The organism is Streptomyces endophytica, assembly GCF_026153355.1.
Lineage (GTDB): Bacteria > Actinomycetota > Actinomycetes > Streptomycetales > Streptomycetaceae > Streptomyces > Streptomyces endophytica.
In genome coordinates this window covers 5,225,894-6,148,639 of the sequence record NZ_CP110636.1, presented here as the reverse complement: position 1 = coordinate 6,148,639, position 922,746 = coordinate 5,225,894, and the positions used below count along the sequence as shown (strand labels likewise).

Genomic DNA, 922,746 nt, shown 5'->3' with positions numbered 1-922,746 from the left:
TCCCCGCTACTGCACACACGGCAGGCCCGGTGCCCCGGCACCGGGCCTGCCGTGCTGTCCGCCCCCGCCGCCGGGCAGGGCGAGCCCGATGGCGGGATCGTAGGGGTGCCGTTCCCGGGGAATCCCCGAACCCGGCACAAAGAGAACAGGGCCGGTCCTCAGCCCGCGGGAAACTCTCGGAATCCGCCAAAAGCCGTCGATAGACGCTGACTTGTGTTCAGCAGGCCGGTACGGACCAGCGCATTCTCAACACTCTTCCTGTGAGGATGCCTTCCGGACCCCCCGCAGAACCCCCCGACGAGCTGACCTCTCCGCTCGCGTACGAAGGTGTCTGGCGCTTCACCGCACCGGCACTGGAGTCCTCGGTGCCGCAGGCGCGCCACGCGGTCCGGGACCTGCTCACCGAACAGCACGTGCCGGTCGCCGCCGCCATCATGGACGGCCTGCTGCTCATCGTCTCCGAACTGGTCACCAACGCCGTCCGGCACGCCGCCCTGCTCTCACCCCAGATCGCCGTGCAGGTCACCATCGGCGCCAACTGGCTGCGGGTCGCGGTCGAGGACGACCACCCCTACCGCCCCAAGGCACTGGAGGCGGACGAGGGCGACGTCGGGGGCCGCGGGCTGTGGCTGGTCAAGACCGTCACCACCGAGGTGGGCGGCAAATGCGATGTCGAGCACACCGCCGGCGGCGGCAAGGCGATCTGGGCCGAGCTGCCGCTCACCCCGCTGGCTACCAGCCCGCCGACCGTCCGGTGAGCTCCCGCACCGCGGGGCGCGCCGCATCCAGCACGGTCATGAACCACGCGGAGAACGGCGCCTCGGCATGCCGCTCGGCCAGCTCCGCCGGCGTCACGAACGCGATCTCGCCGATCTCCTCCGGGTCCGGCGCCGGCTCGGCCCGCACCAGACCCACGAACAGGTGGTTGTACTCCTGCTCCACGAGCCCGGAGGACGGATCGGGATGGTTGTAGCGCACCGTGCCCGCCTCGGCCAGCAGCGCCGGGGCCACGCCCAGCTCCTCCGCGGTCCGGCGGGCCGCCGCCGCGAACGGCGCCTCACCGGGATACGGGTGACCGCAGCAGGTGTTGGACCACACACCGGGGGAGTGGTACTTCCCCAGCGCCCGGCGCTGGAGCAGCAGCCGGCCCTTCTCGTCGAAGAGGAAGACCGAGAACGCCCGGTGCAGCTGCCCGGGAGGCTGGTGCGCCGCGAGCTTCTCCGCGGTGCCGATCGTCGTACCGTCCTCGTCGACCAGCTCCAGCATGATCGGTTCGGCGGCGCCGCCCGGCGTGCGCACCGCCGTGTCCTCGGCGGTCTGTCCGTTGGCAGGTGTGATCGGCATGCCCATCCTTGTCGTCGGTCTTCGACGTCAAGTCTGCCCTAGCCGGGTCCGCATCACCGGCACAGCGGGTGCGCGGCGCCACACCTCGCGCGCGTCCGGCCGGAAGTGCGCCCACCTGGCATCCACCGTGAGAGGGGCCACATCAGGGGGCCGCCCGCGGACACCGTGCGAGGCGCTCCCCGGCCCTTGGGAACGGCCGCCGCACCGGCCGCCGGCGCTCCCCGCCGGGCGGCATGGCCCTGGCCACACCGCCCACGGCACAACCCGCCCGCCCCGTGACCAGCCCGCTCATAACCGGCACCGGAACGGCGGCCGCGATCGCGGGCCAGTTGTTCATGCGCCACCCCATCCACCATGATGATCGCGGCAGGCGCAGCCGTCGGTCACTCGATCGTGCGGTGAATGCGCGGTGAACGGCCGCATCCGGCGATCCGATAGCCTCTGCCGACGTGCCACCCGGCCCTCCGGGCGCCCGGTGTGCCACGCCCGCTGCCCGGGTAGTCCGTATCGAATGCGGTCGACCGGCGCTGCCTTGTCAGCCTCCAAGGAGTGAGTTCGTCTGTCGACCGCCATCCTCACCGGTCCGCCGGTCGCCGGGTCGCCGCTCGAAGCCGACCTGCGCACGCTGGGCTTCGACGTCCGTACGGCGGACGACGCCGCCTCCGCCGCGGCGCTGCTCGCCGAGGTGCCCGCACAGGAGCGGGTCGCCCTCGTCGACCCCCGCTTCGTCGGCCACCTGCACGCCCTGCGGCTCGCGCTGACCGACCCGCGCTTCCCGGCCGCCGCCGTGCCGGGCGCGCTCACCGCTCAGGCCGCGGCCCGTCCCGCGCTGGCCCGCGCGGTCGGCCGGATCCCGGTCGGCGCCGGTACCGCCCACCTCACGGACGTCCTCACCGAGACGCTCACCGAGTCCCTGGACCGCGACGACACCGGTCTGCACCGCGTCGAGCTGGGCAGCCTGGTCGCCACCGTCGCGCTCACCCCCGCCCAGCGCGAGGAGGCCCGCGAGGCGGTCGCGGCCGTCGACGACGAGGCGGTCCGGCTGCGCACCGCGGTGAAGTCCCGCGACGGCTTCTTCACGACCTTCTTCATCAGCCCGTACTCCCGCTACCTCGCCCGCTGGTGCGCGCGCCGCGGCCTCACCCCCAACCAGGTCACCACCGCGTCCCTGCTCACCGCGCTGATAGCGGCGGGCAGCGCGGCCACCGGCACCCGCGCCGGCTTCGTCGCCGCGGGCGTGCTGCTGCTCCTCTCCTTCGTCCTGGACTGCACCGACGGGCAGCTCGCCCGCTACTCCCTGCAGTACTCGACGCTGGGCGCCTGGCTGGACGCCACCTTCGACCGGGCCAAGGAGTACGCGTACTACGCGGGCCTGGCGCTGGGTGCCGCCCGGGGCGGGGACGACGTATGGGCCCTGGCGCTCGGCGCGATGGTCCTGCAGACCTGCCGGCACGTCGTCGACTTCGCCTTCAACGAGGCCAACCACGACGCCGCCGGCAACACCAGCCCCACCGCGGCGCTCTCCGACAAGCTCGACAGCGTCGGCTGGACGGTCTGGGTCCGCCGCATGATCGTGCTGCCGATCGGCGAACGCTGGGCCATGATCGCCGTCCTCACGGCGCTGACCACCCCGCGCATCGTCTTCTACGCCCTGCTCATCGGCTGTGCGCTGGCCGCCTGCTACACCACGGCCGGCCGTGTGCTGCGCTCGCTGACCCGGCGGGCCCGGCGCACCGACCGCGCCGCCCGGGCGCTGGCCGACCTCGCCGACTCCGGGCCGCTCGCCGAGCTGATCGCCCGCGGCGCGCACGGCCGCGGGCGGACCGGGTCCTTCCTCGCCCCGGCTATGGCATTTCTCTCGACCGCGGTGCTGCTGGTCTGGGTGATCTTCGAGAGCGACCCGGCGTCCTGGCTCACCGTGGGCGTCGCCGCCTGCTCCGCGCTGCTGGCCGGTGCGGCGGTGTCCCGGCCGCTCAAGGGCGCCCTCGACTGGCTCGTCCCGCCCTTCTTCCGGGCCGGCGAGTACGTCACGATCCTGGTGCTGGCCGCCCGCGCGGACGTGCCCGGAGCGCTCCCCGCGGCGTTCGGGCTGGTCGCGGCCGTCGCCTACCATCACTACGACACCGTCTACCGCATCCGCGGTGGCACCGGGGCCCCGCCGCGGTGGCTGGTCCGGGCAACCGGCGGCCACGAGGGACGCGTCCTCGTAGTGACCGTCCTGGCAGCCGCGCTGTCCCCTGAAGGTTTCACAATCGCGCTCACGGCCCTGGCCGTGGTCCTGGCGCTGCTGGTGCTCATCGAGAGCATCCGCTTCTGGGTCTCCTCCGGAGCACCCGCCGTACACGATGAAGGAGAACCCGCATGATCGGCCTCGTGCTGGCTGCCGGCGCCGGACGGCGTCTGCGCCCCTACACCGACACCCTGCCCAAGGCCCTGGTGCCGGTTGACGGGGACACCACCATCCTCGACCTGACCCTCGGCAACTTCGCCGAGATCGGCCTGACCGAGGTCGCGATCATCGTCGGCTACCGCAAGGAGGCCGTGTACGAGCGCAAGGAGGCCCTGGAGCAGAAGTACGGCCTCAAGCTCACCCTGATCGACAACGACAAGGCCGAGGAGTGGAACAACGCCTACTCCCTGTGGTGCGGCCGTGACTCCATCAAGCACGACGTGATCCTCGCCAACGGCGACACCGTGCACCCGGTCTCCGTCGAGAAGACCCTGCTCGCCGCCCGCGGCAACGGCCAGAAGATCATCCTCGCGCTGGACACCGTCAAGCAGCTCGCGGACGAGGAGATGAAGGTCGTCGTGGACCCCGACAAGGGCGTCCAGAAGATCACCAAGCTGATGGACCCGGCCGAGGCGACCGGTGAGTACATCGGTGTCACCCTCATCGAGGGCTCCGCCGCCGACGAGCTGGCCGACGCCCTGAAGACCACCTTCGAGCGGGACCCCGACCTCTACTACGAGGACGGCTACCAGGAGCTGGTCAACCGCGGCTTCAAGGTGGACGTGGCGCCGATCGGCGACGTCAAGTGGGTCGAGATCGACAACCACGACGACCTGGCGAAGGGCCGTGACATCGCATGCCAGTACTGACCCGCCTCATTCCGTCCCCGGTCGTCGTCGACATCAACGCCGGCGCCCTGGACGACCTGGCGGGCCTGCTGGCCGATCAGCGCATCTCCGCGTCCGGCAAGCTCGCCATCGCGATCAGCGGCGGCTCGGGGGCACGGCTGCGTGAGCGGCTGTCCCCCGCGCTGCCGGGCGCCGAGTGGTACGAGGTCGGCGGCGGCACCCTGGACGACGCGATCAAGCTCGCCGACGCCATGAAGAAGGGGCACTACGACGCGGTCGTGGGCCTCGGCGGCGGCAAGATCATCGACTGCGCCAAGTTCGCCGCCGCGCGGATCGGCCTGCCGCTGGTCGCGGTCGCGACGAACCTGTCGCACGACGGCCTGTGCTCGCCGGTCGCCACCCTCGACAACGACGCCGGCCGCGGCTCCTACGGTGTGCCGAACCCGATCGCCGTGGTGATCGACCTCGACATCATCCGCGAGGCCCCGGTCCGCTTCGTCCGCTCCGGCATCGGCGACGCGATCTCCAACATCTCCGCGGTCGCGGACTGGGAGCTCTCGCACCGCGAGACCGGCGAGGCGATCGACGGACTGGCCGCCGCCATGGCGCGCCAGGCCGGCGAGGCCGTACTGCGGCACCCCGGAGGAGTCGGCGACGACAACTTCCTCCAGGTGCTCGCCGAGGGCCTGGTCCTCACCGGCATCTCGATGTCGGTGGCCGGCGACAGCCGTCCGGCGTCCGGCGCCTGCCACGAGATCAACCACGCGCTCGACATCCTCTACCCCAAGCGCGCCGCGAGCCACGGCGAGCAGTGCGGCCTCGCCGCCGCCTTCGCCACGCATCTGCGCGGGGACAAGGAGACCCGTGACCTGATGGTCGAGGTGCTGCGCCGGCACGGCCTGCCGGTCACGCCGGGTGAGATCGGCTTCACCGACGAGGAATTCGTCGAGGCCGTCGCGTACGCACCCAAGACCCGCCCCGGGCGCTACACGATCCTGGAGCACCTCGACCTGTCCACCGACCAGATCAGGGACGCTTACGCCGACTATGCACAAGCCATCGGTAGCTGAGCTCCGCCCGGTCGTTCACCCCCCGGGGGTGAAGGACCGGCGGAGCGGCGAGCACTGGGCCGGCCGGCTCTACATGCGCGAGATCTCGCTGCGCATCGACCGCCACCTGGTGAACACCCGGGTCACGCCCAACCAGCTGACCTACCTGATGACCCTGTTCGGCGTCCTCGCCGCCCCGGCACTGCTGGTGCCGGGGGTCGGGGGCGCTGTGCTCGGCGTGCTGATGGTGCAGCTGTACCTGCTGCTCGACTGCGTCGACGGCGAGATCGCCCGGTGGCGCAAGCAGTACTCGCTGGCCGGTGTCTGGATGGACCGCGTCGGCGCGTACCTCACCGACGCCGCGGTGCTCGTGGGCTTCGGGCTGCGCGCCGCCGACCTGTGGGGCTCGGGCCGGATCGACTGGCTGTGGGCCTTCCTCGGCACGCTGGCCGCCCTCGGCGCCATCCTGATCAAGGCGGAGACGGACCTGGTCGGCGTGGCCCGCGCGCAGAGCGGCAAGGAGCAGGTGAAGGAGACCGCGTCGGAGATGCGTTCCTCCGGCATGGCGCTGGCCCGCAAGGCCGCCGCCGCGCTGAAGTTCCACCGGCTGATCCTCGGCGTCGAGGCGTCCTTGCTGATCGTGGCCCTGGCGGTCGTCGACCAGATCAGGGGCGACCTGTTCTTCTCCCGTCTGGGCGTCGCCGTGCTCGCCGGCATCGCGCTCGTCCAGACGCTGCTCCACCTCGTGTCCATCCTCGCCTCCAGCAGGCTCAAGTGACGGGGGCGTCCCAGATGCGCGTCGGTGCGGTGATCATCACCATGGGCAACCGCCCCGAGGAGCTGCGTGCGCTGCTCGACTCGGTGGCCAAGCAGGACGGCGATCCGATCGAGGTCGCCGTCGTCGGCAACGGTTCGCCGCTGCCGGAGCTGCCCGAGGGCGTGCGGACCGTGGAGCTCCCGGAGAACGTCGGCATCCCGGCCGGCCGGAACGTCGGCATCGAGGCGTTCGGGCCGGCCGGCCGCGAGATGGACGTCCTGCTCTTCCTCGACGACGACGGGCTGCTGGCCCGGGAGGACACCGCCGAGCTGTGCCGCGAGGCGTTCGCCAAGGATCCCGAGCTGGGGATCGTCAGCTTCCGGATCGCCGATCCGGACACCGGCGAGACCCAGCGCCGGCACGTTCCCCGGCTGCGCGCGTCCGACCCGATGCGCTCCTCGCGGGTGACCACCTTCCTCGGGGGCGCGAACGCCGTGCGCACCAAGGTCTTCGCGGAGGTCGGCGGGCTGCCCGACGACTTCTTCTACGCCCACGAGGAGACCGACCTGGCCTGGCGGGCGCTGAACGCCGGCTGGATGATCGACTACCGGTCGGACATGGTCCTGTACCACCCGACGACGGCACCGGCCCGGCACGCGGTCTACCACCGGATGGTGGCCCGCAACCGGGTCTGGCTGGCCCGCCGCAACCTCCCCGCCGCACTGGTTCCGGTCTATCTCGGTGTCTGGTTCCTGCTCACCCTGGCCCGTCGCCCCTCGCGACCGGCGCTGCGGGCCTGGCTGGGCGGCTTCAAGGAGGGCTGGGCCACCCCGTGCGGTCCCAGGCGTCCCATGAAGTGGGCTACCGTTTGGCGACTGACCCGACTGGGCCGCCCTCCCGTCATCTGACAAGCTCGTATCTGAGAGCATCAGGCGCGAGCCGGGGCGTGGCCCCGGCAGCGCACCTTGAGGACGAAAGTGTCAACTGTGAGCGAGACCACGCACGACAGTGCGGTCGCCATGAGTGCCCCGGCAGCTTCCGACGAAGGGCTGACCGCGGGGCAGCGGGCCCAGAAGTACGGGCTCGCGCAGAGCGGGGCGCGTCCGAGCCTCCCCGAGTACGTCCGGCAGCTGTGGCACCGGCGGCATTTCATCTCCGCCTTCGCCAGCGCCAAGCTGACCGCACAGTACAGCCAGGCCAAGCTGGGCCAGGTCTGGCAGGTGGCGACGCCCCTGCTGAACGCGCTCGTCTACTACTTGATCTTCGGCCTGCTGATCGGCACGCGGAAGGGCGTCCCCGACTTCGTGCCGTTCCTGGTGACCGGCGTCTTCATCTTCACCTTCACCCAGAGCTCGGTGATGGCCGGCACCCGGGCGATCTCCGGCAACCTGGGCCTGGTGCGGGCGCTGCACTTCCCGCGGGCCTGCCTGCCGATCTCGTTCTGCCTGATGCAGTTGCAGCAGCTGCTGTTCTCCATGGGCGTGCTGGTCCTGATCCTGCTCGGCTTCGGGCAGATGCCGACCTGGTCGTGGCTCCTGGTGTTCCCGGCGCTGCTGCTGCAGTTCGTGTTCAACACGGGTCTGGCGATGGTCATGGCGCGGCTGGGTTCCAAGACCCCGGACCTGGCGCAGCTGATGCCGTTCATCATGCGGACCTGGATGTACGCGTCCGGCGTGATGTTCAGCATCGACCTGATCCTGAAGGGCAAGCACGTCCCGCAGTTCGTGGAGGTGCTGCTCAACGCGAACCCGGCGGCGGTCTACATCGACCTGATGCGCTTCGCGCTGATCGACAGCTTCACGGCGAACAAGCTGCCCCCGCACGTGTGGGCGTTCGCCGGCGGCTGGGCGCTGCTGATGGGTGTCGCCGGCTTCGTGTACTTCTGGAAGGCTGAGGAGCGGTACGGACGTGGCTGAGCAGAACAACGGCGTGCAGCCGACGGCGGCCGCCCAGGAGCGGATCCCGACCGTGATCGCGGACGATCTGCACATCGTCTACCGCGTCTACGGCACGGGTGCGGGCAAGGGCAGCGCCACCGCGGCGCTGAACCGCATCGTCCGCCGCAAGCCCTCCACCGGCGTGCGCGAGGTCCACGCGGTCAAGGGCGTCTCCTTCACCGCCTACCGCGGGGAGTCGATCGGCCTGATCGGTTCGAACGGCTCGGGCAAGTCCACCCTGCTCAAGGCGGTCGCCGGTCTGCTGCCGGCCGAGCGCGGCAAGGTCTATACCCACGGCCAGCCCTCCCTGCTGGGCGTGAACGCGGCCCTGATGAACGACCTGACCGGCGAGAAGAACGTCGTCCTCGGCGGTCTGGCCATGGGCATGTCGCGTGAGCAGATCCGGGAGCGCTACGACGGGATCGTCGACTTCTCCGGTATCAACGAGAAGGGCGACTTCATCTCGCTGCCGATGCGCACGTACTCCTCGGGTATGGCGGCGCGGCTGCGGTTCTCCATCGCCGCGGCCAAGGACCACGACGTGCTGATGATCGACGAGGCGCTGGCCACCGGCGACCGGGCGTTCCAGAAGCGCTCCGAGGCCCGGATCCGCGAGCTGCGCAAGGAGGCCGGCACGGTCTTCCTGGTCAGCCACAACAACAAGTCCATCCGCGACACCTGCGACCGCGTGCTGTGGCTGGAACGCGGCGAGCTGCTGATGGACGGCCCCACCGACGAGGTCATCAAGGCCTACGAGAAGGAGACCGGCAAGTAGTCCGCCGGACACCTGGAAGGCCCCCGCGGGTCCGTCCCGCGGGGGCCTTCGACGGTGACGGATTGGTCAACTCCGCGGACAACGGGAACAGTTCGCCCGAAGTGGGTGTTGACCGGATCGTTGCCCCGGGCTTCGGTACCCACTCGGACGCAAGGGAGATGTACGGCGTAAGCTGTACGGGTGCCGAACAGCACAAGTGGAACAAGTCGGGCAATACTCACCCAAGAGGGCGATGAGGGCTCGATCGGGGCGCGTCGTCGGAGGCGGCGTGTCCGAAATAGGATGTTTTAGCTTGGCGGTGTAGAACGGGAGACGTGACGGCAATGGCTACTGGTTCGCTCCGGCACCGAAATGCGCCGGGCAGCCCCCGGTGAGCCGAGACAACGAGCGGGCGCGTCGCGCCTTCCTCCGAAGGGTGGCGGCGGGTGACGGGCGGGACCAGACGCGCACCGTGCTCGATCAGGCCGCACACGAGAACTTCCCGGTCGCGCCGTTCTTCCTGCCCCGCGCCTGGCGGGCCGACCTGATGGCCGTGTACGGCTTCGCCCGGCTCGTCGACGACATCGGCGACGGCGACCTCGCGCCCGGCGGCGGCGACGCCGTACTCCTCGGGCTCGACCGGGCACAGTTCGACGACCGGCCCGCGCTGCTCGACGCCCTGGAGGCGGACCTGGCGCGCGTCTTCAGTGACCGCGCGCCCGGCCCCAAGCACCCGCTGATGCGCCGCCTCGGCCCGACCGTCCGCCGCTGCGAGCTGACCCCCGAACCGTTCCTCGGCCTGATCGAGGCCAACCGCCAGGACCAGCGGGTCAGCCGCTACGCCACGTACGACGACCTGGCCGCCTACTGCGAGCTGTCCGCCAACCCCGTCGGCCGGCTCGTCCTCGGCATCACCGGCACCGCAAGCCCCGAGCGCCTCCGCCGCTCGGACGCCGTCTGCACCGCCCTGCAGATCGTCGAGCACATCCAGGACGTGGCCGAGGACCTCGGGCGCGACCGCATCTACCTCCCCGCCGAGGATCTGAAACGCTTCGGCGTCTCGGAAGCCGATCTGGCCGCGCCGAGCGGGGGCGCATCGGTGCGCGCACTGATCGCCTACGAGGCGGAACGCGCCCGTGACCTGCTGGATGAAGGCACCGCGCTGGTGGGTAGCGTCCACGGCAGACTGAAGCTGCTGCTGGCCGGTTTCGTCGCCGGCGGACGTGCCGCACTCCAGGCGGTCGCGGCCGCCGAACACGACGTACTCCCTGGACCGCCCAAACCGACCAAGCTCAGCCTGCTGCGCGAGGTCGGGGCGACATTGCGAAGAGAGGGGTGAGTCGGACCGTGGAGGCAACCGCACACGCGTCCGCGCCGGTGCTCGCTGCATACCGTTACTGCGAAGCCATCACCGGGCAGCAGGCACGCAACTTCGCCTACGGCATCCGGCTGCTGCCGACCGACAAGCGCCATGCGATGTCGGCGCTCTACGCCTTCTCCCGCCGGGTCGACGACATCGGCGACGGCGGTCTGGAGCCCGCCGCCAAGCAGCAGCGCCTGGAGGACACCCGGGCGCTGCTGGCCCGTATCAAGGACGGCCGGCTCGACGAGGACGACACCGACCCGGTGGCCGTCGCCCTCGCCGACGCCGCCCGCCGCTTCCCGGTCCCGCTCGACGCGCTGGACGAGCTGATCGACGGCGTGCTGGCCGACGTGCGCGGCGAGACCTACGAGACCTGGGACGAGCTCAAGGTCTACTGCCGCTGCGTCGCCGGCGCCATCGGCCGGCTCTCGCTCGGCGTGTTCGGCACCGTGCCCGGCGCACCGGACCCCGAGCGCGCCGCCGAGTACGCCGACACACTCGGTCTCGCCCTCCAACTCACCAACATCCTCCGGGACGTTCGCGAGGACGCCGGCAACGGCCGGACCTACCTCCCCGCCGAGGACCTCGCCAAGTTCGGCTGTGAGGCCGGCTTCGCCCACCCCGTGCCGCCGCCCGGTTCCGACTTCGCCGGCCTGGTCCACCACGAGGTGCAACGCGCCCGCGCGCTGTTCGCCGAGGGCTTCCGGCTGCTGCCGATGCTCGACCGGCGCAGCGGCGCCTGCGTGGCCGCGATGGCCGGCATCTACCACCGCCTGCTCACCCGGATCGCCGCCGACCCCGAGGCGGTGCTGCGCGGCCGGGTCTCGCTGCCCGGCTGGGAGAAGGCGTTCGTCGCGGTGCGCGGTCTGTCCGGGCTCGACGCGCGGGCGATCGGCCGCCGGCAGGCCGTACGGAGGCGCGGATGACCGGCCGGGCCACGCACGACAGCGGTGACCCCGCGTCAGCACGGCGGGCAACCCTCCCCCGGGCGGCTGCGTCCATGACCCACGTACGGGGGGAGCACACATGACATCCACAGCCACCGCGGTGGTGGTCGGTGGCGGGCTGGCGGGCACCACCGCCGCCCTCGCGCTGGCCGACGCCGGGCTGCGGGTCACCCTCGTCGAGGGCCGCCCCCGCCTGGGCGGACTGGTCTTCTCCTTCCGCCGCGACTCGGCCGCCGGCGAACTGAGCGTCGACAACGGCCAGCACGTCTACCTGCGGTGCTGCACCGCCTACGGCCGGATGCTGGACCGGCTCGGGGCGGCCCACCTGGTGCCCCTCCAGGACCGGATGGACGTGCCCGTTCTCGACGCCGACCGGATGCGGCTCGGCCGGCTGCGGCGCACCGCCCTGCCCGTCCCGCTGCACCTCGCCGCCGGCCTCGCGCGCTATCCGCACCTCTCCCCGGCCGAGCGGGCCGGCGTCGTGCGCGCCACCCTCGCGCTCCAGGGCCTCGACCCGGCCGACCCGGTCCTGGACGGCGTCGACTTCGGCAGCTGGCTCCGCCGCCACGGCCAGTCGTCCCGGGCCGTCGAGGCGCTGTGGGACCTGGTCGGCATCGCCACCCTCAACGCCCGGGCCGGCGACGCCTCGATGGGCCTGGCCGCCAAGGTCTTCAAGACCGGGCTGCTGTCCGCCCCCGGCGCCGCCGACATCGGCTGGTCCCGGGTCCCGCTCGGCGACGTGCACGACGCCCTCGCCCGTACGGCACTGGAGAAGGCCGGGGTGCGGATCGCGCTGCGCACCCGCGCCGCGTCCGTCACCCGGACCGACGGCCGCTGGCGGGTCGCGGTGGAGAACGGCCCGCACGGCGGCGAGCGGCTCACCGCGGACACCGTCGTCCTCGCCGTACCGCAGCGCGAGACGCACGGGCTGCTGCCCGCCGGGGCGCTGGCCGACCGGGACCGGCTGCTGGACATCGGCACCGCCCCGATCCTCAACCTCCACGTCGTGTACGACCGCAAGGTCCTGCGCCGCCCCTTCTTCGCCGCCGTCGGCTCGCCCGTCCAGTGGGTCTTCGACCGCACCGACGCCTCCGGACTGACCAGGACACCGGGTAACGAACGCTGCCAGTACCTGGCCGTGTCGCAGTCCGCCGCGCAGGAGGAGATCGACCAGCCGGTCGCCAAGCTCCGCGCCCGCTACCTCCCCGAGCTGGAGCGGCTGCTGCCGGCCGCCCGGGGCGCCCGGATCATCGACTTCTTCGTCACCCGCGAGCGCACCGCGACCTTCGCGCCCGCCCCGGGCGTCGGCAGGCTCCGCCCCGCCGCCCGCACCCAAGCCCCCGGCCTGTACCTGGCCGGCGCGTGGACCGCCACCGGGTGGCCCGCGACCATGGAGAGCGCAGTTCGCAGCGGCACCGCCGCCGCTCGCGAGGCACTCAACGAACTCGGCTTCCCCCAGGGCCAGTTGCCTCAGGAGGCGGCATGACTACGAGTACGAGCGCTCGCACGAGCACGAGCATCGGAAACAGAGGAGAAACCGTGAATCCGGCTTCCCCAGCTATCGACACCGAGAGCGTCACCGCGCTGCTGGAGCGCGGACGGACACTCGCCACTCCCGTGCTGCGTGCTGCCGTGGGCCGGCTCGCCCCTCCCATGGACACCGTCGCCGCCTACCACTTCGGCTGGATCGACGCGACCGGCAAACCCGCGTCCGGCGACAGTGGCAAGGCCGTCCGCCCCGCGCTCGCCCTGCTGTCCGCCGAGGCCGCCGGCGCGGCCCCCGAGGTCGGCATCCCGGGTGCGGTCGCCGTCGAGCTGGTGCACAACTTCTCGCTGCTGCACGACGACCTGATGGACGGCGACGAACAGCGCCGGCACCGCGACACGGTCTGGAAGGTGCACGGCCCGGCGCAGGCCATCCTCGTCGGCGACGCGCTGTTTGCGCTGGCCAACGAAATACTGCTGGAGCTCGGCACCGTCGACGCCGGCCGCGCCACCCGCCGGCTGACCCTGGCCACCCGCAAGCTGATCGACGGCCAGGCCCAGGACATCTCCTACGAGCACCGCGAGCGGGTCACCGTCGAGGAGTGCCTGGAGATGGAGGGCAACAAGACCGGCGCGCTGCTGGCCTGCGCGGTCTCCATCGGCGCGGTCCTGGGCGGCGCCGACGACCGCACCGCCGACACCCTGGAGAAGTACGGCTACCACCTCGGCCTCGCCTTCCAGGCCGTCGACGACCTGCTGGGCATCTGGGGCGACCCGGAAGCCACCGGCAAGCAGACCTGGAGCGACCTGCGGCAGCGCAAGAAGTCGCTGCCGGTCGTCGCCGCGCTCGCCGCCGGCGGTCCGGCCTCCGAGCGGCTGGCCCAGATCCTGGCCGCCGACGCCAAGAAGAGCGAGACCGAGATCGCCGACTTCACCGAGGAGGAGTTCGCCTCCCGGGCGGCCCTCATCGAGGAGGCCGGCGGCCGCGAGTGGACCTCCCAGGAGGCCCGCCGCCAGCACGCCACCGCCATCGCCGCGCTCGACGAGATCGACATGCCGGAGAAGGTCCGGGCGCAGCTCGTCGCGCTCGCCGACTTCGTCGTCGTACGGGAAAGATGACTCCCCACCGACGACGAATAGATCGCAGTCGCCGGCCGGTGCCTGGGGGTACTCCCCCAGCTACCGCTGGGAGGTGCCCCCACCCACGTCTTTAGGGCAGTGGGGGACGGGCGCCGGCCGACGGAATCCCTGAGCACGCTTTGACAGTTCACTGCAGAAGGGGAAGCCATGACAGCGACGACCGACGGAAGCACCGGGGCGCTGCCGCCCCGGGCCCCTTCGGCCAGCGATGCCACCGCTGAGAAGACCACCGCACCGACCCGCGGGACCGCCACCGCCGTCGCCGAGGACACGGCCGAGGCCGCGCGCCGCGCGACCGCCCGCGCCACCGACCATCTGCTCGCCGCCCAGGACCCGGCCGGCTGGTGGAAGGGCGACCTCGAGACCAACGTCACGATGGACGCCGAGGACCTGCTGCTCCGTCAGTTCCTGGGCATCCCGGACCCCGAGATCACCGAGGCCGCCGCCCGCCACATCCGCGGCGAGCAGCGCACCGACGGCACCTGGGCCACCTTCCACGGCGGGCCCGGTGAACTCTCCACCACCATCGAGGCCTACGTCGCCCTGCGGCTCGCCGGGGACGCACCGGACGCCCCGCACATGGCCGCCGCGTCCGCCTGGGTCCGCGAACGGGGCGGGGTCGCCGCCTCCCGGGTCTTCACCCGCATCTGGCTGGCCCTCTTCGGCTGGTGGCGGTGGGAGGACCTGCCCCAGCTCCCGCCGGAGCTCATCTTCTTCCCGAAGTGGTTCCCGCTCAACATCTACGACTTCGGGTGCTGGGCGCGGCAGACCATCGTGCCGCTGACCATCGTCTCCGCCAAACGCCCGGTCCGCCCGGCGCCGTTCGCCCTGGACGAGTTGCACACCGACCCGCGCCGCCCCGCCCCGCCCCGCCCGCTCGCCCCGGCCACCAGCTGGGACGGCCTCTTCCAGCGCCTCGACAAGGCCCTGCGGGTCTACCACAAGGTCGCACTGCGCACGCTGCGCCGCACCGCGATGCGCTCGGCGGCCCGCTGGATCGTCGAACGGCAGGAGAACGACGGCTGCTGGGGCGGCATCCAGCCGCCCGCCGTGTACTCGATCATCGCCCTGCACCTCCTCGGCTACGACCTCGACCACCCCGTACTGCGCGAGGGACTGGCCTCCCTGGACCGGTTCGCGGTCTGGCGTGAGGACGGTTCGCGCATGATCGAGGCCTGCCAGTCCCCGGTCTGGGACACCTGCCTCGCCACCATCGCGCTCGCCGACGCCGGACTGCCCGCCGACCACCCGCAGCTGGTCAAGGCCGTCGACTGGATGCTCGCCGAGCAGATCGACCGGCCCGGCGACTGGAGCGTCAAGCGTCCCCAACTCCCGCCCGGCGGCTGGGCGTTCGAGTTCCACAACGACAACTACCCGGACATCGACGACACCGCCGAGGTGGTGCTCGCACTGCGCCGGGTCGAGCACCCGGACCCGCAGCGGGTGGCCGCCGCGGTGGACCGCGCGGTGCGCTGGAACTTCGGGATGCAGTCCCGGGACGGCGGCTGGGGCGCGTTCGACGTCGACAACACCAGCCCGTTCCCCAACCGCCTGCCGTTCTGCGACTTCGGTGAGGTCATCGACCCGCCGTCGGCCGATGTCACCGCCCACGTCGTGGAGATGCTCGCCGAGGTCGGCCGGACGCACGACCCGCGCACCCGCCGCGGCATCGCCTGGCTGCTCGCCGAACAGGAGCCCAGCGGCGCCTGGTTCGGACGCTGGGGCACCAACTACGTCTACGGCACCGGCTCGGTGCTGCCCGCGCTCGCCGCGGCCGGCATCCCCGCCTCCCACCCGGCCGTGCGCCGCGCCGTCGGCTGGCTGGAGCGGGTGCAGAACGACGACGGCGGCTGGGGCGAGGACCAGCGGTCGTACGCGGAGCAGGACGCCTGGGCCGGGCGCGGCGCCTCGACCGCCTCGCAGACCGCGTGGGCGCTGATGGCGCTGCTCGCGGCCGGTGAGCGGGACGGCGAGGCGGTGCGCCGCGGGGTGCGGTATCTGGCCGCGACCCAGCGCGAGGACGGTTCCTGGGACGAGCCGCACTTCACCGGCACCGGCTTCCCCTGGGACTTCTCCATCAACTACCACCTCTACCGCCAGGTCTTCCCGCTGACCGCGCTGGGCCGCTACGTCAACGGCGGACCGGCCGGAGCGCCGGTGGGGGCCTGATGCCGAGACGGCCCCCCGCGAGTGCGGACCCCCCGCTGCTGGTCGCCTGTGCGCTCGGCATCGAGCGGTTCGCGCTGCGCGGGGGAGACCGGGCGGCGGACCCCGGCGGGAGCCGCCCGGGGCTGGTCGTGCTGCGCACCGGCATGGGCCCCCAGGCGGCCGAACGGGCCCTCGCCGACGCGCTGCGTGACGGCGCGGACACCGCCTGTTCGCCCGTCGTCGCCAGCGGCTTCTGCGCCGGCCTCGCGCCCGGTATGCGCCCGGGGGACGTGGTCGTCGCCGAGGCCACCCGGGACCACCGCCCGGGCCTGCCGGACGTGCCCTGCCGCGACAACGGGCCGCTGGTCGGCGCCCTGCGGCAGCGCGGCCTGACCGTGCACCGCGGGCTGCTGCGCGGCTCCGACCACGTCGTACGCGGCGCGGAACGGGCCGAGCTGCACGCCTCCGGCGCCATCGCGGTGGACATGGAATCCGCCGCCACGCTTCGCACCGCCCGGCGGGCCGGCGCCCGTCCGGTTGCGGCCGTCCGGGTGATCGTGGACGCTCCAGAACATGAACTCGTCCGCATCGGCACGGTACGCGGGGGAATATCAGCCTTCCGCGTGCTGCGCAGTGTGCTTCCTGTTTTCTACGAATGGCACCGTTCTTTGCTGCTCCCCAGGAGGTGAGCCAGATGGCCATGCCGCTCCGTCAGTCCATCCGGGTCGGGACCTATCTTTTTGAACAGAAGATGATCCGGCGGCGCGAGAAGTTCCCCCTCATCGTCGAGCTGGAACCGCTCTTCGCATGCAATCTGAAGTGTGAGGGCTGCGGAAAGATCCAGCATCCGGCCGGGGTGCTCAAGCAGCGGATGCCGGTGGCGCAGGCGGTCGGCGCGGTCCTGGAGTCCGGTGCCCCGATGGTCTCCATCGCCGGGGGAGAACCCCTGATGCACCCGCAGATCGACGAGATCGTACGGCAGTTGGTGGCCAAGCGGAAATACGTGTTCCTGTGCACCAACGCCATGCTGCTGCGCAAGAAGATGGAGAAGTTCACCCCCTCGCCCTATTTCGCGTTCGCGGTGCACATCGACGGAATGCGTGAACGGCACGACGAATCCGTCGCCAAGGAAGGCGTATTCGACGAGGCGGTCGCGGCGATCAAGGAAGCCAAGCGGCGCGGATTCCGGGTCACCACCAACTCCACCTTCTTCAACACCGACACCCCGCAGACCGTCATCGAGGTCCTCAACTTCCTCAACGACGACCTCCAGGTCGACGAGATGATGCTGTCGCCCGCCTACGCCTACGAGAAGGCCCCCGACCAGGAGCACTTCCTCGGCGTCGAGCAGACCCGCGAGCTGTTCCGGAAGGCGTTCGCCGGCGGCAACCGGCGCCGCTGGCGGCTCAACCACAGCCCGCTCTTCCTGGACTTCCTGGAGGGCAAGGCGGACTTCCCGTGCACGGCCTGGGCCATCCCCAACTACTCGCTGTTCGGCTGGCAGCGCCCCTGCTACCTGATGAGTGACGGATACGTGCCGACGTACCGGGAACTCATCGAAGAGACGGACTGGGACAAATACGGCCGCGGCAAGGACCCGCGCTGTGCCAACTGCATGGCGCACTGCGGCTACGAACCCACCGCCGTCCTCGCCACCATGGGCTCCCTCAAGGAATCCCTCCGAGCGGCCAAGGAGACCGTCGCCGGAAACCGCGGCTGACCCGTCGCCTCCGGGGGAGCCCGTCGCCGCGGCGGGTTCCCCCCGCCACGGCCGCCGAACGACCCGAGGGGGACCGAACATGACGATGCTGGAACACATCAGCGGCCCGCGTGACCTCAAGGCGCTCCCCGCCGACCGCCTGCCCCTGCTCGCCGAGGAGATCCGGCACTTCCTCGTCCACGCGGTGGCCCGCACCGGTGGCCATCTGGGCCCCAACCTGGGCGTGGTCGAGCTGACCCTCGCCCTGCACCGGGTCTTCGACTCACCCGCCGACCGCATCCTGTGGGACACCGGCCACCAGTCGTACGTGCACAAGCTGCTCACCGGCCGTCAGGACTTCTCCAAGCTGCGGGCCAAGGGCGGCCTGTCGGGCTACCCCTCGCGGGCGGAGTCGGCACACGACGTCATCGAGAACAGCCACGCCTCGACGGTTCTCGGCTGGGCGGACGGTCTGGCCAAGGCCAACCAGGTGCGCGGGAAGAAGGACCACGTCGTCGCGGTCATCGGCGACGGCGCACTGACCGGCGGCATGGCCTGGGAAGCCCTGAACAACATCGCCGCCGCCAAGGACCGCCCGCTGATCATCGTCGTCAACGACAACGAGCGTTCCTACGCGCCGACCATCGGAGGCCTGGCCAACCACCTCGCCACCCTGCGCACCACCGACGGCTACGAGCGCTTCCTGGCCCGCGGCAAGGACCTGCTGGAGCGCACCCCGGTCGTCGGCAAACCGCTCTACGGCACGCTGCACGGCGCCAAGAAGGGCCTGAAGGACTTCATCGCGCCGCAGGGCATGTTCGAGGACCTGGGCCTGAAGTACGTCGGCCCGATCGACGGGCACGACATCCCGGCCGTCGAATCGGCGCTGCGCCGCGCGTCCGGATTCCACGGCCCGGTCCTGGTGCACTGCCTGACGGAGAAGGGCCGCGGCTACCGGCCCGCCCTGGAGGACGAGGCCGACCACTTCCACACCGTCGGCGTGATGGACCCGCTGACCTGCGCGCCGGTCGCCCCGCCCGGCGCGCCGTCCTGGACGTCCGTCTTCGGCGACGAGATGGTCCGCATCGGCGAGGAACGCGAGGACGTCGTCGCCCTCACGGCGGCGATGCTGCAGCCGGTCGGCCTGCGGAAGTTCGCCGAGGCGTTCCCGGACCGGGTGTGGGACGTGGGCATCGCCGAGCAGCACGCCGCGGTGTCCGCGGCCGGGCTCGCCACCGGCGGTCTGCACCCGGTCCTCGCGGTCTACGCCACCTTCCTCAACCGCGCCTTCGACCAGGTCCTGATGGACGTCGCGCTGCACAGGTGCGGCGTCACCTTCGTCCTGGACCGGGCCGGCGTCACCGGCACCGACGGCGCCTCGCACAACGGCATGTGGGACCTGTCGGTGCTCGGCGTCGTCCCCGGCCTGCGGATCGCCGCCCCGCGCGACGCCGACCAGCTCCGCGCCCAGCTGCGCGAGGCCCTCGACGTGGACGACGCACCGACCGTGCTGCGCTTCCCCAAGGAAGCGGTGGACGACCCGATCCCGGCCGTGGACCGGATCGGCGGGGTGGACGTCCTGCACCGGGCACCGCACCCGGACGTCCTCCTGGTCGCGGTCGGCGTGATGGCACCGGTCTGCCTGCGCGTCGCCGAACTGCTCGCGGCGCGCGGCGTGGACGCGACGGTCGTCGACCCGCGCTGGGTCAAGCCGGTCGACCCGGCCCTTGCCGAACTCGCCGCCGACCACGCGCTGGTGGCCGTGGTCGAGGACAACAGTCGTACCGGCGGCGTCGGCTGGGCGGTCGGCCAGGCGCTGCGGGACGCAGGAGTCGACGTACCGCTGCGCACCTTCGGCATCCCCGAGCAGTTCCTGCCGCACGCCAAGCGGGCCGAGCTGCTGGCCGACCTGGGCCTGACCCCGGCCGAGATCGCCGGCCGGATCAGCGCCGCGCTGGCCCGTAAGGAGAGCGTCTCATGACCGGATTCGACCTGACGCGGCTGCTCGCGGAGCGCGGTGGCGAGCGCTACGAGCTGCACACCCGCCATCTGAACCACCAGCTGCCGCGGATGCTGCACACCATCGGCTTCGACAAGGTCTACGAGCGGGCCGAGGGCGCGTACTTCTGGGACGCGGAGGGCCAGGACTACCTCGACATGCTCGCCGGCTTCGGGGTGATGGGGCTGGGCCGGCACCACCCCGTCGTCCGCCGGGCGCTGCACGACGTCCTCGACGCCCAGCTGGCCGACCTCACCCGCTTCGACTGCCAGCCGCTGCCCGGGCTCCTCGCCGAGAAGCTGCTCGGCCACGCCCCGCACCTCGACCGGGTCTTCTTCGGCAACAGCGGCACCGAGGCCGTCGAGACCGCGCTGAAGTTCGCCCGGTACGCGACCGGGAAGCCGCGCATCCTGTACTGCACCCACGCCTTCCACGGCCTGACCACCGGCGCCCTCTCCGTCAACGGCGAGGACGGCTTCCGCGACGGCTTCGCCCCGCTGCTGCCCGACACCGCCGTACCGCTCGGTGATCTCGACGCGCTGGCAAGGGAGTTGACGAAGGGCGACGTCGCCGCGCTCATCGTCGAGCCGATCCAGGGCAAGGGCGTGCACGAGGCGCCGCCCGGCTATCTGCGGGCCGCGCAGGACCTCCTGCACCGGCACAAGGCCCTGCTGATCGCCGACGAGGTGCAGACCGGCCTCGGCCGCACCGGCGACTTCTTCGCCTACCAGCACGAGGACGGTGTCGCACCGGACCTGGTGTGCGTGGCCAAGGCCCTGTCCGGCGGCTACGTCCCGGTCGGCGCGACCCTCGGCAAGGACTGGATCTTCAAAAAGGTCTACTCGTCCATGGACCGCGTACTGGTCCACTCCGCCAGCTTCGGCTCCAACGCCCAGGCGATGGCGGCCGGTCTGGCGGTCCTCGCGGTGATGGAGGACGAGCAGACCGTCGCGCACGCCCGGCACACCGGCGATCTGCTCCGCGGCCGGCTCGCCGAGCTGATCCCCGAGTACGAGCTGCTGCACGACGTACGGGGCCGCGGCCTGATGATCGGCATCGAGTTCGGTAGGCCCACCTCGCTCGGGCTGCGCAGCCGCTGGACGATGCTGCAGGCGGCCCGCAAGGGGCTGTTCGCGCAGATGGTCGTGGTGCCGCTGCTGCAGCGGCACCGCATCCTCACCCAGGTCTCCGGCGACCACCTGGAGGTCATTAAGCTGATCCCGCCGCTGATCATCGGCGAGCGGGAGGTGGACCGGTTCGTCGACGCCTTCACGGCCGTCATGGACGACGCCCACGGTGGCGGCGGCCTGATGTGGGACTTCGGGCGGACGCTGGTCAAACAGGCGGTCGCGCACCGCTGACAGCGCTGGGGGGAACGCGATGGTGGCCGCGACGACGGTGCGGTCCGTGAACGGCATGACGGCCCGCTGGGCGCGGGCGGCGGTGGGGGAGGCCGGCACGGTCCTCACCGCGGCCGGTGTCTGGCCGCTGCTGGCGCTGCTCGCGGGCCCCTCGGCGGGCCCGGCCCGTACGGAGCTGGCCGAGGCGCTCGGCACCGACCCGGAGCGCGCGCCGTCGGAGGGCCGGTCGCTGCTACGGGCGCTGGACGCGGCCGACGGTGTCGGCGCCGCGGCCGCGGTGTGGGCCCGGCGCACCCTGGCGCTGCGCCCGGAGTGGCGGGACGGTCTGGCGCCGGGCACGCTCGGCGAGCTGACCGGCGCCGCGGCGGCGGACCAGGAGGCGCTGGACGCCTGGGCGCGGCGCCACACCGAGGGGCTGATCGAGCGGATGCCGGTCGAGGTCACCCCGGACCTGCTGCTCGTCCTGGCCAGTGCGCTGCTGGTGCGGACGACCTGGGCGGAGCCCTTCGGGGAGTACCCACTGCGGCTCACCGAAGGCCCCTGGGCGGGGCGCGAGGTGACCGCGCTGAGCCGCTCCGGGGCGGCGGCCTCGCAGGTCCGGGTGCACGGCACCCCGGTCGGCCCGCTGACCGCCGTACGCGTCGAGGGCGACAACGGCCTGGACGTCCATCTGCTGCTCGGCGGGCCCGGCGTACCGGGCGGCGAGGTGCTGGGACACGGCGTCGAGGCGCTGGCCGGGCGGTACCCGGCGGTGTCCGGTGCGGTGCCGGCCGACGGCGCCGGGCCGGGGCTGCGGGTGACGACGGTGCCCAGCTACGACGGGGTGCCGCGCCTGGACCTCACGACCGTGCGGTTCACCGTCGACGCCGCACACGATCTGCTCAAGCGGCCGGAGCTGTTCGGGCTGACCGCCGCGGCGGACACCTCCCGCGGGCACTTTCCGGGCATCAGCGACCAGCCGCTCGCGGTGTCGGCAGCCCGGCAGCAGGCCACCGCGACCTTCGGCGCGCTCGGTTTCCGGGCCGCGGCCGTCACGGTCGTGCCGGCCGCACCGGGGGCCGTGCCGCCGCCCCCGCCGTACGAGGCGCCGCGGATCACGGCCCGCTTCGACCGGCCCTTCGGCTTCCTCGCCGTGCACCGGGCGTCGGGGCTGGTGCTGGCGGCGGGCTGGGTCGCCGAACCCTAGAACCAGGGGCCCGGGGCCGGGGGTCCGGTCAGTCGGCCAGCAGTGCGTCGCGCAGCCGCTCGCGGGTCTCGGGGGCCAGCTTCAGGCCCTCGGTCAGGTACTTCTCCGTCGAGCCCCAGGTCCGCTCGATCGCGTCGTAGGCGGCCGCGAGGTAGTCGGTGTGCGCGCCGAACAGCGGCGAGAGCAGCTCCATGACCTCCTGCGACATGCCGACCGCGGAGTTGTCGGAGCGGCGGATCTTGTAGCGGCGGTGCGGGTCGTTGGACTTGAGGTAGTCGGCCTCGATGGCGTCCCGCTCCACCCCGACCGCCAGCAGGGTCACGGCCACGGACAGGCCCGCCCGGTCCTTGCCGGCCGCACAGTGCATCAGCGCCGGGACGCTGTCCTCGGCGAGCGCGTGCAGCACCCGACTGTGGTCCTCGGTACGGGTGGTGATGATGTGCCGGTAGGTGGCGGCCATCCGGGCCGCGGCCTTGCCGTCGCCGAGCGCGGTGCGCAGCTGATCCAGTTCACCGTCGCGGACCATCGTCCAGAACTCGGCGCCGTCGGCCGGGTCGGTCAGCGGGATGTTCACGTTGCGCACGCCGGGCAGCGCGACGTCGGGGCCCTCCAGCTTGATGTCCGAGGCGTTGCGGAAGTCGAAGATGGTGTGCAGCCCGAGGCCGGCCAGGAACGCCGCGTCCTCCGCCGTGGCGTGGGCGAGGTGTCCGCTGCGGAACAGCCTGCCCTCCCGTACGCGACGCCCGTCCACGGTCGGCAGCCCGCCCACGTCGCGGAAGTTGCGGACCTCCGCGAGCTCCGGCTGGGCCTGCGGGACCTGCGGCGTCTGCTGCGTCACGGGCGCTCCTCTGGTTCGGTCGCCGACGCTGCTCGTCGACGAGGCGGGCAGTCCCGACGATACGACATTGATGCAAGAGGAAATCAGGCCGCAATCGGAGCGCCGCAGGGCGCGAGGAAGCGCTCAAGAAGCAACCCATGCCCGATTCTTATTCCAACTTGAGCAGAATTTGACCTGGTGGCATTAATCACGCCTCGTCAACCCCTGGTTACGGTGGCGTAGGTCACTTCTGGAGGTGAAGTATGTCCTGACGTGGCAGACGATTCGAAGAACATCAGCAGCGGCGCCAGGAGCGCTGCAGATGAGTCGCAAGACCTCATCACAGGCGCCACAGGTGCCATCGGGTCGTACGCAGCCGTCGGGGACAGCTTCACAGAGGGGGTCGGGGATCCCGGCCCTGACGGGGTGTACATCGGTTGGGCGGACCGGCTCGCGGTCCTGCTCTCGGACCAGCAGGCGGAGGGTGCCTTCCGCTACGCCAACCTCGCCATCAGGGGGCGGCTGCTGGACCAGATCGTCGAGGAACAGGTGCCGCGGGCCAAGGAGCTCGCCCCTGACCTGGTGACGTTCTGTGCCGGCGGCAACGACATCCTGCGGCCGGGCTCCGACCCGGACGCGGTCGCCGAGCGGTACGAGGCGGCGGTGGCCGATCTGCGCGCCTCGGTCGGCACGGTCCTGCTCTGCACCGGCTTCGACACCCGCGGGGTCCCGGTGCTCGGTCTCCTGCGCGGGAAGATCGCCACCTACACGGCGCACGTCCGGGCCATCGCGGACCGGCACGGCTGCCCGGTGCTCGACCTGTGGTCGCTGAAGTCCGTACAGGACCGGCGGGCCTGGAGCGAGGACCGGCTGCATCTGTCGGCCGACGGCCACACCCGCGTGGCGCTGCGCGCCGCCCAGGTGCTCGGCCTGCGGGTGCCGGCCGACCCGGACCAGCCCTGGCCGCCGGAGATGGAGCGGTCGGCCGCCGAGGCGCGGCGGAACAACATCCACTGGGCCCGGGAACACCTCGTGCCGTGGATCGGGCGCCGGTTGCGTGGCGAGTCCTCCGGCGACCACGTCGAACCCAAGCGGCCCGACCTGCTGCCGCTCTGAACCATTGACGAAGGCCCCGTCCGCCGGCGGCGGAACGGGGCCTCAGTGTGCCGGAGCGCTGGAGTACGGCAGGTCTGCCCAGACCACGCGTCCCCGCCCGCTGTCGGCCGGGCGCGAGCCCCAGCTGTCGGAGAGCGCGCCGACCAGGAACAGCCCGCGGCCGCACTCCTGGTCCGGGCTGCCCGGCTGGACCTGCGGTGCCGAACCCCCGGGGTCGCCCTCGTCCGTGATCTCTATGCGCAGGTGCGCACCGATGAGGGCGATTTCACAGCCGACCTTCTCGCTGCCGGTGTGCCGCACGGCATTGGTGAACAGCTCGGAGACCACCAACTCCACGTCGTCGCGGACCTGTTGAGCCGCGCCCCACTCGGCGAGCAGCGTCTGGACGCGTCTGCGCGCCTCGGGGACGGACGTGCGTCGCGCCGGCAAGTGGAACGCGTCCTGCGGGTGCTGGGCGACGAAGCCGCCGCAGCGCCCTAACAAAGGAGCGTTGTTGGAGGAAGCCACGCCGTAACTATGTGCGATGTCAGTCACCGATGGCAAGGATCACTCTGTAATTTGCAGAATCGTCAGTGCAGTCTGTTCGTCCTGCTGACGGCATGACACACTGCTGAACACTGAAGTCAGTTGGAGGCGATCGGACGTGGCGGACCCACGGTCGGCAGGCGCACCGACCGTCCTGCGGGTGGTGCTCGGCAAGCGACTGCAGGACCTGCGCGAGAAGGCGGGACTCTCCTACGAGCAGGCCGCGGCGGCGCTCGACGTGACCCACGCCACGGTCCGGCGGATGGAGAAGGCCGAGGTCGGCCTCAAACTCCCCTACGTCGAGAAGCTGTTGGCGACCTACGGCGTCACCGACGAGGAGGAGATCGAGGGCTTCCTGGGCCTGGCCCGCGAGGCCAACAAACCCGGCTGGTGGCACCGCTTCCGGGACGTCCTCCCCGAGTGGTTCAGCGCCTTCGTCAGCCTGGAGGGCGAGGCCAACCTCATCCGCGCCTACCAGCCGCACTACGTCCCCGGACTGCTGCAGACCGAGGACTACGCCACCGCCGTGCTCCGCGCCGGGATGCCGCACGCCTCCGGCGCGGAGATCGACCGCATCGTCGCCCTGCGCAGGGAACGGCAGTCCCTGCTGACCCGCGACAACGCGCCGATGCTCTGGGTGGTCATGGACGAGACCGTCCTGCGGCGCCCGATCGGCGGGCCCAAGGTGATGCGCGACCAGATCACCCGGCTCATGGAGGCCACCGCGCTGCCCAACGTGCGGCTGCAGGTGATGCCCTTCGCCGCCGGCCCGCACCCCGCCATGTACGGGCCCTTCCACATCTTCCGTTTCCCGATCCCGGAACTCCCGGACATCGCCTACACGGAAAGCCTCGTCGGAGCCGTGTACTTCGACCAGCGCAACGACGTCTCGCAGTACCTGGAGGCCCTGGACCGGATGTGTGCGCAGGCCGCGCCGGCACACACCACCGAGGCCATTCTGGGTGGCTTTCGCAAGGAGATCTGAACCCCCCATGGATCGCATACGCATCTACAACGGCATGCCCGCCAAAGAACTGGGCACAGAGGGCTGGCACAAACCGTGGAGCGGCGGAAACGGTGGCGAATGCGTCGAGGCCATGCGGCTGGGGGACGGCCGGATCGCCCTGCGCCAGTCCACCGACCCGGACGGCCCGGCGCTGATCTACACCCACCGCGAAATGGTCAGCTTCATCGAGGGCGCCAAGGCCGGCCACGCCGACTTCCTGCTCACCGCGGCACCGGCCGGCCGGTGCGCCGAGCGGAGGACGGCATGAGCGGGCAGCAACTCCCCCCGGAGAACGAGGAGTTCGAGGTACCGGAATTCGGGCCGTACGCCCCCGGCCCGGAGCACACCGGCTTCTCGGCCGAGGAGATCGACACCAGCCGGCCGCACCCGGCCCGGATGTACGACTACTACCTCGGCGGCTGGGACAACTACGAGGTCGACCGGGTGGCCGCCGGGCGCGTCATCGAGGTCCACCCCCAGGTACGGCTCAGCGCCCGCGCCAACCGCGCCTTCCTGCGGCGCGCGGTGCGCACCGTCGTCGGCGCCGGCGTCCGCCAGCTCATCGACCTCGGCACCGGCATCCCGACCTCGCCCAACACCCACGAGGTGGCCCGCGAGGCCGCCCCCGACTGCCGGGTCGTCTACGTCGACAACGACCCGATCGTCGCCACCCACGCCGGGGCCCGGCTCACCAACACGGAGCGGACCGGCTTCGTGCTCGGTGACGTCCGCGACCCCAAGGCGATCCTGGACCATCCCGTGGTCCGCGAGCTGATCGACTTCGACGAACCCGTGGCGCTGCTGCTCGTCGCCGTCCTGCACTTCCTCCGGGACGCCGAGGACCCGGCCGGCGTGATCGCGACCCTCGCCGAGGCGCTCCCCGCCGGTAGCCACCTCGTCCTGTCGCACGCCACCGGCGAACCCTACGAGGGCTACCCCGGCGGCCGTACCGACGAGGTCGCCCGAGCAGGCGTGGAGGACGTCTACAAGAGCGCCACCGCCAGCCTCAACCTGCGCTCCAAGGCCGGCATCGAGCCGCTCTTCGGGCCGTTCACCCTCCTCGACCCGGGCGTGGTCCGCGTCCCGCTGTGGCGGCCGGACGGACCGGTGCCCGATGCCGAGGAACTCAACAACACCATCTTCTACGGCGGGGTCGGCCGCAAGGACTGACCGGCCGGCTCGGCCGCCGCCGCGGGCTCGGGCACGACACCGCGCAAGCCCTCCGGGCCGATGAGCGCGGTGTGGGTGCCCGGCGAGGTGCACGCGTACGCCCCCGCGACCGCGCCCAGGCGCGCGCAGTCCTCCAGTTCGCGGCCCGCGAGCCGGCCGTGGAGGAAGCCGCAGACGAAGGCGTCGCCGGCGCCGTTGCTGTCCACGACGGGGCCCGGCGGCGCCACGGCCGGCACCGGCCGCGGGGTCCGGTCGTCGGGCGTGAGCAGATACGCCCCGCCCGCGCCGGCCGTCGCCACGACCGCCCGGGCCCGCCCCTGCCGGAGGATGTCCCGCATCACGTCCCCGATCCGCTCGCCCGCCCCGGCCGTGCTCAGGAACACCAGGTCCGAGCGGAAGGCGAACTCCCGGTGGTGGTCCGTCAGACCGTCCCAGTCGTGCAGATCGGTGGAGACCGGAAGGCCGAGCGCCTCGATGTCGTCGTAGAGGAAGCGGGCGAAGTGGCTGATCGACAGGTGCACGTGCCGGGCCCGGCGCAGCACCGGAAGATAGTGCTCCGGCGGCATCCGCAGGTCGAGCGGGTCACGCCCGTCGTAGAAGGACATCCGGCGGCCGTCGGGGGCGACGAGGTTGACCGCGCGCCGGGTGCCGTGCGGGGAGACCAGCGGGCGGAAGTCCACACCGGTGCCGGCCAGCCGCTCGCGGACCAGGGCCCCGGGAGGGTCGTCGCCGATGAAGTCCACGAATCCGGTGGTCAGTCCGAGCGCCGCGCAGCCCAGCGCGACACCGGTGCCGGTGTGGCCGGCCCATTCCCTGATGGGCGGGACCGGATGGGAATCGGCGGGCGGCACGGGCAGCGCGCCGACCGGCACGACGGTGTCCACGCCCGACCCGCCCACGACGAGTACGTCATATGCGTCATACGGCTCAGATACCTGCTGGAATGTCACAAGCGTCCCTGCATCCCTTGCTGGTGAGACGAATCCCTTGCTGGTGAGACCGTTTGCGGACCGGGTGCGTCCGCTGCTGCCGGGAGTCTAGACGCAGCCGCGCCCGAAACCGGGATGTCGGGGGCGGGGGTGGCACGAGGGGGGAAATGACGTGCGAGACACCCCGCCGGTGCACCGTGACCGGCGCGGACCGGGTGCCGGCGGCGGCTCCGCGCCGGCTTCCGTGCGGCGCCGCGGCGGCCCGACTCCCCTGGCGGCAAGGGTGGTTGACACGGCCGACGGCCGCACTGAAGTCTGAGGGACGGATCTGATCGGGACCCGCGGGCGGTGCTCCGTTGCGGGCCCGGGCCAACTGTGGCCGGGTCCGGCGAAAGGGTTTCGGGCACGGCGGCGAGCGGACCGGGCGGCGGCCGGCACGGCCCGGCGGGCGAGTGAGGCGGGCATGGCAGAGCACTCCAATGGCGGGCGGACCGCGCTGGTCATCGGCGGCGGCCTCGCCGGCATGCTGGCCGTCACCGCCCTCACCGGCCACGTCGACACGGTCACCGTCGTCGAACGCGACCGCTACCCGCAGGGCCGCGCCTTCCGCAAGGGCGTCCCCCAGGCCCGCCATCTGCACATCCTCCTCAGCGGCGGCCGGCGCGCCCTGGAGGAAATGCTGCCCGGCACCGTCGCCGCGCTCACCGAGGCGGGCGCCCGCGACCTGTACCTGCCGCGCGATCTGCTCACCCGTACGCCCGCCGGCTGGCAGCGCCGGTTCGACGAGCGCCGCCATCCGACGCTCAGCGTCACCCGGCCGGTGCTGGACGCCGTGGTCCGCGAACGGGCACTGCGGGCGGCCGCCGGTTCGCCCACCCGCGTCGAGGTCCTGGAGGCCACCGAGGTCATCGGCCTCACCGGGACCGCCGACCGGGTCACCGGGGTCCGCATCCGCGCCCGGGACGGCGCGGCCGGCACCCGCGCCGTGCGCGAACTGCCGGCCGGCCTCGTCGTGGACGCCTCCGGCCGCGGCTCCCGCACGCCCCAGTGGTACGCCGCACTGGGCCGACCCGCCCCCGAGGAGGAGACCGTCGACTCCGGGCTCGCCTACGCCACCCGGATGTACCGCCCCAAGGACCCGGACGCCGCGCCCGACGTGGGGGTCAACGTCCCCGGCTGGCCGGGCTGTCCGCGCGGTGCCGCCTACGTCCCCGTCGAGGACGGCAACTGGCTGCTGACGCTGTCCGGGGTGCGCGGGCACCACCCGCCCACGGACCCGGCGGAGTTCACCGCCTTCACCGCCACCGTCGGCGACCCGTACGTCCACGAACTGCTCGCGCGGGCCGAACCGCTCTCCCCGGTGCACGGCTTCCGCGACACCTGCAACCGCCGCCGGCGCTTCGAGCGGCCCGGCGCCCTGCCCGAGGGCCTGCTCGTCCTGGGGGACGCCGGCTGCACCTTCAACCCCGTGTACGGACAGGGCATGGCGGTCGCCGCACTGGGCGCGCTGGCGGTGCGCGGCACGCTGGCGGCCCGCGGCGGACCGCGGCCCGGCGTCGCGGCCGAGGCCCAGCGCGCGGTGGCCCGCGCCGCGGACACCGCCTGGCTCGCCGCGGTGGGCGCGGACCGCCCGTACGCCGATGGCGGCGGCGCCCGCGCGGGCCTCGGCGAGCGGCTCGGCACCTGGTATCTCGACCGGCTCACCGTGCGCGCCGCCATCGACCCCGTGGTCGGCGCGGCCTTCCGGGACGTCGTCTGCCTCACCGCCCCGCCCGCCCGGCTGGTCACCCCGCGGGTCCTGCTGCGCACGGTCCTGCTGCCCCGCCGCCCCGCGCTGCCCGCCCCGCCGGCGGTCGTCGAACCGCTCTGACGGGCACCCGGGAGGCACCGCCGGCCCGGCACCGAAAAACCGGCCGCACCGGCGGCCACCCGCGCGCCAGGCGGAGGCATGACGTGGACCACGACCCGGGACCCGGACGCGTTCGAGGCGGCCGCGGGGGAGTTCCTGCGCGGCCGGCCGGTCGCCCACACGGTGCTGCTCTCGGCGGCCTCCGCCCCGCGGACGCGCGGCCCCGACGCGTACGGGGACGACGCCCCGGCCTACGGATGGTGGCGGCCGGACGGACGGGGGGAAACCGCGGCCGCGTTCCTTCGGACCCCGCCGCGGCCGGTCCTGCTCTCCCCGATGCCGGACGCCGCGGCCGTCGCACCGGCCGACGTACTGGCGCGCGAGCGGCCCCGGCCCGCCGGGGTGAACGGCTGCCGGCCCGCCGCCGAGGCCTGCGCCGCCGCCTGGCAGGGTCTCGATGGCCCTGCGTCACCCGCACGCCGGCCGGCCTGGCTCGGGTCGCCCCGTCCACACCCCGCCCGAGCTGCGCGGACGCGGTTTCGCCGGGGCGGTCACCGCGGCGGTGTCGGCCGCCGTCCGGTCCTCCGGCGCCCAGGAGGTGGTGCTGTTCACCGACCTCGCCAACGCCACCGGTAATGCGCTCCACCAGCGGGTGGGGTGCCGGGCGGTGGAGGATCACGTCGGGCTGGAATTCGACGCCGGGGAGGCGGCCGATCACGGAATGTGAGCCGCGGCCACGGCGTTGAGGGGGAGGCACGAAGTGGCCGGGGCGCCGGCGGAACCCACCGGTCCCGTGGCCCGTTCACTTCGCGACCGTCCCGACCATGGAGGTGCCGTGCCCGGTTCCCGCTCCCGCCGTACCCCCCTGTCCGCGCTGCGTCCCGCGAGCTTCGGCGCGCGGCCCACGGGCGAGCGGCTGGCCCGGATACGCAGGTCACCGCAGTTCGTGGACGGTCAGTTCCGCAACCCGGCGCAGACCCGGCAGCTGCTCGACGGCTCCGCGCTGCCGATGGCGCGCACCCAGCTGAGCCGCGAGGGGCGGCTGCGCCGGGCCCCGATCGGCCGGATTCCGGTGCACCGCGAGACCGCTGCGGACCTTCGCGTTCCGCCCGCGTCCGGACTGCGGCTGACATGGCTGGGGCATTCGACCGTACTCGCGGAGATCGACGGGCGGCGGGTGCTCTTCGACCCGGTGTGGGGGGAGCGCTGTTCGCCGTTCACCTGGGCGGGCCCGAAGCGGATGCACCCGATGCCGGTCGAGCTGACCGAGCTGGACCCGGTCGACGCCGTGGTGATCTCCCACGACCACTACGACCACCTCGACATGACCACGATCCAGGGGCTGATCCGCACCGGCGCGGTCTTCGTCGTCCCGCTGGGCGTCGGCGCCGACCTGGAATTCTGGGGCGTGCCCGCGGCGCGGATCACCGAGCTGGACTGGCACGAGTCCACCCGCGTCGGCGACCTCACCCTCACCGCCACCCCGGCCCAGCACTTCTGCGGCCGCGGCCTGCGCGGTCCGCAGCACACCCTCTGGGCCTCCTGGGTCGTCGCCGGTCCCGCACACCGGATCTTCCACAGCGGCGACACCGGCTACTTCCCCGGCTTCGCGGAGATCGGCGCGGCGCACGGCCCGTTCGACGCGACGATGATCCAGATCGGCGCGTACAGCGAGTTCTGGCCCGACATCCACATGGATCCCACCCAGGGCGTCCGGTCCCATCTGGACCTCCAGGGCGGCGCACCGGCCGGTGTCATGCTGCCGATCCACTGGGGCACCTTCAACCTGGCCCCGCACCCCTGGGCCGAGCCGGCGGAATGGACGCTGAGCGCCGGCCGGAAGGCCGGCGTGGCCACCGTCCACCCCAGACCGGGCGAGCCGTTCGAGCCGGCCGATCCGCCGGCCGGTTATCCCTGGTGGCGGGCGATCGCGGTGCCGCCGGTGCACGGCTGGCCCGCCTGGCCGCCGGTGGCGCCCCCGGCCGTGCAGGCCGATCTCGCGGCGGACCGCTGAGCGGGACGGTCCGCGGCACCGGGCGCCGGTCAGTCCGCGCGTCCGGTCGCCGCCACCGTCACCCCGAGGCCGATCATCGCGAAGCCCCCGGCGCCGCCGATCAGCGACAGCCGGCGCTCGGACCGGGCGAACCAGCCGCGGGCCGCCGCGGCGGTGAGCCCCCACACCGTGTCCGTGATCAGGCCGATGCCGATCGGCACCAGGCCCAGCACCAGCATCTGGGCGGGCAGCCCGCCCGCCGCGCGGTCCACGAACTGGGGGAGTACGGCCGCGAAGAAGACGATCCCCTTGGGGTTGGTGCAGCCGACGAGCACGCCGTCCGCGACCGTCCGCAGGTCGCCGCGGGCCGGCCGCCCGGCCGGCCGTACGGCGGTGATCTTCATGTCCTTGCGGTGGCGGAACGCCTGCACGCCGAGGAACACGAGGTAGGCCGCCCCGGCCAGCTTCACGGCCAGGAAGACCGTGACGGACCGCTCGACCAGCGACCCGAGCCCGAACGCCACGGCGGCCACCAGCAGGTACGAGCCGACCACATTGCCCAGGACCGTGGCCAGCGCGGTCCGGCGGCCGTGCGCCAGGGCCCGGCCGATCACGAAGAGCACGCTCGGCCCCGGAATCACGATCACCAACAGCGACATCACCGCGAACGCCAGCAGCCGGTCGGCCGACACCATATCCCTCACCTCGGCGGCCATTGAACCAGCCGGGCCCGGCCCCGCACGAGGCCCGGGGCCCCGAAGACCCCGCGCTACTCGGCCGCTTCCTTGGGCGGGCTCATCCACACCGTGTCGTTGCAGACGTTCAGCAGCGAGCGCCGGCCGGACTCGTCCCGGGCGGTTATGGACCGCAGGGCACGGTCGTGCGGGGCGGCCACCGTCGCCTCCATGTTGCTGACCAAGCACTGGCCGGACGGTTCGCCGGGCCAGGCGTCCTGGTAGCGCAGTGCCGTCGTCACCGTGCCGCCGGCGCGCAGGTCGATGGGCGGCGGGACCGCGCCGCGCCCCTTGCCGTCGGCCATCGGCCCCTTGCCGACGTGCACCTCGAAGAGGGGGTAGCCGCCGAAGACGCACGGCCGGGCCGTCTTGTTGACGATCGTCAGACGGGCGTCACGGTGCGTGCCGTGCGCCGGCTTCTTGAGCACGGTGAGCTTCCACCGCAGGCCCTTGGTGGTGCAGTTGGCGTGCAACGCCGCCATCCGCGGCGAACCGCAGCCGGTCAGGCCGAGACCGGCGGAGACGGTCAGTACGAGCGCGGCCGATGTCGCCGCGAGAAGTGAACGCCGCCGCACGGCTCCCCCATCCCTCACGAATTCGTTCCCTGTCGTATAAGGAGGGGTTTGACGCACGGTCGGTTGCCTGGGACCGCAGTGCTCGTGGAGGCACGCCGCCGGACCGCCCAAGCCGCGGGAGCCGTGCGCTGCGGGAATAGCGTGTCGCCATGGTGCGTGCCGGTGGTCCCCAGGCCGACGGACCGGACCGGCCCGCGGGTCCGGGCCGGGCCCTGGCCCCGCTTCTCGCGGTCTGTGCGGGCTACTTCATGGTCATCCTGGACGTGACCGTGATCAACGTCGCGGTGCCGGTGGTGGGGCGGGAGCTGTCGGCCTCGCTCACCGGCATCCAGTGGATCACGGACGGCTACACCCTGGTCTTCGCCGGTCTGCTGCTCACCGGCGGCGCGCTGGGGGACCGGCTGGGCAACCGCCGGATCTTCTGCACCGGGGTCGTGGTGTTCACCGTCGCCTCGGCCGGCTGCGGACTGGCCCGGAGCGCCGGGTTCCTGGTCGCCGCCCGATTGTGCGAAGGGCTCGGCGCGGCACTGATCGTGCCCGGCTCCCTCGCGCTCCTCCAGCAGGCGTACCCCTCACCCGCCGCCCGCTCCCGGGCCTTCGGCCTGTGGGGCTCCATGGCCGGCATCGCCGCCTCCGCGGGGCCGCTGCTCGGCGGTCTGCTGGTGACCACCGTGGGCTGGCGCTGGGTGTTCTTCATCAACCTGCCCGTCGGATGCGTCTGCCTGCTGCTGACGCTGCGTCATGTGGCGGTCTCGGCCCGGCGGCCGGACCGCCCCCTCGACTGGCCGGCGCAGTGCGCGCTGATCGCGACGGTGGCCCTGCTCACCGCCGTCCTCAACGAAGCGGGACGACGTGGCTGGACGGACCCCCTGATCCTCACCGGGGCCGGCCTGTGTCTCCTGGCGGCCGCCGGATTCGTCCTGCGCGAACGTCTCGCCCGCACCCCCGTGCTGCCCCTGCGACTGCTGCGCTCCCGCCCGATGAGCGGGGCGGCGGCCATCGGCCTGCTGTTCAACTTCGCCTTCTACGGCATGATCTTCACCGCCAGCCTGTACTTCCAGCACCACCGCGGCCTGACCGCACTGCGCACCGGGCTCGCCCTCTTCCCGGCCGTGGCCATGACGATGTTCGCCTCGGTCCTGTCCGGGCGCCTGGCACGCCGCACCGGACACCGGCCGCTCGTGGTGGCGGGCATGCTCCTGGGCTCGGCGGGTCTGGCCGGCTGGGCCGCCGCGGGGCCGGACCCGGACTACGTCCTGCTGGTGGCGCCGATGATGGCGGCGGGCTTCGGCACGTCCTTCGCCCTCACCGGATCGACCGCCACCGTGATGGCGGCCGCCCCGGACACGTACGCCGGCACCGCCTCCGCCCTGTTCAACACCACCCGCCAGATCGGCAGCGCCGCGGGCGTCGCGCTGGGCGGCTCCCTGCTGGCCGGCGCCGCCACCTTCCCCACCGGCCTGCGCCTCAGCATGGCCGTCGGCGCGACCGCGTACCTGACGGCCGCCGTCCTCGCCCTCTTCTGCATCCCCCGGCAGGGGGGTCACGCGTAGCGCCGGCCCGCCGTGGTGAGGGTGACCGCGTAGAGGGCGAGGACCGCGGCGAGGAGCGCGTAGTAGAGGGGTGGCGGGGCGGCCATGTCCAGGGCCGGGGCCAGGGGGGACAGGGGGAGCAGGAGGCCGAGGACGGCGAGGGCGGTGACGGCGAGGTGGACCGGGCCGATGGTGCGGCCCCCGGGGGCGGACCGGCCGGTGCGCAGCAGCAGCATCATCATGGCCTGGGTCAGCAGGTTCTCGGTGAACCAGCCGGCGTGGAACACCGCCGGGCCGCCGGGCCCGTCCGACAGGTGCACGGCGAGTGCGAGCACCCCGAAGGTGGCCAGGTCCGCGGCGGCGTTGAGCAGGCCGAAGACCGTGACGTAGCGGAGCACGGCGCGCGGCCGCAGGACGGCCGGGCCGCGTACCGCGGCGGGCGCGGGCCGGTCGTAGGCGTAGGCGAGTTGGGCCGCGTCGAAGCAGAGGTTCTGCACCAGGACCTGGGCCGGGAGCATCGGCAGGAACGGCAGCAGCAGGCCGGCGGCGAGCATCGCGAGGACGTTGCCCAGGTTGGAGGAGAGCGTGATCCGCAGGTAGCCGGCGATGGTGCCGCTGCTGTGGCGGCCGGCGGTGAGCGCACGGTCGAGGGCGGTCAGGTCCTTGTCGGCCAGGACGACGTCGGCGCCCTCGCGGGCCACCGCCACCGCTCCCCGGGGGCAGATGCCCACGTCGGCGGTGAGCAGCGCCGGCAGGTCGTTGACGCCGTCGCCGAGGAAGCCGGTGGTCCGGCCGCTCGCGCGCAGCGCGGCCACGATCCGGGCCTTGTCCTGGGCGGTGCAGCGCGCCACGACGGTGGCCCGCTCGACGGCCGCGGCGAGCGGCGGCCCGCTGAGCGCACCGAGCTGACCGGCCGTCAGCACCTCGCCGGGTTCCAGGCCGAGATCGCGGCAGGCCCGGGCGGCGGTGCCGGGGTGGTCGCCGGTGAGCACCTTCACCGTCACCCCACGCCGGGCGAGACCGTCGAGCGCGGCACCGGCGGTGGGGGCGAGCGCGTCGCGAAGGGCGACCCAGCCGAGGAAGGTGAGCCCCCGGACGTCCCGTTCGCCGTACGGGCCACCACGGGCGGGGCGTTCGGCGTGCGCGACGGCGAGCAGCCGGAGACCGCCGGCCGCCTCCGTGGCCGCGAGGTCGAGCAGCCGCCGGCGTTCCCCCTCGGTCAGCGCGGCCTCCGTACCGTCCAGCCGGACGCGCCCGCAGCGGCCGAGGACGTCCTCGACGGCGCCCTTGACGACGAGCGTGTGCCGGCCGTACGTCCCCGGGCGGCGGACCACGGCGGTGGCGAGCCGGTGGGCCGGGTCGAAGGGCAGCGCCGCGATCCCGTCGTAGGCGAGCGGATCCGCGCCGTACGCCGCCGAGGCGTCGAGGACCGCCTCGTCGAGGGAGTCCGGGGCGGGCAGTTCGGCGAGCTCCAGGGTCCAGAAGCTGCCCACCGACGCCCAGTTGAGCACGTCCGGATCGTCGGCCCCCCGGGCGTCCACCGACCGCGCCACCACCGGCCGGTCCTGGGTCAGGGTGCCGGTCTTGTCCAGGCACAGCACGTCGATCGCCCCGAGGTCGTGCAGCGCCGGCAGCCGTTTGACGATCACGCCGCCGGTACGGGCGAGCGCCGAGGCGCCGCGCGCCAGCGTCGCCGTCACGATCACCGGCAGCATCTCCGGGGTGAGGCCCACCGCCACCGCGATCGCGAACGGCAGCGTCGAAAGGCCCCGTCCGCGCAGCGCGGCGTTCGCCATCAGCACCAGCGGCGGGGTCAGCAGCATGAAGCGGATCAGCGTCCAGGCGATGCCGTGGACCGAGCGGTCGAAGGCGCTCTCCGTCCGCCGCCGGGCCGGTCCGGGGTGCGCCGCGGCGAACCGGGTGTCCGCGCCGGTGGCGACGACCAGGGCCGTTGCGCTCCCGGACGCCACGCTGCTGCCCTGGAAGCAGAGGTGGGGCGGCTCGGCTGCCCCGTCGTCCGCATCGGGCGGCGCGTCGAGGGCGTACTTCGCCACCGGCACGGACTCGCCGGTCAGCGCGGCCTGGTGCACGGTCAGCCCACTGGCGCGCAGCAGCCGGACATCCGCCGGTACCAGGTCGCCGGGCCCGAGCCGGATCACGTCCCCGACGACGAGCTGGTCGACGGGGAGCTCGCGGACCACCGGCGCGGCGCCGTCGTCCGCGCGGCGCTGTACGGACGCGGTGGTGGCGACCAGTTCGCGCAGGCCGGCCATCGCCCGGCCGGCCTGGTGCTCGCCGCCCGACCGCAGCAGACAGCTCACCACCACCAACACCATGATCACGCCGGCGGTGCCCCAGGAGGCGATGGCCGCCGACACCAGCCCGAGACAGAGCAGCACCGCGGTGAACGGATCCCGCAGACTGCCGAGGAAGCGCCGCGGCCAGGAGACCGGCCGCCAGGCGGGGGCGACGTTCTCGCCGTAGCGGACCAGGCGTTCCTCGGCCTGTTCCGCGGTCAGTCCGCGCGGCCCGGCAGCCAGCCGGCGCAGCAGCTCCAGCGTCGTCAGCCGGGCCGGATCCGCGCCGCCGTGCCCGGCGCGCGGATCACCGTGGGCGCGTACGGCCGCCGCCCGCGAGGGAGTGGGGCCGCCGCCCGGTGTCGCGGTGGTCTCGGACACGTGGTCTCAGGCGCCGAAGGAACGGAGGTCCGCCGGCGCGGCCGCGGACCGTCCGCCGTGGCGGGCGGCCAGCCGGTCGAACAACAGGCGCACCACCGCCACGACATCGGGGTCGTCGACGAAGTACACGACCCGGCGGCCCTCCCGGCGGGAACGCACCAGACCGGCGAGCTTCAGCTTCGTCAGATGCTGGCTGACCGCCGGCAGCGCCCCGCCGATCCGCTCCGCGAGCCCGCTCACATCCCGTTCGCCCTGCGTCAGCGCCCACACGATGTGCAGCCGCGGGGGAGCGGCCAGCAGTCCGAACACCGCGGCCGCCTCGCCCAGCACCTCGGCGGACGGGTCGTCCACCGCGTCGCCGCCGTCACCCTCGCCGCGTCCGACCACTGCCGTCTCCGTCCCCCCGGTGGGACGCCGTTCCCGTCCCGACCGGGTCAGTGTAGGTGCCGCCGGCCAAGGGGCCGCGGCGACCGGGTGCGCCTGACCTGCGGTCCCGCTCAGGGCTGGGGTGCCGGGCCGCGGGCCAGCAGACGGTGGCCGATGGTGCCCGCCAGCAGCAGTCCGGCGACCATGGTGACCAGGGACAGCGCGGGACCCGACGACCAGTCGACCTCCGCGGCGCGCACCCCCAGCACGACGGTCAGGGCCAGCGCGATACCGGGCAGGGCGAGCAACGCCGGGCGGGTCCGGGTCAGATCGTCCTCGGCCAGGGCGCCGAGGACGCCGACGCCGAGGGCGATCGCCCAGACACCGAGTGCCTGGGCGTCCGGCCGGTTCACCGTCCACGGCACGAAGTCGGCCCAGAACCGCGGGCTGACCAGCAGCCCCGTACCGATGCCGAACCACGCCGAGCCGAGCACGGCCAGGAACGGCTTCGACCATCCCGGCAGCGGGGCGAGCCGGGCCGCCGGCCGCCGGACGGGCTTCAGGTACTGCCGGACCAGGGCGGCGAGCGCACACACGGCGAGCACGCCCAGCACGGCGACCCAGCCGAGACTGAACAGCACCAGGACCACCGCACCGCCCGCGGCCGCCTGCAGCCGGCCCGCGTTGAGCAGGCTCACGGCGAACAGCCCGACGAGCACCACGGCGAGCGGCAGGACCAGCGTGCGGACCTCCTCCCAGACCCGCGCCCGGCCGACGGTGAACAACCCGGGCGCCACACCGAGCATCGCCGCGCCGACCAGCGCGGGACTCAGCGGCCCGGCCGACTTCCAGGCGCTGAACACCTGCCCGGTGAGACCGGCCACCGCGAGCAGCGCCCCGACCAGGATGCTGATCACGCCGACGGTGTACGCGAGCATCGCCACGCCCACGGTCAGCGCACGGCCACCGTCCTCCACGACCGACGGGCCGGCACCGGCCTGCCGCGCCTCCCCGGCCCCGACCGCTTCGGCCGTACCGGACACCTCCGCTTCCTCAGGCATCTGCGCTCCGTCTCCCTCTCCGGCTCGATCCCTCAACTTGCGTGACACGCAGGGGCGTTGACTACGCCGGTGACGGCTCCCGGTGCGGGCGGCGGGGCGCGGCAAGACCCTCCCGCTTGACCAGCTCCCGCGCGCACATGATCCGCAGACTGACCACCGTGGTCGCCGCGAACGCCAGCACACCGCAGCCGATGGCCACCCCCGCGGAGAGCGCGGTGCCCCGGTCCAGCCCCATGTACCGCTCGAACAGCAGCGCCGCGCCCGCCGAGAACACCGGAGCCAGGCACAGGGCGGCCAGATGCAGGCGCCACTCCTCGCGCGCCCAGCTCCGCCCGTCCCGCCCCGCCCGCCGCTGCCGGACGAGCAGCACGGCATAGGTCACGGCGTACGGGACCAGGTACCCGACCAGCAGGCGCAGCCCTTCGCCGCCCCGGCCCAGGTACGACCGGACGATCCAGGCCAGCGCGGCCGCGCCGGCGAGCTGCGCCACGGCGAGCACCGGCATCGGCACCCACGTCCCCCGCACCCCGGAAACCGTCCCGCGCCGGTCCATCGCCCGCGAGGCGAGCAGCGCGCCGAACGCCACCACGGACCCGAGGTGCATGACCGCGACCCGGTTGATGTCCGCCATCGACAGCCCGGGAAGCAGCCACGGCAGCGCACCCCACTCCAGGCGCAGCAGCGGCGCGGTCATCAGGAAGCCGTAACACAGCAGCAGCCACCGCTGGTGCAGGTCGGGGAAGCGCCCCACCGCGGCGAAGATGCCGAACGTCACGCTCAGCACCGTGCCCACCAGGATCGTGCCGAGCACGATCCAGAACGCCGCCCCGCTGAACGCGTCCTGGGGTGCGGTGCGCACCAGATAGGCCGCGGCGCCCGCCATCGACGCGTACACGGTCAGGGCGAACACCACGCCCACCACCCGGTGCAGACGGATCCGCCGCCGCACCGCCGAGAGCAGCTGCACCGGGCCGAGCAGCATCAGCACACCGCCCAGCACCGAGTGCACGATCAGCGCCACCAGGCTGCGCCCGTACGGCCCGAGCCGGTCCGCGACGGCCTCGGCGACATAGCGCGGTGACACCGCACGCGCCAGCACCCATTCGCCGAGCGCCGGCGCCCCGCGCTGCGCGTACGGCCACAGTTCGGTCATCGCGATCGGGGCGTAGCTGACGCAGACGGCCACGACGGCGGCGGTGGCCACGCGGCGCCAGGCGACCCTCCTCGGACGGTTCACGGCGACTCCCTCGCTCCGGCCCGCCGCCACCCCGCTGTCCCGCGGCCCGCGGCGCCAATAGTCCTGTCTGGACTATCGAGAAGGTAAGGGCGATCCGTCACCGTGGTCAACGGTCGCGCGGCGGCCTCACTCCCCGCGCCGCTCCACCCACTGCCAGAAATCCACCATCATCCGCTCATAGCGGATACCGAACTCCAGCGCCTCGCGCTGCCCGCGGGTCAGCAACTCACCCACGTCCTCGGCGAGTTCCTCGTAGCCCGCGAGCGTGCGGTGGTGCTCGGTCAGCTGCACCGGCGCCAGCACCTCCGGCCGCGCCCCGAACCACAGCTTCAGAATGCCGCGTTCGCGCGCCTCGACCGGCACGAACGCCGGGTCGGCGAGCCAGTCCGCCAGCGCCTTCCGGCCCGCCTCGGTCAGCCGCATCAGCCGCCGGTTCCGCCCGCCCGACTGCCGCACCTCCGACAGCAGCCCCGCCTCCACCAGCCGGTCGCACTGCGCGTACACCTGCGCGTGCGGCATCGACCAGAACGGCGCCACCGTGCGCGCGGCCTCGACCTTCACGTCGTACGGACTCGCCTCACCCAGCTTGTCGATGATGCCGAGCACGAGGAACGAGGGCGTGGTCAACCGGGCGACATCCATGCCGCGACCGTACCGGTTCGGGCGGGAGGACGATGACCCGTCACCGCGGCCGCCCGACCGGCGGAAGCTGGCACACTCGTCCTCCATGAAGACCGGAACCGGCATCCTGGACGAGGTGGACCACGGGCTGGTGCACGCGCTGCGGATCGACGGGCGGGCGCCGTTCCGGCTCATCGGGGAGGTACTCGGGGTGTCCGAGAGCACCGTCGCCCGTCGCTACCGCCGGCTGCGCTCCGCCGGCACCCTCCGCGTGGCCGGCACGCTCAACGGCGCCCGGCTCGGCCACCACGCCTGGACGATCCGGCTGCAGTGCACACCGGACGCGGCGGGACCCCTCGCCTCGGCGCTCGCCGCCCGCCCCGACACCTCCTACGTCTACCTGCTCTCCGGCGGAACCGAGATCTCGTGCAGCGCCCAGACGCCCACCGCCGACGAGAGCGAGGCCCTGCTCCTGTACAAGCTGCCCAGGACCGCCCGGGTCACCTCCGTCTCCGCCCATCTCCTGCTGGACCACTACGCGTTGCCCAACGACTGGACCGGCCCCGCCCGCCTCACGCCCGAGCAGACGGCGCTGCTGGCCCCGCCCGGACCCACCGCGGACGGCACCGGAGGCCCGGCCGGGGAAGCCGGTGTTTCCGTAGGGCCGGACGACCGGCCGCTGTTCGACGCCCTGGCGCGGGACGGACGGGCCGGCCACCCCGAACTCGCGGCCGCCACGGGATGGTCCGAGTCGACGGTCCGCCGGCGGGTGGCCGCGCTGCGCCGGGCCGGTGTGCTCACCTTCCTCGTCGACGTCCCGCCCGCCGCCCTCGGCTTCCGCGCCGAAGCGCGCCTGTGGATGTCCGTACGGCCGTCCCGGCTCGCCGCGGTGGCCTCGGCGATGGCCGAACACCCCGAGGTGTCCCTGGTGGCGCTGACCACCGGGCCGACCAATCTGCTCGCGGCCGTGAACTGCCGGGACTCCGTGGACCTCGCGCGCTATCTGACCGAACGGATCGCGGCACTGGACGCGATCCGCTCGATCGAGACGGCGCCGGTCATCCGCACCGTGAAGCGGGCCGGCGCCCTGCTTCCCGGTCCCGCCCGCTGACACCGCAGCGGGCGGGCGCGCCTTCAGGAGACGTGCAGTCCTTCGCGGGACATGGAGGCCTTCAGGAGACCTGGAGGGACGTGTCGTCGAGGACGAAACTGGTCTGCAGACTGCTGTCCTCGGTGGCGGTGAAGGTGAGCGTGATCCGCTGACCGACGTAGGGACTGAGGTCCAGGGTGTGCTGGGCGTAGCCGGGGGCCGCGTCGGTGTTGGACAAGGTGGTCAGGGTGGTGTTGCCGACCTTGACCCGGAAGGTGTCATAGGCGGTGCCGCCGGACTCCGCGGTGTCGATGTGCAGCCAGTACGCCAGCGTCGCCTTGGCGCATCCGGCGGGCACGGTCAGCGACTGGCTGAGGGTGTCGGTGGCGGTGGAGCCGTAGCCGCCGAGCCAGGCGAACCGGCTGCCGCCGTGGGCGGACTGCCCCGCATGGGCGCCGATCGTGCCGGTGTCGCCGGTCCAGGGCGACGTCCCGTTCTCGAAGCCGCCGTTGGCGAGCAGCTGCCCGGCGGTGCATCCGCCGGCGCCCTTGACCGTCAGCGAGAAGGACGTGGTGTGGGTGACCGCCCCGGGCCCGGAGCCGGTGCCGGTGACCGTGAGGGGATACGTGCCGGGGGCGGTGGACGCCGCGATGGCGACGGTCATCGTGGCGCTCGCGCCGCTGGTCACCGAGCCGGGGCTGAACGAGACGGTCACGCCCGTCGGAGCACCCGATGCCGACAGCGCCACCGTCTGGGCGGAGCCGCTGGTGGTCTGGGTGGCGATCGTCGAGGTGAGGGACTCACCCGGGGTGACGCTGCCGGAAGCGGGCGTGGCGGTCAGCGAGAAGTCGTTCGCCGGGGTGGAGCGGGCCACGGCGAGCTTCCAGAGCGTGGACGCGATGCCGTCGACACTGCGGTCGAGTCCGGTGACGTTGATGTTGGCGGTGGTGTCACAGGACTGGTGGTAGCAGGAGTCGTAGGCGCGGTTGGCGGTGCCGCCCCACTTCGCCGCCTGCGCCGAGGTCTTCCGGGCGCTCGCGCCCATCGCGTACCCGGAGGTCGGGATGCCGGCCTGCTCGAAGGAGTAGTCGTCGGACCGGCCGGCGCCCTCGGTGTTCTCCTCCGGCTGGAGACCGAGCGCGTCCCAGTACGCCTTCATCGGCTGGGCGGCGGCGGAGGTGAGGTGGTTGATGAAGTAGCCGCCGTTGGGCGAGGCGATCATGTCGAAGTTGTAGTACGCCTTGATCCGGGACCGCTCGGCGGAGGAGAGTGAACCGACGTAGAAATCCGAGCCGTTGAGGCCCTGCTCCTCGTCCGTCCACCAGGCGAACCGGGCCCGCGCGGCCATCGCGGGGTGGTGCTCCGCGAGGGTCAGGGCGGTCTCCAGGAGGGCCGCCGAGCCGGAGCCGTTGTCGTTGATGCCGGGCCCGGCCCCCACGCTGTCGAGGTGCGAGCCGAACATGTACACCGACGAGGTGTCCCCCTGGGGCCACTCGGCGATCAGGTTGGGCCCGGCCCCACTGGCGCAGCCGGAGGTGCAGGGCTGCTCGGTGACCGTGTAACCGGCCGCCTGCAGACGGCCTTTGACGTAGGCGACGGAGTCCCGGTACCCCTGACCGCTGGACTTACGGGTGCCGCCGTTGCGGTTCGCGATGGCGTTGAGATCGGTCAGATGCGCCTGGACCTTGGTGACGTCGACGTCGGGGGCGTCGTCGGCGGCGGGGGCGTGAGGGGCGGGGACGACGGAGGCGGCGGTGGCGGGCGTTGCCGTGACGTGTGCTGCCGTGGCGGGTGTGGCGGATGCGGGGGCTGTGGTGAGCAGCGCGGCGGCGAGGGTGACGGCGAGGGACGCGCCGGTCACCGTGAATCTTCGTAACACCAGGGCTCCTTGAGGGGGTTGGTGAGGGGTTGGCCGGAGGCATGGGAGTGCGCCGTGCCCGGTCGGGCGGCGGGTTGCCCAGTGGGGGATGGGCATGTCCATGCCCTGCATGGCGGCCGTACCATCACACCGTCGACGCCCTGACGTCAACGGATGTCCCGCGGCGGAGCAGTGTTTGTCGGAAAACAGCAGGCGATGCCCGATATCCGGGCACTTTTCGGAGCGCGGCGGGGTGGCGGAACGCCGGAGCGGCGGAGGGGCCGGAGCCCGGCCGGGGACGCCGAAACGCCGGAGGGGCGGCCGCTGCCGCCCCTCCGGGAGATGTTCGTTTCGTGTCGCGTCAGTTCGTGTCGCTTCAGTTCGTACGGTGTCGGGTTCGTGCGGTGCCAGGTTCGCGTCGCGTCAGCTCGCGCCGCGTCAGTCGGTACCGCGTCAGGCGACGGGGCCCGAGCCGCCCGGCCGGATACGGCCGCGCCAGGCGCCGGTCTCCCTCTCCCGCTGCTCGATGTAGGTCTTGAAGCGCCGCAGGTCGCCCTTGGTGCGACGGTCGATCAGCCCCGCCATGTCCGCGGTCTTCTCCGCGGCCCCGGTCGGCTCGACCTCCATCACCAGCTGCACCCGGGTGTGGCTGTCGTCCAGGCGCTGAAAGCTGACCACCCCCTCTGCCGGGTGTCGCCGCCGGTGGTCCGCCAGGCGATCCGCTCGTCCGGCAGCTGATCGATGATCTCGGTGTCGAATTCCCGCCGGATGCCACCGATCTTGGTGGTCCAGTGGTTGCGCCGGTCGTCGAGTTGCCTGATCTCCTCGACGCCCTCCATGAATTGCGGGAACTCCTCGAACTGCGTCCACTGGTTGTAGACGGTGCGGACCGGGACCTCGACGTCTACCGTCTCCTTCACCGTGCTCATGTCCACTCCTCCTCAGTGGTGGCCATTTCTGATCGGCGACCCGGTGCGCGTGGTCCGCAGCGGGCCGGCGCTCCACCGCGTACCCACCTCCACCGCCGGTACCCATGGCGGGGGCGTGAGAAGTGTGAGGACTGCGAGAGGTGGGCGGTGTGGCGGACGGAACCGCCGCCGGAGTCAGCGATCGGTGAGCATGCCGGTGCGCAGCCGGGAAAGAATGCGGGACAGCAGTCGCGAGACGTGCATCTGGGAGACGCCGAGTTCCGCGCCGATCTCCGACTGGGTCATTTCCTGCCCGAATCGCATCTCGATCAGCCGGCGTTCACGGTCGTCGAGCGTCCGCAGCAGAGGTGCCAGGGTGTGCAGGTCCTCGACCGTCTCCAGGCCCGGGTCCTCCTCCCCGAGGACATCGGCCAGCGGGCGGCGCTGGTCGGCGGGATCGGGATCGGTGGGGGTGTCGAGCGAGCCGGCGGTGTAGCCGTTGGCGGCCACCAGACCCTCGATGACCTCCTCCTCCGACAGCTTCAGATGTCCGGCGAGTTCGCGGACGGTGGGCTCCCGGTCGAGCGCGTTGTGCAGTTGCTCCTTGGCCTTGGCCAGTTCGCTGCGCAGCTCCTGGAGGCGACGGGGGACGTGCACCGCCCAACCGGTGTCGCGGAAGAAGCGCTTGATCTCGCCGAGGATGTAGGGGACGGCGAAGGTGGAGAATTCGACCCCACGAGCGAGGTCGAAACGGTCGATCGCCTTGATCAGACCGATGGTGCCGACCTGGATGATGTCTTCCATGTCGTCACCACGGCTGCGGTAACGGCGGGCCACATAGCGCACCATCGACATGTTCATCTCGATGAGCGTGTTGCGCACGTATTGGTACTCGTGCGTGCCCTCTTCGTATTCCTGGAGACGCGCGAAGAACAGTTTGGAGAATTCGCGCGCGTCACGGGGAGCCACCGCGCTCGGGCACGGCACCTCCGGCAGATCAGCGCTCAGTTCGGTGTGCTGCTCGGTCGCGGTGTCATTCACGACGGTGGTCATCACGCCTTCCTGCGGCCCGACACGCTCGGGTGCCGCAGCGGCCGCCTACCCGGACGAACGGAAGTCATGCGTCCTTTTCGATCTGGCGGCATGTCATGCGCCAACGACGCGGCGGGGAATACCGTCCCCCACCCCCACGTTGTGGCCCCGCAGGGGGCGCCTGTGTCCCCTACGGGATCTGTTCGGCTGCCCCTTAGTACTGCAACCGCATGTGGGGTGTGTGGCCGCGGTGTTGGTAGTGGCTGTGGCGGGCTCGGGCTTGGCTGTGTCTGCGGAAGTGTGACCAGCGCAGACGGTGTTCGTTGGTGTGACAGTGGGGTGTGCGGGCGAGGTGCCCGATCAGGCGACGGATTTCGGGGACGCTGAGGGGCACGAGGTCGTGTTCGTCGCATCCGCTGCCCCTTTTGCGGCTTGTGTTGCGCGGACGGCCGTCAGGTAGGCCAGGGCCGCCATGGCCAGGGTGATGTGCCGGTACCAGGCCCGGTAGTGCCGCACCTGGTAGTGATCCAGGCCGCACTCGCCCTTGGCGCTCTGGAAGCACTCCTCCACCGCCCACCTGGCCCCAGCCACCTTGACCAGGTCTTTCAGACGCGAGGAGGCCGGTCCGAAGCAGACGTAGTAGGCGATGTCGGCAGGGTTGCTGATGTTGCGGCGGGCCAGCACCCAGTGCCCGAACCCGTTCTCCGCGTGGGCCCCAAGGGCGGCGCGGGCCCAGTGATAGATCCGCTGGCCGTGGGCGCCGGCTCCCGCCGAGAGCGTTTTCCATGCCTGCTGGGGACGGGTGGCGATCAGCTCGTCGACCGGGTACTGCCAGCCGTCGAGACCGGTCACCGTGTCGTTGACCTTGGTGGCCACCACATAGGCCACCTTGCGTTCTTCCAGCCAGGACCGAAAATGGCGGACTTGTCCGTAGGCCTCGTCGGTGGTGACCCAGGCGAAGGGCACGGCCGCGTCCAGGGCGCGTTGCAGCATCCACTTCAGATGCTCGATCTTGGTGGCGAAGGGCACCTCGTCGCCGATCTTGGCCGCCCGGCACCGGGCGCGGTCGTCCGTCCAGGAGGCGGGCAGATACAGCTCGCGGTCGATCAACGCCCGCCCCCGGGTGGAGGCATAGGCCAAGAACGTGCCGACCTGGCAGTTCTCCCTGCGTCCGGCGGTGCCGGAGTACTGCCGCTGGACCCCGGCAGACTTGGTGCCCTTCTTCACAAAGCCGGTGTCGTCGCCGATGAGGATCCCGTCCTTGGTCCCGATGGTTTCCACGACGAAGTCGCGGACATCGTCACGGACGGCGTTCTCGTCCCAGTCCGAATGGTTCAGCAGCCGCTGGACGCCGTCCGGGCGGAGCTGGCCGACCTGCTCGGCCAGCGTCCAGCCGTTCTTCCTCTCCAAAGGGGCCAGGAGGCCCCGCAGGTAGTCCAAGGCCCGGTCTCGTGGCTCTGACCTGCCGAAACGATGCCCGATGCGGGCATGCAAATCCGCTATCCCCTCGGACCACGACTCGATCTGCTCAACCGTCAGCGACTTCTCACACAGTCACACCAACGAGCCCCAGCCCACACGGTCACACCACATGCGGTTGCAGTATTAGGTGCGCCCACCTCCAACCCCTCCCTTGCCACCCCCTGTCACCCACGAGGGTGAGAAACCGACTCGCCGGCCTCCCGGCAACTGGCGTCCCGTGCAACGGGGCAGGCTGAGGAGCAGGGTCTCCGTGTGGCGACACGCCGGGGCGGCCACCGGCGCGCGGAAGGTCGGTGCGCGCTGGTCGTGAGCCTCGGCGGGGGCACCAGAGAGGGGTCAACTCCGGTTTTCTGGACGGGAGTTCGGATTGGCTCGCACTGGCGTGCGTGCGACCTCCACTCAAGGAGGTGGCGCGGGGTAGCGAAACCTCGAAGTAGGTCCGAACCCCACCCCCGCAACAACTAGCGTGCGTGCTCCGCGACTGCCAACGGCCGATCCGGAGGGCGCCGATGCCTACTGCATTCCCCCAGGGGACCCAGACGTCCCAGGAGGCTCCAAGATCCCCAGGGACCCAGGGCTCCTCAGGGCCCGCCCCCGTACCCGTGGCCGCTACGGCACCCGTCGCCGCCCGGCGCCGCGAGCGTGAGGGCGGACGGCACGGCCGGGCCTCCTTCCCGGAGTCGGCCGCCGACTCGGCGATACGGTCCCGCCTGGTCCGGCTCGCCGCCGTACCCTGCCTCCTCGTCGCCGTCATCTGTACCGCCGTCGCCGCCTTCGTCGTGCAGGCCGGCGGAGCGCGGCTGACCGGACGCGAATGGGTGGTCCTCTCCGGCGGCCTCGTCGTGGTCTGCGTCATCGTGCTCACCGCGGGCGCCGCCGCCAACTCCGAGGCCCGCGCCGCCGTCGCCCGCTACGCCCGGCTGCGCCAGGTCTGCGCCCGCAGCCAGTCCGACCTCTACGACCTGCTGGACCGGGTCCGCCAGGGCGAGTGGCTCCCGCGCCGCGAACCCGACAGCGGCCCCGAGCCCACCGGCGACACCCTCGACCTGCTCGCCCACGAAGTCGCCGCCGCAGGCCGGGCCGCCGAGTCCGCCGTCATCGACGCGGTCGCCATCGCCCGCAGCAACGCCAGCGGCAGCGAGCAGAAGGTCGAGGTCTTCGTCAACCTCGCCCGCCGGCTGCAGTCCCTCGTACACCGCGAGATCGAGCTGCTCGACGAACTGGAGAACCAGGTCGAGGACCCCGACCTGCTCAAGGGCCTCTTCCACGTCGACCACCTCGCCACCCGCATCCGCCGGCACGCCGAGAACCTCGCCGTCCTCGGCGGAGCCATCTCCCGCCGCCAGTGGAGCCGCCCGGTCTCCATGACCGAGGTGCTCCGCTCCTCGATCGCCGAGGTCGAGCAGTACCCCCGGATCAAGCTCGTGCCGGCGATCGAGGGCACCCTGCGCGGCCACGCCGTCGCCGACGTCATCCACCTGCTCGCCGAACTCGTCGAGAACGCCACCATCTACTCCGCCCCGCAGACCCCCGTCCTGCTGCGCGCCCAGCTCGTCACCGCCGGCCTCGCGGTCGAGGTCGAGGACCGGGGCCTCGGCATGTCCGCGGACGAGCAGAACCGGATGAACGCCCTGCTCGCCGACCCCGACCACATCGACGTGGCCGAGTTGCTGAGCGACGGCCGGATCGGGCTCTTCGTCGTCTCCTCGCTGGCCCGGCGGCACGGCATCGTCGTCCGGCTGCAGAGCAACATCTACGGCGGCGTCCAGGCCGTGCTGATCGTCCCGCAGGCCCTGCTCGGCGCGGAATCCGCCGAGGAAGCGGACGGCGCCGCCGGCCCGCGCGCCGCCGTCTCGCCGGACAGTGACCCCGCCCGCGACCACGGGAACTACGACATCTACGACAGCTACCACCCCGACGACGACGCGGAGGTCGCGGCGGACGGCGGCCGGGACCGCGGATACGACCGGTACGAGCGCCACGAACCCCACGCCCGCCCGAACCCCGTCGACGACGGCCCCCGGACCGTGACCATCCCCGCCCCCACGCCCGACCCGGACTCGCCCGCCGCCCGCCGCCGGCTGGTGCGCGCCGCCGACGGCCCCACCCCCGACCTCCCCCGCCCCGAGGCGACCGCCGCCGAACGGCACACCGTCACCCCCTCCGTCGAGGCCGGCCCCGCCGAACGGCCCGCCGCCCCCGGCCCGGTGGTCCTCCCGCCCGCACCGGCCCCCGTGGACAACAGCGCCCGCCCCCGGCTGCCCCGCCGGCGCAAGCAGACCCATCTCGTGCCCGAGCTGCGCGGCGACCCGATCCTGCCGTCCGCCCACCGCGACGGCCCCGAACCCGAGCACGACCCCGGTCTGATGGCCGCCTTCCGTCGCGGCTTCAGCCTCGCCGACGACAGTTACGCCGAGATCAACGGCACCGCCCCGGATCTGCGTGACGGCATCGGCACCCCGGGCGGCAACGACCTGCAACACCACGACCGTGACCACGACGCCCCGATGGCGCGCCCCCGAGGAGACGACCACAACCATGGTGAGTGATGTGCGTACGCAGGCGCATTTGCAGCGGCAGGCAGGCCAGCAGACCGATCTGTCCTGGCTGCTGACCGGGCTGGTACAGCGCGTGCCGCACGCCCGCAGCGCGCTCCTGCTGTCCTCGGACGGCCTGGTCAAGGCCGCCCACGGCTTCGAACCGGACAGCGCCGACCACATGGCCGCCCTGGCCTCCGGCCTCTACTCCCTCGCCCGCAGCGCCGGGGTGCGCTTCGGCGACGGCGACAACGTCCTGCAGGTCGTCGTCGAGCTGGAATCCAGCTTCCTGTTCGTCTCCACCGCCGGATCGGGCGCCTGCCTGGCGGTGCTCGCCGGGCGCGAGGCCGATGTGGCGGTGCTGGGCTACGAGATGTCGATGCTGGTCAAGAGCGTCCGGCCGTACCTGTCCACCCCCGCGCGCCACCAGGCGTCCGCGGGCGGTCGTTGACCATGACCGTGCGTCGCCGGCAGCGGCAGGGCGGGGACCCGTGGTACGACGACGCGGCGGGCCGGCTGGTCCGCCCGTACACCGTCAGCAACGGCCGGACCCGTCCCACGGCGCACTTCGACCTGCTGACCATGGTGATGGCCACCGGCCGGAAACCCGTCGCGTGCCAGGGCCCCGACTACGCCCAGGTGCTCGGGCTGTGCTGCGGGCCGGTCTCGGTCGCCGAGATCGCCGCCCACATACGGTTGCCCGCCGTGGTCACCAAGGTGCTCCTCGCCGACCTCGTCGACTGCGGGGCGCTCACCGCGCGGGCCCCCGCGGCCGTTTCGGCCGGGCCCGCGTCCCGTACCGACCGAGCCCTGCTGGAGGCGGTGCTGAATGGACTTCGCAAACGACTGTGACCCCCGCGCCCAGGGGGACGACGCGCCCGACCTCTTCCCGACCGCGCTCAAGATCCTGGTCGCGGGCGGCTTCGGGGTCGGCAAGACGACCTTCGTCGGGGCGGTGAGCGAGATCGAGCCGCTCAGCACGGAAGAGCTGCTCACCCAGATCAGCGTCGACACCGACGATCTGGCGGGCGTCGAGGACAAGAACACCACCACCGTCGCCATGGACTTCGGGCGGATCACGCTCAGCCCCGAACACGTGCTGTACCTCTTCGGGACGCCGGGCCAGCAGCGGTTCTGGTTCATGTGGGACGAGCTGTCCAACGGTGCGCTCGGCGCGGTGATCCTCGCCGACACCCGGCGTCTGGACCAGTGCTTCGCCGCCGTCGACTTCTTCGAACGGCGGGGCATCCAGTTCATCGTCGCGGTCAACGAGTTCGACGGCTCCTTCCACTACGAGCCGGACGAGGTCCGCGCCGCCATAGACCTCTCCCCCCAGACCCCCGTCGTGCTCTGCGACGCCCGACAGTGCAGCTCGGCCACCCATGTCCTGGTTTCGCTCGTCGAGCATCTGCTCACCCCCGTCCTCGCCGCGACCCCGGAGCTGCCATGAACCACCCCGCCTCCCGTGTCCCGTACGTCTCCTACGACCCGACCCGCCATCTGCTGCTGACCCCGCAGGACGACGAGGCCCCGGCGCGCGTGGCCCGGCTGCGCGCCCTGGGGATCGGCACCTCCCCGCTGCCCGCCTTCGACGAGTTCGCGCGCAAGCTCGCCCGCACCACCCGGGCGCCGTATTCGATGGTCAATTTCATCGACGAGCACCGGCAGTACTTCGCCGGCCTCTACACCCCCGCCCAGGACCAGGCCGTCGAGCTGGGGCCGGCGCCGGCCAGCGCCCAGCCGGGCCGGGTGATGGACCGTGACCACGGCTACTGCCCGCACGTCATCGTCCGCCGCAAGGCCCTGGTCCTGGAGGACGTCTGCGATTACCCGCGGTTCGCCGGCAACCCCGTGGTCGACGAGATCGGCATCCGCTCCTACCTCGGCGCGCCGTTGATCGACCGTACGGGGATGGCGTTGGGCACCGTGTGTGTGGTGGACCTGGAACCGCGTCCCTGGGGGCGGGAGGGATTGGAGACCATCAAGTCGATGGCCGCCGAACTCGTCGAGCAGATCCACCGGATGGAACAGCGGCAGCAGGAAAGCCCCTGACGGCTCCTGATACAGCAGCAGCCCTGACCGTTCCCTTATCCCTTTCCTGATCTTTCCCCGATCCGTACCCTGATCTATTCCGGATTTTCCCGTGCCGCGGCCCCGGCGACCTGCCGGTGGCCGCGGCGCCGTGTCCGGGCCCCGCGCCCGGCGGCCGTGCGTCGGCGATCCGGCCTCGGCGACCCGCGCTCAGCGCAGCCGGGCGAACCAGGAGCGCTGGCGGGACGAGCCGGTGCGCTGGCCCGGCACGGTGGGCGGCGCGCCCTCACCGCAGCCGAAGGCTTCGGCAGCCTCCTCTTCGTCCGGCCACTCCGAAGGCGCCAGCCGTAGCTGCTCGGCGAGCCGGCTGGACCATTCGCCCTTCGCCCGGCCCAGGGCCAGTTCGCCCAGGCGCAGCAACTGGATGTCGGTGGTACCGGCCGGCGCGAAGATGTGGTGGGCGTCCCGCAGGAAGCGCTCGATCGGCCGGTCGGTGAACAGCCCGCACGCGGCGTGGATGTCCATCGCGTCCCGCGCCGACTCCAGCGCCGACTCCACGTTCACCAGCTTGGCGTTCATCAGCTCCGCGTCGCACGGCAGTCCCTGGTCCAGCAGGTGCACGGCGTGGTACGCGGCGAGCCGGGCCAGCAGCAGCCGCGACTGGATGCGGCCGAGCTTGAGCTTGATGTTGGCGAGATCGGCCAGCGGTTTGCCGTAACGCTGCCGCTGCGCACAGAACTCCGTGGTCTCGTCCAGCACCGCCTGGTGGATGCCCAGTGAGACGGCGGTGAGGTTGGGGCGCCCGTACAGCACGCTGGAGGAGTACGCCACGGGCAGCCCGTCGCCCTCCCGGCCCAGCAGATTCGCCGCCGGGACCCGGCAGTTGTCGAAGAACAGCTCGCCGAAGCTGAAGCCGTGCAGCCCCATCGCGGGCTGCTGCGGCCCGAGCCGGAACCCCGGGCGGTCGGACTCGACGAGGAACGCGGACAGTCCCCTGGAGCCCTCGCCGGTACGGACCACGACGCCGTGCAGATCGCCGACGTGGCTGTTGCCGACGTAGATCTTGCGGCCGTTGAGGACGTAGTCGTCGCCGTCCCGGACCGCCGTGGACGTCATGCCCAGCACATGACCGCCGGAGTCCGGTTCGGTCACGGCGATGGTCGGCAGGCAGTCGCCCGAGGCGATGGCCGGCAGCCAGGTCTTCTTCTGCTCCTCGTTGCCGAAGTGGACGATCTTGGCGACGCCCAGCTGGGACGCCTGCGCCATGGCGCCCATCGCCGCACTGACCCGCGAGAGCTCCTCGATGATGAGGGTCTTGGCGACGTGCCCGGCGCCCATCCCGCCGTACGCCCGGTGTACGGTCACGCCGATCCACCCCTGCCGGGCGATCAGCCGCGAAAGGTCGTGGCAGACGGTACGGCTCGCCTCCATCTCCGCAATCCGGGGCCGGACCTCCCTCTCGGCGAAGTCCCGTACCCGGAGCCGGAGTGCTTCGTGCCGCTGGTCCGTGAAATGGCGATGCAAGACAAGCCCTCCTCCGCGATCTCCCCGTGCTGATCGCACCCCGCCTCGGGACGGCGCCGGCGGCACCGTCTGCAGTGGTCGTTCCGGAACGTGATCCGTCGCTTACCGCGTGCAATACCCGTTGGCATACCTACTCCGGACCCCCCAAAACATCAACTGACCGGTATTACCGGAAGAGTTGGAGTGCGGAGCGCCGGCGCACCACCCCCGGACGGCGAAGGGGGTGGCGTGCCTTCCCGAGGCCCCGGGAAACCACGCCACCCCACACCACCCCGCTGTGCGGCGGCCGTCGACGGGTCAGTGCGCCGGATCGCAGCAGGACTCCCGGCGCTGCTGCCGGCCCACCTCCAGCCAGTCCGTCCCGGCCGACCGCAGCGCCCGGCCGGCCGGCGCGGGGAAGGCTTCGGTCAACTCCCGCTGGGTGACCACCCGTCCGCCGCGCAGCACCGCCGAGGTCCGCACCAGCGTGTCGAAGTCCTCGAACGGATTGCCGTCCACCACCGTCATGTCACCGAGCTTGCCGACCTCCAGCGTCCCGAGGTCCCGCTCCGCGCCGAACACCCGGGCGGGCAGCGCGGTCGCGGTGCGCAGCGTCCGGGCTGCACCGAGGCCGCCGCGGTGCAGCGCGCGCAGCGACAGATGCAGTCCCAGTCCGACCGGGACCAGCGGCTGGTCGGTGCCCAGCGCGACCAGCCCGCCGCCGTCCAGCACCCGCCGGTAGACCCCGGTCTCGGTCGCGATGTCGGACAGCTGGGCCGGCGTCGGGCGGTGACCGGCGTTCTCCCGTACCACCGCGGTGTCCCAGGGCGGCATCAGCCGGGTCACCCGTACGTCGTCCGCCAGCGCCGGGTCCTCGCCGAGCAGCGCCGCCGACGAGAACGGGGTCGCGATCAGATGGAAGTCGCTGCCGGTGTACACCTCCTCGACGTCCTGGTAGGCGTGCCCGGAGCCGGACACCGCATGTCCGAACTCCATGCGCTGGGTGGCCTGCAGATGGGTCGTCAGGTCCTGCCCGAGCTGGACGCCCGGGCTGAGCAGATGGCTGCCGGCCCGCACTCCGAGCCGCCGGTGCGCGAAGCGTGCCGCCTCCGCCATCACCCAACCCGGCGCGCGCACATAGGTCTTGACGAAATCCCAGTCCAGGGCCGCGCCGCGCTCCAGCGAGCGCCGCAGTCCCTCCCGGGTGCGGTGCGCCCGCCCCATGCTGTACGCGACCCGGCCGCCGTCCAGCAGTTCCCCGCAGGTCAGCAGCCGCGGCCCGGCCAGCACCCCGGCCGCCACCGCCTCGCGGATCCGGGCCTGTTCGTACGAGAAGCCGCCGCAGGAGACCGCGGTGGTGATCCCGTACGCCAGCTGCAGCGCGGTCTGCCGGCCGCCGTACGTGATCTGCCAGGGGTGGGTGTGCGCGTCCCACAGGCCCGGCAGCACCGTCCGCTCCGAGGCGTCCACCCGCCGCGCGGCACCGGACCGGGCGGTGCGGTGCGGGCGCACCTCCGTGATCCGCCCGTCCCGCACCACCACGTCGACGTCCTCCCGCACCGTCTCGCCGGTGCCGTCCCAGAACGTCCCCGCGTGTACGACGGTGTCCCGGGCGCGCGCCGGCGCGGCGGAGAGGGACAGCGGAACAGTCCGGGCCGGGCCGCCGGACACCGGGATCAGCCGCAGCCGTCCCGCCGAGAGGTAGAGGAGTGTGCCGGAGTCCCCGGACCAGGACGGATGGTCGGCGCTCTCGTCGGTCAGCTGCCGCGGCGGACCGTCCGGCGTGCCATCGGGCCGCACCGGCAGCACCCAGAGCGCGGACTCGGCGATCACCGCCATCCAGCGGCCGTCGGGCGACCACGCCGGCCCGGAGTCGTAGCGGTCGGCGATCGAGACGTGTGCGGCGACCGCGAACACCCGGCCCCGGCCGGTCCCGGTGTCGAGGACCCGGATGACGTTGTAGCCCTCGCGGAAGCGGCGGTTGAGGCGGTTGCGGTCGCAGTACGCCAGGTAGCGGCCGTCCGGCGACCAGCTGGGACGGCCGGGCAGCCCGCCGGCGCCCATCGGCGCGGCCAGCACGGTCTCCGTGCCGTCGGCCAGCGTCCGTACCACGAGATTTCCTGACATGTCGAGCGCGGCCAGCCGCCCGCCGTCCGGGGACAGCGCCGGCTGCACCCGGCCGCCGGTGGCCAGCACGGTCTCCTCGCCGGTGGCGACCTCACGCCGGCGCACCGCGAACAGCCCGTCCCGGTCGTCCGCGTAGAGCAGTGCCCGGCCGTCGCGCGACCAGCTCGGCGCGGACACGTACCGGGTGGCACCGGACCGGACGATCCGCCGCGGTGCGCCGCCGCCCGAAGTGGGCGCAAGCCACAGGGAGTTGAGGGCGGCGAAGGCCACCGTGCGGCCGTCGGGGGAGAGCGCCGGGAGATGCACCCCGCGCAGCGGTCCGGCGGTGGTCCGCTCGAAGCCGTAGTCCTTGACGCGGTAGCCGGGGCGGTCCAGCGGCAGCCGCGCGGTGAACGGCACGGTCTCGGCGTGCCCCGGATCGTCCGGCCGGACGATCCGGAACTGCCCGCCGGCCGTCAGCAGCAGCTCGTCCCGGGATATCCAGCGCGGCGGCACCGGCTCCACGTCCCCGTCCACCGCGACCGCCCGGCCGTCGACCACCAGCGCACAGGTCGGCCCCGGGTAGTCGGTGGTCCGCAGGTACGCCAGCCGGCCCGCGGGGGACAGCGCCGGCACCAGCACCTGGGCGGCCGCCGTCTCGGTGTGTTCGGTGCGCACCGCGCCGCTGCCGTCGGCCGCCACCGAGGCCACCGTGCGCGAGACCAGCGCGGTGCCGGACACCGTGCCCCGTACGAAGAAGAGCCGCGTGCCGTCCGGCGACCAGCAGGGGTCGAAGTCCTCCCAGGCGCCGTCCTGATGCGGCCCGTCCTGGCCGGGCAGCCCGGTCACCCGGGTCAGCCGCCCGGTCCGCAGCTCCAGCACCCATAACCGGTACGGGCTGCCGGTCACCGGGTCCCCGCCGCGCTCCGAGGCGAACGCGATCCGGGTCCCGTCCGGGGACCAGGCGGGGCCGCGGTCGTCCCAGGGCCCGTCGGTGAGCTGTCGCAGGTCCGAGCCGTCGGTGGCCAGCGTCCACAGGTGGAAGTTGCCGCCCCGGTAGGCGCAGACCGCGATCCGGCGGCCGTCGGGGGAGTGCACCGGACGGGTCGGCTCCAGATCGGGCGGGGTCAGCGCCACCGCCTCGCCACCGGTCCGGGGCAGCGACCACAGGACGTTCTGCACCTCGGCGACGAGCCGGTCGCCGGCCGGGGCGAGGGTGGCCGCGCCGTTGGTGGCGGCCGTGAAGGAGAGCGCGCCGCCGGACGCGCCGGCGTCCTGGGCCGCGGCGGCCGCGGCGGCCGGGCCGCCGACGGTGACCCCGGCCAGGCCCGCCGCGGCCGCGGCCGAGGCCGTGCCCTGCAGGAACCTGCGGCGGGAGAGCGGTGCGGCCCGAAGGGGCGCGGGGATGGGCGCGTCGGGGGTGTTCCCGAATCCGTCCGTGGTGTCCAACGATCCTCCTGTGAACGGGAGTTGCGGCACAGGCGCCAGGAATGAACCGGCTGATCGTGTCACGGTCCGCACCCGCCCGGCCAACCCCGCTACGCGCGCCCCCTTGGCGCTCGGGCGCCCGGACGCGAGAGTGGACGCCGACGACTCGTCAGCCCGCCCCGGCAGTCAGGAGACGACGCCATGCAGCAGGACTTCCACCAGGCCCCGGACGGCGCCCGCATCGCCACCTACACCTGGATGCCGGAGTCCGGCCGGCCCCGGGCCCTGGTCCAGATCGCGCACGGCGCCGCGGAACACGGCCGGCGCTATGACCGCTTCGCCCGTTTCCTGACCGGCCATGGCTACGGCGTCCTCGCCTCCGACCACCGCGGCCACGGCGCCACCGCCGCCTCCACCGGCGGCCGCGGCGTGGTCGGCGAGGACTCCTGGCGCGCGATCGTCGCCGACCTCAAGGCCCTCGGCGACCACGCGGCCGCCGCCCACCCTGGCATCCCGCTGGTCCTGCTCGGCCACAGCCTGGGCTCGATGCTGGCCCGCGACTACGCCCAGGAGTACGGCGCCGACCTCGCCGGCCTCGTCCTCAGCGGCACCTTCCGCACCCTCCCCGGCCTGGACATCGAGGCCGCCACCGCCGAACTCGACGAGGAGATCGCCCGGCACGGCCGGACCGCGCTCTCGTCCTTCATCCCCCGTACCTTCCGCTCGTTCAACGACGCCTTCCCGCACCGCACCGGCTACGAATGGCTCTCCCGCGACCCGGCCGAGGTGGACGCCTACGTCGCCGACGAGGACTGCGGATTCCCGTTCTGCGCCGGCCTCGCGCGCGACTGGGTGCGCGCCATCCGCAAGATCAACGACCCGGCGCACCTGGCCCGGATCCCCCGCGGGCTGCCCGTCCACCTCGCCGTCGGCGACCAGGACCCCTGCCACGCGGGCATGACCCTGGTGCACGAACTCCTGGAGGACTTCCGCTATCTCGGCATTCGCGACCTGACCTGGAAGGCCTACCCGGACGCCCGGCACGAGATCCTCAACGAGACCAACCGCGACGAGGTCCAGCACGACCTGCTGGCCTGGCTCGACAAACACATCTGAACCGGTCAGGAGCCGGACGGCAGGAACCCCGCGATCCGCTCCCGCAGCCCTCGCGCGTCCAGACCGTGCGCCGCCAGGTGCTCGTCGAGCTGTCCGTACCGGCGCAGTTCCCGGCGGCCGACGCCGAGCCCCAGCACCCGGTGCGGCCGGTCGGCCAGCGCGTCGTTGGCGAACCGGGTCGACGTCCCCGCCAGATACGGCTCCACGATCACCACGTCCGCGGCGTCCGCGGCCCCGGTCGCGGCACGCAGCGCCGCGCCGTCGAAGGGCCGCACGGTCGTCGCGTAGAGCACGCCGACGTCCAGGCCCTCGGTCGCGGCGAGCACGTTGTCCAGCATCGGGCCGACCGCCACGACCACGCCCCGGCGGCCCTCCCGCAGCCGCTGCAACCGGAGCCCGTCCACCGCCCGCGGCGCCTGGTTGACCTGCACCGACAGCCGCACGTACACCTTGTCGTCGCCGGCCGCGGCGGCCTGCCGCAGCAGCGTCTCGGCCTCGTCCGGGTGCCCCGGGACGTGCACGGTCCAGCCGTCGAGCGTGTCGAGCAGCGCGATGTCACCGGGCGACATGTGGGTGTAGCCCCCGCTCGGCCAGTCGTACGAGCCGCCGGCGCTCACCAGCACCCCGCCCACCCCCTGGTGCCCGAAGTCCAGCTTCACCTGCTCGAAGGGGCGCTCCACGAGGAAACTGGCGAAGGTGTGCATGATCGGCCGCAGCCCGGTGAGCGCCAGCCCGCTGCCCACGCCGATCAGCAGCTGTTCCCGGATGCCGACGTTCACCACCCGGTCCGGGTGCCGCCCGGCCGCCCCGGCGAAACCGTCCACGCCGATGTCGGCGAGAACCACCGCCAGCCGGGGGTCGTCGTCCAGCAGGTGCGAGGTGACCGAGGCGAAGCGCTCACGCATGGTGTCCATCACGGAAAGCCTTTCTCGAAGCTCTGGTGGGGAAGGGGAGGGGACCGGGCGGTCAGGCACCCTTGGGCTCGACCCGGGCGACGACGGCGTGCGGGCGGCCCGGGTGCGGTGCGGTGAACGCCTCGTACAGGGCCCGGTGGTCGCGGCCGTCCACGGCGGCCACGGACCAGCCGGCGGTCTCGAACCGGGCGGCGATCCCGCCGCGCCAGCCGTGCGTGGCCGAGGAGTTGTCGATGACCAGCGTGTGCAGCCGGTCCAGCCCGGCGGCGCCCGCGTAGGCCAGTGCCTCGTGGTTGCTGCCCTCGTCCAGCTCGGCGTCCCCGATCAGCACCCATACGGCCGGGTCGGTCCGGCCCTGCGCCCGCAGCCCGAGCGCGGTGCCGACGGCCAGCGGCAGCCCGTGCCCCAGCGATCCGCTGCCGATCTCGGCGCCCGGCACCAGCAACCGGTCCGGGTGGTGGCCGAGCGGTGAGTCGTACGAGCCGAAGCCCGGCAGCCAGTCGACGGGGAAGAAGCCCTTGGCGGCCAGCACCGCGTAGTAGGCCATCGGGCCGTGGCCCTTGGAGAGGAGGAAGCGGTCGCGCCGGGGTCGGCGGTGCGCTCGGGGGAGACCCGCAGCACCCGGTCGTAGAGCACCCACAGCGCGTCCAGCGTCGAGGTCGCGGCCGGCCCGTGCTTCTCATCCCCCGTCATCAGGCTCATCAGGCCCGGCAGTTGGGCGAAGCCCGCACCCGTCGTCGTATCCGTGCCGGCCGCGGGTGTCGTCTGCGGCGGCTTCTTGTGCGTCGTCTGCGTCATGCCACCGAGCGTGCAACCTCAAGCGCGCTTGAGGTCAAGCGCCGGACCGCCGCCGCCCCGCGGCCGGCGTGGGTCCGGCGAGGGTGGAATCAGACCTGCCCCGGCTTGAACACGTCCTGCTCGATGAGGAGCTTGTCGATCCGGGCCTTGTCCACCCGGTTCGTCACCTCGGCCACCTCCTGCCGGTCGCGCACGCACTTGGCCAGCGTGAACGCCGAGGACACCACGAAGATCAGCCCCAGCGCGAGGAACCCGCGCTCCCAGGGCCCCACCGGCAGCTTGAGGATCCCGATCACCAGCGCCGCCAGCGACAGCCCGAAGGAGATCGCGGCCTGCACGAAGAAGGCCGTCGTGGTCGGCCGCTGAATCGATGGAGTAGTCATGCGCGTAGCGTGGCGGTGCGGTGACACCGGCGCATGAGTACGGGTACTCATCCGGTCCGGCCCGCCGCCCGCGGCGTTCCACCGCAAAGTGGCAGCAGCGACCCTCTGACATGCGGTATTGTTCTCGTGCGCGGTCAGCCGGGACATCCCGGCCGGAACGGGCACCGGGACGTGGCGCAGCTTGGTAGCGCACTTGACTGGGGGTCAAGGGGTCGCAGGTTCAAATCCTGTCGTCCCGACCAGCGATTTCTCGTAGGTCGGAAGCCGTCTTCTCTTCGGAGAGGGCGGCTTTTGCGTTGCCCGCGGACAGGGCGGGTGCCGGGCGGTTCCGTCGTCCTGCCCTCCGGATGCTTGATCCATCACTCAACTCCCGGTTAAGCCCGAGCGCCCTCACTGTCCGTAAGGGGACTGGTGCGGCGCGTTCTTCACGTGACAGGATGAGTGCTGCGGCCCCAGCGGCTTAACCAACCGTTGGGACGCTCGTCGGTGCTGTCAATGGGGGGACGGTAGGCATGGCCATGGGGGGCGACGGCCGGTCCAAGGGGGCGGGCAACACGCTCGCGGAACGGCTCAACCACCTCTTCGCCAACATGCATCCGCCCGGCGCCCCGTACACCAACGCCTTCGTCGCCGAGGAGATCAGCGCCGGGACGAAGGAGTACGGCGGGGTCCGGGTCACCGAGCAGTACCTGTCGATGCTGCGCAACGGCAAGCGGACGAATCCGAGCCCGGAGCTGCTGCGCGCGCTGGCCAAGTTCTTTGCGGTGCCGGTGGGTTACCTCCTCGGTGACCTCTCCCAGCCGCAGGCCGCGCGGGTGGAGGAGGAGGTCCGGTTCCTCGCCGCGATGCGGGACCAGCGGGTGCGGGCCATCGCGCTGCGCTCCGTCGGGCTGCCGCCGGAGGTGCAGGACAGCCTGACCACGATCATCTCGCAGTTCCGGCAGCAGATGAACCTGCCGGCCGACCCGCCGGAGCAGGGTGGTGACCGGCGCGGTGAGTGACACGGTGGGCACCGTTGAACGCGGCCAGCTCTTCGCCACCTGGCGGCAGGCCGGACACGAGGACGGGACGAGCATGCGAGTGGGGCAGATACGCAGGCGGTGCAAGCGGCTCATCAAGGAGCTCGCACTGCCCGCCGTCACCGATCTGCGCGGGATGTGCGATGTCGTCGCGGACCGGGTGGAGCGGCCCGTGCATCTGGTGCCGATGAGCCTGGGCGGCGTGGTCTCGGGCATGACGGCCGTCACCGACGACGCCTACTGGGTCTTCTACGAGCTGCGCACCTCGCCCTGGCACCAGGCGCACATCGTGCTGCACGAGCTGAGCCACCTCCTGCTGGGGCACGGTCAGGACCCGGCCGTCACCGAGGAAGCGCTGAAGATCTGGACCCCCTCGGTCGACGTCGCCACCGCCATGCGCCGGATGGGCCTGACCATGGGCTTCGCCCGGCACCACGGCTACGACAACCTCGCCGAGCGGGAGACCGAGGTGCTCGGCACGCTGCTGATGGAACGGGTCGCGCCCTCGGCCGCGGAAGGCGAACTCCCGCTGCAGGGACAGGCCGCCGAGCTCGCGGCGGCGCTCGGGCCCGCGCTGCAGCACGTACGGCGGGAGCGCGAGGGCACGGCGGACCCGGGCGAGCGGGCCGACGGCGACGGTGCGGTGCCGGCCGGGGGCGAGGACGGGGGACCGCGTGTTTGACGTCATCTACCTGTCGTTCGGGCTGGCCGCCTGGGCGATCGTCGGCTACAAGTCCGTCGCCTGGTTCCGCGACCGCAGCAACACCGACCTCGGGCTGGCCTGTCTGATGACCGGCGGGGTGGCGACGGTCTTCCTGTTCTCCGCGCCCAGCCTCTACCGCGCCTTCGACCGGCTGGTCGGCGTGGCCAACCTCGCCATGGTCTTCCTGTACTCCTCCGTGGTGGTCTTCGCGGCGGGCGCGCTGGTCCTGCTGCTGCGCTGGACGGCGGGCGAGGGCCCGGCGGCCAGGGCCCGCGCCCGGGCCAGGGCACGGGCCGCGGTCGGGGGAGTCGCGGCGCTGTGGGCGGTGGCGATCGCCGGGTTCGCGGTCGGCCGGCCGGACGCCGTCGAGCACCCCCGCGACTTCAGCACCGCCTACACCGACTCGCCGGGCGTGATGCTCTTCCTGGTGCTGTATCTGGCCATCTTCGGATCGAGCCTGGCCGGCCTGGGGACGCTCTGCCCCCGCTACGCCGCCCGGCTCGGCGGTACGCATCTCGCGCGCGGGCTGCGGGTGCTGGCCGCCGGCTGCTGGCTCGGCCTGGTCTACTGCGGCTGCAAGGTCATCGGCTTCGTCCTCTCCTGGGCCGGCCACCCCGCCCTCTGGCTCTCCAACGGGGTGGCACCGCTGAGCGCCTCGGTCGCGGCGATCCTGGTGCTGGCCGGGTTCGCGCTGCCGGCCGCCGGGCCCCGGGTCGCCGCCTGGCGGCGGCTGCGCCGGCTGTCCCCGCTCTGGCGGACCGTCACGGCCCAGACCCCCGAGGTCACGATGGAGGACTCGGCGTGGTCCGTGCGCTGGCCGTTCGCCGACCTGGAGTGGCGGGCCAACCGGCAGATGGCGGAGATACGGGACGTCCAGCGCGGGATCCGCCGCCATGTGGAGTCCGACGCGGTCGACATCGCCCGGGAACGCGCCCGCGCGGTCGCCCTCGACGACCGGCAGCTGGCCGCCGTCGCCGAGGCCGCCGCGCTCCGCCGGGGCCTGGAGAACCGCGCGGTGGGCCACGTCCCGGTCCACGGCGCCGACAGCGTGGTGGTCGCGCGCAGCAGCGAGCCGGCCGAACTCGGCGCGGAGTACGAGCACTTGGCGCTGGTCGCGGACGTCTACCACTCACCGCTCATCGAGACCGTGCTGACCGAGCTCCGGCAGCGCAGCGCGGCGGCGCGCGGCTGAGGCGGCGCGACCGGCACAGAGACGGGGTGGCCCGGCACGGGGGTCCGGGCCGCCCGGCACGAAGGAGGCGGCACCGGTCCGTGCGGACCGGTGCCGCTGCCCGTTCACCCACGCGCGCGCGGATGCGGTGCCCTTCGCGGGCCCTACGCGTGCGGGACCGCTCGCGCACCGGGTCCCGTGCGTACGCCGGTGCCGCCCGATGGCGCACAGCGACGGGGGGCCCGCCCCCGGCGCCCTACAGTCGGATCATGCAGAACACCGCCGAGACCGCCCCCGACGCGCCCATCGACGTCACGCTCCTGCTCGACGATCCGCACGCCGCCTACGCCGCACTGCGCGAGGCGGGACCGGTGCACCGGATCACCGGTGCCGACGGGCAGCCCGCCTGGCTGGTCACCCGCTACGACGACGTCCGCCGGGCCCTCGCCGATCCGCGGCTCTCCCTGGACAAGCGGCACGCGGCGCCCGGCGGCTTCCGCGGCTTCGCCCTGCCGCCCGCCCTCGACGCCAACCTCCTCAACATGGACCCGCCGGACCACACCCGCATCCGCCGCCTGGTGGGCAAGGCGTTCACCCCCGGCCGGGTGGACGCGCTGCGGACGCCCGTACGGCAGGTCGCGGAGGAGCTGCTGGACGCGATGGAGCGGCGCGGCGGCCCAGCGGACCTGATCACCGACTACGCGGGACCGCTGCCCATCACCGTGATCTGCGATCTGCTCGGCGTCCCCCACCAGGACCGCCGGGACTTCCTGGCCTGGTCCGACGCGCTGATCACCCCGGACCCGGCCCGGCCGGAGCTGATGCGGCAGGCGATCGGCGCGATGCTGGAGTTCTACACCGCCCTGATCGCGGCGAAGCGCGCCGAGCCGGGCGACGATTTGCTCTCCGACCTGGTCGCGGTCCGGGACGACACGGACGGCAGCGGCGGCGACCGGCTCACCGAGGACGAGCTGACCTCGCTCGCCTTCCTCATCCTCTTCGCCGGGTACGAGAACACCGTCCACCTCATCGGCAACGCCGTGCTCACCCTGCTCGACCACCCGGAACAGCTTCAGGAGTTGCAGCGGAATCCGGCCGAACTGCCGGACGCCGTGGAGGAGTTCCTCCGCTACGACGGGCCGTCCCCGATCGCCATCCGCCGGTTCCCCAAGGAGGACGTGGAGATCGGCGGGGTGCGGATCCCGGCGGGCGAGAGCGTGCTGCTGGCGATCGCGTCCGCGAACCGCGACCCGGCCCGCTTCCCCGACCCGGACCGGCTGGACCGGGGCCGGGAGCTCTCCGGGCACCTCGCGCTGGGGCACGGCATCCACTACTGCCTCGGCGCGCCGCTCGCCCGGATGGAGACCGTCACCGCACTGGAGGCGCTGCTCGCCCGCTTCCCCGAGCTGCGGCTGGCCGTCCCGCGAGGGGATCTGCGGCACCGTCCGGCCCTCCGTTCGCGTGGCCTGATTTCGCTGCCCGTCGCCTGGTAATCGAGAAACGAACACGTTTTTGAGGCGTAACCGTTCGTCGATGCGGTAAAAAGGTTCTTGAGCCCGCCCGGTGTGCATCCCCCGTCGCACCGGGCGGGCCTTCCTTTGCAGCTGTTGCAGATGCGACCCGGCCGCCCCGCGCCACGCCGGGATGGCCCGACTGGCGCAACTGCGCTGCGCACCGCCGCCGCCCTCCGTAGCGTGACGGCATGGCATGTGACGTACATGTACCGAAGAAGGCAGCCGCGCTGGCGCTGCTGGCCGCCGCCGGTGTCGCGCTGACCTGCATACCGGCCGCGGCGAAAGGGCCGACGTACCGTCAGCCCGCCGGGCCGCGACCGGAGTGCGGGCCGTTTCCGCCCCCGGCACACCGCAGCTGCCCGGCGGGCTGTCCGCGCTGTCGTGGATGGTGGCCGACGCGGAGACCGGCGCCGTACTGGCGGCCAAGGACCCGCACCGCAAACTCGCCCCGGCCAGCACCCTCAAGACGCTGTTCGCGGTCACCGTGCTGCCGAAGTTCCGGTCCGGCACGGTCCGCCGGGTCAGCTCCGCCGACCTCGCCGGCGTCGGCGCCGGCAGCAGCGTCGTCGGCGTCCAGCAGGGCCGCAGTTACACCGTGGCCGACCTGTGGCGCGGCGTCTTCCTGCGCTCCGGCAACGACGCGGTGCACGTCCTCGCCGCGATGAACGGCGGCTGGCAGGCCACCGCCCGCGAGATGCAGCAGACCGCCCGGAAGCTCGGCGCGCACGACACCAGCGTCAAGTCCCCCGACGGCTACGACACCCCCGGCCAGGTGTCCTCCGCGTACGACCTGACCGTCTTCGCCCGCGCCGGACTGGCCAACGACGACTTCGCCCGCTACTGCGGCACCGCCCGCGCCACCTTCCCCGGCACCGGCGGCACCATCCCGATCGAGAACACCAACCGCCTGCTGTCCGGCTCGCACGGCGTGCCCCGCTACCCGGGCATCATCGGCGTCAAGAACGGCTACACCAGCAAGGCCGGCAACACCCTGATCGCCGCCGCCCGCCGGAACGGCCGCACCCTGCTGGTCACCGTCCTCAACCCACAGTCCCAGGTGGCCAACGGCGTCTACAAGGAAGCCGGTTCGCTGCTGGACTGGGGCTTCCGCGCGGACGGCGGCAGCCAGCCGGTGGGCACCCTGCACGCCGTCCGCGCCGCCCACGGCGGCGGCGTCCCGTTCCGTCCGGTGGCCGCCGTGGTCACCGGCCCCGAAGGCCGCGGCGGTTCCCCGGCGCCCGCCGCCCTCGTCCTCGGGGCGGGCGGCGCCGGCCTCGCGTCCTTCGGACTGGGCGCGCTGCTCACCCGGTGGCGGCGGGTGCCGGTCCCTTCCGGCCGCGGCCGGAAGGGCGGAGGGACCGGCTGACAGGGCCCGGCCGGCCCCGGCCTAGCCTCCGCCGGCCCGCAGCCGGGGCGCGGTCTCCGCCGCCCGTACGGGCCCCGGGCCGGCCGCCCCGTCCCCGGCGGCCGGCCCACCGGCCAGCCGGCCGGTCAGCTCGGCCGCCCAGGCCAGCAGCCCCGCCACGTCGATCCCGTAGGGGGCGGCCGCCGCGTACGGCGCGAGGGCCGCCGCTCCCCGGTCCAGCAGGGCGGTACCGCCCACGGCGTTGCCGCGCGCCGCGTGGGTGAGGCCCACCGCCAGCTGGGCGAGCCCGCGCCACAGCTCGCGTTCGGTCTCCGGCGCCGCCTTCCACGCGTCCTCCAGGACCTCGTGGGCGTGGAACGGCATCCCGGCGTCCAGCAGCCGCTGCGCCTCGGTCAGGGTCTCGGCGGGCGTCCGCGACACCCCCTCGGGCTGGCGGGCCACGCCCGGCGTCCCGTACGGCAGCGGCCGGCCCAGACCGTCCCGCGGCCGGGCGTTCCGGGCCCGGCCCTCCTCGTCCCGGTCCCGGCGGCGGGCGTCCCCGGCCCCGGAAGCGGCAGGCGGATCCGCCCGGCTCTCCTCGTCCGGTCCGTCCGCACCGGCACCGCAGTGCTCGCACACGTCACTGCCGGCCCGTTCGCGGATCCGGCCGCAGGCGTCGCACACCCGGTCCAGCCAGCACGCCGGGTCGCCGCCCTCGTCATGGGTGTCGTTCACGCTTCGATTGTGCGCCGGGCGGACCCGGCACGGCGTGGCGGGGTACCGGCCGCGCGCTCGGACCCCGCCCGCACGCGTCAGACCACCTCGGCCCCGTAGAAGCACAGATGGTCCTTGATCTGCGCCACCCCGTCGTGCGGCTCCGGGTAGGCCCAGGCGATGTCCTCGGGGCCGTCGGCGAGCGACCAGTAGGAGGCGGTGCCCTTGAAGGGGCAGACCGTGTGCGTCCCGGACGGGGCGAGCAGGTCCATCCGGACGTCCTCGGGCGGGAGGTAGTACCGCACCGGGTACCCCGTCTCGGCGAGCCGCAGCGGCCGGTGGCTCTCGGCGACCAGCCGGCCGTCGATCTCCACGCGGACGTGGTCGGTGCCCTGGGTGACGTCGATGCGGTGGCCGTGGGTGGCGCTCATGACCGGCTCTCCTTCGTAGGGGCCTGCACGGGAGGTGGTACGGGTGCCCGCACGGGCGCGGGCCCCCGTACCGTCCAGGATCGCACCGCGGCCGCGCGGCCGGACCCGGCACGCCCCGCTAGACCTCCCGGATCCCGCGCCCCGCCCACTCCGGCACCGGCACGGCGAGTCCGGCCAGCCGCTCACGGGTCGCGTCGGGCAGCGGCGCCGCCCGCCCACCGGACCGGTCGACGTGCAGCACGAACAGCTCCTCCGTCGCCACCGGGTCGCCGGCCGGCTCGCCCACGAACATCTCGTGCAGCAGCCGCAGCTTCCGGCCGTCCACGCCCAACACGGCCGTGCGGACGGTGAGTTCACTGCCGCGGGCGACCTCCCGGAGGTAGCGCACATGGGCCTCGACCGTGTACAGGGAGCAGCCGGTGCGCTCCCGGTAGGCCGCGTCGAGACCGGCCGCGTCCATCAGGGCGTCCGTGGCGAAGCCGAAGACCAGGACGTAGTACGCCTCGCTGAGGTGGCCGTTGTAGTCGATCCAGTCGTCCCGGACGGTCTGCCGGAAGAGGAGCGGCGCGGTCAACGGGGGCCTCCCAGACGGCCGGTGGCCCGCAGCACGTCGATGACGCCCTGGTCGCGTTCGGCCACCAGGTCCGCGTACGTCCGCTCGCCCGCGGCCGCCGCGCAGCCGTCGACCATCGCGTCGCGCAGCGCCGGGTCCAGCTCGGGTGCCGCCAGCCGGGTCCACGGCGATTTCAGGGACGGGCCGAAGTGGTCGAGCATATGGGCCATCCCGCCCTCGCCGCCGGCCAGTGCGAAGGTCAGGCAGGGCCCATGAACGCCCAGCGCAGGCCCGGCCCTTCGGTGATCGAGGCGTCGATGTCCTCGACGGTGGCCTCGCCGGCCGCGACCATGTGCAGCGCCTCCCGCCACAGGGCTTCCTGGAGGCGGTTGGCGATGAAGCCGGGCAGTTCGCGGTCCATGGTGATGACGGATTTGCCGGCGAGGCCGTAGAAGCGGGCGGCCCACTCGACGGCGGCGCGGTCGGTCCGCTCGCCGCCGACGACCTCGACCAGCGGGATGAGGTACGGCGGGTTGAAGGGGTGGCCGACGACCAGGCGGCCGGCGTCGTCCGGGCCGGCCGCCTCGGTCTGCATGTCGGTCATCGGGTAGCCGGACGTCGAGGAGGCGATCACCACGCCGGGGCGGGTCGCCGCGGCCAGCTGCGCGAGCAGCGAACGCTTCAACTCCAGCTTCTCCGGGGCGCTTTCCTGCACGAAGTCGGCGTCCGCGACGGCCTCGGCGAGGGTGGCGGCGACGGTCAGCCGGTCCGGGGAGGCGCCCGCCGCCAGGCCTATCTGTTCCAGGGCGGGCCAGGCGGCGGCCACCAGGCGGCGCAGTTTCCGCTCGGCGTCGGGCGCCGGGTCCCAGGCGGTGACGTCGTAACCACGGGCGAGGAAGTGCGCGGCCCAGCCGCCGCCGATGACACCCGCACCGATGCAGGCGATGCGGCGCACGTCGTCGGGGGCACAGGGCGCGGGGGTGGTGGAGGGCATGGCGGGGCGGCTCCCGGGAGAGGAGGGACAGGGGGCGGGGCGGGGTCGTCCGAGGGCGACGGCCGGGCGGTCAGGGGCGCGGCTTGAGGCCCAGCCGGGCCCGCGCCCGGTCCGGGGTGGCGACCGTGGCGCCGAGGAGTTCGGTGATCTGCACCGCACGCTCCACCAGCTGGCCGTTGGTGGCCTTCACCCCCCGGCTCAGGTAGAGGTTGTCCTCCAGGCCGACGCGGACGTTGCCGCCGAGCAGGATGGACTGGGCGACCCACGGCATCTGCATCCGGCCGAGCGCGAAGCTCGCCCACTGGGCGCCCTCGGGCAGCATGTTCACCATCGACTGCAGCACGCCGGGATCGGCCGGGGCGCCCCAGGGGATGCCCATGCACAGCTGGAAGACGGTCGGGTCGTCCAGCAGGCCCTCGGCCAGCAGCTGCTTGGCGAACCACAGCTGACCGGTGTCGAAGATCTCCAGCTCGGGCCGCACACCGAGCTCCTGGATGCGCTTCGCCCCGGCCCGCAGCATGTCGGGCGTGGAGACGTACAGGTTCGAGCCGTCGCCGAAGTTGAGCGAACCGCAGTCCAGGGTGCAGATGTCGGGGAGGAGCTCCTCGACGTGCGGCAGCCGCTCCAGGCCGCCGACCAGGTCCGTACCGGGCAGCTGGCGCAGCGGCTCGTCCGGGTCGATCACCAGGTCGCCGCCCATCCCGGCGGTGAGGTTGATGACGACGTCGGTACCGGTCTGCTTGATGCGGTCGACGACCTCGGCGTACAGCCGCGGATCGCGGGACGGGGCGCCGGTCCCGGGGTCGCGGACGTGGACGTGCACCACCGCGGCGCCCGCGGCGGCCGCCTCGACGGCCGAGGCGGCGATCTGCTCGGGCGTCACGGGGACGTGCGGGGAGCGGCGGACGGTGTCACCGGCGCCGGTCAGCGCACAGGTGATGATGACCTCGTGGTTCACGGGGATCCCTTCGGGTGCCCGAGGCGGCCGGGGCCTTCGGGGACGGTGAGTTCGCTCTCCACGAAGGCCAGGAGAGCGGCGTGCATGGTGTCCGGTCCGGTGCTGTCCGGCGCGGTGGCCAGCACCTGCGTGGCCAGCCCGTCGATCAGCGCGGTCAGCCGCAGCGCGGTGAACTCCGGGTCGAGCGGACGGAAGACGCCCTGGGCGACGCCGCGCCGCAGCACGTCGGCGACGGTGGTGCGCCACTGCCGGTAGTAGTGCTCGTGCAGCCGCCCCACGGCGGTCGAGCGGGCCGCCTGGGCCCACAGGTCGAGCCAGACCAGCCACTGGCGGCGCTGCTGCGCGGTGCGCGGGGTCTGCAGCGCGATCAGGTGCAGCAGCTCCGCGCGGGCGTCCGGGGCCGCCGCCAGGCCCGCGGCCCGGCGCTCGGTGTCCTCGTCCATGCACCACCGCACGGCCGCCTCCAGCAGCTCGTCACGGCCCGGGAAGTGGTAGTGCACGGCGGCCGGGCTGGTGCCGCAGGCGGCGGCGATGTCGGCGACCCGTACGCCGTGGAAGCCGTGCTCGGCGATCAGCCGGACGGTCTCCCGGACGATCTGCAGCGGCCGGCCGCCCTCGGGGACGGCCGCCGGCGCCCGCTCCGCCGCGGCGGCGGGCCGCTCCGGGGCGCCGAGCAGCCAGCCGGTGTCGACCCCGCCGATGTCGGCGATCCGCACGATCTCGGCGAGCGTGAAGCGCCGGGTGCCGCCCAGCGAGCGGGAGAGCTTCGACGGGTCCATCACGATCCGGCGGGCGAACTCCCGGTGGCTGACACCGAGCCGGCCGATCACCTCCCGGACACGGTCGGTGACCGCGCCGGCGGCATCGGTGATCCGGTCCGCGGCGTCATCGGGGTCCGGGCCCCCGCGGGCGTCGTTCATGGTCCGGGACCGTAACAGGCGTGTTGAGAACATCGCAATGAACGGGCAGCGGTAAGGGGCAGAAATGCGCTGTTCACAGCCATTTTTGCGGGGCGAGTGATGAGACAACTGATGAATGAGTCAGAGATGGGGCGGATGGTGCCGGCCAGGGAACGGGAAAAAGGGCTGGACGCGCCGTGAACCGGGTGAATGTGGCAAAGTGACGACATGGCTGACCGGGGAGCGAAGCGCCCCACCGTGTCGGTGCCGGACGACTGGCCCGCCCACCCGGACCTGACCCTGGCCCTCAACGGCATGGGCGGCTTCGACTGGGACCTCGACAGCGGGCTGATGCACATGGACCCGCCCGCCCTTGAGGTCTTCGACATGCGCCCGTCCGAGTACGACGACCGGCCGGAGACGCTCAACGCCCGCGTCCCCGCCCACGAGGCCGCCCGCCTCGACGCCCTGGTCGCCCGGGCACTCAAGGACGGCAGCCACTCCTACGGCGCCTACTTCCGGGTCCGCCTGCGCAACGGCGAACTGCGCTGGACGCACAGCCAGGGCAGCATCCGCCGCGACGACACCGGCCGCCCCCGCCGCGTCATCGGCGTGGTCCGCGACGCCACCCACGAATACACCCACGCGGCCGAGCGGCTCGCCGTCGACGAGGAGCGCCGCCGGCACACCAGCGTCGTCGAACGCACCACCGCCGCCCTGGCCCACGCCCGGACCGTCGGCGAGGTCATCGCCGTCCTCGCCGGCGAAGAGGGACTCAGCCGGCTCGGCGCGGAGAACATCATCCTCGGCCTCGTCGAGGCCGGCCGGATCCGGCTGGTCTCCGAGGGCAAGGCGGGCAGCTACGTCCCCGACCTCGAATACACCCGGGTCGGCGACGAATTCCCGATGAGCGAGGTCGTACGCACCCTCAACCCGCGCTACGTCCGCAGCCGCGACGAGTTCAAACGCGCCTACCCCCGGCTCTGGCCCGCCATCGAACCCCTCGACGTCAACTCCGCCGCCTACCTCCCGCTGATCGCCCAGGGCCGCCCCATCGGCGTCATCGGCCTGTTCTTCGAGCGCGAGAGCGACTTCCGCGACCAGGAACGCAACGTCCTGGTCGCCCTCGGCAGCAGCATCGCGCAGAGCCTGGCCCGCGCCATGCTCTACGACCAGGAACACGACCTCGCCGCCGGCCTCCAGCAGGCCATGCTGCCGCGCCGGATCCCCGGCGTGCCCGACGCCCAGATCGCCGTCCGCTACCGCTCCGCCCGGATGGGCCGGGACATCGGCGGCGACTGGTACGACGTGATCCCGCTGCCCAACGGCCGGGTCGCCGCCGTCATCGGCGACGTCCAGGGCCACGACACCCAGGCCGCCGCCCTCATGGGCCAGCTGCGGATCGTGCTGCGCGCCTACGCCGCCGAAGGGCACGCCCCCGCCACCGTCATGGGCCGCGCCTCCGCCTTCCTCAACGAACTCGACACCGACCGCTTCGCCACCTGCACCTACGTCGACGCCGACCTCAGCACCGGCGCCGCCAGGATCGTCCGCGCCGGCCACCTCGACCCCCTGCTGCGGCACGCCGAGGGCATGTGCCGCCTGCTGCCGGTGCCCGGCGGACTGCCGCTCGGCATCTCCTCCGAATTCCGGCGCCTGGACTACCCCGTCACCACCGTCCAGCTCGCCGCCGGCGACACCCTCGTCCTGTGCACCGACGGCATCGTCGAACAGCCCGGCACCGACCTCGACGACGGCATGCGCCACCTCGCCCGGGAGATCCGCGACGGCCCGCAGGACGTCCAGCAACTCGCCGACCACCTCTGCGAATCGGCCGGCGAACGGACCAACGAGGACGACATGGCGCTGCTCCTGCTGCGCCGGCTCGGCGCCCCCGAACACGACACCGTCGGACGGTTCCGGCAGCACATCGCCCCCGCCGACCCCGACGGCCTGTCCGCCGCCCGGCACATGATCCGGTCCGCGGTCCGTGCCTGGGGAGCGGCCGAACGCGCCGAGGAGATCGAGCTGGTCGCCGACGAACTGATCACCAACGCCCTGCTGCACACCGACGGCGAGGCCGTCGTCAACATCCGGATGCCGCACAGCGTCGGACGCCGACTGCGCCTGGAGGTCGAGGACACGTCCAGCAGCCTGCCCCGACGCCGCGAACCGGGCGAGGCCGGCGTCTCCGGCCGCGGCCTGCTCCTCGTGGACCGGCTGGCCGATGTCTGGGGTGTGGAACCGCGCGGCGGCGGAAAGTGCGTATGGTGCGAGTTCAACTGCCCCTGACCGGGACGGGGCCCCTTCCGGCGTGAGCCGGGGAGCGTCCGGCCGCCCCGGTCAACCGACGGGGAAACGGTCGCCGAGCGATCGGCACGGTCGAGTGAGGACGGCTCTATGACATCGCGGGCTGCACAACAGCGCGAGGAAGCCCGGCAGTTGACGGCACGCCTGGAGGCCGAAGGCGTCCGCAACATCGCGCTGACCTGGGTGGACAACGCGGGCATCGCCCGCGTCAAGACCGTACCGGCGCAGCGGCTCGCGGACACCGCCGCCCGCGGCGTCGGCATGTCACCGGTCTTCGACGTCTTCACCTCCGACGACACCATCACCGAATCCGACCACCTCGGCGGACCCGACGGCGACCTCCGGCTCTTCCCCGACCTGGACCGCGTCACCGTCCTCGCCGCCCAGCCCGGCTGGGCCTGGGCCCCGGCCGACCGCTACGACCAGCTCGGCCGGCCGCACCCGGCCTGCCAGCGGCAGTTCGCCCGGCGGATGACCGAACGCGCCACCGCCGCCGGCCTCGACGTGCGGATGGGCTTCGAAACCGAATGGGTGGTCACCCGCGCCCCAGAAAGCCACCACCCCGGCACCACCGACACCGCCGCCCCCCTCGACTACCCCTGCGCCGGCCCCGCCTACGGCATGACCCGCGTCGTCGAACTCTCCGACTACCTCCGCGACGTCACCGAGGCGCTGACCGTCCAGGGCGTCGACGTCCTCCAGCTCCACCCCGAATACGCACCCGGCCAGTTCGAACTGACCACCGCACCCGCCGACCCGGTGCGCGCCGCCGACGACGTCGTCCTGGTCCGCGAGACCATCCGCGCGGTCTCCGCCCGGCACGGCCTGCGCGCCTCCTTCGCCCCCGCGTTCGTCGCCGGCCAGGTCGGCAACGGCTGCCACCTCCACCTCGGCCTCTACCGCGACGGCCGCAGCCTGCACCGCACCCCCGACGCCGCACACGGCCTCGCCCCGGACGCCGAGGCCTTCCTCGCCGGCGTCCTCGGCACCCTGCCCGCCCTGCTCGCCATCGGCTGCCCGTCCCCCGCCAGCTACCTCCGGCTCCAGCCCTCCCGCTGGGCCGGCGTCTACCAGTGCTGGGGCGTCGAGAACCGCGAGGCCGCCCTGCGGCTCATCACCGGCGCGCCCGACGATCCCGACGGCGGCCACGCCGAGGTCAAGACCTTCGACGCCGCCGCCAACCCCTACCTCGCGGTGGGCGCGGTGCTCGCCGCCGGACTGCACGGCATCGACGTACGGGCCGGCCTCCCGGAGCCGCAGAGCGGCGACCCCGGCGTCCTCGGCGTCCGCGAACGCGCCCGGCGCGGCATCGTCCGCCTCCCCGCCACCCTCACCGAGGCCACCGACCGGCTGGAGAAGTCCGCACCGCTCTACGAGGCCCTGGGCAAGGTCCTGCACGGCGCCGTCCTCGCCGTCCGGCGCGCCGAGGAGGCGCAGTTCGCCGAGAACACCGACGAGGAGATCGCCGCCGCCACCCGCTGGCGCTGGTGATGCCCGCGCCCGCCCCGGGGAGCGGCCCCCGCTTCGACGACGTCCTGCCGCCGCTGGTGGACCACCACTGCCACGGCGTGCTCCGCCACGAACCCGACGCCGCGACGTTCGCCTCGTACCTCACCGAATCGGACCGGCCGCCCGCGGCGGGCACCACCCACTTCGACACCCAGACCGGCTTCGCGGTCCGCCGTTGGTGCCCGCCCCTGCTCGACCTGCCCGCCCACTGCCCGCCCGAGCGCTACCTCGCCCGCCGCCGCGAACTGGGCCCCGACGAAGCCCGTCGGCGGCTGCTCGGCGCCACCGGCATCGGCGCCTACCTCGTCGACACCGGCCTGCCCGGCGACCTGACCGGCCCGGACGAGACGGCCGCGGCCGGCGGCGGCACCGGCCACGAGGTCGTACGGCTGGAAGCCCTCGCCGAACGCACCGCCGCCGCGGCCGCCGAGGGGGCGGTGACAGGAGTGGGGACGGGGCGCGGCCGCCGACCCCGAGGAGTTCACCGACGCCCTGGCCCGCGCCGTCCAGGAGGCGGCCCGTACCGCCGTCGCCTTCAAGACCGTCGCCGCCTACCGCCACGGACTCGCGCTCGCCCCCGAACCGCCCCCGGCCGGCGCGGTGCACACGGCCGCCCGTGCCTGGCTGGCCGCCGGCGCGGGCCGCCTCACCGACCCGGTCCTCATCCGCCACCTCGTCGCCCTGGCCATCGCCACCGGCCGCCCGCTGCAGATCCACACCGGCTTCGGCGACCCCGACCTCCGGCTCGACCACGCCGACCCGGCCCTGCTCACCGACCTCGTCCGCGCCACCGCCGGCACCGGCACCGACCTCGTCCTCCTGCACTGCTACCCGTACCACCGGCAGGCCGCCTACCTGGCGAGCGTCTTCCCCCACGTCTACGCCGACGTCGGCCTCACCCTCACCCACACCGGCCCCCGCGCCACCACCGTCCTCGCCGAATTCCTCGAACTCGCCCCTTCGGCAAACTGCTCTTCTCCACCGACGCCTACGGCCTGCCCGAGCTCTACGTCGTGGGCAGCGCACTGTTCCGCACCGCACTGACCGACGTGCTCGGCGGCTGGACGGCGAGCGGCGCCTGGTCGGTGGACGACGCCCACCGGGTGGGCGCCCTGCTCGCCGCGGACAACGCCCGCCGGGTGTACGGCCTGGGCGCGGCGGGACGGAAGCGGGATCGGGAGCGGGAGCGGGGTCGGGATCGGGATCGGGATCGGGATTGGGATCGGGGCCCACGGAGCCGGTAGCGGGCGCACCGCTTCCGGGACGGGCGGGGCGGGACGGATAACGGGCGCGGCTGTCCGCGGACGCGCGGGGCGGGGCGGGGCGGGTGAGAGGCGCGACTGTCCCTGGACGCGCGGGGGCCGGACGGGTGAGGGGCCTACGGCCCGCCGACGGTAAGGGGCGTGCGGCCAGGCCGACGGGCAAGGGGCCTACGGCCCGGCCGACGGGTAAGGGGCGCACGGCCCGGGCGCCTGTTCCCGCCCTGCCGTCGGCCGCCCGTCATGCTCATGCTTTACTGCGCCGCGTGGCCCCTACAACGACCTCGGGCGAGACGTCCGACGAGACCTCCGGCGAGACGCCCGGGCAGCCCACCGGGCAGACCACCGGCGCCCGTCCGGACAAGAGCGGAACGCCCTGGCATTCCCGCATATTCGCCGACCTGACCCCGCTGCGCACCTCGCCCGACTACCGCCGCCTGTGGTGCGGCAACACCATCTCCTGGATGGGCCAGCAGATGACCGCCCTCGCGGTCTCGCTGCAGGTCTACGCCATCACCCGGTCCACCTTCTCGGTCGGACTGGTGGGCCTGTGCTCGCTCGTCCCGCTGGTCGTCTTCGGCCTGTACGGCGGCGCCATCGCCGACACCGTCGACCGCCGCAAGCTCGGCCTCTACAGCGCCGCCGGCGCCACCGCCATGTCCGTCACGCTGGCCGGCGCCGCGCTCGCCGGATACCACCGGGTCTGGCTGCTCTACACCGTCGTCGCGCTCCAGGCCGTCTGCTTCGCGATGAACTCCCCGGCCCGCACGTCGATGATCCCCCGGCTGCTGCCCACCGAACAGCTGCCGGCCGCCAACGCCCTCAACTCCCTGACCAGCAACCTCGGTCTGATGGGCGGTCCGATGCTGGGCGGGGTCATCGTCGGCCTGTGGGGCTACCAGGCCGCGTACCTGATCGACGTCGTGGCCTTCAGCGGCTCGCTCTACGCGATGTGGCGCCTGCCGTCCATGCGCCCCGACCAGGGCGAGGGCCCGCGGCGCCGCGCCTCCGTCCTCGACGGCCTGCGCTTCCTCGCCACCCGCCCCAACCTGCGGATGACGTTCTTCTCCGACCTGGCGGCCATGGTGCTGGCCCAGCCGCGCGCGCTGTTCCCCGCGGTCGCGGTGCTCTGGTTCGCCGGCGACGCCAAGACCGTCGGCCTGCTCGTCGCCGCGCCCGCGGTCGGCGCCGTCCTCGGCGGACTGTTCTCCGGCTGGCTCGGCGGTATCCGCCGGCACGGCCTGGCCATCCTGCTCGCGGTCGCCTCCTGGGGCGCGGCCATCGCCTGCTTCGGGCTCGCCCGGAACCTGTGGCTCGGCCTGTTCTTCCTCGCCGTGGCCGGCTGCGCCGACACCGTCTCGATGGTCTTCCGCAGCACCATGCTCCAGGCCGCCACCCCGGACTCGATGCGCGGCCGTCTCCAGGGCGTCTTCATCGTCGTCGTCGCCGGCGGCCCCCGCCTCGGCGACTTCCTTGCCGGCTCGGTCTCCGACCTGACTTCCCCCGCCACCGCGATCATCGGCGGCGGCCTGGCCTGCATCCTGACCGTCACAGCCCTCGGCCTCGGCCGCCGCGCCTTCGCGAGGTACGACGCACACGATCCACAGCCGTAGCCGGAAGCGGGGGTCTGCGGCGGCAGTCCGTCGGAAAGCCTGGAACCGGTGTCTCGTGCGAAAGCCCGCGCCCGGTGGCCCGTGCGAAAGCCCGCAGCTGGTGGCCCGTGCGAAAGTCCCCGACCGGGGGCCCGTCCGAAAGCCCGCAGCTGGTGGTCCGTGCGAAAGTCCCCGACCGGGGGCCCGTCCGAAAGCCCGCAGCTGGTGGTCCGTGCGGCAGCCCGCGACCGGTGGTCCGTGCGGAAGCCCGCGACCGGTGGTCCGTGCGGCAGCCCGCGACCGGTGGTCCGTGCGGAAGCCCGCGCCCGGTGGCCCGTGCGGCAGCCCGCAACGGTAGCTCGTAGCGGCGAGGGGGTAGGGAACGGTTGGGGCGCGCCAGACCCGTAGGGGGCAGGCGAACAGTTCCCGTAGGGGATGCCTGCGCCCCCTGCTGTGCCACAACGCCGGGTACGGGGGCGGTATTCCGTGCCGGAACGCCGGTTCCGCGGGCCGTATCCCGTTGGTTGAGGTAGGGGCACGTATTCCGCCGGAGCAGGGAGCCGTATCCCGCCCGGGGGAGGGGCCGTACGCCCGCGACGTTCCGTCGGGGCCCGCGACGTTCCGTCGGGGTGGAGGCCGCATTCCCCCGACACTCCGCCGGGAAGGTGCCCCACTCCCGCGCCGGGTCACAGCAGTTGGGGAGTCAAGTCCGGGTCGTCGAAGTCCTCGTCGTCGAACGGGTACAGGGGGCGGCGGATCCTGTGGTGGCCGAGGCGGAGGAGGTCCTGGTCGACGCCGCCGGGGTGAGGGCGAGGAGCCAATCGGCGGCCATGGCATACAACTCCGGTTCCAGGTAGCCGATCTTGACGACCACCAGGTCGTAGTCGAGCGGGTCCAGCGAACCGAAGTCGGCGCGGGTGTGGAACGGGGTGCGCCGCTCGGTCAGGATCACCGTCACCCCGCCGCGGGTGACCGCGGCGCGCCGGCCGCCCCCGTCGTACGCCGGATTGCCGCGCGGTGCGCCCGGGGCGGTCCCCGGTTCCTCCAACGCCGTGACCGTGCCGGCCAGTTCGTACGGCGCGGCGTGCGGGCCGGTGCCCGCGCTGAAGCAGCCGCCGACGCGCAAGGTCACCTCGGCCCCCGGCCCGGCGGCGAAGCACGCGGCGACCGCCGCCGGATCGGTGAGCCCCGGGTGCAGCGCGGTGCGCCGGCCGCTCGCCAGGTCCTCGTGGGCCAGCAGCCGGCCGAGCATGTACGAAAGGTCGCCGGCTCCGCCCGCGGTGGGGTTGTCGCCGGAATCGCTGATCAGGAACGGCCGGGCGGGCGAGGCCACCGCGCGGGCGATGCAGTCGTCGGCGTCGCCGGTCGGGCCGACGAAGGTGAAGTCCCGGCGGGCGTCCCAGTACGCGCGGGCCAGCGCGCCGGCCTGGTCGAGGGCGAGCCCGGGATCGTCCCCGGTGACCACCACCGCGGCCCGGCAGCGTTCCTCGTCGGCCCAGGCGTAGCCGACCCAGAGCGCCGCGTCGACGATCCCGTCGAGCGCCTCGACGTCCGCCAGCCGGCCGTAGAGCGACGCGGCCGGTTCGAGGCGGGTGCTGGTCTTCTCGCCCGGGAGGAGCACCGGGACCTGCACCCACGCGCGGTGCGGGCGGCCCTTCCCGGAGACCAGCCGCGCGACGAGGTGGCGGGCGGCCCGCTCCCGGGTTTCCCAGGCGTCCTCGTGCGGCGCCATCCGGTGCGCGGTCAGCAGATCGAGCTGCTCGGCGAAGCGGCGCGAGACGTTGCCGTGCAGGTCCATGGCGGCCGAGATCAGGGTGGCGGGGCCGGTCGCCGCGCGCACGGCTTCGGTCAGGTCCGCCTCGGCGTCGTCCAGCCCGACGACGCTCATCGCGCCGTGGATGTCGTGGACCAGACCGTCGAGCGGGCCGGACTCCCTTATGCGGTCGGTGAGTTCGGAGCGGATGCGGTCGTAGGTGGCGCGCTCGACCGGGCCGCCGGGCACCGCGACGGCATGCACCAGCGGGACCCATTCGACCGTCCCGGAGAGGTCCCCGTCCGGCCGGGTCCAGGTGTAGCGGTCGAGCAGTTCGCGCCCCCGGGTGACGCGGAAGTCGTCGTACGTCGAGCGGTGCGGGCAGAACTGGCTGGACTCGATGGCCATCCCGCCGATGCCGATGCGCAGCGGGCGTCCGGTCGTCGCTGGGAGCATGCGGGCTCACTTCCCTGGGTGGGCGTTCTACGAGGTGGGAGTTCTCCGGGGTGTGGGCGCTTCCCGGGTGGCGGGGCCTCCCGGAGAGCGGGGCAGGGTGGGGGGTGTTCCGGTCAGTACGGCGTGGCCGGCGCCCAGCAGTCCCGCGTCCGGGCCGCGGACCGCGGTGGCGATGGTGAGTTCGCTGGTGGCCATCGGCAGGCAGCGTTCGTAGAGCATCGCGCGCACCGCGGCGACCAGCGGCTGGGCGCCGGCCAGCGCGCCGCCCAGGACCACCGCCTCGGGGTTGAAGAAGTTCACGACGACGGCGAGCACCGCACCGATGTCCCGGCCGGCCTGCCGCACCAGGGTGGTGGCCTGCGCGTCGCCGTGTTCGACCAGCCGCAGGATGTCGGCGGCGGACTCGGCGGCGATGCCCCGCTCGCGCAGCGCGGCGGCGATCGCGGCGCCGCTCGCCACCGTTTCCAGGCAGCCGATGTTGCCGCAGGAGCAGGGGAGTCGGGCGGATTCGTCCACCCGGACGTGGCTGATGTCGCCGGCCGAACCGTGCGCTCCGCGGTGCAGCCGGCCGTCGCTGATGACGCCGGAACCGATGCCGCGGCCGGCCTTGACGACGACGAGATGGCGCCGCGCGGGGTGGGCGGCACGGTGTTCGCCGAGGGCCATCATGTTGGCGTCGTTGTCGAGCAGCACCGGCAGCCCGAGGCGGTCGGCCAGCCGGTCGCGGAGCGGGAACAGGTGCCAGCCGGGCATCCGGGACGGGGCGACGACCCGGGCGCCGTCGGCGTCGACCGGGCCGGGGAAACCGATGCCCACGCCGCGGACCGTCCGCCCGGCCGCCCGCTGCCGTTCGGCCAGCGCGCCCAGCCGCTCGGCGAGGGCGTCCAGGGCGGGCCCGGGGCCGGTGGTCAGATCGGTGGCGTGGTCCTCGGCGTCGAGGACGTCGCCGGTCAGGCCCACCGCGCCGGTACGGATGTGGTGGCTGCCCAGGTCGGCGGCGAGGGCCACCGCGCCCTGCCCGGCGACCCGCAGCAGCCGTGGCCGCCGGCCGCCGCGCGAGGCGCCTTCGCCGGATTCGGTCAGCAGTCCGGCCTCGACCAGTTCCTGGACCCGGGCGGACACGGTGGACGCGGCGAGCCCGAGCTCACGGACGAGGTCCGCGCGGGAGGTGGCGGAGCCGTTCGCGACGAGCGCGAGGACGTGCGCGGCGGAACCGGGCGGCTCATCGGGGCTGGTCATGGGCACGCGCCTTTCGCCGGGCGGTCGAGGCAAGGGGGAGTGGCCGGCCGGTCGGAGCGCGGGTCTCGTGCGGAACGGACTCCGGACGTCGTTCGGCTCAGTTCCTTCGTCGCAATCCCTTCGGCTCTGCACCTCTGGCTCAGTTCCTTCGGCACACTTCCTTCGTCGCCAAAGGAAGCCTCCGTCTCAACTCGCCTCCAGTAGACCGGAGTCGGACCGGTTTCGCCAGGGTCTTGACTTCTTTTCGCGGCCGTCCGTACGTTGCTCGCACTCTTCCACCGGCCTGACCTTCCCGGAGGCAGCATGGGCCTGTACAGGACACGAACTCCCCGGCCCATGAGGCGAGTTGTCCTCGTCGGTCGAGTTGTCCCCGTCGGCCGAGTTGTCCCCGGCGGCCGCGTCGGCCGAGTGCTGGCCGCGGCGCTGATCGGTGTCGCCGCCCTGGTCGGCTGCGGGCCGCCTGGCAACGTTGTCACAGAGCTGGGTGCCACCGGTGGTGTGCCCGTCGAGGGCGGGACCGCCACCATGGCGCTGCCGCCCGCCTCCACCCCCAACTGGATCTTCCCGATCGGCGCCCCCGGCTATCTGGCCTCCTACAACAGCGCCATCCAGGACCTGCTGTTCCTGCGGCTCTACCTGCCCGAGAAGAAGGGCGACGCGCTGACCCTGGACTCACCCCGCGGCCTCGCCGAAAAACCCCGCTACGGCGACGGCAACGACACCGTCACCATCACCCTGAAAAAGGGCTACCGCTGGTCCGACGGGCGCCCCGTCACCACCCGCGACGTGAAATTCTGGTTCGATCTCATCAAGGCCAACAAAGAGGAATGGGCCGGATATTCACCGAAGCTGATGCCGGACGACGTCAAGGAATTCGAGGTCCTCGACAACCAGACCTTCCGGCTCCGGCTGGACCGCGCCTACAACCCGACGTGGTTCACCGCCAACGAGCTCCAGGACTTCGTGGCCCTCCCCGTGCACGCCTGGAACCCGCGCCACGAGAACCCCCGGCGGGCCTTCGCCCGGCTGATGCGGCACGCCCGGCAGTTCTCCGCGTTCGCCACCGACCCGCTCTGGAAGACCGTCGACGGGCCCTGGCGGATCGCGAAGTGGACCACGTCCGGGCAGGTGGAGCTGATCCCCAACACCCACTACAGCGGACCGGACAAACCCCATCTCGACCGGGTCGTCCTCAAGCCCTTCACCACCGCCGACTCCGAATTCAACGTACTACGGGCCGGCGGTGTCGATTACGGCTACCTGCCGCCGTCCGTCATGGCCCAGTCGGCGAAATTCCGGGAGATGGGCTATCGCATCGACCCCTGGGAGGGCTGGGCGATCACCTATATCGTGCTCAATTACCACCACCCCACCGCCGGGCCCCTGCTGCGGCAGACCTATCTGCGCCAGGCGCTTCAGCACCTCATCGACCAGAAGGCGATCTCCCGGGTGATCTGGCACGGCAGCGCCGCGCCCACCCTCGGCCCCGTCCCGGCCGGTCTGCTCGACGCCGATCCGTACCCGTACGACCCGAAGCGGGCGAAGGCATTGCTGGCGGGCCACGGCTGGGCCGCCCGGGACGGTGTGCTGCGCTGCGTGCGGGCCGGGCGCGGCGCCGGGGCGTGCGGCGCGGGCATCGAGGAAGGGCAGGAGCTGCGGCTCTCGCTGCTCTCCCAGTCCGGCTCGACCGAGACCTCCAACACCATGCAGGTCCTCAAGTCGGAGTTCGGCAAGGCGGGCGTCGCCCTCGACGTCCGGCAGCAGCCGCTGAACACGGTCCTGGGCACCACCGTCCCCTGCAAGACCGGCGACCCGGTCTGCTCCGCCTGGCAGCTCGGCTTCTTCGGCACCCAGGGCAGCTGGTACTTCCCGCCCGACCCCAGCGGGGAGCAGATCTTCGCCAGCAACGCGCCGTCCAACATGGGCAGTTGGTCCGACCCGCGGACCGACGAACTGATCCGGGCCACCGAGTACTCCGACGATCCCGCCGCGCTGCGCGCCTACGGACGCGAGGTCGCCCGCCGCCTCCCGGTCCTGTGGACCCCCAACCCCGCCTACCAGGTCTCCGCCCTCCGCAACGACCTGCGCGGCGTCGAGCAGAACCCCACGCTGTCGCTGACCCCGCAGGACTGGTACTACGTTAAGAAGGGCGGTGCCGGCCGGTGATCCGCTTCCTGGCCAAGCGCCTCGCCCAGGCCCTGGTCGTCCTGCTGCTGGTCTCCGTCATCGTCTTCGTCCTGCTGCACCTGCTCCCCGGCGGCCCGGCCCGCGCCATCCTCGGCGTGCAGGCCACCCCGCAGGCCGTCGCGCACTTCAACCACCAGCAGGGATACGACCGTTCACTGCCCCAGCAGTACCTGATGTACCTCGGCCGGCTGCTCGCCGGCGACCTGGGGGAGTCCTACAAGCTCAACCAGAGCGTCGGCTCGCTGCTCACCGAACGGCTCCCCAGGACCGCCCTGCTGGCCGGGCTGTCGCTGGCGCTGGCCGCCGTCCTGGCCGTACCGCTCGGCATCCTCCAGGCGGTGCGCCGCGGCCGCGCCGCCGACCACGTCCTCACCGGTCTGGCCTTCCTCGCCTACGCCACCCCGGTCTTCTTCCTCGGGCTGGTCCTCGTCCTGGTCTTCAGCCAGCAACTGCCCCTGCTGCCCGCCGAGGCGCCGCAGGCCGACACGGTCGGCGGGATCCTCGCCGAGCCGGCCGGCCTGGTCCTGCCGGTCGTGACCACCGCCCTGGGAATCATCGCCGCCTTCAGCCGCTATCTGCGCTCCGCGGTCCTCGACAACCTCGGCGAGGACTACGTCCGCACCGCCCGCGCCAAGGGCCAGTCCGGCGCCCGGGTGCTGGTCCGGCACGTGCTGCGCAATGCGCTCATCCCGCTGGTCACCCTCCTCGGCCTCTACCTGCCGACCCTCTTCAGCGGCACCCTCGTCGTCGAGTCGATGTTCAACTACCCGGGCATGGGGCTGCTGTTCTGGAACGCGGCACAGGGCTCGGACTTCCCCGTGCTGCTGGGCGTGACCCTCGTCGTGGGCGTCGCCACCGTCCTCGGCTCCCTGCTCGCCGACGTCGCCTACGCCGTCCTCGACCCGCGCATCAGGAGCGTGCCGTGACGCCCACCGCCCCCGCACCGCAGGACGCCGCGCCCGCCGTCCCCGGGCCGGTCCACCGCGTCCTGACCGGCTTCCGCCGCAACAAGCTCGCCCTGACCGGCGCCCTGATCCTGCTGGCCCTGCTCGCCTTCTGCTTCCTCGGCCCGCTGCTCCACCCCACCGACCAGATCCACACCGACCTCACCCAGGCCAACCGCGCCCCCGGCGCCGGCCACCCGCTCGGCACCACCGACCTCGGCTACGACCTGCTCGGCCGGCTGATGTACGGCGGCCGCACCTCCCTGGAGGTCGGACTGGCGGCCGGCCTGCTCGCCACCCTCGTCGGCACCGTCTACGGTGCGGTCGCCGGCTACTTCGGCGGCTGGCTGGACGCCGTGATGATGCGGGTCACCGACGCCGCGCTCGCCATCCCGGCGCTCTTCCTCCTCGTCGTGGTCGCCACCCTCGTCACCCCCAGCAAGCCCGTCCTCATCCTGGTCATCGCCTCCGTCGCCTGGCTCTCCCCGGCCCGGCTGCTGCGCGGCGAGGCGCTGGCGCTGCGCAGCCGGGACTACGTCCACGCGATGCGGCTGATGGGCGGCGGCGGGACCCGGGCGGTGTTCCGGCACATCCTGCCCAACGCCCTGGGAACCGTCGTCGTCAACGCCACCTTCCAGATCGCCGACGCCATCCTCTACGTCGCCTACCTCTCCTTCCTCGGCCTCTCCCTGCCGCCGCCCGCCGCCGACTGGGGCTCGCTGCTCTCCGCCGGCATCACCTACACCCAGGTCGGCCACTGGTGGCTGATCTTCCCGCCGGGCATCGCGATCGTGCTGGTCGTGGCGGCCTTCAACTTCCTCGGCGACGGACTGCGGGACGCCTTCGACGTACGGCTCGACACCGGACGGGGCAGCCACCGATGACCGAACCCCTGCTGCGCATCGACGACCTGCACGTGGACATCGCCACCCGCGACCGGACCGTGCACGCCCTCGACGGCATCGACCTCGACCTCGCCCCCGGCGAAGCGCTCGGCCTGGTCGGCGAGTCCGGCTGCGGCAAGACCCTCACCGCCCTCTCCGTCCTCGGGCTGCTCCCCGCGGGCGGCCGGATCACCCGCGGACGCATCCTCTTCCACGGCACGGACCTGGCCGCCGCTCCCGAACCCGTCCTGCGCGACGTCCGCGGCCACACCGTCGGCATGGTCTTCCAGGACCCGCTGACCTCGCTCAACCCCACCATGACCATCGGCGCCCAGGTCGCCGAACCGCTCCGCCTGCACACCCGGCTGACCAGGACCGAGGCCCGCGCCAAGGCCGAGGAGATGCTCGGCCTGGTCGGCCTGCCCCGCCCCGCCGAGCGGATGACCCACTATCCGCACCAGCTCAGCGGCGGCATGCGGCAACGCGTCGCGATCGCCATGGCCCTGGTCTGCGAACCGGACCTGCTGATCGCCGACGAGCCCACCACCGCCCTCGACGTCACCACCCAGCACCAGATCCTGGAACTCGTCGACGCACTGCGCGCCCGGCTCGGCATGGCACTGATCCTCGTCACCCACGACCTCGGGGTGATCGCCCGCCGGGTGGACCGGGTCGCGGTGATGTACGGCGGCCGGATCGCCGAACGCGCCCCCGTACGACCGCTGTTCGCCGCCCCGCGGCACCGCTACACCCAGGCCCTCTTCGCCGCCCTCCCGGAACACGCCCCCGACCCCGCGCGCCCGCTCGCCACCGTCCCCGGCCTCCCGCCGGTCCTCACCACCCGCCCCACCGGCTGCCGCTTCGCGCCCCGCTGCGGCTTCGCCACCGACCTCTGCCGCACCGCCGAACCGGAGCTCACCGACGGGCCCGACGGCGGCCGGCCGGCCGACCGCAGCGCGCACGCCTTCGCCTGCTTCCACCCGGCCGGCCCGGCCCCCGGCGCCGACCCGGTCGCCGAGGTACGCCCGCCCGCCCCCGCCCCCGCCACGGCCCCGCCCTGCACCGACGCACCGCTGCTCCGCCTCACCGACCTGGCCAAGAGCTACCCGCTGCACGGCGGCCCGTTCGCCCGCCGCCGGGGCGCCGCCGAGATCAGCGCGGTGGCCGGGATCTCGCTCACCGTCCGGCGCGGCGAGACCTTCGGCATCGTCGGCGAATCCGGCTGCGGCAAATCCACCCTCGGCCGGCTGGCGGTCGGCCTGGAGGCGCCCACCACCGGCACCGTCGAGATCGCCGGGCGCGACCTGGCCACGCTCCGGGGCGGCGAGCTGCGCGCCCACCGGCGCGAGGTCCAGCTGATGTTCCAGGACTCGGCCGCGGCCATGGACCCCCGGATGCGGGTCGGCGCCGTACTGACCGAACCCCTGGTCATCCAGGGCATCGGCGACCGGGCCGCCCGGCAGCGACGGATCGCCGGGCTCCTGGACGACGTCGGGCTGCCGCGCGGCGCCGTGGACCGCTACCCGCACGAATTCTCCGGCGGCCAGCGCCAGCGCCTCGGGCTGGCCCGCGCCCTGGCGCTCGCCCCCTCCCTCGTGGTCGCCGACGAACCGGTCTCCGCGCTCGACGTCTCCGTCCAGGCCCAGATCCTCAACCTGATGCGCGCCCTGCAGCGGGAGAAGGGCCTCAGCTACCTCTTCATATCGCACGACCTGGCGGTGGTGCGGCACGTCGCGGACCGGGTCGGCGTGATGTACCTCGGCAAACTCGTCGAGACCGGCCCCGCGGAGGCGGTCTTCGACCGCCCGCTCCACCCCTACACGCGCGGGCTGCTGGACACGGTCCGCCCGTCCGACCCCGCCTCCCGCCCCCTCGGCGGCGAGACCCCGTCGGCCGCGTCCCCGCCGTCGGGATGCCGGTTCCGCACACGGTGCGCTTTCGCGACGGACCGGTGTGCGGCGGAGCCGCCACCGGCGGTGGAGGCCGGCGCGGGGCACCGCGCCTCCTGCCACTTTCCGCTTCGCGGCTGATCCCCACGTACCCGTCCGCTGCGCTTTGCGGTGCCGCCCACGTACCTGGCTGTCCCGCCGCGGGGCTCGCTCGCCGTTGCGCTTTGCGGCGCCCCGCACGTACCTTGCCGTCCCGCCGCGGGTCTTGCTCGCCGTGGCGCCTGCGGCGGGCTGGGTGGTTGTTGGGTGCGGTGACGGACCTCCGGGGCCGGTTGTGTGGACTGCTGACGCTTTACGTCCACACAACCGGCCCCTCCGGCCCGTCCCCTCCCGTGAGAGGGGAAGTGAAGGCCGGTGGGGGTGCACGTAATGCCCACGTGCCCGCAGGCAACGGATAGGGCACGCCCCCAACCAGCTCTTACCTCCCCCTCACGGGAGGGGCTGGACCGGAGGACGAAGTCTGGAGGGCCGGCACCGCACCCGAAAACACCACGCCCGCCGCCAGGCGCAACGGCGAGACGACCCGCGGCGGGAGAGACGGGTACGTGCGGGGCGCCGCAAAGCGCGCAACGGCGAGAAAGCCCCGCGGCGGGACGGCGAGGTACGTGCGGGGCGCCGCAAAGCGCACAACGGTGAGCAACCCCGACGGCGGAGCAGCCAGGTACGTGGGAAGCCGGCCAAGCGCAGCGGAACGTGCGGGGAGCCCATGTACCGGCCAGACTCGGGTACGGGGACCCTGAGGAACAAAACCTCTCATTGGAGGCCCGCCGTGCAGCGGCAACCGCATCCGCGCCGTGAGCGCACGCTCGACCGCGATCCGGAGCCCACGCGGCCGCCGGATCCGGGAGGCCCGCCGCCGAATCCCACCCCCGACCCGCTTCCCGGACCGCCGACCCCGCCCGGGCCACCGGACCCCATCCCTCCGGAACCGTCGCCGATACCGCGTCCGCCCGGACCCGACCCGGTCCCGGATCCGTCCCCCGCTCCCTCACCGCTTTCCTAGGAGGTGCTGACCATGGCCATCGCCACGGTCAACCCGGCCACCGGCGAGACCCTGAAGACCTTCGACGCGCTCAACGCGGGCGAGATCGAGGATCGCCTGGTCAGGGCGGAGCAGGCGTTCCAGATCCACCGCACCACCAGCTTCGCCCGCCGTACGGAACTGCTGCTCAAGGCCGCCGACCTGCTGGAGGCCGATCAGGACGGCATCGCCCGCACGATGACCACCGAGATGGGAAAACCGCTGGTCCAGGCCCGTGCGGAGGCCGCGAAGTGCGTCAAGACCATGCGCTGGTACGCCCGCAACGCCGAGGGGCTGCTGGCCGACGAGCACCCCGACCCGGCGGACGTCGGTGACTCCGGGGCGATGCGTGCCGTGGTCCGCTACCGGCCCCTCGGCCCGGTCCTCGCGGTGATGCCGTGGAACTTCCCGCTCTGGCAGGTCGTACGGTTCGCCGCCCCGGCGCTGATGGCGGGCAACACCGGGCTGCTCAAGCACGCCTCGAACGTGCCGCAGACCGCCCTCTACCTGGAGGAGCTGTTCCGTCGCGCCGGGTATCCCGAGGGCTGTTTCGAGACCCTGCTGATCGGCTCCGGCGCCGTCGAGGAGATCCTGCGTGACCCGCGGGTGGCCGCCGCGACGCTGACCGGCAGCGAGCTGGCCGGGCGTTCGGTGGCGTCCATCGCCGGTGACGAGGTCAAGAAGACCGTGCTGGAGCTCGGCGGCAGCGACCCGTTCGTGGTGCTGCCCTCCGCCGACCTCGACAAGGCCGCCAAGGTCGCGGTGACCGCCCGGGTGCAGAACAACGGGCAGTCCTGCATCGCGGCCAAGCGGTTCATCGTGCACAACGACGTCTACGACGCCTTCAGTGAGCGGTTCACCGAGCGGATGGCGGCGCTGACCGTCGGCGACCCGATGGACGAGAACACCGACGTCGGACCGCTCTCCAGCGAGCAGGGCCGCTCCGACCTGGAGGAACTCGTCGACGACGCGGTCCACCAGGGTGCGACCGCGCTGTGCGGCGGCCGGCGGCCGCCCGAGCACCGGGCCGGCTGGTTCTACGAGCCCACGGTCCTGGCGGGCATCACCCCGAGCATGCGTATCCACCATGAGGAGGCGTTCGGCCCGGTCGCCACGCTCTACCGGGTCGCCGACCTCGACGAGGCGATCGAACTCGCCAACGACACCCCGTTCGGGCTGAGTTCCAATGCCTGGACCCGCGACCCCGACGAACAGGCCCGGCTGGCCCGGGACATCCAGGCCGGCGGTCTGTACTTCAACGGCATGACCGCCTCCCACCCCGGCCTCCCGTTCGGCGGCGCCAAGCGGTCCGGCTACGGGCGGGAACTGTCCGGCCACGGCATCAAGGAGTTCTGCAACATGACGACGCTCTGGTACGGCCCCGAGGGGTGAGTGCCCCGGAAGGGGCGTCAGGGGCGGCTCCGGCCGGCGCGCACATCGGTGCCGGACGGGGCCGCGTCACCGCCCCGGGCCGGCCGGCACCAGGAACTCGCACCACAGCGCCTTGCCGTTGCCCCGCGGCTCCGCGCCCCAGCGCTCCGCCAGTGCCTCGACCAGCAGCAGGCCCCGGCCCGACGTCGCGGTCTCGCCGGGGCTGCGGCGGCGCGGCCACTGGCTGGAGCGGTCCTCGACCTCCAGCCGGATCCGGTGCGGGGCACCGGGCAGGAGTTCCACGGTGACCAGCGCGCCGCTCTCGGTGTGCGTCAGCGCGTTGGCGATCAGTTCCGAGGCCGCCACCTCGATGTCGTGCAGGACGGCGCCCGCCCGCCACTGGTCGAGCGTGCGGCGCAGCGCCGAGCGGACCTCGCCGGTGCCCGACGGATCGGCCTGGTGGACGTGGAGCCGCAGCCGCGGTGTGGTCGCGGCCCCCGGGCCCGGCTCCCGACGCAGCAGCAGGAGGGCCATGTCGTCCTCCGAGCCGGGGTCGGCCCACAGCTGGGCCGACAGGTGGTCGGCCAGCTCCTCCAGGTCCGCGGGCCCGGTGCGGACCGCCTCGGACAGCGCCTCGATCCCGGCCGAGATGCCCCGGCCGGGCTGCTCGACCAGGCCGTCGGTGCACAGCAGCAGCGTCGAGCCGGGCTCCAGGAAGAGCTGGGTCTCCGGGAAGTGGTCCGGCCCGAAGTGGGTGGCCGGCCCCAGCGGCAGCCCGCCGCGGACCTCCGGCCAGTCGATGTGCCGGGAGGTGTTGCTGATCAGCGGGCCGAGATGGCCGGCCCGCGCCACGTGCAGCGCCCCCGACTCCAGGTCGGCCTGCACGTACGTGCAGGTGGCGAACCGTTCGGTGTCCAGTTCGGCCAGGAAACGCGAGGCCCGCACGAGCACGGTCTCCGGGGCGTGCCCCTCGCTGGCGTACGCGCGCAGCGCGATCCGCAGCTGGCCCATCACGGCGGCGGCGTGCGTGTCGTGTCCCTGGACGTCGCCGACGACGAGCCCGGTGCGGCCCTGGGGCAGCGCGATCACGTCGTACCAGTCGCCGCCGACGTCCCGGCCGACGCTCGCCGGGTGGTAGCGGACGGTGACCGCGCCGCCCGCGAGGGGCGGCAGCCGGCGCGGCAGCATCGTCGCCTGCAGCCCGGTCGCGAGCTCCCGCTCCTGGTCGAACAGGGTCGCCCGCTGCACCGACTGCGCCACCACGCCGGCCAGCGCCAGCGCCAGGTTCCGGGCCTCCGGCGACTGCACCGCCGGCTCGGCGTTGAACAGCCCCAGCGCCCCGATCACGGTGTTCTGGGCGACCAGCGGCAGGAAGGCCGAGCTGCCCGCCGGCAGCAGGTCCGTGTACGGGCGCAGCCGCGGGTAGCGGGCGATCAGCTCGCCGCGGGTGCCGAGGAAGGCGGGCCGCCGCAGGCGCGCCGCGTCGGACAGCGGCAGGGTGTCGTCCAGCCGCGTGCTCATCATGTCGTCGGGGACCTCGCCCAGCATCCCGGCGGCCGCGATGACCTCGAACCGCTCGTTCGCGGCCAGGCCGAGCACCAGCCCGTCCGCCCGAACCGCCGCGCGCCGCCGGTACCGGTCAGCACCCGCGTCACGTCCCGTACGGACAGCGCCCGGGACAGCGCGGCGGTGGTCTGCTGCACCATCACGGTCTGCCGCTGCCGGTCCTGCTGCAGCGAGCGCAGCAGCGCGGAGTCCGCCAGCTCGCCGGTGGCCTCCCGGACGATGCCGATGACCCGGTACGGCGTGCCCTCCGGGTCGTGCAGGATCCGCCCCTGCGAGTGCGTCCAGCGCCGCGTGCCGTCCCGGCACCGGACCCGGAAGTACGCGCCGTACGACGAGTGGCCGTCCTGGAGCGCCTGCGAGAGCGCCTCGTCCAGGCGCAGCCCCTCCTCCGGCGGCACCCGTGCCACCAGGGACAGCGGGGCGCCGTCGTATTCCTCCGGGCGCAGGTCGAAGACGTCCAGGGCGCCGGGGTCCAGGTCCATGAACCCGCGGTCCAGGTCCCAGTCGAAGGTGCCCATCCGGTTGAGCGAGAGCCGCTCGCGCAGCCCGATCGGCTCGTGCCGCGAGACGCCGGGGGCCTCCTCCTCGACCCGCCGCCAGTCCCGGTCGGTCCGGGGGTCGTAGCCCTCGTCGGCCGGTCCGGCCGGCCGGGCCGTCATCGGATGCCCCACCTCGTGGCCCGGGGGCGCGCGACGTGTGGGCTCACCATGCGAACACCTTAGGCGGGGCCCGCGCACCCCGCATTTCCGGCCGGTTCCGCACGTGCGGGAAGCGCGGGCGGGCGCGCCCCGCCCCCCGTACAACTCCCCTCGTCCCCACGGTCCTTGACGCAGGACGTTCACCTCCCGAACCATGGGACCGGGCAGCCATCAGGCGTACGCCTGACTGCCCGCGGCACAGGAAGGCCCGGCCATGGGATCGCGAGCCGTACGAGCGCGACGCCTCCGGCGCGTCCTGGCCACGTCCGCGGCCGGGGTGGCCGGCCTCGTGGTGCTGTGGGCGGCCGGTGGGGCACCGATGCCCCGGGGCCCCGCGGGCCCGGCGCCGCACCGGATGCAGGTCTATCTCACCACCACTTCCGACCCAGGCGGCCGGCACGTCGTCCAGGGCCTGCGGCGGCAGGCACCGCTCACCTTCCGGCCGGGCCGCGGCGGCACCCTCACCGTCGACCCGTCCCGGACCTACCAGCGGTTCGAGGGCGGCGGCGCCTCGTTCACCGACACCGCCGCCTGGCTGATGAACAGCAGCGGCGCGCTCAGCGACGGGGCCCGCGCGACGGTCCTGCGCAAGCTCTTCGACCCGGACGACGGCATCGGCCTGGGCTTCCTCCGCAATCCGATGGGCGCCTCGGACCTCGCCCGCTCCGGCTACACCTACGACGACCTGCCCGCCGGCCGGACCGACCCGGACCTCCGGCACTTCTCGGTCGCCCACGACCTCGCCGATGTCCTGCCGCTGACCGCCCGGGCCCGCCGGCTCAACCCGGCGCTGAAGGTGATGGCCACGCCCTGGACCGCGCCCGCCTGGATGAAGGACAACGGCCGGCTCGACCAGGGCCGGCTGCGGCCGGAGTACTACGCCGGCTACGCCCGCTACTTCGTGGAGTACCTCCGCGCCTACCGCGACCACGGGGTGCCGGTCGACTATGTCTCCGTCCAGAACGAGCCCACCTGCTGCGCCGGTTACCCGTCCATGCGGTGGACCGGCGCCGACCTCGCCCGCTTCACCAAGCGCGACCTGCTGCCCGCGCTGCGCCGGGCCCAGCTCCCCACCAAGGTCCTCGCCCTGGACTGGAACTGGGACCGCTACGACGCGTTCGCCCGACCCACCGTCGACGATCCGGCCGTCCGCCGCCACCCCAACTTCGGCGGGCTGGCCTGGCACGGCTACGCGGGCGCGGTCACCCGGCAGACCCGGGTGCACGACCGCTACCCGGGCCTGGCCGTCCACGACACCGAGCACTCCGGCGGCCGGTGGATCGCCGACCAGCAGAAGCAGGACATGCACGACCTCATCGACTACACCCGCAACTGGGGCAGCAGCTGGACGAAGTGGTCGCTCGCCGTGGACCAGAACAACGGTCCCCATCAGGGCGGTTGCTCCGACTGCAGCGGGCTGGTCACCGTTCACCACGGCGATAACCGCAGCGGCCGGGTCGACTACACCGTCGAGTACTACACGATGGGCCACCTCACCAAGTTCGTGCAACCCGGCGCCCGCCGCATCGCCTCCACCGGCCCGGCCGCCCTCCCCAACGTCGCCTGGCGCAACCCCGACGGCTCCGCCGTCCTGATCGTCTACAACGACACCCGCACCGCCCGGCCAGCCGGTATCAACTGGGCGCACCGGCACACCCGTTACGTCCTCCCTCCCGGCGCCTCGGCCACCTTCACCTGGTAGAGGGCCGGGAAGGGTTCAGTCGTCCTCGGTACCGGAGCCCGCGGTCAGGCGTGCGCCGCCGTCGGCGCGGCGACCGGGCGGGTGTGGTGGGTGCGGTGCGCCAGGGTGGCCTTGCGGGTGGCCACGTCGACGGTGTACGCGTCGATCGTCAGCCGCGCGCCGGACACCTTCAGCAGCATGAAGCCGTGGTCGGAGAAGTTCTGCCAGGCCGCCGGGTTGGCGAAGTGGGCCTTGCCGTCCTCCGTCTTGGCGGACGCCCCGCACACCACCTGGCGGGTGCCGCCGGTGCGCGCGGTCGGCTCCAGGATCTGCAGGGTGTGGTCGTGCCCGGACAGGATCAGATCGGCCCGGCCGCACACCACCTTCTCGTACATGTCCTTGAGGTGGACGCCGCTGGTGTAGTTCCCGATCTCGAAACCGTCGTACGAACCGGCGCTGCCGTGCTTGCCGTTGTTGAGGTACGGGTGGTGGCCGATCACCACCTTCCAGCGTGCCCGGGAGGTCCGCAGCGCCTCGTCCAGCCAGCTGCGCTGGGCGCGCATGTACGGGCCGTCCCAGCGGTAGTACGGGTCGAGCTGGGCGACGTACGACGACCAGGGGATGGTGTCGATGGCGAAGAACTCCACCAGCGGGTCGGCGGCGGGCAGCGGCACGCGGTAGTAACGGGAGGGCATGTACCAGCGCTTGGACGTCCTGGCGTAGGAGACCTCGCGGTCGCCGCGCGAGGGGTCGCCGCCGCTGCCGGGTATCAGCCCCGAGCAGTCGTGGTTGCCCAGCACCATCAGCCAGGGCACGTCGATGCCGTTGTTCGGCTTCTCGAACTTGTCCTGGAACTCGGAGTCGTGGTCGGACTCCGGCCCGTTCTCGTAGATGTTGTCGCCGAGCCCGACGGCCAGGCCGACCCCCTCGCCGCGGCAGATGTCGCGCGCGGCGGCCGCCACCGCGTACTGCGCCTCGTCCCCGGTCCCGGCGTCTCCGGTCACCAGGATCGCGAACTCGCCCTTTCCGTTGGGCCGTTCGGGGAACGGAAAGGCTCCCGGCGCGCCGAGGCGGGGCGCGGCCGAGGCGGGGGACTGGGCCGGGGAGGGCAGTACCGCCAGCGCGGCACCGGCCATCGCGCCGCCCAGCAGCGTCCGCCGGTTCACCCACTGCGGCACCCGGCCCGTCGTCGGCACCGGCGCCGCCCCGGCGCCCGCCGCCTCCGCGCCGACCCGCAGCCACTCCCGCTCGGTCATGTCCGCCTGCGGCGGGATCAGTTCGTCTTCACACATGCCTGGTTTTTCTCACGGCCGGCAGGGGTGATGGTGACGAAAAGATGAAGCGGAGGTGGACGTATGGCGATCAGCGACGCTTTTGCTACGCGTCGGTAACTACCCGTCCCCGTACGGCATCAGGCGGTGAGAAAAGCGGACGCGGTGCCCCCCGTCAGGCGTTCGCGAGCCGTCGCAGGGTGCGGCCGAGGCGGCGGAGGTAGGCCCGCTGGAACACCGGGACGAGCGGGCCGGCGAGCCGGGTGAGGGGCTGCGCGGGGCGGCTGAACGCGGTCACCGTGAACCACACCGTGCCGTCGGCGCGCAGTTCGGCCAGGAACGCCTCCTCGCCGCACTCGGGGTGCCCCTCCCGGGTCCCGTACGCGAAGCCGATCCGGTCCGCCTCGTCCGCCGTCCACACCACCCGGCAGGGCGCCCGCAGTCGCAGCGGGCCGACGCCCAGGGAGACCTCCACGGCCACGCCCGGGGCGGCCCGCGGGGCGTCGGACCGGATGCCGGTGCCGGCCGCCCGGTGCATCCGGAAGGTGGTGAGGGCCTCGCCCGCCGCGGTGAGCACCGCGCGGCCCCGGCCGATCGGCAGCTCCTCGTGGAGGTGGTGGTAGCCGGGCGGCAGCGGTGAACGGGCGGTGCCGCCCACCTCGGGGTAGGTGAGGTCGGTCAGTTCGGTCATGAACGGCGACGCTACGCGGGGCGCCGCAGGTGATCAACAACGCCCGGTGGACCTCACCAGTCGATCAGCCGGCCGCCGGGAGCTGGGCCCGTCCCGCCCGGCCGAGGAACGCCGCCACGGTCCGGACGAAGAAGTCCGGGTCGTCGAGCCAGGGGAAGTGGCCGGCGCCCGGCTGGACGGTCAGCTCGGCGGTGGGGAGCAATCCGGCGATGTCGGCGGCGACCCGGGGCAGCGGGGCGCCGTCCAGCTCGCCGGCCAGGAACAGCACCGGCGCCCGCAGCGCGGCGAGGGCGGCACGGGTGGCGGCCGGCTCGAAGGCGCCGGCCGACGCATAGCGCTCCGCGGCCTCGTCGTTGGTCTGCGCCACCTCGCCCGCCGCGTGCGCCCGCGCGGCCGCGTCCCACCGGCCGTAGAAGAACGGCGTGGCGGCGTCCCACTGCGCGTCGGTCGCGGTACCGGCCCAGATGGCCTCGAAGGCCTCGCGCGCGGACTCGTACCACGGTTCGGCCTTCCGCAGCGCGGCGGCCTCCAGGCGGTGCTCGGTGGTGAAGTCGACGCCGAGCGCCCGGCCCCGTGCGTGGACCAGCACCAGCGCACCGATCCGCTCGGGATACCGCGCCGCGTAGGAGAGGGCCAGGTCGCCGGCGGCCGAGTGCGCCAGCAGCTCGACCCGTTCCAGGCCGAGGTGCCGGCGCCATGCCTCGACGTCGTCGACCAGCCGGTCGCAGCGGTAGCCGGCCGGGTCGGCCGGGACGCCGGAGTCGCCGGTGCCGCGCAGGTCGAGCAGCACCAGTTGCCGGTGCGCCGACAACCCGCCCAGGTCACCGAGGTAGGCGGAGGCCCGCATCGGGCCTCCGGGCAGGCAGAGCAACGGTTCTCCCGCACCCAGCACGTGATGGCTGAGCTCGGTCCCGTCGGGTGCGGTGAAGGTGGCGTCAGGCATGCCGTCATCCTCCCGGCCATGGAACGATCACGACAAGGGAGTTACGCGAGTGACGGTCCGGAGCCGCCGGGCCCTCCCGGTCACCCGGGCCCGCCCGTCTCCCCGAGGGCGCCCGGTCCCGTCGCGTCTCCCGTCTCCCCGGCCGGTACGCCGTGCCGTCCGGCGCCCGCGGCGAACCGCGCCGCGCCCTCCAGCCCCTCGGCCAGCACCGCCTGCCCGTAACGGAGTTCAGCGGCCATCGCGGCCTCCTCGTCCCGGCCCTCCTGGTCCAGCAGGGACGCCCGGTCGCTGCGCAGACACGCCTGCGGGAAGCGGGCGAGCTCCGCGGCCAGCGCCTCCGCCTCCGCGCGCGCCGTGCCGGTCGGCACCACGCGGTTGGCCAGCCCGATCGCCAGCGCCTCCGCGGCCGGCACCGGCCGGCCGGTCAGGACCAGGTCCATGGCCCGGCTCGCCCCGATCAGCCGGGGCAGCCGCACCGTACCGCCGTCGATCAGCGGCACGCCCCACCGCCGGCAGAACACCCCGAAGACCGCGTCCTCCTCGGCCACCCGCAGATCGCACCAGAGCGCCAGCTCCAGCCCGCCGGCCACCGCATGGCCCGTCACCGCCGCGATCACCGGCTTGCTCAGCCGCAGCCGGGTCGGCCCCATCGGCCCGTCGCCGTCCGCCGCCACGCGATTGCCCCGCTCGGTGCCCACCTCCTTCAGGTCGGCGCCCGAGCAGAACGTCCCGCCCGCACCCCACAGCACCGCCGCCCGTGCCCCGTCGTCCGCCTCGAACTCCCGGAAGGCAGCGGCGAGTTGGCGTGCGGTGGCGCCGTCCACGGCGTTGCGGCGGTCCGGCCGCGACAGCACCACCGTCGTCACCGGCCCGGCGCGCTCCACCCGTACGGACATCAGACCGCGCCCCCGACGGCCGCGACCCCGGCCGCCGTGCGCTCGGCCGCCCCGCCCCTGGTCGCCGCGTCCGGCGTCCACGGCCGGACCCGTTCGAGGATCGCCGTCAGACCGGCGCCGGGCGGCAGCGTGCCGTACGCATGCCCCCACTCGCCGCCGAGCCGCGTCGCGCAGAACGCGTCGGCCAGCGCCGGATCGCTGTGCCGGACCAGCAGCGAACCCTGGAGCACCAGCGCCATCCGTTCCGCCAGCGCACGCGCCATCAGCTGCGCCCGCTCCGGGTTGGAGAGTTCACCGGTCAGCTTGCGCAGCCCGGCCACCGCCGCGTCCAGCCGCCGGTCGGCGCCCGCCGCCTGCTCCACCTCGGCGAAGAACGCGTCCAGCGCGGCCGGTTCCCGGCCCAGCGCCCGCAGCACGTCGAGCGCGGCGACGTTGCCCGAGCCCTCCCAGATGGACAGCAGCGGCGCCTCCCGGTAGAGGCGCGGCATACCGGAGTCCTCGACGTAGCCGTTGCCGCCCAGGCACTCCAGGGCCTCCGCGGCGTGCGCGCTGCCGCGCTTGCACACCCAGTACTTGCCGGCCGCCAGCGCCAGCCGGCGCAGCGCCGCCTCCTGCGCGTCCCCGGCCTGCGCCCCGTCCACCGCCGCCGCCAGCCGCAGGCCCAGCAGCGTCGCCGCCTCCGACTCGATCGCCAGGTCCGCGAGCACCGAGCGCATCAGCGGCTGCCGGTCCAGCTCCCGCCCGAACGCCCGCCGGTGCGCGGTGTGGTGCAGCGCCTGCCGCAGCCCCGCCCGCATCCCGGCCGCCGAGCCGAGCACACAGTCCAGCCGGGTCATGTTCACCATCTCGACGATGGTCCGCACCCCGCGGCCCGGCTCGCCGACCGGCCAGGCCACCGCCTGCTCGTACTCGATCTCGGACGACGCGTTGGAGCGGTTGCCCAGCTTGTCCTTCAGGCGCATCAGCCGCATCCCGTTGAGCGCGCCGTCCGGCAGCACCCGCGGTACGAGGAAGCAGCCGAGCCCCTCCTCGGTCTGCGCCAGCGCCAGGAACAGATCGCTCATCGGCGCCGAGGTGAACCACTTGTGGCCGGTGAGGCGGTACGTGCCGTCGCCGGCCGGCACCGCCCGCGTGGTGTTGGCCCGCACGTCGGAGCCGCCCTGCTTCTCCGTCATCGACATGCCCGCGATCAGGCCCGACTTGGTGAGCGGGGCGCGCAGCCCGAAGTCGTACGAACGGGCGGCCAGCAGCGGCTCGTACCGCGCGGCGAGCTCCGGCGCGGCGCGCAGCGCGGGCACCGCGGCGTACGTCATCGAGATCGGGCAGCCGTGCCCCGGCTCGGCCTGCGACCACACGTAGAACTTCGCGGCCCGCACCAGATGCGCCCCCGGGCGGTCGTCGGTCCACGGCGCGGCGTGCAGGCCCTGCTCCACCGCCACGGTCATCAGCTGGTGCCAGGCGGGATGGAACTCGACCTCGTCGACGCGGTGCCCGAACCGGTCGTGGGTGTGCAGCCGGGGCGGCTGCTGCTCCGCCCAGCGGGCCTGGTCCTGCACCGCCGCCGAACCGGCCAGCGACCCGAGCGCGGTCACCTCCGGCTCGCCCCACGCGGCGCCGTACCGCCGCAGCGCCTCCCGCAGGGCCGGCTCGTCCGCCGTACTGAACCCGGTCAGCGGCGGGGCCTGATTCACGACTTCATGGGTGACGGTCATACCCTCGACATTACAGATTCCGAACACCCGAGAGAAGTATGTAATACCGGCCGGGGCGTCGGCCACCGGCCACCGGGCCGCCGACCGCCGCCCCGTAAAATCCAGCCACCCATGAACCCCCAGCCACCCATGAACGACGACGGCCCCACCCCCCTCGACCGGCTGCGGCCGCTCACCGCCCGCTCCATCGTGCTGAGCACCCTCCTCGGCCACCATCCGCCCCGCCTGCCCGCCCGCGCCCTGGTACGGGTCGGCGAGCTCTTCGGCGTCGCCGAGGGCACCGTCCGGGTCGCCCTGTCCCGCATGGTCGCCGCCGGTGACCTGCGGCAGACCGGCGGCACCTATGCCCTCACCAGCCGCCTCCTGGCCCGCCAGGCCCGCCAGGACGAGAGCCGCACCCCGCCCACCCGCCGCTGGCACGGGGACTGGGAGATCGCCGTCGTCACCACGGCCGAACGCCGCCCCGCCGCGGAACGCACCGCGCTCCGGCAGGCCATGGCGGGCCTCCGGCTGGCCGAACTCCGCGAGGGCAGCTGGCTGCGTCCGGCCAACCTCGACCGGCCCCGCCCGGCGGTCGTCACCGAGCAGTGCACCTGGTTCACCGGCACCCCGGACGACGACCCGGCCGCCCTCGCCGCCCGGCTCTGGGACCTCGACGCCTGGGCGGCCCACGCCCGCGCCCTGATGGCCGCGCTGGACCGCGCAGACGCCCTCGCCGACCGCTTCACCATCGCCGCGGCCGCCCTGCGCCACCTCCTCGCCGACCCCCTCCTCCCCGGCGCCCTGCTCCCCCCGGACTGGCCCGGCACCCCGCTCCGCACCCACTACGCCCGCTTCGAAGCGGACCTCCGGGAAGCGCTCCGTCCGTACGTGTCCGATGAGGGGGGAGAGACCTCCTAGGAGGCGGGCAGTTCGATCCGCAGGGTCAGGCCGCCGCCCTCGCGGGGTTCCGTCGTGATGGTGCCGTCGTGCGCGCGGACGACCGAGCGGACGATGGACAGGCCCAGGCCGACGCCCTTGTCGCTGCCGGTGCGCTCGGTGCGCAGCCGGCGGAACGGCTCGAAGAGATTCTCCACCTCATAGGCGGGGACCACCGGCCCGGTGTTGGTGACCACCAGCACCGCACACCCCGGCTGCGGCTCCGTACTCACCTCCACCCACCCCTCGGGCACGTTGTAGCGCACCGCGTTCTGCACCAGATTCAGCGCGATCCGCTCCAGCAGCACACCATTGCCCTGCACGAAGACCTGCTGCCGCACCCCCCGCAGCACCACACCCTTGGCCTGCGCCTCCTCACGGATCTGGTCCACGGCCTGCGCGGCGACCTCCGACAGATCCACCGGCTTCTTGTCCACGACCTTGTTCTCACTGCGCGCCAGCAGCAACAACCCCTCCACCAACTGCTCACTGCGCTCATTGGTGGCCAGCAGCGTCTTGCCCAGCTGCGCCAGCTCCGGCGAGGCGTCCGGATCGGCCAGCTGCACCTCCAGCAGCGTCCGGTTGATCGCCAACGGCGTCCGCAGCTCGTGCGAGGCATTGGCCACGAACCGCCGCTGCGACTCGAACGCCCGGTCCAGCCGGTCCAGCATCTCGTCGAAGGTGTCCGCCAGCTCCTTGAGCTCGTCGTCCGGACCCCCCAACTCGATCCGCCGGTGCAGATCCGACCCCGCCACCCGCTGCGCGGTCCGCGTGATCCGCCCCAACGGCGACAGCACCCGCCCCGCCATCGCATAACCGAACGCGAACGCCACCACCGTCAACCCCAGCAACGCCAGCAACGAACGGTGCACGAAGCGGTCCAGCGTCAGCGCGCCGTGCGCCCGGAGGCAGTCACCGATCAGTGCGGCGATCACGACCCCGGCCACCAGGAACATCCCGCCGTACAGCAGCGTCAGCCGTACCCGGATCGTCGGCCGCAACCACGGCACCGGCCGACGGGGGTGCTCGGCGGCGGGTGCGCGCACGACTGGTCCTCCCTCAGATGCCCCACGGCGCGGGGCAGTTGCCTTCTCGCCCCCATCCTGCGCAAATGAGTGGTAAACCGGCCGTAAGGAAGGAATCCCGTTCGCAGGTCAGGCGGCGTCCCGCGTCCCCCGGCGGCGGCGGACTTCGTAGGCGGTGAGGACCACGGCGACCGTCAGCAGGCTGAGCCAGAACTGGGGGCGGGTGGTGGGGAGGAACGCCATGGTGAGGATCACCAGGCTGAGCAGGGCGACCGTGAGGCGACTGAGCCAGGGGAAGAGCCACATCTTCAGGGTGAGGCGGGACGGCTCGGTGCGTTCCAGGGTGCGGCGCAGGCGGAGCTGGGCCACGGCGATCGCCAGATAGACGAACAGGGCGATGGCGCCGTAGGAGTTGATCAGGAACGTGAAGACGACATCGGGGGAGATCCACGCGGCGATCACCGACAGGTAGCCGACCGAGGTGCCGGCGAGCAGCGCCCGGCGGGGCACCCCGCTCGCGCTGACCTTGCTCATGCCGCGGGGCGCGTCCCCGTTGCGGGTGAGGGCGAACAGCATCCGGGAGGACGTGTAGAGCGCGGAGTTGAGGCAGGAGAGCACGGCGACGAGGACCACGGCGTTCATGACCGTGCCGGCCGCCGGCACCGCGAGCCGGTCCAGCACCGCCGCGTAGGGACTGACCTCGATCGCCTTCGAGGTCCACGGCACCACCGCCACCACCAGGAAGACCGACAGGACGTAGAACGCCACCACCCGCAGGACGATCGAACGGATCGCGTCCGCCACCGCCCGCTCCGGCTCGACCGACTCAGCCGCCGCGATGGTCACGATCTCCGCGCCGGTGAAGAAGCCGATGCAGGGCACCACGGCGGTCAGTACCGCGCCGAGCCCTGCCGGGGCGAACCCGCCGTGCGAGGTGAGCAGGGCCAGCCCGCCGTGCGCGTGCGGCCAGAGCCCCAGTACGTACAGCGCGCCGAGGAAGAGGAAGACGACGATCGCGAGGATCTTGACGGACGAGAACCAGTACTCGAACTCCCCGTAGGAGCGCGCCGACACCATGTTGGTGGCGGTCAGCAGCGCCATCAGGACCAGGCTGATCGCCCACAACGGCGCGCCGGGCAGCCAGAGTTGGACGATGCGGCCGCCCGCCACCGCCTCCACGGCGACCACGATCACGAAGAAGTACCAGTACAGCCAGCCGACGGCGAACCCGGCACGCGGTCCCAGGGTCTCGCGGACATGGGCGTAGAAGGACCCCAGTGCGGGGCGGGCCACGGTCATCTCGGCCAGCATCCGCATGATCAGTACGGTCAGGGTGCCGGCCGCCAGGAAGGAGAGCACGGCGGCCGGGCCGGTGGACCGGATGACGACCCCGCTGCCCACGAACAGCCCGGCGCCGATGACCCCGCCCAGCGCGATCAACTGCATGTGGCGGCGCTTGAGGGTGTGCCGGAGACCGCTTCGTTCCGTCTGCTCCGTCTGCTCGGTCCGGTCCGTCCGGTCTGCCTGTTCCGCCGGGGCGGTGTGCGGTGTCGCTTTCCCCGCTGCTGCCTTCGCGCTCATGGGGGGCGACGCTAATCGGCCAACCCTGCGGGGCTGTTGCCGCGGTGTTTCGGAGCGGGCGGACGAGAGCGCGGGGCGGGGCCGGGCGTTCAGAGGGGGAGGGCGCAGACGGGGAGGGGCGCGGCGAAGGGTTCTCCTACGGGGGTCAGGGTCCCGGTGCGGGCCGTGACGGAGAAGACCGTGACCGTGCCGGACTTCTGGTTGGCCGCGAAGAGCCACCGCTCGTCCGGGGAGAAGGCGATCTGCCGGGGGAAGTCGCCGCCCACCGGCACGGTGTCCAGCAGCACGAGCCGCGCGCCGCCCGACGTGATGGCGTAACGGGTGAGGCTGTTGTGGCCGCGATTGGCGAGGAACGCGTAGCGCCCGTTGGCGGTGACCAGGATCTGGGCCGGATAGCTGGTGCCGGGGCCGGTCCCGGTGGACTGCGGTGCGCCGGGTGTCAGCCGTCCGGTCCGGCGGTCGTAGCCGCAGACCACCACCGTGTTGTCCACTTCGTTGGCCAGATAGGCGAAGTCGCCGGTGGGGTGGAAGGTGAGATGCCGCGGGCCGGCGCCGGGGCGCAGGGACGCCGCCGACACCTGGGTCAGTTTTCCGGCCGTGGGGTCGAGCCGGTAGCTGTAGACGGTGTCGTTGCCGAGGTCGACGGCGAGGACGTGGCGGCCGTCGGGGCTGGTGATGATCTGGTGGGCGTGCGGTCCGTCCTGGCCGGGGCCGGGCGGGGGAGCGCTGTGGGTGACCAGGTCCGTGCGCGCGCCGAGGGCTCCGGTGGCCCGGTCGATCGGGTGGACGGCCACGCTGCCCGAGAGGTAATTGGCGCTCAGCAGCCAGCGCCCGCCGGGGTGCACCGACAGATGGCAGGGGCCGGCCCCGCCGGTGGACCGGGCGCCCAGCACGGTGGGCGGGCCGTCCGGGGCGAGCGCGAGGGCGGTCACCTGGCCGTCCTGCTGCTCGTCGACCGCGTAGAGGGTGCGGCCGGACGGGGCGAGGGCGAGGTAGGAGGGGTCGGGGACGCCGGTGACCACGCCGGTGGCGGTGATCCCGCCGGTCGAGGTGTCGTACGTGGCCAGGCCGATGCCGGTGCCGCCGCCCTCCTTCGAGGTGTAGGTGCCCAGGAAGAGCGGGCGGGGGCCGTGCGGACGGCGGGCGGCCGGGCGTCCGGCCCGGGCGGGCGCCGCGTCGCCGACGGTCAGCACCCCCGCACCGGCGGCCGCGGCCACCCCCGCCGCCACGGTGCCGAGGAACCGGCGGCGGCCGATCCCGGGTCCGGCCGCCGCCCCCGTACGCGAATCCGTGCGCGCTTCCGTCATGGGAGCAGGGTGGCCCGCCCCGCCCGCGTCGGCAAGAGCTGCAACCCGAATTGCGCAGGGTGCAACGGCAGGGGATCGCATGCGCGGCTTGCCCCGTCAGGGTTCGACCCTGAGGAACCCCTACATCCCCAAGATGACCAAGCACCCCTTGCGTAGCACTCCAGTTGTACGGAAGGACCCATACGTGGGTTGATTCGCCGGACCCCCGATCGCTCGTACTTTCGTGATCAAGCACGGAAATGATCGAGAGGTCCCGGATTGATGTACGGCAAGGCGTTCGCACCGGAATATCAGGGCGAGCTGGGCGCGGCACTGGGCGTGAATTCGTCCTACGAAGAGGTGCTGGCCACGGCGAGCCGGGCGCGCGCCGAGGCGGGCACGGCGCTGGAGCGGGCCCGGGCCGGGCTCGCGGTCGCCGAGGCCAACCGGCGGCTCGGCCGGGTCGATGAGGCCAACGACGCCTGGCGGGAGAGCTACCGCAGTGCCCGGAGCGCGGGTGACGCCGGCGCCATGGCCTGGGCGCTGTGGAGCGGCGGCACGCTGGCCCGCCAGTGCGGCACGCTGCCGCTGGCCCGCCGGCTGCTCACCCACGCCGTCGCGCTGGCCGACCGCGGCGGCGACCGCCTCGCGCACGGCTACGCGCTCGCCGGACTCGCCGAGACCGGCCGCATACAAGGCGATTACGCCGCGGTCGCCGAGCTCCACGAGCAGCTGCTCGCCCAGGCGCGGGCGCACGGCGAGACCCGGCACACGGTCTGGGCGATGTCCGGCATCGCCCAGATGCACCGCAACACCGGCGACCACGACAAGGCCCTGGAGCTCTTCGAGGAGTCCGCCCGGATAGCCGAGGAGGGCGATGACGCGCGGGGCCGCGCCTGGTCGCTGCGGGGGGTCGCCGATGTGCTGTCGGTGCGGGGCGAGACCGAGCGGGCGCTCACGCTGCTGTCCGAGGCGGAGGCGGTCTGCCGCCGGATGGACCTGGCCAGCGCGCTCGCCTACAACCACAAGATGCGCGGCAACGTGCTGTACCGCGCGGGCCGTTACGCCGCGGCCCGGGACACCTACACCCTCTCGCTGGGGGAGTTCCGCGCGATGCAGGAGCCGCGCGGGGAGGCGCTGTCCCGGCTGGGGCTGGCCAAGTCCCGCGCCCGGCTCGGCCGCGACCTGGACGAGACGCTGGCCGAACTCACCGTGCTGGAGAAGGAGTTCGCCCGCATAGGGCTGCGCCATGCGCGCGCCATGGTCATCGCCTTCCGGACAGAGCTGACCGCCCGATCGGCGCCAGGAACTCCCGCTCCTCGGTCCGATGCCACCACGCTCCGGTCTCCCGCAGTTCCCGCCAGGTCGTGAAGCGGTAGCGGAAGACCCGGGCCCGGATCCGGGCCGGCGGCAGGTCGGGGAACGGATTGGTGCGCAGCAGCCGCAGGGTGTCCCGGTCGTTCTCCAGCAGCCGCGCCACGAGCGGTACGAACCAGGACCGTGCGTAGGCCGGGGACAGCGCGGCGAACCACATCAGCCAGTCCAGCCGCAGGTGATACGGCGCGAACTGGCGCGGCACCCGGCGCACGTCGCCCGGCTTGCCGTGGAACTCGTACGCCTGCCAGGTGGTCCCGGGCCCGGTCACCGCGTCCGCGGTGCCCTCGATGACGATCTCCCGGCGCACCCGGGTGATGCTGCCGAAGGCGCCGTAGGAGTTGACCAGGTGCAGCGCCTCGTAGGAGGTGTTCATCATCTGCTGCCGGGTGAGCAGGTTGCGGGCCGGGCGGTAGCTGAGCCAGGCGACGCCGGCGGTGGCGATCAGGACCAGGACCTCGAACCACAGCGGAGGGGCGGGCAGCGGCGCATCGGGCCGCGCCCACAGGGGGGCGGCGACGGACGCGGCGAGCGCGATGGTGACCCAGTTCAGCCAGGCGAAGTTGCCGGACAGCACCAGCCACAGCTGGGTGACGACCATCGCGGCGGCGGCCCAGCCGGCGATCGGCTGCGGGGTGAACAGCAGGACGGGCAGGCCGAGTTGGGCGAAATGGTTGGCGGCCACCTCGACCTTGTGCAGGGGCTTGGGCAGATGGTGGAAGAACCAGCTCAGCGGGCCGGGCATCGGCTGGGTCTCGTGGTGGTAGTAGAGGCAGGTCAGGTCCCGCCAGCAGCGGTCACCGCGCATCTTGATCAGGCCTGCGCCGAATTCCACCCGGAACAGCACCCAGCGCAGCAGCCACATGATCAGCACCGGCGGTGCGGTGTCGGCGTTGCCGAGGAACACCGCCAGGGAGCCCGACTCCAGCAGCAGCGATTCCCAGCCGAAGCTGTACCAGGTCTGCCCGACGTTCACGATGGACAGGTACAGCGCCCAGAGCACGGCCCACAGCACCATCGACGCCCAGAGCGGCACGGCGTCCGCGACCCCCGCCGCCACCGCCGCCGACAGCACCATCCCGCACCGGCACCAGCCCGCGAAGAGGCGGTCCGAGTAGCGCCAGTGGAACACCGAGGGCGCCGCGCGGAACGGCACCCGTGCCACGTACTCGGGCACCGGCAGCATCCCGCGCGCCCCCATGAGCGCCCGGAACTGCCGAAGCGCCGCGAGGAACGCGAGCAGGTAGAGAACGGCCAGCAGCCGCTGGAAGACCAGCCGGCCGAGCCAGTAACCGGAATCCGAGAACCATGCCACCCGCCCATGGGTAGCACTGCCGCCGCGCACCCGGGAACACTCCGTCCGCGCGGTCTCTCGGCAGTCACTCTCCAGCGTACGGATCGGGGCAAATGCAGCAACCTGGGAGCCATTCGGGTGTATGAGGTGCATCACATTTCCGTGGCGTCATCCCCTTGTCCCGAGGGCGTCGTCCCGATTTCCCAAGGGCGCCGTCCCGTTTTCCCAACGGGGTGCTCTTCCCGCCTTCCGGCGACATGACCATCTCGCCGGAAAACGTCGAGCGCGGCGCGAGTGCCGTAGTTACCCTGAGGGTCGACGGACGACCTATCTGGGAGACGCCAACACCATTGGCCCGTCGCGGGAACGCCACAAACCTTGGTCGACTTCCCGCTCTGTGAAGCGAGGCGCCACCGCGTCGGACCAATACCTCGATGAAGGAGTGCGTGGTGGCTGTGCACAAGGTTCAACCCAAGCAACCCCGGCTGAAGCGGGCGGGCGAGCGACCAGGTCGGATCAAGGAAGTCCGTAACCTCGAAGTCTGGGACCGCTGCGGGCCGGTGCGGCTGGCCGGCTGTGACGACGATCCCGGCGAGCCGCACATCTTCCGCGGCATCGACTGACCGCTCGGACGTCGGCCCTGACCCTTGGGGTAACCCCTCCAGGGTCAGGGCCGACGCCCGGTCAGGCGCCGCGGACGGCGGGCGCACCGGCGTCGCGCGGGCCGCGCGGCCGGGATCAGTCCGGGTAGAGCCGGCGCTGCGGCACGATCTGCTGGGTCTGGCTCGGGCTCGACCACAGCAGCTTCATGTGCGCCTCACCGGTCCGCTCCGTGTAGTCGATCCGGACGCGGTGCCGGTGACCGGCCTTCAGGGCGACGGTGGCCTTGTCCACCGTCGGGCCGTGCGGCGTCGCATGGTCGATCAGCAGCCTGCCGTCGAGCCACAGCCGCACGGTGTCGTCCGAGACGGTGGTGAGGGTGTACGTCTCGTCGAAGCGCGGCTGCAGGGAGCCGGTCCAGCGGGTGCTGAAGTGATCGGCGGGGATGCCGGGGTCGGGTGAGCCGTCGAAGCGGTAGGACTTGTTCACCGTCGGGTCGATGCCGGTCACCGCGGGCGGGCCGGTGAAGGAGTCGTTCGCCCAGCTCCGTGCGGTCAGCCCGGTGCCGGTGCCGGCCGGCGCCCCGGGCGGCGGCTCGATCGTCAGCCGGAGGACGCCGGCCAGCGGATCGGGGGCCGGTCCCGACGGCGTGAGGTCGTAGCCGTCGCCGGCCGGGACCACCGTCACCGGCCGGTCGCTGCCCAGCACCCGGGCCGCCGTGATCCGGAAGGGCGCCCGCGCGGTCAGATGGAGCGGCCTCCCGGCCGCGGGCCACGACGTGACCGAGGCGTACAGCTCGTCGCCGCGCCGGGAGACCGCGCCCCACGGCGGGGCGGCGACCAGTCCGGTGTGCCCGGCGCCGTACACCGCGGCGCCCTGCCCGTGCGCGGCCAGCCAGCGGCCGGTCTCCCGCAGCCGGTCGACGGCCGGCTGCGGGATCCGGCCGAGCCGGTCGGGGCCCACGTTCAGCAGGTAGTTGCCGCCCCGGCTCGCCACGTCCAGCAGATTGCGGACGACGGTCGCCGGCGATTTCCAGTTGCTGTCGTAACGGGCGTATCCCCAGTGGTCGTTGAGCGTCATGCAGCTTTCCCACAGCTGGCCGTCCACCGGCTCGGCGGGGATCTCCTGCTCCGGTGTGCCGAAGTCACCGTCGACCACGTCGCGCTTGCCGACCCGGTTGTTGACGATCAGGTCCGGCTTCAACCGGTGCAGATACGCCTGGAGTTCGGCGCCGTCCTGTCGGGACCAGCGGTTGGTGGGGCGGTCCGCGTCCCACTCGCCGTCGAACCACAGCAGCGCCGGGTCGTAGTTCTCGATCAGCTCCGCGAGCTGGCCGTACATCCGCTTCTTGTACCGCGGGAAGGTCGTCGGGTCGGCGAAGTCCGGGTCGTGCCAGTCCCAGATCGAGTAGTAGAAGCCGAGCCGGATGCCGGCGGCGTCGGCGGCCCGCTTCAGCTCGGCGAGGAGGTCACGGCGCTGATCGAAGGCGGAGTGGTCCCGCAGGTTCCAGGTGTTCTGCCGGGTCGGCCACATCGCATAGCCGTCGTGGTGCTTGGCGGTGATGACGAGGTAGCGCTGCCCGGCGTCCTTGGCGGCCCGGACGATCGCCTCGGCGTCGAAGCCGGACGGGTTGAAGGTGGCCGCCTGCTTCTCGTACTCCGCCCGCGGAATGCCGCATTCGCGCTCGATCCACTCCGCGTTGCGGCAGACCGTGCCGTCCGGCCGGGTGTACTCGCCCTCCAGGTTCGCGTACGCGCCGAAGTGGATGAACATCCCGAAGCGGTCCGTGCGCCACCACGCGGTGCGCGGCGAGGTGAACGGGTCGTCGGTCGCGTGGTTGGTCCCGGGCCCCTCGGCGGGCCGCGGCGGGGGCGCGGCGGCGGCCCCCGGGCCGCCCGCCGCCGCCAGCAGCAGCGCGGCCAGCGCCACCACGACTCCCGGTCTCCGGAACGGTCTTCTGCGGCTGTGCATCGTTCGCTCCCTCGGGTCGGATGGTCCCGTCGGCGAACCGGGCGCGCGCCTCCCGTGTCCTCCCGCATGGTGCAGGCCCGGCCCCGCGACCGGAACCCCCCGGACACGACAAACATCGGAGCACTGGAGGGATGCGGGCGCTCGTGACGCCTCCGATGGATCCTGGTGGACTTATTGATCGGAGCAAAGGAGTCGCCGGTGGTTGGCCGAGATGCGTACGGTCGGACGTCCCGCCGGGCCGCTCGGGCGCCCCGCGACCTGGTGGACCAGCGCGGTTGGCTGTTCAATGAGCCGACCGGCCGCAGCCACTGGAGGTCCCATGGAAGCCGTCGCCCCGCCCGCCGCCGGTACCCCCGCCATCCGCTGTGCGGGGCAGGAGCGCGGCTACCCGGAGTTCGCCGACCGCGCGGCACGGATCGCCAACGGCTTACGGGAGACGGGAGTCGGGCCGGGCGACCGGATCGCCGTGGTCCTCCGCAACGAGCCCGCGCATCTGGAGATCACCGCCGGTGCCGCCCTGCTCGGCGCCTCCGCGGTCCCGGTCAACTGGCACTTCCGCCACGACGACCTGCGGCACGTCCTCACCGACAGCGGCAGCAAGGTGGTCTTCGTCCACACCGACCTGCTGGACCGGGTGGCCGCCGTGCTGCCGGAGGGCGTCCGCCTCGTCGAGGTGGCGGTGCCCGCCGGGGTGGCGGCCGCCTGTGGCATCACCGCGTCGCCGCCCACCGGCGCGCACCCACTGCTCGACGAGTGGCTGGCCGGCCACGAGCCGCTGGACCGGCCCGCAGCGGAACGCCCGCCCACCGTCATCTACAGCTCCGGAACCACCGGGCGTCCCAAGGGAGTTCTGCGCGCCCCCGTCGCACCGGACCGGCTCGCCGAGGGGGTGCAGCGGTTCCTGGAGTACTTCGCGGTGGCCCCCGGCGGCCGTACGCTGATCCCCGCCCCGCTCTACCACGCGTCCCCCAGCCAGCACGCCGTCCTCGCGCTCGCCGCCGGCCTCGACATCACGCTGATGCCGCGCTTCGACGCCGAGGAGTTCCTGCGCCTGGTCGAGCGGCACCGCATCGAGCAGGTACAGGTCGTGCCCACGATGTTCGTACGGCTGCTGCGGCTCCCCAAGGACGTCCGCGAGCGCTACGACCTGTCGTCGCTCACCTCGGTGGTGCACGCCGCCGCGCCCTGTCCGCCGCATGTGAAACACGCCATGATCGACTGGCTGGGACCGGTCCTCCGGGAGTACTACGGCGGCAGCGAGACCGGCGCGGTGACGTGGTGCGACAGCGCGGAGTGGCTGGCCCACCCCGGCACCGTCGGCCGGGCGAGCGGGACCGGCGAGGTCGCCGTCCTCGACCGCGACGGGCAGCCGCTGCCGCCCGGCGCCACCGGTGACATCTACCTCAAACCGTCCGAGGACTGGCCGCAGTTCACCTACCTGGGGGACCCGGACAAACGCGCCGCCATGGAGGCGCCGGGCCTGCCCGGCTACGTCACCATCGGCGACATCGGCCACCTCGACGCGGACGGTTACCTCTACCTGAGCGACCGCCGCAACGACATGGTCATCTCCGGCGGCGTCAACATCTACCCCGCGGAGATCGAGGCCGCGCTGCTGGCGCTGGACGGGGTGCGGGACGCCGCGGTGTTCGGCATCCCCGACGAGGAGTTCGGCGAGGTCCTCGCCGCACACCTGGAGACCGAGCCGGGCGTACGGCTCACCGCCGAAGCGGTACGCGGCCACGTCGCGGAGCGGCTCGCCGGCTACAAGGTCCCGCGGGCCGTCGTCTTCGAACAGCGGCTGCCGCGCGACGAGTCCGGCAAGCTCTTCAAACGCCGGCTGCGGGACCCGTACTGGGCCGAGCACGGGGGAGCGATCTGAGGATCCGGATTCCCGGCAGGCGGATGACCTCCGAGGTAATCGATCCCGCGGCGGCGGCCTGGAAGCGTGGGCGGCGTCATCATCCCCGCTTCCACGGGAAGGCCGCCCCATGAGCGCGTTCGCCATCGCCCACCTCCGCCCCACCTCCCCGCACCCGGACACCGCCGCGTACCTGGACCGGATCCAGCCGACCCTGGACCCCTTCGGCGGGCGGTTCCGGGTGCACGACGCCCAGGTCGAGGTGCGGGAGGGCGAGTGGCCCGGCTTCGTCGTCGTCATCGAGTTCCCCGGCATCGACGAGGCGCGGGCCTGGTACGACTCGCCCGCCTACCAGGAGATCCTGCCGCTGCGCACCCGGCACATCGACGGCGACTGCGTCCTGGTGCCCGGGGTCGCCGCCGACTACGACGTCTCGGCGACCGCCACCACGAGGCGGGCCGCCGCCTGAGCGCTCTCCCCGCGCCGGCGACACCCCCCGCGTCACCTCCCCCTCGTCGGAATCGTCTCGTCCCCCCACCGCCCCGGCACCCGCTCCCGCTAGAGTCGACTGCGACGGTCAGCCACAACAACGCTGGTGAAACCGCTTCCACAGGGTTCCGGGGGGCCGCCGCCCCGGGGGGAGGACGAAGAGTCGACATGAGCCGCCGTTCCCATGGATTAATGGCCGTCTGGGCCGAGGCGCAGCGCCAGCAGCAGCGCCGGGAGGAAGCCCAGCGCCGCGCGTACGCCCAGGCACAGCGCGACCAGGAACGGCAGGCCCGGGACGCCGAACGGGCCATGGCGCGGCTGCACCGGGAACGCCAGGCGGCCTACCGGCAGCAGCGCGAGGCGGACGCCCGCCGCCGGACCGAGGAACTGGACGCCCGGGTCGCCGCGCTCACCGGCCTGCTCGCCGACGGCTGCCGGGCCCCGGCGTTCACCGCCGCCGCGCTGCTGCGCCCCGAGCGCATCGAGGAGTTCGCGCCGGGCGCCCTCGCCACCCCCGTACCGATGCCCGACCCCGCCCGCTACCAGGCGCCCCCCGGCGGCTGGCACCTGGGCGCGGCCCGCCGCGACCGCGCCCAGGAGGAGGCCCGCGCCCGGTACGAACAGGACTGGTACGCCGCGCAGTCCGCCGAACACCAGCGGCAGAACCAACTCGCGGCCTACCGCCGGCAGTACGACCAGTGGGCCGCCGGCGCGCTGGACGGGATCCGGCAGCACAACGCCGGCATAGAGGAACTGCTGACCGGCCTCGGCAACGGCGACGCCGAGGCCGCCGTCGAGTACTTCTCCGCCGCGCTCTACGCCTCCACCGCCTGGCCGGAGGGGTTCCCCCGCCGGGTCACCGCCGCCTACGAACCGACCGCCCGCCAGCTCGTCCTGGACTGGGAGCTGCCCGGCTACACCGTCGTCCCCGAGACCAAGGCCGTCCGGTACCAGGCCGGTGCCGACCAGGAGAAGGAGACCGCCCGGCCGGCCGCCCAGCGCCGGGCGCTCTACCGCGACGTGCTGGCCCAGAGCATGCTGCTGGTCCTGCGGGACCTCTTCGCCGCCGACACCTACGGGGCGCTGGACTCGGTGGCGCTCAACGGCTTCGTGGACGACGTCGACCCGGCGACCGGCCGCCCCGCGCAGGTGTACCTCGCCACCGTCATGGCCCCGCGCGCCGCCTTCGACGCCCTCCACCTCGACCGGGTCAGCGCCGTGGAGTGCCTGACCGACGGCCTGCGCGGACAGCTCGCCGCCCGGCCGGACCAGCGCACGGCGGTACGGCCCGGACGGCTGCCGGACGACGTCGGCGGTGCGGGCACGGTCGTCTCGCACGGCGGCGAGACCGAGCCGGACCTCTACGAGATGGACCCGATCGCCTTCGAGAACCTCATCGCGGAACTGTTCCGCGCGATGGGCATGCAGGCCGTCACCACCCAGCGGTCCGGCGACGGCGGGGTCGACGTGGACGCGCTGGACCCCGACCCGATCCGCGGCGGCAAGATCGTCGTGCAGGTCAAGCGCTACCGCAACACCGTCCCGCCCACCGCGGTCCGCGACCTCTACGGCACGGTCCAGTCCGAAGGCGCCAACAAGGGCGTGCTGGTGACCACCTCCCGCTTCGGCCCCGGCGCGCACACCTTCGCCAACGGCAAACCGCTCAGTCTGATCGCCGGCCCCGAACTCGTCGACCTGCTCGGCCGCTACGGTCTCCGCGGCCGCCTCGGCACGCCCGCCCCCGGCGCCGCCGCCGAGCCCGACGGCGCGCCCGCCCCCGCCACCTCCTCCGGCGGGACACCGGACCACAACGTCCTCGGCATGACCTGGTCAGGGGATGTGGCCCTCGACGTCTGCGCCCTGGTCTGCAAGGGGACCACCGTGCTCAGCGATGACCACTTCGTCTTCTACAACAACCCGTGCACACCGGACGGTTCGGTACGGATGCTGCCCGCCACCGCCCCCGACCGGGCCGCGGTGCGGGTGCACTTCGAGGGACTGCCGCCGGACGCCGACCGGCTGGTCCTGGTCGCCGCCGTCGACCCCCAGGCCAACCCCGACGCCGACCTCGCCGGCTTCACCGACGCCCGGATCCGGCTGCTGGACGCCGCGGGGGAGGAGCAGGGACAGCTGGTGGTCTCCGACGGGCGGCGCGGCGAGACCGCACTGGTCCTCGGCTCCTTCCGGCAACGGGCCGGCGGCGACTGGGACTTCGTCATCGGCGGCAAGGGCTACCCCGGCGGCCTCACCGCCCTGGTGCAGGAGTACGGCATCGAGGTCGCCTGAGCCGCGCCCGACCCCATGGACCCTCCCGTGCGGGAGACCTCCCGGTCAGCTCTGCCACAACCGGGTGAGCACCGCGTTCACCTCGTCGGGACGCTCCTGGTGCGGTGCGTGCGCGGCGCCGCTCACCTGGACGTGGCGGGCGCCGATCGCCTCGGCGAGGTACTCCCCGCAGGCGGCCAGCGCCGCGCCGGTGAACTCCCGGTACTCCGGATGCGCGGTCTCCCAGGTGCCGTTGATGACGACCTTGGGCAGCGCGGCGGCGGTCAGCGGGCCGAGCGGCAACGCGGCGTCCCACACGGGCCGTTCGCGCATCGCCGACCGCGCCGCGCGCAGCATCCGCGGTGTCGGCTCGGGCACCGGCAGCCCGTACGGCTCGGTGGACACCCGCAGATACACCTCCGGGTCCATCCGGGCGGCGTCGAACCCGCCGAACGCCTCCCGGATCCGCCGCACCGCGGCCGCCACGGTGGGATGTCCGGCCGCGGTACGGAGCGGGGCCGGCTCGATCAGGGTGAGCGACTGCACCGCCTCCGGACGCGCGGACGCGGCCAGCATCACGGCGGCCGCGCCGTACGAATGCCCCACGAGGTGCGCCCCGTGCCCGAGGAGTTGGAGAACGTCCTCGGCGTCCGTGTCGTAGTCGCTTCGGGCGATGTCCGGACTGTCCCCGAAGCCGCGGCGGTCGACCAGTTCCAGCCGGAACATCTCGGCCAGCGGCCGCTGCCCGGCGAAGCACTCCGTCCCCCAGGTCATGGTGCCGTGCACCAGCAGCACCCGCGGCGCCCCGGGCGTCGCCTCGTCCCACACCGTCACATGAACCGGTTCCCGCTCCCCACGCGCACTCATACGTCCGACCCTAGAGGCTGTCCGGCACCCGATGGCCGGATCAGTCCGTCACAATCCGGCCAGCTCTGCCAACACCTGAGCCTTCGTCAACTCACTTTCCCCGCCGCCCACATCGTCGTGCGCCGCGCACCACAGGGCGCTCTCCACCCCACGCGCCACCGACCAGGCCAGGAGCCGTGCCGGATCCTCGTCCAGCGGATGCTATTCCCCCCACGTAGTCGGCCGTCCCGCCGTGGGTCGTCTCGCCGTTGCGCGCTTTGCGGCGCCGCGCACGTACCTGGCCGTCCCGCCGCGGGTCTTGTTCGCCGTTGCGCCTGCGGCGGGCTGGGTTGTTGTCGGGTGCGGTGCCGGGCCTCCAGACTTCGTCCTCCGGCCCGTCCCCTCCCGTGAGGGGGGAAGTTAAGGACGGTGGGGGTGCACGTAATGCCCACACGCCCGCAGGCAACAGGCCAGGCCCGCCCCCAACCAGCTGAGAAACTCCCCACCACGGGAGGGGCTGGACCGGAGGACGAAGTCTGGAGGGCCGGCACCGCACCCGACAAACAAACGCCCGCCGCCAGGCGCAACGGCGAGCAAGCCCCGCGGCGGGACAGACAGGTACGTGCGGGGCGCCGCAAAGCGCAACGGCGAGCAAGCCCCGCGGCGCCGCAGACGGGTACGTGGGAGGCACCGCAAAGCGCCAGGTACTCGAAAGCGCATGATATCTGTCAGGTATGGGCAGATATGGGCGGTACGCGGCGATCGGTCGGACGTGCGTGGCCGGTGTGCTGGCCAGCGCGCTGGCCGGTGCGCTGGCCGCGGGCTGTGGGGCCGGGCGTTCGGTGACGCGGCGCGGCCCCGGCGCGGAGGCGTCCGGCTCGGGGGCGCGGACGGGTGGGGAGGTCCGTCCGTCCGCGCGGGCCCGGGTGGGCGAGCGCGCGGCTCCGCGGTCGTTCACGCTCGTCGCCGCGGGGGACGTGATCCCCACCCACCCCGAGGTGCTGGACACCGCGCAGGAGGACGCGCCCCTCGACGGCTACGGCTACGACTTCCGGCCGATGCTCAAGGGCGTGGCACCGGTCGTCTCCGGGGCCGATGTGGCGCTGTGTCATCTGGACGCGCCGCTCGGGCCGCTCGACGGGCCGTTCACCGGGTACCCGCTCCTCCAGTCGCCGCCGCAGATCGCCACCGCGCTCAAGGCGGCCGGCTACGACTCCTGCGGGACCGCGTCGAATCACGTCCTGGACCAGGGGCTGCCAGGGATCCGCCGGACCCTGGACGCGCTGGACACGGTCGGGTTGCGGCACCCCGGGTCGGCCCGGGACGGTGCCGAGGCCGCGCGTCCGGTGCTGCTGCGGGCCCCCGGTGGGGCGCGGGTCGCCCATCTGTCGTACACCGACGGCATCGAGGAGGGAGGGGCGATCGACGACGCGCCCTGGGCGGTGAACCTGCTGGAGGAGAAGACGATCGTGTCCGATGCCCGGGCGGCCCGCCGGGCCGGTGCGGACGTCGTGGTCGTCAGTCCCGCCTGGGGGACCGAGTACCGGACCGCCCCGGACGAGGAGCAGCTCGCGCTGGCCCGGGCGCTCACCGCCGCCGAGACCGACGGCCGGCCCGACATCGACCTGATCGTCGGCACCCATGCGCACACCCCGCAGCCGTACGAGAAGGTCAACGGCACCTGGGTCGTCTACGGACTCGGCGACCAGGTCTCCGGTGCGATGAGGCAGCCGCGCGGCAACTGGGGCACCCTCGCCCGCTTCCGGTTCGCGCCGCCCGAGCGGCCCGGCGGGCGCTGGCGGGTCACCGAGGCCGCCTACGTCCCGCAGCTCGCCGAACAGGGCCCCCGGATCCGGGTGCGGAACCTCGCCCGGACCGGCGCGCACCGCGACGTCCGGAACCGGATCGGTGCGGCGGTGCTGAGCCGGGGCGCCGCGGAGGACGGGCTGACGATGGGTCGGTGAGGCCGTCCTGTCCCGCGCACCGTCATCGACGGTGAGCGGGAGGGCGCGCGACGTGAACTGCGTGTCTGTCGTGATGAGTTGGTCGCCGCCAGGGAGGTCGTGCCGACCGGCACGAGAGCACCGCCCGCATGCTCGGGCTGAGCGCGCTGACGAGGGGCACCTCATCCGGGCCGGCGAGGGCGTCGTGGTGGCCAGGTCCTGGCCAGGGTCGAACTCCGGGCGGTCCTCGGTACGTCGCTGCACCGCTTCCCGGCGATGCGGCCCGCGGTACCGGTCGAGGAGATCCCGTTCCGTACCGACATGTCGATCTATGGCTGCCATGCCCTGCCCGTCACCTGGTAGACCGGCAATCCGTGCCACCCGCAACTCACCCATCCCCACGGAGAATCGCCATGAAGATCACCCTCGACGCCGACAAGTGCTGCGGCGCCGGCCAGTGCGTACTGATCGCCCCCGAGGTCTTCGACCAGCGTGACGAGGACGGCGTCGTGGTGCTGCTCGACGCCGAACCGCCGGCCGACCGGTACGACGCGGTCCGCGAGGCCGCCGCCGTCTGCCCGGCCGCGGTCATCGAGGTCCAGGCGTGACCACTCCGATAGCCGTCGTCGGTGCCTCCGCGGCCGGCCTCGCCGCGGCCGAGGCGCTGCGCCGCTTCGGCTGGACCGGCCCGCTCACGCTCATCGGTGACGAGCCCCATCTCCCCTACGACCGGCCGCCGTTGTCCAAACAGCTGCTGCACGGCACCTGGGACCCGGAGCGGCTGCTGCTGCGCACCGAGGAACAGCTCGCCCCGCTCGGCCTCGACCTGCGGCTCGGCACCCGGGCCACCGGTCTCGACGTGGCCGCCCGCACCCTCACGCTGGACAACGGCGAGCGGCTCGACTGCGCCGGTGTGATCATCGCGACCGGGGTCGCGGCCCGTACGCTGCCCGGCGCGGACGCGCTCACCGGCGTACACACCCTGCGCACCCTCGACGACGCACTGGCGCTGCGCGGCCGGCTGGCCGACGGTGGCCGCCGCCTCGTGATCGTCGGCAACGGCGTACTGGGATGCGAAGCGGCCGCGGTGGCACGGGAGTTGGGCCACGAGGTGACCCTCGTCGGCCCGGACCCGGTGCCCATGGCCGCCGCCGTCGGCACCGCGGTCGGGGAGCTGCTCGCCGAGGAGCACCGGGCCCGCGGCGTCATCCTGCGCACCGGCGTGGTGGACGGTTTCGACACCGAGGGCACCGCCGTCAGCGCGGTCCGGCTGGCCGACGGGGGCGTAGCCGGTGGGGGTCCCCCCGGCAATGGGGGCGTAGCCGCCGGGGGACGGGGAAGCACCCGGCTGCCCGCCGACACCGTGCTGGTCGCCATCGGGTCCACCCCCGCCGTCGGCTGGCTGGGCGACGACCCGGCCCTGGACACCACCGACGGGCTGCGCTGCGACGCGTACTGCGCCGCCGCCCCCGGCATCTACGCCGCCGGTGACGTGGCCCGCTGGGAGCACCCGGTGCACGGCCGCCCGCTGCGCATCGAGCACCGGATGAACGCCACCGAACAGGGCATGGCCGCCGCCCGCAACCTGCTCGCCGAACTGGCCGCGGACGGCGCCGACCCCCAGGAACGCCGCCCGTTCGCCCCGGTCCCGTACTTCTGGTCGGACCAGTACGACCTCAAGATCCAGGCGTACGGACCGACCGCGGGGGCCGACCGGGTCGAAACCCCGGTGCTCGACCGGGCCGGGCGCCGCGTCCTCGCGCTCTACGGCCGGGCGGGCCGCGTGGTCGGCGTGCTCGCCGCCGGGCTGCCGCCGCGCCGGATCCGGGCGCTGCGGGCCGTCGTCGCCACCCCGCTGCCCTGGGAGGAGGCCCGCGAGCGCATCGACGCCGCGACGGCCACCGGCTGACGCGTCGCCGTTCACCGCGGACCGTGCCCGATCATGGACGGATGGCCGACTCGTACGTACGGGTGCGCGGCGCCCGTGAGCACAACCTCCGCACCATCGACGTGGACATCCCGAGGGACGCGCTGGTCGCGTTCACCGGGGTGTCCGGATCGGGCAAGTCCTCGCTCGCCTTCGGCACCCTCTACGCCGAGGCCCAGCGCCGCTACTTCGAGTCGGTGGCGCCCTACGCCCGGCGGCTGATCCACCAGGTCGGCGCGCCCAAGGTCGAGGACATCACCGGGCTGCCGCCGGCCGTCGCACTGGAACAACGGCGCTCCGCGCCCACCTCCCGCTCCTCCGTAGGCACCGTCACCACCCTCTCCAACACCCTGCGGATGCTCTTCTCCCGTGCCGGCGACTACCCGGAAGGCATGGCGGAGTGGCTTGATTCCGACGCCTTCTCACCCAACACCGCGGCCGGTGCCTGCCCCGAATGCCACGGCCTGGGCACCGTCCACCGCGTCACCGAACAGTCCCTGGTCCCCGACCCCGACCGGTCCGTCCGCGAGGGCGCCATCGCCGCCTGGCCCGGTGCCTGGCAGGGCAAGAACCTCCGCGACATCCTCGCCACCCTCGGCCACGACATCGACCGGCCCTGGCGCGAACTCCCGCAGGCCGACCGCGACTGGATCCTGTTCACCGACGAACAGCCCGTCGTCACCGTCCACCCGGTCCGCGAGGCCGGCCGCATCCAGCGCCCCTACAAGGGCCAGTACATGAGCGCCCGCCGCTACGTGCTGCACACCTTCGCCGACTCCAAGAGCGAGACGCTCAGGCGGCGCGTCCAGGGCTTCATGGTCGCCGAGCCCTGCCCGCGGTGCGCCGGACGGCGGCTGCGCCCCGAGGCACTCGCCGTCACCTTCGAGGGCCGCGACATCGCCGACCTCGCCGGCCTGCCGCTCGGCGCCCTCGCCGCGCTGCTCCGCCCCACCGCCGCCCGCACCGACGACGAGGTCGCCCCGGCCCTCGCCCGCGACCTCGTGGCCCGCATCGAGGTCCTCACCGAACTCGGCCTCGGCTACCTCAGCATGGACCGGCCCGCACCCACCCTGTCCGCGGGCGAGCTCCAGCGGCTGCGGCTCGCCACCCAGCTGCGCTCCGGCCTGTTCGGCGTCGTCTACGTCCTCGACGAGCCGTCCGCCGGACTCCACCCGGCCGACACCGAGGCACTGCTCACCGTCCTCGGCCGCCTCAAGGACGCCGGGAACACGCTGTTCGTGGTCGAGCACGACATGGACGTGGTGCGGCACGCCGACTGGATCGTGGACATCGGCCCGCGCGCCGGGGAACACGGGGGACAGGTGCTGCACAGCGGTCCGGTCGCCGCCCTCGCCGACGCCGAGGCCTCCGCCACCCGGCGCTACCTCTTCGCCACCGAACCGCCCCCGCGGCGCACCCCGCGCACCCCCTCCGGGACGCTGACCCTGCGCGGCGTCACCCTGCACAATCTGCGCGGACTGGACGCGGCCTTCCCGCTCGGCGTCTTCACGGCCGTCACCGGAGTCTCCGGATCGGGGAAGTCGACGCTGGTCACCCGGGTCCTCGCGGAGACCGTGGGGGACCACCTCGGCGCCGGCCGGACCGACGCCGCCGAGGACGGCACCGACGCCGGGGCCGAGGCCGGACCGATGGCCCGCGCCCGGCTCGCCGGCGCCGACGGCCTGGCGGCGATCGACCGGCTGGTCCGGGTCGACCAGAAGCCGATCGGCCGCACCCCGCGCTCCAACCTCGCCACCTACACCGGGCTGTTCGACGCGGTGCGGAAGGTCTTCGCCGCCACCGACGAGGCCCGGGCCCGCGGCTACACCGCCGGACGGTTCTCCTTCAACGTCGCCGCCGGCCGCTGCGAGACCTGCCAGGGCGAGGGCTTCGTCGCCGTGGAACTCCTCTTCCTCCCCGGCACGTACGCGCCGTGCACCACCTGCCACGGCGCCCGCTACAACAGCGAAACCCTGCAGATCACCCACCGGAACCGCACCGTCGCGGACGTCCTCGACATGACCGTGGACACCGCGGCCGACTTCCTCGCCGACGTCCCGGCCGCCGCCCGCAGCCTGCGCACCCTCCAGGACGTCGGCCTCGGCTACCTCCGGCTCGGCCAGCCCGCGACCGAACTGTCCGGCGGCGAGGCCCAGCGCATCAAACTCGCCACCGAACTCCAGCGCACCCGCCGCGGCCACACCCTCTACCTGCTCGACGAGCCCACCACCGGGCTGCACCCCGCCGACACCGAGGTGCTGCTGCGTCAGCTGCACGGCCTGGTCGACGCCGGCCACACCGTCGTGGTCGTCGAGCACGACATGGGCGTGGTCGCCGGCGCCGACCACGTCATCGACCTCGGCCCGGGCGGCGGCGCCGAAGGTGGCCGGATCGTGGCCGAGGGCACTCCCGCCGCGGTCGCCGCCGCCCAGGGCAGCCGCACCGCCCGCTATCTGGCCCGGCGGAGGGGGCACCCGGGCGCCTCTTGACGGTCCGCTAATGTACGCAGGTCAGATCACCAGGCAACACCACCGCGCAGCACTGCGCAGCACCACGAAGGGGGCACCTCTCATGGCAGACATCAACGAGGCCAGGGCGACGTTCGACCGGTTCGACGCGGACGGCGACGGCCAGGTCACGCCGGACGAGTTCAAGCACGCGATGGCGGAGATGGGTGACCCGTACGTCACCGGTCCGGTCGCCGAGGCCGTCATCAAGGCCAAGGACACCGACCAGAACGGCACCATGTCCTTCGACGAGTTCTGGCAGGCCCTGCAGGGCTGACGCCCGCACCCGCCGCGGCACGCACACCCCCTTCGCCGCCCGTCCGCCCGCGACCGCGCGCCGTGCCGCCGGCCGCGGGCGAACGGGGTGCCGTCACCGCCGGGCCGCACCACCCGGCGCCGCGGTGCCCACCGGCGGCGGCGCGGCCCGCTCGCCGGTGCCCCAGCCGGACGGCTCCGCACCGACCCGGAAGGCCAGTGCGCGGGCGCTCCGCAGCTCACCCGTGGTCAGGTACGTACGGTCCCGGTCGGCGCCGTCCAGACGGACCGACTGGACATAGCGCTTCGACGTGGACGTACCGGGCGCCGTGATGGTGAAGTGCCCCGCGGGGTAGTAGCGCCGGTCCAGCGTCAGCTCCACCCGGTCGAAGACCGGCGTGCTCAGCCCCCAGGTGTCGGTGCCCGGCTGCACGGGGAACACCCCGATCGACGACAGCACCATCCACGCCGACATCGTCCCCAGGTCGTCGTTCCCCGTCATCCCGCTGGGCGCGTCGGTGAACAGCGTCAGCGCCGCATGCACCACGTCCGTCGTCTTCCACGGCCGGCCGGTGGACAGATAGGTGTACGGAGCGATCAGGTCCGGTTCGTTCTGCGGGTTGTACTTGTCCGCGTTGTAGTAGTCGTACGGCCCGTTGACCCACACCTCGCGGGCGGTCTTCTCCGGATCCGCCAGCAGCTTCCGGTAGGCGAAGAACGCGTCGAGCCGCTCGTCCGCCGCGTCCCGGCCGCCGATCAGCCGCAGCATCCCGGGCAGGTCCTGCGGCACCAGCCACTGGTACTGCCAGGACGTGCCCTCGTGGAAGCCCTCGCTCTTGGCCGGATCGGCCGGGCCGGTGAACGCGCCGTGCTCGTCCCGGGCCCGGAAGAAGCCGGTCGACGGGTCGAAGATCCGCCGGTAGTTCTGCGCGCGGGCCGCATAGCGGTCGGCGTCCGCGGTGTGCCCCAGGTCCCGGGCCATCTGCGCCAGCATCGCGTCCGACAGGGAGTATTCCAGGGTCGCCGAGGCGCCGTGGTCGAAGTCCGAGTCGCCGGGCTTGCGGTGCGGGCGGCCCTTGACGTACGGCGCGAAACCGTTCTTCAGGTACTCCGCGTTCGCCTCCCGCCCGACGGCCGGGGACGCGGCCGGCGGCACACCGTCGGCGTTCTTCCTGAGCGCCGCGTACGCCTCCTCCTCATGGCCCTTCAGCAGCCCCTGCTGATAGGCGTTGGTGAGGAACGGGGTGACCGGGTCGCCGGTCATGATGTTCGTCTCGACCGTGCCGTAGCCCCACTTGGGCAGCCAGCCGCCCTCCTTGTCGATCCGCAGCACCGACAGCGCCATGTCGCGCGATTCGCGCGGCGCCAGCAGCGCGAGCAGCTGGGCCTGGGTGCGGTAGGTGTCCCACAGCGACCAGTTCTGGTAGTAGGCGGAGCCGCCGAACTCCGAGACCCGGTGCACCGTGCGGTCCCAGCCGGTGTAGCGGCCGTCCACGTCACTGCCGAGGTTGGGTGCCAGGAACGACCGGTAGAGCGAGGAGTAGAACGTCCGGCGCAGCGTCCGGCTGCCGCCCTGCGTCCGCACCAGGGCCAGCCGCCGCTCCCACGCGGCATCGGCCGCGGCCCTGGCCCGGTCGAACGAACTCCCGCCCTCCGCGCGCAGGTTGCGGGCCGCGCCCGCCGCGTCGACGTAACTGAGGGCCGTGGTCGCCTCGACCGTACGGTCCCCGCGGGTGTCGAAGCGGACGTACGCGCCGTGCCGGCCGCCCGCCGTGGACCCGCGTGACCCGGGCGTGACGGTGTCGCCCTCCCAGGTGCCGTACGAGGTGAACGGCCGGTCGAAGCGGGTGATCGTGTAGACGGTGTACGGCGCGGTGTCCTGGCAGAAGCCGCGGCCGGTGACGGCGGTGCGCACGGTGCGGGAGTCCAGCACCTCGACCTTCGTGGAGACCGTCCGGTGCAGCGACTGCCCGGCGTTGAGCAGCACATTGGCCTTGTCGGTGGCCGGGAAGGTGTAGCGCTGCCGGCCGGTGCGGGCGGTGGCGGTCAGCTCGGCGGTGATCCCGCCGTACGAGGTCAGGCCGACCCGGTAGTAGCCGGGCCGGGCCGACTCGTCGTCGTGGCGGAAGGCGGCCGCGTACGCGGCGTCGTCGGTCTCGGTGATGTCGCCCGTGGTGGGCAGCACCGGCAGGTCGCCGCCGAGCCCGCAGCCGACGCCGGAGACGTGCACCGAGCTGAAGCCCCGGATGTGGTCGTCGTCGTAGCCGTAGCCGGTGGTGTGGCCGGTGTCGGGGGAGAGCTGCACCATGCCGAACGGCACCGCGGCGCCCGGATAGGTGTTGCCGTCCTTCTGGCTGCCGATGAAGGGGTTGACCAGGTCGGTGAGGGGGCCGCCGGGCGGCGCGGCCTGTGCGGCGGGCGCGGCGAGCCCGCCCCCGACCAGCGCGGCCGCCAGCACCGCGCCCGCGGTACGCAGCCGGTTGCGACTGGGCCATGGCATGAATCCGGACCTCCGGTTCGTCCGACAACGTTGTCAGAGCGCGCTCATTCTTGGGGCGCGTCAGGTCCGCGTCAAGAGTGCCCGCGCCGCCAACTGCGGTGCCGGCGCAGGCATCACGAGGGCGGCCACGGCGCGGCACGGGCACCTCGTTAGGCTCACCCGGTGCACGCCCTCCCCGTCGACGTCGTCCGCTACGCGGCGGCCATCGAGCCGTCCGAACTCGCCTGGGGCCGGCTGAACGGCCAGCTGACCGCCGCCGACACCGTCCGGCTCGCCTTCCTCCGCCGCTGCGACCTGGGCGCCCCCGGTGAGGCGTTCGCCCGGATCCATGCGCAGGGCCCGTCGGAGCCCCGACTGGACGCGGTCTGCCGGGAGATCCCGGGCGCGGAGACGGACGCCGCCGGGCGGATCTGGGACTACCTCGCACTGGTCGCGCGGCACGCGTCCGAAGGTGCGGACGGTGCGGAGCCGCCCGCGCGCCAACTGGCCGCCGGCCGTGCGGAGTTCCTGCTGGCCCGCGCCGCGTCGGGCCGGGGCATGAACTGGCGGGAGAGCGGGCCGCTGCTCGGCACCGACCGGCCGGAAGAGGTGGACGCCGCCTTCGAGCGCGGCGAGGAGCTGCTGGGCGTGGCGGTCATCGGGCTCGCGCTGACCCACCCCGACCCGGCGGCGATCCTGCCCAGGGTCGCCCGGACCCTGGAACGCGCCCTGGAGTCGTCGGACCACGGGCTCCGCCACCAGGGGCTCGTCGCCCTGGCCCACACCGCCCGGCTGCACGGCACCGTCGACCGCCGCTGCCTGGACCTGCTGCGACGCTGCCCGCGCGACAGCGAGGCGGACGACGACCTGTGGGGGTACGTGCCCCGCCGCCGGCTGCCCTGGTGGCTGTGGCGGCACCGGCTGGGCGGGCGGCTGCGGAGGGTGCTGCCGGGCGGGTGAGGGGGTGCGGAAGCCCCGGTGGCTTGGTGAGGGCACGTCAAAAATCATGGTGTGCGTGCCTTGCTCTCTTCGGGGCCGCGTGCCTCAATGGTCCGCGATTCCAGGTCGCTGACCCCCTGTCAGTTCCCCGGCCGGAACGTGCGGGGACGACCTGTCACCCCCCTCACGAAGGCGGTTTCCCCCCATGAAGCAGCGCAGATCCGGCACGTTACGCACGGGCACCGGCATACGCACCGCCCTCGGCCTCGCGATCGCCGCCGCCGGCACCCTCGCGATGGCACCGGCATCGACCGCGGTGACCCCCGGCACCGCCACCCTCTCCTTCGACTGCGGCTCGTACGGCTCCGGTACGGCCACCCTCACCGCCACCCAGGACGGCACCGCCGCCACCATCAGCGTGTCGACCTCCGCCATCACCTCGCCGATCAACATCGGCGCGAATTCGGTGCGGTCCACGCTGACGCTCACCAAGAACGGTTCCGGCACGACCGAGTTCACCGGCAACGCCAACCCGGCGCTCCCGGCCGGCGGCCCGGTCTCCACCGGACCCCTCAAGGGCACCGTCGCCTCCGGTGACAGCCTGGAGGCCGCCTCCCTGAAGGTCGTCGTCCTCGGGATCACGGCCACCTGCAAGGCCACGTCCCCGCAGTCACCGGGCCCCTTCGTCTTCTGACCTGAAGAAGCCCCGTCCCGGGGCCGGTGGCCGATGCGGCCACCGGCCCCGGCGGTTCAGCGCACCTCGCCCCCGGCACCCTCACGCTCCGCGCGTTCCAGGTTCGAATGGCGGTAGGAGTAGCCGAAGTAGATGACCATGCCGATGAGGAACCAGACCACGAACCGCACCCAGGTCTGCCACGCCAGGAACGTGATCAGCCAGAGGGAGAACACCACCCCGAGCGCCGGCACCACCGGCATTCCCGGCGTGCGGAACGTGCGCGGCAGTTCGGGGCGCTTGTAACGGAGCACGATGACGGCCACGCACACCACCACGAACGCCAGCAGGATGCCGATGTTCGTCAGCTCGGCGGCCTCGCCGATCGGCAGGAAACCGGCGATGACCGCGGAGGCCGCCCCGACGATCCAGGTCACCCGGGTCGGCACGTGGTGCGTGGGGCTGGTCTTGGCGAACCACTTCGGCAGCAGGCCGTCCCGGCTCATCGAGAACCACACCCGGGTCACCCCGAGCATGAAGGTGAACATGACGGTCAGGATGCCGATGATCGCGCCGACCGCGATGACGTCCGCGAGACCGTGCAGTCCCACCGACTTGAACGCCGACGAGAAGCCGCTCTCCGGGTCGATGTCCTTGTAGTTCTGCATGCCCGTCAGCACCAGGCAGGCCAGGACGTACAGCACCATCGAGATCGCCAGCGAGTACATGATCGCCTTCGGCATGTGGCGCTGGGCGTCGGTGGACTCCTCGGCGGCGGTGCTCATCGCGTCGTAGCCGAAGACCGCGAAGAAGACGGTGGCCGCACCGGTGAAGGCGCCGCTCACCCCGAACGGGAAGAACGGGTGGTAGTTCGCGGTGTTGATGTGGAAGAAGCCGACCGCGATCACGATCACGACGACCAGGACCTTCAGCCCCACCACGATCGTCTCGAAGCGCGCGGCGTTCTTGATGCCCAGGGTCAGCAGAAAGGCGATCAGGAGGCAGAGCGCCGCCGCGAAGAGGTCGACGCGGTGCCCCGGCCCGGTCCCCGGCGCGCCGAGCATCCAGGCGGGCAGGTGGACTCCCAGCTCACCGAGAAGAAAGCTGAAATATCCCGAGATGCCGATCGCGACGACCGCGACGATCGCGGTGTACTCCAGCAGCAGGTCCCAGCCGATGAACCACCCGGCCACCTCACCGAGCACCGCGTAGCCGTAGGTGTAGGCCGACCCCGCCTTCGGGATCAGCCCGGCGAATTCGGCGTACGAGAAGGCGGCCGCGGCGCTCGCGATGCCCGCGACGAGGAAGGAGATCAGGACCGCGGGTCCGGCCTTGCCGTTCGCGACGGTGCCGGCGAGCGTGAAGATGCCGGCGCCGATGATGCCGCCGACGCCGATGGCGGTCAGCTGCCACAGCCCCAGCACCCGGGTGAGCTGCTGGCTCGCCGGGCCCTCCGCCTCTTCGATGTGTTCGATCGGTTTGCGGCGCAATACGCCCTGTCCCGCGCGCAGCCCCATCTGGGATCCCTCCGTAGGCTCGCTCCGTCGTGGTCCGACGGCGGATCATCATGGACCCTCGAAGGCGCCTAAGGAAGGCGACTCCCTAGTACGGTGGCGACTCGCCGGGAGACGTACCCGGGAGGGGTGTCATCGGGGCGTCAATCGGCGTCCTCCAGCCGGAACCCGACCTTCATGCCGACCTGGTAGTGGTCGATTTCGCCGTCGACGAGGTGTCCGCGCACTTCGGTGATCTCGAACCAGTCGAGATTGCGGAGGGTCTGCGAGGCGCGCCTGATGCCGTTCCTGATCGCCGCGTCCACGCTCTCCTGGGACGTTCCGACGATGTCGGTCACACGGTACGTGCGGTCGGTCACGGTGGTCTCCCTCGGCCGGGGCGGCGCTCCGCCCGTCCACCTCCCACCGTGCCTCAGGGCGGCCGGCCCCACCAGCGGAGCGCCGCGGGGCCGCTACGGGACGACGGTGACCGGCCAGCGCCCCGCCTTGACCAGGCGGACCGCGACCGAGCCCATGATGCGGTGCCCGGCCGACTCCGAGGCGCCCACCACCACGGCGTCGGCCTTGAGCTCGTCGGCCATCTGCACCATGCCGTTGTACGGGTCGCCACGCAGCGTGTGGAACTCCCAGCGCACGTCGTAGATCCCCTGCAGCCGGTCGGTGGCCTTGCGGATCTCGGCCATCAGCTCCTCGGCCACCTCGTTGGTGGCGTCCACGACCGGCGCGCCCATCGACGCCCCGGCCGGCAGCACCGGCTGGACGTAGACCAGGACGAGCTTCGAGCCCTGGCGCCGGGCGAGTCCGGACGCGTACGCGGCGGCGCGCCAGGACGAGTCGGAGCCGTCCACGCCGACGACGATGACCTTCGGGCCGTCCGTTCCGCGCTCGAACTGCGCGGCTGCGTTCTCCTCCACACCACGGAGGTTAACCGCACACGCGTGCTGATGGTCAGGCCGGGGCCGGTGGCCAGCTGTCCGCCGCCAGTACGCCCAGCACGTACGCCTTGGCGACCAGCGCGGTCCGGCCCTGCACCCGCCAGCGGCGGGACAGCCGGGCCAGGTGGTAGTTCACCCCGTCGACGGTCAGCCCCAGGGACGCGCCGATCGCCGCCGTCGTCGCGCCGCCGGCGGCCAGGGCCAGGATCCGCGACTCCACCGGGCTCGCCGTGGCCCGCGGGGCCGGCGGCGGGGCGCTCTCCGTGACCCGCAGCAGCGCCAGCAGGACCGGCGGCTGGACGGACAGGTCGCCGACCGGGTCCACCGTCAGTTCCCCCTCGCGCTCGGCGCCGTCCGCGGCCGACCGCCAGTGCACCTCGACCGGATAGCGCGACCGGCGGCCCAGCCGCACCGCGTCGGCGATCCGCCGCAGCTGCTCCCTCGCCCGGGGCCGGAACAGGTCCAGCAGATTGCGGCCGCGCAACTGACCCGGCGCCACCCCCCACAGCGTGGCCATCGCCGGATTGGCGATCAGCACCTCACCGTCCGCCCGGCACACCGCGATCGGCGTCGGGATGCGGTCCAGCAGGATGAGGAAGTAGTTGCGCCAGGGACCGCCCGCGTACGGCCCCGCCGGATCGACCGGGCCGGGCCCGGCGGGCGGCGGGTGGGCGCCGGGGGAGTCCCCGTCCGGCGCACTGTCTGCGTGCCCGATGTCCATTGCCCCATCTCCGGTCCGCGCGCAAGGGCGAGCAGCGAAAAACCACTGCACAATCATGCAGTTGCCCGGGCCCGAGCTGCCCACCGGCCCCCTCACGCTGGAGACATGACCGACACCATCGCGCTCCACAGTGACGAACGCGCCGCCGATGACGGCATCCCGGTCGTCGACATCACGGCCGACGGGATGACCTCGACGCCCATCCAGCAGACCATGGACCTCGCCCGGACCCACGGACCGGTCTTCAAGCGCAGGCTCGGCGAGCGCGAGACGCTCTTCCTCACCTCGCTGGACCTGGTCACCGAGGCCGCCGACGAGACCCGCTTCGCCAAGGGGGTCTCGGTCGTCCTGGAGAACGTCCGGGAATTCGCCGGGGACGGTCTGTTCACCGCCTACAACGACGAGCCCAACTGGGCCAAGGCGCACGAGGTCCTGATGCCGGCCTTCGCGCTGGGCTCGATGCGGACGTACCACCCGGCGATGCTGAAGGTCGCCCGCCGGGTCATGGCGAGCTGGGACCGGCGGGTGGCCGACGGCACGCCGGTGCACATAGCCGAGGACATGACCCGGATGACGCTGGACACCATCGGGCTGGCCGGCTTCGGCTTCGACTTCGAGTCGTTCTCCCGCGGCGACTCGCAGCACCCGTTCGTCGAGGCGATGGTGCGCTGCCTCGAATGGAGCATGAAGAAGTTCGCCCGGGATCCGCACGCCGACCACTCCGCGGCGGACGCGGCGTTCCGCGCCGACGCGGACTACCTCGCCTCCGTCGTCGACGAGGTCATCGCCGCGCGCACGGCGAGCGGCGAGACCGGCGAGGACGACCTGCTCGGTCTGATGCTCGGCGCCCGCGCGCAGGAGGACGGCACCGGGCCCGGCGGCCCCTCCCTCGACCTCGCCAACATCCGCAACCAGGTCATCACCTTCCTGATCGCCGGCCACGAGACCACCTCGGGCGCCCTCTCCTTCGCCCTCTACCACCTGCTCAAGGACCCGCTGGCGCTGCGCATGGTCCAGCGCGAGGCCGACGAGCTGTGGGGCGACCAGGCCGACCCCGACCCGACCTTCGAGGACATCGGCCACCTGCCGTTCACCCGGCAGGTCCTCAACGAGGCGCTGCGGCTGTGGCCCACCGCCGCCGCGTTCACCCGCCAGGCCCGTGCCGACACCGTGCTCGGCGGCCGCTACCCGGTCAAGGCCGGCCAGCTGGTCACCGTGCTCACCCCGATGCTGCACCGCGACCCTTGCTGGGGCGACAACCCCGAGCTGTTCGACCCGTCCCGCTTCAGCCCGGAGGCCGAGGCGGCCCGCTCGCCGCACGCCTACAAGCCGTTCGGGACCGGTGAACGCGCCTGCATCGGGCGGCAGTTCGCGCTGCACGAGGCGACCATGCTGCTCGCCCTGCTCGCCCACCGCTACCGGCTGATCGACCACGCCGACTACCGGCTCCGCATCAAGGAGACCCTCACCTCAAGCCGGACGGGTTCACCGTCGAACTGGCCGCCCGCACGCCCGCCGACCGCGCCGCGGTGCGCGCCGCCCTGGGTGTCCTGCCCGGCACCGCCGGCCCCGCGGACGACACCACCACCGACGACGCCCTGCCCACCCGCGTCGTCCAGGGCACCGGGCTGCTGCTGTTGCACGGCAGCAACTACGGCACCTGCCGCGAGTTCGCCGAGCGGCTCGCCGACGAGGCCACCGGCCTGGGCTGCGCCACCGAGGTCGCCCCGCTGGACGCCTACGCCGACGGGCTGCCCGCCGACCGGCCCGTCGTCATCGTCGCCGCCTCCTACAACGGACAGCCCACCGACGACGCGGCCGCCTTCGTCGGCCGGCTGCGGACCGCCGGGGACGGCGCCGCCGCGGACCGCCCGTTCGCCGTCCTCGGCGTCGGCGACCGCAACTGGGCCGCCACCTACCAGCACGTCCCCACCCTCATCGACGACCGGCTGGCCGCGCTCGGCGGCGACCGGATGCTGCCGCGCGCCGAGGCCGACGCCTCCGGCGATCTCAGCGGCACCGTCAAGGAGTTCACCGCCGCGCTGCGCACCGAACTGCTGACCCGCTACGGCGACCCCGCCAGCACCGGCGCGGGCGCCCCGGCCGCCGAGGACACCGGCTACACCGTCACCGAGCTCACCGGCGGACCGCTCGACGCCCTGGCCGCCCGGCACGAGCTGACCGAACTGACCGTCACCGAGGCGCACGACCTCACCGCGGAGGGCTGGCCGCGCCCCAAGCGGTTCCTGCGGCTCGCCCTGCCGGACGGCGTCAGCTACCGCACCGCCGACCACCTCGCCGTGCTGCCGGCCAACGCCCCGGCCGCCGTCGAGCGGGCCGCCCGCGCCCTCGGCGCCGACCTCGACACCGTGCTCGCCCTGCACCCCGGACGCCGCCCGGCCCGCGACACCCTGCCCGTCGACCGGCCCCTGAGCGTACGCCAACTCCTCACCCATCACCTGGAGTTGGGGGCTCGGCCGACCCCCGAGCAGCTCGCGGTGCTGGCCGCGCACAACCCGTGCCCGCCCGAGCGGCAGGCCCTGGAACACCTCGCCGAGGACGACCCGCGCACCCTGACCGAGATGATCGAGGCCCACCCCGCGCTGCGCGGCCGGCTGCCCTGGCCGGTGGTCCTCGACCTGCTGCCGGCGCTGCGCACCCGGCACTACTCGATCTCGTCCTCGCCCGCCGCCGACGCCCGGCACGCCGAGCTGATGGTCTCGCTGCTGCCCGGCGGCACCGGCTCGACGTATCTGCACGGCCTGCGCCCCGGCGACACGGTCCTGGCCCGGGTCCAGCCCTGCCGCGAGGCCTTCCGCCTCGACCCGGCCGACGGCACCCCGGTCATCCTGGTCGCCGCCGGCACCGGCCTCGCCCCCTTCCGGGGCGCCGTGGCCGACCGGGTCGCGGCCGGCCAAACGGCGCCCGCCCGGCTGTACTTCGGCTGCGACGACCCCACGGCCGACTTCCTGCACGCCGCGGAGTTCGCCGCCGCCGAAGCGGCCGGGGCGCTCTCGGTACGCCCCGTCTTCAGCGAGCGCCCCGAGAACGGCCACCGCTTCGTCCAGCACCGCATCAAAGCCGAGGCCGCCGAGGTCTGGGAGCTCCTCCAGGCCGGGCCCGGGTGTACGTCTGCGGCGACGGCAGCCGGATGGCCCCCGGCGTACGGGCCGCCTTCCGCGAGGTGCACGCCGCGCACACCGGCGCCTCGGCCCAGGAGTCCGAGGCCTGGCTGCGCGAACTCACCGCCTCCGGACGGTACATCGAGGACGTGTACGCGGCGGGCTGAGAACACCCGGCGGCACGTCCGTACGTCCCCCGGCGGGCTGGATCTTCCGGCCCGCCGGGGGAAAGGTGGACGGTGCGGCCACAGGGCCGCACCGCCGACCAGGACCCGGCCGGCGGCACCGAGCGGGGGCACACCCGGGGGACCACGGCATGAGCAAGGCCCTGATCATCGGCGGCGGCATCGCGGGCACGGTGACCGCCATGGCACTGCACAAGGCGGGCATCGACGCGGAGGTCTTCGAGGCGTACCCGACCGGCGCGGACGACGTCGGCGCCTTCCTCGTCGTCTTCGCCAACGGCCTCGAAGCGCTCCGGGTGATCGACGCCCACGACCCGGTCGCCGCACACTCCTTCCCGGCGCAGCGGATCGCCGTGTTCGGTCCCGACGGCACCCAGGTCGCCGAGCGGCCCATCGCCGGCAGCGGCACCGGGCCCGGCCCGCGCACCCTGCGGCGGGCCACCCTCTACCAGGTGCTGCACGCCGAGGCGGCCCGCCGGGGGATCCCCGTGCACCACGGGAAACGGCTGGTCGGTGCCCAGACGGTGGCCTCGGCCGGCGGGAAGCGGGTGGTCGCCGCCTTCGCCGACGGCAGCCGCGCCGAGGGAGACCTGCTGATCGGCGCGGACGGACTGCACTCCGTCACCCGCACCCTCATCGACCCGGACGCGCCCCGGCCGCGCCACACCGGCCAGCACACGGTCTGCGGCTACACCCGCGCCACCGGCGCCGAGCCGGCCGCGGAGACCTACACCATGATCCGCGGCGACCGCGCCGTCTTCGGCTGCACCCGCGCCCCCGACGACGAGATCTGGTGGTTCGCCAACATCCCCGGCACCGAGAGCGACCGCACCGCCCTGCAGGCCGTCGGCGCCGGCGAGTGGCGCGACCGGGTCGCCGCGCGGTTCCCCGGCGACGCCACGCCGGCCGCCGCCCTCGTCCGCGCCACCGGCGACCGGGTCATCGCCTCCAGCGCCTACGACATCGCCACCACACCCACCTGGTACGACGACACCAAGGTCGTCCTCGGCGACGCCGCCCACGCGGCCGCGCCCAACGCCGCCCAGGGCGCCTCGATGGCCATCGAGGACGGCATCGTGCTGGCCCGTTGCCTGCGCGACCACACCGACCCGCGCAGCGCCTTCACGGCGTACGAGGAACTGCGCCGGGAACGGGTGGAGAAGGTCGTCGCGGCCAGTGCCGGTCTCGCCGCCCGCACCGGCCCGCAAAACCCCGGCCGCCCGGCCACCGGCCCCGCGGGCGGCGGCGCGGACGGCAGCGACTGGCTCACGGACTACCGGATCGAGTGGTGACCCACCGGCGCCCGCCGCACGCGGGACGGCTCAGGGCGCCGACGGCAGCCGGACGGCCAGCAGTGCGACTCCCGCGAGCGTGACGTTGCGGGTCGCCGCCTCCAGGCCGTTCCAGGTCTTCGACTGCCACATCGAGAACCACTCCCCGCCGATCGCCAGGAAGCCCGCGCCGAACAGCAGCAGCATCATCAGCAGACCGACGGTGCTCAGCATCCGCGCGCGGGCCACGTCGCCGCGCCGCAGACCGAGCGGCCAGAGCACGGTGGCCACTATCAGCACCAGCGCGGTGACGCTCTCCCAGGCGATGATCGCCACGTACGCGGCGTCCTGGAGTCCCTGCGAGGTGATGGCCCGCCACATCAGGTCCGGGTCCTTGAAGGTGGTGTCCATCGCCAGGACGTGCCGGACGAACTGCTGATTGGTGCCGAAGTCGGTGATGTTGCCGAAGGCGACGAGCGCCAGATAGAGCGCGACGGTGCCCGTGAGCACCGTCGCGACGAGTGGCTGTCCGGAACGCGGCAGCCGGCCGGTTGCGTGATTGTCGGCCATGGGCCCTCCCCAAGTCGGTCAAGTAAGGGAGTTTCCCTTATCGTCACCGACCCCGTGGTCCCCACCCGTCCCAACTCCCCGTACGCTGCTGCCCGATCGACCGGCCGCCCGGCCGGCCGAACGGCGTCCGGGCTGACCGGCCGGGCGCCGAGGGACCACGGAGAGCGGGGAACATGAACGGGAAGCGGTGTGTGGGGACGGTCGCTGCGGCGGCGGCCGCGGTGGTGGCGGTGTCCGTGCCGGCGGGCGCCGAGCCGGCCGGGCCTGACGTACGGCACCAGCACGTCCGTGGGCGTCCACAACGCCTACGACAAGGAGAAGTACCCCTACTTCGCGGACGCGTTGGACTCCGGCGCCGCACTGGTCGAACTCGACCTCTGGACCAACGGGCTGGGCCGGACCTGGCGGGTCAGCCACAGCAACCCGTTCGGCAACAACAGCAACTGCGAGGGCGCGGCCAACGCCTCCGAACTGCGGACCAAGGACGTCAACAAGGACTTCGCCGGCTGCCTCGCCGATATGAAGGCCTGGCACGACGCCCACCCCGGCCACCGCCCCATCCTCGTCAAGGTCGAGCTGAAGGACGGCTTCAACGCCAAGGGCGGGCGCGGCCCGGCCGAGTTCGACGCGCTGGTGCGACAGAAGCTCGGCGACGCCGTCTACGGTCCCGGCGACCTCACCGCGGGCCACGCCACGCCCGACGAGGCGGTCCGGGCCGGCGGCTGGCCGGCGCGCGCCGCCATGGCCGGAAAGTTCCTGTTCGAGCTGATACCGGGCACCGTCGAGGAGAACAACCCGCTCGACAAGCTCTGGACCGACGTCGAGTACGCCGGCCACCTCAAGGACCTCGCCGCGCAGGGGAAGCTCGCGCAGTCGACGGCCTTCCCCGCGGTGCACGGCGCGGCCGCCGGCGACCCCCGCGACCGCTATCAGGACCCGGCGCTGCGCCCCTGGTTCGTGGTCTTCGACGGTGACGCCGCGACCTACCTGAACGGCACCATCGACACCGCCTGGTACGACCGCCGGCACTACCTCCTCATCATGACCGACGCGCACAACGTGCCGCCGGCCATCGACGCCACCCACCCCACCGAGGCACAGGCGCTCGCCCGGGTCGGCCAACTCGCCGCCGCGCACGCCAGTTTCGCCACCGCCGACTGGTACCCGCTGCCGTCCGTCCTCAAGACCGTGGTGTCGCGCGGGGCCTGACGCCCGGCGTGGGGCCCGGCTCCGCGGTGGCCCGCCGGTACAGCGCGGCCACGTCCGCACCGAACCGGCTGCTGTACGAGACGAAGTCGTCACCGCCCTCGTCGAGCCCGCCGATCACCCCGATCAGCGCCCCGGTGCCGGTGGCCGGATCGACGTCGGTGAGCAGCGGGCCACCGCTGGTGCCGTTCGGGAACCCGGGGCAGTCGAAGCGCAGTTGGGACGGGCCCTGGGCCTTCGCGGTGTGCCGGCAGCTGACCGGGGCGTCCCGGTCGGCGGGGTAGCCGGTCAGCAGCGCCGGGCGCCCGGCCGGGGCGCCGAACCGGATCCGTTCGGCGCCGGTGAGGTCCGCTATCCGGCCGCCGCCCTGCCCGGCTCTGCGCACCCGCAGGAACGCCACGTCGTGGTCCGGGTCCCGGTCGCTGATCCAGCGGGGGTCGACGTGGATGCGGGTGGGCACCCACAGCCCGTACGGCGCGATCCCGTCGTGCAGGCCGGGCACGAACACCAGCCGGGTGCGGAACCCGCCGTCGTGCACGCAGTGCGCGGCGGTGACGACCAGGTCGGCGGCGGGGGAGCGGACCACGCTCGCCGTGCAGTGGTGCGTCGGGTCACCGTCGTCGCCGGGTGAGAACAGCGCGCCGATCGCCGGGGACGGGGCCGCCGGGGCGGCCACCAGCGGCCGGGACTCCGGCAGCGCGGCCGTCGCCCCGCCGCCGGTCCGGCCGCCGAGCGGGACGGCCACCGGCGGGCCCGGCCGCTCCCGGTACGGACCGGCGAGCAGCGCGGCGGCGGCCAGGTCGCCGTCCGCGCGGGTGGCCAGGTACGAGCCGGTGGCGCTGTCCCCCGCGGCCAGATACGGCTCGCGGGCGGGCAGGCCCAGCGTCAGCGCCGTACTGCCCACGACCACGGTGAGCAGCCCGAGAGCCACCGGCAGCCGCTGCGGGACACCGGGCCGTCCGGAACGGGACATGCACCCCAGTCTGCGGCAGGACCGCCGGCCGGACGCCTAGCGCAGGGCCGGTCGGGTGAACCCCGGGCCCGGGTTGTGCCGGATCAGCGTTTCGGCCAGGCCGAACTCGTTCGGGAAGTCCATCGGGACGATGCCCAGGCCCGTCCAGCCGCTGCCCTCCGTACCCTCCAGCAGCGTCTTGACCTGAGGGTTGAGGCGGTCGGCGTTGGAGCGCGGCGGGAGCAGCGCGGCGGTGCTGACGTAGTTGACGAAGAGCTTGCCGGGCTGCGTGACGGCCTTGCGGAACTGCGCCTCGATCTTCGGGTACTTCCCGAACGGCTCGGCCATGTAGTCGTCCTGGATGTCGAAGACCTGGGGGTCGCCGTAGCGGACCCCGCCGAGGCCGTCGGAGTCCGCCAGCAGGACGACCCGGCCCCGCGCCTCACCCAGCGCGGGCAGCCCGGCGTCCAGCCGGAACAGCGGACGGTAGCCCTTGTCGTCCAGGTAGATGCCGAAGATCCGGCGGAACTCGTCGGAGGAGACCTCCGAGTACTCCTGCTTGACCCGCATCAGCACCGTCTCGGACGGGTGGGCCGTGAGGAAGGCCCGGCAGGCGTTGAGTACGTCGCCGAACATCAGCTGCTGGTAGAACGCGCCGTGATGGATCGCGAAGGCGTCGTCGATCGCCCGGCAGCGGACGTCCAGGAAGCGGATCCCGGCGGCCAGCTGGGCGTCGACCGCGGTGTTCTGGCAGGCCACCCAGGGGCCGCCGATCCGGGCCCCGGAGTCGTGCGTGCCCGGGATCGTCAGGCGCGTCAGGGGAGTGGCGTCGGGGAGCGCGGACATCCAGTCCTGTACGGAGAGCGCACGGCGCCCGGCCGGCCTCCGCTCGGCCGCCGCGGCCGTGAACCCTCCGCTGCCGGCGCCCGCCAGGACCCCGGCGGCCGACAGCCCGGCCGCGCCCCTGAGAAACCCCCGCCGATCGAGCCCCAGCCCCATGCCGCCACCCCTGCCCCGTCGAATCCGCACGTGCGTCCGGGGCATGGAACCACACCGCCCGCGCGGACGGCACCCGGCCGGCGCGCCCAGGGGCACACCGGCCGGAACCGCCCTCGTACGTATCCGTCCCTACCGGGCGGTATCAGGCACGGAACGCGAGTGACAGCGCGAAGCGATCCGTGCTGTCCGTCCACCAGTTGGTCAACTCCAGCCGGGCGGCGGCGAGTTCGGCCCGCACACCCTCCTGGCGGAACTTGGCCGAGATCTCGGTGCGGATGTCCTCACCGGCCGCGAAGGGCACGGCCAGGTCCACGCCGGGGATCTTCACGGTCACGTCCCGGCGCGCCCGCAGCCGCATCTCGATCCACTCCTCCGCGGCGTTCCACACCGCGACGTGGTCGAAGTCCGCCGGATCGAAGTCGCCGTCGAGCTCGCGGTTGATGACCTGGAGGACGTTCTTGTTGAACGCGGCCGTGACGCCCTGCGGATCGTCGTACGCGGCGACCAGCGTCGCCTCGTCCTTGACCAGGTCCGTGCCGAGCAGCAGGGCGTCGCCCGGGGACAGCAGGTCGTGCACGGAGGTGAGGAACGCGGCCCGCTCCTCGGGGAGGAGGTTGCCGATGGTGCCGCCGAGGAACGCCAGCAGTCGCGGGCCGGGTGTCCCGGGCAGCGTCATGTCCTGCTGGAAGTCGGCGACCAGGGCGTGCACGGTCAGGCCGGGGTGCCCGGCGAGCAGCGTCTCGCCGGCCGCGGTCAGCGCCGACTCGCTGACGTCGATCGGCACGTAGGTGTGCAGGCCGGTCAGCGCGCCGATGAGGTGGCGGGTCTTGTCGGACGACCCGGAGCCCAGCTCGATCAGGGTGCGCGCGTTGGTGGCCGCGGCGATGTGGTCGGCGCGGGTGAGCAGGATCTCCCGTTCGGCGCGGGTCGGGTAGTAGTCGGGCAGGGTGGTGATCTCTTCGAAGAGTTCGCTGCCGCGGGCGTCGTAGAACCACTTGGGCGGCAGCTGTTTGGGCGTGGCGGACAGGCCCTGGGCGACATCGGCGCGCAGCGCGGCCGCGGTGGCGTCGGCAGGGAGGTTGCGGGTGATGCTGAGGGGGCTCACGTGGCGGGCTCCTTGAGCGGGGTGAGGTGGACGTCGGTCCGGGTGGCGCGCAGCAGGGTGCGGTCGGGGACCTCGGTCCAGTGGGGGAATCGTCGTAGGGTTCGGCGGCGACCACCCGGCCGCCGCCCGGAAGGGCCAGGTGGTAGAGCGTGTCGCCCCAGGAGGTGGCGGCGATGGTGGTGCCGTCGGTCAGCAGCAGGTTGAGCCGGGACCCGGGCGCGGCCCCGGCGACGGCCGCGACGGTGTCGGCCAGCGCGTCCCCGAGTTCGTCGCCGCGGGTCAGCCGGTGCCGCACCAGCGCCCAGACGAACGCCGCGTCACAGCGCGCCTGGAGGCGCAGCAGCTCCCCCGGCGGCAGCGCGGCGGCCAGCGGCGCGAGCGAGTCCGGCCAGCCGGCCACCGCACCGTTGTGGCTGAACAGGTGGCCCTCCCCGGCGAACGGCGCGGCCGCCGCCTCGGCGTCCGGCCCGGCCACGGTGGCGTCCCGTACCGCCGCCAGCAGCGCGCCGGTGCGCACCACCCGGGCCAGGTCGGGCAGTTGGTCGTCGGCCCAGATCGGCCCGGCCCGGCGGTAGCGCGCCGGGACCGGGTCGCCCGGTGCGTACCAGCCGACGCCGAAGCCGTCCGCGTTGACCGTGCCGTGCTTCTGGTGGCGCGGCGCCCACGACTGCCGGTACAGGCCGTGCGGTGGCTCCAGCACGATCTGCCCGAAGGGCACCGGCGGCCCCACATAAGCGATATGACGGCACATCAGGCGTTCGCCTCCCCGGCCGTGCGCGGTGCCGGCCTCATGCGTCCCCCTCCAGGCCGGCGTCCCGGGCGGTGCGGAACCCGGAGAAGATCTGCCGCCGGACCGGCAGGTCCCAGTTGCGGAAGGTGCCCCGGCAGGCCACCGGGTCGACGGCGAAGGAACCGCCGCGCAGCACCTTGTGCCCGTCGCCGAAGAACACCTCCGAGTACTCCCGGTAGGGGAAGGCGGCGAAGCCCGGGTACGGCAGGAAGTCGCTCGCCGTCCACTCCCACACGTCGCCGATCAACTGCCGCACACCGAGCGGGGACGCGCCCTCGGGATAGCTGCCGATGGCCGCGGGGCGCAGATGCCGCTGGCCGAGGTTGGCGCGCTCCGGCGTGGGGTCCTCGTCACCCCACGGGTAGCGCATCGACCGGCCGGTGGCCGGGTCGAACCGGGCGGCCTTCTCCCACTCCGCCTCGGTCGGCAGCCGCCGGCCGGCCCAGCGGGCGTAGGCGTCCGCCTCGTACCAGCTGACGTGCAGCACCGGCTCGTCCGGCGGGACCGGCTCGGTCACCCCGAACCTGCGGCGCAGCCACTGGCCGCCGTCCCGCTTCCAGAACAGCGGGGCCCGCAGCTTGTGCTGCTGGACCTGCGCCCAGCCCTCGGCGGCCCACCAGCGCGGCTCCTGATAGCCGCCGTCCTCGATGAACCGCTGGTAGGCGCCGTTGCTGACCGGTGTGGTGTCGATCAGGAACGCCGGTACGAGGCGGGGGTGCGCGGGCCGCTCGTTGTCCAGCGCCCAGGGTTCGGCGGAGGTCCCCATGCTGAACGGCCCGCCGGGCACCAGGACTTCGGACGGCAGCAGGTCATCGGGGGCGGGCGGCGGTTCGGGCGCGGTGAGCACGGCGGGGCCGCGCCGCAGCTGGTGCGTGATCAGCATGGTCTCGTCGTGCTGCTGCTCGTGCTGGGCGATCATGCCGAACGCGAAACCCGCGTCCAGCAGCGGCCCGCCGTGCAGCGGGGTGCGCTCCAGGACGTCCAGCACCCGGCCGCGGACCTCGGCGACATAGCCGTGCGCCTCGTCGGGCGGCAGCAGCGGCAGGGCGGGGCGTTCGGCCCGCGGGTGCTCGAAGGCGTCGTAGACGGAGTCGATGTCCGGCCGCAGCGCCTCCCGGCCGCCGACGGTGCGCAGCAGCCACTGCTCCTCCTGGTTGCCGATGTGGGCCAGGTCCCACACCAGCGGGGACATCAGCGGGGAGTGCTGGGCGACGAGGTCGGGGTGCTCGACGCAGGTGGTGAGCAGCCGAGTGCGGTCGCGGGCGGCGAGCAGCGCCGCGGCCGCGCATTCACGAAGGAGCTCCGGATCGGTGGTCACTGCTGGCCTTCCTTCCCCAGGAGGAGTGCGCCCTCCGCGGCGTACAGGGCGTCGAGGTGGTCGTCCGCGGGGCACCGTCCGCGTGCCACGTACCGCTCGGTGAAGGCCGCGACCGCGGCGCACACCTCGGGCGGGGCGCCGATCCGGGGCAGCGCCTCCTGCGCGGCGGCGAAGCAGGCCACCGCCGCGGCGTGCAGCTCCGGGTCGGTCAGTCCCGCGCGGGCGGCCCGCCGCCACAGCGGGTTGCGCGGCGCGGGGCGCGAACCGGCCGTCTCGGCCAGTGGTTTGACGATGCGGTAGGCGCGCTCGGCGGCCTCCGGGTCGTCGAACAGCGCGGCCGTGACGGCCAGCGGGACGGTCCACCCGGTCTCCCCGGGCTGGGCGTCGATCATGCGCAGCTCCAGGTGGCCGCGCGGCCGGACGGGCGGGAAGAGGGTGGTGACGTGGTAGTCGAGGTCCTCCTGTGTCGGGGGTCTGGGGACGCCGGTGCGGACCCATTCGCGGAAGGTGAGCCCCGCCGGCGCGTCCCAGGGCCCGTGCTCGGCGCGGATGCACATCACCGGCGCGTCCAGGACGTACGCCGCCCACGCGGTGCGCGGGTCGGGGCCCGGCGGCGGGGCGAGGGTGCGGGCCGGGTCGAGCTGGGACCACACGACCTGGCGGGTGGTGCGGTAGCCCGTGGGACACCCTTCGCTGGTCGGCGAGTTGGCGAACGCCGCGGTCAGTACGGCGCCCAGCAGATGGGCCAGCAGCCAGCGCCGGCCGAGCCCGAGCGGGCCCGGCTCCTCGTGGCCGGCGTCCACGCACACCTGTACGGAGGCGGTGCCGCACATCATGGAGCGTCCGGCCGGGCCCCAGCGGTCGAAGTACGCCTCCATGGCGTCGTAGCGGGGGTCGGTCAGGATCCGGCGCGGGGGGTGCCAGGGGTTGTGGCCGTGGCCGGCCAGCCCCAGGCCCAGGGCCCGCACGGCCGGGCGGACCAGCGCGAGATCGGCCGACACGGCCTCGATGCAGGCGCGCAGGGAGGTGGCGGGCAGCGAGCTGAGCTCCAGCTGGCCGCCGGGTTCGAAGGTCAGGAGCGAGGAGAGGGGGAGCTGGCGAAGGACGGTGGCCGCGTGCCGCAGCCGGTCGGGTTCGACCGGACATCGGGGTGGTACGCGTCGTGGACCAGCCACTCCAGCTCCACGCCTATCCGGCGCGGTGGACCCGTCTTGAAGCAAATGCCGTGCAGATGCGCTTCAAGCTCCGCTTCCGAGAGTGCGGGCCGAATGGGCATGGAATCCCCTCCCTTGTCGGGTGGCGGCGTGATTGCCGCCCTCCACCTAATCGGCTGCGGCCGACGGGCTCAAGGGCGCGTTCGATTACGTGCGCTGGTCCCGCGGGGCAGGACGGCCCGTCGCCGGGCGTCCGGGCCGTCCGGACCGAGGGGCCGCCGGACGGTGCCGGGCCGCCCGGGCGGCGCCGGGAGGCCCTTCCCGCCGCTGGCCATGGCCGTGCGCCGGACCGGCGGGCGGTGGACGGCGGGCGGGGGAGGGGTGCCGCCGTTCGGGTGAACCGGGGCCGCCGGCGGCCCCGGTCGTCACTGGCGGTATCCGGCCAGGAATCGGCCGATCCGGCGGATCGCGGCGTCGAGGTCGTCGGCGTGCGGCAGGGTGAGGATGCGGAAGTGGTCCGGGCGTGGCCAGTTGAAGCCGGTGCCCTGGACGACCTGGATCTTCTCCCGCAGCAGGAGGTCCAGCACGAACTTCTCGTCGTCGTGGATCTTGTGGACGGCCGGGTCGAGGCGCGGGAAGGCGTAGAGCGCGCCCCTGGGCTTGACGCAGGAGACGCCCGGGATCTCGTTGAGCCGCTCCCAGGCCACGTCGCGCTGCTCGCGCAGCCGGCCGCCCGGCAGCACCAGGTCCTTGATGGACTGCCGGCCGCCCAGCGCCGCCTGGATGGCGTACTGCGCGGGTGCGTTCGGGCACAGTCGCATCGAGGCGAGGGTGCCCAGGCCCTCCAGGTAGTCGGCGGCGTGCTGCTTAGGGCCGGAGACCACCAGCCAGCCGGAGCGGAAGCCGGCCACCCGGTAGGACTTGGACAGACCGCTGAAGGTCAGGCAGACCAGGTCGGGGGCGAGCACCGCGGCGTGGTGGTGGACCTCGTCGTCGTAGAGGATCCGGTCGTAGATCTCGTCGGCGAAGACCATCAGCTGGTGGCGCCGGGCGAGGTCGAGCATGCCCTCCAGCAGCTCGCGCGGATAGACCGCGCCGGTCGGGTTGTTGGGGTTGATGATGACCATCGCCCGGGTCCGGTCGGTGATCTTCGAGGCGAGGTCGTCGAGGTCCGGCAGCCAGTCCGCGGACTCGTCGCAGAGGTAGTGCACGGCCTTGCCGCCGGCGAGGGTGGTGACGGCCGTCCAGAGCGGGAAGTCGGGGGCCGGGATGAGGACCTCGTCACCGTCGTCGAGCAGCGCCTGTACCGCCATCGAGACGAGCTCGGAGACGCCGTTGCCGAGGTAGATGTCGTCGACGTCGACGTCCGGCAGGCCGTTCTGCTGGTAGTGCTGGGCCACCGCGCGGCGGGCCGAGAGGATGCCCCGGGACTCGGTGTAGCCGTGTGCGCGGGAGAGGTTGCGCATCACGTCCTGCAGGATCTCCTCGGGGCACTCGAAGCCGAACAGCGCGGGATTGCCGGTGTTCAGCCGCAGCACGCTGTGCCCGGCCTCCTCCAGCGCGTCCGCGTGCTCGATCACCGGCCCGCGGATCTCGTAGCAGACGTCGGCCATCTTGCTGGACTGCTTGAACTGCATGCGGCGGCCTCCCGGTCCTCGCCCGCCGCGCGGCGCGGCAGCATTCGTCGTCATCACACCGTACTTGGTTTTACCAAGTCGCGACTTGGAAAGTCCAACCTCTGTCTATGCTGGAGCCATGCCGCGCCGAAGCTATGACCAGTACTGTGCCGTCGCCCGGGCCCTGGACGCCGTGGGCGACCGCTGGACGCTCCTGATCGTCCGGGAACTCCTGGGCGGCTCCCGGCGCTACACCGACCTGCACGCCGACCTGCCCGGCGTCAGCACGGACATGCTCGCCTCCCGCCTGAAGGACATGGAACGCGACGGCCTGGTCACCCGCCGCCGGCTCGCCCCGCCCGGCGCCGCCTCCGTCTACGCCCTCACCGACCGCGGCCACGCCCTGCTGCCCGCGCTCACCGCCCTCGCCGACTGGGGCGCCCCCGCCCTCGACGAGAAGCGCCCCACCGACGCGGTGCGCGCCCACTGGTTCGCGGTCCCCCTGCTGACCCGGCTCGCCGCACACTTCACCGACGGCACCGAGGTCGTCGACATCACCCTCGACGAGGGCCGGTTCCACGTCCTGCTCTCCGGCGACACCGGCCCCGGCTACGCCGACGGCCCCGCCGAGCGCCCCGACGTCCGGCTCCGGACGGACACCGCGACCTGCGCCGACCTCGCCCACGACCGCCTCACCGTCGCCCAGGCCATCGCCGCCGGCCGGATCGCGGTCACCCTCCCCGAAACCGGCGCGGCCCCCGAAACCGGCGAAGCCCACCGACCGAAGGCACCGACGGCATGACGCACCGCCCCCTCGCCCTCTTCGACCTCGACAACACTCTCGCCGACACCGCCCACCGCCAGCACTGGCTGCGGCGCACCCCGCGCGACTGGCCGGCCTTCTTCGCCGCGGCCACCGACGACCCGCCGCTCGGCGAGGGCGTGGCGCTGGCGCTGCGCAACGCCGAGGACGGCGACGTCGGCTACCTCACCGGCCGCCCCGAGCGCTGCCGCCGCGACACCCTGGACTGGCTGGCCCGGCACGGCCTCCCGCCCGGCGAGGTGTGGATGCGGCCCGACCACGACCGGCGCCCGGCCCGGCACACCAAGCTGGAGACCCTGCGCCGGATCGCCACGCACCGCGAGATCCGCCATGTCGTCGACGACGACGAGCAGGTCTGCGACGCCTTCGAAGCGGCCGGCTTCACGGTCGTCCGGGCCCGGTGGGCCACCCCGTCCGCCACCCTCAAGGACGCCCAGCAGCGCGCGGGACGCACCTGACCGACGGCGGGACGCACCTGACCGGCGGCGGGGCCGCGCGGCACGACAGCGGGGGCGGCCCAACCCGGCCCCAATCGGGCCCCGCGCCGCTCCCGTTCGCCACCCGGCCGGGCCCCGCCCGATCCCGTTCGGCCGCGCTGACGGTGCGTCAGCATCCCCGCGGGGTGACGCTCAAGGCATGGACCATGTCTCCGGAAACCGGGCGCGCGGCTGGCTCGCGCTCCTGCTCGCGGCGGTGACGCTCACCGGCCCGCTCACCCCCGCGGCCGCCGCCACCCCGGACACCACCGAGGCCCGCCGCCGCACCGTCTCGGCCTGGCTGCCCTACTGGGGCGACACCGACGCCGCCTACCGCGACGCCCTCCGGCACGCCTCCCAGCTCCACACCGTCAGCCCCTTCTGGTACCAGGCGTCCGACGACACCACCCTCACCGGACACCACGGCGCCGGCCGCCGCCGCATCATCGACGGACTGCACCGCGCCGGCATCAAGGTCGTGCCCACGGTCACCGAAACCCTCGGCGCCGACCGGATGGCCGCCCTGCTGCACGACCCCGAGCGGCGGCGGGCGCACCTCGACACCCTGCTCGACCTCGTGGCGAGCCGTTCGTACGACGGGATCGACCTGGACTACGAGGCCATGGCGGTCACCGGCGACCGGCACGCCCGGGACCGGGTGCGCACCGGATACCGCACCCTGGTCCGGGAGTTGTGCACACGGCTGCACGACCGAGACAAGGAATGCGTGGTCACCGTCCTCGCCCGGGCCCGCGGCACCGGCACCGCCTTCGACTACGCGCACCTCGGCCGCTCCGCCGACCGCATCCGCATCATGGGCTACGACCTGCACTGGTCGGGCGGCGACGCGGGGCCGCTGTCGTCCACCGACTGGTACGACGAGTTCCTGCGCTACGCCACCGACACCATCCCGCCCCACAAGATCGAGGTGGCCTTCCCCGGCTACGGCTGGGACTGGGTCACCGGCACCACCGGCCACGCCGCCCACCTGACCTGGAAGGAGGCCGAGGCGCTGCGCGCACGCGAGGGCGCCGACTACCTCTTCGACGTTGCCTCCGGCACCCCGCACTTCACCTACCGCAAGGACGGCGAGGAACACCAGGTCTGGTACCAGGACGCCCGCGGCGTCCGCGCCCACCTGCCGCTCCTGCGCGCCTACGGGGTGCGGAACACCGGCCTATGGGCGCTCGGGTTCGAGGACCCGGACGTCTGGGCCGCACTCCGCGGCGAGTAGCCGCAGCGCCGCCTCGGACGGCGACCCCTCCTCGGCCGTGTACATCAGCACGCCCTGCCCGGAACCGTCCGGCGTCTGCATCATCTCGAAGTCCAGCACCAGCTCACCCACCAGCGGATGGTGGAACCGCTTGGTGCCGAAGGTGCAGTTGCTCACGCCGTGCCGGGACCACAGCGCGCTGAACTCCGTGCTCTTCATCGACAACTCGCCGATCAGCGCGGTCAGTTGCGGATCGTCCGGCCGCTGCCCGGCGGCCACCCGCAGCGAGGACACCGCGTGCCGCAGCGCCTCCTCGCGGTCCGGGTACAGCTCACGGGTGTGCGGGTCGAGGAAGAGCATCCGCTGCGCGTTGGGGCGGTCCAGCGGACGGTCGGGACTGCCGACGTCCAGATGCCCGGCGATCAGCGCGTGCCCGAGGCGGTTCCAGGCCAGGATCTCGAAGCGCGGGCCGAGCGCCACCGCCGGCACGTCCGCCACGGCCGCGAGCAGCCGCCGCACCCCCGGACGGACCTTGTCGTGCCGGACCGCCGGCCGCCGGCGCACCCGGGCCGGCCGGGCCAGCTCCCGCAGATACGCCTGCTCGTCGGCGGACAGCCGCAGCGCACGGGCCAGCGCGTCCAGCACCCCCTCCGAGGCCTGATGGCTCTGCCCCTGCTCCAGCCGCGTGTAGTACGCCACGCTGACCCCGGCCAGCTGCGCCAGCTCCTCGCGGCGCAGCCCCGGCACCCGGCGCCGCCCTCCGTAGGAGACCAGGCCGACGTCCTCCGGGCGGAGCCGGGCGCGGCGGTGCGCAGGAAGCCCCCCAACTCGGCGGGCTGGTCCATCGCGGGGGTGTCGCTCGCGGGTGCGTCCATGCCCGCCAGTCTCCGCCATCGCACCGGCCGCAGCCTGACCCTGCGAGTACCAGGCTGAGACCGTTCCCTCACCGGGCCGATTTCCTGTTCCCCTGGATATACCGACCGCTTAGTATGCCCGTGGCGAGGGGGCCGGTGCGTCCCCCGCCCCACCCGCGTACCCACATCTCTGGAGGCACCAGGTGAAGGCATGGCGCGTACACGCGAACGGCGAGCCGCGTGAAGTGATGCGGCTGGAGGAGTGCCGGACCCCCAGCCGGGACCGGGGCAGCTGCTGCTGCGGGTACGGGCCGCCAACGTCAACTTCCCCGACGCACTGCTCTGCCGCGGCCACTACCAGGTGCGGCCGCCGCTGCCGTTCACCCCCGGCGTGGAGATCTGCGGCGAGGTGCTCGCCGCCGGCGAGGGGCCGACGCGGAACCCGGCACGCGGGTGCTGGCCCAGCCGCCGCTGCCGGCCGGCGGCTTCGCCGAACTGGCGGTGGCCGACGCCGCGGCCGTACGCCCCGCACCCGAGGCACTGGACGACGCCGAGGCCGCCGCACTGCACATCGGCTACCAGACCGGCTGGTTCGGCCTGCACCGCCGCGCCCGCCTCCAGGCCGGCGAAACCCTGCTGGTGCACGCCGCGGCCGGCGGCGTCGGCAGCGCCGCCGTACAGCTCGGCAAGGCCGCCGGCGCCCGGGTCATCGGCGTGGTCGGCGGCGCCGACAAGGCCCGCACCGCCCGGGAACTCGGCTGCGACCTGGTCCTCGACCGGCACACGGACGACATCGTCGCCGCCGTGAAGGACGCCACCGGCGGCCGCGGCGCCGACGTCGTCTACGACCCCGTCGGCGGCGACGCCTACACCAAGTCCACCAAGTGCATCGCCTTCGAGGGCCGCATCCTCGTCGTCGGCTTCGCCGGCGGCGCCATCCCCTCCCCGCCCTCAACCACGCCCTGGTCAAGAACTACGCCATCCTCGGCCTGCACTGGGGCCTCTACAACACCAAGGACCCGGCCGCCGTCGACGCCTGCCACAAGGAACTCACCGAACTCGCCTCCCAGGGCGCCATCAAGCCGCTGATCGGCGACCGGGTCCCGCTGGCGGACGCCGCCGACGCCGTCCAGCGGGTCGCCGACGGCACCTCCGTCGGCCGCCTCGTCGTCGTCCCCACCACCGAGGAGGCACGATGACCGACGCCGCAGACCTCCGCCGCCGCACCGCCGCCCTCCTCGCCGCACACCCACCCGCCACCACCGACCGGCTGGACTTCCTGCGCGCCCGCTTCGACGCCGGACTCGCCTGGGTGCACTTCCCCGAGGGCCTCGGCGGCCTGGACGCGCCCCGCTCGCTGCAGGCCGTCGTGGACGCCGAACTGGCCGCCGCCGGCGCACCCGGCAACGACCCCGGCCGGATCGGCATCGGCCTGGGCATGGCCGCACCGACCATCCTCCGCTTCGGCACCGACGAACAGAAACAGCGCTTCCTGCGCCCCCTGTGGACCGGCGAAGAGGTCTGGTGCCAGCTGTTCAGCGAACCCGGCGCCGGCTCCGACCTCGCGGCACTCGCCACCCGCGCGGTCCGGGACGGCGAGGACTGGGTGGTCGACGGCCAGAAGGTGTGGACCTCCAGCGCCCACCTGGCCCGCTGGGCGATCCTCATCGCCCGCACCGACCCCGACCTGCCCAAACACCGCGGCATCACGTACTTCGTCTGCGACCTGACCGACCCCGGCGTCGAGGTCCGGCCGCTGCGCCAGATCACCGGCGAGGCCGAATTCAACGAGGTCTTCCTCACCGGCGTCCGGATCCCCGACGCCCACCGCCTCGGCGAGGTGGGCGAGGGCTGGAAGGTCGCCCAGACCACCCTGATGAACGAACGGGTCGCCATCGGCGGCAACCGCATCCCCCGCGAGGGCGGCATGATCGGCGTGGCCGCCGCCGACTGGCGCGCCCGCCCCGAACTGCGCACCCACGACCTGCACCAGCGGCTGCTGACCCTGTGGGTGGACGCCGAGGTCGCCCGGCTCACCGGCGAACGGCTGCGCCAGCAGCTCACCAAGGGCCAGCCCGGCCCCGAGGGCAGCGGCATGAAACTGGCCTTCGCCCGGCTCGCCCAGCAGATCAGCGGCTGGGAGGTGGAGTTCCTCGCCGAGGACGGACTGACCTACGACGACTGGACGATGCGCCGCCCCGACGGCGTCGACTTCACCGGACGCGAGGCCGGCTACCGCTATCTGCGCGCCAAGGGGAACTCCATCGAAGGAGGCACCTCCGAAGTGCTGCTCAACATCGTCGCCGAACGCGTACTGGGGCTGCCGCCCGAGCCGCGCACCGACAAGGACGTCGCGTGGAAGGACCTCCCCCGATGACCACCGAGACCCGTTCCACCCCCAGCCCGGCGCCCGACCCCGACCTCCTCTACTCCGAGGACGAGGAAGCCCTGCGCGACGCCGTACGGGCGCTGCTCACCGACCGCAGCGATCCGGCCACCGTGCTCGCCGCCATCGAGTCGGACGTGCCGCACGACGCCGCGCTGTGGCGGTCGCTCGCCACCGAGATCGGCACCGCCGGCCTGCTGGTCCCCGAGAAGCTCGGCGGCGCGGGCGCCGGCGCCCGGGAGGCCGCCGTCGTCCTGGAGGAACTGGGCCGCGCCGTCGCGCCCGTCCCCTACCTGACCAGCGCGGTCCTCGCGGTGACCGCCCTGCTCGGCTGCGACCACGCGGACGCCGAGGTGGCCGGGGCACTGACCGCGCTCGCCGCCGGCACCACCGTCGGCGCGCTCGCCGTCCCCCTGACCACCGCGCCGGGCGGCCCGCCCGAGCCGACCGTACGGGCGGCCGCGGACGGCACGCTGACCGGCCGGGTGACCTCGGTCGCCGACGCCGCGGCCGCCGATCTGCTGCTGGTGCCCGCCCAGGGCCCCGACGGCCCGGCCCTGTTCGCGGTCGAGGCCGCGGCGGACGGCGTACGCACCGAACGCGTCACCCCGCTCGACCTCACCCGCCCGCTGGCACACCTCACCCTCGACGGCGCCCGCGGCCGCCTGCTGGCCACCGGCGACCGGGCCCGGGAAGCCGCCGGACGGGCCCTGCTCACCGGGGCCGGACTGCTCGCCTCCGAACAGCTCGGCGTCGCCGAGTGGTGCCTGGCCGAAACCGTGCGCCACACCGCCGAGCGCACCCAGTTCGGCCGCCCGATCGGCTCGTTCCAGGCGCTGAAGCACCGGATGGCCGCCCTCTGGCTGGACGTCGCCTCGGCCCGCGCCGCGGCCCGCAACGCCGCGGACGCGCTGGCCACCGGCAGCCCGGACGCCCCGGTGGCGGTGGCCGTGGCCCAGGCGTACTGCGCGCCGGTCGCGGTCCGCGCCGCCGAGGAATGCATCCAGCTGCACGGCGGGATCGGCATGACCTGGGAACACCCGGCCCACCTCTACCTCAAGCGCGCCAAGGCCGACGAGCTCACCCTGGGCACCCCGGGCCGCCACCGCGAGGCCCTGGCGGGGCTGGTGGATCTGGGGTCGCCGTAGAGGGTGTGTGAGGGGTGTCGGGGCGGCGCGGGGCTCGTAGAGGGTGCGCGGTGCGGGGCCGCAGGGTGTGCGTGGTGTGGGGCCCGCAGGGGGTGCGCGGTGCGGGCCCGCAGGGGGTGCGCGGTGTGGGGCCCGTAGGGGGTGGGCGAACAGATCCCGTAGGGGATGGGCGCCCCCCTTTGGGGCCCGCAACGCTGGGCAGGCGGGGGGTATTCCCGGTCAGCCGGTGATGGCGAAGGTCTTGCTGAAGGCGTGGACCGCGCCGTCGCCGGCGGTGGCCACCTCCAGGAAGTAGTGCGGCCCCGGTGGCACCTGTGGCAGCGTCACCAGCGCCTCACCCGTCGGCCCGTCGCCCGCCTTGGGCGCCACCACGGCCAGCCGCTGCGGCGGCCGGCCGTGGCCCATACCGGCGTTGAGCCAGACGTCCACCTGCTGCCCGGTGCTGTTCTTCCAGGCGACCGGGAGGCTGCCGTGGGGGCGGTAGCTGAGACCGGCCGGCGGCGCGGTCACCTCGATCCGCCCGCCCACGGCCTCCGCCTCCGGTCCGGTCACCGCCTCCGGTCCGGCCTCCGCCTCCGGTCCGGCCTCCGCATCCGGTCCGGCCGGGCCGGAGGTGCCCGGGCGGCCGGAGCGGATACCGAGCGCGGAGGTGGCGGCCCGCGCCGCCGAACCGTCCGGCCGGGCGGCCGCGGCCGGGGTGCTGGCGGACCGGAACCGGCTCTTCCCGTCGTCGGGGTTCCCCGGCGCCAGGGTGACCACCGTCATGCAACCGACGGCGGTGGCGGCAACGGCGACGGCGAGGTTCGTCGCTATCGAGATCGCCCTGGACATCGTCTCCTCGTTTCCTCGGGGGAGGGACGAGCCGGAGCATCCCCGGCACTCCGACCGCCAAAAACGACGCGCGGAGCGACCACCCCGATGGCCATCTCCGGCGCGACAGACCCCCGGCGGCGCCGGAGAATCCCCCCGACCGGCCCCCACTCACGGCACCTCGACCGACGATGTCCCGAACCCGACCGGTGATGTCCTGAAAGTGTGGTTCGGGTAGCGTCGAACCCATGAACACCGCAACTCGTCGTGCGCTGATCGGACCCGTTCTGCTGCTGGTGGCCGCGCTGCTGGCGGTGGCCGCCGTGCTGGCGCCCGGCGCGCACGCCGCGGGCGGTCTGGACGATGCCGCGAGCGCCTTGAAGAAGGGCCCGGTCTACGTCGATCCGCGCGCCGCGGGGCAGTTCTCAGCGGCCGACGCGGACGCCCTGGCCAAGAAGATCAAGGACGCCGACAAGCCGGTCTTCGTGGCCGTGCTGCCGCGCACCGCGGACTACCCGCCCAGCACCCTGCTCCGCGATCTGCGGACCAAGGTCGGCATCGCCGGGGTCTACGCCGTCGAGCTCGGCAACGGCTTCAACGCCGGCGCCGACCCGCGGGTGATGTCCCGCAGCGCGGTGCAGAACCTCGTCGGCTCGGTGAAGCGCACCACCTACCCGACCGTCGGCGAGCGGCTGAACAGCTTCGTCGACACCGCCAACCAGTCGGCCCACGGCCACGCCCCCGACTCCTGGGGCGGCACCGGCGGCTCCGGCTTCGACTCGGGCACCGCGATCGGCCTCGGCGTGCTGCTGGTCGTCGGCGGCGGAGGCGCGTACGCCATCGCCCGCCGCAACCGCCGGCGGCGCCAGGAGGAGGAGCGGGCCGCGCTGGAGCAGCTGCGGACCGTCGTCGACGAGGACATCACCGCCTTCGGCGAGGAACTGGACCGGCTCGACTTCCGGCCCGACGAGCCCGGCGCCGACGACGCGATGCGCGCGGACTACAGCCACGCGCTGGACGCCTACGAGAACGCCAAGTCGGCGATGGCGGCGGCCGAGCACCCCGGCGACGTGCAGGCGGTGACCCAGGCGCTGGAGGACGGCCGGTTCTCGCTGGCCACGCTCGCCGCGCGCCGCGAGGGCCGGCCGCTGCCGGAGCGCCGGCTGCCCTGCTTCTTCGACCCGCGGCACGGCCCGTCCGTCGTCGACGTCGCCTGGGCCCCGCCCGGCGGCGCCGAGCGCGTCGTCCCGGTCTGCGCCGCGGACAAGAGCCGGCTGGACGACGGTCGCGAGCCGCTGGCCCGCACGGTCCGCACCGAGAGCGGCGACCGCCCGTACTGGGACGCGGGTCCGGCCTACGCCCCCTGGGCCGGCGGCTACTTCGGCGGCGGCCTGCTGCCCGGCCTGCTCGTCGGCACACTGCTCGGCAACGTCATGATGTCGTCCCCCGCCTACGGCGCCGACTTCGGCGGGCCCGCGGGCGTCGAGGGCGGCGACTACTCCGGTGCCGACTTCAACCCCGACGACTTCAGCGGCGGCTTCGGCGACGGCGGCTTCGGGGACGGCGGCGGCTTCGACGGCGGCGGCTTCGGCGGCGGGGGCGACGGCGGGTTCTGACGGGCCGGTGGAGGGGCCTCTTCCCGGCCGGTCTTGAGCCGCCTCGTCGGGTGCCGGTCCGGGCGGGCGGGGCCAGCCCCGCCCGGCGCTCACCCCCGGGCCCTCACCGGTCCGGCGCCGCGCCCCGCACCCGCTTGGCCCCGAGGAACCGCGCGTAGCGCGCCCGCGCCGCGAAGTCCGCATAGCGCCAGACCGCGGGCCGGCCCACCTCGCGGCAGAGATGCAGCACGGCGTCGGGTCCCAGATGCACGCCCACATGGGCGCCGTACCCCTCGGGCCGGCTCTCGTCCGGCCCCGCGTCGAAGAGCACCAGGTCCAGCGGCCGTGGGCGGCCGGCCCGTCGGGTGGCCCGGGTGTCCGCCCACAACTCCGCCGAGCGCAACGGCGGCACCCACAGCCCGAAGTGGCGCAGCACGGCGTAGGCGTAGCGCTGGCAGTTGGCGCCCCCGGCCAGATCGCCGAAACCGCCCGAGCCGCCACGGTCGTCCGGACCACCCGAGCCGCCGGCCCCGCTCCCTACGCCGGCCCCGCTCCCTACGCCCGCCCGGCCCCCGCGCCTGACGGGCATTCAGGTGCCGTCGCTCCCGGATGGCGGGCGCCCGAGTAGGTCACGTTGCGCAGCGCGGGCGGCAGGTCCCCGTACGCCACCGGGCCGTGAACGGCGGGGACTTGACGGTGGGGATCGGTGGTCATCCCTCCATGATGCGGGTGATCTCCTCGTGCCGCCCGCGCCGGTGTCCCGCACGCTCGCCCCATCGGATCCGACGTGCACCCGACACCGCGAGGAGACCCCGATGGAACCCCGCTTCCGCAAGGCAGCACTACGGTGCGCGGCCGTCGCCGCCGTCATGGCGACCGTCGGCCCGCTCGGCCCGGCGCACTCCGTACCGCTCCCCACGCCCGCGCCCCAGCCCGCCCCGCGCGGTCTGCTCGACGCGATGCGCCGGGACCTCCGGCTGACCGCGGAACAGGTGCGCACCCGGCTCGCGCAGGAGGCCGACGCGCACCGTGCCGCCGCCGCGGTCCGGCGGGCGCTCGCCACGCCGCCCGCCGGGATGTGGTTCGACAAGGCGAGCGGCAAGCTCGTCGTCGCGGTGACCGGACCCGCCGACGCCCAGCGGGTGAAGGCGGCCGGCGCGATCCCCAAGACGGTGCGGCACAGTCGCGCGGTGCTGACCACGCTGGTGCGGAAGGTTGCCGTCCGGGTCGGCAAGGGCGTCCCCGGGGTCACCGGCTGGGGCGTGGACGAGCGGGCCAACGGTCTGGTGATCCGCATCGACCGCACCAAGCACACGGCCCGGACCGACGCGTTCGAGAAGGGCATCCGCGGCCTCGGCACCCGCGCCAAGGTCAGGGTCACCTTCGAACGCAGCAACCAGACGCCGCGCCAGCAGGGCGGCACGGTCGTCGGCGGCGAGCGCTGGATGCCCGGCAACGAGGGCATCTGCTCGATCGGCTTCTCGGTGACCGGCCCGCAGGGGTTCCAGGGCTTCCTGACGGCCGGCCACTGCACCCTGACGCCCGATCAGGCCGCGTACGGCAAGGACGGCACCCGGATGGGCACCTCCAATCCGGGCGGCAACCACAGCGTCAACGGCCACGAAGGCGACTTCGGGCTGGTCCAGGTCGACCAGCCGGGGTGGACCGTCGGCTCGGCGGTGGCCGGGCAGGGCGGCACCCCCGTCGCCGTCACCGGCGCGCAGGAGGGCCTGGCCGGCATGTCGATCTGCCGCTCGGGGCAGTCCAGCGGCTGGCACTGCGGGGAGATCACCCGGGTCGACCAGACCGTGGACTACGGCACCACGATCATCGACGGGCTCGCCTACACCAACGCCTGTTCCGCGGCCGGGGATTCGGGCGGCTCGTACGTCACCCAGCCCAACGCCCCGATGGCGGTCGGCCTGCACTCCGGCGGCGGGGCCGCGACCTGCGGCAACTTCGGCGGCGGCACCGTCACCATCTTCCAGCCCATCACCAAGCCCCTCGCCACATGGAACCTCCGCCTGAAGACGGGGAGCCCGTGACGGATCGTCGTCGGCGCGGGAAGCGTGCGGGCGAGTTGCCCGAGCGGCTCCCGGCGTCCGCCGGCGTCCGCGGTGCCACAGGTGCGAGCGGTGCCCTCGGTGCGAGCGGTGCCCTCGGTGCCGGAGAGAAAAAGCCCCCCGCGCCGATCACCCGCGCCTACGATAGGACACCGACGGCCATGGCCATGGCCAAGGGATCGCGGGGAGTGGCAGTGGGAGCGACGGTGGCGGGAGCGGGGGAGCCGGTGGGCGGGGTGGAGACGGCGGAGCCGTTCGCCGTGCGGGTCACCGTACGGGGGTACGAGACGGACACCCAGGGCCATCTCAACCAGAGCGTCTACCTCCAGTACGCCGAGCACGCCCGCTGGTCGCTGCTCCAGGCGAGCGGCATCCGGCAGAGCGCCATGGTGGACCGGCGCATCGGGCCGGTGACCCTGGAGACCACCATCCGCTACCGGCGCGAGCTGCGGGCCGGCGACGAGGTCGAGGTGAGCTGCGCGTTCGTCTGGGGCGAGGGCCGGACCTTCCGCATCGAGCAGACCGTCCGCAAGGCGGACGGGACGGTGGCCGCCGAGGTGAGCGCGGTCTGCGGCGTGCTGGACCTCGCCGAGCGCACGCTGCTGCCGGACCCGCGGGCGGCCCTGCGCGAGCTGGCCGAGGACCCGTCGCCGCTGGGCCTGACCGGGCAGTGAGCCGTGGGCCGGCCACCGGCCGGGCGGTGCTCCGGTCCGCCGGGGGCGGCCCGCCGCGCGGGTAGGGTGAGCGCGTGGACATGCTGCACCTGCGCTACTTCGTAGCCGTGGCCGAAGAGCTGAACTTCTCCCAGGCGGCACGCAAGTTGCACATGGCGGCCTCTCCCTTGAGCCAGCGCATCAAGGACCTCGAACGCGAGCTGGGCCAGCCGCTGTTCGAGCGGACCACCCACCGCGTCGCGCTGACCCCGGCCGGTGCGGCCCTGCTGCCGATGGCCCGGGACGTGCTCGACCGGGTCAACTCCATTCCCTGGCGGCTGCGCGAGGCCGTCCGCCCGCAGCGCAGCACCCTGCTGATCGGGATGCCGGCCGGGGTGCACCCCGCGCTGCGCGACCGGGTCCGGGAGCTGGCGGACGCCGGCCGGGAGGCGTACGAACTCAAGCGCTGGCCCGGCAGGTCGACCGGGCTGGCCGAGGCGGTCCGGGACGGCCGGCTGGCGCTGGCGCTGGTCCGGCTGCCGGTCGCCGATCCGGCCCTCGGGATCATCGAGGTGATGCGGGAACGGCTCGGCGCGGCGGTGCCCGCCGACCGGTTCGCCGGCCGGGAGTCGCTCACCCTCGACGACCTGCGGGACCTCCCCTATGTGGCCACCGCCCCCGAAGCCCTCCCCGCCTATTTCGACGAAATCGACGCCCGGCTGAATTCCGCGGGCGTGCGGAAAAGAATTCGCATCAACAGTTCCGATTACGCGGGGGCCTCGGAACTCGTTTCCGGCGGTCTCGCCTTTTCGCTGACGATGCTCTCCACCGAAAGTCCGATGCACAATTACCGGCTGGAGAACGTGATCGTGCTGCCCGTGGCGGATTTCCCGGCCGAGCTGGTCACCGGGCTGCTGTTCCGCACGGACCGGGCGGAATCCGGCGGCGACCTGGCGGACCTGGTGGCCGAGGCCCGCCGTATTTTCGCCGAGGAGCTTTCCGCCTGAGCGCCGATTCGGCACGCCGAACTGCCCGTCGATAAACAGTCATGGCAAGGGTATGACCGCTGTGGTCATACCCTTCTTCGTTTCTTGATCGTTCTCATTTCGCGGCGTCTCGCCTACCGTCGACAGCGGAAACATTCGCAGTACACCTACTTTCCGCGGGAGCGACAATGGACGCCACGACCGAGACCGCCGGAGGACCGCTCGCCGGCGTGCGGGTGATCGACCTGTCCACGGTGGTGATGGGCCCCTACGCCGCCCAGATCATGGGCGACCTCGGCGCCGATGTCATCAAGATCGAGTCGCCGTCGGACACCATCCGGGCGGGCCGGTACCGCACCACACCCGGAATGACCCCGCTCCACCTGAACGTCAACCGCAACAAGCGCAGCGTCTCGCTCAACCTCAAGGACGACGCCGACCACGCACGGGCCCTCGCCCTCATCGGCACCGCCGACGTCCTCATCACCAACATGCGCCCCGGCCCGCTGGCCCGCCTCGGCCTCACCTACGCCGACCTCGCCGCACACCACCCCGGCCTGGTCTACGCGCACGCCCAGGGCTTCCGCAGCGACTCCGAACGGGCCGGCCACGCCGCCTACGACGAAACCGTGCAGGCATCCTCCGGCCTGGTCGACATCGCCCACCGTGCCCTCGGCCGACCGGTCTACCTGCCGACCATCATCGGCGACAAGGTCGCCGGACTGACCATCGTCCACTCGGTCCTCGCCGCCCTGCTGCACCGCGACCGCACCGGACAGGGCCAGCACATCGAGATCCCGATGACCGACACCCTCCTCGCCTTCAACCTCGTCGAGCACCTCTCCGGCCATGTCTACGAGCCGCCCGCCGGCGCCACCGGATTCCCGCTCTCCATGAAGCGCGGCCACCGCGCCGTCCCCACGGCCGACGGACTCGCCTGCATCGTGCCGTACAACGCCGCGAACTTCCGGGACTTCTTCGCCGCGGCCGGCCGTCCCGACCTCGCCGAGGACCCGCGGGTGGCCGGCACGGTCATCGACGATGCGGACGTCGACCCGCTGATGGACCTCGTCGCCGACTGCGCACCCGGCCTGACCACCCAGGCATGGGAAGAGATCTGCGCCAAGCACAGCATCCCCATGGCACCGGTGCTCGAACTGGACCGGGCCGCCGACGACCCGTACGTCCGGGACGGCCACCTCCTCGACGTGGTCGAGCACCCGAGCGAGGGCCCGATCCGCTCCATCGGCCTGCCCGTGCGCTTCTCCGCCACCCCCGGCACGGTCCGCCGGCTCGCCCCGCTGCCCGGCCAGCACACCACCGAGATCCTCGACGAACTCGCCGCCGGCGGACGGTGACGAACCCGCCGCCGGGCGGCGCGGCGACCGGCCACCGCGCCGCCCACCCTCCCGGTGAACGCCCGCCCCCTCTTCCTCCCCTCCTCCCTCTCCCTCGGCACCCGAAGGACCCCGTCATGCCCCCCACCCCGCACGACACCGCCCCCGTCGTCCGCACCGAACGCATCGGCCGCACCCTGGTCATCACCCTCGACCGGCCCGCGGCCCGGAACGCCGTCAACGCCGCCGTGGCCTCCCAACTCAGCGCCGCGATCGACCAGTTGGAAGGCGACGCGGAACTACGGGCCGGCGTCCTCACCGGCGCCCGGGGCACCTTCAGCGCCGGGATGGACCTCAAGGCCGCCCTCGCCGGCGAATCGCCCGAGATCCCCGGCCGTGGCTTCGGCGGACTCACCGAAGCCACCACCACCAAACCGCTGATCGCCGCCGTCGAGGGCTGGGCCATGGGCGGCGGTTTCGAACTCGCCCTCGCCTGCGACCTCATCGTGGCCGCCGAGGACGCGCACTTCGGCCTGCCGGAGGTCACGCGCGGGCTCATCGCGGCCGGTGGCGGCGCCGTACGACTGCCCAGGCGGATCCCGTACCACCTGGCCATGGAACTCCTGCTGACCGGCGAGCCGGTGACCGGAGCACGCGCCGGTGCGCTCGGCATCGCCAACCGGGTCGTACCGGCCGGCCGGGCCACCCCCGTGGCGCTGGAACTCGCCGCACGACTCGCGGCGAACGCCCCGCTCGCCCTCGCCGCCGTGAAGAAGATCGCCCGCGCCGCCGACGGCACCCCCGAACCGGCCGCCTTCGCCGCCCAGCGCGAGGAGATGACCGCGCTGGCCGCCTCCGCCGACGTCCGCGAGGGCATGACGGCCTTCGCCGAGCGCCGTGCCCCCGTATGGCAGGGCAAGTAGCGGCACCGCAGAGGCAGAAAGGAAACGACGAAACGCCATGGAACAGCACGACATCGGCCGGCGCCTCGCCACCCCGCTGATGAACCCCGCCTACCCGCCCGTCGTCCCGCGCTTCACCGACCGCGAGTACCTCAACATCGTCTACCGCACCGACCGCGACGCACTGCGCGCCGTCGTCCCCGAACCCCTGGAGATCGACGAACCCCTGGTCCGCTTCGAGGTGATGCGGATGGGCGACGTCACCGGATACGGGCCGTACACCGAAGCCGGCCAGGCCATCCCGGTCCGCCACCAGGGGGAGCGGGGCGAGTACCTGCACGCGATGTACCTGGACAACTTCCCGGCCACCGCGTCCGGCAGGGAAGCCGGTGCCTACCCCAAGACCATCGGGGCGCCCGCACTGTATGTCGACCACGGCGCGCTCGTCGGCGTCCTCGACTACGGCACGCTGCGGGTCGCCACCGCGACGATGGGCTACAAGCACCACGAGCTCGACCCCGGCCAGGCGGCCGCGCAGATCACCGTGCCGACCTTCATGCTCAAGCTCGTCCCCGGATACGACGGCACGCCGCGGACCGCCCAACTGGTGCGCACCGAAATCAGCGACGTGGTGGTCAAGGGCGCCTGGACCGGCCCCGCCCGGCTCCAGCTCTTCGCCCACGTCCTCGCGCCCCTGGCCGACCTGCCGGTCCGCGAGGTCGTCTCCGCGAGCCACCTCGTCACCGACCTCACGCTGTCACCGGTCACGCCGGTGCACGACTACCTGGCGCACTGACCCCGGCCGGGGCGCCGGCCGATGGCCCATGGCCGACCGGCGGCCGACCGCACGCCGGATACCGGGCAGAGCGACAGCCGACAGACAGTCGACGGACAACTGACGGACAGCTGACGGAGAGAACGGACAGAAGCACTCATGACCACAACCCACCCCACCGTGGCGGTGATCGGAGCCGGAACCATCGGGCTCTCCTGGGCCGCCCTGTTCGCCGGCCACGGCATGCGGGTACGCGTCAGCGATCCGCGCCCCGACCTCGCGGCCGCCCTGGACGGCGCACTGACCGAGGCCGCCCCGCACCTGGCCCGGCAGGGCCTGGACATCGGCAACCTCGCCGAACGGGTCGAGCCGGTCGGCGACCTCGCCGCGGCCGTGCGCGACGCCGACGTCGTGCAGGAGAACGGCCCCGAGAACACCGCCTTCAAGCAGGAACTCTTCGCCGCCCTGGTGCGCCAGGCACCACCGCACGCGCTCCTGCTGAGCTCGTCGTCCGCCATCCCGTCCAGCGCGTTCACCGGGGACCTCGACGACGCCGGCGCCGGACGCGTGCTGATCGGCCATCCGTTCAACCCGCCGCACCTCGTACCGCTGGTCGAGGTCGTGCCCGGCGCGCGTACGTCAAAGGACGCGGTGCGCCGTGCGGTCGCGTTCTACCGGTCGGTGGGCCGGGTGCCGGTGGTCGAACGCAAGGAGATCCCCGGGTTCGTCGGCAACCGCCTCCAGAACGCGCTCAGCCGCGAGGCGATCCACCTCGTCGAGCAGGGCGTGGTCGGCCCCGCCGAGCTGGACACGATCGTGGTCAACTCGCTCGGCCTGCGCTGGTCGACGGTGGGTCCCTTCCTCGGCGCCCACCTCGGCGGCGGCCCCGGCGGCTACCGGCACATGGCCGAGCACATCGGCCCCTCGATGCGGCGGATGTGGGACTCCCTGGGCAGTCCCGCGCAGAGCCCCGAGCAGACCGAACGACTCATCGCCGCGGTCGAAGGCGCCTACGGCTCCCGCCCGTACCGCGAACTCACCCGGGAACGCGACCGCAAACAACTCGCCGTCCTCGCCGCCCTGAACACCGACACCCCCACCGCACCGAACCAGGAGACCCGGTCATGACCGACCAACTCACCGCCGACTTCTACGGCTACGAGGACCTGCTGCCCGACGGCGAGCGCAAGCTGCTGCTGCACGCCCGCGACTTCCTCGGCCGCGAGGTGAAGCCGCTGGTCAACGACGCCTGGGCGAAGGGCGAGTTCCCCCGCGAACTGATCGGCAAATTCCGCGAGTTGGGCCTCGCCGGGATCGCGTACGAGGGCTACGGCGACCCGCTGCCCGCGGCCAGCCATCTGCTGGTCGGCATGCTCGCGATGGAGTACACCCGCACCGACGCCTCGTCCGCGACCTTCTACGGGGTCCACAACGGACTGGCCATGTACAGCATCTTCCGCGGTGGCGACCAGGAGCAGCGGGACCGCTGGCTCCCCTCGATGGCGGCCCTGGACACGATCGGCGCGTTCGCCATGACCGAGCCGCTCGGCGGCTCCGACGTGGCCGGCGGGATGCGCACCACCGCCCGGCGGGACGGCGACCACTGGATCCTCAACGGCGCCAAGCGGTGGATCGGCAACGGCACCTTCGCCGACCTGGTCATCGTCTGGGCGCGCGACGAGGCAGACAACCACGTCAAGGGCTTCGTGGTGGAGAAGGGCACACCCGGCTTCACCGCCACCAAGATCCAGAACAAGACCGCGTTCCGCATCGTCGAGAACGCCGACATCACCCTCACCGACGTACGGGTGCCGGAGGCCAACCGGCTCCAGCGGATCGACGGTTTCCGCGACGTCGCGGAGATCCTGCGGGCCACCCGCAGCGGGGTCGCCTGGCAGGCGCTGGGCGTGATGACCGGCGCGTACGAACTCGCGCTCGCCTACGCCAAGGAGCGCGAGCAGTTCGGCCGGCCGATCGCCCGCTTCCAGATGGTGCAGGACCTGCTCGTGAAGAGCCTCGGGAACATCACCGCCTCCTGGGGGATGCTCGTCCAGCTCGCCCGCCTCCAGGAAGCGGGCATCTTCCGGGACGAACACTCCTCGCTGGCCAAGGCGTTCGTCACCAGCCGGATGCGGGAGGTGGTGGCCTGGAGCCGGGAGATCTTCGGCGGCAACGGCATCGTGCTCGACTACGACGTCGCCCGCTTCTTCGCCGACGCCGAGGCCATCTACTCGTTCGAGGGCACCCGCGAGATGAACACCCTCATCGTGGGCAAGGCCATCACCGGCCAGAGCGCCTTCGTGTGACCTCAGGGGGGGGCGGCTACCCCCGCCCCTCCACCACCATCACCTCCGTGCCCGCCGCCCGCACGTGCCGGATCTGGTCCGCCGGGAGGCCGTCGTCGACGATCAGGAGGTCGAAGTCGGTCAGGGGGGCGAGGGCGTACAGGCCGCCCTTGGCGAACTTGGTGTGGTCGGCGACCAGGATGCGGCGGCCGGCGCTCTCCATCATGGCGCGCTTGACCTGCACGGTCTCCGGTGAGGTGTGGTAGCAGCGGCCGTTGGTGACCGCCGTGGTCGACAGGAAGAGCACATCGGCGCGGAAGGCCCGTACCGCGTCGGCGGTGTACGGGCCCATGAACGCGTCGTAGGCGGGGAAGTAGGCGCCGCCCAGCGTGATCAGGGAGACCCCGGGTTCCTTCGCCAGGGTGGTGATGGCCGGCAGTGAGTTGGTGATCACGGTCAGCGGGGTGTGCTCGGCGACCTGGTGGGCCAGCAGCAGACAGGTCGTGCTGTCGTCGAGCAGCACCGTCTGCCCGGGCACCAGCAGCGTCGCGGCGGCCCGCGCCAGCTGCTGCTTGGTCTGCGCCATGGTCGCCATCCGCTCCGCGACGCTGCCGTGGAACTGCGCGGACGGCAGCCCGGTCGCCCCGCCGCGCACCTTGCGCAGCCAGCCCTGCGCCTGCAGCGCGTCCAGATCGCGGTGCGCGGTCATCAGGCTGATGCCGTACTCCTCGGCCAGGTCCGCGGTGCGCACGAATCCGCGGGCGATGACGGTGTCGCGCATCCGGCGGCGCCGCTCCTCCTGGGCCTCGACCCGGTCCATGGCTCCGCTCCCTCCGTGCCGGCTGCGTCCCCGCGGGCATCCCGCCGGGTGAATTCGCCGCGTTATGTTCGCACGGATTTCACACTGCGCGCGCCCCCGGCACGGTGTCCACATGCGGTTCCGCAAGGACACAACACGGCTGGTCGGAGCGGTGATGCGAAGATTCCGGCGGCCATTGACGGCCCTTTCCGCACGGCGGTTCCATCGCTGCGTCCACCCCCCTTCGCCCTTCTGAGCCGCCGCAGAAAGGGAGATTCGATGACGAACTCTCCGCCGCGTTCACTGATCACCCGCCTGGGCATTCCGCCCACCCTCGCCTGGGGCTATCTCGGGCTGCTGCTCTTCATGATCGGAGACGGGGTCGAGTCCGGGTACCTCTCGCCGTACCTCCTGGACCAGCACCTCTCCGAGTCCCGGGTGGCCCTGCTGTTCACCGTCTACGGGATCGCCGCCGGCATCGCCGCCTGGCTCTCCGGAGTGCTCTCCGACCTTTGGGGCCCGCGCCGTGTGATGTGGGCCGGGCTGGGCATCTGGGCGGTCTTCCAACTGGTCTTCCTCGCCGTCGCCCTCCCGCTGGGCAGCTACCCGCTGATGATGGCCGGCTACGGCCTGCGCGGGCTGGGCTATCCGCTGTTCGCCTACGGCTTCCTGGTCTGGATCGCCGGGGTGGCGCCGCGGGCCCGGCTCGGCACCGCCATGGGCTGGTTCTGGTTCGCCTTCACCGGCGGGCTGCCCACCCTCGGCTCGCTCGTCGCCAGCGGTCTCATCCCGCACATCGGCGCCTACGCCACGCTGTGGGCCGCGCTGGCGCTGGTCGCCGTAGGGGGGCTGATCGCGCTGCTGCTGGTCCGGGACGACCACGGCGGCAGACGGCCGCGCGGGGACGGCGAGGGGCCGGTGGCCACCCTGGTCGGCAGCGTCACGATCCTGTGGCGCAACCCCCGGGTCGGGGTCGGTTCGGTGGTCCGGGTCATCAACACCGCGTCCCAGTTCGGCTTCTTCGTCATACTGCCGATCCACTTCACCCGGACCGTCGGCTTCACCCTCACCCAGTGGCTGCACCTGCTCAGCGCGATGTTCGCCACCAACATCTTCGCCAACCTGCTGTTCGGCGTGGTCGGGGACCGCTTCGGCTGGCGCCGCACCATCGCCTGGTTCGGCGGCGCCGGCTGCACGCTCAGCACCCTGCTGCTCTTCTACGTCCCGCACGCCGCGGGCGCGAACTTCCCGCTGGCCCTCCTGGTCGCCGCGTTCTACGGCGCTACGCTGGCGGGTTATGTACCGCTTTCGGCGCTCGTGCCCACGCTGGAGCCGCGGCACCAGGGCCAGGCACTGGCCGCCCTGAACCTCGGCGCCGGTGCCAGCACCTTCGTCGGCCCGGCGGTCGTCGCGGTCTTCGTCGGCCCGCTCGGCGTCGAAGGGGTGGTCTGGATCTTCGCGGGGATGTACGCGGTGAGCTGGGCGCTGGCCCACTTCCTGAAGCTGACGGACGAGCCGGATTCCGCCGACGCCGCGCGGAGGGGCCCCGAGCCCGCCGCCGCCTCGGCCCCGGCATGAGAGGGACGCACTGATGTCCGTACTGACCATCGACGTCGGGACCACGGTGATCAAGTCCGTGGTCTTCGACGACCAGGGCACCGAGATCGCCGTCGCCCGCCGCGCCACCGAGGTCCTCCGCCCGCACCCCGGCTGGGCCGAACAGGACATGGACGGCGTCTGGAACGCGGTCGTCGACACCGTCCGCACCGTGCTGGACGGCCTGGCCGACCCGGTGTGGCTGGTGTCCTTCACCGCGCAGGGCGACGGCGCCTGGCTCGTCGACGACCGCGGCCGCCCCACCGGACCCGCCGTCCTGTGGTCCGACGGCCGCGCCGGGGACCAGCTCACCGCCTGGCAGCGGGACGGCGTCCTGGAGGCCGCGTTCCGCCGCAACGGCTCGCTGACCTGCGCGGGCATGCCCAACGCGATCTTCAGCTGGCTCGCCGCCCACGACCCGGACCGACTCGCCCGCTCGGCCACCTCGCTCACCGCCGCCGGCTGGCTCTTCCTCCGCTTCACCGGCGTCCGCGCCAGCGACGAGTCCGACGCCTCCGCCCCCTTCCTCGACCACACCACCGGCACCTACGACCCGCAGATCATCGACCTGTTCGGCCTCGGCGCGTACGAGCGGCTGCTGCCCACCGTGCTCGCCGAGGACCGGCGGATCGCCGAACTCACCACCACGGCCGCGGACGAGCTCGGGCTGCCGGCCGGCCTCCCGGTCGTGATGGCGCCGTACGACATCGCCGCCACCGCCCGCGGAGTCGGCGTGGTCAACCCCGGCCAGGCCTGCAGCATCCTCGGCACCACCCTGTGCACCGAGATCGTCACCACCGGAATCGACACCACCGGAGAGCCGTCCGGCATCCACATCGCCTACCGCGGCCGGGAGCGGGTGCTGCGCGCCTTCCCCACCCTCAACGGTGCCGAGGTCCTCGGCTGGGCGGCCCGGCTGCTGCACCTGCCGGGCCCGCCGGAACTGGCCCAGCTCGCCTTCGAGTCGGAGCCGGGGGCACGCGGGCTGATGTTCCTGCCGTACCTGTCCCCGGCGGGCGAGCGCGCCCCGTTCCTCGACCCGGGCGCCCGCGGCTCGTTCTGGGGCCTGTCCCTGGAACACACCCCCGCCGACCTGGCCCGCGCGGTCTTCGACGGGCTCTCGCTGGTCCTGCGGGACTCGCTCGCCGCCGCCCGCACGGACGTCCAAGAACTGCGGCTGTGCGGCGGCGGCGCCAACAGCGACGCCTGGTGCGCCCTGATCGCCGACGCCACCGGGGTGCCCACCGCCCGCTCCGGCGACACCGAACTCGGCGCCAAGGGCGCCTTCCTCACCGGCCTGGTCCGCACCGGCGCCGAGACCAGCATGCACAGCGCCGCCGCCAAGTACGTCCGGATGGAGCGGAGTTGGGAGCCCGAGCGGGCGCGAGCGGAGTTCTACGCCGGGCTGTACGAGGACTTCCTGCGCTGGCGCGACCTGGCCCGCGAGGCCGGCTGGCGCACCACCGCGGCCTGGCACGGCGGCACCACCCGCCCCGCCGAGGCCCCCGGCCGCCCGACCGAGGCCCCCGCCCGCCCCGCCGGCCCGACCGACGCCGCCCCTGGAGGCACCCTTGTCTGACCCGCACCACCCCGGCCACGCCCCGGCCGCCGCCCCCGACCCCGACGGCGTCTGGCTCGGCCTCGACCTCGGCACCCAGAGCGCCCGCTGCGCCGCCGTCGACGGCACCGGACGGGTCCTCGCCACCGCCGCCCGCCCACTGACCAGCCGGCGCGACGGCGACCGGCACGAACAGGACCCCGAGGAGTGGTGGCAGGCGCTCGCCGCCGCCTGCCGGGAGGCGCTGACCGGCCTCGACCCCCGCCGGATCCGCGGCCTGGCGATCGACGGCACCTCGGGCACCGTGCTGCTCGCCGACGCCCACGGCACCCCGCTCACCCCGGGGCTGATGTACGACGACGGCCGCGCCGCCGACCGGGCCACCGCCGTCAACACCGCCGGCGCCGCGGTCTGGCAGGAACTCGGCTACCGCAGCATGCAGCCCTCCTGGGCCCTGCCCAAACTCGTCGCCCTGCTGGCCGACGGTCCCGAACTCCCGCCCGGCGCCCGGCTGCTGCACCAGGTCGACCTGATCACCTGGCGGCTGGCCGGCCACCAGGTCGCCAGCGACGCCAGTCACGCCCTGAAGACCGGCTACCACCTCGTCGAGGAACGCTGGCCGGACCGTGTCATGCAGCAACTCGGCGTGCCCGCCGGGCTGTTGCCCCGGGTCGTCCGCCCCGGCACGGTGCTCGGCGCGGTCTGCGCCCGGGCCGCCGCGGCCACCGGCATCCCCGAAGGCGTCCCGCTCGTCGCCGGGATGACCGACGGCTGCGCCGCGCAGATCGGCGCCGGGGCGCTGGCACCGGGCGCCTGGAACTCGGTGCTGGGCACCACCCTCGTCCTCAAGGGCACCAGCCCGCACCTCGTCCGCGACCCGGCCGGCGTCGTCTACTGCCACCGCGGCCCGGACGACACCTGGCTGCCGGGCGGCGCCTCCAGCAGCGGCGCCGGCGTCCTCACCCGGCACTTCCCCGGTGAGGACCTCGACGCCCTCACCGCGCAGGCCGCCGCCCTGGACCCGGACGCCGCGGACGCGGTCGCCTACCCCCTGGTCTCCACCGGCGGCGAACGCTTCCCCTTCCGCGCACCGGACGCCCGGCCCTTCCTCCTCGGCCACCCCGCCACCCGCGCCGAGGAGTTCCACGCCCACCTGCTCGGCGTGGCCTGCCTGGAACGGCTCTGCTTCGACTACCTCGACCACCTCGGCGCGCCGGTCGACGGGCCGCTCACCCTCACCGGCGGCGGCGCCCGCAACGCCTACTGGTGCCAACTGCGCGCCGACGTCCTGGGCCGTCCCGTACGGCTGCCGGAGCAGGCCGAGGGCGCCGTCGGGATGGCCGTCCTCGCCGCCACCGCCGACGGCACCCGCCTGGTGGACGCGGCCGCCGCGATGGTCCGGATCGACCGCGAGCTCCGCCCGGACCCGGCCCGCACCGCCCGCCACCTCCCCGTCTACCTCCGCTTCGTCGACGAACTCACCCGCCGTGGCTGGCTCGGCCAGACCGTGGCCGACCACGCCCGCAGGAGGGCCGCACCGTGACCCACTTCATCCTCGTACGCCACGGCGAAACCGTCTGGCACGCGGAGAACCGCTACGCCGGCCGCACCGACGTCCCGCTCACCGACCTCGGCCGCGAACAGGCCGCCACCCTCGCCACCTGGGCCACCACCGCCCACCTGACCGGCATCTGGAGCTCCCCGCTCTCCCGCGCCCGGCTGACCGCCGCCCCCGCCGCCGCGGCCTGCGGGCTAACCCCGCACGTCGACGAACGGCTCTACGAGCTCGACTTCGGCCGGGGCGAGGGCCTGACCCGGGACGAGATGCGCACCCGCTTCCCGGAGCGGGTCGCCGCCTTCCTCGCCGACCCGGTCGCGCACCACCTGCCGGACGGCGAACACCCGCGGCAGGCCGCCGAACGCGCCGCCGACTGCCTCGCCGACCTCGCCCGCGCCCACCCCGACGGCCGCATCCTGGTCGTCGCCCACTCCACCCTGCTGCGGATCCTCCTCTGCCACCTGCTCGGCATCCCGCTCGCCGACTACCGCCGGGTCTTCCCCCGGCTCCACAACGGCGCCCTCACCGAGATCCGCCACGGCCACGGCCGCACCGCGCTGCTCAGCCTCAACACCCCGGCGCTCGCCCAGGCCCCCGCCCTGCACTGACCACCCGGCGTACGCACACCGCCCGTACGCACCCGCCCGTACGCCCACCGCTCCAGGAGAAGAAGACCCCATGAGCACCACCGTCCTCGCCGCCGGCAACCACTTCATCCGCCCGGGCCTGTTCGCCGAGGCCGTGCGCGCGGCCGCCGGGGACACCCCGCTGGACATCCGCGAGCTCCGCTACGACTGGCCGCACACCCCCTTCGGCCCGGTCGGTGAGGTCATCGAGGCCTCCGGCACCGAGGACGAGATGATCGAGGCGCTGCGCGGCGTCGAGATCTGCGTCACCGAGCACGGCCCGCTCACCGAGCGGATCCTCGCCCACTGCCCGGACCTCAAGCTGTTCTGCACCAGCCGCGGCGGCCCGGTCAACGTCAACCTCGAAGCCGCCACCCGGCACGGCGTCCCGGTCTGCCACGCCCCGGGCCGCAACGCCACCGCCACCGCGGAGCACACCCTCACCCTGATGCTGGCCGCCGCCCGCGGCGTCGGCGACACCCACACGGATCTGCGCCGGGGAGTCTGGCGCGGCGACTACTACGACTACGACCGCTGCGGCATCGAGATCGACGGCGCCACCGTCGGCCTGATCGGCTACGGCGCCATCGGCAGCCGGGTCGCCAAGGTCCTGGCCGCGATGGGCGCCCACGTCCTGGTCCACGACCCGTACGTCCGTCCCGAGGCCCTCGCCGGCGTCGCCGAGCAGGTCACCCTCGACGAACTGCTCGGCCGCTCCCGCATCGTCTCGCTGCACGCCCGGGTCACCGACGAGACCCGCGGCATGATCGGCCGCGAGCAGCTCGCCGCGATGCGCCGCGGCGCGATCCTGGTCAACTGCGCCCGCGGCGCGCTCCTCGACTACGACGCGGTGTGCGACGCCCTGGACGCCGGGCAACTGGCCGGCGCGGCCTTCGACGTCTTCCCCGAGGAGCCGCTGCCGGCCGGCTCCCGGCTGCTGACCGCCCCCGGCGTGGTGCTCACCCCGCACATCGCGGGCGGCAGCCAGGAGGTCGCGCACAAGGCGGCCCGGATCGTCGCCGAGGAGGTCGGCCGCCACCTGCGCGGCGAGGCGCTGGTGCACTGCGCCAACCCCGAGGTATTCCAGGGGAGTTGAGCGCGCCCCGCGGTAGGCGAGAGGCCACCACCCCGAGGGTGGTGGCCTTCTCACGTGTGCTGCGCCGGCTCCGGCTCAGCGCCGCCGGACCAGCGGGAACGGCAGCGTCTCGCGGATCGACAGACCGGTCAGGAACATCACCAGCCGGTCCACGCCGATGCCCAGACCACCGGTCGGCGGCATCGCGTACTCCAGCGCCTGGAGGAAGTCCTCGTCCAGTTCCATCGCCTCCGGGTCACCGCCGGCCGCCAGCAGCGACTGCGCGGTCAGCCGCCGCCGCTGCTCGACCGGGTCGGTCAGCTCCGAGTAGGCGGTGCCCAGTTCGGTGCCGAACGCGACCAGGTCCCAGCGCTCGGCGAGCCGCGGGTCCTTGCGGTGCTGCCGGGTCAGCGGCGAGACATCGGTGGGGAAGTCCTTGTAGAACGTGGGGAGCTGGGTCTTCTCCTCCACCAGGCGCTCGTACATCTCCAGCACGATGTCGCCGCGGCCCATCTCCGGCTTCACCGGCACCGCCGCGGCACCGCACAGCCGGCGCAGCCGATCCGCCTCGGTGTCCGCGTCGACCTCCTCGCCGAGCGCCTCGGAGATCGCGCCGTATACCGTCTTGACCGGCCAGATCCCCGAGATGTCGTGCTCGACGAGCTTGCCGTGGGCGTCCGCCTTGCGGGCGGTGGCGCTGCCGAACGCGGCGATCGCGGCGCCCTGGATCAGCTCCCGGGTCAGGTCGAGCATCACGTCGTAGTCGGCGAACGCCTGGTACGCCTCCAGCATCGTGAACTCGGGGTTGTGCTTGTACGAGATGCCCTCGTTGCGGAACGTCCGCCCCATCTCGAAGACCTTCTCCATACCGCCCACGCACAGCCGCTTCAGATACAGCTCCGGTGCGATGCGCAGGTACAGGTCGAGGTCGTAGGCGTTGATGTGGGTGTGGAACGGGCGGGCGTTGGCGCCGCCGTGGATCTGCTGGAGCATCGGCGTCTCGACCTCCAGGTAACCCCGGTCGATCAGCCCCTGGCGCAGTGCCTGCACGGCCGTGCTGCGGGCCCGTACGGTCTCCCGGGCGTCCGGCGAGACGACCAGGTCCACATAGCGCTGGCGGACCTTGGCCTCCGGGTCGGACAGTCCGCGCCGCTTGTCGGGCAGCGGCCGCAGGCACTTGGCGGTCAGCCGCCACTGCGTGACGAACACGGTCAGCTCACCGCGGTCGCTGGCGCCGATCTCGCCCTCGGCCTCGACGTGGTCGCCCAGGTCGATGTCCGAACCGAACCGGTCCAGCAGCTCCTTGCCGGCGCCGTCCCGGGTCAGCGCGATCTGCAGATCGCCGGACCAGTCGCGCAGCTCCGCGAAGACCACACCGCCGTGGTCGCGGGTGCGCAGCACCCGGCCGGCGATGGTGACGGCCTTGCCGGTCCGGACCCCGGCCGCGAGCTCCGGGTACTCGGCGCGGACCTCGCCCAGGGTGTGCGTGCGCGTCACGCCCACCGGGTACGGGTCGGTGCCGTCCGCGCGCAGCCGCTCCAGCTTGCGGTGGCGCACCCGCACCTGCTCGGGCAGCGCGGCCAGTTCCCGCTCGTGCAGCTCCTCCTCGGTGGCCGGCGCCGCCTGCACCAGACCGAGCTCGTCCAGCGACGGCAGGCCGGCGGTGCTCGCCGGGGCCAGCATCCGCTTCTTGTGGCCCTTGCCCCACAGCTTGCCCAGGCTCGGTACGGCCACGAAGCCCTCGGCGATACCGGAGGCCAGGCCGATCCGGGCCAGCGCGCCGGCGTCCGCGTAGCACAGGAACCGCGGGTACCACTCGGGGTTGTACTTGGCGTTGGAGCGGTAGAGCGCCTCCAGCTGCCACCACTTGGAGAAGAACAGCAGCAGCCGGCGCCAGAACTTCAGCACCGGGCCGGCACCGATCCGCGCGCCCTCCTCGAAGGCGGAACGGAACACCGCGAAGTTCAGCGAGATCCGGCGCACGCCGAACGACCCGGCCTGGGCGCACAGCCGGGCCACCATGAATTCCATGACGCCGTTGGGCGCGGTGCGGTCGCGGCGCATCACGTCCAGCGAGATGCCGTCCGGGCCCCAGGGGACGAAGGACAGCAGCGCGATCATGTTGCCGTCGCCGTCGAACGCCTCGGCCAGCAGGCAGTCCCCGTCCTCCGGGTCGCCGAGCCGGTCCAGCGCCATCGAGAAGCCGCGCTCGGTCTCGGTGTCCCGCCAGGCGTCCGCCCGGTGGATGACCTCCTGCATCTCCGCGTCGGTCAGCGCCGAGTGCCGGCGCACCCGGAAGGTCGCGCCGGTCCGCTCGACGCGGTTGACGGCCTGGCGGGTCACCCGCATCTCCCGGCCGTCCAGGTCGAAGTCCTTCACGTGCAGGATCGCCTCGTCGCCGAGCTGGAGCGCGCCCAGCCCGCTGCGGGCGAACGCCTTGGCGCCGCTCTCGCTGGCGCCCATCACGGCCGGCTGCCAGCCGTACCGTCCGGCGACCTCCAGCCAGGCCTCGATCGCCTGCGTCCACGCCTCCCGGTCACCGACCGGGTCACCGCTGGCCAGGCAGACGCCGGCCTCGACGCGGTAGGTGACGGCGGCCTTGCCGCTGGGGGAGAAGACCACGGCCTTGTCGCGGCGGGTGGCGAAGTAGCCGAGCGAGTCCTGGCTGCCGTAACGGTCCAGCAGCGCCCGGATCCGGGCCTCCTCGTCACCGTGCAGCGCGGCCTCCATGCGCTGCGAACGGAACAGCGCGGCCGCGGCGTTCAGCAGCGCCAGCGCGCCCAGCAGCCCCAGGACCGTGCTGGTCCAGTGCGGCGGATGGCCCTCGACCAGCCGGCCGCCGACCAGCCCGCCGCAGACCCGGTTCGCGGCCCACAGCAGGCGGTTGCCGCCGCCGGCCTCCAGCGTGCCGGGCGCCAGCGTCACCAGCCCCCAGCCGATCAGCACCGCCACCACGAGCCCGCCGATCAGCACCCCGATGGCGCGCAGGAACGCACCGCGCCGGGTGATCGCGTAGAACTCACGGTGCGAGACGAGCAGCAGCACCAGGGCGCCGGCGCACAGCACCAGCGAGATGGCGAACTCCCAGTAGCCCGCGGCCAGGAACAGGGCGTCGGCGAGGGTGACCAGCACCATGTAGGCGACGACGAACCACAGCGCCACGCGTTTGCGCGCGGTCATCGCCGCGGCCAGGAGGAAGAGGAACGCCGCGTAGGCGAAGTTCGGCGCCACCGGGATCGTGAGCGTGTCCAGCCAGTAGATCACCGGATGGAGTCCGCGCCGGAGGGGCCCGATCAGCGCCGTCAGGGCGCAGAAGAGCCCCAGCACGCTGAAGATGATGGCGAAGCCGTTCGGGACGCGACGCCGGAAGCGCCGCCACCCCGTGAGTTGATCCTGGTCCTGCACGGTGCTCATTCCGTCACACTAGGCTCTGAAAGGGGTCAGCTGCTCGACGCGAGGGTGCGGTTCCCCGCCCACCGGGCACGGGCTCGGCATTCCAGTCTCCGATCCCGATGGTCGTATCGTCTTTCCCTCGTACGGAGGATGCGGTGACTGTACTGGGTTCACCCACCCGGACCTTGCCACAATCCCGCGCCGGAGCCGAGTCGGTGCATGTCCGGCCGATCGTGAGGTTCGGGTCATCGGCCGTCGCGAGGTGACGGCCGCCGCCCGAGGCCACCCCGTCCGGCGCGACCGCCGGTTCGTCGAGCCGGGCCGCCGTCGCCGTGGTCAGCGATTCCTTGGCCGCGCCCTGGCCGCCCCGGTCGTCCTTCGTCCGGGCGAGGACGGAGTACCGGGTGTCCGGCGCGGCCGGCGCGCTGGCGGTCCATACGGTTCCGCCGCCGCCGAGACCGCCGGGCAGTCGCCGCCCCCGGGGGTCGGCGACCGTCACCTCGGTCAGCACCCCGCCCTGCACGGTCACCCGCAGCCGGTCGCCGGCCTGGACGGTCCGGGTCCCGTTCGCCGCGCCCAGCGTCACCCGCACCGGAGAACCCTGGGCGCCCGGCGCCGCGCCGACCCCGCACGCGGTGAGCGTGCCCGCGCCGACCACCCCGGCCAGGGCGAGTGCGGCGCGCCAGGGCCTGCGGCGGGGGAGGGGCGAAGGGGCATGGGGGTCCGTCTGAGGTCAGGGAGGGGCGGCGATGTTCGGCCGCTAAGACGGGCAATGCCGCGACTCCGTTGCGGGGAGTGATGTGATCCACGTCACTGCCGCCGGGTGTCCTTCCCGGCCGGTGACCCGTAGTGAACACCCGGATGGAGCATCGGGCCTCGAACCGGACATACCCCGAAATACGCCAAACTGGCCACCCCTTGCCGTCCGTTCGGGCGGCGGTTGAGGAGGTGTGCGTCCCATGGCGATTTCCATCTCGGTCGTACTGCTGCTGCTGACCCTGACCGTGATCTTCCTGCGCAGCGGAAAGCTCAAGTTCTCGCACGCCCTCGTGTGCGCACTGCTCGGCTTCTACCTCGCGAGCAGCAGCCTGGCCCCGGACATCCACCAGGGCTGGCCGGCGCCGCCGACGTGGTGAGCAGTGTGCGCCCGTGACCCTGGCGGCCTACCGGAACCTCGCGGTCGCCACCCTCGGCTTCACCGTCACCTTCTGGGCGTGGAACCTCATCTCCCCGCTCGGCAACGTCTTCAAGAGCGGCCTCGGCCTGACCGACGTCCAGGTGTCGGCCCTGGTGGCGGTGCCGGTGCTGGTCGGCTCCCTGGGGCAGGTCCCGGTCGGCGCGCTCACCGACCGCTATGGGGCCCGGGTGATGTTCCCGCTGGTCTCGACGCTGACCATCGTGCCCGTGCTGCTGCTGATCCCCGCCAAGCACTCCTACGGCGCGCTGCTCGGCACCGGCTTCCTGCTCGGCCTGGGCGGCACCACCTTCGCCATCGGCATCCCGCTCGTCAACGCCTGGTTCCCGCCCCGCAAGCGGGGGCTGGCCCTGGGGATCTTCGGGATGGGCATGGGCGGCATCGCCCTCTCCGCCTATCTGACCCCCCGCATCCACCACTACGACGAGAACCTGCCCTATCTCGTCGTCGCCGTGGGCCTCGCCCTCTTCGCCGTCGTCGGCGCCCTGATGATCAGCGACCACCCGAGCCGGCCGGTGCCCGAGACCCCGCTCGCCACCCGGCTCGGCCAGGCCGGCCGGCTGCGCGCCACCTGGGAGCTGGCCGCGCTGTACGCGATCGGCTTCGGCGGCATCGTCGCGTTCGGCGTCTACCTCCCGACCTACCTGCAGACCTGGTACCACCTCGACGTCACCGACGCGGGCACCAAGGCGGCCGGCTTCGCGCTGGTCACGGTGGCCTTCCGGCCGATCGGCGGCTGGTGCTCGGACCGGGTGCACCCGGCCGTCGTCACCGCCGGGGCGCTCGGCACGGTCGCCGTGCTCGCCGTCGTCCAGGCCTTCGACCCGCCGCTGGACCCGGTCGGCACCTTCGACTTCCTGGTCATGGCGGCCGGCCTCGGCGTGGCCAGCGGCTCGGTCTTCGCGCTGGTCTCCCGGGTGACGCCGCAGGCCGGGGTCGGCAGCGTCACCGGCATCGTCGGCGCCACCGGCGGCCTCGGCGGCTTCGTCCCGCCGCTGGTCATGGGCGCCGTCTACAGCGCCAAGGGCAGCTACTCGATCGGCTTCATGCTGCTCTCCGACCTGGCGCTGGCCGGCTGTGTGTACGCCGTGGGCCGGATGCGCGCCGCGGGGGCCGGGCGCGCCGGGAGGACGTGACCGCCGGGCGGGCGTGACGGACGGGCGGGCGTGCGCGGTGGCGGGCCCGGCGGCGTGGGGTGCGTCCGGCCGGGCGCACCGCTCCGCCGCTCACCCGAGGGAGAAGATCCCCACGCCGTTCGCCACCGGGCGCTCCGCCCCGCCCGACGGATGGTTGCGCACCACGACCCCGTCACCGGTGCCGTCGTCCGTCACCAGCGTCGAGGACCCCCCGCCGTCCAGGTTCATCGCCTCCTCGGACCCCAACTGCGCCATCAGCACACCGAGTTCACTCACCGTCAATCCGGTCTGGCCGCGCGCGCCGTCCAGCGCCAGCAGATACAGCACCCGCCCACCGGGTGCGATCCCCGCGGCGGTCCGCACCGCCACCGCGACGGTGTCCAGTCCGGCCACCGGCCGTGCGTCCCGGACGATCGGGAAACCGCCCACCGCGAACCGCAGCGGCACCGGCCCCTCGCCGGCCAGCCGGTAGCCCACCCGCAACGGCTCCCCGAGGTGCAGTTTGCGCAACTGCCGTGCGCCCTCCTCCCGGCCCACCAGCACCACGCTCCCCGCGGCCACCCCGCCGGCGCCCGGAGCGTCCTCGATCGCCGTCACCCGGCCGTACCGGACCGTGACCTCCGCGGTGTCCGTGCTGCACGGCGCCGCCCGCTCGGTGTCCGTCCCGCAGACGGCCCGCTCCCGGGACGCCGGGCCCCACTGCGGGGTGTACGCGCCGATGCCGTCCTCCGGCAGCGCGTACTGGTTGAGCCCGCGCAGCGGCAGCCCGCCCTCGGGGGTCAGTGCCACGCCCCGCAGGGTGAGCCGGTCCAGCCGCGCCCGGCGGTCGTAGCCCACGCCGAGGACGTCCTCGGTGCTGGCACCCGGCGGCAGTACGGGCCCGAAGCGCTGCCCGTCGGGGACCGCCGCCTTCAGCTGCCGGCCGGAGACCACGGCCGGGCCGTCCGGGGCGCCGGTGGCCTCCACGCCCGGATGCTGGGTCTCGGTGATGTGGAAGAAGTCCCCGTTGACGGCCGCTACCGCACCCCGCGCCGCGGCCAGCCGGGACACCGGCGCCCGGGCCCCGACCACGCCCGGGTACAGCAGGTCCACCGAGACCCGCGGATCGCCCAGATCGACCGTCAGCAGATGTCCGTGCACCACCCCGCGCGGCACCGTCATCCGGAATTCGCCGTACGCCACACCGGGCGCCACCGGCAGGGCACCGGAGCGGCGCAGGCTGGGGCCCGCCGCGGTGGCCGGGCCCCGCCCGCCATTCCGCCGGCCAGCACGCCCCACACCGCCAGCACCGTCAGTACCGCGCGAACCCGACCGAATCGCTGCTTCACGATTGCCCCTGACGTCACGTCAACTGCACCGGGTACCAGAGACGTTCACCGCGCCACGTGCATGCGGCACGCCCCACTATGGACCGCTCACTATGACCTGGAGATGTCATGAATCCGTACACCCGCAGAACGGCCGTCGTGTCGCTGGGCGCCGCCCTGGTGGCGGGTCTGACCGCACCGGCCGCCGCCCGTGACACCACCGCCCGCGGCCCCGTCGTGCGTCCCGCCGTCCCGGTGCCGCTGGCGCGCGCCCACGCCCACAACGACTATGTGCATCCGCGGCCGCTCCTCGACGCCCTGGAGCACGGTTTCGGCAGCGTGGAGGCGGACATCTGGCTGGTCGACGGGCGGCTGCTGGTGGGGCACGAGGAGGGCGACCTCGACCCGGCCCGCACCCTCCAGTCGCTCTACCTCGACCCGCTGCGCCGGCGGATCCGCGCCCAGGGCGGCACGGTCTACCGCGGGTCGCGGCTGTCCCTCCAGCTGCTCATCGACATCAAGACCGCCGGCGACCCCACCTACCGCGCACTGTCTCCCGTGCTGCGCCGCTACCGGGACCTGCTGAGCGGGTACCGGGCCGGCCGGGTGCGGCGCGGTCCGGTCACCGCGGTGATCTCCGGGGACCGGGCCGCCCGGGCGCCCATGGCGGCCGAACGGGAGCGCCACGCCTTCTACGACGGGCGCCCCGAGGACCTCGGCACCCCCGCCCCGGCGTCCTTCGCCCCGCTGGTCTCCGCCTCCTGGACGGACACCTTCGGCTGGCAGGGTGTGGGGCCGATGCCCGGTCACGAGCGGGAGCTGTTGCGGCGGTTGGTGGCCGCGGCACACGCCGAGCGGCGCAGGCTGCGCTTCTGGGCCACGCCGGACGCGCCCGGACCGGCCCGCGAGGCGGTCTGGACGGCGCTGCTGCGGGCCGGCGTGGACCACCTCAACTCGGACGACCTCGCCGGACTGGAGCGCTTCCTGCGGACCGCGTGACGCGCGCCGGGTCATCTCCGGTGCCGCCAGGACGCCTCGGTGACCAGCTGCAGGTAGTGCGCCCAGTCCCAGTACTCGCCCGGGTCGGTGTGGTCGGAGCCGGGGACCTCGACGTGGCCGATGATGTGCTCGCGGTCCTTGGGGATCCCGTAGCGGTCGCAGACGGCGGCGGTGAGCCGGGCGGAGCGCTCGTAGAGGACGTCGGTGAACCACGTCGGGTCGTCGATCCAGCCCTCGTGCTCGATGCCGATGCTGCGGGTGTTGTAGTCCCAGTTGCCGGCGTGCCAGGCGACGTTGCGTTCGGTGACGCACTGGGCGAGGTGGCCGTCGGAGGAGCGGACGACGTAGTGGGCGGCGGCCTTGTGCGTGGAGTCCTGGAACAGCCGGAGGGTGTCCTCGTAGGTCTCCTGCGTCACGTGGATCACGACCATCTCGATCGGGTACTGGTCCGGGCGTTTCGCGGCGGTGAAGTTGGACTTGCTGGCCGGGATCCATTCGACCGGGGGGTAGCCGTCGCCGCCGCGCGGTGTCCGGGGGCGCGGGGCGGCCAGGGCGGCGGACGCGGCGAGCGGGGCGAGGGCGGCGGACGCGGCGAGCGCGGCCGCGCCGGTGATCAGGCGCCGGCGGGCGGGACGGGGGTGGCGGGGCTCCATGTGAACTCCTGACAAGGACCGAGGATGGTCGCGTACATGTCACGCACATGCGATGCGTTCATCATGCGCAACCGGGCAGGTCCTGCCAAGGGCATGGCCGGGCCGCCAATGGCTCGACCAAAGGCGGCAACGGCGCAGGTCACGAGATGGGGTCACACCTGATCGGCCGTCACCCGGGTGCCGCGTCCGGGTCCCTGAAGGGACGGGCCCGGACGCGGCACGTACGGAGGCGCCCCGCCGGTCAGTGGCCGATCTCGACGTCCTCCAGGATGCCGAGCGCGTCCGGCACCAGCACGGCCGCCGAGAAGTACGCGCTGACCAGGTAGTTGATGACCGCCTGGTCGTTGATGCCCATGAAGCGGACGGACAGGCCGGGCTGGTACTCGTCCGGGATGCCGGTCTGGTGCAGCCCGATCACGCCCTGGTTCTCCTCGCCGACCCGCAGCGCCAGGATCGAGCTGGTCTGGTCCGGGGTGATCGGGATCTTGTTGCAGGGCAGCAGCGGGATGCCCCGCCAGGCCCGCACCTCCCCGCCCTCGAACGGGACGGTGCTGGGGTAGATCCCCCGGGCGTTCCACTCCCGCCCGATGGCGGCGATGGTGCGCGGATGCGCCAGCAGGAACTGCGTCTTGCGGCGCCGGGAGATCAGCTCGTCGAGGTCGTCGGGGGTGGGCGGTCCGGTGCGGGTGTGGATGCGCTGCTTGAGGTCGGCGTTGTGCAGCAGCCCGAACTCGCGGTTGTTGATCATCTCGTGTTCCTGGCGCTCGCGCAGCGCCTCCACGGTCAGCCGCAACTGCTGGTCCAGCTGGTTCATCGGCCCGTTGTAGAGGTCGGCGACCCGCGAGTGCACCTTCAACACCGTCTGCGCCACGCCGAGTTCGTACTCCCGCGGCGTCAGTTCGTAGTCCGCGAAGGTGCTCGGCAGCGCCGGCTCGCCGACATGGCCGGCGGCCAGCTCGATGGCCGCCTCACCGTGCTTGTTCTGCGCCGGCACCAGCGCGCTACGGAACGCCTCGATGTGCGCCCGCAGTGAGTCGGACTCGCCCAGCACCGCTTCGAAGTCGCTGCGGTAGAGGGTCAGTGCGGTCACCCGGGTCACCGCGCGCACGGAGTGCTCCCACTCCGCGTCCCCGGACAGCAGCGCCGCCGCGCCGATGGCGTCACCGTCGGCCAGCGTGCCCAGGGACGTCTCGTCGCCGTACTTGCCGGCGCCGAGCCGGTCCAGCTTGCCGTGCGCGATCAGGATGACCCGGTCGGTCGGGCCGCCCCTACGGGCCAGCACGTCGCCCGGGGCGAACTCCCGCTGGACGAAGCGGCCGGCCAGCGTCTCCAGGGTCGGGGCGTCGGCATAGCCGCGCAGCGGCGCCAGTTCGCGCAGCTCGGCCGGGATCACCCGGACGTCGGTGCCGGTCGAGACGAACTCGATCCGCCCGTCGCCGAGGGTGTGCGTCAGTCGGCGGTTGACGCGGTAGGTGCCGCCGGAGACCTGTGTCCACGGCAGGACGCGCAGCAGCCAGCGGGACGAGATCCCTGCATCTGCGGCACGGTCTTGGTCGTGGTCGCCAGATTGCGGGCCGCGGCGGTGCCCAGGCTGGACGGACTCTGCTCGACCTCGGAGGGCTGCGGGCCGGACGTCGGGTCCACCGGTGTGGTCATGGAAGAAGCTCACCTGTTCTGTCGGTGCTGCGCTGTGCTGGTGCTACCGGGTGCGTGCGGATACGCGTGCTGCCGTGCTTTTCCTGCGGCGGCCGTTCACTGGCCGATCTGCACGTCGTCCAGCACGCCCAGCGCATCGGGCACGAGAATGGCCGCGGAATAGTAGGCGCTGACCAGATACTTGAGGACCGCCCGGTCGTCGATGCCCATATAGCGCACCGACAGCCCCGGCTCGTATTCATCGGGAATTCCGGTCTGGTGCAGGCCGACCACACCCTGCTTTTCTGCACCGGTGCGCAGTACCAGAATCGAGCTGGTGCGTTCCTTGGTGACCGGAATCTTGTTGCACGGGAAGATCGGCACCCCGCGCCAGGACGGCAGCGAATGCCCCATGAAATCCACCGCGGTCGGATACAGCCCGCGGGCGCTGCACTCCCGGCCGAAGGCGGCGATGGCCTGCGGATGGGCGAGCAGGAAGCCCGGGTCCTTCCAGACCGTCGCGAGCAGTTCGTCGAGGTCGTCGGGGGTGGGCGGTCCGGTGCGGGTGTGGATGCGCTGCTTGAGGTCGGCGTTGTGCAGCAGCCCGAACTCGCGGTTGTTGATCATCTCGTGCTCCTGGCGCTCGCGCAGCGCCTGGATCGTGAGCTTCAGCTGCTCCTCGACCTGGTTCATCGGGTCGCTGTAGAGGTCGCCGACCCGGCTGTGCGCGCGCAGCACCGTCTGGGCCACGCTGAGTTCGTACTCCCGCGGCGCCGCGTCGTAGTCGACGAAGGTGCCGGGGAGGGCCGGCTCGCCCTGGTGCCCGGACGCCACGGACACCGCCGACTCGCCGCTGTCGTTCGCCGGCCGGGAGGCGGACCGCTCGGCCGTCGCCAGGTGCTCGCGCAGCCCGGGGGAGCGGCCGATCACCTCCTGGCCCGCCTGCCGCGGCAGTGCCATGACCGTCACCCGGGTCACCGCGCGGTAGCTGAACTCCCAGGTCGCCCCGTCGGCGTCGAGCGGACCGGTGCCGAAATGGTCACCCCCGGCGAGCGCTTCCAGCACCGTCAGGTCGCCGTATTTGCCGGTGCCGATGCGGTCCACCCGGCCGTGCGCGATCAGCACCAGCCGGTCGTCCGGCGTGCCGGCCTCGGCGATCAGCTCGCCGGGCGCGTACTCGACCTGCGTGAACCGCTCGCCGAGCGCCGCCAGCACCTCCTGGTCGGTGAAGTCCCGCAGAGCGGGCAGTTCCCGCAGTTCCTCCGGGATGATCGAGACGTCGCCGCCGTTGATGTCGAAGTCGATGCGCCCGTCGCCGACGGTGTAGGTCAGCCGGCGGTTCACCCGGTACGTGCCACCCGACACCTGCACCCAGGGCAACAACCGCAGCAGCCAGCGGGAAGTGATTCCCTGCATCTGCGGCGCGGTTTTGGTGGTGGTCGCCAACTTCCGTGCGGCAGTGGTACTCAGACTGGAATTCTGGGATTCTTCCGCGCGGCTGGGAAGCGATTCGTCGGCAATCGTCACAATGCCACCTGTCTCATGGGAGGGTGCGATGCGGGACTGCCCCGGAACCGATTCGCAGCGGTCTCGCGGCAGCCCGCCGAACCGACGGTAGTCGTGCGCTTTTTATCGGCACAATCGCTCGATGGGGTGGCATGGAAATCTGTTTCCATGGAAAGGTTTAGCCGGTTCGGGCCGGGGGAGAGTCAGCCGGGGCACAGGAAGGGAAGGGGTCGTCCAGGACGCCTCGCAACGCCGCGTGCGCCGCCCCCAGCAGCGGCCCGTCCGCCCCCAGACGTGACACCGTCACCAACGGCCCGCCGGTCCGCGCCGGATCCGCCGCCACGGCCGTCCGCAGTGTCAACTCCCGTTCCAGCGACGGCAGGACCCAGGGCGCGAGCCCGGCCAGCGCACCTCCCAGGACGACCGCCCGGGGGTCGAGCAGATTCACCGCCCCGGCGAGCGCGATACCGAGCGCCGTCCCCGCCTCCTCCAGGGCCCGTACGGTGGCCGGGTCGCCGTCCGCCGCACGGCGCGCGAGCAGCGCGATCCGGGCCCCCGGCCCCGCCTGGCCGGCCGCCGCCTCCACGCCTGCCGCCCCGCTCGCCCGCAGCACGGCCGCTTCCCCCGCGTACTGCTCCAGGCACCCGCGGCCGCCGCAGTCGCACCGGCGGCCGTCCGGATACACCGGCACATGACCCAGCTCACCGGCGAACCCCCGTGCACCCCGCAGCAGTTGGCCGTCCACCACGACCGCCGCGCCGATCCCGGCCTCGGCCGAGACGTGGACGAAGTCCGGCGGCGGCCCCGGCCGCCCGCCGTCCGCACCGGCCGGCCGCAGTTCGGCCAGCGCCCCCAGGTTCGCCTCGTTCTCCACGGTCAGCGGCACGGCCGGGGAGCCCGCCGGGGCGGTCACCGGAGCCAGGCCCGGTGCCAGGTCCGCCGCCCGCCAGCCGAGGTTGGGCGCGTGCACGACGGTCGTCCCGCCGCGGGCCACCAGCCCCGGCACCGCCACCGCGAGCCCGGCCGGCCGCAGCCCCTCCCCGGCGATCCGCCCGGTCACCTCCGCGAGCAGCTCCCCGAGCCGCTCCAGTACGGGCCCGGGCGCGCTGTTCCGGTTCGCCGCGCCGACCGCCGCACGCGCCCGTATCCGGCCGCGCAGATCGATCGCGCACACCGCGAGGTGGTCCACGCCTATCTCCGCCCCGAGCCCCGCCGGGCCGCGGTCGCTGACCACCAGTTCGCTCCCCGGCCGGCCCCGGCCGCGGGGCGCCGCCGGCCCCGGCTCGACCAGCAGCCCGGCCCGCAGCAGCTCGTCCACCAGCGGCGCCACGCCCGCCCGGGTCAGCCCGATCCGCGCCGCCACCGCCGGCCGCGACAGCGGCCCGTGCGCCGCCACGGCCTGCAGCACCCGGGCGAGATTGCGCCGCCGGATGCCGGTCTGGGTGTCGCTGCCGGGCGGGGTCACGGGGCTCCTCGGAGGTGTCGGGTCACGGAGATGCCGGGCGCGGGCTGCGCCGGTGTACGGCTCAGCGCCGTAGCAGCGGCTCCGCGTCGGTGAGGGTCGCGGCCAGGCGGTCCAGGGCGGCGTCGTCCCGCGGCTGGGCCTCGTACTCCGTGCCGCGTGCGGTGCCCCACCGGCGGGCCACCGCCGCCGGGTCCTCGCCCAGCAGCAGCCCGGCCGCCTGGGCCGCCGCGCCGAGCGCGACCAGCTCCTGCGCCTCGGGCACCACCACCGGGCGGCCGGAGAGCCGGCGGACCGTCTCCCGCCAGGCCCGGCCCTTCGCGCCGCCGCCGATCAGCAGCAGCGGCGCCCCGGCCGTGGCGTCCGCGTCCAGCACTTGCTCCAGCGCCCGCAGCAGCGCGAAGACCGCGCCGTCGTAGGCCGCCTGGAGCAGCTGGCCGGCCGTGGTGTCGTGCCGCAGCCCGTGCATCAGGCCCGACGCCCCGGGCAGGTTCGGCGTGCGCTCCCCGTCCAGGAACGGCAGCACCACCACCTCGCCGCCCGCCTCCACGGCCTCCCGGTCGCGGCCCAGCAGCGCCGCCACCCGGTCCACGGCCAGCGTGCAGTTCAGGGTGCAGGCCAGCGGCAGCCAGTCGCCCCGGGCGTCGGCGAAACCGGCGACGGTGCCGGTCGGATCGGCCGGTCGGTGGGTGGAGACCGCGTAGACCGTCCCCGAGGTGCCCAGGCTCAGCACCGGCTGCCCGGGGCGCAGGCCGAGGCCGAGCGCGGCCGCCATGTTGTCGCCGGTGCCCGCGGCCACCAGGGCGCCCCGCGGCAGCGGCAGTTCCCCGGCGTGCACCGTCCCGGCGGCCTCACCCGGCTGCGCCACCCGGGGCAGCGCCTCCGGGGGCAGCCCGACGTGCGCCAGGATCTCGGTGTCGTACGCCCCGGTGGCGGAGGCCCACCAGCCCGTGCCGGAGGCGTCCCCGCGGTCGGTGACCGCCTCGCCGGTCAGCCGCCCGGTGAGGTAGTCGTGCGGCAGCCGCACCGCGGCGGTGGCGGCGGCCGCGGCCGGCTCGGTCTCCCGCAGCCAGGCCCACTTGGCCACCGTGAACGCCGGTCCCGGTACGCTCCCCACCCGGTCCGCCCAGGCCCGGGCGCCGCCCCGCTCGGCGATCAGCCGCTCGCTGTGGCCCGCGGCGCGGACGTCGTTCCACAGCAGGGCCGGCCGCACCGGGTCGCCGGCCGCGTCCAGCGTGACCAGCCCGTGCTGCTGCCCGGCGACCGACACCGCGGAGACCTGCCGGGCGGCGTCGCCGCACTGCGCCAGCGCCCCGCCCAGCGCCTCCCACCACTGCCGGGGGTCGCTCTCCTTGCCGGGGCCGCCGCCGACCGTGTGCGGCGCCTGCCCGCGCGCGACGACCACACCGGTCTCCGCGTCCACGACCAGCGTCTTCGTGGACTGCGTCGAGCTGTCCACGCCGAGGACGAGCGGTCCCGCTGCCTGTGCGCCCATCGTGCTCTCTCCCTTGACGGCCCGCTGCCACACAGCTGCGGAGCCTTCTCGCACGGTCTGCTTCCAGGGGGTTCCCCGGTGTGCCGCCGCATATTAGTTTGGCCGCCGCGGAATTTGTAAAGCGCCTTGACGAAATGGCCGAGGGAGATGCGATGCGCTACCAGCCGGTGCCCGAGGACAGGTTCAGTTTCGGTCTGTGGACCGTCGGCTGGCAGGGCCGCGACCCGTTCGGGGACGCCACCCGCCGCGCCCTGGACCCGGTCGAGACCGTGCACCGCCTCGCCGAGCTCGGCGCGTACGGCGTCACCTTCCACGACGACGACCTGATCCCGTTCGGCGCCGACGACATCGAGCGGGAGACGGCCGTCAAACGCTTCCGCCGGGCGCTGGAGGCCACGGGTCTGGTCGTCCCGATGGCGACCACCAACCTCTTCACCCACCCGGTCTTCAAGGACGGCGCCTTCACCGCCAACGACCGCGACGTCCGCCGCTTCGCGCTGCGCAAGACGCTCCGCAACATCGACCTCGCCGCCGAACTGGGCGCCCGCACCTATGTGGCCTGGGGCGGCCGGGAGGGCGCCGAGTCCGGGGCGGCCAAGGACGTCCGCGCTGCCCTCGACCGGCTCAAGGAGGCCTTCGACCTGCTCGGCCAGTACGTCGTCGAGCAGGGCTACGACCTGCGGTTCGCCATCGAGCCCAAGCCCAACGAGCCGCGCGGCGACATCCTGCTGCCCACCGTCGGCCACGCCCTGGCCTTCATCGAGCGCCTCGAACGCCCCGGCCTCTTCGGCGTCAACCCGGAGGTCGGCCACGAGCAGATGGCCGGCCTCAACGTCCCGCACGGCATCGCCCAGGCCCTCTGGCAGGGCAAGCTCTTCCACATCGACCTCAACGGCCAGAGCGGCGTCAAGTACGACCAGGACCTGCGCTTCGGCGCCGGCGATCTGCGCGCCGCGTTCTGGCTCGTGGACCTGCTGGAGACCGCCGGCTACGACGGGCCCCGGCACTTCGACTTCAAACCGCCGCGCACCGAGGACCTCGACGGCGTCTGGGCCTCCGCGGCCGGCTGCATGCGCACCTACCTGATCCTCAAGGAGCGCGCCGCGGCCTTCCGGGCCGACCCGGCCGTCCAGGATGCGCTGCGCGCCGCCCGCCTGCCCGAGCTGGCCCGCCCCACCGCCGAGGACGGCCTGGCCGGGCTGCTCGCCGACCCCACCGCCTACGAGACCTTCCGCCCGGAGGTGGCCGCCGCCCGCGGGATGGCCTTCGAGCAGCTGGACCAGCTGGCCATGGACCACGTGCTCGGCGCGTCCTGAACCGGCCGGGGGTCAGCCGAAGAGCCCGCGGACGAAGCCGAGTTCGGCGGCGCGCTGGTCGGTGCCGCCGGTTTCGTGGGCGTTGAACCGCCACACCTTCAGCTCCTTCTCGCCCGCGTAGTGGTGGTACGCGGCGAAGCCGGTGGACGGCGGCACCACGTCGTCGCGCAGCGCGGTCGCGAAGAGCGCCGGGGCGGTGGCCCGGACCGCGAAGTTCAGCCCGTCGAAGTGGTCCAGGGTGTCCAGGGCGGTGTCGACGTGGTCCCGGGCGCCCGCGAAGTAGCGGCCGAGCTCGCCGTACGGGCCGGCGTCGGTGACCTCGACCGCGCGGCGGATGTGGGTCAGGAACGGCGCGTCGATCAGCGCCCCGGCCAGGCCCGGGACCAGCCCGCTCATCGCCAGGGCGAGCGCCCCGCCCTGGCTGTGCCCGGCGACCACTATCCGCTCCTCGTCCACCTCGTCGTGGCCGCGCGCGGTCTCCACGGCCCGTACGGCATCGGTGAACAGCCGCCGGTAGTAGTGGTCGTCGGGGTCGAGCAGGCCCTGGGTCAGCCGGCCGGGGACGCCCGGGTTGCGGTAGCCGGCCGGGTCGGGGGTGTCACCGGGACGGTCCGGGCCGCTCTGCCCGCGGGCGTCCATGACCAGGGTGGCGTACCCCGCCGCGGGCCACAGCAGCCAGTCGTGCGGCCGCAGCCGGCCACCGCCGTAACCGAGGTACTGCACGACGCACGGCAGCGGCCCGGCGGCCGCCCGCGGGATCAGGAACCAGCCACGGATCGGGTGCCCGCCGAACCCGGAGAACGTCACGTCGTAGGTGCGCAGCAGGGCCAGCCCGGTGTCGAGCGCGGTGAACCGCGCGGCCAGGTCATGGCTGCGGGCCTCGGCGAGGGTGCGCTCCCAGAACGCATCAAATCCGGGCGGCTCGGGCAACGGGGGGCGATAGGTGCGCAGTTCGTCCAGGGGCAGGTCGGTGAACACGCGGAACCTCCGGGCCGTAGGGTGGCTTGCTGCCTGTCGCCAACGGTGCCCAGCGGACGGACATGTCAGACCCGGAGTGTTCCAGCTTGGTCACCGCCTCCCGTGAAACCCAGTAAAGAAGCGATCCTTTCCGTTATGAGCTTTCCGCCTCCGCCGCCCGGCCAGCCGCACCCGCCGAACCAGCCGCCCCCGACAACCCGGGCGGGTTCGGACCGCCGGCCGGCGGCTATGGCCCCGCCGGCCAGGGCGGATACGGCTCCGGCGGCTACGGCCAGCCGCCCGGCGGCAATCAGGCCCCCGGCGGCTTCGGACCGCCCGCCGGCGGCTACGGCCCTCCGGGACCGGCCGGCCCGGGTGGCCCCGGCGGCTGGCAGCAGCCGCCCGGCCCGCCCAACGGCGGCGGCAACGGCAAGCTCATCGCCGCCATCATCGGCGGTGGTGTGGTCGTGCTGGCCGCCGTCATCGCCGTCATCGCGATCGCCAACAGTGACGACGGCGGCGGTAGCAACCGCGCCCAGCCGTCGGCCAATTCGAGCACCTCCGCCACCCCGTCCGACAGCGCCTCCGCCACGCCCTCCGACGACCCCTACGCCTCACCCAGCAGCGACACCGGGAGCACCCCCTCGCCGTCCTCCGGCGCGCTCCCCTTCTACCTGCTGAAGGTGGGTGACTGCTACGACCTGGGCCCGGACGGCAACGGCATGAACGAGACGGCTTCCTGCAACGGCCCGCACGACGCCGAGGTCGTCACCACCCACCGCCTCGGCGCGGGCCTGACCAGCGAATCCGACATCAAGGACAAGGCGTCGTCGCTCTGCCGGGACGAGCTGGAGCGCAAGGCGTCCCGGCAGCCCGCCGGCACCGCCGAGGGCACCTACGTGCAGTACCCCAACCTCAGGGGCTACAAGCTCGGCTACAAGTCCGTCAGCTGCAGCCTGATGGGCAACAGCAGCGGCACCAAGAAGCTCACCAAGCCGCTGTCCTGAGCGCCGTCCGACCGGCCGGGTGTCAGTGGCCGAGGCCGGACGCCAGCTCCGCGATGGCGTCCGGCCCGACCCGGCAGCAGCCGCCGATCAGCCGGGCGCCGTCCGCGACCCAGCCGGCGACCCGGCCGGCGGCGAACTCCGGTATGCCGCACCACGCCCGCGCCTCGGCGTCCCAGCGCTCCCCGCTGTTCGGATACACCACCACCGGCTTGCCGGTGACCCGCGCGGCCAGCGGCACCGCGCGGTCCGCGTCGTCCGGCGCGCAGCAGTTCACCCCCACGGCGATCACCTCGTCCACCTCCGCCGCGAGGGCGAACGCCTCCGCCAGCGGCTGCCCGGCCCGCGTCGTGTCCCCGGCGACGCTGTACGACAGATACGCCGGCACGCCCAGCCCGCGCACCGCCCGCAGCAGCGCCCGGGCCTCGTCGGCGTCCGGCACCGTCTCCAGCGCCAGCACATCGGGCCCGGCCGCCGCCAGCACCTCCAGCCGCGGCCGGTGGAACCGCTCCAGCTCCGCCACCGACAGGCCGTACCGGCCGCGGTACTCGGAACCGTCCGCCAGCATCGCGCCGTACGGACCCGCCGAAGCGGCCACGTACAGCGGGCCGCTGGCGCCGCCCGCCCGCGCCCGGCCGGCCGCCTCGCGGGCCAGCGCCACGCTCCGCCCGAGCAGCTCCGCGGCCTCCTCCGCGCCGATCCCGCGCCGCGCGAACCCCTCGAACGTCGCCTGGTAGCTGGAGGTGATCGCGACCTGCGCCCCCGCTGCGTAGTACGCCAGATGCGCCCGCACCACCGCCTCCGGCTCCTCGGCCAGCAGCCGGGCCGACCACAGCGCGTCGCTCAGGTCGTGTCCGGCCGCCTCCAGCTGGTTGGACAGCCCGCCGTCGAGGACCACCGGCCCCGCGGCGAGGGCGTCGGCGAGCGTCGGGACCGTGCTGACCATGGTGCGAACCCTCCTGGTGTGCGGCCGGGCGGATCGTTTCCCAGCTCCTTCGGATCGTAGCTCCGCCCACCGACAATGCCCGTGGCCTGCGCCGACGGCGAGGCCGGAGGCCGCGGACCGCTCAGGACAGCGTCGCGAACACGAACGAGAACCGTGCCGGGGCGGCCTCCAGCCGGTACTGCGGCAGCACCCCCGGCCCGCACGACTGGCTGCCGATGCCGTGCTGCGCATGGTCGAGATGCAGCCACAGGGCCTCGCCGGGCCGCAGGTCCGGGGTGTGCCGGGCCGCGGTCAGCTCCTCGTCGGACCAGCGGCGGGCGGCGAAGGCGAAGTCCGGGTCCCCCTCGACCCGGAGGCCCGAACCGTCCGGCCGGGTCAGTTCGACCCAGCGCACACCGGGCCGGGAACCGTTCTCCTGCGGCCGGACGTAGGGCGTCTGCAGCTCCGCCACCGACCGCGACCAGCGCCCGGTGCGGGCGGCCGCCCGGGTGTCCGGATAGCCCTCACCCGGCCCGCCGCCGTACCACTCCGCCCGCCCCAGGCTCCCGCACACCGCCATCCGCACCCCGAGCCGGGGCAGCGGAACCGGCCAGTCGCCCTCCGGATCGACCGCCAACTCCAGCCGCAGCAGCTCGCGTCGGGCCGTCCACCGGTAGACCGCGCGCAGCGCGAGCGGGGAGCCGGCCGGGGCCACCCGGGTGCGCACCACCAGGGCGGGCCCGTCCGGTTCGACGGCGTCCACGCGGTGCCGCATCCGGTGCAGGCCGAGCCGGCGCCATTCGCTGGCCGGCCGCGGCCCGGGCTGCCAGGGCGCGGCCTCGTCGTTGTCGGTCGGCGCCCGCCAGACGTACAGCCGGGGGCCGCCGATCCGCACCCCGTCCAGATAGCCCAGCGTCCCGGTCGTGGCGTCGAACGTGCCCGGCCCGAGGACGATCACATTGCCCACGCCGCGGCGCGGGGTGGCGGTGGGTACCGGAGGCACGTAGGCCGGGCGCGGTACGGCCGGGAACTGGCCCCACGCGACCTCGTGCCCGGCCGGCGCCCAGGCGGTGTCGCAGGCCAGCACGGCCCGCACCGTCCACAGCGCCTCCTGGCCCTCGTCCCGCTCCTCCGCCATGTCCGGCAGGGCCGTCACGACCGACTCGCCCGGTGGCGGCGTGGGCATCTCCAGCCACCCGCTGCCGCACGGGTTGCCCGCCACCTCGTAACACCAGACGAACGAGAGGTGCCCGAGCCCGGAGAAGTCGTACAGATTGGTGATCCGGACCGTCTGCCCGCCGTCGTCACCCTCGGGCCCGGCCTCGATCCGCACCGGCTCGACGACCTTCTTCACCTCGGCCAGCCCCGGCGACGGCGTCCGGTCCGGCAGCACCAGGCCGTCGCAGACGAAGTTCCCGTCGTGCAGCTCCTCACCGAAGTCGCCGCCGTAGGCGTGGTACACCTCGCCGTCCGGCGCCCGCTGCCGCAGCCCGTGGTCGATCCACTCCCACACGAAGCCGCCCTGGCAGCGCGGGTACGTCTCGAACAGCCGCTGGTACTCGCCGAGGCCGCCCGGACCGTTGCCCATCGCGTGCGCGTACTCGCAGAGGATGAACGGGAGTTGACGGCGCCGGGCATCCAGCGCGGGGTCGTCCAGCGGCCCCTCGGTGCGCCGGCCGATCCGCTCCACCTCGGCGTGGTCGGCGTACATCCGGGAGTAGACGTCGGTGTCGGCGCAGCTGCGGTCGCCCTCGTAGTGCAGCGGACGGGACGGATCGCGCTCGCGCATCCACCCGGCCATGGCGGACAGTCCGCGGCCCGTCCCGCACTCGTTGCCCAGCGACCACAGCACGATGCTGGGGTGGTTCTTGTCCCGCTCGACCATCCGGCGGGCCCGGTCCAGCAGCGCCGGCTCCCAGCGCGGATCGTCGACCGGATTGTCCCGCCAGTCCTGCTGCCCGAACCCGTGCGTCTCCAGATCGCACTCGTCGACGACCCACAGCCCCAGCTCGTCGCAGAGGTCGAGGAACGCCGGGTGCGGCGGATAGTGGCTGGTGCGCACCGCGTTGACGTTGTGCTGCTTCATCATCAGCAGATCGCGGCGCATCACCTCGGGCCCGACGGTGCGCCCGTACCGCGGATCGAATTCATGGCGGTTGACGCCGCGCAGCAGGATCCGGCGGCCGTTGACCTTCAGCAGCCCGTCCTCGACACACACCGTACGGAACCCGATCCGCAGCGGGACGGTCTCCCCGGCGGTGATCAACTCCCCGTCGTACAACCGGGGTTCCTCGGCCGTCCAGGGCTCCACCGGTACCGTCGCGCTCTCCCCGGTCGCCAGGTCCAGCCCGAGCTCCGGCACGGTCACCCGCCCGGCCGGGGCGCACTCCACGCGCAGCGTGCCCCGGCCCGTACGGTGATCGAATCCCGCGTGGACGAAGTGGTCGGCGACCGCCCCCTCAGGGCGCCGATGGACGGAGACGTTCCGGAAGATTCCGGGCAGCCACCACTGATCCTGGTCCTCCAGATAGCTGCCGGACGACCACTGGTGGACCCGCACCGCCAGCACATTGCCGTGCGGCCGCAGCAGCCGCCCCACCTCGAACTCGTGCGGCAGCCGGCTGCCCTTGAAGTGCCCCAGTTCCTGGCCGTTGAGCCAGACCCGGGCGCAGGACTCCACCCCGCCGAAGTGCAGCACGGCCGGTCCCTCGCCCCAGCCCTCGGGCAGATCGAAGACGTGCCGGTGGTCGCCGGTCGGGTTCTCGTCCGGCACCCGCGGCGGATCCACCGGAAAGGGATAGGCGGTGTTGGTGTACATGGGCGCACCGAAACCCTTGAGCACCCAGGTGCCGGGCACCCTCAGCTCGGGCCACTCCGTGTCGTCGAAGTCCGGCCGGGCGAACGCCTCGTCCTCGGCGTCGGCGCGCGGCGAGAGACGGAACCGCCAGGTGCCGTGCAGCGAGATCCGCGGCGCGTCCGAGGACGGGTACCAGGCGCGCGGCGGCAGCGTCCCCCGGCCGGGCGAGCGGTCCTCGTAGTACGGGAGCCGGTCCGGTGCGGGACCCGGGCCGCGCGGCGCGGGGTCCGCCCGGCCGGACGTCGGCGGCTGGTCGTGCGGCGCATGCTGCGGCGGGTGCGGGGACGTCCCGGTCACTGGTCCTCCTGCTGCGGGCGACGTGCCTGGCGTCGGGGGGATCGCCCTCAGCGAATCACGCGCGGGGGCACGGCGCAGCCGGATGGCCGGATTCGGCGGCCGGGTGCTCCGCGTACGGGGCCCGGCCGCCCCGGATCAGCGGCCCGCCCGGTCGCGAACGGCACCTCGGCCGCGGCCGGTGCGCCCCCGGCCGGTCCGGCGGGACGCTGCCAGAGCCGGGTCCCGCAACAGCGGAAGCACCCCTTCCGCGAACCGGTACGCCTCCTCGACGTGCGGGGGCCCGGAGAGGATGAACTCCTCGATGCCCAGCCGGTGGTACTCCTCGATCCGCTCCGCCCCCTCCGCCTGGCTGCCCACCAGTGCGGTGCCCGCCAACCGCCCGAGGGCGGCGCCTGATCCGCACCCCGGGTTGGCACAGCTCGTCCCCCTGTTCAGCCCTCCGCCGACGCCTCCGCCAGCGCCGCCGCCGGATCGTCCGAGGCCGGGCCGGCCGGCACCCACTGCCCGCGCTCCTTCCGGTACGGCCACCACCGGCCGTCGCGCCCGTACCGCAGTTGGGCGGCGCCGCCGATCACCGTCCAGCGGTTCCCGGTGGCCCGCAGCCGGGGCCGGGTCCCGTCGTCGTCCCAGGCGGCCGCGAGCCGGTCGGTCGCCCGGGCCAGCGCCGCCGGATCCGGGGCCCACTCCTCCTCCAGCACCGCGAGCCCCGCCGTACCACCCAGCTCCCAGGCCCGTACGGCCCGCGCCAGGCCGCGTGCGTCCCGCCCCGAACCGGCCGCCAGCCGCGCCGAGACGGCCCGGTCCGGACCGGCCGCCGCCAGCCGCACCGCGTCCTGACCGGGCGTCAGCGCGGGCGGCGGCGGGGTGTCCGCATGCCAGGGCGAGAGCGCGTCCGCCAGCAACCGCTGGGCGCGCGCCGCCGCCTCGCCGATCAGGAACTCCAGCGCGGCCACGTCCACCCCCGGCGCGGGCGGGGTGCCGCCGCCGAGCACCGGCGCGGCGCCCGGCTCGTCGACCGGCGGGGGCGGCGCGGGCAGCGGCGGCAGGATGTCGCGCGCCGCGTACGCCTCGGCGGCCGGTACGCCCGCACCGGGACCCGCCGCCGGGTCCCCGGCCGCCGCGGGCACGGCGGCCCGGGCCGCGCTGCGCGCCTGCAACTCCCCGAGCAACTCCCGCTCGCCGCGCCCGCGCACCAGCAGCAGCACGAACGGGTCCTGGTCCAGCAACCGCGCCACCTGATAGCACAGCGCCGCCGAATGCGCGCAGTGGTCCCACGCCCCGCAGCTGCACTCCGCCTCCAGGTCACCGATGCCCGGCAGCAGTTCGATGCCCGCCGCGGCCGCGTCCTCCACCAGCGCCGGCGGCATGTCCCGGTCGAGAAGCGCCGCGATGTGCCCGGCCCGGTCCGCGACGAGATCGAGGAAGCGGTCCCAAGCGGCGTCGTCCAGCCGCTGCAGCAGCACATCGGACCGGTGCCGGCTGTGGTCCCGGTCCTGGACGACCGCGGTCAGCCGCCCCGGGCGCACCGAGACCGCGCCGACCGCACCGGCCCGGGCGTGCCGCCGGCCCAGCTTCAGCTGCCGGCCGTCCAGGGCGGTGTCCTCCAGCGCTTTGAGCCACGCCTGCCCCCACCACGTGCGGGCGAAGCCCCGGCCGCCGGGGGGCGGCAGCGCGGCGAAGGTCCGTTCGGCGTCCGGGGCGTGCCCGTGAGTGCCCTCCCCGGGTATGCCGTCCTCAGGGGCGCCGCCACCGTAGGTGCCGTCGTCGTCGAATGGTCCGGTCATCGCTCGCTCCCTCGCAGTGCCACCAGGTCCGCCAGCTCGGCGTCGGTGAGTTCGGTCAGTGCGGCCTCGCCGGTGCCGAGCACCGCGTCCGCCAGCTGCTGTTTGCGCAGCAGCAGGCCGGCGATCCGGTCCTCGATCGTGCCCTCCGCGATCAGGCGGTGGACCTGCACCGGCTGGGTCTGCCCGATGCGGTACGCGCGGTCGGTGGCCTGCGCCTCGACGGCCGGGTTCCACCAGCGGTCGAAGTGCACGACATGGCCCGCCCGGGTGAGGTTCAGGCCGGTGCCGGCCGCCTTCAACGACAACAGGAACACCGGGACCTCGCCGTCCTGGAAGCGGCGCACCATCTCCTCCCGGCGCGCCACCGTCGTCCCGCCGTGCAGGAGTTGCGACGCCACGCCGCGCGCCGCCAGATGCCCCTCCAGCAGCCGCGCCATCCGTACGTACTGGGTGAACACCAGCACGCTCGCCCCCTCGGCGAGGATCGTGTCCAGCAGCTCGTCGAGCAGCTCGACCTTCCCCGAACGTCCGCCGATCCGCGGCTGCTCCTCCTTGAGGAACTGCGCGGGGTGGTTGCAGATCTGCTTGAGCGAGGTGAGCAGCTTGACCACCAGCCCGCGGCGGGCGAACCCGTCCGTCCCGGCGATCTCGTCGAGCCCCTCGCGCACCACCGCCTCGTAGAGCCCGGTCTGCTCCGTGGTCAGCGCCACCGCACGGTCGGTCTCCGTCTTGGGCGGCAGTTCCGGCGCGATGCCCGGATCGGATTTGCGCCGGCGCAGCAGGAACGGCCGCACCAGCCGGGCCAGCCGGTCGGCCGCCGCGGCCGCCTCGGGGGACACCGCCGGACCGCCCTCGACGGCCCGCGCACACCGCGTGCGGAACCGTCCCAGCGTCCCCAGCAGCCCGGGCGTCGTCCAGTCCAGGATGGCCCACAGCTCGGTCAGGTTGTTCTCCACCGGGGTGCCGGACAGTGCCACCCGGGCCCGGCCCGGAACGGTCCGCAGGGCCCGGGCGGTCGCCGAGAACGGGTTCTTGACGTGCTGCGCCTCGTCCGCGACGACCAGCCCCCAGGCCACCTCCGCCAGCTTCCCGGCGTCCAGCCGCATCGTCCCGTAGGTGGTGAGGACGAACTCGCCGTCCGCCAGGTCGGCCAGGCTGCGGCGCCCGGCGTGGAACCGGCGCACCGGTGTGCCCGGCGCGAACTTCTCGATCTCCCGCTGCCAGTTGCCCATCAGCGACGTCGGGCAGACCACCAGCGTCGGGCCGGCCGATTCCGGGGCGGACTGCCGGTGCAGATGCAGCGCGATGAGGGTGATCGTCTTGCCCAGCCCCATGTCGTCGGCGAGACAGGCGCCCAGCCCCAGCGACGTCATCCGGTGCAGCCAGCCCAGGCCGCGCAGCTGATAGTCGCGCAGCGTCGCGCGGAGCGCGGGCGGCTGGGCGACGGGGCCGGCGGCGGTGCCCTCCGGGTCCGCGAGCCGGTCGCGCAGCCCGGCGAGCCACCCGGTCGCCTGCACCGCCACCCGGGTGCCGTCGCCGTCCTCGGCGCTCCCGGTGAGCGCGGCACCGAGCGCGTCGAGCGGGGTGACCTTGCGGTCCTGCCGGTCCCGGGCGGCCCGCACGGCCTCCGGGTCGATCAGCACCCACCGGTCGCGCAGCCGCACCAGCGGCCGCCCCGCCTCGGCCAGCCGGTCCAGTTCGGCCCGGTCCAGGTCCTGGCCGCCCACCGCGAACCGCCAGCTGAAGGAGAGCAGGGCGTCCGCGGACAACAAGGAGGGCGGCCCCGATTCCCGGCCGTCCCCAGGGCCTTCGGTATCGGGCGGCCCCACCACGGCGCGGCTGGTCAGCGTGCGCGCCAGCTGCTTCGGCCAGTGGACCTGCACCCCGGCCGCGGCCAGCGCCCGGGAGGCCGGGCCGAGCAGCTCGGCGACCTCCTCGTCGGCGAGCTCCAGCGCGTCGGGCACCGCCGCCGACAGCAACGGGCCGAGCGGCGCCCAGACCTCGGCCGCCCGGTGCAGCGTGCGCAGGGTGTCCATCCGCGCCCGCGGACCGAACGCCTGCCCCGCCGTCGACGCCCCCGCCCACACCTCGGTGGCATCCGCCACCAGCGTCGGATCGGTGAGGCTGTGCACCTGGAGGACCGCGCGGAAGGTGACCTGGCCATCGGGCGCCGGCGCGGCACCGTCCACCGGAACGCCCACCACCGCGTCCGTCTCCAGGCCCCGCGCCTCCACCCGCAAGGAGATCCGTACGCCGGCGTCATGGCCGGCAGCGACGTCCGCGGCCCAGTCCCGCTGTTCGGGGATGTGCTGCGGCGCGGCCGCCGCGAAGGCCGGAGCCCCGGTGGCCAGCGCCGCGGCGGGGGAGCGCGGCAGACCGTCCGCCACCGCGTCGAGGAACGCCCGTAGGTGCCGCTCCGGCTCGGGCAGCTCCACCGGGTCCGTCCCCGGCAGCGGGGTGGCGTGCGCGTACGGCGGCATCGCGGCGGCCAGCTCCCGCAGCCGTTCGAGGTCCGCCGCATCGAGCGGGCCCAGCCGCCAGGCGTCGTACCCCTCGGGGCTCACTCCGGGCAGCAGTCGTCCACGGGCGGCCAGCTGGAGCGCGAGGACCGCCGCGGCGCCCCAGAAGGCGGCGGCCGGATGGGTGGCCCGGCCGGCCCGCAACCGGGTGAGGACGGGCAGTGCGTCGGCCACCGGAAGCACCAGCGCCGGCACCTCGCCGACCTGGAGGCCGCCGTCCTCCTCCGGAAGTACGACGCCCAGGCTCTCCACCCCGGACCCGCTCCCGTCCGGGCCGCCCTCCTCGGTGCGGGCCGCCGCGACCGGCTCACCATCGGGACGCCAGAAGGCGATCCGCCCGGCTCGGGGCGGGTCCGACGGCAGGAAGACCGCCGGGCAGCGGGCGAGCCCGGAGAGCTGAGCGGGGGTGGCCGCACGCGTGGATGTCACGGGGATCCCGAACTCCTCAAGTTTGACTACTGGCGCCTGGAGCGCCCGAGGGTACCGGACGCCGGGCCTGAACGAGGAACGCGTGCACCCCTGGGCGGCGTCCGGCCGCACCCGGCAACCCGTGCGGGACGAAAGGGAACCCGCGGCGCGGAATCGGCGTTCAATGGAGTACGACAGAACGCGGCACCGGCCGCGGAAGGGGCGTGAAGGATGTCCACACAGGCGAAGGTCGCGATCGGCGGCGTCGCGGTGGGAGTGGTCCTGCTGTGGCTGCTGCCCTTCTGGGCGGCCCTCTTGGTCATGGTCGGCGTTCCGGCCGTCGCATATCTGACCCTCGACTCCTCCCAGCGCCGCCGCCTGCGCAGGGTCGGCCGCAAGCAGCTGGGACGCTGACGCCGGCGGGCGGGGGCGGGGCCGCGAGCCGGCCTGCCCGGGGCCCGGACCGCTCGGCGGTCCGGGCCGGCCGGTGATCCGGGCCGGTGGCCCGGGCGGCCGGCCGGGCGGAAGGGTGCCGGCTCAGACCGGCCGGGCCGCCAGCTCGTCCAGCGAGGAGAGCAGCCCGGGCAGTTCCGGCCCCCGGCCCACCGGATGCACCTCGCCGGGCTCCTCGTCCAGCAGCACGAACGCGATGTCGTCCGTGCGCGCCACCATGCTCCAGCCCGGCCCGTCGATCCGCAGCGTGCGCGCCTCGCCCGCCGCGAACGACGACCGCACACGCCCGGGCGGCGGCGGCTTCGCAAGATAGCCGCGGGCCTCCTTCAGCACCCGGCGCACCCCCTCGTGCGCCTCGTCCCCCGGTTCCGCGAACGTCACCTCACCGTCCACCTGCTCGCGCCACATCGCCCACTGCAGCGCGATCTCGTCCGCACCGAGCCGCCGTTGGGCCGGCCCCCACTCCTCCGCGTCCGGCGGGCAGAGCGGCGCCGGCTCACCCGCCTCCCGCTCCGGATCATGCGGTGCCGGCACCCCCGGCGCGGACACGGCGAGCGCCAGCGGCCAGCCCGGGAGCGCCGCGACGATGCTGCTCTCCCCGGGCGAGAGGTCGTACTCCATCCCGCAGTCCCACGCCGCGATGGCACAGGCCACCAGCGACACGTCCTCGGTCACCACGGTCCAGCGGGCACCGCCGCCGTCCTGCCCGAGGACCAGCCCGTAGCCCTCGGCGTACGGTTCGAGCCCGAGGCCCGCGCACACCTCGGGGTAGTCGTCCCCGAGCACGCTCGGGAACTGCCCGGGCGTCAGCAGCACCGCCGTCAGCACGAACAACTGGTCGTTGTCGGCGCTCTCGGTCGTGGGCACGCGGACCTCCCCTTCCCCATTCATTGCGGAGTACGTCGGCGCACCTTAATTGCCCCGTCGGGAGCTTGTCACCACTCCTACGCTGCGCTTATGCCTTCCTACAGTGTCCGGATCAGGCGATCTGCCCGGTCTGCCGGGCCGCCGGTCCGCCCCTAAACTGGGCGCTCCGGCGAGGGAAGGACGGTTGTCACGTGCGGCGCTACGACTGGCTGAAGGAGATCCGCAGGCTCGATCCCGAGCGCGACTTCTTGGCGATCTACCGCATCATCGCCACCCATGAGTTCCCCTGGGACCTGACCCGGGCCCTGGAACTGGCCCTCTACCGCACCTACGCCGTGCCGAGCATCGGCCGACTGCTCGCCGAGACCGCCGAACTGACGGACCGTACGCAGAAGCGCTACGACGACACCGCCCTCCTCCTCGACGCCGTACTGGAGCACGGCTTCGACGGCGAGGACGGCCGGACGGCCATCCGCCGCATCAACCACATGCACCGCAGCTACGACATCTCCGACGAGGACATGCGCTATGTCCTGTGCACCTTCGTGGTGATGCCCAAACGCTGGCTCGACACCTACGGCTGGCGGCGGCTGACCCCGCACGAACAGCATGCCATCGCCGCCTACTACCGCACCCTCGGCCGCCACATGGGCATCCCCGAACTCCCGGGGACCTACGAGGACTTCGAGCAGTACCTCGACGCCTACGAGGCGGCGCACTTCGGCTGGGACGAGGGCGCACGACGGGTCTCCGACGCCACCTTGGACCTGATGGCCGGCTGGTACGGCCCGCTCGCCCCGATGGTGCGCCGCGCGAGCATGGCTCTCCTGGACGACTCGCTGCTGGCCGCCTTCCGCTACGAGCGCCCCGCCCCGGCGCTGCAGAAGACGGTGCGCGGCGCCCTGAAGCTGCGCGCGAAGGCCGTCCGGCTGCTGCCGCCCCGCCGCACCCCGCACTACGCCCGCCAGAACCCCGAGATCAAGGGCTACCCGAACGGCTTCCGGGTGGCCGAACTCGGCACCTTCCCGGCCGCCCGGCGCCTCGGCGGCTGCCCGGTCCCGCACGGGGAGGACCCGGTGGCCTCCTGACCCCGGGTCCCACGGGCCGGGCCGCGCCTCAACCCCGGCGGACCGCCAACGCCAGATAGCGCGCGTCCCGGTCCTCGTACCGGACCAGCTCCCAGCCGCAGCGGGACAGCAGGGGCCGCAGATTCGGCTCCGCCCGGAGGTCGTCGGGGGTGAGGGCCCGCCCCTTGCGTGCGGCGAGGGCGGCCCGCCCGATGGGGTGGAAGAGCGCGAGCCGGCCACCGGGGCGCACGACCCTGGCCAGCTCGGTGAAGCCCGCCTCCGGGCCCGGCAGATGGGAGATGAGGCCGGCGGCGAAGACCGCGTCGAGCGCGGCGTCCGGCAGCGGCAGCCGGGTCGCGTCCGCGAGCAGCAGCGGTGCGTAGCGGTCCCGTCCGGCCCGTACGGCGGCCGCCAGCATCTCGGGCGTCAGATCGGCGCCCAGCACCGTCCCCTGCGGCCCCACGGCCTCCCGCAGCGCCGGCAGCGCCCGCCCCGTGCCGCAGCCGGCGTCCAGGACCGCCTCGCCCCGCCGCAGCCCCAACTCGGCGACGCCGGCGGCGTAGGCGGGGCCGTCGTCGGGGAACTTGACGTCCCAATCGGCGGCGCGCGGCGCGAAGAACGCCCGCACCTCGTGCGGCCGCTCACCGTGGTGGTCGGTCATCGGTCTCCTCCAGAGGTGTGACGACGGGCGCCGAGCGGCGCCGTGCAGGCGTACAGCACGCCGGTGACGGGCAGGGCCACCACGACGCCGAGGTTCATGGCGCCCAGCGGGCCCCGCGCGGCGCCGTCGGTGAGCAGGAAGCCCACCGCCGTGGCGATGTGGGGGTCGGCGGAGGTGATCAGGCCCAGTCCGACGACGGTGCCCACGACGAGCGAGAACACCGCCGGCAGGCCCAGGGCCGCCACCCGCACCAGGTCGAAGCCGGTGTGGCGGCGGCGCCACTGCTCCACCAGGAACACCGCCGACCAGGCCGACATCGCCACCCCGATGACGGCCAGGAACGCCTGGAAGGTCGCGAAGAAACTGGGCGACACGAACAGCACGTACCAGCCGCCGACGGCCATCAGCACACCGTCCACCAGAACGGCGAGATGCCGCCGGATCGGGATGCCCAGGGCCAGCATCGACATGCCGGAGCTGTAGATGTCCATGATCGCCCCGGAGGCGAAGCCCCCGATGGCGGTGAGCAGATACGGCACCAGGAACCAGGTGGGCAGCTCCGCCGCGAGCGCCCCCACCGGGTCGGCGGCCGCCGCCCCGGCCAGCTTCGGATCCCCGGCGTTCAGCACCACCCCGAACACCAGCAGCACCAGCGGCGGCAGCACCCCGCCGAGCGTGGTCCACCCCGTGATCGCCCGGCCGCTGCTCGTCCGCGGCAGATAACGGCTGTAATCCGCACCGCAGTTGACCCAGCCCAGACCCAGCAGCGTCATCGCGAACACGACGCCGCCGACGAACGTGCCGAGGCCGCCCGCCCGGACGTGCCCCAGGGCGGACAGGTCGATGCGGTCGGCCATCAGCACCAGGTAGACCACGGTCAGCACGGTGATCGCGGCGGTCAGGTACTTCTGCACCCGCATGATCAGCGCATGCCCGTAGATGCCGACGACCACGACCACCACCGCGGTCACCGCGAAACACAGCGCCTGCGCCGTAGTTGTCGGCGTGCGCGCGTCGGCCCGGGCGAAGACGCCGGGCGCGACGCGCGCCAGGATCGCCGCGCCGCCCAACGAGGACAGCGCGACCAGGACGGTCTCCCAGCCGACGTTGGAGACGTAACTGAACAGCGTGGGCAGCTTGTTGCCCTGCCGCCCGAAGGAGGCCCGGCCGATGGCCATGGTGGGCGCGCCGGTACGGGCCCCGGCTATCGAGATCAGCCCGACCAGGAGGAACGAGAGCACATAGCCGAGCGCCCCGGAGGCGATCGCCTGCCAGGGGCTGAGGCCGAGGCCCATGAGGTAGACGCCGTAGGCGATGCACAACAGGGAGAGCCCGGAGGCGGCCCAGGGCCAGAACAACGACCGGGGGCTGCCGTGCCGCTCGGCGTCCGGTACCGGATCGATGCCATGGCGCTCGACGGCACGGGCGGAGACGTCCGCCGCGGCGGACGGTGCGGCGCGCTCCTGCGACTGCTGCTGCGTCATGCCGACATGATCCCGCACCGGCCCCCGCTGTGGCGGTCCGATCCGTCTACCACGAATACGGGGCCGTCGGGCTTCCTGATCACAAGACTGAGCGGCTTTGCCGAATTCGGGGACATTCCGATCAGCGGGCGGTACGGTCCTCGCCATGGATTCGGACGGCGCTCTGCCGCCGAAGGCTCCCCTCGCCGAGCCGTGCATCCACATTCCCCGTGACGCGCAGGACCCGCATCCCTAAGGAGACGGCCGATGAACGCCGCACCAGGGGCCCCGGAGGGCGCAGCCCCGGACCCCGGCCCCGAACTGGCCCTGAAGATCTTAGTCGCGGGCGGTTTCGGGGTGGGCAAGACCACCCTGGTGGGCTCGGTCAGCGAGATCCGCCCGCTGCGTACCGAGGAAGGACTCAGCGAGGCCGGGGAGGGGGTGGACGACACCGGGGGAGTGGACACCAAGGCCACCACCACCGTGGCGATGGACTTCGGTCGCATCACCATCCGGGAGGGGCTCTCCCTCTACCTCTTCGGCACGCCGGGACAGGACCGCTTCTGGTTCCTGTGGGACGACCTCTCCGAAGGCGCACTGGGCGCCGTGGTCCTCGCCGACACCCGCCGGCTGCAGGACTGCTTCCCGGCGGTCGACTACTTCGAGCGCCGCGCGATCCCGTTCCTGGTCGCCGTCAACTGCTTCTCCGACGCGCGGTCCTACGGGGCGGACGAGGTGGCCCGCGCGCTGGATCTGGACCGCGGCACCCCGGTCGTCCTCTGTGACGCGCGGGACCGCGACTCCGGCAAGGAGGTGCTGGTCCGGCTCGTCGAGCACGCCGGCCGGCAGCACTCCCCGCGGACGCCGGTTCCGGTGGGATGAGTTGCGGACGGGCGGGGCGCGGACACCGGACGGCCCGCGCCACGCACCGGGTCAGTCCGCGATCGCCGCGAGTCCGACGACCTTGTCGATCGTGACCCGCACCACCACCTCGCCCGGCACGCCGTTGCGCGCGCCGTATTCCTCCGCGCGGTCCTCGCCCATGTAACGGGCCGCGATCCGGGTCGCCCAGTGCCGTACGTCGGCCAGGTCATCGCTGATCTCCGCCGAGCCCTGCACGGTCACGAAGGAGAACGGCGGCCGGTCGTCGTCCACGCACAGGGCGAGCCTGCCGTCGCGGGCCAGATTGCGGCCCTTGACCGTGTCCGCACCGGTGTTGAACACCAACTCGTCGCCGTCCAGGAGAAACCAGATCGGAGCGAGATGCGGGCTGCCGTCCGCCCGTACGGTCGCCAGCTTTCCGGTCCGGGTGCCCTCGGAGAGGAACCCCCGCCACTCGTCCTTCGTCATCTTGTGTGCCATGCCGACATCCTCTCCGCGCGTCGGCGCGGGCGCCGCGTGGCACGCCGCGCAGCGGGCCGCTTGCCGAGACGGCGGAGGTGGGACAGGCTGGCACGGCAGTCCGCGGAGGGACCATGGGCTGCCGTCCGGCCAGGACCGCGGCCGGGGACACGGGGAGGAAGCGTCACATGGCATTGAGCAGCGGACTCGACTGGCTGCTGGACGACCTGACCAAGCGGGTGGAGAAGGTACGGCACGCGCTGGTGCTCTCCAGCGACGGGCTGGTGACCGGCGCGAGCGAGGGCCTGGGGCGGGAGGACGCCGAGCACCTCGCGGCGGTCGCCTCGGGACTGCACAGCCTCGCGAAGGGGTCGGCGCTGCACTTCCGCGGCGGGGAGGTCCGGCAGACCATGATCGAGTTCGACGACGGGGTGCTGTTCGTGACGGCGGCGGGGGACGGCAGCTGTCTGTGCGTGCTGGCCGGCGCGGACGCCGACCTGGGGCAGATCGCCTATGAGATGACGCTGCTGGTCCATCGCGTCGGCGAGCACCTGGGCGTCGCGGTGCGCCGGGCGGAGAGTTATCCACAGGTCTGAGGCGGAGGTTGACGCACTGTCACCGCCTGCGGCTACAGTCGTGACTGTCAGTGATCGACGCTGGCCGACCGAGTTGCGGGGGAACGACATGACAGTGATGTGTGACGGGCAGCAGACGCTCCCGAGGGGCCGAGCGGCCCATGAACTGGAGCTGCGCAGCGGCGAGTTCGAGCTCGCCGTCCAGCTCGGAGAAGTGCGTACGGTGCCGCCCGGCGGCGCCGACCGCCCACCCGGCGCCGGAGTCCTCGGCGGGCGCCGGGTCCCGGCCGAGGAGATCGCCCGGCTCCAGGCCGAACCCGGCTTCCCGGAGGCGCTCCGCGAGCGCATCCGCACGGTCGGTACGACCGAAGCCGCCCGGCTGATGGGCGTCGGACCGGGCCGGGTGCTCCGCCTGACCCGCGCCGGCTGCTTCGCGCCCGCCCGGTTCTACGTGAACCGCTACGGCGCGGTGGTCTGGCTCTACCTCGCGGCGGAGGTCGCCGACTTCGCCGACCGCGAACCCGGCCTGCTCCGGGGCAACACCCCAGCGGCGATGCGGGTGATGCTCGACGGCGGACAGGACTGGCGGGCCCGCCAGTGGCGCGGCCGCCGGGTCGCGCAGCTCATGGGACGGACCGACGACCCCTGGGAGTCGGCCGCGGTGATCGCCGCCGTACTGCCCCCGGAGGAGCTGGCCTCGGTGGCCGGCAACCCCCTGGAGCGGTCCGTGCTGCGCCGGCTCCGGCCCACCCTCGCGACGGTGATCACCGCCACCCCGGCGGCCCGGGAAGCCTGCGAACGGGTGCTGACGGCCGACGAGTTCGACGAGGTCCTGTGGTACCGCGTCCATCTCGCCAGGGCTCTCGAAGAGGCCCGCAGAGAGGATCCCGGACGGGTCCGCCGGATGTCCCCCGTGGAGCCGGCCGTCCGGCCGGGTCAGCCACCCAGCTTCCGGAACAGCCCCTCCTGGACGACCGAGACCAGCAGCCTGCCCTCCCGGTCGTAGATCCGCCCGCGGGCCAGGCCCCGGCCGCCGGTGGCGATCGGGGACTCCTGGTCGTAGAGGAACCACTCGTCCGCGCGGAACGGGCGGTGGAACCACATCGCATGGTCCAGCGAGGCCATGTCGAAGCCGCGCGGACCCCAGAGCGGCTCGATCGGGATGCGGACCGCGTCCAGCAGCGTCATGTCGCTGGCGTAGGTCAGCGCGCAGGTGTGCACGAGCGGATCGTCGCCCAGCGGCCCGACCGCCCGCATCCACACCGCGCTGCGCGGCTCCGCGCCCTCGATCTCGTCCGGCGTCCAGCGCAGCCGGTCGACATACCGGATGTCGAACGGCTGCCTGCGGGCCATCCGCTCCAACGCCTCGGGCAGCCCGCCCAGATGCTCACGGACCTCCTCCACGACCGTCGGGAGGTCCTCCGGGTCGGGTACCGCGCGGCGCATCGGCAACTGATGTTCGAAGCCGGGCTCCGGCTTGTGGAAGGAGGCGGTCAGATTGAAGATCGTGCGTCCCTCTTGGACCGCGACCACCCGGCGCGTGGTGAAGGAACGCCCGTCACGCACCCGCTCGACCTGGTACACGATCGGCACCCCGGGCCGGCCCGGGCGCAGGAAGTACGCATGGAGCGAGTGCACCGGACGGTCACCGTCGGTGGTCCGCCCGGCGGCGACCAGCGCCTGGCCCGCGACCTGTCCGCCGAAGACCCGCTGGAGGCTCTCCTGCGGACTGCGGCCGCGGAAGATGTTCACCTCGATCCGCTCAAGATCCAGCAGGTCGACGAGCTTCTCCGCAGGATTGCTCATGGCCGATGGCCCTCCCTCGCATGCCCCGGCGGCCTCGGGCGAAGCCGTCGCCTCACAACTGACCCACATCCGTGACCCGCACGACCGCCCGCCCCTCCTCGTCCGAGGCGGCCAGATCCACCTCGGCGGAGATGCCCCAGTCGTGATCACCGTTCGGGTCGGCGAAAGTCTGCCGCACCTTCCACAGGCCGTGCTCGGGGTCCTCCTCGATCTGCAGGAGCTTCGGGCCGCGCGCGTCCGGGCCGGTGCCCAGCTCGTCGTATTCCTCCCAGTAGGCGTCCAGCGCCTCGCCCCAGGCATCCGCGTCCCAGCCGGACTCGGCGTCCATCTCGCCGAGTTCCTCGGCCTTGTCCAGCGCCGCCAGCTCCACCCGCCGGAACATCGCGTTGCGCACCAGCACCCGGAAGGCCCGCGCGTTGGCCGTGACCGGCCGGACCTGATCCGCCCGCTCCTGGGCCTGGTCCGCCGTCTCCTCCTCCGGGTTGGCGAGCTGCTCCCACTCGTCCAGCAGGCTGGAGTCGACCTGCCGCACCATCTCGCCCAGCCAGGCGATGATGTCCTGGAAGTCCTCCGACTTCAGATCGTCCGGCACGGTGTGGTCCAGCGCCTTGAAGGCACTCGCGAGGTACCGCAGCACGATGCCCTCGGTGCGCGCCAGCTCGTAGTAGGAGGTGAACTCCGTGAAGGTCATGGCGCGTTCGTACATGTCGCGGATGACCGACTTCGGCGACAGCGGATGGTCACCCACCCAGGGGTGGCTCCTGCGGTACAGCCCGTAGGCGTGGAAGAGCAGCTCCTCCAGCGGCTTGGGGTACTCGACGTCCATGAGCCGTTCCATGCGCTCTTCGTACTCGACGCCGTCGGCCTTCATCTGGGCCACCGCCTCGCCGCGCGCCTTGTTCTGCTGCGCGGCCAGGATCTGCCGCGGATCATCCAGCGTGGACTCCACGACCGACACCATGTCCAGCGCGTAGGACGGCGACTCCGGGTCGAGCAGGTCGAAGGCGGCCAGCGCGAACGTCGACAGCGGCTGGTTGAGCGCGAAGTCCTGCTGCAGGTCCACGGTCAGCCGGACGATCCGGCCCTCCGCGTCCGGCTCGTCCAGCCGCTCGACGATCCCGCCGTCCAGCAGCGACCGGTAGATCGCGATGGCCCGACGGATGTGCCGCAGCTGGTTCTTGCGCGGCTCATGGTTGTCCTCGAGCAGCTTGCGCATCGCCTCGAAGGCATCACCCGGGCGGGCGATCACCGACAGCAGCATCGCGTGGGTCACCCGGAAACGCGAGGTCAGCGGCTCCGGATCGGACGCGATCAGCTTCTCGAAGGTGTTCTCGCCCCAGTTGACGAAGCCCTCCGGCGCCTTCTTGCGGACCACCTTGCGCCGCTTCTTCGGATCGTCGCCCGCCTTCGCCAGCGCCTTCTCGTTCTCCACGACGTGCTCGGGCGCCTGCGCGACGACGAAGCCGGCGGTGTCGAAGCCGGCCCGGCCGGCCCGGCCCGCGATCTGGTGGAACTCCCGCGCCCGCAGCGTCCGCACCCGCGAGCCGTCGTACTTGGTCAGTGCGGTGAACAACACCGTCCGGATGGGGACGTTGACGCCGACGCCGAGGGTGTCCGTCCCGCAGATGACCTTCAGCAGGCCCGCCTGGGCGAGCTTCTCCACCAGCCGGCGGTACTTCGGCAGCATCCCGGCATGGTGCACGCCGATGCCGTGGCGCACGTACCGCGACAGGTTCCTGCCGAACTTCGTGGTGAACCGGAAGTTGCCGATCAGCTCGGCGATCTGGTCCTTCTCCGCGCGGGTGCACATATTGATGCTCATCAGGGCCTGCGCCCGCTCCACGGCGGCGGCCTGCGTGAAGTGCACGATGTAGACGGGAGACTGGCGGGTCTCCAACAGTTCGGTGAGCGTCTCCGTCAGAGCGGTGGTGCGGTACTCGTACGACAGCGGCACCGGACGGGTCGCCGAGCGCACCACCGACGTCGGCCGCCCGGTGCGCCGGCTGAGGTCCTCCTCGAACCGCGACATGTCGCCGAGCGTCGCCGACATCAGTACGAACTGCGCCTGCGGCAGTTCGAGCAGCGGAATCTGCCAGGCCCAGCCGCGGTCCTGCTCCGCATAGAAATGGAACTCGTCCATCACGACCTGGCCGATGTCGGCGTCCTTGCCGTCCCGCAGCGCTATCGAGGCGAGCACCTCGGCGGTACAGCAGATGATCGGGGCGTCGGCGTTCACCGACGCATCGCCGGTGAGCATGCCGACGTTCTCGGTGCCGAAGAGCTTGCACAGATCGAAGAACTTCTCCGACACCAGCGCCTTGATCGGGGCGGTGTAGAAGGTGACCTGATCATGGGCGAGGGCGGTGAAGTGCGCCCCGGCCGCCACCATGCTCTTCCCGGAGCCGGTGGGGGTGGACAGGATGACGTTCGCCCCCGAGACCACCTCGATCAGTGCCTCCTCCTGGGCGGGGTAGAGCGAGATCCCCTGCTGCTCGGCCCAGCCCGAAAAGGCTTCGAAGAGGGCATCGGGTCGGCGTCGGTCGGCAGATGATCGATGAGGGTCACGCCCCCATACTGCCTGTCTTCACCCCCGATCAGGGAACCGGTAACCCATACGGAGATCAACTCGATCCCCCATGGACGGTCCGGCACCGTACCGTCACCTTCCGTGAGTGGCGACCGACGCTGTGGTCGCCCTCCCGGCCTGGCCACGGTCGCTCCGTGGCCCCGCCTCCGTACGGAGATCATCTCCCGCTACGCTGAGTCGCCGACCCGGCGTCAGCAGCGCGAACGGTGAGCGTGCCGGACACGACGCAGTAGCCGGGGGCGACGGATGTATCGGGCATGACGGATGTGCCGGGTGCGACGCACACGCCGGGCACGGGACGCGCGCCGAGCACGACGCACGAGCCGGGCACGAGGCACGAGCCGAACACCGGAATTACCGAGCGCCGCGCACGGACAACGACGACATCGACAACGACAACGACAACGACGAGAACAACCCAACAAGGCGACAACAAGGGGTGGGGAACAACCATGATGGGACCGGCGCACTCGCTGTCCGGGGCGGCGGCCTGGCTGGGGGTGGGCGCGGCGGCCGCAGCCGCGGGACATCCGATGCCCTGGCCGGTGCTCGTCTGCGGGGCCCTGATCTGTGCCGGAGCGGCGCTCGCCCCGGACCTCGACCACAAGTCCGCGACCATCTCGCGGGCCTTCGGGCCGCTCTCGCGGATGGTGTGCGAGGTCGTCGACAACATCTCGCACGCCGTCTACAAGGCGACGAAGATGCGCGGCGACGCCAACCGCTCCGGCGGGCACCGCACGCTGACCCACACCTGGGTCTGGGCCGTGCTGGTCGGCGGCGGCATGGCGCTGCTGGCGATGCGGGGCGGGCGCTGGGCGGTGCTCGGCATCCTCTTCGTCCACATGGTGCTCGCGATCGAGGGGCTGCTGTGGCGGGCGGCCCGGGTGTCCAGCGATGTGCTGGTCTGGCTGCTCGGCGCCGCCTCGGCCTGGATCCTGGCCGGCATCCTCGACCAGCCGGGCAACGGCGCGCACTGGCTGTTCACCGAACCCGGCCAGCAGTACCTCTGGCTGGGCCTGCCCATCGTGCTCGGCGCGCTGGTCCATGACATCGGCGATGCACTGACGGTGTCCGGCTGCCCCATCCTGTGGCCGATCCCGATAGGCCGGAAGCGCTGGTACCCGCTCGGCCCGCCCAAGGCCATGCGCTTCAAGGCCGGCAGCTGGGTGGAACTGAAGGTCCTGATGCCGGTGTTCATGCTCCTCGGCGGAATCGGCGCGTTGGGGGCACTCGGCTTCATCTGAGCGATGCGGCGGAGTTGGAGGGGAGGGCGGGGCGGGGGAGTGGCCGCCCCCGGCCTCCCCGCCCTTGTGAGTCCGGCCGCGTCGTTGCCCCCCACCTCGCCGGTTCAGCCGCCCCGCCCGGAGGCCCTTCCCACTCCCGCGCGCCCGCCCGCCCATGCGCCGCTCTGCCCGCCTCGCCGTCCCGCCGCTCCGTCCAACCCGTCGGTCCGGTCGCGAGTCGCCCCGACGCCCTGCAGGTCCGGCCGCGTTGCCGTCCCGCCGCCTCGTTCGAAGCCTTTTCCCGTTCAGCCGCCGCGCTGCATCCCCCGTCCGGTTGCCCCACCCTCCCCGCCTCGCCCCCAGCCCCACCCTTCCCGCTCCGCCCTCCCCGCCTCGCCCTCCCCACCGCCCCTGCCAGCCCGCGTGGCCTGGTAGTTATCCGTGCCAAGAGCGCCACAGTGCCGCGTACGGGCCGTTTGTGGTGAGCAGGTCGTGGTGGGTGCCGAGTTCGCTGATGCGGCCGTTTTCGACGACGGCGATCATGTCGGCGTCGTGTGCGGTGTGCAGACGGTGGGCGATGGCCACGACCGTGCGGCCGTCCAGCACCTTGCCCAGTGAGCGCTCCAGGTGGCGGGCGGCGCGTGGGTCGAGGAGTGAGGTCGCCTCGTCGAGCACCAAGGTGTGCGGGTCGGCCAGGACGAGACGGGCCAGGGCGATCTGCTGGGCCTGGGCGGGCGTCAGGGCGTGGCCGCCCGAGCCCACCTCTGTGTCCAGGCCGGTGGCCAGGGCCCGGGCCCAGTCAGCGGCGTCCACCGCCCCCAGCGCCGCCCATAGTTCGGCGTCGTCGGCGTCGGTGCGGGCGAGCAGCAGGTTGTCGCGCAGCGTGCCGACGAAGACGTGGTGCTCCTGATTGACCAGTGCCACCTGCTCGCGGACCTGCTCGGCGGGCATCGCGGAGAGCTCCGCACCGCCCAGTGTCACGCTGCCCGTACGGGGCCCGTAGATCCCCGCGAGCAGTCGGCCCAGGGTCGACTTGCCGGCACCGGACGGGCCGACCAGGGCCAGGCGGCTGCCGGGACGGATCCGCAGGGAGACCTCGCGCAGGACGTCGACGCCGGTGCGGTAGCCGAAGCTCACGTCATCGGCGTGCACGTCGCGGCCGTCGGGCAGCCGCTCCGCGTGCGCCGTCTCGGGTTCGATCTCCCGGACACCGACGAGCCGGGCGATGGACACCTGGGCCACCTGCAACTCGTCGTACCAGCGCAGGATCATGCCCACGGGATCGATCATCATCTGGGTGAGCAGCGCACCGGTCGTCAGTTGGCCCGCCGTGAGCCAGCCCTGCATCACCATCGCCCCGCCGAGCAGCAGCACCGCGCCCAGCAGCACCACGTGCGTCAGGTCGATGACCGGGAACAGCACCGAGCGCAGGAAGAGGGTGTAGCGCTCCCACTGGGTCCATTCCCGGATCCGGCGCTCGGAGAGGGCGATGCGGCGGGCGCCCAGGCGGTGCGCCTCGATCGTGCGGCCGGCGTCCACGGACTCGGTGAGGACGGCGGACACCGCCGCGTACCCCGCGGCCTCCGAACGGTAGGCGGACGGCGCCCGCTTGAAGTACCAGCGGCAGCCGACGACCAGCAGGGGCAGCGCGACCAGCACCGACAGCGCCAGCGGCGGCGCTGTCACGGTCAGCCCGCCCAGCAGCAGCGCCACCCACACCACACCGATCGACAGCTGCGGCACGGCCTCGCGCATCGCGCTGGAGAGCCGGTCGATGTCCGTGGTGATCCTGGACAGCAGATCGCCGGTCCCGGCCCGCTCCAGTACGCCAGGCGGCAGCGCCACGGACCGTACGAGGAAGTCCTCGCGCAGGTCCGCCAGCATCCGCTCGCCGAGCATCGCACCGCGCAGCCGGACCATGCGGACGAACACCGTCTGCACGATCAGGGCGAGGGTGAACAGGGCGATGGTGCGCCCGAGTTGGAGGTGGCGCTCGCCCGCGGAGAGCTTCTCGACGACCCCGCCCAGGAGGTACGGGCCGGCCATCGAGGCGATCACCGCGGCGGCGTTGACGGCGACCAGTACGGTGAACTCCCGGCCGTGCCGGCGGATCAGCCCGGCGACGTAGCTCCGTACGGTCGCGGGGGAGCCGACGGGCAGTGTGGTGAGCGTCTGCGGGGCGTCCGGATCGTGCTCCGGCGGCGCCAGGCCGATCATGGGGTCTCCTCGATCTCGAGCTCGGTGTCGGTCTTGGTCATGCGGTCTCGTCGGCTTGAGCGGTGGTCAGTACCCGTTCGGGGTTCTTGTTTGGTGTCGCTTCTGCGGCCAGGTCCGTCTCCGGAGCGGCTTCGGTCTCCGTGGTCGTGTCCCGCGCGCCCTCGGGTGCCGTGTCCCGCGTGGCTCCGGGTTTCGTCTGCCGCGTGGCCTCGCGTTGCCCGTTTCGCGCGGCTTCGGGTTTCGTCTCGCGAGCGGCCTCGCGTTGCCCGTCCCGCGCGGCTTCGGGTTCCGTTTCACGAAGGGCCTCGCGTGCCCCGTCCCGAGCGACTTCGGGTTCCGTCTCCCGCGCGGCCTCGGGTTCCCCGTCCCGCGCGGCTTCGCGTTCCCTCTCCCGAGCGGCCTCGGGTTCTGTCTCCCGGGTGACGACGGCGCGGTAGGCGGGGTGGCTGTGCAGGAGTTCGCGGTGCGGAGCCTCGGCGATGACCTTGCCCTCGTGGAGGAACGCGACCCGGTCGGCGCGGTCCAGGAGCAGCGGGCTGGAGGTCAGGACGACCGTCGTGCGACCGCTTCGGATCTCCCGCAGGCCGTCGGCGATCCGGGCCTCGGTGTGGGCGTCCACGGCGCTGGTCGGCTCGTCGAGCACCAGCACCTCCGGGTCGGTGACCAGCGACCTGGCCAGCGCCAGCCGCTGCCGCTGGCCGCCGGAAAGTGACCGGCCGCGCTCGGTGATGTGCGTGCGCATCGGGTCCCCGGAGCCGTCGAGCGAGGCCTGCCCCAAGGCGGTCAGCACATCGCCGCACTGGGCGGCGGTGAGTGCTTCATCGGCGGCCAGCCGTCCGGAGGACGGCACGTCCAGCAGCTCACCGAGGGTGCCGGACAGCAGCATCGGGTCCTTGTCCTGGACGAGTACGGCGGCGCGGGCGGCGTCCCGCGGGAGGTCGTCCAGCGGGGTGCCGCCCAGGGTGACCGGCGGGGTGCCGCCCAGGGTGACCGGCGGCAAGCCCTGCCCCGCGCCATGGGCATGGCCCCCCAGGCGCTCCGCGAGCCGGCCCGCCGCGTCCGGGTCGCCGCAGACCACCGCGGTCAGCTGGCCGGCCGGTGCGGTCAGGCCGCTGACCGGATCGTGCAGATCACCGCTCGGCGGAGCCTGGTCGTCCGCGGTCCGTCCGCCGGCCGGCCGGTGCTGGGCGAGGACACGGGCGGTGCGCCGGGCCGACGGCCGGGCGAAGGACAGTGCCTGGGCGATCTCCTCGAAGTGGCGGAGCGGCAGGAGCAGGAACGTGACCGCGCTGTAGATCATGACGAGTTCGCCGACCGCGACCGTGCCGTCGAGGGCGAGCCGGGTGCCGTACCAGACCACCGCGATCAGCAGCAGTCCCGGCAGCACGACCTGGACGGCCGCGATCAGTGACCACATCCGGGCGCTGCGGACGGCGGCCCGCCGGACCTCCTGGGAGGCGGCGCGGTAGCGGCCGAGGAAGAGTTCCTCGCCACCGATGCCGCGCAGGACGCGCAGTCCGGCGACGGTGTCGGAGGCGAGTTCGGTGGCCCGGCCGGCCACCTCGCGCTGGGCGTCGGCCCGCCGGGCGGCGGGCGGCAGCAACGGCAGTACGGCCAGCGCCAGGACGGGGACGCCGAGCGCCACCAGGGTGCCGAGGTGCGGTTCCCGGACGACCAGGGCGGCCGCGACCGCGACCGCGGTGACCGCGGCCGCACCGAACCGGGAGATCGACTCGACGAACCAGCCGATCTTCTCCAGGTCACCGGTGCTGACCGCGACGATCTCACCGGCCGCCACCTGCCGGGTCATGGCCGAGCCCAGCTCGGTGGTCTTGCGGGCGAGCAGTTGCTGCATCCGGGCGACGGTGGTGATCCAGTTGGTGACCGCGGCGCGGTGCAGCATCGTGCCGCCCAGCGCGATCAGCGCGCCGAGCACCAGCATGAGCCCGCCGGACAGCGCCAGCCGGCCGCCGTCGCGGTCGACCGCGGCCTGTACGGCCATGCCCACCGGCAGTGGGAAGGAGGCGATGGCGCCGAAGTTCACCAGGCCCCAGGCGAGGGCCTTCAGCTGGCCGCCCAGCTGCTGGGCGTAGAGCCAGCGGAGGAAGCTGTCGCCCGTACGGACGTCGGGGACGCCGGGGTCGGGATGCGGAAGGTCGCGGATCTGCATGATGCCCCAGGCGAGGTCGTGGTGGAGTGGTCGCGGAAGTCGGGGTGGAACGGTCGCGGAGCGGGCGGCGCGCTGTCACCGGTCCAGCGCTGTCACCGGTCCGGCGCTATCAGGTCTCGTGCCGTTGCCGGTCCTGCGTTGTCACCGGTCCCGTGCCGTTGCCGGTCCTGCGTTGTCACCGACTCCGCGCAGTTACCGGTCCGGCGTTGTCACCGGCCCCGTGCCGTCACCGGCCCGGCGCCGTCACTGGTCTCGTCCCTTCACCGACCCCGCGCCCGGATGACTTTCCGGCAGGCGAAATATCCCTCATGCCCGTCTCGTTGCCGGCGAAGGTCCTGGAAGACTGGCCCGTGGAGTGGGCCGGTTTCAATCGATTTTTCCGCTGCGACCGCGTGTTCAGGACAATCGTCCGGGGAGTCGCGCCGATACGGCGGGCGCTGAACGGGCGTCAGTCGTGCGGTGCGACCATGGGGGCATGCGACGTGCGGGTGGTGTGATGCGAAGGGCCGCGGTGGCCGCGGCGGGACTGGTCCTTCTGGCCGGCTGTGGCGGGGGCGGTCATGACGGCAAGGACGACGGTGCGGGCAAGGGGGAGCGCCCCGGCGGCCCGGCCCGCGGCGCGTCGGCCACCACCCACCTCAAGAACATCCCCGGCATCGGCACCGCCCTGCGGTCCCGGATCCCCGCCGGTTCCCGTCAGGTCGTGGCGGTCTACGGCAAGGCGGCGGACTCCGCCGACGCCACCGTCGTCCTCTACGAGAAGGGCCCCAAGGGCTGGGACCGCAAGGGCAGCTGGCCCGCGCACAACGGCCGGCGCGGCTGGACGACGGACCACCACGAGGACGACAAGCGCAGCCCCGTCGGGGTGTTCACGCTGACCGACGCGGGCGGGGTGCTCGCCGACCCGGGTGCCAAGCTGCCCTACTCCCACTCCACCGCCTTCACCCCGCCGTCGTTCTGGTCCAAGAACACCCGTCATGACTTCGATTACGTCATCGCGATCAACTACAACCGGGTGAAGGGCACTTCGCCGCTGGACCCGACCCGTCCCGAGGGGCAGTCCAAGGGCGGCGGGGTCTGGCTGCACCTGGACCACGGCAGCGGCACCTCCGCCTGCGTGAGCGTCTCGAAGTCCGCGATGCAGACCCTGCTGCGCGCGCTCGACCCGGCGCGGCAGCCCGTGGTGGTCATGGGGGACGCGGCGCATCTGGCGGCCTGAGAGCCGTCGGCCGGGAAGCGGATATTGCCCCGTACTACCCTATATCGCCCCGCATTGCCCCGTGCTGCCCTGTACCACCCGTATCGGCCCCGCGCCGTTACGGGGGCGAGTGCGGCATCGCCGGAGGAAGCGGGTGCCCGCGTCGCTACCGCCCATTTGCGTACGGGCGGTGCGTTCCGCCTTGGATCAAGCTCCAAGATTTTCCTGGAAGTTACAGCGAACTCTTTCGTGCGGAATGCCAAGCGACCATAGTGACGGACCGCGGAAGTCCACTTCCGCATAACAGAATCCGTCCATGGAGGAGTGCCCGTGCCGCACGCCACCGCACCTTTCGTCCGCCGCGCAGGCCGTCTGCTGCGCACCAGCCTGTTCGTGCAGGTACTCGTCGCCCTCGTCCTCGGTGTCGTCGTCGGGCGGCTGTGGCCGCAGGCCGGATCGTCGCTCCAGCCGCTCGGGGACGGCTTCGTCCGGCTGATCAAGGCGGTGATCGCGCCGTTGGTCTTCTGCGTCGTCGTCGCCGGCATCACCAAGGCGGGCGACCTCAGGGCCTTCGGCCGCATCGGCGTCAAGGCGCTGATCTGGTTCGAGGCGGCCACCAGTATCGCCCTCGTCGCCGGCCTGCTGGCCGGCAACGTCTTCGCCCCCGGCGCCGGCATGCACGTCGATCCGGCCTCCCTGGACAAGGGCGCGGTGGACGCCAAGACGGGCGGCGGACAGCTGCCGTCCGCCGCTCAGTTCGTCCTGGAATCCCTCCCCGACAGCGCGGTCGGCGCGTTCGCCGAGAACTCGCTGCTCCAGGTCCTGGTGCTGGCCTGCCTGGTGGGCGCCGCGTTGCTGCACCTGGGGCAGCAGAAGGTGCCGCAGCTGCTGCCGCTGATCGAACAGGCCCAGGAGGTCGTGTTCACCATCGTCGGCTACCTCATGAGGCTCGCCCCGCTCGCGGTCCTCGGCGCCACCGCCCACCTCGTCGGCGAATACGGCCTGGGCGCGATGTCCACCTACGGCAAGCTGATCGCGGTCTGCTACGGCGTCGCACTGGCCTTCCTCGTCCTGCTCGGCCTGGCGCTGAAGGCCGTCACCGGGCTCAGCCTCTGGAAGTTCGTCCGCTACACCCGCGAGGAACTGCTGCTGGCGCTGGGTACCGGTTCCAGCGAGACCGTGATGCCGCGGATGATGCAGAAGCTACGGGCCGCGGGCTGCCGGGACGACGCGGTGGGCCTGGTGCTGCCGACCGGCTACTCGTTCAACCTCGACGGTGCCTCGATCTACCTCTCCATCGGCACCCTCTTCATCGCCCAGGCCATCGGCGTCGACCTGTCGTTGGGCCAGCAGATCACGGTGGTGCTGGTGCTCATGCTGACCAGCAAGGGCATGGCGGGCGTGCCGGGTTCGGCGTTCCTCGCGCTGTCCGCGACCGCCTCCGCGCTGGGCGTCATCCCGGCCGCCGCGGTGGCCCTGCTGCTCGGCGTCGACCGGATCATGGACTCTATGCGGGTGGCGACCAACCTCCTCGGCAACTGTGTCGCGGTGTTCGCGGTCTCCCGCTGGGAGGGCGCACTGGACCGGGTGACGGCCAAGCGGGTCCTGAACGGCGAGCAGCCCGCCGAGCCCACCGAGCCCGCCCAGCCCACCGGACCCGCCCAGCCCACCGAACCGGCCCAACCCTCCGAACCGGCCCGGACCGCCGAAACGCCGCAGCCCGCCGAGACCGCGCCGAGCACGCACGACGCCTGAGACGGAACGGTCGAGACGGGACACCGGAGACGGAACCGGCCGGGAGGGGACGGAACGGCCCGGCGGACACCTGCTCCGCCGTCCCGTCCGTCCCCTCCCGTCATCCGCCCTGCCGCTGCCCACCTCCTCCGGTCTACTCCTCCTCCGCTCCTACTCCACCGGCTTCTCCGAGTCCATCCCCGGCCGTGCCTGCTTCCACAGTCCGCGGGTGAAGTCCGGGATCTCCTGCGGCGCGCCGTTCGCCCTGATGGAGCGGTCGCTCAGCGGCACCGGCGCCGTCCAGGTCGCCGCGTCGTAGACGTCGAAGTCCGGCACCAGGCCCAGCCGCATGCTCTGGATCAGCCGGAAGACCAGCATGTAGTCCATACCGCCGTGGCCGCCGGGCGGGTTGGCGTGCTCCTTCCAGAGCCAGTGGTCCCACTCCGCGTACTTGCCGAAGTCGCCCCACTCGTCGTTGTTCTGGTCCGGCTCCAGGTAGATCCGCTCCGGGTAGTCCTCGAACAGGCCCTTGGTGCCGCCGAGGCTGTTGATCCTGCTGTACGGGTGCGGGGTCGAGACGTCGTGCTCCAGCCGGATCACCCGTCCCTTGGCGGTCTGCACGAGGCTGACTGTCCGGTCGCTCTCGATGTACGACTCCTTCCAGCTGGGGTCGTCCGCCGGCATGTGCTCCTTGCGGTACGCGGCGAGACCGCGGGCCGGCGAGCCCATGCTGGAGATGCGCACCGCGCGGTCACCGCGGTTGAGGTCCATGTAGTTGGCGACCGGGCCGAAGCCGTGGTTGGGATAGAGGTCGCCGCGCAGTCGGGTGTGCCACAGCCGGCGCCAGGGGCCCTCGTAGTACTTGGGGTCGAACATCAGGCCGCGCAGATCGTGGATGTACGCCCCGGCGCCGTGCAGCAGCTCGCCGAACAGCCCGGCGTGCGCCATCCGCAGCACCCGCATCTCGTTCCTGCCGTAACAGCAGTTCTCCAGCTGCATGCAGTGTCTGCGGGTGCGTTCGGAGAGGTCGACGAGTTCCCACAGCTGCTCCAGGCGGAGCGCGATCGGGCATTCCACGCCGACGTGCTTGCCGTTCAGCATGGCCGTCTTCGCCATCTCGAAGTGCCAGTCCCAGGGCGTGGCCACGTACACGAAGTCGACGTCCCCGCGCTTGCAGAGGTCCTCGAAGTCGTGGTCGCCGTTGGTGTAGACGGCCGGTGCGGGCTGGCCGGCGGTGGTGACCTTCTTGGCGGCCCGGGCGGTCTTCTCCTGCACCGGGTCGCACAGGGCGACCACCCGTGCGCCGGGCATCGCCAGGAACAGGTCGATCATGCTGCCGCCGCGGTTGCCGAGGCCGATGATGCCGACGCGCACGGTGGAGCGCCGCTCGAACGGCACCCCGATCATGGTTCTGCCCTTGGCCTCCGGCGCCGCGGCAACGTCCGCCGCGGCACCGGGCGTTCGGGGCGTGGCCGCCGCGGGTTGCGGCACCGTCACCCCGCCCAGTCCCAGTCCCGCGCCCGCCGCACCGGCGGTCCACAGGACGGAACGGCGGCTCGGGCCGGCCTCGTCGTGGCTGTGGTCGTGGTCGTGGTTCTGCGATCGTGCCTCGTTCATCGGTCCTCCAGGGGATCGGTGGGGCGCCGGGGCATACGTGAACCTCGGTCAGGACCTTGTCGGCCGACGGCCGGAGGCACAAGAGGGCCGGGTGGTGCCGCAATATTGCGCAAGCCGCCGCCAGGCTCTTTCGCAACTCGCTGAAATGTCTTGCAGAAAGCCTTGACGTGTTAACGACATGAACGGCAGGCTCCGGTATCGCACACCCCCCATGGCGGCCTGGCGCGTGGCTGCTCTCGTGGGCGCGGTACGGCACGGCCGTGCCCCATGACGAAGGAGCCACAAGATGCAGCAACGTTCCCGTGTGCTGGGCGGGACGCTCGCCGGAATAGTGGCCGCGGCCGGCCTGGCCACCGCCGCGCCGTGGCCCTCCCTGGCCACCCCGCCCGGCCAGAAGACCGTCACCGCCACGCTCTTCGAGCGGAAGTACGTCGACGTCGCCAAGGCCTGCACCGACCAACTGGGCCCGGCCGGCTACGGCTACGTCGAGGTCTCCCCGGCCTCGGAGCACATCCAGGGCGGGCAGTGGTGGACCTCGTACCAGCCCGTCAGCTACAAGATCGCCGGCCGGCTCGGCGACCGCGACGCCTTCGCCTCGATGGTCAGCGCCTGCCACGCCGCCGGCGTCAAGGTCATCGCCGACGCCGTCGTGAACCACATGGCCGCCGGCTCCGGCACCGGCACCGGCGGCACCCAGTACACCAAGTACAACTACCCCGGCTTCTACCAGGACCAGGATTTCCACGGCTGTCGCAAGAGCATCTCCGACTACACCAACCGCGACGACGTCCAGACCTGCGAACTGGTCGGCCTCGCCGACCTCGACACCGGCAGCGACTACGTCCGCACCACCATCGCCGGCTACCTCGACGACCTGCGGTCGCTGGGCGTGGACGGCTTCCGGATCGACGCCGCGAAACACATCTCCGCGACCGACCTGGCCGCCGTCAAGGGCAAGATGAAGGACCCGGCTTCTGGGTACAGGAGGTCATCTACGGCGCCGGCGAGGCGGTCCGGCCCGACGAGTACACCGGCATCGGCGACGTCGACGAATTCCGCTACGGCACCCACCTCAAGAGCGCCTTCCAGAGCGGCAACATCGCCCAGCTGAAGTCCGTCGCGGACGGCAAGCTCGGCAGCGACAAGGCCCGCACCTTCGTCGACAACTGGGACACCGAACGCAACGGCTCCACGCTCACCTACAAGGACGGCGCCGCCTACACCCTCGCCAACGTCTTCATGCTCGCCTCGCCCTACGGCTCACCCAACGTCTACTCCGGCTACGAGTGGACCGACAAGGACGCCGGCCCGCCCGGCGGGAGCACCGGCTGGACCGACGAGCACGCGAAGCGGGAGATCACCGGCATGGTCGGCTTCCGCAACGCGGTGGGTTCCGCCGAGCTGACCAACTGGTGGGACAACGGCGGCAGCGCCCTCTCCTTCGCCCGCAGCGGCAAGGGCTTCGCCGCCCTCAACAACGGGGACGCCGCGCTGACCCGGACCTTCGAGACCTCCCTGCCCGCCGGGACGTACTGCGACGTGGTGCACGCCGCGCCGTCCTCCTGCGACGGGCACACGGTCACCGTCGGCGACGACGGCAAGGCGCAGGTCACCGTGCCCGCCAGGAGCGCGGTGGCGCTGCACGTCGGCGGCTGACCCGGTCAGTCCGGCCGGGTCGCCCGCTCCAGTGCCAGGAGGGCCGAGCAGTAGCCTCGGCCCTCCGTGGCCAGGTCCATCCCGATCTCGCACATCCGGTTCGCCGACAGATGCAGGTCGAAGGGGCGCGCGGTGACCTCCGCCGCCTCCTTCGCGGTGGCCGACCCGGTGAGTTCCCGGTGCAGCATCCCGCGGTCCCCGGCGAACGCGCAGCACCCCGCGTCGTCCGGTACGACCACCTCCCGCGCACACGCCTCGGCGACCCGCCGCAGCTGCGCCTCGTCCCCCAAGTGCCGCATGGAACAGGTGGGATGGAGCACCGCGGAGCCGGCCGTCCGGTGGACCGTGAGCCGCGGCAGCAGTTCCCGCGCGGCCCAGACGACCGAGTCGACGACGGTCAGCTCGGCGTGCAGCGCGCGGTTCTCCGGTGTCAGATACGGCACGACCTCCCGCGCCAGGCCCAGCGTGCACGAGGACGCGTCCACCACCAGGGGCAGCAGACCGCCGGCCGTCCAGCCCCAGGCCGCCTCGACGATGCGGTTGGCCATCACCGCCGTGCCGCGCTCGTAGCCCTTGGAGTGCCAGATCGTGGCGCAGCACGTCCCGGGCACGTCCCCGGGGATCCACACCGGCCGGCCGGCCCGCCCGGACACCGCCACCACCGCCTCGGGCAGCGACGGCCCCCGGTGCCCCGCGGGCTCCCCGAAGATCCGGTTCACACAGGCCGGGTAATACACCGCGGCCGCGCCCGCCCGGCGCGTGACCGGCAGCCGGCGGGCCGCCGGGCCGGGGATCCGCGGCAGCCACTCGGGCACCAGGTCGGGGCGGACGGCCCGGCGGGCGGCCCGGGTGAGCGCGGCGGCCGGCCGGTCGCCGATCCGGTCCGCGGCCGCCACCGCCAGCCGCGCTGCCCGCTCGACCGCCCCGAACCGCCGGGCGGCCCGCTCGGCGAGCCGCTCCTCGCGCGAGGAGTGGCGCCGGTGCCGGAAGTCCTTCATCAGCCTGCCGGTGTCGATGCCCACCGGGCAGTCGAGCATGCAGGTCGAGTCGCCGGCGCAGGTGTCCACCGCGTCGTAGCCGTAGGAGTCCAGCAGCGCGCCGGTGACCGGCGATCCGGCCGGCTGGCGGAGCATCTCCCGGCGCAGCACGATCCGTTGCCGGGGCGTGGTGGTGAGGTCCTTGCTGGGGCAGGTGGGTTCGCAGAAGCCGCATTCGATGCACGGGTCGGCGATCGCCTCGATGCGCGGGATGGTCTTCAGGCCCCGCAGATGCGCCCGTGGGTCGCGGTCGAGCAGGACGCGCGGGGCCAGGATGCCGGCCGGATCGACCAGTTCCTTGATCCGCCACATCAACTCCGTGGCCCGCGGCCCCCATTCGAGCTCCAGGAACGGGGTGATGTTGCGGCCGGTGGCGTGCTCGGCCTTCAGCGAGCCGTCGAAGCGCTCGACGGTCAGCCGGCAGAAGTCCGCCATGAACGCGGCGTAGCGCGCCACGTCGTCCGGCTCGGCCGCGTCGAAGGCCAGCAGGAAGTGCAGATTGCCGTGGGCGGCGTGGCCGGCGACCGCGGCGTCGAAGCCGTGCCGGGCCTGGAGCTCCAGCAGCGCCGTACACGCCTCGGCCAGCCGGGCCGGCGGCACCGCGAAGTCCTCGGTGATCAGGGTCGTCCCGGCCGGCCGGGAGCCGCCCACCGCGGTGACGAACGCCTTGCGGGCCTTCCAGTAGCCGCCGAGTACCTGCGGGTCCCGGGTGAAGGCGTTGGTGACGGAGGCGACCGGAGCGACCGGCTCCAGCGTGGCCAGCACCCGGGCCGCGGCCTCCTCGTACCCCCGCAGCGCGGCCTCGTCGGGCGCCCGGAACTCGACCAGCAGCGCCGCGGTCTCCTTGGGCAGCGCCGCCCAGTCCGCCGGCACCCCGGCCACCTGTACCGACGCGCGCAGGGTGTTGCCGTCCATCAGCTCCGCCGCCCGCGCGCCCGCCGCGGTGAAGTGCGGTACGGCCGCGGCCGCGGCGCCGAGCGTGCGGAAGAACAGCAACGCGCCGGTGGTGTGCCGGTCCAGCGGCAGGGTGTCGAAGACGGTCTCGGCGAGGAAGCCGAGGGTGCCCTCGGAGCCGACCATCAGCCCGCGCAGGATCTCCACCGGCGTCGCGCCGTCGAGGAAGGCGTCCAGGCGGTAGCCGTTGGTGTTCTTGATCGCGTACTTGGCGCGAATCCGCGCCACCAGCGCGGCGTCCCCCTCGATCTCCGCCTTGAGCGCCAACAGGCCCGCGCACAGCGCCGGTTCGGCCCGTGCCAGCTCCGCGTCGGCGCCCGGGTCCGCGGTGTCCACGATCGTGCCGGACGGCAGGACGACGGTGGCCGACGCCAGCGTCCGGTAGGAGTTCCGGGTGGTGCCGGCCGTCATGCCGGAGGCGTTGTTGGCGACCACCCCGCCCAGCGTGCAGGCGATCGCGCTGGCCGGGTCGGGGCCGAGCAGCCGCCCGTACCGGGCCAGGGCCGCGTTGGCGCGCAGCACGGTCGTACCCGGCCGGATCCGGGCCCGGGCTCCGCCGTCGAGCACCTCGATCCCGGTCCAGTGCCGCCGCACGTCGACGAGGATGTCCTCGCCCTGCGCCTGGCCGTTGAGGGAGGTGCCGGCGGCCCGGAACACCACCTTCCGGCCCTTGCCGTGGGCGTAGGAGAAGACCGCCGAGATGTCGTCGACGTCCTCGGCCACCACCACGACCTGCGGGACGAAGCGGTACGGGCTGGCGTCGGAGGCGTAGCGCACCAGGTCGGAGACGGTGTGCAGGACCTTCTCCGGGCCGAGCAGTGCGATGAGGTCACCGCGCAGCGGCTCGGGGGTGCCGGACGCCAGGTGACCGGGCACCCGGTCGGGTGCCGGGCGGCCGCCGGCGGTGGGCCGCAGGGCCCCGGGCTTCGGCTGCAGCAAGGGCATGGCGGGCACTCCTCCGCGTGAGGGGACGTCAGGTCAGTGCGGGTCACCCGGCCCGTCGACCAGGGTGGACAGCAGGCCGCCGAGCACCTCGCGCTGATCGGCGGTCAGCGGAGCCAGGATCTCCTCCGCGGCGGCCCGGCGCGCGCTGCGCAACGCGCGCAGCGTGGACCGGCCGGTGTCGGTCAGCTCGATCCGCACCACGCGCCGGTTGGCCGGATCCGGCACCCGGCGGACCGCGCCGTTCGCCTCCAGCGCGTCCACCAACGTCGTCACCGCCCGCGGAACGACCTCCAGCCGCTGGGCCAGGTCCGCCATCCGCGGTGGGGTGTCGCGGCAGTGGTCCACGATCCGCAGCACCCGGGACTGGGCGGGGGTGAAGGCGATGTCCAGGTGCGCCATGTGGCGTTTCTGTGCGCGGTGCATCCGGCGGGTCAGCCGCACCAGCTGTTCGGCGAGGTTGCTGCTGACCGTCGGCTCAGGGGAGGGCATGCCCCGAGAGTATCAGGACCTGGTTCATTGTGAGTATAGGTAACAATGAGCTAGGCTCAACGAAATCCCACTGTCCCGCACCCCTCGTAGGAGCCCATGCACCGCGACGAACCCCAATGGACACCGCCCCCCAAGGACCCCGAAACGCCGGTCCAGGTCCGGCGGATCCTCACCCTCTTCCGTCCCTACCGCGGCCGGCTCGCCCTCGTCGGGCTGCTCGTCGGCGCCTCCTCCCTGGTCTCCGTGGCCTCGCCGTTCCTCCTCCGCGGGATCCTCGACGTCGCCATCCCCGGCCACCGCACCGGACTGCTCACCCTGCTCGCCCTCGGCATGATCGCCACCGCCGTCACCACCAGCGTCTTCGGCGTGCTGCAGACCCTGCTGTCCACCACCGTCGGCCAGCGCGTCATGCACGACCTGCGCACCGCCGTCTACGCCAAGCTCCAGCGGATGCCCCTGGCCTTCTTCACCCGCACCCGCACCGGCGAGGTCCAGTCCCGGATCGCCAACGACATCGGCGGCATGCAGGCCACGGTCACCTCCACCGCCACCTCCCTGGTCTCCAACCTCACCTCGGTCATCGCCACCGTCTGCGCCATGCTCGCCCTCGACTGGCGGCTGACCGTCGTCTCCCTCCTGCTGCTCCCGCTCTTCGTCTGGATCAGCCGCCGGGTCGGCAACGAACGCAAGAAGATCACCACCCAGCGGCAGAAGCAGATGGCCGCCATGTCCGCGATGGTCACCGAATCCCTCTCGGTCAGCGGCATCCTCCTCGGCCGCACCATGGGCCGCGCCGACTCCCTCACGAAGAACTTCGCCGACGAGTCCGAGCGCCTGGTCGATCTGGAGGTCCGCGCCAACATGGCCGGCCGCTGGCGGATGGCCACCATCGGCATCGTCATGGCCGCCATGCCCGCCCTCATCTACTGGGCCGCCGGCCTCGTCCTCCAACTGGGCGGACCCGTCTTCTCCATAGGCACCCTGGTCGCCTTCGTCTCCCTCCAGCAGGGCCTGCTGCGCCCGACCGTCTCCCTGCTGTCCACCGGCGTCCAGATGCAGACCTCGCTCGCGCTCTTCCAGCGCATCTTCGAATACCTCGACCTGCCGGTCGCCATCACCGAACCCGCCGACCCGGTCCGCATCCCGGCCCCGCGCGGCGAGATCCGCTTCGAGAACGTGCGGTTCCGCTACGACCCCGACGCCGCCCCCACCCTCGACGGCATCGACCTGACCGTCCCCGCCGGTGGCAGCCTCGCCGTCGTCGGCCCCACCGGCAGCGGCAAGAGCACCCTCAGCTACCTCGTCCCCCGCCTCTACGACGTCACCGAAGGCCGGGTCACCCTCGACGGCACGGACGTCCGCGACCTCGACTTCGACACCCTCGCCCGCGCCGTCGGCGTGGTCTCCCAGGAGACCTACCTCTTCCACGCCTCGGTCGCCGACAACCTGCGCTTCGCCAAGCCCGACGCCACCGACGACGAGATCCACCGCGCCGCCAGGGCCGCCCAGATCCACGACCACATCGCCGCCCTCCCCGACGGCTACGACACCCTCGTCGGCGAGCGCGGCTACCGCTTCTCCGGCGGCGAGAAGCAGCGCCTGGCCATCGCCCGCACCATCCTGCGGGACCCGCCGGTGCTCGTCCTCGACGAGGCGACCAGCGCCCTGGACACCCGCACCGAACACGCCGTCCAGCAGGCCATCGACGAACTGTCCGCGGGCCGCACCACCCTCACCATCGCGCACCGCCTCTCCACCGTCCGCGACGCCGACCAGATCGTCGTGCTGGACGCCGGCCGGATCGCCGAACGCGGCACCCACGACGAACTGCTCGCCGCCGACGGCCGCTACGCGGCACTCGTCCGGCGTGACGCACACCTCACCCCGCCCGGCGAGCAGATCATGGCCGAACAAGTGACCCATGGGTAACATCCGGAGTGGCGGCGGCCGGTTGACCGGTCGGGGCGGCCGCCGCCCCCACTCCTGCCCTTCCCCGGGCCCTCCCCGGCCACCCGCCGCCGTCACAGCGCCGCGAGATCCACCGCCTCGGCCATCACCCGGTACCCCTCGTCACCGGGATGCTTGTGGTCACCGCTGTCGAAGCGCGCCGCCAGCGTCTCCGGATCCCCCGGCTCCGCCAGCGCCGCCGCGAAGTCCGCGACCGCATCGAACTCGCCCGACGTCCGCATCCAGTCGTTCACCTTCCGCCGCTTCGCCTCCGCACCCGGCGTGTGGTACTCCGCCCCTTGAACGGCATGATCGTCCCCCCGACGATCCGCACCCCCGCCGCCCGCGCATCATCGATCAACTCGCGGTAACCGGCGATCAGTTCCTCCACGGACCGGTCCGTATCCGGCTTGTACGTCGGCAGATCGACCTCGCTGAACCCGATGTCGTTCAGCCCCACCAGCACCACCACCGACCGCACACCCGGCCGGTCCAGCACATCCCGCCGGAACCGCCCCACCGCCCGCTCCCCGAACCACGCCGAATCGCTCAGCAGCAGATTCCCGCCGATGCCCTGGTTGAGCACCGGCCGCACCCGGCCCTGCCCCGCGAGCCGCTCGGCCAGCGCGTCCGCATAGCGCCGGTTGCCGTCGACCGTCGAGCCGAAACCGTCGGTGAGCGAATCACCGAACACCACCACCGTGTCCCGCCGCGCCGGCCCGCCGTCCGCCAGCTCCACCGCCGCGAGGAAGTACCACGACACCGTCGTCTCCCCGAACACCGCCGGGTCCGTGGCCGTCAGCCGGTCCCCGGGCGCGCGGTACGCCGTGGCATACGCCTGCGCGTGGAAGGTCGCGGGCCCCGTCGGCCGCGCGAAGTACAGCGACACCGTCAGCGACTCGAACGGCGCCACCGCCACCTCGACGGCATCACTGCGCACCTCCCCGCCCGCCGGAATCCGGACCCCCGCCGCCCCGCCGAACGTGAGCCGCCGCACCGTCCCCTCCCGCACCCCGGCACCCTCCCCGGTACGGGCCAGGGTCGCGCCGGCCACCTCCAGCGGCCCGGCCCCGTACCGGTTCGACAGCACGATCCGCGCCGCCGAACCGGAACCGGTGACCCGCACCACCTGGCGCACCGTCTGCTCCGCGAACCCCTCCAGCGCCCAGTTCTCGTGGAACCCCACACTGGGGCGCTGCACGGAGGCCGCCCAACCTGCCTGCCAGTACGGCGAGTTGGCGTCACGGTGGTCGTTGCTGGTGTCGTGGTCGTCGGCGTTGCTGTGGTCGTCGGCGTTGCTGTGGCCGTTCACGGTCTGCTCCATGGTCTGCCGCCTCTCTCCGTCGATCGCCCGGTGGCGATGACAGCGAGTCTGCTGAGCGGCGCGTGGCCCACCCAGCCCTCTGGCATGCGTAGGGATCGCGTACCTACGCATGCCAGGGTCAGCCTGCGCAAGCGACGCCCGGCTCCTGGGCGGCGGTTCGGGGTTTGGCCGCCGATCCCCGGGTACCCGACGTGGAGGTGGATCGGCTCGGGTCGGCCCTCGAACTCCCGGGCCGAGGCGTCGGCGTGCGGGTCGGTGCGGCGTGACAGGATCCCCGGTATGACGAGTACAGGCGCAGGTCGTGGGCTGGACCCCCTCCGTGCGGACCTCCCCTTCTACACGCTGACCTTCGGCAAGGGGTTGTCTCCCACGGAGTTGCTGGCACGGATGGGGATCGACCCGGACACCTTGGCCCTGCGCGATCCCGTGGGCCTCGCCGACGAGTTCGGCGACACCCTGCTCGACGAGGACGAGCCGGTGGTGACGACCGGCACCGACGGCGAGTGGTCCTGGGCATGGGAGCAGGGCGGCAGCCACGGGCTGGACGCGAGGATCCTGCGCGCGGTCTCGCACGGCACGGAGGCCGTCGCCCTGCACTACAACGAGAAGCCCATGCACTGGTTCACGTACGCGGTGGACGGCGGCATCGTCGTCGACTTCCACACCCTTGAGCCGATCGACCCGACCGGCCTGGACCCCCGGCGGCTCGACGAGTTCATGCGCCCGCTCGGTCTCCTCCCCGGGCAGCCGGCGCCGGTGCACGGCGTCCTGGCTCTCGCGGAGAACGCCTTCGGGCTGCGCGTCACGCCGCCCCGGGACGACGAACGGCGCTGGAGCGGCAGCCTGCTGCCGCTACCCGCGCAGGAAGAGCAACCGAACTGGGCGGCCGAGCTGAGCGGCCGAGGTGAGCAACCGAACTGAGCGGCCGGGCTGAGCGGCCCAACCGGGCGGCCGAACTGGGCGTGCGACCGTCGGTTGGGGGCCGCCGTCGGGGGCCGCCGGCGACGCCGGCCGGTGCGGCTGAAGGGGTGCACACCGCACGCCGCCAATGCGAGCCCCCCGTACGCCTGTTCACCGTTCGCCACGCCGCCGCGCCCGGTCCGCCCCGCAGCACCGGCCGGTACGGTGGACGTCCGCCACGGGCCTGCCGCCCGTCCTCTCGTCGACGAGAAGTCCGGGCCGCCCGTCCTCTCGGAATGCGAGAAGTGCGATGAACCAGACAGCAGCCCACCCTCATCTCGCCGCGGCAGTGGTGGTCCACAACGGCCGCGTGCTGATCGTCCGCCGCAGCTACCGCGAACGCTTCCTGCCCGGCGCATGGGGCGTCCCCTGCGGCAAACTGGAACCGGGGGAGAGCCCCGAAGCCGGCGCACTGCGCGAGCTCAAGGAAGAAACCGGACTCCTCGGCGCGATCGTCGCCCACACCGGATCCGCCAGCTTCCTCAGCGACTACCAGGGCCGGCGGGTCCGTAACCACCAGGAGAACTTCCTCGTCCGGCCACTGACCCTCGACGTCGTCCTGCCCAGCCCCGACCAGGCATACCGCTGGGCCCGGCCCGCCGAACTCGCCGACGCCGGCGTCGACGCCTACAACCTCGGTGTCATCCGCCAGGTCTTCGGCGGCCGGCTCGACGCCTCCGGACTGCGCGCCATGACCGCCCGCTACGGCTACCAGGGCCTCGCCCCCACCCCCTTCACCAGCCCAAAGAGCGTGCCAGCGCGTCGAGTTCGGCAAGATACACGGCCGGTGCGAGGGGAGTCTTGGGCGGCGGAGCGGCCCGCCCGGCGCGGCCGCCGCTGACCCCGCCGGCCCGGCCGGGCACCCTGACGTACACATCGGTCACCGAGCGCTGCGGGGCGGTCTCCAGGAACAACGTCACCGTCGGCTCCTCGCTCACCACCCGGTGCAGCGTACGGGCGTCGAGCCCGTAACTCCGACCCGCCCCGTACCGCTCCGCACGCACGAGATGGAGCCGGGACTCACCGACCCGCAGCAACCGCCACGCCCCGCCCGGCCCGTCGATCGTCTCCCGGTACACCACCGCCGGCACCCCCTCCACCGCCGGTTCGTAGCACTCCATCCGCACCCGGCCCCGCACCACCGCCGACGCGATCACACAACGGTGGTTGTGGATGTCCTCCGGCTCCGCGCCCACCGCGCCGGGCCAGACATGCACCCGCAACATGAACCGCGGCGCACCCGACAACAACAACAGCTTGTCGAAACCCAGCACATGCCGGTACGACAGCCGCGTGCACTCCGGAAGGTCCACCGCACCCGCGGATAATCGGCGCACCAGCGGACCCAGCACCTCCGGCCGCGCCAGCTCGGCCACCACCGCACGCGCCGACTCGGGCGACGGCGGCCGCGCCCCACCACCCAGCCGGTCCTCCAGCAGCCGCCGAACCTCCTCGACCCGCATCTCCGCCTCCCGTCCACCGGCACCGCACGCCGGCCCGCCAGGTCCCGCACCCCACCCGCCTCACGGCCGGTAGGACATCAGCGCATACCGCCGCAGCACCGACAGCCCCTGATACGCCATCCACACCGGATTGCCCATCGGCCCGTCGTCCCAACGCCACACCCCGCCCCGCTGCATGGCCCGCACCCGCGCCACCGCGGCGCCCAGCTGGGCCTCCCACGCCGGCAGCCCCACCCCTCGGCCGCGATCTGCCGCGCCCCGTCCGTCATCAGCGCCCGCGCCACCCACGCCGCCCCGAAATGCCGCACCGACAACAGCTCCTGATGCAGCGGATCGTCCTGACCCGGCCGCCGCACCTCCTCCTGGCAGTTCGCCAGATCGGCCGCACCCGCCCCCGGCAGCGCCGCCCCCGCCAGCAACCAGCGCAGCCCCTCCTCCCGCACCGCACGCTGCCGGGCGTCCTCACCCAGCACCCGCGCGGCCCGGTCCAGCGTCACCACCGCCCGCGCCGTGTGCACCGCCGACGGCGCCGGATTGCCCCGACCCGTCGCCAACGCCGCGCCCCAGCAACGGTGATGACCCCGCCCGGATCACCCGTGGCACCGTTGACCAGCACCGCCCGCAGTCCGCCCAGCGACGCCGAAGCCGGCGCCGCACGCAACAGCCCCCGCAGCACATTCGTCACCACGTAGGTGTTCGCCAGACCGAACGCGTCATGATCCGGATCCAGCAAGGCCTCACAGGAATGGATCTCGGCCTCCAGCAGCCGGGGATCCGCACCCGCCCGGGCCAGCGCCCCCAACACCACCGCGGTCACCTCCGGACGCGCCCCACTGCCCTGCGAACGCGCCGCCCAGCCACCTCCCGGAAGCCGCAGCCGCCACAACGTCTCCGCCACCTCGCCCGCGCGTATCCGCCCGTCGAACGGCGCGATGTCCAGCAGCAGATGCAGCCCGTACGCCGTGCCGAACGCCGTCGGATGCACCGGCGGTTCGTACTCCGCCAGGGAATGCGGCCAGCCCGTCAACGGACCGTGACCGGGCACCTCGATCACCGACAGCCCGCGCCGTAACGCCGCGTACGCACCGTCCATCAACTCCGGCAGCGAACCCGCCGGCGAGGCCACCGGCCCCGGCGGCGGCACCCGGCACCCGCCGCGGCCGCGGCCCGGGTCCGCACCAGCGCCGCCGACAGCCACACCACCGCACCCACCCCGACCCCGGCCGTCGCCGCCAGGCAGTACCGCGCCGCCTCACCGGCCAGATTCTGCGGCAGGATCCCCACCAGCGTCTGGAACACCGCGAACGCCGCCGCCGGCACGCCCAGCCGCGCCAGCCACGTCAGCAGCCGGGACGGAGCCGACGGCGGCCCGGCGGACGAGGGCGGCGGCCCCGGAACCGGCGCGGACCCGCCCCCGGCCACGCCGGAACGCCGTGCGCTGACCTCCTGCCGCAGCATGGTCCGCTCCCTCCCCCCGGGCGCCGGCCCCCGCACCGAGCGTGCGAAAGACATCCCGATCAGTGTAGGAATCCCCACTGACAACGGGTCGCACACCTGTCGCGGTCGCCCTCCGGCCACCCGCGGGACCCGCCCCTCAGCCCCCGCCCGCGCCCTCGCCCCCGGCCGCCTCGACCAGAACCACCTCCAGCGTCCGCGGACCGTGCACCCCCTCCACCCGGTCCAACTCGATGTCACTGGTGGCCGAAGGCCCGGAAATCCACGTCAGCGGCCGCCCGGGAACCAGCCGCGGCAACGCCTCGGGCACCGACCCGACCACCTGCCCGGGCGCCCGGACCACGCACACATGATGATCCGGCACCAGCGTGATCCGCCGTCGCCCCTGGTCAGGCCCGCCATCCAGGACGAGCGTGCCGGTCTCCGCGATCGCCAGCGCGCACCCCGTCACCGCACTGTCCACCGCATCCAGCTCCCGCGCCGTCTGCTCCGCACGGTCCTCGACCACCTCCGCCCCCACCTCGGCGAGCCACCCCGGCTCCAGCCCCCGCGGCACCACCACTCTCCGCGCACCCCGCTCCGCCAGCAGCCGGCCGATCAGCGCCGGCAGCCCGGCCGCATCACTGCGGTGCACCAACGCGCGGTAATCCGCCAGGTTCTCGGCCAGCAGATCCACCGTCTCCGCCGCCGTACGCACCCCGTGCACCCGCCGGTAGTCACGCACCAACGGCGGCTCACCCGGCCCCGCGCCGCCCGGCCCGCCGCCCCGCGGCCCCTCGGAGAGCGCCCGCCGCACCCGCGCCAACACCACATCCCTGCTGCTCACCCGGCATCTCCTTCCCCACGCGCCGGCTGGCCGGACGATCCGCCACGGGTCCGCCGCCACCAGTCACGGAACGACTCCGGCGGCACCACCGGAAGATCACGGGCCTGCGACCAGGCCCGCCCCGGCCCCGGCAACCGCCGCGGATGCAGCCCCCGTGTCCGCGCCGCCAGCCGCATCCCGCGGCGCAGCACCCCCGGATGATCGAACGCCCAGGACGCCGCCCGCATCGCCGCCCGCTCCGCGGCATGGCCTTTGGCCGGTTTCAGTACCACCCGGGCCCCGTTCCGGACACCCGGACCGCCCTCCACGACCCGCTCGCGCAGATGCACCAGCACCTCCGGGATGTCGATGGCGACCGGACACACCTCGTAACACGCCCCGCACAACGACGACGCATACGGCAGCGACTCCTCCAACGGACCGGCCAAACCCCGGAGTTGCGGCGTGAGAATGGCGCCGATGGGCCCCGGATACGGCGACCCGTAGGCATGCCCACCGGCCCGCTCGTACACCGGACACACATTGAGACACGCCGAACAACGGATACAGCGCAGCGCCTGACGCCCGACCGAATCGGCGAGCGTGTCCGTCCGCCCGTTGTCCAGCAGCACCAGATGGAACGTCCGCGGCCCGTCCCGTCCACCGTCCCCGTCCACGTCGAGGTGTACGGATTCATCCGCTCCGCGGTGGACGAGCGCGGCAGCAACTGCAGGAAGATCTCCAGGTCCTGCCACGTCGGCACCACCTTCTCGATGCCCACGACCGAGATCAGCGTCTCCGGCAGGGTCAGACACATCCGCCCGTTGCCCTCCGACTCCACCACCACCAGCGTGCCGGTCTCGGCCACCATGAAATTCGCCCCGGAGATCCCGACCTTCGCGGTCAGGAACTTCTCCCGCAGATGCAGCCGCGCCGCCTCCGCCAGCTCCGCCGGCGCATCGGACAGCCCCTCCGGCGCCGGACGCCCCCAACGGCCCATCTCCCGCCGGAAGATGTCACGGATCTCCGCACGGTTGCGATGGATCGCCGGCACCAGGATGTGCGACGGCAGATCCTCCCCGAGCTGCACGATCAACTCCGCCAGATCCGTCTCGTACGCCCGGATCCCGGCCCGCTCCAACGCCTCGTTGAGCCCGATCTCCTGCGTCGCCATCGACTTGACCTTGACGACCTCCCGCTCACCGGTCTCCCGCACCAGCTCCGTGACGATCCGATTGGCCTCCGCCGCATCGGCCGCCCAGTGCACCCGGCCACCCGCCGCGACGACCGCCGCCTCCAACTGCTCCAGATAGCGGTCGAGGTGGAGCAGCGTGCGGTCCTTCACCGCGGCCCCCGCGGCCCGCAACTGCGCCCAGTCGTCCAGCTCCGCCACGGCCCTGGCCCGCTTGTCGCGGATGGTGTGCGTGGCGTGCGTGAGGTTCGCGCGCAACTGCGCATCCCGCGTCGAGCCGGCCGCGGCCCGCGGAAAGGCCGGCATGCCGAGATAGGTCCCACTCATCGCCCGCCACCTTCCGTCCCGCGCCCACTGTCCCCGGTACCGGTACCTCTCGCCGAGCGATCCGTAGGGGGCTCTCCTCCGTACTGGCCTCCGTACCGGCTTCCGTACCGGCCAGGATCTCCGCGATGTGCACCGGCCGGACCGCCGCGCCCTGCCGCGTCAACAGGCCGCCGATGTGCAGCAGACACGAGTTGTCGACCGTGCACACCGCCTCCGCCCCGGTGCCGAGCACATGCCGCACCTTGTCGGCGCCCATCGCCACCGAAACCGCCGGGTTCTTCACCGCGAACGTGCCCCCGAAACCGCAGCACTCCTCGGCACCCGGAAGCTCCCGCAACTCCAGCCCCTTCACGTGCCGCAGCAGCCGCAACGGACGGTCGCCCAGCCCCAGCATCCGCAGCCCGTGACAGGTCGGGTGATACGTCACCGTATGCGGGTAATACGCGCCGACGTCCTCCACTTTCAGCACGTCCACCAGGAACTCGGTCAGCTCATACGTCTTCGGCACCGCCAGCGCCGCGGCCTCCGCGAGCTCCCGGCCGCGCCCCTCGGCGGCCGCCTTCGCCCCGATCCGCGGGTAGTTGTCCCGCACCATCGCCGCACACGAACCGGACGGCGTGACCACGTAGTCGTACTCCCGGAACGCCCGGTCGAAGCGCCGCACCAGCGGCTCGGTCGCATGCCGGTAGCCGGTGTTGAACTGCGGCTGCCCGCAGCAGCTCTGCTCCTCGGGGAAGCCGACCTCCACCCCCAGCCGCTCCAGCAACGTCACCACCGCCCGGCCCGTCCGCGGCTGCAGCAGGTCGTTGATACAGGTGACGAACAGTGCTACGCGCACGTTGCCATCTCCTTTCGGCCGCTCCGGCCTCTGGCGGCCATCCGCTTCCGCGGTACATGATCACCTGTCGGCTCATCCTGCCCCAGCAGCCGGCCGAGGAGAAGAACCGGAGCGGAGGACCATGTCGAACGCCGAAACACTGACCGCGGACCGGGCGCCGGACGGCGGCCGCCCGGCCTCCCGGCTGCGCCAGCTGGCCGCCGCCTCCATAGGCAACGCCGTCGAGTGGTACGACTGGTACGCGTACTCCTTCCTGGCCGTCTACTTCGCCGACCAGGTCTTTCCCAAGGGCGCCGGCAACTCCCTGGTGCCGCTGCTCTCCACCTTCGCCGTCTTCGCCGTCGGCTTCTTCATGCGGCCGGTCGGCGGGCTGCTGATGGGCGCGGTTGCCGACCGCCGCGGCCGGCGCACCGCACTGACCGTGACCATCCTGCTCATGGGCGGCGGCAGCCTGCTCGTCGCCCTCACCCCCACCTACGCCGCCACCGGCCTCCTCGCGCCGGTGGTGCTGGTCCTCGCCCGGCTCGTCCAGGGGCTGTCCGTGGGCGGCGAATTCGCCGCCTCCACGACCTTCCTCGTTGAGTCCGCCGGGCCGGGCCGCCGCGGCCTGTTCTCCAGCTTCCAGTACGTCTCCACGACCCTCGGCCAGCTCCTGGCCTCCGGCACGGCGGCGCTGCTCGCCGCGCTGCTCACCGAACAGCAGATGGCCCAGTGGGGCTGGCGGGTGGCCTTCCTCGGAGGTGCGCTGCTGAGCCTCCTGGGCCTGTGGATCCGCCGCGGCGCACAGGAGACCCGCAGCGCCGAACAGCAGGCCGGCGACCGCCCCGGCCTCTTCGAGGCGCTCCGCCGCCACCCCCGCCAGTCCCTGCTGATCTGCGGCATCACCGCCGGCGGCACCATCGCCTACTACACCTGGACGACCTACCTCCCCACCTACGCCCAGGTCAACGCCGGCTTCGACAAGGGCGACTCACTCATCGTCGGGACCCTCTCGCTCGCGTTCTTCGCCCTGCTCCAGCCGCTCGGCGGCCTGCTCTCGGACCGCATCGGCCGCAAGCCGCTGCTGCTCGGCTTCTCGCTGGGCTTCGCGGTCCTCGCGGTTCCCCTGCTCCACCTGGTCACCGACGCGTTCGTCTCCCTGCTGCTGGTGCAGTGCGCGGGCATGGTGCTGCTCACCGGCTACACCGCGGTCGCCGCGGCCGTGAACGCCGAGGTCTTCCCCGCGCGGGTGCGCGCCGCCGGCATCGGCTTCCCGTACTCCCTCACCGTCGCGCTCTTCGGCGGCACCGCCCCGTACGTCGGCACCTGGTTCAAGCAGGCCGGCCACGCGGGTCTCTTCTCCTGGTACGTGTCCGCGCTCTGCCTGGTCTCGTTCGTCGTCTACCTCACGCTTCCGGAGACCTCGCGGGAGAGGCTGGACCGGTAGCGCCAGGAGTCGGCGGATGTCGTGCACGGCCGCTCGCCCGCGCGGTTGGCGCCGATGGTGCTGGCGGAGGGGCCGTAGCCGACCAGATGGACCCGGGGGTCGCGCAGTGTGCGGGTGCCGTCCATCCGTATGCCGCCGCCCGGCTCGCGCAGCTTCAGTGGGGCGAGGTGGTCGATGGCCGCGCGGAAACCGGTCGCGTAGAGGATCACGTCCGCTTCCACCCGACGGCCGTCCGCCCAGACCACACCGGTCGGCGTGATCCGTTCGAAGAGCGGGAGTCGCTCCAGGACGCCGCTCTCGCGGCCCCGCCGGATCGTGTCCGTCATCGGCAGCCCGGTCACGCTCACCACGCTCCGCGGCGGCAGGCCCTGCCGGACCCGCTCCTCGACGAGTGCCACCGCCGCCCGGCCCTGCTCCTCGCCGAACGGGCCCTCGCGGAAGACCGGCGGCCGCCGCGTCACCCAGGTCGTGGCGGCCGCGACCGGCGCGATCTCCAGCAACTGCTGCACGGCCGAGGTTCCGCCGCCCACCACCACGACCCGCGCACCGCGGAACTGCTCCGGTCCCTCGTACCGGGAACTGTGCAGCTGCCGGCCGCCGAACGTCTCCTGCCCGGGGAAGCGCGGCCAGAACGGCCGGTCCCAGGTGCCGGTCGCATTGATCAGGGCCCGCGTCGCGTACCGCCCTTCCGACGACTCGACCAGCAGGCGCCCGTCCGCGCCCGCGCGGACCGCGAGCACGCTCACCGGACGGTGCACGCGCAGCCCGAAGGTCTGCTCGTAGCTCTCGAAGTACGTGCCGATCACCTCGGACGACGGCCGCCCCGGATCGGCGCCGCTCAGTTCCATCCCGGGCAGCGCGTGCATCCCGTGCACCTTGCCGTACGTCAGCGACGGCCACCGGAACTGCCAGGCGCCTCCGGGGCGGGGGGAGTGGTCGAGGACGACGAAGTCGCGGTCGGGCCGGTAGCCCACCCGCTGCAGGTGGAAGGCGGAGGCCAGGCCGGCCTGGCCTCCGCCGATCACCACGACGTCGACCTGTGTGACCTCGGTGTCGATGGCGCGGCGTGCGGCAAGGGTGCCGTGTGTGGCGAGGGCGCTGCGTGTGGCGAGGGTGCCCAGTGCGTCCGATGCCGGGACCGTGCCCGCGCCCGCCCCGATGTAGTTCATGTTTCTACTAACCGGGGGAGGGGTGATCTCTTCCCGGCCGTGTCGCTACCGGGGTCCGGGGGCCCCGATCGCGGCCCCGGACCCCGGCCCCACCGGCCCTCAGCGCCCGCCCGCCACCAGTAGTGGTGCCCCGCCCGGTGCGGAGGCCGGGCGGCCGTTCGCTGCCGGTACCGCGTCCAGTGGGGAGGGCGCGGCGGGGAGCAGGCCGCGGGCGGCCAGCTCGGGCCGTACGCCCTCGCCGAACCAGTACGCCTCCTCCAGGTGGGGGTAACCGGAGAGCACGAAGTGCTCGACCCCCAGCGCGTGGTACTCCTCGATCCGGTCCGCCACCTCGGCGTGGTTGCCGACCAGCGCGGTGCCCGCACCGCCCCGCACCAGCCCGACCCCGCCCACAGGTTGGGCGCGATCTCCAGCTTGTCGCGGGAGCCGCCGTGCAGGGCCAGCATCCGCTGCTGGCCCACCGACTCGCTCTTGCCGAGGGCCTGTTGGGCGGCCGCGACGGTCGCCGGATCGAGGTCGTCCAGCAGGCGGTCGGCGGTCGCCCACGCCTCCTTGGAGGAGTCCCGCGAGATGGTGTGCAACCGGATGCCGAACCGGACCGTGCGCCCCTCCTTCTCCGCGAGTCCCCGGATCCAGTCGATCTTCTCCTTCACCTGCGCGGGCGGCTCGCCCCAGGTGAGGTAGACATCGACGTTCCGTGCGGCGACCGGGCCCGCGGCCGCCGACGACCCGCCGAAGAAGATCTGCGGCAGCGGGTCCGGTGGCAGTGCGGTCAGACCGCCCTCCACCTGGTAGTGCTCACCCCGGAAGTCGAACGGCTTCCCGCTCCACGCACCGCGTACGACCTGCAGGAACTCGTCCGTACGGGCATACCGCCGGTCATGGTCGAGAGGGTCCCCGAACCGCTTCTGCTCCGTCGAGTCGCCGCCCGTCACCACGTTCAGCAGCAGCCGCCCGCGCGAGATCCGCTGGTACGTCGCCGCCATCTGCGCCGCCAGCACCGGCGAGATCACCCCCGGCCGGAACGCCACCAGGAACTTCAGCCGCTCGGTGACCTGGGTGAGCGCCACCGTCGTCAGCCAGGCGTCCTCGCACCACGTACCGGTCGGCGTGAGGACCGCCTCGAACCCCAACTGCTCGGCGGCCTTGGCGATTTGCGCCAGGTATGCGACGTCCGGTGCCCGTACGCCGCTGACCGGGGTGATGCGGTCGCGCCGGATGCCCCCGTCGGTGTAGGCGTGCCGGTCGACGAGCGTCCGCCCGTCGCCGCCGGTCGGCAGGAACCAGTGAAGGTGTACGGACATGGTCTCACTCGGCCTTTCCGTGGGCGGGCGTGTGCTTTGCGTCGGTGCGCGCGGTCTTTCCGTAGGTGCGCGGTGCCGTGTCCGACGGCGGCAGGTCACCGTTGAAGCGCGGATCGACGAACTCCCCGAAGTCGAAGGACCGGGGGATGAGCTTCAGCTTCGCGAACTCGTTGACGATCTGGTTCTCGGACGCGATGGCGCCCTTGTCGACGGCGACCTGCACCGCCGTCCCCCGGGTGCGCTCGACCGCCTCCAGCGCCACCTTCTCCGGCAGCCCGGTCTCCTTCGCCCAAGCCTCCAGCTCACCGGCGGCCCGCAGCAACGCCTCCGAACCACCCTTCTGGTCCCCGACGTTGAGCGTCAGCGATCCCTTGCCGTCGGTCCCGCTGTCGGTGCCCCCACCGGCCCCGCCGGCCCGCGACGCACCACCGCAACCGGCCAGCAGCAGGGCGAAGGGGAGCAGCAGGGCGGCCGGTGTGAGGTGGCGTGATCTCATGGGGCTTCCGTTCCGTTGCGGTTCGCATTCTGGTTCTCGTTCTCGTGCTGGATGGGGGCTGTTCGGCGTTCCGGTGCTCGCTGTCGTCTTCCGGTGCCGCTTCCGGTGCCTTGCCCAGGACCGGCTTCTCCGGCTCCCGGGCGGTGAGCTCCGCCGCCTGCTCGGTGTCCTCCGTGACACCGAGCCGGGCGAGCAGGCGGGCCCGTAGCGCGGCGAATCGCGGATCGGAGATGTCACGCGGCCGCGGCAGGTCCACCGCGGTCTCGTACGCGATCCGCCCGTCCTCCATCACCAACGCCCGATCGGCGAGCAGCAGGGCCTCTTCCACGTCGTGGGTGACCAGCAGCACCGCGCAACCGCGTTCCTGCCACAGCTCGGCCACCAGCCGCTGGGCCTTGATCCGGGTCAACGCGTCGAGCGCGCCGAACGGTTCGTCGAGCAGCAGCAGATCCGGCTCCCGCACCAGTGCCCGGGCGAGTGAGGCGCGCTGCGCCTCGCCGCCCGACAGCGTCTTGGGCCAGGCGTCCGCCCGGTGCCCGAGACCGACCTCCGCCAAGGCCCGCACGGCGGCCTCACGTTCGGGTCGGCCCGGCAGGCCCAGCAGCACATTGCGCCAGACCTTCTTCCAGGGCATCAGCCGGGGCGCCTGGAAGGCCACGGCCTTGCGGCGCGGGGCCAGCACCTCGCCGCCGATCTCCCGGTCGAGCCCGGCCAGCACCCGCAGCAGCGTCGACTTCCCGCAGCCACTGCGTCCCAGCAGGGCCACGAACTCGCCCGGGCGGATGGTGAGGTGCAGCCCGTCGATGACCACCCGGTCACCGAAGGCGCGCACCAGCCCGTCCACCTGCACGGCCACCGAAGGGGAGGAGGACACCGACGTCGACGGTCCAGCCGCGTTCGCCGCCCCGGTCCCGCTCGGCTCCTCCGTCCGCTCCTCCGTCCGCTCCTCCGACCCCTTCTCCGATCCCTTCTCCGTCCGGTCCTCCGTCGCCGGGCCGGTCACTGGCCCGTGAATGTCGGTCGCCATTGCAGCAACAGCCTTTCGAGAGTACGGACGATGAAGTCGGCGAGCAGCCCGAGAATTGCGTAGACCACCAGGCACACCACGATCACGTCGGTGCGGAAGAATTCCCGTGCCTGGTTCATCAGGAAACCGAGGCCGTCGTCGGCGTTGATCTGCTCACCGAAGACCAGCGCGAGCCATGCGGTGGCCAGCGAATAGCGCAGCCCGGTCATGGCGCCCGGCAGCGCACCCGGCAGTACGACGTGCCGGATGAGGCCCCAGCGACTCAGCCCGAGCGACTCTCCGGCTTCCACCAACTGCGCGTCCACACCACGGATCCCGGCGTACACATTCAGATACAGATGGAAGGCCACACCCAGCGAAATCAGTGCGATCTTGGGCGCCTCGCCAATTCCCAGCCAGATGATGAACAGCGGAATGACGCCCACCCAAGGGATCGAACGCAACATCTGTACGGTCGCGTCGACCAGGTCCTCACCCAGCCGCGAAAGCCCCGATGCGAGCGCCAGTGCCACGCCCGTCACTCCGCCCAGCAACAACCCCACGGCCACCCGCTGGAGCGAGACCAGCATCGCCGAGGGCAGCGTCCCGTCCCCGAGCAGATCCCCCGCGGTGGCGGCGATCGTCCCGGGCGACGCCAGCATGCCCTCCTCCAACACCCCACTCGCGCTCAGCACTTGCCACACCACCAGCAGCGCTACGGGCCCCACCGCCCGCCGCACCCACCGCGGCACCGACCGCCCCCGCCGCGAAACGGGCACCACCCGCTCCAACGGTGAGCCGACAACTGCCCTCCTCGACTCGGCGGAGGAACGGGGGACGGGCGGGGCATGAGCGGGCAGCGCTTGATCAAGAGACACGGACACTCCAGTGCGGGAGGGCAGGGGAGGGGGAGAGAAAGGGAGAGAGCGGAATGGGGACGACGCAGCCCCACGAAAAGCCGGGTGAGAAAAATGCGCGAGCGCGAGGGGAAGCCGTAGGGAAATCGCCGCGAGCCGAACAGAGTTCAGACACCGCTCAGCCAGAGCTCAGTCAGACCTCAGCAGAGCTCATACGGAGCTCATGCAGAGCTCAGACCGTGATCACACCACGTTCAGCCGGAGCCGGAAGAAGAAGGCGGGCCAGAAAGAGACCTGAGAAGACCTCGAAACCCTCGCGCCCGAAGAGCCCGACGCGCCAAGAGGCGGAGGCGTCAACAACACCCGGCCGCACCGCGATGACACGCGGCGGATGCCACCCGCAGCAGGTCGATATGACCGCGCGTGGTGAGGAGGGGTGAAGGAGACATGTTGCTGAACGTAGCGGTGCGCTCGGAGCGGGGTCAAACGTCGTCTCGGGTGGTGGACCATTGTTTCCGCGGTGTTGAAACGACATTGCCGCCCGCGCCCGCCGCCTTGCGGACCAGGGCGTCCGTCCCGTACGAAAATGAACGCATGAGCTCTGCATTCACCAGCCGCACCCTGGACATCACCACCGGCTCGACGGAGACCGTCGCCGACCTCACCGCCGACTGCGCCGCCTTCCTCCGGGATGCTGCCGACGGCCGTGACGGCCTGCTCAACGTCTTCGTCCCGCACGCGACGGCCGGCATCGCCGTACTCGAAACCGGCGCCGGCAGCGACGAGGACCTCCTCGCCGCCCTGCACGACCTGCTCCCCTCCGACGACCGCTGGCGCCACCGCCACGGCAGCCCCGGCCACGGCCGGGACCACGTCCTCCCGGCCCTGGTCCCCCCGCACGCCACCCTCCCGGTCATCGCCGGCCGCCTGGCCCTCGGCACCTGGCAGTCCGTCTGCCTGGTCGACACCAATATCGACAATGCCAACCGTCAGGTGCGGTTGAGTTTCCTCGGGTGACTTCCTTCCGAGGAGCAACTTCGGCAGTCGGTGGATGGCTGAGGGCTGTCCCGCATTCTCTCGTGTGCCCGGAGGGATTACGGGACAGCCGTTAGCTTGATCTTTAACCTCGGGGGTCGAACGGCTTCTCGGGCTTGATCGCTCGTCTGGCAACAGGCGTACGGCGGGCGGCCTTCGGTTGAGCACGTGCTCCGACCAAGAACCCACATGTCCAGCACGTAGGCCGAGGGGATGTGGCTGCTGCATCACGCGGTCCGGCAGGATCCGTTCGCGGAACTGCCAGGCTTTCGGGGGAGTTCTACTCGTGTCTGACCATATGTGCGAATGTGTTGTTTGAGCTGGCCGACGCCGTGCTGTGCGCGGACGGCCTGGTCCGATTGCTGGTGGAGCTGTCGTTGTCGAACTGAAGGTCCAGGACTGCACACTGCACGTCTGGCTCGGCCTCAGGGAGGTGGACGTCCGGATAGCCTGCGACGATTTCGCCCGCCTGTTGTCCCACACCCTTCCGCACACCGATTGCCTGGTTGGTGACGACCACGTACTGCTCCGCCTGCACGGCCATCCCGAGGCGGATCCCGTCTGTCCCCTGGCCCTAGCGGGCATGGAAGCCTACGTCTCCGGGCCGCTGGACCACCGACGGCCCGCTGGGGAAGTCGCCGGCGGGCCCTTGGGAGCACAGGACGAGCAACTGTACTCGTGAGTCCGCTCTGCGAGTCGAACCAATCGACTCCGACCGCCATGACCACTTCAAGTTTCGCCGCGCCGGTATGGGCCGCGCTCTCAACCGCCCCGAACGCGCCGCCAGCTGGAAGCGGCTTGACCAGTTCACCTCGCGCCTCAAAGGCCTGCGGCAGGAGACCTGGGGCCCAGGTCGTCGAACGCGCGGTGCGTTAGGAGAAGGCGGGCCCGTCAGCTCCAGGGGCGGGCCGAGCGCAAGGAGGACATCGGCGGCGGTAACCTGGCCCACCTCAACGACAACAGCTCCGCGATGCGCTATCTGCGTCACCGCTACCGTCACATCGTCGTCGACGCAACTCCGAGTGACTCAGCTTCGGCGGCCAGATCGGAAGCCGGGCGATCCAGGCCCAGCCATCGTCGATCTTCACGTACAGTGCGGTCACGAGGCTGTCCAAGTCTGTCGTCACAAGCGGATCTTGATCACTCTTGGCTCATGATGGCAGACATTCGGAAAGACTCGTCTAGAGTCCAGCAACTCGACTCTAGGTAAGCCGGGGCACATCAATGCCGCCATCAGACCCGGAGCGATTTCATCAGCGCCCGGAGCCGCGCCTCGTCGCCATTTACGGTTGACCTCTTCCCCGCGACACAACCCAGGAATAATTGGGAAGGGCGCGTGCGTGAACTCGCGAACGTTCCAGACGACAGGGAAGGTGATCGCGATGGGCAGCGACCCGCTGAATCTCGACGCATCAGGCGAGTGGGCTGGCTTGTGGTGGCTGCCGGAAGAGCCTGGGCACCAGGTACCAGGCGTGCTCCGCTACGAGCCCGAGTGCGGGTTGACGCTCTCATTGATCGGTGCGTTCGAGGACCGAGTCACGACGACGCCTGCTCCCGGTGTGCTGATGGTCCATGAGGGCCGTCGAACGTGGGGTGTGATCCATGGTGCCGCCGATCAACGCGAGATCAGCCTCTTCGGCTGTTTTCCTGACGGTGGTCAGCGGACCTTCGGTGCACGGGTAAAGACCCCCGACAAACAGACTGTTGTGGCAACGACGGCACTCATTGGGGCGCACGTCGGCGGTGAAGACGAGGCGGCGTTCTCCACAACAGAGGTGTCGGTTGAGGATCTCGGGCATTGGGCGGCATCGTCAGTGCTCGAGGGGTTCCTGAGTGCGCCCGGCGGGCGTCCTGATGGGAGCGGCACCATCTCCGTTAAGCCCGTGGAGGTGCAGTCAGTCGAAGTCGATGGGACTGCGTTCGTGCTCGCGCACCGCCACACTCTGCCTTTCTTCGATCAGCGTCGGGGTGGAACCGTTGGTCGCATGAGTGATACCACGTACATGCAGATCACCCGGCGCGAGGCGTCCTCATTGAGTGATGCGATTGGCTATGCCCGGTTGATACAAGACCTGATCTCCCTCGCCACTCATCGTGCTGCGGGCATGATCTGGGTACGCCTGAAACTTGCCTCGAAAGACGCTGTGTCGGAGGACAGCGGGCTGCGGCTGGATCGGAATGTCGACGTGATGTACTCGCCCTTTGTGGTCGGGAAGCATGATGCGAAGGCAGCCGCTCCTGATCGTGTGTTCTTCACGTGCGAGGCTCTACCTTTCGAGGAGATCATCCCCCGCTGGTGCGATGTGCACGAGCGGCTGAAGTCCGCGACGAACATGGTTCTGGGGCTTCGGTACGCGCCAGCACGTTACGTCGAGAATAATCTTCTGACGGCGGTGGGAGCGGCTGAGGTGCTGCACCGTGGCTTGGACATTGACGAACCGCCGATCCCATCATCGGATTTCAAACCGATGCGCGAAGCGATGCTGGCTCAGGTGCCAGAGGAGCATAGGAATCGGATCCGCGGCTCCCTCCGCAATGACCCGACACTTCGAGATCGGTTGTACGCACTCGCGGCCCGCCCCGACCAGGAGGCGCTGTCCACGCTCCTGCCTGACGTGGACCGGTGGGCCAGACGGACAACTCGAGCCCGAAACGACCTGGCACACGAAGGGCGAACCCCCAACCACGAGCTCGAGGAGCTGATCGTCATTGTGGACGTGACCACCGCGGTGGTTATTCTGAATCTGCTGAACGAACTTGGGCTGCCAGCCGAACGTCAACGAGAGATCGCGCGTTACCATCCGCAGTTGCGCGCTACTGCCAGGAGCGCGCGGGACTGGCTGAGCAAGTCCGAGGCGGACTCCTAAGTCGGATCGTTCGGCTTTACGGGTGGAGGAAATCTCCAAGCCACTGGTGACGCACGTGAGGCCGCACTCGATCACGGGTGTCGCTTTCCGACAATCATGGAAAACTCCCTTGGGCGGTGCCGGCTCGGCACTGGCAGCGCCCCAGGGCGGCACACGAAGCCCGAAAATGATCCCTGACTAACTGATCACTTCAGTAGTAGGGTCGGGCGTCTCCTCAAGCAGGCTAAGCTTCAGGCGAGTTGGAGTTCGGCACATATCGTAGCGGATTGGCAGGCGTTTGAACGAGCGGAGCCAGGCGAAGGTGCGCTAGACGACCCAGCGGGTCTTATCCAGCCCGGAGCCGTGGACGGTGCGCCTACGGGCGATCTTCGGTGTGATGCCGCGGGCCCGGGGAAGGCGGCGCTACTTGTCGTGGCCGCGGTCGGCGACCGACTGGCCGGGCCGGTGACGCGGACGGCCCCGACTCCGCGAATGCGAGGTATCGCGTCCAGTAGCGGCACCAGCTGGGTGACGTCATGGCGGTTTCCGCCGGTCGGCGAGATCGCCAGCGGTGTTCCGTGCCGGTTGGCGATCAGGTGGTGCTTGCTGCTGGGACGCGCGCGGTCGACCGGCGAAGGAGCGGTGTGAGCCGCTCTTTGAGAGTCCTGGCGTGCGAGCCGTCTGACGGCCGGCTCTCGCCCAACCTGCCAAGCCCTCAAACGCAGACTCACTTTGAATGATCAGTTAAGAACCCGGCCAATGCGAAACACGCCTGCCACCAGAAAGCTGATACGCCGGCACTACGCCGCCGCAACCGCGAGCGTGACCTCGGACCTTCTGAATCAGGACAGTTACGCCGAGGGTGTCGGAGCCCGAAACGGCGCGAGTAGTGGAGGAGTTCGTGGGCAGGGCGAGCCTAGGCTTGTTCGGCTTCCAGGCGGGCCAGGTACTCGGTAGCCGTGGGAGTCTCGGCTGCACCGATGCGTTGGTAGATGGCCACAGCTTCTCGGAGGCTGATGATCGCGGCCTGGGCGTCGGTACGTGCTTGGCAGCGGGCCGCTCCTTCGAGGGCGTGTGCTTCCCCGAGGGGACTGCGTACCTGACGTGCCAGGAGGAGAGCTTCCTCATACGAAGCTAGCGCCTGCTGCGGCTGTCCAGAATCGGCTTGAAGATCACCAGCGATCTTCAAGGCTTTCGCCTCACCTTGCACATCACCGATCCCCCTGAATAGATCCAGCGACTGCGCCGCCAGTTCCATCCCATCGGTAACGTTTCCCATCTGAGACCGCAGCACGCTCAGGTCTAGGAGGGTATGGGCTTCGCCGGGACGGTGGCCGAGAGTGCGGTAGAGGTTCCGTGCCTCCTCGCCCAATTCGATTGCCTTTGCGTACTCACCCGTCATCCGTCGCACGCACCCGAGAGCCTGGAGGGTGTTGGCTTCGCCGGGGCGGTGGCCGAGGGTGCGGTAGAGGTTCAGTGCCTGCTCGCCCAGTTCGGTTGCCTCCGTATATTTGCCCGTCATCCGTCGCACGCGTCCGAGCGCCTTAAGAGTGTTGGCTTCCCCGAGGCGGTCACCGAGGGTGCGGTAGAGGTCCAGCGCCTGCTCGCCCAGTTCGGTTGCCTCCGTGTACTCGCCCGTCATCCGCCGCACGATTGCCAGGTCTTGGAGGGTGTTGGCTTCGCCGGGGCGGTGGCCGAGGGTGCGGTAGAGGTCCAGCGCCTGCTCGCCCAGTTCGGTTGCCTCCGTGTACTCGCCCGTCATCCGCCGCACGATTCCCAGATCCTGGAGGGTCTTGGCTTCGCCGAGGCCGTCACCGAGGGTGCGGTAGAGGTTCAGTGCCTGCTCGACCAGTTCGGTTGCCTTCGCGTACTCACCTGGCGTCCATCGCACGCGCCCGAGCTCCTTGAGGGCGTGGGCTTCGCCGAGGCGGTCACCGAGGGCGCGGTAGAGGTCCAGTGCCTGCTCGCTCAGCTTGGCTGCTTCCGCGTACTCGCCCGTCGTCCGTCGCACGCGCCCCAGGTCCTGGAGGGTGTTGGCTTCGTCGAGGCGGTGGCCAAGGGTGCGGTAGAGGTCCAGTGCCTGCTCGCTCAGCTTGGCTGCTTCCGCGTACTCGCCCGTCATCCGTCGCACTATGCCCAGGTCCTGAAGGGCGTGAGCTTCGCCTAGACGATCGTTGGTGTTGTGTGCAGTTGTGGCGGCGGCCTGGTGGAGGGTTGCAGCTTGGTCCCAGGGGCCTTGAGCACGCAGGTAGGTGGCCATGGCATCGGCGAGGGCGATGAGGTACGTGGGTTGGGTGTGGTGTGCGAAGGCGAAGAGGTTGTGGCACTCGGTGCGGATCCAGGCGAGGGCGTCTTCGCGAGTGGCCAGTTTGGGTGCCGAGCTGGGGGCGGTGGTGGTGCGCATGTGATGGCGTGGGGTGGTGTTGAGGTGCTGGTCGGCGGTTTGGGTGGTATGGGTGTAGTAGGTCACGAGGCGTTGTGTGGCTTGGGTGCGGGCTTCTTCGGGGTCATGGGCAGTGAGGGCGTGGGCGTATTGGCGGAGGAGGTCGTGGAGGCGGTAGCGGCGGGGGGCGGGTTCTTCGATGAGGTGATCGGTGTAGAGGGTGTCCAGGTGTCGTCGTGCCCTCGCGAGAGGGGTGTCGGTGAGGGCGGCGGTGGCATAGGGGTCGATATCGGGGCCGGGATGGAGGCCGAGGCGGCGGAAGAAGTGCTGGAGGTGGGCTGGGAGGGCGTTGTAGGAGAGGTCGAACGCGGCGGCAACCGCGCGATTGCCGGCTTCGAGTTCGCTCAAGCGGTCTTGCGCGGTGGCGAATTCGGCCGTGAAGGAGGCGATTTCCCAGGCAGGGTGGTGGGACAGGCGCGCAGCGAGCAGAGTGATGGCCAGTGGCAGGTGCCCGCATAACCGCACTGCTTCAGTGACCGGACTCAAGCTGGCCGCGGTGGGTTCGCGACGGGCAAGGCGGGTGAAGAGACGGGCGGCCTCGTCGGGGGCAGGGGGCGAGGGGGAGAGGGTGGGCCCCGTCGAGGGCGATAAGGCGTCGGCGACTGGTGACCAGGACCAGGCAATGCTCGGAGGCGGGTAGGAGTGGTTCAACCTGGTCGGTATCGGCGGCGTTGTCCAGGACCAGCAGCACGCGCCGGCCAGCGAGTCGGTCCCGCCACAGCGCCGCGCGCTCTTCCATGGTGTTGGGCAGGTGTTCCGGGCTGATGCCGATGCCGATCAGTAAGGTGGCCAGGACTTCGGAGGGGGCAGCGGGGGTTGGCCGGCGGTGTGGGCGTGGAGGTCGACGAAGAGTTGCCCGTCGGGGTAGTGGTTGGCTAGCTGGTGGGCGGCGTGGGTGACCAGCGCGGTCTTGCCGACGCCGGGCATGCCATCGACTGCGTGGATGGTCAGGACGGGGGCGTTGCTGTTTTCGGCTGTATGCAGAAGGCGGTGGAGTTCGCCATCGCGTCCGGTGAAGGCGGCCGTGTCGCGGGGCAGGGTGTTGCGGAGGGCGATCGGAGCCGGCCGGAATGAGGCTTGGTAGGTGATGTGTTGGGTGTTGTGGTCGCCTATTTGCACGCCGGTGCTACGGCGCAAGTCCATTAGTCCAGGTCCTCACGTGCGGGCGAGTGCCAGATCTTCGGTTTCGCTCCGGAAGTTCCGCGGGGGCGGCAGCTGGCCGTCGAGTGATGCACCGGGCCGAGCCATCAGGCGACGAGTCCGGTCAGGAGCGAGATGGGATCAGAAAGCAAAGTGCTGGGTGTTGCCGTTGCCAACTTGGACACCTGTTGCACCACGCAGATCGATCCGCGCTGGCGTAGATCCGCTGTTTCTCGACGCGTCACTCGAATCATCGGAAACATCATCCTCAGGAGATTCGGTTGACCGGCGCGGCTCCTGTTCCTGGGAGGAGCCCTCGGAACTTCTTGTGGCACTTGTCGCTACTGCCGTAGGCGAGACTAGTGGCGGTAGCTGCCGTGGCGGCCGGGCCAGAGTGCGGGCGGCGTGGTAGTCCCGCCAGCAACGCCATATCGCGTCACCCGCGTTAAGGATCTGCTCGGCCAGTCGCGCAAACTCCTCCGTCGGTGCGTGGCGGCCCGATTCGATGTGGCTGATGTACGAAGGATCAAACCCCATGGCCCGGGCCAGGCCCCGCTTCGACAGACCGTGGGCTTCGCGCTGCAGAGTGACCTCGGCGGCGAACGCCGCGCTCGCCAGCTCCATGCCGGTGTGTTGTTGCTGTTCGTCCACGCAAGTACCCTTCCATGCCTGCCGTGAATGATGAGTGAAGATGAATGACAGTAGCTCACCGTGACCTCACGTTACCCCTCAACGCTGTGCTTATCCCGTGGTCGCTGACTGGGCGACCGGAACACGGGAGGAAACATGATGGCATTGCTCGTAGCACCGCCGAATGACGAGGGCTGGTTCAAGAGCACCTTTAGCGCGGGTACAGGGAACTGTGTCGAGTTCCGGTTCGTTGAAGACGGTATTCAGCTGCGGGACGACAAGGAGAGCGACAGCCCGGTGCTGACTTACAGTGTTGCCGAGTGGGATGCCTTCCTGCTGGGAGCGTTCAACGGCGAGTTCACCATCCGCTAACCGCGCATGCGGCGCTCACAACTGGATCAAGTGTGGGGCTCCCTGACCGGGTAGCCCCACCCGCATGCTTTTCAACTGCGACAAGAGTCGTAACAAGCCGAATGTCGGCCGGTGCCATGTTGGGACCTGCCACAGGCGACTACGCTCCGGGATCAAAGAAGCGGGCTGAGGCCGGCGCAGATCCGAAGGGGGCGGACGTGACACGTGACCAGCCGGACGGCGCTGTGCCGGGGCGGGTCGGGGATACGCACTCGCAGCTGTCCGGGCAGGCTGAGAATGTCGTGCAGGCGGGTGCCGTCAGTGGGGAGTGCACTTCCACCACAGCAAGGTTCCCGAAGCCCAGGTGCCGCGTCAGTTGCCCCGGGATGTGTGGGGCTTCGTCGGCCGCGCGCAAGAGCTTGCCAGCCTCGACGCGGTGCTAGGGCAAGGCGGTCAGGAACAGCGGCCGTCGGCGATCGTCGCGATCGCCGGCACCGGCGGAGTGGGCAAGACCTCGCTCGCGCTGCACTGGGCTCACCGACTCCGCCCCCGTTTCCTCCACGGTCAGCTCTACGTCAACCTCCGTGGCTACGGGCCCGAAGCGCAGGTGAGACCGGCTGATGCACTGGAACGCTTCCTGCGTGCCCTGGGCATGCCCGCGCACTCGATCCCGTCCGATCTGGAGGACCGATCAGCCCTCTACCGTTCCCTTATTGCCGATCGGAAAGTGCTGGTGGTGCTGGACAACGCCGCAACCGCAGGCCAAATCCGGCCGCTGCTTCCCGGCGGGGACGGCTGCCTGGTCATCGTCACCAGCCGCTCCCGGCTGCCCAGCCTCATCGCCCGAGACGGAGCCTACCGCCTCAACCTCGAACCCTTCACACCCGAGGAAGCCATAAGCCTGGTACAGGTCACCACCGACGGCTACCGCGAAGCCGACAGCCCCGAGGAGCTCGCCGAACTCACACGCGCCTGCGCACACCTGCCCCTGGCAGTCCGCATCGCCGCCGAACGCGCCGCAAGCCGACCCCACCTCAGCCTGCGTGACCTCATCGACGACCTTCACAACGAATCCATGCTTTGGGAGGCTCTCTCCAGCGACGACGGCGACGAAGCCGACTCCGTCCGCGCCGTCTTCAGCTGGTCCTACCGCGTCCTGCCCGCACAAGCCGCTCGTCTCTTCCGCCTCCTGGGCCTGCACCCCGGACCCGAGTTCAGTGCCCACGCCGCCGCCGCCCTCAGCGGCCAACCGACCGAAATCACCAAGAGCCTGCTCGACCTACTGGTCGGCTCCCATCTGCTGGAGCAGCTCACACCCGATCGCTACCAGTACCACGACCTTCTGCGCGCCTACGCCGCCGACCAAGCCCACCAGGAAGAACCCCCCGAACACCAGCTCCGGGCCTTAGACCAGGTGCTCACCTGGTACCTCCACTCGGCGGTATCGGCCACGGCAGCCATCAACAGTATTTATCCGCCACTCCCGTTGGACCCGTGTGATGGCGTGGTGAACCCTCAAGCGTTCCAGGACCAATCAACTGCTCTGCGCTGGTACCAGGCTGAAAGAGGAAATCTGCTTGCTGCCACACAGCTCGCCAGCGACCACGGCCTGGACCAAATCGCCTGGCAGCTCCCCGCCGTGCTACACGGCATCCATGCCGACCGGCCTCCCTTCGAGGGATGGTTCACGATGGGCGAGATCGGTCTGCAAGCAGCGCGACGGCAAGGCGACAAGACAGGTGAAGCGCTCATCCTAGCCACACTGGGCGCCGCCTGCCGCAATGCCTACCGCAAGAAGGAAGCCGTCGAGCACTACCAGGCAGCATTGAGGATCTGCTGCGAGACCGGCGACCTGGAGGGGCAGCAACAGTCCATCAACGCACTCGGCATCCTGCACCTTCAGCAGCATCAGCTCGACCGGGCCCTTGAGCACTTCAAAGCCCTCGAAGGACTCGCCGGCCAAACCGCAAGCCTCTCCTGGCAGGCAGTGGCAACAGGGAACTTCGCCACCACCTACGTGGAACTCGGCGACCTCAACAGAGCTGCACACCTCGCGGCTCAAGCACTCGATGCCTGCCAGCACCTCAAAAGCGATCTCGGCGCTCACATCGACCCCTTACTCGACCTCAGCACGGCTCATCGCGGGCTCGGCCACCCTGAGCAAGCACTCGCCTTTGCCCAACAAGCCCTCACCATCGCGCAGGAACGCGACAACCTGATCCTCCAAGGATTCGTCTTGTTGGTACTTGGCCACGCCCAGCGCGCCAACGGACAGCGCGCTGAAGCTCTCGAGTCCTATCAGCACAGTGCAGTGCTGCACCGTCAACTCCGTGACCGGGACCGCGAGGCGCAGGCGCTGGACGCCATCGGCGAGACCTACCAGGAACTCGACTGCATCGAGGAAGCCGCCGACTTCCACCGGGCGGCGGTCGCCATGCTCCGGACTCTCAACAACCCCTGGTACCTGGCACTGGCCCTCGAACATCTCGCAGACGCGCTCTCCGCGACAGACGGTGAGCAAAGTCGGCGCCATCGTGAAGAGGCTGTCTCACTCATCGAGCAGTACAACGATCCGAAGGCTTTGGCGATGCGCGAGCGTCTTACCGCCGCCTTGCACAAATCGCGCAGCTAGCGAGGCTGGTCTTCACGTGGTGTTGAGCCGGTCCTCGAAGAAGGGTGAGAAGCGCCTTTTTCCAGTGTGCCGTGACGTGGTGGATGTTGCGTCCTGGGGGGATCGGCTCGCGAACGGCAAGGTAGAACATCTAACGCCGCTTGCTCGGAGGGGAAGTGATCGCGGTGCGAATTACCTCCCGCAGCTGGACGACAGCCTGTTCGACCTGACCAGCGTCTCGACGGAGCCCTGGTGCTCGATCAACTCGGGCTTGAAGGAGCCGTTGAGGGCATCGGTCATGACGTTGTCATAGCTGTCGGCGACGGAGCCGACCGAGGCGGTCGCGCCGGCCTCCAGCAGGCGGTCGCCGTGGCGGATAGAAACGTATTGCGAGCCGTGGTCGCTGTGATGAATCCGACCTGAGCCCTTCTTGATGCCTCTCCGCCACAGGCCCATCTCAAAGGCGTCCAGAGGGAGGCCGGTGAGCATGAGGGTAGCAAGCTGCCATCCTGCGATCAGGCGTGAGTAGATGTCCATGACGAAGGCGACATGGATCCAGCCCGACCAGGGGGATATTGGTGAGGTCTGCGACCCAGAGCTGGTTCGGCCGGCTCGCTGCGAAGCGGCGGTTGACCAGGTCCGGCGGGCGCGAAGCGATCGGTACCCTGGCTACCATGACAGTTGTCCTAACGGAGCTCCGCGGACACCAATATCGACAATGCCAACCGTCAGGTGCGGTTGAGTTTTCTCGGCCAGTGAGCTTTGACCACGACGACTGACGACTGTGGGACGGTCGGCTGCGACGACAACTAGGCAGTTTCGTTTGGATCAGTCGGTCGTTGGTCCGGGTGTGGCATTAACTGATGCGCAGTGGGCGCGAATCGAGCCGTTGCTCCCGGACCGGACGCCGAAGCGGGGTGGACGCTGGCGTGATCACCGGGAGGTGATCGATGCGATCGCCTTCAAGTTCCAGACCGGAACACAATGGGTCCACCTGCCGGAGAAGTATGGCAACTGGCGAGGTGTCTACAACCGGCTGCGGATGTGGGCCCTGGATGGCACGTGGGAGCGGGTCTTCACCGCGCTGATGGCCCAGGCCGACGCCGACGAAGACCTGACCTGGGCGGTGTCGGTGGACTCCACGATCGTGCGGGCCCACCAGCATGCGGCCGGGGCCCGCAAAAGGGGGTCCCGGCCAAAGAGCCGGCCGGTCACGCCATCGGCCGGTCCCGCGGCGGACTGAGCACGAAGATCCACCTTGCAGCGGACGCGGGCTGTCGCCCCCTGGCCTTCGTGCTCACCGCCGGACAGGCCGGTGACGGCCCCGCCTTCACAGAGGTGATGGCCTGCCTGCGAGTTCCCCGCCGCCGCGGAAGGCCGCGGACCCGGCCCGATGTGGTCCTGGCCGACAAGGCCTACTCCTCCCGAGCGATCCGTGACCACCTGCGCAAACGCGGCATCCGGGCAGTGATCCCGGTCCCGGCAGATCAGCGTAAGCACCGGCTGCGTCGCGGCAGCCAAGGCGGCAGGCCACCGGCCATCGACCGCGAGACCTACAAACAACGCAACACCGTCGAGCGGTGCATCAACCGCCTCAAGCAGTGGCGCGGCATCGCCACCCGCTACGAAAAGACCGCAACCATCTACCTCGCCGGCCTCCACATCGCAGGCATATTCCTCTGGTCCGCCCGATGATCCAAACGAAACAGCCTAGTACTCCAGTCAGAAATCGTTGCCTGAGCTGGTTGGCTTCGTTGTTCAGGGCATGGTGGGGGTGGATGAGGCCGGTCTGTGGGCGGCCGAGCTGGAGTCGGTGTTCGCGCGGGTGGCCGGTCGGTTCTCGCGGGTGGATCTGCGATGGCGGATGCGGGACTACGTGCGGGGCCTTCTGGCGCCGGTTGAGCGCAAGAACGGCTGGCAGCTGGCCGAGTATGCAGGTCACCGCGGACCTGCCGGCTTCCAGCATCTGCTCAACGGTGCATCTTGGGACGCCGACGCACTCCGGGACGATGTGCAGCAGTACGTCGCTGACCAACTCAATTGTCCGGACGGTGTGCTGGTCGTGGACGACACCGGCTTCCTCAAGAAGGGCACGACGTCGGCCGGTGTCCAGCGGCAGTATTCCGGCACGGCCGGCCGTACCGAGAACTGCCAGATCGGAGTCTTTGCCGCCTACGCCACGGCCAAGGGACGGGCACTGGTGGATCGGGAGCTCTACCTGCCGAAGTCCTGGACCGGTGACACGGATCGGTGCCGGGCGGCAGGCATTCCGGACAACCGTGGGTTTGCGACCAAGGGCAAGCTGGCCCGCGCGATGATCCTGCGGGCACTGGCCTCGCCCCTGCCCATCGCCTGGGTGACCGACGACTGTGCCTACGGCCAGGAATGGCGCATGCGCCGCACCCTGGAGGAAGCCGGTGTCGGCTACGTCCTGGCCGTGCCGAAGTCCCAGCAGCTCCACGCTCCCTTCGCGCGGATCGACCACGCCATCGCCCAGGCACCACCGGATGCCTGGGAGCGGATGTCCTGCGGCGAAGGCGCCAAGGGCCCGCGGGTCTATGGCTGGGCCGCCGCCCGCCTGCCGGCCATCGACGTCTTCGACGGCGACACACCGACGCACCAGCGGTGGATGCTGGCCCGCCGCAGCCTGACCAGGACCGATGAAATCGCCTACTTCGTCGCCTACGCGCCCAACGGCACCACGGTCGCGGACCTGGTCCGGGTCGCCGGATTCCGCTGGGCGATCGAGGAAGCCTTCCAGGCCGCCAAGAACGAGTGTGGCCTGGACCAGTACGAGGTCCGCCGCTATCCAGGCTGGTTCGGCACATCACCCTGGCCATGCTCGCCCACGCTTTCCTGAGTGCCCTGGCAGCCCAGACCACCGAAAAGAGGGCAGTAGAAACGACACCACCAGCACCATCCCCATCACGGTGGCAGAGGTCCGGCGGCTCCTGGACGTTCTCCTTCCCCACCCCAGACCCGACAACGACCCCATCGCGCACGCACTGAACTGGTCCCCACTGGCGCAGACACCACCAAGCCACCGCCCGACACTGCCACTACCGAAGAAGGGCCGGCTCAGGCAACGATTTCTGACTGGAGTACTAGGTGCCCGCCCTTTCTCGCTGGCGTGCGGGTGAACCACGAAGCCGTGCCCTCGTGCCGACCGAAGCTGGACGATCGCGCCCGTTATTGTCAGCTCTCGTGCCGTTGAGCTGTGCGTTTGTGAACCTCAAGCCGGGCGTCGGGAAGACGACGAGTGCTGTGTGGCTGGCCCATGCCCTTCATGAGTCGGGCCGGTCGCCTCTGCTGGTCGACGGTGACCCAGCCGCTTCCGCGCTGCGCTGGAGCGAGCTGGCCGGTGGCTTTCCGTTTCCGGTGATCGCTCTGCCGGTGGGGGATGTCCACCGTCGCGTGAACGACTTCCTTGGCAACCGGGAGGCCGTCGTGCTCGATGCGCCCCAGTTGGAGGACCATCCCCGCATTACCCGCAGCATCATGAGGTACGCCGGTGAGTGGATCGTGCCCGTGACCCCCGCCCCATCGAACTGGACCGGATGGCACCCATCCGCGGCGAGATGGCGGACGTGCAGTCCCTGCGTGCCGAGCCGGCCCGCACGGCGGTCCTGCTCAATCGCACCAACCGTCCCGATGCCACGCGCACCGGGCCCGATGCCGACGCTCGCGAGGCACTCACCGAGCGGGGTTTTGAGGTGCTGAGCACCCAGATCGCGCGACTCGACCTGTACGCCCAGTCATTCGGGAACCCGGTCCAGGCCAAGGGGTCGGCGTACATGGACTTCGCGGAGGAACTGATCAAGCGTCAGGACGAGGCATGAGCCAGCGCAAGGAAAGCTACCGCGTGGCATTGCAGCGCGGACAGGACGTTGCCGCACCCCGGCCCACCAAGGTCACCACGCTGCAGAGCAGATATCTCCGGGTGACCGTCGAGGTGGATCCCGACCTGCGAGGTGATCTGACGCGATGGGTGGTATGGCCGGTCTCCTCGGCAGTGGGCGTCGGCACGGCCGTCCTGCGTACCCTGGCCGCCACCGTCGGCAGGGCGTCCCGGCCTGGAGGCTAGGCTGATTGGCTCCGCCCGTGCATGCGGTGACGACGAGCTGCCGATTGCTCCTCGGGTCCGTCAGGCAAGAGCCTTTGCCGGGACCGGCCGGACCGCGCCCGTGTGGCCCGAGAGGTCTCCGACGGGTTCGCCCCGCTCAGTCCCCGTAGCGCCCTCCGCCCGTGAGAGGGCGACCTCCAGTACGACCAGGAGGGCGTCCCGGACCGAGCCGGTGGTGCGGGCGTCGAAGACGATGAGGGGGACGTGGTCGGAGACGTCCAGGGCCCAGCGCACCTCGTCGAGGTCGTGGTGGACCTCGCCGTCGAAGGCGTTGACGGCGACGGCGAACGGGATGTTCTTGTGCTCGAAGTAGTCGACCGCGGCGTAACAGTCGTCGAGCCGGCGGGTGTCCACGATCACCAGGCCGCCGAGGGCGCCCTCGACCACGTCGTCCCACATGAAGCCGAACCGGTCCTGGCCCGGGGTGCCGAACAGGTAGAGCTTCAGCGTCGGGTCGATGGTGATGCAGCCGAAGTCCATGGCGACCGTGGTCGTCGTTTTGCCGGGGGTGTGGGAGAGGTCGTCGACCCCCGCCGCGACCTCCGTGATGGCGGCCTCCGTGGTCAGCGGCCGGATCTCGGAGATGGCGCCCACGGCCGTGGTCTTGCCGACGCCGAAGCCGCCGGCGATGACCAACTTGACCGGTACCGGCGGCGGTTCAACCGCTGTCACGGAGTGTGTCCCGCGAGTCGGTGTCCCGTGAGTCGGGGACGGCACGGAGACCATCGATAACCCTTCGCAGTACGGAGATGTCCTGGGTGGTGCCGGCGTGCGGGACGTGGACCGCCAGATGCCCGGCGGCGCGCAGGTCCTCCGCCAGCACCCGGACCACGTTGAGGTGGAGGCGCAGCCGCGCGGCCAGTTCGGCCACCGACTGCGGCTGTCGGCAGGCGGCGACGATGTCGTGTTGTTCGAACGAGAGGGAGTCCAGGACGGAGATCCCGGAGGCGGTCGCGACGATCTGGGTCTCGACCGGGAGCGGCGGGCCGGTGCCGCCGCCCGCCACCCGGCCGGCGGTCAGCAGGAAGGGCCGGATCGCGGACGCGCGGCCGGCCGGCTCCGACGGGTCCGGGGCGCTGCCCGCCGACTCGTTCGGTGACTCGTTCGGTTCTGGTTCACCGGCCACCATCATGATCCTCTTCTCAGCGCCCGCAACCGCAGTGATCCTCTTCCGGTGCCGGCCGTGACCTTGTGGTCAGGCCGGCAAGGTCCCTCTTCCGGCGCCGGGCCACGGCCCTGAACCCAGTGCCGGCCGTGGCCCTCCGCTCCGCTGTGCCCGCGCCCCCGCGTCCGCCGGGGGAGACGGGTCAGCGGGCCGGGGCGGCGCCGGCGTTCTTCTTGAGTTCCAGCACCAGTTGGGGGTGAGCGCGCTGCCGGCCCGGTTGGCGAAGAGGGTCATCTCGTAGGCGATGTTGCCGAGCTTCGCCTCCTTGGAGGTGACCACGCCGAGGACGGCACCGCAGCCGATGGCCGACACCAGCACATGGCCGCCCTCCAGGTCGATGATGACCTTGTTGAGGCCGCCGAGCCCGTAGTTGCCGGACGCACCGGCGGCCAGGCTCGTGACGCCCGACACGATCGCCGCGAGCCGCTCGGAGTCGGCCTGTTCGCGCAGTTGGGAAACGGCGATCAGCAGGCCGTCCGACGACACCGCGATGGCGTCGACGACACCGGCGGTCTGGGTGGCGAACCGGTCCAGCAGCCAGGTGAAGTCGGCCGCGGCGGCTGTCAGATCGGTGGGTTCCTCCCGCTCGGAACCGCTCTTACCTGTCGGCGTGCTCACTGCCCGACTCCTTCCGGGGTTGCTGGTGTGGCGTTGGCGCCGGTTCGCTGGTGGCGGGCGCACTCTCTTGCTCCGCCCTGCGTACGGCGGCCTCGAATTCGTCGAGTTCCGATCGGACCGCGTCGGCGTCGACGGGCGGGCGCACGGTCTGCGCCGTCCGGTCGGCCGCCGGGGTGGTCATGTCGAGCGTCGCACCCCGTACCCGCCGGCGCAGCGGCCGGACGGACCGGTCCTGCCGGGGCGCGGGGGTGGGCTGCTCCGCGTCGTCCGGGGTGCGGCGCGGGAGGCGCCGGGGGAGCTCGCCCTCCCGCGAGGGCCCGCCCGGCTGCCGTTCGGGCGCGGTGGCGAGGGCCCGCACGGGCAGGGGCGTGGCGGCGGGGACGGGGGACGGCGTGGGCTCGGCGGCGTGCGGCACGGGCTCGTTCGCGGCCACGGTCCCGGACTCGGACATGTCCGCGGTCCCGGCCCGTTCGGTGCCCCCGGCCCGTTCGGTGTCCCCGGCCCGTTCCGTGCCCTCGGCGGGCGACGGCGTCGGGGCAGGGTTCACGGCCAGCAGCAGTGCCGAGGGGAGCCATACGGTGCCGGTGACCCCGCCGCCCGGGGTACGGCTCAGGGTGACCCGGATGCCCGAGCGCCGGGCGAGGTTGCCGACCACGAACAGGCCGAGGACCTTGGTCGGTACGAGGTCGAGCCGTTCCCGGCGGACCAGCCGGGAGTTCTCCTCGGCGAGGCGTTCCGCGCTCATGCCCAGGCCGTGGTCGATGACCTCGATCAGGGCCCCACCGTCCGAGGTGACGTCGGTGCCGGGCCGGACGACGACCTCGACGGGCGTGTCGGACGGGGAGAACGAGACCGCGTTCTCCAGCAGTTCGGCGAGCATCAGCGTCAGGTCGTCGACGATGTCGGGGGCGACCACGACCTCCGTCTCGGCCCGCAGCGACACCCGCTGGTATCCCTCGATCTGGCCGAGTCCGGCCCGGATGACGTTGGCCAGGCCGGTCGGCCGGGCCTCCACCTCGGGGTCCCGGATGCCGGCGAGCAGCATCAGGCTGTCGGCGTTGCGCTGGAGGCGGACGGCGATGTGGTCGATGCGGTACATCCGCTCCAGGACGTCCGGGTCGGTCTCCTCGCGTTCCACGGCGTCGATCAGCATCAGCTGACGCGAGGTGAGGTTGCTGACGCGGCGTCCGACGTTGCCGAACATCTCGGCGACGTTGCGGCGGCTGAGCACCTGCCGTTCCAGCAGCGCCGCGGCGGTCACCTGCACCTGGTTGAACGCCTCGGCCAGGTGGCCGATCTCGTCGTGGACCGGAACGGGGATCGGCCGTGGTCGCAGCGGGGTGCGGTCCGCGGAGTCGTCGTCCTCGACCCGGGCGAGCTCCTCGCCGGCCACGTCGACCACCTGCTGGGCGGCGCCGGTCAGGGCCGCCAGCGGACGGACGACCGAGCGCCGGACCAGGACGGAGAAGGTCAGCCAGGCGGCGAAGCCGAGCAGGGCGAGGCCGAGCATCACCAGCGCGTTGTCGAGGGCGCTGCGGGAGAGGCCGTCGGCCCGGGTGGCGATCTGCTCGATCAGTGACCGGGTGATGGCGAGGCGCGCCTCGGCCTGCCGGGTTCCGGCGGCCATGGCCTTGCGCAGCTCGTGCGGGGTCTGGCCCTGCAGGGAGCCGGGGTCGATCTGGAGCTCCGCGAACTGGGCCTCGATGCCGTTCTGTTCGGCGTCCCGCTCGATCCCGTCGAGTGCCAGGACCTGTTCCGGGTCGGCGATCCGGCCGAAGCGTGCGGTCTGCTCCTCGTACAGCTTGTGGGCGCCGACCGCGCGGGTGTACTCGGTGAGCGCGTTGGCGTCCCGGGTCTGGGCGGAGAACACCCCGCTCTCGAAGGCCGCGTGGGCGGCGTCGGCGCGCAGCACCGTGTCGAGGAGGTTGGTGACCGAGGACGACGAGGTGCCGGCGTAGCGGTCGAGGCCGATGCCGTCGATCAGGTAGCCGACGGCGGCGGCGTACGCGGGGTCGATGGTGGCAGCCGGTACCGATCCGCGTTCGACCTTGTCGCGCAGGACGGTGAGACCGCGGATGTACGCGAGGGCGCGGGCCTCGTCCTTCGGCAGGCCCGGTCCGAATGCCGCGTGCACGGCGGTGACCTGCTCGTCGGTGTCCTGCTGGGTCCGGCGGTAGGCCGCGGTGGACGGCAGGGCGGCGCCGGGACGGACCGACTCCTGCTCCACGGAGAGCAGCAGCGCCTGCCGGTGCTCGGCCTGTACGTCGTTGATCAGCCTGGTGACCTGCTCGCTGTCCCGGACCAGCTCCGCGCTCCGGCCGGCGTCCTGGGCCTTCTGCACCTGGGTGGTGACGCCGACGCCCAGCAGCACGCCGACGACCGCGACCGGCGCGATCACCAGGACGTTGAGCTTCCGCCGGAACGGCCAGCGGTCGAGGAGGGCGTCCGCCCGCTGACGGAACCGCGGTCGCAACGGTGAACGCCGGGACGGGTCGGGTTCGTGTTGCGGCGGGTCCACTGCGTCCACGGACACCCGGGCCTCCTTACGACGTGCTCTTGAGCGGTGACCGGGGCGGTGGTGTCGCCGACCGCCGACGACGGGAAACGCGGCGGCGGGGAAACACGAAGAATGCGAGGTTTGCACCTCAATGCGAGCGAAAAGATTCCGCCACACGGTCAACCGGCCGTGAACACTACCGCTTGTGCACGGGCATGCAAGACGGGACGCATCAAGGCCCCCCAGTATTCAACTCTTCGTCACCTTTGGTCCGTTACAACCCTGCTGAACGCCCCGCCGCCGGCCGCCGGTGCCCGTCAGGAAGCGGAATGAAGGGGCGGGAAGCGGGCCGAAACCGTGCGAAGGGGGAGAGAAGGCGAGCGCGAACTGGCGCGATTCCACCGGGTCCGGCACGAGCGGCATACACGGCATCTCCGACGGTGGGGGCATCTCCCGCAGGTGGCTGCCCCACGGACCACCGCCACCCGTAACCTGTCTCCCCCCACCCCCACCCGTACCCCCATGCTGCGCTGCGAGGACACCCGTGCACCCCACCCGCAAGGCGGTCGTGACCGCCGCCGCACTCCTGGTCATGGCCACCGCCGGCTGCGATTCCGGCGCCGGTGCCACCGCCGCCCACCAGAGCTCCGCCAAGCCCGGCTGTCCCACCGCCCTCTCCCGGGCCGAGCAGGCCGTCAAGAAGGCCGAGGAGGTCAACGCCCCCTGGAAGGGCCCCACCACCGGACCCAGGGCCGTGCACGGCAAGACCGTCGTCTACATAGCCCAGACCCTGACCAACCCGGGTGTCGCCGGCGTCGCCCAGGGCTTCCAGGAAGCCGCCAAGATCCTCGGCTGGCACGCCCGCACCCTCAACGGCCAGGGCACGCCCGGCGGCATCCGGGCCGCCTTCCAACAGGCCCTCGCCCTCAAGCCGGACGGCATCGTCCTCAGCGGGTTCGACCCCGGCTCCGTCGCGAAGGAGGCCAAGAAGGCCCGTACGGCGGGAATTCCGCTGATCGGCTGGCACGCCACCGCGACCCCCGGCCCCAGCAAGGACCCGCAGCTCTTCAGCAACATCACCTCCCGGGTCGAGGACGTCGCGAAGATCAGCGCCGACTGGATCATCACCCGCTCCCGTGGTCACGCCGGCGTCGTCCTGTTCACCGACGCCACGGTGCCCTTCGCGAAGCACAAGTCCGACCTGATCAAGAAGGAACTCGCCACCTGCTCCGGCGTCAAGCTGCTGAGCTACACCAACATCCCGATCCCCGACGCCAGTAGGCGCTCCATCGGGGAGGTCCGCTCGCTGCTGTCCCGTTTCGGCCGCACGTGGACGTACTCCGCGGCCATCAACGACCTGTACTTCCAGCACGCCGCCCCCGCCCTGCGCGCCGCGGGCAGGGACGGCGCCGGCACCCCCTACAACATCGGTGCCGGCGACGGCGACCCGTCGGCGTTCCAGCGCGTCAACGGCAAGCAGTTCCAGGCCGCCACCGTGCCCGAGCCGCTCTCCGAACAGGGCTGGCAGATCATCGACGAGTTCAACCGCGCCTTCACCGGCGCCCCGGACAGCGGATACGTCGCCCCGGTCCACATCGCCACCCCCACCAACAGCGGCGGCGCCCTGTCCTGGGACTCGGAGGGGTACCGGCAGGCCTACCGGAAGATCTGGGGGGAGTGAGGGGCGGGGGCCCTTCCGGCCGGCGGGGCCCTTCCGGCCGGCGGGGGTCGGCCGCGGCCGGTCCGGGCGCTCGCTCCGCGGCCGCGTCCGCCCGTTGACCGGTGACCTGGTGGTCCGCTGGCGGGCATAATCGGGTCACCGTGCCGGGCGCCGCCGTTCGTCTCCGTGGTGCCCCGGAAACCGGTGGTGGAGCTGCGCGGTGCGATGGGGGAGTGGTGGGGAGCGAAGCCCGTCCGGCGGCGTCGGCCTATGACGCGTTCATCAGCTACAACGCCAAGGATCTGGCGGCCGTGCACCGGCTCGCCGAGATGCTGCACGCGGAGGGTTTCCACGTCTTCCTCGACGACTGGTGCCTGGTGGCGGGCGAGCCCTGGCAGGAGCGTCAGAACGAGGCGTTGGCCAACAGCCCGTGCTGTCTGGCGATGTGCGGCCCACACGGCCTCGGCCCGTGGCAGAACGAAGAGGTACGGCTCGCGGTCGCGGCCCGGGTCAGCGGCCGCTCGATGCGGGTGATTCCGGTACTGCTCCCGGACGCCTCGGACGCGGCGCTGGAACAGCTGGACTTCCTGGACCGGTTCACCTACTGCGACTTCCGTGGCGGACTGGACCAACCCCGTTTCTTCACCCGGCTGTGCGCCGGGATCCGCGGCGAGGCGCCCGGACCGCCGCAGCCCGCGGTGACGGCGTTACCGGCCGGGCAGCCGCCGCCCGCGGCGGACTACCGGTCGGCCTTCCACGCCCCGGCCAGCGGCTGGCAGCGGAGCTCCGCCGTGGCGGCGGCCCGCGCCGCGGTGACGACGGGCGGGGCACCGGTCGTGCTGTGCGGACTCCCCGGCATCGGGAAGACCCACGTGCTCTGCGACACCGCGGACGCCGTGCGCGCCGGCCGGACCGTGCTCGCCCTGTCCGCGGGCGGCACCACGGCCGCCGAGCCGCGCTACCTCGTGGAGGAGGTCAACGCCTGGCTCGACCGGACCTTCGGCCGCGGACTGACCGGCGAGGAGCTGTACCTCCACGACTGGCCGGACGCGCTGGCCGCCCTGCTGGCCCGCGTCGCGGCGGAACCACTCCTGGTGCTGCTGGACGACCTCGGCACGGACCGGGCCGGGGGCACCGTGCTGCGCGCCTTCGCCGGCCATCCGGACTGCCTGGTCCTGGCCACGGCCGCCGAGCACCTCGTCGACACCGCCGACGCCCGTCACGTCCTGGTGCCGCCGATGTCCGCTGCCGAGGGCACCGACTTCATCGCGCACATGGCAGAGCGCACGAACCTCCCCGTCGAACCCGAGGAGTTGGCCGGCCAGCTGCCGGCCGACGTGCTCTCCCACCCGCTCGCCCTGCGCACCTTCCTCGCGCACACCGCCTACGTCCCGGCGGCCCTGCTTGTCCCCGGCCTCCCGTCGGACGTCCTCTCCGCCCGGAAACTCGTGTCCACGGCCGTCGCCCGGCTGCCGGCCGTGCACCGCAAGGCCCTCGCGTACGCCGCGGTGCTCGACCGGGTCGCGCTGGCGGATCTGCTCGCGGCCGGCATGGCCCTGCCGCCCTGGTTCACCCTCGCCCTGTCCGACCTGGTGCCGCGCTGCCTCGTCGTCCAAGTGGCCGGCGGGGTCGAGGTGCCACAGCTCGTCATCCAGGCCCTGGACGACGAGGAGCCGTCGGTCCGCCGGGCCGCGCTGCACGAGATCCTCGCCGAACTGGCGGGGCTGGCAGCCGACGCGGAGCGCGACGGGCTGGCATCGCTCGCGGGGGTGCTGGCGCCGGTGGCCCTGGTGGCCCTGGAAACCGGCGAGTGGCGGGCACTGCGCGATGCGGTCCCGGACCGGCTGCTGGACCGGCTGAACGCGAGTGGCTTCTGGAAGGAGTACGTCCTGCTCACCAAGGCACTGATCGAGGCGTCCGACCGCCTCGGGGACACCACGGACCGGGTGCGCCTCCGGGTCCGGCTGTCCCGCAAGATCGCCCAGCTCGGCGACACCCGGTCCGCCTGGCAACTCGCGCGTGAGGGCGAGGCGGTCCCCGGAGCGGCCGACTCCACGGCCCTGCGCGCCGAACTCGCGGGACAGCGGGCCTTCCTGTCATACCTGCAGGAGGACGACCGGTCGACGCTGCACGAGCTGGGGATCTGCATCGCGCTGCGCGGCCGCGAGGGCGATGCCGCGGGCCTGCTGATCGCGCACAAGCTGGAGGGCAACGTCCATCTGCGGCGCGGACGGTACGAGGAGGCCGCCGCGGCGTACCGCACCGCGCTGGCGGCCGGCGACGGGCGCGCCGATGCCCGGCACCGGCTCGACACGGAGGCGAGCCTGGCGATGTGCGAGGCACGCCTCGGTCCGCCCGAAGCCGCGGCGCGCAGCCTGGAGCGCACGGTGAGCGAGATGCGCGCCCTGTCCCTGACCATCGACCTGCCCCGCGCCCTGCACGGACTCGCCCTCGTGTACGAGCGGTTGCGCCTGCCGGCCCGGGCGCTGGAGCTGGCCCGGCAGGCCGCCGCGGAGCCGGCCCGGGACCCCGCGGTGCGCAAGGCCGTCGACCGGATGCTGTGGCGGCTGGAGAACCTCCAGCAGGCCACCCGGTCCACGGCCGGCGGCCGGACGGCGGAGGGCGAGTCCCGGTGATCGGACGCAGGACGCCGGTACGGGTGATGCGGTCGACGCTCCGTGCCGCCGAACTCCCGGACTATCTGCGCGAGGCGTTCCTGCAGGCCGTCCCCGCCCGGATGAGCAAACGGACCGGGGTGCTGCTGCGCGGCCATCTGCGCCTGCTGGTGCACGCCTCACGGTCGGCCGATGCGGTGCCGGGCGGCGCGGAGGCCTTCGCCGAACTGCGCAGCCGCTGGGCCGCCGAGGGCGGCGACACCGCGGACCTGCTGCGGCTGGTCAGGATGGTCAACTACCGGGCCCACGCACTGCACGCGCCGGTGGCCGGTGAACCCGGTGAGGAGAGCGGTCCCGCCGCGCTCGCCGAGTTCTGGGCCGCCGGCGGTCACGACATCCAGGAGCTGTCCGGCTTCCTCGCCGAGGTCGACCAGGAAGCGGCCGATTGGCTTCCGGGATGACCGGCCCGCCCGCGCCGACGGTGCTCGCCGAACTGCTCGACCACGCCCGCCGGCACGTTCCCCACTACCAGACGCTGATCCCGCCGGGGCCGTTCTCCGGCGAGGACGCGGTCGCCACGCTGCGCCGTCTGCCGCTGCTGCGCCGCACGGACGTCAGGACCGAGCGGCCGCGCCTGTGGTCGGCCGAGGGGGACGCCCGCCGGTGGCGGCGGGTGCAGACCACCGGAACGACCGGCGTACCTCTGGAGGTCGTCGTCGACGAGGCGGCGCAGCAAGCGGAACTCGCCGCGTTGCTACGGCATGTACGGCGCCACCTCGGCGCGCAGACCGCGCCCTCGATCACGCACCTGACGCTCCATCTGGCGTCGACCTCCCGGGCCTCGGTCGCAGCGGACCCGCCCGGCGCCCGGCTGGTCAAGTGGAATCTCAGCCGCGCCTGGCAGCTGCCGGACGCCGAATTCCGTTCCGTGGCGAGGGAATTGCACGGCCAGGTGGTCACCGTGATGCCGAGCGTGATGGCGGCCCTGTGCGATCGCCTCGGCCCGTCGTGCGGTGTCGGACCGCGGCTGGTCGTGCTGTCCGGTGAGCAGTTCACCCCGGACCTGCGGGAGCGCATCCGGGAGACCTTCGACTGCCCGGCCACCGCCCTCTACACACTGGCCGAAGCCGGCATCGTCGCGCACGAGTGCGGCGAGACCGGCACCTATCACGTCGAGGAGACCGGGGCGTACCTGGAGGTGGTGGGAGACGCCGGGGACCCGCTGCCGCCCGGCGCTGTCGGGGACATCGCGGTGACGCCGCTGGTCAACCGCGCCATGCCGCTGCTGCGCTATGTGAACGGCGACAAGGGCCGCTGGATCGACGGACCCTGCGACTGCCGGCGGCCCGGCCCACGACTGCAGCTGCTCGCCGCGCGCACCCAGCACGCGCTGCTGGCCGAGCCCGACGGCCGCGGCGTACGGCCCATCGATGTGGCGAAGCTCTGCCGGCAACTGGACCTCGGTGTCACCCGGGTCGCCCGGGAGGGGGACGAGATCGTCGTGGAACACGATGACCCGCATCCCGCCACGCCCCTTCAACGGAGCGCGATCTCGGCGGCGTTGCGCTCGATGCTGGGAGCCGGCCGGACCGTACGGCTGGTTCGGGCGGACGGGGAAACCTCCGGCGCCGTGCGGCCGGTGGCCGAACCCGGCCCCGTCCGCCCCGCGTTCCTGCCGCCGACGGACATCGCGGCCTGGGCACGCGACGTGCTGCGGGACCGGCCGGGTGTCCTGGCCGCCGTCCTCACCGGATCGGCGCTCGACCCGGCCGCCGTCAGCCGTTTCAGCGACATCGACATCACCGTCGTCATCGACGACGACCCGTGCCAGGAGCGCTGGTACGCGCTGGCCGCGGCCATGAACCGGCACCTGGCCACCCTGCGCGTGAACATCACCGAGCCGGCCGGGCCGGCGCGCGCCCCGCTGGTCGCCTGCCGTCTGCTGGCGGAACGCCTCCCGATCCTGGGCACGCTGGAGGAGGCCGGGCTGACCTGGCCGGCCGTCCCGGAGGTGGTGGGCGAGGCCCGCTTCTGGGCGCAGAACGCGGAGAGCGTGCTGTGGACCCGGCTGACGGCGGCCGACCGGCAGCGCACGGACCCGGTGCGGGATGCCTGGCTCGCCTCCCGCTTCTGCCTCGACGCGCTGCGCTACCGGCTGCTGTCCGAGGGCGTGCGGGTGACGGCGGCCCGTGAAGTCCTGTGCCGCGCCCAGGAGTTCGGGATGCCCAACGCCCAGGGCGTCCGGCACGCCTTCGCCGTGGGCAGGGAGCACCGGCCGCCGCCCGCGCCCGGATCGCCGGAGGCGGACGAGTTCCTCCGGGTCGCCCTGGTCTGTGTGCGGTGGCTGGGTGGGATCCTGTGATCCGGTTCGACGACGAGCGGGCCCCCGGAGGGAGTGGGCGGATGAGCCCGAGCGAGGCGGACGGTGCCGGCCGGGATGCCCGCCGGGACAGCCGGTGGCCGCGTCCGGCACCCCGGGGGCACCGGGCGGAGTGCACAACGCCGTCTCGGGGGGCGTCTTCCACGGCCCGGTGATCCAGGGCGGGCAGGTGACCGTCACCCTCGCGCAGCAGCCCGTGGGCACGCCCTCCAGCGCGCTGCCGTCGCCGTCGTCGGTCCACGTCGGCCACGAGGCGGAACTGGCTTCCCTGAAGGCGGCCCTGGACACCGGGGACGGTTCGGCCGGCCCGGCCGTCTGCCTGGTGACGGGCCCGGGCGGCGTGGGAAAGAGCGAGCTCCTGATCCAGGCCGCGCACGCCGCGCGCCGGCAACGGCAGTTCCCCGGCGGCCTCCTCTACGTCGATCTGCGCGGCCACGACGCGGGCTCACCTCCGCTGACACCCGGGGAGGCGCTCGGACGCCTGCTGCACCAACTGGGCGTTCCGGAAGCGGCTGTTCCGGTGCATGCCGAGGACCGCGCCGCCCTCTACCGCCGGCACCTGGCGGAGCAGACCGTGCTCGTCGTGCTGGACAACGCCCACGACAGCGAACAGGTCCACCCGATGCTGCCGCCACCCGGCGCGAGCAGGGTGCTGGTCTCCAGCAGACGGCAGCTCCCCGCGGTGGACGAAGCCCACCGCATGACCCTCGACGTGCTGCCGCATGACGCCGCCGTCCGGCTGCTCCTGGAGGTGTCCGCGCGCCCCGGCGCCGCGACGGCCGGACCGGCCGGCGAGGAGCTGGCCCGGCCCGCGGCGCGGATCGCCGAGCGGTGCGGAGGGCTTCCACTGGCGCTGCGCATCGCGGCGGCCCGGGTGCGCGGCCGGCCACCGGCCGCCTTCGCCGACCTGGCCGGGTGGCTGGCGGACGAACAGAGCAGGCTGGACGAACTCGACGACGGGGAACGGCGGATGACCTCGGTGCTGGCGGTCTCGTACCGCGATCTCGACGACGAGCAGCGGCGGCTGTTCGCACTGTGCGGTGTCCACCCCGGACCGCGGCTGGGCCTGCACGCCGCCGCCGCGCTCGTCGATCTGCCGCTCGCCCGGGTCCGCCGCCTGCTGGAGGGCCTGTGCGCCGCCCACATGGTGCAGGAGGAGGAGCGCGGGCGTTATCGGCTGCACGGTCTGGTCCACGACTACGCCCGGGAGAGGGCCGAGGAGGACCTCCCGGCGGCGGTGCGCCGGGCGGCCGTCGACCGGCTGGTCGATCACTACCTGGCCACCGCCGACCGCGCCGACCGGGTGCTGTCACCGCACCGCTACCGCCTTCAGGACGAACACGGGCTCCCGCCCGGCACGGCCCCGGAGATCTCCTCCCGCACCGAGGCCCTGTCCTGGCTGGCCGCGGAACTGGACAACCTGGTGGGCATCTGCCGGGCCGCCGCCGACTCCTCCGCACCGGCCCGCAGCTGGCTGCTCGCGGATGCGCTGCGCGGCTACTTCTTCCTCGCGAAGACGTGGACGCCGTGGCAGGCGACGCACGAGGTGGCGCTCACCGCCGCCGAACGGGCCGGCGCCCACCGCGAGCAGGGCATCCTGCACAACAGCCTGGGCTTGGCGCTGCTGGAACAGCGTGACCTGCCGGGTGCGTCGGCCCACTACACGGCCGCCGCCGGTCACTTCGAGACGGCGGGTGACGCACACGGCAGCGCGAACGCGGTCGAGAACCACGCCTGGGTGCGGCACTACTCCGGCGACTTCGCCGGCGCGCTGGACGACCACCTGCGGGCACTGCGCCAGTACGAGCGGCTGGCGGCCGAGCGGAACCGTGCCATCACCCTGCGGGGGATGTCGCTGGCGGAGCTGGAACTCGGCCGCACCACGGACGCCATCGGCCACCTCCAGGAGGCCGGGCGGATCTTCGCCGAGCGGGACATGCACCTCGACGCCGCGATGACGCTCAACGGGCTGGGCGAGGCGTACGCCAAGGCCGGCGACCCGACGTCGGCCCGGCGCCACCTGCTGCGGGCGCTGCGCCTGAGCCGGTCCTGCGGCAGCAGGTACGAGGAGGCCCGGGCGCGGCGCGGTCTCGGCTCGGTCTGCCGGGCCGGCGCGCCGCGGCTCGCCCTCCACCACTGGGAGCGGGCCCTGCACCACTACACCGAGCTGGGCTCGCCCGAGGCGGAGGCCGTGCGCGCCCTGATCGCGGAGGTGCGTGCGTGACGCCGGGGCCCGAGGCCGGACCTCCCGGCCTCAGTCGCTGGTTGCCCTCCGCCGGTCCCGGCGCTGCTTGAGGTGCCCGGCGGCGGCCAGTGCCGCGACCACGGCGGCGGTGCCGGCGAGCTGTTGGCGGCCGTCCGGCGAGGCGGCCATCACGGCGAAGATGCCGAGGATGGCGGCGAACGCCAGCCAGGTCAGGTAGGGGAAGCCCCACATCCGTACGGAGAGCAGCTCGGGCGCCTCGCGCTCCAGACGGCGGCGCATCCTCAGCTGGGTGAGGCAGACGATGGACCAGACGACCAGCACCGCGCAGCCGGCGATGTTCAGCAGCCAGGCGAACACGGTGGTCGGCCAGATGATCCCGGCGATCACGGCGGCGAAGCCGAAGGCGCAGGAGGCCAGTACCGCCGCGGCCGGCACGCCCCGGGTGACCCGGCTCAGGAAGCGCGGTCCCTGGCCCCGGTTGACGAGGGAGTACGCCATGCGCGACGAGCCGTAGATGTTGGCGTTCATCGCGGAGAGCAGCGCCACCAGCACCACGATCTGCATGATCGTGCCGGCGGCCGGGATGCCGAGCAGGTCGAGCACGGTGACGTACGGGCCCTGGGTGGCGACCTTCGGGTCGTTCCACGGCACCAGGGTGACGACCACGGCCATGGAGCCGATGTAGAAGACGGCGATGCGCCAGACGGCGGTGCGGACGGCGCGGGCCACGTTCCGGCTCGGATGGTCGGACTCCGCCGCCGCGATGGTGACGGTCTCCAGCCCGGCGAACCCGGAGATGGTGGTGAGCAGACCGGCGGCGAGGCCGGCGGCGCCGGTCGGGAAGAAACCGCCGTGGCCGGTGAGGTGGCGGGTTCCGGGCGGGTTGCCGAACACCCCGAGGATGCCCAGTACACCCAGCACCAGGAAGGCCACGATCGTGGCGACCTTGATGGCGGCGAACCAGAACTCGAACTCCCCGAAGTTCTTGACCGCGGTGAGGTTGCTGGCGCAGAAGAACGCCATGAAGACCGCCACCCAGCCGTAGGCGGGGAGGAACGGCACCCAGGTGTGCATGATCGTGCCCGCCGCGGTGGCCTCGGCGGCCACGCCGGCGCAGAGCATCAGCCAGTACATCCAGCCCGAGGTGGCTCCCGCCCAGGAGCCGAGCTCCTGCTCCGCGTGGACCGAGAACGAGCCGGTGGAGGGCCGGGCGGCGGACATCTCGCCGAGCATCCGCATGATCAGCATGACCAGTGCGCCGGCCCCGATGAAGAGCAGCACGATGGCCGGCCCGGCCGCGGCGATACCGGCTCCGGAGCCCACGAAGAGCCCCGCGCCGATGACGCCGCCGAGCGCGATCATCGACAGATGACGCTGCTTGAGGCCGTGCGACAGCACGGACTCGTCGTGCTGCCCGGCCTCCGGGGAGTCCTGGGGTGACCGGGTGGTTGTCCGCGTCATGGTCGTGCCTGTTCATTGGGTGAGACGTTCGGTGAGCCGGAAAAGTCTGGGGGCCCGACCTGCCCGTATGACGTGAACGCCCACTATTCGGACCGTTCGCCTACAGCGGGTGAAGGGGGTGACACGTCAGGTGGGCGGCACGGTGGCGCGTGGCCGGATACCGCCGGAAGGGCGGTGTGCGCCTGTGAGTTGTGTCACTGCTTGCTGAAAAAAGGTGTAGACCCTTGCGGGGCGCCGGCGGGGAAGTGGCAGCTCACCGTCCGCTACCACTGGGTAGGCCATTACGCTGCGCAGCGCATGGTGATCAATGGGTGATATTCGGCCGCGCGGGCATGCGTGTTCGGCCGGTCGGTCGGGTTGAGTGTGCGTCATCAGTGGGTGGCGCGACCGGAGTTGACGTTCGCCCTTACGTTCCCAGCCTCAATGAAGAGGACCCATGACCGAAGATGTCCATGCGGAGGACGGCAGCCCGGTGGCGGAGGCGGTACTGCCCCTGCCGTTGGAATTCGAGGCGCTCTACCTGGCGAACCAGGACGCGTTCCACCGGTACGCGCTGCTCCACCTCGACGGCAACGACGCCGCCGAGGAGGCGGTGCACCGGGCGTTCCTGGAGATCCTGCGCCACTGGGACGCCCTCCTGGAGGAGAGCAACCTCCAGCAGCAGACCTGGGCCATCCTGCGCCGGGTCGTCATATCCGAGCAACTGGGCGGATTCCGGAAGCGACTGGCGTTGCTGCGCGGCGAGACCGGCCTGTACCGCGCGCTGTGCAGCCTGCCGCCGCGCCAGTTCGACGTCATCGTGCTGCGGTACGTGCTGCGCTGCGAGACCTGCGAGATCGGCTGGTACCTGGGCGTGACCAACAGCACCGTCGACTACCACTGCCGCCGGGCGAAGGAGCGCCTGGAGCGGGCCATGGCGTCGTACATCAGGGCAGAGGGGGACCCGAAGTGAGCGGTGTGGAACGGCTCCTCGCGGAGGCCGGAGGGAAACTGCACGCCAGGCGGCGCGCCTTCGATGTGGGGGCGGGGCTGCGGCGGCTGGCGGAAGACGCCGGCTATGTGCCGCCGGCCGGTGACGTACCACCGGTCTCGCGGGCCCGGCAGCAGCTGTCCGTGGTCGTGCGCTGGGTGCTCGACCAGCCCGATGCCGCCGTGCACGTCGAGCGCCTGGCGGAGGCGATCGGCCGGAAGGGCGGCGCGGAGGACGGTGCGGAGGAGGGCGTGGGCGGCGGCGCCGAGGACTGCACCGCGCTGTTGGTGAACGAGGACGACCTGGAGGACCTCGACGTCGACGGCGCGCAGGTCTTCGCCTGCATGCTCTCCCTCGCGGACCACCCGGAAAGCGCCCAGTTCTGGTGGCAGTTCGCCGCCGGTGCCGGGAACAGAGCCGCTGCCTACTGCCTGCACCTGCACCACCTCGGCCGGGGTGAGGTCGCCGAGGCCGACCACTGGATCGATCTGCTGCAGAACTGCCTGGACGGCCCCGATGACGCCTTCATGCAGGGGATGGGCCTGTTCGCGGCGTACGTACGGCGCAACTGCCCGCCGGTGCGGGTCCGGGAGCCCGGGCTCACCGCGGAGGTCGAGCGGCTGGCGACCCGCGAGGAGACGGATGACGTGCTGGTGTGCCGGCCGGATCGCGAGATCGCCCGCCGCCTGCAGGACTGTGCGCAGCACCGCTGAGACGAAGGACATCACATGAGGAAGCCCAAGCCCCTGGTCCCGGACCCGGTCCTGGTCCCGGACCGGGACTTCGACCCGGCCGCGGATCCGGTCTCGATCGCACGGTCCCGGGAGTACGTGGAGCTCGCGGAGCCCGTGACCCGGGCGACCCGCGGCGTCCGCCTGCGGCAGTGGGTGCGCCGCCACCGCCGCGACGCGGCCGCCCATCTGCTGCGCGGTACCTGCTACGGCCTCGGCACGGGTGCGGTCGGCCTCGCCTTCTGGTGGATCCAGCAACAGCTGTAGCAGGCAGGGGAGTTGGGGCTGTCGAAAGGCGCGTGGGAGCTACTCGGCGCGGCGGGAATCCAGCCCCGTGCGGGCGGATCGCAGGCAGCTGCGCGCCGCGGCCGGGGTGAGGCCGGCGGCGATGAGGACGGCCAGGGCGGCCGCGTCGCCGGCGGGGTCGTGCCAGGAGGACGGGTCCTGCGCCTCGACGAGGGTCAGGGTCAGCGATTCCAGGGCCTGGGCGAGGACCGGGGCGGGGAGGTGGTCGGAGAAGACGCCTTCCCGCTGGCCGCGTTCCAGGATCGAGGTCGCCTCCGCGCGTACCGGGGCGAGCGCGGCGCGGATGCCCTCCTCGCCCAGGTCGCGGCGGCCGAGGGCGATGAGCATGCGATAGCGGTCACCGACGGCCCAGACGGCCAGGGTCATCCGGGCCATGGCCGTCGCGGGCGCGGCGCCGGGCTGCCGTACCGCGGTGAACGCCTCCTCCACCGACTGTGCGGCCTCGTCCGCGAGTGCGGCGATCAGCGCCTGGCGGTTGGGGAAGTGGCCGTACAGCGTGCGCCGGACGACACCGGCCGCGCGGGCGATCTCCTCCAGGTTCGCTTCGGGGTTGCGGCTGAGCTCCTCGCGGGCGGTGGCCAGGATGCGGGCGCGGTTGGAGCGGGCGTGGCTGCGCTGCGGGGCGGGCCCTGGGGCGGTGGTCATGGGCGTGCGGCTCCTGTGTCGGCGATGCCCCCTCATCGTACTTACTTGCACACTGCTGTGCATGTTCCTATGGTTGCACATGGCTGTGCAACTTCGTGTGCGCCATTCCCGCCGCCACTGCCATGCCCGGTCCGTCCCTGTTCCCACCGTCATTCCCACCGCCGTGGAGGTCCCGTGTCGACCCTCGATCCCGCATCCATATCCCCGCCGGCGGCAGCAGCGGCAGCACGCACAACCGGGCGCCGCGCGTCCGCACCCGCTCCCGCTCCCACGCCCGTGGAGCACCCGGAATCCCCGTATCCGCGCAGGTGGTGGGCCCTGCTCGTGCTCTGTCTGAGCCTGCTGATCGTGGTCATGGCGAACACGTCGCTGATCGTGGCCGCGCCGGACATGACCAGGGACCTCGGCCTGAGCAGCAGCGACCTGCAGTGGGTCGTCGACGGGTACACCGTGCCGTACGCCGCGCTGATGCTGGTGCTGGGCGCGATCGGCGACAAATACAGCCGCCGCGGCGCGCTGCTCACGGGCCTGGTGGTCTTCGCGGGCGGTTCGGTCATGGGCAGCCTGGTCGACCGGACCGAACTGGTCATCGCGGCCCGGGCGCTGATGGGCGTCGGCGCCGCCGTCGTCATGCCGGCCACCCTGTCGCTGCTCGTCGCGGTCTTCCCGCGGGCCGAGCGCGCCCGCGCCATTACGGCCTGGACCGCCACCTCCGGTCTCGCCATCGCCGTCGGCCCGCTGGTCGCCGGGTGGCTGCTGGAGGACCACGCCTGGGGTTCCACCTTCCTGATCAACGTCCCGGTCGCGGTCGTCGCCGTCGTCGGCGCACTGGTCCTGGTGCCGTCGTCGAAGGCGCAGGGCATGGGCCGGATCGACTACGTGGGCGGTCTGCTGTCGATCGTCTCCGTCGGCAGCCTGGTCTACGCGACGATCGAGGGCCCGCACTTCGGCTGGGGCGCCGGCCCGGTCACCGCCGCCGTGGTCGCGGGCCTGGGCCTGCCCGCCTTCGTGGCCTGGGAGTTGCGGCATCCGCACCCCATGCTGAACGTACGGAAGTTCAGGCTCCGGCCCTTCAGCGGCTCCCTGCTCGCGGTGCTGTTCTTCTTCTTCGGCACGTTCGGCGCGCTCTACTACTCCACGCAGTTCCTGCAGTTCGTCCTCGGCTACGACGCGCTGGAGACCGGCGTACGGCTGCTGCCGCTGGCCGGGGCCGTGTTCGCCGGCGCGGCGGTGACCGGCCGGCTGACCCCGCGGCTGGGCATGAAGGCGATGGTGGTGGCCGGTATGGCGATCGGGACCGCGGGCGTCCTCCTGCTCACGTGGATCGAGCAGGGCTCGGCGTACACCGACTTCCTGGCGCCGATGATGATGCTGGGCTTCGCGATCGGCCTGAGCGTCTCCCCGGCCACGGACACCATCATGGGGTCCTTCCCGGAGGACGAACTGGGGGTGGGCGGCGGCGCCAACGACACCGCCCTGGAACTCGGCGGCTCGCTCGGCATCGCGGTGCTGGGTTCGCTGCTGGGCACGGCCTACCGCGACGAACTGACCGACCTGGCCGGCGGCCATCTCCCGGCCGCGGCCATGGACGCCGCCAAGGACTCGGTGGGCGGCGGCCTGGCGGTCGCCGAACGGATCGCCCAGGACCCGTCCGGCGGCCCCCAGCAGGCCCAGGCCCTGATCGACGCCGTGCACCGGTCCTTCGCCCACGGCGTCGCCACGACCAGCCTGACCGGCGGCATCATCATGGCCGCCGGCACCCTCCTCGTCCTCGTCGTCCTGCCGGGCCGGAGGAAGGCGGGGCGGACCGGCGATCCGGCTGCCGGCTGAAGTGGTGGCCGGGAGCGGCCGACGACCTCAGGTGCGGGCCGGGCGGCGCGGCTCGCGGCACATCGCCCACAACGCCGGCTCACCTGTCGATCGTCGTCACCTTCGGAGTGTTCGTTATCGAGATACGGGCCATTCCGGACCCCGATGATCTTGAGCGGCGGTGCAGGGGGCGCCCCGGACGCGACATGGCCGCGCGGAAGTTCCGCGCGGCCACGTGTGCGCGCGGTGTGACGGGGTGTCAGCAGTCCGGGCTGTGGGTGTGGGCCGGGTCGAGGGCGTTGAGGGTGAGGGTGGTGGCCGTGGGGTCGTAGCTGATGTCGACGTGGTCGGTGAGGTCGGTGGGGCAGAAATCCTGGACCTTGAGGTTGCTGACGTTCGGGGCGGCGGCGAGGTAGGCCGAGGTGTAGGGGGTGACGACCTCGTCGTAGCGGCTGGTGATGACCGTGTAGGTGACGTCGGGGTGGGTGTCGCCGCCCGCGTTCAGGTCGTTGAGGAAGTCCGAGCCGGTGACCTGCTGGCGGCAGGCCGGGCAGGAGGAGTCCATCATCGCGTCACCGCCGGGGAAGAGATGGGCGAGCAGGCCGAGGCCCCAGAGCGACGTGCCGTGGTTGGTCGGGGTGAGGGCGATGAGCTTGTCCACCTTGGTCGAGCCGCCGAGGTCCTTGAGGTAGTAGCGCGGCAGCAGACCGCCCTGGGAGTGGCCCACCAGGTCGACCTTCGCGGCACCGGTCGCGGCCCGGACCCGGTCGACGAAGGACGCCAGTTGCCGTGCGGAGGCGGGGATGTCGCCGGTGGCCATCAGTGGCCCGGCCGAGCCCCCGCCGTAGTTGAGGGCGTAGACGCAGTAGCCGGCATCCTTGAGCTTCGGTGCCAGCCCGGCCCAGTTGGCGTAGCGGTTCTCGAACGTGCCGTGGACCAGCACCACGGGACGCGGATGCGCCGCGCCGGGACGGCAGTTCCAGTCGTTGGTGCCGGCCGGCACGGCCGTGGGGTGGAGCGCGGAGTACGCGAAGGCCGGCAGGAAGCCGTCCTGGCGCGGGCCGGCCGGGTCGTCCGCCGCGCCCGCCGGGGTGGCGGTGCCCGCGGCCGGCGTGGCCTGGGTCGGGGCGGCGCCGGCGAGGCCGAGGCAGGTGGCGGCGGCGAGCCCGGTCAGGGCCGCGGTCAGCAGCCGCAGGCGGGGAGCGGGCCGGGATCTGAAGGTGCGCATGGGGGATCTCCTCTGCCGTGCTCTGGAAGGGGGCGCGGCAGAGGCCCCGTGACCGGAGCCCCGTGGCCGAGGCCGATAGCGGCCCGTCCTCGGTCCTGGGCTCGGCCCCGTTCCCGGCCCCGTGAATCTTTGTCACAAGGGCGAGACACGGAAGCTACCGCCGCGTAACGTCGGATCCACACTGGCGCCGTGCGCGGAAGCCCGACCAGGCAGAACGGGCGCGGAGCCGAGAAGATGTCATCCGCGTGACATGTTTCGCCGGCTCCGCCTCACGGGGTGCAGCCCGTGCGCGGCCGCCCGTGCCCCACCCCGTGTGCTGCCCCCTGCAGGTCCCCTCCCCGTCCCCTCCCCGTCCTTCTCCCGCCGCCCGAGACGGAGTTACCGCGATGGCGTCATCGGCCGAGACGTTCCGGCGCGAGCCCTGGCACGAACTGCCCGTGGCGCTGGCCGCACTGATCCGTCCCCGGATCGACGCCATCGTCACCGACATGGTCGAGGCGATCCGCGAGGAGGTGTCCGCATACCGCCGCCCCCTCGACTCCGCCGTCGGACGCGATCTGCTGGAGTCGATCCGTCGCGCCCTGCGGCAGTTCGCCGAGCTGACCGAGCACCCCGACAGCCCGCAGGACCACCACATCCGCCACTTCCGGCACCTCGGCCGCGTCGAATTCCTCAACGGCCGGACCACGGACGGCCTGCAGGCCGCCTTCCGGGTCGGCGCGCGGGTGGGCAGTCGGCGGTACGCCGAGCTCGTACAGGAGGCGTCGCTGCCACCCCAGCTCGTCGTACCGCTGCACGAGGCGGTACTGATCCACATCAACGCCCTGTCCAACGAGGCGGTGCAGGGCTTCCTGGCGGCGCAGCTGCGCTCGGAGGACGAGCTGAAGCGGGCCCGCCGCACGCTGGTGGAGCGGCTGCTGGAACAGCCCCGAGGGGGAGGGCAGGACCAGGCGCCGCTGGGGCCGCTGGCGTCACGTGCCCGCTGGCCGCTGCCGCGAACGGTGGCGTGCGTCGTGGTCCGGTCGGCGGGCCGGTTCACCGTGCCGGGTGCCGATACCGAACTGCTCACCGTCCACCGGGGGAGCGACGCGGTGCTGGTCGTTCCCGAGCCGGAGACCGGCGGACTGCTCGACCGGGTGCGGCACGCCGCCCGGGGCCGCGTCGCCGCCGTGGGCCCGGCCGTCGCCGCGCCGGAGGCATGGCTCTCGCTGCAGTGCGCCCGTCTCGCCCTCGACCACCGTGCCGAACGGGCGCCGGGCGCCGAGCCCGACGGCGGGGTGTTCCTGCGTGCCGACGAGGAACTGGCGGACCTCCATCTGCTCCGCAGCGCGCACATCGGGCTGCTGCTCGGCCGTCGGGTGCTGGGCGCGTTCGCGGAGCTGCCGCGGGGCCGGGCCGTGCGGCTCGCCGAAACCCTGGACGCCCTGCTGATGTCCTGGGGACGTACCGCACCCGAGGTGGCGCAGGTCCTGGGCATTCACCCGCAGACGGCCCGCAAGCGGCTGCGCCAGCTCGACGAGCTCTTCGGCGACCGGCTCGGCGACCCGCACTTCCGATTCGAGGCCCAAATCGCCCTGCGTACCCATGCGTTGAGGCGGAACGCCAGCTCTCGCCCGATGCCCGCCGGAGCCCGGGGGACAGCGGCCGTCCCGAGGCGGCCGCCCGCGCCGTGACCACCTGCCCCTCGCCCTCCCGATGCTCCGGACGCTTCCGACCACAGAAGGTGACCATGTACGCGATATCCCTCGGTGACGACGGCGCGGAGCTGCGCCCGCTGGAGCCCTGGCAGGCCGGGGAGTTCCTGGCCCACATCGACCGGGGCCGGGAGTTCATCGGGCAGCACAACGGGCTGCCCGACGCCGTCACGGACCTGGCGTCGAGCCGGGCGTTCCTCCAGGCCTACGCCGAGAAGGCCGCCGCCGACACTGGGCGGATCCACGGCATCCGGACGGACGGCACGCTGGTCGGCGCGGTGATCCTGCGGACGATGGACGTCACGCAGGGCAACGCCGAGGCGGGCTGCTGGCTGGAACCGTCGGCGGTCGGCAAGGGGTTGGTGACCCGGGCCGCGCGGGTGCTCATCGACTGGGCCGTCGAGGAGCGGGGCATCCACCGCGTGGAGTGGTGGGTCTCCTCGACCAACACGCCCAGCATCGCCGTGGCCCGGCGCCTGGGGATGACGCGGGACGGCGTACTGCGCGAGAGCCACCTGTACCGGGGGCGGCGGCACGACGAGGAGATCTGGTCGGTGCTGGCGTCGGAGTGGAGGGCGGCCAAGGGGGCGGTGTGAGGAGGTTCGGGTGGCCTGCTGCCAGACCGCGGTGCCGGTGCATGGGGTATGCACCAGTTGAACGGGAACCTGCCGTCGGAGCGGGATGTTGACCGCGCAACAGCTGAGTCCGGCGGGCGCGTTGTGGTGTTCCGCCGACATGCCGGGCTCGCCCGCGCGGCGTAGTGTGGGGGACGAAGGACGTGGTCCGGAGCGTCGCCCGTCTGTGCCCTCCGGATTCTCGGTCCCCGAATTCACTGATACGTACCGCACGCCGTGCGTGCTGGTGCGGCGGACTCCGACGTCTGTACGGGCTGTGCGTCCCCGGCCAGCCGGTCCCCCATGCCGAGCGGCCGGGCCCGACGCCGACTCGTGAGCGCCGCTGCTGAGCGGGAAGCGCGATGAACGGTTTCGCCGACCACCTCATGGTCCGGTACCTGCAACCGGAACACGTGGCCAGTCTCCTGGTGCCCCAGGACGATCCCGACCGGCACCGGCTGCGCTCCCTGCTGGCCGCCGTGTACGAGCCGGCTCTGCTCGAAGTCCGATTCGTCGATGCCGTCGAGATCACCGCAACGAACTTCCAGGTGCCGGTGAGTGCCCCCGTGACGGTCCGTGGGAGCTGGGAGAAGCTCCTGCCGGACGTGGCGCAGGCCAGGGCAACGTTGGAGGTCCCGGCGGTGGCGCCGCCGAACTGGATAGACCTCTCACTGGAAACCGTGGTCACCGCCCGGGTGGCACTGACCTCCGGTGCACTCGACGCACTGGATGCCGAAGACCTTTCCGGGCTCTCCGAGGAGGAGTTCGTCGCGAAATTCGGCTTCCTGGACCTCGCCGAGCTGATGCGCAGGGCCAAGGCCGCCGACTACGGGGAACTCCAAGCGCAGTTCCCCCGCCTCTACCGGTTGCACTACGCCGACGCACCGCCCTTCGACCCCGATGAGCCGGGGCGTACCTACCGCCTGCGCATCTCCGTGCTGTTCTTTCCCGACCTGGACCTCGGTGCCGCGCTGCGCCGGCTGGTCCAGTGCCGGCGGGCGCTGGACGACACGCGCCCGCGACCCGACGAGTACGACGGCGGAGCTCTGCTCGCCGCCAGTGCGTGGCTGGCGGTCTTCCCCGCCGCCGCGCTCGCACCCAACACCGCCCCGGCGACCGGGCAACAGGTCTCCGACCTGCTGGCCGCCGAGGGCTTCGTGGCCGCGTTCGAGGACGTCGCATGACACCCCGCCGACGTGGTGAAGGCCCGCAAGCCGGGCCCCATCGCGCGCGATGTCCGGCCGGACGACCGTCACGCACGACGTAAGGAGCGGTCGATGGCGGTCAAGTACATCAAGGTCACCCCCGTAAGCAAGCTCTTCGCGCCCGCCGTCCGGGCGTTCGGGGACATCGCCATCATCGGCAGGGGCGGCTTCGGCACCGCGGAGTCGCCGCCCACGGACTTCACCTCGCCGTCGGCCGCGGCCGGCGCCTACCGGGCCGGGGCGACCACGCTGGCCGCCGATGCGGCCACCGGAGCGACCGCCGTCACCGTCCCGGTGAACGTGCCGCCCGCCACCACCGTGCGGATCGGCACGGGCACCGCCTCGGAGGTCCGCAAGGTGACGAAATCGGCCGCGGCCGGAGCGGACTTCACGCTGACCGTGGACCCGGCGCTGGAGAGGAACCATGCTGCTGGGGACCCCGTGACGCAGGAGAGCCCGAACGACCTCGTCCGGGCCATCGGTGCCGCGTTCAACCAGTCACCGCCGCCGACCAGGGTCTGGGGCGTCCAGGTGGATTTCGCCGGGCCCGATTGGGACGCGGCGCTCCTCAAGACGGAGAAGCTGGACGTCCAGATCGTGGTGCTCGCGAACACCCCCCTCAACCAGGCGAACGCGGAGACGGTCGGCAAGCTGGCGACCCATGTGTCCACCATCGAGGGCGACGGCAAGGAACGCATCGGCGTGGCCATGCTGGACGGCTCCCTGTCGGCCGACGATGCGGTCGAGCTGAACACCGGGGCCGTGCAGAAGGAGCGGATGGTGCTGGTGGCCCATCGTTCTCCTGACGACGTAGCGGCCGCCACCGCCGGGGTCATCGCCGGATACCGGCCGCACATCTCCCTGCTGCTGAAACCGATCAGCATCGCGATGACGCAGACGTTCTCCGACTCGGAGATCGACAAGTACAACAAGCGCCTCATCAATTGGATCACCAGCCCGGTGCTCCTCCCCGGCCAGGCGCTCTACCTGGGGGAGGGCTACACCGCCGACTCCAGTGGCAACAAGAAGTACATCGATATCGTCCGCACCCTCGACGACGTCAATTTCCGCATCAAGGCGGCGCTGATCCAGGCGATCGGCAACCTGCGGATCAGCCGGGTCGGGCTGCGCGCCGTCGCCACGCTGGTGGAGTCGGTGCTCTCCCCGCTGGTGGCGCAGGAGGTGATCGACCGCTTCACCGTCGTGATCCCGCTGCTGACGCTCCTGGACAAGGACCCGGCCGACCTGTCGGCGGCGGAGGCGAAGGAGATCAAGGACGCCCGCAGCGCCCGCCAGGCCGACATGACGATCGAGGTCGTCTACGCGGGAGCCATCCACCGGCTGGCGGTCCAGCTTGTCTTCACCGGCTGATCCTGCCGGTGGCGGAGCCGAGGGAAAACCAGGGAAGTGAGAGACCATGCCCGACACCCTGAAATGGGACACCCGGCTTGCGGTGTCGGTGGACGCCAAACCGGTGACCCCCATCGACTCGTTCAACCCGACCTTCAACGTCCCGGTCCAGCCGCTGCACTCGCTGGAGGCCGACAACGTCGCGCACATAGTCCAGCCGCAGGCATTCACCTTCACGATGGCGGTCAAGGCGATCGGCACGGCCGTGGCGACGCTCACCGGGCTGGCGATGGACAACACCGCCTTCAGCGTCGTCGTCCAGCAGGGGAAGGGCAGCGACTGGACGTTCAAGAGCATCGCCCTCAACGACTGCTACATCACGTCCGTCGCCCACACCATCGTGATCGACGGCGTGCCCACCACCACGTTCAACTGCATCAGCCTGCAGGCCGTCCCCACCGGCGCCTAGCCGCGGACGCTGCCGGCGGACGGAGGTCCCCATGCCGGACGCCAACCAGGAACCCGCCGACGAGCGGGAAGGCGCGCAAACCGTCGAACGTCCCGGACTGATCGAAGTGCACCAGGGCGACCAGGTCGTTCCCGCACCGGGTTCGGAGGCGGCGGTGTCCGCCCGTTCGGGCACCGAGGTCCACTACTACTTCCCGGTCCACGTGGTGATGGCCGGAGACCTCACGGAGGAGACCAGAACGGCCGTCGAGGACGGCATCTGGACGGCCCTGTATCAGGCGCTCACCTGAGCCGAGAGATCCTGAGGAGTCTCAGGGATGCCACGGTTGTCGTGTCACTTCCCGATCACGGTGTCGGTCGTCGGAGCGCCCTCGGCGGCGGGCATCGAAGAGCTCGGCCGCGTCGTCGAGCAGGCGCTCGCCGAGCGGCTCCGGCTGGCCCGCCGGCACCTGGAAACCGTGACGGCCAGGGAACCGGCCGCTATGAGCGAGGCCCGGGAAACCGAGGACCCCACGCGGGTCGGCGTGACCGGGCGGGTCTACCGGGTCCCCTCCTACGAAGGCGGCGGTGCGCTGAAGCCGGTACGCCTGACCACCGACGCCCCGCAGCCGCGGGATCCGGCGGTGCTCTCGGACACCGAACTGGACGCCGAGTACCTGCACGCGCGGAACTGGCTGCTCGGCCACGGCCCGGCGGAGCCTGCCCACGCCGAAATCAAGGCGTACGCGGAGGCGCTGGAGGCCGAGTTGCTCCGGCGGGCGGGTGGCGCGGCGGCCGGGCCGGTGGCGCGGCGCCCGGGCCCCACCGTCACGGTCACCGGGGGGCGTCCGCCCGGCCGGCCGCCGGTCGCCCCGCCCGGGGTGCTGGGGGGCGGTCCGGCGCCGCCGAAGGACAGGCAGTACCGGGTGACCGCCTCAGGCGCGGGAGGGACATACGGCGAGCACGATCTTCCGCACCTGCTCGGAGAGCGGGGCGTGCACGCCGTGATCACCTCCTCCGGACCCGGCGCGCACCGGCCCAATGAGCCCGGCTTCGACTTCGTGGGGATCCAGCGCGGAACCCGCACCATCTGGCTGGTCGACAACAAGGCGCTCAACGCCCTCAAGGACATCGACGGCGAGACGGCGACAGCGCTCGGGGTCAATCTGCGCGCCAGCCTGGAGCGGGCGATCGACAAGATCCGGCCGATCGCGGAATTCGACGGGAAGGCGGATCTGCTCCACCGGCTCGAAGCGGCGCGGGACGCCGTCCGAGCCGGTAAACCGATCCCCGCCGAGCTCAACATGAAACTGGCGGTGACCAACGCGGGCGGCTACGCCACCGGTGCGCGCAACCTGCCGACGCAGGCGGAGTTCGTGGACCTGGTGGGCGCACAGGCGCGTGCGGCGCGGGCGGCGGACATCGCCGCGGCGAAGGAGGTCGGGGACGACCCCACCCGCCCGCGCTCCCACGCGGACACCGAACGCATGCGGCGCCAGGTCGGCGGAGTGCTGTCCCGGCGGCCGGTGAGAGTGCGCCTGGGGGTGCGGATCGCGAGCAGCCTGAAGAGCGCCGGACGGGGCCTGGCCACGATCGGCGCGGTCGTGATCTGGAACGCCGCCATGTCCCGCGTGGACCAGGCCATCGAGGACCGGTTCCTGGACCGGTGGGCGAAGCCGAAGCTGGCGGCGCTCGAACCGGAGATCCAGGCACGCCTCGACGACCGGCTGGAGGAGCTCGTCGATCTTCAGCTCCGGCATCCCGGCAAGCCCCTGTACGCCGTCATCGGTCTCCTCACCACCCTCGAACGGGGCGGGGAGGACGACACCGAACTGGAGAGCGCCGACCTGCGGCTGACGTCCGTGTCGGTCGCCGCCGAGCGGGTCGAGCACAGCGAGGTGGAGCACGTACGCACCCACCCCTGGCACGGGATACGCGAGGTCCGTGACCTGATCCGGACCACCTACTCGGTCGAGCTGGACCCGCTGGGCAAGGCGGAGCTGGCCACGGTCCTGTCGGCGGAGATCGCGGCCGAGGAGGAGGCGGCGGGCGCCCGCTCCGCCACCCCCGAACAGCAACGCGCGTCCCAGCGGCGACGCGACCAACTGGCGGCGCAGCTGAAGCAGGTGGAGCAGGCGCCATGACCGGAGGAAGGGACACGCTGAACGTCCGGCTGCATCTGCCCGAGTCGGTGACGTTCGACGGGGACCCGGCCGAGGAACAACGGCGGGCGCTGGAGCAGGTGTTGCTGCGTGCCGTCGCCAGCGCGGCGACCGGGGCTCAGGAGGGCGGCTGGCCGGTCACCGCTATGCCTCCGCCCGCGGGCGAGCCACCGGCCACGCCGCCCACCACGCAGGGCCCGCCCGCCGGCGACTTCGAGGCCGAGGCGGGCGCGGAGCCGCCGGCCGGAGGGGGGTTGCGGCTGGCCTTCGGGCTGTCGGCGGACGGGGTGGAGGGCACGGCGGACCAGGCCGGGGAAACCGGGACGTCACCAGCCGCTCCGGACGCCCCCGCGCCGGCAGCCCCGGCACCTGCCCCGGCCGCCGCGGCACCGCCCCGGACATCCACACCGGCCGGCGCTCCGGCCCCGCCGCCGGCCGAGGACCGTCCCGCCGGGTCCGAGCCGTCGGCCGACGGCCGGGACGAAGTGATCGAGGGGCCCAGCGGCCTCGAAGGCCGAGCGGTGATCATCCTGCCCGGCACCCGGATCGTGACCCTGGGAGGAGCCACCCGCCACGTGCGGGCGAGCAACCTCACCCGGGCCGTTCAGCTGGGCCGGGCCGTCTTCGGCACCACCTCGTTCGCGCTGCTGGAGGGCCCCGTCGGGGCGGCGGACCGCAGGATCTGGGTGGTCGCGACCACGCCCCCGGTGTCCACCCACGACCTGGAGGTAGCCGGTGGCGAGGTGCCCACCGGGCAGCAGGTGGCGACCGTGCTGCGCAGCAAGATCCTGCGCGCCGTGGAGGACCCGGCGGGGCACCGCTACGACATCGTCACGGTGCTGACGAAGGAACGGAACCCGCTGACCGCCGACCGCGAGGCCGGCCTGCGGCTCTACGAGCGACTGGCGGCGGGCGGCCCGGAGCTGGCCGAGGAAGAGGCCGCCCAGCTGGTGTTCGGCGACCTCGACCGGCTCGTCGACCAGGTGCTGGGCGGGGACGACGACCACCTCCAGGCGGCGGCGGAACGGCTGGCGGAGCTGGACGCGGAGGCGTTCGGCCTCGTCGACTGGCGGACCAAGTCCCGTTATCTGACCGTCCTCATCAAAGCCTGGACGTGGGAGAGCCAGGAACACGCGATCGTCGAGATCATGCGGTCGCTCCGCAGCGTCACGGAGCTGGATTCCGTCCAGGAGATGCTCGCCAAGGCCGGTCTCGCGACGCAGCTGTTCGAGGACCTGGGGGACACCCTGTGGGACCTGCTGGTCACCGTGGGCGCCAGGTTCGGCAAGAAGGAGCCCTTCACCGTCGCCGCCGTGGGCCGGCTGGTCGAGGAGGCGTTCCAGCTCTCCCCGGAAGTGCGGGCGGCGATCCGCGACAACGTGGTGGTGGGCGAGACGGTCCGGCTGGCGGACTCGGTGTGGGTGGAGGTCGAGGCGGCCGTCGGCGCGGTGCTGGGCCTGTTGCGCGGCATGGTCGAGGGGCTGGCGATGCTGGTGACCCGCCCCGCGCAGATCCTGGAGGGCCTCGGCCAACTGGCCCGGATGGTCGTGATGTTCCAGCTCGCCGGATGGGGCTATGCGCCCGCGCAGGCCGAGTGCTCGCTGGTGGTGAAGCAGATCGGTGCGAAGCTGGCGGACGGCTTCCGGGGTGCGGCGGTGCTGCACGTCGGCGAACACGTGGCCGCCAGGATCAAGTGGGCCCTGGTGGTCGAGGTGGCGTCCTGGTTCGTCGGCATCGGGGAGCTCAAGGCGGCGGCCGAGGCCCTCGGTCTGAGCGAGAAGCTGGCGGTGGTGGCGCGGTTCCTCGGTCTGGTCGGCAAGGTCGCGGAGACCGCCGAGGGCCAGCTGCTCGCGTCGAAACTGAGCCGGGTCGCCCGCGCGATGCACACGGGGAGCACCGTACTGCGCGAGGTCGAGGGCGAGCGGGAGGTCGTGCGGCTGCTGTCGCACCTTCCGGTCGAGGACGACCGCCGGCTCGTCGAGCTGCTCGAACGCCTGGAGATCGCCGAAGGCAGCCCGCTGGCCGAACTGCTGGCCCATCCGGAACTCGGGCCCGTGGTGCAGAGCTCGTTGCGCAAGGCCGAGATCCTGCAGACCCTCGCCGCCAAGGCGAGCGGCCTCGGCGAGGAGTTGGGGCAGGTGTTCCGGCACCTCGCCGGTCCGAGCGGCTTCGAGGAGAAGGAACTGGCCGCGCTCGCCGAGGCACTCGTCGCCGGTGAGGGCGACTCCTTCCTGGCCGCGGTGCGGCAGATCGGCCTCACCCGGATCGGCCCGGGCGCGGAGGTCGGCATCGACTTCCTGACCGTGGTGGCCGCGGACGTCCGCCGGATGGACGGGGTGCGGGAGGTCGGCTGGCGGGTGGTGCGGGTGGCCCTGGACGAGGCCGGCGGTGAGGTGGCGGCGTTCGACGCCCTCCTGCTGGAGATCGCACGCCTGCAGGACGAGGCCCGCCGCACGAACCGGCTCGCCGCCTTCAGCACCCTGCTGGAGCAACTGGAACGGGGCGACGCCACGGCGTGGCGCCTGGTCGCCGGCGCCCGCGCGGTGGTCCCGCAGGTCGAGCACGCGGCCGTGCTGGCCAGGATCCGGTCGATCCGGGCCCGGTACCGCGGGCGGGCGGTGCAACGAGCCGCGATGGAACGGCAGTTGGAGTCTGTGCGGCGGCTGTCCAAGAAGAATCCGCAGCTGGCGATGGAGATCATCGAGAGGTTCGAGGAGCGCCGCCTGGACCGGGCGGGCAGCTTCGCCGACCCGGAAGACCTGGCCGCGGCCTGGGACGACGCGTCCAAGTGGGCGAGCCGGGACGACAAGGCCCTGCTGCACGAAGCGGGCGAGGCACGGCCGGAGGCTCCCGGCCTGTCCGACACACCCCACCAGCCGGTCACCACCGGCGGGCGGCCGTCGGACGCGCTGGAACGCAACATGGCAGAGGCCGGAGACCCCCGCCCACCCGGCCACGACACCCACCACATCGTCGCGGAGGGCGACCCGCGTGCCGAGATCGCCCGCCGCATCCTGAAGGACGCCGAGATCGATGTGCGCCAAGGGGCCGAGAACGGTATCCACCTGCCGCGCACCTCGACCGATCCGCGCACCGTCCCGGAGGCGGTGACGCGGCACCCCACACTGCACACCGACGCCTACTACAAGGAGCTGACCCTCCGTCTGCTGGAGGCCAAGCGGTACCACCACGTCCGCGAAACACTGGCGGTGATCAAGGAGGAGCTGAAGAACGGGCAGTTCTTCCACGTCGAGGACGGCGCGACCCGGGGCGAACGGTTCGCGGACTGGCTGATGCAGCACGAGCAGGAATTCAACTGGCTGGAGACCGACGAGCTGGCGGAGATCATCGAGGCCACCCGCCGCCGGCCCCGCGCCACGCCGGGGCCCGCCGCCGCGCCGCCCGCGCCCGGGAGCCCGGAGAGGTAGGGGAGAGCCATGGCCGGCGGAGTGAACGTCCCCGTCCTGATCGGCGCGGTGCCGCTGCTGACCGTCACCAGCCTGACCCTCAACGAGGGCTACCAGGTGGCGCGCATCGCGGGCAGCAAGCTCGCCCAGCTGGTCTCGCCGACGACCAAGACCATCAACGTCGAGGCGGTGCTGGTCGGACGGACCCGGCTGCTCATCAAGAAGGGGCTGGAGGCGATGGCGCTGACCTCGCGGGCGCTGGCACCGGCCACCGCTCCCGCGATGAACCTCGCCGGGCTCCCCGTGGTGTGCGGCATGACCATCAGTCTCGACATGCAGATCACCAGCCTGCGCTTCACCCAGTCCAACCAGAAGCGCGACGCCCTGGACGTCAGCATCACGCTGGAGCACGTACCACGCTCCGGCCTCACGGCGGTGGTGGGGGAGGCGCTGGAGATGGCGCTGGCCGCGGGCACGGCCGCGGTGCCCACGGTCAGCGACATGGTGCCGGCGCGGCGCCAGCTCGGAGGCCCGGTATGAACCCGTCCGCTCCGATTCCCCCGCCGGGCCCGGCTTCCCCGGCCGGCACCGGCCCGCTCGCCTTCCACCAGCTGCCCGTCGAGCCGGACGACGGCCTGCCCCAGGCGTTCACCTGCCTGATCGGTGACACGCCGTACGACTTCGGGGTGTACGTCAACCTCGACGGCGGGGCGGACGATCCGCCGGGGACCCTCTACGACCTGGCGGCCCCGGCAAGGGTCAGCACCCCGACGGCGCCGCCCGGCTACCTGGTGCTGCGGGTGATGCGTCCGGGACCCCAGGGGCCCCAGGTGGAGTTCCTGCGCAAGCTGGTCGTCGAGCCCGGACTGGTGCACCGCAGCGCACGATTGGCGATCCGCCTGCTGGAGGCCAGGCTGGCGCGCGGCAACCTCAACGGGCCCGGCCACTACGGCAGCCGGATCGTGATCGGGGTGGCACAGCTATGGGAGTGATCCTCTGGTACCGCCTGACGTTCCCGAAGCTTCGGCTCACGGTGTCCAACGACGTCTCGGGCGGCCTGATCCTCAGCGACGCCGACATCACCGTCGAGTACGGCTTCGGGCAACCGGGCCGGTTCGACATCCATCTCGCCGCCCTGCCGCTGTCGGCGCACCGGACGCTGGCCGACGCGCTCACCGGCGAACGCGGCACCGACGGCGGTGTCGAGGTGGAGATCACGCTCGGCTACCTGGAGTCCCCCGGCTCTCGCAAACCGGTCCTGACCGGACGGGTGGACGGCATGACGGTCTCGGAGCGGTTCCCGCCGCTGGGCGTCCGGCTGACCGGTTTCGAGGAGGCCGCGTTCAAGCTGCTGACCACCCAGAACGTCGCCGGCAAGGACGGCCGGCCGCGAACCGCCCAGCTGTCCAAGGCCGATGCCACCCCCGCCGAGGCGGCCGACGCCGTCGTCCGGATGGCACACGCGACGCTGGCCGACGGCGCGACCCCGAAGGAACCGCGGCGGTCCGGCATCAACCTGGACGCACCGAACGCCTTCGGGCTCCTCGAACAGCTCGCGGGCCAGTACGGCGCCGAAGTACTGGTGCAGGAGGGCGTGGTCCAGTTCGGCACCGCCGTCACCCACCCGCCGGCCAAGGGCCCGCCGCTGCCGCCGGACCCGGCCGCCGTGCTCGCCCTGCTCACCGGCGAGGACAGCCTGATCGTGCCGGAGAGCAGGGCCACCGCGCGGCTGGCCGAATTCGCACCGGTACAGGTCGGCGCGACCGGCAAGCAGCGGATGGTCACCGACCTGCCGGCACAGACCTCGGTGCCCGCCTTCGACTTCACCGTGCTCGGCCTGCCGGAACTGCGGGCCGGCCAGCGGGTGGCGGCGAGTGTGGCGGGCTACCAGAACCCGTTCCAGGGCTTCCGGATCGTCCAGGTCACCCATTCCTTCTCGGCGCGCTCCGGCTACGTCTGCACCGGCCGCGCGGCGGTCCTCAAGGACGGCGGCGCCAACCGGCGCAATACCGAAGCCGCGCGTCTGGGCAGCCCGTCGGCCATCGCCGACGCCATCGCCGGGCGCATCAAGGACGCGCGCACGGTCTCACCGTCGATCGACGCGGGCCGGATCCGCTCGGCGAAACCCGACGAGCGGGTGGCCGACATCGGCTACGGACAGGACGGCGCCGCGTCCGCCGTCTCCCCGAGCGTCGACCTCCCCGTCGACGACGGACCGCTGCTCCGCGACAAGCCGCTGGTCTCGCCGTTCGCCTGGCACAAGGTCGGCCTGTCGGTCCCCGTGTACGAGGGGATGCGGGCGCTGCTGAACGAGGTGCGCGGGTCCCGGGAGGACTCGGTCGTCGCGGGATTCCTGTGGGCCAACGACGAGGCGATGGACCGCCCGAAGGCGCACGCCGGTGACTGGTGGCTCTGTCTGCCGACCAAGCTGTCGGCCGGCACCCCTCCTCGCCCGGAGGGCAAGGGCGTCAGCGACCTCACCGCGGCGGACGGCCGCCGGGTGGTGGAGGCGGTCGGCCTGAAGCTGACCGTCGGTACGTCCGGCTGCTCCGACGTCGGGGAACGGCCCGACGAGGGCCCGCCGGAGGAGTTCGTGCTGGCCCACAGCTCAGGCGCCGAGGTGCGGATCGACCAGGACGGCAACATCACGGTCACGGCCGGCCCCGGCAAGGACGTCACGGTCTCCGCCAGTGGCGGAAAGGTGGCACTCAGCGCAGGCGGAGCGAGCTTGACGGTCGGTGAGGGAAAGGTGGCGATCAGCTGATGTCCTTCGTCCTCACGGAGGGCGCCGTCCTCCAGTGCTCGCACGGCGGGCAGACCCGTCTCACCACGGGGAACCCGACGGTCACCGTGAAGGGCCACGGCGTGATCGCCGCCGGTGCGGAGGTCGGCTTCCAGTTCGGTGCCGCCGACCGGCCGGTTCCCGGCATGATCGCGCCCTGCCCGGTCCGGACGCCCGACGGGTCGTCCTCGCTTCCCTGCACCATCGCGGCGCCCACGACGCCGGCGGGCACGGCGAAGAAGCTCATGGTGGGCGGCACACCGGTCCTGCTGGACACGGCATCCGGAGCCACCGTCAGCAGCCCGACCCCCGGCACCTGGAGCGTCGCCGATCCCGGCCAGACCATCCTGGAGGCGATCTGATGACCGACCCCGGCATCGGTGCGCCCGACGGCCTCGGGCTCCCCGGTACGTTCCCCGGCGTACCGGACCTCGGCCTGCCGGGTTCCGGACCAGCCGATCGGGGCGCCCCCAGCCTCGGCCGCAGCCTCACGGCCGACGCCGGCGACCTGGTCATCGACGAACGGACCGGCGGTCCAGCGGAGGTCGAGGGCCTGGCCGCCCTCGCCCAAGCCCTGGTACTGGCCGTGGAGACCCAACTCGGCAGCGACCGCATCAACACCCGCTTCGGCTTCGACCGCCTCGCCGTGGGCCGCTACGCCCTCGGCGTCCACGCGCGCAAGGAGTACCTCAAGATGGAGCTGGTGCGCTGCCTCAGCGCGGACCGCCGCGTCACCGACGTCCGGGAGGTCTTCTTCCAGGACGATCCGCGCTACTTCGAACTCCGGCCGGCCCTCGACGGCGCGGCCCGGCAGCGGATCGTCGACGCGACCCGGAGCAGCCGTGGCTACACGGTCTTCGCTCTCGTGGAAACCGTCGCCGGCGACACGCTGACGCTTGAGTCAGGGGGACGCCTTGAATGACCTCGACCGCTTCGGCGTGACCACGGAAGGCTTCGTGCTCAAGGGCATCGACCGCATCATCGCCGACCAACAGGCCCGTGCCCGGGCGATGTTCGGCGAGGACGTCGACCTCACCTCCGGCAGCGCCCTGCGCAAGGTCCTGGATGCCGCCGCCGTCCACGTGCACGAGCTGTGGCGCGGGCTGGAGGCGCAGTACTACGCCAACTTCGTCACGACCGCCCAGGGCCCCGGCCTCGATCTGCTCGGAACCGATCTCGGTCTGCCCAGGCGCTTCCTCCAGGCCACCGGTGAGGTCTCCTTGACGCTCGCCGGTGCGGAGCCGGAGCGGCGGTTCATCCTGCCCGAGGGCACCGTGATCGAGACCGCCGAAGCCCCCAGGAAACGCCTGCGCACCACCGCGGCCGTCCGGCTGTCGGCCGGTGCGCCCCCGGTGACCGTCGGCGTCCGAGCCGTGGAGCGCGGCCCGGCCGGCAACGTCGCGGCCGGCGTGTCGCTGCGACTGGAACCCGTCTGGGCCCAACTGCATCTCAACCTGGGCCCCGCCACCGTCACGCCCGCCAACCCGGAGCCGGTCACCGGCGGCGAACTGCTCGAACCCGACGACGCCTACCGGTCCCGGCTGCTCGGCGTGCCCCGCACGCTGTGGACCCAGGAAGCCGTACTCGCCCAGATCCTGGACGTCCCAGGGGTACGGGATGCAGCGATCTTCGATCCGCTCGGCGGAGTGGACGCCTCCCACAGCCGTTTCCACACCTTCCTCTTCGGCCAGCGCCCCTTCGCCACGCAGCGGCAGATCGGCTCGCCGTACTACTTCGACGTGGTCGTGGCGGTCGAACCGGGCTGGCCGTGGCGCCGGACGGACGGCGACATCCCCGCCGTCCACGACGCCGTCGTGGAGACCGTCCGGCAGTGGCGCCCGGTGTCGATCTTCCCCAACGTCAATCCGGCCAACCAGGTCGACGTGGGCATCCGGGCCGCCCTGGTGGTCCAGCCCGGCCACGACCCGGACGCGATCAAGGGGGAGATCCTCGCGGCCGTACAAGCGCGGGTGGACCGGCTGCGTCTCGGCAGGGGGGTCCTCCACTCGGACATCGTGCTGATCGCGCGCTCCACCGCCGGTGTGGTGGACGTCCAGAACCTGCGGCTGCGCCGCTGTGCCCCGGCCTTCGGCGACGTGAGCCACTCCGGCGCGGTGTTCGGCAACGCACAGGAGCTGTCCGTCGGCGAGAACCTGCTGCTCGCACCCGACGAGATCGCCCGCTTCGCCCTCGACAGTCCGCTCATCGACATCCAGGTTTCGAGCCAATGACCACCGACTTCCTCGACATCCTGCGCGGTGGCCTCACACCCGCGTACGACCGGGGCATGGAACGGCTCGCCGTCCCCCTCGTGCCACACGTGGACGGAACCCTGCACGCCCGGTACAGCTTCCGGAGCTACCTCGACCACTACGGGCGGCTGCCCGATTCGCCCCGGTACCTGCTCACACCCCGGCGCGAGACCACCGAACCGCTCGTCGTACGGGTCTCCTTCACCCGGAAACCGGGAGCGGCCGAGGAACACGCTGACGTCCGGATCCCCGAGGGATGGCCGGCCGGAACGAGCCTGGCCGTGGAGCTGCCCGGCCGCGCGGCCGAGCTCAGCCACCAGGTGACGCTGACCCGGGTGCAGCCACTCACCCCCGCGTCGCAGTCGGCGGCGGACTGGGAGGTCACCGCGTTGCTCGGCAACCTCGTCAAGCTGCTGTGGGCGATCGGCCGCGACTACGAGGAACTGACCCGCCAGCTCGGCGACGTGGCCGCTCAGCGCTATGCCCGCAGTGCACACGGGGCCAGCCTGGACCTTCTGGGGGAGGACCTCGGTGCCCTCCGCTTCCCGCCCCGCCCGTACGACTGGGACGACCTGACGGTGGCCCTCTACCACCTGGACGACCGGCCGGCGCCGGAACAGTCACCTGCGGCGCCCGGCCCGGAGCCGGAAGTGCGCCAAGTCGTGGACAGCGGAGTGCAGTTCGGCGCCGCCGGTCACCCGGGGACCAATGCGGGAGCCCGCAGCGGCCGCACCGGGCGGTTCTCCGCGGCCTTCGAGTTCGCCGGTCCCGGCAGCATCACCATCGACGACAGCCCGGACTTCGACGTCGGACCGGACGCCTCGCTCACGGTCGAGGCGGTCGTCAGGCCCGACCGGCAGACGGCACGGACCGGAGCCGTCATGGCCAAGTGCGCGCTGCTGAGTTCCGCCGGCACACCCGGCTGGTCGCTCACCGTCGGCCGCTTCCGCGACATCGCACACAACGTCCGGCTGTCGGTCTGCGACGGCGGTCCGGTGACGGAGCTGTTCGCCGACCGGGACCTCGGCGACGGGGCCTTCCACCACATAGCGGGAGTGGTGGAGCGCCTTCCCCGGCCCGCCGGCCAACCCTCCGGTCCGCGTCCGGCCGTGGTACGGCTCCACCTCGACGGAATCGAGGTGACCCGGCAGCGGCTGGGCCGTCTGGGTGCGCTGTCCAACGACGCGCCCGTCGTGCTCGGCCTGGGCCGGGAGTCGCCGGCCGGCACGAGTCCCGATGCCCAGTACGCGGGTCTGCTGGAGGAGGTCCGCATCTCGCGGACGGCCCGTACGACGTTCGAGCCGGTGACCGGGGAAGGAGACAACCATTACCGGACGCGCCTGGCACTCTTCCAGCGCTGGCTGGTGCCCACACCCGACGCGCTGCGGGCCGCACTCAACGAGACCGGACCGATCGGCGGCCACGAGGCACCGTTCGAGGTTGTCGAGGCCACGAACCAGCCGGTGACCGGCACCCTCGCGCTGCGCGTGCTGCCGCTGCCCCTCACCCAGGGACAGAGTGTCGCGGCCGACGGCGACCAGCGGGCCAGCGAGGCCGAGGCGGTCGGCACCCCCGAGGACGAACCGGACTTCGACCCGGCCTGGCTCTGCCGCGAGGAGAGCAGCGGCTCACCCGACTTCGGCACGAGCGAGGACAACCGGCTGATGCAACTCGGCGTCAGCCTGACGCTGGCGGACCTGGTCAAGCGGCTCCACGACGAGCCCGGAACTCTGCACGTCCGCCGGTCCTACGACCGCAACGCCCCCGACCTGCACCGGGTCGGACGGGCCCTCCTCCTCGACCACGACACCCTCACAGCGGGGGAGCTCGGTGTGCTTGCCCACGCCGCCGGGTTCGGCTGGGTCCAGCACACCCGCGACGGCCTGGTACACGTCGCCCAGCCGCCCGGCCCGGCCTTCCGCATCGACACCTCGGGCCATCTTCCGGTGCGACCGGGCGACCCCGTCCCCCTCAGCCTGCATCCCGACCCGACCCAGCACCCGGGGACCGAGGTCCACTGGTCCCTCACCCGCTCCGGCCCGGGTGACGCCACGGTGAGTCAGGGCGCCCGGCCCGTGCTGCACCCCACGGCCGCGGGAGAAGTGACCATCCAGGCCGACATCACCCGCGCCGGCCGCACCCGGAGCTGCGCACAGGCACTGCGCATCGGACTGCCCCCCGACGGGCTCGGCATCGACGCATCGGTCGACCGCGCCGGCACGCCCGGCGTCACGGAGGAAGGGGCGGCCGGACCACCGACCGACGACTTCGACGAAAGCTGTCTGGTGCTGCGCACCGAAGGGCTGCCCGGTACCCGCATCGACTACGGCACGGACCTCGCCCACCGGCGGATGCAGCGCGTCACCGCGCTCGCCCTGGACGAACTGCTCGGGCTCCTCGGCCCGGACGGCACGCTGACGGTGGACGGCGCCTACCAACCGGACCAGCCGGGCCTGCGGGGCCAGGGACGGGCCCTGGTGCTCAGGCACTCCGTGCTGTCCGCCGGCGAGTTGTCCGTCCGGGCCTTCGACGCCGGATTCGACTACGTCAAGGTCGCGCAGACCGTCCCGCCCGCGGCGGCGGCCGCACCCCATGTGGAGGTGGCGGTGGCGGCCGGCGAACAGATCGGCGTGCGCGGCCCCACCGAGATCACCGTGGACGAGGAGGCAACGATCGCGGCGTCGCCGCACCCCGCGCCCGCCGAGGCATGCTTCGCGCCCGACGGCGGACGGGTCTACCTGTCCCTGCCGGGCAGCCACCGGATCACTTCCTTCACCGTCACGGCCGGAACGCCGCAGGACTTCCCGCAGTTGAGTCCCGCCGCCTCCGTGCCGGTGGATCCCTTCCCCGGACCGCTTTCCTTCTCCGGCGGTCGGCTGTACGTGGCACACCCCCTCTCGGAGGCGGTCGCGGTACTCGATCCGGCCACCCTCTCTCCCACCGCCCCTGCCCTCGCCGGGCCGCGCCCGGTGGCCCTCGGCACCGACGGCAGCCGGCTCTTCGTCGCCCATGCGGGCGACCGCACGCTGCGCGCGTACGATCCGCAGACCCAGGCGCAGACCGGCAGCCTCGTGCTGCCCGGCGTTCCCGTCGCCCTGGCGGTGAGCCCGAACAGCCCCGTACTCGCCGTCCTGCTCGACGGCGGACGGTTCTGCGTGGTCAGCCGGGCCGGGCTCCAGCTCCAGGGGAGTGCCCTCGCCACCGCCCCGCACACCGACGTGCGGACAGCGGTCTTCACACCGGACGGGACGAAGCTGTACGTGGCCTGCGTGCAACAGGACTCCGGCACCGGATCCGTCCGGGTCTACCCGAGCGGTGCCACCACGCCGAGTGCCACTCTCGAGGGCTTCCCGGGCAACACCCTGCCCCTGACGCTGTGCGCCGCCACCGACGGCAGGCATGTGTACGTGGCGACGGCCGGGTCCGGCCCGGCGGCCGGGCGGGTGCACATGATCGACGCGACCGCCGACCGTTTGCTGCCCCTGGCGTTCAGCCCCGGCGGGGACTGCCGCGCGCTGGCGGTCAGCCCCGCAGCGGCCCCCTACCGGCCCTGTGTGCTGGCGGCTCCCGAGGAGGCGGCGAGCGTACTGCTGGCCGACCCGGCACCGCTCGACCGGTCCACTCCTCTGCCACCGCAGTTGATCTCCCGACAGGTGCTGGGTCCCGGGGGTGCCCAGGAACTCAGCTGGTCGGTGACCTCGTCCGGGCACGGCCGGGTGGAGGCTTCATCCCTGGCCAAGCCCGTGAGCCGGGTCCGGGGCCGGGCCCCCGGAGCCGTTCTGGTGCGGGCCGGCTACCTCACCGTCGGAGGGCCGAAGCCCTACCAGTGCGAGGTCCGGCTTAACCAGGAACTCGACGACACCGGAGCCGAACTCGGCAAGGACCGCTACGACTTGGTGCTGAACATCCTCAACTGGTTCCACCCCCTCGGCGTGGAGTTCCGTACCGAACGGCTTCGGTCCCACGTACGGGAGTTCGCCGGCACCACCGCCGCCGACCTGCTGCCGGCCTACACCTTCCCGACGTACCACAGAGCCGACCAGCCGCGGCCCCGTTTCCTCCCACCGGACAAGGACGAGCAACGATGATTTCGATCCCCAACTACGCACCGAAGTTTTCCCACACGGACTGGATCGACAACGAGGACCGTGTCCAGGCGGGCGGCGAGAACGGCTTCAACATCAGGTTCCACAACCTGGAATCCGAGTTCGCAAGCCTGGCGAGCGTCCTCAACCCGCTGATCGGGGCGCTCGCCAAGCAGGAGACCTGCCTTTCCCTGGTGCCGATCCTCGCCCCGAGCAAGCAGGTGGACCAGCCCGCGACGCCACCGCTGACGCCGCAACCGGGCCAGCCGCTGCCCCCCCCCCGCCCCCGGTGCACTGGGAACTGGTCAACGATTTCGCACAGAAGCCGTCGGCGGCCACGGAAGCTCACGGGATCATGAACATCGCGCTCCCGGACGGTGCCGAGATCAAGTCCCTGACGATGACCGGTACCCGGCAGCCGTCGACCGGCGTCATGCCGACGGCCTTCCTGCGCCGTCGCGTCGTCGCGGGTGATGAGGGAGCGCAGGAGATCGTCAAAACCAGCGCCTTCGGCGTTCCGGCCGTCCCGTCGGTACCGGCCGTCGTGAACAACCGGACCCACCGGCACTTCCTGCAGGTGGACCTCCCGACGGTGCCGGTCGGGGACACCGTCAAGCTGTTCTGCTTCCAGATCACCTACCAATGATCAGGACGAGGAGAGAACGATGTCACCGATCAAACCACCCGAAGCACAGGACGGACCCAGCGGCTTCGATCCGGGACAGGAGGATCCGCCGATCAGGTTCGGGGTGTGGGGGGACAGCGCGGTCGGAGCGGGAGTCGTCGGCAGCAGTGGACAAGCGGGGGGCAGTGGCCCCAGCGGCACCACACCTGGCGGGGCGGGCACGCTCGGCATCAACAACGAGAGCCAGGGCATCGGAGTGCTGGGCAGGGCCGACAAGAGCACCGGGACCGCCGTGCTCGGCACCAGCAGCCAGGGCACCGGCGTCGCCGGCCTCACCAAGGGAGTGAACCCGGCGGTCGCCGGAACGGCGTCGCAGGGCCCCGGCGTTGCGGGCACGAGCGAGCAGGGTGCCGGAGTCGTCGGCGTCAGCAAGGACGGCACCGGTGTGTCCGGCACCAGTACGGCGGGGGCAGGCCTCTCGGGGACCGGCGAGACGGGGGCGGGCGTCGTCGCCGACTGCAAGAGCGGCACGGGAATCAAGGCCACCAGCGCCACGGGGACCGCGGTGAGTGCCGACTGCTTCGACGGCACCGGCATCCGCGGCCATGCGGGTCACAGCGAGAACAGCGGCTTCGGGTTCGGCTTCAGCGCGAACGGTGGTCCGGGGGTCATGGGCACCAGCTTCCACGGCTCCGGCGTCTTCGGGTTCAGCGAAGACAGCGACGGGTGTCGGCGGAGGGCCTCGTGGGGCTCTCCGCCTCCGGCCGGCCGATCGCCGGCAGATTCAGCGGCGACGTCCACGTGACCGGAACCCTGACCCAAGGCGCCGCGGATGTCCGCATCGACCACCCCCTCGACCCCGAGAACCACTTCCTGGCCCACGCGTCCGTGGCCTCGCCGGAGATGAAGAACGTCTACGACGGCACCGCCACCCTGGACTCCGAAGGCACGGCCACGGTCCAACTTCCCGACTACTTCGAGGCGTTGAACGAAGAATTCCAGTACCAGCTCACCCCGCTCGGTGACCCGGCGCCCGAACTGCACATCAGCAGTCCGGTTGCCGAGAACCGCTTCGCGATCGCCGGCGGCCGGCCCCAACAACGCGTCTGCTGGCAGATCACCGGTGCCCGGCGGGATGCCTGGGCCCGCGCGAACCCGTTCCGCGCGGAGGCGAAGAAGGCTCCGGAGGAGTGCGGGTACTACCTCCACCCGGAGGCCCACGGACAGCGTTCCGAGCGAGCGATCGCACGCCTTCACCACCCGGAGGTCGTGACCCGCCGGTGGAACGGAAAGGGGCGCGGCTGACAAGCCCGGGCCCCGCCGGCCGTGGAGCACCCACCCGTACCGAGAGAAGAGAACAACCATGCCCGTCCAACCACCTGAAGCGCAGGGCGTGCCCAGCGGGTTCGACCCGGGGCAACAGGACCCATCGATCAATTTCGGGGTCTGGGGGACAACGATGTCGGGCCGGGTGTCGTCGGAAGCAGCGGACTGCCCGCCACCTCGGCCCCCGACGGGTCGCTGGAGCCGGGGGCAGGCGTCCTCGGTGTCAACGGCGCGGTTCACGGCATCGGCGTACACGGCAGCTGTCACCAGGGGGTGGGTGTCTCCGGCCGGGGCGGCGGCGACCACGCCGGAGTCGAGGGAAAGGCCATCGGCGGGCCGGGCGTGTCCGGCACGAGTGCCCAGGGACCGGGCGTCGAGGGCCGGGCGACTGCTGGGCCTGGGGTTTCGGGTACCAGCAGTCAGGGCCCCGGGCTGTCGGGTAGGGGTGGTGCCTCCGCCCGGGAGTGGCAGGCACCGGGGGCGCCGGGCCAGGGGTGTTGGGTACGAGTGCGCAGAGCCCGGGTGTGTCGGGTGCCTGCACTGGAGGCGACGCGGGCGTCAGGGGGTCGGGAACTGCTGGCCCGGGAGTGTCCGGTACGAGCGCGCAGAGTCCGGGAGTGTCCGGCACGAGTGCGCAGGGACCGGGCGTCGAGGGGCAGGCGACTGCTGGGCCTGGGGTCTCGGGTATCAGCAGTCAGGGCCCCGGGCTGTCGGGTAGGGGTGGTGCCTCCGCCCCGGGAGTGGCAGGCACCGGGGGCGCCGGGCCAGGGGTGTTGGGTACGAGTGCGCAGAGCCCGGGTGTGTCGGGTGCCTGCACTGGAGGCGACGCGGGCGTCAGGGGGTCGGGAACTGCTGGCCCGGGAGTGTCCGGTACGAGCGCGCAGAGTCCGGGAGTGTCCGGCACGAGTGCCCAGGGACCGGGCGTCCAGGGCCGGGCGACCACCGGGCCCGGGTATCGGGTGCCAGCAGCCAGGGCCCCGGGCTGGCGGGTACGGGTGGTGCCACCACCCCGGGAGTGGCAGGCGCCGGGGCTGCCGGACCGGGGGTGTCCGGAACGAGTGCGCAGAGTCCGGGAGTGCTCGGCACGAGTGCCCAGGGGCCGGGCGTCGAGGGCCGGGCGGCCAACGGCCCCGGGGTCTCGGGCACGAACGACGGCGGAGTCGGGGTATCCGGCGACGGAGTAGTCGGGGTATCCGGTACGAGCGCGGGCGGCACGGGGGTACGCGGAGCCATCTCCAGCACCGGCGTCGGTGTCGAGGGGACCAGCGCGAACGGCACGGGTGTGGTCACGCACGGCGGTGGCTCGTTCGGCATCGGCATCCTCGCGGATGGAACCGCGGCGGCCGTCGTGGCCAATTCTCCGGGCATGGCCGGGATATTCACCGGCAACGTCGACGTACGGGGCACGCTGACGAAAACCGACAACCGATTCAAGATCGATCACCCGGCTGATCCGGAGAACCGCTATCTGGCGCATTCCACCGTGGAATCACCGGAGATGAAGAATTTCTACGACGGTGTGGTCTCCCTCGACGAAAACGGTGGGGCAACGGTCGAGTTGCCGGACTGGTTCGAGCCCCTGAACGAGACGTACCGGTACCAGCTCACACCCATAGGGGCGCCCGCGCCGAACCTGCATGTCAGCCGCAAACTCGCCGACCGGCACTTCACCATCGCCGGCGGTGCGCCGCGGGCGGAAGTGTGCTGGCAGATCACCGGCGTGCGCCACGACGCCTGGGCGCGTACCCACCCTTTGGTCGTGGAGGAGAACAAGAAACCGGAGGAGCGCGGTTACTACCTGCACCCGGAGGTGCAGGGGCAGCCCGCCGAGCGGAGTCTCGGCGTCCTGCAGCACAAGAAATTCGCGAGGCCTTGAGCGGCCGGCGCGCGGTGCGACATCCCGCACGACGGCGCTCCCAACATCCCTACCGAGGTGAACCATGAATGCCAACCCGTCCGAGGCCAACCGCCGGACGAAGAAAGCCACCGCACGGAAGACCACCCCCGCCCGTAAGACGGCCACGACCGGGGCACGGCGCGCCAACGACAGCCAGGGGAGTGGCTGCGGCGAATTCCGGTCCGGTCCGATCGCCGGGACCGCGCTGCTGAACGGAGTGACGTTCCGCGGCAAGGGCGTGCAGTACGCCGATGTGGACGGTATGGCGGTGGTCGAGGGCGACATCGTCCTCGGCACCGTGGAAGAGGTGGAGAAAGCCGCAGCCGCGGGCGGTCATGAACTGATGTTCCGGTCGATCGGCATCACCGGGCAGCAATTCCGTTGGCCGAACGCGACCGTCCCGTTCGAGATCGACCCCGCCCTGCCCAACACGGACCGGGTCTTCGATGCGCTCGCCCACTGGCGAACGCACACCCGGATCCGTTTCGAGTCCCGGGTCCCCGACAATGAGGCACAGTTCCCCGACTTCGTGCGGTTCGTGCCGGGCGACGGGTGCTCCTCCCAGGTCGGCCGCCAGGGCGGCATGCAGCGCATCACGCTGGGCGACGGCTGCAGCACCGGCAATGCCATCCACGAGATCGGTCACACCGTGGGGCTCTGGCACGAGCAAAGCCGGGAGGACCGCGACCAGTTCATCGCCATCGATTTCTCCAACATCGCGCCGGAACAGCAGCACAACTTCCTGCAGCAGATTTCCGACGGCGACGACATCGGTCCGTACGACTACGGGTCGATCATGCACTACCCCGCCAACGCCTTTGCGATCGACGCCAACCGGCCGACCATCACCGCGAAGCAGTCGCTGCCTCCCGGTGTGGTGATGGGGCAGCGGGCGGGGTTGTCACAAGGCGATCTCGCCGGTGTCCAGGCGCTGTACCCGCACGCTCCCGTCACGGCCAAGGAGATCGGCAAGGACCCCCTCACCGACTTCACGCTCAAGGAGCAGGCGAAGGACCCGGTGAACGACACCCCCAAACATCCGCATCAGGAGCTGATGAGCCCGGCCGCGGCCCCTTCGTGCTCGCCACGCCGCATCAGTCGCCCGCGCTGGCCGGGCAGCCTGACGGGCTGGCCGAGCAAGTACGCCAGCTCGCCCAGCTGCTCGGCTCCCTCCAGCATGATCTCGCCGCCGTTGCCGCCAGTCACCAGAGCCTGGTGACCCAGCTGGGCCCGCTGTTCGGCAGCGGTGAAAGCGCCGGGCAGCTGCGATGATCCTCGTCATCTCCTACGACGAGGACCACACGCTGGACGTCATCGGCCGGCTGGAGGCCGCCGGACGGGAGGTGGCCAGGATCGACCTGGCGGACTTTCCCGCCCACGGAGTGATCAACTTCGACTCCTCGGACGGCAACCAGCCGGTCTGCACCCTGACCACGCCCACGGCGGAAGCCTCGTTGGCGGGGTGTCGCGTCGCGTGGTGGCGAAGGGTGCGTCCCTTCACCGTCGATCCGACGCTGTGCACGGCCCGGGACCAGGGATTCGCGGCGAGCGAGACCAGCCAGGCGCTGTACGGCATGTTCCACGCGCTCGACTGCACCTGGATCAATCCGCCGTCGCTCGACGCCGTCGCCCACCACAAGCCGTACCAGTGGGCGGTGGCGCGCCGGGTGGGCCTCGTGCTGCCGCGCACCCTGGTCACCAACCAGCCGGAGCGGGCGCGCCGGTTCATCGAGGACGTCGGCGTCGGACGCACGGTCTTCAAATCCTTCCTCGCCCATGCGGAGGCGTGGCGGGAGACCAGGCTCGTGCGGCCGCAGGACCTGGCGCACCTCGACGCGGTCCGCTACGCCCCGGTGATCTTCCAGGAGTTCGTACCCGGCGCCGATCTACGGGTGACGGTGGTGGGGGAGCGCGTCTTCGCCGCCGAGATCGACGCCTCGGCGACCCGCTACCCCGTCGACATGAGGACGGTGGTCGACGAGGCCCGGGTACGGCCGGTGACCCTCCGCCGGCCCTGACCGACACGCTGCTCCGCTTCCTGCGCCGGCTCGGACTGGTCTACGGCGCCGTCGATCTGCGCCGGCGCCCGGACGGGAGTTATGTCTTCTTCGAGGTCAACCCGGCCGGGCAGTGGCTGTTCGTGGAGCACCGGACCGGTCTGCCGATCAGCGCGGAGATCGCCGGGCTCCTGGCCCGGACCGACGCCCGCGGCGAGGCACCCGGTCGGGAGCGAGCGGTGGCGTCGCGGCCTCTGGTCGGGAGGACGGCATGAACGGCACCGTGCGGGGTCTCGTGGCGCTGCCCGCCGATACGCCGGTCACCCGGGCCGCCAGGGTCCTGGTGGAGGTCCGCGACGTATCCCTCGCCGATGCCCCCTCCACCGTGGTGGCCGCCCAGGTCCAGACGGACGTCCCCCTCGCCCCGCACGGCCGGGTGCCCTTCCGGGTGGACGTGCCCGATCTCGATCCGAAGGGCGCCTATGGACTCCGCGTCCACGTCGACGTCTCCGGAAGCGGGTCGTTGGAGGTCGGAGACCTGATCACCACTCAGGCCACCGTCGTCCGGCCGAGGTCCGACGAGGAACTGATGGCACCGGTGACCACGGTCTGACGTCACCGCTCACCGTGGGCTCATACCCTGGACTCACACCCTGGGCTCACAGCAGATCTTCGATCGTCACCGGCAGCTTCCGCACCCGCCGGCCCGTCGCGTGGTGGAGGGCGTTGGCGATGGCGGCCGCGGCACCGACCTGGCCGATCTCGCCGACGCCCTTGACGCCGAGCGGGTTGACGATGTCGTCGGTGACGTCGACGAGTTCGACCTCGACGTCGGGGGCGTCGGCGTTGACCGGGACGAGGTAGTCGCCCAGGCTGGAGGCGACCCAGCGACCGCGGCGGGGGTCCATGTAGTTGGCTTCCAGGAGGGCCTGGCCGAGGCCCCAGAGCATGCCGCCCATCAGCTGGCTGCGGGCCGTCTTGGGGTTGAGGACGCGGCCGGGGGCGAAGGCGCCGACCATGCGGCGGACCCGGACGACGCCGAGTTCGGGGTCGACGGCGACCTCGGCGAACTGGGCGCCGAAGGTCATCATCCCGTAGTGGTGGGACTCCGGGGACGGGGACCAGGAGCCGGCGGCCTCGACGTCCGGCAGGAAGTTGCGGTGCAGCAGGTCGCCGTAGGTCTCGCCGGTCGCGGGCGCGTCGCGCAGCATCATCCGGCCGTCCCGTACGGTGACCGCCGCCGGATCGGCGCCGTGCAGCGGGGACTGGGAGTCGGCGACGGCCTGCGCCACCAACTGGTCGCGGAGGCGGGCGGCGGCGGTGTGGACTGCGGCGCTGATCATCCCCGCGCCCGCGGAGCCGACCGCGGCGGCGATGCCCGGCAGCGCCGTGTCACCGCCCTCGAAGCGGCAGCGCTCCCACGGGAGCCCGAGGGCATCGGCGGCCACCTGGGTCATCACCGTGGCCACCCGGTACCGAAGTCGGGGGTCGCGGCCTGCACGACGGCCGTACCGTCGGCGTACAACCGGGCCCGGGCCCGCTGCGGGTTGTTCGGGCCGTAGACGGGATAGCCGGCGGCGGCCATGCCGTAGCCGATCAGCCAGTCGCCGTCGCGGTGCGCGCGCGGCTCGGGGCGGCGCCGGTGCCAGCCGAAGCGTTCCGCGCCGCGTGCGTAGCACTCCTTGAGTCCCGTGCTGGACCAGGGGTTTCCGGTGGTCGGGTCGGTGTCGGAGTAGTTGCGCAGGCGCAGTTCGACGGGGTCGATGCCCAGTTGGTGGGCGAGGTCGTCCATCGTGCATTCGAGGGCGAACATGCCGGACGCCTCACCGGGCGCCCGCATGAAGGTCGGCGTCATGGTGTTGGCGCGGAACAGCCGGTAGACGCCCTCGTAGTGGGCGCAGGCGTAGAGCTGCGAGGCGACGCCCAGCGAGGGCTCGGCCCAGTCGTCGAACGGCGAGGTGGGGGAGAGCTTGTGGTGCCGCAGCGCGACGAGCCGGCCCTCCTTGTCCGCGCCCAGCTCGATCCGCTGCTCCTGCTCCTCCCGGTGGCCGACCGAGGTGAACATCTGCTCACGGGTCAGCGACAGCTTGACGGGACGTCCGACGTGCCGGGCGGCGAGCGCGGCCAGCGCGGGGTGCGCCCAGATCATCGCCTTGCAGCCGAAACTGCCGCCGACGAAGTGGGAGAGCACGCGCACCTTCGAGGGGGACAGGCCGAGCAGCGCCGCCACCGTCAGCTGGGTGGCCGCCACCCCCTGCGTGGCGTCGTACAGGGTCAGCTGGTCGCCGTCCCAGGCGGCGGTGGTGGCCGCCGGCTCGATGGGGTTGTGGTTGTTCGCGGCGTAGCTGTACGTGGCGTCGATCCGCACGTCCGCCGCCGCCAGTCCGGCCTCGACATCGCCGCGCACGCTCCGGCCCGGGACGAAACCGCCGAAGATCGCGTCCGGCACGTAGGCGTCGTCCCGCCCCTGGGCGACGGTGGTGACCGAGGGCGTCTCCTGGTACGTGACGCGGACCAGCGCGGCCGCGTGCTGGGCGCGCTCCAGGGTGTCGGCGACCACCACGGCGACCGGTTGCCCGCTGTAGTGGACCACCTCGTCCTGGAGCGGGAAGAAGGTCTGCCCGGGCGCGGGCATACCGGCGAGCGAGGGCAGCAGCGGGGGCTGCGTGGCGATCCCGGGCAGGTTCTCGTGCGTGAGGATCGCGAGCACCCCGCCGGCCTGCCGGGCCTCGTCGGTGTCGATGCCGGTGACCCGGCCGCTCGGCACCCGCGCGCCGACCAGGACGGCGTGGGCACGATCGGCCGGGAGGACGTCCGCGGAGTAGTGCGCGCCGCCGGTGACCTTGTGGCGGCCGTCGACCCGGTCGACGGGGCGGCCGACGGCCGGAGCGGTGGTCATGACGCGTGCTCCGTGCCGGTGAGGGTCGCCAGCGCGCGGACCATGGTCCGCTGGGCCAGCTCGGCCTTGAAGGCGTTGAGCGGCGTGGTGCGGGCGGCGGCCAGCTCCTCGCGGGCGGCCCGCCGGAAGGCCTCGGTGTCGGCGGGCGCGCCGCGCAGCAGCTCCTCCGCGCGGCGGGCCCGCCAGGGCTTCGTGGCCACCCCGCCCAGTGCCAGCCGTACGTCGCGGATCACCCCGTCCGCCAGGTCCACCGCGGCCGCCACGGACGCCAGCGCGAACTCGTACGACTCCCGATCACGCACCTTCAGGTAGCGCGAGGACCGGGCCATGGCCAGACCGGGCACCTCGATGCCCACCACCAGCTCACCGTGCTCCAGCGGATGCTCCAGATGCGGTGTGGCACCCGGCAGCAGGAAGAAGTCGTCCAGGGCGTGCACCTGCCGGCCGTGCGGCCCCTCGGTGTGGATGCGGGCGTCCAGGGCCACCAGCGGTACGGCGACGTCCGACGGGTGGGTGGCGATGCAGTGCTCGCTGACGCCGAGGACGGCATGGCCGCGGTTGAACCCGTCCAGGGCACTGCAGCCGCTGCCCGGATCGCGCTTGTTGCACGGCGACGACGCGTCGCGGAAGTAGCCGCAGCGCACCCGCTGCATCATGTTGCCGCCCATGCTGGCCATGTGCCGGAGCTGGGCGGACGCCCCGAGCACCAGCGCCTCGGCCACCATCGGGAAGCGCTCCCGTACGGCGGGGGCCTCGGCCACCTCGCTCATACGGGCCAGCGCACCGATGTACAGGCCGCCGTCGGGCCGGTCCTCGATCCGGGTGAGCGGCAGGTCGTTGATGTCCACGAGCCGGCGCGGCAGCAGGACGTGTCGCCGCAGCAGATCGACCTCGGTGGTGCCGCCGGCCAGGAAGTCGCTGGTGGGGTCGGCGGCGACGGCGGCGACCGCGTCGGCGACGGCCGTGGCGCGGGAGTAGCTGATGGGCCGCACGGCGGATCTCCTCAGGCTCGGTCACGGACCGAGCGGATGGCGGCCCGGATGTGGGGGTAGGCGGCGCAGCGGCAGATGTTGCCGCTCATCCACTCGGCGATCTCGCGGTCGTCCGAGGCGTGGCCCTCCTTCAGCAGCGCCACCGCGGACATGATCTGGCCCGGGGTGCAGTAGCCGCACTGGAACGCGTCCTGCTCGATGAACGCGCTCTGCATGGCGTGCAGCTCATCGCCCTCGGCCAGGCCCTCGATGGTGGTGACCTCGCGCCCCTCGCAGGTGATCGCCAGGGTCAGGCAGGCCAGCACCCGGCGCCCGTCGACCCAGACCGTGCAGGCTCCGCAGGTGCCCTGGTCACAGCCCTTCTTCGAGCCCGTCAGGTCCAGGCGTTCGCGCAGCGCGTCCAGAAGGCTGACGCGCGGCTCGACGTCCACCACACGGTCGGCGCCGTTCACCGTCAGCGTGATCCTCACCGGCTCGGGGCCGCGCTCCGGCAGTACGGCTCTCGCGGGCGCCCGGGACGGGATGTCCGGAGCAGACACGGGCGGACCTCCTCTGGCTGGAGTTCTCATCGTGTTTCATCGCCGCCCGCCCCGCGACCCGGCGGGGCGGGCGGCGCTCAGTGGGTCAACACGTTCGCGGCGATGATGAACAGCCCGAGCAGCGCGTCCACGCCCCCGACCCGGCACGACGCCGGCCAGCTCCGCCCCGCCGCCCGGGCCCCCACACGCCCCAGCCGAACAGCGCCGCCGTGTTGAACGTCAGCGCCACGTCGATCGCGCCCTCCTCGCCCCACCACTCCAGGTAGGAGCCGAACAGCGCGGCGACCGTCGGCAGGGTCGCGACCACCAGCGGCCACTCGGCGAGCATCGACCGCACCGCGCTCGTGGTGACCGGAGCCGCGTCGGCCGTACGGTGGGCGATGGCGTGCGCGTAACCGTGGGCCGCGGCCGACGCGACGGCGGTCACCAGCACCCACGCCGCGTCGTACCCGGGTCCAGGGGCCCGTGCTCGCCGCCGAGGGCGGCCGCCAGCGCACTGGCGAGGACCGAGCCGTAGACCCCGCCGAACAGGAGCCGCTGCAACGGCCCCCGCGGCGGGGAGGAGTGGTGGACCGGCTGGCCTTGTCGCTCACGTTGCCACCTCGCGGGACGGACGGGCACGCTGCTGCCACGGTCCCAGGAGATGTCACCGCACGCGACGCGGGACGAGCGGCCCGGACACCGCCGGGGCACGGGCGACGGCCGGCGCCGGTCGCCGGAAAACCCGCCTGGGCGAGGGGCGGTCGGCTAGAAAAGGGACCGTGAACCAGTCATCCAACGACCTGAGCGGCACCGTCACCGGCCCGGTCGTGCAGGCCGGCCACGTGGGGAGCTGCACCTCACGCCCTCGGTGCCCACCGCACTGGCCGGGCTGCCCCCGGCGCCGCCGGAGTTCACCGGCAGACAGGAGGCGCTGCGCACCCTGACCGCCGCGCTGCGCCCCGGCTGTCCGGCGGCGCGGGGCGTGCCGGCGTCGTCGGCCGCGACCCCACCGCTGGTCGTGTCCGCGCTGGTGGGCACCGCAGGCGTCGGCAAGACCGCACTCGTCCTGCGCGCCGCGCACGACGCCGTGGCGGCGGGCTGGTTCCCCGGCGGGGTGCTCTTCATCAACCTCCAGGGCTACGACGAGCACCGCTACGTCCGGCCGGACATCGCGATCTCCGTCTTCCTCAGCGCGCTCGGCGTCCCCGACGAACTCTTCCCGCCCACCTTCGAGGGCCGGCTGTCGCTGTACCGCTCGAAGCTGGCCGAACGCGCCGCCCGGCACGGCGCCGCGCTCGTCGTGCTCGACAACGCCTCCTCGACGGACCAGGTCGGCCCGCTGCTGCCCGGCTCCCCGGCCCACCGGGTCGTCGTCACCAGCCGCCGCACCCTCGGGACCTCCCCGGCTCCCGGATCCTCGACCTCGGCGTCCTGGCACCGGCCGAGGCCGCCGCCCTGATCAGCCGCACGCTCCGGATACGCCGCCCCGACGACACCCGCGCCCTCGACGAGCCCGGGCCGTACAAGACCTCACCGCACTCTGCGGCCACCTCCCCCTCGCGCTCGCCGTCGTGGCCTCGATACTGGCCGGCGACCCGGACCAGTCCGTCGGCGAACTCACCGCGGCCCTGCGCGACCGCGCCACCCGCCTGGAGGAGCTGTCCTACGGCGACCGCCGTTCGGTGACCGCCGCCTTCGACCTGTCGTACGCCCGGCTCGCCGCCGACGAGGCCCGGATGTTCCGGCTGCTGTCGCTCAACCCGGGTCAGCAGGTGAGCGTCGAGGCGGCCGCCGCGCTGGCCGGGAGCCCGTGCCCCGGGCCAGGAAACTGCTGCGCGCGCTGCGTGACGTCCACATGGTCGAGCCCGGCAAACCCCGCGGCTGGGTCCGCTTCCACGACCTGCTGCGGCTGTTCGCCGAGCGGCGCCGCCACGAGGAGGAGGACGCGGCGGGCGTCGAGGACGCCGTCGACCGGCTGCTGGCCCACTACCGCGATGCCGCCCGGGACGCCACCGGGCGCATCGTGGCGGCGGCCCGCGCGCGCCGGCGGGACGACGCCGCGGAGGACTGGCTCGACACCGAGCGCCTGAACCTGCGGTCGGCCCTCCATCTGGCGCAGCGGCACGGCCGGCCCGCCGTGGTACTGCCGCTGGCGCACGACGTCAGCTGGTTCCTCCGCCGCCAGCGGGACTGGGACGCCGGCCTGGAAGTGTGCGACATGGCCGTGGAGTTCGCGCACACCGTCGCGGACCCCGCCCAGCAGGCCCTGGCCCTGTACGACAAGGGCGACTTCCTCAAGCACAAGCAGGACTTCGACCGGGCGCTGCCCCTCTTCGCCGAGGCACTCGACCGCTACCGGGCGTTCGGCGACCGTACCGGCGAGGCCCGTACGCTGCACAGCATGGGCACGGCCGCCCGCCGCCTCGGCCGGTACGCGGAAGCGGACGGCCATTACGCCGCGGCCTTACCGCTCTTCCGGGCGCTCGACGACCACCAGGCCACCGCCCACACCCTCTTCAACCTGGCGTTCACGGCCCGCCTGCGGGGCAGCCGGGTGGCGGCCCACGACCACTACCGGTCGGCACTCGACCTCTACCACCGGCTCGGCAACACGGTCGGCCGGGCCCGCACCCTGCAGCACCTCGGCCACCTCGCGACGGCCGCCAACCGGCCGGCCGAGGCCCGCAGTTACTGGGAAGGCGCGCGGACGGCGTACGAGGAGGCCGAACTCCCGTTGGCCGCGGAGGAGGTCACGGAGCTGCTGGCCGGGCTGCCGGCGTGAACGGTGCGGGGTGACGGCGTGCGGACGGCGGCCTACGGTCCGCGGCCGGGCCCCGACGACCGGTAGCGGCGGCCCGTACCGCACCGCCAGCGGACGCGCCGTACGCCTCCCGGGCGCATCATGGGCCCAGGAATGGTTCCGTTCCCGGCGGGAGTGGCGATGCGACTTTCTTTCCTCGAACCGCTCTACAAGGAAGCCGGCCCGTTCGCCTCGGTGTACCTCGACACCTCGCGCGACAGCGCCATCGAGGACCCGGACTCCGCCATCGCGCTGCGCTGGCGGCACCTGCGCGACGACCTGCTCGCCGAAGGGGCGGACCCGGAGTCCATCGCCGCTGTGGCGGGCACCGTCGGCGACGACGTCCGGGTGCCCGGCCGGCACGGGCAGGCCCTGTTCACCGCGCACGGAAAGCTCGTCCTCCAGGACGAACTGCCCCGCCCGCCGGCACAGGACACGGCCCATTTCGGCGCCCTGCCCGACACCCTGCCGCTGATCGCCCAGCACGCGCCCGAGATCGCCTATCTGGCAGTACGTGTCCACTACACGGGCCGTCACTCCACCGACGCCGAGGGCACCGTCCGCATCGACACCGAGGCCGGGACCTGGCCCCTGACCAAGGTGACGCCCGGGGACCGGCTCCACATGGAGGTCCCGGTGGCCGAGTGGCAGCACCTCGCCGAGCGGCTCGGCCGGCAGCTGGAGACGCAGGCCCGCCGGCGCGGCTCCGAGACGCTGCTGCTCGCCGGTGACACCTGGGCCCGCGGCATCCTGGCCCGCCGGCTCCCCGCCTATCTGCGCGGCCGGCTCGCCACCGCCGAGGGCGGCGGCCAGCCGGAACCGGGACGGGCACTGCTGGAGAGCCAGCTCGACCGGCTCTTCAGCGGGCGCATGGCCGCCCACGACCGCACCCTCCTGGAGACCTTCCTGGCCCGGCGGGCCCACGACGGGGCCTGTGCCGAAGGGCTCGCGGCCACGGTCTCGGCGCTGCAGCGCGGCCAGGTCAGCGCGCTCTTCCTCAACAACCACCCGGAGTCGCCGCTGCGCCTGTGGGTGGGCCCGGAGCCCGGCCAGCTCGCCCTCAGGGAACGCGACCTGCGGGTCTACGGCGTGGCGACCGTACGCGAGGAGCGCGCCGACGCCGCGCTCACCCGCGCCCTGGTGGGCACCGGCGCGGAACTCGTCCTCGTCCCCGAGCAGCAGCTGAGGCTGCGCGAGGGGGTCGGCGTGCTGCTGCGCTACGCCGATGCCGTGCGCTACGGCGACGAGGCGCAGGCGGCCTGAGGCACGGCCGGTCAGTCGGCGAGCCCCGGCTTGCCGAAGAAGACGGCGTAGCCCGAGGGCAACTGGCTGAGGACCTGGTTCAGCTCCCCGCCGGACACGGCCTCGGCGACGGTGGAGAGCACGGCGCAGGCGTCCCACTCGGCCGTACGGGTCCGGCGCCGGTGCGTTCGGCGATCCGGCGCAGGAATTCCTCCCGGCCGTAGCTCTCGGGCTGCCCGTCGGGACGCAACGCATCGTCCAGCGGCGCCGGCAGCTGCGAAGCCAGGTCCGTGACCTCGCCGGGGGTGATCCGCCCGGCCAGCACCCGCAGCACGGCCCCGGTGACCCGCTCGGCCTCCGCCCCGCTTCTGTACTCGCCGCGCTCACGCACCTTCGCCAGGAACTCATCGCTCTTCATCAGTGCCACACCTCATCTCTCACGGGGGCGTCCGGGGTCTCCCGGCCTCTTGGACGTCCGGGGTACCCGGGGTCTCGGAGGCGTCTTCCCGGCACGGGTTCCCGATGTGGCGCGGGGATATCGCGCGCGGCCCGGGGCAATTACGGACCACCGGGTCGGTGTGGGATGCAGCCGGGCCGTCCACTCCGTAAGCTCGAAACAGACGTGGGGAGCCGTCATGACCACACCGCGGGACCTGCTGATCGTGGCCCTGGGCGAGGCGTCGCCTCCCGAGCAGGGCGACCTGTCGCTCGCGCTCGCCGGGGCCGAGCTGATCGACCTGCTGCGGGCCCAGGCCGCCGCGCTGGACGGCGAGCGGATCGTTCCCGGTTACCGGCCGAGCGCGGCCGATCGCCTGTTGGACGAGGCGGCGGGAGCGCTCGTCCAGCAGGAGCCGTACGAGTCGGTCGAGGACTGGCTGTGGCGCAGGGGCCGCGGGCTGTACACGGCGTACCTGTCCGCCCTGGAAGCGGGCGGCGAGCTCACCCGTGAACGCCGGGGCCACTGGAGGCCGTTCCGGGCCGGTGAGTTGGTGCTGGCCGAGTCGCCCGCGCGCCGTGCGGCGGCGGACCGCTGGGCGGCGGACGAACCCGTCCTCGCCGCCCTCGCGGCGAATCTCGGGATCGGCGGTGAGCCGGCCGAAGACCCCCGGGCCGGGGGTCTCAAGGACGACGGGCCGCCGGCGGACGAGTCGGTGGAGACGGTGCTCGCCGCCGTCCATGACGCGCTGAGCGAGCTGGGGTACCAGCGGCAGCGGCGCGCCATCGACAAGGCCGCGTTCGACAACATCTGGCGGGGCGGCGGGGTTGACGCCCGGGCGGGCCGGCTCAGCCCAGCGTGCGCCCGAACAGCTCCAGCAGATTGCGCCAGTGCCGGTTGTCCGCCGCGCCGTTGTAGACGGCGGTGTCGGTCTGGGTGTAGCCGTGCTGGGCGCCTTCGTACACCTCGCTGCGGTAGCGCACGCCCGCGGTGTCCAGCGCCTGCTCCAGGGCCTTGATCGCCTCGGCCGGCAGCGACGAGTCCTGATCGGCGTGCCCGAAGTACACCTCCGCCGTGATGCGGTCGACGATGCGGTGCGGGCTGTCCTCGGCGTCCGTGGTCAGATGGCCGGCGTGGAAGGAGGCCACCGCCGCGATGCGGTCGGGGTGGGCCGCGGCGGTGCGGAGCGCGAGGACGCCGCCCAGGCAGTAACCGGTGGTGCCCACCGGCCCGTCGGCGACCAGCGGCGAGGCGGCCAGCCAGTCGAGGTACGCGCCGGCGTCCCGCACGGCCCGCTCAGGGGTGAGCTCCCGGATGATCGGGAAGAGCTGCTCGAAGATCTCGGGCCGCTCGGCGGGGTTGATGAAGTCGGGGAGTTCCACCACGGGTGCCCGCCCGGTGCGGTACAGGACGTTGGGCACCAGCACCGTGTAGCCGTGTCCGGCCAGGCGCCTGGCCATCGCCTCCAACGAGGCGCGCAGCCCGAAGGCGTCCATGTACAGCAGGACCCCCGGATGTGCACGGCCGTCGTCGGGGTGGGCGAGATAGGCGTCCACGACGCCGTCCTGCGTGGGAATGTCCAGGGTCGTGCCGTGCACGGTGGTCATGTCCGTACCTTTCATCGGGTGGCAGGTTCCTACAACGTCGGGCAGCCCCTGATCCATTCCGCGGCGCAACACGCCGCACTGCGGTGCGACACCGTGCCGGGACACCGGTCGGCGTCATGAACCAGCGCCATAAGCCGCCCTTTAGGAAACGCCAAGCTGTGTTATGAGGGGAAATCAGGCCGTATGCGCAACGCCGGGTTGTGCCTGGTGGGGCGTTCGAGAGTGCCTGAACGGGTGACGCCGCGGCCCTTCGGGAATTCCCCTCGTGGTCGTGGCGATCTGACGGCCCGTAGTCGTACGTCCATGCGGAAGGGAGACGTGAGAACGGGGCGCAATTCCGGCCGGGGGCCGACGAACGGTTGGTTGCGGGTGGGCGACGCCCGCCCGGACGATCGGGCTGTTCCCGCATGTCGTCCGGCCGTGCGCCGGCCGTCCGGCATGCCTGTGTGCGAGGAGGGGTCCCGTGAACGATCAGTTGAGCCTCAGCCCGGATGCCGCACGGCAGCTCGCGACAACCACCAAGACCACCCCGCAGATGCGCGGCATCACCCCGCGCTATCTGCTGCGTGCACTGCCCTGGGTCGACGTCGAAGCGGGCGTGTTCCGCGTCAACCGGCGGCGTACCTACGTCCTCGGCGACGACCGCATCAGCACGCACAACGACGGCGGTTCGCCCCGTGTCATCCCGGGCGACCTGCGGGAACTGCCGTACCTCCGGGAGGCGGACGACGACCTGCTGACCGAACTGGCCGGCGCCTTCACGGAAGTGCCCTTCGAGGCCGGGCAGATGCTGGCCCAGGACGGTGAGGCGCACGACCAGTTGTGGGTGATCGCCCAGGGCCGTGCCGAGAAGCGGGTCAGCGGCCGCTACGGCGAGGACGCGGTGCTCGAAGTGATCGGCGACGGCCAGTTCTTCGACCTCGACTCCTGGACCCGCGGCGCGCCCATGCCGTACCGCGTCCGGGCGCTCACCCCCGGCGTGGCCCTGTGCCTCAACCGCAGCGCGCTCGCCGGACTGTGCGACCGCGACGCGACGGTGCGCGGAGCGCTGGACGCCTACCTCTCGACGGACGGCGTGCTGCCCGGCGCCGAGGTGCCGGTCGACCTCAGCTCCGGCCACGTCGGCGAACCCGACCTCCCGGGAACCTTCGTCGACTACGAGGACACGCCCCGCGAGTACCACATGAGCCTCGCGCAGACCGTCCTCCGCGTCCACACCAGGGTCTCCGACCTCTACAACGGGCCCATCGACCAGATCCGCGCCCAGTCCAACCTCACCGTGCACGCCCTGCGCGAGCGGCAGGAGGCCTCGCTGCTCAACCACCCGGAGTTCGGGCTCTTCAACAACGTGGCGCCCGGGCAGCGGGTGCAGGCACGCACCGGCTCACCGACCCCCGACGACCTGGACGAGCTGCTGACCCGGGTCTGGAAGCAGCCCGGCTACTTCCTCGCCCACCCCAGGGCCATCGCCGCGTTCGGCCGGGAATGTACGCGCCGGGGTGTGCCCCCGATCATCGACACCCGGTTCGGCAGCCCGCTGCTGACCTGGCGCGGCGTCCCGCTGCTGCCGTCCGACAAGGTGCGGTTCTCCGGCGGCGCGGGCATCGGCACGACCGAGATCCTGCTGATGCGGGTGGGCGAGGCCGAGCAGGGGTGGTGGGCCTGCGCCCCGCCAAGATCGAGGACGAGGTGGAACCCGGCCTGTCGATGCGGAACATGGGCGTCGACCAGAAGGGCATCACGTCGTACCTGATGACGGCGTACTTCAACACCGCGGTACTGGTGGAGGACGCGCTCGCCGTCCTCCAGAACGTCGAGGTCGCCAACTACCATGACTACTCCTGACGTCCTCCGGGGCGCCTGGCCGAGCGCCCCGGCTGCGACCACGACACCGGTCCCGACACCGGTCACGGGGCCGGCCACGGAACCGGTCCCGACACCGGTCACGGAATCGGTCGAGGGCTCGGCGGCAGGCCCGGTGGCGGGCTGGGGAACGGCCCCCGTTGCGGCCCCGGTCACGGGTTCCGTTCCAGGCTCTGTACCGAGCTCCGTACCGAGCTCCGTACCGAGCTCCGTGCCAAGCTCCGTGCCGAGCTCTGTGCCGGGTGCCGCCCCGCATCCCGTCCCGGGGCCCGTCACGGATCCTGCCGGTATGCAGCCCTCCGCCGATGTCCCTGCCCCGCCCTCCGCCGCCACCGTCCTCCCCGGCCAACCGGCCGGATTCTCACCGGAGTTGGCCCGACGGGACATCCCGATCCTGCACCGGACGGTGAACGGGCACCCCCTCGTGTGGCTGGACAACGGAGCCACCACCCAGAAGCCGCGCCAGGTGATCGAGGCACTGGCCGGCTTCTACGGGTCCGCCAACTCCAACATCCACCGCGGCGCGCACACCATGGCCCGGGAGGCCACCGAGGCGTACGAGGCGGGCCGGGCAGCTGTGGCCCAGTTCCTGGGCGCGCCGTCACCGGACGACATCGTCTTCGTACGCGGCACCACCGAGGCGATCAACCTCGTCGCCCAGAGCTGGGCCGGGCCAACCTCGGTCCCGGGGACGACATCCTGGTCTCTACACTGGAGCACCACTCGAACATCGTGCCCTGGCAGCTGATCGCCAAGGAGACCCGGGCCCGGGTGGTACCCGTACCGCTGCAACCGGACGGGCAGGTCGACCTCGACGCCTACGCCGATCTGCTCTCCATGCGCACCCAGCTCGTCGCGCTCAGCCAGGTCTCGAACGTGCTCGGCACCGTCGTGCCGGTACGGGAGATGACCGCGCTGGCGCACCGGTACGGCGCGAAGGTGCTGGTGGACGGGGCGCAGGCGGTGGCGCACTTCCCCGTCGACGTCACGGACCTGGACGCCGACTTCTACGCGTTCTCGGGCCACAAGCTGTTCGCCCCCACGGGCATCGGCGCCCTGTACGCGAAGCCGGACGTCCTGGAGAAGATGCCGCCGTGGCAGGGCGGCGGGAACATGATCGAGTCCGTCGACTTCACCCGCACCACCTATGCGCCGGTGCCGCACCGCATGGAGGCCGGCACCGGGCACATCTCCGGAGTGGTCGGTCTGCTGTCCGCGCTGAACTGGCTGACCTCCTTCGACCGGAACGCCGTCGCCGCCTATGAGACGGCGCTGACGACCCATGCCCAACAGGCCCTGTCCACGGTGCCGGGTCTGGAACTGCTGGGTTCCGCACCCGGCCGGGTCGGCGTCCTGACCTTCACCCTCGCCGGCCAGGACCCGTCACAGATCGCCGACTGGCTGGACCGCGACGGCATCGCCATCCGCGCCGGCCACCACTGCGCCCAACCGGCCCTGGCCCACTACGGGTTGACGAGCGCCGCGCGTGCCTCACTGGCGCTCTACAACACCCCGGAGGAGGTGGACAAGCTGGTGGCCTCCCTGCAACAACTGCAAGGGCAACAGGGCGCTTGACGGAGCGTCCGTGAGCCGCCGCTGACTCCTCCCCGCCCGTCGCGTCCCGTCGTCGCCGTCCGCATCACCGGTGGCGACGACGGGGCGCGTCACCCGCGCGACGACAAGCGACACGTCGTCGTGACGCTGACCCGACACTCTCCGCGGGGGCGGGGCGGGGCGGGACAGGGGGCGGGGGCGGGGACGGGGACGAGAAGGAGGCAACCGTTCCCCTTGATGCATGAAGCCTTGTGCCCGACTCCCGCGCTTTCATCCAGGAATTCCGGGTATGGGTCCGATGCCTGCCTGATACCTACCCGATTGCCTGCCTGAGCAGGAGGTGGCGGTGATGCCGGGACCGCAGCCCGATCACTACGCCGTACTCGGTGTCCAGCCCTCCGCATCCGCGCGCCAGATCACCACGGCCTACCGCCGACTGGTCCGCAGTCTGCACCCGGACACCGGTCCCGCCCGGCCGGCAGCGGAACAAGAACTCGCAGAGGTACTGACGGCCTACCGCGTCCTCCACGACCCGCAGAGCCGGGCCCGTTACGACGCGGACCGTGCTCTCGCCGAGCGTGACCGGCGCTCCGTGCAGCGGCGGGGTGCCCGCGCTGGAGCGGGCCGTTCGGGCCCCGGCCGCCCGGTCCCCACCCGGACCCGCCGCCCTCAGCCGTCGGCCGACGAAGCGGACACCGTGTTCGTGCTACGGCTCGGCCCGGTGCGCATCGAACTGCTCGGCGTCCGTCGCACCGAGGACGATGCCCCGGCGACCGACGGGCTGGAGTCCCTGGAGTGGCTCGTGCGCCCGCTGTGGCAGCGGGGCCGTCAGGGGCGGTAGGGGGAGCGGGCGCGGTGCGCGTCAGTCCCTCAGTCCGGGGCCTGAACCTGCCCCTCCGGGTACTTCTTGACCCATGTCGCGCCGCACTCGGCGCACGAGGAGTACTCGATCAGCTCGCCGTCCTCGGTTACGCCCAGGCTCTGTATCAGGCGGACGTGCACATGTGCACCCATCGGGGTTCCTTTCCGCTGTACGGCAGAAATTTCCGCAGTAAGGCGAAGAACGCGGAATGCCGAACATCCTGGACATAGGGCCCGTCAGGGCGTCAACGAAGTGATCGCACTCTGAGACGGGCCAGGTGCGGCCCGATCACTGTCAGTGAGAAGCCGTCGGCGGTGACGAACGATCGACGCGCGCCGTACCGCGCAGGTCAGACACAGTGAACGCGACTGCCGTCGCCGTGTCCTGGCCGAGAACATCTCGTTGACCGGACAGTTGGCCGCTACAGCCGGTCACCGCCAACCCTTGATCCACTGACCTCTGAGCGCGATCACTTCGGGAGGAACCTGTGCGCGTGCGCAAGACGGCCCTGACCCTCGCGGCCACCGCCGTGGCCCTGGCGGGACTCGACGCCGGCCACCCGGGCCCGGACCCTCAGGCGCGGTAGACCGCGCCGTTCAGCTCTCCGCGGCGGCGCTGTGTGCGGCCGGGGCTCCGGCGCGGAGGCCGTCCATGACGAGGTCGAGGAGACGGCCGGCACGGGACTGCCAGTCGCTGTGCGGGTCGATCTGCCAGAGGCCGGCGATGGCGAGTGAGAAGTCGTCGGGGGTCATGCCCGGGCGGATGGTGCCGGCCTCTTCGTTGGCCTTCAGCAGGAGGGCGACGGCCGACGTCACCGGGCCGTGTCCGGAGGCGGCCAGGCTGCCGTGCGCGGTCGCCTTCCGGAGTGCGTCGGCCAGACCGGCCTTGGCCATGGCGTACTGGGCCAGGCGGTCCATCCATTCCCGCAGCGCCTGGTCGGGGGAGCGGGTTTCGAGCAGCTGGGCCGCGGTGTCGGCGACCTGCTGGACCTCGTAGCGGTAGACCTCGAGGACGAGCGACTCGCGGTTGGGGAAGTTGCGGTAGAACGTCGCCTGTCCGACGCAGGCCTTCTTCGCGATCGCGCTCAGCGGGGCGTCGGCCGCGCGCGTCAGCTCCTCCAGGGCGACTTCCAGGATGCGCTCGCGATTCCGTTGCGCGTCCGAGCGCAGTGGGGCGTCCTTCTTCTCCCGCACCCGTCCTCCCTTCGGGAATCACTTGCCGGATCGGCCTTGATAACCGGACAGGTGTCCGGTAGGTTTGCAGTAATCGGATAGCTGTCCGGTTAGCTCCACCATAGCGGCAGAAGCGGGTGGTGGGGTGTTCGCCCTTCTGTATTCGCTACGTTCGCCACTTTTGCTACGTTGCCGTGCTCATCGCACGTATCCGACCGCACCGCATCGCACTCACCGCACCCGATGTCTGTCCTGATGCACTGACGCACTGACGTACCGCATGCACTGCCTCCTTCCCGGGGGTGCCTCCCGGCGGGGGTGCCCTTCCTGAAGGTGCCCTTGGGTTCGCCGGAATGCCGAACCCCGAACTCCGGATCCGTGCCCCTTCCCTGCCCCTTCGTTCTCTGCCCCCTTCCTTCCCTGCCCCTCCTCCTGTTTCGCGCATCGCCTACGAAAGTCACACGCGAAAGAAGCTGATCATGGCCCTATCGACGTCCAGTGCCATCACCCTGAACATCAACGGCGAGAAGCATGCGCTGCCCGTCGACCACCGCACCACGCTGCTCGACGCGCTGCGCGAGCGGCTCGATCTGACGGGCACCAAAAAGGGCTGTGACCAGGGCCAATGCGGTGCTTGTACGGTGCTGATCGATGGGCGCAGAGCGGTCTCCTGCCTTCAGCTCGCGGTGGCCGCCGAGGGGCGGGAGATCACCACGATCGAGGGTGTGGCGGACGGTGAGACGCTCCATCCGGTGCAGCAGGCCTTCCTCGACCTCGACGGCTATCAGTGCGGGTACTGCACACCGGGGCAGATATGTTCCGCGCTCGCGGTGATCGAGGAGCACGCGGCCGGGTGGCCGAGTGCGGCGAGTGCCGATGTGCGGCCGGAGGCGGGAGTTCCGCCCTTGACACCCGAGGAGATCCGGGAGCGGATGAGCGGCAACCTGTGCCGCTGCGGGGCGTATGTATCGATCGTTGAGGCCGTTGCGCGAGCGGCGGCCGCCCATGAAGCCGGATCGGCGCAGGGGATCGAAGCGGGTTCGGCGGGCACGGAGGGGGCGGCATGAGGGAGTTCGGTTATCAGCGGGTGTTCGATGTTCCCGGAGCGGTCGCGCTCCTCGGGGCCGACCCGGAGGCGCGCTGTCTCGGCGGTGGCACCAACCTCGTCGACCTGATGAAGGCCGGGGTGGAGCGGCCCGGGCTGCTCATCGACGTACGTGAACTCCCCCTGGACGGGATCGAGTTCACGGAGGACGGCGGGCTGCGGATCGGCGCCACGGTGACCAACAGCGATCTCGCCGCCCATCCCGACGTGCGGCGGCGCTACCCGGCGTTGGCGCAGGCGGTGCTCGCCGGTGCCTCGGGCCAGTTGCGCAACATGGCCACCGTCGGCGGGAACCTGCTGCAACGGACCCGCTGCGGGTACTTCACGGACCTCGCCCGGCCGTGCAACAAGCGGACGCCCGGCAGCGGTTGCTCCGCCATCGAGGGCGAGCACCACAACCACGCGATCCTCGGCGCTTCCTCGCACTGCGTCGCGGTCCACCCCTCGGACATGGCGGTGGCGCTGGCCGCGTTCGACGCCGTCGTCCACTACGAAACGGCGGACGGGCCGGGGAAGTTGCCGCTCGCGGAGTTCTATCTGCCCGTGGGGACACCCCGCACCGGGAGACCGCACTGCCGTCCGGGGCGCTGATCACCGGGGTCACCCTGCCGCCGCTGCCGGTTGCCGCAGCTTCGCGCTACCGCAAGGTGCGGGAGCGCGCGTCGTACGCCTTCGCGATCGGTTCGATCGCCGCCGCCCTCGACATCCGCGACGGAGTCGTGCGCGACGTCCGCCTCGCCCTCGGGCGGTGGCGTCCCGGCCGTGGCGGGCCCTCGCGGCCGAGCGGGTGCTGACCGGGAGGCCGGCCGACGCCGAGGCGTTCGCCGCCGCCGCGGACGCCGAACTCGCCGCGGCCGAGGCGCTACCCCACAACGGACACAAGGTGACGCTGATGCGCAATCTCGTCGTCGCCCTGCTGACCGAGCTCGCCGAGGAGGCCGCGCGATGACCACGACGACGACGGAAACCACCGCCGTACGCGGAGCCGTCGGCACCGCGCACACCCGCGTGGAGGGCCTGGCCAAGGTCACCGGCGCGGCGCGCTACGCCGGCGAGATCCCGTTCGCCGACCTCGCCCACGGCTGGCTGGTGGTGTCCACCATCGCCCGCGGCCGGATCCGCTCGGTGGAGTCCGGGCCCGTCCTGGCGATGCCCGGCGTGCTCACGGTGCTGCACCACGGCAACGCCCCGCGTGTCGACACCGAGTACGTCGGCATGCTGGGTGCTCCGGACCCGACCTGCGCGGTGTTCCAGCACGACCGGGTGCCGAGCCTGGGCTGGCCGGTGGCGCTGGTCGTCGCCGAGACGTCCGAGCAGGCCAGGGCGGCCGCCGAAGCGCTGGTGGTGCACTACGACCAGGAGCCGCACGACATCGACTTCGCCGGCGGGCACCCGGACGCCTACCCGCTGGACGGCCATCTGCCGGCAGTGGCGGAGAAGGGCGACCTGGAGGCCGAACTCACCGCCTCCGCCGTCGTCCTGGACGCCGAGTACACCACGCCCGAAGAGCACCACAACCCGATGGAGCCCCATGCGGCGACGGCCCGCTGGGACGGCGGCCGGCTGGAGGTCGTCGACTCCAACCAGGGCGCCACCTGGGTCGTGGGCGAGCTCGCCAAGCTGTTCTCGCTCGACCCGTCCGCGGTGCGGGTGCGGTCCGAGCACGTCGGCGGCGGCTTCGGCAGCAAGGGCGTGCGCGCACACCAGGTTGCCGCCGTGATGGCCGCGACCGTCCTCCAGCGCCCCGTACGCGTCGTCCTGACCCGCCGTCAGATGTTCTCGCTGACCGGCTACCGCAGCCCCACCAGCCAGCGGGTCCGGCTCGGCGCCGACGCCGACGGGCGGCTGCGCGCGCTGGAGCACCGCGCCCTGAGCCTGACCTCGACCGTGCACGAATTCATCGAGCCGAGCGCCGCCGTGGCCCGGGTGATGTACGACGCCGACGCCCACCACACCACCAACACCGTCGTACGGCTCGACGTGCCGACACCGACGTTCATGCGCGCGCCGGGCGAGGCACCGGGGTCGTTCGCGCTGGAGGCGGCGCTCGACGAGCTCGCCGAGAAGTGCGGGATCGACCCGATCGAGCTGCGGCTGCGCAACGAACCCGAGAAGGGCCCGGTCTCCGGTCTGCCGTTCAGCACCCGCAACCTGCGCGCCTGTTTCGAGGAGGGCGCCCGCCGGTTCGGCTGGGCCGACCGGGACCCGCGTCCCGGACTCCGCCGCGAGGGGCGCTGGCTGCTCGGCACCGGAACCGCCGCGGCCTCCTTCGGCGCCGGAGCCGCCCCTTCCACGGCGGTCCTGACGGCCGAGGCGGACGGCACCTTCACCGTGCGGATCGCCGCGGCCGACATCGGCACCGGGGCGCGCACCGCGCTCACCCTGGTCGCCGCCGATGCGCTGGAGGTCGCGCCGGCCCGGGTCCGGGTGCGCATCGGGGACAGCGACTTCGGCCCGGCGATGATCGCGGGCGGCTCGATGGGCACCCGCTCCTGGTCCTGGGCGGTGCTGGCCGCGGCGAAGGAGCTGCGCGAGCGGCTCGCGCTGGGCACGGACATCCCGCCGGAGGGCATCACCGTACGGTCGGACACCACCGCGGCGATCGGCGCCCTCGCGCAGAAGGAACGGCACTCCTTCGGCGCACAGTTCGCCGAGGTCGCCGTGGACGTCACCACCGGCGAGGTGCGGGTACGGCGCATGCTCGGCGTCTTCGCGGCGGGCCGGATCGTCAATCCGCTCACCGCGCGCAACCAGTTCGTCGGTGGCATGATCTGGGGCATCTCCATGGCCCTGCACGAGGAGGCGGTCCGGGACCGCGCCTCGGGCGGCCACGTCGGCGCCGACCTCGCCGGCTATCACGTCGCCACACACGCCGACGTACCGCTCGTCGAGGCGGACTGGGTGGACGATCCGGACCCCGACGACCCGGTGGGGATCAAGGGCATCGGCGAGATCGGCATCGTCGGTGCCGCGGCGGCCATCGCCAACGCGGTCTGGCACGCGACCGGTGTACGGCACCGGCATCTGCCGATCCGGCCGGACCGGGTCCTGCAGGCGGGGACCGGACGAGGAAGCGTGGGAGAGCGGGATGCTGGACATCGCCGATGAGCTGAACCGGTGGACCGAGGAGGGGCGGGAGTTCGCCGTCGCCACGGTCGTGGGCGTCGGCGGCAGTGCCCCGCGCAGCCCCGGCGCCGCCCTCGCCGTCGACAGCGGGGGCACGGCCATCGGTTCGGTCTCCGGCGGGTGCGTGGAGGCGGCCGTCTACGACCTGTGCGCCCAGGCGCTGCAGGACGGCACGACCGTCCGCGAACGCTTCGGCTACAGCGCCGAGGACGCCTTCGCGGTCGGGCTGACCTGCGGCGGAACGATCGAGGTCCTGGTCACGCCGGTGACCGCCGACGCCCCGGACCGGCCGGTGTTCGCCGCCGCGCTGGCGGCCGCCGCCCGGGGCGAGGCGGCGGCCCTGGCCCGGGTGGTCCAGGGCCCGGCCGACCTCCTCGGCCGGGCGCTGCTCGTCCACCCCGACGGCTCCCACGAGGGCGGCCTCGGCGGCGGCCCGGACCTGGACCGCACGGCACGGGGCGAGTCCCGCGCCATGCTGGACGCGGGCCGCACCGGCAGCTTCGACGTCTCGGCGGGTGGCACCCGCTGCGAGGCGGACCTGACGGTGTTCGTCGAGGCGAACGTACCGCCGCCCCGCATGATCGTCTTCGGCGCGGTGGACTTCGCCGCGGCCCTGGTGCGTACCGGCAAGTTCCTCGGCTACCACGTCACCGTCTGCGACGCCCGCCCCGTCTTCGCCACCCGGGCCCGCTTCCCCGAGGCCGACGAGATCGTGGTCGACTGGCCGCACCGCTACCTCCGCCGCACGGCCACCGACGGCCGTACGGCCCTGTGCGTGCTCACCCACGACGCCAAGTTCGACATACCGCTGCTGGAGGTGGCGCTGCGGCTGCCGGTCGCGTTCGTCGGCGCCATGGGGTCCCGCCGCACCCACGAGGACCGCGACCGAAGACTGCGCGAGGCCGGCCTCACCGACCGCGAGCGGGCCCGGCTGCGCTCCCCGATCGGTCTCGACCTCGGTGCACGTACGCCCGAGGAGACCGCCCTGTCCATCGCCGCCGAGATCGTCGCGGCCCGGCGCGGCGGTACGGGCCGGCCGCTGACCGGCTCCGACACCCCGATCCACCGCGACCCCGCCGGCCCGGGCACGGGCCCGACCGGTTCGACCGCCGCCGCCTGAGCCCCCGGTACACGTCACCCCACCGGCTGGGCAGAGAAGGAGTTCACACAGCCGACAAAGCAGCGTCACGCCCGCACCGGAATGACCGGCCAACTCCCTTTCGCTCCCGCTGACACGACTGTGGAAGTGGCACTCAACGCGACCGACCCGGCAGCCGGATCGACGCCACCGTGCGGCTCGCCGCGGAGGCGGCGGCCGCGGGAGACCACCAGCGGATGGTGTCCGAAGACGGGGATCGAGCGGCCGGAAGCCCGGCTGCGGGAATTCCTCACCGCGCTGCGCCAGCCGACCGCGACCGGCAGCGCCGACTTCCGCGGCGAGCTGCTGACCGCCGCCACCCCGATCCCCGCACGGGTGCCGGGCGCCGAGGCGGGCGTGCCGCCGCCCGTCGCCGCGATGGGCCCGCGGGCCCTCCGGGTGAGCGGCGAGCCGGCCGACGGGGTCCTGCCGTACCTCGCCGGGCCCCGCGCGCTGGCCGAGCACATCGTCCCGGCCGTCACCGCTGCGGCGGAGGCCGCCGGTCGGCCAGCGCCCCGGATCGTGGCGCTGGTGCCCGGACTGGTCACGGACGACGCCGACGCGGTGCGCCGGACGTTCACCGAGCAGCTCGCCTGCTACGAGCCGATCCCGTCCTACGCCCGGGTCATCGGGCTCTCCGGCGGCAAGGGGCGGCCGACGTGGCCGTGATCGGCGACGAGCGGACGGTAGCGGCCGAGGTGCGGCGCTACCGGGACGCCGGGGCGACGGAGGTGGTCCTCTGCGGCACGGAGCTCGCCGGGGACGCGGACCCGCGCCGTACCTGCGAGTTCCTGGGCGAGCCGGCGGGCTGAGCACGGCGGACGGGCCCCGGAACACCGCCCCGCGGGCCCGGTCACCGCCGTACAGTCATGTGATACTTCAGCGTGGTGCGTATCGGCCACGTCGGTGCGCGAGGTACATATGGAGCATGGCCCGATTTTCCGGCCGCTTTCCGTGGTTCGCTCCGGGGCGCAGGTCCACCGGTCGGCGCCCGGGCGACAACGGCCGGCGGGCACGGGACGGCGGCCCGCCGAAACCGCTCCACCAGCGCCTGCGCGCCCTGGTGGACGTCCACAGTGTCGCCGGCCAGATGTTCCTCCTGCAGGTGCTGATCGTGCTGCTGCTCGTCGTGGCCGCGGTGATCACCCTGCTGGTCCAGGCGCGGAGCGACCGGTTCCAGGGCGCCCGGGACCGTTCGCTCGCCTCCGCCGAGTCCTTCGCGCACGCCCCCGGCCTGCCCACCGTGCTGAAGAAGGGCCATCCGGGCGCGAGCGCGGTGCTCCAGCCGCTGACCGAGGACGCCCGCAAACGCGGCGGCGTGGACTTCATCGTCGTCATGGACCGCAACGGGATCCGCTACACCCACCCGATCCCCAGCCGGATCGGCAAGAAATTCGTCGGCACGATCAAGCCGTCCCTCGCCGGCCGCACCACCATCGAGAGCGTCCACGGGCCGCTCGGCCACGAGGTGCAGGCGACGGTCCCGGTGAAGGACGCCAAGGGCCACGTGGTGGCCCTGGTGAGCTCCGGTATGCGGGTGAGCCGGGTCAGCAGCGCCGTCGACCGGCAGCTACCGGTCGTCGTCGGGGCCGGCGGTGCCGCGCTCGCCCTCACCACGGCCGGCACCGCACTGGTCAGCCGCCGGCTGCGGCGCCAGACCCGGGGGCTCGGCCCGGCCGAGATGACCCGGATGTACGAGCACCACGACGCGGTGCTGCACGCCGTGCGCGAGGGCGTGCTGATCCTCGACGCGGACGGGCGGGTCCTGCTGGCGAACGACGAGGCCCAAAAACTGCTGGGTCTGCCCGCGGACGCCGAGGGGCAGTGCCTCTCCGGCCTCGGCCTCGATTCCCGGATCACCGAGCTGCTGATGTCCGGGCAGGCGATCTCCGACGAGGTGCTGCCGGTCAACGAACGGCTGCTCGCGCTGAACATCCGCTCCACCGACCGCCAGGGCGGCCCGCCCGGCAGCGTCGCCACCGTGCGGGACTCCACCGACCTGCTCGCCCTCGCCGGGAAGGCGGAGGTCACCCAGAGCCGCCTGCGGCTGCTGTACGAGGCCAGCGTGGCCATCGGCACCACCCTCGACGTGCGGCGCACCGCCGACGAGCTGACCCAGGTCGCCGTGCGCTGGTTCGCCGACTACGCCACCGTCGACCTGGCCGAACCCGTGCTGAGCGGCGGCGAGCCACCGGTGGGCTCGTACCGCGAGGCGCCCGAGCTGCGCCGGGTGGCGGTCGCCGGGATCCGCGACGACCACCCCCTCTACCGGCCGGGCGAGGTGCACACCTACCTCTCGCTCACCCCGATGGCCACCGGATTCGTCAGCGGACAGTCCGTGCTCGTGCCCGATGTGCGGGCGGCCGGCGACTGGTACCCGGACGACCCCGGGCGGCTGGAGCTGGTCATGAGCCACGGCTGTGAATCCCTGATCACCGTGCCGCTCCAGGCCCGCGGCGTGCGGATGGGGATCGTCAACTTCTGGCGCTCCCGGGAGCGGCCCTTCGAGGAGGGCGAGCTGTCGCTGGCCGAGGAGATGGCGGCCCGCGCCGCCGTGTGCATCGACAACGCGCGCCGCTTCACCCGCGAGCACGCCATGGCCGTCACCCTGCAGGAGAGCCTGCTGCCGCGCGGTCTGCCCGAGCAGAGCGCCCTCGACCTCGCCCACCGCTACCTGCCCGCACAGACCGGGGTGGGCGGCGACTGGTTCGACGTCATCCCGCTGCCCGGCGCCCGGGTCGCGCTGGTCGTCGGGGACGTCGTCGGCCACGGGCTGCACGCCGCGGCGACCATGGGCCGGCTGCGTACTGCGGTGCAGAACTTCTCCACCCTCGACCTGCCGCCCGACGAGCTCCTCGGCTTCCTGGACGAGCTGGTCAACCGCATCGACGAGGAGGCCACCGCGGCGAACGACGACGCCACCGTCGCCGGCGCCACCTGCCTCTACGCCATCTACGACCCCGCCTCCGGCCGCTGCACGCTGGCCCGGGCCGGCCACCTCCCGCCGGCCCTCGTCCACCCGGACGGCACCGTCACGTACCCGGACCTCCCGGCCAGCCCGCCGCTCGGCATCGGCGGCCTGCCCTTCGAATCCGTGGAGCTGCGGCTGCCCGAGGGCAGCAACCTGGTCCTGTACACCGACGGCCTGGTGGAGGACCGCAACCACGACATCGACACCGGCATGCACCAGCTCGCCACGGCCCTGGCGCACCGCGACCGGACGCCGCAGGAGACCTGCGAGGCCGTGCTCGGCGCCCTGCTCCCCGACCGGCAGCGCGACGACATCGCCCTCCTCGTGGCGCGCACCCGCCTGCTGCCGCCCGACCGCATCGCCGAGTGGGAGGTCCCCGCCGACCCCGCGGCCGTCGCCGAGGCCCGGGCGCACCTCACCCGGCAGCTGATGGAATGGGGCCTGGAGGAGGAGGTCTTCACCACCGAGCTCATCCTCAGCGAGCTGGTCACCAACGCCATCGTCTACGCCTCCGGCCCGATCGGCGTCCGCCTGCTGTACGACCGCACGCTGATCTGCGAGGTCTCCGACTCCAGCAGCACCGCGCCCCATCTCCGGTTCGCCGCGGGCGAGGACGAGGGCGGTCGCGGGCTCTTCCTCGTCGCCCGGATGGCCGGGCGCTGGGGCACCCGTTACACCTCCGAAGGCAAGATCATCTGGGCGGAACTGGCCCTGCGCTGACCGGCCGCGGCCCGGCGCGGAGGTGGATTTGCGTGGGGCCCGGGGCGGTGTGCGACAGTGGGCCGTCCGGTCGGCCGGGCCCGCCCCCGTGCGCTGCCGCCGCCGGGCTCCCCCCACCCCTTGCGGACGGTTCCGACCGCGCCCCCGCGCGCGAAACCGGCGCCGCCGCCTTTCCGTGTCCGTACGTCCCCCTGAGAGCGATGCTGGCAACGACCCTCGTCCCCCGGGCCACCGACCTGTTCGACCAGGGCCTGGAGCGCCGAACCGGCTCCGCCCTGCTGCGTTTCGGCGCCGCGCGGCAGCGACCGGCCGGCCGGCCCGGCTGGTCCGGCGATGGCGCGGTGGCCTGGCTCGACGACACCCGCGGCCACGTGTGGAGCGTCGGCGAACCGGAGGCCGCGGCCGGACTCGTGCTGCGCGCCGCGCTGGGCCTGCCCGACCGGGTGCGGGAGTTCACCGGCCCGCGCGGCACGGACGCCCTGGTCGGCCGCCACCTCCCGGTGACCGACGTCGTCGAGTGGGTCTTCCGCTGGACGCTCCAGGAGCCGCCCGTCCAGCGCGCGGAGGAGCGGGTGGTCGCGCTCGACGAGACCCACCACGACGAGCTGCTCGCCTTCCTGGGCGTGCACAGCCCGGCCCACTCCACCGGGCCCGGCTCCTCCGCCGTCAGCCTCTGGGCGGGCATCCGCGGCGCGGACGGGCAGCTCGTGGCCTGCGGCGCCCTGAGCAGCCTGCGGGACACCGGTGCCCCGCTCATGGCCTCCGTCGCCACCGACGCCGCACAGCGCGGCCAGGGCCTCGGTGCGGCGCTGACCGCCTGGCTGACCCGCTACGCGGTGCGCCGGCACGGCTTCTGCACGCTGTGGCAGCTCGCCGACAACGCGCCCGCCGACCGGCTCTACACCCGCCTCGGCTACCGCAACGAGGACCCCTGCGTGTCCGCCCGCCTCGCCGCGCACTGACCCGCGACGCCGCCGGCCGGGCCCCGGCTCACCGGCCGGCCGGCGCCGGGTCCGGCAGCACCCGCAGGAGCAGCGAGAGGGCGACGGCCAGGGCGAGGTCGAAGAGCAGCGCCGCCATCAGGGCGTGCCCGTAGGCGCCGACGTCGTGGCGTGCGGCGTGGCCCAGCGCCCCGTAGAACAGGACGCCGACCAGCGCGACCCCGACCGAGCCGCCGACCTGCTGGCCGGTGGAGAGCACACCGGAGGCCATCCCGATCTCCGCCGGCCGGATGCGGGCGAGCACGGTGTTGAGCAGCGGCGTGACCAGAACCCCGTTCCCCAGGCCCACGACGAGCAGCGGCAGTGCCAGCGACCGGGCCGTCAGCGTGTCCCCGGCGAGCACGACGACGCCGAGCGCCCCCGCGTGGCCGAGCCCGAGGACCAGCGCCCCGGCCCGCAGCAGCCGCTTGCCGTACCGCGCCAGGCGCCCCGCCACCAGGCTCCCGGTGAAGAAGCCCGCGGCGAACGGCAGATAGAACAACCCGGCGCCCAGGGCGTCCAGCCCCAGCCCGTCCTGCACGGTCAGGGACAGCACCAGGAAGAAGGAGTTGATCCCGGAGTACGCCAGGAGGACCAGCACCATCCCGGTCGCGAAGGCCCGCTCACGCAGCAGCCCCGGCCGCACCAGCGGGGACCGGCCGCGGGCCGCGACCCGGCGTTCCACGGCGCCGAAGGCGAAGAGGGCGAGCACCCCCGCGGCCAGGCTGACCCACGTCCATGCGGGCCAGCCGGCCTCCCGGCCCTCCACCACGGGCACGACCAGGAGGAACAGCGCCACGGTCAGCACCGCCACGCCCGCCAGGTCCACCCGGTGGCCCTCGGGGGCCCGCGACTCGGGCAGGAGGACCGCCGCGAGGGCCAGCGTCACCAGCCCGACGGGCACGTTGACCCAGAAGATCGGACGCCAGGAAGCGCCGAACAGGTCGGCGGAGAGCAGGACCCCGCCCAGCAACTGGCCGGCCACCCCGCCGCGCCGATCACCGCCCCCAGCACGCCGAAGGCCCGGGCCCGCCGCTCGGGCGGCAGCAGCACCTGGATCATCGAGAAGACCTGCGGGAACATCACCGCGGCCCCGAGCCCCTGGACGAGCCGGGCCGCGATCAGACCGCCGGCCCCGGGTGCGGCCGCGCAGCCCACCGACGCCAGGGTGAAGAGGCCCATCCCGAAGAGGAAGCACCGCTTGCGGCCGAACCGGTCACCGAGGCGCGCGCCGGTGATCAACGCGACGGCGTAGGTGAGTTGATAGCCCGCCAGGATCAGCTGCACATCGGCGTCCGAGGCGCGCAGATCGTCCTGGACGGCGGGCGCCGCCACCAGCACGATGAAGGTGTCGAGCACGGCCATGAAGACACCGGTGAGGACGACGGACAGGGCCCGCCACGGAGCGGGCGGGGAAACCGCCGCGGTGTGCGGGGCAGCGGCGGCGGGTGAGGACGGTGCCGGATCGGCCGGCGGTCGCAGAGGAGTCATGGCCCCGACCCTGGCCCGGGCCGCACGGGCCATACAGAGGCGAATTATCCTGGTGGCAGCGGTACCGGTGTCGGCCGGACGACCCCTCGGGGCCCGGCACCCGGCCGCGCGACACGGGGAAGCGGAGGGCGCACGGCACGGTGCGCCGCGGGGGAGAGGGATCCGATGGCCGACCGGGAACGGCGCCGGGTGCTGGCGGAGTTCCTCCGCTCGCGACGGGAACGGGTCCCGCCCGGCGAGGCCGGACTCCCGGCGGGCCCCCGCCGCCGTACGCCCGGACTGCGCCGCGAGGAGGTCGCCGTCCTCTCGGGGGTCAGCGTCACCTGGTACACCTGGCTCGAACAGGCCAGGGACATCAGCGTGAGCCGTCAGGTGCTGCACAGCCTGGCCCGGGCGCTGCGGCTGTCGCCCGCCGAGACCCGCCATCTGTTCGCCCTGGCCGGGCAGCCGCTGCCCGAGCCGGCCGGCGACCACCCCGGCGGGCCGGCACTGCGGCGCCTGGTGGACGCGCTCGACCCGCACCCCGCGTACGTGCTCGCGCCCAACTGGGACCTGCTGGCCTGGAACCGCGCCGAGGCCGGTCTCATCGGCGACCCCGCCCACTGGGACGCCGCCGAACGCAACCTGATGCGCCTGGTGTTCACCCGGCCCAGGATCCGTACGCTCCTGGCCGACTGGGACGCCCAGGCCCGGGCCCTGCTGGAGCAGTACCGCGCCAGCGCCGACCGGCACCCCGACGACCCGGAGTTCCGCCGGCTGACCGGCGAACTGTGCGCGCACAGCGAGGAGTTCAGGACCTGGTGGGCCACCCACGACGTGGCGGACTTCCGGCCGGCGCGCCGGGAGTTCGACCATCCGTCGCTGGGCCGGCTGACCTTCGACTACGTCAAGCTCGCGGCCGTGGAGGCGCCGGGCGTCACCCTGGTCTCCTGCCTGCCCGCCGACGCGGCGACCGCCGCCAGGCTTCCCGAACTGGCCGCGCTCAGCCCGGTGGCCGATCCCCACCGGGCGGGAGGAGCCGCAGCGGCAGGGACTTGAGTCCGTGGATGAAGTTCGACACCAAGTACCGTGGCGGGGCGGCGAGTTCGAGGGCGGGCAGCAGGCGGCAGGTCTCCTCGTAGAGCACCCGCAGCTGTAGCCGGGCGAGATGGGCGCCCAGGCAGACGTGCGGACCGTCGCCGAAGGAGACATGGGGGTTGGGCGTACGGGCGAGGTCCAGCCGGTGCGGGGCGGTGAACACCCGCTCGTCGTAGTTGGCCGAGCCGTGGAAGACGACCACCTTCTCACCGGCGCGGATCGGGCGGCCGGCGAGTTCCGTGTCGCACGCCGCGGTACGGCGGAAACTGAGCACCGGCGGGTGCCAGCGCAGCAGTTCCTCCACGCACGAGGCCGTCGCCACGGCACCGGTGCGCAGGGCGCGGTAGGCGTCCGGGTGCCGGGCCAGCGCCAGCAGGCCGCCGGGCGCCGCGCTGCGCACCGTGTCGTTCCCCGCGACGGTCAGCAGGAAGAAGAACATCTCCAGCTCGGGTGTGGCCAGTTCGCGGTCGGCGGCGAGGACCGTCATCACGTCGTCGCCGGGGTGCCGCCGCTTGTGGGCGGCCAGCTCCCGCGCGAACCCGAACATGTCCTGCAGCATCGCCGGTGAGCGCGGGTCGGCCGGACGGCCGTCCGGTCCGGACGCCGGCGGGCCGGCTTCGTCCGGGTCCTGGTAGCCGATGACGCGCCGGGTCCAGTCCAGCAGCAGCCCGCGTTCACCGGGCGGCACGCCGAGCAGGTCGGCGAGGTTGAGCAGTGCGTAGTCGTCGGTGACGGTGGTGACCAGGTCGGCCAATCCGCTGCCGGTGCGCGCGGTGTCGAGCGCCGCGGTCAGCAGGCCGCGGGCCCGGTCGCGTACCACCGTCTCGAAGCGGTCGATCCGGCGGCGGGTGAAGGCCCGGCTCACCAGCCGGCGCAGCCGCCCGTGGACCGGAGCGTCCTGATTGAGCATCATGCGCCGGATGAACGGCAGGTCGGCGGGGTCCGGATCGCGGATCTGGGTGGCGCCCAGGTGCGAGGAGAAGGTGCGGGCGTCCTTCAGGACCCGGACGACGTCGGCGTGCCGGGTGACCGCCCAGAAACCGGGCCCGGCGGGCCAGCCGAGGACCTCGTGCTCCTCCTGCCAGACCACCGGATGCCGATCGCGCAGCAGCCGGTAGGCGGTGTGCGGCAGCCCCTGGGCATAGCCGCGGGGATCGAAGACGTCGGGTATCCGGGGAGCCTCGGCCGCCGGAGACGTCATCGGGCCACCGGCCCGCCGGGGCCCCGACGCCGCGGCGCCCGTCCCCGTTCCCGTTCCCGTGGCCGTCCCCGTCGCCGTCCGCGCGCAGGAAGTCCTCGACGGCGCGGATCAGCTCCAGCGGCGTCTCGTCCATCGCGTAGTGCCCGGCCGCCGACAGCTCGATCAGCTGGCTGTTCGCGTACCACCGCAGCCACGTCCGGCGGGTCAGTTCGGCGGTGAGCGCGGGATCCAGGGCGCCGGTCACCGCCAGCGCCGGCACCGGCGAACCGTCGACGTCGTCGGCGAAGCCCTCACCGGCCCAGGAGTCCAGCCAGGTGCGGAACGCCGTCGGGTTGCTGCGCTCCAGCGACCGCTGCACCATCCGGTCCAGCCAGGCGTCGGGGCGCCGGCCGCCGGACGTGAGATCGATGATGGCCCGCCGGCTGTCCGGGGCGTGCGCCGCCGAGGAGAACAGCGCCCACTGGTCCGGCGGCAGCGGAAAGCCGGAGGCGGGCACCGGTGAGATGCCGACCAGCCGCCGGACGCGTGCCGGGGCCGCGGCCAGCACCCGCTGGACGACGCTGCCGCCCATCGAATGGCCGATCAGCGAGAACCGGTCCCAGCCCAGCCGGTCGGCGAGCGCCAGCACGTCGGCCGCGCCCTCCGCCGTGGTGTACGCGCCGGCCGCGTCCTGCGCCTCGCCGTAGCCACGGAGATCGACCAGCGCGTACTGGAAGGCGGCGCGGTCGAGGTCGGGAAGGAGCGGGGCGAAGGCGGACCGGTCGGCGAACCACCCGTGGACGGCGATGACCTTGTGCGGGCCCCGGCCGTGCAGGGCGTGGGGCAGGACGAAGGAAGTCACGGGCCCCACACTGACCGTCACCACCGGGCTCCGCAAGGGCGTCCCGGCGCGGGCGGGGGCCGTGAGGCAGGCGGGGCCCCGATGGCGCCCCGATGGCGATGGCGCCCTGATAGGGCGTGCGCACCAGCGGGCAGGCATCCGGACATGACGGTCCTCCTCGGCACCTCCGGCTGGCAGTACAAGGACTGGCGCGGTGTCCTCTACCCGCCGGACCGGCCGCAGCGGCTGTGGCTGGAGGAGTACGCACGGGGGTTCGCGACGGTCGAGAGCAACGCGGCCTTCTACCGGCTGCCCGAGGAGAAGACCTTCGCCGACTGGCGGGACCGGACCCCGGACGGCTTCGTGATGGCCGTCAAGGCGAGCCGCTATCTGACCCACATCAAGCGGCTGCGCACCCCCGAGGAGCCGGTGGACCGGCTGATGTCACGGGCCGCCGCCCTGGGGCCGCGGCTCGGGCCCGTACTGCTGCAGCTGCCGCCCACGCTGCGGCGGGACGCCGGGCTGCTGGACGCCTGCCTCGACTGCTTCCCGGCCGGTACCCGGGTGGCCGTCGAGCCGCGGCACGACTCGTGGTGGACCGAGGAGGTCCGTGCGGTGCTGGAGCGCCGGGGCGCGGCGCTGTGCTGGGCGGACCGGGGGTCCCGTCCGGTGGCACCGCTGTGGCGGACCGCCGACTGGGGCTACGTGCGGTTCCACGAGGGCCGGGCGGCACCCTGGCCGCGTTACGGCAGCAAGGCGCTCGCCACCTGGGCGCGCCGGATCGCCGACACCTGGCCGGACCGGGCCGACGTGTACGCGTACTTCAACAACGACCCGGGCGGCGCGGCCGTGCACGACGCGACCGCGTTCGCGCGGGCGGTGGCGGCCACCGGGCGCGCGGTCAGCCGTACGCCGTCCGGGCGTGGCTTCGCCGGGTGAGCCCCGGGGTCCGGACAACCGGAAGCCGCGGAGCCGATGATCCGGGGGACCAGACCGGGTGCGGAGCAGAGGTGACGAGAGCGGACGTGAGAGAGCGTGGAGTGAGGAGAGGGCAGCCATGACGCGAGGTGAGGACCGATGATCCGCAGGCGGGTGGTGGTCTCGGGGACCGTGCAGGGGGTGTTCTTCCGCGACACCTGCCGGCGCACGGCCGAGGCGCGGGGCGTGGCCGGCTGGGTGCGGAACGCCCCGGACGGAACCGTGGAGGCCGTGTTCGAGGGCGATCCGGAGAGCGTGGACAAGCTGGTGGAGTGGGCGCACCAGGGGCCGCCGGCGGCGGTCGTCGACGCGGTTTCGGTGACGGAGGAGGAACCCCAGGGGCTGCCGGGCTTCGACGTCCGGTAATCGCCCCGGACGCCGGAAGGTGCCGCTTTCGTCCGGCCTGCTCAATTGCATGGGCCGTCGGGTCATACATCCCGACATCTCTGGTCATCCCGACCCTCGGATCCCACGTCGAAACGTAAATGCAGATATGTCCAGTCGCGGCCGGATGCGATGTCTTTTCCTGGGGTGCGGCGGCTTTTCACAATGGCCGAGGCGTTGCTTCCGTGGGTGTGCGGTTCGCTGGATTCGTCACCCGGTGACTGACAAAGCTGCACTTCAGCGGGGTTGTGTGGGCGAACGTGAACATCCGGAAAGGAAAGTGGGGGGCAGGTTGCCTGACGCTTCGTCGGCGTGATTGCATCCTTCCCGTGCGGCGGATTGATCATCGCGGCCCGGATTATCGGGCGGCGAAGTCTGCTGTCGCAGGACCGTGCGTAATTTTTCTTGCATGTGGTGTGCATGAATTCCGTGCGGTGTCCGCCAGGAAAATTGAGAGTAATGAAGGAAGGGCACGTCATGCGTGACATCGTCGAGACCTGCGAGATTGCCGACAGCGAGCTGGACAACATTTCCGGTGGTCTCGCCAGCGCCGGTGCCGAGGTGGCCGGCCACGGTGGCGCGGTGGCCATCGGCGACGTCGTCGGCACCGCCCAGTCGCTCGTCCCCACCCTGCCCGTCGGGCAGCTGGCCGGTCTCGCCACCGTGCAGACCAGCGACGTCTGAGACGTCACGGCAGACCTGCGGAGGCCGGCGCGGCACCGCGTCGGCCAGGACCCCGGGACCCATGGTCCCGGGGTCCCTCCGTTTCCCGGCACGGAGATCGGGAGGGGTGTAAAGAGGAGTTATGCGCCTCCGGCACGGTCCAGCTCAGCGCGCCGGCTTCCGGCGGTGGAGCCCCGGCCTGCTGGTCGTCCCGCTGGCGATCATCGTGGCCGTGACGGTGGTGGACATCAACTCCCCGACGAGCATCCACCTCGGACCGTTCCTGGTCGCCGCGCCCGCGATCACCGCCTCCTTCGCCGGGGCCGGCCTCACCGGTGCGGTCGGCGCCCTCGCGGTGGCGGCCCAGGTCATCATCGGCACCCTGCACGGCGGTCTGATGACGCCCAATCACCAGGCGCAGGTCGCCGCCCTGCTGGTGATCTCCGTGCTCGTCACCGTCTTCCGGTACGTCCAGGACCGGCACCAGCGGCGGCTCAGCCGGGTGCAGTCGGTGGCCGTCGCGGCGCAGCAGGTCCTGATGCGGCCGCTGCCCGAACGCATCGGCCCGCTCCGCATCGCCGCCACCTACCTCGCCGCCGATGCCGAAGCGCTGATCGGCGGCGACCTCTACGCGGTGGCGCCCACCCCCGGGGCCACCCGGCTGGTCGTCGGCGACGTCCGCGGCAAGGGTCTGTCCGCCATCGGGGAGGCGGCGGTGCTGATCGGCGCCTTCCAGGGCTCCGCCTACCGCAACCTCTCCCTGCCGGGCATCGCCGCCCACCTGGGGAACTCCGTGCACTGGAACACCGCGCACCGCACCGCCGGCGATCCCGAGCCGACGGAATCCTTCGTGACCGCGGTGGTGCTGGACGTCCACCACGACGAGCCGTTCCTCACGATGGTGAACTGCGGGCACCCGCCGCCGCTCCTGCTGCGGGCGGGCGAGGTCCGCCCCCTGGAGGTCCGGGACCCCGCGCTGCCCCTGGGTATCGGCGCCCCGTCGGAGGGCGACTACCAGGTCGAGACGTTCGACTTCGCACCCGGCGACCTGCTCCTGCTGTACACGGACGGGGCGATCGAGGCGCGGGACGCGACCGGCGCGTTCTACCGGCTGCCGGATCGGCTCGCCGGCTGCCCCGAGCGGGACCCGGGCGCGCTGGTGGCGCGCCTCCGCGACGACCTGCTCGGGTACGTCGGCGGAACCCTCGGCGACGACGTCGCCCTCATCGCGCTCACCAGGACGGACGGGCCGGAGCCGCGGGCGGATCGCCGGTGACCGACACCTGCGCGGGACGCAGCAGGTGGTCACCGACGCGGTAACCCTGCCGCAGCACCGCCGTGCACACCGCACCCAGGGGGGTTTCGGGACGGCTCACCGCCGTGAAGGTGACGGCCTCGTGGATCTCCGGATCGAAGGCGTCGCCCACGCTGCCGAAGGAGATCAGGCCCAGCGCGGTCAGTTCGGCCACCAGCGCCCGGGCGACCCGCCCGAAGCCGTCCGTGACCTCGCCCTGCCCGGCCGCCTCCTCGACGGCGTCGAGCACGGGCAGCAGCCGCCCCAGCACATTGGCCACGGCGATCTCACCGACCGCCAGCCGGTCCCGGTGCACCCGCTTGCGGTAGTTGTCGTACTCGGCCTTGAGGCGCTGCAGATCCGCCGTGCGCTCCTGCAGTTCGGCGGTGCGCTGCCGCAGCTCGGCGCGGAGCACCGTCTCCTGGGAGGTCGTACCCGCCTCCTCGGACACGCGGAACGGCGGGGGACCGGTGTCCCGGTCGATACGCGGTGCGGAACCGGCCCCGCTCCGGGAGCCGGCGTCCGGTCCGCGCCGCCCGAGCTCCGGCCGCTCCGGCCGGTCCGTGCCGCTGCCGACTATGGCCAGCGGCGGCCGGGACGTGCCACGGATCCGGGTCGGGCGGCTCATGGCGCGCCTCCCTCCCGCTTGTCGTCGTCGACGATCTCGGCGTCCACGACGTCGTCGGCGCCGTCCGACCGGCCCTGTCCACCCGAGTCGCCCCCGGCTGCTCCGCCGCCCGCGGCGGCCTGCGCGGCCTGGGCGTCGGCGTACATGGCCTGGCCGAGCTTCTGGGAGACGGCCGCGACCTTGTCGGTGGCGGTGCGGATCTCCGCGGTGTCCTCGCCCTTGAGCTTCTCCTTCAGCTCACCGACGGCGGTCTCGACCTCGGTCTTGATCTCACCGGGGACCTTGTCCTCGTTGTCCTTGAGGAACTTCTCGGTCTGGTAGACGAGCTGCTCGCCCTGGTTGCGGGTCTCCGCGGCCTCGCGGCGCTGCCGGTCCTCCTCGGCGTGCCGTTCGGCGTCGCGCACCATCTGGTCGATGTCGTCCTTCGGCAGCGAGGAGCCGCCGGTGACGGTCATCTTCTGCTCCTTGCCCGTGCCCAGGTCCTTCGCGGTCACGTGCATGATGCCGTTGGCGTCGATGTCGAAGGAGACCTCGATCTGCGGGACGCCACGCGGCGCCGGCGGCAGGCCGGTGAGCTGGAACATCCCGAGCTTCTTGTTGTACGCCGCGATCTCGCGCTCGCCCTGGTAGACCTGGATCTGCACGGACGGCTGGTTGTCCTCGGCGGTGGTGAAGATCTCGGACCGCTTGGTCGGGATCGTGGTGTTCCGCTCGATGAGCTTGGTCATGATGCCGCCCTTGGTCTCGATGCCGAGGGACAGCGGGGTGACGTCGAGGAGGAGGACGTCCTTGACCTCGCCCTTGAGGACACCGGCCTGCAGGGCGGCCCCCACGGCCACGACCTCGTCGGGGTTCACGCCCTTGTGCGGGTCCTTGCCGGTGAGCTCCTTGACCAGATCGGTCACCGCGGGCATCCGGGTCGAACCGCCGACCAGGATCACGTGGTTGATGTCCGAGAGGTTGATCCCGGCGTCCTTCACCGCGTTGTGGAACGGCGTCTTGCAGCGCTCCAGGAGGTCCGCGGTGAGCTGCTGGAACTGCGAGCGGGTGAGCTTCTCGTCCAGGTGCAGCGGACCCTCGGCCGAGGCGCTCAGATACGGCAGGTTGATCGTGGTCTCGGTGGCCGCCGACAGCTCGATCTTCGCCTTCTCCGCGGCCTCCCGCAGCCGCTGGGTGGCCATCTTGTCGTTCGACAGATCGATGCCGTACGCGTTCTTGAACTGCTTGGCCAGGTAGTCGACGATCCGCTGGTCCCAGTCGTCACCGCCCAGATGGGTGTCACCGTTGGTGGCCTTGACCTCGACCACGCCCTCGCCGATCTCCAGCAGCGAGACGTCGAAGGTGCCGCCGCCGAGGTCGAAGACCAGGATCGTCTGGTCGTTCTCCTTGTCCAGCCCGTACGCCAGCGCCGCGGCGGTCGGCTCGTTGACGATCCGCAGCACCCGCAGGCCGGCGATCTCCCGGCCTCCTTCGTAGCGGTGCGCTGGGCGTCGTTGAAGTAGGCCGGAACGGTGACGACGGCGTCCGTCACGTCCTCGCCCAGGTAGTCCTCGGCGTCGCGCTTGAGCTTCTGCAGCACCCGCGCGGAGATCTCCTGGGCGGTGTACCGCTTGCCGTCGATGTCGCCGCTGGCGGGGAAGCGCCAGCCCGACTCGCCCATGTGTCGCTTGACCGACCGCGCGGTGCGGTCGATGTTGGTCACGGCCTGCCGCTTGGCGATCTCCCCGACCAGCACCTCCCCACCCTTGGCGAACCCCACCACCGACGGGGTCGTGCGGGCCCCCTCGGCGTTGGTGATCACCGTGGGCTCGCCGCCCTCCAGCACACTGACCACCGAATTCGTCGTACCGAGGTCGATACCCACTGCACGTGCCATGGTCTTCTCCTCACGTAGCGGCCCTGGGCGCTCAAATTGTCCCATATTGCCCTTCGTGTCCGTCTCCCCCCTGCGTACCTGGCCTTCCCGCCGCGGGTCGTCTCGCCGTTGCGCTTTGCGGCGCCTCCACGTACCCGTCTGTCCCGCCGCGGGGCGTCTCGCCGTTGCGCCTGCGGCGGGACAGGTGGTTGTTGGGTGCGGTGACGGACCTCCGGGGCCGGTTGTGTGGACTGCTGACGCTTTACGTCCACACAACCGGCCCCTCCGGCCCGTCCCCTCCCGTGAGAGGGAAGAAAAACGGTGGTGGGGGTGCACGTAATGCCGACGAGCGCGCAGGCAACGGATAAGGTTCGCCCCCACCGGCCTCTGACCTCCCACTCACGGGAGGGGCTGGACCGGAGGACGAAGTCTGGAGGGCCGGCACCGCACCCGACAACACCACGCCCGCCGCCAGGCGCAACGGCGAGACGACCCGCGGCGCCGCAGCCAGGTACGTGGGGGACTAGCCCACGACGTCGCGCACCCGCTTGCCATCCAGGTGGCCGAGGACGTTCTCGACGGCCGCCAGGGCGATGCGGACCAGGGTTTCTCGTGTGACGCCCGCGACGTGGGGGGAGAGGACGACGTTCGGGGCCTTGAGGAGCCGCAGGGCCGCGGTGGGCGGTTCGGGGTCGAAGACGTCGATGCCGGCGCCGGCGAGGGTCCCGGCGGCCAGCGCGTCCGCGAGCGCGTCCTGGTCGATCAGGGCACCCCGCGCCGTGTTGATGACGAAGGCGCTCGGCTTCAGGAGGGCCAGCCGCTCGGCGTCGAGGAGGTGCCGGGTCGCCTCGGTCAGCGGGGCGTGCAGGGAAACGTAGTCCGACGTACGGAGCAGCTCGTCCAGGTCCAGATGGCGGGCCCCGCCGAGCCCGGCCGCGGTCTCCGGGTCGACCGGCCGCGGTCCGGCGTAGACGATGCTCATGTCGAAGGCGACGGCGCGCCGCGCCACCTCCGCGCCGATGTGGCCCAGGCCGATGATGCCGAGGGTCTTCCCGGACAGCTCGGTGATCGACTGCTGCAGACGCGGCAGCGCCCAGTCCGCCTCCGTCAGCGCCGTATGGGCGGGGACCAGCTGCTTGGCGAGCGCGAGCATCAGGGCGAAGGTCTGCTCGGCCACGTTCTGCTTCTCGGCGCCGCTGGAGCCGATGTTGCAGACCGGGACGCCCCGGCCGCGCGCGGCGTCGAGATCGACGTAGTCGAAGCCGTGGCTGGCGCACTGCACCAGCTCCAACTCCGGTGCGGCAGCGAGGTGTTCGGCGGTCACGGGGGCGAGGCCGGTGATGATGACATGCGCCGCGGCCAGCGCCGCGGGGTCCTCGTCGGTGCTCTCGACGACGGTGACGTGGGCGTGGCCGGGAAAGACGCCGGCCAGCGCGGCGCCGGCGGCGCGGCCGCCCACGTGCGGGGAGATGACGGCGAGAACGTTCTTCATGGCGGGCCTCTCGGTGTCGGGCGCGGTGTGCGCCGCGGTGGTCATGCGGAAGGGGGGCGAGCGTTACGCGGACGCCGTGGTGAGGTCGTCGGCGGTCAGCGTGTTGGGGCGGGCGTGCCCGGACAGCGCGAGGGTGAGGTCGAACTCGGCGAGGAGGCAGCGGATCACGTGCTCGACGCCGGCCTGGCCGTCGAGGCCGAGACCGTATGCGTACGGCCGTCCGACCAGCACCGATTCCGCGCCGAGCGCCAGCGCCTTGACGATGTCGTCGCCGGTGCGGACACCGCTGTCGAAGAGCACGGTGAGCCGGTCGCCGGCCGCCTCGGCGACGCGGGGCAGCGCGTCCGCGGCGGCGACCGAGCCGGCCGCCTGACGGCCGCCGTGGTTCGAGACGACCACGCCGTCCATGCCGGCCTCGGCCGCCCGCAGTGCGTCGTCCGGGTGCAGGATGCCCTTGAGCACGATCGGGCCGTCCCAGTTCTCCCGTAGGAAAGCCAGGTCGGGCCAGGTCTTGGCGGGGTCGGCGAACATCTGGACGAAGTGCATCACGGCCGCGTTCGGGTCCTCATGGACCGGCTTGGCGAGCCCGGCCCGGAACGCGGGGTCGGAGAAGTAGTTGGCGGTGCCCACCCCGTGCAGGAACGGTAGGTACGCCTGGTCGAGGTCGCGCGGCCGCCAGGCGAGGAGCGGGGTGTCGAGGGTGACGAACAGCGCGGTGAAACCCGCGGCCTTCGCCCGGTGCAGGAAGCTCCTGGTGACCTCGCGGTCCTTCGCCCAGTACAGCTGGAACCACCGTTCCCCGTCGCCCATCGCCTCGGCGACCTGCTCCATCGGGGTGCTGGAGGCGGAGGAGAGGATGTACGGGACGCCGTGCGCCGCGGCGGCCCGGGCGGCGGCGGGCTCGGCGTCCGGATGCAGGATCGACAGCACCCCGACCGGGGCGAGCGCCATCGGCGCCGGCAGCCGGCGGCCCAACACCTCGACGGACAGGTCGCGTTCGTGCACGTCGCGGAGCATCCGCGGGACGATCCGCCGGCGGTCGAGGGCGGCCCGGTTGGCGGCCGCGGTGCTGCCGCTGCCCGCACTGCCCGCCACATAGCCGACCGGACCGGGGCCCAAGCGCTGCTCGGTGAGCTCCTCCAGCCGGGTCAGATCGGTCGGCAGCCGGGGTACCGCGCCCGTCATGCCGTTCAGGTAGATCTCGTACTGGAAGTCCGCCCAGTGCTTCGCCATCCGGCCGTCCCGCCTCTCTCGTGCGCGTCTCCCTTGGGCCCACCGGTCCGATGCGTCCGTCGCGACCGAGGGTCCGTCGGGCCGTCCCGGCGATCCTTGCGACAGTGACAAGATCCGTCCACGGTGGTGCGCACATTCTTCCGCTGCGACTATCACCCTGTGATGAACGACCGCGAGCGGATCCGGCAGGAGCTGACCGCCACTCCCCGTGTCGTCGACGCCGTCGTCGACGCGGTGCACGCGCAGGTCCCGGCGTACGCGGCGCTCGACGACCGCCGGCTTCCGGAGGTGCGGGCGATCGCCGCCTGGGCGCTGGACCGGCTGCTGCACCTGTGGGCCACGGACGGCGTGATGGGGCCGGCCGAGCTGCGCCGGTTCCGCGGTATCGCGGCGGCCCGGGCCGCGGACGGCCGCCCGGTACAGGCCGTCCTGCGGGCCTACCGGGTCGCGGCGACCGTCATCGCGGACGAGATCGCGGTCTGCACGCCCCGGCCCACCGCCGAGGACGCCTTCGCCCTCACCCGGATGCTGCTGACCGCGCTGGACACCCTGGCCGAGGAGATGGCGGGGACCTACGCGGCCGCAAACGAGGACCTCGCGGGCGACCGCGACCGGGCGCTGCGGCTGCTTCTCGACGACCTGATCGCCGGGCGGCACGCCTCCACCGGCGCCCTGACCGGCCGCGCCGCCCGCCTGGGCATCCAACTCCCGGACCCCTACTGCCTGTTGGTGGCCGAACCGGCTGAACCGGTCGAACCGGTCGAACCGGCCGGACCGAATCAACCGGGTCAGGCCTCCGTGTCGGCGTCACCGGCCGGCGCGGAGGCCGGGCCGGCCGTCTCCGGGGAGCTGGCGGATGAACTGCTGGCGGCGCTGACCGGTCACGGGGGAGCGGGGGCGTCCGACGTCGCCGCGCTGGCGACGGTACGGGGATCCCGCCTCGTCCTGCTGCTCCCGGCAGGCAGCGAAGGGGGCGCGCCGGCGGCGCTGCACACGCGGGCGCTGCGCGGCTGCGCGATCTCCGGGGAGAGCCTGGAGCGGATCGCCGTGGCCCACCGCCTCGCGGCCGACGCCCTGGACACCGCCCCCGCACACGCCCACCACCCCGCACGCCTCCTCACCGACGGGGACGCCCAGGTCCTCGCGCTCCTCGCCGGCCGCCCCGCCGCCACCCCGGATCAGATCGCCCGGTCGTTGCTCGGTCCGCTCCTGAGTCCCGGCCGGCGGCACCTCCTGGATGCGCTCACCGCCTACCTCGACACCGGCTCCGCGAACGCCGCCGCCCGCAGGCTGGGTCTGCACCCGCAGTCGTTGCGCTACCGCCTGCGCCGGATCGGCGACCTCACCGGACGCGACCCCCGCGACCCGTGGCAGCGGCTCACCCTGGACATCGCCCGCACCATCGGCCACTGACCGCCCATCGAGTGACCGCCCGTCGGGTGGGTCCCCCCTTTCGGCGTGAAAGGCAATTTCCCCGAAATAGGGGTAGTGCGGAGCGAAAGCGGCCCGGAAACCGCCTCTCGCGCCAAACGGACTTTTTGCGTCCATAGCTCGCCATGCGTGCCCCTCGGGAAAAGGGGATGAGTCGCCGCCTCGGTGTACATAACAGCGAAGCTGAAGTTCACTCAGTGTGATCGGACAACTCCGGCCCAGAAGGGGCGGGTTGAAGTCCTGGTGGGCTGATAGAAGGCGAAAGGCTCACTCCGCGTATCCGGACTCCTTCTCACTTCGGAGTCTCAACTCGTACGGCACCTTCGCATCGTTATTGCTTCGATTCTTGACGATCGGGCAGGTGTTGGCGTTCACTTCAGCCGTTCCGGGCCGGGTCAGGCGGCCCCATGGGAGGTACCGAAAAAATGAATGCAATAATGCGGCGTGCGCTCACCGGCGCAATGGCGCTTTCTCTTGCGGCGCCATTGGCGGCCTGCGGCCAAGATCACCAGGACGCGGGTGCCGGCAAGGACTCCATCGGTCTGCTCCTCCCGGAGAACAAAGCGGACCGCTATGAGAAGTTCGACCGCCGCATCATTACGTCGCGGGTGGCCTCCCTCTGCCTCGAATGCAAAGTCGATTACCACAACGCCGAGCAGCAAGTCGGCACCCAGAAGCAGCAGTTCGACGCCCTGGTGAAGAAGGGCGTCAAGGTCATCATCCTGGACCCGGTCGACTCCCAGGCGGCCAAGAGCTGGGTGGACGCGGCCGCCAAGAAGGGCGTCAAGGTCATCGCCTACGACCGGCTCGCCGAGGGCGACGTCGCGGCGTACGTCTCCTACGACAACGAGAAGATCGGCCGGCTCCAGGGAGAGGGCATTCTCGCCGCTCTCGGATCGCAGGCGGCCAACTCCGACATCGTCATGATGAACGGCTCGCCGACCGACCCGAATGCGCCGTCCTACAAGAAGGGCGCGCATGACGTCCTCGACGGCAAGGTCCACAAGATCGTGTATGAGAAGGACATCCCCGACTGGTCCGCGGCGACCGCCAAGAAGAAGATGTCCGACGTCATCAAGGCGCGCGGCCCGCAGGGATTCGACGCGGTCTACTCCGCCAACGACGGTATGGCCGGCGGTATCGCCGAGGCACTCAAGTCGGCGGGCCTCAAGAACATTCCGGTCGGTGGCCAGGACGCCGAACTCCCCGCCCTCCAGCGGGTGATTGCCGGCACCCAGTCCTTCACCATTTACAAGGAAGTCCGGCCGGAGGCCGAAACGGCGGCAGAAATCGCCTTCCGGCTGCTCCGCGGCAAGAAGATCAGCTCGCTGACCTCCACCACCGCGACCAGCAGCAGTAAGGCCGCCATTCCGGCCCGGCTGTTCAAGGCGCAGCTCGTCGACCGGAAGAACCTGAAGGACACCGTTGTCCGCGACGGCCTGGTCCGGGTCGACCTGCTCTGCGCCGACGACGTCGCCTCGGCCTGCAAGTCGCTCGGCCTGGAGTGACCCCACCGCGGGCCGGGTGACCGGGACGGCCACGCTCCGCGCCGCAGACCGGCCGGAGCGTGGCCGTCCGGCGCTTCCGTCAGGTCGGCCTCGCGGTCTCCCCCGCCGGTTCCTCCACCGGCTGCCCCGCCGACCGCCCCAGCCACGCGTACGCGACCCGGGCGGTGAACTCCCGCCGGCCGCCCCGGAACAGCAGTCCGGCGCCCGCGAAGCCCGGGTCGTCGGCCGTGCCGGGCACATACGGGACCGCGATGCACCGCATCCCGGCCCGGGCGGCCGCGAGCGCACCGGGCGCCGCGTCCTCCAGCACCACACAGTCCGCGGGCGCGACCCCAGCCGGCGCGCCGCCTCCAGGAACACATCGGGTTCCGGCTTGCCGCGCGCCACCTCCTCCGCCGACACGACCGTCGTCAGCAGCCCGTCGAGTCCGGTCCCGGCCAGCACCGCTTCGATCGCGGCCCGCGAGGAACCGGATGCCACCGCCATCGGATGCCCGGCCGCCGACAGCCGCCGGACCAGGCGGCGCATCTCCGGGAAGGCCTCGGTGTGTGCCCGCGCCAGCTCCAGATAGAGCCGGTTCTCGCCCGCGAGCAGTTCGTCCACGGGCGCGTCGATCCCGAGCTCCGCGCTGAGGATCTCCAGCGTCTCCCGCGTCCCGATGCCGATGAAACGGGCGTGCTGCTCCCAGCTGAAGTCCGGCACGCCGTAGCCGGCCAGCAGTCGGCGCCCCGCCTCGTAGTAGTTCGGCTCGCTGTCCACCAGGGTGCCGTCGAGATCGAAGATCACCGGGGTGGGCGTGACCGGGGAGGTGGGGGAGGCACTCATGCCCTCCAGCATGCCAAGACGCTCCGCCCGTACCGCCGACTGCCGACTGCGGACTGCCGACTGCCGGCCGCCGACCGTCGACCGCCGGCCCGGCTCACCGTGGCCGGGCGGTCCCGCCCACGTCCTCGACCAACGGCAGCATCCGGTGCGGCACCCGCTCGCGCAGTGCCATCTCCGTCCGTGTGCGGACCACCCAGGGAGGCTGATCAGCCGCTGGATCACGTCCTCCAGATGCGCCGCGTCCCGGGCCACCACCCGGGTCAGCAGATCGCCGCCGCCGGTCGTCGAGAACGCCTCGATGATCTGCGGCACCTCGGCGAGCGCGTCGGCCACCTCCTCCAGGTGGCCCTGGGTGACCTCGATGTGCACGAAGGCGAGCAGCGGATGGCCGAGCGCGGCGGGTGACAGCCGCGGCCCGTACGCGGTGATCACGCCGTCCCGCTCCAGCCGGTCCAGCCGTGCCTGCACGGTGCCCCGGGCCACGCCGAGCAGCCGGGCGTACTCCCGCACGCTGGTGCGCGGCTGCTCCAGCAGCAGCCGGAGGATCTTGGCGTCCAGGGCGTCCACGGGCACGGTCCACGGCCTCCTCACGGTCGGCGGACTCTGCCGGTGAATGTACCAATGGCCCAGCATCCGGGCCGCCGGGTGAGACGGCTGCCGGGCCGCCGGCGCACCTCCGGCAGGGCACCGGCCAGCGCGGACATCCCGTGTGCCGTGCCGCCCGGCCCGGCCATTGGACCTCCTCGGAACCGGAATGGGTGCCACCGGATGGGCCAATGGCACAGCGATTCCGGCGTCTGTTGAGCCATTCGCCGAAGGGATGCTCTGATGGTGCGGTCGATGGCGCTGCGGACCCCCGCGGCGCCTTTGTCATGCCGGACCGTCGAAGGGTGGGGAAGCAGTGCTGAAGAGGGTGTTCGTGGCTCCGGACCCGGGGTGGCTGCGGCTGCGCAGCGCCGTACGGGCCGTCCTCGGCATCGGCCTGGCGGTCGCCGTCTGCGGCCTGGCCGGGCATTCCCTGGTCGCCGCCGTCACCGGTGGGCTCGCCGCGCTGCTGGCCCTCTTCACCGTCACCGACGCCACGGTCCGCGGCCAGGCCGTCACCACCCTGCTGCTGCCCGCCGTCGGCTTCCCGGTGCTCGCACTCGCCGCGGGCCTGCACGACCTCCCGCCGGCCCGGGACGCGGCCTTCCTCGCGGTCATGGGCCTGGGCGTCTACGCCCGCCGCTGGGGCCCGCGCGGCCACGCCCTCGGGGTGTTCGCGTTCATGATGTTCTTCGCCACCCAGTTCCTGCACACGGTGCCCGGCCAGCTCGTCGAGCTCTACGGTGCCGTCGCCCTGTCGATCACCCTGTCCTCGGCCGTGCGGTTCGGGCTCTGGTGCTACGAGCGGAAGCTGCCGCCGGCCGCCGCGCCCGCACCGCCGTCCGGGACCGGACTGGCCCGGACGACCACCCGCCAGGCGATCCAGGCGACGCTCGGCGGCGGCTTCGCCCTCCTGGCGGGCCAGGTGCTCTCCGACCAGCGCTGGTACTGGGCCGTCGGCGCCACCTGGTGGATCTTCGTCAACACCGCCTCCCGCGGAGAGACCCTGGTCCGCGGCTTCCGCCGGGTGCTCGGCACCGTCCTCGGCATCGCCGCCGGGACGGTCGTGGCCCTTCCCCTGCACGGCGCCGCGGTCCCCTCCGTGGCCCTGATCGCCCTCTGCGTCTTCGGGATCTTCTACACCGCCCCGGTCTCGTACACCTGGATGATGTTCGCGGTGACGGTGATGGCCGGTCTGCTCTACGGGCTCCTCGGCGTCCTGACCCCGGACCTGCTGGCCCTCCGGCTCACCGAGACCGGCGTCGGCGCGCTCGGTGCGGCACTGGCCGTCCTGCTCGTCCTGCCGGTGACCACGCACGCCACCACGGACGCCTGGATCGAGCGCGCCCTGCGCTGTGTGCACGCCTGCGCCACCGAGGCCGCCGCCCGGCTCGCCGGTTCGGGGACCGCCGATCCCACCCCGCGGATCGCCGAACTGGAACTGCTGCTCGGCCGGGTCCGGCTGTCCCTCGCCCCGCTCGTGCACCCGCTGAGCCCGCTGCGCGGCCGCAAGGAGAAGGCGCGCCGCGTACTGGCGCTGCTCGACGACTGCGCCCGGGAAGTCCGCGGGCTCGCCTCCATCGCCGCGGACCCCGAGGCCTCGCACGACGACCGGCTGGCCGCCGCGTGCTGGCGGGTGGAGGCCGCCGTGGAGGCCCTCACCGCACCGGGCACCGCACCGGGCCGGTCGCGCGCCGCCACCGAGACCGGGGCGGTGCCCGAGTACGCGGTGCCCGAGCCCGCGCTCGCCCACCTGCACGGCCTGGAGCGGGCCCTGTCCGACCTGGCCGCTCCGTTGCGCAGCACCCGGCCCTCCCCGCTCGCCGGGGCCTGACCGGCGGTCCGCCCAGCGGCTTCCGTACCGGCGGGCCCGTACCGGCGGGCCCGTACTGGCGTGTCCGCCGTGCCCCGCGGTAAGGGATACGTACGCCGGGTGCGTGTGCATCCCGGCGGGCAGCGGGCCGGCGGACGAAGGGTGGAGCCGTGACGAACGGGGCGGTGGCCGACGAAGTGGGCGCGGAGGCGGAGGGTGCGGCGCCGGGGCGGCGGCGTACATCGGGTCGTTCACCACGAACGGGGGACGCGGGATCACCACCGCGGCGGTCGACCCGGAGACGGGGGCGCTCACCGTCCTGCACTCCACCGACGCCGTCCCGAACCCCTCCTATCTGGTGCCGGATCCGGACGGCCGGCGGCTGTACGCGGTCAGCGAGACCGCCGAGGGGGCCGCGGCCGCCTTCCTCCTCACACCCGGCGGGCCCGAACTCCTCGGCGCCGCCGTCCCCGTCGGCGGCGCCGATCCGACGCATCTCGCCCTGGTGGCGGGCCATCTGGTCACCGCCAACTACAGCTCCGGCAGCGTCAGTACGCTCCCGGTGGGCGCGGACGGTTCGCTCGGCGGCATCGCCGGAGTGCTCGCCCATGAGGGCAGCGGGCCGCAGGCCGACCGCCAGGAGGGGCCGCACGCCCACGCCGTCGCACCCGCGCCGGACGGGCGGTGGCTGCTCAGCGTCGACCTGGGCACCGACTCCGTGCGGATCTGCGCGTTCGCCGACCCGGCCGGCGGGGCGCCGGCCGTGCACGCCGAGGTGCCGCTCCGGCCCGGCAGCGGCCCGCGCCACCTCGCCTTCCACCCGCACGGCCACCACGTCTACGTCATCCACGAACTCGACCCCGCGGTGACGGTCTGCCGGTGGGACGGGGCGCGCGGCGCCCTGACGCCGCTGGGGGAGTGCCGGCTGCTGCCGGAGGGGCGGAGGCGGCCGGAACGTACCCCTCCGGGCTGGTCGTCTCTCCGGACGGACGGTTCGCCTGGGCCGCCAACCGGGGCCACGACAGCCTCTCCGTGCTCGCCCTCGACCCGTCGGGCGGCGCGGCGACCCTGGTCACCACCGTGCCCTGCGGCGGCCATTGGCCGCGCGCCCTCGCCCTGCACCCCGACGGCCGGCACCTCTACGTGGCCAACGAGCGCTCCGGCGACGTCACCTGGTTCACCGTCGACCGGGAGAGCGGGGTCCCGGTGCGGGCCGGCGCGATCGAGGCGCCGGCGGCCTCCTGCGTCGTGTTCGTCTGACGGGCGACCAGGGCGCTCATTCCCGCGGGAAGCGGCCGCCGAAGTACACCTGCGCCTCGGCGATCCGGCAGTTCCGCACCGTCTGCACCTCGACGTTGCGGTGCCGCTCACCGGTCGTCAGCTCGTACTCGTAGCGGACGTAGACCTGCTCGTCGTCGATCTCGGCCGTGTCCAGGATCTCCTGGTGGCGCAGCCGGTCCGCGGTCGGGAAGCACACCTCCAGGAAGGTGGCCCGGTCGATGTGGTCGTCCTGGGGGCTGGTGAAGACGAAGTCGTCGGCGAGCAGCCGTTCGATGGCGTCGCGGTCCTGCGCGAGGTAGGCGGCGAATCCGGCTCGGACGATGTCGATGTTCGACATGGGCTTCCTTCGCGTACGGGTGAGCGCCCGGAGAGGGGCCGTGTGCGGTCCTCTCGCGAGCGTACGGCTCCCCGGGGTCCCGTGCCGCACCCGCCGCGCTCCCAGGCCTTCTGACGGCCGTCTGCGCCGCTCACGACGGGAACCGGACCGCAGCCTTCCGCCCGGGAAGCGTGTCGTCCACCGGGGAAGCTGCCGTCCGCCCGGAACGCCGAAGGGCCGTCCCCGCACGAAGCGTGCGGGGACGGCCCCTGGCCGGTACCGGATACCGGTGGTTGCGTTGCGTCGTCCGGTCTCCTAGCGGACCGGGACACCCGGCGTCTGCGTCGGGAGGGTGATGCCCACCGAGGCCGCGTAGTTGGAGAGCACCAGCCGGCCCACCGCGCCGTACGCGCCGAGGGACTCGGCCGCCGCGCAGCCCGCCTCCGACGCGGCCGCCCCCACAAGGCCGTCGGCGATCTCCGGGCCGATCAGGTACGGAGCCAGCGCCAGCTGCTGCGAACCGGACTCGCGCAGCTGCTCGGCCGTACGGGAGATGGCGCCCTCCTCGTCCAGCGCGGCGGCCAGCACCGGCACCGCGAGCCGGGCGGACAGCAGCATGCCGGTGATCCCGGCGGCCTGCACGGCCTCCTCGCCGCCGACGGTGGCGAGGATGATGCCGTCCGCGGCCGTCGCGACCGTGAACAGCCGGGCCCGGTCGGCGCGCGCCAGACCGGCCTCGGAGAGCCGGACGTGCAGCGCCTCGGCGAGCAGCGGGTGCGGGCCGAGGACGTCGGTCAGCTCGGCGCCCGAGCCGCTGTTCATGATCGCCTGGCGTATCCGGCGCAGCAGCGCGCTGTCCGGGCCGGCCAGCAGCGGGACGACCACGGCGACCGGACCCGGGTCCTCCTGGCCGTCGGCGCTCTCGCGGGCCCTGCGCTCGGCGGCGGCCTGCGCCAGCACCGCTTCGAGCGACGGGAACTCGTCGTCACCGCCGTCGACGTAGCCGATCCGGGCGTCCAGACCGGGGAGTTCGGAGCGGGCGATGCTGGAGACCTCCTCCGCCAGGCTGCGCGCGGCGGAGGACGGGGTGCCGGGCACGGCCAGCACGAGGGCGGGTGCGCCCTCGGGTGCGGCGAGCGGCTCCGGCCTGCGGTGGCGGCCGGACTGCCGGGCGCGCGGCATGCGTACGGGCAGGCCGGGTGCGCCTCCCGGGCTCGGGGGTGCGGCGTCAAAATGGGGCGAGCCAGGTGCGGGCCCAGTGGGGGAACTCATGGCGCCGCATGCTAACGCCTCGGACCCCCCGCCCGCGGAGGGAGGGTTCGGTGCCGAGGTATCCGTCCCGATTTATCCCGCGCGTCAGGGTCGCGCTACCCCGGCGCAGGCCGTGTGATCTGCAACAACTTCCCATCGGCGGGGAGTTTCAGCCGGTCGCCGGCGAGCGCCGCGGCGAGGGCCAGCGCCCCGTCGAGCGGGGTCCCGGCGGCGGGCGTCAGCGGGGCGCCCGGCAGTCGTTCGGCGAGCGCGGTGCGCAGCGGGGCCAGCAGCGGTTCGCCGAGGCCGAACAGGCCGCCGGTGCAGGCCACCGCGCGGCCGGCGCCCGGCGGGCAGACCGCGGCCGCGGCATCGGCGAGATGGCCCGCGGCGGCGCCCAGGATGCCCCGCGCCACCGCGTCGTCCGCCGCGGCGCACCGGCCGACCTCGGGCGCGAACGAGGCCAGGACGGCAGGCCGGTCGGGACGCGGGTAGAGCGCCCCGGGCAGCCCGGCGACCGGGCCGAACACCGCTTCCGCGCGGGCCAGGAGGGCGGCCGAACCCCCGAGCCGGCCGTCGTACGCACGCAGCGCGGCCTCCAGTCCGGCCCGGCCGATCCAGGCGCCGCTGCCGCAGTCGCCCAGCAGATGGCCCCAGCCGTCCGCCCGGCGCCAGCCCGCCTCCGCGGTCAGGTCGGTGCCGAGCGCGATCATGCCGGTGCCCGCGGCGACCACGGCGCCGGGCCGCTGCCCGAGGGCCCCGGCGTACGCGGTCACGGCGTCGGCCGCGAGGGCGAGCCCGCGCACCCCGTACGCGGTGGCCAGCGCGCCGGGCAGCCGGGCGCGCAGGTCGTCGCCCATGGAGGCCATACCGGCGGCGCCGACACACACGGCCGGGAAGTCCCGCGCCCCCACCTCCTCGGCCAACTCGTCGGCCAGCGGCAGGAGTTGGGACAGCAGATGGTCCGCGTCGATCCCGGCGGGGCCGGTGCGCACCGGCTCACGGGAGGTGCGGACGGCCAGCGGCCGCGCCGTGGCGTCGCCGGCGCGGGCCACCGCGATCCGCAGCCCCGACCCGCCCGAGTCGACGCCGAGGACGTGGTCGCCGGAGGCGTCAGCCAAGGCCCCGGGCGTCCTGCTTGAGGGCGGTGTCGACGGTCAGGGCCGTGGCGACGACGAGGCTGAGCAGCGGATCGGGCAGCTGCTGGTGGATCTGCAGGACGTAGTTGTCGGCGGTCGTGAACATCGTCTTGGCGAGGCCCTCCCAGGTCTTGGTGATCCGGGCGATCTCGGCGTCGGTGTGGTCCACGATCGCGAAGTTCCAAGCCCGCCAGTTCTCGGCCTTGATGGCGCCGATCTGCTGGCCGTTCACCATCAGCCCGAAGTTGATCTTCCCGATGGCGTTCTGCTGGACGATCTCGCCGACCGGCGAGCCGTCCGGACGCTCCACGATGACCCGGGACTTGATCAGCTTCGCGGGCCGGGTCAGCACCAGCTGCGGCTGGCCGTAGGCGTCCCGGATCTCCAGCTTGTGGGTCATGTACTGGTCCAGGCTGGAGACCACCCGCAGCACCTTCTTGGCCGTGCTCTGGCCGACCTGGACGACCGCGCCCAGGGTGTTGCCGTGCTGGTCGAAGACGCTGTACTCGTTGGTGACCTCGATGAGCTTGGCCTTCTGGTTGACCACCAGCACCGGCTCGGTGAACAGCGTCCCGCCGCCCTGGCCCGTCGGTGCCACGCCCGCCTGCTGCTGCACCTGGTGCGCCACGCCGGCCCCGGCGTACGGGCCGGGCTGCTGTCCGGGCATCGGCTGCTGGCCGTACGGCTGCTGCATCGGCTGACCGGGCATCGGCTGACCCTGGCCCTGCGGACCGGGGCCGGGCTGGCCGTACGGGGCGCCGCCCTGCGGCTGGCCGGGGTACGGCGCCTGACCCGGCACGGACTGCTGCGGCGCCTGCTGCGGGGCCGTCTGCTGCTGCGCGTGGTGCTGGGCGGCCGGCTGGGGCTGCTGCTGGGCCGGGGCGTACTGCTGTTGCGGCTGCTGGGGGCCGGGCTGTGCGGCCCGGTCCGGGGCTGCCGGCTGCTGTCCCGGGTGGGTGTGCGCCGTCCACTGGGACCCGTCCCACCAGCGGAGTTGGTGGGGGGTGCCCTGTGGGTCGGCGTACCAACCCGCAGGGATGTTCGCGTTCGTCATGCCGGGCACACTATCGCCCGGGGTCAGGGCAGCCTCCAGTCGACGGGCGTCGCGCCCTGCCGGACCAACAGGTCGTTCGCCCGGCTGAACGGCCGGGAGCCGAAGAAGCCCCGGTCGGCAGACATAGGGGAGGGGTGCGCGGACTCGACGGCTGGCAGATCGCCCAGCAGCGGCCGAAGGTTCCGTGCGTCGCGCCCCCACAGGATCGACACCAGCGGACGGCCGCGGGCCACCAGCGCGCGGATGGCCTGCTCGGTGACCTCTTCCCAGCCCTTGCCGCGGTGGGCGGCGGGCTTGCGCGGCGCCGTCGTCAGCGCTCTGTTCAGCAGCAGGACGCCCTGGCGCGTCCACGGGGTCAGATCGCCGTTCGACGGCCGGGGCAGGCCGAGGTCGGAGTGCAGCTCGCGGAAGATGTTCTCCAGGCTCCCGGGCAGCGGACGGACGTCCGGCGCCACCGAGAAGCTGAGCCCGACCGCATGCCCCGGGGTGGGGTAGGGGTCCTGTCCGACGATGAGCACCCGTACCTCGTCGAACGGCTGCTGGAAGGCGCGCAGCACGTTGTTGCCGGCCGGTAGATAGGTGCGTCCCTGGGCGATCTCCGCCCGCAGGAAGTCGCCCATCGCGGCGATCCGGTCGGCGACGGGCTCCAGCGCTTTGGCCCAGCCTGGTTCGACGATGTCTTGAAGAGGTCGTGCAGCCACGGGATCACCCTACTGGCCGCAGCGCCCTCCCCTTCAATTCCCCGTCCCTCGACGGACCCGGTCCGGCCGGCCGCGCACGGTCACCACCCGGAGCACCCCAACTGCCGCAGGGCTCCTGGTCGTTCCTCCTCGCGCATGTGTGACGTCGCTATCGCTCACCCCCTTGGCCAGGCCACCTCTCTCCTCACGCCACCGTCGCCGCCCGGACGCACAGCACGTCCGGCAGGTGGGAGGCGAGCTGCCGCCAGCTGTCGCCGTCGTCCGCGCTGGCGTACACCTCGCCGTTGCGATTGCCGAAATACACCCCCGCGGGCTCGGCGTCGTCGACGGAGAGGGCGTCGCGGAGCACCGTGCCGTAATGGTCCTCCTCGGGGAGGCCGTGGTTCAGCGCCTCCCAGCTGCCGCCGGCGTCGGAGGTGCGGTAGACCCGGCAGCGGTGCTCGGCCGGCACCCGGTCGATGTCGGCCGTGATGGGGAAGAGGTAGGCGACCTCGCCGCGGTGCGGATGCGCGGCCACCGCGAAGCCGAAGTCGGAGGGCAGCCCGGCGCCGATGTCCGTCCACTGCGCGCCCGCGTCGTCGCTGCGGTAGACGCCCCAGTGGTTCTGCAGATAGAGCCGGTCGCGGTCGACCGGGTCCTGGGCGATCTTGTGGACGCACTGGCCGAACTCCGGAAGCTGGTCCGGCAGGAAGACCGCCTTGACGCCCTTGTTGGACGGGGCCCAGCTGGCACCGCCGTCCAGGGTGCGGAACACCCCGGCCGTGGACACCGCGACGGTGACCGCGTCGGGGTCCCGCGGGTCGGTGATCACCGTATGGACCGCCAGCCCGCCGCCGCCCGGCACCCACTGCTCACGGCTCGGGTGCTCCCACAGCGCCCGGACCAGCTCGAACGTCTCGCCGCAGTCCTCGGAGCGGAACAGCCCGCCGGGCTCGGTGCCGGCGTACACCACGTCCGGGGCGGCCGGGCCCGCCGGATGCAGCTGCCACACCCGCTCCAGCGAAGTCCCGGTGTCTCTCGGGTACTTGACCGCGGGGCGGGCGGGCTCCTGCCAGCTCTCACCCAGGTCGTCGGAGTGGAACACCGACGGGCCCCAGTGGGCGCTGTCGGCACCGGCCAGCAGCCGGGGTGTCGCCCGGCGGGTGTCGATCCCGAGGGAGTACACCGCCTGCGAGGGGAAATGCGGACCGCTCAACTCCCATGCGCCGCGCCGTCGGCGGCCGATGAAGAGCCCTTTGCGGGTGCCCACCGCGAGTAGTACGTCAGTCATGGCCCGAACCTCCGGGACGCCGTTGTCTCAGATGGTGGCAAGTCTGCACCCGACCACTGACAACGGCGTCCCGGAGCCCGTCCGCGCAGGTCGGACGGCGTGCGACGGCGTCCCGCAGACCGCCGACCGAGGGGCCTGGGACCGGCTTCAGCCGGCGCGGTGGTACGGCTGCGGCACCCGGACCTCGGCGCCCAGCTCCCGCGCCGCGTGCTGCGCGAAGCTGGGGGAGCGCAGCAGCTCCCGGCCGAGCAGCACGGCGTCCGCCTGGCCGTCCGCGACGATCTTCTCGGCCTGCCGCGCCTCGGTGATCAGTCCGACGGCGCCCACCGCCAGGCCGGTCTCCTTCTTGACGCGCTCGGCGAACGGCACCTGGTAGCCCGGTCCGGCGGTGATCTTCGCGTCCGGCGCGTTGCCGCCGGTGGAGGTGTCCAGCAGGTCGATGCCGTGCTCCCGCAGGTCCCGGGCGAAGCGCACGGTGTCGTCGGCCGTCCAGCCCGTGCGGTCGTCGCTCGCGTCCTCTGCGAGCCAGTCGGTCGCCGAGATCCGGAAGAAGACCGGCAGCTCGTCCGGCCACTGCGCCCGCACGGCGTCCACGACCTCCAGCGCGAACCGCGTCCGGTTCTCGTACGAGCCGCCGTAGGCGTCGGTGCGCCGGTTGGTGAAGGGGGAGAGGAACTGGTTGATCAGGTAGCCGTGCGCGCCGTGGATCTCGGCCACCTCGAAGCCGGCCGCCAGCGCCCGGCGCGCGGTCGCCCCGAACTGCCCGACGAGTTCCTGGATCTGCCCGACGGACAGCTCCGCCGGCGTGGTGAACCCCTCGTCGAACGGCAGCGGGCTCGGTCCCACGGGCTCCCAGCCGTGCCGCTGACCGGGCAGGATCGGGCCGCCGCGGTTGACCCAGGTGCGCTCGGTGGATGCCTTGCGTCCGGCGTGGGCGATCTGGATGCCGGGGGTGGTGCCCTGGGCCTTGAGGAAGGCGGTGATGCGCCGGAAGGCCTCGGTCTGGGTGTCGTTCCACAGCCCGAGGTCGTACGGGCTGATCCGGCCGTCGGGGTGCACCGCGGTCGCCTCCGTGAGGATCAGCCCGGTGCCGCCGGTCGCCCGCGCGGCCAGGTGCTGGAAGTGCCAGTCGTTGGGCGCCCCTTCCTCGGGGCCCTCGGGAGCCGCGGAGTACTGGCACATGGGCGCCATCCAGAGGCGGTTCGGGATGGTCAGCGAGCGAAGGGTGATGGGCTCGAACAGTGCGCTCACGGCGGGCTCCTGTGCCTGGGTGTGCGGGAAGGACGGGAGCCGGACCGGCCCCGCGCTTGTACGATAACCACCGTACTACGCCAGGTGTCAAACTACGACGCTTCTCGTACAATGAGCCTGCGGACCGGGCGTCAGGCCCCCGGAACCCGGAGAGCGGGCCCGCAGACCCCACAGGAGCCGTCATGCCGACCGATACGACTTCCCCCGGCGCCGTGCCGGGATCGCGCGCGCTCGCCCACCCGGCCCGCGAGGAGATCCGGCTCGCCGGCGTCCTGCACGCCCTCGCCGACCCCATGCGCCTGCGGGTCGTGTGCCGGCTCGCCGCCGCCGAGGGCGAGCTGAACTGCGCGGACATCGAGCTGCCGGTCAGCAAGTCGACCTGTACGCACCACTTCCGGGTGCTGCGGGAGCACGGCGTGATCGAGCAGTTCTACCGGGGCACGGCCAAGATGAACCGGCTGCGCACGGCCGACCTGGAAACGCTCTTCCCCGGCCTGATCGACGACGTCCTGAGGGCGGCCGACCTCCAGGCCTGCCGGCTCGGGGAGGAGTGACGCCGGCACCGCCCGCCGGGCCTCAGCGGCTCGTGTCCGCCGCCTGGGCCGCCGCCAACAGGCCCGCCCAGTCCGGCAGCTTGACCGTGCCGCGCCCCAGCCCCTGGCCCCATTCCGCCTCGGCGGCCTCGATGGCGAGCCAGCCCGGCCACAGGACCGGCCGCTGCCCCGCCCGGGCCAGCGCGGCCACCGGGTCCCCGGCCGTCGCCCGCCCCGCCAGCGTGGCCGCGTCCGCCAGCAGCGACTGCGCGGTCTCCTTGGCGCACGGCCGGTTCGTGCCGATCACGCCCGTAGGGCCCCGCTTGATCCAGCCCGCCACATAGACGCCGGGCAGCGGTGCCCCCTCCGCCAGCACCCGCCCCGCGGTGTGCGGCACGGTCCCGGTCGCCTCGTCGAACGGCAGCCCCGGCTGCGGCGTCCCCCGGTAGCCGACCGAGCGCAGCACCAACTGCCCCTCGATCTCCTCGAATCGGCCGGTCCCGGTGACCCCGCCCGACCCGTCGGGCGCGGTCCGCTCGAACCGGACGGCCCGCACCCCGCCGGCGTCGCCGAGCATTTCCACCGGCCGCAGGAAGAACCGCAGGTGGATCCGGCGCCGCCGGCCCACCGGAGCGCCGCCGCCGTTCGGCCGCTCCGCCCAGCCCCGCAGCACCTCGACGTTGCGCCGGGCCACCGCCGGCAGACCAGCCGGGTCCCGGTACGCCGGATCCAGCGCCAGCTCCTCGGGCCGCACCAGCACCTCGGTGCCCGGCAGCGACCCCAGCTCGCGCAGCTCCTTGGTCGTGAACTTGGCCTGGGAGGGCCCGCGTCGGCCCACCATCCACACGTCCTCGACCCGGCTGTCCGCGAGCGCGCCCAGCGGACCCTGCGGCATGTCGGTGGCGGCCAGCTCGGCGGCCGCCCGCGAGAGCATCCGCGCCACGTCCACCGCCACGTTCCCCACCCCGATCACGACGGCCGACCGCGCGGTGAGGGCGAAGCGGGTCGCGGCCGCGTCCGGGTGCGCGCTGTACCAGGCGACGAAATCGGTCGCCGGGTGGCTGCCGGGCAGGTCCTCACCGGGGATGCCCAGATGCCGGTCGGTGGCCGCGCCCACACAGAACACCACCGCGTCGAAGATCTCCCGCAGCTCCTCGACGCCCAGCCCCGGAGCCCCTGCCTCCACATTTCCCACGAAGCGCACCCGGGGGTGCTCCAGCACCGTACGCAGGTTGTTCTGCAGCGATTTGATCTTCTCGTGATCAGGGGCGACCCCGTAGCGCACCAGGCCGTACGGGCACGGCAGCCGGTCCAGGACATAGACCTCGATGTCCGGCACGATCTCCTGCTCGACGAGGGACTGGGCGGTGTAGACGCCGCTGGGTCCCGAACCGATCACTGCGACACGAAGCACGAGTGGCCCCTTCCGCGGGATAACCCCAGGATCGCACCGGCGGGCGCGCGACGGGAGATGCGCTATCGGGGTTGCTCCCGGTGGGATGAGCGTGCCGCGCTACTGGGCCGGGTGGGCTGGAGGCTAGGTTTTCAATGTGTCGGAAAGTGACTTTTATACCGTTAATCACCGATATGAAGCCCAGGGCGCGCCACGGGAGTGGCCCACGTGGGAGCTGCAGGCGCACGGCTCCGCCGCGCCCGCGCGCACGCCCGCCGCACCGGACGAGCCGGCCGGCCCGACCGCACCCCGGCTCGACCCGCTGGGCCCCTGGTGCAGCGCCCGGCTGACGTTCGCCGACGGCGCCCGTATCGACGTCCTCGTGACGGTCTCCGACGACCACATCACCGTCGAGGACGTACGGGCCGACCCGCCGCTCACCCTGGACGGCCTCGCCGACCTGGGCCGCTGGATCGAGGGCCCCCTGGACGACGCCTTCCGGGCGGCCACCGGGCGCCCGCGGAAGCACCGCCCGACACCCCGCCAGCCCGGCCCGGCCGCCGGATCACCGGAGCGGATGGTGCGCCCGGCGGGCGCACCCGCGACCGGCCCGGCGCCGAGCGCACCGGCCGGCGCGCCCCGGGAGTCGTCGGCCGGCCCGGCACGCGGACCGGCGGCTGCCGTGGAGGACTCGCCGGTGACCGGCCCGACGGCCGGCGTGGCCGACCCCCCGCCGACCGGCCGGGCTGCGGAACGGCCGTCCAAGGGGCCGGCGGCGCCGACGAAGTCGACGACCGGACCGGTCCGGGGCACCGGTGGGGCGGCCCGGGTCACCGAACCGCCGGAGCCCCCCGTCGGGCAGTCGGCGCCGCTCGCCGAGCAGTCGGCCGACGCGGCGGCGGAGGCGGCCGGTGGGACGGACACGGCGGGTCCCGAAGGCGACGAGCGCGCCCAGACGGAACCAGCGGCCGAGGCCGGGGCGGAGGACCGCGTCGGGACGGACGAGCGGGCCACGGAAGCGACGGGCGAGGCGGCGGCGCAGGGGGACGGGGCGGAGGCGCGCACCCGCTCGGCGCCGCTCGCCCGGAAACGGGTCGCCGAGCGCCGCAAGCTCGCCGCGGACGCCTACCGGCAGGCCCAGCGCGAGGGGCGCGACCCGGTGCTGGCCGTCATGCTCGCCACCGGACGCAACCGCCGGCGATCACTGCGGCTGATCGCCGGAGCCCGCGACGAGGGCCTCTTGACACCCCGTCACAACAAACGCTGACACGGCCGCCGAGGTCCCGGAGACACCTCCGCCCCAGGGCCCGCCCACCCGTAACGGGTACCTCAACTACCCGCCAGCTGAGGGGAGTTGTCGCGCGGCCGGGTCGCCGCGGCGGGCTTCTCGCCCGGTGGGACGCCCAGTTCCCAGTCCAGCCCGTACCGCTGGAACAGCTCGGCCCGCAGCCGGGCCCGCGGCATCGGTGCCCCGGCAGCAGCATCGGCACCACCGCGCCCATCAACAGGGCCCGCAGCAAGGGATAGTCGGTGTCCGGGTCCGCCGAGCCGTACGCCACGACCGTCTCCCGCAGCAACTGCGCCAGCCGCTGCTGCTCGGGACACTGGATGAACCCTTCGGCCGTCAGGATCCCCGCCATGTGCGTCCGCATCAGCAACGCCCGGTCGTGCGCCAGCCCGAGGATCGCGTCGATGGCCCGGGCCAGCAGTTCCCGTCCCGCGTCCGGCCCGGTGGGCCGCGGTTCACGCTCCAGCGCCGCCTGCAGGGTGAGGTGCATCAGCCGGTGCACGGCGGACTGGAGCAGCTGACGCTTGCCCGGGAAGTAGTACGAGATCAGCCCGCGCGCCGCCCCGGCCCGCTGGGCGATGTCCCCGAGCGTCGTCGCCTCGTACCCGCGCTCCCCTACCAGATCGACCGTCGCTTGCAACAGCCGCTCGCGGGAGCGCCGCCGCAATTCTTCATTGACCGATGCGCTGCGGGGGGACATCCTGTAACTCCTGCGTTGACTGGCTGAGAGCCAATATACTCAGACGGCCACCGGAAGTTCGTCCCCTCGGGCGGAATCCGGAGAGCAGCCTGATTCGGGCGACGCGGGGGATCGCCCGAATCGGGTGGAGGTAGGGCTGAGGTTGGCCTCGTGACCAGCGTCTTGCCAGGTCATGAGGTTAACCTCGGTTCACGCCAAGTTGCAGGTTCCCCCATCTCTGGTCGGCTCTGGCCGTACCTATGCTGACTCGTTGCTGACCTTCCTGATGACACGCCAGGTCCCGCCGAAGCGCCCTGCAGGTCGAGCGGGGGGCTGTGACCGTCCAACGGGGGAGGCGGCGGCGTCAATTGCGCCGCGCCAATGGGGGGATCAGCCCCAGAGGCGATCGAGATCAAGGTGTATGGCGTGGAGACCGTCCGGCCCACCGATGGTCAACTGCCCGTTGGAGGAAAGCGTCAGGGCATGACAGCGGTAGATCAGCGGCAGGGTTTGGACGCTTCCGCTTGAGAGGTGCCACAGGTGCAGTTCGGCGTCGTTCCACGCGGCGGCGAGCAATGGACCGACAGGGGTGTCGGCGGCTGCGAGGGCCGTGACAAGGGCCGGCCTTTGGTCGACAGGCCCTTCCATGGGGCCTTGGGAGGTTTCCCATAGGCGGATCGATCCGTCGAAAGCTGCGCTGATGACGAAGGAGAGGTCGTCCTCAGGCAGCCGCAGGCAAGTGACGGCCGTGATCGGGGCGGAATGCAGGCGGCAGGATTGTGGCATGGGGCGATACTCGGCCAGGGACCACAGGTGTACCGCTCCGGCGGCGTCGCCGACGACTGCCAGAGAGGACTGCGGGCAGGAGCCGAGGGCAGTGGGCCGGGAGCCATCAGAGGTCAGCAGCATGTGGTCGTGGTGGGAGGCGATGTGCCCGAGCACGGTGGCCGCTGTGCTCTCGTCGTCCGAGGTCAGGTGATGCAATGGCCCGGTTTCGTCGAGAAGCAACAAGGCGTCGGGGGCGGCCGCTGCGATTTCAGAGGGCCTCAGCGCCGCGGGTGTGGGCACCGTGCCGGTCCTGTTGCCCGTGGTGAGATGGTGGAGGTGGACGCGGCCCAGTGCGTCTGAGGCAAGCAACTGGTCGCCGTTTCCCGGGATGTGGCAGTGAGCGACGGTCGGGGCGTCATGGTGTGCCCAGGTGGCTGTCCAGTGGTGCTGCTCGGCGAGGGGCCGCAGGTATTCACTGAGGGTAGGACTGGTGGCGAGGGCAGCGGCATGCAGCAGTGCGGCCCGCTCGGTGTCGCCGTATTCCTTGATCGCCAGTTGCGGGGCCACGCGGTCCCAGATGCTGCGCAGACCAGCGGGGGCAATGGTGGATGGGCTGTTGAGCGTGGCAGTGATGGCGGTGGTGGAACCGTGTATCAGGAATCCCGGGTCGGCGAGCAGGTTGCGTACTGCCGTGCCGTCGCCTGCATCAAGCGCGGCATCGAGGACGTACTCCCGGGTCTGAGCAGGAGCCTGGTTCCACAGGAGCCTGCCGTCCGACGTTCGAGGCACCGTGGCGAGCGTGGATGCGAAGTCCGCAGTCGATGCGCCTTCGGAGGCGGCGCCAAGATGCGACGACGGGCCGAGGTCGATGATGTAGGGGTTTGCGGAGCTGAGGAGGTCAGTGCTGCCGGTCTCCACGACGACCCGCACGTGCGCGAATTGCAGAAGCGGCGCGAGGAGTTCGTCGACGATCGTCTGCGGCTGGGCCGACGGTTGGCCCGAGGGGCCACGCCCGGCGAGATGGAGGTCAGGCACCAGCAGGAGCAGCGGACGATCGTCTACGGCGATACGGTTCAGAAGTTGGTGCGGAGGCAAGGGACCATAGCCGAGTTGACGGCTCATCCCCCAGGCAAGGGCTTCAGTGATGAGCCCTGCGGCGGGGACGGTGGCGTGGGCAACGGTGCGGGGGTGGGGTGCCGAGCCGGCGAGGAACCAAGCGAGCAGGTGGCTCTTGCCGCTCGCCCGGTCTCCGCGGAGCAGACACAGACGCGGGAGACTTTCGTCGGCCGTTGCTGCCCAGTCGAGCAGCGCGCGGCCGGCATCTTCGCGGTGTGGCTCCAACGGTGGCCACGCCGCCATGTCGGGTGCCGACGTAGCGGTGGTCATGATGTGGTCATCCCCTCGCTGCATTATTGCTTGGGAGGCTGGGCGGCGGCTTCGCGAAGGAGGCGGATGCCCTGGGCACGGGATTCAGCGGTTTCCCCGTAGGGGAAGTTGTGGGTCAGTTCGGCGTCCGGGAAGGTCTGCTCCATCCACAGGGAGCAGTAGTGGCCGGGCATGAAGCATGCCTCCAATTCGGTGTGGATTCTCAGCACTTGGCTGGGCTCGATGCCTGCTCCATGCAAGGAGGACCAGAGTCGCTCCTCGGGGTGCAGCCCGATACTCCCGGACTGGGTCACGATCTGCTTGTGGCCATCAGCGCCGATGTACTCGAAGGCTGCATACCAATCGGCACTGGACGTGTCACGGATGTCATCGAGGACGAGGGGCCACCAGTTCTCCTGGTTGGCGAAGGCGGTCGGGTCCATCGTGCGCAGACGCTGCTCAGTCTGGGCGAATGCGTCCGCAGCGGCCTGAGGCTGGTCAGTCGTGAGGACAGCGCGCAGCAATTGGTCCAGCTCAAGGAGCGACTGTGCGAAGTGCTCGGGAGAGGAGTTCACGAATCGGAGGGGCTCGTTGTAGTCGAGCAGCGCTGCTTGCACCGTTCCCTGCGGGCCAGTGCAGATTTCGTATCCCTGGTCGGTGCCCAGTCGCGCGAGCTGCCGATGTTCTTCCAAAGCTACGTGACGTCCGGCGAATTCCGCATAGTGGCCGAGGAGAACCGGATCCTCAGGAGAGGTGCGGAAGTACGGGCCGACCTGCCAGGGTACGGCCACCTGTGCCAGGCGGAGCACGCTGGGAGGCGTCGTGAGCGGATCACCCGCCGCCTCCCGCCCGAACTCCCGTAGTTCACCCTCGTGGGTAGCCATGGAGAACTCCTCAAAATCGACCCAAAGCAGTCAAGTCAGGCGAGCCTTAAGGGCTTGCTGTCACATTGATTCACATAAAGTGAGACGCCCTTAGCGTACAGTGCCGCACAAATCGGCCACTTTGAAGGCCCGTCACCCTTTCGCTGTTACGGGCCTGTTCATCTCTGCCGGGACGCCGGACGCGGCGGCCGGCGCAGCAGTTCCGTCGTAGCGTGTATGGGGCTACCTCGGTGCAGCGCTTCTCGGTCACGTGACTGGCATGGATCACTTCATGACTTACCCGACCGTCTCGTGCACATCCCACAGAACACACTCCCAGGTGGGCAAGCGAGGTGCGTCCTCAGCCTCCCAGTCGAACCCCTCCGACCAGGCGGGCTCCACCCCTTCGAAGGGGAGCGGGTCAGCACCCGCCATTCGCTCCCGAAGGGTTCCGGCAACGCCCTCTGGGTCGGGCAGTTCATCTGACACCCTGAAGTCGTAATGAGGACGCTCAATTTCGAGGAGGTAGAGGAAGAAGAGGAAGGAATCGAGACTCCGGTTCAGCGGGCACGCCTTGTACTCGCCATCCGGGAGGCTGTAGACGGCCCCGGAGACGGGATCCAGAGCAACAACGTCGGAATGAATCTCGCCGAGAATCAGCCAATTCTCCCAGCCTTTCGGCATGTCCTCGTATTCAGAAAAGTAACTGAGTTCCGAGCATCGGCGAAACCTGTTGGGCGATTCCCCCTCGAAGAATCCTCCGTCCATCGCAAAGAAGGAACTTCGCTCATCCGGAAGGCCGACGTTGACCAGAAGCGAACGAGCCGCCCCGTTGAGTTCCGCCGGAAGGCTGCCCTCCTCAGGCGTTACCAGCTTCTCCGGAGAGAATGTCGATTCCATCATCGAGCGGTCGACGAGCTGAGGCATGGTCCGTCCTAACGAAAACGAAAAGATGCGATAACGCCTGCGAGGCTATCGGAAGCTGCTTCTTGGAGTCAATCGCTACCTCTTGCGGCGGTTGATGCTGTTGAGGTATTTCTCCATTTCATCGTTGCCCTTTTTCTTGGACTCCGGGGTGTCGCCATATTCGACGGAGTGCGAGACCTTTGCATCCGGCAGATGCTCTGACATCCAGGCACTGCAGTCTGCAGAACCAGGGCTTTTCGTGCAGGGTGCGCGTTCCGTGTAAAGCTCGGTCATCCCCCCTGCATGTTTCGCGTCGAGGAATGGTATGCCGACCTGACGTTCCGAGTGCATGCCCGTCGTGAACACACTGCGGCCGACAAGTATGAACTCATCATCAGCGCCCCGCTCGCCATGCCGCGCCGCAGCATAGTTCCGGCTCGAGAACTTGCTGCCGGATTTATTGCCGTAGTCCCCCTTCTCTGGTTGTTTGGTCTTCCGGTCGCGTTTTCCGGTGTTGGCGTGTCGTGCCAACTGTGTGGCCTGGGACAGATCCGTGCTGCCGAAGGGCACCTGCTGCGAGGGCTTCTTCGTGCGCTCCTTGGGTAGCGGGTAATTACCTGCAACTCTCCTGGGAACGTGGTCGTCCCCCTGAAGTCCGATAGGGGTGAGGCGACTCCGGTCCTCATCGGTGAGATCTTGATGTCCGGCGGTGGTGAGGCGAGTAACTTTCCCGTGGTCATCCACATGGTAAGTCGGCGCGTTACCGTGCGACTTCTTGCCAATGCTCTGAATCTCGGTTGCGATACTGTCATCATTTTCGCGGTGATTCAGTTTCATCTTCTTGACGCCGCCGACCATTTTCTCGTCAAGATGTTTCGCCGTCCGCTTGACGCCGTCACCGAGTCCATCCATGACCTTGTCGATCATTGGGGCGGCGGCATTGGCGATGACGTCCTTACCGCGGGTGCGCTCGTGGTGGCTCCTGGCCCGCCCGATCTTGCTGCCACCCTTGTCGCGAAAGGTTCCGCCGGCGCGCTTGAGAACGTCGACCACGTTGTCGTGAGCATCAGGGTCGAAGGTGAAGCCGCCGCTACCGCCGGCTCCTCCACCACTTCCTCCACCACTGCTGCTGCCCTCGGCACTCAGCAGCTGCATGCCGGCAGCGGCGGACTTCCCGGCGTCCTTGCCGGCCTGAGCCGCATGACCGAGATCGACGCCTTTCTGCACTCCGAGCGCATTGGCCCCAAGCTGGACCACCAGGTCGCCGACCATTGCGCCCAGTGCTTCCTCGATCGGTGTCAAAGCGACGCTGACGATCTGCTCGACAACCTGCTGGCAGACCTCTTTGATGATCTTGCGCACGGCGAGACGCGTCGCCTGGGTGCCCGCCAACGCTCCCAGCTCCGACAGGCCGAACGTGAAGGGCGCCGCGGCCTGTGCCGCTACCACTTCGGCAGCAAGGATGCCGAGTTGAACGATGGCGCCGAGCTTGGCGCCCTCGATGAGCAAGGCGACAGCATCCATGGCTGTCGCGGCTAAGCGCCCGCAATCGGCCAGCCCTTTCAGATGCTTGCCGTTGATCTTGCCCCAATGGGCATTGAGCGCCTCCACCCCAAGGGAGCCGCCTGCCGAACCCACAAAGCTCTGGATGGCCTGATGTGCCTCGTTCGCGCCACCGTCTATGTCGTCGGCGAACTCCCGCAGGGCGTCGGCCATGTCGCGGTAGTCGTCCTCGTCCACGTTCGGCCACGACACGCCGATGATGTCGAGGATCTCATCCGCCCAACCCGGCAGCACAACACCCATGCGAACACGCCCCCCTTGATCAACTTCGACGGGAAGACGCTCTCATCTCTGGTGACGGTTCCTCAAGGCAGGTATGAGCCCCGCTCCTTGATGACCAGCCATCTTCGGCCGTGGCCTCTCATCGCGCTTCGCAGGTCGCCGCGCGAGCCGGGGCCCGGGTGCGGCGGCTGATGCCGGTTTCCCGGTCTGCCGGGCGGTGTCATCGTTCGCGCTGCTGGACGGATACGCGGGACCGGAGATCGGCCGGGTTGTACCGGATGGCATCACGTACGGGTGACCGTGTGCGGGGGAGGCGGGCAGGCGAGGGAGAACGGCACGGACCTGCCACGGCGGATCGGTGCCTACACCGTCGAGTGAAGGCTGGGTGCTCGGCGGCATGCGACCCGGCTGGACATCTCGGGTACGGAGGGAGATCTGGTCGATGTCTCGGCCGGAGCCAACGGGCCGGCAGGTATCCAGGCCCGCGACCCGCGCACCGGCTCACGCGCGGTTCCGGACTTCGCCACCGGACTGCGGCTGCACCGCCTTCTCGACGCGATCAGGCTCTCCGCCAAGACCGGCACCCGCCGGCGCGTGGCCTGACGGGTGGGTGCTCCCCGCAGCGGGCGCCAGGACGCCGTGCCGGCTCAGGCCCGCATGCCGCCGTCGACCCGGAGGACCGTGCCCGTGACGTAGGAGGAGCGGTCGCTGAGCAGCCAGGCGGCGGCCTGGGCGATCTCCTCCGGGTCGGCGGCGCGGCCCAGCGGGGTCCGGGCGTTGAGCTGATCGATGATGCCGGGGGTTTTCTCGTCCCATTCGTGCAGCATCTCGGTGAGGGTGGTGCCGGGCGCGATGGCGTTGACGCGGATGTCCTCCGGGCCGTAGGTGGCGGCCGCCGAGGCGGTGAGGCTGTTCACCGCCCGCTTCGCCGCCCCGTAGGCGGGCAGCCAGGGGTTGGCCATCAGGGCGCCGACGCTGGAGGTGTTGACGATCGCCCCGCGCCGCGCGGTGGCGCGGATGGCGGCGACCTCGGCGTTCATGGCCAGCCACGGGCCCTTGAGGTTGACGGCGCAGACCTGGTCGAAGTCGGCCTCCGACAACTGGTCCATCGGGCCGGGCGGCTGGCCCGTCGCGCCGTTGTTGAAGGCCACGTCGAGCCGGCCGTAGAGCTCGACGGACCGGTCGACGGCGGCCCGGACGCTCGCCGGGTCGGCCAGGTCGCACACCGCGTACTCCGCGGTGCCGCCGGCTGCCCGGATCTCCTCGGTGACCGCCGCGAGCTGGCTCTCCGTACGGGCCGCGAGGAGCACCCGGGCGCCTTCCCGGGCGAACAGCCGGGCCGCCGCCGCGCCGATGCCGCGACCGGCACCGGTGAGGAAGGCGACCTTGCCGGCGAGCAGGCCGGAGGCGCCGGAGGTTCCGGAGGGTTCCGGAGCCGTCGCGTGCTCCGAGGCCGTGGTGGTGATCGGTGTGTGGTTCATGCCGACGAGCCTGGGGCCGGCCGCCCCGCTCATCCAGGCACCGGCAGTACCTGGCTGGGCCTCGCGGTGCCCCCGCAGACTGGGGAGATGGACCGACGAGAACTGGCCAGCTTCCTGCGCAGCAGACGCGAGCGCATCACCCCCGCCGACGTGGGGCTCCCGGCGGGGCCGCGGCGCCGTACCCCGGGGCTGCGCCGCGAGGAGGTGGCACAGCTGGCGTTCATCTCGACCGAGTACTACGCGCGCCTGGAGCAGGCCCGTGCCCCGCACCCCTCCCGCGAGGTGCTGGCCCAACTCGCCCGCGCGCTGCGCCTGTCGGACGCCGAGCGCGACCACCTGCACCACCTCGCCGGTGCCCCGCCCGGACCCCCGCCCGGGCCCTCGCGGGAGGTGCGGCAGAGCATCGTCGAGCTGCTGCACCGGCTGCCGGAGGCCGCGGCCCTGGTGATATCGGCGACGTACGAGGTCATCGCCTGGAACGACCTGGCCGCGGCGCTGATGGAGGACTTCTCCGCCCTCGCGCGCCGGGACCGCAACCTGATCCGGCGTGCCTTCCTCGGCCCCCACCGGGACCGGCGGCGGCTGTACGGCGTCTCGGACGCGGACGAGTTCGCCCGGACCTCGGCCCAGCACCTGCGTGCCGCCGCGGCCCGCTATCCCCACGACCCGGAGGTGACCGGCCTGGTCGAGGAACTCCTCGCCGGCAGCGCGGAGTTCGCCCGACTCTGGGCCGCGCACGACGTCACCGACCGCCCCACCCTCTGCAAGACCTTCGGGCACCCCCTCGTCGGCCCGGTGGCCGTCCGCTGCGACGTCCTGGACATCGCCGACCGGGACCAGCGCGTCATCCTCTACACCGCCGCCCCCGGCTCACCGTCGGAGGAGGCACTGCGGCTGCTGTCGGTCGTCGGCACACAGCGCATGGGGGTTCCCGGCTGACCTGCCCGCTCGGCCGGCCGGATGCGGTCCGGGCGCGGCCACCGTCGCGTTCAGTTGGCCGCGGCGACCGGAGCGCCGGCCCCCGCAGGTCGTAGCGGCGCGGTGAACTGCCGGGAAACTCTCGGACTCGGTGCGGGGGAAGGGGTGTTCGGAGGCGGGGCGCTGCCTAGCATGGAGGCCGGCGGTGTCCGGCGGCGAAGAGATCCGGCCGGGTGGCGCCGGGGTCCCCGGGACGGGACCGGGACCGGGACCACGACCACGACAAGGCCAGGAGCAGCATGCGTGCCACCGTTCGGACCGGCGCCGTCGGTGCTGTGCTCGTGGCCGGGGGGCTGCTGGCCGGGCTGTTGCTGACCGGTGGGGCGGACGACGCGGAGGCGGGGCGGGCCGCGCCGGACGGGCTGCCGCACACCGGCATCGAGGTGTCGCCCAGCAGGTGCGGCCGCGGATGGCAGCACCCGCACCCCGGACTCCAGGTCTTCGATCTGCACAACACCTCCGACACCGCCGCCGAGGTCTACCTCAAGAACCCCGCCGACGGCTCCGTCTACGGCGAGGTGGAGGGCATCGGGCCCGGCACCACACGCCGGTTGCGGATCCGGCTGGGCCGGGGCGCGTACGCCTTCATGTGCCTGCCGGACGACACGCACGCGGTCACCGGACCGACGGCGCGGATCACCGGCGGCGGCCCGGCCGGCCCGGCGGCGGCCCCGGTCACCGAGCACGACCTGATCCCCGCGGCGCTCGCCTACCAGAAGTGGGTCGGCCGGGGCCTGGACGGCCTCGTCGGCCGGACCGGACGCCTGCGGGACGCCCTGGCGGACGGCGACCGCGCCGCGGTGGAGGACGCCTGGCTGTCCGCGCACCTCGCCTACGAGCGGCTGGGCGCGGCCTACGGGGCGTTCGGCGACGCGGACGGGAAGATCAACGGCACCACCGCCGGCCTGCCGGGCGGCGTCCGGGACCCGGCCTTCACCGGCTTCCACCGGATCGAGTACGGGCTGTGGCACGGGCGGTCCACCACCTCCCTGCGCGGCCCGGCCACCGCACTCGCCGACGCCGTCAAGGCGCTGCGGGACGACTGGACCGAGGCCCGGATGGAACCGGCGGACCTCGGCCTGCGGGCCCACGAGATCCTGGAGAACACCCTCCAGTTCGAGCTCACCGGGCGGACCGACTACGGCAGTGGCAGCAACCTCGCCACCGCCCGCGCCAACCTCGACGGCACCCGTGCGGTGCTCGCCCGGCTGCGCCATCTGCTCGTCACCCGGTATCCCGAACTTCCCGTGCTGGAGCGGAAGTTGGACCGGGCGCAGGACCTGCTCGACGGTTTCCGGCGGGACGGGCGCTGGACGCCGCTGGACCGGCTCGACCGCCGGCAGCGCGAGCGTACCGACGCGGTGCTGGGAGACCTGGTGGAACGGCTGGCGTCGGTGGCGACGCTGTGCGACGCGCGCAGAACGGTGTGAGCGGATGAGTGGCGTGAACGGAGTCGGCAGACGGGGATTCCTGCGGGGCGCGGCCCTCGCCGGGGCCGGACTGGCGGCCGGCGGCGCGGCGCCCGCGCAGGGCTCACCGGGGACCGGCGGCACGGTACCGGTACCCGGCCCCGCCCTCGGGACCTCGGCCGCACCGCCGGTGCCCTTCCACGGGCCGCACCAGTCCTCGGTGCTCACCGCGCCCCGCCGGGTCACGGCCTTCACCGCGTTCGACGTCACGGCCGGAGACCGCCGGGAGCTCGCCGAGCTGCTGCGCACCCTCACCGCCCGGGCCCGTGCCCTGACCGACGGCGGCACACCGGTGGACCCCGGCATCACCGGCCCGCCCACCGACTCCGGCATCCTCGGACCGCGGCCGGCCGCCGGCGCGCTGACGGTGACCGTCGGCGTGGGCGCCTCCCTCTTCGACGACCGCTTCGGACTGCGCGGCCGGGCGCCGCGCCGCCTCACGGCCATGCCCGCCTTCCCCGACGACGACCTCCGCCCCGAGTGGTGCCACGGCGATCTGAGCCTCCAACTGTGCGCCGACGACACCGACACCGTGCTGCACGCCCTGCGGGACATCGCCCGGCAGACCCGGGGCGGCATGCAGGTGCGCTGGCGGCTGGACGGCTTCAGCAGCCCGCCCCGTCCGTCCGGCACGCCCCGCAACCTCATGGGCTTCAAGGACGGCACGGCCAATCCGGACGCCGGGTCCGCCCGGGAGATGGACCGGCTGGTCTGGGCCGGCCGGGACTCCGGCGAACCGGCCTGGGCGGTCGGCGGCAGCTACCAGGTGGTCCGGCTGATCCGCATGCTGGTGGAGTTCTGGGACCGGGTGTCGCTGACCGAACAGGAGCGGATGTTCGGCCGCAACCGCGAGACCGGGGCACCCCTGGACGGCGACCACGAACACGACACCCCGCACTACCCCGGCGACCCCAAGGGCGACGTCATCCCCCTGGACAGCCACATCCGGCTGGCCAACCCGCGCACCGCGGCCACCGACGGCCAGCGGATCCTGCGCCGCTCGTACAACTACGACCAGGGCGTGGACCGCAACGGCAACCTGGACATGGGCCTGCTGTTCTGCTGCTACCAGCGCGACCTGGCCGCCCAGTTCGAGGCCGTGCAGCACCGGCTCGCCGGCGAACCGCTGACGGACTACCTCACCCCGTTCGGCGGCGGCTACTTCTACGCGCTGCCGGGCGTCCGCGACACCGCGGACTGGTACGGCCGGGCCCTGCTCACCTGACCCGCCGAAAGGGTCAACACCCGGTCAAGCTTTGGCCCGGCTTACCTGACGCAGTGTTCACCCGCCCGTCATCATGGCTCTGCCGAGCCGCTGCCCGCCCGGCCGAGCATCCGGGCGTACAGCACGACCACGTCCCCGTCCGGAGGGTGAACGAGCATGGCAAGCAGGGGAAGACGACCGGCGATAAGGAGCCTGGGGGCCCTCGCGGGCGCCGCGGCCCTCAGCGTCCTGGGCACCACGGCGCCGACCTGGGCCGCCGGGCACCAGCCCACTCCCTCCCGTACCTCCACCCCCATCAAGCACGTGGTCGTGCTCTTCGACGAGAACATCTCGTTCGACCACTACTTCGCGACGTACCCCAAGGCCGCCAACACCGACGGCACCCGCTTCACCCCGTCCCCGCACACACCCCGGGACATCGACAACCTGCGCACCGCCGGCCTGCTGGAGCACAACCCCAACCAGTACGCGCCCAAGCGGCTCACCCCGCAGCAGGCCATGACCTGCGACCAGAACCACGACTACGGGCCCGAGCAGTACGCCTACAACGGCGGCAAGGCCGACCAGTTCGTCCAGAACACCGACTCGGGCAAGTGCTCCGGCGGTCTCTTCGGCGAGCCCGGCCTGGTGATGGACTACTACGACGGCAATACCGTCACCGGGCTGTGGAACTACGCCCAGCACTACGCCCTCAACGACCGCTCCTTCAGCTCCACCTACGGCCCCTCGACCCCCGGCGCCCTCAACCTGGTCTCCGGGCAGACGCACGGCGTCGTCTCCATGGACCCGGCCTCCGGCACGGAGCAGCCGCGGCAGACCGACAAGCCCGACCCGCACGCCGTGCACTCGCCGGACGCCCGCGGCGTCGGCACGATCATCAGCGACCCCGACCCGGCCTACGACGACTGCTCCAACAAGGACCACACCGGCAAGAACGCGGTCGCCGCGATGCAGGGCCGCAACATCGGCGACCTGCTCAACGCCCGGCACGTCAGCTGGGGCTGGTTCCAGGGCGGCTTCCGGCCCAGCACCGCGTGGGACGGCGAGGACGGCCACTACGCGAAGTGCGGCGGCACCACCCACGCCAACGTCGGGGGCGCCTCGGTCGTCGACTACAGCCCGCACCACGCGCCGTTCCAGTACTACCGGTCCACCGCGAACCCGCACCACCTGGCGCCCAAGAGCGTCGACGAGATCGGCCACGCCGGACCGGCCAACCACAACTACGACCTGACCGACTTCGACGCCGCGCTGAAGGCGGGCAAGCTGCCGGCGGTCAGCTTCGTCAAGGCCCCCGAATACCAGGACGCGCACGCCGCCTACTCCGACCCGATCGACGAACAGCACTTCCTCGTCGACCGGATCAACCGCATCCAGCAGTCGCCGCAGTGGAAGGACACCGCGGTCGTCATCGCCTACGACGACTCCGACGGCTGGTACGACCACGCCTACGCGAAGCCGCGCAACGGCTCGAAGGACACCTCGACCGGCTCCAACGGCAAGCCCACCGACAGCCCGGCCTGCCAGGCGGGCCCCGCGGCCGCCGGCGGCTACGCGGACCGCTGCGGCCCCGGCACCCGGCAGCCGCTCCTGGTGGTCTCGCCGTACAGCAAGGTCAACAAGATCGACCACACCCGCACCGAGCAGACCTCGATCATCAAGTTCATCGAGGACAACTGGCACACCGGCCGGATCGGCGACGCCGCCTTCGACACCCGGGCCGGCTCCCTGCGGGGCATGTTCGACTTCCGGCACCCCAACAAGAAGCAGGTGCTGCTCAACAAGGACGGCTCGGTCAGGTCCGTCGGCCCGATCCGGCACGTCGCCCCGATCGCGACCACCATCGACCCGGGCCCGGCCGTGCAGGACACCGCCGCGGCCACCGACTCCGCCTTCCCCGTGCTGCCGGCCGCGATCGGCGCCGCGGTGGTGGCGGCCGGCGCGACCGGCACCGTCCTGGTGCTGCGCCGCCGCCGGACCAACGGGGCCGCCTGACCCCGGAGCGCACCCCGGCGGCCGCGTCCCGTGGGACGCGGCCGCCGCTGCGTCCGTCGCACAGGCCGACAATTCCGTTTGCCGGGTCGGCAAAGGAGGAGAGGCGGCCTCATCGGCCGGGCTCTAGCGTGAAGAGAGGGCCGACGCTCCTCTTCCGTACGGAGCACACGGCACGAAGCACAGGCGACGGAGCGAGGGGTGAGCGGGATGACCGAGGTCACCGAGCACGGGTCGCGGAACGCCGGGACCCTCGGGCGGACGACCATCGCCGACAACGTGGTGACGAAGATCGCCTATCTGGCGGCCGGTGATGTGGTCGGTGTGCACGCCCTGGGCAGCGGGCTCGCGCGGTCCGTGGGCGAGCTGCGCAAGCGGGTGCCCGGCGGAGGATCGGGCGGCACGCACGGGGTCAGGGTCGAGGTCGGCGAGAAACAGACCGCCATCGACCTGGACATCATCGCCGAATACGGCGAAGTGATCCCGGACGTCGCCCGGGCGGTCCGCGAACAGGTCATCGCCGCGATCGAGCGGATGACCGGCCTCGAAGTCGTGGAGGTCAACATCGCGGTGAGCGATGTGAAACTCCCCGACGAGGAGGAGGAAACGACCGAACGGGTCCGGTAGGCGGGTTCGCGCCCGCCCCCGACGGCGGGCCGGCGCGGCCGCCTCAGTGCCCGGTCAGGGACTCCGCGCCGGGCAGCGCGCACACCGCCACGCCGCGCTGGGCGACGCTGGCCAGGACCAGCCGGCTGCCCGTACGGCAGACCGCGGTGACCATCCGGTACGGCGACCTTGCGGCCCGCAGGTCCCACGCCGGGTGGCCGTCGGGGCGGATCCCCAGCACCCGCACGGTCGGATGCGGCGGCGGGAACGGACGCACCCGCCGCATCGCCCGCCAGGCCGCCCGCCGCAGCGGGTGGGGGAGGGCGTGCACCAGCTCCAGGGCCGGCTGGCGCGGCCCGGCGAGGGCCACCCAGAAGATGCCGTCGTCGGCGAGGGAGATGTTGTCCGGGTGCCCGGGCAGGTCCGCGACGAGGGTCTCCGGGCGGCCGGCGCGCGGTCCGGTGAGCCAGTAGCGGCGCAGCCGGCGGGCCCCGGTCTCGGCCACGAGGAGGAACGACCCGTCCGGCGCCAGCGCCACGCCGTTGGCGAACTGCAGCCCCGACAGCAGCACTTCGGGCGTTCCGCCGGGCCGTAGCCGCAGCAGCCGGCCGGTCCCGAGGTGCTCCAGGATGTCGCCCGGCCACTCGTCCAGTCCGTAGCGGAGGCTGGAGACGGTGAAGTAGACCGTGCCGTCCGGCGCCGCGGTGACATTGCTGCAGAACCGCAGCGGCTCGCCGTCCGCCTCGTCGGCCAGCACCCGGACCGTGCCGTCCCGGGGCGTGAGGTGCAGCAGACCGCGGTACGCGTCGCAGACGAGCAGCTCACCACCGGGAAGCGGATGCAGACCCAGCGGCCGGCCGCCGGTGTGCCCCACGGCCTCCGCCCGGGCCGACCGTGCCGCCTGGTCGGCCGCTCCCACCTCCGGCAGCCGCACCCGCCAGACCGTGCCGTCCGCGGCACCCGTCAGGACGTTGCCGTCGGCGTCGGCCACCACGTCCTCGGGCCCGTCGATCTCGGGAGCGACGATCCGCGCCGCCGGGAGCGGCAGCGGCCCCCCGGTCGCGGCCCGCCGCCCCTGGACCGCGCTCACCGGCCGCGCCGGGCCCGGGCGACCGGGCTGATATCGAGGTCCGTGCTCATGTTTCCTCCTCCATACGGATCGCCTTCCTGAGGTCCTCCGCGGCTTTTCCGCCCCGGCCCTCCCGGGACTCCAGCAGCGCGGCCGCCAGGGCGTCGAGCTTCCGCTGGATCGCGTGTTCCGCCCGCAGCTCGGAGTTCTTGAGCAGAGCGAGCAGAAGCAGGGTCACCGCGGTCATGAAATCCCCCACCAGCAGCTGCCAGGCCAATGACAGATGGGCGAGGTGAACGGCGAGGAACAGGGCGATCAGGACGAGGCAGAGCACGAAGAAGAGCGGGGAACTGGTGAAATGCGAGGCCCTTTCGGCCAGTTCGGCGAACCGCCCCCGTTCCTTGCCGCCGCGGTCCACGGGATGACGAAGGGACATGTTCCTGGATACTCGACGGGCCACCACGGGCCAGGACCGCCATGCCGCCGGCCGGCCCGGCGATTTCACCCGCCCGGCCCTTTCCCTCGCGCGGCGACGGGTCCGGTCACGTGAGCAGGGACGAGTCCAGCCGTGCCAGCAGCTCGGCCGGTCCTTCGTAGACCTCCCGCGCACCGGCGTCCAGCAGCTCGCTGCGGCAGTAGCCACCGCTGAGCACGCCCACGCAGGGCACCCCGGCCCGGGCGCCGGCCTTCATGTCCCAGACCGTGTCCCCGACGAAGACCGCCCGGCCGGGCTCGGTGCCGGCCCGCTCCAGTGCCTGTTCGACGAGGTCGGGGGAGGGTTTGCTGGCCTCCACGTCGTCCGCGCCGGTGACCGCGGTGAGTGCGTCCTCGGCGTCCAGCGCGGCCCGCAGGGCGCTCAGTTCGCGGCCGCCCGCCGAACTGGCGAGGACCACCGTCCAGCCGCGCCGGGCACAGGCCCGCAGCAGGTCGGCGGCGCCGTCCAGCGGCTCCAGCCGGGACCAGTACGCGGCGAAGAGCGTCTTGTGCGCCGCGCTGATCGCGGCATCGTCCCCGCGGTCCCGGTCCGGGCCCAGCAGATGGCCGATGAGGTGGTCGGCGCCCATGCCGACGGTGCGGTGGATGGCGGCCGTGGGCACCCGGTGGCCGGCCTGGCGGAACGCCTCCCACCAGGCGACGGCGTGCAGATAGGTGCTGTCGACGAGCGTGCCGTCCACGTCGAACAGGGCGGCTCTGCGGTCCGAGGTCATGGGTGCGCCTCCTTCACAGCGGCCGGGCCGGTGACACGTATCGGGCGCCGGGGCGTGCCTACTCGCGGCGCCGGGACTCGATGCCGTTGCCCTTCAGCTCGTGCGGCCGGCGCCGGTGGTCGGTCCGGGGGAGTTCATCGGGCTCGCGGCGCTCCACGACGTCGCCCACCGGCTCGCCGTGCGGCAGCCGCGGATGTGACGCGGGGTCGGGCGGGCCCGGCTCGCGCTGCCTGATGCGCCGGCCCCAGACGAACGCCGCGAGCAGCACGGCGACGACGAGGACCCCGACGATCGTGAGCAGGGCGCCGCTCGTCCCGTGCGGAGCGGCGAGGGGCGCGGACGGATACGTGGTTCCCACGGTCAGCTTCTCCATTCCGGGCGGATACCCGGCACCTGCCCGGGCAAGCGCCGGCACTACGCGGAGCGGGCCTTGATGAGGTCGCTCCGGTTCATCGACGAACGGCCGGGAATCTCGTCGGCGTCAGCCGTACCGGCAGCGTGACCAGCCCGAAGGTCAGCGAACCGCTCCACACCGGTCGTGCCATGGATCGCACCTCTCCGCACCGGACGTGCCAGGGGCCTGGTCCTCTCCATGGCACGACCGATCGGCGGTGATCGCATCCCCGCGCGGCCAGGCCGCCGGATCCGGGCGGGACCCGCTAGCGCGGTACCCGGGCCACCTCCGGCGTCTCGGTGTCCAGCGGCACCGACCAGGACCGCACCAGGCCGAGCTGGACGCCCTGCCGGGGCAGCACCGCGTCCAGGAACCAGTCGGCGGCCACCCGCACCCGGTTCCCGGGCATCGCCATCAGGTGGTAGCCGCGGGTGACGGCGCTGGCGAACGGGCCGGACAGCGGGACGTGCAGCGGGTTCGCGGCGGCCTGGACCCCGCCCAGGTCGACCATGAACCCCAGGTCGTGGTGTTCGTACGCGCGCCGGGTGCCGTGGCCGCAGGACGCCGCGACGTTGCGGGCCGCGACCTTGCCCTGCCGCTGGGCGTGCTGGGCGGTCATCGGCGTCACCTTGCCCGGCCGGGTCAGGTCCGGCACGGCCGCGGCGTCACCGCAGGCGAACACCTCCGGATGGCCGGGCACGCCCAGGTACGCGTCGACGCACAGCCGCCCCCGGTCGGTGGGCAGCCCCATCGAGGCCACCAGCGGGTCCGGGCGGACGCCGACGCACCAGATCAGGCTGCGGCTGGCGATGAACTCGCCGTCGTCCAGCAGCACCCCGTCCGAGGTGGCCTCCTTGACCGACGTGCCGGTACGGACGTCCACCCCGCGGCCGCGCAGCACCCGGTCGGCGGTGCGGGAGAGCCGCTCGTCGAGCTCCGGCAGCACCCGGTCGGCGATGTCCAGCAGCAGCCAGCGAGGCCGCGGCCCGTCCCGCAGCCCGGTGTTCTGCCGGGCCAGCGCATCGGTGAACAGCACGCCGTGGGCGGCGACTTCGGTGCCGGTGTAGCCCGCCCCGACGACCACGAACGTGGTCCTGGCGGCCCGTTCGCCCGGGTCCTCGGCCGCCCCGGCCAGTTCGCACTGGCGGGTGATGTGGTCGCGCAGGTAGAGCGCCTCGGGCATGCCGCGGAAGCCGTGGGCGTGCTCGGCGACACCGGGGACGGGCAGCAGCTTGTTGACGCTGCCGACCGTCAGCACCAGCCGGTCGTAGTCCAGCGTGCCCTCCCGGTCCTCCGGGTCGGTGTACGCCACCCGGCGGGCGTCCAGGTCCATGCCGTGGGCCTGCCCGAGGACGAGCCGGACGCCCGGCAGGGTCCCGGTCAGCGACACCGAGATCCGGCGCGGCTCCAGGATGCCGGCCGCCACCTCCGGCAGCAGCGGTACGTAGAGGAAGTAGTCATGGGGGTTGAGCAGCACGATCTCGGCGGCTCCCTTGGCCGTCCGGGAGAGCGTGCGGGCACATTCGTAGCCGGCGAAACCGGCTCCGACGATCACGATCCGAGGGCGACGTCGTGTCACGTGGACTCCTGCGGTCGAGGACGGTCAGTCTGACGCTTGCTGTTCGGTGCGGCCGTCCGGGCGGGCGGTGGCCGGGTCCGGTCCCGGTCCGCCGGACGGGTTCATCGCGGCGCGCTGCGGGACGACGGTGTACGCCGGGTCCTGCGCGGAGGCGATCCCGGCGGCGAAGACGCCGAACCGGGTGCACGCCGACCCGGCGAGCAGCGCCAGTCCGGCGGCGACGGCCGCCGTCCGGGAGCGGTGGGCGCCGAGCGCCGCGGTCACCGCGCCGGCACCGAGCAGCAGCTCCGCCCCGCGCAGCAGCCGGCCGGCCCGGCCCTCCCGGTAGGTCTCCGCCACCATCCCCAGCCGCCGCTTCGCCGCCCGCATCGCCGCCGCGTCGGCAGCGGCGGCGAGGACGGCGGCGCAGCGCACCGGCGCGGTCTCGCGGGGCGGCGCCAGCACCAGTGCCGTGCCGGACGCCGCGGCGGTCGCGGAGGCCGCGAAGAGATAGGGCAGTTCGCGGTGCGCGCCGTGCCAGGCCGGCACCGCGGTGTCCGCCGCGAGCACGGCGGTGTACGTGGCCACGGCCGGCCCCAGCGCCGCGGCGGCCGCGGTGGCGGCGGCGCCGGCCCGCGGCAGCCGCCCGCTGACCGCGCACACCGCCGCCGCCCCGGCGGCCGGCCCGTAGCCGCTGAGCAGCCAGGAACCGACGCTCATCGGCGAGGTCGGCTTGATGACGCGCAGCATGTTGCCGAACCGGGCGGGCCGGCCGAGGTCGTGGACGAGCGCCGCGGCGGACAGCGAGACGGCCGCCAGCGACGTGACCTTCATCCCGGTCGCCAGCGTGGTCCGGCCGGTCAGCTGGGCGCCCGCGGCGAGCACCGAACCGGCGCCCGCCAGGCCGCCGAGGAAGAAGTACCCGGCGATGTCCCGGGCCGACCAGGAGGGCGCCTTGATGACCGGACGGCCGTAGTAGGAGGCGAACTCGGCGCGCGGGACCATGAGTTCCTCGCCCTTGCGGGACCGCCGTGCGCGCCGGTCGCCCGGCCGGTCGGCGCCGGTCATCGCCGCCCCCTCCCTCGCAGCACGGCGGGCAGTGCGAAGGACAGCGCGAAACCGCCGGCCAGTGACAGCGCCGCCGCGCCGGCGTGCCGCCACATCGCGGGCAGATCCCTGGTGGTGACCTGCGGGTCCGGCGGCAGCCCGTAGACCTCCGGCTCGTCCAGCAGCAGGAAGAACGCCCCGTCGCCGCCGACCCCGTCCGCCGGGTCGTGGCCGTAGAGGCGGGCCTTGGACACCCCGGCCGCGTGCAGCTGGTCCACCCGCAGTGCCGCGCGCTCGCGCAGCTCGTCGAGCGGGCCGAATTGGATCGACTCGGTCGGGCAGGCCTTCGCGCAGGCCGGTTCCTGTCCGGCGCCGAGCCGGTCGTAGCAGAGGGTGCACTTGAACGCCCGCCCGTCGGACGGGCGTTGCTCGATCACCCCGTAGGGGCAGGCCGGGACGCAGTAGCCGCAGCCGTTGCAGATGTCCTCCTGTACCACCACGGTCCCGAACTCGGTGCGGAACAGCGAGCCGGTCGGGCAGACGTCGAGGCAGGCGGCGTGGGTGCAGTGCTTGCAGACGTCGGAGGACATCAGCCAGCGCAGGTCGCCGCCGGCGGACTGGTCCGCGTCCCCGGCGAGCGGCAGCACCGTACGGCCCTCGGGTGCGGGCACCGGCGGTTGCGGCGCCGACTGCTCGATGAAGGCCACGTGCCGCCAGGTGGACGCCCCGAGCCCGGCGGTGTTGTCGTACGACATGCCGGTGAGCGTCAGCCCGTCCTCGGGGAGGGCGTTCCACTCCTTGCACGCCACCTCGCACGCCTTGCAGCCGATGCAGACGGAGGTGTCGGTGAAGAACCCCACCCGGGGCGGGGCACCGGCGTGCCCGGCGTCGCCGGCCGGGTCCGGCTCGGGGCCGCTGAGCAGGCTGTCGGTCATGGCCTTCGGTCCTCTCCGGTGTGCTCGGTGATCCCCGCGCGCCGCCGGTACTCCGCCACCAGGCGGGGGAGGGCCGGGCCGCGCGGCCGGCGGCCCGGGCGGATGTCGGCGGTGAGTGCCTTGTCCTCCTGGATGTGCGAGTTGGGGTCCAGCACGATCGCCATCAGCTCGTTGGCCGCGTCGCCGGTGACCACCCCGTTGGGGCCCCAGTGGAACGGCAGCCCGATCTGGTGCACCTCGCGGCCGTGCACGGTCAGCGTCCTGATCCGGTCGGTGACCGCCACCCGCGCCTCGATGGCGTTCCGGGCGGTGACGATCGTCGCCCAGCCGTTGTGCGTCAGACCGCGCTCGGCGGCCAGCCGCGGGGACACCTCGCAGAACAACTCCGGCTGCAGCTCGGCGAGATGGGACGACCAGCGGCTCATCCCGCCCGCCGTGAAGTGCTCGGTCAGCCGGTGGGTGGTCAGGACGTACGGGAAGACCTCGGCGCCCGGCTCGTCGCCGCTGGGGTGGTAGCGGTTGCCCTCGCGGACGTACCGCGCCTGCGTGGGGGAGCGCGGCCGGTCGGGGTACAGGGCGTTGCCGAACGGCGAGTCCTGCGGCTCGTAGTGGGTCGGCAGCGGCCCGTCGAGCAGCCCGGACGGGGCGAACAGCCAGCCCTTGCCGTCCGCCTGCATGATGAACGGGTCGTCGCCGCGCAGCGCGTCGGGCCCCCGCGCCCCGGGCGGCGGTACGTGATCCGGCGGCCGGTCGGGGAGGAAGTCCGGCACGTCCCGGCCGGTCCAGCGGCCCGCTTCGGCGTCCCACCACACGTACGCCTTGCGGGCGCTCCAGGGCGTGCCGTCGGGGGCGGCCGACGCCCGGTTGTAGAGGATCCGGCGGTTGGCCGGCCAGGCCCACGCCCACTCGGCGGCGACCCAGTCCTGCTCGGTGTGCGGGGTGCGGCGGGCCGCCTGGTTGACGCCGTCCGCGTAGACCCCGCAGTAGATCCAGCAGCCGCAGCGGGTCGAGCCGTCGTCCTTCAGCTCGGTGTAGGCACGCAGCGGGGCGCCGTCCGGGCCGTGCCCGTTGATCTCGGCGAGGACGGCGGCGGCGACCGGCTCGCGGTGGTCGCCCTCGACCGGGTAGTCCCAGGTCAGGTCCTGCACCATGCGGTCCCTCGGGTCGGTGGACGCCGCCAGCTTCGCCTTGATGCGCCGGCCCAGGTGGTACATGAACCACAGGTCACTACGGGCGTCGCCGTCCGGCTCGACGGCGGCGTGGTGCCACTGCAGCCAGCGGTTGGTGTTGGTGAACGACCCGGACTTCTCGGTGTGCGAGGCGGCCGGCAGGAAGAACACCTCGGTCCCGATGTCCTCGGTGGCGAGCTCGCCGCTCTCGATCTCGGGCCCGTCCCGCCACCAGGTCGCCGACTCGATGAGCGAGAAGTCGCGGACCACCAGCCAGTCGAGGTGGGCCATGCCCAGGCGCTGCAGCCGGGTGTTGGCGGAGCCCACGGCGGGGTTCTCGCCCATCAGGAAGTAGCCCTTGCAGACGCCGTCCAGCTGCGCCATGACGGTGTCGTAGGTGCTGTGCGAGCCGGTGATCCGCGGCAGGTGGTCGAAGCAGAAGTCGTTCTCCGGGGTCGCGGCATCGCCGTAGTACGCCTTGAGCAGGCTGACGAAGTACGCCCGCATGTCGGCCCAGAAGCCCTTGTCGGTGCGGCTCGCCGCGACGAAGGTGTCCAGGTCCTCGTGGGCGTGCGCATGGGGCATCGGCAGGTAGCCGGGCAGCAGGTTGAAGAGGGTGGGGATGTCGCTGGAGCCCTGGATGGAGGCGTGACCGCGGAGCGCCTGGATGCCGCCGCCGGGGCGGCCGATGTTGCCCAGCAGCAGCTGCAGGACGCTCGCGGCCCGGATGTACTGGGAGCCGGTCGTGTGCTGGGTCCAGCCGACCGCGTAGACGAAGGCGCTGGTCCGCTCCCGCCCGGAGTTCGCGGTCAGTGCGTCGCACACCTGCCGGAACGTCTCGCGCGGGATCCCGCAGGTCCGCTCGACCAGCTCGGGGGTGTAGCGGGCGTAGTGCCGCTTGAGGATCTGGTAGACGCACCGGGGGTGGGTCAGGGTCGGGTCCCGCGGCGCCTCGGCGGCGGCCTGCGGACCGCCCGAGCCGTGCGTCTCGGCGTGGCCGGGGACGTGGTGGGCGGCGCCGCGGGCGTCTTCGAGCCGGCGGTCGTGCAGCTGCTCGACGTCGCCGGCCGGGGCCTGGACGTCGGTGCCCTCGTACTGCCAGCTCGCCGGGTCGTAGCGGCGCCCCTCCTCGTCCAGGCCGGAGAACACCCCGTCGAGGTCCTCGGTGTCCCGGAAGTCCTCGCTGATCAGGGTGGCGGCATTGGTGTAGGCGAGGACGTACTCGCGGAAGTCCTTCCCCTCGGACAGCACGTGGTGGATCAGCCCGCCCAGGAAGGCGAGGTCGCTGCCGGCCCGGATCGGCACGTGCAGGTCGCACAGCGCGCTGGTCCGGGTGAAGCGCGGATCGACGTGGATGATCCGGGCGCCCCGGGCCTTGGCCTCCATCACCCACTGGAAGCCCACCGGGTGCGCCTCGGCGAAGTTCGAGCCCTCGATGACGATGCAGTCCGCGTGCTGGAGGTCCTGCATGAAGGTGGTCGCCCCGCCGCGGCCGAACGAGGTGCCCAGGCCGGTGACCGTCGAGCTGTGGCAGACCCGGGCCTGGTTCTCCACCTGGATCACGCCCAGACCGGTCAGCAGCTTCTTGATCAGGTAGTTCTCCTCGTTGTCGAGGGTCGCGCCGCCCAGGCTGGCGATGCCGAGCGTGCGGGCCACCCGCTTGCCGTCCGCCTCCCACTGCCAGGTGTCCCGGCGGGTCTCGATCACCCGGTCGGCGATCATGTCCATGGCCGTGTCCAGGTCGAGCGGCTGCCAGTCGGTCCCGTACGGCCGGCGGTAGAGGACCTGGTGGCGCCGGGACGGCCCGGTCGTCAGCTGGAGCGTCGCCGAGCCCTTGGGGCAGAGCCGGCCCCGGCTGACCGGCGAATCGGGGTCGCCCTCGATCTGCACCACCCGGTCGTCCTTGACGTACACCTGCTGTCCGCAGCCGACCGCGCAGTACGGGCAGACCGACTTCACCACCCGGTCGGCGGTCTCCGTCCGCGGCCGGAGCGCCTCGGTGCGCGCGGACATCGCGGCGCGTCCGCGGCCCAGCGGATCGCCGCCGGTCAGCTGGCGGTAGACGGGCCAGTCACGCAGCAACCTCCCCAGGCCCATGGCTCCTCCCAGCACTCGACTCTGCGGTCAGGATCCAAACTCGCTCCTGCGGCCCTCGCGTGCCCCTTGGCGGGCGTGTTACTCACCCGAACCGGGCACTCGGAGGGCCGCGGGGCGGGCCCGGGCCGCACGTGCGCCGCCGCCCACCGCGCGCCACAGTGAGAGATGCGGCAGCCGAGGAAAGGCGGGCGGACCCGTGAGTGGCAGGAACGGACTGACGACGTACCGCGGCAAACGGCACTTCGACCGGACCCGCGAGCCGCAGGGCGAGCAGACCTCCTCCGGCGACACCCCGTGCTTCGTGGTGCAGATCCACGACGCCAGCACCCTGCACTTCGACTTCCGGCTGGAGGTCGACGGGGTCCTCAGGTCCTGGTCGGTGCCGAAGGGCCCGTCCACCGACCCGCAGGACAAGCGGCTGGCCATGCCCACCGAGGACCATCCGCTGGAGTACCGGGAGTTCGAGGGCGTCATCCCGGACGGGGAGTACGGCGCGGGCACCGTCATCGTCTGGGACGAGGGCAGCTACCGCCCGCTGCCGGGGAAAAAGAAGGGCCGCACCCGCACGTTCGGCGAGGCACTGGAGCAGGGCCACGCCTCCTTCTGGCTCGACGGCAGCAAACTGCACGGCGGCTATGCGCTCACCCGGTTCCGCGGCGGCGACGGCTCCGGGAAGCGGGAGTCCTGGCTGCTGGTCAAGGAGAACGACGAACGGGCCGCACGGCGCGGTACCCCCGACGCCCGCCGGGCCCGCTCGGTCCGCAGCGGGCGCACCCTCAAACGGGTCGCCGAGGAGGAGGCCGGGGAGCAGGGGAACCGGCGATGAGCGGGGCCGGCGGGCCGCTGCCGGCGCTGCCCGCCGCCGAGCGGGCGCTGCCGACCGACGTGGCCCGGGAACGTCCGGCGCGGAGCTGACCGGGGACCCGCCATGTCCGGCACCGCACTCATCGTGATCGACATGCTCAACTCCTACGAGCACGAGGACGCCGACCTGCTGCTGCCCTCGGTGCGCGCGGCCCTGCCCCGGCTCACCGCGCTGCTCGAACGGGCCCGGCGCAGCGACGCCGAGGTCATCTACGTCAACGACAACTTCGGCCTGTGGCGCTCGCACCACGACGAGCTCCTGGACACCGCGCTGAGCGGCCCGCACGCCGATCTCGTGGAGCCGGTGCGGCCGGACGAGAATTCTCTGTTCGTGGTCAAGGCACGGCACTCGATCTTCTACCAGACGCCACTGGAATACCTGCTGCGCCAGCACGGCATCGACACCATCGTGCTCTGCGGCCAGGTCACCGAACAATGCGTGCTCTATTCGGCGCTCGACGCCCACATCCGGCACGTCGGCGTCATCGTCGTCGAGGACGCCTGCGCGCATATCCACCGGGATCTCGCGGACGCCGCGTTGCGCATGATGGAACGCAATATGGGAGCCCGAATCGTGCGGTCCACCGCCGAGGAAATCTTCTGACATCTCGCGGGGCCGACATCTCGCGGGGCCGACATCCCACGGGCGGGCGGTGCGAAAGGCATTCCGGGATCCGGGACGGAATCCCGGGGCCGGGCTATGCCTCCAGTTCCCCGTCCCCGGCATTGTCGCGGGCGATGTGCACCGCGGCCTCCTCCGCGGACGCCGCACCGCCGTCGATGCCGACGTCCCGGGCGGCGATGTCGTCGCTGCCGCCGCGCCAGAAGCCCTCGTCGGTGCCCACGAGCCGGCCGGCCCGCTCCTCGCCGCACTCCAGATCCACCGGTTCGCCCACGCCGCCCGGCAGATCGCCGATGCCGTCGCCGTCGACCGGGAGCACGTCCGGCACCTCCACGGCCAGCCGGTGCTCCAGCGACTCACGGTCGTGCAGTTCCCGTGCCGTGGTGCCCTCGTGATTGACCACGAAGGGCCGTTCGGGCGGCGAATAGCCGGTGTCCAGCATGGCGTCGAGGTCGGGCTCGTCGAGGGCGTCCTCCATGTCGAGATCGTTGGGGTTGTCCTGGGGGTCGGAGCTGGGCGGCTGGTAGACCTCGTCGCCCATCGCGTCGTCGGACATGACCGCCCTCCCTCTCCCGTCCGCTGGCCCGCCGCGGGCTGCGGCGGATCTCTCTGCCACCAATTGTCCGCCTCCCGCCGCCGCTCGGCAGCGTCAGGAGGCGGACGGCCGGGTCAGCGCCGCACGTGCTCGGTGTGCAGTCCGATGGCCTCGGCGATGGCCTGGACATTGACGTACCGGTCGTGTGCCGGCAGCCGTTGCGCCAGGTCCACCAGCCGGTCCGGCGCGTTGTTGCGCCGCAGCGTCTCGATGATCGTGTTCTTGTCGGCGGGGTACAGGCTCCGGCCGAGGTGCTGGGCGAGTTCGGAGCGCAGTCCGACGTCCTGCTCGGTCATTCCGCTCGGCGTACCGCCGCGGTAGTCGCTCGCGGGCGACCGGGCCGGCACCGGCTGGTCCTCGCCCGCGGGCTCGAGTTCGTGTTCCTCGTCGGTCCGCAGCGAGCGCTCCGCGGCCAGTTGCCCGCGCAGCTGCTTCTTCATCATGTCGTCCCGGGCGGGGCCGGTCTTGTCCATTCCGTGTTCCATGACCATCGCTGCCTCCGGTCTCCGAGTCGTGCCGACCCGACGCTTTCTCCCAGTTTCCCTGGTCCCTCCGCCCTAACAACCCGACGCGGTCGATTCAAGCCCCGGCACGGAATTCACCCGCCCCACCACGCTGCGTGACGAACCCGAAGGCATATCCCGGGCCGGACCGCAATGCATACGCCCTGGGGGATCGGGAATTCGTATGACAGCCAACCGCAGATGACAGCCAACCGCAGACAAGCGACGCATACGCGTCCCACCGCATACGCAGCCAACCGCAGATCAAGCCCACGCATACCGGGAGAACCCAAGGAGGCAGCGCCATGCGACTCTCGCTCCTTCGACCGGTCATCGATCGGCCGGGCCCATGGGCAACCGTCTATGCCGATATCTCGCACGGCACCGAGGACGCCGAGAAACAGCAAGAGTTGACGGCGAGCGCGACCACCGCGCAGCTCTTCGCGCTCGGCGCGGACGAGGCCACCTGCGGGGCCGTGCACGAGGCCCTGGTCACGCGGCGCGAAGGGGAACCGCAGTCGCACGCCGGGCGGGTGCTGTTCGCCACCAACGGCAAGGTCGTGCTCAACGCGCCGTTGCCCGGACCGCCGCCCACACCCTTCGCCGCCTGGGGGCCGGTGCCCCGGATCGCGCCCTTCCTGGCCGCGATCGGCGACGACCCCGTCTGCCTCGTGGTCCGGCTGGACCGCACCGGGGCGGACCTCGCCGTCCTGGGGCAGCAGGGCAGCGAGGACGACGCCGGCAAGGTCACCGGCGCCGAGTGGCCCGTCCACCGCACCACGTCCTCGGACTGGTCCGAGAGCCACTTCCAGGCCAAGGTGGAGAACACCTGGGAGCAGAACGCCGGGGAGATCGCCGACGCGATCCGCCGGACCGCGCAGGAGCACGGGGCGGAGGCCGTCATCCTCATCGGCGACGCCCGCGAGCGGCACCTCGTGCACGAGAAGCTGCCGGAACAGCTGCGCGGCATCACCTACGAGAGCGAACACGGCGGCCGCGCGGCCGGCTCCGAGAGCGACCTGGTGGAACGGGACATCGCCCAGGTCCGGGCCGAGCAGGAGCGCCAGCACGTCGTGGAGGTGACCGACCGCTTCCGCACCGGCGAAGGCCCCGGCGGCAAGAGCGCCCCGCACGCCGCGGCCGGCATCCCCGCGCTCGTCGAGGCGGCCCGGGAACACCGGATCGACACCCTGCTGGTCGACCCGCACGGCGCGGACACCGGACGCCAGGTCTGGGTCGGTGACGGCGCCGACCAACTGGCCGTGCGTGGCACCGAGTTGCAGTACCTCGGCGACGAGGTGCGGCCGGCCGCCGCCCGGGCCGACGACGCGCTCATCCGGTCGGCCGCGGCCAGCGGCGCCGAGGTCGTGATCGTCCGAGATCCCGAACGGGCGCCCTCCGGCGGACTCGGCGCCATCCTGCGGTGGACGGAGGAGCCGACGCCGGAGTGAGCCGCCCGACGCCCCCCGGTGGCGCGCCGTGAGCCCTTTAGTCCTGGGCTTCGGCCGCCACCGGCTTCGGGATCAGGAACGAGGTGGCGATCGCCGCCGCCAGGATGACCACACCGGCGATCATGCCCGCGGTGTAGCCGCCGGCGGACGCCGGATCGGCCGGCGTGGCGGCGGTCTTGACCGCATAGAGCACCGCGAAGCTCAGACCCGCGCCGAGGTTGAACGCCCCCGCGTTCAGGCCGGGCAGGAAGCCCGGGTTCTCGCCGGGGGAGAGCACGATGCCGAGCCCGTTGAGGACGATGTTGGCCACGCCCGCGTAGGCGACGCCCACCAGGATCGAGGTCACCAGCAGCAGGACGTGCGAGTGGCTGTGCATCGTCGCCAGCATCAGCACCACCGTGGCCACCGACCCGACCAGACCGCACCGCAGCACGCGCCCGTAGCCGAAGGTCGCGGCCAGCCGGCCGGCCAGCGGGCCCATGGCCAGACCGGCCAGCGCGTACGGCGACAGCGTCCACCAGGCGGACGCCTCCGCGCTCATCCCGAGACCGGCCTGCGCGTCCTGCGCGAACGCCGGGATCAGCCCGTTCATCACCGCGAACACGCCGGTCATGGTCAGCACGGTGGTCAGCAGGGTCGCCCAGGTCGCGCGCTGCTTGAGGTGCCGCGTCGCGACCAGCGGGTGCCCGCTGCGGTTCTCGGTGCGCCAGAACAGGCCGAAGGCGGCCGCGGCCAGTACGACGAGGACGGCGATCAGCGGCCAGTCGGCGGCGGCCAGCTTGCCCGCCTCGTTGAGCGCGATCAGCAGCGAGCCGACCGAGACGACGAGCAGGGCGACGCCGGGCCAGTCCATCCGGCGGGCGCCCGGGGCGTCCGCGGCCGGCGCCCTGGACTCCGGGGTCAGGGTGGCGACGAGGACGGTCGCCAGCGCCGCGACGACGGCCATCGCCCAGAAGACCGAGCCGAAGCCGTGCCGGTCGGCGAGGTAGCCGCCGGCGAGGGAGTCCACACCGGCGATCCCGCCGTTGACCGCGGTGATCACGCCGAGCAGGGTGCCGTACCGCTTCGGCTCCCGCACCTCGACCCGGAGCATGATCAGGCACAGCGGGACGACCGGGCCGCTGACGCCCTGGATGACGCGGCCGGCGAACAGCATCGGCACGCTGGTCGCCAACGCGGCGACGACACAGCCGACGACCATCAGGCCGAGCATCCCGGTGAGCACCCGGCGGCGGCCGATGACATCGCCCAGCCGGGGGAGGAACAAGGAGAACAGGGCCGCCGAGGTGAAGAACGCGGTCTGGGTGAGGCCGATCTCGGCCGAGCTGGCACCGAGGGTGTCCTCGATGTTCTTCAGCGCCGGGCTGAGCATGCTGGCGTTCAGCTGGAACGCGAAGCAGGCCGCCAGCAGCGCGGTGACCAGCACCCCGATGCGGACGCCGGAGCCCGGGCCCTTCGCCTCGACGGTGGACCGGGTGGCCTGGGTGGTGGAGGAGTTCATGCCGTTCGTGCCGTTCATTCCGCTACGTCGCCGATCCGCTCCAGCGCGTCCACGACGAGGTTCCAGAACCGCTCGTGGTCGAGCTTGACCGCGACCTGGGTGGTGCAGTCGTCGGGTGCGGGCGCGCGGAAGTCCGTCACGGTCATCCCGACGGTCAGCGCACCGCGCAGCTCGACGTCCACCGGGGCCCGCCGCACGGTCATCACGTCCGGGTCGATGACGTACGCCACCGCGCACGGGTCGTGCACCGGCGGGTGCTCGAAGCCCTGGTTCTCGCGGTAGGCCTCGCGGAAGAAGTCCAGCAGTTCCAGCACGAAGGTGGCCGGCTTGGTGCCCACCGCGGCGATCTTCTCCTCGACCGCGGGGGTGGCCAGCGCCTGGTGCGTGAGGTCCAGCCCGACCATGGTGACCGGCCACTTCTCGTTGAAGACGATGTGCGCCGCTTCGGGGTCGATGATGATGTTGAACTCGGCGACCGCGCTCCAGTTGCCCTCGTGGTAGCCACCGCCCATCAGCACGACCTCGCGGACCCGCTCGACGATCCGCGGCTCCTTGCGCGCGGCCAGCGCGATGTTGGTCAGGCCGGCCGTCGGGACGATGGTGATCTCGCCCGGCTCGTGCGCCATCACGGTGTCGATGATCAGGTCCACCGCGTGCCGGCGGTCCAGTGCGAGGGTGGGCTCGGGCAGCTCCGGGCCGTCCAGACCGGTGTCGCCGTGGATCTCCGGCGCCGTCTCGATGTCCCGCACCAGCGGACGCGGGCAGCCGGCCGCGAAGGGCACACCGGTGATCCCGGCGATCCGCGCCACGGACAGCGCGTTGCGGGTCACCTTCTCGACGGACGCGTTGCCGACCACGGTCGTCACGGCGACCAGCTCGACATCGGGGTTGCCGTGGGCCAGGAGCATGGCGATCGCGTCGTCATGTCCCGGGTCGCAGTCGAGGATGATCTTTCTGGCCAACGGACGAGCCCCTTCGCTCTGCAAAACGGTGGTGCGGGGTGGTGCGGTGAAGTCTCTGGGTGTGCCCGCAGGAGGCGGCTACCGCTGGAAAACGTTCTCCGAGAATTTCGCCCATCGCTCCTCGCCATGTCAACGAAATGTGAGCCATACGACCGCTTGATCCGGCTCACGGACACGGTGGGTGAGCGGTGATAACGTTTGCCGCCCTTATCCGGTACGGGTCGACAAAAGGGGCGCGCCACCGTGGCCGAAGTGACCTTGAAGGACGTCGCGCTGGCGTCCGGCTGCTCCATCGCCACGGTCTCCCGTGTGCTCGCCGGTACCCGCTCGGTCGGCGCCGAGACCGCCCGCACCGTCCGCGCGGCGGCCGAGCGCCTCGGCTACCGCCCCAACCACGTCGCCCGCGCCCTGCGCAGCCGCTCCACCGGCACCGTCGGGCTGGTCCTGCCGCAGATCACCAACCCGTTCTTCCCCACGCTCGTCCGGGAACTGGAGCACGCCCTGCACGCCGAGGGCCGCGCGGTCCTGCTCGCCGACTGCGACGACGACCCGGCCACCGAGGCGGCCCGGATCAGCGCCCTGCTGGCCCGGCAGGTCGACGCGCTGTTGCTGATACCGGTCGACGAACGGCACAGCCGGGAGGCGGTGGCGGCGGCCGCCGCACAGGTGCCGCTGGTCCTCCTGGACCGGGGCTGCGGCCCCGGCGTCGCCGACTCCGTGGCCGTCGACAACGCCGCCGGAATGGCCCTCGTACTGGCCCACCTGGCCGCCACCGGACGCCGCCGCCCGTGCTTCATCGGGGCCGCCGGCACCGCCTCGGCGGCCGTCGAGCGGCACACGGCGTACGAGAACGGCGCCGCGGCCCTCGACCCGGCGGCCCCCGGCCGGCTCGCCCTCGGTGACTTCTCGGTGGAGTGGGGCCGGGCCGCCGTCGACCGCCTCTGGCCGGCCCGTCCGGACGCGGTGGTCTGCGCCAACGACCTGATCGCGGCCGGCGCGCTGCAACGGCTGCGGCAGCTGGGCGCGGACGTCCCGGGCGAGGTCGCGGTCACCGGCTTCGACGACATCCCGCTCGCCGGCCTGGCCGACCCCGCGCTCACCACCGTCCGGCAACCGGTCGCGGACCTCGCCGCCGAGGCCGCCCGCCTGCTGTCCCGGCGTCGGGCTGACGGTTCGTCAGGACCGTGCCACACGGTCCGTCTCGCCCCGGAGTTGGTGGTCCGGGCCTCCAGCGGAGCGGCGGCCCCCGCCGTGCCGGACGGGTCGTTCCGGGCCTCTTGACCGTACACGGTCACGGAGTAAAGTCTAGACCAATCAGTGCACCCCTCGCGCCTCTCACCCCCCTCGCGAAAGGGTTGACATGAACAAGAAAAGAAGGCTGGCCCTCGCCATCGGCGCCGGCATCGCCCCGCTGCTCGTCGTCACCATGCCGGTCACCCCGGCCAGCGCCCACGGTTACGTCTCCGCACCCCCCAGCCGCCAGGCGCAGTGCGCCGCCGGCACCATCGACTGCGGCCCCATCAAATGGGAGCCGCAGAGCGTCGAGGGCCCCAAGGGGCTGACCAGCTGCAGCGGCGGCAACAGCCGGTTCGCCGAACTCGACGACGACTCCAAGGGCTGGAAGGTCACCCCGATCGGCCGCACCCAGACCTTCACCTGGCATCTGACGGCCCGTCATGCCACCAGTACCTGGCAGTATTTCGCGGGCGGCAAGAAGGTCGCCGAGTTCAGCGGCGGCGGCGCGCAGCCCCCGGAGACCGTGACCCACACCGTCAACTTCGGCAGCGTCACGGGCCGGCAGAAGATCCTCGCGGTCTGGAACATCGCCGACACCGCGAACGCCTTCTACGCCTGCATCGACGTCACCATCGGCGGCTGACCCGCCGGCGGCGGCCGGCCCGTTTCCGCCGCACACGTCCCCCTCACCCCCCTCGTCCCCCTCACCCGGCCTCGTCCCCACCCGCCCCGTCCCCCTGTGGTGTCACGGCAGTGACCAGTGGTCAGCAGGGTGACGGGCCCGGCCGGCGCACCCGTTACGATCGGCCCATTCATGGCCGTTGTGCGTGGCCGCTGCCGGGAGGAAGAGATGGGCCTGTTCCGCCGAGGACCGAAGCGGGATTCCCGCGACCTGGCACGCGACGGGGAGTTCAGCTTCTTCTCCGAGCGGGAGGGCGGCGTCTTCCGGTCCCAGGTCCGGCAGGCCTTCGCCGAACAGGGCCTGGAGGTCACCGCGTACGCGGGCGTGGTCACCGACTCGTCGGGGCGCCAGTTCGGCCTCGGCAACCTCGCCGCGGTGTGCCACCGCGACCGGCGCGGCGAACGCGCCTGGCCCGCACTGATCCGGGACCACGTCGGCAAGGTGCTGCGCACCATGGACGGCCCGCAGCCGCTGGAGGTGCTCTCCGCGGACGAGATCCGCGCCTGCCTCTACCCCCGGGTCGTCGCCCAGGAGACCCTGCCCGCCTCGGACTCCTTCCGCTACGGCCGGGAACCGGCCCCCGGGCTGCGCGAGGTGCTCGCGCTCGATCTGCCCGAAGCGGTGCAGATGCTGAGCGAGGACTCGCTGAGCGACCTCGGGGACGTCGCCGAACTGCGGATCCGGGCCATGAACAACCTCCGCGCACTGCCCGTAGAGGGGCACGAGACCGTGCGCCGCGGCGACGGCTCGGCCTTCGAAGTCCTGCTCGGCGACTCCTTCTTCACCGCCAGCCGGGTGCTGGTGCTCGATGACCTGGTCCAGCGGCTGCTGGGCACCGGGCTCACCCCGGACGGTGCGCTGGTCGCCGTGCCGTTCCGCCACCAGCTGGCGTTCCACCGCATCCAGGACGCCCAGGTGATCCCGGCGCTCCAGGCCATGGCCCAGTTCGCCGCGGCCGGCCACGAGGACGCGGCGGGCGCCATCAGCCCGCGGGTCTTCTGGTGGCGCCGGGGCGTGATGACTCCGCTCAGCGAGCCGGACGGGGACGGTCTGCGGGTGGTCGTCGACGGCGAATTCCAGGAACTGCTCGAACGCCTGGTGCAGGGCGAGACCTGAGCGGGAGGGCGGGGCCTGGCCGGGGGAGTCCCGGCAGAAGAGGCCCTTTCCCCGAACCCGAACTCGACCCCGAACTCGACTCCGAACCCGACCCCGAACCTGAACCTGAAAGAATCTTTTCCCGAATCTTCACAGAAGGGGAACCACTTCCCGCTCCCACCCGTTCCTATAGGTGAGACCCCACGCTCTCCCCCGTGCGTGGGGTCTCACCATCTTCTCCCGCCCGGCTCCTCATTCGGGGGCCGGCCGCTCCGCGGCCCCTCGGTCAACAGCCGCGAGCGGATCAGGAACCGCACCCCCTCGGGCGCCTCCAGCGAGAACCCGCTGCCCCGCCCCGGTACGACGTCCACGGTCAGATGGGTGTGCCGCCAGCGCGCGAACTGGTCCGCCGACATCCAGAAGTCCACCGGCTCGGGCACCCCCGCCACCGCCAGCCGTCCCAGCAGCACGTCCGACCCGCCCGTACGGAATTCGCCCGCCGGGTAGCACATCGGCGCACTGCCGTCACAGCACCCGCCGGACTGATGGAACATCAACGGCCCGTGCTGCTCCCGCAAGGCCCGCAGCAACTCGCCCGCCGCCCTGGTCACCGCGATCCGCTCCACACCGGCACCCACGTCCACAGCCGCACCACCCTTCACATCAACTTCAGGCAGACCGCCTCCAGTCAATCCCCTACGAGGTTGCGCGAGGGTTGCACGCGCGGTCCCGGGCCGAAGCGGTGCACGACCGGCGGCGGTTCACGGCCGGAGGCGGTCGGCGGACGAGGGGGCTGGATCCGCATGCCCGGCCGGCGGTGGTGGACGGTCAGGTACCCCAGGCCCCCGCGCCCGCGACGAGGCCACGGGAGGAACCGTGCGGCAGCCAGACCAGGCTTCCTTCGCTCAACGGGTGCGCACCGTCCGTGGCGAGCAGGGTGCCGTCACCGGCGACGACCAGCAGGAGGACGTCGAGGTCCGGCTCGGTGTGCGGGTCCACCCGCCCGGCCGGCGGGATGCGTACGACATTGGCGTCGAGTTGCCGTCCGGGTTCCGCCAGCCGCCACAGCGCACCGGCCGGCGCACCGTCGAGCGCCGCGCCCGCGGTCAGGGCCCCGGCGTCGCACAGCACCTGGGGGACCGGTGCCTCACCGGCCGGTCCGGGGGAGCCGTCGTTTTCCACAGTCATACACGTGCCCTGTTCGATGTGCGGTGCCCGCCGCCGGCGGGACGGACCCTCCGCGGCCCCATGCCCGTCGGCGGCCTCGCCCGTGGCGCAATCCACACCGTAGCGGGCGCATCTGAATAGGAATCTAACATGCGTCTTTGTTAATGTCCGGGGTGTGCGGCTGACGAAGTTCACCGACCTGGCGCTGCGTTCCGTGATGCGCCTGGCGGTCTCCGGAGAGGGTGACCCGCTGACCACGCGCGAGGTTGCCGAGGCCATGGACGTGCCCTACACCCACATGGCGAAGGCGGTCACCCGCCTTCAGCGCCTGGGTGTGGTGGAGGCGCGCCGGGGTCGCGGCGGCGGCCTGGCGCTGACCGGGCTCGGCCGGGGGGCGTCGGTCGGCTGGCTGGTCCGGGAGTTGGAGGGGGAGGGCGAGGTCGTCTCCTGCGAGGGCGACCCGCCGTGCCCGCTGCGTGCGGCCTGCCGCCTGCGCCGGGCGCTGCGCGACGCCCAGGAGGCGTTCTACGCCACGCTCGATCCGCTCACCGTGGCGGACCTGGTGGCCTCGCCCACCGGCCCGGTGCTGATCGGTCTGGTCGGCCGCCCGCCGGGGTGACCTCTCGGCTCACCGGCACCACCACCTGCGACGGCCGGTGCGGGTACCTCTGCGTGCCCGTACTCGCATCGTGCGCCTAAATAAGAAGATCGTTAACCAATTAAGGAGTCACGGTGCTCTCCGAACGGTCCACCCCGGTCATCCGGGCCTCCCTCCCGGCGGTCGGCGCCGCGATAGGCGACATCGCCGAGCTGTTCTACCGGAAGCTCTTCGACGCCCACCCCGAGCTGCTGCGGGACCTGTTCAACCGGGGCAACCAGGCCAACGGGGAGCAGCGGCGCGCCCTCGCCGGCTCCATCGCGGCGTTCGCGGGCATGCTGCTGGACGGCCCGGACGCCCGCCCCGACGTGATGCTCACCCGGATCGCGCACAAGCACGCCTCCCTCGGCATCACCTCCGACCAGTACAAGGTCGTCCACCGCCACCTCTTCGAGGCGATCACCGAAGTGCTCGGCGACGCGGTCACCCCCGAGGTCGCCGCGGCCTGGGACGAGGTCTACTGGCTGATGGCCAATGCGCTGATCGCCGTCGAGGCGCGGCTCTACCAGGAGGCCGGCGCGGCCGAGGGCGACGTGTGGCACCGCATGGAGATCGCCGAACGGCGGCAGGAGACCCCCGACGCGGTCTCATTCGTCCTGCGCCGGGCCGACGGCCGCCCCACCGCCCCCTTCCGCCCGGGCCAGTACGTCAGCGTCCAGGCCGAACTCCCCGACGGCGCCCGGCAGATCCGCCAGTACAGCCTGTCCGCCGCGCCCGGCCGCGACGAGTGGCGCATCACCGTCAAGCGGGTCCGGGCCGGGAACGACGCGGACGGGGGCGGCCGGACGGCGAGGTGTCCAACTGGCTCTGCGCCCACGCCCGCACCGGCGACGAGCTCACGGTCTCCGTCCCGTTCGGCGACCTGGTCCTGCCGGACGGCGACACCCCGCTGCTCCTGGCGTCCGCCGGCATCGGCGTCACGCCCATGCTGTCCATGCTCGACCACCTCGCCGCCGCCGGATCCGCCCGTTCGGTGACCGTCCTCCACGCCGACCGCACCCCCGCCGACCACGCACACCGCGACGAACAGCGCAGCCTGGTGGGCGCGTTGCCGGACGGCCGGCTGCATCTCTGGTACGAGGAACCGGACGACCGGGCCCCGGAGGCCTCGACCGGCCGGGTCGACCTCGACGCCGTCGACCTTCCCCCGGGCGTGACCGCCTACCTCTGCGGCCCGCTGCCCTTCCTGCGCGCGGTCCGCGGCGCCCTGCTGCGCCGCGGCGTCCCCGCCGAAGCGATCCACTACGAGGTCTTCGGCCCGGACCTGTGGCTGGGGCGGTGACCCGCATGCACACCATGAACGCCGGTCCCGCCGCCGTGGCCGTCGCGGCGACCTTCGTCTGGCTCGGGATGGTCCTCGCCATCTCCTTCCTGGAGGCGCCGCTGAAGTTCCGCGCGCCCGACGTGACCCTGCGCATCGGCCTCGGCATCGGCCGCCTCGTCTTCCGGGCGCTGAACCGCGTAGAGGCGGTGCTGGCCGTCGTCGTGATCACCGCGGTCGCCCTCGGCCGTCCCCCGGCATCCGTGGTGACCCTGACTGCCGTCCCCGTCCTCCTCCTGGCGGCGCAGCTCACGGCGGTCCGCCCGGCCCTGAACCGGCGCTCCGACCGGGTACTGGCCGGCGAGCAACTCCCGCGCTCCCGCGCCCACTTGCTCTACGCCGCCGCCGAGTCCCTCAAGGCGCTCGCCCTGCTCGCCCTGGGCATCGCGACCCTCACGGCCTGAGCGGCCCCCTACCGGGGCCGGTACATGACGGCCTACGGGTCGCCCAGCGGGCCGGGGCGCAGATCAGCCCGCCGCCGCGGCCGGGCCGCCGATCTCGTCGAGGTGCGCCTCGACCCAGTGCCGTACGGCCGCGAGCGGTTGGGCGACGCTGCGTCCCAGGTCGGTCAGGGCGTACTCGACGTGCAGCGGTACGGCCGGGATGACGGTCCGGTCGACGAAGCCGCCGGTCTCCAGCCGCCGCAGGGTCTGCGTCAGCACCTTCGGGCTGACCCCCTGGAGCCGGCGCTGCAGGGCCCCGAACCGCTGCGGTCCCTCCTCCATGGCGCCGATCGCGAGCGCCGTCCACTTGTTGGACAGCAGGTCGAACACCTCACGTCCCGGACACAGTGCCGCGTAGACGTCGTGTTCGTCGTGGCTTCCCGTCCTGCACGTCGTCGTCATCCCCTGCCGCCTCTCCGCACCCTCAGTACTTCCCTTTGGATAGTAAACGCCCTTGCTGGTTACTACTCCCTCCGGGGTAGCTTCCGGGACGCGGCGGTGAGGGACACGGTCCACCAGCCGTCACCGTCACCTCGTGACCGGCCCTTCACCGCCGCCACCAGCCGTTTTGCCGTTCATCGCACCCAGGAGCCACCCCATGACCACCCCGACCACCCCGTCCACCACCATGCGCGCCGTCGTCCAGGACGCCTTCGGCGGACCCGAGGTGCTGCGCGTCGCGCAGGTCGCGCGACCGGTGCCGCTGCCGACCGAGGTACTGGTGCGGGTACACGCGGCCGGGGTCAACCCGGTCGACTGGAAGACCCGCGCCGTCGGTGGGCTCGGCGTCCTCGGCGACCCGCCGTTCACCCTGGGCTGGGACGTCTCCGGCGTGGTGGCGGAGGTCGGCTTCGGCGTCCACACGCTCAAGGTGGGCGACGAGGTCTTCGGTATGCCCTGGTTCCCCCGGGCCGCCTCGGCCTACGCGGAGTACGTGACCGCGCCGGCCCGGCAGTTCGTCCGCAAGCCCGCCGCCCTCAGTCACGAGGAGGCGGCGGCGGTGCCGCTCGCCGCGCTCACCGCCTGGCAGATCCTGGTCGACGCCGCGGACGTCCGGCCGGGCCAGCGGGTGCTGATCCACGCCGCGGCCGGCGGGGTGGGCCACTTCGCGGTGCAGATCGCCCGGCACCTGGGCGCCCAGGTGATCGGGACGGCCCGCGCCGGCAAGCACCCGTGGCTGCGGGAGCTGGGCGCCGCCGAGCTGATCGACTACACCGCCGTCCGCTTCGAGGACGCGGTGAAGGACGTCGACGTGGTGGTCGACCTCGTCGGTGACGCGGTGGACGCGACGGGCACCCGTTCCCTCGACGTCCTGGCGCCGGGCGGTCTGCTGGTCGTGGTCCCGTCGGACGTGACGCCGCAACTCGCCGCCCGCGCCGAGGACCGCGGCCTGCGCACGACCCCGTTCCTCGTCGAACCCGACGGCGCGGCCCTCGCCCAGGTCGCCCAGCTGATCTCGGACGGCGCCCTCTCCGTCGAGGTCGCCGACGTCCTCCCCCTGGAACGAGCCGCCGACGCCCACCGCCTCGGCGAAACCCAGCGCACCCGCGGGAAGATCGTCCTCAAGGTCACCGACTGAGGAACGACCCTTCCCGGAGGCGTCCGCACGCTCGGCCGCCGCGCAGGGCCGTGGGACAGTGACCGGTCGGGCTGTGAGCAGGGCAACTGCCTACTGAGGGGAGAGTCTCGTGGCACTCGGTTGGAAGCTGGTCTTCGACGCCGGTGATCCGCACCGTCAAGCCGTGTTCTGGGCGGACGCGTTGGGCTATCGGATCGAGGACAACAGCGCCTTGATCGAACGACTGCTGGCCTCCGGGGCCGTCGACGAGAGTCTGTGCGTCGAGTTCCTGGGGCGGCTGTTCTGGTGGGACGCCGCGGCCGTGCGGCACCCCGATGACCCCTTCGACCCGGTCAGCGGCACCGGCCTGGGCAGACGCCTGCTGTTCAATCGCGTTCCCGAGCCGAAGGCGAGCGGGAAGAACCGGCTCCACCTCGACGTCCACACCGAGCCGGGCCGGCGGGAGGCGACCGTGGCCCGGCTGCAGGAGCGCGGCGCGACCCTGGTCCGGCACGTGAAGGAACCCGGGGGTGAGTGGTCCGTGCTCACCGATCCGGAAGGGAACGAGTTCTGCGTGGCCTGAGCATCCCCCGAAACTTGCGTGACGCGCATATTTGCGCGCCATGCAAGTTTTGCTATCGTCTCCGTCATGGGGTTGCGAGAACAGAAGAAGGCCGAGACGCGTGCGGCGCTCAGCTGGGCGGCGGTCCGGCTGACCGTGGAGCGCGGGTTCGGCAACGTCAAGGTGGAGGACATCGCCGAGGCGGCCGGCGTCTCCCCGCGCACGTTCAACAACTACTTCTCCAGCAAGGGCGAAGCGATCGTCGCCCGTCATCTCGACCGCGGCCTCCGCATCGCGGAGGCGCTGCGTGAGGGTCCGGAGGAGCCGCTCTGGGAGGCGATCACCCGGTCGGTGCTGGCCCAGTTCGCGCCGGACGCCGAGGCGGCAGCTCATCCCCTCGCCGACGCGGACCGGTGGACGGCCGGCGTGCGGATGATGGTCTCCGAACCGGCCCTGCAGGGCGAGATGTTGCGGGCCGGGGCCGTCGCCGAGGCCGAGATCGCCGCGGCGGTCGCCGACCGTACCGGTACCGATCCGCAGCAGGACCTGTACCCGCACCTCGTCGCGTCCGCGGTCGTCGCCGCGATCAACACGGCTATCGCGCACCACCTCCGCACCGACCCGCCGGTGGCGGTGAGCCGTCTGCTCGCGGACGCCCTCTCCCGGGTCGCGGCGGGGCTGTCGACCCCGTAGGAATCCACCCGGACCAGAAGCCCGGCCGTCGCCGGGCCGATGGCCCCTGCCTGGAAACGGAGACCCACTCATGATCGACGTCGTCATCGCGGGCGCCGGACCCAACGGCTTGATGCTCGCCTGCGAGCTCGCCCTGGCCGGTGTGCGCCCCCTCGTGCTGGAACGCCGCACCGAACCGACCTCCGAGCAGCGCGCGAACGGCCTGGTCGGTCAGATCGTCCGGATGCTCGACCGGCGCGGACTGTACGAGCGGCTGACCGCGCCCGGTGCCCCGGCCACCCCTCAGCCGGTGCCCGGCTACGTCTTCGGTGCCTTCCCGCTGGACCTGACCGGTCTGCCGGACAGCCCGCTCCACACATTGCAGGTGCCGCAGCGCCGGATCGAGCGGATGCTCGCGGAGCGCGCGGCCGAACTGGGCGTCGAGATCCGCCGCGACCACGAGGTCATCGGGCTGGCGCAGGGCGAGCGGTCGGTGGTGGTCGAGCTGCGCGGGCGGGAGCCGGTCGAGGCGGCGTTCCTGGTCGGCGCCGACGGCGGGCACAGCGTGGTCCGCAAGCTCGCCGGTATCGACTTCCCCGGCGTGACCACGGACGATTCGGTGTCGCGCACCGGACATGTCGGCGTGCCCCGGGAGTGGGTCGGGGCCGACGGCGGGCTGGTCGTGCCCGGCTTCGGCACCGTGCCGCCGTTCCGGCACCTGCGGACCGACCACGGCCTGATCGCCTGGGCGCCGTTCCCCGGCGGCGATCCGCTGATCAGCACGGTGGAGTGGGGCCAGCCGGCCGAGGGCGAAGCCTCGCTCGACGCGCTGCGGGCCAGCGTCTCGCGGGTGCTCGGCGCGGACGTGCCGCTCGACCCGCCGAACGGGCCGGGACCGCACGCGATGCGGCGGCTGTCCGGCGGCAACACCCGGATCGCCTCCCGCTACCGCGCGGGCCGGATATTCCTGCTCGGGGACGCCGCGCACGTGCACTCGGCGATCGGCGGCCCGGGGCTCAACCTGGGCCTGCAGGACGCGGTGAACCTCGGCTGGAAGCTGGCCGCGGACGTGCGTGGCCACGCGCCGAAGGGGCTGCTGGACACCTACGAGGCGGAGCGGTCCCCGGCCGCGCGGCGGGTCGCCATGCACACCCAGGCGCAGTCGCTGCTGATCCGGCCGGGAGGCGAGGTGACGGCGTTGCGGGAACTCTTCGGCGAGTTGCTCGCCCAGCCGGCGACGCGGCAGCACCTCGCGGATCTGCTGTCCGGCGCGGACATCAGCTACGACATGGGGCCGGCGACCGGAACGCTCGTCGGCCGGTGGGCGCCGGACCTGCCTGGCCTGCGCGAGCTGACCCGCACCGGCCGGCCGCTCCTCCTGGACCCGACGGGCACCCTCGACGCGGGCCCCTGGGCGTCGCACGTCGACACCGTGGCCGTCCCGGAACTGGACACCGCACTGCTGCTCCGGCCCGACTGCTACGTCGCCTGGCAGGGCACCACGGGCGACGGCCTGCACGAGGCGCTGGGCACCTGGTTCACGGCGGCCTGAGCGGCGCGCTCCGGCGGGCGCGGGAACTCCGGCCGCCCGCCCCGGTCCGGGGCTCCGGTCAACGGTGCGTCAGGTGAGATTCAGCCCGCCGTCGAGCAGGATGACCTCGCCGGTGAGATAGGTACTGGCGATCACCGACGCCACCAGGCCGGCCACGTCGGCGGGTTGGGCCGGGCGGCGCATCGGCGCGCGGTCCCGCCAGATTTCGTGCGCGTGCGCCCAGTCCTTGGTCATGGGCGTGTCGACCAGACCCGGGGCCACCGCGTTGACCCGTACGTCGGGCGCGAGCGCGGCCGCGAGCAGCCGGGTCACGTGGTTCAGCGCGGCCTTGCTCGCCGCGTACGGCACCGAGGAGCCCTTGGGGCGGACCCCGGCGTGGCTGGTGACGTTCACGATGCTGCCGCCCGCCGGGGATTCGCGCAGTGCCGGCAGCGCCGCCGTGCACAGCACCCAGGGCGCGATCAGGTTGACCTCCAGCAGCTGCCGCCAGTCCGCCGGGGTCGCCGCCGCCAGGTCGTGGTGCGGGATCGGCCAGCTGATGCCCGCGTTGTTCACCAGCACGTCCAGCCGCCCGTACCGGGCGAGCGCCGCCTCGACCAGCCCCCGGGCCTCTTCCTCCACCGCCAGGTCGGCCCGTACGTACGCCCCGCCGAGCTCCGCCGCCAGTGCCTCCCCGGCCTCCGTGCTGTGCCGGGAGTGCACGACGACCCGCATGCCGTCCGCCGCCAGCCTCCGCGCGACGGCCTCGCCGATCCCCGAGGTGGACCCCGTGACCAGGGCGACGGGCCGGTCCGATGGTTCAAGCGTCATGATCGGGAATCCTGCCACGGCCATGCCGGGTGAGGGCTCAGGGGGTGTGGGGCGTCGTCTGCCGCTCCCGCACACCGGCCGCGCCGCACGGGATCGGTCATCGGACTCCCCGCAACATTGCACAGTGCAATAATAAATATGACGGCGATAACGATGCGATGAACGGGCCTGGTGGGCAGGGCGGCGGGTGGCCCGTGCTGCCGCCCGCCACTCCCGTCGCCGTGGTGATGTCACGAATCGCCGGCCCGCGTCCGTCCCTCGTGCGACAGCCTTTCCAGCGCTACGAGACGAGGTATCCGTGGTGATCAATCCGTGGTGGCTCTTTGCCGGCCTGGCCGCCGTCCAGCTCGGCGATGCCGCACTGTGTGTCGGGCCGGTCGGATTCATCCGGGCCTGCCTGGACGACGTGGGCTTCCCCCGCCGGTACTGGGGGTGGCTGCCCGTGATGAAGACCGCCTCGGCGGCCGGCCTGATCGTCGGCATCTGGTTCCTGCCGTTGGCCGTTCTCACCACCGCCTCACTGGTGGTCTACTTCCTCGTCGCCATCTCCCTGCACCTCCGCGCCAAGGACTACGGGCGCAACCTCTTCCTCAACGCCACCGGCATGCTCGTCCTGTGCACGTCCGCACTGTTCGTCGCGCTCCACGCGGGGTGAGCCCGGCCAACGGGCGGGCGCGGAGGGCTTACCGGGGTGTGACACCTTCGGCCACCGCGGCCCCGGACCGGGGCCGCGGTGTTCCTCACGGGCGCAACGTCCCCCACCACAGCGCCCACGGCACGAACAGCACGGCCGCCGTCATCAGCGACGCCCTCGCCACCCCGGTCCGGGCGGGCGGCCGCGAACTCCCCGCCGTGCGGGGCTCGTTCCACCGGCGCCAGGCCGCGACACCGGTCAACGCGACCACGGTGAGGCTCAGCGCCTGCGCCACCAGCCATCCCAGGGGACGTCCCGCCACCACCGGTCCGGCCGCACCCCCGTCGCCCACCACGAAGACCGCAAGGGGGCACAGCACCGCCGTTGTCACCGCGAGCAGGCCCAGCCCGGCCAACCAACGCCGCAGGGCCGCACCCTGGGTCGTGCCGGGCCGCGGGCGCCGCGCGATCCGTCGTAGCGCCCCGCTCACCGGTGAGGCGGCGAACCCGAGGAGCAGCAGTACGGGAGGCAGCCAGGCGTACCAGGCGCCGGGCGCCGGTGCGCTGCTCGCTGTCTGCGGCGGTGCCGGGGCGGCGCTGGACCGGGGAGGGTGACCGGAGGCCACCGCATCCACCCAGGAGGCGAGGGTGTGGACGTAGCCCGGGGCCAGCGCCCCCAACAGCTTGCCCTGATAGCGCGGTCCGGCGATCCGGTCGAAGCCGTCCGAGGTGCGGTGGCCGTTGTGGGCGGCACCCCGGAGGAAACGGGTGACGACATGCCGGTTGCCCGCCTCGGCCAGCACGCGCCGGAACACCCGCGCGCTCTCACGGGGCGGCACCTGCCTGTCGTGATCGCCCCACAGGGCCAGCACCGGTGTGTGGTGCATCCGCCTCAGTGCCGGCAGCGGATCGAAGTCCGCCTCGGGGAACCGGCCGGTGGAGTCGACGAGTCGGGCGGTGGGCCCCTGCACGGCGGGGAGGAAGGACCCGGCGACGCCGCGATGCCGCAGATGGGTGGTGAGGTTCCAGGTCTGGGTGCGCAGGGGCGGGAGACCCGATCCACCGATCGTGACCACGAAGCCGACGTCCGAGGAGCGCGCGGCGGCCAGCGGGGCGACCCAGCCGCCCTCGCTGAACCCCCACAGACCGACGTGGTGCGGATCCACCCCCGTCCGGCCACGCAGCAGCCGCACCCCGGCCAGGGCGTCCTCGGCCAGCAGGCCGAAGTCGACGTCCATCCTGGAGTAGCGCACCGTGCGCTTGTCGTACACCAGCGTCGTGATCCCCGCGCGGGCGAAGGCCTCGGCCTCCTGCCGGTACTCCTCGCGAGGACCCGGCCCCGACCCGCCGACCAGCACGATCCCGGGCCGGGCGGGCGCCCCCTGTGCCGTGACCGCGCTCAGCACCGTCCCGTGCAGAACGAGCCCCTCACCACCCCGGAAGGAAACCTCCTGGCGGACCAGGCCCATGCCGCCGGGGACGCGCCCGGGCGACCGGTGACCGTCGGCCCGGGCTGCGCCCGCCGGTATCAACAGGGCGGCGAGGACCACCGTCCCCACCACGGCCGCCAGCGCGGATATGCGTCGACGGAACGAGAGCCTCACGCCGTGCCGTCCTCTGCGCCGACCTCGGGAAACCCGAGCAGACGTACCAGGACGGCGCGCGCATCGGGAGCCGCTTCCTCCTGCGCGGGGGAGTACCGGTGGAGCAGCGCGATGTACTCTTCGAAGAACTCGCGGAGTTGGGCCGGGTTGAGCCGTAGCGTGGCACGGGAGAAGAGCGCCGCGTCCGCCCAGGGGCCGAGGGTGTCGCGTGCGGCCTCGAACTGCCGGGCGCTGTCGAGGAGTTCGGCGAGGTTCAGCCGGTGCATCTGGGTCAGCGCCTCGCGCATCTGCGGCGTCTGCCGGCTGTACGGCGGGAACCGGCGGTCCCCGGGCACCGCTCGCCACCACCGCTCCCGCCCCTTCGCCAGCTCGGGCGCTTCCTCGATGAACCCGTGCTGGGCCATCCGGCGCAGGTGATAGCTGGTCAGCCCGGTGCTCTCGCCCAGTTCGCGGGCGAGGGTGGTGGAGTTGGCGGGGCCCTTCCGCAGGCACTGCTCGATCTTCTGCCGCATGGGGTGCGCGAGCACCCGGAGGGCCTCCACGTCGCTGATTTCCTGAGGTTCGGGTGGCATGCGCGGCAGCCTAGAAGTTGCAAACAGTCCTTGCAAGGGAGATTTGCAACTCCGGGACAGCCGTCCCGCCACCACCCACTGGCGGGAGGCCGACCGGCTCCAGCGGATGTTCACCACCCTCCGCGTCCAGCCCGACGTCCTGTACGTCGACGACGGCGACGTCCTCACCTCCGCCGGGGTCGCCGCCCGTCGACCTCGTCGCCCACCGCGCCGGATTCGGCACCGGCATCTCCCTGCGCCAACACCTCCACACCGCCCTCGGTGTCAGCCCCCAGGCCTACCGCCGCACCTTCCGCCACCGGCAGGCAGCCGCCTGACCGGTGCCGGCCCCTCATTTCGATGCCCCTTCGGGCCGAAGCCGTGCCCGGCGAACTGCCCTCCCCGGCCGTCCACGCCCTTGAGGATCAGTACGCGGGCTCCGGGTCACCGGCCTCGTCGACGGTGGACACGGTCATCGCGTGCGGATCGCGCAGCCCGTCCGCGACGGCCGACCACATCGGACACCAGCAGCACCTCGCCCAGCTCACCGCACGCTGGGGCACCCGCTACATACGCAACGGCAAAACCATCTGGGCGGAACAGCCGTTGGAGCCGGCGTCCACGGCGGCCGTGACCGATGCGGATTCGGCGGCCGAGGGGTGATGCCTTGCTCACGGCCGCAGGCGCATGCTCCAGATGACCTCACGGTCCTCGGGTCCTTCCGGCAGCCCCACCGGGTCCTCTCCGCCGCGCAGAGCACTGATCCGGCTGCACAGCACGGACCCTGACCCGCTTCTCGAATGAAGGGCAACAACGCCGTACCGTTCGCGCCACGGCGGGGACAGTTCGGAGAACTCCAGCATCTGCTGGGATTCGCTGTCGCTCGCGGTGCGAAGCTCAAGTGATGCGTAATGAGTGACCAGTCGCATGGCGCGCACGCCTTCGAAGAGCAGGTCCAGGCAGCGGGCGTCCCCACCATCCGGCACGGCGCGCAGGAGCAGTTGCGAGTGCCCGACCCCGTAGCGCCAGACCGTGAAGGTGCGCGGAGAACGGAACAGAATCGCAGAACTGGAGCCGTCATTCGCATGACGTGCCAACGGGGCGACCTCCTCGGTACCGAATGATCCGCTGCCGGGTATGCGGAGACCGGCCGCCTCAGCAGAGCTCGTTCGCAGCCCGGAGTCTTTTCCCACTCAGCACACCGGACGGAGGGCGCCTGACGGGCACAAGCCCCCGTCAGGCGCCCTCCGTCAGGCGTCTAGAAGAACCCCAGCTTCTTCGGAGAGTACGACACCAGCAAGTTCTTCGTCTGCTGGTAGTGGTCCAGCATCATCTTGTGGGTCTCGCGGCCGATGCCGGATTGTTTGTAGCCGCCGAAGGCGGCGTGGGCCGGGTAGGCGTGGTAGCAGTTGGTCCAGACGCGGCCGGCCTGGATGGCGCGGCCGGCGCGGTAGGCGGTGGAGCCGTCGCGGGTCCAGACACCGGCGCCGAGGCCGTAGAGGGTGTCGTTGGCGATGCCGATGGCGTCGTCGAAGTCGGCGAAGGGGGCCACCGCGACCACCGGGCCGAAGATCTCCTCCTGGAAGACCCGCATGTCGTTGTTGCCCTCGAAGACGGTGGGGCGGACGTAGTAGCCGCTCTCCAGTTCGCCGCCGAGTTCGGCGCGGGTGCCGCCGGTCAGGATGCGGGCGCCCTCCTTCTGGCCGATGTCCAGGTAGGAGAGGATCTTTTCGAGCTGGTCGTTGGACGCCTGGGCGCCGATCATGGTGTCGGTGTCCAGCGGGTGGCCCTGGACGATCTTCTCCGTACGGGCCACGCCGGCCGCCAGGAAGTCGTCGTAGTGGCCGCGCTGGATCAGGGCGCGGGACGGGCAGGTGCACACCTCGCCCTGGTTGAGGGCGAACATGGTGAAGCCCTCCAGCGCCTTGTCGAGGAAGTCGTCGTCGGCGGCGGAGACGTCGTCGAAGAAGAGGTTGGGGCTCTTGCCGCCCAGTTCGAGCGTCACCGGGCGCAGGTTCTCGGAGGCGTACTGCATGATCAGCCGGCCGGTCGTGGTCTCACCGGTGAAGGCGATCTTGGCGACCCGGGGGCTGGACGCCAGCGGCTTGCCGGCCTCGACGCCGAAGCCGTTGACGATGTTGACCACGCCGGGCGGCAGCAGGTCCGCGACCAGGCTCATCCAGAAGTGGAGGGAGGCGGGGGTCTGCTCGGCCGGCTTCAGGACGACCGCGTTGCCGGCCGCCAGCGCCGGGGCGAGCTTCCAGGCGGCCATCAGGATCGGGAAGTTCCACGGGATGATCTGGGCGACCACGCCGAGCGGCTCGTGGAAGTGGTAGGCGACGGTGTCCTCGTCGATCTCCGACAGCGAGCCCTCCTGGGCCCGGAGCGCCCCCGCGAAGTAGCGGAAGTGGTCGACCGCGAGGGGGATGTCGGCCGCCAGGGTCTCGCGTACCGGCTTGCCGTTCTCCCAGCTCTCGGCGACCGCGAGGGCTTCGAGGTTCGCCTCCATCCGGTCGGCGATCCGGAGGAGCACGGCGGCGCGTTCGGCGGCCGAGGTACGGCCCCAGCCGGGCGCGGCCGCGTGCGCGGCGTCCAGTGCCCGTTCGACGTCCTCGGCGGTGCCGCGGGCGATCTCGGTGAACGGCTGTCCGTTGACCGGCGTCGGATTCTCGAAGTACCGGCCCGATGCGGGCGCCACGAACTCGCCGCCGATCCAGTGGTCGTAACGCGGCAGATAGCTCATCACGGCATCGGCGGAACCCGGGCTGGCGTAACGGGCCATGAGGCGGCCTCCCCATCACTCTCGGCGCTGTGGCCCGCCGCTCCCGTGCGGCGGGCGATGGGCGCACCCTAGGACCGCGGAGGTTGCCGGAACGTTGCGACCCGCGCGGCGGCCGGGGCTTGTGCCGCGCCGCCGGTCAGACCGTACGCGGCGCGCAGCCGGTCCGCGGTGGCGCGCGGGGCGCCACGGGCCGGTGACCGCTCCGGCAGCGCGTCCACCAGGGCCTCCCAGACCTCCAGGTCGTCCTCGCCCCAGGGCGTACGGGACCACGCGCCCAGCAGCCCCGGATCGCCCCCGGCGAGCAGCGCGGTGCGCAGCCGGCCCGTGAGAGCGTCCCGCAGCCGCCGCACGCCGGGCGCCTCCGACGACGGCAGCAGCGGGCCGTCGTAACCGTCCAGCGCGGACCACGGATCGCCGGCCGCCAGCCGTTCCTCGACCGTGCCGAGATCGGTCTCCACCGGCCGGCTCAGACGGTACGGCCGCGAGTGCAGCAGTCCGCCGACGAGCTGCCGCAGCCGGGACAGCTCGGCGCGCAGCGTCACCGGGCGCATCTCGCGCTCGCCGTACAGCTGCACCGCGAGCTGATCACCCGTCAGGCCCGCGGGATGGCGGGCCAGCAGCAGCACGATCTCGCTGTGCCGGCGCCCGAGCCGCAGCCGCCGGCCGTCGACGACCAGCAGCGCCTCGTCCCGGCCGAGCACGGACAGGCATGCGCCCGGTTCCGGCGCCCCGGCCGCGAGATGGGCCTCCGCGGCCCGGGCGGTGGCCTGCACCAGGGCCAGGCTGTGCGGGCTCGCCAGATGGTCGCCGCCGGTGATGTCCACCGCGCCCAGCAGCCGCCCGGTCCGCGGATCGTGCAGCGGTGCTGCGGCACAGGTCCAGCGCTGCACCTGCCGGTTGTAGTGCTCGGCGGCGAAGATCTGCACGGCGTGGTCGGCGGCGAGCGCGGTGCCGGGGGCGTTGGTGCCGGCGTGCGTCTCGTCCCAGCGCGCGCCGACCACGAAGTTCATCCGCTCGGCGCTGCGCCGCACCCCGCGGTGCCCCTCCACCCACAGCAGCCGCCCCTGCTGGTCGCAGACGGCCAGCAGATGCGCACCGTCCTGCGCGAAGCTGCCGAGCAGGTCCCGGAAGACGGGCATCGCGCGGGCCAGCGGATGGCTCTCGCGGTGGGCCCGCAGCGCCGCGTCGTCCAGTTCGATCGGCGCGACGCCGTCCCACGCGGCCCGCGCGTGCGCGGACCGGCGCCAGGACTCGGCGACGACCCGGCGGACCGGCGGGGCGACGGTCCCGTCGGCCAGGAACGCGGCATGGGCCCGGCGCACCGTGCGGGTGCGCTCCACCGGATCGGCGCCGGCCTCCATCGCCAGCCAGGGGTTGACCACGTGTCACCTCTCCGCAGCGGCTCCTGCACCGTACGTGCCGATGGTGCTCGGCCGGGACGGAACCGTAAACCCCGCGCGCCGTCGCTCAGGCGTGCCGGGAGCCCGCCCGCAGCCGCAGGCCGTCCGCGGTGATCAGGTCCGAGGTGGCCAGGGCCCGTTCGGCGTCCACGTCCGTCATGTAGACGAACGGCGGCACGACCGGCGGGTTGAGCTCACTGCGTCCTCCCCGGGGCAGCGGTCGAATGCGCGAGGGAAGTGCCGGTGGAGCCCTGCGGGTGCGGCCGCAGGTGATGACGCTCTGTCATACTTCGCGAAACGCTTGGCAGTTGGAGACTAGGGCGGATTTTGAATAAGAGTCAACAGCGCGGTGCGAGCGGCTCCCCGGCCGCTCGCGGCACCGTGCGCTCCCAGGCGCGCCGCGCCGAACTGATAGCCACCGGACGGAAGTTGTTCGCCGACACCTCCTACGACGCGCTGTCGATGGACGACATCGCCCGCCAGGCCGGCGTCGCCAAGGGCCTGATCTACTACTACTTCACGAACAAGCGCGGCTACTACCTCGCGATCATCGAGGACGCGGTCGCCGAGCTCGTCGAGCGGGCCGGCGCCACCCATGACCTGCCGCCGGTCGAACGCGTCCAGCGCACCGTCGACGGCTATCTGCGCTACGCCCAGCACCACCAGGCCGCCTACCGCACCATCGTCACCGGCGGGGTCGGCTTCGACGCGGAGGTCATGGCGATCCGCGACACGGTGCGCGCCCGGCTGCTCGGCACCATCGCGCTCGCCGCCTGGGGCCGTACCGACCTCCCGCCGCTCGCCCGCACCGCGCTGACCGGCTGGCTCTCCAGCGTCGAGGGCGTCACCCTGGACTGGATCGGGGAACCGGAGCTGCCCCGCGAGACGGTGGTGGCGCTGCTGGTGCGCGGGCTGGGCGCCACCCTCCGGCTGATCGAGGAGTTCGAACCGGCCTGCCCGGCCCCGCCGCGGCCACCCGCCTGACCGGCGGGGCGGCATGCCGGACGGGCGGGAGGCCGCCACCTCCCGCCCGTCCGCGTTCCGTGCCCCAACGGCTAGTTGATCGCCTTGATCAGCTCGCCGTTGGTGGTGTCACCGCTCAGTTCCCAGAAGAACGTGCCGCCCAGGCCCTGGGCGTTCTTGAAGGCCATCTTGGTCCCGATGGTCTCCGGGGTGTCGTAACTCCACCACTGGTCACCGCACTTGGCGTAGGCGGTGCCGCCCACCTTGCCGGTGGCCGGGCAGCGGGTCTTGAGCACCTTGTAGTCGTCGATGCCGGCCTCGTACTTGCCCGGCGCCGCGCCGGTCGCCGTGCCGCCCGGTGCGTCCTGGGTGACGCCCGACCAGCCGCGGCCGTAGAAGCCGATGCCCAGCAGCAGCTTGCTCGCCGGCACCCCGAGGCCCTTCAGCTTGGTGATGGTGTCGGTGGTGTTGAAACCGGCCTTGGGGATGCCGTTGTACGACGAGAGCGGGGAGTGCGGCGCGGTCGGGCCCTTGGCGTCCCAGGCGCCGAAGTAGTCGTACGTCATCGGGTTGTACCAGTCGACGTACTGGGCCGCGCCCGCGTAGTCGGCGGCGTCCATCTTGCCGCCGGCCGAGGCGTCCGCGGTGATCGCCGCGGTCACCAGGTTGTTCTGCCCGAACTTCGCCCGCAGCGCCTTCAGGACGCCCGTGAAGGCGTCCTTCCCGCTGGTGTCGCAGGTCAGCCCGCAGGCGTTGGGGTACTCCCAGTCGATGTCGATGCCGTCGAAGACGTCCGCCCAGCGGGGGTCCTCGACCAGGTCGTAGCAGGACTGGGCGAAGGCGGCCGGGTTCTTGGCGGCCTCGCCGAAGCCGCCGGACCAGGTCCAGCCGCCGAAGGACCAGATCACCTTGAGGCCCGGGTGCAGCTTCTTGAGCTTCCTGAGCTGGTTGAAGTTGCCGCGCAGCGCGCCGGCGTCCCAGGTGTCCGCCTTGCCGTCGACGCTCTGGTCGGCGGTGTAGGCCTTGTCGTAGTCGGCGTAGGAGTCACCGATGGCGCACCTGCCGCCCTGGACGTTGCCGAAGGCGTAGTTGATGTGCGTCAGCTTGGCCGCCGACCCGGACGTCTCGATGTTCTTGACGTGGTAATTGCGGTCGTAGACACCCCAGTTGGTGAAGTATCCGACCACCTTGCCGCCCGCCGCGGCCGGCTTCGCCGTGGGGACGGCGGCCGCGGGGGAGTGGGAGGCGGCCGGGGGCACGGAGGGGTGCCGCGCAGCGGCTCCAGCCGGGGTGGTGGCGGGCGACGGGTGGGCCGAGGCCGGTCCGGCGAGCAGGGTGCCGGCCAGCGCCGCGGTACACAGCGCGGTGGCGGCGGCGATCAGCCGGCGCGGCGATCGCATCCGGTGCGGTCTGAGCATGTCGTCTCCTCGGAGGGGGCGAGGGGGAAGCCTTGATGACCTGCGTTCCGAATTGGCATGAACGCGTTGAACGTTGAGGAGAAGGTAGAAGGACTAGACCAGTGCGTCAATGGTTCGGACCAATTTCACCGGCGGCCGGTAGCGGCACCGCGTGCCGTCCGGGTAGCGGGCCGGAACCCGTACCCCGCTGTTGATCAACCCGTGACGCGGAGCCGCCGATCGGGCATACTCCTAGCGCCACAGCCGCAGGTCATCGCCTTCCGAGACCCGGAAAGCGATCATCGGCCTGGCACCACGGAAACGGCGCCGCCGCCCACCCCGCGCGCGTCGCCGCAGCGCCCGACAGGGAGGAGAGCGCCGCCATGACCGAGTACGGCCCCCGGCCGGTGGACCGCAGGCTGCCCACGGAGGAAGCCCGCGACCTGATGACGCTCGTGCGAGAGCTCGCCGAGCGGGAGATCAGGCCCACCGCCGCCGAGGAGGAGGACGCCGGCCGCTTCCCCCGCGAGACCTTCCGGCTGCTGTCGGAGTCCGGACTGCTCTCACTGCCCTACGACGAGGAATTCGGCGGGGGCGGCCAGCCCTACGAGGTCTACCTCCAGGTCGTCGAGGAGCTCGCGGCCGCCCGCCTCACCGTCGGCCTCGGCGTCAGCGTGCACACCCTCGCCTGCCACGGCCTCGCCGGCTACGGGACGAAGGAGCAGCGCGCCGAACACCTCCCCGCCATGCTCGGCGGCGGCCTGCTGGGCGCCTACTGCCTCTCCGAGCCGTCCTCCGGCTCCGACGCCGCCTCGCTGACCACCCGCGCCGAGCGCGAGGGCGACACGTGGACCCTGAGCGGCACCAAGGCCTGGACCACCCACGGCGGCGTGGCCGACTTCTACACCGTCCTGGCCCGCACCGGCGGCAGCGGCGCCCACGGCATCACCGCCTTCCTCGTTCCCGGCGACGCCGACGGGCTGAGCGCCGCCGCCCCCGAGCGCAAGATGGGCATGAAGGGCTCCCCGACCGCCCAGCTGCACTTCGACGGCGTCCACGTCCCCGACGCCCGCCGCATCGGCGACGAGGGCCAGGGCTTCGCCATCGCGCTGTCCGCCCTGGACTCCGGCCGCCTGGGCATCGCCGCCTGCGCCGTCGGTCTCGCACAGGCGGCGCTGGACGAGGCGCTGTCGTACACCGCCGAGCGCCGGCAGTTCGGCCGCCCGCTGGTGGATTTCCAGGGTCTGCGCTTCATGCTGGCCGACATGGCCACCCAGATCGAGGCCGGCCGGGCGCTCTACCTCACCGCCGCCCGGCTGCGCGACGCCGGTCTGCCGTTCTCCAAGGAGGCGGCGATGGCCAAGCTCTTCTGCACCGACACCGCGATGCGGGTCACCACCGACGCCGTCCAGCTCCTCGGCGGCTACGGCTACACCCTCGACTTCCCGGTCGAGCGCTACATGCGCGAGGCCAAGGTCCTCCAGATCGTCGAGGGCACCAACCAGATCCAGCGGATGGTCATCGCCCGCCACCTCGCGGGCCCGGAAGGCCGCTGATCCCCACCGGGCGGGCCGGTGCACCCGGCCCGCCCGCTGCCGTCGACACCTCTCACCCCACCGGGGTCTGGCCGTCCGTGCCGAGCTGACGTACCGTCAACTCCCCGCCGCGGCCCGCGAGTCCAGGCGGTGCCCGGCCTGCCCGAGCGCCCAGGAGGAGAAGTGTCCGACCGTCCCATCGCGCTCGACGAATACCCCATCCACCAGGTCCCGCTGTCCCTGCGGCACGTCGCCACCGGCGACCGCAACGCCTACGACCGGTGCATCTTCCACGTCCTGGACCACTCGGGCCGGGCCCTGCTGATCGCCGGCCTCGGGGTCTATCCCAACACCGGCGTCATCGACGCCTACGCCACCCTCCGCCTCGGTGACCGGCTGCACGCCGTACGGGCCTCCGACGCGCTCACCGACGACCGGATGGCGCTCACCGTCGGCCCGCTCACGATCACCGTCGAGGAGCCGCTCGCCCGGCTGCGGCTGACCTGCGCCGCGGACCCCGGCGACCCGGACGGCCTGGCATACGACCTGACCTGGACCGCGGCCTTCCCGGCGACCTGGGAACCGCACCACACCCAGTACCGCGGCGACCGGCTGACGCTCCAGGCGCGGCGGTTCGTCCAGGCGGGCACCTGTACCGGCCGCATCCGGGTCGCGGGGGAGGAGATCGCCGTCACGGCGGGGGAGTGGACCGGGACCCGCGACCGCAGCTGGGGCGTCCGGCCGATCCCCGGCGAGGACCCCGGCCGGGCCGGGGAGGAGCTGCGGCCCGAGGGCTTCCACTGGATCTGGTGCCCGGTCCGCTTCGACGACCGGTTCGTCATGGTCATCGTCCAGGAGGACGCCGACGGGTACCGCACCCTGAACGAGGCGCGGCTGGTCCGCCCGGACCGCCCCGACGTCCAACTCGGCTGGCCCCACACGGACATCACCTACCGGCCCGGCACCCGGCACCCCGAGCGCGCGGTCGTGCAGCTCACCGGCCCGGCCCGCGAACCCCTGGACCTCACCGCCGAGATCCTCACCTCCTCGCCCCTGGCTGTCGGCGCCGGCTATCCTCCCCCAAGCTCTCAACTCCGTTCGAGCAGGGGGACCCCCACCCCGACCCCGACGACGACTGGCAGCACGGCACCTGGCGCGGCCGCGGCTGGACCGACCGGCGCAGTTACGACCTCAAGGATCCGGCGGCGCACCCCCTGGCCGCCTACGGCGTCACCGACCACGCCGCCCGCTTCACCCTCGACGGCCGCACCGGCTACGGGATCTTCGAGCACGGCAGCTTCGGGCGCCACGACCCCAGCGGTTTCACCGGCTACGCGGCGGTGGCCCCGGAGACGGACCGATGAGCACTACGCCCCGGCCCCGCACCACCACGCGCGACCCCGGCGAGCTCACCTCCCGGCTCACCGCCTGGCTCGGCACCCGGCTCCCCGGCGCCCGTGCCACCCACACCACCGTCCCGGGCTCCAACGGCATGTCCAGCGAGACGCTGCTCTTCGACATCGAGCACCCCGAGGCCCAAGTGCCCTCGTGCGCACTGCGGCTGGCCGCCGACCCGGCCGCGTACACCGTCTTCCCGCGCTACGACATGCCCCGCCAGTACCGCACCATGCGGCTGGTCGCCGCGCACACCGACCTCCCGGTGCCCCGCACGCTCTGGCTGGAGGAGGACCCGGCGCACCTCGGCGCCCCGTTCTTCGTCATGGCCCGGGCCGACGGCCGGGTGCCGCCGGACGTCATGCCCTATACGTACGAGGGGAATTGGCTCTTCGCAGCCACCGACGCCGAACGCGACCGGCTGGAGGCCGCCAGCGTCGGGGTGCTCGCCCGGCTCCACGACCAAGTCCCGCTCGCCGAGGCCGATTTCCTGGCCGACGCCGGAACCGGGAGTGCCCTGCGGCGGCACGTCTCGGCCCAACGCGCCTACTACTCCTGGGTCGTTGCGGGAAAGCCCCGCTCGGCGCTGATCGAGCGCGGCTTCGCCTGGCTCGCCGACCACTGGCCCGCCGACCCCGGCGAAACCGTCCTGACCTGGGGCGATGCCCGGATCGGCAATATCGTCTACGACGGATTCGAACCCGCCGCCGTGCTCGACTGGGAAATGGCCGCGCTCGGGCCCCGGGAACTGGACCTGGGCTGGATGATCTACCTCCACCGCTTCTTCCAGGACCTCACGGAAGGCAGCGGCCAGCGGGGACTGCCCGGCTTCCTGCGCCGGGACGCCGTCGAGAGCCGCTACGCCCGGCTCACCGGGCACACCCCGCGCGACATGGAGTTCCACACCCTCTACGCGGCGCTGCGGCACGCCGTCGTGATGCTGAGAGTGGCCTACCGCCAGGTGCACTTCGGGGAGGTGCCGGTACCGGAGGACGCCGATGCGCTGATCCTCCACCGGGCCAGTCTGGAGGCGATGATCGAGGGCCGGTACTGGTGAGGCGCTGAGGCCGGGCCCTGGGCCCCCGTACGCCTACGAGGACTGCCGCGGCCGACGGACGGCCGCGGGCGGGACGTCAGGCGCTGCGGCGCATCCGCGGCACCCGCAGCGGGCGGGTGCCGGGCCCGCCGATGTGCGAGAACGGCTGGCGGCGCCAGTCCAGGCCCTCCGGCAGGGTCAGCAGCACGGCCGCGTCCTGCTCCTGGGCGTCCAGCGCGTCCTCGGTCTCCGGGGCCTCGGCCACCGGACGGCCGGAACCCTGGCACACCGTCAGTCCGAACGGGTTCCACGGAGTCGGGCACAGCGCGTGCTCGGGAAGGGCGTCCTCGTCCGCCAGCAGCGCGATCGGCTGCAGGCAGTCGGGGCAGGTCACCCGGTAGATCTCAAAGGTGTCGAAGGCGTCGTACGCGTCGTCGTCGCCGGTGAGGCCGGAACTGTCGCCCTCCTGGGCGCCGATGTTCGCGGCGGCGGAGTCCTGCTGAAGGCGTCGCATGATGTCCATCCCCCTCGGGTGGGCCGCGGGGACCGCTGACTTCCTTGACGGGCGATCCTGGCCACCACCAGCAATTCCCTTCATGCCGCGCGCATAATCGCGGCTGCCCCGCGGACACGGGTTCACCCATGTGGCATTGGTCACACGAGAGGGCGCGGGGGTGTCCACGATCCGGCGCGCGATGCGCATACGCGCCCGCGCACAGTAGGTTGAACGGGTGGAGGAGTTGGACCGACAAATCGTGGATCTGCTCGTCAAGGACGGGCGGATGAGCTACACCGACCTGGGCAAGGCCACCGGCCTGTCCACCTCGGCGGTGCACCAGCGGGTGCGCCGCCTGGAGCAGCGCGGTGTGATCCGCGGCTACGCCGCGATCGTGGACCCGGAAGCCGTGGGCCTGCCGCTCACCGCCTTCATCTCGGTCAAACCCTTCGACCCCAGCGCCCCCGACGACATCGCCGACCGGCTGGCCGAGGTCCCGGAGCTGGAGGCCTGCCACAGCGTCGCCGGCGACGAGAACTACATCCTCAAGGTCCGGGTCGCCGCCCCGCTCGAACTGGAGCACCTGCTCACCCGCATCCGCAGCCTCGCCGGGGTCTCGACCCGCACCACCGTGGTGCTGTCCACCCCGTACGAGTCCCGCCCGCCGCGCATCTGAGGCGGAAGCACACCCTGGGGCACCCCCTGCGTGCGGAGCGTGCCCGCGCAGGGGCCAGACTGTCCGGTATGAGCGAGCACATCCCCGAGCCGGCTTCTCCCCGCACCGTTCTGCTGCGCGGCGGTGAGGTGCACAGTCCCGCCGACCCCTTCGCCACCGCCATGGTCGTGGAGGGTGACCGCATCGCCTGGGTCGGTGAGGAGGGCGCGGCCGACTCGTTCGCCGACGGCGTCGACGAGGTCGTCCGGCTGGACGGGGCGCTGGTCACCCCGGCGTTCACGGACGCACATGTGCACACCACGGCCACCGGGCTCGCCCTCACCGGCCTCGACCTGCTCGGCGTCACCTCGCTGTCCGACGCGCTGGCCCGGGTCCGGGCCTACGCCGACGCCCGCCCCGCGGACCGGATCCTGCTCGGGCACGGCTGGGACGCCAGCGCCTGGCCCGAGGGCCGCCCCCCGTCCCGCGCCGAACTGGACGCCGCCACCGGCGGCCGGCCGCTCTACCTCACCCGGGTCGACGTGCACTCCGCGGTCGTCACCACCGCCCTGCTGGACCTGGTCCCCGGCATCCGCGACCGCGTGGGGTTCCGCGCCGACGCCCCGCTGACCGGCGACGCCCACCACGCGGTCCGCCGCGCCGCGTTCGCCACCGTCACCCCCGCCCAGCGCGCCGAGGCGCAGGCCGCCACACTGGCCCGGGCCGCCGCCCTCGGCATCGGCAGCATCCACGAATGCGCCGGCCCGCAGATCTCCGGTGAGGACGACTTCACCGCACTGCTCGCCCTCGCCCGCCAGGGGACCGGCCCCCGCGTGGTCGGCTACTGGGCCGAGGCGGTCGCATCCGCAAAGGATGCCGAGCGGATCCGCGAGCTCGGCGCGATCGGCGCCGCGGGCGATCTGTTCGCCGACGGCTCGCTGGGCTCGCACACCGCCCATCTGCACGCCCCGTACGCGGACTCCGACCACACCGGCACCGCGCAGCTCGACGCCGACGCGGTCGCCGCGCATGTCGCCGCCTGCACCGAGGCCGGACTGCAGGCCGGCTTCCACGCCATCGGCGACGCCGCCCTGACCAGCGTCGCCGACGGCGTACGGGCCGCCGCCGAGCGGGTGGGAACGGACCGGATCCGGGCCGCCCGGCACCGCGTCGAACACGCCGAGATGCTCACCGGGGCCACCATCGCCGGCTTCGCCGAACTGGCCCTCACCGCCTCCGTCCAGCCCGCCTTCGACGCGGCCTGGGGCGGCCCCGACGGCATGTACGCCGCCCGCCTCGGCGCCGAGCGGGCCGCCACCCTCAACCCGTACGCCGCGCTGCTCAAGGCCGGTGTGCCACTCGCCCTGGGCTCCGACAGCCCGGTCACCGCGCTCGACCCCTGGGGCACCGTGCGCGCCGCGGTCTTCCACCGCACCCCCGCCCACGGCATCTCCGCCCGCGCCGCCTTCACCGCCCACACCCGGGGCGGCTGGCGGGCCGTCGGCCGGGACGACGCGGGCGTCCTGGTGCCCGGCGCGCCCGCCGACTACGCGGTCTGGCGCACCGGCGACCTGGTCGTCCAGGCGCCCGACGAGCGGGTGGAGCGCTGGTCCACCGACCCCCGCTCGGGCACCCCCGGCCTGCCCGATCTCACGCCGGGCCGGGACCTTCCGGTGTGCCTGCGGACGGTCGTCGGCGGGCGCACGGTCTTCGGGCCGCCGAACGAGTGACATCGGGCGGGCAGGTCCCTTCGCGGCCCGTGCTTGCCGCTACTCGCCCCACCAGGGGCCGCTCGTTGCTGACCTGGGACGACGCGAAAACGACGCAGGCGGAGCACCTGTTGACAGCAGGCGGTCGGCGGCCGGTAGGTTCGGCCGAGTCCACCACAGGACGTCCGACCGGGAGACCTCCGCGCAGTCGTCGAACGCAGCTGGGCCATGGGGCGGTGCGCCGCGGCACACCGCCACTGGGAGCCAGGTCCAGCACCAGCGGTACGGGGCGACGGAGGGTTTCGGCTGGTCGGCAGGTGCGACCCGGGTGGGGCCCGGACGCTCAGTAGACAACGGCTCTCGGTCGACCCGCAGCCAGCGGGTCCCAGGTCGGCCCGAAGGGCGCCCGGGCCCCTATCCGCACCCTCTCCCGCGTTCTTCACCTTCTGCGCACCCCGGACCCACGATTCCGGTCATCCGATGTACGGTCACCTCACATACGCATGACCTGCTGCAGGAAGGCCCGTGACCGTGCCGTCGGGTTCCGACACCACCCAAGAAGCCGTGCGCGGCCTTTCGCCCGGCGGCGCGGCGCCGCCCGTCGCTACCGACGCCCCGGTCGCCTCCGTACGCCCGGGACGGGCCCGCCGCCTGCTCTCCCTGGTGCGCCGGGAGGCGCTGCGCACCGGTCTCACGGTCGTCTCCGGTGTCGCACTGGGCCTGGCCTTCCCGCCGTACGACCTGTGGCCGCTGTCGCCGCTGGCGGTGGCCGCGCTGGCCCTGCTGACCCGCGGCCGGACCGCCCGGCAGGGCGCCTGGACCGGCCTCGCCTTCGGCCTGCCGTTCTTCCTGATCCTGCTCAAGTGGCTGCACGTCGTCGGCTGGGACGCGGTGGTGGGCCTTTCGATCGCCGAGACGCTCTTCGTGGCGCTGCTCGGCGCCGGGCTCGCGCTCACCTCCCGGCTGCCGGCCTGGCCGCTGTGGGGCGCCTGCCTGTGGGTCGCCGAGGAATGGGCCCGCGACCGGCTGCCATTCGGCGGCTTCCCGTGGGGCCGGCTGGCCTTCGCCAACACCGGCTCGCCGTTCACCCCGCTCGCCGCGGTCGGCGGCGCCCCGCTGGTGACCTTCGCGGTCGCGCTGGCCGGCACGCTGCTGGCGGCCTGCGTCGCCCTCCTGTGGGGCCTGCGCGGCAACGGCTCGGTGCGCCGGGCGGTGCCGGCGCTGGAGGCGTTCGGGCTGGCTGCCGCGGTCACCGCGGCCGGGGTGCTGGTACCGGTTCCGACGAAGGCCGACGACACCGTCGACATCGCCGTGGTCCAGGGCAACGTGCAGCAGGCCGGAATGGACTTCCTGGGCCGTCCCATGAAGATCCTCGACAACCACGCCACGGCCACCGAGAAGCTCGCCGCCGACATCAAGGCCGGCCGCGCCAAGAAGCCCGACCTGGTCATCTGGCCGGAGAACTCCTCCGACCTCGACCCGTTCCAGTACCCGCAGGCGTACGACCGGATCGACGAGGCGGTCAAGGCGATCGGGGTGCCGGTGCTCGTCGGCGCCCTCGTGGACCATCCCTCCAAGAAGGGCTACGTCTTCAACGAGGGCATCGTCTGGGACCCGAAGAAGGGGCCGGGCGCCTCGTACACCAAGCAGCACCCGGTGCCGTTCGGCGAGTACGTACCGTTCCGGGAGCAGCTCAGCAAGATCATCACGCGTTTCCAGCGGGTGCCCCGCGACTTCTACCCCGGTGACCACACCGGTCTGCTGCAGGTCGGCCCCGCCAAGCTCGGCGACGTCATCTGCTTCGAGGTCGCCTACGACGAGATCGTGCACGACACCGTCGGTGCCGGCGCCCGGGCCCTGGTCATCCAGACCAACAACGCCACCTACGGGCGCACCGGCCAGCCCGAGCAGCAGCTGGCGATGTCCAAGCTGCGCGCCGTCGAGCACGGCCGCGCGGTGGTCACCGCGGCCACCAGCGGCATCAGCGCGGTGGTCGCTCCGGACGGCACGGTCACCCACCGGATTCCGGAATTCACCCAGGGCGTGGTCTCCGCCCGCATACCTCTGCGGAACGAAACGACGCTCGCCGACCGCGTCGGCGCCGCACCTGAATGGGCGCTCGCTATCGTGGGCCTTCTGTCCTGTGCCGCCGCGGTGATCGGCGGCCGGCGCGGGCGTACGAAGGACGAGAAGGGGCAGCAGTGACAGACGGTCAGCGGCGGTACGGTCCGCTCGGCACCACCTTGGTGATCATCCCGACGTACAACGAGGCGGAGAACATCAAGCCGGTCGTCTCGCGGGTGCGGGCCGCCGTCCCCGAGGCGCACGTCCTCGTCGCGGACGACAACAGCCCGGACGGGACCGGCAAGCTGGCCGACGAACTGGCCGCCGAGGACGACCAGGTGCACGTCCTGCACCGCAAGGGCAAGGAAGGCCTCGGCGCCGCCTATCTGGCGGGCTTCCGGTGGGGCATCGACAAGGGCTACGGCGTGCTCGTCGAGATGGACGCCGACGGCTCGCACCAGCCCGAGGAACTGCCCCGGCTGCTGACCGCCCTCAAGGGCGCCGATCTGGTCCTCGGCTCCCGCTGGGTGCCCGGCGGCCGGACCGTCAACTGGCCCAAGTACCGCCAGTTCATCTCCCGTGGCGGCAGCACGTACTCCCGGCTGGCGCTGGACCTGCCGCTGCGCGACATCACCGGCGGCTACCGCGCCTTCCGCGCGGAGACCCTCCAGGGGCTCGGGCTCGACGAAGTGGCCTCCCAGGGCTACTGCTTCCAGGTCGACCTCGCCCGGCGCGCGGTACAGGCCGGCTACCACGTCGTCGAGGTGCCGATCACCTTCGTCGAACGGGAGCACGGCGACAGCAAGATGAGCCGGGACATCGTCGTCGAGGCGCTGTGGCGGGTGACGGCCTGGGGCGTCGGCTCCCGGCTGGACAAGCTCCGCGGCCGCTGACCTCGGTGCCCGCGGCCCGTACGTGATCCGTTCCCGTCACCCACGGGCGGTCCGGCGGGGCACGCCAGGCACACTTGAGGCATGACGTTCGGAGCCACGCCCCCGCCCGGTCCCCGCCCGCCCCAGCGCTCGCGCACCCGCAGGTTCGCCCCCTTGGGCATCGCGGCCTGGATGGTGCTGGAGATCTGGCTGCTGACCCTGGTCGCCGGGGCCACCAACGGCCTGACCGTCTTCCTGCTGCTGGTCGCCGGGGTGATCGTCGGCGGGTACGTGATCAAGCGGGCCGGCCGCCGCGCCTGGCAGAACCTCACCGAGGGTCTCCGGTCGGGCGCCGATCCGGCCGCCGCGCCGCCGGCGTCGCCGGACGACGACCGCCGGGGCGGCGGCAATACGCTGCCGATGGCCGGCGGTCTGCTGCTGATGATCCCCGGGCTGGTCTCCGATGTCCTCGGGCTGCTCTGCCTCTTCCCGCCGACCGGCCGGCTGATCCGGCGGCGGGCCGAGAAGCTGCTGAACCGGCCGGTCGCCTACGCTCCGGGGTCGTTCGGTGACGCCTTCCAGCAGGCCCGGATGCACCGGCCGGACGGCAAGGTCGTCCAGGGCGAGGTGATCCGCGACGACGAGCCTCCCCCAAGCTCTTAAGGAGGAGCAGGGAGGTGCCCCCACCCCCGCGCCGCCAGGACCCGCCGCTGACCGGCTGAGGAGCCGGGCGGCGCACGCCGGACATGCGGCGGCCGCACGTCGGACACGCCAAGGGCCGGGGCCACTGCACAGGTGCAGTGGCCCCGGCCCTTACGCGCTGGTGTTGCGCCGCAGGTCGTGCCGTCAGGCGGACTTGCGGTTGCTGTCGCGCGGATGCACGGCGATGTTCATGGTGCCGGAGCGAAGGACCGCCAGCCGTTCGGCCAGCACTTCCTCCAGCTCCTCGCGGGTGCGCCGCTCCATGAGCATGTCCCAGTGCGTACGCGCGGGCTTACCCTTCTTCTCCTCAGGGCCGTCGCCATCCACCAGAAGCGAGGGCGCACCGCATACCTTGCACTCCCACTCCGGCGGAATCTCGGCCTCGACCGAGAACGGCATCTCGAATCGATGTCCGTTCTGGCATGCGTACTCCACCGCCTGGCGCGGGGCCAGGTCGATGCCGCGGTCGGTCTCGTAGCTGGTCACCACGAGGCGCGTGCCGCGGAGAGCTCGCTCACTCATGAATCGTGCCTCCCGGGCTTGTCGCCCACAGGACAGGTGTCGCTGTCGTCGTCATCCGGTCAACGTCCGGTCGGCGGTGAAGATTCCCGTAATCGGGACATGTGCGTCGCCCGTCGTGCCGCCCCTTGTTGTACCCACCGGCGCCCGGTTTGTCACATCTGGCAGCAGATGTCACCCAGCGCCTTCCATGCTTGAGCGCGCAGTAACGGTCCGCCTGGTGAGCCAAAGGCGTATACTACCGGCCCGCGCGCCCTGGGGCTAAATCCGGTCAGGTACCGGGTTCCCGGCCGCCGCGATCGCCCGCCCCACCGGCACCCTCGCCAGCAGGACGAACCCGATCACGAAGAAGGCCGCCAGGGACACGATCGCGGCCCGGTAGCTCCCCGACAGCTGGTAGGCCACCCCGAACACCAGCGGCCCCAGCCAGCTCACCCCGCGGTCGCTCATCTCGTACGCGGAAAAGTACTCCGCCTCCTTGCCGCGCGGGACCAGATGCGAGAACAGCGACCGGGACAGCGCCTGGCTGCCGCCCAGGACCAGCCCGATGCCGGCGGCCAGCGCGAAGAACCACACCGGCGCCCGCGCGGGCAGGAAGCAGCCGGCCGTGACCGTCAGCGTCCAGGCCGCCAGCGAGCCCAGGATCGTCCGCCGGGCACCGTGACGCCGGGCCAGCCGGCCCATCAGCAGGGCGCCCGCCGCGGCCAGCACCTGCACCAGGAGGACGGCCATGATCAGCGTGGTCTGGTCCAGCCCGAGCTCCTCGGAGCCGTAGACCGACGCCTGGGTGATCACCGTCTGCACGCCGTCGTTGTAGATGAGATAGGCCAGCAGGAACGACAGGGTGAGCGGGTGGCGGCGCATGTCGCGCAGCGTTTCCCGGAGCTGGTGCCAGCCCTGCCCTAGCGGACCGCCGCCCGTCTCCGCGCCGGCGGGCCCGGCGCCGGAGCCGGCGGCCGCCGCCCGCCGGTCGCGCAGGCGCCGCAGCGGGATCAGCGAGAACGCGCCCCACCACAGCCCGGCCGACGCCAGGCAGATGCGCACCGCGGTGCCCTCGGAGACGCCGAAGGAATCGTGCGCCCCGTAGAGGACGAGGTCGGCGACGAGGACCAGTGCCCCGGAGGCGTAGCCGAACGCCCAGCCCCGCGAGGACACCGCGTCCCGTTCGGCGGGCGTCGCGATCTGCGGCAGGAAGGAGTTGTACAGCATCGACGACACCACGAAGCCGACGTTCGCGACGACCAGCAGCGCCCCGCCCAGTAGATAGCGGTCACCGCCCAGGAAGAACATCCCGGTCGTCGCCGCGGCGCCGGTGTACGCGCAGGCGCCCAGCAGCGGCTTCTTGCGGCCGGTCCGGTCGGCCAGCGCCCCGGCCAGCGGCATGACCAGTACGGACAGCAGCAGCGACACCGACACCGTGTACGCGTAGAAGGAGCCGGCGCGCACCGGGACGCCCAGCGGGTGCACGAAGCCGTGCGGGTCGGCCGCGGCCTTGGCCACCGACGTCAGGTACGGGCCGAGGAAGACCGTGAGCACGCTCGTCGAGTAGACGCTGTTCGCCCAGTCGTACCAGTACCAGCCGCGTTGCTCGCGGCGCCGGGCGGCCGTCTCGTCGACGACCCCCGCCACGGCCTCTGTGCTCTGCACGCCCCCCCGTCGTCCCGACCCCGTTCGCCGCGGACGGTCGGGGGCGTCAGACCCAGCTCCCCGCTCGGTCAGCACCGTCCGCAGCGTCTCTATCTGGTCGGTCATGATGCCATCCACGCCCAGGTCGAGCAGGGCCTTCATGCGATCCGCGTCGTTGACCGTCCAGACGTGGACCTGCATGCCCAGGGCGTGCGCGGCGCGCAGGAAGAGCGCGTCGACGACCGGGATGCCGGTGTACCGCTCGGGGACCTGGACGCAGACCGCGTTGCGCCGCACCGCCGTGCCCAGCAAGCGGTCCAGCGGCAGCGCCCCGCGCCCGTACGAACGCATCCGCAGGCCGGCCACGCCGCGGGTGCCGAGCGAGCTGGCCATCCGGCCGCCGGCCAGCCGCTGCGCCCGGGCCACCCGGGCCTCCGAGAACGAGCCCACGCACACCCGGTCCCAGGCGTGCGTACGGCGCAGCAGGTCCAGCAGCGGCTCCAGCGCGGACTCCGCCTTGAGGTCGACGTTCCAGCGCGCCTCGGGGAACTCCTCCAGCAGCTCCTCGAAGAGCGGGAGCGGCTCGCGGCCGCCGACCCGGGCCTGGCGCACGGCCCGCCAGGGGAGCTCCGCGATGGCGCCGCGGCTGTCGGTGACCCGGTCCAGGGTCGGGTCGTGGAAGGCCACCAGCTTGCCGTCCGACGTGGTGTGCACGTCGGTCTCCAGATAGCGGTAGCCGAGGCCGACCGCGTGCCGGAAGGCGGCGGCGGTGTTCTCCAGGCCGTCCGCGGCCCCGCCCCGGTGGGCGAAGGGGAGCGGTGCGGGGTGGTCCAGGTAGGCGTGGCGGAGGCGTATCGCGGGGGTCACTCCCGCAGTATCGCGCGCGAAGGTGAAGCCCCGGTGGCGCGGGCCACCACCCGGGATGGCGCCTGGGGCAGGCCGGCGATCGCGAAGCGGCGCAGGAAGAACTGCGCCAGCGGGCCGATGGCCAGGGCGTAGACCACCGTGCCGACGCCGATCGAGCCGCCGAGCAGGAAGCCGGCTGCCAGCACCGTCACCTCGATGCAGGTCCGCACCAGCCGCACCGGGCGGCCCGTCCGCAGGTGCAGCCCGGTCATCAGGCCGTCGCGTGGGCCGGGGCCGAAGCGGGCGGAGAGGTAGAGGCCGGTCGCCGCGCCGTTGAGGACGACGGCGACGGCGAGCAGCGGGATGCGGAGGCCGAGGGAGGACACTTCCGGGACCCAGGCCAGGGTCAGGTCCATCACGACCCCGAGGATCACCACGTTCGACACCGTGCCCAGGCCGGGGCGCTGGCGCAGCGGGATCCACAGCAGCAGGATCAGCGCGCCGAAGGCGACGGTGACGGTGCCGATCGACAGCCCCGTATGCCGGGATATGCCCTGGTTCAGCACGCTCCAGGGCTCCAGGCCCAGACCGGCGCGGAGCATCAGCCCCATGCTCACTCCGTACAGCACCAGCCCCGTGTAGAGCTGGACCAGCCGGCGTGCGAGCAGTCCGCGCGGCGGGCCGGCCGTACTCATCATGGACACGAAAAATTCCCCCTCATGGCAGGATTGGACCGAGGCATGACACCATGTGGCATGTCCGGGCTCGCGAAGTAGAGCCAATTGCGGGAAGGTGGACTGATCTTCATGGCCCAGTGGACTTCAGCCGTCGGCGCGCCCCAACTCGCCCGGCTGCTCCGGTCGCAGGACTCCCGCGAGGTCCAACTGGCGGGCGGACGCCGGTTGCCCGCCTACCGCGGCCTCGCCGACGGCATCCGCCTCCTCGTGCTGGAGGGCCGGATACCGGTCGCCGCCCGGCTCCCCGCCGAACGCGAACTGGCCGCCGCCTTCGGTGTCAGCCGCACCACCGTCGCCGCCGCCTACGAAGCGCTGCGCGCCGAGGGGTTCCTGGAGTCCCGGCGCGGCTCCGGCAGCTGGACCGCCGTCCCCGCCGGCAATCCGCTGCCCACCCGCGGCCTGGAGCCGCTGCCCCCCGAGGCCGCCGGCTCCATGATCGACCTCGGCTGCGCCGCCCTCCCGGCCCCCGAGCCCTGGCTCACCCGCGCCGTCCAGGCCGCGATGACCGACCTCCCGCTCTACGCCCACACCCACGGCGACTACCCGGCCGGCCTGCCCGTCCTGCGCCAGGCCCTGGCCGACCGCTACACCGCCCGCGGCATCCCCACCATGCCCGAGCAGATCATGGTGACCACGGGCGCGATGGGCGCGGTCGCCGCCATCTGCCGCCTCTGTACGAGCCCCGGCGAGCGGGTGGCCGTCGACTCGCCCTCCTACGCCAACATCCTCCAGCTGATGCGGGACGCCGGCGCCCGGCTCGTCCCGGTCGCCCTCGGGGAGCGGCTGGCCGGCTGGGACATCCCCGTCTGGCGCCAGGTGATGCGCGACGCCGCGCCGCGCATGGCGTACGTCGTCGCCGACTACCACAACCCCACCGGCACCCTCGCCACCGAGGACCAGCGCCGCCGCCTCGTCGACGCCGCACGCTCCGCCGGCACCCTCCTCGTCGTCGACGAGACCATGACCGAGCTCCGGCTCGATGCGGACACCGAAGTCCCCCCGCAGGTCTGCTCGTTCGACCCGGCCGGCAGCGCGGTGATCACCGTGGGATCGGCCAGCAAGGCCTTCTGGGCCGGGATGCGGATCGGCTGGGTGCGCGCCGCACCCGACATCATCCGCAGCCTGGTCGCCGCCCGGGCCTACTCCGACCTCGGCTCACCGGTCCTCGAACAGCTCGCCATCGCCTCGCTGCTGACGGGCGACGGCTGGGAGCAGGCCGTCGGCATCCGGCGCGACCAGGCCCGCGAGAACCGCGACGCCATCGTCGCCGCGCTCCGCCGCCACCTCCCGGACTGGGAGTTCAGCGTGCCGCACGGCGGCCTCACGCTCTGGGTGCGCACCGGCGGACTGTCCGGCTCGCGGATCGCCGAGGCGGGGGAGCGGCTGGGTGTTCGGGTGCCCTCCGGCCCGCGGTTCGGCGTGGACGGCGCCTTCGAGGGCTTCGTCCGGCTGCCGTTCACGGTCAGCGGGGCGGTCGCCGACGAGGCCGCGGTCCGGCTGGCGGGCGCCGCGCGCCTGGTCGCCACGGGCGCGCCGGTGGACACCGAACCACGGCACTCGTTCGTGGCCTGACGGGTCGTCAACTTCCGGTAAACGGCAGATGGCTCAGCGCTCCGCGCGGAGCGCCTCCACCGAGCCGCCCCGGGCCGCACGGGACTCGCCGCCCTTGACGATCGACACCCGGGCCGCCGGCCCCACCGGCTCGGCGGCGTCCGCCGACACGTCCCCCGGCGCCTCCTCGCCGGCCGGAACCACCCGCTCCGGCAGCAGGGCCAGTACGGCCTGCCGGTGCGCCTCGCCGGTCGCCTCGTCGAGCGGGTCGGGGGTGGCGGGCACCTGCAGGCGCAGCACCTCGCCGGTCCCCAGCCGTACGTAGCCGCGCCCCGGCGGCACGCTCGCCGTCGGCGTGGTGTGCGGCGGCGCCCCGAGCACCGCCCGCACCTCCTCCGCCGTGGCCGACCCGAGCACCACCCGCGCCTTGGTGTGCGCCCGCACGGCCTCGCCGAGCAGCTCGGCGTTCTCGAACTGCTCCGCCACGACCACCGTCACCTGCGCCGCCCGGCCGTGCCGCAGCGGCACCTGCAGCCACCGCTGGGGATCGTCCCGCCCTTCCGTGGACGCGAGGTGGGTCAGCGCCGACGGCCGGTCCACCAGGATCCACAGCGGCCGCCGGACGTCCTCCGGTACGGGCCGGCCGGCCTGCCGCGCGCGGTTCGCGGTGACCAGCCGTCGCTCGGTCTCCTGCGCGGCCCACTCCAGCGCCGCCAGCGCCCCGGCCAGTCCGCTCTCCACGCCCAGCACGCCCCGGCGGCCGGCCAGGCACCCGAAATCGCCGGCGCCGCCGCCGTCCACGACCAGCAACTCGCCGTGCTGCAGCGCCTGCAGCGCGATCGAGCGCAGCAGTGTCGTCACGCCGGAGCCGGGCGGCCCCATGGCCAGCAGATGCGGCTCCGTGGAGCGCTGGCCGGTGCGCCACACCACCGGGGGCGCGTCGCGGGTGCCCCCGTCGCCGTCGACCGGCAGCGTCCGTCGCACGGCGTCGGCGTCGGTGAATCCGAGCACCGTCTCGCCCGGCGAGGTGACGAAGCGCTGCGCGGCGATGTCGGCCGGCAGCGCGGACAGCGCGGTCACGGTCAGCTGGTTGGCCAGCTCGTCCCAGGCGAAGTGGTACTCCCGGCCGCGACCGGCCTTGGCGTACAGCACCTGCTCGATGCGGGCCCGGGACTGGTCCTCACCGTCGGTGAAGTACGGCGGGTACTTCAGCCGGAGCCGCGCCAGCCGCCCGTCGTCGAAGGCGTACTCGGGGAACGCCCCCGCCCAGTCGCCGCCGGGCGCGTACAGCGGACTCGGGTCGCCCTCGACGGCCAGATACGGCACCAGCGCCTCGTACAGCGCCCGCAGCCGCTCGGTCTCCGCCTCGCTGGGGCCGGTCTCCACCGTGACGCGTTCCCGCCCCGCCCAGGCGCCCGCGATCATCGTCGCGATCAGTGCCAGCAGCGGCCCGTACGGGACCAGCGCCACGATCAGCACGCACGCGCCGATGAAGAACAGCGCCGGTCCGCGCTGCTCCTGGGGCGTCTCGGCCCACCGCCCCGGCCGGCCACCGCCAGCCGGCGCAGCCCCCGGCCGATCGTGATCAGCGGGTGGAACACGTCCGAGGCGCCGTCCGCGGCGCTGCGCGCGAAATCGCGCCCGCGCAGGAGCGACACGCTCTGCGTCACACGGGCGAGCGGTACGCGGTCGGTCAGGATGCGGGGCAGAGGACGCCGGGCCACATCGTCTCCAGGTGCTCGTGCGGTGGTCGGGGGAGCTCGGTCGGGCGGCGGGCCGGGGGCGGGCGGCGCGTGGCGGCCGCCCCGGCCCGCACCCTGGCCGCTGATCGGAGGGAGCCGCGGGGGAGGGGCCTCGGGAAGGTCTCCTAAAGCTTGATCCCCCCGAGGAGGCTCGCCAGGCTCGCCCCGCCGGCCTTGATGCTCGGCGCGATGGCGGAGCTCGCGAGATAGAACCCGAAGAGCGCGGAGATCAGCGCGTGGGACAACTTGAGGCCGTCTTTGCGGAAGAACAGGAAGACGATGACACCGAGCAGGACGACGCCGGAAATGGACAGAATCATGGGGTGTTCTCTCCTGGGTGGTGGGGACGGTCACCTTGAGTTCTTCCAGCCTCACAGGCCGCATCAAGCCATAAGAAGCGGCAAACGGGTGATTTGTCGTTGAAATTCCCTATATGGGCGCAGCTTCAGGGCGTGTCGCCCCGGCGTGTCCGTCACCGCCGTCCGGCCGGGTCCCCGCGCACCCCGGTGGGTCGCGAACCACCCCTGCCGACCCGGCACAATCTTCGGGTGCCGAAGTCCAAGAAGAAGCCGGCCGGCCCGCCGCGCCGCCCCGCCGCCGTGACCCCGCCGCCCCCTGCCCCTGCGGCCGCGACGCCACCTACGGCGACTGCTGCGCCCCCTTCCACCAGGGCAGCGCCGCCGCCCCGACCGCGGAACGGCTGATGCGCTCGCGCTACAGCGCCTTCGCCGTCGGTGACACCGGCTACCTCCTGCGCACCTGGCACCCGTCCACCCGGCCGGCCGCCCTCGACCTCGAACCGGCGCAGCGCTGGACCCGGCTGGAGATCCTCGGCGCCACCGGCGGCAGCGCTTTCCACACCGAGGGCACGGTGGAATTCCGCGCGCACTACACCCTGCACGGCCACGCCGACAGCCAGCACGAGCACAGCCGCTTCGTCCGCGAGAACGGCGCCTGGGTCTACCTCGACGCGCTCCCGGAGGCCTGAGGAGCCCCGCGGGGTCAGTCGATGCCGCGGCGCCGCAGCTGGTCGATCTCCCGGCGGTCCCGCTTGGTGGGGCGCCCGGTGCCGCGGTCCCGGAGGCCCATCAGCGGGACCTCCTCGCGGGGCGGGGCGGCGGGCTGTTGTCGACGAAGCACTCCGCGGCGACGGCCGCGCCCACCCGCTTGCGCACCAGCCGCGAGACCACCACGATCCGCTCCCGGCCGGCGTGCCGCAGCCGCACCTCGTCACCGCTGCGCACGGCGTGCGCCGGCTTCACCCGCTCGCCGTTGACCCGTACGTGCCCCGCCCGGCAGGCGGCCGCGGCCAGTGAACGGGTCTTGGTGAGCCGCACGGACCAGATCCAGCTGTCGATACGGGTGGTCCCCTCGTCTGAAGCCATACCGAAACTCTAGAACGGGCCGGGGAGCAGGAATGCGCGCGGCCGGGACTCGCCCCGGGGAAAGGGCCTAGCCGGACTTCTTGGCCGCGCCCCTTTTGGCGGTGCTTTTCTGAGCGGCTTTCCGTGGGGCGCTCTTCTTGGCCGCGTCTTTGCCCGCCGTGCTCTTCGCTGTCGTACTTTTCGCCGCCGCGGTCTTCGACGCCGTGCTTTTCTTCGCCGCGCTCTTCGCCGTGCTCTTCTCCGGTCCGGACTTCGCCGCCGCGGACTTCTTGGCGGCGGCCTGCTTCGCCGGTGTCTTCTTGGCCGCGGATTTGCCCGCCGTCTTCCGCCCCCGTAGGGGTGTCACGGACGCCGGCTCCGCCTCGGCCTCCGTCCGCCCTTCCCGTGCCGCCCGCACGCTCTTCTCCAGCGCCGCGGTCAGATCGATGACCCGGGCGGACGGGCCCGGGGCGGCGGGGGCGACCGGTTCCTCGCCCTCCAGCTTGGCGGCGACCAGCTCCTCCACGGCCTCCCGGTACTCGTCGTGGAGTTCGGTCGGGTCCAGCTCGCCCAGCGAGTCCATCAGCGTCTCGGCCAGCGACAGCTCGTTCTCGCGGATCTGCACGGCCTCGGGACCCACGCCGGCGGCCGGCCGGATCTGGTCGGGCCACAGCAGCGCATGCATCACGATCGCCCCCTCGTACGCCCGCAGCATCGCCAGTGACTCCCGGCCGCGCATCGCCACCTTGCCGATCGCGACCTTCCGGTGGTGCTCCAGCGCCTCCCGCAGCAGGGCGTACGGCTTGGCGGCGGCCGCCCCGTTGGGGCCGAGGTAGTACGCCTTGTCCAACTGGAGCGGGTCGATCTCGCCGGGGTCGACGAAGGACAGGATGGTCAGCGTCTTGGACGTCGGCATCGGCAGTCGCGACAGTTCGTCGTCGCTGATCGGCACGATGATGTCGTCGCCCGGCGGCTGGTAGCCCTTGCCCACCTCTTCGTTGGGGACTTCCTCGCCGTCGAGCTCGCAGATCTTGCGGTACTGGATCTGCGCGCCGTCCTTTTCGTGAATGCGGACGAAAGAGACGGACGAGGTCCGGTCCGTGGCGCTGTACGTCTTCACGGGGATGGTGACCAGCCCGAAGGAAATTGACCCATTCCAGATAGAACGCATATTTCATCCCTTGTGTGGGATTCTCATCGTATGTCGCCGATCACCATGGTGGAGGGGCGGCGCCTCTCGCTGACCAACCTGGACAAGGTCCTCTATCCACGGACCGGCACCACCAAGGGTGAGGTGCTCCACTACTGCACCACCACCGCGGACGCCCTGCTCGCGCACCTGGCGGACCGGCCGCTGTCCTTCCTGCGCTATCCCGACGGGCCCGACGGCCAGCGCTTCTTCACCAAGAACGTGCCGCCCGGCACGCCCTCCTGGGTGAAGACCTGCGAGGTCCCCCATTCGACGTCCGGGCCCACCCGGCAGGTCGTGATCGACGGCCTCGCCGCGCTGGTCTGGGCCGCGAACCTGGTCGTCGAACTGCACACCCCGCAATGGACCTGCCGGGCACCCGGCATCGCCGACCGGCTGGTGTTCGACCTGGACCCCGGGGAGCCCGCCACCATCGTGGAGTGCTGCCTGGCGGCCCGGTGGCTGCACGCCCGGCTGACCGCCGACGGCCTGGACGTGCACGCCAAGACCAGCGGCTCCAAGGGGCTGCACCTCATCGTGCCCATCGAGCCGGCCCCCTCCGAACGGGTCACCGCCTACGCCCGGCACCTCGCCGTCGAGGCCGCCCGGGCCCTGCCCGACCTCGTCGTCCACAAGATGACCAAGTCGCTGCGCCCGGGCAAGGTCTTCATCGACTTCTCGCAGAACTCCGCCGCCAAGACCACCGCCGTCGCCTACACGCTGCGCGCCCGGGCCACCCCCACCGTCTCCACCCCCGTCACCTGGGACGAGGTGGCCGACTGCACCGAACCGGAGCAACTCACCTTCCTCTTCAGCGACATCGCCCCCCGCTGCGCCGCCCACGGCGATCTGCTCGCCCCGCTCCTGGACCCCGCCCGCGCCCGCCCGCTGCCGGGAGCGGCATAGGTTGTCCCCATGATCGAGGGGACATCGGACGACACCATGCAACTGCGGGTATCCGGCCGGGAGATATCCGCCGGCGACCCGACCACGGGGGAGAAGGAGGCCGGCGGCGGGCTGGCCCGCTCCTCACTCCTGATGGCGGCGGGGACCGTGGTGTCCCGTGCCACCGGGCTGTTCCGGAACGTGCTCCAGGCGGCCGCGCTCGGCACCGGACTGCTCGCCACCACCTACAACACCGCCAACGTCGTCCCGATGAGCCTCTACACCCTGCTGATCGGCGGCGCGCTCAACTCCGTGCTCGTACCTCAGCTGGTCCGGGCCCGGGCCGAGCACCCGGACGGCGGCCGGGCCCACGAACAGCGGCTGGTCACCCTCGTCCTGAGCGTGCTCACGGTGGGCACCCTGCTCTCGGTGTGGGCCGCCCCGCAGATCGTCGCGCTCTACACGCCCGACACGCCCCGGACCCACGCCGCCTTCGCCCTCACCGTCGTCTTCGCCCGCTTCCTGCTTCCGCAGATCTTCTTCTACGGGCTCTTCTTCATCCTCGGCCAGGTCCTCAATGCCCGCAGCAGGTTCGGCGCGATGATGTGGACGCCGGTCCTCAACAACGTCGTGCTGATCGCGATGTTCGGCCTCTACCTCGGGCTGCTGGCCGGTCCCGACCGGATCGAGGACATCACCCCCGGCCAGATCGATCTGCTCGGCCTCGCCACCACCGGCGGCATCGCCCTGCAGGCCCTGGCCCTGGTCCCGTTCGTGCGCGCGGCCGGCTTCCGCTTCCGGCCGCGCTTCGACTGGCGGGGCAGCGGCCTCGGCAAGAGCATCTCGGCGGCCCGCTGGACTCTGCTGTTCGTGCTCGCCAACCTGGCCGCGATGACCGTCGTCACGCACTACGCCGGCGCCGCCGACCGGCAACTCCCCACCGCGGGCGTCGGATACACCGCCTACAACTACGCCCAGGGCATCTGGATGCTGCCGCAGTCGATCGTGACCGTCTCGCTGGTGACGGCCCTGCTGCCCCGGATGAGCCGGGCGGTCGCCGAACACCGCCTGGACGACCTGCGCAGCGACCTCTCCCGGGCCCTGCGCGTCAGCGGCGTGCTCATCGTCCCGGCCGCCTTCTTCTTCGTCGCGCTCGGCCCGCAGACCGCCCAACTGCTGTTCGCCCACGGCTCGGTGAACGCCGCCTCGGCCGCGCCGACCGGCCACATGCTGCAGGCGTTCGGCCTCGGCCTGATCCCGTTCTCCGCCCAGTACCTGCTGCTGCGCGGCTTCTACGCCTTCGAGGACACCCGTACGCCGTTCTGGACGGGCGCCGGCATCGCCGCCCTCAACATCGTCCTGGCCACCGCCTGCCATCTGCTGCTGCCGGCCCGCTGGGCGGTCACCGGCATGGCCGCCGCCTACACCGTCGCGTACGGGGCCGGGCTGCTGCTCACCGTGCTGCTGCTGCGCCGGCGCCTCTCCGGCCGCCTCGACGGCCGCCGGCTGTGCCGGACCTACGGCAAGCTGACCGGCGCCGCCGCCGTGGCCGGCGCGGTGGCCTGGCTCGTGGCCCGGGCGTGCTCCGGGGCCGCCGTGCCGCCCTTCTGGTCCCCCGTCCTGGCGCTGGCCGCCGGCGGCCTCACCATGGCCCTGCTCTTCCTGGCGCTCGCCCGGCTCCTCAAGGTCACCGAACTGCGCACCCTGCCCGGCCTGCGGTGAACCGAAGCCGGTCGCTCACACCGCGTGCGGCCGGGCCCAGGACGCCCGGCCGGCCGCCTCGATCCAGTTGATGACGGCCCGGACCGTGGCGTCGCCCAGACCCGCGATGTTCGCGACCGCGACCGCGTCCGCGGCCTCCGGTGCGATGCCGGCCGCGGTCAGCGCGGCCTGGAGGTCCGGCTTCCGGCGATCGGGCAGGGCCACCGGGCCCTGCAGCCGCTCCTCGGGGCGCGGCGGCGGCAGCGGCCACTCGTCGGCCCGCCAGGGCCCGCCTGGCACCCGGTCCTCCGGGCGGGGCGGCGGCAGCAGCGGATCGAGCGGCAGCGCGAGGGTGTCCAGACGGTCCTCGGCGCGCGGCGGAGCGAGCGTGTAGTCCGGTGCCGCGCCGTACGGCGGGGGAGTGGGGCGGTCGAGCGGCATCGGGACCTCCACGGCTCGCGGGAACGGAACAGCGCTGTCACCTCTCCGGAAGCCGCGGAGGACCCGCCTGGTTGCGCCGCACGCAGGGATTCACCCGATGGAACCACCCGGAACCGCCCGGGCTCGTTAGGGTGACCCGATGCCGTTCACCGACCTACCGGCGGCGCCGCCGGATCCGTACTGGAACCACAATGTGCACTACCACCGGCTGGTCCTGGACGCGGTGCCGGACGGCTGTGCGCGGGCGCTGGACGTCGGCTGCGGTGACGGCCTGCTGGTCCGCAAACTGGCCCGGCGGATCGACGAGGTGACCGGCGTGGACCGCTCCGCCGCGATGCTGCGGCTGGCCCGCGAGGGCAGTGCCGGAATCCCGAACACCAGCTTCCTGGAAGCCGACTTCATGGCGGACGGTGCCCTGCCGGGCGGCTATGACCTCGTCACGGCCGTGGCCGTCATCCACCACGCGGAGTTCACCGCCGCGGCCCGCCGCCTGACCGGTCTGCTGGCGCCCGGCGGCCGTCTCGTGGTCGTCGGGCTGGCGGCCAACGGAACGCCCTGGGACTGGCTCGTCAGCGGCGCCGGCCTCCCGGCCGCCCGCCTCCAGGCCCGCCGGCACGGCGGCAAGTCCGGACCGCCCGGCATGCCGATCCTGGACAGCCCCATGACCTGGGGCGAGGTCCGCCGCGCCGCCCGCGCCTGCCTGCCGGGCAGCCGCTACCGACGTCATCTGCTGTGGCGCTATTCGCTGGTGTGGGACAAACCGCGGGGCTGACGCCCTGAGGCCCGCCCCTGAGCCTCGACCGCTCGAAGCCTTGCGGCGCGCGCCGCCCACATTCTGAAACGATCGATCCAAAATCCTGTACAGTCCCGCCTGCGCAAGTATTGTGACGATCAGTTCAGAAAGGTGGGGGACGGCCAGATGACCATGCCGCGCCCTGTATATGTGCTGGCCATGGGCGTTTTCGCCATGGTGACCAGCGAGTTCGTGGTGGCCGGGCTGATGCCCCAGATGGCCGACGGGCTGGGGGTGAGCGTCCCTCGGATCGGCTATCTCATCACCGCCTTCGCGGTGGCCATGGCGGCCGGCGGACCCTTCCTCACCGTCGCCGTACGGAAACTGCGCCAGAAGACGGCGCTGATGCTGCTGTTCGCCATATTCCTGGCCGGCAACGTGCTGGCCGCCATCGCCCCCGACTACGGGGTGATGCTGGTCGCCCGCATCGTCACCGGGGTCGCCGCACAGGCGTTCTTCGGCGTGACCGTCTCGCTCTGCGTCCAGCTGACCCGCCCGGAGATCCGCGGCCGGGCCATCGCGGTGGCCATGAACGGGCTGATGCTCGGCACCCTGCTGGGCCTGCCGCTGTCGACGGTCGTCGGGGAACGCCTCGGCTGGCGGGCGGCGTTCTGGGTGGTCTCGGCCATCGCCGTACTGGCCGCGCTCGCCACCCTCGCCGGCGTGCCCGCTCTCGGCCGGCCCGAGGGCGGCGGCAGCGTACGGGAGGAACTGGCGGCCTTCCGCAAGCCCCGGCTGTGGCTGGTGCTGTCCACCAGTACGTTGATCATCGGCGCCACCTTCTCCGCGTTCAGCTACTTCCACCCGCTGCTCACCAAGGTCACCGGCTTCTCGGCGGGCACCGTGCCGCTGCTGCTCCTCGGCTACGGTGCCGCCACCGTCGTCGGCAACACCGTCGTCGGACGGCTCGCGGACCGGCACACCGTCGGCGTCCAGCTCGTCGGGCTGACGCTGAACGCGCTCTTCCTCGCCGGCCTCGCCCTCCTCGCCGACCGCGCGGTACCGGCCGTGCTGCTGATGGCGGGGATCGGGCTGGTCGGCGTCACGATGAACCCGGCCATGGCGGTAAGGGTCCAACGCACCGCAAACGCCGGCCCGTTGGTGAACACCGTGCACTCCTCCTTCATCACCCTCGGCGTCATCATCGGCTCCTCCGCCGGCGGCCTGGCCATCGCCTCCGCCGGCCTACGGGCCCCCTTGTGGCTCGGCGCGGCCCTGGCGATCCTGGGCCTCGCGACGCTCCTGCCGGGTTAGTACTCGCCCACGTACCCGTCTGTCCCGCCGCGGGGCTTGTTCGCCGTTGCGCTTGGCGGCGCCCCGCATGTACCTCGCCGTCCCGCCGTGGGTCGTCTCGCCGTTGCGCCTGGCGGCGGGCGTGGTGTTTTGGGTGCGGTGCCGGCCCTCCAGACTTCGTCCTCCGGTCCAGCCCCTCCCGTGAGTGGGAGTTTCTCAGCTGGTTGGGGGCGGACCCGGTCTGTTGCCTGCGGGCGTGTGGGCATTACGTGCGCCCCCACCGGCCAAAACTTTCCCCTTCACGGGAGGGGACGGGCCGGAGGGGCCGGTTGTGTGGACGTAAAGCGTCAGCAGTCCACACAACCGGCCCCGCAGGCCCGTCACCGCACCCAACAACAACCCAGCCCGCCGCAGGCGCAACGGCGAGAACACCCGCGGCGGGACGGCAAGGTACGTGGGAGGCGCCGCAAAGCGCAGCGGACAGGTACGTGGGAGGCACCGCAAAGCGCCGGATGGCGTAAGCCAACCGGCGCCCGGCCCACCGCGTTCCTAGCGTGGGCCTCATGTCGAGCGTGAGATGGGCCCCCGTCAGAGCCGTGGCCGTCGTGGCCGTTTGTGCCGCCGGCCTGCTGGCCGTGCCCGGTCCGGCGCGCGCCAGTGGTGTGTGCCGGACCGTACGGGCCGATGGCCCGTACGGCGTCGACGACCTGCGGGCCGGGGCCCGCCCCGCGGCCGACGCCGGGAACCGGCTGGACCGGCGCGGGGTGCAGTTCGTGGCCCGGGAGGACGTACCGGAGCCGCCGAAGGTCACCGCGCTGTCGTGGATGGTGACGGACCTGGGGAGCGGCAAGGTGCTGGCCGCCAAGGACGTCCACCGGCCGCTGCCGCCCGCCAGTACGCTCAAGACGCTGTTCGCGCTGACCGTGCTGCCGAAGTTCTCCCAGGGGACGGTGCACACCGTCTCCATGGAGGACCTGGCCGGCATCGAGGCGGGCAGTTCGATGGCCGGGCTCAGGGAGGAGGTGCCGTACCACGTCGCCGACCTGTGGCACGGCGTCTTCCTCAGCTCCGGCAGCGACGCGGTGCACACCCTGGCCGCCATGAACGGCGGCTGGAACAAGACCATCGACGACATGCAGGAGACCGCGCGCCGCCTCGGCGCCCGGGACACCCGGGTGGAGTCCGCGGACGGCTTCGACACCCCGGGGCAGGTCTCCTCCGCCTACGACCTGGCGCTCTTCGGGCAGGCGGGGCTGACCAACCCCGACTTCGCGGAGTTCGCCGCGACGAAACGGGCCCAGCTCCCGCAGGGCGGCGGCCCGGACTCGTTCGGCATCCAGAACACCAACCGGCTGCTGGTCGGCTCGCACGGCGTGCGGCCGTACGAGGGACTGATCGGGGTGAAGAACGGCTACACCACGCACGCCGGCAACACCCTGGTCGCGGCCGCCCGGCGGGACGGCCGGACGCTGCTGGTCACCGCGATGAACCCGCAGTCCGGTGCCCCGAACGCGGTGTACGAGGAGACCCGTGCCCTGCTGGACTGGGGGTTCGAGGTGGCGCCCCGGGCCGCCGCGGTGGCCATGCTGCCGCGTGTCGCCCCGGGCTGGCGGGACGCCGGGGCCGGGCAGGTCGCCCACCGGCCGTCACCGCTGCACCCCTGCACGAGGCCGGCGCCCCGGGGAGCGGCGACGGCGCGGGGCGCCAGCGGTGGCTGCTGTCGTCGGCCGCGGCCGTCGGGGTGATCGCGGCCGCCGGCCTCGGCACCGGGCTCTGGTGGCGCCGCCGCAAGCCGTGCACGGCGGCGGGAGCGGCAGGAAAGGACCCGGAGGTGGGTCCGGAGGCCGGCCCGGAGAGGACCGCGGACCGGGAGGAGCGCTGATGGGTGGTCAGGCGGCTGGCCGCACCCGCCGGTTCCGCACACACATCCGATAGGTCAGGTATACGGAGGACATCGGATGGCCCTGGCCCGGTGAAGGGCGACGCGTCCGTCCCGGACCTGCCGCCCGCCGGGCGTTGCTCGGTGTAGCGTCCTGAACAGCTGTCGTGGTTCCGAAGTACCGGGCGCCCGTGTCGCATTCACGGGCGTTCTTGCTGTGCGTGTGCGTGTGCGGTGCGTCTCCGGACCCAAGGCGATCACCTCCGGGTTGCGCAGTCGCGGAACCCGATCCGAGCCCCTTGAACGAAGGAGACAGATATGGCTTCCGGCACGGTGAAGTGGTTCAACTCGGAGAAAGGCTTCGGCTTCATCGCCCAGGACGGCGGCGGCGCCGACGTCTTCGCGCACTACTCCAACATCGACGCCACCGGCTACCGCGAGCTCCAGGAGGGCCAGAAGGTGACGTTCGAGGTCACCCAGGGCCACAAGGGCCCGCAGGCGGAGAAGATCCGGCTGGCCTGACCCGTCCGCACCACGCGGCGAGGGGCGCCCGTTCCCGACCGGGGGCGGGCGCCCCTCCGCGTCCGGACGCGGTCCGGACGTGCCCGCGGCCTTACGGGCGGCGGTCGTTGAGGATCTTCTGGAACAGCCGGTGGTCGCGCCAGGCGCCGTTGATGTGCAGATAGTTCTCGGCCGTGCCGAACGCGGTGAAACCGCACTTCAGCAGCGTGCGCTGGGACGCGTGGTTGTCGACGAGGGTGCCCGCCTGGACGCGGTGCAGGCCCAGCTCGGCATCGGCCGCGGCACAGACCGCGGTCACCGCGGCCGAGGCCAGGCCGCGGCGCAGCTGGCCCGCGTCGATCCAGTAGCCCAGGTGGGCATTGCGGAACGGGCCCCGCACGATCCCGGTCAGCGTGATCGCACCGACGACCTCGGGCTCCCCGGCGCCGTCGTCCGGCCGCCGCTCCAGCACCCACGGCATGGCCTGCCCGGCGCTCCGCTCCGCGAGCAGGGCGCGCAGCCGGGCCGCCTGGCCGTCGGTGGTGAAGAACGCATCGTCCCGGTCCGGTTCCCAGCGGCGGAGATGGTCCCGGCTGCGCCGGTAGGACCGGGCGAGACCGGCGGCGTCCTCCGCCGTGACGGGGCGCATCAGGACGTCTGGGGCCAGCTGGGCGGACGACGCGGAGATCATCCGCACAGCGTACGGGCGGGGCGGCGGCCCGGCACCGCCGTTGGGAAATCCCGTTCGGTCAGCTCTGCGGCGGCTGGTCCTGATCGCGGCCGAGCTGGTCCCGCAGCTTGTCCTGTGCCGTGTCGACCTGCCCGGAGTACTTGCCCTGGGTCTTCTCGTCGACGAAGTCGCCGGCCTTGTCCACGCCCTTGCCGGTCTGTTCCTCGTGACCCTTCAGCATCTGCTTGAGCTTGTCCATCACGGACATGGTGTGACCTCCTCGGGACGGCCCCCCGCCACTCCAGCATCACCCCCGGTCAGGTGATCTGCATCCGCGCGCCCGGCGTCAGGAACGAGTCGGCACCGGGGCCTTCAGATGGTCGCTGATGAACTTCAGGGAGCCGTCGGCCATGCCCTTCTGGTAGTCCCAGGCGTTGTGCCGGCCGCCGGGTATGAGCTGCAACGACGTGTGGATCGGCCCCTTGCCGTAGGCGTTGCGGAACTTCTGGATGGGCAGGGTGACGGCTGGGGACTCCCGGGTGCCCGCCTGGAAGGCGAGGTAGACGTCCGGGCCGCCCTTCTGGAGCAGCCGCTGGGCGAGCTTCTCCGGGTTGTTGGCGTCCTTCTCCGCCTGGTGCCCGGCCCACAGCGGGGAGTCCGGCACGATGTCCGGCCCGCTGGCGATCGCCGCCTTGAACCTGTCCGGGTGCTTGAGCACGGACTTCAGCCCGGCGAAGCCGCCCGAGGACGAGCCCATGAACGCCCAGCCGTCGCGGGACCGGTAGGTGCGGAAGTTGGCCTTCGCCAGGTCCACCACGTCCTCCGTCAGCCAGGTGCCCATCTTCTGCTGGCCGGGTATGTCGCTGGAGTCGTGGTACTGGGTGTCCGGGTTGAGCATCGGCATCACCACGATGAACGGCAGGCTCTTGCCCTCCGCGGTCCACCGGGTGAGGTTCTCCTGGAGCTTGATGTCGCCGCCGACCCAGTAGTTGGTGACCCCGTCGGCGTCCTGCGGACTGCCCAGACCGCCCGGCAGGGCGATCAGCACCGGGAATCCGCTCTTGGCGTACTTCGGGTCCTGGTACTCCTTCGGCGCCCAGACCCAGACGCTGCCGGTGACCCCGGACTTGGGGCCCTTCAGCGTGGTCCGGGCGATGTGCGTGCCGTCGTCGAGCGTGCGGGTGACCCGGAAGTCGCTCTTCGGGCCCGTCGGCATACGGGTGTCCGCGTCCACGGGTTTGACGGGCGCGGCCCCGTCGGGTTTGCCGCCGGCGTTGAAGTCGACCGGCTGCCCGGTCTCCGAGCAGCCGGTGAGCAGTGCGCAGGAAGCGACGAGGGCGGTCGCGAGCGCGACGGCGTAAGGGTGTTTCAACGGGGACTCCGGGGCGGTGGATCAACGGCACGTGCCCTTGCACGTGCTCATATAGAGGGAAAAGGGGTGGTGGGGGTTCCCTCGCGCCGGGCCGGCCGGACGAGGCGGCGCGGGGCTCCGGCGCGACCCGTTCACCCGAACGGCCCTACGCGCCCCGGCCGGTTCCACAGCGGGCGCCCCGGGAGCGCTCGACGGGCACGGCACCGCGGTCCGGCCGAGAATGCAGCGGTGAGCGAAGAACACCGCAGTGCCGAGGATCCCGCCCGCGCCGCACCGGGTGACGAGGAGCGCCGGCTCGCCCGCAAGGCGCTGGCCGGCCGGGCGCGGGACGCGGCGGACCTGTCGTTGCTGATGGACATGCTGGACCTGGACCCCGGCCGGGACCCGGGGCGCGGCACCGCGCACGCACCGGCGGCGGACCACGGCCGCGGCCCCGGACGCGGGGCCCGGGCCGGCCGGGCCCGCTCCCTGCTGCGGCCGGATCGCGGAGACACGCCCTGATCTGTTCCCCGCCGCGACGACCGGCTACCGGCCGCCGCCCGCCCGGCGCAGTCGCAGCGTCACGATCTGGAACGGGCGCAGCCGCATCCGCACGGAGTTCCCCTGCCGGTCGAGCGCCGGACCGTCCTCCCACGGCCGCTCCAGCAGATCGGTGGCGACCGCGCCGGCCAGCTCGAACCCGGTGGTGAGGACGGTGGCCGCGCGCCCGCCGTGGGCCTCGTGGAGGCGGACGACCACCTCACCGCTCCCGTCGTCGGCGAGCTTCACCGCGGTCACCACCGTCGCGTCGTTGTCGACCGCGACCAGCGGCGGCACCGCACCCGCACCGGCGATCCGGCGTTCCGGCAGATTGATCCGGTGGCCCTCGCGCACCGCGTCGGCGATCCCGGCGCCGGGCACCAGTGCGTAGCGGAACGGTGCCGGCCCTGGTCGGTCTCCGGATCCGGGAAGCGCGGGGCGCGCAGCAGCGACAGCCGCACGGTCGTGGTGGTGCCGCGGTCGCCGTCGTCCCGGACGGTACGGGTCACGTCATGGCCGTAGACCGCGTCATTGACCAGCGCCACGCCCCAGCCCGGCTCCTCGACGTGCACGAACCGGTGCGCACACGCCTCGAACTTGGCCGCCTCCCAGCTGGTGTTGGTGTGCGTGGGCCGGTACAGATGCCCGAACTGGGTCTCCGCGGCGTACCGCTCCGCGTGCACCTCCAGCGGGAACGCGGCCTTCAGGAACTTCTCCGTCTCGTGCCAGTCGACCTCGGTGTCGACGTCCAGCCGCCGCTGCCCGCGCGCCAGCGTCAGCGACTGCGCCACCCGCGAGTCCCCGAACGTACGGGACACCCGCACCGTCGCGGCGTCCGGGCCACCCGCGCCGAGGACCACCTCGTCCGCGTCCGTCAGATCGGTGACCACATTGCGGTAGAACGCGTCCACGTCCCAGGCATCCCACATGTTCGGGAAGTCCGGGTGGACCTGCAGCAGGTTCGCCGCCGCCCCGGGGGCCACCGTCTCGCGGCCGGCCGCCAGGTCGTACGCGGAGACCACCAGCCCGCGGCCGTCGATCCCGATCCGCAGCAGACCGTTGGTGAGCGTGAAACCCCCGTCGTCGCGGGGCGTGACGGACACCTCCGGGCCCTCCTCCGCCGCCGGTGCCAGCGCACCGGCCGCCACCCCGCTCCGGGCGTGCGGCGCGGAGTTCACCACCAACGCGGTGGCCCCGTCGCCGGCCAGCGCGGCCAGCGCGCCCGCGATCAGCCCCTCCAGTTCGCCGGCGACCGCCGCGTACGTCGCCGCGGCCTCCCGGTGCACCCAGGCGATCGACGAACCGGGCAGGATGTCGTGGAACTGGTGGAGCAGCACCGTCTTCCAGAGGCGGTCCAACTCCCGGTACGGATACGGGTGTCCGCGGGTCACGGCGGCGGTCGCCGACCAGAGCTCCGCCTCCCGCAGCAGCTGCTCGCTGCGCCGGTTGCCGCGTTTGGTCTTCGCCTGGCTGGTCAGGGTCCCGCGGTGCAGCTCCAGATACAGCTCGCCCACCCAGACCGGCGCGTGCGGGTACTCCGCCTCCGCCCGTGCGAAGAAGTCCGCGGGCTTCTCCCACACCACCGTCGGCGACCCGTCCAGATCGCGCAGCCGCCGGGCCTTGGCGACCATCTCGCGGGTGGTGCCGCCGCCCCCGTCGCCCCAGCCGGTCGGCGCCAGCGAGTGCCGGGCCACCCCCTTGTCCTTGAAGTTCCTTGCGGCATGGGCGAGTTCACCGCCCGACAGTCGGCAGTTGTAGGTGTCCACCGGCGGGAAGTGGGTGAAGATCCGGGTGCCGTCGATGCCCTCCCAGCGGAAGGTGTGGTGCGGGAAGGAATTCACCTGGCTCCAGGAGATCTTCTGGGTGAGCAGCCACTTCGCGCCCGCCGCCCGGATGATCTGCGGCAGCCCGGCGGCGAACCCGAAGGTGTCCGGCAGCCACGCCTCCTCGTTCTCGACGCCGAACTCCTCCAGGAAGAACCGCTTGCCGTGCACGAACTGCCGGGCCATCGCCTCCGACCCCGGCATGTTGGTGTCCGACTCGACCCACATCCCGCCCGCCGGGACGAACCGGCCCTCCGCGACCGCCTTCTTGACCCGGGCGTAGACCTCCGGCCGGTGCTCCTTGATCCACGCGTACTGCTGCGCCTGCGACATGGCGTAGACGAACTCCGGCTCGTCCTCCAGCAGCGCCGTCATGTTCGACGTGGTGCGCGCCACCTTCCGGACCGTCTCGCGCAGCGGCCACAGCCACGCCGAGTCGATGTGGGCGTGCCCCACCGCGCTGATCCGGTGCGCCGAGGCCCCCGCGGGTGCCGCCAGCACCGCCCGCAGCTCCGAACGGGCCGCCCCGGCCGTCGCGTTGACGCGCTGCAGGTCCACCGCGTCCAGCGCCCGGCCGACCGCCCGCAGCACCTCCCAGCGCCGCGGGCCGTCCACCGGCAGCTCCGCCATCAGCTCGCCCAGCACCTCCAGGTCCTGGATCAGCTCCCACACCTCGGTGTCGAACACCGCCAGGTCCATCCGTGCCAGTCGGTACTGCGGCGCACTGCCCGCGGTCGCCCGGTCGCCCAACCGCGTGGGCAGGAACGGGTGCACGTCCAGGATCACCGGGTTGGACGCGGCCTCCAGATGCCATGCGACGCGCTCCCCGCCGCGCACCGGCGCCCCCACCCGCACCCACTGGTTGCGCGGGTTGAGCGCCTTGACCGGGCTGCCGTCGGGCCGGTAGACGAGCGCCTCGCACTGGAAACCCGGCATCCGCTCGTCGAAGCCCAGGTCCAGCACCGCCTCCACGGTCCGCCCGGCCCACCGTTCCGGCACCTGCCCGCGGACCCGGAACCAGGTCGTGCCCCACGGCGCGCCCCAGGCGTCCCCCACCGCCACCGGCGTGTGCTCGGCGGCCAGCCCCTCCGCCACAGGCACGGGTTCACCGGGCGCGACCCAGGCCGCGACCTCCAACGGGACCGACTCCGGGTGGAGCGCCGGCCGGATGCGCTCGTCCAGGACTCGCTTGAGCCGGGCTTCGACCAGTACGCGATCGTCATGCATGGGAGGGGCTCCGTAGCGTCGAGAAGGAGAGGCGGGAGGGAGAGGCGGAAGGAGAGACAGGCGGGCGGGCGGTCACCAGGGGACGTCGGTGCGGGCGGGCGCCGAGACCGTGAACAGTTCGTGCACCGCGCGCACCTCCAGACGGGCGGCAGCCTCGTCCGCGGCCCGCTCCAGCCCGCGGACGTAGTACGCCGTACCGCACGTTCCGCCGAGGAACTGCCGGGCGCCGTCCGGCAGTTGGCGGTACAGCTCGTAGTGGCGCACCGGGCCGGCGGCCCGCTCCCAGCGCAGCCGCAGGGCGAGCCCGCCGTCCGTGGCGGCGCGGTCGGTGACCCGCAGCCCGGCGGGCGCGGCCGGCGCCCCCGCGCGGTCATGGATCGTCAGCGCCCCCAGCCGCCAGGCCACCGCACCGCCGCCGCGGCCGGTCAGCCGCACCCCCAGTGCACGGACCGTGCCCAGGGCCAGCGGGCCGAGCCGCACGGTGTCGGTGCGCCAGCCGCCGCCCGGCTCCAGCGTGCCGGCCGGCAGGAAGGCGTACGGAGCGGGCTCGCCCGGCGCCGGCGCGTCCCGCGGCGCCACCGCCACCTCGACGGCCACCGGCCCCGACGACGGGTCGAGGCGGTGGGTGAGACCGACCACCGTCTCCGCACCGGCCGGCAGCCGCGCCCAGAACAGCTCCAGCGTCGCCGGGGCGTCCAGCGCACCGCGCACCAGCAGACTGCTGCCGCCGCGCCAGGCGGCGGCGAAGTCCAGCGAGACCGCCGGGCGGGCGCCCGCGGTGCGCACCGCCCAGCGCCGCGGCGGCAGCACGTCCTGCAACCCGAGGTGGTTCCAGGGCGCGTCCGAGACCGTCCGCCCGTCGTCGTACCAGGCCAGCCCGTGCCCGGTGTTGAAGGTGGTGGCGAACGGCAGCGCGGTCAGCACCGACCGGTCCGCGACCACCGCAGCCGGCGCCCGCCAGCCGTCCCCCGCACCGTCCGGCACGGTCGGATCCAGTCCCTCGCCCGACCAGAACCGGTCGTCCGCGGCATGGAAGTCACCGGGCGTCCGCCCCTCGGGCAGATGCGTCAGTGTCCACTCCGGACGGTAGAAGCCGTACGAGACGACGTGGTCGCGCCCGGCCGGGACGATCGCCTCCCAGTCCGTGCGGGTGTCCCAGCCGGCCGATTCGACGTCGACCCCCGCCCACAACTCGTAGCGGCTGCGGCCCAGTTGACCGGCGAGACGGCCCGAGTCCGCGAGCGACCGGGCGGTCCAGCGGAAGTCGACGAACATCGAGTCGGCGACCGGCCCGGCGGTGTCCTGGAAGAACGGCCGGTTGAGGTCGTTCAGCGCACCCTGCCAGCCGACCTGTCCGGTCCGGTTCATCGCGTCGTACCACGTGATGCGCAGCCCGCGCCGGGCGCCCGCGGTGCGCAGCGCCCGCAGGAACCCCCGCATGTCGTCGGCGAGCGCGGCGTCCCCGCCACCGGTCTCCGCGTTGACGAACCAGCCGTCGAAGCCGTACGCCGCGGCCACCCGCGCCAGCTTCGCGGCGAGCGGGAAGCGCCCCGCGGCGTCCTTCCGCACCAGGTCACGGGTCCAGCGGAGCTGGCCGCCGTAGGCCGTCGGCGGCAGGAAGACGGTGCCCAGGACGGGCACGCCGTTGCGGTGCGCGGCGTCCACCACCGGGGCGTTCGGCGCGAGGATCAGGCCCTCGCCGGACGAGCCGCCCCAGAAGACCAGCTCGTCGAGGTACGCCCAGTGCGTCGGCGCGTAGTGGTCCGCGGTCGCCGAGCCCTGCGAGGGGTTGCCCGCGGTGTGGTCGAAGGCCGCCAAGGCGCTGATCCGGGCCTGCCCGGCGCGGGCCGAGGTGTTCGCCGGCACCGGCGTGAACCGCTCGGCGAGCGGCACCGTCGCCGTGTTGAACGGCAGGTCCCGGTCGGACCCGGGCGTCCACGCCGCGAGGCTGCGCCACACCACACCGTCGTCCGGCGTGCCCTCCGGCAGCGAGTCGGGGAACCAGTACGACGCGTACGGCTGGAGCGGGTCGGCCGCACGGGCGCGGCCGGACGCCGCCGCACCGCCCGCGAGGGGCGGGCCGAACAGGGCGGCCGCGGCGCCCGCCCCGGCCAGCAGCACACGACGGCGGGGGACGGGCAGCGGGCGGTGCGTCATGAGGTGCTCCTCCGGTGGGGGACGGACGGCGGCCGGCGACGCGCGGCGCGGGCGGAGCCGCCGGACGCGCGCACCTCGTCGGGTGAAACGACCTCGGTGATGCCACGGGACGCCAAATGCTCCTGGTTCCCGGCGAGTTCGGCCAGTACGAGCGCCGGCCGGGCACCCTGGGCGGTCAGCTCGGCCCAGGCCTCGAAGACCGGTCCGCCGGGTGCGCACACCGACCGGTGCGGCGCCGCATCGGCCCCGCCCACGTCCACGACCAGCGCGCAGTTCCGCACCGGCGGCCGGTGCTCCCGGCCGCGCCACTCGGCGGCCAGCGCCGCCAGCGCCCGCCCGGCCGGCTTGACCGTGCGGTCGGTGCGGAGCAGCCCGAGCCCGTACTCCAGCTCCGGGAAGTCCGCGAGCGACCGGGACACGTCGTGCGAACACCACCAGGTGACGCCCCACAGGTCCGGGCAGTCCAGGACGGCCGCGACGGTCGCCCCGGTGAAGTGCGCGGCCCGCTCCGCGGGGATGTGCGGCGAGGGCGCACCGACCTCCTGGAGCCACACCGGCCGGTGCGGGTCCGTCGCCCACGCCTTGGACAGCTCGACGAGATAGGCGGCGTGCTGCTCGGTGGCGGTGCCCGCCGGCCCGTGGCGCTGCGCGGTGCCGTTGAACACCCAGGAGTGCACGGCCGTCACGGCACCCAGCCGGGCCGCCTGCGCCGGGGTGAACGGATGGCCGTCGCGGTACCAGGCGGCGTCGTACGCGGCGTGCAGATGCATCCGGCCCGGCGCACCGCGCTCGCAGGCCGCCAGCATCCGCTCCAGCCAGACCGTGGCCTCCGCGCCGGTGATGTGGTCCGGGTCCGGGTGCGGGCCGTCGGAGAACTGGTTGATCTCGTTGCCGAGCGTCATCCCGAGGAAGGCGGGGCGGTCCGCGAGCGCGGCCGCCAGCGTGCGCAGGTACTCCTCCTGGCCCGCCAGCACCTCCGGGTCGGTGAAGAGGTTGCGGCGGTGCCAGGTCCGCGTCCAGGCGGGCAGGAAGTCGAAGCTCGACAGATGCCCCTGCAGCCCGTCGACGGCGACGTCGAGCCCGCGCTCGGCCGCCGCGTCCGCGAGCCGCACCAGCTGCTCCACGGCGCGCGGCCGGATCAGCGCCCGGTTCGGCTGGAACAGCGGCCAGAGCGGGAAGACCCGGACGTGGTCCAGGCCGAGCGCGGCGACGGAGTCGAGGTCCGCGCGTACCGCGTCGAGGTCGAAGTCCAGCCAGTGGTGGAACCAGCCCTGGGTGGGCGTGTAGTTGACGCCGAATCGCATGGGACTCCTGGGGTCGAAGGCGGCGGGAGGCGGCGCGGCCGGCGGGTTCAGCCCTTGACGGCGCCCTCGCCGACGCCGCGGAAGAAGGAGCGCTGGAGACAGGCGAAGAGCGCGATCAGCGGGAGGACCGCGATGACGGTGCCGGCCGCCACCAGCCGCTGGTTGTCGGCGAAGGTGCCGTGCAGGAAGTTCAGGCCGATCGTCAGGGTGAACTTCGACTGGTCGCTCAGCACGATCAGCGGCCACAGGAAGTCGTCCCAGGCCCCCATGAAGGCGAAGATCGCCACCACCGCGAGGGTGCCCTTCACCGACGGCAGCGCGATCCGCATGAACCGCTGCCAGGCGTTGGCGCCGTCGACGAACGCCGCCTCCTCGACCTCGTACGGCAGTGCCGCGAAGGCATTGCGCATCAGCAGCACGTTCATCGCGCCGATGCAGCCGGGCAGCACCACCCCGAGCAGGGTGTTGTTGAGCTGCAGCGCCCGCATCGTCACGAACTGGGCGATCATGATGCTCTCGACCGGGACCAGCATCGCCATGAGGAAGACCAGCAGCGCGGCCCGGCGGCCCCGGAACCGCAGCCGGGCGAGCGCATAGCCGGCGAGCGCCGCGCCCGCGCAGTTGGTGAGCACATTCGCGGTGGCGACCTTCAGGGAGTTCAGGGCGAAGTCCCAGACCGGGATGATCCGGGCGACGCCCGCGTAGTTCGCCAGCGTCGGCTGATGCGGGACCAGGCTCGGCGGATAGCGGTAGATGTCCTCGCCGGGGCCCTTGAGGGAGGTGGACAGCTGCCAGAGGAACGGCCCGACCATCAGCGCCAGTACGGCGAGCAGCAGTGCGTAGCGCAGTGCCAGCCGCCACCGCGGCAGCCGCCGGCCGGCGCGCTCGTACCGCGGCGCGGGCGCGCTCATGCCTCCTCCCTGCGGTTCGCGCGCAGCACCAGCAGCATCAGCCCCAGGGTGATCACGAAGACCACGACGGACAGCGCCGAGGCATAGCCGACCCGGCCGGACAGGCCGGTGCCGGCCTGCTGGACGAGCATCACCAGCGTGGTGTCCTCGCCGCCGGGCCCGCCGGTCGGGCCGGCCATCAGATAGACCTCGGAGAACACCTTGAACGCGCTGACCGACGAGAGCACGGCCACCAGCACCATCGTGGACCGCAGCGCGGGCACCGTCACGGTCAGGAAGCGGCGCACCGCGCCGGCCCCGTCGACCGCGCAGGCCTCGTGCAGCTCCCCGGGGACGTTGGCCAGCGCCGCCAGATAAATGATCATGTAGTAGCCGAGGCCCTTCCAGACGGTGACCGCCATGGCGCTGAGCAGCAGCAGCCACGGGTCGCTGAGGAACCCGGCCGTCCCGAAGCCCAGCCCCTCCAGCAGCGCGTTGATCAGCCCCCGGTCGTCCAGCAGCCACACCCAGATCAGCGACACCACCACGACGGAGGCGACCACCGGGGTGTAGAACGCCGCCCGGAAGAAGGCGATCCCGGGAATCTGCCGCTGCACCAGCATCGCCAGCAACAGCGGCAGGACCACCAGCAGCGGGACGACTCCGAGGACGTAGAGCACGCTGTTGCGCAGCCCGGTCCAGAACATCGCGTCGTGGATCAGCTCGCGGTAATTCGCGCCCCCGACGAACTGCCCCTCGGCGAGCGTGCGGGCGTCGGTGAAGGAATGCGCCACCGTGCTGAGGAACGGATACAGGCCGAAGGCGAGGACGACCAGCAGTCCGGGGGCGAGGAACAGCCAGGGACTCGCGGGATGATGCCTTTTCACGGCAGCCCCGGACTCAGCCGGTCTTCAGCAGGCGATTGCACTCCGCGACCGCGCCGTCCAGCGCCGCCTTGGGTGACTGCTTTCCCTGCACGGCCCGGGCGACCGCATTGCGCAGCACGGTCTTCATCTGGTCGCTCAGCAGTACCGGGGTGTAATTCACCGCGGTCTTCAGCGACTTGGCCGACGCCACCCGCACCCGGGTCGCATCGGTGCCGTCCTCCTTGGTGAAGTACGGATCGTCCAGCGAGCCCTTGGTGCTCGGGAAGATCGTGACCTCCTTGGCGAACGCCATCTGGTTCTTCTTGTCGGTCACGAAGTGCGCGAAGGCCACCGCCGCCGGTTTCACCTTGCTCTGCGCGTTCACCATCAGGCCCTGCACGTACATATTGGCCTTACCGGTGTTGTTGACCGCGTCGGTGATGCCGATGTGCCGGTACAGGCTCGGCGCGTCCTTCTTGAAGTTCTGCAGATCGAGCGCGCTGCCCGGGTTCATGGCGACGGACTGCTGCTCGAACTTCCGCCCCGCCGACTCGGCCTGTGCGGTCAGCGCCTGGGAGTCCAGCGCCCCGGCCGCGTACAACTCCCGGTAATGGCCGAGCAGTTCGACGCCCTTGGGCTCGTTGAAGGTGAACTCGGTGCCACGGGAGTTCATCAGCCGTACGCCGTACCGGCCGAAGTCCTCGATCGACGGCGTACTGGCGAGCATCGCTATCTTCCGGCCGCTCTTCCTCGCCATCGCCACCGCGTCCGTGAAGAGCTGGTCATAGCTGGTCGGTGGTGCGTCCGGATCCAGTCCGGCCTTCCTGAAGAGCTCCTTGTTGTAGAACATCGGGCCCGTGTTCAGATACCAGGGGAAGGCGTAGACGCCCGGCAGACCCGGCATCTCATGGCTCTTCCAGGCCCCGTCGAGATATTCCCCGCGGTATTTTCCGGCGGTCTTTTCCAGGTCGAGGGCGAGCCCGGCCTTCGCCAGCGGATAGGCGAGATCCGGGGATACGTTCACCACGTCCGGCAGAGTGCCGCCGGCCGCGTCCGCGCTGAGTTTCTCCGGATATCCCTCGGCCGGCTGGTCGATCCACTTCACCCGGGCGTCCGGGTACTTCCGCTCGAAGTCCTTGATGAGCCCCTCGAAGTAATCCTTGAAATTCGCCTTGAGGTTCCAGGTCTGGAAGGTGACCTGGCCCTCGACCTTCCCCGAGGCGCTGCCCCCGGCTCCGCCGCCGGATCCGCAGGCGGTCAGGGTGAGTGCCGAGAAGGCCAGAACGACGGCCGCGGCACCGGCACGGCGGGGAACGGTGACTCTGCGCATGGCTGGCGGCTCCTCTGCTCGGACCAGACCGCAGGAAAATGCCGCGCACCGGCCCCGGGAGAGAGAGTTCCAGGCCGTTTCGGCGGGTATTCCGCAGGACCTCGGGCGACGACGCGGCAGACGCTACTAATGCGCTTTAGTGAGTGTCAATACCCGTGCCACGGAAGGGACTTCACGAGGCGCGGCGAGGTGATTGGCGCACGTTTGACACACCGTCCCGGCCTGATCAGACTGAGCCGCACTTATGCGGTTCAGCGCGAGGAGATCCCGCCCATGACAGCGCCCGGTGGGGCCGCCCGCCGCAGGCCGGCGCGCCGGCCCACGATCAAGGACATCGCCCGCCGGGCCGGGTCTCGGAGAGCGCCGTCTCCTTCGCGCTCAACGACCGGCCGGGCGTCTCCGACGACACCCGTGCCCGGGTCCGCCGGGTCGCCGAGGAACTCGGCTGGCAGGCCAACTCCGCCGCCCGCGCGCTCTCCGGCGAACGCGCCGGCGCCCTCGGACTCGTCCTCGCCCGCCCCGCCCGCACCCTGGGCGTCGAATCCTTCTTCCTGCAACTCGTCTCCGGCATACAGGAAGTGCTCGCGGCCCGGAAGATCGCGCTGCTCTTCCAGGTCGTCGAGGACCTCGACACCGAGTGCGCGCTCTACCGCCGCTGGTGGGCCGAGCGCCGGGTGGACGGCGTCCTCGTCGTCGACCCGCGCACCGACGACCCCCGCCCGGAACTCCTCGCCGCGCTCGGCCTGCCCGCCGTCGCCATCGGCGGCCCGGCCGGCCCCGCACCGTCGGACCAGGAGCCGGACACCGCGCCACCACCGCTGCTCCCCACCGTCTGGGCCGACGACGCCAAGGTCATGGCCCGCGTCCTGGACCACCTCCACGGCCTCGGCCACCGCCGGATCGTGCACGTCGCGGGCCTGCCCGGCCTCGCCCACACCGCCCGCCGGATCCGCTCGCTGCGCACCGAGGCGGCGCTCCGCGGCCTCGACGAGCGGCAGGTCCGCTCGGTGACCACCGACTACTCCGACGCGGAGGGGGCCGAGGCCACCCGCCGCATCCTGGACGACCCCCGGCCGCCCACGGCGATCATCTACGACAACGACGTGATGGCGGTGGCCGGCGCCTCGGTGGCCGCCGAGCGCGGCATCCCCGTCCCCGCCGCGCTGTCGATCGTGGCCTGGGACGACTCCGCGCTCTGCCGGGTCACCCACCCCCGCCTGACCGCGCTGGTCCGCGACACCCCCGGTTTCGGCCGGCTCGCCGCCCGCGAACTCCTCACCGTCCTCGACGGCGGCCCGCCGCGCACCGTCCAGGGCGAACTGCCCCACCTGGAGGCCCGGGAGAGCACCGGCCCCTGCGAGTGAGGGTCACCCGCACGTACTTGTCCGTCCCGCCGTCGGGCCTGCTCGCCGTTGCGCTTTGCGGTGCCGCCCACGTACTCGGCTGCAGCGCCGTGCTCGTTGCTCGCCGTTGCGCTTTGCGGCGCCCCGCACGTACCCGCCCGTCCCGCCGCCGGGCTTGCTCGCCGTTGCGCCTGGCGGCGGGCGTTGTGTGTCGGGTGCGGTGACAGCCCTCCAGACTTCGTCCTCCGGTCTGTCCCCTCCCGTTGGTGGGAGTTTTCGCGGGGCGGGCGTGGTTCCGTTCACTGCCCGTGCGGAGGGCTACGTGCACCCCCACCGGCCGTTCCCCTTCCTACTACGGGAGGGGCTGGACCGGAGGACGAAGTCTGGAGGGCCAGAACCGCACCCGACAACCACCCAGCCCGCCGCAGGCGCCACGGAGACCAGGCCCAACGGCGGAACAGACAGGTACGTGCGGGGCGCCGCAAAGCGCCCAACGGCGAGCGAGCCCCGCGGCGGAACAGACGGGTACGTGCGGGGCGCCGCAAAGCGCACAACGGCGAGCGAGCCCCGCGACGGGACAGGCGGGTACGTGGGAGGTGCCGCAAAGCGCAGCGCCCCGCGGCGGGACAGACAGGTACGTGGGAGGCGCCGCACAGCGCAGCGCCCCGCGGCGGGACAGACTGGTACGTGAGGAGGTCCACCCATGGCCGACACCGGCGCCCCCGCAGCACCGCGCGCCCTGGTCACCGGCGCCACCGGCTACCTCGGCGGCCGCCTGGTGCCCGAGCTGCTCGCCGCCGGATACGCCGTCCGGGCGCTGGCCAGGACCCCCGAGAAGCTGCGGGACCATCCCTGGGCCGGCCAGGCGGAGATCGTCCGCGGCGACGTCACCGACGCCGGCTCGATGCGCCGCGCGCTGGCCGGCGTCGACGTCGCCTACTACCTCGTGCACGCCCTCGGCACCGGCCCGCGGTTCGAGGAGACCGACCGTCGGGCCGCGCGGATCTTCGCCGAGGAGGCCCGCGCCGCCGGTGTGCACCGCATCGTCTACCTCGGCGGACTCACCCCGCGCGGCATCCCCGAACGGGACCTCTCACCCCACCTGCGCTCCCGGTCCGAGGTCGCCGACATCCTGCTGGCCTCCGGCGTCCCCACCGCCGTGCTGCGGGCCGCGGTCATCATCGGCTCCGGTTCCGCCTCCTTCGAGATGCTGCGCTACCTCACCGAACGGCTGCCGCTCATGATCACGCCGAGCTGGGTGCGCACCCGCATCCAGCCCATCGCCGTCCGCGATGTGCTGCGCTACCTCGTGGGCTGCGCCCGGCTCCCGGCCGGCGTCAGCCGGACCTTCGACATCGGCGGCCCGGACATCCTCACCTACCGCGACATGATGCAGCGTTACGCGCGGGTGGCGAACCTGCCGGAACGGCTCATCCTGCCCGTCCCGGTCCTCACCCCCCGCCTGTCGAGCCTCTGGATCGGCCTGGTCACCCCCGTCCCCCGGCATCGCCCGGCCCCTGGCCGAGTCGCTGCGCCACGAGGTCGTCTGCCACGAACACGACCTCGCCCGCTACGTCCCCGACCCGGACCCGCCGGGCCACCCGCTGCCCTTCGACGACGCGGTGGACCTGGCGCTGCGCCGGGTGCGGGACGCCCGGGTCGCCACCCGCTGGTCCGGCGCCGCCGTACCCGGCGCGCCCAGCGACCCGCTGCCCACCGACCCCGACTGGGCCGGCGGCAGCCTCTACACCGACCGGCGGGAGGTCACCGTGAACGCCCCGCCGGAGACGCTCTGGCAGGTCGTGGAGGGCATCGGCGGGGAACACGGCTGGTACTCCTTCCCGCTTGCCTGGGCGGTGCGCGGCTGGCTGGACCGGCTCGCCGGCGGTGTGGGACTGCGCCGCGGCAGACGGGACGCCGGACGCCTCCGGGTCGGCGACTCACTCGACTTCTGGCGGGTCGAGGCGGCCGAGCCCGGGCGGCTGCTGCGCCTGCGCGCCGAGATGCGGCTCCCCGGCCTCGCCTGGCTGGAGATGACGGTCGCCCGCGACGCCCAGGGCCGCACCCGCTACGTCCAGCGGGCGCTGTTCCATCCGCACGGGCTGACCGGCCATGCCTACTGGTGGTGCGTCGCCCCCTTCCACACCGTGGTGTTCGGCGGTATGGCCCGCAACATCGCGGCCGCCGCCGAGGCCGCGGCCGGCGCCCGCCCGGAGTGAACTCCGCACCGCCGCACGTCGGTTGCGCACCCCGCCGGCCCCCTGCTTGGCATGCTGGCGGCATGACGAAACGGGTGGGACGGGAACGAGACACGGCGGTCGTGGTGGGCGCCGGACCGAACGGGCTGGCCGCGGCGGTCACGCTGGCACAGGCCGGACTGAAGGTGACGGTCTTCGAGGCCGCCGACGAGATCGGCGGCGGCGTCCGCAGCGGCGAGCTGCTCGCCCCCGGCCTGCTGTTCGACCACTGCTCCTCGACGCATGTGATGGGCGCCGGCTCGCCGTATCTGCGCACGCTGGACGTCGCGGCACACGGGCTGGAGTGGTGCTGGCCGGAGATCGACCTCGCCCATCCGGTCGACTCCGGTGGCGCGGGGGCGCTGTACCGGTCCCTGGCGCGGACGGCGGACGGGCTCGGCGCCGACGGTCCGGCGTGGCGGCGGCTGTTCGGGGCGCCGGCCGCCGACGCCGAGGTGCTCACCGACGCCGTCATGAAGCCCCTCCTGCGGGTGCCCCGGCATCCGGTCCGGCTCGCCCGCTTCGGGCTGCGCGCCCTGCAGCCCGCCACCGCGCTCGCCGGCCGCTTCCGCACGGAAGAGGCCCGCGGCCTCTACGGCGGGGTGGCGGCGCACCTCTTCGGGCCGCTGAACGGGCCGGCCGCCGCCTCCGTCGGACTCATGATCATCGCGGCCGGCCACCGGTTCGGCTGGCCGGTCGCGAAGGGCGGCTCCGCGGCCATCGCCCGCGCGCTGGCCGGACTCCTCACCGCGGCCGGCGGCCGGATCGAGACCGGTGTGACGATCCGCTCCCTGAGTCAACTACCGCCCGCCGCAACGGTGTTGCTCGACCTGGCACCGTCCGCCGCGGCCGCCGTGATCGGCGATCGGCTGCCGTCCCGGGTACGCCGCGCCTACACCCGCTACCGGCACGGCCCCGCCGCCTTCAAACTCGACCTGGCGGTCGAGGGCGGGGTGCCCTGGCGCGCCGACGCCTGCCGGCGGGCCGGCACCGTCCACCTCGGCGGCGGCTTCGCGCAGATCGCGGACGCCGAGCGGCAGATCCACCGCGGCCGGATGCCCGAGCGACCGTTCCTCCTGGTCTCCCAGCAGTACCTCGCCGACCCCGGCCGCTCCGCCGGCGACGTCCACCCGGTCTCCGCGTACGCCCATGTGCCGCACGGCTACGACGGCGACGCCACCGCCGCGATGCTGGCGCAGTTCGAGCGATTCGCCCCCGGCACCCGCGAGCGGATCCTCGGCCTCACCGCCACCTCGACCGCCGAGCTGGAACGCGGCAACGCCAACTTCGTGGGCGGCGACATCATCGGCGGCGCCAACACCCCGCTGACCCTGACGATGCGTCCGCGGATCGCCCTCGACCCGTACGCCACAGGGGTGCCGGGGGTGTACCTCTGTTCGGCGTCGACCCCGCCGGGCGCCGGCGCCCACGGGATGTGCGGCCACAACGCGGCGCGTTCGGCGCTGCGGGCGCTGGGCGTGCACTGACGGCGGTCCCCGGGTGGGCTGCCGGGGACCGCCGTCGGGCGCCGCGCGGTCAGCGGCGGTGGGTGACCACGCCGGGCGCCATCCGGCCGCAGTTGGAGCCCGAAACGCTGACACTCACCGTTTCGATCGCGCCGCCCCAGTCCACGCACCGGCCCTTCGCCGGGAGGTACACCGGACCGGCGTAGGTGGTGTATTGCCCGCTGTCGTAAACCCAGTCGGAACTGCCGTCGGTGGCCGTGAGATACGTGTAGACGTACACCGGCTTTCCGGGACTGTTCCGCACGGTCACGACACAGTTCTTTCCGGTCTTCGCGCTGTACGTCAGGTACACGGTCCCCTTTCCGGTGACCGGTACGGAATTCACCACACGGTAGCCGCTGCCACAGGCCCCGTTGTACGCGGCGGCGGTCGGTGCGGCGGTGGCGGTGGTCGCCGTGGCCATCGTGGCAAGTCCGGCCACGGCGAGTACGGCGGATCCTGCGATGGCACGTGAACGCTTCATGGGATTACCCCCGTCGAGTGGGTGCGTCGCGTGGTCATTTCGCAGTGTTGGACCCGAAGCGGCACACAAAGGTTGTAGCGCCGCGCGAATTCCCCGTTGTTCGAATCGAGTTGTCGATGCGGTGCGCTGCGCGGGCTCCGGTGCGGCGCCGGACGACGAGCGGCCGGTCCCCGGCGCCCGATCACGGGGCGCCGGGGACCGGCCGGAAGGTTCAGCGGTGTGTGGGGGAGGGTCAGTCGTCGTCGTCCTCGCCGTACGCGAGGACCTTCAGCCGGCTGAAGGGGCCGTTGAAGCGGTTGCGGTCACCGACCGGGTGCCCGGAGGAGGTGTGCTGCCAGATGCTGTGGTACTGCCAGCCACCCGGCAGTGTGCCGACGGAGGAGCCGTAGCGCGGGATCCACAGCGGATTGGTCCGGCCGAACTTCCCGGAATTGCCGGTGCACCGCTTCCACCAGTTCGTGGACGTGTAGATGACCGCGTCGCGCCCCGTCTCCTCGCGGTAGGTGCGCGCGAAGTCGTGGATCCAGCTGACCATCGCCCTGGCGCTCTTGCCGTAGCAGGTTGCGCCGTAGGGGTTGTACTCCATGTCGAGCGCGCCGGGCAGCGTCCTGCCGTCCCGGGACCAGTCGCCGCCGTGGTGGGTGAAATAGCGCGCCTGGGTGGCGCCGCTGGAATGGTCGGGCAGGGCGAAGTGGTAGGCGCCGTGGATCATCCCCGCGTGGTAGGAGCCCCGATACTGCTGGGCGAAGTACGGGTTGGTGTAATTCGTCCCCTCGGTGGCCTTGACATACGCGAAGCGCACCCCTGACCTGCGCAGGTGCGACCAGCCGACGTGGTGGTTGTGGCTGGAGACGTCGACCCCGGCCACCGCCCTCCTGCCGTACGACGCCCGCGGCTCGATGCCGCCGGCCCGGTCGCCGCCCTCGTGGAGCGCGATGGTGGAGCCCATCCAGTCCTCGTCGGGGTGGGCGGGGCGCTTCGCGGCATCGGTCGCCGTGGCCGATCCGGGCACTGCGAGCACGGAGAGGAGAGTAACGAGCGTTCCGGCCGTGGCGACTTTACGGCGGGCCGGACCGGATCTGCGCAAGGGCATCGCATGCCTCCGAGGCCTTCGGTTGAGTCAGGTACGGCAGGATTTGAGCAGAATTCTGCCGATAAGAGACTTATACGCAGAACTGCCTGACTCTATGACGCAACAGGCCGTCAGTCCGCCGACCGGCCCCGCATCTCACCCGTCCGGCGGGCAGGCACGGTCACCCTCGGCGTCCGGGCCGGTCCCCGGACGGAACGGAGCGGGTACCCGGAGGGAACGAAGCGGGCCCCGGACGGAACGAAGCGGGCCCCGGCTGTGCCGGGGCCCGCTCCGCGCGCAGCGGCGAACGCGCCATTCCGCCGCTTCGCAAGCTGCTCCTCATGACGAGCCGGTCGGGCCCGCGTTTGTGATCCGTCTCTCCCGTGACCTGGTGGTCCGGTGGTGCCGGCGGTTCCGCCGGCGACGGCTCCGCGCCGTCGGCTCAGTAGGCCGAGTTGACGTTGTCGATCGAGCCGTAGCGGTCGGCCGCGTAGTTGGCGGCGGCGGTGATGTTGGCGACCGGGTCGGTGAGCTTGTTGGCCGTGCCGGCGACGTGGTAGCGGTCGAAGGTGGGCTGGATCACCTGGAGCAGGCCCTTGGAGGGGATGCCGTTGATGGCGTTGATGTCCCAGTCGTTGACGGCGTTGGGGTTGCCGCTGGACTCGCGCATGATGTTGCGGTGCAGGCCCTCGTAGGAGCCCGGGATGCCCTTGGCGTGCATGATGTCGAGCGCCTGGCGGATCCAGCCGTCGAGGTTGTTCGGGTAGCTCTTCACGGCCTTGCGCTCGGCGGAGCGGTTGGCGGCCTGCTGGGCGGTGTGCTGCTTGGCGACGGCGGTCACCTTGATGTGGTCGGCGACCGAGGCGGTCACCGGGCGGCCGGTCTTGGCGTCGTCGGCCTTCTTGGCCGGCAGGCCGTTGGCGCTGACGGGCTTGACCGCGGCCGGAGCGTGCTCAGACGCAGCCTGTGCGGTGTCCGGGGCGGAGGTGAGCGCCAGACCCGAGGTGGCACCCGCGGCGGCCAGAACGGCCACGGCGACCTTGTGGGTACGGGTGATGCGGGTCATACGGACAGCGCGGGGCAGGGTGAAGCTGGGCATGCAGGGTGACCTCTTCCAGGTACGGGATCGGGGAGCGGCCTTCTTTGGCGGCGCGTTGCGCATCGGAGGTCTTTGCCGCGTTCGCCCTTGGGGCGTTCACCGCGACTCGCTCTCGGCGCGTCGGAATCCATGTTTAGCGACGGTCCGGAATCGAGGCAATGGTGCTCTGTACTACCCATCTTCGTGAGAAATCCCGGCTCTCTGAAGTAATGAGCGATTCCCACCGCGTTGACCTGGAATAGCGGCGGCTTCCATCGACTAGGCATGGTCGTAAGTGACGTACATCGCGTGCCGCGGGTCACCTGGAAGCGGCCGGAAAGCCCGCGTTATCGGGGTGCTTAAGTTGCCTGGCTCACAGCGCAATTACCGCCCGTCGGCCCCGTTTCATGCACCGGCCGGGGCCGATTCATCCGCCCGGCTGCCCGTTGTGGGCCAGCGGGATTCGATAAATGTGGTGCGGGGCACTGCTGCTGAGCCCAAAAGGGCGGCATTTGTGCGCCAATTCACGTGCGGCACACCGCTGTGCATTGCCGGCCGGTGTGCCCCGCGATACGGCGCCGGCTGGGCCGTTGGTGACGCCCCGGCTACGGCAATACGGCGGTGCCGCTGGGCCGTTCGCAGCAGCGGCCCGGACTGTCGCATGACGGCGCGGCCCCGGCTCCCTGACAGTGACACCCACACAGTCGTCACTCACCGTAGGGATGTCCTCATGTTCCGTCGTATTGCCGTCGTCGTCACCGGCCTTCTCATGACCGGCGTCCTGGCCGCGGGGTCCGCGGCCGCGGCGCCCGTCGACGACCACCACCACCTCTCTCCCAGGGAAGAGGCGGGACTTCGCTTCGCCGGCGACGTGCTCGACGCGCTCTTCGGCGGCGCCGGCCCGGCCCGCCATGGCCGCTACTGACGGCCCGGCCGGAAGGCCGGAAACGGCAGTGGCCCCACCCGCGCGATGCGGGCAGGGCCACGTGCCGTGGAGGTGCTACTGGCGGCTCAGTAGGCCGAGTTGACGTTGTCGATCGAGCCGTAGCGGTCGGCCGCGTAGTTGGCGGCGGCGGTGATGTTGGCCACCGGGTCGGTGAGCTTGTTGGCCGTGCCGGCGACGTGGTAGCGGTCGAAGGTGGGCTGGATCACCTGGAGCAGGCCCTTGGAGGGGATGCCGTTGATGGCGTTGATGTCCCAGTCGTTGACGGCGTTGGGGTTGCCGCTGGACTCGCGCATGATGTTGCGGTGCAGGCCTTCGTAGGAGCCCGGGATGCCCTTGGCGTGCATGATGTCGAGCGACTGGCGGATCCAGCCGTCGAGGTTGTTCGCGTAGCGCTTGGGGGCGACCTTCGGCTTGGCCTTGGGGGCGGCCTTCGGCGCCTGGGTCAGCGCCTTGCGCTCGACGGAACGGCTGGCGGCGTCCTTGGCCGTGTGCCCCTGCTTCTCGACGGCGGTGACCTTCAGGCCGGCGGCGACGGACGACGCCACGACCTGGTCCTTCTTGCCGTCGTCGGCACGGTCCTTGGCGGTCAGCGGCATTCCGTTGGCGCTGACCGGCTTGACCGCGGCCGGTGCGTGCGCGGACGGCGTCGCGGCATCGCTCGGCGCGGCGGTGAACGCCAGCGCGGCGGCGCAGCTCGCGGTGGCCACCAGCGCCGCGGAAGCCCTGTGGGTGCGGGTGATGCGGACGTTCCGGACGGCGCGGGGCAGGGTGAAGCTGGGCATACGGATGTGACCTCTTCCAGAGCTTGGTGGCGGGGGAGGCGGCCTTCGGTTGGCGCGTGAGGACCGAGGGTCGTTGCCCGCGCTCGCCGCTCCGGCTGAGTTCGCAGACGTTCTCGGTGCTACCCGGAACATGGTTAGCGCCCGCCCTGGAGGGTGGCAAAGAGGTGTTGTACTACCTCTCTTCGTGACTTGAGGAGAGATGTCCGATATAAATTCCCGATTCCCCCCGAATTGCAGGTGTTACTTCGCCTGCGGCACTCGACTAGGAATGGTCGTACGTGACGTACGTCGCGTGCCCGGCATCACCCGGAACCGCCCCCGCACCCCGCTGTGGACCCCCGCCGGAGTTACCCGGCTCACACCCTTGCGGCCCGGCCCGCATGCCCCTGCGCAAAGGAGAAAGCGCCCCCTGCGAAGTCCGCAGGGGGCGCTTTCCCGTGCCGCCGGCAACAAGTCCGGGGAACAGCCTGGGGCAGGCCCGCGAAAACGTGGGGCAGGCCCGCTCAATCCGCCAGCAGCCGGGCCGCCAGCCTTTCGATCCTGGCGTGCCACGCCTCCAGTGCGGGCCCCGGATCGACGTCCCGCGGGCCGGTCTGGGTGAGTACGAGCCGGGCGCCGTGGCCGGTGCCCTTTCCCAGTTCCCAGCGGACGGTCCCCTCCGGGTGCCAGCGGTAGGCGAGGAGTGTGGGGGCGCTCACCTCGGTGACCGGTCCGCCCGGCACCGGGGGAGCGGTGAAGCCCGCTGGCACCGGCGCCCCCACCTCCGGCTCCGCGCCCCCGGTCAGCGCCGCCCACACCGCCTCGGCGGGCCGCACCAGCTGGCGCTCGAAGCGGATCCGCGGACCGTCCGGTGTGTCCTCGACCTCGCCGGCCCCGAGCCCGAACTGCTCCAGGTACGCCTCGTGCAGCTCGCCGGTGTCCCGGTCCACCGCCGGGGCCCGGCCGTCGAGCAGCTGGGAGAGCGCGGTCAGGCACAGGTGCCAGCCGGAGGCGAAGCTGGCGCCGCCGAACCGGTCGCCGAAGGTGTGGGTCAAGGTCAGCAGCGAGCCGTCCCCGTCCGGCGTGATCTCCCAGCGCAGATGGTCCTCTCCCCAGGTGAACGCGAAGAGTCGGGGCGGCTCGGCGTCGGTGACGGTGCCGGTCATGGCGATCCCGGTCACACCGGGCATGGTGAAGGTCATCGCCCCGCCGGGCCGGAGCTCGACGGCGACCTGGGAGGGGAACCACCGTCCGAGCTGCGCCGGGTCGGTGAGTGCCGCCCAGACCTTCTCGGGCGGATGGCCGAGCCGGCGCTCCATGCGCAGTGCGGGGCGGCCGTCCTCGGTGGTGAGGCTGTCGGAGTGCGGATTCATCGGGGGTCGTCCTCCATGGCGTCGAGGTGCCGTTCCAGGGCGTCGAGGCTCCCGGCCCACAGGTGCCGGTAGTGCGCGAGCCAGGCGTCCAGCTCCGCGAGCGGTTCCGGCCGGAGTTCGTACCAGCGGCGCTGAGCGTCCTGCCGGACCTGCACCAGCCCGGCCTCGCGCAGCACCCGCAGGTGCTTGGACGTGCCGGGCTGGCTCAGGCCGAGTTCCGCGGTGAGCTCGCCGACCAGTCGCGGGCGCTCCAGCAGCAGGTCGAGGATCTTGCGCCGGCTCGGCTCCGCCAGCACATCGAACGGTAGGGGCATACCGCGAGTATGCGCCTCTGGTTATATAACCGCAACGGAATGCTGGTCTGCGGTGGCGGCGGAACGGGCCGGAGGCGGCACCGGGCGGGGCACCGGGACGAGCGCGGGGGCGCACTCCAGTGGCCCGTCGGTGAAGAACCGGGACGCCAACTCCGCGACGTCATCGGCCCGTTCGAGCACCACCCAGTGATCCGTGTCGGGTACGGCCAGGAAACGGCTGCCGGGAATCCGCGCCGCGAAGGCCCGCTGCCGCTCCGCGGACGTCACCGTGTCGTGCTCACCGCTGAAGACCAGCGTGCGCACCCCGGCCGGCACACCGGAGAAGTCCGGGCGGTCGGTGAGCGCGCGGCCCAGCGCGTCCGCCGCATGGGGCGAGTGCCGCGCCGCGTGCAGCATCGACCGCCGGACGTACCGCCGCGCCAGGGCCCGCCGGGTGACGTACCGGTCCTCGTCGAGGCACATCAGGGCCTCGGTGACCATCGTCGCGAAGGTGCCGGCGTCACCCCGCGCGAGGTGGCCCGCGGCCCGCCGCCACAGCTCCAGCTGCCCGGCCGACAGATGTGCCGGTACGCCACCCAGGGCGAGCCGCGCGATCCGCCCGGGCACCCGCCGGGCGCATCCGTAGGCGAGGCCCGCCCCGTAGGAGAAGCCGAAGAGGTTGATCCGCGGCACGTCCAGATCGTCGATGATCCGCTCCAGGGCGGCACACAGCAGACCGTGGGCCGGCCCCGGCGGCAGCGGCCCGGCGTCGCCCATCCCGGGCAGATCGGCGGTCACCACGTCCGCCAGCGGACCCAGCCGGTCCTCCATCTGCGGCCAGCCGAACATGCCCTGCAGCGCACCGCCCAGCACCACGACCGGCTCGGTGACCGGTGCCGGGGCGCGCAGCCGCCGGTAGGCGAAGCCCACCCCGTGCACCGACAGTGACCGGACCGTCTCCTCGTGCATCGCCGCTGCCTAGCGGGTCAGCACGAGGGCGGCGTTGTGCCCGCCGAAGCCGAGCGACGTCTTGACCGCGCAGTCGAAGGACGCCCGCCGCGGCTCCTGCCGCACGATCTCCAGCGGCAGCTGCGGATCGGGCACGTCGAGGTTCGCGGTCGGCGGCACCAGCTGCTCCTCCAGCGCGAGCACGGCGAGCGCGGTCTCGATACCGCCGGCCGCCCCCAGCGTGTGACCGGTCATCGCCTTCGTGGACGTGACCAGCGGATGATCGCCGATCACCCGCCGCAGCATGGTGGCCTCGATCAGGTCGTTGACCACCGTCGACGTGCCGTGCGCATTGACGTGTCCGACGTCGGCGGGCCGCACCCCCGCGTCGGCCATCGCGGTGCGCAGCGCCTGCTCGATGCCCTTGCCCTCGGGGTCCGGGGCGACCGCGGCATAGGCGTCGCTGGAGGCCCCGTAACCGCTGACGTACGCCCGGACCGGCGCCCGGCGGGCCGCGGCGTGCTCCGGTCGCTCCAGGACGAGCAGGCCGGCACCCTCACCGACCACGAAACCGTCCCGGGCGACGTCGAACGGCCGGCAGGCCGCGGCCGGGTCCTCCCGCCGGGTCGACACCGCCTTCATCCGGCAGGCGCTGGCGATCAGCAGCCGGGAGATCGGCGACTCGGCGCCGCCGGCGATGGCGATGTCGCAGGCCCCGGTACGCAGCAGCTGATGCGCGGTGCCCACGGCGACGGTCCCGGAGGAGCAGGCCGTCGCCACGCCCAGACTGGGGCCGCGCACCCGAGGTCCATGCAGACGCTGCTGGCGGCGCCGTTGACCACGGTCAGCGGGGCGAGCTTGGGGGAGACCCGGCGGGCGCCGCGCTCGGCCATCGCCGCGCACTGCTGGTCGTAGAAGGGCAGACCGCCGTGCGCGGAGCCGATGACCACCGCGACCCGGGTGCTGTCCCAGGTCTCCGGGTCCAGGCCGGCGTCCGCGATCGCCTCGCGGGCCGCGACCACCGCGAGCTGCGCGAAGCGGTCCATCAGCCGCTGGGCCGCCACGCCGAGCTGCTCGGTGGTGTCCAGGTCGGAGGTGTACATGAAGTCACAGGGCAGATCGGCGAGTTCGGGGTGCGGGTGCACCCCGCTGGGCCCGGTGTCCTGGGTGACCGAGTGCCAGGTGGCCTTCGCGGTGGCGCCCGCCGCGGTCACCATGCCCAGGCCCGTCACCGCCGCGGAGAACGGCTGCCGGCGGGCCGTCACGCCGTGACCGCACAACGCTGGGTGGGACATCCCTGGACCGGCGGGGCGTGGACAACTTCTGCCGCATTCACGTGGCGTTCCTCCGCTTGTTGGCGTGCCGCCCACCGCGTCATGGACGGGTCTCGCCGGTGGCCCGGCGGTTTGGCCACTCTTTATACGCCTTCGTCCTGTTGAGCCCCCAACCCTGGTAACTCAATGGGGTGATGAGGGCGCCGGGGGTCCGGGAACGCCGTCCGGCCGGCCGCGGCGCGCCGGGGCCTCAGGACGCGTCGAGTGCGCCGGTCACCCGGCTCAACAGGCCCCGCAGCGTGCGCAGTTCCTCGACGGTCAGGCCGGTGGCGGCGAGCATCCGGCGGGGGACCGGCAGGGCCGCCTCGCGCAGCTCGTCGCCCGCCGGGGTCAGGTGGACGGTGACCGACCGCTCGTCCTCGGTGCTGCGCTCGCGGTGCACCAGACCGGCCGTCTCCAGGCGCTTGAGCAGCGGGGAGAGGGTGCCGGAGTCCAGCCGGAGCCGCTCGCCGATGGCCTTGACCGGCTGTGCGCCGTGCTCCCAGAGGACCAGCATGACCAGGTACTGGGGGTAGGTGAGGCCCAGGTCCTTCAGGGCGTCCCGGTAGACGCCGCCGAACGCCCGGGAGGCGGCGTGCAGGGAGAAGCAGACCTGGTGGTCGAGGCGGAGCAGTTCGGCGTCCGGCGGAAGCGTGGTCATGGCTCCAGGTTAGCCGGGCAGGCATTTAAGTTGTGCACAATCGAGTTGCGCGCAATTTAAATCTCTGCGAGAGTGGAGCCCGTCGGACGGCCGGGAAGCGGCCGCCCCGCAGGTGAAGGGACACCTCATGGACGCGCTGTACACCGCCGTCGCCACCGCCAACGGCCGCGAGGGCCGGGCCGTCAGCTCCGACGGCACCATCGACCTCGCCCTGGCCCTGCCGCCCGAGCTCGGCGGCAACGGCGCCGGCACCAACCCGGAGCAGCTCTTCGCCGCCGGCTACGCGGCCTGCTTCGCCAGCGCGATGAGCAATGTCGCCCGCCGGATGAAGCTCGACACCAAGGACGTCTCGGTCACCGCCGAGGTCTCCCTCGGCAAGGACGGCGAGGGCTTCGGCCTCGGCGTCGTCATGCGGGTGGAGCTGCCGGACGCCCTGGCGGGCGAGACCGGGCGCCGGCTGGTCGAGGCCACCCACGAGTTCTGCCCCTACTCCAAGGCCACCCGCGGCAACATCGCGGTCGAGCTGGTCATCGAGTAGGACGGTGCCGGCGGATCAGCCCCGCGTAGTGCCGGCCGCTGTCCTTCAGGGTGCGGGCCTGGGTCGCGTAGTCGACGTGGAACAGGCCGAACCGCTTGCCGTAGCCGTAGGCCCACTCGAAGTTGTCCAGCAGGGACCAGGCGAAATACCCGGCGAGCGGCGCACCCTGCCGGGCGGCCCGGGCACAGGCCGCCAGATGCCCGTGCAGATACGCGGTGCGCTCCGGATCCCGCACCGTCCCGTCCGGCCGGACCACGTCCGGATACGCGGCGCCGTTCTCCGTGACGTAGATCCTCGGCGCCGCGTACTCCCTGGTCAGCCGCAGCAGCAGGGCCTCGATGCCGCCGGCGTCGATCTCCCAGCCCATCCCCGTACGCGGCACATGCGGCCGGCGCACCGGGCGGGCGTACGGCGGTGGGCCGCCCGGGTCGGCGGCCACCACGGCCGGGAAGTAGTAGTTCAGCCCCAGCCAGTCCAGCGGCTGCGCGATGACCTCCGGATCGCCGGCCCGCTCCGGCAGGTCGACGCCGTACACCTCCCGCATGTCCGCCGGGAAACCGCGGCCGTGCACCGGATCCAGCCACCAGCGGTTGGTGTGCCCGTCCATCCGCCGCGCCGCCGCCGCATCGGCCTCCGACCCGGTGGCCGGCTCGACGGTACTGAGGTTGTTCACGATGCCCACCTCGGCGTCCGGCGCCTCGGCACGGATCGCCTGCACGGCCAGCCCGTGACCGAGCAGCAGGTGGTACGAGGCCCGCACCGCCGCCGTGCGGTCCGTGACCCCGGGCGCCATCAGGCCTTCGAGATGCCCGATCCACGCCGAGCACAGCGGCTCGTTGAGGGTGGCCCAGTGACGGACCCGGTCGCCCAGCCGACCGGCCACCACCGACGCGTACTCCGCCAGCCGCTCCGCGGTCTCCCGCACCGGCCAGCCACCACGGTCCTGCAGGGCCTGCGGCAGATCCCAGTGGTACAAGGTGGCGGACGGGGTGATGCCCGCCGCCAGCAGGCCGTCCACCAGCCGGTCGTAGAAGTCCAGGCCCGCCGCGTTGACCCGGCCGTCACCCCGCGGCACGATCCGCGGCCACGCCAGCGAGAACCGGTAGCCGCCGACGCCCAGTTGACGCATCAGGCCGATGTCCGCACGCCAGCGGTGATAGTGGTCGCAGGCCACCTCCCCGGTGTCACCACCCGCGATCCGCCCCGGCACGCGCGAGAACGTGTCCCAGATGGACGGCGCCCGGCCGTCCTCCTCGACCGCCCCCTCGATCTGATAGGCCGACGTGGCCACGCCCCAGACGAAGTCGTCCGGCAGGGCGGCGAAATCGATCCGTTCGGTCACGGCGTTCCTCTCGACGGAGGGCCTCTCGGCACGGGTCATTTGACGGCCCCGGCGGTCAGCCCGGCGACCAGATAGCGCTGCAACAGCAGGAACCCCGCCACCACCGGCACGCTGACCACCAGCGACGCGGCCATGACCTGATTCCAGTACACGTCGTTCTGCGTGGCGTACCCCTGCAACCCGACCGACAGTGTGCGGGTGGTGTCGTTCGTCATCACCGAGGCGAACAGCACCTCGCCCCACGCCGTCATGAACGCGTACACCCCCACCGCCACGATCCCCGGCACCGCCGCCGGCACCACCACCCGCAACAGCGCCCCCAGCGCCCCGCAGCCGTCCACGTACGCCGCCTCGTCCAGCTCCCGCGGCACCGACGCGAAATACCCGGTCAGCATCCAGATCGAGAACGGCAGCGAGAACGTCAGATAGGTCAGCACCAGCCCGCCCCGGGAACCGTAGAGCGCCACACCGGTGGCGTTCCCGAGGTTGACGTAGAGCAGGAACAACGGCAGCAGGAAGAGGATGCCGGGGAACATCTGCGTGGACAGCACCGTCACCGTGAACACCCGCCGGCCGCGGAACCGGTACCGGCTGACCGCATACGCCGCGAACACCGCGATCACCACCGAGCAGACCGTCGCCGACCCCGCCACGATCAGCGAGTTCACGAAGTAGTGCGCCAGCGGCACGGTCCGCCAGATGTCGAGGTACGGCCGGACGGTCAGCTCGCTCGGCAGCCACCGGAACACACCCGACACGTCCCGCAGCGGCTTCAGCGAACTGCTCAGCATGACGTACACCGGCAGCAGGACGAAGCCGGTCAGCGCGGTCAGGAAGATCCGCCGGGTCCAGCGGAACGACCGGGCGGCGCGGTGGGCGAGGCCCTGCGCCGCACCGGGGAGCGCCGGCGGGCCGGCGGGCGCGGCGCACGGACGGCCGGGCGGGGCGCGCGGGCAGCGGTCTCAGCCATCGGCGTACTTCCTTCCGCGGGACGTCACCAGCAGATAGCCGGCCGTCACCACCAGCAGGAACAGCAGCAACAGCACGGACATCGCCGAGCCCGTACCGAAGTTCCAGGTGGCGAACGACGACTGGTAGATGTGCACGGACAGCAGATCCGCGGCCTCCGGCGCGGCCTTCCCGAACAGCACGTACGGCGTATTGAAATCGTTGAACGTCCACAGGAACAGCACCAGCACCAGCACCTGGTTGACCGGCCGCAGCGACGGCAGCGTGATCCGCCACAACTGCCGCAGCATCCCCGCCCCGTCCAGCGCCGCCGCCTCGTACAGGTCCTTCGGACGTTCTGCAACGCCGCCATCACCACCAGGAACGCGAACGGCCAGGTCTTCCACACGGCGACCACCAGCAGCGCCACGAAGCTGTTGTCGCCCAGCAGCCAGAACGGCCGGTCACCGGTGAGGTGCAACTGGTCGTGCAGCACGTGATTCACCAGGCCGCTGTCCCGCTGGAACAGGAACGCCCAGGTGATCACCGCGGCGTAGACCGGCAGGGCGTACGGGACGAGGAACACCGCCCGCAGCAGACCCCGCCCGCGGAAGTTCTCCTGCAGGAAGACCGCCGCCCCGGTCCCGAGCAGCCAGCACAATCCCACCGCCAGCACACTGAACACGCACGTCACCCAGAACGAGTGCAGCAACGCGGCACCCACCGGAGCGTTCAGGTCCACCGCCACCCGGTAGTTGCCCAGCCCCTTCCAGGGCGCCGCACCCCAGTTGCCGAGGAAGAACTGGGTCAGCTCCCGGAAACTCATCACGACGCCGATCACCATCGGCACGAGATGGACCAGCACCTCCACGACCAGCGCGGGCAGCAACAGCAGATACGGCAGGCCGGCACGGCGCAGCCGGGCGAAACGCACCACCGCGGTCCCTCACTTCGCCATCTGCTGCGCGGCCGCGGCCAGCCGGGCCCGCACCGACGCCGTGGTCACCGGATGCCCGGCCGCCGCATCGGCGAACAGGTCCTTGATCGCCGTACCCACCGACGTCTCGAACTGCGCCTCGTCCGGGATCTGCGGCAGCGGCGCGGCGCTCCTGGTGAGCGTCTCCCGCAGCACCCTGGTGTCCTGCCGGTCGAACGCCGGGTCCCGCTGGGCGGCCTTGACCGGCGGGATCGACCCGTACGTCTTGTTCAGCAGCCGCTGCTCGGCGTCGCTCGTCAGGAACTTCACGAACTTCCGGGCGCCATTGAGGTTGTGAGTGTTCTTGAAGACCGCGACGTTGATCCCGGCGAGCATCGAGTTGGTCTGCCGGCCGGCTCCCGGGCGGCCGGACGGCACCGGCACCGGCACGACGCCCCAGTCCGACGGCTTCATCCCGTCCGCCGCGAACGTCGTCGCCGCGGCCTGCCACAGCACCATCGCGGTCCGGCCGTTCGCGAAGTCCCGCAACGACTGGTTCTGGCCGTACTCGGCGTTCCCCGGCGCGATGATCCTGTCCTTGGCCATGAAGTCGACGTACTGCTTGACCGCCGCGACCGCACCGTCCGAGGTGAACGCCGGCTTTCCGGCCGCGTCGAAGAAGTCCGCACCGTGCTGCTTGCCGAGCACGAACGCCTGGTGGATGTTGTTGGCCAGCTGCCCGCCCTCGGCCCCCAGCCCCCACCTGCCGTCCCTCGACACCTTCTTGCCCGCCGCCACCAACTCACCCCAGGTGGCCGGGGGTTTGCTGATCCCGGCCTCCTGGAACATCCGCTTGTTGTAGTAGAGCGCGTACGTCAGCGAGTACAGCGGCACCGCGGCCGGATCCTTGCCCGCCGCACCCGTCGCGGCCAACGCCGGTGCGGCGAACCGGTCCCGCCCGCCGATCGCCGCGAAGTTCTTCGCGTCCCACGGCAGCAGCGCGCCGGTGGCCTGCAACGACGCCGACCAGGTATTGCCGATGTTGAGCACGTCCGGGCCCTGGCCCGACGTGGTGGCCGCCAGGATCCGGTTCAGCAGATCGGGCCAGGGAATGACCTCCAGCTTCACCTTGATCCCCGTCTGCCGCTCGAACTTCTTCAGCTCCGGCCCCAGCACCTTCTTGTCCGCCTCGACGTTCGGCCCCTGATTGGACGCCCAGTACGTCAGCGTCGTCGGGGAATCGTTACTGCCCCCGCCACCTGGGCTCGTCCCGCCACCGCACCCCGAAACCGCCGCGGCGAGCACGGCGACGAGGGCGGAGACGGGCACGACTCGGAGTATGCGCATGACGGATACGCCTCTCTCTGAGGAGTCCGAGGGCCGGCCATGTTCAGTTCCTGAACGGCCTCAAGGCTTGACTTCCGCAGTGAGTTAAAGCCTGAGAAACGGAGGCGTCAAGGGAGCGCACGGTGAAGACGGGCACCGGCTGCCGCCAACCTGCTTTCACCGAGGGCGAGTTGAGGGTGAGTGTGCCGCACGGCAAGTGTTACGCGGAGTGGCCGGTGGGCCCCGGCTCCACCTCCGGCGCAGCCGGGGAAACGGCCACGGCCCCGTCGGACCACGGACCGAACCGACGCCCCCGCACGAGCAGCAAGGCCACCGCACACGCCGCCAGCCCCGCCCCGCAGCTCAGCCCGAACGCCGCCCGGTACCCGTACCCCTCGGCCAGCGGCCCGGCCGCCACCGCCGCGGCGCACTGCCCGATGATCAGCCCGGACCCCAGCAGCGCCATCGCCTCACCCATCCGCGCGGCCGGCGCGATGCGCTCCCCGAGCCCGAACACCGCGATCAGATGCGGCGCCACCGCCACCCCGATCCCCGCGATCACCAGCGACGCCCCGACGAACCCGGCCACCGCCAGCAGCGGCAACACCAGCAGCGCCTGCGCCACGATCGCCCACCGCAGCCGGACCGTCAGATCCCGCCGCACCGGCAACGCCGTCGTCACCAGCCCGGCCAGCGCACTCGTCACCGCCATCCCGCCCCACACGAAACCGGCCATCCCCGCATCGCCCAGCTCCTTGCTCAGCGCGCTGACACCGGCGTTCGCCCCGCCCCAGATCAACCCCTGCCCCAGCGCCATCACCCACAGCACGATCAGCCCGGGCGACACCAGCGGCACCCCGACGGCCGCCAGCCGTCCGCCGCGCACCGGTCCCGGAGCGGTCGGATGCACCGCGAACAGCACCCCGCACACGGCACCGAGCACGGCCGCCAGCAGGAGGCCCGCCGCGGGGTGGAACAGGACCACGACGGTGCCCGCCAGCGCCGGCCCCGCCATGAAGCTGACCTCGTCGATCGTCGTATCCAGGGACAGCGCACGCCCGGTCAACTCCTTCCCGTCGGGGCCTGCCGGACGGGCCACGGCGCGCCCAGGCCCCCCGGGGCCCGCCGCCACGGACGCCGTCAGCACGCTCCAGCGCGTCCGCGACAGCGGCCCCACCTGCGGCATCGTCGCCCCGACCAGTCCCGCGAGCACGGCCTGCACCACCACCGGCAGACCGGCGAGCACGGCCCCCACCAGCGCCACGATCACACCCGCGTTGACGAGCGAGGCCACCAGGATCACCGGCCGGTGCCCCCGCCGGTCGGCCAGCCGCCCGACCGGCGTCCCGCCCACCGCCTGCCCGAGCCACAGCATCCCCGCCACGACCCCGGCCCGGCCGATGCCGTCCGTCTCGGTGAGCATCAGCAGCGTGCCGATCGGACACAGCGCGGCCGGCAACCGCGCCAGGAACGAGAGCACCGGCAAACCCACCCCGGCGATCTCCACCACCGCCCGCACCCCGGCGAACACCGACCCGGAACGCGGGGCCGTCACGCCGCCCCCGCTTCCGCCCACGGCACGCCGGATCGCGCCGGCCCCGCACCCCTGCCCATGTTCCCCCCGTCCGCAGACCTCCCTCAGTAGACCGGAGGCCCACCATCCGGAACCATCCGCACGTCCTCCGAAACGGCGCCCGGGAAAGGGGCGTTGGTGTGGAGGAACCACCAAGCCGGGAAGCCGCTCATGCCTCAGGCGCCCTCGGCCGCATACACCCGCCGCCCCCGACGAACGTCTCCAGCACCCGGGTCGCGGCGATTTCCTCCGGCGGCCCGTCGAACGGGTCCCGGTCCAGGACGACCAGGTCGGCCAGCTTCCCCGGCTGGATGCTGCCGGTCTCGTCGAGGTGGTTGGCGTACGCACTGCCGGCCGTGTAGGCGGCCAGCGCCGACCCCAGGTCGAGCCGCTGCTCCGGCAGGAAGACCGGCGCCGAGGGCGGCGCGTCCGGGGTACGGCGGTTCACCGCCACATGCAGCGCGGCGAGCGGATCGGGCGAGCTGACCGGCCAGTCACTGCCCGCCGCGAGCGTGGCCCCCGCCCGCAGCAGATCGCCGAACGGGTACTGCCACGACGCCCGTTGCGCCCCCAGGAAGGGAATCGTCAGCTCGTCCATCTGCGGCTCGTGCGCGGCCCACAGCGCCTGGATGTTCGCCGTCGCCCCGAGCCGGCGGAAACGCGGCACGTCATCGGGGTGGACGACCTGGAGATGCGCGAGATGCGGCCGGGTGTCGCGCCAGCCGTTCGCCCGCCGGGCCGCCTCGACCGCATCGAGCGCCTCCCGCACGGCCCGGTCGCCCAGGGCGTGGAAGTGCACCTGGAACCCCTCCGCGTCCAGCAGCGTGACGTACCTCCGCAGCTCCTCGGGGTCGATGAACGAGATCCCGCTGTTGTCGGAGGCACAGCCGCACGCGGTGAGGTAGGGGCTGAGCATGGCCGCCGTATGGTTCTCCGCGATCCCGTCCTGCATGATCTTCACGCTCGTCGCCCGCAACCGCCCGCCCGTCAACTCCTCCCGCCTGGCGACGAGTTCAGGAATCTGCTCGGCGCCACGGGCCCGGTCCCACCACAGCGCCCCGGTCACCCGCCCGGTCAGCCGGCCCTCGTCCCGGGCGGCCACATACGCGGGGGCGGCGTCGACGAGGCCGGGGGCGCGGCCCAGCATCGCGTCCTGCCAGGCGGTCACCCCGTAACTGTGCAGCAGACGCTGTGCCCTCAGCAGCCCGGCGGTCTGCTCGGCGCGCGTCGGCTCCGGGACCAGGTCGGCGACCAGCCGCATGGCCCCCTCCTGCAGCATGCCGGACGGCTGCCCGTCGGCCTCCCGCTCGATCCGGCCGTCGGACGGGTCCGGCGTCCCGGCGGTGAGCCCGGCGCGTTCCAGGGCACGGGAGTTGGCCCAGCCACCGTGGTGATCACGGTTGACGAGGAACACCGGCCGATCCGGCACGAGGGCGTCCAGGAACTGGCGGGTGGGCATCCCGCCCGGGAACGCCTCCAGGGACCAGCCGCCGCCGGTGATCCACGGCGCCTGCGGATGCGCGGCCGCGTACGAGCCGATCAACTCCCGGTACGCGTCCGCGGTCTCCGCGGCGCTCAGATCGCACTGCGCCAACTCCATTCCGCCGCCCACCGGGTGGACGTGCGCGTCCTGGAACCCGGGGATCAGCAACTTGCCGTGGAGGTCGACCACCTCCGTTCCCGGACCGATCAACTCCCGCACGTCCGCGTCGTACCCGACGGCGACGATCCGCTCCCCGCGCACGGCCACCGCACCGGCCCGGCTGCGCGCGGCGTCAACGGTGTGCACGGGCCCGGAGAGGAAGACGAGGTCGGCGGGGGAGGAGGGGAGGAAGAGGGGGTTGTTGAGGTGTGGGGGGCCATCTTGCGGTTACTCCGGATTCGTTGGTGGTGGTGGCGGTGGCGGGTGGGAGGTGTTGGCTGGTGGTGTGGATTACTCATGGGGATTGCTCGTGTGGTCGCTTTTTGCCGGTGAGTTGCTGATCGTTGATGTCGCTCCGGTCGTCAGCCATCGGACGGCGAGGGCAAGGGGGAGGCGTCGAGGCCAAGGTGATGGGCCCGCCCCCGCTCCCGTCCTCGTCCGTGTCCCCGTCCATCGGCAACGTCAGCGCATCCGCGTCCGTCCCCCTGCCGGTACGGAAGTACGGTGCGCGCCGCACCCACTTGGCCCAGGCCGCGGCCGCCAGCCCCAGCAGGATGAAGGCGGCCGGCAGGGCCAGCATGAACCAGCCGTTGTCCGGGCTCATCGCGAAGTGGTCGCTCATCGTCGCGTAGTCCCAGACGAGGTAGCCGCCCAGCCCGAACAGCACCAGCGCACTCGCCGCGGGCACGACCACGTCCCGCAGCGCGCGGACCGCACCCTGGCGCAGGCTGTCGCGGAAGCGCACCGCGCAGGCGAGCGCGGTGAGCCCGTAATAGAGGGCCACCGTGAGACCGATCGAATTCACCGCGGTGAGGATCATGTCGTTGAGCTGGGGATGCCGACGGCGAGGACGGCGATCAGCGCGGCGATCGCCATGATGAGGAGCGTGCCGAGCGCCGGCGACCCGTAACGCGGGTGCACCCGCTGCCACACCGGGCCGAGCGTCCGGTCGCGCGCCATCGCCAGCGCGCCGCGGGCGGTCGGGATGACGCTCGACTGCAGGGAGGCGAAGGCGGAACACATCAGCGCCGCCAACGGCAGCGAGGCCCAGGGCTCCGGCGCCAGTTTGCCGCCGAGGAAGGTGAGCGCCTGCGGGCCGTTGTGGACGAGCTCGCCGGTGCTCATCACCCGCTGGAAGGCGACCGCGCCGACGAGGAACAGGCCCGCCATCACCACCAGGGCGATCAGCCCGCCGCGGGCCGCGTCCGAGGCGCTGCGGGTCTCCTCGTTGACGCTGAACGCCGCGTCCCAGCCCCAGTAGATGAACACCGCGAGCACCATCCCCTGCGCCAGCGCCTGGGGTGAGCCGATGTCGAACGGGTTCAGCCAGGACAGCGAGAACGGCTGGTCCCCGACGACCAGGGCATAGCCGCAGAAGACCAGCAGCACCGCGTACTCGAAGATCAGCAGCCACATCTGCAGCCGGGTCGCCGCGCGCACGCCCGTGATGGCGGTCACGGTGACGGCGACCAGCGCGACGAGCCCCACGGCGGTACTGATACCGGTCGAGCCGGGATCCAGCCGCAGCCCCCACACGCTGTGCCAGCCCAGCTTGTTGAGGAACTGCAGCACCACGGACCCGGTCACCGCGCCCGTGTACGCCATGAAGACCACGTTGCCGACCAGCACCACCCACCCGGTGAGAAACCCGGGCCAGGGGCCGATCGACCGGCCGACCCAGGTGTAGCCGCTGCCGCAGTTGGGCTCGGTGCGGTTGAGCCGGGCGTAGGAGAGCGCGATGCCGAGGATGGGCAGACACGCCAGCAACAACAGCGCGGGCGTCTGCCGCCCGGCGTACGCGGCCAACGAGCCCATCCCGATACCGATGCTGGTGGTGGCCGCGGTACTGGACGCGGCGATCGCCACCCCGTCCTTCACCCCCAGCGCGCGGCGCATGCCCGCGCGGTTCTCGGATTCCTGCGGCGTTGCGGAGGACATGGCATCGACTCCTTGGAGGGGAGGGAGGGGGAGAAGCGGGGAGGGGCGGAGCGCGTCCAGGGGAGGGAGAGGGCCGGTACGGGTCGCCGGCTGCGGGCCGCGAGGGCGCTGATGTCCGCCGATGAAACAGGCCTCGCCAGCTTGTGTCAACGGTGTTGACGTAACCTGGGTGAGGGTTGGTGATTAACTGGGCCCCGGTCGGCCCCCGGGCATGGCAGGGCGAACCCCAACTGCCCGGCTCGACAGGGACCCGCTCGACAGGGACTGGCCTCGCTCGACAAGGCCTCGCTCGACAAGGACTTGCTCGACAGGGACTTGGACGAAGACCTCGGCCAGGTGTTCGCCGATGACGGGGAGCCGCCGCAACGGTTGGGATGCCGCGGGAGGGGCAGGCATCGGGCCGTGGCCGTGGCCGTGGCCGTGGCGGGCCGGGCCCCGGCGGCGGGTTTCCGGCGGAGCACCGGGCCTCAACGGGGCGGAGGGTCCCCGGGGAGCGGCGGATCGCTACGGAGCACAGAAAGAGGTTCGGCGTGCCAGACAGTGAACGCGTGCCAAGCGGCGAACGCGGGCCGAACGGTGAACGCGTGTCGAACGGCGAACGCGGGCCGAACGGTGAACACGTGCCGAACGGCGAAAGCGTGCCGAACAGTGAACGCGTCCGCGTCCCGACCGAGCGCAAACGGCGCCGGCCGACCAGCTCGGGCGTGGTGCTGTCGGCCGACCTCATCGTCGACACCGCATGCCGGCTGATCGACGCGCACGGTGCGCAGGCGTTCACGGTACGCAAACTGGGCGCCGCACTCGGTGCCGATCCCTCCGCCGTCTACCGCTACTTCCGCAACACCGAGGATCTGCTGCTCGCCCTGGCCGACCGGCTCATCGGCGAATCCATGGCCGGCTTCACGCCCAGCGGCGACTGGGTCACCGACCTGCGCGACTTCGGCCTGCGCGCCTACCGCTCCGCACTGCGCCATCCGCAGATCGCCGTCTTCAGCACCCTCCGCGTCACCGGCCGGCCACATGAGCAACGGGCCGTCGACACCGGCGTCGGCCTGCTGCTCCAGGCCGGCTTCGACGAGCCGACCGCGGTCCGGCACTACCACGCCCTCGTCGACACGGTCCTCGGCCACGCCGCGCTGGACGCCGGCGTACTGCTGCTGGCCCCCGCCCAGCGCGCGGCGGACGAACGCGCCTGGCACGCCGACTACGGCACCCTGCCCGCCGATGATTTCCCCAGCCTGCACCGCGTACGCGACCACCTCCCCCTCATGGCAGGCTCCGCCGTCGAACCCGCCCTCGACCTCCTCCTCACCGCCCTGCGCCAGGAGGCGGCCAACCGCGCCGACTGAGACCGCCCCCCCCGCAAGCCCACGGATCATACATTCGGGAACAACCCGGGCATTCCCCTCGTGTCAGTGCAAACATGAGGCATGCCCTCTCGACGGCTGACGCCCCTACGGGAACGACGGGAACTGCGTCATCTGCTGGTGCTGCTCCCGATCTGCCTCATCGCGGCCGTCTGCACGATCGACCTCCTCTCGCCGCCCCGTATCCACCTCGGGCCCCTCCTGGTCGCGGCCCCCGCAATCACCGCAGCTTTCGCCGGCCCCCGCCTGACGGCCGCGATCGGGGCGCTCGCGGTCGCCGCCCAGGTGTTCATCGGCGTGGCGCGCCAGGTCCTCTTCACGGAGAACCTTCAGGCGCAGATCGCCGCGCTGGTGGTGGTCTCCGCACTGGTCGTCCTCTTCGCCGCCATCCGGGACCGCAATGAGCGCCGCCTGATCAAGAGCCGCTCGGTCGCCGCGGTGGCCCAGCAGGTCCTGCTGCGTCCGCTGCCCGGACGCAGCGGCCCACTGGAGATCGCCTCGCTGTACCTGCCGGCCGAGGAGGAGGCGGAAATGGGCGGCGACCTCTTCGCCGCGGCACGCACCCTCACCAGTACCCGGCTGATCATCGGCGACGTCCGCGGCAAGGGCCTGCCCGCATACGGTCACGCCGCCCTCCTCCTCGGCGCCTTCCGAGCCGCCGCCCACCGCCAGGCCACCCTCCCCAACCTCGCCCGCCACCTCGACGGAGCCGTCCGCTGGGACAGCAGCCAGTGGTCCACCACCCCCACAGCCGCCCCCCAGGGAGCAGAACGGCCGCCCACCGCCAGGCCCACCCCCTACCCCCCACCCCCAACCACCCACCCCGCAGACCCCGGCCCCACCCCCAGCCCGCCTCACACCCCCAACCACACCCCGCCTCACACCCCCAACCACACCCCGCCTCACGTGTCCGGCTCCGCCTCGCGCCAGGCTCCCAGCTCCGCCCCGTCTCACGTGTCCGGCTCCGCCCCGCCTCACGTCCCCGACTCCGCCCCGTCTCACGTGTCCGGCTCCGCGCCGTCTCAGGCTCCCGGCTCTGCCTCGCTTCAGGCTCCCGGCTCCGCCCCGTCTCACGTCCCCGGCTCCGCCCCGTCTCAGGCTCCCGGCTCCGCCTCGCGTCAGGCTCCCCGCTCCGCGCCGTCTCAGGCTCCCGGCTCCGCCTCGCGTCAGGCTCCCCGCTCCGCGCCGTCTCAGGCTCCCGGCTCCGCCTCGCGTCAGGCTCCTGGTTCTGCCCCGGCTCAGGCTCCCGGCTCCGCCCCGTCTCACGTGTCCGGCTCCGCGCCGTCTCAGGCTCCCGGCTCCGCCTCGCGTCAGGCTCCTGGTTCTGCCCCGGCTCAGGCTCCCCGCTCCGCGCCGTCTCACGTCCCCGGCTCCGCCTCGCGTCAGGCTCCCCGCTCCGCGCCGTCTCAGACTTCCGGCTCCGCCCCGCGTCAGGCTCCCGGCTCCGCCCCGCCTCACGTCCCCGGCTCCGCCCCGCCTCGCGCTCCCGAGTCCACCCCGCTTCACGGCCTCGACTCCGCCCCAGCTCACACCCCCGCCCTCGGGCAGGCCCCTGCCGCCGGGGAGGCCCCCGCTCCCGGGGAGGCCCCTGCATCAGGGAAGGCCCTCGCACCAGGCGCCACCCCTGCCCCTCCCGCCCCCGCCCCGCCCCCTGGTTCCGCCCTCGCCCCCGCCCCCGCTCCTGCCCCTGTCCTCACTCCTGCTCCCGCTGCGACGCCCGCCTCCACACCCGGGCCAGAGCTCGTCGCCAGCCCCATCCCCGACTTCGCACCAGCCGACGGTCCAGGCCCCGAATCGGGGCGGGTCCTCCCCGACCCCGAAGAGACGTTCGCCACCGTCGCACTGCTGGACATCCCCGACCGCGCGCCCGTACTCCACACCATCACCTGCGGCCATCCCCCCGCCCTGCTCCTACGCGACGGGGCGGCCCTCACCCTCCACCCCGAGCGGCCGGCGCTGCCCATCGGCCTGGGCGGCCTGCCTGGCGCCCCCGCCTACGAGGTCGAGATCTTCCCGTTCGAGCCGGGTGATCTCCTGCTCCTCTACACGGACGGCGTGACCGAGGCCCGGGACGCCCAGGGCGCCTTCTACCCTCTCGCCGAGCGCGCCGGCGCCTGGAGCGGCTGCAGCCCGCACCAGCTTCTACGGCTCCTGCGAGCGGACCTGCTGGCTCACACCCGCGGCAAGCTGGGCGACGACGCCGCGGCCGTCGCCGTACGACGCCGCCCCGCACCCCTGCCAGCCGGCCCATGAGCCCGCGCTCACGCCCACCACCAACGGCCCGAACGGCACCCACCAGGCACGCACGCCCCTTCACCGGCACCACGCCGACCTCGTCATCGCCCCCCACCAACCCCCTCACTCCCCAAGCCCTCCCCAAGCCTTCCCCAAGCCCTCTCCAAACTCCTCGCCGCCCCCACCGGCAGACCCGCTGACGTGGCCCTCAACATGCCCTGAATATGATCCCAAATCACCCCATAAACCCCTCCCCTCCTCCCTGACGCTTCCTCAGTGCCGCCCCACTTGATAGACACGTCCGAATCATCCGCAAGTGGTATGGACGCGCACCATGAATGACCGCAACACCACGGACGACCACATAACCGAGCCGTCCGAGATCTTCGAATTCGACCTCACCACCCACGAAGCCCGGCGGCGGGCCGAAGTCGTCGCCGCCCTGGGCGACACCTGGGACCCCCTCACGGTGATGGAGGACGAGGCAGCCGCCCACCGTCTCCTCTACTCGGACCTGGACGCCGACCAGCAGGCCACCTACGACATGCTGGTCGCGGCCAACGTGCTGCCGGCCTCCGAGCAGGGCTGAGCATGCTGCCGCTCGACCCCACCGCCGACATCGGCCGCCGCGCCTGGATCCCGTGCCCCCGCTGCGAGGACCACCAGGACTGCGGAACCTGCCTCGACGGCCGCACGTGCACGGACCACTGGCGCTACCTCCTCTCCAACAAGGGCAGCGTGCTCCATCTGCAGTGCCCCAACTGCACCCACCTGTGGACCTGGCAATCCGGCTTCGGTGCAACCGACCGCCCCACCCCCTGACACCAGGACCACCACCGCCCACCCCAGGGCCTGCACCGTGTACGCCAACCCTCACCGCCCGAAAACGTCACGTCCGAGAACGTCACGTCGGAGCACGTCACGTCCGAGAACGTCACGTCGGAGCACGTCACGCCCGAGCACGTCGTCGCGCTGCTCAGGACGCACACCGGCCGGTCGAGGCAGCGCGGCCCGGGCCAATACGCCCACGATCCCGGCCCGACGGGTGGAGCCGGTGGCACGCTCGTAGATGACGCTGAAGTGCACGCGATCACCTGGGAAGCACCAGCTGCACCACATCGCGCGGAAGTGGAAGCCCAACGCCCACAACGTTGCCGCCCACACGTTGCGCGCCGCACATTGCACGCCACACGCTGCGCCCGTTCCTCTGCGGCGGTAGCGTGCGGGGCATGGAGCTGCACGCGCGATCGCTTTGGCTGGTGACCGAGCCCCTGCACGCGGTCTGCTATTTCGACGAGAAGTGCCGTGCCCTGGGCAAGGACCTTGGCCTCAAGGGCTTCTGGATGGGCTATTTCGCCTCCCGTACCGCTCCGCTGGGTGCCGTGGAACCCGCTGCCGCCACGGCCGTACTGGGTGTCTTCGCGCCCGGAATGGTGGCCCGGGCGCTGCCCGCCGCCTGGAGCGTGGCCGGTCCGGCGCACATCCTCGAGGAACGCGGCAGCCGCGCCGCCCAGGCCCTGCGCAGGATCGACCCCGAGTTGGAACAGCGCACCACCGACCTCCTGCCCCCTCTCCAGACGCTCGTCGACGAGGCACCGGCCACCGCACGCCCCCTCTTCGCCGCCAACCGCGCACTCTGCGACCACGCCGACCCCGTCGAACGGCTCTGGCAACTGGTCACCGCCCTGCGCGAGTTCCGCGGCGATGCGCATCTCGCCGTACTCGCCGACGAGGGACTCGACGGCTGCGAAGCCCTCGTCCTGGCCGCCGCCTCCGGCCGCGTCCCCAAGGACACCATCCAGGAGGACCGGGGCTGGAGCGAGGAGGAATGGGCCGCGGCCACGGACCGGCTGTGCTCCCGAGGCCTCGTCGACGCGGACGGCCACGCCACCGAGCACGGCCTGCGAGAACGCGAACGCATCGAGAACGCCACCGACCGGCTGGCCGGCCGCATGCTGCACGCGCTGCCCGAAACGGAGACCGAAGCGCTGCTGCACGCCCTGGACGCCGCCGTCCGCCGCGTCCTCGCCGCGGACGTGCTGCCCTTCCCCAACCCGATCGGGCTGCCCCACCTCGACGAACCTCTGCCCCACACCACGGAGCGATCCCCTGGCCCAGCCGCTGCCCCTCCGGCTTCCTGAGCCCCCGCAGCGTCCGCCCCACGTCCTCCGTGTCGACGGCAGGCCGCGCCTAAGCGGTGACCGGTTCGTTGAACCCGGAGAAGCGTATGGCCACGTCCAGCGGCCCCCGGGGCCCCTGACCACGCTCACGGAACGTCACCAGGCGCTCAACGGCCCCGACCCACACATCGAGATCCAGCACGCGCACCCCCAACCGCCGGAACCGCTCCACCACGGTCTTGCGACGCTCGCCCTTCACCGCACCCTGCCGCCTGTCGACGACTCGTACCGCCTTCGAGCCCCTCAGCGAAAAACGACCCCGCATGTGTCCCCCCGAATACGATCACCTGAATACGATCACCGCGAACGACGCAGCGCACAGAGCGACGCCTTGCGGGGAACAACGCACCATGCGGCCGCGCCGCCCGCGATGAAAATCTCACTGATCACGACACTAGGCCAACCCACTGACAATCCACGCTGTGCGCGAACCCGACCGCGTGGCCAGGCATTACGCCATCCGGTGCGTTCCGCGGCTCTCCGCTCCGGTCCATGCAGAGTGATTTTCATCTGGTGGTTCGATGGGTGCTTTGGGGTGCTTTGCCGCGGCAGGTCGGGACACCTCTGCACAAGATGCGTTGAACGGGTATGGATCCTAGAGAGTTGTGGGACCGCAACGCCGTGCTGGCGGAGGCATTTTGCCTGGGGACGAACGCGTGCGGGAGGCGCAGGCCAGACTTGACGAGGCCCAGGCCGACCGCTCACGAGTTCTGGCGGCATTCGCGGTCACAGTAGGCAGCACCGGCGCAGTGGCCGGACTTTTCGGACTCAACGAGCGGGAAGTGCGCATCGCCCGGCGCACGGTGGGCAAGGACGACGCCCGGGCCGTCGCCGAGGAACTGCTCGCCGCAGCCGTCCACACCACACCGACCCGCGAACCGGAAGAGACCCCACCGGCCCCCGACAACTCTGCCGATTACTCCCACCACAACCCCGCCGCCGCGCCCCGCACCACCGGCCACACCCGCGAAGCCGGCACCGGCACCGGCACCGCGTCAGGGCCATCCGACCAGAATTGGTCCCCTGCCATGGACGCGGTCCTCATCGGCAGCTGGCAGACCGGCGTCGACCTCCGCGAACTCGCCGCCGAATTCGGACTCGACCTCACCCGCCTGGTTACCCGTGCCCAACAGCTCTCCGCCCAGGGGCGGTTCTACCCGGGGCCGACGGAAACCCATGCGGGACGCCACCGCCGAGGCCCCGGCGACGTCCATGAAGGCGAATACACCATCCCCGCACAACAAACGGCCGCCTGGAACGCCGCCCCTCCCGCACACCACATGGCCACCGCCTGGCAAACGGGCACGATGCCATCGACGGAATCCGTCCCCGACGTCACCGCCGCCCTCGCTTCCGAATGGGACAACGCCCTCGCCCCCTGGGGCACCCTCGCCCCCACTCACGAGGACCCCACACAAGCCCCTCAACCGTGGACCCAATACCACCTGAGTTCTTGATCAGTTACGACCTGTTTCGACCAGTTACCGTCACCGGCCCCCTTCCCTACCAGGCGCCACTGCCCGGCCACGGTCGGCCCGACCAGTTCCCCGCCCCCGACGTTGTTTCCCGTACGACGACCCGAACCCCGCGACACCGGCCGGCCCCCGCCACCCGCCCGGGCCGGCACCCGTCCCACTCCCGGCCCAGGTCCCACTCCCGCGCCCACTTCATCCCCTACTCCACTGAGAGCGGTGAGCGCCACGCACAAACGGTGCTCACCCTGCTGCTTCAGCGCCCGCCCCACGCCTCCCGCTTGCGCCACGCCACCACCAGCGCTCCCAAAGCACTGAGCGCGAGAAAAGCCGTCGCCAACAGGAACACGGGCGACGACGGGGTCGCCGCCCGGGCACCGGCCACCGCATAAGCCGCCGTATTCGGCAGGCTGCCGAGCGCCGTGGCGAACAGAAAAGGGCACCAGCCCATACGAGAAACCGCAGCACAGTAGTTGGCCGCGCAGAACGGCAGCCCGGGGAACAGCCGGACCGCCAGCATCGAGCGGAAGCCGTGCTCACTCAGCTGCCGGTCGGCCGCCACCAGCCAGCGCGCCCGCAACAACGGCCGCAACGCCTCCTGGCCCAGCAGCCGCCCCAGACCGAACGCCAGGCCGGCCCCCAGCACCGTACCGGCGAGCGCCGCCGCCAGCCCCGCCACACTGCCGAACAGCGCACCCGCAGCGAGATTCAGCACCGGCCGCGGAACAAAAACGGTGGTGCACAGGCCGTACGCCACCGCGAACGCCACCATCGCGGTCGCCCCGGACAACTGCGCCGGCCAGCCACCCGACAAAAGATGCTGCGGCTCCCAGTGCAGCATCGCCGCCGCGCCACCGGCCAACAGGACACACAACAACACCAGCCGCAACCACGGAGAACACACCACACGAGCACAGCGGGCGGCGAAACCGCGGCCAGACGCGGCAGGGGCGAACACCCCGGGAGCGTAACCGACGGCCACCTAACCGACCGGCACGTAGCCGACCGGCAGTTGATAAATCGTTCGACGCCGCGACGCCCGCCCGGCACCATATGACCCATGTCCCGGTACGCCTTCCTGTCGCTCACGTCCGCAGTCGCGGACGCGCCGAAGGCTGCCGCCGACTTCCTCGCCGCCACACCCACCCGGGCCACTGCCCCGATGCCCACCAAGGCCATCGCCGCAGCAACCGCCCTGGCCACCGCTGCCGCCTTCGACGGCGCACGAAGCTGACCCTCTCCGGATCGTCCGGCGGACCCCGCAGGGGAGGGTCGGCCAGGCCCAGGGGTCCCCACGGCGCCAAGTCGCCGTTCTCACCGCATCCTTGCGAGGAAGAAAACCATGCCCAAGACGGCATACGTGCGCACCAAGCCGCACCTGAACATCGGCACCATGGGCCACGTCGACCACGGCAAGACCACCCTCACCGCGGCCATCACCAAGGTCCTCAGCGACCGCGGCACCGGCACCTTCGTGCCGCTCGACCGGATCGACCGCGCCCCGGAAGAGGCCGCCCGCGGCATCACCATCAACATCTCGCACGTCGAGTACGAGACCGGCACCCGCCACTACGCCCACGTCGACATGCCCGGCCACGCCGACTTCATCAAGAACATGGTCACCGGCGCGGCCCAACTCGACGGCGCGATCCTGGTCGTCTCCGCCGTCGACGGGATCATGCCGCAAACCGCCGAGCACGTACTCCTCGCCAAACAGGTCGGTGTACGCCACATCGTCGTCGCCCTCAACAAGGCCGACGCCGGCGACCCGGAACTCACCGACCTGGTGGAGCTGGAGGTCCGCGAGCTGCTGAGCGCGCACGGCTACGACGGCGAGCACGTACCCGTCGTGCGCGTCTCCGGCCTGCGCGCCCTCGAAGGCGACCCGCGCTGGACCGAGGCCATCGAGGCGCTGCTCGACGCCGTCGACACCTACGTTCCGATGCCCGAACGCTATGTCGACGCGCCGTTCCTGCTTCCCGTGGAGAACGTCCTCACCATCACCGGACGCGGCACGGTCGTCACGGGAGCCATCGAGCGCGGCAGCGTACGGGTCGGCGACCGGGTCGCCGTGCTCGGCGCGGACACCGAGACCACGGTCACCGGCCTGGAGACCTTCGGCAAGCCGATGGAATCCGCCGAGGCCGGGACAACGTCGCACTGCTGCTCCGCGGGACGCACCGTGACCAGGTACGCCGCGGCCACGTGGTCGCCGCACCCGGCAGCGTCACACCCCGGCACCGTTTCACCGCGGAGGTGTACGTGCTCTCCACCGAGGAGGGCGGCCGCCGCACGCCGATCTCCACCGGCTACCGCCCGCAGTTCTACATCCGCACCGCGGACGTGGTCGGCAACGTCGACCTCGGCGAGCGCGGCATCGCGCGCCCCGGTGAGACCGTGACGGTCACGGTCGAGCTGGGCCGCGACGTCCCCTTGGAGCCCGGCCTCGGCTTCGCCATCCGCGAGGGCGGCCGCACCATCGGCGCCGGCACGATCCGCACCGTCACCACCTGACCCGACGCCCGAAAACCGCGCCCCGTACTCCAGACCCCTCTGCTCTGCGAGTACGGGGCGCGGCACGGCAACCCGCCGGCCCTTCAGGCACAAACCACCTGCCCGGCACAATGGAACGGTGGACGAAAGAACGGTGGACGAAGCACCCGAGCCCATACCCGTCACCCGGTCCGTGGATCACGGCACCGCAAAGTTGCTGCCGGACGTGGACCGGCCGCGCGCCTGGCTGCTGACCGTGGACGGCGCCCCGCAGTCGTATGTCGACCTGGACGCGCCCACACACCTGGAATTCGAGTACGTGCGTCGCCTCGCTCACGTCCTGGACGAGCTCGCCGCCCCCGGGCAGCCGCTCGATGTGCTGCACCTCGGAGGCGGGGCCATGACCCTGCCCCGCTATCTGGCCGCCACCCGTCCGCACTCCCGCCAGAACGTCATCGAAGCCGACCGAGGCCTGCTCGCCCTGGTGACGGAAGCCCTACCGCTCCCCGGCGACAGCGGTATCGCCGTACGCGCCCAGGACGCCCGCGCGGCGCTGGAGGAGGCGCCCGAAGCGAGTGTCGATGTGATCGTGGCCGACGTCTTCGGCGGCTCGCGGGTGCCGGCGCATCTCACCTCGGTTGAGTACGCACGGTCTGCCGGCCGGGTGCTGCGGCCGGACGGCCACTACCTCGCGAATCTCGCCGACAGTGCCCCCTTCGACTTCCTCCGCGGCCAACTCGCCAACTTCGCCACGGTCTTCGACCACCTGGCGCTCATCGCTGAGCCCTCTGTGCTCCGCGGTCGCCGGTTCGGCAACGCCGTCCTGCTCGCCTCGCAGGCGGAGCTTCCGATTGCGCCGCTGGCCCGGCGCGCAGCCGCGGACGCCTTCCCTGCGCGGGTCGAGCACGGTACGGCGCTCCGGCGGCTGATCGCGGACGCGCTACCCGTACGGGATGCCGAGGCGGTGGCGTCCCCGGTGCCGCCGACTGGTGCCTTCAGCGTCGGCTAGCGGCGACGCGGAGGTGGAGAGGGGCAGCGGACTCGTTGGTTGAGGGGCAGGGGCAGGGGCAGGGGCAGGGGCAGGGGCTGGGGGCGGGGCACGGGGGGCGAGGGGCGGTTGGCGGCGTTGGCGGTCGGCCCGTCGCTGCCTGAGGCCTGGTGGACCTCGTGGATCGGTCCATGGGGTATTGGGGTGGGGTCCTGTGTGCCTCCTTTGCCTTGCTGGCCGGGCCGTGTGCGCCTCCTCTTATCTCCGGCAACGATTACTGAGCGTTATTTGTTCCCGTGATTTTATCACTTTCGGTGACGGCGGGGGAGGGGGGAGGTGAGGAAGGTGAGAGGGGTGCGGGGTTGCGGCGGGTGAGGTGGCGGATGTCGGGGACGCAGAGGACCGCGGCGGTGAGGAGGGCGATCAGGGCTGAGCAGGACCAGAGGGCTGCGGTGCGGCCTATGAGGTCCTGGACGGGGCCGGCGAGGGCGGTGGCGAGGGGATCATGGAAACCGAGCCCAGCCAGTCGTAGGAGGAGACCCGGGAGAACTTCTCCTCGGGGATCTCCTGGTGCAGGGCCATCATCCACGTCACCGAGAAGACCTCGATCGCGATGCCGGTGCCGAACATGAGGGTCGTGAGGCCGGGGGCCGGCAGCGGGATGGCGAGTGCGGCGGACGGGAGGGCGAGCGGGAAGACGCACAGTGTGCCGGCCAGGAGGAGGCGGCGCGGTTTGATGCGGGTCATGAGGAGGGCGCCGATCGCCGTGCCCGCGCCGAAGGCGGCCAGCGCCAGGCCCCACGGGCCCGGGCCGCCCAGATGATCTTCGGCGACCAGCGGTCCGTACACCGCCTCGGCTGCCGACACCACCGCGTTGACGATGGAGAACTGCACCACCACCGCCCACAACCACGGTCGCGAGATCACCTCGCGCCAGCCGTCCCGCAGGTCGTGGAGGATTCCGCCGCCCGCGGCCCGTTCGGGGATGCCGCGGACGTCGAGGAAGGCGCGCAGTGCCCCGGCCAGGGCGAACGCGGCGGAGTCGACGGCCAGCACCCAGCCGGGGCCCACCGCGGCGACCAGTGCACCGCCGAGCGCCGCGCCGCCGATGTTCGCGCCGCTCATGCCCATCCGGAACACCGCGAACGCGCGGCCCGCCTGTTCCCCGGAGACGCTGGCGAGCAGCATGCCCTCGGAGGCCGGGGCGAAGAAGGCTTGCCCGGTGCCGCCGAGCGCGGCCAGTACGGCCATCTGCCACAGGCGTGGCTCTCCGGTCAGGACGAGCCACGCGAACAGGCCCTGGGAGACGCAGCTGAGGGCGTTCGCGGCGACCATGACGTGATGGCGGGGGAGTCGGTCGGCGACCGCGCCGCCGATCAGCAGGAAGAGGACGAGGGGGATGGTGCGGGCGGCCGCGACCAGTCCTACGTCGGTGGCGGAGCCGCCGGCGGCGAGGACCGCGAAGGCGGTGGCGATCAGGGCGCCTGAGCTGCCGAGGCTCGCGATCACCGTGGCTCCGGTGAGGAGCAGGTAGTTGCGTCCCGCCCAGCTGGGGCGCGTCCTCGCGTTGTGTGGTCGTCCTGGCCGCATGGGCGTCAACGATATGGCGGGAGGTGGGGCGGAGGGGGCGGGAATGACGAGGATGGGTGGGGGGTGAGGGCTGGGGCTGGGTGAGGGGTGTCAGGGGAGGCGGGTGCGCCCTCGCCGGGGGAGGCGGGCTCGAGGGGTGCTGTGGCGGTGTGTGCGTGGGTTCTTCTTGGAGTGCTGATCGTGGGAGTGGGTGTGGGCCTGAGCGGGGCCTTCACAACTAAGCTACCGCTAGGTAACATCGCCGTATGTCCTCTGAGACCCTGCCGTCGATCGGCGAAATGATGGCGGCCTCCGTGCCGATGGTCCGTACGCTGAACCTCGAGTTCACCGAGACCAGCGCCGAGCGCGCCGTGGTCCGCATGCCCGACCAGTCCGACTTCCACAACCACGTGGGCGGGCCGCACGCCGGAGCGATGTTCACCCTCGCCGAGTCCGCCAGCGGGGCCATCGTGATGGCGGCGTTCGGCAGTCAGCTCGGCCGGGCCGTGCCGCTGGCCGTACGTGCGGAGATCGGCTACAAGAAGCTCGCCATGGGGCCGGTGACCGCGACCGCTGAGCTGGGCCGGCCGGTGGCCGAGGTGATCGCCGAGCTCGACGCCGGCGGGCGCCCGGAGTTCCCCGTCAACGTGGCCATATCGCGCGAGGACGGCGCGGTCACGGGCGAGATGAGCATCGTGTGGACCCTGCGGCCGAATAGCTGATTCCGCTCCGCGCAGCTGATCCCGCTTCGCGCTTCACGGGTACCCGTTCCGTCCTTCGTGGGCACCGGGTACCCGTTTCTTTCTTTCTTCTTCACGGGGCTCGCGCTGATTCACCCTGATTCACGGGGCCGGGCCCGGTGCGCCGCATTCCTTCGTGGGTGTCGCATGGATGTCGGTGCGGCGCCGCACGTCTTCCCCCTTGGTGCGTCGCGCCGGATGTCGCTGACCGCAGGTGGATTCGGCCCCCGGACGGCGCGATCGAGTACGCTGCCCGGGCGCCCTGCGGCGCGTCAGGGGATCGACCGGCACCGGTGTCATGGACTCGGGGCCAGGCCCACGGGGCCCTAGACAGCGGAGGAACCGGCGGTGCACATCCAGGAGTGGCTCGAGACCGTACCGGCCGTGAGCGTCTATCTCCTGGTGGGGGTGGTCATCGGCCTGGAGAGCCTGGGCATTCCGCTGCCCGGTGAGATCGTCCTGGTCAGCGCGGCGATCCTCGCCGCGACCCAGGACCACATCGATCCGTTCGTACTGGGTGCCTGCGCCTCCGTCGGCGCGATCGTCGGCGACTCCATCGGCTATCTGATCGGCCGCAAGGGCGGTCAGCCCCTGTTGCAGTGGGCCGGCCGGAAGTTCCCCAAGCACTTCGGTCCCGACCACGTCGCGATGGCGGAGTCGAAGTTCGACAAGTGGGGCATGTGGGCGGTCTTCTTCGGTCGCTTCATCGCGCTGCTGCGCATCTTCGCCGGCCCGCTCGCCGGTGTGCTGAAGATGCCGTACTGGAAGTTCCTGATCGCCAACGTGCTCGGCGGCATCATCTGGGCCGGCGGTACGACCGCGCTGATCTACACCGTGGGCATGGTCGCCGAGCCGTGGCTCAAGCGGTTCTCGACGTGGGGCCTGGTGGCGGCCGTGCTGTTCGGCATCGGCTCGTTCCTGCTCATGAAGTTCCGGGCGAAGAAGGCTGCCGCGGCCCGCGAGGCGGAAGAGACGCGGGTTGCCGCTACGGTCGACTGAGTGACTGAGTGACTGAGTGACTGAGTGACTGAGTGACTGAGTGGTCGAGTGGCGGAGCGTTTGAGCGACTGATCCGCGGCGATGCGGCGGTCGACCGATGGGGCGCCACGGTTGGCCGACGGCGGCGGGGCGGTCTCATGGGCGATCCGGTCGATCTCGTCGATCGCGTGGATCCCGTCTGCCTCGGCAACTCGATTGTTCTTTGCGCGTTCAAGGCTTTTGATCAGGCGCAGCCTTGCGATGACCTCACGGCATCAGCCAGATGTCGGGGCCGCCGTCGCGCCATTCGAAGACGCCGGTGTCGTCCCAGACGAACTCGGTGGTGCAGAAGCCGGCCCGGCGCAGTTTCGCGGCCACGTCAGCGGGGCGCAGCGCCCGTCCCAGGTCATGACCGTAGAGCGTCACACGGCGGCCGCCGGTGGACGGCGGATGGACGATCACGGGGGCACGCTTCATGTCCCCAGGATGTGACCGGAGCTACCCCTTCGCATCCCGAAAGCGATCGGGCCTTTACCCAACGTGACTCCCTGGCGAGATGCGACCAGGTGGCGTGACACCCGATCTGCCGCGCGCGCGTCGCATGGTCACGGCTCACCACTACTCACTACGCTCACCGCTTCTCACTACGCTCACGGCTCCCCACCCTGCTCACCTGCTTACCCCGCGTAATCCCCGGCCCGGCGCCCCCGGTTCCCGTGGTTTCCGTCCGGGTTCCGGTCCCGCCCCTTGGAGTGACGGCGCTGCCACCACGGCTCGCCCGCCGCGTCGTCAGGTGGCGGACTGCCGCTGCGTACCGCGCGGCGCAGACCGGAGAGCAGGTGTCGGGCGCCGGTGATGAAGAGGGGTCGCCGACGAGTTTCTTGGCCACCAGGGCCTTGCGGCAGGCTCGTAGTGCCGCCGCCGGATCGCCGTGGGCCCGTGCGGCCAGGGCACGGGCGTAGAGGATCGTCGAGTAGAGCCAGAAGTCGCCGTCGGAGTGCCGGGCCTCCCAGGCGCGCTGGGCCGCTGTCGTGGCGCGTGCCGCGTCGTGCGGTGCCAGGGCGATCGCGAGCAGCGCCCAGCTGTGTGCCGGGCCCGGGCCGAACCACGGGTCCCGGGAGTGGTGCCGGGCGGCCTCCTCCAGACAGGCCACGGCCGTCGCGGCGTCCTGGCGGTACAGGGCGAGTACGCCGTGGGCGTGCGCGATCCGGGCCAGGCCGTCGGAGTCACCGTGCATCACGGCCGCCCGCCATGCCTGGTCGAGCAGGGGCTCCGCAGTGGCGGTGGCGTGTTCCTGCGCCGCCAGATAGCCGGCCAGCCACAGCGCCCGGGCCCGTAGTGCGGTGTCGTCGCGGGAGAGCAGTAGTAGCCGGTCCAGATGGGCCCGCCCCTCTTGCCGGTAGCCGCAGGCCGCCCAGTGGAACCACAGGGAGACCGCGATCTCCAGGGCACCGAGTGCGTCCTCGGCGTCCTGTGGGGGATGGGTCAGCGCCGCGTCGAGGTTGTGCTGTTCGTCCTCGACGAGACGCACCGCGACCTGTTGGTTGGGCCCCTGCCAGGCGATCTGGGCCTCGGCGGCCAGGGCCGCGCACGCCTGCCGGAACCGGTGCCGGGCCGCGGGCTCCTCGCCCGCCTCGCGCAGCTGGGTCCGTCCGAAGTCGCGGGCGGCGCGCGGGAGTCGGTAACGGGGCGGCAGCGCGACCCCGGTGTCCGGATGCGCCCCGCCCGCGTCCCGTACGCATTCGACGACCGAGGCCCCGCGCAGCCGCTCCAGCGCGCCGTCGACGGCCCCTGCAGGAACGTCACTGCTGGTGCAGACGCAGCCGGCGAGCCACGGGTCGAAGTCACCGGGGAGGACCGAGAGCCTGGCCCAGACCCGGCGGTCGGTGGGTGAGCAGAGCGCGTAGCCGGCGGCGTGCGCGGCGTAGAGCGAGGTGTGCCGTACGGTGGCCGCCGGTCCCGAGTAGAACAGTGCGCCGTCCGCGCCCACCTGGACGGCGAGTTGTGGCAGCGACATCCGGTCGAGTTGGTGCGCGGCCAGGGTGATCGCCAGGGGCGAGCCCTCCAGTGCCTGACACACCGTCACCAGAAGCTCGGGTGCCGCGGGCCCGGTACGGATGGCGAGGAGCTCGACGGCCGGTCGGCGATGCCCTCGCCGAGCGTCACCGGTAGCGGTGCGATCGCCGCGATGCGCTCCTCGGGGAGCCCCAGCGGACGGCGCGCGGTCGCCATGATCCGCAGTCCGGGGTCGGCCCGCAGCAGTCGGCGGACCAGTTGCGCGCACTCGTCGAGCACCGGGTCGCAGTCGTCCAGCAGCAGGGTCACGCGGTGCTTCCGGCAGTGCGCGGTGAGCGCGTCGAGGGCCGCACCGCCCGCCGCCACAGCGGGAGTTGAGGTGTCCGGCAGCTCTGCCCGCCCCGCCCGCCCGCGTCTCCTGTTGCTGACGCAGGGGTGTGCGGTGCGGTGGGCGAGGGCGCGGGCGGTCTCGCGGCGGGCGGCGGCGTCGGGGAGGCCCGCCGCGCGCAACAGGGCGTCGGTGACGCCCCCGTCGGCCAGTCCGTCCCAGCAGCCGATCCGGACCACCGTGCCGTCGTGCCGGGCGGTGTGCTCCTCCAGGACGGCGCGGGCCAGCACGCTCTTGCCCACCCCGGCGGGTCCGGTGAGGGTCACCAGCGGAGCGGTGTCCAGCAGTCCGGACAGCTGCTGGTGCTCAACGGCCCGTCCCACTACGCCGGGAAGGGGCGGGCGATCAGCCCACGCGGTCATCGGTCATCCCAACTACGGCGCGGCGTCGCGCCCTTGCTCGGTACGGCACGGGCGGGTCGCGCCCGTGCGATCCAGCTCTCCACGATGCCAGAACCGACCGTCCGGTAAACGGGGAGCGGCCTTACCGAACGGGGGAAACCGGGACGGTGGCTTTGACGTGGCGGGCCGTCCCCTGTGGGCGGAAGAGGGAACCTGCAGGTCATACGGGGCGGGGCGGGAACGGGGGGCTCGCCGGGCGAACGTAAGGTGGTGTCTTTCACGGGTGCCGTGGTGTGCCGTGGTGGCGAGGTGACCGCCCCCGGCCGGCGCCCTGGACCGAGGAGATCGTCCCGATGAAGCGCGTGTTACTCAGCGCTGCGACAAGTGTGGTGGCCATGGGGGTCCTGGCCGGTTGTGGCGGTGGGGTGGACACCGTCGACGCGTCGGGGGTTCCACGGTTACCGGCCCGTGCCGCGGACGCGAACAACGGGGCGCCCCGGGTGGTGCCGCCGCGTGGGCCGCGCTCGGTCTTCACGCCCTTCCGCACGACGGGGGACGACGGTACCCAGGTCGTCAAGACGACATGGCACGGCCGGAAGTCCGGGTTCACCGGCGAGATCTGGGCGTGGGTGCCGCCGCAGTACCAGGAGCCCCGGTACGCCAAGAGCGGCTTTCCGGTGCTGATCGCGCTACCGGGTGCGTACGGCTATCCCTTCAACTACTGGGCGGGAGCGCCGTTCGCGCTGGAGGAGCGGATCGCGGAGTGGTCGCGGGAGGGCAAGACGCTTCCGTTCATCGTCGTGATGCCGGTGCTCAACCCGGAGCGGAAGTACTACGACGGCAGCGACATCCCGGGCCGGCCGAAGATGGGCACCTGGTTGACCGAGGACGTGCCGGACTTCGCGCGGGCCAACTTCCGTACGTACGAGAGCCGTGACGGCTGGGCCTTCATGGGGTCGTCGTCCGGGGGGTTCGCGGCGCTCAAGGCGGTGCTGAAGCAGCCGCGGACGTTCAAGGCGGCGATCGTCAACGGGCCGGACACCGCCCCCGATTCGCCGATGTGGCGGGGGCATCCGGCGGAGATGCGTGCCAACGACCCCCGCCATCTGGCGCGGCGGCTGGCCGCGAGCCGGCAGCCGGAGGTCTATCTGGCCTTCGAACTCGGCAGCAGGGAGGCCGCGGTTCCTGATGTGAAGCGCTTCATCAGGGACTATACGGGCGGGTCGATCCACTCGACGTTGTTCGAAATACCGGACGGTGTGCACAGTGCGCACACCTACATCCAGCGGATGCCCGAATCGCTGCACTGGATCAGCGAGCAGATGCAGGGGCCCGTGCCGTCGGCCTGACTTCCGCGCGGATCGGGCCGGCGCCCGCCCGGCCCCCTTGGCTGAGGGGCCGTCTCCTGGCCGGCCGCAGGGGACCCGGTGTTGTCGCGCGCGGCCGGGCCGTGAGAATGGTGCGTGTCCCGGCCGCGGGTGCGGCCGGGGGCCGGGGTGCCCGCTGGAAGGAGAGTCGTGCGGTATCTGCGAGTGGCCGGCCTGCTGCTGGCCGGAACGGCTCTGCTGGCGGGCAGCGTCGCGGCCGGTGAGCGGTGGCTGGGGGAACGGGACGCGACCAGCGAGGTGAACGGCGTCACGGATGCCGTACCGCGCGACGAGGTCGCCCGCTCCATCTCGGGCCATCTGTCGCTGCCGGTGATCCTCAGGGGCCCGCGTTCGGTCGACTGCGCGCGGGACCTCCGGGCGGTCGAGGGAGCCCGGACCCACTGCACCGCCCACTACCTGCGCGGCACGGACCGCGACATGACCGTCCGCGTCGTCCGGGTGCAGGGTGACGAGATCACGTACGTGCATGACGCCCCGCACCGTTGAGTGCCGTCCCTCCGCACGCCACCGGGTGACGACGGGAACGTAGTTGGGGTGCTCCGGCTCGCATCCCCCGCCGCGCTCACGGCCGTTGCGTTCGCGCCGGCTCGCCATCCTTCGCGCGTGTGCTCGTTGCGATCGCGACGGCCGCAAGGGCCGGTGACCTGCTAGCGGTTCGTCAGGAAGTGGCCGACCGGGTTGCCGCGGGGACCGGCAACGGCGCCCAATGGACCCAAAGTGGGCGAATGTTGAATCTCCTTCAGGTGGATAACAGTTCACATCACCGTTGTACGGCGGACGTTGACGTGATGCTAAGATCATCGCACTTGCCAACGGGGTAGTCACCTGCTATGGCAAGAAAAGAAATCCGCGCATTGGCCTAAGAAAATCGCCACCCCCGGGGAGAACGATGCCATTAGCCGGCCCTTTGATGGCTCTCTGGCAGGCGACTGCGCGCGGCCGTTCACGTATGTCAGAGGTGGTGACTGATTCTGTGCACCACAGTCAGGCATACGACATCTGGTGGCTTCGTCGTCCGAAGAGAGTCCTATGACGCCATACTTCCAGGATCCAGCGCTGTGGGCATTGGTCGCTGGCACTCCTGTCGCCGCAACCGCGATTATTCGCGGACGAATGAAGATCGCGGAGCTGAAAAAAGAGAAGGTTGAACTCAAGCAGCACTACGCGAATCTTGAGGACCACTACGCGGAGGCCGTGGAGGAAGCGAAGGACCGGGCCGAAGAGGCCACCAAGACGACCCTGAAGGCCGCCATGCGGACCCTGCAGGGTCTGGCGAGTGAGCAGCAGCTGGCGATTTCCAAGCTGCAGGAGACATATGGCGAGCACAAGATCCTGCAGGATCTGCTCGACATCGACCACATGAATTCGCAGTTCGCGCGGCGGGCCCAGTCCATCGCTGTGCTCTGTGACGGCTGGCTCGGCCGGCGCCGCCAGGACGCCTCGCTCTACGACGTGGTCCGCAGCGCGAAGGGGCGTATTCGCCACTTCACGCGCGTCGAAATCCGGTCGCAGAGCCATTTCGGCATCGTGAGCCGTGCCGTGGAACCGGTGGCGCTGGTGCTCGCCGAACTGCTGGACAACGCGACCAGCTATTCGGCGCCCGAGACGGTCATCGAGCTCAACATCCGCCCGGTGCCCAAGGGCGTCTGCATCGTCGTCGACGACGCGGGTGTCGGCATGAACGAGGAGGAGAAGGCGCGGGCCGCCCGGCTGCTGTCCAGCGAGAATTCCGCGAGCGTCTCCAGCCTCGGTAATCCGCCGCAGTTCGGTTTCACCGTCATCGGTGTGCTCGCCGCCCGGTACGGCTTCAGCGTCTCGGTCGACTCAACGTCTCCGTACGGCGGCGTGCGCGCGGTCGTCCTGCTCCCCGACGATCTGCTCACGTCCCTGCACGAGCCCGAGGAGAGCCCTGCCGTGGCCGCGTCGACCCCGTTGCCGCCCGAGAACCCTCCAGGTCAGAGTGCTGAGGTGGCCTCCCGTGGCTACCGCGGACGGGTCCCGTCGGCCCCCGCCGCACCGCCCGCCCCGGCCGCCGCACCGGCGGAGCCGGAGACCACCGCCGGCGGGCTGCCCAAGCGCCGCCGCCGCGGTGCGATATCCATCGTGCCGGCCGAGGCCGAGAACGACCGGACTCCGACCCGGGACAGCGCGCAGGCCGCATCCGTAATGGGCGCATTCCAGCGCGGCACCCGATCCGGTCGTCGATCCACCAATGCAAGCAGTGAAGGGCATGAGGTTCAGTGAACTACGATCTGTCGTGGATGCTTGACAGTGCTCTGGAATTGCCCGAAGCGCAGCATGCCATTCTCGTCTCCGCCGACGGTCTCCTCATGGCCCGTTCGAAGGAGGTGGGCCGGGATCACGCCGACACCGTTGCCGCCGCCATGAGCGGAATGCAGTCGCTGAGCCGCACCGTCGCCGACTTCTGCAACGGCGGCGCACCCACGGTCCGTCCGCAGTGGCGCCAGACGCTGGTGGAATTCGACCACGGCTGGGTTTTCCTCATCTCGGCCGGCGAAGGCGCCTATCTCGCGGTTTCCGCATCACCCGACGTCGACATGGCGGAGATCACCTTCCGCATGCAGCAGCTGGTCGGCCAGCTCGGCAAGGCACTGACCAGTCCGCCGCGTGAGAGGGCCGATATCCAGCCATGACGACCGATGACGAGCCGGAGCTGGAACAGGAAGCAGCTGAATTAGTACGGCCGTATGTCATCACCAACGGCCGCGATCTCCTTGATGATCAGCAATTCTCGCTGATCACCTTGGTCACCGTGCACCCGGAACCGCCTCGCACCAAGCCGCTCGACCCGGAGCGGCTCGGCGTGCTCGACCTCTGTTCGGGCGGTTTCCTGTCCATCGCCGAAATCGCCGGGCACACCCGGCTTCCGGTGGGCGTCGTCAAGATTCTGGTGTCCGACCTCGTACACGAGGGCCACCTCTGCTCCCGGGCGCCCGTACCCAGCGCCCAGCTTGTCGACCGGAAAATCCTTGAGGAGGTGCTGAATGGGCTCCAGGCTCGCTTTGGATGACGGCGTGTACCTGCGCAATTCAGTGCAGACCGCGGCGAAGATCCTGGTGGTCGGCCACTTCGCCGTGGGGAAAACCACGTTCATCGGGACGATGTCGGAGATTCCTCCGCTGCGTACCGAAGAGGTAATGACCCAGGCCGGCCAGGGAATTGACGACCCGAAGGGCGCGCCTGGCAAGACCACCACGACCGTCGCCATGGACTTCGGCCGGCTCACTCTCAGCGACCAGCTGGTCCTGTATCTGTTCGGAACGCCCGGGCAGCAGCGCTTCGTTCAGGTGTGGGAAGACATGACGCGCGGGGCGCTCGGGGCGCTGGTCCTGGTGGACCCGAGCGCCTTGAGGAGTCCTTCCCTGTCATGGACCTGGTGGAACACTACGGAATCCCGTACGCCATCGCCGTGAACCGCTTCGACGGGACCCCCGTGCATTCGGTCGACGAGATCCGTGAGGCGCTGGACCTGCTTCCTGAGACGCCCGTTGTCAACTGTGACGCGCGGGACCAGCGTTCTTCGGCGGATTCCCTGATCGCGCTCGTCCGCTATCTCCAGACCCGCCTCAACTAGGAGTTCAGGCATGCATTCTCATTCGGAATTCGAGACTCCGCCGCCGGGTTGCCCGGCACACGCCGACGGCATGAGAACGTCCCTGTACGGCCCGGAATTCGCCGCGGATCCGCACGGCTTCTACGAGCGTCTCCGGCAGCACGGCCCCGTCGCTCCCGTCGAGCTCGCCCCCGGAGTGGAGGCGGAACTCGTCACCGACTACGCCACCGCGCTCCACGTACTCCAGAACCCGGACACCTTCGCCCGCGACTCCCGCCGCTGGCGCGCGCTGAACGAGGGCCGGGTGCCGCTGGACAGCCCCGTGCTGCCGATGATGATGTACCGGCCGAACTGCATGTTCTCCGACGGTGCCGACCATCTGAAGCTGCGCCAGGCCGTGACGGACAGCTTCGCGCGCCTGGACATGCACCGGGTGAGCCGGCATGTCGACCGGGTCGCCGCCTACCTGATCGACCAGTTCGGCTTCCGCGGCAAGGCCGACCTGATCAGCGACTACGCCCAGGTGCTGCCGCTGCTGGTCTTCAACGACCTGTTCGGCTGCCCCGCGGAGCTCGGCGACCGGCTGATCAGCGCCATCTCCAACCTCTTCGACGGTGTCGATGTGGAGCGGGCCAACGAGGCCATGGCAGGGGCGCTGTTCGAGCTCGTCACGCTGAAGCGCACCAGCCCCGGTGAGGACATCACCTCGTGGCTGATGCAGCACCCGTCGCAGCTGTCGGACGAGGAGATGGTCCACCAGCTGGCCCTCCTCATCGGGGCGGGCACCGAGCCGGTGCAGAACATCATCGGCAACGCGCTGCGCCTGCTGCTGTCCGACGAGCAGTTCGCCGACGGCCAGCAGGGCGCCGGTGTCCTGGTCGAGGACGCCATCAACGAGGTGCTGTGGAACAGCCCGCCGATCGCCAACTACGCCACCCACTACCCGGTCCACGACGTGGAGGTCGCCGGCACCAAGCTGGCGGCCGGCACGCCGGTCCTGATCAGCTTCGCGGCGGCCAACGCGGACCCGACCCTGTCCGCCTCACGGCAGACGTTCAGCAAGCGGGCCCACCTGGCCTGGGGTGCCGGAACGCACGCCTGTCCCGCCAAGGACCCGGCACTGCTGATCTCCATCAGGGCCATCGAGAAGCTGCTGAACACGCTGCCCGACGTCGAGCTGGGCGTGCCGGCGGAAACCCTGACCTGGCGTCCCGGTCCGTTCCACCGTGCGCTCATCGCGCTGCCCGCCCGCTTCACCCCGGTGCGCCACGCACGCCCTGAGGCGGGGCCGGCCGGCGGCGGCCACCGCCCGGGGGAGCAGCCGTCCCAGCAGCCCAAGGGCAGGTCGCAGAAGGGAAGCTGGTGGAGCGGGTTCCTCAACTGGTGGCGTGTGTGACGTTAATGACAGTGTGAATGTTCATTGACCGCATGAATGTTCAAGCTCGGGGGTATGCAGCGTTGGCGATTACTGTGTGATCTTCTGGAGGAAGGTGTCGCCGTGGAGCCCGCTCTGGCCATTGCCCCCGTTGACCGGCGCAGCGTGGTTTCGCTCTTCTCCCGTCTGCGCACAGGCGATGGTCAGGCAAATCCCTTGCCCTGGTATGTGAAACTCAGGGCGATGGGGGATATTGTCCCGGCGCCTTGGGGCGGGCACCTGGCGACGTCTTACTCCCTGTGCCACCAGGTACTGCGCAGCCGGGCGTGGCGGGTGCCGGACAGCGGCTGGCGGGCCCGCCAGGTCGACACGGCGCGCTGGAAGGCACCCGCATCACGCCAGATGGGCGGCACCCTGCCCATGCTCAACCCGCCGGACCACACCCGGATGCGGCGGTCGGTGGGAAATGTCTTCGACCGCAATTCCCTGGCGGTGATGAAGAATTCCGTCGAGCGTACGGTCAATCGACTGCTGGACCGCCTGGACGAAGAACTCGTTTTTGGCACAGCCGATTTCTGCGCACTGGTCAGCGACGAATTGCCGGTGATCACGATCGGTGAATGGCTGCAACTGCCGCCGTCCGATTACGCGTTGCTGCGCTCCCTCACCCACGACCAGGTATTCACCCAGGAGCTGTTTCCGACCCGAAGTCAGCTCGCCCTTTCCGACGAGGCCACCGGCAATTGCGCGAGTATTTCACCGCGCTGGTGAAGGGCCGCAGGAGGAATCCCGGGACGGACCCGATCTCGTCCTGGATCGCCGTATGGGACGACCTCGAACCCGACCGGGCGGCCGCGGACGAGGCCGTTTTCCACCTCGCGCTCTTCATGGTGCTGGCGGCACTGGAGACCACCTCCCACGTACTCGCCGGCGCGGTCCGCCTGCTCCTGGAGCACCCGCGCCAACGGGACTGGCTGCGCACCCGCCCCGAGCACATACCGGGCGCCCTGGACGAGGTCCTCCGCTACGACGCCCCGATACACATGATCAGCCGGGTCGCTCCGGAGGACACCGTGCTCGCCGGGGTCACCATCCGGGAGAACGAGATGGTGCAGCTCATGGTCGGCGCCGCCCACCACGACCCGCGCCAGTACGCGGACCCCGAACTCTTCGACATCCGCCGGCGGTCCCCCCACCTCAGCTTCGGCGGCGGCATCCACTTCTGCCTCGGCAGCGCACTCGCCCGTATGGAGGCGGAGTGCCTGCTCACCGCGTTGCTCCAGCGCCTCCCCGGGCTGCAGCTCGCGGGTGCGCCCGGCTGGGCGTCCCGGGTGGCCTTCCGCCGCCTGATCACACTTCCGGTCGCCCGTGCCTGAGTCGCCCGGTGGACCGGCTCCCACGAAGCGTGGAACAACGAACAAGGAACCGCCATGATGCACGACTTCAAGTCCCTCCTCGTCTCCCAGGAAGGGCCCGTCCTCAGGGTGCAGTTGAACTGCCCGGAGACCGGCAACGCCATTTCCGGACCGATCCTCGACGAGCTGCTCGCGGTCCTGGGGCCCTGGACGACGAGACCGGCATCAGGGTGCTGGTCCTCTCCGGCGCGGGCGACGACTTCTGCCTCGGCGGCGACCGCGCGGAATTCCCCGCCCTGCTCGCGGCCGACCCCAGTGGCGTGGAACTGCGGGCGCTCGCCAACAAGGCCCGCCGGGTGTGTGACGCCCTCGCGACCACCGACGTCGTGACCATCGCGCGGCTGCACGGCGGCGTGGTCGGGGCCGGTGTGGGGCTCGCGGTCTTCTGCGATCTGCGGGTCGGCGCGGACAACTGTCGCTTCCGGCTGCCGGAACTGGGTCTGGGCGTGCCGCCCGCCTGGGGCGGCATCATGCCGCGGCTGCTGAGCGAGGGAGGCGCCGCCAGAGTGCGCGAACTGATACTGACCGCCGACAACTTCGACGCCGTCACCGCGCAGGAGCTCTCCCTCCTCCACAAGGTCGTGCCCGTGGATCAGCTCGACAGCACCGTCACGCGCTGGACCAAGCCGCTGATCCGCCGCTCTCCCGCGGCCCTGCGGACCGCCAAGCTCATGATGAACGGGTACGCCAACGCCCACCGCCTCGCGGATGCCTCCCTCTTCGACGCCGAGCTGCTGTCGTCGGCGCTCACCGTCGCCGCGTCCGCCGGGCGTCGCTGAGGTTCCGGCCGACGTCGCCGGGTCCCTCCACGGTCTCCCTCCGCGACACCCCGCCCCCGCGGCGCGGTCCCATGCCCGCCCCGCGGCCCCCGCCCCGGCGTTCCTCAGTCCTCCGCCACCGCTTCCCGGTGCGCGGCCGCCAGTTCCAGGTACATCGCCGCATTGACCCGGATCATCTCGCGCTCCTCGGCGGTCAGTTCCCGCTTGACCTTCGCCGGTACGCCGGCGACGAGGGAGCCGGGCGGCACCCGCATGCCCTGCGGGACCAGGGCCTGGGCGGCGACCAGTGAGCCGGCGCCGATGTGGGCGCCGTTGAGGACCGTGGCGCCCATGCCGATGAGGACGTCGTCCTCGACGGTGCAGCCGTGCAGCACCGCGTTGTGGCCGACCGAGACCCGCTCGCCTACGGTCACCGGGAAGCCCGGGTCGACGTGGACCGTGCAGTTGTCCTGGATGTTGCTGTCGGCGCCGAGCACGATCGGGCCGCAGTCGGCCCGCAGCACCGCGTGGTACCAGACGCTGGCGCCCGCGGCCAGGGTGACCTCGCCGATCACCACGGACGTCGGGGCGGTGAACGCCGTCGCGGCCACCTGCGGTTCCTTGCCGCCCACCGGTGAAATGAACGCCCGTTCCGTCATCTCTGGATCTCCTCGCCGTTTGTGCGCCGCGCCCCCAGCACCGTAGACGACGCACCGGCCGGCGGACCGGGCGATCGGCCGGTGGGGCGAAGATCACAGCCCGGTGCGCGGTCCGGCGCCCGGGGTGCTGAGTACGGTGTGCGGGTGCCGATAAACCAGAACGTGTTCTCGTCCTTGGCGGCCTGGCGGCGCCGGGCCGTGTCGCGCGCCGTTCACCGCGGCGCGCGCTGGGTGCGGGAGGCCGCGGCCGTCACGGCCGGCCGGCCGGGGCCGTACCGCTTCCGCCGGATCGGCACCGGCACCCGGCTCGCGTTCCCGCAGGGCACCGTCTTCGGTGACCCCTGGATCGAGCTCGGCGACCACTGCATCATCGCCCAGGACGTGACGCTCACCGCGGGCATGATGCCGGACCTCGACCTCGGCCCGGAGCCGATCCTCACGCTGGGGAACGGCGTGGTCCTCGGCCGCGGCAGCCATGTGATCGCCGATGTCCGGCTGACGATCGGCGACGACTGCTTCTTCGGCCCCGGTGTGTACGTCACCACCACCAACCACAGTTACGACGATCCCGAGGTGCCGGTCGGCAAGCAGTGGCCGCGCGCCGATCCGGTCAGCATCGGCCCCGGCAGCTGGATCGGCACCGGTGCGGTCATCCTGCCCGGTGCCCGGCTGGGCCGGAACGTGGTGGTCGCGGCCGGTGCCGTGGTCCGCGGCGAGGTCCCCGACCACGCGGTGGTCGCCGGCGCGCCCGCCAAGGTGGTCCGCCGCTGGGACCCGGCGACGGGCTGGCAGCCGCCGCTGCGCACCCCGGCGCCGGTGCCGATCCCGGAGGGTGTCACGCCGGAGCAGCTGGTGGCGCTGGGGGAGTGGGTGGCGGACGAGGCGGCGGCGCCCGCCGGGGAGGCGTAGCGACGCGGCCTGACGGCGCGTCAGCCCCCGGAGGCGAGCAGGACCGTGCCGACCAGTGCGAGGGAGGCGCCGGCCGTCTGTATCGCCCGCATCCGCTCCTTGAGGACGCCGAGCGCGGCGAGCGTGGTGACGACGGGGTAGAGGGAGGCGAGCACCGCGGCCATGGTGACCGGACCGTGCTGGGCGGCGAGGGAGTACGTGCCGTTCGCGGCGACGTCCGCGATGCCCACGAAGGCGAGCATCGGCAGCGCGCCCTTGAGGGCCGCGAACCCGCCCTCGGGCAGCGCCGGGTTGCCGCGCCGCACCGACGCGTACAGGGCGGCGCCGCCGACCGCGACATTGCACACCCGCTGCACGAACAGCGCGAGGAACAGGCCGGTCACGGTCGTGGACGCCTCCGCGATCAGCGCCATCACCGCGCCGAAGCCGAGCGCCGAGACCAGCGTCAGCGCGATCGTCTGGCGGGCGATGGAGGCGCCGCTGATCTTCGGGCCGCCGGCCAGCAGTACCCCGACGACCGCCACGACCATGCCGGCGGCCTGCAGCAGGCCGGGCCGTTCGCCCGCCACGATGCCCACGCCGAGCGGTACCAGTACGGTGCCGAGCGCGGCGAGCGGGGAGACCACGCCCATCGGGCCGAGTGCCAGGGCGCGGTAGAAGCAGAGCATCGCGGCCGGGCCGACGACGCCCGCGCCGACCGCGAACCACAGCTGCGGCCCGGCCTCCCGCCAGCCGCCGGTCGCCACCACGATGGCGCCCAGGACCACGGCGGCCAGGGTTTGCGAGACGACCACGACGGTCAGCGCCTGGAATCGTCGGGTGAGCAGTCCGCCCCGAAGTCGGCGAGCCCCCAGAGGAGGCTGGTGGCCAGGGCGAAGACCGCTGTCATGGTGAAACCTCGCAGTACAGTGAACCGGACGCTGAAGTACACCACACCGTAGTCCAACAAACTGAACTACAGCATCCAATTTATTAGCCTCGACTTGGACGGACCGTGACGGACCTCGACCAGCTCACGCAGTCGCTCGCCCGCAACCTCAAGCACTGGCGCGCCGAGCGCGGCTACACCCTCGACGCCCTGGCGGCCCGCGCCGGCGTCAGCCGCGGCATGATCATCCAGATCGAGCAGGCCCGTACCAACCCGAGCGTGGGAACCACCGTCAAGATCGCCGACGCGCTCGGCGTCAGCATCACCACGCTCCTCGACTACGAACAGGGCCCCCAGGTCCGCATCGTCGGTCCGGGCGAGGCGGTCCGGCTGTGGTCCACCGAGGCGGGCAGCTTCACCAAGCTCCTCGTCGGCGCCGAGGCGCCCGGCCCCTTCGAACTGTGGGACTGGCGGCTGATGCCGGCGACGACAGCGCCTCCGACCCCCATCCGCCCGGCACCGTCGAACTGCTCCACGTCCGCGCCGGCACCCTCACCCTCGTCGTCGACGGCGTCGAGCACACCGTGCCGGCCGGCGCCTCGGCGACGTTCGAGGCCAAGGTCCCGCACGGCTATCGCAACGACGGGACCGAACCGGTCGAGATGACCATGTCCGTGATCATCCAGCCCGCCCGCTGAGACGGTCCCGCGGCGACCGGCTCCGGCTGTTAACTTGGCGCCATGCCCGTCCCGATGGATGCCTTTGACGAGGTCCGGCCCGCCGTCGAGTGCCTGGACCAGCTGACCGAGCCCGTCGCCGCGGCGATCCGCGCCTGGAGCGGCTCCGTACCGGTCGAGGAGTTCCGCTTCGTCGACACCGACCCCGCCATCGCGGACACCGCACTGCTCGTCGAGCACTACGGCCCCTGGCTGGTGGAGCAGTCGGCGAACTGCGTGGTGGTGGCCGGCAAGCGCGGCGGCGAGACCGCACTGGCCGGCTGCGTCGTCCTGTCCCACACCCGCGTCGACGTCAACGGCGTGGTGCGCCGCCAACTCGGCGCGCGGAAAGCCTCGTTCGCACCGATGGACCGGGCGGTCGGCGAGAGCGGCATGGAATACGGCGGCATCACCCCCATCGGCCTGCCCGCGGCTGGCCACTGCTCGTCGACGCCGCCGTCGCCGACACCCCGTACGCCCTGATCGGCAGCGGCAGCCGCCGCGGCAAGCTCATCGTCCCCGGCAAGGCACTGGCCGAACTCCCCGGCGCCACGGTCCTGGACGGCCTGGGCGTCGCCTAAGAGCGGCCTTCCGGACCCTTCCGGAGCGGTCGATGCACGCGTGACGGCCCCGGATGTCAGCGCCTGCGCCTAGCCTGCGGCACATGACGATCGACGACGAGAGGCTGACGCGGCTGCGGACCGCCGCGACGGCCGGGATGCCGACGCCGCCTTCGCGCTGGGGCGGTTGCTGTGCCTGACGGCCACCGGCCCGGCGGACGTGCCGGAAGAGATCGACGGCGCCGGGCAGAGCTGGCCGGAGGAACCCTGGCTGCGCGCGGCCCTCGACAGACATCCCGGCCACGTCCCCGCCCTGACCCTGCTGGCCGGACGGCTGGCCCAGCAGATCGACTTCTGGCAGAACATGCGCGAGCTCAACCCCGAGGCCGCCGAGGGGTATGGGGAGGACGAGACCACCATCGGGCGGCGGCAGGCCGAGACGGAAGACCTCCTCGCCCGGGCGGGCGCCGCCGGGACCGGGCACCACACCACCGGGCCGTACGGTTTCTATGTGCTGGACGACACCGGCTGGAGCGGTTCGACCGCGCACTGCGCGACGATCGTCGCCTCCCGCCCCGATGAGCTGCGCTGGGCCTGCGACCAGTGGTTCTCGGTCGTCGGGGGCTGCGGGCTGAGCGGGGCTCCGATCCTCACCGCGTACGCGCACGGCGAGGAGGTGAGCGTCGTCCACCTCGCCGAACACTTCGACCGGACCGTCGACTGGACACCGTCACCCTTCCGCCGCTGAGCGGCGAAGAGCTGCCGCCGGGGCTCCCGGTGCCGGGCAGCGGCCTCCACTACGGCTTCGCCGCCCGGGTGGAGTAGGGCGGCTGCCTCTCCGGCCCGGCGGTCGCCCCGGGCCGGGCGCCCGCTCAGCCGGCCTTGCGCCGCACGCCCGCGCGCAGGTCCAGCGACAGCGGTGTGGAGTGTTCGTGGAACCCCATGCTGCGGTACAGCGGTTCGGCGCCGTCCGTGGCATGCAGGTCGACGCGGCTGACGCCCTGCTCCGCGAACCAGTCGAGCAGCGCCTCGGTGGTGGCGCGGGCATAGCCGCGGCCCCGATAGCGCGGATCCGTACACACGTTGAAGACGAAGCCGAAGCGGCCCGAGGGGTGGCCCGGCGCCGGCAGCCGCTGCTCCACCGTCCCGACCGCACACGCCGCCAGATGCGGCGCCCCGGCCGCCCCGTCGCCCGCCACCACGAAGGCCCCCAGCCGCGCCTCCGGCCCGGTCAGCAGCCGGCGCGCCACCGTCTCCGCCTCCCGCTCCCAACCGCCGGGCTGGTCCTCGCCGTTCATCGCCCGGAACATCAGCCGGCGCAGCCGGACCAGTTCGGCTGCGTCCCCGGGGACGGCGGCCCGTATCTCGATCATGTCCGGACGCTAACGCACGCCCGGCTCAGCCCAAACGCGGTATCTCAATGGCCGGACAACGGTCCATGACCATGTCCAGACCCGCATCGCGCACGCGGTTCCAGGCCCCCTCGTCGACCACACCGAGCTGGAACCAGACGGCCCTCGCACCGGCCGCCACGGCCTCGTCGGCGACCGGCCCGGCCAGCTCGCTGTTGACGAACACATCGACCACGTCGACCGGGAACGGGATCGCGTCCAGCGAGGAGTAGCCCGGCTCGCCGTGCACCGTCTCGGCCTTCGGGTGCACCGGAACGATGCGCTTGCCGTAGCGCTGCAGCACCTCGGCCACGCCGTACGCGGCCCGCCGCTCGTTGTTCGACAGACCCACGACGGCCCAGGTGTCGCCGAGCTCGGTGAGGATCCTGCGGATCGTACTGGGATCGCCGTACACGCACTGCCTCCTGCTCAGGGAAGGTTCTCGTGCGGATCAACGGCCGGCACCGCCGGAAGATTCCCGCCCGGGCCACGGCGGGCGCGTCCGCGGACGCAGGCGCCCCGCCCGAAGGGGAAGGCGGCGGGGCGGGTTCTTTAGTGGGGTGGGACGGGGGCGGTCAGCGGCGGGCGCGGACGACCGTGCTGCCGGCCAGTCCGGCGCCGACGACGGTGCTGCCGGTGGCGGCCCGGGCCGGCTTGCCGATCGCCCGGCCGCCGCCCACCGGCTCGGCGCCGCCGGCCCCGGTGCCGGGCCGCAGCGCCCCGGTCGCGGCCGCCTCCCGGACCTCCTCCGGCGCCTGGGCGGACGTCCCGGCCAGTGCGGCACGCAGTTCCTCGGTGTCGACCAGCATGCTCACCGGCCCGGTCGGGTTCAGGTACAGCGCGTGGCCCGGCGGAAGCTGGTCCACGAGGTCGGCCACCGGACGCCGGTCGTAGAGCAGCCGTCCCACCGACTCCAGGTAGCCCTCCGAGGTGTAGGCCGGGATCACCGGGGTGCCCTCGGGCGAGGCGGCGGCCAGCGGGGTGCCGGTCGCGGTGACCAGGACGGACACCTCGGCCCGCGCCAGCGCCTCGGTGACGTCCTGCCCGGGCCCGTAACCGGTCGCGGCCAGCTGCACCGCGCGGTCCACCGGGTCGGCCGGCTCCGACCACTCCAGCATCTGCGGCGACGGCCGGTACTCCGGGTTGTCCCGCCACTCCTCGATCTCGCCGGTCGGCCCGGACCGCCACTGCCCGATCAGCGCCCAGAGCGGTGGCGGCCCCTCGCCCTGCCACGTCAGGTCCACCAGGCCAGCCAGTGATCGGGCGCCTCGCGTGCCGCCTCGACGACCTCCGGCGGGGGCTCGGGCATGTCCTCGCCCGTGAGGGGCTCGCCCGCCGTCATCGCCGACTGTGTGCTCTCTTCCATGCAGCCCTCCGCCAACCCGCGGTTCCGTTCCTGCGCGTACGAGCGGGGCCCCGGAAACACGAGGCTCTCGCACTGGCCTCACAGTGCCCACGGCCGGCCCCGACGTCTCCCCGACGCACCGTGCGGACGGGGCGGGTACGCCGCCTGGCCGTGCGGACTGCGCCCGTCCGGCGGACCCCCGTGCCCTTTTGGCGGACGGCCCAGCGCGGCGCGGGCGGCCGGGACCGGGAGCCCGCTGTCACCGGGGCCGCATAGGCTGGAGCGATGCAGGAGCAGTACCGCACGCTCGCGCGCGAGGGTGTCCACGAGATCGAGATCAACAAGTCCCGCTTCCTCTGCGCGCTCGCGCCCGTCGCGAACGAGACCGAGGCGCTGGACTTCCTCGCGCGCATCCGCAAGGAGCACCCGACCGCACGCCACCACTGCTGGGCGTACGTCCTCGGTGCCGACGGCGGCGTGCAGAAGGCCAGTGATGACGGCGAGCCGGGCGGCACCGCGGGCGTCCCGATGCTGCAGATGCTGCTCCGCCGCGAGATGCGCTTCGTCGTCGCCGTCGTCACCCGCTATTTCGGCGGCGTCAAGCTCGGCGCCGGTGGGCTGATACGCGCCTACGGCGGTGTCGTCGGCGAGGCCCTGGACGTGCTGGGCACGGTCACCCGGCAGCGTTTCCGGCTGGCCACGGTCACCGTCGACCACCAGCGGGCCGGCCGGGTCGAGAACGACCTGCGGACCACGGGCCGCGCGGTGCGGGAGGTGACGTACGGGGCGGAGGTGCGCATCGAGGTCGGGCTGCCGGAGGCCGAGCTGGACGCGTTCCGCGGCTGGCTGGCGGACGCGACGGCCGGTACGGCCCGGCTGGAGCTCGGCGGCGAGGCGTACGGGGAGGCCGGGCGGCCGGGGAGGTCTGACCGGCGGCGCGGCCCGCGGGAGAGCGGCCGGGCGCGGGTGGAATGTCCGGTCCGTACCGGTGCGCGGCGGCGCCGGGCGTGTCAGCCTGTGGCGGGGCGGACGGGTGCCGCACCGGCGAGCGGCGGGGGCCGAAGCTCCGCCGTGCCGGCACGAGAAGGGGGCCGCCGATGCCTGAACTCCTCGACGAGCACGTGGGATTCGTCCGCCGGATCGGACTGTTCCAGGCCACCGCCATCAACATGAGCCAGATGTGCGGCATCGGCCCGTTCGTCACCATCCCGCTGATGGTCGCCGCCTTCGGCGGACCGCAGGCCGTCATCGGGTTCCTCGCCGGCGCGGTCCTGGCGCTCGCGGACGGGCTGGTCTGGGCCGAGCTGGGCGCCTCGCTGCCCGGCGCCGGCGGCAGCTACGTCTATCTGCGGCAGGCGTTCCAGTACCGCACCGGCAAGCTGATGCCGTTCCTGTTCGTGTGGACGGCCATGCTGTTCATCCCGCTGGGGATGTCCACCGGTGTGATCGGCTTCGTGCAGTACCTGGGCTATCTGTGGCCGGGGATGAGCCAGGGCAGGGTGACGCCGTCGGACTCGTGGTCACCGTGGGCATCATGGTGCTGCTGTGGCGGCGGGTGGAGCGGATCGCCCGGCTCACCGTTGTCCTCTGGGCGGTGATGATCGCCGCCGTCGTCCTCGTCATCGTCGCCGCGTTCACCCACTTCAGCCCGGAGCGCGCCTTCACCTACCCCGCGCACGCCTTCGAGCTGACGGCCGGTCACTTCTGGGTGGGCTTCGCGGCCGGGCTGACCATCGGCATCTACGACTACCTCGGCTACAACACCATCGCCTACATGGCGCCGAGATCCGCGACCCCGGCCGGACCGTCCCGCGCGCGATCATCGCCGCCATCCTCGGCATCATGGCCATCTACCTGCTGCTGCAGATCGGCACGCTCGGCGTCGTCGACTGGCGGGAGATGCTCGACCCGCACTCCACGGCGTCCTCGTCCGTCGCCTCCGCCGTGCTGGAACGGGCCTGGGGCAGGGGCGCGGCCGACACCGTCACCGTGCTCATCCTCGTCACCGCCGTCGCCTCCGTCTTCACCGGGCTCCTCGGCGGCTCCCGGGTCCCCTACGACGCCGCCCGCGACCGGGTCTTCTTCCGCCCGTACGGCACCCTCCACCCGCGCCACCGGTTCCCGGTGCTCGGCCTGCTCACCATGGGGGCGGTGATGGCGGCCGGCTTCCTCCTGGGCCGGCACACCGACCTCGCCACCATCATCCAGCTGCTCACCACCGTCATGGTGATCGTGCAGTCGCTGGCCCAGGTCGCCGCCGTCACCGTGCTGCGCCGCCGCCAGCCGGCCCTGCGCCGCCCCTACCGGATGTGGCTCTACCCGCTCCCCGGACTCCTCGCGCTCACCGGCTGGCTGGTGATCTACGGCTACGCGGACCGCAACGCGCCCGGCCGGCACCCCATCGAATGGTCGCTGGCCTGGGTCGCCGCGGGTGTCGTGGCGTTCCTCCTCTGGGCCCGCGTCGAGAAGGAGTGGCCGTTCGGGCCGAAGCGGATCGACGAGCGGTACCTGGACGGTGGCGCGCCGCACCGGAGGCGGACGCGGACGACGGCGCGGGCGACCGCCCGGCCGGGGGCGAGGCCGGCGCCGCCGCCGGGGATAACCCCACCCCGGGTCTCGTGGCTGCCGGATGGGAGCCGGGGCGCGGCTCAACCACCCTTGTCCCATGACGAGTTACTCACGACGCGCCCTCCTCCTCAGCCTCTCCGCGACGGCGGTCGCGGCCACCCTGACCGGCTTCGCCCCGCCCGCCCCCGCCGCCCCCGCCGGCGCCACCGGCGCGCCCGCGCCCCTCGCCTGGCGGCCCTGCGACCGACCCGGCGGCCCCGCCGGACAGGAGTGCGCCGACCTGGCCGTACCGGTCGACTACCGGCACCCGGACGGCCCGCAGTTGACCGTCGCGGTGTCCCGGCTGCGCAGCGACCGGCCCGCCGCACGGCGCGGCACCCTGCTGCTGATCCCGGGCGGCCCCGGCGGCTCGGGGTGCAGCGGCTCGCGCAGAAGGGGAGGCGCTGCGCAAGGCCACGGGCGGGGCGTTCGACCTGGTCGGTCTGGACCCGCGCGGAGTGGGCGGCAGCGCCACGGCGAGCTGCGGCCTGGCGCCCGCCGACCGCTTTCTGGTGAGCCTGCGCTCCTGGCCCTCCCCGGACGGCAACATCACCGACAACGTCGCCCGCGCCCGGCGCGTCGCCGACGCCTGCCACCGCCACGGCGGCGCCGTCCTGCGCAGCATCTCCACCACCAACGAGGTCCGCGACATCGACCGCTTCCGGCAGGCGCTCGGCGAGCGGAAACTCTCGGCCTGGGGCGTCTCCTACGGGACGTACGTGGGCGCCGTCTACGCCCAGAAGTACCCGCAGCACACCGACCGTTGGGTGCTGGACAGCAGCGGCGACCCCGACCCGGCGCGGGTCGAGCGGGGCTGGCTGGCGAACATGTCGGCCGCCGCGGACGACCGGTTCCCCGACTTCGCCGCCTGGGCCGCCGACCCGGCCCGCGACAAGGACGGCCTGCGGCTGGCCGCCCGACCCGAAGAGGTCCGCCCGCTGTTCCTCGCACTGGCCGCGAAGCTGGACCGCGCGCCCAGGGAATCCACCACCGAGTCCGTGCCACTGACCGGCAACATGCTGCGGCAGGCGCTGCAGAACGCCCTCTACAACGACGCCTCCTTCGCACCGCTGGCCCGGCTCGTCCAGCAGGCCCAGGACCCGGCCGCCCGCCCGGACCTGCCCCCGACCTCGCCCGGCCGATGCCCGACACCGACGCCACCGCCATCATGGCGACCCTCTGCAACGACGTGCGCTGGCCGGCATCGGTCCCCGCCCACCGGCGCGCGGTCGCCGCCGACCGGGCCCGCCACCCGCTCACCGCCGGCATGCCGGCGAACATCACGCCCTGCTCCTTCTGGAAGGACGCGCCGGACCCCCGGCCCACCCGGATCACCGACGACGGACCGTCCAACATCCTGATGCTGCAGAACCTCCGGGACCCCTCCACCCCCTACTTCGGTGCCCTGAAGATGCGGCAGGCCCTCGGTGACCGCGCCCGTCTGGTCGCCCTCGACCACGGCGGCCACGGCGCCTACCTCGCCAACGGCACCGCCTGCGGCGACCGTACGGTCACCACCTTCCTCACCACCGGCCGCCGCCCGGCCCGCGACGTCCGCTGCGCGGACCCGGCCGCCGCCCCGCATGCCGCGGGGACCGGCCTCCGGGACAATTCCCCCGGGAGGTGAGTCCCATGGCCGAGCGCGGCGAATCGACGCCTCCGAGGAGGAACCGCAGTACAAGGTGCGCAGCGAGAAGTCCGGCACGGCGGCCGCGCACACACCCGGGGCCCTGCGGAAGAAGAGGTCCCGGGCCCTGCGGAAGAAGAGGTGACGCCCGAAGGGCGCCGACGCGCCGCCCCTGACGCGAGGCCGGTACCGGACCGGCCCGCGCCGGCGGCTACCCTGGGCACGGCCGGCCGGCGGACCCCGGACGGTGCCAGGGACGGACCGGGAGGGGAAACGTGCAGGTCGGAGCGGTCGATTGAGACTTCTGCACACCTCCGACTGGCACCTGGGTCGGTCCTTCCACCGGGTCGGCCTGCTCGCCGCCCAGCGTGCCTTCCTCGACCACCTCGTGGCGACGGTGCGCGACCGGGAGATCGACGCCGTGCTCGTCGCGGGCGACATCTACGACCGGGCCGTGCCGCCGCTCGCCGCCGTCGAGCTCTTCGACGAGGCGCTGCACCGGCTCGCCGACCTGGGCGTACCGACCGTGATGATCTCCGGCAACCACGACTCCGCCCGCCGGCTGGGCGTCGGCTCGGGACTCATGGAACGGGCCGGCATCCACCTGCGGACCGACCCGGCCGGCTGCGGCACCCCCGTGCTGCTGCACGACGCGCACGGCCCGGTCGCGCTCTACGGCCTGCCGTACCTCGAACCCGCCATGGTGCGCGACGCCCTCGGCGCGCCCCGGGCCGACCACGCGGCGGTGCTGGGCGCGGCGATGGACACGGTGCGCGCCGACCTCGCCGGCCGGCCGCCGGGGACCCGTTCGGTGGTGCTGGCGCACGCCTTCGTCACCGGCGGCGCGGTCAGCGACAGCGAACGCGACATCACCGTCGGCGGCGTCGCCTCCGTCCCCGCGGCGGTGTTCGAGGGCGTGGACTACGCCGCGCTCGGCCATCTGCACGGCTGCCAGACCCTCACCGAACGGATCCGCTACTCCGGTTCCCCGCTGGCGTATTCGTTCTCCGAGGCCACACACCGCAAATCGATGTGGCTGGTCGACCTCGACGCGGCCGGGGCGGTGCGCGCGGAGCGGCTGGACTGCCCGGTGCCGCGGCCGCTGGCCCGCATCCGGGGCCGCTGGAGCGGCTGCTCGACGACCCGGCACTGGCCGGGCACGAGGACTCCTGGGTCGAGGCGACGCTCACCGACAGCGCCCGCCCGCACGAGCCGATGGCCCGGCTCGCCCGCCGCTTCCCGCACCTCGTCAGCCTGGTCTTCGACCCCGACGAGGGGCCCGCCCGCTCGCTGGCCTCGTACGCCCAGCGGCTGCGCGGCCGCAGCGACCAGGAGATCGCCGAGGACTTCGTGGCACACGTACGGCCCGGCCGCGCGGCCGACGCGCACGAGCGGGCCGCACTGCGCTCCGCGATCGACGAGGTGCGGGCCCAGGAGATGGCGGCCGAGGGGGCACGATGAGACTGCACCGGCTGACCGTCACCGCGTTCGGGCCGTTCGGCGGCACCCAGACCATCGACTTCGACCGGCTCACCCGGGACGGCCTGTTCCTGCTGCACGGGCCGACCGGCGCCGGCAAGACCTCCGTCCTCGACGCGGTCTGCTTCGCGCTGTACGGGTCGGTGCCCGGGGCGCGGCAGAGCGGCCAGGCACTGCGCAGCGACCTGGCCGACCCGCTGACCCTCACCGAGGTCGTCCTCGAACTCACCGTGGCCGAACGGCGGTTGGAGATCACCCGGCTGCCGGAGCAGCCGCGGCCCAAGAAGCGCGGCAGCGGTACGACGAGGGAGAAGGCGCAGAGCCGGCTGCGGGAGTTCGTACCGGCCGGAGCGCAGGAACGGGCGGCCGGCGGCGCGGGGCACTGGAAGGCGCTGAGCCGCTCGCACCAGGAGATCGGGGAGGAGATCGGGCAGCTGCTCGGCATGAGCAAGGAGCAGTTCTGCCAGGTCGTGCTGTTGCCGCAGGGCGAGTTCGCGCGCTTCCTGCGGGCCGACGCCGAGGCCCGCGCCCGGCTGCTCGGCCGGCTCTTCGACACCCGCCGGTTCGCCGCGCTGGAGGAGCAGCTGACCGCGCGCCGCCGGGCCGCCGCCGACGAGGTCGCGGCGGGCGACGAACGGCTGCTGGCGCTGGCGCACCGGATGGCGCAGGCGGCCGGCGGGACCGCGGACGCGGAGTCCGGCGACGCCGCGGCCTTCGCGGGGCTGCTGCCCGCCGCGGACTCCGGCCGGCGTACCGCGGCCGCGGTCCCGGCCCAGGGCGGCGCCGCCGGACGGCGTACCGCGGGCGCGGCCGGGCGTACCGGACGCGGCACCGCGGCCGCCCCCGCGGAGCCGGACGTGCCAGGGCCGGGCGAGCCGGGATTCGCCGACGCGGTGCTGGCCGGCGCCGCCGTCGCCCGGGTGACCGCACGGGAGCGGCTGGACATCCACCGCTGCGCACTGCACCGGGCCGAGGAGGCCGAACGGACCGCGGCCGGCCGGCTGGCGGAGGCCGGCGAACGGCACCGGCTCCAGCAGCGCTATGCGGACGCCCGCCGCCGGGCCGATGCGCTGGAGGCCCGGGCCGCGGAACGGGAAGCGACCCGGGCGAGGCTGGCCCGGGCCCGCACCGCCGCGGAGGTGGCGCCCGCGCTCGCCCTGCGCGACGCCGCCGGACGCGACCTGGACGCCGCCCAGCGCGCCGACGCGGACTGCCGCGGCCTTCTGCCGCCGGCCCTCGCCGACGCCTCGGGCGACCAACTCGCGGCCAGGGAGCGGGAGTTGCGGGAGGAGCTGGGCTCGCTCGCGGCGGCCCGGCGGACCGAGCGGCGGGCCGCCGGGATCGGCGCGGAACGGGCCGCACTGGACCGCGAGGCGCGCGCCGACGAAGAGACCCTGCTGGACGCCGGCGAGTGGCTCGCCCAGTGGGACCGGGCCCGTGGTGCCCACCAGCGGCGCATCGAGTCGGCCCAGGAGGCCGCGACCCGGGCCGAGCAGCTCGCCGCCCGCGTCGAACCGGCCGCCGAACGGCTCGCCGCGGCCCGGCGGCGCGACCGCCTTGCCGAAGAAGTACGCGTCGCCGAACGGGAGTTGCTCACCGCCCGGGAACGGTCCGCGGCCGCCCACGAGGACTGGCTCGACCTCAAGGACCGGCGGCTGCGCGGGATCGCCGCCGAGCTCGCGGAGGCGCTGACGGACGGCGCGGCCTGCGTGGTGTGCGGCGCCACCGAGCACCCGGCGCCGGCCCGGGCCGGCGCCGGCCATGTCGACCGCGCCACCGAGGAGGCCGCACTCGCGGCGTACCGCCGGGCCGAGGAGACCCGGCGGCAGGCGGAGCAGCGCTGCCAGTCCGCCAAGGAGGAGCTGGCCGGTGCCGCCGCCACCGCGGGGGACACCCCGGTGGCCGAACTCGCCGCGCAGGCCGAGGAGTTGCGGGACGGTCTGGCCCGCGAGCACGCCCGGGGCGCCGATCTGCATGCCGCCCGCGAGGCGTTCCAGCGGGCCGAGCGGGAGCACGAACGACGCCGCACCGAGCAGCAGCAGGCCGAGCGCCGGGTCGCCGCCCGCACCTCCCGCCGTGAGGCACTGGACGCCGAACGGGCCGCGCTGGAGGAGGAGTTGGCGCGGGCCCGGGCGGACTGCGCGAGCGTGGCAGAACGGGCCGGGCACCTGGAGCGGCAGGTGGCCCGGCTGGCCGCCGCGGCCGAGGCGTCCCGTACGGCGCACTCCTGCGCCGAGCGGCTCAAGGAGGCCGACGCCGCGCTCGCCGACGCCGCCTACCGGGCCGGGTTCGACACCCCGCGGGAGGTCGCCGGCGCACTGCTGCGGGACGAGGAATGGCGGGCCCTGCAGCAGCGGCTCGACGACTGGCAGCGGGAATCCGCCGCGACCGAGGCGGAACTGTCCGACCCGGAGGTGTCCGCCGCGGCCGCCCTGCCGCCCGCGGATCCGGAGGCCGCCCGGACCGCGCACCAGGAGGCGGCGGCGCGGCTGCGGTCCGCCGCCACGGCGCACGCCACCGCCCAGCACCGCGCCGCCGAACTCGACCGGCTCTCCGCGCGTGCCGGGGCCGACGCCCGGGCGCTGGCCCCGCTGCGCGCCGCCCACGACCGCATCGCCCGGCTCGCCGCCCTGGCCGCCGGCACGTCCGGCGAGAACGAGCGGCGGATGCGGCTGGAGTCGTACGTCCTCGCCGCCCGGCTCGAACAGGTCGCGGCCGCGGCCAGCGCCCGGCTGCACCGGATGTCGGCCGGCCGCTACACCCTCGTCCACTCCGACGAGCGGACCGGCGGCACCCGCCGCTCCGGGCTCGGTCTGCACGTCATCGACGGCTGGACCGGCCGGGAGCGGGACACCACCAGCCTCTCCGGCGGGGAGACCTTCTTCGCCTCGCTCGCGCTGGCCCTCGGACTCGCCGACGTTGTCACCGACGAGGCCGGCGGCACGCGGCTGGACACCCTCTTCATCGACGAGGGCTTCGGCAGCCTCGACGAGCAGACCCTCGACGAGGTGCTGGACGTCCTGGACTCGCTGCGCGAACGCGACCGGAGCGTCGGCATCGTCAGCCACGTCGCGGACCTCAAGGCCCGCATCCCCGCCCAGCTGGAGGTCGTCAAGGCCCGCACGGGCTCGGCGGTACGGCACCACGTGCGGACTTGAGGCCCGGGGGAGTGGGGGCGGGCGGACGGTCAGTGGCCGACCGGCCGGCGCGGCAGCGGTGACGAATACACCACGCTGGTGGTCACCGAGCCGAGCGCGCCGATCCGCCCGGACACCTCTTCCAGATGCTTCATGGAACGGGCCGCGACCTTGATCACGAAGCAGTCGTCGCCCGTGACGTGGTGCGCCTCCAGGATCTCCGGCGTCGTCTCCAGCAGATCATGGAACGGCTTGTAATTGCCGTTCGGATAGCGGAGCCGTACGAAGGCCAGCACCGGCAGCCCGATCCGCTCCGGGTCGACCACCGCCGCGTACCCCGAGATCACCCCGGCCTCCTCCAGCCGCCGGACCCGCTCGGTGACGGCACTGGCGGACATGTTCACGGCGCGGGCCAGCTCGGCGTAGCCCGCGCGGCCGTTGCGCTGCAGGACGTCGAGGATGCGCCAGTCGGTGGCGTCGGGGGAATATCCGGTCATCTGCGCTGTCTAGCAGTGGAATCCCCGGTGCGGCAAGGGTTCTGCCGGGGATCGTCGGTTCTCGGCCGTTGCCGCGGACCATAGATTTACCGCCATGATCACTCAGCAGCCCCGCCCCGCCCGGCAGTCCCCCGCCAGCCCCGTACTCGCCACCCCGCCGGCCGCGCCGCCCGACGCCGCCGCCTACTTCGCCGCGCGGCTCGCCTTCCACACCGACGTCGCCGACGTGCACACCGCCCTGACGGCCGGCGCCACGGACTTCGTCGTGGTCGACTCCCGCAGCACCGCCGCCTGGGACCAGGGCCACATCCCCGGCGCCGTCCACCTGCCCACCGCCCGGATCCCCGCGGACGCGCCGCAGCTGCTCGACCCGGAGGTGCCGGTCGTCGTGCATTGCTGGGGCCCCGGCTGCGACGGCGCCACCCGCGCCGCCCTCGCCCTGGCCCGGCTCGGCTACCGCGTCAAGGAGATGCTCGGCGGCATCGAGTACTGGATCCGCGAGGGCTACCCGACCGAGACCTGGCAGGGCACCCGAACCCGGCCCGCCGACCCGTTGACGGCCCCGGTCGGTGCGGGGGAGTGCGGCTGCTGAGCGGGCCGGGCGAGAGCCGGGCGGCGGGGCCCGGCGGTCCCGTACCGGGTCCGGCAGCTCCCTGCCGGACCCGGCCCCGGTGTACCGCGAACTCCCCTCAGAGCGCCGAGAGTTCGCTCAGCAGGTCGTCCAGGCCCAGGGAGCCCTGGGAGAGGGCGGCCATGTGCCAGGCCTTGAGGTCGAAGTCGGCGCCGTGGCGGGCCCGGGCGGCCTCGCGGCCCTGGAGCCAGATGCGTTCGCCGAGCTTGTAGCCGATCGCCTGGCCGGCCATGCCCTGGTAGCGGATGATCTCGCTCTTGACGAACTCGGCCGGCCGGCTGCAGTGGCTCGCCAGGAACTCGTGCGCCAGTTGCGGCGTCCAGCGCTCGCCCGGGTGGAACGGCGAGTCCGCGGGGATCTCCAGCTCCAGGTGCATGCCGATGTCGATGATGACGCGGATGGCCCGCATCATCTGGGCGTCCAGGTAGCCCAGCCGGCGCTCCGGCGTCGTCAGGAAGCCCAGTTCGTCCATGAGGCGCTCGGCATAGAGCGCCCAGCCCTCGACGTTGGCGCTGACCATGCCCACCGTCGTCTGATAGCGGGAGAGCGTATCGGCGACGTGCGCCCACTGCGCCAGCTGGAGGTGATGGCCGGGCACGCCCTCGTGGTACCAGGTGGAGACCAGGTCGTACGCCGGGAAGCGGGTCTCGCCCATCGTCGGGAGCCAGGTGCGGCCGGGGCGGGAGAAGTCCAGCGACGGCTGGGTGTAGTACGGGGCGGCGGCGCCGCCGGGCGGGGCGATCATGGACTCCACCCGGCGCACCCGCTCGGCGAGTTCGAAGTGCGTGCCGTCCAGGCGGTCGATGGCCTCGTCCATCAGCGACTGCAGCCACTGCCGGGTCTCCTCGACCCCCTCGACCGCCTCGCCGTGCTCGTCGCACCAGGCCAGCGCCTCCCACGGCGTCTTCGCGCCGGGCAGCACCCGCTCCGCCTCGGTCTCCATCTCGGCCAGCAGCCGGTAGAACTCCGACCAGCCGTACGCGTACGCCTCGTCCGCGTCGAGGTCGGTGCCGCTGAAGAAACGGACGAGCCGGATGTAGCGTTCCCGGCCCACCACGTCCGGGGCGCCCTCGATGGCCGGGGCGTAGACGTCGCGGAACCAGTCGCGCAGCTCCACCAGCGCGCCGGTGGCCACCTCGGCGGCCTCGGTCAGCTCGGCGCGCAGCGTCTCGGGGCCGGGCTCGGTGAACTCGGCGAACCAGCTGCGGTCGGTGCCGATCCAGTCGTCCAACTGGCCGATGACCGTGGCGACCTGGAGCGGGCCGGCGGGCAGGTCGCGCTTGCGGCCGGCGTCCAGTGCGGCGCGGTAGCCCTCCAGGGCGGCCGGCAGCGCCCGCAGCCGCTGGGCGATCGCCGCCCAGTCCTCCTCGGTCTCGGCGGGGGTGAGGATGATCGCCTGGCGGGCGTGGTGCAGCGGCGAGCTGAGGTTGCTGACCGCGCGCAGGCCCTCGCCCGCCTCGTGCACCGCCAGCTCGGCGGTGAGCCGCTCGCGCAGCAGCCGCGCGCAGACCTTCTCCGCGGGGTGTTCCGCGCCCGGCCGGGCCTCCGCCTCGGTGAGCCGCTCCAGCGTCGTGCGGGCGAGCTGCGCCAGTGCTTCCTGCCCCGTCGGGGAGAAGTCGGGGAGCTTCGAGGAGCTCTCCCGGATGCCGAGGAAGGTGCCGGTGATGGGGTCCAGTTCGACGAGCGCGTCGACATAGGCGTCGGCGACCTGGCGGGGCAGTGGGTCGCTCGCGGGAGTAGTGGTGTGGGGCATGTGGACCATCCTCGTACGGATCGACCCGCCGCGTCACCATCAACAGCCCATACGTTCCTGTCGCTTTACGGCGTCATTGCCTTCGCGGGGCGCGGTGAGCGGCCGGCCGGGTGGTGCGCGCCACCCGGCCGGACCGCGGGCCGTGGTCCGCCTCAGCGGCGGCCGGTCGCGTCCTGGATGTGCACGGTCTCCCGGGGCTCCCGCCGGGCGGGCAGGCCGGCCGGGCGGGCCGTGATCACCAGCGTGCCCTCCTCGATCTGGTAGTCCAGCGGCAGGCCGAGGCCGCGCATCGCGGCGACCATGCCGGTGTTGGAGGCCTGGGTGATCGCGTACACGCTCTCGCAGCCGGTCTCGGCCGCCATCGTCACCAGCCGGCGCAGCAGCTCGGCGCCGATGCCGCGCTGCTGCCAGGCGTCCTCGACCAGCAGGGCGACCTCGGTCTCGTCGCCGTCCCAGAGCAGATGGCCGAGCGCCACCAGCCGGCCGGACGCGGTCTCCACCGCCAGGGTGCGGCCGAAGCGCGGGCTGAGCAGATGGCCGAGGTAGCGGTCCGCGTCCCCGACCGGGCCGTGGTAGCGCAGTGCGAGGGTCCGTGCCGAGCAGCGGTCGTGCATCTCCCGGGCCGCGGTGAGATCGGAGGTGTCGGCGCGGCGGACGGTGATCTCGTTGCCCTCGGGCAGGGTCAGCACGTCCCGCCGCGGCGGCACCCGCTGGCCGAGCCGGGTGTCCAGCTCGACCAGTGCCCGCACCCGGGCGAACTCGGTGGGGGTGAACGGCAACTGCGGCCTTTCGATCGTGAGCGAACCCCCGGAGGGGTCACGGAACTTCATCACATGGTCCTCCAGCACGCCCTCCGCGGGCACCTGCTCGGCCAGCGGCTGACCGGTCAGCGAGCGGGCGGGCACCGAGTGGATCGTGCAGCGCCCCAGCAACTGCCGCAGCGCCAGCGGGAGTTCGGCGGAATCCAGGGCCGTACGGGTCGCCAGGCCGAGCATCCGGGTCGGTGCGTCGACGAGGTCGTGCGCGTCGGCCCGTTCCAGCCAGCTGTGGGCGCCGCCGGCGTCGGCCACCGTACGGGTGAGCTCCGCCGGCGTCAGCGGGGCCGGCGCGCGCAGCAGGAACTCGTCGACGGTGCCCTCGGACAGCGGGTGGGTCTGCAGGCTGAGGATGTCCACCTCCCGGGCGGCCAGTGCCGTGCACAGCGCGGCCAGGCTGCCCGGAGCGTCGCGGACCGTGGTCCGCATCCGCCACAGCGTCGTTTCCCTGCCGGCGGCTCTGGGGGACGCGCCGGCCGGGGACGGCGCCGTGGCGCCGGTATCGGTCGGCGGCGGGGCGGGGTCGTGGCGCCGTGACCACCAGACGTGGAAGCCCGCCGTGGCGAGCAGGGCCACCGCGGAGGCGCACAGCAGCCCCGGCCCGGACGGTCCGTGCGCGACGGTGTTGGCGACCGCGTCGGCCACCGCGACGGCCGTGAACAGGGCCGCCAGCTCGACGAGCTCCCGCCGCCAGTGGTGCCGGCGGGAGGTTTTGGCAGAGGTTGCTTCAGTCATGCACACAGCCTCGCCGACAGGTGTTGCCTGGTCGCCAACACATTGTGTCCGACGGGTAAAAGACGCAATCGGGGCATTGGTCCCTACTGTCCTACCCGTCCGGGTTGGAGCACCTTGCTGAACAACACGTCCCCGCCCTCCTGACGCAGCCGTACCGTCAGCTCCCCGCTTCCCCCGTCGATGTCGATCTCGCCGAAGTACTGCGGACTCTCCGCCGGAGAGACGTTCGCACGGTCCGGTGCCTTGATGAACGCCTGCTCCGGCCCGAATGTTCCATCAAGCTTCACGGCCTGGAACCCGCCCGCGTTCAGCGGCCCCGACACGAACTCCCAGAACGGCGCGAAGTCCTGGAAGGCCGCCCGCTCCGGCGCGTAGTGCTGCGCCGAGGTGTAGTGCACGTCCGTGGTGATCCACACCGTGCCGGTCACCCGGGCGTGCTTGATGTGCCGCAGCAGCTCCGCCAGCTGCAGCTCCCGCCCCAGCGGAGCCCCCGGATCGCCCTGCGCCACCGCCTCGAAGTTCGTCTTGCCGTCCGGGACGACCAGTCCCAGCGGCATGTCCGAGGCGATCACCTTCCACACCGCACGTGAGCGGGACAGCTCACGCTTGAGCCAGCGCAGCTGCTCCGCCCCGAGGATGCCCTGCGGGTCGTCGGTCTGCCGGTCCGGCGAATTGGCGTTGCGGTAGCGCCGCATGTCCAGCACGAAGACGTCCAGCAGCGGGCCGTGGTGCACCACCCGGTAGACCCGTCCTCCCCCGGCTCCGTCCGAGCGGGAGGCACCCCCGCCGTCCGGCCGCAGCGTACGGATCGGGAAGTACTCGGCGAAGGCCCGCAGCGACCGCGCGGAGAGCACGTCCGTGCGCTTCTCGGTGTACCGGTCGTCGTCGAGCAGTTGCCCCGGGTACCAGTTGTTGTGCACCTCGTGGTCGTCCCACTGCGTGATCGTCGGCACCTGGGCGTTGAACCGGCGGAGGTTCGCATCCAGCAGGTTGTAGCGGAACGCGCCGCGGAACTCCTGCAGCGTCTCGGCGACCTTCGCCTTCTCCTCGGTCGTCACGTTCCGCCAGATCCGGCCGTCCGGCAGCGTCACCCGCTCGGTGATCGGGTTGTCGGCGTAGATGTTGTCGCCGCTGCACAGGAAGAAGTCCGGGTTCCGGCGCCGCATGTCCTCGTAGATGCGGTAGCCGCCGCGGTCCGGGTTGATGCCCCAGCCCTGGCCGGCCAGATCGCCCGACCAGAGGAACCGCACATCGGCGTGGCGCCCCTCGGGAGCGGTGCGGAAGGTGCCGGTCACCGGCTCGCCGGTGCGCCGCGGATCGTCCGGGTCGGCCAGCAGCACCCGGTAGTGGATCTGCTCGCCGGGCGGCAGGCCGTGCAGCGGGGTGACGCCGGTGAAGTCCGTACCCGCGCCGAGCACCGGGCCGTGCCAGGTCCGCGTGGTCTTCGCATCGCGGAACGACTCGGTCGCCGCGGTCTGCACCACCATCCGGGCCGGCCGGTCGGACCGCACCCACACCAGCCCCGAGGACGTCGTCACGTCCCCGACCTGCACGCCCCAGTCGGCACTCGGCCGCCCACCGCGGGCCAGCGCGGGCGCGGCCCCGGCGAACGCGGGCAGCGCCAGCGCCGCGGACCCCACCGCCGCGCCCCGCAGCACCGCGCGCCGCCCCAGCCACCGCCGGATCCCTGCGCCATCTCCAACCTCCATGCCTCGACCGACTCGCTGACGACCTGTTCGTATCGCTGTTCGGTGCCCCGCGGCCGAACTCCCGGTGAACGCGGAGTGGTTCACGGGCGGCCCGCGGGCGCTGCACGCCGGCCCGGCCCACGGGACCGGCCGGGTCCGGGTCATGGTCGCAAGAGGGAGGGGGGATGGCCAGGACCGCGCCGCGACGATGACGCTGCCCGTACGCGCCGCCGCCCGCAGCCTGTACCGGGTCGCCGGGTCGCCGGGGCGCGCTCCGGCGGCCGGGGTGATTACCGGCCGGTGCTCCCGTTCCGGGCGGGGGCCGCTTCCCGTCCCCGCGACCGGTCCCGGCGCAGCGCGCCCAGCAGCCGTACCCCGCGGTCGAGGTCCGACGGGGCCAGGTGGGCGTATCCCAGGACCAGCCGGACCCGCCCGTCACCCGGCGGCGCGGGCGCGCTCCCGTAGGCGGACAGCGCGCGCAGCGCCAGTCCCGCCCGCCGGGCCCGGGCGAGCAGCTCCGCCTCGGGGCCGTACGCCGCGGGCAGCGTGACGATGACGTGCAGTCCGGCGGCGATACCGGTCACCTCGGCGCCCGGACAGTGCGCGGCCAGCGCCGCGGTCAGCGCGTCCCGGCGCTCCCGGTAGGCGCGCTGGCAACGGCGCAGCTGGCGGTCGTAGTCGCCCCGGGCGATGAACTCGGCCAGCAGCGCCTGGTCCAGCACCGGATTGCCCAGATCCATCGTCCGCTTACGGGCCACCACGTCGTCGGCCAGCCACCCGGGCACCACCAGCCAGCCCAGTCGCAGCCCGGGCGCCAGCGACTTGCTCACCGAGCCGGTGTACGCCACCCGGTCCGGATCCAGGCCCTGCAACGCGCCGACCGGAGCCCGGTCGTAGCGGAAGTCGCCGTCGTAGTCGTCCTCGACGAGCAGCCCGCCGGCCGCCCGTGCCCAGCCCAGCAGCTCCGCCCGGCGGGCCGCCGACACGGCCGTCCCGGAGGGGAACTGGTGGGACGGCGTCAGTACCGCGGCCCGCGCCCCGGAAGCCGCCAGCGCCGCCATGACCGGGCCCTCATCGTCCAGCGGCACCGGTACGGACGCCAGCCCGGCGGCGGCGAACAGCTGGGCGTGCTCGGGGCTGCCCGGGTCCTCCACGGCCACCGCCCGGTGCCCGGCCGCGCGCAGCGCGAAGCCCAGCAGCGTCATCGCCTGGGCCACGCCCGAACACACCACCAGCCGCTCCGGATCGGCGGCCACACCGCGCCGCCGGGTCAGCAACTGCGCCAGTTCCCGGCGCAGTTCGGGCAGACCGCGCGGATCCGGGTAGCCCAGGGCACGGTGCGGCAGCCGGTGCAGCGCCCGGCGGTGGGCGGCCGACCAGGCCGCTCGCGGGAACAGTGAGAGGTCGGGGGTGCCGGGGGTGAAGTCGACGAGCGGGGCGCCGGCCGCGCGGGCCACGGCGTTCCTCGGCGGGCGCGCGCCGCGCACCGCACCGCCGACCCAGGTGCCCGCGCCGCGCCGGCTGTGCAGATAGCCCTCGGCGGTCAGCTGCTCGTACGCCTCGGTCACCAGACCGCGCGAGACCCCGAGGTCGGCGGCCAGCTCCCGGCCCGACGGCAGCCGGGTCCCGGCCGCCAGCCGGCCCGAGCGGACCGCCTCGCGCAGCGCCTCCTGGAGCGCGCGGCCGCGCCGCCGCCGGGGCGCGCCGGCCGTCGGCAGCAGCAGCTCCCAGGCGGCGGTCCAACTCCCCTCGCCGGCCCGTCCGTTGTCGTCGGTCATCGCAGGTCCCCCGTTCCGCCGCCGCCAAGTGGTCCCCTACGCAGCCGCCGAAGTGGACCTTAAGACGGTCCGCCGCCCTTCCTAGCGTCCGTCTCATGAACCGGACTCCACTGCACGGCGCGCTCTCCGCCGCCTTCGCCTGCTTCCTGGTGGGCGGCTCCTTCACCGCCAACAGCCTGCTGGGCGACTACCCGTGGGCGGGTGGCCAGGCCCTGCGCTACGGCCTCGCCGCCCTGATTCTGTTCGCCCTAGCCGGCCGCCGGGCCGTCCCACCGCTGCGCGCCCTCACCGGCCGCCAGTGGGGACGCCTCGCCCTGCTCGCCGCCCTCGGCATGCTCGGCTTCAACCTCGCGATCCTGGCGGCCGAACGCACCGCGGAACCGGCCGTGCCGGGGGTGTTCGTCGGCTGCGCCCCGGTGGTCGTCGCCGTGCTCGTGCCCCTCCTGGCCGGGCGCCGGCCGAGCCCGGCCGTGGTACGCGGCGCCCTCCTGGTGGCCGCCGGCGCCTGGGTCGTCCAGGGGTGGGGGCGCACCGACGTGAGGGGCCTGGTCTGGTCGGTGGCCGCGCTGTGCGGGGAGGTGGGCTTCGCCGTACTGGCGGTGCCCGTCCTGCCGCGGCTCGGCCCCCGGCTGCTGTCGGCGGTGGTCAGTGCGCTCGCCGCGGTGGAGGCCACCGTGGTCGGCACGATCACCGGGGGCGCCGGCTGGCTGCGGATGCCGGACGCGGTCGAGGCGGCCGCGCTCGGCTGGCAGACCGTCATCGTCACCGTCATCGGCTTCGTCTGCTGGTACGCCGGCATCCAGCGGATCGGCGCCGAACGCGCCACCCTCTTCTCCGGTCTGATCCCGGTCTTCGCCGCACTCACCGCGCCACTGGCCGGAACCGGCGGATACGGCCCGGCCCAGCTGGGCGGCAGCCTGTTGGTGGGCGCGGGCGTCGTGCTGGGCGCCGGGGTGCGGCCGCGCCTCGCCCGGCGGGGCAGTGGTGTGCCTCGCACCGGGGCGTTTGCGCTGGACAACGGCCGGGCCGGCGGGTGGGATGGGCAGGTGAGAAGCGATACCGCGACCGACGTCTTCGAGGAACACCGGCCCGTTCTGTTCGGCGTGGCCTACCGGATGCTCGGCCGGGTGGCCGATGCCGAGGACGTGGTGCAGGACGCCTGGTTGCGCTGGGCGGGCGTGGAGCGCGCCGAGGTCCGCGAGCCACGCGCCTTCCTCATACGGATCACCACCCGGCTGGCCATCGACCGGCTGCGCCAGGTCCAGTCGCGGCGCGAGGCCTATGTGGGGCCCTGGTTGCCCGAGCCGCTGGCGACGGACGCCGCCGGGAGCCCGCCGGACGGCGCGGAGCGGGCGGTGTTCGCCGAGACCGTGACCCTCGCGGTGCTCGTCGTCATGGAGTCGCTCTCCCCTCTGGAACGCGCGGTGTTCGTCCTGCGCGAGGCGTTCGGCTACCCCTACGCGGAGATCGGCGTGGTCCTCGACCGCAGCGAGGCCGCGGTGCGCCAACTGGCGGGCCGGGCCCGGCGCCACGTCGAGGAGGGCAGCCCGCGCTACGAGGTGGATCCGGAGCAGCAGCGCGATCTGACCGAGCGGTTCCTGGCCGCGGCGGCCGGTGACGACCTGGCAGGGCTGCTGAGCCTGCTGGCGGCGGACGCCCGGCTGGTCGGCGACAGCGGCGGCAAGGCCAAGGCGCCGTTGCGGATCATCGAGTCCGCCGACAAGGTCGCCCGCTTCCTCCTCGGCGTCGCCAAGTCCATGCCGGCCGGGCTGGAGTTCAGCCTGTGCGCGCTCAACGGCGGGCTCGCCGTGCTGGCGCACCAGGCCGGCGTACCGGACACGGTCATCCAGCTCGGCGTCCAGGACGGCCGGATCCGGACCGTCTACATCGTGCGCAACCCGGACAAGCTCGGGGCACTGGCCACGCAGTGAGCCGGGGCCCGCGGACCGGGCCTCCCGGGGCGTCCTCGTCGCGCGGCGCTTCGTCGATCGGTGACGGGATTGGTCTTGACCAAGGGTGGGGGCGGCCATATCGTCGGGATACTGCAACAACCTTTAATAAAGAAGCGCTCATAAAGGGTGCGCGAACGGGCCGTCCTGCACGGCCCGGCGCGGGCCCGGATCCAGGGGGCGCTGCCCCGCGGGCAGCCGCCAGTGCGGAGGACAGGGTGGGGACCACGCAACTCGACACGGTGCCGGAGCCGAAGTACTGGCACCTCAAGACCGTGCTCAGCGAGGCGCTGGACTCGGAGTTCGCGGTCGGTGAGGTGCTGCCCAACGAGCGTGAGCTGGCGGCCCGGTTCGGGGTCGCCCGGGCCACGCTCCGGCAGGCGCTCGAACAGCTGGAGCTGGAGGGCCGGCTCCAGCGCCGCCGCGGCGTCGGCACCACCGTCGCCCCACCGCGCGCCGACGTCGCCGTCGACCCCGTCCGGCACACCTGGCCCGGCGCCCCCGGTGACGACTGGCAGCCGGTCGACGCCGCCGAGAGCGACACGGTCCCGGCCGAGGTGGCGCGGCTGCTGGAGACCGCCCCCGGCGAGCTGGTCCACGTCGTGCGCCGCAGCCGGGTCACCGACGGCCGCCCGGTCGCCGCCGAGCTGCTGTACGTACCGGCGGCCGTGGTCCCCGGATACGACGCGGCGGCCGCGCTCAGCGCCCCCGGCCGCGCCCGTGCCGTGCTGCGCGCACTCCACGAGCGCGAGCTGGAGGGCCAGGACCGCACGGTGGAGCTGGGCTCCGCCCGGGCCGAGGACGCCAAGCAGCTCGACCGCCTTCCGGGCGCGCCCGTCCTGGTCGTCACGACCCGCTATGTCTCCGCCGGGCGCCCGACCGCGGTCGCGGTGTCCACGTACCGCGCGGACACCTGCCGGCTGACGTTCGGCGAGCGCGACGCGGTGGCCCTGCTCGCGGGCTGACCCTGCGCCACGGGGAAGGGGTGACGGCTCACCGACGGGCCGTCACGGTCCCCTCCACCGCGAAGAGTTCCCCCTCGACGTGGTCGAGCGCCAGCCGCAGCGCGCCGGTCGCCACCGCCGCCTCGCCCAGCTGGGACAGCACGACCCGCGGCGGCCGCAGGCAATAGCGCGCCAACTCGCCGCGCAGCGGCTCCAGTACGCCGGCCAGCCCGGTCGCCCAGCCGCCGATCACCACCAGCTCCGGATCGAGCGCCAGCACCAGCGCGGCGACGTCGTGCACCAGCCGCCGGATGAACCGGTCCACCGCGTCCCGGGCCCGCGCATCGCCCCGCCCGGCCGCCGCGAAAACCGCCGCGACCTGCGCCTCGTCCAGCGGATGCAGCGGCTTCCCGGTCGTCGACAGCAGCGTCTCCGGGGTCGCCTCCCGCCCGAGCAGATGCAGCGCGCCGATCTCCCCGGCCGCGCCGCCGAACCCCCGGTGCAGCCGCCCGCCGATCAGCGCACCGGCACCCGGGCTGAGCCCCGCCAGCACGAAGACGAGGTCGTCCGAGCCGGTCGCCGCGCCCTGCCAGTGCTCGGCCACCGCCGCCGCGTTGGCGTCGTTCTCGACCAGCACCGGACAGCGGAACGACCGCCGCAGCCGGTCACCCAGCGGCAGCCCCGTCCAGCCGGGCAGCGCGGTGCCCAGCCGTACCGTGCCGTCCGCCTCCACGATGCCCGGGCTGGCCACGCCGACGGCCCGCAGGCTGCGGCGCGGCACGCCGGTGCGCCGCAGCAGATCCGCCACCACGGCCCGCACCCGGTCCAGCCGCTCATCGGCCGGCGCGCCCTCCTCGACGGTGCGCTGCACGGCGTCCAGCGTCCGGCCGCTCAGATCCGACAGCAGTGCCACGATGCGGTGCGGCCCGATCTCGATGCCCAGCAGATGGCCGGCCTCGGTACGGAACCGGAAGCGGCGGGCCGGGCGGCCCTGGCGGCGCGCCTCGCCCTCCTCGGCGGGCACCTCGACGACCAGGCCGCTCTCGATGAGCCCCTCGACGACGCCCTCGACCGTGGGCCGCGACAGGCCCGTCACCTGGACGAGATGGGTGAGCGTGGCGGCGTCCGCGGCGCGCAGTGCGTCCAGCACCACCGCGGAGTTGATCCGTCGCAGCAGCGAGGGGTCCCCGCCGGTGAGCCGCCCCAACGTCCCTCTCCCTAGCTTTCCGTGTGTGGCGGATCGTAGCCGGTCAGACGGTGTGCGGCGAGCCCCGCCCGGGGCCGCGGCAGATGCCGGGCCCCGCTCACCCGACCGTCCCCGGCGTCACGAACCCGGACTCGTAGGCGGCGATCACGGCCTGGGTGCGGTCCCGGGCGCCCAGCTTCGCCAGCACCGCGCTGACGTGCGTCTTGACCGTCTCGGCCCCCACCACCAGCTCCGTGGCGATCTCGGCGTTCGACAGCCCGCGGCACATCAGCCGCAGTACCTCGCGCTCCCGGCCGGTCAGCGCGGCCCGCTCGAAATCCGCCCGGGCCCGGTCGTTGCGCCGGTCCGCGGCCATGGCCCGCAGCGACGCCGGGAGCAGCAGCGAGGAGCCCTCCGCGACCAGCCGCACCGCGTGCACGATCTCGGCCGGCCGGGACCGCTTGAGCAGAAAACCGTCCGCGCCCGCGCGCAGCGCCTCGTAGACGTACTCGTCCGCCTCGAAGGTGGTGACGACGAGGATCCGCGGCGGGTCGGTGACCGTCCGGAGCACTGCGCGGGTCGCCTCGATCCCGTCCAGCAGCGGCATCCGTACGTCCATGGCGACCACGTCCGGCCGCAGTTGGCGCACCAGCGGGACCACGGCGGCCCCGTCACCCGCCTCCCCTGTCACCTCGATGTCGGGCTGGGCCTCCAGAATGGCGCGCAGCCCGGCGCGCACCAGCGGCTCGTCGTCGACCAGGAGTACGGATATCGGCACGGGACCACCCTAGGCGGCGGCGCCGGTCAGGCGGGCAGCGGCAGGCGGACGCTCACCCGCCAGGTGCCGTCCGCCGGGCCGGTGCGGGCCTCGCCGCCGAGCAGTGTGGCGCGTTCGCGGATGCCGCGCAGGCCGCGGCCGCCGCTGCCGGGGCCCGCGGGGGCGGCGGGCAGCGGATTGCGGACGTCCAGTTCCAGCACGCCGCCGTCGGCCGCGATCCGTACGGACACCGGCACCGGGCCCGCGTGCCGCAGCACGTTCGTCAGGGCCTCCTGCACCATGCGGTACCCCTCCCGGGAGACCGGCCCGGGCAGGTCCGCCAGCGGGCCGCTGAGCTCGGCGCTGACCGTGGAGCCGGCGGCCCGGGCGGACTCCAGCAGCCGCTCGGCCTCGGTGAGCAGGGGCCGGTCGGCCGGCCGCGGCGCGTCCTCGCGCAGCAGCCGCAGGGCCCGCTCCAGATCACCCAGCGCCTGCCGCCCGGTCTCCTCGATGGCGGCCAGCGCGCGGTCGGTGAACTCCGGCGCACCGGCGGCGCGGGCCGCCCCCGCCTGCACCACGGTCATGGTCAGCGCGTGCCCGATCGAGTCGTGCAGCTCCTGGGCCAGCCGGTTGTGCGCCAGCATCCGCTCCGTACGGGCCTCCAGGACGGCCAGCCGTTCGGCCGCCGAGGGGCCGAGCAACAGCCGCGCGGCACGGGCCATCAGGGACCCCGCGCCCAGGACGACGGCCAGCAGCAGCACGAGGGGGAGCGGCACGAGCAGCCCGTACCACCAGTGGGGCGCCCCGATGGCCGGCAGGCCGCTCAGGTGGCTGGGCCGGCCGGCCGCCGCCATGCCGAACGCGACTGCCAGCGCGGGCAGTTGGACGGTTAGGGCGGTCACCGCGACGCCCGTCTCCAGTCGTAGCAGCAGCCATCCGGCGGTACGGGCGCGATCGCACCAGCGGGCCGACGGGGTGGTGGCGATACCGGACGCGGCCCGCTGCTCGGGGCCGTGCGGGCCGGGCGTCAGCAGCAGCTGGGCCTGCAGCCCCTCGACCCGCCGGACCACCGGCACCAGCGCGGCCGCGAGGACCAGCGGGACCGGCAGCATCGCGAGCCGCAGCCAGGTCTCCCAGCCGCCCGTCCGGAACGTCCCCCCGTACAGGAACCCGGTCAGCCCCCCGGCGACCGTGGCCATGAGCAGGTGCAGCCAGCGGGTGTAGGTGACGGGCCGGCCGAGCCGGCGGACGACGGAGGCGAGCGAGGCGGTCACGCCGTCATCGTGCCAGCGCGTGACCGGGCGTCGCCTCCCCCGGTGGGGGAAAACCTCCCCCGGCGCAGGGGAGGCCGACCGCGGAGGTCAGGGGCCGGTGCGGACCTGGCGGCACCGGCAGCACGGCCAATTGTCAGACCCCCGCGCTTTACTGACGGTATGAAGCTTGATGAGCAGCTGACGACCATCGACCGGCTGCGCCTGCGGGAGTTCCCGGCGCAGCGGGTCCGCTCCGCGCCGGCCGAGAGCGGGCCGGGCTTCCACATAGCGGATCTGCGGGTCAGCCAGGATTTCTGGGACGCGGATCTCGCCGAGCTGGCGGAGGCCGAGGAGGAGTTCGAGGCCGCGCTGACCGCCCTGGTGCGGGCACTGTCCTTACGGTGGGGCGAGCCCCACGTGCTGGACCTGGCGGACGCGTTGGAGCGTACGGCGCAGGGGCTGCCGGTGCGGCCACCGCTGGACACCCTGTGTGGTTTCGTGCCGCGGATGTACGGCTGGCGGGTGGCCGGCCGGTGGATAGGCGTGGGTGTCGGACAGGGCGACCGGGAGCTGCCGTTGCAGCTGCTGGTGGCGGTGGGGGAGGAGGAGGTGGCGCCGGTGGCCGGCGGTCAGTGAGGGAAGGCCGGGGCGAGCGCGGCGGTGGCGAGCCGGTGCGGGGTGCCCGAGCCGTCGGCGGGGACGGTCCACAGATCGGCGCCGTAGTCGCCCGGCAGCGCGTAGACCAGGGTGTGCCGGTCCCGCCAGACCGCCTGGTCGTCGATGGTGCGGTGCTCGCCGGTCGCGGTCTCGCGCAGCGTGCGCAGATCGAGCACGTACAGCCGCCAGGGGGCGTCCGGATCCGCGTCGGCGACCCGCTTCTTGTAGGCGATGCGGGTGCCGTCGGGCGACAGCGAGGGGCATTCGACGTTGGTGTGCAGCGCGCGCAGGGTGCGGGCGGTGCGGTCACCGCGGACGAGGTAGGTCTTCCCGCCGGTGGCGGCGGTGGCGTAGAAGTGGTCGTCGTCGGCGAAGGTGACGCCCCAGACGTTGGTGTCGGCCGCGTGCACCCGGTGTCCGCCGACGGTCAGCGCGTAGGTCTCCAGGTTGGCGTCCAGATGCCCGGTGCGGGTGTCGAGGATCGAGGTCCGGGTGGAGAAGGCGGTGCCCGCGTAGGAGTCGCCGCTGACGAAGACGGTCCAGGCGACGGTGCGGCCGCCGGGGGAGACCCGGGCGCGGGTCGGGGTGCCGGCCAGGTCGTAGTGGCGCCGCTCGTGCAGCCGGTCGTCGAGGACCACCGCCCGGTAGGTGTCGCGGAGTTCGCCGTGCACGGCCTGGAGGCAGATACCGGTGCCGGCGGCCGCGTGGAAGCGCAGGCAGCGGACGCCGGAGGCGGTGCGCGGGCCGGAGAGCCGGCCGGCCGGTACTGCGGTGATCTCGTCGCGGTGCGGGCCCCAGGCCATGTTGCGGAAGAACGCGCGGTGCGGATCGCTCAACCGCACCGCACCGGAGGTGACCGCCGGCCCGCCGGTCTGGGGACGGTCCTGCTCGGCGGCCCGGCCCGCGGCGTGCAGGGTGGCGCCGACCGCGATCCCGCCGAGGAGCAGCACGGTGCCGAGCAGGACCAGGAGGCGGGCGGTGCGGTTCACGTGGCGGGCTCCGAGGGTGTGGGGGCGTCGGTCCGGGGCGGGAGGGCGCCGGCCGCCGGGGTGGGGCGCAGCAGCCGGGCGCTGAGTGCGGCGGCGAGCGCCAGACCCGCCGCGGCGAGGGCGAGCGCCCAGCGGTCGCCCCAGGCGGTCCAGGCCGCGCCGAAGGCCAGCGAGCAGCCGAAGCGGGCCGCGGCCTGGCCGGTCTGCACGACCGCCAGCCCGCTGCCGCGCAAGGTGTCCGGCACCGCGTCGGCGGTGGCCGCGGCGAGCACACCGTCGGTGGACGCGTAGAAACCGCCGTGCAGGAGGAGGACCAGGCAGGTCGGCGCCGGCGAGGCGGGGAGCGGGGCGAGCAGCAGCCCGTAGGCGGCCAGCAGCGCGAGATGGCCGAGCAGGAACAGCCGGCGGCGGCCCCACCGGTCCGCGACCGCGCCCAGCGGCACGGCCAGCAGCAGGAAGGCCGCGGCGGTGCCGAGCGGCAGCAGTGGGAACCAGGCCTCGGACAGCCCGAGGCGGCGCTGGAGGGTGAGGTAGAGGAAGGAGTCGCTGACCGTGGTCAGACCGAGCAGCACGGCGCAGCAGGTCAGCCGGCGCAACGCGGGCAGACGCAGCAACGGCCGCAGCGGCGGGGCGGACGCCGGGCCGCGCGACGGATGCGAGCCGCTCGCCCGCGACGGGCGCGAGCCGTGCGCCGGGGAAGGGAGCCCAGCGGCGGCCTCGGCGGCCTCGGCGGCGCCCGGTGCGGGGGACCGGATCCGGCCGGGGACGAAGAGCAGCAGCACGGCCACGCCGAGCGCGGCCACACAGCCGCTGACCGTGAACACCGCGTCGTACCCGCCGGCCGCGGCGCGCAGCACCAGGAAGGCGACCAGCGGGCCGAGCAGCGCGCCCGCGGTGTCCATCGCCCGGTGCACGCCGAACGCCCGGCCGCGGACCGCCGGTTCACTGGCGAGCGAGATCATCGCGTCACGAGGCGCGGTGCGCAGTCCCTTGCCGGTGCGGTCGGCGGCCAGCACGGCACCGATCAGCGGCAGGGTGTGCACGAGCAGCAACAGCGGTTTGCACAGGGCCGAGAGGCCGTATCCGACCACCGCGACGCCTTTGTGGCCGCGGCCCCCGCCGCGGTCCGAGACCCGCCCGCCGACCAGCCGGACGAGCGCGCTGACGCCGTTGTACACCCCGTCCAGCAGCCCGAACCCGAGGGGGGACAGGCCGAGTTCGGCGACGAGGTACAGCGGCAGCACGGCGGTGACCATCTCCGAGGAGACGTCGGTGATCAGGCTGACGGTGCCCAGGACGAGGACGGTGGCGGGGACCGCGGCCCGGACCGGCCGGCCCGGGCGTGTGCCCGGGCCGGCCGTCGTGGGGGTGGCGCGGCTGTCCGTGAGGTACACGTCAGCTCGCCCAGACGCCGGTGATGTCCTTGGCGTCGGCGGCCTTCCCGGCGTGCGAGGTGCCGTACATGTCCTCGAGGGTGCGCAGCACGTCGTAGTGGTTGTAGGTGGTGCCCGAGGTGGAGCCGGGCTGCACCGGCTGGCCGTAGAGGACGGTCGGGATGCGGTTCCCGCTGAGGCGGTTGTCCTCGTCGAAGGTGAGCAGCAGCAGGCTGTTGTGGGTCTTGGCCCAGTCCGCGTAGCTCTTGAGGTGGTTCTTCAGCCAGGTGTCGCCGGTGGAGACCGAGCAGTCGTGCATGTCGCCGCACAGGTTCGGCACGACGAACGACACGGTCGGCAGCGTGCTGAAGTCCGTGGGGAACGCGTCGAAGGTGTGCGCCGTGTTCGTGGGCACGTTGCCGAAGCCGAACCACGGGTTGTGCTTCTGCGCGTACTTGCCGCTCCGGCAGGTGGTGGAGCCCTCGGACGGCAGCGACTCGTTGTAGCTCGCCCAGGTCTTGCCGGCCGCGGTCACCTCGGAGGCGAGGTTGGGCGCGGAGCTGAAACCGGGGGTGACGCAGCTGTCGTCGGTGATGCCCTGGGTGTCGCCGGAGAACATCGCGTAGTAGTTGGGCTGGCTGGGGTGGGTCTCGGCGTACGAGGCGGTGAGGCTGGCGCCGCCGGAGGCCAGGGAGTTGATGTACGGGGCGCTGGAGCTGCCCAGCACCTGGTTGTAGGCGTGGTTCTCGAAGACCACCACGACCACGTGGTCGGGGCTGGGCACCCCGGCCGCGGTGGCCTCGGCGCCGAAGCCGTCGCCCGCCCAGACGCCGAGTCCGGCGGCGGCCAGGCCGAACGCCCCGGCGAGCGCGGTGAGCTTGTGGCGGCGCGAGCGGCGGCCGCGGTGGTCCGCCGGGGACGCCGCGGCGGAGGGCGGAGCGGAGGACGAGGGGGACGGAGTGGGCACGACTGCCTCCGTACGGAAGAGTGGGGGCGTGCACGGGCGGCGACAGAGTAGAGCCACCAAGGTGACATGTACACGCCTTCAAGATGACGGTTGGCCGAACGCCCGCCGTCCGCACGCCCCACGGTCCCGGGAGGGCGGCCCGCTACCCGTCCCCGTCCTCCGCGAATGCCGCCGCGCGCAGCCGCCCGTACTCCTCCGCCATCGTCGCCGGCGTCCAATGGGCGTTCAGCCCACTGGGGTTGGGCAGCGCCCAGATCCTGGTGTCCCCCAGCGTGCGCGGCTGCGGCCCGACCGTCGCCCGCTTGTCGTCGAAGGCGACGCGGTAGGCGGTGACCCCGGCGACGGCGAGCCAGCGCGGCCGGAGCCGGGCGACCTTCTCCGCCAGCAGCCGGCCGCCCTCGCGGAACTCCTCCGTGGTCAGCTCGTCCGCCCGGGCGGTCGCCCGCGCGACGACATTGGTGATCCCGACCCCGTGCGCGAGCAGCTCCTCCTGCTCCTCGGGGCGCAGCCGCCGCGGTGTGAAGCCGGCGGCGTGCAGCACCGGCCAGAACCGGTTGCCGGGCCGGGCGAAGTGGTGGCCGGTGGCCGCCGACATCAGCCCGGGGTTGATCCCGCAGAAGAGGACCCGCAGACCGCTCGCCGCCACGTCCGGGACGAGGCGGTCACGAGCGGCCTGCAGTTCCTCCGGGGTGAAGCGCACCTCAGGGCTCCCGGGTCAGAGGATCGCGCCCGGGGTGTAGCCGGCGGCCTCCGGGTGCTGCTTGGCGATCTCCTCGATCCGGGCGACGACCGACGCCACCTGGTCGGCGGCCGCACCCGTGAACGACAGCTTGTCCGCCATCAGCGCGTCCAGCTGCGCCCGGTCCAGCGGAATCCGGGCGTCCGCCGCCAGCTTGTCCAGCAGCTCGTTGCGCTCGGCGCCCTGCTCGCGCATGGCCAGCGCGGACGCCACCGCGTTCTCCTTGATCGCCTCGTGGGCCTCTTCGCGGCCCACCCCGGCGCGGACCGACCCCATCAGGACCTTCGTCGTGGCGAGGAACGGCAGGTAGCGGTCCAGCTCGCGGGCGACGACGGCGGGGAACGCACCGAACTCGTCGAGCACCGTCAGGAACGTCTCCAGCAGCCCGTCCAGCGCGAAGAACGAGTCCGGCAGGGCGACCCGGCGCACCACGGAGCAGGACACGTCGCCCTCGTTCCACTGGTCTCCGGAGAGCTCACCGGCCATCGAGGCGTAGCCGCGCAGGATCACCATCAGGCCGTTGACGCGCTCGCAGGAGCGGGTGTTCATCTTGTGCGGCATCGCCGACGAGCCGACCTGGCCGGGCTTGAAGCCCTCGGTGACCAGCTCGTGCCCGGCCATCAGCCGGATCGTCTTCGCCAGCGACGAGGGGGCCGCGGCCAGCTGCACCAGCGAGGTGACCACGTCGTAGTCCAGCGAGCGCGGGTAGACCTGGCCGACGGACGTGAAGGCCTGCCCGAAGCCGAGGTGCCCGGCGATCCGCTGCTCCAGCTCGGCCAGCTTCGCCGCGTCGCCGCCCAGCAGGTCCAGCATGTCCTGCGCGGTACCCACGGGGCCCTTGATGCCGCGCAGCGGGTAACGGGAGAGCAGGTCTTCCAGGCGCGCGTACGCCACCAGCAGCTCGTCCGCCGCCGTCGCGAACCGCTTGCCGAGCGTCGTGGCCTGCGCGGCGACGTTGTGCGAGCGGCCCGCCATCACCAGCTCGGCGTGCTGGGCGGCCAGCGAACCCAGGCGCGCCAGCACGGCGACCGTGCGGTCCCGCATCAGCTCCAGCGACAGCCGCACCTGGAGCTGCTCGACGTTCTCGGTCAGGTCGCGGGAGGTCATGCCCTTGTGGACCTGCTCGTGGCCGGCCAGCGCGTTGAACTCCTCGATCCGCGCCTTCACGTCGTGCCGGGTGACCTTCTCGCGCTCGGCGATCGACGCCAGGTCGACGTCCTCCAGGACCCGCTCGTAGTCGGCCAGCGCCTCCTCGGGGACCGCCACCCCCAGGTCCTTCTGGGCGCGCAGCACGGCGAGCCACAGCTTCCGCTCCAGCTTGACCTTGTACTCGGGGGACCAGAGCACGGCCAGCTCCGCGGAGGCGTAGCGGCCGGCCAGAACATTGGGGATGCGAGGCTTCGCAGACACAGCAGTCACGTGGTCAGAGTCTACTGGCGATTCGCGCAGGCCAGCGCCCCGGTCCCGGCTGTGCGTTCCTACAGGCGCGACGGCCCCGGCCGTGCGACCGGCCCGCACGCTCCCGGAACGCCCGGGCCGGGGCCGCGGCCCTCCCTACGCGCCCCCGTTGACGACCGCCCGCCGCACCGCGCCGCCCTCGACGTACCACTTCTTGAGGATCTTCGCGTACTCGCCGTTCTTGATGAGGACGTCGAGGGCTCCGCGCAGCGCGTCGCGCAGGGCCACGCGGTTCTTGGCCACCGCGATGCCGTAGAGCAGGGGGTCGAGCTGCTCGCCGGCGAGTTCGAGGACGCCGCCGCCCGAGAGGGTGGCGGCGGTCTGCGCCGCCACCGGGAAGTCGTCGAGGCCGGCCGAGGACCGGCCCTTGGCGATGTCGTCGTAGACCTCCGCCTGCGAGTCGAACTCCCGGATCCTGATCCCCTTGGCGGCCTTCCGGCCGAGCGCGTCCACGTAGTCGCGGGCCACGGAGCCGCGCTGGACGGCGACCGTCCTGCCGGACAGGTCCGCGGGGTTGTGGATGCCCTCCGGGTTGCCCTTGCGGACCACGAGCACGAGCCCGGCCCGGAAGTAGTCGACCAGGTCGACGCCGCTGCCGGTCTTCGTTCCGCCCGCGCGCCCCTGCTGCCGCCCCTTGGTGTCGGCCATGGCCGACATGACCAGGTCGAAGCGGCCCGCGGCCAGCCCGGCGAGCAGGGAGTCGAAGACGGCGTTCTCGAACGTGACCCGCACACCCAGTTCGCGACCGAGGGCGTGCGCGAGGTCGACGTCGACTCCGGCGGGCTTGCCGTCCCTGACGAACTCCATGGGCGCGTAGGCGATGTCCGAGCCGACGGTGATCGTGCCCTTGTCGCGGATCTCCTGCGGCAGCCGGCGGGACGGTTCCGGGGAGCCGGCGGGCTGGTCCCCGGCGGTCGCGCCACTGGCGCGGTCCTCGCCCTCCGGCCACAGCGCCCAGCCCAGCGCCCCGGTGCCGGCCAGACCCCCGACGACGGACAGCGCGGCGAGCACCCGGCGCCGGCTCGGGGCCGGGGCGGCGGGCGGCGGGGGCGTGGCGGTGTGCGCGGGCCAGGCCGTCTTCGCGACGGGCGACGGCGGGGGCGGCGGACCGTCCGGACGCGCACTGGTCGGCAGCTGGTCGAACGGCACGCCGGCCGGCGCCTGGGCCGGCGGCCGCGCGAAATCGGCCGCCGACCTGGGATCGGCGAGCTGCGCGGACAGACGGCGCAGCTGCACGGCGACGGGGGCCGGCAGCCAGTCGCCGTACGGGCCGGGCGCGCCCACCCGCGCCATCAGGGCGGGCAGCGCGGGCCGCCGCTCCGGCTCCTTGGCCAGACAGGCCGCCGCCACCTCCGACAGGCCGTCCGGGAGACCGTCGAGCCGCGGCTCCTCGTGCACGGTGCGGTACATCAGGATCTGCGGCTCGGCGCTCCCGTACGGGCCGGCACCGGTCGCCGCGAACACGATCACCCCGCCGAGCGCGAACACGTCCGCCGCGCCCGTGACGTTCGGGCCCGTCATCACGAGCTGCTCGGGCGCCATGAAGCCCGGTGTGCCGAGGGCGGTGCCGGTCGTCGTCAGGGCGGTGTCCGCGGCCGAGTACGCGATGCCGAAGTCGATCACCCGCGGCCCCTCGGCCGTGAGCAGGATGTTCGACGGCTTGAGGTCGCGGTGCACCAGGCCGTGCGCGTGCACCGCCGCCAGGGCCTGCAACAGGCCCGCCGTCAGCAGCCGCACCGCCCGCTCCGGCAGCGCCCCGCAGTCGTGCACGGCATCGGTCAGCGAGACACCCGGCACGTAGTCGGTCGCCATCCACGGCACGTCGTCGTGCGGCGCGGCGTCGACCACCGGCGCCACGAACGGCCCGCCCACCCGCCGGGCGGCGGCCACCTCACGGGCGAAACGCGTCCGGAAGCCCCGGTCGTCGGCGAGTTCGGACCGCGCGGTCTTCACCGCCACCGTCCGCCCGTCCGCCGCCCGGCCGAGATACACCCGGCCCATGCCGCCGCCCCCGAGCAGCCCGACGATCCGGAACGGTCCGATCTGCCGCGGATCGCCCTTGGTCAACGGTCGCACCCACTACCCCCACCCCGTGCCAGCGCTTGTGCCCGGCAGTATTCCGCACCCGGCTCATCCGGTGGTCCGCGGCTGCCTCAGGACCCGACGCGGCCCCATCCGGTCACCGGGCCGGGGGCCGTGTGGTCCGCCGGGCCGACCCAGAAGGCCGTGCCCAGCTCAGGGCTCACATGGGCGCCTTTCCGGCCGTCGCCCGAGGAGCGGCCGGAAAGGCGCCGGCCTATCCAGGGCACGAGATGCTCGCGCGCGAAACGCAGGTCAGCGGTCCGCCGGGCCCGCCAGCCCGGCGGTGCGGCCGCCGGCAGCGGGGCGTCCCAGTCCGACTCGGCGGGCAGCCCGAGCGCCTGCCAGACCGCCTCAGCCACCCGGTTGTGCCCCTCGGCGTTCAGATGCAGCCGGTCGTCCGCCCACATCCGAGGGTCGGCCAGCGCCTTCGACGCGTAGAGGTCCACGACCAGCGCGCCGTGCCGGGCGGCGATCTCGTCGATCCGCGCGAAGAGCTGCTCCATCCGCGGCCGGAAGCGCTCCAGTACGGGCCCCTGGCGGCCCGGGCTGCGCATCAGCACCAGCCGGCCGCCGCCCTTCACCAGCAGCTCGGCCGCGGTCTCCAACTGCGCGCAGACCTGGGCGACGTCGCACTTCGGGCGCAGGACGTCGTTGAGCCCGCCCACCAGCGTCACGAGGTCCGCGCCCATCGCCGCGGCCGGGCCGCACTGGTCGTCCAGGATCTGCCCGATCAGCTTGCCGCGCACCGCGAGGTTGGCGTACCGGAAGTCCGGCGTCCGCGCCGCCAGCCGCGCGGCGAGAAGGTCGGCCCACCCACGGTAGGAGCCGTCGGGAAGCCCGTCGGACATTCCTTCGGTGAAGCTGTCGCCTACTGCGACGAAACTGTTGTACGGCACATGTGGATGTTAGCCCCACGTACTTGTCTGCGGCGCCGCGGTTGTTGCTCGCCGTTGCGCTTTGCGGCGCCCCCGCACGTACTTGGCCGTCCCGCCGCGGTTGTTGCTCGCCGTTGCGCCTGCGGCGGGCTGGGTTGTGGTGGGTGCGGTGACGGGCCTGCGGGGCCGGTTGTGTGGACTGCTGACGCTTTACGTCCACACAACCGGCCCCTCCGGCCCGTCCCCTCCCGTGAGGGGGAAGAAAACGACGGTGGGGGTGCACGTAATGCCCACCCGCGCCCAGCCAACAGACAACGCACGCCTCCAACCAGCTTTTACCTCCCACTCACGGGAGGGGCTGGACCGGAGGACGAAGTCTGGAGGGCCGGCACCGCACCCGACAACACCACGCCCGCCGCCAGGCGCAACGGCGAGACGCCCCGCGACGGGACGGCCAGGTACGTGCGGGGCGCCGCAAAGCGCAACGGCGAGCGAGCCCCGCGGCGGGACAGACGGGTACGTACGGGGCGCCGCAAAGCGCGCAACGGCGAGCAACACCCGCGGCGGGACGGCCAAGTACGTGGGGTTATTGAAGAACAAGCTCCCGCAGGACGTCCTCCATCGTGACGAGCCCGGCCAGGCGGCCGTCGTCGCCGATGACGGCCGCGAGGTGGGTGCGGGAGCCCCGCATGGCGGTCAGGACGTCGTCCAGTGGTGTCGCGGCGCGGACGCGGGCGATGGGGCGGAGGGCCGAGACGGGGAACGGGACGTTGCGCGGGGCGGCGTCCAGCGCGTCCTTGACGTGGAGGTAGCCGAGGATGCGGCGGGTGTCGTCGACGACCGGGAAGCGGGAGAAACCGGACTCCGCGGCCAGCTGCTCCAGCTCCTCGGCGGTGATGCCCATCCGGGCCGAGACCACCCTCTCGGCCGGGAGGATCACGTCCCGGACCGGGCGGCGGCCGAGCTCCAGGGCGTCCCGGAGGCGTTCCTGGGCCCGCTCGTCGAGGAGTCCGGCCTCCCGGGAGTCCTGGACCATCCGTGCCAGCTGGGCGTCCGAGAACGTCGCGGCCACCTCGTCCCTGGTCTCCACCCGGAGCAGCTTGAGCAGCACGTTGGCGAACGCGTTGACCGCGAAGATCACCGGACGCAGCGCCCGGGTCAGCGCGACCAGCGGCGGCCCGAGGACGAGCGCGGTGCGCACCGGCTCGGCCAGTGCCACGTTCTTCGGGACCATCTCGCCGAAGAGCATGTGCAGGTACGTGGCCAGGGCCAGGGCGATCACGAACGAGATCGGGTGGACCAGCGCCTGCGAGATGCCCACCGCGTGGAAGACCGGTTCCAGCAGGTGCGCGATGGCCGGTTCGGCGACCGCGCCCAGGACCAGGGTGCACAGGGTGATCCCGAGCTGGGCGGCCGCCAGCAGCGCCGACACGTGGGAGAGCCCCCACATCACGCTGGTCGCCCGCCGGTCCCCGCGTTCGGCGTACGGCTCGATCTGGCTGCGGCGCACCGAGATCAGGGCGAACTCGGCGCCGACGAAGAAGGCGTTGACAACCAGCGTCAGCAGGCCGACGAACAGCTGGAGCGCGGTCATCGGGCGGTCTCCGTTCCCTCGTCGGTGCTGCCCGGCAGCGGGGCGTGCAGCAGCACCCGCGCCGCGCGGTGGCCGGAGGCGTCCAGGACGTCCATCGTCCAGCCGGCCACCTCCAGGTGGTCACCGGCGACCGGTATCCGGCCCAGCTCGGTGGCGATCAGCCCGGCCAGCGTCTCGTACGGGCCCTCCGGGACCCTGAGGCCGATGCGTTCCAGCTGGTCGGTGCGGGCGCCGCCGTCGGCCTGGTAGACGCTGCGGCCCTCGGCGTCGGAGCCGGCCGGGGCCAGGTCGGGGGTCTCCAGCGGGTCGTGCTCGTCGCGGACCTCGCCGACCACCTCCTCGACGATGTCCTCCAGCGTCACCACGCCGGCCGTGCCGCCGTACTCGTCGATGACCACGGCCATCGTGCGCCGGCCGGACAACCGGTCCAGCAGCCGGTCCACGGTCAGCGTCGTCGGGACCAGCAGCGGCTCGCGGAGCAGTTCGGAGACCGGGTGGCGCAGCCGGCGCTCGGCCGGAATGGTCAGGACGTCCTTGATGTGCGCCACGCCGACGACGCTGTCCAGGTTGCCGCGGTAGACCGGGAAGCGGGACAGCCCGGTCGCCCGGGTCGCGTTGGCGACGTCCTCGGCGGTGGACTGCACCTCCAGCGCCACCACCTGGACCCGCGGGGTCATGACGTTCTCCGAGGTCAGATCGGCGAGGTTGAGGGTCCGGACGAACAGCTCGGCGGTGTCCGCCTCCAGTGCGCCCTCCTTGGCCGAGTGCCGGGCCAGCGCGACCAGCTCCTGCGGGCCGCGGGCCGAGGCGAGCTCCTCGGCGGGCTCCAGGCCCATCCGGCGGACGGTGCGGTTGGCGGTGTTGTTCAGGTGCCGGATGAACGGTTTGAAGGCGGCGCTGAACCCGCGCTGGGCGGTCGCGACCTTCTTGGCGATGCTCAGCGGGTGGGAGATCGCCCAGTTCTTGGGGACCAGCTCGCCGACCACCATCAGGACGACCGTGGAGATCGCGGTGCCGAGGACCAGAGCCACCGACTCCGCCACCCCGCGCGGCAGCCCCAGGTCGCCCAACGGGCCCGCCAGCAGCGTGGCGATGGCCGGCTTGGACAGCATGCCGATGACCAGGCCGGTGACGGTGATGCCGAGCTGGGCACCGGAGAGCTGGAAGGTCAGGCCGCGGACCGCCTTCAGCGCGCTGTCCGCCCCGCGCTCGCCGCGCTCGGCGGCGCGTTCGAGCTCGCTGCGCTCGACGGTCGTCAGCGAGAACTCGGCCGCGACGAAGACACCACAGGCGAGGGTCAGGAGGAGCGCCACGCCCAGGAAGAGCAGGTCGGTCATCGGGTCACCTCCGTCCCATGCTGAAACAGGACGGGGAGGTTCGCGCATCGTCGCCGGAATGCTCGACAACTGGGAGGGTCGCCCATGGCTGGACGCTCACACACCTTTCGCTCGTGGCCGGGAAGGACAATGGTAAAGGATAGGCAAAGTGGGTGGGTGTGAGGAGAGCCCGCCCCGCGGGTGGCGGGGCGGGCTCCGGGGTGACGGGTTCCTTCCGGCGGTGCTCAGGCCAGCGGCTTCGTCCAGCGCCGCCACTGCTCCTCGCGGCGGTAGCCCGCCGCCGCCCAGGCGTGCTGGGCCCGCTCGTTCGCCACCAGCACCATGGCGTCGCCGCGCCGCCCGCCCAGCTTCACGAAGCGCTCCTCGGCCGCGGCCAGCAGCGCCTTCGATATGCCCCGCCGGCGGTGCGACGGATGCACCGCGAGCCGGTACAGCGACGCCCGCCAGCCGTCCCAGCCGGCGATCACCGTGCCGACCAGGGTGCCCTCCATCTCGGCCAGCAGCAGTGCCTCCGGGTCCCGCTCGATGAGGCGCCGCACCCCGTTCACGTCGTCGCTGATGCTCGTGCCCTCGGCGGCCGCCGCCCAGAAGCCGAGCACCGCCTCGGCGTCGGAGGGAACGGCCGGCCGGATATCCATGTCGATCATGCCGAGAGCCAAGCAGCCGCGTCCCCCGGCCCGCCACCGCATTCCGTACCCCGGGACGGTCAGCTGCCCCGCAGTTCCTCCATCACCGGAGCGAACTCCTCCAGTGCGGAATCCAGGACCGTGAGGTACGAGAAACCGAACCGCTCGCGGTGCTCCCGCAGCTGCTCGGCCATCTGCCGCGGGGTGCCGATCAGCAGCGTCGGCACCTCCAGCGCCTGCTCCTCGTCCAGTCCGATGCCGCGGGCCGCGATCTCCCGGGCGACCGCCCGCCGGTCGTGGGTGTTCCGCACCTGCTGGACCAGGAGGTTGCGCTCGGCCGGCTCCGGGCGGCCGGCCGCGTACCCCTCGTAGCGGGCCACCGACGCCGCCAGTTCGTCGGCGGGCATCAGTTCCAGGGTGCCCTCCGGCCTGCCGGGTGCCTGGCGGCCGCCGGTGAACGCCGCGATCTCGGCGTGTTCGGCCGCCAGCCGCAGCATCCGCGGACCGTTCCCGCCGACCAGCAGCGGCGGCCGGGGCCGCTGCGCCGGCCGCGGCACCTGGTCCGGGTCGCCCAGCAGCCGGTCCAACTCCCCGATGGTGCGCACCAGATGGTCCACCCGTTCGCGGGGCGACCCCCAGGGCAGCCCGGCGGTCTCGTGCTCGGCGCGCACGTACCCGGTGCCCAGCCCCAACTCCAGCCGGCCGCCGGTGAGCGCGTCGGTGGTCGCCACCTCGCGGGCCAGCAGCGCCGGGTTCCAGAACCCCGCGTTGAGCACGAACGTGCCCACCCGCGGCCGTTCGGTGGCCTCCGCCGCGGCGATCAGCGCGGGGAACGGCGCCGGCATCCCGAGGTGATCCGGTACGAGCAGGACGTCATAGCCCAGCTCCTCGGCCCGGCGGCACTTGCGGCGCCAGGAATCCCCGGCCTCCAGCGTGAGCATGTTGACGCCGAAGCGGAACGGACGTGGCATGGAACCCCCTCATCGATGCGGTGACCGGTGGCGGTCGCGACCGGTCAACGCCCATGCAAGCACGGCCGGTTCGGGTCAGGGCGTCCGGCTGTCCGCCGACGGGGCCCGCCACCGCTGCACCAGATACCCGGCCGCCGCGATCGCCAGCAGCACCGCGACCGTGCCGAGGGTGAACGCCTCGAAGGTGAGCCGGGAGACGCCCCAGGTGGCCCGGAAGTCGTAGTGGAACCCGACGAGGCGCTCCAGCGTGCCGGGGAACAGCGCCACCCAGCAGCCGAGCAGGATCCAGGCGTAGACGAGCAGGGCGGCGACCGTGAACCCCCGGGTGCCGAACGGGACGTGGTACGGGCGGGGCACCGCCGGGTGGCGCAGACGAAGGGCCAGCAGGGCGGGGATCACGGCGATGTACGACAGCAGCAGGGTGGTGATGGCGACGGTGAGCACCACCCCGAAGATCGCCGAGGCGTCGCCGTGCGCCAGGTTCATCGACGCCGCCATGAAGAGGGTGGCGGTGACGCCGGACAGCAGGTTCATCCGGACCGGGGTGCCCAGCCGCGGGTGGAAGGCGCCCAGCGCCCGGGTGAAGAACCCGCCGTCGGCGGCGGCCATCGCCTGCATCCGGTCCGCGACGATCATCCAGGCGCTGCCCTGGGTCAGCAGCGACAGCGCGAACAGCACGGCGACGCACGACAGCAGCGGTCCGCGCCAGCTCCCGTAGATCCCGAAGACCAGCCGGGCGGCCTCCATGAAGCCGCCGACGCCGGTGACCCGGCCGGCCGGGGCGGCGGACAGGATGGCCAGCACCGGCAGCAGGTAGCAGCAGGTGGCGACGGACGCGGAGACCGCGATCGCGACCGGTACGTCGCGCCGCGGGTCGAGCATCTCGTCCCCGGCCGCGTTCGGCGCCTCGAACCCGACGAACGCGAACAGCAGCACCGGGACCAGCGCCAGGAACCCGGCCGCGGTGGGCGCGAAACCGGCCGCCTCCAGGCCGCGGAAGCCGTGCTGGAGGCCGTACGCCACCGCCGTCGCGGTGAAGAAGGCCAGTGCCAGGACCTTGGCGCCGGCGCCGGCGGTGGTGATCCACTTGCCGCGGCGCAGCGAGATCACCGCGGTGAGGATCGCGATCCAGATGAAGACCAGCTTGAAGGCGTAGTCGGCCACCGTGCCGGTGCCGAGCGGAAAGACGAAGCCGTCCCAGGCCTGGGCGGCCAGGAACACCAGCGAACCGCCGAGCCAGACCGGGTTGGTCACCCAGTAGAACATCGTGGTGAGCGCGGCCGGCAGCCTGCCGAAGGCGACCTCCACCCACACGTACGGACCGCCCTCCTGCGGGAAGGCGGCGCCGGTCTCGGCGAAGATCAGCGCGTACGGCAGCAGGAACGCCACCACGATCACCCCGATCCAGGTGACGGCCTGGCCGCCGCCGGCGGCGATCTGCCCGATCACGTCGAAGGAGATCACCGCGGCGATGCCGATCGCCATGATGTCGAAGCGCCGCAGGCTGCGCTTCAGATGCGGCACGGGAGCGGGCACGGACACGGCGGTGGTCCTCCTGACGGCCGAGCGGTCGTGGACGGTCCGGACGCACAACGGATCACATCGTGCGCCATCCGCCCCGGCACCCCCGGCAGCGGCACGCGGACCGCGGCCCGGGCGCACCGGCGATGCTTGCGGGTGCTAGCGCGAGCGCGCTAGCGTGAAGGAGTGGCGAAGACACAGCTGAACGTCCGGGTGGACGAGGCCACTGCCGAAGCGGCGCGGGAGCGCGCCCTGCAGCGGGGAGTGAGCATGAACCGCTACATCGAGGAGCTCGTCCTGCGCGACGCCGGCGAGGTGGGCCAGACCTTCGTCGAGGCCGCCTCCGACTTCATGAAGCAGTACGAGCGGGTCTTCGCCGAGGAATTCGCCCGGGACGCCGGCAGCGCGCCCGGCCCCGCCGACCGCGAGGGACAGCCGGGCACGACGTGACGCTGCGCATCGACCTCGCCTGGCTCCTCCTGATCGCCGAACACCACACCCCCGGGGACCCCCAGGTCACCGACTGGGGCGCCCTGGTGGCCGCGGTCAGCCGCCACGACGCCGAGATATTCGGCGTCCCGGTCTACCCCGACCCGCCGGACCGCGCCGCCGCGCTGCTCCAACTCCTGCTCCAGGTACCGGCGTTGGAGCGCTCGAACGCGATGTTCGCGACCGCCGTCGCCTACGGCTACCTCGTCGCCAGCGGACTGAAGATCGCCACCTCGCCCGAGCGGGTCCGCGACCTCGCCCGGCTCGTCAAGGAGGGCACCGCGGACGTCCACGCCATCGCGGACGAACTGCGCACCTGGATCCTGTGACACGACGGCCGGTTCCGCGGTGGAGCCGGTGGCCGTCGGCAGCGCGGCCCGGCCCGGCCCGTTCCGTCCGGCCCGTTCCGCCCGGCGCGGTCAGTCGGCCGGCCGTCGCGCCAGCCCCAGCACCGCCGGCGAGGTCGGCAGCGTCGGGCCGTGCTCCGGGACCTTCAGCCGCCGTACCCGCACCACCTCGAAACCGGCCGCCCGGATCTCGCCCAGCGGATCCCGGCCGGTGTGGCAGCCGCCCATCAGCAGCGGCCACACCGTGTGGTCCAGCGACCACTGCACCGCCGCCAGGCCGCGCCCCGCGGCCCGCCCGTGCTCGAAGAACCGCAACTCCCCGCCGGGCCGCAGCACCCGCCGCAGCTCCGCCAGCGCCCGCCGGGTCTCCCGTACGGAACACAGCACCAGCGACGCCACCGCCGTGTCGAACGCCTCGCTCTTGACCGGCAGTGCCTCCGCCACCCCCGGCACCAGGTCCACCGGCACCTCCGCCCGGGCCGCCGCCGCCCGCGCCACCTGGCGCAGCGTCGGCTCCGGCTCGATCGCCACCACCTCCGAGACCGTCCCCGGATAGTGCGCGAAGTTCAGCCCGGTGCCCGCGCCGACCTCGATGACCCGGCCGGTCGCCCCGGTCAGCAGCTCCCTGCGGAGCCGGGCCACCCCCGCCCGCGCATCCGCGGCCGGCCCGCAGCAGGTCGCGTAGAAGCGGGCGAAGACCGGGTGGTGGACGGTGCCGAGCGGAACTCCCCTGCGCTGCCTCATGACGACCCCTTTTCCCGTTTCCCGCGCCTTTTCCCGCGCTGCCCGATGCCCGCTGCTGCTGTCAGTCTCCCCAGCCGGGGGCGCGCCGAGTCCCGGCCGGCGCGGCCCGGCAGAGGGTGATGATCTCCGGGGCGTCCGCGGTGAGCGGGCCGCGGTCCCAGTCGCCGTACTGCTCCTCGACGGTCAGCCCCGCCCCGGCCAGGCGCTCGCCCAGCGTCCGGGCGTCGAGGAACCGCAGACTGCTCCGGCTCACCCGCGGCCGTGCGCCGTCCGGACCGCTGAAGGTCTCCGAGAAGTGGACGACGTCCCCGCGCACCGGCAGGTCGACCCGGTGGGCGACGCGCACCGTGACCCCGTCCGTGTCGGTCACCTCGACCGCCCGGTCCGGCGTCCACCGCTCCCAGGGCCGCACGAGCGGATTACGGGTCTCGAAGGCGAACCGGCCGCCGTCCGACAGCGCGGCGCGGACCGCGGCCAGCGCACCCCGCAACTCGTCGTCCCCGACGAGGACTTGGAAGGCGTGCCCGGTCATCACGACCAGGTCGAAGACCGGGCCCGGACGGTTCCCGCCGGCCAGCGACAGCGCGTCGCCGGCGAGCCATTCGACGTCGGTGCGCCGTCGTGCGCGCGCCAGCATCCCGTCCGCCGGATCGAGCCCGCACAGCCGGCCCCGATGGCCCAGCGCCCGGGCGCGGTGCAGCAGCGTGCCCGTACCGCAGCCGACGTCCAGGACGGAGGCCGCGGACATCACCAGGTCCAGAGAGAAGTCGTCGCCCGGCCCCCAGGGGTTGAGGAGGTCGTACCACTGGGCGAGGCTGCGGTCCGCGTACGCGAAATCCACCATCCCCGCAGTGTGCCCGTGGACCGGTTCGACGGCTCGCCGATTTCCGCCCGGAAGATCCCGTATGATCGGCCGTCAAACCGAACAACTGTCGCAGTCGCCGCGCATGCGGAAATCCTCCGCCATGCCCGACCATGGCGACCGCGCAGGGGGGAAGGAACACGATGAAGTCGATCACGTCGACCCGTTTCGGGCGCCGTCTCGCCGGTACCGCCGCCGCCACGCTCCTGCTGGGTGCCGGCGCCCTGGCCGCCGCGCCGTCCGCGGCGGCCAAGGCCAACCTGCTGACCATCAACAAGGTCACGCTGCACGAGCCGGGCCTGCAGGCGAAGGTCACGTACTCCTGTGACGAGGGCATGGACCACCAGCTGGTCGCCAACGCCACCAAGCTCAACACCACCGGCCACGAGGAGTCGATCGCCGCCGGCACCATCAAGAAGGCCAAGCTCATCTGCGACTACGCCGACCACACGGCACAGGTCACCCTGCGCCCGGCCGTCGGCTCGCACTTCGCCAAGGGCGACAAGGTGAAGCTGAGCGTCTTCTACTTCGACGAGGACGGGTTCAGCTACGCGCAGACGGAGACCGTCGCGGTCGTCTAAGGCGCCTTGGTGCCGCCGAGCTCCGGCGTCAGCCACTTCGGGGCTGCCGTCCGGAAGGCGCTCGGCGGCAGTGCGCCGGAGCCTTCCGGGATCACACCCAGCAGCGGGGCCCCGGCGGCTTCCGGAAGGTCCGTCAGATTGCAGCGGGACGCCAGATCGGGGTCGGCCGGCCAGCTGCCGACGACGATACCGGGGGAGTCGAGACCGTAGTGGCGCAGCGCCAGCGCGGTCAGCGCGGTGGAGTTGAGGGTGCCCAGCCCGGCCTGGACGACCACCAGTACGGGGGCGTCCGCCAGCCGGGCCGCGTCGGCGAGGGTGTGGCCCTCCGCGTCCAGGCGTACGAGCAGTCCGCCGGCACCCTCGACCAGTACCAGGTCGTGCGAGGCGGCCAGCTTGGCGGCGGCCTCGGCGATCTCCCGCGGTCCCACCGGCGGCAGCCCGGCCCGCTGGGCGGCCGTCGCGGGCGCCAACGGATCGGGATAGCGGGCGAGTTCCACGGTGGTGACCGGGCCGGCCAGCCGCTCGACCTCCGCCGCGTCACCCGTCTCGTCCGCGGTGACCCCGGTCTGGGCGGGCTTGAGCACCGCCACCGAACGGCCCCGGGCGAGCGCGGCCGCCGCGATCGCGGCCGTGGTCACCGTCTTGCCGATCTCCGTGCCCGTACCGGTCACGAACAGCACCGACATCTCTTCGTCACTCCTCATCGGCCGTGGGCCGTGTCGTTCGGATCGTCCCGGGCGCCCGGTCGTCAGCCCTCGCGCGCCGCGGCGCACACCGCGTCGCAGATCCGCGCCACCTCGTCGTCACCGGTGATGTACGGCGGCATGGTGTAGATCAGATCCCGGAACGGCCGGAGCCAGACGCCCGCACCCACGGCCGCCCGGGTCGCGGCCGCCATGTCCACCGCATGGTCGAGCTGCACCACGCCGATCGCGCCGAGCACCCGCACGTCACGTACGCCGGGGAGCTCCGCGGCGGGCGCCAGCCCGGCCCGCAGCCCGGCCTCGATCCGCTTGACCTCCTGCGCCCAGTCCTGCGACAGGAGCAGCTCGATCGAGGCGTCGGCGACCGCGGCGGCCAGCGGATTGCCCATGAACGTGGGGCCGTGCGCCAGCACCGGCAGCTCGCCGCGGGAGATCCCGTCCGCCACCGCCGTGGTGCACAGCGTCGCGGCCAGCGTCAGATAACCGCCGGTCAGCGCCTTGCCGAGGCACATCACATCGGGTGCCACCGCCGCGTGCCCGGCGGCGAAGAGCGCGCCGGTACGGCCGAAGCCGGTGGCGATCTCGTCGAACACCAGCAGCACGTCGTGCGCGTCGCAGGCCTCCCGCAGCACCCGGAGGTACTCGGGGGAGTGGAACGACATCCCGCCCGCGCCCTGCACCACCGGCTCCACGATCACCGCCGCCAGCTCGTCGGCGTGCCGGCCGATCAGCTCGCGCAGATGGTCCGCGTACGCCGGGTCGGCCGGGGCGTCGAAACCGGGCGGCGGGGTGTCCGCGAAGAGCTGCCGCGGCAGCACCCCCTGCCACAGCTCGTGCATCCCGCCGTCCGGATCGCACACCGACATCGGCTGCCAGGTGTCGCCGTGGTAGCCGCCCCGCCAGGTCAGCAGCCGCTGTTTGCGGGGCCTGCCCAGGGAACGCCAGTACTGCAGGCACATCTTCACGGCGACCTCGACCGACACCGAACCGGAGTCGGCCAGGAAGACGTGCTGCAGCGGTTCCGGGGTGATGTCGACCAGCCGCTTGACCAGCCGTACCGCGGGCTCGTGGGTGAGCCCGCCGAACATCACATGGCTCATCCGCTCCAGCTGGCCGCGGGCGGCGTCGTTGAGCACCGGGTGGTTGTAGCCGTGCACCGCCGACCACCAGGAGGACATCCCGTCCACCAACTCGTCCCGGCCCTCGGCCGGTTCGGCCAGCCGCAGCCGGACGCCGGAGGCCGACTCGACCAGCAGCGGCGCGGCGGTCCCGGGCATCGGCCCGTACGGGTGCCAGACGTGCTGCCGGTCCAGGGCGAGCAGTTCGCGGGGGCCGAGCGGCTCAGGCATTGGGCGGGAGGTCGGTGCCGGCGCCGCGGCGGCGCACCGACACCAGATCGCGGCGGGCCTCGTCGGACGGGGCGGGCACGGTGGCGGCGGGCACCTCGGCGTCCTCCGCGGGGGCAGCGGCCGCCGTCCCGCCGCACGGCCGGCGGTGCTCGGGCAGCGTCGTGGTGTCCGTGCCCTCCACCTCGAAGCCGGCGTCCGCGATCATCGCCAGGTCGTCCTTGCCGGCCTGGCCCTCGCTGGTCAGGTAGTCGCCCAGGAAGATGGAGTTGACCAGGTGCAGGGCCAGCGGCTGCAGACTGCGCAGATGCACCTCGCGGCCACCGGCCAGCCGCACCTCGATGTCCGGGCAGACGAACCGGACCATCGCCAGGATGCGCAGCGCACGCTGCGGGGTGAGGTTCCACTCCTTGGCGAGCGGGGTGCCCTCGAACGGGATCAGGAAGTTGACCGGCACCGAGTCCGGGTCCAGCTCGCGCAGCGCGAACACCACGTCGACGAGGTCGGCGTCGCTCTCGCCCATCCCGGCGATCAGCCCGGAGCAGGCGGACATGCCCGCGGCCTGGGCCTGCTGGACGGTGGAGACCCGGTCGGAGAAGTCGTGCGTGGTGCAGATGTCGCCGTAGGTGGCTTCCGAGGTGTTGAGGTTGTGGTTGTAGGCATCGGCACCCGCCGCGCGCAGCCGCTCGGCCTGGCCGTCGGAGAGCAGCCCCAGGCAGGCGCACACCTCCACGCCCTCGTTCTGCTCCTTGATCGCGGCGATGGTCTCCGAGACCCGGTCCACGTCCTTGTCCGTCGGGCCGCGGCCGCTGGCCACCAGGCACACGCGCTTGGCGCCGCCGGCCAACCCGGCGGCGGCCGCCTTGGAGGCGTCATCGGGCTTCAGCCAGGTGTACTTGAGGATCTCGGCCTTCGACCCCAGCCGCTGCGAGCAGTACGAGCAGTCCTCGGGGCACAGGCCCGACTTGAGGTTGACGAGGTAGTTGAGCTTGACCCGCCGCCCGAACCACTGGCGGCGCACCTTTCCGGCCGCGGCCACGACGTCGAGCAGTTCGTCATCGGAAGTCGCCAGCACGGCCAGCGCCTCTTCGCGGGTCGGCAACTCGCGCCGCAGTCCCTTGTCCACCAGTGTGTTCAGCAGGTCCATGGCGATGATCCTGTCCTACGCCCCCGCCCCGGCCAAGGAGGATTCCCACAACGCGCGCCGATCGGGGTGTGTGTATCGCCACACCGTGGCCGTGCGGAACGACCGCTAACGTCTATCGACAGCCCACAATCGAGCCCCCGACGAAGGACGCCGATGCCGCAGGACTCCGCCCCGCCGCTGCCGCGCGACACCACGGCCCCGACCGCCGCCGGACCGGCGCCCGGCTCGGCCTTCGACTGGCTCGACACCGCCCGCGCCGAGCGCCAACGGGCCGGCCTGGTGCGCGCGCTGCGCCCCCGTCCCGCCGACTGCCCGCTGCTCGACCTGGCCGGAAACGACTATCTCGGACTCTCCCGGCACCCGGAGGTCACCCACGCCGCGGCCGAGGCCGCGCAGCTCTGGGGCGCCGGCGCCACCGGCTCCCGGCTGGTCTCCGGCAGTACCGAGCTCCATGCCCGGCTGGAGGCGGAACTCGCCGCGTTCTGCGGCTTCGAGGCGGCTCTGGTGCTGTCGTCCGGATATGCCGCGAATCTCGCCGTGGTCACCGCGCTGACCGCACCCGGCACCCTGGTCGTCTCCGACGCCGGCAACCACGCCTCCCTCATCGACGGCTGCCGGCTCTCCCGGGCCCGCACCGAGGTCGCCCCGCACGCCGACCCCGAGGCCGTACGCGGTGCCCTGGCCGGCCACGCCGGGCGGGCGCTGGTGGTCACCGACTCGGTGTTCTCGGTCGACGGCGATGCCGCACCGCTGCCCGCACTGGCCGCCGCCTGCCGGGCGCACGGCGCCGCGCTGCTCGTCGACGACGCCCATGGCCTGGGCGTCCTCGGCGACGGCGGCCGCGGGGCGCTCGCGGCGACCGGGCTGGCCGGGGACGGCGACGTGGTGGCCACCGTGACGCTCTCCAAGTCGCTCGGCTCCCAGGGCGGTGCGGTGCTCGGCCCGGCCCGGGTCATCGAGCACCTGGTCAACACCGCCCGGACGTTCATCTTCGACACCGGCCTGGCCCCCGCCGCGGCCGGTGGCGCGCTGGCCGCGCTGCGGCTGATCGGCCGCGAACCCGGGCGCCCCGCCCGGGCCGGGGAGGTCGCCCGCGAGCTGCACCGCCGGCTCACCGAGGCCGGTCTGACGGCGGTACGGCCGGACGCCGCTGTGGTGTCCGTACGCGCCCCGTCGCCGGAGGCCGCGGTCCGCTGGGCCGCCGACTGCCGCACGGCCGGCCTCGCCGTCGGCTGCTTCCGGCCGCCGTCCGTACCGGACGGGATCTCCCGGCTGCGGCTCACCGCCCGCGCGGACCTGACGGATGATCAGCTAGACCAGTCGGTGGGCACGATCGTCGCCACCGCGCCGCCGATGATCTGATCCCTGGTGACGGTGGGTGACGGGCACGGCGTCCCACATCCGCTCTTCCGTCGCAGAGTTCACCGCTTCGGGCGATAGGTATCTGTATATGTTGGCGGATCGAGCCCCACACCGGGGGCACGGGTGGCAGTCTGGCGCTCCGGCAGAAGTCCGAGGCCGAATCGTTGACCCGAGCGGCACGCCGGCTCCCCGGTCAGCGGACGGAGCCGGCCTCGGTGGGAAAGGGACGGCGTCGCGATGGCAGACCACCAGGAATCCTCACTCACCCTGCCGAGCGCCCCGGAATCGGTCCGCCTCGCCCGCCGGCACGCCCTCGCGGTGCTCACCGAATGGGGTCTGCCCGCCGCTTCCGTCACCGCCGACGCGGTGCGCCTGATCGTCTCCGAACTCGCGACCAACGCCGTCCAGCACACCTTCGGCCAGTCCCCGACCTTCACCCTCGAACTGCTCCTGGACCGCGACGAGGAGCTGTGCGTCGGCGTCACCGACAGTCATCCGCGCCGCCCGCGCCGGCTGCCCGCCGCGGTCCAGCAGGACAACGGCCGGGGGCTGGTCATCATCCGCTTCCTCGCCGCGGAGGCCGGCGGCCGGCTCTCCGTCGTCCCGACCGAAGCGGGCGGCAAGACCGTCTGGATCAGCCTGCCCTGGCGGGTCGCGGTCGGCTGAGGGCGGCGTCGGAACGGGACAGCACCGGGACGCCTGCACAACGACGCCTGCGCAACGACGCCTGCTCGGCGACGCCCGGTCGACGACGCCGGCTCCCGGCACCGGATCAGCCGCGTCCGCCGGGCGGCACCATCAGCACCTCCGCGCCCACCGGTACGAACCCCGCGGCCAGCAGGGCGCGGACGCTGCGGGCGTTGCCGGGGGCGGCCTGGGCCCAGAGGCGTTCGCCCGCCGGTATGAGATGGCGGGCGGCGTGCGCCAGCCGGCGGCCGAGCCCGCGGCCCTGGGCGGCGCCCTCGACCTCCATCGCCAGCTCCCACCGGCCCGCCACGCCGCGGCCGATGACCAGCGTCCCGCCGTCGCCGGTCGTCCAGGCCCGCACCTCGTCGCGGTGGCGCAGCGCCCGGACGATCCGCGGATGGCTGCGGTCCGTCGTCTCCACCAGCTCCAGCGGCGGCGGTCCGGGCAGTGCCTCGGCGGCCGTGGCCAGGTCGATGTTGTTGGCCTCGCGGCCGGTCCGCTCACCCAGCGCGGTCAGGAACGGCGGGCTGAGCGGTCCGGCGAGGTCGCCGGGGGCTATCCGGTCGTGCACCCAGGACGGCTCCACGTCCGCGAACACCACGGCGTGGCAGGTGAACGACACCACGCCCACGTCCCGCGGGGACGGCTGGGGCAGCACCGTCACCGAACCGTCCGCGGGCGGGAAGCTGCCCCGCGCGGCGGCCGTCAGCACCTTGCTCAGTTCCGAAGTCACCCCGTCAAATTACCGGGACCCACTGACAATTGACCGGGCATCCGGCGTCGTCGCAGCTCAGCGCACCCTTCCGTACGAGACCGCGCGACTCCAGATCTTCTCCAGCCGCACCACGCTGCCGGCCTTGGGCGCATGCCACATCCGGCCCTGGCCGGCGTAGATGCCGACGTGGTAGATGCCGTTGCCCGAGTGGAAGAAGACCAGGTCCCCGCGCCTCCGGGCGGAGGACGGGATGTGCCGGGTGCGGACGTACTGCTGCGCGGCGGTCCGCGGCAGGTCCCGGCCGGCGCGCTTGAACGAGTACAGCGTGAGGCCCGAACAGTCGAAGCGGTACGGCCCCATCGCCCCGTACTGGTAGGGCGAGCCCCGCTTGGAGGCCGCGATCCGCAGCGCATGGGCGGAGACGGTCGCGGCCTCGGCGTCGGCGGTGGTTCCCGGGGCGAGCGTGGTCCCGCCGAGCGTCGCCAGTGCCAGCGCGGACACGGCGCCGGCGCGGGCCAGCAGATGCGGCGTATGCGTGCGCACGGTCATGCGCAAACCCTTCGTCAGCCGCCTGCGAAGGAAGACCTGTCGGGTTCGGGCAGGCGAGGATGCCCGGCCGTTCGCACGGCTTCACCCCAAGGAGTCCGTCGGGCCGCACGGGCCCCGGACCCCGTACTGCTCGGGTCCTCCGCTCCCGCCGATCCACACGCATCGACCGGACATCCGGCACGGCGGCGGGATTAGGCGCCCGGCCGGACCGCCCCGTCGCTGTGGCGGGGTCTTGTCGTCGAAGGGATCCTCACGCACTCGCCACCCGAATTCCGAGTTGAAAATGCCGCATGTGACATGCGCCACATTTGAGCCAAATGGTGGGATTTGCCCCATTGCAGGCTTGGGAGTCGCCTGCGGCACCCCCCGGACCTGGGGCGAAACATCGGCAACCGCAGTATTTTTGGCGCCCGGCGCAATTCGTCGCCCCCTTACCGCACGCCCGGACGCTACGCCGTCCGGGCAGCGCGGCGCGCGTGTCGGATCAGGATTCCCGGGCCGGCGGCACCGTCACGTATCCGGCCCGGCGTTCCCCGTCCAGCGTCCGCAGCGCCCGGGCCAGCGTCTCGCCGTGCAGCTCGCGCTCGCCCCGCTCGTGCATCAGCGCCAGCGCGTCCCGCAGTTCGGTGGCCTTGCCCACCAGGGCCTGGGCGGCGCGCAGTGCCCGATAGGTGCCGTCGCCGCGGGCCGGGTTGATCCGGCCCAGCAGGTCGAGCGCCTCCAGATAGCAGTCGATCAGCTGCCCCTCGGCGCGGGTCAGGGCGGGCAGCGGCGGGGTCTCCGGTGGCCACATCCGGCTCACCGCCCCACGGGCCGGTCGGCCGACCGCTTGCGGTTGCGGGTGAGCCCGTCGATCAGGCCGTACTCCTGCGCGGCGGGGGCGTCGAAGATCTTGTCGCGCTCGATGTCCGCGGCGATCCGCTCGCGCGGCTGACCGGTGTGCAGCGCCAGCATCTCCTCCAGCATGGCGCGGCTGCGGAGCAGTTCCTGGGCCTGGATGTAGAGGTCGGTGGCCTGGCCCTCGAACGGTTCGCTCACCGACGGCTGGTGGATCAGCACCCGGGCGCCGGGCAGCGCCAGCCGCTTGCCTGGGGCGCCGGCGGCCAGCAGTACCGCGGCGGAGGACGCGGCCTGCCCCAGGCAGACGGTCTCCACGTCGCAGGACACGTAGCGCATCGTGTCGTAGATCGCGGTCATCGCGGTGACCGAGCCGCCGGGGGAGTTGATGTAGAGCGAGATGTCCCGCTCGGGCGCGGCGTGTTCGAGGTGGATCAGCTGCGCCATGACGTCGTTGGCGGCGGTGTCGTCGATCGGGGTCCCGAGGAAGATGATCCGCTCGCTGAGCAGCTTGGAATACGGGTCCATCGTCTGCGTCCCCTGCGCGGTGCGCTCGGTGAACTCCGGCAGGACGTAGCGGGCCGTCGGTCGCAGCATGGCCTGCTCCTCTCTTCTGTAAAAAATGTACAGGATGTACATCACGTGAGAATGGGAGCAGATTCTGGTGATCAGTTACAAGTCCCAGGTCAGAGGTTGTTTCAGCTGTTCGCCGAGGGCGGACAGCTCACATATTTATTGCTGGACTTCGGCACAAGGCCGAGATCCATCGGACGACCGGGCGGGTCGTCGAGTGCCCGATCGACGAGGTGAACCGTCCGCGGGGCTCCAAGGACGCTGCCCTGCGAAGCCCGCCGACCGAGCCGGAGGTCAGGCGCTGTTCACGGGCTGGGGCGACGAGCTGGCGACCACGCCCGCGGCTCGGGCCCGCGCGAGTGGACGGTGCCGCTGATCAACGGCACCGACCGCATGCTGCGGTGGTTCATCGAGGACGTCCGGGGCCAGTTCGACGACGACCGCACTCGGCCCGGTGCCCCGCTGCTCCCCTTCGAGCGCAAGGTTCGACTACGCCCACTGGCCGCACGACTACGGGTCCGCCTGGACGAGCGCCACCGTCATCGTCTCCCAGGCCATCGCCTTCGCCCTCACCTGGGTCCTCGGAGACTCCCTGCGCACCCGCCGCGCGTACTACGCCCAGCTTGAGGAGCGTGCCGCCCAGCGGGAGAAGGAGCGCGGGGCGCAGGCCAAGGTGGCCGTCGCGGCCGAGCGGGCGCGGATCGCGCGGGAGCTGCACGACGTCGTGGCGCACAACGTGTCCGTGATGGTCGTGCAGGCGGACGGCGCCGCGTACGTCATCGACCGCACCGCGCACCTGCCCGGAGGTGAGCGCGCTCGTGCGCCTCACCTACGGCAGCGATGAGCTGGCTCTGCTGGTCGAGGCCGACGGGCTCGGGCACGGGCTGATCGGGATGCGCGAACGGGTCGGTATGGTCGGGGGCCGCCTGGGCGCCGGTCCGCGCCCCGGGGGGGCGGATTCCGGATCAGCGCGACGCTGCCGCTCAAGCCGGCGGGCTGAACACGACTCCGGGCAGGCAGACCTCCCTGGTGCCCAGGCGGGGGCGTAGGCGATGTAGAAGGCGGTCTCGTGCGGGTGGCTCCGGCTTGGACCGGTATACGCATCAGGCCCCGGGGTTCCCGGGGGCCTGATGGTCGGAGGTGGGCGTGGAGGCGGGAGCACCCTCGGGCCGGGGTGGCAGCAGCGGGCCGCAGTCCCACTGCTGGAAGATCAACCGGGTCTCGACGCGCGCCACTTCGGACCGTGAGGTGAACCCGTCGAGGACCAGCCGCTGAAGATCCGCCATGTCCGCCACCGCGACATGGACGAGATAGTCGTCGGGCCCGGTCAGATGGAAGACAGTAATGGACTCCGGCAGCGCCCGGATCCGTTCCACGAACGGCCCCACCAACTCCCGCCGATGCGGCCTGACCTGCACGGACAGCAGTGCCTCCAGGCCCCGGCCCAGCTTCGCCGGGTCCAGCCGCAGCTGATGGCCGAGAATCACTCCCGAGCGGCGCAGCCTGGTCACCCGGTCCAGGCAGGTCGACGGCGCGACACCGACCTGCGCGGCGAGATCGCGGTACGTCATCCGTGCGTCGTTCTGGAGCAGCCGCAGCAGATGGAGATCCACCGGATCCAGTACGACAGAATCGGCCATATTTCGAACGTAGCACGGGGTCCGGCCATCCGACCCCGTTCGGTGTTCAGACTCCTGGGCATGGACTCCGGCAGCTTTGACGCATGTGACGTACCGGCCGACCCACAGGGATCCGGCCATGCTCTCGACGACACCGGTCGTCGTGTCCCGGGCGTGCCCGCACCCCGGGCGCTCGCCACCGAGGCGGTGCACGCCGGGCGGGACGACCTCGCCCGGCAGGGGGTGCACGCCCCGCCGATCGACCTGTCCACGACCTACCCCTCGCACGACAGCCGGGGCGAGGCCGCCCGGATAGACGCCTTCGCAACCGACGGTGCCGAACCGGAGGGCCCGCCCGTCTACGGCCGCCTCGGCAACCCGACCGTCGCCCGCTTCGAGTCCGCCCTCGCGCGTCTTGAGGGCACCGAGAGCGCGGTTGCGTTCGCCACCGGGATGGCCGCGCTGAGCGCCGTGCTGCTCGTACGCAGCGCAATGGGCCTGCGCCATGTCGTCGCCGTACGGCCGCTGTACGGATGCAGCGATCACCTGCTCACCGCAGGGCTGCTGGGCTCCGAGGTGACCTGGGTCGACCCGGCGGGCATCGCGGACGCGCTGCGTCCCGACACCGGCCTGGTGATGGTCGAAAGCCCGGCCAACCCGACCCTCGCCGAACTCGATCTGAGAGCTGTCGCGCACGCCTGCGGTTCCGTCCCGCTGCTCGCCGACAACACCTTCGCCACCCCCGTGCTGCAACGCCCCGTCGAGCAGGGAGCCCGTCTCGTCCTGCACAGCGCCACCAAATACCTGGGCGGCCACGGAGACGTCATGGGCGGCGTGGTGGCCTGCGACGAGGAGTTCGCCGGACGGCTACGCCAGGTGCGGTTCGCCACGGGCGGAGTGCTGCATCCGCTCGCCGGCTATCTGCTGCTCCGTGGGTTGTCGACGCTGCCCGTACGGGTCCGAGCCGCGTCCTCGAATGCGGCGGAGCTGGCCGGCCGGCTCGCCGCCGACCCACGCGTCACCCGCGTCCACTACCCGCGCATCGGAGGCGCCATGGTCGCCTTCGAGGTAGCCGGCGACCCCCACGACGTCATCGCGGGCGTCCGACTGATCACCCCGGCCGTGAGCCTCGGCAGCGTCGACACCCTCATCCAGCACCCCGCGTCCATCAGCCACCGCATCGTGGACGCCGACGACCGCCGCGGCGCGGGAGTCAGCGACCAGCTGCTGCGGCTCTCGGTGGGGTTGGAGGACGTGGAGGACCTGTGGGCCGACCTCGACCAGGCGTTGGGGACGACGCCGGGACCGGGCAGGGTCCTCCGGGAAGCGGCGGTCGCGAACAGGTAGCACCGCACAGGACGACGACCGGCCCGGTCGTCGTCCTGTGCGGTCGGGCCAAGTACTCCAGCAGAGATTCGTGAGCTGGTTCTTCTTCGGTAATGGCAGCGTCGGGCCGAGGCGCGCGGATTGAACCGCGTCGCCTTCCAGCCGCTCCTTCCCGGCTCCGAGGCCCAGGTCTGGAGCCGGGGCGTGACCCGATGCCTCACCGGAGGGTGATCGCCCCGCGTTCCGCGAGGCTGGTGCAGAGGTCGAGGCAGTGGGCAGCGAGCAGCTCCGGCGGCGGGCTCGGACTCAGGCGCGCCGCCAGCTCGTCGACCGCAACGGCCAGGGTCCGGCTCCCGGTGCAGGCCTCGACGAGCATGGCGACGGCCTGGTTGGTCTCGTCCTGCCGGACGCTTCCGTCGGGCATCCCCTGGAGCAGCAGGAGGGTGCGGCGGGGGCTGGGGGGCGGTGGCGGCTCACCGCGGTCGTGGCAGGCGACGATCTCCTCGATGTCGTGGTCGAGGGCGAGCAGCCGCGCGGAGGGAGCGAGCCGGGGCCGTATGCGGTGGAGGTCAGCGGTGACCAGGGACAGGTGCGGGGCAGGGGCGGAGGCGGGCGCGAGGCGGATGTGAACCAGCGCGGTCTCGTAAGCCAGCACGTCGGGCAGGTATGCCGGGCCCGGTGCGGCGGTCCGTTCCGCCTCCTTCTGGAGGAAGCCGGCGAAGGCCAAGGCCTGGTGACGCTTCTTCGGATCGAGGACCGGGCTGCGCAGGCTGTACTCCTCCACCAGGGCCGGGAGCCGCTCACCGAGTGCCCAGGCCGTCAGCGGCAGCACATCCGCGATTTTCGCGACCCGATTGGCGAGCAGGAGCCGGGAGAACATCGACACACGGGGCTGGTCCAGCTCGCGCAGCCGGTCCGCGATGTCCCGCCGGTCGGGCCAGGCCGGGCCGTCAGCCGGGGCGTGGTCCAGTACGGCCTGGCGCGCCAGGGGGTCGGTGAGGAAACGCGCCAGCGCCTGCTGTCGTTCAAGCTCTCTCATGGCGCCGCCTCCTCACACCAGGGCCGTCGGCCAGGACGGGGCGAGGACCCCGCGGACACCGGCGAGTTCAGCGAGCAGCTCGGCGGGGGGCGGGAAATTCTGGTCGCGTTCGATCATGACCGCCTTCAGGGCGGGCATGCGCGGAGCGTAGGAGCCCAGCAGCTCCAGGACGTCCCGGGGGACCGGATGGCTGTGGGTGTCCAGCAGCACCCCGTTGTGCCAGTAGCCGCCGGCAAGGTGGATTTGCAGGACGCGTTCCAGCGGGATCCGGTCGAGGAACTCCTCCGCGGTGTACTCCAGGTTGGTCGCGTTGTTGACGACGTTGGTGAGGTCGAGGAGCAGATGGCAGTCGGCCCTGTCGACGACCTCGGTGAGGAACTCTGCCTCGCTGAGCGTGGACCAGGGGACGCGGAAGTAGTAGGAGATGTTCTCCACCGCGAAGGGCTGGTCGAACTCCCGCGCAACGCTCTTGATGTTACGGGCCGCGATGCGGGCGGTCTCCGGGGTGAAGGCGAGCGGCGTCAGCTGGCCGAGGTTGAGTCCGGGGACCTGGGTGAAGCACAGGTGGTCGCTGATCCACTCGGGGTGCACCCGTTCGGCCAGCCGCTGGATCTTTCCGACGTACTCGGCGTCGGGCGCCTGGTCGGTACCCAGGGACATGTCGACGCCGTGCAGGAGGACCGGGAACCGGGCGGACAGGTCCACGGCCTCCGCATCCCGGTGCGGTGGGCCGTCGATGTACTGGTCGGTGATGAGTTCGAGGAAGTCGATCACGTCGGCCGACTCCAGGATCATCTGACGCAACTCCTGCCGGTAGCCGAGCCCGACGCCCAGAACAGGTGGTCCATGCACGTTATTCACCTCCGTGGGTGCTGCGGGTTGCTGACGTGTGGTGTGGCCGGCCGCCTGTTCCGCCTCGGCGCGCCGAGGCGGAACAGGCAGTGGGCCTCAGCTGGTGGGCGCTGCTGCCGCGCAGACGACGCAGATCAGGCAGACGATGCAGGTGATCTGCCCGGCCGCCGCTCCTCGGGCCGGCTTCATGGCGCGCAGCTCGAAGACGGTGTCCTCGCCACCGAGCGCCTTGGCCGCCTTGTATTTCGCGGCGTTGACGGTTCCTCGCACCTCGATCGCGTCGTTCGACTCGTTGGCCGATTCGCTCATCATTCCTCCTCTTCGTGATGGTGCGGATATGTGTTGCCGCCGCTGGGGCGGCCTGTCGCGCTTACCGGGCTCCGGGGCGCGTCAGTCGAAGGTGACGAGCCCCTCCCAGAACAGGCCTTCGAGGAGGTCCCGGCACTGCCCGGACGCAGCCCGCCCCGAGTCCCGGATGGCCGCCGGATAGCGCTTCCGGACCGCTTCCTCGATCTGGGCGACGGTCGGACGCCCGCCGGCCCGCAGCAGCCGGATGACCCACGCGGTGGGTTCGCTCACCCGCAGAGGAGCCGCCGCCTCATGGAAGAGGACGCACAGCGGACCCTCGCCCGGGGCGCCCGGCCTGCCTTGCGCCAGGGCCTCGATGACGGGTTCCACGTCGTGGGCGAATTCCACGATCTCCCCCTCGCCGACGAACACCGGCCGCGCCCGCTCCGGGTGGGCCCGCCATCCGCCGTCCGCTCCGGGTGCCTCGACGGGTTTGCGGGCCGGGCCGGCGTCACGCGTCCATTGATGGATCTTGTACTCGTACCGGCACACGTCACGGATCACCGAGGCGGGCTCCGGCAGCAGGTCCAGTAGCAGCTGGCCGACCCCGAGCGCCGTGCCGCGCCGGTTTTCGCTGTCGTGGCCGGTGGTCGGGAGTCCCGGCACGGTCCGGCGGCGGAGCCGCTGCTCGTCGTCGGCCGTCAACAGGGCCCGGGTGCGCGGGTAGAAGCGCCCCACGGCACGCAGCACCCGCTCCGCGTCCGAGGGGGCGTCGGCCGTCGTCCGGGTGCGGGACCCGTACGTCGGCGGCTCGGCCACGACCTCGGTCAGCAGCCCCTCCAACTCGCCGATGTACGAGTCGTACGACTGCTCGTAGCGCAGCTCGGCATGGCCCCGCAGTCCGATCGCGCGAGCGCGGGCGCTGTCCTCCAGCGCGTAGCGGAGGCTCGCTGCCAGGTCCTCGTGACGGCGCGGATTGGTGACGATCACGTTGCGGCGGTCGCGGATCGACGCCCGGAAGAGCTGCTTGGCGGCGACTTCGGCGGAGACGACGAGCGGGCCGCCGCAGGCGATGACCTCCGTGGGGATCGTCGGGGTGTGCGCGGCGATGGGGAATTCGCGCTCCAGGAAGGCGACCGCCGTGCAGCTGCGGATGAAGGCGGGGATGTGCCAGTGCGGCACGAACGGGATGAGGTGCACGTGATCGCTGAGCCCAAGCTCCTCCGCCAGTCGCCGGAAGGCCTGCTCCTGCCATCCGTGGGACGCGGCCAGCAGGCGGAACCGGAATCCCTCGTCCCGCAGCCGCGCCATGGCATGCAGCACGTCCAGGGAGCCCTTGTACTCGCCGAGCTTCCCGTACATACCGAGCACCGGCAGGTCGTCGTCGGGGTAGGGGCCCGGACTGCCGCCGGTCGCCAGCCACTGGCCGAGGGAGCGGGATGCACCCGTCGGGTTGAAGAACGAGGTCGGCAGCCCGAACGCGGCCTGCGCCGTGAGGACTTCCTCCGGGACGCCGGCCTCCAGCAACCGGGCCCGCGAGGGGCCCCGGGAGATGACCCGGCTGGCGCCGCGCAGCACCTCCGTGTAGGTGGTGCGCAGCTCCGGGAGCCGCATGAGGCGGTGCAGGTCACTGCCCGCGTGCTTGAAGACGTACGGCACCCCGGTGAACCGGCCGGCCAGAAGGGCCGCGAGGCCATACGGTTCCAGGTAGTACGAGAAGGCGACATGGCAGCCGTGGTCGCGGATCACGTCGGTCGCGATGCCGGCGAGCCGGCTGACGGTGGGATTCCCCATGGGGATGTAGTAGAGCTCCCGGCGGTCCGGCGGCCGGGTGCTGATCACTGTCACCGATCCGCCGGTTTCCGGAAATCGCGGCTGGTAGTGGCCGCCTTCAGCGAGATCCGCCTCGGGAATGCGGATGCGGAAGGTATCTTCGACCTCGTCGGCGTTGGTGACCACGACGACCTGATGGCCGCGTTCAGCCAGACCCCTCGCCGCCCAATAGCAGTGCATGCTGACGCCGCCCTGGATCGGGGGGTATTTGGTTAGAAAGCAGATTCGCATGTGGCCGCTCCCAACGTTTCCGCGCTCAATCAGAAGCTGTGAGACTCGACTGAAGTCGACCGTGGATACACTGAACCGGATAATCCGCGATGCGTAAATGGCGGATTAGGTCAAACGGGATAATCACTCGTGCCTCATGAGGCTCCGTCAGTTCGGAGAAGTGCGCCGCCAACGCCTTGAAACTCCTGACGAAAGGATCTACGAGGTGGTTGGGTCGTTCCGGGACCGGTGATCCGGGAGTGTGTGACGGCCCGGTCGAAGCCATGGGACGTTGCTGACGAGCCGTGGGCGGTGGTCAAGCCGGCTCTGCCGATGTCGTATCGGAGAGAGCGGTGAACCACGGTCGACGAGAGCCGGAGCCGCACGTCTACGCGTGCCCCCGAGGCGGCATGATTTCGCGGGCCGAAAAGACCTCTGCTGACGAAATCCACTTGATTCCCAAGCGCAGAGTCGGGTTCGATTGGTCTCACGAGTGCTTGGGCAACTCCAGTAATTCAATTGGGTGTGAGAGGCTCAAGGGGCGGTTGTGCTCGTGGGCGTACAATTGAGATCGGATTTCGACGCAGGACCTGTGGAGATTTGGATCGCGACGTGCCGCATGCCCCGGGAGTCGCCTGTTTCCCGGCGTAGCGCCGTCGATGCTGACCCAAAGCTGACTTTCCAGATGTTCCGTCAGCTGAACGCGGCCCACGCATCCGCGCCGTCGCCATTTCCTCAACTTCGCTACGTCAAGTCTTTGTGGAGATCGTTGTCGTGACTGACGGGCCTCCCGCCCGGCTACAGCCTGGTCCGCGAGCTTGTCGCGACTCGCCGCGTGTTGATTGGCGTTCTGGAGGGGGACGTTGAGGGCAGGAATGTGCCACTCCGGACGACCCCGATACCTGCCATTCGCAACAGCGGGGCGAGAGCGTGGATCTGGGCCCTGGGTGCGGCGGTGCTCAGCTCGATGCCCGGTGGAACGGCCACCCGCTCGACCGTACCCGCGTCAGCCACCTACTGGGGGAAGGCCTCTGCCGTCAGCGCAGCCGGACCGGCAGGGTGAGCAGTCCCCGGTGCCGCGGGTTGTCCTGCCAGGCGGGGGCGCGGTCCGGGGCGGCCAGGCGTAGAGCGGGAAAGCGCCGCAGTACGTGGCCGAAGGCGATCTCGGCCTGGAGGCGCGCCAGCGGCGCGCCGAGACAGCGGTGGATGCCGTGGCCGAACGCCAGGTGCCCGGAGGCGTCACGGGTGAGGTCGAACCGGTCGGGGTCCGTGAAGATCTCCGGATCGCGGTTGGCGGCCAGCAGCGCGATCTGCACGAACTCCCCGGCCGGGATCGTCGTGCCCGCGATCGTCACCGGCTGCGTGGTGTAGCGCAGGCTCGCAATGCCGAATGGGCTCTCGTGGCGCAGGACTTCCTCGGTCAGGCGCGGGAGCAGCGAGGGGTCGGCGCGCACCGCGGCGAGCTGCCCGGGGTGGGTGAGCAGGGCGTACAGGCCGTTGGCGATCAGGTTGACGGTGGTCTGGTGGCCCGCGAGCACCAGCAGGAACGCCATCGAGGTGACCTCCTCCTCAGTGAGGCGGTCACCCTCGTCACGGGCGGCGGCGAGAGCGGACAGGAGGTCGTCGCCCGGATGGGCCCGCTTCTGCTCGATCAGGGCCCGCAGCCGGTCCAGCATCGTCTCGGCGGTCGGGACGGACACCTCGCCATCGCCCTCGTCCCCGGTCACCGTGTGGCCCCGGACCTGCAGGATCCCGGGGTCGGCCGGGTCCGCACCGAGCAGGTTGAAGATCACGGCCAGCGGCAGCGGCAGCGCGAACCGGTCGATCAGATCGACTTCGTCCGGTACGTCCGGCCCGTCCAGCGCGTCGAGCAGTGCGGTGACCCGGGCTTCGATCCCGGGGCGCAGGCTCGTCACCCGCCGCTGAGTGAAAGCCTGTTGCACCAACCGGCGCAGCCGGGTGTGGCGCGGTGGGTCGGAGTTGAGCATGTGGGTGGTGAGCGCTCCACCCGGACCGCCCGTCGGCAGTCCCGCGTACCGGGCGAACATCTCGGTCGCGCCGTCTTTGCTCAGCCGCGGGTCGGCGAGGGCCGCCCGGCAGGCCGCGTACCCGGTGACGACCCAGCCGGCCAGCGGCGCGGGACCGGAGAAGCGGACCTTGCGGACCTCGCCCGTCGCACGCCAGCGCCGATACCTCTCGTGCGGATGGCAGGCGAAGGACCCGTCCACCGTCTCGTCGTACGGCTCAGGCAGCGGCACGGCGCACCTTCGTCAGACGTACGTCCTCCACGCCGAGAAGTCCGACGAGAGGTACCTTGGCGGACGACTGCCCTGGGGCGACCTCCAGCCCCGATCCGCGGATGAGGTCCAGGAGCAGTTCGGCGAGCGGCATCACCATGTGCCGGCCCCAGCAGCGCTCGGAGGCGTGGCCGAAGGGAAGGTAGCCGGGAGCGGTGTCGGGGTCGAGGTTCTCCCAGCGCTCCGGACGGAACTCGTCCGGTTCCTTCCACAGCTTCGGGTCCCGGTGCGCGAGGAGAGGCAGCAGGAGGACGTCGTCGCCCGCCTCGATCCGCCCGTCGATCGCGGCGAATTCGGGGGAGGCGTTGCGCAGGATGTTCCAGGACGGCGGCAGCAGCCGCATGGCCTCGTACAGGACGTGCCGGTTCGGCGTCTCGGGGGCGAACGGCGAGCCGAGCCACAGCGCGTTGGTGACGAGGGTGGAGACCGTGAAGCACACGGGGGCCGCCGCGCGCCGGTACATGCCCATGGCGTATCGGCGCTCTTGGTAACCCGTGGCATCGGCCGTCAGACCCGCGATCGCGGTCAGCGGGGCGTTCCGGCGGCCGACCCGCCCCGGGAGCGCGGCGCCCGCCGCGATCACCGTCCAGGTGAGCTTGGGAGTCAGTTCCAGGTTGCGGCTCATCAGGATCCGCAACCGGTACGGGTCCCGGCCGAGGATCAGGTCCCGCAGGAACAGGTGTCCCCTGAGAGGCCAGGATCCGGACAGATCGACGTCCTCGGGCCGGGGACGGGTCCTCTTCAGCGCCTCGCGCACATCGCCGCCGATGGTCCGCATCACCGAAGAGGCCTCGCTGCGAGAGATCGAACGTCCGTGCAGCGGCTTGAACGTGGGCCGTTCGGTCTCAGTTGCCCGGCGGGCGGCGAGGATCCGGTCGGCGACATCATGCCCGGCGACCCCGACGGTGTCAGGTTCGAGCCGGAAGACGTCCTGCCCGAGATGTTCCCGGAACAGAGCTGCGAGTCGTGGATGGAACACCGTGGCGCGCATGGAAGTCTCCGGGAAGGCCGAGAGGAGCGGGCAGCGGCGGGCGGCGTCGTCCCCGCCGCACGGCGGGGACGACTTCTCGGCCTAGTACCAGAAGTACCAGGCGCTGGCCTTGAGGCTCTTCTGAGCAGACACCTTGTTGCGAATGGCGAAGAGAATCTTCATCACTGCACCCCCCTTCCTGGGTGAAGATGTCACGCACTTCCTCGTGCGGAGGTCGTGCGCTGCTAACTCGAAAAGGCTGCACCAGGGCAATCAACGAATGATGAACGCCTTTGTCCGGTGGCCCGTTCCAGACGCGCGAGGCGGGCCTTTCGGCCGGCAGCCGGCCCGCGGGCAGGCCCGGGCCGTCGACGTCCATGCACATCTCGTATCTGCCGCGCCGGATCCGCAGCGCCACGATCCCGGACGCATCAGGCAAGGCTCACGCTGTGATGAGACTTCGCGGGGTTGCTGCGCCGGGTGGTGCGGGACAGTCAGAGTGATCACATGGCTGAGCGTGTGCAGGTCCGGGAAATCGATGACGTCGAGGGCAGGCGGTTGCTGCGGATCATCCGCCGGGGCACCGGTTCGGGTGGTGACCTGGCGGCGGCCCGGATCGGCTGCCTGTAGGGGGCCGAAGATGTCCAGGAAGGGAACGTGGCGGCCCGGGGCGGCGGCTTGTTCGCGGGCCGCGAGGAAGTCGGCGGGGGCGCGGGAGTCGATCAGGGTACGGGCGGCTTCGGGCAGCTCCTGCTGCTGGGCGTGCTGGTCGGTGGGGCGGCTGCTCCAGCGGTCGAGGTCTCGGCGGAAGAGTGGTCTTGGCGGCATCGATACTGTCGCTGGTGGTGCGGGTGATCCCGACGGTCCGTACGTCGCGGACCCCGAGACGAGGGGCGAGCCAAACCGCCGGGATCACACCGCGGCACGTGGTACTTACCACGGTTTGCCGATGTGGAGGCTGGTGGAGATCCGCCCCACCTCCGATGCGTCGACGGGCAAGCAGCCGCCCGGCCGGAACTTCGAGCGGGGCCGGTGGTGCGGGGTGTCCCGCCACACCGGAGACCCACCGGAGTGTCAGTGTGACCAAAAGGCTCTTTGTCTCACACACCTCTCACACACGAGAGCGCACGGGAGCACGCGAGAACCTCTGACCTGGACATTCGCCGTCGCCACGGACCACGGCGGACCAGGTGGACATTACATAGGCTAGGAGCATGGCCTACGAAATTCCGGTGACGCAAGCCCGGGCGGAGCTGGCGGATCTGATCAACCGCGTCGTCTACGGCGGTGAGCGGGTGGTCGTCACCCGCCACGGCAAGCCGCTCGTGGCGCTGGTTTCCGCCGCTGACCTGCAGTTGCTCGAAGAACTGGGGCGGCGTGAGCAGGGCGCGGAGGACGAGCAGGTGATCAGCACGGTCTCCACGGTCCGGCCCCTGCCGGCCGCTCCGGGCGAACGGCGGCGCTTCGGTATCGCCGCGGAACACCGCGACCCGGCCGCCGGGGACCGGCGACCGGGTCGCGAGAGATGACGGTCAGCGCGGGCTGACCGGACGAGGATGCGGAGGGATCAGGAGCTGAGCTGCCAGATCGCGGCCGCGATGGCGTCCGTGTTGGTGTCCAGCGCCTTGTCGTCGATGTTCTTCGAGGTGTCGCAGGACTGGTGGTAGCAGGCGTCGAACGCCTTGCCCGCCTCGCCGCCCCAGTTCTTGGCCTGCTCCTCGGTCTTCTTGTAGTCCGCGCCCGAGAAGAGACCGCCGACCGCGACCCCGGCGTCCTTGAAGGAGGCGTGGTCCGAGCGCCCGTCGCCCTCGGTCTCCTTCTCGGTGGCGATGTTCTTCGCGGCGAACCAGTCCTTGAAGACCTTCTCCAGGCGCGCGTCGTCGTCGTAGACGAAGTAGCCCGGGTTCGGCGACCCGATCATGTCGAAGTTCAGGTACGCGTCGATCTTCTTGGTGTCGGCGCCGAGCTTCTGGACGTACGACTGCGAGCCGACCATGCCGTCCTCCTCATCGCCGAACCAGGCGAACCGGAGGTGCTTGGCGGGCTTGAGCTCGGACTTGGCGACCGCGAGCGCGACTTCGAGGATGCCGGCCGAGCCGGAGCCGTTGTCGTTGATGCCGGGGCCGGCGTCGACCGAGTCCACGTGGGCGCCGGCCATGACGGTCTTGCTCTCGTCGCCGCCCGGCCAGTCGGCGACGAGGTTGTAGCCGGTGGCGCCGTTGTTGTCGAACTCCTGGACCTGGGTCTTGAATCCGGCCTGGTCCAGCTTGCCCTTGAGGAAGTCGATGGACGCCTTGTGGCCGGGCTTGCCGTGGGCGCGGTTGCCGCCGTTGGCGTCGGCGATGGACTGGAGCTGGTCCAGGTCGGCCTTGACGGCCTTGACGTCGATGTCCGGGGCGGCGGCCGGCGCGGGGTCGGCGTAGGCGCCGGCCGCGGTGAAGAGGGTGGCGGCCAGGGCGGTGACGCATCCGGTGGCCAGCGCGGCCCGGCGTATTCGTGCAGAACGGGTCACAGTGAAAGCTCCATACAGGTGTGGGGGGATGGTGCGGAGCGTTTTGACGCGCACATGAGGATTGCGATCACTTGGGAAACCGTCAAGAGCGCATATCGGACAGGCGTGTTCGCGGAGCGGAGTGCGTCCGATATGTCCTGATCGCGGTGATCGGTGATTGAGGGGTTCCGGCTGTACCGGTGAGCGGTGGCCCGTCGGCGCAAGGAATGCGCCAGCGATGTGCTGCGATACCTCCGCGTCATCCGTTGTAACGCCGACGAAATCCGGCCGAACTAGCCTGCCCCGATGGGGCCGTGGATGGCCAACTGCTGGAAGTCGGTTTGCTCCCCCTTTAATTACTGCGTGATACATCTACCGATACGGGTGTGCCCACGCCTGTGACCTGGGCAAATGTGTCCGGGCGGAAGACTGTGAGGTGGAAGGTATGCAACTGACCCCGCATGAACAAGAACGCTTGATGATTCATGTGGCGGCAGACGTGGCCGAAAAGCGCCGTGCCCGAGGGCTGAAGCTCAACCACCCCGAGTCGATCGCGTTGCTGACCGTGCACATCCTCGAAGGCGCCCGCGATGGCCGTACCGTCGCCGAGCTGATGTCCTCCGGGCGGAAGGTCCTCACCCGCGACGAGGTGATGGAGGGCGTGCCCGAGATGATCCACGACGTGCAGGTCGAGGCCACCTTCCCCGACGGCACCAAGCTCGTCACCGTTCACGAACCCATCAACTGACCACGGGAGGGCACACCATGATCCCGGACAGATCCTCTACGCCGACGAGCCGGTACGCCTCAACGAAGGCCTCCCCCTCACGCGCATGACCGTCCTCAACGCCGCCGACCGCCCCGTCCAGGTCGGCTCCCACTACCACTTCGCCGAGGCCAACCCCGGCCTCGACTTCGACCGCGCGGCCGCGCACGGCAAGCGGCTGAACGTCCCGGCCGGCTCCGCCGTGCGCTTCGAGCCCGGCATCCCCACCGAGGTCGAGCTGGTCCCCCTCGCGGGCAAGCGGATCGTCCCGGGCCTGCGGGGTCAGACCGGAGGCACCCTCGATGGCTGAGCTGACCCGCCAGGCGTACGCCGACCTCTTCGGCCCGACCGCCGGCGACCGGATCCGGCTCGCCGACACCGACCTGGTCATCGAGATCACCGAGGACCGCTCCGGCGGACCCGGCCGCGCCGGTGACGAGGCGGTCTTCGGCGGCGGCAAGGTCATCCGCGAGTCGATGGGCCAGTCCCGGACCACCCGGGCCGAGGGCGCCCCGGACACCGTGATCACCGGCGCCGTGGTCCTCGACCACTGGGGCGTCGTCAAGGCCGACGTCGGCATCCGCGACGGCCGGATCACCGCCCTCGGCAAGGCCGGCAACCCCGAGACCATGGACGGCGTCCACCCCGACCTGGTCATCGGCCCCGAGACCGAGATCATCGCCGGCAACGGCAAGATCCTCACCGCCGGCGGCATCGACACCCACGTCCACTTCATCTGCCCCCAGCAGGCGGACGAGGCGCTCGCCTCCGGTGTGACCACGCTCATCGGCGGCGGCAACGGACCGGCCGAGGGCAGCAAGGCCACCACCATCACCCCCGGCGCCTGGCACATCTCCCGGCTCCTGGAGTCGATGGACTCCTTCCCGGTCAACGTCGGACTGCTCGGCAAGGGCAACACCACCTCCCTCGCCTCGATGCGCGACCAGCTGCGGGCCGGCATCCTCGGCTTCAAGATCCACGAGGACTGGGGCGCCACCCCCGCCGTCATCGACGCCTGCCTGAGGGTCTGCGAGGAGAGCGGCGCCCAGCTGGCGATCCACACGGACACCCTGAACGAGGCCGGCTTCCTCGGCGACACCCTCGCCGCCATCGCCGGCCGCTCCATCCACGCGTTCCATGTCGAGGGCGCCGGCGGCGGCCACGCCCCCGACATGATCGCCATGGTCTCCGAGCCGAACGTGCTGCCCGCGTCCACCAACCCCACGCGGCCGCACACCGTCAACACCGTCGAGGAACACCTCGACATGCTGATGGTCTGCCACCACCTCAACCCGGCCGTCCCCGAGGACCTGGCGTTCGCCGAGTCCCGGATCCGGCCCTCCACCATCGCCGCCGAGGACATCCTGCACGACCTCGGCGCCATCTCGATCATGTCCTCCGACGCCCAGGCCATGGGCCGGATCGGCGAGGTCGTGCTGCGCACCTGGCAGACCGCGCACGTGATGAAGCGGCGCCGCGGCGCGCTCCCCGGCGACGGCGGCGCGGACAACCACCGGGCCCGCCGCTACGTCGCGAAGTACACCATCAACGCGGCCTCGCCCAGGGCATCGACCACCTCGTCGGCTCCGTCGAGGACGGCAAGCTCGCCGACCTCGTCCTGTGGGACCCGGCGTTCTTCGGCGTCAAGCCCCAACTGGTCATCAAGGGCGGGCAGATCGCGTACGCGCAGATGGGCGACGCCAACGCCTCCATCCCCACCCCGCAGCCGGTCCTGCCCCGCCCGATGTTCGGCGCCACCGGCAAGGCCCCGGCAGCAACTCGGTCAACTTCGTCTCCGCGCAGGCCCTGGAGGACGACCTCCCCGGACGCCTGCCGCTGGCCAAGGCGTACGAGGCGATCCGCTCCACCCGAGGTGTCACCAAGGCGGACATGCGCAACAACGACGCCCTGCCGCGGGTCCACGTCGACCCCGACACCTTCACGGTCACCATCGACGGCGAGGTGGTCGAACCCCACCCGGCCGCCGAACTCCCCATGGCCCAGCGGTACTTCCTGTTCTGAACGCCATGAGGAAGACCCCGATGCACACCACGGACCACCGATGAGCCGCGCCGCGCTGCTCGTCCTCGCCGACGGCCGGTTCCCCGCCGGAGGGCACGCCCACTCGGGCGGCGCCGAACCGGCCGTCGCCGCGGGCCACATCAAGGACGCCGCCACCCTGGAGCGCTTCTGCCGGGGCCGGCTGCACACCGCGGGCCTGGTCGCCGCCGCGCTCGCCGCGGCGGCCGCGGCCGGCTGCGACCCGCTCCTCCTGGACGACGCCGCCGACGCCCGCACGCCCGTACCGGCGCTCCGCCAGGTGGCCCGGCGGCTCGGCCGGCAGATGATGCGGGCGGCCCGTGCCACCTGGCCGGACCCGGCACTCGACGCGCTCGCCGCGGCCCGGCCGCGCGGCGCCCACCAGCCCGTCGTCCTGGGCCTGGCCGCCCGGTCCGCCGGACTGCCGCCGCAGGACGCCGCGTACGCCGTGGCCTACGAGACCATCAGCGGCCCGGCCACCGCCGCCGTCCGGCTGCTCAGCCTCGACCCGTTCGACGCCACCGCGGTCCTCGCCCACCTGGCCGCCGACATCGACCGGGTCGCCGAGCAGGGCGCCGCGGCCGGGGAACGGGTCGCCGCCGAGGGGGTCGACGTCCTGCCCGCCGCGTCGGCCCCGCTGCTCGACATCACCGCGGAAGCGCACGCCGCCTGGCCGGTCCGCCTCTTCGCCTCCTGACCCCGCCCGGCCCCGGCCGGCAGCCGCGCCGCCCCCGGCGGCCGTACGAACCACCGGAGTGACCATGCACCTCGACCACCACGAGACCTTCCCCGAACGCCACACCTACAGCGCCGCCGCCCAGCGCCCCGACGGCTCCCGCCGGGCGCTCCGGATCGGCCTCGGCGGACCGGTCGGCACCGGGAAGACCGCCACCGTCGCCGCGCTCTGCCGCGCCCTGCGCGACGAGCTGTCCCTCGCCGTGGTCACCAACGACATCTACACCCGCGAGGACGCCGAGTTCCTGCTCCGCGAGGCCGTGCTGCCCGCCGAGCGGATCTCCGCGGTGGAGACCGGCGCCTGCCCGCACACCGCGATCCGTGACGACATCTCCGCCAACCTGGAGGCCGTCGAGGACCTCGAGGACACCGTGGGCCCGCTCGACCTCATCCTGGTCGAGTCCGGCGGCGACAATCTCACCGCGACCTTCTCCAAGGGCCTGGTCGACTTCCAGATCTTCGTCATCGACGTCGCGGGCGGCGACGACATCCCGCGCAAGGGCGGCCCCGGCGTCACCACCGCCGACCTGCTCGTCATCAACAAGACCGACCTGGCCCCGTACGTCGGCGTCGATCTGGCGGGCATGGCGCGCGACGCCAAGGCCCAGCGCGGCGAACTCCCGGTCGCCTTCACGGCGTTGAAGACCGAGAACGGCGTGCGGCCGGTGTCGGACTGGGTCCGGGCCCGGCTGGCGGACTGGACCGCGGGCCCGGCATGACGCTCGCCCTTCCTTCGCAGACCACACCGGCGACCGCCGCACCGTCCACGGCCGGCCTGCGGGCCACCGCCCGTGTGATCGCCCGTACCGATGCCGACGGCACCACCCGGCTGCCCGTCCTGGACGGCGCCGGCCCGTTCGCGCTGCGCCGGGTCCGCGCGCACGGCGGCCCGGCCCGGGTGTGCGTGGTCGGCGCCATGAGCGCCCCGCTCGGCGGCGACCGGCTGGCCATCGAGGTCACCGCGGAGGCCGGCAGCGCCCTGCACGTCACGGCCGCCGCGGCCACCGTCGCGCTGCCCGGCCGGACCGGTGCGCCCGCCCACTACGACGTACGCCTCACGGTGGGCGAGGGCGCCCGGCTCGACTGGCTGCCCGAGCCGCTGATCTCGGCCGCCGGCAGCGACCTGCGGATGACCACGACCGTCGAACTGGCCGCCACCGCCCGGCTCGTGCTCCGCGAGGAACAGGTCCTGGGCCGCAGCGGCGAGCCGACCGGCGCCCTGCGCAGCCGGCTCACGGTCCGGCGCGCCGGACGCACCCTGCTCGACCAGGAGACCGCCTACGGGCCCGGGGCCCCGGGCTGGGACACCTCGGCCGTGCTGGGCGGCCACCGGGCCCTCGGTCAACTCCTGGTCGTGGGGCCCGAGTTCGAGGACGGGCCGGCCCCGGTACGGCTGCTCGGCGCGACCGGCGACCAGCCGCACCGTGGCCGGCCGCCCGGTGACCAGCCCCTCGACGCGCGGGGCGTCCTGGCGCCGCTGGCCGGCCCCGGCGCCCTCGCGACGGCCGTCGCGCCGGACGCGCTGCGGCTGCGCCGCCTCCTGGACGAGGCCGCGCGGGGCTCGACCGGAGGCCGAACTGAAGGTCACACCTCCAGTTCGGCCTCCAGCCGGGCCAGACGGTGGCGCGCCAGCGCCAGATTGGCGCGCTTGCGGTCCAGCACCAGATAGAGGAAGAGCCCGCTGCCGCTCTTGCCGGTGACCGGCCGGATGATGTGGTACTGCGCGGTCAGCGTGATGAGCATGTCCTCGATGGCGCCCTGGAGTTCGAGCATCTCCATGGTGCGCATCTTGGCGCGGACCACATCGGTGTTGCCGGCCGCGGCGATGTTGAGGTCCAGGGCCTGGTTGTCGCCGAGCGTGGCCAGCGCCATGCCGCTGGTGTAGTCGACCAGCGCGACGCCTATCGCGCCTTCGATGGTCGACATCATGTCGGCGAGGGCGGTGTCCATGTGAGCCATGAGGGGTGGTGACCTTTCGAATGGGTGGAGGTGGTGCGGTGTGCGGTGGATTACGGGGACGGGCGGCGGGCCGGCCTACCGGCGCGGGGCCGCGTCGACCAGCGCCCCGATGCGCTCGGCCGCCCGCCTGGCCTGCAGATGCAGCCGGCCCACATTGGTGTCCGGGCCGGTCACGGCGGTGAGCACGGCACGGCGGCCGGCCGAGTAGGCGGCGATGTAGCCGTCGGTGCCGCGGGTCAGGGACTCCTCGAAAGCGCCCTGTCCGGTCGCCTCGGTGAGCCGCTTGGCGACCCCGATGGCCGCCGCGGTCAGCGCCGCCAGCCCGTCCGGTTCGATGTCCGCCAGATCGTGCGCGATCACCATGCCGTCCGCGCTCGCCACCATGCCGCCCTGGAAATGGCGCACTTGGTCGCGCAGCGTCAGCAGCTCGTCCCGTAGCCGGGGTTCTATCGTCATCAGTCTCCTTTTCGCGGCCCGCCTTCCCAGGGCGCGCCTCATGCCGTGCACGGTCTTCGCGGGCAAGGGGTCACAGGTTTTCCTCCAGCGCCGTACGCAGTCGGACAAGGAGGGCAACGTCCGGGTCCCGGGTGTCGAGGAGCTCCGGCACCGGTGGTTGCCAGGTGGGGGTGCGGCCTCTGCCGGCGCCGGGTGGCGGATGCCCGGCAGGTGTGGCGCCAGGCCGGCGCCGGGGGAGTCCGCCGGGCGGCATCCGGACCAGACCGGCCGCGGCGAGCCGGCGGATGTCGAGCAGCGTCACGAACGCGGACTGGCCCAGCGTGCGGGCGAGTTCGCAGGGGGTGTGCCGGCCGTCTGCGTGCGCGAGCAGTCGCCGCTGCCGGGGTGTCGTACCGGCCGGAGCGCCGGGGCCGGCCGGTACGACGGGCTGGGTGTCGACCGCCGCCCAGGGGCGCAGCCGGTCCAGCAGCGCCCGGCGGCGGGCCGTCGCCCGCTGGAGGTCGCCGGCGCTGATCGGGCGCACGACACCCAGCCAGTGCCCGGTCCCGGGGGTGAAGGACGTGGTCTCGGGCGGCAGCGGCAGCGCGAAGAACGCCGCGTCGAGCAGGGCGGCGAGATGGCAGATCTCCAGCTCGCCCTGGGTCAGCCAGCCCTCGCTGACCAGGAACCGGCCGCCCTGCCGCGCGGGCCCCGCGGTCTCCACGGCGTACCGCCAGCCCTGCGGCGGGACCCTGCCCGCCGCGCTGAGCCGCACCTCGATCCCGGGCGCCGCGGCGCCCTCGACCCAGGTGACCGCACCGTCGAGCAGGTAGACGCAGCCGTGCGGGCCCCGCAGCGCGCCGGTGACGCGTGCGGCGGCACACCGGTCGAGCAGCCCGGCCGGGCCGGGCGGCGGAGACGGGGGCAGGCCCATGGCTGGTTCCCTCACCGTTCGTGCGGACTGGCGGCGCGGGGCCGTCAGGACGCGACCAGCCCCGCCGCCAGATCGCGCAGCCGTATCCGGGCCACGGCGAGATTCGCCTGCGCACGGTCCAGCCAGAGGTACAGATAGGTCTGGCTGTCGAAGGCGGTGTGCACGAAACGGATCAGGTGGTAGCTGCCGGCGGCCGTGATGATCAGGTCCTCCAGGGCGGGGGCGGTGGCGCCGGTGGTGTCGAAGGTGGCGTTGCGCGCCACCGCCTGGACGACCTCGGCGGTGTCCGCGGCGGCCGCTTCATGGTCCCCGTTCGGTGCCTGGCCGGCAGTCCCGAGCGTCAGCCCGCTGGTCCAGTCGATCAGCCCGGCCCCCAGCACCCCCGGTATTCCCATCGCCTGGGCCAACACCTGATCGATACCCGGCACTTCGGATCTCCTTCGCGAGGCTTGGACGACGGCTCGGACGACGGGACGGCGCTCCGGGCGGGGCGGAAACGCCGAAGCCCTCCCGGGTGGCGCTGCGTGGGAGAGCCTTCACGGAAGGTTACTGAAGGTGTGCGCGTGGCACATGCCTCGTGGGCAGGTTCAAGGCAATTGACTCGTTCTCGCCCCTCGATGGTGTTGCGGAAGCCAGCGGAACGGCCATCCGGGGCCCGCAACAGCCCCCGTGAAACGTGTTCCTGGCACCTCGTCAAATAGCCTCCCACCAGCACGAGTTGCCTCAGCGGAGTGGACCGGAGCAGCGGCGGCAACCCCGCCCGCGCAGCGCTTCCGCCCATTGGCCGGAAAGACAGGGTTCCGCTACGGCGTCCGGCCAGAGTCGCCACCGGCGGCCCCTGTCCCGCTTACGGCCGGAAACCTACAGCTTGGTAAAGAATTGCCGGTCAAACCTGTTCAGGAGGGGCACCCAGGCGACAGGATCCCTCCGTAGGCCTGTGATCAACGCCGCCACAAGTGGCGCACCATGCAGGGGGAACACACCACGTGAAGAAATCAGCAGTGCTCGGCGCCGCCGGCACCCTGGTGACCGGGGCGCTCCTCGCCACCGCGATAGCCACACCCGCCAGCGCGGGCGAACACCACAAGAAGGGCTCGGCCGAGGCCCGCGGAGTCCACATCGCCGCCGCGCGTGCGGCCAAGGAGGGCGTCCACTGGCAGGACTGCCCCGCCGACTGGGGCTTCAAGTCGCCCGTCCAGTGCGGTTTCGTCACCGTCCCGGTCGACTACGCCCGGCCCAACGGCCGCACCATCAAGATCGCCGTCGACCGTGCGGTCAGCACCGGCGGCAAGGAGGAGCGCCAGGGCTCCCTCCTCTACAACCCCGGTGGACCGGGCGGTTCGGGCATGCGCTTCCCGACCCGCATCACCACCAAGAACCCGCTGTGGGCCAAGACCGCCAAGGCGTACGACTTCGTCGGCTTCGACCCCCGCGGCGTCGGCCACTCCGCCCCGATCTCCTGCATCGACCCGCAGGAGTTCGTCAAGGCCCCGAAGGCCGACCCGGTGCCGGACAGCGAGGCGGACAAGCGTGCCCAGCGCAAGCTCGCCGAGGAGTACGCGGACGGCTGCAAGGAGCGCAGCGGCGCCCTGCTGCCGTACATGACCACCGCGAACACCGCCCGCGACATCGACGTGATCCGCGCCGCGCTGCACGAGAAGAAGCTCAACTACCTGGGCGTCTCGTACGGCACCTACCTCGGCGCCGTCTACGCGACGCTCTTCCCGGGCCACGTGCGCCGGATGCTCGTCGACAGCGTCGTCAACCCGTCCCGGGAGAAGGTCTGGTACCAGGCCAACCTCGACCAGGACATCGCCTTCGAGACCCGCTGGGGCGACTGGAAGAAGTGGGTCGCCAAGAACGACGCCACCTACCACATCGGCGACACCCCCGAGAAGGTCCAGGCGGCGTGGGAGCAGCTGCGCGCCACCGCCAAGAAGGACCCGGTCGGCGGCGTGGTCGGCCCGGCCGAGCTCACCGGCTTCTTCCAGAACGCGCCCTACTACGACTCGATGTGGGCCACCGTCGCGCAGGTCTGGAGTGCCTACCGCGCCGGCGACCCCAAGCCCCTGATCGAGAACGCCGGTCCCGACCTCAAGGACACCGCGGGCAACATCGCCGCGGAGAACAGCAACGCCGTCTACGCGGCCGTAGAGTGCACCGACACCAAGTGGCCCACCAGCTGGCGGAAGTGGGACCGCGACAACACCCGCATCCACCAGCAGGCCCCGTTCATGACCTGGTCCAACGCCTGGATGAACCTGCCCTGCGCCACCTGGCCGGTCAAGCAGCAGCGTCCGGTCGAGGTCCGCACCGGCAAGGGCCTGCCCAGCGTGCTCATCGTGCAGAGCACCCGTGACGCGGCGACGCCCTACGACGGCGCCGTCGAGCTGCACAAGCGGTTCGCGGGCTCCCGCCTGATCACCGAGCGGGACGCCGGTTCGCACGGCGTCACCGGCCTGGTCAACCCCTGCATCAACGACCGGGTCGACGCGTACTTCCTGGAGGGCAAGACCGACGCCCAGGACGTGACCTGCGCCCCGCACGCCACGCCCAAGCCGACCGCCGCGCCGGCGAAGGCCGCCGCGGTGGCCGCGGGCAAGGCCGACCTCCCGGCAGCCCGGTAACCCACCGGAATTTCCGAGAGAAGAGGGCGGCCGGGAATCCTCCCGGCCGCCCTCGCCGCTGTCCGGACGCGGTTCAGCCCGCGATCGGCTCCACCCGCGGCTCCGCGATCGCCACGTAGTCCTCGGTCGCCAGCGCCAGCGAACGGTCCAGCCGCGCCGCGTTGAAATAGATCTCCGGCTGCTCCAGCAGCGCCGGATCCACCACCAGCGTCAGCTCCTCGTCGAAGGAGAACGGCAGGATCGTGCCACTGACGCTGCGCGCCAGCCGCTCCGCGACCTCCGGCGTCGCGAACCCGGCGTACGACCCGCCCAGCAGCGCCTTCACCGCAGCGAGGTCCACCCGCCGGTCACCGGGCACCACCGCCCCTTCGTCGTGCTCACACCGCGAACGCCGCGGCGAAGGCGGCCCTGGTGGGGGAGTCCGCACGGCGGTCCAGGACCGCGAACACCACCCGGCCGAACCGGTCCGCGAACCGGCCGGCACCCAGCAGCTGCGCGGCGAACGCCCGCGCCACATCGGCGGGTTCGTTGCGGAACACCCCGCACCCCCAGGCGCCGAGGACCAGCTGACGGTACCCGCCGGCCGCGGCGACCTCCAGCACCCGCTCCGCCCGTACGGCCAGCGCCGCCGGCACCCGCCCCGCCTCGGCCGGCCGCTGCCGCGCGATCACCCCCGCGTTCGGCGCCGCCGCGGTCAAGAACCCCGCCTCGTACGGCACTTCGAGCAGCGATCCGCGGTCGTCCCGGAACACCGGTACGCCCGGTGAGAGGATCACCCGGTCACTGTAGAACGGCGTCGGCTCGCCCCGGTGCGCCGCGTAGAACCCCGGCGCCTCGCGCACGCAGGCGTACAGCGCCGACCCCCGGCACAGCGCCTCCTCCTGCGCCTGCGCACCGTTGAGGTACCCACCGCCGGGATTGCGCGCCGAGGCGAAGTTCAGCACCGCGACCGGCCCGCCGCCGCTCCCGGCCAGTCGGCGCCCCGCCGTCAGGCTGCCTTCCGCCGTCACCTCGAACACGGTCGCCCGGCCGCCGTCCGCCGGCTCCGGCACCACGACCGGCTCCGGCCCGTACAACCGGGTCCCCGCCCGGGCCCGCGCCACCTGCTCCGCGATCTCCACCGGCCGCCCGCTCGGCGCCCGGTACCACCCCTGCGCGACGATCCGTTCGGTCTCCTGCGCCATCCCCCGCAAACGGGCGCTCATCGACGGCACCCTTCACTCCACGTCATCATGATGATCACGGTAGGGCGGCGGGACGGGGCGCGCGATCGAATAACGGGTGGCCGGCCTCAGGTACGTCCGCCGTTCCTCCCCGCCAGCCAGGCGTCCTCCGCCTCGTACCCGAAGAGGTTCTCGTCCGGGTAGTACTTGGCCATGGTCGGGAAGGCCGCTCGCCAGTCCTGCTGCGCGATCACGTCGGTCAGCCAGGCCACGGTGCCGGGCAGCGAGTCCTCGTAGCCGGTCACCGGGCGGTAGTCCAGCAGGACGTCACAGCCGTCGCCGACCAGACCGGCCAGCGCCGCATCGTCCTCCCGGTCCACCGCCACGCTGCGGACCTCCGCGGGCCAGGAGCCGTCGCGTCCACCGCGCCGGGACCCGGCCCGCACCTCCCAGCCGTCCCGGGCCAGCGCCCGCACCGCCGCCCGCCCGATCTGCCCGCTCGCCCCGACCACCACTGCGCTGCCTGTCGTCATGGCCGGGACGCTAAGGCGCTTCGGGCGGGGTGCGCGGCGCCGTTCGCCGACGGCGCACACGCGGGTGCGCCGCTTCCTGTGCCCGGGACTTGGCGTCGGTGGCGTACAGGTCGACGTACTCCTGCCCGGAGAGTTGGAGGATCGCGTACATGATCTGGTCGGTGACGGCGCGCAGCGCGATGCGCTCGTCGGCCAGTCCGGCGTACCGGGAGAAGTCCAGCGGCTCGCCGAAGCGGATGGTGATCGGCATGGCCCGCGGCAGCCGCCGGCCGGTCGGTTGTGCCTCGAACGTGCCGATCACGGCACAGGGGATCACCGGCACCCCGGCCCGCAGGGCCATCGCGGCGACCCCGGTGCGCCCCTTGTAGAGCCGGCCGTCGTGCGACCGGGTGCCCTCCGGATAGATCCCCAGCAGCCGGCCCTTGCGCAGCACGGCCAGGCCCGACGCGATCGCCGCCCGGGAGGCGCGGCCGCCGGACCGGTCCACCGGGATCTGCCCGACCCCACGGAAGAACGCCGCGGTCAGCCGCCCTTTCAGGCCCGGTCCGGTGAAGTACTCGGACTTGGCGAGGAACGTCACCCGGCGCGGCACGATCGCGGGCATCACGAAGTGGTCGGCGAACGAGAGGTGGTTGCCGGCGATGATCGCGGCGCCCTCCTCGGGGAGGTGCCCGAGGCCCTCGACCCGTGGTCGGAACACCAGTCGCAACAGCGGTCCCAGCAGGACGTACTTGAGCACCTGGTAGAGCACGGGCGGCTCCCTCCGCGGCCGAGGCGGCAGTGAGTGTACGAGCAACTACCGCCGGTGGTAACCACCCTGAAGGGGGATCGATGCCGCCGGGGCCGGCCACGGGCCGCACCGGGACGCGACGACAGGCCGCGGACCGTCAGCGGGGTGCGGCCTCCAGGAGGGCCAGGAAGCGGCGGGCGAAGAGGTACGCGTCGCCCGGCCAGCGGGCGGAGAGGTAGGTGCCGTCCTCGACCACGAACGCGGGGGAGTCGTCGGTCGCGGTGCCCCGGGCGGAGAGCGTCCGCGGTCCGCGCGCGAACTGCCCCGCCGGGGCGTCCAGCGCGGCCCGGACCTCGTCCTCCACGTACGCCGGGTACGTCCGGTAGTAGCGGCCGAGCCGCCAGGCGGTGGCCAGATAGGCCGAGCGTTCCATGTACCTGGGCAGACAGGTCGTCCGGCGGTCCGCGAGCAGGCTGCGGCCGGTGGCCGGGTCGGTCGTCCGCGCCAGGACCAGGACGCCGTGGCAGATCGCACCGACCGGACGGCCGAGCGCCCAGAACCCGCCGACCTGCCGTCGCAGCGCCGCCGAGCCCAGATACTGCCGCATACCGGGCGCATGGCCCCCGGGCAGCAGCAGCCCGTCGTACTCCTCCGGGTCCAGCTCCGACCAGCCCGCGGTCGCCGCGAACTCCGCGCTGCGGGTGAGCTCTTCGTAGTACCGCCGGGCCTCCGGCGCGGCGCCGAGCCGCCCGAAGAGGACGCCGGTCAGCAGCCGCGGATCGCAGGCGGGGCGGGTGCCGGCCCGCTCGGTGGCGAGGACGACCTCGTGCCCGGCGTCGGTGAGCAGCCGCCAGGGCACGGCCACCTCGGTGACATCGAAGTCGCGGTCGGGGAGCGGCATCAGTACGCGCACGCGGACATCATCGCAGGCCCCGCCGCGCGCCCGGCAGCGGGTTTGGCATCCCCGGACAACTTTCAACGGGCCCTGAGCGCCCCGTAGTTGGGTGCCCGTACTGACCGGCAAGCGAGCCCGGGACCCGCTTCCGGGCCGAGGACAGGAGCCCTAGATGTCCCGCAAGAGAAGAGTCACCCGGCGACAGAAGATCGTGGTCGCGGTGAGCGCCGCGGCGCTGGTGGGTGGTATCGCCATCGTCACGACGGGCACCAGCCAGGCGTCGGTGGCCTGCGACGGACTGGCCACCGCCCTGAGCAACAACCAGAAGTTCATCGCCGACCAACAGGCCCACCCGGACGCGCAGTCGGCGGCGCGGATCGCCAACCGGCAGGCGGTGATCAAGGAGATCCAGGTCAAGCAGCAGGCCGCCGGCTGTAGTGGGGGAGCGGGCGGTGACCAGGCGGGCGCGCCACCCCAGGGCGGTGCGCCGCCCCAGAGCAGTGCACCGCCCGCATCCGAGGCACCACCGGGTTCCTCGGCTGACCCGAGCTCCTCGGCCGCCCCGCCGGGCTCGGCCGACCCGTCCGCGTCCGGTGCCCCGCCCGCGGCCGACGGCGACGTGGTCTGCCCCGGCTCGACGGTCACCCTCTCCGGCGAGGGCGGCGCACCGGCCGCCTCCAGCGGCCAGTTCCCCACCGGCACGAAACTCAAGGTGACCAACCTGGACAACAACAAGTCGACGACCGTGTCCGTGACCTCGACGTCGGGCAGCTGCGTGCTGCTCAACAATTCCGCGTTCGAGCAGGTACGGGAGGAGGGCAAGTTCCTCATCCGGCACGCCCGCATCGAGCGCGTGGGCTAGCACGGGCCTGACACCGGGGCGTGAGCCCCGGGACGAGCGCCCGCTCGCGAAACCCCCTCCGGTCCGGTGGCCGGTGACGGAAGCCGCCTCCTCCGTCACCGGCCACCCTGTCGTGGACGGGCCCGGGGCGGCCCCATGGGCCCGGAACGGTTCAGGCACGGGCCCGTACGGGCGACCCCGCGGCGTGGCCGCTTGAGTGCCGGGGTCCGGCGGGGTGGCCTGAAGCCCCCCAGCGTTCCCCAGGAGGCACCGATGTCCGTGCACCACCGACGCCGCACCGCGCGTGCCGCCGTGCCCGCCGCCGTGGTCGCCACCGTTTCCGCCGCGCTGGCCGGTGCGTTCTGTGCCGCCCCGGCCGGCGCCACCGAACCGCCGCCGCCCGCCGGCCAGGGTCTGCTGCTGACCGTCTCCGGCGACCACGACACCTGGATCCGCGGGGTCCGGCTGGCCTGCCCCGACGTCTACGGCAGGCATCCCCACGCGGCCGCCGCCTGCGACGCGCTGACCTGGGCCCGCGGCGATTTCGACGCGCTGCCCGGCGAGCCGCACGTCTGCAACCGGCAGTACAACCCGGTCACCGTCAGCGCGACCGGCAACTGGCGCGGCGTACCGGTGAACTGGCGCAAGGAATTCCCCAACGCGTGCACGCTGGACTCCGCCACCGGGCCGGTCTTCCGCTTCTGAGGGCCCTCAGTTCGGCCGGGCCGCCACCACCCCGACCGTCACCACGGCCAGGATCACCCAGCAGAACCAGAGCCAGCCGTTGGCGCCCAGCGCCACCGTGTAGGCGGTGGCGGCCACCAGACCGGTCACCGTGCACACGGCCATCGTCCTCACAGATCCGGGCATCCCGCATCCTCCTCACGGCGGCCCGGAGCCGGCAACGCAGCGGGCCGCGGCCATGGGACCATCGTCCCCGGCCGCGGCCCGTACCGCCAGATGGTCGACCCACCCGCTTGCCGCCCTACCGCCCCCGCGCGTTGAGGGAGGCGAGGTACGCGTTGTAGTCGGCGAGGTCCTTGTCCCCGTTGCGGTCCGCGGCCCGGTCGGCGCGCTGCGACTGCCGCTCCTCGGACTTGTACCACTGGAAGACCAGCGCGATCAGCACCACGACGGACGGGATCTCGCTGAACGCCCAGGCGATGCCGCCGGCGGCCTGCTGGTCGGCGAGCGCCTCGATGCCGAGCGAGACCGGCGGGTGCAGGAAGGTGTCGACCATCGGCTCCGAGGCCATCATCAGCGCGATGCCGAAGAAGGCGTGGAACGGCATGCCCGCGAAGAGCTCCAGCATCCGCATCACGTAGCCGGGCCGGTGCGGTCCCGGGTCGACGCCCATGATCGGCCAGAAGAAGACCAGACCGACCGCGAGGAAGTGCACCATCATCCCGATGTGCCCGGCCCGGGACTCCATCAGGAAGTCGAACAGCGGCGAGAAGTACAGCGCGTAGAGGCTCGCGATGAACAGCGGGATGGTGAAGGCGGGGTGCGTGATGACCCGCATGTAGCGGCTGTGCAGCAGCGCCACCAGCAACTCCCGCGGGCCCTTGCGGCCGCGCCCGGCGGTGGGCAGCGCCCGCAGCGCCAGCGTCACCGGCGCGCCGAGCAGCAGCAGGATCGGCGAGAGCATGCTCACGATCATGTGCTGGACCATGTGCACGCTGAACATCGCCATGCCGTAGTCGTTCAGCCGGGTGCACATCGCCAGCGCCACGGTGACCACGCCCAGGACCCAGGCGACGACCCGGCCGAGCGGCCAGGCATCGCCCCGGCGCCGCAGCCGGACGACCGCCCAGCCGTACAGCCCGAGGGCCAGCAGGCAGCCGATGAGGAAGACCGGATCACCACCGAACGCGAGGCCCCGCCCCAGCGTGAACGGCGGTAGATCCATCTGCATGCCGTCCATGCCGTGCCCGCTGTGATCCATCCGCTCGCTCCTGATTCGTACCAATGCTCCGGCGACAAGCGTAGAACCGCCCCCGGCCGTGATCGTGGCCGGGGGCGGGTCGTACAGCGGGGAACTACCGTGCGGGGCGGACGGGGCTGCCGGGCGCGGTGGCCGGGATCACAGCACGCACTCGGCCTCGTCGTAGCGCGCGGCCGGCACCGTCTTGAGCGTCTCCACGGCCTCGGCCAGCGGGACCAGGGTGATGTCCGTGCCGCGCAGCGCGGTCATCATGCCGAACTCCCCGCGGTGCGCGGCCTCGACGGCGTGCCAGCCGAAGCGGGTGGCGAGCACCCGGTCGTACGCGGTCGGGGTGCCGCCGCGCTGGACGTGGCCGAGGATGACCGGCCGGGCCTCCTTGCCGAGGCGGTTCTCCAGCTCGACGGAGAGCTGCCGGGCCACGCCCGCGAACCGCTCGTGGCCGTAGATGTCCTTGCCGCCGATGTCGAACGACATGGTGCCCTCGCGCGGCTTGGCGCCCTCGGCGACCACCACGATGGCGAACTTCTTGCCGGCCTCGAAGCGGGCCGACACCCGCGCGGTGAGCTCGTCGATGTCGAAGGGACGCTCCGGCACCACGATCGCGTGCGCACCGGCCGCCATGCCCGAGTGCAGCGCGATCCAGCCGGTGTGCCGCCCCATCACCTCGACGATCATGACCCGCTGGTGGGACTCGGCGGTCGTCTTGAGCCGGTCCAGCGCCTCCGTGGCGACGCCCACCGCGGTGTCGAACCCGAACGTCACGTCGGTGACCGCGATGTCGTTGTCGATGGTCTTCGGTACGCCGACGATCGGCAGCCCGGCGTCCGACAGCAGCCGCGCCGCCTTCAGCGTGCCCTCGCCGCCGATCGGGATGATCGCGTCCAGGCCCAGCTCGGCGACGTGGCCGCGGGCCCGCTCCACGCCGTCGCGCAGATGGGCCGGCTGCACCCGGGACGACCCGAGGATGGTGCCGCCGCGGGCCAGGATGCCGCCGACGGCATCGAGGTCGAGCTTGCGGTAATCGGCTTCCAGCAGGCCCTTCCAGCCGTCGCGGAAGCCGATCACCTCATCGCCGTGATCGGCGGTGGCGCGGTGGACGACGGAGCGGATGACGGCGTTCAGACCGGGGCAGTCGCCGCCGGAGGTGAGGACACCAATACGCATTGCTCGAAAACCCTCTGCAACGTAACCGGGGGGCCCGGACCCCGTCGTCCGGTTGTATGCCGCTCACCCTACAAGCGCGGGGCCGCCGGGCACACGTACGCCCGCAGTGCGGACTGCGGGCGTACGAAAAGCCGTGAAAGGGAGGTATCGCTCAGGCGGGCTGGGTCGCCGCGGCGATCCGCTCCTGGCGGAGCGCCTCGTACCAGCGGTCCTCCACCGGGGGCAGCGCGTTGACGTCCAGTGCCAGCTTGATCAGCAGGTCGGCGATGTGCGGGTTACGGGCCATCACCGGGCCGTGCATGTAGGTACCGAAGACGGTGTCGTTGTACGCGCCCTCGTAGCCGTCACCGACGCCGTTGCCCTTGCCGAACCGGACCTTGGCGAACGGCCGGGCGGTCGCGCCGAGATGGGTCACGCCCTGGTGGTTCTCGAAGCCGGTCAGCGGCGGCAGCCCCAACTGCGGGTCGATGTCGGCGAGTACGTCACCGACGCACCGCTCGCCCTCGCCGCGGGTGGACACCACGTCCAGCAGCCCCAGGCCCTCCTGCCGCTCACCGAGGTCGTTGATGAACTCGTGGCCCAGGATCTGGTAGCCGGCGCACACCGAGAAGACGATCGCGCCGTTGGAGACCGCGCGGCTCAGACCGCCGTCGCGGATCAGCCGCTCGGAGGCCAGCCGCTGCGGCCGGTCCTCACCGCCGCCGATCAGGTAGATGTCGCCGGAGGTGGGGATCTGCTGGTCGGACCGTACGTCCAGGCGCTGGACGTCCAGACCGCGCTGGCGCGCCCGCCGCTCCACCACCAGGGCGTTGCCCTGGTCACCGTAGGTGCTCAGCAGGTCCGGGTAGATCCACACCAGGCGCAGGCTGTTGTCACTCATGCTTGCTCGTCCTTGTCGTGAAGGTGGGTGGATCATGGTCAGTTCCCCACACGCCGGCGCAGGTCCTGGAAGGCCGTGTAGTTGGCGATGACCTCGATGCGGCCGGGCGGCGCCTGCTGGACCGCCTCGTCCAGGCTCTCGCACACCTGGAAGTCGAGGCCGGCGACCTCCAGCCGCACCGCCAGGTCCAGCTTGCGGTCACCGAGCACGAAGATCGGGTGCCCGGCCAGCCGGGTGTAGTCGACGTCCCACAGCCAGGAGGTGTCCGTGCCGTCCGCGCCGCGGGCGTTCACCGACATGATCACCGGGGTCGGCGGCGGGTCGATCAGCGAGAAGGTCTCCAGCCAGCCGGCCGGGTTCTTCGCCAGCAGCAGCCGCAGCTCACGCTGCTGGAACGTGACCACGTCATAGCGGCCGGCGACCGCCTGCACCGAGAACATCCGCTCCAGGGCCACCTGCGGCGGCACCCCGAAGGCGGCGGCGACCGCCGCGGAGGTGGTCGCGTTGGCCTTGTTGGCCCGCCCCGGAAGCTGGAGCTTGATCGGCCAGGCGCTGCCGTGCGGGTCGAGGACGTGGTCGCCGGAGAGCGCCCAGCTGGGCGTGGGGCGGCGGAAACCGCACTCGGCGCAGAACCAGTCGTCGCCCGGCCGCTGCATCACACCACCGCAGGAGGGGCAGGACCAGGCGTCGTCCTTCCACTCCTGGCCGGCGGCGACCCACACCACGTTCGCGGACGACGAGGCCGCCCACACGATCAGCGGGTCGTCGGCGTTGGCGACGATCAGGGCCTTGGAGCCGGCCAGTCCCTCGCGCCACTTCTCGGCCAGCATCCGGGTCTCGGCGGCCCGGTCGAGCTGGTCGCGCGAGAGGTTCAGCAGCGCTATGGCCTTGGGCGTGACGTCCCGGGCCACCCCGGCGAGGTACTTCTCGTCGACCTCGATGACGCCGTACTTGGCGTCCGAGCCGCCGGCCAGGGCGGAGGTGATGCCGGCCGGCATGTTGGCGCCGAGCGCGTTGGAGACCACCGGGCCGCTGGCCCGCAGCGCCTCCGCGATCAGCCGCGTCGTCGTGGTCTTGCCGTTGGTCGCCGACACCAGGACGACGTCCAGGTGCCCGGCCAGCCGTGCCAGCAGGTCGGGGTCGAGCTTCAGCGCCACCCGGCCACCGATCACCGATCCGCTGCCGCGGCCCGCCGCGCGCGACACCGCCGCCGCGGCCTTGCCCGCCGTCACGGCCAGCTTGGCCCGCGGCGACAGCGGCTCCGTGTTGCCTGCCATCGTCCTAGATCCTCCTTGCATCCGGCGCCCGGCGTGCGGCTGCCGGTGGAACGCCCCCTCCGCAACCGACGACCGGCCGGAGGCTTCGGTCGGGGATCAGCCTATCGAGATCCGGCGGCGGGCCCGAACCCCGCCACCCGTCCGGCGACATCCCGCGGTGCCCAGGACCGTACGCTTGTCCCATGCGCCTCCGCACCATCCCCGGCAGTTCCGGCCGGCCCCGCCCGCTGCGTCTGCTCGGCGATCCGGCCCTGAGCGGGCCCGGTCGGGAGGTCACCGCGTTCGACGGCGAGCTGGCCGCGCTCATCGAGGACATGTACGCGACGATGTACGCCGCACACGGCGTCGGGCTCGCCGCCCACCAGATCGGTGTCCCGCTGCGGGTCTTCGTCTACGACTGCCCCGACGACGAGGACCGCCGCCATTTGGGCCATCTGGTCAACCCCCGGCTCGTCGAGACCGACGGACCGGTCGTCCGCGGGCCCGAGGGGTGTCTCTCGCTCCCCGGCATCGAGGCCGGCACCCCGCGTTACGACCGGGCCGTGGTGACCGGATTCAGTGCCTCCGGCGAGCCGCGGACGGTGACCGGCACCGGTTTCTTCGCCCGCTGTCTGCAGCACGAGTGCGACCACCTCGACGGGCTTCTGTACGTCGACCACCTCACCGGGCTGCGCCGGCGCCGGGTGCTGCGCGCCGCGGCCCGGGCGCCGTGGGCCGCGGAACCGGAGACGTCCGGCCGCTGAGCGGCCGGCTTCCCCCTCCGCACCCCCTCCGCCGTCGCCCGTCCTCAGAACCCGGGGCTGTCCTCGCGGTCCTTGAGGGCGGCCAGCTGGCCCCACAGCAGATCGGTCAGGTGCTGCACCAACTGCTCGCGCGAGCAGGGGCGTTCACGCAGCCACCAGTCGCCGGCGCCGTGCATCATGCCGACGATGCCGTGGCCCCAGACCCGGGCCCGCTCCTCGCCGCCGGGGCCGAGGTCGAGCCGTTCGATGATCACGGTGGCCAGCTCCTCGCCGAGCCGGCGCAGCAGCGGAGCGGCGTGCCGTCCCACGTCGAATCCGGACTCCGACGGGGTGTTCTCCTCCGCCGGGTGCATCAGGAAGCGGTACACCTGCGGACGGGCCTCGATCGCGAGCAGATAGGCGTCGAGGGTGGCCTCGACCCGGTCGCGGCGCAGGACCGACGCGTCCAGCGCGGTGCGCAGGTTGAGCAGCAGGGCGTCGGTGTGGCGGACGGCCAGCGCGCGGTACAGCCCGCCCTTGTCGCCGAAGTGCCGGTAGAGGATCGGCTTGGTGATGCCCGCCTCCGCGGCGATGGCGTTCATCGAGGCGTCCGGGCCGTCGCGCAGCACGATGCGCTCGGCGGCCTCCAGCAGCTCCCGCCGTCTGCGCTCGGTCGCCGAGTGCCGGCGGCCGCTGTTGTCTGTGCTCTCCATGGTCGTGCTCCCCACCCTCGTGACTCCGTGGCGCTCGCGCAACGTAACACCCGATCTTCGCCGGTAATCCGGCACAGGGGGAGTTGACATCGCTTACTGACGAGTAACACACTTCGCGTTACCGCTAGTAACACGAGAAATGCCTGCACTGGAGGGGACATGGCCGAGTTCACCATGGAGCTCAACGACGAGCAGAAGGAAGTCCGTGACTGGATTCACGGCTTCGCCGCGGACGTCGTGCGCCCCGCCGCCGCCGAATGGGACGAGCGCGAGGAGACCCCCTGGCCCGTCATCCAGGAGGCGGCGAAGATCGGCCTGTATTCGCTGGACTTCTACGCCCAGCAGTTCTTCGACCCCACCGGCCTCGGCGTCCCGATGACCATGGAGGAACTCTTCTGGGGCGACGCGGGTATCGCGCTGTCCATCGTCGGCACCGGACTGGCCGCCGTCGGCGTCCTCGCCAACGGCACCGAGGAGCAGATCGGCACCTGGGTCCCGCAGATGTACGGCGACGCGAACGACGTCAAGGTGGCCGCCTTCTGCTCCTCCGAGCCCGACGCCGGCTCGGACGTCGCCTCGATGCGCACCCGTGCCGTCTACGACGAGGCCAAGGACGAGTGGGTCCTCAACGGCACCAAGACCTGGGCGACCAACGGCGGGATCGCCAACGTCCACGTCGTCGTCGCGGTCGTCGACCCCGAGCTGGGCTCCAAGGGGCACGCCTCCTTCATCGTCCCGCCGAACACCCCCGGCCTCTCCCAGGGGCAGAAGTTCAAGAAGCACGGCATCCGCGCCTCGCACACCGCCGAGGTCGTCCTGGAGGACGTCCGCGTGCCCGGCCACTGCCTGCTCGGTGGCAAGGACAAGCTCGACGAGCGCCTCGCCCGGGCCCGCGAGAAGGCCAAGGCGGGTGGGGAGAGGGTGAAGAACGCCGCCATGGCGACGTTCGAGGCGTCCCGCCCGGCCGTCGGCGCCATGGCCGTCGGCACCGCCCGCGCCGCCTACGAGGAGGCGCTGGAGTACGCCACGACCCGCGAGCAGTTCGGCCGCCCGATCATCGACAACCAGGGCGTCGCCTTCCAACTCGCCGACATGCGCACCCAGATCGACGCGGCCCGCCTCCTCGTCTGGCGCGCCTCCTGGATGGCCACCACGGGCAAGCCCTTCACCTCCGCCGAGGGCTCCATGTCCAAGCTGTTCGCGAGCGAGACCGCCAAGAAGGTCACGGCCCAGGCCATCCAGATCCTCGGCGGCAACGGCTTCACCCGCGAATACCCGGTCGAGCGCATGCACCGCGACGCCGCGATCTACACCATTTTCGAAGGGACGAGCGAGATCCAGCGCCTGGTCATCGCCCGGACGCTGTCGGGGATGCCGATCCGGTAGCGGCCGTCTCCCGCAGGCGCGGCGCGGCCGGACCCGGTCACGGGCGGGCCGCGCCGTCTTCACGGGAATGTCACAAGTTCTTCACTTAATCTATTTCTGGATTCAACAAGCCGCTACTCTCGCCCTCCCGGAACAACCTTGGGGGGATCGTGACGTATCAGCAGTTCCCGGACCAGCCCGGACATCAGCCGCCACCGCCGCCCGGCATGTACGCTCCGCCGCCGAAGAAGATGAGCACCGGGGCGAAGGTCGGTCTCGGGTGCGGAGGTGCGGTGGGCGTCTTCGTCATCCTCGGCGTGATCGGTGCGGCCCTCGGTGGGGGTGGCGCCTCATCCGGAACCGACAAGCCGGACAAGGTCGCCGCGGCCCCGAAGCGGGAGCAGCAGGCGAAGGATGACGCCAAGTCCGCTCCCGCGAAGGGGAGTTCGGACCGGGCGAGGCGCAGTGCGGCTCCGGAGGTGAAGCCGAAGGCGCCCGCGTCGCAGGCCGACCGGTTCAAGGCGTTCGTGAACAAGAACGGGACCGCCAACGAAAAGGCGGCCATCGCGCACGTCACCAAGGTCCAGGGTGCCGACGAGCAGAACGACATCCTCGACTCGGCCGATGTCTACACGGACTTCACCGGCGGCATCATGGGGCCGCACCAGAGCGAGGGAAAGCTCATCGCCAGCGCCTTCGCCGACTGGAAGGACTCCAAGAACGGCCTGGTCACCATCTACGACGCCAAGGGGGAGATCCTCTCCAACGGCAACTTCTAGTCCGGTTCCGGTCCGGTTCCCGGCAGGGAACCGGACCGGTTCCGCTTCGGACCCCCCGACGCCCCGCCGCGAGTAATCGCGGCGGGGCGTCGTCGTTCCGGCGCCCGCCCCTCCGTGTCGCGCGAAAGGCGCCCCTTGCTGCAGGTCGTCCGGCCGGGCCGGCGGGGTTCCCCCTTGACGGCCGGTTCATCGCGTTCTACTTTCCTTCCATAAAGCAAAACATTGATTCCGCGATACGGAATCAGGTGTCCCGGCTCTCGCCGGGGTCCGCTCGTGACAGGTCGACGCAGGAGTACGCGATGCCTCGAATGACAGCCGCCCGCGCCGCGGTGGAGATCCTCAAGCGTGAGGGCGTGACCAACGCCTTCGGAGTGCCGGGCGCCGCGATCAACCCCTTCTACGCCGCGCTCAAGGGCGCCGGCGGGATCGACCACACGCTGGCCCGTCACGTCGAGGGCGCTTCGCACATGGCCGAGGGCTACACCCGGACCCACCCGGGCAACATCGGCGTCTGCATCGGCACCTCCGGCCCGGCCGGCACGGACATGATCACCGGCCTCTACTCCGCGATCGGTGACTCCATCCCGATCCTCTGCATCACCGGCCAGGCGCCGACCGCGGTGATCCAGAAGGAGGACTTCCAGGCCGTCGACATCGCCTCGATCGCCAAGCCGGTCACCAAGGCCGCGACCACCGTCATGGAGGCCGCCCAGGTCCCCGGCGTCTTCCAGCAGGCCTTCCACCTGATGCGCTCCGGCCGCCCCGGCCCGGTCCTGATCGACCTGCCGATCGACGTCCAGCTCACCGAGATCGACTTCGACCCGGAGACCTACGAGCCGCTGCCCGCCTTCAAGCCGGCCGCGACCCGCGCGCAGATCGAGAAGGCCATCGCGCTGCTCAACGAGTCGGAGCGGCCGCTGATCGTCGCCGGCGGCGGCATCATCAACGCCGACGCCGCCGACCTGCTGGTCGAGTTCGCCGAGCTGACCGGCACCCCGGTCATCCCGACCCTGATGGGCTGGGGCATCCTCGCCGACGACCACGAGCTGAACGCCGGCATGGTCGGTCTGCAGACCTCGCACCGCTACGGCAACGCCAACTTCCTGGAGTCGGACTTCGTCCTGGGTATCGGCAACCGCTGGGCCAACCGCCACACCGGCAAGCTGGACGTCTACACCCAGGGCCGCAAGTTCGTCCACGTCGACATCGAGCCCACCCAGATCGGCAAGATCTTCGCCCCGGACTACGGCATCGCCTCGGACGCCAAGGCCGCGCTGGAGCTGTTCGTCGAGGTGGCCAAGGAGCTCAAGGCCGCCGGAAAGCTGCCCGACCGCGGCGAGTGGGCCGCCTCCACCCAGGAGCGCAAGGCCGAGCTGCAGCGCCGTACGCACTTCGACAACATCCCGATGAAGCCGCAGCGCGTCTACGAGGAGATGAACAAGGCCTTCGGCCCGGAGACCCGCTACGTCACCACCATCGGCCTGTCCCAGATCGCCGGCGCCCAGATGCTGCACGTCTACAAGCCGCGCCACTGGATCAACTGCGGCCAGGCCGGCCCGCTCGGCTGGACCATTCCGGCCGCGCTGGGCGTCGCCACCGCCGACCCCGAGACGCCGGTGGTCGCCCTCTCCGGTGACTACGACTTCCAGTTCATGATCGAGGAGCTGGCGGTCGGCGCCCAGCACAAGATCCCCTACGTCCACGTCCTGGTGAACAACGCGTACCTGGGCCTGATCCGTCAGGCGCAGCGCAACCTGGACATCAACTTCCAGGTCAACCTGGAGTTCGAGAACATCAACTCGCCGGAGATCGGTGTCTACGGCGTGGACCACGTCAAGGTCGCCGAGGGTCTGGGCTGCAAGGCCATCCGGGTCACCGACCCGAACGAGCTGGGCGCCGCCTTCGAGGAGGCCAAGAAGCTGGCCGCCGAGTACCGCGTCCCGGTCGTCGTCGAGGCCGTCCTGGAGCGGATCACCAACATCTCGATGAGCGGCAGCGACATCGCCAGCGTCAACGAGTGGGAAGAGCTGGCGACCGAGCCGGGGCACGCCCCGACCGCGATCAAGCCGCTCAAGTCCTGACGCCGGACCGGATCCCGCGGTGTGCCGGGCGCGCTTGACCCGCGCGCCCGGCGTCGCCACTATCCCGTAGAACAGAAATAAAAATCCGCTATTCGGAAGGGGTGTCGGGCTTCATGGCTTTCACGGACACGCGCTTCAACGTCAATCTGTCGATCCTGTTCACCGAGCTTCCGCTGCTGGAGCGGCCGGCGGCCGCGCGGGCGGCGGGCTTCACGGCGGTGGAGCTGTGGTGGCCCTGGGTGGACGCCCCGGTCCCCGAGCAGGCAGAGCTGGACGCGCTGCGCGACGCCCTCAATGACGCCGGCACCCGCCTGGTGGGCCTGAACTTCTACGCCGGACAGCTGCCCGGCCCCGACCGCGGCGCCCTGTCCGTCCCGGGCGAGGAGTCGGAGAAGTTCCGGGCGAACGTGCCCGTCGCGATCGAGTTCGCCCAGTCGCTGGGGTGCACCACGTTCAACGCCCTGTACGGCAACCGCGTCGAGGGCGTCTCGCCCGAGGAGCAGGACCGGCTGGCGCTGGAGAACCTCGCCTTCGCGGCCCGTGCGGTGGCCGGGGTCGACGGCACGCTGCTGATCGAGGCCCTCAACGCCCCCGAGTCGCCGAAGTGCCCGATCGTCTCCGCCCCGAAGGCGATCGAGGTCGTCGACGCGGTCAACGCGGCCACCGGGTTGGACAACGCCCGCTTCCTGATGGACCTGTACCACCTGTCGATGAACGGCGAGGACCTCGACGAGGTCATCGACCGCCACACCGCCAAGACGGCACACGTCCAGATCGCGGACAACCCCGGCCGCGGCGCCCCCGGCACCGGCGAGCTGGACTTCGACGCCCTGCTCGACCGCCTGAAGAAGGCCGGCTACGACGGCTGGATCGGCCTGGAGTACAAGCCGGGCGACACCCCGAGTGCGTCGTCGTTCGCCTGGCTGCCGGCCCCGCTGCGCGCCGCCCCGTAACCGGGTCCGCCGCTCGCTGTCCCCCGATTTTTGAGTGTGAAAGAGGTTATTCCGATGAGCAATCTTCCCAAGATCGCGTGGATCGGTCTGGGCATCATGGGTTCGCCCATGGCCGAGAACCTGATCAAGGCCGGCTACACCGTGGCCGGCTACACCCTGGAGGCCGACAAGCTCCAGCGGCTGGCCCAGGCCGGCGGCACCGCGGCCGGCTCGATCGCCGAAGCCGTCAGCGACGCGGACGTGGTCATCACCATGGTCCCGGCCTCCCCGCAGGTCGAGGCCATCGCCTACGGCCCCGACGGCATCCTGGAGAACGCCAAGCGCGGCGCACTGCTGATCGACATGTCCTCGATCACCCCGCAGACCTCCATCGACCTGGCCCGCGCGGCCGGCGAGAAGGGCATCCGGGTCCTGGACGCCCCCGTCTCCGGCGGCGAGGCCGGCGCCATCGAGGCCGTCCTGTCGATCATGGTCGGCGGTGAGCAGGCCGACTTCGACGCCGCCCGCCCCCTCCTCGAAGCCCTGGGCAAGACCATCGTGCTGTGCGGACCGCACGGCTCCGGCCAGACCGTCAAGGCCGCCAACCAGCTCATCGTCGCCGTCAACATCCAGGCCTGCGCCGAAGCCGTGGTCTTCCTGGAGAAGTCCGGCGTCGACCTCAGCGCCGCCCTGGACGTCCTCAACGGGGGCCTTGCCGGCTCCACCGTCCTGACCCGCAAGAAGGACAACTTCAAAACCCGCGACTTCGCCCCCGGCTTCCGCATCGACCTGCACCACAAGGACATGGGCATCGTCACCGACGCCGCCCGCACCGTCGGCGCCGCCCTGCCCGTCGGCTCCGTCGTCGCCCAACTCGTCGCCTCCCTGCGCGCCCAGGGCGACGGCGGCCTGGACCACTCCGCCCTCCTCCGCGGCGTCGAACGCCTCTCCGGACACCCCACCGACGGCTGAGCCGTCCGCGGGCACGTCCCGCGACGGTCCCGAACGGCCGGCGCCGCGACCGCCGCACTGCGGTCGCGGCGCCGGTTTCGTGCTTCCGGACTCATCCGTGCTTGTGGACTCAGCGGACGAACGTCACCGGCAGGCGCGCCGGTCCGCGCATCAGGCGGGTCCGCCGCCATTCCACCGCGTCCGGGCCCTCGCCCGCGGGACGGATGTCGGTCCAGCGCGTCAGCAGCACCTCGAACGCGATCCGGGCCTCGACACGGGCCAGTGCCGCGCCGAGGCAGTGGTGCGGGCCGTGCCCGAAGGAGAGGTGCCCGCCCGCGCGGCCGAGTCGTACGGAGTCCGGTGCGTCGAACCGTGCCGGATCGCGGTTGGCGGCGCCGGGCGCCACCTGGACGACATCGCCCGCGGCGATCGTGGCGCCGCCGAGGACCAGCGGTTCGGTGGCGTAGCGGAAGGTCGCGACGGTCAGCGGGCCGTCATGGCGCAGGAATTCCTCGACCGCGGCGGGCAGCAGTCCGGGGTCGGCCCGCAGCCGGGCGCGCAGGGCGTCGTCGCGGAGCAGGGTCACCATGCCGTTGCCGATCAGGTTGGCCGTCGTCTCGTGCCCGGCGACCACCAACAGCACGGCCAGCGAGACCAGTTCGGGCTCGGAGAGCCGATCGCCGTCGTCCCGGGCGGCGATCAGGCCGCTCAACACGTCGTCCCCCAGGGCCGCCCGCCGGTCCGCGATCAGCCGGGTCAGATAACCGCTCAGGGCGTGCGACGCACGGTCCACGGTGTCCGGGGCGGCCGCGGCGAACAGCTCGTCGGACCAGCGCCGCACCGCCGCGCGGTCCGGCTCGGGGACCCCCAGCAGCTCGCTGATCACGGCGATCGGCAGCGGGACCGCGAAGCCCTCGACCAGATCCGCCCCGCCCTGCTCCGCCAGGGCGTCGGCCAGTTCCCCGGCCAGCGCCCGGATGCGCGGTTCCAGGCGTGCGACGGCCGCCGGGGTGAAGGCCGCCATGGCCAGTTTCCGCAGCCGGCCGTGGTCCGGCGGATCGGTCGCGAGCAGGGTGCGGCTGACCGCGGGGGCCAGGTTGCGGTTGCTCGGCCGGCCGGCGAAGTACCGGGCGGTGTCCTTCGACAGCCGGGCGTCGGCCAGCGCCGCCCGCGCCTCCGCCCACCCGGTCACCAGCCATGTCGTCCGGCCGTTCGCGGTCCTGATCCGCTGCACGGGACCGCGCGACCGCACGGCGGCGAGCAGCGGGTACGGGTCCCGGAAGTACTCCGGCGAGGCCAGGGGATCCGGATCCGTTCCCGAGGCGTTTCGCTGCACGGCAACACCATTCCTTCCAGGGACCTTGCAGGGAGCCCTTGATTCTTTGCACGGAGTCCTTGCGCGGGCAACGATTGCCGCCCCTGGAGGCGGCCGACGTGCGGGAGTGCGCCGCCCGTCGCACGCTGGAGGCATGACCGAGCACCCGCCAGTCATCGTGCACCCGCCGACGCCGTCCGGTGGACGACGGGTGACCGTGCGTGGGCAGATCGTCGGCCTGGCCCACGGCCGCGGCGACGTCGCCGAATTCCTCCGCCGCGCGGGGGTCGCCGGCCCGGCCGAGGACATCCGGCTCGACGACCCGAGGCTGGTCGAATGGCGGGGCGGCTCGCTGGACGACTGGCCGATGCCGTCCGCCTGAGCCACCGGCCGCCGCGGCCCGGCCGCCCGGCACGGCGGCACGTTCCGCGCCGCACGGCGTCCGCAGCTCGATGTCCGATTTCCGCCGGTGGACCGCTCCGACCTGCGGCACAGTGGATTCCGTGACGCTCATGACGCTCTACACCACCCTCGACAGCCCGCTGGGCGAACTCCTGCTGGTCGGGGAGGAGTCGGCCACCGCACCGGGCGGTACCGCGCTCGTCTCGCTGTCCCTGCCCGGGCAGAAGGGCGGTGCGGTCGTGCAGGACGGCTGGGTCCGCGACCCCGCCGCGTTCGACGGGATCGCGCGGCAGCTGCGGGCCTACTTCGACGGCACGCTGACCCGCTTCGACATCGAGTACGCCGACACCGCGGCCACCCGAGGCACCGCCTTCCAGCGGCGTGTCTGGCAGGCCCTGGAGGCCGTTCCGTACGGCACCACGAGCACCTACGGGCAGGTCGCCGAGACGATCGGGGCGGCGCCGGCGGCGGTCCGCGCGGTGGGCACCGCGATCGGCCGCAACCCGCTGCTGATCGTGCGGCCCTGCCACCGCGTGATCGCCGCGAACGGCTCGCTCTCGGGCTACGCGGCCGGGCCGGAACGCAAGCGGCAGCTGCTCGGCCTGGAGGGCGCCGCGCCGCGCCCGCTCTGACCCGGGCGCGGGCCGCGCGCTCAGAGCATGGACCCGCCGGTGACGTCGATGCGCTGGCCGGTGATCCAGCGGGAGTCGTCGGAGGCGAGGAACGCGGTGACGTCGGCGATGTCCGCGGGGCGGCCGAGGCGGTTGAACACCGAGATCGCCGCCAGCGCGGCATGTGCCTCGGGCGTCGCCCGCATCGCGGCGTTCATGTCCGTCTCGATGAAGCCGGGGGCGATGGTGTTCACCGTGATCCCGCGCTCGCCGAGGTCCTTGGCGAGGGTGAGGGTGAGGGTCTCCACCGCGCCCTTGGAGACGCCGTAGGCGATGGTGGACGGGAACGCCGTAGTGGTCACCGCCGACGAGATGTTGATGATGCGTCCGCCGTCGCGCATCCGGCGCAGCCCGTGCTGGGTGACGAAGAACGGCGCCTTGGTGTTGACCGCGAGGATGCGGTCGAATTGCTCGGGGGTCACCTCGTCGATGTGCCCCGGCAGGCTGATCGCGGCGTTGTTGACGAGGATGTCGAGGCCCGCCGGTGCGCCGTACGCCGCCAGCTCGTCGTCGAAGGCGGAGAAGAGAGCCTCGGCGTCGCCCGGTACTCCCAGTTCCGCGCCGATTATGAAGGCCCGGCCGCCGGCCTCTCTGATCTGCTCGACGGTCTCCTTGGCCGCGATGTCGTTGCTGCCGTAGTGGACGGCGACCAGCGCGCCGTCCTGGGCCAGGCGCTGGGCGATGCCCCGGCCGATGCCCCGGCTGGCGCCGGTCACCAGCGCGGTCTTCCCGTTGAGGTCACCCATGAGTGTTGGCCTTCCGTGTACGTGAGGCGGGCATGCGGCCGCCTATGACTGTGGCATGCGGGGGATTGCTGCGGTGCCGGCTTCGCCGCGCGAAGCGCGTGGCGGGTGAGCGTGTCGCTCAGTCGCGGGCGTCCAGCGCCGTCAGGGTGGTCACGAAGACCGGCTCGTCCTGCTGCGTTCCGGTGACCTGGACGGTGGTGCTGCCGGGCAGTGCCGAGGGGACGCGCCGGGCCTCGATCACACAGGCGACGCCGTGTTCGGCATAGCGGCGGAATTCGGTGCCGACGGCGTAGGGGACGAAGCCGCCGGGCGCGGTGCGGGCTCGGGCGGCCTGTTGCGCGGCGTCGAGCAGCACCATTCCGGGGATGTGGTCGTTCGCCGGGTTGACGACGGCGGCGTGACCGGGGGCGACGCGCAGCACCCAGCGGTCGGGCCGGTCGGTGGGGGAGAGCAGGACGTCGTGCTCGGTGGCGCTGCCGGTGAGGTGCGGTGCGACGGGGGGCAGCAGCGGGCCGAGGCAGCGCCGGGCGGTGAGGCGGTCGCCGCGGATCCGGTGGTAGACACCGGGCGAGGTGACGGTCACATTGGAGTGGCCCGTCGCGACGATCCGGCCCGCCTTACGGATGGTCATGTCGAACCGGCCGCTCACCAGGGTTCCGGCCCGCATCCGCAGCTTGCTGCAGGTGACGTCGATGGTGAGGGACGTGGGTCGGTCGCCCACGGCGAGGTGTTCGGGGTCCATGGTGTAGACGAGGTCGCCGAGGATGAAGTGGTGTCCGACCGGAACGCCGAGTTCGGTGTGGCAGATCAGCAGCCCCGCCTGGCGGATGGTCTCGCCGGTGAGAATGGGATGATGACGGCCGTGGGGAGTGGTGAAGTACCCGTGGTCGTGGGGCCACTCGGCGGTCAGCGAGAAGTGCGCGTCGTCCACGCGCTGCCAGGAGGTGACCAGCACGTCGTCGAGGAGGGGGCGATGGACCCATTCCCGGGGGACGAGGGTGCGGGAGGGCGGCGGAAGGGCGTCGCCGGGGTTGCGGGGGTGGTGCAGTTGCTGCGGGGTCGTGGGCTGAGCGGTGCCGCTGACGTGCATCGTGTCGCTCATGACTGCCCCCAGGCGTCTCTACGGGATGAGGTCCATCGCTGTTAAGATACGTACCATCCGGTTTTATTTTCAATGCCGGGCTGAGGGAAGGGGGAAATACGCTGGTGGCGGGGCGACTTGACGTGGTGGCCACACCGGCGGAAATGGAAGATTTCGAGAGACAGGAGGCGTCCTGTGGCGCAACAGGATCGTGCGATCAGGACCCGGCGAGTGATCTTGGAGTCGGCCGCCGCGGTGTTCGACGAGCAGGGCTATGACCGCGCGACGATCGCCGAAGTCCTCGAACGCGCCGGCGTGACGAAGGGCGCCCTGTATTTCCACTTCGCTTCCAAGGAGCAGCTCGCGCTCGCCATCCTCCAGGAGCAGGTGGTCGACATCGCCGTCGCGCCGCAGCCGATCAAACTGCAGGAATTCGTCGACTCCGGTCACGTGCTGGCCTTCCGGCTGCGTACCGACCCGATTCAGCGCGGGGCCGCGCGGCTGGCCGTCGAGCAGGGCTCCAATCACCTGGACCGTAGGCAGTCGATGCTCGCCTGGAGCCAGTTCGTCGAGGCGTTGTTCAATGAGGCGAAGGGGCGCGGCGAGGTGCTGGAGAGCGTCGATGTGCGGGATGTCGCCGAGCTCTTCACCGGTGCCTTCGCCGGGTTGCAGATGATGTCGCAGGCGTTTTCCAACCGGGCCGACCTCTCCCACCGGCTGACCGTCTTCTTCCAGCACACGCTGCCCAGCATTGCCGTGCCCGCCATCCTCGCCAAGCTCCATCTCGACGCCGAGCGCGGGGAGAAACTCAATGCCGAACTGCAGCAGAAGGCGCAGTCCGCGGCGGGGACCGGCACCGGACTGGATGTCGTCGCGAGCTGAGGACCGCACTGCGGGACGATTCGCGTAAAGCGCAGAATTCGGGCGGAGAAACATACCGCGCACGCGGTGTTGATCGGTCGCGGTCCGGAGGCCTTGCGAAGACCTCGGGAAGGTGTCGCGGAAAGGTCGCGGCGCCTTCTTCGTGCGTTGGATTGTCAGTGGTGTGCGCTTCACTGGTTCTCGTCGGTCCGGTGGGTGGCGTGAGGCGGATCACCGTGCGGTGCTGCGTATACCTCGCGACGTGCGGAATAGTCCGCCGAGCGGAAACGTTCGTCATGCACGTATCAAGGGCGCCCGCCGTGTCGGCGCCCTGCCCCGTTCTTGAAGACTCCTCATGACTTCTGACGACAGTCCTTCCGCCGCCTGGAGGCCGCACGCATGACGCAGACGACGACGGATCAGCTCCCCGGAAGGGGTTCGGGTGCCGCGGGTTCGGGTGCCGTGGGCGCCACCAAGACCCCCGCGGCGTCCGGACCGGCCGCGGGCGGAGAGCGCAGAGCCGGCGGTGCCGTCGTCCCGGTCCTCGCCTTCGCCGGCATCGTCGTCGCGGTGATGCAGACGCTGCTCGTACCGGTCATCAAGGACCTGCCGGTGCTCCTCGACACCGCGCCGAGCAACGCCACCTGGGTCATGACGGCCACCCTCCTCGCCGGTGCCGTCGCGACCCCCATCATGGGGCGGCTCGGTGACCTCTACGGCAAGCGGCGGATGCTGCTGACCAGCCTCGCGGTCATGGTCGTCGGCTCGGTGGTCTGCGGGCTCACCAGCGACCTGCTCACGATGATCGTCGGCCGGGTGCTGCAGGGCTTCGCGATGGGCGCGATACCCCTCGGCATCGGCATCATGCGCGACGCGCTGCCGCGCGAGCGGCTCGGCTCGGCCATGGGGCTGATGAGCTCGTCGATCGGCGTGGGCGGCGGACTCGCGCTGCCCGCGGCCGCCCTCGTCGCCCAACACGCCGACTGGCACAGCCTGTTCTTCGGCGCCGCCGGACTCGGCGTGCTCTCCATCCTGCTCACCCTGCTCCTGGTGCCCGAGACGCCGGTCCGCGCCCGGGGCCGCTTCGACGTGGCGGGCGCCGTCGGGCTGTCCGCGGGGCTGGTGGCGCTGCTGCTGCCGATCACCAAGGGCAGTGACTGGGGCTGGAGTTCACCCACCACCCTCGGGCTGTTCGGGATCGCGGTGCTGGTCCTGGTGCTGTGGGGCGTGATGGAACTGCGCATCGCCGACCCGCTGGTGGACCTGCGCACCACCGCCCGCCGCGAGGTGCTGCTGACCAACCTCGCCTCGATCACGGTCGGGGTGGCCTTCTACGCGATCTCGCTGGTGCTGCCGCAGCTGCTGCAGCTGCCCGAGTCGACCGGCTACGGCCTGGGGGAGTCCATGGTGGTGGCCGGCCTGTGCGTGGCGCCGCTGGGGCTGACCATGATGCTGGTCGCGCCGGTCTACGCGCGGATCGCGGCCCGGCGCGGCCCGAAGGCGACACTGCTGCTGGGCATGCTGGTCATCGCCGTCGGATACGGCGCGGGCATCGGTCTGATGAACGCCGCCTGGCAGACCGTCATCATCGCCGTGGTCGTCGGCGCCGGCATCGGACTGGCGTACTCCTCGCTGCCCGCGCTGATCATCGGCGCCGTCGACGCCTCCGAGACCGGCGCGGCCAACGGCCTGAACACCCTGATGCGTTCGATCGGTACCTCGGTCTCCAGCGCGGTGATCGGCATGGTGCTGGCCCACATGTCCCAGCGGATGGGCCCGGCCACGGTCCCCACGATGGCCGGCTTCCGGGTCTCCTTCCTGATCGCCACGGCCGCGGTCGTCCTCGGCGTGGCGCTGGCCTCCTTCCTGCCGTCACAGCGCAAGCCGCCCCGGCCGACCCTGGTCGCCCAGAGCACCGACGATGCCGACCACGGGGCTGGTCAGGGCACGGACGACGAGAACAACGACGACAACGACAACAACGACGAGAACAACGACGACAACGACAACGACAACAACGACCGTGGGATCGCCCAGGCCTCCGATGCCGCCCCCGTCCGTGGGGCCGGTCGGGGCGGCGACGAGGGCGGGGCCGCGAGCGAGCCGCGGCCCGGATTCCGGGGCCGTGTCCTCGGGGCCCACGGCGGGCCGGTCCCCGGGGCGAGCGTCACGCTGATCGACCACCAGGGGCGGCAGGCCGGCCTCACCACCGCCGCGGCCGACGGGCGGTACGCGCTCGCCGCCCCGGCGGCCGGTACGTACGTCCTGACCGCCGCCGCGCCCGGACACGCCCCGTACGCCGCCTCCGCGACCTGCCGCGGCGCGGGCGCGACCGCCGAGACGGATCTGGTCCTCACCGCGGTTGGCCGGCTCCACGGCACGCTGTGCGGCGGCCCCGAGGGCGCCCCGCTCGCCGGCGGCGGCATCATCGTCACCGACGCGACGGGTGAGGTGGTGGCCCGTACGGCCTCCGGGGCCGAGGGGCGGTGGGAGGTAGCCGAACTCCCGCCCGGCAGCTACACCCTGGTCCTCAGCGCCCCCGGCCACCAGCCGCAGGCCCGTGCCGTGGACGTGTCCGGTGACGCCGGCCAGGAGCGCCAGGACGTCCGGCTGCGGCCGGCCGCCACCGTCCGCGGCACGGTGCGCGGGCCGGGCGGTCGCCCGCTGGCCGACGCCGCGGTGACCCTCCTCGCGGACGGCACGGTCACCGGGCACACCGTCACGGGACCGGACGGCGCGTTCGCCTTCTCCGGTCTGAGCGGCAGCCGGTACACCCTCACCGCGGCCGGCTACCCGCCGCATGCCACCCCGATATCCCTCACCGGCGGCGCCGAGGAGACCCTCGACCTGACCCTCAGCCAGCAGTCAGCGGCCGACCCCCAGCAGTCAGCGGCCGACCCCCAGCCGTCCACCAGCGACCCCCAGCCGTCCGCCAGCGATCCCCAGCTCTCCCTCACAGACAGCTGAGCGAGGGGCGCGTACGTCCGGCCCGTACGCGCACCCTCCTTCACCGCCCCGCCAACTGCCCCAGCGTCTCGTCGAATTCCTCCCGCAGGATCCGGCTCGCCGTCGCGCCGTCGCCGTCCGCGACCGCGTCGACCAGCGCCGCGTGCCGGGCGTCGCCGGGCTGCGGGTCCCGGCCGCGCAGGTCCAGCAGCTCGACGAGGTCGATCAGGCCCTGGCGCAGGGCGGGCACGAACTCCGTGAAGAGGTCGGTCAGTACGGGGTTGTGGGCGGCCGCGACGACGGCCGCGTGCAGGGCGATGTCCGCATCCACGAACGCCGCGGTGCCGGATCCGGCGGCGGTACGACGCCCCTCCAGGGCGGTGCTCAGGGCGGCGACGTCCTCGTCGGTGCGCCGGACGGCGGCCAGTTGGGCGGCCTGGACCTCCACCATGGCGCGCACCTCGTAGACGTCACCGACCGCGGCGCGGCGCAGCCGGGTGGGCCAGTCCTCGGTGGGCTCGGTCGCGATCACGAACACCCCGGCGCCCTGGCGCGGCTGGACCAGCCCCGCACCGGCCAGCGCCCGTAGGGCCTCGCGCACCGTCGAGCGGCCGACACCGAGGGTCTTGGCCAGGGTGGTCTCACCGGGAAGCCGGGTGCCCACCGGCCAGTCGCCCCCGGTGATCTGGTCCCGCAGCCGCTGGGCGGCCTGTTCGACCAGGGGGCTGGGGCGGAGCGCTTCGAGCGGCATGCCGTGGTACCTCGCACCTTCCGAACAACTCAGGTTGTCTGAGGAGTTGATGTGTGGTTACTGTACCCGGCATGACGCTGCGTGGTCTCCTTCTCGGCCGCCGCGGCGGGGCCTGACGCGACCGGCACCCCGCCGCGGGGTTCGGTGCTGCCGGTCTCCCTCCGGCTCCTGTTGAAGGAACGCGATGTCCCACGAGATCTCCCACGAGATGTCCGGCCCAGGCCATGGCACCAGCAACTCCCGTACCAGCAACTCCCGTACCGGCAGCACCGATACCGGCTCCTCCGTCGCCCTCGCCCCCGCTCCCGCCCTCCGTACGCCGACCGGGCCGGTGCCCGCCGACGCGCCGGCATGGAACCCGCAGCGCCACAGCGCGATGCCCTCGCACCGCTACCTGCCCGCGCACCAACGCGTCGAGGTACCGGTCACCACCCGCGCCTGGCCCGCCGCCCGGATCGAGCGGGCCCCGCTGTGGGTGCCGGTCGATCTGCGCGACGGCAACCAGGCGCTCGCCGAACCGATGGACATTCCGCGCAAGCGCCGGATGTTCGATCTGCTCGTCTCCATGGGCTTCAAGGAGATCGAGGTCGCCTACCCCTCCGCCAGCCGCACCGACTTCGACTTCGTCCGCCATCTGGCTGAGAGCGGCGCGGTGCCGGACGACGTCACCGTGGTGGTCTTCACCCCGGCCCGGCGCGAGCTGATCGAGCGGACCTTCGCCGCCGTCGACGGACTGCCGCGCACCGTCGTGCACCTCTACACGGCCACCGCGCCCACCTGGCGCGAGGTGGTCCTCGGCCGCAGCCGGGCCGAGGTGCGCGACCTGGTGCGGGACGCGGCCACCCACATGGCGCGGCTGGCCGCGGCCCGCCCGCGGGCCGACATCCGCTTCCAGTTCTCGCCCGAGGTCTTCAACCTCACCGAGCCCGATCTCGTCCTGGAGATCTGCAACGGTCTGACCGAGCTGTGGGACGCCTCCCCGGAGCGCCCGGTGACCCACAACCTCCCGGCCACGGTGGAGGTCGCCACGCCCAATGTGTACGCGGATCAGATCGAGTACCTGCACCGCCATCTGGAGCGCCGGGACGCGGTCGTGCTCTCCGTACACCCGCACAACGACCGCGGCACCGGCGTGGCGTGCGCGGAACTCGCGGTCCTGGCCGGGGCGCAGCGCGTGGAGGGGTGCCTGTTCGGGAACGGCGAGCGGACCGGGAACGTCGACCTGGTCACCCTGGCGCTCAATCTGCACACCCAGGGCGTCGACCCGATGATCGACTTCTCGGACCTCGCGACCGTGCGCCGCACCGTCGAGGACTGCATCCGGCTGCCCGTCCACCCGCGGCACCCCTACGCCGGCACCCTGGTGCACACCGCGTTCTCCGGCACCCACCAGGACGCCATCAGCAAGGGCCTGGCCCACCACGCCCGGCGCGCGGCCGAATTGGGCGTTCCGGAGTCCGAAGCGCCGTGGACGGTGCCGTACCTGCCGGTCGACCCCGCGGACCTCGGGTGCAGCTACGAGGCGGTCATCCGGGTCAACAGCCAGTCGGGCAAAGGGGGGATCGCGCATCTGCTGCGGCTGCACCACGGGCTGGACCTGCCGCAGGGGCTGCGCCCGGACTTCTCCCGCGTCGTCCAGCGGGCGACCGACGACAGCGGGCAGGAGGCGACCCCCAAGGAGCTGTGGGAGCTGTTCCGCGGTACGTACCTCGCCCCGGGGGAGGAGGGTCCGCTGACCCTGGACTCCTGGACCGCGACCGAGCCCGCGCCCGGTGAGCACCGGATCCGCTGCACGCTGGGCCACGCCGGGCGTCGCGCGGACGCCGCGCAGGCCGAGGGCACCGGCAACGGTCCGCTCGCCGCGTTCACCGCGGCGCTGGCCGCCGCCGGCCACCCCGCCGAGATCCTCGACTACGCCGAGCACGCCCTCACCTCCGGGCCGGACAGCGCCGCCGTCGCCTACGTCCGGTGCCGCATCGGCGGCGTGACGTACTGGGGCGCGGGTCAGGACACCTCCGTCCTGACCGCCTCCCTGCGGGCCGTGCTCGCGGCCGTCAACCGGGCGGCGCGGGACCGCGGGACCGGAAGCGGCGACTAGCGGGGCCGTGGGCGGCGGACGCCGGCCCGCGTCCGCCGTCCACGCGGTTGCACTTTCCGCGCCAACGCTTGCACTTTCCGCCGGCACGCCTTGTCTCCCCGTACCGGGTGCTCAACGATGTGGCCGCCCGCGCGCCCGCTGCGCGGGCCGGCCCACGGAAGGGGAGAGACGTTGCCGGGACACCTGCGGCTCAGACACCCGCTGCCACTACCTCAACTCAGCGCGGACGTACGGAAGAAGGCGTCCCTGGCCGCCCTGATCCTGCTCGCGGCGCTGGCCGGACCGCCCGCCGCCCAGGCCGCACCGGGGCCCGACGCCGGCTCGCGCCCCGCCCGCCACCAGGCCGGCACCACCCACTACGTCGATTGCGCCGGCGGCTCCGACGGCGCGGCCGGCACCGCACCCACGACCGCCTGGCGCACCCTCGGCCGGGCGAGCGCGGCCGCCTACCACCCGGGGGACCGGATCCTCTTCCGGCGCGGCACCACCTGCACCGGCACCTTCGCGCCCACCGACTCGGGCGCGGCCGGCGCCCCGCTCGCCGCGGGCGCGTACGGCAGCGGCGCCGCCCCGCGGATCGCGGGCGCCGGCGCACGGGCCGCGATCCTGCTGGACAACGTCGAGTACTGGGAACTGCGCGACCTGGACGTGACCAACACCGGCCCGGCCACCACCACGGACCGGCGCGCCGGGGTGCTGGTCCGGCTGCACGACTTCGGCACCGGGCACCACTACCTCGTCGACCGGGTGTCCGTACACGACGTGAACGGGGCGGACTTCAAGGACCCCGACCCCTCGGGCGGCATCCTCTTCGCCGTCCAGGGCGCGGCGCGGCCCACCCGTTTCGACGACGTGGTGGTGCGGCACTCCCGCGTGGTGCACACCGACCGGACCGGCATCGGGACCTCGTCGACCTGGGGCCGCCGTCCCGAACACCCCGACGGCCCCGGCAGCACGTTCGCGCCGGTCACCGGGCTGTTCGTGCACCACAACACCGTGCGCGACGTCGGCGGCGACGGGATCGTGGTGCAGACCGCGGTCGGCGCGCGGGTCGAGCACAACCTCGTCGACGGCTTCAACATGCGCTCGGCGGGCTACAACGCGGGGATCTGGGCCTGGAACGCCGATGCCGTGCGGTACCAGTTCAACGAGGTCACCGGCGGTCACGGCACCCGCGACTCGATGGCGTACGACATCGACGGCGGCAACAACGGCAACGTCTACCAGTACAACTACAGCCACGACAACGACGGCGGTTTCCTGCTGATCTGCAACGGCGCGGGGATGACCTCCGACCGCAACACCGTCCGGTACAACGTCAGCGTCAACGACCGCAACACCAGCGCACCCTACGGCGTCATTTCGGTCGTCTGCGGACCCGCCACCCGCACCCTGGTGCACAACAACACCATCAGCACCACCGTCCCGGGCACGGCCATGGTCAGCAGCAACGGCCCCGGCGGGGTCACCTTCCGTGACAACCTCTTCGCCGGGCGGCGGCCGGCTCCCCGATCAGCGACGGGCACAACACCTACGACCACAACCTGTACGCCCGGATCTCCGGCATCCCCGCGGGCGACACCGGTGCGGTCCGCGGCGATCCGCGGTTCGTGTCCCCGACCGATACCCGGCTGCGGGCCGGCTCCCCGGCGCTGGGGGCGGGGGTAACGGTGCCGAACGGGGGTAACCGGGATTTCTACGGCAACCCGGTCGCCGATCCGCCGAACATCGGGGCCGACCAGGGCCCCGCGAAGTAGGCCGAACCCGGTGGTGCCGCGTCCGCAACTCGGGGATTTTCTGCGAGCCTGAGCGGCACCCCGGAATTCCGGCTGGTCAAAGACGTGCCGGCGGTATCGGCGCGCCGCCGGGCCAGGCTCGTTAGTGGTGTGTTAGTGCCTCGTTAGCGGACCGGCAGCGCCCGGGGCCACGCTGGAAGAACAACGGACGGACCGTACGCAACCAAACGACGAGCTCGCACCTACCAGGCGAGGGGGAGACACTCATGTCGCTCACCACCAAGACACTCGGCCGTGGCCGCCGTGTCGCCGCCGGATCGCTGATCGCCGTCGCGGCGCTCACGCTCACCGCCTGCCAGGACGGGACCGGCGCCGCCTCCCGCCCCTCGTCGGCCGCCGCACCCGCCACCTCGCAGGAGACCGGCAGCGGTGCCAAGCCCTCCGGCAGCGCCCAGCAGTCGGCCGGTGGCGAGCGGCCCTCGGCGAACGCGGCGTCCACCGGCAGCAAGGCGAAGGGCAACGTGCCGGGCACCACGGAGTCGCGCGCCTCGGCCATGACGGCGTCGGACCGCTGCACCGCCGCCAACATGTCGCTGCGGCTGGGCGCCTCCGACATCGGCGCGGGCAACATCCACTACCCCCTGGTCTTCACGAACAAGGGCAAGAAGGCCTGCACGCTGCGCGGCTTCCCCGGGGTCTCGCTGATCCAGCGGGACGGCTCGCCGGTCGGCAAGCCCGCCACCCGCGAGGGCGGCCCGGGCGGCGTGGTCCGTCTCCAGCCGGGGCAGAGCGCGCACGCCGTGCTGCACACCGTCAACGAGGGTGTGTCGGACACCCCGTGCTGGAGCCGTTCGCAGATCGTCTTCGTCTATCCGCCCGGGTCCAAGGAGTCGATGACCACCGGTAGCCGCGGGCTGCGGGTGTGCGGCGGCCGGTTCGACGTGACCGCGGTGGAGGCCGGTTCGCTGGGCTGACGGCCGGTACGGCTTCCGAGGGCGCCCGGTACTCCGGGCGCCCTCGCGGCTTTTCCGGTGCCGTCACCGCAATGGCCCCGGACAACCGGCCGCGCGCCGAGCAGGGTGTTACCAAGGTGAACGGAAGTCCTGTACGGGGCTTTCGTGCAGATTCACCGAGGAGACCCCATGTCCGCAGCATCGAGCGTGGCCCCCCAGTCCGCCGCGGAGGGAAAGCCGTCCGCCGAGGACCAGCCGCCGATCCACATCCTCTGGATCAACGCCGGCCTGAGTTGCGACGGTGACTCGGTGTCACTGACGAACGCGACCCAGCCGAGCATCGAGGAGATCGCGCTCAGCGTGCTGCCCGGCCTGCCCAAGGTGGCCGTCCACTGGCCGCTGATCGACTTCGAATCCGGGCCGGTCGGCGGCGCGGACACCTTCATCGAGTGGTTCTTCAAGGGCGAGCGCGGCGAGATCGACCCGTTCGTCCTGGTCATCGAGGGATCCATCCCCAACGAGGCCATCAAGCCGGAGGGCTACTGGTGCGGCTTCGGCGACGACCCGGAGACCGGCCAGCCGATCACCACCAGTGAGTGGATCGACCGGCTCGCCCCCAAGGCCCTCGCCGTCGTCGCGATCGGCACCTGCGCCACGTACGGCGGGATCCACGCGATGTCCGGCAACCCGACCGGTGCCATGGGCGTGCCCGACTACCTGGGCTGGGACTGGAAGTCCCAGGCCGGCATCCCGATCGTCTGCGTGCCCGGCTGCCCGATCCAGCCGGACAACTTCGCCGAGACCCTGGTCTACCTGCTCTACCAGGCGGTCGGCGCGGCCCCGATGATCCCGCTCGACGACCAGCTGCGCCCCACCTGGCTCTTCGGCGCCACCGTCCACGAGGGCTGCGACCGCGCCGGCTACTACGAGCAGGGCCAGTTCGCCACCGCCTACGACTCGCCGAAGTGCCTGGTGAAGATCGGCTGCTGGGGTCCCGTGGTCAAATGCAACGTGCCCAAGCGGGGCTGGATGGACGGCATCGGCGGCTGCCCCAACGTCGGCGGCATCTGCATCGCCTGCACCATGCCCGGCTTCCCCGACAAGTTCATGCCGTTCATGGACGAGCCGCCCGGCAGCAAGCTCTCCAGCACCGCCAGCGCCGCGTACGGCGGTGTCGTCCGCAAACTGCGTGACATCACGGCCAAGACCGTCGACCAGGAACCCAAGTGGCGGCACCGCGGCGACCAACTCACCACCGGATTCCGCAGGCCGTGGTGACCGTGCGGGGCGCGCGGCCGAACCGGCCCCGCGCCCCGTACGGCACCCCCGCCACCCCGTCCGACCCCACCTCCCGCCTACAGAAGGGCAACGGCACACACGATGGCACCGACGACTAAGGCGGCCGGTGACGGCAGCGGTCTGACGGAGATGTCCTGGGACCCGATCACCCGGATCGTGGGCAGCCTGGGCATCCACACCAAGATCGACTTCAAGCAGAAGCGGGTCGCGGAGTGCTACAGCACCTCGTCGGTCTTCCGCGGCTACAGCGTCTTCATGCGCGGCAAGGACCCGCGCGACGCCCACTTCATCACCAGCCGGATCTGCGGCATCTGCGGTGACAACCACGCCACCTGCTCGGTCTACACCCAGAACATGGCGTACGGCGTCAAGCCGCCGAACCTGGGGGAGTGGATCATCAACCTCGGCGAGTCCGCGGAGTTCATGTTCGACCACAACATCTTCCAGGAGAACCTGGTCGGGGTGGACTACTGCGAGAAGATGGTCCGCGAGACCAACCCGGGCGTCTGGGAACTCGCCCAGCGCACCGAGGCCCCGCACGCCGGCGACCACGGCTACCGCACCATCGCCGACATCATGAGCTCCCTCAACCCCATCGAGGGCGAGTTCTACCGCGAGGCGCTCCAGGTCAGCCGCTACACCCGGGAGATGTTCTGCCTCATGGAGGGCCGCCATGTGCACCCCTCCACCCTCTACCCGGGCGGCGTCGGCACCATCGCCAGCGTCCAGCTCTTCACCGACTACCTCAGCCGGCTGATGCGCTACGTCGAGTTCATGAAGCGCGTCGTCCCGCTCCACGACGACCTCTTCGACTTCTTCTACGAGGCCCTGCCCGGATACGAGGAGGTCGGCCGGCGGCGCGTCCTGCTCGGCTGCTGGGCGCGTTCAACGACCCCGAGCACTGCGACTTCACCTACCGCAACATGACGGACTGGGGCCGGAAGATGTTCGTCACCCCCGGCGTCATCGTCGACGGCAAGCTCGTCACCAACGACCTCACCGAGATCAACCTCGGCATCCGCATCCTGCTGGGCAGCTCCTACTACCAGGATTGGGAAGGCCAGGAGAAGTTCGTCACCCACGACCCGCTGGGCAACCCGATCGACGCCCGCCACCCGTGGAACCAGCACACCATCCCCGCCCCGCAGAAGCGCGACTTCGCCGACAAGTACAGCTGGGTGATGTCCCCGCGCTGGTTCGACGGCAAGGAGCACCTCGCGCTGGACACCGGCGGCGGGCCGATCGCCGGCTGTGGTCCACCGCGCTCTCCGGACTCGTCGACACCCCCTACGTCAAGGCCACCGGCCACAGCGTCGTCATCGACCTGCCGCGCAGCCTCACCCGCCCCGAGGCCCGCTTCGAGTGGCGGATCCCCAAGTGGAGCAACGCGCTGGAACGCAACCGCGCCCGCACCTACTTCCAGGCGTACACCGCCGCCATGGCGCTGCACTTCGCCGAGCAGGCCCTGGAGGAGGTCCGCGCCGGACGCACCCGGACCTGGGAGAAGTTCGAGGTCCCCGACGAGTCCATCGGCGTCGGCTTCACCGAGGCGGTCCGCGGCGTCCTCTCGCACCACATGGTCATCCGGGACGGCAAGATCGCCAACTACCACCCGTACCCGCCGACACCGTGGAACGCCAGCACCCGCGACACCTACGGAACCCCCGGCCCCTACGAGGACGCGGTGCAGAACACCCCCATCTTCGAGGAGAACCCCCCGGAGAACTTCAAGGGCATCGACATCATGCGCGCGGTGCGCAGCTTCGACCCCTGTCTGCCCTGCGGCGTCCACATGTACGTCGGCGACGGCCGGACCGTCCGGACCGAGCACGTGCCCACCGGGCTGAGCGGACTGGCCGGATGAGCGCCCCCACCGACCGCCAGGCACCGCACGCCCCCACACCGAGCGCCGAAGAGGCCGGCCGCCGCGTCGAGGAGGTCCTCGACCGGCTCACCAAGAACGGCGACCCCGAGACCGGAGCCGCCGCCGAGGAACTGGTCCGCGTCCTGATGGACTTCTACGGCGCCGGGCTCGCCCGCGTCATGCATCACCTGGAACGCACCCCGGACGGCACCGGCCCGCACCCCGCCCTGCGCGCCGCGCTGCTCGGCGACCCCCTGGTCACCAGCCTGCTCGCGCTGCACGATCTGCACCCCGAGGACACCGAGGCCCGCATCGGGCGGGCCCTGGACAGCGTCCGCGGCCGGCACCCCGCCGAGACCGCCGGCTTCGACCCGGACACCGGCACGCTGCGGCTGCGGGCGGCCGGCTCCGGCGGCTGCGGCTGTTCCGGCGAGGACGGGGCCGGCCGGCAGACCGTGGAAGCAGCGGTCAGCAGCTTCGCGCCCGAGGTCACCACCGTCGAGTGGGCGGAGGAACCGGCCGCGGCCGAGCCGGTCCTGCTGCAGATCTCCCGCCGCCCGTCGGCCCCCGCCACCGCCTCATGACCGGCCCTCAGCCGGTGGCCACGCGCCTGGGACCGCACTCCGCCCACCGGGGCCTGCGCCGCTTCCGCGCGCCGGCCCCGGCCGTCCCCGAACGCTGCGAACTGTGCGGCGTGGTGCTCGCCGACCACAACCACCGCCACCTCGTCGACACCGAACGCCGGGCCCTGGCCTGCGCCTGCACCCCCTGCGCCCTGCTCTTCGATCGGCCCGGCGCCGGGCACGGACGGTTCCGCACCGTCCCCGACCGCTATCTCACCGACCCCGGCCACACCCTCGACGAGGCGGCCTGGGACCTGCTGCGGATCCCGGTCGGCGTCGCCTTCTTCCTCCGCCACACCGGACTGGACCGGCTGGTCGCGCTCTACCCCAGCCCGGCCGGTGCCACCGAGAGCGAACTCGACCCCGACGCCTGGGAAACCGTGCTGGCGGGCAGCCGCCTCGCCCCGCTCCTCCAGCCCGACGTCGAGGCCCTGCTGCTGCGCCGCACCGACGACCGCACCGACTGCTACCTCGTACCGATCGACATCTGCTACGAACTCGTCGGCCGGATGCGGCTGTTGTGGCACGGCTTCGACGGCGGCGCCGAAGCCCGCGCCGCGCTCACCGACTTCTTCACCACGGTCGCCCGCCGGGCCCGCGCGCCGAGGGAGGACGACCGGCCGTGACCGAGCTGTCCTTCGAGTGCACCGGCGTCCGCGCCGACCGCCGCGCCGCCGCCCCCACCCTCCTCTTCCGCCTGCGCCTCACCACCGCCGACCCCGCGGACCGGGTGCACGCCGTCGCGCTGCGCTGCCAGATCCGGATCGAACCGGCCCGCCGCGACTACCGGCCCGACGAGGCCGAGGCGCTCGCCGACCTCTTCGGCGACCGCTCCCGCTGGAGCAGCACCCTGCACCCCCTCCAGTTCGCCCAGGTCTCCCACGTCGTCCCCGGCTTCACCGGCACCACCGAGATCGAGCTGCCCGTCCCCTGTAGCTACGACCTCGACGTCGCGGCCGGCCGGTACTTCCACGCACTCGCCGACGGAGAGGTCCCGCTGCTGCTGCTGTTCTCCGGCACCGTCTTCGCCGGTGCCGGCGGCTTCCGGGTCCACCCCGTCCCCTGGCACAAGGAAGCGCAGGTGCGGATGCCGGTGACGGTCTGGCAGGAGATGATCGAGACCCACTTCCCGGGCTGCGGCTGGCTGCGGCTGCCCCGCACCACCCTCGACGCGCTGCTCGCCTACCGCTCCCGGCACGCCCTGCCCTCCTGGCAGCAGGCCGTCGAGGCGCTGCTCGCCGCGGCCGGCGACGACCCGCCGCCGCCCCCGCCGTCCGCCCGGCACGCCCGGCCGTTCCCCGGCACCGCCGCCCGCCCGCTCGCCGAGAGGACCGCCCCATGACGACCGGCATCCGGCCCGACGAGACGGTGGACCGCTTCGCCGCCGCCCGCCAGGTGGCGGACGCCGTGCTGTTCGAGGGCTATGTGCTCTACCCGTACCGCGCCTCCGCCGCCAAGAACCGGCTGCGCTGGCAGTTCGGCGTCCTCGTCCCGCCCGGCTGGACCGCCGCCGGCGCCGAGCACTCCCACCAGCGCACCGAATGCCTGATGGAACCGAAGTCCGGCGCCCGGCTCTCGGCCGAACTGCGGTTCCTGCACGCCCAGCGCCGGACCGTCCAACGCCGGTGCGCGGACGGGGAGTTCGAGACCGTCGACGAGCTGGAACTGCCCGACCGGGTGCTGGTCCCCTGGGACGAGGCCACCGAGGAACGCCTCACCCTCGACGCCGCCGTCACCGAACTGACCGGCGCCGGCCACACCCTGCCGTTCACCCGGCCGGCGAGCGAGGAGACCGAACCGGTGCACGACGCCGACGGGCGCCTCATCGGCCGGCTGGTGCGCCGCCGCGCCCGGATCGACGGGCGGATCCGGCTGACCGCGAGCCCGCTCGACGGGCCGTACGCCGCACTGCGGCTGACCGCGACCGTCGAGAACACCGGTGACTGGTCCCCGAACGGCACCGCGGACCGCACCGAAGCCCTGCCGCACGCGCTGATCGGCGCCCACCTCTTCCTCGGCCTGAGCGCCGGCCGCTTCCTGTCCCTGACCGACCCGCCCGAATGGGCCCGGACCGCCGTCGCGTCCTGCCATAACGAGCACACCTGGCCGGTGCTGGCCGGCGAACCGGGCCGCGCCGACGTGGTCCTGTCCTCGCCGATCATCCTGGAGGACCACCCGGCCATCGCCCCCGAGAGCCCCGGCGCGCTCTACGACGCCCTGGAGATCGACGAGATCCTCGCCCTGCGCACCGCGGCCCTCACCGACCAGGAGAAGCGCGAGGCCCGCGGCACCGACCCGCGCGCCGCCGACGTCATCGCACTCGCCGACACCATGCCCCCCGAGGTCCTGGACCGCCTGCACGGGGCGGTACGCGCACTGCGCGAGGTCACCGGCCCCGGCCCCGAGGCCCCCGGCGACCAGGCCCCCGACGTGCCCGGCACCCGCCCCGACACCCCCTGGTGGGACCCCGGCGGCGACCGCGACGTCGATCCCGCCACCGACCGGATCACCGTCGACGGACGGCAGGTCGGCGCCGGCAGCCGGGTGCTGCTGAAGCCCGGCCGGCGCCGCACCGACGCCCAGGACCTCTTCCTGCACGGCCGCGCCGCCCTCGTCGAGGCCGTGCTGCACGACGTGGACGGCGGGGTGCACCTCGCGGTGACCCTGGAGGACGACCCGGGCGCCGACATCCGGCGCGAACAAGGCCGCTTCCTGTACTTCCAGCCCGACGAACTCGCTCCCCTGGAGGACACGTGAGCGCCCCCGCCCCCGGCGCGGTCCGGCCGCCCGCCAAGACGCTGATCGCCGGCGTCGGCAACATCTTCCTCGGCGACGACGGCTTCGGCGTCGAGGCCGTCCGCCGGCTCGGCGAACACCCTCTCCCGGACGACGTCGAGATCGTCGACACCGGCGTACGGGGCGTCCACCTCGCCTACCAGATGCTGGACGGCTACGACACCGTGCTGCTCGTCGACGCCGCCGCCCGCGGCGCCGAACCCGGCACCGTCCACCTCCTCGACGCCACCGAACCGGCCACCCCGCGCCCGCGGGCCGCCGCCCTCGACGCCCACCACATGACCCCCGACGCGGTGCTCGCCCTGCTCGACACGCTCAGCGCCGGCACCGACGGCCGCCCGCCCCGGCGCGTCCTCGTCGTCGGCTGCGAACCCGCCGACACCGCCGAAGGCATCGGCCTGAGCGACCCGGTCGAGGCCGCGGTCGACGAGGCCGTGGGACTCATCCTGCGGCTGGTCGGGGCGGACGCGAACGCAACTGCGGACGTCGCAGACGCAGACGCGGACGCGGACACAGACACGGACACAGACACAGACACAGACACAGACACAGACACAGACACGGACACCACCGAAAGGAGCACCACCCCATGCTGAAGCTGGTCCTCGGCACGGCGGCCGCCGCCGTGCTCGCCCTCCTCCTGAAGACCAACCTGCCGGACATCAAGCGCTATCTGCGCATCCGCGCCATGTGACCGCGGCGGCGCTGCACCGAACGAAGGACGCCGCGGCGCCACCCCGGCGAGGCACCCCGGCCCGCCCGTGCCCGCGCCGTCTAATGAACCAGGGCCCGGGCGGGTCCCGCGGATCCGCGGACCGGCCCGGCGGCACCCGGAAGTCCCGCACCAGAGAGGGACCGATGCACGAGATGTCCATCGCGCTCGCGGTCGTCGACCAGGTCGACGGCGCGGCCCGGCCCGCCGGGGCCACCGCGGTGCGCAGCGTCCGCCTCCAGGTCGGCGAACTGGCCGGAGTGGTCCCCGACGCACTGACCTTCTCCTTCCAGCTCGCCTGCGCGGGCACGGTGCTGGAGGGCGCGGAACTCGACATCGAACCGGTGCCGGCCCGCGCCCGCTGCGGTGCCTGCGCCCGGACCTGGCCGCCCGGTATGCCCCCGCGGCTCACCTGCCCGGGCTGCGGCGGGACGGACACCGGGCTGCTGTCCGGCCGTGAACTGCAGATCGTCCGTGTGTGCTGGCACGACACCGCGCCGCACCCACCGATTTCCCAGGAGCGCTGAACCATGTGCCGTGTCGTCGACCTGCAACAGGCGGTTCTCGCCAAGAACGACGCCTGCGCCCACACCCTGCGCGAGGACCTCGCGGCCCGCGGCACCGCGCTGGTCAACCTGCTCTCCAGCCCCGGCAGCGGCAAGACCGCCCTCCTGGAGCGCGAACTCACCCTCGCCCGCGACCGCGGCATCCCGGTCGCCGCGCTCACCGCCGACCTGGCCACCGAGAACGACGCGGTCCGGCTGGCCCGTTCCGGAGTACCCGTCAAACAGATCCTCACCGACGGGCTGTGCCACCTGGAGGCCGAGATGCTCGGCGGGCACCTGCACGACTGGCTCCCCGCCGAGACCCGGCTGCTGTTCATCGAGAACGTCGGCAACCTGGTCTGCCCGGCCTCCTACGACCTCGGCGAGACCCTGCGGGTGGTGCTGGCCTCGGTGACCGAGGGCGAGGACAAACCGCTGAAGTACCCCACCGCCTTCGGCCTCGCCCACCTGGTCGTGGTCACCAAGACCGACATCGCCGAGGCGGTCTCCTTCGACGAGGAGGAGTTCCGCGCCAACGTCGAACGGGTCAACCCCGGCGTCGAGGTGCACCTCACCTCGGTGCGGCAGGGCATCGGCGAGGGGGTGCTGCTGGACCGGGCGCTGGCGGCCCGTGACGGCGCGCCGGTGCACATCCCCGTGATGACCCGCACCTCCCACCACGTCCACGACGAGAGCGAACCCCAGCCGCGCGACGAGCACTCCGCCGACCTCGGCACCGTGGCGTCGAGCCGCTCATGACCACCGGGCAGGTCGACCGGGCCCCCGCGGGCGCCCCCGCGCCGGTCACCGCGCGCCGCAGGATCACCGTGCGCGGCGTCGTCCAGGGCGTCGGCTTCCGCCCGTTCGTCCACGGCCTCGCCACCGAACTGGGCCTGGCCGGTCATGTGACCAACACCGGCGAGGGCGTGCTCGCCGAGGTCGAGGGCCCGCCCGCCGCGCTCGCCGTCTTCGGCACCCGGATCGCCGGCGAGGCGCCGCCGCTGGCCGTCGTCGACACCGTGGAGGGCGAGGACCTCGCCGTCACCGGCGACACCGGCTTCCGCATCCTGCCCTCCCGCGGACCGGGCCCCTCCCGCACCCTCGTCGCGCCGGACGCCGCCACGTGCGACGCCTGCCTGGCCGAACTCGCCGACCCGGCCGACCGCCGCCACCGCCACCCCTTCATCACCTGCACGCACTGCGGTCCGCGCTTCACCATCGTCACCGCGCTGCCCTACGACCGGGCCCGGACGACCATGGACCGCTTCCCGATGTGCCCGCGCTGCGCCCGGGAGTACGCCGATCCGGCCGACCGGCGGTTCCACGCCCAGCCGATCGCCTGCCACGACTGCGGCCCCGGCTGCGGCTGCTGCTCGCCGACCCCGCGGACCCCGCCGCAGCGCCGCGGCCAGCACCGGACCCCGACCCGGTCGCCGCCACCCGGCACCTGCTCGCCACCGGCGCGATCGTCGCCGTCAAGGGCCTCGGCGGCTACCACCTGGTCTGCGACGCCACCGACGACACCGCCGTCGCCCTGCTGCGCCGCCGCAAGGCCCGCGGCGACAAGCCCTTCGCCCTGATGGCCCGTCAGGTCGACGACCTCGCCCACCTGGTACGCATCCGGCCCGCGGAACGCGCACTGCTCACCGGGCCCCAGCGCCCGATCGTCCTGCTGCGCCGCCGCCCCCACCCCGCACCCGCCGCGGACGCGCCGGTGCCGTCCCCCGCGGTCGCCCCCGGCAGCCCCGACCTGGGCGTCATGCTGCCGTACACCCCGCTGCACCACCTGCTGCTCGGGCTGCCCGGCGACCCTCCTCCGCTGTCGGCTTCGCCCGGGCCGGGGGACCCCCGAGGCCCCCGGCTGCTCGTGATGACCAGCGGCAACCTCGCCGGCGAGCCGATCGTCACCGACGACGAGGACGCCGTGCGGCGGCTCGCCGGACTGGCCGACGCCTGGCTCACCCACGACCGCCGGATCCGCGTCCCCTGCGACGACTCGGTGGTCCGGGCCACCGACGACGGCGAGCCGCTGTTCGTCCGCCGCTCCCGCGGCTACGCCCCGTTCCCGGTCCCGCTCCCGGTGGCGGTCCGCCCCGCGCTCGCGGCCGGCGGCGACCTGAAGAACGTGCTCTGCCTGGCCGAGGGCCGCCGCGCCTGGCTGTCGGCACACATCGGCGACATGGACGACTTCGCCACCCAACTGGCCTTCGAACAGGCCGAGGCGCACCTGGAGACGGTCACCGGGGTCCGCCCCCAGCTCCTCGCCGCCGACCGGCACCCCGGCTACCGCTCCGGCCAGTGGGCTCAGCGGCACACCGACGGCCGTCCGCTGGTCCGCGTCCAGCACCACCACGCGCACATCGCCGCGGCCATGGCCGAACACGGCCTCGACGGCGGCCGCCCGGTCATCGGCGTCGCCTTCGACGGCACCGGCTACGGCGACGACCAGGCCGTCTGGGGCGGCGAGATCCTGCTCGCCGACTACGACGGCTACCGCCGCTTCGGCCGCCTCGCCTACGTCCCGCTGCCCGGCGGCGACGCCGCCGTACGCCGCCCCTACCGGATGGCCCTGGCCCATCTGCGCGCGGCCGGCATCGACTGGGCCGCGGACCTCCCGCCGGTCGCCGTCTGCCCGCCCGACGAACGGCGGCTGCTCGCCCGGCAGCTCGAACGCGACCTCAACTGCGTGCCCACCTCCAGCATGGGCCGCCTCTTCGACGCGGTCTCCTCCCTGGCCGGCATCTGCCACCACGCCGGATACGAGGCGCAGGCCGCGCTCGCCCTCGAAGCCGCGGCCCTGACCGCCGGCGAGGCCCCCGCGCCCGGCTACGCCTTCGCCCTGCGCACCGGCCCCGACACCCCGGCGGACCGCGCGGCCGCCGACACCGTCGCCGACCCGGCGCCGCTGCTCGCGGCCGTCGTCGCGGACGTCCGGGCCGGCACCGCACCGGCGCTGATCGCCGCCCGCTTCCACACCGCGGTCGCCGGGCTCGTACGGCGCTGCTGCGCGCTGGCCCGGGAGCGCGCGGGCCTGACGACCGTCGTACTGACCGGTGGGGTGTTCGCCAACACGCTGCTCTCCGAGGCCGCCGCCCGGCTGCTCGGCCAGGACGGTTTCACCGTGCTGCGGCACCGCCGGGTCCCGCCCAACGACGGGGGCCTGGCGCTCGGCCAGATCGTCGTGGCGGCGCGCACCGCACCCGTGCACGGCGGGGTGGGCGTGCCCTGAACGGCGCCGCGGCCGCGGCGGACGACGCTTGATGACGAGGAGAGGCCCATGTGCCTGGCGGTACCCGGCAAAGTACTGGACATCGAGGAACGGGACGGCACCCGGATGGCCACCGTCGACTTCGGCGGCGTGGTCAAGGAAGTGTGCCTGGAGTACGTCCCCGACCTCCAGGTCGGCGAGTACGCGATCGTCCACGTCGGCTTCGCGCTGCAGCGCCTGGACGAGGACTCGGCCCGCCAGACCCTGGCCCTCTTCGAGGAACTGGGGCTGCTCCAGGAGGAGTTCGGCGACCCCTGGGAGGCGGCGGCCGCGGAGGCGGGCGCCGCTCCTGCGGCCGTCGGCGGCGACACGGCGCGGGAGGCGCGGAAATGAAGTACATCGACGAATTCCAGGACCCCGAGCTGGCCCGCCGGCTGCTGGACGACATCCGGGCCACGGCGACCCGTCCGTGGGCCCTGATGGAGGTCTGCGGCGGCCAGACGCACACCATCATCCGGCACGGCATCGACCAACTCCTGCCGGAACAGGTCGAGTTGATCCACGGGCCGGGCTGCCCGGTGTGCGTCACCCCGCTGGAGGTGATCGACAAGGCGCTGGAGATCGCCTCCCGCCCGGACGTGATCTTCTGCTCCTTCGGCGACATGCTCCGGGTCCCCGGCAGCGACCGCGATCTGTTCCAGGTGCGCGGCGAGGGCGGCGACGTACGGGTGGTGTACTCCCCGCTCGACGCGCTGAAGACCGCCCAGCAGAACCCGGACCGCGAGGTGGTGTTCTTCGGCATCGGCTTCGAGACGACCGCTCCGCCCAACGCCATGACGGTCCATCAGGCCCACAGGCTCGGCATCCGCAACTTCAGCATGCTGGTCTCGCACGTCCGGGTCCCGCCCGCCATCGAGGCGATCATGACCTCGCCCAGCTGCCGGGTCCAGGCGTTCCTCGCCGCCGGCCATGTGTGCAGCGTGATGGGCATGGCGGAGTACCCCGCACTGGCCGAACGCTTCCGGGTGCCGATCGTGGTCACCGGCTTCGAACCGCTCGACATCCTGGAGGGCATCCGCCGCACCGTCCGCCAACTGGAGCGCGGCGAGCACACCGTGGACAACGCCTACCCGCGCGCCGTCCGCAGCGAGGGCAACCCCGCCGCGCAGGCCATGCTCGCGGACGTCTTCGAGGTCACCGACCGCAGCTGGCGGGGCATCGGCACCATCCCCGCCAGCGGCTGGCGGCTCTCCGAGCGCTACCGCGACTACGACGCCGAACACCGCTTCTCCGTCGAGGGCATCGCCACCCGCGAACCGGCCGCCTGCCGCAGCGGCGAGGTCCTGCAGGGGCTCCTCAAGCCGCACGAGTGCGAGGCGTTCGGTACCACCTGCACCCCGCGCACCCCGCTGGGCGCCACCATGGTCTCCAGCGAGGGCGCGTGCGCCGCCTACTACCTGTACCGCCGACTCGGCACCCCGCCCACCCCGCTGGAGGCGAGCCCCGTTGCCTGACACCCCGCACACCCCGCTGACGGCGTCGAACGCGTCGAACGCCGCCGCCGGCGCCCCCACACCGGCCGACCGCGGACTGCCCACCGTCGACATCTCCGGCTGGACCTGCCCCACCCCGCTGCGCGATCAGCCGCGGGTCGTCATGGGGCACGGCGGGGGCGGCGCGCTCTCCGCCGAACTCGTCCAGCAGATCTTCGTGCCCGCCTTCGGCGGCGAGGTCCTCGCGCAGCTCGGCGACTCCGCGGCGGTCGCGCTGGGCGGTGCCCGGCTCGCCTTCTCCACCGACTCCTTCGTGGTCCGGCCGCTGTTCTTCCCCGGCGGCAGCATCGGCGACCTCGCCGTCAACGGCACCGTCAACGACCTCGCCATGAGCGGTGCCCGGGCCGCCTACCTCTCCTGCGGCTTCATCCTGGAGGAGGGCGTGGAGATGCCGGTGGTCGCCGGGGTCGCCGACGCGATGGGCGCGGCCGCCCGGGTCGCCGGGGTCGAGGTGGCCACCGGGGACACCAAGGTCGTCGAGGCGGGCCACGGCGACGGCGTCTACATCAACACCGCCGGCATCGGGCTGATCCCGGACGGCGTCGACCTCCGCCCGCAGCGCGTCGTCCCCGGCGACGTGGTGATCGTCAGCGGCGACATCGGCGTGCACGGCGTGGCCATCATGAGCGTCCGCGAGGGCCTGGAATTCGGCGTGGAGATCGAGAGCGACTGCGCCGCGCTCGGCGGGCTCGTCGAGACCATGCTCGCGGTCACCCCCGACCTGCACGTCCTGCGCGACCCCACCCGCGGCGGCCTGGCCGCGGCCCTGTGCGAGATCGCCACCGCCTCCTGCACCGGGATCGTCATCCAGGAACGCGCCGTCCCGGTACCGCCCGCGGTCGCCAACGCCTGCGCCATCCTCGGTCTGGACCCGATGTACGTCGCCAACGAGGGCAAGCTCGTGGCGTTCGTCCCGCGCGAGCACGCCGACGCGGTACTGGCCGCGATGCGGAGCCACCCCTTGGGCGCCGGCGCGGCGGTCATCGGCGAGGCCGTGGCCACCCACCCCGGCATGGTGGTGGCCCGCACGCCGCTGGGGGGTACGCGGGTGGTCGATCTGCCGCTCGGGGAGCAATTGCCGCGTATTTGCTGACTTCCCACGTACCCGTCCGCTGCGCTTTGCGGCGCCTCCCACGTACCCGTCTCTCCCGCCGCGGGTGTTGTTCGCCGTTGCGCCTGCGGCGGGCTGGGTTGTGGTGGGTGCGGTGACGGACCTCCGGGGCCGGTCGTGTGGACTGCTGACGCTTTACGTCCACACAACCGGCCCCTCCGGCCCGTCCCCTCCCGTGAGAGGGGAAGAAAACGACGGTGGGGGTGCACGTAATGCCCACGTGCCCGCAGGCAACGGATAGGGCCCGCCCCCAACCAGCTTGAAACTCCCACTCACGGGAAGGGCTGGACCGGAGGACGAAGTCTGGAGGGCCGGCACCGCACCCGACAAACAACGCCCGCCGCCAGGCGCAACGGCGACCAAACCCCGCGGCGGGACGGCCAGGTACGTGCGGGGCGCCGCAAAGCGCAACGGCGAGCGAGCCCCGCGGCGGGAGAGACGGGTACGTGGGGGTTAAGCCTTCTGCAAAAGATGGGACCCGAACCAGTCGTCCTCGTCCCGTACGCCCGGGAGGACGAAGAAGTAGCCGCCGCCGACGGGGGTGATGAAGCGCGACAGCGGCTCGTGTTCCAGGCGGCGCTGTACGGTCGCGAACTGGCGCTCCGGGTCCTGCTGGTAGCCGCAGAAGACCAGGCCGAGGTCCATCCCGCCCTTGTGGTCGAAGCCCTCGTCGTAGTTGTAACTGCGCCGCAGGAAGCGGGAGTCGTCCGTCTTGTGGGTGCGCGGGTTGGCCAGCCGGATGTGGGAGTCGAGCGGGATGATCCGGCCGTGCGGGTCATGCCGGTAGTCCGGCGCGTCCGTCTCGTGCCGGCCGTCCAGCGGCGCACCGCTCGCCTTGTGCCGGCCGAAGATCCTCTCCTGCCGCCGCAGCGGCACCTTGTCCCACTTCTCGACGTGGAAGCGGATCAGCCGCAGCACCTGGTAGCAGCCGCCGAGCGCCCATTCCGGCTCGCCGCAGGGCGGTGTCACCCACATCAGCCGGTCCATCTCCCGGCCCGAGTCGGTGTCCGGGTTGACGATGCCGTCCTTGAAGCCCAGCAGGTTGCGCCGGGCCCCGGACGGCCGGGAGGGGTTGAGGAAGGCGTTCGCCCGCCAGCGCGGCCGGAGCAGGCCGTCCGTTTCCCGTGCGAGGTCGCGCAGGACGTGCACGATGGCGTCCGGGTGCTCGGCGCAGATCTGCAGCGACAGGTCGCCGTGGCAGCGGGACGGTTCCAGCCGGTCGTCGGGGAACGCCGGCATCGCCTTGAGATGGCGGGGCTTGTGCCCGGACAGTCCGTAACGGTCGTCGAACAGCGAGGCGCCCACGCCGAGCGTGATCGTGAGCGAGTCCGGCGTGGGGCGCTCCGAGGACACCCGCTCGTCGCGCGGCTTCACCCCGCCCGTCAGGACCCGGGACCGGTGGGTGAGCTTCTGGAACAGCTCCACCAGACCGTCGCGGTCCTCGGCGAGCACGTCGAAGCCGATGAAACCCGCGCAGAGCTGCTGCGGCGTCACCACGCCGGCCTGGTGGTGGCCGTGGAACGGCACCCGGTCGGGCAGGTCCCGGCGGCCGTCCCGCCCGGCCGCCGGCCGGCCCGCGGCGACCGCCTCGCCGCCGAGGCCCCCGGCGGCCGCCACCCCCGCGACGCCGGCCGCACACCTGAGGAATTCCCGCCGCCCGTCGCCCCGCGCCGCGGCATGCCCGTCTCCGGCCCGATCACATCTCATCGTCCCGCCCATCCTGACTGCGTCATCCGGCACCTGCACATACCTGTGCGTGATGCTCGCCGCCCGGGGCACGCGCGGCGGGACCAACACGGCCTCGGTGCGGGATATCACGCCTGGGACCCCCGCCCGGTCGCCCGAACGGCGCAGCCGGCCGCCGCTGCGCGCGCGGGGGCGCCGGGGCGCTTTTAGCGTCGCCCGTGTGACCTGCCCGAACACGGCGCGGGCCGGGGCCGGCGTGGCACCCGGCACGGCCGCCCCACGCGACGCGCGGGCACCGGCCGCGCCCCGCCCCCGACTCCAGGAACCCCCGCACATGAACGCCTTCACCGACGAGAGCACCCAGAGCGCCGAGAGCCCGCCGGCCGGCGCCCGGACACCCAACGGCCGGCCGCGGCCGGACGACCTCGGCATCCCGATGGACCTGGCCCCGGTGCTCGGTGCGGAGCCGCCCGACGAGCAGGGCCCGCCGGACGAGGCACCGCCCGGTCTCACCTTCCGGATCGAGCGGGGGCACGCCGACCCCGAGGAACTGGCCGCGCTCACCGTCGTGTTGACCGCCCGGCTCGCCGAACTGCGGGCCCTCGCCGACGGTCCGGAGCCCGCGGAGGAGGAACGCCCGGCCGACCGCCGGCACGCGCGGGGGCACCGTCCGGGCCGTTCCGCCTGCTGGTCCGGCTGTTGGACCTGCGCCTGAGCCGTGACCGGGCCGGGGTCAGCCGAAGAAGGCCAGCAGCAGCGCCACCGCCGTGACGACGACGGCGCCGATGACGAAGCCGAGGATCACCTTGCGCTGCCAGGGCGCGACATATCCGCCGCGCAGCGCGCTGCCCATCCGGCCGTACTGGTCGATCCGCCCCATGGGGGTCAGCGGCTCCGTCGGTCCCTGCGGCATCCCCTGCGTCCAGTCGGGGCCCGCCTGCGGATAGCGGCGGCGCCAGCTCTCGTCCTCACGCCATGGCAGTGTCATCGGGCTGCTCCTCGCCTCGTTCGCCGGCCACGGACGATCCCCCCGTGCACCGATCATCTGTTCCCGTCTCAGTTCCTACCCGTTTCCGCCGGATGATGCGCGGAATCCAGCGCGCGGCGTGCGCGACCGCGACGAGGAACCCGCGGCGCCGATGACCACCGAGAGCGCCACGCCGGCCGCCGAGCACACCGGGCGGTCGGCGACGGCACCGCCCCCGGCCAGGTCGGCTACGTCCTCACCGCGCACGGCCGCCGGGAGCTCACCGTCTTCGGCGTCGACACCGACCGGCTGCCGCGCCGCCGCCCTCCCCACCCGGATGTTCGTCCTGGACTGGCTGCGGCGCGGCACGTACCGGCGGGTGGTCCGGCTCACCGACGCCGGTCGGGAGGGCCTGACCACGGCCTTCGGGGTGCCGGCGGACCGGCTCTCCTGACGCGCCGGGTCCCGTACCGCGGACGTGTGATTCCTGTCCGGGGCCGGTCAAGTAGGGTCCGGCGGACCGGGACACCGGCCGGGCCCGGCCGGGACAGTGCGACGAGGAGTCTTTTGTGGCGGAGCGTCAGGTATCAGCGGGGGCGGACGGGGCAGGCGCGCCGGAAGTCCAGGCCGAGGAGCGCCGACTGCGCCGTGACCTCGGCTTCTGGGGACTGACCGGCATCGGCTTCTCCAACATCGTCGGCTCCGGCTGGCTCTTCGCGGCCCTGTACGCGGCGCAGACGGCCGGCCCGGCGGCGCTGTTGTCCTGGGTCGGCGCGGGTCTGCTGTGCGGTCTGGTCGCCCTGGTCCTGATCGAGCTCGGCGCGTCCCGGCCGGAGGGCGGCGGCACGGTCCGCTGGCCGCTGTTCGCCAGCGGCCGGCTGGTCGGCACCCTCATCGGCTGGTCGACCCTGCTGTCCGTGGGCGGCACCGCGGCCGAGATCAGCGCGATCATGCAGTACACGGCGCACTACCTCCCCGGCCTCTACAACGGCCACACCCTCACCCTCGGCGGGCTCGGCCTGGCCGCCGGGCTCAGCGTGCTGCTGACGGCGCTGAACTGGTTCGCGGTGCGGATGTTCGCCCGGATGAACAACCTGATCTCGGTGTTCAAGATCGCCGTGCCGGTCGTCACCGTGATCGCGCTGTTCGCCTCCGGCTGGCACTCCGGCCGGCTCACCGATCACGGCGGCTTCGCCCCGTACGGCTACGTGGCGTGCCTGACCGCGCTGGCCGGCGGCGGCATCGTCTACTCCGTCAACGGCTTCCAGGCCCCGCTGGACTTCTCCGGTGAGACCCGCAACCCCCGCCGCACCATCCCCGCGGCGGTGCTCACCGGCATCGGCCTGGCCGTGGCCATGTACCTCGCGCTGCAGCTGGCGTTCCTCTTCACCGTCCCCGAGAGCCTGCTGGGCCACGGCTGGCAGGGCGTCTCCTTCGACTCGCCGTTCGGCCAGCTCGCCCTGATCCTCAACCTGCACTGGCTGTCCAGCCTGCTCTACGCGGACGCGGTCATCTCGCCCGGCGGCTCGGCCTACGTCGGCGTGGCCATCGACGCCCGGCACACCTACGCGCTCGCCAAGAACGGCACGATCCCGCGGTACTTCATGAAGGTCAACGAGCGGTTCGGCGTCCCGCGCCGGGCACTGGCGATCAACCTCCTGGTCATCGTGGTCTTCCTGCTGCCCTTCGGCGGCTGGCAGGACATCGTGAGCGTGATGGGCGACATGTACCTGCTGATCTACGCCGCCTCGGCGGTCGCGGTCGCGGTGTTCCGCTCCGAACCGGGCGGCGGCACCGCCGGCTGGGTGCCCGGCCTGCGCTGGATCGCGCCGGTCAGCTTCGTCGTGTCCAGCGAGTTCGTCTACTGGTCGGGCTGGAACGACCTGCGGCTGGCCCTGCCGCTGGTCCTCGCCGGCCTGCTGATCTTCCTCGTCATGCGCCGCCCGGGCGCCCGCGGCGCCACCGCGGCCGTGGAGAGTGACGGCGCCGGGCCGCGCCGCCCGCTCTCCGCCGAACTGCGCACCGGCGCCTGGCTGGTGGTCTACCTCCTCGCCCTGACCGCCCTCTCCGGACTCGGCACCTTCGAGGGCTCCGGCCGGCTGCCCGCCCCGTACGACTCGATCACGGTGGCCGTCCTCGCCGCCGGGATCTTCTTCTGGGCCGTACGGTCCGGCGTCCGCCACCTGGCGGTGAACCGCTCCGCGGCCGGGGAGGGCCCGGCGTCGTGAAGCGGAAGTCACCCCGCAGAAATATGATGAACCGGACAGGCGGGCTCCCCACGCGAGCCCCGTGAGCCCAGGTCAGGAGGCCCCCGCGGATCCGCCGCACGGAGCGCGCCGCCGCAGTGGCCCATGCACCGATGCACCCGGGAGCGATCCATGCTTCGGCGTCGTCCCCCGCGGTCGGCGAGCGCCGACGATCTGCTGACCACGCTCGGGCGGCTGACCGCCCAGGCGCGGGAGGGCGCCGAGAAGCAGCGGGCCCGCGTGGAGCTCGCCGAGGCACTGCAGCGCGAGCTGCTGCCGGCCCGGCTGCCGCAGCTCCCCGGGCTGCGCGCCGCCGCCACCTACGCCCCGGCCCGGCACGGCCTGGACATCGGCGGCGACTGGTACGACGGCTTCCCGCTGCCCGACGGGTCACTGGCGTTCTGCATCGGCGACGTGCAGGGCCACGACGTGGAGGCGGCGGCCTTCATGGGGCAGATCCGGCTCGGGCTGCGGGCCGTCGCCGTGCACGCCGCCGACCCCGGCGAGGTGCTCAGCCGCGCCAACGACCTGCTGCTCTCCGTCGACTACGGGCTCTTCGCGACCTGCACCTTCCTCCGCTTCGACCCGGCCGGCTGGGAGCTGACCAGCGCCCGGGCCGGCCACGTACCGGCCGTCTGGGCCACCACCGACGGCCGGTTCGGCCTGGCCGACGACCCCGGGGGCCTGCCGCTGGGTATCGCGCCGGGGGAGGAGTACCCGGTCACCCGCCGCCGGCTGGCCATCGCGGGCGCGTTCGCCCTGGTCACCGACGGGGTCGTGGAGGGACCGGCGTTCCCCATGGAAGCCGGGCTGACGCAGGTGATGCGGCTGGTGCGGGCCAACGCGGGCAGCGATCCGGCGGCGGTCGCCGCGGCGGCGATGAGCGTGGCGGAACTGACCGGGCACACCGACGACTCCGCGGTGCTCGTGCTGCGCTACGACGGCGCCGGCGGCCAGGAGTGGGTGAAGCGCGAGCGGGGCGCGCGTGTCGTGGCCGGTGCCCGGTCGCCGGCGTTGTCTGATGGCTGATGTGGTGCGTACCGAGCAACTCCGCCGTCTCGCACCGGCAGCCCTGACGATCCTCGTCCTCACCGCCGTCTACTACGCGTCCGCCCGGATCGGGCTGCTGGAACAGGTGGTGGTCGCCGGTGCCGTGGTCACGCCCTTATGGCCGCCCACCGGTATCGCGCTCAGCAGCCTGTTGCTGATCGGGCTGTGGACCTGGCCGGCCGTCTTCCTCGGCACGCTCCTCGTCGTCGCCTCGATCAGTCCGCTCGACGGATCCGTCCTCGCCATCATGACCGGCAACACCCTCGCCCCGGTGTGCGCCTGTCTGATGCTGCGCAAGGTGGGGTTCCGGACCGAACTGGACCGGCTGCGGGACGGCATCGCACTGGTCGCCCTCGGCGCGTTCGCCGGCATGGTGATCAGCGCGACGTTCGGCAGCGGCACCCAGGTCATCACCGGCGCGCTGCCGGCCGGGGACTTCTGGCGGACCTGGGCGGCGTGGTGGGTGGGCGACGCGATGGGCGTCCTCGTCGTCACCCCGCTCGTGCTCGCCGCCCGCACCCTGCGGCCGCCCCGGGACCTGCCCCTCGTGCGGTCGGCGGAGGCGGTGGCCCTGCTGGCCGCCGCGGTCCTGGTCTCCCTCGTGGTGGTGCACAGCACGCTGTCGCTGCTGTTCCTGGTCTTCCCGGTGATCGTGTGGGCGGCGCTGCGCTTCCAGCTGGCCGGTGCGGCGCCCTGCGTGCTGGTGGTGTCCGTGCCGGCGATCTCGGCGGCGACCGACCGCACCGGACCGTTCGAGGGCCAGAGCCTGCTGGAGGCCATGGTCAACCTGCAGGCGCTCAACGCGTCCGCCGCGCTCACCGCGCTGCTGCTGTCGGCGGTCGTCACCGAGCAGATCGCCATCCGCCGCAAGATCGAGCTGGCCTGCACCGAACTGGCCGAGGTCGTCGACCGCCTCGCGCCGGGGGAGAGCCGCCGCCGCTGGCCGCCGGAGGAGGACGGGCGCTAGGGGGCGGAGCCCCGTGGGCCCGGCGGTCAGTCGTCCCGCAGCAGTTCCCCCAGGTCGTAGCCCACCGGCTCCTCCAGCTGGGCGTAGGTGCAGCTCTCCGGCGTACGGTCCGGACGCCAGTGGCGGAACTGGGCGGTGTGCCGGAACCTGCTGCCCTCCATGTGGTCGTAGGCCACCTCGCACACCCGCTCCGGGCGCAGCGGCACCCATGAGAGGTCCTTGCCGCCGCTCCACCGGCTCGGCCCGCCGGGCATCCGCCGGGACGCGTGCGCCTCCTCGTCCGTCCACGCGCCCCACGGGTGCTCCGCGGCATCGTCCATCCGCAGCGGCGCCAGCTCCTCGACCAGGGCGCGCCGCCGGGCCATGGGGAACGACGCGCACACCCCGACGTGCTGGAGCTGACCGGCGTCGTCGTGCAGGCCCAGCAGCAGCGAGCCGACCACCGGGCCGCTCTTGTGCAGCCGGTAGCCCGCCACGACGCAGTCGGCGGTGCGGGCGTGCTTCACCTTGAACATCACCCGGTCACCGGGCCGGTACGGCAGGTCCAGCGGTTTGGCGATCACCCCGTCCAGCCCCGCGCCCTCGAACTGCGTGAACCAGCGCTGCGCCAGCTCCTGATCGGTGGTGGCCGGCGCGGTGTACACCGGCGGCCGGGCCGTCCGCAGCGCCTCCACCAGCGCCTCGCGGCGGGCGGTCTGCGGCTCGCGCATCAGGGAGTCGGAGCCCAGGGCCAGCAGGTCGAAGGCGATCAGGGAGGCCGGTGTCCGCTCGGCGAGGGTGCGGACCCGGGAGTCCGCCGGGTGGATGCGTTCCAGCAGCTCCTCGAAGTGCAGCCGGCCGTCATGGGCGATGACGATCTCGCCGTCGACGACGCAGCGCCGCGGCAGCTCGTCCCGGACCGCCGCGATGACCTCGGGGAAGTAGCGGCTGAGCGACTTCGTCGTGCGGCTGGCGATCTCGACCTCCGTACCGTCGCGGAAGACGATGACCCGGAAGCCGTCCCACTTGGCCTCGTACTGCATGCCGGCGGGGATGCCGGCCACCGGCTTGGCGAGCATGGGGGAGACCGGGGGCATGACGGGCAGGTCCATGGTCCCGATCCTGAGGGCTCGGGCCGCTTCCCGCGCGCCGGGCGGAACCCCCGGGCACGCTCTAGCGTGGAGGCATGACCGGAGGTCGGGCCAACGAGGCCGTCGAGCTGGACGTCGCGGGGCGCACGGTGCGGGTGTCCCACCCGGACAAGACGTACTACCCGGAGCGCGGCTTCACGAAGCTGGACGTCGCCCGCTACTACCTCGCGGTCGCGGACGGGGTGCTGCGCGGGCTGCGCGACCGGCCCACCACGATGCAGCGCTTCCCCGACGGCGTGGAGGGCGAGTTCTTCTACCAGAAGCGGGCGCCCAAGGGCCTGCCCGACTGGCTGCCGACCGCCCGGATCGCCTTCCCCAGTGGGCGGTTCGCCGACGAGATGTGCCCCACCGAGCCCGCCGCCGTGGTCTGGGCGGCCAATCTCGGGTGCCTGACCTTCCACCCGTGGCCGGTCCGCCGCGGCGACACCGAGCACCCCGACGAACTGCGGATCGACCTCGACCCGCAGCCCGGCACCGACTTCACGGACGCCGTACGGGTCGCCCACGAGCTGCGCGCACTGCTCGACGAGCACGGGCTGCGCGGCTGGCCCAAGACCTCCGGCGGCCGGGGCGTGCACATCTACGTGCCGATCCGGCCGCAGTGGACGTTCACCGAGGTCCGACGGGCCGCGATCACCGTGGCCCGGGCCATGGAACGGCGGCTGCCGGACCTGGTCACCTCGGCCTGGTGGAAGGAGGAACGCGGCGCGAAGATCTTCGTCGACTACAACCAGATGGCCCGGGACCGCACGATCGCCTCGGCCTATTCGCTGCGTGCCCGGCCGCGCGCCACGGTCTCCGCCCCGCTGCGCTGGGAGGAGCTGTCCGACGCCGTCCCGGAGGACTTCGACCTGCGCACGATGCCGCGGCGGTTCGCGGAACTCGGTGATGTGCACGCCGACATGGCGGACCACGCCTTCGGGCTGGAATCCGTCTTCGACCTCGCGGACCGGCAGGCGGCCGACGAGGGGCTGGGCGATCTGCCCTATCCGCCCGACCACCCGAAGATGCCGGGGGAGCCGCCCCGGGTGCAGCCGAGCCGGGCCCGCAAGCGCTGACGGCCCCGGCCGGTCCGGCACCGGATGCCCCGGACGGCCGTACCCGACCGGGCCGGTGCGCTTCCGCCACGGCCTCGCGGTTCGCTCGCCGGGGGCGGTCCGCGGTCCGTCGCCCCGTATGCGCGTCGGCCCGCCTGACGAGAGCATTCCGCACGTGGCGAACGAGAATGCGGGCCGGCCATGAGCGAGTTCCCGATCGACTATGCGGCGGTCTTCCAGGCACTGCCGGGCGCGGTGCTGCTGCTCACCCCGGAGCTGATGATCGCCGACGCCAACGAGGCCCTGCTGCGCCGCGCCGGCCGGCAGCGGCGACAGGTGGTCGGGCACCACCTCTTCGACGTGTTCCCCGACAACCCCCGGGACCCCGACGCCACCGGTACGCGCAACCTGCGGGCGTCCCTGGAACGGGTGCTGGCCACCGGCCTGACCGACACCATGGCCCTCCAGCGCTACGACGTCGAACTGCCCGGCCGGCCGGGCGTGTTCGAGGAGCGCTACTGGAGCCCCGTCAACGCGCCGGTCCTCGACGCGGACGGGCGGGTGCGGCTGATCGTGCACCGGGTGGAGGAGGTCACCGAGACCGTCCGGGCCGGCGCCCCGCGGGACGACGGCGGTGACCTGCAGCGGATGACGGTCGAACTCTACGCCCGGGCCCAGGAACTCCAGCAGCTCAACGACCGGCTGCGCCAGGCCCACGCCAGGGAACGGCTGGTGGTGCTGGCGCTCCAGGAAGCGATGCTGCCCGCGCCCCGCCCGGTGGGGCACCACCGGGCCGCGGTGCGCTACCGGCCCGCGGTCGGGGCGCTCAACGTCTGCGGTGACTGGTACGACCTGGCGGAGCTGCCCGGGGACCGGATGGCGGTGGCGGTCGGTGACGTCGTCGGCCATGGGCTGGAGGCGGCCTGCGTCATGGGGCAGCTGCGCAGTGCGCTGAGCGCTGCCACGCTGGTCACCCCGGGGCCCGCCCGGGCGCTGGAGGTGCTGGGCATCTACGCCCGCTCGGTGGAGGGCGCCGAATCCGCCACCGCGGTGGAGGTGTTCATCGACTGGTCCAGCCACACCCTCGCCTACAGCAGCGCCGGGCATCCGCCGCCGGCGCTGCTGCACCCGGACGGCCGGGTGGAGTTCCTGGACGGGGCGACCGATCCGCCGCTGGGGGCCCGGCCCGAGCACGTGAGCCGCCCCGAGGCCCTGGTCTCCTTCGCCGACGACGCGGTGCTGGTGCTGTACACGGACGGGCTGATCGAGCGCCGCCGCGAGGACATCGACATCGGGCTGGCACGGCTGGCCGCGTCGCTTACCCGGCACCGGGGCGCGGGGGCGGAGACGCTCGCCGATGCGCTGCTGGCCGAGCTGCTGCCGCCCGACGGGGCGACCGATGACACCGCGCTCGTCGTCATCCGGCTCTGAGCTGTGCGCTCCCCGCCGGACTTTGCCTTTTCATTGCCACGACTGGAGCAATTCTTGAGGCCGTTGGAGTGGCTCTCCGTCGTGCCTGCACGGTTTGCGATCCCGCGCGGTACTCATCGGAATGTCAGATTTCCTGCCAAACAGGAGAAACGCAATGCGCAAGATCATAGGTCGCTCTGTGGCCGCCGCGGCGATTGCCGCCGCCACCGTCGTCCCGCTCGCCGGTGTGGCCTCCGCCGCCCCCCAGAGCCCGGCGGCGTCTTCGTCGGGCTACGACCACTACGGCCGTGGCCACCACCGTCACCACCACCACGGCTGCCACCACCACCGCGGTTTCGACCGTTTCGGCTACGGCGGCTACGGCGGCTACGGCAACGGCTACGGCAACGGGTTCGGCTACGGCAACGGCTTCGGCTACGGCCCGTTCGGCGGGTTCGGCGGTCTTGGCTGGCTGGGTCTCATCTGACCGGCAGTAGCAAGTCGGGCCGCCGCAGCGTTGGGCTGCGGCGGCCCGACGCTGCGGTCACGCGGCGGTGCCGGCCTCCTGCTCGGCCCGGCGGCGCAGCTCCTTCTTGTCCGGCTTGCCGGCATCGGTCAGCGGCAGCACGTCGACGAACGTGAGGTGCGCCGGCTCGTACATCGCGCCGCGCTCCGCGCACACCATCGCGCGCAGTTCCGGCCCGTCGACCGTGCTTCCCGGCGCCCGCACCACCGCGGCGTGCACCCGCTCCATGCGGTCGGCGTCCCGGACCCCGTAGACGGCGCTCTGGAGTACCTGCGGGTGCGAGTTCAGCAGGTCCTCCAGCTCGGTGGTGTACACATGGCCGCCGACCACGACGATCATGTCCTTGATCCGGTCGACGATGGTCAAGTACCCCTCGTCGTCGAGGAATCCGATGTCGCCGGTGTGCAGCCAGCCGTCCCGCAGTACCTCCGCGGTCAGCTCCGGCTGCTTCCAGTAGCCCTGCATGATCATGGCCGAGCGGACGCAGACCTCGCCGTGCTCGCCGTTCGGCAGATCGCGGCCCGACTCGTCGCGGATGGCCACCTCGACGTCGGGCAGCACCTTGCCCGCGGACCGCAGCCGGTCGGGACGGTCCGGGTCGTGGTCCTCCTGGGTGAGCACGCTGATGCCGCCGGCCTCGTTCTGCCCGTACCCCTGCATCAGCACCGGGCCGAACGCCCGTATCGCGTCGGCTATCCGCGCCGGGGACGCCTGGCAGCCGCCGTAGGCCACCATCCGCAGGCTGGAGGTGTCGGTGCGCGGCCGGTCCGGATGGTCCATCAGCTGGTAGAGCAGCGGCGGGAGCAGGAACAGGTCGGTGATGCGCTCGCGCTCGATGGCGGCGAGCACCTCGGCGGGGTCGAAGTCGTCGAGCAGGACGACCGTGCCGCCGGCGTACAGGGTGCTGTCGGCCATCGCGCCGGCCGCGTGGGCCAGCGTCGTCGCGACCAGCTGCCGGCGCTCGCCCGGCTTCTCCGGCAGTACGCCGCGGAACCAGCGGGCCTGCTCGAAGGTGGTGCAGATGCCCTTGGGGTGGCCGGTGGTGCCCCCGGTGTGGCGGATCGTGCAGACGTCCTCCGGCCGGGCCAGGCTCGCGAACGGCTCGTCGGACTGCTCGGCCGCCAGCTCCAGCAGGTCCGTGCCGAGCTTCGCCGGACCGAGGACGAGGACCTCCGGGACCGGCGCCAACTCGGTTACCTCGGCGGCGCGTTCGGCGTACCGCGGGTCGACGATCAGTGCCCGGGTCTCGACGTCGCGGACGATGTCGGCCTGGGAGTCGGCGGACAGCTTGTTGTAGAGGTGGTTGACCCGGGCGCCGATCAGGTTCGCCGCGTAGCGGGCGACCAGGGCCTCGGGGAGGTTGCCGCTCAGCAGGGTGACGGTGTCCTCGCGGGCCACACCACGGGCCCGCAGGGCCCGCGCCATCCGGTGGACCAGGGTGCGGAACTCGCCCGCCGTTACCCGGCGGCCCTGATGGACCACGGCTTCGTGCGCCGGGTCGGAGCTAAGTACATCGAGGTTCTCCTCCACATAGGTGCGGAATGTCCGGTCAGCGTGGGACATGATGTCGGGCTTCCTCCTGACGCCGGCGGGCCCGGTCGCGGCCGCCGGGTGTGATCACCTAGCTTTAGTTGCTAGAGGCAACTAAAGATTCAGGGTAATCCCTGGTGATCGACATCTCCAACTCGGCGGCCCCGGCCGGGAGGTGGCGCGACGGCCCGCGGGCCACCACCACGGCCATGACCTGCCCGTCCCGCCGTGCCACGGGTCCGCACGACGGCCGGAACCATCGCCCCGAATATCGTCGACAAGGTCGCCGAGCGGGCACCCGCGGCGGATAATGCTCCCTCGCGCACCGGGTGCCCCGGCCCTGCCGCTCCCGCTCTCCCTGCGGGGCCGTCCCGTGGCGAGAGATGATGGAGGGCAGCGGAAACACGGCGAGAATCGGCCGATGTACGGAGAGCGCCACGGCTGTCGGTCCCAGGGGGACCGGCGGAAGGAGTGCCTGGATGGGTGCGACCGACGCGTTCCCCGAGGGTGCCGCCCCGGTCGGGGCCACACCGGGGCAGCCCGGCGGCCTGCTCGACGTACTGGGCGTGGCCGCGGTGATGCTGGACGCGGACGGCCGGATCACCCTGTGGAGCCCCCAGGCCGAGCAACTCTTCGGCTGGACCGCCAAGGAGGCGCTCGGCCGGCCCGCCGCCAAGCTGCTGGTCCCGCCGGAACACCTCGACCTCGTCCTGCAGCTGTTCTCCAAGGTCATGGCGGGCGGCGAGAGCTGGGCCGGGGTCTTCCCCGTCCGGCACAAGGACGGCAGCACCCGGCTGGTCGAGTTCCGCAACATGCGACTGCTGGACGAGCGCGGCGAGACCTACGCCCTCGGCATCGCCACCGACCAGTCCGTGCTGCGCCGGGTCGAGCGCGACCTGGCGCTGTCGGTGCGCCTGGTGGCCCAGTCACCGATCGGCCTGGCGGTCCTGGACACCCACCTGCGCTTCGTCATGGTCAACCCGGCGCTGGAGCGGATCAACGACCTGCCGGCGGACCGGCACATCGGCCGGCACGTCCGGGAGGCGCTGTCGTTCCTCGACACCGACGTCATCGTGGACCGGATGCGGGAGGTCCTGGAGACCGGGCGGCCGCTGCTGGACCAGTTCACCGTCGGCCGCACGGCCGCCGACCCGGACACCGACCAGGCGTGGTCGGTGTCGTACTACCGGCTGGAGGACCCCGGCGGCCGGGTCCTCGGGCTCGCCACCTCCGTCGTGGACGTCACCGAACAGCACAGCGCCGCCACCGAGGCCGCCCGCGCCCGGCGGCGGCTGGCCCTGATCGCCGACGCCTCGGCGAGCGTCGGCACCACCCTCGACGTCGACCAGACCGCCCACGAACTCGCCGACGTCATCGTTCCCGAGCTCGCCGACCTGGCCGCGGTCGACGTCCTCGACGCCGTCCTGGACGGCCGCCGCCCGGCCGCGCTCGCCGCCGGTGGCCCGGCCCGCTTCCGCGCCCTCGCGGTGTCCGCGGCCTACGCCACCGACGCCGTCCGCGCCGCCGACCCCACCGGCCAGATCGCCTCCTACGACGCCGACCGGCTGATCACCCGCTGCGTCACCGACGCCCGCCCGGTGCTCGTCGCCCAGGTCGCCGACGACGACCTGCCGCACATCGCCGCCGACGCCGAGGGCGCCGCACTGCTGCGCCGGGCCGGACTCCACTCCTATCTCGCGGTGCCGCTGATCGCCCGTGGTGAGGTGCTCGGCGCGCTCTCGCTCTACCGCGTGCGCAACCAGGTGCCGTTCGACGAGGACGACGCGGTGCTCGCCGTCGAACTGGCCTCCCGGGCGGCGGTCTGCATCGACAACGCCCGCTCGTACCAGAGCGAACGCCGGACCGCGCTCACCCTCCAGCGCCACCTGATGAACCACCGGCCGCCGCAGCCCACGGCCATGGAGATCGCCTACCGCTACCAGCCCGCGCAGGCGGCCAGCGAGGTCGGCGGCGACTGGTTCGACGCGATCCCGGTGGCCGGCGGCAAGACCGCCCTGGTCGTCGGCGACGTGATGGGCAGCGGCATCAACGCCGCCGCCACCATGGGCCAGCTGCGCACCACCACCCGCGCGCTGGCCGATCTCGATCTGGACCCCGCCGACGTGCTCAGCCACCTCGACCACATCGCCGCCGGCCTCGACCCGGCCTTCGCCACCTGCCTGTACGCGGTCTACGACCCGGAGGACGGCTGCTGCCGGATCGCCGTCGCCGGGCATCTGCCACCGGTCGTGCTCCGGGCGGGCCGCCCGCCCGAGCTGCTCGACCTGCCCACCGGCGCCCCGCTCGGCGTCGGCGGTGTCCCGTTCGAGCAGACCACGGTCCCGCTGCACGAGGGCGACCTGCTGGTCCTCTACACCGACGGCCTGATCGAAACCCGGCACCAGGCCATCGACATCCGCCTGGACACCCTGCTCACCGTGCTCGCCGAGCCCGAGGGGGACCTGGAGAGGCTGTGCGACCGCCTGCTGAGCGCGCTGCGCGACGAGCACGGCCACGACGACGTCGCCCTGCTCATCGCCCGGGTCCGCCCCGAAGGGGAGTGACCGGGGGCGCACCGTGGACCTGCCGGGCCCGGGAGCGGGAGGAATCCTGCGCCGGTTTCCGGAGTCCGGGAGCAGAATCCGCACCCATTCCCCGGAGCCGCGAAATCCGCTTCCGTATGGCTGTTAGTGCATGGATCCATGTTCCAGAGCGGTCGCTGACGACGGATTTCGTCGTCTCACACTCTTAACAAGGTATTGACGGACACCGACGGCGAGGGTTTTATTCGGTCACCGAAGCGGCGTCCGTGGTCAGCCGGGCGCTCCCGCTCATGGCGCTCTGCCCCCACAAGGCGCCCCTCCTGGCCCCCGCACCGATGGGACACGGATAACCGATATGCCCTACACGCCTGTTGCCCCCGCAGCGTCCGAGCGGGACACCCGCAGTACGGCGGAAGGAACCGCCGCCGCGCCCAAGCTCACCCGGTCCATCGGTGTGGTCGGCGGCACCCTGCTCACGCTCTCCTGCCTTACCCCGGCCTCGTCGCTCTTCGTGATCGTGCCGGACTCCTTCGCCAGCCTGGGCACCGGCACCGCCGTGACCATCGCCATCGCGGGCCTGCTCTGTATCGGCGTGGCCTTCACCTACTCCGAGCTCGGCACCCTGATCCCGAGCTCCGGCGGTGAATACGCGATGGTCGGCACCCTCATGGGCCGCCTCGCCGGCTGGCTGGTCTTCATCCTCTCGCTGATCGTGGTCATGATCGTCCCACCGATCATCGCGCTGGGCACCGCCGACTATCTGGCCCCGATCGTCCATCTCGATCCGCAGTACACCGCCGCCGGCGTGATGCTGCTGGCCACCGCCATGGGCCTGCTCGACCTGCGCGCCAACGCCTGGATCACCGGCATCTTCCTGGTCCTGGAGGTCGTGGCCTGCGCGGTCGTCGCCTTCCTCGGCTTCACCCACGCTCACCGCTCCGCCTCCGTGCTCATCCACCCCGTCGTGGACGCCGGGCACGGACACAGCACCGCGGTCACCGCCGGACTGATCGTGACGGGACTGGCCACCGCGCTCTTCATCCTCCAGGGCTTCTCCACCGCCGTGTACCTCGCGGAGGAGATGGAGAACCCGCGCCGCAACGTCTCCCGCACGGTCCTGTGGACCCTCGCCATCGGCGCCGCGGTCGTGCTGATCCCGGTGGTCGCGATCACCCTCGGCGCGCCCGACCTGAAGACCCTCGGCGCCGGTGACGTGGCCGGCATGGTGCAGAGCTGGAGCAACTCCGGCATCGGCACCTTCGTCAGCCTCTGCATCGCCCTGGCCATCATCAACGCCACCATCGTGATGGTGATCCAGAACTCCCGGGTGGTCTTCTCCTCGGCCCGCGACGCCGCCTGGCCGACCGCCGTCAACCGCGCCTTCTCGCACGTCGGCCGGCGCTTCGGCTCCCCCTGGGTGGCCACCCTCGTGGTCGGCGTCCCCGGAGCGGCGCTCTGCTTCGTCAACCTCGACACCCTGAGCGAGGTCACCGGTGTCGCCGTCGCCGCGATGTACGTCTTCGTCGCCCTCGGCGCCCTGGTCTCCCGCCGCGGCGAGCACAAGCACCGGATGGCCTGGCGGATGCCGCTGTGGCCGGTGGTCCCGGCGCTGCTGATCGTGGTGCTGGCCTGGGTGCTCTACCAGCAGAGCGCCAAGAGCCTGCTCATCACCGGCGCCATCGTCGCCGCTGCCGCGGTCTACTGGGCGGTCTACCTCCGCCCGCGCCAGGCCACGCACTGGGTCATCTCGGTCCCCGAGGACGAGCAGGCCCCCGTGGCGGAGCCGACGACCGCCCCGCTGCCCGGTGTGACGGCGTAACGGCACACACGGCCAGGCACACGACGAGGCCCGCCCGGAGCATCGCTCCCGGGCGGGCCTCGTCGTGTTGTGCACCGAGCGGTCGTGGCCCCGGCAGTTGTGCGGGGCCCGAGCGGCGCCGAACCGACGACGGGCCCCCAGGTGCGCGTACGAGGGGCTCGTGCGCACGCCTGGGGGCCCGGCTGCCGGCGTCTACTGGCCGGAGGGCTCCGCGGGGCGGGACAGCGCCAGCGCGTCCAGCAGCAGGCAGACGTGGTCGACGGCATCCCGTCCGGCGGGGGCGTCGGCCACCGGGGTGTCGTCGAGCAGCGTGGCGGTGCCGTGCAGCAGCCTCACGAGCCGCTCGTCGACCGGGTCCGCCGATGCCGGGTGTGCCAGGGCGGACCGGATCTGCTCGCCCGTGAGCGGCAGCCCGGTCTCCAGGAAACGGAAGACCGCGACGGCGACCCGACGGTCGGCGTCGTTCGGCTTCCACCGGCCGAGCGCGTGGTGGTCGATGAGGGCGGCCGCGTCGGCACGGATCTCCTCGGGAACATGCATGCCCAAGAACGTCTCATACCGGCCCGCCGGCGCGTAGGCGGCGAAGGGGGTACCAGAACCCGTCGTCGCGGCTGCCGCCGGAACCCGGCGAACCGTGCTGACCAGGCAACTTGTCCCGGTCTGCCGATCACCCGAGTGTCCCGCGCGGAAGGAACGCGGGAATAAACCTGTGGGGAGAGTTACATGGACGGTCCAGAACTCGGGTGCCTGTATGTCCCCTTCGTCGAGGACGTTCGCATATGTACGTCAGTAAAACGTACCCGGGGGTCTTCCCGCCCTCTGGCGCCCGGCCTCGGATCACGGGACGATCTGCGGACAGACCAGTGAGGCTCTGTCGCGTGCCGCGGGGCCGGCCGGCGGCGGCTGCGCTCTGCAACGCGCGGCTCGCCCACCGTATGCGGGAGGTGTAGAAAGAGGACATGGCCGGACGCTACGGCCGCCCGCGTTCGGTTCTCAGGATGCGAACTGTCGCAGGCCAGGTCTTTCTCCTGCAGGTGGCGATCGTGGTCCTGCTCGTCGCCGCCGCCATGGCCGCCCTCGTGCTGCAGTCCCGGACCGACTCCGAACGCGAGGCCCGCAACAGATCGGTCGCGGTCGCCCGCACCTTCGCGAGCGCACCGGGGATGGAGGCCGCGCTCAAGAGCCCGGACCCGACCGCCGTGCTCCAGCCGCGGGCCGAGGCCGCCCGCAAGCTCTCCGGCGTCGACTTCATCGTCGTGATGAACACCGACGGCATCCGCTACACCCACCCGATCGCCAACCGGATCGGCAAGAAGTTCGTCGGCACGCTGCAGCCGGCACTGGCCGGCGGGATCGTCACCGAGCGGATCACCGGCACCATCGGGCCGCTCGTCCAGGCCGTCGTCCCCGTCTTCGGCCACGACGGCAAGGTCGTCGGGCTGGTCTCGGCCGGCATCACCATCAGGAAGGTGAGCGGCGTGGTCGACCAGCAGTTCCCGCTGCTGTTCGGCGCCGCGGCCGGCGTGCTGCTCCTCACCACCGGCGGCACCGCCCTGGTCAGCAGACGGCTGCGCCGCCAGACGCACGGCCTGGGCCCCGCCGAGATGACGCGGATGTACGAGCACCACGACGCGGTGCTGCACGCCGTACGGGAAGGCGTGATCATCGTCGGGGCCGACGGGCGGCTGCTGCTCGCCAACGACGAGGCCCGCCGGCTGCTCGGTCTGGCGGCGGACGTCGAAGGACGCCCGGTCGCCGACCTGGGGCTCGACCCGGACACCGCCCGGCTGCTGTCCTCCGGCCGGACCGTCACCGACGAGGTCCACCCGGTCGGCGACCGCCTGCTGGCCGTCAACCAGCGCTCCACCGCACAGGCCGGCGGCCCGCCCGGCAGCGTCACCACACTCCGCGACACCACCGAGCTCCGGGCGCTCACCGGCCGTGCCGAGTCCGCCCGCGGCCGCCTCAAGCTGCTCTACGACGCCGGGACGGAGATCGGCACCACCCTCGACGTGGTGCGCACCTGTGAGGAACTGGCGGAGTTCGCCGCCGCCCGGTTCGCCGACATCGTCACCGTCGACCTGGCCGAGGACGTGCTGACCGGCGAGGAACCCACCGACACCGCCGGCACCGGCACGGGGATGCGGCGCACCGCCGTCAGCGGCGCACCGCCGGACAGCGGGCTGTACCCGGTCGGCCACCTCGTCCGCTTCGACCCGGCCACCTCGGTGGGCTCCGGCATCGACCGCGGCGAACCGGTCCTGGAACCGGACCTGACCGCGTTCCGGGGCTGGCACCTGCAGAATCCCCAGCGCGCCCGGAGGATCGTGGCGCACGGCATCCACTCGATGATCGCCGTCCCGCTGCGGGCCCGCGGCGCCATCCTGGGCGTGGTCCTCTTCTGGCGCTCCCAGGAACCGGGGCCCTTCGAGGAGGAGGAGCTCTCGCTCGCCGAGGAGCTGGTCGCGCGGGCCGCGGTGAGCATCGACAACGCCCGCCGCTACACCCGCGAGCACACCATGGCGATCACCCTCCAGCGCAGTCTGCTGCCGCGTGGACTGCCCGAGCAGAACGCCGTGGAGGCCGCCTACCGCTATCTGCCGGCGCAGGCCGGCCGCGGCGGGCTCGGCGGCGTCGGCGGCGACTGGTTCGACATCATCCCGCTGCCCGGCGCCCGGGTCGCGCTGGTCGTCGGCGACGTCGTCGGCCACGGCCTGCACGCCGCCGCCACGATGGGCCGGCTGCGCACCGCCGTGCACAACTTCGCCAACCTCGACCTGCCGCCCGACGAGATCCTCTGGCACCTCGACGAACTGGTCACCCGCATCGACCAGGACGAGGGCGCCGAGGAGGCCGGCGGCTCGGTCACCGGCGCCACCTGCCTCTACGCCATCTACGACCCGGCGTCCGGCACCTGCACCATGGCCCGCGCCGGGCACGTCCAGCCGATGGTGCTGCGGCCCGACGGCACCGTCGAGACCGCCGAGGTGCCGGGCGGCCCGCCGCTGGGCCTCGGCGGCCTGCCGTTCGAGACCTGGCAGGGCCGGCTGCCGGAGGGCAGTCGACTGGTGCTGTTCACCGACGGGCTCGTCGAGGACCGCGACCGGGACATCGACGAGGGCACCGCACTGCTCGCCCGCACCCTCGCGGACCGGCCCGGACGGACCCCGGAGGAGACCTGCGAGGCTGCGCTCGGCGCGCTGCTGCCGGAGAGCCCGAGCGATGACATCGCGCTGCTCGTCGCCCGCACCCGGGTGCTGGACGCCGCGCACATCGCCGACTGGGACGTCCCGCCCGACCCCTCCGCGGTGGCCCAGGTGCGCGCCGCCGCGGTGCACAAGCTGATCGAATGGGGCCTGGCGGCCGAGGCGTTCACCACCGAGCTGATCCTGAGCGAACTGGTCACCAACTCCATCCGCTACGCCTCCGGACCCATCGGCGTGCGCCTGATCCGCGACTCCTCCCTGATCTGCGAGGTCTCCGACCGCAGCAGCACCTCACCGCATCTGCGCCAGGCCGCCACCACGGACGAGGGCGGCCGCGGGCTCTTCCTGGTCGCCCAGCTCGCCGAGCGGTGGGGGACCCGCTACACCGCCGGCGGCAAGGTCATCTGGACCGAACAGGCGCTGGCCGACGGGGAGCCGTTCACCGGGGCGGACGATCTGCTCGCGGGGGCCGTCGAGGGCGAGGAACCCGGCGCGTGAAAGGCGCCGGCGACCGCTGATTACTCCGACTCGCCCAATTAACGATGAGTCAGGTTTTAGGAGGTTCTGTGAAGGTGATCCCTGAAAAGGTCGATATACCTCTTTGATCCTCCTGAGGAGCAGACATGCGCATTCGCGCCGCGATCGCCGCTAGCGCCCTGGCCACCAGCATCGTCATGGGCGGTGCGAGCGCCGCCATGGCTTCCGGCAAGGACCATGGCAACAAGCACCACCACAAGCGCCACCACCACTTCAACCACCACCGCGGTCACGGCAACTACGGTGGCTGCTGGCTGAACGCGGGCGTCAGCGACTACTTCGGTCCGTACTTCAGCGAGGGTTGCCAGCACGGCGGCTACGGCTGGGGCGGCGACGGCGACTGGAAGTGATTCCAGCAGCTTCCGGCCGGTGCCGGTCCCCGCGACCACGGGTCGCGGGGGCCGGCACCGGCTTCTGTGTGCCGGTGTGTCCCTAGGGCCGCTTGCGGGGCGGTCGCAGCTCGGGCATCGCCGACAGGGTCTGCAGTGCGCGGAGGAAGGCGGTGCGGTCCGCGGCCGGCAGCCGGGCCAGCAGGTGTTCCTCGTTCTCCTGGATGGCCGCCTGGGTGGCGTCGCGCACCCGCCGTCCCTCGGGGGTGAGCGACAGCAGCCGTACCCGCCGGTCCCCGGGGTCGGGCTGACGGCGGATCAGTTCCCGGGTCTCCAGGTCGTCGAGGACGGCGATGATGCGGGTCTTGTCCGCGCGGATCGCCTCGGCGAGCGCGGCCTGGGTGCGGATCGGCGTCTCGTCCAGGTGCAGCAGGACCGAGTAGCCCCACATGGTCAGACCGTGCGCGTCGAGGGCCGGCTGCTCGGCGGCCATCAGGGCGCGGCTCAACGGCACCATCATCGCCGCCAGATCGGGGCGGGCGGCCCGTTCTCCGGAGGGGGTGCCGCGGTCGGCCGGGTTCTCGGTCATGGCACGAAAATACCCGTTGACAAATTCATGTGCGGGAGCAGATCGTAAGCGCATGCATATTAATAATGGCGAGGCTGACGGCGCGGCTGACGGTGCGCCCATGGACTCCCGCGGCATGGACTCCCACCCCAGCGACTCCCACCCCGCGGACCCCCGCGCCGCGGACTTCGGCCGGCTCAAGCGGCTGCACGCGCAGGCGGTGCGGGACAGCGTGACTCTCGTCCGCCGGGTCCGCACGGAGGACCTCGCGCGGCCGACCCCGTGCGCCGCATGGACGCTGGCTGATCTGCTCGCCCATATGACCGTTCAGCACCACGGGTTCGCCGCGGCCGCGCGCGGGGACGGCCGCGATCCGGCGCACTGGGCGGTCCGCCCGCTCGGCCCGGACCCGGTCGCGGCGTACGGCGCGGTGGCGGAGCAGGTCATCGCCGCCTTCGCGGCCGTCGACGACCCCGACCGCGTGTGCCACCTCCCCGAATTCTCCGCCGCCCAGACCTTCCCCGCGCACCGGGCGATCGGCTTCCACCTCATCGACTACGTGGTCCACGGCTGGGACGTCGCCCGCACCCTGGGCCTCGGCTACGACCCCGGCCCCGAACTCCTGCGGGCCACCCTGCCGATAGCCCGCGCCGTCCCGGACGACGACTCCCGGCTCGCCCCCGGCAGTGCCTTCCGGCCCGGCCTCCCCGCCGACGGCACCGCGGGCGAACTGGACCGCATCCTGGCGCTGCTCGGCCGCTCCCCGTCCTGGCACGCCCCCGAGGACCCCGCCGGCCCGGCGGCTCCCGGCGACGCGTAACGGCCGGCGCCGAGCGGAGACAGGCCGTTCCGTTCTCCGCAGAATGGTGAAGCGGGTGAACCGGCGCGGCCGCACCCCGCGACCACCCTCCCCGTGACGAAAGGGCCTCCTCGATGGGCAGCAGCGACGGGCGGACCGGCGACCGGGCCGCCGCTGACGGCGTGCTCGACGTACCCGTCATCGACATCTCCGGCTGGGAGAACGGCACCGGCGCCGCCCGCGCGGACCTCGCCACCGAGGTCGACCGGGCCGCGCGCACCGTCGGCTTCCTCCAGGTCCGCGGCCACGGCATCCCGGAGGACGCCGCCGGAGCCTTCGCCGACGCCCTGGACGCCTTCTTCGCACTGCCCATGGCGGAGAAGCAGCGACTACGGGCGCCGTCGCCCGGCATCAACCGCGGCTACACCCCGCCGCGCACCGAGAAACTGAGCCTGAGCCTCGGCGTGCCCGCGGCCGCCGAGGACCTCTTCGAGGCGTTCAACGTCGGCGCCGAGGCCTCGTCGTTCCCCGGACTGGACCTCCCCGAAGCGCACTACCCGGCCAACATCTGGCCGTCGCTGCCGGGCTTCCGCCCGGCCGTTGACGAGTGGTGCCGCCGGGCCGGCGGCCTGGCCCGGCGGATGACCGGGATCTTCGCGCACGCACTGGGCCTGCCGGAGGGCCACTTCGCCCCGTTCACCGACCACTCCCTCGACGTGCTGCGGATGAACCACTATCCGCTCCCGGACCGCGAACTCACCGTCGACCGGGACCAGATGGGGATGGGCGCGCACACCGACTACGGCATCGTCACCGTGCTGTGGGCCGATCGCGTGCCCGGACTGCAGATCCTCGACGGGGACGGCGGCTGGCACGACGTCCTGCCGGAGCCCGGCTGCCTGCTGGTCAACCTCGGTGATCTGCTGGCCCGTTGGACCAACGACCGCTGGCGGTCCACGATGCACCGGGTGCTGCCGCCCACCGACGAGCGGGGACGGGTGGTCCGGCGCCGCTCCGCCGCGTACTTCCACGACGGCAACTGGGACGCGGAGATCAGCTGCCTGCCCGGCTGTGTCCCGCCGGGCACCGCACCGCGCTACCCGCCCACCACGGTCGGCCGGCACCTGGCCGAGAAACTGGCGGGCTCCCGTGCCGGCCGCCTCAACGAGAACTCACCCCGCGAGGCCGCCCGTCTGCGGGCCGCCAGGAGCGAATGACCCCTGCCCGGGGCCGAGCGCCGACGGCATCAACTCCGGTCCGCCGCATGCGAGTTGACGTACCGCCGATGGGCGGCCGTGATCAGGCCCGCGGTCGCGAGCACGGCCAGGCCGGCGACCGTACCCAGGCCCATGAACACCAGTGGCTTGCTGCCGGCCGCGGCGAGGGCGGGCCTTGTGGGTGGCCCGGCGGCGGACCGCTGGCCGGCCGCGGCCGGTGCGGCGGCGGCGTACAGCAGCGCGACGAGCGTGGCCGCCACGGCGAACCCGCGGCGGAGTCGGCGCCGTGGAGGCGGTGGGTCGGACGGGGACATGGCGGGTCTCACCCCTGTCTGGGACGGTCGCGCTCCGGTCCCGGAGCGGTCGTGCGGCTTCCCAGCGTTCCCGCCCGGGGGCGGGCGGGCGTGCCGTACGGGGCAGCGGAGTGACGGCGGCCGACCGTCCGGGTGAAGAGGGCGCCCCGCACGTGTGGACCGGCGGCCAACGATGCGCCCCCGGCGCGCCCGCACGCCACGGACGCACCCTGGACGCCCCCGCGCGCCGGCCCTAGCGTCCGGCGGCGTGACCACCCTTCCGACACCGCCCGACATCCTGTCCCCGGAGTTCGCCGCGGACCCCTACCCGGCGTACCGGGTCCTGCGCGAGCACTACCCGCTGCTGCACGACAAGGGCACCGACAGCTACCTCCTCTCCCGCTACGAAGACGTCCAACGCGCCTTCCGGGAGCCGGTGTTCACCACCGACCACTACGCCTGGCAGATCGAGCCGGCCCACGGCGGCCGCACGCTGCCCCAGATGAACGGCCGGGAACACGCGGTGCGCCGCGCCCTGGTGGCGCCCGCCTTCCGCGGCCGCGAACTGCAGGAGAAGTTCCTGCCGGTCATCGAGCGCAACGCCCGCGAACTGATCGACGCGTTCCGGGACGCCGAGGAGACCGACCTGGTGGCGCGGTTCGCGACCCGCTTCCCGATCAACGTGATCGTCGACATGCTGGGCCTGGACCGGGCCGATCACGACCGCTTCCACGGCTGGTACGGCGCGGTGGTGGCCTTCCTGTCCAACCTCGCCCAGGACCCCGAGGTGGCGGCCGCCGGACGGTGCGCGGGCGAGGAACTCGCCGATTACCTCCTGCCGATCATCGAGCAGCGCCGCGCGGCCCCCGGCGACGACCTGCTGTCCCGGCTCTGCACCGCCGAGGTCGACGGCGTCCGGATGAACGACCAGGACATCACCGCGTTCGTCAGCCTGCTGCTGGTCGCGGGCGGGGAGACCACCGACAAGGCCCTCGCACTGCTCTTCCGCAACCTGCTGGCCCGCCCCGAGCAGTTCGCCGCGGTGCGCGCCGACCGGTCGCTGATCCCCGCCGCGTTCGCCGAGACGCTGCGGTACACCCCGCCGGTCCAGATGATCATGCGGCAGCCCGCCGCGGACGTGACCGTCAGCGGCGGCACGATCCCCGCCGGTGCCACGGTCACCTGCCTGATCGGCGCCGCCAACCGCGACGCGGACCACTACAACCGGCCGGAGGAGTTCGACATCTTCCGCCCCGACCTCGGCCCGGCCGGCGCCTTCACCGCGGCCGCCCAGCACGTCGCGTTCGGCCTCGGCCGGCACTTCTGCGTGGGGGCCCTGCTGGCCCGGGCGGAGGTGGAGACCGGCGTCAACCAACTCCTCGACGCCTTCCCCGACCTGGCCTTCGCGGACGGGACGCCGCCGGCCGACGCGGGCGTCTTCACCCGCGGCCCGCGCCACCTGCGGGTACGTCTCGGGCCGGGCGAAGGAGGGCGCAGCACGGCCTGAGACCGCGCCGGGCCCGTCCGTGCCTCACCGCGGCGGGGCGGCGAGATCGACGAGGAAGCCCACGAAGTCGAGGCCGTCGCGGCCGGACGTCCACCGGCGGGCCGAGGACAGCGGGGTGAGCGTGCCGCTGCCCGGCACCGGACCGCGGGTGTGACCGGGCTCGCCGGGCAGCGGTGCGAAGCGGCAGTGCACGGCGCTGATGCCGGTGACGGTGCCGCGGACCGGTGCCGGTTGCTGAGGGGAGCCGCCGTGGTGCTCCTCGACGGCGTCGACCGTGGCCGCGGTCCGCGCTCCGAGCACCTTGGTCAGCCACTCCCGGTCCGGTTCGACGACCGCCCAGGACACCTCCGCGCCGAGGGCGAAGGGCTCGCCGCAGCACTCCATCTGCCAACTGTCCATCCACACCCTGGTGTTCATGCCTGCCGATTGTGCCGTCCCGCCTCTCTCGCGGACCCTCGGGGCGTCAGTCGTCGACGGCCGGCGGGTGACGCAGCACGTACAGGCCGACGGCCACCGCGAGCACGATGACGCAGCCGGCGAAGGTGAGGCCGGCGCCGCGCAGTCCCAGTTCCATGGTGAGCGCGCCGACCCCGACCACCGGCAGCGAGATGCCGAAGTAGGCGACGAGGAAGAACGCCGAGATGGTGCCGCCGCGGTGCTCGGCGGGTGCCGCCCGGCCCACGGCGGTCAGCCCGGCGCGGAAGGCCAGGCCCTGGCCGGTGCCGCCGCACAGGGCGCCGAGGACCAGCACCGGCAGTGAGGTGACGGCCAGTGAGGTGGCTACCAGGGCCAGGCCGGTCACCAGCACCAGGCAGCCGGCGGGCAGGGCCTTGCGCACCCCGATCCGCCCGGCGAGGGACTGTCCGGCGGTGGAGCCGAGGAACACGGAGAACACGACCGCCCCGGCGACCGCCAGGTTCGTCACGCCCAGCGTCTGACCGACGAAGCTCGGTGCGACGGCGGTGAACAGGCCCAGCAGCGCGAAGCCGGCGAACGCGGCGACGGCCGAGGGCGTGAACACGCCCCGCACCTCGGGCGGCAGCCGGAGCCGCTGGGGGCGCAGACGGTGCGGCCGGTGCGGATCGCGGACGGTCTCCGGCAGCAGCCAGGTCGCCACGGCCGCCACCGCCAGCAGCACCAGGTGCACCGCGAACGGCAGGACCAGCGGCCAGGGCGCGTACTGGGCGAGCAGCCCGGACAGCAGCGGGCCGCAGCCGAGCCCGCCCATGTTCGCGGCGGTGGCGGCGAACCCGGCATGCGCCTCCTGGCCCGGCTTCGCCAGTTCCAGTACGGCCGCGGTGGCGGCGCCGCTGAACAGCCCGGCGGCGAACCCGGAGAGCACCCGGCCCAGGAACAGCAGCGGCAGCCCGCCTTCGAAGATGAAGCAGAGCGCGCTGGCCGCGGACAGCGCCAGGGCGCAGAACAGCACCGGGCGTCGGCCCACGTCGTCGGAGACGTTGCCGGCGAGCAGCAGCACGGTGATCACGCCGAGCGCGTACACGGCGAAGACCACGGTCACCATGAGCTCGGAGAATCCGATCTCCTGGCGGTAGAGCCCGTACAGCGGGGTGGGGAGGGTGGTGCCGGCCATGCCGATGGCGAACACGCCCGCCGCCACGGCATATCCGGGACGCCGGCCGGTTGCCTTGCGATCGCTGATCATGGCCTCAACGTAGGCTCCGGCCGGCCGCGGCGTCGAGGAGCGCGGCGCGGAACGGCACGGTGCCCCCGCCGGGTGGCAGGGGCACCGCAGGACGGGCGTTCGGGGCTCAGTGCTTGGCCGACGGGGCGTTGGCCGCCGTCACGTTCACCGCCGACCAGGCCTTGTTCACCGTCTTGTACTCGGTGCTGGTGGCGCCGTACAGGTCCTTGGCCGCGTGCAGCGTCGCGGACCGGGCGTCGTGGAAGTCGGTCGTGGAGACCATGTACCGGGTGAGCGCCCGGTAGAAGATGGCGAGCGCCTTGGTGCGGCCGATCCCGGTCACCCGCGAGCCGTTGGAGGTGGGGGAGTCGTAGGCGACGCCGCCGATCGTCTTCTTGCCGCTGCCCTCGGCGAGCAGGTAGAAGGCGTGCGAGGAGACGCCGGAGCCGGCGTGCACCTCGGTGTCGAAGGACGCCTTCGACCAGTAGTCGACGGTGCCCTCCAGCTTGTCGAGCGACGGCTTGTCCAGCCGGCGCAGGAACTTCTGCTCCAGGCCCAGCTTCTCGCCCATCAGGTAGTTCGGCGGGTTCTTCGGGTTGTTGGTGGCGAATTCCACCGCGCTGCCGAAGATGTCCGCCAGCGACTCGTTGAGCGCACCGGGTTCGCCGAACTGGTTGCCCTCCTCGTCGACGCGGGTGGGCTGGAGGTTGGCGGTGGCGTCGACCACGCCGTGGGTCAGCTCGTGGCCGGTGACGTCCAGGACGACCAGCGGCTTGGCGAACGTCTTGCCGTCGCCGTCGCCGTAGAGCATGCAGCCGCAGTCCGACGACCAGAAGGCGTTGCCCACGTTCTTGCCGAAGTGCACCAGGGCGTGCGCGCCGCGGCCGTCGTTCTTGATGCCCTTGCGCCCGAACGTCTTCTTGTAGAAGTCCAGGGTGCTGGTGATGCCGTACTGGGCGTCCACGGCGGCGGTGGCCCGGTCGCTCGTGGTGCCGTTGCCCCAGCGGTTGGTGGCGGAGGTGAACGCCTTGCCGCCGGAGAACTTCTCCAGCTCCTTGTCACCGGCGTCGCGGGTCTCGGTGTTGCCGCGCGTGCTGTCCTTCAGGACGAAGGACTTCTTGGTGGTCTGCGTCGTGGACAGCGGCACGCTGCCGACGAAGAAGGACGCGCCGGTGCCCTTGGCCGCGGCCGGGAAACCGGCGGTGGCGGCCGCCTCGCCGGTGGCCGGCGCGGCGGGGGCGAACTGCCGGGTCGCGGGGTTGAGCCGCTCGCCCCGCTTGCGCAGCTTCGCCTGGACGGAAGGCGACAGGAACGAATCGTTGGCGGGGGTGTTGCTCAGCACCGCACCGGTCGCCGCGTCGAGGACGACCGTACGGGCGCCGCCGCCCTCGTCGGTGCGGCTGTCCGCCACCTCGACCTGGTAGGCCAGGGTGAGCCGGTCGTCGCGGGCGTCCAGGACCAGTTCGGCCGAACCGGCCTGGCCCTCGGCCACCTTGGCGGCCTTCGTCTCGGCCTGACCGGCCGACAGCTTGGGGTCGGTGTCGGAGAGGTCGACCTGGTGCCGGTAGGCCCGGGTCACGCCCTCGTACGCCGAGCGGGCGCTGAGGTGGACGACGAGGTCGCCGCCGAGAACGGGCAGGCCGCGGTGGGTGCGGACGAAGCGGACGTGCTGCCGGCCGTCCGGGTCGACCATCGTGTCGACGGCCTTGAGGGTGTCCTTCTTGCCGACTCCGGTGGCCGAGCCGTGCGCGAACGCGGCGGTGCGGGCGGCTTCGACGATCTTGTCGGGGGAGGAGGTCGCAGAGGGGGCGGCGGCCGGAGCGGCCGTGTTGTGCGCGGAGGCGGCGCCCGCCACTCCGGCCGTCAGGGTCGCGGCCGTCGTCACCGCGACCGCGATGGCCAGACGGTGGCTGCGTATGTGGGGTCTACGCACAGATGTGGGTCCTTAGCGCTGCGGGGGCGGTGGCCTCGCCAACCGCCCGTACACGCGGTGCCGTTGGGCACCGCGGGGGCCGGTCGGCCCCGCGCAAACCCTGGTCTGCCTGGCATGAGCATGTAAAGCCATATGCTCGGAATGCGAGATTCGTGGTGAAAATTTGACAATTGATCACCTTTGGGTGATGGCAAGGTGACCAACGGTGCCTGTGTCAGGGGAGACCGCAGGCGACCGGAATTGGTTGCTCCGCCGGGGCGGCAAAAAGTCCACGACCCGTCAGGTCGTGGACTCGCAATCCCGGGACACGGCCCCGGACTTCAGTGGAGGATTCCGGCACCCACGGACGATCCGGGCGTCACTCTCGGGCGATCCGGGCGCCCGGTGTCCGCTGCGGCGCCGGTGCCGGTCAGTGCTCCTGCCGGTGGAACAGCTCGTCGAGGGAGGCCTCGGCCCGCTCCCCGCCGCGGACCGCCTCCACCACGGCCTGGTGGAAGCTGCGGCTGGCCGCTTCGGAGTCGCAGGGCACGGGGCTGCCGGCCATCGTGTACCAGTCCGAGGACCCGGTGTACTGCACAGCTACGTGCGCCAGATTCTCCGACCAGGTCGTGTGGATGGTCAGATCGCCGTTCATCACGCCGATCTCCTCCGCGCGCACCACGCCGGGGAGCGCGTGGATCCCGACAGTGGTCCAAGATGCCCAGGTCATGGTGTTCCCCTCGGCGGCAAGGGCACCGGCCGGCTGCCGGGCGCGGTGTCTTTCAGTTTCGCACCTGCCGTCCGGCGGCGCACCGCATGCGGGGGCACGGATTCCGCCACGGACCCGGGACGCACGGTGACCGCCCGCTCACCCCGGGACGGCCGGCGCGGCCCACGGCGGACGGCTCCGCGACGCCGGTGCGGTCGGCATCGTGGGACGGGACTCACTCGACGGCCGTGGCGAGGGCCGTGCGGTGACTCAATCGATGACCGTATGGAAGAACGTGACCCCGGCGCCGAACGCCGCTCCGCCGACCAGGGCGGCGGACGCCAGGGTTCCGCCGTTGACACAGGTGAGCACCCCGGCGCCGAGGGCGGTGAGGGCGCCGAGCAGGAAGATGACGGCGGCGCGCTGGCTCAGCAGGGCTGATCTGTTGTCGGACACATCAACTCCGATCTGCGCGGGAGCGGAGGACCGCTCGGGGCGGATGCTGATGCTCTGATCGATCTTCTCATCCCCCGCCCCGAATCCCCGGTAGCACACGCTGTCGGCGCAGGTCGGACGCCCGATCGGGGAATGCCGGTCAGCCGTCCGCCGCGCGCCGGGTGACCGCGAGCACCGCCATGTCGTCGTCGCGCGGCCCGCCGGTCCACCGCTCGACTTCCCGCACCAGGACGTCGATCAGCTCCTCGGGACCGCCGAACGGCCCGCGGCCCGCGAGCTGCGCCGCCGGGTCGTAGAACCGCCCGTCGCGGTCCCGGGCCTCGGTCACCCCGTCGGTGATCAGCAGCACGGTGCTGTCCACCGGGAACGGCACGCCGACCGGCTCCGGCCGGGCCGTCCCCAGCCCGCCCATGCCCAGCGGCAGCCCCGGTTCACCGGTCGCGAGCGCCCGCACCGCACCGTCCCGGCACAGATACGGCGCCGGATGACCGCAGTTCAGCAGCCTCAACTCGCCGCTGTCCGGGGGGACTTCACCCAGCAGGGCGGTGATGAAGCCCTCCAGGCGGCTCTCCTCGGGGAGTTGCTCGCCCGCCCGCAGCACCGCCCGCTCCAGCCGCTCGGCCAGCCCGGTCAGCTCCGGCTCCTGCTCCGCCGCCTCCCGGAACGCCCCCAGCAGCACCGACACCGCACTCACCGCGCCGAGCCCCTTGCCCCGTACGTCGGCGATCAGCAGCCGCACCCCGTACGGCGTCCGCTGCACGGCATAGGCGTCACCGCCGATCCGGGCCTCGCTCTGGGCGGCCTGGTAGCGGGCCGCGACGGCCAGTGTCCCGATCCGCTCCGGCGGGGCCGGCAGCACGGCGAGCTGCGCGGCCTCCGCCACCATCCGCACCACATCCAGGTGGCGGCCGTGCCGGGCGATCACCCGGTTCACCCCGACGCCCATCAGCGCGGCGAACAGGGTGTTGGCCAGCTCCAGATGACCCACGCCGGTACCGGCGGTGCCGTCCTTCACCGTCAGCGCGAACACCCCGAGCACCAGGGCCAGCCCGACCGCGACGGTGTGCCGCAACGAGAGCAGCGCACCCGCCGTCACACTGGCCGCAGTCAGCATCGGGTCGCCCCAGTAGTCCTGCGGCGACAGCGCGTCCCAGAGGAGACCGCCGACCAGCAGGACGGCCGGGGCCCACCGCGCGTAGCGGGGCCAGCGCACGGCCGGCGGGCGGAGGGCGGGCGCGGACGCGTGCGGATCGGCCACCGCCGACCCGGCCCGGGCGCTCAGCGGTGCTCCGGATCGGCCTGGTCGAGCCGCCCGACGACCCGCTTCCGCACCGGGCTGTCGGTACCGCGCCGGAGTACCTCCGTCGTGACCCGGTGGAACGGGGCGCTCAGGTCGTCGTAGCGGTACGCGGGGGCCATCGGAACTCCTTGCACGGTCCGGCTGCGCCTCGGGGGCGTCTCCCCGAGCCTTCAACCCGACCGTGCCCCCGGCCACCCGGACGGCCCGAACGTGTGTCACCCCTTCGCTGCCAGCCGGGCGTAGGCCCGGATATCGGCGTCCGGGTCGTCGGCGGCGGAGGCCAGCGCCCTCCGGGCGTCCGCCCGCCCCGCGTGGGCGCGCAGTGCCAGCACCGCGGCCCGGCGCACGTCCGCCTCCGGATCGGCCAGGGCGGAGCCCAGCGCGGGCACTGCGACGCCGGGGCCGGCGGCGGCCAGTGCCCGGGCGGCGCCGACCGGCGCAGATCGAGATGGTGCAGCCAGCGGGCGTCGTCGGTGGCCGGATGGTCGGTGCGCTCGTGGTACAGCCCCCAGCGCGATTCGGTACGGGCCAGCGCCGCCAGGACCGCCGCGGCACGCCGGGCGCGCCGGGTCCACGGCGCGCTCACCGGGCCTGCTCCAGGGCGGCGGCGTAGCCGACGGTGCGCGCACCGTCGTGCTTGCGGGTCCAGGCGTCCGCGGTGGCCCGGGTGACGAACGGCAGCAGCCGCCCGCCGTCCCGGACCCAGACCGCCTGGTCGGCGAACCAGCGGCTGCCGGTCGTCGCGTCGGCCACGTACGCGGCCCGCACCGCGGCGCGGTGCGCGGCGACGAACCGCAGCAGCGGCGCCGGATCCGCGAAGGAGTGGGTGCGGTCCGCGCCGCGCAGCCACACCTCGTCGGCGGACGGGTGTGCGGTGGAGCGCACGGCCTTGGCGTACCCGCTGCCGTAACTCGCCTTGATGTAGCGGTCGTTGACGAAGGAGTCGACATCGACCCGCCCGGTCAGCCGGGCCGCCCGCAGCACCGGGACGTCCTTCTTCAGCGCGGCGATCAGCTGCGGCTTGAGGGTGGGGTCGAAGGTCGAAGGTCGCGATGCCGCCGGCGCCGTTGTAGAGGTAGACCACCTCGGCCGGCAGCCCGGTGGCCTTGGCGACCCGTTCGGCGGCGTCGACCGGGTGGCGCTGCACGTAGCGGGTCGCGTCCCCTTGGGCGGTGAGGAACGCCTTGACGACGCCCGGGCGTTGACCGGCGAAGGCGTCCCGCACGGTCACGCCGTGGAAGGTGGGCAGACCGAGCGCGCCCCCGTCGTAGAAGGCCTGCGCCTTGCCCTGGAAGGCGAGCAGCCCCGGCCAGGCGACGAACTGCGAGAGTGCGTCCGCGCTGCCCGACTGCAGCGCCGAGGCGCCCACCGCCGACTGCTGGTTGAGCTTGTGCACGCCCTGCTCCGGGTCGATACCGGCCCGCTGCAGGGCCCGTACCAGGGTCCGGTCGGAGGCCGAGCCGACGCTGCTGGAGACGTTCTTGCCACGCAGGTCCGCCAGCGAGCGCAGCGCCGAACCGGGCTTGGTGACGATGGTGTTGAGCGCCCCGCGCAGGTTGTAGCCGGTGACCGACACCAGCCGGGTCGGGGCGTGCAGCTGCTTGCCGCGGGCGGCGTTGATGAGCAGCGGGAAGTCGCCCATCGAGCCGATGTCGACCTTCCCGGCGACCTCCCCCAAGGCCTTAAGGGCCAGGGGGACCCCCTCGCGGTGATCGGCGCGCCGGTCTCACGTCGGCCCGTTGCGAGGTCAGAGGCATGGCGGTCTCCAGGAGGCGGGGGAGGCGGGGAGGCTGGGGAGCGGGAGGCGGGAGGCGGGAGCGGGGCGCGGGCCGTGCGGGGGAGCGGCGCGCCGAGTTGCCGGCCGTCCGGCCGGTATGCCGGGACCATAGCGATGCATTCCGGCCAGTGGTGTTGCCGCAGTATTGCGCCCCCCACCGACCGTCAGGCGCCCGCCCTGACCTGCCCTTTTGTGAGGCCGGAAGGAAGATCTGCCACCGGGCGGGCCGGCCCCGCACGGTGCCGCCGGCCGGATCACCCGGCCCCCGTGTCGGCAGGCCGACCGTGCCGCCTCCGGTTAGCGTCGAAGCGCTGAGGCTCCGCCGCCGTGCCCGGGAGGTTGCCGCATGGCCACATGGCCGGCCGTGCTCTTCGCCCTGCTCGCCGCGGCCAGCAACGCGCTGGCCACGGTGCTGCAGCGGCGTGCGGCCCGCACCGTCCCGCTGGCGCCCGGCCTGCGTCTGGGCCTGCTGGTCGACCTGCTGCACCGGGCCGCCTGGCTCGGCGGCATGCTCGCCGTCATCGCCGCGGCCTGCTTCCAGGCGCTGGCGCTCTCCCAGGGCGCGCTGTCCGTGGTCCAGCCGATCTTCGTCCTCGAACTCCCGCTGGCCCTGCTCATCGGCCGGTTGCTGCTCGGCGGGCGGATCTCCCGCGGCGGCTGGACCGGCGTGGCACTGATCGTCGTCGGCCTCGGCTCCGCGCTGGCCGCCGCCGCCCCCACCATCGGCACCGACCACGCCCCGCTCGACCGCTGGGTGCTCGCCCTGGCGGTCTGCGCCGCGGTGATCGGGACGGCGGTCGGTGCCGCGCTGCGCCGCGGGGCCGGCGGCGTACGGGCGGCCTGCTTCGCCGCCGCCGCGGCCGTCTCCTACGCCCTGACCGCGGCCCTGATGAAGGACGCCACGCACGCCTGGCAGACCGGCGGCCCGGCCTCCTTCTTCGCCTCCTGGCAGACCTACGGCTTCGCGGCCGTCGGCGTGGGGGCCCTCTTCCTCTTCGAGAACGCCATGCAGTCCGGGCCGCTGACCGCCTCCCAGCCGGTGCTCACCCTGGGCGATGCGCTGGTGAGCCTGTCGCTGGGGGTCACCCTCTTCGACGAACGGGTCCGCACCGGCTGGTGGCTGATCCCCGAATGCGCCGGCATCGCCCTGGTGCTGTGGGGCGCCCTGTACCTCTCCCGCGTCGCGCTGACCAGGGACCTGGTCGCCGGCAAGGAGACCCCTTCGGCGGTAAGTGACCGGCCCGCCCGCTGATCGTTCACCGGAGATGAATCACACCAGCACCACCAGAACCGTCCTCGCCACGGCCACCGCCGTCACGGCCCTCGCGGTCTCCCTGGTCGGCCCGGCCGCACCGGCCCGCGCCGACGGCCGCCCGATGCCCGACGTGACGGGCAAGAACCTGGTCGCCGCCTACGGGGAGCTCAACTACACCACCACCGTCCGGTTCCGGGACGGCCGCGGAGCCGGCCGCATCGTGCTCTGGCCGGCCTCGTGGAAGGTCTGCGGCCAGGACCCGGCACCGGGCACGCCGATGGACGACCGGCGGATCACGCTCACCGTGGTCAAGGCCGGCGAGGAGTGCGCGGCCCCGACCGCGTGAGGACCACTGCGGCGCGGCCACCGCGGGCCGCCGGCCGGCCGCACCGGAAACGTAACCGCCCCCCGGTGCGCAGCATCCCTTCCCAGGGCGCTAAGCTTGCTAGGTACAAGCAATCTATTCGCCGGATCGAGCCGGATCGATGACTCACCGCTAAGGATCAACACGATGAGTAAGGGTCTTGTCCCGGGATGTGACCGGGCGGCCCCGCAGATCACCGTCGAGTCGGCGCTGGAAGAGGCGGCGGCCGGACTGGGAACGGAGATCGTCCGCTTCTCCCGGCTGCTCGCGGCCTGGAAGCAGCGGGCCAAGACCGACGGCGGCGCCGCGGACCGGGTGCTGCTGGCCCGGCTGGTGGTCGGCGGGGACCAGCGGGCGACCGACCTGGCCGCCGACGCGTTCCTGGACCTGTCGACGGTCAGCCGTCAGGTGCGCTCGCTGGTCGAGCGCGGCCTGGTCGCCCGCCGTCCCGACCCGGAGGACCGCCGCGGGTCACTGCTGACCGCGACCGACGCCGGACGGGCCGCGTTCGAGAACTACCGGCGCCAGCGCGACGCCGAACTGGCCGAGCTCCTCGCACCGTGGTCGCCCCAGGAGCGGGCCGACCTCATCCGGCTCCTCGGCCGGCTCAACGAGGACATGGCGACACGACAACACACACGGCTGGGTCCCGGGGAGACCAGGGTGCCGCCGTGGAGCAGGGAGAGATACGTACATGAGCACCACCTCCCCGCCCGAGGCGGGAGCCAAGGCGATACCCGGGTCCGGAGTGCTGACCCACCGTCAGATCCTCACCATCCTCAGCGGTCTGATGCTCGGCATGTTCCTCGCCGCGCTCGACCAGACCATCGTCAGCACGTCCATCCGGACCATCGCCGACGACCTGCACGGCCTCAGCCAGCAGGCCTGGGCGACCACCGCCTACCTGATCACCTCGACGATCGCCACCCCGCTGTACGGCAAGCTGTCCGACCTGCACGGCCGCAAGCCCTACTACCTCGCCGCGATCAGCATCTTCGTCGCGGGCTCGGTGCTCTGCACCTTCTCCACCTCGATGACCGAACTCGCCGCGTTCCGCGCGGTGCAGGGGCTGGGCGCCGGCGGTCTGATGTCGCTGGCACTGGCGATCATCGGTGACATCGTCCCGCCCCGCGAACGCGCCCGCTACCAGGGCTACATGCTCGGCACCTTCGCCACCTCCAGCGTCGCCGGACCGCTGATCGGCGGCGCGCTGGCCGGCCAGGACCAGCTGCTCGGCGTCACCGGCTGGCGCTGGGTCTTCCTGGTCAACGTGCCGATCGGCATCATCGCGCTGTTCGTCGTCGCCAAGGTCCTCAACATCCCGCACACCCGGCGCGACCACCGCATCGACTGGTGGGGCGCGCTCACCATCTCCGTCGGCGTCGTCCCGCTGCTGCTCGTCGCCGAGCAGGGCCGGGAGTGGGGCTGGGACTCGTCCCGGTCGATCGCCTGTTACGTCATCGGCGCGGTCGGCATCATCGCCTGGATCTTCGTGGAGCGGTGGATCGGCGACGACGCGCTGATCCCGATGCGGCTCTTCCGCAACGGCACCTTCAGCAAGACCAGCCTGATGTCCGTGCTGATCGGCATGGGCATGTTCGGCGGGATGCTGATGATCCCGCAGTACCTCCAGATCGTGAAGGGCGCCAGCCCCACCAGGTCGGGCCTGGAGATGCTGCCGCTGATGGCGGGCATGCTCATCGCCTCGATCGCGTCCGGCCAGATCACCGCCAAGACCGGCCGCTACAAGGTCTTCCCGATCGTCGGCACCGCGCTGATGATCGCGGCGATGCTGCTCTTCCACTACCGCGTCCAGTGGGACACCCCGCTGTGGGAGACCATGGTCTACATGCTCGTCTTCGGCCTCGGCCTGGGCGGCTGCATGCAGACCCTGGTGCTGGCGGTGCAGAACGCCGTCCCGCCCAAGGACATGGGCGTGGCGACCGCGTCGTCCACCTTCTTCCGGCAGATGGGCGCCACCGCAGGTACCGCGATCTTCCTGTCGGTGCTGTTCAGCACCGTCGGCGACAAGATCGCCTCGGCGTTCCGGGACGCGGCGGGCACCCAGCGCTTCCGGGCCGCCCTGCGTGACCCCGCCGTCCTGCACGACCCGGCCAACAAGCCGGTGCTGGACATGCTCAAGCACCCGGGCAACGGCAACTCCTCGGGCGTGCTCAGCGATTCGTCGTTCATCCAGCACCTCGACCCACGGCTCGCCGAGCCGTTCAAGCGCGGCTTCGCCGACTCGATGCACACCGTGTTCCTCATGGGCGCGGTCGTCGTGGCGCTGGCGTTCCTGCTGATGTGGTTCATCAAGGAGGTGCCGCTGCGGCAGATCTCCGGACTGCAGGCACGGGCCCAGGCGGAGGCCGAGGCCAACGGCGAGGCCCCGCCCGCCGCGGAAGCCGCCGGGACACCGGCCGAAGCGGTCGCGGCCGCCGAGGTCGCACCCGCCGGGGCTCCGGCCGGGAGCCCCGTACCGGCGCCGGCACACACCCCGGCGACCGCCGCGGCCGACGCCACCGGCCCGGCCATCAGCGGCGCGGTCCGGGACGGTTCCGGGCAGCCGGTGACGGGCGCCGCGGTCACCCTGATCAGCGTCGGCGGGCGGCAGCTCGGCCGTACCCAGACCACGGACGACGGCGGCTACGCGCTGCCCACCACGGGCGCCGGCACCTATGTGCTGATCGCCTCCGCCGGTGCCCGGCAGCCGCAGGCCGTGACCGTCGTGGTGGGCGACGGACCGCTCACCTACGACCTGGTGCTCAGCGGCGCCGCCGGGCTGGCCGGCGAGGTCCGCGAGGAGAAGGGCGACGAGCCGGTGCCCGGGGCGCTGGTCGTGGCGACCGATGTGCGCGGCGAGGTCGTGGCCTCCGGCGTGGCCGGCCAGGACGGCGGCTTCGCCTTCGGGGAACTGACCCCGGGCAGCTACACCCTGGCCGTCAGCGCCGAGCAGCACCGCCCCTCCGCCCTCCAGGTGGAGGTCACCGCCGGCACCCGCAACTGGTACGAGATCCGGCTCACGCTCGGCGCCCAGGTCCGCGGCACCGTCCGCACCGCCCAGGGCGCCCCGGTGGACGACGCCCGGGTGACCCTGCTCGACCCGGCGGGCAACGTGGTCGGCACCGCCACCAGCGGCCAGGACGGCGAGTACGTCTTCACCGACCTCGACAGCGGCGAGTACACGCTGATCGCCAGCGGGTACCCGCCGGTGGCCAGTCCGCTGCGGCTCGGCGCCGCCGGGCAGGCCGACTGCGACATCGAGCTGAGCCATGACGCGGTGAACTGACGGGCCCGTCGGTGGTGTGCGGGGCCCGGTGCGCGAGCGCACCGGGCCCCGCACCGGTTTGGCGGACCCGGCCCCGGCTACGTACAGTTCGCCGGTACAGCAATCGAACACAGATCCAGGAAGCGGCAGCGGCGATGACGGTGACCGAAACAGGCCGGGCCGAGGGCACGGGCATCGATGCGGAGCGCATGGCCATCTGCCTGAGCGTGCTCCAAGAGCTGGACGCGCTGCCGATCGACCACCCCGACGCGGTCGCCATACGCCGCGCCACCTCCGGCATCTACCGCAAGGTGAAGCAGCGCCGGCGGCAGGAATCCCGGGCGGCGAAGTCGGCCAACGACCGGGCGGTCACCGCGGCCACCGCCACCGGCGCACCCGACCGGATCGACGACGAGACCCAGGGCCTGGCCCTCACCAGCTCCGTCACCACGGAGATCGCCGGCATCCTCCAGCGCCCCCGCTCCTGCTACGTCTGCAAGAGCCGCTACACCGAGGTCGACGCCTTCTACCACCAGCTGTGCCGCGACTGCGCCAAGGAGAACCGCGCCCGCCGCGACGCCCGCACCGACCTCACCGGCCGGCGGGCCCTGCTCACCGGCGGCCGCGCCAAGATCGGCATGTACATCGCGCTGCGGCTGCTGCGCGACGGCGCGCACACGACGATCACCACCCGCTTCCCCAACGACGCGATCCGCCGCTTCACGGCCATGCCGGACAGCGCCGACTGGCTGCACCGGCTGAAGATCGTCGGCATCGACCTGCGCGACCCGGCGCAGGTCCTCGCGCTCGCCGATTCGGTCGCCGCCGAGGGCCCGCTCGACATCCTCATCAACAACGCCGCACAGACCGTGCGCCGCTCACCCGAGGCGTACGGGCAGCTCGTCGCCGCCGAGTCCGCACCGCTGCCGGCCGGCGAACTGCCCGCCTCCCTGGTCCTCGGGCACTTCGGCAGCGGCGCTCCCGTGGCCCTGCCCGCCCTCTCGGGCACCGCCGGCGCGCTCACCGCCGACGACGTCACCGCGCTCGCCCTGACCACCGGCTCCGCCACCCCCGCCCGGATCGCCGCGGGCACCGCGATCGACGCCGGCGGGCTGGTGCCGGACCTGCACGCCACCAACAGCTGGATCCAGAAGGTCGACGAGGTCGACCCGGTGGAGCTGCTGGAGGTCCAGCTGTGCAACATGACCGCACCGTTCCTGCTGGTGAGCCGGCTGCGCCCGGCGCTCGCCGGGTCCGCCGCGCGCCGCAAGTACGTGGTCAACGTGTCCGCCATGGAAGGGCAGTTCAGCCGCGGCTACAAGGGCCCCGGCCACCCGCACACCAACATGGCCAAGGCCGCGCTGAACATGCTCACCCGCACCAGCGCCCGGGAGATGCTGGAGACCGACGGCATCCTCATGACCGCCGTCGACACCGGCTGGATCACCGACGAACGCCCGCACCCCGAGAAGATGCGGCTGGCCGAGGAGGGCTTCCACGCCCCGCTCGACCTGGTCGACGGCGCGGCCCGGGTCTACGACCCGATCGTCCGCGGCGAACAGGGCGAGGACCTGCACGGCTGCTTCCTCAAGGACTACGCGCCCAGCCCCTGGTGATCCCGGGGCGGCCCGCCGCCCTCCCCGCCCGCCGGCACCGGCAGGGCCTTGTGCAGCCGGTCGAGCAGCGCCCGGGCCGCGGGCGTCGGGCCCGCCGTCCGCCAGGCCAGGGCGACCCGGCCGCGCGGCCGCGGGTCGGTGAGGGCGAGGGTGCGCAGCCCGCGGTCCGCCGCGGCCTCCGGCGGCAGCGCCGGGATCACCGCCACCCCCAGCCCCCGCGCGGCGAGCTGGGCCAGCACCTCCGGGGCCGCCGCCTCGAACGCGAACCGCGGCCGGATGCCGGCCTGCGCGCAGGCCCGTTCCAGCACCCCGCGCAGGCCGGTGCCGCGCGGCAGGCTGATCAGCGGACGGTCCTGGAGCTCGGCCAGCGGGACAGCGGACCGGTCCGGCGGGGTGAGCAGCGGATCGCCCGGGGCCACCGCGGCGACCAGCGGCTGGTCGACCACCAGCCGCAGTGAGATGCCCGGCGGCGCCTCCTCCTGCGCCAGGCCGATGACCGCGAGGTCGAGCTCCCCGCCGTGCAGCGCGGCCAGCATCCGTTCCGAGGTGTCCTCGGTGAGGGAGATCTCCACCTGAGGGTGGTCGTCGTGGAAGCCGGCCAGCAGGGCCGGCACCTCGAAGGCGTCGAGGGCGGCGCCCGAGACCAGGCCGAGCGCGACCCGGCCGCGCAGCAGCCCGGTGAACTCGTCGACGGTGCGCCGGATCCCGTCGACGGCGGCGAGCGCGGCCCGGGCGTACCCGAGGACCGCCGCCCCGACCTCCGTCACCGTCACCCGCCGGCCGGAACGGTCCAACAGCGGCTGCCCCAGCTCCCGTTCGAGCTGCCGGATCTGCGCACTCACCCCCGGCTGGGCCAGGTGCAGCCGGGCGGCGGCCCGGGTGAAGCCGCCCTCCTCCACGACCGCGACGAAGTACCGGAGCTGGTGAAGTTCCATGCCGGCGATCCTAACCAGCCCCATAACCACTGCTTCTGGGAGGCAGAACGAACCGCTCTTGGACTTGTGGCCAGCGGAACAAGATCCTTGACGGTATGGACATCAAAGCGGCGATAGCGGCCGAACGCCGGGAGCTGGCAGACCTGTTGGACGGCCTGCCGGAGGCGCGGTGGGACGCGCCGACGCTGTGCGCGGGATGGCGGGTGCGCGAGGTCGCGGCCCATATGTCGATGGGCTTCCGTTATCCGCTGCCCAAGGTGGTGGCAGAACTCCTCAGATCCGGCGGGAACGTCAACAAGATGGCCGACCGGCTCGCCCGCAAGGACGCGGCGGCCGCCGCCCCGCGGCAGCTCGCCGGCTTCCTGCGGGAGCACGCGCACCACCCCTGGACGCCGCCGGTCGGCGGGCTCGCCGCCGCGCTGGGCCACGACGTCGTCCACGGCCTCGACATCACCGTCGCCCTGGGCATCGACCGCCGGGTGCCCGAGGACCGGCTGCGCGTCCTGCTGGACCACGTCACGCTCCGGTCCGCCAGGTTCTTCGGCGCCGACCTCCGCGGCCTCGCGCTGCGCGCCGACGACCTCGACTGGTCCTTCGGCACCGGCACCCCGCTCACCGGCAGCGCCCAGGACCTGCTGCTGGTCGCCTTCGGCCGCAAGCTCCCGGAGGGCCGCCTGCACGGCGCGCAGCAGGACCGGTTCCTGGCCGCCTGAGCCGCCGTCCGGGCCTGCCGCGGATGCCGGATCAGCCGTCGAGCCCGGGGCCGTTCGTCTCGGGACCGTCCGACACGGGACCGTCCGTCGCGGGGTCGACCAGTCCGTGCCGGGCCAGCAGCGGCTCGATGTCCGCATCGCGTCCGACCACCGCGCGGAACGCCGCCATGGCGTCCACGCTGCCGCCCCGGGCGAGGAGTTCCCGGCGGAAGATCTCCCCGCTCTCGCGGACCGGTCGCCCGTTCTCCCGGAACCACCGGACGGTGTCCGCGTCCAGCACCTCGGCCCAGCGGTAGCCGTAGTAGCCGGCCGCGTAGTCGTTGGCGAAGATGTGGTTGAAGTAGCCGGTGCGGTACCGCGGAGGGATAGCCGCCGACGCCAGGCCCGCGCGCTCCAGGACGGCCGCCTCGAACGTCTCGGCCTCGTCCGCGCCCGGCAGGTCGTCGCCGGCGGACAGCGAGTGCCAGGCCCAGTCCAGCACCGCGGCGGCCTGGTGCTCCACCATCCGGAAGCCCGCGCCGAAGGTCTCCGCCGCGCGCAGCCGGGCCGGCAGCTCCGCGGGCATCGGCTCGCCGGTGCGGTGGTGCCGGGCGTAGTGCGCGAGCACCTCGGGCCGGTCCGCCCACATCTCGTTGACCTGGGAGGGGAACTCCACGAAGTCCCGGGGCACATGGGTACCGGACAGCAGCGGATAGCGGACGTCCGAGAACAGCGCGTGCAGCGCATGCCCGAACTCGTGGAACAGCGTGGTGACTTCGCTCCAGGTCATCAGCACCGGTTCGCCGGCCGGCGGCTTGGCGATGTTCAGGTTGTTCACGACCACCGGCCGCCGGCCCAGCAGACGGGACTGGAGCACCAGCGAGTTCATCCAGGCACCGCCCCGCTTGGACGCGCGGGAATGGAAGTCGCCGAGGTACAGCCCGAGCGGGCCGCCGTCCGCGTCGTGCACCTCGAAGACCCGGGCATCCGGGTGGTACGCCACCAGGTCGGGCCGCTCGGTGAAGGTGATGCCGTAGACCAGCCCGGCGGCGTGGAACACCCCGTCGTGCAGCACGGTCTCCAGCTCCAGGTAGGGCCGCAGGTCGGCCGCGTCGAGGTCGAACCGCTCCTTGCGGACCCGTTCCGCGTAGTACTGCCAGTCGGCCGCGCGGATCTCCGGCACCCCGGCCGCCTCGGCCAGTGCCGCGGCCTCCCGCTCCGCGTTGGCGACCGCGGGCCCGGTCAGCCGGGCGAACATCTCCTCCACCGCGTCCGTGGTGCCGGCCGTCCGGTCGGCGACCTCCCAGGCGGCGTGGCTGGCGTGGCCGAGCAGCGCGGCACGCTCGGCGCGCAGCCGGGCCAGGGCGACGGCGACCGGGCCGTTGCTGTCGGTGCCGCGGCCCAGGGAGGCGCTGAGCAGCCGTTCCCGCAGCGCGGGGTCGTCCAGCGCGGCCAGCTCGGTCTGCTGGGTGAAGTTCTTCAGCACCAGCGCGAACCGGCCCTCGTGGCCCAGTGCCCGGGCGTTCTCGGCCGCGGCGGCGATCTGGGCCTCGGGGAGCCCGGACAGTTCCTCCGCGCTGTCCACGATCAGTGCCGCGGCGGCGGTGGCCGCCCGGACGTTCTGCTCGAACCGCGTGGACAGCGTCGCCAGCTCGGCGTTGATCTCCCGCAACCGGCGCTGCTGTCCGGCCGTGAGCCGCGCGCCGGCCCGCACCCGCAGCGTGTGGTGGCGTTCCAGCAGCCGCAGTTGTTCCGGGTCCAGGCCAAGCTGATCGCGCTGGGCGTGCAGCGCGTCCAGCCGCGCGAACAGGCCGGGGTCGAGCAGCAGCGCGTCGTCATGGGCGGCCAGCCGGGGTGCGATCTCCGCCTCCAGCGCCTGGATCGTCTCGTCGGTGTCCGCGGCGGCCTTGTTGAAGAACACCCGGTGCACCCGGTCCAGCAGCGCGCCGCTGCGTTCCAGTGCCTCCACGGTGTTCTCGAAGGTCGGTGGCGCGGCCCGGCCGGTGATCGCCGCGACCTCGTCCAGCTGCTCGGCCATACCGCGTGTGAAGGCGGGGAGATAGTGATCGGTGCGGATCCGCGCGAAGGGCGGCAGCTCGTAGGGAAGATCACTCGGCTCGAAGAAGGGATTCGACGTCACGGGCTCCGACCCTACGCCCGGGGCGGCGCGGCCGGGCCCGATCCCGGGAAGCGTCGGGGGGCCTTTCGTGGTGTGATCGAAGGGCGAGGCAAGCAACGCTCCTGAGACGGGAGGAATCATGGCCGGCAAGCTGCGAGCCCGAGAGATCATGACCGGCGGGGTGCGCTGTATCGGCGCGCACGAATCACTTCAGGACGCGGCCAAGATGATGCGCGACCTGCAGGTCGGGGCCCTGCCCATCTGCGGTGACAACAACCGGCTCATGGGCATGATCACCGACCGCGACATCGTCATCACCTGCTGTGCCGAAGGTGTGGATCCGGCGACCGTGCAGGCCGGTTCGCTGGGCGGGGAACTGCACTGGATCGACGCCAACGCGGACGCCAACGAGGTCCTGCAGACCATGGAGAGCCACCACATCAAGCGTCTGCCGGTGATCGACGTCGACGGTGGCCACCGTCTGGTGGGCATGATCACCGAACAGAACCTCGCCAAGAACCTCAGCGACCGGCAGATCGCCGAGTTCGCCACCCGCGTGTACGCGACCGCCTGAGGGGGGCACCCCTGGCGCGGCCCGTACGGTCCGCCTGCCGGCCCGGCCCCGGCCGGGCATGCGGGCAGGCCGTCCGCGGCGCCACGGACGGCCTGCAACCCTCACCGTGCGTCATCCGGACACCCGGTGGGCCGGGTCAGCCGGATGATGCGGCACGCCGGGAATCCAGGAACTCCCCACGCCCCTCGACGGATACCGAATTCACTCGGCGGAGTCGGAGTGTGAGCGTGGTACGGCGAGCCGGATGCCCGGGAAAATGAGGTCCGGATTCGCGCCGATCACCTTTCGGTTGGCCCGATAGAATTCCTGCCAGCGGAATCCGTGGGCGGCGGCGATACCGCTCACCGTGTCGCCGGAATTCACGACGATCGTGCCGTGGGTACTCCGGTGCCGCATGGCCTTGTAGCGCTTTTCGTGGAACTGCGGGTGCCGGACCCGGGCGCGGGCCGGCGCCTGGACGTGCCGCCGCGGTGGGGTGTGCGCGGTGCCGGCCCGTGGAGTGCCGTGCCGGGCCGCCGAGTTGAGGCCGAGCCGGGCCGAGCAGGCGGGCCAGGCCCCCCAGCCCTGGCGTGCCAACACCCGTTCCGCCACCTGGATCTGCTGTGTGCGGGAGGCCCGCGCGGCCCGCGAGCCGTACGCCTGGCCGCCGAACGAGCGCCAGGTGTGGTGGGAGAACTGCAGCCCTCCGGAGAATCCGTTGCCGGTGTCGATCCGCCAGTTCCCTCCGCTCTCGCACCCGGCCAGCCGGTCCCAGGTGCCACTGTTCACCGCGGCGGCGGGCTGCTCGGCCGCCACGTTCAGTGCCCCGGCCGCCAGCAGGACGGCCGCCGCCGTGATGCCCCGGACCCCATTGCCCCGGAACTCGCCCCGGGCGGTCGATTCCGATACCTGAGGAAATTCCATGCGTTGCTCCCTCGCTCGCCGCGCAGTTCCCTGGCGGCTCTTCAGGAAACCGACGCCGTATCGGATTTCGCGGCGAGTGCGGTGGTGCGGGGTGCTCGTGCACTCGTCGGCGAATTCCGGTGCGGCGTCATGAATTCGACGGGCAAGAGACAACCACGCGCCGAGTTCGGCCGGGGAGAGCGCGCGGTAGCGCCGCCGCGGCCCGCCCTGCCCCCTTGTCGTGGCGGCGCGGCCGTGCCTGCGCGGGGTGTACCCGCCGTGACCGGCAGGGGCGCACCCCCCGTGCCGTGGCGCATCGCTCCAGGGCCGCCGGCGATCACTCACCCGCCGCGGGGGGTGTCCGCCGAGCGCATCCGGAGCTCTTGGTGCATGCGCTGCGCAGGCACGCATGCACCGCGCACAGACCTCTGGCCAGTGCTACGGCTCGTCGGGCCACGGGCTGTGCGGGCCACCACCCGTAGCGGCGGTCAGGGCCGGTGCCACTGACGCACCGCCGCGTCCGGCGCGAACCCAACTACCAGGTTTCGAACGCGAGTTACCGGCGACTAAACCTCACGCCAAAGTGGCATTGGCCACGTCGCGTGAGCAAAAGTGCAGGCCGGAGCGCAGTATGCAATGGGTCGATCGCTTTCTGCTGATTCTGTGCGAAGCCTGATCAACCCTGCGGGCCCCTCCCCTTGGTGAGAGGGACAGGAACGCCTTTCCGTTCCGCCCCCTCCGTAACGATGCGAAGCGGGGCAGCACCTCACAAGGAGGGAGGGCTCGTGGAGCACTCGCGGCACGAAGGGCCCTGGTGCGCGCTGGCACGGGTCGGCGTTCCACCGGTGGACCGCCACAGGACTCGACGCCCTTGTCCGCCGTGTGGTCCGCGCCGCCTCACGGACACGCGCGGAGCACCCGTACGCCCCCGCCCGCCCGTACGCCGGGCCGGCCCCCCGCGGCCCCCTCGGCCCGTACCGCCCGCGCCCCGGCGCGTCCCCGGACGTCGTCCGACCGCCCTCTGACGGTCACCACGCGCACCGCCCGGCAGGCACCCCATGCCCGCCGGGCCGCACCCATGAAGTGGAAGAGCGCTCAGCGCGGAGCCCCCCAGGTGAATCCGCCCCGAGGAGGGGTACGGGCCGGGCGGGACCGGCAAGGCTCGCCACGCGAGCGACCGGCACGGTCTCCAACCCGATCACCAGGAGGAGCGGCGGACATGCACACCGGAGAGAGCGATCACAGCAGCGCGGCCGAGCGGGCCGGGACCGCGGCACCGCCCGGCGGCACCGGCCGCGCACCGCTGGCCGGCACCGTGGCACTGGTGACCGGCGCCTCCAGCGGCATCGGCGCGGCCACCGCGCTGGCACTGGCCCGCGAGGGTGCCTCCGTCGCGCTGGTCGCCCGCCGCCGTGCCCGGCTGACGGAACTGACCGCGGCCATCGACGCGCTGGGCGGCCCGTCCCTGGCGGTGACCGCGGACCTGACCGACCCGGCCCGGCCTCAGCGCACCGTCGACGAGACCGTCGCCCGCTTCGGACGGCTCGACGTCCTGGTCAACAACGCCGGCTACGGCGCACGCAACCCCGTCGAGCAGAGCGACCCCGAGGAGTGGGACCGGATGGTCGACCTCAACCTCCGGGCGGTGCTTCGGATGTCGCACGCCGCGCTCCCGCATCTGCTCCGCGCCGCGGCCGACGGCCCGCGCGGCGTCGCCGACCTGGTGACCGTCAGCTCGGTCGCCGGCCGGGTGCCCCGGAAGGACAACAGCGTCTACTCCGCCACCAAGCACGCGGTGTGCTCCTTCAGCGAAGCGCTGCGGCAGGAGGTGACCGGACGCGGCGTCCGGGTCGGCCTGGTCGAACCGGGCATGACCACGACGGAGATGACGCTCGGCGGCCAGGCCGGGGCGGCCCACGGAATTCCGCAGGAGAGCTGGCTGCGGGCCGAGGACATCGCCCGCTCCCTCACCTTCATGGTGACCCAGCCGGCCCATGTCGCGATCAACGAGATCACGGTCCGCCCGACCGCACAGGAACGCTGACCCGGGGCGCACGGGGAAGGGGCGCACACCGACCAGGGGAGGGGCGCACGCCGAGGTGCCGGGCGGCCGGGGGAGGGCTACCGTCGGGGCCGTGCGACTGCTGCTCCTCTCCGACACCCATCTGCCCAAGCGCGCCAAGGCCCTGCCGCCCCAGCTGCTCGACGAGGTACCGCGCGCCGACGCCGTTCTGCACGCCGGGGACTGGGTCGACACCGCCACCCTGGACCTGCTCCAGGCCCGCGCCCGGCGGCTGATCGGGGTGTACGGCAACAACGACGGCCCGGAACTGCGCGCCCGGCTGCCCGAGGTGGCCTACGCCGAGCTGGCCGGCCTGCGGTTCGGCGTGGTGCACGAAACCGGCCCCGCCCAGGGCCGTGAGCGCCGCTGCGCCGCCCGCTTCCCCGACCTCGACGTCCTGGTCTTCGGGCACAGCCACATCCCCTGGGACTCGGTCGCGGACGGCCGGCTGCGCCTGCTCAACCCCGGCTCCCCGACCGACCGGCGACGCCAGCCGTACTGCACGTACATGACCGCACGGATCGCGTCCGGCCGGCTGACCGGGGTCGAACTGCACCGCCTGCCCCCGAGGACCTGATCCCCGAGGACCTGAGCCCCGTCGGCGGCGCCCCTCAGTACCCGAGCAGCCCCCGTACGTACGCCGCCTGTCCCGCATGCTGCAGACCGTCGGCGATCACGCTGACCAGGCGGACGCCCATGGTGACCGGCGGGGTCCAGGCCCGGTCGACGACGCGCTTCAGGTCCTTGTCGGCGATGCCGGCGAGATACTGCACCGTGTTGTCGTGAACGGCCTCGTGGTAGCCGGTCAGCAGCTCCTCGCCGATGTCCTTGACCGCCGCCACCTCCTTGCGGGAGTGGCCGTAACCGTGGTCGTCGGCGGAGAACGGCAGGCCGAAGCGCTCGTACCAGCCGTCCGACGTCCACAGCTGCTCGGTGCCGGCCACCCCGGCCAGGTGATCGTCCTGGATCCTGGTCAGATGCCAGACCAGCCAGCCGATCGAGTTGGCGTCCTCCTCGGGACGGGTGCTGAGCTCGTCCGGACCGAGTCCGGTGACCGCCTCCTCGACGGCCTCCCGGATCCGGCCGAAGGCATCGACGAGCAGGTCCGTGCTGGCGGTCATGACAGCCTCCTTGGCGGCGACACGGTTCCCCCGCGGCGCGCCCATCGTCGCAAGCCCGGCGCACGAATCGTGGGAGGCCGGTCCGTCCGCGTCACCACCACGGAGGCCACTGACGGCCGGATCCGATGTATCCGATATTCCGGGTCGGTCACGGCTGCAACCAGTGGGTGGGGCAAACAGTCCTACCGGGCATGAAAAGACGCTTCTCGCTGCGCATACCCCGGCGCATACCGCGGTGGTCCGGTGCCGGACGCCGGGCCGCCGCCGCGCTCGCCCTCACCACGCTGACCGTTCCGCTGACGGCCGCCCTCGGCGCCCCGGCCCAGGCCGCCACCGCGGCCTCGGCCTGCACCGCGTCCCGCGGCCCCTACCAGAAGCAGGCCGAGCGCTTCCTCGGACTGCCCGTGGACGGCCGGCAGTCGGCCGCCGACTGCCGCGCGATCCGGGCCTTCCAGACCAGCCACGGCATCACCCCGAACATCGGCTACGCCGGGCCCGTCACCTGGGGCGTGATGAGCCTGGTCGCCCAGCAGCGGGCGGCCGGCCACCACCCGAACAAGGCCCACCACTGCCCGACGAACAAGGGCCGCATCGCCTGCGTCGACCTCACCCGTCAGCTCAGCTGGATCCAGGACGGCTCCCGGCTGGTCTACGGGCCGGTGCCGATCCGTAGCGGCCGGGACGGGTACGAGACCCGCACCGGCGCCAAGAAGATCTACTGGCGCCATCTGCACCACGTCTCGACGCTGTACCACGTGGCCATGCCGTACAGCCAGTTCTTCGACGGCGGCCAGGCCTTCCACTCCATCAGTGGCAGCGTCTGGTCGGCCCCCGGCTCGCACGGCTGCGTCAACATGCGCAGCGGCGACGCCGCGAAGTACTGGTCCCTGCTGCGCACCGGCGACGACGTCCACGTCTACGGACGCAAGCCCGGCACCTGACGGGACCGGGCGACGCGGCCGGGCGACGGCCGGGGGGAGGTGCCGCGGAACGGACCGCCCCCCGGCCTGCCGGCCGGCCCGCTCAGCCGGTGGCCAGCAGCGTGTACAGCGCCATCGGCGTCACATAGCCCGACCAGCGGCCGTCCGCGAAGAGGTGCACCCCGCCGTCCTGGTAGCACTGGTCGACGAGCTGGGAGCAGATCATGTGCCGGGTGCTGGCGACGTAGCGGCGCAGGCCCGGAACGGGGACGTGGAACCGGTGCGTGGCGATCGCGAGGTAGTCGAGGAAGCTGTAGGGCACGCCGACATAGCGCGTGGCGGCCCGGCAGATGGCCGAGCGCTGCGCTTCGGTGAGCCCTTCCGGGCAGACGTAGAGCACCTCGGCGCCGTCGTACTCGGCGAGCGGCCGGATGCGCGCCCCGCCCGGCTCGGCCTCCAGTAGCCGGTCGTCGGGCAGGACCAGGAAGGCGTGTTCGTAGTCGGCGAAGCCGTCGCCGTTGATCCACTGTCCGAAGCGGATCAGCCGGCCGCTGACGCCGTTGATGCGGGTGAGCCCGATGTCGCCGGGCTGGGGGTGGGTGTGCTTCATGAGCGGCTCCCGGGAGCGCGAAGGGGTGAGGCGCGAAGGGGGAGAAGGAGAAGAGGGGATGGTGCGGAGAAGTGACGCGGAGGGGTGATACCCGCTGTGCGTGCCCGTGCACCCTGGGTGAGGGACCGGAAATTCGGTCAGCCCGTACAGGCGTCAGGTCGGTAGCGATGCCAGGGTGGTGCTGATGTCAGCGTGACGCTGATGTCAGGGTGGGGTGACTGGGTGTCAGATGTGTTGCTATGTCCGCCAGTTCCTGCCGTCCGCCGCTTCCCCGATGGCCGTGAGGATGTCGCGGGCCCAGTGGACGGGCGGCGGATCGTCGAGCAGCGCCGCCAGGCGGCCGAGGTGGGCGGCGCGTTCGTTGGGCGTCATGGTGAGCGACCGGTGCAGCGTGTCGACGAGGTCCTGTGGTGAGCGCGGGTCGGTGAGCAGTGCGGCGGTGCCGAGCTGGGCGGCCGCGCCGGTGTGCCGGGAGAGGATGAGGACCCCGCGGCGGCCGGTCGCGGCGTGGCTGGCGATGAACTCCTTCGCGGTGAGGTTCATCCCGTCCTGGAGGGAGGTCACCCAGAAGACCTCCGCCGCGAGGTACTGGTCGACCACCTCGGCGAACGGCAGGGCCCGCGGCAGATAGTCGATCGGACGCCAACTCCCGTGACTCCAGCGCCCGTTGACCTCGTTGATGGCGTGCTCCAGTGCCGCCCGGGTGGTGTCATGGATCCGGATCCCCGGCTCCGGCGGCGGACACACCAGCCGGAACACCAACGCGCCGCGCCATGCGGGGCGTTGGGAGAGCAGTGCGTCGATCGCCCGGACCTTCTCCAGCGGCGCCTTGGCGTAGTCGAGCCGCTCCACCGACAGGACCAGGGCCGGCCCGCCGCGGTCCGTACCGGCGCGGACGACGCGCGCGCGGGCCAGTTCCTCGACGGCCCGGCGGTCGATGCCCAGCGGATGCACCCCCGTACGGGGCATCCGCGCGGCGCCGGCCAGCACCTGCCGGAAGTGGCCGGCGAACGCCTCGGTGTGGAACCCGGCCCAGTCCAGGCAGGCGAGCGAGTCGCGGAGCTGGCCCGCGGTCGGCAGCCGGCCGAAGGCGTCCGCCGGGGGAAAGGGCGTGTGGTGGAACAGTCCCAGCCGCAGATCCGGGCGCGCGGCGCGCAGCATGCCGGGCACCAGCCACAGGTTGTAGTCGTGCAGCCAGACCGTGGCGTCACGGGCCGCATGGGCGCTCAGGTGGTCGGCGAAGCGGGCGTTGAACCGTTCGTAGTGACGCCAGGCCGAGGCGCGGTACCGCATCCGGCCGGGCTGCGACATCAGCACCGGCCACAGCGTCTCCTTGCAGGCACGGTGGAAGTACTCCGTCCACTGCACGCCGTCCACCGGCAGGAACGCCAGCGGAAGTCCCGTACGGTGCGGACGGCCGGGCTCCGGAGCGGCCTGCGGTGCGGTGCCGTCCTCGACCAGCGCGGTGGCCCACACCCCGTCCGGCCCCCCGGCGCCGAACAGGCCCTGCAGGGTGGGCAGTACGCCGTTGGGGCTCACCGGCCGCCGCCACCGTCCGTCGGCCCAGCGCACCGGCGGCCGGTGGTACCCGACCACCACGGCGTGCGGACGCGCGATCCAGCCCAGGCCCTCCAGGGCGGCGAGGATGCCGGCCGCACCGGCCCGGTCCGGCCGGTACACCTCGGTGCGGTCCGCGATCCGCTCCCGCAGGGCCGGCTCCGCCCCGCTCATCAGGACACCGTGGCAGCCGAGCTCGAACAGCGACAGGTCGTTGAGCGAGTCGCCCGCCACCAGTACCGACTCCATGGACCACTGGAGCTTGCGGGCGAGCAGGGCGAGCGCCCGGCCCTTGCTCGCCGGGGCGGGGAGCACATCGAAGTACCGCCCCGCCGAGTACGTCCATCCGCAGCCCAACTCCCTTACCGCGGCGGTGATGTCGTCGGAGAGCCGCCCGGGGCGCAGGAAGAACGAGCAGCGGCCCTCCTGGACCACCCCTCCTGGTACTCCAGCTCCGGGAACCGTGCCATCCGCTCGCGCACCCGCCGGTGTCCCGGCCAGCCTTCGCGCAGTTGGTTCTGCACCACGTCGACACGGCTCCGGTCCGATCCGTCGATCACGCTCGCCCCGACGTCGGCGATGATCCACCGGGGCCGGGGGACCAGCGGGTCCCGGTCCAGGATCCGCTCGACGGACGTCAGCGAGCGGCCGGTGGCGAACACCACGGTCACCTCGGGGTGCCGTTCCAGCGCCGCCCGCAGCCGCCCGCGGTCCGCGCGGTCACCGCCGAGCAAGGTGCCGTCCAGGTCGGTGACGAGCACCTTCGGCGCGGGGGCGGTCCGCTCTCCCGGTCGCAGCGATGTCATGGAGCCCCCGTTGTCCTCGGATGCCGTGGATGGGTGGAACGCGGAAGACGTTCCGCAGTGGTGCGCGAGGGTGCCGCCCGGTCATCCGGGGAGACGCGCGAGCCAGCGCTCCAGGCCCGCCGCGTCCGGGGCGGCGGCCGAACCCGCGGCCGTGACGGCCGCCGCGCCGCAGGCGACGCCGGCGGCCAGGCACCGGGCGAGCGTCCCGCCCGCCAGCCGCCGGTGCACGAAGCCCACGTTGAAGCAGTCTCCCGCCCCCGTGGTGTCCACGACCTCCATCGGCACCGACGGCTGCGCGATCCGTACACCGTCCTCGGCGGCCAGGGCGCCCGCGGCGTCCTGCTTGACCACGACGGTGCGCACCAGCCCGGCCAGCACCTCGACCGCCTCCGCCACGGAACCGGCCCCCGTCACCCGGAGCGCCTCAGCGGCGTTGGGGGCGAACACGGCCACCCTGCCGAGCACCTTCGCCACCTCCGGCATGTCCACCGTGCCCGGGAAGTCCTGGCAGTCCATGAACACCTCCGCCCCGATGCGGTCGGCGACGTCCAGCGCCTCGGACACCTCGGGTCCGTACTGGAGGTGCGGCAGCATCACCACCGCCGGCCGGTGGATCTCGATCAGCTCGGCCAACGGGCGGCCGGCGACCGGGTCTTCGTAGGACACCATCGCACGGTCGTCCGGCCGGGACAGGGCGACCGTCACCCGGCGCACGGGGCCCGGATGGTGCCGGAAGCCCCGCTCGTCCAGCCCCTCGTGGCGCGCGGCGGCCAGCACCTCCCGGCTGAACGGGGCGGTGCCGAAGTCCGTCGCCCAGACGGCCTCCCGGCCCAGCCGCCGCAGCCCCATGGCGAGGGTGTACGCCCCACCGGGTGCGGTCCCGAAGCCGTCGGCCCACACTTCCGTGCCGTACGCGACGGGTTCCGCCGGCCCCCGGAACACCAGATCCACCGAGTAGGCCCCGGCCACCAGCACCCGGCCGTCCACCGCGTCCCGCCCATGCGTCATGGCGGGACTGTAGGCAGCCACGCGGCGCAACAAACTGTTGAGAAGGAGAGTTGGCCGAAATGGCGGCCTTTCCCGGCCGGTGCGGCCCGAAGTGCGGTCTTGGGAAACCGCCTTGCGTCATGCCCTCGCCGGCCCGCGGGCGGCGAGATCCGCGGCGACGTTGTCCGCCGTCACCGACGGGACGCGTACCGCCTCGGTGTACTGAGGCCACCACTACGGGTACGTGACCTGCTGCCGCGCGCGGGCCGCCCCCGTGGCGAACCGTGCCGGCGTGGTGCCCAGGTGGCGGGTGAAGTGCCGGTTCAGATGCGCCTGGTCGTGGAATCCGACCGCCGCCGCGACCGCGGCCGGCCGCCGGCCGTCGAGCAGGAGCCGGCGCGCCGACTCGATCCGCTTCCCGGTCAGATAGGTGTGCGGCGGAAGCCCGTAGGCCTGTTTGAAGCAGCGGATCAGATGCGTCGGGTGGGCGTGCAGGGTGGCGGCGGCCTCCCGCAGTGAGAGGCCGGTCGTCACGCGTGCGTCGAGCAGCTCCCGCAACTCGGCGGCCAGCCGGCTTCCCTCGCGGCCGGGCGTGCGCGGCCGCCAGGTGGCGAGGTGCCCGTGCAGCCGCTCCCGTATGAAGGCCAGCCGGGACTCGGCCTCGAACCCGTCGCCCGGGTCCCCGAGGGCCGTGTGCAGCTGGTGGACGCGGCGGCGCAGCAGGGCGTCGTCGAGCAGCGGCCGGTCCACCGCGTGACCGGTCAGCCGCTCGGGAAGCACGGACGTGTCGAGGTAGAGCACCCGCTTGCGGAACCCGGTCGCGGTGACCGTCCGGCCGTCGTGGGGGACACCGGGAGGCAGCAGGACGACCGTCCCGGTGCCGGTCGCGCCATGACGGTCGCGGTCGAGCGCGAAGTCGACCGCTCCGTCGTCGAGGATCATCAGGTCCCAGGTGTCATGGGTGTGCGCCGGGTAGGCGTGGTCGGTGAAATGCGCATGCAGGACCTCGGAGATGCCCGGCACGGCGGGCCGCCAGGCCGTGACCGACGTACGGGGTGGGGCGACCGGCGGACCCGGCGGGTTGACCGGCGTACGGGGCCGGGGCGCGGACGGGGGCCGGTCTGCAGTCATGTCAGGAACGTACAAGACCGCCGAACGCGGCGTCCGGGAGGCTGTCACCAGCCCGGATGCGAACGGTCCGGGCCGACGTGCGGTAAGGAAGGACCGGTATGCCCCAGGCTCCCGTCGCGATCAATCTCGCCGACAGACTCGCGCAGTTCTCCGACCTGTGGTCGCAGAAGAAGGTGGCCGACCTCAATGACTACGAGGTCAAACTCGCCAAGCTGAAGGGGGAGTTCGTCTGGCACACCCACGAGGACACCGACGAGCTGTTCCTGGTCATCAGCGGCCGGCTCACCATCCAGCTGCGGGACGGCGATGTGGTCCTCGGCCCCGGCGAGTTGTTCGTCGTGCCCCGAGGCGTCGAGCACTGCCCGGTGGCGGACGAGGAGACCGCCATCCTGCTGCTCGAACCGGCCGGCACGCTCAACACCGGTGACGCCGGAGGCCCGAGGACGAAGGCGGCCGAGGTCCTGGACTAGCCGAGGACGCCGGCCGCTTCAGGTCGCTGTGCCGCCTCCCGTCACGCGGGAGGCGGCACCGGCGGATGCGTCAGTGCTGCACCACGAACGCCCGCCCGTGCTTGGCGCCGGACCCGCACGACGACTTCTCGGCGGCGGTCATCTTGCGGGTCTTGACGGTCACCGCGTTGCTCTGCCCGTCCGTCCCGTTGGTCGCGGGACCGGTCACGGTGTCCGGCACGAACCAGTAGTAGTGGCCCCACTTCGGGCTGTCGTAGTGCGTCTGCCAGGTGCCGGAGACGGTCTGCATGACCTGCGCGCGAGAGATCCAGCCGACCTCACCGGGCTTGACGGTCATGGTGAGGGAGCTGTTCTCGGTGTGCGAACTGGACCAGGTGTGGCTGTACGTCGCGGTGACGCTCAGGTCGATCAGGTCGGCGATCTTGCCGCCGACGGTCACCGAAACGCCCGCGGAGTCCGTCGAACCCACCGTGTCCGACCAGCCCATCGACTGGGTGGCGTCCGAAGTGCTGCAGTTGAAGAGCGAGTCGGAGACCTGGTGGAAGTCCCCGAGGTACGCCTTGCCGAGCACCGGCTCGTTGAAGCTGCACTTGCCCTCGCCGGAGGCGCAGTCCGCCATGAGCTGCTCGCGCGTCGGGCCGTCCGCCGCGACGGCCGGTGCGGCCATCGCGGTCACGAGTCCCAGCGCCACCGCGGACAGCACCGCTCCCCGGCTCGCCGACCGTATGCCGCCGCTCGTCCGCTCTCTCTTCCGCCGGTTCGTCGTGCTCATGCGCGCCCGCTCCTCGTGTCTTTCGTCCGTGTCCGTCGCTGTTGCGTCTGAGACTGGTGTGAAAACTGATTCAACTACACCAAGAATTCGCAAAGTTGTAGTTGAGGGTGCAACAGACCATTTAGAGGGCGTCCGGAGCGCTGGCTCCTTTGAGGACGGTGCGGACGGTGCGGGATACGAAGTCCTGGTCCAGCGGGAGTTGACGTAGCGTCAGGCGGAACCAGGCGGCGCCGGCCAGCAGATCCACCAGCAGTGCGGGATCGGCGTCCGCCGCGAGTTCGCCGCGGGCGACGGCCCGTTCGAAGACCGGCAGCTCGCGCGCGAGTCGATCGGCGAAGAACTCCCTTATGTGGCCCGCGAGTTCGGGACTGTGGGTGACGGCGCCCAGCGTCGCCACCGCGATGTCGCAGGACGGCGGTGCGGTGAGGAGGGTGACGATCGCCCGGAGCAGGGCCTCCAGGTCGCCCTGGAGGCTGCCGGTGTCGGGCAGTTCGAAGTCGAGCCGCCGCGCCCCGATGAGCGCGGCACCCAGAAGGGCGCCCTTCGAGGGCCACCAGCGGTAGATCGTGGTCTTGTTGACGCCGGACCGCTGGGCGACGCCCTCGATGGTCAGCCCCTCGTAGCCGTGGGCCGCGAGCAGATCCAGCGTCGCGTCGAAGATCTCCTGCGCCTTCCGCGGCCCGCCGGCCCGCTTCCCGCCGGGGCGCTCGCTCCGCTCATCCCCTTCGGTCCGCCGCCCGCGTCCGCCCGGTCGCTCACTTCCGCTCATGGGTGAAGCCTAGCAGCGAAAAACAACGCAACGTTGCGTTGCATTTCCTGTTAGCGTGCCGGGCATGAAACCACCCTCGGAAGCCGGGCTGCCCCTCGTCTTCGTCCACGGCATGCGCGTCAGCGGCACGATGTGGCACCCCGTGATCCACGCGATCGGCACCCGCCATCCCGCGGTCGCCCCCGACCTGCCGGGCCACGGTTCCCGGCGCGGCGAACCGTTCACCCTGCCCGGCGCCGTGGCGGCGGTCGCCGACGCCATCGACGAGGTCGGCGGCCGGGCGATGCTCATCGGCCTGTCCCTGGGCGGCTATGTCGCCACGGCCACCGCGGCCCGCCACCCGGAACGCGTCAGCGGGCTGATGGCGATGGGCTGCACCGCCGTACCCCGCGGAGTGCTCCGCACCGCCTACCGCGGAGCGGCGCGCCTCGGGGGCAGGCACCCCGAGGCGGCCAACCGGCTGAGCGCCTACGCCTTCCGCCGTGCGCTCCCCGCCCCGCTGGCCGAGGCCATGGTCGCCGGCGGTCTGAGCAGCGAGCTGATGCCGAGCATCATCGAGACCGTCTGCGGGATGGACCCGGTGTCCCTGCTCTCGGCCTATCCCGGCCCGGTCTGGCTGGTGAACGGGGCCCGCGATCAGCTCCGCCGCGACGAGCGCCGCTTCCTCGCGGCGTGCCGGGACGGCCGCCTCGTCGTCCGGCCGGGCTGCGGACACCTCTCCGTCCTGTCCGACACGGCCGCCGTCACGCGCCAGATCCTCGACGCCGCCACGGTCGTGGCCGCCCGCACCCACGCCCCCACCGCCGCAGACGGTACCGAGCACGAAGGAGCCGCACGATGACCGCACGGGAATGGACCGCCGAGGAGTCCCTGGAGTGCACCGCCCCGCCGCACGTCCTCTATCAGGCCGTGTCGGACCTCCGGCGGATGAAGGAGTGGAGTCCGGAAGTCATCGGGGTGTGGCGGCGCGGCGACCGGTTCGTGGGGTTCAACCGCCGGGCCTTCTGGGTGTGGTTCACCCACTGCCGGATCGTCGTCGACGAACCCGGCCGGGAGTTCGCCTTCGACGTCGCCACCTTCGGCCTGCCGGTGGCCCGTTGGGGCTACCGCTTCGCCCCGGCGGCGGACGGCAGCGGGACCCGGGTCACCGAGTACTGGATCGACCACCGGCGCGGCGGCTGGCGCTCCCGGATCGCCGAAACGCTCGGACTGCTCTTCACCGGCACCCCGGCCGGCCGGCGCGCCGCACGCAACCGCGCCGGTATGCGGTCCACGCTGCGACGGCTCTGCGCGGCCTGCCAACTCCCGTGATCCCACGGATGGTCCGGGCCGGGTGCGGGCCGTCACACCGCCTCGGCCCGGGTGGCCACCACGAGCCGGCACCGGGGGCTGCCGTCCGGGCGCCGGCCGAGCTCCGGCAGGGCGTGCAGCCGTACGGCGAAGCCGGCACGCGCCAGTTCCGCACGGACGGCACTCAGCCGGAACGGCCGGTAGTACATGACGAACGGCGGGTGCCACAGCGCGTTGCGGACCCGCATCGCCGCGTCGAACCCCGCCAGCATCCAATACGCGGCCGACCCCGGCCGGGACGGCGCCGCGATCGGGAACGCGAACCGGCCACCCGGCCGCAACACGGAGCGGACCTGCGCGAACAGCCCGGGACGCTCGCCCGGCAGGAAGTGCCCGAACGCCCCGAAGCTCACCACGAGGTCGAAGACCGGCCCGAAGGGCAGGGCCCGCGCATCCGCGCGCACCCAGTCCATCCGTGGCGCCCGGGCGGGCACCGGCTCACGGGCGCGGCCCACCGCGAGCATCCCGGCGCTGAGGTCGACGCCGGTCACCCGCTCCCGGCACACCTGCCGCAGGACGTCCATGCCCGCGCCCGTACCGCAGCACAGATCGAGGCCGCTCCCGAACGGGCCGAGCTCGCGCAGCACCCGCGACACCGGAGCCAGCACCGACTCCGGCGTCCGGAACGGCGTGTGGTCGAACTTCGGGGCGAGCAGGTCATAGCCGTGCTCGACGGACGACAGCGCCTGAACGGCGAGTTCCCGGAACGTGGGACCTTCGGGTGCGAACATCCGCCTCAGCATAGGTCCGTCCACGGTCGAAGGGGCCGGTCCGGACCGGCGTCACAGGCCCAGGAGCTGTATGAGCGCGGCGCCCAGGCCCCCCACACCCAGGGCGAAGGCCGCACAGCCCAGACCACCGTCCCGCCACCGGAACGGCCGGTCCAGCGCGAAACGCCCCGGCCCGATCGCCGCGATCGAGAGCGCGACCGCGCCGAGGCACAGCGGGTACTCGATGCCGCCGTCGGTCGTCCAGAGCCCGTGCGGAACGCCGAGGATCATCGCGTTGATCATCACGCCGATGACGGCGGCCGCGGCGAGGGGGGTGAACAGACCGGCCGCGAGCCCGAGGCCGCCGAGGAATTCGGAGGCGCCGCACAGGCCCGCGTAAAACCTGCCCGGGTGGAAACCGAGGGCGGCGAAGGCCCTGCCGGTTCCGCCGAGCCCGTGGCCGCCGAAGAAGCCGAAGAGCTTCTGGGCGCCGTGGCCGGCCATGAGCAGGCCGACGGCCAGGCGCAGGAGGAGCAGACCGAGGTCCGCGCCGAGCGGGGGAGAGCGAAGGGTGTCGGACCGGGCCTGCACGTCCGGCCGACGCTCAGCGAGCAATCTCATGATGGTGTCGATTCCGGCACCGGCGCGTCGGGTGCCGCGGTGTCGAACACCGGCGCCGGTGCGCTCACAGTGGGAACGTCGAGATGGGTGGCGCAAGGCCGGTCCGTGCCGACCTGTCGAGTGCTGTGTCCGGAGGAGGCCGGGCGGGTTCGGGCCCGGGCCCCCTACGGCCGATGGTGCTACGCCCGGGAGCCGCTGCCTAGAGGCTCAGGAAAATTTCCTTTCCTCTTCAAGAGCGCCGCCCGGCCCCGGCAGCGCGGCCCCGGAATCGATGCCCAGCCGGGCGTCGAGCCAGTCGAAGACGCGCTGCTCGAAGAGGGCGCGGCCCAGCGGTGCGCAGTGCAGGTGGGAGCCTTCGGCCTCGGTGAAGCGGATCAGTTCCTTGGGGCCCGGCAGGGCGTCGAAGAGGCGTGCCGACGCGCCGGGCCAGAAGTGCTCGCCCTCGGGGTCCGTGATGAGCAGCGGGGTGGTGATCCGGTGGACCACCGGCAGCACGGTGTACCGGGAGACCTCGGTGAGCAGGTCGAAGGGCGACTCGATGCCGTACGGTTTCGCCCGCCAGCGCCACCTGGCGGCCAGCTCGGGGGACTCCGCCATGGCCTCGCGCAGCACCCGGTCGAAGGTCTCGCGGTCGCCGGATTCCCACAGTGCGCGCAGGTCAGGTCCCAGATTCGGCCACCAGCTCGCCACCACCTCGACGACCCCGGGATCGGCGACAGCGGCGGCGATGCGGTGCTCGAAGGCGAGCGCGCGGGGCACCCAGTAACCGGCCTGGCTGATCCCGGCGAGGACGAGCCGCTCGGCGTCGACGTCGGCGCGGGCGGTCAGGAAGTCGACGACCGGCGTGATCACCCGCTCCCAGTCGGGGCGGAAGGTGACCCCGTGCTCGAACAGCAGGGACTGCTGGCCGGGCCCTGCGCGACTTCGCCCCGCGGCCCCTGACCTGGCATGATCGCGGGCATGGCTGAACGCGTGATCGCCGCATGTGACGGCGCCTCCAAAGGAAACCCCGGGCCCGCGGGCTGGGCCTGGGTCCTCGCCGATGCCGGGGAGACCGTCGTCCGCTGGGAGGCCGGTCCGCTGGGCACCGCCACCAACAACGTCGCGGAGCTCACGGCGCTGGAACGCCTGCTCACGGCCACCGACCCGGCCCTGCCGATGGAGATCCGGATGGACTCCCAGTACGCGATGAAGGCCGTCACCACCTGGCTGCCCGGCTGGAAGCGCAAGGGCTGGAAGACCGCCGCCGGCAAGCCCGTCGCCAACCAGGAACTCGTCGTCCGCATCGACGAACTGCTCGCCGGCCGCACGGTGGAATTCCGCTATGTGCCCGCGCACCAGGTGGACGGCGACCGGCTCAACGACTTCGCCGACCGCGCCGCCAGCCAGGCCGCGACCGTCCAGGAGGCCGCCGGCAGCGCCCTCGGGTCGCCGGAGCCGCCGGCCGCCGCGGACAGCGCCCGGCCGGCCGGCACCCGCCGCCGCGCCACCGCCGGCCCCACGGCGAAGACGGCCTCCACACCGCGCCGCCGTACGTCCGGGAGTTCCGGCCGTACGCTCAACGCCAAGTTCCCCGGCCGCTGCCGCTGCGGACGCTCGTACGCGGCCGGGGAACCCATCGCGAAGAACCCGGACGGCTGGGGCCACCCGGACTGCCGCGACGGCGTCGGCGCGGCCGCGGACTGACCGGGCCGCCTTCGGCGGGGCTCCGGTAGGCGAACCGAGGCAGGAAGAACTGGGTCGTCGGGCCGACCGCGAGCGCGTACAGCACGGTGCCGGCACCGACGCTTCCGCCGAGCAGCCGGCCCACGACGAGCACGCTGATCTCGATCAGCGTCCGGACCAGCCGGAGCGATCGCCCGGTGGCTGCGGACGCGCCGGTCATCAGCCCGTCCCGGGGGCCCGGGCCGCACCGCGCGCCCACGTAGACGGCGATGGCGAACGCGTTGAGGAGCACGCCGCCGGTGAGCAGGCCGATCCGGGCGGGGAGCCCGAGGTGCCGGGGGAGGAGCCAGAGGCCGAGGTCGGACGAGCCCGCCAGGACCACGATGTTGGCGAAGGTCCCGAAGGTGGGCCGCTGCCGCAGGGGGATCCACAGGAGCAGGACGAGCGCCCCCACGAGGCCGGTGAGGGTGCCGAAGCTCAGGCCGGTGCGCTCCGCCAGCCCCTCGTTCAGCACGCTCCAGGGACTGAGCCCCAGTCCGGCCCGCACCATGAGCGAGAGGCTGCATCCGTAGAGGGTGAGGCCGGCGAACAGTTGGAGCAGCCGCCGCAACGGGCGCTCGGCGAGGGGGAGATGGGTGAGCGGGGGAGGGGCGGGCACCGGGGCCTTCCGGGGGCGACGATCCCGGTCCGTCGTGGTGATGTCCTGCCGCATGGGCGGTTGCCTCCTGCCGTACGTGACGCCGTACGTCTCCACGTACGGCGTCACCTCCGTCTGCACAGTTGCCTTCCGGCCCGCGTTCCAGGCCAATGCGGCCACTCTGTAGAGTGATTGGCCCGGACAACACGGCCAATCACAGGAGAATGGTGTGGTGGACGCAGCTCCGTCCCGGCCCGCGGGCCGGGCCCCCCGCCCGGGCCGGACCGTGGGGGCCCGGCAGCTCGCCGCGTTGCTGCCCGACCCGGCGGGGGCCCGGCCCGCCTACCGCCATCTCGCCCAGGCCCTCAGCACGTTGATCCTCGACGGCCGCATCGCGCTGCACGCCACCCTCCCCGCCGAGCGGGAACTGGCCGTCGCACTCGGCACGAGCCGGACCACCATCACCGCCGTGTACGACCTGCTGCGCGAGAGCGGCTACGCGCACAGCCGGCAGGGCTCCGGCACCTGGACGGACCTGCCCGAGGGCCGTACCCCGCGCGGCATTTCACGGCTCATCGGCCCGCAGGACACCGCGATCGACCTGGCCAGAGCCGCCCCGGGGCTGCCGCAGCAGACGCTCGTCGACGCCCTCACCCAGGTCGCCCCGCAACTGGCCGAGCACGCCCCCACCCCCGGCTACCACCCCTACGGCCTGCCCGACCTGCGCGCCGCCGTCGCCGAACGCTTCACCCGGCGCGGCCTGCCCACCCTCCCCGAACAGATCCTGGTGACCTCCGGCGCCCAGCACGCCCTCACCCTCGTCATCGGACTGCTCTGCCGCCCCGGCGACCGGGTCATGGTGGAGAACCCGTCCTACCCGAACGCCCTGGAGGCCCTGCGCCGCGCCCAGCTCCGTACCGTGTCGGTCCCGGTGACGGACGAGGGCTGGGACATCGAGATCATCGAGTCCACCCTGCGCCAGGTCGTGCCCCAACTGGCCTATCTGATACCGGACTTCCACAACCCGACCGGCTTCCTGATGCCCGAGCGGGAACGCGTCCGCACCCTGCGCGCGGCGGCGCGCTCCGGCACCTGGCTGGTCATCGACGAGACCCTGGCCGACCTCGCCCTCGACGTCCCCGCCCCGCCGCCGTTCGCCTCGCACGCCACCCCTGGCGGCACCGGGCAGGTCATCACCATCGGCTCGATGAGCAAGACCCACTGGGGAGGGCTGCGCATCGGCTGGCTGCGGGCCCCCGCCCGGCTCGTCACCGAACTCGCCGGCCAGCGCGTCGCCACCGACATGGGCGGTTCCGTCGTGGACCAGCTGCTGGCCCTCACCCTGCTGGCGCAGGCCGGGGACCTGCTGCCGGCCCGCCTGGAACAGCTGCGCCGGCAACGCGCCGCCCTCGCCGCGGCCCTGGCCGAGCACACCCCGCAGTGGACCTGGCGGCTGCCGCCCGGCGGGCTGTCGCTCTGGGTCGACCTGGGCGAGCCGGTCGCCTCGGCGCTGGCGGAACGGGCGCTGGAGCACGGTGTGCGGATCGAGAGCGGTGCCTACTTCGCCACCGACCCGGGCCTCTTCGAACAGCGCCTGCGCATTCCCTACACCACGCCGGCGGACACCCTGCGCGAGGCGGTGCAGCGCATGGCCACCGCCCTCGCCGACGACCTCACGGTCCGGTCCGCCGCCCGTCGGCCCCACTGGGTGGCGTGAGGGCCGCCGCGGTGGCCCGTACGAAGCCCGCCGGATTGTCGAGCATGATGTTGTGCCCGCAGTCCGGGACGGCCACGACCTGTACCCCGCCCGGACGAGGGCGTCGGCGCCGGGGAGCGGACCGTCGGCCTCCGGGAGCAGGTAGGTACGCGGGACCGCCAGCTCCAGCAGCAGCTCCCGCAGGGTCGGCGAGGTGCCGCGTACGAGGTGGACGGCGCTGCGGTGCAGCGCCTCCCGGCCGGCCAGGCGCATGGTGGACCACCAGTGCGCCCCGGCCCGCTCGCCGACCTCCGCCCAGCCGCCGGAGCGGAACTCCTCCTCGGAGTACGCGGCGATGCCGCGGCTGCCGCCGGCCCCGGGCGCCGGCGTGAGCGGATCGAGGTTGGCGTCGACGAGCACCAGGCGGGACACCAGCCGCGGATGCCGGGCGGCCAGGACGATCGCCACCGAACCGCCCATGCTGTGCGCGATCAGCTCGGCCCCGGCGACCCCGGCCGACTCCAGGGCGGCGGCCAGGGCATCGGCGTGCGCTTCCAGGGTGTAGTCGAAGTCCGTGGGGCGGTCGCTGATGCCGTGCCCGAGCAGATCGACGAGCAGGGAGCGGCGGCCGGCCAGTTGGGGGTGCACCGCCACCTCGGTGAAGTACGGGAGCGACGCGGCGCCGAGCCCGTGCACGTACACCCGGCAGGGCTCGGCCCCCGGCAGCTCCACCCACCGCATCCGGTCGCCCCCGGGCGTCACCGTGGCACTTCGCACAACCTGCTCCCTCGCAGCGTTCCTCTTGCCCATGTCGCGCCACACGGTGCGTACGGAATGACCCGCACGCCCGTGCGCACGGTCATTCTCCCGGTCCCCTCCCGCAGCGTTTCCGGAAGGTCCCCGGAACGCCCCGGCTGGGCCGATTCGGCCAGTTCCGGGCGAAGCGCCTGCTGAACCGGGTCCGCGCCGGGGACGATGGTCATCAGCGACGATGTTCCCGGCACCAGGAGCCCTCCATGACCACGGACCGCCACGGGCACGTGATGAGCGACACCAGTTCCGAAGCCCTCGGCCACTACGAACAGGCGCTGGACGACCTGCTCTTCTTCCGGCCGCGGGTGGTGGACTCGGCCCGGGCCGTGCTCGCCGACTCGCCGCGGTCGGTCATGGGCCGGGCCCTCGCCGCGTATCTGGGCGTGCTCGGCACCGAGGAGAAGGACGCGGCGGAGGCCCGCACGGCCTTCCACGGCTTCCTCGCCGACCTGGACGAGGGGAAACTGACGCCCCGTGAGCGGATGCACCTCGCCGCCGCGACGACCTGGCTGGACGGCGATCTGCACGGGGCCGGGCGCATCCTCGGCGACCTCACCGTGGCCTTCCCCCGCGACGTGCTCGCCCTCATCGCCGGGCACCAGCACGACTTCCTCACCGGCGACGCCCAGCGGCTGCGCGACCGGGTCGGCGGGGCCCTGGACGCCTGGGACACACACGATCCGCACCACGGACCGCTGCTCGGCATGTACGCCTTCGGCCTGGAGGAGTCCGGCCACTACGAACGCGCGGAGGAGACCGGTCTGGCCGCCCTCGCGCAGCACCCGAACGACGTCTGGGGCATCCACGGCGTCGCGCACACCTACGAGATGCGCGGACGCTTCACCGACGGCATCCGCTTCCTGGACGACCGCACCGGCGACTGGTCCGGCGACACCCTCCTCACCGTCCACAACTGGTGGCACTACGCCCTCTTCACCCTGGAGACCGGCAACACCGCCCGGGTCCTGGAGATCTACGACGCGGCCCTGCACCGCGAGGGGTCCCCGGGCGCGGCGATGGAACTGCTGGACGCCGCCGCCCTGTTGTGGCGGCTCCATCTGGCCGGCGACGACCAGGGCACCCGCTGGGCCCGGCTCGCCGACGCCTGGGAGCGCCGGGCCGACGGTCCGCACTACGCCTTCAACGACGCCCATGCCGTCATGGCCTACGTCGGCGCCGACCGCATCGACCGGGCGGAGCGCCTCGTCAAGGACCGGGAGAACTGGGTGACTTCGGCCCCCGTGGTTTCCAACCGGTGGATGACCGCGGAGATCGGCCTGCCGGTCTGCCGCGCCCTGATCGCCTACGGCCGGCACGACCACGCCGCGGCCGTCGAGCACCTGCTGCCCGTCCGCCACCGCCTCAACGACTTCGGCGGCAGCCACGCCCAGCGGGACGCGATCCAGCGCACCCTCGTCGAGGCCGCCCTCCACGCGGGCCGGACGGACCTGGCCCGCACCCTGCTCAGCGAACGCGCCAACCTGCGCCCGGTCTGCCCGTACAACTGGTCCGCCAAGGCCCGGCTCGCCGACCTGCTCGGCGACCCCGCCGGGGCCACCGCCGCGCGCCGGCGCGCCACCGACCAGGCCACGGCCTGAGCCGCACGGGACGAAGGGGGTAACGGTCATGGATCGAGTGCTCAGGTGGCTGGTGTGGGCCATGGGAATCGCCTGTGTGGCGATCGGGGCGTTCCACCTCGTGCTGGGCATCGCCTCGGTGCCGGGCGAGGGATCGGCCGGTGCGACGGTGGACAGCCGGGAGCGGTTCTACAACGCGATCTTCCTCGGGTACGGACTGGCCTGGATCTGGGCGGCCCGGCAGTCACCGATCCCGGCGAAGGCGGTGCGCGCGCTCGCCGGGATCTTCCTGCTCGGCGGGATCGGCCGGCTGCTCTCGCTGGCGGTGCACGGTCCGCCGCAGTGGTTCCAGGTCCCGTTGACCGTCCTGGAGCTCGTGCTGCCGCCGGTGTACTTCTGGCTGGCGGACGCGGACGAGCGGACCCGGGCGGCGACCGCGGAGCCCTGACCGGCGACCTGCCGGACGGGCGACAGAACAGATTTTCGAATCTCTCGGTACGCTGGAGGCATGGGCACGCAACTCCAGGGCTCGCTCTTCGACCAGACCGACGAGATCCGTCTCGGCCCGCTGCGCGGCATACGCCGGACCGAGCTCGGTGACGGGGCCTGGATCGATCTGCTGCCCGGCTGGCTGAGCGGCGCGGACGCGCTGTTCGTACGGCTCGCCGCGGACGTTCCCTGGCAGGCCGAGCGCCGCCAGATGTACGACCATGTCGTGGACGTCCCGCGGCTGCTCGCCTTCTACCAGGCCGACGACCCCCTGCCGCACCCCGTCCTCACCGAGGCCAGGGCGGCGCTCTGCGCCCACTACGCAGACGAACTGGGCGAACCGTTCACCACGGCCGGGCTCTGCTACTACCGCGACGGCCGGGACAGCGTGGCCTGGCACGGCGATCGCACCGGCCGCGACCGCCGGGCGGACACCATGGTCGCCATCCTGTCCGTGGGCGCGCCCCGGGACCTGCTGCTCCGGCCGCGCCGCGGCGGCAGCACCGTACGGCGGCCGCTCGGGCACGGCGATCTGATCGTCATGGGCGGCTCCTGCCAGCGGACGTGGGAGCACGCCATACCCAAGAGCACCCGGGCGGCCGGACCGCGGATCAGCATCCAGTTCCGGCCGCACGGCGTGCGCTGACCGGCGGCCCGTCCGATGCCCCGCGACACGGCCCCGCACCCGGCCGGCGACCCCGTTTTCACGACAACTTCCGCCGCGCGCTGACCGGAATGCGTCCCCGGGGCAACGTCCGCGCCGTCCCGTCGGTCCTACCGCGCGGACTTCATCCATCACCTTCCTTTGGGGGCAGAAATGCGACGGTTGGCGACAGCGGCCACGGTGGTCGTCCTGACGGGCGCCGGGGTGCTCGGGACGGCCGGAATGGCCGGCGCCGCGACCGGCCCGGTGGGCACGCACGGCACGGTCACCGCCTGCACGACGAACTGGGGGAGCCTCGACAAGACCGCGACCGAGGCGAACGCCCAGCCGTTGAAGAACATCACCACCAGCCAGAACACCTGCTACGACCGCATGGTCTTCGACATCGGCGGCGCCACCGGCAAGGTCGGCTACCACGTCGGCTATGTCGACGCCTTCCACCAGGACGGCTCCGGCGAGCAGATACCGGTCCAGGGCGGTGCCATCCTGCAGGTCTACGTCTCCGCCCCGAGCTACGACCCGGCGACCGGCAAGCAGACCTACACCGGGACGGCCGGCAAGCCGCTGCCGGGCGTGAACATCAGCGGATACCGGACCTTCAAGGACACCCGCTTCGGGGCGAGCTTCGAGGGCCAGACGCAGATCGGCCTCGGCGTGCGGGCCAAGCTGCCGTTCCGGGTGCAGCAGTCCGGCAACCAGCTGATCGTGGACGTCGCCCACACCTGGTGAGCCGCGGCCTCCTGCGGTGAAGCGGTAAACCACGCTCCGGCACAGCGGACCCCGGGGCCGGCCCGGCCCCGGGTCTGGCCACCGGGGCGTCCGGGCATATATGCCTGTGCCGATGCCCGTGCGCAGCCTGGTGCGGGTGTGGCGGACCCGGGAATTCCGCGGAAGGAGCTGGCGATGGAACGGACCACGTGCTGTGTGGTGGGCGGCGGGCCCGCCGGAATGGTCCTCGGCCTGCTGCTGGCCCGGGCCGGCGTGGAGGTCACCGTCCTGGAGAAGCACGGCGACTTCCTGCGCGACTTCCGCGGCGACACCGTGCACCCCTCGACGCTGGCGCTGCTGGACGACCTCGGCCTGGGCAAGCGGTTCGCGGCCCTGCCGCAGCGGCGGGTGACGAGCGTTCAGCTGCCGCTCGGGCCTGGCCGTTCGCTGGTCACCGTCGGCGACATCGGGTCACTGCCGGGCAAATTCAACTACATCGCGATGGTGCCGCAGTGGGACCTCCTCGACCTCCTGGCCGACGAGGCCCGGCAGGAGCCGTCGTTCTCCGTCCGTATGAGTACGGAGGCGACGTCGTTCCTCATGGAAGGGGGGCGGGTGTCCGGGGTGCGGTACCGCACGTCCGACGGACGCACCGGGGAGCTGCGGGCCACCCTCACCGTGGCCTGCGACGGCCGCGGCTCGCTGGCCCGGACGCTGCCCGAACTGGGACGTGAGGAGTTCGCCTGCCCGATGGACGCCTGGTGGTTCCGGCTGCCGCGGCGGGACGGCGATCCGCACGGGCTCGTGGGCGGCGTCGGCGACCGCTTCCTCACCGCCATGATCGACCGTGGCGACTACTGGCAGTGCGCCGGGCTGATCCCCAAGGGGACCGACACCGAACGCCGTGCCGCCGGCCTCGACGCGTTCATGGACCAGTTCACCGCCGCCGTTCCCTGGCTCGCCGACCGGGCGCACGCCGTGCGGTCCTGGGACGAGGTCAAACTCCTCGATGTGCGCCTCGACCGGCTGCGGCGCTGGCACCGGCCGGGGCTGCTGTGCATCGGTGACGCCGCGCACGCGATGTCACCGGTCTTCGGCATCGGCATCAACCTCGCCGTCGAGGACGCGGTGGCCGCCGCCCGCTACCTCGTCGAACCGCTGCGCGCCGGGACGGTGGGCCTGTCGGACGTCCGCGGCGTCCAGCGCCGCCGGTGGCCGACGACGGTGCTCACCCAAGATCTGCAACGGGTGGCGCACGCCCGGGTCATCGAGCCGGTGCTGACCGGCCGGCCCCCGTCCGGCCATCCGCGGCGCACCGAGCGGCTGGCCGAACTGCTCACCCGCTCCCGGTGGTTGAACCGGGTGCCGGCGTACTTCCTCGCCTACGGAGCCCTGCGCGAACGCCCGCCGGCCGCCTCGGTGCGCTGACCGGCTCGCCGCGCCGGCCGGTTCGCCGGCCCCGAAAACCGTTTGACGCCCGCCGCCGTCCGGCGGTCGGATGGCGCCCCATGAGCAGCACAGGGCAGAGGCGTCCCGGCCCGTACCCCCTCGACGACGACCTCGTACGGCGGCTGATCGCCGGGCAGTTCCCACACTGGGCCGAGCTGCCGGTGGAACGGTTTCCGTCCGGCGGCACGGTCAACGCCATGTACCGGCTGGGCGACGCCATGGTCGTACGGCTGCCGCTGGTGGAGGGTGGGGCCCCGGACATCGCGTTGGAACAGGAGTGGCTGCCCCGTCTCGCGCCGCGGCTGCCGACGGCCGTCCCCGAGGTGCTCGCGGCCGGGGAGGCCGCCGAGGGTATCCGTGGCCGTGGTCGGTGTACCGGTGGCTGGCGGGGGAGAACCCGGAGGCGGGCGCGCTGAGCGAGCCGGTGCTGCTGGCCGAGGATCTGGCCGGGTTCGTGACGGCGATGCGGAGCCTCACCCTCCGTGGGGCGCCCGCGGCCTACCGCGGAGGTCCGCTCGCCTCGCTCGACGCGGCGACCCGGGCGGCCGTCGAGGAACTGCGCGGGATCCCGGAGGAGGCCGTGGACTGCGATGCGGTGGCCGCGGTGTGGGCGGACGCGCTGCGCGCCCCCGGCTGGGACGGGCCCCCGGTCTGGCTGCACGCCGATCTGATGCCGGGCAATCTGCTGGTGGACGGCGGCCGGCTGACCTCGGTGATCGACTTCGGGTGCATGGGGGCGGGCGATCCGGCCTGCGACCTGTTCCCGGCGTGGAACCTGCTGCCGGCCGACGCCCGGAAGGTGTTCCGCGAGGCGCTGGACGTGGACGACGCCACCTGGACCCGCGGCCGGGCCCGGACGCTCTCCCAGGCGCTGATCGCGCTGCCGTACTACCGGCACACCAACCCGACGATGGCGCGCAACGCCCGGCATGTGATCCGGGCGGTGCTGGCAGAGGGCTGAGGTTCCAGGGGAGGGCTGAGGTTCCGGGGGAGGGCTGAGGCCACCGGCTGAGGACCGAGGCTCCTCAGCCCTCGTCCGCGAGGCTCCTCGCCATCAGACCACCTCGGCCATCTCGGCCTGCAGATCCGTCGCCTTGCGCAGGAGGCCGCGCATGACGACGACGAGCATGGCGATTCAGGCGCTGAGGGCCCCGAGGCCGTCGAGGACGCACCGCAGGCCGAACTCGAACCGCTCGTCCGGCCCGGTGTCCTCCGCCTCGATCACCCGGCGGGCGAGCTGCGGGTACCCGCCGCCCTCGATGACCTCGCGCATGTACGGACCCACGCTGGCCCGCCACTGCTCCTTGGTCAGGCCGGTCCGCTGCTGGGCCCGGGATTCGGCGAGTTCATGGGTGGCCGCGCCGTGCACGTACGCCAGCACGGTGTCGACGACGCGGGTCGCGAGGGTGATGTCCGGGGTGAGCGCACCGGCCGCGGTGAGTGCGACCTCGTGGTGGCGCAGCGAGTGCGCGCCGAGCGCCGGGCGGCCGGTGAGCTCGGTGCCGAGCCAGGGGTGCCGCAGCAGACCGGCCCGCACCTGTCGCGCCACGTTCCCGAGGTCGGTGCGCCACTCGCCGGTCAGTGCGGGCGGCTCCTCCGCGCCGTGCACCTCGTTGATCATCAGGTCGAGCAGCTCGTCCCGGCTGGCGACATAGCGGTAGAGCGAGGCGGTGCCGGACCGGAGCTCGGCGGCCACCCGGCGCATCGACACCGCGGGCAGTCCCTCGGCATCCGCGATCGCGAGGGCCGTCCGCACGATCTGCTCCACGCTCGGGGCCTGGCGGCGCGGGGTGCGCCGGTCCTTCGTCCAGACCAGGGGTGGCGCGGGCTCCTTCGCCGCGTCGGCCATCGCAGTCCTCCTCGTAGTGGGTGGTGCCGGTCGTCCCGGGCTCCGAACTCCCGGTTCACCTGCGTCCGTTGCGCACAGCGTATCGCAATGGCTACGGTGTTTCCGTTATGGCTACGGTGTTCTCATTCGGGCTCGCCGTGGTCTCCATCGCCTGCTCAGCAGCGCCATGACGGGGGAGTTGTCATGCCCGAAAACCCTGCACGCCCGATGCCCGCCCACATCCCCGTACTGATCGCCGGGGGCGGCACGGTCGGTTTGTCCGCCGCGCTCTTCCTGGCCCACCACGGCGTCCCGTGCCTCGTCGTCGAGAGCCAGGACGGGCCGTCCCGCCACCCCCGCGCCACCGGCCTCGGCCCACGGACCGTGGAATTCCTCCGGGAGACGGGGATCGCGGAGGCGGTCGACGCGGTGGCGATCGACATGTCCGGCGGCAACCTCGGCAAGATCTCCGCCACTACGCTGGCCACGGCCGTGTTCCCCGAGCCGGTGCCCACGACCGCACTGCCCGCGGCCGGCTCCGACGACCCGGGCCGGTTCACCCCGACCGCACTGCGCGGCACCTGCCCCCAGCACCGCCTCGACTCCGTCCTGCTGCCCGCCGCCCGCGACCGGGGCGCGCTGGTGCACCATGCGACCCGCCTGCTCTCCTTCGAGCAGGACGCGGACGGTGTCACCGCGACCGTCGAGACCCCGCCCGGCCCCGACGGGCAGGGCGGCCGCCGGGTCGTCCGGGCGGACCACCTCCTGGCCGCCGACGGTGCCCGCAGCCAGGTGCGGACCGCGCTCGGCATCGGCACCTCCGGTCCGGGCGGCCTCGGCGCGCCGATGGTGAACATCCTCTTCCGCGCCGACCTCCGCCCCTACACCGAGGGCCGGTCCTTCGTCTCCTGCGACATCACGAACCCCGAAGCCCCCGGCATGCTGCTGACCGTCGACGGCGCCGAGGAGTGGATCTTCCACACGCCGTACGACCCGGGCACGGACGGCTGGGACGCGCCTGATCCGCAGCGGCACGAAGCAGCGGCGCCCGGCACCGCTCCGACGCTGGACGCGTTCACCGCCGAGCACTGCCGGTCGCTGATCCGCAGCGCGATCGGCGCGCCCGGCCTCGACGTCGAGGTGCTCAGCACCCTGCCGTGGCGGCCCCGGGCCCAGCTGGCCGACCGCTTCCGCGACGGGCGGGTGTTCCTGATCGGCGACGCGGCGCACACCGTGCCGCCCGTCGGGGCGTTCGGCCTCAACACCGGGATCGCCGACGCCCACAACCTCGCCTGGAAGCTGGCCGCCGTGCTCGGCGGCCACGCCGGCCCCGCCCTCCTCGACAGCTACGAGGCCGAACGCCGCCCGGTCGCGGCCCTCGCGCTGGAGCAGTCCCTGCTGCGGCTGGCCGACCCCCGGCTGCACTGGGACCGCAGCCCGCAGATGGCCGCGGCGCGGCGCGCGGCCGGCGCGCTCGACCCGATGGTGGTGCACCTCGGATACCGCTACGCCTCCGGTGCCGTGCTCGACCCGCAGCCCGAACTCCCCGACCCGGACGACGGCGCACGCATCCTGGACGGCACCCCCGGCTCCCGCCTCCCGCACCTCTGGCTCGCCGGGGACGGACGCCGGCTCTCCACGCTCGACCTGGTGCGGTCCCGTTTCACCCTGCTCACCGGACCCGGCGGGGACGCCTGGGTGACCGCGGCACGGGACGTGGCGGACCGACTCGGCGTGGACCTCGCGGCGCACTTGATCGCGCCCGGCGCCGCGGTGACCGATCCGGCAGGACACTGGCCCGGCATCGCCGGGCTCGCCGGGGACGGTGCGCTCCTCGTACGGCCCGATCAGTTCGTCGCCTGGCGAGCGGCCACCCTGCCCGGCGCCCCGGCCGATGCCCTCGCCGCGGCCCTCGTCCGCCTGCTCGCCCGGGACCGCGAACCGGAATCCGGCGGCCGCGCGTAGCAGGGACCGCCCGCCCCTCCAACGGCCCCGCTCCACCTGCCCCGCTCCGCGGCCCGCGGTAGACAGGGACGACGAGTCAACGCCCACCGCGCGCCTGCGGACCTGCCGGAGCGACGGGGTGAGAGGAGTGGCAGCGGACCGATGAACGTCGTCGTCGACCTCAATCGCTGTCAGGGGTATGCCCAGTGCGCCTTCCTCGCCCCCGAGGTGTTCACGATGCACGGTGAGGAAGCCCTGCTGTACCACCCGGTCGTCCCGGACGGGCAGCAGGAACGCGTGCTGCGCGCGGTCGCCGCGTGCCCGGTGCAGGCCATCCTCGTGGGGGAGGAGGCCGGTACCGGTGAACGGTGACCCTCGCGACGGCCGGATCCTGATCGTCGGTGCCTCGCTCGCCGGTCTGCGCGCCGCCGAGACGCTGCGCGACGAGGGCTTCGCCGGCTCGCTGACCCTGATCGGCGACGAGGCCCAGCCGCCGTACGACCGGCCGCCGCTCTCCAAGCAGGTCCTGCTCGGCCGGGTCTCCGCGGGCGACACCGGGCTGCCGCGGCGCCGCCCGGTGGACGCGCACTGGCGGCTCGGCGTACGGGCCACCGGGCTCGACCCGCTGGGCAAGCGCGTGCTGCTCGCCGACGGCACGGAGGAGCCCTACGACCGGCTGCTGATCGCCACCGGAACCCGGGCCCGGCCCTGGCCGAACCCGGAAGAGGCCGCCCTGGAAGGGGTGTTCACCCTCCGCACGAGCGGGGACGCGGCCGGGCTCGCCGCGCGGCTGGACGCCGGGCCGCGCCGCGTCCTGGTCATCGGCGCCGGCTTCACCGGCTCGGAGATCGCCTCCGGCTGCATCGAGCGGGGCCTCGCGGTGACCGTCGCCGAACGCGGACCGGCGCCGCTCGTCGGTGCCCTCGGCGGCACGCTGGGCGCCCTCGCCGCCAAACTGCAGCGCGCGCACGGCGTCGACCTGCGCTGCGGCGTGACGGTCACCGCCCTGGAGGGCGACCGCGCCGGGCGGCTCATCGGCGCCCGGTTCTCCGACGGCACGCGGATCGACGCCGACGTCGCCGTGGTCGCCCTGGGCGCGGTCCGCAACACCGAGTGGGTGGCCGAATCCGGCATCGCCGCCGGGCCGCGCGGGGTCACCTGCGACGCGGGCTGCCGGGCGTTCGACATGTACGGCATCGTGACCGACGACGTCTTCGCGGCCGGCGACGTGGCGCGGTTCCCGCACCCGCTCTTCGAGTACCAGCTGCTGTCCCTGGAGCACTGGGGCAACGCGGTCGCCCAGGCCGAGGTGGCCGCCCACAACATGGTCAACCCCGGGCCGCGCCGGCGCCCGCACCTGACCGTGCCGGCGTTCTGGTCCAGCCAGTTCGGCCTGAACATCAAATCGGTCGGCGTCCCCACCTTCTCCGACCAGGTGGTCATCGCCCAGGGCTCCCTCAAGGAGCTCCGGCTGGTCGCCGTCTACGGCTACCGGGGGCGGGTCACCGCGGCGGTGAGCGTCAACCAGGGCAAATCGCTGGAGTACTACCAGCGCCTGATCGAGACCGCTGCCCCGTTCCCGCCCGCGCCGGGCGCCGCCGACCAGGGCGAGTCCCCGGCCCCGGTCCCCTCCGACGTCCCGGACCCCAAGGTGCTCTCGCACGGCCCGACCGTCGCCCTCACCGGCCATCTGCCCGACCGTCGCCTGACCCTGGTCCAACCGGGCCGCTGAGACCACGGACGGACCACCGTCCCCCACCGTGTGAGGAGCCCCGCCCATGGCCGCGGACCCCGAGACCCTCATCGAGCGGATCACGGACTACGCCAGCCGGCCCGACCCGTACCCGCTCTACGCCGAACTGCGCGAGCACGGAGTGGCCCGGCAGCAGAACGGCAGCTACCTGGTCGGGACGTACCACGAGATCACCGCCCTGCTGCACGACCCGCGGATCAGCTCCGACCGCCGCAACCGCACCGAACCCGACGAGCCGGGCGACGAGGAGCAGGGCATCCCGCCGTCCTTCATCGGCCTGGACGACCCCGAACACCACCGGCTGCGCGGCCTCGCCATGCGCTCCTTCGGGCCGCCCCACAACCCCGGCCGGATCGACGCCCTGCACGGCGAGATCACCCGCATCGTCCAGGACCTGCTGGCCCAGCTCCGGACCAAGGACCGCATCGACCTCGTCGACGAGTTCGCCTACCCGCTGCCGGTCACCGTGATCTGCCGGCTGCTGGGCGTACCGACCGAGGACGAGCCGACGTTCCGCGGCTGGTCGGACACGATCGTGTCCGGGCTCGACCCCGCCCGGGGCGCGGATCCCACCGAACGGCAGCGCGCGGCCGCCGACGCCCGCCGGGCGATGGGCCTCTACCTCGGCGAACTCGCCGCATCACGCCGCGACAACCCCGGCGCCGACATGCTCTCCGCGTTCGCCACCGACCCGGGACCCGACCACGGCGGGTTCAACCAGCTCGAAATCATGACGACGGCCGTGCTGCTGCTGATCGCCGGACACGAGACGACCGTCAACCTGATCACCAACGGCATGCTCACCCTGCTGCGCCACCCCGAGGCGCTGGAGCGCCTGCGCAACGACCCGGCGCTGATGCCGCGGGCGGTCGAGGAACTCCTGCGCTACGAGCCGCCGGTGCAGATGCTGCCGCAGCGCACCCCGCTCGCCGACATCGAGATCAACGGCGTCACCGTCCCGCGCGGCGCCCCGCTGATCCTCGTGCTGGCGTCCGGCAGCCGCGACCCGCGGCGGTTCCCCGAACCGGACCGGTTCGACCCGGGCCGCGAGGACAACCAGCACCTCGGCTTCGGCGGCGGCGTCCACAGCTGCTTCGGCGCCCCGCTGGCCCGGCTGGAGGCCCAGGCCGCGCTCACCGCCCTCATCCAGCACCTCGACGCTCCCCGGCTCGTCGAGGACCCGCCCCCGTACCGCCGCAGCCCCGTCCTGCGCGGCCCCCGGCACCTGCTGATCGATCACGACCGGGCGGGTGGCTGAGGACCGCGCGGAACGCGGCGGAAGATCGGAACGCGGCGGAAGACCGGAAACGGCGGAGGCCGGAGGAATTCAGCCGGCCGTCATCCGGCCGTTACGGGACTGCCTCATCCGGCCGTTCCGGGAGTACCTCATCCGGCTCTGCCGGGCTGCCTCAGCCGGCCGTGCCGAAGTCCTGCGTCCAGTAATCCCCGGGCTGGGCGAGGCCGACACCGAGCTCCTTGAAGGAGCAGTCGAGGATATTGCGCTTGTGGCCGGGGCTGTTCATCCAGCCCTTCATCACGCTCGCCGGCGAGGAATATCCGTAGGCGACATTCTCGCCGTACGCGCTCCACCGGTACCCGGCGCGGGTGATCCGCTGGCCGGGGTCCGATCCGTCGGAACCGGTGTGGGACATGTTCCGGTGCGCGGCCATGTCCTTGCTGTGGTCCTGCGCCGCCTTCGTCAGCTTCGCATTGAGCTTCAGCGGGGAACAACCGGCCTTGCTGCGCTCGCTGTTGACCAGCTTCAGGATGCTGGCCGCGGTGCCGGAGGCCGGCGCGCCGCTCGCCGTCGGGCTCGGCGTCGCGGCGGGCTTCTGGGTGGTCCCCGTGCTCGGCTTCGCCTGCGATCCGGCGCTTGCCCAGTGGTGGTGGCGATGAGCGTTCCCGTGCCATTTCCCGTGGCCCCAATGGCCTTCACCCGGTCCGTTCAGGCATGCCATGGCGGCGGTCGGCACGGCGAGCGCGCTGACGGCCAGGGCGCCGATGGCTATTTTCCGGTAATGCCTCGTCCGGCGGTGCTTCGTCATCGATGACCTCACTCGGTAATGGGGGTCGTCATTTTTGGAAAGCCCCGGCGCATAAGGCAAGGAAAGAGCGGAGGGGTATCTACTAATGCGTTTAGTAGTGCGAGTCGGCCCTTGTCGCCGGCGGTGAGGTGTGCTGCCCGGTGCGGCCAATTCCCCGGAATGCCTGTCGCCCCGTCAGAAGGGCCGTCATGCTCGTCTCGTGGGGACGAAGGGTCGACGTGCCGCAGGCCGTCCGGGCATCCACGGGGAATCGCCACCTCAAGGCGGACAAATCCCCTATGTCCGTGGAAGGGATTACTACTAGCCGGCTTAGTGGCGGCCGGTGGAGGCTATGGCGGATGTCACAGGGAGGTGTCGGCGAAGGCGGCGGTCAGCTCCTCGGTGACCGCCCGGGCCCCCGGCGAGAACCACCGCCTGCGGTGCCGGACGAGCTGCACGGGCACGGGCGGGGCCTCGGGCCCGTGCACGGCGGCGAGTCGGCCGTCCGCCAGCTGCCCCTCGACCGTCACTTCCGGCAGCAGGGTCAGCCCCAGCCCCGCCGCCACACACGCGCGGGCGGCGTCGATGCTGCCGAATCGGGTGATTCCGGGACGAGTTCCCGGCACACCCTGCAGGGCACGGACCAGCCGGTCGCTGTAGGAGCAGCCCTCCTCGTGGACGAAGAAGCTCTCCCGGGCCAGCTCCTCCCAGCCGGCCGTCCGCCCGGCGAGCGGATGGTCCGGCGCCGCGACGTACGCCAACGGCAGCTCGGCGATCCGGTGGGCCGGCAGATCGCTCTCATCCACCTCCGGCTCCAGCACCAGGGCCAGATCGAGCCGGCCACTGCGCAGCCCGTCCACCGCCGCCGCCGTACCGACGGCGTTCAGATGGACCTCCAGCCCGGGATGGGCGCGCCGCAGGGCGGCGATCACCGACGGCAGCCGCGAGGCGCACAGCGAGTCCGCCGCCCCGATCGTGACCTGGCCCGCCACCGTCCCGCCCGCCGCGTCGCCGTGCCAGCCCGAGGCCGTCGCCCGCAGCCGGGCCACCGCGTCGAGCACCGCCTCGGCCTCCTCCAGCAGCCGCAGCCCGGCGGCGGTCGGGACCGTCCCCGACGGCAGCCGGTCGAACAGCGGCGTCCCCAACTCCTTCTCCAGCGTGCGGATCTGGACGGTGACCGTGGACTGCGCAAGATGCAGGGCGCGGGCCGCGGCGGTGAAGCTGCCCGCTCGCGCGAGCGCCACGAACGATTCCAGAAGCCGGGTCTCCATTCCCCCACGCTATCGCGATATCCGATGGAGCCCAGCAAGATTTATCGTTGGACGCGATGGCGGTGCGGTGACACGGTGAACCCATGACGAACCACACGACCTCCTCCACCGACTCCGCCACCCACCCCGCCGCGCACGCGGACGCGGACGTCGAGGTGCTGCGCTACTCCGCCTTCACCACCGACCCCGCGGGCGGCAACCCGGCCGGCGTGGTGCTCGACGCCGAGGCCCTCGACGACACCCGCATGCTGGCCATCGCCGCCGAGGTCGGGTACTCCGAAACGGCCTTCGTCACCGCGCACGACACCGCCGCCCGCCGCTACCGGCTGCGCTACTTCAGCCCCCGCGCCGAGGTCGCCTTCTGCGGCCACGCCACCATCGCCACCGCGGTCGCCCTCGCCTCCCGGACCGGCACCGGAGAGCTGGTCTTCGACACCCCGGCGGGCGAGATCCGGGTGTCCACCACCCGTCAGGACGGCAGCCTGCGGGCCACGCTCACCAGCGTGCCCGCGCACTCCCGCCCGGCCGGCGACGCCCTCGTCGACACCGTGCTCCGGGCGCTGGACTGGAGCCGGGCCGACCTGGACCCCCAACTGCCGCCGCACATCGCCTTCGCCGGCAACGACCACCTCGTCCTGGCCGTCCGCAGCCGGGAGCGGCTGGCCGCCCTCGACTACGACTTCGACGCCCTGCACGACCTCATGCGGGAGCGCGGCTGGACCACCGTGCACCTCGTCCAGCGCCAGGCGCCGGACCGCCTGGACTTCCACGCCCGGGACCCCTTCCCGGTCGGCGGCGTCGTCGAGGACCCGGCGACCGGCGCCGCCGCCGCGGCCTTCGGCGGCTATCTGCGCACCCTCGGCCTGGTCACCGAGCCGGTGCGGGCCCACCTCCGCCAGGGCGAGGACATGGGCCGCCCCAGCGACCTGTACGTCGACATCGACCCCGACGACGCACGGATCAGGGTGACCGGCGCGGCCGTTCCGCTCGCGGACTAGCCGGGACTAGCCGGGACTAGCCGGGACCAGCCGGGGACACGGGCCGGAATGCGCCCCGGCACACCGGCGTTACGGATCATGCGGACGGCCTCCCGCCGTCCGCACCGTCGCCCCGGCGGCGTCCCTGCAAGCGAAAGGCAGTCATGAGCGCATCCTCGTCGTCCGGTGGAGTCACCGTCCGGTATGTGGGCGGCCCCACGGCACTCCTGGAGATCGCCGGGGTGCGGCTGCTGACCGACCCCACCTTCGACCCGCCCGGCGACTACCCCATCGGCGAGCGGAAGCTGGTCAAGACGGCGGGCGCCGCGCTCACCCCGGAGGAGATCGGCCCGGTCGACGCGGTGCTGCTCTCCCACGACCACCACCCGGACAACCTCGACCGCGCCGGCCGGGCGTACACCGCCGGGGCACCCCTGGTCCTGTCCACCGCCGCCGCGCGCGAACGGCTCGGCGGCACGGTCCGGGCGCTGGCCGACGGCGAACAGCTCACCCTGCCCCGCCCGGACGGCGGCACCCTCACCGTCACCGGAGTCCCCGCGCAGCACGGCCCGGACGGTACCGAGCACCTGGTCGGCGAGGTCACCGGCTTCGTGCTGTCCGGCGCCGGCCTGCCGACGGTGTACGTCAGCGGCGACAACGCCTCGCTCGACGTGGTCCGGGCGATCGCCGAACGGTTCGGGCCGTTCGACGTGGCGCTGCTGTTCGCCGGCGGCGCGCAGACCCCGCTGCTCGGCGACGCGTACCTCACCCTCCCCAGCGACCGGGCCGCCGAGGCCGCCGGCCTCCTCGGCGCCCGTCAGGTCGTACCCCTGCACTTCGAGCACTGGGGCCACTTCACCCAGGGCAGCGACTCGCTGGTCGAGGCCTTCCGGCGGGCCGGCATCGAGGACCGGCTGCGGCTGCTGAAGCCGGGGGAGCGGATCGAACTGTGACCGCCCGGGCCGGCCGGCGGGTCAGGCCCGCGGGCCGGTCTTCCGGCCGGCCACCGGCACGTCCAGCGGCCGGGCGATGCCCACCACGTTCTCGTCCAGCCGCTGCAGATGCCGCAGCACGCGGAAGGTGACGGTCCCCGACCGCAGGGCCGGGGAGTCGCTCGCCTCCAGCATCGCGGCGATGCTGGCCCCGGCCTCCACCTCGCCCTCGGCCGGCTCGTCCCGCACCCGCGCGGCGATCAGATCCAGGTTCCGCGCGATGCGCTTCCCGGCGAGCGAGAGCCGCGGATCGGCCGCGATCGTCCTGCTGTACGGCACGAGTTCGGCCGTCGCCGCCAGCGAACGGGCGTGATAGGCGCAGGTCTCCAGCAGCGCCACCAGGTACTGCGCGGTCTGCCGCCGCACCCGCAGCGGCGTGATCGGATGCGTCAACGGCCGGGTGGAGGCCCGCAGTTCGTCCAGGGCGGTGTCCAGATCACGGGCCAGGCCCAGCAGGTCGACGGCGGGCCCGCCACTCAGCTGCTCGACCGCCGCGGCCACCACCTCCCGCAGCCGCACCAGCACGGTGTCCAGGTGCTCGTCCGTACGCCGGTCGGTGTGCACCGGCAGCACCAGCGCCGCGGCGATGATCCCGCAGGCCGCGCCCAGCGCCGTCTCCTCGATGCGCAGCACCAGGACGGACAGGCTGTAGGTGTCGAGGAGGGTGTAGAGCAGGCCGAGCATCGCCGTGACGAAGAACGACATCAATGCGTACGAGAGCGGCGCGGTGAAGAACATGCCGAAGATGCACACCAGCACCAGGGCGAACGCGGTCCAGGTGTGGTTGCCGACCAGTCCGGCCAGCGCGACACCGGCAACCACCCCGAACACCGTGCCCACCAGCCGGCGGTAGCCCTTCACCAGGATCTCGCCGGTCGACGAGGTGTTGAGGAAGACCACCCAGCAGGTCAGCACCGCCCAGTACCAGCGCTGGCTGGACAGGAACTCCCCGCCGACGATGGCCAGCGCCGAGCCCACCGCGACCTGGAAGGCGGCCCGGGTGGTGGGCCGCTGCAGCCCGGTGCGGTCGTCCTCGGACCCGCCGCCCTCCTCGTCCGCCCCGGCCCCGACGATCGCGAGGTCCTCGGCGTCGAACTCCTCCCGGGACCGCGTGGTGGCCGGCGAGTCGTCGGACTCGTCCTGCGGCCCGTCCAGCGCCAGCCGCAGACCCAGGACGGCGCGCGCGGCCTCACCGATACCGCGGAAGGCGTCCTGGACGGCCGGCGAGGCCGGCGGCAGCTTGTCCTCGTCGCGGTAGCCGAGGAGCCGGTTGCGCACGTGCGCCAGTGCCGTGCCGCGGTCGTCCGGCGCCCGCCGCGCCACCAGCAGGTTCAGCGCCTCCAGGTCCCGGCGCAGCCTGGTGTGCACATCGCCACCGGTCTCCAGCACGCTCGTGGTGGTGGGCACCGGGGCGTGCGGGAGGTGCAGGGTGAGGGTGTCCGCGCGTTCGGCGCTGCGCGCGTTGAGCAGCAGCATCCCCAGCCGCTCGGCGGCGATCTCGGCGTCCGCGACCCGGCGCTGCAGCAGCCCGGCCGTGGCCTCGTCCGGGGTGCCCTCCTCCAGGCGGCCCTGGATCATCAGCGCCGCCTCGTGCAGCCGCGCCGTGTCCCGGCGCAGATCGTCGAGGACGTCGTCCAGCTGCCCGGGCTCGGCGTCCATGAGGGCGAGGTGGGTGGCCACCAGCTGTGCCAGCCGCGCCCGGAAGGCGGCGCGCAGCCGGGCGAGGGTGCGCTGCGGGGTCTCCGGGACGACGGTGAACCGTACGACCGCGCTGCACGCGAAGGCGACGGACAGGGTCAACGCCAGCTGGGGCAGCGTCGGCACGGTGGCCCGCACGAACAGCGACACGAAGTAGACCTGGAACCCGACCAGTCCGAGCGCCGTGCCGCGGTCACCGAACCGGCGGGAGTACACGGCAGCGAAGATCAGCGCCAGGAAGCACAGATCGCCGGCGATGACCCTGGCGTGCAGCAGCGCCCCGAGGGACATCGCGGCGAGCGCGACGGGCAGGCCCAGCGCCAGCGTGATCGCCTGGCCGCGGACCTCCTTCTCGCGGATCGCGAAGGTCGACACCATCGCCGTCATCGCGCCCGCGACCATCAGGGTGACGCCGGTGTGCAGCAGCGCCAGGACGACGAGCGTGACCAGGATCGCCCCCACCGTCCGCAGTCCCGCCATCAACCGCAGCAGCCCGGGATCGGAGGCCGCGAAGCGGTCCCAGGTACCGGTCACAGCCCGTCGTATCGCTGACATCACGCCGCTCTACACTCCCGATTCTCGCCCTGAGCAGGGACGTCTCAGCATCCCATGGCGACTTTCCGGGGCCGCGGCCGGTCGCCCGCCGGATCCGGAAGACGGAGAAACGGGCGAATTGCCCTGTCCGGCGCGTTATTACGGGACGGCGCCGAATGCCGCCCGGTGCCCCGGAATTCCGCGGCGCGGCATTGTCCCGAAGGGCATTGCCCACCCGTTCAACTGCCCAAAGATTCAATACCCAGAAGACCGCGCAATCGGAAAACTCTTCACCAGTCGATCGGAACTTCCGGTCCAGGTAAGGCCGCTTCCGGACCCCCTGCGGGTACGGCCATGCCCCCCAGTTGATTTGAGGAGTCTTCATGCGCAACAAGATGCGAATAACCGCAGCAGCCCTGACCGCCGCCGTGGCCCTCGGCGTCGCCGCGCCGGCCGCCTCCGCCGCCACCGAGGCGCCGGCCCGCACCGCCGCGGTGCAGACCCTCACCGTCGACCAGGCCCGCACCGTCCTCCCGGCGAACCTGTCGCAGCAGCTCGCGGACGCCGCGGCCAAGACCGGTGGCGCCAGCACCGCCGCGCAGACCGGCGCGAGCCAGGTCAAGCCGCACGGCATCATCGACAAGCTGAAGAAGAAGGCCCTGAAGGCCGCCTTCAAGCGCCTGCCGAAGAGCTGGCAGAAGAAGCTCACCGGGTGGGCGAAGAAGGGCAAGGGCTACTTCACCAAGCAGTGGAACAAGCTTCCGAAGTGGATCCGCAAGGCACTGACGCTGGGCGGCATCATCTCCACGAAGGTCGCCATCGAGTGGCTGATCGACATCATCCTGTGAATTCCCCCCGCTAGCGGAATCCCAGGCTGAACAACGTGCGCCCCTGGTACGCTCCGGCGACCCGGGGCGCACGCCGTATATCCAGCAATTCCCGTTGCACTGCGGCGAGTTACCGGCATACGGCAGATCGCCGGGCGCACCCCCGACGGGCCTTTCCCGGGCTCGCCGCCGACCCCGGGACACCGGCCGCCCGTCCCTCTCCCGCACAACCGAGGAGCAACCATGGCGCACGAGACACAGCAGGCTTCCGGAACCGACGAATCGCCGCTGAACCACACCTGGCCCGTACTGCTGTTCATCGTGGCGAACATCGGTACCGGCTTCGCCGCCGACAGCCCGGTCATCTTCTGGATCTCCGCGGCCGTCGGACTCCTCGGCATTCTGGCCACGATCGGCTGCCTGAAGAAGATGTGGAACATCCGGAACGAACAGCCCAGTTCCTATTTCTGGGGCCTGGTGCTCATCGCGTATTCGGCCTACCTCATCTATTCCCTCGCCGACCATGTCGTCTGATGGCGGATGAGGGGGCCACTCTCACCGCTGTCCCTTGTCCAGCACCCGGCTGACCGGGGTGAGCAGATGGAACACCGACGTGAGGGAGGTCGCCGCCCGGGCCACCTTTCCGTGGGGTCCCAGATCGTGGAGCTTGGCCAATTCGTCGTCCACGCTGAACAGCAGCGGCTGGTCCGTCTGCGAGGCGTTCGCGGCGGGATGGACGGCGGCCGAGGCCCCCGCAGCCAGCAGCAGTGCGGCGAACGTACGGTTCATTTTGGTCATGCCGTTCTCAACGACAGCGCGGCCCGATGGCAACCGCGGCCGCGAAACTCACACTTTATGACGCCCGGCCCCCTGGGAAACGGCCCGGACGGTGCCCCGGAGTGACGGCCGCACCGCCTCCCGTCGTCCACCACAACCCCTACGGCGGCTGAACCGTCTCCCTGGGCAAAGACACCTCGGGACGCCGCCCGACCCCGGGCTCCCGGCGCAGAGAACGGACCTGCCATGCCCACCGTGCAGCGACTCAGCAGACCGATGCGGACGTCGGGGGAGCGGCGGCCGACGGTGACCACCGGGACCGGCGCGAGCCCGGCCCGCTCCGTCCGCCCCGCCGGACGCCGGCGGTCCACGCTCTCCTCGGTGGCCTGCTCGGTGCTGCTCGCGGCCGGTCTGGTCTCCCTGGACACCGGCCCGGCCACCGCCGCCACGCCCGGCCTCCGCGGAGACTTCAACGGTGACGGCCACGGCGACGTGGTGGCCGCCTCGGACGGCGGCGCGGGCCGGATCACCGTGCTCTACGGCGCGGCCGGCGGCCTCGGCTCGCAACGGGCCGTCCTCGACCAGGAGTCGCCGGGGGTACCGGGACACGACGAGGACGGGGACGGCTTCGGCCGGGCGCTGGCCGCGGCGGACTTCGACGGCGACGGCTTCAGCGACCTCGCGGTCGGCATCCCGTACGAAGTGGTCGGCACCAGCCGCTGGGCGGCCGGTGCGGTGACGATCCTGTGGGGCGGACCGTCCGGCCTGTCCGGCGGTACGCCCCTGCCGACCGGCGCGCCGGACCCCGAGGGCCCGTACAGCGCGGTCGGCGCGACCCTCGCGGCCGCGGACTTCACCGGTGACGGCCACCCGGACCTGGCCGTCGGTCACGAGGGCGGAGTGCGGCTGCTCGCGGGCCCGTTCACCCGCGCCGGTGCGAACAGCGGCGTCACCGTGCACCGGCTGCCCGCGGGAAGCGAGTGGATCGACGCCGTCCGGGCCGCCGACATGGACGGCGACGGCCGCGCCGATCTGCTCGCCGAGGCGAACCCACAGCCCGAGAACGACGCGGACACCTCCTCCGGCATCTGGTGGTTCGCCGGCGCACCGGACGGGCTGGCCGCCGGCAAGCTGGTGCCCGGCCTGCCGGACGGCGTACGCGTCGCCGGGCGCAAGGCCTACACCGCGGGCGACCTCGACGGCGACGGACGGGCGGATCTCGCGGTCGCCAGCCGTGGTGAGAGCGGCGGCGGTATCGGCGGCCGGGTGATGGTCGTGTACGGGGCGGCCGCCGGCCCCGGCACCGGGCGCCCGGCGCGCTCCGTCGACCAGGACACCGAGGGCGTACCCGGCACGTCCGAGCCCGAGGACACCTTCGGCGGGGCGCTCGCCATCGGTGACGTGGACGGCGACCACGTCGGCGACCTCGTGGTCGGCGCCCCCGGGGAGACGCTCGGTTCGGGCGCGGCGGCCGTGAGGTCGGCCGGCGCGGTGACCGTACTGCGCGGCTCACCCGACGGACTCACGACGGCCGGGGCGCAGATGTACACCCAGGACAGCCCGGGAGTGCCCGGCGCCGCCGAGCCCGGGGACCGCTTCGGCGCGGCCCTGCTGCTCACCGACACCGACCACGACAGCCGGGCGGACCTCGCCGTGACCGCCGCCGGCGAGAACGGCACCGGCATGGTCTGGCGCCTGCCCGGCAGCCCGGCCGGCCCGACGGGCACCGGCTCGGCGTACTACGGGGCTCCTGCGGCTCCGGCCGTGCGGTTCGGGGTTCCGCTGGAAGGCTGAGCCGGCCCGCCGGCTGCCGGTGGCCTCCCGGGTGCGGCGTGCGTCCCCCGCCCCGGGGCGGCCTGGGCCGCGATGACGTCGAGCAGTTCCGTGGTGGCCCGGCCGATGTCCAGGAAGTCCCGCATGGCCTTCGTGAACACCGGGAACCTGCCCTCCACGATCGCCCGCCGGCAGTCGGCGCCCGCCTGTTCGCCCCGCCGCTGGAGCCGCGCCCACCGCTGCTGGGCCCACGGGTCCGGCAGCGGAAGGTAGCGACCGGCCTCCGACACGACCTGCTCGACGGCGACGCAGTGCGGACGGATCCGGCGGGCGGCGAAACCGCGGTCGGTGAGCGCCGACTTGTCCTGCAGCGCCGTGACGATCCCCAGCACCGCGGCCCCGAAGCGTCCCGTGAGGTTCCGTCCGCCGAGCCGGAGCCAGGCGTCCGTCTGCGCACCGAGGACCTGGGGCGAGGCGGCCGGGATCGCGTCACGGGGCACCAACTGCTCCTTCGTGAGCGAGGCCCGGCCGGGCCGTCCGCCGTCACCGCTGGGCAGGCTCACCGTCGCGTTGAGCGCGAGGACGGCTCCGCACGTCACGCCGACCCACACCCGCCGCGCGACCACCTTCTCCCGCCGGGGCCCGGGCCGTCCCCACCTCCGCTTCGGTTTCTTCCCAACCGAATTGACGTTGCCGGCAGTTGGGCGATCTCGCCGTAGCGCCCGCCGCCCCACCCTCCGCGCCGCCATCCCCAGCAGCGCGGCCGCGGCGGAGACGAAGAGGCCGAGCCCCAGCACCAGGGGCAGCAGGATCTCGGTGGTCGACCAGATCGCGTCGGGCTGCCAATGACACGTGGACCTCAGCGTGTTGAGCGGGCCGAGGCAGCCGTCGAAGGACCCGAGCAGGAACAGGCCGGCCAGCCCGAGCAGCGCCGTGGTCCCGGCCGCCACGAGAGCGAGGAGCAGCGAGAAGCGGCCGGTCAGCGCGGCGGTCACCGCGGCCGTGGCGGCGGTACCGCCGACCAGCACGATCAGCGCCGACGCCAGGAAGACCAGCAGATAGGTGCCGTACCGCCGGTCGACCGGCGGCTGCCAGGTGTGCATCGAGGCCATGACCGCGACGATGCCGGCCCAGCACACCAGCCCGCCGACACCGGCGGCGTACAGGGGCCGCCGCAGCGACGGCAGCACCGCCGCGGGCCCTCGGGCCGGGCCGGACGCCCCGCGCAGCGCACTCCGCACCCAGCGCGGCGCCGCCCCCGCCGCACTCCTCCGCCGTACCCACGCGAGCAGCGGCAGCAGCCACAGCAGCGCGGCGGCCCACAGCATCATCGGGTCCGTACCGATCGGCAGCAGCAGCGGCAAAGCCATCGCGATCGCCGAGAGCGCGCCCTCGTGCCCCGGCACCGTGCCCGGCAGATCGTGCTCCAGCGCTTCCCGGATCCCGCTGCCGGAGTAGGCCCACCCCATCGTCAGCACATGGCCGTCGGCCTGCCACCAGGCGTACCACAGGGCGAACACCGCCCAGGTCGCGGCCAGTCCGAGCAGCATCGCCGGGCGCAGGGTGCGCCCCCGCCACGAACGCACCGACAGTTCCGCGTACTGCGCCGTCCAGCACAGGATGCCGACGCTCATCACGAGGAGCAGGGCGAACGCTTCCGGATGCCGGGGCAGCCACCGCGTGCTCCCGGACGTCGTGCTCATCAGCAACTCGCCGACGACGAGCCCCACCCCGAGCCACCACCCCGCGCGCAGACCCGACGGCACCCGCCCGCCGGTCAGTACCGCACGCGCCACACCCCGCCACAACGCCAAGCCCGGAATCGCCGCGATCAGGCCCGCGAGCAGGGCCGTCAACGGCCCGAGCACCCATCCCTGCCGTACGCCCGGCAAGAGGTCGGCCATCTGGTCGCCGACGATCGTCGACGTGGCACCGGCCACGAAGAGGGTGCCGGCATGGGGCGCGAACAGTTCCCGCGGATCGCTGAGCGATGCCACCCGCCGGTCCCACGGGGGATGCGTCCGCCACAACGCGGCGAACGACCCCCAGAGGCGGCGGGAACGGGACGCCCGGGGCGACCCCGGGTCGCGCCACGCCCCGGCATCCGCGCCCCAGGCAAGGGCGTCCAGATCCGCATAGGTCTCACGGGTCCGCAGGACATCCGCACGGGCGAGGTGGACGAACGCGATCATCGCGGCCGACAGCACCAATTCGTGCGCCATGCCGATCCGCTCCGCGGGCCCGAGGACGGCCGACATCGCGGAGGACCTGAGGTCCAGCGCGATCCAGACCAGATACGCCGGCATCACCGCGACGAGGAACACCCGCCAGAGGGCGACCGTGGCGTAGGTGACATCGACATCCCGGTTACGGATGTGCGCGAGCTCGTGCAGGACCACCGCACGGAAGCCCTCGGGATCCTGCCCCCGACGCGCCACCAGGCCGCCGTGCAGACAGACCGCGTAGCGCCGCAGCCGTCCGAACACCACCGCACCGGCCGTGACCTCCGCCGGCGCGATGACGAACCGCGGCGGACGCCCGGACAGCCCGGCCACCTCGACCAGCTCGTCCAGCACGGCCCGCAACTCGCCCTGGGGAGCGGGCCGTTCGGCGCCCGGCCCGGCCGCCGGTCCGCCGACGAGGCTCCCGTCCACCGGCACGACCCGCCCGCGGCGGCCCTTCCAGCGCGGCAGCATCCAGTACAGCCCGGCCGCCGCGACGAGGAGCGCACCGAGCACGACGACCGGGACCCACCCCGCGGCCGACGGGACGAAGCGGTCCAGACACCTCTGGTAGGCGTCACCGGCGCGCACCGTGGTCAGCGCGATGCCCAGGTAGTCGCTGTCCGGATTGGCCCCGGCCGCGAGCGCACACCCGACCCGGATGTTGCGGGGATCGGCGACCGACTCCACGATCTTGTTCGTCACGGTGGCACTGCTGGTCAGGAACAGCACCATCAGCAGAACGAAGCGCAGCCCCGTGCCCGCCCCGAGGACGCGCTCATCGACGCCCACGCCGGCACCCGGGCCCGCGCTCGCCGGACGCCCCGCTAACCCGCTCCCTTTCCCACCCTCGGCCATCAAGGCCGCCCCTGCGCCTCCGGCCCCGGCTCCCCGGAACCACCGTGCGCGTCATCCGGCGCCAACTGCCCTTCCGGCGCCAACTGCCCTTGCGACGGCGGCAGCACCAACCGCGCCACCACCCGCTCGGCCAGTGCGGTCGCCGTCTCCGCCGCCAGCCCGCTCTCCGCCCCCAGCTCCAGGACCCGCTGCCGCACCGACTCCAGCTGCTCCGCCGTCAGTGGTGGCACGACCCTGACCGCCGCGGGCCGGCGCGCCACCCTGCGCAGCCACGCCTTCGACCGGCGGCCCACGTTCTCGACGGCCGCGCCCGCCACTTTCCGCGCGGCCTCGTCCAGCGCCAGCCACACCACCGGCGTCACCAGTGCCGTGACCTCCTGCACCCCGAACCCGAGTGGTTCGCGGGTCCGTCCGCGCCCCCTCAGCCGCGCCACGGCCCGCTCGTCGTCGATCCGCAACAGCCCTTCGACCAGGACCTTTTCGTCCGGCGCGACCTCAACGACGACCTCCCGGACCACCTCCCGCACCGGAACCCCGCCCCGGTCACCCCCGCCGGCCCCGGCCCCCACGCCCCGCCGGACCGCACCAGGACCGCCCGTCCCCCGCACCGCGCCCATTCGCCACCAGCCCCCTCGTCGCCCTCGACCTCACCCCGACCGAACGACCTACCGCCCCCATAGCCTAGTGACGCCACCCCGCGACAGCGGCTTGCTTGCAGCATTGGCCTTTGAACAATGGGCTCCAGAAAGCGAGCCTCAGACAGCGCGCTTCCGTCCCGAGCGAGGGAGCAAAAGAGGATGCGTCCACCGGACGACATGAACGACAGCGAACGGGTCTTGTGGACTGCGTTCATCGAAGGGCGCGCATGCGATCTCCGTGTCGGGAACGAGGAGTTCGATGCAGTCGAGAGCGCGGGGGAGTGGGGCCCGGAACGCCGTATCCGAGCCGACGTGGTGACCCGGCTGGCACTGGGAGAAGCACAGGTGCCGGCAGGAAGAGCCCCCCAGTTGCTTATTCGGGGCGCACGCATCACCGGCAAGCTCACGTTACGACACGGCCGAGCCGTCTGCCCGCTCCTCTTGGAAGAATGCGCATTCGACGATCCCCTCGATCTCACGCGAACCGAACTACCCGCTCTCTCCCTCAGGGGATCCAGGCTTCCGGGCCTTGATGGCTACGCTCTCTCGCTCAAGGGAGACCTGAACCTCAGAGACGTGGTCTCCGGTGCCGTCGATCTCTTCGGGGCGCAAATCTCAGGCCGCATCTGGCTGGTAGGGGCAAGGCTGTCCTGTGCCGACGGATACGCACTCAGCGCACCGGATATGGATCTCGCGGGCGGCCTCTACGGCGGCGCGAGGTTCGTTGCCGAGGGAGGTGTGAATCTGTACGGGACTTCAGTGGGGGCGGGGGCCGAGTTCGACGGCGCATACCTCACCAATCCCCGTGCGCCAGCCCTGCGAGCGCACAACATTTCCCTCGGCGGGGACCTTTCCCTCATCGATGTCCAACTGATCGGCGGCATTTCCCTCTTCGGAGCCGACATCGGCGGCCAACTCTGGCTGAACGGGGCCACACTGCTGAACGATGAAGGGTGGGCCCTCAGCGCACCCAATATGTCGGTGCGCGGCGGTCTTTACGCACGCAGTGGGTTCACCGCCGACGGCGGAGTGAACCTCTACGGAGTGTCGATCGGCGCAGGCGTGGAGCTTGACGGAGCGACCCTCAGCAACAACCGCGGTCCGTCCTTGAGAGCCCCGCACGCGACCGTCACCGGCGACCTCAGCTGCGGAGACGGCTTTGGCGTGAACGGCGGCGGAATCACCCTGGCGGGCGCTCGCATAGCAGGGCGGCTGTCCTTCTGGGGAGCGGAACTCGGCGGTGGTGGCAGGGGCGACGATCCCGTGACCCTCGATTGCGCCGAAGCCAGCCTGGGGGAACTCTCCCTGAAACAACTCTGTTCCGTCCCCGAGACCGTCCTCCTCACCGGTGCGACCATCCGCACGATTCACGACGACGCGCAATTCCTGCCTGCCCACCTCGACCTGAACCGCACCCAGTACGACATGCTTCTTCCGCACCTGCCGGCGCAGGAGCGCCTCGCCTGGCTCACTCATGGCGCCGACGGCCACTATCAACCCTGGCGCTACGAACAACTCGCCGCCTACTACCGGCGTCTTGGGCACGACGAGGATGCCCGCACGGTCCTGCTCGCCAAGCAACGGCATCGCCGCAGGACATTGCGTTGGCCGTCACGCCTCTGGGGATACCTCCAGGATCTTCTGGTCGGTTACGGATACCGGCCGGCACGGGCATTCGGCTGGCTCACCCTGGGAGTCACCCTCACGGCTTGCTACTTCGCGCTGTTTCCCCCCACTCCGGCGAACGGCACGAAAGGCCCGCACCCGGACTTCTCCCCGTTCATCTATGCGGTTGATGTCCTCCTCCCCGTCCTTGACCTGGGCCAGCAGCAGGCCTTTCTGGCTCACGGCCCAGGCCAGTGGCTTGTCTGGGCCTCGGTAACCGGCGGCTGGATACTGGCCACCGCGGTGATCGCCGGCATGACGCGTGCCCTCTCCCGGGCGTAGGCAATCCAGAGGGGCGGCCCGGCTGACCGGATGGCAAGATGACCAACATGGCCGTCGTCCACGACACCACCCTCAAGCCCACCAAACTGGAGCTGCTCACCTCATGGCTGCCCACGCAGCCCTGGTACGTCGGCGCCGGGGGCGCGCCGGAGCTCAGCAAGGCCGGTGGCTTCCGGCTCGACGATCCGGACGGTGAAGTGGGCCTCGAATTCATGGCCGTCACCGACGCATCCGGCGACCGGCCCGTCACGTACCACGTACCGCTGAGTTACCGGGGCGCCCCACTGGAGGGCGGCGAGCGCGCCCTCGTCGGCAACACCGAACACGGGGTGCTGGGACGCCGCTGGATCTACGACGGCATCCACGACCCGGTGATGAGGGCGCAACTCCTCGCCCTCATCACCGGCAACGCCGAGGCCCAGGACCAGAACGCGAGCGACGCCGTCGATCCGTCCGTCACCGCATCGTTCTCCGCCTCCGGCACAGCGGCGAACGTCAGCGGCGGCCCGGCGGCGATCACTCTCCTGGACGTGGTCAACGGACCGCGCGGCACCGACGCCCTGGTGGCCGTGGACGCCACCAGGCAGCTCACCCTCACCCTCCACCGCGTGCTCCAGCCGCAGCCCGAGGGCGGCCCAACCTCCTCCGGCCCCGCGGAGCTTGGGCACGTCAGCACTGTCTGGCGCCTCGCCGACGGCACCACAGCACGCGGCCGGTTCGCCACCGTCCATGACGGTGCGCCGGCCCGCACCACCGCATAGCTGCTGGGAACCGGTGGGCCGACAACCCGTATGTGCCGGGCCGACCGCCCATACGCCCCAGAGCGGCAGAAGGCTCATACGGAGGGGGACTGATGCCGGCCGGGCAGGTGGCGGCGGGTAGCCTGCCCCGGTCAACGTCCTGTTGATCTTCAGCCGGAGTCGAGCAGTCCACCATGGGGACCCCAGAATGTCCGCACCGCCGCCGTACCAGAACCAGCCGCCGCACCAGCAGTACGGCTATGCGCAGCCGGTCCAGCCGCCCGTCCAGCAGCCGTACGGACACCCGCAGCCCCCCGGCGGCCCCCAACGGCCTCCGCAGCGCAGCCCGTTGCGGGGTCTCATCACCGCCCTCGTCATCCTGGCCGTCTTCGGCGGCGGTGCCTGGTACGTGTGGGACTACAACACCAACCCCAACGGCGGGAAGGCCAAGAAGGAAGCCGAGCAGGTTGCCCGGCGCGAGGCGGCGGACAAGAAGTACAACCCGAAGATCGGCGACTGCGTCAAGGTCAAGGACCCCGAGGGCGAGCCGGTGACGCTGATCGTCGACTGCGGCTCGGCCGATGCCGAGTACAAGTTGGGCGAACGGCTGGACGGACCCGCCCAGAAGTGCGGGCCGAAGTGGGACTACGGTATCGAGTACGTGGGCCGGCACACCGCCAGCTACACGTTGTGCTTCAGCAAGGTCTGATCGAGCCGCCGCTCGAAGGTTTCCGTGCGCCGCTTGCCGCCGGCCGTCGGCCCGCTTCCTGCGGGCGGCGGCCGGCACGTCGTCTCGACGACCGAGGGGACAGGGCGTCTGCTTCTGCGGGGCACGAGAACGGGGCAATGGGGATGGGCATGGACATCGATGCCGCGGTGTTCGACGTCTTCGGGACGTTGACCGACTGGCGGTCCGGTGTGACGGAGGCGCTGGCCGCCGTCGGCAACCGGGCCGGGCTGCAGGCCGATTGGGGCGCCGTCAGCGACACCTGGCGCCGCCGGTACCGGCCGGCGCTGCTCAGGGTCGTGTCCGGCGACCTGCCCTGGCTCCCCCTGGACGGTCTGCACCGCATCACGCTCGACGAGGCGCTGGCCGGTCACGGAGCCGGACTCGATGCCCTCGGCGAAGCGGAGCGGGACGAACTCGTGCGGGCCTGGCACCGGCTGCCTGCCTGGCCCGATGCCCCGGCCGGCCTGGAACGGCTGCACGACAGCCGGGTGATCACCGCCACGCTGTCCAACGGCGGGGTCGGTCTGCTCGCCCGCCTCACCAAGCACGCCGGGCTCCGCTTCGACTGCCTCCTCTCGGCCGAGCTGGTCAAGTCGTACAAGCCCGACCCGCGGGTGTACCTGTCGGCCGCCGAACTGCTCGGCGTGGAACCGCGGCGGCTCCTGATGGTCGCCTGCCACCCGGACGACCTGGCGGCGGCCGCCGACGCCGGGCTCCGCACCGCATACCTCCCCCGCCCGCTGGAATGGGGCCCGGACGCCGCACCGGTCCCGACGCCCACCGACGTCGACCTCGTCGCCGCCGACGTCCCCGACCTGGCCCGCGTGCTGGCAACCAACGGCTGAGCGCGGACGTCGGTGTGAGGGGCCGGGGCCGGCGGCACGTGACTAGGGGGCAGGCGGCCGTTGAGCGGCCGCCGCGAGGGCGAACCGCACGTCGGTCAGCTGCTCCGACACTTCCCAGAGACTGAACGCCTTTGATGCCGCACTGCAACGGTGGAGCGGAAGCGACGGCGCCGAGGACCCCGCCGCATTGATCGACCGGGCCTTCGCCGTCATCGCCCCGGCACTGAACGCCTGGCGGGGCGGGAAGTCTGCCGGGCTCGCCGCCCCGCCAGGTTGAGCTGGTGCCGCGGGCCTCAGCCGATCAAGGGAATCCACCGCTGGTCGTCGGAGCCCGTGCACGGTGCGAGTGCTACCGCGTTGCGATTGCCGGCATCGGCAATGCAACCCCTGGCGAACTTACGGCTGATGAGGGCCGAGCCCTCGTCTCTGTTCGCGTAGTCCCAGTACTGGGCCTGGATTCCGGAATTGCAGTCCTCCAGCGCAATCTGCTGCCCGATACCCTTGGCCGTGACGCACCGGCCGGGGTGGATGGCGCTTTCCAGCTGGTAACCCTGGAACCTTCCGGCCTTCAAGTAGAAGTCCTGAGTTCCGGAGATGTCGGGAGACCAGGACTTGAGGGTGTCGTTTCCGAAGGCGTCGAGGTTGCGGTCGCTGCCGACGTTCTGGAACGTGTACCGCACGTCCGGCCGGATCGTCGGGGCGGCCGCCGCCTGCGCGCTGCCGGCGGACAGCAGACCCACGCTCAGCAGGGCGGATGCGGACAGAACGGCGGCGATGGCCTTGCGACTTGCCACGGGCTCCTCCTGACCTGGTGACGCGGTGCGCGTCACGCGAAAAGGTTGATTGTGCACTTTCCCAAGGCATGTGCCTCGGAAAGGAACCTATGGTCGGCGGGCACCCGCCCGGAAGTCGCGTTCCGGACGTCGAAGGGGTCGAGCAGTTTCCCCTTCAAAGAATATGCATTCCCAGAGGAGTGGGTTTACAGCAAGCGGGAATTCGGCCTGGCCGAAGGACGTCCCCGTGGAACGCCGGGCGGTTCGGCCGAATGCGGAGAATTTCCGGCCAGTACTCGGGCGTCAGTGTGCGGGGCCGGATGGGAGAGGATAGGGGCGGCGGTGACGGGGACGGCGGCGGCCCGGCGAATTCCCCGCCCAGGCGGAGCATTCGCCCCGACGGTTGCGTCGTGATCAGGGCGCGCGCGAGGAGTCGCGGGGCCCGCCCCTCGGCGGGAAACGGTGCGAGACCGTGCGGGCGTCCGTGGCCGGATCCCGGCAAAGCGTGACATCGCCGCAGGTGTCGTCGTAAAGCTGCCGGGCGGGGAGGGGCGGGTCCCCGGGGGAGGCGTCCTGGGCGGGGCTCAGGTTGTCCGTGAGGTGAGGGCACCGGCGGGGATGTGGGTGCTGGCCGTACTGGTGACGCGGTAGCGGCCGTTCGGCACGTCCGCCGCGGTGACGTGGACCGTGAGCGGGCCGGCCCACTCGTAGTCCCGCTTCGCGGCGTGCTGGGCCAGTACGTCGGTGAGTCGCTGCCCCACCTGCCCGCCCCGCGCGGCCAGTTCGTCGTGGACCTCCGGTGCGAGTTCGACCGTGTACTCATTGGGTACGAGGACGCGGTGCTGGCTGCAGACGATCGCGTGGTCGTCGCATTCACGCCGGAGGTCGTCGCACAGCTCGACGGGGTCGTTCCCGGTGATCTTGGCGATCAGTGCGCTCTCGCACTCCTCCACTACCTGTTCCATCTGCTTCAGGAGTCCCATGGGAGGTCGCGTGCCCGAGAGCGCCGTGTGCATGCAGGCACAAGAACTCCATGTTGAACGTACAACCCTTCACATTCTTCACGGGTCTCGTGATCGGAGTCAGTGGACTCCACGACCGATCCGGGTCCCGCACGGCCGTCTTCCACGCCGGCGGTTCCCCTTTCTCATTCCGAGGAACACATGCGCATTCGTGCCACTGCCGCCGCACTGTCCGGCGCCCTGGCCATATCCGCCCTCGCCATCCCGGCCGCACAGGCCGCGGACGCCCCGGGCGCAGGCGCCGCCAAGGCGCAGCTCACCCCGTTCGCCGCGCAGTCCCCCGCCGTCGCCGGGGCGGACGACGCAAAGGGAGACACCACGATCACGAACGTCACCGTCAACGGCGGTAAGGACATCGTGGTCGGCACCAGCCTGAAGAAGACGTACACCGTCTCGGTCACCGCGACCGACCCGGCCGGAATCTACGACGGTTACGCCTTCCTGTGGCACGGCACCGACCTGGATTCCAAGACCGGTGTGGACGGTGCCATGACCCCGAGCACCGACCACGGCAGCTGCAAGCAGGTGAACGCCACGACCTCCACCTGCTCGGTCACCCTGGTCGCCGACCCCGCCTCCACGATCTACGGCAACCTGCTCGCCGGCAGGTGGCACGTGTACGCGGCCGCGGTGGGCAAGGACGGTGACTACACCATCAAGGACACCTACAAGTCCGGCTGGGTGAAGCGCGCTTCCAAGCTGACCACGAACGCCGGGCCCGAGCCGGTGAAGAAGGGCGCGACCCTCACCGTCACCGGCGCCCTGACCCGGGCGAACTGGGACACCGACACGTACGGCGGGTACGGCAACCAGTCCGTGCAGCTGCAGTTCCGCAAGCAGGGCGCCAGCAGCTACAGCACCGTCAAGACCGTGACGTCGGACAGCCGCGGCAACCTGAAGACGACCGTGAAGGCGTCGGCCGACGGCTACTGGCGCTACGTCTTCGCCGGTACGCCGACGTCGTCGGTGGCGACGGCCACGAGTGACTACGTCGACGTGCAGTAGTGACCACGTCGACGTGGAATAGCGCGTCGAGGTGAGGTGCCCGTCCAGGCGAGGTCACTCGCCGACCTGAAGGCGGGCCGGTGGGCGGGGCGGCCGGTTGTCGGCCGCCCCGCCCGCAGTCCGTGGTGCGGGGCCCGCGGTGTCGGGCCCCGCGGCGGCTCACGCCCCCGTGACGCCGTCGATGCGCTCCCGGAGCAGATCCGCGTGGCCGTTGTGGCGCGCGTACTGCTCGATCATGTGGACCAGGATCCAGCGCAGCGAAACGCCCTGGTCGCCGACGTGGCCGGCCTCCTGTTCCGAGAGCCGCCCGGCACGTCCTGGCCGGCGAACACCCGATGGAACCAATTGCGTTCGGAACGGTGCGTCCGTCGGGTGTCATGACCATGGGCCACACCTTCGCACAGGGTGCGGGGCTCACTCCTCGATGGCACCGCCGATGCGGCGGAGGTGCTGCCGGAAGGTGTAGGTGGGGTCGGTGCCGCGGCGGGCCAGGTAGTCGTCGAAGGCCGTCTGGTGGCGCAGGGTCTGGCCGGCGCGGATCTTGCGGGCCTGTTCGCGTTCCGTCCGCCGGATCCGGTGTGCCGTGGCGAGGACCTCCTCGGCATGCTCGGCGGCGAGGAACACCACGCCGTCGTCATCACCGAAGACCAGGTCGTCACGGCGGACCAGGTGCTCCCCGAACCGTGCCGTCACGAGCGCCTCGGGCTCCCGCTCGTCGAGCCGCACCGGACCGGGCGGACAGGCGCCGTAGCTGAACACCGGGCGGCCGATCTCCACCAGCTCGGGTGTGTCGCGGTGCAGGCCCCACACCACCAGCCCCGCCACGCCTGCCGCTTCGGCCTCCAGGACCGTCAGGTCCCGATACACGCTTCGTCCGTCCGCCCGCCGTTGTCGATGACCAGGACGTCGCCCTCGTCGGCCCGGGCGAAGGCCTCCAGGAACACGTCCACGCTGCCGTAGTGCCGCACCGGCAACGCGCGGCCGGCGACCCGCTGTCCGGGGACGACGGGGACGATGCCGGCCGGGGCCGTGCGCAGCGGCACCCCGCAGCGGAGGCACGCGTCGGCCACCAGTGGCGTGGACAGCTCGGTGAAGGAACTCAGCATGGTGTGTCTCCCGCTCTCTGACGTGCGGCTTCCGGGACCTCTTACCGGCCGGGACTCTACGCGCCGTCGCGGGGCAGCCACCCCGCTTCGGGTGAAACCTGGCACCGCGTCAGCTCGTCTTCGACGGTGGGGCCGGCGCCCCGTTCCGCCAAGGCCCTTCACCTCGCTTCACGTCACCTCAGGTCACCTCACGTCACTTCTTGTTCCTTCACGTCGCTTCAGGAGTCGATCGTCATGCCTGCCAGGTCCGCCCTCCCCGTCCGCCTCACCGCTCTCGCCGCCGCGGTCAGTGGCGTCGCGCTCTCGCTGGTATCCGCTCCGGGGGCCGGGGCCGTCGCCCCGAAGGCCCCAAGTGCGGCCGTGCTCAAGGTCGGTTACACCGTCAAGGAACGCCGAGCGGCCCTTGCCTACTGGACGCCGGCCCGGATGAAGGCCGTGGGGAAGTCCGTGGACCTCGGGCCGACCGGACCGAAGTCCCGGCCGTGGCGGGGCGCGGCGATGAAGACCGTCGGGCGGCTCTTCTTCGTCAACGCCGGCGGTGCCGACACCTGGTGCACCGCGACCTCCGTCAACGGCGCCAACCGCTCCGTCGTCATGGCCGCGGGGCACTGCGTACGGCGCCCGGCGTCGCCGGTCAACACCTACGTCGACATGGTCTTCGTGCCCGGTTACAGCAAGGGGAAGCGGCCGTACGGCGCCTTCGCGGTCCGGGCGACGTTCACGCCGCGGACCTGGGCCGAGGAGGGGGTCAACGACGTCGCGGCACTGGCCGTGGACGCCGACGCCCAGGGGCGTGCGCTGGCCGATGTGGTGGGCGGCCAGCGCATCGCCTTCCACCGCCGGGTCGGTGGGAACACCGTCGCCTTCGGCTACCCGGCCACTCGTCCGCAGCGTGGCGAGGAGCTTCTGCACTGCACCGGTACGGCGAAGCCGGCGCCCGGGAACGAGCAGGCCGTCCCGTGCGACCTGGGCGGAGGCGCGAGCGGTGGCCCCTGGCTGACCGACTTCGACCGTGCGACCGGCAAGGGCGTGCTGGTCTCGGTCAACAGCCACGGCGACGGCCTGGAGACCGGCACCCACATGTACGGTCCCGTGCTGGGCGCCACGGCCGAGGCGGCGTACCAGCAGGCGCAGCACGGCTGACGACCGGGCGGAGTCTGCGCACCGCCCGGGGGCCCGCCCGGGGCCCCCGGGTCCTCCTCCCGTCTCACCGGCCGTGTTCCGTCTCATCGACCGTGCTGGGGCAGCCCCTCGGTGAAGTCCTCGGTCGCCGGGGCGTGCCGCGAGGCGTACGGGCACGTCCAGTCCTCCTCCGTGAACCGACCGGAGAAGTGCCGCGCGGGCTGCTCGTATTCATACACGGTGAAGCTCGGATTGACGGAACCGTTGTTCGTGGCCTCACGGCGGCGAATGGCGCCCTGCATCGAGTAGAACTTCTCGCCGAGAAGCACGAACTGCGCCAGGGAGTTGAAAGCGATCGCCGACGTCGAGAAGCGACGGCTCGCCCTGGAGGCGCCCGGGTGCATTCCCACGACAAAGAATGCGTGACCGCCCGTATGGAATCCGAAGTTCGGCGTGCTGGGGTCGGACGAGGCGCCGTCGTCCAGGCCGAAGGTGCGGCTGTCGATGTCGTGCATGAGCTGGAGGTGCCGCCATATCAGCCCCTCGTAGGTGAGCTCGTCCACGTTCCCCGGCTCGTCGAACGTCGCGACGAACGTGCGGAAGCTCTGGTCCGACAGCAGCGGCCGTAGCGCCGCCACGTATGCGAGGAGGTCGCGGTAATTCTCCTGGGCTGATCTCTCGTCGCCCATTCTTTGGTAGTGCCGGTGCGTAATGGTGTCGCGCTTCAGTGCGGCGCGGGCGCCCAGACAGCTGAACTCCCGGGTTTGAATGAAGCGGTCCAGTTCGCTGCGTACGGCTGCGGCGCTGTGCAGAGCGGTATCGGGTTCCGTCATCGTGAGACCTTGCCTTGGCTGGATGTGAGCGCTTGATGCCACCAGGCGCGGGCGGGCCGGATGCGTCCCCTACCTCAGGGAGGCCGGCGGCGTGCCGGTGGGGGAGGGCCGGGCGCGGTGGCTGCTGATCGGTGTCCTCCCGGGACGTGATCAGCGGCTGACCGAATCGACACTGAGGTGTACGAGTCCCCTAGGCAATACCAAAAACGGACAAAGTGGGGTTCATGGCGGCATCCGACCTCAGGGCGGGTGACCGGGGCCGGCCGCGGGAGGTGGCCGACTCGTGGCCGGACTCGCCCTTCCGGGGCGCTGTGGGCTCGCCATGCCTCAACTCGCGGAAAAAGTACCGGGGTTGGGGTCCCGCTATTCCGTCGGGCGTCGTGTCGTGCTCGGGTGCCGGTGTTGACCACCGGGGCGGCCTCTATGAGCAGCGTGCGGCGAGCCTGCCGCGGCGCCGCGACTACCCCGAATGTCGACCCCGGGCAATACCCGCCAGGCCAATTTATCCGCCGCGAATGTTCAAATCTTCCCCAACTCGAATTCCTCGAATTGCCGGCCCGTGCGAGTAATCGACCGGTAGCTCTCCGGTGCGTCGGGGTGGCTGTGAGGCTCAACTGGGCGCCCGTGCGGCCCAAAAGGCCGGGCACTAAATCTCTGTACCGGGCATGCATTTCCGCCGAATGTAACTATTCAGTCAACGGCTCTTTGCAGGGCTCTGAATGCTCTCTAGTCTGAGGCAACTTTTCGGCCAGCCCTGTCTTGAAAGGCCTCCTATGGCAAGCGTTGACCAGATCGCTCCCCTGAAGACACGCGATCCGGGCTCCCTCCGCAGGGACGTTGGACTGATCGGCCTGATGTGGGCCTCGGTCGGTTCGATCATCGGCTCCGGTTGGCTGTACGGAGCCCAGAAGGCCGTGGTCGTGGCGGGCCCGGCCGCAATCATCTCCTGGAGCATCGGCGCGGTCGCGATCATCCTCCTGGCGCTGGTGCACGCCGAGCTCGGCGGACTGTTCCCGGTCGCCGGCGGCACGGCGCGGTATCCGCACTACGCCTTCGGCGGACTGGCCGGCATGTCGTTCGGCTGGTTCTCCTGGCTCCAGGCCGCGACCGTGGCACCCATCGAGGTCGAGGCCATGATCGGCTACGCCGGTCACTGGTCCTGGGCCCAGGGCTTCCTGAACGCCAACGGCACCCTCACCACCAGCGGTTTCATCGTGGCCGTCATCCTGATGGCGATCTTCGTCGCGGTGAACTTCCTCGGTGTGAAGGTGCTCGCCCACACCAACAGCGCCGCCACCTGGTGGAAGATCGCCGTACCCCTCGGGGCGATCTTCGTCATCGCGGCGACCAACTTCCACCCGCACAACTTCACCTCGCACGGCTTCGCACCGTTCGGCGCCAAGGGCGTGCTCAGCGCCATCAGCACCAGCGGCATCATCTTCGCGCTGCTCGGTTTCGAGCAGGCCATCCAGCTGGCCGGCGAGAGCCGCAACCCCAAGCGTGACCTGCCGCGCGCCACGATCGGTTCGGTCGTGATCGGCGCCGTCATCTACACGGCCCTGCAGGTGGTCTACATCGGCGCGCTGCCGCTGGCCTCCTTCGCGCACGGCTGGGCCAAGCTGGACTACGTCGGCATCAGCGGCCCGTGGGCCGGTCTGGCCACCGTGATCGGCCTGGGCTGGCTCGGCTGGGTCCTGTACGCGGACGCCATCGTGTCCCCCGGCGGCACCGGCCTCATCTACACCACGTCCACCTCGCGCATCTCCTACGGTCTGAGCAAGAACGGCTACGCACCCCAGCTGTTCGAGCGGATCGACAAGCGCGGTGTGCCGTGGTTCGGCCTGATCATGTCCTTCGTGACCGGTGTGATCTGCTTCCTGCCGTTCCCGAGCTGGCAGGAGCTGGTCTCCTTCATCACCTCGGCGAGCGTCCTGATGTACGCCGGCGCCCCGCTCGCGTTCGGTGTGTTCCGCGACCGCCTGCCGAACCGCGAGCGTCCGTACCGCCTGCCCGGCGGCAAGATCATCTCGCCGCTGTCCTTCGTGGTGGCCAGCCTGATCATCTACTGGGCCGGCTGGAGCACCCTGCAGCGGCTCGGCTGGGCGATCATCATCGGCTACGTGCTGCTCGGCAGCTACGCCTGGTACGCGACGAAGAAGCAGCTGCCGAACGCGCCCCGGCTGGACTGGAAGGCCGCCCAGTGGCTGCCGGTCTACCTGATCGGTATCGGCCTCATCTCCTGGCAGGGCGGCTTCGGCGGCCAGGGACACCTGCCGCTGTGGTGGGACATGGTGGTCGTCACGGTGTTCTCGCTGGGGATCTACTTCTGGGCCCGTAGCACCGCCGTCTCGACCGAGGCCATCGAGCACAACATCGAGGAGGTCGCGGTCGTGGACGAGGGCGGCCACTGACCGCACTCAACCCCCCTGTCACACCAGGAGCCGATGGGTCCGGCCGGTTCTCCGGCCGGACCCATCGGCTTTCGCGTTGCCTTCTGCTGCGCTGCCGGCCGGGGGCCGAAGCGCAAGCCCCGCTATGCGCCCGCCTCGCCCGCCTTCCCCGGTCCGTCCGCCGGGGCTCCGCTCATCCGCTTGAGCACCTCCAGGGCGGCCTCCACGTGCTCCTGCGTCGCGGCCTTGCTGATGCCGACGTCGGTCAGCAGACCCGAGCCGTTCTCGTGCTCCAGGAGTGCCAGCAGGATGTGTTCGGTGCCGATGTAGTTGTGGCCCAGGCGCAGGGCCTCGCGGAAGGTGAGTTCGAGGACCTTCTTCGCCTCGGCGTCGAACGGGATGAGCGCGGGGACCGGCCCTCCGGAGGGAGGCAGGGCCGCCGTCGCCGCCTCCCGGACGGCGTCCAGTGACACGTCCTGCGCGAGGATCATCTTCCCCGCGAGCGTGTCGGGTTCGCTGAGCAGTCCGAGGACGAGGTGCACGGTGCCGATCTCACCGTTGCCCGCCGCGTGGGCCTCCTTCTGGGAGGCCACCACGACGCTCCTCGCCCGCTGGGTGTACCGGCTGAAGCCCTGGCTCGGATCGAGGTCCGAGTCGCCCGACGTCTTCGGTACGAACCGCTTCTGGGCGGCCTGGCGGGTGACGCCCATGCTCTTGCCGATGTCCGTCCAGCTGGCGCCGGAGCGCCGGGCCTGGTCCACGAAGTGGCCGATGAGGTGATCGGCGATGTCGCCGAGGTGGTCAGCGGCGATCACGGCGTCGGTGAGCTGGTCGAGGGCGTCCGGGTGGGCCTTCTTGATGGCCTCGATCAGGTCGTCGAGGCGTACGGGATGGGTGGGTCCGCCTGGATTCGTCATGTGACAACCTTAGGTTGACAGGGGGCTGAGTGTCAACCCGTGGTTGACGGTGCGAGGGTCAGGGCGACGGCCCTGACGGCCCCGTCACGTCCCCAACGCGAGCGTCCCGGCACCGACGCCGACCTCGATGTGCGTCATGCCCATCGAAGTCCGCGCGGTGCCGGGACGCCCTGGTGCCCGATGCCGTGAGGCGGCTGGTGCTACTTCACGTTCACGCCCGCCCAGGCGGCGCCGACCGCCTTGTACTCGGCGCCGGTCGTGCCGTACAGGTCACCGGCCGCCTTCAGGGTCGCGGTGCGCGCGGCCTTGTAGTTGGTGGTGGAGGTCATGTACGTGGTGAGCGCCTTGTACCAGATCTTCTCGGCCTTGTCCCGGCCGATGCCGGTGACCTTGGAGCCGTCGACGGTGGGGCTGTTGTAGCTGACGCCGTTGATCGTCTTGGCGCCGCTGCCCTCGGACAGCAGGTAGAAGAAGTGGTTGGCGACGCCGGACGAGTAGTGCACGTCCTTGTTGCCGACCGTGCTCGACCAGTAGTCCGCCGAGCCGCCGTCCTTGCTGGGCTTGTCCATGTAGCGCAGCGGGGTGCCGTCGCCGTTGATGTCGATCTTCTCGCCGATGAGGTAGTCGCCCGGGTCGGTGGAGTTCTTGGCGTAGAACTCGGCCGAGGTGCCGAAGATGTCGGACGTGGCCTCGTTGAGGCCGCCGGACTCACCGCTGTAGTTGAGGCCGGCGGTGGCCGCGGTGACGCCGTGGCTCATCTCGTGGGCGGCCACGTCGAGGGAGGTCAGCGGGTGGGTGTTGCCGTCGCCGTCGCCGTACGTCATGCAGAAGCAGCCGTCGTCCCAGAAGGCGTTGACGTAGCTGTTGCCGTAGTGGACACGGGAGTACGCGCCCTTGCCGTCGTTGCGGATGCCGTTGCGGCCGAAGGTGTTCTTGTAGAAGTCCCAGGTGACCGCCGCACCGTAGTGGGCGTCGACGCCGGCGGTCTGCCGGCCGCCGCCCCAGACGTCGTCCGCGTCGGTGTACAGCGTCCCGGTGCCGGACGTCCTCTGGTTGAGGTCGTACGTCTTGTGGCCGCCGCGGGCGCCATCGGTGAGCTGGTAGGTCGAGCCGCTCTTCGTGGTGGTCAGCGAGACCTTGCCGCTGTAGGTGCTGGTACCGGTGCCGGTCTCGATCGCCTCGTGTTCGAACAGCTTCTTGCCGGTGGCCGCGTCCGTGATGACGTGCAGGGCGCTGGGGGTGCCGTCCTTCTGGGTGCCGGTGACGATCGTCTCGTACGCGAGGACCGGCTTGCCCGAGGCGGCCCAGATCACCTTGCGCGGCGTGCTGGAGGTGCCGGTCTCGCTGTCCTTCTTCGCCGCGGCAGCGCTGAGGGCGCTCTTCTTCGCGGCGGAGGGGGCGAGCGCGGCGGTCGTACTGGCCACGGATATCCGGGCGTTGGTCGCCTTGGTGACGCTGCGGGTGCCGTTCCCGGCCTGGTGCACCACCAGGTCACCGCCCAGCACGGGCAGGCCGGCGTAGGTGCGGTCGTAGCGGGTGTGCACCGTGCCGTTCGCGTCCTTGATGACGTCCCGGACGACGAGCTTCTCCTTCGCGCCAAGGCCGATCTTGGCGGCGATCGTGGAAGCGTTGCTCTGCGCCTCCTGCAGCGCGGAAACCCGCTGCGCCGCGGAGAGTTGGACCGCCGACGCGCCGGTCGCGCGGTCCGCCTGCGCACTGGCCGATCCGGCCTGGACGCCGACCGCGACCATCGCGGCGGAGGCGACCAGGGCGGCAGCGCGCAGGGTGTTCTTGCGGGGGGTGGACGAAGTCCGTCTCAACTCGGTCTCCCTTGTGAGGACCGCGGGGTCGCGGTCCAAGATGTGGGGCCGGGCAGCCGAGGGGTGGGGTGCCCGGTGGAGGAGTGAATCGACCGAAGATTGCCACGAGTTGAGATCGATTGACAGATGTTCAACAAGCAAGAAACTGCGAATTTACGAATCGGACCGTTTCTTGACAGGTTTTGTCCCGCAGTGCGGTGTCTTGCGGACGCCCGGCTGTGCTCCCGCGCGCGGTCAGTCGGCGGGCATCTCCCCAACGGAGTCGGCGGGCTTCTCCCATACGGAGACATGTCGGTGGCTCTCGCTCGTGAAGGGGCCCTTCCCCCAGCCGTCCCACCGCTCGCGCAGCCGCAACCCCGCCAGCTGAGCCATCAGATCGAGCTCCGCGGGCCAGACGTACCGGAAGGGGATCGACCGGTACTCCCCGCGGCCGTCGACGACGTCGACGTAGTTCGAGCTCATGGCCTGGGTGGCGACGTCGTACACGTCGAAGGCCCAACTGGTCGGGCTCACATGGAAGGGCACGGCGTTCTGGCCGGGCGGCAGCTTCCGCAGCTCCGGAACCCCGACCTCGATGACGAAACAGCCTCCCGGTTCGAGGTGGTCCGCGACATTGCGGAAGCAGGCCACCTGTGCCGCCTGTGTCGTCAGATTCATGATCGTGTTGAACACGAGATACGCGAGGGAGAACGTCCCTGGTACGCGCGTCGCCGCGAAGTCGCCGATCGTCACGCCGATCGCGTCACCGCCCGGCTTGTCCCGCAGCCGCGCGACCATCGCCCGTGACATGTCGATACCGTGCACCGGAACCCCGCGGCGCGCCAGCGGCAGGGCGATCCGCCCCGTCCCGATGCCCAGTTCGAGGGCGCGGCCCTCGCCGGCCAGCGCCGCCAGCACGTCGACCGTCTCGGCCACGGCGTCCGGGGCGAACATGTCCGCCGACGACTCGTCGTACCTCGCGGCGACCCGCTCCCCGAAATTCCCGTCCGTATCGTCTACTTCTTCCACTTCACCCAATTCATCCACCGTGCGACCGTACTGCCGAGCCGTTTCCCCACGCTCCTCATTTTCGGCGGCCCGGTCCCGGGCGCGGGCGTGGACTCGGCCCGGTCCCGGGCGCGGGTCGTACGGGTGTCACCTGCGCATCGGCCGGGCGAGGAGGGGCGCCAGTTCGGCATCGGTCGCCGGCCTGAGGGTCGTCAGCAGGTGCCGGGCCGCGGACAGGCCGGCGCGGCCGCCGCCCTGGACGGTCACCGTGTGGGCCAGCCCGTTGCGGCGCAGACGCAGTTCCCGCCGCGGGTAATCCCCCTCGTACGTGACCAGTTGGCGGCCGTCCCCGTCGTCCGCGCAGTGGATCGTCTCGCCGAACGGAACGGGACAGCCGCGCGCATCGGCGCGCCGGGTGTCGTGCCCGCTGCGCTCCACGGAGAGGTGCAGGTCCGGGGCGCCCGGGCGGATGTAGGTCGCGCCGAAGGCACTCTCGCTCGCGCCGACGTCGTCCAGCGCGTATCCGGACGGCGGTTCACCGACCCGCAGCAGGCCGCGGTCGACGCCGTTGGCGGTGAGCCACTCGGTGAGCGTGGGCGGCCGGGCGGCGTCCCAGGCGAGGTAGGCGCCGCCGGCCGCGAGCAGGACAGCGGCGGCGAGCGTGGCCAGCCGGGTCCGCGTGCCCGGCAGGAAGAAGGCGGCGCCCAGCGCGTAACAGAGGCCGCCCCAGGGGGAGAGCGGAACGGTGAGGTGCAATCCGTCGTCGCGCAGGTTCGCCACGACGACTGCTACCGCCCCGGCCGTGCCGCAGGCGTACACGCCCGCCGCCCAGGCCCACCGTCCGCGCGCCCGGCGGGTGAGCGGCACGAACGTGCGGACGGAAGTGGCGAGGGCGGCGAGCGACGTCATGCCGAGGGCCGGCCCGACGACCAGGACGGCCACGAGTGCCGCGGTGCGGCCGGTGAAGAGCGCGATGAGCACCGCCTGGAACTGGACGGCGGTCAGCGCACAGCCGACGAACGCAACGGCCGCGAGGTGGGCGACGAGGCGCCCTGCTTCAGTCTTCCGGACCATACTTCGTGATCACGCGGAGCCGGGCACGGCGGTTCCGCACCGACGGGGCGCGGGTCGCATCGAGCGCGTCGGTCCACCGCCACGTCAGCCGGGCTTGCGTGCCAGGAAGTACGCCTGCCGGCCCTGCGTCGGCCGCTCCTGGTCGTCGGGTTCGCGGATCAGCCGGGCGTCCACGACCAGCCCCGCCGCGCCCAGCAGCGCGGCGATCTCCTCCGGTGGCATCCAGTAGACGTCGAGCGAGAGCGCGTGGCCGTAGGCCTGCTCCAGGTGGCGGAGCTGGTTGCCGACCTTGAACGCGATCAGCAGATGACCGCCCGGGGCCAACACCCGGTGGAACTCGGCGAAGACCGTCGGCAGCACCTCCGGCGGGGTGTGGACGATCGAGTACCAGGAGACGATGCCGCCGAGAGCGTCGTCCTCCAGGTCCAGAGCCGTCATCGACCCCTCGTCGAACCGCAGGCCCGGGAACGTCCGGCGGGCGACGGCGACCATCTCCGACGACAGGTCGATGCCGAAGACGGGGACGCCGAGGCCGTGCAGGTGCGCCGTCACCCGGCCGGGACCGCATCCGAGGTCGGCGACCGGGCCCGCGTCACCGGCCCGTACGGCTTCGGCGAACGCGCCCAGCATCGCCCGGTCCAGCGGCTTGTCCCGCAAGGCGTCGCGCAGCAGCCGCTCGTAGTCGACGGCCACGGTGTCGTAGGCCGTGCGAACGGCGTGCAGATGGGGTGTTTCGCTCATGATCGAGGACGGTAGCCCCCTCGCCGCATCGGCGAACCGGCGGGGGCGTAGCCTGCCGTACCGAACATCGAACGGCGAGGGGGAACACTCTGTCCGCGTACACACCGCCGCCTCCCGGCGGTCCGTCCCCGCATGGCCAGAACGGCGCGCATCCGTACGGCCCGCCGCCCGGACCGACCCCCTACGGGCAGAGCGGCCCCGCCCCGTACGGGCCACCCGCGGCCGCTCCCTACGGGCAACCCGCGCCGCAGCAGTGGGGCCAGCAGTGGGGGCAGAACCAGCCGCCGCCGGGCGCTCCCGTGTTCGTGCCGACCGGGCCGAACCCCCGGCAGTGGCTCAGGCCGGTGATCGCGCTGGCTGTCGTGGCCGCTCTCGGCACGGTGTTCTGGCTGCTCAGCGACGGCAAGGAGCCGGCGAAGACCGCCCGTGAGGCGCACGTCGGGGAGTGCCTGGAAAACCGGGGCACGCACGCCAAGCCGGTGCTGTTCACCATCAACTGCAGTGATCCCCAAGCGGATTACAAGATCCGGTTCACGCCCGGGCCCAGCGGCGAGTGCCCCGCCGAGTTCACCCAGTACGAGGAGCGGGGCGGCAGGCTCGGGGACACCACGCTCTGCCTGACCCACGTCGACCACTGACGGACTGATTCCGTGACGACCGGCAGGGGACGAGTACCGGCCCAGGACAGCAGACCGGTCAGGCGCTCGGCGAGCTGCCAGACGTCGGCCGCCTCGGCCGGTACGGGCAATGCCGCCGCCGGTGCGGGTGGGGCCGGTGCGGGCGTGCGGTTCACCGTTGGGCGTCGGCCGCCGCCGCGGGCGTGTAGTGGGTGGTCCAGCCCCGGCGCAGATCCCAGGTTCCGCCGTCCGACGATGCGCCGCGCAGCCCGTGGACGGTGTCGGCGCCGGCGAGTTCGACGAGCCGGGGCGTGCCGAGGGAGGCGAAGCCGACGGTGCGGGCGGGGTCCCAGTCGGTGGAGCGGCGCAGGCGCCGGAGCAGTGCGGCGACGCCGGCCGGTGCGCCGGCCAGCACCCAGGCGTCCGGGGTCTGGGCGGTCAGACGCCGGGCGGGCCGCAGCCACGAGGCCGCGTGCTCGGGCCAGTCGACGACCGCGAGGACGTCCTTGCCGAGCGCCTGCCAGGCCGCGGTGAACGCCCGCGCGGCGGCGCGGGAGTTCCCGTCCCGGCCGTGGCCGACGGCGACGGACCGGATCCGCGAGCGGTGCGCGGTCAGCAGGCCGATCAGGGCGGCCAGCTCCGCCTCGGTGTGCGGAGCGGGCACCTCCGGCATACCCGGCGGGGAACCCGTGGTGGGACCGTTCATGACGCCTCGTGGAAGACGAGGCCGAGCGTCCGCCGCACCCCGGAGCGGACCGTGCTCACGCCGTGCCGCATCGGCCCGACGGACCAGCCGCGCCGGGAGGCCACCGGGCGGTCGCGGGTGGTGAAGACCAGCGCGTGGCCCTGGGGGAGCGTGGTGGACGAGCCCCGGGACTGGGCGCGGGGCCGCTGTTCGGCCATCAGGAACTCGCCACCGGTGAAATCGACACCGGGTGCGTCGAGGCCGATGACGACCTGGAGCGGGAAGACCATCTCGCCGAACACATCGCGGTGCAGCGCGTTCCAGTCGCCCGCACCGTAACGCAACAGGATCTGGGCGGACTTGGACTGCCCGGCCCGGTGGCACGTCGCGAGCCACCGCCCGAGATCGTCCGGCCACGGGGCGCTCCGTCCGAGCTTGGCGGCCCAGTCGCGGGCGATCGGCAGGAGGTGCGGGTAGAACGCCTCGCGCAGTTCGCGGACGGCGTCCGGCAGGTCATGGGTGAAGTAGCGGTACTGGCCGGAGCCGAAGCGGTGGCGGGCCATGTCGACGGTGGTACGGAAGCGTTCGGCGTCGTCGTACAGGGCGGCGATCTCGCGGCACCGGCCGGGTGTGAGCAGCGGCCCGGTCAGCGCGCTGCCGTACGCGTTGACCTCGGCGGTGAGGGCGTCCCAGTCGGCGGCGTCGACCCGTGCGGCGAGGCTGCCGTCCGGTGAGGTGGCCTCGGTCGTGGTGGCGGGGGTCATGGTGGGGTCCTTCGTCATGTGTGCGTCGCTCGGGCCGGTCACTCAGGCGGCTGCCTGGGTGGTGCCCTCGTGGAGCAGCAGCCGCTGCTTGCGCTGCAGGCCGCCCGCGTAGCCGGTGAGGGTGCCGTTCGCGCCGATCACGCGGTGGCAGGGGCGGACGATGAGCAGCGGGTTCGCGGCGATCGCGGCGCCGACCGAGCGGACCGCGGTCCGCGGGGCCCCGATCCGGCCGGCGATCCGGCCGTAGGTCGTGGTGGTGCCGTACGGGACGGTCTCGATCGCCGCCCAGACCTGCCGCTGGAACGCGCTGCCGGAGGGGACGCAGGTGAGGTCGAAGCGGGTGCGGGTGCCGGCGAAGTACGCGCGCAGCTGGCCGGTGACCTCCGCGAACGCCTCCGCGTCCACGGTCCAGCCGTCCCGGACGGTGACGCCGCCCTTCTGACCGGGCACCGACAGCGAGGCCAGCGCGGTGCCCCCGCGCGCGGTCCGTGACCGCTCGCCGACCAGCAGCAGCTCACCGAGCGGGCTGTCCATCGTGGTGTAGAGCGTCATGGTCGCTCATTCCTTTCCCGAGGAATCAGCATTCTGGAGATGCGCGTCATGGAATGCGCCGTCATCGGATTCCTCGTCCAAGGAAGAGTCTGCGACGTGTGCCGCACCGGGGCTGGCGGTATTCGGACGTGATATCGCGAGGACATGTGGCGGCCCCTTGGGGGCGGGTCTGGATGGTCGACAGGAGGTTTGGCGGCCAACGGTTGCGGCTACACAGTGAGGCGCGGTGAGGGGCCGGAACCCGCCGCCGGCCGCCAGTGTCTCGGAGGGGCGATGTCGCAGCTGGACCACGACCGGCGGCGGGAGCCGCTGGACGCCTCCCAGAATCCGCGCGTGAAAGCAGGCAGCAGGATCCGGAAGTACCTGACGACCACCGATCACAAGGTGATCGGCAATATGTATCTCGTCACCGCCTTCGGGTTCTTCCTGTTCGCCGGAATTCTCGCGATGCTGATGCGCGCGGAGCTGGCCCGACCGGGCATGCAGATCGTCAGCAATGAGCAGTACAACCAGCTGTTCACCATTCACGGCACGGTCATGATGCTGCTCTTCGCGACCCCGACGTTCGCCGGGTTCGCCAATGCCGTCATGCCCCTGCAGATCGGCGCACCCGACGTCGCCTTTCCCCGCCTCAACGCCCTGACCTACTGGCTCTTCCTCTTCGGCGGGCTGATGGTGGTGTCGGGATTCGTCGTGCCGGGCGGTGCCGCCCCCTTCGGATGGTTCGCCTACGCACCGCTGAACAGCGAGGTCTTCTCGCCGGGTGCCGGCGGCGACCTGTGGGCGGCGGGCCTGGTCGTCGCCGGTCTCAGCACCACCCTCGGCTCGGTGAATTTCGTCGCCACCATCATCACGCTGCGCGCCCCCGGAATGACGATGTTCCGGATGCCGATCTTCACCTGGAACATCCTGTTCACTTCCATTCTGGCGCTGCTCGCCTTTCCGGTCCTCACCGCCGCACTCCTCGTGCTGCTGGCCGACCGGAGGCTCGGTGCGCACGTCTTTGACGCGGCCAACGGCGGCGCGCTGCTCTGGCAGCACCTTTTCTGGTTCTTCGGTCACCCCGAGGTCTATATCGTCGCGCTGCCGTTCTTCGGTGTGGTGACCGAGATCGTGCCCGTCTTCAGCCGCAAACCGGTCTTCGGATACGTCGGCATGGTCGGCGCGACGATCGCCATCACCATGCTGTCCGCCACGGTATGGGCGCACCACATGTTCGCCACGGGCGCGGTGCTGCTGCCGTTCTTCTCCCTGATGTCCTTCCTGATCGCGGCACCGACCGGGGTGAAGTTCTTCAACTGGATCGGGACGATGTGGCGGGGCAGCCTGTCGTTCGAGACGCCGATGCTCTGGGCCGTCGGATTCATGGTGACCTTTCTCCTCGGGGGCCTCAGCGGTGTGCTGATCGCCTCACCACCCATGGACTTCCAGGTCACCGATACGTACTTCATCGTCGCGCATCTGCACTATGTGCTGTTCGGCACGATCGTCTTCGCGATGTTCGGCGGATTCTATTTCTGGTGGCCGAAGTGGACCGGCCGGATGCTCGACGAGCGACTGGGGAGGATTCACTTCTGGACGTTGTTCATCGGCTTCCAGACCACCTTCCTCGTCCACCACTGGCTCGGCGAGATGGGCATGCCGCGCCGCTACGCCGACTATCTCCCCGCCGACGGCTTCACCCTCCTGAACACCATCTCCTCGGTCGGTGCGTTCCTGCTGGGCCTGTCGACGCTGCCCTTCCTCTACAACGTCTGGAAGACCGCGAAATACGCGCCCAGGGTGGAGAGTGACGACCCATGGGGATTCGGACGGTCGCTGGAGTGGGCCACCTCGTGTCCGCCGCCCCGCCACAACTTCGTGGCCCTTCCCCGGATCCGCTCCGACTCGCCCGCCTTCGACCTCCATCATCCCCAGTACCTCGAACTCGCCCCGGGCGAACGCGGAACGTCCCAACCGACCCCGGACACCTTGGGAGACGAGCAGAAATGAAAGCCGAGGCGTATCTCTTCGCGGGCGTCGCGCTTTTCTTCCTGCTCACCGACGCGGTGTACATCTGGTTCGCCCGGGAACCGGCCGGCATCGCCGCGCTCACGGTGTCCTGCTTCATGGCGGTCGTCATCTCGTTCTTCTGCGTCGTGAACTACCGCCGCAAGGGCGAACGGCCGGAGGACCGGCAGGAATCCGAGATCCACGAGCGCAGCGGCCCACTCGACTTCTTCCCGCCGCACAGCGGCTATCCGATCGTGGTCGCACTGGGCGTGGCACTGTCGGGACTCGGCCTCGTCTACGCGGTGTGGCTGCTCCTCATCGGGCTCGGCGTCACCGTGTCCGCCATCTTCGGAATGGTCTTCGAATTCGCCCGCCGCGACGACTGAACGGGCCCGCTGAAGGTTCCCAGCCTCCCGGGGCGCCCGTAGTGGAGTGGCGGGCAGTCCGGCGTTCCCGTAGGCCGCGCAGGATGTCCTCGATGGCGTCCTGGGGAGGCGGCAGCCACCGGTTCCCCCTAGGGAGTCTCGTCCTCGCCCGCCCGGCCCGCGCCGGCCACCGGGTCCATCGTCTTTCCGGAAATCTGGAGACGCTCCTCCGCGGTGGCCGGCATGTCGACCCGGTCGCGGTAGTACCAGGCGCTCAGCACGGCGCGCAGCCGCTGCCGGCGCGGTGCCCGCTCGCCCGGATGCTCCAGCGGCGCGGGAACGTCCCGCACCAGCAGGCGGTAACGCTGGTCGGTGTCGAGCGGGCGGTTGCTCTCGCCGATCCCACCGTAGACGTTCTGGCTGATCTGACCGGTCTCCTCGCCCTCTTCGAGCAGCTGTCGGTCGTGGGCCTGCAGGGCCAGGCAGAAGCGCTTGGTGATCAGGAACGCGAGGATCGGGCCGACGATCACCGCGATGCGGAAGATCCAGGTCAGCACCTCGACCGAGACCTCGAAGACCGCGGCGACCACGTCGTTGCCGCCGGCCACCAGCAACACGGCGTAGAAGACGATCGCAGCGACCCCCAGGCCCGTACGGGTGGGGCGGTCGCGCGGCCGGTCACAGAGGTGATGCTCCATCAGGTCACCCGTCACCCACTTCTCGAAGTACGGGTACAGGTAGAGCACGAGGAAGAGCACACCGGGCAGCACCACCGCCGGGAGGAGCACGTTCCACATGATGGTGTGCCCCGCCACATTGGTCTCCCACGGGGCATCAGCCGCAACGCCCCTTCGAGGAAGCCCACGTACCAGTCCGGCTGGGCATCGGTGGACGCCTGGTCCGCCACATAGGGGCCGTAGTCCCACACCGGGTTGATCTGGGCCACCGCCCCCAGCCAGGCCACCACCCCGAAGACCATCAGGCACAGACCGGTGGACTTGGCCGTGAACTGCGGGAACATCGGCTGCCCGACGGCGTTCCGATTGGTCTTCCCCCTGGCCGACCACTGAGTGTGCTTCAGATAGACCACCATCACCAGATGCGCACCGAGCAGGGCGATCAGAATCGCGGGCACGAACAGCACATGCACCGTGTACAGCCGGGGAATCAGGATGTGGCCGGGGTACGACCCGCCCCACAGGAAATAGCTCAGATACGTTCCCACGACGGGAATGGACAGCACGATGGTGTTCGCGGTGCGCAGCCCCGTGCCGGACAGCAGGTCGTCGGGAAGGGAATAACCGGCGAATCCCTCCAGCAGGGCGAGCAGGAACAGCGTCACCCCGATCATCCAGTTGACTTCGCGGGGACGGCGGAAGGCCCCGGTGAAGAACACCCGCAGCATGTGCACGCCCAGCGCGGCCACGAACACCAGGGCCGCCCAGTGGTGCATCTGCCGGATCAGCAGCCCGCCCCGGACATCGAAACTGATGTCCAGGGTCGACGCATAGGCGTCCGTCATCACGAGCCCGTCCAGCGGGTGGAACGCACCGTGGTACGTGCTCTGGCTCATGCTGGGTTCGAAATACAGCGTCAGATAGCTTCCGGTCAGCACCAGTACCACGAGGCTGTACAGCGCGATTTCGCCCAGCAGGAAGGACCAGTGGTCCGGGAAGGCCTTGCGCAGCAGCTCCTTCGCCAGTTCGGAGACCGGGGCCCGGCGGTCCAGCGCGCTGTAGCTGGTGACGGCCGCCTCGCGGGCCTGCGCCGCAAGCCGGGCCTTCCGCTTCTGGAACAGCATGCTCCACTCCCTCTTCGCCCCTGCGGATGCCTCCCTGCGCCCAGCGCCGCACCGACGCGCACGGACCCGGGCACCCCGACCGCACGGAGCCGATCGAGCCCGGGCCCGACGGCCGCCACCTGCACTCTTTGGCGTACGGGCTCAGTCGGCCGTCCGGTCGGGGATCATCTGCGCCGCCGCCTCGCGCGAGGCGGCGCGGGCCTTCCGCAGCCGCCAGCAGCCGAACGAGGCGAGCGCCACGGCACCCGCGGCGTAGCCGAGCGCCATGGTGGCGGCGGCCCGCTGCGGTGGCGGCCAGTGCCGTTCCGCCGCGCGCAGCACCGCCTCATGGGCCGACAGCAGCGCCAGCGAGGCGCAGACACCGCCGGCGGTCAGGGCCAGGGAGCCCAGGCGCGTCCCGCGGGCCCTTTCGGTCAGTTCGCCCCTCGCCCGTTCGAGCTCCGCCTGGACCAAGGTGACCACCTCCTCGGATCAACCGTCCCGCCGCCCCGGAGAACCTGCCCATGGGGGCCGGCGGATGGGGTACGCCGCCGTTTTGGGTCGGCGGATGGGGTACGCCGCTGTTTTGGTTCTGCGGATGGGGTACACCACCGTTTTGGGCGGGCGGATCGGGCACACCACCGTCTTGGGCCGGCGGATCGGGTACGCCACCGTTTTGGTCCGGATGCTGCTCGGCCATCACACGAGCCCTTTCTCGACGCGTACCACGAGCGCACCGCCTAGCCGTAACACCTCCACGGCACGGCCAAACGGGCCGGGCGCGGCTGCCACCCACCTGGCGCGCCGCTTTCCGGCGCATGGCCGCGGTCCGGGCGCCGGCCGGGACGACGGCTTGTCGGGCCGCTCTTCCGGGCTGTCGGGCCGGCCGTCCGGGTTGTCGGGCCGTTCGTCCGGGGCTGTCGGGCCGGCCGTCCGGGCTGTCGGGCCGCTCGTCGGGTTGTCGAGCCGGCCGTCCGGACTGGCGAGCCGTTCGTCGGGACTGTCGAGCCGCCTTCAGGACCGCCGGGTGCGGCCCCGTCGGGTGAGGAAGTCCCGTACTCCGTCCAGCAGGCCGAGGCCGGGGCTCACCGCGCGGGTGGCCAGGGCGGAGTCCGGGGCGTTGGGCCGGGGGTGGGTCGGGGCGCTGTTCCTCGTCCGCCGGATCTTCTCGCCGAGCTCCCGCCGGGTGTGCGCGGGGCAGGTGGCTTGCAGCCGGGGAAAGAGCCGTTGTTGTTCGTCGAGGAAGTGACTGGTCACCCCGGTCGACAGGGTCAGGACCAGGGCGGTGAAGTCCTCGTCCTGCGCCTCCCGCTGTTCCAGCTCGTGCAGCAGCTCCTCGATGTTCTGGTGGTCGGACAACCCCTTCTCGGCCCACCGCCGCCCGTCCGCCACGTGGTCCCGCACGGCGGGGTACAGGTACGCCTTCTCCGCGACGAAGTGCCGGACCAGGGCGGTGGACACCTGCTCGACGAGGGCCTTACGGGCGGCACTTCCCGGTGCGGCGGCGCGAATACGGTCGAAGAGTCGCTGTACCGCGCGGTGGTCGGCGGTGAGCTCCTCGATGACGTCCGGGGCATCCGAGGTGCCTGGAGTGTCTGGGGTGTTCGAGGCGTCTGGGGTACCCGGGGTACCCGGGGTACCCGGGGTGTCTGGGGTATCCGGGGTGTCTGGGGTGTCTGGGGCGTCCGAGACGGGGCCCATCGGTCAGCGTTCCTTCGCGTAGGTGCGGGGAGGCTTCACCAGGGGGCGAATTTCCTCGCGGTGACACGGGTGTTGATCCTGTGCCGTTCCCTCGCTCACCGGCCCACCGTCCTCGGATGGTCTCTCACCTCATGTCCATCTTGATGTAGCGCACCGTGTCGGGCGCGCTGAAGGCGAGGGTGGTCAGCGTGGCGGCGGCCAATACGCTGACGGTGACGCACCGCGATGGCGGAATGGCCGCGTCTTCCGGACGCGGACCATCGGGGCGCGCCGACCGGCTCGGTCTCGTCCGTCGCGCAGAAGAAACGGCGCCCCAGCCCCGTGGGAATATCCCGGCCGTCGTCGTCCACCAGGGTGACGCCGCTCTGCATCCGGCGAAGACTCCGGCCGTCCGGCGGGGTGGGGCACGGCCATACGTTGGCTTTGGAGTGGCCAACCCGTGGGGGCCAACCCGCGGCGGCCACCCCATGGGCGTCAATCCATGGACATCAATCCAGGGACGTCGAGCGTAGTTCCGCGATGACTTCCGCGCCCGACGGCGCGTTCTCCGGGTCCACCAGCCACTGCAGCATCAGACCGCTCAGCAGGGCGAGCGGTACCGAGCCCCCGAGACCCTCCCGCGCCATGCGCTGCCCCTCGGCGAGGTGCGCCCGTACCTCCGGTGACCGTTCGGCCTGCACCGCGGCCTCCAACTGGGCCACCCACAGGGCCCGGTGCGTGGTGAAGCTGTCGATCAGTGCCTGCCAGCGCTGCTCCGGGGTACCTTCGGGCGCGCGACTCGCGAGCTCGTCACCGAGCTCGTCCACGGCCTTCACGAGCGCCTGCGTGAGCAGCGCGTCCCGGGACCCGAAGTGGTAGCCGATGGCGGCATGGCTGACTCCGGCCGCTGCCGCGATGTCCCGGACGGTGGTCCGCGCCCAGCCGCGTTCGATCAGGCACTGCTTCGCGCCGGCGAGGAGGTCCTCTCGATTTCCCATGTCCGCAGCGTATCCGAGGGTTGTCCGCATGGTTCAGCCGCATGGTTCATCCGGCTGGTTCAGCCACTTGGTCGACTTGAAGGCGGCCCTCCACGACCGATCCACCGCTCCGTCCCTTGGTTGACCAAATGGTTTATCCAAGCGGTTTGACCATTTGGGCAAATCCTGGCTATGGTCATTCCCATGACTCACGCAACGGTTCTGATCTCGGGTGCGAGCGTGGCCGGACCCGCCCTCGCCTACTTCCTGCACCGCGACGGCTACGACGTCACCGTGGTCGAACGCGCCCCGGACCTCCGGGACAGCGGGTACGCGGTCGACTTCCGCGGCGCCGCGTTCGACGTGCTCGACGACCTGGGCATCCTCGCCGAGGTGCGCCGCCACGAGACCAAGATGCGCGGCACATCCCTGGTGGACGAGGCCGGCACCGAGACCGGGATGCTCCCGGCCGAAGCGTTCGCCGGCGAACTGGAGGTTCCGAAGCGGGAGTTGACCCGGATCCTGCACCGGATCACCACGCACGACGTGGAGTACGTCTTCAACGACTCGATCAGCGCGCTCACCCAGCACGACTCCGGCGTCGCCGTCGAGTTCGAGCGCGGCGCGCCCCGTACCTTCGACCTCGTCATAGGGGCGGACGGGGTGTACTCGAAGGTCCGGCAGCTCGCGTTCGGCCCGCACGCCGACGCGGTGCGCCACCTCGGCCTCTCCGGCGCCGGCTTCAGCACCGCGAACTACCTGGGCCTCGACCGCAGCGGTGTGCTGCAGCATGCACCCGACACGGCGATCTACGCGTTCAGCGCCAGCGACGCGGACCGGCTGACGGTCAGCCTCTCGTTCGCCACCCCGACGCCCGCGCTGGACCGCTGCGGCCGGGAGGAACAGGAGCGGGCGCTGCGCACCGCGTTCGCGGGACGCGGCTGGGAAGCGCCGCGACTGCTGGACGCCATGAGCGAGGCCGACGACTTCTACTTCTCCTCAGCCTGCCAGGTCCACCTGGACCGCTGGTCGCAGGGCCGGGTCGCCCTGCTCGGCGACGCGGGCTACTGCGCCGCGCCCACCAGCGGAATGGGCACCTCCCAGGCCCTGATCGGCGCCCGGACGCTGGCCCGACACCTGGCCGGCGCGAACGGCGACCACACGACCGCCTTCGCCGCCTACGAGGCGGAACTGCGGCCGTACGTCGCGGAAAACCAGGCGACGGGGGTGGAGGGGGCGGCGATGTTCGGGGGCGGGGGGCGATGATGGCCGGCCGGTGGCTACTGGTCGCCGCCGCTTGGTCGGTGGGTGGCGAAGAGGGAAGCGCGAACTGAGCGCTTCGGGTCACTTCCCAGGAGCTTCGCCGCGCGGGACGGTGAAGTCCGTGAGGGTGGCGGTGCCCGGCGCGAGGTCCGCCCAGGCGCCCCGCAGACCTAGGACCGCAATCCCCGACGTAGGGAACTTCGCACGCACCCGCCCCAACGCCTCCCCGTCCCCGTCCGCGTCCCTGCCCCCCTCTTCCTCTTGCTTTCCCTCTCCCTTTCCCTGTTCCGCCAGCGCCAGCACCACGTCCTGGACGCCCGGCTGATGACTGATCAACAGCACCGTCCGCCGCTGCTCCGGAACCTCGCGCAACACATTGAGCAGCTCGGCGGCGCTCGCTCCGTAGACCCGTGGCTCGAAGACCACCTCCGGTCGGGCGTCGAGCTCCGGTGCGACGAGGTCCCAGGTCTCGCGGGTGCGGCGGGCCGTGGAGCACAGGACGAGGTCAGGCACCCACCCGTCCGCCAGCAGCCGGCGCCCGGCCGCAGGTGCATCCCTGCGGCCACGCTTGCCCAGCGGGCGCTCGTGATCAGGCACGTCCGGCGGCCAGGCTGACTTGGCGTGGCGCAGGACCACCAGCCGGGCAGGAATGGGCGTCGTCATGCCTTCATTGTCCTCCGGGGCACGGTGGGCGCGGGGCGTGGAGCCCGGCCCGGTCGATGCTGTCGCTCATGCTGCTGCTCGGTGCTCGGTGCTCGGTGCTGGGTGCTCCGTGCTCCGTGCTGACGGGCGCTAGGTGGACCGGCAGCCGCTCGACGGTTAAGTACGTAGCCCCCTCCACCATCAGCCCACCTGAGTACCTGCCCCCTGGCAACCACGCTCTCCGGCCACGTTGACTCACCCCATGACCGACGACGCAACTGCTCTGCCGCCTCACCCTGCCCCCACCCCATACGCGCCAGAGCCCGTCGCCCACCGCCACGCCGCACCTGCCACCGTGCCCCCGGCGCCCCACCCTGCCATGCCCCTCCCCGGCCCCGTCCCCTCCCCGGCACGTCGGCTCCGCGACCCGTTTTGGTGGTGCCCACCGCTGGTCGCAATCGGGGTGATCGGCGGTCTCTACCTCCCGGCCTTCACCCTCTACGCCTTCGCCACCATGGCCACGGATTCCTGCGGCCCGGATCACTGTCCGGCCAACGTGACCGTCCCCCTGATCAGCGCACCCTTCCTCTATGCGACCGGCGCATGCCTTGCCCTGCTCACCTGCGCCTTCCCCTGGACCATGCGTTGGCGCAAGGCGCGGTTCTCGGTCGCCTGGGTCGGTACCGCAGCCTCCGCGTCGGTCGTGCCACTGCTTCTCTTCGTCCTGGTCTGAGATGCCGGCGCGAATCGGTGTGGCTGTGGCCTGACGTGGCTTTACGGCACCGAGTGTGTCTCCAGCGTGTCCCCCGTGAAGTGCGCGGACGCCATTGGCTGCCCGTGCTGGTGCCCGTACCGCTACGGGCACCAACACCCGGTGCCCGTGTCGAGCGCTGCCGTAGGCCTGCTGCAGGCGACAGCCATCGCCATCTTGCCGAACGTGGACCGGCCAGCAGGTCGAGGTCCACCCAGCGGTTGAGGAGCACGGGTGGAGAACCACGACCGCCGGACCAACCCTGGGGCCGACGCCTCTCCACCCTCCCAACTCCTAACGTCGAGGCAAGTGGTCGTGACGGTTGTGCTGCACGGCCACACACCTCGTCATCTCTACTTCTCTACTTCTCTACTTCGTTCGGACAGCTGGGGGACTCATGAACACCGTGGAAGGCAGGAAATCCATGGCGGGTATGAAAAGCACGGGTGACGCGGAGGCCATGAAATCCTTCGATGGCACGGCAGCCACGGAAGGCGTGGACGCCACGAATACGGACGGCAGACACCGAAGGCGCGCCTTCCTCATCCCGCTGATCGTCAACATCCTTCTGCCCTTCGTCGTGTACTACGTGCTACGCGCGCAGGACGTCGCCCAGTGGCAGGCGTTGCTGTTGAGCGGTGCCATCCCGGCGGCGCACGCAGTAGGCACCGCCGTGATACGCCGACGCGTCGAATTCTTCGACCTACTCGTGGTCGGCCTGCTGGTCGTGTCGGCCGTCACCTCACTGATCAGCGGCAGCCCGCGGATACTGCTGCTGAAGGACGCGGCCATCCCCGCCGTCCTGGGGGTATGGATCCTGAGCTCGCTCTTCGCGGCCCGGCCGTTGGCGTACCAGTTCGGACGCCGACTACGCGGGCCGGGTGCGGAGGAAGCGGCGGAACGCATGTGGTGCGAGCGGCCGGACTTCCGTGCCGCGCTCCGCGGACTCACGGTGCTGTGGGGCGCCGCGCAACTGCTCGACGCCGCATTGAGCACCGTCGAGGCATTGGCGCTGCCCGTTGACCTGGTGCCCGTGATCGGCCGCTTCCAGTCCCTCGGCATATTGGCTGCCACGGTGGCACTCACCGCGCACCACAGCCGCGCCTTCCACAAGAGCCACGGCATATCCCTCTTCGGCTCATGAGCAGCGGTCAGTCACCACGCCGTCTACATATCGGCCGCCATGCTGCCTATGAGCCTGCGACCCGTACCTGTGCCTGCCACCTTGGGGCTTCCGGCACCGACAGCCACGGCCTGCCCCAGACCAACGACCTCGCCTTCCCCATATCGGCCACCGGCTCAGCCCAGGCACCAGCCACGGACCACACCCGCGGTTCATGCCCACACGCCAGGTCGCCTTACGCCGGGGCAGCCCAGGACGAGGCGGGGGCGGGGCGAGGAGGAGGAAGGCAGCCGGGGCGGGGGCGAGAAGGGGGAAGGCAGCCGAGGTGGAGGAGGGGGAAGGCAGCCCAGTGGAGAAGGGGGCCGGGCGGAGGCCGGAGGCGAGGTGGAGCAGAGGCGAGGCGGAGGTCGGAGGCCAGGCGGAGGAGAGGGCGAGGCGGAGGGGGCGGAGGGAAAAGGGGAGGGGAGGGGAGGGGAGGGGGAGGGGAGGGGAGGGGGAAAAGGGGGGAAGGCCAGGCCCCTATCGGACGGGAGTGTGCGGCCGTGGTGTGGCCGTCGTCCTCATCTGGTGGCGTGCCGTGCTGCGCGCGTTGCGGGTTGCTCTGCCACGGTTGCTGCCAGGGACCAATGGCCAATCGACCCCGAGGGGACCGCACGGTGGCGGCTGTGTTGTCTGCGCTGTTCGCGCTGCTGGCGGCCGTGGGCAATGCCACGGGCACCGTGCTTCAGCGCCTGGCTGCACGGACCGTACCGGCGGGTGACGCCTTCAGCCCCAGGTTGGTCCGGCACCTGGTGCGTAGTCCGGCATGGCTCGGAGGGATCGCCGTGGTGGTCGGCGCCGCGGCGTGCCAGGCGCTGGCGCTGGCGCTGGGTTCGCTCGTCCTGGTCCAGCCGATCCTGGTGACCGAACTGCCGCTGGCGCTCGTGATCGCCTGCGCGCTGGCCCGCCGACGGCTTCCGGCGGCCGGCTGGGCCGGTTCCCTGAGCGTCGCCGTCGGCCTCGGTCTGGCGCTGGCAGCTGCCGCGCCGTCCGGTGCGGGCACCGAGGTTTCGTCGGCCACGTGGGTGGTGACGCTGTTGGCCACCGTCGGCGCCATCACGCTGTGTGCCGCGGCAGCGGCGCCTCGTCCGCGGGGGAAGGCCCGCGCGGCCCTCTTCAGCGCCGCCTCCGCGATCGGTTACGCCCTGACGGCAACCTTGATGAAGTCCGCGACCGACACGTTCAACCAGCACGGCCCGAGCGCCTTCTTCGCCTCCTGGCAGACCTACGGATTTGTGGCGGCCGGGGCATGCGCACTGTTTCTGCTGGCCAACGCGCTGGAATCCGGCCCGCTGGTGGTCTCCCAGCCCGTCCTCACCCTGGGAGAGGCCCTCGTCAGCCTGGCCCTGGGCATCGTGGTCTACGGAGACCGCGTACGCACCGGATGGTGGCTGATCCCGGAGGCGATCGGGGCAGTGCTGGTCACTTGGGGCGTGCTCATCCTGCCAAGGGTCCAGATGGAAGACGAGAGAGAGCGGGAGGGGGAGGGGGGAGCGTCCAGGACGGAGGAGCAAGGGCCGACTCCGGGAGGCACCGCCACCTGACGGCCCGCCCGTCCTCGTGCAGGCCCTGCACCTAGGACGGCACCCTTACCGGACACCAGCGCCTGCGCCATCGGGACAACATCGCTTGCCGCTTGCCGCTTGCCGCTTGCCGCTTGCCGCTTGCCGCTTGCCGCCTACGCCCCTGCCGTTTCGCCTGCGTCCCCTGCCTTTCGGCCTGCGTCCCCTGCCTTTCGGCCTACGTTCCCTGCCTGTTGGGTTGCCTCGTCGCCTGAGCGCACCCACGTCGTAGTCCCGACCGGCCAAGTAGGGTGCTGCCATGGGCAAGGGGACGGGGCGGTGGCCCACGGTAGATCTGGACAGCGGCGTCGAGGATGCGACGCTGCTCATCCTGGAGTGGCTCGGTGAGCAGGGGATCGGGGCCATGATCCGCATCGATGCGGAGCGCCTGCGCGAGGGCCGGCCAGCGTGGACCTTCGCCGCCGGTGGTGGGCCGTTGCCGCCGATGAGAGCTGACGGCGCCTCGGTCGCCGAGTGTATGGGCCGCGCCCTGAGCCGAATGAGAGAGGCTGGGGTGGCCGTTCCCTTCTGAGCCAGCCGAGGCCCCGTCATTCCCGTGTGCTGCGACGGCTGACGGCCGATGGCTGACGGTTGCCGGTCTGACGGTCGGCGGACGAGCCGTCGCAGCGGGCCGGAGCAGGAGGGGCAGCTCATGGCTGGTCAGCAGGTGCGTCCGACGTAGTGCGCGCCCTGGATCCTGGAAGCGGAGCCCAGCCACGTACGGCCCGGGCCCACGCAGCGCTGGTAGTCGGGGGCCCAGGCGACCTCCACCTTGATCACGACGTGCGAACCGTCCGTGGTGCAGTGGCGGTAGTACGCATCACTGCCCGTCTTGTAGAAGCCACATGGTTCCTTGGCCAGGGCGATGGCCTGACCAGGTGCGGAGGTGACCGCACCGTAGAATGCGGCGGCACCGAGCAGGAGAGCGGCAAAGCGGCGCATGGAACACCCTTTCTCAGAGATAGACTTGGTGCCTTTGTTCGTTCTTACGGCCTGAGTCGGCCCTTCTCACAACACCAGTTGGTCCGCCGCCGTGTCGGTCGACGCGTGCGGCTCCGCATGACTCCCCCTCGCGGAATCGTCCATGCGCAGGACCGCACGTGTGGGTGACGGCAGAATGGGCCAGATCGGGGCCCGGAGTATGGGGTGGGGTTCGTAGTGAGCGCAGGCCCGATGGAGGCGGGCGGGCAGGGGTGGTTGGTTTCTCCTGGGGTGCTCGATGCGTATCGCGTCGCGTGCGGCAGGATGACTGATCGCGTCAGGACTACTACGTCTTGCGGGACGTTCACGTCTTCGTCTACGTACATGGACACGTACACGTACGCGCACACGTCTGCGGTCGGGCCCCGGCGCATTCGAAGTCCTAGAGACAAGCAGGTAAAACCGAATGATGGAGCATCACATGCGATGCGTGGCAGTGGCAGGGCTGCACTTCCCGGGAGTGGGGGTTGACCGGTGAACCGTGCTGTCACGCTGCATGACCTGATCATTGCCGGTGCCGCGCTCATTGCCGGTATCGTCGCCGGGCTCTTGTGCAAAGCGGTGTTGCGGTGGCTGGGAAAGCACGCGAGCAGAACGCGATGGAGCGGCGACGACGTCATTGTCGATTCACTGCGATCCGTGGTGCCCTGGGCGGCGATATCCGGCGGTCTGGCGGCTGCGGCCGCTGCGCTGCCGCTGACGCCAACGGTCGGACGGAACGTCAACCGGACGCTGACCGTGCTGCTCATCCTGGTCGTCACGCTGACCGCGGCCCGGATGATCACCCGGCTCGTGAGGTCGCTGGCCCAGTCACGATCCGGCGTGGCCGGATCGGCCACCATTTTCGCCAACATCACCCGCATCGTGGTGCTGGCAATGGGTGTTCTGGTCATCCTGCAGACCCTGGGCATTTCCATTGCCCCTCTGCTCACCGCACTCGGTGTGGGTGGCCTGGCGGTCGCCCTGGCATTGCAGGACACCCTCGCCAATCTCTTCGCCGGCGTGCACGTATTGGCTTCGAAGACCGTGCAGCCCGGTGACTACATTCGGCTCAGCAGTGGGGAGGAGGGATACGTCGTCGACATCAACTGGCGTAACACCGTGGTGCGCCAGCTCTCCAACAACCTGGTGATTATCCCGAATGCCCAGCTGGCCGGCACCAACATGACCAACTTCACTCGGCCGGAACAGCAGTTGTCGATCCTCGTCCAGGTTGGCGTTGGCTACGACAGTGACCTTGAACACGTCGAGCGGGTCACCTTGGAGGTCGTCAAGAGCGTGATGACCGACGTCAGCGGCGCCGTTCCGGAACACGAACCGGCCGTTCGTTTCCACACCTTCGGGGACTCTCGGATCGGCCTTACGGTGATTCTGGGAGTGGGTGAATTCAGCGACCAGTATCGGATCAAGCATGAATTCATCAAGCGGCTGCACCAGCGGTACCGGGACGAGGGCATCAGGATTCCCGCGCCGACACGGACGGTGGCACTACAGCACCCGGAGGGCGTTGCGATTCCACAGCAACGGGGGACGTCGGACCCGGTGTTGTAGGCGGTGGTAGGCAGTGAGGTGAGGTGAGGTGAGGTGAGGTGGGGGCGGGGATCGGGTGGCGGGTGGCGGTCGGGTCCTCGCCTGCGCCTGGCGCGGGTGCCGGTGCGGCTCCTGACCCGGCTCCACCAGTCCTGGCCTGTCTCCACCAGTCGTGGTCTGTTTCCTCCAGTCCTGGTCCGTCTCCACCAATCCTGGTCCGTCTCCACCTCTCATGACGGTATCCGTCGCCATGGCCCTCGACATGCTGGTATCCGCCGACATCCCCGCAGTGGTGGCGGGTCCCGGCGCTCCGTTGCGCACTGTGGGCGGTGACAAGCGGGACAGACACCGCCTGCAGAGAGGGAGCGCGATGGATATGGATAGGGATACCGCGATGGACACGGGTGCGGTCATGAACCGTGCGGCTGTGGGCGCGGCGGAGCGCACCGTGCTGGTTATTGGCGCGACGGGAAACGTGGGCCGCCAGGTAGTCACTCAGTTGTTGGCGACTGATGTAGGCGTAGGTGTCCATGTACGGGCCCTGACCCGGCACCCGGATTCGGCTGGCCTCGGGTACGGCGGCATCGAGGTACGGGCCGGCGACCTGGCCGACGCCCGCGGCCTGGAAGAGGCACTGGAGGGCGTTGACCGGGCCTTCCTCATGTGGCCCTTTCATACGGCTGACGCCGCGCCCGCTGTCGTCGATGCGCTACGGCGGCACGTAGACCACGTCGTCTTCCTCTCCTCGGGGGCCGTTCAGGACGGGATCGCCCCCGAGCAACAGCGGCACCCGGTAGGCCGCTCGCACGCCGCGGTGGAGCACCTCATCGAACGGTCGGAACTCGGCTGGACGCACCTACGTCCCACCACCTTCGCCAGCAACACCCTCTGGTGGGCCGACCAGGTCCGCACCGGCGACGTGGTGCGCGGCGCCTACGGAGCGGTGCCCATGGCGCTGCTGCACGAGGCCGACATCGCCGCCGTCGCCGTACGCGCCTTGACCGAGGAGGGCCACGACAAGGCGGTCTACGCACTGACCGGGCCCGAAATCCAGACCCAGGTCGATCAGGTGCGCATCATCGGAGAGGCCATCGGACGGCCTCTCCGGTGGGAGGAACTGTCACGGGAGGCCGCCCGCCAGCAGCTGCTTGCCGACGACACCTTCCCCGACTCCTTCGTGGACACCCTGCTGGACGGGTACGCGGAGATGCTTGACGCCCCGCGTCCGGTCACGACCACCACGGTCGAGGACGTGGCCGGGCGGCCGGCACGGACTTTGCGCCAATGGGCCGTTGACCATGCTGCCGACTTCCGTTGACCTCCTGGCTGGCTGTTAGAGAGCGCGCAGGGCGTCGCCGAGGTCCGGGCCGTAGGAGGCCCAGCACTGGATGTCCCCGGCGTCGGAGACGAGATCGCCCAGATACCAGTTGCCGTCGCCCTCGCTGTCGTCATTCCGGTCGCTGGTCCGGACCGCGCAGATGCCGTCGAGGTTGATCGCGTAGTCGGCCTGGAGGGGGCTGCCGTTGTGGGTGACGGTGCCGACGGGGGTGAGCAGATGGGCTTGTGGGCAGCCGGTGAGGCGCTGGACATCCGCCAATGTCCAGGGCTCGGGCAGGCGCACGCCGCCGCACGGTCTGTCCGCTCGTTCGCCGTCCGGTTCGGTATGCGGTGCGCCGTCCGATTCGGTGGCGGGCTTGGGGTTGGGCTTGGGATTGGTGGCGGGGACCAACTCAACCACTGCGTGGCCGAGTTGGGGTCGGATCCACTCTCCCTCGCGCTCAATACCGAGGACGCCTCCGAGGAACGCCATGTCCAACGTTCCCGTTAGCGTCTCCCAACGGAACGGGACCTGGGAGACGTGCGAGGGGAAGTCGTCCTCGGCGGTCGTGCCCGGCCCGAACGACGGCTTCGGGCGCGGGCCGTCGTCGGTGTATCGGTGGGCGAAGAACGCGGTGATCCAGCCCGTGACCCGGTCGCCGCCCGAGGCCGATTCCCACTTGTAGAGGGAACGCCAGAAGTCCTGGTCGACACCCCACCCCGACGCCGTCGCCCAGATCGCGTCCAGCACCGGCTGCAGTGCCGTGAACCACGGCCGCAGCCCTTCGAACCACCCGCCAGTTCCCGCACCCGAGCCGCCAGCAGACGCCAGTCCCGGTCCGTGCCCTCCAGTCGGATGCGCGGAATGCCGCAGAGGGTCTCCCACCGAAAGCGGTAGTACGGGCTGACTGCGTCCATCAGTGCCACCAGCATGGCCGTGGCGTCCGCGTCCGTGGTGGTGGAGAAGGTGGGCTGGAAGAGGTCGGCGACCTCGTCACCGATCCGGGCGCGCAGTGGCTGTTGGACGAGGTTGATCGAGCGCTCCCAGTCCAGCGGGGCCAGGTCGTCCCGTACGACGATGGTCTGCCGGTGTCCGGGCGTCTCCGTGAAGATGCCCTCGTACGTCTCCGGGTTCAGTCGGATGTGTACGGCTACCTCGTGCACGACGGCGTACCAGAGGACGTCGGGCGAGAGGCTCAGGGGGAGGTGAGCGGTGAAGCAGATGTGAAGGGCGCGGAGCAGGAGGCTGGAGGTGGGTTCGGCGATGTCCGGTGCGCTGGTGGGCCAGCCTATGAGGCGGTCGGTGCTGCGGTGGTGAAAAAGGTGCGCCGGCGGTTGGTCGCGGAGCGTCGCCCGTAGGAATCTCTCGTTGCCGAGTTCGGTGAGTTCCGCGCCGAGCCTGGCGGCCTTGTCGTCCGCTCGGTCTACTTCACTCGCTTCGTATGCTCCGCCTTCTCCGCCTTCTCCGCCTTCTCCGCCTTCTCCGCCTTCTCCGCCCTCTTCGTCCAGCGGCAGGTCTATCTCGTATGCCATCGGTACCCCTCGGTCCCCCTCCGCTCCCTGATACGCCGATCCGAAGGGCCTGATGCACGGCGATCGTCCGTGATCTTAGAACGTCGAAGGTCGAACGCTGACGACCGGCAGAGAGCTGAACTCAACATCGGTGCGGCCCCAGCGTGGCATGGAGGCCTCTCGTCGATCGGCTCGGTGATCTCGTCGTCGAATCCTCGCTCCGGGTGTTTGCTCGGCGTCGAGCAACTGCCACTCACCGTAGTGGCGGGTTGGCGAGTCGGGGGCCGCACCGGATGCGACCGCGGTCCGTGGAGCACAGCATGGCAACAGGGACGCCGGACCGGACGGAGCCGACCGGAGGTTTCGTATGAGCCACCCTGACACGACGCCCAAGCCCGACGACGCGCCGTCACCGAGCGAGCCGCAACGCCCCGACGCCACCCGGGGTCTCAACCTCTTCCTCGGCTTCGCCCCTTGGATCATTTTCGCCGTGGTGGCGAGCCCCAGTTCGTGGGGTTTTGCGGCGCTCGCCGCGCTCATCACGGCGATCGGTGCCAGCATCCCCGACATCCGGCGCCGCAGCCTGAAGATCCTGGACATCGCCGGTCTGCTTTTCTTCGCCGTCATCTGCATCCTGTCGCTGGTCCTCGACCGTCACGCCCTGATCTGGCTGGAGACGTACGCCCAGACCCTGTCCGCCGGGGTCCTGGCCGTTGTGGCCTTCACATCCCTCGCCTTCATGCCGTTCACCGAGCAGTACGCCCGGGAGTCCGTGCCCCGCGTGTACTGGGGGAGCCCGCTCTTCCGGCACGTCAACCGGGTGCTGACGGCGGTGTGGGGAGCGGTGTTCCTGGTGACGGCCTTGCTCGGTGTCCTCGCCCTGCACACCACGTCAGGGGCGGACTGGTTGAACTGGATCATCCCGATCGCGTTGCTCGTGGGCGCGGTCCGCTTCACGAGGTGGTACCCGGACCAGGCCCGGGCGCGAGCTCAGCAGTCGGCTGCCTCGGCTGCCACGTAGGCGTCGGGGGGCGGCCCATCGACGCGAGGAGGGAGAGGGCCGGATTCACCCGTACGTGTGCTGCACCGCAATTCGAACATGTGATGCAATCTTCGTGTGACTCCTCCCTACGCCTTCCCTGAAGATCTCGTGCAGGCTCAGCGCGCCTGGTACACCGCGTACCGAGAGCTTTCGCACGAGGAAAACCCATCCCAGACCACGGTGCTGCGCCGCAGACTGCAGCAGTTGTCGGTGCGGATCGCCACGCACCCGTACTGGGCGAGCATCCCGGGCCGGGCACCCGCCGCACGCATGGCGCTCAAGCAGCAGACCTGGGAGCTCGTCGAGCCTGCGCCCGAGGAGGTCAGGCCGTGATCACCTGTACGCACCACGCCCTCCGCGGACGAAGCGCGAGCACTCCGCGGAAGTTGACCGGTGACCTGTACGTGGGGGCCGTCTTAGCTCCACAGGGGGGTACGTCAACGATGCGAAAGAGGCCCGCCGCCCACCATCAGAGACCCCTCTGGCCACCTCAGACGACGTAGGGCCACAGGCTGACGCTCTCCCGCCCGACGCGGACCTCGACCCATGTCCCATGGGCTTCGTCCGGAGGTGGTGGGTCGGCGAGGTCGAAGAGGATTTGGCTACCGCTACCCAGGTGCAGGAAGGCCGCTCCGTCTCCGGTGAGGTTCAGCCGGCCTCGGAAGACGATCTGGTCGCCGTCCTCGTGCAGTGCGGGCGTGGCGTCGGCAGCCGGCCGGGGGTTGCCGGCCCAAATGATGTCTTCCTCCACAGTCCACTCGACGTGGTGTCCGCGATCCCTATCCTCCGGGGCGCCCTGCCAGCGCACCACAGCAGTGCCAACTCCCTACGAGCCTGGCTCTGCATCTGTATCCGCATCTGTATCTGTATCCGCAGCCGCGGTCGCGCCGGCCGCACCCGCACCTGTACCCGCATTCGCGTTTGCAGCCGAGATGTGGGGTGGTGCCAGTTCCGCCCGGCAAAGTCGGGCCGGGGCGCCGTCGCGGCGGATGTCTTCCTTGAGGAGGTCGGCCCAGTTCGGGCGCCAGTGGGCGGCTCGGTGTGCCATTTCGAGGCGGACGGTGTGGGGGAGGGTGGCGACGATTCCACGTTTGGCCGGCCACCAGCCCGGCAGGCAGTCGTAGCCGCGCTCGATGGTGCTGTTGGCGTTGGCGTTGGTGTTGGTGTCGGTGACAGCGTTTGTGTCGGTGCCGGCGTCGGTGTTGGTGTCGGTGTCGGTGTCGGTGTCGGTGTCGGTGTCGGTCACTGTTATGCGGATGTATAGCCAGCGGCCCCGTTCGGGGTCGGCTTCCGCGTTTCGTAGGGCGGCCAGCAGCGTGGCTGCCTCGCCGAAGATCCGTCGGCCCAGCACATCCAAGAATCCGTCCGCGCCGCGGCCGTAATCGGTGTCCCCGGCATCCACGAACGTTGCCGAGAGCACAGAACTCCCGTCCGTTCGGGGTCCGTTGGCGCGTAGCCAGGCGATCAGCCACTCCCGTTCCGGCGTGGCTGGCGGTGCCGGGCGGTTGAGTTCGGTGGCCGCCTTCATCTCCACGGCGAGTACCGCGGCGTGCTGTTCGGGGAGCCAGCACGGGACCCTCCGATCGGTGGGCTCGCCCTGGCCGACCGGCAAAACGGCGGCACCGTTCGGGACCGGGGCGGCAGCGGTTCGTCGGTGTGCCGCCTCGCGCTCGCGTACGGCGGCCGGGTCCGCGCCGTCGGCCACCAGGGCATCGCAGACCTGCCGCACCTCGCTGTCGTCCGCCGGGACCATGCTGTGCACACCGTCGTCGTGCACCTCGACGGGGTAGGCCGCCCGTCCCCACTCCCGGCCGTCCCACCAATACACAAAGCCGATCTCCTCGCCGCCGGTGATGACGTCGTCGAGCCACTGCCATGGCAGCCAGGAGGGCCCGTCGGCCAGCAGGTCGACGGGCGGGGCGAGGCCGACAGTGTCGCTGTAGTCGTGATCGATGCCGTACAGCACGGCTCGTCCGCCGTCGACCCAGGACAGGGCCCACCAACCGTTCCCCACGTCCTCGGAGCGCAGTCCGGTCTCGTCAAGGCGGTAGTTGTGAAGGGGGAGCTGTTGCTCGCTACTCCAGGCGGCGAGGGTGGCGGCGTGGGACCAGAGGACGTCGGGCGACGGGAGGTGCGGGGGTTCGTTTGTCATCACTGTGCCTGGCCGTTCGGAACGCGTGGGGAGAGGTGGGGATGGGAGGTGGGAATGGGAGATGGGTGGTGGGAGACGGGAGACGGGCGGTGAGAGATGGGGAGTGGGGTGTGTGCTGGGTATCGGGCAGCGTACGTGACGTTGGGGGTAGGGAGGCAAGTGCGCCTTGACAAACGGGAATTGTCAAGGCGTACTTGCCTCATGCCTCTCCCAGACTTGGACGACCTGATAGCGGAAGTCGACAGGACCTGCGATGCCGCGCACCGGCCCGGCGGGCAAGAGCAGCCGGACTGGCTCGCACTGCTCACGGTGGCGGCGAACCTGGCCGGTCAACTACAAGCACTGGCAGACGACTTGGTCGAGGACTACGTCGAGCACTGCCGGATGCACGGCAACTCGTGGACGGACATCGGTACGGCGCTGGGGGTGACCAGGCAAGCCGTGCAGCAGCGCTTTCACGCACCCCACAAGCGCTACGGGCCCGAGACCATGACGGACGACCTCCGTCAGGCCATGGTGCATGTGAAGCAGGCCGCGGTGCATCACCGCAACAACTACATCGGGACGGAGCACCTGCTCTGGGGCCTCACCGCGGAGGACAACACGGCAACGTGTCTGCTGCGGGCCGCCGACGTATCGCCCGAGGACCTGCACCAGGCCGTCGGGGCGCGACTGAGCATGGGGGCCTCGCAAGCGGCGGAGCGGATTGCCTGGACGCCCTACTCCCGTAAGGCCATCGCGATCGCGGAGGAGCGGGCCGAGGCGGCGGGTTCGGCAGGTATTGACTGTGACCACCTGCTTCTGGGGCTCGCCCAGATCGGTCGTGGAGTGGCGGCCGGGGTGCTCAGTGAGGCCGGAGTGGATGCGGCGACACTTGAAGACCGCATTCGTCTTCGCGGCTGAGCTGCCTGGCGCGCGGTGCGCGCGGTGCGGACTGGGCGGACTGGGCGGACTGGGTGCACTGGGCGGACTGGGTGCACTGGGCGGACAGGCCGGACGGGGCGGACTCCATGGGTCCTGCAAAGTTCCCGCAAAGACCTGATGCGGCTGTCTCCTCCTCCCACGAAAACCTGACGGGTGGACGCAGTTGCCATGCGGGGCGCGGCTGCCGATTCGCCAGGCCAACGGGCCCGGGATGATGCGGATTCCGTTGATCGTCGGGGGTTGTGCCCATGTTGCCGCCGTGCCATTTTCGCTGTGCCATGGTGCAGGTCGGCGTGACTGGGCGACTCGATTCCCTTCCGGCCGGACGCCAACGGCCGGACGCCAACGGCCGGACGCCACCGGGCGGACGGCGGAGAGATGGAGGGCGCCATCAGTCAGCTCGCCAGTCGCCGTGCGCAAGCCGTTGCCGTGATCAGCCGGGGGTTGGGCGGAGTGCCCGCCCCCGGTCTGGTCATGGGTGGCGTGCTCGGTCTGCAGTGCGGGGCCGCGCTGACCACCCGGCTCTACCCCGTCGTGGGCCCGGCGGGAGTGGTCAGTCTGCGCCTGTGCCTGGCGGCCGTCGTCCTCACCGCCCTGTGGCGCCCCGGGCTGCGCTGGGACCGGACCACCCTCGGTGTCGCGGCCACCGCCGGCACCCTGCTCGCCGTCCATCACCTCAGCTACTACGAAGCGGTCGACCGTCTTCCTTTGGGCGCCGCCACCACGATGGAGTTCCTCGGCCCGTTCGCCATCGCGCTGTTCGGCTCGCGCCGGGCCGCCGATCTGCTGTGGGCCTGCCTGGCTGCGGCGGGCGTCGTGCTGCTCAGCCACTCCGGCATTCCGCTCGACGCAGCGGGACTGGCCTGCGCCCTCGTCGCCGGATGCTGCTGGGGCGGCTACATCCTGGTCGGCAAGAGGCTCGCGGAACGCGTCCCGGACGGGCGCGGCCTGGCCCTCGCCGTCGCCTGGGGCGCCCTCCTCAGTCTCCCGTACGGCATCGCCCAGGCGGGCCTCAGACTCCTCGAACCCACCACCCTCGCCCTGGCCGCCGTCGTCGCCATCCTCTCCAGCGTTCTGCCCTACACCTTCCACCTTGAGGCCCTCCGCCGGCTGCCGCCCCGCACCTTCGGCGTCCTCACCAGCCTCGAACCCGCCGTCGGCGCCCTCATCGGCCTCGTCGTTCTCGGCCAGCACCTGGCCGTCCCCCAATGGGCCGGTGTCCTCGCCGTAGCCCTCGCCTCCATCGGCGCCACCCGCGCCCAGGGACGCACCGGTCTCAGGAAGAGGGTGGGCAGTTCGTGATGCGGGCCGGAATACGACGGGTAGGCGTCGCGGACGCGTGGTGCCCAGGCAGCGGGCGTACGGTCGATCGGGCGATGCCGGGGCTCATGCAGGTGAACGGACCGGTGTTTTTGGTGCAGTTGTAGGGAGGCCGGCGACGACAGCGCCCGCAGTGAAGACGTCGGGGTGGGCGGCCGCAGCCCACCGTCCCTTCGGCGTCGTGTGAGGGTTGCGCCGGGGCACGGTGCTGTTCGGAAGTCAGTCAGCCGCGGAGGAACGTGAGGACCGAGTCGGTCTGGTTGAGGAGGGCGTGACCGGCCTCGGGGAGGACGTTCACGGTCGCGTGGGGGAGGCACTGGCGTACCCGCCGGGCGGTGCCCTCGGAGTCGAACATGGCGTCGCGGCGGCCGACCGTCACCAGCGTGGGCATGGTCAGGCGGCGCAGCGCACTGTCGGGGAAGACGGGGAGCCGCTCGGTGCGGGGCTTGAAGTGAGTGAAGGTCAGCATGACGTGATCGAGGAGATGCTGGGTCTCGGGGGCGCTCAGGCCGGTGACGGCCGCGGTTGAGCGGTGCGCTCCCCGGCGTCCGAACGCGCGCAGGAGTACGGCCTTGAACAGCCAGGCGACCTTCTGCCGGCCCACGCCGCCGGGGCAGAGCAGGGCCAGGCGGGTCACTCGGTCCGGCCGGCGGGTGGCGTAGTCCAGTGCCACCCATCCGCCCAGGGAAGTGCCGACGATCGCCGTGCGGCCCACGCCCAGATACTCCAACACCTCGTCCAGCCAGAGCGCATGGGCGTCGGAGGACAAGCGTGGGCGGGAGGGGCACTCAAGCCCGGTTCGCCTATGAGGTCGACGGCGTACGTCCGGAAGTGCCGCGACCAGGAGGTGATGTCGTCCTGCCACATCGTCGTGTTCGCTCCCGATCCGTGGAGCAGCAGTACGGGCGGCGCGTCCTTCGGACCGGAGACGAGGACGAAGGTCTCGCCTTCACGGGTCGGTATCCGTACCTCCTCGGCGGGGACCGGCCAGTCCTGGAGCATCTCCCGGTAGCGCTGCTGGATCTCCCGCGCACCGGCTTCAGTCTTGTAGATCGTGCTTGTGTTGGTGCTCGTGCTCGTGCTCGCGCTCATGGTCCCGTTTTTCCTCGTGTGGTCGTCCTCGTGCTCATGTCGCGAGCACTCCTTCCATGCATTCCAAGAGCCGGGCCGTGTCGGCGAGACCGCCCAGGACGATGACCTTCAGTCGGCCCCTCTCCTTGTCGTGGGCCGTCTCGATCCGCAGGGGCGCATGGCCCGGGCCGCGGTTGGTGGCCACGCTCATCAGGAGGTTGGTCAGGCGGTCGACCGTCTCGGGGGCGATCGCGTCGATCTCGACGATGCTGCAGACCTCGGTGTGCTGTTGCCTTTGTTGGTGCGGTCGCTGTTCGTCCGCGTCGCCCGGAGGCGCGGGTGCCGGGCGGCCGGTGAAGGCTTCCAGGTCCTCGTGCGCGATGCGGTACTGCTTGCCGATACGGACCGCGTGGAGACGTCCGTCCCGCACGTAGTTCCGGATGGTGCGGACATGCAGGCCCAGGTGCTCCGCTACTTGCTCCACGGAGTAGAAACGATCAGGCATGAAAGTACCTTAACTTCCCCTACTGGTGGGGGCAATGAGGAAGTTTGAGGAAAGTGGGGAATGTTGGGGAGCGGTGTGGCGAGTAGAGGTGGGGAGTAGCGGTGGGGAGTAGCGGTGAGGCGAGGCAAGGCGAGTGAGGTGAGTGGCGGGAGGTGCTGTGCCTCGGTGCCCAGGGGCTGTAAGCCATCTCAGTGGCCGTGAAGGGAAGCCGGGTGGCTGTGCAGCCGGTCGGGGGTGAGGTGGCGTCACGATGGGGCGATGGAGGAGAGAGACTCCCTGGAGGCCACGCCGGGCAGGGTGCTGCGTACGCCGCGGGCGGCTGGCGCGGCCGGAGTGCTGGCGGGGCTGCTGCTGGTCGCCGTACTCATGATCGTCCGCATCAGCTTGCCCTCCGCGATCCCGGCCCGCGCGGCGGGGTGGCCGTCGCGATCGTCCCACCGTCAGGTCCTGGAAATCGCCCTGGGCCTGTTGCCGTTCGCCGGCATCTTCTTCCTGTGGTTCATGGGTGCTGTGCGGGATCACATCGGGCGCACGGAGCGGGGCATCGGGCGTCCGGCGAGCGCCGGCTCGGGGGATGAGGGGGAGCGGACGGAGAACAGGTTCTTCGCGACTCTCTTCCTGTGCAGCGGGCTGATGTTCACCGCCTTGATGCTCGCGGCAGGAGCCGCCGCCGGCGGCCTGCTCGCCATCACCGGCCACGTCCCGGCCGGTGTGCAGGACCTGTGGACCTACGGACGTGCGACGCTCACCTTGCTGGTGAGCTATGCCATGCGGATGGCCGCGGTGTTCACGCTGTCCACCACGACCATCGGACTCGCCTTGCGGGTCTTCCCACGCTGGCTCGCTTGGCTCGGCTATGCGGTCGCGCTCGTGCTGCTGTTCGTCGTCGGTGCCGTCCCCTGGGCCGAACTGTCCTTTCCGGTATGGATGTTGGCCACCAGTGTGTACATCCTGGTGGCCTCCTTCCGCGCACGGTGAGGGGCGGCGAGCCCGATGAGGGGCCGCGGGTGGTGAGGGCCGAGGGCGGTGAGGGGGGAGCGGGCCGCTGGGGCTCGTGGCCCGTGGCTCCTGCCTCCTAGGCTCCCTGCCTGGCCGCGCGCCACTCCGGGGCCAGTACCGACCAGACTTCGATGTCGTGGCGCCGGCCCCGGTACAGGTAGCTCTCGCGCAGCACGCCGTCCCTGGTCATTCCCAGTCGCCGGGCCACCGCGATACTGGGTTCGTTGCCCGCCGAGACCAGCCACTCCACACGGTGGATGCCCCGCTCCTCGACGGCCCAGTCGATGAGCACGCGTACGGCCCGGGTCACCAGCCCCTTGCCCGCGGCCGACGGCTCCAGCCAGCAGCCCGCCTCGGCTGTGCCCTGTTCGACGTCCATGGTGCGGAAGAGGACCCCACCGACGAGCCGGCCGTCCAGCCAGATGCCACAGAGGCGGCCGGTGTCGGCGGCGGCCTTCTCCGCGTACGAGTGGAGGTACGAGCGGCTCGCGTCCAGGTCCACGATCAGGTCCGCCAGCCCGATGTACTGCCCGATGAACTCCCGTCCACGGTCGATGTGGGCGAGGAATTCCTCGGCCTGCCACGGCTCCAGCGGACGCAGCTCGGCGCGGCTGCCGCCGTTGGCGCCGTCGTCACCCAGGGGTATGGCGTACATCGTGACCCTCCACGTTCGGCTGCCGGGAACCGGCCGATGGGCGAACGGATCTTCTCACGGGCCAACGGTCCGATGAGCCAACGGGCCAGCAGACCAACGGGCCGACGTGCCAAGGGTCCGGCGATCCAACGTACCAACCGGCCTACGTACCAACCGGCCTACGTACCAACCGGCCTACGTGCCAAGAGTCCGGTGATCCAACAGGCCAACGGTGTGCGGGCACCTGCCACCGGATCACGGGGGCGGAGCGGCGGTGTGCCGGGGTTTCCAGCCCCAGGCGGTGAGCATGCCGGGGGAGAGGGCGGCGGAGTGCGGGGAGGACAGGGACCGGCGGGCCTGTTCGAGTTGGGGCTCGTCCACCTGGCCGGTGGCGAGGATGGCGTCGTGGGTGCGCTGCCAAGTGTCCTCCCAGAAGCGGCTGATGGGGCTGCCGGGCAGTAGTGGCGGTACGTGGATCTCGGCGGCCACGGAGTGCAGGCCCTCCTCCAGCAGGAAGGAGGGATAGTCGGGCACCCAGGAGATGTCCGTACCGATGGTCGTGCGCAGGGCCTGCCACATCGCGCGCATGACCCGGGTGTACGGGGTGGCCGGGGCGGAGGAGGTGGTCAGGTCGACGGCGTCGCTGAGCACGAGTACACCGCCGGGGGCGAGCAGTGAGCTCAGCTGGTTGATCATGCGTCGCCACGGGCGCAGATGCATCAGCACGAAGCGGGCGTGGACGAGGTGGAAGCGGCCGGGGTCGAAGTCGAGTGCGGTGACGTCGGCGGTCTGGGCCACGAGCCCCGGCGGGGCATCGACGGTGAGGAAGCGGGTGTCACGGTCGACGGCCAGGACGGAGGTGACGTCCGCCGACTCCACCAGCCACCGGGCGATGGTGCCGGTCCCGGCACCCACGTCGAGGCAGTGCCAGCCGGGGCCGGCACCCAGCGCCGTCAGCCGGGCGGTGCTCACCGTGTCGTAGGCGAGTGCTCCCAGGTCGATGCGATCGGCCTCGCCGGCCTCCTCGGGGCGGAAGGCTTCTTCGCCGTAGTGCCCGGTAGCCGGGGCAGCCGGAGGTCCAGCGGGTCCAGCCGGAGCAGTCGGGCCAGCCGGTCCAGCCGGTCGAGCAGGCCCAGCACCTCCAGGAGGCCCAGCCGATTCGGCCGGTCCGTCCGACTGCCGTACCCCTCCAGTACGCACCCCTCCAGTATGGGCGCGGGGGTCAGGGCTTTCCTGCCGTGGCGACCGGACGGATCTCGTCGGTACGGCCCGTTTCCGCCCGGCCGCCCTCCGTGTGCACCCCGCCTTCCGCCGTACGGGCCCCGCGGTCCTCCCCACGTACCCCGCCGTCCTCCGTACGGGCCCCGCCGTGACGTCGTCGTAGGAGCAGGTGGAGGACGGCGAGCAGGACGGCGGTGGCCAGGGCGCTGTGCCACAGCAGGGCGTCCAGGCGGTGCGCCGAGAGGTACGCGCCCGCGGCGACGGCCGCCAGGGCGCACACCGCGCGGTCGACGAGACTCTCGACCGACAGCAGGGTGGCGCGGGGCGCGCCCGCGGGGACCGCGTCGTTGACCAGCTTCCGTTGGAGGGGGGACGCCAGGCCGGTCACGGCGGCGAACACGCACAGCAGTGCGACGGTCGTCCAGGGACCGCCGAGCGTGCTGCCCGCCAGGGCCGCCGCCATCGCGAGGCTGAGCAGCGACACCCATGCCACCGGGGAGAGCCGTGAGGTGAGCCATTGCGGACGGGCCGAGGCCACCGCCTCCGCGACGGTCATGGCGGCCAGTACGGTGCCGTGCGAGCTCTCACCGATGCCGTGGTCGAGCAGTACCGGCTGGAAGAGGTTGACCTGGCAGATACGGGAGAGCGTGAACAGGGCCACCCCCTGCACCATGACCAGGGCGAGCCAGGGCGTGCTGCGGACGGCGCGGAGGGCGGCGGCGGCCTCGTGGGCCGTGGTGCGCTTCCGGCCCGTAGTGCGCTTCCGGCCCGCGGCGGGGACGGCCGCAGCCTGACGAGGCAGCAGTACGGCGCAGACGAGGGAGCCGCCCGCGCTGGCCGCGCTCAGGACGTACGGTGCGGAGTGCGCCAGGGCCATCAGCGGACCGAGCAGCGGCCAGCACAGCACCTTCGCGGCGAGGCCGAGCGCGCGGGCCTGTCCCTCGGCCTTCAGGTAGTGGGCGCCCGCGCCCTCGGCCCGCAGACCCTCGTAGAGGTAGGCACTGGCGGCACCGGAGGTCAGGGAGCGGCCGGCGGCGATGAGGAGGAAGTGGACGAGGAAGCCGGTGTAGCTGGGGGCCCAGACCGGGGCGAGGTTGGCCGCGGTCATGACGACCGCGCCGGCCCGGAGGCAGTTGCGGGTGCCGATGCGGTCGGCGACCAGTCCGGTGGGGATCTCGAAGAGGCAGAACGCGGTGTAGTAGATGCTCTGGATGCCGAAGATCTGGCCGTCGGTGAGGCCCGCCTGCCGTTGGTAGGCGTAGAACACCGGCATCCACCAGAGCAGGTTGAACAGGAGCTGGAAGCCGTTGTTCAGGCGGATGATGCGGCGGGCCCGGGGCGGCAGGGGCGGCGCGTCCGTCGAACGCTTCGTGTGCCCGCCCGCACGACCGAGACCCCGGGGGCCGGGGAGGTGGCCGCTCACCGGGCGTAGGGGCGGATCTGGACCAGGTGGAAGGCGCCCTGATCGGTCATCAGCCATTCGATGTCCAGCGGCCGGTCCACGTCCGCGTCCACGTCCACGCCGACGTTTCGGTCCACGTCCACGTTCTGGTCCGCATCCCCAGCCACGTCCACATGCACGGGCGCGTCACTGGAGCCCACGCGGCGGGGGGTCGTCCCGCTGAAGTGGGACTGCAGCAGCCGGCCGGTCAGGGCGAGGTCCGCCAGTCGTTCGCGGGTGGCGGCCGGCAGGTCCTCGGCGGACGAGCCCAGCGCGACGGTGCGGCCGCCGCCCTCGACCGTGTTGTAGAGGTACTGCAGCGGCAGCGCGGTGCCGTCGACGACGTTCTCCGGGGAGCCGGGCGAGCAGTTGAGGTAGACGTTGCGGAAGTCCGCGCGCCGGGTCGGGTTGCAGGTCACCAGCACGCCGCCCAGGTCCGCGGGCTGATAGCGCTGGACGATCACGCCCATGTAGGTGTCGTCGGGAGAGATGCCCGCCTGGTGGCGCAGCCGGACGCTGCGCGGCGACAGCAGGGAAGCCCACACCTGGCGTACCGCGGCCACGAGTTCGTCCGCACCGTGCACCGCCGTGACCGAGTCGTACACCCCCGCCGCCGAGAACCCGGGCAGGTCTTCGGCGTTGGAGGACGAGCGCACCACGAGCCGACCGGGAGCGCCGGACGGACCGGAGGACAGCCCCCGGGTGGCGGCCGTGATGGCACGGGCCACGTCGTCGGGGATCGGGGCGGCGTGCTGGATCAGGTCCTGCAGCTGCCGACAGAGCGGGTCGATGACGTCGACCGTGACGACCGTTTCGCGCTCCAGGGCGGCCTTCAGCTCGCCGATGGCCTGCTGTATGGCGGGGGAGGAGGTGAGAAAGCGGTGCTGCAGGGCGAACGGAAGGGCGATGCCGTCGGGGGCGGTGACCGTGGCGCGCACGAAGTCCCGTGCGGCGGTGCGGAGTTCCGCGCCTCGCCTGCCCTCGGGAAGGCCAGGAAGGCCAGGAAGGTCGGACAGGCCGGGCAGGCCCAGGCGGGTGGTGAGGTGGGCGTAGAGGTCGGCGCGGGGCGGCCTGGGGCGGCCGTAGTACGCGGTCAGGTCGACGGAACGACTGGACGATTCACCAGCCAGGCCAGCCAGGCCAGCCAGGCCAGCCAGGCCAGCCTCTCCAGGCTGTTCGGTCAGTCCGGCCCGCCCGGCCAATCCAGCCAATCCAGCCAGTCCGGCCCGCCCAGGCTGTTCAGCCGTGTCGCCGGCCAGGACGTGGTGCAGTTCCCCGAGGTTGGCCGCCTTGGTGCCGTAGCGGTTCTGGTCGGTGCGGCGGAGCTGGTGCAGGGGCAGTGCGGGTATGTCGGCGTGCAGGACCGGGGGTTCCAGCCGGATCGGCTGCGAGGGGCGTGCGTCTGATGCCTCCCTCGTCGATGTCCGGGCGCCCGCCGCGGACGACGGGGAAGGCGAGGGGGCGAGCGTCGAGGCCGGTGGCTGGGCGAGCCGTACGAGGGCGATGTCGTCGTCCCGCACCTCGTAGCGGACCCAGGCGTCCGCGTCCGCGAGTCCCTCCGCCTCCATCAGCTGGTCCAGGTCGCGGATGATGGCGTTGGGGATGCCCCAGCCGGACGCGAGGACGTTGGTGTGCGAGAGCGGGGTGGTGGGCGCGGTGTTGATGAAGCCGGCGACCCTCGGTACGTCGTCGGGCAGGCACGGCATGGCGACGATGTCGGACCCGCCGAGCGTGCCGGCGCCGGCCGCGTACTCCTCGTACTCCCGGGGGGTGCGGAAGTGGCGCAGCCGGCCGACGGCCTCGCCGGGGTTGAGCGGGGTGCGGGTGCGGCTGCCGAACAGCTGGTGGCTGAGGATCCGCGGCACGCGGACGTCGCTGATCGCGGCGAGGGCGTGCTCCTGACCGTGGTTCGCGGGCTTCAGCAGCAGCGGCAGCCGGCTGTCGAGCCGGTGGCGAACGAACGTGTAGAACTCCTGGAGCATCGGGCCGCTCATGGTGTCGGCCTCGGTCGTCTCCAGCACGAGGAAGGGGCGTGCCCGGCCGCCGGTGGGAATCCGGGTGCCCGCACCCGCCGTCCCCGTACCCATGTCGGTGTGCAGGGAGAGCACGCCCAACAGGAACCTGCGCTCCGGGGCGGCGTAGACCGAAGCGTTGAACGCGTCCAGGCAGGAGTCGAGTTCCGCCAGCTCCATGCCCAGGACGCGGGTGGCGATGTAGTCGACGTGGAAGGGGTGGACGGCGGCGTCCAGCAGGTGCCAGGTGTTCTCGACGCGGTCGACCACGACCTTCACGTAGGGGTGGCCGGCCAGGGTGCCGCAGAGGGTGTGGAAGAGCGGGAGGGCCAGCTGCGCGCCGATGGTCGTACGGTCCGGGGCGGCGGTCGCGGTGATGGTCATGGTGAGGGTCATGAGCGCGCCTCCACGGTCTCGGTCTTGCACTGCTCGTCCTTCTCGTCCTTCTCGTCCTTCGCGGCCCTCTCCGTCTCCGCCACTGTCTGCGTCCCCGTCCCCGTCTCCTCATGGCTCTCCGCCGCGGGGAGCACCGACGGCAGCGCGTCCATCAGGGTCCGGAAGTCCTGGAGCACGGTTTCGGGGTCGGTGGCGGACATCAGGCACAGCGCCGCCATGGTGTTGGCGCCCGCGGCCGGGTCGTACACCGGGACCGGCGATCCGTCCGGGAGCGAGTTTTCGGCCACCACGGACAGCCGGCTGCCGGCGCTGAGCGGCACCGCGTCCCGTACGGTCGGGAAGTCCCACCGCCGGCGGTCCGGCCAGGCGTCACCGGCGCCGTCCACGGCCAGTACGACGAAGGAGCCGGCCGCGCCGCGCGCCTCCTGCGGGGTGAGGGCCCGGGTGGGCCAGGTCACCGGGCGGTCCAGCAGATGGTCGACGAGCATGCCGATGAGGTCCAGGCCGAAGACCTCCTCGATCTGCGGAACGGTCATCGCCCCGCCGAACCGGGCGGCGGTCTCGATGACCCACATCCGGCCGTCGGCACCCAGCTTGATCTCGGTGTGCGTACCGCAGTTCTCCAGCCCCAGCGCGTCGACGGCCTCACGGGCGAGGGCCACGACACGCTGCTGGGCATCGGCCGGCAGCGCGGCCGGGGTGATGCCGGCGCGTTCGGTGAACGGTTCCACCGTCGGCATCCGGCCACTGAGGCAGACCGGTCGGAACACGCCGTCGACGACGACGCCCTCGACGCTGACGTAGTCTCCCCAGCCCGGCTGGTCGAACCAGCCGTCCGCGGTGCCCGGCACGATCTCCTCGACCAGGAAGTCGGCCCCGGCGTCGGCCACGTGCAGCTCGGCATAGCCCAGTTCGGCGGATTCGGCCATCACCTCGCGGGCCCGCTGCCAGGCGGCCGGTACCTCGTCGGCGGAACGGATGATCCGGTGCGCGGTGGAGCCGGCGCTCCAGGCGGCCTTCAGCAGCACGGGGAGGCGGAGTTCGGCGACCGCGTCGTGCAGCTCCCGCTCGTCGGCCACCGGGCGGAACCGCGGCTGGGAGATGCCCTGTCGGCCCCAGGTCCGGCGCATCAGCCGCTTGTCACGGGCGAGCGCAGAGGAGGCGCCGGCGCCGGCCAGGCCGAGCTTCTCGCAGGCCTCGGCGACCGCGACGACGGCGTACTCGGAGAAGGTGATGACCGCGTCCGCGCCCACGGCCTGGGCCCGGGAGACGATCAGGGACACCAGGTCGCCCCGCTCGGGCCCGGTGGCGGTCCGTACGGACGCGCACCGGCGCTCGGCGGAGGCGGCGACGGTGGGCGGAAGCGTGCTGAGTGCCAGCAGGTGCACTGCCGACCGAGCGGCGACCCGTGACAGGGCATACCCCAAGGGCGGACCGCCCTTGGCATACACGAACAGCACCGTGCTCACTGAAATCCGTCTCCTTCACAGGCGGGGAGGGCCGTGGGAACGGCCGTTGATGACGCGGCGGCTGACGCCTCGACGCGGTACCTCCAGAGAACCAGTCCGGCGGTGCCCGATTCGCCGTCACGGGGGCCGAACGCTCAGGCAAACGCCAGAGTTGTGGAGTTCGCCGAGCCGCTGTGAAGGTTCTGTGATGCCGTATGGGGTACCGCGCCCGCCAGATCGGCCGAGAACCGGGCATACGGCGTAGCGGCGGGGGATACGCATGCCAAGGGCGAGGGGCCCGGTGCGCGAGCCGGCCGGAACGCGAGGTAGCCGAACGCCCCGCCCATCTCAACGTCTCTTCGTCACAGAGAGGCCGTCGTGGACGAGACCGGTCTGAAGTCGCTGCTCCAACACCTCCCGGTGTCCTGGTGGGAGGCCGACCGCGAACTACGGGTGATCGACAGCGGAGGAGGGGCCTTCGACGACACCCGCACCGCCCAGCGCTTCCTCGACACCGTCACGGACCAATGGCAGGCCGTCGACCAGCCGCACGTCACCGATGCGTCGCAGGTCACCGACCACCTGCGGGCAGCCGACCACACGCACGCCGGCAACCACTGGCGGGCGCGGTTCGACGGCCGGCTCTTCGACGTGAACTGGCCGCTGGACCCGCCCCGGCAGGACCGCCTCCGCGGCATCGCCGTCGAGGTATCCGGGGAGGGCCGCGAACCGGCCCCACCCCCGGCTCCCGCCGCTCCCCTTCCCGCCGCCGCCCGCCGCTACGACGCGTTCGCCGACCTCGCCCCCGCCGCGGCCTTCATCCGGGACCCCCACGGCCGCTACCTCTGGGCCAATCACGCCTACGCGCACCTCTACGGAACGACCCCGGAGCACGTCATCGGCAAGGACGTACGCGAGGTCGACGCCCCGGCCGACGCCGACCGGGTGCTCGCCCTGGACCAGGAGGTGCTGGCCCGCGGCAAACCGGTGCGGCACACCCTCACCTACCACCGCGCGGACGGTGCCACCGGACACGCGGCCGGCCACCGCTTCCCGGTACGCGAGGGCACCCAGACCTGCGTGGCCGGTATCTACATCGACATCAGCGACCACACCCGCGCCCTCCACCAGCGCCAGCAGGCCGAGGAGAACCTGTACGCGCTGCGCGACCACAGCGGACTGCCGTGTGCCCTGATCTCCGCCGGCGGAAGGATCCTCCAGGCCAGCGCGGCAGCCGCCGAACTCCTGCAGACCCGGCTCTCCGACCTGGTGGGCCGCCGGGCACACACCCTGCTCGCCCCCGCCCCGGAGTTACCCGCACTCCGGCGGAGCTGGCACGCCCTGATAGCCCGCCGCAGCCGGCGCATCCAGACCTCCACCGTCCTCGTCGACGGCCGCGGTCGCCAGCGCCGCGCCCAGCTGCACCTGACCACCGTGGGCCGGGGCCCGTCCCGCGCCGCCAGTGTCTGGGCGGTGATCACCCACCAGAGCCTCGCCCACGAACCCCACCCCGCACTGACGGCCAGTCAGGTACGTATCCTCTCCCTCCTGGCCGCGGGCCGCAGCAACGCCGAGATCGCCACCTCCCTCCGTCTCTCCCGCCAAACCGTCGACTACCACCTCAGCCGCCTGCGCGACCTCCTCAACGCCCCCACCCGATGCGCCCTGGTCGCCCGCGCCTACGTCCTCGGCATCCTCGCGCCCCAGTCCTGGCCGCCCCGCTCGGCAACGGCCGGCCATCCACAGAGCGCCACGTGAGGGGGAGAGGGCCCCGACGTGATCCCCGCCGCTGCGCTCCCGCCGCGGGACCGGCATCCTGATCCAACTCATGCGGCACTTCGCCGACTTGATTAGGACAGGATGAGGCACTCCATGGCAGTGGATCAGCACCCGACCGGCTTTCACCGCGACACCTTCACCCACGACGGAGTCACCCGCGAGGTCCTGCGTCGCGGTACCGGTCCCGCGGTCATCGTGATGGCGGAAATCCCGGGAATCACGCCCAAGGTGCTGGACTTCGCGGAACAGGTGGCCGCCATCGGCTGCACCGCCGTCCTCCCGGTGCTCTTCGGCACGCCCGGCCGCCCTGCCGACTTCGCGCCCGGCCGCCGGCTCAAGTCCGCCACGTACCTGGCCTCTTCCTTGGGGAAGGTGTGCGTGAGCCGCGAATTCACCACCCTCGCCACCGGGAAGTCCTCCCGCGTGGTGACCTGGCTACGGGCCCTGGCCGCCCATGAGCACCAGCGCTGCGGCGGCCCCGGCGTCGGCGCCGTCGGCATGTGCCTCACCGGCGGCTTCGCCCTGGCCATGGCCGTCGACGAGCGCCTCGTGGCCCCCGTCCTGTCCCAGCCTTCGCTGCCCTTGCCCGTCACCAGGAGCCGGGCCGGCGGCATCGACATCTCCGGCGAAGACCTCGCCGCCGTCCGCACCCGCTGCGAACGGGACGGCCTTCAGGTCATGGGGCTGCGCTTCCGCTCGGACCGCCTGGTGCCGGGCGACCGGTTCGCCTTCCTCCGCCGCGAACTCGGCGACGCGTTCGTCGCCGTCGAACTCGACGACGACGCCGCGAACCCCGACGCCGTGCTGCGTCCGCACTCCGTCCTCACCGAGCACCTCATCGACGCACCGGGCCAGCCGACCCGGGCAGCACTGGACGACGTACTCGACCTGTTCCGCGGCCGTTTGCTGGCGGGACACGACACCACCCCGGCCACCCCGGCCGGTTGACTCTCCCACCGTGGGAGACCCAAGGGTGGAGGGCATGCACGTCGGCGAAGACACGTTCTGGAACATCGGAGAGGTCGCCCGGAAGACCGGGCTGACGGTGAAGCTGATCAGGCACTGGTCCGACCTCGGGATCGTGCCTCCCGCGCGCCGGACGCCCGGCGGCTACCGGCTCTACGGCCCCGACGCCCTGGCCCGCCTCCAACTGGCGCGGACCCTGCGCGGGCTGGGTCTGGGGCTGGCGGCCATCCGGGACGTCCTGGAACGCGAGGACACCTTGGCGCAGGTGGCCACGACCCACATCGACGCGCTGGAGGCGCAGATCCGCACGCTGCGGTCGCAGCAGGCCGTGCTGCGCTCCGTCATCCGCCGCGACACCACTGCCGAGGGACTCACCACCATGACCGAACTGGCGCGCATGTCCGACGCCGAACGCCGCACCATCATCCAGGACTTCGTCACCGAGACCCTGGGGGAGCTGGACGTCCCCACCTACCGGAGGGGCCTGCTGGCGGCCACCCCCGACCTCCCGGCCGACCCCAGCGACGAGCAGGTCGACGCCTGGCTCGAACTGGGCGCACTCGTCCAGGACCCCGCTCTCCGGGCCGGTATGCGCCGCATGGCCCGCTACGCCGCCGAACACCGGCCAGGAGAACACGACCCGGCCGCGCTCCAGGCGGCCGAACGGCTCACCGATGACTGGCTGCGGCGGGTGGAGGCGGCGAGGAAGCAGGGGATCGCCCCCGACTCACCCGCGGCCGACCCCGTCGTCGCCGCCATCGTGACGGCATGGATCCCCACGCAGACGGCGCGGGCCGGCGATCCGCACCCGGTCGGGCCCGTCGACGACGCCCGGGCCAGACGGCTTCTCCTGGAACAGCTGGAGGTCGCCTCCGACCCGCACGTCGAGCGGTACTGGCACCTGTTGTGCCTCATCAACGGCAACACCGCGCGGCCGAGCATGGCCGCGGCCGGCCAGTGGCTGAGAAGCGCACTGCGGGCCCACCCCACACCGGGCAGTCGAGCCGCGGAACTCCACAGGATGTATGACGCCGACGCCGTGCAGCATGCCTGGGGGCCGGCCGGTGTGCTCCAGGCCTGCGACCAAGTCCTCGACGCCGTCGGCACGTTGGTCTCCGCGGTCGTCCCGGCCCGGTTCGGCCAACCGACGCCCTGCGCCGACTGGGACGTCCGCACCCTGCTCAACCACCTGGTCTGGGAGAACCTGCTCTGGACCGGGCTGGCCAACGGCACTCCCCGCTCCGACTTCACCGCCGACCACCTCGGGGACGACCACATCGAGGCGTTCCGTCTCGCCTCCCGGTCCACCCGAGCGGCCTTCCGCCGCCCAGGCATGCTCGACCAGCGTTACGGCCCCGCACCCGGGCGACGGCTCGTCGAGCAACTCGTGATCGAGATGCTGCTGCACGGCTGGGACCTGGCCCGGGCCATCGGGCGTCCCTACGACGACGTCCAGCACCTGGCCGAGCTCGCCCTCCCGGTCGTCCAGGAGATCTACGGCGATCTCCCGCGCACCGACGCAGGATCCTTCGCCCCGCCGCAGCCGGCCCCCGAGGACGCGAGCCCTCTCGACCGCCTGGCCGCCTACTTGGGCCGCAGCATCGGCCGAGGACCGGCCCTGCCGTCCCGGGCGCTGACCCGGGACGGCAGGCGTGGCGACGCGCCTACGGGCGGGCGTAGGGCCGGGTCATGATCTCCATGTTGTGGCCGTCGGGGTCGGCGAAGTAGGCGCCGCGGCCGCCGAACAGGCGGTTTATCCGGCCGGGTTCGGTGTGGTGGGGGTCGGCGAAGTAGGTCACGCCGACCGCTTCGAGACGGGCGATCATGGCGTCGAACTGCGCGTCCGGCACGAGGAAGGCGTAGTGCTGCGACTGGATCGGTTCGTCGCGCTTCTCGATGTAGTCGAGCGTGACGCCGTTGCCGAGGTCGACGGGGAGGAACGGGCCGAACGGCGTGCTGACCTCGAGGCCCAGGATCGTGGCGAGGAACTCGGCCGAGAGCCGGCGGTCACTGGCGTAGATGGCGGTGTGGTTGAGCTGGGCGACGGCGGTCGGCAGCTCGGAGGCGTGGGTGTGCTGCTGGTCCTGCGACATGCGTGAGGTGTCTCCGGGTCTGGGGAAGTGCTGGGAAGGGCGCCACATGGCGGCGCCGGAGCGAGAAGACACGGAGGAGGGGCGGGGCTCGTGCCCGCCTCGAACTCACGCCGAGGCCGGGAGCCTCACTGTGGAATGGCCCATGGCCGACCCGGCAGTCACCCGGCTGACCTTAGTGATCATCAGGGGCCCGCGCAACGTCGTTTTCGGTCCCCACTTCGGCCGCCACGCTGTGGGGTCAATCACCGCAAACGGCAACGGACTTGCGTAGCAAAGCAGGACATTTCGCTCACTTGGTGGCCATGGGGGCGATGGTGGGATCCCGTTCAGGCGGGACCGCTTGAATGATCAAAAAGCCGAGGGGTTAGCATATGAGCACCGCCTAGCTCGAAAGATAATCCTGTGACTGTCAACGACGACTCGTTCACCAACTGGATAAACCGCGAGGAGATCGCGGAGTCGATGATCCCGATCATCGGGAAGCTGCAGAGGGAGCGGGACGTCACGGTCCTGCTTCACAGCCGCTCCTTGGTGAACAAGTCGGTGGTCAGCATCCTCAAGACGCACCGGTTCGCCCGGCAGATCGCGGGTGAGGAGCTCTCGGTCACCGAGACGATGCCGTTCCTGCAGGCCCTCACCGCGCTCGATCTCGGCCCTTCCCAGATCGACCTCGGCATGCTCGCCGCGACGTACAAGGCCGACGACCGCGGTCTCTCGGTGGCGGAGTTCACCGCCGAGGCCGTCGCCGGTGCCACCGGTGCCAACAAGATCGAGCGCAGCGCACCGCGCGACGTCGTCCTGTACGGGTTCGGCCGCATCGGCCGCCTCGTCGCGCGCCTGCTCATCGAGAAGGCCGGCTCGGGTAACGGCCTGCGGCTGCGCGCCATCGTCGTCCGTGGGGGCGGCGAGCAGGACCTCGTGAAGCGCGCCTCGCTGCTGCGCCGTGACTCCATCCACGGCCAGTTCCAGGGCACGATCACCGTCGACGAGGCGAACAGCACGATCGTCGCCAACGGCAACGCGATCAAGGTGATCTACGCCAACGACCCGTCGGAGGTCGACTACACGGCGCACGGCATCAAGGACGCCATCCTCATCGACAACACGGGCAAGTGGCGCGACCGCGAGGGCCTGTCGAAGCACCTCCGTCCCGGCGTCGAGAAGGTCGTGCTGACCGCTCCGGGCAAGGGCGACGTCCCGAACATCGTGCACGGCGTCAACCACGACATGATCAAGCCGGACGAGCAGATCCTGTCCTGCGCGTCCTGCACCACCAACGCGATCGTGCCGCCGCTGAAGGCGATGGACGACGAGTACGGCGTGCTGCGCGGCCACGTGGAGACCGTCCACTCGTTCACCAACGACCAGAACCTGCTGGACAACTACCACAAGGCCGACCGCCGCGGCCGCTCCGCGCCGCTCAACATGGTCATCACCGAGACCGGCGCCGCCTCCGCCGTCGCCAAGGCGCTGCCCGACCTCAAGGCGCCGATCACCGGCAGCTCGATCCGGGTGCCGGTGCCGGACGTCTCGATCGCGATCCTCAGCCTGCGGCTCGGGCGGGAGACCAGCCGCGAGGAGGTCCTCGACTACCTCCGCGACGTCTCCCTGCACTCGCCGCTGAAGCGCCAGATCGACTTCACCACCGCCCCCGACGCCGTCTCCATGGACTTCGTCGGCTCGCGCCACGCCTCGATCGTGGACGCCGGCGCCACCAAGGTCGACGGCGACAACGCGATCCTCTACCTCTGGTACGACAACGAGTTCGGCTACTCGTGCCAGGTCATCCGCGTCGTCCAGCACGTCTCCGGGGTGGAGTACCCGACCTACCCGGCGCCGCCGGCGGTCTGATCCCGGCGGGCCGTACGGTCGCACCGCTCCGATCTCTTGGCTCCGGCCTGTCTTTCGGTTCTCCGGAAGGCAGGCCGGAGGTGTGTGGGCAGGGTGCAGCGGAGACGGCTCCGCCGCCGCTCCCCGCGGGGTATGACCCACCCCGGTGGACGGCATGCGCGATCATGAGGCGGGACATACGGACTTCGAGGGGACCGAACGTGACGGATCCGGGGCGGGGCGCGGCAGGTGGCGAGAGTGAGCGCGAGGGAAGGGAGGCCAGGGGCACACGACGTATCCCGCTCCTCCTGATGGTGGCGTGCCTGGCCTATGCGATCGACCTGTTCAGCAAACTGGCCGTGGTGGCGAAGCTGGAACACCACGACCCGGTGAACGTCATGGGTACCTGGCTGCAGCTGCGGGTGATGCGCAATTCCGGTGCGGCGTTCAGCATGGGCAGCGCGAGCACCCTCGTGTTCACGCTGATTGCGGTGGCCGTCGCCCTGGCGATCGTTCGTCTGGCGCGCCGTCTCTACAGCGTCCCGTGGGCGATCGCCCTGGGCCTCCTGCTGGGCGGTGCACTGGGAAATCTGACGGACCGCCTCTTCCGTGCGCCCGGCCAACTCCAGGGCGCGGTGGTCGACTTCATCTCGGTCAGCGGTTTCAGCGTGATGAACCTGGCTGACTGGGCCATCGTCTGCGGCGGCGTCCTGATCGTGTTCTTCACCTTCCGCGGGTGGGAACTGGACAACGCCCGCGAAGAGACGGCCGACAAGGAAACCTCCTCCGCACCCGCCTGGCCCTGACGCGCCGCTGGGAACGGCCGGGCGCGGCTCGCCGGCGGCCCGTGCGTGCGCTCGGTGGTGATTCCGTCGCCCTGAGTGATCCTCTGGGCCGCCGGGCCCGCCTCTGCGCACACTGGAAGCATGGGGCGGTCGACCGTGCGCGAGGAGACGGCGGAGCGCGACGACCTGCTGGCGGCAGCCGTCGTCAAGGCCGTTCAGGGGGCGGGCGCCTACGCCGGAAGCGTCTTCCTGCGCTCCCGCGACCGCCGCTCCCTGGTGCTCGCCGCGACCTGCGGGGTGCCGCCGTCCCTGCTGGGCGGCTGGAGCCTCATTCCGGTGAGCAGCCCGATACCGGTCGCCGTCGCGTACGGCTCCGGGCGCACGATCCACCTGGCCGACGCCGACGAGACCATGCGCCGTTTCCCCCAGCTCGCGGTGGCCCTGCCGTACGCCTTCGGCTCCTGCTCCGTACCGGTGGGCGCGGGCGGGGAGACCTTCGGTGCGCTCGCGGTCGTATGGGCCGCGCCGCCCGGCAGCGACGGGCTGACCAAGACCCAGCGGCGCCACCTGCGGGCCCTCGCCAACCGCCTCGGCGCCTCCCTGGCGGCCTGCCGCGACCGCACCGGAGACCCCCTGGAGGGCGATGCGCGCACGGCCCCGGTCGAGACCCCGGCCCCCTCCGCCCCGGCCGTACGGGCCGGCCTGTTCGACTGGAACCTGACCGCCGGCACCCTCACCGCGGACGACGAGTTCTGTGCGATCTTCGGCCTCGATCCCGAAACCTTCGACGCACGGGTGGAGACCCTCGCCGGCCGTCTGTACCCCGGCGACCGCGCGGCGTTCCGCGCCGCGGCCCGTACGGCGGCCGCCGAGGGGCGGATCGTGTCCCGGACCCTGCGCGTGCGCGAGGGTGCGGGCGCCGGGCCGGGCGGTGGCACGGAAGGCGCCGGTGAGGGGCACGGCAGCGGCGAGGGGTACCACAGCGTGGTGCTCTGGGGCCGGGTACCCGATCTGCCGGACGACGACCGGGCGCGCGCCCACCTCGTCGGGGTGGTCATCGACGCGCGGGCCGGCCGCGCGGCCGCCGCGGCGGTCGAGCGCCTGCGGGACGGGCTGTTCTCCCTCACTCCCGAAGGCCGGGTCAGCTACGCCAACCGCAGCCTGGAGCAGTTGCTGGACATCAGGGGCGAGGACGTGGTCGGGCAGTGCCTGTGGGACGCCCTGCCGTGGCTGTCCGATCCCGCGATCGAGTTCCAGCACCGGTCCGCGATGGTCTCGCAGACGCCGACGTCCTTCCTCGTCTGCCGCCCGCCCGACCAGTGGCTCACCTTCTCCCTCCACCCCGACCCGAACGGCGTCACCGGCCGGGTCGTCCCCACCGGACGCCCCGACGAAGCCGCTGACCTCGCCGAGCCGCCCACCGCGACCGCACCGCCACAGCCGGCCTCGCCGGCCGCGGCGCCGACCCCGCCGGCCCCCTCCGCCACCGTGGCCGCCGCACCGGCCCGCCTGGGCGTCATGTACCACGTGCTGCAACTGGGCAGTGCGCTGACCGAGGCGGTCACCACCCACCAGGTCTGCGAAGTCGTCGCCCACCAACTCCTCCCGGCCTTCGGCGGCCAGCAACTCGCCCTCTACGCGGTCCGTGACGGCACGATGCACCTGATCTTCCACACCGGCCACCACGAGGGCTTCCTCGACTGGCTGGACGGCATGCCGCTGCACGCACCCCTGCCCGGCACGGAGACCCTGACCTCCGGCATCCCGCTCTTCATCGAGTCCCAGCAGAGCCTCTCCGAGGGCTATCCCGGCATCCCGATCGGCGGCGTGAACTCCTGGGCGTACCTCCCGCTCATCGCCTCCGGCCGCCCCGCCGGCACCTGCGTCCTCGGCTTCGACGAGATCCACCACTTCACGGCCAAGGACCGCAGCGTCCTGACCGCGCTCGCCGGCCTGATCGCCCAGGCACTGGAACGCGCCCGGCTCTACGACTCCGAATTCGCCCTCGCCCGCGGCCTCCAACAGGCCCTGCTGCCGCACCGGCTGCCCGTCCTCCCCGACCTGCGCACGACGGCCCGCTACCTCCCCTGCACCAGCGGCATGGACATCGGCGGGGACTGGTACGACGTCATCCCGGCCGCCGAGGGCGTGTCCCTGGTCATCGGGGACGTCGAGGGCACAGCATCGCGGCCGCCGCCACGATGGCCCAACTACGCAGCGCGGTGAGGGCGTTCGTCGCCGTGGGGCACGCCCCGGGCGACGTCCTGGCGGGCGCCAACCGCACCCTCATCGACCTCGGCTCCGGCCTCCTCGCCAGCTGCTGCTACCTCCACCTCGACCCGGCCGGCCACCGCGCCTGGGCCGTCCGCGCCGGCCACCCACCGCCGCTGCTCCGCCATCCCGACGGGCACACCGACGTACTGGACCTGGAAACCGGCCCCCTCCTCGGCGTGGACCACGCAAGCCACTACCCGCCCACCCCCGTCGACCTCCCACCCGGCTCCGCCCTCGCCCTCTACACCGACGGCCTGGTCGAAGAGCGCGGCACCCCCATCGACGTGGGCATCGACCACCTCCGCAGCTCCCTGGCCCACGCCCGCGCCGACTCCCTGGACGAACTCGCCGACCGACTCCTCCAGCACGCCCAACGCTCCTCCTACCGCGCCGACGACATCGCCCTCCTGCTCACCGAATACCGACCGGCCGCGACGGGCCACCAGCCACCGAGGAGGCGTTAGGCTGGTCGGGCAGCTGGTTCGCCCTGTCCGCCGGACAGGCGCGTCGTAAGAGGGAACCCGGTGGGATTCCGGGACTGCCCCGCAGCGGTGAGTGGGAACGATTGCCGTCATACGCACTGGGCCCGGACGGGTCTGGGAAGCGACGGCCAGTAGGTGTCCGCCTGCCCGAGTTCCATCGGTGGACGTGCCCGCGAGTCCGAAGACCTGCCCGTTGCCCGCACGTGAGGGATCGCGTGCGGACATTCCGGTGACCTTCGAGGCGGGTCGGCGTACAGATCGGACAGTGGCTCGCCGTTGCTGAAATCCTGGGCTGCTCCGTCCGGTTCGTTCGTCCTTCGCGCCCCCGCTCCGTCTCCGGGATCTGTGGGAGACAAACTCGCGAAGGAGAGTTTCTTGTGACCGAGACAGCGACAGGGACCGGGGCCGGGCGGTCCGCGGCCGGGACCGTTCGGGCCACCGTGTACGGCTACCCCCGGCAGGGCCGGGGCCGGGAGCTGAAGAAGGCCGTCGAGGGGTACTGGAAGGGCCGGGTCACCGCCGGTGAGCTGCGCCGGACCGCGGAGGAGCTGCGCCGGGCGAACTGGCGGCAGTTGGCCGACGCCGGGATCCATGAGGTGCCGACCGGGGACTTCTCGTACTACGACCACGTGCTGGACACCACCGTCATGGTCGGTGCCGTTCCCGAACGTCACCGCGCCGCCGTCGAGGCGGCCCCTTCCCCCAGCTCCCGGCCTCGGCCGAGCGCGGGATGCCCCCTCGACGGCTACTTCGCCATGGCGCGCGGGACGCAGGACGTGGCGCCGCTGGAGATGACCAAGTGGTTCGACACCAACTACCACTACCTGGTGCCTGAACTGGGCCCCGACACCGTGTTCCGCGCCGACTCCGGCAAGCAGGTCACCGAGCTGCGCGAGGCCCTCGCGCTCGGCCACCGCCCCCGCCCGGTGCTGGTCGGCCCGGTCACCTATCTGCTCCTGGCCAAGCCCGCGCCCGGGGTGGCCGCGGACTTCGACCCGCTGACCCTGCTCGACCGGCTGCTGCCGGTGTACGCCGAGGTGCTCGCCGATCTGCGGGCCGCCGGTGCGGAGTGGGTGCAGCTGGACGAGCCCGCGCTGGTGCAGGACCGCACCCCCGCCGAGCTCCATGCCGCAGGGCGGGCCTACGACGGTCTCGGCGGCCTGACCGACCGGCCCCGACTGCTCGTCGCCTCGTACTTCGACCGGCTCGGCGACGCCCTGCCCGTACTCGCCGGCACCCCGGTGGACGGACTCGCGCTGGACTTCACCGGGGCCGCGGCCGGGAACCTCGACGACCTCGCCGCCGCCGGCGGACTGCCCGGCAAGCGGCTGGTGGCCGGCGTGGTCAACGGCCGGAACGTCTGGATCAACGACCTCGAGAAGTCGCTGTCCACCCTCGGCACCCTCCTCGGACTCGCCGGCCACGTCGATGTCGCCGCCTCCTGCTCCCTCCTGCACGTCCCCCTCGACACCGCCGCCGAACACGACATCGACCCGCAGATCCTGCGCTGGCTGGCGTTCGCCCGGCAGAAGACCACCGAGGTCGTCACCCTGGCCCGCGGCCTCGGCCGGGGAACGGAAACCATCGCCGCCGAACTGGCCGCCAACCGGGCCGACCTGGCCGCCCGTGCCGCCTCGCCGATCACCCGCGTCCCCGCCGTACGCACCCGGGCCGCGGCCGTCACGGACCGCGACACCCGCCGCTCGCAGCCGTACGACCGGCGGGCCGTCGCGCAGCGCGCCCACCTCTCGCTGCCGCTGCTCCCGACGACCACCATCGGCTCCTTCCCGCAGACCGGCGAACTGCGCACCGCCAGGGCGGACCTGCGGGCCGGGCGGATCGATGCCGTCGCCTACGAGGAGCGCATCGAGGCCGAGATCCAGGAAGTGATCTCCTTCCAGGAGAAGGCCGGGCTCGACGTCCTGGTGCACGGCGAGCCCGAACGCAACGACATGGTCCAGTACTTCGCCGAGCAGCTCACCGGCTACCTCGCGACCCGGCACGGCTGGGTCCAGTCGTACGGCACCCGCTACGTCCGCCCGCCGATCCTCGCCGGTGACCTCGCCCGTCCCGAACCCATGACCGTGCGCTGGACGACGTACGCCCAGTCACTCACCGAGCGCCCCGTCAAGGGCATGCTCACCGGCCCGGTCACCATGCTCGCCTGGTCCTTCGTCCGCGACGACCAGCCGCTCGCCGACACCGCCCGGCAGGTCGCCCTGGCCCTGCGCGACGAGGTCAACGACCTTGAGGAGGCCGGGACGTCGGTGATCCAGGTCGACGAGCCCGCGCTGCGCGAGACCCTGCCGCTGCGCGCCGGCGCCCGCCCGGCCTATCTGGCCTGGGCCACCGAGGCGTTCCGGCTGACCACCGGTGGCGTGCGCCCGGACACGCAGATCCACACCCACATGTGCTACGCCGAGTTCGGCGACATCCTCGCCGCCATCGAGGACCTCGACGCCGACGTCATCAGTCTGGAGGCCGCCCGCTCCCACATGCAGATCGCCGGCGAACTCGCCGGGGCCGGCTACTCCCGCGCGGCCGGGCCCGGCGTCTACGACATCCACTCGCCGCGCGTCCCCGGGGCCGACGAGGCGGCGGCCCTGCTGCGCAAGGGACTGGCGGCTCTCCCGCCCGAGCGGCTGTGGGTCAATCCGGACTGCGGCCTGAAGACCCGCGGTTGGGCCGAGGTGCGGGCCTCCCTGGAGAACCTCGTCACCGCGGCCCGCACCGTCCGCGCCACGCTCCCCGCCGGCTCCTCCTGAGCACCCGGTGAGCGGGCCCCACGTCCGGTGCGGCACGGCAACGGTGCCGGACGTGGGGCCCGGCAGCGTTGCCGGAAGAGCCCTTGCTACGCGCCCTTGGGGAAGGCGGCGCGCAGCTGAGGCCCGTTGCTGAGGAAAGCGGCCGCGGCGAGGGGGACGGCGGAGGCGGCCTGGATCAGGGCGAACCAGAGCGGGCAGATGCCGGGGATCATGTCGATGCCCACGATCACGATCGGCATGAGGACCGAGAGGATGCGCACCCGCAGATAGGCCCATCGGGTTCCCCGCGCGGCGAGTACGGTCATCCAGTAGATCACCGCGGCGCTCGCGAGCACCCCGCCCGAGCGGCCCCACATGAACGAGGTCACCGCGTGTCCGGTGAGCGCCAGGACGGCGACCGTGATGAGGACGGCCGCGCTGAGCGCACCGTAGGCCGCGACGAGGTTCTTCGCCGTGCCGAAGACCCGCTGCGTGCGCGGGTGGTGGAGGTGAGCCGTCGCGGCCGTGGAGCGGCCGGTGGTGCCCATGTCGTGCGTGCTGCTGTCCTGCGTGCTGCTGGAGTTCGTGCTGCGTGTCGTCGTCATGGTGTCGACGCTAGGGAGCGCACGAGCGGCGCGGTATGAGCCTGGACGTACTGGTGAGTGGGGCCAGACCCACTACCGGGCCGATCTGGCGGGGATCAGGCTGTGGGCAGCGCACAGTGGGAGCACTGGCGAGGAGAAGCGACAAGGGATGGTCATGCGAAAACTGGGGTCGTGGGCGGCGGATGCCGGGGTGGGGTTCGTCCGGGCGTGCGTGGTGGTGGCCGTCAGCATGCTGGTGCCGGCCGTGTGGGCGGCCGTCGTGCTGGGGGTCTGGTGGGCGGGGAACCCGTGGGCGTGGACGGCGGTGTTCGTGTGGGCGGCCATCGGCACGTTCGCCGTGTCCCGGCCGCTGTCCCGGACGGTCCGCCGGCTCGTCGCTCGGTGGACGGGCACCGTCATCCCCGCCGGGTACCGGCAGTCCGAGCCGGTGGTGCGGATGTCCACCGGATACTGGTGGAACGGGTTCTCCTACCGGCGCAGCAGCCGGGACGCCCGCCAGGAGCAGCGGTGGCGGCTCTGGTGGAGCGATCCCGCGACCTGGCGCGACCTGCGGTTCATGGTGATCGCGCCGCTCACCATGGGCGTGCTGGCGGCCGTCCCGCCGGCCGGGCTCGCGGCGGCGGTCCTCGGCCTCGGCCGGTCGGAGCTCCTCGTGCGCCTCGCCGGGATGCTCGGCCTGGCGGTGGCCGTCGTGGGCGCCCCGTACGCCTGGCGGTCCGTCGAGCCGGTGGCCGTCCGCTTCCTGCGCCCGTCGCCCGCGAGGGCGCTGGCGGACCGGGTGGACGAGCTGACGGCCCAGCGCGCGGACACGACCATCGCGCAGGCCGCCGAGATCCGCCGGATCGAGCGGGACCTGCACGACGGCGCGCAGGCCCGTCTGGTCTCGCTCGGGCTCTCCCTGGCGACCGCCGAGAAGCTGATGGAGACCGACCCTGACCGGGCCAAGGCGCTGATGCGGGAGGCACGGGCCGGCGCCGCCACGTCACTGACCGAGCTGCGCGAACTGGTCCGGGGCATCAACCCGCCGGTGCTCAACGAGCGGGGGCTCGTCGACGCCGTGCGCGCCCTCGCATTGGACAGCCCGCTGGCAGCGGACGTCGGCGCCGACCTCCAGCTCCGCCTGGACCCGCCGATCGAGTCCGCCGTGTACTTCGGTGTCGCCGAACTGCTGACCAACGCGGTCAAGCACGCCCGCGCGACCCGGGCCCGGATCTCCCTCGCCCTGGACGGCACCGACCTGGTCGTCGAGGTGGCGGACGACGGCCGCGGCGGAGCCGGTGAGCGCGCCGGCGGTGGACTCGACGGGCTGCGCCGCCGGCTCGCGGTCTTCGACGGCACCCTGGAGATCAGCAGTCCGGCGGGCGGTCCGACCTGCGCGAGAATGGTCGTGCCATGCGAATCGTTGTAGCCGAAGACCTCTACCTCCTGCGCGACGGGATGGTCCGCCTCATCGAGGCATACGGACACCAGGTGGTGGCGACCGCGTCCACCGGACCCGAGACGCTCGACGCGCTGTTGTCGTGGCGGCCGGACGTCGCCGTCGTCGACGTCCGCATGCCGCCGACGCAGTCGGACGAGGGTCTGCGGGCGGCCCTCGCCGCCCGCCGTGAACTGCCCGGGCTGCCGGTCCTGATCCTGTCCCAGCACGTGGAACAGCTGTATGCCCGCGAGCTGTTGGCCGACGGCGCCGGCGGCATCGGCTATTTCCTCAAGGAGAGCGTCTTCGACGCCGATCAGTTCATCGATGCCCTGGAACGTGTTGCCGGGGGCGGAACGGCGATGGACCCCGCCGTCATCGCCAAACTGCTCTCCAGCGGTTCCTCGCCCCGCCGCCTGGAACGGCTCACCGAACGCGAACACTCCGTGCTGGGCCTGATGGCCGAAGGTCTGTCCAACCAGGCCATCGGCCAGCGCCTCTTCCTCAGCGACAGCGCCATCAGCAAATACACCACCTCCATGTTCGGCAAGCTCGGCATCACCGACGACGACAACAGCAACCGCCGCGTCCTCGCGGTCCTGGCCTACCTGAACAGGACGTGAACGCGAGCATCGATGTGCCTACGGAGCGGCCGCGGGCCGCCCGTTCGGTCACGGACGTCGACGTCGGCTCGCCGCTGCCGTCATGAGGGATCGGTGGGAACGGCGGTCAGCAGGTCGCGGATGACGGGACCGGCCGAGCCGCCGCCGGTCACGCCCTGTTCGACGATGCAGGCGACGGCGACATTGCCGCGATAGGCCGCCAGCCAGCCGTTGTTGGGTTCTTCGTCGGAAATCTCCGCGGTGCCGGTCTTCGCGCCGATCTCGCCGGGCAGACCGGACAGGACCCGGGCCGTGCCGTCCGTGACGGTGGTGCGCAGCATCGCGCGGAGTTGGGTGACGACCTTGCGCGGCAGCGGCGTGGTGGTCGTCGAGTCCTGATTCCCGTGGGTGATCGAGGGCTGGTGGAAGGTGCCGGAGACCGCGGTGGCGGTGACCGACGCCATGATCAGCGGGTTGGCCTGGATCCTGCCCTGCCCGATCATCGAGGCGGCCTTCTCGGTCTCGTCACGCGGCTCCGGCACCGACCCGTCGTACGAGGCGATGCCGACGTGCCACTTCTGGCCGACGCCGAAATACTTGCCGGCGACGTCGCCCAGTTCCCGGTTGCCGAGCTTCCCGCGCAGGCTGATGAACGCGGTGTTGCAGGACTCGGTGAAGTCCTTCAGGAAGGTCGCGTTGCGGTGTTCGGACGTCTCCACGTTGTGGAACTCCTTGCCCACCGTGAGGTACTTGGGACAGTCGACGACGTCGGCGGGTGCGACGGCGCCCTTGAGCAGCAGGGCGCTGCTGGTGACGATCTTCCACGTGGAGCCGGGCGCATAGGTGCCCGAGACGGCACGGTTGAAGCCGGACGACGGGGAGTTGGCCATCGCGAGGATCTCGCCGTTGTCGATCCGGAGGGCGACGAGCGAGGCGTTCCTGCCGTGGGCGCCGGTGGCGAGGGCCTTCTCCGCGGCGGCCTGCCAGGTGGCGTCCAGCGTCGTACGGACGGGCCGGCGGGCCGGCCGGCCGGGTTTTTTCCCGAAGGTGGCTTCCGTGCGCTCGACCTTCCCGGTGGCCCGGTCGACGAGCTGGATCGCCCCGCGCGGGGCACCGCCGCCCGTACCGGTGCCGAGCTGGTTCAGAACGGGGCTCAGCGAGGGGAACCTGGCGCCGGACAGGGACGCGCCCTTGCGGTCGGTGACGTCAGGGGTGGTGCCCGGGGCCTCGCGTTCGAGGTGAAACTTCTTGACCCCGTTCAGCCGAGGGTGGACGACCGACAGCGACCAGTCCACCTTCCAGCTGCCGTCGCCCTGTTGGCGCAGCGGAAGCTTCGACCGGTAGGTCCAGGTGCCCAGGTCGGCTATGGGCATCGTGGCGGTGAAGGGGACGTCGACGGTGTCGTCATCGGCCTGGGTGGGCGTCGCCGCGACCGTGAGCGTGGGACGGCGTATGTCGAGCCCGGCGGTGAAGTTCCGCAGCACGTGCTGCGCCGTAGTGGGACTGGTGGTGCGGCCGGCAGCGTCCGGCAGGCGCCCGGCGGCCCAGTCCGCGAGGAACGCATGGGCCTGGGCCAGAGCCGCGGGCTCGGGCTCGGTGGCGCCCCGGGCGAAGGGGCCGAGCCCGGCCGCGTAGGACCCGCCCACGACGACCGCGCTCACCACCGCCACCGACGTGACGGTGCGCACCACGGGGCGCGGTGTGCGACGGCGGGTGGTGGCGGGGGCGCCGGATCCGGATCGGGGCATCGGAAAGTCCTTGGCTGGCAGGGTGGTGGGGAGGGTGCGGCGGGCCGGGCGAGCCGGCCGCCGTTCTTCAGAGGTGGAAGAAATCGAGGATCGTGCTGGTCGCGTTCAGCGCGGTGCTGGTGGGCCCGAAGCCCGCCGGCGGCTTGATGCGCGAGCCCGGCCAGGCATGCCCCGCGTCGTGCATGACGAGGAGCTGGACGGTCGCTCCGGGGGCCTTGAGACGCCACACGGTGCGGTCGTAACCCGCTTCGGCCTTCGTCTTGGCCGAGGTGGTCGCCCCGCCCGCGGCCGCGAACGCGCGGCGGCGCTGTCCCGGGCCGACATGGTCGGGGTGACCGGTTCCTCGCCGGCGGGGGCGGGGGAGGGGTGGGGCATTCCGGCGAGCGGGCGCACGCGGTCGGCGGCACCGTAAATGATCATCAGGGGCACCGGTCCGGTGGGCTTGACCGCGGCGTCGCCCGTGGGGAGTTCGCCGGACACCGCGGCCGCTCCCGCCAGCAGCTCGGGGCTCTGGGCCGCCACGCGCAGGGCCATCGAGCCGCCGTTGGAGAACCCGACGACATAGACCCGCTTGGGGTCGGCCCGCTCCGTGCGCACCAGTTCGGCGATGAGCGCCTTGGTGAACCGCACGTCGAGGTCCGGGTCCGGCCGCCGCCCGGTCGCCCGGGTGCCGGCGCCCCACAGCTTGCCCAGGCCCTCGGGATAGGCGATCAGCATGCCGCGGGCCCTGGCGTCCTCGTCCAGGCGGCTCTGCTCGCGCAGGTACGAGGCGGTGGATCCGCGGCCGTGGAAGGCGATGACCAGGGGCCGGGTCCGGCCGCCGGGCGCGGTGGGGCGGTGCAGCAGGTACTCCCGCGTACGGCCGTCCACCCGCAACTGCCGATGGGTGGCGTCGGTCTTGGGGTCGGGGAGTCGGCGGCCCTGGTCGGTGACGCCGGCTGCCCGGTCCCACCGCAACCGGCGAGTGCCGGTCCGAGCAGCAGGGCGAGGGCGAGGGACCAGGCGCGGACGGCGCGGCCGCGGCGCGGTGTGGGGAAGGCATCCATGTCCCGAGGACAGCAATGCCCACCGCATCCTGTCCAAGACCGATATCGATCTCGGATCGATCAATTCTCGATATGATCGCTGGCCATGGACCTGGTTCGGCATCTGGAGTGCTTCGTGGCTGTTGCAGAACAGTCACACTTCGGCCGTGCCGCGGCCGAGCTCGGCATTGCCCAGCCGCCGCTCTCCCAGCGCATCCAGCGGCTGGAGCGGGAGTTGGGGTCCGGCTGTTCGAGCGCACCAGCCGGCAGGTGACGATCACCGAAGCCGGGACGCTGCTGCTGGCCGAGGCGCGGGAACTCCTCGCCCGCTCCGAGGCGTTCATGGCCACCGCCCGCCGCATCCGGGACGGCGAGACCGGCCTGTTGCGCGTCGCCCTGCTGCCCGACCTCGCCGGCGAGACCGTCGCCGCGGTGCTGGCGGACTTCCCCCGGCACCATGCCGGCCTGGAACTGGAACTGCACGAGCTGTCCACGGCTCAGCAACTCGCCCGGTTCGCCTCGCAGGACCTGGACGTCGGCGTCATCCACCACCCCTGCGACGTCACCGGTCTGGAGCTGGGCCCGGTCCTGCGCCGCGAGTTGGGCGTCCTGCTGCCGCGCAGCGCCGCCGCGGCCGCGCTCGACGAGGTGCCGCTCGCCTCGCTCACCGGGTACGACCTGATCCTCTTCCCCCGCACCAGCGCCCCGGCGCTCTACGACGACCTGCTGACCACCTGCGCCCGCAACGGCTTCACCCCCGCCGCCGTCCGGCACGGCCAGGGCGCGAGCTTCGTCCGCGGCCTGGTCCTGTCGGCCGGGGCGGTGGCCTTCGGCCCGTACGACACCCAGCCCGCGGACGTCCGCGACCGGAGCGCGGACGCCGGATCGGGTGTCGTGTGGCGTCCGCTGGCCGGTGCCCCGCTGGCCTGGCGGCACTCCGTCGCCTGGCCGAAGGGCCGTGGTGACGCCGCGGTCGGCGCGTTCGCGGACGCGGCCACGCACGCGCTGCGCACCACCGCCGGTGCGCGGGCCGAGACGGCCCCGCGCCCGCTGCACCTTCGCCCGGCATCGGAGTACTGGCTGTGACCGACACCCCCGCCCGCATCGAGGCGGCCTTTGCCGAAGCCGGCGTCACCGGCTGGCTGCACGCCCTCGACATCGACTCCGGCGCACAACTCGGCACGGGCGCAGACCAGTTGGTCTGCACGGCCAGCGTCCACAAGCTCTGTCTGCTCGTCACCCTGCACCAACTGGCCGCCACCGGCGCTCTGGACCTCGGCGAACCCGTCGAGTGCCCGCCGGCCGGGCGCACCGCGGGCCCCACCGGACTGGCCGCGATGCTCGACCCCGTCCGGATGTCCGTGCGCGATGTCGCGTACCTGATGATGGCGGTCAGCGACAACGCCGCCGCCGACCTCCTGCTGGGCCGCGTCGGCCTGGCCGCCGTCAACCGCACCACCCAACGCCTCGGCCTCAGCGGCACGCACGCCGTCCACACCTTCGGCGAACTCCTCGCCACCATACGCACGGACGCCGGCCCCGACGGCGCCCGGGCGCTGACCGACCCGCACGTCATCACCCGGCTCCGGGCCCTGGACCCGGCGCGCACCAACCGCAGCACCCCGCGCGACATGACCCGCCTGCTCGGCGCCGTCTGGCGCGACGAGGCCTGCACCCCCGAACACGGCGCCGCCATCCGCCGCATCCTCGGCCTGCAGGTCTGGCCGCACCGCATGGCTTCCGGCTTCCCCTTCGACGACGTGCACGTGGCGGGCAAGACCGGCAGTCTGCCGACCGTGCGCAACGAAGTCGGCGTCGTCGAGTACCCCGACGGCGGCCGCTACGCCGTCGCCGTCTTCACCCGCACCGCCCATACCGCCGCCACCCTGCCCGCGGCCGACGCCGTCATCGGCACGGCCGCCCGCATCGCCGTCGACGCCCTGCGGGCTCGGTAGCCGGCCGTTCTCCCCGCGCCTTCCTGCCCGGTATTTGTCTGGACCTATCTTGTGAGGGTCCCACAACTCCGAGGCCGTCGAATCAGCCCACTTGCCGATCTTTTCGCTGCTCAGACACTGGCATGCTCGAAGCAGGTCGTTGCAGACCTTGTGCGTTTCCTATGCCCTTGGGAGGAGCGGGATGACCGCGATGGATCAGGTGCTGGTGACCGGTGTCGGTGCGATGACGCCCTTGGGCGGTGACGCGCCGTCGACCTGGGCGGGCCTGCTGGCGGGGAAGTCCGGCGTGCAGGCCCTGAACGAGGAGTGGGCCGCGGACCTCCCGGTCCACGTCGCCGCCAAGCTCTCCGACGACCCGGCGGCCGCGCTGCCCCGGCCGGAGGCGCGGAAGCTGGACCGCGTGGAGCAGATCGCGCTGGTCAGCTCCCGTGAGGCCTGGCAGGACGCCGGCGCCCCGGACGTCGACCCGATACGGCTCGCCGTCGTCATCGGCACCGGGACCGGCGGCATGCTGACCACCCTCGGCCAGGACGACCTCTTCGAGACGTCCGGCGCCCGCCGGCTCTCGCCGTTCGCGGTCCCCATGCTCATGGCCAACGGCCCGGCCGCCTGGGTGAGCATGGACCTCGGCGCCAAGGGCGGCGCCCGCACCCCGGTCAGTGCCTGCGCCTCGGGCGCCGAAGCACTGGCCATGGCGCTGGACCTGATCCGTGCCGACCGGGCGGACGTGGTGGTCGCCGGCGGGGTGGAGGCGTGCCTGCACCCCTTCACCCTCGCCGCCTTCGCCCAGATGAAGGCCCTCTCCCCGCAGCACGAGCACCCCGAGTCCGTCTCCCGGCCCTTCGACGAGGCCCGCAGCGGCTTCGTCATGGGCGAGGGCGGATGCGTGCTGGTGCTGGAACGCGCCGAGTTCGCCCGCGCCCGGCGGGCCCGCGCCTACGGCACGCTGGCCGGTGCCGGCATCACGTCGAGCGCGGACCACATCACCGCCTCCAACGCGGAGGGCCAGGTCCATGCCATCGGCGCCGCGCTGCGGGACGCCGGGGTGAGCCCCCGGGACATCGGCCACGTGCATGCGCACGCCACCTCCACCGAGTCCGGCGACCTGGCCGAGGCGCGGGCCATCGGCCTCGCCGTCGGGGACCACGCCCCGGTCACCGCGACCAAGTCGATGACCGGTCACATGCTCGGCGCCTCCGGCGCGGTGGGTGCCCTGTCGGCGCTGCTCACCCTCCGGGACGGTGTCGCACCGGCCGTACGCAACCTCGAACGGCTCGATCCCCGGGTGGAGTTGGACGTGGTACGCGGCGAGAACCGGACCGGCCGGTGGCACGCCGCGCTCGCCAACTCCTTCGGCTTCGGCGGACACAACGTCAGTCTCGTGTTCACCGTGTGACGTCGTCCGCCGTCGTCCGCGGCCGTCAGGCGGCGCGGCCGCGCCGGGTGACCACCAGGATGGCCATGTCGTCCGCGTGCACGCCCTCGGTCCAGCGGCCGACGTCGTCCGTCAGGACCTCCACCAGTTCGTCGGGGTCCTCGAACCGCCGCTGGAGGCGCTCGGAGTCGACGGGGTCGTAGAACGTGCCGTGGCGGTCCCGCGCCTCGGTGACGCCGTCGGTCACCAGCAGCAGCGACGCGCCCGGGGGCAGCCGCACCACATCGACCGACGCCGAGCCGGCCGGGGCGAGGTCACCCAGTCCCACCCCGAGGGGCAGTTGCGGGGCGGTCGGGTCGAGCCGCACGATCCGGCCGCCGTACACCAGGTACGGCGGTGGATGACCGCGGTTCACCAGGCTCAGCGCCGCACCGTCGGCGGAGACCTCGGCCAGCACGGCGGTGGTGAAGCCCTCCGTCGAGATCAGCGGGCCGCTCCGGGCCGCCTCCCTGGCCAGCGCCTCGTCCATCCGGTGCGACAGCGCGGCCAGGGTGGAGGCGTACTCGGCCTCCTGGCGGAACGCCCCGATCGCCACCGCCACGGCGGCGACGGCCGCGATCCCCTTCCCCCGCACGTCCCCGATGATCATCCGCACCCCGAAGGGCGTCTGCTGCACCGCGTAGAGATCGCCACCGATCCGCGCCTCGGCCTGTGCCGCCGTGTACCCCGCGGCCACGGCCAACGGGCCCACCTCCCGCGGTGGGTGCGGGAGCACCGCCCGCTGGACCGCCTCCGCGACATCCCTGGCCCGCGCCAGATCGCGGCCCTGCCGCACGATGAGCCGGTTGACCACGAGGGCCAGCACACCGATCAGCCCGACCACGGCCAGATCGACCAGCAACGGCGTCGCCGGGCGCTCCCGTTCGACGTCCACCGCCACCGAGACCACGCAGGTGACGCACACGACGGCGAACGCGGAGCGGAAGGACAGCGTGGCGCCCGCGATGAGCGGGGCGGCGGCCAGCAGCGGCAGCCCCGTGTACGGCTCGGGCGCCAAGAGATCCAGCAGTACGCCGGCCGCCAGCACCAGCGCCGCGAGGATCCACGGCACCTTCGTCAGCGTGGGTTGCAGGACGTTCACCGCGCCTCTCCTGCTGCCGGGCCGCGCTCGCGGACCGGAGGGTACGGGCCCGCTGCCCCGGGTGGGAGCGGGCGGGGCCCTCCTCCCGGGCAGGCTCCCTCATTCCGGCAGGCGGCGCATCTCCTCGACCCGCAGCCCGAGGTCCTGGAAGCGGGCGAGGAGCCCGTACAGATGGGCCTCGTCCGTGACCGTGCCGAAGAACAGCGTCTGCCGGGTGACCGGTTCCGTCTCCAGTTCCGGGAACGCCTCGGACAGGAGACGGGACACATCGCCGGTCACCCGGAATTCGTAGCGCATGGTCGTGTCGCTCCCCACCGCTGGGGCACCTTCAGCAGCAGCGTGCGGCCGGCGGCGGACGACGCCACCACCCGGAACAGGTGGGACCCGGCGGACCGGCACGGCGTCAGAGCACGTGCAGTTCCCTGGCCCGCTCCACCGCGTCCCGGCGCCGGGAGACGCCCAGCTTGCGGTAGACGCTGCGCAGGTGGGTCTTGACGGTGTTGACGGAGAGGCGGAGCTCGTCGGCGATCTCGTCGGCGGTCATCATCCGCTGCACGCACCCGAGCACCTCGCGTTCCCGGCTGCTGAGGGAATGCACCGGGCCGCGGAGGGCCGCGCCGCCCCGTGCCGCGAGCCAGGCGCCCCGGGCCGGTGCGGTGGTGGCGCCGTCGATGCCGCCCAGCAGATGGCGCAGCCAGGGGCCGGCGTCGGTGAAGGGCCGGCGCAGCCGCTCGGGCCGGGCGGCGTCCAGCGCGTCGACGAGCAGCTGCCGAGCGGTCGTCCGGTCGTCCGCCAATACGGCGGCATGGGCGCGTACCAGCTGGAGGGCCACCCGGTCCGGCAGGCTCAGGTCCGCCGAGCCGCCGGCACGGTCCAGCAGCTGACGGACCCGGTCCGGGCGCCCGGCGACGAGGTGGGCGCCGGCCAGAGTGATGAGGGGCGCCGGTCCGTCGGCGGGGACGTCGTGCACGGCGGCGACGGCGGCCCGGTGGTCCCCGCGGGCCAGCTCCACGACCGCGCGGGTGAGGGCGAGCCGCTGGGCGGGCCACGGCTCGTCGGCGGCTCCCGGGGCGGGGAGCGCGTCGAGGGCCGCCTGCCAGCGCCCGCACGACAGCTCCAGGCGGGAACGCAGGACGGCTGCCTCGGCGGCCAGGACCGGGTCGTCGGGCACGTCGGGGCAGGCCAGGGCCTGTTCGAGGCGGCGGTGGGCGACCTCCCGGCCGTCGTGTTCGTCCCGTTCGAGCGCGACCACGGCCAGAGCGAGACAACCGGCCCCCGAGCACCGTTCCGGGGCGATGACTTGATCGTCGGCGGGGCCAGTGCCCGCAGCGCGTGGTCCTCCGCGGACGTCAGGGCGCCCTCGGCGCTCTCGGCCAGCGCGAGCAGGCCCAGCGCCCGGTGGCGCAGCGGCAGGGTCGCCTCGGTCGCGCAGGCGTCGACGGCCTCGGCGGCGAGGCGGCGGGCCTCGCCGAGGCGACCGGCACCGAGGAACGCCCGGGCCAGCCCGTGCAGCCGCAGCGCCTCGATCTCGGGATGCGCCCGGACCAGCCCTAGCGGCAGCCGCCGCAGCAGGTCCGAGGCGGCCCGGGCGGCCTCCTCGGCTGCCCTGAGCCGCCGGTCGTCTCCGTCACCGCGCCGGCCGTGCTCCGGTCGCCGGCTTCCCTCCGGCCCGCACAGCAGGCGGAGGAGGACGTGGGTGAGCGCGACCTCCGGGTCGGGCTGTGTGCCCTGCCCGGGCAGCTGTCGCTGGGCCCTCTCCCGTTCGGCCCCGGCGAGGTGCGTACGGCAGCCCGCGCGGTCCTGCTGCGCCAGCCGGCAGGCGGCGGCCACCAGGGCCGGTTCGTCCCCCGGCACGGACGAGGGCATACGGGCGAACGCGCCCTCCACACGCTCGGCTTCCGACGTGGCGAGCAGGGTCCCGACCAGCAGCTGATGGACGGCGAGCGAGGCGCCGTACGGCCAGTCCCCGGCCTCCGCGGCGTGCTCCAGCGCCTCCGTGACACGGTCCGCCCCGGCGAGCCAGCGGGCGGCGCGGGCATGGAGGCGCGGGGCGAGACCGGGGTGCCGGATCCGCAGCTGGGTGCGGAGTACCTCCGCGAACAGGGGGTGGACCCGGCACCAGGTGGTGCCGGGCACCGGCTCGACGAAGGCGTTGTCGTGCGTGAGCCGGGCCAGGATCGCCTCCGCGTCACCCCCGCCGCCGAGGGCGTTCGCCAGATCCGGGTGGATGCGGTCGAGCACGCTGGTGCGCAGCAGCAGTTCCGTGGTGGCGGCGGACTGGGCGTCGAGCACCTCCGCGAGCAGATAGCCGGACACGGCCTGCTCGGAGCGGACGAACGAGCGGACGAACGCGGCCGGATCGCCGGTCCGGCACATGGCCAGGACGCACAGGCGCAGCCCGGCGGCCCACCCTTCGGTGCGCCGGGTGAGGGCCTGCGCGACGTCGTCGGGCGGCCGGAGACCGTGCCGGCGCAGCAGTACGGCCGTCTCGTGCGGGGTGAAGGCCAGGTCGGCGCCCCGGACCTCCGTGAGCCGGTCCTCTGCCCGGTAGCGGTGCAGCGGCAGCAGGGGATCGACACGGCTGGTGATGACCAGTCGCCACAGCGGCCCGGCATGGTCGAGGAGGAACTCCAGACCGGCCGGGACGCGCCGGCCCGCCACCTTCTCGAAACCGTCGAGGACCAGGACCACGGGTGCGGGCAGCCGCTCCGTCGCGGCGGCGAGCCGGGTGAGCAGGGAGGTGCCGGCCTCGCCGGGGGAGGAGGGCATCCCGATGCCGTCGGGCAGCCGGGGGAGGGCCCGCCGCAGGGCCTCCACGACGTAGCTCCAGAAGACGCCCGGCGTGCGGTCGTACGCGTCGAGCGTCAGCCAGGCGACCGGGCCGGGCGGCCCGCCGCTCCGCGCCCAGGCGGCGGCGAGGGTGGTCTTTCCGGTGCCTGCCGGGCCGGTGACCAGGGTCAGCGGCCCGGCGGCGCCCGCACTGAGCCCGTCGAGCAGCCGGTGTCTTGGGACGTGGGCCCGCGGGGCGGCCGGCACCGTCAGTTTGGCGTCGAGCAGGGGATCGCCGGACCAGGGCAGCGTCGCGGGCGGACCGGCGTCCGGGAGCGCGCGTCCGGTCGAAGCCATCCGATCACCACCGTGCGACAGGCCCGGCGGCCCCCGCTCCGCACCCGTCCACCACTCCGTCCACCACGCCGGGCCCGGCCGTCCCGGCGAACCCGTCATGTCCCTGCACCTCCATCTTCGCCACCACCGGCCGGTGATCGCACGACGGCCGTGCGGTGGGCCTGGCCGGTCGGGTGACACGCCCCCTGGCCAAGGGAGCGTGGGGCACCGGACGGCTCTAGGGTGCGATCAGGAGTCGCTCGCCCCTCATCGGGGAGCACCGGAACGCGGAGAGGTGCAGGCGTGCAGCGATGGCGAGCCCTGATCGTGCTCGGGACGGCGCAGTTCCTGATGGTGCTGGACACGTCGGTGATGAACGTCTCCATCAGCAGGCTGGTCGAGGACTTCGACACCGAGGTCACCGCGATCCAGGCCGTCATCACGCTCTACACCCTGGTCATGGCCGCCTTCATGATCACGGGCGGGAAGCTCGGCGACGCGTTCGGGCGCCGCCGGGTCTTCACCGTCGGACTGATCGTGTACGCGGTCGGCTCCGCCCTCACCTCGCTGGCACCGTCGCTGTGGGTGCTGGCCCTGGGCTGGTCCGTGATCGAGGGGCTCGGCGCCACGCTCGTCCTCCCGGCCCTCGCCGCGCTCGTCGCCGGCGCCTACCGGGGCAGGGAGCGGTCGGTCGCCTACGGCGTCATCGGCGGCCTGGCCGGTGCCGGCATCGCGGTGGGGCCGCTGCTGGGCGGGTGGGTGACGACGTATCTGACCTGGCGGCTGGTCTTCGCCGGCGAGGTCGTGGTGGTCGTCGCCATGCTGTGCGTGGTCCGGTGGATCCCCGATGCCCCGCCGGAGCCGGGGCCGCGCACCAAGCTGGACGCGGTGGGCGTGGCACTGTCCGCGGCCGGGCTGGCCCTCGTCGTCCTGGGCGTGCTGCAGAGCAGTTCCTGGGGATGGCTGAAGCCGCGCAATCCTCCCTTCACCCTGTTCGGCTTCGCCCCGACCTTGTTCGTCATCGCCGCCGGGGCCGTCCTGTTGTGGCTGTTCTGTTCCTGGGTGCGGCGGGCGCAGGAGCGCGGACGGAGCCCGCTGGTCCGGCTGTCCCTGTTCGCCGTACCGCCGCTGCGCTCCGGCCTGACCATGTTGCTCTGCCAGAACCTCGTCCTGCTCGGCCTGTTCTTCGTCATCCCCCTGTACCTCCAGGTCGTCCAGGGCCTCGACGCCTTCCAGACCGGGGTCCGCCTGCTGCCGGTGTCGGTCACCATGCTGCTGTCCGCCATGGCCGGCCCGCTGCTCGGCCGGATCGCCGCACCCCGCACCGTGGTGCGCTGCGGTCTGCTCGTGCTCGTCGTGGCGGCCGGGTGGCTCCTCGCGACGATCGAGCCCCGGATCGACAACCTCTCGTTCGGCCTGGCCATGGCCGTCCTCGGCCTGGGCATGGGACTGCTCGCTTCCCAGCTGGGCAACATCACCCAGTCCAGCGTCGGGGAGACCGAACGCAGTGAAGCGGGCGGCCTGCAGTACACCGCGCAGAACCTCGGGTCGTCCCTCGGTACCGCGCTCATCGGATCCCTGCTGATCGGCGCCCTGGTCAGCGCCTTCACCACGCAGATCGAGGACAACCCGAAGATCTCCGACGCGGCACGCCACCAGGCCGGCATCGCCATGGAGGCCGGGGTCAGCTTCGTGAGCACGGACCAGGTGCGCGCGGCGGCGGAACACGCCGGGCTGCCGCCGTCCGAAACCGATGCGCTCGTCGACTCCTACGCCACGGCACAGCTGAACAGCCTCAAGGCCGCCGTGCTGGCCGCCGCGGCCATCCCGCTCGTCGCCTTCCCGTTCACCCGCCGGCTGCCGGCGGAGTTGCCGGCCGGAGGGGCCGCCCGCTCAGCCGGCGGCTGACCCACGGCCCGCGGGGAGGGCGAGGGTGCCCAGGCGCCGCCAGTCCAGCCGCGGCCGCGCCGGCGGGACGCCCGGACGGTGCCGGGGCACCCGGACCCGTAGCGCGGCCGGCTGCGAGACACAGCGCACGGGAGTGGGCAGCGCCAGCGACTCGCCGTCGACGCCGACCCGCACCTCCGGCCGGTCGGCGTCGACCACGAGCGCCTCGGCGGTCACCGAGACCAGCCCCTGCGCGTGCCGGCCGCGCAGCAGACCGGCCGCCTGGACCGCACTGTCGACCGTCACGCACAGCATGCCGAGCACACCACCGTCGAGCCGGTCGCGCCGGCCCAGCCCCGCACGATCACCGACCCGGTACGGGTTGTTGCTGACCAGCACGGCCTGCGGCCCGTCGACACCGACGTCCCCGGCGCTGACCGACAGCCGCGGACCGTGCTGATGGGTCAGCACATCGGGCAGCAGCCGCAGCAGCGTGCCGACCTTGTCGTCGCGGTATGCCGGACTCTGCACGACCTCCGCGTACGCACCGAAGGACGCGTTGTTGACGAAGGCCCGTCCCCCCACCCGCCGAGGTCCACCCGGAACTCCACCCCGTCGGTCAGCGCCTCAAGGCTCAGCGACGGGTCGTCCCGGTCGAGCCCCAGGTCCAGCGCGAAGTGGTTGCGCGTCCCGGCCGGGATCACCATGAACGGCACGTCGTGCTCCGCGGCCACGGCCGCCACCAGAGCCTGCGTGCCGTCACCACCCGCCACTCCGAGCAGGTCGGCCCCACGGGCGAGGGCGTCGCGGGCGAGCCCGGCCACGTCCCCGTGGTGGGCGGCGTCGAGCAGCAGCACCTCCGCGCCCAGCGCCTCAGCCTTCTCCCGCAACCCGAAACGCCCCACCTTCCCGCCACCGGAGCGCGGATTCATCAGGAGGCAGGCGCGCTCGGGCGGCCGCACCGGACGGCCGGGGGACGCCCGCGCGACGGCATCCGCCCGCAGCGCGGCCCAGCCCGCCGCGGCGGCCAGCACCCACAGCGCCAACGAGACCAGCACGAGCCAGAGCAGACGCGCCGCCACGTACGACACGAGCACCGCCACCGGCGCCAGCACGGCCAGGACCAGCGCCACCCCGCGCGCCACCCCCGGCGGGACAGCGCCCACCATCCGGCCGCCACCGAAACCGCCAGGCCGGCCGTCCCCAGGGCCACCAGTACGAGGCTCCGGAGCCCCGCCACGGACAGCAGGAGCACCGTCGCGCCGACGCCCGCCACGATCGCCAACCGCGCGCTCCAGCGCTGTGCCACCCGTCCGGGCGCGGCGACACGTCTCATGGCACCTCCTGGGCTCGTGGCGTCTTCCGGGCTTCTCGTGGGGCCCGCGGGCTCGCGGCCGGTGTCCCCAGCGGCTCGCCGCCGGTGGTCGTGGCTTCATGGTGGCGGCCCGGTGCAGTCGGCACCGTCACCCGCAACGGGTGAGGCAGGCCGGGCGGGCGGCACGCAGAGTGGCAGTGCCGCCGGGTGCAGGCCGTACCAGTGGCGGCGGACCGCACCAGCCGTCCACCTGCCGGGCCCGCACCACAGGCCAGTCCACCACCACGGCTGAGCAGCGGGCCCGGCGTCACGGAGAGCGCGCAGGAACTGGAGCCGGATGAACGGCGGCAGACGGACCACCGACCGGTCGCGGCCGGCCCGGCCGGACGACTCGGTGATCGTGCAGGCCCAGGCGCTGTTGCCGATGATCTGGGCCGACCCCAGCACATGCCCGAGCAACTGGCCTTCTTCGCGGTGCGGCGGTTCGGTCCGCGGGCCGCCGCCGCCATGGCCCGGCGCAAGCAGCACAAACCGGAGGCCGGGGACGACGAGCTCGCCGGGGACGCCGTCGCCCACGGAACGCGGATGTCGATCGCCGGCGGCGCCGTGCTCGGCGGGCCCTTCGTGGTCCTCATGCCGGTCAGCTTCGTGGCGGCGCTGCTCTCCCAGGCCCAGATGATCCTCGAACTGGCCGCGCTCGCCGGACAGGACCCCCGCAACGAACGCCGCGTGGCGGACCTGCTGGTCCTGCAGGACGTCTACCCCTCGACCGAGGCGGCCGAGGCCGCCCTGCCCGAGGTGCCGCGCCATCCACAGGGCGGCCGGGGCCGGCTTCCCCGCCGGACCCGGTGGTCCCTGCTCGTCAGGATGGCGGCGATCCTCGGCATCACGGGGGGCGGGGAGAAGCCGAGCAGACTCCAGCGGGTGCTGTCGACGGCCCTGATCGGCGGCCTCTTCCTCGTGGGCATGGTGCTGCCGTTGATCTGGGTGCCGGCCCTCGCGTGGTTCTACCGGCAGAACTGCCTGCGGCTCGGTGCGAAGGCCGTGCAGTACTACACGCCGGGGGCCACCGGGGACCGGGTCAGGCACCGGCGCCGCATCACCCGCGTGCCCCGGGCGATCGGCATCGCCGCCGTCCTGCGCTTCCTCGCCCTGACCGTGGTGCCCTTCCTGGCCGCCGCCGCGGTCGTGCTGGCCGGGGTGCGGGTCGTCGGCGGATTCTGGGGCACCGCCCTGCTCGTGCTCTTCGCGGCCTCCCTGCTGGCCGCGGGTGCCTGGTTCGTACGGCAGCGGTCACGGCTGGCCGAGGAGGGAAGGGACGGGCCATGAGGACGGACGCACCCCACCCGACACCTGCCGAACGCGCCAGGCGCGGCAAGGCGGCGCGTGAACGCGTACCGCGCTCGTCCCACGCCGAGTTCGAGCCCGGGCCGGACCGGCCCGCTCCGGTCGACGTCCTCGACCGGCAGAGCGCCGGACGCGTGCCGGACCTCGTCCCCGTCCGCTACGAGCGGATGCTGGAGTCGCCCTTCGCCTTCTACCGCGGCGCCGCGGCCCTGATGGCCGCGGACCTCGGCACCCGCCCCCGCACCGGGATCGAGACCCAGCTGTGCGGCGACGCCCACCTGTTGAACTTCGGGCTGTACGCCTCGCCCGAACGCCATCTGGTCTTCGACGTCAACGACTTCGACGAGACCCTGCCCGGCCCGTGGGAGTGGGACGTCGAGCGGCTGGCCGCCAGTATGGCGATCGCGGGCCGCGACAACGGCTTCGCGGCCGCGCAGCGCCGGGACGTCGTCCGTGCCACCGTCCGCTCCTACCGGCAGACGATGCGCGGCTTCGCCGGCATGCGCAACCTCGATGTCTGGTACGCGCAGTCCGACACCGATCACCTGCGCGTGCTGTTCGCCGACCGGCTCGGCGCGCGCGGCCGCCGCCGGCTCGCCCGGACCCTGGAGACCGCGCGCAGCCGGGACCACCTGCAGTCCTTCGAGCGGCTCACCGAGGTCGTCGACGGCACCCGTCGGATCGCCGCCGACCCGCCCTTGATCGTCCCGCTGGGCGACCTGCTGACCGGTACCCACCGCGCCGAACTCGAAGGCCACCTCCGCCGCCTCATCGAACGCTACGGCCACAGCCTCCCCGCCGACCGCCGGCACCTCCTCGGGCAGTTCCGGATGGCCGACGCCGCCCGCAAGGTCGTGGGCGTCGGCAGTGTGGGCACCCGCTGCTGGATCGTGCTGCTGCTCGGCAGGGACGACGACGATCCGTTGTTCCTCCAGGCCAAGGAGGCCGACCCGTCGGTCCTGGCGCCCTACACGGGCCCGACGGCGTACGCCAACGAAGGCGAACGCGTGGTGCACGGACAGCAGTTGATGCAGGCCGTCAGCGACATCTTCCTCGGCTGGGAACGCGTCACCGGCATCGACGGGCGCCAACGCGACTTCTACGTACGGCAGTTGCACGACTGGAAGGGCAGTATCCGCACCGACCGGATGCCGCCCGACCGGATGCGGCTCTACGGCGAGCTGTGCGGCGCGACGCTGGCCCGTGCCCATGCCCGGTCCGGCGACCGGATCGCCATCGCGGCCTACCTGGGCGGCGGGGACGTCTTCGACCGGGCCATGGCGGAGTTCGCCGAAACCTACGCCGACCGCAACGAGCGCGACTTCCGGGCACTCGCCGAGGCCGTGCACCCCGCCCGCGCCGTCGCCCGGCGGGATTGACCATCACGGCCCACCGGTACGCCCTCGGTCACTGGCTCTTCCACTCGGGCGGGCGGCGCGCGTCCAGCAGCCGGTCCGTCATGCTCTCGCGCAGCGACGGGCGGCGGGCCACCGCCCGTTCGTACCACCGGCCGTACCGGTCGGCCAGGACGACGGACGAGAGTCCGTGCGACAGGACGCTGAGCCCGATGGTGACGGCGACCACGGTGCCCGGCCGGGCACCGGGTGCCGTTTCGGTCGCCACGAGCAGGCCGAGGACGAGGGACGGCAGACCGCGCGAACCGAACCAGGCGGTGTAGAGCACGGTGGGCGCGCGCAGCCCGCTCCCCACGAACGCCAGGGCGGTGGGCAGCAGCCGGACGACGGTCAGGCTCAGCACCGCGTAGCCGATGATGCTCCAGTTCAGCCGGGTGAGTGCGGGGCCGAGCAGTACCGCACCGAAGACCAGGAAGCTCAGTGCGGCCAGCAGCGCGGCCAGGTGCTCGGCCGCTTGCAGCGTGTCGTCCTCGCCCTCCGGCACGGTGCCGCGCCGCGCCGGCGGGCGCAGGGCGACCGAGAAGACGAACCCCGCCACCCAGGCGGCGACGAAGGGACTGCCCTCCGTGGCCGCCGCGAGCGCGGCCGCTCCGGTGGCCAGGGCCAGCGGAAGAATGCGCCGCCACTCAGAGGTCATCGCGTCCGCGGCGCGCGACCGGCGCAGCAGCCACCCCCCGAGGCCACCGACCGCCAGCCCCAGCGCGGGACTGAGCAGCAACACCCGCTCCAGGATCCCCACCACTCCCTGGTGCGCGGCCGCCGTGCCGGGCAGTCCGGCGAGGAGGACGGCGAAGAGCGGCAGGACCAGGCATTCGTTCAGGCCGCACTCGGCGTTGAGCCCGTGCCGTACGACCGCCGGGATGCGCGGGGCGAACACCGCGCTCTTGCTCACGGACGCGTCGGTGGGCGCGAGGATCACCGCGACCAGCGCCAGTTCCCAGCCGCTCAGCCCCGGGAGCAGCAGCCACGCCAGCAGGGCGCCGCCCACGATCGTGAACGGCAGTCCGACGGCGAGCAGGCGGGCGGGGAAGAACCAGCCGCTGCGGAACTCCTCGGAACGGACGGTGGCGGCGTCGGAGAACAGGACCAGCGCCAGCGCCGCCTCGACGAGGGTGAGCACCGGCCCGGCGTCGTGCTCCAGATCGAGCAGCCCGAGACCGACCGGGCCGATGAGCACGCCGGTCGCGGTGAACACCATCGGGGCCGATACCGAGCGTGCGGCCAGTCGCCGGGAGACGAGGGCGTACCCGCCGGTGACCGCGGCCACCGCAGCGACGGCCCACCCGCCGTTTCCGCTCACCTGTGCTCCTTCGGTCGCAGGGAGCGTAACGTCGGCGGCTCGCGGATCACCGCAACGAGGGCGGAGCCGGGCGGCCGAGTCCCCTGAGTGGATGCGCCGGCATCCCGGAAGCGCCCCAAGGTCACCTGGAACGAGTGATGGCTGCCCGCTCCGCACGCGGCAGGCTACGAGGGAACTCCGTCGGCCCGTGTCTGCCCGTGTTGCGGGCCGCAGCCGGGCAGTACGTACCCGCGGCCATCCGGTCGCCTCAGGCAGGGGCCGGTTCAGGGAGGAGCCGCGCATGTCCACCCCCGCCACCCCCGCCACCCCCGGCCCGGACGGTCCGGACGAAGGCCCCGACCGTCCGGCCGGCGACCGCCCCCTGAGCCCCGCCGAGCGCAAGGAGTACGAGCGGCTCCGGCGCGCGTCCCATGTGCAACACCGGAAGCTGCGCATCTCCTGCGCGGCCGTCCTCCTCGTCCTGGCCTTCCTGCTGGCCCCGCTCGGCGCCGTCGCCGCCTGGGCGCAGTCCCAGGTCTCCGACGCGAGCCGGTACGTACAGACCGTCGCCCCGCTGGCCCGCGATCCGGCGATCCAGAGCGCGGTGACCAATCGGCTGACCAACGACGTGGTCAAGAAGCTCGACGTCAAACGGGTCACCGACGCCCTCGCGAAGTCCCTCGCCCAGCGCAACGCGCCGCCCGTGATCGTCAACCAGACCAGGCGACTGGGCGGCCCGCTGGAGAACGCGGTGACGGACGCGGTCCACAAAGTGGTGGACAAGGTCGTCACCAGTGACGAGTTCGCGAAGGTCTGGGACGCCGCCAACCTGCGCGCCCACGCGGCCGTGGTCAAGGTCCTCACGGGCGAGGGCAACAGCGCCATTCAGGCCCGCGGCGACACCGTGGTCCTCAACATCGGGACCGTCGTGGACAAGGTCCAGCAGCGGCTCGTCGACCGCGGCTTCGAGAAGGCCAAGTACATCCCCGACGTCGACCGGCAGATCGTCCTGCTGAAGACGGACAAGCTGCAGCAGGCGCAGAACGCCATGATGGTGCTCGACATCGTCGGTGTCTGGCTGCCCGTGACGGTCCTGGTGCTGGTCGCGCTGGCGGTGTGGACGGCGCCGGCCCACCGGGCGACGCTGCTGACCGCGGGCGTCGGGCTCGCCGTGATGATGCTCCTGCTCCTCGTCGGGCTCGCGGTCGCGCGCCGCCAGTACCTCGATTCGGTGCCCCCGAGCGCCCAGACCCAGCAGGCCGCGGCGGCCGTCTTCGACACACTGGTGCGCTTCCTGCGGAACAGCACCTGGACGGTGTTCGTCGTCGCCGTGATCACCGCGATCGCCGCCTACCTCTACGGGCCCGGACGCCCGGCCCGCGCGATACGCTCCGGCGCCGCCAGGACCACGGGCGCGGGCGGAAGAAAGCTCGCCCGCATCGGCCTGCGCACCGGGGGAGTGGGCCGGTGGCTGGATGCCCACCGGGCCTGGACGACCGGGATCGTCATCGCGATCGGTGCCCTGGTCCTGGTGCTGTGGAACTACCCCACACCGGCCTCGGTCGCCCTGGTCCTCGGCATCGTGCTCGTCGTGCTGGTGCTGCTGGGCGTGCTCGCCGCGACCGCCACTCCGCCGTCCGGCGCTCCACCGAAGCCGGCACCGGCCGGTGCCCCACCCGGTCCCGGCCCCGGCCCCGGCCCCGGCCCCGGTCCCGGTCCTGGCCCCCGTACGGACGACACACGGCCCGGCCCGCATCCGGATGCCACGCCGCCCGGCCCGCAGACCGACGCCGCGCCGCCCGGCCCGCACACGGACGACTCCCCGCCCGACCCACCGGTTCGCCCGTAGCGGGTGATGCCGCCGACGGTGGGCGCGCGCGACGGTGAGGTCGTACCACTGGTGATCGGGCTGGTGATCAGGAGAGAGCGATGGAGTACTTGGCGTACGACTATCCGGTCCTCGGTGCCTTCTGGACCGTGATGTGGATCTTCTTGTGGATCTGGTGGCTGGTCCTGCTGTTCCGCATCATCGTCGACATCTTCCGCGACCGGCGGATGAACGGTTGGGCGAAGGCCGGCTGGCTCATCTTCGTGATGGTCATCCCGTTCCTCGGCGTGCTGGTCTATGTGATCGCGCGCGGCCGTCAGATGGGTGAACGCGAGATCGACCACGCGCGTGCACAGCAGGAGGCCATGAACGCCTACATCCGGGACGTGGCGGGAGGTCCCGCCGAGGACGTGGACAGGCTGGCCAAACTCTCCGAGCTCAAGAACAAGGGCGACATCACGGAGGCGGAATTCCAGCGGGCGAAGGACAAGATCCTCCACTAGCGAGGGTCCTCCCCATGGCGCCGCTCGCCGCTACGCCGCGCCGCGGGACGCCCGCCACATCGTGTGCTCCCGGCTGATGGCCTCCTCCGCGTCGGCCACTTCCTGCGCCCACTGCGACTCGTCGTGCACCGCGCTCAGCCGCTGGTGCACGATGCTCAGTTCGGTCGCCGCGAAGGTGTAGGCCCGGCCGAGCGACTCGTACTGCCGGACCGCGAACCACGCGGCGCAGACGCCCAGCACCGCCGCCAGCACCCCGGCCAGGTCGAACGAGATGATCTCCAGGAGGCGCAGCACGGCGGCGAGCACGCCCAGCCCCTCGACGGTGATCAAGCCGATCCGCCAGCGGCGGGCGAGGGTGGTGTTCATGGTGGCCTTGGCCCCGTACCACTGCTGCTGATCCGCGATGCGCCCGGCGAGATAGGCCTGTTTGCGGACCGCGAACGGGCTCCGGCGCAGGTCGGCCATGACGTCGGTGGCGGCCATCGAACCGACCGGGACGATGGCGTCGCTGGGCGCCTCCCGCAGCAGCACCTCCAGGCGTTGGTGGAACCTCCGCTCCGCGGTCTCCGCGGGCACGTCGGCCGGGAAGGGATCGCCGGCCACCGCGTACCGCCAGGACAGCGTCTTCGCCGACTCGGCCAGGGCACGCCCGTCGTACCAGGCCCGCTCCGGTCGTTCGGTCAGCATCCAGACCTCTACGTAGACGGTCGCCAGGAACGCCAGGAGCACCGCTGCCACCGCGGCGTCCGCGCTCGACACCGCACAGACCGCGGCGGCGATCGCCAGCAGCAGCCGCCATTTCGTGCCGCTCATGTAACGCCGCTGCCCCGACAGGGAAGCGGCGTCGGCCGACCGGAATACCGCCGGGAAGTCCTCGTCCCCGAGTGTGCGCACCTCGCCCATCCGCAGCCCGCCCCCGCGACGCAGAGTGAGTTCGAATTACCAGAGGAAGGTGAAGTCTAGAGGCGATCGGGGGCGTCCGGGCGGGAACGCGGATCGTGGCCACCGGTGGATCCAACTCGCCTCCGCAGACGCACCGTTGCGCACGCCTGTGCTGCTGAGGATGATGCGGCCAACGCGCCCTGGGGCGGGCCGGTGGCGGGTCTGACGGACGGGGGGTCCGGAATGGGTGAGGGGAACGCGGCACCGCAGCGGGTGTATCGGAACGACGCCTTCATTTCCTACCACCATGCTTCGGACAGTGCGAAGGCCGCCCACCTGCGGCGAGGACTGCAGAATTTCGCGCGCAGCTGGCGGCAATTACGCGCGCTGCGCGTCTTTCTCGACAATGCCTCGCTGTCCGCGAATCCGGGACTGTGGCCGGAGATCGAGCGTCAGCTCGCGGAATCCGGGGCCTTCATTCTGCTGGCCTGCCCGGGGTCGGCCGCCTCGCAGTGGGTGCGGAAGGAGATCGACTGGTGGCGCGCCGGGCGGGGGACGCGGCAGGTGCTCATCGTCGTCACCGGCGGAGAGCTCGGGTGGGACCAGGAGCGCGGGGACTTCGACTGGGAGCGCACCACCTGCCTGCCGCGCACCATGGCAGGCATGTTCACGGACGAACCGCGCTGGGTCGACCTGCGCTGGATGCCGGAGGACAACCCCGGCTCGCTCCGCGACCCCCGGTTCCAGAGTTGCGTGGCCGATCTGGCGGCTCCTCTGCACGGCCGTCCCAAAGAGGACCTGATCGGTGCGGATGTCGCCCAGCACCGCAAGACCCGGCGGCTGGTGCGGGGCGCGCTCGCCGTCATCACCGTCCTCGCCGTGCTCGCCGGCGTGGCCTCGGTGGTCGCGGTCCTGCAACGGAACGAGGCCCGCAGCCAGGCCCGGCTGGCGACCTCCCGGCAGCTCGCCGCCACGGCCCTGAACCTCAAGGACGGGAATCTGCGGCTGGCGTCGCTGCTGGGCATCGAGGCGTACCGCATGCAGCAGTCGCCCGAGGCCATCGCTGCCTTGAACCAACTCGCCATCGACAGCCCGTACTTGGTGGCCATGGTGTCCAGCCCCAAGGACATCAGTGCGTTCGCGTTCAGCGGGGACGACGCCGCCGTCGCCGTGGGCGACGAGGGCGGTGCGGTCACGGTGTGGCGCAGTGACGGCGGCACCGTACGTGCCCGTACCGCGCTGCCGGGCCGGATCACGGCGGTCGGTTTCAGCGAGGACGGCAAACGCCTGGCGATCGGGGACGAAAAGGGAAACCTGGGGGTCTACGACCTCGCGGCCAGGAAGCTGCGGCGGCTCGCGCCGATGCCGGGGGCGGTGGGCTCGGTGACGTTCGGCATGGCCGGAGACCTGGCCGCCGTGGACGAGGACGGTACGGTGACGCTCTACGAACAGGCCCGGACCAGGTTCCGTTCGCGGAGCACCGGCCACCACGACAGCCGGGTGGTCTTCCAGAATCAGGAGAGCTATCTGCTGGTGCGCGACCTGGTGGGGGGCGGCGCGCTCTACACCGTGCCCGACCTGCGCACGATCATGGACAGCAAGGAGATGATGGTGCCGGCCGGGCAGCACGCGCCGGCCGTGTCCCTGGGCGGGCACTGCTTCGGCTATCTCAAATTCGGGCGCTTCATCAGCACGGGCCTCCCAGGGCCAAGGGCCATGAAGCCCTCACCGACACCTGCGGAAGCTTCCCCGTCATCCCCAATGAGGAGGCGCTGATGCTGGCGCTGACCGACACCGAGCGGATGGCCGTCGGGACGGCGTCCGGCATCACGGTGGTCGACGGGGACAGTGACGACGGTCCGACCGCAGGGCAGCCCAACCAGGTGCGCACACTCACCGGTGTCGGGCGTCCCGGACTGCTGGAGTTCTCCGCCACGGGCCGCAGACTCGCCTCCGCGCACGGCCGGACGGCCGCGCTGTGGAACTTCGACCAGGCGGCCCGGACCGCACACGCGCACGGCCTCTCCCTCGCCGACGCGCAGACCGCGATCTATGCCCCGCCGCTCGCCATCGGGCCGGGCGGCCGGATCGCCTGGAGCAACCCGCTGGAGGACCAGCCGACCTCGGAATGGGAACGCGTGCTGCACGTCTGGAGCCCCCAGGACGGCACCATCGCCGGCGGAGATGCCTTGAACTACCGCTGCGTCGCCCCCAGCAACGACGGCCGCACGCTCTACGCGGGCAGCGAGCACCTGGTCCAGGAATGGGCCATCACCGGCCAACGCCTGGAGAAGCGGCGCACGGTGATCCTGGCCGGGCGACCGGAGGGCTTCCACGCGGTCCCCCTGCACATCGCCCCGCTGGCGGACGGTTCCCTGGTGGTGACCACGGGGGACGGCGCGGTCCATCTCGCGGGCCCGGCGGCGCAGTACACCCGGATCGTCGTCCCGCCGGGCTCGAACGATCCCGACGACCCCCTGCTGTCGTCACTGAGCGCCGACGGCCGTACCGTCGCGGTGGGAACCCCCAAGGGACCGTCGACCTCTATGCGATCCCCTCCGGTCGCAAGGTGCAGACGGCGCGCCTGGACAACGACGAGGCGGTCAACGCCTTCGCCCTGGCCGGCACGGGTCGTTCGCTGTTCCTCGACGGTGCCGGGAGCACCTTCGCCCGCTGGGACCTGGACGAGCGGCGGCTGAGCTGGCAGAGCGACGAGCCGAACGGCGGCCGGGTGGCGGTGAGCGACGACGGCCGTACGGTTGTCACCCTGGCCGGTAGCGGCGCCCTGACCCGATGGGACGCCGACACCGGCGACCGGCTGGGCGGCCCCCAACTGCCCATCCCGCCCCATACGTTGTCCGGAACGGGTGGTATCGGAGAGCACACCGAGTTCTCCGTCGACGACACCGGCACGCTCTGGACCGCCACCGAAGGTGGCGAGATCCTCTCCTGGGGCTTTTCCGTGGACTCCTGGATCGACAGCCTCTGCCGAATCGCCGGCCGCAGCCTGACCGCCGCCGAATGGCGCCGCTACGTGGGCACCACCCCGCCGTCCCGGCCCACCTGCGGCTGACGGCGGAAGCGGGCGTCCTCCGCACGCAACGGCCCTCCGGCAGCAGCCGGAGGGGCCATCGGGTCAGACGGTTTGCCCTCGGGCCAGTGGGATTGCATCCACCACACCGCGAAACTGATGGTCGCGGTACCGCAGGCAGAGGACGCGCCGCGCACCTGGTTCGTCAGTGAGGGGCCCCGTTCGTCAATGCGCGAAGGGCGGTTCGAAGCAACCCGACTCCGGATACGGTCCGTTGACCTGCACCTGGTAGTTGGTCTTCTGCACGAACGCGGTGACGCAGGCGTCGTTGTGGACGCGGAGGCCGATCCGGGCACCTTCGTGCGTGACGTAGTGGTCGTTCTCGAAGCGGGGTTCCATGCCCCGCACATCGAGCTTCCCGCCGAGCCGCTCCCCCTTGGCGCCGGTCCGCTGCTCCTGGTACCCCAGCGCGAGCAGCGCCGCCCGGACGCTCTTGGGGTCCCACTTCCCTTGCTTCCAGAGGCGTTTGAGGACCGGCTCGATGCGGTTCGCCTCCCTCCGCGCGTCCCTCTGGCCGGCCGGGGACATCTCGCGGGATTGCCGGCCGGCGTTGTTCTCGTGGTAGTGCGGGGCCCCGTCGTGGGCCCCGGGCTCCACGTAGGGGGAGGCGCCGGGGCCGGACGGGCTGTGGCTCGGGCGGGAACTCGCGCCGGGGGAGGTGCTCGGCGCGCCGGCCGCGACGCGCTGCTGACCACAGGCCGTCAGGGACGTGGCGGCGCTCAGGAGGAGGAGTGCGGCGGCGACGCGTCTTCGCCGTCGCGGCGCGAGGAGGGGTATGGACATGCGGTCACTCTGCCACGACCGTGGGGATATCCGCGGTCGTGTCCCTGGTTCTGCCGCCCCGGCCGTCATGCCCGGTTCCGTTGCGGCTGTTGGGTCAGTGCGGCGTCGGCCGCAGCGAGGATGTTGCCGAAGGTGCCGGTGAGGATCGGTCGTACGAGGAGCCGGGTGAGCGGACCACCGAGCAGCGGGAGGCGCACCTCGGCGCGGGTGGTCCAGCACACCTTCGTACCGCCGTCGACCTCGGTGAACGTCATGCGGCCGAGTTCGTGCCGCGACGGCGGCAGGCTGCGATCGACGACGTACTCGGTGGCGTACGGCGGGTCGTAGTGCGTGATGCGCTCCCGGAACCAGCCCACCAGCCAGAGGTGACTGCGGACCGCGCCGACCCCGTAGGGCGCGCCCGCGCCGTGCCGGGTCAGCCGGCAACGCAGCACCAGCGGTGAGCTCGTGTAGTGGGTGGTCGTGGTGAGCCAGGCGAAGACCTCGTCGATCGGGGCGTTGATGACGCGTTCAACGGTCACGGTTTCCACGGCTGGGTACTCCTCTGTCGAGTGGGCACACCGCGTCCGCGCGGTGCAGCTTGTCCGGGTTGCGCATGCCGTAGAGGCCGGTGATCCGTCCGTCGTGGATCTCGAACGCGACGAGCCAGTCGAGTGCGTCGCCGGTGACGAACCGTGCCGCGGGCATGCCGTTGTACGTGGCGGACTCGGTGCGGGTCGTGGCGGTGCTGGTGCGCACCACGCCGCAGACGAACCGGGCGACCTCGGCGGGGCCGACGATCGGGCGGCGGGCGGCGGCCACCTTCCCGCCACCGTCGGAGAGCACCACGACATCGGGCGCCAACAGGTCCATCAGCACGTGGACTTCGCCGGTCGCCGCCGCGAGCAGGAACCGCTGGATGATCTCCCGGCTGTCGGCGGAGTCGGGCGCGAAGCGGCGGCGCCGCGCGTGGACGTGCCCGCGTGCGCGGTGGGCGATCTGCCGGACGGTGGCCTCGGCCTTGCCGATCGAGGCGGCGATCTCGCCGTGGGTGTAGCCGAACACGTCGTGCAGCACGAACACCGCGCGCTCGGTCGGGTTCAGCGTCTCCAGGACGAGCATCATGGCCATCGACACCGACTCGGCCAGGATCGCGTCGTCGCTCACCTCCGGCGCGGTGCGGATGGGCTCGGGCAGCCACGTGCCGACGTACTCCTCCCGCCGCGCCTTGACCGCGCGCAGGTGGTTGAGTGCCTGCCGGGTCACCGTACGGACCAGGTAGGCGCGCGGATGCTCGACCGTGGCCGGATCGACGCTGCTCCACCGTAGATAGCTGTCCTGCAGCACGTCCTCGGCGTCGGCCGCGCTGCCCAGCATCTCGTAGGCGAGGGTGAACAGCAGCGGACGGTGCGTGGTGAAGGCGTCCTCGGCCACACCCGGCTCCTCTCTTCGGCTGCCCATCGAGACACTCCGCACCGGCACACCGTGACAGCCCGCTGCTGTGATTCGCTTCACAGGACACGCAAGCCGTGCCGGTCACCACCCGGGCACGGCCCCGGCGCCCCAACGCACCCCGTGCAAGCGCAAGTTCGCGGGAAAGTTATCGTGACGCCCATGACGGACTCCGCACTCACCGCATCCTCCTTCTGGGACGTCCCGCCGGACGCCGACGTCGTCCGGTCCGGCGAGTACGAGCTCACCCTCGTCCGGTCCGGAGCCCCCACGGACGCGTCCGGTCTCCCGGCGCACGACCCGGTCGCGGCCCGCCGGTTCGCCGCGTCCTTCGGCACCATCGACACGGTCCTGGAAGACCTGGGAACCGTCCCCGCGACCGATGACCCGTCCGCCGACACCCGCGCGGACCTGGAACTGGTCCGGGTCGGGAGCTGGGGCGGGGTCACCGAGATCACCGACCCCGGTCTCGTGCAGTGCAACGGCAGCTTTCCCGTCGAGGAGGAAGCGGAATCGCTCGCCGAGCGCTTCCCCGACGCCGTGATCATCGCCTCCTGCACGGTCGACTACTCGCTGACCTACGGCGCGTACAAGATCATCCACCCCGACGGGGTCCGGCTGTTCGCCGCCGGCTGGCACGGAGAAGGCAAGGACTACTGGGATCTCGACGGCTCACCGGCCGACGTGGCCGCCGCCTTCGGCATCACGGCAGCGGAACTGTCCGACGCGTACGTCGACCTGAACGCCGCCGCCCACGTCTTCTCCTGGCGGAGCCTGTGCAATCTCGCCCTCAAGAAGGTCGCGCCCCTCGACCACACCGGCCGCATCTCCTCCCTCTTCCGCGTGCGTCACACCGAAGAGGCCACCGGCCACATGGAAGAGATGTGGCTCGAAGCAGAGTGACCCCTGTGAGGCCGGGGAGACGGAGGCCCGAAGGCCGCTGCTCATCGGCCTAGTCAGGGACTTGGGCACCGACCTCGCGCAGCACGGCGGCCAGGTAACTCCGGGCTTCGGCATGTCCGTTGTCGGCAGCCCGGCGCAGGTGGGGGACGGCCTCCTCCGGTTCGTCGCGCTCGTCCAGGCGCACCCCGAGCTCGAACATCGCCGCGACGTTCCCGGCCTCGATCGCCTGGAGGCAGACCTCGTCGATCTCCTCCTCATCGGCGACCTCGGCCAGTACGTTGAGGTAGTTGTGGAACGACATCGAGTCGCGGCGGTCGAGGTCGAAGGCCCGTTGGAGCAGTTCCACGCCCGCACCGTGCGGTACCTGCAGATCGTGGAGTTCGAGGACGGCAAGCTCCGTCAGCAACTCGGCGTCGTCCGGCGTGACCTCCAGAGCCCCGCGGCAGCGCTCCTTGAGCTCCTCGATCTCCGCTTCTGACATCTCGTCCAGATCCACCTGGTTCCCCTTCCCCTTCATTCTCCGCCCACCGCCTCGATCCATGACTCGGGCAGTCCCAGGAAGCGCAGCGCGTCGGGCAGGGTCGCTCCGGGGACGGACGCCGAGCGGGCGGCATGTCGGTAGTGGGCCCGGGCCCCGGCCCGGTCGCCGCGGGCCTCCGCTGCGCGTCCCAGTCCGGCCAGGGCACGCACCCGGTGGCCCAGCCCCTTGATCCAGTGCGGGTCGAGCTGCGCCAGGGCCTGGGCGTAGAGCTCCTCCGCAGCGGCCGCGTCCCCTCCAGGAGGGCGAGGTCGCCCAGTGCGCGCCGGGTGGCCGCCGTGGCCGAGGCGCTGCCGGCCCGTCGGGCGAACTCGGCGGCCCGGGCGTAATCGGCCCGCGCTGCGGTCGGGTCGGTGTCGATGCGCTGGTCACCCCGGTTGACCAGCAGGTCGGCGCAGTCTTCCCACGCGCCCAACTGCTCGGCGAGGGTGAGGGCCTCCCCGGTGAGCGCGCGCGCCTCCTCACGGGCGCCGCGCGCGCCCGCGAGACCGGCCAGCGCGTCCAGGGCCAGCGCGGCACCCCACCGCTCACCCAGTGCGCGGAACCCCGTCACGGCGGCCCGGAACTCCTGATCGGCCTGCTCCCTCTCCCCGTTGCCGAGGGAGCCGAAGGCGGACACGTAGTGCGCGGCCGCGCGCACCCACGGCTCGGGGCGGTCACGTTGGGCGGAGACGAGGGCCAGGGCGGCGGGCGCGTCGCCGTCACCGGCGTTGTGCATCATCCACAGCAGCAGAGCGGCCGGATAGCGACCCGGCTCGGGGCCCGACCACGCCGCTTCCAGCGCCCGCGCGGCCGGGACTCGGTGACGGCGCCACACCTCGCGGCCCGCCGGGCCGGAGGCCGCGAGCAGCACACAGATCGCGTACGCCTCGTCGTGCCCGTCCGGCGGAGCGTCCCCCACGGCGTCGAGCAGCGCGGCCGCCTGCGGCGCCGACGCACCCGAGACACCTCGGATCCACAGGTACGTCGAGGCCGAGGCGAGCAGCTCCGCCGCGGTCCCGGTCTCGCCGGCCGCCACGGCCCACTCCACGGCCGCCACCAGGTCGGAGTGCTCGGCCGCGAGGACCGCCAGCCACGGGAGCTGCTCGTGCCGGCGCAGCCACGGATCGGCGGCGCGGGCCAGGCCGAGCAGCGTCCGGGCGTGCGCCTGCCGCACCGCCGCCGTTTCCCCCGCGGCGTCCAGCCGTTCACCGGCGTAGGCGCGGATCGTCGCCAGCATGCGGTAGCGGCCGCCCGCCCACTCCAGCAGCGACTTGTCGGCCAACGACTCCAGCGTTTCCTCGTCGGTGTCACACACCCGCAGCGCGGACTCGACACCCGCCCCCTCGGCGAACACCGCGAAGCGCCGCGCGGCCCGCGCCTCCGGCCCGGACAGCAGATCCCAGCTCCAGGCGATCACCGAGCGCAACGTCCGGTGCCGCTCGTCGACCGTCCGCGTGCCGCGCGCGGCCACGGCGAGCCGGTCGGTCAGCCGCGCCGCCAGCTCGTCGAGGCCGACCGTGCGCAGCCGGGCCGCCGCGAGCTCGATGGCCAGCGGCAGGTTGTCCAGCGCCCCGCACACCCGTCGTACGGCCTGCGGGTCGGGGACGAACCCGCGTCGCACCGCCCGGGCCCGGGCGGTGAACAGCTCCACGGCCGCCTTGTCGTCGAGCGGCCGGACCGGATGGAGGTGCTCACCGATGACACCCAGCGCCTCCCGGCTCGTCGCCAGCACCTTCAACCGCGGACACGCCGCCAGCAGGCGCGCCGCCAACGCGGCGACCTCCTCCACCAGATGCTCGCAGTTGTCCAGGACGAGAAGGAGCACCCGCCCCGAAAGCGCCGCGACCAGACGCTCCAGCGGATCCCCGTCACCGGCCGCCACATGCAGTCCCCGCTCCCGCAGGCCGAGGGCGCGCAGCAGCGCCTGCGCTACGAGGGCGCCGTCGCGCAGCGCGCCCAGCTCCATGAAGCAGACCTGCTCGGTCTCCGCCGCGCAGACCTCCACCGCCAGCCGGGTCTTCCCGACGCCGCCCGGCCCGGTCAGCGTCACCAGCCGTGCCTCGCCGAGGAGTTCGGCGATCGCGGCCACCTCGCCGGCCCGGCCGACGAAGGCCGTCAGCGGGGCGGGCGGTGCGGTGGGGGAGGGGGACGGATCGGCACTGAGCAGTTCGTGGTGCAGTCCGACGAGTTCCGCCGACGGATCGGTGCCCAGCTCCTCGGCGAGGTGCCGCCTGGTCCGCTCGAACACCACCAGCGCCTCGGCCTGCCCCCCGTCGGCGAACAGCGCCCGCATCAGCAGCCCGGCCAGCCGTTCGCGGAGCGGATGGCGGTCCAGCAGTTCACGCAACTCCGGTACGACCGCGCGGTGTTCACCCAGCCGCAGCGCGGCCTCGATCCGGTCCTCGTGCACGGAGAGCCGGAGCTCCTCCAGCCGTGCGGCGGCGGCCCGGGCCGGTTCGCTGTCGGCGGCGTCGGCGAGCGCCGGCCCCCGCCACAGCTCCAACGCCTCGTGCAGCAGGGCGGCGGCCCGCTGCGCCTCGCCCTCCCGCAGCGCCGTCCGGCCCTGCTCAGCCAGCCGTTCGAACCGCCCGGCATCGACGTCGTCGACGGGGACGACGAGGCGATAGCCCGCCCCGGTCCGCTCGATCACCGCCGCCCCGCCCAGGGCCGAGCGCAGCCGGGAGATCTGGGACTGGAGCGCGTGCGGTGACGGCGTGCCCTGCGGCCCGGTGCCGTCGGCCAGCCGGTCGGCCGGGACGACGTCCCCGGGCCGGACGAGCAGCAGGGTGAGCAGCGCGCGCCGCGCGGGTCCGCCCAGGGAGACCTCCGCCCCGTCGTCGCCCCACATCAGCGTCCCGCCGAGGATTCCGAAGCGCATGTGGGTGATTATCCACAGCGCCGACGGGTGGTGATCCACCCGGACCGGTCAGACGATCGGGCCGAGATACGTACCGCCGGAGACATCGATGGTCCGGCCGGTGATCCACCGCCCCTGCGGTCCCGCCAGGAAACCGACGACGTCGGCCACGTCCTCGGGCTCGCCGAGGCGCCCCAGCGCGGTGATCGCCTCCAGCCCGGCGACCACCTCGGGCACGGACGTGTAGGCGGCGGTCAGATCGGTCCGCACCGCGCCCGGCGCGACCGTGTTCACCGTGATCCCGCGCCGGCCGAGCTCATTGGCCAGCGACGGGGCCAGCGACTCCAGCGCCGCCTTGGTGACGGTGTAGCCGATCTGCGTGGAGACCGCGAACCGGCTGGCCGTGGACCCCATGTTGACGATCCGGCCGCCGTCGTTCAGCAGCGGCAGGGCCCGCTGGATGACGAAGAAGGGCGCGGTGACGTTGACCGCGAGCAGCCGGTCCCACTCCGCACGGGTCACCTGCGACACCGAGCTCCCCGAAGAGATGCCCGCGTTGTTGACCAGGATGTCCAGCCCCGCCCCGCGAGCCCGGCCGTCAACTCCTCGAACAGCCGTTCCACCGCGTCGTCTTCGCCGAACCGGGCCCGCACGGCGAAGGCCCGTCCGCCTGCCTCCGCTATCCGGGACACGGTCTCCCGGGCCGCCTCCTCATGACTCCCGTAGTGGACCGCGACCCACGCGCCCTCGGCAGCCAGCCGCAGCGCCACCGCCCGGCCGATGCCCCGCGATCCGCCCGTCACCAATGCCGTCTTCCCCGCCAGCGCACCCGTCGTCGCAACCATGGTCAGCCCCTCACTCGGCGGCCGGTCCTCTCTGCGGAACCGGCGATGCCCCCACACTGCCGACGCCGCCTCACCGCACGCTCACCGTCCGCTCACCGGGGCTCCGGCGCGGAAGGGAAAACCACATCCGCCCGGGCACACAAAAGTGCCCGGGCACACAAAAGTGCCCGGGCGCAGATATCTGCCCGGGCTGACAAAACTGCCCGGACACACATGTGCCCGGGCCGGGCCGTCTCCTCCGGTGAAAGTGGAAGGGCTGTCGGAGGAAGCGACCCGGCCCGGGTGGTTGTGGTACGGGCTTCAGTGACCACCCGGGTGGTGCCGTGGCTTTCGGGCCACACCCGGACGACTCCCGTCTTAGCCGGCCATGCCGCCGCCGCCGGTGTGAATGCCACCGGCCGGACGGTGGTGCTTCTTGTGGTGCTTCTTCTTCTTGTAGTGCTTCTTCTCGACGTGCTTGACGTGGTGGCGCACGAAGTGACGGTGCTCGACGTCGTGGCGGAGAAGCACCACGTGCCGAGATTCGTTGATGCAGGTGTTGCCGAAGGCCGGGTTCAGCACGCCAACGATGTCGACGGTGTTACCGCACACGTTGACCGGAATGTGGATCGGGATCTGAATGACGTTGCCCGACACCACTCCCGGGGATCCGACGGCACCACCGGACGCGTCACTGTCTGCGAACGCTGCCGACATGCCGCCCAGCGCAGTGCTTGCCGCCAGAGCGGCAATAGCCGTCACTCGCGTGAAGCGTGACATAAGCAAATCTCCCGATCGATCGCGGCGGCTCGCTGCCGCCTCCTGTCACTTTCTTTCGGCAGCTTTGGGCTTCCCGTGAAGGATTTGAGATCATTTCACTCTTTTGATTCACCCTGATGGCCCGCCTTGACGCCGGCGGCCGGCATTTCCCGCACCCGTCGTAGGTCGGATGGCCGGCCGGCGCCCGTGCGACTGACGGTGAAAACGGCCCGGGGGGCGGGTCGGGCGGGCCGATGGCGTCGAACGGGTGGATCGCCACACCTCATCGAACACCCGTCCTTATGCTGACGTCATGATCGATGTACCCCTTTCAGCGCTGGAAGTCGCGATGGTCCAAACGGGCACCCGGCCCGAGGAGACCCTGCGCGACACCGCCCCCTTCGCTCGGGAAATGGAACGGCTGGGCTACCACCGGATCTGGTACGCCGAGCACCACCACTCCCCGGCCATCGGTGCGTTCCCGCCCGTCGTGCTGACCGCGCACGCCGCCGCCGCGACCTCGGCCATCCGCCTCGGTTCGGGCGGAGTGCTGGCGCCCAACCACGCACCACTCATGCTGGCCGAGCAGTTCGGAGCGCTGGCCGCCCTCCACCCGGACCGCATCGACCTGGGCATCGGCCGCGGTCCCGGCACCTTCGACGAGACCATCGCCCGGGCGCTGCGCCGCGGAGCCGGGCCGACGACCGACGCGGAGTACCAGGACGACGTGGCCGCGGTCCTGTCCTTCCTCGTCGACGAAGTCGCACTCGACCCGCTGCCGGCACCCTGGCTGCTGGCGTCCAGCACCGCAGGTGCCGCACTCGCCGCACGCCTCGGCCTGCCGATCGCCCTCGCCCACCACATCCGGCCGGACAACACCCGGGCGGCGGTGGAGCGTTACCGGGCGGACTTCACCCCCTCCCGCTGGTGCGAGCGCCCCCGGGTGCTGGTGTGCGTGGAGACCGTCTGCGCCGAGACGGAGGAAGAAGCCGCGTGGCGCATCGGGCCGATGAACGTCGTCAAGGCCGGTCTCCTCAAGGGCCTGAGCGAGATCCCCTTCCCCACGCCCGAGGAAGCGGCCACCCACCCCTTCACGCCGCAGGAACAGCAGGCGCTGGCCGGCTTCCGCGCCCAGCAGGCCGTCGGGACACCCGAGACCGTCCTGCGCCGGCTCGCCCGACTGGCCGAGGAGACCGGAGCGGACGAACTGATGCTGACCACGCCCGTGTACGACCTCCGCGACCGCGTCCGTTCCTACGAGCTCATCAGGAAGCACGCCGAGGCGACGGCAGTGCCGTAGGGGCCGAGTGCCGCGGCTGGATCGCCCCTCACCGGCAGTCATGTACCTCCCCTACCTGAGAGCCAGTCGGTGCATGCGCTCCCCAGCGGGACGCGGGGCAAAAGGGCTGATCCATAGCTTCTGTGACCGGAAGTACGACCGGCTTCCGGTACGGAAGGATCGATCACCATCATGGCGTCCCGCCCGCGCACCAGACGTCCGCTGCGCACCCTGCTCGCCGTTCTCGTCGCCTCCGCCGTGGCGGTGCCCGTTTCCGGTGCGGCGCGCGCCCTCGGCCGTTCCGGCGCCGGTGCCGGCCCCGCTCGCGCCGTTGCGGGCGGCCACCGCCGGGGCGCTCGCCGGGCGGTACGCCGACAACCGAGCCGGGATCCGGGCGGCGGAGCGGATGGCCGCCGGCCACGGCGACCTGGCGCGGGCCGCCGCGCTGCGGGCCATGGCCTCGCCCGCACGGCAGTTCCTCGCCTTCGACGGCCGCGACGGGGGCCGTACCGTCGAGGTGTTCGGCGATCTGGCACGGGCCGGGCGGATCGCCGTGCTGGTGCCGGGCTCCGACACCGGTCTCGACACGTACGGACGACTGCGGGCCGGTGCGGCGGCGCTGCGGCGGCAGTTGGGCGGCCGGGCGGCCGTCATCGCGTGGCTGGGATACCGGACACCGGCAACGGTGAGCGTCGATGTGGTCTCGCCGGCGCGTGCGATCGCCGCGGCACCGCAACTCCGGTCCTTCGTGGCCGGGTTGAGGTCGGCGGTGGGTGCGGGAGTGCGGATCACCGTGCTGTGCCACTCGTACGGGTCGGTGGTGTGCGGCCGGGCCGCGGCGGGCTGGCGGTGGGGGACATCGTGCTGTACGGCAGTCCGGGCACCGGGGCCGACAGCGTGGCCGGGCTGCACACGCGGGCGAGGGTGTGGGCCGGCCGCGGGGACGACGACTGGGTGGCGGAAGTGCCGCACGGGAAGCTCCAACTCCCCTTCGCCACCGTTGGGTTGGGTGCCGACCCGGTCTCGCGTGGGTTCGGCGCCCGGGTGTTCGCGGCGGGTGCGGGCGGGCACAGCGACTACCTCAAACCCGGTTCGCTGTCCCTGGCGAATCTCGCGCGGATCGTCGACGGGCAGGCCCCGGTCGGGAGGGTCCGCCGTGCTGCGTGAGGCCGTCCGGCGGGCCACCACCGCCCCGCGCCACCTCGTCCGGCGGATCGACGCGGCGACCCCGGTCGGCCGTGACCGGACCGTCGACGCCCTGCGCGCCCTCGCCATCCTCGGGGTCGTGCTCGGGCACTGGACGGTGACCGCCCTGGTCGCCGACAGCGGTACGGTGCGTGCCGTCAGCCCGTTGCACTTCCTGCCCCAACTCACCCCGGTCTCCTGGGTGTTCCAGACCCTGGCGGTGTTCTTCCTGGTGGGCGGGCAGGTGGGTGCGCACAGTTACGCCGCGGCCCGGGCCCGCGGCGAGTCGTACGGGCGGTGGCTCGGCGCCCGGCTGTCCCGGCTGTTCCGGCCGGTCGCGGCGGTACTGGTGGTGTGGAGCCTGGTGATCGTTGCGCTGCTCGCCTCCGGGGTGCGGCTGGAGACCGTGTACACGCTGGGCAAGCTGGTGCTGTCGCCGCTGTGGTTCCTGCTGGTCTTCACCGCGTTGACGGCCGTGACACCGCTGGTCGCCCGGCTGCACCCGCTGTGGCCGCTGGCCGTCGTGCTGCATGTCGATCTGGTCCGGTTCGGCCTGGGCGGGCCCGGGTGGCTCGGGTGGCTCAATGTGGCCGCGGGGTGGCTGGTCCCGTACTGCCTGGGGGCGGCCTGGGCGCGGGGCGGGCTGCGGGACCGTACGACCGGGTGGGTGCTGCTGGTCGGCGGGGCCGCCGTCACTGCCGGGCTCGTCGCGTGGGGCGGCTATCCGGCGTCGATGGTCGGGGTGCCAGGTGCCGCGATCTCCAACCTCAACCCACCCACCCTCGCCGCCGTCACCTTCGGACTGGCCCAGTGCGGGGCGGCCCTGCTGCTCATCGGGCCGCTGCGGCGGGCGCTGCGCCGCCCGGCGCTCTGGGCGGCGGTGGCGCTGATGAACCTCTCGGCCATGACGGTCTTCCTGTGGCACCAGACCGCGATGATGGCGGTGACGGCGATCGGACTGCTCGCCGGTGACCCGCTGCCCGGCCTGCACACGATGCCCGACGGGGCCGGCTGGGTGCTGGCCCGGCTGGGCTGGCTGCCGGTGTTCGCGGGGGCGCTGGGCGTGTGCTGGGCGGCGTTCCACCCGTACGAGCAGGGGCGGCGGAAGCGCCGCGGCGGCGGCCGGGTCGTACGCGAGCGGCCACCCGTTCCGTCGGGGGAGTGCCCACCCGCCGCGGTGGCGGAGGACCGGCGTGTCTAAGGTGACGTCCGTGAGGACGGGGGGATGGCGCGGCCGGCGGCCGCTGCTCGGGGTGCTGCTGCGACTACGGGCGCTGCGGCGGCTGCCGCGGACGCTGCGCGAGGACCTGTGCACGACGCGGGGCGCGCCGCTGCCGCGTCTGCCGGGGCCCAGCTGGCTGGACTGGCTGCCGGCGTTCGGGACGCTGTGGGTGCTGACCGCGGCGTTCCTGGCCGTGTCCGCCGTGGATACGCTCCACGGCTGGCAAGGGATGGACGGCGCCTACGCCCTGCTGTTCGGTGGGGGCGAGGCGGTGGCGCTCGTCGTCGCGATGGTCCGTCCGGTGCCCGCCTGGTGGGTGGTGACCCTCATCATGGTCGTCGTGGCGCGGGTCTCCGAGGCGGGCGTCGACCCGGACGTGGTGTTCCCGTGGACGGCCGAGGGGATCACCGCGCAGAGCGGGGTGTTGCTGCTGCTGGCGTTCCGGCACCGGCTCCGGGTGGCGGTCGAAGCGCTGGTGATCACCCTCGTGGCGGGGGTGGCCTGCGCCGCCTTCGTCACCCGGCCGCACAACTTCGACGTCGGTCGCGCGGTACCGGTCCTGATCACCGCGGTGGTGGTCGGCGCCGCGCTGCGCGGCCGCTGGGTGGCCCGGGCCGAACTCGCCGAACAGGAGGTGCTCACCGCCGAGGAGCGGGCCCGGCGCACCCTTCTGGAAGAGCGCAGCCGGATCGCGCGCGAGCTGCACGACGTGGTCGCCCACCACATGTCCGTCATCTCCATCCAGGCACAGGTCGCCCCGCACCTGGTCGAGAACCCGTCGGACGAGCTGCGGGAGAACCTCGCGGGCATCCGGGAGAACGCCGTCGAGGCGCTGGCCGAACTGCGGCGTGTCCTGGGCGTGTTGCGCTCCGAGGAGGCTCTGGCCCACGGGGCCCGGCGCGCCCCGCAGCCCACCCTCGACCGACTGGACGAACTGATCGGCAAGGTGCGCGACGCCGGGGTCGAGGTCACCGCCGAGTCGATGGGCACACCGCGGCCGCTCGCCCCCGGAGTGGAGCTGTCGGCCTACCGCATCGTGCAGGAGGCGCTGAGCAACGCGATGCGGCATGCGCCGGGCGCGGCGGTGCGGGTGACCCTCGGCCACCACCACGAGGGACTCACCCTGCGGATCACCAACTCCGCGCCGACCGGGCCCGTCCCGCGTTCGCCGGGTTCCGGGCACGGGCTGCTCGGGATGCGCGAACGGACCGCCATGCTCGGCGGCGAGCTGGCCACCGGCCCTGCGCCAGACGGCGGTTACGAAGTCACCGCGTACCTTCCCGCCCACGCCGGCCGGCCCACCACCACCCTTCCGACCCTCGCTCCGGCTCCCGCAAAGGACATTCCGTGACGACCATTCGCGTGCTCATCGCCGACGACCAGGTGATGGTCCGTCAGGGCTTCACGGTGCTGCTCAACGCGGAGCCGGGGATCGAGGTGGTCGGCCAGGCAGTGGACGGCCTCGACGCCCTCGACAAGATCGCCGAACTCGCCCCGGACGTCGTCCTGATGGACGTCCGGATGCCCCGGCTCGACGGTATCGAGGCGACCCGCCGGATCACCACACCCGCCGGCGCCACCGTCAAGGTCCTGGTGCTGACCACCTTCGACCTCGACGAGTACGTGTACGAGGCGTTGCGCGCCGGTGCCTCCGGGTTCCTGCTGAAGGACGCCTCGGCGGCCGAACTCGCCTACGCCGTAAGGGTGGTGGCGTCCGGCGACGCGCTGCTCGCCCCGAACATCACCAAGCGGCTCATCACCGAGTTCTCCCGCGTCACCCGCACCACGCGGGCCCCGCTCAAGGCCCGGGCCGGCGATCTGACCGAGCGGGAGACCGAGGTGCTGTCCCTGATCGCCCAGGGACTGTCGAACGGCGAGATAGCCGAGCGCCTGGTCGTGGCGGAACAGACGGTCAAGAGCCATGTGGGCCGCATCCTGACCAAACTGGGCCTGCGCGACCGGACGCAGGCCGCGGTCTTCGCCTACGAGACGGGGCTGGTGCGGCCGGCGGGCTACTGAGCCGCGGCGGCCGGAGCGCCGGGCCGCTCAGCAGCGCAGGCCGCCGTGGCGTCAGCGGGTCCTGGGCCGGTCGAACCAGACCGTGGCGAACGTCGGCACCAGTCCTGCCCAGAACAGCACCTGCGGCAACGACCGTTCGGTCCAGGGGATTTCGGCGATCAACAGGGCGCACAGCACGGCCCAGGCCGCCTGGGCCACCACGACGCGGGACCATCCGTGGCGGTGGATCAGTGACCGCACGTTGAGCCGGACGCCGGCGCGCCGCCGCCGGTAGCGCAGCAGTCCGCCGACGAGCCAGATGGCGGTCATCGGCACGAGGTACCACAGGCGCTGGCCGAGCGGCAGCGGCAACTGCCGCTGCACCTCGCCGTCGACGGCGAACAGGTCCACCATCGCCCCCGCGAGGCCGACGCAGAGCAGGGCGAGCCACCGCACCCCGCGCAGCATGCGGTACGTCGCCCGGTCCAGACCGCGCTGCAGCTCGGCCGAGTCCGGTACGGCGGCGAGCCCGCCGGCGTACAGGTCGGCGGCCTCGGCGGCCCGGACGCCCGGGGCCTCGGCGGCCTTCCGGGTCTGCCGGGCCAGGGCCTCGGCGTGGGTCGGGTCGATCCGGAGGATGGCGCGGTTGAGCTGCTCGGCGAGCGTCCGGTCGCCCGAGAAGTCGGCGATCTGCTGGGCGACTTCGTGGGCGTAGACCTCCTCGGGGCCCAGCCGCAGCGCCTCCCTGGCCAGGCCGGCCGCCTCCCGCAGGACCTCGGCCATCTCCTCGTGCCTGAGTTCCCGGGCGCCGGTCGCCCGGACGTGCCGGACCATGGACATCCGGCTCACGGCGTCGGCGAGCATCGCGTAGCCGAGCCAGTGGTGCGGGTCGGCCCGGACCGCCTCGTGCAGTACGGGTTCCGCCTCGCGCCAGGCCCTGTCGGGTATCCGGGTCAGCGCCCGGGCACGCAGGATGAGCCCGCCGAAGTCCCCGGGCGCCAGCTTGAGCGCCTCGTCAGCGGCGTCCAGGGCGCGTTCCGGCTGCTGGGTGTTGAGATGGCAGTAGCCGATCTTGATCCAGGCGCCGGTGTCGTCGGGGTTCTCGGCGAGGTGCTGCGCGAGCAGGGCCAGGGCCTGGTCGTAGCGGTCGAAATCGATGAGGGCCTGGGCCTTCTCGACCGCCGGATGCACTGTGGTCACAGCTTGCGCCTCTTCTTCAGATAGGCCACCAGGTCGTCATACATGCCACCGTCGTTCGCGTACATCGCCACATTGCGGGCGGCCGCGAAACCACGGCTCGGTCGACGGCGCGATCTGCCCCGCCGCGGCCAGCAGGTCCGCCATCCCGATCATGCGTACGGTCCCGGTACGCGCCGAGTCCAGCAGCGCGTGCTCGGCCGCCGCCTCGCAGACATGGGCCAGATCGGCGCCGGACAGGCCGTCCGTGGCCTTGACGAGCTTGCCGAGGTCGACGTTCTCGATGGGCCGCTCCCGCAGGTGGTAGCGGAGGATCGCCTCCCGGGCCGGCGCGTCGGGCGGCAGCACCAGCAACGTCCGGTCCAGCCGGCCGGGCCGGCGCAGGGCGATGTCCACGTCCCAGGGCACGTTGGTGGCGGCGAGCACGAACACGCCCTCGTTCGCCTCCGCCTCGACGCCGTCCAGCTCGGTCAGCAGCTGGTTGACGGTGTTGCGCATACCGGCGCTCTGCGTACGGCTGCGCTTGCCGCCGAGCGCGTCGAGTTCGTCCAGGAAGACCACGCACGGGGCCTGGCGGCGGGCCGTCTGGAACAGCTCGTGCATATTGCGCTCGGAGTTGCCGATCCACATGTCGAGCACATCGTTGACCGACACGGACAGGAAGCTCGCCCCGAGCTCACCGGCGACGGCCCGCGCGATGAAGGTCTTGCCGCAGCCGGGCGGCCCGTACAGCAGGAGTCCGCCGCGCAGACTCTTGCCGTACAGACGGCGCAGCTCCGGATTGCGCAACGGCGCCAGGAAGGCCGCCTCCAGCCGCTCCTTGACCTGCTGCATGCCGCCCACGTCGGCGAGCCGGACGGTTCCCGGCCGCTCCACGTCCCAGGCGGCCGCCTCCCCGGGATCACCGCTGCCGTCGACGCTGAGCGGTGCCTCCACGAACCGCGGCGGCACGGCATCACCGACCTGGTCCTCGGCGGCCTTCCAGTCGAAGCGGGGACCGGAGGCCGGGGTGGGACCGGAGGCCGGGGCCGGGGGGCCGGCCGGGTGCTCGGGTGCCGGGGGCTGCGGTGCCGGAGGCTGTGGTGTCGACGGAAGCGCGGCCTCGCGGGGCTCGGGTGCCGAAGTGCCGGTGACGGCCCGGATCATCAACTCCCGTGCCTGGGGGTCGGTGGGCGCGTGCTGCAGTGCCACCGCCAACTCGCCCACCGCGGCGTCGCCGAGCCCCGAGGTCAGCAGCAACTCGGCGAGGTGCAGCCGCAGGGGTACGTCATCGGGCGCCGCGGCAACGGCCGAACGCATGCTCTGTATGAGGGGGGATTCCGCCGACATGGCCCACACTTTACGGAGCCCGTGCGCGCGGCCGGCGAGTGGCCTGGCTGAACCGGTGTCAGGGCTTGTACGTGGCCGCCGGATCCTCCCCCGTGACGAACTGTTGGGTCTGTCCCCGTGACGAACTGTGGGTCTGCCCCCGTGACGAACTCGTGGGCCTGTGCGGCCGCTTCGTCGGTGGAGACGTGCTTGCCCCCGCGAGGGCCTGCCATGCCCGCGTCGAAGATGCCCCTCCCCGTCCAGCAGGCGGCGACCCGCCGCACCGATGACCGGGCCTTGAGATAGCGGCGACTATTGACATAGCGACCACTATCCGTAGTGTGGAAGACATGAGTGCGGATGCCGATCACTCCCCGAAGCGCCGACCGACCAGGGCGGAGGCCAAGGCCCGCACCAGACGGCTGCTGCTCGATGCCGCGGCGCGTACGTACGCGCGCAAGGGGTTCGCCGGTGCCTCCGTGGAGGAGATCGCCGAGGCGGCGGGATTCTCCATCGGCGCGGTCTACTCGAACTTCGGCAGCAAGGACCGGCTGTTCGTGGAGCTGCTCAAGGAACGCGCGAGCGAGCAGGTGTCCCGGGCGACCGAGATCGTGGCCCACGCGCAGACCGGCGACGACCCGGTCCCGGCGCTCGGCCGGCTGCTGGCGAACGCCGCCGACAAGGACCCGGACTTCGCTCCCCTCCAGGCCGAATTCTGGCTCTACGCGGTGCGCAACCCCCCGCTGCTGGAAACGCTGGCGGAGGAGCTGCGCGGGCCCCGGGCCGAGCTGTCGAGCCTCATGGGCACAGCGCTGGAGCACATCGGGGCGCCGCCGACCGTGTCCGCCGATGCGGTCGCCACCATCGCGATGGCGCTCTTCCAGGGGCTGCTGCGCCAGCGCCGGATCGACCCGGCCAGCGTGCCGGACGAGCTGCTGGGCCAGGCGATGCGGTGGCTGTTCGCCGGCATCGCGGCCAACGGCACCGCGGCCGGTACCCCGCTCCCGGGGGCCACCGCAGCCGATACCCGGCGTCCCGCGGCCACCGCGCCCGGAACCCCGGTCGCGGAGGCCACCGCACCCGCGATCCCGGCTCAACCAGCCGAGCCGACACCCCCCAACTCGCCCGAGCACGACGAGGAGAACCGATGACCCACGTCGACGCCACGGCCGCACTGCCGTCACTCCAGGACCTGCTCGACCCGCGTCATCAGGCCGACCCCTACCCGCTCTACTCCCGCTGGCGCACGCAGGCGCCGCTGGCGCGCCTCGACGAGCAGCTCTTCGTGCTCACCCGGTACGAGGACTGTGCCGCGGTCCTGCGCGACGGGCGGTTCGGGCACGCGGAAACCGACGACCCCCGCTTCGCCGGCCGGGCCCGCCCGGCGCTCGAAGTGCTGGTCGATGACGACGGCCGCCCCGTGCGCGGCTTCCTGGGCCTCAATCCGCCCAGCCACACCCGGCTGCGCTCCCTGGTATCCCAGGCATTCACCCGGCGCCGGGTGGAGCTGCTGGCACCGCGGATCGAGGAGCTCACCGCCGAGCTGTTCACCGCCATGGAGCGCGCGCCCGAGCCGGTCGACCTCATCGAGGGCCTCGCCACGCCCCTGCCCGTAGCGGTGATCAGCGAACTGCTCGGCGTGCCCGATGCCGACCGCCACCGGATGCTGATGTGGTCGCACGCGGTGGCGCGTGCTCTGGTCCCCGACTTCCTCCTCCCGCCCGGCGCCGCCGAACAAGAGGCGCAGGCCCGCCGGGAGTTCACCGACTACCTGCGCGAACTCGTCGTCGAGCGGCGTCGCGCACCGGGTGACGACCTGCTGTCGGCACTGGTCGGCGTGCACGACGGCGGTGACACCCTCACCGAGAACGAACTGCTGGCCACCTGCACGCTGTTGCTCATCGCCGGCCACGAAACCACCGTCAACCTGATCGGCAACGGCACCCTCGCCCTGCTGCGCCACCCCGACCAACTGGAACGGCTGCGCAGCGACCCGGACCTGACCGACAACGCGGTCGAGGAGCTGCTGCGCTACGACTCGCCGGTCCAGCTCACCGTCCGCTTCGCCCTGCAGGACGCCGAGGTCGCCGGGGTCCCGGTGCCGGCGGGCAGCACGCTGTTGCTGCTGGTCGGCGCGGCCAACCGGGACCCCGCGGCATACGAGCACCCCGAGCGGCTCGACCTCGGACGCACGCCCGTACGGCACCTCGCGTTCGGCCAGGGCATCCACTTCTGCCTCGGTGCTCCGCTCGCCCGCCTCGAAACGCGGATCGCGCTGCGGACGCTGCTCCAGCGCGCCCCACAGCTCCGTCTGGCCGGCGAACCCGAATGGAAGGACCACATCACCCTCCGCGGCCTGCGCCGTCTCCCGCTCTCACTCGGCTGACGCCCCTCCGCCCGGCGGCTGAGCAGGCGACCCGGCATCGTCCACCCCACCCCGCCCCCTGGGCCCCCACGCCACCCCACCCATCGCTCGCTCCGCCGCCGCATCAGCCCCGGAGGCAGCCATGCCCACAACCACGCGCCACCCTCCGCCCGGCCCCCTCAACCGCGCTCCGACATCTCGGCCCGCCGCCCCGGGCCCCGGCAGGAGGCACCTGGCCACGCCCTACCTCGCCTACCTCGCCGCTGGGCTCGTGCTGGGCACCGCCTGGGCCCTGAACGAGGGCACGCCGCCCTGGGAGCACGCGGCGAAGCTGCTGGTCCTCCTGTTCGTCGCCGCCCGCTGTGGCACCTCGCCCGCCGACGCCGTACGGCCCGACGCACGGATCACCGGGCCCCGCACCGCCAGGCGCCGTCCCACCGGCCCCACCTGTCGTTCGTCCGGCTGGCCGTCGCCAAGATCTCCTTGCTCGCCCTCGCGCTCGGCGCCGGCTGGCTGCTGGACGGCTCGCTCGACCACCCCGACCTCGCCATCGCGGCCGGCCTGACCGCCGTCGTCGGCATCCTCGGGCCGCTCCTCCACCGCTTCCTGCTGGTACGTGCTCCGGACGCGAGCCCCCAAGACGTCGCCCACACCGCGCCGTGGCCAGGTCGTTCCGGGGAGACCAGGCAGCCCACTAGGATGCCCAAGAATGTAGGTAAACGCGGCTATATGTGACGGTATCGCTCCGTGAGCGGCGGTGTTCGGCCGCGCGTCCATGGCCAGGCGCGGGCGAACGGGGCACCCGGAGGGAAAGGACGCCGGTTGAGCGTGCAACGGGTGGGCATCGTCGTCCACGGAGGCCGTCCCGGGGCCGTGGCGGCCGCCGATGTCGTGCGACGGTGGTGTGAGCGCCAGGAGGTCGGCTGCGTCGCCATCGACGTGTGGGGTGAGGGTGAACAGCGGCGGGACGCGGGGGAGGAGGTCGCGGCCGCCGGTAGCCCCGATCTGATCGTCACGCTCGGCGGAGACGGCACCTTCCTGCGCGGAGCCCGCCTGGCCGCCCAGAACGACGCGCTCGTCCTCGGCGTCGACCTGGGCACCCTCGGCTTTCTGACCGAGGTCCCGGCCGACGACGTCGAGTGCGCGCTGGACACCATCCACCGCGGCCATGTGGACGTCGAGACCCGCCTGATGCTGACGATGCGGGCCTCCTGCCCGCTGGAGCTCCCCGAGGGAATGGAGACGCTGCTGCGCTACGGGCGGGGCCCCGCGTTGCCGCCTCCGCCGGTCCGCCCCGAGTGTGCCGTCGCCCTGGACTGGGGGGTGGCCCTGAACGTGACGGCCCTCAACGACATCGTCCTGGAGAAACTGGCACGCGACCGGCAGGTCGCCCTCGGCGTGTACCTCGCGGGCCGGCTGCTCGCCTCCTACTCCGCGGACGCCGTCCTGGTCGCCACACCCACCGGCTCCACCGCCTACAGCTTCGCCGCCGGCGGCCCGGTCATCTCTCCGCGGGCCGACGCGATCATCTTCACTCCCGTCGCCCCGCACATGACCTTCAACCGCTCGGTGGTCGCCGCCCCCGACGAGGCCGTCGCCCTCCGCGTCCTGCGGCATTCCGGCCGCGCGGCGGTGAGCGTCGACGGCCAATTGCGCGGCGTGCTGGGACCGGGGGACTGGATCGGTGTCTACGCGGCTCCCCAGCGTCTGCGCGTCGTGCGGCTGGGGCCCACCGACTTCTACGGCAGGCTGCGCGAGCGGATGCGCCTGACCGATGCCCCCGCGGCCGTCGACGCCGACGTCACCCCCATGTGGCCGCACACCACCCCGGCCCCCGATGACCTCGCGCACCTGCGCCTTCCGCCCCTGCCCGCGGACGTCGACTGATCTGGCCCACCCCGGCCCCCGGCGGCTCCGTGCTCCCGGCCCGCCGGCCGCCGACTGACGTCAGCCGACGGTGGCCGACGGCTCGGGCACGGTCAGGCCCGCGAGGAACCAGGCCTCGATGGCCTCGTTGACGGTCACCAGCGCCCGTCCGTCGGGAGTGAACGACACGATCTGGCGGTTCGGGTCCGCCCAGAGGATCCGGGCGGTCGAGTCGAAGAGCACCGAGCCGTCGCCGGTCGGGACGACGGCGTACGGGCCGCGCTCGGTCCACACGGCGCGGGTGCCGGAACCGGCGAGGACCGAATGCGTGCTGATCTTGACCGGGAACTCCGTCGGCCGGATCAGCTCACCGACCGTGGGTGAGGGACCGAGACTCACCACCTGGGCGGCGGGTGCGGCGTCGTCGGCCGCAACACCCACCACGAACACGACCGTCCCGTCGGGGGACATGGCGAGGGCGTGCACATGGCTGAGCCGGGTCGGAGCGGTGGCCAGCACGGCGCCGCCGTCGACCTCGCGGACCACCACACGGCCCTTCGGCGACGTGTGCACCAGCAGCCGGCCGCTCGTGTCCAGGGCGACGGGGCCGAACGCCTCCTCCTCGGCCGGAACGGTGAATATCACCTGGCCGGTCTCCGCCTCCATGACGGCGACCCGGCCCGACTCACAGGTGCCGGCGGCCACCCGGCAGCCGTCGCCGCTGAAACCGATCCGGACGGGGTCGTCCATGCCGAGGCTCCCCTCATCCTCGTCATCGTCCTCGAAGTCGTCTTCGAAGTCGTCCTCGTCCCCCTCGTCCTCGAAGTCGTCGTCCTCCTCCCCCTCCTCATCGTCGTCCCGGTCGGAGGACCCGGAGGACACCGGAAGGGTCCACAACTCCTGCCCGGCCTCGGCGGACCAGGCGTGCAGGTGGCCTTCGACAGACGTCACCACGATCCGGCCGTCCGGGCCGGCCTGCATGTCGTGGGGCTCGTCGTGATAGCGGGCTCCGTTGAGGAACCAGGTCAGCCGGTCCTTCTCCACGGTGTCCCAGCGGACGATGTCGCCGCCGTTGTGGTGCCACTCGGCCGCCGCGCCCAACGCCACCCAGGACAGGCCGGAGGGCACCGCCACCGCGGTCGCCCCGTAAGGGAAGGACGCCTCGGCGAGCCCCGTCTCCTCGTCCTCGTCCTCTTCCTCCTCGCCCACCTCGCACTCACCCTGGGAGCCATCAAGGTGTCCGAGGTGGCGCATCCCGGCGAGGGAGTGGTGTGGGCGTACGGCGCCCGCCCTCCACTCGGCCCACCAGTCGTCGGGCATCGGGCGCTGCTGCGCGGGCCAGGCCAGCACCCGCGGCGCGACCGCGGCCAGTTCCTCCTCGTCCAACTCCGCGAGGAGCAGACAGACTTCACGCCAGACCTGCTTGGTCGGGCGCGCCTTCAGCAGTTCGTCAAGGGAGCTCATCGCAACGGCGTCCTACGTGGTGCGGAGGTCAGGGGAGGGGGTGGGCGTGCACACCGTCGTCGGGTGACGCGATCACCAGGGTGCGGCCGTCGGGCGTGAGCGTGGCGGCGGTCCGCGGACCGGGGACGCGCACGGAGAGGACGGCGGAGCCGCTGGCGAGGTTCCAGACGGTGACGCGGTTCCGGTCCACGATCGGCACGCGCGGTTCGGCGCCGCACCATACGGGCCGCAGGTTGATCCGGTCGACGCGTCGATCCGTCGGCAGGACCACCGGTTCCGGGGCGTCGGCCGGGTGGTTCAGGGCGACGACCGTGGCCACCGTGTGCTCCGGGCGGACGCCCACCACCGCGAGCGCGGCACCGTCCGGAGCGAATGCCAGGCCGTTCGCCCAGGGGATGCCGCTACGGTGCTCGGCGTGTGCGCCGCTGCCGACATCCTGCACGACGACGGCCTCGTCGTTCCTCAAGAGCGAGCGACGAGGCCGGCAGAAGGCCAGGCGCGAGCCGTCCGCGCTCAGGGCGACGGTTCCTTCGCCCACCACCCGGTCGTCATACGCGAGGTCCTTGAAGGTCTCGTGGATGTCGTGGCGGACCCGCCGGGTCTGTGCGTCCCAGACGACGACGTTCCGGGTGAACGCGTTGGCGGTGGCGAACGACCGTCCGCCGACCGCGACTTGGGCGAGTGGCAGGTCGAGCGATCCACCACTGCCGGGCATGCCCAGCGGCCACCGCTCGCAGCGGTCGTCGAGCGCCCAGCGGTGGATGGAGTTGCCGCTGACCATGGCGGTCAGCGCCGACCCGTCGGGGTCGAAGAGGAGGTCGAGGACGCGTCGACGATCGGGGACGGCCAGGCGGGTCACGGCCCCGTCCGTCAGCACCAGCACCTCGGTGAGCTCGTGGAACCACGGCGCGGCCATCGCGATCGCGGTCCGGCTCAGATCCGCGGTGACCGCGACCGCGGTGATCCGCTGGGGGACCGGCGAACGCGCGGGAAGAGGCCGCGGCGTCTCCAGATCTTCGGGCGCAAGAAGCCGTCGGACCGACATGGCAACTCCGATCGGCCGTGTTGATCAACAAGTCGCCGAAAGTATAAGGACCATGACTGACAATCTCAGGCCGTCACGGAATCCCGAGGGCATCCGTGCCCGCACCCGGCCGTCGCACCATGTAGACATCGATCGGGTCCTGAGCCTCCACGGTGAATCCGTGACGCTCGTACAGCCGCCGGGCGGCGCTGCCCTGCAGGACGTTCAGGCGGACGGGCACGCCGTCGGCATCGATCCGCTTCAGCAGGGTGCGCAGCACAGCCGCCCCGAGCCCCCGGCCCTGCAAGTCCGGAGCGAGATAGAAATGCTCCAGCCATCGCCCGTCCTCGGCGGGGCGCACCGTGACGCAGCCCGCGAGGGCGTCATCGGCCACGATGACCGACGTGTGCCGCGGGGAAAAGGAATCCCGGAACCGCTGCCGGACCCGATGCGCGTCGAACCGTCCCAACCGCTCCAGGTCCGGGCGCAGCACCGTTGCCCGCAGCTCCGCGATCGGCTCGATGTCCGCCGGCCGGGCGGAACGCAGTGCCCACGCCACCCGACGGCCCGACTCGTTCCCCGGCCCCAGCCGCCCCGCCTGGCCCGGCCGTAGGACGTCCGCCCCCGCACTCGTATCCATGGCCGGAGTATGCCCATCGTGCCTGCCGCCGCAGCCCGAGAGGGGCCCGTCCGGCACGAAATAGCGCCGGCAACGCACTTCCTAACCATGCTAGGTTTCTTCCTAGAGCTCCTAGGAAAGGGCGCTCGCCCGGAGCCCGGCGGCGGAGACCGACCGGGATTCACGTCCTGGGCCCGGAACGGAACGTGGAGGCTGCATGGTGCGCGCGGGGCTCAATGCCGACAGGCTGACGCGGGCGGCCGCGGAGATGGCCGACGAGGTCGGGATGGACAAGGTCACGGTGTCCGCGCTCGCGCGACACTTCGGCGTCAAGGACGCCAGCCTTTACTCGCACCTCAAGAACCGCCGTGACCTGTGCGTCCGGGTGGCCCTGCTGGCGTCCGAGGAGATGATGGACCGGATCGCCGAGGCGGTGGCGGGCCGCTCCGGCAAGGCCGCGCTTGTCGCCTTCGCCAACGCCTACCGGGGCTACGCGCTGGAACACCCCGGCCGTTACGCGGCGACCCAGATACAGCTCGGTCCCGACGAGGTGGGCGACTCCACCGGACCGCGCCGCAGCGTCGAGCTCACCTACGGCATGCTGCGCGCCTACGACCTCACCGAGCCGGACCTGACCGACGCCGGCCGTCTCCTGCGCAGCACCTTCCACGGCTACATCCACCTGGAGTTGAGCGGCGGCTTCGGCCACCCGCGCGCCGTCCAGGAGTCCTGGTCCCGTTCCCTCGACGCACTGCACGTGCTCCTGGAGAACTGGCCGACCCGACCTGAGGGGGAAGAAGCATGAACGAACCCACCACCGGCACCCTCGACGTGCCCGGTGCCACTCTCCATTACGAACGCCGCGGCCGCGGCCCGGTGCTGCTGCTGATACCCGGCGGCGCCGCGGACGCCGGACTGTATGCGGCCATGACCGGCGACCTGGCCGCCCGCTACACCGTGGTGTCCTACGACCCGCGCGGTCTGTCCCGCAGCCGCCTCGACGGTCCGGTCACCGACCAGCGGGTCGAGGTGTGGAGCGACGACGCCCACCGGCTGCTGGAACTGCTCTCGCCGCACGAGGAAGCGTCCGTCCTCGGCAGCAGTTCGGGCGCGATCGTCGCCCTCGACCTGCTCGCCCGGCACCCCGAGCGGCTCCACCGGGTCGTCGCCCACGAACCGCCGCTGCTGGAGCTCCTCCCCGACCCCGCCCCGCACCGGGCGCTGTTCGCCGACGTACGCGAGACGTTCCGTACGCAGGGCGTCGGCGCCGCGATGGCGCGCTTCAGCGAAGGGCTGGGAGGCCGGCCGGACGACGACGGGGAAGTGACCGAACTGCCCCCGGAGATCCAGGAGATGGCTCCGCGGATGCACGCCAACCTGCCGGTCTTCCTGGAGCACATCCTGTGTCCGTTCTCGGGCTCTGCGCCCGATGTCGCCGCGCTGCGGCGGGCCGCGGGCCGCCTGGTGCCGGCGGTCGGCCGGGATTCGCGTCCGCAGGAGGCGCTGTACGGACCGGCCACCCGGCTCGCCGAAATGATCGGCGGAAAAGCCGTGGAATTCCCCGGCGGGCACCTCGGCTGCACCGAGTACCCGAAGGAGTTCGCCCAGCAACTGCTGGACGTGCTCTGAAAGAACACCCGGAGGTGCTCCGGAAAAGCAGCGGGCCGCACCATGCGCTGCATGGTGCGGCCCCGGAACTCCGCCCGAAAGCGGGCCGATCCCGCCGGGAATAGTGGAAGGGCTATCGGAGGGAAATCGGCCCGGGTCCGGTCGCGGCGCTGCCGACTACTTGCTGTGGCTGTGGTGCTTGGAGCTCATGCCGTGGTGGCCCTTCTTGTGCTTCCCCTTGAAGTCGTGGTGGTGGTAGTGCTTGACGACGCGGTGGATGATCACACGCCGCTCCAGGCCGTTGAGGCAGTTGTTGCCGAAGGCAGGGTTCAACAGGCCCACGATGTCGACGGTGTTGCCACAGACATTGATCGGAATGTGGATCGGGACCTGGATGAGGTTGCCCGACACCACCCCCGGTGAACCAACAGCGCCGCCGGCCGCGTTGCTGTCGGCGAATGCAGCCGATGTACCGCCCACAGCGGTGCCTGCCGCGAGAGCAGCCAGAGCGGTCATCCGCGTGATCCGTGACATACCGAACCTTCCGATTAATGCAAGCGACCCTTTGCCGCTTCCTGTCCTCCCCTTCGGCATACACGTGCTCAACGTGAGGCCGGTGGAGCACTTTTCACTCATCCGAGTGGGAATGCGCACGGGGCGGTGAGGGCGATACCGATGTGTCCAGGGGACGTTCACTCAGACGTGCCGAGGTGAAGACTGGCCACGACGGACCGAGGACGGACCGAGGACGGCCGGAAGGTGGGACGCGTAGTGGGATACACCGCACGGGACATAGGGGATGCGCAGGACGGCTACGGGAAGTCCTTCCGTCCGCTCGGCGACGCGGAACGGGCTCTGCTGCACGGCCTCGTGCCGGCACCGGACGGGGGCGGCCGGGCACTGGACGTCGGGTGCGGGCCCGGTGAGCTGGCCCGCCACCTGGCGGCCGACGGGTATGAGGTGGACGCGGTCCACCACGCCCCGGGCACGCTCCCGTTCGCCGCAGCAGCCCGGCCACCCGCACCGGCCGAGGCTCCGGCTCCGGCCGGCGTGCGCTTCGTTCGGGGCGACATCGAAAACGACGTGCTGGATGACCTGCGCGCCCCGTACGACCTGATCACCCTGCGCCTGTCCCTCGCGTTCCTCCGGGACCGCACGCGGGTCCTGAACCGGCTGCGCGAACGCCTGCGTCCCGGTGGCGCCCTGGCCGTCATCGCTCCCCTCGCCGATTCCGTGCCCGACGACCGGCGCGAGCTCGCCCTCGACGAGGCGGAGATCGCGCTGCTGACCGCCGGCTGGCACACCGTCGAACGCCGGGACGCCGAAGGGCTCGTCGTCCTCGTGCTGCGCACGCCGGTCTCCGGGCCGGTGCCGTACGGCAACAAGGGGCGTCCGTCCCCGCACGCGCTGACGGGCGCCGGCGTGGTGGTCACGGACGCGGCCGGCCGGGTGCTCCTGGGGCACTCCGTCCGAGGGGGCTGGGAGCTTCCGGGTGGGAAGAACGACGCGGACGAGTCGTTCACCGAGGCCGCCGTCCGGGAGTTGGCGGAAGAGACCGGGCTCCGGGCCGAGCCCGGCGACGCACGGCTGCTGGCGATCCTGATGGACTCCACCCACGGCATCCCGCGCCTGACCGCCGCCGTGCGGGTCACCGCCTTCACCGGCGAGCCGGCCGTACGGGAGCCCCAGCTGATCCGCCGCTGGGAGTGGCACGAGGTCCACGACCTGCCGGTGCTGGCCTCCGGGCTGTTCACGCCGAGTGCGCACGTGCTGGACACGGTCTGGCCAGGCATCCTGCCCGACCTGCCGCCCGTTCACCGCCACCCGCTGGTTTAGCCCCGCCTGCGGGCGTACGACAGAATCGCCGCATGACGGATCGACATCTCACCCATGCCGGCGAACCGCTGGCCGAACTCGCCCGCCGGCTCCGCGCGGCGGACACCGGAGGCTGGACCGAGGACGGCGCCCGCGCCCTCGTCGAAAGCCTGGGGCGGCGATGGGACGAGGTCATGGGCCAGACGTCTGCGAGCGGTGCCGGGGCCCGCGATGCGGAGGCGGGTGAGCTGAGGCTGCGTCCGGTCGGGCCGGCTGAGGAGCGGTATGTCGAGAAGGAGACCTATCTCGAACTCGTGGCGAGCCTGACGACGACCGCACCCCGAGCCGACGCCGCGCCCGAGCCCGACCCCGTCCGGCAGGCGGAGATATTCCGTGCCGCGAAGGACGAACTCTTCGACGAGCTCGGCGAGCCGTCGGCCATCGGCTCGTACGGTTCCACGGGTCCGTACCACGCCCCCACCCCGGCCTGGGGCGCGCCGTTCCTGCGCTGGCGGGGAAAGCAGGACACCCTCGAACTGCGGGCGGGCCGCCGCGGGCCGGAACTCGTCCTCGCGCCCACCGCGCCGGGCGAGAACTGGCTGTGGAGCCTCGGCCACGGCGAAGAGCACGCGATCAGCGGCTACTTCGGCAGCCGGCCGGGCCCTGCCAACGCGGGCCTGAGCCTTCCCGGCCGTTGGTCGGTGCGGAGTTGGGAAACCCTGACCGACGCGCTGGCGGCCTTCTTCACCACCCTGCCCGCCGAGTTCGCCGCACTCGGCATCGCCCGGGTCATCCCGGTCTACGGCCGGCTCGGCGGCTCCGCACCGATCCTGTTCGACATCGACGCCGATGACCGCCTGATGCTGGCCTCCTATGCGGAGCGCGACATCGACCCGGCATCGTTCGGCTGGGGCACCGTGGCCGAGCACCCCGAGAGCCGGGAGACCTGGCAGAACGCGTACGACCCGGAGTGGCGCTTCGACGCGGGCGGCCCCGGCGAGCCGCGGGGCCGCGCACTGGCGGAGATGGTCGTGGCGACGGCCCGTGCGGAAGGGGTGGCGTCCCCGGAGGACCTGCTGATCGGCGGCGAGGGCGAGGACATCCGCCCGTACACGGTGCGGTTCTACGGTCTGGGGCTGGCCACCGTCTGATCCCCACCGCCCCGTCCACCGCCTCAGCCGTGGGGGCCGTCGGTCTGGCCGAAGATCTGCAGGCGGTGGCGGGGCGGGGGGACGGGCGTGCGCTGGATGGCGATGAGCGCCGCGTCGTCACCGAGGTGCCCGCTGCAGTGGGCGAGGAGATCGCGGCGGATGTGGTGCAGGAGTGCCTCGGGGTCGCACCTGGGCCAGCGGGCGACGCGCTGGGCGAGGGGGTAGAAGGTGCCGTCGCGGTCGCGGGCCTCGGTGACGCCGTCGGTGTACAGCAGCAGCGTGTCACCGAACTCGAAGGTGATGTCGTCGACGGGGTGGCTGCCCGCCCCCATGCCGCCCATGCCCAGTGGGGGAGCGGGATGCGGGCTCGGGACGAGGGCGACGTGTCCCTGGCTCAGGAGCAGGGGCGGAGGGTGCCCGCAGTCGGTCATCCGGGTCGCGGGGCCCTCGTCGGGGACCTCCAGCAGCAGCGCGGTGATGAAGTGTTCGGGGAGGTCGCGGTCCGACTCGATGAAGTCGGTCAGATAGCGGCAGACGCTGCGGTCCAGTGCGGCGGCGAGGACGGGCAGCGCCATGTTCTGGTGGGCCGTCTCGCGGAAGGCGCCGAGCAGCAGGGCGGACTCGCCGATGGCGGCCAGGCCCTTCCCCCGCACGTCACCGATGATCAGCCGGGTTCCGGTGGCGGTACGGGTCGCGGTGTACAGATCACCGCCGATCTCGGCTTCTTCCTCGGCGGCCAGGTAGAACGAGGCGATGTGCAGCGGGCCGATGCGGCGGGGGAGTGGACGGAGCAGCGCCTTCTGGGCGGCCTCGGCCACCGACCGTACCTTCGCGAGCTCCTGCCGGCGTCGCTCGCGCACCACGCAGAAGAACACGATCAAGGCCGAGAGCGCGGCCAGGGCGAGCACCTGCACCATCACATTGCGTTCAGTGAAGAGCACGCCGAAGTGCAGCCCGATGTACGCCTGGGCCAGCACGGCCAGGAACCCGACGAGCCCGGTGAGCCAGGGACCGGCGAAGGAGGCGGTCAGCGCGGGCGCGACGACGAGCAGCGGCCCCAGATGGACATCGGCGGGGGCCACGATGTCGACCAGCGTGATCACCGCGATGAGGACGAGCGGAATCAGGATCAGCGCATGACTGGCTCGCCACGGCTGCCACAGACCGCCAAAGCGCCGCCGGAGGTCCACGCCTTCCACTCTGCACCCTGAGCGTCCGGCGGACGACCGCGGTCGGAGCACCCTTCCCGGGGTCAGGTGCGAGGACCTCAGGAGCGGCGGTTGTGGGTGCCCGGCGTGTACCCGAAGGAGCGGCGGAAGACGTCGATGAAGGCGCTGGTGGAGGACCAGCCGCAGCGGTGGGCGACGGTGGTGACCGGGGTGTCGTCGGCCAGCAGCCGCAGCGCGTGGTAGAGGCGTGACTGGGTGCGCCACTGCGGAAAGGTCATCCCGAGTTCCGAGCGGAAGAGGCGGCTGAGGGTGCGCTCGCCGGCGCCCGTCGCGGTGGCGAGGGCGGCCAGGGGGCGGGGCTCCGCCGGGTCCTCGTGGAGGAGCGCGCAGACGGCCGCCAGCCGCGGGTCGGTGGGGGTGGGCAGGTGAACGGGCTGCTGCGGAGAGGCGCGCAATTGGTCGCGCAGGACGGCGCGCAGGCGGCGGCGTTCGGGACCGGTGTCGTCGGGGGCCGCGGTGTAGGCGCGGATCAGTTCGCGGAGCAGTGGGCTGACGGCCAATACGGTCGGGGTGTCCAGGCCGAGCGGGTTGTCGGTGGCGGGCAGGCCGACCAGGTGCAGGTCGAGGTGGCCGTGCGCGCGGTGGGCGTGCACGGTTCCCGCCGGGACCCAGATGGCGCGGGTCCCGGGCGCGAACCAGGTGCCGGCGTCGGTGGTGACGGCCACGACACCCGAGCCCGCGTAGACGATCTGGTGGTCGTCGTGGCGGTGCGCGTCGATGATCTCTCCGGCGGCCAGCGACTGGACACGGGTGCAGGCTTCCGGCAGATGGCGGATGTTCGGCATGGATTGGCAATTTATCGGAAGCGCGACATGCGGGGGTGTCGCGACGATCGAGGCGTGACCACGACCCACCACCACACCACCGCCCCGCGCACCAGCCCCCTCACACTCCTGTCCCTGGGGCACGCCTGCGTGGACGTCTATCAGGGAGCGGTCGCCGCGCTGGTGCCGTTCTTCGTCTCCGAACGTGCCTACACCTACGCGGCGGCCTCCGGCATCGTGCTGGCCGCCTCGCTGCTGTCCTCGGTGATACAGCCGCTGTTCGGTGCGCTCACCGACCGGTGGGCCCTGCCGTGGCTGCTGCCGGTGAGCACCCTGCTGGGTGGCGTCGGCGTCGCCCTGAGCGGCATCGTCGGCTCCTACGCCCTCACCCTGGCCGTGGTCGCCGTCTCCGGCATCGGCGTGGCCGCCTACCACCCCGAGGCGGCGCGCGTCGCACGCCACGCCAGTCGCGGCAGTCACACCGCGATGGGCTGGTTCTCCCTCGGCGGCAACCTCGGCTTCGCCGCCGCCCCGTTGCTGGTCTCGGCCGTCATCACCACGGGCGGCCTGTCCGCCTCCCCGCTCCTGGTCGTCCCCGCGGTCGCCGGCGCCGCACTGTGCACGGCCGCGCTCCGTGCGACCCGGGCCCGTGATGCGGCATCAACTCACCTGAATCCGCCCGGAGTTGCGGGCCTATCCACCACCGCCGGCAGTCCGGACGGCGTGGCCGCCGGCCGTGACGACTGGGCCTCATTCGTCAAACTGTCCGGAGCCATCGTCTGCCGCTCGATCGTCTTCGTCGGCCTGAGCGCCTTCATCTCGCTCTACGTGCGTCAGCGCGGCGGCGGAGGCGACGTCTCCGGCACCGTCGCCCTGTTCGTGCTCTACCTCGGTGGCGCGGTCGGCACGGTGGCCGGCGGCAAGCTCGCCGGCCGCTACGGTCGCATCCGGGTCGTCCAGTGGTCCTACGCCCTGACCGTCCTCGCCGTGGCCGGCGTCGTCCTCGTCCCCGGCCCGCTGCTCTACGTACTGGTCGCCCTCACCTCGGCCGGCCTGTACGTGCCCTTCTCCCTGCACGTCACCCTCGGCCAGGACTACCTGCCCCGGCGCGTGGGCACGGCCAGCGGCGTCACCCTGGGCCTGACCGTCAGCATCGGCGGCATCGCCAGCCCCCTGCTCGGCGCCGTCGCCGACGCCACCTCCCTCCAGACCGCCCTCACCCCCCTCATCGCCCTGCCCGCCCTCGGCTGGCTCCTCCTCCGCACCCTGCACGAGCCCGCGATGCCGGAGGGGATCGCGGGTGGGTCGCCCTCCGGGGCGGTGTCCCCAACAGCGGCCGGGGAAGGCCGACTTCAGCCGTAGGACGTAGGGTGCCGTGGATCGCGGCGCAGCACGAGCGGATCGCGCACCACTGCGGAGTGCGGCCCCCGGCCGGAACGGGTCTGAGCGACGGCGAGGCCATCCGGCTCGCGGGACTGCGGGTCGCGCGCCGCCGACTGCGCTGGAGCCGTACCGTCCCCCTCGACACCCACCTCGCCGATATCAGCAGTCGTTCCGCGTTCCTCGTCCTCGACGAGACCGGCAACCGGGCGGTACGGCTCCGCGGCGGTGCCTGGCCGGTCACCGCCGGGCGGCCGTGATCCCCGCAATCCCCGTGACCTAACCCCAGACGGCCTGGGCCAGGGCCGCGCCGGCGAAGGCGGCGCCGAGGCCCGCCACCACGCTCGCCACGACGTTGGCCAGGGCGAAGAACCGGGCGCCGTCCTCCGCCAGCCGCAGGGTCTCGTACGAGAACGTGGAGTACGTCGTCAGGGCGCCGCAGAAGCCGGTGCCGATCAGCAACTGCATCTGGGAGGAGGCCGCCCCGGCGGCGATCGCCCCCGTGAGCAGCCCGAGGATCAGCGAACCGATCACGTTGATGGTGAACGTGCCCCAGGGAAAGAGGGTGTCGTGCCGGGCCTGTACGGCGCGGTCGGTGAGGTAGCGGAGCGGGGCCCCGACCACCGCCCCGGCTATCACGAGCAGCCAGTTCACCGCTCCCGTCCCTCCTCGCCGCGGCCCGTGTAGCGGATGACCTCGCACTCGTCGAGGATGACCAGCCCCTCGCTGACGAGCTCGTCCAGTTGTGGGAGGAAGGCGCGGATCCGGTCCTCGGTGTCGACGATCACGACGGCCACCGGGAGGTCCTCGCTGAGCGACAGCAGACGGGTGGTGTGGATCAGGGACGAGGCGCCGAAGCCTTCGATGCCGCGGAAGACGGACGCGCCGGCCAGGCCGGCCCGGTGGGCACGGTGGACGATCTCGGTGAAGAGCGGCTTGTGGTGCCAGGTGTCGTTCTCCCCGATGAAGACGGTGACGCGCAGGGCGGGGCCGGTGAGTCTCACTGCTGCCTCCACTCGACGATGCGGCGGGTCAAGGTGGCGGTGATCCAGACGGCGGTCAGCGCGGCGGCCAGGGTGAGCGCCAGGTACGCGAGCCCGGCGCCGGTCCTGCCCCGGGCCAGCAGGCGCTGGACGTCCACGGCGTACGTGGAGAACGTCGTGAAGCCACCGAGGACACCGGTGCCGAAGAACGGGCGGACGAGCCGGTGGGCTGCCCACACATCGGTGATCACGACCATGAAGATACCGATGATCGCGCAGCCGACGACGTTGACGACCAGCGTCGTCCAGGGAAAACCGCCGGGTTCGGTGGGCCACAGGAGAGCGGCCCCGTAGCGCGCGGCCGCGCCCACGCCCCCGCCGAGCGCCACGGCCGCCACGACCGGGCCCTGCCGCGGGGGGAGGCCCTTGCGGCGGACGGGGGCGCGGAGGTCGACGTCAGGATCGACGGGTTCGTTCAGCATCGAGGGTCGGGGCTTCGGCACGGACGTCTCCTACTCGCCAGGCATGGGTGGGAATGCCCACATGCGGGTCGCAAGTAGGGACCGTTGGCGGCCTCGTCGCCGCGGTTGGGGACGGCGGGCCCCACCGCCGTGACGGTGAGCACGAGGTCACCGTCGCAGGTCAGCTTACCTGCTGACCTTTGCGGGGGCGCGGGCAACGGGGCGCCCCCGCTCATCGGGCTGCTGCCGGTCCGCCTTCTCGCCGGCTGATCCCCGCTACGGTTTGATCAGCTGGTAGGAGAGCGTGTAATACGCGTCGTCCTCGGTGAACTTCATTTCCCCGAAGTCGTGGATCGGGACCTGCTCGCCGAGGAGGTCGTCGTCATCCGCATCGTCGCTCTCGTACATGCGGACCTCGGCGACGTCGCCGTCGTAGTGGAAGGTCTTGTTGATGGTGATCTTGTCGTCCTCGCCGATTCGAGCCGAGTAGACCTTCTTCCCGTTGATCGTGAGGTAGATGTCGTCCTTACCATTCCAGTCCTCCTGCTTGACGCATTCGAGCTGGCCGAACTTCACGACACCCATGGGTTCTTCCCCTCGCGGTCGGTGGTGTGACCTTGCCTGGAGGATCCTTCCGGGGGCGGATCAACGGTCGCTGAACGGGGTGTCCGGGGCGGGGCCAGGACGACCCGGCCGCCGTCAGGCGATGGCGCTCATGCGGGCGAAGACGACGACGTTGCCGAGGTATTCGTGGCGGGCCCGGTCGTAACCGCCGCCGCAGGTGAGGACGCGGAGTTCGGGCCGTGCGGAGGCGCCGTAGACCTTTTCGTCCGGGAAGTCGGTGCCGCTGAAGACCTCCACGGCGTACACCGTGAAGACCGCGGTGCGACCGTCCTTGCGGACCACGCGGATGGTGTCGCCCTGCTTCAACGCGCCGAGCGAGTAGAAGACCGCGGGGCCGGTCTTGGTGTCCACGTGTCCGGTGATCAAGGCGGTTCCCGTGTCACCGGGCGCCACGCCGTCCTTGTACCAGCCGGCCAGGTTGCGGTCGTCCGGAGGCGGGACGTCGAGGCGCCGGTCGCGGTCCAGTCCGAGTCTCATCAACGGTGCGTCAACGCCGGTGCGCGGGATCCGCACGCGCAACGGTTCCGACTCCGGAAGCGGCGAAGGCCCTGGGCGGCTGCCGGCTTCGGTGTCCGGTTGCCGGGTCAGCGATTCGGCGCGCGGGGGCTGGGGTGGTGGGGCGGAGCGATGGCTGTGCCATCCCCACACCAGGCAGGCGATGCCGGCGACGGCCAGGAAGAGGGACACGACGCGGGCGGTGCGCGGGGGGAGGGACACAGGCGAGAGGCGTTTCACGAGATGTCTTTCACGAGATGTCTTGCAAGAGATGTCTGGCAAGAGGTGTCTTGCGCGCGATGACTGGCGCGCGATGACTGGCGCGGTGGGGTGGTGACGGGGCGGAGCCCTGCCCCCCCGGCTGCCGGTGGCGGGGGCCACGGACAGGCGGTGGGGGCAGAGCTCCGGTGACCCGAGAATCGGGGTCAGCCGAGCTCCTCGCCGTCACGGCGGCGCAGCAGCCACACCCCGGCCGCACCCGAGATCAGTGCCGCGGACGACGTGAGGGCCAGGTCCGACGGACCCGACGTGGCACTCATGGCCCCGGCGCCGGCCTTCACCTTGCCGTGCGGCATGGCCTTCGGCATGGACTTCGGCATGGCCTTGGGGCGGGGCTTGGCGGGCTTGGACTTCCCGCAGGTCCGGTCCGCCATGGAGGACGCGTCGTTCCACTTCATCTTGAGCCTGCCCAGGTGGTCGCGCTGCGACCGGTCCGGGTGTCCGCCCTGATTGGTGAGGTCCCTGAGCTCCCGGTCGTAGGAGTCGTACGAGGACTTGGCCTGCTTGGCCGCGGACATCGCGCCGGAGCACGAGCCGCCCTTGGCCGTCTCGGCATGTACGGCCGGGCTGCTCAGGGCCAGCGCACCGCCGACGACCACGACACCGCAGAGAGCGGATATGGAACGCATGAGTTCCTCCAAGAGGGATGAGACTGCGGGAGGGCGTTCTCCCACCTTCAGGACATGCGTTCTCCCTTCCGCCCGCCAGTTGGCCGAAGTGCGAACCGGGCCCCTGCGGAAGGCCGCGCCGAGGAGCCTGCGCGGCGGTGCCCGCGGTGACCGGGACACGGGGTGAGCAGGGGATATCCCGTGCCTGAGCGGAGCGGTGAGACCCCGGGCGGGATCGTGCGTACCGGCGGGTTGCCGCCCCGTCATCTGTCACCCGCATGGCCGTGCGGGGCCAGGGGCGGGCCGGTCAGATCGCCATCGCCTCCTGGATCCAGCGGTTCACCCGGTACGGCAGCCACCACAGGAACGGGCCGGTGCGGCTGACCAGGCGTTCGGCCAGGAAGTCGGCGGCGATGGCTTCCGGGACCGCGGACGACGGCGCGCCGTAGGACAGCCGGGCGATCGCCTCGCGGTAGGCGGGCTCGTCGGCCGTGAAGCGGCGCAGGTCGCCCCACCGGCGGTCGCGGATCTGCACGAAACCGGGGCCCTGCCGCCACAGGCACTTGCAGAGGTAGTGCTCGTTGCGCCACTGCGTCAGCGCGGCGTCGGCATCGGCCGGCCCGGTCAGGGCCGTGGGCGGCTGGAGATGACTGAGGTCACGCCAGGCCTCGTCGCCGGGACCGGCGGGCAGCCGCAGTCGCCACTGGACGAGTACGGCGTGCGCCGTGAGGTCGCGGATCAGGCACAGCCGGCGGACGGCGTGCGCCGCGGCGTCGGGAGAATCCACCGTCGTCAGGTCGATCTCGTCGGTGAACCGCACGCGGCGGGCGCCGAGTTCCCACAACTGGGCGGCCTGTTCGTCGGCCGGGCCGGTCAGGTCCAGCCGGCCCAGGCTCATGCCGGGCAGGGTGCACGCCTGTGCGTCGTAGTCGCGCCAGACCTGCAGCGTCAGCGGTCGGTGCGCCGGGTGGGTGGCGGGGGTGAGGACGGTGGTCATGCGGTCTCCTGGGAAGTGCGAAGTGCTTGTTGGGGAGCGGAGGGCGGCGGATCAGGCCCAGACACCGGATCGGGCCCGGGCCGCAGGCTCAGACACCGGATCAGGCCCGGGCGATGGCGGGAGCCGTCGCGCCGGACTCCGGGCGCTCGGTGGCCGCCCCCTGGCTGTGCCGCATGAAGTCGAGGCGCAGCAGGTCCTCGTTGACCGCGGCCGGTGCGAGGTGGACGTACTGGCCGCCGTCGGTGAAGACCAGGCCGAGCGTCACCCAGTGCTGGAGGAGGGCGTGCACCGTGGCGGCGTCGAGGGTGTGCTCGGGCAGGCGCGCGGCGAGCTTGCGGGCCAGCGCGGCGGGCGCGTGCGGCTGGTCGAGGAGGCGGAACGCCTCGGTCTCGACCGGGTCGGTGAGTTCCCTCGTGCCCCAGTCGAAGGCGTGCCGGCGGCTGACGAGCACGATCCGGTCGCCGAGGTCGGCATGGGTGAGCCTGCTGTTCGTGTGGCGTTTCTTCCAGGCGCCCAGTGCCTCGTTGAGGGCGGTGACGGTGGGCTCGCCGATGCCGCGTTCCGGGGCCTCGAAGACGTAGGCGAGATCGAGCAGTTCGCTCTCGGGCAGGTCGTAGGTGAAGCGGTAGTGCTCCTCGGGGCGCAGCCCGGTGAAGCCGAGTTCGGGCCGGTTGAAGTACGGGCTGAAGCGCTCGATGGCGATCCGCGCGGACAGGTCGACCGGTGGGTTGAGGTGTTCCAGCGCCGGGATCTGGGCGATGACCGGCTCGTAGTCGGCGGCGGTCTCGCCGGGGAAGCCGTGCAGGTAGTTCCAGGAGACGGAGAGTCCGGTCTCGGCCCCGTCCCGGAGCATGCGGACGTTCTGGCAGCCGCTGACGCCCTTGTCCATCAGGTCGAGCACCCGGCTGTTCAGGCTCTCGATGCCCGGCTGCACGTAGATCATGCCCGCGTCGGCCAGGGTGCGCAGCTGCGGCCGGCGCATATTGGCCTTGATCTCGATATGCATCCGCAGGTCGTAGCCGCTGTCGATGATGCGGGGCAGGACGGTGCCGAGGTAGCCCATGTCGAGGATGTTGTCGACGACGTACATGTCGAGCACGCGGTGCCGGCGCGCCAGGTCCATGATCTCGGTGTAGAAGATGTCCGGGCTCTTGCTGCGGAACTGCATGAACGAGCCGTTGAGACCGCAGAAGGTGCAGTGGTGCTTCTCGCCCCACCAGCAGCCGCGCGCCCCTTCGACGACGAGCTTGGGCTCCACCCAGTTGCGGGCGACGGAGGTGGCCAGGCGCTCGAAGTAGCCGCTGTAGTCGGGCGGCAGGATGGCCGCGGGCGGCAACGGGCTGGTGCTCATCGGGTTGGCGGTGCTCGTGCCGTCGGCGCCGCGGTGGCACAGCCCCGGCACGGCCGCCAGGTCCGTGCCCTCGTCGAGCGCGGTCAGCAGCTGGGGGAACGCGGCCTCGCCCTCGCCGCGGACCACGAAGTCCAGGAAGGGGAAGTTGCGGTGGGCGGCGGCGCCCTGCTCGGCGTCGCAGTTGGCGCCGCCCATGACGGTCTTGATGTGCGGGGCGAGCCGTTTGACGTACTTGGCGGCGGCGAGCGCGGCGGTGTTCTGCTGGAAGGTGGAGGTGAAGCCGACGACATCGGGCCCGTCGGCCACGATCCGCTCGGCGATCTCCTGTACGAACTCCGGTACCACGCGGTGCAGTTGGTGCGACATGCGCAACCGCCCGGCCTTCAGCTTGCCGCGCATCGCGGCGCTGAATTCCGCCGTGCGCCACTCGGGATCATCGTAGAGCGCGGACGAGAACACCCAGTCGCCGCACCCCATGAAGTACGAGGAGAGCGCGTAGAACTGGTAGTCGTCGCCGGTGAAGTCGGTGCGCCGGGTGATCCAGTCGGTGAACTCCAGGTTGGCGTGCAGGACGTCGGCGTGTCCCGTGGTGCGTTCGTCGACGCTGCGCCGGAGGATGCCGAGCGCCAGGGACGGCAGATCGATCGGGGACCAGGGCATGTTGACCAGCAGGACGCGCATGTCGGCTCCTCGTGGGTGGTGACGGGGACGTGAGGTGGCCGGCGGACGCGAGCGGGCCGGCGGGGTGAGGTGGGCCGGCCGGCCCGGTGGTGTACCGGGCCGGCCGGTGAGGTCACTCCTCCTCGGTGTCTTCCGCGGTACGGAACGGGACGGTCACCGTGATGCCGATGCCGGGCTTGCGGTTCTCCTCGTCGCCCGCGAGCGGGTCGTTGTGGATGATGTCCTTCTGCATGACTGCATCTCCTTGTCAGTGAACGGAGTTCGGATCGTGCGATCCGGGGGCACCGGATGGGCCGGTGCTCCCGGACACCCCGCTCTCGGGGAAGCGGGGAGCTTGGTGGGCCGCCGGGGCCGGGCGCAGGTGCCGGTCGAGGAAGCCCAGGGCGCGCCGCAGGACGGCCATGTGGTCGGCGCCGGCGTATCCGTCGTGTCCGGTCGCCAGCCACATCGACTCGTGTGCCACGCCGGCCGCCCGCAGGGCGGCGAGATAGCCGCGTACCTGGCCGGGCGGGCACTTGGCGTCGAGGCTCGCGGCGATGACCAGCAGCGGGGCGCGGACGTCGGCGGCGTAGTGGAGCGGTGAACTGCGCCGGTAGCGGTCGGGGACGGTCTCGGGGGTGCCGCCGAACAGCCGCTCGTCCAGGGCGCGTAGCGCGGGGGTGCCGGCACGGTACGCCGCCGCGCAGTCGGCGACCGGTTTGACGGCGACGCCCGCCCGCCACAGGCCGGGCCGGGTGCCGAGTGCCAGCAGGGTCAGATAGCCGCCCCAGGAGGTGCCCCACAGCCCGAGGGCGTCCTCGCGGGCCAGGCCGCGGCGCAGCAGATCGGCCCGGACCGCGACCAGGTCGGCGACCTGGGCGAGCCCGACGCCCTCGGCGTACGCGGTGCGCCAGCGCGGCCCGTAGCCGGTGGAGCCGCGGTAGTTGACCCGGGCGACCGCGAATCCGGAGGCGACCAGGGAGTGCACCTGCGGGTCGTAGGCGTCGCGGTCGTGGTCGGCGGGACCGCCGTGCACGAGGAAGACCAGCGGGGGCCGCGGGCCGGCCGCCGGGGCCGGTTGGCTCAGCAGGGTGTGCACCGGTCCGTCCGGGCCGGGCGTCCACAGGTCGCGGTGCCGGCCGGGAACGGGCGCGGGCAGGCCGCCGAGCGCGGGCAGCCGGGTGCCGGCCGTGGAGCGCAGCTGCGGGGAGTGGTGGTGTCGGTCCAGAGGTAGTGCACGTCGTCGCCCGGGTGCGGGGCGGCGTCCAGCAGCGTGCCGGGTGGCGTGCGGACCGTGGTGAGGGTGCACCGGTCGAGGTCGGCGGTGGCGAGGGTGGAACGGCCGTGCCGGTCCTGCCGGACGAGGACCCGGCGCCCCGCGGGGTACCAGCGCGCCGTGATCTCGGTGTCGAAGCGGCACCAGTCATGGCTCCGCAACCCGCCGCCGGGCGTCCAACTGGCCAGCAGATAGCGCTCGTCGGCCTCCTGGACGAGCAGCAGCTCCCCGTCCACCGCCGCCCCCGGGGCGAAACCGAGTGCCCACAGCCGCCCGCGCCGTCCGGACAGCCGGGCGACCTCCGCGGCCTCCCCGTCGGAACAGCCCACGAGGGTGACCGCACGATCGGAACCGGCCGGCCCGGACACCGCCAGCAGCCGGCCCGTCGGCGAGATGCCCGTGAGCAGCGCAGCGCCGTCGACGGTCAGTACCGGACGGCCCGGGCCGCCCGTGGTGCCGAGGTGCACGGTCGTACGGCGGCCGTCCCCCAGGCCGATCGCCGCCGTCCCGGTGTCGCTGACCGCGAGGCCGTACGGCAGTCCCGGCCGGAGCCCGGCCAGGCCCGGGACGGCCGGACCGCCGCCGAAGTCCTGGAAGTACCACCGCCCCCGGCCGCTCCGGTCCTCCGCGAACCACCACACCCGGGCGTCCGCGTCGACCGCGCAGTGCAGCGTCCCGTCGCGGCTGTCGGTGACCCGGCGCGTGGTGCCCGTACGGGCGTCCCAGGTGAAGATCTCGCACCGGCCGTCGGCGTCCGCGGCGAGTGCCATCCGGGCCGGGTCGCGTGGGCAGACCTCGGGGAGCGCCGGCCGGTAGACCTGGAAGCCCGTGCCGGGGCCTGGAGTGGGCGGGCGTGTGCCGCGGACGCGTTCATGCCCGCTCCTTCGGGGTGGTGGGGGATTCCTGCGGGCCGGGGCGGGACGCCACCGTGTCGTGACGGGACGCCGGGGAGCAGGTCGCGTACAGCGCCAGTCCGGCCAGCACCACGGCGCAGCCCAGGGACATCGCGACGGTCCCCGCCTGATCGGTCACCAGCCCGGCGATCGCCGGCGCCACGGCCGCGGCCGCGCCCGACGCGGTGGCCAGCACGGTCCCGGTACGGGCCTGCAGTTCGGGCGGGACGACCTGGAGGACCCGGGCCTGGAGTGCCACGGTGGCGAGCGGGGTCAGCGCGCACAGCAGACCGAAGAGCAGGCCGAACTGCCAGGCGTCGCGGGCCACCGCCAGGGCCGCGGCGGGCGGCACGAGCAGCCAGGACACCGCCCCCAGCACCTGTGTCGCGGTGCGCCGGCCGGCCAGACGGGGCGCGGCGAGCGAACCGGCCAGACCGGCCGCCCCGGCCAGCGCGAGGACCACACCCAGCGGAGCCGCGCCCCGGCCGTGGTCCTGCAGGGCGAACACCGCCGTGTAATACAGCGCGGCGAGCACGGCGTTGACGGCCGCGATCCAGACCAGCGCCAGCCGGAGAAAGGGCTCCCGGCGCACCACGCCGAGCCCGGCCCCGGCCTCGGCGGCCAGCGTCCGCCAGGGCCGGGACGGTCCGCCGGCCGCCGGACGTCCGGTGTGCCGCGGTGACAGGCCGGCCCGCATGGCCCCGATGCAGACCGCGGCGACGACGTACGACACCGCGTCCGCGAGGAACGGCAGCCAGCGCCCGGTGTGGAAGAGCAGTCCGCCCAGCGCGGGTCCCAGGACCAGGGCGGCCCGTTCCCCCGCCTGTAATCGGGACAGGACGCGGCGGTGGTCCGCGGGGGCGCACACCAGGGCGACGGTGCCGAGGGACGCCGTCTCGTAGCAGGCGGTCGCCGACCGTTCGACGAGCACGACGGCGAGGAGCACGGCCAGCGGGGCCGAGCCAGACCATGCCGCCGCGGTGACGACGGTCATCGATGCGGCAGACACCACCGCGGAGCCCACCATGACCCGCTTGCGCGCCCCGCGGTCGGCGGGAACGGCGGCGAGCGGACCGAGCAGCAGGGTCGCCGCCGCGGAGAGCCCCGCGACGGCGCCGACCTCGGCGGGCGAGTGGCCCAGGCTCAGCAGCAACAACGGCAGGACGAGTCCGGACGCCTGGCTGCCCAGTGCGTCGGAGGTGCCGGCCCACCAGAAGAGCCGGATGTCGCGACGGGCGGAGGGCGTGCTGCCGGCGAGGGTGCCCGGCCGGGAGTCCTGAGGTAAGTCGTACGGCGCGTCGCCTGCGGAGGGCTCCGCCGGTCTTCGTTCCATGCGAAGCCACCCCACATCTGTGTGCAGATCGTGAAGATCGACACACGTTTAGGTCACCTTGCGAAGGAAATGTGCTCGAAGCGTGCCGGAGCTTAGCCACACCGTGACGCAGGCCACAAGGCCCCGAAGGGGGAGTCTTGGCGGTGCCGAACCGCCGCTGCGCGAGGAAGCCGTCCGTCCGCACCGGACGACAAAAAAGAAGGGCAAAGAGCGCATCCGCTCCTTGCCACTCTCAACATATAGCGCATGGGGGGCCTTGCGGCAAGGCCCCCGGGATGCCGCAGAATCGCCCAGCTGAAGCCAGGACCTGCGGAAACGGGGATTGTTGTGATCGACGTGATCATTGCCGGTGGCGGACCGACCGGCCTGATGCTGGCCGCCGAATTGCGGTTGCACGGCGTGCACGTGGTCGTGCTGGAGAAGGCGGCGGAGCCGACCAAGGTAGTCCGTGCGCTCGGCCTGCACGCGCGCAGCATCGAGGTGATGGCCCAACGCGGTCTGCTGGAGCGCTTCCTGGAGCGGGGCCGGCAGTACCGGGTCGGCGGCTTCTTCGCCGCCATCGACAAGCCGTGGCCCGGCCAGTTGGACAGTGCGCACGGCTACGTCCTCGGCATCCCGCAGCCGGTCACCGACCGTCTGCTGACGGAGCACGCCACCGCACTCGGCGCCGAGATCCGGCGCGGCCGTGAAGTGGTCGGACTCGGCCAGGACGACGACGGCGTGACCGTCGAACTGGCCGACTCCACGCGGCTGCGCTCGCGCTACCTCGTCGCCTGCGACGGCGGCCGCAGCACGGTGCGCAAGCTGCTCGGTGTCGGCTTCCCCGGTGAGCCCAGCACGGTCGAGACGCTGCTCGGGGAGATGGCGGTGGACATGGCGCAGGAGGAGCTCACCGCTGTGATGACCGAAGTCCGCAAGACGCAGAAGCGGTTCGGGTTCATGCCCCTCGGGGACGGGTTCCACCGCGTCGTCGTGCCGGCCGAGGGACTGGCCGAGGACCGCGCGACGCCGCCCACCTTCGAGGAGTTCAGGCACCAGCTGCGGGTGACCGCCGGCACCGACTTCGGCGTCCACGCGCCGCGCTGGCTGTCCCGCTTCGGCGACGCCACCCGGCAGGCCGAGCGCTACCGCGTCGGCCGGGTGTTCCTGGCGGGCGACGCGGCGCACATCCACCCGCCGACCGGTGGGCAGGGCCTCAACCTCGGCATCCAGGACGCGTTCAACCTCGGCTGGAAGCTCGCCGCCGCGGTGGGCGGCTGGGCACCGGAGGACCTGCTGGACAGCTACCAGACCGAACGGCATGCGGTGGCCGCCGACGTGCTCGACAACACCCGCGCGCAGATGGAGCTGATGTCCACCGAGCCGGGCCCGCAGGCGGTGCGCCGGCTGCTGGCGGAACTGATGGACTTCGAGGAGGTCAACCGGTACCTGATCGAGAAGATCACCGCGATCGGCGTCCGCTACGACTTCGGTGCGGGTCACGAACTGCTCGGGCGTCGGCTGCGGGACGTGGAGTTGAAGCAGGGGCGCCTCTACGAGCTGATGCACGGCGGCCGCGGGCTGCTGCTCGACCAGACCGGCCGGCTCTCGGTGGCGGGCTGGGCGGACCGGGTCGATCACGTCGTCGACGTCAGCGAGGAACTGGACGTCCCCGCGGTGCTGCTGCGGCCGGACGGCCATGTGGCGTGGGTCGGAGACGGTCAGCAGGAGCTGACCGCCCGACTGCCGAAGTGGTTCGGTGCTGCCGCCGGCTGAGGCGCGGTCGCGGCCCGGCAGGGGTGCGCCGTGATCGCCCCTGCCGGCCGACGTCGTCATGCGTCGGCCGGCAGGGGCGCCGGCGGTAGGGGCACCCGTTATGGGCACCCGCTATGGGAACCGGCAGGAGACGTTCGGTCGATCAGGCGTGGTGCGCCTTGGCGGCGCAGGCGCCGGAAGCGCAGGCGGTGAGCCAGGCATCGAAGTCGGCGTCGTAGCGGGTGCCGATGGTGTCGTGGTAGACGGCGTAGCCGGCCGCGTAGTCACCGGTGCGGAAGTGGCCCAGCATGGTGGCGACGTCGTTGGGGTGCTTCTCGATCATGTAGCGCGCCGCGAGGTAGCCCCAGGGATAGGTCCGGGTCACGTCGCTGTTGTCGTAGGTGCTCTCGAACAGCGTGCTCAGCTTGTAGGTGTGCTTCCCGGCCTCGCTGACCGCCTCGTCGTCGGTGATCTTGCGGTAGCCGTACGAGACGTACTCGGCGAAGCCCTCGATCCACCAGACGTCCGGCACGGACGTCTGCTTGCCGAAGTCGCCCTTCATGTCGTCACGGGCGTCGATGTAGTGCGTGTACTCGTGGTTGAGGTTCCAGATCCGGGCCGGGAAACCGTTGTCGTCGCTCCTCTGGTACATGATGGACATGGGCTTGTTGTCGGGCTTCGTCGGGTCCCCGATCATGGTGATCCCGCCGTTGTTGGTGTCGACGCCGAAGATGGCCCCGGCGTAGGTCTGATAGTCGCTGCGACTGCCGAACACGACGAGCTGAACGGTCGATTCGTACTGGTTGGGTATCGGACCGTCGTTCTTCACCAGGTCGTGGACGTACGCGTCCTGGCTCAGGACACTGGCGCAGGTGGCCTCCAGCTCCTCGGCGGTCAGCGCCTGCGTCTTGATGGTGTGCGTGGCATCGCACTCATGGGTGACCGGCAGCGCCGCCTTCGTCAGCTGGTCGGAGAGGTCGCAGACGCCGAGGTAGGAGCAGTTGTCCTTGTCGTAGGAGTCTGCCTGGGATGCGACGGTGACCCACAGGGGCGCCGTCGGGCCGGTGATCTTCGAGGCGTTCAGCAGGCCCTTCATGAGCGGCCGGACCTTGTCCCGGAGGGCCTGGTGCTCGACGTACCGCGCGACATTCATCCCGGCGTTGGAGTCGAGGTAGGAGTTGGCGGTGCCCAGCATGTCCAGGTGGGCGAGCGCGAACTTGTCGAGGGTGTCGATGATGCTCGGATCGGCCGTGACCGCTTTGACGTAGTCGGGGTTCCAGTTTCCGCGCCACAGCGGGGTGTAGACGTTGTTGACGGCGGCCAGCATGCTGGGGATCTTGTCGTAGGAGCTGTTGTAGCCGCTGAGCAGCTGCTTGTAGGTGTTCAGGTAGCGGCCTTGCTCGTTGGCGCTGTCGGTGAGGATGACGACCTCGCTCAGGACGTCTCCGTTTCCGGAAGTGACGTCCCTGGAGCGCGAGTTGGCGAAGAAGGCGTCCAGGCTCCCCTCGCTGGCCGCTGCCAGATTCGGGCCGTAGGCACCGACGTCGTCCGGATGGTTGGACTGCACGTAGTAGCCGGCGCGCAGGAACAGCACGAGCTGCAACACCTTGGTCGAGTTGTCACCGGGATAGGCCGTCGCGCCGCCCTTGAAGGCGTTGGCGACGGTGACCATCTGCTCCTCGCGGAAGACGGCGTGGGCATCGCTGCCGGTGATGCTGAACAGGGTGTTGACGCAGTCCGTCGTCGAGGCCTGGACGAAGGCGACCAGGTCCGACCCGGTGCGGCTGCCGAAGTCGCCCGGGCTGCAGGAGGCCTGGCGGCCCGGCTTCGGGGCGTGGTGCCGTCCCGTGACGGCCGACGAAACGGCGGGCTTCTGTGCGCTGAGCGGGGGGAGTTGGGGGACCTGGAGGGGACGGCGCTGCAACGCGGGCCGCTCGTTCGCGCCGACGGTCGGGCCGGTCGGCGGTACGGGGTGGGCGGTGGTGCTCGCGGACACGGCCTGGTCCGGGGCGGCCGGCGGGCGCGGAGCCGCCAGTGCCGGTGCGGTCACGAGGCCGGCAAGGGTGGCGCAGGCGGCCAGGGCACCGGTCACGCATCTGGGCAGGGGGAAGCGGTAGCGCATCCATGCTCCTTCGTGGGGGTGAGATACGCCTCGGAATGGGGCTGAGGCGTGGCTGGCACCTTCTCAGCGCGCGCCGGGCCGCGACAATACGGTGTGACATAGCACATGGCACACCATGGCCATAACCTTGGGACTCACGGACCTCAGGAACCCCAGTGGCTCATCGGGGACTTGGGCGGGCCGGTTACGGTCTGGTCGTCACGTTCCAGGTGCGTGAGGCCCAGGAACGGAAGTGCGGTGACTGCGCGATGAGCGCGCGGTACGCCGCGGCGGCGGAGGTGAAGAGGGTGTCCGCGACCTCGTCGGCAGGGCTCCCGTGCCGCCAGGCCAGCACATAACGGCACCACAAGGGCGTGCCGGCCAGCGGTTTGACGAGGACGCCGGGGATCGGCCGGAACGTCGCCTGCACGATGGAGGCCCCCAGCCCCTCGGCGATCATGTTCTGCAACTGCTGTTGGTCGCCCAGGAATTCATGCACCGCCGCCGGGGTGAAGCCGGCCGCGTCGCAGGCCGCGTAGAAGACGCCCGGCCAGCCCGCGCCGTCGTCCGGGGTGAGGAACCACGGGTCGTCGGCCAGGTCGGCGAGCGCCACCTCCTGGCAGTGCTGCAGCCGGTGCCCGGACGGCAGGGCGACGAAGCTCGGCTCGGTGACGATCCCGCGGTGCGCCACGGCGGCGGAGTGCCGCAGCTCACGTCCGGGGTAGTCGGCGGCGATCGCGGCGTCCACCTCGCCGCGCTCCAGGAGCTCGACGATCTCCGAGGACGGATACACGCTGCTCACCGTCAGCGCGAGATCGGACAGCCGGCTGCGGAGCCGGACCAGCATGCCGGCGAGCACCGGCGAGTTGGTCGCCGCGAGGCGGAGCGGCCGGCCGGCGCGCGGGCCCGCGGCCGGCAGGCGCCCTATCGCGGCCGCCCGGGCCAGGACGTCCCGGGCCTGTGCCAGGACCTCTGTGCCGTACCGCGTCAGCTCGACGCCCGAAGGGCGCCGCTCGAACAGCGGGCGTCCGAAGTGCCGCTCGATCCGCTGGAGTTGGGTGCTCATCGCCGGCTGCGAGTACCCCAGTTCCGAGGCCGCCCGGCCCACACTCCCGGCGTCGGCGATCGCGCACAGCACCCTCAGGTGCCGAAGCTCCAACTCCATGCCCGCACTCCTCCCGTCCGCTCCCGTCCGCGTGGAAGCCACCTCATCGCGCTGGAGGCGCCGGCGCCAGTGCCTGGGAACGGCTCGGCGGCCGTCGAGCGGGCGGAAACGGCCGAGCGCCCCCGCGTGAGGGGCGCTCGGGCTCGGTTCCGAGGAGGGACTACTCGCCGACCACGCCCGACTTGGCGATGACGATCTTGGCGCTCGTGGCACCGCTGCTCGAGCCCAGGGCCTCGATCTTCTTCACGACGTCCATGCCCTCGACGACCTCGCCGAAGACGACGTGCTTGTTGTCGAGCCAGTCGGTGACGATGGTGGTGATGAAGAACTGCGAACCGTTGGTGTTCGGGCCCGCGTTGGCCATCGACAGCTGGCCGGGCTTGGTGTGCTTGATCTGGAAGTTCTCGTCCGGGAACTTCTCGCCGTAGATGCTCTTGCCGCCGGTCCCGTTGCCGGCCGTGAAGTCACCGCCCTGGAGCATGAAGGCCGGGATGACCCGGTGGAAGCCGGAGCCCTCGTAGCCGAAGCCGTTCTGGCCGGTGGCGAGCTCGCGGAAGTTCCGTGCGGTCTGGGGGACCACGTCGTCGAACAGGGTGAAGACGATCCGGCCGGCCGGCTCGCCGTCGATGGTGATGTCGAAGTACACGTTGTTGTTGCTCATGGTGGCATCTTCACATCCCGCCCCTCCGGGGCGCGCGCGGGGCCCACCCTCCGCGGCGGGGGAGCCCACCGGGTGCCCTCCCGCGGCGACCCGCCTCGCCAGGGCATTCCGGCAAATCCGGCCGAGAGACGAGTACTCCGGCGTACGCCCCCTGGCAATGCATGAAATTCGGCCATGAATAGGCCGTCGAAAGTCAGACATCGGGTGCGGCCTCTTCCTGGCTGGACCGGCACTGCAGAATCCTCCCCGTGAAGAACTGTGCTCGCGTACACTTCCGGCCCGCCGGGCGGTCCCGTTGCGGCTGCCGGCCTGGGCCCTTGTTCGAACGGGCGGACGATTCCCTCGTCCCATGTGCAACGGAGGTCTCCGGGGTTGGCGGGCGTTCAAGTAAATGAGGGTAAAAGTTACCCTCGGTTAGTCTTGGTGGGGGTTGCTAGTGCGTCACCGGGGGTGAGACTGTGGCCACGTCGAACTGGCGCAAAAAGCTTCTGCAGCACGGATCGTAGAGAATGCCGAACGGTACTTGTCGGTAATACGTACTCTTCTCTCGTTCCTCCTTTCGGGCGTCGCCGGCTCGTATGTAATGGGCTGCGACGTGCCGAGGGGATTCAGGTGCGCGTCGGTTGTCAGCAGCTCTTATGTGGGGGGTCTGTGATAGCGAGCCGGGCCATGGTGCATGGGCCGCCGGGCGTCCTCGCGGGGACGCGGAGCGGGGAAAGGACCCCGCAGATGTCCGCATCGCATCGGATGTGTGCATCGAGGCGGAGGGGGTACACGGCGAGGCCCGGACGGTATCTCGTCGGCTGTCCGCGCCCGGACGCATATGCGGCCGTCGCGGTCGGCCAAAGGCACCGCCCGGCCCGCACGGCCGCATAAGACCGTCGGCCACCGGGCCGGCGCGCTGACCGGTGCGTACGCTGCGCCATTCCACCGGTGACGCCGGTGACATCGTGAATACCGCTACCGCCGTTCCGGCTGCGGTCATTTCGTCATGGGCAGCCTGGGCGACGCGGCGCGAAACGCATGCACAACGACAACTCGGCAGCCAGCAACAGGATCTGGAGTTTGCGGTGACAGTGAGTTCCTCGTGCCGTTCGGAAAGGTGCTTATCCGGCGGCATACCCGGCTGCGGACCGATAGGGGCACCGCCCCCGCGCGGAGAATGCTCCTTTTCCTGCTCCGCCCCCCGTTTCCGTCCGGCCTTCAGGGAGAAGCGGTGACCAGCAAGCAGGTGAGCCGGGCCCCTTTCGCCTTCGACGCGCTCCTCGACCGGTGGAGCACGCGGCGGGAGGCCGGTCCGGTCCGCTACGACGAGGACCAGAAGCTGTGGCAGGTGGCGGATCACCGCGGGGTCACCGCCGTGCTCGCCGACCCGGCGACGTACTCCTCCGACTTCTCGGGCCTGGTCCCCACCCAGGAGGACTTCGAGGCCTTCCGCCGGGGCAACTTCGTCGGGATGGACCCGCCGGCGCACCGCACCCTGCGGACCCTGGTCAGCCAGGCGTTCACCCCGCGCGTGGTAGCCGGGCTGGAGCCGAGGATCGAGGCCATCACCCGGGAACTGCTGGACGCCGTGGCGGACCACGACCGGTTCGACCTGGCGGACGCGCTGGCCTACCCGCTGCCGATCATCGTGATCGCCGAGCTGATGGGCGTGCCGGTCAGCGACCGCGGGATGTTCCAGGACTGGGCGACCACCCTGTTCGCCGGGGACGGCATCGGCGAATCGCTGGACATGGCGGATGTGGAGCAGGCGCTGGATTCCATCGCGCCGACCGTCCGCGAGATGAACGGCTACTTCCTGGACCACATCCGGCAGCAGCGGAAGGACCCGGGCGACGGGCTGATCGGCCGGCTGCTGGCGGCCGAGGTGGACGGCACCCGGCTGGCGGACGAGGAGATCGTCGGGTTCGTGGCCCTGTTGCTGGTGGCCGGGCACATCACCACGACCGCGCTGCTCGGCAACGCCGTGGTGACCTTCGACCAGTACCCGGAGGCCGCCGCGCTGCTGCGGGCCGAGCCCGGCCGGCTGCCGGACGCCATCGAGGAGGTGCTGCGCTGGCTCCCGCCGTTCCCCGAACTGGGCCGCCGCACCACCCGCGACGTCGAGCTCGCCGGCCGGACCATCCCCGCGAACTCCGTGGTGATGGCGAACCTGGCCACCGCCAACCGCGATGCCGGCCGGTTCGCCGACCCCGACGTCTTCGACGTGACCCGCAGCCCCAATCCCCACCTGACGTTCGGGCACGGCATCCACTTCTGTTTCGGTGCCCCCCTGGCCAGGCTGGAGGCCCGGATCGCGCTGCGGCAGCTGATGGATCGTTTCTCCGCTCTGGCGATCCCCTGTCGCGACGAGGTCGAGCTGCAGAATCCGGCCGTCATCGTCAGCGTCCGCCGACTGCCGGTCGAGGTTCAGCGGCGATAGCCCGCCCGGCGGGCCGCGCGTCATCCCTCCTTCGTCCCCGATTCCGGGAGTTCCCTTCTCATGCCGTACGCCACGCCTGCTCCGGTCACCACCCGGCAGCCGACGCAGATACGACGCCTCTTACAGGAGCGTCTGGACACCCTCGCCCGCGCCCACCAGGTGCCCGGAGCCCAACTCGCCCTGCATACGGGCGGGGTGACGTACGCGGTGCACACGGGGGTCGCGGACGCCGCCACCGGGGAACCGGTGGGCAGTGGCACCGCGGTGCCGCTGGGGTCCGTCACCAAGGTCTACACCGCGGCCGTGGTCATGCTGCTCGTCGCCGACGGCGATGTGTCGCTGACCGACCCCGTCGGCACGTACGTACCGGAGCTGGCGCGGCTGCCGCGGACGACCGTGCGGCAGCTGCTCAGCCACACCGCCGGTCTCCCGACGGGGCCCGACTCCGACGACGCGGCGGCGCTGACCCCGGCCCGCTACCTGTCCGGCCACGCCACCGCCACCGTGTGCCCGCCCGGCACCGGCTTCTCCTACTCCAACGCCGGATACGTCGCCGCCGGACGGCTGGTCGAAGAGGTGACCGGCATGTCCTGGCAGGAGGCCGTACGGGCCTTCCTGCTCGAACCCCTGGGCACCGCACCGGCCTTCCTCACCGACGCCGTACCCGCGAGACCGGTGGCGCGCGGCCACTCCGCGAACGCCCTGACCGGCCGCGTCCGCCCGGTGCAGCAGACCCTGGCGCCGGTGGAGGCACCGGCCGGCGCGCTGCTGGCCAGTGCGCTCGATCTGGTCGCGCTGGGGCGGGCGTTGACCGGCGAAGGCCCCCGTACGGTGCTGACGGAGGAGGACGCCGCGGAGATGCGCCGCCCCGTCCCCGGTGCCCACCCGGGAGTCCTCGCGGATGCCTGGGGACTGGGCCTGGCGCTCTTCCAGGACGGCGGCCGGCAGTGGTGCGGCCATGACGGCAACGCCCAGGGCACGTCCTGCTTCCTGCGGGCCGAACCGGACAGCGGCGAGGTCGTCGCCTTCACCAGCAACGCCAACAGCGGCACCGCCCTGTGGCACGAACTGGCCGACGACCTCGACCGGATCGCCGGCGTGCGCGTCCCGCCCGCCCCCGGTCCGCGCGACGGCGCCCCCGTCCGCGCACTTCCCCAGTGCGCCGGTACCTACCGCAACGGCACCGTCGACTACCGCGTCACGGCCGACGAGCAGGGTTCCCTGACCCTGTCCGTCAACGGCGACAGCCCCGCCCCGCTGGTCTGTCATCCGGACCTGAGCTGCGACCTGGTGGACCCCGCCACCGGCCGCCGGGTGCCCGGCGGACGCTTCCTCCGCGATCCGGACACCGGCGCGATCGACCGGCTCCAGATCTCCGGCCGGATGGCACGCCGCACCGACCTCGGCTGACCGCTCCCAGCCCGGCGGTTCCGCGCGCCCCCCTTCGTGCGCCGGACCCGCCCGTACCACCCCCACTCGTCCGGGACCGCTCACCCGGGCCGCTCGGCGCACCGCTGCACCCTTTCCGTCCCCGCCCCGAAGGACTGACCTCCATGACGGACCAGCCCCAGAACTCCGTACCCGCGTCCGGAACAGCGCAGGACCGGACCGTTCCGCAGGTTCCCGGGGCCGAGCCGGTCCGTCCGGTGCCGCGCTCCCCGCTCGCCGAACTGTTCGCGGCCTGGGTGGCCCGCGCCCCCGAGGCGCCCGCGGTGACGGACGGCCGGCGGACCTGGTCCTACCGCGAGGCCGACGCCTGGGCCAACCGCCTTGCGCACGAGCTGATCGCGGACGGGGTGGGGCCGGAGCGCACGGTGGCGCTGGTGCTGCCGCGCTCGGTCGAACTGATCGTGGCGGAACTCGCGGTGGCCAAGGCCGGCGGCGCCTTCCTGCCGGTCGATCCGGCCTACCCGCCGAACGCCGGGAGTTGTTGCTGTCCGACGCGGCGCCGGCGGTGGTCCTCGACGACCCGGACCGGATCCGCCGCGCGACCGGCCCGGACCACGCCCCGCAGGACACCGACCGGCTCGCCCCGCTGCGCCCCGGGCACCCGGCCTACGTCATCTACACCTCCGGCTCGACCGGCGTGCCCAAGGGCGTGGTGGTGTCCCATACCGGCCTGGGTGCCTTCACCGCCGCGGCGCAGGAACGATACGCCGTCGGGCCGGGCGACCGGGTGCTGCAGTTCTCCTCGCCCAGCTTCGACGCGTCCGTCCTGGAACTGTGCATCTCCCTGCTGTCGGGAGCGACCCTCGTCATCCCGCCGGACGGCCCGTGGCTGGGGGACGAACTCGCCGAGGTGCTGCGGGAACACCGGATCAGCCATGCGCTGATCCCGCCGGCGGCGCTCGGCACGCTGCCCGGCCCGGCGGACGGCCATCCGCTGCCGGACCTGCGCACCCTGATCGTGGGAGCCGAGGCCTGCCCGGCCGACCTGGCCGACCGCTGGGCGGCGGGCCGCCGGCTCATCAACTCCTACGGCCCCACCGAGGCCACGGTGGTCGCCTCCTGGACCGGGCCGCTGGCCGTCGGCGCGGGCACCCCGCCGATCGGCCGGCCGCTGCCCCGCACCCAGGTCCACGTGCTCGACGAGGCGATGCGGCCGGTGCCGCCGGGAGCCGCCGGTGAGCTGTACATCGGCGGCGAGGGGGTGGCCCGCGGCTACCTCGGCCGCCCGGGCCTGACCGCCGCGCGCTTCGTGGCCGATCCGTACGGGCCGGCCGGCAGCAGGCTCTACCGCACCGGCGACCTGGCGCGCCGGAACGCCGACGGCGACCTGGAGTTCCTCGGGCGGACCGACCACCAGGTCAAGATCCGCGGCTTCCGCGTCGAACTCGGCGAGATCGAGGCGGCGTTGGCGGACCAGGAGGACGTGGGCGAAGCCGTCGTCGTGGTGCGCGAGGACGAGCCCGGACGGCAGCGGCTGGTCGGCTACGTCACGGCCGCCGACCCGGCCCGCGCCCCGCGGCCCGGGACGCTGCGGACGGCGGTCGCCCGCACCCTGCCGGCCCACATGGTCCCGGCCGCCGTCGTCGTCCTGGACGCCCTCCCGCTCACCGCGCACCACAAGGTCGACCGGCGCGCCCTGCCCGCGCCCGGCCCGCTCCACGGCACCGGCCACACCCCGCCCCGGACGCCCGCCGAGCGGACCGTCGCCGCCATCTGGTCCGACGTCCTGGACGTCCGACCCGTTGGCGCCGACGACGACTTCTTCGCCCTCGGGGGCGACTCCGTCGTGGCCGTCCGCGTGCTCTCCCGCATCCGGGACGAACGGGCCGTCCGGCTGACCGTGCGGGACCTGTTCACCGCCCGGACCGTGGCCGGGCTGGCCGCCCTCCTCGACGCGGCGGACACCCACGACCCGTCGGGGCCGGTCACCGCGGCCCCGCGCACCGGCGCGCTGCCGCTCTCCCGCGCCCAGCAGCGCCTGTGGTTCCTCGACGACCTCACCCCCGGCGGCACCGAGTACCACACCGGCGTGGGATTGCGGCTGCGCGGCCCGCTGGACACCGGGGCGCTCGGCCGCGCCCTGGACCGGCTCGCCGCCCGCCATGACGCGCTCCGCACCACCTTCACGATGGTCGACGGACGCGTGGTGCAGCGGGTCGACGGCCCCGCCGCCCTGCCGCTGCGCACCGCCGACCTGCGCACCCGGCCGGCCGCCCGGCGCCCGAAGAGGCCGAGCGCCTGCTCACCGAGGAGCTCCAGCGCGCCTACGACCTGGACCAGGGACCGCTGACCCGGGCCCTGCTCGTCCGGCTCGACGAGGACGAGCACCTGCTGCTCCTGGCCCAGCACCACATCGTCACCGACGGCTGGTCGGTCGGCCTCCTCGTCCGCGAACTGGCCGCGCTCTACGCCGCGGAGGCCGCGGGGACCCCCGACGGTCTCCCCGAACCCGCCCTCCAGTACCCGGACTTCGCGCTCTGGGAGCACGGTCGGCCGGCCCCGGAGCGGCAGGCCGACGACCTCGCGTACTGGAAGCGGCAGCTGGCCGGCCTGCCGCAGCTGGACCTGCCCGCCGACCGGCCCCGGCCGCCGGTGCGCACCACGGCGGGCGCCGCCCACCGGCACGAACTGCCCGCCGACCTCACCGACCGCCTGTCCCGGCTCGCGCGGGCCAAGGGCACCACCCTGTTCACCCTGTTCTCCGGCGCGGCCGCGGTGCTGTTCTCCCGCTACACCGGCCAGCGGGACATCGCCTTCGGCACCGTCACCAACGGCCGCGACCGCCGGGAACTGGAGGAGGTGGCCGGCTTCTTCGTCAACACCGTGGTGCTGCGCAGCGATGTGGACGGCACCGCCACCGTCGACCGCTTCCTGGACGGCATGCGGGCGACGCTGCTGGACGCCTTCGCCCATGACGGGGTGCCCTTCGACCGGGTCGTCGAGGAGCTCGCGCCGCCCCGCGACCCCAGCCGCACGCCGCTGGTGCAGGTCCTCGTCGTCCAGCAGACCGCCATGGTGCCGCCCGGGCGGGCCGGCGGCGTCCGGATCGACGAGCACCCGTTGCCGCGCCCGGCCGCCCGCTTCGACCTGGTGCTGGAGTTCCTGCCGCGCGGCGACGGCTCGTTCGGGCTGACCGTCGAGTACAACACCGACCTGTTCGACGCCGCGACCGCGGCCCGGCTGGCCCGCCATCTGCACCTGCTGCTGGCGGGCATGGCCGACGGCCCGCACCGGACCGTCGCCGAACTCCCGCTGCTCACCGACGACGAGCGGCGCACCATGCTCGACGCCTGGAACACCCCGCAGGCGCCCGGCCGCGAGACGACGCTGCCGGCGCTCTTCGAGGAGCAGACCGCCCGGACCCCCGACCGCACCGCCGTGGTCTGCGGGGAGACCCGGCTCAGCTACGCCGAGGTGAACCGCCGCGCCAACCGGCTGGCCCGGATGCTGGCCGCCCGCGGCGCCGGCCCCGAGTCCCTGGTGGCGCTGGCGCTGCCGCGCTCCGCCGACCTGCTCACCGTCCTGTGGGCGGTGCTCAAGGCGGGCGCCGGCTACCTGCCGGTGGACCCCGGCTATCCGGCCGACCGCATCCGCTTCATGCTCGCCGACGCCCGCCCCGCCGTGGTCCTCACCACCCGCGAGACGGCCGGCTGCCTCCCGGAGGGCACCGAGGCACTCGTCCTGGACGAGCCAGGCACCGCCGACGCGCTCGCCGCCGGCCCCGCGCACGACCTGACCGACGCCGAGCGGGTCCGGCCGCTGGACCCCGGCCACCCCGCCTACGTCATCTACACCTCCGGCTCGACCGGCCGGCCCAAGGGCGTGCTGGTCACCCACCGCAGCGTGGCGGACCTGGCGGCCTGGGCGGGGGAGCGGTTCGGCCCGCAGCGGCTGGCACACGTGGTGGCCTCCACCTCGCTCAACTTCGACGTATCGGTCTTCGAACTGCTCTGCCCGCTGCTCTCCGGCGGCAGCATCGACGTGGTGCCCGACCTGCCGGCCCTCGCCGACGGGCCGCCGGACGCCGGCCCGCGGCAGGCCGGGCTGATCAGCGGCGTGCCCTCGGTGCTGTCCCGGATGCTCACCCGGGACGTCGCCGTGCGGGCCGGCACCGTGGTCCTGGCCGGCGAGGCGCTGCCCGCGCGGACCGTGCGGGAGATCCGCCGGACTATGCCGGCCTGCGAGATCGCCAACATCTACGGTCCGACCGAGGCCACCGTGTACGCCACGGCGTGGTTCGCCGGCGACGGCACCCCCGAGCAGGCCCCGCCGATCGGCCGACCGGTCGCCCGGACCCGCGCCTACGTCCTCGACTCCCGGCTCCGGCCCCAACCGCCGGGCGTGACGGGAGAGTTGTACCTCGGGGGCGGCGGGCTGGCCCGGGGTACCTCCGGCGGCCCGGGCTCACCGCCGCCCGGTTCGTCGCCGACCCGTTCGCCGGACCGGGCAGCCGGATGTACCGCACCGGCGACCTGGCGCGGTGGACCGCCGACGGCGAGCTGGAGTACCTGGGCCGGGCCGACCACCAGGTCAAGGTGCGGGGCTTCCGGATCGAACTGGGCGAGGTCGAGGAGGCCCTGCTGGCCTGCGACCACGTCACCCAGGCCGCCGCCACCACCCGGGAGGACGACGGACACAAGCGGCTGATCGGCTATGTCGTCCCGGCGCCCGGAACGGAGGCCGACCCGGACGCGATCCGCCGCGCGCTCGGCCGCCGGCTGCCCGACTACATGGTGCCCGCCGCGGTCGTCGTCCTGCCGGCGATGCCGCTCAACCCCAACGGCAAGCTGGACCGCGACCGGCTGCCCACCCCCGACCGGTCCGTCGGGACCACGACCGACTACGTGGCGCCGCGCACCGCCACCGAACGGGCGCTGGCCGCGGTCTGGGCCGACGTGCTGCGGGTGGAACGGGTCGGCGTCGACGACAACTTCTTCACGCTGGGCGGCGACTCGATCCTCAGCATCCAGGTGGTCGCCCAGGCGCGGCAGGCGGGCCTGGCCGTGACCTCGCGCGACGTCTACCGGCACCAGACGGTCGGCGCACTCGCCCAGTGCCTGGACGCCGCCGACCGCCCCGCCGGGCCCGCGCGCGCCGACGAGGCCGCCACCGGCGACGCCCCGCTCACCCCGATCCAGCACTGGCTCTTCGAGACCGACGCCGAGCGGGCCGGCCACTTCGGGCAGACGCTCTCCGTCGAACTCCCCGACAACCACGACGCGTTGGCGCTGGAGCAGGCCCTGCGCGACCTGGTCGCCCACCACGACGCGCTCCGCTCGCGCTTCGACCGAGACGGCGACGGCCGCCGGCGGCAGCACATCGACGCCGCGCCGCCCCACCTCGTCCTGCACCGGCACACCGGGCCCGACGACGACGCACCCCATCTGGGCCCGTTCGACCTCGCCCGGGGGCCGCTGCTGCGCGCCGTCCTGCACGACCGCGCGGACGGACGGCCCGCCGTCCTCCACCTGACCGTCCACCACCTGGTCGTCGACGGCGTCTCCTGGCGGCTGCTGCTGGCGGACCTGGACCGCGCCTACCGGGCGCGCCGCAGGGGCGAACCCGCCGCCCTGCCGCCGAAGTCCACTCCGCTGCGCCATTGGGCGCGCCGGCTGACCGACCACGCCGACGCAGGCGGCTTCGACGACGAGGCCGGCTACTGGACGGACCTGGCCGCCGGCTGCGACCCCGCGCTGCCGACCGATCTCGACGGTCCCAACACCTACGCCTCGGCCCGCTCGGTGACCGTCCGCCTCACCCCGAAGACCACCGCCGTCCTGCTGCACACCCTCCCCGCCGCCTACCGCACCCAGGTCAACGACGTGCTGCTCAGCGCGCTCGGCCGGACGCTGCGCGACTGGACCGGCCGCGACCGGACCCCGGTGGACCTGGAGGGCCACGGCCGCGAGGAACTCTTCGACGACGTCGACCTCAGCCGTACGGTCGGCTGGTTCACCACCCGCTACCCGGTCGCCCTCAGAGTGGCACCGGACGCGGACTGGGGCACCGTGCTCAAGTCCGTCAAGGAACAGCTGCGCGCGGTGCCCCGCCGCGGCCTCGGCCACGGTGTCCACCGCCATCTGCGCGGCACGGCCGGCCTGCCCGGGGCGCCGACCGCCGGCCTCAGCTTCAACTACCTGGGCCAGTTCGGTCTGCCCGACGGCGACGACGGCCTCTACCGCGGTCTGCACCGCGGGCTGTCACTGGACGCCGACCCGTCCGCGGCACGGCCACACGCACTGGAGGTCGTCGGCCAACTCAACGGCGACGCACTGGAGTTCACCTGGTTCTACTCGGCGAACCTGCACCACGAGGAGACCGTCGCCCACCTCGCCGGGCGGTTCGCCGGGGCGCTGGAGGAGATCGCCCGGCACGGCGCCCGGCCCGGGGCGGGCGGGCGCACCCCGTCCGACTTCCCGCTGGCCGACCTCGACCAGCCCACCGTGGACCGGCTGGTGGGGCACGGCGGGACCGTCGAGGACATCCACCCGCTCACCCCCACCCAGGCCGGCATGCTCTTCCACCGGCTGTCCCAGGACGACCAGGGCGTCTACCACCAGCAGCTCACCTTCGTGCTGGACGGCGTGCCCGACCCGCGGACGCTGGCCGCGGCCTGGCAGCGGATGACCGACCGGACCGAGGTGCTGCGCGGCCGCGTCGTCTGGCACGACGTGCCCGAGCCGCTGTTCGTCGTCGAACGCCGCGCCGAGGTGCCGGTCACCCACCTGGACTGGCGCGGCCTCTCGGGCGACGAACGGCAGCGGCGACTGCGGGACCTGCAGGACCGGGACCGGCGGCGCGGCATCGACCTGGACACCGCCCCGCTGCAACGCCTGACCCTGGCCCGGCTGTCCGCCACCGAAGTGCAGGTCGTGTGGTCCTTCCACCACCTGATACTCGACGGCTGGAGCCTGTTCCAGGTGCTGTCCGACGTCTTCCGCAGCCACGCGCTGCTGCGGGGCCCGGACGGCGGCGACGACGGCGCCCCGACCGACACCGGCCTGCCGGTCCGCCGGCCGTTCCGCGACTACGTCGCCTGGCTGCGCGACCGCGACCGGACCGAGGCCGAACGGCACTGGCGGGACCGCCTCGCCGGGCTCGGCGAACCCACCGCGCTGCCCTACGACCGCGAACCCACCGAGACCCACCGCGCGGAGTCCTCCGCGGCGGTACGGGTCACCCTGCCCGCCGCCACCTCCACCCGCCTGGACGACCTCGCCCGCGGCGCCGGCCTGACCGTCAACACCCTCGTCCAGGGCGCCTGGGCGCTGCTGCTGGCCCGCCAGACCGGCCGGCCGGACGTCGTCTTCGGCACCACCGTCTCCGGCCGGCCGCCCGAGCTGCCCGGCGTCGAGGCGATGAACGGCCTGTTCATCGCGACCGTCCCGACCCGGCTGACGGTCCCCGCCGACGGCACCGTGCGGGACTGGCTGCGCCGGGTGCAGGAGATCCAGACCGACGACCGGCGCTTCGACCACGTACCGCTCGCCCGGCTGAAGGCCCTCACCGAACTCCCCGAACAGGCCCGGCTCTTCGACAGCATCGTGGTGTTCGAGAACTACCCGGTCGGCGACGACCTCGCCGCCGCGCACGGCCTGCGGCTTACCGGACTCGACGGCATCGAGACCACCAACTATCCGCTCAGCCTCGTCGCCTACCCCGGGCCCGAACTCGCCCTGCGGCTCGGCTACGACCCTGAGCTGTTCGACGCCGCCACCGTCGAGCGGATGGCCGAGTACCTCACCGTGCTGCTGGCGGAGATGGCCGACGACGCCGAACGCCCGCCGGCCCGGCTGCCGGTCCTCGGCGCCGCCCGCCGCCGGCAGGTGCTGGAGGAGTGGAACGACACCGCCACCGCACTCCCCGAGGACACCGTCGCCGGGCTGTTCGCCGCCCAGGTCCGGCGCACCCCCGACGCCCCCGCCCTGGACACCGGCGACGGCATCCTGAGCTACCGCCAACTCGACGCACAGGCCGAGGTGTTGGCCCGGCGGCTGACCGCCCTCGGTGTCCGCCCCGAACGCCCCGTCGCCGTCCTCATGGACCGCTCGGCCGCCCTGGTCGTCGCCCAGCTGGCGCTCGCCAGGACCGGTGGCGTGTACGTCCCGCTGGACGGCCGCGCGCCCGAGCAGCGGCTGCGGCAGGTGCTGGCGGAGAGCACCGCGGACCTCGTCCTCACGGACGCCGCCTGGCAGGACACCGCCGCCGTGGTGGCACCCGGCGGGCGCACCCTGCTGGTGACCGACGAAGCGGGTGCCCACGCCCCGGCCGATGTGCCCGCACCCGTGGTCCACCCCGACCACGTGCTCCAGCTGATGTTCACCTCCGGCTCCACCGGGCGGCCCAAGGGTGTCGCGGTGCGCCACCGGGACGTCGTGGCGCTCGCCTCGGACCGCGCCTTCGCCGGACACGACCGGGTCCTGCTGCACTCCCCGCAGGCCTTCGACGCCGCCACCTACGAGCTGTGGGTGCCGCTGCTGCGCGGCGGCCGGGTCGTCCTGGCCCCGCCCGCGGACGTGGACGCCGCCACGGTCCGCCGGGCGATCACCGAACAGGGCGTGAGCTGCCTCTGGCTGACCGCCGGACTGTTCCGGCTGCTGGCCCAGGAGGACCCCGGCTGCCTGCGCGGCGCCCGGGAGGTGTGGACCGGGGGAGAGGCCGTACCGGGCGGGGCCGTGCGCCGTGTCCTGGAGGCCTGCCCCGGCCTCACCGTGGTCGACGGCTACGGCCCCACCGAGACGACGACCTTCGCCACCCGGCGGGTCTTCCGGGCCGGCGACCCGCTGCCCGCCACCCTCCCCATCGGACGCCCGCTGGACAACACCCGGGTCTACGTCCTCGACGGCACCCTGCAGCCCCAGCCGCCGGGCATCCCCGGCGAGCTGTACCTCGCCGGGGCCGGGCTCGCCCGCGGCTACCACGGCCGGCCCGGCGCCACCGCGGAGCGCTACCTCGCCGACCCCTTCGGCCCGCCCGGCAGCCGGATGTACCGCACCGGCGACCTCGTGCGCTGGAGCCCGGACGGCGAACTGCACTTCGTGGGCCGGGCCGACGACCAGATCAAGATCCGTGGCTTCCGCGTCGAGCCGGCCGAGATCGCCGACCGGCTCATCCGCCACGACGCCGTCGCCGAGGCGGTGGTGGCCGTCCCCGCGGACGGCGGCCGCAAGCGCCTGGTCGCCTACGTCGTACCCGCCGCGGGCGCCAGCGTGCCGCCGGTGGACGAGCTGCGCGCGGCGCTCGCCGCCGAACTGCCCGACTACATGGTCCCGGCCGCGTTCGTCACCCTGGACGCACTGCCGCTCACCGCCAACGGCAAGGTCGACCACCGCCGGCTGCCGACCCCCGACTGGTCCGCGGCCGGTGCCGGGAGCACGTGGCACCGCGCACCGAGACCGAGCGGATCCTCGCCGGGATCTGGCGCACCCTGCTGGGCGTGGAACGGGTCGGTGTCGAGGACAACTTCTTCACGCTGGGCGGCGATTCGATCCTCAGCATCCAGGTCGTCTCGCGCGCCCGGAAGGCGGGCCTGACCCTCACGCCCCGGGACGTGTTCCGGCACCCGACCGTCGCGGCCCTGGCGGCCGCGACCGGTTCCACCGCGCCCGTCACCGGCACCGGCCCGGTCGACGGGGACGTCGACCTCACGCCCATCCAGCACTGGTTCCTCGACGCCGACCCGCAGCGCCCCGGGTACTTCAACCAGTCCGTCGTCATCGAACTGGCGGAGGACCCCGACCCGGAGGCGCTGGAGACGGCACTGCACGCGCTGTGGCGTCACCACGACGCGCTGCGGGCCCGCTTCGACCGGCGCCCGGACGGCACCTGGCACCAGCACTGCCCCGGCCCAGACGCGACGGACCCGCGGCTGCTGCGGATCCACCCTCTGACCGGGGGCACCGTCGAGGAGTGCACCGCCGAGGCCGACGCGGTCATGGCCGAGGCGCACGGCGGCTTCCGGCTCGCGGACGGCCCGCTGCTCGCCGCCCGGCTCTTCACCGGGAGACGACTCCCGGCGGCACAGCTCTTTCTGACGGTGCATCATCTGGTGGTCGACGGCGTCTCCTGGCGGGTCCTGCTGGAGGACCTGGAGACCGCCTACCGCCAGGCACGCGCCGCCGAACCGGTCCGCCTGCCCGCCCGCACCACCTCCGTCCAGGAGTGGGCCCGGCGGCTGCGGGCCCACACGGAAGCCGGCGGATTCACCGGCGAGCGGGCCCACTGGGAGACGGTGGCCGAGCACTGCGCGGCCCCGCTGCCGGTCGACGCCGACGGCGGCAACACCGTCGCCGACCTGCGCTCGGTCACCGTCCGCCTGGACCCGCGGGACACCGCCGACCTGCTGCACAAGGTGCCCGGCGTCTACCGCACCCGGATCAACGACGTCCTGCTCACCGCGCTCGGCCGGGTACTGGCCGACTGGACCGGACGCCGCACCGTCGCCATCGGCCTGGAGGGCCACGGCCGCGAGGACCACCTCTTCGACGGCGTCGATCTGTCCCGTACGGTCGGCTGGTTCACCAGCCTGTTCCCGGTCGCCCTCGACGTGCCGGCCGGCGGCTGGGCCGATGCCCTCAAGTCGGTCAAGGAGCAGCTGCGCGCCGTACCCGGCCGGGGACTCGGCCACGGCGCGCTGCGCCACCTCGCGCCCACCGCCGGGATCGCCGACGCAGCCCTTCCCCCGATCAGCTTCAACTACCTGGGCCGCTTCGACTGGACCACCGACGGCGACGGCCTGGTCCGCGGCGTACGCGGTGGACTCGGCGGCGCCGCCGCACCCGAGTCCGAACGGCCGCACCTGCTCGACGTCGTGGGCCGGGTCGAGGACGGCAGCCTGGAACTCACCTGGCACTACAGCCGCGGGGTGCACCACGAGGAGACGGTCACCGCCCTGGCGGAGGGCATGCGCACCGCCCTGACGGAACTCGTGGCGCACTGCGCCGCCCCGGACGCCGGCGGCCGCACCCCCTCCGACTTCCCGCTGGCCCGCCTCGACCAGACGGCCGTGGACCGGATCGTGGCCGACGGCCGCACCGTGGAGGACGTCTACCCGCTGACCCCCATGCAGGCCGGCATGCTCTTCCACGGCCTGATGGACCCGTCCTCCGACGCCTACTTCAACCAGGTCCAGCTGCTGCTGACCGGGGTCACCGACCCGGTGGCGCTGGCCACGGCCTGGCAGCAGACCGCCGACGCCAACCCCATGCTCCGTACGCGACTGGTGTGGCAGGAGACCCCCGAACCGCTGCAGATCGTGCAGACCCGGGCCACCGTTCCCGTCACCCACCACGACTGGACCGGCCGGAGCGCCGAGCACGGCGAGGAGGCGCTGGCCGCCCTGCTCGCCGAGGACCGGGCGGTCGGCCTCGACCTCACCACCGCGCCCCTGATGCGGCTGACCCTGATCCGGCTCTCCGCCGACCAGGTCCGCCTCGTGTGGACCTTCCACCACATCCTGCTCGACGGCTGGAGCGCGGCCCAGGTCGTCGACGAGGTCTTCGAGCGGTACGCCGCGCTCACCGCCGGCCGCCGCCCCGAGGTCCCCGCGCGGGCCCCGTTCGCCGGCTACCTGCGCTGGCTGGCGGAGCAGGACGACACCCACGCCGAGCAGTACTGGCGCCGCACGCTGGCCGGCTTCAGCGCCCCCACCGAACTGCCCCGCGACCGCACGCCGTTGGAGGCCCACCGCAGCGCGTCCTCGGACACCGTGCACCTCACGCTGGACGCGGCCGACTCCGCACGGCTGCGGGAGACCGCGCAGCGGGCCGGCCTCACCATGAACACCGTGCTCCAGGGCGCCTGGGGCCTGCTGCTCGGCCGCTACGGCAACACCGACGACGTGGTCTTCGGCAGCACCGTCTCCGGCCGGCCCGCCGACCTGCCCGGCGTGGAATCCATGGTCGGCGTGTTCATCAACACCCTGCCGACCCGGGTGCGGATCGACGCCGACCGCCCGCTGCTGGAGTGGCTGCGCGAGGTGCAGAGCGCCCAGTCGGAGTCCCGCCGGCACGACTTCGTCTCCCTCGCCCAACTGCAGAACTGGAGCGAACTCCCCGGCGGCGTCGGCCTGTTCGACAGCATCGTGGTCTTCGAGAACTACCCGTTCGACCGCGACGCCCTCGCCCGGCACGGCCTGCGCGTGGCCCAGCAGCGCGAGCTGGAGCCGACCAGCTACCCGCTCAGCGTGGTCGTCGCCCCCGGCGAGCGCCTCACCATCGCCCTGGACTACGACCCGGCCGCCTTCGACGCCGCCACCATCGAGCGGCTCGGCGGCTGCCTGCGCGTGCTGCTCACCGAGATGGCCGCCGACCCGGAGCGCCGGCTCGCGGACCTGCCGCTGCTCACCGCGGAGGAGAGCGCCCGCCTCCTCGACCGGTCCGGCGCACCGGCCGCCGCGACGCCGCACCGCGTACTGCCGGAGGTCTTCGAGGAACAGGCGGCCCGCACCCCCGACGCCCCGGCCGTAGTGGCCGGGACCGCGCACCTCACCTACGGAGAACTCAACGCCCGCGCCAACCGACTGGCCCGGCTGCTGATCGCCTCGGGCGCCGGCCCGGAACGGTTCGTCGCCCTCGCGCTGCCGCGCACCGCCGACCTGCCGGTGGCCCTGCTGGCCGTCCTCAAGAGCGGCGCCGGCTACCTGCCGGTCGACCCGGCGTACCCGGCCGAGCGGATCTCCTTCCTCTTCGACGACGTCCGGCCGGACATCCTCCTGACCACCTCCGACCTCGCCGCCCGCCTGCCCGACGGGCCCACCGTCCGCCTCGTGCTGGACGACCCGGCGCTCGCCGGACGCCTCGCGGAGCAGTCCGCCGCCGACCCCGCCGACGCCGAGCGGACCGGCGCCCTGCTGCCCGCCCACCCCGCCTACGTCATCCACACCTCGGGCTCCACCGGCCGCCCCAAGGGCGTGGTCGTCACCCACGGCTCGGTGGTGGCCCTGGCCGACTGGGCGGCCACCGCGTTCGGCAGCCGGGGCCTGGCCCATGTCGTCGCCTCGACCTCGCTCAACTTCGACGTCTCGGTCTTCGAGCTGCTCTGCCCGCTGCTCTGCGGTGGCCGCATCGACCTCGTGGCGGACCTGCTGGCGCTGGCCGAACGCACCGAACCCTGGACCGCGAGCCTGCTCAGCGCCGTCCCCTCCGCCCTCGGCCGGCTGCTCGCCGAGGACACCGTGCACGTCACCGCGGACACCGTGGTCCTCGCCGGCGAGGGGCTCGCCGCCCGCACCGTCCGCGACGTCCGCGCCGCCGTCCCCGGCTGCACGGTCGCCAACATCTACGGCCCCACCGAGGCCACCGTCTACGCCACCGCCTGGACCTGCGACCCCGCCGACCCGGACCGCACCCCGCCCATCGGCAGCCCCGTCGGCGGCGCCCGCGCCTACGTCCTCGACGCCCGGCTCCGGCCGGTACCGGTCGGCGTACCCGGCGAGCTCTACCTCGCCGGCACCGGCGTGGCCCGCGGCTACTTCGCCCGGCCCGGCCTCACCGCCCGCCGGTTCCTCCCGGACCCCTACGGCCCCGCGGGCGCGCGGATGTACCGCACCGGCGACCTCGTACGCCGGGACCCCGACGGCCAGTTGGTGTACCTGGGACGGACCGACGACCAGGTCAAGGTGCGCGGCTTCCGGATCGAACTCGGCGAGGTCGAGGCCGCGCTGACCCGCCACCCCGACGTGGCCGAGGCCGCCGCGCGGGTCGTCGAGACCGACGGCCACAAGCGCCTGATCGGCTACGCCGTCGGCCGGGGCGCGACCCGCCCCGACCCCGCCGAGGTACGCGCCTTCCTCGCCGCGCGCCTGCCCGACCACCTGGTCCCCGCGGTCGTCGTCCCCCTGGACCGGCTGCCGCTGGGCACCACCGGCAAGCTCGACCGGCGCGCCCTGCCCGCCCCCGACTGGACCGCCCCCACCGGCGGCCAGGTGGCCCCGCGCACCGACACCGAGCGGACGCTGGCCGCCATCTGGGCCCAGGTGCTCGGTGTGGAGACGGTCGGCGTGGAGGACAACTACTTCACCCTGGGCGGCGACTCGATCCTCAGCATCCAGATCGTCTCCGCGGCCCGTCGCGCCGGCCTCGACCTGGCACCGCGGCACCTGTTCGTCCACCAGACCGTCGCCGAACTGGCCGCTGCCGTCGGCCGGTTGCCGGTCTCGGCGGTCCCCGCCGACCAGGGCCCGGTGGTGGGGGAGGTGCCGCTCACCCCCGTCCAGCACTGGCTGTTCGAGACCCTGCCCGGCACCGCGGCACACTTCACCCAGTCGCTCTCCTACGAACTCGCCGCCGACACCGACGAGGACGCGCTGCGCACCGCGCTGGCCGCGGTGCTGGAACACCACGACGCGCTGCGCTCCCGGTACGCACCGGACGGCGACGGCCGGTGGCGGCAGCACACCGCGGCCCCCGGCGCGGCGCCCGCCCTGGAGGTCTGCGACCTGCCCGGCCGGGACCCGAAGGACCGGGCCACGGCGCTGCGCGCGCTGTCCGATGAGCTCTGCGCGGGCTTCGACCTGGCCCACGGGCCGCTGCTGAAGACCGTGCTGTGCCGCCCCGCCGACGACGAGGAGGCCCGCCCGGTGCTACTGCTGGCCGCCCACCACCTGGTCGTGGACGCGGTGTCCTGGCGCATCCTGCTGGAGGACCTCGACACCGCCTATCGCGCGGTGCGCGCCGGGGACCGGCCCGGGCTCGGGCCCCGGACGACGTCCTTCCGCGACTGGGCGCAGCGGCTCCGGGACCACACCGCGGCCGGCGGCTTCGACGACGAACTCCCGTACTGGACCCGGGCGCACGCGCCCGCCGCCCTGCCCACCGACCGCACCGGCCGCAACACCGCCGCCTCCGAGGACACCGTGACCGTCCGTCTGGAGGCCGAGGAGACCCGCCGGCTGCTCCAGGACGTGCCCGACGCCTACCGGACCCGGATCAACGACGTCCTGCTCTGCGCCCTGGGCCGCGTACTGGCCCGCTGGACCGGGCACGACCGGGTACTGGTCGGGCTGGAGGGCCACGGCCGCGAGGAGATCTTCGACGACGTCGACCTGTCCCGCACGGTCGGCTGGTTCACCACCATGTTCCCGGTCGCGCTGGACGTGCCGCCGGGCGCCGCCCTCGCCACGGTCCTGAAGTCGGTGAAGGAGGGCCTGCGCGCGCTGCCCCGGCACGGCCTCGGCCACGGCGCCCTGCGCCACCTGCGCGGCCCCGCCGCCCCGGACCTCCCGGACGCCCCGCAGATCGGCTTCAACTACCTCGGCCAGCAGGACTGGCACGCCTGGGCGGGCGACGGCCTGCTGCACGCACCGTACGGCCCGCTGGAGGGCGGCATGGACCCGGCGGCCGAACGGCCCCAGCTGATCGACGTGGTCGGCCGGGTGACGGACAAGCGGCTGGAGTTCAGCTGGTCGTACTCGACCGAGCGGCACCTGCCCGCCACCGTGACCCGGCTGGCCGAGGAAATGGCCGCCGAGCTGCGGGAGATCGTCCGGCACTGCGCCGAACCCGGCACCGGCGGCCGCACCCCCTCCGACTTCCCGCTGGCCCGCCTCGACCAGGACACCGTCGACCGGCTGGTCGGCACCGGCCGGGACGTCACCGACCTCTATCCGCTGACCCCCACCCAGACCGGCATGGTCTTCCACGGCCTCGACGCCCCCGAGGAGGGCCTCTACGTCGAACAGGCCACCTTCGTCGTGGACGGGGTGCGTGACCCGCGGGTGCTGGCCGCCGCCTGGCAGCACGTCGTCGACCGCACCCCCGTGCTGCGCACCGCGGTGCTGCTGCACGAGGCGCCCGCCCCGCTGCAGGCCGTGCACCGCTCCGTCACCCTGCCGGTGACCGAGCTGGACTGGAGCGACCTGCCGCCGGTCGAGCGGGCGGCCGCGCTGGAACGGCTGCTCGCCGAGGACCGGGCCCGCGGCATGGCCCTGGACCGGCCGCCGCTGCTGCGGCTCACCCTCATCCGGCTCGCCCCGTCCGAGGTCCGGGTCGTGTGGACCTTCCACCACGTCCTGCTCGACGGCTGGAGCGTCTTCCAGGTGCTCGCCGACGTCTTCGCCGGCCACGCCGCGCTCACCGCCGGCACCGAGCCCCGGCTGCCGGACCGCAGACCGTTCGCGGACCACGTCGCCTGGCTCGCCGCCCAGGACCCGGCCCCGGCCGAGGCGCACTGGCGCCGGGCGCTGGCCGGGCTCACCGCCCCCACCCCGCTGCCCTACGACCGGCGCCCGGCCCCGGCGCCGCCACCCGCTCCGGCACCTGGCTGTCGCTCCACCTCGACGAGGAACGCACCGCCGCGCTCCAGGACTTCGCCCGGCGCCACCACCTCACCCTCAACACCGTCGTCCAGGGCGCCTGGGGCCTGCTGCTGTCCCGCTGGAGCGGCGAACGGGACGTCTGCTTCGGCTCGACGGTCTCCGGCCGGCCCGCCGACCTGCCCGGCGCCGAGGCCATCCCGGGCCTGTTCATCACCACCCTGCCGGTACGCGTCGACGTCAGCGGCGACACGCCCCCGGCCGAGTGGCTGCGCGGCGTCCAGACCGCGCAGGCCGATGCCCGCGGGTGCGAACACGTCGCGCTGTCGGACCTGCACGACTGGAGCGAACTGCCCGCCGGCACCACCCTGTTCGACAGCCTGGTGGTCTTCGAGAACTACCCGATCACCACCACGGCCGCCACCGCGCACGGCCTCCGGGTACGCGATCTGCACGCGCTGGAGGCCACCAACTACCCGCTGACCGTGGTGGTGTCGCCCGGCTCCCGGCTGACCGTCGAACTCGGCTACGACCCGCGGTACTTCGAGGAGGCCACCGCCGGGTCCCTGGCCGGACAGCTCGTGCACACCCTCGGCGCGCTCGCGGAGCCCGGCCCGGCGGCCTCCCTGGACGGCATCGACGTGCTGCCGCCGGAGGAGCGCGCCCGGCTGACCGGCCGGTCCGCCCGGCCGGACGGCGACGCCGTGCCGCCCGCGACACTGGCCGCGCTCATCGAGGCCACGGTCGACCGCTCGCCCACCGGGCCCGCCCTGGAGGACCCTGAACTCCGGCTCACCTACGCCGAGTTGGAGGACCGTGCCAACCGCCTCGCGCACCGGCTGATCGCCCGCGGCACCGGCCCCGGCGACCTCGTCGCCCTGGTGCTGCCCCGGTCGGCCGACATGATCGTCGCCCAGCTGGCCACCGCCAAGGCGGGCGCCGCCTACCTGCCCGTCGACCCCGGCTACCCGGACGAGCGGATCGCCCTGATGCTGCGCGACGCGGCGCCCGCCGTCACCCTGCGGGCCGCGGACGTCCGGGACCTCCTGGCGGCCGGCCCGGACGGCACCCCGTCCCACCGTCCCACCGACCACGACCGGACCCGCCCGCTCGACCTCGACGACCCGGCCTACGTCATCTACACCTCCGGGTCCACCGGCACCCCCAAGGGCGTCGTCGTCACCCACCGCGGACTGGCCGGCTTCGCCGCCGCCGAGGCCGACCACTACCAGGTCCGGCCCGGGGACCGCGTGCTGGCCTTCGCCACGCCCAGCTTCGACGCGTCCGTACTGGAGCTGTGCATGGCCCTGCCGAACGGCGCCTGCCTGGTGGTTCCGCCGCCCGGCCCGCTGCTCGGCGCGGACCTCGCCGATGTGCTGCGGACCGCCCGCATCACCCACACCCTGCTGCCGCCCGCCGCGCTCGCCACCGTCCCGCCGGACACCCCCGGCACCCTGCCGGACCTGCGCACCCTCATCGTCGGCGCGGACACCTGCGGCGCCGAACTGGCCGGCCGCTGGGCCCCGCACCACCGGATGGTCAACTCCTACGGGCCCACCGAGACCACCGTCGTCGCCACCTGGTCCGATCCGCTGCCGTCCGACGGCGGCACGCCCCCGATCGGGCGCCCGCTGCCCGCCACCGGCGTCTACGTCCTCGACGCCCGGCTCCGCCCGGTAGCCGACGGCGTCCCCGGCGAACTGTGGATCAGCGGCCCCTCCCTGGCCCGCGGCTACCTGGGCCGCCCCGGCCTGACCGCCGCCCGCTTCCTCGCCGACCCCTACGGCCCGCCGGGCACCCGCATGTACCGCACCGGCGACCTGGTGCGGCGCGACACCCACGGCAACCTCCACCACCTCGGCCGCACCGACCACCAGATCAAGCTGCGCGGCCACCGCATCGAGGCGGGCGAGGTCGAGGCCGCGCTCGCCCGCCACCCGGCCGTCCGCGACGCCGTGGTGACCGTACGGGAGGACGAGCCCGGACAGCGGCGGCTGGTGGCCCATCTGCTGGCCGCGCCCGGGGCCGACATCCCGACCGGGCCGGAACTACGGGCGTTCGCCGCCCGTATGCTGCCCGCCCACATGGTCCCCGCGGCCTTCGCCGTCCTGGAGCGCTTCCCGCTCACCGAGAACGGCAAGACCGACCGCGCCGCCCTGCCCGCGCCGGAACCGGAACCCGAAGGACCCGCCGGGCACACCGCCCCGCGCACCCCCACCGAGGAAGTCCTCGCGGACCTCTGGTCCCAGGTCCTGGAGACGGCCGTGGGCGTCGAGGACGACTTCTTCGCCCTCGGCGGCGACTCCCTGCGCAGCCTGCACATCGCCGCCCGCGCCAACGAGACCTTCGGCGTGGCCCTGACCCCCGGGACGTCCTGGTCTCCCGCACCGTCGCCGCCCTCGCGGAGCTGGTGGAGGAGCACGTCCTGCGCGAACTCGAAGACGCCGCACGCGGCGACCACGACCCCGACGAACGGTGAGGACCGACGACATGACGTCTTCGAAGGAAGGCCGCGCCGCGGCCCTGCCGCAGGACCTCCAGGAAGCCCTGCGCCGTCGCCTCGCCGGAAAGGCCGGCGGCCCGGCGGCAGGCGCCCGGCCGGGCATCCCCCGCGCCGACCGGTCCCGGCCGCTGCCGCTGTCCTTCGCCCAGCAGCGGCTGTGGTTCCTCGACCAGCTGCGGCCCGGCGACGCCCGCTACAACAGCGCGGTCGCGCTGCGGCTCACCGGCGGCCTGGACCGGACCGCGCTCTCCCGGGCGCTGGACGCCGTGGTCGAGCGCCACGAGGCCCTGCGCACCACGTTCGACGACCACGACGGCCGGCCCGTACAGACCGTGCAGCCGCCCGCCCCGGTGCCCCTGCCGCTCCGGGACCTCGCGGGGGAGCCGGACCGCGGGTCCCAGGAGAGCCCGGAGGCGGCGCTCGACGCGCTGCTGCTCGCCGAGTACTCCCGCCCGTTCGACCTGCGCACCGGGCCACTCCTGCGCGCCCTGCTGATCCGCACCGCCCCCGACCGGCACGTCCTGCTGCTCACCGCGCACCACATCGTCACCGACGGCTGGTCGATGGGCGTGCTGCTGGACGAACTCCGCACGCTCCACGACGCCTTCGCCGCGGGGGAGACGGCCGCCCTGGCGCCGGTGGCCACGCAGTACCCGGACTTCGCCGTGTGGCAGCGCGACCGGCTGTCCGGTGCCCTCCTCCAGGAGCAGCTGTCCTACTGGACCAAGCAACTGGACGGAGCGGTGCCGCTGGAGCTGCCGCTCGACCGTCCCCGCGACGGGGCGGAACCGGCCGGCGGCGCGGTGCACACCTTCCGCGTACCACCCGAGACCACGGCCCGCCTGCGGCAGGTGGCCGCCGACCAGCACACCACCCTCTTCGCCGCGCTGATCGCCGGCTGCCAGGCCCTGTTCGCCCGCTGGTCCGGGCAGGACGACATCACCCTCGGATCCCTGACCCCCGGGCGCGGCCGCACCGAACTGGAGCGCGCGGTCGGCTTCTTCGTCAACACGGTCGTGCTGCGCTGCCCCGTCGACACCGCCCGCCCCTACCGCGACCTGCTGGACACCGCGGCCGCCACCGTCCTGGATGCCTTCGCGCACGACGACACCCCCTTCGAACGGCTGGTGGAGGCGGTCGGCACGACCCGGGAAGCGGGCCGCAACCCGCTCTTCGACGTCATGGTCCTGCTCCACCCCGCCCCGCCCGCCGCCCCCGGCCTGCGCGGGCTGACCGCCGAGAACGTGCCCGTGCCCCGCCGCTCGGCCACCTTCGACCTCAGCGTGGAATTCGTGCCCGACGAGGACGGCCTCACCGGGCTGCTGGAGTACCGCACCGACCTCTTCGACGCCCCGACCGCGGCGCGGATGGCCGAGCAACTCGTCCTCCTGCTCGACGGGGTGGCCGCCGAACCCGACCGGCCGCTGGGCGAGCTGCCGCTGCTCGCCGAGGACGACCGGCGGCGGCTGACCACCGAGTGGAACGACACCGCCGTGCCGGTCGCCCCCGCCACCTACCCCGGCGTCTTCGAGGCCCGGGCCGCCCGCACCCCGCACCACACGGCACTGGTCGCCGGTGACACCACCCTGGACTACGCCGAACTCAACGCCCGCGCCAACCGGCTGGCCCACCACCTCATCCACCGCGGCGCCGGCCCCGAACGGCTCGTCGCGCTACGGCTGCCACGCACCGCCGACCTGGTCGTGGCCCTCCTCGCCGTCCTCAAATCCGGTGCCGGCTACCTGCCCCTCGACCCCGAACTGCCCGCGGAGCGCGTGGAGTTCCTGCTCGCCGACGCCCGGCCGATGCTGGTGCTCGACGAGGCCGCGCTGCGCGCCGTACCCGGCGCCACGCCCGCGACGAACCCCACCGACGCCGACCGCCTCGCCCCGCTGTACCCCGGCCACCCCGCCTACGTCATCTACACCTCCGGCTCGACCGGCCGTCCCAAGGGCGTCGCCGTCGAGCACCGCTCCCTGATGAACCTGCTGGCCGCCCACGAGCACGGCTTCGTCGCCGACGCCGGCGGCGGGCCCCTGCGGGTCGCCCTGACCGCTTCGTTCTCCTTCGACACCTCGCTGGAGGGCGTCCTGCTGATGGCCGGCGGCCATCAGCTGCACCTCGTCGACGAGACCACCCGGCTCGACCCGGCCGCGCTGGTCGAGTACGTCGTCACCCACCGTCTCGACTTCCTCGACCTCACCCCCTCCTACCTGCGGCAACTGCTGCCCGCCGGACTGCTCAGCGACCCCCGCCACCGGCCCCGGGTGCTGATGCTCGGCGGCGAGGCCGTCGGCCCCGCGCTGTGGCGGGAGCTGTCCGCGCTGCCCGACACCGCCGCGTACAACTTCTACGGCCCGACCGAGTGCACCGTCGACGCACTGGCCTGCCGCATCAGTGGCACCGGACGGCCCGTGGTGGGCCGGCCGCTCGCCAATGTGCGCGCCTACGTCCTCGACGACCGGCTGCAGCCGGTGCCGCCCGGTGTCGGAGGCGAGCTGTACCTCGCCGGCGCCCAGGTCGCCCGCGGCTATCTGCACCGCCCCGGCCTGACCGCCGCCCGCTTCACCGCCGACCCGTACGGGCCGCCCGGCAGCCGGATGTACCGCACCGGCGACCTCGCCCGCTGGACGGCCGACGGACGGCTCGACTACCTGGGCCGCGCCGATGACCAGGTCAAGATCCGCGGCCACCGCATCGAACCCGGCGAGATCGAGGCGGCCCTGCTGGCCCTGCCGGACGTCGCCGAGGCGGCCGTCGTCGCCGTCGAAAGCGACCAGGGCCACGCCCGGCTGGCCGCCTACGTGGCGCCCTCCGCCACCGGACGACCCACCCCGTCCGGCCTGCGTGACGCCCTCGCCCGCACCCTGCCCGGCCACATGGTGCCCGCCGCCTTCGTCGTCCTCGACGCCCTGCCGCTCAACAGCAGCGGCAAACTGGACCGGCGCGCCCTGCCCGCCCCCGACCTCGACGCGGCCCCGCGCGAGCGGGAGTTCGTCGCACCGCGCACCCCGGCCGAGCGCGAGCTGGCCGCGATCTGGTCCGAGGTGCTCGGCCTCGCCCGGGTGGGCGTGACGGACAACTTCTTCGAGCTGGGCGGCGACTCGATCCTCAGCATCCAGGCGGTCTCCCGGGCCCGCGCCGCCGGCTGGCAGCTGACCTCCCGGGACGTCTTCCGGCACCAGACCGTCGCCGACCTCGCCGCCGCGGTCACCCCGCGCACCGCCCCGGCGACCGCGCCCCGGCCGCGGCAGGACACCGGCCCGGCCCCGCTCACCCCCATCCAGGAATGGTTCTTCGCCACCCACGGGCCCGAGCGGCACTTCACCATGTCGATGCTGCTCGACCTGCCGCACGACCTCGACCAGGCCGCCCTGGAACAGGCCCTGCACGCCGTCGCCGCACACCACCCCGCGCTGCGCACCCGCTTCCTGCGCACCGGCGACACCTGGCGCCAGCACCCCGGAGCCGCGGTGGCCCCCGGCCTCCTGACCCGCCACGACCTCTCCGGAACCAGCGGTACCGCCCGGGACACCGCCCGCACCGAGGCGGCCGACGCCGCCCGCGCCGCCCTGGACCTGGCCGCCGGGACGCTGGTGCGCGCCGCCCTGTTCCTGCCCGGCCCGGACGACCGCCCCCAGCTGTTCCTGACGGTCCATCACCTGGCCGTGGACAGCGTCTCCTGGCGCATCCTCCTCGCCGACCTGGAAACCGCCTACCGCCAGGCCGCCGCCGGCCGGCCGGTCCAACTGGAGCCCACCGGCACGCCGTTCACCACCTGGGCGACCACCCTGGTCCGCCACGTCCAGGACGGCGGCCTCGACGACGACCTCGCCCACTGGAGCGCGCAGAGCGCCGTACCGCACACCCCGCTGCCGGTCGACCGCGACGGCACCCCGGTCGCCGGCTCGGTCCGCACCGTGCGCGCCCGCCTCGACCGCGACACCACCGAGGCCCTGCTCCGCCGGGTCCCCGGCGCGTACCGCACCCAGGTCAACGACGTGCTGCTGAGCGCCCTGGGCCGGGTCCTCGCCGACTGGACGGGCACCGACCGGGTGACGGTGGCACTGGAGGGCCACGGCCGGGAGGACCTCGGCGGCACCGAGGCCGACGCGGGTGCCGGCGATTCGGCCGCCGTCGACGCCCCCGACCTGTCCCGGACCGTCGGCTGGTTCACCACCCAGTACCCGGTCACCCTCACCCCGGCCGGCCCGGCGGGCGAGCCGGACTGGGGCGGCACGCTCAAGGCGGTCAAGGAACGGCTGCGGGCCGTCCCGCGCCGCGGCCTCGGCTACGAGGCGCTGGCCCGCCTCGGCTCACCCGACCCGGCCGCCCGCGCCCTGCACGACCGGCCGTTGCCCGAGGTCTGCTTCACCTACCACGGTCAGTGGGAGACCCCGCAGGACGCCGACTTCGCGCCCGCCGGCCCGGCCCCCGGCCGCGAGCTGGCCGCCGACGCGCGGCTCGACCACCTGCTGGACGTCTCCGCCGTAGTGGCCGACGGCGTGCTGGAACTGACCTGGCACTACAGCGACCAGGTGCACCACGAGCGCACGGTCCGCGACCTGGCCGAGGGCACGGTCCGCGCGCTGACCGGGATCGTCGCCCACTGCGCCCGGCCCGGGGCCGGCGGCCGCACCCCCTCCGACTTCCCCCTCGCCGGGCTGGACCAGGCCGGCCTGGACCGCCTCGTCGGCGACGGACACGGCATCGAAGACCTCTACCCCCTGACGCCCCTTCAGGAGGGCATGCTCTTCCACCGCCTCGTCGGCGGGGACGGCGGGGACGGCGGAAGTGGCGACGTCTATCTCGACCAGGCCACCCTGCTGCTCGACGGGGTCACCGAACCGGAGACCTTCGCCCGGGCCTGGCAGCGGGTGGTCGACCGGAACCCCGTCCTGCGCACCTCCGTCGTCTGGGACGGCGTGCCGGCACCGCTGCAGATCGTGCACCGCCGGGCCACCGTGCCGGTCGTCCACCTGGACTGGCGCGACCTCGACGACACGACCCGCGCGGACCGGCTGGCCCGCCTGCGCGCCGACGACCTCGCGCAGGGCCTCGACCTCGGCACCGCACCGCTGATGCGGCTCACCCTGATCCGGCTGCCCGGCGGGCAGCTGCGGCTGCTGTGGACCTCGCACCATCTGATCCTGGACGGCTGGAGCCTGGCGCAGGTGCTGACCGAGGTGTGCGAGGAGTACGCCGCCCTGGCCACCGGCCGGGACGCCACGCCGCCGGTCCGCCGCCCGTTCGCCGACTACGTCCGCTGGCTCGCCACCCGCGACGGCCGCACCGCCGAGGAGCACTGGCGCACCGTCCTCGCCGGCTTCGCCACCCCCACCCCGCTGCCCTGCGACCGCCCGCCGCGCGAGGCCCACCGCGCCCGCTCCGCCGCGGTCGTGGCCGCCGGCCTGACCCCCGAGCGGTCCCGCGCGCTGGAGGACACCGCCCGGCGCGGCGGCCTGACCCTCAACACCGTGGTGCAGGGCGTCTGGGCCCTGCTGCTGGCGCGCTACAGCGGGGAGCCGGACGTGGTGTTCGGCAGCACCGTCTCCGGCCGCCCCGACGAACTGCCCGGCGCCGAAGCCATGGTGGGCATGTTCATCAACACCCTGCCCACCCGGGTGCGCGTCGAAGGACACCGCACGGCCGCCGACTGGCTGCGGGACCTCCAGGACGCCCAGTCCGAGTCCCGCCGCTTCGAGACCGTCTCGCTCGCGCAGCTGACCTCGCTCAGCGACGTGCCCGCGGGCACCGCGCTCTTCGACAGCATGGTCGCCTTCGAGAACTACCCCTTCGACGAGGCCCGGACCTCCGGCGCCGGCGTGCGCATCCTGGACGTCACCTCGCTGGACGCCACCAACTTCCCGCTGGTGCTCCGCGCCCACCACGGCGACCGCCTCGGCTTCGACCTCGCCTACGACCCGGGCCTGTTCGACGAGGCCACCGTCCGCTCCCTCGCCGACCGGCTGTGCCTGCTGCTCGACGAGATCGCCGCCGGTCCCGAACGGCCGCTGCGCGACCTGGCCTGGACGACCGCCGAGGAACGCCGGCGGATGCTGGTGGACTGGAACGGCTCCGCGCACGGCCGGCCCGAGCGGACGCTGGTCGACCTGTTCGAGGCCCAGGCCGCACGCACCCCCGACGCCACCGCCGTCACCTGCTCCGGCGACACCCTGACCTACGCCGAACTCGACGCACAGGCAGGGCGGTTGGCGCACCGGCTGGCCGCGTCCGGAGCCGGCCCCGAGCGGTTCGTGGCGCTCGCCCTGCCCCGCTCGACGGACATGCTCGTGGCGATCGTGGCGGTGCTCAAGACCGGCGCCGCCTACGTACCCGTCGACCCGGAACTCCCCGGCGACCGCATCACCCACCTGCTCACCGACGCCGCCCCCGCCCTGCTCGTCACCACCACGGCGGCCGCCGGACGCCTGGCCGACACCGCCGTACCGCGCCTCCTCCTCGACGACCCCGAGGTCCGCGCCGACCTGTCCCGGCGGCCGGCCGCCGCCCTCGCGCCGGAGCACCGCCCGCTGCCGGAGAGCCCCGCCTACGTCATCTACACCTCGGGCTCCACCGGCCGGCCCAAGGGCGTGGTCGTCCCGCACGCCAACGTGGTGCGGCTGTTCTCCGGCACCCGCGACCGGTTCGGCTTCGACGCGCACGACGTGTGGACCCTCTTCCACTCCTACGCCTTCGACTTCTCCGTGTGGGAGATCTGGGGCGCCCTGCTGCACGGCGGCCGCCTGGTCGTCGTCCCGCACGACATCGCCCGTTCGCCGGCGGACTTCCTCCGCCTGCTGGCGGACGAGCGGGTCACCGTGCTCAACCAGACGCCCTCCGCGTTCTACCCGCTGATGCGCGCCGACGCCGAACACCCAGGCTTGAGTGCCGAGTTGACGCTCCGCTACGTCATCTTCGGCGGCGAAGCCCTCGACCTCGGCCGGCTCACCGACTGGTACGAGCGGCACCCGGACACCGCCCCGGCCCTGGTCAACATGTACGGCATCACCGAGACCACCGTGCACGTCACCCACGCCCCGCTCGACCGCGCCACGGTGGCCGGCGCCACCGGGAGCGCCATCGGGTCCGGCCTGCCCGACCTGCGGCTCCATGTGCTCGACGCCGGTTTCGCCCCGGTGCCGCCCGGTGCCGTCGGCGAACTGTACGTGGCCGGTGAGGGACTGGCCCGCGGCTATCTGAACCGGCCCGGCCTGACCGCCGCACGGTTCGTCGCCCACCCCTTCGGACCGCCCGGCGCCCGGATGTACCGCACCGGCGACCGCGTCCGGTGGCGGCGCGACGGCACACTGGAGTACCTGGGCCGGGCCGACCAGCAGGTCAAGATCCGCGGCTTCCGCATCGAACCCGGTGAGATCGAGGCCGCGCTGAACGCCCACCCCGCGATCAGCGCCTCGGTGGTCTCCGTGCGCGAGGACACCCCCGGCGTGCGGCGGCTGGTCGCCCATGTCGTCGGCACCGGCCCGGACGCCCCGCCGTCCGCCGCCGCGCTCCGTGCCCATCTGGAACGGACCCTGCCCGCCCATATGGTCCCCGCCGCCTACGTGCCCCTGGACACGCTGCCGCTGACCGTCAACGGCAAGCTCGACCACCGCGCGCTGCCCGCGCCCGGCCCGGACGGCTACGCCGCCGGCGAGCGGCGCACCGCCCCGCGCACCGCCGCGGAACGCCTGGTCGCCGACGCCTGGGCCGAGGTCCTGGACACCGAGGAGATCGGCGTCGAGGACAGCTTCTTCGCACTGGGCGGCGACTCGATCCTCGCCATCCGCGTCACCTCCCGGCTGCGGGCCGCCTTCGGCGTGGAGGTCTCGCCGCGGCTGCTGTTCACCCGGCCGACGGTGGCCGCCCTGGCCGCCGAACTGCCCGACCCGGCAGCGGACCGCCGGGCACCGGCCGACCCGATCCCGCCGGCCGACCGCGACAGCGCACTCCCGCTGTCGTTCGCCAGCAACGCCTGTGGTTCCTCGACCACTTCGAACCCGGCAGCACCGAATACCTGACCTTCTTCGTGCTCCGCCTGCGCGGCCGGCTCGACGAGGCCGCACTGCACACCGCCCTGGACGGCCTGGTGGCCCGGCACGAACCGCTGCGCACCACCTTCGCCGAGCAGGACGGGCGCGCCCGCCAGCAGGTCCACCCGCCCCGCCCGGTGGACCTCCCGACGCACGACCTGTCCGCCGTCCCGGCCGACGCGCGCCCGGGCGCCCTCGACGAACTGCTCGCCGACGAGGCCGCCACCCCCTTCGACCTGGGGCACGGGCCACTGCTGCGCACCCGGCTGATCCGCCTCGCCCCGGACGAGCACGTCCTGACCCTGGCCCTGCACCACATCGTCACCGACGGCTGGTCCACCGCCGTCCTCGGCCGGGACCTGGGCGAGCTGTACGCCGCGGCCCTGCAGGACCGCCGGCCCGACCTGCCCCCGCTGCCCGTCCAATACGCCGACTACGCCGCCTGGCAACGCGCCCGGTCCGCCGACGCCGAGCGGCAACTCAGCTACTGGCGCGAGCAGTTGGCGGACGTCGCGCCGCTGGAGCTGCCCACCGACCGGCCCCGGCCCGCGGTGCGCACCAAGAACGGCGCACTGCTGGAGTTCGCGCTGCCCGCCGCGCTGACCGACCGGCTGCGGGAGACCGGCCGGCGCGCCGACGCCACCCTCTACATGACCCTGCTCGCGGCCTGCCAGGTGCTCCTCGCCCGCTGGGCCGGCCAGGAGGACATCGCCGTCGGCACCGTGACCGCCGGCCGCGATCGCCCCGAACTGGAGCATCTGGTCGGCATGTTCGTGAACACCCTCGTGCTGCGCGGCCGGGTGCGCACCGAGGAGCCGTTCGACGCGCTGCTGTCGCGGGTGCGCGGCACCGTGCTGGACGCCTTCGCCCACCAGGACGTGCCGTTCGAGCGGGTCGTCGACGCGCTCCAGCCGGAACGCGACACCAGCCGCACCCCGCTGTTCCAGGTCATGGTCGCCCTGCACAACCTGGGCGGCCGGGCCCCGCAGCTGCCCGGCCTGGACGTCGAGACGGTCCAGCCACCGGGCCGGAGCGCCACCTTCGACCTCGGCCTCGACTTCGTCGAGCAGGACGGCGGCGGCCTCACCTGCTTCGTCGAGTACCACACCGACCTGTTCGACCGGGACACCGTCGAGCGGCTGACCGGCCGGCTGCGCCTGCTGCTGGAAGCGGTCGCCGACGACCCCGGGCGCCCGGTGGGCGACCTGCCGCTGCTGTCCGACGCGGAGCGGCACCAGGTCCTGGAGGAGTGGCAGGGCGCCGCACTGCCCGTCCCGGACACCACCTTCCCCGAGCTGTTCGAGGCCCAGGTGGCCCGCACCCCGCACGCCACGGCACTGGTGGCGCGGGACGCCACCCTCGACTTCGCGGAGCTCAACGCCCGCGCCAACCGGCTGGCCCACCACCTCATCTCGCTGGGGGTCGGACCCGAGCGGGTGGTCGCCGTCCAACTCCCGCGCACCTCCGCGATGTTCGTGGCGCTGCTGGCCGTCCTCAAGGCCGGCGGAACCCAGCTGTCCGTCGACCCGGAGCTGCCCGCTGACCGGGTGGCGTACCTGCTCGCGGACGCCGCACCGCAGACCGTGCTCACCCCCGAGGCGCTGCGCGACGCCCCGCTGGACCGGCAGCCCAGCCACAACCCCACCGACGCCGACCGCATCGCCCCGCTGCACCCCGCCCACACCGCCTACCTCACCTACACCTCCGGTTCCACCGGCCGCCCCAAGGGCGTCGCAGTCGAACACCGCCAGCTCGTCAACCTCTGCCACGACCACCGGGAAGGGCTGGTCGCCCCGCACACCACCGACGGCACCCCGCTGCGCGCCGCGCTGAGCGCCGCCTTCTCCTTCGACACCTCCTGGGAGGGCCCGCTGCTGCTGGCCCTCGGACAGCAGGTGCACCTGATCGACGAGGACGTACGGCTCGACCCGGCCGCCTTCGTCGCCCGGATCGCCGACCACCGCCTGGACTGCCTCAACGTGACGCCGTCCTTCCTGCACGAGCTGCTGGCCGCCGGGCTGTTCACCACCGGCGGCCACCGCCCCCGGATCGTCCTGGTGGGCGGCGAGGCCGTCGGCACCGCCGCCTGGCAGCAGCTCCGCGCGCTGCCCGGCGTCACCGCGTACAACATCTACGGCCCCACCGAGTGCACCGTCGACGCCGTCTACGGACGCTTCACCGACCACGCGACGCACCCGGTCATCGGACGGCCCGGCCGCAACCTGCGCGCCTACGTGCTCGACGGCTCCCTGCGGCCGGTACCCGTCGGCGTGCCCGGTGAGCTGTACCTGGCCGGTGCGCAGGTCGCCCGCGGCTACCGGGGCCGGCCGGGCCTGACCGCCGGGCGCTTCGTCGCCGACCCGTTCGGCCCGCCCGGCACCCGGATGTACCGCACCGGCGACCGTGCCCGCCGCCACCCCGGCGGGCTCCTGGAATTCCTCGGCCGCACCGACGACCAGGTCAAGATCCGCGGCTTCCGCATCGAGCCCGGCGAGGTCGAGGCGGCCCTCCTCGACCACCCCGAGGTGGGCGACGCGGTCGTCGCGGCCCGCACCCAGGCCGGCCGCACGATGCTGGTGGCCTACGTCGTGCCGCGCGGCGGCCGACAGCCCGCCGCGGACGCACTCCGCATCCACCTGCGCCGTACGCTGCCCGACTACATGGTCCCCGCGGCCTTCGTCCCGCTCGCGCGGGTGCCGCGGACCAGCAGTGGCAAGACCGACCGGCGCGCCCTGCCCGCACCCCCGCTCCAGCCGGACACCGACACCCCGTACGTGGCCCCGCGTACCGACACCGAGACCCTGCTCGCCGGGATCTGGGCCGAGGTCCTCGGCACGCCCCGGATCGGCGTCGAGGACAATTTCTTCGCCCTCGGCGGCGACTCGATCCTCAGCATCCAGATCGTCTCCCGGGCCCGTCAGGCCGGACTCGCCCTCACCTCCAAGGACGTCTTCCGCCACCAGACCGTCGCCGAACTCGCCCTGCGCACCGCGCAGGTCGCCGCCCCGCCGGCCGCCGACGCCACCGCCCCGGCCGGGCCCGCGCCGCTCACGCCCATCCAGCGCTGGTACCTCGACGGCCGCCGGCCCGGCGACCGGCTGCACTTCACCATGACCCAGCGGCTGGAACTCGCCCCCGGAACCGACCCGGAGGCACTGCGCCGCGCCGTCGACGCCCTGATCGCCCACCACCCGGCGCTGCGCACCCGGTTCCGCCCCACCGACGGCACCTGGCACCAGGAGGTGCTGCCCGCCGCACCCGGCGACGCCTTCGCCCACCACGACCTGACCGGCCTCGACGACCGCGCGCAGGAGGACGCCGTCCAGCGCGCGGCCGCCGACGCACAGACCTCCCTGGATCCCACCGAGGGTCGCGTCCTGCGCGCCCTCCTCTTCGACCGCGGCCCCGGCCGTCCGCCCCAACTCGTCCTCACCGCACACCACTTGGTCGTCGACGGGGTGTCCTGGCGCATCCTGCTGGCCGACCTGGAGGCCGCCCACCGCAACACCTCCGCCGGCCGCCCGGCCGCCCTGCCCCCGGCGAGCACCGGCTACCCGCAGTGGGCCGACCGCCTGCAACGGCACACCCGCTCCGGCGCCTTCGACGGCGACCTGCCGTACTGGACCCGGGTCTGCGGCACGCCCGCGGACCTCCCCGCCGACCGGCCCGGCGCCCACCCGAAGGGCGCCGCCGCCACCGTGACCGTCCGCCTGGGCCGGGACGCGACCGACGCCCTGCTGCGCCAGGTACCGGACGTCTACCGCACCCAGGTCAACGACGTCCTGCTCAGCGCCCTGGGCCGCACCCTGAGCCGCTGGAGCGGCCGGGACACCGTCCTCCTCGGCATCGAGGGGCACGGCCGCGAGGACCTCTTCGACGACCTGGACCTGTCCCGCACGGTCGGCTGGTTCACCGCGGAATTCCCGCTCGCCCTGACCGTCGACCCGGAAGCCGACTGGCGCGACACCGTCCGCTCCGTCAAGGAACAGCTACGGGCCGTCCCGCTGCGCGGACTGAGCTACGGCGCGCTGCGCCACCTCGCCCCCCACGCCCCGCTGCCCGACGCGCCGCGGCCGCGCATCGGCTTCAACTACCACGGCCGGTGGGACGTCGCCGCCACGGACCGGCCGGCGGACGACGGGCTCTACCGCGCCGCCCTGCCGCCCGCCGGACAGGACACCGACCCCGACGAGGAACGCAGCTATCTGCTCGACGTGACCGGCGTGGTCCAGGACGGCCGGCTCGAACTCGGCTGGACCTACCCGCCCGCCGTCTACGACGAGGCCTCCGTGCGCCGCCTCGCCGAGGACACCCTCGCGGCGCTGGACGAGATCGTCGCGCACTGCGCCCGCCCGGACACCGGCGGCCGCACTCCGTCCGACTTCCCGCTCGCCGGACTCGACCAGCACCAGGTGGACCTGCTCGCCGGTGACGGCCGCGACGTGGCTGACATCCACCCGCTGACCCCGCTCCAGGCCGGCATGCTCTTCCACCAGCTGGTCGACGACGCCGGTGCCTACTTCGACCAGATGGCGGTCCGGATCGCCGGCATCGCCGATCCGCACGCCTTCGCCGCGGCCTGGCAGCGGGTCGCCGACCACACCCCGGCCCTGCGCAGCAGCGTCCACTGGCACGGCCTGCCGCACCCCGTCCAGGTCGTCCACCGGCACGCCGAGCTGCCCGTCACCCACCACGACTGGCGGACCCTGACGCCCGGCGAACGCGACCGGGCGCAAGAGAAGCTGCTCGCCGAGGAACGCGCCACCGGCGTGGACCTCACCCGCGCCCCGCTCAGCCGGATCGCGGTGGCCGCGCTGCCCGACGACGAGATCGTCCTGGTGTGGTCCTCGCACCACCTGATGCTCGACGGCTGGAGCACCGGCCAGATCTTCACCGACGTGTGCGCGCAGTACGCCGCCGCGGCCCGCGGCACCACCCTCCGCCCGCCGGCCCGCCGCCCGTTCCGGGACTTCCTCCAGTGGCTGGCCGACCAGGACGAGGAGCGGGCCGAGCGGCACTGGGCCGACGCGCTGGCCGGATGCACCGCCCGCACCCCGCTCCCGTACGACCGGCGGCCCGCCGAGGCGCACCGCGCCCGGGCGACCGACAGCGTCGCCGTCGAACTCACCCCCGAGGTCTCCGACCGGCTGCGCACCATGGCCGGCCGCCACGGGCTCACCGTCAACACCGTCGTCCAGGGCGCCTGGGCGCTGCTGCTGGCCCGCTCCGGCGGCCGCCGGGACGTGGTGTTCGGCACCACCGTCTCCGGCCGCCCGGCCGAACTGGCCGGCGTGGCATCCATGGTCGGCATGTTCATCAACACCGTCCCGACCCGGGCCCGGATCGACGGCGCCCGGACCGTGCCGGACTGGCTGCGCGACCTCCAGGAGCAGCAGAGCGACTCCCGCCGCTACGACTTCGTCTCGCTCGCCCGCATCCAGGCACTCAGCGAACTCCCCGCGGGGGAGCCGCTGTTCGACAGCATGGTGGTCTTCGAGAACTACCCCTTCGACGAGACGGCCGCGGCCGACGCCGGCATCCGCATCACCGACGTGCGGGCCGATGACGCCCCCACCTTCCCGCTGTGCCTGCGCGCCTACCTCGCCGACCGCCTCGGCTTCGGCCTCGCCTACGACCCGGCGCTGTTCGACCGCACCACCGTGGAGCGCACCGCGGACCGGCTGCGGGCCCTGCTCACCGCCGTCGCCGACGGCGCCGCCCGGACCGTGGACGACCTCGACCCGCTCACCGACGCCGACCGCGCCCTGCTGGACCGGTGGAACACCCCGGCGCGCCAGGCGGCGCCCGGTTCCCCGGTGGCCCTCTTCGCCGAGCAGGTGCGCCGCACCCCGGACGCCCTCGCCGTCAGCGACGCCGGACAAGAGCTGACGTACCGTCAACTGGATGAGTGGGCGGACAAGTTGGGTCATCGTCTGCGTGCCGCGGGGCTGCCCGCCGAGGGGCGGGTGGCGCTGCTCATGGACCGCTCGGTGGCCCTCGTCGTGGCCCAGCTCGCGGTCCTCAAGGCCGGCGGTGCCTACGTCCCGGTGGACGTCCGCGCCCCCGAGGAGCGCCGCCGCACCCTGCTCCGGCAGGCGGGGGTCACGGTGCGGCTGACCGACCGGGACGTGACCGACGCCCGTGCCGACGGCCCGGCCGGCCCACCGCCGCCGGCGGTCACCGACCCCGACCGCCTCGCGTACGTGATGTTCACCTCCGGATCGACCGGTGAGCCCAAGGCCGTCGGGGTGCGCCACCGCGATGTGGCCGCGCTCGCCACCGACAGCCGCTTCCAGGGCCCCGTCTGCGAACGCGTCCTGCTGCACTCTCCCGTGGCGTTCGACGCCGCCACCTTCGAGGTCTGGGCGCCGCTGCTGAACGGCGGCCGCATCGTGGTCGCCCCGCCGGGCGACGTGAACGCGGCCCTGCTGCGGCGGCTGGCCGGCGGGGAGAGGTGACCGCGCTGTGGCTGACGGCCGGGCTGTTCCGGCTGCTGGCACAGGACGCGCCGGACTGCTTCGCGGGACTGCGCCAGGTGTGGACCGGCGGTGACGTGGTCCCGGCCGCGGCCGTGCGCCGGGTCCTCGACGCCTGCCCCGGCCTGACCGTCGTGGACGGCTACGGCCCGACCGAGACCACCACCTTCGCCACCACCCACGCCATGACCGACGCGGCCGCGGTACCCGACCCGGTGCCCATCGGACGCCCCCTCGACGACATGCGGGTGCACGTCCTCGACGCGCGGCTCCGGCCCGTACCGCCCGGCACCGTCGGGGAGCTCTACCTGGCCGGCGAGGGCGTGGCCCGCGGCTACCTCGGCCGGCCCGGAGCGAGTGCCGAACGCTTCCTCGCCGACCCCGCCGGTCCGCCCGGCACCCGGATGTACCGCACCGGCGACCTCGCCCGACGGCACCCCGACGGCACCGTCGAGTTCCTCGGCCGCGCCGACGACCAGGTCAAGATCCGTGGTTTCCGCGTCGAACCCGGCGAGGTCGAGGGAGCCCTGGCCGCCCACCCCGCCGTCGCGGACGTGGCCGTGGTGGCCCGCGAAGGGCGGTCCGGCGCGAAACAGCTCGTCGCCTACGTCGTCGGACACGACGGACTCGACCCCGACGCGCTGCACGCCCACGCCCGCCGCACCCTCCCCGACTACCTCGTGCCCACCGCCGTCGTCCCGCTGGACGCACTGCCGCTCAGCACCAACGGCAAGGTCGACCGGGCCGCCCTGCCGGCCCCGGACGCCCCCACCGGCCGGCCGCGAGCCGTCGCACCGCGCACCGACGCCGAACGCCGCACCGCCGCCATCTGGGCCGACGTCCTCGGCGTACCCGAAGTCGGCGTGACGGACGACTTCTTCGCCCTCGGCGGCGACTCCATCCTCAGCATCCGGCTCACCTCGCGGCTCGCGGAGGCCTTCGGCACCGAGCTGACCCCGCGGGCGGTGTTCAGCCACCCGACCCCGGCCGCCCTCGCCGCGCTGCTCACCGCGCCCGGACAGAGCGCCGGCCGGCCGGGCGCCGCGCTGGTCCCGGTCGGCCGCGACACCCCGCTGCCGCAGTCCTTCGCCCAGCAACGCCTGTGGTTCCTGGACTCGTTCGCGCCGGAGAGCACCGAGTACCTCACCCCGCTCGCCCTGCGGCTGCGCGGCCGACTGGACACCACCGCGCTCGCCGCCGCCCTGACCGCCCTGGCGGCCCGGCACGAATCGCTGCGCACCACCTTCGACTCCGTCGACGGCCAGGGCGTCCAGATCGTCCACCCGCCGCAGGACGTCCCGCTGCCGCTGCACGATCTGACGGAGCTGCCGCCCGGCGACCGCCCGGTGAGGCTGGCGCAGCTGCTCGCCGAAGAGCGCACCCGCCCCTTCGACCTGCGCCGCGGGCCCCTGCTGCGGGCCGGGCTGATCCGGCTCGCGGACGACCACCACGTCCTGACCCTGACCCTGCACCACATCATCACCGACGGCTGGTCGACCGGGATCCTCACCGGCGACCTGGCCCACCTCTACCGCGCCGCGCTGACCGGCACCCCCGCCACGCTGCCGGCGCTGCCCGTCCAGTACGCCGACGTCGCCCAGTGGCAGCGCACCGCGCTCACCGGCCCGGCCGCCGAGGACCAGCTGCGCTGGTGGAAGGAGCGGCTGACCGGCATCGAACCGCTCCAGCTGCCCACCGACCGGCCCCGGCCACCGGTCCGCACCCGGCACGGCGCCACGACCGGATTCGTCCTGCCGCCGGAAACCGCCCACCGGCTCGCCGAGTTCGGCCGGACCCGGCAGACCACCCTGTTCATGACCCTGGTCGCCGCGGTCCAGACGCTCCTCGCCCGGCTCTCCGGACAGCGGGACATCGCCGTCGGCACGGTCACCTCGGGCCGCGAACGCCCGGAGACCCAGCGCCTGATCGGCTTCTTCGTCAACACCCTGGTGCTGCGCTCCACCGTCGAACCGGAGCGGTCCTTCCCGGACTTCCTCGCCGACGTCCGTGACACCGTGCTGGACGCGTTCGCGCACCAGGACGTGCCGTTCGAGCGGGTCGTGGACGAGGTCCAGCCGGACCGCGACACCAGCCGCACCCCGCTCTTCCAGGCCATGGTGGTCCTGCAGAACGCCCCCGGCGCGCCGATGGACCTGCCCGGCCTCCGGGTCAGCGACATCGAGCCCGAGCGGGACGAGGCCGCCTTCGACGTCACCCTGGAGTTCGCCGAGGCGGACTCCGGCGCCCTGCACGGGCTGCTCACCTACCACTCCGACCTGTTCGACGCGGACACCGCACGCCGGATGGCCGATCAGCTCACCACCCTGCTCACCGCCCTCGCCGACGACCCCGACCGCCCGCTCGGCGCGCTCCCGCTGGCCCCCGCCGACGAACTGCGGCGCCTGCTCACCGACCGGCACGGCGACGCGCACCAGGTCCCGCCGGCCACCCTGCCCGAGCTGTTCGCACGGCAGGTCACCCGGCGGCCCGACGCTCCGGCCCTCGCCGAGGGCGACCGCGTACTGACCTACGCCGAGCTGGACACCGCCGCCAACCGCCTGGCCCACCGGCTGATCTCCCGCGGCGTCGGCCCGGAACGCCTGGTCGCCCTGGCGCTGCCGCGCGGCGCCGACATGGTCGTGGCGCAACTGGCGGTGGCGAAGGCCGGCGGCGCCTTCCTGCCCGTCGACCCCGCCTACCCGGCCGAGCGCCGGGAGTTCATGGTCCGCGACTCCGCGGCGGCCCTGGTCCTCGACGACCCGGCGGAGGTGTGGCGCCCCGACGGCCCCGCGACCGCCCCCACCGACGCGGACCGCCCGGCCCCCCTCACCACCGACCACCCCGCCTACGTCATCTACACCTCCGGCTCCACCGGCACCCCCAAGGCCGTGGTCGTGACGCACACCGGACTCGCCGGCTTCGCCGCGGCCGCCGCCGACCGCTACGACGTACAACCCGGCGACCGGATCCTCCAGTTCGCCTCGCCCAGCTTCGACGCCTCCGTCCTGGAGCTGTGCGTCTCCCTGCTCGCCGGCGCCACCCTGATCGCGGGGGAGGAGGGCCCCCTGGTCGGCGACCGCCTCGCCCAGGTGCTCGCCGGCCGGCGGATCACCCACACCCTGATCCCGCCCGCCGCCCTCGCCACCGTCCCGCCCGAAACGGCCGGCACCCTGCCGGACCTGCGCACCCTCATCGTCGGCGCCGAGGCCTGCCCGGCCGACCTCGTCGACCACTGGGCCCCGGGCCGCCGCATGATCAACTCCTACGGCCCCACCGAGGCCACCGTGGTGGCCACCTGGACCGGACCGCTCATCCCCGGCGCCGACGCCCCGCCCATCGGCCACCCCGTCGACGGCACCCGCGCCTACGTCCTCGACGCCGCCCTGCGCCCCGTACCGGTCGGCGTCACCGGCGAGCTGTACGTGGCCGGCGCCGGACTCGCCCGCGGCTACCTGGCCCGCCCCGGACTGACCGCCGCCCGCTTCCCGGCCGACCCCTTCGGCCCGCCCGGCAGCCGGATGTACCGCACCGGAGACCTGGTGCGGTGGGGCGCCGACGGCCAACTCCGGTACGCCGGACGCGCCGACGACCAGGTCAAGGTCCGCGGATACCGCATCGAACCCGGCGAGATCGAGAGCGCACTGCGCCGCGTCCCGCAGGTCCGGGACGCCGCGGTCGTGGTCCGCAGCACCGGCCCGTCCGGCGCCGAGCCCCCCGCCCCCGGCCGGCTGGTCGCCTACGTCGTCCCCGCCGACGGGCCACCCGACGCCCTGGACGTCCAGGAACTGCGCGCGGACCTCGCCCACACCCTCCCGTCCCACATGGTGCCGTCGGTGTTCGTCCCGCTGGCGGAGCTGCCCCTCACCCCAACGGCAAGACCGACCGCCGGGCGCTGCCCGCACCCGCCCCGTCCACCGTCCCCACCGCCCACCACATCGCCCCGCGCACGGACACCGAACGCCGTATCGCGCAGATCTGGGCCGAGGTCCTCGGCCTCGACACCGTGGGCGCCGACGACAACTTCTTCGCCCTCGGCGGCGATTCGATCCTCAGCATGCAGGTCGTCTCACGGCTGCGCCGCACCGGACTGCACCTCGCGACCAAGGACCTCTTCACCCACCAGACCGTCGCCGAACTGGCCACCGTGGTCACCACCGGACCCGACCGGGCCGACGACGGCCCGGTCACCGGCGACCTGCCCCTCACCCCCATCCAGCACTGGTTCCTGACCACCCCCCGCGCCAACCACCACCACTTCAACCAGTCCGCACTGCTCGAACTCGACGGCGAACCCGACCCCACGGCCCTGGAAGCGGCGCTCACCGCCCTCCTCACCCACCACGACGCCCTCCGCCTGCGCTTCACCGAACAGGAGGGCCGCTGGCACCAGCACAACCCGCCCCCGCCCGCCACCCCGGACCGCCTCCTCACCCGCCACGACCTGACCGGCCTCACCCCCGACCAGACCGACACCGCCCTCCGCACCACCGCCGACACACTGCACACCGGCCTCGACATCGGCCGGGGCCCGCTGCTCCGCGCCGCGCTCTTCACCGGCGGCCGGGACCACCCCGGCTACCTGCTCCTGGTGGCCCACCACCTCGTCATCGACGCGGTGTCCTGGCGGATCCTCCTCGACGACCTGGACACCGCCTACCACCAGGCCGCCCAGGGCCACCCGGTCACGCTCGGCGCCCGCACCACCTCCTTCCGCGACTGGGCCCGCGGCCTCGCCGCACACGTCGCCGCGGGCGCCCTGGACCACGAACTCCCTTACTGGGAAGAGGCGTTGAACTCCGCCCCGCTCCCGGTGGACCACACCCCGGAGCCCGCCACCACCGCCGAAACCAGGACCCTGACCCGCACCCTGGACGAGTCCGACACCACCGCACTCCTCCGGGCCGCCCCCACCGCCTACCGCACCCGCATCAACGACGTCCTGCTCGCCGCCCTCGCCCTCGCCCTGGCCCGCTGGACCGACCGGGACCGGGTCTCCGTGGACCTCGAAGGACACGGCCGCGAGGACGTCCTGGACGGTGTCGACCTCTCCCGCACCGTCGGCTGGTTCACCACCGTCCACCCGGTCGGCCTGCACATCCCCGACCGCGCCGACCTCGGCCCCACCCGGGACTGGCGCGCCCTGGTCAAGTCCGTCCGACGCCAACTCCGCACCGTCCCCGGCAACGGCCTCGGCTTCGGCGCCCTGCGCACGTACGGCAGCCCGGACATCCGCCGGCGCCTGGAGCGCACCGGCCACGGCCGACTCGTCTTCAACTACCTCGGCCAATGGGACGCCCGCCGCACCGGAACCGACACCGGCGGCGGCCTGATCCGCGCCGAACACGGCAGCTTCGGCCAGGACCACGACCCCCGCGACCCCGGCTCCCACCTCCTGGAGGCGGTCGGCGCCGTCCAGAACGGCCGCCTCACCTTCACCTGGCACTACCGCCCCGACACCCACGAGGAGACCACCGTCCGCGCCGTCGCCGAGGACTTCACCGAGGCCCTCCACCAGATAGCCCGGCACGCCCGCAATAGCCTCTGAACCACACCACCGTCCCACCAGAACCCTTCGACCCATCTCCACCCATCCATCCACCTCAACCCGGCTCAACCCGGCTCAACCCAAGGAGAATCGACATGGACGAGAACGCCCGCTACCAGGTCCTGCGCAACGACGAGGACCAGTACTCGCTCTGGCTCGCCGACCTGGAGATCCCCGCCGGCTGGCACGCCGTCGGCAAGGAGGGCACCCAGGACGAGTGCTCCGCCTACGTCGACGAGGTCTGGACCGACATGCGCCCCCGCAGCCTGCGCGAGCGCATGGAGAACGCCGACGCCTGACCGGCCGTCACCGGCACCGTGGGGCGCGGCACCCGCCGCGCCCCACGCCGACCGAGCGACACGTCCCCCCACACACCCCGCACCCCTCGGACATCCCTATGTGGCCCTCCGCCCGCGGCCCTCCCATCGAGACAAGGACGTCTGCCATGACCCCGACCCTGCGTACCGCACGACTGGTCTTCCTCCCCTACCGCCCCGAGGACGAGGACGTCTTCGTCGAGCTCCTCAGCGACGAAGTGGTCTGTCGCTGGATGGGCCAGGAGAGATGCTCCGAACCGGAGATCCGCACCATCTACCGCTCGATCCTCACCGACGTCTACGGCAAGAACCTCTTCGACGTGTGGGGCGTGTGGTCCGACGGCGACTACATCGGCCACGCCGAGATCAAGAAGACCGGCAACGTCGACGGCCACGAGGCCATCGCCGCCCTGGTCAGAAAACACTGGGGCCAGGGGCTCGGCGGCGAACTCGTCCAGGGCCTGCTGACCTACGCCGCGGACACCCTCGGCCTCAAAGAGGTCTACGGCATGGTCGGCGCCGAGAACACCGCCAGCCTCGCCCTCTGCGAACGACTCGGCTTCCGCCACGTGCGCGACGTCGTCTCGGACACCGGGACGGTCACGAAGATGCTGGTGGTCTCCACGGTGAACGACACCCCGGACTTCTCCTGAAGCGGCCTCCAGGGCCATCCTGCTCCGCCTGCCCGCCGCGGCCGCACCCCTTGCCGGGGTGCGGCCTTCGGCGCAGGTGCTTACGCCGGCCAGCCGCCGTACGGCACGGTGATGAGCTCCATCGCATGACCCGCCGGGTCCAGGAAATACACGCCCCGGCCACCGTCGTTGTGGTTGATCGAGCCGGGGTGCCGCTGGTGCGGATCGGCCCAGTGCTCGATGCCGCGCTGCTCGATCTGCGCGTACGCCCGGCCGAACTCCTCCTCGGAGACCAGGAAGGCGTAGTGCTGCGGGGTGATGTCGTCCGCGGGGATCGTGGCGAAATCCAGCGTGACGCCGTTGCTCAGACCGACGGCGATGAACGGGCCCCACTCCGCGGTGATCTCAAGGCCCAGCAGGTCCGCGAAGAAGGCGGCGGACTCCCGGTTGTCCCGGGCGTGGATGATCGTGTGGTTCAACTCGACTGACAAGGAATGCCTCCGAAGGCATCTCCCGACACCTCCATGCCTCACCCAGCCGGTGACCGACACGCGATGTCGCCGCAGAGCGTAGCCGACCTGTCCGCGGAGTGCGTCATCCCAGGCCCAGCAACTCCGCCAGGTTCCCGCCCAGCACCCGCTCCCGGACCTCGCCGGGCGGCGTGACCCGCTCCACGGTGGCGCGGGACAGGACCGGGTCGCCATACGGGGCGTCGGAGCCGAAGAGGGTGCGGGTGGGGAGTTCCTGGATGGCCAGCCGGACGGCGAAGACGATGTTCGCCGTGGACAGTTCCAGATAGAGGTTGGGCGTGGCCTGGGCCAGTTCGACCGCTGCCATCCAGTGCGCCCCGGCCAGTTGGCTGATCACCAACGGCACCTTCGGGTAGCGGGCCGCCAGTTCCGCCAGGGTGCGCACGTCCGCCGCCGTCGTGGGGGCGTAGCCGTGGACGACCACGGGAAGCCCGCCGTGGTCGTGGGCGGCCCGGAGCACCGGCTCGACCAGGGCCGCCCCGTCCGGGGGCGGGGTGAGCTCCCCGATGCCGTGCAGTCCGCGGCCGGCCACTTCCCGCGCCACCCACGCCGCCGTCCCCGCCCCGTCCAGGCCCAGCGGTACCGAGCCGAAGCCCAGGAACCGGGTCGGGTGGGCGGCCAGCGCTTCGTCCAACTCCCGCCACGCGGCGGCGTACCCGTCGTCACCGGCGGGGCCCGTACGGCCGTCGGAACCACCACTCAGCGCCCGTTCCAGCACGCCCATCTCGCGGCGGAGGGAGGCCAGGTCCGTCGCTTGCTCCGGGTGCGGACGCGTGGGGAAGAGGACCGTGCGGTCCACGCCCGCGTCGTCCAGCGCGGCCAGGTGGAGGTCCAGCGGGTCGTGGACGTGGCTGTGGGCATCGATGATCATGTGGGCCTTCCTGAGGTGCGGGCCACCGGCGGAATGCGGGCGGCGGGAGCAGTGTTGATCCCTGACACCGTGGGAAGGTCAAGCGAGAGGGGGAGGCCGTGCTGATCGGGGAGCTGGCCGAGCGGACCGGGACCAGCGAGCGGCTGCTGCGCTACTACGAGCGGGCGGGGCTGCTGCGGCCCGAGCGGCTGGCCAACGGCTATCGGACCTACGCGGATGCCGACACCGCCGCCGTACGGCGCATCCGGGCCCTCCTCGCGGCCGGGCTGCCCACCCGGGTCATCCGCCAGGTGCTGCCCTGCACCACCGATACGGCCGCGGTACGGCCCTGCCCCGGCGTGCTCGACGCGCTCCGGGACCAGCTGCGCACCCTCGACCGGCGGTCCGCCGAGCTCGCGGCGGCCCGCGAGGTGCTACGGGAGACGATCGCGGGCGCGGAGGGGCGGCGCGGGGCCGCCCCGCCCGGCCCTTGAACTCCTCACTCGTCGTCTTCCGCCCGGCGCTCGCCCTCCGCCTGGGAAGGCTGGGTCCGCATCGTCTCGGGGTGCTGCGGCTGGCCCGGATCCATGTCCTCCTCCAGCCGTTCGCCCTCGGCCTGCGACGGAGTCGTGTATTCGTCGTACTGGCTCATGGCCGCCTCCGCGTACTGGCTCGTGGCCGCCATTGCGGTCGGAACGCCTGCCTGCATCACGAGCGTAACGCTTCCGGTGACCGACGGCCCGTGCTGGCCGGCGGCCCTCGCGACCGGCCCCCCGCCGCCCACGCGGACACGGGGAGGAGGAGAATCGGGCCATGGCAAATAGTGCAGGGGCAAAAGCAGTTGTGATCGGAATCGCCGCGCTCGGGGTGGTCACCGCACTCGCCGTGCTGTGGCTGTTCAGCTTCTTCGGATCGGTCTTCTTCGGCTGGGAGCCCGTGAGCCCCTGAGCGGCCGTGCGGGGCGGCCGCGCAGCGTGCCTCCCCGCGACCACCCGCCTCTCCGGGCTACCGCAACGCGGTCCCGATCAGCCCCCGGATCTCCTCCTCCAGTACGCCCCCGCCGCCCAGCAGTCGGTCGAAGACCAGCCCGTCCACGCAGGCCAGCAGGGTGAGCGTGCGGCCCTCGGCATCGGCCACACCCTGCGCGGCCAGGAAGTCGCGCACGGTGTCCCGGCCGGCGTTCTCCCGCGGTACCAGGATCTCCCGCAGCTCGGGATGGCGCGCGCTCTCCAGCGCGCACGCATAGCGCGCGAGGGACCGCTGCCGCCCTTCTCCCGTGAGCCGCCGCTCCACGAACGCACCGATCTGAGCGGCCAGTTCGTCGGCGTCGCGCGGCATAGGCAGCTCTTCCCCCGCCCTCTCCAGCTCCGCCTGGTCGCGTGCGACGAGCCGCCGGACCAGCGCGGTGAGCAGCGCCTGCCGGGTGCGGAAGTACGCGGAAGTGGTGCCCGCCGGCAGGTCCGCCGCGCGGTCCACGGCCCGGTGGGTCAGTCCCCGCAGCCCGTCATCGGCGAGTACGTCGATGGCGGCGTCGGCGAGGACCGTACGTCGATCTGTGGTCACCCCTCCTTTCTACACCTGTAGAGGCAGGGGCTACGATCTTCTACATCTGTAGAAGGCCAGGGAAGGGCCTGTGCGGGAAGAGAGGGGACCGTTGTGAGCAGCAGCGCGGTGGTGGTCGGGGGAGGCATCGGCGGGCTGGCCGCGGCGCTCGGCCTGCGCCGGATCGGCTGGGACGTGACCGTCGTCGAACGCGCCCCCGTCCTCGACGACGCCGGCGCGGGCATCTCCCTGCACGCCAACGGCATCCGCGCCCTGGACGCCCTCGGCGTCGGCGCGGCGGTACGCGCAGCGGCACGGCCGCAGTACGTCGGCGGCACCCGCACGCCGGACGGACGCCGGCTGGCCCGTATGGACGGCGTCGCGCTGGAGCGCGAACTGGGCACCCCGATCGTGGGCATCCCGCGCGCGACCCTCCACCGGGTGCTCCGCGACGCCCTGCCGGCCGGGTCACTCCTCATCGGCGCCGAGGTGACCTCCGTGGACCGCTCCGATCCGGCCCGGGTGCGGATACCCGTGGGGGAGACCGTTCTCGACGCGGATCTGGTGGTGGCCGCCGACGGCATCAACAGCCGGCTGCGCGGCCAGTTCTTGCCCGGCCACCCCGGGCCCGCCTACAGCGGTTCGACCGTACTGCGCGCCCTCACCGAGCACCCGGTCGAGCTGCGCACCGACTTCGAACTGACCTGGGGTCCGGGCGCCGAGTTCGGCCACATCGCCTTCACGGACGGCCGCGCCGAATGGCACGCCGTCCTCAACTCGCCCGCCGGTGTGCGCTTCCCCGACCCGCTCGCCGAGATGCGCCGCCGCTTCGGCGACTGGCACGACCCCATCCCGGCCCTGCTGGACGCCACCCGTCCCGAGGCCGTCCTGCACCACGACATCAACGAACTGGCCACCCCGCTGCCCACCTACGCCGTGGGCCGGACCGCCCTGCTCGGCGACGCGGCGCACGCCATGACCCCGAACCTCGGCCAGGGCGCCTGCCAGGCACTGGAGGACGCGGCCACACTCGCCGCCGCCCTGGCCACCGAGCCCGGCGTTGAGGCGGCGCTGACCCGCTACGACGCGGAACGTCGCCCCCGCAGCCAGTCCGTCGCCCGCGCCGCCCGCCAGGCCGGCCGGATGGGACAGCAACTGACCCACCCCGTGGCCCTCGCCCTGCGCAACACGGCCCTCCGGCTCGCCCCGTCCCGCGCCACGGTCCGCACCATCCTGCGCCATGCCGACTGGACGCCGCCGCGACTGCCCTGACGGGACGTGGCGAGGGTCGGGGGACCGGCGCGGTACGTACCGGACGCGCGTCAGGCCGTGGCACCTGGTGGACTTGAGTCTCCAGTAAGGGGAGACGCAAAGGTAGCGACATGCACGCCGACACCCTCCGCTCCAACGATTCCCGCGACTTGAAGGATTACCACGTCTCCAACGATTCCCACGACTGCGGCGATTCCGGCAGCTCCGTCGGCGTCGGCGACGGCCTGTACTCCATCGGCGAACTGGCCAGGCGCACCGGTCTCACGGTCAAGACCATCCGCTTCTACTCCGACCGCGGCATCGTGGCGCCGACCGACCGCAGCCCGGCCGGCTACCGCCGCTACGACGCCACCGCGGTCGCCCGCCTGGAACTCGTACGGACCCTGCGCGACCTGGGGCTGGACCTCGCCACCGTCCGCAAGGTCGTGGAGCGCGAAGCCTCCCTCCCGGAGGTCGCCGCGGCGCACGCCGACGCCCTGGCGGTACAGATCCGCGTACTGCGACTGCGGCACGCGGTGCTGACGGCGGTGGCCGAGCGCGGATGCACACCTGAGGAGACCGATTCCCTGCACAAGCTGTCCCAGCTCACCGAAGAGGAACGCCGCGGTCTGATCGAGGACTTCCTCCACGCCCTCTTCGGCGACACCGGCGCCGCCCCTCCCTTGCGCGGTCCTGACGTTGACCCCGCATGCCCGGAATTCACGGCGATCGTGCGCTCGATGACCCCCGAGCTGCCCGACGACCCCGACGCCGAGCAGGTCCGGGCCTGGGTGGAACTCGCCGAACTGACCCTGGACCGCGACTTCCGGGCCGCGGTGCGCCGGATGGTCGAGGAGTACGCCGCCGAACAGCCCGGTGCCGCCGTGGGCCCGCGCCCCGACCTGGCCGCGACCGTCCGCGCGCACGTCGGTCCGGCTCTCGCCGCGGGCATCGACCCGGCCGGGCCGCCGGCCGATCCGACCGTCGCCGCCCTCACGGCGCACTACGCGACCGTGCTGGGCCGCCTTGACACCCCGCAAGGCACCCTCGACGTCCAGCGTCAGCTGCTGCGCCGCCTGGAATCCATGAACGACCCCCGCAGGGACCACTACTTCCCACTGCTCGCGGCGATCAACGGCTGGCCGGCCCCGGAGGCCCTGGCACCGGTGCTCGACTGGTCCGTCCGGGCGCTGCGGGTACGCACGTGCTCCCGGTGACGGCCCCGGTCCCCCTGCCCGTGGACGCCACGACGACGGGGCCCGCGCTCCTGCTCCGCCCCTGGCTCCCGGCGGACGCACCCGCTCTGGTCGAGGCGTGCCAGGACCCCGCTCTGCGGCGTTGGGCCAGTCTTCCCCTGAGCGACGAGGCCGACGGCCTCCGCTGGGTCGAGTCCCAACGGCAGGGCTGGACGAGCGGCGACCGATTCTCCTTCGCCGTTCTGGAAGCACAACACCTCGGCACCCACCGTCAGTTGCTGGGACACGTGGCCCTCAAAGCCGTCGCCCGCGGCAAGCCGTCAGCGGAGGTGGGCTACTGGACCGCGGCCCACGCCCGCGGACGAGGCGTGGCACCGCGCGCCCTCCAGGCCCTGGCCGACTGGGCGTTCCACACCTTCGGCGCCCACGGGCTGCGGCGTCTTGAACTCCTCCACCAGCTCGACAACCAGGCGTCGTGCCGTGTGGCGGAGAAGACCCGCTTCTCCTTCGACCGCGTCCTTCCGGCCGCCCCGCCCGCCTTCCCGCTCGACGGGCACCTGCACGTCCTGTGCTGGGATGGAGCGAGGGCTCGCGGAGTTCTCCCGCGCGCGTCCGGACGGCCGGCCGATCCGGGACGACCTGCGCACGATGATGCTGGCGCAGTGGGCATGGCCTGAGTGCCGCGCCGTCTCGGGCGGCCGGGCTATTCCGGTCGTTGCTCGCCGCGGCGGCCGGCCACCGTGTCGAACAGGCGCCAGCCGTCCATCTCCTCGGTCAGGGGATCGTCGGGCCGCCAGCCCTTGGTCAGGGCCTCGTCGAGGAAGGCGCGTACGGTCCCCGGCTCGTGCAGGTTCAGCAGGGGGCCGTCGGTGGTGCCGACCGCACCGGAGAACATGAGGTAGCCGTCGGGGACGAGCCTGCCGGGGCCGCTCCGCAACACGATGCGCAGCCGGCCGCGCGCCTTGAACCGGCGGATGACGAGGATTTCGCAGTAGCCGTGGTCCTGGCCGTTGCCCACCGCGTCGTGGGTGTGGTGCAACGACCACAGGAAGGTCTCGCCGTCGACGACGAGTTGGCGCGCTGTCTTTTCCCTGCGGGGCATCGGCAGATGGTAGCCGCATCGGCGTGCCGGCTGCCCGGCAATTGACCGGCAAATGGAGACTGGAAATCCACTTCCGTTGTATGCGAAGTGCGGCGGCGGGCACGTCGTCGGACGCGTGCGACACGCCTCGGATCTGCATATTGCCACTCCGTTCAAAATGTTGAGTTCTGAAGCATATTTGGAATGTCAAATTCCGGACGATCCGGAACCGGGTGAAACGTCCCTAGTCGAAAAAATGTCCTGTACGAACCGTGTCGGCGTGTGGCACCATTTGAGCGTCGCGGACTCGGGGGACAAGTAGGCGACAAACGGGGGGAAACCATCTTCTGCATGTCTGCGTATTGACCGGGCGCAGTGAGTACGCCCATGGGTTCTCGCAATTTCGGCCCGGGCCGCACGTCTGCGTGCCCGCACTCAACAGTGTTGGATTTCCGTGATAGCAGAAGAAATTTATGATCTGGTCTTGGATGACTTGTTCATCCGGGCCGATCATCTCGTACCTGGAAGTTCAGTCTTCCTCAAACTTGAGGGCCTCAATCCGGCAGGCTCGGTCAAGCTGAAGACGGCCATCGCCCTGGTGGCCCAGGCCGAGGACTCGGGTCGTGAATTTCCGCGTACCCGCCTCATCGAATCGACCTCGGGGAATCTCGGCGTGGCCCTCGCCATGGTCTGTGCGGCCAAGGGGTACCGCCTGACCTGTGTGACGGATCCCAATGCCAACGCGCAGTCCGTGCGGCTGATGCAGGCGCTCGGCGCAGAGGTCGTCGTCATCGACATCCGCGACGGCAACGGCGGCTATCTGCAGTCCCGTATCAACTACATCCGCGACCGCCTGGCGTGCGAGCCCGAGACGTACTGGCTGAACCAGTACGCGAATCCGGCCGGCCCCCAGGTACACCGCGACCGCACCGGGCGCTCCATCCTCGACGAGATCGGCCACGTCGACTACGCCTTCATCGGGGCCGGCACGACCGGGACCCTGATGGGATGCGCGGAGTACTTCCGGCAGCACAGCCCGGCCACCCGGATCATCGCCGTCGACGCCGTCGGGTCGGTGTCCTTCGGCGGCCCGCCCGGCCGGCGCCACATCCCGGGGCTCGGCACCAGCCGGCGTCCCGAAATCCTCGACGAGCGCCGTATTGACGAAGTCGTCATGGTGCCCGAAGCGGATGCCGTGGAAATGTGCAGGATGCTGGCCGAGGAACGTGGGCTGCTGCTCGGCGGATCCAGCGGCACGGTGCTGTCCGCGGTACGGGACAAGGCCAAGGAAATCCCCGAGGGAAGCGTCGTGGTCGCCCTTTCACCGGACTTCGGTGAACGCTACCTGGAGACGATCTACGACGACTCCTGGGTGGCCGACCGCTGGCCCGAACTCATCTGCTCGGAAATTTCGGAAGTTTCTCAGGCCGGCGCCTGAGGAGAGGTGTGTTTTTCATGTTCGACTTCGACGTGGTGGCGGGCGAGACCGTTCGCGAGATCCTGAGCGACCAACGGGCCGAGGTACTCGGCATCGTCAGCCAGGCATATCGCAGCCATGAGGCCGGGGAAAGCATCAACCCCGACAGCTATTTCCTCCGGTTCCCGGAGAAGCCCGACTCCCGGATCATCGCGCTGCCCGCCTACCTCGGCGCCGACGTCCAGCTCGCGGGCATCAAGTGGATCGCCAGCTTCCCCAAGAACACCCAGGTCGGGAAGCCCCGCGCCTCGGCCGTGCTCATCCTCAACGACTACGAGACCGGCTACCCGATCGCCTGCCTGGAAGCCGCGAACATCAGCGCCGCCCGCACCGCGGCGTCCGCCGCCGTGGCCGCAACCACCCTGCGCCCGGGCGGATTCGAGGGCACGCGGATCGCGATCGTCGGCGGCGGTGTCATCGCCCGCAACATCTGCGACTACCTCCACGCCGCGGGCGCAACCCCGGACGCCTACCTCGTGCACGACCTCCACGAGGAGTCGGGCCAGGCCCTCGTCGACCACCTGCGCACCACCCAGCAGCGCCCCGCCTCCTTCACCCCCGACCTGGGCACGGCGCTGGAGGCCGAGACCGTGGTCTTCGCCACCACCGCCCTGGAGCCGTACGTCACCACGCCGTTCAAGCCCGGCCAGCTCGTGCTGAACATCTCGCTGCGGGACCTCGCGCCCGAGGTGGTGCTCGCGGCGGACAACGTCCTCGATGACGTCGACCACTGCCTGAAGGCCAACACCTCGCCGCACCTCGCGGAGCAGCTGACCGGCTCGCGGGACTTCGTGACCGGCACGCTCGCCGGTGTCCTGAACGGCGAGGTGACGGTGTCCGAGGAACGGCCGGTGATCTTCTCGCCGTTCGGCCTCGGCGTCCTCGACCTGGCCGTCGGCGCGTACGTCCTGCAGCAGGCCCGGGCGGCCGGCTCGGCCATCGCGGTCCCCAACTTCTTCGGGGAGACCCGCCGGTGGTAACGACGGAGCAGTACACGGACCACGGGCAGCGCGCGGGAGCCCCGGCGGGCACCCGGGACGCCGAACGGCACACCACCCTCGCGATCGTGGGCGCCGGCTCGCGCGGGCTGGGCATCGTGGAGCGGCTCGTCAGCCAGTGCCTGGCGGAGCCCTTCCCGGTCACCGTCCACCTCGTGGACCCCCAGCCCCTCGGCCCCGGTTTTCACCTCCGCGACCAGCCCGACCACCTCCTGCTCAACACGGTGTGCGCGCAGATCACCGCCTTCGCGGACGACGAGATGGTGGACGGCCCCACGGGGATCAGCGGCCCGTCCCTCCACGCCTGGTGCCAGGAGAGGGACTTGCGGCTGGGCGCGGACGGCTACACCGTACGGGCGGGGGAGGGCCGGGAGATCCGGCCGAACGACTTCCTCCCCCGGAGGCTGCTGAGCGCATACCTCACCTGGGCGGCCGAGCGCATCGTCGCCGCCGCACCGCCCTGCTTCGCCCTGATGCGGCACGCCACCACGGCCACCGACATCCGCCCGGGCGAGGACGGCGGCGAGGTCGTCCTCCTCGACGACGGCACCCACCTGGAGGCCGACGCGGTCTTCGTGACCGTCGGCCACCACACCCTGCACCTCCCGGCCGCCGCCCAGCCCGAACCGCCCGCCGGCCATGGCCTGATCACCCTCCCCTACCCGCTGCCCGACGCCCTGGACAGCATCGCCCCCGGCGACGACGTCGCCGTGCTGGGCATGGGACTGACCGCCATGGACGTGATCGCCAGCCTGACGCTGGGACGCGGTGGCCGGCACGAACCGGCGGACGACGGCGGACGGCTGCGGTACGTACCCAGCGGCCGCGAACCGTGGATCGTGCTGGCCAACCGTTCCGGGATGCCCTCGCGCAGCCGTCCGCACCTCAACCCGGGCCGGGCGCGCTTCGCGCCCCTCGTCCTGACGACGGACCGGATCGAGGCCCTGCGCCGGCAGCGTGCGGACGGTCGGCTCGACTTCCTCGACGACGTACTGCCGTTGGTCGAGGCCGAGATGGAACTGACCTATTACCGCACCGTCCTGGCCCGCAGGACGGGCGATGCCGCGGGCGCGGCCGCGGAGTTCGCCCATCGGGTGGCCACCTCGGGCGGCGACCGGGCGCTGGCCGCCGCACGGGAGGAGTTCGGGCCGTACCCGCTGCACGGCGTGCTGACCGAGGAGCCCGCCGACCGGCAGTGGGCCGACGCGGCGGCGTACGCCGAGTGGTTCGCCGCCCGGGTCGCGGACGACCTGGCCGAGGCCCGCGAAGGGCTGGGCGCCAGCCCCGTCAAGGAAGCCCTGGAGGTGCTGCGCGACCACCGCGACATCCTCCGGGCCGTCATCGACCCGCCGGGCGTCGACGACCCCTCGCTGGACCACTTCTTCGGGGAGTTCAACTCCGCCGTCAACCGCCTGGTGATCGGCCCTCAGTTGGACCGGTCGGCGGAACTGCTGTCGTTGCTGGACGCCGGCGTGCTGCGGCTCGGCCCCGGGCCGCGCCCGAAGGTCATCGCCCCGTGCGGCCGGGGCCCGTGGCGCCTGGAGTCCACCTGCCTGGCCGGCCCGGAGAGCGTCGAGGTCGGACACGTCGTGCACGCCCACGTCGCCGAGCCGAGCGCGGACCGGCTGCCCACCTCGCTGCTGGGCCGGCTCGTCGCGGCCGGCCGCGTCGCCACCCTGGCCCGGCGCGGCACCCGGGTCGCCGGACTCCACGTCACCCGCGAGGGACAAGGCATCGGCCCCGCCGGGGAGGTCCGGCGCACGCTGTTCTTCCTCGGCCCGCACACCGAGGGGTCCAGCTACTACAACCACTACGTCCCCTCGCCCGGCGCGCCGTCCCGCGCGCTGAAGGACGCCGAACTCGCCCTCCGCACCGCCCTGCCGGCCCTGACCAAGAGGACATCATGAGCAACCGCGAGACCTACACTCCCTGGACCCGGGAGTACCGCGTCGAGACCCGAGCCGCCCAGGGCGACGGCTGGCGCTGCCCGACCACCGGTGCCGTGCCGCCGCCGGTGAGCATGGGGGCGACCTTCGCCCGCGACGACCAGTACCGCACCCCGGCCGGCCTCGCCTATCTGCGGGACCAGGGCACCCCGGGCTACGAGCAGGTGGAGGGCGTCGTCGCCGGACTGGAGGGCGGTTCCGACGCGCTGGTCTTCTCCTCCGGCATGGCCGCCGCCACCGCCGTCTTCCAGGTCCTGCCCGCCGGGGCCCGGGTCGTGGTGCCGCAGACCATGTACTTCGGCCTCACCAAGTGGTTGCTGGAGTTCGGGCAGCAGCGCGGCCTGGAGGTCGTACGCGTCCCGATGGACGACCTGGACGCGGTGGCCCAGGCGGTCAACGCGGCACCGACCACCCTGCTGTGGGCGGAATCCCCGGCCAACCCGACCTGGCTGGTCACCGACCTCGAGGCCTGCGCCGAGATCGCCCACCGGGCCGGCGCGCTGTTCGGCGTGGACAACACCGTCCCCACGCCGGTGCACACCCGGCCCTTCGACCTCGGCGCCGACCTGATCATGCACTCGGGCACGAAGTACCTGAACGGCCACAACGACGTGGTGGCCGGCCTCCTCGTGGCGGCCCCGGACCCGACCGAGGAGCACCAGGCGCTCTGGGAGCGGCTGCGCCTGCACCGCCGGCTGACCGGCCCGATCCTCGGCCCCTGGGAGACGTACCTGCTGCTCCGCGGCATACGGACGCTCTTCCCGCGCATGCGCCAGATATCGGCCTCCGCCATGACCCTGGCCGAGCACTTCTCCGCCCACCCGCTGGTCAGCCGGGTCGCCTACCCGGGCCTGCCCACCGACCCGGGGCACAAGGTCGCCTCCCGGCAGATGACCGGCGGCTACAGCGGCATGCTCTCGCTGCACATCGCCGGTGACTGGACGCGTTCGCTGCGCGCGGCCGAACATTGCGAACTGTTCATTCGCGCCACATCCCTGGGTGGGGTGGAAAGCCTGATTGAACACCGCTACACATTCGAGGGACCGGACAGCACATCACCCAAGGACATGCTCCGGCTGTCCATCGGCGTCGAGGACCCGGCCGACCTCATCGCCGATCTGGAGCAGGCACTGGAACGCGCCGCGAAGGACGCCCCGTGAGCTCAGACACCAGCAACACCAGCACCACCGACAGCACCAGCTCAAGTACCAGCACCACCGGCAACACCAGCACGAGCACCACCAGTAGCGAGAGCACCGGCACGACGGGCGGTACGGGCACCCCGGCACCCGCGAATTCCGGCCAACCTGCCGCCCGACGTGGCCTGATGGGCGACCTTTCACTGTCCGCGGTCCTCGCCGGATTCGTGGCCGTCGTGGTCTCGTACTCCGGCCCGCTGGTGATCGTGCTCGCCGCCGCCACGGCCGGCCATCTGAACCAGGCGCAGACCGGCTCCTGGGTCTGGGCCATCTCCATAGGCAGCGGTCTGACCTGCATCGGGCTCAGCCTGCGGACGAAGATGCCGGTCATCACCGCCTGGTCGACGCCCGGCGCGGCCCTGCTGGTCACCAGCCTGGGCGCCTACTCGTACCCGGAAGCCATCGGTGCGTTCCTCGTCACCGGTGTCGTGATCACCCTGGTGGGACTCACCGGGGTGTTCGGGTGGCTCATCCGGCAGGTCCCCACGGCCGTGGTGGCGGCCATGCTCGCGGGCATCCTGTTCTCCTTCGGCACCGGACTCTTCACCTCCCTGAAGACCGCGCCGTGGATCGCCGGGCCCGTCCTGCTGGCCTATCTGCTCGGCAAGCGGTGGCTGCCGCGTTACGCCGTGCTGATCGCGCTGGCCACGGGCGTGGTGTGCAGCGCCGTCACCTCGCGACTGCACATCAACCTGCACAGCATCGAGCTGGCCCGCCCCGTACTGACCACTCCCGAGTTCTCGGTCGCCTCGCTCATCGGCATCGCGGTACCCATGATCCTGGCCACCCTGGCCTCGCAGAACGCCCCCGGCATGGCGGTCCTCACCGCGTCCGGATACCAGCCCAAGGACCGGCTGCTGATCGGCTCGACCGGCCTGGTCTCCACGCTGCTCGCCCCGTTCGGATCGCACGCCATCAACCTCGCGGCCATCACCGCGGCGATCTGCACCGGACCCGAATCCCACCGTGACCCCAAGCGCCGCTACATCGCGGGCGTCGCGTGCGGAGCGTTCTACCTCCTGATCGGCGCCTTCGGCACCACCCTCGTGGTCTTCTTCGCGGGCCTGCCCAAGGAACTGGTCGCCGCCATCGCCGGCGTCGCCCTGCTCGGGGCGCTGGCCGGCGGCCTGACCGGAGCGGTCACCGAGGAGAAGGACCGCGAGGCCGCCCTGATCACCTTCCTCACCACCGCATCGGGAGTCACCCTCCTCGGCGTCGGCTCCGCCTTCTGGGGCCTGGTCTTCGGCGTCGTCTCGCACCTCGTCCTCACCCGCTGGCGCACCACCCGCAACGGCGCGAACACCCCGCAACCCGCCGGCAAGTAACGGCGCACGGAGCACGGGCACTCACCGATACCGCCCTGCCACCCGCCCAACGGCCGCCCCGACCACCCGGTCGGGGCGGCCGTTGCCGTTTCCTCGCTCGTGCCCGCGCCCGTGCCCCCACCGCCTACTCCTCTTTCTCGCGTCCATAACTCTCGAACCAATGGCTGTCGAAATAGCGGGCCGTGGAGAAGGGGTGCTGCCGGTCGGTGAGCATGCGGTAGATGAATTCGGTGGTCGTACCGTCGAAGCGGACCCATGAGTCGGGGATGTCTTCCGTGATGAGGACGGGCCACCTGTCGGGGTCGGTGCCTTCGGTGAGCCAGAAGAACGCGTCGGCCTGTTCCGTGCGCGCCCACTGGAGGAGCCCGCCGGGTGCGGGTACAGCTCGTACGGTTCCCACAGGCGGCCGCCTCCCGCGCTGGCCCACTCGCTGAGCCACTCCGTGTGCCGGAGGAGGTCGGTGGACTTGAAGCAGGCGCCGGGGACGTGGAGTTGGAGGTACTCGTCGAAGGCGCCGTCCCCGAAAATGTCGACCAGGCGCTTGTAGTCACTGGGCAGGCGGGTCCCGAGACGGGCCTCGGTCGCCGCCCAGTCGACCGTGCGCGTGCCGGAGGCGTTCCATCCCGTCACGGCGACGACCCCGTCCAACCAGGAAGAGCCCTCCGGTACGTCCGCCGCCGGATCCTGGCCCTCCGCGACCAGCACCACGGGCCGTATGCCCTCGTCGAAACGCGCACTGCCGCAGCCGATCCACCGGCCTCCGTGCGCCCAAGCGCGCATCTCGACGAGCCGTTCACCGAACGGGGCCAGGAGCGGCAGCCCCGTCCGCGGGGTGACGGTCGGATCGGCGTATCCGTCCATCGCCAGATTCCGCGGCTGTCCGTAGCGTCCGCTGAGCGCCTCTTGGAGCGAGGAGAGGTCAGGCCGGTGCGAAGGGTCCGATGGGTGCGAAGCTCCCGACGTGTTCACCGCGGCCGGAGGCAGCACCAGACATACGTGTCCCGCCGGATGGCCTGCCTCTTCACAGACCAGATCGCCGGTGCCCGGCCAGGCCAGGCGGTGGATGGCCGACAGGAGTGCTTCCCGGGCGGTCTGTTGTTCCCGTTCGTTCATGGCGGTCATTGAAGCGGACGCCACTGACATCGGGGCCATGAGCGACACTGAGGTCAGGCGTGATGATCAGTACGGGGAGAGGTGTGTCCATGCGCGCGATGCGGTACGAGCGGTTCGGTGGCCCCGAGGTCTTACGGGAGGCCGAGGTGCCGGACCCGGTGGCGGGGCGGGGCGGGAGCCTCGTGGAGGTGGAGGCCGCCGGCGTCAACTTCGGTGACATCAAGCAGATCGCCGGCGAGCACACCGAGGGACCGTACGCGCCGAAGGGGCCGTTGCCGCGTATCCCCGGCATGGAGGTCGTCGGCCGGACCCCGGACGGCCGACGGGTGCTCGGCTATGTGGGGCAGGGCGGTTACGCCGCGAAGACGGTCGTCGCCGACCGCGACCTGGTCGCGCTACCGGACGGGGTGAGCGCGGGCGAGGCGCTTGCGCTGCTCGTCCAGGGGCTGACGGCATGGCATCTGCTGCGTTCGGTCGCACGGATACGGCCCGGCGAGAGCGTGGTGGTCCATGCCGCCGCGGGCGGGACGGGCAGCCTCGCCGTCCAGCTGGCCCGGGAGTTCGGCGCCGGGCGCGTCATCGCCACCGCGTCGTCCGACGAGAAGCGCGCCTTCGCCCTGGAACTCGGCGCGGACGCGGCGATCGACGGTGACGCGGAGGGCTACCGCGAGCGCGTCCTCGACGCCAATCACGGACACCCGGTCGACATCATCCTGGACGCCATCGGTGGCCCCGTCCTCGACTCCGCACTGGACGCACTCGGATACCTCGGACGCCTGGTGACGTACGGTGTCTCCTCCCGGCAGCCCGCCGCGCCCCTCGCCCCCGGCCGGCTCGCGGTGGACAGCATCACCGTCGCCGGCTTCTGGCTCATCCCGCTGATCGCCGGGAAGGGGGCCGGTGGTCCGGCACTGGAGGAACTGCTCGACCTCGCCGCGCGGCGACGCCTGCGGCCGCTGGTCGGTGCCGCATACGACCTCGGGCACGCGCGCGACGCCCACGAGGACCTGCTGGCCCGCCGCACCAAGGGCAAGTTGATCCTGCTTCCTTGAGGCCGAGGCACTGTCCTTCGGACGGACGGACGGACGGATGGACGGATGGATGGATGGACGGCCGGACGGACGGACGGACGGCCGATTCGCCTCGTGTGGCGGCTGTGGTGTCACGCCGCCAGTGACGTGCCGAGCGGCGGGTGCGTGGCCGGGCGGCGGCGGTACAGCGGCGCGAAGGAGACCAGCAGGAGCGCGGCTCCGAGCGGTATGAGGTCCTTGTCGGCGAAGGGCAGGGTGGTGTCGATGAGGACGAGGACGGGCGCCCAGGGCTTGAGGATGCGCCGGACGGCGAGTTGGGCGACGAGGATGAGCTGGCCGACGAAGAAGAGCAGCGGCCCGACGTCGTAGAACGCCGGAAGTACTCCCGGTATCGCCTGGATGCGGGCGAACAGCTCCTGCATGGCGCCGTGGTCGGCGGAGACGAATCCGACGGCGAGGTCGATGAGGAACTGCACCGCGACGGCAACGGCTCCCGCCGTGCCGGTCCAAAGACCCACCGTGGCCAGCCGGTTGCGACCCGCCCACGCGCGCATCAGGCCGAAGCCCCGAACGAAGAATGCGATCCCGCCGAGGAAGCACAGGTGGCCGGCGGTCCATGCGGGGCCCGGTCCGCGGCTGCCGTCGAGGCCGTCGATGATGCGGAGCACGCCGTACCCGCCCATCAGGAGGGGGGCGGTGAGGAATGCCGTACGTGGTGAAGTCATGATCAAAAAGTACGGACTCGGCACCCTGAGCTACATCAGGTACCGACCCTGAGGCATCCCCGAGATCCGCCCCCGAGACCCCCCGAGCCCCCCCGAGGTCCACGCGCGAGACCGCCTAGGAGGGTCGCTCCCCAGGTCATGGCGACAAGCGCACGATCCGCGCTCAGGCATCGCCCCGGAGTCGCTCACGCTGGATCTGAGAGGCGAGGGTTCGCCGCGCGGCGGGTGACCCGGGGGTGGCGGTGGCGGCACCTGTGCGGGAAGCGGCCTTTGAGGGGACGTCGAGCGCCCGGCTGATCTGGTCGTAGGCCTCCCGATGGCCGCCGGGCAGCAGCGATTGATGCAGCCGCAGGTCCTCCTCGACGAGGCGACGCAGCTCATCGACGTTCTGCGGAGTGAAGCGCTTCCGGCCCCGGGCAAGGGAGTTGACGTAGCGGGTGCAGCGCGCGGTGTCGTAGCAGGCCTCCGAGATCTCCTCCGCGAGGCCCCAGAGGCGTCCTTCGAGCCATGGGGTGTCGCGCTGGTCGAGGGAGAGGTCCATCGGGGGCGGTGAGCCGCTCAGCTTCGCCTTCGTCACCTGCTTGGACACGGCGGGCTGGCTCATCTCGGTGAGCTGGGCGATCTTCTCCTGAGTCCAGCCCGAGCCGGCGAGCATCTTGATCATTTCGGTGCGCAGCGTCCGCATCTCCTCGCCCGCACGAATGACCTCGTTCATGCCGGCGAATATCCGCGCGGCCTGTTCCTCGGTGAGGGGCCGCGAGGGCTGGTGCGGGCTGCTGTCGTTCTGGTGCCCGTTGTCTTTGCCTGCCACAACACCGTTATACATCGGCCCCGTTCGCTACCATAACCAGGTTGTATAACCTGGTTATGGCTGCAAGGATGCGCATCATGCCTCTCACCTTCTCCGCGCCCGATGGCACCCCGCTCGCCTACCGCATACAGGGCGAGGGCCGGCCGGTGGTCTGCCTCCCGGGCGGACCCACGGATTCCCGCTATCTCGGCGACCTCGGCGGCCTGTCGGCGCACCACCAGATGATCTTCTTGGACCTCCGCGGTACCGGTGCGTCCGCGATCCCCGAGGACACCGCCACCTACCGCTGCGACCGCCTCGTCGACGACGTCGAGGCCCTGCGCGTACACCTCGGACTCACCCGGATCGATCTGCTGGGCCACTCCGCCGGCGCGAACCTGGCGACGCAATACGCGGCCCGGTACCCGGAGCGCGTCGGCAAGCTCGCCCTGATCGCCCCCAGTACCCGAGCCGTCGGCATCGCGATCACCGGGGAGAGCCGACGTGAGCTCGCGCAACTACGGGAAAACGAGCCGTGGTTCGCCTCGGCGTTCGCCGCCTTGGAGGCGATCACCGAGGGCGCGGGCAGCGACTGGGACGCCATCACGCCCTTCTTCTACGGCCGGTGGGACACTGCCGCGCAGCAGCACCACGTGGCCAGCCGGCCGGGCAATCAAGAAGCCGTCGCCCTCTTCGCGGCCGAGGGTGCCTTCGCCCCGGAGGCCACGCGTGCGGCACTCGCCGCCTACGAGGGGCCCGCCCTGCTGCTCGCCGGAGAGTTCGACCTGAACAGCCCGCCGCGGTCGGTCGCGGAGTTCGCGGGGCTGTTCCCCGACGCCACGCTCGCCGTGCAGCCGGGAGCGGGCCACTACCCCTGGCTCGACGACGCCGACGGGTTTGTGGCGACCACCGCGGCGTTCCTGGGGAAAGCCGCCTGAGCGCCGTTCCGCCGAAAGTCGTTTCGTGTCGTCGGGGAAGCGCCCTACTGTGGCGCGGTGGCGACTCAGGTGATCATTCTCAACGGTGGTTCCAGCTCGGGGAAGTCCGGGATCGTTCGGTGTCTGCAGGCCGTATTGCCGGATCCATGGCTGGCGTTCGGGTGTGACTCGTTCGTCGACGCCCTGCCCGCGAAGATGCAGGCGTCGGACGCGGGGATCGTATTCGCCGCGGATGGCGGGGTCAGCGTCGGGGCGGATTTCCGGGCGCTGGAGGTGGCCTGGACGGAGGGCATCGTGGCGATGGCCCGGGCGGGCGCCAGGATCATCGTCGACGACGTCTTCCTCGGCGGAACGGCGTCCCAGCAGCGGTGGCGGGAGGCGCTGGGCGATCTGGCCGTGTTGTGGGTCGGCGTGAGGTGTGAGAGTGCGGTCGCCGCGGGCGGGAGGTCGCACGAGGAGACCGCACCCAGGGGATGGCCGCGGCGCAGGCGGATGCGGTCCACCAGGGCGTGCGCTACGACCTGGAGGTCGACACGACGGGCACCGAGTCCCTGGTGTGCGCGCACACCATCGCCGCCCACGTCGGCTGACCGCCGGGCCGGAGTGATGCGTCGTGGGGCGGTCCCGGAGGTCTCCGCCTCGTCACCACGACCACGGCACCCGCTCGTCGTTGACCCGCCAGTCGTCGCCCAGCTCCCGCCGTAGGGCTTCCAGCGCCGCGTCCGACTCCTGGTCGAAGAGCTCCCTTTCCATGCTGGACCACGGAGACGGGCCGGCCGGATTCTTCCAGTCCATGGAGGACTGGAACCGCTCGCACAGTCTCGTCAGTTCGGTGCGGGTGGCCGAGCTGATCGGCAACCGTTCCAGATCGGTGGGGTAGCCGTACGGGCTGTCGATCTCGTGGGGCCACAGCGGGGTGTGCGGGACGCCGGCTTCGAAGAAGAACCGCAGGTGCTTGGACATGCTGCAGCTTCTCATGACGGATGAGGGACCCCGCCATGGGTTTCCCGCCGGCGCCAGGTCGGCCGGGCCGGCCGTCCGGGCCGGCGGTCCAGGCCGTCAGTCCGGGCGTACGGAATCCAGGAGCGTGGCGCAGCGGCCGAGCAGAGCCACCAGCGTTGCGCGCTCCTCGTCCGTGAACTCCGCGGCCAGTGCGCGCTCGACGCGGATGGCGCGCGCATCGGCGTCGTTCATCACGGCCCGGCCCTGGTCGGTGAGCCGGGTTTCCAGGACGTTCCGGTGCCACTCGTGCGGGGTGCGCTCGATGAGGCCGCGCTCCTGGAGGTTCTTGAGCACCGTGTTCATGGTCGGCGGGGTGACCCCGCAGGCCCGCGCCAGCGCGGCCGCGGAGATGCCAGGACTCTCGGCGAGGAAGAGCAGGGCCGCGTACTGCGGAACCGTCAGACCGGCCGGCTTGAGGGCCGCGTGCTTGGCGCTCTGCAGCGCCCGCTCGGCGAGCTTGAGGGAGGATCCGAGGCGCTCGGAGGCGGGCATGGACGTCATCTCCGCATCGTAACGGCTGTGTGGAGGAGGAGACCCCACGCGCAAATGAGGGTCTACATGCAAATTCGAATCTTGACGAGCATTAGAGTTCTAATCTAGCTTCGTGTTCATCGCCGGTGGGGGCCCCGCGGTTCCCGGTCCGCGCGGTGCTCCGGTCCTGACGTCCGGGACCTGGATCTCCATCTGCTACCGAGAGGCGCTCACGTTGTCCCGAGAGGTATCCACCTTCTTGTCCCGCGCCAACCGGCGCCGTCGCCATGTGCTGGGCGCGGCCGCGCTGGCCCTGACGGCCGCGTCCGTCTCCGTCACCGTCGCCGCCACGGCCCAGGCACACGTGCCCGCCTCGCGTCCGGCCGGCGCCCAGCAGGACGCCCGTGCCCGGGTTTCCGCCGCGTACGACCTGCCCGGTGACCGCGTCTATCCCGAGGGCATCGCCGCCGACCCGGTGAGCGGCGACCTCTACGTCGGCTCATACACGACCGGTGCCGTGTACAAGGCAACGCCCGGCCACCGCACCGCCGAGGTCTTCCTGCCGGCCGGTACCGACGGACGCGCCACGGCCAACGGCCTCAAGGTCGACCGTGCCGGTCATCTCTGGGTCACCGATTCGACGGCCGGCGTCGCCGTCTACGACCTGCGGAGCCGCGCACTCGTCGCGCGGTTCGACGTCACGGGGTCGGCCAAGTCGTTCGTGAACGACCTCGCGATCACTCCCGACGGGACCGCGTACCTGACGGACAGCTACCGGTCCGTCCTCTACCGGGTCACCCCGCAACAACTGGCAGCGGCCGCCGCGCACGGCCGGCGGGCCCAGCTGACCACCGCCTACGACCTGACCGGCGCGCTCGGCCCGCAACCGGCGGACGCCGTCACGCTGAACGGCATCACGGCCGACCGGTCAGGCCGCTACCTGCTGACCGTCGACATGACCGCCGGGACGCTGTACCGCGTCGACCTGCGCTCCGGTGCGGTGCGCCGGGTCGCACTGCACGGCGGGAACGTCCTCAACGGCGACGGCCTGGAGCTGCGCGGCAATACGTTGTGGGTCGTCCACAACATCACCAACACGATCAGCCGCTGGCACGTCTTCGACGACGGCGCTTCGGCGCGCCTGGAGCGCAAGGTCACCGACAAGGCGCTGCAGATCCCGACCACCCTGGTCCGCAGCCACGGGCGCACGCTCGTCGTGCGGTCCCAGTTCGACAAGGGCGGCCCCATGGGGCCGGGAACGCCGCAGATACCGTTCACCGTGGCGGTGGTCTCCGGTATCTGAATGCGGAAGCCCGCGGGTGGCGCCGGCCGACCCTGCGGCCGGCGCCGTGTCCGGGAGGGCTCAGGGGTGCCAGATCTCCTTGATGCTGTTGATCTGGCCCTCGGAGTCCAGGGTGATGTCGTAGATGTTCCCGGAGCAGGTGTAGGGCGCCTTCACGGCACCGGGGTTCGTCATGCAGTCACCGGCGTGCATCCACAGTTGGCCGACCGGAACCGACTTCGTGCGGCCCGGCCCGGTGGACAGTTCCGCCTTGACGTCCTGGGCGAAGAGGTAGTACTTGGCCTTGCCCTGACCGTGGTAGATCCAGTCGTTGGGCGTACAGACCGGCTTGGCGTCCTTGGCGGACAGCGAGCCCTTCGACGGGGGAACGGCGGGCTCGACCATCTTGTGCCCGGCCGGCAGCTTCGGCGGCGTCCCGCAGTCGCCCGGGCCGTCGGCCTGGTCCGTGGCCTTGTCGCTCGGAGCCGGCTTCTTCGACGGCTGGGCGGAGGCGCTGGCGCCACCACTGCCGGAGCCGGCGTCGTCGCCGTAGGGGTCGTCCTCCGGGCCGCAGGCGGTGAGGCCGACGCCGAGCGTGGCGACGACCGCAAGCGTGCTGATGAGTCGTTGAGTTGGCTTCATGCCGAGAGTCCCCCGTGATGCGCAGAATGACGTGATCATGATTGATCGGGAGAGTTCTACACCAGGGAGCTGTTCGAGAGCCAATCCCGGGGGCGGCGTCCGCCGGAACCCGCTTTACTCCTCCGGCACTTCGACTATCACCAGGGTGCCGTGGCTGCCCGGACGCACGGCGTGGCGGGTGTCTGCCGCCACCAGGTACATCTCGCCCGGGCCCACCGTGACCTCGACGTCGTCGACGGTCAGCGCCAAGGCGCCGTCGAGGACGAGCAGTACCTCCGGTGTGCGGTGGGCCTCTTCCTCCAGGGGGAGTTCGTTCATGCGGAGCACTTTGACGGTGGCCGTTCCCACCTCGGCCAGGGGGCGGGAGCTCCAGGCGTCCGGCAGTGCGGCCGCGGTCCGGAAGAGGTTGCTGACACTCACGACATGCCTCCCGGCGGACCCCTCCGGTGTGGGTGGGAGGAGTCCGCGCTTCGCGTTCAATGGATGCGGGGAAGCTATCCGACCTGCGACGACAAGTGGTCGACCGATCGGTAAAGCTTCATGTTCCAGTGGACTGCCGGTCCAGGGACGGAGTGATCATCGAGGCGAGGACCGAAGCGAGGTCTTCGCCGGGTAGGGGGCGCAGGGAGCGTGCCAGGCGGTCGGAGTCGTAATGCCAGTGGTGGTTCAGGTCGGGGTGGACCTCGTCCGATTCCTCCAACTCACCTGCTACGCCAAGGAGTGGGGAGAGCTCGGCGGCGAGGTCCTGCCAGGAGACGTGGCCGCTGATGGCGTTGGCCACGCCGTGGACGGGGGCGTCCAGGCAGGAGACCACCGCTCGGGCCAGCGCCGCGCCGTGCACCCAGGCGGCGCCGTACCAGCCGTGGCCGCCGGCGCCCGGACGGGGGACGGCCAGCGGCCGGCCCTCGCGGATCGCCTGGTAGAGCACTCCGGTGGCGCCCCAGCGCAACTGGTCGCGCAGTCGGTCGTGCGGGCCCCAGACCAGCGGGGAACGGACCGCGCTCGCGCCGCCCCGCCCCGCGGTGCCGGCCGCCCGGAGCAGCCGCGCCTCACAGTCGAGCTTCGCCCGGCCGTAGGGGCTGAGCGGTTCGCGCGAGGGGGACTCCTCGGCCACCCGACCGCCGTCGGGATGCCCGTACGCGTCCACGCTGCTGACGAAGACGAACGGGCCCCGTGACCAGGCGTCCACCATGGCGTCCAGCGCCGCCACGTCCACCTCGGGACGGGTGAAGGTGCTGGCCGCGTGGATGACGGCGTCCGCGCTCCGGACGGCCTTGCGCAGCCCGTCGAGGTCGGTGAGGTCGCCCTCGACGACGTCCACCCCGTCCGCCGCGACCAGGTGCGCGGATTCGGGACGGGCCAGGGCCAGTACGGGGCGTCCCTGGGCGGCGAGTTCCCGCAGAAGGAAGCTGCCGACGCCGCCGGTGGCGCCGGTGACCAGTACGGTGCCCGTCCGCGCGCGACCCGACCGTCCCGCCGCTGTCCGGCTCGTGCGCTCCGTTTGCCCCGGGCGGGTGGCCGGCCGGAGGGACGCGGCGGCGCGTTCCGCCGCACGCACGTCGAGGAGGGCGGAGACCGCGCGGGGAGTGCGGGCCTGCATGATGTCCAGGCCGGTCAGGGGCAGGGTCAGCGCACGACGCAGGCGTTCGGCGAGCTGGACGGCGGCGAGCGAGTGGCCACCCAGCGCGAAGAAGTCGTCGTCCGGGGCGGGCGTGCGGCCCAGCAGCGCCGCGAAGCCCTCACGTACGGCGTCGGCGTGGGGTCCCTCGGGTGCGGGCAGCGAGGGGAGACCGGGAAGGCGTGCCGGGTCCACCGTGCCGTCGGCGGCGCGGGGGAGGACGTCGAGCAGGGTGACGGCGGCCGGTACGAGGTCGGGTGCCAGGCGGTCCCGCAGGTGGGCGCGGAGCTCCGCGGGCGACGGGCCCCCGATCTCCCGCAGGACCGCGTAGGCGAGCAGCGGCCCGCCGGGAGGGGAGACCACCGCGGCGTCGGAGAGATGGGGGTGGGAGCGCAGGATCCGTTCGGCCGGGTGCGTGTCGCTCTCATCCAACTCAGCGGCCGCATAGGGTAGTTGGACCCCCTCCGCGTCGGGCAGTTGAGAGAGCGGCAGGTCGTCCGGGGCGGTCGCGAGTGCGGTCAGGAGGGCCGCGTAGGTGGCGCCGAGGCCGGTGGCCGCCTTCTCGTCCAGTACGGCGCGGCGGTACTGGACCAGGGCGGCCGGCCGGTCGGTGTCCACGAGGCCGAAGGAGAGGTCGAACTTGGCTTCGCCCACGCCGACTTCGACGTACTCCGCGTCCGTCCCGGGCAGACGCAGCGTCGTCGGCGCGCCGAGGACGTCCGCGGTCACCCGCACCAGGGACGTTCCGTCCGCGCCCCGCGCGGCGGCGCCGAGCCGGTCCACGATGACGTCGAACGGTACGTCGGCGTGCTGCTGGGCATCGAGCAGGGCGGCACGCACCCGCTTCAGCAGCGTGCCGAAGGACGGGTCACCGGAGGTGTCGACGCGCAGCGGGAGGGTGTTGACGCACAGCCCGACCAGTCCGCGCATGGCCGTTCCCCGGCGGTGCGTACCGGCGATGCCGATCACCAGGTCGTCCTGCCCGGTACCGCGGCGCAGGGCGGCGAACGCGGCGGTGAGCGCCACGGTGAACGGCGTGGCCCGGTGGCGCCGGCCGAGCTCGCGCAGGGCGGCCGGCACCTCGGGGGCGAGCGGTGTGGTGTGCGATCCGGTGGGCCGGGCGGTGAGGTCGGCCGGCGGGTGCGCGGGGCCGGGGAGTCGCGGGGGAGTGGCGCCGTCGAGGAGGGCGTGCCAGTGCCGCAGGCCCTCGTCGGGACGGTCGCCCGCGGCTCGGTGTTCGTGCCGGGCGAAGTCCGCGTACTGGGGCGGTCGGGGCTGCGGATGTGGCCCTGACGGGGGCTGCGGTTGCCGCTGTGCGGGGCCGGATCCGGCCACGGTGGCGGCGGCTTCCCGGGAGCGGGCGGCGGACTCGTAGAGCGCGCCGAGCTCTTCCGCCACGATCTCCAAGGACGGTCCGTCGAGGGATATGTGATGGAACGTCAGGAGCGCGGTGTGGTCCTGTGGGCCGTGTCGCAGGACGAGTGCGCGGGGCACGGTCCCTGCGGAGAGGTCGAACGGACGGCGGGCCTCCGCGGCCAGCAGCGGTGCGGCCTCCGCCGGGTCGGCCGGGACCACCGGCACCGCGATCGACTCGGGTGCCGGGAGCACCTCCTGGCACGGCTCGCCGTTCCGCTGTACGTAACGGGTGCGCAGGATCTCGTGCCGGCGGACGAGCCCGGTCAGTGCGGAGGCCAGCGCGTCGACGTCGAGCGGGCCGCGCAGCCGGGTGGCGAACGGCACGCTGTACGAAGCGCCGTCGTGACCGAGCCGGTCCATCAGCCACATGCGGTGCTGGGCGCGGGAGAGCGGTGCCGGGCCGCGGTCGGCGGAACCGGGGCCGGTGGCGGTGCGGGCCGCGGCGCGTTCCCGTGCCCGGCGCAGCAGCTCCTCCTGGAGGGCGGGGGCGGCGGTGCGGTCAGTGGCCATCGGTGTCCTCCGGGGCGTGCGGGTGAAGATCACCGTGCGCGGCGAGCAATGCCCGCTCGACCAGGGCGGCCTGGCCGGCCACGGTGGGGGAGCCGAAGAAGTCGGCGAGCGACAGCTCGACGCCGAGTTCCTCGCGGAGGTCGTCGGTGACGGCGAGGGCGAGCAGGGAGTGGCCGCCGAGGGCGAGGAAGTCGGCGTCCGGCCGGGTCACTTCGCAGCCGAGGGAGCGACTCCAGACGTCGGCGACGGCCTGCTCCAGGGGCGTCAGCGGTCCGTCCTGGGCGGACGCCGGCGACCCGTCCGACGTATCTGCACCGCCGGAACCTTCTGAACCCACGGCACTGTCGGGCCCGTGCGCGGAGAGCAGGTCGGCCAGCGCGCGGCGGTCGACCTTGCCGGACGGGTTGAGCGGCAGGTCGGCGACGACGGTCAGTTCGTCGGGTACCAGATGGGCGGGCAGGGCCGCGGCCAGCCGGTCGCGCAGGGCGTCCGGCCGGGGGACCGGGCCGGGTGCGGCGACGACGAAGGCGACCAGCCGGGCGTCGTCGGGGGAGGGGCGGTGCACGGTGACGGCCGCGTCGGCCACCTCGGGCTGCTCCCGTAGTGCGTACTCGACCTCCTGCGGCTCGATCCGGAAGCCGCGCACCTTCACCTGGTCGTCCGTACGGCCGTGGTAGTCGAGCACGCCGTCCGGGCGCCGGGAGACGACATCGCCGGTGCGGCGGCGATCGCGTACGGACCGGCGGCGGCGTCGGAGACGGATATCCGGGTGAAGGAGGACTACCACTTACTGCTACTTCAGTTGCATTAACGTCAGGATGCCATGAAGCGGCCCGGCCGGCAAGGCATTTCACGGGGAGGGCCCGGCCAGGATTCTGACGGGTCGTCATATCGGTGCCCGGGCGTCCCCGTGTCGGGGGTGGGGTGCGACGATGGGCCCGTCATGGTTGCGGGGCAGGTACTCAGGGGGCTTCGGGCCGCGGTGTTCGCCGTGGTCTGCGTGCTGCTCGCCGCGCTGGGTCACTCGGTGATGTCCGGTACGGCGGTGCCCGGGTGGATGCTGCTCGCGGCCGGCGGGGCCACCACGGCCGGCGTTTGGTGCGTCGCGGGCCGGGAACGCGGGCCGCTGCTCGTCGGCCTGCTGACCGTCGGCACCCAGACCGCCCTGCACAGCGCCTTCTCCCTCGGCCAGGCGATGGCCCAATCCGGTGGGGGGCAGGTGCCCCTGGTCCGGCAGTGGGCGGAGAGCTTGCTGTGCGGCGCCGGGGAAATGCCGGCCTCCGGGGGCGATGCCGCGGAGATGATGCGGCTGATGCACCGCCAGATGGCCGCGATGCCCGGGATGTCCGGCGGAACCCACGACATGGCAGGGATGCCGGGCATGGCAGGGATGCCGGGCATGGCGGGCATGGCGCATCCGGGCGGTGCGGCGCACGGCGGTGCGGCCGGCATGGTCGCGGCCCACCTCCTCGTCGCGCTGCTCAGCGCCTGGTGGTTGTGGGGCGGTGAGCGGGCCGCCTTCCGGCTCGTCCGGAGCGTGTCGGCCCGGCTGTTCGCGCCGCTGGCGCCGGTGCTGCGGATCGTCCTGCCCGACGCGCCGCCGGCCGTGCGCGCCGCGCGTCAGGAGCCGCGCCGGGCGGTGCGCACGCTCCTGCTGGCCCACGCGATGACGCTGCGGGGTCCGCCGCAGGTGCCGGCTGTCCGCTGACAGCACGGTCGAATTCCCGAGCCGGGGACGCGCGCCGGGCGCGCCTCCTGTCCCCGCTCCGACTTCACCGGTCACCGCCGTGTGCGGGGACCGGGTCATGCGAAGGACTCCAGATGATGAATCGTGTCCGGATGCCGGTGGCGGCGCCGCCCGTGTCCGTGGCCGGCGAGCGGGGTGCCCAGGCGGCCTCAGCCCGCGGCGGTACCTCCGGTCTTCCCCTCCTCGTAGGCGCACTCGACTCCACTCGGCCATACGGGGCGCGACCGCAGCCCGGCGAGCAGTGCCTCGACGGTCGCCGGGTCACCCCCGGCCTCCGGGGCCCGCGCGGCCTCCGCGCTCGCCTGCGCGACCCGCGCCGACAGGGCCCGGGCCCGTGCCTCCCAGCGCCGGCAGTCGGCGCAGCCGGCGAGGTGGTCGTCGAGCAGGCGTGGCGTCAGGCCGGGTGGCAGCTCCTCCCCGTCGAGGCGGGCGGAGAGGGCCGTACGGAGGGGCGCGCAGTGCATACCGCCATCCTCTCCGAAGCGCGGACCGGCGGCGAGGGGCGGTCGCGGAATGCGGGATGACGAGGCGGTGACCGGCTGGGCGCTGGCCGCCCGGACCGGTGACGAGCGGGCCGTCGAGCAGTTCGTCCGGGCCACCCAGCTCGACGTGCGGCGCTATGTGACGCATCTCAGCGGCGATCCGCAGGCCACCGACGACCTGGTGCAGGACACCTATGTGCGGGCGCTGCGCAGTCTGCCGCGGTTCGAGGGCCGGTCCTCGGCCCGGACCTGGCTGCTCACCATCGCCCGGCGGGTGGTGGCGGACCGGTTCCGGTCGCATGCGGTGCGGCCGCGGCTGGCCGCGACCGACGACTGGCAGGCGGCGGCCGAGCGGGTGCAGCCGCGCGGGCTGCCCGGTTTCGACGAGGGCATCGCGCTGACCGGGCTGCTGGCGGCGCTGGCGCCGGAGCGGCGGGAGGCGTTCCTGCTCACCCAGGTGCTGGGGCTGCCGTACGCGGCGGCCGCCGGGGTGATGGGCTGCCCGATCGGAACCGTACGGTCCCGGGTGGCGCGGGCCCGGGAGACGCTGGTGGCGCTGCTGGCGGAGGCTGAGCGGCCGGAGCCGGCCGACCGGCCGTGCGCGCTGGCGGGCGCGGTGGCCTGACGGCCGGACCGCGCCCGCCACGGCGAGGGGGCTCAGGGACGGGCGCGGCCGGTCCCTGGGCCCCGTCCGTGCGGAGTTCCCCGGGGCGTACGGCGGTGGCCCGTACGGTCCGTGGGGGGCTGTCGCGGAAGTGCAGGGTGAGGGTGAGCCGGTCGCCGGGCGCGAGCCGCGGCGGCGGGCTGATCATGATGTCCAGGGTGGCCGGCGTCATCCGCAGGGTGCCGCCGGCCGGGACGGCGGCGGTGCGGACCATGGCCATGCTGCGGGCGTTGTGGCCGATGTCGGCGGAACGGCCGAGCATCGCCCGGTGCCCGCCGGGGCCGGTGACACCGGTGAGGACGTCGTCCGCGTCGCCGGTGTTGCGGACGGTGAGGAACGCGGCGGTGGCCTCGGGGCCGGACGGGACCAGCACCCGGCCGTCGGTGACCTCCATCCGGGGGGGTGCCGGCCCGGCCGGCCGCCGTCCAGGCGGTGAGGGCGCCGAGGGTCGCCAGGCAGGTGAGCAGGGGTACGGCGACGGTGGCCGCGGGCAGCCGTGTCATGCGGTCTCCCGGTGTGCGGTGGTGGTGCGGCGGCCGGTGCTGCCGCGGCCCGGCCGGGCCGGTCCGCCGCCGGGCTGCCAGGCGCGCAGCCGGAGGCTGTTGCCGACGACGAGCAGGGAGCTGGCGGACATCGCGGCGGCGGCGAGCATCGGGTTGAGCAGGCCGACGGCGGCGAGCGGCACGGTGACGAGGTTGTAGCCGAAGGCCCAGACGAGGTTGGCCCGGATGGTGCCCAGGGTGCGCCGGGCCAGGCGTACCGCGTCGGCGACGGCCTGCAGGTCCTCGCGGACGAGGGTGACGTCCGCGGCGCCGATCGCGGCGTCGGTGCCGCTGCCCATGGCGATGCCGAGGTCGGCCAGTGCCAGGGCGGCCGCGTCGTTGACGCCGTCGCCGACCACCGCGACCCGGGCGCCCTGCTGCTGGAGGGTGGTGACCAGGGCGGCCTTGTCCTCGGGCGTCACGTCGGCGTGCAGTTCGGTGATGGCGAGGTGGCCGGCGACCGCGCGGGCGGTGGCGGCGCGGTCGCCGGTGGCCAGGACCGGGCGCAGGCCCAGCCGGCGCAGGTGGTCGACGGCGCGGTAGCTGTCGGGGCGCAGCGCGTCGCCGACCGCGAGGACGGCCTCAGGGGTGCCGTCGACGGTGACCAGGACGGCGGTGTGGCCGGCGGTTCCGGCCTCGTGCACCGCGTCCGCGAGGGGGGCCGGCAGCCCGGCGGGGTCGCCGGGCCGGGCGACCTCGACGCGGTGCCCGTCCGTGGTGCCCCGTACGCCGTGGCCGGGCAGGGCGGTGAAGTCGCTGACGGCGGGCAGGGGTTGGCCGGGGCCGCGGTCGCGGGCGCGGGTGGTGACGGCGCGGGCCAGCGGGTGTTCCGAGCCCTGTTCGACGCCGGCCGCCAGGCGCAGCGCGGTGTCCGGGCCGAGGCCGTCGGTGCGGGCGGTGACGGCGGTGACGGTCATCCGGCCGGCGGTGAGGGTGCCGGTCTTGTCGAGGACGACGGTGTCGATCCGGCGCAGCCGTTCCAGCGCCTGCGGGCCGCGGACCAGGATGCCGAGCTGGGCGCCGCGGCCGGTGGCGGCGAGCAGGGCGGTCGGGGTGGCCAGGCCGAGGGCGCACGGACAGGCCACGACGAGGACGGCGACCGCCGCGGTGACCGCGGCCTGCGGGTCGGCGCCGGCGCCGAGCCAGAAGCCGAGGACGCTGACCGAGACCGTCAGCACCGCGGGGACGAAGACCGCGGCCACCGCGTCGGCCAGCCGCTGGATCCGGGTCTTGCCGGTCTGGGCGTCCTCGACGAGCCGGGTGATCCGGGCGAGCTGGGTGTCGGCGCCGACCGCGTCGGCCCGTACCTCCAGCAGCCCGCCGGAGTTGAGCGCCCCGCCGGACGCCGCCGAGCCCGGGCCGACCTCGACCGGGCGGCTCTCGCCGGTGATCAGGGACAGGTCCAGGGCGGAGCCGCCGGTGACGACGGTGCCGTCGGTGGCGACCCGTTCCCCGGGCCGGACCAGGAAGTGGTCGCCGGCCCGCAGCCGCTCCACCGGGATGCGCCGCTCCTCCCCGCCACCCGTACGGCGACGTCCTTGGCGGCGAGTTCGGCCAGCGCCCGCAGTGCGGCGCCGGTGCCGCGCCGGGCCCTGGCCTCCATGTGCCGGCCGGCCAGCACGAACAGCGGTACGCCGACGGCGGCTTCGAGGTAGAGGTGCGCACTGCCGTCACCCGCGGTGGGCAGCAGGCTGAAGGGCATCGTCATGCCGGGCGCGCCCGCCCCGCCGAGGAACAGCGCCCACGCCGACCAGCCGAAGGACGCGGTCACGCCGAGCGAGACCAGGGTGTCCATGGTCGCGGCGCCGTGCCGCAGTCCGCGCAGCGCACGGGCGTGGAAGGGGGCCGCGCCCCATACGGCGACCGGGGCGGCGAGCACGAAGCACAGCCACTGCCAGTGGCGGAACTGCCAGCCGGGCACCATCGACAGGACCAGGACGGGCAGCGAGAGCAGGGCGGTGACCAGCAGCCGGTGGCGGGCGCCGCGGGTGTCGTCGTCCGGCGTCGTCAACTGACGCTCGCCGTCCGGTGGTTGCGGCGTCTCCGGTTCCGGGAGCTGCGCGGTGAAGCCGGCCGCCTCGACGGTGGTGACGAGGTCGTCGACGGACACCGCGTCCGGGTGCTGGACGGTGGCCCGGCCGGTCGCCAGGTTGACCGAGGCCGCGACGCCGTCCAGCCGGCCGAGTTTCCGCTCGACCCGGCCCACGCAGGCGGCGCAGGTCATCCCGCCGATGGTGAGGGTGGTCGTACGGGCGGTCATCGCGGGGCTCCCGCGACGAGCGGGCGGGGCGCGGGGGCGCCCATGCCGTGCATACCGCCCATGTCCCCGTCGTCGGCGGGCGCGTGGTCGCCGCCGCGGGTGCCGCCGGCCGGGTGCAGGCCCGGGGCGACCGGGCCGGCGAGCGTTCCGGCCGCGTAGGACAGGGCGAAGAGGACGGCCAGCAGGGCGATGAATCCGAGCACCGGCCGGGCGGGCAGCAGGCGGGCGGCGAGCGTGCGGTGCGGGGGCCGACTGCGGTCGGCCGGAGAACGGGACATCGCGTCATCGTGGCAGGTGGACGCGGGGCGGAGCGGCCGATCGGGGGGCCTTTGGCACGTGAGGTTCATCCTGTTGCGGCACCGGAACCCGGTGGCGTCACCGGCCGACTAACTGGGTTTGCCCGCACCCCCGTTCGCCCTCCGCCGCTCCCCCTTCCGCCGGATTCGCCGGCGTACGGCGGGAACTCGACGCGCTCCGCGACCGACCTCTCCCACGCCGTGCCGTTCGCGCACGGCGGTCACCGGTCAGTGCCGTGGAGGAAACACCCATGTCCAGATTGCCCGAGCCCGTCGAGCTCTACGGGGCGGACTACACCCGAGATCCGTATCCGCTGTACGCCGAGCTGCGGGCGCGCGGCCCGGTGCACCGGGTGCGGTTCCCCAGCGGGGTGTGCGCCTGGCTCGTCACCGGCTACGAGGCCGCCCATCAGGCGCTGACCGACCCGCGGTTGGGCAAGCACCACTCCCGGGGCAACGCGGCCTGGCGGGCCCGCGCCTCGATCATGCCCGAGCCGCAGCGCTCCCGGCTCCAGGTGCATCTGCTGCACCAGGATCCGCCCCGGCACACCGCGCTGCGCCGGCTCCTCACCGACACCTTCGCCCCGTCGCGCGTCGAGGCGCTCCGGCCCCGCTTCCAGGAGCTGGCCGAGGCGCTGCTCGACGGGCTGCCGGCGAGCGGCCGCACCGACCTCGTGGAGACCTTCGCGGCCCGCTTCCCCTTCCGGGTCCTCGCCGAAGTGATCGGCCTGCCGGCGGAGTTCGCGGACCGCTTCGACCGGGACTGGGGCAAGGTGGTCCAGCCGGTGGGGCCCACCGACCCGGGCCGGCCGGCGTACGAGGCGCGGCTGCGCGGGCTGGAGGGGTACATCGCCGGTCTGGTCGCGCACAAGCGCCGGGAGCGCGGCGCGGATCTGCTGTCCCGGCTGGTGGCCGCGTGCGACGACGGCCGGATCGAGCCGGCGGAGCTGGATTCGATGATCTTCCAGCTGCTGGTGGCCGGGCAGGAACCGGTCACGAACCAGATCACCACAGCTTTGGTCGCCCTGCTGCGCCACCCGCGGCAGCTCGCCGAGCTGGCCGCCCGTCCGGAGCTGCTGCCGCGTGCGGTGGAGGAACTGCTGCGGTACGACAGTGCCTTCGAGCTGACGACCTGGCGGTTCTTCGCCGAGGACGCCGATCTGCACGGCACCCGGGTCCCGGCCGGCGACTCCGTCATCGTGTCGCTGTGCGCGGCGAACCGGGACCCGCGCCGGTTCGCCGACGCCGACCGCCTCGACCTCGGCCGCTCCCCCAACCCGCATCTGGCCTTCGGCCACGGCATCCATTTCTGCCCCGGTGCCACGCTCGCCCGGATCGAACTCCAGATCGCCCTGGAGACGCTGCTCCGACGGCTCCCCGGGCTCCGGTTCGCCGCACCGGACGACCAACTCACCTGGCTCCCCGCGGTGTTGGCACGGGGCGTCGACCGGCTGCCGGTGGCGTACGGAGCCGCCGGGGACGCCGACGAGAACGCCGTCGGTACGGCCTCCGGGGGCGGCTGCCCGTTCACCGCGGGGCGGTTCGCGGACGGGGCGGACGCCGCGTGCTGACCCGCCCCGACCGGGTGCTGCCCGCCCGTCCCGCCGTTCTCCCGCCGCCCGCCGACCCCGGGGCGGTGTGCGCGGCGGTGCTCGCCGTCCTCCTGCCGTACCGGCGGACGCTGGACACCGCGGGCGGGGACGGGCCGGACGCGTTCCCCGAGCAGTACCGGCAGCTCATGGGTCCGGTGGCGGCCGGCGAGCCGATCGTGTTCACGCTCCCGGGCTTCCCCTGCAAGTCGCCGAACCCGGCCAAGGTGCTCGGCCCGCTGCCCGACGAGGGCGAGCGGCTGGCCCTGCGCTTCCTGGACGCGCTCTGCGCGCGGATCGAGGCCGTCCATCCACCCGGCGCACGGGTGGTCATCTGCTCGGACGGGCACGTCTTCAGCGACCTCATCCACGTGCCCGACCACGCCGTCGACGCCTACGGTGACGCCCTGCGCGCCCTGATCCGCGCCGAGGGGCTGACCCGGCTGGACGTCTTCGACCTGCGGGCGGTGTACGGGCCCGGGCTGTCGTACGACGCCCGGCGGGCGCTGGTCGACGAACGGTACGCCCCACGCTGGAGGCGCTGCGCGCCCGGACCCGCGGCCACGAGCCGACCCGCCGGCTGTACCAGGGCATCACCCGGTTCCTCTTCGAGGACACCGCCGCGTTCGCCGGCACCCGTTCGGCGCTGCAGCGCGACTGCCGCCGGCGCGCGTACGGGGTGATGCGGCGCAGCCACGCCTGGGGCGAGCTGGTCGCCCGGCACCACCCGGGCGCGGTCCGGCTCTCGATCCATCCGCAGCCGCGCGGCGCGGCGAAGTTCGGGATCCGGCTGCTGGCGGCGCCGGACGTCTGGCTGACGCCCTGGCACTCGTGCGTACTGGAACACCCGGACGGCAGGCGGGAGTTGCGGCACCGTGCGGAGGCCGAGCGGCTCGGCCGGCCGGTGCTGCGGGACGGCCGGCCGAGCCACTTCGTGGCCGCGGGGTGAGGGGACGGGGAGGGCGGTCGGTGTGACCTCCCTCCCCTCCCACGTCAGTTGTCCCTCCCCGTCAGCCGCACGG

General features: G+C 72.6%; 732 protein-coding genes, 2 tRNA genes, 94 pseudogenes and 1 riboswitch (2 of these 829 only partly in view). Of the genes and pseudogenes, 429 read left to right on the top strand and 399 right to left on the bottom strand.

The features are described from left to right. Nucleotides 1-9 (top strand) — tRNA-Met (locus OJ254_RS27475) (it extends 65 nt beyond the left edge of the window). Nucleotides 10-266: 257 nt separating this feature from the next. Then, nucleotides 267-758 (top strand): ATP-binding protein, encoded by a 492-nt coding sequence (locus OJ254_RS27470; protein ID WP_265364523.1) that lies wholly within the window; start codon nucleotides 267-269, stop codon nucleotides 756-758. Here OJ254_RS27470 and idi read toward each other — a convergent pair. After that, on the bottom strand, nucleotides 733-1,344 hold the full coding sequence (gene idi / locus OJ254_RS27465) for an isopentenyl-diphosphate Delta-isomerase (protein ID WP_201804768.1): 612 nt from the start codon (nucleotides 1,342-1,344) through the stop codon (nucleotides 733-735). The genes OJ254_RS27470 and idi overlap by 26 nt on opposite strands. A gap of 559 nt (nucleotides 1,345-1,903) precedes the next feature. Here idi and OJ254_RS27460 point away from each other — a divergent pair. The 17 genes from OJ254_RS27460 (at nucleotide 1,904) to OJ254_RS27380 (ending at nucleotide 22,247) form a co-directional block, all read left to right on the top strand. After that, nucleotides 1,904-3,709 (top strand): DUF5941 domain-containing protein, encoded by a 1,806-nt coding sequence (locus OJ254_RS27460; protein WP_265365332.1) that lies wholly within the window; start codon nucleotides 1,904-1,906, stop codon nucleotides 3,707-3,709. Beyond that, nucleotides 3,706-4,443, top strand: a complete 738-nt coding sequence (locus OJ254_RS27455; protein ID WP_261954735.1) for a phosphocholine cytidylyltransferase family protein — start codon at nucleotides 3,706-3,708, stop codon at nucleotides 4,441-4,443. The genes OJ254_RS27460 and OJ254_RS27455 overlap by 4 nt, the downstream gene beginning before the upstream one ends. Then, entirely contained in the window at nucleotides 4,431-5,492 is a 1,062-nt protein-coding gene (locus tag OJ254_RS27450; RefSeq protein ID WP_261954734.1) for an iron-containing alcohol dehydrogenase family protein, read from the top strand. Before OJ254_RS27455 ends, OJ254_RS27450 begins: the two co-directional genes overlap by 13 nt. Further along, complete coding sequence (locus OJ254_RS27445) at nucleotides 5,470-6,249, top strand: CDP-alcohol phosphatidyltransferase family protein (RefSeq protein WP_265364522.1); 780 nt, start codon at nucleotides 5,470-5,472, stop codon at nucleotides 6,247-6,249. The genes OJ254_RS27450 and OJ254_RS27445 overlap by 23 nt, the downstream gene beginning before the upstream one ends. Before the next feature lie 14 nt (nucleotides 6,250-6,263). Continuing rightward, on the top strand, nucleotides 6,264-7,136 hold the full coding sequence (locus OJ254_RS27440; protein ID WP_261957341.1) for a glycosyltransferase family 2 protein: 873 nt from the start codon (nucleotides 6,264-6,266) through the stop codon (nucleotides 7,134-7,136). 78 nt (nucleotides 7,137-7,214) lie between these two features. Next, nucleotides 7,215-8,144, top strand: a complete 930-nt coding sequence (locus OJ254_RS27435; RefSeq protein WP_265364521.1) for an ABC transporter permease — start codon at nucleotides 7,215-7,217, stop codon at nucleotides 8,142-8,144. Further along, a complete protein-coding gene (locus OJ254_RS27430) occupies nucleotides 8,137-8,940 on the top strand; it encodes an ABC transporter ATP-binding protein (RefSeq protein ID WP_201804759.1) in 804 nt (267 codons plus the stop codon). The genes OJ254_RS27435 and OJ254_RS27430 overlap by 8 nt, the downstream gene beginning before the upstream one ends. A gap of 451 nt (nucleotides 8,941-9,391) precedes the next feature. Further along, complete coding sequence (gene hpnC, locus OJ254_RS27425; protein WP_261954730.1) at nucleotides 9,392-10,258, top strand: squalene synthase HpnC; 867 nt, start codon at nucleotides 9,392-9,394, stop codon at nucleotides 10,256-10,258. Continuing rightward, nucleotides 10,255-11,208 carry a presqualene diphosphate synthase HpnD gene (gene hpnD / locus OJ254_RS27420; RefSeq protein ID WP_423835972.1) on the top strand — a complete coding sequence of 318 codons (954 nt, stop codon included), beginning with the start codon at nucleotides 10,255-10,257 and terminating at the stop codon, nucleotides 11,206-11,208. Before hpnC ends, hpnD begins: the two co-directional genes overlap by 4 nt. 100 nt (nucleotides 11,209-11,308) lie before the next feature. After that, on the top strand, nucleotides 11,309-12,715 hold the full coding sequence (gene hpnE / locus OJ254_RS27415; protein WP_265364519.1) for a hydroxysqualene dehydroxylase HpnE: 1,407 nt from the start codon (nucleotides 11,309-11,311) through the stop codon (nucleotides 12,713-12,715). After that, nucleotides 12,712-13,833, top strand: a complete 1,122-nt coding sequence (locus tag OJ254_RS27410) for a polyprenyl synthetase family protein (protein WP_410011242.1) — start codon at nucleotides 12,712-12,714, stop codon at nucleotides 13,831-13,833. The genes hpnE and OJ254_RS27410 overlap by 4 nt, the downstream gene beginning before the upstream one ends. A gap of 168 nt (nucleotides 13,834-14,001) precedes the next feature. Beyond that, nucleotides 14,002-16,023, top strand: a complete 2,022-nt coding sequence (shc, locus tag OJ254_RS27405) for a squalene--hopene cyclase (RefSeq protein WP_265364518.1) — start codon at nucleotides 14,002-14,004, stop codon at nucleotides 16,021-16,023. Next, complete coding sequence (locus tag OJ254_RS27400; protein ID WP_265364517.1) at nucleotides 16,023-16,691, top strand: phosphorylase family protein; 669 nt, start codon at nucleotides 16,023-16,025, stop codon at nucleotides 16,689-16,691. Before shc ends, OJ254_RS27400 begins: the two co-directional genes overlap by 1 nt. Before the next feature lie 5 nt (nucleotides 16,692-16,696). Then, nucleotides 16,697-17,722: an adenosyl-hopene transferase HpnH gene (hpnH, locus tag OJ254_RS27395; RefSeq protein WP_265364516.1), complete on the top strand. Its 1,026-nt coding sequence runs from the start codon at nucleotides 16,697-16,699 to the stop codon at nucleotides 17,720-17,722. A gap of 79 nt (nucleotides 17,723-17,801) precedes the next feature. Next, nucleotides 17,802-19,682, top strand: a complete 1,881-nt coding sequence (dxs, locus tag OJ254_RS27390) for a 1-deoxy-D-xylulose-5-phosphate synthase (protein WP_265364515.1) — start codon at nucleotides 17,802-17,804, stop codon at nucleotides 19,680-19,682. Further along, nucleotides 19,679-21,061: an aspartate aminotransferase family protein gene (locus OJ254_RS27385; protein ID WP_265364514.1), complete on the top strand. Its 1,383-nt coding sequence runs from the start codon at nucleotides 19,679-19,681 to the stop codon at nucleotides 21,059-21,061. Before dxs ends, OJ254_RS27385 begins: the two co-directional genes overlap by 4 nt. Before the next feature lie 55 nt (nucleotides 21,062-21,116). Next, complete coding sequence (locus tag OJ254_RS27380) at nucleotides 21,117-22,247, top strand: serpin family protein (RefSeq protein ID WP_265365331.1); 1,131 nt, start codon at nucleotides 21,117-21,119, stop codon at nucleotides 22,245-22,247. Between the two features lie 28 nt (nucleotides 22,248-22,275). On the opposite strand, the gene OJ254_RS27375 is transcribed toward OJ254_RS27380, so the two are convergent. Next, nucleotides 22,276-23,085 carry a tyrosine-protein phosphatase gene (locus OJ254_RS27375; RefSeq protein ID WP_265364513.1) on the bottom strand — a complete coding sequence of 270 codons (810 nt, stop codon included), beginning with the start codon at nucleotides 23,083-23,085 and terminating at the stop codon, nucleotides 22,276-22,278. A 252-nt stretch (nucleotides 23,086-23,337) separates the two neighbouring features. Here OJ254_RS27375 and OJ254_RS27370 point away from each other — a divergent pair, with 252 nt between their 5' ends. Next, entirely contained in the window at nucleotides 23,338-24,180 is an 843-nt protein-coding gene (locus OJ254_RS27370) for an SGNH/GDSL hydrolase family protein (RefSeq protein ID WP_265364512.1), read from the top strand. 42 nt (nucleotides 24,181-24,222) lie between these two features. On the opposite strand, the gene OJ254_RS27365 is transcribed toward OJ254_RS27370, so the two are convergent. Beyond that, on the bottom strand, nucleotides 24,223-24,714 hold the full coding sequence (locus OJ254_RS27365) for an ATP-binding protein (protein WP_265364511.1): 492 nt from the start codon (nucleotides 24,712-24,714) through the stop codon (nucleotides 24,223-24,225). Nucleotides 24,715-24,823: 109 nt separating this feature from the next. On the opposite strand from OJ254_RS27365, the gene OJ254_RS27360 reads away from it, so the two are divergent. Genes OJ254_RS27360 through OJ254_RS27350 form a run of 3 tightly spaced genes read left to right on the top strand, consistent with a single transcriptional unit; the run spans nucleotide 24,824 to nucleotide 26,881 of the window. Further along, a complete protein-coding gene (locus OJ254_RS27360) occupies nucleotides 24,824-25,690 on the top strand; it encodes a helix-turn-helix domain-containing protein (RefSeq protein ID WP_265364510.1) in 867 nt (288 codons plus the stop codon). 7 nt (nucleotides 25,691-25,697) lie between these two features. Then, entirely contained in the window at nucleotides 25,698-25,979 is a 282-nt protein-coding gene (locus tag OJ254_RS27355) for a DUF397 domain-containing protein (protein WP_201804727.1), read from the top strand. Next, a complete protein-coding gene (locus tag OJ254_RS27350; RefSeq protein ID WP_265364509.1) occupies nucleotides 25,976-26,881 on the top strand; it encodes an SAM-dependent methyltransferase in 906 nt (301 codons plus the stop codon). The genes OJ254_RS27355 and OJ254_RS27350 overlap by 4 nt, the downstream gene beginning before the upstream one ends. Here OJ254_RS27350 and OJ254_RS27345 read toward each other — a convergent pair. Next, a complete protein-coding gene (locus OJ254_RS27345) occupies nucleotides 26,854-27,831 on the bottom strand; it encodes a carbohydrate kinase family protein (protein WP_265364508.1) in 978 nt (325 codons plus the stop codon). The two genes, OJ254_RS27350 and OJ254_RS27345, sit on opposite strands and share 28 nt — an antisense overlap. A 442-nt stretch (nucleotides 27,832-28,273) precedes the next feature. Between OJ254_RS27345 and OJ254_RS27340 the strand changes: the two genes are divergently transcribed. The 3 genes from OJ254_RS27340 to OJ254_RS27330 all read left to right on the top strand — a co-directional run bounded on the left by OJ254_RS27340 (nucleotide 28,274) and on the right by OJ254_RS27330 (nucleotide 31,673). Continuing rightward, nucleotides 28,274-29,680, top strand: coding sequence for an NAD(P)/FAD-dependent oxidoreductase (locus OJ254_RS27340; RefSeq protein ID WP_265364507.1), 1,407 nt, complete (start codon nucleotides 28,274-28,276; stop codon nucleotides 29,678-29,680). Nucleotides 29,681-30,116: 436 nt separating this feature from the next. Then, the gene (locus tag OJ254_RS31200; protein WP_341483738.1) at nucleotides 30,117-30,386 is read left to right on the top strand and encodes a GNAT family N-acetyltransferase; all 270 of its coding nucleotides are present in this window, start codon (nucleotides 30,117-30,119) and stop codon (nucleotides 30,384-30,386) included. Between the two features lie 108 nt (nucleotides 30,387-30,494). Continuing rightward, the gene (locus OJ254_RS27330) at nucleotides 30,495-31,673 is read left to right on the top strand and encodes an MBL fold metallo-hydrolase (RefSeq protein ID WP_265364506.1); all 1,179 of its coding nucleotides are present in this window, start codon (nucleotides 30,495-30,497) and stop codon (nucleotides 31,671-31,673) included. Nucleotides 31,674-31,702: 29 nt separating this feature from the next. On the opposite strand, the gene OJ254_RS27325 is transcribed toward OJ254_RS27330, so the two are convergent. After that, nucleotides 31,703-32,347 carry a LysE family translocator gene (locus OJ254_RS27325; protein ID WP_265364505.1) on the bottom strand — a complete coding sequence of 215 codons (645 nt, stop codon included), beginning with the start codon at nucleotides 32,345-32,347 and terminating at the stop codon, nucleotides 31,703-31,705. Between the two features lie 74 nt (nucleotides 32,348-32,421). Further along, a complete protein-coding gene (locus tag OJ254_RS27320; protein WP_265364504.1) occupies nucleotides 32,422-32,961 on the bottom strand; it encodes a DUF4232 domain-containing protein in 540 nt (179 codons plus the stop codon). Nucleotides 32,962-33,110: 149 nt separating this feature from the next. Between OJ254_RS27320 and OJ254_RS27315 the strand changes: the two genes are divergently transcribed. Continuing rightward, nucleotides 33,111-34,514: an MFS transporter gene (locus tag OJ254_RS27315; RefSeq protein WP_265364503.1), complete on the top strand. Its 1,404-nt coding sequence runs from the start codon at nucleotides 33,111-33,113 to the stop codon at nucleotides 34,512-34,514. On the opposite strand, the gene mgtA is transcribed toward OJ254_RS27315, so the two are convergent. The 5 genes from mgtA to OJ254_RS27290 all read right to left on the bottom strand — a co-directional run bounded on the left by mgtA (nucleotide 34,505) and on the right by OJ254_RS27290 (nucleotide 40,477). Then, the gene (mgtA, locus tag OJ254_RS27310) at nucleotides 34,505-37,171 is read right to left on the bottom strand and encodes a magnesium-translocating P-type ATPase (protein ID WP_265364502.1); all 2,667 of its coding nucleotides are present in this window, start codon (nucleotides 37,169-37,171) and stop codon (nucleotides 34,505-34,507) included. The two genes, OJ254_RS27315 and mgtA, sit on opposite strands and share 10 nt — an antisense overlap. Before the next feature lie 6 nt (nucleotides 37,172-37,177). Continuing rightward, nucleotides 37,178-37,558, bottom strand: a complete 381-nt coding sequence (locus OJ254_RS27305) for an ArsR/SmtB family transcription factor (RefSeq protein ID WP_265364501.1) — start codon at nucleotides 37,556-37,558, stop codon at nucleotides 37,178-37,180. 110 nt (nucleotides 37,559-37,668) lie between these two features. After that, the gene (locus tag OJ254_RS27300) at nucleotides 37,669-38,598 is read right to left on the bottom strand and encodes a hypothetical protein (protein ID WP_265364500.1); all 930 of its coding nucleotides are present in this window, start codon (nucleotides 38,596-38,598) and stop codon (nucleotides 37,669-37,671) included. Between the two features lie 61 nt (nucleotides 38,599-38,659). After that, nucleotides 38,660-39,835: a DUF2306 domain-containing protein gene (locus OJ254_RS27295; RefSeq protein ID WP_265364499.1), complete on the bottom strand. Its 1,176-nt coding sequence runs from the start codon at nucleotides 39,833-39,835 to the stop codon at nucleotides 38,660-38,662. A 126-nt stretch (nucleotides 39,836-39,961) separates the two neighbouring features. Then, nucleotides 39,962-40,477 carry a PadR family transcriptional regulator gene (locus OJ254_RS27290; protein ID WP_265364498.1) on the bottom strand — a complete coding sequence of 172 codons (516 nt, stop codon included), beginning with the start codon at nucleotides 40,475-40,477 and terminating at the stop codon, nucleotides 39,962-39,964. An 85-nt stretch (nucleotides 40,478-40,562) separates the two neighbouring features. Here OJ254_RS27290 and OJ254_RS27285 point away from each other — a divergent pair, with 85 nt between their 5' ends. Continuing rightward, the gene (locus OJ254_RS27285; protein ID WP_265364497.1) at nucleotides 40,563-41,567 is read left to right on the top strand and encodes an Lrp/AsnC family transcriptional regulator; all 1,005 of its coding nucleotides are present in this window, start codon (nucleotides 40,563-40,565) and stop codon (nucleotides 41,565-41,567) included. Nucleotides 41,568-41,628: 61 nt separating this feature from the next. Here OJ254_RS27285 and OJ254_RS27280 read toward each other — a convergent pair whose 3' ends face one another. The 4 genes and pseudogenes from OJ254_RS27280 to OJ254_RS27265 all read right to left on the bottom strand — a co-directional run bounded on the left by OJ254_RS27280 (nucleotide 41,629) and on the right by OJ254_RS27265 (nucleotide 46,868). After that, nucleotides 41,629-43,425: a M28 family peptidase gene (locus OJ254_RS27280; protein ID WP_265364496.1), complete on the bottom strand. Its 1,797-nt coding sequence runs from the start codon at nucleotides 43,423-43,425 to the stop codon at nucleotides 41,629-41,631. Nucleotides 43,426-43,857: 432 nt separating this feature from the next. Further along, nucleotides 43,858-44,333 (bottom strand): annotated as a pseudogene (locus OJ254_RS27275) (SRPBCC family protein). A 174-nt stretch (nucleotides 44,334-44,507) separates the two neighbouring features. Further along, on the bottom strand, nucleotides 44,508-45,365 hold the full coding sequence (locus OJ254_RS27270) for an RNA polymerase sigma factor SigF (RefSeq protein WP_265364495.1): 858 nt from the start codon (nucleotides 45,363-45,365) through the stop codon (nucleotides 44,508-44,510). Nucleotides 45,366-45,704: 339 nt separating this feature from the next. Then, nucleotides 45,705-46,868, bottom strand: a complete 1,164-nt coding sequence (locus OJ254_RS27265; RefSeq protein WP_265365330.1) for an IS701 family transposase — start codon at nucleotides 46,866-46,868, stop codon at nucleotides 45,705-45,707. A gap of 467 nt (nucleotides 46,869-47,335) precedes the next feature. On the opposite strand from OJ254_RS27265, the gene OJ254_RS27260 reads away from it, so the two are divergent. Genes OJ254_RS27260 through OJ254_RS27240 form a run of 5 tightly spaced genes read left to right on the top strand, consistent with a single transcriptional unit; the run spans nucleotide 47,336 to nucleotide 51,415 of the window. After that, nucleotides 47,336-49,375: a sensor histidine kinase gene (locus OJ254_RS27260; RefSeq protein WP_423835971.1), complete on the top strand. Its 2,040-nt coding sequence runs from the start codon at nucleotides 47,336-47,338 to the stop codon at nucleotides 49,373-49,375. Further along, entirely contained in the window at nucleotides 49,365-49,814 is a 450-nt protein-coding gene (locus tag OJ254_RS27255) for a roadblock/LC7 domain-containing protein (RefSeq protein WP_265364493.1), read from the top strand. Before OJ254_RS27260 ends, OJ254_RS27255 begins: the two co-directional genes overlap by 11 nt. Nucleotides 49,815-49,816: 2 nt before the next feature. Next, complete coding sequence (locus OJ254_RS27250) at nucleotides 49,817-50,215, top strand: DUF742 domain-containing protein (protein ID WP_261954700.1); 399 nt, start codon at nucleotides 49,817-49,819, stop codon at nucleotides 50,213-50,215. Then, nucleotides 50,193-50,813: a GTP-binding protein gene (locus tag OJ254_RS27245; protein WP_265364492.1), complete on the top strand. Its 621-nt coding sequence runs from the start codon at nucleotides 50,193-50,195 to the stop codon at nucleotides 50,811-50,813. The genes OJ254_RS27250 and OJ254_RS27245 overlap by 23 nt, the downstream gene beginning before the upstream one ends. Beyond that, nucleotides 50,810-51,415 (top strand): GAF domain-containing protein, encoded by a 606-nt coding sequence (locus OJ254_RS27240; protein ID WP_265364491.1) that lies wholly within the window; start codon nucleotides 50,810-50,812, stop codon nucleotides 51,413-51,415. Before OJ254_RS27245 ends, OJ254_RS27240 begins: the two co-directional genes overlap by 4 nt. Nucleotides 51,416-51,604: 189 nt before the next feature. On the opposite strand, the gene OJ254_RS27235 is transcribed toward OJ254_RS27240, so the two are convergent. After that, the gene (locus OJ254_RS27235; protein ID WP_265364490.1) at nucleotides 51,605-52,918 is read right to left on the bottom strand and encodes an acyl-CoA dehydrogenase family protein; all 1,314 of its coding nucleotides are present in this window, start codon (nucleotides 52,916-52,918) and stop codon (nucleotides 51,605-51,607) included. 297 nt (nucleotides 52,919-53,215) lie between these two features. Continuing rightward, nucleotides 53,216-56,452, bottom strand: a complete 3,237-nt coding sequence (locus tag OJ254_RS27230; RefSeq protein ID WP_423835970.1) for an amidohydrolase family protein — start codon at nucleotides 56,450-56,452, stop codon at nucleotides 53,216-53,218. Nucleotides 56,453-56,632: 180 nt separating this feature from the next. Between OJ254_RS27230 and OJ254_RS27225 the strand changes: the two genes are divergently transcribed. Next, the gene (locus OJ254_RS27225; protein WP_265364489.1) at nucleotides 56,633-57,547 is read left to right on the top strand and encodes an alpha/beta fold hydrolase; all 915 of its coding nucleotides are present in this window, start codon (nucleotides 56,633-56,635) and stop codon (nucleotides 57,545-57,547) included. Between the two features lie 5 nt (nucleotides 57,548-57,552). Here OJ254_RS27225 and OJ254_RS27220 read toward each other — a convergent pair whose 3' ends face one another. From OJ254_RS27220 to OJ254_RS27210, 3 genes and pseudogenes are all read right to left on the bottom strand, one after another. After that, the gene (locus OJ254_RS27220; protein ID WP_265364488.1) at nucleotides 57,553-58,461 is read right to left on the bottom strand and encodes a transketolase family protein; all 909 of its coding nucleotides are present in this window, start codon (nucleotides 58,459-58,461) and stop codon (nucleotides 57,553-57,555) included. Between the two features lie 52 nt (nucleotides 58,462-58,513). Continuing rightward, a pseudogene (locus OJ254_RS27215) lies at nucleotides 58,514-59,163 on the bottom strand (transketolase). A 185-nt stretch (nucleotides 59,164-59,348) separates the two neighbouring features. Then, nucleotides 59,349-59,642 carry a YiaA/YiaB family inner membrane protein gene (locus OJ254_RS27210; RefSeq protein ID WP_030415232.1) on the bottom strand — a complete coding sequence of 98 codons (294 nt, stop codon included), beginning with the start codon at nucleotides 59,640-59,642 and terminating at the stop codon, nucleotides 59,349-59,351. Between the two features lie 165 nt (nucleotides 59,643-59,807). Between OJ254_RS27210 and OJ254_RS27205 the strand changes: the two genes are divergently transcribed. The 6 genes from OJ254_RS27205 (at nucleotide 59,808) to OJ254_RS27180 (ending at nucleotide 65,415) form a co-directional block, all read left to right on the top strand. Next, nucleotides 59,808-59,884: transfer RNA gene (locus OJ254_RS27205), tRNA-Pro, on the top strand. A gap of 270 nt (nucleotides 59,885-60,154) precedes the next feature. After that, nucleotides 60,155-60,643 carry a helix-turn-helix domain-containing protein gene (locus tag OJ254_RS27200; RefSeq protein ID WP_261954694.1) on the top strand — a complete coding sequence of 163 codons (489 nt, stop codon included), beginning with the start codon at nucleotides 60,155-60,157 and terminating at the stop codon, nucleotides 60,641-60,643. Between the two features lie 79 nt (nucleotides 60,644-60,722). Next, nucleotides 60,723-61,343: a hypothetical protein gene (locus OJ254_RS27195; protein WP_265365328.1), complete on the top strand. Its 621-nt coding sequence runs from the start codon at nucleotides 60,723-60,725 to the stop codon at nucleotides 61,341-61,343. Further along, the gene (locus OJ254_RS27190; protein ID WP_265364487.1) at nucleotides 61,336-62,556 is read left to right on the top strand and encodes an MAB_1171c family putative transporter; all 1,221 of its coding nucleotides are present in this window, start codon (nucleotides 61,336-61,338) and stop codon (nucleotides 62,554-62,556) included. Before OJ254_RS27195 ends, OJ254_RS27190 begins: the two co-directional genes overlap by 8 nt. A gap of 248 nt (nucleotides 62,557-62,804) precedes the next feature. After that, on the top strand, nucleotides 62,805-64,028 hold the full coding sequence (locus tag OJ254_RS27185; RefSeq protein WP_265364486.1) for a cytochrome P450 family protein: 1,224 nt from the start codon (nucleotides 62,805-62,807) through the stop codon (nucleotides 64,026-64,028). Nucleotides 64,029-64,371: 343 nt separating this feature from the next. Beyond that, entirely contained in the window at nucleotides 64,372-65,415 is a 1,044-nt protein-coding gene (locus tag OJ254_RS27180; protein WP_265364485.1) for a D-alanyl-D-alanine carboxypeptidase family protein, read from the top strand. A 21-nt stretch (nucleotides 65,416-65,436) separates the two neighbouring features. On the opposite strand, the gene OJ254_RS27175 is transcribed toward OJ254_RS27180, so the two are convergent. The 6 genes and pseudogenes from OJ254_RS27175 to OJ254_RS27150 all read right to left on the bottom strand — a co-directional run bounded on the left by OJ254_RS27175 (nucleotide 65,437) and on the right by OJ254_RS27150 (nucleotide 69,964). Continuing rightward, nucleotides 65,437-66,033, bottom strand: coding sequence for a DUF309 domain-containing protein (locus tag OJ254_RS27175; RefSeq protein WP_423836042.1), 597 nt, complete (start codon nucleotides 66,031-66,033; stop codon nucleotides 65,437-65,439). A 173-nt stretch (nucleotides 66,034-66,206) separates the two neighbouring features. Then, the gene (locus OJ254_RS27170) at nucleotides 66,207-66,539 is read right to left on the bottom strand and encodes a DUF427 domain-containing protein (RefSeq protein ID WP_265364483.1); all 333 of its coding nucleotides are present in this window, start codon (nucleotides 66,537-66,539) and stop codon (nucleotides 66,207-66,209) included. A gap of 118 nt (nucleotides 66,540-66,657) precedes the next feature. Next, nucleotides 66,658-67,113, bottom strand: a complete 456-nt coding sequence (locus tag OJ254_RS27165) for a thioesterase family protein (protein ID WP_265364482.1) — start codon at nucleotides 67,111-67,113, stop codon at nucleotides 66,658-66,660. Continuing rightward, a pseudogene (locus tag OJ254_RS27160) lies at nucleotides 67,110-68,086 on the bottom strand (3-hydroxyacyl-CoA dehydrogenase NAD-binding domain-containing protein). The gene OJ254_RS27165 and the pseudogene OJ254_RS27160 overlap by 4 nt, the downstream one beginning before the upstream one ends. A 70-nt stretch (nucleotides 68,087-68,156) precedes the next feature. Beyond that, nucleotides 68,157-69,044, bottom strand: a complete 888-nt coding sequence (locus OJ254_RS27155) for a beta-keto acid cleavage family enzyme (protein WP_279351855.1) — start codon at nucleotides 69,042-69,044, stop codon at nucleotides 68,157-68,159. After that, on the bottom strand, nucleotides 69,041-69,964 hold the full coding sequence (locus OJ254_RS27150; RefSeq protein ID WP_265364481.1) for a TetR/AcrR family transcriptional regulator: 924 nt from the start codon (nucleotides 69,962-69,964) through the stop codon (nucleotides 69,041-69,043). The genes OJ254_RS27155 and OJ254_RS27150 overlap by 4 nt, the downstream gene beginning before the upstream one ends. A gap of 207 nt (nucleotides 69,965-70,171) precedes the next feature. Here OJ254_RS27150 and OJ254_RS27145 point away from each other — a divergent pair, with 207 nt between their 5' ends. From OJ254_RS27145 to OJ254_RS27130, 4 genes and pseudogenes are all read left to right on the top strand, one after another. After that, the gene (locus tag OJ254_RS27145; protein WP_265364480.1) at nucleotides 70,172-72,235 is read left to right on the top strand and encodes a SpoIIE family protein phosphatase; all 2,064 of its coding nucleotides are present in this window, start codon (nucleotides 70,172-70,174) and stop codon (nucleotides 72,233-72,235) included. Between the two features lie 108 nt (nucleotides 72,236-72,343). Further along, nucleotides 72,344-73,744 (top strand): glutamine synthetase family protein, encoded by a 1,401-nt coding sequence (locus OJ254_RS27140; protein WP_265364479.1) that lies wholly within the window; start codon nucleotides 72,344-72,346, stop codon nucleotides 73,742-73,744. Next, a pseudogene (locus tag OJ254_RS27135) lies at nucleotides 73,744-75,006 on the top strand (amidohydrolase family protein). Before OJ254_RS27140 ends, OJ254_RS27135 begins: the two are co-directional and overlap by 1 nt. A 404-nt stretch (nucleotides 75,007-75,410) precedes the next feature. Further along, complete coding sequence (locus tag OJ254_RS27130) at nucleotides 75,411-76,634, top strand: MFS transporter (RefSeq protein ID WP_265365326.1); 1,224 nt, start codon at nucleotides 75,411-75,413, stop codon at nucleotides 76,632-76,634. A 665-nt stretch (nucleotides 76,635-77,299) separates the two neighbouring features. On the opposite strand, the pseudogene OJ254_RS27125 reads toward OJ254_RS27130, so the two are convergent. After that, nucleotides 77,300-78,822 (bottom strand): annotated as a pseudogene (locus tag OJ254_RS27125) (M81 family metallopeptidase). 27 nt (nucleotides 78,823-78,849) lie between these two features. Continuing rightward, nucleotides 78,850-80,061 (bottom strand): ROK family transcriptional regulator, encoded by a 1,212-nt coding sequence (locus tag OJ254_RS27120; RefSeq protein WP_265364478.1) that lies wholly within the window; start codon nucleotides 80,059-80,061, stop codon nucleotides 78,850-78,852. A 336-nt stretch (nucleotides 80,062-80,397) separates the two neighbouring features. Between OJ254_RS27120 and OJ254_RS27115 the strand changes: the two genes are divergently transcribed. The 5 genes from OJ254_RS27115 to OJ254_RS27095 all read left to right on the top strand — a co-directional run bounded on the left by OJ254_RS27115 (nucleotide 80,398) and on the right by OJ254_RS27095 (nucleotide 88,438). Then, nucleotides 80,398-82,227, top strand: coding sequence for a peptide ABC transporter substrate-binding protein (locus OJ254_RS27115; protein WP_265364477.1), 1,830 nt, complete (start codon nucleotides 80,398-80,400; stop codon nucleotides 82,225-82,227). Then, on the top strand, nucleotides 82,224-83,174 hold the full coding sequence (locus OJ254_RS27110) for an ABC transporter permease (RefSeq protein ID WP_265364476.1): 951 nt from the start codon (nucleotides 82,224-82,226) through the stop codon (nucleotides 83,172-83,174). Before OJ254_RS27115 ends, OJ254_RS27110 begins: the two co-directional genes overlap by 4 nt. Beyond that, nucleotides 83,171-84,076 carry an ABC transporter permease gene (locus OJ254_RS27105; protein ID WP_423835969.1) on the top strand — a complete coding sequence of 302 codons (906 nt, stop codon included), beginning with the start codon at nucleotides 83,171-83,173 and terminating at the stop codon, nucleotides 84,074-84,076. The genes OJ254_RS27110 and OJ254_RS27105 overlap by 4 nt, the downstream gene beginning before the upstream one ends. After that, nucleotides 84,073-86,106: a dipeptide ABC transporter ATP-binding protein gene (locus OJ254_RS27100; protein WP_265364475.1), complete on the top strand. Its 2,034-nt coding sequence runs from the start codon at nucleotides 84,073-84,075 to the stop codon at nucleotides 86,104-86,106. The genes OJ254_RS27105 and OJ254_RS27100 overlap by 4 nt, the downstream gene beginning before the upstream one ends. 934 nt (nucleotides 86,107-87,040) lie before the next feature. Continuing rightward, nucleotides 87,041-88,438, top strand: a complete 1,398-nt coding sequence (locus OJ254_RS27095; protein WP_265364474.1) for an NADP-dependent succinic semialdehyde dehydrogenase — start codon at nucleotides 87,041-87,043, stop codon at nucleotides 88,436-88,438. A 66-nt stretch (nucleotides 88,439-88,504) separates the two neighbouring features. On the opposite strand, the pseudogene OJ254_RS27090 reads toward OJ254_RS27095, so the two are convergent. Continuing rightward, nucleotides 88,505-90,642, bottom strand: a pseudogene (locus tag OJ254_RS27090) (SpoIIE family protein phosphatase). A gap of 253 nt (nucleotides 90,643-90,895) precedes the next feature. Here OJ254_RS27090 and OJ254_RS27085 point away from each other — a divergent pair. Next, on the top strand, nucleotides 90,896-92,383 hold the full coding sequence (locus OJ254_RS27085; RefSeq protein WP_341483737.1) for a glycoside hydrolase family 30 protein: 1,488 nt from the start codon (nucleotides 90,896-90,898) through the stop codon (nucleotides 92,381-92,383). 44 nt (nucleotides 92,384-92,427) lie between these two features. Here the strand turns inward: OJ254_RS27085 and OJ254_RS27080 are convergent, their stop codons facing one another. From OJ254_RS27080 to OJ254_RS27060, 5 genes are all read right to left on the bottom strand, one after another. Then, entirely contained in the window at nucleotides 92,428-93,654 is a 1,227-nt protein-coding gene (locus OJ254_RS27080) for a metallophosphoesterase (RefSeq protein ID WP_265364473.1), read from the bottom strand. 154 nt (nucleotides 93,655-93,808) lie between these two features. Continuing rightward, nucleotides 93,809-94,315, bottom strand: coding sequence for a DUF1990 family protein (locus OJ254_RS27075; RefSeq protein ID WP_265365323.1), 507 nt, complete (start codon nucleotides 94,313-94,315; stop codon nucleotides 93,809-93,811). A gap of 73 nt (nucleotides 94,316-94,388) precedes the next feature. Beyond that, nucleotides 94,389-95,267 (bottom strand): alpha/beta fold hydrolase, encoded by an 879-nt coding sequence (locus OJ254_RS27070; RefSeq protein WP_265364472.1) that lies wholly within the window; start codon nucleotides 95,265-95,267, stop codon nucleotides 94,389-94,391. An 80-nt stretch (nucleotides 95,268-95,347) separates the two neighbouring features. Beyond that, nucleotides 95,348-96,163, bottom strand: coding sequence for a crotonase/enoyl-CoA hydratase family protein (locus OJ254_RS27065; protein ID WP_265364471.1), 816 nt, complete (start codon nucleotides 96,161-96,163; stop codon nucleotides 95,348-95,350). Further along, nucleotides 96,163-97,875: an acyl-CoA dehydrogenase family protein gene (locus OJ254_RS27060; protein ID WP_265364470.1), complete on the bottom strand. Its 1,713-nt coding sequence runs from the start codon at nucleotides 97,873-97,875 to the stop codon at nucleotides 96,163-96,165. Before OJ254_RS27060 ends, OJ254_RS27065 begins: the two co-directional genes overlap by 1 nt. 129 nt (nucleotides 97,876-98,004) lie before the next feature. Here OJ254_RS27060 and OJ254_RS27055 point away from each other — a divergent pair, with 129 nt between their 5' ends. After that, nucleotides 98,005-98,775, top strand: a complete 771-nt coding sequence (locus OJ254_RS27055) for a PaaX family transcriptional regulator C-terminal domain-containing protein (protein WP_423836041.1) — start codon at nucleotides 98,005-98,007, stop codon at nucleotides 98,773-98,775. Here the strand turns inward: OJ254_RS27055 and OJ254_RS27050 are convergent. The 3 genes from OJ254_RS27050 to OJ254_RS27040 form a co-directional block, all read right to left on the bottom strand. Then, entirely contained in the window at nucleotides 98,772-99,839 is a 1,068-nt protein-coding gene (locus OJ254_RS27050) for a sensor histidine kinase (protein ID WP_265364468.1), read from the bottom strand. The genes OJ254_RS27055 and OJ254_RS27050 overlap by 4 nt on opposite strands. Before the next feature lie 108 nt (nucleotides 99,840-99,947). Next, complete coding sequence (locus OJ254_RS27045; protein WP_265364467.1) at nucleotides 99,948-101,399, bottom strand: amino acid permease; 1,452 nt, start codon at nucleotides 101,397-101,399, stop codon at nucleotides 99,948-99,950. Nucleotides 101,400-101,488: 89 nt separating this feature from the next. Next, nucleotides 101,489-102,706, bottom strand: coding sequence for a lactonase family protein (locus tag OJ254_RS27040; protein WP_265364466.1), 1,218 nt, complete (start codon nucleotides 102,704-102,706; stop codon nucleotides 101,489-101,491). Between the two features lie 261 nt (nucleotides 102,707-102,967). Here OJ254_RS27040 and OJ254_RS27035 point away from each other — a divergent pair, with 261 nt between their 5' ends. After that, the gene (locus tag OJ254_RS27035) at nucleotides 102,968-104,056 is read left to right on the top strand and encodes a tetratricopeptide repeat protein (protein ID WP_265364465.1); all 1,089 of its coding nucleotides are present in this window, start codon (nucleotides 102,968-102,970) and stop codon (nucleotides 104,054-104,056) included. Here OJ254_RS27035 and OJ254_RS27030 read toward each other — a convergent pair. Further along, on the bottom strand, nucleotides 103,950-105,374 hold the full coding sequence (locus tag OJ254_RS27030) for a lipase maturation factor family protein (RefSeq protein ID WP_265364464.1): 1,425 nt from the start codon (nucleotides 105,372-105,374) through the stop codon (nucleotides 103,950-103,952). The two genes, OJ254_RS27035 and OJ254_RS27030, sit on opposite strands and share 107 nt — an antisense overlap. A 428-nt stretch (nucleotides 105,375-105,802) precedes the next feature. Here OJ254_RS27030 and OJ254_RS27025 point away from each other — a divergent pair, with 428 nt between their 5' ends. After that, on the top strand, nucleotides 105,803-105,976 hold the full coding sequence (locus tag OJ254_RS27025) for a hypothetical protein (protein ID WP_261957581.1): 174 nt from the start codon (nucleotides 105,803-105,805) through the stop codon (nucleotides 105,974-105,976). 115 nt (nucleotides 105,977-106,091) lie between these two features. Here the strand turns inward: OJ254_RS27025 and OJ254_RS27020 are convergent, their stop codons facing one another. Then, nucleotides 106,092-107,924, bottom strand: a complete 1,833-nt coding sequence (locus tag OJ254_RS27020; RefSeq protein ID WP_265364463.1) for an alpha-L-fucosidase — start codon at nucleotides 107,922-107,924, stop codon at nucleotides 106,092-106,094. 319 nt (nucleotides 107,925-108,243) lie between these two features. On the opposite strand from OJ254_RS27020, the gene OJ254_RS27015 reads away from it, so the two are divergent. The 3 genes from OJ254_RS27015 to OJ254_RS27005 all read left to right on the top strand — a co-directional run bounded on the left by OJ254_RS27015 (nucleotide 108,244) and on the right by OJ254_RS27005 (nucleotide 112,560). Further along, on the top strand, nucleotides 108,244-109,806 hold the full coding sequence (locus OJ254_RS27015) for an AMP-binding protein (RefSeq protein ID WP_265364462.1): 1,563 nt from the start codon (nucleotides 108,244-108,246) through the stop codon (nucleotides 109,804-109,806). Between the two features lie 109 nt (nucleotides 109,807-109,915). Further along, on the top strand, nucleotides 109,916-110,254 hold the full coding sequence (locus OJ254_RS27010) for a DUF1330 domain-containing protein (RefSeq protein WP_265364461.1): 339 nt from the start codon (nucleotides 109,916-109,918) through the stop codon (nucleotides 110,252-110,254). Nucleotides 110,255-110,442: 188 nt separating this feature from the next. Continuing rightward, nucleotides 110,443-112,560, top strand: a complete 2,118-nt coding sequence (locus tag OJ254_RS27005; protein ID WP_423835968.1) for a restriction endonuclease — start codon at nucleotides 110,443-110,445, stop codon at nucleotides 112,558-112,560. Nucleotides 112,561-112,605: 45 nt separating this feature from the next. Here the strand turns inward: OJ254_RS27005 and OJ254_RS27000 are convergent, their stop codons facing one another. Beyond that, nucleotides 112,606-113,406: an alpha/beta fold hydrolase gene (locus OJ254_RS27000; RefSeq protein WP_265364459.1), complete on the bottom strand. Its 801-nt coding sequence runs from the start codon at nucleotides 113,404-113,406 to the stop codon at nucleotides 112,606-112,608. Between the two features lie 713 nt (nucleotides 113,407-114,119). On the opposite strand from OJ254_RS27000, the gene OJ254_RS26995 reads away from it, so the two are divergent. The 5 genes from OJ254_RS26995 to OJ254_RS26970 all read left to right on the top strand — a co-directional run bounded on the left by OJ254_RS26995 (nucleotide 114,120) and on the right by OJ254_RS26970 (nucleotide 120,039). Further along, nucleotides 114,120-115,349 (top strand): CapA family protein, encoded by a 1,230-nt coding sequence (locus tag OJ254_RS26995; protein ID WP_265364458.1) that lies wholly within the window; start codon nucleotides 114,120-114,122, stop codon nucleotides 115,347-115,349. Nucleotides 115,350-115,741: 392 nt separating this feature from the next. Continuing rightward, complete coding sequence (locus OJ254_RS26985) at nucleotides 115,742-115,936, top strand: ferredoxin (protein ID WP_265364457.1); 195 nt, start codon at nucleotides 115,742-115,744, stop codon at nucleotides 115,934-115,936. Further along, nucleotides 115,933-117,237, top strand: coding sequence for an NAD(P)/FAD-dependent oxidoreductase (locus OJ254_RS26980; protein ID WP_265364456.1), 1,305 nt, complete (start codon nucleotides 115,933-115,935; stop codon nucleotides 117,235-117,237). The genes OJ254_RS26985 and OJ254_RS26980 overlap by 4 nt, the downstream gene beginning before the upstream one ends. A 41-nt stretch (nucleotides 117,238-117,278) precedes the next feature. Further along, complete coding sequence (uvrA, locus tag OJ254_RS26975; RefSeq protein WP_265364455.1) at nucleotides 117,279-119,744, top strand: excinuclease ABC subunit UvrA; 2,466 nt, start codon at nucleotides 117,279-117,281, stop codon at nucleotides 119,742-119,744. An 82-nt stretch (nucleotides 119,745-119,826) separates the two neighbouring features. Further along, a complete protein-coding gene (locus OJ254_RS26970) occupies nucleotides 119,827-120,039 on the top strand; it encodes an EF-hand domain-containing protein (protein WP_265364454.1) in 213 nt (70 codons plus the stop codon). 93 nt (nucleotides 120,040-120,132) lie between these two features. Here OJ254_RS26970 and OJ254_RS26965 read toward each other — a convergent pair whose 3' ends face one another. Then, entirely contained in the window at nucleotides 120,133-122,517 is a 2,385-nt protein-coding gene (locus OJ254_RS26965; RefSeq protein ID WP_265364453.1) for a GH92 family glycosyl hydrolase, read from the bottom strand. A 162-nt stretch (nucleotides 122,518-122,679) separates the two neighbouring features. On the opposite strand from OJ254_RS26965, the gene OJ254_RS26960 reads away from it, so the two are divergent. Together OJ254_RS26960 and OJ254_RS26955 are read left to right on the top strand one after the other, a co-directional pair. Beyond that, nucleotides 122,680-123,456, top strand: coding sequence for a hypothetical protein (locus OJ254_RS26960; protein WP_265364452.1), 777 nt, complete (start codon nucleotides 122,680-122,682; stop codon nucleotides 123,454-123,456). Nucleotides 123,457-123,640: 184 nt separating this feature from the next. Next, a complete protein-coding gene (locus tag OJ254_RS26955) occupies nucleotides 123,641-124,129 on the top strand; it encodes a hypothetical protein (protein ID WP_265364451.1) in 489 nt (162 codons plus the stop codon). Nucleotides 124,130-124,185: 56 nt separating this feature from the next. Here OJ254_RS26955 and OJ254_RS26950 read toward each other — a convergent pair whose 3' ends face one another. The 4 genes from OJ254_RS26950 to OJ254_RS26935 form a co-directional block, all read right to left on the bottom strand. Beyond that, on the bottom strand, nucleotides 124,186-125,625 hold the full coding sequence (locus tag OJ254_RS26950) for an amino acid permease (RefSeq protein ID WP_265364450.1): 1,440 nt from the start codon (nucleotides 125,623-125,625) through the stop codon (nucleotides 124,186-124,188). A 140-nt stretch (nucleotides 125,626-125,765) separates the two neighbouring features. Then, a complete protein-coding gene (locus OJ254_RS26945) occupies nucleotides 125,766-125,981 on the bottom strand; it encodes a dodecin (RefSeq protein ID WP_265364449.1) in 216 nt (71 codons plus the stop codon). Between the two features lie 93 nt (nucleotides 125,982-126,074). Then, nucleotides 126,075-126,536, bottom strand: coding sequence for a universal stress protein (locus OJ254_RS26940; RefSeq protein ID WP_265364448.1), 462 nt, complete (start codon nucleotides 126,534-126,536; stop codon nucleotides 126,075-126,077). Nucleotides 126,537-126,570: 34 nt separating this feature from the next. Beyond that, entirely contained in the window at nucleotides 126,571-127,278 is a 708-nt protein-coding gene (locus OJ254_RS26935; RefSeq protein WP_265364447.1) for a PAS domain-containing protein, read from the bottom strand. A gap of 105 nt (nucleotides 127,279-127,383) precedes the next feature. Between OJ254_RS26935 and OJ254_RS26930 the strand changes: the two are divergent. Both OJ254_RS26930 and OJ254_RS26925 read left to right on the top strand, forming a co-directional pair. After that, nucleotides 127,384-130,567: pseudogene (locus tag OJ254_RS26930) on the top strand (cytochrome P450). Between the two features lie 149 nt (nucleotides 130,568-130,716). Then, the gene (locus tag OJ254_RS26925; protein ID WP_265364446.1) at nucleotides 130,717-131,877 is read left to right on the top strand and encodes an FAD-dependent monooxygenase; all 1,161 of its coding nucleotides are present in this window, start codon (nucleotides 130,717-130,719) and stop codon (nucleotides 131,875-131,877) included. A gap of 30 nt (nucleotides 131,878-131,907) precedes the next feature. Here the strand turns inward: OJ254_RS26925 and OJ254_RS26920 are convergent, their stop codons facing one another. Continuing rightward, entirely contained in the window at nucleotides 131,908-132,426 is a 519-nt protein-coding gene (locus OJ254_RS26920; RefSeq protein WP_265364445.1) for a DUF2165 domain-containing protein, read from the bottom strand. 173 nt (nucleotides 132,427-132,599) lie between these two features. Here OJ254_RS26920 and OJ254_RS26915 point away from each other — a divergent pair. Further along, a pseudogene (locus OJ254_RS26915) lies at nucleotides 132,600-133,635 on the top strand (phosphatidylinositol-specific phospholipase C domain-containing protein). Here OJ254_RS26915 and OJ254_RS26910 read toward each other — a convergent pair. The 7 genes and pseudogenes from OJ254_RS26910 to OJ254_RS26880 form a co-directional block, all read right to left on the bottom strand. Then, on the bottom strand, nucleotides 133,607-134,605 hold the full coding sequence (locus OJ254_RS26910) for a trypsin-like serine peptidase (protein WP_265364444.1): 999 nt from the start codon (nucleotides 134,603-134,605) through the stop codon (nucleotides 133,607-133,609). The pseudogene OJ254_RS26915 and the gene OJ254_RS26910 sit on opposite strands and share 29 nt — an antisense overlap. A gap of 36 nt (nucleotides 134,606-134,641) precedes the next feature. Continuing rightward, nucleotides 134,642-135,583, bottom strand: a complete 942-nt coding sequence (locus OJ254_RS26905; protein ID WP_265364443.1) for a phosphatidylinositol-specific phospholipase C — start codon at nucleotides 135,581-135,583, stop codon at nucleotides 134,642-134,644. Nucleotides 135,584-135,725: 142 nt separating this feature from the next. After that, nucleotides 135,726-136,688, bottom strand: coding sequence for an L-histidine N(alpha)-methyltransferase (egtD, locus tag OJ254_RS26900; protein ID WP_265364442.1), 963 nt, complete (start codon nucleotides 136,686-136,688; stop codon nucleotides 135,726-135,728). Continuing rightward, nucleotides 136,685-137,439: pseudogene (gene egtC / locus OJ254_RS26895) on the bottom strand (ergothioneine biosynthesis protein EgtC). Before egtC ends, egtD begins: the two are co-directional and overlap by 4 nt. Nucleotides 137,440-137,476: 37 nt before the next feature. Next, nucleotides 137,477-138,796, bottom strand: a complete 1,320-nt coding sequence (gene egtB / locus OJ254_RS26890; RefSeq protein WP_265364441.1) for an ergothioneine biosynthesis protein EgtB — start codon at nucleotides 138,794-138,796, stop codon at nucleotides 137,477-137,479. Then, nucleotides 138,793-140,072 (bottom strand): annotated as a pseudogene (gene egtA / locus OJ254_RS26885) (ergothioneine biosynthesis glutamate--cysteine ligase EgtA). The gene egtB and the pseudogene egtA overlap by 4 nt, the downstream one beginning before the upstream one ends. Before the next feature lie 303 nt (nucleotides 140,073-140,375). Further along, nucleotides 140,376-141,587 (bottom strand): pyridoxal phosphate-dependent aminotransferase, encoded by a 1,212-nt coding sequence (locus tag OJ254_RS26880; protein ID WP_261954641.1) that lies wholly within the window; start codon nucleotides 141,585-141,587, stop codon nucleotides 140,376-140,378. Between the two features lie 118 nt (nucleotides 141,588-141,705). Between OJ254_RS26880 and OJ254_RS26875 the strand changes: the two genes are divergently transcribed. The 3 genes from OJ254_RS26875 (at nucleotide 141,706) to OJ254_RS26865 (ending at nucleotide 144,099) form a co-directional block, all read left to right on the top strand. After that, the gene (locus OJ254_RS26875; RefSeq protein ID WP_265364440.1) at nucleotides 141,706-142,368 is read left to right on the top strand and encodes a winged helix-turn-helix transcriptional regulator; all 663 of its coding nucleotides are present in this window, start codon (nucleotides 141,706-141,708) and stop codon (nucleotides 142,366-142,368) included. Then, nucleotides 142,365-142,847, top strand: coding sequence for a phosphatase domain-containing protein (locus OJ254_RS26870; protein WP_265364439.1), 483 nt, complete (start codon nucleotides 142,365-142,367; stop codon nucleotides 142,845-142,847). Before OJ254_RS26875 ends, OJ254_RS26870 begins: the two co-directional genes overlap by 4 nt. Nucleotides 142,848-143,025: 178 nt before the next feature. After that, on the top strand, nucleotides 143,026-144,099 hold the full coding sequence (locus OJ254_RS26865) for a glycosyl hydrolase family 18 protein (protein ID WP_265364438.1): 1,074 nt from the start codon (nucleotides 143,026-143,028) through the stop codon (nucleotides 144,097-144,099). On the opposite strand, the pseudogene OJ254_RS26860 reads toward OJ254_RS26865, so the two are convergent. Continuing rightward, a pseudogene (locus OJ254_RS26860) lies at nucleotides 144,043-144,923 on the bottom strand (helix-turn-helix domain-containing protein). The gene OJ254_RS26865 and the pseudogene OJ254_RS26860 overlap by 57 nt on opposite strands. A gap of 257 nt (nucleotides 144,924-145,180) precedes the next feature. Between OJ254_RS26860 and OJ254_RS26855 the strand changes: the two are divergent. The 3 genes and pseudogenes from OJ254_RS26855 (at nucleotide 145,181) to OJ254_RS26845 (ending at nucleotide 148,466) form a co-directional block, all read left to right on the top strand. Further along, a pseudogene (locus OJ254_RS26855) lies at nucleotides 145,181-146,131 on the top strand (NADPH:quinone oxidoreductase family protein). Next, nucleotides 146,128-147,309, top strand: a complete 1,182-nt coding sequence (locus tag OJ254_RS26850; protein WP_265364437.1) for an acyl-CoA dehydrogenase family protein — start codon at nucleotides 146,128-146,130, stop codon at nucleotides 147,307-147,309. Before OJ254_RS26855 ends, OJ254_RS26850 begins: the two are co-directional and overlap by 4 nt. Further along, complete coding sequence (locus OJ254_RS26845; protein ID WP_265364436.1) at nucleotides 147,306-148,466, top strand: acyl-CoA dehydrogenase family protein; 1,161 nt, start codon at nucleotides 147,306-147,308, stop codon at nucleotides 148,464-148,466. Before OJ254_RS26850 ends, OJ254_RS26845 begins: the two co-directional genes overlap by 4 nt. A 219-nt stretch (nucleotides 148,467-148,685) precedes the next feature. Here OJ254_RS26845 and OJ254_RS26840 read toward each other — a convergent pair whose 3' ends face one another. Continuing rightward, nucleotides 148,686-149,297, bottom strand: a complete 612-nt coding sequence (locus OJ254_RS26840; RefSeq protein ID WP_265364435.1) for a hypothetical protein — start codon at nucleotides 149,295-149,297, stop codon at nucleotides 148,686-148,688. 227 nt (nucleotides 149,298-149,524) lie between these two features. Between OJ254_RS26840 and OJ254_RS26835 the strand changes: the two genes are divergently transcribed. Continuing rightward, the gene (locus OJ254_RS26835) at nucleotides 149,525-150,892 is read left to right on the top strand and encodes a hypothetical protein (RefSeq protein WP_265364434.1); all 1,368 of its coding nucleotides are present in this window, start codon (nucleotides 149,525-149,527) and stop codon (nucleotides 150,890-150,892) included. Between the two features lie 103 nt (nucleotides 150,893-150,995). Here OJ254_RS26835 and OJ254_RS26830 read toward each other — a convergent pair whose 3' ends face one another. After that, a complete protein-coding gene (locus OJ254_RS26830; protein ID WP_265364433.1) occupies nucleotides 150,996-151,460 on the bottom strand; it encodes a cell wall hydrolase in 465 nt (154 codons plus the stop codon). 226 nt (nucleotides 151,461-151,686) lie between these two features. Between OJ254_RS26830 and OJ254_RS26825 the strand changes: the two genes are divergently transcribed. From OJ254_RS26825 to OJ254_RS26790, 8 genes are all read left to right on the top strand, one after another. Further along, a complete protein-coding gene (locus OJ254_RS26825) occupies nucleotides 151,687-152,916 on the top strand; it encodes a S1 family peptidase (protein WP_265364432.1) in 1,230 nt (409 codons plus the stop codon). 212 nt (nucleotides 152,917-153,128) lie between these two features. Next, nucleotides 153,129-153,608: an acyl-CoA thioesterase gene (locus OJ254_RS26820; RefSeq protein ID WP_265365322.1), complete on the top strand. Its 480-nt coding sequence runs from the start codon at nucleotides 153,129-153,131 to the stop codon at nucleotides 153,606-153,608. Nucleotides 153,609-153,688: 80 nt separating this feature from the next. Continuing rightward, the gene (locus OJ254_RS26815; RefSeq protein WP_265365321.1) at nucleotides 153,689-154,594 is read left to right on the top strand and encodes a LysR family transcriptional regulator; all 906 of its coding nucleotides are present in this window, start codon (nucleotides 153,689-153,691) and stop codon (nucleotides 154,592-154,594) included. Between the two features lie 167 nt (nucleotides 154,595-154,761). Further along, on the top strand, nucleotides 154,762-155,931 hold the full coding sequence (locus OJ254_RS26810) for a CaiB/BaiF CoA transferase family protein (protein ID WP_265364431.1): 1,170 nt from the start codon (nucleotides 154,762-154,764) through the stop codon (nucleotides 155,929-155,931). Between the two features lie 116 nt (nucleotides 155,932-156,047). Continuing rightward, entirely contained in the window at nucleotides 156,048-156,833 is a 786-nt protein-coding gene (locus tag OJ254_RS26805; protein WP_265364430.1) for a crotonase/enoyl-CoA hydratase family protein, read from the top strand. 37 nt (nucleotides 156,834-156,870) lie between these two features. Next, nucleotides 156,871-157,608: an acetoacetate decarboxylase gene (locus OJ254_RS26800; protein ID WP_265364429.1), complete on the top strand. Its 738-nt coding sequence runs from the start codon at nucleotides 156,871-156,873 to the stop codon at nucleotides 157,606-157,608. Nucleotides 157,609-157,746: 138 nt separating this feature from the next. After that, complete coding sequence (locus OJ254_RS26795) at nucleotides 157,747-158,715, top strand: 3-hydroxyacyl-CoA dehydrogenase NAD-binding domain-containing protein (RefSeq protein ID WP_265364428.1); 969 nt, start codon at nucleotides 157,747-157,749, stop codon at nucleotides 158,713-158,715. Continuing rightward, nucleotides 158,712-159,893 carry an acyl-CoA dehydrogenase family protein gene (locus OJ254_RS26790; protein WP_265364427.1) on the top strand — a complete coding sequence of 394 codons (1,182 nt, stop codon included), beginning with the start codon at nucleotides 158,712-158,714 and terminating at the stop codon, nucleotides 159,891-159,893. The genes OJ254_RS26795 and OJ254_RS26790 overlap by 4 nt, the downstream gene beginning before the upstream one ends. A 16-nt stretch (nucleotides 159,894-159,909) precedes the next feature. Here the strand turns inward: OJ254_RS26790 and OJ254_RS26785 are convergent, their stop codons facing one another. Further along, nucleotides 159,910-160,692, bottom strand: coding sequence for a DeoR/GlpR family DNA-binding transcription regulator (locus OJ254_RS26785; RefSeq protein ID WP_265364426.1), 783 nt, complete (start codon nucleotides 160,690-160,692; stop codon nucleotides 159,910-159,912). A gap of 258 nt (nucleotides 160,693-160,950) precedes the next feature. Here OJ254_RS26785 and OJ254_RS26780 point away from each other — a divergent pair, with 258 nt between their 5' ends. From OJ254_RS26780 to OJ254_RS26760, 5 genes are all read left to right on the top strand, one after another. Then, nucleotides 160,951-162,249 (top strand): MFS transporter, encoded by a 1,299-nt coding sequence (locus tag OJ254_RS26780; RefSeq protein WP_265364425.1) that lies wholly within the window; start codon nucleotides 160,951-160,953, stop codon nucleotides 162,247-162,249. Nucleotides 162,250-162,262: 13 nt separating this feature from the next. Then, entirely contained in the window at nucleotides 162,263-163,846 is a 1,584-nt protein-coding gene (locus OJ254_RS26775) for an FGGY-family carbohydrate kinase (RefSeq protein WP_265364424.1), read from the top strand. Beyond that, complete coding sequence (locus tag OJ254_RS26770) at nucleotides 163,839-165,368, top strand: FGGY-family carbohydrate kinase (RefSeq protein ID WP_265364423.1); 1,530 nt, start codon at nucleotides 163,839-163,841, stop codon at nucleotides 165,366-165,368. The genes OJ254_RS26775 and OJ254_RS26770 overlap by 8 nt, the downstream gene beginning before the upstream one ends. After that, entirely contained in the window at nucleotides 165,365-165,991 is a 627-nt protein-coding gene (locus OJ254_RS26765; RefSeq protein ID WP_265364422.1) for a histidine phosphatase family protein, read from the top strand. The genes OJ254_RS26770 and OJ254_RS26765 overlap by 4 nt, the downstream gene beginning before the upstream one ends. Nucleotides 165,992-166,061: 70 nt before the next feature. Next, nucleotides 166,062-167,105 carry a 2-hydroxyacid dehydrogenase gene (locus OJ254_RS26760; RefSeq protein ID WP_265364421.1) on the top strand — a complete coding sequence of 348 codons (1,044 nt, stop codon included), beginning with the start codon at nucleotides 166,062-166,064 and terminating at the stop codon, nucleotides 167,103-167,105. 75 nt (nucleotides 167,106-167,180) lie between these two features. Here OJ254_RS26760 and lysX read toward each other — a convergent pair whose 3' ends face one another. Together lysX and OJ254_RS26750 are read right to left on the bottom strand one after the other, a co-directional pair. Then, on the bottom strand, nucleotides 167,181-170,498 hold the full coding sequence (gene lysX, locus OJ254_RS26755; RefSeq protein ID WP_265364420.1) for a bifunctional lysylphosphatidylglycerol synthetase/lysine--tRNA ligase LysX: 3,318 nt from the start codon (nucleotides 170,496-170,498) through the stop codon (nucleotides 167,181-167,183). 4 nt (nucleotides 170,499-170,502) lie between these two features. Continuing rightward, nucleotides 170,503-171,069: an Ig-like domain-containing protein gene (locus tag OJ254_RS26750; protein WP_265364419.1), complete on the bottom strand. Its 567-nt coding sequence runs from the start codon at nucleotides 171,067-171,069 to the stop codon at nucleotides 170,503-170,505. 367 nt (nucleotides 171,070-171,436) lie between these two features. Between OJ254_RS26750 and OJ254_RS26745 the strand changes: the two are divergent. Together OJ254_RS26745 and OJ254_RS26740 are read left to right on the top strand one after the other, a co-directional pair. Continuing rightward, nucleotides 171,437-171,630 (top strand): annotated as a pseudogene (locus OJ254_RS26745) (hypothetical protein). After that, on the top strand, nucleotides 171,627-172,808 hold the full coding sequence (locus OJ254_RS26740; RefSeq protein WP_265364418.1) for an MFS transporter: 1,182 nt from the start codon (nucleotides 171,627-171,629) through the stop codon (nucleotides 172,806-172,808). Before OJ254_RS26745 ends, OJ254_RS26740 begins: the two are co-directional and overlap by 4 nt. A 90-nt stretch (nucleotides 172,809-172,898) precedes the next feature. Here the strand turns inward: OJ254_RS26740 and OJ254_RS26735 are convergent, their stop codons facing one another. Then, complete coding sequence (locus tag OJ254_RS26735; RefSeq protein ID WP_341483736.1) at nucleotides 172,899-174,086, bottom strand: phosphodiester glycosidase family protein; 1,188 nt, start codon at nucleotides 174,084-174,086, stop codon at nucleotides 172,899-172,901. Nucleotides 174,087-174,244: 158 nt separating this feature from the next. On the opposite strand from OJ254_RS26735, the gene OJ254_RS26730 reads away from it, so the two are divergent. Next, nucleotides 174,245-175,114 carry a phosphatidylinositol-specific phospholipase C/glycerophosphodiester phosphodiesterase family protein gene (locus OJ254_RS26730; RefSeq protein ID WP_265364417.1) on the top strand — a complete coding sequence of 290 codons (870 nt, stop codon included), beginning with the start codon at nucleotides 174,245-174,247 and terminating at the stop codon, nucleotides 175,112-175,114. An 11-nt stretch (nucleotides 175,115-175,125) separates the two neighbouring features. Here OJ254_RS26730 and OJ254_RS26725 read toward each other — a convergent pair whose 3' ends face one another. The 5 genes and pseudogenes from OJ254_RS26725 to xylB all read right to left on the bottom strand — a co-directional run bounded on the left by OJ254_RS26725 (nucleotide 175,126) and on the right by xylB (nucleotide 181,865). Beyond that, nucleotides 175,126-175,767: an N-acetylmuramoyl-L-alanine amidase gene (locus tag OJ254_RS26725; RefSeq protein ID WP_265364416.1), complete on the bottom strand. Its 642-nt coding sequence runs from the start codon at nucleotides 175,765-175,767 to the stop codon at nucleotides 175,126-175,128. Nucleotides 175,768-176,008: 241 nt separating this feature from the next. Continuing rightward, nucleotides 176,009-177,423 (bottom strand): annotated as a pseudogene (locus OJ254_RS26720) (family 2B encapsulin nanocompartment shell protein). A 96-nt stretch (nucleotides 177,424-177,519) separates the two neighbouring features. After that, complete coding sequence (locus tag OJ254_RS26715) at nucleotides 177,520-178,932, bottom strand: family 2B encapsulin nanocompartment shell protein (RefSeq protein ID WP_265365320.1); 1,413 nt, start codon at nucleotides 178,930-178,932, stop codon at nucleotides 177,520-177,522. 154 nt (nucleotides 178,933-179,086) lie between these two features. Beyond that, on the bottom strand, nucleotides 179,087-180,373 hold the full coding sequence (locus tag OJ254_RS26710; protein ID WP_265364415.1) for an ROK family transcriptional regulator: 1,287 nt from the start codon (nucleotides 180,371-180,373) through the stop codon (nucleotides 179,087-179,089). 61 nt (nucleotides 180,374-180,434) lie between these two features. Continuing rightward, nucleotides 180,435-181,865 (bottom strand): xylulokinase, encoded by a 1,431-nt coding sequence (gene xylB, locus OJ254_RS26705; RefSeq protein ID WP_265364414.1) that lies wholly within the window; start codon nucleotides 181,863-181,865, stop codon nucleotides 180,435-180,437. A 152-nt stretch (nucleotides 181,866-182,017) separates the two neighbouring features. Here xylB and xylA point away from each other — a divergent pair, with 152 nt between their 5' ends. Continuing rightward, a complete protein-coding gene (gene xylA / locus OJ254_RS26700; RefSeq protein WP_265364413.1) occupies nucleotides 182,018-183,181 on the top strand; it encodes a xylose isomerase in 1,164 nt (387 codons plus the stop codon). Between the two features lie 12 nt (nucleotides 183,182-183,193). Here xylA and OJ254_RS26695 read toward each other — a convergent pair whose 3' ends face one another. Then, entirely contained in the window at nucleotides 183,194-184,159 is a 966-nt protein-coding gene (locus tag OJ254_RS26695; RefSeq protein WP_265364412.1) for an acetylxylan esterase, read from the bottom strand. A 440-nt stretch (nucleotides 184,160-184,599) separates the two neighbouring features. Here OJ254_RS26695 and OJ254_RS26690 point away from each other — a divergent pair, with 440 nt between their 5' ends. Beyond that, the gene (locus OJ254_RS26690; RefSeq protein WP_265364411.1) at nucleotides 184,600-185,145 is read left to right on the top strand and encodes a hypothetical protein; all 546 of its coding nucleotides are present in this window, start codon (nucleotides 184,600-184,602) and stop codon (nucleotides 185,143-185,145) included. Between the two features lie 22 nt (nucleotides 185,146-185,167). Here OJ254_RS26690 and mmuM read toward each other — a convergent pair whose 3' ends face one another. The 5 genes from mmuM to OJ254_RS26665 form a co-directional block, all read right to left on the bottom strand. Then, complete coding sequence (gene mmuM / locus OJ254_RS26685) at nucleotides 185,168-186,088, bottom strand: homocysteine S-methyltransferase (RefSeq protein ID WP_265364410.1); 921 nt, start codon at nucleotides 186,086-186,088, stop codon at nucleotides 185,168-185,170. A gap of 121 nt (nucleotides 186,089-186,209) precedes the next feature. After that, a complete protein-coding gene (locus OJ254_RS26680; protein ID WP_423835967.1) occupies nucleotides 186,210-189,221 on the bottom strand; it encodes a glycoside hydrolase family 2 TIM barrel-domain containing protein in 3,012 nt (1,003 codons plus the stop codon). Between the two features lie 135 nt (nucleotides 189,222-189,356). Further along, the gene (locus tag OJ254_RS26675) at nucleotides 189,357-189,596 is read right to left on the bottom strand and encodes a hypothetical protein (protein WP_265364409.1); all 240 of its coding nucleotides are present in this window, start codon (nucleotides 189,594-189,596) and stop codon (nucleotides 189,357-189,359) included. Nucleotides 189,597-189,652: 56 nt separating this feature from the next. Continuing rightward, nucleotides 189,653-191,005 carry an SWIM zinc finger family protein gene (locus OJ254_RS26670; protein ID WP_265364408.1) on the bottom strand — a complete coding sequence of 451 codons (1,353 nt, stop codon included), beginning with the start codon at nucleotides 191,003-191,005 and terminating at the stop codon, nucleotides 189,653-189,655. After that, nucleotides 191,002-193,953 (bottom strand): DEAD/DEAH box helicase, encoded by a 2,952-nt coding sequence (locus OJ254_RS26665; RefSeq protein WP_265364407.1) that lies wholly within the window; start codon nucleotides 193,951-193,953, stop codon nucleotides 191,002-191,004. The genes OJ254_RS26670 and OJ254_RS26665 overlap by 4 nt, the downstream gene beginning before the upstream one ends. Nucleotides 193,954-194,163: 210 nt before the next feature. Here OJ254_RS26665 and OJ254_RS26660 point away from each other — a divergent pair, with 210 nt between their 5' ends. Further along, the gene (locus tag OJ254_RS26660; protein ID WP_265364406.1) at nucleotides 194,164-194,346 is read left to right on the top strand and encodes a hypothetical protein; all 183 of its coding nucleotides are present in this window, start codon (nucleotides 194,164-194,166) and stop codon (nucleotides 194,344-194,346) included. 123 nt (nucleotides 194,347-194,469) lie between these two features. On the opposite strand, the gene OJ254_RS26655 is transcribed toward OJ254_RS26660, so the two are convergent. Next, on the bottom strand, nucleotides 194,470-195,252 hold the full coding sequence (locus tag OJ254_RS26655; protein ID WP_265364405.1) for a hypothetical protein: 783 nt from the start codon (nucleotides 195,250-195,252) through the stop codon (nucleotides 194,470-194,472). Nucleotides 195,253-195,443: 191 nt separating this feature from the next. Between OJ254_RS26655 and OJ254_RS26650 the strand changes: the two genes are divergently transcribed. Further along, the gene (locus OJ254_RS26650) at nucleotides 195,444-196,340 is read left to right on the top strand and encodes an oxygenase MpaB family protein (RefSeq protein WP_265364404.1); all 897 of its coding nucleotides are present in this window, start codon (nucleotides 195,444-195,446) and stop codon (nucleotides 196,338-196,340) included. A 28-nt stretch (nucleotides 196,341-196,368) separates the two neighbouring features. Here the strand turns inward: OJ254_RS26650 and OJ254_RS26645 are convergent, their stop codons facing one another. Next, nucleotides 196,369-196,980 (bottom strand): class I SAM-dependent methyltransferase, encoded by a 612-nt coding sequence (locus OJ254_RS26645; protein ID WP_265364403.1) that lies wholly within the window; start codon nucleotides 196,978-196,980, stop codon nucleotides 196,369-196,371. After that, nucleotides 196,977-198,464 carry a purine-cytosine permease family protein gene (locus OJ254_RS26640; RefSeq protein ID WP_265364402.1) on the bottom strand — a complete coding sequence of 496 codons (1,488 nt, stop codon included), beginning with the start codon at nucleotides 198,462-198,464 and terminating at the stop codon, nucleotides 196,977-196,979. Before OJ254_RS26640 ends, OJ254_RS26645 begins: the two co-directional genes overlap by 4 nt. A gap of 246 nt (nucleotides 198,465-198,710) precedes the next feature. On the opposite strand from OJ254_RS26640, the gene OJ254_RS26635 reads away from it, so the two are divergent. Next, on the top strand, nucleotides 198,711-199,325 hold the full coding sequence (locus tag OJ254_RS26635; protein ID WP_265364401.1) for a GTP-binding protein: 615 nt from the start codon (nucleotides 198,711-198,713) through the stop codon (nucleotides 199,323-199,325). Nucleotides 199,326-199,376: 51 nt separating this feature from the next. Here the strand turns inward: OJ254_RS26635 and OJ254_RS26630 are convergent, their stop codons facing one another. Then, nucleotides 199,377-199,805 (bottom strand): PPOX class F420-dependent oxidoreductase, encoded by a 429-nt coding sequence (locus OJ254_RS26630; RefSeq protein ID WP_261954591.1) that lies wholly within the window; start codon nucleotides 199,803-199,805, stop codon nucleotides 199,377-199,379. Nucleotides 199,806-199,972: 167 nt separating this feature from the next. On the opposite strand from OJ254_RS26630, the gene OJ254_RS26625 reads away from it, so the two are divergent. Both OJ254_RS26625 and OJ254_RS26620 read left to right on the top strand, forming a co-directional pair. Further along, entirely contained in the window at nucleotides 199,973-200,380 is a 408-nt protein-coding gene (locus OJ254_RS26625) for a roadblock/LC7 domain-containing protein (protein WP_265364400.1), read from the top strand. Between the two features lie 88 nt (nucleotides 200,381-200,468). After that, the gene (locus tag OJ254_RS26620) at nucleotides 200,469-201,365 is read left to right on the top strand and encodes a DUF6397 family protein (protein WP_341483735.1); all 897 of its coding nucleotides are present in this window, start codon (nucleotides 200,469-200,471) and stop codon (nucleotides 201,363-201,365) included. Here OJ254_RS26620 and OJ254_RS26615 read toward each other — a convergent pair. Both OJ254_RS26615 and OJ254_RS26610 read right to left on the bottom strand, forming a co-directional pair. Next, the gene (locus OJ254_RS26615) at nucleotides 201,296-202,165 is read right to left on the bottom strand and encodes an acyl-CoA thioesterase (protein ID WP_261954588.1); all 870 of its coding nucleotides are present in this window, start codon (nucleotides 202,163-202,165) and stop codon (nucleotides 201,296-201,298) included. The genes OJ254_RS26620 and OJ254_RS26615 overlap by 70 nt on opposite strands. A 52-nt stretch (nucleotides 202,166-202,217) precedes the next feature. After that, nucleotides 202,218-204,730 (bottom strand): annotated as a pseudogene (locus OJ254_RS26610) (DEAD/DEAH box helicase). Nucleotides 204,731-205,204: 474 nt separating this feature from the next. On the opposite strand from OJ254_RS26610, the gene OJ254_RS26605 reads away from it, so the two are divergent. Then, nucleotides 205,205-205,996: a metal-dependent hydrolase gene (locus OJ254_RS26605; protein WP_265364399.1), complete on the top strand. Its 792-nt coding sequence runs from the start codon at nucleotides 205,205-205,207 to the stop codon at nucleotides 205,994-205,996. A gap of 414 nt (nucleotides 205,997-206,410) precedes the next feature. Here the strand turns inward: OJ254_RS26605 and OJ254_RS26600 are convergent, their stop codons facing one another. After that, nucleotides 206,411-208,192 carry an ABC transporter ATP-binding protein gene (locus OJ254_RS26600; RefSeq protein ID WP_265364398.1) on the bottom strand — a complete coding sequence of 594 codons (1,782 nt, stop codon included), beginning with the start codon at nucleotides 208,190-208,192 and terminating at the stop codon, nucleotides 206,411-206,413. 37 nt (nucleotides 208,193-208,229) lie between these two features. After that, on the bottom strand, nucleotides 208,230-210,362 hold the full coding sequence (locus OJ254_RS26595; protein ID WP_265364397.1) for an ABC transporter transmembrane domain-containing protein: 2,133 nt from the start codon (nucleotides 210,360-210,362) through the stop codon (nucleotides 208,230-208,232). Between the two features lie 475 nt (nucleotides 210,363-210,837). On the opposite strand from OJ254_RS26595, the gene OJ254_RS26590 reads away from it, so the two are divergent. Together OJ254_RS26590 and OJ254_RS26585 are read left to right on the top strand one after the other, a co-directional pair. Next, nucleotides 210,838-211,581 (top strand): hypothetical protein, encoded by a 744-nt coding sequence (locus OJ254_RS26590; protein WP_265364396.1) that lies wholly within the window; start codon nucleotides 210,838-210,840, stop codon nucleotides 211,579-211,581. 309 nt (nucleotides 211,582-211,890) lie between these two features. Next, entirely contained in the window at nucleotides 211,891-213,315 is a 1,425-nt protein-coding gene (locus OJ254_RS26585; protein ID WP_265364395.1) for a cation:dicarboxylate symporter family transporter, read from the top strand. Between the two features lie 150 nt (nucleotides 213,316-213,465). On the opposite strand, the gene OJ254_RS26580 is transcribed toward OJ254_RS26585, so the two are convergent. Further along, entirely contained in the window at nucleotides 213,466-214,911 is a 1,446-nt protein-coding gene (locus tag OJ254_RS26580) for a Gfo/Idh/MocA family protein (protein ID WP_265364394.1), read from the bottom strand. A 286-nt stretch (nucleotides 214,912-215,197) separates the two neighbouring features. Here OJ254_RS26580 and OJ254_RS26575 point away from each other — a divergent pair. After that, nucleotides 215,198-216,567 (top strand): annotated as a pseudogene (locus OJ254_RS26575) (alpha-amylase). Nucleotides 216,568-216,572: 5 nt separating this feature from the next. Here the strand turns inward: OJ254_RS26575 and OJ254_RS26570 are convergent. Then, the gene (locus OJ254_RS26570; RefSeq protein WP_265364393.1) at nucleotides 216,573-219,503 is read right to left on the bottom strand and encodes an FAD-binding and (Fe-S)-binding domain-containing protein; all 2,931 of its coding nucleotides are present in this window, start codon (nucleotides 219,501-219,503) and stop codon (nucleotides 216,573-216,575) included. A gap of 33 nt (nucleotides 219,504-219,536) precedes the next feature. Then, on the bottom strand, nucleotides 219,537-219,992 hold the full coding sequence (locus OJ254_RS26565; protein WP_265364392.1) for a MarR family winged helix-turn-helix transcriptional regulator: 456 nt from the start codon (nucleotides 219,990-219,992) through the stop codon (nucleotides 219,537-219,539). 96 nt (nucleotides 219,993-220,088) lie between these two features. Between OJ254_RS26565 and OJ254_RS26560 the strand changes: the two genes are divergently transcribed. After that, nucleotides 220,089-221,921 (top strand): ABC transporter ATP-binding protein, encoded by a 1,833-nt coding sequence (locus OJ254_RS26560; protein WP_265364391.1) that lies wholly within the window; start codon nucleotides 220,089-220,091, stop codon nucleotides 221,919-221,921. A gap of 92 nt (nucleotides 221,922-222,013) precedes the next feature. Here OJ254_RS26560 and OJ254_RS26555 read toward each other — a convergent pair whose 3' ends face one another. After that, entirely contained in the window at nucleotides 222,014-222,181 is a 168-nt protein-coding gene (locus OJ254_RS26555; RefSeq protein ID WP_265364390.1) for a hypothetical protein, read from the bottom strand. An 8-nt stretch (nucleotides 222,182-222,189) separates the two neighbouring features. Continuing rightward, entirely contained in the window at nucleotides 222,190-223,263 is a 1,074-nt protein-coding gene (locus tag OJ254_RS26550) for a GDSL-type esterase/lipase family protein (RefSeq protein WP_265364389.1), read from the bottom strand. Nucleotides 223,264-223,542: 279 nt separating this feature from the next. Between OJ254_RS26550 and OJ254_RS26545 the strand changes: the two genes are divergently transcribed. Both OJ254_RS26545 and OJ254_RS26540 read left to right on the top strand, forming a co-directional pair. After that, nucleotides 223,543-224,184, top strand: coding sequence for a DUF6461 domain-containing protein (locus OJ254_RS26545; RefSeq protein WP_265364388.1), 642 nt, complete (start codon nucleotides 223,543-223,545; stop codon nucleotides 224,182-224,184). 289 nt (nucleotides 224,185-224,473) lie between these two features. Further along, on the top strand, nucleotides 224,474-225,064 hold the full coding sequence (locus tag OJ254_RS26540) for an NUDIX hydrolase (protein ID WP_341483734.1): 591 nt from the start codon (nucleotides 224,474-224,476) through the stop codon (nucleotides 225,062-225,064). Here the strand turns inward: OJ254_RS26540 and OJ254_RS26535 are convergent. From OJ254_RS26535 to OJ254_RS26505, 7 genes and pseudogenes are all read right to left on the bottom strand, one after another. Further along, nucleotides 224,958-225,686: a hypothetical protein gene (locus OJ254_RS26535; protein WP_265364387.1), complete on the bottom strand. Its 729-nt coding sequence runs from the start codon at nucleotides 225,684-225,686 to the stop codon at nucleotides 224,958-224,960. The genes OJ254_RS26540 and OJ254_RS26535 overlap by 107 nt on opposite strands. 60 nt (nucleotides 225,687-225,746) lie before the next feature. Then, on the bottom strand, nucleotides 225,747-225,920 hold the full coding sequence (locus OJ254_RS26530) for a hypothetical protein (protein WP_265364386.1): 174 nt from the start codon (nucleotides 225,918-225,920) through the stop codon (nucleotides 225,747-225,749). A 259-nt stretch (nucleotides 225,921-226,179) separates the two neighbouring features. Then, a complete protein-coding gene (locus OJ254_RS26525) occupies nucleotides 226,180-226,779 on the bottom strand; it encodes a hypothetical protein (protein WP_265364385.1) in 600 nt (199 codons plus the stop codon). Further along, on the bottom strand, nucleotides 226,779-227,144 hold the full coding sequence (locus tag OJ254_RS26520) for a hypothetical protein (RefSeq protein ID WP_265364384.1): 366 nt from the start codon (nucleotides 227,142-227,144) through the stop codon (nucleotides 226,779-226,781). The genes OJ254_RS26525 and OJ254_RS26520 overlap by 1 nt, the downstream gene beginning before the upstream one ends. Nucleotides 227,145-227,280: 136 nt before the next feature. Then, nucleotides 227,281-227,967: a LutC/YkgG family protein gene (locus tag OJ254_RS26515; protein ID WP_265364383.1), complete on the bottom strand. Its 687-nt coding sequence runs from the start codon at nucleotides 227,965-227,967 to the stop codon at nucleotides 227,281-227,283. Continuing rightward, a pseudogene (locus OJ254_RS26510) lies at nucleotides 227,964-229,465 on the bottom strand (lactate utilization protein B). Before OJ254_RS26510 ends, OJ254_RS26515 begins: the two are co-directional and overlap by 4 nt. Nucleotides 229,466-229,565: 100 nt before the next feature. Next, nucleotides 229,566-230,303, bottom strand: a pseudogene (locus tag OJ254_RS26505) ((Fe-S)-binding protein); the annotation flags it as partial. A gap of 121 nt (nucleotides 230,304-230,424) precedes the next feature. On the opposite strand from OJ254_RS26505, the gene OJ254_RS26500 reads away from it, so the two are divergent. Then, a complete protein-coding gene (locus tag OJ254_RS26500) occupies nucleotides 230,425-231,729 on the top strand; it encodes an MFS transporter (protein ID WP_265364382.1) in 1,305 nt (434 codons plus the stop codon). On the opposite strand, the pseudogene OJ254_RS26495 reads toward OJ254_RS26500, so the two are convergent. The 6 genes and pseudogenes from OJ254_RS26495 to OJ254_RS31195 form a co-directional block, all read right to left on the bottom strand. After that, nucleotides 231,730-232,787: pseudogene (locus OJ254_RS26495) on the bottom strand (NAD(P)-binding domain-containing protein); the annotation flags it as partial. A gap of 210 nt (nucleotides 232,788-232,997) precedes the next feature. After that, nucleotides 232,998-234,202: pseudogene (locus OJ254_RS26490) on the bottom strand (LLM class flavin-dependent oxidoreductase). A gap of 4 nt (nucleotides 234,203-234,206) precedes the next feature. Continuing rightward, nucleotides 234,207-234,524, bottom strand: a complete 318-nt coding sequence (locus OJ254_RS31800) for a hypothetical protein (RefSeq protein WP_423835966.1) — start codon at nucleotides 234,522-234,524, stop codon at nucleotides 234,207-234,209. 328 nt (nucleotides 234,525-234,852) lie between these two features. Next, nucleotides 234,853-235,725 (bottom strand): annotated as a pseudogene (locus tag OJ254_RS26480) (ABC transporter ATP-binding protein); the annotation flags it as partial. Continuing rightward, nucleotides 235,698-236,582, bottom strand: coding sequence for an ABC transporter permease (locus OJ254_RS26475; RefSeq protein WP_423835965.1), 885 nt, complete (start codon nucleotides 236,580-236,582; stop codon nucleotides 235,698-235,700). The gene OJ254_RS26475 and the pseudogene OJ254_RS26480, both read right to left, overlap by 28 nt. 332 nt (nucleotides 236,583-236,914) lie before the next feature. Beyond that, nucleotides 236,915-237,010: a putative leader peptide gene (locus tag OJ254_RS31195; RefSeq protein WP_341483733.1), complete on the bottom strand. Its 96-nt coding sequence runs from the start codon at nucleotides 237,008-237,010 to the stop codon at nucleotides 236,915-236,917. Between the two features lie 145 nt (nucleotides 237,011-237,155). On the opposite strand from OJ254_RS31195, the gene OJ254_RS26470 reads away from it, so the two are divergent. After that, the gene (locus OJ254_RS26470; protein ID WP_265364378.1) at nucleotides 237,156-237,578 is read left to right on the top strand and encodes a secondary thiamine-phosphate synthase enzyme YjbQ; all 423 of its coding nucleotides are present in this window, start codon (nucleotides 237,156-237,158) and stop codon (nucleotides 237,576-237,578) included. 1,031 nt (nucleotides 237,579-238,609) lie between these two features. On the opposite strand, the pseudogene OJ254_RS31795 reads toward OJ254_RS26470, so the two are convergent. Further along, nucleotides 238,610-238,723: pseudogene (locus tag OJ254_RS31795) on the bottom strand (IS982 family transposase); the annotation flags it as partial. A gap of 255 nt (nucleotides 238,724-238,978) precedes the next feature. Here OJ254_RS31795 and OJ254_RS26460 point away from each other — a divergent pair. Next, a complete protein-coding gene (locus OJ254_RS26460; RefSeq protein WP_265364377.1) occupies nucleotides 238,979-240,463 on the top strand; it encodes an ApeA N-terminal domain 1-containing protein in 1,485 nt (494 codons plus the stop codon). Nucleotides 240,464-240,772: 309 nt separating this feature from the next. Here OJ254_RS26460 and OJ254_RS26455 read toward each other — a convergent pair. From OJ254_RS26455 to OJ254_RS26440, 4 genes and pseudogenes are all read right to left on the bottom strand, one after another. Continuing rightward, nucleotides 240,773-241,124 (bottom strand): annotated as a pseudogene (locus tag OJ254_RS26455) (transposase); the annotation flags it as partial. A gap of 234 nt (nucleotides 241,125-241,358) precedes the next feature. After that, complete coding sequence (locus tag OJ254_RS26450) at nucleotides 241,359-243,371, bottom strand: tetratricopeptide repeat protein (protein WP_265364376.1); 2,013 nt, start codon at nucleotides 243,369-243,371, stop codon at nucleotides 241,359-241,361. Between the two features lie 291 nt (nucleotides 243,372-243,662). Further along, nucleotides 243,663-243,812 (bottom strand): hypothetical protein, encoded by a 150-nt coding sequence (locus OJ254_RS26445; protein ID WP_265364375.1) that lies wholly within the window; start codon nucleotides 243,810-243,812, stop codon nucleotides 243,663-243,665. Between the two features lie 354 nt (nucleotides 243,813-244,166). After that, nucleotides 244,167-244,676: a helix-turn-helix domain-containing protein gene (locus tag OJ254_RS26440; protein WP_265364374.1), complete on the bottom strand. Its 510-nt coding sequence runs from the start codon at nucleotides 244,674-244,676 to the stop codon at nucleotides 244,167-244,169. 135 nt (nucleotides 244,677-244,811) lie between these two features. On the opposite strand from OJ254_RS26440, the gene OJ254_RS26435 reads away from it, so the two are divergent. Then, a complete protein-coding gene (locus OJ254_RS26435) occupies nucleotides 244,812-245,027 on the top strand; it encodes a DUF397 domain-containing protein (RefSeq protein ID WP_265364373.1) in 216 nt (71 codons plus the stop codon). Nucleotides 245,028-245,334: 307 nt separating this feature from the next. Beyond that, nucleotides 245,335-247,638 carry an ATP-binding protein gene (locus OJ254_RS26430; RefSeq protein ID WP_265364372.1) on the top strand — a complete coding sequence of 768 codons (2,304 nt, stop codon included), beginning with the start codon at nucleotides 245,335-245,337 and terminating at the stop codon, nucleotides 247,636-247,638. Nucleotides 247,639-247,650: 12 nt separating this feature from the next. Here OJ254_RS26430 and OJ254_RS31790 read toward each other — a convergent pair. Beyond that, nucleotides 247,651-247,805: pseudogene (locus OJ254_RS31790) on the bottom strand (IS256 family transposase); the annotation flags it as partial. Nucleotides 247,806-247,809: 4 nt separating this feature from the next. Next, nucleotides 247,810-248,193 carry a DDE-type integrase/transposase/recombinase gene (locus OJ254_RS26425; RefSeq protein ID WP_341483786.1) on the bottom strand — a complete coding sequence of 128 codons (384 nt, stop codon included), beginning with the start codon at nucleotides 248,191-248,193 and terminating at the stop codon, nucleotides 247,810-247,812. Between the two features lie 247 nt (nucleotides 248,194-248,440). Between OJ254_RS26425 and OJ254_RS26420 the strand changes: the two are divergent. The 5 genes and pseudogenes from OJ254_RS26420 to OJ254_RS26405 all read left to right on the top strand — a co-directional run bounded on the left by OJ254_RS26420 (nucleotide 248,441) and on the right by OJ254_RS26405 (nucleotide 251,701). Beyond that, nucleotides 248,441-249,312: pseudogene (locus OJ254_RS26420) on the top strand (IS5 family transposase). Nucleotides 249,313-249,382: 70 nt separating this feature from the next. After that, nucleotides 249,383-250,626, top strand: a pseudogene (locus OJ254_RS26415) (IS701 family transposase). A gap of 99 nt (nucleotides 250,627-250,725) precedes the next feature. Then, nucleotides 250,726-250,902, top strand: a pseudogene (locus tag OJ254_RS31190) (ParA family protein); the annotation flags it as partial. A gap of 272 nt (nucleotides 250,903-251,174) precedes the next feature. Next, the gene (locus OJ254_RS26410; RefSeq protein ID WP_265365400.1) at nucleotides 251,175-251,456 is read left to right on the top strand and encodes a hypothetical protein; all 282 of its coding nucleotides are present in this window, start codon (nucleotides 251,175-251,177) and stop codon (nucleotides 251,454-251,456) included. Then, on the top strand, nucleotides 251,453-251,701 hold the full coding sequence (locus OJ254_RS26405; RefSeq protein WP_265364370.1) for a hypothetical protein: 249 nt from the start codon (nucleotides 251,453-251,455) through the stop codon (nucleotides 251,699-251,701). The genes OJ254_RS26410 and OJ254_RS26405 overlap by 4 nt, the downstream gene beginning before the upstream one ends. Before the next feature lie 60 nt (nucleotides 251,702-251,761). On the opposite strand, the gene OJ254_RS26400 is transcribed toward OJ254_RS26405, so the two are convergent. The 4 genes and pseudogenes from OJ254_RS26400 to OJ254_RS26385 form a co-directional block, all read right to left on the bottom strand. Beyond that, nucleotides 251,762-252,466 carry a GTP-binding protein gene (locus tag OJ254_RS26400; protein ID WP_265364369.1) on the bottom strand — a complete coding sequence of 235 codons (705 nt, stop codon included), beginning with the start codon at nucleotides 252,464-252,466 and terminating at the stop codon, nucleotides 251,762-251,764. Continuing rightward, a complete protein-coding gene (locus OJ254_RS26395; RefSeq protein ID WP_265364368.1) occupies nucleotides 252,399-252,872 on the bottom strand; it encodes a DUF742 domain-containing protein in 474 nt (157 codons plus the stop codon). Before OJ254_RS26395 ends, OJ254_RS26400 begins: the two co-directional genes overlap by 68 nt. A gap of 175 nt (nucleotides 252,873-253,047) precedes the next feature. Further along, a pseudogene (locus OJ254_RS26390) lies at nucleotides 253,048-253,523 on the bottom strand (roadblock/LC7 domain-containing protein). After that, nucleotides 253,504-256,056: a sensor histidine kinase gene (locus tag OJ254_RS26385; protein ID WP_423835964.1), complete on the bottom strand. Its 2,553-nt coding sequence runs from the start codon at nucleotides 256,054-256,056 to the stop codon at nucleotides 253,504-253,506. The pseudogene OJ254_RS26390 and the gene OJ254_RS26385 overlap by 20 nt, the downstream one beginning before the upstream one ends. 508 nt (nucleotides 256,057-256,564) lie before the next feature. On the opposite strand from OJ254_RS26385, the gene OJ254_RS26380 reads away from it, so the two are divergent. From OJ254_RS26380 to OJ254_RS26360, 5 genes are all read left to right on the top strand, one after another. Beyond that, entirely contained in the window at nucleotides 256,565-257,701 is a 1,137-nt protein-coding gene (locus OJ254_RS26380; protein WP_265364367.1) for a substrate-binding domain-containing protein, read from the top strand. Nucleotides 257,702-257,913: 212 nt separating this feature from the next. After that, nucleotides 257,914-260,316: a toll/interleukin-1 receptor domain-containing protein gene (locus tag OJ254_RS26375; RefSeq protein ID WP_265364366.1), complete on the top strand. Its 2,403-nt coding sequence runs from the start codon at nucleotides 257,914-257,916 to the stop codon at nucleotides 260,314-260,316. Next, entirely contained in the window at nucleotides 260,313-260,756 is a 444-nt protein-coding gene (locus tag OJ254_RS26370) for a hypothetical protein (RefSeq protein ID WP_265364365.1), read from the top strand. Before OJ254_RS26375 ends, OJ254_RS26370 begins: the two co-directional genes overlap by 4 nt. Continuing rightward, nucleotides 260,753-262,657, top strand: coding sequence for a phenylacetate--CoA ligase family protein (locus tag OJ254_RS26365; protein WP_265364364.1), 1,905 nt, complete (start codon nucleotides 260,753-260,755; stop codon nucleotides 262,655-262,657). The genes OJ254_RS26370 and OJ254_RS26365 overlap by 4 nt, the downstream gene beginning before the upstream one ends. 94 nt (nucleotides 262,658-262,751) lie before the next feature. Next, a complete protein-coding gene (locus OJ254_RS26360; RefSeq protein WP_265364363.1) occupies nucleotides 262,752-264,899 on the top strand; it encodes an ATP-binding protein in 2,148 nt (715 codons plus the stop codon). 30 nt (nucleotides 264,900-264,929) lie between these two features. Here the strand turns inward: OJ254_RS26360 and OJ254_RS26355 are convergent, their stop codons facing one another. Beyond that, on the bottom strand, nucleotides 264,930-266,342 hold the full coding sequence (locus OJ254_RS26355) for an amino acid permease (RefSeq protein ID WP_265364362.1): 1,413 nt from the start codon (nucleotides 266,340-266,342) through the stop codon (nucleotides 264,930-264,932). A 436-nt stretch (nucleotides 266,343-266,778) separates the two neighbouring features. On the opposite strand from OJ254_RS26355, the gene OJ254_RS26350 reads away from it, so the two are divergent. The 3 genes from OJ254_RS26350 to OJ254_RS26340 are packed head-to-tail and all read left to right on the top strand — an operon-like array spanning nucleotide 266,779 to nucleotide 268,310. Further along, nucleotides 266,779-267,294, top strand: a complete 516-nt coding sequence (locus OJ254_RS26350; protein WP_265364361.1) for an RNA polymerase sigma factor — start codon at nucleotides 266,779-266,781, stop codon at nucleotides 267,292-267,294. Continuing rightward, on the top strand, nucleotides 267,291-268,025 hold the full coding sequence (locus OJ254_RS26345; protein ID WP_265364360.1) for a hypothetical protein: 735 nt from the start codon (nucleotides 267,291-267,293) through the stop codon (nucleotides 268,023-268,025). The genes OJ254_RS26350 and OJ254_RS26345 overlap by 4 nt, the downstream gene beginning before the upstream one ends. A 15-nt stretch (nucleotides 268,026-268,040) precedes the next feature. After that, nucleotides 268,041-268,310 (top strand): hypothetical protein, encoded by a 270-nt coding sequence (locus tag OJ254_RS26340; protein WP_265364359.1) that lies wholly within the window; start codon nucleotides 268,041-268,043, stop codon nucleotides 268,308-268,310. Between the two features lie 39 nt (nucleotides 268,311-268,349). Here OJ254_RS26340 and OJ254_RS26335 read toward each other — a convergent pair whose 3' ends face one another. Then, nucleotides 268,350-268,994 carry a TetR/AcrR family transcriptional regulator gene (locus OJ254_RS26335; protein WP_265364358.1) on the bottom strand — a complete coding sequence of 215 codons (645 nt, stop codon included), beginning with the start codon at nucleotides 268,992-268,994 and terminating at the stop codon, nucleotides 268,350-268,352. Nucleotides 268,995-269,270: 276 nt separating this feature from the next. On the opposite strand from OJ254_RS26335, the gene OJ254_RS26330 reads away from it, so the two are divergent. Continuing rightward, complete coding sequence (locus OJ254_RS26330; RefSeq protein ID WP_265364357.1) at nucleotides 269,271-270,824, top strand: MFS transporter; 1,554 nt, start codon at nucleotides 269,271-269,273, stop codon at nucleotides 270,822-270,824. Between the two features lie 238 nt (nucleotides 270,825-271,062). Here OJ254_RS26330 and OJ254_RS26325 read toward each other — a convergent pair whose 3' ends face one another. Beyond that, complete coding sequence (locus OJ254_RS26325; protein ID WP_265364356.1) at nucleotides 271,063-272,031, bottom strand: esterase/lipase family protein; 969 nt, start codon at nucleotides 272,029-272,031, stop codon at nucleotides 271,063-271,065. A 386-nt stretch (nucleotides 272,032-272,417) separates the two neighbouring features. Between OJ254_RS26325 and OJ254_RS26320 the strand changes: the two genes are divergently transcribed. The 23 genes from OJ254_RS26320 (at nucleotide 272,418) to OJ254_RS26210 (ending at nucleotide 298,487) form a co-directional block, all read left to right on the top strand. Further along, nucleotides 272,418-273,704, top strand: a complete 1,287-nt coding sequence (locus tag OJ254_RS26320) for a PucR-like N-terminal domain-containing protein (RefSeq protein ID WP_265364355.1) — start codon at nucleotides 272,418-272,420, stop codon at nucleotides 273,702-273,704. Nucleotides 273,705-273,760: 56 nt separating this feature from the next. Next, nucleotides 273,761-274,321, top strand: coding sequence for a GNAT family N-acetyltransferase (locus OJ254_RS26315; protein WP_265364354.1), 561 nt, complete (start codon nucleotides 273,761-273,763; stop codon nucleotides 274,319-274,321). 380 nt (nucleotides 274,322-274,701) lie between these two features. After that, on the top strand, nucleotides 274,702-275,523 hold the full coding sequence (locus OJ254_RS26310; protein WP_265364353.1) for a hypothetical protein: 822 nt from the start codon (nucleotides 274,702-274,704) through the stop codon (nucleotides 275,521-275,523). A gap of 93 nt (nucleotides 275,524-275,616) precedes the next feature. Beyond that, nucleotides 275,617-276,915: a hypothetical protein gene (locus OJ254_RS26305; RefSeq protein WP_265364352.1), complete on the top strand. Its 1,299-nt coding sequence runs from the start codon at nucleotides 275,617-275,619 to the stop codon at nucleotides 276,913-276,915. Nucleotides 276,916-276,961: 46 nt separating this feature from the next. After that, nucleotides 276,962-277,363, top strand: coding sequence for a hypothetical protein (locus OJ254_RS26300; RefSeq protein WP_265364351.1), 402 nt, complete (start codon nucleotides 276,962-276,964; stop codon nucleotides 277,361-277,363). 31 nt (nucleotides 277,364-277,394) lie between these two features. Continuing rightward, nucleotides 277,395-277,652, top strand: a complete 258-nt coding sequence (locus OJ254_RS26295; protein ID WP_261954546.1) for a hypothetical protein — start codon at nucleotides 277,395-277,397, stop codon at nucleotides 277,650-277,652. A gap of 27 nt (nucleotides 277,653-277,679) precedes the next feature. Beyond that, nucleotides 277,680-279,485 (top strand): hypothetical protein, encoded by a 1,806-nt coding sequence (locus tag OJ254_RS26290; RefSeq protein WP_265364350.1) that lies wholly within the window; start codon nucleotides 277,680-277,682, stop codon nucleotides 279,483-279,485. Then, entirely contained in the window at nucleotides 279,482-282,931 is a 3,450-nt protein-coding gene (locus OJ254_RS26285; RefSeq protein WP_265364349.1) for an AHH domain-containing protein, read from the top strand. The genes OJ254_RS26290 and OJ254_RS26285 overlap by 4 nt, the downstream gene beginning before the upstream one ends. A gap of 9 nt (nucleotides 282,932-282,940) precedes the next feature. Further along, the gene (locus tag OJ254_RS26280) at nucleotides 282,941-283,450 is read left to right on the top strand and encodes a hypothetical protein (protein WP_265364348.1); all 510 of its coding nucleotides are present in this window, start codon (nucleotides 282,941-282,943) and stop codon (nucleotides 283,448-283,450) included. After that, nucleotides 283,447-283,902, top strand: a complete 456-nt coding sequence (locus tag OJ254_RS26275) for a hypothetical protein (RefSeq protein ID WP_265364347.1) — start codon at nucleotides 283,447-283,449, stop codon at nucleotides 283,900-283,902. Before OJ254_RS26280 ends, OJ254_RS26275 begins: the two co-directional genes overlap by 4 nt. Beyond that, the gene (locus tag OJ254_RS26270) at nucleotides 283,893-285,674 is read left to right on the top strand and encodes a hypothetical protein (protein ID WP_265364346.1); all 1,782 of its coding nucleotides are present in this window, start codon (nucleotides 283,893-283,895) and stop codon (nucleotides 285,672-285,674) included. Before OJ254_RS26275 ends, OJ254_RS26270 begins: the two co-directional genes overlap by 10 nt. Then, nucleotides 285,674-286,054, top strand: coding sequence for a hypothetical protein (locus tag OJ254_RS26265; protein ID WP_265364345.1), 381 nt, complete (start codon nucleotides 285,674-285,676; stop codon nucleotides 286,052-286,054). Before OJ254_RS26270 ends, OJ254_RS26265 begins: the two co-directional genes overlap by 1 nt. Next, a complete protein-coding gene (locus OJ254_RS26260) occupies nucleotides 286,054-286,614 on the top strand; it encodes a hypothetical protein (RefSeq protein WP_265364344.1) in 561 nt (186 codons plus the stop codon). Before OJ254_RS26265 ends, OJ254_RS26260 begins: the two co-directional genes overlap by 1 nt. Next, nucleotides 286,607-287,923, top strand: coding sequence for a baseplate J/gp47 family protein (locus tag OJ254_RS26255; RefSeq protein ID WP_265364343.1), 1,317 nt, complete (start codon nucleotides 286,607-286,609; stop codon nucleotides 287,921-287,923). Before OJ254_RS26260 ends, OJ254_RS26255 begins: the two co-directional genes overlap by 8 nt. Then, on the top strand, nucleotides 287,920-292,032 hold the full coding sequence (locus OJ254_RS26250; protein WP_265364342.1) for a LamG-like jellyroll fold domain-containing protein: 4,113 nt from the start codon (nucleotides 287,920-287,922) through the stop codon (nucleotides 292,030-292,032). Before OJ254_RS26255 ends, OJ254_RS26250 begins: the two co-directional genes overlap by 4 nt. Beyond that, a complete protein-coding gene (locus tag OJ254_RS26245) occupies nucleotides 292,029-292,388 on the top strand; it encodes a hypothetical protein (protein ID WP_265364341.1) in 360 nt (119 codons plus the stop codon). The genes OJ254_RS26250 and OJ254_RS26245 overlap by 4 nt, the downstream gene beginning before the upstream one ends. Continuing rightward, entirely contained in the window at nucleotides 292,385-292,675 is a 291-nt protein-coding gene (locus tag OJ254_RS26240; protein WP_265364340.1) for a hypothetical protein, read from the top strand. Before OJ254_RS26245 ends, OJ254_RS26240 begins: the two co-directional genes overlap by 4 nt. A gap of 19 nt (nucleotides 292,676-292,694) precedes the next feature. Further along, nucleotides 292,695-293,459 carry a hypothetical protein gene (locus tag OJ254_RS26235; protein WP_265364339.1) on the top strand — a complete coding sequence of 255 codons (765 nt, stop codon included), beginning with the start codon at nucleotides 292,695-292,697 and terminating at the stop codon, nucleotides 293,457-293,459. Beyond that, nucleotides 293,456-293,959 (top strand): hypothetical protein, encoded by a 504-nt coding sequence (locus OJ254_RS26230; RefSeq protein ID WP_265364338.1) that lies wholly within the window; start codon nucleotides 293,456-293,458, stop codon nucleotides 293,957-293,959. Before OJ254_RS26235 ends, OJ254_RS26230 begins: the two co-directional genes overlap by 4 nt. A 1,096-nt stretch (nucleotides 293,960-295,055) precedes the next feature. Beyond that, nucleotides 295,056-295,856 (top strand): hypothetical protein, encoded by an 801-nt coding sequence (locus OJ254_RS26225; RefSeq protein WP_265364337.1) that lies wholly within the window; start codon nucleotides 295,056-295,058, stop codon nucleotides 295,854-295,856. Nucleotides 295,857-295,920: 64 nt separating this feature from the next. Then, on the top strand, nucleotides 295,921-297,096 hold the full coding sequence (locus OJ254_RS26220) for a M12 family metallopeptidase (protein ID WP_265364336.1): 1,176 nt from the start codon (nucleotides 295,921-295,923) through the stop codon (nucleotides 297,094-297,096). A 49-nt stretch (nucleotides 297,097-297,145) separates the two neighbouring features. After that, a complete protein-coding gene (locus OJ254_RS26215; protein ID WP_265364335.1) occupies nucleotides 297,146-297,895 on the top strand; it encodes an MvdC/MvdD family ATP grasp protein in 750 nt (249 codons plus the stop codon). A gap of 250 nt (nucleotides 297,896-298,145) precedes the next feature. After that, nucleotides 298,146-298,487: a YbaY family lipoprotein gene (locus OJ254_RS26210; protein WP_265364334.1), complete on the top strand. Its 342-nt coding sequence runs from the start codon at nucleotides 298,146-298,148 to the stop codon at nucleotides 298,485-298,487. Nucleotides 298,488-298,533: 46 nt separating this feature from the next. Here the strand turns inward: OJ254_RS26210 and OJ254_RS26205 are convergent, their stop codons facing one another. The 5 genes from OJ254_RS26205 to OJ254_RS26185 form a co-directional block, all read right to left on the bottom strand. Beyond that, nucleotides 298,534-299,331, bottom strand: a complete 798-nt coding sequence (locus OJ254_RS26205) for a xanthine dehydrogenase family protein molybdopterin-binding subunit (protein ID WP_265364333.1) — start codon at nucleotides 299,329-299,331, stop codon at nucleotides 298,534-298,536. Next, entirely contained in the window at nucleotides 299,331-300,773 is a 1,443-nt protein-coding gene (locus tag OJ254_RS26200; RefSeq protein WP_265364332.1) for a xanthine dehydrogenase family protein molybdopterin-binding subunit, read from the bottom strand. Before OJ254_RS26200 ends, OJ254_RS26205 begins: the two co-directional genes overlap by 1 nt. Further along, on the bottom strand, nucleotides 300,770-301,765 hold the full coding sequence (locus OJ254_RS26195; RefSeq protein WP_265364331.1) for an FAD binding domain-containing protein: 996 nt from the start codon (nucleotides 301,763-301,765) through the stop codon (nucleotides 300,770-300,772). Before OJ254_RS26195 ends, OJ254_RS26200 begins: the two co-directional genes overlap by 4 nt. A gap of 11 nt (nucleotides 301,766-301,776) precedes the next feature. Next, entirely contained in the window at nucleotides 301,777-302,304 is a 528-nt protein-coding gene (locus tag OJ254_RS26190; protein ID WP_423835963.1) for a (2Fe-2S)-binding protein, read from the bottom strand. An 85-nt stretch (nucleotides 302,305-302,389) separates the two neighbouring features. After that, a complete protein-coding gene (locus OJ254_RS26185) occupies nucleotides 302,390-302,737 on the bottom strand; it encodes a hypothetical protein (protein ID WP_265364330.1) in 348 nt (115 codons plus the stop codon). Nucleotides 302,738-303,154: 417 nt separating this feature from the next. Here OJ254_RS26185 and OJ254_RS26180 point away from each other — a divergent pair, with 417 nt between their 5' ends. The 3 genes from OJ254_RS26180 to OJ254_RS26170 all read left to right on the top strand — a co-directional run bounded on the left by OJ254_RS26180 (nucleotide 303,155) and on the right by OJ254_RS26170 (nucleotide 306,349). After that, on the top strand, nucleotides 303,155-303,745 hold the full coding sequence (locus OJ254_RS26180) for a hypothetical protein (RefSeq protein ID WP_265364329.1): 591 nt from the start codon (nucleotides 303,155-303,157) through the stop codon (nucleotides 303,743-303,745). A gap of 351 nt (nucleotides 303,746-304,096) precedes the next feature. Continuing rightward, the gene (locus OJ254_RS26175; protein WP_265364328.1) at nucleotides 304,097-305,068 is read left to right on the top strand and encodes a tetratricopeptide repeat protein; all 972 of its coding nucleotides are present in this window, start codon (nucleotides 304,097-304,099) and stop codon (nucleotides 305,066-305,068) included. Nucleotides 305,069-305,227: 159 nt separating this feature from the next. Further along, a complete protein-coding gene (locus OJ254_RS26170; protein WP_265364327.1) occupies nucleotides 305,228-306,349 on the top strand; it encodes a baeRF2 domain-containing protein in 1,122 nt (373 codons plus the stop codon). A gap of 11 nt (nucleotides 306,350-306,360) precedes the next feature. Here the strand turns inward: OJ254_RS26170 and OJ254_RS26165 are convergent. After that, nucleotides 306,361-306,746 (bottom strand): annotated as a pseudogene (locus tag OJ254_RS26165) (DUF2267 domain-containing protein). 217 nt (nucleotides 306,747-306,963) lie between these two features. Between OJ254_RS26165 and OJ254_RS26160 the strand changes: the two are divergent. Continuing rightward, nucleotides 306,964-307,506 (top strand): annotated as a pseudogene (locus OJ254_RS26160) (GPP34 family phosphoprotein); the annotation flags it as partial. 106 nt (nucleotides 307,507-307,612) lie between these two features. Here the strand turns inward: OJ254_RS26160 and OJ254_RS26155 are convergent. After that, nucleotides 307,613-308,371 carry a dienelactone hydrolase family protein gene (locus OJ254_RS26155; RefSeq protein WP_265364326.1) on the bottom strand — a complete coding sequence of 253 codons (759 nt, stop codon included), beginning with the start codon at nucleotides 308,369-308,371 and terminating at the stop codon, nucleotides 307,613-307,615. Nucleotides 308,372-308,834: 463 nt separating this feature from the next. Here OJ254_RS26155 and OJ254_RS26150 point away from each other — a divergent pair. The 3 genes and pseudogenes from OJ254_RS26150 (at nucleotide 308,835) to OJ254_RS26135 (ending at nucleotide 312,629) form a co-directional block, all read left to right on the top strand. Next, nucleotides 308,835-310,216 (top strand): annotated as a pseudogene (locus OJ254_RS26150) (family 2B encapsulin nanocompartment shell protein). Between the two features lie 307 nt (nucleotides 310,217-310,523). Further along, a pseudogene (locus OJ254_RS26140) lies at nucleotides 310,524-311,809 on the top strand (SufS family cysteine desulfurase). Between the two features lie 328 nt (nucleotides 311,810-312,137). After that, nucleotides 312,138-312,629, top strand: a complete 492-nt coding sequence (locus OJ254_RS26135; protein WP_265364323.1) for a J domain-containing protein — start codon at nucleotides 312,138-312,140, stop codon at nucleotides 312,627-312,629. Nucleotides 312,630-312,658: 29 nt separating this feature from the next. Here the strand turns inward: OJ254_RS26135 and OJ254_RS26130 are convergent, their stop codons facing one another. Together OJ254_RS26130 and OJ254_RS26125 are read right to left on the bottom strand one after the other, a co-directional pair. Next, nucleotides 312,659-312,802, bottom strand: coding sequence for a hypothetical protein (locus OJ254_RS26130; RefSeq protein ID WP_265364322.1), 144 nt, complete (start codon nucleotides 312,800-312,802; stop codon nucleotides 312,659-312,661). A gap of 444 nt (nucleotides 312,803-313,246) precedes the next feature. Continuing rightward, on the bottom strand, nucleotides 313,247-313,843 hold the full coding sequence (locus OJ254_RS26125; protein WP_265364321.1) for a TetR/AcrR family transcriptional regulator: 597 nt from the start codon (nucleotides 313,841-313,843) through the stop codon (nucleotides 313,247-313,249). 458 nt (nucleotides 313,844-314,301) lie between these two features. Between OJ254_RS26125 and OJ254_RS26120 the strand changes: the two genes are divergently transcribed. From OJ254_RS26120 to OJ254_RS26090, 7 genes and pseudogenes are all read left to right on the top strand, one after another. Then, a complete protein-coding gene (locus OJ254_RS26120; protein WP_265365315.1) occupies nucleotides 314,302-314,889 on the top strand; it encodes a (2Fe-2S)-binding protein in 588 nt (195 codons plus the stop codon). Continuing rightward, a pseudogene (locus OJ254_RS26115) lies at nucleotides 314,886-315,876 on the top strand (FAD binding domain-containing protein). Before OJ254_RS26120 ends, OJ254_RS26115 begins: the two are co-directional and overlap by 4 nt. Beyond that, nucleotides 315,873-318,035, top strand: coding sequence for a xanthine dehydrogenase family protein molybdopterin-binding subunit (locus tag OJ254_RS26110; RefSeq protein WP_265364320.1), 2,163 nt, complete (start codon nucleotides 315,873-315,875; stop codon nucleotides 318,033-318,035). Before OJ254_RS26115 ends, OJ254_RS26110 begins: the two are co-directional and overlap by 4 nt. Next, nucleotides 318,016-319,173, top strand: coding sequence for an XdhC family protein (locus OJ254_RS26105; protein WP_265364319.1), 1,158 nt, complete (start codon nucleotides 318,016-318,018; stop codon nucleotides 319,171-319,173). The genes OJ254_RS26110 and OJ254_RS26105 overlap by 20 nt, the downstream gene beginning before the upstream one ends. A gap of 237 nt (nucleotides 319,174-319,410) precedes the next feature. Continuing rightward, nucleotides 319,411-320,003, top strand: a pseudogene (locus OJ254_RS26100) (LLM class flavin-dependent oxidoreductase); the annotation flags it as partial. A 116-nt stretch (nucleotides 320,004-320,119) separates the two neighbouring features. Continuing rightward, a complete protein-coding gene (locus OJ254_RS26095) occupies nucleotides 320,120-322,882 on the top strand; it encodes a SpoIIE family protein phosphatase (RefSeq protein ID WP_423835962.1) in 2,763 nt (920 codons plus the stop codon). A gap of 200 nt (nucleotides 322,883-323,082) precedes the next feature. Then, nucleotides 323,083-323,844: a GNAT family N-acetyltransferase gene (locus OJ254_RS26090; protein ID WP_265364318.1), complete on the top strand. Its 762-nt coding sequence runs from the start codon at nucleotides 323,083-323,085 to the stop codon at nucleotides 323,842-323,844. Between the two features lie 28 nt (nucleotides 323,845-323,872). Here OJ254_RS26090 and OJ254_RS26085 read toward each other — a convergent pair. Then, nucleotides 323,873-325,227: pseudogene (locus OJ254_RS26085) on the bottom strand (MFS transporter). A 291-nt stretch (nucleotides 325,228-325,518) separates the two neighbouring features. On the opposite strand from OJ254_RS26085, the gene OJ254_RS26080 reads away from it, so the two are divergent. After that, on the top strand, nucleotides 325,519-326,391 hold the full coding sequence (locus OJ254_RS26080) for a helix-turn-helix transcriptional regulator (protein ID WP_265364317.1): 873 nt from the start codon (nucleotides 325,519-325,521) through the stop codon (nucleotides 326,389-326,391). Here OJ254_RS26080 and OJ254_RS26075 read toward each other — a convergent pair. Together OJ254_RS26075 and OJ254_RS26070 are read right to left on the bottom strand one after the other, a co-directional pair. After that, nucleotides 326,336-327,631 carry a cytochrome P450 gene (locus OJ254_RS26075; RefSeq protein WP_265364316.1) on the bottom strand — a complete coding sequence of 432 codons (1,296 nt, stop codon included), beginning with the start codon at nucleotides 327,629-327,631 and terminating at the stop codon, nucleotides 326,336-326,338. The two genes, OJ254_RS26080 and OJ254_RS26075, sit on opposite strands and share 56 nt — an antisense overlap. 73 nt (nucleotides 327,632-327,704) lie before the next feature. After that, nucleotides 327,705-328,472 (bottom strand): annotated as a pseudogene (locus OJ254_RS26070) (alpha/beta fold hydrolase); the annotation flags it as partial. Nucleotides 328,473-328,616: 144 nt separating this feature from the next. Between OJ254_RS26070 and OJ254_RS26065 the strand changes: the two are divergent. The 4 genes from OJ254_RS26065 (at nucleotide 328,617) to OJ254_RS26050 (ending at nucleotide 331,752) form a co-directional block, all read left to right on the top strand. Then, nucleotides 328,617-329,390, top strand: a complete 774-nt coding sequence (locus OJ254_RS26065) for a DUF72 domain-containing protein (RefSeq protein WP_265364315.1) — start codon at nucleotides 328,617-328,619, stop codon at nucleotides 329,388-329,390. Nucleotides 329,391-329,528: 138 nt separating this feature from the next. Further along, the gene (locus tag OJ254_RS26060; protein WP_265364314.1) at nucleotides 329,529-329,795 is read left to right on the top strand and encodes an acylphosphatase; all 267 of its coding nucleotides are present in this window, start codon (nucleotides 329,529-329,531) and stop codon (nucleotides 329,793-329,795) included. Nucleotides 329,796-330,290: 495 nt separating this feature from the next. Continuing rightward, the gene (locus OJ254_RS26055) at nucleotides 330,291-330,497 is read left to right on the top strand and encodes a hypothetical protein (protein WP_261954506.1); all 207 of its coding nucleotides are present in this window, start codon (nucleotides 330,291-330,293) and stop codon (nucleotides 330,495-330,497) included. 121 nt (nucleotides 330,498-330,618) lie between these two features. Beyond that, nucleotides 330,619-331,752, top strand: a complete 1,134-nt coding sequence (locus OJ254_RS26050) for a PP2C family protein-serine/threonine phosphatase (protein ID WP_265364313.1) — start codon at nucleotides 330,619-330,621, stop codon at nucleotides 331,750-331,752. Here the strand turns inward: OJ254_RS26050 and grpE are convergent. The 4 genes and pseudogenes from grpE to OJ254_RS26030 form a co-directional block, all read right to left on the bottom strand. Continuing rightward, a complete protein-coding gene (gene grpE / locus OJ254_RS26045; protein WP_265364312.1) occupies nucleotides 331,709-332,398 on the bottom strand; it encodes a nucleotide exchange factor GrpE in 690 nt (229 codons plus the stop codon). The two genes, OJ254_RS26050 and grpE, sit on opposite strands and share 44 nt — an antisense overlap. Continuing rightward, nucleotides 332,395-334,274: pseudogene (gene dnaK, locus OJ254_RS26040) on the bottom strand (molecular chaperone DnaK). Before dnaK ends, grpE begins: the two are co-directional and overlap by 4 nt. Before the next feature lie 502 nt (nucleotides 334,275-334,776). Next, nucleotides 334,777-335,790, bottom strand: coding sequence for a 2-hydroxyacid dehydrogenase (locus tag OJ254_RS26035; RefSeq protein ID WP_265364311.1), 1,014 nt, complete (start codon nucleotides 335,788-335,790; stop codon nucleotides 334,777-334,779). Nucleotides 335,791-335,808: 18 nt separating this feature from the next. Then, nucleotides 335,809-336,978: a lactate 2-monooxygenase gene (locus tag OJ254_RS26030; RefSeq protein WP_265364310.1), complete on the bottom strand. Its 1,170-nt coding sequence runs from the start codon at nucleotides 336,976-336,978 to the stop codon at nucleotides 335,809-335,811. Between the two features lie 162 nt (nucleotides 336,979-337,140). Between OJ254_RS26030 and OJ254_RS26025 the strand changes: the two genes are divergently transcribed. Next, complete coding sequence (locus OJ254_RS26025; RefSeq protein ID WP_265364309.1) at nucleotides 337,141-338,391, top strand: PucR family transcriptional regulator; 1,251 nt, start codon at nucleotides 337,141-337,143, stop codon at nucleotides 338,389-338,391. Between the two features lie 443 nt (nucleotides 338,392-338,834). Next, nucleotides 338,835-339,917 (top strand): sugar ABC transporter substrate-binding protein, encoded by a 1,083-nt coding sequence (locus OJ254_RS26020; RefSeq protein ID WP_265364308.1) that lies wholly within the window; start codon nucleotides 338,835-338,837, stop codon nucleotides 339,915-339,917. Between the two features lie 79 nt (nucleotides 339,918-339,996). Here OJ254_RS26020 and OJ254_RS26015 read toward each other — a convergent pair. Further along, nucleotides 339,997-340,742, bottom strand: a pseudogene (locus tag OJ254_RS26015) (HAD family hydrolase). Nucleotides 340,743-340,836: 94 nt separating this feature from the next. Further along, a pseudogene (locus OJ254_RS26010) lies at nucleotides 340,837-341,315 on the bottom strand (Lrp/AsnC family transcriptional regulator). A 328-nt stretch (nucleotides 341,316-341,643) separates the two neighbouring features. On the opposite strand from OJ254_RS26010, the gene OJ254_RS26005 reads away from it, so the two are divergent. Continuing rightward, nucleotides 341,644-343,161, top strand: a complete 1,518-nt coding sequence (locus OJ254_RS26005; protein WP_265364307.1) for an FUSC family protein — start codon at nucleotides 341,644-341,646, stop codon at nucleotides 343,159-343,161. 220 nt (nucleotides 343,162-343,381) lie between these two features. After that, nucleotides 343,382-344,400: pseudogene (locus OJ254_RS26000) on the top strand (lactonase family protein). Nucleotides 344,401-344,416: 16 nt separating this feature from the next. Here OJ254_RS26000 and OJ254_RS25995 read toward each other — a convergent pair. The 7 genes from OJ254_RS25995 to OJ254_RS25965 form a co-directional block, all read right to left on the bottom strand. Then, entirely contained in the window at nucleotides 344,417-344,758 is a 342-nt protein-coding gene (locus OJ254_RS25995) for a nuclear transport factor 2 family protein (protein ID WP_265364306.1), read from the bottom strand. 294 nt (nucleotides 344,759-345,052) lie between these two features. Further along, nucleotides 345,053-346,009: a sirohydrochlorin chelatase gene (locus tag OJ254_RS25990; protein ID WP_423835961.1), complete on the bottom strand. Its 957-nt coding sequence runs from the start codon at nucleotides 346,007-346,009 to the stop codon at nucleotides 345,053-345,055. Nucleotides 346,010-346,104: 95 nt separating this feature from the next. Beyond that, nucleotides 346,105-347,109, bottom strand: a complete 1,005-nt coding sequence (locus tag OJ254_RS25985) for an N-acetylglucosamine kinase (protein ID WP_265364305.1) — start codon at nucleotides 347,107-347,109, stop codon at nucleotides 346,105-346,107. After that, on the bottom strand, nucleotides 347,102-348,181 hold the full coding sequence (locus tag OJ254_RS25980; RefSeq protein ID WP_265364304.1) for an LURP-one-related family protein: 1,080 nt from the start codon (nucleotides 348,179-348,181) through the stop codon (nucleotides 347,102-347,104). The genes OJ254_RS25985 and OJ254_RS25980 overlap by 8 nt, the downstream gene beginning before the upstream one ends. A gap of 23 nt (nucleotides 348,182-348,204) precedes the next feature. Next, nucleotides 348,205-348,882, bottom strand: coding sequence for a uracil-DNA glycosylase (locus tag OJ254_RS25975; protein ID WP_265364303.1), 678 nt, complete (start codon nucleotides 348,880-348,882; stop codon nucleotides 348,205-348,207). A gap of 184 nt (nucleotides 348,883-349,066) precedes the next feature. Then, nucleotides 349,067-350,152, bottom strand: a complete 1,086-nt coding sequence (locus OJ254_RS25970; RefSeq protein WP_265364302.1) for a WD40/YVTN/BNR-like repeat-containing protein — start codon at nucleotides 350,150-350,152, stop codon at nucleotides 349,067-349,069. Between the two features lie 147 nt (nucleotides 350,153-350,299). Beyond that, the gene (locus tag OJ254_RS25965) at nucleotides 350,300-351,403 is read right to left on the bottom strand and encodes an NADH:flavin oxidoreductase/NADH oxidase (protein ID WP_265364301.1); all 1,104 of its coding nucleotides are present in this window, start codon (nucleotides 351,401-351,403) and stop codon (nucleotides 350,300-350,302) included. Between the two features lie 182 nt (nucleotides 351,404-351,585). Here OJ254_RS25965 and OJ254_RS25960 point away from each other — a divergent pair, with 182 nt between their 5' ends. Next, a complete protein-coding gene (locus OJ254_RS25960; protein WP_265364300.1) occupies nucleotides 351,586-351,957 on the top strand; it encodes an ArsR/SmtB family transcription factor in 372 nt (123 codons plus the stop codon). A gap of 22 nt (nucleotides 351,958-351,979) precedes the next feature. Here OJ254_RS25960 and OJ254_RS25955 read toward each other — a convergent pair whose 3' ends face one another. After that, entirely contained in the window at nucleotides 351,980-353,350 is a 1,371-nt protein-coding gene (locus OJ254_RS25955; RefSeq protein ID WP_265364299.1) for an FAD-dependent oxidoreductase, read from the bottom strand. Nucleotides 353,351-353,486: 136 nt separating this feature from the next. On the opposite strand from OJ254_RS25955, the gene OJ254_RS31785 reads away from it, so the two are divergent. Continuing rightward, on the top strand, nucleotides 353,487-354,596 hold the full coding sequence (locus tag OJ254_RS31785; RefSeq protein WP_423835960.1) for a DUF6214 family protein: 1,110 nt from the start codon (nucleotides 353,487-353,489) through the stop codon (nucleotides 354,594-354,596). A gap of 62 nt (nucleotides 354,597-354,658) precedes the next feature. Here the strand turns inward: OJ254_RS31785 and OJ254_RS25940 are convergent. The 6 genes and pseudogenes from OJ254_RS25940 to OJ254_RS25915 form a co-directional block, all read right to left on the bottom strand. After that, nucleotides 354,659-355,317, bottom strand: a pseudogene (locus OJ254_RS25940) (TetR/AcrR family transcriptional regulator). A gap of 369 nt (nucleotides 355,318-355,686) precedes the next feature. Then, entirely contained in the window at nucleotides 355,687-357,450 is a 1,764-nt protein-coding gene (locus tag OJ254_RS25935) for a WD40 repeat domain-containing protein (protein ID WP_265364298.1), read from the bottom strand. Between the two features lie 23 nt (nucleotides 357,451-357,473). Continuing rightward, nucleotides 357,474-358,313: a nucleic acid/nucleotide deaminase domain-containing protein gene (locus OJ254_RS25930; RefSeq protein ID WP_265364297.1), complete on the bottom strand. Its 840-nt coding sequence runs from the start codon at nucleotides 358,311-358,313 to the stop codon at nucleotides 357,474-357,476. Between the two features lie 276 nt (nucleotides 358,314-358,589). Beyond that, nucleotides 358,590-359,219: an SUKH-4 family immunity protein gene (locus OJ254_RS25925; protein ID WP_265364296.1), complete on the bottom strand. Its 630-nt coding sequence runs from the start codon at nucleotides 359,217-359,219 to the stop codon at nucleotides 358,590-358,592. 75 nt (nucleotides 359,220-359,294) lie between these two features. Further along, the gene (locus tag OJ254_RS25920) at nucleotides 359,295-361,004 is read right to left on the bottom strand and encodes a WXG100-like domain-containing protein (RefSeq protein WP_265364295.1); all 1,710 of its coding nucleotides are present in this window, start codon (nucleotides 361,002-361,004) and stop codon (nucleotides 359,295-359,297) included. Nucleotides 361,005-361,630: 626 nt separating this feature from the next. Beyond that, the gene (locus OJ254_RS25915; protein ID WP_265364294.1) at nucleotides 361,631-362,497 is read right to left on the bottom strand and encodes an SDR family NAD(P)-dependent oxidoreductase; all 867 of its coding nucleotides are present in this window, start codon (nucleotides 362,495-362,497) and stop codon (nucleotides 361,631-361,633) included. Nucleotides 362,498-362,551: 54 nt separating this feature from the next. On the opposite strand from OJ254_RS25915, the gene OJ254_RS25910 reads away from it, so the two are divergent. The 5 genes from OJ254_RS25910 (at nucleotide 362,552) to OJ254_RS25890 (ending at nucleotide 368,755) form a co-directional block, all read left to right on the top strand. Further along, nucleotides 362,552-363,403 (top strand): helix-turn-helix transcriptional regulator, encoded by an 852-nt coding sequence (locus tag OJ254_RS25910; protein WP_265364293.1) that lies wholly within the window; start codon nucleotides 362,552-362,554, stop codon nucleotides 363,401-363,403. A gap of 278 nt (nucleotides 363,404-363,681) precedes the next feature. Continuing rightward, nucleotides 363,682-364,872, top strand: coding sequence for an EfeM/EfeO family lipoprotein (locus OJ254_RS25905; protein ID WP_265364292.1), 1,191 nt, complete (start codon nucleotides 363,682-363,684; stop codon nucleotides 364,870-364,872). Between the two features lie 4 nt (nucleotides 364,873-364,876). Next, nucleotides 364,877-366,136 carry an iron uptake transporter deferrochelatase/peroxidase subunit gene (efeB, locus tag OJ254_RS25900; RefSeq protein ID WP_265364291.1) on the top strand — a complete coding sequence of 420 codons (1,260 nt, stop codon included), beginning with the start codon at nucleotides 364,877-364,879 and terminating at the stop codon, nucleotides 366,134-366,136. Nucleotides 366,137-366,292: 156 nt separating this feature from the next. Beyond that, nucleotides 366,293-368,131: a phospholipase C gene (locus tag OJ254_RS25895; RefSeq protein ID WP_265364290.1), complete on the top strand. Its 1,839-nt coding sequence runs from the start codon at nucleotides 366,293-366,295 to the stop codon at nucleotides 368,129-368,131. A gap of 207 nt (nucleotides 368,132-368,338) precedes the next feature. Continuing rightward, nucleotides 368,339-368,755 carry an Asp23/Gls24 family envelope stress response protein gene (locus tag OJ254_RS25890; RefSeq protein ID WP_265365311.1) on the top strand — a complete coding sequence of 139 codons (417 nt, stop codon included), beginning with the start codon at nucleotides 368,339-368,341 and terminating at the stop codon, nucleotides 368,753-368,755. 43 nt (nucleotides 368,756-368,798) lie between these two features. Here OJ254_RS25890 and OJ254_RS25885 read toward each other — a convergent pair whose 3' ends face one another. The 8 genes from OJ254_RS25885 to fdh form a co-directional block, all read right to left on the bottom strand. Continuing rightward, nucleotides 368,799-369,824 carry an SMP-30/gluconolactonase/LRE family protein gene (locus OJ254_RS25885; protein ID WP_423835959.1) on the bottom strand — a complete coding sequence of 342 codons (1,026 nt, stop codon included), beginning with the start codon at nucleotides 369,822-369,824 and terminating at the stop codon, nucleotides 368,799-368,801. 46 nt (nucleotides 369,825-369,870) lie between these two features. Further along, nucleotides 369,871-370,239: a low affinity iron permease family protein gene (locus tag OJ254_RS25880; RefSeq protein WP_265364289.1), complete on the bottom strand. Its 369-nt coding sequence runs from the start codon at nucleotides 370,237-370,239 to the stop codon at nucleotides 369,871-369,873. A gap of 106 nt (nucleotides 370,240-370,345) precedes the next feature. Further along, complete coding sequence (locus tag OJ254_RS25875; RefSeq protein WP_265364288.1) at nucleotides 370,346-371,011, bottom strand: HAD family hydrolase; 666 nt, start codon at nucleotides 371,009-371,011, stop codon at nucleotides 370,346-370,348. A 58-nt stretch (nucleotides 371,012-371,069) separates the two neighbouring features. Next, nucleotides 371,070-371,384: a DUF6479 family protein gene (locus OJ254_RS25870; protein ID WP_265364287.1), complete on the bottom strand. Its 315-nt coding sequence runs from the start codon at nucleotides 371,382-371,384 to the stop codon at nucleotides 371,070-371,072. A gap of 286 nt (nucleotides 371,385-371,670) precedes the next feature. Then, the gene (locus OJ254_RS25865; RefSeq protein WP_265365309.1) at nucleotides 371,671-372,960 is read right to left on the bottom strand and encodes an NAD(P)/FAD-dependent oxidoreductase; all 1,290 of its coding nucleotides are present in this window, start codon (nucleotides 372,958-372,960) and stop codon (nucleotides 371,671-371,673) included. 48 nt (nucleotides 372,961-373,008) lie between these two features. Continuing rightward, nucleotides 373,009-373,968, bottom strand: a complete 960-nt coding sequence (nrfD, locus tag OJ254_RS25860; RefSeq protein WP_423836040.1) for an NrfD/PsrC family molybdoenzyme membrane anchor subunit — start codon at nucleotides 373,966-373,968, stop codon at nucleotides 373,009-373,011. A gap of 59 nt (nucleotides 373,969-374,027) precedes the next feature. After that, nucleotides 374,028-374,945, bottom strand: a complete 918-nt coding sequence (locus tag OJ254_RS25855; RefSeq protein WP_265364285.1) for a 4Fe-4S dicluster domain-containing protein — start codon at nucleotides 374,943-374,945, stop codon at nucleotides 374,028-374,030. After that, a complete protein-coding gene (fdh, locus tag OJ254_RS25850) occupies nucleotides 374,942-378,211 on the bottom strand; it encodes a formate dehydrogenase (RefSeq protein WP_265364284.1) in 3,270 nt (1,089 codons plus the stop codon). The genes OJ254_RS25855 and fdh overlap by 4 nt, the downstream gene beginning before the upstream one ends. A 196-nt stretch (nucleotides 378,212-378,407) precedes the next feature. On the opposite strand from fdh, the gene OJ254_RS25845 reads away from it, so the two are divergent. Together OJ254_RS25845 and OJ254_RS25840 are read left to right on the top strand one after the other, a co-directional pair. Beyond that, the gene (locus OJ254_RS25845) at nucleotides 378,408-379,037 is read left to right on the top strand and encodes a DNA polymerase ligase N-terminal domain-containing protein (protein ID WP_265364283.1); all 630 of its coding nucleotides are present in this window, start codon (nucleotides 378,408-378,410) and stop codon (nucleotides 379,035-379,037) included. Nucleotides 379,038-379,139: 102 nt separating this feature from the next. Continuing rightward, nucleotides 379,140-379,679, top strand: a complete 540-nt coding sequence (locus OJ254_RS25840) for a cysteine hydrolase family protein (protein ID WP_265364282.1) — start codon at nucleotides 379,140-379,142, stop codon at nucleotides 379,677-379,679. Nucleotides 379,680-379,773: 94 nt separating this feature from the next. Here OJ254_RS25840 and OJ254_RS25835 read toward each other — a convergent pair whose 3' ends face one another. Together OJ254_RS25835 and OJ254_RS25830 are read right to left on the bottom strand one after the other, a co-directional pair. Next, nucleotides 379,774-380,253: a DUF5709 domain-containing protein gene (locus OJ254_RS25835; RefSeq protein WP_030804186.1), complete on the bottom strand. Its 480-nt coding sequence runs from the start codon at nucleotides 380,251-380,253 to the stop codon at nucleotides 379,774-379,776. A gap of 113 nt (nucleotides 380,254-380,366) precedes the next feature. Further along, entirely contained in the window at nucleotides 380,367-380,765 is a 399-nt protein-coding gene (locus tag OJ254_RS25830; protein WP_423835958.1) for a DUF2795 domain-containing protein, read from the bottom strand. Nucleotides 380,766-381,100: 335 nt separating this feature from the next. On the opposite strand from OJ254_RS25830, the gene OJ254_RS25825 reads away from it, so the two are divergent. Next, nucleotides 381,101-382,246: a baeRF2 domain-containing protein gene (locus OJ254_RS25825; protein WP_265364280.1), complete on the top strand. Its 1,146-nt coding sequence runs from the start codon at nucleotides 381,101-381,103 to the stop codon at nucleotides 382,244-382,246. 37 nt (nucleotides 382,247-382,283) lie between these two features. Here the strand turns inward: OJ254_RS25825 and uriT are convergent, their stop codons facing one another. Next, entirely contained in the window at nucleotides 382,284-383,747 is a 1,464-nt protein-coding gene (uriT, locus tag OJ254_RS25820; protein WP_265365308.1) for a uridine transporter UriT, read from the bottom strand. A 14-nt stretch (nucleotides 383,748-383,761) separates the two neighbouring features. Beyond that, nucleotides 383,762-384,709, bottom strand: a complete 948-nt coding sequence (gene uriH, locus OJ254_RS25815; RefSeq protein WP_261954447.1) for a uridine-preferring nucleoside hydrolase UriH — start codon at nucleotides 384,707-384,709, stop codon at nucleotides 383,762-383,764. Between the two features lie 252 nt (nucleotides 384,710-384,961). Between uriH and OJ254_RS25810 the strand changes: the two genes are divergently transcribed. From OJ254_RS25810 to OJ254_RS25800, 3 genes are all read left to right on the top strand, one after another. Next, entirely contained in the window at nucleotides 384,962-385,990 is a 1,029-nt protein-coding gene (locus OJ254_RS25810) for a LacI family DNA-binding transcriptional regulator (RefSeq protein ID WP_265364279.1), read from the top strand. Between the two features lie 79 nt (nucleotides 385,991-386,069). Beyond that, nucleotides 386,070-386,588 carry a lytic polysaccharide monooxygenase auxiliary activity family 9 protein gene (locus OJ254_RS25805; RefSeq protein ID WP_265364278.1) on the top strand — a complete coding sequence of 173 codons (519 nt, stop codon included), beginning with the start codon at nucleotides 386,070-386,072 and terminating at the stop codon, nucleotides 386,586-386,588. Between the two features lie 207 nt (nucleotides 386,589-386,795). Continuing rightward, a complete protein-coding gene (locus OJ254_RS25800) occupies nucleotides 386,796-387,743 on the top strand; it encodes a DUF1444 domain-containing protein (protein ID WP_265365307.1) in 948 nt (315 codons plus the stop codon). Nucleotides 387,744-387,949: 206 nt separating this feature from the next. On the opposite strand, the gene OJ254_RS25795 is transcribed toward OJ254_RS25800, so the two are convergent. Both OJ254_RS25795 and OJ254_RS25790 read right to left on the bottom strand, forming a co-directional pair. Then, on the bottom strand, nucleotides 387,950-388,366 hold the full coding sequence (locus tag OJ254_RS25795) for a DUF779 domain-containing protein (protein WP_423835957.1): 417 nt from the start codon (nucleotides 388,364-388,366) through the stop codon (nucleotides 387,950-387,952). 117 nt (nucleotides 388,367-388,483) lie between these two features. Next, nucleotides 388,484-388,910, bottom strand: a pseudogene (locus OJ254_RS25790) (hypothetical protein). A gap of 154 nt (nucleotides 388,911-389,064) precedes the next feature. Here OJ254_RS25790 and nsrR point away from each other — a divergent pair. From nsrR to OJ254_RS25775, 3 genes and pseudogenes are all read left to right on the top strand, one after another. Further along, on the top strand, nucleotides 389,065-389,508 hold the full coding sequence (gene nsrR, locus OJ254_RS25785; RefSeq protein ID WP_261954442.1) for a nitric oxide-sensing transcriptional repressor NsrR: 444 nt from the start codon (nucleotides 389,065-389,067) through the stop codon (nucleotides 389,506-389,508). A gap of 113 nt (nucleotides 389,509-389,621) precedes the next feature. After that, nucleotides 389,622-390,829, top strand: a pseudogene (locus OJ254_RS25780) (globin domain-containing protein). 14 nt (nucleotides 390,830-390,843) lie between these two features. Further along, a complete protein-coding gene (locus OJ254_RS25775) occupies nucleotides 390,844-391,272 on the top strand; it encodes a hypothetical protein (RefSeq protein WP_265365305.1) in 429 nt (142 codons plus the stop codon). Between the two features lie 63 nt (nucleotides 391,273-391,335). Here OJ254_RS25775 and OJ254_RS25770 read toward each other — a convergent pair whose 3' ends face one another. Further along, complete coding sequence (locus OJ254_RS25770; RefSeq protein ID WP_265364277.1) at nucleotides 391,336-391,713, bottom strand: winged helix-turn-helix transcriptional regulator; 378 nt, start codon at nucleotides 391,711-391,713, stop codon at nucleotides 391,336-391,338. A gap of 196 nt (nucleotides 391,714-391,909) precedes the next feature. Here OJ254_RS25770 and OJ254_RS25765 point away from each other — a divergent pair, with 196 nt between their 5' ends. From OJ254_RS25765 to OJ254_RS25750, 4 genes are all read left to right on the top strand, one after another. Beyond that, a complete protein-coding gene (locus OJ254_RS25765; protein ID WP_265364276.1) occupies nucleotides 391,910-392,890 on the top strand; it encodes an NADP-dependent oxidoreductase in 981 nt (326 codons plus the stop codon). A 109-nt stretch (nucleotides 392,891-392,999) separates the two neighbouring features. Further along, nucleotides 393,000-393,452 carry a VOC family protein gene (locus tag OJ254_RS25760; RefSeq protein ID WP_265364275.1) on the top strand — a complete coding sequence of 151 codons (453 nt, stop codon included), beginning with the start codon at nucleotides 393,000-393,002 and terminating at the stop codon, nucleotides 393,450-393,452. A 66-nt stretch (nucleotides 393,453-393,518) separates the two neighbouring features. Beyond that, on the top strand, nucleotides 393,519-394,124 hold the full coding sequence (locus OJ254_RS25755) for an acyl-CoA-like ligand-binding transcription factor (protein WP_265364274.1): 606 nt from the start codon (nucleotides 393,519-393,521) through the stop codon (nucleotides 394,122-394,124). A gap of 70 nt (nucleotides 394,125-394,194) precedes the next feature. Further along, on the top strand, nucleotides 394,195-395,655 hold the full coding sequence (locus tag OJ254_RS25750; RefSeq protein WP_265364273.1) for an FAD-dependent monooxygenase: 1,461 nt from the start codon (nucleotides 394,195-394,197) through the stop codon (nucleotides 395,653-395,655). A gap of 69 nt (nucleotides 395,656-395,724) precedes the next feature. Here the strand turns inward: OJ254_RS25750 and OJ254_RS25745 are convergent, their stop codons facing one another. Beyond that, nucleotides 395,725-396,465 carry an SDR family NAD(P)-dependent oxidoreductase gene (locus OJ254_RS25745; protein WP_265364272.1) on the bottom strand — a complete coding sequence of 247 codons (741 nt, stop codon included), beginning with the start codon at nucleotides 396,463-396,465 and terminating at the stop codon, nucleotides 395,725-395,727. Between the two features lie 298 nt (nucleotides 396,466-396,763). Between OJ254_RS25745 and OJ254_RS25740 the strand changes: the two genes are divergently transcribed. Then, nucleotides 396,764-397,120: a DoxX family protein gene (locus tag OJ254_RS25740; protein ID WP_265364271.1), complete on the top strand. Its 357-nt coding sequence runs from the start codon at nucleotides 396,764-396,766 to the stop codon at nucleotides 397,118-397,120. A gap of 85 nt (nucleotides 397,121-397,205) precedes the next feature. Here the strand turns inward: OJ254_RS25740 and OJ254_RS25735 are convergent, their stop codons facing one another. Together OJ254_RS25735 and OJ254_RS25730 are read right to left on the bottom strand one after the other, a co-directional pair. After that, the gene (locus OJ254_RS25735) at nucleotides 397,206-398,702 is read right to left on the bottom strand and encodes an alpha/beta hydrolase family protein (protein ID WP_265364270.1); all 1,497 of its coding nucleotides are present in this window, start codon (nucleotides 398,700-398,702) and stop codon (nucleotides 397,206-397,208) included. Further along, complete coding sequence (locus tag OJ254_RS25730; protein WP_265364269.1) at nucleotides 398,699-399,274, bottom strand: ArsR/SmtB family transcription factor; 576 nt, start codon at nucleotides 399,272-399,274, stop codon at nucleotides 398,699-398,701. Before OJ254_RS25730 ends, OJ254_RS25735 begins: the two co-directional genes overlap by 4 nt. 49 nt (nucleotides 399,275-399,323) lie before the next feature. Between OJ254_RS25730 and OJ254_RS31925 the strand changes: the two are divergent. Together OJ254_RS31925 and OJ254_RS25720 are read left to right on the top strand one after the other, a co-directional pair. Continuing rightward, nucleotides 399,324-399,461 (top strand): annotated as a pseudogene (locus OJ254_RS31925) (AraC family transcriptional regulator); the annotation flags it as partial. Nucleotides 399,462-399,613: 152 nt separating this feature from the next. Next, nucleotides 399,614-399,916 carry a hypothetical protein gene (locus tag OJ254_RS25720; protein WP_265364268.1) on the top strand — a complete coding sequence of 101 codons (303 nt, stop codon included), beginning with the start codon at nucleotides 399,614-399,616 and terminating at the stop codon, nucleotides 399,914-399,916. A gap of 8 nt (nucleotides 399,917-399,924) precedes the next feature. Here the strand turns inward: OJ254_RS25720 and OJ254_RS25715 are convergent, their stop codons facing one another. The 3 genes from OJ254_RS25715 to OJ254_RS25705 form a co-directional block, all read right to left on the bottom strand. After that, nucleotides 399,925-400,350 (bottom strand): hypothetical protein, encoded by a 426-nt coding sequence (locus OJ254_RS25715; RefSeq protein ID WP_265364267.1) that lies wholly within the window; start codon nucleotides 400,348-400,350, stop codon nucleotides 399,925-399,927. Between the two features lie 161 nt (nucleotides 400,351-400,511). Further along, the gene (gene adh, locus OJ254_RS25710) at nucleotides 400,512-402,035 is read right to left on the bottom strand and encodes an aldehyde dehydrogenase (protein WP_265364266.1); all 1,524 of its coding nucleotides are present in this window, start codon (nucleotides 402,033-402,035) and stop codon (nucleotides 400,512-400,514) included. A gap of 68 nt (nucleotides 402,036-402,103) precedes the next feature. Continuing rightward, a complete protein-coding gene (locus OJ254_RS25705) occupies nucleotides 402,104-403,417 on the bottom strand; it encodes a GAF domain-containing protein (RefSeq protein WP_265364265.1) in 1,314 nt (437 codons plus the stop codon). Nucleotides 403,418-403,762: 345 nt separating this feature from the next. Between OJ254_RS25705 and OJ254_RS25700 the strand changes: the two genes are divergently transcribed. Continuing rightward, a complete protein-coding gene (locus tag OJ254_RS25700) occupies nucleotides 403,763-404,419 on the top strand; it encodes a TetR/AcrR family transcriptional regulator (protein WP_265364264.1) in 657 nt (218 codons plus the stop codon). Nucleotides 404,420-404,490: 71 nt separating this feature from the next. Here OJ254_RS25700 and OJ254_RS25695 read toward each other — a convergent pair whose 3' ends face one another. Continuing rightward, nucleotides 404,491-405,816 (bottom strand): glycoside hydrolase family 18 protein, encoded by a 1,326-nt coding sequence (locus OJ254_RS25695; RefSeq protein ID WP_265364263.1) that lies wholly within the window; start codon nucleotides 405,814-405,816, stop codon nucleotides 404,491-404,493. Nucleotides 405,817-406,178: 362 nt separating this feature from the next. Here OJ254_RS25695 and OJ254_RS25690 point away from each other — a divergent pair, with 362 nt between their 5' ends. The 3 genes and pseudogenes from OJ254_RS25690 to OJ254_RS25680 all read left to right on the top strand — a co-directional run bounded on the left by OJ254_RS25690 (nucleotide 406,179) and on the right by OJ254_RS25680 (nucleotide 409,782). Then, nucleotides 406,179-407,351 (top strand): acyl-CoA dehydrogenase family protein, encoded by a 1,173-nt coding sequence (locus OJ254_RS25690; RefSeq protein WP_265364262.1) that lies wholly within the window; start codon nucleotides 406,179-406,181, stop codon nucleotides 407,349-407,351. A gap of 162 nt (nucleotides 407,352-407,513) precedes the next feature. Further along, nucleotides 407,514-408,694, top strand: a pseudogene (locus tag OJ254_RS25685) (Rv3169 family protein). Beyond that, nucleotides 408,691-409,782 (top strand): phosphotransferase family protein, encoded by a 1,092-nt coding sequence (locus OJ254_RS25680; protein ID WP_265364261.1) that lies wholly within the window; start codon nucleotides 408,691-408,693, stop codon nucleotides 409,780-409,782. The pseudogene OJ254_RS25685 and the gene OJ254_RS25680 overlap by 4 nt, the downstream one beginning before the upstream one ends. 76 nt (nucleotides 409,783-409,858) lie before the next feature. Here the strand turns inward: OJ254_RS25680 and OJ254_RS25675 are convergent, their stop codons facing one another. Next, a complete protein-coding gene (locus OJ254_RS25675) occupies nucleotides 409,859-410,284 on the bottom strand; it encodes a hypothetical protein (protein WP_265364260.1) in 426 nt (141 codons plus the stop codon). Nucleotides 410,285-410,492: 208 nt separating this feature from the next. On the opposite strand from OJ254_RS25675, the gene OJ254_RS25670 reads away from it, so the two are divergent. The 5 genes from OJ254_RS25670 (at nucleotide 410,493) to fxsA (ending at nucleotide 416,220) form a co-directional block, all read left to right on the top strand. Continuing rightward, on the top strand, nucleotides 410,493-410,933 hold the full coding sequence (locus tag OJ254_RS25670; RefSeq protein ID WP_265364259.1) for an Lrp/AsnC family transcriptional regulator: 441 nt from the start codon (nucleotides 410,493-410,495) through the stop codon (nucleotides 410,931-410,933). A 68-nt stretch (nucleotides 410,934-411,001) separates the two neighbouring features. Then, nucleotides 411,002-412,642 (top strand): amidohydrolase, encoded by a 1,641-nt coding sequence (locus tag OJ254_RS25665; protein ID WP_265364258.1) that lies wholly within the window; start codon nucleotides 411,002-411,004, stop codon nucleotides 412,640-412,642. A gap of 510 nt (nucleotides 412,643-413,152) precedes the next feature. Beyond that, the gene (lnt, locus tag OJ254_RS25660) at nucleotides 413,153-414,826 is read left to right on the top strand and encodes an apolipoprotein N-acyltransferase (RefSeq protein ID WP_265365304.1); all 1,674 of its coding nucleotides are present in this window, start codon (nucleotides 413,153-413,155) and stop codon (nucleotides 414,824-414,826) included. Then, complete coding sequence (locus tag OJ254_RS25655) at nucleotides 414,823-415,578, top strand: polyprenol monophosphomannose synthase (RefSeq protein ID WP_265364257.1); 756 nt, start codon at nucleotides 414,823-414,825, stop codon at nucleotides 415,576-415,578. Before lnt ends, OJ254_RS25655 begins: the two co-directional genes overlap by 4 nt. A gap of 81 nt (nucleotides 415,579-415,659) precedes the next feature. Next, a complete protein-coding gene (gene fxsA / locus OJ254_RS25650; protein WP_265364256.1) occupies nucleotides 415,660-416,220 on the top strand; it encodes an FxsA family membrane protein in 561 nt (186 codons plus the stop codon). Nucleotides 416,221-416,403: 183 nt separating this feature from the next. Here the strand turns inward: fxsA and OJ254_RS25645 are convergent, their stop codons facing one another. The 3 genes from OJ254_RS25645 to yczE (OJ254_RS25630) form a co-directional block, all read right to left on the bottom strand. Continuing rightward, nucleotides 416,404-416,781 (bottom strand): RNA polymerase-binding protein RbpA, encoded by a 378-nt coding sequence (locus OJ254_RS25645; RefSeq protein ID WP_026170122.1) that lies wholly within the window; start codon nucleotides 416,779-416,781, stop codon nucleotides 416,404-416,406. 258 nt (nucleotides 416,782-417,039) lie between these two features. Continuing rightward, the gene (locus OJ254_RS31780; protein ID WP_423835956.1) at nucleotides 417,040-419,271 is read right to left on the bottom strand and encodes an MFS transporter; all 2,232 of its coding nucleotides are present in this window, start codon (nucleotides 419,269-419,271) and stop codon (nucleotides 417,040-417,042) included. Beyond that, entirely contained in the window at nucleotides 419,268-419,948 is a 681-nt protein-coding gene (gene yczE, locus OJ254_RS25630; protein WP_265365302.1) for a membrane protein YczE, read from the bottom strand. The genes OJ254_RS31780 and yczE (OJ254_RS25630) overlap by 4 nt, the downstream gene beginning before the upstream one ends. 108 nt (nucleotides 419,949-420,056) lie before the next feature. Between yczE (OJ254_RS25630) and OJ254_RS25625 the strand changes: the two genes are divergently transcribed. Further along, a complete protein-coding gene (locus OJ254_RS25625) occupies nucleotides 420,057-421,559 on the top strand; it encodes an SCO1417 family PLP biosynthesis transcription factor (protein WP_265364255.1) in 1,503 nt (500 codons plus the stop codon). A gap of 33 nt (nucleotides 421,560-421,592) precedes the next feature. On the opposite strand, the pseudogene OJ254_RS25620 reads toward OJ254_RS25625, so the two are convergent. Both OJ254_RS25620 and OJ254_RS25615 read right to left on the bottom strand, forming a co-directional pair. Continuing rightward, nucleotides 421,593-423,262: pseudogene (locus OJ254_RS25620) on the bottom strand (hypothetical protein). Nucleotides 423,263-423,405: 143 nt separating this feature from the next. Continuing rightward, a complete protein-coding gene (locus OJ254_RS25615; RefSeq protein ID WP_033269053.1) occupies nucleotides 423,406-423,600 on the bottom strand; it encodes a hypothetical protein in 195 nt (64 codons plus the stop codon). Nucleotides 423,601-423,872: 272 nt separating this feature from the next. Here OJ254_RS25615 and OJ254_RS25610 point away from each other — a divergent pair. Further along, nucleotides 423,873-424,268, top strand: a pseudogene (locus OJ254_RS25610) (YchJ family protein); the annotation flags it as partial. A 14-nt stretch (nucleotides 424,269-424,282) separates the two neighbouring features. Here the strand turns inward: OJ254_RS25610 and OJ254_RS25605 are convergent. Together OJ254_RS25605 and ku are read right to left on the bottom strand one after the other, a co-directional pair. Further along, nucleotides 424,283-424,665: pseudogene (locus tag OJ254_RS25605) on the bottom strand (RNA-binding S4 domain-containing protein). Nucleotides 424,666-424,732: 67 nt separating this feature from the next. Further along, the gene (gene ku, locus OJ254_RS25600; RefSeq protein ID WP_265364254.1) at nucleotides 424,733-425,815 is read right to left on the bottom strand and encodes a non-homologous end joining protein Ku; all 1,083 of its coding nucleotides are present in this window, start codon (nucleotides 425,813-425,815) and stop codon (nucleotides 424,733-424,735) included. A gap of 30 nt (nucleotides 425,816-425,845) precedes the next feature. Here ku and ligD (OJ254_RS25595) point away from each other — a divergent pair, with 30 nt between their 5' ends. Both ligD (OJ254_RS25595) and murJ read left to right on the top strand, forming a co-directional pair. Beyond that, on the top strand, nucleotides 425,846-426,739 hold the full coding sequence (gene ligD / locus OJ254_RS25595; protein WP_265364253.1) for a non-homologous end-joining DNA ligase: 894 nt from the start codon (nucleotides 425,846-425,848) through the stop codon (nucleotides 426,737-426,739). 132 nt (nucleotides 426,740-426,871) lie between these two features. Next, complete coding sequence (gene murJ / locus OJ254_RS25590; RefSeq protein ID WP_265365301.1) at nucleotides 426,872-428,440, top strand: murein biosynthesis integral membrane protein MurJ; 1,569 nt, start codon at nucleotides 426,872-426,874, stop codon at nucleotides 428,438-428,440. Between the two features lie 15 nt (nucleotides 428,441-428,455). Here the strand turns inward: murJ and OJ254_RS25585 are convergent, their stop codons facing one another. Then, on the bottom strand, nucleotides 428,456-428,860 hold the full coding sequence (locus OJ254_RS25585) for a hypothetical protein (RefSeq protein ID WP_265364252.1): 405 nt from the start codon (nucleotides 428,858-428,860) through the stop codon (nucleotides 428,456-428,458). 139 nt (nucleotides 428,861-428,999) lie between these two features. Between OJ254_RS25585 and OJ254_RS25580 the strand changes: the two genes are divergently transcribed. From OJ254_RS25580 to OJ254_RS25565, 4 genes are all read left to right on the top strand, one after another. After that, on the top strand, nucleotides 429,000-429,632 hold the full coding sequence (locus tag OJ254_RS25580) for a class I SAM-dependent methyltransferase (protein ID WP_265364251.1): 633 nt from the start codon (nucleotides 429,000-429,002) through the stop codon (nucleotides 429,630-429,632). Nucleotides 429,633-429,785: 153 nt separating this feature from the next. Beyond that, the gene (locus OJ254_RS25575) at nucleotides 429,786-430,907 is read left to right on the top strand and encodes an MFS transporter (protein ID WP_265365300.1); all 1,122 of its coding nucleotides are present in this window, start codon (nucleotides 429,786-429,788) and stop codon (nucleotides 430,905-430,907) included. Nucleotides 430,908-431,449: 542 nt separating this feature from the next. Further along, nucleotides 431,450-432,631, top strand: coding sequence for a D-alanyl-D-alanine carboxypeptidase family protein (locus tag OJ254_RS25570; protein ID WP_265364250.1), 1,182 nt, complete (start codon nucleotides 431,450-431,452; stop codon nucleotides 432,629-432,631). A gap of 452 nt (nucleotides 432,632-433,083) precedes the next feature. Then, the gene (locus OJ254_RS25565) at nucleotides 433,084-433,287 is read left to right on the top strand and encodes a cold-shock protein (RefSeq protein WP_030416471.1); all 204 of its coding nucleotides are present in this window, start codon (nucleotides 433,084-433,086) and stop codon (nucleotides 433,285-433,287) included. A gap of 91 nt (nucleotides 433,288-433,378) precedes the next feature. Here the strand turns inward: OJ254_RS25565 and OJ254_RS25560 are convergent, their stop codons facing one another. The 3 genes from OJ254_RS25560 to OJ254_RS25550 all read right to left on the bottom strand — a co-directional run bounded on the left by OJ254_RS25560 (nucleotide 433,379) and on the right by OJ254_RS25550 (nucleotide 435,308). After that, complete coding sequence (locus tag OJ254_RS25560) at nucleotides 433,379-433,957, bottom strand: GNAT family N-acetyltransferase (protein ID WP_423835955.1); 579 nt, start codon at nucleotides 433,955-433,957, stop codon at nucleotides 433,379-433,381. A 58-nt stretch (nucleotides 433,958-434,015) separates the two neighbouring features. Beyond that, nucleotides 434,016-434,204, bottom strand: coding sequence for an antitoxin (locus tag OJ254_RS25555; protein WP_265364249.1), 189 nt, complete (start codon nucleotides 434,202-434,204; stop codon nucleotides 434,016-434,018). A gap of 78 nt (nucleotides 434,205-434,282) precedes the next feature. Beyond that, entirely contained in the window at nucleotides 434,283-435,308 is a 1,026-nt protein-coding gene (locus OJ254_RS25550) for an alpha/beta hydrolase (protein ID WP_265364248.1), read from the bottom strand. Between the two features lie 228 nt (nucleotides 435,309-435,536). Here OJ254_RS25550 and OJ254_RS25545 point away from each other — a divergent pair, with 228 nt between their 5' ends. Beyond that, nucleotides 435,537-435,809: a hypothetical protein gene (locus OJ254_RS25545; RefSeq protein ID WP_265364247.1), complete on the top strand. Its 273-nt coding sequence runs from the start codon at nucleotides 435,537-435,539 to the stop codon at nucleotides 435,807-435,809. Between the two features lie 24 nt (nucleotides 435,810-435,833). On the opposite strand, the pseudogene OJ254_RS25540 reads toward OJ254_RS25545, so the two are convergent. The 6 genes and pseudogenes from OJ254_RS25540 to OJ254_RS25515 all read right to left on the bottom strand — a co-directional run bounded on the left by OJ254_RS25540 (nucleotide 435,834) and on the right by OJ254_RS25515 (nucleotide 445,424). Beyond that, nucleotides 435,834-438,877 (bottom strand): annotated as a pseudogene (locus tag OJ254_RS25540) (alpha-mannosidase). Nucleotides 438,878-438,949: 72 nt separating this feature from the next. Next, nucleotides 438,950-441,034: an endo-beta-N-acetylglucosaminidase gene (locus OJ254_RS25535; protein WP_265364246.1), complete on the bottom strand. Its 2,085-nt coding sequence runs from the start codon at nucleotides 441,032-441,034 to the stop codon at nucleotides 438,950-438,952. After that, complete coding sequence (locus tag OJ254_RS25530) at nucleotides 441,031-442,338, bottom strand: glycoside hydrolase 5 family protein (RefSeq protein ID WP_265364245.1); 1,308 nt, start codon at nucleotides 442,336-442,338, stop codon at nucleotides 441,031-441,033. The genes OJ254_RS25535 and OJ254_RS25530 overlap by 4 nt, the downstream gene beginning before the upstream one ends. Nucleotides 442,339-442,385: 47 nt before the next feature. Continuing rightward, on the bottom strand, nucleotides 442,386-443,249 hold the full coding sequence (locus OJ254_RS25525; protein ID WP_265364244.1) for a carbohydrate ABC transporter permease: 864 nt from the start codon (nucleotides 443,247-443,249) through the stop codon (nucleotides 442,386-442,388). Further along, a complete protein-coding gene (locus OJ254_RS25520; protein ID WP_265364243.1) occupies nucleotides 443,246-444,115 on the bottom strand; it encodes a carbohydrate ABC transporter permease in 870 nt (289 codons plus the stop codon). Before OJ254_RS25520 ends, OJ254_RS25525 begins: the two co-directional genes overlap by 4 nt. Before the next feature lie 13 nt (nucleotides 444,116-444,128). Then, nucleotides 444,129-445,424, bottom strand: coding sequence for an ABC transporter substrate-binding protein (locus OJ254_RS25515; RefSeq protein ID WP_265364242.1), 1,296 nt, complete (start codon nucleotides 445,422-445,424; stop codon nucleotides 444,129-444,131). A 273-nt stretch (nucleotides 445,425-445,697) separates the two neighbouring features. Here OJ254_RS25515 and OJ254_RS25510 point away from each other — a divergent pair. The 3 genes and pseudogenes from OJ254_RS25510 to OJ254_RS25500 all read left to right on the top strand — a co-directional run bounded on the left by OJ254_RS25510 (nucleotide 445,698) and on the right by OJ254_RS25500 (nucleotide 450,491). Further along, a pseudogene (locus tag OJ254_RS25510) lies at nucleotides 445,698-446,788 on the top strand (LacI family DNA-binding transcriptional regulator). A gap of 682 nt (nucleotides 446,789-447,470) precedes the next feature. Further along, a pseudogene (locus OJ254_RS25505) lies at nucleotides 447,471-448,986 on the top strand (SDR family oxidoreductase). 62 nt (nucleotides 448,987-449,048) lie between these two features. Further along, nucleotides 449,049-450,491 (top strand): phytoene desaturase family protein, encoded by a 1,443-nt coding sequence (locus OJ254_RS25500; protein WP_265364241.1) that lies wholly within the window; start codon nucleotides 449,049-449,051, stop codon nucleotides 450,489-450,491. A 49-nt stretch (nucleotides 450,492-450,540) separates the two neighbouring features. On the opposite strand, the gene OJ254_RS25495 is transcribed toward OJ254_RS25500, so the two are convergent. From OJ254_RS25495 to OJ254_RS25485, 3 genes are all read right to left on the bottom strand, one after another. Next, complete coding sequence (locus OJ254_RS25495; protein ID WP_265364240.1) at nucleotides 450,541-450,993, bottom strand: spore-associated protein A; 453 nt, start codon at nucleotides 450,991-450,993, stop codon at nucleotides 450,541-450,543. A gap of 232 nt (nucleotides 450,994-451,225) precedes the next feature. Then, nucleotides 451,226-452,086 carry a lysozyme gene (locus OJ254_RS25490; protein ID WP_265364239.1) on the bottom strand — a complete coding sequence of 287 codons (861 nt, stop codon included), beginning with the start codon at nucleotides 452,084-452,086 and terminating at the stop codon, nucleotides 451,226-451,228. Between the two features lie 421 nt (nucleotides 452,087-452,507). After that, nucleotides 452,508-453,164, bottom strand: coding sequence for a transglycosylase SLT domain-containing protein (locus OJ254_RS25485; RefSeq protein ID WP_265364238.1), 657 nt, complete (start codon nucleotides 453,162-453,164; stop codon nucleotides 452,508-452,510). 709 nt (nucleotides 453,165-453,873) lie between these two features. Between OJ254_RS25485 and OJ254_RS25480 the strand changes: the two genes are divergently transcribed. After that, nucleotides 453,874-454,068 (top strand): hypothetical protein, encoded by a 195-nt coding sequence (locus OJ254_RS25480; protein ID WP_265364237.1) that lies wholly within the window; start codon nucleotides 453,874-453,876, stop codon nucleotides 454,066-454,068. Nucleotides 454,069-454,154: 86 nt separating this feature from the next. Here the strand turns inward: OJ254_RS25480 and OJ254_RS25475 are convergent, their stop codons facing one another. The 6 genes and pseudogenes from OJ254_RS25475 to OJ254_RS25450 all read right to left on the bottom strand — a co-directional run bounded on the left by OJ254_RS25475 (nucleotide 454,155) and on the right by OJ254_RS25450 (nucleotide 459,438). Continuing rightward, the gene (locus tag OJ254_RS25475) at nucleotides 454,155-454,871 is read right to left on the bottom strand and encodes a transglycosylase SLT domain-containing protein (protein WP_265364236.1); all 717 of its coding nucleotides are present in this window, start codon (nucleotides 454,869-454,871) and stop codon (nucleotides 454,155-454,157) included. Between the two features lie 503 nt (nucleotides 454,872-455,374). Next, entirely contained in the window at nucleotides 455,375-456,223 is an 849-nt protein-coding gene (locus OJ254_RS25470; RefSeq protein WP_265364235.1) for an SRPBCC family protein, read from the bottom strand. Beyond that, nucleotides 456,220-456,537 (bottom strand): ArsR/SmtB family transcription factor, encoded by a 318-nt coding sequence (locus tag OJ254_RS25465; protein ID WP_265364234.1) that lies wholly within the window; start codon nucleotides 456,535-456,537, stop codon nucleotides 456,220-456,222. The genes OJ254_RS25470 and OJ254_RS25465 overlap by 4 nt, the downstream gene beginning before the upstream one ends. A 21-nt stretch (nucleotides 456,538-456,558) precedes the next feature. Further along, nucleotides 456,559-457,485 (bottom strand): alpha/beta fold hydrolase, encoded by a 927-nt coding sequence (locus tag OJ254_RS25460; protein WP_265364233.1) that lies wholly within the window; start codon nucleotides 457,483-457,485, stop codon nucleotides 456,559-456,561. Nucleotides 457,486-457,494: 9 nt separating this feature from the next. Further along, a pseudogene (locus OJ254_RS25455) lies at nucleotides 457,495-458,759 on the bottom strand (beta-ketoacyl-[acyl-carrier-protein] synthase family protein). A 229-nt stretch (nucleotides 458,760-458,988) separates the two neighbouring features. After that, nucleotides 458,989-459,438, bottom strand: coding sequence for a MarR family winged helix-turn-helix transcriptional regulator (locus OJ254_RS25450; protein WP_265364232.1), 450 nt, complete (start codon nucleotides 459,436-459,438; stop codon nucleotides 458,989-458,991). A 127-nt stretch (nucleotides 459,439-459,565) separates the two neighbouring features. Between OJ254_RS25450 and OJ254_RS25445 the strand changes: the two genes are divergently transcribed. Beyond that, nucleotides 459,566-459,976 (top strand): organic hydroperoxide resistance protein, encoded by a 411-nt coding sequence (locus OJ254_RS25445; RefSeq protein WP_265364231.1) that lies wholly within the window; start codon nucleotides 459,566-459,568, stop codon nucleotides 459,974-459,976. Here the strand turns inward: OJ254_RS25445 and OJ254_RS25440 are convergent. From OJ254_RS25440 to OJ254_RS25410, 7 genes and pseudogenes are all read right to left on the bottom strand, one after another. Beyond that, a complete protein-coding gene (locus OJ254_RS25440; protein WP_423835954.1) occupies nucleotides 459,966-461,357 on the bottom strand; it encodes a GH1 family beta-glucosidase in 1,392 nt (463 codons plus the stop codon). The genes OJ254_RS25445 and OJ254_RS25440 overlap by 11 nt on opposite strands. Next, nucleotides 461,354-462,157, bottom strand: coding sequence for a carbohydrate ABC transporter permease (locus tag OJ254_RS25435; RefSeq protein WP_265365298.1), 804 nt, complete (start codon nucleotides 462,155-462,157; stop codon nucleotides 461,354-461,356). The genes OJ254_RS25440 and OJ254_RS25435 overlap by 4 nt, the downstream gene beginning before the upstream one ends. 123 nt (nucleotides 462,158-462,280) lie before the next feature. Next, a pseudogene (locus OJ254_RS25430) lies at nucleotides 462,281-463,203 on the bottom strand (carbohydrate ABC transporter permease). 9 nt (nucleotides 463,204-463,212) lie between these two features. After that, nucleotides 463,213-464,529: an ABC transporter substrate-binding protein gene (locus tag OJ254_RS25425; RefSeq protein WP_265364229.1), complete on the bottom strand. Its 1,317-nt coding sequence runs from the start codon at nucleotides 464,527-464,529 to the stop codon at nucleotides 463,213-463,215. A gap of 199 nt (nucleotides 464,530-464,728) precedes the next feature. Further along, entirely contained in the window at nucleotides 464,729-466,063 is a 1,335-nt protein-coding gene (locus OJ254_RS25420) for an MFS transporter (protein WP_265364228.1), read from the bottom strand. A 194-nt stretch (nucleotides 466,064-466,257) separates the two neighbouring features. Continuing rightward, a pseudogene (locus OJ254_RS25415) lies at nucleotides 466,258-467,870 on the bottom strand (amidohydrolase). A gap of 301 nt (nucleotides 467,871-468,171) precedes the next feature. After that, nucleotides 468,172-469,661, bottom strand: a pseudogene (locus OJ254_RS25410) (APC family permease); the annotation flags it as partial. Nucleotides 469,662-470,281: 620 nt separating this feature from the next. On the opposite strand from OJ254_RS25410, the gene OJ254_RS25405 reads away from it, so the two are divergent. Next, nucleotides 470,282-471,010, top strand: a complete 729-nt coding sequence (locus OJ254_RS25405; RefSeq protein WP_265364227.1) for a TetR/AcrR family transcriptional regulator — start codon at nucleotides 470,282-470,284, stop codon at nucleotides 471,008-471,010. 105 nt (nucleotides 471,011-471,115) lie between these two features. Here the strand turns inward: OJ254_RS25405 and OJ254_RS31775 are convergent, their stop codons facing one another. Beyond that, nucleotides 471,116-471,694 (bottom strand): hypothetical protein, encoded by a 579-nt coding sequence (locus OJ254_RS31775; protein ID WP_423836052.1) that lies wholly within the window; start codon nucleotides 471,692-471,694, stop codon nucleotides 471,116-471,118. Between OJ254_RS31775 and OJ254_RS25395 the strand changes: the two genes are divergently transcribed. The 4 genes from OJ254_RS25395 (at nucleotide 471,608) to OJ254_RS25380 (ending at nucleotide 475,404) form a co-directional block, all read left to right on the top strand. Next, complete coding sequence (locus OJ254_RS25395) at nucleotides 471,608-473,281, top strand: PP2C family protein-serine/threonine phosphatase (RefSeq protein ID WP_423836039.1); 1,674 nt, start codon at nucleotides 471,608-471,610, stop codon at nucleotides 473,279-473,281. The genes OJ254_RS31775 and OJ254_RS25395 overlap by 87 nt on opposite strands. 316 nt (nucleotides 473,282-473,597) lie before the next feature. Further along, complete coding sequence (locus OJ254_RS25390; protein ID WP_265364226.1) at nucleotides 473,598-473,852, top strand: DUF6400 family protein; 255 nt, start codon at nucleotides 473,598-473,600, stop codon at nucleotides 473,850-473,852. 2 nt (nucleotides 473,853-473,854) lie between these two features. Further along, a complete protein-coding gene (locus tag OJ254_RS25385; RefSeq protein ID WP_265364225.1) occupies nucleotides 473,855-474,085 on the top strand; it encodes a hypothetical protein in 231 nt (76 codons plus the stop codon). Nucleotides 474,086-474,492: 407 nt separating this feature from the next. Beyond that, nucleotides 474,493-475,404, top strand: coding sequence for an SCO6745 family protein (locus OJ254_RS25380; protein ID WP_423835953.1), 912 nt, complete (start codon nucleotides 474,493-474,495; stop codon nucleotides 475,402-475,404). Nucleotides 475,405-475,453: 49 nt separating this feature from the next. Here OJ254_RS25380 and OJ254_RS25375 read toward each other — a convergent pair whose 3' ends face one another. Then, the gene (locus tag OJ254_RS25375) at nucleotides 475,454-475,642 is read right to left on the bottom strand and encodes a hypothetical protein (protein ID WP_265364223.1); all 189 of its coding nucleotides are present in this window, start codon (nucleotides 475,640-475,642) and stop codon (nucleotides 475,454-475,456) included. A 457-nt stretch (nucleotides 475,643-476,099) separates the two neighbouring features. On the opposite strand from OJ254_RS25375, the gene OJ254_RS25370 reads away from it, so the two are divergent. After that, nucleotides 476,100-476,900: a hypothetical protein gene (locus OJ254_RS25370; protein WP_265364222.1), complete on the top strand. Its 801-nt coding sequence runs from the start codon at nucleotides 476,100-476,102 to the stop codon at nucleotides 476,898-476,900. 271 nt (nucleotides 476,901-477,171) lie between these two features. On the opposite strand, the gene OJ254_RS25365 is transcribed toward OJ254_RS25370, so the two are convergent. Beyond that, nucleotides 477,172-477,897, bottom strand: coding sequence for a TVP38/TMEM64 family protein (locus OJ254_RS25365; protein WP_423835952.1), 726 nt, complete (start codon nucleotides 477,895-477,897; stop codon nucleotides 477,172-477,174). Between the two features lie 78 nt (nucleotides 477,898-477,975). Between OJ254_RS25365 and OJ254_RS25360 the strand changes: the two genes are divergently transcribed. The 3 genes and pseudogenes from OJ254_RS25360 to OJ254_RS25350 all read left to right on the top strand — a co-directional run bounded on the left by OJ254_RS25360 (nucleotide 477,976) and on the right by OJ254_RS25350 (nucleotide 480,417). Continuing rightward, nucleotides 477,976-478,149, top strand: a complete 174-nt coding sequence (locus tag OJ254_RS25360) for a hypothetical protein (RefSeq protein WP_265364220.1) — start codon at nucleotides 477,976-477,978, stop codon at nucleotides 478,147-478,149. 108 nt (nucleotides 478,150-478,257) lie between these two features. Further along, a pseudogene (gene tuf, locus OJ254_RS25355) lies at nucleotides 478,258-479,429 on the top strand (elongation factor Tu). A 118-nt stretch (nucleotides 479,430-479,547) separates the two neighbouring features. Then, on the top strand, nucleotides 479,548-480,417 hold the full coding sequence (locus tag OJ254_RS25350) for a spermidine synthase (RefSeq protein WP_265364219.1): 870 nt from the start codon (nucleotides 479,548-479,550) through the stop codon (nucleotides 480,415-480,417). Between the two features lie 253 nt (nucleotides 480,418-480,670). Here OJ254_RS25350 and OJ254_RS25345 read toward each other — a convergent pair. Next, nucleotides 480,671-481,986 (bottom strand): annotated as a pseudogene (locus OJ254_RS25345) (MFS transporter). 245 nt (nucleotides 481,987-482,231) lie between these two features. Here OJ254_RS25345 and OJ254_RS25340 point away from each other — a divergent pair. Together OJ254_RS25340 and OJ254_RS25335 are read left to right on the top strand one after the other, a co-directional pair. After that, entirely contained in the window at nucleotides 482,232-482,687 is a 456-nt protein-coding gene (locus tag OJ254_RS25340; RefSeq protein WP_261954362.1) for a DUF4442 domain-containing protein, read from the top strand. A 366-nt stretch (nucleotides 482,688-483,053) separates the two neighbouring features. Beyond that, nucleotides 483,054-483,704 carry a DedA family protein gene (locus OJ254_RS25335; protein ID WP_261954361.1) on the top strand — a complete coding sequence of 217 codons (651 nt, stop codon included), beginning with the start codon at nucleotides 483,054-483,056 and terminating at the stop codon, nucleotides 483,702-483,704. Nucleotides 483,705-483,950: 246 nt separating this feature from the next. On the opposite strand, the gene OJ254_RS25330 is transcribed toward OJ254_RS25335, so the two are convergent. From OJ254_RS25330 to OJ254_RS25320, 3 genes are all read right to left on the bottom strand, one after another. Beyond that, nucleotides 483,951-484,160: a hypothetical protein gene (locus tag OJ254_RS25330; protein ID WP_265364218.1), complete on the bottom strand. Its 210-nt coding sequence runs from the start codon at nucleotides 484,158-484,160 to the stop codon at nucleotides 483,951-483,953. A gap of 154 nt (nucleotides 484,161-484,314) precedes the next feature. Further along, nucleotides 484,315-485,769, bottom strand: a complete 1,455-nt coding sequence (locus OJ254_RS25325) for a hypothetical protein (RefSeq protein WP_265364217.1) — start codon at nucleotides 485,767-485,769, stop codon at nucleotides 484,315-484,317. Then, a complete protein-coding gene (locus OJ254_RS25320) occupies nucleotides 485,766-486,410 on the bottom strand; it encodes an AAA family ATPase (protein WP_265364216.1) in 645 nt (214 codons plus the stop codon). The genes OJ254_RS25325 and OJ254_RS25320 overlap by 4 nt, the downstream gene beginning before the upstream one ends. Before the next feature lie 371 nt (nucleotides 486,411-486,781). On the opposite strand from OJ254_RS25320, the gene OJ254_RS25315 reads away from it, so the two are divergent. The 10 genes and pseudogenes from OJ254_RS25315 (at nucleotide 486,782) to OJ254_RS25275 (ending at nucleotide 494,959) form a co-directional block, all read left to right on the top strand. Further along, the gene (locus OJ254_RS25315) at nucleotides 486,782-487,777 is read left to right on the top strand and encodes an alpha/beta hydrolase (protein WP_265364215.1); all 996 of its coding nucleotides are present in this window, start codon (nucleotides 486,782-486,784) and stop codon (nucleotides 487,775-487,777) included. A 168-nt stretch (nucleotides 487,778-487,945) separates the two neighbouring features. Then, complete coding sequence (locus OJ254_RS25310) at nucleotides 487,946-488,302, top strand: DUF4333 domain-containing protein (RefSeq protein ID WP_265364214.1); 357 nt, start codon at nucleotides 487,946-487,948, stop codon at nucleotides 488,300-488,302. A gap of 543 nt (nucleotides 488,303-488,845) precedes the next feature. Further along, nucleotides 488,846-490,060, top strand: coding sequence for an ATP-binding protein (locus OJ254_RS25305; protein ID WP_265364213.1), 1,215 nt, complete (start codon nucleotides 488,846-488,848; stop codon nucleotides 490,058-490,060). Further along, nucleotides 490,057-490,470: a roadblock/LC7 domain-containing protein gene (locus tag OJ254_RS25300; RefSeq protein ID WP_261954355.1), complete on the top strand. Its 414-nt coding sequence runs from the start codon at nucleotides 490,057-490,059 to the stop codon at nucleotides 490,468-490,470. Before OJ254_RS25305 ends, OJ254_RS25300 begins: the two co-directional genes overlap by 4 nt. Beyond that, nucleotides 490,467-490,847 carry a DUF742 domain-containing protein gene (locus OJ254_RS25295; protein ID WP_265364212.1) on the top strand — a complete coding sequence of 127 codons (381 nt, stop codon included), beginning with the start codon at nucleotides 490,467-490,469 and terminating at the stop codon, nucleotides 490,845-490,847. The genes OJ254_RS25300 and OJ254_RS25295 overlap by 4 nt, the downstream gene beginning before the upstream one ends. Continuing rightward, nucleotides 490,822-491,411 (top strand): annotated as a pseudogene (locus OJ254_RS25290) (GTP-binding protein). Before OJ254_RS25295 ends, OJ254_RS25290 begins: the two are co-directional and overlap by 26 nt. Before the next feature lie 10 nt (nucleotides 491,412-491,421). Continuing rightward, entirely contained in the window at nucleotides 491,422-492,786 is a 1,365-nt protein-coding gene (locus OJ254_RS25285) for a cytochrome P450 (RefSeq protein ID WP_265364211.1), read from the top strand. Nucleotides 492,787-492,822: 36 nt separating this feature from the next. Then, nucleotides 492,823-493,536, top strand: a complete 714-nt coding sequence (locus tag OJ254_RS31185; RefSeq protein ID WP_341483732.1) for a cytochrome P450 family protein — start codon at nucleotides 492,823-492,825, stop codon at nucleotides 493,534-493,536. After that, a complete protein-coding gene (locus OJ254_RS31180; protein ID WP_341483731.1) occupies nucleotides 493,509-494,141 on the top strand; it encodes a cytochrome P450 in 633 nt (210 codons plus the stop codon). Before OJ254_RS31185 ends, OJ254_RS31180 begins: the two co-directional genes overlap by 28 nt. Before the next feature lie 54 nt (nucleotides 494,142-494,195). Beyond that, nucleotides 494,196-494,959: pseudogene (locus OJ254_RS25275) on the top strand (enoyl-CoA hydratase/isomerase family protein). Nucleotides 494,960-495,063: 104 nt separating this feature from the next. Here the strand turns inward: OJ254_RS25275 and OJ254_RS25270 are convergent. After that, nucleotides 495,064-495,597: a gamma carbonic anhydrase family protein gene (locus OJ254_RS25270; protein ID WP_265364210.1), complete on the bottom strand. Its 534-nt coding sequence runs from the start codon at nucleotides 495,595-495,597 to the stop codon at nucleotides 495,064-495,066. A 144-nt stretch (nucleotides 495,598-495,741) separates the two neighbouring features. Here OJ254_RS25270 and OJ254_RS25265 point away from each other — a divergent pair, with 144 nt between their 5' ends. Then, nucleotides 495,742-496,506, top strand: coding sequence for an acyltransferase (locus OJ254_RS25265; protein WP_265364209.1), 765 nt, complete (start codon nucleotides 495,742-495,744; stop codon nucleotides 496,504-496,506). 20 nt (nucleotides 496,507-496,526) lie between these two features. Here the strand turns inward: OJ254_RS25265 and OJ254_RS25260 are convergent. Further along, nucleotides 496,527-497,395, bottom strand: a pseudogene (locus OJ254_RS25260) (EamA family transporter). A gap of 105 nt (nucleotides 497,396-497,500) precedes the next feature. On the opposite strand from OJ254_RS25260, the pseudogene OJ254_RS25255 reads away from it, so the two are divergent. The 3 genes and pseudogenes from OJ254_RS25255 to OJ254_RS25245 all read left to right on the top strand — a co-directional run bounded on the left by OJ254_RS25255 (nucleotide 497,501) and on the right by OJ254_RS25245 (nucleotide 499,398). Further along, nucleotides 497,501-498,072, top strand: a pseudogene (locus OJ254_RS25255) (helix-turn-helix domain-containing protein). 42 nt (nucleotides 498,073-498,114) lie between these two features. Beyond that, nucleotides 498,115-498,671 (top strand): annotated as a pseudogene (locus OJ254_RS25250) (YbaK/EbsC family protein). 166 nt (nucleotides 498,672-498,837) lie between these two features. Then, the gene (locus OJ254_RS25245) at nucleotides 498,838-499,398 is read left to right on the top strand and encodes a tetratricopeptide repeat protein (RefSeq protein ID WP_265364208.1); all 561 of its coding nucleotides are present in this window, start codon (nucleotides 498,838-498,840) and stop codon (nucleotides 499,396-499,398) included. A gap of 124 nt (nucleotides 499,399-499,522) precedes the next feature. Here OJ254_RS25245 and OJ254_RS25240 read toward each other — a convergent pair whose 3' ends face one another. From OJ254_RS25240 to OJ254_RS25225, 4 genes are all read right to left on the bottom strand, one after another. Continuing rightward, a complete protein-coding gene (locus OJ254_RS25240; protein WP_265364207.1) occupies nucleotides 499,523-500,023 on the bottom strand; it encodes a GNAT family N-acetyltransferase in 501 nt (166 codons plus the stop codon). 25 nt (nucleotides 500,024-500,048) lie between these two features. After that, nucleotides 500,049-500,456, bottom strand: coding sequence for a CoA-binding protein (locus OJ254_RS25235; protein ID WP_265364206.1), 408 nt, complete (start codon nucleotides 500,454-500,456; stop codon nucleotides 500,049-500,051). Nucleotides 500,457-500,616: 160 nt separating this feature from the next. After that, nucleotides 500,617-501,285: a type VII secretion system-associated protein gene (locus OJ254_RS25230; protein ID WP_265364205.1), complete on the bottom strand. Its 669-nt coding sequence runs from the start codon at nucleotides 501,283-501,285 to the stop codon at nucleotides 500,617-500,619. Then, a complete protein-coding gene (locus OJ254_RS25225) occupies nucleotides 501,276-501,407 on the bottom strand; it encodes a hypothetical protein (RefSeq protein ID WP_265364204.1) in 132 nt (43 codons plus the stop codon). Before OJ254_RS25225 ends, OJ254_RS25230 begins: the two co-directional genes overlap by 10 nt. Nucleotides 501,408-501,671: 264 nt before the next feature. On the opposite strand from OJ254_RS25225, the pseudogene OJ254_RS25220 reads away from it, so the two are divergent. The 7 genes and pseudogenes from OJ254_RS25220 to OJ254_RS25195 all read left to right on the top strand — a co-directional run. Then, a pseudogene (locus tag OJ254_RS25220) lies at nucleotides 501,672-502,295 on the top strand (YigZ family protein); the annotation flags it as partial. 188 nt (nucleotides 502,296-502,483) lie between these two features. Next, nucleotides 502,484-503,903: pseudogene (locus tag OJ254_RS25215) on the top strand (APC family permease); the annotation flags it as partial. 548 nt (nucleotides 503,904-504,451) lie between these two features. Next, the gene (locus OJ254_RS31770; RefSeq protein WP_423835951.1) at nucleotides 504,452-505,354 is read left to right on the top strand and encodes an alpha/beta fold hydrolase; all 903 of its coding nucleotides are present in this window, start codon (nucleotides 504,452-504,454) and stop codon (nucleotides 505,352-505,354) included. After that, on the top strand, nucleotides 505,261-505,620 hold the full coding sequence (locus OJ254_RS31765) for an alpha/beta hydrolase (RefSeq protein WP_423835950.1): 360 nt from the start codon (nucleotides 505,261-505,263) through the stop codon (nucleotides 505,618-505,620). Before OJ254_RS31770 ends, OJ254_RS31765 begins: the two co-directional genes overlap by 94 nt. Continuing rightward, entirely contained in the window at nucleotides 505,577-505,765 is a 189-nt protein-coding gene (locus tag OJ254_RS25205; protein WP_265364203.1) for a hypervirulence associated TUDOR domain-containing protein, read from the top strand. Before OJ254_RS31765 ends, OJ254_RS25205 begins: the two co-directional genes overlap by 44 nt. A gap of 150 nt (nucleotides 505,766-505,915) precedes the next feature. After that, a pseudogene (locus OJ254_RS25200) lies at nucleotides 505,916-507,081 on the top strand (exonuclease SbcCD subunit D). Further along, a complete protein-coding gene (locus OJ254_RS25195) occupies nucleotides 507,078-510,257 on the top strand; it encodes an AAA family ATPase (protein ID WP_265364202.1) in 3,180 nt (1,059 codons plus the stop codon). Before OJ254_RS25200 ends, OJ254_RS25195 begins: the two are co-directional and overlap by 4 nt. A 29-nt stretch (nucleotides 510,258-510,286) precedes the next feature. Here OJ254_RS25195 and OJ254_RS25190 read toward each other — a convergent pair whose 3' ends face one another. Then, a complete protein-coding gene (locus tag OJ254_RS25190) occupies nucleotides 510,287-510,733 on the bottom strand; it encodes an Lrp/AsnC family transcriptional regulator (RefSeq protein WP_265364201.1) in 447 nt (148 codons plus the stop codon). A 94-nt stretch (nucleotides 510,734-510,827) separates the two neighbouring features. Between OJ254_RS25190 and OJ254_RS25185 the strand changes: the two genes are divergently transcribed. Beyond that, nucleotides 510,828-511,325 (top strand): rhodanese-like domain-containing protein, encoded by a 498-nt coding sequence (locus OJ254_RS25185; protein ID WP_265364200.1) that lies wholly within the window; start codon nucleotides 510,828-510,830, stop codon nucleotides 511,323-511,325. A gap of 97 nt (nucleotides 511,326-511,422) precedes the next feature. Here OJ254_RS25185 and OJ254_RS25180 read toward each other — a convergent pair whose 3' ends face one another. The 4 genes from OJ254_RS25180 to pdxR all read right to left on the bottom strand — a co-directional run bounded on the left by OJ254_RS25180 (nucleotide 511,423) and on the right by pdxR (nucleotide 518,133). Next, on the bottom strand, nucleotides 511,423-513,117 hold the full coding sequence (locus OJ254_RS25180) for a DUF885 domain-containing protein (RefSeq protein ID WP_265364199.1): 1,695 nt from the start codon (nucleotides 513,115-513,117) through the stop codon (nucleotides 511,423-511,425). A gap of 152 nt (nucleotides 513,118-513,269) precedes the next feature. Beyond that, nucleotides 513,270-514,667 carry a GNAT family N-acetyltransferase gene (locus tag OJ254_RS25175; protein WP_265364198.1) on the bottom strand — a complete coding sequence of 466 codons (1,398 nt, stop codon included), beginning with the start codon at nucleotides 514,665-514,667 and terminating at the stop codon, nucleotides 513,270-513,272. Nucleotides 514,668-514,750: 83 nt separating this feature from the next. Next, nucleotides 514,751-516,376, bottom strand: coding sequence for an alkaline phosphatase D family protein (locus OJ254_RS25170; protein WP_265364197.1), 1,626 nt, complete (start codon nucleotides 516,374-516,376; stop codon nucleotides 514,751-514,753). Nucleotides 516,377-516,645: 269 nt separating this feature from the next. Beyond that, nucleotides 516,646-518,133, bottom strand: coding sequence for a MocR-like pyridoxine biosynthesis transcription factor PdxR (gene pdxR, locus OJ254_RS25165; RefSeq protein WP_265364196.1), 1,488 nt, complete (start codon nucleotides 518,131-518,133; stop codon nucleotides 516,646-516,648). 95 nt (nucleotides 518,134-518,228) lie between these two features. Between pdxR and OJ254_RS25160 the strand changes: the two are divergent. From OJ254_RS25160 to OJ254_RS25150, 3 genes and pseudogenes are all read left to right on the top strand, one after another. Continuing rightward, nucleotides 518,229-519,125: pseudogene (locus tag OJ254_RS25160) on the top strand (EamA family transporter); the annotation flags it as partial. Between the two features lie 54 nt (nucleotides 519,126-519,179). Next, on the top strand, nucleotides 519,180-520,064 hold the full coding sequence (gene sigJ / locus OJ254_RS25155) for an RNA polymerase sigma factor SigJ (RefSeq protein WP_265365296.1): 885 nt from the start codon (nucleotides 519,180-519,182) through the stop codon (nucleotides 520,062-520,064). Between the two features lie 236 nt (nucleotides 520,065-520,300). After that, nucleotides 520,301-521,047 carry a GntR family transcriptional regulator gene (locus OJ254_RS25150; protein ID WP_265364195.1) on the top strand — a complete coding sequence of 249 codons (747 nt, stop codon included), beginning with the start codon at nucleotides 520,301-520,303 and terminating at the stop codon, nucleotides 521,045-521,047. Nucleotides 521,048-521,075: 28 nt separating this feature from the next. Here the strand turns inward: OJ254_RS25150 and OJ254_RS25145 are convergent, their stop codons facing one another. From OJ254_RS25145 to OJ254_RS25135, 3 genes are all read right to left on the bottom strand, one after another. Beyond that, entirely contained in the window at nucleotides 521,076-522,233 is a 1,158-nt protein-coding gene (locus OJ254_RS25145; RefSeq protein WP_265364194.1) for an ROK family protein, read from the bottom strand. A 97-nt stretch (nucleotides 522,234-522,330) separates the two neighbouring features. Further along, nucleotides 522,331-522,990 carry a response regulator gene (locus tag OJ254_RS25140; RefSeq protein WP_265364193.1) on the bottom strand — a complete coding sequence of 220 codons (660 nt, stop codon included), beginning with the start codon at nucleotides 522,988-522,990 and terminating at the stop codon, nucleotides 522,331-522,333. Between the two features lie 26 nt (nucleotides 522,991-523,016). Further along, complete coding sequence (locus OJ254_RS25135) at nucleotides 523,017-524,243, bottom strand: sensor histidine kinase (RefSeq protein ID WP_265364192.1); 1,227 nt, start codon at nucleotides 524,241-524,243, stop codon at nucleotides 523,017-523,019. A 159-nt stretch (nucleotides 524,244-524,402) separates the two neighbouring features. Here OJ254_RS25135 and OJ254_RS25130 point away from each other — a divergent pair, with 159 nt between their 5' ends. Then, nucleotides 524,403-524,858: a hypothetical protein gene (locus OJ254_RS25130; protein WP_265364191.1), complete on the top strand. Its 456-nt coding sequence runs from the start codon at nucleotides 524,403-524,405 to the stop codon at nucleotides 524,856-524,858. Here the strand turns inward: OJ254_RS25130 and OJ254_RS25125 are convergent. The 12 genes from OJ254_RS25125 to OJ254_RS25070 all read right to left on the bottom strand — a co-directional run bounded on the left by OJ254_RS25125 (nucleotide 524,852) and on the right by OJ254_RS25070 (nucleotide 539,432). After that, entirely contained in the window at nucleotides 524,852-525,868 is a 1,017-nt protein-coding gene (locus tag OJ254_RS25125; protein WP_265364190.1) for a TolB-like translocation protein, read from the bottom strand. The two genes, OJ254_RS25130 and OJ254_RS25125, sit on opposite strands and share 7 nt — an antisense overlap. Further along, nucleotides 525,865-527,262, bottom strand: coding sequence for an MFS transporter (locus OJ254_RS25120; RefSeq protein WP_265364189.1), 1,398 nt, complete (start codon nucleotides 527,260-527,262; stop codon nucleotides 525,865-525,867). The genes OJ254_RS25125 and OJ254_RS25120 overlap by 4 nt, the downstream gene beginning before the upstream one ends. A 1-nt stretch (nucleotide 527,263) precedes the next feature. Beyond that, nucleotides 527,264-528,091: an alkaline phosphatase family protein gene (locus tag OJ254_RS25115; RefSeq protein WP_265365295.1), complete on the bottom strand. Its 828-nt coding sequence runs from the start codon at nucleotides 528,089-528,091 to the stop codon at nucleotides 527,264-527,266. 259 nt (nucleotides 528,092-528,350) lie between these two features. Continuing rightward, nucleotides 528,351-528,908, bottom strand: coding sequence for a G/U mismatch-specific DNA glycosylase (mug, locus tag OJ254_RS25110; RefSeq protein WP_265364188.1), 558 nt, complete (start codon nucleotides 528,906-528,908; stop codon nucleotides 528,351-528,353). A gap of 15 nt (nucleotides 528,909-528,923) precedes the next feature. After that, nucleotides 528,924-530,357, bottom strand: a complete 1,434-nt coding sequence (purB, locus tag OJ254_RS25105) for an adenylosuccinate lyase (RefSeq protein WP_265364187.1) — start codon at nucleotides 530,355-530,357, stop codon at nucleotides 528,924-528,926. A gap of 144 nt (nucleotides 530,358-530,501) precedes the next feature. Then, nucleotides 530,502-532,481: a bifunctional serine/threonine-protein kinase/transporter substrate-binding domain-containing protein gene (locus OJ254_RS25100; protein WP_265364186.1), complete on the bottom strand. Its 1,980-nt coding sequence runs from the start codon at nucleotides 532,479-532,481 to the stop codon at nucleotides 530,502-530,504. 77 nt (nucleotides 532,482-532,558) lie between these two features. After that, nucleotides 532,559-533,383 carry an SGNH/GDSL hydrolase family protein gene (locus tag OJ254_RS25095; protein ID WP_265364185.1) on the bottom strand — a complete coding sequence of 275 codons (825 nt, stop codon included), beginning with the start codon at nucleotides 533,381-533,383 and terminating at the stop codon, nucleotides 532,559-532,561. A gap of 565 nt (nucleotides 533,384-533,948) precedes the next feature. After that, complete coding sequence (locus tag OJ254_RS25090; protein ID WP_265364184.1) at nucleotides 533,949-534,956, bottom strand: hemolysin family protein; 1,008 nt, start codon at nucleotides 534,954-534,956, stop codon at nucleotides 533,949-533,951. Next, a complete protein-coding gene (locus OJ254_RS25085) occupies nucleotides 534,953-536,293 on the bottom strand; it encodes a hemolysin family protein (protein ID WP_265364183.1) in 1,341 nt (446 codons plus the stop codon). Before OJ254_RS25085 ends, OJ254_RS25090 begins: the two co-directional genes overlap by 4 nt. Before the next feature lie 224 nt (nucleotides 536,294-536,517). Continuing rightward, entirely contained in the window at nucleotides 536,518-536,940 is a 423-nt protein-coding gene (locus OJ254_RS25080; RefSeq protein WP_265364182.1) for a GNAT family N-acetyltransferase, read from the bottom strand. Between the two features lie 59 nt (nucleotides 536,941-536,999). After that, the gene (locus tag OJ254_RS25075; RefSeq protein WP_265364181.1) at nucleotides 537,000-537,890 is read right to left on the bottom strand and encodes a TIGR03621 family F420-dependent LLM class oxidoreductase; all 891 of its coding nucleotides are present in this window, start codon (nucleotides 537,888-537,890) and stop codon (nucleotides 537,000-537,002) included. Nucleotides 537,891-537,965: 75 nt separating this feature from the next. Continuing rightward, nucleotides 537,966-539,432, bottom strand: a complete 1,467-nt coding sequence (locus tag OJ254_RS25070; protein WP_265364180.1) for an APC family permease — start codon at nucleotides 539,430-539,432, stop codon at nucleotides 537,966-537,968. 165 nt (nucleotides 539,433-539,597) lie between these two features. Here OJ254_RS25070 and OJ254_RS25065 point away from each other — a divergent pair, with 165 nt between their 5' ends. Both OJ254_RS25065 and OJ254_RS25060 read left to right on the top strand, forming a co-directional pair. Continuing rightward, nucleotides 539,598-539,861, top strand: coding sequence for a toxin-antitoxin system HicB family antitoxin (locus tag OJ254_RS25065; RefSeq protein ID WP_265364179.1), 264 nt, complete (start codon nucleotides 539,598-539,600; stop codon nucleotides 539,859-539,861). Beyond that, nucleotides 539,858-540,229, top strand: a complete 372-nt coding sequence (locus OJ254_RS25060) for a fic family toxin-antitoxin system, toxin component (RefSeq protein WP_265364178.1) — start codon at nucleotides 539,858-539,860, stop codon at nucleotides 540,227-540,229. Before OJ254_RS25065 ends, OJ254_RS25060 begins: the two co-directional genes overlap by 4 nt. Nucleotides 540,230-540,319: 90 nt before the next feature. On the opposite strand, the gene OJ254_RS25055 is transcribed toward OJ254_RS25060, so the two are convergent. Together OJ254_RS25055 and OJ254_RS25050 are read right to left on the bottom strand one after the other, a co-directional pair. Then, entirely contained in the window at nucleotides 540,320-540,991 is a 672-nt protein-coding gene (locus OJ254_RS25055) for a class I SAM-dependent methyltransferase (RefSeq protein WP_265364177.1), read from the bottom strand. Nucleotides 540,992-541,052: 61 nt separating this feature from the next. Continuing rightward, nucleotides 541,053-541,835, bottom strand: coding sequence for a class I SAM-dependent DNA methyltransferase (locus OJ254_RS25050; protein WP_265364176.1), 783 nt, complete (start codon nucleotides 541,833-541,835; stop codon nucleotides 541,053-541,055). Between the two features lie 161 nt (nucleotides 541,836-541,996). Here OJ254_RS25050 and OJ254_RS25045 point away from each other — a divergent pair, with 161 nt between their 5' ends. Further along, nucleotides 541,997-542,434, top strand: a complete 438-nt coding sequence (locus tag OJ254_RS25045; RefSeq protein WP_265364175.1) for a hypothetical protein — start codon at nucleotides 541,997-541,999, stop codon at nucleotides 542,432-542,434. Here OJ254_RS25045 and bioD read toward each other — a convergent pair. The 3 genes from bioD to bioB form a co-directional block, all read right to left on the bottom strand. Then, complete coding sequence (gene bioD, locus OJ254_RS25040) at nucleotides 542,431-543,120, bottom strand: dethiobiotin synthase (protein WP_265364174.1); 690 nt, start codon at nucleotides 543,118-543,120, stop codon at nucleotides 542,431-542,433. The genes OJ254_RS25045 and bioD overlap by 4 nt on opposite strands. 62 nt (nucleotides 543,121-543,182) lie before the next feature. Then, on the bottom strand, nucleotides 543,183-544,487 hold the full coding sequence (locus OJ254_RS25035) for an adenosylmethionine--8-amino-7-oxononanoate transaminase (protein WP_265364173.1): 1,305 nt from the start codon (nucleotides 544,485-544,487) through the stop codon (nucleotides 543,183-543,185). After that, on the bottom strand, nucleotides 544,480-545,631 hold the full coding sequence (bioB, locus tag OJ254_RS25030) for a biotin synthase BioB (RefSeq protein WP_265364172.1): 1,152 nt from the start codon (nucleotides 545,629-545,631) through the stop codon (nucleotides 544,480-544,482). The genes OJ254_RS25035 and bioB overlap by 8 nt, the downstream gene beginning before the upstream one ends. 153 nt (nucleotides 545,632-545,784) lie before the next feature. Here bioB and OJ254_RS25025 point away from each other — a divergent pair, with 153 nt between their 5' ends. Together OJ254_RS25025 and OJ254_RS25020 are read left to right on the top strand one after the other, a co-directional pair. Then, a complete protein-coding gene (locus OJ254_RS25025; RefSeq protein ID WP_265364171.1) occupies nucleotides 545,785-546,993 on the top strand; it encodes an 8-amino-7-oxononanoate synthase in 1,209 nt (402 codons plus the stop codon). Nucleotides 546,994-547,230: 237 nt separating this feature from the next. Continuing rightward, nucleotides 547,231-547,659: an ATP-binding protein gene (locus OJ254_RS25020; RefSeq protein WP_265364170.1), complete on the top strand. Its 429-nt coding sequence runs from the start codon at nucleotides 547,231-547,233 to the stop codon at nucleotides 547,657-547,659. A 106-nt stretch (nucleotides 547,660-547,765) separates the two neighbouring features. Here OJ254_RS25020 and OJ254_RS25015 read toward each other — a convergent pair whose 3' ends face one another. The 4 genes from OJ254_RS25015 to OJ254_RS25000 all read right to left on the bottom strand — a co-directional run bounded on the left by OJ254_RS25015 (nucleotide 547,766) and on the right by OJ254_RS25000 (nucleotide 550,378). Beyond that, complete coding sequence (locus tag OJ254_RS25015; RefSeq protein WP_265364169.1) at nucleotides 547,766-548,413, bottom strand: GNAT family N-acetyltransferase; 648 nt, start codon at nucleotides 548,411-548,413, stop codon at nucleotides 547,766-547,768. 57 nt (nucleotides 548,414-548,470) lie between these two features. Next, nucleotides 548,471-548,944 (bottom strand): C40 family peptidase, encoded by a 474-nt coding sequence (locus OJ254_RS25010; RefSeq protein WP_265364168.1) that lies wholly within the window; start codon nucleotides 548,942-548,944, stop codon nucleotides 548,471-548,473. A 484-nt stretch (nucleotides 548,945-549,428) separates the two neighbouring features. After that, nucleotides 549,429-549,737, bottom strand: coding sequence for a hypothetical protein (locus OJ254_RS25005; RefSeq protein ID WP_265364167.1), 309 nt, complete (start codon nucleotides 549,735-549,737; stop codon nucleotides 549,429-549,431). 5 nt (nucleotides 549,738-549,742) lie between these two features. Beyond that, nucleotides 549,743-550,378 carry an ATP-dependent Clp protease proteolytic subunit gene (locus OJ254_RS25000; RefSeq protein ID WP_261954228.1) on the bottom strand — a complete coding sequence of 212 codons (636 nt, stop codon included), beginning with the start codon at nucleotides 550,376-550,378 and terminating at the stop codon, nucleotides 549,743-549,745. A 439-nt stretch (nucleotides 550,379-550,817) separates the two neighbouring features. Here OJ254_RS25000 and OJ254_RS24995 point away from each other — a divergent pair. Further along, nucleotides 550,818-551,354 (top strand): annotated as a pseudogene (locus OJ254_RS24995) (sensor histidine kinase); the annotation flags it as partial. Nucleotides 551,355-551,457: 103 nt separating this feature from the next. Here the strand turns inward: OJ254_RS24995 and OJ254_RS24990 are convergent. Then, complete coding sequence (locus OJ254_RS24990) at nucleotides 551,458-551,994, bottom strand: Lrp/AsnC family transcriptional regulator (RefSeq protein WP_265364166.1); 537 nt, start codon at nucleotides 551,992-551,994, stop codon at nucleotides 551,458-551,460. A gap of 60 nt (nucleotides 551,995-552,054) precedes the next feature. Here OJ254_RS24990 and OJ254_RS24985 point away from each other — a divergent pair, with 60 nt between their 5' ends. Further along, nucleotides 552,055-553,320 carry a trans-sulfuration enzyme family protein gene (locus OJ254_RS24985; protein WP_423835949.1) on the top strand — a complete coding sequence of 422 codons (1,266 nt, stop codon included), beginning with the start codon at nucleotides 552,055-552,057 and terminating at the stop codon, nucleotides 553,318-553,320. A 196-nt stretch (nucleotides 553,321-553,516) separates the two neighbouring features. On the opposite strand, the gene OJ254_RS24980 is transcribed toward OJ254_RS24985, so the two are convergent. From OJ254_RS24980 to OJ254_RS31760, 7 genes are all read right to left on the bottom strand, one after another. Continuing rightward, on the bottom strand, nucleotides 553,517-554,338 hold the full coding sequence (locus tag OJ254_RS24980) for a hypothetical protein (RefSeq protein WP_265364164.1): 822 nt from the start codon (nucleotides 554,336-554,338) through the stop codon (nucleotides 553,517-553,519). 12 nt (nucleotides 554,339-554,350) lie between these two features. Next, nucleotides 554,351-555,190 (bottom strand): MbnB/TglH/ChrH family RiPP precursor modification enzyme, encoded by an 840-nt coding sequence (locus OJ254_RS24975; RefSeq protein ID WP_265364163.1) that lies wholly within the window; start codon nucleotides 555,188-555,190, stop codon nucleotides 554,351-554,353. A gap of 96 nt (nucleotides 555,191-555,286) precedes the next feature. Further along, complete coding sequence (locus OJ254_RS24970) at nucleotides 555,287-555,502, bottom strand: hypothetical protein (protein ID WP_265364162.1); 216 nt, start codon at nucleotides 555,500-555,502, stop codon at nucleotides 555,287-555,289. 78 nt (nucleotides 555,503-555,580) lie between these two features. After that, nucleotides 555,581-557,491 carry a glycosyltransferase gene (locus OJ254_RS24965; RefSeq protein ID WP_265364161.1) on the bottom strand — a complete coding sequence of 637 codons (1,911 nt, stop codon included), beginning with the start codon at nucleotides 557,489-557,491 and terminating at the stop codon, nucleotides 555,581-555,583. Nucleotides 557,492-558,558: 1,067 nt separating this feature from the next. Then, nucleotides 558,559-559,779 carry a cytochrome P450 family protein gene (locus tag OJ254_RS24960; protein WP_265364160.1) on the bottom strand — a complete coding sequence of 407 codons (1,221 nt, stop codon included), beginning with the start codon at nucleotides 559,777-559,779 and terminating at the stop codon, nucleotides 558,559-558,561. Next, nucleotides 559,766-560,809 (bottom strand): cytochrome P450, encoded by a 1,044-nt coding sequence (locus OJ254_RS24955; RefSeq protein WP_265364159.1) that lies wholly within the window; start codon nucleotides 560,807-560,809, stop codon nucleotides 559,766-559,768. Before OJ254_RS24955 ends, OJ254_RS24960 begins: the two co-directional genes overlap by 14 nt. An 81-nt stretch (nucleotides 560,810-560,890) precedes the next feature. Then, nucleotides 560,891-560,971: a tryptorubin family RiPP precursor gene (locus OJ254_RS31760; RefSeq protein WP_381653759.1), complete on the bottom strand. Its 81-nt coding sequence runs from the start codon at nucleotides 560,969-560,971 to the stop codon at nucleotides 560,891-560,893. 324 nt (nucleotides 560,972-561,295) lie between these two features. Between OJ254_RS31760 and OJ254_RS24950 the strand changes: the two genes are divergently transcribed. Together OJ254_RS24950 and OJ254_RS24945 are read left to right on the top strand one after the other, a co-directional pair. After that, complete coding sequence (locus tag OJ254_RS24950) at nucleotides 561,296-561,418, top strand: hypothetical protein (RefSeq protein WP_265364158.1); 123 nt, start codon at nucleotides 561,296-561,298, stop codon at nucleotides 561,416-561,418. 584 nt (nucleotides 561,419-562,002) lie between these two features. Continuing rightward, on the top strand, nucleotides 562,003-562,317 hold the full coding sequence (locus OJ254_RS24945) for a type II toxin-antitoxin system Phd/YefM family antitoxin (protein WP_265364157.1): 315 nt from the start codon (nucleotides 562,003-562,005) through the stop codon (nucleotides 562,315-562,317). Between the two features lie 38 nt (nucleotides 562,318-562,355). On the opposite strand, the gene OJ254_RS24940 is transcribed toward OJ254_RS24945, so the two are convergent. Next, nucleotides 562,356-563,300: a M28 family metallopeptidase gene (locus tag OJ254_RS24940; RefSeq protein WP_265364156.1), complete on the bottom strand. Its 945-nt coding sequence runs from the start codon at nucleotides 563,298-563,300 to the stop codon at nucleotides 562,356-562,358. Nucleotides 563,301-563,724: 424 nt separating this feature from the next. Between OJ254_RS24940 and OJ254_RS24935 the strand changes: the two genes are divergently transcribed. The 6 genes and pseudogenes from OJ254_RS24935 (at nucleotide 563,725) to OJ254_RS24910 (ending at nucleotide 568,489) form a co-directional block, all read left to right on the top strand. Next, nucleotides 563,725-564,027 (top strand): urease subunit gamma, encoded by a 303-nt coding sequence (locus OJ254_RS24935; protein ID WP_030414617.1) that lies wholly within the window; start codon nucleotides 563,725-563,727, stop codon nucleotides 564,025-564,027. A gap of 31 nt (nucleotides 564,028-564,058) precedes the next feature. Then, nucleotides 564,059-564,355 carry an urease subunit beta gene (locus OJ254_RS24930; RefSeq protein ID WP_265365294.1) on the top strand — a complete coding sequence of 99 codons (297 nt, stop codon included), beginning with the start codon at nucleotides 564,059-564,061 and terminating at the stop codon, nucleotides 564,353-564,355. Continuing rightward, nucleotides 564,348-566,067, top strand: a pseudogene (locus tag OJ254_RS24925) (urease subunit alpha). The gene OJ254_RS24930 and the pseudogene OJ254_RS24925 overlap by 8 nt, the downstream one beginning before the upstream one ends. Nucleotides 566,068-566,107: 40 nt before the next feature. Then, entirely contained in the window at nucleotides 566,108-566,782 is a 675-nt protein-coding gene (locus OJ254_RS24920) for an urease accessory protein UreF (protein WP_265364155.1), read from the top strand. A gap of 64 nt (nucleotides 566,783-566,846) precedes the next feature. Further along, nucleotides 566,847-567,539 carry an urease accessory protein UreG gene (ureG, locus tag OJ254_RS24915; RefSeq protein ID WP_265365293.1) on the top strand — a complete coding sequence of 231 codons (693 nt, stop codon included), beginning with the start codon at nucleotides 566,847-566,849 and terminating at the stop codon, nucleotides 567,537-567,539. Then, nucleotides 567,536-568,489 (top strand): urease accessory protein UreD, encoded by a 954-nt coding sequence (locus OJ254_RS24910; RefSeq protein WP_265364154.1) that lies wholly within the window; start codon nucleotides 567,536-567,538, stop codon nucleotides 568,487-568,489. The genes ureG and OJ254_RS24910 overlap by 4 nt, the downstream gene beginning before the upstream one ends. On the opposite strand, the gene OJ254_RS24905 is transcribed toward OJ254_RS24910, so the two are convergent. The 4 genes from OJ254_RS24905 to OJ254_RS24890 form a co-directional block, all read right to left on the bottom strand. Further along, complete coding sequence (locus OJ254_RS24905; protein ID WP_265364153.1) at nucleotides 568,405-568,779, bottom strand: roadblock/LC7 domain-containing protein; 375 nt, start codon at nucleotides 568,777-568,779, stop codon at nucleotides 568,405-568,407. The two genes, OJ254_RS24910 and OJ254_RS24905, sit on opposite strands and share 85 nt — an antisense overlap. A gap of 75 nt (nucleotides 568,780-568,854) precedes the next feature. Beyond that, the gene (locus tag OJ254_RS24900; protein ID WP_265364152.1) at nucleotides 568,855-569,235 is read right to left on the bottom strand and encodes a roadblock/LC7 domain-containing protein; all 381 of its coding nucleotides are present in this window, start codon (nucleotides 569,233-569,235) and stop codon (nucleotides 568,855-568,857) included. Nucleotides 569,236-569,305: 70 nt separating this feature from the next. Then, complete coding sequence (locus OJ254_RS24895; RefSeq protein WP_265364151.1) at nucleotides 569,306-570,148, bottom strand: hypothetical protein; 843 nt, start codon at nucleotides 570,146-570,148, stop codon at nucleotides 569,306-569,308. A gap of 44 nt (nucleotides 570,149-570,192) precedes the next feature. Continuing rightward, nucleotides 570,193-570,576 (bottom strand): hypothetical protein, encoded by a 384-nt coding sequence (locus tag OJ254_RS24890; protein ID WP_265364150.1) that lies wholly within the window; start codon nucleotides 570,574-570,576, stop codon nucleotides 570,193-570,195. Between the two features lie 558 nt (nucleotides 570,577-571,134). Between OJ254_RS24890 and OJ254_RS24885 the strand changes: the two genes are divergently transcribed. After that, complete coding sequence (locus OJ254_RS24885; RefSeq protein WP_265364149.1) at nucleotides 571,135-572,775, top strand: alpha/beta hydrolase; 1,641 nt, start codon at nucleotides 571,135-571,137, stop codon at nucleotides 572,773-572,775. Between the two features lie 73 nt (nucleotides 572,776-572,848). Here the strand turns inward: OJ254_RS24885 and OJ254_RS24880 are convergent. The 5 genes and pseudogenes from OJ254_RS24880 to OJ254_RS24860 form a co-directional block, all read right to left on the bottom strand. Then, nucleotides 572,849-573,139, bottom strand: a pseudogene (locus OJ254_RS24880) (YbaK/EbsC family protein); the annotation flags it as partial. 13 nt (nucleotides 573,140-573,152) lie between these two features. Further along, nucleotides 573,153-573,980 (bottom strand): TIGR02452 family protein, encoded by an 828-nt coding sequence (locus tag OJ254_RS24875; protein ID WP_265364148.1) that lies wholly within the window; start codon nucleotides 573,978-573,980, stop codon nucleotides 573,153-573,155. 272 nt (nucleotides 573,981-574,252) lie between these two features. Next, a pseudogene (locus OJ254_RS24870) lies at nucleotides 574,253-574,471 on the bottom strand (NAD-dependent epimerase/dehydratase family protein); the annotation flags it as partial. Nucleotides 574,472-574,481: 10 nt separating this feature from the next. After that, nucleotides 574,482-575,222, bottom strand: a complete 741-nt coding sequence (locus OJ254_RS24865) for a lysophospholipid acyltransferase family protein (RefSeq protein ID WP_265364147.1) — start codon at nucleotides 575,220-575,222, stop codon at nucleotides 574,482-574,484. Nucleotides 575,223-575,358: 136 nt separating this feature from the next. Next, a complete protein-coding gene (locus tag OJ254_RS24860; RefSeq protein ID WP_265364146.1) occupies nucleotides 575,359-576,114 on the bottom strand; it encodes a type 1 glutamine amidotransferase domain-containing protein in 756 nt (251 codons plus the stop codon). A 154-nt stretch (nucleotides 576,115-576,268) separates the two neighbouring features. On the opposite strand from OJ254_RS24860, the gene OJ254_RS24855 reads away from it, so the two are divergent. Beyond that, nucleotides 576,269-576,958 carry a hypothetical protein gene (locus OJ254_RS24855; protein WP_265364145.1) on the top strand — a complete coding sequence of 230 codons (690 nt, stop codon included), beginning with the start codon at nucleotides 576,269-576,271 and terminating at the stop codon, nucleotides 576,956-576,958. A 252-nt stretch (nucleotides 576,959-577,210) separates the two neighbouring features. After that, entirely contained in the window at nucleotides 577,211-577,642 is a 432-nt protein-coding gene (locus OJ254_RS24850) for an SSI family serine proteinase inhibitor (RefSeq protein WP_265364144.1), read from the top strand. A 6-nt stretch (nucleotides 577,643-577,648) separates the two neighbouring features. Here OJ254_RS24850 and OJ254_RS24845 read toward each other — a convergent pair whose 3' ends face one another. From OJ254_RS24845 to OJ254_RS24825, 5 genes are all read right to left on the bottom strand, one after another. Next, complete coding sequence (locus OJ254_RS24845) at nucleotides 577,649-577,807, bottom strand: hypothetical protein (protein ID WP_030414632.1); 159 nt, start codon at nucleotides 577,805-577,807, stop codon at nucleotides 577,649-577,651. Nucleotides 577,808-577,922: 115 nt separating this feature from the next. After that, entirely contained in the window at nucleotides 577,923-578,882 is a 960-nt protein-coding gene (locus OJ254_RS24840) for a cytochrome c oxidase assembly protein (RefSeq protein WP_265364143.1), read from the bottom strand. Nucleotides 578,883-579,020: 138 nt separating this feature from the next. Then, nucleotides 579,021-580,046 (bottom strand): 6-phosphofructokinase, encoded by a 1,026-nt coding sequence (locus tag OJ254_RS24835; RefSeq protein ID WP_030414634.1) that lies wholly within the window; start codon nucleotides 580,044-580,046, stop codon nucleotides 579,021-579,023. A gap of 151 nt (nucleotides 580,047-580,197) precedes the next feature. Beyond that, entirely contained in the window at nucleotides 580,198-580,926 is a 729-nt protein-coding gene (locus tag OJ254_RS24830) for a type 1 glutamine amidotransferase (protein ID WP_265364142.1), read from the bottom strand. A gap of 38 nt (nucleotides 580,927-580,964) precedes the next feature. Continuing rightward, nucleotides 580,965-582,203 (bottom strand): Mur ligase family protein, encoded by a 1,239-nt coding sequence (locus OJ254_RS24825; RefSeq protein ID WP_261954207.1) that lies wholly within the window; start codon nucleotides 582,201-582,203, stop codon nucleotides 580,965-580,967. Between the two features lie 182 nt (nucleotides 582,204-582,385). On the opposite strand from OJ254_RS24825, the gene def reads away from it, so the two are divergent. Next, on the top strand, nucleotides 582,386-582,946 hold the full coding sequence (gene def, locus OJ254_RS24820; protein ID WP_265364141.1) for a peptide deformylase: 561 nt from the start codon (nucleotides 582,386-582,388) through the stop codon (nucleotides 582,944-582,946). A 44-nt stretch (nucleotides 582,947-582,990) separates the two neighbouring features. Here def and OJ254_RS24815 read toward each other — a convergent pair whose 3' ends face one another. Continuing rightward, nucleotides 582,991-583,638, bottom strand: a complete 648-nt coding sequence (locus OJ254_RS24815) for a TetR/AcrR family transcriptional regulator (protein ID WP_261954205.1) — start codon at nucleotides 583,636-583,638, stop codon at nucleotides 582,991-582,993. Between the two features lie 159 nt (nucleotides 583,639-583,797). On the opposite strand from OJ254_RS24815, the gene OJ254_RS24810 reads away from it, so the two are divergent. The 5 genes from OJ254_RS24810 to OJ254_RS24790 all read left to right on the top strand — a co-directional run bounded on the left by OJ254_RS24810 (nucleotide 583,798) and on the right by OJ254_RS24790 (nucleotide 589,767). Next, the gene (locus OJ254_RS24810) at nucleotides 583,798-585,024 is read left to right on the top strand and encodes an acyl-CoA dehydrogenase family protein (protein ID WP_265364140.1); all 1,227 of its coding nucleotides are present in this window, start codon (nucleotides 583,798-583,800) and stop codon (nucleotides 585,022-585,024) included. Between the two features lie 230 nt (nucleotides 585,025-585,254). After that, nucleotides 585,255-585,782, top strand: coding sequence for a hypothetical protein (locus OJ254_RS24805; RefSeq protein WP_423836038.1), 528 nt, complete (start codon nucleotides 585,255-585,257; stop codon nucleotides 585,780-585,782). Between the two features lie 299 nt (nucleotides 585,783-586,081). Further along, nucleotides 586,082-587,863, top strand: coding sequence for a glyoxylate carboligase (gcl, locus tag OJ254_RS24800; RefSeq protein ID WP_265364138.1), 1,782 nt, complete (start codon nucleotides 586,082-586,084; stop codon nucleotides 587,861-587,863). Between the two features lie 113 nt (nucleotides 587,864-587,976). Further along, a complete protein-coding gene (locus tag OJ254_RS24795) occupies nucleotides 587,977-588,816 on the top strand; it encodes a TIM barrel protein (RefSeq protein WP_265364137.1) in 840 nt (279 codons plus the stop codon). Between the two features lie 54 nt (nucleotides 588,817-588,870). Continuing rightward, complete coding sequence (locus OJ254_RS24790) at nucleotides 588,871-589,767, top strand: 2-hydroxy-3-oxopropionate reductase (protein WP_265364136.1); 897 nt, start codon at nucleotides 588,871-588,873, stop codon at nucleotides 589,765-589,767. Between the two features lie 109 nt (nucleotides 589,768-589,876). Here OJ254_RS24790 and OJ254_RS24785 read toward each other — a convergent pair whose 3' ends face one another. After that, nucleotides 589,877-591,082, bottom strand: coding sequence for a cytochrome P450 family protein (locus OJ254_RS24785; protein WP_265364135.1), 1,206 nt, complete (start codon nucleotides 591,080-591,082; stop codon nucleotides 589,877-589,879). 133 nt (nucleotides 591,083-591,215) lie between these two features. Between OJ254_RS24785 and OJ254_RS24780 the strand changes: the two genes are divergently transcribed. Together OJ254_RS24780 and OJ254_RS24775 are read left to right on the top strand one after the other, a co-directional pair. Continuing rightward, complete coding sequence (locus tag OJ254_RS24780) at nucleotides 591,216-591,443, top strand: hypothetical protein (RefSeq protein ID WP_030417114.1); 228 nt, start codon at nucleotides 591,216-591,218, stop codon at nucleotides 591,441-591,443. Between the two features lie 130 nt (nucleotides 591,444-591,573). After that, a complete protein-coding gene (locus OJ254_RS24775) occupies nucleotides 591,574-592,095 on the top strand; it encodes a methylated-DNA--[protein]-cysteine S-methyltransferase (protein ID WP_265365292.1) in 522 nt (173 codons plus the stop codon). Between the two features lie 20 nt (nucleotides 592,096-592,115). Here the strand turns inward: OJ254_RS24775 and OJ254_RS24770 are convergent, their stop codons facing one another. Continuing rightward, the gene (locus OJ254_RS24770; RefSeq protein WP_265364134.1) at nucleotides 592,116-592,880 is read right to left on the bottom strand and encodes an SDR family oxidoreductase; all 765 of its coding nucleotides are present in this window, start codon (nucleotides 592,878-592,880) and stop codon (nucleotides 592,116-592,118) included. Nucleotides 592,881-592,998: 118 nt separating this feature from the next. After that, complete coding sequence (locus OJ254_RS24765) at nucleotides 592,999-593,982, bottom strand: ScbA/BarX family gamma-butyrolactone biosynthesis protein (RefSeq protein WP_265364133.1); 984 nt, start codon at nucleotides 593,980-593,982, stop codon at nucleotides 592,999-593,001. Between the two features lie 174 nt (nucleotides 593,983-594,156). On the opposite strand from OJ254_RS24765, the gene OJ254_RS24760 reads away from it, so the two are divergent. Then, on the top strand, nucleotides 594,157-594,843 hold the full coding sequence (locus tag OJ254_RS24760; protein WP_265364132.1) for a ScbR family autoregulator-binding transcription factor: 687 nt from the start codon (nucleotides 594,157-594,159) through the stop codon (nucleotides 594,841-594,843). Between the two features lie 552 nt (nucleotides 594,844-595,395). After that, nucleotides 595,396-597,789, top strand: a complete 2,394-nt coding sequence (locus OJ254_RS24755) for an MFS transporter (protein WP_423836037.1) — start codon at nucleotides 595,396-595,398, stop codon at nucleotides 597,787-597,789. A 40-nt stretch (nucleotides 597,790-597,829) separates the two neighbouring features. Here OJ254_RS24755 and OJ254_RS24750 read toward each other — a convergent pair whose 3' ends face one another. Continuing rightward, nucleotides 597,830-598,519: a FadR/GntR family transcriptional regulator gene (locus OJ254_RS24750; RefSeq protein ID WP_265364129.1), complete on the bottom strand. Its 690-nt coding sequence runs from the start codon at nucleotides 598,517-598,519 to the stop codon at nucleotides 597,830-597,832. A 376-nt stretch (nucleotides 598,520-598,895) separates the two neighbouring features. On the opposite strand from OJ254_RS24750, the gene leuA reads away from it, so the two are divergent. From leuA to hypE, 17 genes and pseudogenes are all read left to right on the top strand, one after another. Continuing rightward, nucleotides 598,896-600,617 carry a 2-isopropylmalate synthase gene (leuA, locus tag OJ254_RS24745; RefSeq protein ID WP_265365291.1) on the top strand — a complete coding sequence of 574 codons (1,722 nt, stop codon included), beginning with the start codon at nucleotides 598,896-598,898 and terminating at the stop codon, nucleotides 600,615-600,617. Nucleotides 600,618-600,788: 171 nt separating this feature from the next. After that, nucleotides 600,789-602,285 carry a right-handed parallel beta-helix repeat-containing protein gene (locus OJ254_RS24740; RefSeq protein ID WP_265364128.1) on the top strand — a complete coding sequence of 499 codons (1,497 nt, stop codon included), beginning with the start codon at nucleotides 600,789-600,791 and terminating at the stop codon, nucleotides 602,283-602,285. 334 nt (nucleotides 602,286-602,619) lie between these two features. Then, nucleotides 602,620-603,327, top strand: coding sequence for a DUF4232 domain-containing protein (locus tag OJ254_RS24735; protein ID WP_265364127.1), 708 nt, complete (start codon nucleotides 602,620-602,622; stop codon nucleotides 603,325-603,327). Between the two features lie 168 nt (nucleotides 603,328-603,495). After that, the gene (locus tag OJ254_RS24730; protein ID WP_265364126.1) at nucleotides 603,496-604,584 is read left to right on the top strand and encodes an NADH-quinone oxidoreductase subunit B family protein; all 1,089 of its coding nucleotides are present in this window, start codon (nucleotides 603,496-603,498) and stop codon (nucleotides 604,582-604,584) included. A 102-nt stretch (nucleotides 604,585-604,686) separates the two neighbouring features. After that, a pseudogene (locus OJ254_RS24725) lies at nucleotides 604,687-606,469 on the top strand (nickel-dependent hydrogenase large subunit). After that, entirely contained in the window at nucleotides 606,466-607,053 is a 588-nt protein-coding gene (locus tag OJ254_RS24720) for a hypothetical protein (protein WP_265364125.1), read from the top strand. The pseudogene OJ254_RS24725 and the gene OJ254_RS24720 overlap by 4 nt, the downstream one beginning before the upstream one ends. Next, nucleotides 607,050-607,718, top strand: a complete 669-nt coding sequence (locus OJ254_RS24715; RefSeq protein WP_423835948.1) for a DUF5947 family protein — start codon at nucleotides 607,050-607,052, stop codon at nucleotides 607,716-607,718. The genes OJ254_RS24720 and OJ254_RS24715 overlap by 4 nt, the downstream gene beginning before the upstream one ends. Next, nucleotides 607,715-608,434 carry a DUF6084 family protein gene (locus tag OJ254_RS24710; RefSeq protein ID WP_265364123.1) on the top strand — a complete coding sequence of 240 codons (720 nt, stop codon included), beginning with the start codon at nucleotides 607,715-607,717 and terminating at the stop codon, nucleotides 608,432-608,434. Before OJ254_RS24715 ends, OJ254_RS24710 begins: the two co-directional genes overlap by 4 nt. Then, on the top strand, nucleotides 608,431-609,849 hold the full coding sequence (locus tag OJ254_RS24705) for a hypothetical protein (RefSeq protein ID WP_265364122.1): 1,419 nt from the start codon (nucleotides 608,431-608,433) through the stop codon (nucleotides 609,847-609,849). The genes OJ254_RS24710 and OJ254_RS24705 overlap by 4 nt, the downstream gene beginning before the upstream one ends. Next, nucleotides 609,846-610,484 carry a hydrogenase maturation protease gene (locus tag OJ254_RS24700; protein ID WP_265364121.1) on the top strand — a complete coding sequence of 213 codons (639 nt, stop codon included), beginning with the start codon at nucleotides 609,846-609,848 and terminating at the stop codon, nucleotides 610,482-610,484. Before OJ254_RS24705 ends, OJ254_RS24700 begins: the two co-directional genes overlap by 4 nt. Then, nucleotides 610,478-610,582, top strand: coding sequence for a DUF6893 family small protein (locus OJ254_RS31755; protein WP_423835947.1), 105 nt, complete (start codon nucleotides 610,478-610,480; stop codon nucleotides 610,580-610,582). The genes OJ254_RS24700 and OJ254_RS31755 overlap by 7 nt, the downstream gene beginning before the upstream one ends. 164 nt (nucleotides 610,583-610,746) lie before the next feature. Next, nucleotides 610,747-611,127 (top strand): hydrogenase maturation nickel metallochaperone HypA/HybF, encoded by a 381-nt coding sequence (locus tag OJ254_RS24695; protein ID WP_265364120.1) that lies wholly within the window; start codon nucleotides 610,747-610,749, stop codon nucleotides 611,125-611,127. A gap of 3 nt (nucleotides 611,128-611,130) precedes the next feature. Continuing rightward, nucleotides 611,131-611,904, top strand: a complete 774-nt coding sequence (gene hypB / locus OJ254_RS24690; RefSeq protein WP_265364119.1) for a hydrogenase nickel incorporation protein HypB — start codon at nucleotides 611,131-611,133, stop codon at nucleotides 611,902-611,904. After that, nucleotides 611,901-614,374: pseudogene (gene hypF, locus OJ254_RS24685) on the top strand (carbamoyltransferase HypF). Before hypB ends, hypF begins: the two are co-directional and overlap by 4 nt. Nucleotides 614,375-614,422: 48 nt before the next feature. Continuing rightward, the gene (locus OJ254_RS24680; RefSeq protein ID WP_201811825.1) at nucleotides 614,423-614,746 is read left to right on the top strand and encodes a HypC/HybG/HupF family hydrogenase formation chaperone; all 324 of its coding nucleotides are present in this window, start codon (nucleotides 614,423-614,425) and stop codon (nucleotides 614,744-614,746) included. Next, complete coding sequence (hypD, locus tag OJ254_RS24675) at nucleotides 614,743-615,867, top strand: hydrogenase formation protein HypD (protein ID WP_265364118.1); 1,125 nt, start codon at nucleotides 614,743-614,745, stop codon at nucleotides 615,865-615,867. The genes OJ254_RS24680 and hypD overlap by 4 nt, the downstream gene beginning before the upstream one ends. A 76-nt stretch (nucleotides 615,868-615,943) precedes the next feature. Next, nucleotides 615,944-616,999, top strand: a complete 1,056-nt coding sequence (hypE, locus tag OJ254_RS24670) for a hydrogenase expression/formation protein HypE (protein WP_265365290.1) — start codon at nucleotides 615,944-615,946, stop codon at nucleotides 616,997-616,999. A gap of 471 nt (nucleotides 617,000-617,470) precedes the next feature. Here hypE and efeB (OJ254_RS24665) read toward each other — a convergent pair whose 3' ends face one another. Beyond that, nucleotides 617,471-618,724, bottom strand: a complete 1,254-nt coding sequence (efeB, locus tag OJ254_RS24665; RefSeq protein ID WP_265364117.1) for an iron uptake transporter deferrochelatase/peroxidase subunit — start codon at nucleotides 618,722-618,724, stop codon at nucleotides 617,471-617,473. Between the two features lie 313 nt (nucleotides 618,725-619,037). Here efeB (OJ254_RS24665) and OJ254_RS24660 point away from each other — a divergent pair, with 313 nt between their 5' ends. Then, complete coding sequence (locus OJ254_RS24660) at nucleotides 619,038-619,418, top strand: acyl-CoA carboxylase subunit epsilon (protein ID WP_265364116.1); 381 nt, start codon at nucleotides 619,038-619,040, stop codon at nucleotides 619,416-619,418. A gap of 18 nt (nucleotides 619,419-619,436) precedes the next feature. Here OJ254_RS24660 and OJ254_RS24655 read toward each other — a convergent pair whose 3' ends face one another. Further along, on the bottom strand, nucleotides 619,437-619,691 hold the full coding sequence (locus tag OJ254_RS24655; protein WP_265364115.1) for a YtxH domain-containing protein: 255 nt from the start codon (nucleotides 619,689-619,691) through the stop codon (nucleotides 619,437-619,439). Nucleotides 619,692-619,842: 151 nt separating this feature from the next. Between OJ254_RS24655 and OJ254_RS24650 the strand changes: the two genes are divergently transcribed. From OJ254_RS24650 to OJ254_RS24635, 4 genes are all read left to right on the top strand, one after another. Continuing rightward, on the top strand, nucleotides 619,843-620,124 hold the full coding sequence (locus OJ254_RS24650) for a hypothetical protein (RefSeq protein ID WP_265364114.1): 282 nt from the start codon (nucleotides 619,843-619,845) through the stop codon (nucleotides 620,122-620,124). A gap of 187 nt (nucleotides 620,125-620,311) precedes the next feature. Continuing rightward, a complete protein-coding gene (locus OJ254_RS24645; protein ID WP_265365289.1) occupies nucleotides 620,312-621,898 on the top strand; it encodes an APC family permease in 1,587 nt (528 codons plus the stop codon). 150 nt (nucleotides 621,899-622,048) lie between these two features. Beyond that, nucleotides 622,049-622,945 (top strand): PP2C family protein-serine/threonine phosphatase, encoded by an 897-nt coding sequence (locus OJ254_RS24640; protein ID WP_265364113.1) that lies wholly within the window; start codon nucleotides 622,049-622,051, stop codon nucleotides 622,943-622,945. A gap of 1 nt (nucleotide 622,946) precedes the next feature. Further along, a complete protein-coding gene (locus OJ254_RS24635) occupies nucleotides 622,947-623,933 on the top strand; it encodes an MASE1 domain-containing protein (protein ID WP_265365288.1) in 987 nt (328 codons plus the stop codon). A 26-nt stretch (nucleotides 623,934-623,959) separates the two neighbouring features. Here OJ254_RS24635 and OJ254_RS24630 read toward each other — a convergent pair whose 3' ends face one another. After that, nucleotides 623,960-625,024 carry an ATP-dependent DNA ligase gene (locus OJ254_RS24630; RefSeq protein ID WP_265364112.1) on the bottom strand — a complete coding sequence of 355 codons (1,065 nt, stop codon included), beginning with the start codon at nucleotides 625,022-625,024 and terminating at the stop codon, nucleotides 623,960-623,962. A gap of 74 nt (nucleotides 625,025-625,098) precedes the next feature. On the opposite strand from OJ254_RS24630, the gene ligD (OJ254_RS24625) reads away from it, so the two are divergent. The 3 genes from ligD (OJ254_RS24625) to OJ254_RS24615 all read left to right on the top strand — a co-directional run bounded on the left by ligD (OJ254_RS24625) (nucleotide 625,099) and on the right by OJ254_RS24615 (nucleotide 627,997). Next, nucleotides 625,099-626,121 carry a non-homologous end-joining DNA ligase gene (ligD, locus tag OJ254_RS24625; protein ID WP_265364111.1) on the top strand — a complete coding sequence of 341 codons (1,023 nt, stop codon included), beginning with the start codon at nucleotides 625,099-625,101 and terminating at the stop codon, nucleotides 626,119-626,121. A gap of 180 nt (nucleotides 626,122-626,301) precedes the next feature. Beyond that, the gene (locus tag OJ254_RS24620) at nucleotides 626,302-627,531 is read left to right on the top strand and encodes a PP2C family protein-serine/threonine phosphatase (protein WP_265364110.1); all 1,230 of its coding nucleotides are present in this window, start codon (nucleotides 626,302-626,304) and stop codon (nucleotides 627,529-627,531) included. A 154-nt stretch (nucleotides 627,532-627,685) separates the two neighbouring features. Next, entirely contained in the window at nucleotides 627,686-627,997 is a 312-nt protein-coding gene (locus OJ254_RS24615) for a hypothetical protein (protein WP_265364109.1), read from the top strand. A gap of 57 nt (nucleotides 627,998-628,054) precedes the next feature. Here OJ254_RS24615 and OJ254_RS24610 read toward each other — a convergent pair whose 3' ends face one another. Further along, the gene (locus tag OJ254_RS24610) at nucleotides 628,055-629,599 is read right to left on the bottom strand and encodes an AMP-binding protein (protein ID WP_265364108.1); all 1,545 of its coding nucleotides are present in this window, start codon (nucleotides 629,597-629,599) and stop codon (nucleotides 628,055-628,057) included. Between the two features lie 446 nt (nucleotides 629,600-630,045). Between OJ254_RS24610 and OJ254_RS24605 the strand changes: the two genes are divergently transcribed. Both OJ254_RS24605 and OJ254_RS24600 read left to right on the top strand, forming a co-directional pair. Then, nucleotides 630,046-632,130, top strand: coding sequence for a SpoIIE family protein phosphatase (locus OJ254_RS24605; RefSeq protein ID WP_265364107.1), 2,085 nt, complete (start codon nucleotides 630,046-630,048; stop codon nucleotides 632,128-632,130). A gap of 334 nt (nucleotides 632,131-632,464) precedes the next feature. Further along, the gene (locus OJ254_RS24600) at nucleotides 632,465-633,928 is read left to right on the top strand and encodes an APC family permease (RefSeq protein WP_265364106.1); all 1,464 of its coding nucleotides are present in this window, start codon (nucleotides 632,465-632,467) and stop codon (nucleotides 633,926-633,928) included. Nucleotides 633,929-634,120: 192 nt separating this feature from the next. Here the strand turns inward: OJ254_RS24600 and OJ254_RS24595 are convergent, their stop codons facing one another. Further along, nucleotides 634,121-634,468: a hypothetical protein gene (locus OJ254_RS24595; protein WP_265364105.1), complete on the bottom strand. Its 348-nt coding sequence runs from the start codon at nucleotides 634,466-634,468 to the stop codon at nucleotides 634,121-634,123. 419 nt (nucleotides 634,469-634,887) lie between these two features. On the opposite strand from OJ254_RS24595, the gene OJ254_RS24590 reads away from it, so the two are divergent. Together OJ254_RS24590 and OJ254_RS24585 are read left to right on the top strand one after the other, a co-directional pair. Continuing rightward, nucleotides 634,888-637,632, top strand: a complete 2,745-nt coding sequence (locus OJ254_RS24590; RefSeq protein WP_265364104.1) for a SpoIIE family protein phosphatase — start codon at nucleotides 634,888-634,890, stop codon at nucleotides 637,630-637,632. Between the two features lie 125 nt (nucleotides 637,633-637,757). Then, nucleotides 637,758-638,021 (top strand): hypothetical protein, encoded by a 264-nt coding sequence (locus OJ254_RS24585; protein ID WP_265364103.1) that lies wholly within the window; start codon nucleotides 637,758-637,760, stop codon nucleotides 638,019-638,021. A gap of 82 nt (nucleotides 638,022-638,103) precedes the next feature. Here OJ254_RS24585 and OJ254_RS24580 read toward each other — a convergent pair whose 3' ends face one another. Further along, nucleotides 638,104-638,589 (bottom strand): MarR family winged helix-turn-helix transcriptional regulator, encoded by a 486-nt coding sequence (locus tag OJ254_RS24580; RefSeq protein ID WP_265364102.1) that lies wholly within the window; start codon nucleotides 638,587-638,589, stop codon nucleotides 638,104-638,106. Between the two features lie 100 nt (nucleotides 638,590-638,689). On the opposite strand from OJ254_RS24580, the gene OJ254_RS24575 reads away from it, so the two are divergent. Both OJ254_RS24575 and OJ254_RS24570 read left to right on the top strand, forming a co-directional pair. After that, complete coding sequence (locus OJ254_RS24575; protein ID WP_265364101.1) at nucleotides 638,690-639,388, top strand: TIGR03086 family metal-binding protein; 699 nt, start codon at nucleotides 638,690-638,692, stop codon at nucleotides 639,386-639,388. A 113-nt stretch (nucleotides 639,389-639,501) separates the two neighbouring features. After that, the gene (locus OJ254_RS24570) at nucleotides 639,502-640,584 is read left to right on the top strand and encodes an isopenicillin N synthase family dioxygenase (RefSeq protein ID WP_265364100.1); all 1,083 of its coding nucleotides are present in this window, start codon (nucleotides 639,502-639,504) and stop codon (nucleotides 640,582-640,584) included. A gap of 29 nt (nucleotides 640,585-640,613) precedes the next feature. Here the strand turns inward: OJ254_RS24570 and OJ254_RS24565 are convergent, their stop codons facing one another. Continuing rightward, on the bottom strand, nucleotides 640,614-640,898 hold the full coding sequence (locus OJ254_RS24565; RefSeq protein ID WP_265364099.1) for a hypothetical protein: 285 nt from the start codon (nucleotides 640,896-640,898) through the stop codon (nucleotides 640,614-640,616). A 247-nt stretch (nucleotides 640,899-641,145) separates the two neighbouring features. On the opposite strand from OJ254_RS24565, the gene OJ254_RS24560 reads away from it, so the two are divergent. Next, nucleotides 641,146-642,384, top strand: coding sequence for a cytochrome P450 (locus tag OJ254_RS24560; protein WP_265364098.1), 1,239 nt, complete (start codon nucleotides 641,146-641,148; stop codon nucleotides 642,382-642,384). Between the two features lie 24 nt (nucleotides 642,385-642,408). Here OJ254_RS24560 and OJ254_RS24555 read toward each other — a convergent pair whose 3' ends face one another. The 10 genes and pseudogenes from OJ254_RS24555 to OJ254_RS24515 form a co-directional block, all read right to left on the bottom strand. Next, nucleotides 642,409-642,801: a DUF6578 domain-containing protein gene (locus tag OJ254_RS24555; protein WP_265364097.1), complete on the bottom strand. Its 393-nt coding sequence runs from the start codon at nucleotides 642,799-642,801 to the stop codon at nucleotides 642,409-642,411. A gap of 46 nt (nucleotides 642,802-642,847) precedes the next feature. After that, nucleotides 642,848-644,047: an MFS transporter gene (locus OJ254_RS24550; protein WP_265364096.1), complete on the bottom strand. Its 1,200-nt coding sequence runs from the start codon at nucleotides 644,045-644,047 to the stop codon at nucleotides 642,848-642,850. Nucleotides 644,048-644,153: 106 nt separating this feature from the next. Beyond that, nucleotides 644,154-645,959, bottom strand: coding sequence for a M4 family metallopeptidase (locus OJ254_RS24545; RefSeq protein ID WP_265364095.1), 1,806 nt, complete (start codon nucleotides 645,957-645,959; stop codon nucleotides 644,154-644,156). Nucleotides 645,960-646,368: 409 nt separating this feature from the next. Beyond that, on the bottom strand, nucleotides 646,369-646,668 hold the full coding sequence (locus OJ254_RS24540) for a hypothetical protein (RefSeq protein ID WP_265364094.1): 300 nt from the start codon (nucleotides 646,666-646,668) through the stop codon (nucleotides 646,369-646,371). Between the two features lie 249 nt (nucleotides 646,669-646,917). Then, nucleotides 646,918-647,103 carry a hypothetical protein gene (locus tag OJ254_RS24535; RefSeq protein WP_261954156.1) on the bottom strand — a complete coding sequence of 62 codons (186 nt, stop codon included), beginning with the start codon at nucleotides 647,101-647,103 and terminating at the stop codon, nucleotides 646,918-646,920. 139 nt (nucleotides 647,104-647,242) lie between these two features. Beyond that, nucleotides 647,243-648,361, bottom strand: coding sequence for a PP2C family protein-serine/threonine phosphatase (locus OJ254_RS24530; RefSeq protein WP_265364093.1), 1,119 nt, complete (start codon nucleotides 648,359-648,361; stop codon nucleotides 647,243-647,245). A gap of 20 nt (nucleotides 648,362-648,381) precedes the next feature. Next, on the bottom strand, nucleotides 648,382-648,522 hold the full coding sequence (locus OJ254_RS24525) for a hypothetical protein (RefSeq protein ID WP_265364092.1): 141 nt from the start codon (nucleotides 648,520-648,522) through the stop codon (nucleotides 648,382-648,384). 96 nt (nucleotides 648,523-648,618) lie between these two features. Beyond that, on the bottom strand, nucleotides 648,619-648,792 hold the full coding sequence (locus tag OJ254_RS31750; protein WP_423836051.1) for a HEAT repeat domain-containing protein: 174 nt from the start codon (nucleotides 648,790-648,792) through the stop codon (nucleotides 648,619-648,621). A gap of 68 nt (nucleotides 648,793-648,860) precedes the next feature. Then, nucleotides 648,861-648,989, bottom strand: a pseudogene (locus OJ254_RS31745) (hypothetical protein); the annotation flags it as partial. After that, nucleotides 648,986-650,117, bottom strand: a pseudogene (locus OJ254_RS24515) (ABC transporter substrate-binding protein); the annotation flags it as partial. The pseudogenes OJ254_RS24515 and OJ254_RS31745, both read right to left, overlap by 4 nt. 409 nt (nucleotides 650,118-650,526) lie before the next feature. On the opposite strand from OJ254_RS24515, the gene OJ254_RS24510 reads away from it, so the two are divergent. From OJ254_RS24510 to OJ254_RS24490, 5 genes and pseudogenes are all read left to right on the top strand, one after another. After that, the gene (locus OJ254_RS24510; protein WP_265364091.1) at nucleotides 650,527-651,432 is read left to right on the top strand and encodes a DMT family transporter; all 906 of its coding nucleotides are present in this window, start codon (nucleotides 650,527-650,529) and stop codon (nucleotides 651,430-651,432) included. Between the two features lie 13 nt (nucleotides 651,433-651,445). Continuing rightward, nucleotides 651,446-651,781, top strand: coding sequence for a PASTA domain-containing protein (locus tag OJ254_RS24505; protein ID WP_265364090.1), 336 nt, complete (start codon nucleotides 651,446-651,448; stop codon nucleotides 651,779-651,781). 165 nt (nucleotides 651,782-651,946) lie between these two features. After that, nucleotides 651,947-652,210, top strand: a pseudogene (locus tag OJ254_RS24500) (MarR family transcriptional regulator); the annotation flags it as partial. A gap of 283 nt (nucleotides 652,211-652,493) precedes the next feature. After that, entirely contained in the window at nucleotides 652,494-655,088 is a 2,595-nt protein-coding gene (locus OJ254_RS24495; RefSeq protein ID WP_265364089.1) for an MFS transporter, read from the top strand. 134 nt (nucleotides 655,089-655,222) lie between these two features. Next, complete coding sequence (locus OJ254_RS24490) at nucleotides 655,223-656,683, top strand: SDR family oxidoreductase (protein ID WP_265364088.1); 1,461 nt, start codon at nucleotides 655,223-655,225, stop codon at nucleotides 656,681-656,683. Here the strand turns inward: OJ254_RS24490 and OJ254_RS24485 are convergent. Continuing rightward, the gene (locus tag OJ254_RS24485) at nucleotides 656,662-657,618 is read right to left on the bottom strand and encodes a LysR family transcriptional regulator (protein WP_265364087.1); all 957 of its coding nucleotides are present in this window, start codon (nucleotides 657,616-657,618) and stop codon (nucleotides 656,662-656,664) included. The genes OJ254_RS24490 and OJ254_RS24485 overlap by 22 nt on opposite strands. A 95-nt stretch (nucleotides 657,619-657,713) precedes the next feature. On the opposite strand from OJ254_RS24485, the gene OJ254_RS24480 reads away from it, so the two are divergent. Further along, the gene (locus OJ254_RS24480) at nucleotides 657,714-658,331 is read left to right on the top strand and encodes a maleylpyruvate isomerase family mycothiol-dependent enzyme (RefSeq protein WP_265364086.1); all 618 of its coding nucleotides are present in this window, start codon (nucleotides 657,714-657,716) and stop codon (nucleotides 658,329-658,331) included. 31 nt (nucleotides 658,332-658,362) lie between these two features. Here OJ254_RS24480 and OJ254_RS24475 read toward each other — a convergent pair whose 3' ends face one another. Further along, complete coding sequence (locus tag OJ254_RS24475; RefSeq protein ID WP_265364085.1) at nucleotides 658,363-660,450, bottom strand: M3 family metallopeptidase; 2,088 nt, start codon at nucleotides 660,448-660,450, stop codon at nucleotides 658,363-658,365. Between the two features lie 118 nt (nucleotides 660,451-660,568). Between OJ254_RS24475 and OJ254_RS24470 the strand changes: the two genes are divergently transcribed. Further along, nucleotides 660,569-661,003, top strand: coding sequence for a CBS domain-containing protein (locus OJ254_RS24470; protein WP_265364084.1), 435 nt, complete (start codon nucleotides 660,569-660,571; stop codon nucleotides 661,001-661,003). A 201-nt stretch (nucleotides 661,004-661,204) separates the two neighbouring features. On the opposite strand, the gene OJ254_RS30760 is transcribed toward OJ254_RS24470, so the two are convergent. Then, nucleotides 661,205-661,906, bottom strand: coding sequence for a LysM peptidoglycan-binding domain-containing protein (locus OJ254_RS30760; RefSeq protein ID WP_279351661.1), 702 nt, complete (start codon nucleotides 661,904-661,906; stop codon nucleotides 661,205-661,207). A gap of 1,198 nt (nucleotides 661,907-663,104) precedes the next feature. Here OJ254_RS30760 and OJ254_RS24455 point away from each other — a divergent pair. Next, nucleotides 663,105-663,929 carry an SDR family oxidoreductase gene (locus OJ254_RS24455; protein WP_265364083.1) on the top strand — a complete coding sequence of 275 codons (825 nt, stop codon included), beginning with the start codon at nucleotides 663,105-663,107 and terminating at the stop codon, nucleotides 663,927-663,929. Between the two features lie 91 nt (nucleotides 663,930-664,020). Continuing rightward, a complete protein-coding gene (locus OJ254_RS24450; RefSeq protein ID WP_265364082.1) occupies nucleotides 664,021-664,524 on the top strand; it encodes a metallophosphoesterase family protein in 504 nt (167 codons plus the stop codon). Nucleotides 664,525-664,558: 34 nt separating this feature from the next. On the opposite strand, the gene OJ254_RS24445 is transcribed toward OJ254_RS24450, so the two are convergent. Then, nucleotides 664,559-665,068: a mycothiol transferase gene (locus OJ254_RS24445; RefSeq protein WP_265364081.1), complete on the bottom strand. Its 510-nt coding sequence runs from the start codon at nucleotides 665,066-665,068 to the stop codon at nucleotides 664,559-664,561. Between the two features lie 191 nt (nucleotides 665,069-665,259). Here OJ254_RS24445 and OJ254_RS24440 point away from each other — a divergent pair, with 191 nt between their 5' ends. After that, entirely contained in the window at nucleotides 665,260-666,009 is a 750-nt protein-coding gene (locus tag OJ254_RS24440) for a L,D-transpeptidase family protein (RefSeq protein WP_265364080.1), read from the top strand. Nucleotides 666,010-666,091: 82 nt separating this feature from the next. Here OJ254_RS24440 and OJ254_RS24435 read toward each other — a convergent pair whose 3' ends face one another. The 5 genes from OJ254_RS24435 to OJ254_RS24415 all read right to left on the bottom strand — a co-directional run bounded on the left by OJ254_RS24435 (nucleotide 666,092) and on the right by OJ254_RS24415 (nucleotide 671,079). Further along, nucleotides 666,092-666,598: a C40 family peptidase gene (locus OJ254_RS24435; RefSeq protein ID WP_265364079.1), complete on the bottom strand. Its 507-nt coding sequence runs from the start codon at nucleotides 666,596-666,598 to the stop codon at nucleotides 666,092-666,094. Nucleotides 666,599-666,835: 237 nt separating this feature from the next. Continuing rightward, complete coding sequence (locus OJ254_RS24430; protein WP_265364078.1) at nucleotides 666,836-668,590, bottom strand: trehalose-6-phosphate synthase; 1,755 nt, start codon at nucleotides 668,588-668,590, stop codon at nucleotides 666,836-666,838. Continuing rightward, entirely contained in the window at nucleotides 668,518-668,961 is a 444-nt protein-coding gene (locus OJ254_RS24425) for an HAD family hydrolase (RefSeq protein WP_265364077.1), read from the bottom strand. The genes OJ254_RS24430 and OJ254_RS24425 overlap by 73 nt, the downstream gene beginning before the upstream one ends. A gap of 81 nt (nucleotides 668,962-669,042) precedes the next feature. After that, nucleotides 669,043-669,969 (bottom strand): carbohydrate kinase family protein, encoded by a 927-nt coding sequence (locus tag OJ254_RS24420; protein ID WP_265364076.1) that lies wholly within the window; start codon nucleotides 669,967-669,969, stop codon nucleotides 669,043-669,045. Between the two features lie 213 nt (nucleotides 669,970-670,182). Beyond that, a complete protein-coding gene (locus OJ254_RS24415; protein ID WP_265364075.1) occupies nucleotides 670,183-671,079 on the bottom strand; it encodes a helix-turn-helix domain-containing protein in 897 nt (298 codons plus the stop codon). Nucleotides 671,080-671,177: 98 nt separating this feature from the next. Here OJ254_RS24415 and OJ254_RS24410 point away from each other — a divergent pair, with 98 nt between their 5' ends. Then, on the top strand, nucleotides 671,178-671,549 hold the full coding sequence (locus tag OJ254_RS24410) for a cupin domain-containing protein (protein ID WP_265364074.1): 372 nt from the start codon (nucleotides 671,178-671,180) through the stop codon (nucleotides 671,547-671,549). Between the two features lie 70 nt (nucleotides 671,550-671,619). On the opposite strand, the gene OJ254_RS24405 is transcribed toward OJ254_RS24410, so the two are convergent. After that, nucleotides 671,620-672,321: a hypothetical protein gene (locus OJ254_RS24405; protein WP_265364073.1), complete on the bottom strand. Its 702-nt coding sequence runs from the start codon at nucleotides 672,319-672,321 to the stop codon at nucleotides 671,620-671,622. A gap of 121 nt (nucleotides 672,322-672,442) precedes the next feature. Next, nucleotides 672,443-673,090 carry a TetR/AcrR family transcriptional regulator gene (locus tag OJ254_RS24400; RefSeq protein WP_265364072.1) on the bottom strand — a complete coding sequence of 216 codons (648 nt, stop codon included), beginning with the start codon at nucleotides 673,088-673,090 and terminating at the stop codon, nucleotides 672,443-672,445. A 64-nt stretch (nucleotides 673,091-673,154) separates the two neighbouring features. Here OJ254_RS24400 and OJ254_RS24395 point away from each other — a divergent pair, with 64 nt between their 5' ends. Continuing rightward, a complete protein-coding gene (locus tag OJ254_RS24395) occupies nucleotides 673,155-673,931 on the top strand; it encodes an alpha/beta fold hydrolase (protein WP_265364071.1) in 777 nt (258 codons plus the stop codon). Then, nucleotides 673,928-674,401 carry an SRPBCC family protein gene (locus tag OJ254_RS24390; RefSeq protein ID WP_265364070.1) on the top strand — a complete coding sequence of 158 codons (474 nt, stop codon included), beginning with the start codon at nucleotides 673,928-673,930 and terminating at the stop codon, nucleotides 674,399-674,401. Before OJ254_RS24395 ends, OJ254_RS24390 begins: the two co-directional genes overlap by 4 nt. A gap of 32 nt (nucleotides 674,402-674,433) precedes the next feature. Here OJ254_RS24390 and OJ254_RS24385 read toward each other — a convergent pair whose 3' ends face one another. From OJ254_RS24385 to OJ254_RS24375, 3 genes are all read right to left on the bottom strand, one after another. Further along, nucleotides 674,434-675,171 carry a class I SAM-dependent methyltransferase gene (locus OJ254_RS24385; protein WP_265364069.1) on the bottom strand — a complete coding sequence of 246 codons (738 nt, stop codon included), beginning with the start codon at nucleotides 675,169-675,171 and terminating at the stop codon, nucleotides 674,434-674,436. 51 nt (nucleotides 675,172-675,222) lie between these two features. Further along, nucleotides 675,223-675,771 (bottom strand): DoxX family protein, encoded by a 549-nt coding sequence (locus OJ254_RS24380; protein WP_265364068.1) that lies wholly within the window; start codon nucleotides 675,769-675,771, stop codon nucleotides 675,223-675,225. 207 nt (nucleotides 675,772-675,978) lie between these two features. Continuing rightward, entirely contained in the window at nucleotides 675,979-676,623 is a 645-nt protein-coding gene (locus OJ254_RS24375) for an alpha/beta hydrolase family protein (protein ID WP_265364067.1), read from the bottom strand. A 96-nt stretch (nucleotides 676,624-676,719) separates the two neighbouring features. Here OJ254_RS24375 and OJ254_RS24370 point away from each other — a divergent pair, with 96 nt between their 5' ends. Then, nucleotides 676,720-677,457, top strand: coding sequence for a ribonuclease H family protein (locus OJ254_RS24370; protein WP_265364066.1), 738 nt, complete (start codon nucleotides 676,720-676,722; stop codon nucleotides 677,455-677,457). On the opposite strand, the pseudogene yczE (OJ254_RS31920) reads toward OJ254_RS24370, so the two are convergent. After that, nucleotides 677,456-678,148 (bottom strand): annotated as a pseudogene (gene yczE / locus OJ254_RS31920) (membrane protein YczE); the annotation flags it as partial. The gene OJ254_RS24370 and the pseudogene yczE (OJ254_RS31920) overlap by 2 nt on opposite strands. A gap of 154 nt (nucleotides 678,149-678,302) precedes the next feature. Between yczE (OJ254_RS31920) and yczR the strand changes: the two are divergent. Then, nucleotides 678,303-679,790: a MocR-like transcription factor YczR gene (gene yczR, locus OJ254_RS24360; RefSeq protein ID WP_265364065.1), complete on the top strand. Its 1,488-nt coding sequence runs from the start codon at nucleotides 678,303-678,305 to the stop codon at nucleotides 679,788-679,790. Here yczR and OJ254_RS24355 read toward each other — a convergent pair. Then, nucleotides 679,747-680,546 (bottom strand): annotated as a pseudogene (locus OJ254_RS24355) (alpha/beta fold hydrolase). The gene yczR and the pseudogene OJ254_RS24355 overlap by 44 nt on opposite strands. Before the next feature lie 239 nt (nucleotides 680,547-680,785). Between OJ254_RS24355 and OJ254_RS24350 the strand changes: the two are divergent. The 6 genes and pseudogenes from OJ254_RS24350 to OJ254_RS24325 all read left to right on the top strand — a co-directional run bounded on the left by OJ254_RS24350 (nucleotide 680,786) and on the right by OJ254_RS24325 (nucleotide 686,430). Further along, nucleotides 680,786-682,180: a tetratricopeptide repeat protein gene (locus tag OJ254_RS24350; protein ID WP_265364064.1), complete on the top strand. Its 1,395-nt coding sequence runs from the start codon at nucleotides 680,786-680,788 to the stop codon at nucleotides 682,178-682,180. Nucleotides 682,181-682,208: 28 nt separating this feature from the next. Then, complete coding sequence (locus OJ254_RS24345; RefSeq protein WP_265364063.1) at nucleotides 682,209-682,607, top strand: DUF4345 domain-containing protein; 399 nt, start codon at nucleotides 682,209-682,211, stop codon at nucleotides 682,605-682,607. Nucleotides 682,608-682,667: 60 nt separating this feature from the next. Beyond that, a complete protein-coding gene (locus OJ254_RS24340) occupies nucleotides 682,668-683,294 on the top strand; it encodes an alpha-ketoglutarate-dependent dioxygenase AlkB family protein (protein ID WP_265364062.1) in 627 nt (208 codons plus the stop codon). A gap of 171 nt (nucleotides 683,295-683,465) precedes the next feature. Beyond that, nucleotides 683,466-684,041, top strand: a complete 576-nt coding sequence (locus OJ254_RS24335; RefSeq protein ID WP_265364061.1) for an AMIN-like domain-containing (lipo)protein — start codon at nucleotides 683,466-683,468, stop codon at nucleotides 684,039-684,041. A gap of 174 nt (nucleotides 684,042-684,215) precedes the next feature. Continuing rightward, the gene (locus tag OJ254_RS24330) at nucleotides 684,216-685,448 is read left to right on the top strand and encodes an FAD-dependent oxidoreductase (protein WP_265364060.1); all 1,233 of its coding nucleotides are present in this window, start codon (nucleotides 684,216-684,218) and stop codon (nucleotides 685,446-685,448) included. An 80-nt stretch (nucleotides 685,449-685,528) separates the two neighbouring features. Beyond that, a pseudogene (locus OJ254_RS24325) lies at nucleotides 685,529-686,430 on the top strand (aminoglycoside phosphotransferase family protein). Between the two features lie 174 nt (nucleotides 686,431-686,604). Here the strand turns inward: OJ254_RS24325 and OJ254_RS24320 are convergent. Beyond that, entirely contained in the window at nucleotides 686,605-687,318 is a 714-nt protein-coding gene (locus tag OJ254_RS24320) for a TetR/AcrR family transcriptional regulator C-terminal domain-containing protein (protein ID WP_265364059.1), read from the bottom strand. A 183-nt stretch (nucleotides 687,319-687,501) separates the two neighbouring features. Here OJ254_RS24320 and OJ254_RS24315 point away from each other — a divergent pair, with 183 nt between their 5' ends. From OJ254_RS24315 to OJ254_RS24300, 4 genes are all read left to right on the top strand, one after another. Further along, nucleotides 687,502-689,262 carry an FAD-dependent monooxygenase gene (locus OJ254_RS24315; protein WP_265364058.1) on the top strand — a complete coding sequence of 587 codons (1,761 nt, stop codon included), beginning with the start codon at nucleotides 687,502-687,504 and terminating at the stop codon, nucleotides 689,260-689,262. A 141-nt stretch (nucleotides 689,263-689,403) separates the two neighbouring features. Further along, complete coding sequence (locus OJ254_RS24310; protein ID WP_265364057.1) at nucleotides 689,404-689,613, top strand: ferredoxin; 210 nt, start codon at nucleotides 689,404-689,406, stop codon at nucleotides 689,611-689,613. After that, on the top strand, nucleotides 689,603-690,973 hold the full coding sequence (locus tag OJ254_RS24305; protein WP_265364056.1) for an NAD(P)/FAD-dependent oxidoreductase: 1,371 nt from the start codon (nucleotides 689,603-689,605) through the stop codon (nucleotides 690,971-690,973). Before OJ254_RS24310 ends, OJ254_RS24305 begins: the two co-directional genes overlap by 11 nt. A gap of 46 nt (nucleotides 690,974-691,019) precedes the next feature. Then, the gene (locus OJ254_RS24300) at nucleotides 691,020-692,252 is read left to right on the top strand and encodes a cytochrome P450 (RefSeq protein WP_265364055.1); all 1,233 of its coding nucleotides are present in this window, start codon (nucleotides 691,020-691,022) and stop codon (nucleotides 692,250-692,252) included. A 151-nt stretch (nucleotides 692,253-692,403) separates the two neighbouring features. Here the strand turns inward: OJ254_RS24300 and OJ254_RS24295 are convergent, their stop codons facing one another. Then, entirely contained in the window at nucleotides 692,404-693,039 is a 636-nt protein-coding gene (locus OJ254_RS24295; RefSeq protein WP_265364054.1) for a CAP domain-containing protein, read from the bottom strand. A gap of 341 nt (nucleotides 693,040-693,380) precedes the next feature. Continuing rightward, entirely contained in the window at nucleotides 693,381-694,289 is a 909-nt protein-coding gene (locus OJ254_RS24290) for a LysR family transcriptional regulator (protein ID WP_265364053.1), read from the bottom strand. Between the two features lie 83 nt (nucleotides 694,290-694,372). Between OJ254_RS24290 and OJ254_RS24285 the strand changes: the two genes are divergently transcribed. Both OJ254_RS24285 and OJ254_RS24280 read left to right on the top strand, forming a co-directional pair. Continuing rightward, a complete protein-coding gene (locus OJ254_RS24285; RefSeq protein WP_265364052.1) occupies nucleotides 694,373-695,287 on the top strand; it encodes a PhzF family phenazine biosynthesis protein in 915 nt (304 codons plus the stop codon). A gap of 143 nt (nucleotides 695,288-695,430) precedes the next feature. Further along, on the top strand, nucleotides 695,431-696,219 hold the full coding sequence (locus tag OJ254_RS24280) for an MBL fold metallo-hydrolase (RefSeq protein WP_265364051.1): 789 nt from the start codon (nucleotides 695,431-695,433) through the stop codon (nucleotides 696,217-696,219). Between the two features lie 21 nt (nucleotides 696,220-696,240). Here OJ254_RS24280 and OJ254_RS24275 read toward each other — a convergent pair whose 3' ends face one another. Beyond that, entirely contained in the window at nucleotides 696,241-698,511 is a 2,271-nt protein-coding gene (locus tag OJ254_RS24275; protein WP_265364050.1) for an FUSC family protein, read from the bottom strand. A gap of 362 nt (nucleotides 698,512-698,873) precedes the next feature. Between OJ254_RS24275 and OJ254_RS24270 the strand changes: the two genes are divergently transcribed. Next, the gene (locus OJ254_RS24270) at nucleotides 698,874-699,338 is read left to right on the top strand and encodes a hypothetical protein (RefSeq protein ID WP_265364049.1); all 465 of its coding nucleotides are present in this window, start codon (nucleotides 698,874-698,876) and stop codon (nucleotides 699,336-699,338) included. Between the two features lie 222 nt (nucleotides 699,339-699,560). Then, nucleotides 699,561-699,851, top strand: coding sequence for a hypothetical protein (locus tag OJ254_RS24265; RefSeq protein WP_265364048.1), 291 nt, complete (start codon nucleotides 699,561-699,563; stop codon nucleotides 699,849-699,851). Between the two features lie 21 nt (nucleotides 699,852-699,872). On the opposite strand, the gene OJ254_RS24260 is transcribed toward OJ254_RS24265, so the two are convergent. Next, nucleotides 699,873-700,115, bottom strand: coding sequence for a hypothetical protein (locus OJ254_RS24260; RefSeq protein ID WP_265364047.1), 243 nt, complete (start codon nucleotides 700,113-700,115; stop codon nucleotides 699,873-699,875). Between the two features lie 285 nt (nucleotides 700,116-700,400). On the opposite strand from OJ254_RS24260, the gene OJ254_RS24255 reads away from it, so the two are divergent. After that, nucleotides 700,401-701,888: a VCBS repeat-containing protein gene (locus OJ254_RS24255; RefSeq protein ID WP_265364046.1), complete on the top strand. Its 1,488-nt coding sequence runs from the start codon at nucleotides 700,401-700,403 to the stop codon at nucleotides 701,886-701,888. Here OJ254_RS24255 and OJ254_RS24250 read toward each other — a convergent pair. Continuing rightward, complete coding sequence (locus tag OJ254_RS24250) at nucleotides 701,834-704,881, bottom strand: M48 family metalloprotease (RefSeq protein ID WP_265364045.1); 3,048 nt, start codon at nucleotides 704,879-704,881, stop codon at nucleotides 701,834-701,836. The genes OJ254_RS24255 and OJ254_RS24250 overlap by 55 nt on opposite strands. Nucleotides 704,882-704,946: 65 nt before the next feature. Next, nucleotides 704,947-705,465 (bottom strand): hypothetical protein, encoded by a 519-nt coding sequence (locus tag OJ254_RS24245; RefSeq protein WP_265364044.1) that lies wholly within the window; start codon nucleotides 705,463-705,465, stop codon nucleotides 704,947-704,949. Nucleotides 705,466-705,762: 297 nt separating this feature from the next. Here OJ254_RS24245 and OJ254_RS24240 point away from each other — a divergent pair, with 297 nt between their 5' ends. The 4 genes from OJ254_RS24240 to OJ254_RS24225 all read left to right on the top strand — a co-directional run bounded on the left by OJ254_RS24240 (nucleotide 705,763) and on the right by OJ254_RS24225 (nucleotide 709,847). Beyond that, entirely contained in the window at nucleotides 705,763-707,532 is a 1,770-nt protein-coding gene (locus tag OJ254_RS24240) for a hypothetical protein (protein WP_265364043.1), read from the top strand. Between the two features lie 38 nt (nucleotides 707,533-707,570). Beyond that, complete coding sequence (locus OJ254_RS24235) at nucleotides 707,571-708,293, top strand: maltokinase N-terminal cap-like domain-containing protein (protein WP_423835946.1); 723 nt, start codon at nucleotides 707,571-707,573, stop codon at nucleotides 708,291-708,293. A gap of 187 nt (nucleotides 708,294-708,480) precedes the next feature. Then, nucleotides 708,481-708,981, top strand: coding sequence for an LppU/SCO3897 family protein (locus tag OJ254_RS24230; RefSeq protein WP_265364042.1), 501 nt, complete (start codon nucleotides 708,481-708,483; stop codon nucleotides 708,979-708,981). Nucleotides 708,982-709,130: 149 nt separating this feature from the next. Then, the gene (locus OJ254_RS24225; protein WP_265364041.1) at nucleotides 709,131-709,847 is read left to right on the top strand and encodes a haloacid dehalogenase type II; all 717 of its coding nucleotides are present in this window, start codon (nucleotides 709,131-709,133) and stop codon (nucleotides 709,845-709,847) included. 293 nt (nucleotides 709,848-710,140) lie between these two features. Here the strand turns inward: OJ254_RS24225 and OJ254_RS24220 are convergent, their stop codons facing one another. After that, nucleotides 710,141-710,641: an RICIN domain-containing protein gene (locus OJ254_RS24220; protein ID WP_265364040.1), complete on the bottom strand. Its 501-nt coding sequence runs from the start codon at nucleotides 710,639-710,641 to the stop codon at nucleotides 710,141-710,143. Nucleotides 710,642-711,204: 563 nt separating this feature from the next. Next, nucleotides 711,205-711,603, bottom strand: coding sequence for a DUF3662 domain-containing protein (locus OJ254_RS24215; RefSeq protein WP_265364039.1), 399 nt, complete (start codon nucleotides 711,601-711,603; stop codon nucleotides 711,205-711,207). Nucleotides 711,604-711,783: 180 nt separating this feature from the next. On the opposite strand from OJ254_RS24215, the gene OJ254_RS24210 reads away from it, so the two are divergent. After that, on the top strand, nucleotides 711,784-712,647 hold the full coding sequence (locus tag OJ254_RS24210) for a calcium-binding protein (RefSeq protein ID WP_265364038.1): 864 nt from the start codon (nucleotides 711,784-711,786) through the stop codon (nucleotides 712,645-712,647). Nucleotides 712,648-712,806: 159 nt separating this feature from the next. Here the strand turns inward: OJ254_RS24210 and OJ254_RS24205 are convergent. Together OJ254_RS24205 and OJ254_RS24200 are read right to left on the bottom strand one after the other, a co-directional pair. Next, nucleotides 712,807-712,959, bottom strand: a pseudogene (locus tag OJ254_RS24205) (mycothiol transferase); the annotation flags it as partial. A gap of 102 nt (nucleotides 712,960-713,061) precedes the next feature. Then, a pseudogene (locus OJ254_RS24200) lies at nucleotides 713,062-713,753 on the bottom strand (RraA family protein). A gap of 234 nt (nucleotides 713,754-713,987) precedes the next feature. Between OJ254_RS24200 and OJ254_RS24195 the strand changes: the two are divergent. Beyond that, a complete protein-coding gene (locus OJ254_RS24195; protein ID WP_265364037.1) occupies nucleotides 713,988-714,896 on the top strand; it encodes a trypsin-like serine peptidase in 909 nt (302 codons plus the stop codon). 83 nt (nucleotides 714,897-714,979) lie between these two features. On the opposite strand, the gene gntA is transcribed toward OJ254_RS24195, so the two are convergent. Then, nucleotides 714,980-715,708 carry a guanitoxin biosynthesis heme-dependent pre-guanitoxin N-hydroxylase GntA gene (gene gntA / locus OJ254_RS24190; protein WP_265364036.1) on the bottom strand — a complete coding sequence of 243 codons (729 nt, stop codon included), beginning with the start codon at nucleotides 715,706-715,708 and terminating at the stop codon, nucleotides 714,980-714,982. Nucleotides 715,709-716,481: 773 nt separating this feature from the next. Between gntA and OJ254_RS24185 the strand changes: the two genes are divergently transcribed. Further along, nucleotides 716,482-718,119, top strand: a complete 1,638-nt coding sequence (locus OJ254_RS24185; protein ID WP_265364035.1) for an APC family permease — start codon at nucleotides 716,482-716,484, stop codon at nucleotides 718,117-718,119. A gap of 122 nt (nucleotides 718,120-718,241) precedes the next feature. On the opposite strand, the gene OJ254_RS24180 is transcribed toward OJ254_RS24185, so the two are convergent. The 5 genes from OJ254_RS24180 to OJ254_RS24160 form a co-directional block, all read right to left on the bottom strand. Continuing rightward, nucleotides 718,242-719,015 (bottom strand): Clp protease N-terminal domain-containing protein, encoded by a 774-nt coding sequence (locus OJ254_RS24180; RefSeq protein ID WP_265364034.1) that lies wholly within the window; start codon nucleotides 719,013-719,015, stop codon nucleotides 718,242-718,244. Nucleotides 719,016-719,215: 200 nt separating this feature from the next. Then, on the bottom strand, nucleotides 719,216-720,766 hold the full coding sequence (locus tag OJ254_RS24175; protein WP_423836036.1) for a M4 family metallopeptidase: 1,551 nt from the start codon (nucleotides 720,764-720,766) through the stop codon (nucleotides 719,216-719,218). A 303-nt stretch (nucleotides 720,767-721,069) separates the two neighbouring features. Then, a complete protein-coding gene (locus OJ254_RS24170) occupies nucleotides 721,070-721,861 on the bottom strand; it encodes a class I SAM-dependent DNA methyltransferase (protein ID WP_265364032.1) in 792 nt (263 codons plus the stop codon). Nucleotides 721,862-721,969: 108 nt separating this feature from the next. Continuing rightward, nucleotides 721,970-722,896, bottom strand: a complete 927-nt coding sequence (locus OJ254_RS24165; protein WP_265364031.1) for a hypothetical protein — start codon at nucleotides 722,894-722,896, stop codon at nucleotides 721,970-721,972. Nucleotides 722,897-722,980: 84 nt separating this feature from the next. Next, nucleotides 722,981-723,637 carry a class I SAM-dependent DNA methyltransferase gene (locus OJ254_RS24160; protein ID WP_265364030.1) on the bottom strand — a complete coding sequence of 219 codons (657 nt, stop codon included), beginning with the start codon at nucleotides 723,635-723,637 and terminating at the stop codon, nucleotides 722,981-722,983. Between the two features lie 344 nt (nucleotides 723,638-723,981). Between OJ254_RS24160 and OJ254_RS24155 the strand changes: the two genes are divergently transcribed. Beyond that, a complete protein-coding gene (locus OJ254_RS24155) occupies nucleotides 723,982-724,275 on the top strand; it encodes an LppU/SCO3897 family protein (RefSeq protein WP_265364029.1) in 294 nt (97 codons plus the stop codon). A gap of 151 nt (nucleotides 724,276-724,426) precedes the next feature. Here OJ254_RS24155 and OJ254_RS24150 read toward each other — a convergent pair whose 3' ends face one another. From OJ254_RS24150 to OJ254_RS24140, 3 genes are read right to left on the bottom strand one after another with little or no spacing between them, the layout of a single operon-like run. After that, nucleotides 724,427-724,960, bottom strand: coding sequence for an ABC transporter substrate-binding protein (locus OJ254_RS24150; protein ID WP_265364028.1), 534 nt, complete (start codon nucleotides 724,958-724,960; stop codon nucleotides 724,427-724,429). After that, nucleotides 724,957-725,703 carry a 2OG-Fe(II) oxygenase gene (locus OJ254_RS24145; RefSeq protein WP_265364027.1) on the bottom strand — a complete coding sequence of 249 codons (747 nt, stop codon included), beginning with the start codon at nucleotides 725,701-725,703 and terminating at the stop codon, nucleotides 724,957-724,959. Before OJ254_RS24145 ends, OJ254_RS24150 begins: the two co-directional genes overlap by 4 nt. Before the next feature lie 42 nt (nucleotides 725,704-725,745). Beyond that, nucleotides 725,746-726,255, bottom strand: coding sequence for a methylated-DNA--[protein]-cysteine S-methyltransferase (locus tag OJ254_RS24140; protein ID WP_265364026.1), 510 nt, complete (start codon nucleotides 726,253-726,255; stop codon nucleotides 725,746-725,748). A 273-nt stretch (nucleotides 726,256-726,528) separates the two neighbouring features. Between OJ254_RS24140 and ctaD the strand changes: the two genes are divergently transcribed. Beyond that, on the top strand, nucleotides 726,529-728,247 hold the full coding sequence (gene ctaD / locus OJ254_RS24135; RefSeq protein WP_265364025.1) for an aa3-type cytochrome oxidase subunit I: 1,719 nt from the start codon (nucleotides 726,529-726,531) through the stop codon (nucleotides 728,245-728,247). Beyond that, nucleotides 728,244-728,633: an aa3-type cytochrome oxidase subunit IV gene (ctaF, locus tag OJ254_RS24130; RefSeq protein WP_265364024.1), complete on the top strand. Its 390-nt coding sequence runs from the start codon at nucleotides 728,244-728,246 to the stop codon at nucleotides 728,631-728,633. Before ctaD ends, ctaF begins: the two co-directional genes overlap by 4 nt. A 128-nt stretch (nucleotides 728,634-728,761) precedes the next feature. On the opposite strand, the pseudogene qcrB reads toward ctaF, so the two are convergent. The 4 genes and pseudogenes from qcrB to OJ254_RS24110 form a co-directional block, all read right to left on the bottom strand. Next, nucleotides 728,762-730,413: pseudogene (gene qcrB / locus OJ254_RS24125) on the bottom strand (cytochrome bc1 complex cytochrome b subunit). A gap of 141 nt (nucleotides 730,414-730,554) precedes the next feature. Next, nucleotides 730,555-730,875 carry a phage holin family protein gene (locus OJ254_RS24120; protein WP_265364023.1) on the bottom strand — a complete coding sequence of 107 codons (321 nt, stop codon included), beginning with the start codon at nucleotides 730,873-730,875 and terminating at the stop codon, nucleotides 730,555-730,557. A 531-nt stretch (nucleotides 730,876-731,406) separates the two neighbouring features. Further along, on the bottom strand, nucleotides 731,407-732,093 hold the full coding sequence (locus tag OJ254_RS24115) for a hemerythrin domain-containing protein (protein WP_265364022.1): 687 nt from the start codon (nucleotides 732,091-732,093) through the stop codon (nucleotides 731,407-731,409). Between the two features lie 488 nt (nucleotides 732,094-732,581). Beyond that, complete coding sequence (locus OJ254_RS24110; RefSeq protein ID WP_030417210.1) at nucleotides 732,582-733,070, bottom strand: TetR/AcrR family transcriptional regulator; 489 nt, start codon at nucleotides 733,068-733,070, stop codon at nucleotides 732,582-732,584. A gap of 183 nt (nucleotides 733,071-733,253) precedes the next feature. Between OJ254_RS24110 and OJ254_RS24105 the strand changes: the two genes are divergently transcribed. Beyond that, nucleotides 733,254-734,315, top strand: coding sequence for an FAD-dependent monooxygenase (locus tag OJ254_RS24105; protein ID WP_265364021.1), 1,062 nt, complete (start codon nucleotides 733,254-733,256; stop codon nucleotides 734,313-734,315). Between the two features lie 78 nt (nucleotides 734,316-734,393). Here the strand turns inward: OJ254_RS24105 and OJ254_RS24100 are convergent, their stop codons facing one another. Further along, nucleotides 734,394-734,975, bottom strand: a complete 582-nt coding sequence (locus OJ254_RS24100; protein WP_265364020.1) for a SixA phosphatase family protein — start codon at nucleotides 734,973-734,975, stop codon at nucleotides 734,394-734,396. A 442-nt stretch (nucleotides 734,976-735,417) separates the two neighbouring features. Here OJ254_RS24100 and OJ254_RS24095 point away from each other — a divergent pair, with 442 nt between their 5' ends. The 4 genes from OJ254_RS24095 to OJ254_RS24080 all read left to right on the top strand — a co-directional run bounded on the left by OJ254_RS24095 (nucleotide 735,418) and on the right by OJ254_RS24080 (nucleotide 738,961). Further along, on the top strand, nucleotides 735,418-735,687 hold the full coding sequence (locus tag OJ254_RS24095; protein ID WP_265364019.1) for a hypothetical protein: 270 nt from the start codon (nucleotides 735,418-735,420) through the stop codon (nucleotides 735,685-735,687). 415 nt (nucleotides 735,688-736,102) lie between these two features. Then, nucleotides 736,103-736,849 (top strand): VC0807 family protein, encoded by a 747-nt coding sequence (locus OJ254_RS24090; protein WP_265364018.1) that lies wholly within the window; start codon nucleotides 736,103-736,105, stop codon nucleotides 736,847-736,849. Between the two features lie 635 nt (nucleotides 736,850-737,484). Next, complete coding sequence (locus OJ254_RS24085; RefSeq protein ID WP_265364017.1) at nucleotides 737,485-738,411, top strand: DMT family transporter; 927 nt, start codon at nucleotides 737,485-737,487, stop codon at nucleotides 738,409-738,411. A 277-nt stretch (nucleotides 738,412-738,688) separates the two neighbouring features. Continuing rightward, entirely contained in the window at nucleotides 738,689-738,961 is a 273-nt protein-coding gene (locus OJ254_RS24080) for a hypothetical protein (RefSeq protein WP_265364016.1), read from the top strand. Between the two features lie 128 nt (nucleotides 738,962-739,089). On the opposite strand, the gene OJ254_RS24075 is transcribed toward OJ254_RS24080, so the two are convergent. Then, nucleotides 739,090-739,371: a DUF6355 family natural product biosynthesis protein gene (locus tag OJ254_RS24075; RefSeq protein ID WP_265364015.1), complete on the bottom strand. Its 282-nt coding sequence runs from the start codon at nucleotides 739,369-739,371 to the stop codon at nucleotides 739,090-739,092. Nucleotides 739,372-739,884: 513 nt separating this feature from the next. Here OJ254_RS24075 and OJ254_RS24070 point away from each other — a divergent pair. After that, nucleotides 739,885-740,961: a mechanosensitive ion channel family protein gene (locus tag OJ254_RS24070; protein ID WP_265364014.1), complete on the top strand. Its 1,077-nt coding sequence runs from the start codon at nucleotides 739,885-739,887 to the stop codon at nucleotides 740,959-740,961. A 229-nt stretch (nucleotides 740,962-741,190) separates the two neighbouring features. Next, entirely contained in the window at nucleotides 741,191-742,258 is a 1,068-nt protein-coding gene (locus OJ254_RS24065; RefSeq protein ID WP_265364013.1) for an NAD(P)H-binding protein, read from the top strand. A 15-nt stretch (nucleotides 742,259-742,273) separates the two neighbouring features. On the opposite strand, the gene OJ254_RS24060 is transcribed toward OJ254_RS24065, so the two are convergent. Both OJ254_RS24060 and OJ254_RS24055 read right to left on the bottom strand, forming a co-directional pair. Next, on the bottom strand, nucleotides 742,274-743,008 hold the full coding sequence (locus tag OJ254_RS24060; RefSeq protein ID WP_265364012.1) for a DUF4419 domain-containing protein: 735 nt from the start codon (nucleotides 743,006-743,008) through the stop codon (nucleotides 742,274-742,276). Nucleotides 743,009-743,112: 104 nt separating this feature from the next. Next, nucleotides 743,113-743,790, bottom strand: a pseudogene (locus OJ254_RS24055) (DUF4419 domain-containing protein); the annotation flags it as partial. A 346-nt stretch (nucleotides 743,791-744,136) separates the two neighbouring features. Between OJ254_RS24055 and OJ254_RS24050 the strand changes: the two are divergent. Together OJ254_RS24050 and OJ254_RS24045 are read left to right on the top strand one after the other, a co-directional pair. Next, nucleotides 744,137-744,790, top strand: coding sequence for a DUF3159 domain-containing protein (locus OJ254_RS24050; RefSeq protein ID WP_265364011.1), 654 nt, complete (start codon nucleotides 744,137-744,139; stop codon nucleotides 744,788-744,790). A gap of 96 nt (nucleotides 744,791-744,886) precedes the next feature. Continuing rightward, complete coding sequence (locus tag OJ254_RS24045; protein WP_265364010.1) at nucleotides 744,887-745,144, top strand: hypothetical protein; 258 nt, start codon at nucleotides 744,887-744,889, stop codon at nucleotides 745,142-745,144. Nucleotides 745,145-745,301: 157 nt separating this feature from the next. On the opposite strand, the gene OJ254_RS24040 is transcribed toward OJ254_RS24045, so the two are convergent. Then, nucleotides 745,302-745,562 (bottom strand): hypothetical protein, encoded by a 261-nt coding sequence (locus OJ254_RS24040; RefSeq protein WP_265364009.1) that lies wholly within the window; start codon nucleotides 745,560-745,562, stop codon nucleotides 745,302-745,304. A 75-nt stretch (nucleotides 745,563-745,637) separates the two neighbouring features. Beyond that, on the bottom strand, nucleotides 745,638-746,963 hold the full coding sequence (locus OJ254_RS24035; protein ID WP_265364008.1) for a hypothetical protein: 1,326 nt from the start codon (nucleotides 746,961-746,963) through the stop codon (nucleotides 745,638-745,640). A 216-nt stretch (nucleotides 746,964-747,179) separates the two neighbouring features. Here OJ254_RS24035 and OJ254_RS24030 point away from each other — a divergent pair, with 216 nt between their 5' ends. Together OJ254_RS24030 and OJ254_RS24025 are read left to right on the top strand one after the other, a co-directional pair. Then, the gene (locus OJ254_RS24030) at nucleotides 747,180-747,866 is read left to right on the top strand and encodes a Clp protease N-terminal domain-containing protein (RefSeq protein ID WP_265364007.1); all 687 of its coding nucleotides are present in this window, start codon (nucleotides 747,180-747,182) and stop codon (nucleotides 747,864-747,866) included. A gap of 474 nt (nucleotides 747,867-748,340) precedes the next feature. Beyond that, on the top strand, nucleotides 748,341-749,189 hold the full coding sequence (locus OJ254_RS24025; RefSeq protein WP_265364006.1) for an EamA family transporter: 849 nt from the start codon (nucleotides 748,341-748,343) through the stop codon (nucleotides 749,187-749,189). A 241-nt stretch (nucleotides 749,190-749,430) separates the two neighbouring features. On the opposite strand, the gene OJ254_RS24020 is transcribed toward OJ254_RS24025, so the two are convergent. Beyond that, nucleotides 749,431-749,976 (bottom strand): alpha/beta fold hydrolase, encoded by a 546-nt coding sequence (locus tag OJ254_RS24020; RefSeq protein WP_265364005.1) that lies wholly within the window; start codon nucleotides 749,974-749,976, stop codon nucleotides 749,431-749,433. 36 nt (nucleotides 749,977-750,012) lie between these two features. Here OJ254_RS24020 and OJ254_RS24015 point away from each other — a divergent pair, with 36 nt between their 5' ends. After that, a complete protein-coding gene (locus OJ254_RS24015) occupies nucleotides 750,013-750,219 on the top strand; it encodes a hypothetical protein (RefSeq protein WP_265364004.1) in 207 nt (68 codons plus the stop codon). A 114-nt stretch (nucleotides 750,220-750,333) separates the two neighbouring features. On the opposite strand, the gene OJ254_RS24010 is transcribed toward OJ254_RS24015, so the two are convergent. After that, on the bottom strand, nucleotides 750,334-750,783 hold the full coding sequence (locus OJ254_RS24010; protein ID WP_265364003.1) for a helix-turn-helix domain-containing protein: 450 nt from the start codon (nucleotides 750,781-750,783) through the stop codon (nucleotides 750,334-750,336). Nucleotides 750,784-751,080: 297 nt separating this feature from the next. Between OJ254_RS24010 and OJ254_RS24005 the strand changes: the two genes are divergently transcribed. Beyond that, nucleotides 751,081-751,761, top strand: a complete 681-nt coding sequence (locus tag OJ254_RS24005) for a hypothetical protein (RefSeq protein ID WP_265364002.1) — start codon at nucleotides 751,081-751,083, stop codon at nucleotides 751,759-751,761. Nucleotides 751,762-751,858: 97 nt separating this feature from the next. Here the strand turns inward: OJ254_RS24005 and OJ254_RS24000 are convergent, their stop codons facing one another. The 5 genes from OJ254_RS24000 to OJ254_RS23980 all read right to left on the bottom strand — a co-directional run bounded on the left by OJ254_RS24000 (nucleotide 751,859) and on the right by OJ254_RS23980 (nucleotide 758,955). Next, nucleotides 751,859-752,437: a GNAT family N-acetyltransferase gene (locus OJ254_RS24000; RefSeq protein ID WP_265364001.1), complete on the bottom strand. Its 579-nt coding sequence runs from the start codon at nucleotides 752,435-752,437 to the stop codon at nucleotides 751,859-751,861. A gap of 234 nt (nucleotides 752,438-752,671) precedes the next feature. Further along, entirely contained in the window at nucleotides 752,672-753,388 is a 717-nt protein-coding gene (locus tag OJ254_RS23995; RefSeq protein ID WP_265364000.1) for a class I SAM-dependent methyltransferase, read from the bottom strand. A 250-nt stretch (nucleotides 753,389-753,638) separates the two neighbouring features. Continuing rightward, nucleotides 753,639-755,060, bottom strand: coding sequence for an MFS transporter (locus OJ254_RS23990; protein WP_265363999.1), 1,422 nt, complete (start codon nucleotides 755,058-755,060; stop codon nucleotides 753,639-753,641). Next, nucleotides 755,057-757,486: a PEP/pyruvate-binding domain-containing protein gene (locus tag OJ254_RS23985; RefSeq protein WP_265363998.1), complete on the bottom strand. Its 2,430-nt coding sequence runs from the start codon at nucleotides 757,484-757,486 to the stop codon at nucleotides 755,057-755,059. The genes OJ254_RS23990 and OJ254_RS23985 overlap by 4 nt, the downstream gene beginning before the upstream one ends. After that, nucleotides 757,483-758,955, bottom strand: a complete 1,473-nt coding sequence (locus OJ254_RS23980; RefSeq protein WP_265363997.1) for an ATP-grasp domain-containing protein — start codon at nucleotides 758,953-758,955, stop codon at nucleotides 757,483-757,485. Before OJ254_RS23980 ends, OJ254_RS23985 begins: the two co-directional genes overlap by 4 nt. A gap of 357 nt (nucleotides 758,956-759,312) precedes the next feature. Between OJ254_RS23980 and OJ254_RS23975 the strand changes: the two genes are divergently transcribed. The 3 genes from OJ254_RS23975 (at nucleotide 759,313) to OJ254_RS23965 (ending at nucleotide 763,372) form a co-directional block, all read left to right on the top strand. Beyond that, nucleotides 759,313-760,692 (top strand): helix-turn-helix transcriptional regulator, encoded by a 1,380-nt coding sequence (locus OJ254_RS23975; RefSeq protein ID WP_265363996.1) that lies wholly within the window; start codon nucleotides 759,313-759,315, stop codon nucleotides 760,690-760,692. A 114-nt stretch (nucleotides 760,693-760,806) separates the two neighbouring features. After that, entirely contained in the window at nucleotides 760,807-761,661 is an 855-nt protein-coding gene (locus OJ254_RS23970) for a dienelactone hydrolase family protein (protein ID WP_265363995.1), read from the top strand. A gap of 34 nt (nucleotides 761,662-761,695) precedes the next feature. Further along, nucleotides 761,696-763,372 carry a TIGR03086 family metal-binding protein gene (locus OJ254_RS23965; protein WP_265363994.1) on the top strand — a complete coding sequence of 559 codons (1,677 nt, stop codon included), beginning with the start codon at nucleotides 761,696-761,698 and terminating at the stop codon, nucleotides 763,370-763,372. Here the strand turns inward: OJ254_RS23965 and OJ254_RS23960 are convergent. Continuing rightward, on the bottom strand, nucleotides 763,344-763,772 hold the full coding sequence (locus OJ254_RS23960) for a VOC family protein (RefSeq protein ID WP_265363993.1): 429 nt from the start codon (nucleotides 763,770-763,772) through the stop codon (nucleotides 763,344-763,346). The two genes, OJ254_RS23965 and OJ254_RS23960, sit on opposite strands and share 29 nt — an antisense overlap. Nucleotides 763,773-764,174: 402 nt before the next feature. On the opposite strand from OJ254_RS23960, the gene OJ254_RS23955 reads away from it, so the two are divergent. From OJ254_RS23955 to metE, 5 genes are all read left to right on the top strand, one after another. Continuing rightward, nucleotides 764,175-765,623 (top strand): glyceraldehyde-3-phosphate dehydrogenase, encoded by a 1,449-nt coding sequence (locus tag OJ254_RS23955; protein WP_265363992.1) that lies wholly within the window; start codon nucleotides 764,175-764,177, stop codon nucleotides 765,621-765,623. A gap of 164 nt (nucleotides 765,624-765,787) precedes the next feature. Continuing rightward, entirely contained in the window at nucleotides 765,788-766,408 is a 621-nt protein-coding gene (gene lspA, locus OJ254_RS23950; protein ID WP_265363991.1) for a signal peptidase II, read from the top strand. 120 nt (nucleotides 766,409-766,528) lie between these two features. Next, nucleotides 766,529-768,613, top strand: coding sequence for a GAF domain-containing protein (locus OJ254_RS23945; protein ID WP_265363990.1), 2,085 nt, complete (start codon nucleotides 766,529-766,531; stop codon nucleotides 768,611-768,613). Further along, the gene (locus OJ254_RS23940; protein WP_265363989.1) at nucleotides 768,589-769,125 is read left to right on the top strand and encodes a PP2C family protein-serine/threonine phosphatase; all 537 of its coding nucleotides are present in this window, start codon (nucleotides 768,589-768,591) and stop codon (nucleotides 769,123-769,125) included. Before OJ254_RS23945 ends, OJ254_RS23940 begins: the two co-directional genes overlap by 25 nt. Continuing rightward, nucleotides 769,123-769,351, top strand: a riboswitch (cobalamin riboswitch). Its footprint overlaps the gene before it by 3 nt. A gap of 169 nt (nucleotides 769,352-769,520) precedes the next feature. Continuing rightward, nucleotides 769,521-771,908, top strand: coding sequence for a 5-methyltetrahydropteroyltriglutamate--homocysteine S-methyltransferase (gene metE / locus OJ254_RS23935; RefSeq protein WP_265363988.1), 2,388 nt, complete (start codon nucleotides 769,521-769,523; stop codon nucleotides 771,906-771,908). Nucleotides 771,909-771,994: 86 nt separating this feature from the next. On the opposite strand, the gene OJ254_RS23930 is transcribed toward metE, so the two are convergent. Then, complete coding sequence (locus OJ254_RS23930) at nucleotides 771,995-772,492, bottom strand: hypothetical protein (protein WP_265363987.1); 498 nt, start codon at nucleotides 772,490-772,492, stop codon at nucleotides 771,995-771,997. Between the two features lie 154 nt (nucleotides 772,493-772,646). Here OJ254_RS23930 and OJ254_RS23925 point away from each other — a divergent pair, with 154 nt between their 5' ends. Together OJ254_RS23925 and OJ254_RS23920 are read left to right on the top strand one after the other, a co-directional pair. Then, the gene (locus OJ254_RS23925; RefSeq protein WP_265365285.1) at nucleotides 772,647-773,900 is read left to right on the top strand and encodes a sensor histidine kinase; all 1,254 of its coding nucleotides are present in this window, start codon (nucleotides 772,647-772,649) and stop codon (nucleotides 773,898-773,900) included. Then, nucleotides 773,885-774,532 (top strand): response regulator transcription factor, encoded by a 648-nt coding sequence (locus OJ254_RS23920; protein ID WP_265363986.1) that lies wholly within the window; start codon nucleotides 773,885-773,887, stop codon nucleotides 774,530-774,532. Before OJ254_RS23925 ends, OJ254_RS23920 begins: the two co-directional genes overlap by 16 nt. A gap of 80 nt (nucleotides 774,533-774,612) precedes the next feature. Here the strand turns inward: OJ254_RS23920 and OJ254_RS23915 are convergent, their stop codons facing one another. Beyond that, nucleotides 774,613-776,259 carry a penicillin-binding transpeptidase domain-containing protein gene (locus OJ254_RS23915; protein ID WP_265363985.1) on the bottom strand — a complete coding sequence of 549 codons (1,647 nt, stop codon included), beginning with the start codon at nucleotides 776,257-776,259 and terminating at the stop codon, nucleotides 774,613-774,615. A gap of 105 nt (nucleotides 776,260-776,364) precedes the next feature. Then, a complete protein-coding gene (locus OJ254_RS23910; RefSeq protein WP_265363984.1) occupies nucleotides 776,365-777,216 on the bottom strand; it encodes a CE1 family esterase in 852 nt (283 codons plus the stop codon). Nucleotides 777,217-777,390: 174 nt separating this feature from the next. Here OJ254_RS23910 and OJ254_RS23905 point away from each other — a divergent pair. From OJ254_RS23905 to OJ254_RS23895, 3 genes and pseudogenes are all read left to right on the top strand, one after another. After that, a pseudogene (locus tag OJ254_RS23905) lies at nucleotides 777,391-778,370 on the top strand (LysR family transcriptional regulator). Continuing rightward, nucleotides 778,367-779,239, top strand: a complete 873-nt coding sequence (locus tag OJ254_RS23900; RefSeq protein WP_423835945.1) for a serine hydrolase — start codon at nucleotides 778,367-778,369, stop codon at nucleotides 779,237-779,239. Before OJ254_RS23905 ends, OJ254_RS23900 begins: the two are co-directional and overlap by 4 nt. A 181-nt stretch (nucleotides 779,240-779,420) precedes the next feature. Next, on the top strand, nucleotides 779,421-780,635 hold the full coding sequence (locus OJ254_RS23895) for a beta-ketoacyl-[acyl-carrier-protein] synthase family protein (RefSeq protein WP_265363983.1): 1,215 nt from the start codon (nucleotides 779,421-779,423) through the stop codon (nucleotides 780,633-780,635). 25 nt (nucleotides 780,636-780,660) lie between these two features. Here the strand turns inward: OJ254_RS23895 and OJ254_RS23890 are convergent, their stop codons facing one another. The 4 genes from OJ254_RS23890 to OJ254_RS31735 form a co-directional block, all read right to left on the bottom strand. Then, on the bottom strand, nucleotides 780,661-781,755 hold the full coding sequence (locus OJ254_RS23890; RefSeq protein WP_265363982.1) for a PP2C family protein-serine/threonine phosphatase: 1,095 nt from the start codon (nucleotides 781,753-781,755) through the stop codon (nucleotides 780,661-780,663). A 99-nt stretch (nucleotides 781,756-781,854) separates the two neighbouring features. Next, nucleotides 781,855-782,052: a hypothetical protein gene (locus OJ254_RS23885; RefSeq protein ID WP_265365283.1), complete on the bottom strand. Its 198-nt coding sequence runs from the start codon at nucleotides 782,050-782,052 to the stop codon at nucleotides 781,855-781,857. Nucleotides 782,053-782,158: 106 nt separating this feature from the next. Beyond that, nucleotides 782,159-782,587, bottom strand: a complete 429-nt coding sequence (locus tag OJ254_RS31740) for a LuxR C-terminal-related transcriptional regulator (RefSeq protein WP_423835944.1) — start codon at nucleotides 782,585-782,587, stop codon at nucleotides 782,159-782,161. A 14-nt stretch (nucleotides 782,588-782,601) separates the two neighbouring features. Next, nucleotides 782,602-784,881: a winged helix-turn-helix domain-containing protein gene (locus tag OJ254_RS31735; RefSeq protein WP_423835943.1), complete on the bottom strand. Its 2,280-nt coding sequence runs from the start codon at nucleotides 784,879-784,881 to the stop codon at nucleotides 782,602-782,604. A 282-nt stretch (nucleotides 784,882-785,163) separates the two neighbouring features. On the opposite strand from OJ254_RS31735, the gene OJ254_RS23870 reads away from it, so the two are divergent. Next, entirely contained in the window at nucleotides 785,164-786,768 is a 1,605-nt protein-coding gene (locus tag OJ254_RS23870; protein ID WP_265363980.1) for an MFS transporter, read from the top strand. On the opposite strand, the pseudogene OJ254_RS23865 reads toward OJ254_RS23870, so the two are convergent. Then, nucleotides 786,754-788,083, bottom strand: a pseudogene (locus tag OJ254_RS23865) (diacylglycerol/lipid kinase family protein). The gene OJ254_RS23870 and the pseudogene OJ254_RS23865 sit on opposite strands and share 15 nt — an antisense overlap. Nucleotides 788,084-788,179: 96 nt before the next feature. Further along, nucleotides 788,180-788,521: a hypothetical protein gene (locus OJ254_RS23860; protein ID WP_265363979.1), complete on the bottom strand. Its 342-nt coding sequence runs from the start codon at nucleotides 788,519-788,521 to the stop codon at nucleotides 788,180-788,182. Here OJ254_RS23860 and OJ254_RS23855 point away from each other — a divergent pair. Continuing rightward, nucleotides 788,510-789,391 (top strand): hypothetical protein, encoded by an 882-nt coding sequence (locus OJ254_RS23855; RefSeq protein WP_265363978.1) that lies wholly within the window; start codon nucleotides 788,510-788,512, stop codon nucleotides 789,389-789,391. The two genes, OJ254_RS23860 and OJ254_RS23855, sit on opposite strands and share 12 nt — an antisense overlap. Beyond that, the gene (locus OJ254_RS23850; protein WP_265363977.1) at nucleotides 789,388-790,788 is read left to right on the top strand and encodes a DUF2252 domain-containing protein; all 1,401 of its coding nucleotides are present in this window, start codon (nucleotides 789,388-789,390) and stop codon (nucleotides 790,786-790,788) included. Before OJ254_RS23855 ends, OJ254_RS23850 begins: the two co-directional genes overlap by 4 nt. A 28-nt stretch (nucleotides 790,789-790,816) precedes the next feature. On the opposite strand, the gene OJ254_RS23845 is transcribed toward OJ254_RS23850, so the two are convergent. Continuing rightward, nucleotides 790,817-792,124 carry a cation:proton antiporter domain-containing protein gene (locus tag OJ254_RS23845; protein WP_265363976.1) on the bottom strand — a complete coding sequence of 436 codons (1,308 nt, stop codon included), beginning with the start codon at nucleotides 792,122-792,124 and terminating at the stop codon, nucleotides 790,817-790,819. Nucleotides 792,125-792,404: 280 nt separating this feature from the next. Here OJ254_RS23845 and OJ254_RS23840 point away from each other — a divergent pair, with 280 nt between their 5' ends. Then, complete coding sequence (locus tag OJ254_RS23840; RefSeq protein ID WP_265363975.1) at nucleotides 792,405-793,952, top strand: hypothetical protein; 1,548 nt, start codon at nucleotides 792,405-792,407, stop codon at nucleotides 793,950-793,952. An 80-nt stretch (nucleotides 793,953-794,032) separates the two neighbouring features. Continuing rightward, nucleotides 794,033-794,434, top strand: coding sequence for an SHOCT domain-containing protein (locus OJ254_RS23835; RefSeq protein ID WP_265363974.1), 402 nt, complete (start codon nucleotides 794,033-794,035; stop codon nucleotides 794,432-794,434). A 30-nt stretch (nucleotides 794,435-794,464) separates the two neighbouring features. Here OJ254_RS23835 and OJ254_RS23830 read toward each other — a convergent pair whose 3' ends face one another. Then, complete coding sequence (locus tag OJ254_RS23830) at nucleotides 794,465-795,337, bottom strand: DUF4231 domain-containing protein (protein WP_265363973.1); 873 nt, start codon at nucleotides 795,335-795,337, stop codon at nucleotides 794,465-794,467. 222 nt (nucleotides 795,338-795,559) lie between these two features. Here OJ254_RS23830 and OJ254_RS23825 point away from each other — a divergent pair, with 222 nt between their 5' ends. Next, nucleotides 795,560-797,092: a toll/interleukin-1 receptor domain-containing protein gene (locus OJ254_RS23825; protein ID WP_265363972.1), complete on the top strand. Its 1,533-nt coding sequence runs from the start codon at nucleotides 795,560-795,562 to the stop codon at nucleotides 797,090-797,092. Further along, nucleotides 797,092-798,015, top strand: coding sequence for a WD40 repeat domain-containing protein (locus OJ254_RS23820; RefSeq protein WP_265363971.1), 924 nt, complete (start codon nucleotides 797,092-797,094; stop codon nucleotides 798,013-798,015). Before OJ254_RS23825 ends, OJ254_RS23820 begins: the two co-directional genes overlap by 1 nt. 557 nt (nucleotides 798,016-798,572) lie before the next feature. On the opposite strand, the gene OJ254_RS23815 is transcribed toward OJ254_RS23820, so the two are convergent. From OJ254_RS23815 to OJ254_RS23805, 3 genes are all read right to left on the bottom strand, one after another. After that, complete coding sequence (locus OJ254_RS23815) at nucleotides 798,573-799,190, bottom strand: hypothetical protein (RefSeq protein WP_265363970.1); 618 nt, start codon at nucleotides 799,188-799,190, stop codon at nucleotides 798,573-798,575. Between the two features lie 65 nt (nucleotides 799,191-799,255). After that, the gene (locus tag OJ254_RS23810) at nucleotides 799,256-799,720 is read right to left on the bottom strand and encodes an SRPBCC family protein (RefSeq protein WP_265363969.1); all 465 of its coding nucleotides are present in this window, start codon (nucleotides 799,718-799,720) and stop codon (nucleotides 799,256-799,258) included. After that, a complete protein-coding gene (locus tag OJ254_RS23805; protein ID WP_265363968.1) occupies nucleotides 799,701-800,603 on the bottom strand; it encodes an RNA polymerase sigma-70 factor in 903 nt (300 codons plus the stop codon). Before OJ254_RS23805 ends, OJ254_RS23810 begins: the two co-directional genes overlap by 20 nt. A 180-nt stretch (nucleotides 800,604-800,783) precedes the next feature. Here OJ254_RS23805 and OJ254_RS23800 point away from each other — a divergent pair, with 180 nt between their 5' ends. Then, the gene (locus OJ254_RS23800) at nucleotides 800,784-801,524 is read left to right on the top strand and encodes a DUF6333 family protein (RefSeq protein WP_265363967.1); all 741 of its coding nucleotides are present in this window, start codon (nucleotides 800,784-800,786) and stop codon (nucleotides 801,522-801,524) included. Nucleotides 801,525-801,573: 49 nt separating this feature from the next. On the opposite strand, the gene OJ254_RS23795 is transcribed toward OJ254_RS23800, so the two are convergent. The 4 genes and pseudogenes from OJ254_RS23795 to OJ254_RS31730 all read right to left on the bottom strand — a co-directional run bounded on the left by OJ254_RS23795 (nucleotide 801,574) and on the right by OJ254_RS31730 (nucleotide 806,505). Beyond that, the gene (locus OJ254_RS23795; protein WP_265363966.1) at nucleotides 801,574-801,870 is read right to left on the bottom strand and encodes a hypothetical protein; all 297 of its coding nucleotides are present in this window, start codon (nucleotides 801,868-801,870) and stop codon (nucleotides 801,574-801,576) included. Then, nucleotides 801,779-804,922, bottom strand: a complete 3,144-nt coding sequence (locus tag OJ254_RS23790) for an ATP-binding protein (RefSeq protein ID WP_265363965.1) — start codon at nucleotides 804,920-804,922, stop codon at nucleotides 801,779-801,781. Before OJ254_RS23790 ends, OJ254_RS23795 begins: the two co-directional genes overlap by 92 nt. A gap of 48 nt (nucleotides 804,923-804,970) precedes the next feature. Further along, a pseudogene (locus OJ254_RS23785) lies at nucleotides 804,971-805,746 on the bottom strand (SDR family NAD(P)-dependent oxidoreductase). Between the two features lie 357 nt (nucleotides 805,747-806,103). Next, nucleotides 806,104-806,505: a chaplin gene (locus tag OJ254_RS31730; protein WP_423835942.1), complete on the bottom strand. Its 402-nt coding sequence runs from the start codon at nucleotides 806,503-806,505 to the stop codon at nucleotides 806,104-806,106. A gap of 292 nt (nucleotides 806,506-806,797) precedes the next feature. Between OJ254_RS31730 and OJ254_RS23775 the strand changes: the two genes are divergently transcribed. From OJ254_RS23775 to OJ254_RS23755, 5 genes and pseudogenes are all read left to right on the top strand, one after another. Next, nucleotides 806,798-807,784 (top strand): MsnO8 family LLM class oxidoreductase, encoded by a 987-nt coding sequence (locus OJ254_RS23775; protein WP_265363964.1) that lies wholly within the window; start codon nucleotides 806,798-806,800, stop codon nucleotides 807,782-807,784. Nucleotides 807,785-807,955: 171 nt separating this feature from the next. Beyond that, nucleotides 807,956-808,930: pseudogene (locus tag OJ254_RS23770) on the top strand (alpha/beta hydrolase). After that, a complete protein-coding gene (locus OJ254_RS23765) occupies nucleotides 808,920-810,149 on the top strand; it encodes an acyltransferase family protein (RefSeq protein WP_341483722.1) in 1,230 nt (409 codons plus the stop codon). Before OJ254_RS23770 ends, OJ254_RS23765 begins: the two are co-directional and overlap by 11 nt. Nucleotides 810,150-810,159: 10 nt before the next feature. After that, nucleotides 810,160-811,521, top strand: a complete 1,362-nt coding sequence (locus OJ254_RS23760; RefSeq protein ID WP_265363963.1) for a sensor histidine kinase — start codon at nucleotides 810,160-810,162, stop codon at nucleotides 811,519-811,521. Beyond that, nucleotides 811,518-812,189 (top strand): response regulator, encoded by a 672-nt coding sequence (locus tag OJ254_RS23755; RefSeq protein WP_265363962.1) that lies wholly within the window; start codon nucleotides 811,518-811,520, stop codon nucleotides 812,187-812,189. The genes OJ254_RS23760 and OJ254_RS23755 overlap by 4 nt, the downstream gene beginning before the upstream one ends. A gap of 51 nt (nucleotides 812,190-812,240) precedes the next feature. On the opposite strand, the gene OJ254_RS23750 is transcribed toward OJ254_RS23755, so the two are convergent. Next, nucleotides 812,241-813,368, bottom strand: a complete 1,128-nt coding sequence (locus OJ254_RS23750; RefSeq protein ID WP_265363961.1) for a tetratricopeptide repeat protein — start codon at nucleotides 813,366-813,368, stop codon at nucleotides 812,241-812,243. Beyond that, a pseudogene (locus OJ254_RS23745) lies at nucleotides 813,365-814,694 on the bottom strand (ATP-binding protein). The gene OJ254_RS23750 and the pseudogene OJ254_RS23745 overlap by 4 nt, the downstream one beginning before the upstream one ends. A 329-nt stretch (nucleotides 814,695-815,023) precedes the next feature. Here OJ254_RS23745 and OJ254_RS23740 point away from each other — a divergent pair. The 4 genes from OJ254_RS23740 to OJ254_RS23725 all read left to right on the top strand — a co-directional run bounded on the left by OJ254_RS23740 (nucleotide 815,024) and on the right by OJ254_RS23725 (nucleotide 818,925). Next, a complete protein-coding gene (locus OJ254_RS23740; protein WP_265363960.1) occupies nucleotides 815,024-815,824 on the top strand; it encodes a TetR/AcrR family transcriptional regulator in 801 nt (266 codons plus the stop codon). Next, entirely contained in the window at nucleotides 815,821-817,059 is a 1,239-nt protein-coding gene (locus tag OJ254_RS23735) for a cytochrome P450 (RefSeq protein ID WP_265363959.1), read from the top strand. The genes OJ254_RS23740 and OJ254_RS23735 overlap by 4 nt, the downstream gene beginning before the upstream one ends. 121 nt (nucleotides 817,060-817,180) lie before the next feature. Beyond that, nucleotides 817,181-817,603 carry a hypothetical protein gene (locus tag OJ254_RS23730; protein ID WP_265363958.1) on the top strand — a complete coding sequence of 141 codons (423 nt, stop codon included), beginning with the start codon at nucleotides 817,181-817,183 and terminating at the stop codon, nucleotides 817,601-817,603. A 257-nt stretch (nucleotides 817,604-817,860) separates the two neighbouring features. Continuing rightward, entirely contained in the window at nucleotides 817,861-818,925 is a 1,065-nt protein-coding gene (locus OJ254_RS23725) for an NAD(+)/NADH kinase (RefSeq protein WP_265363957.1), read from the top strand. Between the two features lie 60 nt (nucleotides 818,926-818,985). Here OJ254_RS23725 and OJ254_RS23720 read toward each other — a convergent pair whose 3' ends face one another. The 3 genes from OJ254_RS23720 to OJ254_RS23710 all read right to left on the bottom strand — a co-directional run bounded on the left by OJ254_RS23720 (nucleotide 818,986) and on the right by OJ254_RS23710 (nucleotide 821,939). After that, nucleotides 818,986-820,368, bottom strand: coding sequence for a hypothetical protein (locus OJ254_RS23720; protein WP_265363956.1), 1,383 nt, complete (start codon nucleotides 820,366-820,368; stop codon nucleotides 818,986-818,988). Nucleotides 820,369-820,396: 28 nt separating this feature from the next. Continuing rightward, complete coding sequence (locus OJ254_RS23715) at nucleotides 820,397-821,413, bottom strand: WD40 repeat domain-containing protein (protein ID WP_265363955.1); 1,017 nt, start codon at nucleotides 821,411-821,413, stop codon at nucleotides 820,397-820,399. A 73-nt stretch (nucleotides 821,414-821,486) separates the two neighbouring features. Continuing rightward, nucleotides 821,487-821,939 (bottom strand): GNAT family N-acetyltransferase, encoded by a 453-nt coding sequence (locus OJ254_RS23710; RefSeq protein ID WP_423836035.1) that lies wholly within the window; start codon nucleotides 821,937-821,939, stop codon nucleotides 821,487-821,489. Nucleotides 821,940-822,228: 289 nt separating this feature from the next. On the opposite strand from OJ254_RS23710, the gene OJ254_RS23705 reads away from it, so the two are divergent. Both OJ254_RS23705 and OJ254_RS23700 read left to right on the top strand, forming a co-directional pair. Beyond that, nucleotides 822,229-822,816 (top strand): TetR/AcrR family transcriptional regulator, encoded by a 588-nt coding sequence (locus OJ254_RS23705; RefSeq protein WP_265363953.1) that lies wholly within the window; start codon nucleotides 822,229-822,231, stop codon nucleotides 822,814-822,816. Continuing rightward, entirely contained in the window at nucleotides 822,813-823,640 is an 828-nt protein-coding gene (locus OJ254_RS23700) for an alpha/beta fold hydrolase (protein WP_265363952.1), read from the top strand. The genes OJ254_RS23705 and OJ254_RS23700 overlap by 4 nt, the downstream gene beginning before the upstream one ends. A gap of 156 nt (nucleotides 823,641-823,796) precedes the next feature. Here OJ254_RS23700 and OJ254_RS23695 read toward each other — a convergent pair whose 3' ends face one another. Beyond that, a complete protein-coding gene (locus OJ254_RS23695; protein WP_265363951.1) occupies nucleotides 823,797-824,135 on the bottom strand; it encodes a chaplin in 339 nt (112 codons plus the stop codon). Nucleotides 824,136-824,390: 255 nt separating this feature from the next. On the opposite strand from OJ254_RS23695, the gene OJ254_RS23690 reads away from it, so the two are divergent. Then, nucleotides 824,391-825,455 carry a bifunctional class I SAM-dependent methyltransferase/NUDIX hydrolase gene (locus OJ254_RS23690; RefSeq protein WP_265363950.1) on the top strand — a complete coding sequence of 355 codons (1,065 nt, stop codon included), beginning with the start codon at nucleotides 824,391-824,393 and terminating at the stop codon, nucleotides 825,453-825,455. Between the two features lie 32 nt (nucleotides 825,456-825,487). After that, nucleotides 825,488-826,585 carry a hypothetical protein gene (locus OJ254_RS23685; protein ID WP_265363949.1) on the top strand — a complete coding sequence of 366 codons (1,098 nt, stop codon included), beginning with the start codon at nucleotides 825,488-825,490 and terminating at the stop codon, nucleotides 826,583-826,585. Between the two features lie 23 nt (nucleotides 826,586-826,608). Here OJ254_RS23685 and OJ254_RS23680 read toward each other — a convergent pair whose 3' ends face one another. Next, the gene (locus OJ254_RS23680) at nucleotides 826,609-827,775 is read right to left on the bottom strand and encodes a PP2C family protein-serine/threonine phosphatase (protein WP_265363948.1); all 1,167 of its coding nucleotides are present in this window, start codon (nucleotides 827,773-827,775) and stop codon (nucleotides 826,609-826,611) included. A 77-nt stretch (nucleotides 827,776-827,852) separates the two neighbouring features. Then, the gene (locus OJ254_RS23675; protein ID WP_265363947.1) at nucleotides 827,853-828,599 is read right to left on the bottom strand and encodes an AraC family transcriptional regulator; all 747 of its coding nucleotides are present in this window, start codon (nucleotides 828,597-828,599) and stop codon (nucleotides 827,853-827,855) included. A gap of 54 nt (nucleotides 828,600-828,653) precedes the next feature. Between OJ254_RS23675 and OJ254_RS23670 the strand changes: the two genes are divergently transcribed. Together OJ254_RS23670 and OJ254_RS23665 are read left to right on the top strand one after the other, a co-directional pair. Further along, nucleotides 828,654-829,940 carry an MFS transporter gene (locus OJ254_RS23670; RefSeq protein WP_265363946.1) on the top strand — a complete coding sequence of 429 codons (1,287 nt, stop codon included), beginning with the start codon at nucleotides 828,654-828,656 and terminating at the stop codon, nucleotides 829,938-829,940. An 8-nt stretch (nucleotides 829,941-829,948) separates the two neighbouring features. Then, a pseudogene (locus tag OJ254_RS23665) lies at nucleotides 829,949-830,170 on the top strand (SAM-dependent methyltransferase); the annotation flags it as partial. A gap of 67 nt (nucleotides 830,171-830,237) precedes the next feature. Here the strand turns inward: OJ254_RS23665 and crcB (OJ254_RS23660) are convergent. The 11 genes from crcB (OJ254_RS23660) to OJ254_RS23610 form a co-directional block, all read right to left on the bottom strand. After that, nucleotides 830,238-830,612, bottom strand: a complete 375-nt coding sequence (gene crcB / locus OJ254_RS23660; RefSeq protein ID WP_265363945.1) for a fluoride efflux transporter CrcB — start codon at nucleotides 830,610-830,612, stop codon at nucleotides 830,238-830,240. Continuing rightward, nucleotides 830,609-830,962 (bottom strand): DUF190 domain-containing protein, encoded by a 354-nt coding sequence (locus OJ254_RS23655; RefSeq protein ID WP_265363944.1) that lies wholly within the window; start codon nucleotides 830,960-830,962, stop codon nucleotides 830,609-830,611. The genes crcB (OJ254_RS23660) and OJ254_RS23655 overlap by 4 nt, the downstream gene beginning before the upstream one ends. Further along, nucleotides 830,959-831,423 (bottom strand): fluoride efflux transporter CrcB, encoded by a 465-nt coding sequence (gene crcB, locus OJ254_RS23650; RefSeq protein ID WP_265365281.1) that lies wholly within the window; start codon nucleotides 831,421-831,423, stop codon nucleotides 830,959-830,961. Before crcB (OJ254_RS23650) ends, OJ254_RS23655 begins: the two co-directional genes overlap by 4 nt. A gap of 255 nt (nucleotides 831,424-831,678) precedes the next feature. Next, nucleotides 831,679-831,987 (bottom strand): hypothetical protein, encoded by a 309-nt coding sequence (locus OJ254_RS23645; RefSeq protein ID WP_265363943.1) that lies wholly within the window; start codon nucleotides 831,985-831,987, stop codon nucleotides 831,679-831,681. A gap of 114 nt (nucleotides 831,988-832,101) precedes the next feature. Continuing rightward, on the bottom strand, nucleotides 832,102-832,674 hold the full coding sequence (locus OJ254_RS23640) for a class F sortase (protein WP_423836034.1): 573 nt from the start codon (nucleotides 832,672-832,674) through the stop codon (nucleotides 832,102-832,104). A gap of 272 nt (nucleotides 832,675-832,946) precedes the next feature. Beyond that, nucleotides 832,947-833,429 (bottom strand): hypothetical protein, encoded by a 483-nt coding sequence (locus tag OJ254_RS23635; protein ID WP_265363942.1) that lies wholly within the window; start codon nucleotides 833,427-833,429, stop codon nucleotides 832,947-832,949. 286 nt (nucleotides 833,430-833,715) lie between these two features. Continuing rightward, nucleotides 833,716-834,405, bottom strand: coding sequence for a DUF5825 family protein (locus OJ254_RS23630; RefSeq protein WP_265363941.1), 690 nt, complete (start codon nucleotides 834,403-834,405; stop codon nucleotides 833,716-833,718). Between the two features lie 100 nt (nucleotides 834,406-834,505). Continuing rightward, nucleotides 834,506-836,437, bottom strand: a complete 1,932-nt coding sequence (locus OJ254_RS23625) for a RiPP maturation radical SAM C-methyltransferase (RefSeq protein WP_265363940.1) — start codon at nucleotides 836,435-836,437, stop codon at nucleotides 834,506-834,508. 247 nt (nucleotides 836,438-836,684) lie between these two features. After that, on the bottom strand, nucleotides 836,685-837,515 hold the full coding sequence (locus OJ254_RS23620; RefSeq protein WP_265363939.1) for an alpha/beta hydrolase family protein: 831 nt from the start codon (nucleotides 837,513-837,515) through the stop codon (nucleotides 836,685-836,687). Beyond that, complete coding sequence (locus tag OJ254_RS23615) at nucleotides 837,500-838,462, bottom strand: TolB family protein (RefSeq protein ID WP_265363938.1); 963 nt, start codon at nucleotides 838,460-838,462, stop codon at nucleotides 837,500-837,502. The genes OJ254_RS23620 and OJ254_RS23615 overlap by 16 nt, the downstream gene beginning before the upstream one ends. Nucleotides 838,463-838,562: 100 nt before the next feature. After that, nucleotides 838,563-839,918: an MFS transporter gene (locus OJ254_RS23610; protein WP_265363937.1), complete on the bottom strand. Its 1,356-nt coding sequence runs from the start codon at nucleotides 839,916-839,918 to the stop codon at nucleotides 838,563-838,565. Nucleotides 839,919-840,245: 327 nt separating this feature from the next. Between OJ254_RS23610 and rox the strand changes: the two genes are divergently transcribed. Then, entirely contained in the window at nucleotides 840,246-841,673 is a 1,428-nt protein-coding gene (gene rox, locus OJ254_RS23605; protein WP_265363936.1) for a rifampin monooxygenase, read from the top strand. Between the two features lie 142 nt (nucleotides 841,674-841,815). On the opposite strand, the gene OJ254_RS23600 is transcribed toward rox, so the two are convergent. From OJ254_RS23600 to OJ254_RS23590, 3 genes are all read right to left on the bottom strand, one after another. Continuing rightward, a complete protein-coding gene (locus OJ254_RS23600) occupies nucleotides 841,816-843,774 on the bottom strand; it encodes a collagenase (RefSeq protein ID WP_265363935.1) in 1,959 nt (652 codons plus the stop codon). A 184-nt stretch (nucleotides 843,775-843,958) separates the two neighbouring features. Continuing rightward, complete coding sequence (locus tag OJ254_RS23595) at nucleotides 843,959-844,918, bottom strand: LysR family transcriptional regulator (protein WP_265363934.1); 960 nt, start codon at nucleotides 844,916-844,918, stop codon at nucleotides 843,959-843,961. A 160-nt stretch (nucleotides 844,919-845,078) separates the two neighbouring features. Then, nucleotides 845,079-845,579 carry a peptidylprolyl isomerase gene (locus OJ254_RS23590; RefSeq protein ID WP_265363933.1) on the bottom strand — a complete coding sequence of 167 codons (501 nt, stop codon included), beginning with the start codon at nucleotides 845,577-845,579 and terminating at the stop codon, nucleotides 845,079-845,081. A gap of 1,216 nt (nucleotides 845,580-846,795) precedes the next feature. Between OJ254_RS23590 and OJ254_RS23585 the strand changes: the two genes are divergently transcribed. The 10 genes and pseudogenes from OJ254_RS23585 to OJ254_RS23520 all read left to right on the top strand — a co-directional run bounded on the left by OJ254_RS23585 (nucleotide 846,796) and on the right by OJ254_RS23520 (nucleotide 889,232). Continuing rightward, entirely contained in the window at nucleotides 846,796-848,004 is a 1,209-nt protein-coding gene (locus tag OJ254_RS23585) for a cytochrome P450 (RefSeq protein ID WP_265363932.1), read from the top strand. 60 nt (nucleotides 848,005-848,064) lie between these two features. Then, entirely contained in the window at nucleotides 848,065-849,414 is a 1,350-nt protein-coding gene (locus OJ254_RS23580; protein ID WP_265363931.1) for a serine hydrolase domain-containing protein, read from the top strand. Nucleotides 849,415-849,650: 236 nt separating this feature from the next. Continuing rightward, nucleotides 849,651-868,184, top strand: a pseudogene (locus tag OJ254_RS31725) (non-ribosomal peptide synthetase). 11 nt (nucleotides 868,185-868,195) lie between these two features. Continuing rightward, the gene (locus tag OJ254_RS23545) at nucleotides 868,196-876,229 is read left to right on the top strand and encodes a non-ribosomal peptide synthetase (protein WP_265363928.1); all 8,034 of its coding nucleotides are present in this window, start codon (nucleotides 868,196-868,198) and stop codon (nucleotides 876,227-876,229) included. Next, nucleotides 876,184-877,422: pseudogene (locus OJ254_RS31720) on the top strand (condensation domain-containing protein); the annotation flags it as partial. The gene OJ254_RS23545 and the pseudogene OJ254_RS31720, both read left to right, overlap by 46 nt. 15 nt (nucleotides 877,423-877,437) lie before the next feature. Next, complete coding sequence (locus OJ254_RS23540) at nucleotides 877,438-882,699, top strand: amino acid adenylation domain-containing protein (protein ID WP_423836033.1); 5,262 nt, start codon at nucleotides 877,438-877,440, stop codon at nucleotides 882,697-882,699. Next, nucleotides 882,696-886,529: pseudogene (locus OJ254_RS23535) on the top strand (amino acid adenylation domain-containing protein); the annotation flags it as partial. The gene OJ254_RS23540 and the pseudogene OJ254_RS23535, both read left to right, overlap by 4 nt. Nucleotides 886,530-886,720: 191 nt before the next feature. Further along, on the top strand, nucleotides 886,721-888,262 hold the full coding sequence (locus OJ254_RS23530) for a condensation domain-containing protein (RefSeq protein WP_265363927.1): 1,542 nt from the start codon (nucleotides 886,721-886,723) through the stop codon (nucleotides 888,260-888,262). 95 nt (nucleotides 888,263-888,357) lie between these two features. Further along, entirely contained in the window at nucleotides 888,358-888,561 is a 204-nt protein-coding gene (locus OJ254_RS23525) for an MbtH family protein (RefSeq protein WP_261957632.1), read from the top strand. A gap of 146 nt (nucleotides 888,562-888,707) precedes the next feature. Beyond that, nucleotides 888,708-889,232, top strand: a complete 525-nt coding sequence (locus tag OJ254_RS23520) for a GNAT family N-acetyltransferase (protein WP_265363926.1) — start codon at nucleotides 888,708-888,710, stop codon at nucleotides 889,230-889,232. Nucleotides 889,233-889,312: 80 nt separating this feature from the next. On the opposite strand, the gene OJ254_RS23515 is transcribed toward OJ254_RS23520, so the two are convergent. Next, complete coding sequence (locus OJ254_RS23515) at nucleotides 889,313-889,702, bottom strand: VOC family protein (RefSeq protein ID WP_265363925.1); 390 nt, start codon at nucleotides 889,700-889,702, stop codon at nucleotides 889,313-889,315. A 103-nt stretch (nucleotides 889,703-889,805) separates the two neighbouring features. Beyond that, nucleotides 889,806-890,612 carry an amidohydrolase family protein gene (locus tag OJ254_RS23510; RefSeq protein ID WP_265363924.1) on the bottom strand — a complete coding sequence of 269 codons (807 nt, stop codon included), beginning with the start codon at nucleotides 890,610-890,612 and terminating at the stop codon, nucleotides 889,806-889,808. 98 nt (nucleotides 890,613-890,710) lie between these two features. On the opposite strand from OJ254_RS23510, the gene OJ254_RS23505 reads away from it, so the two are divergent. Next, nucleotides 890,711-891,085, top strand: coding sequence for a MerR family transcriptional regulator (locus OJ254_RS23505; protein WP_265363923.1), 375 nt, complete (start codon nucleotides 890,711-890,713; stop codon nucleotides 891,083-891,085). 5 nt (nucleotides 891,086-891,090) lie between these two features. Here OJ254_RS23505 and OJ254_RS23500 read toward each other — a convergent pair whose 3' ends face one another. Both OJ254_RS23500 and OJ254_RS23495 read right to left on the bottom strand, forming a co-directional pair. Beyond that, a complete protein-coding gene (locus OJ254_RS23500) occupies nucleotides 891,091-891,276 on the bottom strand; it encodes a hypothetical protein (RefSeq protein WP_265365399.1) in 186 nt (61 codons plus the stop codon). 320 nt (nucleotides 891,277-891,596) lie between these two features. Beyond that, the gene (locus OJ254_RS23495; protein ID WP_265363922.1) at nucleotides 891,597-892,154 is read right to left on the bottom strand and encodes a TetR/AcrR family transcriptional regulator; all 558 of its coding nucleotides are present in this window, start codon (nucleotides 892,152-892,154) and stop codon (nucleotides 891,597-891,599) included. Nucleotides 892,155-892,247: 93 nt separating this feature from the next. Between OJ254_RS23495 and OJ254_RS23490 the strand changes: the two genes are divergently transcribed. The 3 genes from OJ254_RS23490 to OJ254_RS23480 all read left to right on the top strand — a co-directional run bounded on the left by OJ254_RS23490 (nucleotide 892,248) and on the right by OJ254_RS23480 (nucleotide 895,257). Beyond that, entirely contained in the window at nucleotides 892,248-893,405 is a 1,158-nt protein-coding gene (locus OJ254_RS23490) for an FAD-dependent monooxygenase (protein WP_265363921.1), read from the top strand. A gap of 110 nt (nucleotides 893,406-893,515) precedes the next feature. Beyond that, complete coding sequence (locus OJ254_RS23485) at nucleotides 893,516-894,601, top strand: MerR family transcriptional regulator (protein WP_265363920.1); 1,086 nt, start codon at nucleotides 893,516-893,518, stop codon at nucleotides 894,599-894,601. Further along, nucleotides 894,598-895,257: a GNAT family N-acetyltransferase gene (locus OJ254_RS23480; protein ID WP_423835941.1), complete on the top strand. Its 660-nt coding sequence runs from the start codon at nucleotides 894,598-894,600 to the stop codon at nucleotides 895,255-895,257. The genes OJ254_RS23485 and OJ254_RS23480 overlap by 4 nt, the downstream gene beginning before the upstream one ends. Nucleotides 895,258-895,283: 26 nt before the next feature. Here the strand turns inward: OJ254_RS23480 and OJ254_RS23475 are convergent, their stop codons facing one another. Further along, nucleotides 895,284-895,682, bottom strand: a complete 399-nt coding sequence (locus OJ254_RS23475; protein ID WP_265363919.1) for a hypothetical protein — start codon at nucleotides 895,680-895,682, stop codon at nucleotides 895,284-895,286. 448 nt (nucleotides 895,683-896,130) lie between these two features. Here OJ254_RS23475 and sbnA point away from each other — a divergent pair, with 448 nt between their 5' ends. The 5 genes from sbnA to OJ254_RS23450 are packed head-to-tail and all read left to right on the top strand — an operon-like array spanning nucleotide 896,131 to nucleotide 902,606. Next, a complete protein-coding gene (gene sbnA, locus OJ254_RS23470; protein ID WP_265365277.1) occupies nucleotides 896,131-897,099 on the top strand; it encodes a 2,3-diaminopropionate biosynthesis protein SbnA in 969 nt (322 codons plus the stop codon). Between the two features lie 17 nt (nucleotides 897,100-897,116). After that, nucleotides 897,117-898,118 carry a 2,3-diaminopropionate biosynthesis protein SbnB gene (gene sbnB / locus OJ254_RS23465; RefSeq protein WP_265363918.1) on the top strand — a complete coding sequence of 334 codons (1,002 nt, stop codon included), beginning with the start codon at nucleotides 897,117-897,119 and terminating at the stop codon, nucleotides 898,116-898,118. Beyond that, on the top strand, nucleotides 898,112-900,043 hold the full coding sequence (locus OJ254_RS23460) for an FAD/NAD(P)-binding protein (RefSeq protein ID WP_265363917.1): 1,932 nt from the start codon (nucleotides 898,112-898,114) through the stop codon (nucleotides 900,041-900,043). The genes sbnB and OJ254_RS23460 overlap by 7 nt, the downstream gene beginning before the upstream one ends. Beyond that, nucleotides 900,040-901,242, top strand: a complete 1,203-nt coding sequence (locus OJ254_RS23455) for a trans-sulfuration enzyme family protein (protein ID WP_265363916.1) — start codon at nucleotides 900,040-900,042, stop codon at nucleotides 901,240-901,242. Before OJ254_RS23460 ends, OJ254_RS23455 begins: the two co-directional genes overlap by 4 nt. After that, nucleotides 901,239-902,606, top strand: a complete 1,368-nt coding sequence (locus OJ254_RS23450; RefSeq protein WP_423835940.1) for a benzoate/H(+) symporter BenE family transporter — start codon at nucleotides 901,239-901,241, stop codon at nucleotides 902,604-902,606. The genes OJ254_RS23455 and OJ254_RS23450 overlap by 4 nt, the downstream gene beginning before the upstream one ends. Nucleotides 902,607-902,730: 124 nt before the next feature. Here the strand turns inward: OJ254_RS23450 and OJ254_RS23445 are convergent, their stop codons facing one another. Next, complete coding sequence (locus tag OJ254_RS23445; protein ID WP_265363915.1) at nucleotides 902,731-903,006, bottom strand: hypothetical protein; 276 nt, start codon at nucleotides 903,004-903,006, stop codon at nucleotides 902,731-902,733. Between the two features lie 802 nt (nucleotides 903,007-903,808). Here OJ254_RS23445 and OJ254_RS23440 point away from each other — a divergent pair. Then, on the top strand, nucleotides 903,809-904,771 hold the full coding sequence (locus OJ254_RS23440; RefSeq protein ID WP_265363914.1) for a quinone oxidoreductase family protein: 963 nt from the start codon (nucleotides 903,809-903,811) through the stop codon (nucleotides 904,769-904,771). A gap of 110 nt (nucleotides 904,772-904,881) precedes the next feature. Here the strand turns inward: OJ254_RS23440 and OJ254_RS23435 are convergent, their stop codons facing one another. Beyond that, a complete protein-coding gene (locus OJ254_RS23435; protein ID WP_265363913.1) occupies nucleotides 904,882-905,475 on the bottom strand; it encodes a hypothetical protein in 594 nt (197 codons plus the stop codon). A gap of 163 nt (nucleotides 905,476-905,638) precedes the next feature. Further along, a complete protein-coding gene (locus tag OJ254_RS23430) occupies nucleotides 905,639-906,286 on the bottom strand; it encodes a sigma-70 family RNA polymerase sigma factor (RefSeq protein WP_265363912.1) in 648 nt (215 codons plus the stop codon). A gap of 77 nt (nucleotides 906,287-906,363) precedes the next feature. Here OJ254_RS23430 and OJ254_RS23425 point away from each other — a divergent pair, with 77 nt between their 5' ends. Both OJ254_RS23425 and cpt read left to right on the top strand, forming a co-directional pair. Continuing rightward, nucleotides 906,364-907,203 (top strand): alpha/beta fold hydrolase, encoded by an 840-nt coding sequence (locus OJ254_RS23425; RefSeq protein ID WP_265363911.1) that lies wholly within the window; start codon nucleotides 906,364-906,366, stop codon nucleotides 907,201-907,203. A gap of 69 nt (nucleotides 907,204-907,272) precedes the next feature. After that, nucleotides 907,273-907,793 (top strand): annotated as a pseudogene (gene cpt, locus OJ254_RS23420) (chloramphenicol phosphotransferase CPT). Nucleotides 907,794-907,845: 52 nt separating this feature from the next. Here the strand turns inward: cpt and OJ254_RS23415 are convergent. Next, complete coding sequence (locus OJ254_RS23415) at nucleotides 907,846-908,166, bottom strand: hypothetical protein (RefSeq protein WP_265363910.1); 321 nt, start codon at nucleotides 908,164-908,166, stop codon at nucleotides 907,846-907,848. 96 nt (nucleotides 908,167-908,262) lie between these two features. Next, complete coding sequence (locus OJ254_RS23410; protein WP_265363909.1) at nucleotides 908,263-908,706, bottom strand: MarR family winged helix-turn-helix transcriptional regulator; 444 nt, start codon at nucleotides 908,704-908,706, stop codon at nucleotides 908,263-908,265. A 229-nt stretch (nucleotides 908,707-908,935) separates the two neighbouring features. Here OJ254_RS23410 and OJ254_RS23405 point away from each other — a divergent pair, with 229 nt between their 5' ends. Continuing rightward, nucleotides 908,936-909,979: an SMP-30/gluconolactonase/LRE family protein gene (locus OJ254_RS23405; protein WP_265363908.1), complete on the top strand. Its 1,044-nt coding sequence runs from the start codon at nucleotides 908,936-908,938 to the stop codon at nucleotides 909,977-909,979. 60 nt (nucleotides 909,980-910,039) lie between these two features. On the opposite strand, the gene OJ254_RS23400 is transcribed toward OJ254_RS23405, so the two are convergent. From OJ254_RS23400 to OJ254_RS23385, 4 genes are all read right to left on the bottom strand, one after another. Further along, nucleotides 910,040-910,600, bottom strand: a complete 561-nt coding sequence (locus tag OJ254_RS23400; protein WP_265363907.1) for a hypothetical protein — start codon at nucleotides 910,598-910,600, stop codon at nucleotides 910,040-910,042. A 114-nt stretch (nucleotides 910,601-910,714) separates the two neighbouring features. Beyond that, entirely contained in the window at nucleotides 910,715-911,020 is a 306-nt protein-coding gene (locus tag OJ254_RS23395) for a cupin domain-containing protein (protein WP_265363906.1), read from the bottom strand. 118 nt (nucleotides 911,021-911,138) lie between these two features. Beyond that, nucleotides 911,139-914,144: a condensation domain-containing protein gene (locus tag OJ254_RS23390; protein ID WP_265363905.1), complete on the bottom strand. Its 3,006-nt coding sequence runs from the start codon at nucleotides 914,142-914,144 to the stop codon at nucleotides 911,139-911,141. Further along, on the bottom strand, nucleotides 914,134-914,829 hold the full coding sequence (locus OJ254_RS23385; protein ID WP_265363904.1) for a phosphopantetheine-binding protein: 696 nt from the start codon (nucleotides 914,827-914,829) through the stop codon (nucleotides 914,134-914,136). Before OJ254_RS23385 ends, OJ254_RS23390 begins: the two co-directional genes overlap by 11 nt. A 258-nt stretch (nucleotides 914,830-915,087) precedes the next feature. On the opposite strand from OJ254_RS23385, the gene OJ254_RS23380 reads away from it, so the two are divergent. After that, nucleotides 915,088-915,852, top strand: coding sequence for a PE-PGRS family protein (locus OJ254_RS23380; RefSeq protein WP_265363903.1), 765 nt, complete (start codon nucleotides 915,088-915,090; stop codon nucleotides 915,850-915,852). A 188-nt stretch (nucleotides 915,853-916,040) separates the two neighbouring features. On the opposite strand, the gene OJ254_RS23375 is transcribed toward OJ254_RS23380, so the two are convergent. Next, nucleotides 916,041-916,355, bottom strand: a complete 315-nt coding sequence (locus tag OJ254_RS23375) for a zf-HC2 domain-containing protein (RefSeq protein WP_265363902.1) — start codon at nucleotides 916,353-916,355, stop codon at nucleotides 916,041-916,043. A 49-nt stretch (nucleotides 916,356-916,404) separates the two neighbouring features. On the opposite strand from OJ254_RS23375, the gene OJ254_RS23370 reads away from it, so the two are divergent. Next, a complete protein-coding gene (locus OJ254_RS23370) occupies nucleotides 916,405-916,998 on the top strand; it encodes a sigma-70 family RNA polymerase sigma factor (RefSeq protein ID WP_265363901.1) in 594 nt (197 codons plus the stop codon). A gap of 157 nt (nucleotides 916,999-917,155) precedes the next feature. On the opposite strand, the pseudogene OJ254_RS23365 reads toward OJ254_RS23370, so the two are convergent. The 3 genes and pseudogenes from OJ254_RS23365 to OJ254_RS23355 form a co-directional block, all read right to left on the bottom strand. Further along, nucleotides 917,156-917,431: pseudogene (locus tag OJ254_RS23365) on the bottom strand (copper chaperone PCu(A)C); the annotation flags it as partial. 105 nt (nucleotides 917,432-917,536) lie between these two features. Next, nucleotides 917,537-919,839: pseudogene (locus tag OJ254_RS23360) on the bottom strand (heavy metal translocating P-type ATPase). After that, entirely contained in the window at nucleotides 919,836-920,117 is a 282-nt protein-coding gene (locus OJ254_RS23355; protein WP_265363900.1) for a hypothetical protein, read from the bottom strand. The pseudogene OJ254_RS23360 and the gene OJ254_RS23355 overlap by 4 nt, the downstream one beginning before the upstream one ends. Before the next feature lie 269 nt (nucleotides 920,118-920,386). On the opposite strand from OJ254_RS23355, the gene OJ254_RS23350 reads away from it, so the two are divergent. From OJ254_RS23350 to OJ254_RS31165, 3 genes are read left to right on the top strand one after another with little or no spacing between them, the layout of a single operon-like run. Continuing rightward, nucleotides 920,387-921,706, top strand: a complete 1,320-nt coding sequence (locus OJ254_RS23350) for a cytochrome P450 family protein (protein ID WP_265363899.1) — start codon at nucleotides 920,387-920,389, stop codon at nucleotides 921,704-921,706. Then, complete coding sequence (locus OJ254_RS23345) at nucleotides 921,700-922,407, top strand: L-tyrosine/L-tryptophan isonitrile synthase family protein (RefSeq protein ID WP_341483711.1); 708 nt, start codon at nucleotides 921,700-921,702, stop codon at nucleotides 922,405-922,407. The genes OJ254_RS23350 and OJ254_RS23345 overlap by 7 nt, the downstream gene beginning before the upstream one ends. After that, nucleotides 922,305-922,673 (top strand): L-tyrosine/L-tryptophan isonitrile synthase family protein, encoded by a 369-nt coding sequence (locus tag OJ254_RS31165; protein WP_341483785.1) that lies wholly within the window; start codon nucleotides 922,305-922,307, stop codon nucleotides 922,671-922,673. Before OJ254_RS23345 ends, OJ254_RS31165 begins: the two co-directional genes overlap by 103 nt. A gap of 61 nt (nucleotides 922,674-922,734) precedes the next feature. Here OJ254_RS31165 and OJ254_RS23340 read toward each other — a convergent pair whose 3' ends face one another. Further along, nucleotides 922,735-922,746, bottom strand: the final stretch of a protein-coding gene (locus OJ254_RS23340) for an ABC transporter ATP-binding protein (protein ID WP_265363898.1). Its footprint extends 777 nt past the window's final position; 12 of the gene's 789 nt are visible here — the last part of the coding sequence; its start codon lies off the right edge, out of view; the stop codon is at nucleotides 922,735-922,737.

Bases quoted from the DNA above. Each gene is read 5' to 3' on its own strand.
- OJ254_RS27470 (WP_265364523.1), top strand. From the start codon at position 267: ATGCCTTCCGGACCCCCCGCAGAACCCCCCGACGAGCTGACCTCTCCG.
- idi (WP_201804768.1), bottom strand. From the start codon at position 1,344: ATGCCGATCACACCTGCCAACGGACAGACCGCCGAGGACACGGCGGTG.
- OJ254_RS27455 (WP_261954735.1), top strand. From the start codon at position 3,706: ATGATCGGCCTCGTGCTGGCTGCCGGCGCCGGACGGCGTCTGCGCCCC.
- OJ254_RS27450 (WP_261954734.1), top strand. From the start codon at position 4,431: ATGCCAGTACTGACCCGCCTCATTCCGTCCCCGGTCGTCGTCGACATC.
- OJ254_RS27445 (WP_265364522.1), top strand. From the start codon at position 5,470: ATGCACAAGCCATCGGTAGCTGAGCTCCGCCCGGTCGTTCACCCCCCG.
- OJ254_RS27440 (WP_261957341.1), top strand. From the start codon at position 6,264: ATGCGCGTCGGTGCGGTGATCATCACCATGGGCAACCGCCCCGAGGAG.
- hpnE (WP_265364519.1), top strand. From the start codon at position 11,309: ATGACATCCACAGCCACCGCGGTGGTGGTCGGTGGCGGGCTGGCGGGC.
- OJ254_RS27410 (WP_410011242.1), top strand. From the start codon at position 12,712: ATGACTACGAGTACGAGCGCTCGCACGAGCACGAGCATCGGAAACAGA.
- shc (WP_265364518.1), top strand. From the start codon at position 14,002: ATGACAGCGACGACCGACGGAAGCACCGGGGCGCTGCCGCCCCGGGCC.
- OJ254_RS27400 (WP_265364517.1), top strand. From the start codon at position 16,023: ATGCCGAGACGGCCCCCCGCGAGTGCGGACCCCCCGCTGCTGGTCGCC.
- hpnH (WP_265364516.1), top strand. From the start codon at position 16,697: ATGGCCATGCCGCTCCGTCAGTCCATCCGGGTCGGGACCTATCTTTTT.
- dxs (WP_265364515.1), top strand. From the start codon at position 17,802: ATGACGATGCTGGAACACATCAGCGGCCCGCGTGACCTCAAGGCGCTC.
- OJ254_RS27385 (WP_265364514.1), top strand. From the start codon at position 19,679: ATGACCGGATTCGACCTGACGCGGCTGCTCGCGGAGCGCGGTGGCGAG.
- OJ254_RS27380 (WP_265365331.1), top strand. From the start codon at position 21,117: ATGACGGCCCGCTGGGCGCGGGCGGCGGTGGGGGAGGCCGGCACGGTC.
- OJ254_RS27355 (WP_201804727.1), top strand. From the start codon at position 25,698: ATGGATCGCATACGCATCTACAACGGCATGCCCGCCAAAGAACTGGGC.
- OJ254_RS27350 (WP_265364509.1), top strand. From the start codon at position 25,976: ATGAGCGGGCAGCAACTCCCCCCGGAGAACGAGGAGTTCGAGGTACCG.
- OJ254_RS27340 (WP_265364507.1), top strand. From the start codon at position 28,274: ATGGCAGAGCACTCCAATGGCGGGCGGACCGCGCTGGTCATCGGCGGC.
- OJ254_RS31200 (WP_341483738.1), top strand. From the start codon at position 30,117: ATGGCCCTGCGTCACCCGCACGCCGGCCGGCCTGGCTCGGGTCGCCCC.
- OJ254_RS27325 (WP_265364505.1), bottom strand. From the start codon at position 32,347: ATGGTGTCGGCCGACCGGCTGCTGGCGTTCGCGGTGATGTCGCTGTTG.
- OJ254_RS27315 (WP_265364503.1), top strand. From the start codon at position 33,111: ATGGTGCGTGCCGGTGGTCCCCAGGCCGACGGACCGGACCGGCCCGCG.
- OJ254_RS27300 (WP_265364500.1), bottom strand. From the start codon at position 38,598: ATGCCTGAGGAAGCGGAGGTGTCCGGTACGGCCGAAGCGGTCGGGGCC.
- OJ254_RS27290 (WP_265364498.1), bottom strand. From the start codon at position 40,477: ATGGATGTCGCCCGGTTGACCACGCCCTCGTTCCTCGTGCTCGGCATC.
- OJ254_RS27285 (WP_265364497.1), top strand. From the start codon at position 40,563: ATGAAGACCGGAACCGGCATCCTGGACGAGGTGGACCACGGGCTGGTG.
- OJ254_RS27270 (WP_265364495.1), bottom strand. From the start codon at position 45,365: ATGACCACCGTCGTGAATGACACCGCGACCGAGCAGCACACCGAACTG.
- OJ254_RS27260 (WP_423835971.1), top strand. From the start codon at position 47,336: ATGCCTACTGCATTCCCCCAGGGGACCCAGACGTCCCAGGAGGCTCCA.
- OJ254_RS27255 (WP_265364493.1), top strand. From the start codon at position 49,365: ATGGTGAGTGATGTGCGTACGCAGGCGCATTTGCAGCGGCAGGCAGGC.
- OJ254_RS27250 (WP_261954700.1), top strand. From the start codon at position 49,817: ATGACCGTGCGTCGCCGGCAGCGGCAGGGCGGGGACCCGTGGTACGAC.
- OJ254_RS27245 (WP_265364492.1), top strand. From the start codon at position 50,193: ATGGACTTCGCAAACGACTGTGACCCCCGCGCCCAGGGGGACGACGCG.
- OJ254_RS27240 (WP_265364491.1), top strand. From the start codon at position 50,810: ATGAACCACCCCGCCTCCCGTGTCCCGTACGTCTCCTACGACCCGACC.
- OJ254_RS27225 (WP_265364489.1), top strand. From the start codon at position 56,633: ATGCAGCAGGACTTCCACCAGGCCCCGGACGGCGCCCGCATCGCCACC.
- OJ254_RS27220 (WP_265364488.1), bottom strand. From the start codon at position 58,461: ATGGACACCATGCGTGAGCGCTTCGCCTCGGTCACCTCGCACCTGCTG.
- OJ254_RS27210 (WP_030415232.1), bottom strand. From the start codon at position 59,642: ATGACTACTCCATCGATTCAGCGGCCGACCACGACGGCCTTCTTCGTG.
- OJ254_RS27200 (WP_261954694.1), top strand. From the start codon at position 60,155: ATGGCCATGGGGGGCGACGGCCGGTCCAAGGGGGCGGGCAACACGCTC.
- OJ254_RS27185 (WP_265364486.1), top strand. From the start codon at position 62,805: ATGCAGAACACCGCCGAGACCGCCCCCGACGCGCCCATCGACGTCACG.
- OJ254_RS27170 (WP_265364483.1), bottom strand. From the start codon at position 66,539: ATGAGCGCCACCCACGGCCACCGCATCGACGTCACCCAGGGCACCGAC.
- OJ254_RS27150 (WP_265364481.1), bottom strand. From the start codon at position 69,964: ATGAACGACGCCCGCGGGGGCCCGGACCCCGATGACGCCGCGGACCGG.
- OJ254_RS27145 (WP_265364480.1), top strand. From the start codon at position 70,172: ATGGCTGACCGGGGAGCGAAGCGCCCCACCGTGTCGGTGCCGGACGAC.
- OJ254_RS27140 (WP_265364479.1), top strand. From the start codon at position 72,344: ATGACATCGCGGGCTGCACAACAGCGCGAGGAAGCCCGGCAGTTGACG.
- OJ254_RS27120 (WP_265364478.1), bottom strand. From the start codon at position 80,061: ATGACCAGCCCCGATGAGCCGCCCGGTTCCGCCGCGCACGTCCTCGCG.
- OJ254_RS27115 (WP_265364477.1), top strand. From the start codon at position 80,398: ATGAGGCGAGTTGTCCTCGTCGGTCGAGTTGTCCCCGTCGGCCGAGTT.
- OJ254_RS27100 (WP_265364475.1), top strand. From the start codon at position 84,073: ATGACCGAACCCCTGCTGCGCATCGACGACCTGCACGTGGACATCGCC.
- OJ254_RS27095 (WP_265364474.1), top strand. From the start codon at position 87,041: ATGGCCATCGCCACGGTCAACCCGGCCACCGGCGAGACCCTGAAGACC.
- OJ254_RS27085 (WP_341483737.1), top strand. From the start codon at position 90,896: ATGGGATCGCGAGCCGTACGAGCGCGACGCCTCCGGCGCGTCCTGGCC.
- OJ254_RS27080 (WP_265364473.1), bottom strand. From the start codon at position 93,654: ATGTGTGAAGACGAACTGATCCCGCCGCAGGCGGACATGACCGAGCGG.
- OJ254_RS27070 (WP_265364472.1), bottom strand. From the start codon at position 95,267: ATGCCTGACGCCACCTTCACCGCACCCGACGGGACCGAGCTCAGCCAT.
- OJ254_RS27065 (WP_265364471.1), bottom strand. From the start codon at position 96,163: ATGTCCGTACGGGTGGAGCGCGCCGGGCCGGTGACGACGGTGGTGCTG.
- OJ254_RS27060 (WP_265364470.1), bottom strand. From the start codon at position 97,875: ATGACCGTCACCCATGAAGTCGTGAATCAGGCCCCGCCGCTGACCGGG.
- OJ254_RS27055 (WP_423836041.1), top strand. From the start codon at position 98,005: ATGAACGACGACGGCCCCACCCCCCTCGACCGGCTGCGGCCGCTCACC.
- OJ254_RS27045 (WP_265364467.1), bottom strand. From the start codon at position 101,399: ATGAGCGCGAAGGCAGCAGCGGGGAAAGCGACACCGCACACCGCCCCG.
- OJ254_RS27040 (WP_265364466.1), bottom strand. From the start codon at position 102,706: ATGACGGAAGCGCGCACGGATTCGCGTACGGGGGCGGCGGCCGGACCC.
- OJ254_RS27035 (WP_265364465.1), top strand. From the start codon at position 102,968: ATGTACGGCAAGGCGTTCGCACCGGAATATCAGGGCGAGCTGGGCGCG.
- OJ254_RS27020 (WP_265364463.1), bottom strand. From the start codon at position 107,924: ATGCACAGCCGCAGAAGACCGTTCCGGAGACCGGGAGTCGTGGTGGCG.
- OJ254_RS27015 (WP_265364462.1), top strand. From the start codon at position 108,244: ATGGAAGCCGTCGCCCCGCCCGCCGCCGGTACCCCCGCCATCCGCTGT.
- OJ254_RS27010 (WP_265364461.1), top strand. From the start codon at position 109,916: ATGAGCGCGTTCGCCATCGCCCACCTCCGCCCCACCTCCCCGCACCCG.
- OJ254_RS27005 (WP_423835968.1), top strand. From the start codon at position 110,443: ATGAGCCGCCGTTCCCATGGATTAATGGCCGTCTGGGCCGAGGCGCAG.
- OJ254_RS27000 (WP_265364459.1), bottom strand. From the start codon at position 113,406: ATGAGTGCGCGTGGGGAGCGGGAACCGGTTCATGTGACGGTGTGGGAC.
- OJ254_RS26995 (WP_265364458.1), top strand. From the start codon at position 114,120: ATGGGCAGATATGGGCGGTACGCGGCGATCGGTCGGACGTGCGTGGCC.
- OJ254_RS26985 (WP_265364457.1), top strand. From the start codon at position 115,742: ATGAAGATCACCCTCGACGCCGACAAGTGCTGCGGCGCCGGCCAGTGC.
- uvrA (WP_265364455.1), top strand. From the start codon at position 117,279: ATGGCCGACTCGTACGTACGGGTGCGCGGCGCCCGTGAGCACAACCTC.
- OJ254_RS26970 (WP_265364454.1), top strand. From the start codon at position 119,827: ATGGCAGACATCAACGAGGCCAGGGCGACGTTCGACCGGTTCGACGCG.
- OJ254_RS26965 (WP_265364453.1), bottom strand. From the start codon at position 122,517: ATGCCATGGCCCAGTCGCAACCGGCTGCGTACCGCGGGCGCGGTGCTG.
- OJ254_RS26955 (WP_265364451.1), top strand. From the start codon at position 123,641: ATGAAGCAGCGCAGATCCGGCACGTTACGCACGGGCACCGGCATACGC.
- OJ254_RS26950 (WP_265364450.1), bottom strand. From the start codon at position 125,625: ATGGGGCTGCGCGCGGGACAGGGCGTATTGCGCCGCAAACCGATCGAA.
- OJ254_RS26935 (WP_265364447.1), bottom strand. From the start codon at position 127,278: ATGGACATCGGGCACGCAGACAGTGCGCCGGACGGGGACTCCCCCGGC.
- OJ254_RS26925 (WP_265364446.1), top strand. From the start codon at position 130,717: ATGAGCAAGGCCCTGATCATCGGCGGCGGCATCGCGGGCACGGTGACC.
- OJ254_RS26920 (WP_265364445.1), bottom strand. From the start codon at position 132,426: ATGGCCGACAATCACGCAACCGGCCGGCTGCCGCGTTCCGGACAGCCA.
- OJ254_RS26910 (WP_265364444.1), bottom strand. From the start codon at position 134,605: ATGTCCCGTTCCGGACGGCCCGGTGTCCCGCAGCGGCTGCCGGTGGCT.
- OJ254_RS26905 (WP_265364443.1), bottom strand. From the start codon at position 135,583: ATGGGGCTGGGGCTCGATCGGCGGGGGTTTCTCAGGGGCGCGGCCGGG.
- OJ254_RS26880 (WP_261954641.1), bottom strand. From the start codon at position 141,587: ATGCAGTTCAAGCAGTCCAGCAAGATGGCCGACGTCTGCTACGAGATC.
- OJ254_RS26875 (WP_265364440.1), top strand. From the start codon at position 141,706: ATGCCGCGCCGAAGCTATGACCAGTACTGTGCCGTCGCCCGGGCCCTG.
- OJ254_RS26870 (WP_265364439.1), top strand. From the start codon at position 142,365: ATGACGCACCGCCCCCTCGCCCTCTTCGACCTCGACAACACTCTCGCC.
- OJ254_RS26865 (WP_265364438.1), top strand. From the start codon at position 143,026: ATGGACCATGTCTCCGGAAACCGGGCGCGCGGCTGGCTCGCGCTCCTG.
- OJ254_RS26850 (WP_265364437.1), top strand. From the start codon at position 146,128: ATGACCGACGCCGCAGACCTCCGCCGCCGCACCGCCGCCCTCCTCGCC.
- OJ254_RS26845 (WP_265364436.1), top strand. From the start codon at position 147,306: ATGACCACCGAGACCCGTTCCACCCCCAGCCCGGCGCCCGACCCCGAC.
- OJ254_RS26840 (WP_265364435.1), bottom strand. From the start codon at position 149,297: ATGTCCAGGGCGATCTCGATAGCGACGAACCTCGCCGTCGCCGTTGCC.
- OJ254_RS26835 (WP_265364434.1), top strand. From the start codon at position 149,525: ATGAACACCGCAACTCGTCGTGCGCTGATCGGACCCGTTCTGCTGCTG.
- OJ254_RS26830 (WP_265364433.1), bottom strand. From the start codon at position 151,460: ATGCCCGTCAGGCGCGGGGGCCGGGCGGGCGTAGGGAGCGGGGCCGGC.
- OJ254_RS26825 (WP_265364432.1), top strand. From the start codon at position 151,687: ATGGAACCCCGCTTCCGCAAGGCAGCACTACGGTGCGCGGCCGTCGCC.
- OJ254_RS26815 (WP_265365321.1), top strand. From the start codon at position 153,689: ATGCTGCACCTGCGCTACTTCGTAGCCGTGGCCGAAGAGCTGAACTTC.
- OJ254_RS26810 (WP_265364431.1), top strand. From the start codon at position 154,762: ATGGACGCCACGACCGAGACCGCCGGAGGACCGCTCGCCGGCGTGCGG.
- OJ254_RS26805 (WP_265364430.1), top strand. From the start codon at position 156,048: ATGCCCCCCACCCCGCACGACACCGCCCCCGTCGTCCGCACCGAACGC.
- OJ254_RS26800 (WP_265364429.1), top strand. From the start codon at position 156,871: ATGGAACAGCACGACATCGGCCGGCGCCTCGCCACCCCGCTGATGAAC.
- OJ254_RS26795 (WP_265364428.1), top strand. From the start codon at position 157,747: ATGACCACAACCCACCCCACCGTGGCGGTGATCGGAGCCGGAACCATC.
- OJ254_RS26790 (WP_265364427.1), top strand. From the start codon at position 158,712: ATGACCGACCAACTCACCGCCGACTTCTACGGCTACGAGGACCTGCTG.
- OJ254_RS26785 (WP_265364426.1), bottom strand. From the start codon at position 160,692: ATGGACCGGGTCGAGGCCCAGGAGGAGCGGCGCCGCCGGATGCGCGAC.
- OJ254_RS26780 (WP_265364425.1), top strand. From the start codon at position 160,951: ATGACGAACTCTCCGCCGCGTTCACTGATCACCCGCCTGGGCATTCCG.
- OJ254_RS26775 (WP_265364424.1), top strand. From the start codon at position 162,263: ATGTCCGTACTGACCATCGACGTCGGGACCACGGTGATCAAGTCCGTG.
- OJ254_RS26760 (WP_265364421.1), top strand. From the start codon at position 166,062: ATGAGCACCACCGTCCTCGCCGCCGGCAACCACTTCATCCGCCCGGGC.
- lysX (WP_265364420.1), bottom strand. From the start codon at position 170,498: ATGAGCACCGTGCAGGACCAGGATCAACTCACGGGGTGGCGGCGCTTC.
- OJ254_RS26730 (WP_265364417.1), top strand. From the start codon at position 174,245: ATGAATCCGTACACCCGCAGAACGGCCGTCGTGTCGCTGGGCGCCGCC.
- OJ254_RS26725 (WP_265364416.1), bottom strand. From the start codon at position 175,767: ATGGAGCCCCGCCACCCCCGTCCCGCCCGCCGGCGCCTGATCACCGGC.
- xylB (WP_265364414.1), bottom strand. From the start codon at position 181,865: ATGGGCGCACAGGCAGCGGGACCGCTCGTCCTCGGCGTGGACAGCTCG.
- xylA (WP_265364413.1), top strand. From the start codon at position 182,018: ATGCGCTACCAGCCGGTGCCCGAGGACAGGTTCAGTTTCGGTCTGTGG.
- mmuM (WP_265364410.1), bottom strand. From the start codon at position 186,088: ATGGTCAGCACGGTCCCGACGCTCGCCGACGCCCTCGCCGCGGGGCCG.
- OJ254_RS26670 (WP_265364408.1), bottom strand. From the start codon at position 191,005: ATGACCGGACCATTCGACGACGACGGCACCTACGGTGGCGGCGCCCCT.
- OJ254_RS26660 (WP_265364406.1), top strand. From the start codon at position 194,164: ATGTCCACACAGGCGAAGGTCGCGATCGGCGGCGTCGCGGTGGGAGTG.
- OJ254_RS26645 (WP_265364403.1), bottom strand. From the start codon at position 196,980: ATGACCGACCACCACGGTGAGCGGCCGCACGAGGTGCGGGCGTTCTTC.
- OJ254_RS26640 (WP_265364402.1), bottom strand. From the start codon at position 198,464: ATGACGCAGCAGCAGTCGCAGGAGCGCGCCGCACCGTCCGCCGCGGCG.
- OJ254_RS26635 (WP_265364401.1), top strand. From the start codon at position 198,711: ATGAACGCCGCACCAGGGGCCCCGGAGGGCGCAGCCCCGGACCCCGGC.
- OJ254_RS26630 (WP_261954591.1), bottom strand. From the start codon at position 199,805: ATGGCACACAAGATGACGAAGGACGAGTGGCGGGGGTTCCTCTCCGAG.
- OJ254_RS26625 (WP_265364400.1), top strand. From the start codon at position 199,973: ATGGCATTGAGCAGCGGACTCGACTGGCTGCTGGACGACCTGACCAAG.
- OJ254_RS26620 (WP_341483735.1), top strand. From the start codon at position 200,469: ATGACAGTGATGTGTGACGGGCAGCAGACGCTCCCGAGGGGCCGAGCG.
- OJ254_RS26615 (WP_261954588.1), bottom strand. From the start codon at position 202,165: ATGAGCAATCCTGCGGAGAAGCTCGTCGACCTGCTGGATCTTGAGCGG.
- OJ254_RS26605 (WP_265364399.1), top strand. From the start codon at position 205,205: ATGATGGGACCGGCGCACTCGCTGTCCGGGGCGGCGGCCTGGCTGGGG.
- OJ254_RS26600 (WP_265364398.1), bottom strand. From the start codon at position 208,192: ATGATCGGCCTGGCGCCGCCGGAGCACGATCCGGACGCCCCGCAGACG.
- OJ254_RS26595 (WP_265364397.1), bottom strand. From the start codon at position 210,362: ATGCAGATCCGCGACCTTCCGCATCCCGACCCCGGCGTCCCCGACGTC.
- OJ254_RS26590 (WP_265364396.1), top strand. From the start codon at position 210,838: ATGCGACGTGCGGGTGGTGTGATGCGAAGGGCCGCGGTGGCCGCGGCG.
- OJ254_RS26580 (WP_265364394.1), bottom strand. From the start codon at position 214,911: ATGAACGAGGCACGATCGCAGAACCACGACCACGACCACAGCCACGAC.
- OJ254_RS26570 (WP_265364393.1), bottom strand. From the start codon at position 219,503: ATGCCCTTGCTGCAGCCGAAGCCCGGGGCCCTGCGGCCCACCGCCGGC.
- OJ254_RS26565 (WP_265364392.1), bottom strand. From the start codon at position 219,992: ATGCCCTCCCCTGAGCCGACGGTCAGCAGCAACCTCGCCGAACAGCTG.
- OJ254_RS26560 (WP_265364391.1), top strand. From the start codon at position 220,089: ATGCACCGCGACGAACCCCAATGGACACCGCCCCCCAAGGACCCCGAA.
- OJ254_RS26555 (WP_265364390.1), bottom strand. From the start codon at position 222,181: ATGCGGACGTCGGGCGAGTTCGATGCGGTCGCGGACTTCGCGGCGGCG.
- OJ254_RS26550 (WP_265364389.1), bottom strand. From the start codon at position 223,263: ATGGAGCAGACCGTGAACGGCCACAGCAACGCCGACGACCACAGCAAC.
- OJ254_RS26545 (WP_265364388.1), top strand. From the start codon at position 223,543: ATGACGAGTACAGGCGCAGGTCGTGGGCTGGACCCCCTCCGTGCGGAC.
- OJ254_RS26540 (WP_341483734.1), top strand. From the start codon at position 224,474: ATGAACCAGACAGCAGCCCACCCTCATCTCGCCGCGGCAGTGGTGGTC.
- OJ254_RS26535 (WP_265364387.1), bottom strand. From the start codon at position 225,686: ATGCGGGTCGAGGAGGTTCGGCGGCTGCTGGAGGACCGGCTGGGTGGT.
- OJ254_RS26525 (WP_265364385.1), bottom strand. From the start codon at position 226,779: ATGGACGGTGCGTACGCGGCGTTACGGCGCGGGCTGTCGGTGATCGAG.
- OJ254_RS26520 (WP_265364384.1), bottom strand. From the start codon at position 227,144: ATGCTGCGGCAGGAGGTCAGCGCACGGCGTTCCGGCGTGGCCGGGGGC.
- OJ254_RS26500 (WP_265364382.1), top strand. From the start codon at position 230,425: ATGTCGAACGCCGAAACACTGACCGCGGACCGGGCGCCGGACGGCGGC.
- OJ254_RS31195 (WP_341483733.1), bottom strand. From the start codon at position 237,010: ATGTCTCCTTCACCCCTCCTCACCACGCGCGGTCATATCGACCTGCTG.
- OJ254_RS26470 (WP_265364378.1), top strand. From the start codon at position 237,156: ATGAGCTCTGCATTCACCAGCCGCACCCTGGACATCACCACCGGCTCG.
- OJ254_RS26460 (WP_265364377.1), top strand. From the start codon at position 238,979: ATGGGCAGCGACCCGCTGAATCTCGACGCATCAGGCGAGTGGGCTGGC.
- OJ254_RS26445 (WP_265364375.1), bottom strand. From the start codon at position 243,812: ATGCCCGGCGTCGGCAAGACCGCGCTGGTCACCCACGCCGCCCACCAG.
- OJ254_RS26435 (WP_265364373.1), top strand. From the start codon at position 244,812: ATGATGGCATTGCTCGTAGCACCGCCGAATGACGAGGGCTGGTTCAAG.
- OJ254_RS26410 (WP_265365400.1), top strand. From the start codon at position 251,175: ATGGCACCCATCCGCGGCGAGATGGCGGACGTGCAGTCCCTGCGTGCC.
- OJ254_RS26405 (WP_265364370.1), top strand. From the start codon at position 251,453: ATGAGCCAGCGCAAGGAAAGCTACCGCGTGGCATTGCAGCGCGGACAG.
- OJ254_RS26400 (WP_265364369.1), bottom strand. From the start codon at position 252,466: ATGGTCTCCGTGCCGTCCCCGACTCACGGGACACCGACTCGCGGGACA.
- OJ254_RS26395 (WP_265364368.1), bottom strand. From the start codon at position 252,872: ATGATGGTGGCCGGTGAACCAGAACCGAACGAGTCACCGAACGAGTCG.
- OJ254_RS26365 (WP_265364364.1), top strand. From the start codon at position 260,753: ATGACCGGCCCGCCCGCGCCGACGGTGCTCGCCGAACTGCTCGACCAC.
- OJ254_RS26355 (WP_265364362.1), bottom strand. From the start codon at position 266,342: ATGACGCGGACAACCACCCGGTCACCCCAGGACTCCCCGGAGGCCGGG.
- OJ254_RS26350 (WP_265364361.1), top strand. From the start codon at position 266,779: ATGACCGAAGATGTCCATGCGGAGGACGGCAGCCCGGTGGCGGAGGCG.
- OJ254_RS26340 (WP_265364359.1), top strand. From the start codon at position 268,041: ATGAGGAAGCCCAAGCCCCTGGTCCCGGACCCGGTCCTGGTCCCGGAC.
- OJ254_RS26335 (WP_265364358.1), bottom strand. From the start codon at position 268,994: ATGACCACCGCCCCAGGGCCCGCCCCGCAGCGCAGCCACGCCCGCTCC.
- OJ254_RS26325 (WP_265364356.1), bottom strand. From the start codon at position 272,031: ATGCGCACCTTCAGATCCCGGCCCGCTCCCCGCCTGCGGCTGCTGACC.
- OJ254_RS26320 (WP_265364355.1), top strand. From the start codon at position 272,418: ATGGCGTCATCGGCCGAGACGTTCCGGCGCGAGCCCTGGCACGAACTG.
- OJ254_RS26315 (WP_265364354.1), top strand. From the start codon at position 273,761: ATGTACGCGATATCCCTCGGTGACGACGGCGCGGAGCTGCGCCCGCTG.
- OJ254_RS26310 (WP_265364353.1), top strand. From the start codon at position 274,702: ATGAACGGTTTCGCCGACCACCTCATGGTCCGGTACCTGCAACCGGAA.
- OJ254_RS26305 (WP_265364352.1), top strand. From the start codon at position 275,617: ATGGCGGTCAAGTACATCAAGGTCACCCCCGTAAGCAAGCTCTTCGCG.
- OJ254_RS26300 (WP_265364351.1), top strand. From the start codon at position 276,962: ATGCCCGACACCCTGAAATGGGACACCCGGCTTGCGGTGTCGGTGGAC.
- OJ254_RS26295 (WP_261954546.1), top strand. From the start codon at position 277,395: ATGCCGGACGCCAACCAGGAACCCGCCGACGAGCGGGAAGGCGCGCAA.
- OJ254_RS26290 (WP_265364350.1), top strand. From the start codon at position 277,680: ATGCCACGGTTGTCGTGTCACTTCCCGATCACGGTGTCGGTCGTCGGA.
- OJ254_RS26285 (WP_265364349.1), top strand. From the start codon at position 279,482: ATGACCGGAGGAAGGGACACGCTGAACGTCCGGCTGCATCTGCCCGAG.
- OJ254_RS26280 (WP_265364348.1), top strand. From the start codon at position 282,941: ATGGCCGGCGGAGTGAACGTCCCCGTCCTGATCGGCGCGGTGCCGCTG.
- OJ254_RS26275 (WP_265364347.1), top strand. From the start codon at position 283,447: ATGAACCCGTCCGCTCCGATTCCCCCGCCGGGCCCGGCTTCCCCGGCC.
- OJ254_RS26270 (WP_265364346.1), top strand. From the start codon at position 283,893: ATGGGAGTGATCCTCTGGTACCGCCTGACGTTCCCGAAGCTTCGGCTC.
- OJ254_RS26265 (WP_265364345.1), top strand. From the start codon at position 285,674: ATGTCCTTCGTCCTCACGGAGGGCGCCGTCCTCCAGTGCTCGCACGGC.
- OJ254_RS26260 (WP_265364344.1), top strand. From the start codon at position 286,054: ATGACCGACCCCGGCATCGGTGCGCCCGACGGCCTCGGGCTCCCCGGT.
- OJ254_RS26250 (WP_265364342.1), top strand. From the start codon at position 287,920: ATGACCACCGACTTCCTCGACATCCTGCGCGGTGGCCTCACACCCGCG.
- OJ254_RS26245 (WP_265364341.1), top strand. From the start codon at position 292,029: ATGATTTCGATCCCCAACTACGCACCGAAGTTTTCCCACACGGACTGG.
- OJ254_RS26240 (WP_265364340.1), top strand. From the start codon at position 292,385: ATGAACATCGCGCTCCCGGACGGTGCCGAGATCAAGTCCCTGACGATG.
- OJ254_RS26235 (WP_265364339.1), top strand. From the start codon at position 292,695: ATGTCACCGATCAAACCACCCGAAGCACAGGACGGACCCAGCGGCTTC.
- OJ254_RS26220 (WP_265364336.1), top strand. From the start codon at position 295,921: ATGAATGCCAACCCGTCCGAGGCCAACCGCCGGACGAAGAAAGCCACC.
- OJ254_RS26215 (WP_265364335.1), top strand. From the start codon at position 297,146: ATGATCCTCGTCATCTCCTACGACGAGGACCACACGCTGGACGTCATC.
- OJ254_RS26210 (WP_265364334.1), top strand. From the start codon at position 298,146: ATGAACGGCACCGTGCGGGGTCTCGTGGCGCTGCCCGCCGATACGCCG.
- OJ254_RS26205 (WP_265364333.1), bottom strand. From the start codon at position 299,331: ATGACCCAGGTGGCCGCCGATGCCCTCGGGCTCCCGTGGGAGCGCTGC.
- OJ254_RS26200 (WP_265364332.1), bottom strand. From the start codon at position 300,773: ATGACCACCGCTCCGGCCGTCGGCCGCCCCGTCGACCGGGTCGACGGC.
- OJ254_RS26170 (WP_265364327.1), top strand. From the start codon at position 305,228: ATGCGACTTTCTTTCCTCGAACCGCTCTACAAGGAAGCCGGCCCGTTC.
- OJ254_RS26155 (WP_265364326.1), bottom strand. From the start codon at position 308,371: ATGACCACCGTGCACGGCACGACCCTGGACATTCCCACGCAGGACGGC.
- OJ254_RS26135 (WP_265364323.1), top strand. From the start codon at position 312,138: ATGCCGGGACCGCAGCCCGATCACTACGCCGTACTCGGTGTCCAGCCC.
- OJ254_RS26130 (WP_265364322.1), bottom strand. From the start codon at position 312,802: ATGGGTGCACATGTGCACGTCCGCCTGATACAGAGCCTGGGCGTAACC.
- OJ254_RS26120 (WP_265365315.1), top strand. From the start codon at position 314,302: ATGGCCCTATCGACGTCCAGTGCCATCACCCTGAACATCAACGGCGAG.
- OJ254_RS26110 (WP_265364320.1), top strand. From the start codon at position 315,873: ATGACCACGACGACGACGGAAACCACCGCCGTACGCGGAGCCGTCGGC.
- OJ254_RS26105 (WP_265364319.1), top strand. From the start codon at position 318,016: ATGCTGGACATCGCCGATGAGCTGAACCGGTGGACCGAGGAGGGGCGG.
- OJ254_RS26095 (WP_423835962.1), top strand. From the start codon at position 320,120: ATGGCCCGATTTTCCGGCCGCTTTCCGTGGTTCGCTCCGGGGCGCAGG.
- OJ254_RS26090 (WP_265364318.1), top strand. From the start codon at position 323,083: ATGCTGGCAACGACCCTCGTCCCCCGGGCCACCGACCTGTTCGACCAG.
- OJ254_RS26080 (WP_265364317.1), top strand. From the start codon at position 325,519: ATGGCCGACCGGGAACGGCGCCGGGTGCTGGCGGAGTTCCTCCGCTCG.
- OJ254_RS26075 (WP_265364316.1), bottom strand. From the start codon at position 327,631: ATGACGTCTCCGGCGGCCGAGGCTCCCCGGATACCCGACGTCTTCGAT.
- OJ254_RS26065 (WP_265364315.1), top strand. From the start codon at position 328,617: ATGACGGTCCTCCTCGGCACCTCCGGCTGGCAGTACAAGGACTGGCGC.
- OJ254_RS26060 (WP_265364314.1), top strand. From the start codon at position 329,529: ATGATCCGCAGGCGGGTGGTGGTCTCGGGGACCGTGCAGGGGGTGTTC.
- OJ254_RS26055 (WP_261954506.1), top strand. From the start codon at position 330,291: ATGCGTGACATCGTCGAGACCTGCGAGATTGCCGACAGCGAGCTGGAC.
- OJ254_RS26050 (WP_265364313.1), top strand. From the start codon at position 330,619: ATGCGCCTCCGGCACGGTCCAGCTCAGCGCGCCGGCTTCCGGCGGTGG.
- grpE (WP_265364312.1), bottom strand. From the start codon at position 332,398: ATGAGCCGCCCGACCCGGATCCGTGGCACGTCCCGGCCGCCGCTGGCC.
- OJ254_RS26035 (WP_265364311.1), bottom strand. From the start codon at position 335,790: ATGACCACCGCGGCGCACACCGCGCCCGACACCGAGAGGCCCGCCATG.
- OJ254_RS26030 (WP_265364310.1), bottom strand. From the start codon at position 336,978: ATGGCGAAGCACTGGGCGGACTTCCAGTACGAGATCTACCTGAACGGC.
- OJ254_RS26025 (WP_265364309.1), top strand. From the start codon at position 337,141: ATGAACGACCGCGAGCGGATCCGGCAGGAGCTGACCGCCACTCCCCGT.
- OJ254_RS26020 (WP_265364308.1), top strand. From the start codon at position 338,835: ATGAATGCAATAATGCGGCGTGCGCTCACCGGCGCAATGGCGCTTTCT.
- OJ254_RS25995 (WP_265364306.1), bottom strand. From the start codon at position 344,758: ATGTCGAACATCGACATCGTCCGAGCCGGATTCGCCGCCTACCTCGCG.
- OJ254_RS25990 (WP_423835961.1), bottom strand. From the start codon at position 346,009: ATGAGTTCCCCCACTGGGCCCGCACCTGGCTCGCCCCATTTTGACGCC.
- OJ254_RS25980 (WP_265364304.1), bottom strand. From the start codon at position 348,181: ATGACGAACGCGAACATCCCTGCGGGTTGGTACGCCGACCCACAGGGC.
- OJ254_RS25970 (WP_265364302.1), bottom strand. From the start codon at position 350,152: ATGACTGACGTACTACTCGCGGTGGGCACCCGCAAAGGGCTCTTCATC.
- OJ254_RS25960 (WP_265364300.1), top strand. From the start codon at position 351,586: ATGCCGACCGATACGACTTCCCCCGGCGCCGTGCCGGGATCGCGCGCG.
- OJ254_RS25935 (WP_265364298.1), bottom strand. From the start codon at position 357,450: ATGACCACCGCTACGTCGGCACCCGACATGGCGGCGTGGCCACCGTTG.
- OJ254_RS25930 (WP_265364297.1), bottom strand. From the start codon at position 358,313: ATGGCTACCCACGAGGGTGAACTACGGGAGTTCGGGCGGGAGGCGGCG.
- OJ254_RS25925 (WP_265364296.1), bottom strand. From the start codon at position 359,219: ATGCCTCAGCTCGTCGACCGCTCGATGATGGAATCGACATTCTCTCCG.
- OJ254_RS25920 (WP_265364295.1), bottom strand. From the start codon at position 361,004: ATGGGTGTTGTGCTGCCGGGTTGGGCGGATGAGATCCTCGACATCATC.
- OJ254_RS25915 (WP_265364294.1), bottom strand. From the start codon at position 362,497: ATGAGCGGGGCGGCCGGCCCCAGGCTCGTCGGCATGAACCACACACCG.
- OJ254_RS25910 (WP_265364293.1), top strand. From the start codon at position 362,552: ATGGACCGACGAGAACTGGCCAGCTTCCTGCGCAGCAGACGCGAGCGC.
- OJ254_RS25905 (WP_265364292.1), top strand. From the start codon at position 363,682: ATGCGTGCCACCGTTCGGACCGGCGCCGTCGGTGCTGTGCTCGTGGCC.
- efeB (WP_265364291.1), top strand. From the start codon at position 364,877: ATGAGTGGCGTGAACGGAGTCGGCAGACGGGGATTCCTGCGGGGCGCG.
- OJ254_RS25895 (WP_265364290.1), top strand. From the start codon at position 366,293: ATGGCAAGCAGGGGAAGACGACCGGCGATAAGGAGCCTGGGGGCCCTC.
- OJ254_RS25890 (WP_265365311.1), top strand. From the start codon at position 368,339: ATGACCGAGGTCACCGAGCACGGGTCGCGGAACGCCGGGACCCTCGGG.
- OJ254_RS25880 (WP_265364289.1), bottom strand. From the start codon at position 370,239: ATGTCCCTTCGTCATCCCGTGGACCGCGGCGGCAAGGAACGGGGGCGG.
- OJ254_RS25875 (WP_265364288.1), bottom strand. From the start codon at position 371,011: ATGACCTCGGACCGCAGAGCCGCCCTGTTCGACGTGGACGGCACGCTC.
- OJ254_RS25870 (WP_265364287.1), bottom strand. From the start codon at position 371,384: ATGGAGAAGCTGACCGTGGGAACCACGTATCCGTCCGCGCCCCTCGCC.
- nrfD (WP_423836040.1), bottom strand. From the start codon at position 373,968: ATGGTCCCGCGCGCCGAGTTCGCCTCCTACTACGGCCGTCCGGTCATC.
- OJ254_RS25855 (WP_265364285.1), bottom strand. From the start codon at position 374,945: ATGACCGACAGCCTGCTCAGCGGCCCCGAGCCGGACCCGGCCGGCGAC.
- fdh (WP_265364284.1), bottom strand. From the start codon at position 378,211: ATGGGCCTGGGGAGGTTGCTGCGTGACTGGCCCGTCTACCGCCAGCTG.
- OJ254_RS25840 (WP_265364282.1), top strand. From the start codon at position 379,140: ATGTCCGGCACCGCACTCATCGTGATCGACATGCTCAACTCCTACGAG.
- OJ254_RS25835 (WP_030804186.1), bottom strand. From the start codon at position 380,253: ATGTCCGACGACGCGATGGGCGACGAGGTCTACCAGCCGCCCAGCTCC.
- OJ254_RS25830 (WP_423835958.1), bottom strand. From the start codon at position 380,765: ATGGACAAGACCGGCCCCGCCCGGGACGACATGATGAAGAAGCAGCTG.
- OJ254_RS25825 (WP_265364280.1), top strand. From the start codon at position 381,101: ATGCGACTCTCGCTCCTTCGACCGGTCATCGATCGGCCGGGCCCATGG.
- uriT (WP_265365308.1), bottom strand. From the start codon at position 383,747: ATGAACTCCTCCACCACCCAGGCCACCCGGTCCACCGTCGAGGCGAAG.
- OJ254_RS25805 (WP_265364278.1), top strand. From the start codon at position 386,070: ATGAACAAGAAAAGAAGGCTGGCCCTCGCCATCGGCGCCGGCATCGCC.
- OJ254_RS25800 (WP_265365307.1), top strand. From the start codon at position 386,796: ATGGGCCTGTTCCGCCGAGGACCGAAGCGGGATTCCCGCGACCTGGCA.
- OJ254_RS25775 (WP_265365305.1), top strand. From the start codon at position 390,844: ATGAACGCCGGTCCCGCCGCCGTGGCCGTCGCGGCGACCTTCGTCTGG.
- OJ254_RS25770 (WP_265364277.1), bottom strand. From the start codon at position 391,713: ATGACGACGACGTGCAGGACGGGAAGCCACGACGAACACGACGTCTAC.
- OJ254_RS25765 (WP_265364276.1), top strand. From the start codon at position 391,910: ATGACCACCCCGACCACCCCGTCCACCACCATGCGCGCCGTCGTCCAG.
- OJ254_RS25755 (WP_265364274.1), top strand. From the start codon at position 393,519: ATGGGGTTGCGAGAACAGAAGAAGGCCGAGACGCGTGCGGCGCTCAGC.
- OJ254_RS25750 (WP_265364273.1), top strand. From the start codon at position 394,195: ATGATCGACGTCGTCATCGCGGGCGCCGGACCCAACGGCTTGATGCTC.
- OJ254_RS25745 (WP_265364272.1), bottom strand. From the start codon at position 396,465: ATGACGCTTGAACCATCGGACCGGCCCGTCGCCCTGGTCACGGGGTCC.
- OJ254_RS25730 (WP_265364269.1), bottom strand. From the start codon at position 399,274: ATGCCACCCGAACCTCAGGAAATCAGCGACGTGGAGGCCCTCCGGGTG.
- OJ254_RS25720 (WP_265364268.1), top strand. From the start codon at position 399,614: ATGCCCCTTCGGGCCGAAGCCGTGCCCGGCGAACTGCCCTCCCCGGCC.
- adh (WP_265364266.1), bottom strand. From the start codon at position 402,035: ATGGCCCGTTACGCCAGCCCGGGTTCCGCCGATGCCGTGATGAGCTAT.
- OJ254_RS25695 (WP_265364263.1), bottom strand. From the start codon at position 405,816: ATGCTCAGACCGCACCGGATGCGATCGCCGCGCCGGCTGATCGCCGCC.
- OJ254_RS25690 (WP_265364262.1), top strand. From the start codon at position 406,179: ATGACCGAGTACGGCCCCCGGCCGGTGGACCGCAGGCTGCCCACGGAG.
- OJ254_RS25680 (WP_265364261.1), top strand. From the start codon at position 408,691: ATGAGCACTACGCCCCGGCCCCGCACCACCACGCGCGACCCCGGCGAG.
- OJ254_RS25675 (WP_265364260.1), bottom strand. From the start codon at position 410,284: ATGGACATCATGCGACGCCTTCAGCAGGACTCCGCCGCCGCGAACATC.
- OJ254_RS25665 (WP_265364258.1), top strand. From the start codon at position 411,002: ATGAGCGAGCACATCCCCGAGCCGGCTTCTCCCCGCACCGTTCTGCTG.
- fxsA (WP_265364256.1), top strand. From the start codon at position 415,660: ATGACGTTCGGAGCCACGCCCCCGCCCGGTCCCCGCCCGCCCCAGCGC.
- OJ254_RS25645 (WP_026170122.1), bottom strand. From the start codon at position 416,781: ATGAGTGAGCGAGCTCTCCGCGGCACGCGCCTCGTGGTGACCAGCTAC.
- yczE (WP_265365302.1), bottom strand. From the start codon at position 419,948: ATGATGAGTACGGCCGGCCCGCCGCGCGGACTGCTCGCACGCCGGCTG.
- OJ254_RS25625 (WP_265364255.1), top strand. From the start codon at position 420,057: ATGGCCCAGTGGACTTCAGCCGTCGGCGCGCCCCAACTCGCCCGGCTG.
- OJ254_RS25615 (WP_033269053.1), bottom strand. From the start codon at position 423,600: ATGATTCTGTCCATTTCCGGCGTCGTCCTGCTCGGTGTCATCGTCTTC.
- ku (WP_265364254.1), bottom strand. From the start codon at position 425,815: ATGCGTTCTATCTGGAATGGGTCAATTTCCTTCGGGCTGGTCACCATC.
- ligD (WP_265364253.1), top strand. From the start codon at position 425,846: ATGTCGCCGATCACCATGGTGGAGGGGCGGCGCCTCTCGCTGACCAAC.
- murJ (WP_265365301.1), top strand. From the start codon at position 426,872: ATGGCGGCGGGGACCGTGGTGTCCCGTGCCACCGGGCTGTTCCGGAAC.
- OJ254_RS25585 (WP_265364252.1), bottom strand. From the start codon at position 428,860: ATGCCGCTCGACCGCCCCACTCCCCCGCCGTACGGCGCGGCACCGGAC.
- OJ254_RS25580 (WP_265364251.1), top strand. From the start codon at position 429,000: ATGCCGTTCACCGACCTACCGGCGGCGCCGCCGGATCCGTACTGGAAC.
- OJ254_RS25575 (WP_265365300.1), top strand. From the start codon at position 429,786: ATGCCGCGCCCTGTATATGTGCTGGCCATGGGCGTTTTCGCCATGGTG.
- OJ254_RS25570 (WP_265364250.1), top strand. From the start codon at position 431,450: ATGTCGAGCGTGAGATGGGCCCCCGTCAGAGCCGTGGCCGTCGTGGCC.
- OJ254_RS25565 (WP_030416471.1), top strand. From the start codon at position 433,084: ATGGCTTCCGGCACGGTGAAGTGGTTCAACTCGGAGAAAGGCTTCGGC.
- OJ254_RS25560 (WP_423835955.1), bottom strand. From the start codon at position 433,957: ATGATCTCCGCGTCGTCCGCCCAGCTGGCCCCAGACGTCCTGATGCGC.
- OJ254_RS25555 (WP_265364249.1), bottom strand. From the start codon at position 434,204: ATGTCCGTGATGGACAAGCTCAAGCAGATGCTGAAGGGTCACGAGGAA.
- OJ254_RS25535 (WP_265364246.1), bottom strand. From the start codon at position 441,034: ATGACGCACCGCCCGCTGCCCGTCCCCCGCCGTCGTGTGCTGCTGGCC.
- OJ254_RS25530 (WP_265364245.1), bottom strand. From the start codon at position 442,338: ATGCGATTCGGCGTCAACTACACGCCCACCCAGGGCTGGTTCCACCAC.
- OJ254_RS25525 (WP_265364244.1), bottom strand. From the start codon at position 443,249: ATGAGCGCGCCCGCGCCGCGGTACGAGCGCGCCGGCCGGCGGCTGCCG.
- OJ254_RS25515 (WP_265364242.1), bottom strand. From the start codon at position 445,424: ATGCGCAGAGTCACCGTTCCCCGCCGTGCCGGTGCCGCGGCCGTCGTT.
- OJ254_RS25500 (WP_265364241.1), top strand. From the start codon at position 449,049: ATGACGAAACGGGTGGGACGGGAACGAGACACGGCGGTCGTGGTGGGC.
- OJ254_RS25495 (WP_265364240.1), bottom strand. From the start codon at position 450,993: ATGAAGCGTTCACGTGCCATCGCAGGATCCGCCGTACTCGCCGTGGCC.
- OJ254_RS25490 (WP_265364239.1), bottom strand. From the start codon at position 452,086: ATGCCCTTGCGCAGATCCGGTCCGGCCCGCCGTAAAGTCGCCACGGCC.
- OJ254_RS25485 (WP_265364238.1), bottom strand. From the start codon at position 453,164: ATGCCCAGCTTCACCCTGCCCCGCGCTGTCCGTATGACCCGCATCACC.
- OJ254_RS25480 (WP_265364237.1), top strand. From the start codon at position 453,874: ATGTTCCGTCGTATTGCCGTCGTCGTCACCGGCCTTCTCATGACCGGC.
- OJ254_RS25475 (WP_265364236.1), bottom strand. From the start codon at position 454,871: ATGCCCAGCTTCACCCTGCCCCGCGCCGTCCGGAACGTCCGCATCACC.
- OJ254_RS25470 (WP_265364235.1), bottom strand. From the start codon at position 456,223: ATGAATCCGCACTCCGACAGCCTCACCACCGAGGACGGCCGCCCCGCA.
- OJ254_RS25465 (WP_265364234.1), bottom strand. From the start codon at position 456,537: ATGCCCCTACCGTTCGATGTGCTGGCGGAGCCGAGCCGGCGCAAGATC.
- OJ254_RS25460 (WP_265364233.1), bottom strand. From the start codon at position 457,485: ATGCACGAGGAGACGGTCCGGTCACTGTCGGTGCACGGGGTGGGCTTC.
- OJ254_RS25450 (WP_265364232.1), bottom strand. From the start codon at position 459,438: ATGACCACGCTTCCGCCGGACGCCGAACTGCTCCGCCTCGACCACCAG.
- OJ254_RS25445 (WP_265364231.1), top strand. From the start codon at position 459,566: ATGGACGCGCTGTACACCGCCGTCGCCACCGCCAACGGCCGCGAGGGC.
- OJ254_RS25440 (WP_423835954.1), bottom strand. From the start codon at position 461,357: ATGACCCGTGCCGAGAGGCCCTCCGTCGAGAGGAACGCCGTGACCGAA.
- OJ254_RS25425 (WP_265364229.1), bottom strand. From the start codon at position 464,529: ATGCGCATACTCCGAGTCGTGCCCGTCTCCGCCCTCGTCGCCGTGCTC.
- OJ254_RS25390 (WP_265364226.1), top strand. From the start codon at position 473,598: ATGAATGACCGCAACACCACGGACGACCACATAACCGAGCCGTCCGAG.
- OJ254_RS25385 (WP_265364225.1), top strand. From the start codon at position 473,855: ATGCTGCCGCTCGACCCCACCGCCGACATCGGCCGCCGCGCCTGGATC.
- OJ254_RS25380 (WP_423835953.1), top strand. From the start codon at position 474,493: ATGGAGCTGCACGCGCGATCGCTTTGGCTGGTGACCGAGCCCCTGCAC.
- OJ254_RS25360 (WP_265364220.1), top strand. From the start codon at position 477,976: ATGTCCCGGTACGCCTTCCTGTCGCTCACGTCCGCAGTCGCGGACGCG.
- OJ254_RS25340 (WP_261954362.1), top strand. From the start codon at position 482,232: ATGTCCTCTGAGACCCTGCCGTCGATCGGCGAAATGATGGCGGCCTCC.
- OJ254_RS25330 (WP_265364218.1), bottom strand. From the start codon at position 484,160: ATGAAGCGTGCCCCCGTGATCGTCCATCCGCCGTCCACCGGCGGCCGC.
- OJ254_RS25315 (WP_265364215.1), top strand. From the start codon at position 486,782: ATGAAGCGCGTGTTACTCAGCGCTGCGACAAGTGTGGTGGCCATGGGG.
- OJ254_RS25305 (WP_265364213.1), top strand. From the start codon at position 488,846: ATGACGCCATACTTCCAGGATCCAGCGCTGTGGGCATTGGTCGCTGGC.
- OJ254_RS25295 (WP_265364212.1), top strand. From the start codon at position 490,467: ATGACGACCGATGACGAGCCGGAGCTGGAACAGGAAGCAGCTGAATTA.
- OJ254_RS25285 (WP_265364211.1), top strand. From the start codon at position 491,422: ATGCATTCTCATTCGGAATTCGAGACTCCGCCGCCGGGTTGCCCGGCA.
- OJ254_RS31185 (WP_341483732.1), top strand. From the start codon at position 492,823: ATGTTCAAGCTCGGGGGTATGCAGCGTTGGCGATTACTGTGTGATCTT.
- OJ254_RS25270 (WP_265364210.1), bottom strand. From the start codon at position 495,597: ATGACGGAACGGGCGTTCATTTCACCGGTGGGCGGCAAGGAACCGCAG.
- OJ254_RS25240 (WP_265364207.1), bottom strand. From the start codon at position 500,023: ATGATCGAGATACGGGCCGCCGTCCCCGGGGACGCAGCCGAACTGGTC.
- OJ254_RS25225 (WP_265364204.1), bottom strand. From the start codon at position 501,407: ATGGAAGAGAGCACACAGTCGGCGATGACGGCGGGCGAGCCCCTCACG.
- OJ254_RS31765 (WP_423835950.1), top strand. From the start codon at position 505,261: ATGCCGGCGAACATCACGCCCTGCTCCTTCTGGAAGGACGCGCCGGAC.
- OJ254_RS25205 (WP_265364203.1), top strand. From the start codon at position 505,577: ATGCCGCGGGGACCGGCCTCCGGGACAATTCCCCCGGGAGGTGAGTCC.
- OJ254_RS25195 (WP_265364202.1), top strand. From the start codon at position 507,078: ATGAGACTGCACCGGCTGACCGTCACCGCGTTCGGGCCGTTCGGCGGC.
- OJ254_RS25190 (WP_265364201.1), bottom strand. From the start codon at position 510,733: ATGACCGGATATTCCCCCGACGCCACCGACTGGCGCATCCTCGACGTC.
- OJ254_RS25185 (WP_265364200.1), top strand. From the start codon at position 510,828: ATGATCACTCAGCAGCCCCGCCCCGCCCGGCAGTCCCCCGCCAGCCCC.
- OJ254_RS25180 (WP_265364199.1), bottom strand. From the start codon at position 513,117: ATGCCCCACACCACTACTCCCGCGAGCGACCCACTGCCCCGCCAGGTC.
- OJ254_RS25175 (WP_265364198.1), bottom strand. From the start codon at position 514,667: ATGACTGAAGCAACCTCTGCCAAAACCTCCCGCCGGCACCACTGGCGG.
- OJ254_RS25170 (WP_265364197.1), bottom strand. From the start codon at position 516,376: ATGGAGGTTGGAGATGGCGCAGGGATCCGGCGGTGGCTGGGGCGGCGC.
- pdxR (WP_265364196.1), bottom strand. From the start codon at position 518,133: ATGACCGACGACAACGGACGGGCCGGCGAGGGGAGTTGGACCGCCGCC.
- OJ254_RS25130 (WP_265364191.1), top strand. From the start codon at position 524,403: ATGAAGCTTGATGAGCAGCTGACGACCATCGACCGGCTGCGCCTGCGG.
- OJ254_RS25090 (WP_265364184.1), bottom strand. From the start codon at position 534,956: ATGACCGCGCTCCAGCTGTTCGTCGGCCTGCTGACGCTGGTTGTCAAC.
- OJ254_RS25085 (WP_265364183.1), bottom strand. From the start codon at position 536,293: ATGACCGACCTGCTCTTCCTGGGCGTGGCGCTCCTCCTGACCCTCGCC.
- OJ254_RS25080 (WP_265364182.1), bottom strand. From the start codon at position 536,940: ATGATCGACATGGATATCCGGCCGGCCGTTCCCTCCGACGCCGAGGCG.
- OJ254_RS25075 (WP_265364181.1), bottom strand. From the start codon at position 537,890: ATGCCACGTCCGTTCCGCTTCGGCGTCAACATGCTCACGCTGGAGGCC.
- OJ254_RS25055 (WP_265364177.1), bottom strand. From the start codon at position 540,991: ATGAGGCAGCGCAGGGGAGTTCCGCTCGGCACCGTCCACCACCCGGTC.
- OJ254_RS25050 (WP_265364176.1), bottom strand. From the start codon at position 541,835: ATGGTGGATTTCGCGTACGCGGACCGCAGCCTCGCCCAGTGGTACGAC.
- OJ254_RS25045 (WP_265364175.1), top strand. From the start codon at position 541,997: ATGAAGTCGATCACGTCGACCCGTTTCGGGCGCCGTCTCGCCGGTACC.
- bioD (WP_265364174.1), bottom strand. From the start codon at position 543,120: ATGTCGGTGCTGTTCGTGACCGGTACGGGCACGGAGATCGGCAAGACG.
- OJ254_RS25035 (WP_265364173.1), bottom strand. From the start codon at position 544,487: ATGCCTGAGCCGCTCGGCCCCCGCGAACTGCTCGCCCTGGACCGGCAG.
- bioB (WP_265364172.1), bottom strand. From the start codon at position 545,631: ATGGACCTGCTGAACACACTGGTGGACAAGGGACTGCGGCGCGAGTTG.
- OJ254_RS25025 (WP_265364171.1), top strand. From the start codon at position 545,785: ATGCCGCAGGACTCCGCCCCGCCGCTGCCGCGCGACACCACGGCCCCG.
- OJ254_RS25020 (WP_265364170.1), top strand. From the start codon at position 547,231: ATGGCAGACCACCAGGAATCCTCACTCACCCTGCCGAGCGCCCCGGAA.
- OJ254_RS25010 (WP_265364168.1), bottom strand. From the start codon at position 548,944: ATGACCGTGCGCACGCATACGCCGCATCTGCTGGCCCGCGCCGGCGCC.
- OJ254_RS25005 (WP_265364167.1), bottom strand. From the start codon at position 549,737: ATGTGGCCACCGGAGACCCCGCCGCTGCCCGCCCTGACCCGCGCCGAG.
- OJ254_RS25000 (WP_261954228.1), bottom strand. From the start codon at position 550,378: ATGCTGCGACCGACGGCCCGCTACGTCCTGCCGGAGTTCACCGAGCGC.
- OJ254_RS24990 (WP_265364166.1), bottom strand. From the start codon at position 551,994: ATGGCCGATTCTGTCGTACTGGATCCGGTGGATCTCCATCTGCTGCGG.
- OJ254_RS24985 (WP_423835949.1), top strand. From the start codon at position 552,055: ATGGACTCCGGCAGCTTTGACGCATGTGACGTACCGGCCGACCCACAG.
- OJ254_RS24980 (WP_265364164.1), bottom strand. From the start codon at position 554,338: ATGAGAGAGCTTGAACGACAGCAGGCGCTGGCGCGTTTCCTCACCGAC.
- OJ254_RS24970 (WP_265364162.1), bottom strand. From the start codon at position 555,502: ATGATGAGCGAATCGGCCAACGAGTCGAACGACGCGATCGAGGTGCGA.
- OJ254_RS24965 (WP_265364161.1), bottom strand. From the start codon at position 557,491: ATGCACTGCTATTGGGCGGCGAGGGGTCTGGCTGAACGCGGCCATCAG.
- OJ254_RS24955 (WP_265364159.1), bottom strand. From the start codon at position 560,809: ATGCGCGCCACGGTGTTCCATCCACGACTCGCAGCTCTGTTCCGGGAA.
- OJ254_RS31760 (WP_381653759.1), bottom strand. From the start codon at position 560,971: ATGAAGATTCTCTTCGCCATTCGCAACAAGGTGTCTGCTCAGAAGAGC.
- OJ254_RS24950 (WP_265364158.1), top strand. From the start codon at position 561,296: ATGGCTGAGCGTGTGCAGGTCCGGGAAATCGATGACGTCGAGGGCAGG.
- OJ254_RS24945 (WP_265364157.1), top strand. From the start codon at position 562,003: ATGGCCTACGAAATTCCGGTGACGCAAGCCCGGGCGGAGCTGGCGGAT.
- OJ254_RS24935 (WP_030414617.1), top strand. From the start codon at position 563,725: ATGCAACTGACCCCGCATGAACAAGAACGCTTGATGATTCATGTGGCG.
- OJ254_RS24920 (WP_265364155.1), top strand. From the start codon at position 566,108: ATGAGCCGCGCCGCGCTGCTCGTCCTCGCCGACGGCCGGTTCCCCGCC.
- ureG (WP_265365293.1), top strand. From the start codon at position 566,847: ATGCACCTCGACCACCACGAGACCTTCCCCGAACGCCACACCTACAGC.
- OJ254_RS24910 (WP_265364154.1), top strand. From the start codon at position 567,536: ATGACGCTCGCCCTTCCTTCGCAGACCACACCGGCGACCGCCGCACCG.
- OJ254_RS24905 (WP_265364153.1), bottom strand. From the start codon at position 568,779: ATGGCTCACATGGACACCGCCCTCGCCGACATGATGTCGACCATCGAA.
- OJ254_RS24900 (WP_265364152.1), bottom strand. From the start codon at position 569,235: ATGACGATAGAACCCCGGCTACGGGACGAGCTGCTGACGCTGCGCGAC.
- OJ254_RS24895 (WP_265364151.1), bottom strand. From the start codon at position 570,148: ATGGGCCTGCCCCCGTCTCCGCCGCCCGGCCCGGCCGGGCTGCTCGAC.
- OJ254_RS24875 (WP_265364148.1), bottom strand. From the start codon at position 573,980: ATGAGCGCCCGTTTGCGGGGGATGGCGCAGGAGACCGAACGGATCGTC.
- OJ254_RS24855 (WP_265364145.1), top strand. From the start codon at position 576,269: ATGTCCCGCAAGAGAAGAGTCACCCGGCGACAGAAGATCGTGGTCGCG.
- OJ254_RS24850 (WP_265364144.1), top strand. From the start codon at position 577,211: ATGTCCGTGCACCACCGACGCCGCACCGCGCGTGCCGCCGTGCCCGCC.
- OJ254_RS24845 (WP_030414632.1), bottom strand. From the start codon at position 577,807: ATGCCCGGATCTGTGAGGACGATGGCCGTGTGCACGGTGACCGGTCTG.
- OJ254_RS24840 (WP_265364143.1), bottom strand. From the start codon at position 578,882: ATGGATCACAGCGGGCACGGCATGGACGGCATGCAGATGGATCTACCG.
- OJ254_RS24835 (WP_030414634.1), bottom strand. From the start codon at position 580,046: ATGCGTATTGGTGTCCTCACCTCCGGCGGCGACTGCCCCGGTCTGAAC.
- OJ254_RS24830 (WP_265364142.1), bottom strand. From the start codon at position 580,926: ATGAGTGACAACAGCCTGCGCCTGGTGTGGATCTACCCGGACCTGCTG.
- OJ254_RS24825 (WP_261954207.1), bottom strand. From the start codon at position 582,203: ATGGCAGGCAACACGGAGCCGCTGTCGCCGCGGGCCAAGCTGGCCGTG.
- def (WP_265364141.1), top strand. From the start codon at position 582,386: ATGCGCCTCCGCACCATCCCCGGCAGTTCCGGCCGGCCCCGCCCGCTG.
- OJ254_RS24815 (WP_261954205.1), bottom strand. From the start codon at position 583,638: ATGGAGAGCACAGACAACAGCGGCCGCCGGCACTCGGCGACCGAGCGC.
- OJ254_RS24810 (WP_265364140.1), top strand. From the start codon at position 583,798: ATGGCCGAGTTCACCATGGAGCTCAACGACGAGCAGAAGGAAGTCCGT.
- OJ254_RS24805 (WP_423836038.1), top strand. From the start codon at position 585,255: ATGAGCACCGGGGCGAAGGTCGGTCTCGGGTGCGGAGGTGCGGTGGGC.
- gcl (WP_265364138.1), top strand. From the start codon at position 586,082: ATGCCTCGAATGACAGCCGCCCGCGCCGCGGTGGAGATCCTCAAGCGT.
- OJ254_RS24795 (WP_265364137.1), top strand. From the start codon at position 587,977: ATGGCTTTCACGGACACGCGCTTCAACGTCAATCTGTCGATCCTGTTC.
- OJ254_RS24790 (WP_265364136.1), top strand. From the start codon at position 588,871: ATGAGCAATCTTCCCAAGATCGCGTGGATCGGTCTGGGCATCATGGGT.
- OJ254_RS24780 (WP_030417114.1), top strand. From the start codon at position 591,216: ATGACCGAGCACCCGCCAGTCATCGTGCACCCGCCGACGCCGTCCGGT.
- OJ254_RS24775 (WP_265365292.1), top strand. From the start codon at position 591,574: ATGACGCTCTACACCACCCTCGACAGCCCGCTGGGCGAACTCCTGCTG.
- OJ254_RS24770 (WP_265364134.1), bottom strand. From the start codon at position 592,880: ATGGGTGACCTCAACGGGAAGACCGCGCTGGTGACCGGCGCCAGCCGG.
- OJ254_RS24765 (WP_265364133.1), bottom strand. From the start codon at position 593,982: ATGAGCGACACGATGCACGTCAGCGGCACCGCTCAGCCCACGACCCCG.
- OJ254_RS24755 (WP_423836037.1), top strand. From the start codon at position 595,396: ATGCAGACGCTGCTCGTACCGGTCATCAAGGACCTGCCGGTGCTCCTC.
- OJ254_RS24750 (WP_265364129.1), bottom strand. From the start codon at position 598,519: ATGCCGCTCGAAGCGCTCCGCCCCAGCCCCCTGGTCGAACAGGCCGCC.
- leuA (WP_265365291.1), top strand. From the start codon at position 598,896: ATGCCCTCGCACCGCTACCTGCCCGCGCACCAACGCGTCGAGGTACCG.
- OJ254_RS24735 (WP_265364127.1), top strand. From the start codon at position 602,620: ATGTCGCTCACCACCAAGACACTCGGCCGTGGCCGCCGTGTCGCCGCC.
- OJ254_RS24730 (WP_265364126.1), top strand. From the start codon at position 603,496: ATGTCCGCAGCATCGAGCGTGGCCCCCCAGTCCGCCGCGGAGGGAAAG.
- OJ254_RS24720 (WP_265364125.1), top strand. From the start codon at position 606,466: ATGAGCGCCCCCACCGACCGCCAGGCACCGCACGCCCCCACACCGAGC.
- OJ254_RS24715 (WP_423835948.1), top strand. From the start codon at position 607,050: ATGACCGGCCCTCAGCCGGTGGCCACGCGCCTGGGACCGCACTCCGCC.
- OJ254_RS24705 (WP_265364122.1), top strand. From the start codon at position 608,431: ATGACGACCGGCATCCGGCCCGACGAGACGGTGGACCGCTTCGCCGCC.
- OJ254_RS31755 (WP_423835947.1), top strand. From the start codon at position 610,478: ATGCTGAAGCTGGTCCTCGGCACGGCGGCCGCCGCCGTGCTCGCCCTC.
- OJ254_RS24695 (WP_265364120.1), top strand. From the start codon at position 610,747: ATGCACGAGATGTCCATCGCGCTCGCGGTCGTCGACCAGGTCGACGGC.
- hypB (WP_265364119.1), top strand. From the start codon at position 611,131: ATGTGCCGTGTCGTCGACCTGCAACAGGCGGTTCTCGCCAAGAACGAC.
- OJ254_RS24680 (WP_201811825.1), top strand. From the start codon at position 614,423: ATGTGCCTGGCGGTACCCGGCAAAGTACTGGACATCGAGGAACGGGAC.
- hypD (WP_265364118.1), top strand. From the start codon at position 614,743: ATGAAGTACATCGACGAATTCCAGGACCCCGAGCTGGCCCGCCGGCTG.
- efeB (WP_265364117.1), bottom strand. From the start codon at position 618,724: ATGAGATGTGATCGGGCCGGAGACGGGCATGCCGCGGCGCGGGGCGAC.
- OJ254_RS24660 (WP_265364116.1), top strand. From the start codon at position 619,038: ATGAACGCCTTCACCGACGAGAGCACCCAGAGCGCCGAGAGCCCGCCG.
- OJ254_RS24655 (WP_265364115.1), bottom strand. From the start codon at position 619,691: ATGACACTGCCATGGCGTGAGGACGAGAGCTGGCGCCGCCGCTATCCG.
- OJ254_RS24650 (WP_265364114.1), top strand. From the start codon at position 619,843: ATGACCACCGAGAGCGCCACGCCGGCCGCCGAGCACACCGGGCGGTCG.
- OJ254_RS24640 (WP_265364113.1), top strand. From the start codon at position 622,049: ATGCTTCGGCGTCGTCCCCCGCGGTCGGCGAGCGCCGACGATCTGCTG.
- OJ254_RS24630 (WP_265364112.1), bottom strand. From the start codon at position 625,024: ATGGACCTGCCCGTCATGCCCCCGGTCTCCCCCATGCTCGCCAAGCCG.
- ligD (WP_265364111.1), top strand. From the start codon at position 625,099: ATGACCGGAGGTCGGGCCAACGAGGCCGTCGAGCTGGACGTCGCGGGG.
- OJ254_RS24620 (WP_265364110.1), top strand. From the start codon at position 626,302: ATGAGCGAGTTCCCGATCGACTATGCGGCGGTCTTCCAGGCACTGCCG.
- OJ254_RS24615 (WP_265364109.1), top strand. From the start codon at position 627,686: ATGCGCAAGATCATAGGTCGCTCTGTGGCCGCCGCGGCGATTGCCGCC.
- OJ254_RS24610 (WP_265364108.1), bottom strand. From the start codon at position 629,599: ATGTCCCACGCTGACCGGACATTCCGCACCTATGTGGAGGAGAACCTC.
- OJ254_RS24605 (WP_265364107.1), top strand. From the start codon at position 630,046: ATGGGTGCGACCGACGCGTTCCCCGAGGGTGCCGCCCCGGTCGGGGCC.
- OJ254_RS24600 (WP_265364106.1), top strand. From the start codon at position 632,465: ATGCCCTACACGCCTGTTGCCCCCGCAGCGTCCGAGCGGGACACCCGC.
- OJ254_RS24595 (WP_265364105.1), bottom strand. From the start codon at position 634,468: ATGCATGTTCCCGAGGAGATCCGTGCCGACGCGGCCGCCCTCATCGAC.
- OJ254_RS24590 (WP_265364104.1), top strand. From the start codon at position 634,888: ATGGCCGGACGCTACGGCCGCCCGCGTTCGGTTCTCAGGATGCGAACT.
- OJ254_RS24585 (WP_265364103.1), top strand. From the start codon at position 637,758: ATGCGCATTCGCGCCGCGATCGCCGCTAGCGCCCTGGCCACCAGCATC.
- OJ254_RS24580 (WP_265364102.1), bottom strand. From the start codon at position 638,589: ATGACCGAGAACCCGGCCGACCGCGGCACCCCCTCCGGAGAACGGGCC.
- OJ254_RS24575 (WP_265364101.1), top strand. From the start codon at position 638,690: ATGGACTCCCGCGGCATGGACTCCCACCCCAGCGACTCCCACCCCGCG.
- OJ254_RS24570 (WP_265364100.1), top strand. From the start codon at position 639,502: ATGGGCAGCAGCGACGGGCGGACCGGCGACCGGGCCGCCGCTGACGGC.
- OJ254_RS24565 (WP_265364099.1), bottom strand. From the start codon at position 640,898: ATGTCCCCGTCCGACCCACCGCCTCCACGGCGCCGACTCCGCCGCGGG.
- OJ254_RS24555 (WP_265364097.1), bottom strand. From the start codon at position 642,801: ATGAACACCAGGGTGTGGATGGACAGTTGGCAGATGGAGTGCTGCGGC.
- OJ254_RS24550 (WP_265364096.1), bottom strand. From the start codon at position 644,047: ATGATCAGCGATCGCAAGGCAACCGGCCGGCGTCCCGGATATGCCGTG.
- OJ254_RS24540 (WP_265364094.1), bottom strand. From the start codon at position 646,668: ATGACCTGGGCATCTTGGACCACTGTCGGGATCCACGCGCTCCCCGGC.
- OJ254_RS24525 (WP_265364092.1), bottom strand. From the start codon at position 648,522: ATGGCCCCCGCGTACCGCTACGACGACCTGAGCGCCCCGTTCCACCGG.
- OJ254_RS24510 (WP_265364091.1), top strand. From the start codon at position 650,527: ATGGCCACATGGCCGGCCGTGCTCTTCGCCCTGCTCGCCGCGGCCAGC.
- OJ254_RS24505 (WP_265364090.1), top strand. From the start codon at position 651,446: ATGAATCACACCAGCACCACCAGAACCGTCCTCGCCACGGCCACCGCC.
- OJ254_RS24495 (WP_265364089.1), top strand. From the start codon at position 652,494: ATGAGCACCACCTCCCCGCCCGAGGCGGGAGCCAAGGCGATACCCGGG.
- OJ254_RS24490 (WP_265364088.1), top strand. From the start codon at position 655,223: ATGACGGTGACCGAAACAGGCCGGGCCGAGGGCACGGGCATCGATGCG.
- OJ254_RS24485 (WP_265364087.1), bottom strand. From the start codon at position 657,618: ATGGAACTTCACCAGCTCCGGTACTTCGTCGCGGTCGTGGAGGAGGGC.
- OJ254_RS24480 (WP_265364086.1), top strand. From the start codon at position 657,714: ATGGACATCAAAGCGGCGATAGCGGCCGAACGCCGGGAGCTGGCAGAC.
- OJ254_RS24470 (WP_265364084.1), top strand. From the start codon at position 660,569: ATGGCCGGCAAGCTGCGAGCCCGAGAGATCATGACCGGCGGGGTGCGC.
- OJ254_RS30760 (WP_279351661.1), bottom strand. From the start codon at position 661,906: ATGGAATTTCCTCAGGTATCGGAATCGACCGCCCGGGGCGAGTTCCGG.
- OJ254_RS24455 (WP_265364083.1), top strand. From the start codon at position 663,105: ATGCACACCGGAGAGAGCGATCACAGCAGCGCGGCCGAGCGGGCCGGG.
- OJ254_RS24445 (WP_265364081.1), bottom strand. From the start codon at position 665,068: ATGACCGCCAGCACGGACCTGCTCGTCGATGCCTTCGGCCGGATCCGG.
- OJ254_RS24440 (WP_265364080.1), top strand. From the start codon at position 665,260: ATGAAAAGACGCTTCTCGCTGCGCATACCCCGGCGCATACCGCGGTGG.
- OJ254_RS24435 (WP_265364079.1), bottom strand. From the start codon at position 666,598: ATGAAGCACACCCACCCCCAGCCCGGCGACATCGGGCTCACCCGCATC.
- OJ254_RS24425 (WP_265364077.1), bottom strand. From the start codon at position 668,961: ATGACATCGCTGCGACCGGGAGAGCGGACCGCCCCCGCGCCGAAGGTG.
- OJ254_RS24420 (WP_265364076.1), bottom strand. From the start codon at position 669,969: ATGACGCATGGGCGGGACGCGGTGGACGGCCGGGTGCTGGTGGCCGGG.
- OJ254_RS24415 (WP_265364075.1), bottom strand. From the start codon at position 671,079: ATGACTGCAGACCGGCCCCCGTCCGCGCCCCGGCCCCGTACGCCGGTC.
- OJ254_RS24410 (WP_265364074.1), top strand. From the start codon at position 671,178: ATGCCCCAGGCTCCCGTCGCGATCAATCTCGCCGACAGACTCGCGCAG.
- OJ254_RS24405 (WP_265364073.1), bottom strand. From the start codon at position 672,321: ATGAGCACGACGAACCGGCGGAAGAGAGAGCGGACGAGCGGCGGCATA.
- OJ254_RS24400 (WP_265364072.1), bottom strand. From the start codon at position 673,090: ATGAGCGGAAGTGAGCGACCGGGCGGACGCGGGCGGCGGACCGAAGGG.
- OJ254_RS24395 (WP_265364071.1), top strand. From the start codon at position 673,155: ATGAAACCACCCTCGGAAGCCGGGCTGCCCCTCGTCTTCGTCCACGGC.
- OJ254_RS24390 (WP_265364070.1), top strand. From the start codon at position 673,928: ATGACCGCACGGGAATGGACCGCCGAGGAGTCCCTGGAGTGCACCGCC.
- OJ254_RS24385 (WP_265364069.1), bottom strand. From the start codon at position 675,171: ATGTTCGCACCCGAAGGTCCCACGTTCCGGGAACTCGCCGTTCAGGCG.
- OJ254_RS24380 (WP_265364068.1), bottom strand. From the start codon at position 675,771: ATGAGATTGCTCGCTGAGCGTCGGCCGGACGTGCAGGCCCGGTCCGAC.
- OJ254_RS24370 (WP_265364066.1), top strand. From the start codon at position 676,720: ATGATCGCGGGCATGGCTGAACGCGTGATCGCCGCATGTGACGGCGCC.
- OJ254_RS24350 (WP_265364064.1), top strand. From the start codon at position 680,786: ATGACCACGGACCGCCACGGGCACGTGATGAGCGACACCAGTTCCGAA.
- OJ254_RS24345 (WP_265364063.1), top strand. From the start codon at position 682,209: ATGGATCGAGTGCTCAGGTGGCTGGTGTGGGCCATGGGAATCGCCTGT.
- OJ254_RS24340 (WP_265364062.1), top strand. From the start codon at position 682,668: ATGGGCACGCAACTCCAGGGCTCGCTCTTCGACCAGACCGACGAGATC.
- OJ254_RS24335 (WP_265364061.1), top strand. From the start codon at position 683,466: ATGCGACGGTTGGCGACAGCGGCCACGGTGGTCGTCCTGACGGGCGCC.
- OJ254_RS24330 (WP_265364060.1), top strand. From the start codon at position 684,216: ATGGAACGGACCACGTGCTGTGTGGTGGGCGGCGGGCCCGCCGGAATG.
- OJ254_RS24320 (WP_265364059.1), bottom strand. From the start codon at position 687,318: ATGGCCGACGCGGCGAAGGAGCCCGCGCCACCCCTGGTCTGGACGAAG.
- OJ254_RS24315 (WP_265364058.1), top strand. From the start codon at position 687,502: ATGCCCGAAAACCCTGCACGCCCGATGCCCGCCCACATCCCCGTACTG.
- OJ254_RS24310 (WP_265364057.1), top strand. From the start codon at position 689,404: ATGAACGTCGTCGTCGACCTCAATCGCTGTCAGGGGTATGCCCAGTGC.
- OJ254_RS24300 (WP_265364055.1), top strand. From the start codon at position 691,020: ATGGCCGCGGACCCCGAGACCCTCATCGAGCGGATCACGGACTACGCC.
- OJ254_RS24295 (WP_265364054.1), bottom strand. From the start codon at position 693,039: ATGACGAAGCACCGCCGGACGAGGCATTACCGGAAAATAGCCATCGGC.
- OJ254_RS24290 (WP_265364053.1), bottom strand. From the start codon at position 694,289: ATGGAGACCCGGCTTCTGGAATCGTTCGTGGCGCTCGCGCGAGCGGGC.
- OJ254_RS24285 (WP_265364052.1), top strand. From the start codon at position 694,373: ATGACGAACCACACGACCTCCTCCACCGACTCCGCCACCCACCCCGCC.
- OJ254_RS24280 (WP_265364051.1), top strand. From the start codon at position 695,431: ATGAGCGCATCCTCGTCGTCCGGTGGAGTCACCGTCCGGTATGTGGGC.
- OJ254_RS24275 (WP_265364050.1), bottom strand. From the start codon at position 698,511: ATGTCAGCGATACGACGGGCTGTGACCGGTACCTGGGACCGCTTCGCG.
- OJ254_RS24270 (WP_265364049.1), top strand. From the start codon at position 698,874: ATGCGCAACAAGATGCGAATAACCGCAGCAGCCCTGACCGCCGCCGTG.
- OJ254_RS24265 (WP_265364048.1), top strand. From the start codon at position 699,561: ATGGCGCACGAGACACAGCAGGCTTCCGGAACCGACGAATCGCCGCTG.
- OJ254_RS24260 (WP_265364047.1), bottom strand. From the start codon at position 700,115: ATGACCAAAATGAACCGTACGTTCGCCGCACTGCTGCTGGCTGCGGGG.
- OJ254_RS24240 (WP_265364043.1), top strand. From the start codon at position 705,763: ATGAACGACAGCGAACGGGTCTTGTGGACTGCGTTCATCGAAGGGCGC.
- OJ254_RS24235 (WP_423835946.1), top strand. From the start codon at position 707,571: ATGACCAACATGGCCGTCGTCCACGACACCACCCTCAAGCCCACCAAA.
- OJ254_RS24230 (WP_265364042.1), top strand. From the start codon at position 708,481: ATGTCCGCACCGCCGCCGTACCAGAACCAGCCGCCGCACCAGCAGTAC.
- OJ254_RS24225 (WP_265364041.1), top strand. From the start codon at position 709,131: ATGGACATCGATGCCGCGGTGTTCGACGTCTTCGGGACGTTGACCGAC.
- OJ254_RS24215 (WP_265364039.1), bottom strand. From the start codon at position 711,603: ATGGGACTCCTGAAGCAGATGGAACAGGTAGTGGAGGAGTGCGAGAGC.
- OJ254_RS24210 (WP_265364038.1), top strand. From the start codon at position 711,784: ATGCGCATTCGTGCCACTGCCGCCGCACTGTCCGGCGCCCTGGCCATA.
- OJ254_RS24195 (WP_265364037.1), top strand. From the start codon at position 713,988: ATGCCTGCCAGGTCCGCCCTCCCCGTCCGCCTCACCGCTCTCGCCGCC.
- gntA (WP_265364036.1), bottom strand. From the start codon at position 715,708: ATGACGGAACCCGATACCGCTCTGCACAGCGCCGCAGCCGTACGCAGC.
- OJ254_RS24185 (WP_265364035.1), top strand. From the start codon at position 716,482: ATGGCAAGCGTTGACCAGATCGCTCCCCTGAAGACACGCGATCCGGGC.
- OJ254_RS24180 (WP_265364034.1), bottom strand. From the start codon at position 719,015: ATGACGAATCCAGGCGGACCCACCCATCCCGTACGCCTCGACGACCTG.
- OJ254_RS24175 (WP_423836036.1), bottom strand. From the start codon at position 720,766: ATGGTCGCGGTCGGCGTCCAGGCCGGATCGGCCAGTGCGCAGGCGGAC.
- OJ254_RS24165 (WP_265364031.1), bottom strand. From the start codon at position 722,896: ATGGTCCGGAAGACTGAAGCAGGGCGCCTCGTCGCCCACCTCGCGGCC.
- OJ254_RS24160 (WP_265364030.1), bottom strand. From the start codon at position 723,637: ATGAGCGAAACACCCCATCTGCACGCCGTTCGCACGGCCTACGACACC.
- OJ254_RS24150 (WP_265364028.1), bottom strand. From the start codon at position 724,960: ATGAACGGTCCCACCACGGGTTCCCCGCCGGGTATGCCGGAGGTGCCC.
- OJ254_RS24145 (WP_265364027.1), bottom strand. From the start codon at position 725,703: ATGACCCCCGCCACCACGACCGAGGCCACCTCACCGGACGGCAGCCTC.
- OJ254_RS24140 (WP_265364026.1), bottom strand. From the start codon at position 726,255: ATGACGCTCTACACCACGATGGACAGCCCGCTCGGTGAGCTGCTGCTG.
- ctaD (WP_265364025.1), top strand. From the start codon at position 726,529: ATGTCGCAGCTGGACCACGACCGGCGGCGGGAGCCGCTGGACGCCTCC.
- ctaF (WP_265364024.1), top strand. From the start codon at position 728,244: ATGAAAGCCGAGGCGTATCTCTTCGCGGGCGTCGCGCTTTTCTTCCTG.
- OJ254_RS24115 (WP_265364022.1), bottom strand. From the start codon at position 732,093: ATGGGCCCCGTCTCGGACGCCCCAGACACCCCAGACACCCCGGATACC.
- OJ254_RS24110 (WP_030417210.1), bottom strand. From the start codon at position 733,070: ATGGGAAATCGAGAGGACCTCCTCGCCGGCGCGAAGCAGTGCCTGATC.
- OJ254_RS24105 (WP_265364021.1), top strand. From the start codon at position 733,254: ATGACTCACGCAACGGTTCTGATCTCGGGTGCGAGCGTGGCCGGACCC.
- OJ254_RS24100 (WP_265364020.1), bottom strand. From the start codon at position 734,975: ATGACGACGCCCATTCCTGCCCGGCTGGTGGTCCTGCGCCACGCCAAG.
- OJ254_RS24090 (WP_265364018.1), top strand. From the start codon at position 736,103: ATGAACACCGTGGAAGGCAGGAAATCCATGGCGGGTATGAAAAGCACG.
- OJ254_RS24080 (WP_265364016.1), top strand. From the start codon at position 738,689: ATGGGCAAGGGGACGGGGCGGTGGCCCACGGTAGATCTGGACAGCGGC.
- OJ254_RS24075 (WP_265364015.1), bottom strand. From the start codon at position 739,371: ATGCGCCGCTTTGCCGCTCTCCTGCTCGGTGCCGCCGCATTCTACGGT.
- OJ254_RS24065 (WP_265364013.1), top strand. From the start codon at position 741,191: ATGGCCCTCGACATGCTGGTATCCGCCGACATCCCCGCAGTGGTGGCG.
- OJ254_RS24050 (WP_265364011.1), top strand. From the start codon at position 744,137: ATGAGCCACCCTGACACGACGCCCAAGCCCGACGACGCGCCGTCACCG.
- OJ254_RS24035 (WP_265364008.1), bottom strand. From the start codon at position 746,963: ATGACAAACGAACCCCCGCACCTCCCGTCGCCCGACGTCCTCTGGTCC.
- OJ254_RS24015 (WP_265364004.1), top strand. From the start codon at position 750,013: ATGAGGTCGACGGCGTACGTCCGGAAGTGCCGCGACCAGGAGGTGATG.
- OJ254_RS24010 (WP_265364003.1), bottom strand. From the start codon at position 750,783: ATGCCTGATCGTTTCTACTCCGTGGAGCAAGTAGCGGAGCACCTGGGC.
- OJ254_RS24000 (WP_265364001.1), bottom strand. From the start codon at position 752,437: ATGTACGCCATACCCCTGGGTGACGACGGCGCCAACGGCGGCAGCCGC.
- OJ254_RS23985 (WP_265363998.1), bottom strand. From the start codon at position 757,486: ATGACCCTCACCATGACCATCACCGCGACCGCCGCCCCGGACCGTACG.
- OJ254_RS23970 (WP_265363995.1), top strand. From the start codon at position 760,807: ATGGCAGTGGATCAGCACCCGACCGGCTTTCACCGCGACACCTTCACC.
- OJ254_RS23965 (WP_265363994.1), top strand. From the start codon at position 761,696: ATGCACGTCGGCGAAGACACGTTCTGGAACATCGGAGAGGTCGCCCGG.
- OJ254_RS23960 (WP_265363993.1), bottom strand. From the start codon at position 763,772: ATGTCGCAGGACCAGCAGCACACCCACGCCTCCGAGCTGCCGACCGCC.
- lspA (WP_265363991.1), top strand. From the start codon at position 765,788: ATGAGGCGGGACATACGGACTTCGAGGGGACCGAACGTGACGGATCCG.
- OJ254_RS23945 (WP_265363990.1), top strand. From the start codon at position 766,529: ATGGGGCGGTCGACCGTGCGCGAGGAGACGGCGGAGCGCGACGACCTG.
- OJ254_RS23940 (WP_265363989.1), top strand. From the start codon at position 768,589: ATGGCCCAACTACGCAGCGCGGTGAGGGCGTTCGTCGCCGTGGGGCAC.
- OJ254_RS23930 (WP_265363987.1), bottom strand. From the start codon at position 772,492: ATGACGACGACACGCAGCACGAACTCCAGCAGCACGCAGGACAGCAGC.
- OJ254_RS23925 (WP_265365285.1), top strand. From the start codon at position 772,647: ATGCGAAAACTGGGGTCGTGGGCGGCGGATGCCGGGGTGGGGTTCGTC.
- OJ254_RS23920 (WP_265363986.1), top strand. From the start codon at position 773,885: ATGCGAATCGTTGTAGCCGAAGACCTCTACCTCCTGCGCGACGGGATG.
- OJ254_RS23915 (WP_265363985.1), bottom strand. From the start codon at position 776,259: ATGCCCCGATCCGGATCCGGCGCCCCCGCCACCACCCGCCGTCGCACA.
- OJ254_RS23895 (WP_265363983.1), top strand. From the start codon at position 779,421: ATGACCGCGATGGATCAGGTGCTGGTGACCGGTGTCGGTGCGATGACG.
- OJ254_RS23885 (WP_265365283.1), bottom strand. From the start codon at position 782,052: ATGCGCTACGAATTCCGGGTGACCGGCGATGTGTCCCGTCTCCTGTCC.
- OJ254_RS31735 (WP_423835943.1), bottom strand. From the start codon at position 784,881: ATGGCTTCGACCGGACGCGCGCTCCCGGACGCCGGTCCGCCCGCGACG.
- OJ254_RS23855 (WP_265363978.1), top strand. From the start codon at position 788,510: ATGCCCGAGCAACTGGCCTTCTTCGCGGTGCGGCGGTTCGGTCCGCGG.
- OJ254_RS23850 (WP_265363977.1), top strand. From the start codon at position 789,388: ATGAGGACGGACGCACCCCACCCGACACCTGCCGAACGCGCCAGGCGC.
- OJ254_RS23840 (WP_265363975.1), top strand. From the start codon at position 792,405: ATGTCCACCCCCGCCACCCCCGCCACCCCCGGCCCGGACGGTCCGGAC.
- OJ254_RS23835 (WP_265363974.1), top strand. From the start codon at position 794,033: ATGGAGTACTTGGCGTACGACTATCCGGTCCTCGGTGCCTTCTGGACC.
- OJ254_RS23830 (WP_265363973.1), bottom strand. From the start codon at position 795,337: ATGGGCGAGGTGCGCACACTCGGGGACGAGGACTTCCCGGCGGTATTC.
- OJ254_RS23825 (WP_265363972.1), top strand. From the start codon at position 795,560: ATGGGTGAGGGGAACGCGGCACCGCAGCGGGTGTATCGGAACGACGCC.
- OJ254_RS23820 (WP_265363971.1), top strand. From the start codon at position 797,092: ATGCTGGCGCTGACCGACACCGAGCGGATGGCCGTCGGGACGGCGTCC.
- OJ254_RS23815 (WP_265363970.1), bottom strand. From the start codon at position 799,190: ATGTCCATACCCCTCCTCGCGCCGCGACGGCGAAGACGCGTCGCCGCC.
- OJ254_RS23800 (WP_265363967.1), top strand. From the start codon at position 800,784: ATGACGGACTCCGCACTCACCGCATCCTCCTTCTGGGACGTCCCGCCG.
- OJ254_RS23790 (WP_265363965.1), bottom strand. From the start codon at position 804,922: ATGCGCTTCGGAATCCTCGGCGGGACGCTGATGTGGGGCGACGACGGG.
- OJ254_RS31730 (WP_423835942.1), bottom strand. From the start codon at position 806,505: ATGTCACGCTTCACGCGAGTGACGGCTATTGCCGCTCTGGCGGCAAGC.
- OJ254_RS23775 (WP_265363964.1), top strand. From the start codon at position 806,798: ATGATCGATGTACCCCTTTCAGCGCTGGAAGTCGCGATGGTCCAAACG.
- OJ254_RS23740 (WP_265363960.1), top strand. From the start codon at position 815,024: ATGAGTGCGGATGCCGATCACTCCCCGAAGCGCCGACCGACCAGGGCG.
- OJ254_RS23735 (WP_265363959.1), top strand. From the start codon at position 815,821: ATGACCCACGTCGACGCCACGGCCGCACTGCCGTCACTCCAGGACCTG.
- OJ254_RS23730 (WP_265363958.1), top strand. From the start codon at position 817,181: ATGCCCACAACCACGCGCCACCCTCCGCCCGGCCCCCTCAACCGCGCT.
- OJ254_RS23720 (WP_265363956.1), bottom strand. From the start codon at position 820,368: ATGAGCTCCCTTGACGAACTGCTGAAGGCGCGCCCGACCAAGCAGGTC.
- OJ254_RS23715 (WP_265363955.1), bottom strand. From the start codon at position 821,413: ATGTCGGTCCGACGGCTTCTTGCGCCCGAAGATCTGGAGACGCCGCGG.
- OJ254_RS23705 (WP_265363953.1), top strand. From the start codon at position 822,229: ATGGTGCGCGCGGGGCTCAATGCCGACAGGCTGACGCGGGCGGCCGCG.
- OJ254_RS23700 (WP_265363952.1), top strand. From the start codon at position 822,813: ATGAACGAACCCACCACCGGCACCCTCGACGTGCCCGGTGCCACTCTC.
- OJ254_RS23695 (WP_265363951.1), bottom strand. From the start codon at position 824,135: ATGACCGCTCTGGCTGCTCTCGCGGCAGGCACCGCTGTGGGCGGTACA.
- OJ254_RS23685 (WP_265363949.1), top strand. From the start codon at position 825,488: ATGACGGATCGACATCTCACCCATGCCGGCGAACCGCTGGCCGAACTC.
- OJ254_RS23675 (WP_265363947.1), bottom strand. From the start codon at position 828,599: ATGCCGAACATCCGCCATCTGCCGGAAGCCTGCACCCGTGTCCAGTCG.
- crcB (WP_265365281.1), bottom strand. From the start codon at position 831,423: ATGCTGAACGAACCCGTCGATCCTGACGTCGACCTCCGCGCCCCCGTC.
- OJ254_RS23645 (WP_265363943.1), bottom strand. From the start codon at position 831,987: ATGGGTGTCGTGAAGTTCGGCCAGCTCGAATGCGTCAAGCAGGAGGAC.
- OJ254_RS23635 (WP_265363942.1), bottom strand. From the start codon at position 833,429: ATGCGTTCCATATCCGCTCTCTGCGGTGTCGTGGTCGTCGGCGGTGCG.
- OJ254_RS23630 (WP_265363941.1), bottom strand. From the start codon at position 834,405: ATGACCACCGTCCTCACCCCCGCCACCCACCCGGCGCACCGACCGCTG.
- OJ254_RS23625 (WP_265363940.1), bottom strand. From the start codon at position 836,437: ATGCGCGTCCTGCTGGTCAACATGCCCTGGTCCCCGATCGATCTGCCG.
- OJ254_RS23615 (WP_265363938.1), bottom strand. From the start codon at position 838,462: ATGGCACTCGCCGCGGACGCCGACGGCCGGTGCGAGATCTTCACCTGG.
- OJ254_RS23610 (WP_265363937.1), bottom strand. From the start codon at position 839,918: ATGGAACGAAGACCGGCGGAGCCCTCCGCAGGCGACGCGCCGTACGAC.
- OJ254_RS23600 (WP_265363935.1), bottom strand. From the start codon at position 843,774: ATGCGCTACCGCTTCCCCCTGCCCAGATGCGTGACCGGTGCCCTGGCC.
- OJ254_RS23595 (WP_265363934.1), bottom strand. From the start codon at position 844,918: ATGGAGTTGGAGCTTCGGCACCTGAGGGTGCTGTGCGCGATCGCCGAC.
- OJ254_RS23590 (WP_265363933.1), bottom strand. From the start codon at position 845,579: ATGAGCAACAACAACGTGTACTTCGACATCACCATCGACGGCGAGCCG.
- OJ254_RS23580 (WP_265363931.1), top strand. From the start codon at position 848,065: ATGCCGTACGCCACGCCTGCTCCGGTCACCACCCGGCAGCCGACGCAG.
- OJ254_RS23545 (WP_265363928.1), top strand. From the start codon at position 868,196: ATGACGTCTTCGAAGGAAGGCCGCGCCGCGGCCCTGCCGCAGGACCTC.
- OJ254_RS23525 (WP_261957632.1), top strand. From the start codon at position 888,358: ATGGACGAGAACGCCCGCTACCAGGTCCTGCGCAACGACGAGGACCAG.
- OJ254_RS23520 (WP_265363926.1), top strand. From the start codon at position 888,708: ATGACCCCGACCCTGCGTACCGCACGACTGGTCTTCCTCCCCTACCGC.
- OJ254_RS23510 (WP_265363924.1), bottom strand. From the start codon at position 890,612: ATGATCATCGATGCCCACAGCCACGTCCACGACCCGCTGGACCTCCAC.
- OJ254_RS23500 (WP_265365399.1), bottom strand. From the start codon at position 891,276: ATGGCGGCCACGAGCCAGTACGCGGAGGCGGCCATGAGCCAGTACGAC.
- OJ254_RS23485 (WP_265363920.1), top strand. From the start codon at position 893,516: ATGCACGCCGACACCCTCCGCTCCAACGATTCCCGCGACTTGAAGGAT.
- OJ254_RS23475 (WP_265363919.1), bottom strand. From the start codon at position 895,682: ATGCCCCGCAGGGAAAAGACAGCGCGCCAACTCGTCGTCGACGGCGAG.
- sbnB (WP_265363918.1), top strand. From the start codon at position 897,117: ATGTTCGACTTCGACGTGGTGGCGGGCGAGACCGTTCGCGAGATCCTG.
- OJ254_RS23455 (WP_265363916.1), top strand. From the start codon at position 900,040: ATGAGCAACCGCGAGACCTACACTCCCTGGACCCGGGAGTACCGCGTC.
- OJ254_RS23440 (WP_265363914.1), top strand. From the start codon at position 903,809: ATGCGCGCGATGCGGTACGAGCGGTTCGGTGGCCCCGAGGTCTTACGG.
- OJ254_RS23435 (WP_265363913.1), bottom strand. From the start codon at position 905,475: ATGACTTCACCACGTACGGCATTCCTCACCGCCCCCCTCCTGATGGGC.
- OJ254_RS23425 (WP_265363911.1), top strand. From the start codon at position 906,364: ATGCCTCTCACCTTCTCCGCGCCCGATGGCACCCCGCTCGCCTACCGC.
- OJ254_RS23415 (WP_265363910.1), bottom strand. From the start codon at position 908,166: ATGTCCAAGCACCTGCGGTTCTTCTTCGAAGCCGGCGTCCCGCACACC.
- OJ254_RS23410 (WP_265363909.1), bottom strand. From the start codon at position 908,706: ATGACGTCCATGCCCGCCTCCGAGCGCCTCGGATCCTCCCTCAAGCTC.
- OJ254_RS23400 (WP_265363907.1), bottom strand. From the start codon at position 910,600: ATGAAGCCAACTCAACGACTCATCAGCACGCTTGCGGTCGTCGCCACG.
- OJ254_RS23390 (WP_265363905.1), bottom strand. From the start codon at position 914,144: ATGGCCACTGACCGCACCGCCGCCCCCGCCCTCCAGGAGGAGCTGCTG.
- OJ254_RS23380 (WP_265363903.1), top strand. From the start codon at position 915,088: ATGGTTGCGGGGCAGGTACTCAGGGGGCTTCGGGCCGCGGTGTTCGCC.
- OJ254_RS23375 (WP_265363902.1), bottom strand. From the start codon at position 916,355: ATGCACTGCGCGCCCCTCCGTACGGCCCTCTCCGCCCGCCTCGACGGG.
- OJ254_RS23370 (WP_265363901.1), top strand. From the start codon at position 916,405: ATGCGGGATGACGAGGCGGTGACCGGCTGGGCGCTGGCCGCCCGGACC.
- OJ254_RS23355 (WP_265363900.1), bottom strand. From the start codon at position 920,117: ATGTCCCGTTCTCCGGCCGACCGCAGTCGGCCCCCGCACCGCACGCTC.
- OJ254_RS23350 (WP_265363899.1), top strand. From the start codon at position 920,387: ATGTCCAGATTGCCCGAGCCCGTCGAGCTCTACGGGGCGGACTACACC.